Origin of the sequence: Streptomyces sp. NBC_00078, assembly GCF_026343335.1 — a bacterium.
Lineage (GTDB): Bacteria > Actinomycetota > Actinomycetes > Streptomycetales > Streptomycetaceae > Streptomyces.
On the sequence record NZ_JAPELX010000001.1, the window covers coordinates 627526 to 1542946 of the forward strand.

The 915421-nt window shown below is 70.6% G+C and carries 800 protein-coding genes, 3 rRNA genes, 45 pseudogenes and 5 riboswitches (1 of these 853 cut by a window edge); of the genes and pseudogenes, 390 read left to right on the top strand and 458 right to left on the bottom strand.

Going from position 1 to position 915421, the window contains the following annotated elements; genetic code table 11:
• Positions 1 to 183: 183 nt before the first annotated feature.
• The 5 genes from OOK07_RS02895 to OOK07_RS02915 all read left to right on the top strand — a co-directional run bounded on the left by OOK07_RS02895 (position 184) and on the right by OOK07_RS02915 (position 4716).
• On the top strand, positions 184 to 768 hold the full coding sequence (locus OOK07_RS02895; RefSeq protein ID WP_266794881.1) for an Rv1733c family protein: 585 nt from the start codon (positions 184 to 186) through the stop codon (positions 766 to 768).
• A gap of 345 nt (positions 769 to 1113) precedes the next feature.
• Positions 1114 to 2082 carry an acetylxylan esterase gene (locus tag OOK07_RS02900; protein ID WP_266794882.1) on the top strand — a complete coding sequence of 323 codons (969 nt, stop codon included), beginning with the start codon at positions 1114 to 1116 and terminating at the stop codon, positions 2080 to 2082.
• Between the two features lie 136 nt (positions 2083 to 2218).
• Complete coding sequence (locus tag OOK07_RS02905) at positions 2219 to 3385, top strand: serine hydrolase domain-containing protein (protein WP_266676670.1); 1167 nt, start codon at positions 2219 to 2221, stop codon at positions 3383 to 3385.
• A gap of 130 nt (positions 3386 to 3515) precedes the next feature.
• Positions 3516 to 4259 (top strand): GntR family transcriptional regulator, encoded by a 744-nt coding sequence (locus OOK07_RS02910; RefSeq protein WP_266794883.1) that lies wholly within the window; start codon positions 3516 to 3518, stop codon positions 4257 to 4259.
• Between the two features lie 196 nt (positions 4260 to 4455).
• Entirely contained in the window at positions 4456 to 4716 is a 261-nt protein-coding gene (locus OOK07_RS02915) for a hypothetical protein (RefSeq protein WP_266794884.1), read from the top strand.
• A 15-nt stretch (positions 4717 to 4731) separates the two neighbouring features.
• On the opposite strand, the gene OOK07_RS02920 is transcribed toward OOK07_RS02915, so the two are convergent.
• Positions 4732 to 5457 carry a class I SAM-dependent methyltransferase gene (locus OOK07_RS02920; protein WP_266676676.1) on the bottom strand — a complete coding sequence of 242 codons (726 nt, stop codon included), beginning with the start codon at positions 5455 to 5457 and terminating at the stop codon, positions 4732 to 4734.
• 83 nt (positions 5458 to 5540) lie between these two features.
• Between OOK07_RS02920 and OOK07_RS02925 the strand changes: the two genes are divergently transcribed.
• Positions 5541 to 5948 carry a nuclear transport factor 2 family protein gene (locus OOK07_RS02925; protein WP_266676678.1) on the top strand — a complete coding sequence of 136 codons (408 nt, stop codon included), beginning with the start codon at positions 5541 to 5543 and terminating at the stop codon, positions 5946 to 5948.
• Between the two features lie 207 nt (positions 5949 to 6155).
• Here the strand turns inward: OOK07_RS02925 and OOK07_RS02930 are convergent, their stop codons facing one another.
• Positions 6156 to 6635 carry an SRPBCC family protein gene (locus tag OOK07_RS02930; protein ID WP_266794885.1) on the bottom strand — a complete coding sequence of 160 codons (480 nt, stop codon included), beginning with the start codon at positions 6633 to 6635 and terminating at the stop codon, positions 6156 to 6158.
• A gap of 217 nt (positions 6636 to 6852) precedes the next feature.
• Here OOK07_RS02930 and OOK07_RS02935 point away from each other — a divergent pair, with 217 nt between their 5' ends.
• The gene (locus OOK07_RS02935; RefSeq protein ID WP_266676682.1) at positions 6853 to 7680 is read left to right on the top strand and encodes a class I SAM-dependent methyltransferase; all 828 of its coding nucleotides are present in this window, start codon (positions 6853 to 6855) and stop codon (positions 7678 to 7680) included.
• A gap of 279 nt (positions 7681 to 7959) precedes the next feature.
• Positions 7960 to 9102, top strand: coding sequence for a transcription termination factor Rho (gene rho, locus OOK07_RS02940; protein ID WP_266676684.1), 1143 nt, complete (start codon positions 7960 to 7962; stop codon positions 9100 to 9102).
• Between the two features lie 70 nt (positions 9103 to 9172).
• Here the strand turns inward: rho and OOK07_RS02945 are convergent, their stop codons facing one another.
• The 4 genes from OOK07_RS02945 to OOK07_RS02960 all read right to left on the bottom strand — a co-directional run bounded on the left by OOK07_RS02945 (position 9173) and on the right by OOK07_RS02960 (position 11463).
• The gene (locus OOK07_RS02945) at positions 9173 to 9619 is read right to left on the bottom strand and encodes a DUF7144 family membrane protein (RefSeq protein WP_266676686.1); all 447 of its coding nucleotides are present in this window, start codon (positions 9617 to 9619) and stop codon (positions 9173 to 9175) included.
• Positions 9620 to 9652: 33 nt separating this feature from the next.
• Entirely contained in the window at positions 9653 to 10120 is a 468-nt protein-coding gene (locus OOK07_RS02950) for an SHOCT domain-containing protein (RefSeq protein ID WP_266794886.1), read from the bottom strand.
• Between the two features lie 318 nt (positions 10121 to 10438).
• Positions 10439 to 10687 carry a hypothetical protein gene (locus tag OOK07_RS02955; protein ID WP_266794887.1) on the bottom strand — a complete coding sequence of 83 codons (249 nt, stop codon included), beginning with the start codon at positions 10685 to 10687 and terminating at the stop codon, positions 10439 to 10441.
• 113 nt (positions 10688 to 10800) lie between these two features.
• The gene (locus tag OOK07_RS02960) at positions 10801 to 11463 is read right to left on the bottom strand and encodes an HdeD family acid-resistance protein (RefSeq protein WP_266676690.1); all 663 of its coding nucleotides are present in this window, start codon (positions 11461 to 11463) and stop codon (positions 10801 to 10803) included.
• Positions 11464 to 11761: 298 nt separating this feature from the next.
• Between OOK07_RS02960 and OOK07_RS02965 the strand changes: the two are divergent.
• Positions 11762 to 12058, top strand: a pseudogene (locus OOK07_RS02965) (DUF2252 family protein); the annotation flags it as partial.
• A gap of 29 nt (positions 12059 to 12087) precedes the next feature.
• Here OOK07_RS02965 and OOK07_RS02970 read toward each other — a convergent pair.
• From OOK07_RS02970 to OOK07_RS02985, 4 genes are all read right to left on the bottom strand, one after another.
• On the bottom strand, positions 12088 to 12285 hold the full coding sequence (locus tag OOK07_RS02970; RefSeq protein ID WP_266526087.1) for a DUF8691 family protein: 198 nt from the start codon (positions 12283 to 12285) through the stop codon (positions 12088 to 12090).
• A gap of 27 nt (positions 12286 to 12312) precedes the next feature.
• Positions 12313 to 12831 carry a hypothetical protein gene (locus OOK07_RS02975; protein ID WP_266676692.1) on the bottom strand — a complete coding sequence of 173 codons (519 nt, stop codon included), beginning with the start codon at positions 12829 to 12831 and terminating at the stop codon, positions 12313 to 12315.
• Positions 12832 to 12849: 18 nt separating this feature from the next.
• Positions 12850 to 14478: an MFS transporter gene (locus tag OOK07_RS02980; RefSeq protein ID WP_266794888.1), complete on the bottom strand. Its 1629-nt coding sequence runs from the start codon at positions 14476 to 14478 to the stop codon at positions 12850 to 12852.
• Between the two features lie 112 nt (positions 14479 to 14590).
• Entirely contained in the window at positions 14591 to 17284 is a 2694-nt protein-coding gene (locus OOK07_RS02985; RefSeq protein WP_266794889.1) for a winged helix-turn-helix domain-containing protein, read from the bottom strand.
• A 236-nt stretch (positions 17285 to 17520) separates the two neighbouring features.
• Here OOK07_RS02985 and OOK07_RS02990 point away from each other — a divergent pair, with 236 nt between their 5' ends.
• The 3 genes and pseudogenes from OOK07_RS02990 to OOK07_RS03000 all read left to right on the top strand — a co-directional run.
• Positions 17521 to 17994, top strand: a complete 474-nt coding sequence (locus tag OOK07_RS02990) for a carboxymuconolactone decarboxylase family protein (RefSeq protein ID WP_266794890.1) — start codon at positions 17521 to 17523, stop codon at positions 17992 to 17994.
• A gap of 181 nt (positions 17995 to 18175) precedes the next feature.
• A complete protein-coding gene (locus OOK07_RS02995; RefSeq protein WP_266676700.1) occupies positions 18176 to 19072 on the top strand; it encodes an RNA polymerase sigma-70 factor in 897 nt (298 codons plus the stop codon).
• Between the two features lie 594 nt (positions 19073 to 19666).
• A pseudogene (locus OOK07_RS03000) lies at positions 19667 to 20494 on the top strand (D-alanyl-D-alanine carboxypeptidase family protein); the annotation flags it as partial.
• Positions 20495 to 20577: 83 nt separating this feature from the next.
• Here OOK07_RS03000 and OOK07_RS03005 read toward each other — a convergent pair.
• A complete protein-coding gene (locus OOK07_RS03005; protein ID WP_266801879.1) occupies positions 20578 to 21927 on the bottom strand; it encodes a glycosyltransferase 87 family protein in 1350 nt (449 codons plus the stop codon).
• 8 nt (positions 21928 to 21935) lie between these two features.
• Complete coding sequence (gene mptB, locus OOK07_RS03010; protein ID WP_266676702.1) at positions 21936 to 23330, bottom strand: polyprenol phosphomannose-dependent alpha 1,6 mannosyltransferase MptB; 1395 nt, start codon at positions 23328 to 23330, stop codon at positions 21936 to 21938.
• 185 nt (positions 23331 to 23515) lie between these two features.
• Here mptB and OOK07_RS03015 point away from each other — a divergent pair, with 185 nt between their 5' ends.
• A complete protein-coding gene (locus OOK07_RS03015; RefSeq protein ID WP_266794891.1) occupies positions 23516 to 24286 on the top strand; it encodes an alpha/beta fold hydrolase in 771 nt (256 codons plus the stop codon).
• A gap of 22 nt (positions 24287 to 24308) precedes the next feature.
• Here OOK07_RS03015 and OOK07_RS03020 read toward each other — a convergent pair whose 3' ends face one another.
• From OOK07_RS03020 to OOK07_RS03040, 5 genes are all read right to left on the bottom strand, one after another.
• Complete coding sequence (locus OOK07_RS03020; protein ID WP_266676706.1) at positions 24309 to 25250, bottom strand: glutaminase; 942 nt, start codon at positions 25248 to 25250, stop codon at positions 24309 to 24311.
• Positions 25251 to 25286: 36 nt separating this feature from the next.
• Positions 25287 to 26699 (bottom strand): aspartate ammonia-lyase, encoded by a 1413-nt coding sequence (aspA, locus tag OOK07_RS03025; RefSeq protein WP_266676708.1) that lies wholly within the window; start codon positions 26697 to 26699, stop codon positions 25287 to 25289.
• A gap of 118 nt (positions 26700 to 26817) precedes the next feature.
• On the bottom strand, positions 26818 to 27834 hold the full coding sequence (locus OOK07_RS03030; RefSeq protein ID WP_266794892.1) for an asparaginase: 1017 nt from the start codon (positions 27832 to 27834) through the stop codon (positions 26818 to 26820).
• 31 nt (positions 27835 to 27865) lie between these two features.
• Positions 27866 to 29323, bottom strand: coding sequence for an amino acid permease (locus tag OOK07_RS03035; protein WP_266794893.1), 1458 nt, complete (start codon positions 29321 to 29323; stop codon positions 27866 to 27868).
• On the bottom strand, positions 29320 to 29997 hold the full coding sequence (locus OOK07_RS03040; protein WP_266683294.1) for a FadR/GntR family transcriptional regulator: 678 nt from the start codon (positions 29995 to 29997) through the stop codon (positions 29320 to 29322). The genes OOK07_RS03035 and OOK07_RS03040 overlap by 4 nt, the downstream gene beginning before the upstream one ends.
• 352 nt (positions 29998 to 30349) lie before the next feature.
• Here OOK07_RS03040 and OOK07_RS03045 point away from each other — a divergent pair, with 352 nt between their 5' ends.
• Positions 30350 to 31039, top strand: coding sequence for a GAF and ANTAR domain-containing protein (locus tag OOK07_RS03045; RefSeq protein ID WP_266676714.1), 690 nt, complete (start codon positions 30350 to 30352; stop codon positions 31037 to 31039).
• Between the two features lie 132 nt (positions 31040 to 31171).
• Here OOK07_RS03045 and OOK07_RS03050 read toward each other — a convergent pair whose 3' ends face one another.
• The 5 genes from OOK07_RS03050 to OOK07_RS03070 form a co-directional block, all read right to left on the bottom strand.
• A complete protein-coding gene (locus OOK07_RS03050; RefSeq protein WP_266676716.1) occupies positions 31172 to 32008 on the bottom strand; it encodes an undecaprenyl-diphosphate phosphatase in 837 nt (278 codons plus the stop codon).
• Positions 32009 to 32076: 68 nt separating this feature from the next.
• Positions 32077 to 32454, bottom strand: a complete 378-nt coding sequence (crcB, locus tag OOK07_RS03055; protein WP_266676718.1) for a fluoride efflux transporter CrcB — start codon at positions 32452 to 32454, stop codon at positions 32077 to 32079.
• The gene (locus OOK07_RS03060) at positions 32451 to 32831 is read right to left on the bottom strand and encodes a putative PII-like signaling protein (RefSeq protein ID WP_266794894.1); all 381 of its coding nucleotides are present in this window, start codon (positions 32829 to 32831) and stop codon (positions 32451 to 32453) included. The genes crcB (OOK07_RS03055) and OOK07_RS03060 overlap by 4 nt, the downstream gene beginning before the upstream one ends.
• Entirely contained in the window at positions 32828 to 33289 is a 462-nt protein-coding gene (gene crcB / locus OOK07_RS03065; protein ID WP_266794895.1) for a fluoride efflux transporter CrcB, read from the bottom strand. The genes OOK07_RS03060 and crcB (OOK07_RS03065) overlap by 4 nt, the downstream gene beginning before the upstream one ends.
• 169 nt (positions 33290 to 33458) lie before the next feature.
• Positions 33459 to 34418 carry an SMP-30/gluconolactonase/LRE family protein gene (locus tag OOK07_RS03070; protein ID WP_266683296.1) on the bottom strand — a complete coding sequence of 320 codons (960 nt, stop codon included), beginning with the start codon at positions 34416 to 34418 and terminating at the stop codon, positions 33459 to 33461.
• A gap of 172 nt (positions 34419 to 34590) precedes the next feature.
• On the opposite strand from OOK07_RS03070, the gene OOK07_RS03075 reads away from it, so the two are divergent.
• On the top strand, positions 34591 to 35433 hold the full coding sequence (locus OOK07_RS03075) for a YhjD/YihY/BrkB family envelope integrity protein (protein ID WP_266676724.1): 843 nt from the start codon (positions 34591 to 34593) through the stop codon (positions 35431 to 35433).
• A 60-nt stretch (positions 35434 to 35493) separates the two neighbouring features.
• Here OOK07_RS03075 and OOK07_RS03080 read toward each other — a convergent pair whose 3' ends face one another.
• Complete coding sequence (locus OOK07_RS03080; RefSeq protein WP_406311227.1) at positions 35494 to 35778, bottom strand: ArsR/SmtB family transcription factor; 285 nt, start codon at positions 35776 to 35778, stop codon at positions 35494 to 35496.
• Between the two features lie 422 nt (positions 35779 to 36200).
• Between OOK07_RS03080 and OOK07_RS03085 the strand changes: the two genes are divergently transcribed.
• Both OOK07_RS03085 and OOK07_RS03090 read left to right on the top strand, forming a co-directional pair.
• A complete protein-coding gene (locus tag OOK07_RS03085; RefSeq protein WP_266676728.1) occupies positions 36201 to 36551 on the top strand; it encodes a VOC family protein in 351 nt (116 codons plus the stop codon).
• Positions 36552 to 36642: 91 nt separating this feature from the next.
• The gene (locus OOK07_RS03090; protein ID WP_266794897.1) at positions 36643 to 37062 is read left to right on the top strand and encodes a MarR family winged helix-turn-helix transcriptional regulator; all 420 of its coding nucleotides are present in this window, start codon (positions 36643 to 36645) and stop codon (positions 37060 to 37062) included.
• Positions 37063 to 37412: 350 nt separating this feature from the next.
• On the opposite strand, the gene OOK07_RS03095 is transcribed toward OOK07_RS03090, so the two are convergent.
• Entirely contained in the window at positions 37413 to 38027 is a 615-nt protein-coding gene (locus OOK07_RS03095) for a TetR/AcrR family transcriptional regulator (RefSeq protein ID WP_266794898.1), read from the bottom strand.
• A 100-nt stretch (positions 38028 to 38127) separates the two neighbouring features.
• Here OOK07_RS03095 and OOK07_RS03100 point away from each other — a divergent pair, with 100 nt between their 5' ends.
• Positions 38128 to 39045 carry an oxidoreductase gene (locus tag OOK07_RS03100; RefSeq protein WP_266676734.1) on the top strand — a complete coding sequence of 306 codons (918 nt, stop codon included), beginning with the start codon at positions 38128 to 38130 and terminating at the stop codon, positions 39043 to 39045.
• Between the two features lie 115 nt (positions 39046 to 39160).
• Here OOK07_RS03100 and OOK07_RS03105 read toward each other — a convergent pair whose 3' ends face one another.
• From OOK07_RS03105 to gnd, 6 genes are all read right to left on the bottom strand, one after another.
• Positions 39161 to 40273: a hypothetical protein gene (locus OOK07_RS03105; protein ID WP_266676736.1), complete on the bottom strand. Its 1113-nt coding sequence runs from the start codon at positions 40271 to 40273 to the stop codon at positions 39161 to 39163.
• Positions 40274 to 40461: 188 nt separating this feature from the next.
• Complete coding sequence (locus tag OOK07_RS03110; RefSeq protein WP_266676738.1) at positions 40462 to 40863, bottom strand: SseB family protein; 402 nt, start codon at positions 40861 to 40863, stop codon at positions 40462 to 40464.
• A gap of 223 nt (positions 40864 to 41086) precedes the next feature.
• Positions 41087 to 41665, bottom strand: a complete 579-nt coding sequence (locus OOK07_RS03115) for a cysteine hydrolase family protein (RefSeq protein WP_266794899.1) — start codon at positions 41663 to 41665, stop codon at positions 41087 to 41089.
• Positions 41662 to 43161, bottom strand: coding sequence for a purine-cytosine permease family protein (locus OOK07_RS03120; RefSeq protein ID WP_266794900.1), 1500 nt, complete (start codon positions 43159 to 43161; stop codon positions 41662 to 41664). The genes OOK07_RS03115 and OOK07_RS03120 overlap by 4 nt, the downstream gene beginning before the upstream one ends.
• A 448-nt stretch (positions 43162 to 43609) precedes the next feature.
• Positions 43610 to 44092, bottom strand: a complete 483-nt coding sequence (locus tag OOK07_RS03125; protein WP_266794901.1) for a hypothetical protein — start codon at positions 44090 to 44092, stop codon at positions 43610 to 43612.
• A 63-nt stretch (positions 44093 to 44155) separates the two neighbouring features.
• Complete coding sequence (gene gnd, locus OOK07_RS03130) at positions 44156 to 45595, bottom strand: NADP-dependent phosphogluconate dehydrogenase (RefSeq protein WP_266794902.1); 1440 nt, start codon at positions 45593 to 45595, stop codon at positions 44156 to 44158.
• Positions 45596 to 45789: 194 nt separating this feature from the next.
• Here gnd and OOK07_RS03135 point away from each other — a divergent pair, with 194 nt between their 5' ends.
• The 6 genes and pseudogenes from OOK07_RS03135 to OOK07_RS03160 all read left to right on the top strand — a co-directional run bounded on the left by OOK07_RS03135 (position 45790) and on the right by OOK07_RS03160 (position 52783).
• On the top strand, positions 45790 to 47235 hold the full coding sequence (locus tag OOK07_RS03135; RefSeq protein ID WP_266676749.1) for a glyceraldehyde-3-phosphate dehydrogenase: 1446 nt from the start codon (positions 45790 to 45792) through the stop codon (positions 47233 to 47235).
• Between the two features lie 104 nt (positions 47236 to 47339).
• The gene (locus tag OOK07_RS03140; RefSeq protein ID WP_266676751.1) at positions 47340 to 48791 is read left to right on the top strand and encodes a purine-cytosine permease family protein; all 1452 of its coding nucleotides are present in this window, start codon (positions 47340 to 47342) and stop codon (positions 48789 to 48791) included.
• Between the two features lie 167 nt (positions 48792 to 48958).
• Positions 48959 to 49660, top strand: a complete 702-nt coding sequence (locus tag OOK07_RS03145) for a LuxR C-terminal-related transcriptional regulator (RefSeq protein ID WP_266676753.1) — start codon at positions 48959 to 48961, stop codon at positions 49658 to 49660.
• A gap of 272 nt (positions 49661 to 49932) precedes the next feature.
• Positions 49933 to 50718 (top strand): polysaccharide deacetylase family protein, encoded by a 786-nt coding sequence (locus OOK07_RS03150; protein ID WP_266794903.1) that lies wholly within the window; start codon positions 49933 to 49935, stop codon positions 50716 to 50718.
• A 101-nt stretch (positions 50719 to 50819) separates the two neighbouring features.
• Positions 50820 to 51128: pseudogene (locus OOK07_RS03155) on the top strand (aldehyde dehydrogenase family protein); the annotation flags it as partial.
• A 269-nt stretch (positions 51129 to 51397) separates the two neighbouring features.
• Entirely contained in the window at positions 51398 to 52783 is a 1386-nt protein-coding gene (locus OOK07_RS03160) for an MFS transporter (protein ID WP_266794904.1), read from the top strand.
• Positions 52784 to 52825: 42 nt separating this feature from the next.
• Here the strand turns inward: OOK07_RS03160 and OOK07_RS03165 are convergent, their stop codons facing one another.
• From OOK07_RS03165 to lnt (OOK07_RS03180), 4 genes are all read right to left on the bottom strand, one after another.
• The gene (locus OOK07_RS03165; RefSeq protein ID WP_266676759.1) at positions 52826 to 54775 is read right to left on the bottom strand and encodes a helix-turn-helix domain-containing protein; all 1950 of its coding nucleotides are present in this window, start codon (positions 54773 to 54775) and stop codon (positions 52826 to 52828) included.
• Between the two features lie 76 nt (positions 54776 to 54851).
• On the bottom strand, positions 54852 to 55652 hold the full coding sequence (locus OOK07_RS03170) for a 3-hydroxybutyrate dehydrogenase (protein WP_266794905.1): 801 nt from the start codon (positions 55650 to 55652) through the stop codon (positions 54852 to 54854).
• Positions 55653 to 55706: 54 nt separating this feature from the next.
• Positions 55707 to 56186 carry an NUDIX hydrolase gene (locus tag OOK07_RS03175; RefSeq protein WP_266794906.1) on the bottom strand — a complete coding sequence of 160 codons (480 nt, stop codon included), beginning with the start codon at positions 56184 to 56186 and terminating at the stop codon, positions 55707 to 55709.
• A gap of 69 nt (positions 56187 to 56255) precedes the next feature.
• Positions 56256 to 57866, bottom strand: coding sequence for an apolipoprotein N-acyltransferase (gene lnt / locus OOK07_RS03180; RefSeq protein ID WP_266794907.1), 1611 nt, complete (start codon positions 57864 to 57866; stop codon positions 56256 to 56258).
• A gap of 245 nt (positions 57867 to 58111) precedes the next feature.
• Here lnt (OOK07_RS03180) and OOK07_RS03185 point away from each other — a divergent pair, with 245 nt between their 5' ends.
• Positions 58112 to 59179, top strand: coding sequence for an O-antigen ligase family protein (locus OOK07_RS03185; RefSeq protein WP_406311228.1), 1068 nt, complete (start codon positions 58112 to 58114; stop codon positions 59177 to 59179).
• Positions 59180 to 59188: 9 nt separating this feature from the next.
• Here OOK07_RS03185 and OOK07_RS03190 read toward each other — a convergent pair whose 3' ends face one another.
• Positions 59189 to 59734 carry a hypothetical protein gene (locus OOK07_RS03190; protein WP_266794909.1) on the bottom strand — a complete coding sequence of 182 codons (546 nt, stop codon included), beginning with the start codon at positions 59732 to 59734 and terminating at the stop codon, positions 59189 to 59191.
• A 119-nt stretch (positions 59735 to 59853) separates the two neighbouring features.
• Positions 59854 to 60639: a glutamate racemase gene (locus OOK07_RS03195; RefSeq protein ID WP_266676771.1), complete on the bottom strand. Its 786-nt coding sequence runs from the start codon at positions 60637 to 60639 to the stop codon at positions 59854 to 59856.
• Between the two features lie 39 nt (positions 60640 to 60678).
• On the opposite strand from OOK07_RS03195, the gene OOK07_RS03200 reads away from it, so the two are divergent.
• Complete coding sequence (locus tag OOK07_RS03200) at positions 60679 to 61878, top strand: glycosyltransferase (RefSeq protein WP_266676773.1); 1200 nt, start codon at positions 60679 to 60681, stop codon at positions 61876 to 61878.
• A gap of 27 nt (positions 61879 to 61905) precedes the next feature.
• On the opposite strand, the gene OOK07_RS03205 is transcribed toward OOK07_RS03200, so the two are convergent.
• On the bottom strand, positions 61906 to 63246 hold the full coding sequence (locus tag OOK07_RS03205; RefSeq protein ID WP_266676775.1) for a TerD family protein: 1341 nt from the start codon (positions 63244 to 63246) through the stop codon (positions 61906 to 61908).
• A 298-nt stretch (positions 63247 to 63544) separates the two neighbouring features.
• Here OOK07_RS03205 and OOK07_RS03210 point away from each other — a divergent pair, with 298 nt between their 5' ends.
• From OOK07_RS03210 to OOK07_RS03225, 4 genes are all read left to right on the top strand, one after another.
• On the top strand, positions 63545 to 63973 hold the full coding sequence (locus OOK07_RS03210) for a DUF6643 family protein (protein WP_266676777.1): 429 nt from the start codon (positions 63545 to 63547) through the stop codon (positions 63971 to 63973).
• 43 nt (positions 63974 to 64016) lie between these two features.
• A complete protein-coding gene (locus OOK07_RS03215) occupies positions 64017 to 64844 on the top strand; it encodes an MOSC domain-containing protein (protein WP_266794910.1) in 828 nt (275 codons plus the stop codon).
• Positions 64845 to 65057: 213 nt separating this feature from the next.
• A complete protein-coding gene (locus OOK07_RS03220; protein WP_266676781.1) occupies positions 65058 to 65663 on the top strand; it encodes an Rv1733c family protein in 606 nt (201 codons plus the stop codon).
• A gap of 107 nt (positions 65664 to 65770) precedes the next feature.
• Positions 65771 to 68206 (top strand): right-handed parallel beta-helix repeat-containing protein, encoded by a 2436-nt coding sequence (locus OOK07_RS03225; protein ID WP_266676783.1) that lies wholly within the window; start codon positions 65771 to 65773, stop codon positions 68204 to 68206.
• On the opposite strand, the gene OOK07_RS03230 is transcribed toward OOK07_RS03225, so the two are convergent.
• Positions 68176 to 70530, bottom strand: a complete 2355-nt coding sequence (locus OOK07_RS03230) for a hypothetical protein (protein ID WP_266794911.1) — start codon at positions 70528 to 70530, stop codon at positions 68176 to 68178. The genes OOK07_RS03225 and OOK07_RS03230 overlap by 31 nt on opposite strands.
• A gap of 288 nt (positions 70531 to 70818) precedes the next feature.
• Between OOK07_RS03230 and OOK07_RS03235 the strand changes: the two genes are divergently transcribed.
• The 7 genes and pseudogenes from OOK07_RS03235 to OOK07_RS03265 all read left to right on the top strand — a co-directional run.
• The gene (locus OOK07_RS03235; RefSeq protein WP_266676787.1) at positions 70819 to 71637 is read left to right on the top strand and encodes a DeoR/GlpR family DNA-binding transcription regulator; all 819 of its coding nucleotides are present in this window, start codon (positions 70819 to 70821) and stop codon (positions 71635 to 71637) included.
• Between the two features lie 93 nt (positions 71638 to 71730).
• Complete coding sequence (locus OOK07_RS03240) at positions 71731 to 72204, top strand: SRPBCC family protein (protein ID WP_266794912.1); 474 nt, start codon at positions 71731 to 71733, stop codon at positions 72202 to 72204.
• A 285-nt stretch (positions 72205 to 72489) separates the two neighbouring features.
• Entirely contained in the window at positions 72490 to 72960 is a 471-nt protein-coding gene (locus tag OOK07_RS03245; RefSeq protein ID WP_266675650.1) for a helix-turn-helix domain-containing protein, read from the top strand.
• A complete protein-coding gene (locus OOK07_RS03250) occupies positions 72957 to 73631 on the top strand; it encodes an IS630 family transposase (RefSeq protein WP_266675648.1) in 675 nt (224 codons plus the stop codon). Before OOK07_RS03245 ends, OOK07_RS03250 begins: the two co-directional genes overlap by 4 nt.
• Before the next feature lie 128 nt (positions 73632 to 73759).
• Positions 73760 to 74539: pseudogene (locus OOK07_RS03255) on the top strand (IS481 family transposase); the annotation flags it as partial.
• A gap of 538 nt (positions 74540 to 75077) precedes the next feature.
• Positions 75078 to 76880: a reverse transcriptase/maturase family protein gene (locus tag OOK07_RS03260; protein WP_266794913.1), complete on the top strand. Its 1803-nt coding sequence runs from the start codon at positions 75078 to 75080 to the stop codon at positions 76878 to 76880.
• 106 nt (positions 76881 to 76986) lie between these two features.
• Positions 76987 to 77157 (top strand): annotated as a pseudogene (locus OOK07_RS03265) (integrase core domain-containing protein); the annotation flags it as partial.
• Here OOK07_RS03265 and cds1 read toward each other — a convergent pair.
• On the bottom strand, positions 77154 to 78299 hold the full coding sequence (cds1, locus tag OOK07_RS03270; RefSeq protein WP_323182919.1) for an L-cysteine desulfhydrase Cds1: 1146 nt from the start codon (positions 78297 to 78299) through the stop codon (positions 77154 to 77156). The pseudogene OOK07_RS03265 and the gene cds1 overlap by 4 nt on opposite strands.
• Positions 78300 to 78628: 329 nt before the next feature.
• On the opposite strand from cds1, the gene OOK07_RS03275 reads away from it, so the two are divergent.
• Together OOK07_RS03275 and OOK07_RS03280 are read left to right on the top strand one after the other, a co-directional pair.
• Complete coding sequence (locus tag OOK07_RS03275) at positions 78629 to 78952, top strand: hypothetical protein (protein ID WP_266676795.1); 324 nt, start codon at positions 78629 to 78631, stop codon at positions 78950 to 78952.
• Positions 78953 to 79173: 221 nt separating this feature from the next.
• Positions 79174 to 79704 (top strand): ATP-binding protein, encoded by a 531-nt coding sequence (locus tag OOK07_RS03280; protein ID WP_266676797.1) that lies wholly within the window; start codon positions 79174 to 79176, stop codon positions 79702 to 79704.
• A gap of 26 nt (positions 79705 to 79730) precedes the next feature.
• Here the strand turns inward: OOK07_RS03280 and OOK07_RS03285 are convergent, their stop codons facing one another.
• From OOK07_RS03285 to OOK07_RS03295, 3 genes are read right to left on the bottom strand one after another with little or no spacing between them, the layout of a single operon-like run.
• Positions 79731 to 82292, bottom strand: coding sequence for an ABC transporter permease (locus OOK07_RS03285; RefSeq protein WP_266794914.1), 2562 nt, complete (start codon positions 82290 to 82292; stop codon positions 79731 to 79733).
• Entirely contained in the window at positions 82289 to 83038 is a 750-nt protein-coding gene (locus OOK07_RS03290; RefSeq protein WP_266794915.1) for an ABC transporter ATP-binding protein, read from the bottom strand. Before OOK07_RS03290 ends, OOK07_RS03285 begins: the two co-directional genes overlap by 4 nt.
• Positions 83035 to 83322 carry an SHOCT domain-containing protein gene (locus OOK07_RS03295; protein WP_266794916.1) on the bottom strand — a complete coding sequence of 96 codons (288 nt, stop codon included), beginning with the start codon at positions 83320 to 83322 and terminating at the stop codon, positions 83035 to 83037. The genes OOK07_RS03290 and OOK07_RS03295 overlap by 4 nt, the downstream gene beginning before the upstream one ends.
• Positions 83323 to 83498: 176 nt before the next feature.
• Between OOK07_RS03295 and OOK07_RS03300 the strand changes: the two genes are divergently transcribed.
• The 4 genes and pseudogenes from OOK07_RS03300 to OOK07_RS03315 all read left to right on the top strand — a co-directional run bounded on the left by OOK07_RS03300 (position 83499) and on the right by OOK07_RS03315 (position 85984).
• Positions 83499 to 84068, top strand: a complete 570-nt coding sequence (locus OOK07_RS03300; RefSeq protein ID WP_266794917.1) for a TetR/AcrR family transcriptional regulator — start codon at positions 83499 to 83501, stop codon at positions 84066 to 84068.
• 12 nt (positions 84069 to 84080) lie between these two features.
• Positions 84081 to 84476: a (R)-mandelonitrile lyase gene (locus OOK07_RS03305; protein ID WP_266794918.1), complete on the top strand. Its 396-nt coding sequence runs from the start codon at positions 84081 to 84083 to the stop codon at positions 84474 to 84476.
• Between the two features lie 10 nt (positions 84477 to 84486).
• Entirely contained in the window at positions 84487 to 85071 is a 585-nt protein-coding gene (locus OOK07_RS03310; protein WP_266794919.1) for a DUF4865 family protein, read from the top strand.
• Positions 85068 to 85984: pseudogene (locus tag OOK07_RS03315) on the top strand (phosphotriesterase family protein). The gene OOK07_RS03310 and the pseudogene OOK07_RS03315 overlap by 4 nt, the downstream one beginning before the upstream one ends.
• A gap of 28 nt (positions 85985 to 86012) precedes the next feature.
• Here OOK07_RS03315 and OOK07_RS03320 read toward each other — a convergent pair.
• Complete coding sequence (locus tag OOK07_RS03320) at positions 86013 to 87482, bottom strand: ketol-acid reductoisomerase (RefSeq protein ID WP_266794920.1); 1470 nt, start codon at positions 87480 to 87482, stop codon at positions 86013 to 86015.
• 88 nt (positions 87483 to 87570) lie between these two features.
• Between OOK07_RS03320 and ilvY the strand changes: the two genes are divergently transcribed.
• Complete coding sequence (gene ilvY / locus OOK07_RS03325; RefSeq protein WP_266676809.1) at positions 87571 to 88413, top strand: HTH-type transcriptional activator IlvY; 843 nt, start codon at positions 87571 to 87573, stop codon at positions 88411 to 88413.
• A 24-nt stretch (positions 88414 to 88437) separates the two neighbouring features.
• Here the strand turns inward: ilvY and OOK07_RS03330 are convergent, their stop codons facing one another.
• The 5 genes from OOK07_RS03330 to OOK07_RS03350 all read right to left on the bottom strand — a co-directional run bounded on the left by OOK07_RS03330 (position 88438) and on the right by OOK07_RS03350 (position 93771).
• Positions 88438 to 89394, bottom strand: a complete 957-nt coding sequence (locus tag OOK07_RS03330) for a pseudouridine-5'-phosphate glycosidase (protein WP_266794921.1) — start codon at positions 89392 to 89394, stop codon at positions 88438 to 88440.
• 50 nt (positions 89395 to 89444) lie between these two features.
• Complete coding sequence (locus tag OOK07_RS03335; RefSeq protein ID WP_266794922.1) at positions 89445 to 90596, bottom strand: carbohydrate kinase; 1152 nt, start codon at positions 90594 to 90596, stop codon at positions 89445 to 89447.
• 73 nt (positions 90597 to 90669) lie between these two features.
• Complete coding sequence (locus OOK07_RS03340; protein WP_266801881.1) at positions 90670 to 91125, bottom strand: RpiB/LacA/LacB family sugar-phosphate isomerase; 456 nt, start codon at positions 91123 to 91125, stop codon at positions 90670 to 90672.
• A gap of 675 nt (positions 91126 to 91800) precedes the next feature.
• Positions 91801 to 93039, bottom strand: a complete 1239-nt coding sequence (locus tag OOK07_RS03345) for an ROK family protein (RefSeq protein WP_266676818.1) — start codon at positions 93037 to 93039, stop codon at positions 91801 to 91803.
• A gap of 36 nt (positions 93040 to 93075) precedes the next feature.
• On the bottom strand, positions 93076 to 93771 hold the full coding sequence (locus OOK07_RS03350) for an alpha-ketoglutarate-dependent dioxygenase AlkB family protein (RefSeq protein ID WP_266794923.1): 696 nt from the start codon (positions 93769 to 93771) through the stop codon (positions 93076 to 93078).
• An 80-nt stretch (positions 93772 to 93851) separates the two neighbouring features.
• Here OOK07_RS03350 and OOK07_RS03355 point away from each other — a divergent pair, with 80 nt between their 5' ends.
• The gene (locus OOK07_RS03355; RefSeq protein WP_266801882.1) at positions 93852 to 94985 is read left to right on the top strand and encodes a methyltransferase; all 1134 of its coding nucleotides are present in this window, start codon (positions 93852 to 93854) and stop codon (positions 94983 to 94985) included.
• Here OOK07_RS03355 and OOK07_RS03360 read toward each other — a convergent pair whose 3' ends face one another.
• Both OOK07_RS03360 and OOK07_RS03365 read right to left on the bottom strand, forming a co-directional pair.
• Positions 94986 to 95870: a class II fructose-bisphosphate aldolase gene (locus OOK07_RS03360; protein ID WP_266676824.1), complete on the bottom strand. Its 885-nt coding sequence runs from the start codon at positions 95868 to 95870 to the stop codon at positions 94986 to 94988.
• 20 nt (positions 95871 to 95890) lie between these two features.
• Complete coding sequence (locus OOK07_RS03365; RefSeq protein ID WP_266794924.1) at positions 95891 to 96772, bottom strand: SIS domain-containing protein; 882 nt, start codon at positions 96770 to 96772, stop codon at positions 95891 to 95893.
• 210 nt (positions 96773 to 96982) lie between these two features.
• Between OOK07_RS03365 and OOK07_RS03370 the strand changes: the two are divergent.
• The 3 genes and pseudogenes from OOK07_RS03370 to OOK07_RS03380 all read left to right on the top strand — a co-directional run.
• Positions 96983 to 97176: pseudogene (locus OOK07_RS03370) on the top strand (alkaline phosphatase); the annotation flags it as partial.
• Positions 97177 to 97273: 97 nt separating this feature from the next.
• Positions 97274 to 99112 carry a glycoside hydrolase family 15 protein gene (locus tag OOK07_RS03375; protein ID WP_266794925.1) on the top strand — a complete coding sequence of 613 codons (1839 nt, stop codon included), beginning with the start codon at positions 97274 to 97276 and terminating at the stop codon, positions 99110 to 99112.
• A gap of 143 nt (positions 99113 to 99255) precedes the next feature.
• Positions 99256 to 99909 carry a hypothetical protein gene (locus OOK07_RS03380; protein ID WP_266794926.1) on the top strand — a complete coding sequence of 218 codons (654 nt, stop codon included), beginning with the start codon at positions 99256 to 99258 and terminating at the stop codon, positions 99907 to 99909.
• A 104-nt stretch (positions 99910 to 100013) separates the two neighbouring features.
• Here the strand turns inward: OOK07_RS03380 and OOK07_RS03385 are convergent, their stop codons facing one another.
• The 5 genes from OOK07_RS03385 to OOK07_RS03405 all read right to left on the bottom strand — a co-directional run bounded on the left by OOK07_RS03385 (position 100014) and on the right by OOK07_RS03405 (position 104932).
• Positions 100014 to 100997, bottom strand: coding sequence for a S1C family serine protease (locus OOK07_RS03385; RefSeq protein WP_266794927.1), 984 nt, complete (start codon positions 100995 to 100997; stop codon positions 100014 to 100016).
• A gap of 162 nt (positions 100998 to 101159) precedes the next feature.
• Entirely contained in the window at positions 101160 to 102275 is a 1116-nt protein-coding gene (locus tag OOK07_RS03390; RefSeq protein WP_266676834.1) for a GNAT family N-acetyltransferase, read from the bottom strand.
• Positions 102276 to 102574: 299 nt separating this feature from the next.
• Positions 102575 to 103204 carry a YciI family protein gene (locus tag OOK07_RS03395; protein WP_405673109.1) on the bottom strand — a complete coding sequence of 210 codons (630 nt, stop codon included), beginning with the start codon at positions 103202 to 103204 and terminating at the stop codon, positions 102575 to 102577.
• Between the two features lie 72 nt (positions 103205 to 103276).
• Entirely contained in the window at positions 103277 to 103624 is a 348-nt protein-coding gene (locus tag OOK07_RS03400) for a hypothetical protein (RefSeq protein WP_266794928.1), read from the bottom strand.
• A 459-nt stretch (positions 103625 to 104083) separates the two neighbouring features.
• A complete protein-coding gene (locus tag OOK07_RS03405) occupies positions 104084 to 104932 on the bottom strand; it encodes an SMP-30/gluconolactonase/LRE family protein (protein ID WP_266794929.1) in 849 nt (282 codons plus the stop codon).
• Positions 104933 to 105125: 193 nt separating this feature from the next.
• Between OOK07_RS03405 and OOK07_RS03410 the strand changes: the two genes are divergently transcribed.
• The 4 genes and pseudogenes from OOK07_RS03410 (at position 105126) to OOK07_RS03425 (ending at position 107486) form a co-directional block, all read left to right on the top strand.
• Complete coding sequence (locus OOK07_RS03410; protein ID WP_266676840.1) at positions 105126 to 105548, top strand: SH3 domain-containing protein; 423 nt, start codon at positions 105126 to 105128, stop codon at positions 105546 to 105548.
• Positions 105549 to 105612: 64 nt separating this feature from the next.
• A complete protein-coding gene (locus OOK07_RS03415; protein WP_266794930.1) occupies positions 105613 to 106014 on the top strand; it encodes a hypothetical protein in 402 nt (133 codons plus the stop codon).
• 424 nt (positions 106015 to 106438) lie between these two features.
• Positions 106439 to 106729: pseudogene (locus tag OOK07_RS03420) on the top strand (helix-turn-helix domain-containing protein); the annotation flags it as partial.
• 82 nt (positions 106730 to 106811) lie between these two features.
• Entirely contained in the window at positions 106812 to 107486 is a 675-nt protein-coding gene (locus OOK07_RS03425; protein ID WP_266675648.1) for an IS630 family transposase, read from the top strand.
• A 23-nt stretch (positions 107487 to 107509) separates the two neighbouring features.
• Here OOK07_RS03425 and OOK07_RS03430 read toward each other — a convergent pair whose 3' ends face one another.
• Positions 107510 to 108262 carry an SAM-dependent methyltransferase gene (locus OOK07_RS03430; RefSeq protein WP_405673917.1) on the bottom strand — a complete coding sequence of 251 codons (753 nt, stop codon included), beginning with the start codon at positions 108260 to 108262 and terminating at the stop codon, positions 107510 to 107512.
• Positions 108263 to 108402: 140 nt separating this feature from the next.
• Here OOK07_RS03430 and OOK07_RS03435 point away from each other — a divergent pair, with 140 nt between their 5' ends.
• The gene (locus OOK07_RS03435; RefSeq protein WP_323182921.1) at positions 108403 to 109809 is read left to right on the top strand and encodes a PP2C family protein-serine/threonine phosphatase; all 1407 of its coding nucleotides are present in this window, start codon (positions 108403 to 108405) and stop codon (positions 109807 to 109809) included.
• A 23-nt stretch (positions 109810 to 109832) separates the two neighbouring features.
• Here OOK07_RS03435 and OOK07_RS03440 read toward each other — a convergent pair whose 3' ends face one another.
• Positions 109833 to 110279, bottom strand: a complete 447-nt coding sequence (locus OOK07_RS03440) for an ATP-binding protein (protein WP_266676846.1) — start codon at positions 110277 to 110279, stop codon at positions 109833 to 109835.
• A gap of 188 nt (positions 110280 to 110467) precedes the next feature.
• On the opposite strand from OOK07_RS03440, the gene OOK07_RS03445 reads away from it, so the two are divergent.
• Genes OOK07_RS03445 through OOK07_RS03455 form a run of 3 tightly spaced genes read left to right on the top strand, consistent with a single transcriptional unit; the run spans position 110468 to position 112439 of the window.
• Positions 110468 to 111346 carry a Sco1979 family transcriptional regulator gene (locus OOK07_RS03445; RefSeq protein ID WP_266794931.1) on the top strand — a complete coding sequence of 293 codons (879 nt, stop codon included), beginning with the start codon at positions 110468 to 110470 and terminating at the stop codon, positions 111344 to 111346.
• Positions 111343 to 111636: a DUF397 domain-containing protein gene (locus OOK07_RS03450; RefSeq protein WP_266676850.1), complete on the top strand. Its 294-nt coding sequence runs from the start codon at positions 111343 to 111345 to the stop codon at positions 111634 to 111636. The genes OOK07_RS03445 and OOK07_RS03450 overlap by 4 nt, the downstream gene beginning before the upstream one ends.
• Positions 111633 to 112439 carry an SAM-dependent methyltransferase gene (locus OOK07_RS03455; protein WP_266676852.1) on the top strand — a complete coding sequence of 269 codons (807 nt, stop codon included), beginning with the start codon at positions 111633 to 111635 and terminating at the stop codon, positions 112437 to 112439. The genes OOK07_RS03450 and OOK07_RS03455 overlap by 4 nt, the downstream gene beginning before the upstream one ends.
• 81 nt (positions 112440 to 112520) lie before the next feature.
• On the opposite strand, the gene OOK07_RS03460 is transcribed toward OOK07_RS03455, so the two are convergent.
• Positions 112521 to 113576, bottom strand: a complete 1056-nt coding sequence (locus OOK07_RS03460) for a glycoside hydrolase family 5 protein (RefSeq protein ID WP_266794932.1) — start codon at positions 113574 to 113576, stop codon at positions 112521 to 112523.
• 183 nt (positions 113577 to 113759) lie between these two features.
• Between OOK07_RS03460 and OOK07_RS03465 the strand changes: the two genes are divergently transcribed.
• Together OOK07_RS03465 and OOK07_RS03470 are read left to right on the top strand one after the other, a co-directional pair.
• Positions 113760 to 114860 (top strand): LacI family DNA-binding transcriptional regulator, encoded by a 1101-nt coding sequence (locus OOK07_RS03465; protein WP_405673103.1) that lies wholly within the window; start codon positions 113760 to 113762, stop codon positions 114858 to 114860.
• 80 nt (positions 114861 to 114940) lie between these two features.
• On the top strand, positions 114941 to 115696 hold the full coding sequence (locus OOK07_RS03470) for a YqjF family protein (RefSeq protein WP_266794933.1): 756 nt from the start codon (positions 114941 to 114943) through the stop codon (positions 115694 to 115696).
• A 23-nt stretch (positions 115697 to 115719) separates the two neighbouring features.
• Here the strand turns inward: OOK07_RS03470 and OOK07_RS03475 are convergent, their stop codons facing one another.
• Positions 115720 to 116235, bottom strand: a complete 516-nt coding sequence (locus OOK07_RS03475) for a hypothetical protein (protein WP_406311229.1) — start codon at positions 116233 to 116235, stop codon at positions 115720 to 115722.
• Positions 116236 to 116392: 157 nt separating this feature from the next.
• Here OOK07_RS03475 and OOK07_RS03480 point away from each other — a divergent pair, with 157 nt between their 5' ends.
• From OOK07_RS03480 to OOK07_RS03505, 6 genes are all read left to right on the top strand, one after another.
• On the top strand, positions 116393 to 117679 hold the full coding sequence (locus OOK07_RS03480; protein ID WP_266794934.1) for an MFS transporter: 1287 nt from the start codon (positions 116393 to 116395) through the stop codon (positions 117677 to 117679).
• Between the two features lie 33 nt (positions 117680 to 117712).
• Positions 117713 to 118069 (top strand): VOC family protein, encoded by a 357-nt coding sequence (locus tag OOK07_RS03485; protein ID WP_266794935.1) that lies wholly within the window; start codon positions 117713 to 117715, stop codon positions 118067 to 118069.
• A gap of 63 nt (positions 118070 to 118132) precedes the next feature.
• Positions 118133 to 120523 carry an ATP-binding cassette domain-containing protein gene (locus OOK07_RS03490; protein WP_266794936.1) on the top strand — a complete coding sequence of 797 codons (2391 nt, stop codon included), beginning with the start codon at positions 118133 to 118135 and terminating at the stop codon, positions 120521 to 120523.
• 516 nt (positions 120524 to 121039) lie between these two features.
• A complete protein-coding gene (locus tag OOK07_RS03495) occupies positions 121040 to 121525 on the top strand; it encodes a helix-turn-helix domain-containing protein (protein ID WP_266794937.1) in 486 nt (161 codons plus the stop codon).
• A 72-nt stretch (positions 121526 to 121597) separates the two neighbouring features.
• Positions 121598 to 122083 (top strand): VOC family protein, encoded by a 486-nt coding sequence (locus tag OOK07_RS03500; protein WP_323178066.1) that lies wholly within the window; start codon positions 121598 to 121600, stop codon positions 122081 to 122083.
• 131 nt (positions 122084 to 122214) lie between these two features.
• The gene (locus OOK07_RS03505) at positions 122215 to 123741 is read left to right on the top strand and encodes a purple acid phosphatase family protein (RefSeq protein WP_266801885.1); all 1527 of its coding nucleotides are present in this window, start codon (positions 122215 to 122217) and stop codon (positions 123739 to 123741) included.
• Here OOK07_RS03505 and OOK07_RS03510 read toward each other — a convergent pair.
• From OOK07_RS03510 to OOK07_RS03535, 6 genes are all read right to left on the bottom strand, one after another.
• The gene (locus tag OOK07_RS03510) at positions 123701 to 124333 is read right to left on the bottom strand and encodes a hypothetical protein (RefSeq protein ID WP_266794938.1); all 633 of its coding nucleotides are present in this window, start codon (positions 124331 to 124333) and stop codon (positions 123701 to 123703) included. The genes OOK07_RS03505 and OOK07_RS03510 overlap by 41 nt on opposite strands.
• A gap of 5 nt (positions 124334 to 124338) precedes the next feature.
• Positions 124339 to 125208: a carbohydrate ABC transporter permease gene (locus tag OOK07_RS03515; protein WP_266676865.1), complete on the bottom strand. Its 870-nt coding sequence runs from the start codon at positions 125206 to 125208 to the stop codon at positions 124339 to 124341.
• Entirely contained in the window at positions 125205 to 126149 is a 945-nt protein-coding gene (locus tag OOK07_RS03520; protein ID WP_266794939.1) for a carbohydrate ABC transporter permease, read from the bottom strand. Before OOK07_RS03520 ends, OOK07_RS03515 begins: the two co-directional genes overlap by 4 nt.
• Entirely contained in the window at positions 126146 to 127429 is a 1284-nt protein-coding gene (locus OOK07_RS03525) for an ABC transporter substrate-binding protein (protein WP_266794940.1), read from the bottom strand. Before OOK07_RS03525 ends, OOK07_RS03520 begins: the two co-directional genes overlap by 4 nt.
• 78 nt (positions 127430 to 127507) lie before the next feature.
• Positions 127508 to 128269 carry a cupin domain-containing protein gene (locus OOK07_RS03530; protein ID WP_266676868.1) on the bottom strand — a complete coding sequence of 254 codons (762 nt, stop codon included), beginning with the start codon at positions 128267 to 128269 and terminating at the stop codon, positions 127508 to 127510.
• The gene (locus tag OOK07_RS03535; RefSeq protein WP_266676869.1) at positions 128263 to 129201 is read right to left on the bottom strand and encodes a DUF6807 domain-containing protein; all 939 of its coding nucleotides are present in this window, start codon (positions 129199 to 129201) and stop codon (positions 128263 to 128265) included. The genes OOK07_RS03530 and OOK07_RS03535 overlap by 7 nt, the downstream gene beginning before the upstream one ends.
• A 447-nt stretch (positions 129202 to 129648) precedes the next feature.
• Between OOK07_RS03535 and OOK07_RS03540 the strand changes: the two genes are divergently transcribed.
• Positions 129649 to 130782 carry a S1 family peptidase gene (locus tag OOK07_RS03540; RefSeq protein ID WP_406313275.1) on the top strand — a complete coding sequence of 378 codons (1134 nt, stop codon included), beginning with the start codon at positions 129649 to 129651 and terminating at the stop codon, positions 130780 to 130782.
• 191 nt (positions 130783 to 130973) lie between these two features.
• Here the strand turns inward: OOK07_RS03540 and OOK07_RS03545 are convergent.
• Together OOK07_RS03545 and OOK07_RS03550 are read right to left on the bottom strand one after the other, a co-directional pair.
• Positions 130974 to 131366: pseudogene (locus OOK07_RS03545) on the bottom strand (Rossmann-fold NAD(P)-binding domain-containing protein); the annotation flags it as partial.
• 16 nt (positions 131367 to 131382) lie between these two features.
• On the bottom strand, positions 131383 to 131745 hold the full coding sequence (locus OOK07_RS03550) for a helix-turn-helix domain-containing protein (protein WP_266794942.1): 363 nt from the start codon (positions 131743 to 131745) through the stop codon (positions 131383 to 131385).
• Positions 131746 to 131819: 74 nt separating this feature from the next.
• Between OOK07_RS03550 and OOK07_RS03555 the strand changes: the two genes are divergently transcribed.
• From OOK07_RS03555 to OOK07_RS03565, 3 genes are all read left to right on the top strand, one after another.
• Complete coding sequence (locus tag OOK07_RS03555) at positions 131820 to 132683, top strand: class I SAM-dependent methyltransferase (protein ID WP_266676872.1); 864 nt, start codon at positions 131820 to 131822, stop codon at positions 132681 to 132683.
• A 112-nt stretch (positions 132684 to 132795) separates the two neighbouring features.
• Positions 132796 to 133506: a ThuA domain-containing protein gene (locus OOK07_RS03560; RefSeq protein WP_266676873.1), complete on the top strand. Its 711-nt coding sequence runs from the start codon at positions 132796 to 132798 to the stop codon at positions 133504 to 133506.
• Entirely contained in the window at positions 133476 to 134588 is a 1113-nt protein-coding gene (locus OOK07_RS03565) for a Gfo/Idh/MocA family protein (RefSeq protein WP_266676874.1), read from the top strand. Before OOK07_RS03560 ends, OOK07_RS03565 begins: the two co-directional genes overlap by 31 nt.
• Before the next feature lie 55 nt (positions 134589 to 134643).
• On the opposite strand, the gene OOK07_RS03570 is transcribed toward OOK07_RS03565, so the two are convergent.
• Together OOK07_RS03570 and OOK07_RS03575 are read right to left on the bottom strand one after the other, a co-directional pair.
• Positions 134644 to 135879: a PP2C family protein-serine/threonine phosphatase gene (locus OOK07_RS03570; RefSeq protein WP_405673097.1), complete on the bottom strand. Its 1236-nt coding sequence runs from the start codon at positions 135877 to 135879 to the stop codon at positions 134644 to 134646.
• Positions 135880 to 136007: 128 nt separating this feature from the next.
• Positions 136008 to 136766, bottom strand: a complete 759-nt coding sequence (locus tag OOK07_RS03575; protein ID WP_266676876.1) for an IclR family transcriptional regulator — start codon at positions 136764 to 136766, stop codon at positions 136008 to 136010.
• A 353-nt stretch (positions 136767 to 137119) separates the two neighbouring features.
• Here OOK07_RS03575 and OOK07_RS03580 point away from each other — a divergent pair, with 353 nt between their 5' ends.
• A complete protein-coding gene (locus OOK07_RS03580) occupies positions 137120 to 137419 on the top strand; it encodes a hypothetical protein (protein ID WP_266676877.1) in 300 nt (99 codons plus the stop codon).
• Positions 137420 to 137623: 204 nt separating this feature from the next.
• Here the strand turns inward: OOK07_RS03580 and OOK07_RS03585 are convergent, their stop codons facing one another.
• The 3 genes and pseudogenes from OOK07_RS03585 to OOK07_RS43605 all read right to left on the bottom strand — a co-directional run.
• Positions 137624 to 137866, bottom strand: coding sequence for a hypothetical protein (locus OOK07_RS03585; protein ID WP_266676878.1), 243 nt, complete (start codon positions 137864 to 137866; stop codon positions 137624 to 137626).
• Between the two features lie 252 nt (positions 137867 to 138118).
• On the bottom strand, positions 138119 to 138271 hold the full coding sequence (locus OOK07_RS03590; RefSeq protein ID WP_266794943.1) for a hypothetical protein: 153 nt from the start codon (positions 138269 to 138271) through the stop codon (positions 138119 to 138121).
• A 116-nt stretch (positions 138272 to 138387) separates the two neighbouring features.
• Positions 138388 to 138480: pseudogene (locus tag OOK07_RS43605) on the bottom strand (YceI family protein); the annotation flags it as partial.
• On the opposite strand from OOK07_RS43605, the gene OOK07_RS03595 reads away from it, so the two are divergent.
• Positions 138473 to 138595: a helix-turn-helix domain-containing protein gene (locus OOK07_RS03595; protein WP_323178067.1), complete on the top strand. Its 123-nt coding sequence runs from the start codon at positions 138473 to 138475 to the stop codon at positions 138593 to 138595. The pseudogene OOK07_RS43605 and the gene OOK07_RS03595 overlap by 8 nt on opposite strands.
• A gap of 314 nt (positions 138596 to 138909) precedes the next feature.
• On the opposite strand, the gene OOK07_RS03600 is transcribed toward OOK07_RS03595, so the two are convergent.
• Positions 138910 to 140388: a glutamate-cysteine ligase family protein gene (locus tag OOK07_RS03600; RefSeq protein WP_266676880.1), complete on the bottom strand. Its 1479-nt coding sequence runs from the start codon at positions 140386 to 140388 to the stop codon at positions 138910 to 138912.
• 172 nt (positions 140389 to 140560) lie between these two features.
• On the opposite strand from OOK07_RS03600, the gene OOK07_RS03605 reads away from it, so the two are divergent.
• A complete protein-coding gene (locus OOK07_RS03605) occupies positions 140561 to 140902 on the top strand; it encodes a cupin domain-containing protein (RefSeq protein ID WP_266676881.1) in 342 nt (113 codons plus the stop codon).
• Between the two features lie 120 nt (positions 140903 to 141022).
• Positions 141023 to 142042: a LacI family DNA-binding transcriptional regulator gene (locus OOK07_RS03610; protein ID WP_266794944.1), complete on the top strand. Its 1020-nt coding sequence runs from the start codon at positions 141023 to 141025 to the stop codon at positions 142040 to 142042.
• Here OOK07_RS03610 and OOK07_RS03615 read toward each other — a convergent pair.
• Positions 142025 to 146074 carry a glycosyl hydrolase family 2 protein gene (locus OOK07_RS03615; protein WP_266794945.1) on the bottom strand — a complete coding sequence of 1350 codons (4050 nt, stop codon included), beginning with the start codon at positions 146072 to 146074 and terminating at the stop codon, positions 142025 to 142027. The two genes, OOK07_RS03610 and OOK07_RS03615, sit on opposite strands and share 18 nt — an antisense overlap.
• Before the next feature lie 252 nt (positions 146075 to 146326).
• Here OOK07_RS03615 and OOK07_RS03620 point away from each other — a divergent pair, with 252 nt between their 5' ends.
• The 3 genes from OOK07_RS03620 to OOK07_RS03630 all read left to right on the top strand — a co-directional run bounded on the left by OOK07_RS03620 (position 146327) and on the right by OOK07_RS03630 (position 151487).
• On the top strand, positions 146327 to 147625 hold the full coding sequence (locus OOK07_RS03620; RefSeq protein ID WP_266676884.1) for an MFS transporter: 1299 nt from the start codon (positions 146327 to 146329) through the stop codon (positions 147623 to 147625).
• A 35-nt stretch (positions 147626 to 147660) separates the two neighbouring features.
• On the top strand, positions 147661 to 149109 hold the full coding sequence (locus OOK07_RS03625; protein ID WP_266794946.1) for an L-fucose/L-arabinose isomerase family protein: 1449 nt from the start codon (positions 147661 to 147663) through the stop codon (positions 149107 to 149109).
• Between the two features lie 203 nt (positions 149110 to 149312).
• On the top strand, positions 149313 to 151487 hold the full coding sequence (locus OOK07_RS03630; protein WP_266794947.1) for a GH92 family glycosyl hydrolase: 2175 nt from the start codon (positions 149313 to 149315) through the stop codon (positions 151485 to 151487).
• A gap of 54 nt (positions 151488 to 151541) precedes the next feature.
• Here the strand turns inward: OOK07_RS03630 and OOK07_RS03635 are convergent, their stop codons facing one another.
• Positions 151542 to 152957, bottom strand: coding sequence for a phytoene desaturase family protein (locus tag OOK07_RS03635; RefSeq protein ID WP_266794948.1), 1416 nt, complete (start codon positions 152955 to 152957; stop codon positions 151542 to 151544).
• A gap of 363 nt (positions 152958 to 153320) precedes the next feature.
• Between OOK07_RS03635 and OOK07_RS03640 the strand changes: the two genes are divergently transcribed.
• Positions 153321 to 158534: a family 43 glycosylhydrolase gene (locus OOK07_RS03640; protein WP_266794949.1), complete on the top strand. Its 5214-nt coding sequence runs from the start codon at positions 153321 to 153323 to the stop codon at positions 158532 to 158534.
• A 91-nt stretch (positions 158535 to 158625) separates the two neighbouring features.
• Positions 158626 to 158850 (top strand): hypothetical protein, encoded by a 225-nt coding sequence (locus tag OOK07_RS03645; protein WP_266676889.1) that lies wholly within the window; start codon positions 158626 to 158628, stop codon positions 158848 to 158850.
• A 163-nt stretch (positions 158851 to 159013) separates the two neighbouring features.
• On the opposite strand, the gene OOK07_RS03650 is transcribed toward OOK07_RS03645, so the two are convergent.
• Positions 159014 to 159364, bottom strand: a complete 351-nt coding sequence (locus tag OOK07_RS03650) for a trypco2 family protein (protein WP_266676890.1) — start codon at positions 159362 to 159364, stop codon at positions 159014 to 159016.
• Positions 159365 to 159455: 91 nt separating this feature from the next.
• Between OOK07_RS03650 and OOK07_RS03655 the strand changes: the two genes are divergently transcribed.
• The 5 genes from OOK07_RS03655 (at position 159456) to OOK07_RS03675 (ending at position 166905) form a co-directional block, all read left to right on the top strand.
• On the top strand, positions 159456 to 160772 hold the full coding sequence (locus OOK07_RS03655) for a S1 family peptidase (RefSeq protein ID WP_266794950.1): 1317 nt from the start codon (positions 159456 to 159458) through the stop codon (positions 160770 to 160772).
• A gap of 61 nt (positions 160773 to 160833) precedes the next feature.
• Positions 160834 to 163155 carry a tetratricopeptide repeat protein gene (locus OOK07_RS03660; protein WP_266794951.1) on the top strand — a complete coding sequence of 774 codons (2322 nt, stop codon included), beginning with the start codon at positions 160834 to 160836 and terminating at the stop codon, positions 163153 to 163155.
• Positions 163156 to 163232: 77 nt separating this feature from the next.
• Positions 163233 to 164624, top strand: a complete 1392-nt coding sequence (locus tag OOK07_RS03665) for a vWA domain-containing protein (RefSeq protein ID WP_266794952.1) — start codon at positions 163233 to 163235, stop codon at positions 164622 to 164624.
• The gene (locus OOK07_RS03670; RefSeq protein WP_266794953.1) at positions 164621 to 165649 is read left to right on the top strand and encodes a hypothetical protein; all 1029 of its coding nucleotides are present in this window, start codon (positions 164621 to 164623) and stop codon (positions 165647 to 165649) included. The genes OOK07_RS03665 and OOK07_RS03670 overlap by 4 nt, the downstream gene beginning before the upstream one ends.
• The gene (locus OOK07_RS03675; RefSeq protein ID WP_266794954.1) at positions 165646 to 166905 is read left to right on the top strand and encodes a carbohydrate ABC transporter substrate-binding protein; all 1260 of its coding nucleotides are present in this window, start codon (positions 165646 to 165648) and stop codon (positions 166903 to 166905) included. The genes OOK07_RS03670 and OOK07_RS03675 overlap by 4 nt, the downstream gene beginning before the upstream one ends.
• Before the next feature lie 32 nt (positions 166906 to 166937).
• On the opposite strand, the gene OOK07_RS03680 is transcribed toward OOK07_RS03675, so the two are convergent.
• Both OOK07_RS03680 and OOK07_RS03685 read right to left on the bottom strand, forming a co-directional pair.
• Positions 166938 to 167438 (bottom strand): GNAT family N-acetyltransferase, encoded by a 501-nt coding sequence (locus OOK07_RS03680; RefSeq protein ID WP_266676896.1) that lies wholly within the window; start codon positions 167436 to 167438, stop codon positions 166938 to 166940.
• Between the two features lie 68 nt (positions 167439 to 167506).
• Positions 167507 to 169222, bottom strand: a complete 1716-nt coding sequence (locus OOK07_RS03685; RefSeq protein WP_266794955.1) for an IlvD/Edd family dehydratase — start codon at positions 169220 to 169222, stop codon at positions 167507 to 167509.
• Positions 169223 to 169269: 47 nt separating this feature from the next.
• Here OOK07_RS03685 and OOK07_RS03690 point away from each other — a divergent pair, with 47 nt between their 5' ends.
• The 3 genes from OOK07_RS03690 to OOK07_RS03700 are packed head-to-tail and all read left to right on the top strand — an operon-like array spanning position 169270 to position 172045.
• Positions 169270 to 170094, top strand: a complete 825-nt coding sequence (locus OOK07_RS03690; RefSeq protein WP_266794956.1) for an IclR family transcriptional regulator — start codon at positions 169270 to 169272, stop codon at positions 170092 to 170094.
• 44 nt (positions 170095 to 170138) lie between these two features.
• The gene (locus OOK07_RS03695; protein ID WP_266794957.1) at positions 170139 to 170999 is read left to right on the top strand and encodes a fumarylacetoacetate hydrolase family protein; all 861 of its coding nucleotides are present in this window, start codon (positions 170139 to 170141) and stop codon (positions 170997 to 170999) included.
• Positions 171000 to 171010: 11 nt separating this feature from the next.
• The gene (locus tag OOK07_RS03700; RefSeq protein ID WP_266794958.1) at positions 171011 to 172045 is read left to right on the top strand and encodes a zinc-dependent alcohol dehydrogenase; all 1035 of its coding nucleotides are present in this window, start codon (positions 171011 to 171013) and stop codon (positions 172043 to 172045) included.
• Positions 172046 to 172190: 145 nt separating this feature from the next.
• Here the strand turns inward: OOK07_RS03700 and OOK07_RS03705 are convergent, their stop codons facing one another.
• Together OOK07_RS03705 and OOK07_RS03710 are read right to left on the bottom strand one after the other, a co-directional pair.
• Complete coding sequence (locus tag OOK07_RS03705) at positions 172191 to 173273, bottom strand: sugar ABC transporter substrate-binding protein (RefSeq protein ID WP_266676901.1); 1083 nt, start codon at positions 173271 to 173273, stop codon at positions 172191 to 172193.
• Positions 173270 to 175798, bottom strand: a complete 2529-nt coding sequence (locus tag OOK07_RS03710) for a SpoIIE family protein phosphatase (protein ID WP_266676902.1) — start codon at positions 175796 to 175798, stop codon at positions 173270 to 173272. The genes OOK07_RS03705 and OOK07_RS03710 overlap by 4 nt, the downstream gene beginning before the upstream one ends.
• Before the next feature lie 231 nt (positions 175799 to 176029).
• On the opposite strand from OOK07_RS03710, the gene OOK07_RS03715 reads away from it, so the two are divergent.
• Genes OOK07_RS03715 through OOK07_RS03725 form a run of 3 tightly spaced genes read left to right on the top strand, consistent with a single transcriptional unit; the run spans position 176030 to position 179212 of the window.
• Positions 176030 to 177118 (top strand): sugar ABC transporter substrate-binding protein, encoded by a 1089-nt coding sequence (locus OOK07_RS03715; RefSeq protein WP_266676903.1) that lies wholly within the window; start codon positions 176030 to 176032, stop codon positions 177116 to 177118.
• 37 nt (positions 177119 to 177155) lie between these two features.
• Positions 177156 to 177938, top strand: a complete 783-nt coding sequence (locus OOK07_RS03720) for an ATP-binding cassette domain-containing protein (protein WP_266676904.1) — start codon at positions 177156 to 177158, stop codon at positions 177936 to 177938.
• The gene (locus tag OOK07_RS03725; protein ID WP_266794960.1) at positions 177932 to 179212 is read left to right on the top strand and encodes a sugar ABC transporter permease; all 1281 of its coding nucleotides are present in this window, start codon (positions 177932 to 177934) and stop codon (positions 179210 to 179212) included. The genes OOK07_RS03720 and OOK07_RS03725 overlap by 7 nt, the downstream gene beginning before the upstream one ends.
• A 60-nt stretch (positions 179213 to 179272) precedes the next feature.
• On the opposite strand, the gene OOK07_RS03730 is transcribed toward OOK07_RS03725, so the two are convergent.
• Positions 179273 to 179503, bottom strand: coding sequence for a type A2 lantipeptide (locus OOK07_RS03730; RefSeq protein ID WP_266794961.1), 231 nt, complete (start codon positions 179501 to 179503; stop codon positions 179273 to 179275).
• A 576-nt stretch (positions 179504 to 180079) separates the two neighbouring features.
• On the opposite strand from OOK07_RS03730, the gene OOK07_RS03735 reads away from it, so the two are divergent.
• The 5 genes from OOK07_RS03735 to OOK07_RS03755 all read left to right on the top strand — a co-directional run bounded on the left by OOK07_RS03735 (position 180080) and on the right by OOK07_RS03755 (position 183860).
• The gene (locus tag OOK07_RS03735) at positions 180080 to 180922 is read left to right on the top strand and encodes a transglutaminase domain-containing protein (protein ID WP_266794962.1); all 843 of its coding nucleotides are present in this window, start codon (positions 180080 to 180082) and stop codon (positions 180920 to 180922) included.
• A 67-nt stretch (positions 180923 to 180989) separates the two neighbouring features.
• Positions 180990 to 181331: a PQQ-binding-like beta-propeller repeat protein gene (locus OOK07_RS03740; RefSeq protein ID WP_266794964.1), complete on the top strand. Its 342-nt coding sequence runs from the start codon at positions 180990 to 180992 to the stop codon at positions 181329 to 181331.
• 4 nt (positions 181332 to 181335) lie between these two features.
• Entirely contained in the window at positions 181336 to 182544 is a 1209-nt protein-coding gene (locus tag OOK07_RS03745) for an MFS transporter (RefSeq protein ID WP_406311230.1), read from the top strand.
• A 92-nt stretch (positions 182545 to 182636) separates the two neighbouring features.
• Positions 182637 to 182933 carry a zinc-ribbon domain-containing protein gene (locus tag OOK07_RS03750; protein WP_266683309.1) on the top strand — a complete coding sequence of 99 codons (297 nt, stop codon included), beginning with the start codon at positions 182637 to 182639 and terminating at the stop codon, positions 182931 to 182933.
• Between the two features lie 186 nt (positions 182934 to 183119).
• Positions 183120 to 183860 (top strand): maleylpyruvate isomerase family mycothiol-dependent enzyme, encoded by a 741-nt coding sequence (locus OOK07_RS03755; RefSeq protein ID WP_266676910.1) that lies wholly within the window; start codon positions 183120 to 183122, stop codon positions 183858 to 183860.
• Positions 183861 to 183869: 9 nt separating this feature from the next.
• On the opposite strand, the gene OOK07_RS03760 is transcribed toward OOK07_RS03755, so the two are convergent.
• Positions 183870 to 184262, bottom strand: a complete 393-nt coding sequence (locus tag OOK07_RS03760; protein WP_266676911.1) for a MarR family winged helix-turn-helix transcriptional regulator — start codon at positions 184260 to 184262, stop codon at positions 183870 to 183872.
• An 86-nt stretch (positions 184263 to 184348) separates the two neighbouring features.
• Between OOK07_RS03760 and OOK07_RS03765 the strand changes: the two genes are divergently transcribed.
• Both OOK07_RS03765 and OOK07_RS03770 read left to right on the top strand, forming a co-directional pair.
• Positions 184349 to 185824: an MFS transporter gene (locus OOK07_RS03765; protein ID WP_266676912.1), complete on the top strand. Its 1476-nt coding sequence runs from the start codon at positions 184349 to 184351 to the stop codon at positions 185822 to 185824.
• Positions 185825 to 185897: 73 nt separating this feature from the next.
• A complete protein-coding gene (locus tag OOK07_RS03770) occupies positions 185898 to 186182 on the top strand; it encodes a DUF6332 family protein (protein ID WP_266676913.1) in 285 nt (94 codons plus the stop codon).
• Here the strand turns inward: OOK07_RS03770 and OOK07_RS03775 are convergent.
• The 3 genes from OOK07_RS03775 to OOK07_RS03785 all read right to left on the bottom strand — a co-directional run bounded on the left by OOK07_RS03775 (position 186143) and on the right by OOK07_RS03785 (position 188841).
• On the bottom strand, positions 186143 to 186808 hold the full coding sequence (locus tag OOK07_RS03775) for a response regulator (RefSeq protein ID WP_266794966.1): 666 nt from the start codon (positions 186806 to 186808) through the stop codon (positions 186143 to 186145). The genes OOK07_RS03770 and OOK07_RS03775 overlap by 40 nt on opposite strands.
• A complete protein-coding gene (locus OOK07_RS03780; RefSeq protein ID WP_266794968.1) occupies positions 186805 to 188040 on the bottom strand; it encodes a sensor histidine kinase in 1236 nt (411 codons plus the stop codon). The genes OOK07_RS03775 and OOK07_RS03780 overlap by 4 nt, the downstream gene beginning before the upstream one ends.
• A 114-nt stretch (positions 188041 to 188154) precedes the next feature.
• Positions 188155 to 188841 (bottom strand): TetR/AcrR family transcriptional regulator, encoded by a 687-nt coding sequence (locus OOK07_RS03785; protein WP_266794969.1) that lies wholly within the window; start codon positions 188839 to 188841, stop codon positions 188155 to 188157.
• Positions 188842 to 189010: 169 nt separating this feature from the next.
• Between OOK07_RS03785 and OOK07_RS03790 the strand changes: the two genes are divergently transcribed.
• A complete protein-coding gene (locus OOK07_RS03790) occupies positions 189011 to 189460 on the top strand; it encodes a nitroreductase family deazaflavin-dependent oxidoreductase (protein WP_266676917.1) in 450 nt (149 codons plus the stop codon).
• Here the strand turns inward: OOK07_RS03790 and OOK07_RS03795 are convergent.
• Positions 189450 to 190757, bottom strand: a complete 1308-nt coding sequence (locus tag OOK07_RS03795) for a geranylgeranyl reductase family protein (RefSeq protein WP_266794971.1) — start codon at positions 190755 to 190757, stop codon at positions 189450 to 189452. The genes OOK07_RS03790 and OOK07_RS03795 overlap by 11 nt on opposite strands.
• Before the next feature lie 132 nt (positions 190758 to 190889).
• On the opposite strand from OOK07_RS03795, the gene OOK07_RS03800 reads away from it, so the two are divergent.
• The 3 genes from OOK07_RS03800 to OOK07_RS03810 all read left to right on the top strand — a co-directional run bounded on the left by OOK07_RS03800 (position 190890) and on the right by OOK07_RS03810 (position 193630).
• Complete coding sequence (locus OOK07_RS03800) at positions 190890 to 192245, top strand: dipeptidase (RefSeq protein WP_266676919.1); 1356 nt, start codon at positions 190890 to 190892, stop codon at positions 192243 to 192245.
• A 93-nt stretch (positions 192246 to 192338) separates the two neighbouring features.
• Entirely contained in the window at positions 192339 to 192563 is a 225-nt protein-coding gene (locus OOK07_RS03805) for a hypothetical protein (RefSeq protein ID WP_266794973.1), read from the top strand.
• A gap of 11 nt (positions 192564 to 192574) precedes the next feature.
• On the top strand, positions 192575 to 193630 hold the full coding sequence (locus tag OOK07_RS03810) for a BUD32 family EKC/KEOPS complex subunit (RefSeq protein WP_266794975.1): 1056 nt from the start codon (positions 192575 to 192577) through the stop codon (positions 193628 to 193630).
• A gap of 109 nt (positions 193631 to 193739) precedes the next feature.
• Here the strand turns inward: OOK07_RS03810 and OOK07_RS03815 are convergent, their stop codons facing one another.
• Both OOK07_RS03815 and OOK07_RS03820 read right to left on the bottom strand, forming a co-directional pair.
• A complete protein-coding gene (locus OOK07_RS03815; protein ID WP_266676921.1) occupies positions 193740 to 194783 on the bottom strand; it encodes an NUDIX hydrolase in 1044 nt (347 codons plus the stop codon).
• 144 nt (positions 194784 to 194927) lie between these two features.
• Positions 194928 to 195206: a hypothetical protein gene (locus OOK07_RS03820; protein WP_266683311.1), complete on the bottom strand. Its 279-nt coding sequence runs from the start codon at positions 195204 to 195206 to the stop codon at positions 194928 to 194930.
• A 531-nt stretch (positions 195207 to 195737) separates the two neighbouring features.
• Between OOK07_RS03820 and OOK07_RS03825 the strand changes: the two genes are divergently transcribed.
• Positions 195738 to 197759 carry an NPCBM/NEW2 domain-containing protein gene (locus OOK07_RS03825; protein ID WP_266794977.1) on the top strand — a complete coding sequence of 674 codons (2022 nt, stop codon included), beginning with the start codon at positions 195738 to 195740 and terminating at the stop codon, positions 197757 to 197759.
• Between the two features lie 48 nt (positions 197760 to 197807).
• Here the strand turns inward: OOK07_RS03825 and OOK07_RS03830 are convergent, their stop codons facing one another.
• Complete coding sequence (locus OOK07_RS03830) at positions 197808 to 198755, bottom strand: ROK family protein (RefSeq protein WP_266794979.1); 948 nt, start codon at positions 198753 to 198755, stop codon at positions 197808 to 197810.
• A 234-nt stretch (positions 198756 to 198989) separates the two neighbouring features.
• On the opposite strand from OOK07_RS03830, the gene OOK07_RS03835 reads away from it, so the two are divergent.
• The gene (locus OOK07_RS03835; protein WP_405673068.1) at positions 198990 to 200039 is read left to right on the top strand and encodes a LacI family DNA-binding transcriptional regulator; all 1050 of its coding nucleotides are present in this window, start codon (positions 198990 to 198992) and stop codon (positions 200037 to 200039) included.
• A 6-nt stretch (positions 200040 to 200045) separates the two neighbouring features.
• Positions 200046 to 200859: pseudogene (locus OOK07_RS03840) on the top strand (hypothetical protein).
• Here OOK07_RS03840 and OOK07_RS03845 read toward each other — a convergent pair.
• Positions 200805 to 202751: a serine/threonine-protein kinase gene (locus tag OOK07_RS03845; RefSeq protein ID WP_266794982.1), complete on the bottom strand. Its 1947-nt coding sequence runs from the start codon at positions 202749 to 202751 to the stop codon at positions 200805 to 200807. The pseudogene OOK07_RS03840 and the gene OOK07_RS03845 overlap by 55 nt on opposite strands.
• A gap of 99 nt (positions 202752 to 202850) precedes the next feature.
• On the bottom strand, positions 202851 to 204155 hold the full coding sequence (locus OOK07_RS03850; RefSeq protein ID WP_266676927.1) for a DUF6986 family protein: 1305 nt from the start codon (positions 204153 to 204155) through the stop codon (positions 202851 to 202853).
• Positions 204156 to 204380: 225 nt separating this feature from the next.
• Between OOK07_RS03850 and OOK07_RS03855 the strand changes: the two genes are divergently transcribed.
• The gene (locus OOK07_RS03855; protein WP_266794984.1) at positions 204381 to 205322 is read left to right on the top strand and encodes an endonuclease/exonuclease/phosphatase family protein; all 942 of its coding nucleotides are present in this window, start codon (positions 204381 to 204383) and stop codon (positions 205320 to 205322) included.
• A gap of 58 nt (positions 205323 to 205380) precedes the next feature.
• On the opposite strand, the gene OOK07_RS03860 is transcribed toward OOK07_RS03855, so the two are convergent.
• From OOK07_RS03860 to OOK07_RS03875, 4 genes are all read right to left on the bottom strand, one after another.
• Entirely contained in the window at positions 205381 to 206343 is a 963-nt protein-coding gene (locus OOK07_RS03860; protein ID WP_266676929.1) for an electron transfer flavoprotein subunit alpha/FixB family protein, read from the bottom strand.
• 109 nt (positions 206344 to 206452) lie between these two features.
• Positions 206453 to 207241, bottom strand: a complete 789-nt coding sequence (locus tag OOK07_RS03865) for an electron transfer flavoprotein subunit beta/FixA family protein (protein WP_266794986.1) — start codon at positions 207239 to 207241, stop codon at positions 206453 to 206455.
• A 220-nt stretch (positions 207242 to 207461) separates the two neighbouring features.
• Positions 207462 to 207977, bottom strand: coding sequence for a flavin reductase family protein (locus tag OOK07_RS03870; protein ID WP_266794988.1), 516 nt, complete (start codon positions 207975 to 207977; stop codon positions 207462 to 207464).
• A 207-nt stretch (positions 207978 to 208184) separates the two neighbouring features.
• Positions 208185 to 208598: a TlpA family protein disulfide reductase gene (locus OOK07_RS03875; RefSeq protein ID WP_266683313.1), complete on the bottom strand. Its 414-nt coding sequence runs from the start codon at positions 208596 to 208598 to the stop codon at positions 208185 to 208187.
• Positions 208599 to 208673: 75 nt separating this feature from the next.
• On the opposite strand from OOK07_RS03875, the gene OOK07_RS03880 reads away from it, so the two are divergent.
• Both OOK07_RS03880 and OOK07_RS03885 read left to right on the top strand, forming a co-directional pair.
• The gene (locus tag OOK07_RS03880) at positions 208674 to 209090 is read left to right on the top strand and encodes a DUF4395 domain-containing protein (protein WP_266676932.1); all 417 of its coding nucleotides are present in this window, start codon (positions 208674 to 208676) and stop codon (positions 209088 to 209090) included.
• Positions 209091 to 209274: 184 nt separating this feature from the next.
• Positions 209275 to 210003, top strand: a complete 729-nt coding sequence (locus OOK07_RS03885) for a lysophospholipid acyltransferase family protein (RefSeq protein ID WP_266676933.1) — start codon at positions 209275 to 209277, stop codon at positions 210001 to 210003.
• Between the two features lie 4 nt (positions 210004 to 210007).
• Here OOK07_RS03885 and OOK07_RS03890 read toward each other — a convergent pair whose 3' ends face one another.
• The 5 genes from OOK07_RS03890 to OOK07_RS03910 form a co-directional block, all read right to left on the bottom strand.
• Positions 210008 to 210700 carry a B3/B4 domain-containing protein gene (locus tag OOK07_RS03890; RefSeq protein WP_266794990.1) on the bottom strand — a complete coding sequence of 231 codons (693 nt, stop codon included), beginning with the start codon at positions 210698 to 210700 and terminating at the stop codon, positions 210008 to 210010.
• Positions 210701 to 210709: 9 nt separating this feature from the next.
• Complete coding sequence (locus OOK07_RS03895; protein WP_266794992.1) at positions 210710 to 211282, bottom strand: transglutaminase domain-containing protein; 573 nt, start codon at positions 211280 to 211282, stop codon at positions 210710 to 210712.
• An 84-nt stretch (positions 211283 to 211366) separates the two neighbouring features.
• Positions 211367 to 212437, bottom strand: a complete 1071-nt coding sequence (locus tag OOK07_RS03900) for a threonine aldolase family protein (protein ID WP_266683315.1) — start codon at positions 212435 to 212437, stop codon at positions 211367 to 211369.
• Positions 212434 to 213183 carry an SDR family NAD(P)-dependent oxidoreductase gene (locus OOK07_RS03905; protein WP_266683316.1) on the bottom strand — a complete coding sequence of 250 codons (750 nt, stop codon included), beginning with the start codon at positions 213181 to 213183 and terminating at the stop codon, positions 212434 to 212436. The genes OOK07_RS03900 and OOK07_RS03905 overlap by 4 nt, the downstream gene beginning before the upstream one ends.
• A gap of 41 nt (positions 213184 to 213224) precedes the next feature.
• Complete coding sequence (locus OOK07_RS03910) at positions 213225 to 214622, bottom strand: DUF6421 family protein (RefSeq protein WP_266676936.1); 1398 nt, start codon at positions 214620 to 214622, stop codon at positions 213225 to 213227.
• A gap of 396 nt (positions 214623 to 215018) precedes the next feature.
• Here OOK07_RS03910 and OOK07_RS03915 point away from each other — a divergent pair, with 396 nt between their 5' ends.
• Complete coding sequence (locus OOK07_RS03915; RefSeq protein WP_266676937.1) at positions 215019 to 215702, top strand: glycerophosphodiester phosphodiesterase; 684 nt, start codon at positions 215019 to 215021, stop codon at positions 215700 to 215702.
• A 3-nt stretch (positions 215703 to 215705) separates the two neighbouring features.
• On the opposite strand, the gene OOK07_RS03920 is transcribed toward OOK07_RS03915, so the two are convergent.
• Positions 215706 to 216245, bottom strand: a complete 540-nt coding sequence (locus OOK07_RS03920; protein ID WP_266794993.1) for a GNAT family N-acetyltransferase — start codon at positions 216243 to 216245, stop codon at positions 215706 to 215708.
• A gap of 75 nt (positions 216246 to 216320) precedes the next feature.
• Here OOK07_RS03920 and OOK07_RS03925 point away from each other — a divergent pair, with 75 nt between their 5' ends.
• Positions 216321 to 216713, top strand: a complete 393-nt coding sequence (locus OOK07_RS03925) for a VOC family protein (protein ID WP_266676939.1) — start codon at positions 216321 to 216323, stop codon at positions 216711 to 216713.
• Between the two features lie 2 nt (positions 216714 to 216715).
• Here the strand turns inward: OOK07_RS03925 and OOK07_RS03930 are convergent, their stop codons facing one another.
• Positions 216716 to 217630: a GNAT family protein gene (locus tag OOK07_RS03930; protein ID WP_266794995.1), complete on the bottom strand. Its 915-nt coding sequence runs from the start codon at positions 217628 to 217630 to the stop codon at positions 216716 to 216718.
• 180 nt (positions 217631 to 217810) lie between these two features.
• On the opposite strand from OOK07_RS03930, the gene OOK07_RS03935 reads away from it, so the two are divergent.
• Entirely contained in the window at positions 217811 to 218575 is a 765-nt protein-coding gene (locus tag OOK07_RS03935) for a VOC family protein (RefSeq protein ID WP_266676941.1), read from the top strand.
• A gap of 39 nt (positions 218576 to 218614) precedes the next feature.
• On the opposite strand, the gene OOK07_RS03940 is transcribed toward OOK07_RS03935, so the two are convergent.
• Entirely contained in the window at positions 218615 to 218749 is a 135-nt protein-coding gene (locus OOK07_RS03940) for a hypothetical protein (RefSeq protein ID WP_266794997.1), read from the bottom strand.
• A gap of 6 nt (positions 218750 to 218755) precedes the next feature.
• On the opposite strand from OOK07_RS03940, the gene OOK07_RS03945 reads away from it, so the two are divergent.
• On the top strand, positions 218756 to 218881 hold the full coding sequence (locus tag OOK07_RS03945; protein WP_266794998.1) for a hypothetical protein: 126 nt from the start codon (positions 218756 to 218758) through the stop codon (positions 218879 to 218881).
• A gap of 138 nt (positions 218882 to 219019) precedes the next feature.
• On the opposite strand, the gene OOK07_RS03950 is transcribed toward OOK07_RS03945, so the two are convergent.
• The 3 genes from OOK07_RS03950 to OOK07_RS03960 all read right to left on the bottom strand — a co-directional run bounded on the left by OOK07_RS03950 (position 219020) and on the right by OOK07_RS03960 (position 223904).
• On the bottom strand, positions 219020 to 221599 hold the full coding sequence (locus OOK07_RS03950; RefSeq protein WP_266795000.1) for a carbohydrate-binding protein: 2580 nt from the start codon (positions 221597 to 221599) through the stop codon (positions 219020 to 219022).
• Positions 221600 to 221703: 104 nt separating this feature from the next.
• Complete coding sequence (locus tag OOK07_RS03955; RefSeq protein WP_266795001.1) at positions 221704 to 222246, bottom strand: MarR family winged helix-turn-helix transcriptional regulator; 543 nt, start codon at positions 222244 to 222246, stop codon at positions 221704 to 221706.
• Positions 222243 to 223904 carry an FUSC family protein gene (locus OOK07_RS03960; RefSeq protein WP_266795003.1) on the bottom strand — a complete coding sequence of 554 codons (1662 nt, stop codon included), beginning with the start codon at positions 223902 to 223904 and terminating at the stop codon, positions 222243 to 222245. Before OOK07_RS03960 ends, OOK07_RS03955 begins: the two co-directional genes overlap by 4 nt.
• A gap of 176 nt (positions 223905 to 224080) precedes the next feature.
• Here OOK07_RS03960 and OOK07_RS03965 point away from each other — a divergent pair, with 176 nt between their 5' ends.
• The 4 genes from OOK07_RS03965 (at position 224081) to OOK07_RS03980 (ending at position 227160) form a co-directional block, all read left to right on the top strand.
• Entirely contained in the window at positions 224081 to 224623 is a 543-nt protein-coding gene (locus OOK07_RS03965) for a DUF5134 domain-containing protein (RefSeq protein WP_266676946.1), read from the top strand.
• A 116-nt stretch (positions 224624 to 224739) separates the two neighbouring features.
• Positions 224740 to 225675, top strand: a complete 936-nt coding sequence (locus OOK07_RS03970; RefSeq protein WP_266795005.1) for a M56 family metallopeptidase — start codon at positions 224740 to 224742, stop codon at positions 225673 to 225675.
• 101 nt (positions 225676 to 225776) lie between these two features.
• Positions 225777 to 226448, top strand: coding sequence for a phosphatase PAP2 family protein (locus tag OOK07_RS03975; RefSeq protein ID WP_266795007.1), 672 nt, complete (start codon positions 225777 to 225779; stop codon positions 226446 to 226448).
• Positions 226449 to 226470: 22 nt separating this feature from the next.
• Positions 226471 to 227160 (top strand): HAD family hydrolase, encoded by a 690-nt coding sequence (locus tag OOK07_RS03980; RefSeq protein ID WP_266676949.1) that lies wholly within the window; start codon positions 226471 to 226473, stop codon positions 227158 to 227160.
• Between the two features lie 30 nt (positions 227161 to 227190).
• On the opposite strand, the gene OOK07_RS03985 is transcribed toward OOK07_RS03980, so the two are convergent.
• A complete protein-coding gene (locus OOK07_RS03985) occupies positions 227191 to 227439 on the bottom strand; it encodes a DUF2630 family protein (RefSeq protein WP_266795008.1) in 249 nt (82 codons plus the stop codon).
• Positions 227440 to 227666: 227 nt separating this feature from the next.
• Between OOK07_RS03985 and OOK07_RS03990 the strand changes: the two genes are divergently transcribed.
• Positions 227667 to 228365, top strand: coding sequence for a TetR/AcrR family transcriptional regulator (locus OOK07_RS03990; RefSeq protein WP_266676967.1), 699 nt, complete (start codon positions 227667 to 227669; stop codon positions 228363 to 228365).
• A gap of 32 nt (positions 228366 to 228397) precedes the next feature.
• Here the strand turns inward: OOK07_RS03990 and OOK07_RS03995 are convergent, their stop codons facing one another.
• Positions 228398 to 228865: a DUF6214 family protein gene (locus tag OOK07_RS03995; protein WP_266676969.1), complete on the bottom strand. Its 468-nt coding sequence runs from the start codon at positions 228863 to 228865 to the stop codon at positions 228398 to 228400.
• 190 nt (positions 228866 to 229055) lie between these two features.
• On the opposite strand from OOK07_RS03995, the gene OOK07_RS04000 reads away from it, so the two are divergent.
• The 3 genes from OOK07_RS04000 (at position 229056) to OOK07_RS04010 (ending at position 232862) form a co-directional block, all read left to right on the top strand.
• Positions 229056 to 230411 (top strand): FAD-dependent oxidoreductase, encoded by a 1356-nt coding sequence (locus OOK07_RS04000; protein WP_266795010.1) that lies wholly within the window; start codon positions 229056 to 229058, stop codon positions 230409 to 230411.
• Between the two features lie 614 nt (positions 230412 to 231025).
• Positions 231026 to 232006, top strand: a complete 981-nt coding sequence (locus OOK07_RS04005) for a pectate lyase family protein (protein ID WP_266676973.1) — start codon at positions 231026 to 231028, stop codon at positions 232004 to 232006.
• A 43-nt stretch (positions 232007 to 232049) separates the two neighbouring features.
• The gene (locus OOK07_RS04010; protein WP_266676975.1) at positions 232050 to 232862 is read left to right on the top strand and encodes a pectate lyase; all 813 of its coding nucleotides are present in this window, start codon (positions 232050 to 232052) and stop codon (positions 232860 to 232862) included.
• 126 nt (positions 232863 to 232988) lie between these two features.
• Here OOK07_RS04010 and OOK07_RS04015 read toward each other — a convergent pair whose 3' ends face one another.
• Positions 232989 to 233732, bottom strand: coding sequence for a PaaX family transcriptional regulator C-terminal domain-containing protein (locus tag OOK07_RS04015; protein ID WP_266795013.1), 744 nt, complete (start codon positions 233730 to 233732; stop codon positions 232989 to 232991).
• 111 nt (positions 233733 to 233843) lie between these two features.
• On the opposite strand from OOK07_RS04015, the gene OOK07_RS04020 reads away from it, so the two are divergent.
• Positions 233844 to 235511: an acyl-CoA dehydrogenase family protein gene (locus OOK07_RS04020; RefSeq protein ID WP_266795015.1), complete on the top strand. Its 1668-nt coding sequence runs from the start codon at positions 233844 to 233846 to the stop codon at positions 235509 to 235511.
• Positions 235512 to 235817: 306 nt separating this feature from the next.
• Here the strand turns inward: OOK07_RS04020 and OOK07_RS04025 are convergent, their stop codons facing one another.
• Positions 235818 to 236165, bottom strand: a complete 348-nt coding sequence (locus OOK07_RS04025; RefSeq protein ID WP_266795017.1) for a hypothetical protein — start codon at positions 236163 to 236165, stop codon at positions 235818 to 235820.
• A gap of 221 nt (positions 236166 to 236386) precedes the next feature.
• Between OOK07_RS04025 and OOK07_RS04030 the strand changes: the two genes are divergently transcribed.
• From OOK07_RS04030 to OOK07_RS04040, 3 genes are all read left to right on the top strand, one after another.
• Entirely contained in the window at positions 236387 to 237643 is a 1257-nt protein-coding gene (locus OOK07_RS04030; RefSeq protein ID WP_266795019.1) for an EfeM/EfeO family lipoprotein, read from the top strand.
• Positions 237640 to 238863 (top strand): iron uptake transporter deferrochelatase/peroxidase subunit, encoded by a 1224-nt coding sequence (gene efeB, locus OOK07_RS04035; RefSeq protein WP_405673024.1) that lies wholly within the window; start codon positions 237640 to 237642, stop codon positions 238861 to 238863. The genes OOK07_RS04030 and efeB overlap by 4 nt, the downstream gene beginning before the upstream one ends.
• A 198-nt stretch (positions 238864 to 239061) precedes the next feature.
• The gene (locus OOK07_RS04040) at positions 239062 to 240945 is read left to right on the top strand and encodes a phospholipase C (protein ID WP_266676985.1); all 1884 of its coding nucleotides are present in this window, start codon (positions 239062 to 239064) and stop codon (positions 240943 to 240945) included.
• Positions 240946 to 241041: 96 nt separating this feature from the next.
• On the opposite strand, the gene OOK07_RS04045 is transcribed toward OOK07_RS04040, so the two are convergent.
• Positions 241042 to 241866 (bottom strand): MIP/aquaporin family protein, encoded by an 825-nt coding sequence (locus tag OOK07_RS04045; protein WP_266676987.1) that lies wholly within the window; start codon positions 241864 to 241866, stop codon positions 241042 to 241044.
• 226 nt (positions 241867 to 242092) lie between these two features.
• Complete coding sequence (locus tag OOK07_RS04050; RefSeq protein WP_266676989.1) at positions 242093 to 242677, bottom strand: Rv1733c family protein; 585 nt, start codon at positions 242675 to 242677, stop codon at positions 242093 to 242095.
• Between the two features lie 279 nt (positions 242678 to 242956).
• On the opposite strand from OOK07_RS04050, the gene OOK07_RS04055 reads away from it, so the two are divergent.
• A complete protein-coding gene (locus tag OOK07_RS04055) occupies positions 242957 to 244042 on the top strand; it encodes a WD40/YVTN/BNR-like repeat-containing protein (protein WP_266676991.1) in 1086 nt (361 codons plus the stop codon).
• Between the two features lie 58 nt (positions 244043 to 244100).
• Positions 244101 to 244264 (top strand): annotated as a pseudogene (locus OOK07_RS04060) (ISL3 family transposase); the annotation flags it as partial.
• Positions 244265 to 244293: 29 nt separating this feature from the next.
• Here the strand turns inward: OOK07_RS04060 and OOK07_RS04065 are convergent.
• Positions 244294 to 244971 (bottom strand): uracil-DNA glycosylase, encoded by a 678-nt coding sequence (locus OOK07_RS04065; RefSeq protein WP_266676993.1) that lies wholly within the window; start codon positions 244969 to 244971, stop codon positions 244294 to 244296.
• Positions 244972 to 245272: 301 nt separating this feature from the next.
• Between OOK07_RS04065 and OOK07_RS04070 the strand changes: the two genes are divergently transcribed.
• Both OOK07_RS04070 and OOK07_RS04075 read left to right on the top strand, forming a co-directional pair.
• On the top strand, positions 245273 to 246247 hold the full coding sequence (locus tag OOK07_RS04070; protein WP_266801886.1) for an N-acetylglucosamine kinase: 975 nt from the start codon (positions 245273 to 245275) through the stop codon (positions 246245 to 246247).
• 104 nt (positions 246248 to 246351) lie between these two features.
• On the top strand, positions 246352 to 247275 hold the full coding sequence (locus OOK07_RS04075; protein ID WP_266676995.1) for a sirohydrochlorin chelatase: 924 nt from the start codon (positions 246352 to 246354) through the stop codon (positions 247273 to 247275).
• A gap of 79 nt (positions 247276 to 247354) precedes the next feature.
• Here the strand turns inward: OOK07_RS04075 and OOK07_RS04080 are convergent, their stop codons facing one another.
• Both OOK07_RS04080 and OOK07_RS04085 read right to left on the bottom strand, forming a co-directional pair.
• Positions 247355 to 248386, bottom strand: a complete 1032-nt coding sequence (locus OOK07_RS04080) for a lactonase family protein (protein ID WP_266795022.1) — start codon at positions 248384 to 248386, stop codon at positions 247355 to 247357.
• A 110-nt stretch (positions 248387 to 248496) separates the two neighbouring features.
• The gene (locus tag OOK07_RS04085; protein ID WP_266795024.1) at positions 248497 to 249990 is read right to left on the bottom strand and encodes an FUSC family protein; all 1494 of its coding nucleotides are present in this window, start codon (positions 249988 to 249990) and stop codon (positions 248497 to 248499) included.
• A 206-nt stretch (positions 249991 to 250196) separates the two neighbouring features.
• On the opposite strand from OOK07_RS04085, the gene OOK07_RS04090 reads away from it, so the two are divergent.
• The gene (locus OOK07_RS04090) at positions 250197 to 250676 is read left to right on the top strand and encodes an Lrp/AsnC family transcriptional regulator (RefSeq protein ID WP_266677001.1); all 480 of its coding nucleotides are present in this window, start codon (positions 250197 to 250199) and stop codon (positions 250674 to 250676) included.
• Between the two features lie 297 nt (positions 250677 to 250973).
• On the opposite strand, the pseudogene OOK07_RS43210 reads toward OOK07_RS04090, so the two are convergent.
• Positions 250974 to 251555 (bottom strand): annotated as a pseudogene (locus OOK07_RS43210) (BBE domain-containing protein); the annotation flags it as partial.
• 176 nt (positions 251556 to 251731) lie between these two features.
• Here OOK07_RS43210 and OOK07_RS04100 point away from each other — a divergent pair.
• A complete protein-coding gene (locus OOK07_RS04100; RefSeq protein WP_266795026.1) occupies positions 251732 to 252664 on the top strand; it encodes an alpha/beta fold hydrolase in 933 nt (310 codons plus the stop codon).
• Positions 252665 to 252735: 71 nt separating this feature from the next.
• Here the strand turns inward: OOK07_RS04100 and OOK07_RS04105 are convergent, their stop codons facing one another.
• The 4 genes from OOK07_RS04105 to OOK07_RS04120 all read right to left on the bottom strand — a co-directional run bounded on the left by OOK07_RS04105 (position 252736) and on the right by OOK07_RS04120 (position 256347).
• Positions 252736 to 253542, bottom strand: a complete 807-nt coding sequence (locus OOK07_RS04105; protein ID WP_266677005.1) for a TIGR03943 family putative permease subunit — start codon at positions 253540 to 253542, stop codon at positions 252736 to 252738.
• Entirely contained in the window at positions 253539 to 254573 is a 1035-nt protein-coding gene (locus OOK07_RS04110) for a permease (protein ID WP_266677007.1), read from the bottom strand. Before OOK07_RS04110 ends, OOK07_RS04105 begins: the two co-directional genes overlap by 4 nt.
• 79 nt (positions 254574 to 254652) lie before the next feature.
• Complete coding sequence (locus OOK07_RS04115; protein ID WP_266677009.1) at positions 254653 to 255477, bottom strand: hypothetical protein; 825 nt, start codon at positions 255475 to 255477, stop codon at positions 254653 to 254655.
• 108 nt (positions 255478 to 255585) lie between these two features.
• Positions 255586 to 256347 carry a LysR family substrate-binding domain-containing protein gene (locus OOK07_RS04120; protein WP_266795028.1) on the bottom strand — a complete coding sequence of 254 codons (762 nt, stop codon included), beginning with the start codon at positions 256345 to 256347 and terminating at the stop codon, positions 255586 to 255588.
• A 58-nt stretch (positions 256348 to 256405) separates the two neighbouring features.
• Between OOK07_RS04120 and OOK07_RS04125 the strand changes: the two genes are divergently transcribed.
• From OOK07_RS04125 to OOK07_RS04165, 8 genes are all read left to right on the top strand, one after another.
• The gene (locus tag OOK07_RS04125) at positions 256406 to 256810 is read left to right on the top strand and encodes a DUF5997 family protein (protein WP_266677013.1); all 405 of its coding nucleotides are present in this window, start codon (positions 256406 to 256408) and stop codon (positions 256808 to 256810) included.
• A gap of 216 nt (positions 256811 to 257026) precedes the next feature.
• Positions 257027 to 257201: riboswitch (cyclic di-AMP (ydaO/yuaA leader) on the top strand.
• A 56-nt stretch (positions 257202 to 257257) separates the two neighbouring features.
• Positions 257258 to 258613: a C40 family peptidase gene (locus tag OOK07_RS04130; protein ID WP_266795030.1), complete on the top strand. Its 1356-nt coding sequence runs from the start codon at positions 257258 to 257260 to the stop codon at positions 258611 to 258613.
• A gap of 1063 nt (positions 258614 to 259676) precedes the next feature.
• The gene (locus tag OOK07_RS04135; protein ID WP_266795032.1) at positions 259677 to 261011 is read left to right on the top strand and encodes an ABC transporter substrate-binding protein; all 1335 of its coding nucleotides are present in this window, start codon (positions 259677 to 259679) and stop codon (positions 261009 to 261011) included.
• Positions 261008 to 261913: a carbohydrate ABC transporter permease gene (locus OOK07_RS04140; protein ID WP_266677019.1), complete on the top strand. Its 906-nt coding sequence runs from the start codon at positions 261008 to 261010 to the stop codon at positions 261911 to 261913. The genes OOK07_RS04135 and OOK07_RS04140 overlap by 4 nt, the downstream gene beginning before the upstream one ends.
• A complete protein-coding gene (locus OOK07_RS04145) occupies positions 261910 to 262863 on the top strand; it encodes a carbohydrate ABC transporter permease (protein ID WP_266677021.1) in 954 nt (317 codons plus the stop codon). The genes OOK07_RS04140 and OOK07_RS04145 overlap by 4 nt, the downstream gene beginning before the upstream one ends.
• Positions 262864 to 262893: 30 nt before the next feature.
• Positions 262894 to 263802 (top strand): 5-dehydro-4-deoxyglucarate dehydratase, encoded by a 909-nt coding sequence (locus OOK07_RS04150; protein ID WP_266677023.1) that lies wholly within the window; start codon positions 262894 to 262896, stop codon positions 263800 to 263802.
• A 26-nt stretch (positions 263803 to 263828) separates the two neighbouring features.
• The gene (locus OOK07_RS04155) at positions 263829 to 265088 is read left to right on the top strand and encodes a glucarate dehydratase family protein (RefSeq protein ID WP_266683324.1); all 1260 of its coding nucleotides are present in this window, start codon (positions 263829 to 263831) and stop codon (positions 265086 to 265088) included.
• A gap of 427 nt (positions 265089 to 265515) precedes the next feature.
• Positions 265516 to 266310 carry a helix-turn-helix transcriptional regulator gene (locus OOK07_RS04165; RefSeq protein ID WP_405673017.1) on the top strand — a complete coding sequence of 265 codons (795 nt, stop codon included), beginning with the start codon at positions 265516 to 265518 and terminating at the stop codon, positions 266308 to 266310.
• Between the two features lie 15 nt (positions 266311 to 266325).
• Here the strand turns inward: OOK07_RS04165 and OOK07_RS04170 are convergent, their stop codons facing one another.
• On the bottom strand, positions 266326 to 266880 hold the full coding sequence (locus OOK07_RS04170) for a DinB family protein (protein WP_405673908.1): 555 nt from the start codon (positions 266878 to 266880) through the stop codon (positions 266326 to 266328).
• Positions 266881 to 267086: 206 nt separating this feature from the next.
• Here OOK07_RS04170 and OOK07_RS04175 point away from each other — a divergent pair, with 206 nt between their 5' ends.
• Together OOK07_RS04175 and OOK07_RS04180 are read left to right on the top strand one after the other, a co-directional pair.
• Complete coding sequence (locus OOK07_RS04175; protein ID WP_266795036.1) at positions 267087 to 267518, top strand: VOC family protein; 432 nt, start codon at positions 267087 to 267089, stop codon at positions 267516 to 267518.
• Positions 267519 to 267544: 26 nt separating this feature from the next.
• A complete protein-coding gene (locus OOK07_RS04180; protein WP_266795037.1) occupies positions 267545 to 267820 on the top strand; it encodes a hypothetical protein in 276 nt (91 codons plus the stop codon).
• Between the two features lie 39 nt (positions 267821 to 267859).
• Here the strand turns inward: OOK07_RS04180 and OOK07_RS04185 are convergent, their stop codons facing one another.
• From OOK07_RS04185 to OOK07_RS04195, 3 genes are all read right to left on the bottom strand, one after another.
• The gene (locus OOK07_RS04185; RefSeq protein ID WP_266677031.1) at positions 267860 to 269413 is read right to left on the bottom strand and encodes an MFS transporter; all 1554 of its coding nucleotides are present in this window, start codon (positions 269411 to 269413) and stop codon (positions 267860 to 267862) included.
• Between the two features lie 99 nt (positions 269414 to 269512).
• Positions 269513 to 270442 carry a carbohydrate kinase family protein gene (locus OOK07_RS04190; RefSeq protein WP_266677033.1) on the bottom strand — a complete coding sequence of 310 codons (930 nt, stop codon included), beginning with the start codon at positions 270440 to 270442 and terminating at the stop codon, positions 269513 to 269515.
• A complete protein-coding gene (locus OOK07_RS04195) occupies positions 270439 to 271125 on the bottom strand; it encodes a class II aldolase/adducin family protein (protein ID WP_266677035.1) in 687 nt (228 codons plus the stop codon). The genes OOK07_RS04190 and OOK07_RS04195 overlap by 4 nt, the downstream gene beginning before the upstream one ends.
• 59 nt (positions 271126 to 271184) lie before the next feature.
• Here OOK07_RS04195 and OOK07_RS04200 point away from each other — a divergent pair, with 59 nt between their 5' ends.
• The gene (locus OOK07_RS04200) at positions 271185 to 271829 is read left to right on the top strand and encodes a TetR/AcrR family transcriptional regulator (protein WP_266677037.1); all 645 of its coding nucleotides are present in this window, start codon (positions 271185 to 271187) and stop codon (positions 271827 to 271829) included.
• A gap of 247 nt (positions 271830 to 272076) precedes the next feature.
• Positions 272077 to 272262 (top strand): hypothetical protein, encoded by a 186-nt coding sequence (locus OOK07_RS43215; protein ID WP_323178068.1) that lies wholly within the window; start codon positions 272077 to 272079, stop codon positions 272260 to 272262.
• Positions 272263 to 272291: 29 nt separating this feature from the next.
• Here OOK07_RS43215 and OOK07_RS04210 read toward each other — a convergent pair whose 3' ends face one another.
• The 3 genes from OOK07_RS04210 to OOK07_RS04220 all read right to left on the bottom strand — a co-directional run bounded on the left by OOK07_RS04210 (position 272292) and on the right by OOK07_RS04220 (position 276230).
• Positions 272292 to 273398 (bottom strand): NAD(P)/FAD-dependent oxidoreductase, encoded by a 1107-nt coding sequence (locus tag OOK07_RS04210; RefSeq protein ID WP_405673906.1) that lies wholly within the window; start codon positions 273396 to 273398, stop codon positions 272292 to 272294.
• Positions 273399 to 273771: 373 nt separating this feature from the next.
• Positions 273772 to 275154, bottom strand: a complete 1383-nt coding sequence (locus tag OOK07_RS04215; protein ID WP_266795050.1) for an MFS transporter — start codon at positions 275152 to 275154, stop codon at positions 273772 to 273774.
• A 131-nt stretch (positions 275155 to 275285) separates the two neighbouring features.
• Positions 275286 to 276230, bottom strand: a complete 945-nt coding sequence (locus tag OOK07_RS04220; protein ID WP_266677043.1) for a LysR family transcriptional regulator — start codon at positions 276228 to 276230, stop codon at positions 275286 to 275288.
• Between the two features lie 128 nt (positions 276231 to 276358).
• Here OOK07_RS04220 and OOK07_RS04225 point away from each other — a divergent pair, with 128 nt between their 5' ends.
• From OOK07_RS04225 to OOK07_RS04255, 7 genes are all read left to right on the top strand, one after another.
• On the top strand, positions 276359 to 277363 hold the full coding sequence (locus OOK07_RS04225) for a fumarylacetoacetate hydrolase family protein (RefSeq protein ID WP_266801888.1): 1005 nt from the start codon (positions 276359 to 276361) through the stop codon (positions 277361 to 277363).
• Positions 277360 to 278337: a cyclase family protein gene (locus OOK07_RS04230; protein WP_266677045.1), complete on the top strand. Its 978-nt coding sequence runs from the start codon at positions 277360 to 277362 to the stop codon at positions 278335 to 278337. The genes OOK07_RS04225 and OOK07_RS04230 overlap by 4 nt, the downstream gene beginning before the upstream one ends.
• A gap of 114 nt (positions 278338 to 278451) precedes the next feature.
• Positions 278452 to 279600 (top strand): FAD-dependent oxidoreductase, encoded by a 1149-nt coding sequence (locus OOK07_RS04235; RefSeq protein WP_266795051.1) that lies wholly within the window; start codon positions 278452 to 278454, stop codon positions 279598 to 279600.
• On the top strand, positions 279597 to 280604 hold the full coding sequence (locus OOK07_RS04240; RefSeq protein ID WP_266795053.1) for an amidohydrolase family protein: 1008 nt from the start codon (positions 279597 to 279599) through the stop codon (positions 280602 to 280604). The genes OOK07_RS04235 and OOK07_RS04240 overlap by 4 nt, the downstream gene beginning before the upstream one ends.
• An 11-nt stretch (positions 280605 to 280615) precedes the next feature.
• On the top strand, positions 280616 to 281566 hold the full coding sequence (locus OOK07_RS04245) for a VOC family protein (protein ID WP_266677051.1): 951 nt from the start codon (positions 280616 to 280618) through the stop codon (positions 281564 to 281566).
• Positions 281567 to 281654: 88 nt separating this feature from the next.
• Positions 281655 to 282620, top strand: coding sequence for a fumarylacetoacetate hydrolase family protein (locus tag OOK07_RS04250; protein WP_266795054.1), 966 nt, complete (start codon positions 281655 to 281657; stop codon positions 282618 to 282620).
• Complete coding sequence (locus OOK07_RS04255) at positions 282617 to 283369, top strand: SDR family NAD(P)-dependent oxidoreductase (RefSeq protein WP_266677055.1); 753 nt, start codon at positions 282617 to 282619, stop codon at positions 283367 to 283369. The genes OOK07_RS04250 and OOK07_RS04255 overlap by 4 nt, the downstream gene beginning before the upstream one ends.
• 185 nt (positions 283370 to 283554) lie before the next feature.
• Here the strand turns inward: OOK07_RS04255 and OOK07_RS04260 are convergent, their stop codons facing one another.
• Both OOK07_RS04260 and OOK07_RS04265 read right to left on the bottom strand, forming a co-directional pair.
• The gene (locus tag OOK07_RS04260; protein ID WP_266795056.1) at positions 283555 to 284565 is read right to left on the bottom strand and encodes a helix-turn-helix domain-containing protein; all 1011 of its coding nucleotides are present in this window, start codon (positions 284563 to 284565) and stop codon (positions 283555 to 283557) included.
• Positions 284566 to 284620: 55 nt separating this feature from the next.
• A complete protein-coding gene (locus OOK07_RS04265) occupies positions 284621 to 285826 on the bottom strand; it encodes a cysteine desulfurase-like protein (RefSeq protein ID WP_266677059.1) in 1206 nt (401 codons plus the stop codon).
• A gap of 56 nt (positions 285827 to 285882) precedes the next feature.
• On the opposite strand from OOK07_RS04265, the pseudogene OOK07_RS04270 reads away from it, so the two are divergent.
• The 7 genes and pseudogenes from OOK07_RS04270 to OOK07_RS04300 form a co-directional block, all read left to right on the top strand.
• Positions 285883 to 286043: pseudogene (locus OOK07_RS04270) on the top strand (DUF2201 family putative metallopeptidase); the annotation flags it as partial.
• A gap of 180 nt (positions 286044 to 286223) precedes the next feature.
• Entirely contained in the window at positions 286224 to 287063 is an 840-nt protein-coding gene (locus OOK07_RS04275; protein ID WP_266795058.1) for a PaaX family transcriptional regulator, read from the top strand.
• A 264-nt stretch (positions 287064 to 287327) separates the two neighbouring features.
• The gene (locus OOK07_RS04280) at positions 287328 to 288929 is read left to right on the top strand and encodes an MFS transporter (RefSeq protein ID WP_266795060.1); all 1602 of its coding nucleotides are present in this window, start codon (positions 287328 to 287330) and stop codon (positions 288927 to 288929) included.
• A gap of 267 nt (positions 288930 to 289196) precedes the next feature.
• Positions 289197 to 289889, top strand: coding sequence for a DUF4232 domain-containing protein (locus tag OOK07_RS04285; RefSeq protein WP_266795062.1), 693 nt, complete (start codon positions 289197 to 289199; stop codon positions 289887 to 289889).
• 147 nt (positions 289890 to 290036) lie between these two features.
• On the top strand, positions 290037 to 290207 hold the full coding sequence (locus OOK07_RS04290; protein ID WP_266677067.1) for a hypothetical protein: 171 nt from the start codon (positions 290037 to 290039) through the stop codon (positions 290205 to 290207).
• A 212-nt stretch (positions 290208 to 290419) separates the two neighbouring features.
• On the top strand, positions 290420 to 292459 hold the full coding sequence (locus tag OOK07_RS04295) for a SpnB-like Rossmann fold domain-containing protein (protein WP_406311231.1): 2040 nt from the start codon (positions 290420 to 290422) through the stop codon (positions 292457 to 292459).
• A pseudogene (locus OOK07_RS04300) lies at positions 292404 to 292598 on the top strand (KR domain-containing protein); the annotation flags it as partial. The gene OOK07_RS04295 and the pseudogene OOK07_RS04300, both read left to right, overlap by 56 nt.
• 146 nt (positions 292599 to 292744) lie before the next feature.
• Here the strand turns inward: OOK07_RS04300 and OOK07_RS04305 are convergent.
• The 8 genes from OOK07_RS04305 to OOK07_RS04340 form a co-directional block, all read right to left on the bottom strand.
• Positions 292745 to 295459 (bottom strand): non-ribosomal peptide synthetase, encoded by a 2715-nt coding sequence (locus tag OOK07_RS04305; protein WP_266795064.1) that lies wholly within the window; start codon positions 295457 to 295459, stop codon positions 292745 to 292747.
• 69 nt (positions 295460 to 295528) lie between these two features.
• Positions 295529 to 296353, bottom strand: a complete 825-nt coding sequence (locus OOK07_RS04310) for an SDR family oxidoreductase (RefSeq protein WP_266795066.1) — start codon at positions 296351 to 296353, stop codon at positions 295529 to 295531.
• Positions 296354 to 296424: 71 nt separating this feature from the next.
• Positions 296425 to 297153, bottom strand: coding sequence for a thioesterase II family protein (locus OOK07_RS04315; protein WP_266677073.1), 729 nt, complete (start codon positions 297151 to 297153; stop codon positions 296425 to 296427).
• A gap of 57 nt (positions 297154 to 297210) precedes the next feature.
• Positions 297211 to 297423: an MbtH family protein gene (locus OOK07_RS04320; RefSeq protein ID WP_266677075.1), complete on the bottom strand. Its 213-nt coding sequence runs from the start codon at positions 297421 to 297423 to the stop codon at positions 297211 to 297213.
• Between the two features lie 45 nt (positions 297424 to 297468).
• A complete protein-coding gene (locus OOK07_RS04325; protein ID WP_266795069.1) occupies positions 297469 to 301440 on the bottom strand; it encodes a non-ribosomal peptide synthetase in 3972 nt (1323 codons plus the stop codon).
• 115 nt (positions 301441 to 301555) lie between these two features.
• Positions 301556 to 307948, bottom strand: a complete 6393-nt coding sequence (locus OOK07_RS04330; RefSeq protein WP_266795071.1) for a non-ribosomal peptide synthetase — start codon at positions 307946 to 307948, stop codon at positions 301556 to 301558.
• A gap of 6 nt (positions 307949 to 307954) precedes the next feature.
• Positions 307955 to 315655, bottom strand: a complete 7701-nt coding sequence (locus OOK07_RS04335; protein WP_266795073.1) for a non-ribosomal peptide synthetase — start codon at positions 315653 to 315655, stop codon at positions 307955 to 307957.
• Entirely contained in the window at positions 315652 to 316986 is a 1335-nt protein-coding gene (locus tag OOK07_RS04340) for a cysteate synthase (protein WP_266795075.1), read from the bottom strand. Before OOK07_RS04340 ends, OOK07_RS04335 begins: the two co-directional genes overlap by 4 nt.
• Positions 316987 to 317265: 279 nt before the next feature.
• Here OOK07_RS04340 and pdhA point away from each other — a divergent pair, with 279 nt between their 5' ends.
• From pdhA to OOK07_RS04360, 3 genes are read left to right on the top strand one after another with little or no spacing between them, the layout of a single operon-like run.
• A complete protein-coding gene (gene pdhA, locus OOK07_RS04345) occupies positions 317266 to 318390 on the top strand; it encodes a pyruvate dehydrogenase (acetyl-transferring) E1 component subunit alpha (RefSeq protein ID WP_266683330.1) in 1125 nt (374 codons plus the stop codon).
• 1 nt (position 318391) lies between these two features.
• Positions 318392 to 320449: a 2-oxo acid dehydrogenase subunit E2 gene (locus OOK07_RS43610; RefSeq protein ID WP_406311232.1), complete on the top strand. Its 2058-nt coding sequence runs from the start codon at positions 318392 to 318394 to the stop codon at positions 320447 to 320449.
• A 49-nt stretch (positions 320450 to 320498) separates the two neighbouring features.
• The gene (locus OOK07_RS04360) at positions 320499 to 320627 is read left to right on the top strand and encodes a hypothetical protein (protein WP_266677091.1); all 129 of its coding nucleotides are present in this window, start codon (positions 320499 to 320501) and stop codon (positions 320625 to 320627) included.
• A 13-nt stretch (positions 320628 to 320640) separates the two neighbouring features.
• On the opposite strand, the gene OOK07_RS04365 is transcribed toward OOK07_RS04360, so the two are convergent.
• Positions 320641 to 321816: a cytochrome P450 gene (locus tag OOK07_RS04365; protein WP_266795078.1), complete on the bottom strand. Its 1176-nt coding sequence runs from the start codon at positions 321814 to 321816 to the stop codon at positions 320641 to 320643.
• Between the two features lie 90 nt (positions 321817 to 321906).
• Between OOK07_RS04365 and OOK07_RS04370 the strand changes: the two genes are divergently transcribed.
• Together OOK07_RS04370 and OOK07_RS04375 are read left to right on the top strand one after the other, a co-directional pair.
• Entirely contained in the window at positions 321907 to 322965 is a 1059-nt protein-coding gene (locus tag OOK07_RS04370; protein ID WP_266795080.1) for a right-handed parallel beta-helix repeat-containing protein, read from the top strand.
• 49 nt (positions 322966 to 323014) lie between these two features.
• Positions 323015 to 324043: a methyltransferase gene (locus OOK07_RS04375; protein ID WP_266677097.1), complete on the top strand. Its 1029-nt coding sequence runs from the start codon at positions 323015 to 323017 to the stop codon at positions 324041 to 324043.
• 79 nt (positions 324044 to 324122) lie between these two features.
• Here the strand turns inward: OOK07_RS04375 and OOK07_RS04380 are convergent, their stop codons facing one another.
• The 12 genes from OOK07_RS04380 to OOK07_RS04435 all read right to left on the bottom strand — a co-directional run bounded on the left by OOK07_RS04380 (position 324123) and on the right by OOK07_RS04435 (position 334766).
• Positions 324123 to 324455 carry a TcmI family type II polyketide cyclase gene (locus tag OOK07_RS04380; protein ID WP_266526799.1) on the bottom strand — a complete coding sequence of 111 codons (333 nt, stop codon included), beginning with the start codon at positions 324453 to 324455 and terminating at the stop codon, positions 324123 to 324125.
• A 28-nt stretch (positions 324456 to 324483) separates the two neighbouring features.
• Positions 324484 to 324963 carry an SRPBCC family protein gene (locus OOK07_RS04385; protein ID WP_266677099.1) on the bottom strand — a complete coding sequence of 160 codons (480 nt, stop codon included), beginning with the start codon at positions 324961 to 324963 and terminating at the stop codon, positions 324484 to 324486.
• A gap of 1 nt (position 324964) precedes the next feature.
• Positions 324965 to 325219 (bottom strand): acyl carrier protein, encoded by a 255-nt coding sequence (locus OOK07_RS04390; protein WP_266677101.1) that lies wholly within the window; start codon positions 325217 to 325219, stop codon positions 324965 to 324967.
• Between the two features lie 12 nt (positions 325220 to 325231).
• The gene (locus tag OOK07_RS04395) at positions 325232 to 326503 is read right to left on the bottom strand and encodes a ketosynthase chain-length factor (protein ID WP_266795083.1); all 1272 of its coding nucleotides are present in this window, start codon (positions 326501 to 326503) and stop codon (positions 325232 to 325234) included.
• Positions 326500 to 327768 (bottom strand): beta-ketoacyl-[acyl-carrier-protein] synthase family protein, encoded by a 1269-nt coding sequence (locus OOK07_RS04400; RefSeq protein WP_266677105.1) that lies wholly within the window; start codon positions 327766 to 327768, stop codon positions 326500 to 326502. The genes OOK07_RS04395 and OOK07_RS04400 overlap by 4 nt, the downstream gene beginning before the upstream one ends.
• Positions 327765 to 328175, bottom strand: coding sequence for a cupin domain-containing protein (locus tag OOK07_RS04405; RefSeq protein ID WP_266677107.1), 411 nt, complete (start codon positions 328173 to 328175; stop codon positions 327765 to 327767). Before OOK07_RS04405 ends, OOK07_RS04400 begins: the two co-directional genes overlap by 4 nt.
• 69 nt (positions 328176 to 328244) lie before the next feature.
• The gene (locus tag OOK07_RS04410; protein ID WP_266677109.1) at positions 328245 to 329387 is read right to left on the bottom strand and encodes a SchA/CurD-like domain-containing protein; all 1143 of its coding nucleotides are present in this window, start codon (positions 329385 to 329387) and stop codon (positions 328245 to 328247) included.
• 126 nt (positions 329388 to 329513) lie between these two features.
• Positions 329514 to 330224: a class F sortase gene (locus tag OOK07_RS04415; RefSeq protein WP_266795086.1), complete on the bottom strand. Its 711-nt coding sequence runs from the start codon at positions 330222 to 330224 to the stop codon at positions 329514 to 329516.
• Positions 330225 to 330343: 119 nt separating this feature from the next.
• Positions 330344 to 330850, bottom strand: a complete 507-nt coding sequence (locus OOK07_RS04420) for a hypothetical protein (protein ID WP_266677113.1) — start codon at positions 330848 to 330850, stop codon at positions 330344 to 330346.
• 161 nt (positions 330851 to 331011) lie between these two features.
• Positions 331012 to 332667 carry an FAD-dependent oxidoreductase gene (locus OOK07_RS04425; protein ID WP_266801891.1) on the bottom strand — a complete coding sequence of 552 codons (1656 nt, stop codon included), beginning with the start codon at positions 332665 to 332667 and terminating at the stop codon, positions 331012 to 331014.
• A 268-nt stretch (positions 332668 to 332935) separates the two neighbouring features.
• The gene (locus tag OOK07_RS04430) at positions 332936 to 333229 is read right to left on the bottom strand and encodes a hypothetical protein (RefSeq protein WP_266677117.1); all 294 of its coding nucleotides are present in this window, start codon (positions 333227 to 333229) and stop codon (positions 332936 to 332938) included.
• Between the two features lie 274 nt (positions 333230 to 333503).
• Positions 333504 to 334766 carry an MFS transporter gene (locus tag OOK07_RS04435; protein WP_266795089.1) on the bottom strand — a complete coding sequence of 421 codons (1263 nt, stop codon included), beginning with the start codon at positions 334764 to 334766 and terminating at the stop codon, positions 333504 to 333506.
• A gap of 385 nt (positions 334767 to 335151) precedes the next feature.
• Here OOK07_RS04435 and OOK07_RS04440 point away from each other — a divergent pair, with 385 nt between their 5' ends.
• Positions 335152 to 335514, top strand: a complete 363-nt coding sequence (locus tag OOK07_RS04440) for a PP2C family protein-serine/threonine phosphatase (protein ID WP_266795091.1) — start codon at positions 335152 to 335154, stop codon at positions 335512 to 335514.
• 20 nt (positions 335515 to 335534) lie between these two features.
• On the opposite strand, the gene OOK07_RS04445 is transcribed toward OOK07_RS04440, so the two are convergent.
• The 5 genes from OOK07_RS04445 to OOK07_RS04465 form a co-directional block, all read right to left on the bottom strand.
• Entirely contained in the window at positions 335535 to 336695 is a 1161-nt protein-coding gene (locus OOK07_RS04445; protein WP_266795093.1) for a substrate-binding domain-containing protein, read from the bottom strand.
• A 56-nt stretch (positions 336696 to 336751) separates the two neighbouring features.
• Complete coding sequence (locus OOK07_RS04450; protein ID WP_266677125.1) at positions 336752 to 337858, bottom strand: ABC transporter permease; 1107 nt, start codon at positions 337856 to 337858, stop codon at positions 336752 to 336754.
• The gene (locus OOK07_RS04455) at positions 337855 to 339402 is read right to left on the bottom strand and encodes a sugar ABC transporter ATP-binding protein (RefSeq protein WP_266795095.1); all 1548 of its coding nucleotides are present in this window, start codon (positions 339400 to 339402) and stop codon (positions 337855 to 337857) included. The genes OOK07_RS04450 and OOK07_RS04455 overlap by 4 nt, the downstream gene beginning before the upstream one ends.
• Positions 339403 to 339538: 136 nt before the next feature.
• Entirely contained in the window at positions 339539 to 342415 is a 2877-nt protein-coding gene (locus OOK07_RS04460) for a SpoIIE family protein phosphatase (RefSeq protein ID WP_266677129.1), read from the bottom strand.
• Positions 342416 to 342743: 328 nt separating this feature from the next.
• Entirely contained in the window at positions 342744 to 343172 is a 429-nt protein-coding gene (locus OOK07_RS04465; RefSeq protein WP_266795098.1) for a secondary thiamine-phosphate synthase enzyme YjbQ, read from the bottom strand.
• Between the two features lie 205 nt (positions 343173 to 343377).
• Between OOK07_RS04465 and OOK07_RS04470 the strand changes: the two genes are divergently transcribed.
• On the top strand, positions 343378 to 344463 hold the full coding sequence (locus OOK07_RS04470; protein ID WP_266795100.1) for an NAD(P)-binding domain-containing protein: 1086 nt from the start codon (positions 343378 to 343380) through the stop codon (positions 344461 to 344463).
• 94 nt (positions 344464 to 344557) lie between these two features.
• On the opposite strand, the gene mltG is transcribed toward OOK07_RS04470, so the two are convergent.
• Complete coding sequence (gene mltG / locus OOK07_RS04475; RefSeq protein WP_266677135.1) at positions 344558 to 345403, bottom strand: endolytic transglycosylase MltG; 846 nt, start codon at positions 345401 to 345403, stop codon at positions 344558 to 344560.
• A gap of 43 nt (positions 345404 to 345446) precedes the next feature.
• Positions 345447 to 347255 carry an ABC transporter ATP-binding protein gene (locus tag OOK07_RS04480; RefSeq protein ID WP_266677137.1) on the bottom strand — a complete coding sequence of 603 codons (1809 nt, stop codon included), beginning with the start codon at positions 347253 to 347255 and terminating at the stop codon, positions 345447 to 345449.
• Between the two features lie 113 nt (positions 347256 to 347368).
• Between OOK07_RS04480 and OOK07_RS04485 the strand changes: the two genes are divergently transcribed.
• The gene (locus OOK07_RS04485) at positions 347369 to 347821 is read left to right on the top strand and encodes a MarR family winged helix-turn-helix transcriptional regulator (RefSeq protein WP_266677139.1); all 453 of its coding nucleotides are present in this window, start codon (positions 347369 to 347371) and stop codon (positions 347819 to 347821) included.
• A 163-nt stretch (positions 347822 to 347984) separates the two neighbouring features.
• On the opposite strand, the gene OOK07_RS04490 is transcribed toward OOK07_RS04485, so the two are convergent.
• The 3 genes from OOK07_RS04490 to OOK07_RS04500 form a co-directional block, all read right to left on the bottom strand.
• Positions 347985 to 349328: a cation:dicarboxylate symporter family transporter gene (locus OOK07_RS04490; protein WP_266795101.1), complete on the bottom strand. Its 1344-nt coding sequence runs from the start codon at positions 349326 to 349328 to the stop codon at positions 347985 to 347987.
• 168 nt (positions 349329 to 349496) lie between these two features.
• Positions 349497 to 351101, bottom strand: a complete 1605-nt coding sequence (locus OOK07_RS04495) for a peptide-N4-asparagine amidase (protein ID WP_266677143.1) — start codon at positions 351099 to 351101, stop codon at positions 349497 to 349499.
• 48 nt (positions 351102 to 351149) lie between these two features.
• A complete protein-coding gene (locus OOK07_RS04500; RefSeq protein ID WP_266795103.1) occupies positions 351150 to 351890 on the bottom strand; it encodes a L,D-transpeptidase family protein in 741 nt (246 codons plus the stop codon).
• Positions 351891 to 352024: 134 nt separating this feature from the next.
• Between OOK07_RS04500 and OOK07_RS04505 the strand changes: the two genes are divergently transcribed.
• Positions 352025 to 353818, top strand: a complete 1794-nt coding sequence (locus tag OOK07_RS04505) for an ABC transporter transmembrane domain-containing protein (protein ID WP_266795104.1) — start codon at positions 352025 to 352027, stop codon at positions 353816 to 353818.
• Positions 353815 to 355596, top strand: a complete 1782-nt coding sequence (locus tag OOK07_RS04510; protein ID WP_266677149.1) for an ABC transporter ATP-binding protein — start codon at positions 353815 to 353817, stop codon at positions 355594 to 355596. Before OOK07_RS04505 ends, OOK07_RS04510 begins: the two co-directional genes overlap by 4 nt.
• Before the next feature lie 51 nt (positions 355597 to 355647).
• Here the strand turns inward: OOK07_RS04510 and OOK07_RS04515 are convergent, their stop codons facing one another.
• The gene (locus tag OOK07_RS04515) at positions 355648 to 356199 is read right to left on the bottom strand and encodes a COG4315 family predicted lipoprotein (RefSeq protein ID WP_266795106.1); all 552 of its coding nucleotides are present in this window, start codon (positions 356197 to 356199) and stop codon (positions 355648 to 355650) included.
• Positions 356200 to 356323: 124 nt separating this feature from the next.
• Between OOK07_RS04515 and OOK07_RS04520 the strand changes: the two genes are divergently transcribed.
• From OOK07_RS04520 to OOK07_RS04535, 4 genes are all read left to right on the top strand, one after another.
• Positions 356324 to 356926 (top strand): sigma-70 family RNA polymerase sigma factor, encoded by a 603-nt coding sequence (locus OOK07_RS04520; protein WP_266677153.1) that lies wholly within the window; start codon positions 356324 to 356326, stop codon positions 356924 to 356926.
• A complete protein-coding gene (locus tag OOK07_RS04525) occupies positions 356910 to 357578 on the top strand; it encodes a cupin domain-containing protein (RefSeq protein WP_266795108.1) in 669 nt (222 codons plus the stop codon). Before OOK07_RS04520 ends, OOK07_RS04525 begins: the two co-directional genes overlap by 17 nt.
• 267 nt (positions 357579 to 357845) lie before the next feature.
• On the top strand, positions 357846 to 358316 hold the full coding sequence (locus OOK07_RS04530; RefSeq protein WP_266677157.1) for a DUF5709 domain-containing protein: 471 nt from the start codon (positions 357846 to 357848) through the stop codon (positions 358314 to 358316).
• 27 nt (positions 358317 to 358343) lie between these two features.
• Positions 358344 to 358622, top strand: a complete 279-nt coding sequence (locus OOK07_RS04535) for a type B 50S ribosomal protein L31 (RefSeq protein ID WP_266677164.1) — start codon at positions 358344 to 358346, stop codon at positions 358620 to 358622.
• A gap of 135 nt (positions 358623 to 358757) precedes the next feature.
• Here OOK07_RS04535 and OOK07_RS04540 read toward each other — a convergent pair whose 3' ends face one another.
• Positions 358758 to 359552 carry a metal-dependent hydrolase gene (locus tag OOK07_RS04540; RefSeq protein WP_266677166.1) on the bottom strand — a complete coding sequence of 265 codons (795 nt, stop codon included), beginning with the start codon at positions 359550 to 359552 and terminating at the stop codon, positions 358758 to 358760.
• Positions 359553 to 359697: 145 nt separating this feature from the next.
• Between OOK07_RS04540 and OOK07_RS04545 the strand changes: the two genes are divergently transcribed.
• Together OOK07_RS04545 and OOK07_RS04550 are read left to right on the top strand one after the other, a co-directional pair.
• Complete coding sequence (locus OOK07_RS04545) at positions 359698 to 362211, top strand: DEAD/DEAH box helicase (protein ID WP_266795110.1); 2514 nt, start codon at positions 359698 to 359700, stop codon at positions 362209 to 362211.
• Between the two features lie 19 nt (positions 362212 to 362230).
• Positions 362231 to 363097, top strand: coding sequence for an acyl-CoA thioesterase (locus tag OOK07_RS04550; RefSeq protein WP_266795112.1), 867 nt, complete (start codon positions 362231 to 362233; stop codon positions 363095 to 363097).
• A 1-nt stretch (position 363098) separates the two neighbouring features.
• Here the strand turns inward: OOK07_RS04550 and OOK07_RS04555 are convergent, their stop codons facing one another.
• Positions 363099 to 364043 (bottom strand): DUF6397 family protein, encoded by a 945-nt coding sequence (locus OOK07_RS04555; protein ID WP_266677172.1) that lies wholly within the window; start codon positions 364041 to 364043, stop codon positions 363099 to 363101.
• A gap of 126 nt (positions 364044 to 364169) precedes the next feature.
• Entirely contained in the window at positions 364170 to 364583 is a 414-nt protein-coding gene (locus OOK07_RS04560) for a roadblock/LC7 domain-containing protein (RefSeq protein ID WP_266677174.1), read from the bottom strand.
• Positions 364584 to 364676: 93 nt separating this feature from the next.
• Here OOK07_RS04560 and OOK07_RS04565 point away from each other — a divergent pair, with 93 nt between their 5' ends.
• Positions 364677 to 365105: a PPOX class F420-dependent oxidoreductase gene (locus OOK07_RS04565; protein ID WP_266677176.1), complete on the top strand. Its 429-nt coding sequence runs from the start codon at positions 364677 to 364679 to the stop codon at positions 365103 to 365105.
• Between the two features lie 23 nt (positions 365106 to 365128).
• Here the strand turns inward: OOK07_RS04565 and OOK07_RS04570 are convergent, their stop codons facing one another.
• The 5 genes from OOK07_RS04570 to OOK07_RS04590 form a co-directional block, all read right to left on the bottom strand.
• Positions 365129 to 365734 carry a GTP-binding protein gene (locus OOK07_RS04570; protein WP_266677178.1) on the bottom strand — a complete coding sequence of 202 codons (606 nt, stop codon included), beginning with the start codon at positions 365732 to 365734 and terminating at the stop codon, positions 365129 to 365131.
• Positions 365735 to 365826: 92 nt separating this feature from the next.
• Positions 365827 to 366240: a DUF742 domain-containing protein gene (locus OOK07_RS04575; RefSeq protein WP_266677180.1), complete on the bottom strand. Its 414-nt coding sequence runs from the start codon at positions 366238 to 366240 to the stop codon at positions 365827 to 365829.
• Positions 366241 to 366262: 22 nt separating this feature from the next.
• Positions 366263 to 366700, bottom strand: a complete 438-nt coding sequence (locus tag OOK07_RS04580; RefSeq protein WP_266677182.1) for a roadblock/LC7 domain-containing protein — start codon at positions 366698 to 366700, stop codon at positions 366263 to 366265.
• Positions 366697 to 369207, bottom strand: a complete 2511-nt coding sequence (locus tag OOK07_RS04585; RefSeq protein WP_266795115.1) for a sensor histidine kinase — start codon at positions 369205 to 369207, stop codon at positions 366697 to 366699. The genes OOK07_RS04580 and OOK07_RS04585 overlap by 4 nt, the downstream gene beginning before the upstream one ends.
• 61 nt (positions 369208 to 369268) lie before the next feature.
• Positions 369269 to 370042, bottom strand: coding sequence for an MHYT domain-containing protein (locus OOK07_RS04590; protein ID WP_266795117.1), 774 nt, complete (start codon positions 370040 to 370042; stop codon positions 369269 to 369271).
• A gap of 152 nt (positions 370043 to 370194) precedes the next feature.
• Between OOK07_RS04590 and OOK07_RS04595 the strand changes: the two genes are divergently transcribed.
• Positions 370195 to 370791, top strand: a complete 597-nt coding sequence (locus OOK07_RS04595; protein WP_266795118.1) for a class I SAM-dependent methyltransferase — start codon at positions 370195 to 370197, stop codon at positions 370789 to 370791.
• Between the two features lie 3 nt (positions 370792 to 370794).
• Here OOK07_RS04595 and OOK07_RS04600 read toward each other — a convergent pair.
• The 4 genes and pseudogenes from OOK07_RS04600 to OOK07_RS04615 all read right to left on the bottom strand — a co-directional run.
• Positions 370795 to 371268 (bottom strand): annotated as a pseudogene (locus tag OOK07_RS04600) (alpha/beta fold hydrolase); the annotation flags it as partial.
• Between the two features lie 23 nt (positions 371269 to 371291).
• Positions 371292 to 372431 (bottom strand): IS630 family transposase, encoded by a 1140-nt coding sequence (locus tag OOK07_RS04605; protein ID WP_266795120.1) that lies wholly within the window; start codon positions 372429 to 372431, stop codon positions 371292 to 371294.
• Between the two features lie 119 nt (positions 372432 to 372550).
• Complete coding sequence (locus tag OOK07_RS04610; protein ID WP_266679595.1) at positions 372551 to 374149, bottom strand: IS1634 family transposase; 1599 nt, start codon at positions 374147 to 374149, stop codon at positions 372551 to 372553.
• Between the two features lie 134 nt (positions 374150 to 374283).
• Positions 374284 to 374586 (bottom strand): annotated as a pseudogene (locus tag OOK07_RS04615) (alpha/beta fold hydrolase); the annotation flags it as partial.
• A 175-nt stretch (positions 374587 to 374761) separates the two neighbouring features.
• Between OOK07_RS04615 and OOK07_RS04620 the strand changes: the two are divergent.
• Positions 374762 to 375286 (top strand): PadR family transcriptional regulator, encoded by a 525-nt coding sequence (locus OOK07_RS04620; protein WP_266795122.1) that lies wholly within the window; start codon positions 374762 to 374764, stop codon positions 375284 to 375286.
• 55 nt (positions 375287 to 375341) lie between these two features.
• On the opposite strand, the gene OOK07_RS04625 is transcribed toward OOK07_RS04620, so the two are convergent.
• On the bottom strand, positions 375342 to 375467 hold the full coding sequence (locus OOK07_RS04625; protein WP_266677194.1) for a hypothetical protein: 126 nt from the start codon (positions 375465 to 375467) through the stop codon (positions 375342 to 375344).
• Between OOK07_RS04625 and OOK07_RS04630 the strand changes: the two genes are divergently transcribed.
• The 3 genes from OOK07_RS04630 to OOK07_RS04640 all read left to right on the top strand — a co-directional run bounded on the left by OOK07_RS04630 (position 375466) and on the right by OOK07_RS04640 (position 378468).
• Positions 375466 to 375762, top strand: coding sequence for a hypothetical protein (locus OOK07_RS04630; RefSeq protein WP_266677196.1), 297 nt, complete (start codon positions 375466 to 375468; stop codon positions 375760 to 375762). The two genes, OOK07_RS04625 and OOK07_RS04630, sit on opposite strands and share 2 nt — an antisense overlap.
• A gap of 137 nt (positions 375763 to 375899) precedes the next feature.
• Positions 375900 to 376787 (top strand): hypothetical protein, encoded by an 888-nt coding sequence (locus OOK07_RS04635; RefSeq protein ID WP_266677198.1) that lies wholly within the window; start codon positions 375900 to 375902, stop codon positions 376785 to 376787.
• 289 nt (positions 376788 to 377076) lie between these two features.
• Positions 377077 to 378468 carry a tannase/feruloyl esterase family alpha/beta hydrolase gene (locus OOK07_RS04640; RefSeq protein WP_266795124.1) on the top strand — a complete coding sequence of 464 codons (1392 nt, stop codon included), beginning with the start codon at positions 377077 to 377079 and terminating at the stop codon, positions 378466 to 378468.
• A 4-nt stretch (positions 378469 to 378472) separates the two neighbouring features.
• Here the strand turns inward: OOK07_RS04640 and OOK07_RS04645 are convergent, their stop codons facing one another.
• A complete protein-coding gene (locus OOK07_RS04645; protein ID WP_266526973.1) occupies positions 378473 to 378655 on the bottom strand; it encodes a tail-anchor membrane protein in 183 nt (60 codons plus the stop codon).
• 178 nt (positions 378656 to 378833) lie between these two features.
• A complete protein-coding gene (locus OOK07_RS04650; protein WP_266795127.1) occupies positions 378834 to 379937 on the bottom strand; it encodes a fatty acid desaturase family protein in 1104 nt (367 codons plus the stop codon).
• A 283-nt stretch (positions 379938 to 380220) separates the two neighbouring features.
• Between OOK07_RS04650 and OOK07_RS04655 the strand changes: the two are divergent.
• The 4 genes and pseudogenes from OOK07_RS04655 to OOK07_RS04670 form a co-directional block, all read left to right on the top strand.
• A pseudogene (locus OOK07_RS04655) lies at positions 380221 to 381299 on the top strand (SNF2 helicase-associated domain-containing protein); the annotation flags it as partial.
• Between the two features lie 411 nt (positions 381300 to 381710).
• Positions 381711 to 383738 carry a HelD family protein gene (locus tag OOK07_RS04660; RefSeq protein ID WP_266795129.1) on the top strand — a complete coding sequence of 676 codons (2028 nt, stop codon included), beginning with the start codon at positions 381711 to 381713 and terminating at the stop codon, positions 383736 to 383738.
• 397 nt (positions 383739 to 384135) lie between these two features.
• Positions 384136 to 384261 (top strand): annotated as a pseudogene (locus tag OOK07_RS43400) (hypothetical protein); the annotation flags it as partial.
• Positions 384262 to 384593: 332 nt separating this feature from the next.
• On the top strand, positions 384594 to 384806 hold the full coding sequence (locus OOK07_RS04670) for a hypothetical protein (protein ID WP_266795132.1): 213 nt from the start codon (positions 384594 to 384596) through the stop codon (positions 384804 to 384806).
• A gap of 7 nt (positions 384807 to 384813) precedes the next feature.
• Here the strand turns inward: OOK07_RS04670 and OOK07_RS04675 are convergent, their stop codons facing one another.
• Complete coding sequence (locus tag OOK07_RS04675) at positions 384814 to 385296, bottom strand: hypothetical protein (RefSeq protein ID WP_266795133.1); 483 nt, start codon at positions 385294 to 385296, stop codon at positions 384814 to 384816.
• Positions 385297 to 385428: 132 nt separating this feature from the next.
• Complete coding sequence (gene xylA / locus OOK07_RS04680) at positions 385429 to 386595, bottom strand: xylose isomerase (RefSeq protein WP_266677211.1); 1167 nt, start codon at positions 386593 to 386595, stop codon at positions 385429 to 385431.
• Between the two features lie 133 nt (positions 386596 to 386728).
• Here xylA and xylB point away from each other — a divergent pair, with 133 nt between their 5' ends.
• The 9 genes from xylB to exaC all read left to right on the top strand — a co-directional run bounded on the left by xylB (position 386729) and on the right by exaC (position 397115).
• On the top strand, positions 386729 to 388174 hold the full coding sequence (gene xylB / locus OOK07_RS04685) for a xylulokinase (protein WP_266795135.1): 1446 nt from the start codon (positions 386729 to 386731) through the stop codon (positions 388172 to 388174).
• 10 nt (positions 388175 to 388184) lie between these two features.
• On the top strand, positions 388185 to 389393 hold the full coding sequence (locus OOK07_RS04690) for an ROK family transcriptional regulator (RefSeq protein ID WP_266677215.1): 1209 nt from the start codon (positions 388185 to 388187) through the stop codon (positions 389391 to 389393).
• A gap of 221 nt (positions 389394 to 389614) precedes the next feature.
• Complete coding sequence (locus OOK07_RS04695) at positions 389615 to 390166, top strand: heme-binding beta-barrel domain-containing protein (protein WP_266795137.1); 552 nt, start codon at positions 389615 to 389617, stop codon at positions 390164 to 390166.
• Between the two features lie 182 nt (positions 390167 to 390348).
• Positions 390349 to 390909, top strand: a complete 561-nt coding sequence (locus tag OOK07_RS04700; protein WP_266795139.1) for a hypothetical protein — start codon at positions 390349 to 390351, stop codon at positions 390907 to 390909.
• Positions 390906 to 391919 (top strand): acetamidase/formamidase family protein, encoded by a 1014-nt coding sequence (locus tag OOK07_RS04705; protein ID WP_266795140.1) that lies wholly within the window; start codon positions 390906 to 390908, stop codon positions 391917 to 391919. Before OOK07_RS04700 ends, OOK07_RS04705 begins: the two co-directional genes overlap by 4 nt.
• A 54-nt stretch (positions 391920 to 391973) precedes the next feature.
• Positions 391974 to 392573, top strand: coding sequence for an N-acetylmuramoyl-L-alanine amidase (locus tag OOK07_RS04710; protein ID WP_266795142.1), 600 nt, complete (start codon positions 391974 to 391976; stop codon positions 392571 to 392573).
• A 238-nt stretch (positions 392574 to 392811) separates the two neighbouring features.
• Positions 392812 to 394038 (top strand): IS110 family RNA-guided transposase, encoded by a 1227-nt coding sequence (locus OOK07_RS04715; RefSeq protein ID WP_266801892.1) that lies wholly within the window; start codon positions 392812 to 392814, stop codon positions 394036 to 394038.
• Positions 394039 to 394182: 144 nt separating this feature from the next.
• Positions 394183 to 395478, top strand: coding sequence for a GAF domain-containing protein (locus OOK07_RS04720; protein ID WP_266795144.1), 1296 nt, complete (start codon positions 394183 to 394185; stop codon positions 395476 to 395478).
• Between the two features lie 113 nt (positions 395479 to 395591).
• Positions 395592 to 397115, top strand: a complete 1524-nt coding sequence (gene exaC, locus OOK07_RS04725; protein WP_266677229.1) for an acetaldehyde dehydrogenase ExaC — start codon at positions 395592 to 395594, stop codon at positions 397113 to 397115.
• Between the two features lie 123 nt (positions 397116 to 397238).
• Here exaC and OOK07_RS04730 read toward each other — a convergent pair whose 3' ends face one another.
• Positions 397239 to 397442, bottom strand: coding sequence for a hypothetical protein (locus tag OOK07_RS04730; RefSeq protein WP_266795145.1), 204 nt, complete (start codon positions 397440 to 397442; stop codon positions 397239 to 397241).
• Positions 397443 to 398099: 657 nt separating this feature from the next.
• Positions 398100 to 400874 (bottom strand): helix-turn-helix transcriptional regulator, encoded by a 2775-nt coding sequence (locus OOK07_RS04735; RefSeq protein ID WP_266795147.1) that lies wholly within the window; start codon positions 400872 to 400874, stop codon positions 398100 to 398102.
• A 562-nt stretch (positions 400875 to 401436) separates the two neighbouring features.
• On the opposite strand from OOK07_RS04735, the gene OOK07_RS04740 reads away from it, so the two are divergent.
• Together OOK07_RS04740 and OOK07_RS04745 are read left to right on the top strand one after the other, a co-directional pair.
• On the top strand, positions 401437 to 401859 hold the full coding sequence (locus OOK07_RS04740) for a cupin domain-containing protein (protein ID WP_405673901.1): 423 nt from the start codon (positions 401437 to 401439) through the stop codon (positions 401857 to 401859).
• Positions 401860 to 401912: 53 nt separating this feature from the next.
• Positions 401913 to 402140 (top strand): AAA family ATPase, encoded by a 228-nt coding sequence (locus OOK07_RS04745; RefSeq protein ID WP_266795149.1) that lies wholly within the window; start codon positions 401913 to 401915, stop codon positions 402138 to 402140.
• Between the two features lie 20 nt (positions 402141 to 402160).
• Here the strand turns inward: OOK07_RS04745 and OOK07_RS04750 are convergent, their stop codons facing one another.
• Positions 402161 to 402334 carry a hypothetical protein gene (locus OOK07_RS04750; protein WP_266795150.1) on the bottom strand — a complete coding sequence of 58 codons (174 nt, stop codon included), beginning with the start codon at positions 402332 to 402334 and terminating at the stop codon, positions 402161 to 402163.
• A gap of 19 nt (positions 402335 to 402353) precedes the next feature.
• Here OOK07_RS04750 and OOK07_RS04755 point away from each other — a divergent pair, with 19 nt between their 5' ends.
• The 3 genes from OOK07_RS04755 (at position 402354) to OOK07_RS04765 (ending at position 404400) form a co-directional block, all read left to right on the top strand.
• Complete coding sequence (locus tag OOK07_RS04755; protein WP_266795152.1) at positions 402354 to 402596, top strand: hypothetical protein; 243 nt, start codon at positions 402354 to 402356, stop codon at positions 402594 to 402596.
• Positions 402597 to 402667: 71 nt separating this feature from the next.
• On the top strand, positions 402668 to 404023 hold the full coding sequence (locus tag OOK07_RS04760; RefSeq protein WP_266795153.1) for an NAD(P)/FAD-dependent oxidoreductase: 1356 nt from the start codon (positions 402668 to 402670) through the stop codon (positions 404021 to 404023).
• Positions 404024 to 404058: 35 nt separating this feature from the next.
• A complete protein-coding gene (locus tag OOK07_RS04765) occupies positions 404059 to 404400 on the top strand; it encodes a hypothetical protein (protein WP_266677243.1) in 342 nt (113 codons plus the stop codon).
• Here OOK07_RS04765 and OOK07_RS04770 read toward each other — a convergent pair.
• Positions 404384 to 404866 (bottom strand): hypothetical protein, encoded by a 483-nt coding sequence (locus OOK07_RS04770; RefSeq protein ID WP_266795156.1) that lies wholly within the window; start codon positions 404864 to 404866, stop codon positions 404384 to 404386. The genes OOK07_RS04765 and OOK07_RS04770 overlap by 17 nt on opposite strands.
• A 34-nt stretch (positions 404867 to 404900) precedes the next feature.
• Between OOK07_RS04770 and OOK07_RS43615 the strand changes: the two genes are divergently transcribed.
• Positions 404901 to 405305, top strand: a complete 405-nt coding sequence (locus tag OOK07_RS43615; protein ID WP_524540310.1) for a sigma factor — start codon at positions 404901 to 404903, stop codon at positions 405303 to 405305.
• On the opposite strand, the gene OOK07_RS04780 is transcribed toward OOK07_RS43615, so the two are convergent.
• Entirely contained in the window at positions 405262 to 406113 is an 852-nt protein-coding gene (locus OOK07_RS04780; protein ID WP_266795158.1) for a sigma-70 family RNA polymerase sigma factor family protein, read from the bottom strand. The genes OOK07_RS43615 and OOK07_RS04780 overlap by 44 nt on opposite strands.
• A 107-nt stretch (positions 406114 to 406220) precedes the next feature.
• On the opposite strand from OOK07_RS04780, the gene OOK07_RS04785 reads away from it, so the two are divergent.
• Together OOK07_RS04785 and qcrB are read left to right on the top strand one after the other, a co-directional pair.
• Entirely contained in the window at positions 406221 to 406550 is a 330-nt protein-coding gene (locus OOK07_RS04785; protein WP_405672961.1) for a WhiB family transcriptional regulator, read from the top strand.
• Positions 406547 to 408112 carry a cytochrome bc1 complex cytochrome b subunit gene (gene qcrB, locus OOK07_RS04790; protein ID WP_266795159.1) on the top strand — a complete coding sequence of 522 codons (1566 nt, stop codon included), beginning with the start codon at positions 406547 to 406549 and terminating at the stop codon, positions 408110 to 408112. The genes OOK07_RS04785 and qcrB overlap by 4 nt, the downstream gene beginning before the upstream one ends.
• Positions 408113 to 408121: 9 nt before the next feature.
• Here qcrB and OOK07_RS04795 read toward each other — a convergent pair whose 3' ends face one another.
• Positions 408122 to 410893: a helix-turn-helix transcriptional regulator gene (locus tag OOK07_RS04795; protein WP_266795161.1), complete on the bottom strand. Its 2772-nt coding sequence runs from the start codon at positions 410891 to 410893 to the stop codon at positions 408122 to 408124.
• 314 nt (positions 410894 to 411207) lie between these two features.
• Between OOK07_RS04795 and OOK07_RS04800 the strand changes: the two genes are divergently transcribed.
• A complete protein-coding gene (locus tag OOK07_RS04800) occupies positions 411208 to 411873 on the top strand; it encodes a sigma-70 family RNA polymerase sigma factor (RefSeq protein WP_266677255.1) in 666 nt (221 codons plus the stop codon).
• A gap of 126 nt (positions 411874 to 411999) precedes the next feature.
• On the opposite strand, the gene OOK07_RS04805 is transcribed toward OOK07_RS04800, so the two are convergent.
• The 3 genes from OOK07_RS04805 to OOK07_RS04815 all read right to left on the bottom strand — a co-directional run bounded on the left by OOK07_RS04805 (position 412000) and on the right by OOK07_RS04815 (position 414808).
• Entirely contained in the window at positions 412000 to 412173 is a 174-nt protein-coding gene (locus OOK07_RS04805; RefSeq protein ID WP_266677257.1) for a hypothetical protein, read from the bottom strand.
• A 113-nt stretch (positions 412174 to 412286) separates the two neighbouring features.
• On the bottom strand, positions 412287 to 413033 hold the full coding sequence (locus tag OOK07_RS04810; protein ID WP_266795163.1) for an SDR family oxidoreductase: 747 nt from the start codon (positions 413031 to 413033) through the stop codon (positions 412287 to 412289).
• Between the two features lie 74 nt (positions 413034 to 413107).
• On the bottom strand, positions 413108 to 414808 hold the full coding sequence (locus OOK07_RS04815; RefSeq protein ID WP_266683336.1) for an L-aspartate oxidase: 1701 nt from the start codon (positions 414806 to 414808) through the stop codon (positions 413108 to 413110).
• A 312-nt stretch (positions 414809 to 415120) separates the two neighbouring features.
• On the opposite strand from OOK07_RS04815, the gene OOK07_RS04820 reads away from it, so the two are divergent.
• The 4 genes from OOK07_RS04820 (at position 415121) to OOK07_RS04835 (ending at position 417641) form a co-directional block, all read left to right on the top strand.
• On the top strand, positions 415121 to 415564 hold the full coding sequence (locus OOK07_RS04820; protein ID WP_266677261.1) for a cupin domain-containing protein: 444 nt from the start codon (positions 415121 to 415123) through the stop codon (positions 415562 to 415564).
• Positions 415565 to 415624: 60 nt separating this feature from the next.
• Positions 415625 to 416185 carry a DUF5134 domain-containing protein gene (locus tag OOK07_RS04825; protein WP_266677263.1) on the top strand — a complete coding sequence of 187 codons (561 nt, stop codon included), beginning with the start codon at positions 415625 to 415627 and terminating at the stop codon, positions 416183 to 416185.
• 123 nt (positions 416186 to 416308) lie between these two features.
• A complete protein-coding gene (locus OOK07_RS04830; RefSeq protein WP_266795166.1) occupies positions 416309 to 417202 on the top strand; it encodes a patatin-like phospholipase family protein in 894 nt (297 codons plus the stop codon).
• Between the two features lie 4 nt (positions 417203 to 417206).
• Positions 417207 to 417641, top strand: a complete 435-nt coding sequence (locus OOK07_RS04835) for a hypothetical protein (protein ID WP_266795168.1) — start codon at positions 417207 to 417209, stop codon at positions 417639 to 417641.
• 80 nt (positions 417642 to 417721) lie between these two features.
• On the opposite strand, the gene OOK07_RS04840 is transcribed toward OOK07_RS04835, so the two are convergent.
• The gene (locus OOK07_RS04840; RefSeq protein WP_266795169.1) at positions 417722 to 418546 is read right to left on the bottom strand and encodes a maleylpyruvate isomerase family mycothiol-dependent enzyme; all 825 of its coding nucleotides are present in this window, start codon (positions 418544 to 418546) and stop codon (positions 417722 to 417724) included.
• Positions 418547 to 418711: 165 nt separating this feature from the next.
• The gene (locus OOK07_RS04845) at positions 418712 to 419509 is read right to left on the bottom strand and encodes a FadR/GntR family transcriptional regulator (RefSeq protein ID WP_406311233.1); all 798 of its coding nucleotides are present in this window, start codon (positions 419507 to 419509) and stop codon (positions 418712 to 418714) included.
• Positions 419510 to 419935: 426 nt separating this feature from the next.
• Between OOK07_RS04845 and OOK07_RS04850 the strand changes: the two are divergent.
• Positions 419936 to 420494 (top strand): annotated as a pseudogene (locus OOK07_RS04850) (helix-turn-helix domain-containing protein); the annotation flags it as partial.
• Positions 420495 to 420967: 473 nt separating this feature from the next.
• Here the strand turns inward: OOK07_RS04850 and OOK07_RS04855 are convergent.
• From OOK07_RS04855 to OOK07_RS04865, 3 genes are all read right to left on the bottom strand, one after another.
• Complete coding sequence (locus OOK07_RS04855; RefSeq protein WP_266795171.1) at positions 420968 to 421531, bottom strand: MBL fold metallo-hydrolase; 564 nt, start codon at positions 421529 to 421531, stop codon at positions 420968 to 420970.
• Between the two features lie 136 nt (positions 421532 to 421667).
• Positions 421668 to 422453: an indole-3-glycerol phosphate synthase TrpC gene (gene trpC / locus OOK07_RS04860; protein WP_266795173.1), complete on the bottom strand. Its 786-nt coding sequence runs from the start codon at positions 422451 to 422453 to the stop codon at positions 421668 to 421670.
• Between the two features lie 296 nt (positions 422454 to 422749).
• Positions 422750 to 424000, bottom strand: a complete 1251-nt coding sequence (locus tag OOK07_RS04865) for a glycoside hydrolase family 27 protein (protein ID WP_266795174.1) — start codon at positions 423998 to 424000, stop codon at positions 422750 to 422752.
• 136 nt (positions 424001 to 424136) lie between these two features.
• Between OOK07_RS04865 and OOK07_RS04870 the strand changes: the two genes are divergently transcribed.
• The gene (locus OOK07_RS04870; RefSeq protein WP_266801893.1) at positions 424137 to 425225 is read left to right on the top strand and encodes a DUF4986 domain-containing protein; all 1089 of its coding nucleotides are present in this window, start codon (positions 424137 to 424139) and stop codon (positions 425223 to 425225) included.
• A gap of 45 nt (positions 425226 to 425270) precedes the next feature.
• Here OOK07_RS04870 and OOK07_RS04875 read toward each other — a convergent pair whose 3' ends face one another.
• The 3 genes and pseudogenes from OOK07_RS04875 to OOK07_RS04885 form a co-directional block, all read right to left on the bottom strand.
• Positions 425271 to 425993, bottom strand: a complete 723-nt coding sequence (locus OOK07_RS04875; protein WP_266677281.1) for a FadR/GntR family transcriptional regulator — start codon at positions 425991 to 425993, stop codon at positions 425271 to 425273.
• Positions 425984 to 426279 (bottom strand): annotated as a pseudogene (locus OOK07_RS04880) (aldo/keto reductase); the annotation flags it as partial. The gene OOK07_RS04875 and the pseudogene OOK07_RS04880, both read right to left, overlap by 10 nt.
• A complete protein-coding gene (locus OOK07_RS04885) occupies positions 426276 to 427337 on the bottom strand; it encodes a sugar ABC transporter substrate-binding protein (protein ID WP_266795176.1) in 1062 nt (353 codons plus the stop codon). The pseudogene OOK07_RS04880 and the gene OOK07_RS04885, both read right to left, overlap by 4 nt.
• Before the next feature lie 424 nt (positions 427338 to 427761).
• On the opposite strand from OOK07_RS04885, the gene OOK07_RS04890 reads away from it, so the two are divergent.
• Both OOK07_RS04890 and OOK07_RS04895 read left to right on the top strand, forming a co-directional pair.
• Complete coding sequence (locus tag OOK07_RS04890; protein ID WP_266795178.1) at positions 427762 to 429993, top strand: alpha-L-fucosidase; 2232 nt, start codon at positions 427762 to 427764, stop codon at positions 429991 to 429993.
• A 731-nt stretch (positions 429994 to 430724) separates the two neighbouring features.
• The gene (locus OOK07_RS04895; RefSeq protein ID WP_266801894.1) at positions 430725 to 433178 is read left to right on the top strand and encodes a SpoIIE family protein phosphatase; all 2454 of its coding nucleotides are present in this window, start codon (positions 430725 to 430727) and stop codon (positions 433176 to 433178) included.
• Between the two features lie 110 nt (positions 433179 to 433288).
• Here the strand turns inward: OOK07_RS04895 and OOK07_RS04900 are convergent, their stop codons facing one another.
• Positions 433289 to 433450 carry a hypothetical protein gene (locus OOK07_RS04900; RefSeq protein ID WP_323178069.1) on the bottom strand — a complete coding sequence of 54 codons (162 nt, stop codon included), beginning with the start codon at positions 433448 to 433450 and terminating at the stop codon, positions 433289 to 433291.
• Positions 433451 to 433687: 237 nt separating this feature from the next.
• Between OOK07_RS04900 and OOK07_RS04905 the strand changes: the two genes are divergently transcribed.
• Complete coding sequence (locus OOK07_RS04905) at positions 433688 to 434329, top strand: hypothetical protein (RefSeq protein ID WP_266795180.1); 642 nt, start codon at positions 433688 to 433690, stop codon at positions 434327 to 434329.
• Positions 434330 to 434357: 28 nt separating this feature from the next.
• Here OOK07_RS04905 and OOK07_RS04910 read toward each other — a convergent pair whose 3' ends face one another.
• Positions 434358 to 435479 carry an IS630 family transposase gene (locus OOK07_RS04910; protein ID WP_323182926.1) on the bottom strand — a complete coding sequence of 374 codons (1122 nt, stop codon included), beginning with the start codon at positions 435477 to 435479 and terminating at the stop codon, positions 434358 to 434360.
• Between the two features lie 429 nt (positions 435480 to 435908).
• On the opposite strand from OOK07_RS04910, the pseudogene OOK07_RS43620 reads away from it, so the two are divergent.
• Together OOK07_RS43620 and OOK07_RS43405 are read left to right on the top strand one after the other, a co-directional pair.
• Positions 435909 to 436010: pseudogene (locus OOK07_RS43620) on the top strand (beta-xylosidase family glycoside hydrolase); the annotation flags it as partial.
• 180 nt (positions 436011 to 436190) lie between these two features.
• Positions 436191 to 436280: a hypothetical protein gene (locus OOK07_RS43405; protein WP_353963547.1), complete on the top strand. Its 90-nt coding sequence runs from the start codon at positions 436191 to 436193 to the stop codon at positions 436278 to 436280.
• A 58-nt stretch (positions 436281 to 436338) separates the two neighbouring features.
• Here the strand turns inward: OOK07_RS43405 and OOK07_RS04920 are convergent, their stop codons facing one another.
• Positions 436339 to 437985 (bottom strand): glycoside hydrolase family 27 protein, encoded by a 1647-nt coding sequence (locus OOK07_RS04920; RefSeq protein ID WP_266795183.1) that lies wholly within the window; start codon positions 437983 to 437985, stop codon positions 436339 to 436341.
• Positions 437986 to 438479: 494 nt separating this feature from the next.
• On the opposite strand from OOK07_RS04920, the gene OOK07_RS04925 reads away from it, so the two are divergent.
• The 3 genes and pseudogenes from OOK07_RS04925 to OOK07_RS04935 all read left to right on the top strand — a co-directional run bounded on the left by OOK07_RS04925 (position 438480) and on the right by OOK07_RS04935 (position 442365).
• Positions 438480 to 440102: a glycoside hydrolase family 43 protein gene (locus tag OOK07_RS04925; RefSeq protein WP_266795184.1), complete on the top strand. Its 1623-nt coding sequence runs from the start codon at positions 438480 to 438482 to the stop codon at positions 440100 to 440102.
• A 52-nt stretch (positions 440103 to 440154) separates the two neighbouring features.
• Positions 440155 to 441195: pseudogene (locus OOK07_RS04930) on the top strand (endo-1,4-beta-xylanase); the annotation flags it as partial.
• Positions 441196 to 441402: 207 nt separating this feature from the next.
• Positions 441403 to 442365 carry an expansin EXLX1 family cellulose-binding protein gene (locus OOK07_RS04935; protein WP_266795185.1) on the top strand — a complete coding sequence of 321 codons (963 nt, stop codon included), beginning with the start codon at positions 441403 to 441405 and terminating at the stop codon, positions 442363 to 442365.
• Between the two features lie 95 nt (positions 442366 to 442460).
• Here OOK07_RS04935 and OOK07_RS04940 read toward each other — a convergent pair whose 3' ends face one another.
• The 3 genes from OOK07_RS04940 to OOK07_RS04950 form a co-directional block, all read right to left on the bottom strand.
• Positions 442461 to 443177: a GH12 family glycosyl hydrolase domain-containing protein gene (locus OOK07_RS04940; RefSeq protein ID WP_266677319.1), complete on the bottom strand. Its 717-nt coding sequence runs from the start codon at positions 443175 to 443177 to the stop codon at positions 442461 to 442463.
• 318 nt (positions 443178 to 443495) lie between these two features.
• On the bottom strand, positions 443496 to 445721 hold the full coding sequence (locus OOK07_RS04945) for a WD40/YVTN/BNR-like repeat-containing protein (RefSeq protein WP_266795186.1): 2226 nt from the start codon (positions 445719 to 445721) through the stop codon (positions 443496 to 443498).
• A 1074-nt stretch (positions 445722 to 446795) separates the two neighbouring features.
• Complete coding sequence (locus OOK07_RS04950; protein ID WP_266795187.1) at positions 446796 to 448937, bottom strand: beta-galactosidase; 2142 nt, start codon at positions 448935 to 448937, stop codon at positions 446796 to 446798.
• 543 nt (positions 448938 to 449480) lie between these two features.
• Here OOK07_RS04950 and OOK07_RS04955 point away from each other — a divergent pair.
• The 4 genes from OOK07_RS04955 (at position 449481) to OOK07_RS04970 (ending at position 454663) form a co-directional block, all read left to right on the top strand.
• Positions 449481 to 449675: a hypothetical protein gene (locus OOK07_RS04955; RefSeq protein WP_266677325.1), complete on the top strand. Its 195-nt coding sequence runs from the start codon at positions 449481 to 449483 to the stop codon at positions 449673 to 449675.
• Positions 449676 to 449793: 118 nt separating this feature from the next.
• Positions 449794 to 451212 (top strand): GH1 family beta-glucosidase, encoded by a 1419-nt coding sequence (locus OOK07_RS04960; RefSeq protein ID WP_266801895.1) that lies wholly within the window; start codon positions 449794 to 449796, stop codon positions 451210 to 451212.
• Positions 451209 to 453491, top strand: a complete 2283-nt coding sequence (yicI, locus tag OOK07_RS04965; RefSeq protein WP_266677327.1) for an alpha-xylosidase — start codon at positions 451209 to 451211, stop codon at positions 453489 to 453491. The genes OOK07_RS04960 and yicI overlap by 4 nt, the downstream gene beginning before the upstream one ends.
• 125 nt (positions 453492 to 453616) lie before the next feature.
• Positions 453617 to 454663 (top strand): phosphotransferase family protein, encoded by a 1047-nt coding sequence (locus tag OOK07_RS04970; RefSeq protein ID WP_266795188.1) that lies wholly within the window; start codon positions 453617 to 453619, stop codon positions 454661 to 454663.
• A gap of 146 nt (positions 454664 to 454809) precedes the next feature.
• Here OOK07_RS04970 and OOK07_RS04975 read toward each other — a convergent pair whose 3' ends face one another.
• Positions 454810 to 455889, bottom strand: coding sequence for a hypothetical protein (locus OOK07_RS04975; RefSeq protein ID WP_266795190.1), 1080 nt, complete (start codon positions 455887 to 455889; stop codon positions 454810 to 454812).
• 458 nt (positions 455890 to 456347) lie between these two features.
• Positions 456348 to 456845, bottom strand: a complete 498-nt coding sequence (locus OOK07_RS04980) for a GNAT family N-acetyltransferase (RefSeq protein ID WP_266795191.1) — start codon at positions 456843 to 456845, stop codon at positions 456348 to 456350.
• A gap of 26 nt (positions 456846 to 456871) precedes the next feature.
• Between OOK07_RS04980 and OOK07_RS04985 the strand changes: the two genes are divergently transcribed.
• Positions 456872 to 457393: a CGNR zinc finger domain-containing protein gene (locus tag OOK07_RS04985; RefSeq protein WP_266795193.1), complete on the top strand. Its 522-nt coding sequence runs from the start codon at positions 456872 to 456874 to the stop codon at positions 457391 to 457393.
• Between the two features lie 53 nt (positions 457394 to 457446).
• Here OOK07_RS04985 and OOK07_RS04990 read toward each other — a convergent pair whose 3' ends face one another.
• The 3 genes from OOK07_RS04990 to OOK07_RS05000 all read right to left on the bottom strand — a co-directional run bounded on the left by OOK07_RS04990 (position 457447) and on the right by OOK07_RS05000 (position 462017).
• On the bottom strand, positions 457447 to 458991 hold the full coding sequence (locus OOK07_RS04990) for a serine/threonine-protein kinase (protein ID WP_266795194.1): 1545 nt from the start codon (positions 458989 to 458991) through the stop codon (positions 457447 to 457449).
• A 94-nt stretch (positions 458992 to 459085) separates the two neighbouring features.
• Positions 459086 to 459523, bottom strand: a complete 438-nt coding sequence (locus tag OOK07_RS04995; protein WP_266795195.1) for a VOC family protein — start codon at positions 459521 to 459523, stop codon at positions 459086 to 459088.
• Positions 459524 to 459554: 31 nt separating this feature from the next.
• Positions 459555 to 462017 (bottom strand): SpoIIE family protein phosphatase, encoded by a 2463-nt coding sequence (locus tag OOK07_RS05000; protein WP_266795196.1) that lies wholly within the window; start codon positions 462015 to 462017, stop codon positions 459555 to 459557.
• Positions 462018 to 462227: 210 nt separating this feature from the next.
• Between OOK07_RS05000 and OOK07_RS05005 the strand changes: the two genes are divergently transcribed.
• Positions 462228 to 464294 carry a SpoIIE family protein phosphatase gene (locus OOK07_RS05005; RefSeq protein WP_266795198.1) on the top strand — a complete coding sequence of 689 codons (2067 nt, stop codon included), beginning with the start codon at positions 462228 to 462230 and terminating at the stop codon, positions 464292 to 464294.
• 106 nt (positions 464295 to 464400) lie between these two features.
• A complete protein-coding gene (locus OOK07_RS05010; RefSeq protein ID WP_266801896.1) occupies positions 464401 to 464655 on the top strand; it encodes an EF-hand domain-containing protein in 255 nt (84 codons plus the stop codon).
• Positions 464656 to 464965: 310 nt separating this feature from the next.
• On the opposite strand, the gene OOK07_RS05015 is transcribed toward OOK07_RS05010, so the two are convergent.
• Positions 464966 to 465589: a DUF6629 family protein gene (locus tag OOK07_RS05015; RefSeq protein WP_266795200.1), complete on the bottom strand. Its 624-nt coding sequence runs from the start codon at positions 465587 to 465589 to the stop codon at positions 464966 to 464968.
• A 161-nt stretch (positions 465590 to 465750) separates the two neighbouring features.
• On the opposite strand from OOK07_RS05015, the gene OOK07_RS05020 reads away from it, so the two are divergent.
• Together OOK07_RS05020 and OOK07_RS05025 are read left to right on the top strand one after the other, a co-directional pair.
• Positions 465751 to 466983, top strand: coding sequence for a PP2C family protein-serine/threonine phosphatase (locus OOK07_RS05020; RefSeq protein ID WP_266677346.1), 1233 nt, complete (start codon positions 465751 to 465753; stop codon positions 466981 to 466983).
• Between the two features lie 159 nt (positions 466984 to 467142).
• A complete protein-coding gene (locus OOK07_RS05025) occupies positions 467143 to 468543 on the top strand; it encodes an alpha-lytic protease prodomain-containing protein (RefSeq protein WP_266795201.1) in 1401 nt (466 codons plus the stop codon).
• Positions 468544 to 468619: 76 nt separating this feature from the next.
• On the opposite strand, the gene OOK07_RS05030 is transcribed toward OOK07_RS05025, so the two are convergent.
• The 14 genes from OOK07_RS05030 to OOK07_RS05095 all read right to left on the bottom strand — a co-directional run bounded on the left by OOK07_RS05030 (position 468620) and on the right by OOK07_RS05095 (position 487781).
• Positions 468620 to 469735 carry a serine hydrolase domain-containing protein gene (locus OOK07_RS05030; RefSeq protein ID WP_266795202.1) on the bottom strand — a complete coding sequence of 372 codons (1116 nt, stop codon included), beginning with the start codon at positions 469733 to 469735 and terminating at the stop codon, positions 468620 to 468622.
• A complete protein-coding gene (locus OOK07_RS05035) occupies positions 469732 to 470652 on the bottom strand; it encodes a DUF6895 family protein (protein ID WP_266677349.1) in 921 nt (306 codons plus the stop codon). The genes OOK07_RS05030 and OOK07_RS05035 overlap by 4 nt, the downstream gene beginning before the upstream one ends.
• A complete protein-coding gene (locus OOK07_RS05040) occupies positions 470649 to 471596 on the bottom strand; it encodes a DUF6895 family protein (RefSeq protein ID WP_266795204.1) in 948 nt (315 codons plus the stop codon). Before OOK07_RS05040 ends, OOK07_RS05035 begins: the two co-directional genes overlap by 4 nt.
• The gene (locus OOK07_RS05045) at positions 471593 to 472315 is read right to left on the bottom strand and encodes a hypothetical protein (RefSeq protein WP_266677351.1); all 723 of its coding nucleotides are present in this window, start codon (positions 472313 to 472315) and stop codon (positions 471593 to 471595) included. The genes OOK07_RS05040 and OOK07_RS05045 overlap by 4 nt, the downstream gene beginning before the upstream one ends.
• A gap of 22 nt (positions 472316 to 472337) precedes the next feature.
• Entirely contained in the window at positions 472338 to 472526 is a 189-nt protein-coding gene (locus tag OOK07_RS05050) for a hypothetical protein (RefSeq protein WP_266677352.1), read from the bottom strand.
• Between the two features lie 190 nt (positions 472527 to 472716).
• The gene (locus OOK07_RS05055; RefSeq protein ID WP_266677353.1) at positions 472717 to 473319 is read right to left on the bottom strand and encodes a sarcosine oxidase subunit gamma; all 603 of its coding nucleotides are present in this window, start codon (positions 473317 to 473319) and stop codon (positions 472717 to 472719) included.
• Positions 473312 to 476530, bottom strand: a complete 3219-nt coding sequence (locus OOK07_RS05060; protein ID WP_266795206.1) for a sarcosine oxidase subunit delta family protein — start codon at positions 476528 to 476530, stop codon at positions 473312 to 473314. Before OOK07_RS05060 ends, OOK07_RS05055 begins: the two co-directional genes overlap by 8 nt.
• Before the next feature lie 12 nt (positions 476531 to 476542).
• Positions 476543 to 477775 (bottom strand): sarcosine oxidase subunit beta family protein, encoded by a 1233-nt coding sequence (locus OOK07_RS05065; RefSeq protein WP_266795207.1) that lies wholly within the window; start codon positions 477773 to 477775, stop codon positions 476543 to 476545.
• A complete protein-coding gene (gene glyA / locus OOK07_RS05070) occupies positions 477772 to 479064 on the bottom strand; it encodes a serine hydroxymethyltransferase (protein ID WP_266795208.1) in 1293 nt (430 codons plus the stop codon). Before glyA ends, OOK07_RS05065 begins: the two co-directional genes overlap by 4 nt.
• A gap of 115 nt (positions 479065 to 479179) precedes the next feature.
• Entirely contained in the window at positions 479180 to 481618 is a 2439-nt protein-coding gene (locus OOK07_RS05075) for a GcvT family protein (RefSeq protein WP_266795209.1), read from the bottom strand.
• Between the two features lie 579 nt (positions 481619 to 482197).
• Positions 482198 to 483160, bottom strand: coding sequence for an ABC transporter substrate-binding protein (locus OOK07_RS05080; protein ID WP_266795210.1), 963 nt, complete (start codon positions 483158 to 483160; stop codon positions 482198 to 482200).
• 15 nt (positions 483161 to 483175) lie between these two features.
• Complete coding sequence (locus OOK07_RS05085; RefSeq protein WP_266677359.1) at positions 483176 to 485203, bottom strand: ABC transporter permease; 2028 nt, start codon at positions 485201 to 485203, stop codon at positions 483176 to 483178.
• Positions 485203 to 486291 (bottom strand): quaternary amine ABC transporter ATP-binding protein, encoded by a 1089-nt coding sequence (locus OOK07_RS05090; protein WP_266677361.1) that lies wholly within the window; start codon positions 486289 to 486291, stop codon positions 485203 to 485205. Before OOK07_RS05090 ends, OOK07_RS05085 begins: the two co-directional genes overlap by 1 nt.
• Before the next feature lie 20 nt (positions 486292 to 486311).
• Positions 486312 to 487781: an aldehyde dehydrogenase family protein gene (locus OOK07_RS05095; RefSeq protein ID WP_266795212.1), complete on the bottom strand. Its 1470-nt coding sequence runs from the start codon at positions 487779 to 487781 to the stop codon at positions 486312 to 486314.
• A gap of 217 nt (positions 487782 to 487998) precedes the next feature.
• Between OOK07_RS05095 and purU the strand changes: the two genes are divergently transcribed.
• Positions 487999 to 488880: a formyltetrahydrofolate deformylase gene (gene purU, locus OOK07_RS05100; protein ID WP_266795214.1), complete on the top strand. Its 882-nt coding sequence runs from the start codon at positions 487999 to 488001 to the stop codon at positions 488878 to 488880.
• 70 nt (positions 488881 to 488950) lie between these two features.
• On the opposite strand, the gene OOK07_RS05105 is transcribed toward purU, so the two are convergent.
• Together OOK07_RS05105 and betA are read right to left on the bottom strand one after the other, a co-directional pair.
• On the bottom strand, positions 488951 to 489811 hold the full coding sequence (locus tag OOK07_RS05105) for a methylenetetrahydrofolate reductase (RefSeq protein ID WP_266795215.1): 861 nt from the start codon (positions 489809 to 489811) through the stop codon (positions 488951 to 488953).
• Between the two features lie 4 nt (positions 489812 to 489815).
• Complete coding sequence (gene betA, locus OOK07_RS05110) at positions 489816 to 491486, bottom strand: choline dehydrogenase (protein WP_266795216.1); 1671 nt, start codon at positions 491484 to 491486, stop codon at positions 489816 to 489818.
• Positions 491487 to 491689: 203 nt separating this feature from the next.
• Here betA and OOK07_RS05115 point away from each other — a divergent pair, with 203 nt between their 5' ends.
• Positions 491690 to 492436 (top strand): IclR family transcriptional regulator, encoded by a 747-nt coding sequence (locus OOK07_RS05115; protein WP_266801897.1) that lies wholly within the window; start codon positions 491690 to 491692, stop codon positions 492434 to 492436.
• Position 492437: 1 nt separating this feature from the next.
• On the opposite strand, the gene OOK07_RS05120 is transcribed toward OOK07_RS05115, so the two are convergent.
• From OOK07_RS05120 to OOK07_RS05155, 8 genes and pseudogenes are all read right to left on the bottom strand, one after another.
• Complete coding sequence (locus OOK07_RS05120; RefSeq protein ID WP_266795217.1) at positions 492438 to 493568, bottom strand: aromatic ring-hydroxylating oxygenase subunit alpha; 1131 nt, start codon at positions 493566 to 493568, stop codon at positions 492438 to 492440.
• Positions 493569 to 493698: 130 nt separating this feature from the next.
• A complete protein-coding gene (locus OOK07_RS05125; protein WP_266677372.1) occupies positions 493699 to 494859 on the bottom strand; it encodes an NAD(P)/FAD-dependent oxidoreductase in 1161 nt (386 codons plus the stop codon).
• On the bottom strand, positions 494856 to 495218 hold the full coding sequence (locus tag OOK07_RS05130) for a bifunctional 3-phenylpropionate/cinnamic acid dioxygenase ferredoxin subunit (protein WP_266677374.1): 363 nt from the start codon (positions 495216 to 495218) through the stop codon (positions 494856 to 494858). The genes OOK07_RS05125 and OOK07_RS05130 overlap by 4 nt, the downstream gene beginning before the upstream one ends.
• Positions 495219 to 495413: 195 nt before the next feature.
• On the bottom strand, positions 495414 to 496046 hold the full coding sequence (locus OOK07_RS05135; protein ID WP_266677376.1) for an MBL fold metallo-hydrolase: 633 nt from the start codon (positions 496044 to 496046) through the stop codon (positions 495414 to 495416).
• Positions 496046 to 497131 carry an S-(hydroxymethyl)mycothiol dehydrogenase gene (locus tag OOK07_RS05140; protein WP_266795220.1) on the bottom strand — a complete coding sequence of 362 codons (1086 nt, stop codon included), beginning with the start codon at positions 497129 to 497131 and terminating at the stop codon, positions 496046 to 496048. The genes OOK07_RS05135 and OOK07_RS05140 overlap by 1 nt, the downstream gene beginning before the upstream one ends.
• A 241-nt stretch (positions 497132 to 497372) precedes the next feature.
• Positions 497373 to 500747, bottom strand: coding sequence for a pyruvate carboxylase (locus tag OOK07_RS05145; RefSeq protein ID WP_266683346.1), 3375 nt, complete (start codon positions 500745 to 500747; stop codon positions 497373 to 497375).
• 83 nt (positions 500748 to 500830) lie between these two features.
• Positions 500831 to 501292 carry a (2Fe-2S)-binding protein gene (locus tag OOK07_RS05150; RefSeq protein WP_266677380.1) on the bottom strand — a complete coding sequence of 154 codons (462 nt, stop codon included), beginning with the start codon at positions 501290 to 501292 and terminating at the stop codon, positions 500831 to 500833.
• Positions 501293 to 501371: 79 nt separating this feature from the next.
• Positions 501372 to 502973, bottom strand: a pseudogene (locus OOK07_RS05155) (xanthine dehydrogenase family protein molybdopterin-binding subunit); the annotation flags it as partial.
• A 365-nt stretch (positions 502974 to 503338) separates the two neighbouring features.
• Between OOK07_RS05155 and OOK07_RS05160 the strand changes: the two are divergent.
• From OOK07_RS05160 to OOK07_RS05170, 3 genes and pseudogenes are all read left to right on the top strand, one after another.
• A complete protein-coding gene (locus OOK07_RS05160) occupies positions 503339 to 504604 on the top strand; it encodes a YhgE/Pip domain-containing protein (protein WP_266677384.1) in 1266 nt (421 codons plus the stop codon).
• Between the two features lie 50 nt (positions 504605 to 504654).
• Positions 504655 to 504803: pseudogene (locus tag OOK07_RS05165) on the top strand (DUF779 domain-containing protein); the annotation flags it as partial.
• 192 nt (positions 504804 to 504995) lie between these two features.
• A complete protein-coding gene (locus tag OOK07_RS05170; RefSeq protein WP_266677386.1) occupies positions 504996 to 506153 on the top strand; it encodes a phosphodiester glycosidase family protein in 1158 nt (385 codons plus the stop codon).
• A 12-nt stretch (positions 506154 to 506165) separates the two neighbouring features.
• Here the strand turns inward: OOK07_RS05170 and OOK07_RS05175 are convergent, their stop codons facing one another.
• From OOK07_RS05175 to OOK07_RS05200, 6 genes are all read right to left on the bottom strand, one after another.
• Positions 506166 to 506360: a hypothetical protein gene (locus tag OOK07_RS05175; RefSeq protein WP_266677388.1), complete on the bottom strand. Its 195-nt coding sequence runs from the start codon at positions 506358 to 506360 to the stop codon at positions 506166 to 506168.
• 110 nt (positions 506361 to 506470) lie between these two features.
• Positions 506471 to 507334, bottom strand: coding sequence for a phosphatidylinositol-specific phospholipase C/glycerophosphodiester phosphodiesterase family protein (locus tag OOK07_RS05180; RefSeq protein WP_266677390.1), 864 nt, complete (start codon positions 507332 to 507334; stop codon positions 506471 to 506473).
• A 180-nt stretch (positions 507335 to 507514) separates the two neighbouring features.
• On the bottom strand, positions 507515 to 508606 hold the full coding sequence (locus OOK07_RS05185; protein WP_266795224.1) for an acyl-CoA dehydrogenase family protein: 1092 nt from the start codon (positions 508604 to 508606) through the stop codon (positions 507515 to 507517).
• Positions 508603 to 509784 (bottom strand): acyl-CoA dehydrogenase family protein, encoded by a 1182-nt coding sequence (locus OOK07_RS05190; protein WP_266677394.1) that lies wholly within the window; start codon positions 509782 to 509784, stop codon positions 508603 to 508605. Before OOK07_RS05190 ends, OOK07_RS05185 begins: the two co-directional genes overlap by 4 nt.
• Positions 509784 to 510764 (bottom strand): NADPH:quinone oxidoreductase family protein, encoded by a 981-nt coding sequence (locus OOK07_RS05195; protein ID WP_266677396.1) that lies wholly within the window; start codon positions 510762 to 510764, stop codon positions 509784 to 509786. The genes OOK07_RS05190 and OOK07_RS05195 overlap by 1 nt, the downstream gene beginning before the upstream one ends.
• 116 nt (positions 510765 to 510880) lie before the next feature.
• The gene (locus tag OOK07_RS05200) at positions 510881 to 511621 is read right to left on the bottom strand and encodes an ANTAR domain-containing protein (RefSeq protein WP_266677398.1); all 741 of its coding nucleotides are present in this window, start codon (positions 511619 to 511621) and stop codon (positions 510881 to 510883) included.
• A gap of 130 nt (positions 511622 to 511751) precedes the next feature.
• Between OOK07_RS05200 and OOK07_RS05205 the strand changes: the two genes are divergently transcribed.
• Entirely contained in the window at positions 511752 to 512096 is a 345-nt protein-coding gene (locus tag OOK07_RS05205; protein WP_266677400.1) for a helix-turn-helix transcriptional regulator, read from the top strand.
• A gap of 69 nt (positions 512097 to 512165) precedes the next feature.
• Here OOK07_RS05205 and OOK07_RS05210 read toward each other — a convergent pair whose 3' ends face one another.
• A complete protein-coding gene (locus OOK07_RS05210) occupies positions 512166 to 512738 on the bottom strand; it encodes a helix-turn-helix domain-containing protein (protein WP_266677402.1) in 573 nt (190 codons plus the stop codon).
• Between the two features lie 63 nt (positions 512739 to 512801).
• Between OOK07_RS05210 and OOK07_RS05215 the strand changes: the two are divergent.
• The 4 genes and pseudogenes from OOK07_RS05215 to OOK07_RS05230 all read left to right on the top strand — a co-directional run.
• A pseudogene (locus tag OOK07_RS05215) lies at positions 512802 to 513071 on the top strand (FAD-dependent oxidoreductase); the annotation flags it as partial.
• 194 nt (positions 513072 to 513265) lie between these two features.
• Positions 513266 to 514597: pseudogene (locus OOK07_RS05220) on the top strand (ATP-dependent DNA ligase); the annotation flags it as partial.
• A gap of 152 nt (positions 514598 to 514749) precedes the next feature.
• Entirely contained in the window at positions 514750 to 516348 is a 1599-nt protein-coding gene (locus OOK07_RS05225) for an IS1634 family transposase (RefSeq protein ID WP_266679595.1), read from the top strand.
• A gap of 117 nt (positions 516349 to 516465) precedes the next feature.
• Positions 516466 to 517107 carry a hypothetical protein gene (locus OOK07_RS05230; protein WP_266795180.1) on the top strand — a complete coding sequence of 214 codons (642 nt, stop codon included), beginning with the start codon at positions 516466 to 516468 and terminating at the stop codon, positions 517105 to 517107.
• Between the two features lie 28 nt (positions 517108 to 517135).
• On the opposite strand, the gene OOK07_RS05235 is transcribed toward OOK07_RS05230, so the two are convergent.
• Complete coding sequence (locus OOK07_RS05235; protein ID WP_323182926.1) at positions 517136 to 518257, bottom strand: IS630 family transposase; 1122 nt, start codon at positions 518255 to 518257, stop codon at positions 517136 to 517138.
• Between the two features lie 107 nt (positions 518258 to 518364).
• Between OOK07_RS05235 and OOK07_RS05240 the strand changes: the two are divergent.
• The 4 genes and pseudogenes from OOK07_RS05240 to OOK07_RS05255 form a co-directional block, all read left to right on the top strand.
• Positions 518365 to 518550: pseudogene (locus OOK07_RS05240) on the top strand (ATP dependent DNA ligase); the annotation flags it as partial.
• A complete protein-coding gene (locus OOK07_RS05245) occupies positions 518547 to 519014 on the top strand; it encodes an NUDIX hydrolase (protein WP_266795227.1) in 468 nt (155 codons plus the stop codon). The pseudogene OOK07_RS05240 and the gene OOK07_RS05245, both read left to right, overlap by 4 nt.
• Before the next feature lie 77 nt (positions 519015 to 519091).
• Positions 519092 to 520486, top strand: coding sequence for an NADP-dependent succinic semialdehyde dehydrogenase (locus OOK07_RS05250; RefSeq protein ID WP_266677406.1), 1395 nt, complete (start codon positions 519092 to 519094; stop codon positions 520484 to 520486).
• Positions 520487 to 520511: 25 nt separating this feature from the next.
• Positions 520512 to 520748 carry a DUF6213 family protein gene (locus tag OOK07_RS05255; RefSeq protein ID WP_266527430.1) on the top strand — a complete coding sequence of 79 codons (237 nt, stop codon included), beginning with the start codon at positions 520512 to 520514 and terminating at the stop codon, positions 520746 to 520748.
• 39 nt (positions 520749 to 520787) lie between these two features.
• Here the strand turns inward: OOK07_RS05255 and OOK07_RS05260 are convergent, their stop codons facing one another.
• Complete coding sequence (locus tag OOK07_RS05260; RefSeq protein WP_266795229.1) at positions 520788 to 521450, bottom strand: thiaminase II/PqqC family protein; 663 nt, start codon at positions 521448 to 521450, stop codon at positions 520788 to 520790.
• A 188-nt stretch (positions 521451 to 521638) separates the two neighbouring features.
• Between OOK07_RS05260 and OOK07_RS05265 the strand changes: the two are divergent.
• Both OOK07_RS05265 and OOK07_RS05270 read left to right on the top strand, forming a co-directional pair.
• Positions 521639 to 521791, top strand: a pseudogene (locus tag OOK07_RS05265) (type III polyketide synthase); the annotation flags it as partial.
• A gap of 105 nt (positions 521792 to 521896) precedes the next feature.
• A pseudogene (locus OOK07_RS05270) lies at positions 521897 to 522432 on the top strand (cupin domain-containing protein).
• Between the two features lie 71 nt (positions 522433 to 522503).
• On the opposite strand, the gene OOK07_RS05275 reads toward OOK07_RS05270, so the two are convergent.
• Positions 522504 to 523730, bottom strand: a complete 1227-nt coding sequence (locus OOK07_RS05275) for an acyl-CoA dehydrogenase family protein (protein WP_266677410.1) — start codon at positions 523728 to 523730, stop codon at positions 522504 to 522506.
• A gap of 172 nt (positions 523731 to 523902) precedes the next feature.
• Between OOK07_RS05275 and OOK07_RS05280 the strand changes: the two genes are divergently transcribed.
• Entirely contained in the window at positions 523903 to 524547 is a 645-nt protein-coding gene (locus tag OOK07_RS05280) for a TetR/AcrR family transcriptional regulator (protein ID WP_266677412.1), read from the top strand.
• Between the two features lie 45 nt (positions 524548 to 524592).
• On the opposite strand, the gene def is transcribed toward OOK07_RS05280, so the two are convergent.
• Positions 524593 to 525132 (bottom strand): peptide deformylase, encoded by a 540-nt coding sequence (gene def, locus OOK07_RS05285; RefSeq protein ID WP_266677419.1) that lies wholly within the window; start codon positions 525130 to 525132, stop codon positions 524593 to 524595.
• Between the two features lie 114 nt (positions 525133 to 525246).
• On the opposite strand from def, the gene OOK07_RS05290 reads away from it, so the two are divergent.
• The 7 genes from OOK07_RS05290 (at position 525247) to OOK07_RS05320 (ending at position 533102) form a co-directional block, all read left to right on the top strand.
• Positions 525247 to 526485, top strand: a complete 1239-nt coding sequence (locus OOK07_RS05290) for a MurT ligase domain-containing protein (RefSeq protein ID WP_266527445.1) — start codon at positions 525247 to 525249, stop codon at positions 526483 to 526485.
• 17 nt (positions 526486 to 526502) lie between these two features.
• Entirely contained in the window at positions 526503 to 527231 is a 729-nt protein-coding gene (locus OOK07_RS05295) for a type 1 glutamine amidotransferase (RefSeq protein WP_266795231.1), read from the top strand.
• Positions 527232 to 527419: 188 nt separating this feature from the next.
• The gene (locus tag OOK07_RS05300; RefSeq protein WP_266795232.1) at positions 527420 to 528445 is read left to right on the top strand and encodes a 6-phosphofructokinase; all 1026 of its coding nucleotides are present in this window, start codon (positions 527420 to 527422) and stop codon (positions 528443 to 528445) included.
• A 178-nt stretch (positions 528446 to 528623) separates the two neighbouring features.
• Positions 528624 to 529574, top strand: coding sequence for a cytochrome c oxidase assembly protein (locus OOK07_RS05305; protein WP_266795233.1), 951 nt, complete (start codon positions 528624 to 528626; stop codon positions 529572 to 529574).
• A gap of 85 nt (positions 529575 to 529659) precedes the next feature.
• Complete coding sequence (locus OOK07_RS05310) at positions 529660 to 531039, top strand: DUF6777 domain-containing protein (protein ID WP_266795235.1); 1380 nt, start codon at positions 529660 to 529662, stop codon at positions 531037 to 531039.
• A gap of 28 nt (positions 531040 to 531067) precedes the next feature.
• Complete coding sequence (locus OOK07_RS05315; protein ID WP_266795236.1) at positions 531068 to 532918, top strand: serine/threonine-protein kinase; 1851 nt, start codon at positions 531068 to 531070, stop codon at positions 532916 to 532918.
• Between the two features lie 13 nt (positions 532919 to 532931).
• Entirely contained in the window at positions 532932 to 533102 is a 171-nt protein-coding gene (locus tag OOK07_RS05320; protein ID WP_266795238.1) for a hypothetical protein, read from the top strand.
• Between the two features lie 3 nt (positions 533103 to 533105).
• Here OOK07_RS05320 and OOK07_RS05325 read toward each other — a convergent pair whose 3' ends face one another.
• Genes OOK07_RS05325 through OOK07_RS05340 form a run of 4 tightly spaced genes read right to left on the bottom strand, consistent with a single transcriptional unit; the run spans position 533106 to position 537171 of the window.
• Complete coding sequence (locus OOK07_RS05325; protein WP_266795240.1) at positions 533106 to 534320, bottom strand: sensor histidine kinase; 1215 nt, start codon at positions 534318 to 534320, stop codon at positions 533106 to 533108.
• The gene (locus OOK07_RS05330; RefSeq protein WP_266795242.1) at positions 534317 to 536029 is read right to left on the bottom strand and encodes a sodium/solute symporter; all 1713 of its coding nucleotides are present in this window, start codon (positions 536027 to 536029) and stop codon (positions 534317 to 534319) included. The genes OOK07_RS05325 and OOK07_RS05330 overlap by 4 nt, the downstream gene beginning before the upstream one ends.
• Before the next feature lie 24 nt (positions 536030 to 536053).
• Positions 536054 to 536416, bottom strand: a complete 363-nt coding sequence (locus OOK07_RS05335; protein ID WP_266795243.1) for a hypothetical protein — start codon at positions 536414 to 536416, stop codon at positions 536054 to 536056.
• Between the two features lie 2 nt (positions 536417 to 536418).
• Entirely contained in the window at positions 536419 to 537171 is a 753-nt protein-coding gene (locus tag OOK07_RS05340) for a LytR/AlgR family response regulator transcription factor (protein ID WP_266795245.1), read from the bottom strand.
• 77 nt (positions 537172 to 537248) lie between these two features.
• Here OOK07_RS05340 and OOK07_RS05345 point away from each other — a divergent pair, with 77 nt between their 5' ends.
• From OOK07_RS05345 to OOK07_RS05370, 6 genes are all read left to right on the top strand, one after another.
• Complete coding sequence (locus OOK07_RS05345) at positions 537249 to 537734, top strand: Lrp/AsnC family transcriptional regulator (protein WP_266795246.1); 486 nt, start codon at positions 537249 to 537251, stop codon at positions 537732 to 537734.
• A 154-nt stretch (positions 537735 to 537888) separates the two neighbouring features.
• Complete coding sequence (gene ddaH, locus OOK07_RS05350; RefSeq protein WP_266795249.1) at positions 537889 to 538713, top strand: dimethylargininase; 825 nt, start codon at positions 537889 to 537891, stop codon at positions 538711 to 538713.
• Entirely contained in the window at positions 538710 to 539930 is a 1221-nt protein-coding gene (rocD, locus tag OOK07_RS05355; protein WP_266795251.1) for an ornithine--oxo-acid transaminase, read from the top strand. Before ddaH ends, rocD begins: the two co-directional genes overlap by 4 nt.
• A gap of 128 nt (positions 539931 to 540058) precedes the next feature.
• Positions 540059 to 542521, top strand: a complete 2463-nt coding sequence (locus OOK07_RS05360) for a SpoIIE family protein phosphatase (RefSeq protein WP_266795253.1) — start codon at positions 540059 to 540061, stop codon at positions 542519 to 542521.
• Between the two features lie 70 nt (positions 542522 to 542591).
• The gene (locus tag OOK07_RS05365) at positions 542592 to 543821 is read left to right on the top strand and encodes a PP2C family protein-serine/threonine phosphatase (protein WP_266795254.1); all 1230 of its coding nucleotides are present in this window, start codon (positions 542592 to 542594) and stop codon (positions 543819 to 543821) included.
• Between the two features lie 283 nt (positions 543822 to 544104).
• Positions 544105 to 544830 carry a lysophospholipid acyltransferase family protein gene (locus OOK07_RS05370; RefSeq protein ID WP_266795255.1) on the top strand — a complete coding sequence of 242 codons (726 nt, stop codon included), beginning with the start codon at positions 544105 to 544107 and terminating at the stop codon, positions 544828 to 544830.
• A gap of 70 nt (positions 544831 to 544900) precedes the next feature.
• Here OOK07_RS05370 and OOK07_RS05375 read toward each other — a convergent pair whose 3' ends face one another.
• The 8 genes from OOK07_RS05375 to OOK07_RS05410 all read right to left on the bottom strand — a co-directional run bounded on the left by OOK07_RS05375 (position 544901) and on the right by OOK07_RS05410 (position 551970).
• Positions 544901 to 546505, bottom strand: a complete 1605-nt coding sequence (locus OOK07_RS05375) for an alpha/beta hydrolase (RefSeq protein WP_266795257.1) — start codon at positions 546503 to 546505, stop codon at positions 544901 to 544903.
• A gap of 126 nt (positions 546506 to 546631) precedes the next feature.
• Positions 546632 to 547399: an urease accessory protein UreD gene (locus OOK07_RS05380; RefSeq protein WP_266801898.1), complete on the bottom strand. Its 768-nt coding sequence runs from the start codon at positions 547397 to 547399 to the stop codon at positions 546632 to 546634.
• On the bottom strand, positions 547387 to 548070 hold the full coding sequence (ureG, locus tag OOK07_RS05385; protein ID WP_266677433.1) for an urease accessory protein UreG: 684 nt from the start codon (positions 548068 to 548070) through the stop codon (positions 547387 to 547389). Before ureG ends, OOK07_RS05380 begins: the two co-directional genes overlap by 13 nt.
• Before the next feature lie 123 nt (positions 548071 to 548193).
• A complete protein-coding gene (locus OOK07_RS05390) occupies positions 548194 to 548868 on the bottom strand; it encodes an urease accessory protein UreF (RefSeq protein ID WP_266795259.1) in 675 nt (224 codons plus the stop codon).
• 25 nt (positions 548869 to 548893) lie between these two features.
• The gene (locus tag OOK07_RS05395) at positions 548894 to 550615 is read right to left on the bottom strand and encodes an urease subunit alpha (RefSeq protein ID WP_266795261.1); all 1722 of its coding nucleotides are present in this window, start codon (positions 550613 to 550615) and stop codon (positions 548894 to 548896) included.
• Positions 550608 to 550919 carry an urease subunit beta gene (locus tag OOK07_RS05400; RefSeq protein WP_266527506.1) on the bottom strand — a complete coding sequence of 104 codons (312 nt, stop codon included), beginning with the start codon at positions 550917 to 550919 and terminating at the stop codon, positions 550608 to 550610. The genes OOK07_RS05395 and OOK07_RS05400 overlap by 8 nt, the downstream gene beginning before the upstream one ends.
• Positions 550920 to 550928: 9 nt before the next feature.
• Positions 550929 to 551231: an urease subunit gamma gene (locus OOK07_RS05405; RefSeq protein WP_266677439.1), complete on the bottom strand. Its 303-nt coding sequence runs from the start codon at positions 551229 to 551231 to the stop codon at positions 550929 to 550931.
• Positions 551232 to 551319: 88 nt separating this feature from the next.
• Complete coding sequence (locus OOK07_RS05410) at positions 551320 to 551970, bottom strand: TetR/AcrR family transcriptional regulator (protein WP_266677441.1); 651 nt, start codon at positions 551968 to 551970, stop codon at positions 551320 to 551322.
• A 150-nt stretch (positions 551971 to 552120) separates the two neighbouring features.
• Here OOK07_RS05410 and OOK07_RS05415 point away from each other — a divergent pair, with 150 nt between their 5' ends.
• Positions 552121 to 553134 (top strand): ABC transporter permease, encoded by a 1014-nt coding sequence (locus OOK07_RS05415; protein ID WP_266677443.1) that lies wholly within the window; start codon positions 552121 to 552123, stop codon positions 553132 to 553134.
• Positions 553135 to 553222: 88 nt separating this feature from the next.
• Here the strand turns inward: OOK07_RS05415 and OOK07_RS05420 are convergent, their stop codons facing one another.
• Positions 553223 to 553510 carry a type II toxin-antitoxin system Phd/YefM family antitoxin gene (locus OOK07_RS05420; protein WP_266795264.1) on the bottom strand — a complete coding sequence of 96 codons (288 nt, stop codon included), beginning with the start codon at positions 553508 to 553510 and terminating at the stop codon, positions 553223 to 553225.
• A 63-nt stretch (positions 553511 to 553573) separates the two neighbouring features.
• Between OOK07_RS05420 and OOK07_RS05425 the strand changes: the two genes are divergently transcribed.
• From OOK07_RS05425 to OOK07_RS05435, 3 genes are all read left to right on the top strand, one after another.
• Entirely contained in the window at positions 553574 to 554209 is a 636-nt protein-coding gene (locus tag OOK07_RS05425; protein WP_266677447.1) for an ATP-dependent Clp protease proteolytic subunit, read from the top strand.
• Between the two features lie 7 nt (positions 554210 to 554216).
• Complete coding sequence (locus OOK07_RS05430) at positions 554217 to 554525, top strand: hypothetical protein (protein WP_266677449.1); 309 nt, start codon at positions 554217 to 554219, stop codon at positions 554523 to 554525.
• Positions 554526 to 554941: 416 nt separating this feature from the next.
• Positions 554942 to 555083, top strand: a riboswitch (cyclic di-AMP (ydaO/yuaA leader).
• 3 nt (positions 555084 to 555086) lie between these two features.
• A complete protein-coding gene (locus tag OOK07_RS05435; RefSeq protein ID WP_266677451.1) occupies positions 555087 to 555560 on the top strand; it encodes a C40 family peptidase in 474 nt (157 codons plus the stop codon).
• Between the two features lie 218 nt (positions 555561 to 555778).
• Here the strand turns inward: OOK07_RS05435 and OOK07_RS05440 are convergent, their stop codons facing one another.
• Positions 555779 to 556237 carry an ATP-binding protein gene (locus tag OOK07_RS05440; RefSeq protein WP_266677453.1) on the bottom strand — a complete coding sequence of 153 codons (459 nt, stop codon included), beginning with the start codon at positions 556235 to 556237 and terminating at the stop codon, positions 555779 to 555781.
• A gap of 213 nt (positions 556238 to 556450) precedes the next feature.
• On the opposite strand from OOK07_RS05440, the gene OOK07_RS05445 reads away from it, so the two are divergent.
• Both OOK07_RS05445 and OOK07_RS05450 read left to right on the top strand, forming a co-directional pair.
• On the top strand, positions 556451 to 557311 hold the full coding sequence (locus tag OOK07_RS05445; RefSeq protein WP_266677455.1) for a helix-turn-helix domain-containing protein: 861 nt from the start codon (positions 556451 to 556453) through the stop codon (positions 557309 to 557311).
• A 10-nt stretch (positions 557312 to 557321) separates the two neighbouring features.
• Complete coding sequence (locus tag OOK07_RS05450) at positions 557322 to 557549, top strand: DUF397 domain-containing protein (protein WP_266677457.1); 228 nt, start codon at positions 557322 to 557324, stop codon at positions 557547 to 557549.
• 66 nt (positions 557550 to 557615) lie between these two features.
• Here OOK07_RS05450 and OOK07_RS05455 read toward each other — a convergent pair whose 3' ends face one another.
• Complete coding sequence (locus OOK07_RS05455; protein WP_266795267.1) at positions 557616 to 558743, bottom strand: 8-amino-7-oxononanoate synthase; 1128 nt, start codon at positions 558741 to 558743, stop codon at positions 557616 to 557618.
• 147 nt (positions 558744 to 558890) lie between these two features.
• On the opposite strand from OOK07_RS05455, the gene bioB reads away from it, so the two are divergent.
• From bioB to bioD, 3 genes are read left to right on the top strand one after another with little or no spacing between them, the layout of a single operon-like run.
• Entirely contained in the window at positions 558891 to 560081 is a 1191-nt protein-coding gene (gene bioB, locus OOK07_RS05460; RefSeq protein ID WP_266677461.1) for a biotin synthase BioB, read from the top strand.
• Positions 560074 to 561354 (top strand): adenosylmethionine--8-amino-7-oxononanoate transaminase, encoded by a 1281-nt coding sequence (bioA, locus tag OOK07_RS05465; RefSeq protein WP_266795268.1) that lies wholly within the window; start codon positions 560074 to 560076, stop codon positions 561352 to 561354. Before bioB ends, bioA begins: the two co-directional genes overlap by 8 nt.
• A 2-nt stretch (positions 561355 to 561356) precedes the next feature.
• Positions 561357 to 562073, top strand: coding sequence for a dethiobiotin synthase (bioD, locus tag OOK07_RS05470; RefSeq protein ID WP_266801899.1), 717 nt, complete (start codon positions 561357 to 561359; stop codon positions 562071 to 562073).
• 172 nt (positions 562074 to 562245) lie between these two features.
• On the opposite strand, the gene pqqE is transcribed toward bioD, so the two are convergent.
• From pqqE to OOK07_RS05500, 6 genes are all read right to left on the bottom strand, one after another.
• Complete coding sequence (pqqE, locus tag OOK07_RS05475; RefSeq protein ID WP_266795269.1) at positions 562246 to 563346, bottom strand: pyrroloquinoline quinone biosynthesis protein PqqE; 1101 nt, start codon at positions 563344 to 563346, stop codon at positions 562246 to 562248.
• Positions 563343 to 563600, bottom strand: coding sequence for a pyrroloquinoline quinone biosynthesis peptide chaperone PqqD (pqqD, locus tag OOK07_RS05480; RefSeq protein ID WP_266795270.1), 258 nt, complete (start codon positions 563598 to 563600; stop codon positions 563343 to 563345). The genes pqqE and pqqD overlap by 4 nt, the downstream gene beginning before the upstream one ends.
• Positions 563601 to 563608: 8 nt before the next feature.
• Entirely contained in the window at positions 563609 to 564271 is a 663-nt protein-coding gene (pqqC, locus tag OOK07_RS05485) for a pyrroloquinoline-quinone synthase PqqC (RefSeq protein ID WP_266683350.1), read from the bottom strand.
• 104 nt (positions 564272 to 564375) lie between these two features.
• Complete coding sequence (gene pqqB, locus OOK07_RS05490; RefSeq protein WP_266795271.1) at positions 564376 to 565275, bottom strand: pyrroloquinoline quinone biosynthesis protein PqqB; 900 nt, start codon at positions 565273 to 565275, stop codon at positions 564376 to 564378.
• 8 nt (positions 565276 to 565283) lie between these two features.
• Entirely contained in the window at positions 565284 to 565424 is a 141-nt protein-coding gene (pqqA, locus tag OOK07_RS05495) for a pyrroloquinoline quinone precursor peptide PqqA (protein ID WP_266795273.1), read from the bottom strand.
• Positions 565425 to 565465: 41 nt separating this feature from the next.
• Positions 565466 to 566617: a PQQ-dependent sugar dehydrogenase gene (locus OOK07_RS05500; RefSeq protein ID WP_266677475.1), complete on the bottom strand. Its 1152-nt coding sequence runs from the start codon at positions 566615 to 566617 to the stop codon at positions 565466 to 565468.
• A 738-nt stretch (positions 566618 to 567355) separates the two neighbouring features.
• Here OOK07_RS05500 and OOK07_RS05505 point away from each other — a divergent pair.
• Entirely contained in the window at positions 567356 to 568072 is a 717-nt protein-coding gene (locus OOK07_RS05505; RefSeq protein ID WP_266795274.1) for a class I SAM-dependent methyltransferase, read from the top strand.
• Between the two features lie 14 nt (positions 568073 to 568086).
• On the opposite strand, the gene OOK07_RS05510 is transcribed toward OOK07_RS05505, so the two are convergent.
• Positions 568087 to 568461, bottom strand: coding sequence for a fic family toxin-antitoxin system, toxin component (locus tag OOK07_RS05510; protein WP_266677479.1), 375 nt, complete (start codon positions 568459 to 568461; stop codon positions 568087 to 568089).
• Between the two features lie 4 nt (positions 568462 to 568465).
• Positions 568466 to 568708 (bottom strand): toxin-antitoxin system HicB family antitoxin, encoded by a 243-nt coding sequence (locus OOK07_RS05515; RefSeq protein WP_266795275.1) that lies wholly within the window; start codon positions 568706 to 568708, stop codon positions 568466 to 568468.
• Between the two features lie 198 nt (positions 568709 to 568906).
• On the opposite strand from OOK07_RS05515, the gene OOK07_RS05520 reads away from it, so the two are divergent.
• From OOK07_RS05520 to mug, 9 genes are all read left to right on the top strand, one after another.
• Positions 568907 to 569770, top strand: coding sequence for an ABC transporter ATP-binding protein (locus tag OOK07_RS05520; RefSeq protein ID WP_266795276.1), 864 nt, complete (start codon positions 568907 to 568909; stop codon positions 569768 to 569770).
• A gap of 3 nt (positions 569771 to 569773) precedes the next feature.
• Positions 569774 to 572341, top strand: coding sequence for an ABC transporter permease (locus OOK07_RS05525; RefSeq protein ID WP_266677485.1), 2568 nt, complete (start codon positions 569774 to 569776; stop codon positions 572339 to 572341).
• Between the two features lie 46 nt (positions 572342 to 572387).
• The gene (locus tag OOK07_RS05530) at positions 572388 to 573266 is read left to right on the top strand and encodes an LLM class F420-dependent oxidoreductase (protein ID WP_266677487.1); all 879 of its coding nucleotides are present in this window, start codon (positions 572388 to 572390) and stop codon (positions 573264 to 573266) included.
• Positions 573267 to 573326: 60 nt separating this feature from the next.
• Positions 573327 to 573752 (top strand): GNAT family N-acetyltransferase, encoded by a 426-nt coding sequence (locus OOK07_RS05535; RefSeq protein ID WP_266677489.1) that lies wholly within the window; start codon positions 573327 to 573329, stop codon positions 573750 to 573752.
• Positions 573753 to 573909: 157 nt separating this feature from the next.
• Positions 573910 to 575265 carry a hemolysin family protein gene (locus OOK07_RS05540; RefSeq protein ID WP_266795278.1) on the top strand — a complete coding sequence of 452 codons (1356 nt, stop codon included), beginning with the start codon at positions 573910 to 573912 and terminating at the stop codon, positions 575263 to 575265.
• Positions 575262 to 576275: a hemolysin family protein gene (locus OOK07_RS05545; RefSeq protein ID WP_266677493.1), complete on the top strand. Its 1014-nt coding sequence runs from the start codon at positions 575262 to 575264 to the stop codon at positions 576273 to 576275. Before OOK07_RS05540 ends, OOK07_RS05545 begins: the two co-directional genes overlap by 4 nt.
• A gap of 67 nt (positions 576276 to 576342) precedes the next feature.
• Positions 576343 to 577125, top strand: a complete 783-nt coding sequence (locus tag OOK07_RS05550) for an SGNH/GDSL hydrolase family protein (RefSeq protein ID WP_266795280.1) — start codon at positions 576343 to 576345, stop codon at positions 577123 to 577125.
• Between the two features lie 153 nt (positions 577126 to 577278).
• The gene (purB, locus tag OOK07_RS05555) at positions 577279 to 578721 is read left to right on the top strand and encodes an adenylosuccinate lyase (RefSeq protein WP_266677497.1); all 1443 of its coding nucleotides are present in this window, start codon (positions 577279 to 577281) and stop codon (positions 578719 to 578721) included.
• On the top strand, positions 578718 to 579269 hold the full coding sequence (mug, locus tag OOK07_RS05560) for a G/U mismatch-specific DNA glycosylase (RefSeq protein WP_266683352.1): 552 nt from the start codon (positions 578718 to 578720) through the stop codon (positions 579267 to 579269). Before purB ends, mug begins: the two co-directional genes overlap by 4 nt.
• On the opposite strand, the gene OOK07_RS05565 is transcribed toward mug, so the two are convergent.
• Genes OOK07_RS05565 through OOK07_RS05575 form a run of 3 tightly spaced genes read right to left on the bottom strand, consistent with a single transcriptional unit; the run spans position 579247 to position 581344 of the window.
• Positions 579247 to 579657 (bottom strand): hypothetical protein, encoded by a 411-nt coding sequence (locus OOK07_RS05565; protein ID WP_266795282.1) that lies wholly within the window; start codon positions 579655 to 579657, stop codon positions 579247 to 579249. The two genes, mug and OOK07_RS05565, sit on opposite strands and share 23 nt — an antisense overlap.
• 41 nt (positions 579658 to 579698) lie before the next feature.
• A complete protein-coding gene (locus OOK07_RS05570) occupies positions 579699 to 580421 on the bottom strand; it encodes an ABC transporter permease subunit (protein WP_266677501.1) in 723 nt (240 codons plus the stop codon).
• Between the two features lie 2 nt (positions 580422 to 580423).
• Positions 580424 to 581344 (bottom strand): ABC transporter ATP-binding protein, encoded by a 921-nt coding sequence (locus tag OOK07_RS05575; protein WP_266795284.1) that lies wholly within the window; start codon positions 581342 to 581344, stop codon positions 580424 to 580426.
• 108 nt (positions 581345 to 581452) lie between these two features.
• On the opposite strand from OOK07_RS05575, the gene OOK07_RS05580 reads away from it, so the two are divergent.
• The 3 genes from OOK07_RS05580 to OOK07_RS05590 all read left to right on the top strand — a co-directional run bounded on the left by OOK07_RS05580 (position 581453) and on the right by OOK07_RS05590 (position 584621).
• Complete coding sequence (locus OOK07_RS05580) at positions 581453 to 582607, top strand: sensor histidine kinase (protein ID WP_266795286.1); 1155 nt, start codon at positions 581453 to 581455, stop codon at positions 582605 to 582607.
• A gap of 14 nt (positions 582608 to 582621) precedes the next feature.
• Complete coding sequence (locus OOK07_RS05585) at positions 582622 to 583284, top strand: response regulator transcription factor (RefSeq protein ID WP_266677507.1); 663 nt, start codon at positions 582622 to 582624, stop codon at positions 583282 to 583284.
• A gap of 179 nt (positions 583285 to 583463) precedes the next feature.
• Positions 583464 to 584621, top strand: coding sequence for an ROK family protein (locus OOK07_RS05590; RefSeq protein WP_266677509.1), 1158 nt, complete (start codon positions 583464 to 583466; stop codon positions 584619 to 584621).
• Between the two features lie 69 nt (positions 584622 to 584690).
• Here OOK07_RS05590 and OOK07_RS05595 read toward each other — a convergent pair whose 3' ends face one another.
• Both OOK07_RS05595 and OOK07_RS05600 read right to left on the bottom strand, forming a co-directional pair.
• Positions 584691 to 585452 carry a GntR family transcriptional regulator gene (locus OOK07_RS05595; RefSeq protein WP_266677511.1) on the bottom strand — a complete coding sequence of 254 codons (762 nt, stop codon included), beginning with the start codon at positions 585450 to 585452 and terminating at the stop codon, positions 584691 to 584693.
• 190 nt (positions 585453 to 585642) lie between these two features.
• The gene (locus OOK07_RS05600) at positions 585643 to 586527 is read right to left on the bottom strand and encodes an RNA polymerase sigma-70 factor (protein WP_266795288.1); all 885 of its coding nucleotides are present in this window, start codon (positions 586525 to 586527) and stop codon (positions 585643 to 585645) included.
• A gap of 110 nt (positions 586528 to 586637) precedes the next feature.
• On the opposite strand from OOK07_RS05600, the gene OOK07_RS05605 reads away from it, so the two are divergent.
• Together OOK07_RS05605 and OOK07_RS05610 are read left to right on the top strand one after the other, a co-directional pair.
• A complete protein-coding gene (locus OOK07_RS05605; RefSeq protein WP_266801900.1) occupies positions 586638 to 587291 on the top strand; it encodes an NADPH-dependent F420 reductase in 654 nt (217 codons plus the stop codon).
• A 110-nt stretch (positions 587292 to 587401) separates the two neighbouring features.
• On the top strand, positions 587402 to 588232 hold the full coding sequence (locus tag OOK07_RS05610) for an alpha/beta fold hydrolase (protein WP_266677515.1): 831 nt from the start codon (positions 587402 to 587404) through the stop codon (positions 588230 to 588232).
• A gap of 93 nt (positions 588233 to 588325) precedes the next feature.
• Here OOK07_RS05610 and OOK07_RS05615 read toward each other — a convergent pair.
• Positions 588326 to 589171, bottom strand: a pseudogene (locus OOK07_RS05615) (EamA family transporter); the annotation flags it as partial.
• Here OOK07_RS05615 and pdxR point away from each other — a divergent pair.
• From pdxR to OOK07_RS05630, 3 genes are all read left to right on the top strand, one after another.
• Positions 589162 to 590643, top strand: coding sequence for a MocR-like pyridoxine biosynthesis transcription factor PdxR (pdxR, locus tag OOK07_RS05620; RefSeq protein WP_266795289.1), 1482 nt, complete (start codon positions 589162 to 589164; stop codon positions 590641 to 590643). The pseudogene OOK07_RS05615 and the gene pdxR sit on opposite strands and share 10 nt — an antisense overlap.
• 185 nt (positions 590644 to 590828) lie before the next feature.
• Positions 590829 to 592412, top strand: a complete 1584-nt coding sequence (locus OOK07_RS05625) for an alkaline phosphatase D family protein (RefSeq protein ID WP_266795290.1) — start codon at positions 590829 to 590831, stop codon at positions 592410 to 592412.
• A gap of 194 nt (positions 592413 to 592606) precedes the next feature.
• A complete protein-coding gene (locus OOK07_RS05630; RefSeq protein ID WP_266795291.1) occupies positions 592607 to 593914 on the top strand; it encodes a GNAT family N-acetyltransferase in 1308 nt (435 codons plus the stop codon).
• 12 nt (positions 593915 to 593926) lie between these two features.
• On the opposite strand, the gene OOK07_RS05635 is transcribed toward OOK07_RS05630, so the two are convergent.
• Positions 593927 to 595123, bottom strand: a complete 1197-nt coding sequence (locus tag OOK07_RS05635; protein ID WP_266795293.1) for a trans-sulfuration enzyme family protein — start codon at positions 595121 to 595123, stop codon at positions 593927 to 593929.
• Positions 595124 to 595182: 59 nt separating this feature from the next.
• Between OOK07_RS05635 and OOK07_RS05640 the strand changes: the two genes are divergently transcribed.
• Positions 595183 to 595674, top strand: a complete 492-nt coding sequence (locus OOK07_RS05640) for an Lrp/AsnC family transcriptional regulator (protein ID WP_266677525.1) — start codon at positions 595183 to 595185, stop codon at positions 595672 to 595674.
• Positions 595675 to 595706: 32 nt separating this feature from the next.
• Positions 595707 to 597398, top strand: coding sequence for a DUF885 domain-containing protein (locus OOK07_RS05645; protein WP_266795295.1), 1692 nt, complete (start codon positions 595707 to 595709; stop codon positions 597396 to 597398).
• Between the two features lie 260 nt (positions 597399 to 597658).
• Here OOK07_RS05645 and OOK07_RS05650 read toward each other — a convergent pair whose 3' ends face one another.
• Positions 597659 to 598177, bottom strand: coding sequence for an immunity 21 family protein (locus OOK07_RS05650; protein ID WP_266677529.1), 519 nt, complete (start codon positions 598175 to 598177; stop codon positions 597659 to 597661).
• A 197-nt stretch (positions 598178 to 598374) separates the two neighbouring features.
• Here OOK07_RS05650 and OOK07_RS05655 point away from each other — a divergent pair.
• A pseudogene (locus OOK07_RS05655) lies at positions 598375 to 598488 on the top strand (Lrp/AsnC family transcriptional regulator); the annotation flags it as partial.
• 1 nt (position 598489) lies between these two features.
• Here the strand turns inward: OOK07_RS05655 and OOK07_RS05660 are convergent.
• The 5 genes from OOK07_RS05660 to OOK07_RS05680 all read right to left on the bottom strand — a co-directional run bounded on the left by OOK07_RS05660 (position 598490) and on the right by OOK07_RS05680 (position 604932).
• Complete coding sequence (locus OOK07_RS05660; protein WP_266795298.1) at positions 598490 to 601729, bottom strand: AAA family ATPase; 3240 nt, start codon at positions 601727 to 601729, stop codon at positions 598490 to 598492.
• On the bottom strand, positions 601726 to 602898 hold the full coding sequence (locus OOK07_RS05665) for an exonuclease SbcCD subunit D (RefSeq protein ID WP_266795300.1): 1173 nt from the start codon (positions 602896 to 602898) through the stop codon (positions 601726 to 601728). The genes OOK07_RS05660 and OOK07_RS05665 overlap by 4 nt, the downstream gene beginning before the upstream one ends.
• Before the next feature lie 108 nt (positions 602899 to 603006).
• Positions 603007 to 603633, bottom strand: a complete 627-nt coding sequence (locus tag OOK07_RS05670; RefSeq protein ID WP_266795301.1) for a YigZ family protein — start codon at positions 603631 to 603633, stop codon at positions 603007 to 603009.
• A 25-nt stretch (positions 603634 to 603658) separates the two neighbouring features.
• Entirely contained in the window at positions 603659 to 604213 is a 555-nt protein-coding gene (locus OOK07_RS05675) for a SixA phosphatase family protein (protein ID WP_266795302.1), read from the bottom strand.
• Positions 604210 to 604932 carry a hypothetical protein gene (locus OOK07_RS05680; protein WP_266795303.1) on the bottom strand — a complete coding sequence of 241 codons (723 nt, stop codon included), beginning with the start codon at positions 604930 to 604932 and terminating at the stop codon, positions 604210 to 604212. Before OOK07_RS05680 ends, OOK07_RS05675 begins: the two co-directional genes overlap by 4 nt.
• 247 nt (positions 604933 to 605179) lie before the next feature.
• Between OOK07_RS05680 and OOK07_RS05685 the strand changes: the two genes are divergently transcribed.
• The 3 genes and pseudogenes from OOK07_RS05685 (at position 605180) to OOK07_RS05695 (ending at position 606694) form a co-directional block, all read left to right on the top strand.
• Positions 605180 to 605587 (top strand): CoA-binding protein, encoded by a 408-nt coding sequence (locus OOK07_RS05685; RefSeq protein WP_266677550.1) that lies wholly within the window; start codon positions 605180 to 605182, stop codon positions 605585 to 605587.
• Positions 605588 to 605597: 10 nt separating this feature from the next.
• Positions 605598 to 605975 (top strand): annotated as a pseudogene (locus OOK07_RS05690) (FAD-dependent oxidoreductase); the annotation flags it as partial.
• A gap of 104 nt (positions 605976 to 606079) precedes the next feature.
• Complete coding sequence (locus tag OOK07_RS05695) at positions 606080 to 606694, top strand: DUF1353 domain-containing protein (RefSeq protein ID WP_266677552.1); 615 nt, start codon at positions 606080 to 606082, stop codon at positions 606692 to 606694.
• Between the two features lie 2 nt (positions 606695 to 606696).
• On the opposite strand, the gene OOK07_RS05700 is transcribed toward OOK07_RS05695, so the two are convergent.
• Positions 606697 to 607056, bottom strand: coding sequence for an ArsR/SmtB family transcription factor (locus tag OOK07_RS05700; protein WP_266677554.1), 360 nt, complete (start codon positions 607054 to 607056; stop codon positions 606697 to 606699).
• 61 nt (positions 607057 to 607117) lie between these two features.
• Here OOK07_RS05700 and OOK07_RS05705 point away from each other — a divergent pair, with 61 nt between their 5' ends.
• On the top strand, positions 607118 to 608236 hold the full coding sequence (locus OOK07_RS05705; protein WP_266677556.1) for a cation diffusion facilitator family transporter: 1119 nt from the start codon (positions 607118 to 607120) through the stop codon (positions 608234 to 608236).
• A gap of 197 nt (positions 608237 to 608433) precedes the next feature.
• Here OOK07_RS05705 and OOK07_RS05710 read toward each other — a convergent pair whose 3' ends face one another.
• Both OOK07_RS05710 and OOK07_RS05715 read right to left on the bottom strand, forming a co-directional pair.
• On the bottom strand, positions 608434 to 608988 hold the full coding sequence (locus OOK07_RS05710; protein ID WP_266677558.1) for a YbaK/EbsC family protein: 555 nt from the start codon (positions 608986 to 608988) through the stop codon (positions 608434 to 608436).
• A gap of 31 nt (positions 608989 to 609019) precedes the next feature.
• Positions 609020 to 609592: a helix-turn-helix domain-containing protein gene (locus OOK07_RS05715; RefSeq protein ID WP_266677560.1), complete on the bottom strand. Its 573-nt coding sequence runs from the start codon at positions 609590 to 609592 to the stop codon at positions 609020 to 609022.
• A gap of 115 nt (positions 609593 to 609707) precedes the next feature.
• On the opposite strand from OOK07_RS05715, the gene OOK07_RS05720 reads away from it, so the two are divergent.
• Positions 609708 to 610565 (top strand): DMT family transporter, encoded by an 858-nt coding sequence (locus OOK07_RS05720; protein WP_266795305.1) that lies wholly within the window; start codon positions 609708 to 609710, stop codon positions 610563 to 610565.
• Positions 610566 to 610811: 246 nt separating this feature from the next.
• On the opposite strand, the gene OOK07_RS05725 is transcribed toward OOK07_RS05720, so the two are convergent.
• On the bottom strand, positions 610812 to 611576 hold the full coding sequence (locus OOK07_RS05725) for an acyltransferase (protein ID WP_266677564.1): 765 nt from the start codon (positions 611574 to 611576) through the stop codon (positions 610812 to 610814).
• A 147-nt stretch (positions 611577 to 611723) separates the two neighbouring features.
• On the opposite strand from OOK07_RS05725, the gene OOK07_RS05730 reads away from it, so the two are divergent.
• From OOK07_RS05730 to OOK07_RS05740, 3 genes are all read left to right on the top strand, one after another.
• Positions 611724 to 612368, top strand: coding sequence for a hypothetical protein (locus OOK07_RS05730; protein WP_266677566.1), 645 nt, complete (start codon positions 611724 to 611726; stop codon positions 612366 to 612368).
• Entirely contained in the window at positions 612365 to 612808 is a 444-nt protein-coding gene (locus OOK07_RS05735; protein WP_266677568.1) for an RDD family protein, read from the top strand. The genes OOK07_RS05730 and OOK07_RS05735 overlap by 4 nt, the downstream gene beginning before the upstream one ends.
• A gap of 249 nt (positions 612809 to 613057) precedes the next feature.
• Complete coding sequence (locus tag OOK07_RS05740; protein WP_266677570.1) at positions 613058 to 613591, top strand: gamma carbonic anhydrase family protein; 534 nt, start codon at positions 613058 to 613060, stop codon at positions 613589 to 613591.
• Positions 613592 to 613594: 3 nt separating this feature from the next.
• Here OOK07_RS05740 and OOK07_RS05745 read toward each other — a convergent pair whose 3' ends face one another.
• The 4 genes from OOK07_RS05745 to OOK07_RS05760 all read right to left on the bottom strand — a co-directional run bounded on the left by OOK07_RS05745 (position 613595) and on the right by OOK07_RS05760 (position 620472).
• Positions 613595 to 614245, bottom strand: coding sequence for a DedA family protein (locus tag OOK07_RS05745; protein ID WP_266677572.1), 651 nt, complete (start codon positions 614243 to 614245; stop codon positions 613595 to 613597).
• Between the two features lie 85 nt (positions 614246 to 614330).
• Positions 614331 to 615884 (bottom strand): carboxylesterase/lipase family protein, encoded by a 1554-nt coding sequence (locus OOK07_RS05750; RefSeq protein ID WP_266795308.1) that lies wholly within the window; start codon positions 615882 to 615884, stop codon positions 614331 to 614333.
• Positions 615881 to 618346, bottom strand: coding sequence for a beta-glucosidase family protein (locus OOK07_RS05755; protein ID WP_266795309.1), 2466 nt, complete (start codon positions 618344 to 618346; stop codon positions 615881 to 615883). Before OOK07_RS05755 ends, OOK07_RS05750 begins: the two co-directional genes overlap by 4 nt.
• A gap of 248 nt (positions 618347 to 618594) precedes the next feature.
• Entirely contained in the window at positions 618595 to 620472 is a 1878-nt protein-coding gene (locus tag OOK07_RS05760) for an RICIN domain-containing protein (protein WP_266795311.1), read from the bottom strand.
• Positions 620473 to 620966: 494 nt separating this feature from the next.
• Here OOK07_RS05760 and OOK07_RS05765 point away from each other — a divergent pair.
• Positions 620967 to 621137: pseudogene (locus tag OOK07_RS05765) on the top strand (UTP--glucose-1-phosphate uridylyltransferase); the annotation flags it as partial.
• A 233-nt stretch (positions 621138 to 621370) separates the two neighbouring features.
• Here OOK07_RS05765 and OOK07_RS05770 read toward each other — a convergent pair.
• Complete coding sequence (locus OOK07_RS05770) at positions 621371 to 621823, bottom strand: DUF4442 domain-containing protein (protein WP_266677580.1); 453 nt, start codon at positions 621821 to 621823, stop codon at positions 621371 to 621373.
• A gap of 116 nt (positions 621824 to 621939) precedes the next feature.
• On the opposite strand from OOK07_RS05770, the gene OOK07_RS05775 reads away from it, so the two are divergent.
• The gene (locus OOK07_RS05775) at positions 621940 to 622980 is read left to right on the top strand and encodes a DUF8017 domain-containing protein (protein ID WP_266795312.1); all 1041 of its coding nucleotides are present in this window, start codon (positions 621940 to 621942) and stop codon (positions 622978 to 622980) included.
• A 57-nt stretch (positions 622981 to 623037) separates the two neighbouring features.
• Here OOK07_RS05775 and OOK07_RS05780 read toward each other — a convergent pair whose 3' ends face one another.
• The 4 genes from OOK07_RS05780 to OOK07_RS05795 all read right to left on the bottom strand — a co-directional run bounded on the left by OOK07_RS05780 (position 623038) and on the right by OOK07_RS05795 (position 626673).
• Positions 623038 to 623367 (bottom strand): hypothetical protein, encoded by a 330-nt coding sequence (locus tag OOK07_RS05780; RefSeq protein WP_266677583.1) that lies wholly within the window; start codon positions 623365 to 623367, stop codon positions 623038 to 623040.
• Between the two features lie 159 nt (positions 623368 to 623526).
• Entirely contained in the window at positions 623527 to 624372 is an 846-nt protein-coding gene (locus tag OOK07_RS05785) for a spermidine synthase (RefSeq protein WP_266677585.1), read from the bottom strand.
• 138 nt (positions 624373 to 624510) lie between these two features.
• Entirely contained in the window at positions 624511 to 625680 is a 1170-nt protein-coding gene (tuf, locus tag OOK07_RS05790) for an elongation factor Tu (protein WP_266677587.1), read from the bottom strand.
• Between the two features lie 270 nt (positions 625681 to 625950).
• Complete coding sequence (locus tag OOK07_RS05795) at positions 625951 to 626673, bottom strand: DNA alkylation repair protein (protein WP_266677589.1); 723 nt, start codon at positions 626671 to 626673, stop codon at positions 625951 to 625953.
• 49 nt (positions 626674 to 626722) lie between these two features.
• On the opposite strand from OOK07_RS05795, the gene OOK07_RS05800 reads away from it, so the two are divergent.
• Both OOK07_RS05800 and OOK07_RS05805 read left to right on the top strand, forming a co-directional pair.
• Positions 626723 to 627496, top strand: coding sequence for a TVP38/TMEM64 family protein (locus OOK07_RS05800; RefSeq protein ID WP_266677591.1), 774 nt, complete (start codon positions 626723 to 626725; stop codon positions 627494 to 627496).
• 31 nt (positions 627497 to 627527) lie between these two features.
• Positions 627528 to 627737: pseudogene (locus tag OOK07_RS05805) on the top strand (winged helix-turn-helix transcriptional regulator); the annotation flags it as partial.
• 32 nt (positions 627738 to 627769) lie between these two features.
• Here OOK07_RS05805 and OOK07_RS05810 read toward each other — a convergent pair.
• The 3 genes and pseudogenes from OOK07_RS05810 to OOK07_RS05820 form a co-directional block, all read right to left on the bottom strand.
• Positions 627770 to 628051: pseudogene (locus OOK07_RS05810) on the bottom strand (cupin); the annotation flags it as partial.
• Positions 628051 to 628974: a DUF6807 domain-containing protein gene (locus OOK07_RS05815; RefSeq protein WP_266677593.1), complete on the bottom strand. Its 924-nt coding sequence runs from the start codon at positions 628972 to 628974 to the stop codon at positions 628051 to 628053. The pseudogene OOK07_RS05810 and the gene OOK07_RS05815, both read right to left, overlap by 1 nt.
• A complete protein-coding gene (locus OOK07_RS05820) occupies positions 628971 to 630158 on the bottom strand; it encodes a Gfo/Idh/MocA family protein (RefSeq protein ID WP_266795315.1) in 1188 nt (395 codons plus the stop codon). The genes OOK07_RS05815 and OOK07_RS05820 overlap by 4 nt, the downstream gene beginning before the upstream one ends.
• Before the next feature lie 288 nt (positions 630159 to 630446).
• On the opposite strand from OOK07_RS05820, the gene OOK07_RS05825 reads away from it, so the two are divergent.
• Positions 630447 to 631322, top strand: a complete 876-nt coding sequence (locus OOK07_RS05825) for an undecaprenyl-diphosphate phosphatase (RefSeq protein WP_266795317.1) — start codon at positions 630447 to 630449, stop codon at positions 631320 to 631322.
• 1047 nt (positions 631323 to 632369) lie between these two features.
• Here the strand turns inward: OOK07_RS05825 and OOK07_RS05830 are convergent.
• Entirely contained in the window at positions 632370 to 632690 is a 321-nt protein-coding gene (locus OOK07_RS05830) for a hypothetical protein (RefSeq protein WP_266795319.1), read from the bottom strand.
• 116 nt (positions 632691 to 632806) lie between these two features.
• Between OOK07_RS05830 and OOK07_RS05835 the strand changes: the two genes are divergently transcribed.
• Together OOK07_RS05835 and OOK07_RS05840 are read left to right on the top strand one after the other, a co-directional pair.
• The gene (locus OOK07_RS05835) at positions 632807 to 633346 is read left to right on the top strand and encodes a DUF4158 domain-containing protein (protein WP_266795321.1); all 540 of its coding nucleotides are present in this window, start codon (positions 632807 to 632809) and stop codon (positions 633344 to 633346) included.
• Positions 633347 to 633516: 170 nt separating this feature from the next.
• Entirely contained in the window at positions 633517 to 634614 is a 1098-nt protein-coding gene (locus tag OOK07_RS05840; RefSeq protein WP_266795323.1) for a hypothetical protein, read from the top strand.
• A gap of 89 nt (positions 634615 to 634703) precedes the next feature.
• Here the strand turns inward: OOK07_RS05840 and OOK07_RS05845 are convergent, their stop codons facing one another.
• Positions 634704 to 635297, bottom strand: a complete 594-nt coding sequence (locus OOK07_RS05845; RefSeq protein WP_266677608.1) for an exonuclease domain-containing protein — start codon at positions 635295 to 635297, stop codon at positions 634704 to 634706.
• A 304-nt stretch (positions 635298 to 635601) separates the two neighbouring features.
• Between OOK07_RS05845 and OOK07_RS05850 the strand changes: the two genes are divergently transcribed.
• Complete coding sequence (locus OOK07_RS05850) at positions 635602 to 636297, top strand: phytanoyl-CoA dioxygenase family protein (RefSeq protein ID WP_266795325.1); 696 nt, start codon at positions 635602 to 635604, stop codon at positions 636295 to 636297.
• Here the strand turns inward: OOK07_RS05850 and OOK07_RS05855 are convergent.
• Together OOK07_RS05855 and OOK07_RS05860 are read right to left on the bottom strand one after the other, a co-directional pair.
• The gene (locus OOK07_RS05855; protein WP_266795327.1) at positions 636224 to 637498 is read right to left on the bottom strand and encodes an aminotransferase family protein; all 1275 of its coding nucleotides are present in this window, start codon (positions 637496 to 637498) and stop codon (positions 636224 to 636226) included. The two genes, OOK07_RS05850 and OOK07_RS05855, sit on opposite strands and share 74 nt — an antisense overlap.
• Before the next feature lie 23 nt (positions 637499 to 637521).
• Complete coding sequence (locus tag OOK07_RS05860) at positions 637522 to 638022, bottom strand: SDR family NAD(P)-dependent oxidoreductase (protein ID WP_266795329.1); 501 nt, start codon at positions 638020 to 638022, stop codon at positions 637522 to 637524.
• Positions 638023 to 638137: 115 nt separating this feature from the next.
• On the opposite strand from OOK07_RS05860, the pseudogene OOK07_RS05865 reads away from it, so the two are divergent.
• The 3 genes and pseudogenes from OOK07_RS05865 to OOK07_RS05875 all read left to right on the top strand — a co-directional run.
• Positions 638138 to 639001 (top strand): annotated as a pseudogene (locus OOK07_RS05865) (MFS transporter); the annotation flags it as partial.
• 162 nt (positions 639002 to 639163) lie between these two features.
• Positions 639164 to 640252 (top strand): homoserine dehydrogenase, encoded by a 1089-nt coding sequence (locus OOK07_RS05870; RefSeq protein ID WP_266795331.1) that lies wholly within the window; start codon positions 639164 to 639166, stop codon positions 640250 to 640252.
• Positions 640245 to 641675, top strand: a complete 1431-nt coding sequence (locus OOK07_RS05875) for an aldehyde dehydrogenase family protein (RefSeq protein WP_266795332.1) — start codon at positions 640245 to 640247, stop codon at positions 641673 to 641675. The genes OOK07_RS05870 and OOK07_RS05875 overlap by 8 nt, the downstream gene beginning before the upstream one ends.
• Positions 641676 to 642152: 477 nt before the next feature.
• Here OOK07_RS05875 and OOK07_RS43410 read toward each other — a convergent pair whose 3' ends face one another.
• From OOK07_RS43410 to OOK07_RS05905, 6 genes and pseudogenes are all read right to left on the bottom strand, one after another.
• The gene (locus tag OOK07_RS43410) at positions 642153 to 642641 is read right to left on the bottom strand and encodes a DUF6192 family protein (RefSeq protein WP_353963536.1); all 489 of its coding nucleotides are present in this window, start codon (positions 642639 to 642641) and stop codon (positions 642153 to 642155) included.
• A gap of 79 nt (positions 642642 to 642720) precedes the next feature.
• Positions 642721 to 643866, bottom strand: coding sequence for an N-methyl-L-tryptophan oxidase (gene solA, locus OOK07_RS05880; RefSeq protein WP_266795333.1), 1146 nt, complete (start codon positions 643864 to 643866; stop codon positions 642721 to 642723).
• 18 nt (positions 643867 to 643884) lie between these two features.
• The gene (locus OOK07_RS05885) at positions 643885 to 645288 is read right to left on the bottom strand and encodes an NAD(P)/FAD-dependent oxidoreductase (protein WP_266677623.1); all 1404 of its coding nucleotides are present in this window, start codon (positions 645286 to 645288) and stop codon (positions 643885 to 643887) included.
• Positions 645285 to 645604, bottom strand: a pseudogene (locus OOK07_RS43225) (SDR family NAD(P)-dependent oxidoreductase). Before OOK07_RS43225 ends, OOK07_RS05885 begins: the two are co-directional and overlap by 4 nt.
• Positions 645605 to 645681: 77 nt before the next feature.
• The gene (locus OOK07_RS05900; protein WP_266795335.1) at positions 645682 to 645936 is read right to left on the bottom strand and encodes a RidA family protein; all 255 of its coding nucleotides are present in this window, start codon (positions 645934 to 645936) and stop codon (positions 645682 to 645684) included.
• Positions 645937 to 646168: 232 nt separating this feature from the next.
• Positions 646169 to 646849 (bottom strand): haloacid dehalogenase type II, encoded by a 681-nt coding sequence (locus tag OOK07_RS05905; protein WP_266795337.1) that lies wholly within the window; start codon positions 646847 to 646849, stop codon positions 646169 to 646171.
• Positions 646850 to 647701: 852 nt separating this feature from the next.
• Here OOK07_RS05905 and OOK07_RS05910 point away from each other — a divergent pair.
• Positions 647702 to 648388: a GntR family transcriptional regulator gene (locus OOK07_RS05910; RefSeq protein WP_266795339.1), complete on the top strand. Its 687-nt coding sequence runs from the start codon at positions 647702 to 647704 to the stop codon at positions 648386 to 648388.
• 1259 nt (positions 648389 to 649647) lie between these two features.
• Here the strand turns inward: OOK07_RS05910 and OOK07_RS05915 are convergent.
• Positions 649648 to 650043, bottom strand: a complete 396-nt coding sequence (locus OOK07_RS05915) for a hypothetical protein (protein ID WP_266795340.1) — start codon at positions 650041 to 650043, stop codon at positions 649648 to 649650.
• Positions 650044 to 650362: 319 nt separating this feature from the next.
• On the opposite strand from OOK07_RS05915, the gene OOK07_RS05920 reads away from it, so the two are divergent.
• The 8 genes from OOK07_RS05920 to OOK07_RS05955 all read left to right on the top strand — a co-directional run bounded on the left by OOK07_RS05920 (position 650363) and on the right by OOK07_RS05955 (position 658612).
• A complete protein-coding gene (locus OOK07_RS05920) occupies positions 650363 to 650848 on the top strand; it encodes a RidA family protein (RefSeq protein WP_266795341.1) in 486 nt (161 codons plus the stop codon).
• Positions 650849 to 650971: 123 nt separating this feature from the next.
• A complete protein-coding gene (locus tag OOK07_RS05925) occupies positions 650972 to 652078 on the top strand; it encodes an alanine racemase (RefSeq protein WP_266795343.1) in 1107 nt (368 codons plus the stop codon).
• Between the two features lie 73 nt (positions 652079 to 652151).
• Complete coding sequence (locus OOK07_RS05930) at positions 652152 to 652886, top strand: SDR family NAD(P)-dependent oxidoreductase (RefSeq protein ID WP_266795344.1); 735 nt, start codon at positions 652152 to 652154, stop codon at positions 652884 to 652886.
• 546 nt (positions 652887 to 653432) lie between these two features.
• Positions 653433 to 654296, top strand: a complete 864-nt coding sequence (locus tag OOK07_RS05935; protein WP_266795346.1) for an ABC transporter substrate-binding protein — start codon at positions 653433 to 653435, stop codon at positions 654294 to 654296.
• A gap of 1 nt (position 654297) precedes the next feature.
• Positions 654298 to 655263 carry an amino acid ABC transporter permease gene (locus tag OOK07_RS05940; RefSeq protein WP_266677692.1) on the top strand — a complete coding sequence of 322 codons (966 nt, stop codon included), beginning with the start codon at positions 654298 to 654300 and terminating at the stop codon, positions 655261 to 655263.
• Entirely contained in the window at positions 655260 to 656027 is a 768-nt protein-coding gene (locus OOK07_RS05945; RefSeq protein WP_323178072.1) for an amino acid ABC transporter ATP-binding protein, read from the top strand. Before OOK07_RS05940 ends, OOK07_RS05945 begins: the two co-directional genes overlap by 4 nt.
• Positions 656028 to 656298: 271 nt before the next feature.
• Entirely contained in the window at positions 656299 to 657783 is a 1485-nt protein-coding gene (locus tag OOK07_RS05950; protein WP_266795347.1) for an NAD-dependent succinate-semialdehyde dehydrogenase, read from the top strand.
• 355 nt (positions 657784 to 658138) lie between these two features.
• The gene (locus tag OOK07_RS05955; protein WP_266795348.1) at positions 658139 to 658612 is read left to right on the top strand and encodes an Lrp/AsnC family transcriptional regulator; all 474 of its coding nucleotides are present in this window, start codon (positions 658139 to 658141) and stop codon (positions 658610 to 658612) included.
• Here OOK07_RS05955 and OOK07_RS05960 read toward each other — a convergent pair.
• Together OOK07_RS05960 and OOK07_RS05965 are read right to left on the bottom strand one after the other, a co-directional pair.
• Positions 658557 to 659096, bottom strand: coding sequence for a BAR domain-containing protein (locus OOK07_RS05960; RefSeq protein WP_266795349.1), 540 nt, complete (start codon positions 659094 to 659096; stop codon positions 658557 to 658559). The two genes, OOK07_RS05955 and OOK07_RS05960, sit on opposite strands and share 56 nt — an antisense overlap.
• A gap of 568 nt (positions 659097 to 659664) precedes the next feature.
• Entirely contained in the window at positions 659665 to 660567 is a 903-nt protein-coding gene (locus OOK07_RS05965; RefSeq protein ID WP_266795351.1) for a LysR substrate-binding domain-containing protein, read from the bottom strand.
• 111 nt (positions 660568 to 660678) lie between these two features.
• Between OOK07_RS05965 and OOK07_RS05970 the strand changes: the two genes are divergently transcribed.
• The 10 genes from OOK07_RS05970 (at position 660679) to OOK07_RS06015 (ending at position 672336) form a co-directional block, all read left to right on the top strand.
• The gene (locus OOK07_RS05970; RefSeq protein ID WP_266795352.1) at positions 660679 to 661872 is read left to right on the top strand and encodes a four-carbon acid sugar kinase family protein; all 1194 of its coding nucleotides are present in this window, start codon (positions 660679 to 660681) and stop codon (positions 661870 to 661872) included.
• Complete coding sequence (gene pdxA, locus OOK07_RS05975; protein ID WP_266795354.1) at positions 661869 to 662858, top strand: 4-hydroxythreonine-4-phosphate dehydrogenase PdxA; 990 nt, start codon at positions 661869 to 661871, stop codon at positions 662856 to 662858. The genes OOK07_RS05970 and pdxA overlap by 4 nt, the downstream gene beginning before the upstream one ends.
• Positions 662859 to 662905: 47 nt before the next feature.
• Entirely contained in the window at positions 662906 to 663565 is a 660-nt protein-coding gene (locus tag OOK07_RS05980; RefSeq protein WP_266795356.1) for a HisA/HisF-related TIM barrel protein, read from the top strand.
• 361 nt (positions 663566 to 663926) lie between these two features.
• The gene (gene solA, locus OOK07_RS05985) at positions 663927 to 665105 is read left to right on the top strand and encodes an N-methyl-L-tryptophan oxidase (RefSeq protein WP_323182930.1); all 1179 of its coding nucleotides are present in this window, start codon (positions 663927 to 663929) and stop codon (positions 665103 to 665105) included.
• Positions 665106 to 665149: 44 nt separating this feature from the next.
• A complete protein-coding gene (gene solA, locus OOK07_RS05990) occupies positions 665150 to 666286 on the top strand; it encodes an N-methyl-L-tryptophan oxidase (RefSeq protein WP_266795360.1) in 1137 nt (378 codons plus the stop codon).
• A gap of 685 nt (positions 666287 to 666971) precedes the next feature.
• A complete protein-coding gene (locus OOK07_RS05995; RefSeq protein ID WP_266795361.1) occupies positions 666972 to 667343 on the top strand; it encodes an Lrp/AsnC family transcriptional regulator in 372 nt (123 codons plus the stop codon).
• A 316-nt stretch (positions 667344 to 667659) separates the two neighbouring features.
• Positions 667660 to 669039 carry an aspartate aminotransferase family protein gene (locus OOK07_RS06000; RefSeq protein WP_266795363.1) on the top strand — a complete coding sequence of 460 codons (1380 nt, stop codon included), beginning with the start codon at positions 667660 to 667662 and terminating at the stop codon, positions 669037 to 669039.
• Positions 669040 to 669066: 27 nt separating this feature from the next.
• Positions 669067 to 670146, top strand: coding sequence for a phosphotransferase (locus OOK07_RS06005; protein WP_266795364.1), 1080 nt, complete (start codon positions 669067 to 669069; stop codon positions 670144 to 670146).
• Positions 670147 to 670279: 133 nt separating this feature from the next.
• On the top strand, positions 670280 to 670945 hold the full coding sequence (locus OOK07_RS06010; protein ID WP_266677684.1) for a haloacid dehalogenase type II: 666 nt from the start codon (positions 670280 to 670282) through the stop codon (positions 670943 to 670945).
• A gap of 218 nt (positions 670946 to 671163) precedes the next feature.
• Complete coding sequence (locus OOK07_RS06015) at positions 671164 to 672336, top strand: ROK family transcriptional regulator (protein ID WP_266795366.1); 1173 nt, start codon at positions 671164 to 671166, stop codon at positions 672334 to 672336.
• A gap of 131 nt (positions 672337 to 672467) precedes the next feature.
• Here OOK07_RS06015 and OOK07_RS06020 read toward each other — a convergent pair whose 3' ends face one another.
• Positions 672468 to 672644 (bottom strand): Mu transposase domain-containing protein, encoded by a 177-nt coding sequence (locus OOK07_RS06020; RefSeq protein ID WP_266683735.1) that lies wholly within the window; start codon positions 672642 to 672644, stop codon positions 672468 to 672470.
• A gap of 651 nt (positions 672645 to 673295) precedes the next feature.
• Between OOK07_RS06020 and OOK07_RS06025 the strand changes: the two genes are divergently transcribed.
• Both OOK07_RS06025 and OOK07_RS06030 read left to right on the top strand, forming a co-directional pair.
• Positions 673296 to 674390 (top strand): ABC transporter substrate-binding protein, encoded by a 1095-nt coding sequence (locus tag OOK07_RS06025; protein ID WP_266795367.1) that lies wholly within the window; start codon positions 673296 to 673298, stop codon positions 674388 to 674390.
• Between the two features lie 414 nt (positions 674391 to 674804).
• Positions 674805 to 677432 (top strand): SpoIIE family protein phosphatase, encoded by a 2628-nt coding sequence (locus OOK07_RS06030; protein WP_266795368.1) that lies wholly within the window; start codon positions 674805 to 674807, stop codon positions 677430 to 677432.
• Between the two features lie 28 nt (positions 677433 to 677460).
• Here the strand turns inward: OOK07_RS06030 and aspA (OOK07_RS06035) are convergent, their stop codons facing one another.
• From aspA (OOK07_RS06035) to solA (OOK07_RS06085), 11 genes are all read right to left on the bottom strand, one after another.
• Positions 677461 to 678870, bottom strand: coding sequence for an aspartate ammonia-lyase (gene aspA, locus OOK07_RS06035; RefSeq protein ID WP_266795370.1), 1410 nt, complete (start codon positions 678868 to 678870; stop codon positions 677461 to 677463).
• Positions 678871 to 678962: 92 nt separating this feature from the next.
• Positions 678963 to 680246: an NAD(P)/FAD-dependent oxidoreductase gene (locus OOK07_RS06040; protein WP_266795371.1), complete on the bottom strand. Its 1284-nt coding sequence runs from the start codon at positions 680244 to 680246 to the stop codon at positions 678963 to 678965.
• 48 nt (positions 680247 to 680294) lie between these two features.
• On the bottom strand, positions 680295 to 680960 hold the full coding sequence (locus OOK07_RS06045; protein WP_266677684.1) for a haloacid dehalogenase type II: 666 nt from the start codon (positions 680958 to 680960) through the stop codon (positions 680295 to 680297).
• Positions 680961 to 681005: 45 nt separating this feature from the next.
• Entirely contained in the window at positions 681006 to 681944 is a 939-nt protein-coding gene (locus OOK07_RS06050; RefSeq protein ID WP_266795372.1) for an aldo/keto reductase, read from the bottom strand.
• On the bottom strand, positions 681941 to 683401 hold the full coding sequence (locus OOK07_RS06055; protein WP_266677688.1) for an aldehyde dehydrogenase family protein: 1461 nt from the start codon (positions 683399 to 683401) through the stop codon (positions 681941 to 681943). The genes OOK07_RS06050 and OOK07_RS06055 overlap by 4 nt, the downstream gene beginning before the upstream one ends.
• Entirely contained in the window at positions 683398 to 684351 is a 954-nt protein-coding gene (locus OOK07_RS06060; protein WP_266795373.1) for a succinylglutamate desuccinylase/aspartoacylase family protein, read from the bottom strand. Before OOK07_RS06060 ends, OOK07_RS06055 begins: the two co-directional genes overlap by 4 nt.
• Before the next feature lie 246 nt (positions 684352 to 684597).
• A complete protein-coding gene (locus tag OOK07_RS06065; RefSeq protein WP_323178072.1) occupies positions 684598 to 685365 on the bottom strand; it encodes an amino acid ABC transporter ATP-binding protein in 768 nt (255 codons plus the stop codon).
• Entirely contained in the window at positions 685362 to 686327 is a 966-nt protein-coding gene (locus tag OOK07_RS06070) for an amino acid ABC transporter permease (RefSeq protein ID WP_266677692.1), read from the bottom strand. Before OOK07_RS06070 ends, OOK07_RS06065 begins: the two co-directional genes overlap by 4 nt.
• Before the next feature lies 1 nt (position 686328).
• Positions 686329 to 687192: an ABC transporter substrate-binding protein gene (locus tag OOK07_RS06075; protein WP_266795346.1), complete on the bottom strand. Its 864-nt coding sequence runs from the start codon at positions 687190 to 687192 to the stop codon at positions 686329 to 686331.
• A gap of 196 nt (positions 687193 to 687388) precedes the next feature.
• Complete coding sequence (locus OOK07_RS06080) at positions 687389 to 688360, bottom strand: succinylglutamate desuccinylase/aspartoacylase family protein (protein ID WP_266795375.1); 972 nt, start codon at positions 688358 to 688360, stop codon at positions 687389 to 687391.
• Positions 688361 to 688508: 148 nt separating this feature from the next.
• The gene (gene solA / locus OOK07_RS06085; RefSeq protein ID WP_266677698.1) at positions 688509 to 689648 is read right to left on the bottom strand and encodes an N-methyl-L-tryptophan oxidase; all 1140 of its coding nucleotides are present in this window, start codon (positions 689646 to 689648) and stop codon (positions 688509 to 688511) included.
• A 281-nt stretch (positions 689649 to 689929) separates the two neighbouring features.
• Between solA (OOK07_RS06085) and OOK07_RS06090 the strand changes: the two genes are divergently transcribed.
• Positions 689930 to 690676 carry an IclR family transcriptional regulator gene (locus tag OOK07_RS06090; RefSeq protein ID WP_266795377.1) on the top strand — a complete coding sequence of 249 codons (747 nt, stop codon included), beginning with the start codon at positions 689930 to 689932 and terminating at the stop codon, positions 690674 to 690676.
• Between the two features lie 245 nt (positions 690677 to 690921).
• The gene (locus tag OOK07_RS06095; protein ID WP_266801902.1) at positions 690922 to 691665 is read left to right on the top strand and encodes an IclR family transcriptional regulator; all 744 of its coding nucleotides are present in this window, start codon (positions 690922 to 690924) and stop codon (positions 691663 to 691665) included.
• A 116-nt stretch (positions 691666 to 691781) separates the two neighbouring features.
• On the opposite strand, the pseudogene OOK07_RS43230 reads toward OOK07_RS06095, so the two are convergent.
• Positions 691782 to 691883: pseudogene (locus OOK07_RS43230) on the bottom strand (helix-turn-helix domain-containing protein); the annotation flags it as partial.
• A gap of 1109 nt (positions 691884 to 692992) precedes the next feature.
• Here OOK07_RS43230 and OOK07_RS06100 point away from each other — a divergent pair.
• The 4 genes from OOK07_RS06100 to OOK07_RS06115 all read left to right on the top strand — a co-directional run bounded on the left by OOK07_RS06100 (position 692993) and on the right by OOK07_RS06115 (position 696534).
• On the top strand, positions 692993 to 694246 hold the full coding sequence (locus OOK07_RS06100; protein WP_266795378.1) for a helix-turn-helix domain-containing protein: 1254 nt from the start codon (positions 692993 to 692995) through the stop codon (positions 694244 to 694246).
• 264 nt (positions 694247 to 694510) lie between these two features.
• Positions 694511 to 694795 carry a four-helix bundle copper-binding protein gene (locus OOK07_RS06105; RefSeq protein WP_266795380.1) on the top strand — a complete coding sequence of 95 codons (285 nt, stop codon included), beginning with the start codon at positions 694511 to 694513 and terminating at the stop codon, positions 694793 to 694795.
• Positions 694796 to 695456: 661 nt separating this feature from the next.
• Complete coding sequence (locus OOK07_RS06110) at positions 695457 to 696125, top strand: DUF5134 domain-containing protein (RefSeq protein WP_266795381.1); 669 nt, start codon at positions 695457 to 695459, stop codon at positions 696123 to 696125.
• 130 nt (positions 696126 to 696255) lie between these two features.
• Positions 696256 to 696534, top strand: a complete 279-nt coding sequence (locus tag OOK07_RS06115) for a hypothetical protein (protein ID WP_266795382.1) — start codon at positions 696256 to 696258, stop codon at positions 696532 to 696534.
• A 126-nt stretch (positions 696535 to 696660) separates the two neighbouring features.
• Here OOK07_RS06115 and OOK07_RS06120 read toward each other — a convergent pair whose 3' ends face one another.
• The 6 genes from OOK07_RS06120 to OOK07_RS06145 all read right to left on the bottom strand — a co-directional run bounded on the left by OOK07_RS06120 (position 696661) and on the right by OOK07_RS06145 (position 701649).
• Positions 696661 to 696876, bottom strand: coding sequence for a heavy-metal-associated domain-containing protein (locus OOK07_RS06120; protein WP_266795383.1), 216 nt, complete (start codon positions 696874 to 696876; stop codon positions 696661 to 696663).
• A gap of 205 nt (positions 696877 to 697081) precedes the next feature.
• Complete coding sequence (locus OOK07_RS06125) at positions 697082 to 698539, bottom strand: PepSY-associated TM helix domain-containing protein (protein ID WP_266795384.1); 1458 nt, start codon at positions 698537 to 698539, stop codon at positions 697082 to 697084.
• A gap of 616 nt (positions 698540 to 699155) precedes the next feature.
• The gene (locus tag OOK07_RS06130) at positions 699156 to 699743 is read right to left on the bottom strand and encodes a copper resistance CopC family protein (RefSeq protein WP_266795386.1); all 588 of its coding nucleotides are present in this window, start codon (positions 699741 to 699743) and stop codon (positions 699156 to 699158) included.
• Positions 699722 to 700375 carry a superoxide dismutase family protein gene (locus OOK07_RS06135; protein ID WP_266795387.1) on the bottom strand — a complete coding sequence of 218 codons (654 nt, stop codon included), beginning with the start codon at positions 700373 to 700375 and terminating at the stop codon, positions 699722 to 699724. The genes OOK07_RS06130 and OOK07_RS06135 overlap by 22 nt, the downstream gene beginning before the upstream one ends.
• A 143-nt stretch (positions 700376 to 700518) precedes the next feature.
• Positions 700519 to 701331 (bottom strand): hypothetical protein, encoded by an 813-nt coding sequence (locus OOK07_RS06140; protein ID WP_266795389.1) that lies wholly within the window; start codon positions 701329 to 701331, stop codon positions 700519 to 700521.
• Between the two features lie 102 nt (positions 701332 to 701433).
• The gene (locus OOK07_RS06145; protein ID WP_266795390.1) at positions 701434 to 701649 is read right to left on the bottom strand and encodes a hypothetical protein; all 216 of its coding nucleotides are present in this window, start codon (positions 701647 to 701649) and stop codon (positions 701434 to 701436) included.
• 297 nt (positions 701650 to 701946) lie between these two features.
• Between OOK07_RS06145 and OOK07_RS06150 the strand changes: the two genes are divergently transcribed.
• Positions 701947 to 702561, top strand: coding sequence for a DJ-1/PfpI family protein (locus OOK07_RS06150; protein ID WP_266795391.1), 615 nt, complete (start codon positions 701947 to 701949; stop codon positions 702559 to 702561).
• Positions 702562 to 702579: 18 nt separating this feature from the next.
• Here the strand turns inward: OOK07_RS06150 and OOK07_RS06155 are convergent, their stop codons facing one another.
• The 23 genes and pseudogenes from OOK07_RS06155 to nicT all read right to left on the bottom strand — a co-directional run bounded on the left by OOK07_RS06155 (position 702580) and on the right by nicT (position 727690).
• The gene (locus OOK07_RS06155) at positions 702580 to 703410 is read right to left on the bottom strand and encodes an ABC transporter ATP-binding protein (protein ID WP_266795393.1); all 831 of its coding nucleotides are present in this window, start codon (positions 703408 to 703410) and stop codon (positions 702580 to 702582) included.
• 4 nt (positions 703411 to 703414) lie between these two features.
• Complete coding sequence (locus tag OOK07_RS06160; RefSeq protein ID WP_266795395.1) at positions 703415 to 704380, bottom strand: FecCD family ABC transporter permease; 966 nt, start codon at positions 704378 to 704380, stop codon at positions 703415 to 703417.
• Positions 704381 to 704436: 56 nt separating this feature from the next.
• Complete coding sequence (locus tag OOK07_RS06165; RefSeq protein ID WP_266795396.1) at positions 704437 to 705477, bottom strand: ABC transporter substrate-binding protein; 1041 nt, start codon at positions 705475 to 705477, stop codon at positions 704437 to 704439.
• Positions 705478 to 705686: 209 nt separating this feature from the next.
• A complete protein-coding gene (locus OOK07_RS06170) occupies positions 705687 to 706268 on the bottom strand; it encodes a DJ-1/PfpI family protein (protein ID WP_266795398.1) in 582 nt (193 codons plus the stop codon).
• A 49-nt stretch (positions 706269 to 706317) separates the two neighbouring features.
• A complete protein-coding gene (locus OOK07_RS06175; RefSeq protein ID WP_266795399.1) occupies positions 706318 to 707358 on the bottom strand; it encodes an ABC transporter substrate-binding protein in 1041 nt (346 codons plus the stop codon).
• 93 nt (positions 707359 to 707451) lie between these two features.
• Positions 707452 to 711768, bottom strand: a complete 4317-nt coding sequence (locus tag OOK07_RS06180; protein ID WP_266795401.1) for a non-ribosomal peptide synthetase — start codon at positions 711766 to 711768, stop codon at positions 707452 to 707454.
• A complete protein-coding gene (locus tag OOK07_RS06185; protein WP_093590710.1) occupies positions 711755 to 712012 on the bottom strand; it encodes a phosphopantetheine-binding protein in 258 nt (85 codons plus the stop codon). Before OOK07_RS06185 ends, OOK07_RS06180 begins: the two co-directional genes overlap by 14 nt.
• Before the next feature lie 95 nt (positions 712013 to 712107).
• On the bottom strand, positions 712108 to 713691 hold the full coding sequence (scoC, locus tag OOK07_RS06190) for a fatty acid-ACP ligase ScoC (protein WP_266795404.1): 1584 nt from the start codon (positions 713689 to 713691) through the stop codon (positions 712108 to 712110).
• 22 nt (positions 713692 to 713713) lie between these two features.
• Positions 713714 to 714262: a (2E)-enoyl-ACP glycyltransferase gene (gene scoD / locus OOK07_RS06195; protein WP_266795405.1), complete on the bottom strand. Its 549-nt coding sequence runs from the start codon at positions 714260 to 714262 to the stop codon at positions 713714 to 713716.
• Complete coding sequence (gene scoE, locus OOK07_RS06200; protein ID WP_266801903.1) at positions 714259 to 715149, bottom strand: (3R)-3-[(carboxymethyl)amino]fatty acid oxygenase/decarboxylase; 891 nt, start codon at positions 715147 to 715149, stop codon at positions 714259 to 714261. The genes scoD and scoE overlap by 4 nt, the downstream gene beginning before the upstream one ends.
• A gap of 51 nt (positions 715150 to 715200) precedes the next feature.
• A pseudogene (locus OOK07_RS06205) lies at positions 715201 to 715401 on the bottom strand (acyl carrier protein); the annotation flags it as partial.
• Entirely contained in the window at positions 715398 to 716447 is a 1050-nt protein-coding gene (locus OOK07_RS06210; protein ID WP_266795407.1) for a beta-ketoacyl-ACP synthase III, read from the bottom strand. The pseudogene OOK07_RS06205 and the gene OOK07_RS06210, both read right to left, overlap by 4 nt.
• A gap of 42 nt (positions 716448 to 716489) precedes the next feature.
• Positions 716490 to 717863, bottom strand: coding sequence for an MFS transporter (locus OOK07_RS06215; protein WP_266795409.1), 1374 nt, complete (start codon positions 717861 to 717863; stop codon positions 716490 to 716492).
• Between the two features lie 224 nt (positions 717864 to 718087).
• Positions 718088 to 718843 carry an aspartyl/asparaginyl beta-hydroxylase domain-containing protein gene (locus OOK07_RS06220; protein ID WP_266795410.1) on the bottom strand — a complete coding sequence of 252 codons (756 nt, stop codon included), beginning with the start codon at positions 718841 to 718843 and terminating at the stop codon, positions 718088 to 718090.
• 97 nt (positions 718844 to 718940) lie between these two features.
• The gene (locus OOK07_RS06225; protein ID WP_266795412.1) at positions 718941 to 719582 is read right to left on the bottom strand and encodes an ATP-binding cassette domain-containing protein; all 642 of its coding nucleotides are present in this window, start codon (positions 719580 to 719582) and stop codon (positions 718941 to 718943) included.
• Between the two features lie 180 nt (positions 719583 to 719762).
• Positions 719763 to 720365, bottom strand: a complete 603-nt coding sequence (locus OOK07_RS06230; protein WP_266795414.1) for a sigma-70 family RNA polymerase sigma factor — start codon at positions 720363 to 720365, stop codon at positions 719763 to 719765.
• A gap of 235 nt (positions 720366 to 720600) precedes the next feature.
• The gene (locus OOK07_RS06235) at positions 720601 to 721320 is read right to left on the bottom strand and encodes a hypothetical protein (RefSeq protein ID WP_266795415.1); all 720 of its coding nucleotides are present in this window, start codon (positions 721318 to 721320) and stop codon (positions 720601 to 720603) included.
• 134 nt (positions 721321 to 721454) lie between these two features.
• Positions 721455 to 721997 carry a copper chaperone PCu(A)C gene (locus OOK07_RS06240; RefSeq protein ID WP_266795417.1) on the bottom strand — a complete coding sequence of 181 codons (543 nt, stop codon included), beginning with the start codon at positions 721995 to 721997 and terminating at the stop codon, positions 721455 to 721457.
• The gene (locus OOK07_RS06245) at positions 721994 to 724288 is read right to left on the bottom strand and encodes a heavy metal translocating P-type ATPase (protein ID WP_266795418.1); all 2295 of its coding nucleotides are present in this window, start codon (positions 724286 to 724288) and stop codon (positions 721994 to 721996) included. The genes OOK07_RS06240 and OOK07_RS06245 overlap by 4 nt, the downstream gene beginning before the upstream one ends.
• Complete coding sequence (locus OOK07_RS06250) at positions 724288 to 724551, bottom strand: hypothetical protein (RefSeq protein ID WP_266795419.1); 264 nt, start codon at positions 724549 to 724551, stop codon at positions 724288 to 724290. Before OOK07_RS06250 ends, OOK07_RS06245 begins: the two co-directional genes overlap by 1 nt.
• 445 nt (positions 724552 to 724996) lie before the next feature.
• Positions 724997 to 725734 carry a YcnI family protein gene (locus OOK07_RS06255; protein ID WP_266795420.1) on the bottom strand — a complete coding sequence of 246 codons (738 nt, stop codon included), beginning with the start codon at positions 725732 to 725734 and terminating at the stop codon, positions 724997 to 724999.
• 37 nt (positions 725735 to 725771) lie between these two features.
• On the bottom strand, positions 725772 to 726359 hold the full coding sequence (locus OOK07_RS06260) for a hypothetical protein (RefSeq protein ID WP_266795422.1): 588 nt from the start codon (positions 726357 to 726359) through the stop codon (positions 725772 to 725774).
• A gap of 230 nt (positions 726360 to 726589) precedes the next feature.
• Positions 726590 to 727690, bottom strand: a complete 1101-nt coding sequence (nicT, locus tag OOK07_RS06265; RefSeq protein ID WP_266801904.1) for a Nickel transporter NicT — start codon at positions 727688 to 727690, stop codon at positions 726590 to 726592.
• A gap of 28 nt (positions 727691 to 727718) precedes the next feature.
• Positions 727719 to 727929, bottom strand: a riboswitch (cobalamin riboswitch).
• Positions 727930 to 728007: 78 nt separating this feature from the next.
• On the opposite strand from nicT, the gene OOK07_RS06270 reads away from it, so the two are divergent.
• Positions 728008 to 728262: a transcriptional regulator gene (locus OOK07_RS06270; RefSeq protein WP_406311250.1), complete on the top strand. Its 255-nt coding sequence runs from the start codon at positions 728008 to 728010 to the stop codon at positions 728260 to 728262.
• Between the two features lie 158 nt (positions 728263 to 728420).
• Here OOK07_RS06270 and OOK07_RS06275 read toward each other — a convergent pair whose 3' ends face one another.
• On the bottom strand, positions 728421 to 728810 hold the full coding sequence (locus tag OOK07_RS06275) for a restriction system modified-DNA reader domain-containing protein (protein WP_266795424.1): 390 nt from the start codon (positions 728808 to 728810) through the stop codon (positions 728421 to 728423).
• On the opposite strand from OOK07_RS06275, the gene OOK07_RS06280 reads away from it, so the two are divergent.
• Positions 728809 to 729132, top strand: coding sequence for a hypothetical protein (locus OOK07_RS06280; protein WP_266795426.1), 324 nt, complete (start codon positions 728809 to 728811; stop codon positions 729130 to 729132). The two genes, OOK07_RS06275 and OOK07_RS06280, sit on opposite strands and share 2 nt — an antisense overlap.
• Before the next feature lie 274 nt (positions 729133 to 729406).
• Here the strand turns inward: OOK07_RS06280 and OOK07_RS06285 are convergent, their stop codons facing one another.
• Complete coding sequence (locus tag OOK07_RS06285; RefSeq protein ID WP_266795428.1) at positions 729407 to 730990, bottom strand: ATP-binding protein; 1584 nt, start codon at positions 730988 to 730990, stop codon at positions 729407 to 729409.
• 697 nt (positions 730991 to 731687) lie between these two features.
• On the opposite strand from OOK07_RS06285, the pseudogene OOK07_RS06290 reads away from it, so the two are divergent.
• Positions 731688 to 731825, top strand: a pseudogene (locus tag OOK07_RS06290) (undecaprenyl-diphosphatase); the annotation flags it as partial.
• Positions 731826 to 732042: 217 nt separating this feature from the next.
• Positions 732043 to 732222, top strand: a complete 180-nt coding sequence (locus tag OOK07_RS06295) for a hypothetical protein (RefSeq protein WP_266677706.1) — start codon at positions 732043 to 732045, stop codon at positions 732220 to 732222.
• Between the two features lie 132 nt (positions 732223 to 732354).
• Here OOK07_RS06295 and OOK07_RS06300 read toward each other — a convergent pair.
• A pseudogene (locus tag OOK07_RS06300) lies at positions 732355 to 732768 on the bottom strand (alpha/beta fold hydrolase); the annotation flags it as partial.
• A gap of 169 nt (positions 732769 to 732937) precedes the next feature.
• Between OOK07_RS06300 and OOK07_RS06305 the strand changes: the two are divergent.
• From OOK07_RS06305 to lnt (OOK07_RS06315), 3 genes are all read left to right on the top strand, one after another.
• Positions 732938 to 733549 carry a TetR/AcrR family transcriptional regulator gene (locus OOK07_RS06305; RefSeq protein WP_266795429.1) on the top strand — a complete coding sequence of 204 codons (612 nt, stop codon included), beginning with the start codon at positions 732938 to 732940 and terminating at the stop codon, positions 733547 to 733549.
• A 195-nt stretch (positions 733550 to 733744) separates the two neighbouring features.
• Entirely contained in the window at positions 733745 to 734230 is a 486-nt protein-coding gene (locus OOK07_RS06310; protein WP_266677710.1) for a nuclear transport factor 2 family protein, read from the top strand.
• A 71-nt stretch (positions 734231 to 734301) separates the two neighbouring features.
• The gene (gene lnt / locus OOK07_RS06315; protein WP_266677712.1) at positions 734302 to 735876 is read left to right on the top strand and encodes an apolipoprotein N-acyltransferase; all 1575 of its coding nucleotides are present in this window, start codon (positions 734302 to 734304) and stop codon (positions 735874 to 735876) included.
• Here lnt (OOK07_RS06315) and OOK07_RS06320 read toward each other — a convergent pair.
• Positions 735800 to 736705: a Gfo/Idh/MocA family protein gene (locus OOK07_RS06320; RefSeq protein ID WP_266677714.1), complete on the bottom strand. Its 906-nt coding sequence runs from the start codon at positions 736703 to 736705 to the stop codon at positions 735800 to 735802. The genes lnt (OOK07_RS06315) and OOK07_RS06320 overlap by 77 nt on opposite strands.
• A 315-nt stretch (positions 736706 to 737020) precedes the next feature.
• On the opposite strand from OOK07_RS06320, the gene OOK07_RS06325 reads away from it, so the two are divergent.
• Entirely contained in the window at positions 737021 to 737536 is a 516-nt protein-coding gene (locus OOK07_RS06325; protein ID WP_266795431.1) for a DinB family protein, read from the top strand.
• A 111-nt stretch (positions 737537 to 737647) separates the two neighbouring features.
• Positions 737648 to 738115: a hypothetical protein gene (locus OOK07_RS06330; RefSeq protein ID WP_266795433.1), complete on the top strand. Its 468-nt coding sequence runs from the start codon at positions 737648 to 737650 to the stop codon at positions 738113 to 738115.
• A gap of 20 nt (positions 738116 to 738135) precedes the next feature.
• On the opposite strand, the gene OOK07_RS06335 is transcribed toward OOK07_RS06330, so the two are convergent.
• From OOK07_RS06335 to OOK07_RS06365, 7 genes are all read right to left on the bottom strand, one after another.
• Complete coding sequence (locus OOK07_RS06335) at positions 738136 to 738657, bottom strand: hypothetical protein (RefSeq protein ID WP_266677720.1); 522 nt, start codon at positions 738655 to 738657, stop codon at positions 738136 to 738138.
• A gap of 194 nt (positions 738658 to 738851) precedes the next feature.
• The gene (locus OOK07_RS06340) at positions 738852 to 739535 is read right to left on the bottom strand and encodes a uracil-DNA glycosylase (RefSeq protein WP_266795434.1); all 684 of its coding nucleotides are present in this window, start codon (positions 739533 to 739535) and stop codon (positions 738852 to 738854) included.
• 115 nt (positions 739536 to 739650) lie between these two features.
• Entirely contained in the window at positions 739651 to 741234 is a 1584-nt protein-coding gene (locus OOK07_RS06345; RefSeq protein WP_266677724.1) for an ABC transporter substrate-binding protein, read from the bottom strand.
• A gap of 212 nt (positions 741235 to 741446) precedes the next feature.
• Positions 741447 to 742208 (bottom strand): SDR family oxidoreductase, encoded by a 762-nt coding sequence (locus OOK07_RS06350; protein WP_266677726.1) that lies wholly within the window; start codon positions 742206 to 742208, stop codon positions 741447 to 741449.
• Positions 742209 to 742222: 14 nt separating this feature from the next.
• Positions 742223 to 742984, bottom strand: coding sequence for a 3-oxoacyl-ACP reductase FabG (fabG, locus tag OOK07_RS06355; protein ID WP_266795437.1), 762 nt, complete (start codon positions 742982 to 742984; stop codon positions 742223 to 742225).
• Between the two features lie 174 nt (positions 742985 to 743158).
• Positions 743159 to 743587 (bottom strand): DUF3037 domain-containing protein, encoded by a 429-nt coding sequence (locus OOK07_RS06360; protein WP_266683371.1) that lies wholly within the window; start codon positions 743585 to 743587, stop codon positions 743159 to 743161.
• A 17-nt stretch (positions 743588 to 743604) separates the two neighbouring features.
• Positions 743605 to 744369, bottom strand: a complete 765-nt coding sequence (locus OOK07_RS06365; protein WP_266795438.1) for a HipA family kinase — start codon at positions 744367 to 744369, stop codon at positions 743605 to 743607.
• Between the two features lie 191 nt (positions 744370 to 744560).
• Between OOK07_RS06365 and OOK07_RS06370 the strand changes: the two genes are divergently transcribed.
• A complete protein-coding gene (locus OOK07_RS06370) occupies positions 744561 to 745049 on the top strand; it encodes a Rieske (2Fe-2S) protein (protein WP_266795440.1) in 489 nt (162 codons plus the stop codon).
• On the opposite strand, the gene OOK07_RS06375 is transcribed toward OOK07_RS06370, so the two are convergent.
• Entirely contained in the window at positions 745036 to 745686 is a 651-nt protein-coding gene (locus OOK07_RS06375; RefSeq protein WP_266795441.1) for a cysteine hydrolase family protein, read from the bottom strand. The two genes, OOK07_RS06370 and OOK07_RS06375, sit on opposite strands and share 14 nt — an antisense overlap.
• 144 nt (positions 745687 to 745830) lie before the next feature.
• Here OOK07_RS06375 and OOK07_RS06380 point away from each other — a divergent pair, with 144 nt between their 5' ends.
• Positions 745831 to 746298 carry a pyridoxamine 5'-phosphate oxidase family protein gene (locus tag OOK07_RS06380; RefSeq protein ID WP_266677734.1) on the top strand — a complete coding sequence of 156 codons (468 nt, stop codon included), beginning with the start codon at positions 745831 to 745833 and terminating at the stop codon, positions 746296 to 746298.
• Positions 746299 to 746308: 10 nt separating this feature from the next.
• Here OOK07_RS06380 and OOK07_RS06385 read toward each other — a convergent pair whose 3' ends face one another.
• Positions 746309 to 747211, bottom strand: a complete 903-nt coding sequence (locus tag OOK07_RS06385; RefSeq protein WP_266677736.1) for a LysR family transcriptional regulator — start codon at positions 747209 to 747211, stop codon at positions 746309 to 746311.
• A gap of 74 nt (positions 747212 to 747285) precedes the next feature.
• Here OOK07_RS06385 and OOK07_RS06390 point away from each other — a divergent pair, with 74 nt between their 5' ends.
• Positions 747286 to 748212, top strand: a complete 927-nt coding sequence (locus OOK07_RS06390; protein WP_266795442.1) for a DMT family transporter — start codon at positions 747286 to 747288, stop codon at positions 748210 to 748212.
• Between the two features lie 169 nt (positions 748213 to 748381).
• Here OOK07_RS06390 and OOK07_RS06395 read toward each other — a convergent pair whose 3' ends face one another.
• A complete protein-coding gene (locus OOK07_RS06395; protein WP_266795443.1) occupies positions 748382 to 749713 on the bottom strand; it encodes an aminotransferase class I/II-fold pyridoxal phosphate-dependent enzyme in 1332 nt (443 codons plus the stop codon).
• A 74-nt stretch (positions 749714 to 749787) separates the two neighbouring features.
• On the opposite strand from OOK07_RS06395, the gene OOK07_RS06400 reads away from it, so the two are divergent.
• Together OOK07_RS06400 and OOK07_RS06405 are read left to right on the top strand one after the other, a co-directional pair.
• Positions 749788 to 750474 carry a pyridoxamine 5'-phosphate oxidase family protein gene (locus OOK07_RS06400; protein WP_266795445.1) on the top strand — a complete coding sequence of 229 codons (687 nt, stop codon included), beginning with the start codon at positions 749788 to 749790 and terminating at the stop codon, positions 750472 to 750474.
• Positions 750474 to 750839: pseudogene (locus tag OOK07_RS06405) on the top strand (FMN-binding negative transcriptional regulator); the annotation flags it as partial. The gene OOK07_RS06400 and the pseudogene OOK07_RS06405, both read left to right, overlap by 1 nt.
• 68 nt (positions 750840 to 750907) lie before the next feature.
• Here OOK07_RS06405 and OOK07_RS06410 read toward each other — a convergent pair.
• From OOK07_RS06410 to OOK07_RS06420, 3 genes are all read right to left on the bottom strand, one after another.
• Positions 750908 to 751354 (bottom strand): EamA family transporter, encoded by a 447-nt coding sequence (locus OOK07_RS06410; protein ID WP_266795447.1) that lies wholly within the window; start codon positions 751352 to 751354, stop codon positions 750908 to 750910.
• Positions 751355 to 751526: 172 nt separating this feature from the next.
• Positions 751527 to 752552 (bottom strand): EamA family transporter, encoded by a 1026-nt coding sequence (locus OOK07_RS06415; RefSeq protein ID WP_266795448.1) that lies wholly within the window; start codon positions 752550 to 752552, stop codon positions 751527 to 751529.
• A gap of 107 nt (positions 752553 to 752659) precedes the next feature.
• A complete protein-coding gene (locus OOK07_RS06420; protein ID WP_266795450.1) occupies positions 752660 to 753205 on the bottom strand; it encodes a Clp protease N-terminal domain-containing protein in 546 nt (181 codons plus the stop codon).
• Between the two features lie 200 nt (positions 753206 to 753405).
• Here OOK07_RS06420 and OOK07_RS06425 point away from each other — a divergent pair, with 200 nt between their 5' ends.
• Complete coding sequence (locus tag OOK07_RS06425) at positions 753406 to 753594, top strand: hypothetical protein (protein WP_266677748.1); 189 nt, start codon at positions 753406 to 753408, stop codon at positions 753592 to 753594.
• A gap of 138 nt (positions 753595 to 753732) precedes the next feature.
• Positions 753733 to 754161 (top strand): type II toxin-antitoxin system Rv0910 family toxin, encoded by a 429-nt coding sequence (locus tag OOK07_RS06430; RefSeq protein WP_266677750.1) that lies wholly within the window; start codon positions 753733 to 753735, stop codon positions 754159 to 754161.
• A gap of 93 nt (positions 754162 to 754254) precedes the next feature.
• Here OOK07_RS06430 and OOK07_RS06435 read toward each other — a convergent pair whose 3' ends face one another.
• Positions 754255 to 754893 carry a PadR family transcriptional regulator gene (locus OOK07_RS06435; RefSeq protein WP_266795452.1) on the bottom strand — a complete coding sequence of 213 codons (639 nt, stop codon included), beginning with the start codon at positions 754891 to 754893 and terminating at the stop codon, positions 754255 to 754257.
• A gap of 214 nt (positions 754894 to 755107) precedes the next feature.
• Positions 755108 to 755674: a TetR/AcrR family transcriptional regulator gene (locus OOK07_RS06440; protein WP_266677754.1), complete on the bottom strand. Its 567-nt coding sequence runs from the start codon at positions 755672 to 755674 to the stop codon at positions 755108 to 755110.
• A 77-nt stretch (positions 755675 to 755751) separates the two neighbouring features.
• On the opposite strand from OOK07_RS06440, the gene OOK07_RS06445 reads away from it, so the two are divergent.
• On the top strand, positions 755752 to 756186 hold the full coding sequence (locus tag OOK07_RS06445; RefSeq protein WP_266795453.1) for a nuclear transport factor 2 family protein: 435 nt from the start codon (positions 755752 to 755754) through the stop codon (positions 756184 to 756186).
• A 128-nt stretch (positions 756187 to 756314) separates the two neighbouring features.
• On the opposite strand, the gene OOK07_RS06450 is transcribed toward OOK07_RS06445, so the two are convergent.
• Together OOK07_RS06450 and OOK07_RS06455 are read right to left on the bottom strand one after the other, a co-directional pair.
• Positions 756315 to 757955, bottom strand: a complete 1641-nt coding sequence (locus OOK07_RS06450) for a thiamine pyrophosphate-binding protein (protein ID WP_266795455.1) — start codon at positions 757953 to 757955, stop codon at positions 756315 to 756317.
• Positions 757952 to 758737, bottom strand: coding sequence for a cyclase family protein (locus OOK07_RS06455; protein ID WP_266795456.1), 786 nt, complete (start codon positions 758735 to 758737; stop codon positions 757952 to 757954). Before OOK07_RS06455 ends, OOK07_RS06450 begins: the two co-directional genes overlap by 4 nt.
• A 316-nt stretch (positions 758738 to 759053) precedes the next feature.
• On the opposite strand from OOK07_RS06455, the gene OOK07_RS06460 reads away from it, so the two are divergent.
• Complete coding sequence (locus OOK07_RS06460) at positions 759054 to 759863, top strand: PhzF family protein (RefSeq protein ID WP_266677762.1); 810 nt, start codon at positions 759054 to 759056, stop codon at positions 759861 to 759863.
• A gap of 7 nt (positions 759864 to 759870) precedes the next feature.
• Here the strand turns inward: OOK07_RS06460 and OOK07_RS06465 are convergent, their stop codons facing one another.
• Together OOK07_RS06465 and OOK07_RS06470 are read right to left on the bottom strand one after the other, a co-directional pair.
• The gene (locus OOK07_RS06465) at positions 759871 to 760671 is read right to left on the bottom strand and encodes a CPBP family intramembrane glutamic endopeptidase (RefSeq protein ID WP_266677764.1); all 801 of its coding nucleotides are present in this window, start codon (positions 760669 to 760671) and stop codon (positions 759871 to 759873) included.
• A 538-nt stretch (positions 760672 to 761209) separates the two neighbouring features.
• A complete protein-coding gene (locus OOK07_RS06470) occupies positions 761210 to 762727 on the bottom strand; it encodes a glutamate-cysteine ligase family protein (RefSeq protein WP_266795457.1) in 1518 nt (505 codons plus the stop codon).
• A 563-nt stretch (positions 762728 to 763290) separates the two neighbouring features.
• Here OOK07_RS06470 and OOK07_RS06475 point away from each other — a divergent pair.
• The 3 genes from OOK07_RS06475 (at position 763291) to OOK07_RS06485 (ending at position 765729) form a co-directional block, all read left to right on the top strand.
• Positions 763291 to 763875: a hypothetical protein gene (locus OOK07_RS06475; RefSeq protein WP_266677766.1), complete on the top strand. Its 585-nt coding sequence runs from the start codon at positions 763291 to 763293 to the stop codon at positions 763873 to 763875.
• Positions 763876 to 764293: 418 nt separating this feature from the next.
• Positions 764294 to 764485, top strand: coding sequence for a DUF5999 family protein (locus OOK07_RS06480; RefSeq protein ID WP_323178073.1), 192 nt, complete (start codon positions 764294 to 764296; stop codon positions 764483 to 764485).
• 158 nt (positions 764486 to 764643) lie between these two features.
• Entirely contained in the window at positions 764644 to 765729 is a 1086-nt protein-coding gene (locus tag OOK07_RS06485; protein WP_266801905.1) for a LacI family DNA-binding transcriptional regulator, read from the top strand.
• Here OOK07_RS06485 and OOK07_RS06490 read toward each other — a convergent pair.
• The 4 genes from OOK07_RS06490 to OOK07_RS06505 are packed head-to-tail and all read right to left on the bottom strand — an operon-like array spanning position 765710 to position 769934.
• A complete protein-coding gene (locus OOK07_RS06490) occupies positions 765710 to 766756 on the bottom strand; it encodes an endo-1,4-beta-xylanase (RefSeq protein WP_266795459.1) in 1047 nt (348 codons plus the stop codon). The genes OOK07_RS06485 and OOK07_RS06490 overlap by 20 nt on opposite strands.
• 53 nt (positions 766757 to 766809) lie before the next feature.
• On the bottom strand, positions 766810 to 767574 hold the full coding sequence (locus OOK07_RS06495; RefSeq protein WP_266801906.1) for a carbohydrate ABC transporter permease: 765 nt from the start codon (positions 767572 to 767574) through the stop codon (positions 766810 to 766812).
• A 59-nt stretch (positions 767575 to 767633) separates the two neighbouring features.
• A complete protein-coding gene (locus OOK07_RS06500; protein ID WP_266677774.1) occupies positions 767634 to 768632 on the bottom strand; it encodes a carbohydrate ABC transporter permease in 999 nt (332 codons plus the stop codon).
• Positions 768633 to 768638: 6 nt separating this feature from the next.
• Complete coding sequence (locus OOK07_RS06505; protein ID WP_266683375.1) at positions 768639 to 769934, bottom strand: extracellular solute-binding protein; 1296 nt, start codon at positions 769932 to 769934, stop codon at positions 768639 to 768641.
• A 375-nt stretch (positions 769935 to 770309) separates the two neighbouring features.
• Here OOK07_RS06505 and OOK07_RS06510 point away from each other — a divergent pair, with 375 nt between their 5' ends.
• Together OOK07_RS06510 and acs are read left to right on the top strand one after the other, a co-directional pair.
• The gene (locus tag OOK07_RS06510; RefSeq protein WP_266677776.1) at positions 770310 to 770960 is read left to right on the top strand and encodes an acetate uptake transporter; all 651 of its coding nucleotides are present in this window, start codon (positions 770310 to 770312) and stop codon (positions 770958 to 770960) included.
• The gene (gene acs / locus OOK07_RS06515) at positions 770957 to 772942 is read left to right on the top strand and encodes an acetate--CoA ligase (RefSeq protein WP_266677778.1); all 1986 of its coding nucleotides are present in this window, start codon (positions 770957 to 770959) and stop codon (positions 772940 to 772942) included. The genes OOK07_RS06510 and acs overlap by 4 nt, the downstream gene beginning before the upstream one ends.
• A gap of 79 nt (positions 772943 to 773021) precedes the next feature.
• Here the strand turns inward: acs and OOK07_RS06520 are convergent, their stop codons facing one another.
• The gene (locus tag OOK07_RS06520; RefSeq protein WP_406313287.1) at positions 773022 to 773237 is read right to left on the bottom strand and encodes a winged helix-turn-helix domain-containing protein; all 216 of its coding nucleotides are present in this window, start codon (positions 773235 to 773237) and stop codon (positions 773022 to 773024) included.
• Positions 773217 to 773550: pseudogene (locus OOK07_RS06525) on the bottom strand (potassium-transporting ATPase subunit B); the annotation flags it as partial. The pseudogene OOK07_RS06525 and the gene OOK07_RS06520, both read right to left, overlap by 21 nt.
• 238 nt (positions 773551 to 773788) lie before the next feature.
• Here OOK07_RS06525 and OOK07_RS06530 point away from each other — a divergent pair.
• Complete coding sequence (locus OOK07_RS06530; RefSeq protein ID WP_266795462.1) at positions 773789 to 775759, top strand: APC family permease; 1971 nt, start codon at positions 773789 to 773791, stop codon at positions 775757 to 775759.
• A 243-nt stretch (positions 775760 to 776002) separates the two neighbouring features.
• Here the strand turns inward: OOK07_RS06530 and OOK07_RS06535 are convergent, their stop codons facing one another.
• Entirely contained in the window at positions 776003 to 776632 is a 630-nt protein-coding gene (locus OOK07_RS06535; RefSeq protein WP_266795464.1) for a DUF1707 SHOCT-like domain-containing protein, read from the bottom strand.
• 79 nt (positions 776633 to 776711) lie between these two features.
• On the opposite strand from OOK07_RS06535, the gene OOK07_RS06540 reads away from it, so the two are divergent.
• From OOK07_RS06540 to OOK07_RS06560, 5 genes are all read left to right on the top strand, one after another.
• Positions 776712 to 777107, top strand: coding sequence for a TOBE domain-containing protein (locus OOK07_RS06540; RefSeq protein WP_266677784.1), 396 nt, complete (start codon positions 776712 to 776714; stop codon positions 777105 to 777107).
• A 167-nt stretch (positions 777108 to 777274) separates the two neighbouring features.
• Positions 777275 to 778105 carry a molybdate ABC transporter substrate-binding protein gene (gene modA / locus OOK07_RS06545; protein WP_266795465.1) on the top strand — a complete coding sequence of 277 codons (831 nt, stop codon included), beginning with the start codon at positions 777275 to 777277 and terminating at the stop codon, positions 778103 to 778105.
• On the top strand, positions 778102 to 778959 hold the full coding sequence (modB, locus tag OOK07_RS06550) for a molybdate ABC transporter permease subunit (RefSeq protein WP_266795467.1): 858 nt from the start codon (positions 778102 to 778104) through the stop codon (positions 778957 to 778959). Before modA ends, modB begins: the two co-directional genes overlap by 4 nt.
• A 173-nt stretch (positions 778960 to 779132) precedes the next feature.
• Positions 779133 to 780152 carry an ABC transporter ATP-binding protein gene (locus OOK07_RS06555; protein WP_266801907.1) on the top strand — a complete coding sequence of 340 codons (1020 nt, stop codon included), beginning with the start codon at positions 779133 to 779135 and terminating at the stop codon, positions 780150 to 780152.
• A 26-nt stretch (positions 780153 to 780178) separates the two neighbouring features.
• The gene (locus tag OOK07_RS06560) at positions 780179 to 780598 is read left to right on the top strand and encodes a TOBE domain-containing protein (protein WP_266795469.1); all 420 of its coding nucleotides are present in this window, start codon (positions 780179 to 780181) and stop codon (positions 780596 to 780598) included.
• Positions 780599 to 780639: 41 nt separating this feature from the next.
• On the opposite strand, the gene gcvP is transcribed toward OOK07_RS06560, so the two are convergent.
• A complete protein-coding gene (gene gcvP, locus OOK07_RS06565; protein WP_266795471.1) occupies positions 780640 to 783525 on the bottom strand; it encodes an aminomethyl-transferring glycine dehydrogenase in 2886 nt (961 codons plus the stop codon).
• 177 nt (positions 783526 to 783702) lie between these two features.
• Positions 783703 to 783798: riboswitch (glycine riboswitch) on the bottom strand.
• A gap of 113 nt (positions 783799 to 783911) precedes the next feature.
• On the opposite strand from gcvP, the gene OOK07_RS06570 reads away from it, so the two are divergent.
• Positions 783912 to 784289, top strand: a complete 378-nt coding sequence (locus OOK07_RS06570; protein WP_266677794.1) for a PRC-barrel domain-containing protein — start codon at positions 783912 to 783914, stop codon at positions 784287 to 784289.
• Between the two features lie 6 nt (positions 784290 to 784295).
• Here the strand turns inward: OOK07_RS06570 and OOK07_RS06575 are convergent, their stop codons facing one another.
• The 13 genes from OOK07_RS06575 to OOK07_RS06635 form a co-directional block, all read right to left on the bottom strand.
• The gene (locus OOK07_RS06575; RefSeq protein WP_266795472.1) at positions 784296 to 785660 is read right to left on the bottom strand and encodes a DNA polymerase IV; all 1365 of its coding nucleotides are present in this window, start codon (positions 785658 to 785660) and stop codon (positions 784296 to 784298) included.
• Between the two features lie 79 nt (positions 785661 to 785739).
• Complete coding sequence (locus OOK07_RS06580) at positions 785740 to 786384, bottom strand: MerR family transcriptional regulator (protein WP_266795473.1); 645 nt, start codon at positions 786382 to 786384, stop codon at positions 785740 to 785742.
• A gap of 207 nt (positions 786385 to 786591) precedes the next feature.
• On the bottom strand, positions 786592 to 787065 hold the full coding sequence (locus tag OOK07_RS06585) for a bifunctional nuclease family protein (protein ID WP_004002801.1): 474 nt from the start codon (positions 787063 to 787065) through the stop codon (positions 786592 to 786594).
• A gap of 85 nt (positions 787066 to 787150) precedes the next feature.
• On the bottom strand, positions 787151 to 787888 hold the full coding sequence (gene ftsR, locus OOK07_RS06590) for a transcriptional regulator FtsR (protein WP_266795474.1): 738 nt from the start codon (positions 787886 to 787888) through the stop codon (positions 787151 to 787153).
• 21 nt (positions 787889 to 787909) lie between these two features.
• Positions 787910 to 788815, bottom strand: coding sequence for a zinc-ribbon and FHA domain-containing protein (locus tag OOK07_RS06595; RefSeq protein WP_266795476.1), 906 nt, complete (start codon positions 788813 to 788815; stop codon positions 787910 to 787912).
• A gap of 64 nt (positions 788816 to 788879) precedes the next feature.
• Positions 788880 to 789761 (bottom strand): DUF881 domain-containing protein, encoded by an 882-nt coding sequence (locus OOK07_RS06600; RefSeq protein ID WP_266677804.1) that lies wholly within the window; start codon positions 789759 to 789761, stop codon positions 788880 to 788882.
• Positions 789762 to 789766: 5 nt separating this feature from the next.
• Positions 789767 to 790099 carry a small basic family protein gene (locus OOK07_RS06605; protein ID WP_003988855.1) on the bottom strand — a complete coding sequence of 111 codons (333 nt, stop codon included), beginning with the start codon at positions 790097 to 790099 and terminating at the stop codon, positions 789767 to 789769.
• Positions 790096 to 791001 carry a DUF881 domain-containing protein gene (locus OOK07_RS06610; protein ID WP_266677806.1) on the bottom strand — a complete coding sequence of 302 codons (906 nt, stop codon included), beginning with the start codon at positions 790999 to 791001 and terminating at the stop codon, positions 790096 to 790098. Before OOK07_RS06610 ends, OOK07_RS06605 begins: the two co-directional genes overlap by 4 nt.
• A gap of 106 nt (positions 791002 to 791107) precedes the next feature.
• The gene (locus OOK07_RS06615) at positions 791108 to 793603 is read right to left on the bottom strand and encodes a mannose-1-phosphate guanyltransferase (RefSeq protein WP_266795477.1); all 2496 of its coding nucleotides are present in this window, start codon (positions 793601 to 793603) and stop codon (positions 791108 to 791110) included.
• Positions 793604 to 793719: 116 nt separating this feature from the next.
• Positions 793720 to 794328: a cardiolipin synthase ClsA gene (clsA, locus tag OOK07_RS06620; RefSeq protein ID WP_266586126.1), complete on the bottom strand. Its 609-nt coding sequence runs from the start codon at positions 794326 to 794328 to the stop codon at positions 793720 to 793722.
• Between the two features lie 110 nt (positions 794329 to 794438).
• A 5S ribosomal RNA gene (rrf, locus tag OOK07_RS06625) occupies positions 794439 to 794555 on the bottom strand.
• Between the two features lie 94 nt (positions 794556 to 794649).
• Positions 794650 to 797767, bottom strand: a 23S ribosomal RNA gene (locus tag OOK07_RS06630).
• Between the two features lie 317 nt (positions 797768 to 798084).
• A 16S ribosomal RNA gene (locus tag OOK07_RS06635) occupies positions 798085 to 799610 on the bottom strand.
• Together the 16S, 23S and 5S rRNA genes form the textbook arrangement of a ribosomal RNA operon.
• A gap of 646 nt (positions 799611 to 800256) precedes the next feature.
• Here OOK07_RS06635 and OOK07_RS06640 point away from each other — a divergent pair.
• A complete protein-coding gene (locus tag OOK07_RS06640; RefSeq protein ID WP_266795479.1) occupies positions 800257 to 800706 on the top strand; it encodes a PTS sugar transporter subunit IIA in 450 nt (149 codons plus the stop codon).
• 78 nt (positions 800707 to 800784) lie between these two features.
• Entirely contained in the window at positions 800785 to 802455 is a 1671-nt protein-coding gene (gene ptsP, locus OOK07_RS06645) for a phosphoenolpyruvate--protein phosphotransferase (protein ID WP_266795481.1), read from the top strand.
• Between the two features lie 79 nt (positions 802456 to 802534).
• On the opposite strand, the gene OOK07_RS06650 is transcribed toward ptsP, so the two are convergent.
• Together OOK07_RS06650 and OOK07_RS06655 are read right to left on the bottom strand one after the other, a co-directional pair.
• Positions 802535 to 803428: a DUF8829 domain-containing protein gene (locus OOK07_RS06650; protein ID WP_266795483.1), complete on the bottom strand. Its 894-nt coding sequence runs from the start codon at positions 803426 to 803428 to the stop codon at positions 802535 to 802537.
• 22 nt (positions 803429 to 803450) lie between these two features.
• Positions 803451 to 804665 (bottom strand): MFS transporter, encoded by a 1215-nt coding sequence (locus tag OOK07_RS06655; protein WP_266795485.1) that lies wholly within the window; start codon positions 804663 to 804665, stop codon positions 803451 to 803453.
• Positions 804666 to 804776: 111 nt separating this feature from the next.
• On the opposite strand from OOK07_RS06655, the gene OOK07_RS06660 reads away from it, so the two are divergent.
• Positions 804777 to 806096 carry an aminotransferase class I/II-fold pyridoxal phosphate-dependent enzyme gene (locus OOK07_RS06660; RefSeq protein ID WP_266795487.1) on the top strand — a complete coding sequence of 440 codons (1320 nt, stop codon included), beginning with the start codon at positions 804777 to 804779 and terminating at the stop codon, positions 806094 to 806096.
• Between the two features lie 9 nt (positions 806097 to 806105).
• On the opposite strand, the gene OOK07_RS06665 is transcribed toward OOK07_RS06660, so the two are convergent.
• Complete coding sequence (locus tag OOK07_RS06665; protein WP_266795489.1) at positions 806106 to 808082, bottom strand: acetoacetate--CoA ligase; 1977 nt, start codon at positions 808080 to 808082, stop codon at positions 806106 to 806108.
• 213 nt (positions 808083 to 808295) lie between these two features.
• On the opposite strand from OOK07_RS06665, the gene OOK07_RS06670 reads away from it, so the two are divergent.
• Positions 808296 to 810662 (top strand): glycoside hydrolase family 31 protein, encoded by a 2367-nt coding sequence (locus tag OOK07_RS06670; RefSeq protein ID WP_266795491.1) that lies wholly within the window; start codon positions 808296 to 808298, stop codon positions 810660 to 810662.
• 1 nt (position 810663) lies between these two features.
• Here the strand turns inward: OOK07_RS06670 and OOK07_RS06675 are convergent, their stop codons facing one another.
• Together OOK07_RS06675 and OOK07_RS06680 are read right to left on the bottom strand one after the other, a co-directional pair.
• Positions 810664 to 811200 (bottom strand): NUDIX domain-containing protein, encoded by a 537-nt coding sequence (locus OOK07_RS06675; RefSeq protein WP_266677823.1) that lies wholly within the window; start codon positions 811198 to 811200, stop codon positions 810664 to 810666.
• A 47-nt stretch (positions 811201 to 811247) separates the two neighbouring features.
• A complete protein-coding gene (locus tag OOK07_RS06680) occupies positions 811248 to 812063 on the bottom strand; it encodes a M15 family metallopeptidase (protein WP_266795492.1) in 816 nt (271 codons plus the stop codon).
• 246 nt (positions 812064 to 812309) lie between these two features.
• On the opposite strand from OOK07_RS06680, the gene OOK07_RS06685 reads away from it, so the two are divergent.
• From OOK07_RS06685 to OOK07_RS06715, 7 genes are all read left to right on the top strand, one after another.
• On the top strand, positions 812310 to 812735 hold the full coding sequence (locus OOK07_RS06685) for a Zn-ribbon domain-containing OB-fold protein (RefSeq protein ID WP_266683378.1): 426 nt from the start codon (positions 812310 to 812312) through the stop codon (positions 812733 to 812735).
• Positions 812732 to 813922, top strand: coding sequence for a lipid-transfer protein (locus OOK07_RS06690; RefSeq protein WP_266677827.1), 1191 nt, complete (start codon positions 812732 to 812734; stop codon positions 813920 to 813922). Before OOK07_RS06685 ends, OOK07_RS06690 begins: the two co-directional genes overlap by 4 nt.
• A 211-nt stretch (positions 813923 to 814133) precedes the next feature.
• A complete protein-coding gene (locus OOK07_RS06695) occupies positions 814134 to 815786 on the top strand; it encodes a GGDEF domain-containing protein (RefSeq protein ID WP_266795494.1) in 1653 nt (550 codons plus the stop codon).
• 335 nt (positions 815787 to 816121) lie between these two features.
• Positions 816122 to 816319 carry a hypothetical protein gene (locus OOK07_RS06700; protein ID WP_266677831.1) on the top strand — a complete coding sequence of 66 codons (198 nt, stop codon included), beginning with the start codon at positions 816122 to 816124 and terminating at the stop codon, positions 816317 to 816319.
• 39 nt (positions 816320 to 816358) lie between these two features.
• Complete coding sequence (gene glpK / locus OOK07_RS06705) at positions 816359 to 817870, top strand: glycerol kinase GlpK (protein ID WP_266795496.1); 1512 nt, start codon at positions 816359 to 816361, stop codon at positions 817868 to 817870.
• A gap of 91 nt (positions 817871 to 817961) precedes the next feature.
• Positions 817962 to 818432 (top strand): helix-turn-helix domain-containing protein, encoded by a 471-nt coding sequence (locus OOK07_RS06710; protein WP_266675650.1) that lies wholly within the window; start codon positions 817962 to 817964, stop codon positions 818430 to 818432.
• On the top strand, positions 818429 to 819103 hold the full coding sequence (locus OOK07_RS06715) for an IS630 family transposase (protein WP_266795498.1): 675 nt from the start codon (positions 818429 to 818431) through the stop codon (positions 819101 to 819103). The genes OOK07_RS06710 and OOK07_RS06715 overlap by 4 nt, the downstream gene beginning before the upstream one ends.
• Before the next feature lie 321 nt (positions 819104 to 819424).
• Here the strand turns inward: OOK07_RS06715 and OOK07_RS06720 are convergent, their stop codons facing one another.
• Genes OOK07_RS06720 through OOK07_RS06740 form a run of 5 tightly spaced genes read right to left on the bottom strand, consistent with a single transcriptional unit; the run spans position 819425 to position 827422 of the window.
• Complete coding sequence (locus OOK07_RS06720) at positions 819425 to 820030, bottom strand: GTP-binding protein (protein WP_266795499.1); 606 nt, start codon at positions 820028 to 820030, stop codon at positions 819425 to 819427.
• The gene (locus OOK07_RS06725; protein ID WP_266795500.1) at positions 820011 to 823634 is read right to left on the bottom strand and encodes a hydantoinase B/oxoprolinase family protein; all 3624 of its coding nucleotides are present in this window, start codon (positions 823632 to 823634) and stop codon (positions 820011 to 820013) included. The genes OOK07_RS06720 and OOK07_RS06725 overlap by 20 nt, the downstream gene beginning before the upstream one ends.
• 24 nt (positions 823635 to 823658) lie before the next feature.
• Positions 823659 to 824054 (bottom strand): DUF742 domain-containing protein, encoded by a 396-nt coding sequence (locus OOK07_RS06730; protein ID WP_266795501.1) that lies wholly within the window; start codon positions 824052 to 824054, stop codon positions 823659 to 823661.
• A gap of 9 nt (positions 824055 to 824063) precedes the next feature.
• Positions 824064 to 824501 (bottom strand): roadblock/LC7 domain-containing protein, encoded by a 438-nt coding sequence (locus tag OOK07_RS06735; protein WP_266677841.1) that lies wholly within the window; start codon positions 824499 to 824501, stop codon positions 824064 to 824066.
• Complete coding sequence (locus tag OOK07_RS06740; protein ID WP_266795503.1) at positions 824498 to 827422, bottom strand: nitrate- and nitrite sensing domain-containing protein; 2925 nt, start codon at positions 827420 to 827422, stop codon at positions 824498 to 824500. Before OOK07_RS06740 ends, OOK07_RS06735 begins: the two co-directional genes overlap by 4 nt.
• A gap of 419 nt (positions 827423 to 827841) precedes the next feature.
• Here OOK07_RS06740 and OOK07_RS06745 point away from each other — a divergent pair, with 419 nt between their 5' ends.
• On the top strand, positions 827842 to 828444 hold the full coding sequence (locus OOK07_RS06745; protein ID WP_266795504.1) for a hypothetical protein: 603 nt from the start codon (positions 827842 to 827844) through the stop codon (positions 828442 to 828444).
• A 33-nt stretch (positions 828445 to 828477) separates the two neighbouring features.
• Here OOK07_RS06745 and OOK07_RS06750 read toward each other — a convergent pair whose 3' ends face one another.
• The 4 genes from OOK07_RS06750 to OOK07_RS06765 form a co-directional block, all read right to left on the bottom strand.
• Positions 828478 to 833100: a hypothetical protein gene (locus OOK07_RS06750; RefSeq protein WP_266795506.1), complete on the bottom strand. Its 4623-nt coding sequence runs from the start codon at positions 833098 to 833100 to the stop codon at positions 828478 to 828480.
• A 37-nt stretch (positions 833101 to 833137) separates the two neighbouring features.
• Positions 833138 to 834025: a hypothetical protein gene (locus tag OOK07_RS06755; protein ID WP_266795507.1), complete on the bottom strand. Its 888-nt coding sequence runs from the start codon at positions 834023 to 834025 to the stop codon at positions 833138 to 833140.
• Between the two features lie 106 nt (positions 834026 to 834131).
• Positions 834132 to 835658: a hypothetical protein gene (locus OOK07_RS06760; RefSeq protein WP_266677851.1), complete on the bottom strand. Its 1527-nt coding sequence runs from the start codon at positions 835656 to 835658 to the stop codon at positions 834132 to 834134.
• A 161-nt stretch (positions 835659 to 835819) separates the two neighbouring features.
• Positions 835820 to 836521: a GntR family transcriptional regulator gene (locus OOK07_RS06765; RefSeq protein WP_266795508.1), complete on the bottom strand. Its 702-nt coding sequence runs from the start codon at positions 836519 to 836521 to the stop codon at positions 835820 to 835822.
• Between the two features lie 173 nt (positions 836522 to 836694).
• Here OOK07_RS06765 and OOK07_RS06770 point away from each other — a divergent pair, with 173 nt between their 5' ends.
• From OOK07_RS06770 to OOK07_RS06790, 5 genes are read left to right on the top strand one after another with little or no spacing between them, the layout of a single operon-like run.
• Positions 836695 to 837990: an MFS transporter gene (locus OOK07_RS06770; protein ID WP_266677855.1), complete on the top strand. Its 1296-nt coding sequence runs from the start codon at positions 836695 to 836697 to the stop codon at positions 837988 to 837990.
• On the top strand, positions 837987 to 838808 hold the full coding sequence (locus OOK07_RS06775) for a putative hydro-lyase (protein WP_266795510.1): 822 nt from the start codon (positions 837987 to 837989) through the stop codon (positions 838806 to 838808). The genes OOK07_RS06770 and OOK07_RS06775 overlap by 4 nt, the downstream gene beginning before the upstream one ends.
• A gap of 18 nt (positions 838809 to 838826) precedes the next feature.
• A complete protein-coding gene (locus OOK07_RS06780) occupies positions 838827 to 839585 on the top strand; it encodes a LamB/YcsF family protein (protein WP_266795512.1) in 759 nt (252 codons plus the stop codon).
• Complete coding sequence (gene pxpB / locus OOK07_RS06785) at positions 839582 to 840199, top strand: 5-oxoprolinase subunit PxpB (protein ID WP_266795514.1); 618 nt, start codon at positions 839582 to 839584, stop codon at positions 840197 to 840199. Before OOK07_RS06780 ends, pxpB begins: the two co-directional genes overlap by 4 nt.
• Positions 840196 to 841134 carry a 5-oxoprolinase subunit C family protein gene (locus tag OOK07_RS06790; protein ID WP_266795516.1) on the top strand — a complete coding sequence of 313 codons (939 nt, stop codon included), beginning with the start codon at positions 840196 to 840198 and terminating at the stop codon, positions 841132 to 841134. Before pxpB ends, OOK07_RS06790 begins: the two co-directional genes overlap by 4 nt.
• Positions 841135 to 841152: 18 nt before the next feature.
• On the opposite strand, the gene OOK07_RS06795 is transcribed toward OOK07_RS06790, so the two are convergent.
• The 5 genes from OOK07_RS06795 to OOK07_RS06815 all read right to left on the bottom strand — a co-directional run bounded on the left by OOK07_RS06795 (position 841153) and on the right by OOK07_RS06815 (position 846593).
• Positions 841153 to 841998: an SGNH/GDSL hydrolase family protein gene (locus OOK07_RS06795; protein ID WP_266795517.1), complete on the bottom strand. Its 846-nt coding sequence runs from the start codon at positions 841996 to 841998 to the stop codon at positions 841153 to 841155.
• The gene (locus tag OOK07_RS06800) at positions 841995 to 843152 is read right to left on the bottom strand and encodes a glycosyltransferase (RefSeq protein WP_266795518.1); all 1158 of its coding nucleotides are present in this window, start codon (positions 843150 to 843152) and stop codon (positions 841995 to 841997) included. The genes OOK07_RS06795 and OOK07_RS06800 overlap by 4 nt, the downstream gene beginning before the upstream one ends.
• Positions 843149 to 844294 carry a glycosyltransferase family 4 protein gene (locus tag OOK07_RS06805; protein ID WP_266795520.1) on the bottom strand — a complete coding sequence of 382 codons (1146 nt, stop codon included), beginning with the start codon at positions 844292 to 844294 and terminating at the stop codon, positions 843149 to 843151. The genes OOK07_RS06800 and OOK07_RS06805 overlap by 4 nt, the downstream gene beginning before the upstream one ends.
• Before the next feature lie 186 nt (positions 844295 to 844480).
• Positions 844481 to 845899 (bottom strand): HEAT repeat domain-containing protein, encoded by a 1419-nt coding sequence (locus OOK07_RS06810; RefSeq protein WP_266795521.1) that lies wholly within the window; start codon positions 845897 to 845899, stop codon positions 844481 to 844483.
• A 301-nt stretch (positions 845900 to 846200) separates the two neighbouring features.
• Positions 846201 to 846593 (bottom strand): ankyrin repeat domain-containing protein, encoded by a 393-nt coding sequence (locus OOK07_RS06815; RefSeq protein ID WP_266795522.1) that lies wholly within the window; start codon positions 846591 to 846593, stop codon positions 846201 to 846203.
• Positions 846594 to 846853: 260 nt separating this feature from the next.
• Between OOK07_RS06815 and OOK07_RS06820 the strand changes: the two genes are divergently transcribed.
• Positions 846854 to 847048 (top strand): hypothetical protein, encoded by a 195-nt coding sequence (locus OOK07_RS06820; protein WP_266677874.1) that lies wholly within the window; start codon positions 846854 to 846856, stop codon positions 847046 to 847048.
• A gap of 40 nt (positions 847049 to 847088) precedes the next feature.
• Complete coding sequence (locus OOK07_RS06825) at positions 847089 to 848741, top strand: ATP-binding protein (protein ID WP_266677876.1); 1653 nt, start codon at positions 847089 to 847091, stop codon at positions 848739 to 848741.
• A 480-nt stretch (positions 848742 to 849221) separates the two neighbouring features.
• On the opposite strand, the gene OOK07_RS06830 is transcribed toward OOK07_RS06825, so the two are convergent.
• On the bottom strand, positions 849222 to 850730 hold the full coding sequence (locus OOK07_RS06830) for an SCO1417 family PLP biosynthesis transcription factor (RefSeq protein ID WP_266677878.1): 1509 nt from the start codon (positions 850728 to 850730) through the stop codon (positions 849222 to 849224).
• Between the two features lie 99 nt (positions 850731 to 850829).
• Here OOK07_RS06830 and yczE point away from each other — a divergent pair, with 99 nt between their 5' ends.
• The 4 genes from yczE to OOK07_RS06850 all read left to right on the top strand — a co-directional run bounded on the left by yczE (position 850830) and on the right by OOK07_RS06850 (position 854288).
• Complete coding sequence (yczE, locus tag OOK07_RS06835) at positions 850830 to 851483, top strand: membrane protein YczE (RefSeq protein WP_266795525.1); 654 nt, start codon at positions 850830 to 850832, stop codon at positions 851481 to 851483.
• Positions 851480 to 852247, top strand: a complete 768-nt coding sequence (locus tag OOK07_RS06840; protein WP_266795527.1) for a glycerophosphodiester phosphodiesterase family protein — start codon at positions 851480 to 851482, stop codon at positions 852245 to 852247. The genes yczE and OOK07_RS06840 overlap by 4 nt, the downstream gene beginning before the upstream one ends.
• A gap of 64 nt (positions 852248 to 852311) precedes the next feature.
• Entirely contained in the window at positions 852312 to 853646 is a 1335-nt protein-coding gene (locus tag OOK07_RS06845) for an MFS transporter (RefSeq protein WP_266795529.1), read from the top strand.
• A 267-nt stretch (positions 853647 to 853913) separates the two neighbouring features.
• On the top strand, positions 853914 to 854288 hold the full coding sequence (locus tag OOK07_RS06850) for an RNA polymerase-binding protein RbpA (protein WP_003977404.1): 375 nt from the start codon (positions 853914 to 853916) through the stop codon (positions 854286 to 854288).
• Between the two features lie 189 nt (positions 854289 to 854477).
• Here OOK07_RS06850 and fxsA read toward each other — a convergent pair whose 3' ends face one another.
• The 4 genes from fxsA to OOK07_RS06870 all read right to left on the bottom strand — a co-directional run bounded on the left by fxsA (position 854478) and on the right by OOK07_RS06870 (position 858569).
• A complete protein-coding gene (gene fxsA, locus OOK07_RS06855) occupies positions 854478 to 855035 on the bottom strand; it encodes an FxsA family membrane protein (protein WP_266795530.1) in 558 nt (185 codons plus the stop codon).
• Between the two features lie 101 nt (positions 855036 to 855136).
• Positions 855137 to 855931, bottom strand: a complete 795-nt coding sequence (locus OOK07_RS06860) for a polyprenol monophosphomannose synthase (protein ID WP_266677893.1) — start codon at positions 855929 to 855931, stop codon at positions 855137 to 855139.
• Between the two features lie 536 nt (positions 855932 to 856467).
• Positions 856468 to 858081 carry an amidohydrolase gene (locus OOK07_RS06865; protein WP_266795532.1) on the bottom strand — a complete coding sequence of 538 codons (1614 nt, stop codon included), beginning with the start codon at positions 858079 to 858081 and terminating at the stop codon, positions 856468 to 856470.
• Positions 858082 to 858128: 47 nt separating this feature from the next.
• Complete coding sequence (locus OOK07_RS06870; protein WP_004002750.1) at positions 858129 to 858569, bottom strand: Lrp/AsnC family transcriptional regulator; 441 nt, start codon at positions 858567 to 858569, stop codon at positions 858129 to 858131.
• Positions 858570 to 858837: 268 nt separating this feature from the next.
• Here OOK07_RS06870 and OOK07_RS06875 point away from each other — a divergent pair, with 268 nt between their 5' ends.
• Positions 858838 to 859272 (top strand): hypothetical protein, encoded by a 435-nt coding sequence (locus OOK07_RS06875; RefSeq protein ID WP_266677897.1) that lies wholly within the window; start codon positions 858838 to 858840, stop codon positions 859270 to 859272.
• Between the two features lie 21 nt (positions 859273 to 859293).
• Here OOK07_RS06875 and OOK07_RS06880 read toward each other — a convergent pair whose 3' ends face one another.
• A complete protein-coding gene (locus OOK07_RS06880) occupies positions 859294 to 860454 on the bottom strand; it encodes a phosphotransferase family protein (protein ID WP_266795533.1) in 1161 nt (386 codons plus the stop codon).
• A 139-nt stretch (positions 860455 to 860593) separates the two neighbouring features.
• Here OOK07_RS06880 and OOK07_RS43625 point away from each other — a divergent pair, with 139 nt between their 5' ends.
• A complete protein-coding gene (locus OOK07_RS43625) occupies positions 860594 to 860839 on the top strand; it encodes a hypothetical protein (protein ID WP_405672710.1) in 246 nt (81 codons plus the stop codon).
• Here the strand turns inward: OOK07_RS43625 and OOK07_RS06885 are convergent.
• On the bottom strand, positions 860802 to 861974 hold the full coding sequence (locus tag OOK07_RS06885; RefSeq protein WP_266677907.1) for an acyl-CoA dehydrogenase: 1173 nt from the start codon (positions 861972 to 861974) through the stop codon (positions 860802 to 860804). The genes OOK07_RS43625 and OOK07_RS06885 overlap by 38 nt on opposite strands.
• Before the next feature lie 349 nt (positions 861975 to 862323).
• Between OOK07_RS06885 and OOK07_RS06890 the strand changes: the two genes are divergently transcribed.
• Complete coding sequence (locus OOK07_RS06890; RefSeq protein WP_266795535.1) at positions 862324 to 863559, top strand: glycoside hydrolase family 18 protein; 1236 nt, start codon at positions 862324 to 862326, stop codon at positions 863557 to 863559.
• A gap of 51 nt (positions 863560 to 863610) precedes the next feature.
• Here OOK07_RS06890 and OOK07_RS06895 read toward each other — a convergent pair whose 3' ends face one another.
• From OOK07_RS06895 to OOK07_RS06915, 5 genes are all read right to left on the bottom strand, one after another.
• Positions 863611 to 864270 carry a TetR/AcrR family transcriptional regulator gene (locus OOK07_RS06895; RefSeq protein ID WP_266677909.1) on the bottom strand — a complete coding sequence of 220 codons (660 nt, stop codon included), beginning with the start codon at positions 864268 to 864270 and terminating at the stop codon, positions 863611 to 863613.
• Positions 864271 to 864389: 119 nt separating this feature from the next.
• Positions 864390 to 864530 carry an SCO1431 family membrane protein gene (locus OOK07_RS06900; RefSeq protein ID WP_266677910.1) on the bottom strand — a complete coding sequence of 47 codons (141 nt, stop codon included), beginning with the start codon at positions 864528 to 864530 and terminating at the stop codon, positions 864390 to 864392.
• Positions 864531 to 864673: 143 nt separating this feature from the next.
• Positions 864674 to 866017, bottom strand: coding sequence for a C39 family peptidase (locus OOK07_RS06905; protein WP_266795537.1), 1344 nt, complete (start codon positions 866015 to 866017; stop codon positions 864674 to 864676).
• A gap of 216 nt (positions 866018 to 866233) precedes the next feature.
• Complete coding sequence (locus OOK07_RS06910) at positions 866234 to 867745, bottom strand: amino acid permease (protein WP_266795539.1); 1512 nt, start codon at positions 867743 to 867745, stop codon at positions 866234 to 866236.
• A 17-nt stretch (positions 867746 to 867762) separates the two neighbouring features.
• Positions 867763 to 868713 carry a hypothetical protein gene (locus OOK07_RS06915; protein ID WP_266677913.1) on the bottom strand — a complete coding sequence of 317 codons (951 nt, stop codon included), beginning with the start codon at positions 868711 to 868713 and terminating at the stop codon, positions 867763 to 867765.
• A 262-nt stretch (positions 868714 to 868975) separates the two neighbouring features.
• On the opposite strand from OOK07_RS06915, the gene OOK07_RS06920 reads away from it, so the two are divergent.
• Positions 868976 to 869596, top strand: coding sequence for a uridine kinase family protein (locus OOK07_RS06920; protein ID WP_266801908.1), 621 nt, complete (start codon positions 868976 to 868978; stop codon positions 869594 to 869596).
• 426 nt (positions 869597 to 870022) lie between these two features.
• Positions 870023 to 871888, top strand: coding sequence for an AAA family ATPase (locus OOK07_RS06925; RefSeq protein ID WP_266795541.1), 1866 nt, complete (start codon positions 870023 to 870025; stop codon positions 871886 to 871888).
• A gap of 26 nt (positions 871889 to 871914) precedes the next feature.
• On the opposite strand, the gene OOK07_RS06930 is transcribed toward OOK07_RS06925, so the two are convergent.
• The 10 genes from OOK07_RS06930 to OOK07_RS06975 form a co-directional block, all read right to left on the bottom strand.
• Positions 871915 to 873000: a hemolysin family protein gene (locus OOK07_RS06930; RefSeq protein ID WP_266677915.1), complete on the bottom strand. Its 1086-nt coding sequence runs from the start codon at positions 872998 to 873000 to the stop codon at positions 871915 to 871917.
• Positions 872997 to 874322, bottom strand: a complete 1326-nt coding sequence (locus OOK07_RS06935; RefSeq protein ID WP_266677916.1) for a hemolysin family protein — start codon at positions 874320 to 874322, stop codon at positions 872997 to 872999. The genes OOK07_RS06930 and OOK07_RS06935 overlap by 4 nt, the downstream gene beginning before the upstream one ends.
• Positions 874323 to 874509: 187 nt before the next feature.
• Entirely contained in the window at positions 874510 to 874953 is a 444-nt protein-coding gene (locus OOK07_RS06940; protein WP_266677917.1) for a PH domain-containing protein, read from the bottom strand.
• A 28-nt stretch (positions 874954 to 874981) separates the two neighbouring features.
• Positions 874982 to 875839 (bottom strand): ATP phosphoribosyltransferase, encoded by an 858-nt coding sequence (gene hisG / locus OOK07_RS06945; protein ID WP_266677918.1) that lies wholly within the window; start codon positions 875837 to 875839, stop codon positions 874982 to 874984.
• A 47-nt stretch (positions 875840 to 875886) separates the two neighbouring features.
• On the bottom strand, positions 875887 to 876159 hold the full coding sequence (locus tag OOK07_RS06950) for a phosphoribosyl-ATP diphosphatase (RefSeq protein ID WP_266530748.1): 273 nt from the start codon (positions 876157 to 876159) through the stop codon (positions 875887 to 875889).
• Between the two features lie 34 nt (positions 876160 to 876193).
• Positions 876194 to 876679: a 6,7-dimethyl-8-ribityllumazine synthase gene (gene ribH / locus OOK07_RS06955; RefSeq protein ID WP_266677919.1), complete on the bottom strand. Its 486-nt coding sequence runs from the start codon at positions 876677 to 876679 to the stop codon at positions 876194 to 876196.
• Positions 876680 to 876714: 35 nt separating this feature from the next.
• Positions 876715 to 878004, bottom strand: a complete 1290-nt coding sequence (locus tag OOK07_RS06960) for a bifunctional 3,4-dihydroxy-2-butanone-4-phosphate synthase/GTP cyclohydrolase II (RefSeq protein WP_266795545.1) — start codon at positions 878002 to 878004, stop codon at positions 876715 to 876717.
• Positions 878001 to 878642 carry a nicotinamide riboside transporter PnuC gene (pnuC, locus tag OOK07_RS06965; RefSeq protein WP_266677922.1) on the bottom strand — a complete coding sequence of 214 codons (642 nt, stop codon included), beginning with the start codon at positions 878640 to 878642 and terminating at the stop codon, positions 878001 to 878003. Before pnuC ends, OOK07_RS06960 begins: the two co-directional genes overlap by 4 nt.
• Positions 878639 to 879244, bottom strand: a complete 606-nt coding sequence (locus OOK07_RS06970) for a riboflavin synthase (RefSeq protein WP_266677924.1) — start codon at positions 879242 to 879244, stop codon at positions 878639 to 878641. The genes pnuC and OOK07_RS06970 overlap by 4 nt, the downstream gene beginning before the upstream one ends.
• 145 nt (positions 879245 to 879389) lie before the next feature.
• Positions 879390 to 879520, bottom strand: a riboswitch (FMN riboswitch).
• A 307-nt stretch (positions 879521 to 879827) separates the two neighbouring features.
• Complete coding sequence (locus tag OOK07_RS06975) at positions 879828 to 881066, bottom strand: ROK family transcriptional regulator (protein ID WP_266795546.1); 1239 nt, start codon at positions 881064 to 881066, stop codon at positions 879828 to 879830.
• Positions 881067 to 881219: 153 nt separating this feature from the next.
• Here OOK07_RS06975 and OOK07_RS06980 point away from each other — a divergent pair, with 153 nt between their 5' ends.
• Positions 881220 to 882431 carry an MFS transporter gene (locus OOK07_RS06980; RefSeq protein WP_266795547.1) on the top strand — a complete coding sequence of 404 codons (1212 nt, stop codon included), beginning with the start codon at positions 881220 to 881222 and terminating at the stop codon, positions 882429 to 882431.
• Positions 882432 to 882659: 228 nt separating this feature from the next.
• On the opposite strand, the gene OOK07_RS06985 is transcribed toward OOK07_RS06980, so the two are convergent.
• Both OOK07_RS06985 and OOK07_RS06990 read right to left on the bottom strand, forming a co-directional pair.
• On the bottom strand, positions 882660 to 883919 hold the full coding sequence (locus OOK07_RS06985) for an alginate lyase family protein (protein WP_266795549.1): 1260 nt from the start codon (positions 883917 to 883919) through the stop codon (positions 882660 to 882662).
• 191 nt (positions 883920 to 884110) lie between these two features.
• Positions 884111 to 885220 (bottom strand): glycoside hydrolase family 6 protein, encoded by a 1110-nt coding sequence (locus OOK07_RS06990; protein WP_266801909.1) that lies wholly within the window; start codon positions 885218 to 885220, stop codon positions 884111 to 884113.
• Positions 885221 to 885394: 174 nt separating this feature from the next.
• Between OOK07_RS06990 and OOK07_RS06995 the strand changes: the two genes are divergently transcribed.
• Both OOK07_RS06995 and OOK07_RS07000 read left to right on the top strand, forming a co-directional pair.
• Positions 885395 to 886081, top strand: a complete 687-nt coding sequence (locus OOK07_RS06995) for a DUF5995 family protein (RefSeq protein WP_266795550.1) — start codon at positions 885395 to 885397, stop codon at positions 886079 to 886081.
• Positions 886082 to 886154: 73 nt separating this feature from the next.
• Positions 886155 to 887063, top strand: a pseudogene (locus tag OOK07_RS07000) (LLM class F420-dependent oxidoreductase).
• 221 nt (positions 887064 to 887284) lie between these two features.
• Here OOK07_RS07000 and OOK07_RS07005 read toward each other — a convergent pair.
• From OOK07_RS07005 to rpe, 11 genes are all read right to left on the bottom strand, one after another.
• Positions 887285 to 888985 carry a flavin monoamine oxidase family protein gene (locus OOK07_RS07005; RefSeq protein ID WP_266795552.1) on the bottom strand — a complete coding sequence of 567 codons (1701 nt, stop codon included), beginning with the start codon at positions 888983 to 888985 and terminating at the stop codon, positions 887285 to 887287.
• Positions 888986 to 889050: 65 nt separating this feature from the next.
• Positions 889051 to 889839 carry a carbon-nitrogen hydrolase family protein gene (locus tag OOK07_RS07010; protein WP_266677935.1) on the bottom strand — a complete coding sequence of 263 codons (789 nt, stop codon included), beginning with the start codon at positions 889837 to 889839 and terminating at the stop codon, positions 889051 to 889053.
• 486 nt (positions 889840 to 890325) lie between these two features.
• Positions 890326 to 890529: a hypothetical protein gene (locus OOK07_RS07015; RefSeq protein ID WP_266795555.1), complete on the bottom strand. Its 204-nt coding sequence runs from the start codon at positions 890527 to 890529 to the stop codon at positions 890326 to 890328.
• A 157-nt stretch (positions 890530 to 890686) separates the two neighbouring features.
• A complete protein-coding gene (locus OOK07_RS07020; RefSeq protein WP_266795557.1) occupies positions 890687 to 891895 on the bottom strand; it encodes an MFS transporter in 1209 nt (402 codons plus the stop codon).
• A gap of 146 nt (positions 891896 to 892041) precedes the next feature.
• The gene (locus OOK07_RS07025) at positions 892042 to 892494 is read right to left on the bottom strand and encodes an Lrp/AsnC family transcriptional regulator (protein ID WP_266677937.1); all 453 of its coding nucleotides are present in this window, start codon (positions 892492 to 892494) and stop codon (positions 892042 to 892044) included.
• A gap of 10 nt (positions 892495 to 892504) precedes the next feature.
• Positions 892505 to 893989 carry an amino acid permease gene (locus OOK07_RS07030; RefSeq protein ID WP_266795558.1) on the bottom strand — a complete coding sequence of 495 codons (1485 nt, stop codon included), beginning with the start codon at positions 893987 to 893989 and terminating at the stop codon, positions 892505 to 892507.
• 264 nt (positions 893990 to 894253) lie between these two features.
• Positions 894254 to 895696: a GuaB1 family IMP dehydrogenase-related protein gene (locus tag OOK07_RS07035; protein WP_266801910.1), complete on the bottom strand. Its 1443-nt coding sequence runs from the start codon at positions 895694 to 895696 to the stop codon at positions 894254 to 894256.
• Between the two features lie 151 nt (positions 895697 to 895847).
• Positions 895848 to 896165 (bottom strand): barstar family protein, encoded by a 318-nt coding sequence (locus OOK07_RS07040; RefSeq protein WP_266795560.1) that lies wholly within the window; start codon positions 896163 to 896165, stop codon positions 895848 to 895850.
• A complete protein-coding gene (locus OOK07_RS07045) occupies positions 896162 to 896590 on the bottom strand; it encodes a guanyl-specific ribonuclease (RefSeq protein WP_266795562.1) in 429 nt (142 codons plus the stop codon). The genes OOK07_RS07040 and OOK07_RS07045 overlap by 4 nt, the downstream gene beginning before the upstream one ends.
• 40 nt (positions 896591 to 896630) lie before the next feature.
• Positions 896631 to 897674: a sugar-binding transcriptional regulator gene (locus OOK07_RS07050; protein ID WP_266795563.1), complete on the bottom strand. Its 1044-nt coding sequence runs from the start codon at positions 897672 to 897674 to the stop codon at positions 896631 to 896633.
• Between the two features lie 90 nt (positions 897675 to 897764).
• Positions 897765 to 898451, bottom strand: coding sequence for a ribulose-phosphate 3-epimerase (rpe, locus tag OOK07_RS07055; protein WP_266677947.1), 687 nt, complete (start codon positions 898449 to 898451; stop codon positions 897765 to 897767).
• 134 nt (positions 898452 to 898585) lie between these two features.
• Between rpe and OOK07_RS07060 the strand changes: the two genes are divergently transcribed.
• Positions 898586 to 900751, top strand: coding sequence for an MMPL family transporter (locus OOK07_RS07060; RefSeq protein WP_266795565.1), 2166 nt, complete (start codon positions 898586 to 898588; stop codon positions 900749 to 900751).
• On the opposite strand, the gene OOK07_RS07065 is transcribed toward OOK07_RS07060, so the two are convergent.
• A complete protein-coding gene (locus OOK07_RS07065) occupies positions 900732 to 902159 on the bottom strand; it encodes an RsmB/NOP family class I SAM-dependent RNA methyltransferase (protein WP_266677951.1) in 1428 nt (475 codons plus the stop codon). The genes OOK07_RS07060 and OOK07_RS07065 overlap by 20 nt on opposite strands.
• A 109-nt stretch (positions 902160 to 902268) precedes the next feature.
• On the bottom strand, positions 902269 to 903198 hold the full coding sequence (gene fmt, locus OOK07_RS07070) for a methionyl-tRNA formyltransferase (protein ID WP_266677953.1): 930 nt from the start codon (positions 903196 to 903198) through the stop codon (positions 902269 to 902271).
• A gap of 291 nt (positions 903199 to 903489) precedes the next feature.
• Between fmt and OOK07_RS07075 the strand changes: the two genes are divergently transcribed.
• A complete protein-coding gene (locus tag OOK07_RS07075; RefSeq protein ID WP_266677955.1) occupies positions 903490 to 904023 on the top strand; it encodes a hypothetical protein in 534 nt (177 codons plus the stop codon).
• Positions 904024 to 904227: 204 nt separating this feature from the next.
• Here OOK07_RS07075 and OOK07_RS07080 read toward each other — a convergent pair whose 3' ends face one another.
• The 9 genes from OOK07_RS07080 to carB form a co-directional block, all read right to left on the bottom strand.
• On the bottom strand, positions 904228 to 906381 hold the full coding sequence (locus OOK07_RS07080; protein ID WP_266795568.1) for a primosomal protein N': 2154 nt from the start codon (positions 906379 to 906381) through the stop codon (positions 904228 to 904230).
• A gap of 179 nt (positions 906382 to 906560) precedes the next feature.
• On the bottom strand, positions 906561 to 907769 hold the full coding sequence (gene metK, locus OOK07_RS07085; protein ID WP_266677964.1) for a methionine adenosyltransferase: 1209 nt from the start codon (positions 907767 to 907769) through the stop codon (positions 906561 to 906563).
• A gap of 263 nt (positions 907770 to 908032) precedes the next feature.
• Positions 908033 to 909235 carry a bifunctional phosphopantothenoylcysteine decarboxylase/phosphopantothenate--cysteine ligase CoaBC gene (coaBC, locus tag OOK07_RS07090; RefSeq protein WP_266677966.1) on the bottom strand — a complete coding sequence of 401 codons (1203 nt, stop codon included), beginning with the start codon at positions 909233 to 909235 and terminating at the stop codon, positions 908033 to 908035.
• A gap of 135 nt (positions 909236 to 909370) precedes the next feature.
• Positions 909371 to 909643, bottom strand: a complete 273-nt coding sequence (rpoZ, locus tag OOK07_RS07095; protein ID WP_067025681.1) for a DNA-directed RNA polymerase subunit omega — start codon at positions 909641 to 909643, stop codon at positions 909371 to 909373.
• Between the two features lie 53 nt (positions 909644 to 909696).
• The gene (gmk, locus tag OOK07_RS07100) at positions 909697 to 910290 is read right to left on the bottom strand and encodes a guanylate kinase (protein ID WP_266677971.1); all 594 of its coding nucleotides are present in this window, start codon (positions 910288 to 910290) and stop codon (positions 909697 to 909699) included.
• A gap of 60 nt (positions 910291 to 910350) precedes the next feature.
• Positions 910351 to 910674, bottom strand: a complete 324-nt coding sequence (locus OOK07_RS07105; protein WP_003977346.1) for an integration host factor — start codon at positions 910672 to 910674, stop codon at positions 910351 to 910353.
• 311 nt (positions 910675 to 910985) lie between these two features.
• Positions 910986 to 911831 (bottom strand): orotidine-5'-phosphate decarboxylase, encoded by an 846-nt coding sequence (pyrF, locus tag OOK07_RS07110; protein ID WP_266677973.1) that lies wholly within the window; start codon positions 911829 to 911831, stop codon positions 910986 to 910988.
• Complete coding sequence (locus OOK07_RS07115) at positions 911828 to 912934, bottom strand: quinone-dependent dihydroorotate dehydrogenase (RefSeq protein WP_266677975.1); 1107 nt, start codon at positions 912932 to 912934, stop codon at positions 911828 to 911830. Before OOK07_RS07115 ends, pyrF begins: the two co-directional genes overlap by 4 nt.
• Positions 912935 to 912985: 51 nt before the next feature.
• A protein-coding gene (carB, locus tag OOK07_RS07120) for a carbamoyl-phosphate synthase large subunit (protein ID WP_266795570.1) crosses the window boundary here: on the bottom strand, positions 912986 to 915421 show its 3' portion. 873 nt of this gene lie beyond the right edge of the window; 2436 of the gene's 3309 nt are visible here — the last part of the coding sequence; its start codon lies beyond the right edge, outside the window — the gene reads right to left on this strand; its stop codon occupies positions 912986 to 912988.

Consider the following 915421-nt stretch of genomic DNA (forward strand, 5'->3'; position numbering starts at 1 on the left):
CGGCCTGCTCGCGGCCTGCTCGCGGCCTGCTCGACGCTTCCCTCGCAGCTTCGCAAAGAGCGGTCTCCCGCGTGCTGGGTATCCGCTTTCCCTGGGCACTCGCGCGCACAGGCGGTGGGGAGGGACAATACGAAGCAAACACGGTACGGCCCCTCCGGCTCCGGTGACGGCGAGGAGGTCGGGATGCGAACCCAAGTGCGCGGTTGGCGCTGGCGGCGCAATCCGCTGCGGCGCCACTCGGACGTGGTGGAGGCGTGGACGGCGCTGATCGTCGCCGTCCTGCTGCTGGTGGGCGCCCCGCTGGCGGGGGCCTTCGCGGGCTGGTGGGCCCATGACGCGGCGCAGGGCAGCGCCACGGCGGAGCGCGCCGAACGTCACCGCGTGCGGGCCGAGGTCGTCGGCGGGACCCCCGACATGCTGCCCACGGTCGAGGGTGGCCGGCAGCACTCGTACCGCGTGGACGTGCGGTGGAGGGATCCCGTGACCGGCACACACACCACGAACGCGCGCGTCCCGGCGGGCACGCAGCACGGCGACACCGTCGACGTCTGGCTCGACTCCCGGGGCAGGACCGTGGCCCCACCGACGGGCGAGACCGCGGTCTGGCAGCACACGGTGACCATCGGCATCACCGCCACGGGCGGCGCGGTGGGCGCGGTGCTCCTCGCGAACGCCGTCGTGCGCCGCGTGTCCACCGGCCGCCGGCTGGCGGAGTGGGAGCGGGAATGGGCACGGACCGAACCGCAGTGGACGCGACGCAAGGCATGAACCGGTACGGGGATGCCGACTGCGCCGCCTCCCGGTCGACGTGAGGATGAAGGCAGCACATCCCATGACCCCAGGAGCACCCCGCCGTGACCGTGACCGCGGACCTGGCGATCTCCGCCACGGCGGTGACCCGACCATTCGTTACGGCCACCCGACCGCCCTGGATCTCACGGTCCCCGGCGACGACCAGCACTCCTGCCTCCTTGACCAGCAGGTCCACGGCTGAAGACAGGGGCGCTGTCGTAGACAGGTACGGCCGGAAAGACCTGGCGATTCGTCGGAGGACCCACGTACGGTGTGATCGTCTCTGCCTGATCCTTCGCCCCTTCGCAAAGGCGGTCCTACATGGCCCTGTTCGACCTCCCCCTCGACGAGCTGCGCGAGTACCGCAGCGCGTCCACCGAGCCCGAGGGTTTCGACGCGTTCTGGTCCAAGACCCTGCAGGAGGCCCGCGAGCACGACCTGGACGCCCGTTTCGAACCGGTCGACACCGGCCTCACGACGGTCCGGGTGTTCGACGTGACGTTCGCGGGGTTCGGGGGGCACCCGGTGAAGGGCTGGCTGACGCTGCCCGCCTCGGCCGAGGAGCCGATACCGCTGGTCGTGGAGTTCGTCGGCTACGGCGGCGGGCGCGGCCTGCCGCACGAGCATCTGCTGTGGGCGTCCACGGGCCGGGCGCACTTCGTGATGGACACACGCGGGCAGGGCAGCGCGTGGGGCGGGGGCGGCGGCACCGCGGACCCGGTGGGCGGCGCGCCCGCCTACCCCGGTTTCATGACCCGCGGCATCGACGCACCCGAGAACTACTACTACCGCCGCGTGTTCACGGACGCGGTCCGTGCCGTCGAGGCGGCCCGCTCGCATCCGCTGACCGACGCCTCCCGCACGGTCGCCCTCGGCGCCAGCCAGGGCGGCGGCATCACCATCGCCGTGGGCGGCCTGATCCCGGACCTGACGGCGATCGCGCCGGACGTTCCGTTCCTGTGCGACTACCCGCGCGCCGCGACCAGCACGGACCGCCACCCGTACCGCGAGATCGGCCTCTACCTCAAGACCCACCGCGGCCGGACCGCGGACGCCCTGCGCACCCTGTCGTACTTCGACGGCGTCCACTTCGCCTCCCGCGGCCGCGCCCCCGCCCTGTTCTCGGCGGCCCTGGAGGACCAGACCTGCCCGCCGTCGACCGTCTTCGCGGCTTTCAACGCCTGGGCGCACGACGAAAAGAAGATCGAGGTGTACGACTTCAACGACCACGAGGGCGGCGGCCCCTTCCAGGAGGCGGCCAAGCTGGACTGGCTGCGGTCGTACGTCTGACGGGCTCCGCACGAAACCGGAGGTCCGCAAGCTCTTCCGCTTCAGGCCTTCCATCCAGTCCGACCAGTCGGTATGTTCCGGACTGCCCGGGTCGCAGCGTCGCGGCCCGGGCTTCGGGCGGACGACGGAGGACCCCATGGCGCAGCGCGAGGCAGAGGTGCACGGTTACTGCGACGAGCGGTTCGCGGCGGTGCGGACGGCGCTGGAGGAGAACTTCCGGAAGCGGGCGGAGCTCGGTGCCGCGGTCGCCGTGAGCGTCGGCGGGGAGGTCGTGGTCGATCTGTGGGGCGGCTGGGCCGACGCGGCCCGCACCCGGCCCTGGGAGCGGGACACCCTCGTCAACGTGTGGTCGACCACGAAGGGCCCGGTCGCACTGTGCGCGCACATCCTCGCCGACCGGGGACTGCTCGACCTCGACGCGCCGGTGGCCTCGTACTGGCCCGAGTTCGCCGCGGCCGGCAAGGACGGGATCCTCGTACGCCATCTGCTGTCGCATCGGGCGGGGCTGTCCGGCCCGCGTGAGCCGCACTCGCTGGAGCAGCTCTACGACTGGGAGTTGACGACGCGGCGGCTCGCGGCGACGGAGCCGTGGTGGGAGCCGGGGACACGGTCCGGCTACCACGCGATCACCTACGGCTTCCTGGTCGGGGAGGTCGTGCGGCGGGTCTCGGGGCTGCGGCCGCGGGCGTTCCTCGAACGGGAGGTGACCGGGCCGCTAGGGATCGACTTCACCGTCGGACTGCCGGAGAAGGAGGCCGGGCGAGCGGCCGAACTGGTGCATCCGCCAGCCGCGTCGAGCAGCGAACAGGCGGCGATCTTCAGCCAGTTGACGCCCCTGGCGCTGGCGGCGCTGACCAATCCGCTGGTGGGCGCGACCGAGGCCAACACGCCCGAATGGCGGGCCGCCGAGATCCCGGCCGCGAACGGGCACGGCACGGCGCGGGCGGTCGCCGCGCTCTACGGGATCTTCGCGGGCCGGGGTTCGTACGACGGCCACCGCGTCCTGTCCGCCGAGGCGGCCGAGCAGGTCCGCGCAGGGCAGGGCAGCTGCCGGGACCTGGTGCTCGGCGCCGGTTTCGAGCACGAGACGGAGGCCGGGCTCGGTCTGTGGCTGAGCGGCCCGAACGGCTCGTACGGCCCCAACCCGCGGGCTTTCGGACACGACGGCTTCGGCGGCTCCTGCGGCCTCGCCGACCCGGAGGCGGGGGTGTCCCTGGGCTATGTGATGAACCGGATGGGGCCTCATATCGCGGACGATCCACGGAAGACGGCCCTCGTCGACGCTTTGTACAACGCGCTGTGAGCGGCGATCGGGGCGGGCCGGTTTCGGCCGAACCCGCAGACCGGTCTTCCCTCGTGGTTTAGACCAATGCTAGATCTGGTGGCGCAATGAGCCCGCACGGCTACGGTACGTCACCAACAGGAGGCGCGGCATGGCCCGCACCACCCCGCACGACCACACCCGCAGCGATGGAGAGCCGCTGTACTGGCGCGTCGCGCAGCAGCTGCTCGGCGAACTGCGCGACGGCACCGTCCCGCCCGGTGAACGGCTGCCGGGCGAACGGGAGTTGGCCGGTCATTTCGGTGTCAGCAGGGAGACCGTCCGGCAGGCGCTGGAGGTGCTCCGCCGGGACGGCCTGGTCGCCACCGACCGGCGGGGCAGTCACGCCACGCTGCCCGGGCTGCCGGTCGAGACCGCGCCCTCTTCGACCTTCCCGGTCGGCGCCCGGACCGCGGACCCCGGCGCCGTCGACCGGACCAGGGTGACCTGGGAGACTCCCCCGCCGGAGCACGCGGAGGCCCTCGGGCTCGCCCCGCACCGCCCGACCCTCGTGCACCGATACGAGTCGGCCGGTGCCGACGGCCGGGGGCGCCGCAGCGCGGTCACGTCCTTCTCCGCTGTGGCGCTCTCCGAGGTCGAGGAGCTGGCCCGTTACCGCGACCGGGCGGACGGCGCCGCCTCGGCCCAGCTGAGCCGCGCCTACGACTGGATGCGCAAGGCGGGCCTGACCCTGCATCACCGGGACTCCATCACCCGCCTCACGGACACGCCCTCGGTGCGGGTCACCCGGCGCGTGCACGACCAGTACGCACGGCCACTGGAGATCACCGACCTGGTCGTGGACGCCCAACCCTGCGCCCTGGTCTATGAGTTCACGCTGCCCGCTGCGGGCTGAGCGTGCCCAGCCCGCCGAGAAGCACAGCCGTACGACGGACCCCGACGCGTCGAGGTCGTCGGCGGCCAGGTCGCTAACCTGCCGCACCAGCCACAGTCCGTGACCGCCGACGACACCCGGCTTGCGCGGCAGCTGGCCAGGGAACGCCGGGCCGGCCGCGGAGCGGCTGCCGAGAGCGTCTTCGAGCAGGGCGGGATTGCTCGTCGTCGGCGCCCACCCGGCCGTGGTGCAGCCCGGCGAGCGGGACGCCCGTGGCCGGCCACCTGCCACGGGCGTCCCGCTCGGCAGGCCCGCCAGGACGGTCTTCCACCGTGAGTACGAGCGTCGGCGGCGCGCCTGCCTCGGGGACGACCGCTTCACCGAAGCGGTCCACGAGGGAAGGGAGTCGGGGCCGGATGCGGCCATCGCCCCGGCGCTGGGCGGCGTACTCGGCCTGCCCGACGTGCCCGACCTCTGATCGGCGGCGACTTCGTCAGGAGCGGACGGCCAGAACCATCCGTACGCGTGGGCTGCCGTCGGGGCGCCGGCCGAACTCCGGCAGGGCCTCCAGCCCCACGCGGAACCCGGCGAACTCCAGGTCCCGTCGTACGTCCCCGAGCCGGAAGGCCCGGTAGTACATCACGAACGGCGGCCGCCACACGGCGTTGCGCACCCGCATGACCGCGTCGAAGCCGAGCAGCATCCAGAACGCGGGCGACGTGGCCCGTGGCGGGGCGAGGATGGGGAAGGCGAAGCTGCCGCCCGGCCGCAGCACGGAGTGGACCCGGGCGAACAGGCCGGGCAGTTCGGCGGGCAGGAAGTGGCCGAACGCCCCGAAGCTCACCACGAGGTCGAAGGTGCCGGGGCCGAACGGAAGGGCGCGGGCATCGCCCCGGACCCAGGAGATCGTCGGCCCCAGCGGCCGTACGCCCTCCTGGGCCACGGCGAGCATGCCCGCGCTGAAGTCGACCCCGGTGACGCTCTCCCGGCACAGCCGCGCCAGCACGTCGACGCCCACACCCGTGCCGCAACACAGGTCGAGGCCGCTGTGGAAGGGCCCCGTCCGGGCCAGCGCCGAGGCGACGGCGTCGAGCACCGAGTCGGGCGTCCGGAAGGGCGTGCGGTCGAACTTCGGAGCGAGCAGGTCGTAGCCTTGCTCGACGGACGACAACGCCTGGACGGCGAGTTCGCGCAGGCTGGGGCCTTCGGGGCTGAACACCCACGTCAGCCTAGTGGACAGCTGCACACCGACTGATTACTCTCATCCTCACCTACTCAAAAAGTTGATTACGAGGTGGCGTGATGCGAGCGTTCCGCGAGGCGGTCGAGGCCGGAGACATGGACGCCGTCGAGGCACTGCTGGCGAAGGACGTCGTCTTCACCAGCCCGGTCGTCTTCAAGCCATACCCGGGCAAGGCGATCACGACGGCGATCCTGCGCGCGGTGTCGCAGGTCTTCGAGGACTTCCGGTACGAGCGTGAACTGACCGGCGCCGACGGCCGCGACCACGCGCTGGTGTTCGCCGCGCGGGTGGGCGACCGGGAGCTGACGGGCTGCGACTTCATCCACGTCGACGAGAACGGCCTGATCGACGAACTCACCGTCATGGTGCGGCCGTTGTCGGGCGCCCAGGCCCTGGCGGCGGCCATGGGGGCACGGTTCGAGGACATCGCCAAGGAGGCGGAGGCTCGGTCCGCCGCCGCCTCCTGACCTCACTCACCCGGTGTTCGTCCAGGCACACGTGCCGACGACACCCCAGGGCGGCGATCACGTACGCACCGAGTGTCGTCAGGGTGTTTTCACCCCACCGCCGGCGACGTACTCCTTGGTCTCCGCGAACGGCACGTCGGTGCGCAGCACCCGCCGCCGCACGCCCGCACGGTGACCGCCTCGGCGGGCAGTGCCAGCCGGCGCCCATCAGCCCGTCTCCGCCAGGTGCTTGATGTGCTTCAGTGTCGCGGTCATGGTGTGCTCGAACTCCCGCAGCCGTACGAAGACGATCTTCTCTTCCAGTCCGGAGCGGCCGGGGACCAGTTGCACCCATTCCGACAGCTCGGTGCCGCCGTCGCCGGCATGGAGCCGGAAGCGCCAGACCTCCGACGGCTCGGTGGGGTCCCGTACGGCCCAGGCGAGGACGCGGCACGGTTCGCACTCGATGACGTACGAGGTGGTGATCCACTCGCCGCATGCCTCGTGACTGCCGCGGCCGAGGAAGCGGCTGCCGACGGCCGGCCCGGTGGCGCCGTCGAGCCATTCCACCGACCGGAGTCCGTGGCTCGTGCCCGGCACCAGCCCGATGTCGGAGACCAGCGCCCACACTCGCTCCGGCGGGGCGTCGATCCAGGTCCGCACCTCGACCGTGGGTTTGTCCGTGTGCCGCGCGCCCGTCCACCTCACACCGGCCGGCCTCCTCACCGTCAACGGCGTCCGCGCTCCGGAGTCGCGCCGCCGATCAGATCCAGCGCCCCTTCCCTGAATGTTGACGCATCTCACCGCCACCTGCCACGGCCCGGACCGTTCGCCCCTGCCGGCGTCGGCCACGTGTCCCGCGCGCAATCTGGCCGATACGCGGTTCCTCCCGCCGTCCGGAGCGCTTCCGCGGTTGGATGTCCTCATGACCACCGACGAGCACGCACGGTTCATGCGGGCCAACCGGGCGAACTGGGACGCCCGCACCCCCGTCCACCTCGCCAGCCGGTTCTACGGTCTCGACCAGGACCTGGACCCGGCCCGCTGGTTCGCCTCCTTCGAGTGGGACGACCTGGGCGAGCTGGCCGGACGCGACGTGCTCCACCTGCAGTGCCACCTCGGGACCGAGACGATCGCCTTCGCCCGGCGCGGCGCCCGGGCCGTCGGCCTCGACTTCTCCGGGGCGTCGGTGGCCGCCGCGAGGGACATCGCGGCGAGGGCCGGCCTGGACGTCGACTACGTCGAGTCGGATGTCTACGACGCCGTACAGGCCCTGGACGGGCGGCGGTTCGACGTCGTCTACACCGGCAAGGGCGCGCTGTGCTATCTGCCGGACCTGGACCGCTGGGCGGCCGTCGTCGCCCAACTCCTGCGTCCGGGCGGCCGGTTGTACCTGGTCGAGTTCCACCCCCTGCTCAACTCGCTGGGTCCCAAACCCGCTCCGGGCGAAGGCCGCGAACTGCTGCTGCGCCACGACTACCTGGCCGGCGACGGCGCGGTGCACCGGGACGCGACGCACACCTACACCGACGGCCCGGCCGTCGAGGGCGCCACCGACAGTTACGAGTGGATGCACGGAATAAGCGAGGTCGTCAACGCGTTGATCTGTGCGGGAATGGCCATCCGGGGGCTGCGCGAGAGCGACGAGCTGCCCTGGCCACGGTGGCCGCAGATGGTCCGGACCCCCTCCGGCTGGTGGCGCCTTCCGGAGCCACGGATCCCGCTTCTCTACGGCCTCCTCGCCACCCGCTGAGCGGTTTGGCGCCGTACCCCCTGTGGTACGGTCCTGCTAGCACTTGTGTACGCCCCCTTTGAGGGCGCCGGTGCCAGTTCCCTTTCAGTTCGCCGAATCGCCCGCCGTAGCGCGGCCAGCGCACCGGCTTTCCCGCACCACCTCGTGGCCGGCACCGCTGTGCCGTACCCCAGGTGATGTTCCTGCCGCCGAAGGCGCTCAGTCCGCCTCTTCTCTTCGCGGCGCCACTCCTTCCTTCCGCATGTCCCGTGCCATCCGTCCTCGAAAGGACCGACCACCATGACCACCACTCTCGAACACCCTCCAGTCAAGCAAGAGCCCACGACGCAGGTCGCCACCGGTGTCCTCGACATCGACGCGAGCGGGAAGGGGCACCTGCGCGCCGAGAGCCTGCTGCCCTCGCCCTCCGACCTCGCCGTCTCCCCCGCGCTGATCCGCCGTCACGGCCTGCGCAAGGGCGACCTCGTCGACGGCGTACGCGACGGCCGGCGCGCCCTGACCGAGGTCGCACGGATCAACGGGCGCACGCCCGACGAACTGCGCGGCCGCCGTCACTTCCGCGACCTCACGCCGCTGCACCCGCGCGGCCGGCTCCGTCTCGAACACCCGGCGGCCGGCCTGACCGGGCGCGTCGCCGACCTGATCACACCCGTCGGCAAGGGCCAGCGCGGGCTGCTCGTGGCCCCGCCCAAGACCGGCAAGACCGTGGTGCTCCAGCAGATCGCGGCCGCCGTCGCCGGCAACCACCCCGAGTGCCACCTGATGGTGGTGCTGCTCGACGAGCGCCCCGAGGAGGTCACCGAGATGCGGCGTTCCGTGCGCGGCGAGGTGTACGCCTCGACCTTCGACCGGGCGGCCAAGCAGCACATCGCGCTCGCCGATCTCGTCATCGAGCGGGCCAAGCGGCTCGTCGAGGCGGGCGAGGACGTCGTCATCCTGCTCGACTCCCTGACCCGGCTGTGCCGGGCGCACAACAACGCGGCCGCCGCCGGTGGCCGCACACTGAGCGGCGGTGTCGACGCGACCGCCCTGCTCGGGCCGAAGCGGTTCTTCGGGGCGGCCCGGCTGGCCGAGGAGGGCGGTTCGCTCACGATCCTCGCCACCGCGCTGGTGGAGACCGGTTCCCGTGCCGACGACTACTTCTTCGAGGAACTCAAGAGCACCGGCAACATGGAACTCCGCCTCAGCCGCGAGCTGGCCTCGCGCCGCGTGTTCCCGGCCGTCGACATCAACCCGTCCGGCACCCGACGCGAGGAACTCCTCCTGTCCGCCGCCGAGTTGACAGTCGTACGCGGTCTGCGGCGCGCCCTGCAGACCCGGGACGGCCAGTCCGGTCTGGAGACCCTGCTGGAGCGCATGCGGGACACCCCGGACAACGCGACGTTCCTGCGCCGCATCCAGCCGACGCTGCCTGCCGAATGAGCTTGCCGGTGCCTCAGGTCATGGCGTACGCCGAACCTCAGGTCACCGGCGGGTGCCCGTTCCGGAGACCTCAGACGTCGTGCGGCGGGCGCTCGAACGGCTCGAAGGAGTCGTCGCGCCGGACCACGCACAGGGCCCAGATGATGAATCCCGATATCGCGATCATCACGACGGACCAGACCGGGTAGTACGGCAGGGAGAGGAAGTTGGCGATGATGATGAGTCCGGCGATGGCCACGCCGGCGACGCGCGCCCACGTCGCCGCCTGGAACAGACCGAAGCTGACGAGCACGGCGACCGCGCCCAGGGCGAGGTGGACCCAGCCCCACCCGGACAGGTTGAACTGGAAGACGTAGTTGGGCGTGTTGACGAACACGTCGTCCTTGGCGATCGCCATGATGCCGCGGAAGATGGCGAGCAGTCCGGCGATCATCAGCATGACGGCCCCGAAGACCATCAGGCCGGCAGCCCAGTTCTGCTTCGTCGTCGGCGCGTGTGCGGTGTGTGTCGCAGTCATCCTTGGTGCCTCGTTTCGATCGGTCCGGCGTGCTCAGCGCCCGTGGGAGGCCGCGTCGGCACCGGAGTGCGTCGCGGGACCGTGGCCGGTCAGAACCAGGTCCTTGGCCCGGGCGAACTCCTCGTCCGTGATGTCACCACGGGCGCGGATCTCGGAGAGCTTGGCGAGTTCGTCGACGCTGCTGGACTTTCCTCCGTCCTTGGCGGTGTCGCGGATGTACGAGTCGAAGGCCTGCTGCTGCGCCCGTGCCTGCGAGATCTCCCGGTGTCCCATGTTCTTGCCGCGGGCGATCACGTAGATGAACACGCCCAGGAAGGGCAGCACGATGACGAACACCAGCCAGCCGGTCTTGGCCCAGCCGCTCATGGCGTCGTCACGGAAGATGTCTACGACGATGCGGAAGAGCAGGACGAACCACATGATCCACAGGAAGAACCACAGCATCGTCCAGAAGGCGCTCAGCAGCGGAAAGTCGTACGCGAGATACGTCGACGCGCTCATTTCTCTCCTCCGGTCCCGGGCGTTCGCCCGCCCGCCTGTCAGTCCCGTCTTTCAGCGTGCCCACGGCAAGGGCGAGGCGGCCTCACCCGGCACGGGTGAGCGTCGGACACGGGAGGAGATGCGCTCGCCCGGGGCCGGCCCTGCTTCGGTCCATGGCGGCGGGTACGAAGAGGCCGGCGGCCCACTGACCGGACCGCCGCCGGAGCCGTGGCGCCAAGCCGAGGCGGGGTTCACGGGACCGCGTGCCCCGGTTCGTCGGCGGTGCCCGGGGCGCGCTCCGCCGCGGCGAGGACCGCGGGATCGCCGGCACGGCCAGGATCACCACACGGTCACGATCACCACGAGGACCGCGGGGCGGTTCCACAGCAGGAGCGCCAGGGCACCGGTCCCGATGGCGATGCCGGTGGTCCAGGACACGTGGTCAGCCGGCGGCCCGTCGAGCCGGTGCGCATCCCGGCGCTGTTCAGTGCCTTGCCGACGACTGCGGCTGCCCCACCCGGTCAGGGCACGCACCCCGCGGGCCACCTTCCCGGCGCCGTACGGACAGGCGGTCAGCGCGACGATCACGGCGGTGACGAGGAGCGTGCGGGTGCTGTCGCGCAGGAAGCGGAGGAACGTGTCGACTGCGGAGGCCGCCGCGCCGCTCGTCCGGGCCGCCGCGAAGGATCCGGGTGCCGGTCCTAGACGCTCCGGTCGGTCTCGGGCCGCCCCGTGATGCCGGACTTGCGCAGTGCCGCCCGCCAGGCGAGGGCGAGGGCCGCCTCGGCCAGGCCCAGCAGCACGAGCCACAGGCCGAGCAGCCGGGTCAGCGCCCGGGCCGACTCGGCGGGCAGGGCGAGTACGACGATCCCGGCGACGATGGCGAGCACGGCGAGACCCAGGATGACGCCGCGGTGCGGCAACTCGTCGGCGGCGATGGCCGTGTAGAGCGTCAGGATGCCCGACACGAGCCAGACGACCCCGACGATGACCGAGAGCGCGGCGATGGACTGCAGCGGGTTGCGCAGGCACAGCACTCCGGCCAGGACGTACAGGACGGCGATGAGCAGCCCGGGGAGCCGCTCTCCGTGCCCGTCCCGGGCGAAGACGGCGACGAACCGGAACGACCCGATCACCAGCAGGTACAGGCCGATGAGGACCGCCAGCACGTGCAGCGTCTCGTCCGGCCAGACCAGGACCAGGACGCCCGGCACGAGCGTCGCGACGGCGGAGCCGAGGATCCAGGTCCAGGAACGGCCGAGGCGCTCCAGCACTTCGGCGGAAGTGGCCGCCTGGTCCGGGACCGCCCCGTCGTGAGTGTGCTCCGGTCCGGTACGCGGTGCCGGACCACGCGATTCGGTCATGGCTCCTCCTCGCGCGATCGAGCGGACGTTGCGGACCGCCGACGGGGCGGTGTGCGGGACCTCTCCGGATCAGGATCCCGTGCGTCGTGGCGGCGCGGGTCACCCCCTACGGGTGATCCGGCGGCCCCGTCGTGCCGTTGGGGTGGGAACCGGAGGCGCTCACCACCCTGACGGCGCGAAGATACGAAGAGACAGACGCGACGGAACGAAGAGACAGAGACGACCGTTCCCCAGGCTGCCCGGACGGGGCCTCGGCGCGGCTCGCGTGCGGTCCGCAGGTGGTGGCGCAGGTCTTCTCGCGGGAGGTGCGGACGGGCGGCGGCGTCAGCTGCCGGACCGGAAGGGCAGCGCACGGCCGGAGACCATGGACCCGCCGCTGTTCGGCCTCTTCGCCCGGCTGTGCGGGGCGTCCCTGGCGCGGGCGCACGCTCCTTGCGGGGATCCGGTCGCGATCTCCGCGTACCTGGGCGGCAGCGACCGCTTCGACCGCGCGCCCGCCGCTTTCGCGCAGTCCTACGCCGACCGGAACGAGCGGGGCTCCGAGGCGCCGGCGGCCCGTTCCCGCTCGGGCCGGATCACCGCGCAGGATCTCTGAGCGGCACGGTCTGAGCGGCAAGGTCCGGGTCACTCCGGCAGCTGACGCATCTCCACGACGCGCAGGCCCAGCGACCGGCAGCGGGCCAGCAGGCCGAACAGCTGCGCCTCGTCGATGACGGGACCGAACAGGACGGTCTGACCGGACATCACCACGTGCTCCAGCTCCGGGAAGGCCTCGGCAAGCGCCTTCGACAGGTGTCCGTCGACTCGGATCTCGTAGCGCATGGGTCGTACTCCCGCGGACGGCCTCGGTCAGTGCTTCAGAACGATCTTGAATGAGATGATCACCAGGCCCAGCAGCAGATTCACCGAGGCAGTGGTCGCAACCATGCGCCAGGTGCCGCCGGCGCGGCGTGCCGCGGCGGCGGACCAGCCCACCTGCCCGGCCACGGCGACGGACAGGGCCAGCCAGATGGCGCCCTGTACGTCCAGGCCCAGGAGCGGACTGAGGGCCACCGCGGCGGCAGGTGGGACGGCGGCCTTGACGATGGGCCACTCGTCGCGGCAGACGTGCAGCACGACCTGGCGGTCCAGGGGCTGTTGCGCCAGCCGCGCCCCGAACAGCTGGGCGTGGACGTGCGCGATCCAGAACACCACGCCGGTGAGCAGCAACAGCACCACGAGTTCGGCACGCGGGAACGAGCCCAGGGTGCCGGCCCCGATCACCACGGAGGCCGCGAGCATCGATCCGTAGACGCCGCCCGTGTAGTCCGCGCGTGCCCTGCGCTCGGCACCGCGCACGCGGACCGCGGTGCCGTCGGTCCTGGACATCGGTGCCTCCCTGGGGGTTCAGTGCGTCGATCCTTTGGCTCCGGACGGTGCGTCGGCGCCGGACTTCTCGGTACGTCTCTTCTGGCCGGCGGGCAGGCTCGAGGTGACGAGGAAACTGGCCAGCGTCACACCGCCGGTGGCGAGGATCGCCGCCTTCAGGCCGTCGAGCTGCGCCGACGCGTACGAGTCCACGACGGCGTCGACGTCGGAACTCGGCAGGCCGGCGCTTTCCGCCGCCGAACGCACCTGGTCGGTGCTGACGAAGGAGATCCCCGACTCCAGGGCCACACCGGTCTGTGCGCGGGCCTCCTCGGACACCTTTGGATCGTCGGCCACCTGCGTGGTGAACGCGTGCGCCAGTGCGCCGACGAGGATGGACCCGATGAGTGCCGTGCCCAGCGCGGAGCCCAGGTTCTGCGCCGTGAACTGCAGCCCTCCGACCTCGCTGCGCTCCTCCTCACCGACGCTGGACTGGACGACGTTGCCCAACTGCGAGGCGAGCAGGCCGGTGCCCACGCCCAGCAGAGCCATGGCTCCGGCGAACTGCGCGTCGTCGATGACCGGGTCGATGGTGGCCAGCAGCCACACGATGGCTCCCGCCAGCGTCAGCAGGGCCAGCCGGACCACCCGGCGCGGCCCCACAACCCGGCCCAGCGAGGAGGCGAGCACGGAGGCCGCGAGCATCGTGACGGACACCGGGAGCAGCCGGAGTCCGGTCTGGAAGGCGTCGAAGCCCTGCACCACCTGCAGGTACAGCGGGATGACGAAGAACAGCCCCAACAGGATGAGGTTCTGGCTCAGCAGCGTCAGCAGACCTGAGCGCAGTGCCCGTTTGCGCAGCAGGGCCAGGTGTACGAGGGGCTCGGCGTCCTGAGCCTCCCGCCGCCGCTCCCAGTGGACGAACAGGGCGAGGACGACCGCCCCGGCGCCGACGACGAACAGCGTCGGGGAGAAGCCCAGGACGGTGAAGGGAGGGTTGCGGGGCTGTAGCCATCCCCAGGTACTGCTCTGCAGCACGCCGAGTACGCCCAGGGCCAGTCCGCCCGCCGACAGCACCGCGCCGACTGCGTCCAGCCGGTGGCGGGGTCCGGTCCGGACGGGTTCGGTGATCATCCGGCGGCAGCACAGGACGGCCGCGACGACCACGACCTCACCGGCGAAGACGAGCCGCCAGGTGAGGTACGTCGTCACCCAGCCGCCCAGCAGCGGGCCGACCGCGATCCCCGCGCCGGCGAGTCCGCCGATGACGCCGTAGGCGACGGCACGGTCCCGCCCGCGGTAGGTCTCCGCGACGAGAGCGGCCATGGACGGCAGCACCATGGCGGCGCCGAGCCCCTCGATGACCGACCAGCCCAGCGCGAGCACCCACAGCGTGGGGGCCACGGCGGTCAGGGCCGATCCCGTGCCGTACACGATCAGTCCGATGAAGAAGAGACGACGGCGCCCCACGATGTCGCCGAACCGGCCACCGATGATCATGAACGCGGCCATGACCAGCGCGTACAGCGTGATCACGGTCTGGATGGCGGTGACCTCGGTGTCGAAATCCTCGACCAGCTGACTGATCGAGACGTTCATGACGGACGTGTCCAGAACCATCAGGAACTGGGCCGTGCCCAGGACGATCAGAGCCCGCCATCGTGTCACGGTGTCCACCTCGCCGAGTCGGCCCGGAGCGGCGGTGGATCCGGCCGCCATCCCCATCGCAGCCGAGGAGGCCGTCCGGCGCCTCACCCGCCGTGGGCGAGGCGACCCGTGTTCACAGCAGCCGCAGGTCCCGCGCACGGTGTACCGCGGCGCTGCGACGGTTCACGCCCAGCTTCCGGTACAGGCTCTTGAGGTGGGTCTTCACCGTGTTCACGGACACGTACAGGTCGGCGGCGATCTCCTCCGTCGACATCATCTGGGCCAGCCGCTCGAGCACGTCGCGCTCACGGCCGCTCAGTTCCTCCACGACGATCGGCCAGAGGGGCATCCCGGCTCCGGCCGGTTCGTCATGTCGCCAGGTGCCGGGCACGAGCCAGCCCCCGGCCAACTGCTGGAGGGGTGCGGTGGCCAGGAGAGGGCGGATCCACTGTCCGGCTTCGAGGAAGGGCCGGCGCAACCGCTCGTGCCGGGCCTGGATGAGCGACTGTGCTACGAGTGCGCGGGCGGTGGACGAGTCCCCCGCGCCGTACGCGGCCTGCGCTCTCACCAGTGCCGCCCGGACGGTCACGGCCGGACCGGTGCGGCTGTCGGCCCGGATCCTGTCAAGGAGGTCGATCGCGGCATCCGGACGCCCTGCGACGAGGTGGAGGCGCGCGGCTTCCACGGCGCACGCCGGCTGGCTGTCGGGAACGGCGCGGAGCAGCTCGGCGGCGGTTTCGGACCGTCCTTCGGCGAGGTGGGCGGCGGAGACGACCAGTACCTCGTGGCTCTCCGCCCACGGTGAGGCCGCGGCGGTGGAGACCACCGGGGCAGCCGCCTCGACCGCCGCTCGCGCGTCGCCCCGGGCCAACTGGAGCCGCGCGGTGACGATGGCCCGTCCAGCGGCCGTCACCGGGTCCCGTGTCGCGGCGGGGAGTTCGGCGGCCTCGTCGAGGAGGGCCTGGGCCCGGCCCAGTTCGTTGCGGTCGACGGCCACGGCGGCCAGCACCAGTCGCTCGATTCCGGAGCCGGAGGGGCGGTCGAGGCTGAAGCCCTCCGTCTCGCTCACCGCCTCCAGGGCCTTGTCCTCCGCTCTGCCCGGCCAGCCGTTGAGGTAGTCGATCAGCGCCAGGTGGCCCATCGAATCCTCCCGGGGGACCAGGGTCGAGACTCCCCCGGGCGAGCGGACCACCGTGGACAGCGCTGCCTGCGCCTCCTCGAACCGCCCCGCCCACAGTCGCGTCGTGCCCAGGTGGGCCATCAGGAGGGCGCGCAGCTCCGGATGCTTGTCCAGAAGGTGTGCGGGAACGTCCTGTTGCGCCTCGTCAGCGCTTTCGGCGGCCTCTTCCGCCTGTGCGGGGGACCCGGTCAGGCGGGCGGCCAGGGCCTCCAGCAGCGCACAGCTCAGCTGCGCGGCCGCCGGGTCGGACAGGTCGCCGGTCAGGCGTTCCTCGGCGTGGTGGAGGTGGGCCAGTCCACGGTCGAGGTCGCTGCGGGACAGATCGCGTGCGGCGCGCACGAGTTCCGTCGCGGGGCTCGTGGCATCGGGCTCCATCCGGGAGAAGAGCCGGGTCAGGTCCTCGGAGCGCAGACCGGTGAAGAACTGTCCGATCGCCAGGTCGTCCACGAGGGCCCCGGCGGTGAAGTCCCAGTCGCCCGCGGCGGCGCCGTGCGCGAGGGTCTCCGGGAGGGAGCCGGAGCGCTGCAGCCACAGGGCGGCCCGCCGGTGCAGTTCGGGCTCCAGGCCGGGGCAGCGCTCGCGCAGATGGGCCCGGAGTATCTCCCCGAACAGCGGGTGCAGGCGGTACCAGGAGTGTCCGAGATCCTCGACGAAGGCGTTCTCGCGGTGCAGCCGGGCCAGGATGCGTTCGGCATCGGTCCGCTCCGTCAGGGCGTTCACCAGATCGGGACAGAAGCGCTCCAGCACGCTGGCCCGCAGCAGCAGGTCCTCGGTCTGTTCCGTCTGCCGCTTGAGCACCTCGGCCAGCAGGAAGTCGGCGACGGTGCTGCGATCCGCCTCGAACTCCTTGAGATACGTCTCCGGGTCCGGGCTCTCCAGCGCGGCCAGGGCGCACAGGCGCAGGCCGGCGGCCCAGCCCCGGGTGCGGTCCACCAGAGCGCGCGCCGCGTCGAGGGGAAGACAGAGACCGTGCACCTCCAGCAGGGCGAGGGCCTCCTTGGGGGTGAAGGCCAGCTCGGCGCCGCGGATCTCCGTCAGCGCGCCGGCCACCCGGTAGCGGTGCAACGGGAGCATGGGTTCGGTGCGGGTGACGAGGATCAGGCGCAGCCCGTCCCCTGCGTGGTTCAGCACGAACTCCAGCTGCTCCGCGACCTCGGGCGCGCTCACGCGGTCGTACTCGTCGAGCACGACGGTCGCTGCCTGGTCACGGTCGTTGAGTTCTCCGGCGATCGCCGACAGCACCCTGTGGTCCACGCTGCCGGCGTCCGCCGGGTGGGCGGCGGGGTCGGACAGCGGCATCCCGCAGACGCGCAGGGCCTGCAGGAGATACGCCCAGAACATGCCGGGACGCTGCTCCTCCGACTCCAGAGTGAGCCAGGCGACCGGCCGGTCCAGGTGTACGGCCCAGTCGGCGACCAGCAGGGTCTTGCCCGCGCCGGCGGACCCGTTGACCATGGTCAGCGGAGTGGCCAGAGCCTGGTCGAGGTGCCGGTTCAGCCGCTGCCGCTGCAGGAACGCGCCGGGCCTGGTCGGCAGAGCGAATCGAGTGCGCAGGAACGGGTCCCCCAGCGGATCGGCACATCCGTCGGCCGACGCCGGAACGTACTCCTCGAATGCAGACACGCGCTCACCACCAGTGTCCGCCATGTCATGGGCAGCGCTTCCCTCGCTTCAGGGTCCCATCCTTCCGGGACAACCGCCTGGCACACGCACGGCCGGCACCGAGGGCGTCGCTCACTGCCTGACCGGTGCGTATCCGTGCTGCGGGCCTCTTCCCACACCCTTCGAAACGCTGAGACGCAGGTCACACCCGGAGAGCTGTCACATGTCACCGGCCACCCCTGTCAGTAGGTGTGTATCCGCAACAGGGCAAGGAGATCACCATGGAACCGCGCCTCAACTTCTTCGGCCACCCCCTCGCGGGAAGGGTCCTGAAGCACATCAATTCCGCGAACAAGGTGGTGTGGGACTCGACGCTGCCGACCACGACTCAGGAACTGGTGAAGATTCGCGCAAGCCAGATCAACGGCTGTGGTTTCTGCACGGACATGCACACCAAGGACGCCACAGCCGAAGGGGAGACGGCGCAGCGCCTCAACCTGGTCGCGGCCTGGCGTGAGGCCAAGGTGTTCACCGAGGCCGAACGTGCCGCTCTGGAGCTGGCCGAGCAGGGCACCCGCACCGCCGATGCGGCGGGCGGTGTCAGCGACGAGGCCTGGGAGAACGCCGCGAAGCACTTCGACGAGGACCAGCTTGCAGCGCTGGTCTCCCTCATCGCGGTCATCAACGCGTACAACCGTGTGAACATCATCGTCCAGCAGCCTGCCGGGGACTACCAGCCCGGCATGTTCGGCTGATCGGCGCCCACCAGGCCCGGCGCCACGGCCTGTCTCCAAGCCGCCCCGATCTGCGGCATGGAAGCAGGCCATCGGCATCACGGGCACAGCACCGTCCTGGCTGTGGATCACGTCGTCACCGGGCTTCGAGTGCGGTGATGACCCTGCTTGTAGCATGGTGATCCACAACTGGAGGGCACCTATGCGCGCCGGGGATGACGCCGACTCTCTCGACAAGGCAACGAGGGATTTCATGGCGGCGCGTCCCCAGCTCTTCGGCATCGCCTACCGCGTGCTGGGAAGCGCCGCGGAAGCCGAGGACATCGTCCAGGACGCGTGGCTGCGCTGGCAGAGGACCAACCGCGCCGACATCCTCGATCCGACGGCGTTCCTGGCCACGATCACCTCGCGGCTTGCCATCAACCTGGCCCAGTCCGCACGAAAGCGACGTGAGTCGTACACCGGGCCCTGGCTGCCGGAACCGGTCGACACCACGGCGGACCCGCAGCTGGGCGCGGAACGAGCGGAGGCGCTCGACCTGGCGGTCCTCTTCCTCCTCGAAAAGCTGAATCCCGTGGAACGGGCCGCGTACGTGCTGAGGGAAGCCTTCGACTATCCCTACCGGCAGATCGCGGACATGCTGGAGACGAGTGAGGCCAATACGCGACAGCTGGTGAGCCGCGCCCGCAAACATCTGGCGACGGAACGCCGGGAGCCCGCGAGCCCCGAAGCTCACCGGAGGCTGCTGGAGGTTTTCCTCGCCGCGGCCCAGACCGGCAATCTGTCGGTGCTCGAAGAGGTTCTCACTGCGGACGTGGTCAGCTACGCCGACGGCGGTGGCGTGCGCGGAGCATCCAGGATTCCGGTCGCCGGGCGTCTGCGTGTCGCCAAATACCTTGCCGCCTTCGCTCCGCGCTTCTGGCCGCGGTCGAAGGTTCGCTGGGTCGAAGCCAATGGCAGGCCGGCCGTTCTCGTCTCGGCCGACGGAAACGCTGTGGCGCTTTTGTCCGCCGAGGTTTCGACGCGCGGCATCGAACGCCTTATGTGGGTCATGAATCCGGAGAAACTGGCGCCCTACGTGGCTTCACAGAACAGCTGAGGCGGTCCAGCCGGCGTCACAGAAGGCGGGCAAATGGCCGGGCATAGATCCGGAAATCGCCGCTCCGCTCCTGGAGCGGGCCGATGCGCTGTGTCCTTACGCACGGATGGCCTGGCGTGGAACGGTCCCCGTCGACAGGCACCACCCACGAGAGCGTTCCGGCCGTCCCGGACGAGACCGCCACGCTGATGGAAGAGGTCTCGACCGAAGGAAAACTCGCCGAATAGGGCCGGGCCGTGTCACCAGGGCCTCACGGCCACCCTCGGCCTGTGCCGGAACAGCCGGATCCGTGGTCCCGGGCGCCACTCATCGGGGGAGTGCGTGGCGCCCGGGACCCGCACCTACGGGGTCTATGCGCAGGTGTGCATCCCGGACTCCTCGACGGGGGTGAGCCGCCCGGAATACTGTGATCAACTTATCAAAACGTTGTTTGTCGCACTCGTCATGCGGCGCGTGTCGCGAGCTGCCGATACGCGGACGAGCCCCGTCGCGGACCTTCGCCTCCGCCCCCACGTTGCGGCATCCGGGTACTAGCGGGCCGCGTCATGGCCCGGTCACCGGCATGCACCTCGGGCAGATTCCTACGTTGATCATATGATCACCGAATTCAGGCCCAGGACAGCCGTCGCCATCTGCGCCCTCTGCGTGGCCGGTGTCCTGGCGCTCGCGCCCGTCGCGGCCGCCGCCGGTGCGGAGCCCACCCCACCCGGTGCGCCGCGGGCGACGCCGCATCCGTCGTTCCTGTACCGCCAGGGCACCCAGGTCCGGGCCCATCGTGGGGTGCCCGGGGTACCGGACGTCTCCGCGTTGTCCTGGCTGGTGGCCGACGCCCGCACCGGCGAGGTGCTGGCCGCGCACGACGCGCATCGCGCACTGCCGCCGGCCAGCACGCTCAAGACCCTGTTCGCCCTCACGGTGCTGCCCGCCCTGCCCGCCGACATCGAACACACGGTGAGGGAACGGGAGTTGGAGGACATCGGGCCGGGCAGCAGCAAGGTCGGAGTCGCCGAGGGACAGACGTACCGGATCGCCGATCTGTGGCGCGGAGTCTTCCTCAACTCCGGGAACGACGCCGTGGACGTCCTGGCCTCGCTGAACGGCGGCTGGCACAGGACGGCCACCCGGATGCAGGCCAAGGCACGTTCCCTGGGCGCCCTCGACACACACGTACGGTCGCCCGACGGATACGACACTCCCGGCCAGGTGTCCTCGGCGTACGACCTGGCGGTGTTCGGCCGGGAGGGGCTGCGCAACCCGGACTTCGCGCGGTACTGCGGCACGGCCGTGGCGAAGTTCCCGGGCGGGAGCGGATGGTCGTACGACATCCAGAACACCAATCGGCTGCTGACCGGTGCGGACGGCGTGGAGCCGTACCCGGGGCTGGTCGGTGTCAAGAACGGCTACACCAGCAACGCGGGCAACACCCTGGTCGCCGCAGCCCGTCGCGGCGGGCGCACTCTCGAGGTCACCGTCATGAACCCTCAGGCGGGCGGCGGGTTCACGGTCTACGAGGAGGCACGCGAACTGCTCGACTGGGGGTTCGAGGCCGCCGGTCGCGTCGAACCGGTGGGCTCGCTGGACGGGTTGCGGGCCAGACCGCGGCCGGGGCCCAGCGCCACTCCCGTGGCCGTCGTCGTCCCGGACGGCGGGCCGGGATGGCCCACGGCGGGCGTCATCTCGGGTGCCGCCGTTCTGGGCGCCGCTGCCGTGGCGCTGGTGCTGCGGGGCAAGGGCGGTGTGCCGCCGCGGACTTGACCCACCGGGAGCCACAGCAGCAGGCCCAGGGTGATCCAGGTGTAGGTGTTGCTGCCGAGGAAGCCGTCGATGCCGGACGCATCGTGGAACCACAGCCACACCACGCTGGTGCACAGCACGGAGTACAGGGCGCCCGCCACACGCGCGTGCCCGGTGCGGATCAGCACGGCGAACGACGGCAGCAGCCATACGAGGTGGTGCACCCAGGTGATGGGGCTGACGAGGCAGGCGGTCAGGCCGGTGAGGGCGAACGCGGCCGGCCAGTCCGCCGCCGCGACCGCCCGGCGGGTCCGCCAGGCCCAGATGCCGAGGACCACCAGGACGGCCGCGGCCCAGACCTTGCGGTCCGCTTCCCCGAGGCGGGCCAGGATGCCCTGCAGCGACTGGTTGGAGACGTAGTCGAGGCGGCCCACCCGGCTGGTGTCCCACAGGGCCTGCGTCCAGTAGAAACGGGAGGCGCCCGGCGCGACCCCGCCGGCGAGCGCGGTCGCCGCGGCCGCGACGGCCGTCGCGACGGCTGCGGCACGCCATCGGCGGGCGAGCAGGAGCAGTCCGATGAAGACGGCCGGGGTCAGTTTGATCGCGGCCGCGAGGCCTATGCCGACGCCCGCTGGGCGCTCCCGCCCGGTGCTGAGCAGCCAGGCGTCGGCCAGCACGAGCGCCAGCAGCAGAAGGTTGACCTGACCGAAGCTGAAGGTGTCACGGAGTGGTTCGAACAGGGGGAGCAGACAAACGCCCAGGGCGCAGCCGAACCAGCCGTAGCGGCGCCATGCTCCGTCGGTCAGGATGTGCAGCACCAGTGCCAGGGCCGCCAGGTTGAGCAGCAAGGAGCCGACGATCGCGGTGTGCAGACCGACGAGGGCCATGGGCAGCATGCTGACGGCGGCGAACGGCGGGTACGTGAAGCCGTACGTCGTCCCCGGCACCTCGTAGTCGTAGATCCGTCCGCCGTGGTGGATCCAGCTGTTGACGGCACCGTAGTAGACGCGCAGGTCGAACCAGTCGCGCAGCAGCGGCACGGTCGCGGTGAAGACGGCGACGGCGACGGCGAGGGTGAGGACCAGGAGCAGTCGGCCGCGGTCGGTGCGGGGAGGAGTCATACGGTCCTTCATGCGGTCCTCTCCAGCGCGGGTGCCTGGGCCGCCTGGTGGACCTGCCACAGGACGACCACGGCCAGCGCACCGCCGGAGACGGCCAGCATCAACTGCCCGCTGTCGGCCGGTCCGCCGCTCGGCAGGGTGGCGAGCGCGAGCACTCCCGTCACGGCCGCCACCCGTTGCCGTACCGAGGTGGTGGGTGCCGCGGCGGCGATGAGGAACAGGCCCCACAGGGCGTACCAGGGGCGGATCGCCGGGCCGAAGGCGGCCACGGCGGCGAGGCTCAGGCCCAGCGCGTAGACCGGGCGGGGGCGCAGTCGCCACCATATGGCCGCCACCAGCAGAGCGGTGACCGCGAGGCCGAGCATGTGCCAGGCCGGGAGGGCGAGAGGCGCGAGGTTGCTGCCGAGGTGTTCCAGCATGGCTCCGGTGGCACGTCCGAGGAGGCTGGTGAGGGCCCAGTTGTGCGCGGAGACCGGCGTGTCGAGGGCGCCTATCCAGCCGTAGCCCGTTCCGGCGAGGGCCGTCGCGGCGACCGTGGTGGCCGCGGCTGCGACGCCGGCCGACAGGACGGCCCTCGCCGGATGTCGCCCGGCGCGCACCTGGAGGACGACGACCGCGGCGAGCCCGAGCACGGCGGGCGCCTTGACCAGCGCGGCGAGTGTGACGAGCACGGCACCCAGCACCGGCCGGCGGCCGAGCGCCGCGACCAGGCCGACGCCGAGCAGGCCGAGCATGATGGCGTCGTTGTGGGCGCCCGCGACCAGGTGGAGCAGGACCAGCGGGTTGAGGGCACCGAGCCAGAGCGCGGCGGCCGGATCGGCGCCGCTGTGCCGGGCCAGCCGGGGCAGCGCGGCCGCCATCAGCGCCACGCCGAGCAGCGCGACCAGCCGCATTCCGACCAGACCGGCGGGGAGCGCACCGCGGGTCAGGCCGGACAGTGCGGAGGCGACAGCGAGGAACACGGGGCCGTACGGGGCGCCGGTCTGCCGCCACAGCGGGGCGACCTCGTCGGCGAGCGGGCCGCCGAGCTGGGCGGGCCCGTGCGCGTAGACGTCCATGTGGGCGTCGACCATCGCACCCTGCGCGAGGTAGCTGTAGACGTCACGGCTGAACAGGGGCGGGGCGAGGAGCAGTGGTGCGGCCCAGACGGCGAGCACCAGCAGCAGCTCGCGCGGGGTGGGCGGCTCGGCGCTGCGCACGAGCCGCCCGAGCAGCACCCAGGCGGCTATCAGGAGGACGACACCGAAGTACACACCGACCAGGCCCAGCGCCGCGCGGGCGTTGGCCGGTGCCAGGAGGTCCCGGACGGGCAGGGCACCGGACGTCTCACCGCCCAGGGCGAGGAAGGCGGTGCCGGCCAGGCCCAGGACCTGACAGCGGCGGAGATCGACAGGGAAAGCCATGGCCAACACTCGGTAAGCGTGTCAACGCCGGGTGGCCGGAAATTGACGCGCCGCCCTCCGGGCGGGGGCCTGCGTGTGTCCGGCGTGTGATCGGACGCCGGAGCGATGACTTCCGTGCCGCCGGCCGGTCTCCCCTGCGTCCGACCTTCCTTCCCCGTCCTTTGCCCCTCAGCCACAGAACGGACGTGACGACCGTGCCGCACCACTCCGCCCACGCCAAGGTCAACGGCCTGGAGATGTACTACGAGACCCACGGATCCGCAGACGGCCGGCGCCCCCTGGTGCTGCTGCACGGCGGGGTCCATACCATCGGCCTGTCCTTCGCCGCCGTGCTGCCCGCCCTCGCCGCGGACCGCCGAGTCGTGGCGCCCGAGTTGCAGGCACACGGCCACACTGCCGACACCGACCGCGAGATGACGGTGGCGAACCTGGCCTCGGACGTGGTGGCGCTGCTGGATGAACTCGGCATCGGGCAGGCCGACCTCATCGGCTTCAGCCTCGGCGGGCTGACCGCGCTGGAGATCGCGGTGCGGCACCCCGAGCGCGTCGGACGGCTGGTGCTCGCCGCCACCCAGTACCGACAGGACGGCTACCACGACGAGGTTCGCACACCGGACTACACCTCTCCCCGGCTGCCCAGCGAGGCGGACTTCCAGGAGATGGCCGAGGCCTACGCCGCTGTCGCGCCGCATCCCGGGCACTTCCAGGACTTCCTCGCGAAGGTCACGGGCGCGGCCCACGCACCGCTGCCCTGGACGGCCGACGACCTGCGGGGGCTTGGCGCACCGACGCTGCTGGTCATCGGCGACACCGACTTCGTTCGCGTCGAGCACGCGGCCGAGATGCAGGCGCTGATCCCCGACGCGGGGCTGGCCGTCCTGCCGGCCACCACGCATGCGGCCCTGATGCGGCGCACGGGCCTGCTGGTGCCGCTGCTGACCGAGTTCCTGGGCTGAGCCGCCCGCTCGACGCCGGCTCTCAGAACACCGACAGGCCGGTCAGGGTGGTGAAGCGGTCCAGGGCGGCGACGCCCGCCACCGAGTTGCCGCGCTCGTCGAGCCCGGGGCTCCACACGCACAGGGTGCAGTGTCCGGGTACGACCGCGATGATGCCGCCGCCGACGCCGCTCTTGCCGGGCAGCCCGACCCGGTAGGCGAACTCGCCCGCGGCGTCGTACGTCCCGCAGGTCAGCATCACCGCGTTGACCTGTTTGGCCTGGCTGCTGGTGAGCAGTCTGCTGCCGTCGGCGCGAACGCCGTGACGGGCCAGGAACCCGGTGGCGAGGGCGAGGTCGGCGCAGGACGCCGTGATGGAGCACTGCCGGAAGTACTGGTCCAGCAGCGCCGGGACCGGGTTGTCGATGTTGCCGTACGACGCCATGAAATGAGCGAGGGCGGCGTTGCGGTCGCCGTGTGCGGACTCGGAGGCGGCGACGTCCAGGTCGAAGTCCAGGCCCGGGTTGCCGCTCTCGGTGCGCAGAAAGGCGAGCAGTTCGCCCGCCGCGTCTCCGGTACGGGTCTGGAGGCGGTCGGTGACGACCAGGGCGCCCGCGTTGATGAACGGGTTGCGCGGGATGCCGCTCTCGTACTCCAGCTGGATCAGGGAGTTGAAGGGGTTGCCGGAGGGCTCGCGGCCCACGTGCTCCCAGAGTTCGTCGCCCTCGCGGGCCAGGTCGAGGGCGAGGGTGAAGACCTTGGTGAGGGACTGCGCGGAGAACGGCTCGTGCCAGTCCCCCACCCCGTACACCGTGCCGTCCGGCTCCGCGACGGCCATGCCGAAGCGGCGCGGGTCGCAGGCGGCGAGCGCCGGGATGTAGTCGGCGGGCCGGCCTCGGCCGGGGGTGCGCTCGATCTCCTCGGCGATGCGCGCCAGGACCGGTTCGAAGGTGGGGGTGGATGGGGGAACTGCCATGATCACCATTGTGCCTCCGGGTCGGTCCTGGCGCGCGGCCGTGGATCAGGCGATGACGGAGCCGGTGCCGGCCAGGACTTCGGGCCGCAGCAGTTCGGCGAGGGTCTCGGCGGGCAACAGGCCCTTTTCCAGGACGAGTTCGGCCACGCCCCGGCCGGTGGCGAGTGCCTCCTTGGCGATGTCGGTGGCGGCCGTGTAACCGATGTGCGGGTTGAGCGCGGTGACCAGGCCGATGGAGTTCTCCACGCTCGCGCGCAGGGCCTCGGTGTTGGCGGTGATGCCGTCCACGCACCGTTCGGCCAGCGTCAGACAGGCGCTGCGCAGATGCGTGATGGACTCCGACAGGGAGTGCAGGATGATCGGCTCGAAGGCGTTGAGCTGGAGCTGTCCCGCCTCGGCCGCCATCGTGATGGTGACGTCGTTGCCGATCACCTCGAAGGCGACCTGGTTGACGACCTCGGGGATCACGGGGTTGACCTTGCCCGGCATGATGCTCGAACCGGCCTGTACCGGCGGCAGGTTGATCTCGCCGAGCCCCGCACGCGGCCCCGAGGACAGCAGCCGCAGGTCGTTGCAGCTCTTGGAGAGCTTGACCGCGATCCGCTTGAGTACCCCGGACATCTGGACGAACGCGCCGCAGTCCTGGGTGGCTTCGACGAGGTTGGCGGCGGTGACCAGCGGCAGCCCGGTGATCTCGGCGAGGTGGCGGCGGGCCGACTCGGCGTATCCGGCGGGGGCGTTGAGTCCGGTGCCGATCGCCGTGGCGCCCAGGTTGATCTCATGGATCAACTCGACGGCCTCGGCAAGACGGGACCGGTCCTCGTCAATCATGACGGCGAATGCGGAGAACTCCTGACCGAGCGTCATCGGCACCGCGTCCTGCAACTGTGTACGGCCCATCTTGAGCACGTCGCGGAACTCGACGGACTTGCGGGCGAACGCGTCCTGCAGGACAGCCATCGCCCTGAGCAGCCCGCGCACCGCGAACACCGTCGCGATCTTGACGGCGGTCGGGTAGACGTCATTGGTGGACTGGCCGAGGTTGACGTCCTCGTTGGGGTGCAGGTGCCCGTACTGGCCCCTGTCGAAGCCGAGCAGCTCCAGCGCCCGGTTTGCGATCACCTCGTTGGCGTTCATGTTGGTCGAGGTGCCGGCGCCGCCCTGGATGACGTCGACGACGAACTGGTCGTGCAGCTTGCCGTTGCGGATCTCCCGGCACGCCTCGACGATCGCGGCGGCCTTCCCGGGCTCCAGCAGTCCGAGCTCCTCGTTCGCGAGGGCGGCGGCCTCCTTGACCGCGGCAAGAGCGTCGATCAGGTGCGGGTAGGCGGATATCGGAGTGCCCGTGATGGGGAAGTTCTCCGTGGCACGCAGGGTGTGCACACCCCAGTAGGCGCCGGCGGGAACGTCACGGTCGCCGAGCAGGTCGTGTTCGCTACGGGTGACGACGGTCGTCATGAAGGTGAGGGTCCTCTTTCTGGGATACGGGGTGACAGCGCCCCGACGGGGGCGCGGGGAACTACGCGACCAGCCACACCCGGCGCGCAGCCGCCGGACGGAATGCCGGCCCGGCCCACTACGCGCAGGCCGAGACCACAACCGGCTCCAGCGAACGCACGGGCCGTACACGCCCGACCTCACTGCCGCCCCCGAGCAACGCCTCGCCCTCGAACGCGGTGAGCAGCGCGGGGTCGACCCCGGCCCTGGCCAGAGCGGCGGCCGCCACCGGCACACGCGCCCGGTTCGCCCCGTCGGCGATCTTCACGGCGACGGCCCGGCCGTCCGGCAACGCGGCAACCTGAACGCCTTCGAACCCGTCCTTGGCCAGCAGCCCCGGCACGGCCCGCATCAGCGCGGCCACGTCCCGGCCCGAGCCGGAGGCCATCTCGGCGTGTTCGCGCATCGCGTCGGCGACACGCGCCTCGGGTGTACCGGCCGGCGCCGTGGTGATACGGGCGGCGGCACGAGCGAGACCGTGCAGCGAGACCGAGAACAGCGGAGCGCCGCAGCCGTCGACGGTCACCTGGGCGATGCGCTGCCCGGTGAGGTCCTCGACGATCTCCGCGATCGCCTGCTGGAGGGGGTGGCCGGGGTCGAGGTAGTCGTCGAGGGACCAGCCGTTGAGCTTGCAGGTGTAGAGCATGGCCGCGTGCTTGCCGGAGCAGTTCTGGGCGATCCGGGAGGGCGAGCGGCCCGCCCGGATCCACTCGTCCCGGACGGCCGGATCGAACGGCATGTCCGTGACGTTGCGCAGATTCTCCTCGGTCAGCCCGGCGAGTTCGAGGATCTTCCGCGTCCCGGCGAGGTGACGTTCCTCGCCGGAGTGGCTGGCCGCCGTGAGCGAGAGGAGTTCGCCGTCGAGCGGGAGACCGGCCCGGACCATGGCGACCGCCTGGACGGGCTTGAGCGCCGACCGGGGGTAGAACGCGGCCTCGATGTCGCCGAGCTGAAGCTGGACGTGTCCGTCGGGGCCGAGGACGACGACGGAGCCGTAGTGGATGCCCTCCACGACCCCGCCGCGTATCAGGTGGGCGACGGGGGCGTGGAGGGGCTCGCGGATCAGGGGTGCGTCCGCGACGGAACTGCTGAACATCACTGCCTCTTGTCAGGAAGCGGCGCGTGGGTCACGCGTCGGCTCCGGTGGTGGGACCGGTCCCGGTGGACCGGCGTGCGACACGGCCGCGGATGCCGAACCATCCGACGACCAGGGCTCCGACGATCAGCGGCAGGCACAGCACGGTGGTGCGGCCGGCGCCTCCGTCGGCGTACATGAGGACCAGGACGGAGGCGAGGAAGGCCAGCGTCACGAGTTCGGTCCAGGGGGAGCCCGGCAGTCGGTAGTCCGGGCGGGTCAGCTCGCCCTTCTGGGTCTTCTGCCAGAAGAGGAGATGACAGAGCATGATCATGCCCCAGGTGGAGAGGATGCCGATCGCCGCGAAGTTGAGGACGATCTCGAAGGCGTCCGCCGGGACCACGAAGTTGAGGCCGACGCCCAGGACGCAGATGCCGCTGGTGAGCAGGATGCCGCCGTACGGGACCTGGCTGCGGCTCATCACGGACGTGAACCTGGGTGCGGAGCCGGACATCGCCATGGAGCGCAGGATGCGGCCGGTGGAGTACAGGCCCGAGTTGAGCGAGGACATCGCCGCGGTGAGGACGACGAGGTTCATCACGCCGCCGGCCGCCGGGATGCCGATGTGGGACAGCACCGTCACGAAGGGGCTCTCGCCGGAGCTGTACTTGTTCCAGGGCAGCAGCATCGACAGCAGGACGACCGAGCCGACGTAGAACACGCCCACGCGCCACATGATCGAGTTGATCGCCTTGGGCATGATCTTCTCGGGGTTCTCGGTCTCGCCGGCCGTCACGCCGACCAGCTCGACCGAGGCGTAGGCGAAGACGACGCCCTGGATGATCAGCAGCATGGGCAGCAGGCCGTTGGGGAAGATGCCGCCGTTGTCGGTGAGCAGCGCCGGGCCGGGGGTGGTCCCGTCGACGGGGTGCTGGGTGACGAGCAGGTAGATGCCGATGCACATGAAGATCACCAGAGCGCTGACCTTGACGATGGCGAACCAGAACTCCAGCTCGCCGAAGATCTTCACCGAGATCAGGTTCACGGTGAGGACCACGGCCAGGGCTATCAGTGCGATCACCCACTGCGGGATGTCGGAGAACATGCCCCAGTAGTGGGTGTACGTGGCCACCGCGGTGATGTCGGCGATGCCGGTGGTGGCCCAGTTGAGGAAGTACATCCAGCCCGCGGTGAAAGCGCCCTTCTCGCCGAGGAACTCCCGGGCGTACGACACGAAGGCACCGGACGAGGGCCGGTACAGGACGAGTTCGCCGAGGGCTCGTACGACGAGGAAGGCGAAGACGCCGCAGACCGCGTAGGCGATGAAGAGGGAGGGGCCCGCGTCGGCGAGGCGGCCGCCGGCTCCGAGGAAGAGGCCGGTGCCGATCGCGCCGCCGATGGCGATCATATTGACGTGCCGGGACTTCAGGGACTTGCTGTAGCCGACGTCTCCTGCGTCGACATGTGCGGCCGGTGTGCGCGTCTCGTCTTTGAGGTGCTGCTCGCTCACGCCTCGGGTCCGCCTTCCGCTGGGCTGTCCGTGCGCGCGGGGCGCACGATGTCGGTGAGGGTCGTCTCGACGCGGTCGAGGTGGTGCGCCATGGCGTCCGCCGCGTCGAGTTCGGAACCGTCCATCAGGGCCTCGACGATCGCCCGGTGCTCGCGGTTGGACTGCTCGCGGCGTCCGCCCAGCTCGTTGAGGAACGCCGACTGACGCGCCAGTGCGTCGCGGATCTCTTCGATCACCCGGCGGAAGACCGGGTTCTGGGCGGCCTGGGCGACGGCCAGGTGGAACAGCGTGTCGAGGGCGACCCACGAGGTGGTGTCGGTCTCCCGCTCCATGCGCTCCAGCAGGTGCGACAGGTGGTCGAGGTCCTCGGAGGTGCGGCGCACGGCCGCGTAGCCCGCCACCGGGATCTCGACGTGACGGCGCACTTCCAGCAGGTCGCTGGCCGCGTAGTCGCCGAACGTGGGGTCCTCCACGGTGTTGGCGACGACGAAGGTGCCCTTGCCCGTCCTGGAGACGGTCAGGCCCATCGTCTGCAGGGCCCTGAGGGCCTCGCGCAGCACCGGCCGGCTGACCTCTAGGGTGCGGCAGAGCTCCGCCTCGGAGGGCAGCTTGTCCCCCACCGCGTACTCGCCGCGCTCGATGGCGGCCCGCAGATGCCCGAGCACCGCTTCCATGGCGCTGATGCGCCGCGGGCCCTGACTGGCTGTCTGGCTGTCTGACAGGTTCACGAGAGTGATCCTGCGGGTGCCGGGCCGGAGCTGTCAAGGGAGGCGAATGTGGAAATTCATGGCGCGGGAAGCCTGAAAGCCTGCTTCCGCGGTTCTTCCCTGCCGGTTGCTCCCGCAGGTTGTTCCCGCGACTTCCGGGGTTCAGGGTCACGCACGGGGACCTCGGCCACCGCGACGAGGGGCCACTGCACCGGGCGTTTGCATGTCGGCGTCGGCTCGTCCGGACGCATTGTGAAGCTTGCGTCAAAGGATGGGTAGACGTGGTCTTGACCGGGACCCGCCCGGACGTGGAGGACGTATGAACTGGGATCGGTTCGCGCAGCAGATGGCTGCGATGGCTCGCGATCTCCTCGCTCAGGAATCGGTCGACGACACCCTGAATCGGATCACGCACTCGGCCGTGGAGCTGGTGGAGGGCTGCGACGCGGCCGGCATCCTGATGCTGCACGGCACGAGGGTGGAGACGCTGGCGCCCACGGAGAAGCTCGTCGACGACAGTGACAGGCTGCAGGAGCGACTGGGCGAGGGGCCGTGCTTCGAAGCCGCCAGGAGGACGGACGGTGAGCGGGTCTTCCGCATCGCGGACTTCACCGAGGAGCAGCCTTCGTGGCCCGCCTACGCCCCCCAGGCGCGCACGCTCGGCCTCGGGAGCATGATGGGCTTCCTGCTGTTCACCGAGGACGAGGAACTCGGCGCGCTGAACGTCTACTCCCGTAAGCCCGGCGCCTTCACCGAGGCCAGCGAACTGGCCGGCTGGCTGCTGGCGTCCCACGCCGCCGTCGCCTTCTCCAGCGCCCGCGAGCACGCCCAGATGGAACAGGCCGTCGCCACCCGCCATGCCATCGGTGAGGCGATGGGCATCCTCATGGGTGCCCATCGCCTCACCGAGGAGCAGGCGTTCGACGCGCTTCGGCTCTTCTCGCAGAAGAACAACATCAAACTCCGCGAGGTCGCCCAACGGGTCTGCGAGCGGGGCGGCATGGTCTGACGGGCGGCTCCGCCGGCTCGATGCCTGCGCTTCCCGCAGCGCTACCGGCGGCCTTCGGACACCGGAAGGTTCCCGCCACCAGCGGACTTCGGGTGGCGGTGACCACCTGCGGCTGCGGCCGGCCGGTTGCCGTCAGCTGCCGAGGGCGCCCGTGCTGAGCAGGCCCAGCAGCAGTACGCCGACGATGATCCGGTAGATGACGAAGGCGTTGAAGGAGTGCTTGGCGACGAATTTCAGCAGCCAGGCGATGGAGCCGTAGGCGACGACGAAGGAGACGATCGTGCCGACGGCCAGCGGGGCGGCGCCCACCCCCGTACCCAGCGCGTCCTTGAGCTCGTACAGGCCGGCGCCGGTCAGGGCGGGGATGCCGAGGAAGAAGGAGAGGCGGGTGGCTGCCACACGGTCCAGGTCGCGGATGAGGGCCGTGGACATGGTGGCGCCGGAGCGGGAGAAGCCGGGGAAGAGCAGGGCGAGGATCTGGGAGCTGCCGACCAGCATCGCGTCCTTGAACGTGGTGTCGTCCTCCCCGCGCTTGTGCCGCCCCATCTGGTCCGCGGCCCACATCACGCCACTGCCCACGATCAGCGAGGCCGCGACCACCCAGAGCGAGGCGAGCGGGCCCTCGATGAGCGGCTTGGCGGCCAGGCCCACGATCACGATCGGGATGGTCGCGTAGATCACCCACCAGGCGAACTTGTAGTCGTGGTGGTAGCGCTCCTCCTTGTTGCGCAGACCACGGCCCCACGCGGAGACGATCCGCACGATGTCCTTGAAGAAGTAGACGAGCACGGCGGCGATCGCACCGACCTGGATGACGGCCGAGAACCCGACGACGGCATCATTGTCCACGGGGATGTGCATCAGCCCCTCGGTGATCTTCAGATGGCCGGTGGAGGAGACCGGGAGGAACTCGGTCACCCCCTCGACTGCTCCGAGGACGACGGCCTGACCGACGCTAATGACGCTCATGTGATCCAGTTCTGAGGAGTTGGTCGACAGTGCTGTAGACAGTCTTACTACGCGCGCGGGAGAACCGTTCACTTACCCCACAGGGCCTGGGCGACCGACACCCCGACAAATGCCGCGCCGAGACCCGCCGCCACACTTCCGACGACGTTGGCGGCAGCGTAGAGCCCCGCCCCGGTCTCGGTCAGCCTGAGGGTCTCGTACGAGAATGTCGAATACGTCGTCAGGGCCCCGCACAGGCCGGTGCCGATCAGCAGCTGCATGTGCGAACCGGCGGCCCCCTCGGCCACCGCGCCGGTCAGCAGGCCGAGGATCAGGCAGCCGGAGACGTTCACCGCGAAGGTGCCCCAGGGGAAGACCGAGTCGTGCCGCGACTGCACCGCGCGGTCGGTGAGGTAGCGCAGTGGGGCACCGACCACGGCTCCCGCCACGACCAACAGCCAGTTCACAACGACTTCTTACCCTTCGCGTGCGTTTCGCCGGGGCCGCCCTCGCGACCGACGTACCTGATGACCTCGCAGTCGTCGAGGATCACCAGGCCCTCGCCGACCAGCTCGTCGAGCTGCGGGAGGAAGGCGCGCACCCGCTCCTCGGAGTCGACGATGACGATCGCGACGGGTAGGTCCTCGCTCAGCGACAGCAGCCGCGAGGTGTGGATCAGGGAGGAGGCGCCGAAGCCCTCGATGCCGCGGAAGACGCTCGCGCCGGCGAGGCCGGCCGCGTGCGCGCGGTGGACGATCTCTGAATAGAGGGGCTTGTGGTGCCAGGTGTCGTTCTCGCCGATGAAGACGGTCACCCGCAGGGCGCTGCCGGTCAGCCTCGTCATGGCTGCCTCCACTTCAGGACGCGGCGGGTCGCGATCACCGCGAGCCACACCGCCGAGAGCGCCGCGAGCAGGGTCGCGGCGAGGTAGGCCAGCCCCGTGCGGGGGTGGCCGGCGTCGACCAGCTTCTGGATGTCGACGGCGTAGGTGGAGAAAGTGGTGAAGCCGCCGAGCACACCGGTGCCGAAGAAGGGGCGTACGAGGCGGTGGGCGGCCCACACGTCGGTGATGACCACCATGAACACGCCGATGACGGCACAGCCGACGACGTTGGTCCAGAACGTCGCCCAGGGGAATCCGCCGGTCCGGGTGGGCCACCACAGCGAGAACGCGTAGCGGGCCGTGGCGCCGAGGGCCCCGCCGAGCGCGACCACCGCGACGACGGGCGCCTGGGCGCGCCAGGCGGGCGTTCGTGAAGCGCGGGGCCGGGCGCGGACACTCTCGGCTTCCGGTGCTGTCATGTTCGTATGTCTCCTACTCGCCGGGGCCCGGGGCATGCGGGCGCCGCTCCTTCGCAAGTAGGGACCGTTGGCGGCGCACTGCCGCGGTTCGGGTACGGCGGGCCCCACCGCCGCGCCGCGAGTCGTGGTCACGGCCGGGCAACAGGGTAGCGCCCGGGCCGGACCCGGGTCACTTCGGGACGGGCCGCTCGCAGACCGCGACGCCCCGCTCCCACAGGCTGCCCAGGACCAGGTGACCGGCGGCCTCACAGACGCTGGTCACCATGCGATAGCCGGAGCGGCGGCGGGCGAGGTGGTGGACGATGCCGCCCTGGTCGTCGAACGCGAGGGCACCGATGGTGCCCGTGGGGCGGAACGGGGCGCGGACGGCGATGCGTGCGGCGGCGCCGCGGACGGCGGGAGCGGCGCGGTGCAGCAGGTCGAGCGGGGCGACGCGAGGGCCGGCCAGGGACACCCAGATCGGGCCGCCGGGCGCCCGCCAGAGGTTGTCGGGCATGCCGGGGAGGTTCTCGGCGAAGGGTTCGCTGCGCCCTGCCTTGGCTCCGGTGAGCCAGTAGCGGGTCAGCCGGCAGGCTCCGGTCTCGGCGACGACCAGGAAGGATTCGTCGGCGCTCGGGGCGAGGCCGTTGGCGAACTGGAGCCCCTCCAGCAGGACTTCGGGGTTCTCGCTGCCGGGGGCGAGGCGCAGCAGCCGGCCGGTTCCGGTGTGTTCGACGAGGTCCCCGATCCACTGGTTCAGGGGGTAGCGGCGGCTGGAGACGGTGAAACAGACGCTCCCGTCGGACAGGGCGACCGCGTTGCTGCAGAAAGTGAGCCGCTCCCCCGCCACCGAGTCGGCGAGAATGCGGACGACGCCCTCACCGAGGTCGACGCGCAACAGGCCCAGTTCGGCGTCGCACACCAACAGGGCGCCGTCCGGGAGGAGTTCGAGTCCGAGCGGTCGGCCGCCCGTTTCGGCGAGCACCTCGACACGGGGGGTCGCGGGCTCCGACAGTCCGTCGATACGCAGGATGCGGCCGTCCTCCACTCCGGTCAGCACCCGGCCGCGGGAGTCTGCGACGACGTCCTCGGGGCCGCGGCCGCCGATGGCGACGTACCGGAGCGGGACCAGTTCACTGGCGCGGTCCATTTCACTGGGACGGTCCATGAAAACCCCCTCGTCGAGGTCGGGACGGTTCATGCTGGCATGTGTAGGGGTGCCCGCCGGGTTCCGCGTCACCCGATCAGGTTTTGGGGATGTGTTCCTGGCCACTCAGCACACCACCACCGGTAGCTCCGGACCGGAGGAAGGGGTGGTCCCCATGTCACGGCTGGCCGCCTGGCACCGGCTGGGGCTCGCCGAGCTGCACCGGCGCGGTACGGAGCTGGAGTTGCTGCACCGGTCCATGGGGTTCGCGACGCTCGCCCTGGTCACGCTGGCGCCGCTGCTGATCGTGGTCGCGGCCGCGGATCCGCTGGGGCACGGCGGGTTCGCGCTGTGGCTGGTGGACGGCATGGCCCTGTCCGGCCGGTCCGCGGACGCGCTCGCTCATGTCTTCGGCCCGACCCGCAAGGTGATCAGCACCACCAGCGTGCTGAGCGTGGCACTGCTCGCACTGTTCGGCATGTCCTTCGCCTCCAGCGTGCAGAACGGCTACGAGCGGATCTGGAAGGCGGCCCCCATGCCGTGGCACCGGATCTGGCGGCAGGCGGTCTGGCTGGTCATGCTCATGGTGTACCTGTACGCCCAGGTGCAGACCCGGAACGTACTGGAGGGCACGCCCCGCATCCTTCTCAGCATGGGGGTCGGCCTGCTGTTCTTCTGGTGGGGGCCGCACTTCCTGCTCCGCCGCCAGGTGCCCTGGCGGTATCTGCTGCCGGGTGCACTCGCCACGATGGCAGGCCTGGTCGGCCTGCGCGGATTCTCGTATCTGGTCTTCACCCCGCTCCTGGTCACCAACGCGATCAGTTACGGCCCTGTCGGCACGGTCCTGGTGGTGGAGTCGTGGCTCGTCGGTGTCGGATTCGTGGTTTTCGGTGGTGCACTGCTGGGCCGGATCCTGTGCGAGTGGCTCGGGCACCTCGACGAGCCTTCCGACCCGGCGGCCCCGACCGCCCAGGACCCGACGGACCGCGGACCGGGGCCGTCATCCATGCGTTCCTAGTGGGGTGCAGCCACCGACACCGGTCGCGAGCACACGTCGGCTCCTGTCGCCCAGTCCCCCCTACCAGCCCTTCTCGAACATGCGCGCCACCTCGGCGATCCGCATCTCGTCCCGCCGGTAGTAGGTGCGCCACCGGATCCTGCGGGTCTGCAGCAGGCCCATGTCCACGAGCAGGTCCAGGTGGGAGGCGGCGACCGCGCGGGTCACTCCGAGCCTGGCGGCCACGGCGTCCGTGGTGACGCCGTCCTCGACAGGGTCACCGTGCGGCTGCGGCGGAAAATGCGAGGCCGGGTCCCTCAGCCACTCCAGGATGACCAGCCGCTTCTCACTGTAGGAAGTCCCCAACACGTCTTCCCCCTCTCCGGACGGACCACCACATACCGCGTCTTCCCACTGTCCCGCAGCCCAAGCCGCCACGTAGGGCATTCGACCACCCTTGTCCGGGAACGTACGGCCCATCCGGAACGCGGCCGTACGGTCCCACCTCCAGGAACACGGGCGAGAGCCCGACGGCCCCCCTGCGCCCGACCCCTCACTTTCTGGCTCACCGATGACTGAACCGCACCGGCGCCGGCAGCAGCTCTCGGGACAACGCCAGGTCTCCCCGTCCCGCACGACAGCGCGGACCGATTCGGCTGCCGGCTGCCACTGACGGACGCCCGACGGTGCGCAACCGGTCAGGATCGAAGAAGCATGCCCCGCCATTGCGCTCTAGCGTGAAACCACCGACGAAACCCGTCGGCTCACCCTCTCCCGAGGAGCACGCCATGACCGCCGGCCTCAAGACGATCATCTACCCCGTCAAGGACATCACCCGGGCGAAGGCCCTGTTCAGCGCCCTGCTGGAGGTGGAGCCGTACGCCGACGAGCCGTACTACGTCGGCTTCAAGGACGCAGGCCAGGACATCGGCCTCGACCCCAACGGGCACGCGAAGGGCATGACCGGCCCGGTGCCGTACTGGCACGTCTCCGACATCCGGGGGCGGCTCGCCGCACTGGTGGACGCTGGTGCCGAGATGCTGCAGGACGTGCAGGACGTCGGCGGCGGGAGGCTGATCGCCTTCGTCAAGGACGCGGACGGCAACCTCGTCGGACTGCTCCAGGATCCCTCCGCGTGACGCTCCGTCCGGCATCACCGGGCGCCAATCTGCATGCACCCGCATTGATTGCACGCTCAATGAATGCCTGATTCGGTGTTACCGTGCGGGTATGGCAGCGAAGACGACAGATGGACGGCTGGAGGAGGCGTGGCGGGGCATCCTCTCCGTGCACGCGCGCACGATGTGCGAGATCGACCGGGCCCTGCACCCGCACGGCCTGGGCGCGAGCGACTTCGAGGTGCTCGACATCCTGGCCTCCGAGGCGCCCGCGGCGGGCGACCACTGCCGGGTGCAGAACCTCGCGGGACGGGTTCACCTCAGCCAGAGCGCACTGTCCCGGCTCATCGGCCGACTGGAGAAGGACGGCCTGGTGGAGCGTTCCGTCTGCATGGAGGACCGGCGCGGCGTGTGGGTCGCCCTGACCGACAAGGGCCGCGCCCTGCACACCGAGGCGCTGCCGCTGCAGCGTGAGGTGCTGGCCCGACTGCTGGGCGACCGGCCCGCGCCCCAGGATTCGCCGGGGCGTTAGGGCCTGACGGCCGCTACCGGTCGCCGTCGGCACCTGCCAGGGCACCTGCCAGTCGCTACCGGTAGGTGCTGGTCCCTTTCGGTGACCGTGGTGTCGCGCCGGGCGCGGAGCGCGGCTCGGACGTAAACCTTCCGGCCCTCCGGGACCATGCACGCCGCGCTCTCGGGTTCATGGCAGCCCGTTGCGCCCGTCGGACACACCGGGAAGGCAGGGAGTCCGGCGCCGGGAGAAACAGCCCACCACCAGGGCCGGGCTCTACGGGCGACACAGCGCCTACGCCGACGGCGCCAGGCCGGTGACTGTCCACCCCGGCAAGCCTGCGCCCGACCCCTCGGACAAGAGCGCGGTGCTCACGCTCCCGTGATGTCCTGAGGCACACACCCTCGGAGCATGAACGCGACCACTTCGTCCAGCCCGTGCTCGTCCGCCTCCGAGGGCAGCATGCCGGTCGCCGCGAGGTCGGCGTAGCCATGCAGGGTCGCGAACACCGGGAGGCCGACGTGCTCCACAGGGCCACCCCGCACCTCTCCCCGGACCTGTCCCTCGCCGATCAGCCGGACGACCACGTCGGACCAGCGGTGCGTGGCCTCCAGCAGGGCATCGGAGGCTGCCGGGTCGTGCTTGATCGAGTACATGAGGTCGAGCAGCTCGGCGTTGTCCAGGGCGAAGCCCACATACGCGCGGGCCACCGCGTCCAGCCGCTTCGCGAACGTCTCCTCTACGCCGTCCTGTGACGACTCCAGGACAGCGGTCAGCCGCTCGAATCCGGTCAGCGCCAGCGCGTCCAGCAGTGCCTGCTTGTCCTTGAAATGACGGCTCGGCGCGGCATGACTGACGCCGAGGTCGCGGGCGAGTTCACGCAGCGACAGGGCGGCCGGCCCCTTCTCCCGGAGCGTCTCCTCGGCACGGGCGAGCAGGGCGGCACGGAGATCTCCGTGGTGGTACCGGCGAGTGCGGGTGGGCATGGGCGTCAGTGTATCGGTCATGTTTATGCCGCCCACATTGTTGGCAGCGTCACTATTGTTGTCATTGACAGCATTGTTGACGGCGCCTACATTGGCGGGCATGGCCACTCAATCCAGCAAGTGGAACATCACCGACATCCCTGACCAGACCGGCCGCACCGCGGTCGTGACCGGCGCCAACAGCGGGCTCGGCATCGCCACCGTCGAGGCCCTGGCCGGCGCCGGCGCACATGTGGTGCTCGCCGTACGGGACCCGAAGCGCGGCGAGGCCGCGGCCGCGCGGGTGAACGGCAGCGTGGAGGTGCGCAGGCTCGACCTCGCCGATCTCGCCTCCGTGCGCGAGTTCGCCGCCGGCTGGCAGGGCGACCTTGATCTGCTCGTCAACAACGCCGGCGTCATGAACATCCCGGAGTCCGCCACGAAGGACGGCTTCGAGACGCAGTTCGGCACCAATCACCTGGGCCACTTCGCACTGACGAACCTGCTGCTTCGCCATGTCACCGACCGGGTGGTGACGGTGTCGTCCGGCGCGCACAGGATGCCGGGCAGCCCACGGATCCACTTCGACAACCTCAACCTCACCGGCGAGTACGCGCCCATCAAGGCGTACAGCCAGTCCAAGCTGGCCAACCTGCTCTTCACGCTCGAACTCCAGCGCCGCCTCGCCGGGTCGGGCTCGTCCGTACGTGCCCTCGCGGCGCACCCGGGGTACGCCGCGACCAGCCTGCAGAGCCACGACGGCAGTGCGCTGCGGCGTGCTCTCATGCAGGTGACCAACCGCTTCGTCGCCCAGGACAGCAAGGCGGGCGCACTGCCCACGCTGTACGCCGCCGTCCAGGACCTGCCCGGCGCGAGCTACGTCGGCCCGGACGGCCTCGGTGAGATGCGCGGCGCCCCGACCCTGGTCGGGCGCTCGCCGGCAGCCAGCGACCCGGCGGCCGCCCGCCGCCTGTGGACCGTCTCGGAGGAACTGACCGGCGTCACCTTTCCCCATCCGGTCCCGGCCACGACGGCATGACGCCTCGACGGCGTGACGCCACACATCCCGCCACGCACCTTGCCGCCCTCCCTCCCACCCCCCAACCCTCCGCCCGGCACCGATCATGGTGAAGTGAGCGCGTTCGCCCGGCCCTCTAGCCGCCAGCCGGCGGCAGCCCCGCATGCCCTTCACCAGGTTGCCGGTCCGCCGGTCTGTGCGGCGGAACCGGAGTCGAGGCGAAATCGCGTGGGCCGGTCCACAGGGCGGGTACCGCGTCGCAGCGGCGGCACAGTTCGTATGCGATCGCCTCGTAGTTGACCCGCCAGCCGTGGAAGTGCGGCCATGCCTGAAGGGGGGTGCGGTCGGCGCCGAAGCCCGCCGCCTCCAGCATCGCGACCGCCGCGTCGAACTCGGCGAAGGTGAGCCGAATGGGTGTGTCAGGGGCGGGGTCGGGGTCGAAGGGCAGGCGCAGGGCACGGGCGATGTCGCGCAGTGCAATGAAGCCGGCCCGGAGCACGAGGCGCGCCTCCGGCGGGGCGGTGTGCGGGGTGAGCGCGAGCTGCATGGCCGCCGCGTCCATGACGGCGACCAGGCCGACCAGCCAGTGACGGTACGGGCGGGGCGAGCGGAACGCGATCAGGACGGGATACGTGGAGTGGCTCTCCCCCAGGTCGGAGGCCAGCCGCTCCCAGGCCCGGTACAGCTCGGGCAGCGCGGACTCGGTGTCGACCAGCCACTGCCGGGCCAGGATCTCAGGGCCCCAGGCGGGCTCGCCGGCCCGTGACTGCAGCAGGGTCACCTCCAGCTCGCGGCGGTTGTAGGCGGCGTACAGCGTGGGCAGGTAGGCGATCTGCAGGGCGATGAGTACGGGCCCGGTGGCCGCGGCGAGGAAGTCGAGTGTGGACAGGCGCAGCCGGTCGCCGCTGGCGAAGCCGAGGGTGAGCAGGCTGGAGCCCGCTTCCCGGAAGGAGTTGCCCCAGGCGAGCCCGGGCACGGCGTGGAAGAGCAGGCCGTAGCCCACCAGTGCTCCGCCGAGCCAGGTCGCGAGCATGCCGATCAGGATCAGCGGGGCCAGCCAGGTCTGCGCGCGGTCGATGGCGTCGTAGCCGCCACGGGGTGCCGCGAGCCGCAGCAGTCGGCGCAGCAGCCACCACAGCCGGAACACCAGGACCGAGTACAGACCGCGGGGCACCACGAGGGTGCGCAGTACGTTGACGAAAAGGACCGCCAGGAGCAGCCCTCCCGCCACGCCGGAGATCCATTCCATGCGGCCATTGTGAACCGCTTCAGGGTGGGGCGATCAGCGTCGGCCGCGGAGGCGGAAGACGGGATGGCCGGCAGGGCCACGGTCTTCGCGGGTAGGACCGCGGAGACCGTGGGCATACTGCCGTACTGCACCGGGGCGCGGGAGCGGGAGGCCATCGCCCGCCCCCTTCCCCGGGCTCGGCTGCTGCGTCAGGGCCGGGCCAGCAGGGTCCGCACGCCCTCCGAGGTGAGCGTCAGCGGATGCTCCGATCCGGCGTCGATGGTGAGCGACAGATCGTCGGCCGGCCACTGCGAGGCGAGTGCGCCCAGCGGCACCAGGCGGTAACGGGAGACGAACGGCAGCATCCCGGCCATCTCCCCCTCGGAGGTGAACACGGGCACCACCGGGTCGCCGTCCGGCTGCTCCAGCACCGGCAGTGCCACGGCGCCCGGGTCCCTGGCGTCCTCCTGGTTCGCGTCGTCGGGCACGGGAACCAGCACCTCACTGCCGGCGAGCGTGTCCAGCGCCTGAGTGTCCTCGGTGTTCACGGCCAGCGCGTCCAGCGCCTGCCGGGCCGGGGTGACGGTGTGGTCGTTGGCAGGTATCTCCATGGCGGATCCCCTGGTAGCGGCGGTCGTACGGGCCGGCCGGGACAAGATCGGTCCCGGGCACGGTTCTGCTCGCGTACCCGATCCGGACGGGCCCATTCCTCCTCTCAGCGGGGAATCACCGGGGAAACAACCGCAGCCGGCCTGGCCGTGTGCCGGGCGCCTGTCGTGCGGAAGAGGATGCCCCGCAGCACGTCACGGGGCGTGCGGCCGGCGTTCAGGGACATCAGCGCGAGCTGGTTGTCCTCCCCGACGGTGAACGTGGCCCGTCCAGCAGTTCCGCGACCGTGGTCACGCGGATCAGGGGGCGGTACAGGTCCATCATCTGCAGGGCCCTGGCGTGCGAGTCGTCGTCCGCGCCGGCGCAGGCGTCAGCGGCGACCAGCACCTCGACTCCGGCGTCGGCGGCGGCCAGCGCTGTGGACAGGACGCAGCAGTCGGTGCTGACGCCGGCCAGGACCAGACGGCGCTCGGGGCCTACGTGCCGGGCGAGTTCGGGGATCCACTTGCCGAAAGTGGCGGCGTCGACGACGTGTGGGGCGCGGTCGGTGAACTCGTCGGTCAGTTCCCAGAGTTGGGCGTCGGGCGGCTGGAGGGCGAAGGGCCACTGTTCGTAGTAGGCCCGCCAGGCGCCTTCGGGCTGGGCCGGGGCCAGGAAGCGGGTGAAGGCGACCCGTTCTCCGTACGCCGGCAGCAGGCGTCGTACTCCTGCAGCGGCCTCGCCGAAGCGGGGGGTGGCCCAGGGGCTGTCGGGCTCGGCAAAGACGCGCTGCATGTCGATGACGGCGAGCAGGCCGTTCGTCATGCGACCGCTCCCGCGTCCGCGGGGCTCGGGGCCTGCGCCTCCTGCGCGCGGACGCGGGGGCGGCTCAGGGCGAGGGTGCCGAGAAAGCCGAGTGCCAGCGCGGCGAGGACGCCGAGGTTCGCGTAGGCCCAGGCGCCGGACCTGCCACCGAGGCCGACCGGGTCGAGGAGGTAGCCCTGCCAGTCCAGCCAGCCGGCGGCCGAGTTGGTGACCAGGCCCCAGCCGAGGGCCGTGGCGGCGAGGGTGAGGAGCAGAGGCGTGAGCGCCACGTCGCCGTAGCGGCCGGTGGAGCGGTAGAGGTCGCCCTCGTCGTAGTCGCGGCGGCGCAGGGCCAGGTCGGCGAGCATGATGCCGCACCAGGCGGCGATGGGGACGCCGAGGGTGGTCAGGAAGCCCATGAACTGGCCGAGGAAGTCGTCGGCGAAGAAGACGATGTAGACCGAGCCCGCGATCATCAGGACGCCGTCGACGAAGGCAGCCAGGTAGCGCGGGATGCGCAGGCCCGCGGAGAGCAGGGCGAGGCCGGAGGAGTAGATGTCGAGGACCGCGCCGCCGACCAGGCCGAGCACCGCGACGACGGCGAACGGGACCAGGAACCAGGTGGGCAGGATGGTCGTGAGCGCGCCGATCGGGTCGGCGGCGACAGCCGTGTTGAGCTTGCTGGAGGAACCCGCCAGCAGCAGTCCGAAGACCAGCAGGAGCAGCGGTGCCACGGACGCGCCGAAAGTGGTCCAGCCGATCACGCCCCGGCCGGACGAACTGCGGGGCAGATAGCGGGAGTAGTCGGCGGCGGCGTTGACCCAGCCCAGCCCGAAGCCGGTCATCATGAACACCAGTGCGCCGATGAACTCCTGGGCGGAGCCCGCCGGGAGGGCGCTGACGGTGCTCCAGTGGATGTGGTCGGCGACGAGCGCGATGTACGCGACGGTCAGGACGCCGGTGACCACGGTGATCACGGTCTGCAGCCGCATGATGAGGTCGAAGCCCATCACGCCGCCTACGACGGTGAGGGCGCCGACCAGGATCAGGGCCACGATCTGGGTCCCGGTGCCGCCGCCCCAGCCGAGCCGGCCGAAGACGGTGGCGGTGGCCATGGTGGCGAGCGCGCACAGCACGGTCTCCCAGCCGACGGTGAGGACCCAGGAGACCACCGAGGGAAGGCGGTTGCCACGCACGCCGTACGCGGCCCGGCTGAGGACCATGGTCGGCGCGGAACCACGCTTGCCGGCCACCGCGACGAAGCCGCAGAGCAGGAACGAGAAGACGATGCCGATGACGCCCGCGGCCAGCGCCTGCCAGAAGGAGATCCCGAAGCCGAGGGCGAAGGCGCCGTAACTCAGCCCGAGGACGGAGACGTTGGCGCCGAACCAGGGCCAGAACAGGGTCCGCGGAGTGCCCTTGCGCTCGGCGTCGGCGATGACGTCGAGGCCGTGCGTCTCCACCTGGAGCTGTCGCCCTGTGGCTCTCTTGTCGGGGGTGTCCGGGGACTCTGCCATCGTCGACCTATCTGTCCAGGTGCGTTCCGCCGAGGCCTGACGCCTGATCTGCGCTGGTCAAGCCGTCAAGGTCACCTGGGCTGGCGCGCCACCGGCTGCCGCACGGCTCGCCCACCGCCGTCGGCGGGAAAGGGTGCCGTCTGCGTGAACCGGCCGGGCACCCTCATCCGTTGAAGGGGCCGACAGGCGAGATCCCGGTGCCCCGTGCGGACACCCGGAACCGTCCGGCAGGAACCCGGCCCATGACCGGGCCCTCATCTTTTCACCCTGTACACCGTGGTGGTCGTGCTGTGGCCGCCCTCGTGGACTGCGTCAGGACGCCGGGCCTCACGCGTGTGCCACCTGCCGAAGCCCGTCTGGCTCCTGCTGATGCTCATGGCGCCGGTGCTGGGCGGCATCGCCTGGCGCATCTGGGCGGGCGGCGCGCCCAGCCTTCCGGACCGCCCGGTCAGCGCGCCCAGAACGGCAGCGGCGGGCAGACGTTGGCGCAGGTGTAGTTGCCGGGCATCAGCAGTCCGGCGTCGTCCTCGTTGTTGTCGCCGCCCGCGAAGTAGACCTCGGGGACCCAGCCCCAACGGCCGTTGGCCGCCTTGGTGGATGCCCACCAGTAGTTCTCCGCGGACCCGTCCCGGAAGGTCTGGCCCTTCATCTCGGTGACGAACCAGTTGGCGGCGCCCCCCTGTTCGAGGTATCCGACGACCGGGGCGCCCGGCGAACGCGTGGCGTACACCGGCACATGGCCGCGGGTGAGGTTGCAGAACTTGACGTCCGTCCCCGGCCACACGCGCCCGGTGCCGGGATCGGTGAGGTCCTTCTTGGTGGTGCCGTGACAGGGGACGTTGTCGGTCGCGTGGGCGGTGGGAGCGACCAGGCCCGCGAGGCCGGTGAGGGCGACGGCGGCCGTGACGAGTCCGCGCTTGATGTGGATCATGCTCTCGGAAACGAGGGGTCCGCGGAGTTGGTCACGGCCCGGCGTCCGTCCGGACGGCGCGGGTCAGGCCGTCGTTTCGGGCCGGTCCGGTGCGGCCCAGCGGGTGTGGAAGGCGCCGGGGCGGTCGGTGCGCCGGTAGGTGTGAGCGCCGAAGTAGTCGCGCTGGCCCTGGAGAAGGGCGGCGGGCAGGCGCTCGGCGCGCAGGGTGTCGTAGTGGGCGAGGGCGGCGGAGAAGGCGGGGACGGGGACGCCCCGGCGGGCGGCGGAGGCGATGATCTCCCGCCAGGGGACCTGAGCGTCGGTGATCTCCATCGCGAACTCCATCTCGCCGAGCAGGCTCACCAGGTCGCGGTCGGCGGTGTAGGCGGCGCGGATGCGGTCGAGGAAGGAGGCGCGGATGATGCAGCCGCCGCGCCAGATCCTGGCGACCGTGCCGAGGTCGATCTTCCAGCCGTATTCGCCTGCCGCGTCCTGGATCATCTTCCATCCCTGGTCGTAGGCGATGACCTTCGAGGCGTACAGGGCGTGCTCGACCTGTGAGGTGAAGCGTTCGGCCTCGGTGCGGCTGAGCGGGGAGCAGGTGCCGCCGGGCAGGCCCCTGTAGGCGGCGCGCAGGTCGCGCTGGCCGGAGGCGGCGCGGGCGAAGGTGGCCTGGGCGATGGCGGTGACCGGGGAGGCCAGGTCCAGTGCGGTCTGCACGGTCCAGCGGCCGGTGCCCTTCTGTCCCGCGGCGTCCTGGACCACGTCGACGAAGGGGGCCGCGGTGTCCGGGTCGGTGTGGGCCAGCACCTCGGCGGTGATCTCGATCAGGTAGGAGCCGAGGCGGCCCTGGTTCCACCGTCGGAACACCTCGGCGATCTCGGCGGGGGTGTAGCCGGCGACCTGGCGCAGCAGGTCGTAGGCCTCCGCGATGAGCTGCATGTCGGCGTACTCGATGCCGTTGTGGACCATCTTGACGAAGTGCCCGGCGCCGTCGCTGCCGATGTGGGCGGCGCACGGCTCGCCGCCGACCTTGGCGCTGATGGTCTCGAAGAGGGGGCCGAGCACGTCGTACGACTCCGCCGAGCCGCCGACCATGATGGACGGGCCCTCCAGCGCGCCCTCCTCGCCGCCGGAGACGCCGGTGCCGACGAAGTGCAGGCCGCGCTCGCGCAGGGCGGACTCACGGCGGCGGGTGTCGGCGAAGTGGGCGTTGCCCCCGTCGATGATGATGTCGCCGGGCTCCAGCAGCGGGGCGAACTCGTCGATGACCGCGTCGGTGGCCGCGCCCGCCTGCACCATGATCATCAGGCGGCGGGGGCGGACGAGTGCGGCCACGAACTCCTCGGGTGTCTCGGCGGGGACGAAGGTGCCCTCGTCGCCGTACACCTCCATGAGCGCGCGCATGCGGCCCGCCGTGCGGTTGTGTACGGCGACGGTGTAGCCGTTGCGGGCGAAGTTCCGCGCCAGATTGCGGCCCATCACGCCCAGGCCGGTCACGCCGATGGCTGCCGTTGCGTTCATGGTGTACGTCCCTCGATCGGTGCGGTGGCGTCGCGGGGCGGGCGTGCCCCCATGCCCGTCAGGTACGGACGGGCGGCCGGATCGTCTCGATTGCGGGCACCGACGCTGTACGGACGTGTGTGACCAACCCCGCTCAAACGATCGATCAAACAGGGTTTAACATATGAGCGCCGCCTAGCTCGAAAGATGGATCTGTGACTGTCAACGACGACTCGTTCACCAACTGGAAGACCCGCGAGGAGATCGCGGAGTCGATGATCCCGATCATCGGGAAGCTGCACCGCGAGCGGGACGTCACCGTCCTGCTGCACAGCCGCTCCTTGGTGAACAAGTCGGTGGTCAGCATCCTCAAGACCCACCGGTTCGCCCGCCAGATCGCGGGCGAGGAACTCTCGGTCGTCGACACCCTGCCGTTCCTGCAGGCGCTCACCGCGCTCGACCTCGGGCCGTCGCAGATCGACATCGGCATGCTCGCGGCGACGTACACGAGCGACGACCGCGGCCTGTCCGTGGAGGCGTTCACCGCGGAGGCCGTCGCGGGCGCCACGGGCGCGAACAAGATCGAGGGCGGCGAGGGACGCGACGTCGTCCTCTACGGCTTCGGACGTATCGGTCGCCTGGTGGCCCGTCTGCTGATCGAGAAGGCCGGTTCCGGCAACGGCCTGCGGCTGCGCGCGATCGTGGTACGCGGAGGCGGCGACCAGGACATCATCAAGCGCGCCTCGCTGCTGCGCCGTGACTCCATCCACGGGCAGTTCCAGGGCACCATCACCGTGGACGAGGAAAGCGGCACGATCTTCGCCAACGGCAACGCGATCAAGGTGATCTACGCGAACGACCCGTCCGAGGTCGATTACACGGCGTACGGCATCAGGAACGCCATCCTGATCGACAACACCGGCAAGTGGCGCGACCGCGAGGGCCTTTCGCAGCATCTGCGCCCCGGTATCGACAAGGTCGTGCTGACCGCGCCCGGCAAGGGCGACGTCCCGAACATCGTGCACGGCGTCAACCACGACACCATCAAGCCGGACGAACAAATCCTGTCCTGCGCGTCCTGCACCACCAACGCGATCGTGCCGCCGCTGAAGGCGATGGCCGACGAGTTCGGCGTGCAGCGCGGCCACGTGGAGACCGTCCACTCCTTCACCAACGACCAGAACCTGCTGGACAATTACCACAAGGCCGACCGCCGCGGCCGCTCCGCGCCGCTGAACATGGTCATCACCGAGACCGGTGCCGCCTCCGCGGTGGCCAAGGCGCTGCCCGACCTCAAGGCGCCCATCACGGGCAGCTCGATCCGCGTCCCGGTGCCGGACGTCTCGATCGCGATCCTCAGCCTGCGGCTCGGCCGTGAGACCGACCGCGAGGAGGTCCTCGACTACCTCCGCAACGTGTCGCTGACCTCGCCGCTCAGGCGCCAGATCGACTTCACCACCGCTCCGGACGCGGTCTCCAGCGACTTCATCGGCTCGCGTCACGCCTCGATCGTCGACGCGGGCGCCACCAAGGTCGACGGCGACAACGCCATCCTCTACCTCTGGTACGACAACGAGTTCGGCTACTCCTGCCAGGTCATCCGCGTCGTCCAGCACGTCTCCGGGGTGGAGTACCCGACCTTCCCGAGCCCGGCGGTCTGACGTAGGCGAAACGCCCGGTCAAGGGTCGGCAATGTGACCACTCGACCGGGCGTTCGCGGGGAATGAATGCGGCCACAGGGGCGGATCAGCACTCTGGAGGCGCCATGACCACATCGCCCGAACCACGGATGTCGGGTCTGGAGATCCGCTCCATCGACTACGTCCCCCTGGACGAGCGCCACGGCAAGCTCTGGCATCTGGGCCCTCTGTGGTTCATGTCGAACGCTCAGATCGCCACCCTGGCCGTAGGCCTGATCAGCATCACCGAGGGCGGCAACCTCATCTGGTCGCTCATCGCGATCGTGGCGGGCACCGTCCTCGGCACCTTCTTCATGGCCTTCCACTCGGCGCAGGGACCACAGCTCGGGCTGCCGCAGATGATCCAGTCGCGGCCCCAGTTCGGCTACGTCGGCGCCCTGCTGGTGTGGCTGTTCGCCTATGTGCAGTACGCGGGCTTCAACGTCTTCAACACCATCCTCGCCGGAGAGGCGATGCACTCCACGGTGCACGGCGGCGTCAAGCTGTGGGTTGCCGTGGTCACCGTGGTCGCCCTCGTCATCGCCCTGGTGGGTTACGACGTCATCCACAGGGCCGAGCAGTTCCTGACGTACTCCTTCCTGGTCGTCTTCGGGATCTTCACCGTGGGCGTCCTGGTCACGCTGCACTACCCTGCGGGCTCCTTCGACCTCGGCGCCTTCAAGGCCACACCGTTCCTTGCTCAGTTCGGGGTGGTGGCCGGCTACCAGATCAGCTGGGCTATCTACGTCTCCGACTACTCGCGCTACCTCCCGCCGGGCGTGACCGTCCGCAAGACCTTCTACTGGACCTACTTCGGCTCGGCCCTCGGCGGCATCTGGCTGATGGTCCTCGGCTCGCTGCTCGCGGCCTGGGCGGGCAAGGGCTTCGAGACGGTCAAGTCGATCAACGCGGCCGGCGACAAGGTGTTCAGCGGGTTCGGCGCGATCGTGCTGCTCTTCGCCGTCCTGGGCCTGGTCTCGGTCACCGCACTGAACATGTACGGCGGTTCGCTGACGCTGATCAGCGCCATCGACTCGATCAGGCGGGTGCGGCCGACGCTCGGCGTGCGGCTGGTGACCATCGGGCTCACCGCGGCACTCTCCCTGGTCGGCGCGCTGGCCGCGACCTCCAACTTCCTTGAGAACTTCAACAACTTCCTGCTGCTGGTGCTCTACCTGTTCATCCCGTGGACCGCGGTGAACCTCATGGACTACTACGTCGTGCGCCGCGGGCACTACGCCATCGCCGAGATCTTCAACCCCCATGGAATCTACGGGCGTTGGGGCTGGCACGGCATCATCGCCTACCTGGTGGGCTTCGGCGTCATGATCCCCTTCTTCTCCGTCGGCACCCTCTACACCGGCCCCGTCGCCGACGCGCTCGGCGGAGCCGACATCTCCCTGTTCGTGGGACTGCCGGTCGCCGCGGCGCTCTACTGGCTGCTCACTCGCTCCATCGACGTGGCGGCCGAGGAGCGGCTCGCGGAGGCCGAGGCGGAGCAACTGGAGCGGGCGGCGCACGAGCACCGCGCGCGGTGACGGACACCGCGAAAAGACCGCGCGTTCACGTTCGCCGCGAGATGCGACCTCCGTCGCGAGATGTGACCCACACCATAAGGAGAACGATGCCGTTTCGATAGGCACGCGACTACGCTGGCCATCAAGTGAACGAAACAGTTTCGTTTAGAAGATGGGGAAGGACGGACATGGTCTCCGTACTCATCGTCAACGACCAGTCCCTGCAGCGTGTCGGCCTGCGGATGCTGCTGACCGTCGAGCCCGATCTGAGCGTCGTCGGGGAAGCGGCGAGCGGGGCCGAGGCGGTCGCCATGAGCGCCGCGCTCCGTCCCGACGTCGTGCTGATGGACATCCGGCTCGCCGAAACCGACGACATCGAGTCGATCCGCCGTATCGCACGGCCCCCGCGCCCCGTCCCGGCCACCGGCTCCGTCCTGGCCGGTGGCCCGCCACCCCGCGTACTGGCGCTGACCTCGACCCGTCACGAAGGGCACGCCTACGCCGCTCTGCGCGCCGGGGCCTGCGGCTTCCTTCTCACGGACGCGGCCCCGGGCGAACTGATCGCGGCCGTCCGCGTCGTGGCCGCCGGTGACGCCGTGATCACTCCCGCGCTGACCCGCGCACTCATCGACACCGTCCGCGACGAGCAACCGGCCTCCCTCCCCCTCCGCAGGGAGGTCGGCCTGGACACCCTCACCGAACGCGAACGCGACGTCCTCACGGCCGTCGCCGCAGGCTGGTCCAACACCGAGATCGCCGTTCGGCTCTCCATCGCCCCGACCACCGTCAAGTCCCACGTCAGCCACATCCTCGCCAAGATCGGCGCCCGCGCCCGCGTCCAGGCTGTCGCCTTCGCCTACGAGTCCGGGCTGATACAGCCGGCGGCCTGACCTCAGCAGCGGGGGCCGGGCGAGCCGGACGGTGAAGCGCCGTCGTGGGAGAGATACGAGGAGGAACCCCGGTACACGCCAGGCCCGTTGACAGTGGCGTCCAGCCGAACGGCGGCCGGCCCCGCACGTTCGAAAACCGGCTCTTCGGCCGAGTTGCGTCTCGGCAGCCCCGCGGAATTGTCCGTGATCAGTAACAGACGGATCCTGCGGCACCTCTTCGCCGTCCTGACAGGTGCACAAGAACCACCGGGACGAAAAGAAACAGGGCGGACATGGCGCGGCATGGCGGGCGGGGATGGCACGGCCGGGTACTCGCGGCGGCGGTCGGGGTGACGGCGGTGGCGGCGGCCACTTCGGTATGGACGGCGCAGGCCGGCCCCAACGGCGGGGTGCACGCGGGTGCGGGGGCGGCGGCACATCCCTCCGCGGGGGCTGCGGGTCCCGGCCGGGCCCCGGTGTCCGTGAGCATCGCCCATGCCTCGGACAAGGGCCCTCGTGGAGTCAACATCACGATCGACGACGGGCCGGACCCGGTCTGGACGCCTCAGGTAATGCAGGTACTGAAGGACTACGGCGTGAAGGCCACCTTCTGCATGGTCGGCACGCAGGCCCAGGCGCACCCGGACCTGGTCAAGGCCGTGGTGGCGGCGGGGCACCGGCTGTGCGACCACACGGTGTCGCACGACACCACCATGGACAAGAAGGCCAACTCCTATCAGTCCAAGGAGATCCTGGACGCCGCCGGCATGATCACCAAGGCCTCCGGGGGCGTCCGGCCGATGTACTACCGGGCCCCGGGCGGTGCGTTCACGCCCTACAGCAGGCACCTCGCCGCCTCGCAGGGAATGCGGCCGCTGGGATGGAACGTGGACTCCAAGGACTTCGAGCGCCCCGGCACCGACGCCATCGTCGCCACCGTCAGGAGCGAGCTGTCCAACGGTCCGACGATCCTCTTCCACGACGCCGGCGGGGACCGCTCCCAGACCGTGGCCGCCCTGCGCGAGATCCTGCCGTCACTGAAGCAGCAGGGATACTCCTTCGGTTTCCCGGTCCGCTGACCCGAACCCCCGGTGGACTGAGCACCTCTGACGGTGACTCGGTCCGTCGGGATCGCGGCTCCGGCAGGGATCGCGCAGCATGAGACCGCACCGCCACCACCAGGATCCTGGTCCGCGGGCGGATCCACGACTCCTTCCTGTCCGCCTGCACCGACCAGGCCGCGCGGCTGCGTCCCGGCGCTCCCGACGACGATCACGCCGACTTCGGCCCACTTACGAACGCCGCTGAACTCGCCTCCGTACACGGCATGTCGGAGCGCCCCCGCCGGGCCAGGCCGAGGTCGTCAACGGCGGCTCGCCCCTCGCCCGTCAGTCCGGTCACCTACCACGCAACGGCTCCGAGCCGATCAACCCCAGATGTCCGAGTTCAACGGAGCGTAGTCAGCACCAAGTCAGCACGGGAGAGGTGAGGACGGGTGATGACGTGGACTTTTGGTCAGCACCAAACCAGCACGGGAGTCAGCACCGCACCGTCAAATCACCCCGAACTGCTCGTCCCGAACGGCATTCGTTTCGACCACCTTTGAGTCCCTGAACCGCCTGTCGTGAGCCGGCATGGTGGCCGCACGCATAGCCGATCCCCGAACTATGTTGCCCCACCACATGTGCCCCTGACCTGCGCCTTCCTACGGTGTCCGGACACGTACCCGTCCCCATCGCACACGAGGAAGTGGCGCTCATGGCCTCAGCAGAATCCGCTCCTTCACCGCCCGCGAACCTGCGTCGCATCGTCGCCGCCAGCCTCATCGGCACCACCATCGAGTGGTACGACTTCTTCCTCTACGGTTCCGCCGCCGCGCTCGTCTTCAACAAGCTGTTCTTCCCGGACTCGGACCCCCTGGTCGGCACTCTGCTGTCGTTCCTCACGTACGCCGTCGGATTCGCCGCCCGTCCGCTGGGCGCACTGGTCTTCGGGCACTACGGCGACCGGATCGGGCGCAAGAAGCTGCTGGTGCTGAGCCTGCTGATGATGGGCGGGGCGACCTTCGCGATCGGATTGCTGCCGACGCATGCGACGGTGGGAGCCGCCGCTCCGGTGCTGCTCACCACCCTGCGTCTGGTCCAGGGCTTCGCGCTGGGCGGCGAGTGGGGCGGGGCCGTGCTGCTGGTGTCCGAGCACGGGGATGCCCGGCGGCGCGGATTCTGGGCCTCGTGGCCGCAGACCGGGGCGCCCGCCGGGCAGCTGCTCGCGACCGGTGTGCTGTCCGCGCTGACGGCCCTGCTGTCGGACGACGCCTTCGTGTCCTGGGGCTGGCGGATCCCGTTCCTGCTCTCCGGTGTGCTGGTGATCGTCGGTTTGTGGATTCGTCTGTCTGTCGATGAATCGCCCGTGTTCCAGCAGGCGTTGGCCCAGGCCGAGGCCCGTAAGGCCGACCGGACGGCGGAGGCCGAGAAGCTGCCGATCGTGTCGGTGCTGCGCCACCACTGGAGGGACGTGCTGATCGCGATGGGCGCGCGCATGGCGGAGAACATCAGCTACTACGTGATCACCGCGTTCATCCTCGTCTACGCCACCACGTCGGCCGGTGTCTCCAAGCAGACCGCGCTGAACGCGGTGCTGATCGCGTCGGCCGTCCACTTCGCGGTCATCCCGGCCTGGGGCGCGCTGTCGGACCGGGTCGGCAGGCGTCCGGTGTATCTGCTGGGCGCGGTCGGCGTCGGGCTGTGGATGTTTCCGTTCTTCTCCCTCATCGACACCGGCGGCTTCGGCAACCTGATCCTCGCGGTCACCGTCGGCCTGGTGCTGCACGGCGCGATGTACGCGCCCCAGGCCGCCTTCTTCTCCGAGATGTTCGCGACCCGGATGCGCTACTCCGGTGCCTCCATCGGCGCCCAGTTCGCCTCGGTCGCCGCGGGCGCGCCCGCTCCGCTGATCGCCACGGCGCTGCTGTCCGACTACGGCAGTTCCACCCCGATCGCCCTGTACGTCATCGCCGCGGCCGTCCTGACGGTTTTGGCGGTGGGCGTGGCCAAGGAGACCCGTCACCGGGACCTGGCCGAGGTCGAGCCGGCCGTGGACGCCGAACCGGCGCCAGCTCCGGCGGCGGACGCGCGCACCCTTTGACCTTCAGGAAGCCGTCCCCCCGTACGCCTGGCGTGCGGGGGTTCAGTTCTGTGCGGGCGCGGACAACCGGTGCAGTCGCAGCGCGAGTTGGATCTCCAGCGCGCGGGCGGGGCTCTGCCAGTCGTCGCCCAGGAGACGGGCGACACGCTCCAGGCGCTGGGCCACGGTGTTGACGTGGACGTGGAGTTCGTCCTTGGTGCGGGCCGGGCTCATGCCACAGGTGAAGTAGGCGTCGACGGTGCGTAGGAGGTCGGTGCCGCGCCGTTGGTCGTAGGCGACGACCTGGCCGATCGTGCGGTCTACGAAGCCGGCGATGTCCCGGTCCCCGGCGAGCAGCAGGCCGAGGAAGCCGAAGTCCTCGGCTGCGGCCCCGTCGCCGGAGCGGCCGAGCAGGCGCAAAGCCTCCAGACAGCGTCGGCCCTCCGCGTAGGCGGCGGTCACGGTTTCGGGGTGGGCGGCGAGGTCCTGGACGGGGGCGGAGGCGCCGACGGTGACCGCCTCGTGGACTGCGGTGCCCAGCTGGTGGGCGGTGGTGCGGGCCAGGTCGGTGGCGATGTCGCCGGGCGTCAGCGGCAGCAGCAGGACGGTGCCGCCGTCGCGTGCGGCGGCCAGGCCGTGCCGGGTCGCGGCGAGGTGCGAGGCGGCGGACCACAGGCGCCGGCGCGCGGCCGCCTCCTGGTCGGCGTCGGGCGCGGTGCCGTCGAGCCGGGCGGCGAGCACGACGTGGGTGGCGTCGAGGTCCGCGTGGAGCCGCGAGGCACGCTCGCGCAGCAGGCGCGGGTCGCGGTCGCGGGCGTCGAGGAGGTCGTCCAACAGCTCACCGCGGACGCGCTGTTCGGCTTCGGCGGCCGAGCGTCTGGCGAGCAGCAGCAGCGAGGTGACCATGGCGGCCCGCTCCAGGGTGAGCTGGTCGACGGGGTCGAGGCCGGGGTGGCCGCGCAGGACGAGCGCGCCGAGCAGTTCGCCGCCGGCCGTCACGGCGGCGATCCAGTCGTCCTCGTGGCGCACCGCGTGCCCTTCGGCGCGGGACGCCTCCAGAGGTGCCGACGGCGCGTCGACGGCCTCGGTGAAGTCGACGGTTCCGTCGAGGACCTGGGAGACGGCCGCGGCCACGTCGTGCACCCCGCCGCCGCGCAGTACGAGTTCGGCGAGCCGGTCGTGGACGTCGGAGGCGCGCTCGATGACGCCGCTGCGGTCGCGGATGATCTCGTTGGCCCGCTCCAGCCCGGCGAGGGCCGAGCGGGTCTCGGTGAGGAGATTCGCGGTGTCGATGGCGGCCGCGGCCAGCGCCGCGAACGAACCGAGCAGGGCGATCTGCTCGCGTTCGAAGACCCGGGCGCGCCGGTCGGCCGCGAAGAGGACGCCGATGACGTGGTGGCCCAGCATCAGGGGCACGCCGAGGATGGCGACCAGGCCCTCGTCCCGCACGCCGGTGTCGATGGTGTGGGTGTGCTGGAAGCGGTCGTCCTTGAAGTAGTCGTCGGTGACGTACGGACGGGCGGTCTGGGCCACCAGTCCGCCGAGCCCCTCCCCCATGCCGAGCCGGAGCTGCTGGAAGCGGGCGGCGACCGAGCCCTCCGTCACCCGCATGTAGGTGTCTCCGCGGTCCGGGTCGTTCAGGCTGAGGTAGGCGACGTCCGTGCCCAGCAGTGACCGGGCGCGCTGCACGATCGCCCGCAGTACGGAGTCCAGGTCCCGCAGGCCCGCGAGGTCGTGGGCCGTCTCGAAGAGCGCGGACAGCTCGGCCTCCCGGCGGCGCCGCCCCTCCAGGTCCGCGCGCACACGCAACGCGAGCAGCTTGGCGTGTTCGAGCGCGGCGATCGCCTCGGCCGGACGCCCCTCGGCGCGCGCCAGCAGCACCGGCTGGTCGTAGGCGTCGGAGGACGCGCCCCTGGCCAGCAGCTCCAGGAACGGCGTCTCGGCGCCGGTGAGCGCCGGCCCGGCCGCTTCGGCGTCGGTGCGCTCGGCGGACTGCACGTGATCGCGAGACATGTTCACAGGATTCCTCATCCCACGGCCGCCCCGTCAGCCCTGTGGACAACTCGTGGACGCATGGATGCCTGCCTGGTCAGTGGGCGGTCCAGCCGCCGTCGAGGACAAGCGAGGTCCCGGTCACGAAGGAGGCCTGCGGGCTGCACAGATAGGCCACGGCCTCGGCGACCTCCTCCGGCTCGATCAGCCGCTTGACGGCACTGTCCTGCAGCAGCACCTCCGCCAGGACGCGCTCCGCCGGCACGCCGTGTGCCCGCGCCTGGTCCGCGAGCTGCTTCTCGACCAGTGGGGTGCGCACATAGGCGGGGTTCACACAGTTCGAGGTGACGCCGTGGGGTGCGCCTTCGAGGGCAGCGGTCTTCGACAGTCCCTCCAGGCCGTGCTTGGCGGCCACATAGGCCGACTTGTAGGCCGAGGCGCGCAGTCCGTGGACGGAGGACACGTTGACGATGCGGCCCCACCCCTGCCCGTACATGTGGGGCAGTGCTCCGCGGACGAGGCGGAACGGCGCCTCCAGCATCACCGTGAGCACGGTGTGGAAGACGTCGGTCGGGAACTCCTCTATGGGGCGCACCAGTTGCAGCCCTGCATTGTTGACGAGGACGTCGGTGCCCGCGGCGGCGTGCTCGGCCGCGTCGAGGTCGGTGAGATCGAGGACGTGCGGTTCGACGGCGCCCGCGAGCCCCCCGGCCTGCTCGGCGAGCGACTCCAGTCCCGTGGCGTCCCGGTCGACCGCTCTCACCTTGGCCCCGGCGGCCGCGAGGCGCAGCGCGCAGGCGCGGCCGATGCCACCGGCGGCACCGGTGACCAGGGCGGTGCAGCCGCCGAGGTCGAGGGAGGGAGTGTGGGGAGCCGGGAGGGCGCTGGGCGGGGTCATATGCTGACCCTAAGCAGCACCCCCCTCTCCCCACATATGGTCACGCCCCATACTTCATTCAGAACTCATAGGGTCAAACCATGTGGGTTCGTCGCACAGTGCCTGCTTGATCCGGAAGTGGTGGTACTCGGTCAACGGGGGCAGCGCGTCGAGCGCGAACCAGCCGACCTGCAGGGACTCGTCGTCGTTCACCCGGGCCTCGCCGCTCACCGCCCGCGCACGGAAGCAGATGTCCATGAACTGGCAGATGTCGCCGTTGGGATAGGTGACCTGCCCCCCGGACCGCACCGCGACCAGGCGTTCGACGACGCATTCGACGCCCGTCTCCTCGTACACCTCCCGCACGACTGCGGCGGCGGGCTGCTCGCCCGGGTCGGGGATGCCGGAGATCAACGCCCATTCGAGGTTGTCCGAGCGCTGCCCCAGCAGGATCCTGCCCTCGTCGTCGAAGACGACGGCACTGACGCCGGGGAGCCAGAGCAGCTGGTGCCCCGAGGTTGCCCGGATCTCGCGGATGAAGTCAGGAGTTGGCATGACACCGACCCTAAAGGGCCGGTGCACAGGCCTCCGGCGCCTTTCACGGGGCGTGCGCCGGGCGTACGGTTACACGCTCCGGGCGCGCCGCCCGCGCACACCGGCGCCGATCGCCCACCCGAGCCCGCCCGCGGCGACCAGCACCAGGGCCATCTCCGGCAGGGTTCCCAGCCGCGTGGCAGGCGTCTCGCTCGACCGCAGCGGCACCTTCTGGACCAGGTGGTCCGCGACGAACATGCCGGTCTTCTGCGTGATCTTCCCGTCCGGCATGATGATCGCGCTGACGCCGCTGGTCACCGGCACGGTGACGGTCCGGCTGTGTTCGACGGCGCGGACGCGGGACATGGCGAGCTGCTGGTAGGTCATCTCGCTGCGGTCGAAGGTCGCGTTGTTGCTCGGTACGGAGATGATCTGCGCGCCGTCGGTGACCTCGGAGCGCACAGCCCAGTCGAAGGCCGCTTCGTAGCAGGTGACCAGGCCGACCTTGGCGTGGTCCATGGTGAACACCCCGGGCTTGGTGCCCCGGCTGAAGTCCTGGCGAACCATCGAGGTCCAGTTGCTGTTGATCGCGCCGATGAGCGAGCGCAGCGGCAGGTACTCGCCGAACGGCTGGATCTGCCGCTTGTCATACGTGTCGAGGGGGCCCTTCCTGGGGTCCCACAGGATCTGCTCGTTGTACAGCTTGCCGTCCCGCTCGACGACACCGCCGACCGAGATGGGCACGCCGATCGCTTTGGCCGCGCCGTCGATGACGGCGTACGCGTCGGCGTTGTCGAAGGGGTCGACGTCGGAGGAGTTCTCCGGCCACAGCACGAAGTCGGGCTTGGCGATCTTGCCCGCCTTGACCTCGGCGGCCAGGCGCAGGGTCTCGCGCGCGTGGTAGTCGAGCACGGCCCGTCGCTGGGCGTTGAACTCAAGCCCGGAGCGCGGCACGTTGCCCTGGATGACCGCGACGGTCGAGGAGCCGTCCTCGGCGTTGTCGCTGACCAGCGAGCGGGCGGCCACCGCGCCGGCCACCGGCACGGCCAGGCTCAGCAGGGCGACGGCCGCGGCCGACCGCCGGACGTCCCGGTTGCGCCGGGCATCCTGGGCCAGCCGTACCACCTCGTACAGGCCGAAGCCGCACAGGACGACGGCGAAGCCGAGCACCGGGGTGCCGCCCACCGCGGCCAGCGGCAGGAAGACGCCGTCGGCCTGACCGAACGCGACCTTGCCCCAGGGGAAGCCGTTGAACGGCACACGCGCGCGTGCGGCCTCGCCCGCGATCCACATCGCGGCCGCCCACACCGGCCACGCGGGCAGCTTCGAAACCAGGGTGACGCCCGCGCCGACCAGAGCGACGAAGATCGCCTCGATCGCCACCAGCGCCAGCCACGGCCCTGAGCCGACCTCCACGCCGGTCCACACGAGCAGCGGCAGCAGGAAGCCGAGGCCGAACAGGTAGCCGAGACCGAGGCCCGCCTTCCAGCTGCGCCCGCGAAGGACCCAGCCGAAGCCGGCGAAGGCCGGGACGGCCAGCCACCACAGGGTGCGCGGCGGGAAACTGACGTAGAGCAGCACTCCGGAGAGCGCCGCGGCGAGAGCCGGAACGAGGCGTACGAGGCGCGCCGAACGCGATGCGGGCGCGGCCTGCGGCTGCAACTGGTCCGACTCGTCCACGGAGGTTGCGGTGACGGTCACCCCGGGAGTGTACGGCGAGTGACCTTGCCCCGGACAGCGCGGTCCGTATGGCAGCACGGGTCATCACGCGCCGCAGCCGCCGCATCGTTCCTGCGCAACTCGGCCCAACTCATCCACAAAACCTCCATCAGCCGTTACGGTGTGCCCAGCCACAGTCGCCCGGCCGGTCACGGCCTCGGCGACCTGGGTCGTGCGAGGTCGGGGGGCTTCGGTCGGGTTCGGGGGGCTGGGTGAGTTCGACGGGGATGACGTCTGGTGCCGGTCCTGGGGAGGACGGCCAGAGGCGAAACGTTTCTGATGCAGTGGGCGTGGTGGTGCTGGGGGCTTGTGCCACCTGGTCCCTGATCACGGCGACCGTGCACGACGGTCGCCCGGAGGGCGTGCTGCTCGCGGTGCTGGCCGTGGCGGCCGGCTATGCGGCCGGGCGGATCTGCGGGGCTCTGCTGCCCGTGGCCGCGCCCTGTGCCGGAGCGCTGGCCGGAATCGGTCTGGCGGTGGCCGTTCCCCACCTCGCCCCGGGGCCTCAGATCGTCGCACCGCTCGGACACGCCGGTGCCACCGCCGCACTGCTCACCCTGTGCGCCGGCGCGACGTGCTGTGCGGCCTGGGCCGCCGAGTCACGGCCCCTGCGGTTGGCGATGGGCGCGCTGGCGGTCGGTATCACCGTGACCGCAGCTGCCCTCGGCTCGACCAGCGGGTTCGTCACCTGCACCGCCGTGCTGCTGTGCTCGCTCGCCGCCGGACGGATGCACAACCGTGGCCCGGGCATCGCGGGCCTCGCCCTGGTCGCGGCCCTGGTGACCGGCCTGACCTGGGACGTCGCCGGAAACACCCTGCCCGAGGGACTCATCACGTCCCTGGAAGGGCAGCTCACCCAGCACCGGGTCCAGCTGTGGCAGGACGCCCTGCATCTGGCACATCGCAACGCCGCCGTGGGCGTGGGCCCGGAGCGCTTCGGAGAACTGAGCACGACCGCGACCCGGACGCTGCTCTCCGACGGCAAGCCGCACTCGGCCGTGCTGCAGCAGGCGGCCGAGCAGGGTGTCGTCGGCGTGGTCCTGCTGGGGGCGTCCTTCTGCTGGGTGCTGCATGCCCTGTGGCGCTCCCCGCGCCCCACCCCGGTCGTGCTCACCGCGGGTGCGGCTCTGACGGCGCTCGCAGCGATCGCCGCGGTCGGCAACGCGTTGAGCTTCACCGCCGTGTCCGTTGGTGCGGGCCTTCTCGCGGGGCTGGCCACGGCCCGGCCGCTCGCCGACGAGTCACCACAGCAGAAGGTGGACGTACGCCCGCGCGGTGACCGGCTGACGCCGTGACGACGAGGGTCAGTGCAGCGCGCCGGTCGTGCCCGGCCGCAGGCGTTCACTGATCACCCGGACGGCTGTCTCGGCGTTGTCCACGGTGATCGTGAACGTGTGGCCGTCCCACAGACGCAGGACGACGCCCTCACCGCGCCGCACCACGACCGCGGTGCCCTTCTCGGGCCGCCAGCGGTAGCCCCAGCCGCCCCAGTGGCGCGGGTTGACGTGCGCGGCGAACTCGGCGCCGGCGACATGGGTGAGAGGGATCTTGCGGCGCGGCACACCGATGTGGCCGCAGCGCACCTCAAGGCATTCCTTGTCGAGTCTCAGATCGACATGCAGGAAGGCGAGCGTGCCGAAGAGGACCAGCAGTCCGGCGGCAATGCAGCCGACGACGGCCATGACGAGCGGGGCGATGCCCGATGTCCAGGCGGAGTCGACGGCGAGCTCGATGCCGAGCGCCATGACGGCCACGCCGGCGACCGCCGGCAGCCACTGGACCCGCTTGGTGGCGTGTCCGGTCCAGACATCCGGATGCTTGGCGTTCTCGCCGTGGGGGTGCTCCCTCATGGCTACGAGGTTACTCATGTTTCGCTGCGCGGGCACAGGGTCGCGGAGAGTGAACGCTGCCCATATGCCGGCCGGACCGATGGGGTCCGTTTCAAGGCGTCCGGTGTCATGGCGTCCGCTCAGCGCGCGGGACTGAGCGCCTGGAGCAGCCGACCTTCCTCGTAGGCCAGGGCCGGCGCTATGAGCGCACCCTCGCGGCCGCTCAGCAGCACCGTCAGGGTTCCGGTGGCCGGTGCCCCGGGGGCGGGCTGCTCCCCGAGGCGACGCAGGGCCTGTGCGGCCACGGCGCCTGCCGAACCGTGCAGGACGAGCGGCGGGAGGCCGGGCTGCTGCACGGCGGCACGGATCCGCTCGGCGACGAGTTCGTAATGGGTGCAGCCCAGGACGACGGTCGTTACATCGTCGGGGGTCAGCGCGGCGGCCGCCGCGACGGCGGCGTCGATGGCCGCCTCGTCGGCGTGTTCCACCGCCTCGGCGAGCCCGTGGCAGGGCACCTCGGCGACCGTCACTCCGTCGGCGAACTGTGCGATGAGATTGCGCTGGTACGGGCTGCCGGTGGTGGCGGGTGTCGCCCAGATCGCGAAGGGGCCTCCGCCGGCCGCGGCCGGCTTGATCGCCGGGACCGTGCCGATGACCGGCAGGCCGGGTTCGAGGCGGGCGCGCAGGGCGGGCAGGGCGTGCACGGTCGCCGTGTTGCAGCCGACGATCAGGGCGTCGGGCCCGTGCGCGGCGGCCGCCTCGGCCACGGCCAGGGCACGCTCGGTCAGGTCCTCGGGGGTCCTGGGTCCCCAGGGCATGCCGTCGGGGTCCAGGGAGAGCACCAGATCTGCGTCGGGCCGCAGACGCCGTACCGCGACGGTGGCCGCCAGCAGGCCGATTCCGGAGTCCATGAGCGCGATCTTCACCCGGCCACGATAGACGATGGGCCCTTGCGGGCCGGTCCGGTGGGGCAGACTGCGCGAGTGAGCGCCATCGCGTGGACTGCCGCCGTATCACTCGCCGCCTGGTTGTGGCTGTTGCTCTGTCAGGGCTTCTTCTGGCGCACGGACGTCAGGCTGCCGCCCCGCGAGGATCCTGCCGACTGGCCGTCCGTCTGTGTCGTCGTCCCCGCGCGCGACGAGGCCGCCGTACTGCCCGCGAGCCTGCCGTCGCTGCTCGCACAGGAGTATCCGGGCCGGGCGGAGATCTTCCTCGTCGACGACGGCAGCTCGGACGGCACGGGAGACCTGGCCCGCGAACTGGCGGCCACGCACGGCGGGCTGCCCCTGACGGTCGGCTCACCCGGCGAACCGCCCACCGGCTGGACGGGCAAGCTGTGGGCCGTACGGCACGGCATCGGCCTGGCACGCGCGCGTGAGCCCGAATATCTGCTGCTGACGGACGCGGACATCGCGCATGCACCCGACAGCCTGCGGGAGTTGGTCGCCGCTGCGCACAGCGGTGGCTTCGACGTCGTCTCGCAGATGGCCCGGCTGCGGGTGGAGAGCGTGTGGGAGCGGCTCGTGGTGCCGGCCTTCGTCTATTTCTTCGCACAGCTGTACCCGTTCCGGCGGATCGGTGGGAAAGGGACGCGGACGGCGGCCGCGGCGGGCGGCTGCGTGCTGCTGCGTACGGAGGCGGCCGAGCGTGCTCGGATCCCTGACGCCATCCGCCACGCCGTCATCGACGACGTGGCGCTCGCGCGTGCGGTCAAGGGCAGGGGCGGGCGCATCTGGCTGGGGCTGGCCGAGCGGGTGGACAGCGTGCGGCCCTATCCGCGGCTGCACGACCTGTGGCGCATGGTGTCACGCAGCGCGTACGCACAGTTGCGGCACAACCCGCCGCTGCTCCTCGGGACGGTCGCCGGGCTGGCCGTGGTGTACCTGGTGCCGCCCGCGGCCCTGGTCGCGGGTGCGGCCACCGGGGACGGGGCGGCCGGGGTCCTCGGCGGTCTCGCGTGGCTGCTGATGGCGGGGACGTACGTCCCCATGCTCCGCTACTACCGCCAGCCGTTGTGGCTCGCTCCCCTGCTGCCGGTCACCGCGTTCCTCTATCTCCTCATGACGGTCGATTCCGCGGTGCAGCACTACAGGGGACGCGGTGCGGCCTGGAAGGGCCGCACCTACACGCGCCCGGACACCGTCGCGGACGAGCACCCTCTCTAGCGCGCCCGTATCCCGTCCGGGGGGGGCTCACTTCCTGCCGGGGGTCCAGTTCATCCCCCACCCGTAGGCGTAGTCGACCGTCCGCTGGGGACTCACCCCGCGCTCGGGCACCAGGTAACGGGCCTCGCGCTGGACGACCAGGTCATTGCCCGTGTTGGTGATCAGGGCGAGGGCGCAGACGGTCGAGGGAACGGTGCATTCGTCGAGCGAGAAGTCGATCGGGGCACCGAACTGCGGCTGCAGGGTGACCGTCGCATGCAGGTCGGCGAAGGAACGCGCGCCTTCGTAGATGGTCACGAAGACGAGGATCCGCCTGAAGTCCTGCTTGTGGTCGAGGTTGACGGTGAGGTTCTCACCGCTCGCGACCGCGCCCGTGCGGTCGTCGCCGTCCAGGTGGAGATACGGCGGCCGGTTCAGGGCTCCGAAGGAGTTGCCGAGGGCCTGTACGACGCCCTTGCTGCCGTCGGCGAGTTCGAACAGGGCACACAGATCGAGATCGAGGTCCGCGTGATGTGCGACCGCGCGGCCACGTTTGCTGCCCCATCCCGAGAACTGCTTGCGCACCTCCCAGTTGAGGTTCACTCGCATCGAGCCCGAGGTGCCGCCCTGCTTGGCCAGCGAGACCGCGGGGGCCGCCTTGGTGAGCGTCACCTTGGTCAGGCGGACCGGCTGCGCGGAAGGCGCCTGCGGCGGGGCGGGCTGCACGGCGGCAGGGGGCGCGACCGGCGGAGGCATGGTCATGGGTGGCGCGGCGGGAGGCGGCATGTTCACCGACGGGGCGACGGGCGGAGGCATGGTCGCGGACGGCGGGGGCGGGGGCGCAGGAGCTGCCGCGGGCGGAGTGTGCTGCGGTTCGTCGACCGCGATCCCGAAGTCCGTGGCCAGCCCCTCCAGTCCGCTGCTGTAGCCCTGGCCGACGGCGCGGAACTTCCAGGCGCCTTGGCGGCGGTAGAACTCACCGAGTACGAAAGCGGTTTCGACGCCGGCGCCCGTACTGTCGAAGCGGGCCACCACACCGCCCTGGGCGGCGTCGCGGACCTCGATGTAGAGGCCGGGAACCTGTCCGAAGGTGCCGCCGTCCGCCGAAGCGGCGAGGACGACTGTCTCGATCGTGGGCTCCACGCGCGCGAGGTCGACAAGGAGACTGTCGACGATGTGGCCGTCCGCGTTGCGTTTGCCCTCGTACCGGACCGCGCCGGAGACGTGTGCCGGCTGGTTGTAGAAGACGAAGTCGCCGTCGGAGCGGACCTTGCCGCCCACGAGCAGAAGTGCCGAGGCGTCCGCGTCCGGAACGCCGGGTCCTGAACGCCAGCCCAATTCCACCCGCAGTGCCGTCGTCGGCACCGGCGTATTCGATCCTTTCGGCATTGGCATGTCCGCCCCCATCACGTGTCACCGTGCCAGTCCGTGTCCCGGCAGCCCTTCAGGTACTCCATCCGCACAACCTATTCCCCGGGACCACGAACTCCCACGAGGAGCACAGGGTTACCTGTGGCCAACCGCAGGTAACCCGCCCGGAACTCGGCCTTTACCAGACCTGAACCCCGCTGGGCGCCCTTTTTTGCCAAGTTCGCTCGCATTGGGGATCCCGCGTCACTGCCGACACTGAAAACAACCCTCTTATCGGTCTCCCCAACTAGCACATCGAGGGCTTAACTTATGAGCCATGACCTCCCCCCGCTCCACCTTCGGCGGCGGCTACTACTCCGCCTTCCCGGACACTCCGATCTACGACAGGCTCGTCGCCGAGCGGGGCACCCCGCAGATCGCTCCGATCCGGGTCCCCGCCGCGTACGACGCGCCGGGCAGCTATCTGCCGGCCCTGCCGTCTGCCCTCCCCGCCCTTCCGGCGGGTCCCTCCCAGCCCTCCTACGGCTATCCGCAGGCGCAGCAGCCGGCTCCGCTGCAACAGGCGCCCGCGGCGTACATCCCTCAGCAGGCCATGGCGCCTCGTGGTTATCCCGGACCGCAGCAACCTCAACGGCCGATGGCGACCGGTTCGGGCTACGAGGCGATGCGCCCCGCGGCTCCCCGGCCCGTCCCGGCCCAGTACCAGGACCCGTACAACAACCAGCAGCAGTACCGCGGCTACTGAGCCGTCCTCCCAGGCTCTCGCCGCCGCCTGGCACGATGGCCGTATGGGGAACGCGCTGCTGCAGTCGATTCACGTCCATCCGGTGAAGGCGTTCCGGGGCCTCGCGCCCCGGGAAGCCGTCGTGGAGCCCTGGGGGCTGGCCGGAGACAGGCGCTGGGCGCTGATCGACGCAAGGGGAAAGGTCGTCACACAACGTCAGCAACCGCGCCTTGCGCAGGCCGCCGCCGAGCTGGTCGCCGGCGGCGGCGTTCGTCTGTCCGCTCCGGGGAAGAGCCCGCTGACCGTGCGGGTCCCCCGGCCGGTCGGCACGGTGCCGTTGGAGATCTTCGGCGACAAGGTCGAGGGCGTTCCCGCCGAGGACGCGGCCGTGCACGCCTGGTGCAGCGACTATCTCGGCGTCGACGTGCGCCTCGTGCACATGGATGATCCGGCCGCGCGCCGACCCGTCGACCCGGAGTTCGCGCGGCCCGGCGAGACGGTCGGCTTCGCCGACGGCTTCCCGCTGTTGCTCACCACCAGCGCCTCCCTCGACGCACTCAACTCCCTGATCGCCCAGGGCTCTCAACCGGCCGACGGGCCGCTGCCGATGAACCGGTTCCGGCCGAACGTGGTCGTGGCGGGCACCGACGCCTGGGCCGAGGACGACTGGTCCCGCATCGCCGTCGGCGAGGTCACCTTCCGTGTCGCCAAGATGTGCGGGCGGTGCGTGGTGACCACCACCGACCAGGACACGGGAGAGCGTGGCAAGGAGCCCCTTGCCACCCTGGGCCGCCACCGCCGCATCGGCAGCAGCCTGGTCTTCGGTCAGAACCTGGTGCCCCTCTCCCCCGGCACGATCCGGGTCGGCGATCCGGTGACGGTCCTCGCATAGGCAGCTCTGCCGGACGGCCGTGCGGCGGCCCGGACGAAAGATCCGGACAATGCCCGCAGCGCGGGAACCAGGGCCGGGGGCCTGCGCGTTGAGGTTTCGTGAGAAGTCCATGAGAGAGGCCGGGAGCAGGTGACCTCGCTCTCTCTTTGACCGGGTCGGTGCGTGGGCGGCTCGGCCGGGGGTTATCACGGAGCGGGAAGGGGGTGCGGGACGGTGCGCACAATCGGCGGACTCTGGCGCTGGCGGCACAATCCGCTGCGCCGCACGAGCGATCTGGTAGAGGCCTGGCTGACGTTGGTGGCGCTGCTGCTGATCCTCGTCGCCGCCCCCGTGATCGGCTCCGTCGTCGGCACCATCGCGCAGGACGCCCTGCAGCAGTCGGTCCGGGACCAGCGCGCGGCCCGCCACCTGGTGACGGCCACCGTCGTGCGCAAGCTGGACCGCTCCCCGCTGGACACCGACCCCGAGTCCACCTCGTCGCGGGATCTGCGCAGCCGCGTCCTCGCCCACTGGACCGCGCCGGACGGCTCCGGCCACCACGGCGCGGCCCTGGCGAGCCTCGCGTCACCGCACCGCGGTGACCACTTCAGGATATGGACGGACCTGCACGGCCAGATAGTGGCCCGTCCGCTCGATTCCGCGACCGCGACCACGCACGCCGTGCTCGCCGGGTTCGGCGCCGCCATGATCACCGCGGGCGCCGTCGAGGGCGGTCGGCGGCTGATCGTCTGGCGCATGGTCCGTCGCCGGTACGCCCATTGGGACCAGGCCTGGGACCGGGCGGGCCCGGACTGGGGCAGGACCGGCACCGGCAGCTGACGGCCTTCGCGCTCTGGTCAACCCACCGCCCGCGCGCACGCTACGGTGGACCGGCCGATCCCTTCGGTATCGACCCGCGTATCACGAGGTGGGGGCAGAACAACACCATGGCACAGGGCACGGTCCAGGTGACGCACACCGGCACATCGCGGTGGCGGCGCCGCACGGGTGAGTACGCGTCGCTCGCCGCCGCCCTGGAGGCCGCCGCCGACGGTGACGTCCTCACCGTCGCGCCCGGTACCTACCGGGAAAACCTCGTGGTGCAGCGTTCGGTGACCCTGCGCGGGCCCGAGGGTTCTCCCGGTTCGGTGCGGATCGCGCCCGCGGACGGTGTGCCGTTGACCGTGCGTGCCTCGGCGGTGGTGCAGGACCTGCATGTGGAGGGGCAGGACGCGGCGGCGCCCGCCCTGCTGGTCGAGGAGGGCACTCCGGAGCTGCTGGACATCCGCATCATCACCCGGTCCGCGGCGGGGATCGAGGTGCGCGGAGGCGCGCGGCCGACTGTGCGGCGGTGCACCGTCGACAATCCGGCCGGCATCGGTATCGCCGTACTCGACGGCGGAGGCGGGGTGTTCGAGGAGTGCGAGGTCGTGGCCGCCGGTCAGTCGGGGGTCGCCGTCCGCGGTGGTGCGCAGCCCCGTCTGGAGCGGTGCCGGATCCATCACGCCTCGGGCGCTGGTCTGTCGGCGACCGGTGAGAACTCCGCGCTGGACGCGGTGGGTTGCGAGGTGTACGAGGTCCGTGGCAGCGGGGTCCAGGTCACCGGCCGGGCCACCGCGCACCTCACGGACTGCGATGTGCACCGCACCACGGCGGACGGCGTCACCCTCGACACGGACGCGGTGCTGACGCTGGCCGACTGCCGCATCCACGACATCCCTGAGAACGCGGTCGATCTGCGCTCCCGCTCGGTGCTCACGCTGACCCGGACGACGGTTCGTCAGTTCGGGCGCAACGGCCTGTCGGTGTGGGATCCGGGCACCCGCGTGGACGCCAACCAGTGCGAGATCTTCGACAGCACGGGCGACTACCCGGCGGTGTGGGTCAGTGACGGCGCCACGGCGGTGCTCGACTCCTGCCGGGTGCACGACGTGCCGGACGCCCTGTTCGTCCTCGACCGCGGCTCGCGCGCGGACGTCGTCGACAGCGACCTGTCCCAGGTGCGCAACACGGCCGTGTCGGTGAGCGACGGCGCCACCGCGCAGCTCGACGACTGCCGTATCCGGGACGCCGCGACGGGTGCCTGGTTCCGCGACCACGGCAGCGGCGGCACCCTCAGCAACTGCACCATCGACGCCACGCAGACGGGCGTGATCGTCACCAAGGGCGCCGACCCCACCATCGAGCGCTGCACGGTCGACTCCCCTGCGGAGGCGGGTTTCTATGTGTCGGCGGGCGGCCGCGGCAGCTTCCTCAACTGCCGGGTGACGGGCAGCGGCGGCTACGGCTTCCACGTGATCGACGGCAGTCGTACGACGTTGAAGAAGTGCCGTACGGAGCGGTGTGCGCGCGGTGGGTACGAGTTCGCGGAGGGCGGCGACGCGGCACCCGGCACCGGCCCCGTCGTCGAGGACTGCACCAGCGACGAGAGCGCGGGCCTCAGGTCTCCCACGGCCCCGGAGCCCGCTGTGCAGACCGCCGGTCAGTCGCCCGGTCTGCTGGGGGCGATCCCCGGGCAGCGCACCACCGAACAGGAGCCCCTGCTCGCCGCCGCGCAGCCCGAGCAGCCGACGCGGACGTCGAAGGCCGTGCTGGGTGAACTCGACGCGCTGGTGGGCCTGGAGAGCGTCAAACGCGAGGTGCGGGCGCTGACCGACATGATCGAGGTGGGCCGGCGTCGCATGCTGGCGGGCCTCAAGGCGGCCTCGGTCAAGCGGCATCTGGTCTTCACGGGCTCCCCCGGCACCGGCAAGACGACTGTGGCGCGGCTCTACGGCGAGATCCTCGCCTCGCTCGGTGTGCTGGAGAAGGGTCATCTCGTCGAGGTGTCCCGCGTCGACCTGGTCGGTGAGCACATCGGCTCGACGGCGATCCGCACGCAGGAGGCGTTCGACCGGGCGCGTGGCGGTGTGCTGTTCATCGACGAGGCCTACGCGCTGTCACCGGAGGACTCGGGCCGGGACTTCGGCAAGGAAGCCATCGACACGCTGGTGAAGCTGATGGAGGACCATCGCGACGCGGTCGTGGTGATCGTCGCGGGCTACACCGCCGAGATGGAGCGGTTCCTTTCGGTCAACCCCGGTGTGGCGTCCCGCTTCTCACGGACCATCACCTTCAGCGACTACGACCCGAAGGAGCTCCTGCGGATCGTGGAACAGCAGGCCGACGAGCACGAGTACCGGCTCGCGCCGGGCGCCGCGGAGGCCCTGTTGACGTACTTCACAGCGCTCCCCAAGGGCCCGGCGTTCGGCAACGGCCGAACCGCCCGCCAGACCTTCGAGGCCATGGTGGAGCGGCACGCGAGCCGGGTCGCCCACTTCGACGAGCCGAGCACGGACGACCTGACGCTGCTCTACGCCGAGGACCTGCCCGAGCCCTCCTGAGTGCCTGTCACGGGGCGTGGAGCCGGTACGTCCGCTCGCAGGCGGCCCAGCAGCCGTTCCCGCTCCTCGGCGAAGGCCGGGTCGGCCTGGTAGTCCGAGTGGCCGAGGATCGGCGCGGGCAGAGGGTGTTGTGCGGTACGGCCGTAGGCGAGGGGGTCCTTGAGTGGTGGTCGGTCCACCTCGGGGCCGCAGTCGCCGGGCAGGCGGACCGGGCCGCCGATGGGGTCGGTGAGCCGGTAGAGGTTGCGCCAGCAGTCGACGTCGTGGTGCAGGGAGGCGAGGGCGGCTGGACCGAAGTGGGCCGGGAACCAGCGGCCGTAGAGGCGCTCGATCGGGGAGCCGTAGGTGAGCAGGGCGACCCGTTTGCGGTCGGACGGCTTGAGCTGCCAGGCCGCGGCCGCCGCGAGCACACTGCCCTGCGAGTGCCCGGAGATGACGAGGCGGCCGCCGGTGGCGCGGGTCCAGGTCGCCATCCGCCAGGTGAGGTCGGGGACCGCGCGCTCGGCGTAGCAGGGCGGGGCGAAGGGGTGCGCGGCGCGCGGCCAGAAGGTGCCGACGTCCCAGAGGATGCCGATGGTGCGCCGGGCGGAGGCGTCCTTGTAGGCGCGCCGGCCCCAGGTGACGAAGAGTATGAAGCCGAGGCCGATCAGCCAGGAGCCCAGGGCCTGCGCGGTCTGTGCGGCGCCGTGCACGAAGGCGAAGGCGTGCTGGGCCGCCTCTCCGGGCGCCTCTTCGGTGAATTTCGCGCCCGCCAGTGCTCCGGCGCCCAGGATCAGGGTCGTGGCGGCGGTGACGGCGACGACGAGGGGGGCGCGGTCGGTGAGCGTGGCCAACGCGCGCGTGGTGGCGATACGGCGGGTGCGTGCGACGTCCTTGGGTTCGCCGGGATGGTCGAGCTCGACGGCTGCCAGTTCGGTGCGGCGCAGCAGCCAGGCCCGTCGGCCGAGCAGGCCGCACAGCGCGATCAGGGCGAGGAGCAGCAGGGGGATGACGGACGCCTGCCAGGTCAGCAGGACCGGCGGGCCGTCGATGGAGGTGCCGGTGCCGTCCAGCCAGTCCGACACCCGCTGGGAGACGCCGCCGGACATGACACCGCCCAGGGCGCAGGCGAGGATCGCGACGGCGGGTCCGCCCTGGCCGTGCAGCACGGCGCGCGGGTCGGGGTGGGTGCGGTACAGCAGGTGGGCGACGACCGCGAGGGCGAGGACGAGTAAGCCCTGGACCAGGGCGATGCCGCCGAAGGTGGAGCCGCCTCCGGCCAGCAGACCGGCCGACTGCCATCCGGGGCGCTCCCAGCCGGCGTACACCGCGCACAGCAGCAGCAGGACGAGGGCGGCGAGCGGAAGCCGTCGTACGAGGTGCTCGTCGAGTTCCCGGTCCAGGCGGTTCTCGCTGCGTCCCCGGCGGCAGACCACCCACAGCACGACGGCGGCGGCGGCGACGAGTGCCACGGCGAGGAGCCGGCCCAGGACGTCCAGAGCGGCGGGCCCACCCGGAGCGCGGTCGAAGCGGGCCGCGGACGAGGCGACCGCCGCGGCGACCGTCAGCAGGCCGGCCGCGGTGTGGGCGGCGCGCAGCCGGGCGACGAGTCGGCGGCCGTACCAGAAGCCGGGGCGGCCCAGAGCGGTGCGGGCGGTCCCCTCGTCGGGTTCGGACGGGTGGGCGAGCGGCTGCTGGGACTCGTACGCGCTCCAGGTGCGGTGGGAGAGGTACCAGAGGAGGCCCGTGAGCGCGGTGGGCACCAGGGCCGCGAGGGCGAGGCGGCGGCCCGGCCTGCTCCACCAGCTGTGGTGCGACACCTCGGGTGACAGGAAGCCCAGCCACGAGTGCCGCTCGGCGCACGCGCGCGTGCCCGCGCACTGCCAGGCCGCCAGGTCGAGGGCGACCTCGCAGGCGGCCGCGACCAGCAGCACCGTCAGGGTCAGTCCGGCGAGTCGCACCAGCAGCCCGTAGAAGCGCACGGTCCGTTTGCGGCCAGGGGCAGTGGGCCGCATCCAGTGGGCGAGGTTGACGACCATGAACGGCAGCAGCAACAGCCACAGGGCACGCGCGCTGTTGCCGGAGGTGAGGTTGCACCAGACGTACGCCTCCGGCACCGGTCCCGCGCGGTGGCCGTCGGCTCTGCTGTCCGCGTCGACGTCCGCGGCGCGCCGGAAGACGGCCGCTGTGTCGTCGCCGGTGATCCGCACCGTGCGCGGATCATTGAGCATGTCCTGGGGCGTGGTGCCGCCCACGCCGTGGACCAGGAGTTCCAGGGCCGCTCCGGATCCCTCGGGCACCGGAGCGGGGCCGTTCGCCGAGGCACGTTCCTGCGCACGTTCCACTGTTCGCACTTCCCCCGTGACGCGCCGTCTTCTTGTGTGTCCGTGCGGGCACAAGGATCGCCGCTCGGACGGGGGCGTACACCTGTGGACACGGAATCTCCCCGTTCCGAGTGACTTGCGAGGAACAGATGCGGCATCGGTGGCATGAGCGCGTCGGGCAGGTGGCGTCCTGGGTGCCCAGCCGTGCGAGGATGGGACGTCCGCGCACCGGGGTCGACGAGAATGTCCTTGTCGGACGGGGTGTGCAGGGCGTGTCGGACGGCTTGAGGCGAAAGGACCGGAGCGTACGTGAGTGAGAATCAGAACCTCCTCGCGGAGCAGCGGCGCTCCCTGATCCTGGACGAGGTCCGACGCCGGGGCGGGGTCCGTGTCAACGAGCTGACCCGCAAGCTCGGCGTGTCGGACATGACCGTGCGCCGCGACCTCGACGCGCTGGCCCGCCAGGGCGTTCTGGAGAAGGTGCACGGCGGTGCGGTTCCGGTCGTGGAGGCCAGCACGCACGAGCCGGGCTTCGAGGCCAAGTCGGGCATGGAGCTGACGGCCAAGGAGGACATCGCGCGGTCCGCGGCCCAGCTGGTCGCGCCCGGTACCGCGATCGCGCTGTCCGGGGGTACGACGACGTATGCGCTGGCGCACCACCTGCTGGACGTGCCGGACCTGACCGTGGTGACGAACTCGGTGCGGGTGGCCGATGTCTTCCATGCGGCGCAGCGCACCTCCGGCCCCCGGCAGGGCGCGGCCACGGTGGTGCTGACCGGTGGCGTGCGCACACCGTCGGACTCGCTGGTGGGGCCGGTGGCCGACCAGGCGATCGCGGCGCTCCACTTCGACGTGCTGTTCCTCGGTGTGCACGGCATATCGGTCGAGGCCGGCCTGTCGACGCCGAACCTCGCGGAGGCCGAGACCAACCGGCGCCTTGTGCAGTCGGCGCGGCGGGTCGTGGTGGTCGCCGACCACACCAAGTGGGGTGTGGTCGGGCTGAGTTCGTTCGCCGCGCTGGAGCAGGTCGACACGCTGGTGACCGACTCGGGTCTCGCGGGCGACGCGCGCGAGGAGATCTCCGAGCAGCTGCGCCGGCTGGTCGTGGCGGGCGAGCCGGAGAGCTGATCGGCTCCGGGCGGTGCAGACATCTGACGGGCCGCCAGTTATCGTGACGTTGCCCCGGTCAACTTCCCTGCTCCGTCAAGGGGGTTCTCGTCCATGACTCGTCGTCTGCGTCCCGCCGGGCTCGACTTCGTCGAGACCGCGCCCGTACGTCTCGTCTTCGCCCGGGAGATCTCGGCCGCCCCGGAGGCGGTGTTCCGCGCGCTCGCCGAGGATGTGGCGGGCTGGGCGGAGTGGTTCTCGGCGGTGAGACTGGCCCGGCCGCTCGATGGCGGCGCCCGGCGCGAGGTGCGGCTGACGGGCGGGACGCGCTTCGAGGAGACGGTGCTCGCGGCGAAGGAGGCGGAGGTGTACGCCTACCGCGTCGACGTGACCAACGCGCCCGGGATGCGGGCCCTGGTCGAGGAGTGGCGGCTCGTACCGGCGGGCACGGGCACGCGCGTGCAGTGGACCTTCGCCGCCGACGGGACGGCACCGCTGCGACTCGTCCTCAAGGCGGCTCGGGCGGGCCTGGGAGGGGCCTTCCGGGACGCGGTGACCTCACTGGACCGGCGCCTCGCGCCCCGGTAGCGCCCGACAGGCAACGTGCGCCCCGTCGCGACGCCCGGCACACTCCCCCACTGCGTCCAGTACGAGGGCCCGCACCCGGCACTCCCCCAGTCTCCGGCCGGGGGGACCCCCTTGGGGGACCCTCAAGTAGGACCCGCACGAGCGCGCACCGGACGCCCCTCCTTGACGGGCGAACGTTGCCTGCCGGGCACTAGTAGACTGTCGCGACTAAGTGTCGTGCTGGTTGGTGGAGTTGGGGTCGGGCGAGCTTCGCTTGTCGCTTCCGTTCGACTGGGCAGGGGTGCCGTGTCCTCGCAGAAGAAGTATCCGGTCGCGTTGAGCGCCGAAGATCGTCGGGCGTTGGAGCGTGTGACGACGACGGGGGTCCGCAGCGCGTCGATGATCAGGCGGGCGCGGGTACTGCTCGCGCTGGACACCTCGGTCGGTGAGGTCGATCCGCGGGCGGTGATCGCGGACCGGGTCGGGGTCTCGTGCGATTCGGTCCGCCTGATCTCGAAGCGCTACGCGGAGACCGGCGGCGATGTGTGGGCCACGGTCGGCCGGAAGGAACGCGCACTCCCGCCGGTGCCCTCTGTGGTGACCGGCGAGGTCGAGGCGAGGCTGATCGCGCTGGCCTGCTCGACGCCGCCCAAAGGACACGCCAGGTGGTCGCTGCGCCTGCTGGAGAAGCACGTCGCGCTGGTCGAGGACATCCCGGATCTGGACCACTCCACCATCGGCCGGGTGTTAAAAAAACGGAACTGCGTCCTCATGTGAAGAAGTGCTGGACCATTCCGCCGGCTGCGAATGCGGCCTTCGCCGCGGCGATGGAGGACGTCCTGGCGGTCTACCACCGACCCTTCGATCCGGCGCGCCCGGTGGTGTGCATGGACGAGAAGCCGTACCAGCTCCTCGGCCACGTCCGCGATCCGCTTCCCGCGCAGCCGGGCCGTGACCGGCGTGAGGACAACGAGTACGTCCGCTCGGGGACCTGCTCGATCTTCTGCTGGGTCGAGCCGCTGCGCGGATGGCGGCGCGTCGACGCCCGGCCCCGCCGGACCAGGGTCGACTGGGCGCACCAGGTCGAGCACCTGCTGACCGTGGACTATCCCGACGCCGCCACGGTCGTGCTGGTGATGGACAACCTCAACACCCACACCACCGCCTCGCTCTACGAAGCGTTCGACCCGGCAAAGGCCTTCGCCCTGGCCCAGCGCCTGGAGATCCACCACACCCCCAAACACGGGTCCTGGCTCAACATCGCCGAGATCGAGCTCTCCGCGCTCACCCGCCAGTGCCTGGACCGCCGCATCGACGACCTCGCCGTGCTCAACGCCGAACTCGCCGCCTGGCAGCAGCACACCAACAGCAACCAGCGCCAAGTCGACTGGCACTTCACCACCGACGACGCACGCGTGAAACTACGCCACCTCTACCCAACCACATAGCGAAATTAAGTCGCGACAGTCTACTAGCTGTATTGATCACGAGCGTTGTTAACGCTGGCCGGGCTTGATCATGGCGAAGGCCCCCGTGTGTAGTGGAGGTGTCGAATCTTCACCGCACGGAGGCCTTCGTGTCCCACCGTAATGCCCGGCTGACCGTTCACGGCAGGCGACTGCTCGTCGACCGTGTGCGCTCCGGCCGTCCCGTCGCGCACGTCGCAGCCGAGATGGGCATCTCCCGTCCCACCGCCCACAAGTGGATCCGGCGCTGGCACTCCGAGGGCGAGAGCGGACTCATCGACCGCCCCAGCCGTCCCCGCACGACACCGCACCGGACCGCAGCCGCCACCGAAGCGCATGTCTGCAGGCTGCGACAAGAGCGCAAGCTGGGCCCGGCTCGCATCGGGCCGATCCTGGGCATGCCCGCCTCCACCGTGCACCGCATCCTGACCCGGCACGGCCTCAACCGCCTGGCCTTTCTGGACCGGCCCACCGGGCAGGTCATCCGCCGCTACGAACGCGACCGGCCCGGCGAGCTGGTCCACGTCGACGTCAAGAAGCTCGGCCGCATCCCCGACGGCGGCGGCCACAAGGTGCTGGGCCGGCAGGCCGGCCGGGCCACCCGCAGCGGCATGGGCTTCGACTACGTCCATTCCGCCGTCGACGATCACTCCCGCCTCGCCTACAGCGAGGTCCACGCGGACGAGAAGGCCGCCACCTGCGCCGACTTCCTGCGCCGGGCCGCAGCCTTCTTCGCCGAGCACGGCATCACCCGCATCGAGCGGGTCCTGACCGACAACGCCTGGCCCTACCGCAAAAGCTTCGCCTGGCGTGAGGCCCTGGCCGACCTCGACGCGGCCGGCAAGCTCACCCGCGCCTACCGCCCGCAGACCAACGGCAAGGTCGAACGCTTCAAGTGCGCCACGAGGCGCCCGGTCGTATCCCCGGCATAGCCGGGAGGAATTCGGAGGGATATTCCTGGGTCTGATGGCTTACCTGGATCCGAAAGGTGAAGGGGACCGTAGCATGCCAGCCAACCAGAGGCCGGGTCCAGACGTCAGGGACGGTGCTCTGGGGGACCCGCGTGATATGGCGAAAGCTGAATTGCCTGAATCCCAATCTCCAGAAGATGAAAGTTCGCATCCACCGGAAAAAAACGTCTGAAACCGGTGCCGGTCCTGCGGTCGCTGTGAAAGAAGGCCAAGCAACCTCCGGGACAAGGAGCGATGCCCAGTGAGGGTATTTAAGGAGATGAGTGGGGCGCCTACGTCACGCTATTACGTACGACAGGGACGAACGTGGGATCGCCTAACGGGCGCGAGCCCCATGGCGACGGAGGGGCCGTAGTAGTCGCCGGAGTAACGACCGGCCGGGGAGGACGGGAAAGCCGTCTGCAGTCGGGCGAAGGGCCCCAGGTGATCGGACACCCAAAGTCGGGAGGTATGCGAAATGCAGAGCGCCGAGACGGTGCTGGGTGTCCTGCGTGAGCGCGGCAGGCGCGGTCTGCCGTGTGAGGAACTGTATCGACAGCTGTTCAACCCGCAGTTGTATCTGCTGGCTTACGGGCGCATCTACTCCAACAAGGGTGCGATGACGCCTGGGGTAACGCAGGATACCGTGGACGGCATGTCCGCTCGGAAGATCGACCGCATCATCGATGCGATGCGCCACGAGCGCTATCGATTCCGCCCTGTGAGGCGAGTCCATATCCCGAAGAAACAGAGCGGAAAGACTCGGCCTCTAGGTCTGCCAACTTGGACGGATAAATTAGTAGGTGAAGTGATACGTCTCCTCTTGGAGGCTTACTACGAGCCTTCCTTCTCCGACCGCTCCCACGGATTCCGGCCAGGAAAAGGCTGCCACACCGCACTGCGGGAAGTGGCCAACACCTGGACCGGAACAACCTGGTTTATTGAGGGCGACATCGCCGACTGCTTCGGGAGCCTCGACCATGAGGTCACGCTCCGACTGCTGGGCGAGAAGGTCCATGACCAGCGTTTCCTGCGGCTGGTGCGCAACATGCTCAAGGCCGGATACCTGGAGGACTGGGTCTGGAACGCGACACTCAGCGGGGCTCCGCAGGGCGGCGTCGTTTCCCCCGTGATCTCCAATATTTACCTGCACAAGTTGGACGAGTTCATCGAGAAAACCCTGATCCCCGAATACACCCGGGCGAAGCTCCGAGCGCGCAACCCGGAGTACCGGAAGGTGGAGCAAGCGATCGTACGTGCCCGCCGGCGAGGTGACCGTGTTGAAGTGCGATCTCTCTATCGTCGGCTGCACAGTCTCCCGAGCCAGGATCCGAATGATCCGAACTACCGGAGACTGCGCTACGTGCGGTACTGCGATGACACCTTGCTCGGGTTTGTCGGGCCGAAGGCCGAAGCCGAGGAAGTGAAACAGCGGATCGCGAAGTTCCTGCGTGATGATCTCAAGCTGGAACTGTCACAAGAGAAGACGCTGATCACCCATGCCCGTACCAAGAGGGCAAAGTTCCTCGGCTACGAGATCTCAGTAGCAAGCACAAATCAGAAAACAAGACGGCCGTCGGCAAGCGATCGGCGAAATCGCCGGTCAGTATGCGGAGCGGTAGTCCTGCATGTGCCTGCCTCTGTGGTCAAGGCCAAGAGCGCCCCGTACTTGTCGCGCGGAAAACCCGCGTGCCGAAACCCTCTGGTCAACGAGACCGACTATGTCATCGTGGGCAAATACGGGATCGAGTACCGGGGCATCGTCCAGTACTACCTCCTGGCCGGTGATGTCCAACGACTTCACCGGCTGCGCTGGGTCATGGAGACCTCCATGCTCAAGACCCTGGCAAGAAAGCACGGCTCGTCGGTGACGAAGATGGCGGCCCGCTTCAAGGCTAAGATCGCGACGCCGCACGGGCCACGCACGTGCTTCGAGGCCACCTTGGTGCGAGACAGCAGGAGAGAACTGGTCGCCCGCTTCGGGGGAATTCCTCTCAAGCGGCAGAAGACGGCGGAGTTGACCGACCGTCTGACCGGTCCGGTCTATCCGCATAAAGAGCTGATCCGTCGGCTTGCGGCGAATAGATGCGAGCTCTGCAAGCGGCCGGGCGAGGTGGAAGCCCACCACGTCAAGTCACTCAACGAGCTCCAACGGGCCGGTGTCGCATCCTCCGATTGGGTGAAGATGATGGTCGCGCGCCGCCGCAAGTCCCTTGTGGTCTGCGGCAGTTGTCACGACCGCATCCATCGGAGGAAGCCGAGTACAACGCGCACGCAGTAGTCACTGGAGAGCCGTGCTGCCCGGAAACGGGCATGGCCGGTTCGGTGGGAGGCCGGACGGAAAAGGACCTGCTCAGCAGGCACCTCGCCGTCCGGCCGACCCTACCCGCACCCTCCTCGACGAATGGGCCTACCTGCGGCCCTACACCAGCAACCAGGAACGGACCGAAGCCCTGGCAGACTTCCTCCACACCTACAACCACCACCGCTGCCACACCGCACTCGGCGGCCAGCCACCCATCACCCGCGTCAACAACGCTGCGGGTCAATACACCTAGCGGCCCGCGTGCAGGTCCTCGGCCGGCCAGACGCCGGTCTCCAGCAGCGACTGGATTGCCGACGTGTACGGCTCGATGTCCAGGCCCTGCCGGGCGAGCCACGCGTTGGAGTAGTACTTGTCCAGGTAGCGGTCGCCCGGGTCGCACAGCAGCGTCACCACGCTTCCCTGCCGCCCCGCGGCCACCATCTCGGCAATGATCTTCAGCGCGCTCCACAGGCCGGTGCCGGTCGAGCCGCCCGCCTTGCGGCCGATGGCCCGCTCCAGCGCCCGTACGGCGGCGACGCTCGCCGCGTCGGGCACCTTCATCATCCGGTCGACGGCTCCCGGCACGAAGCTCGGTTCCATGCGGGGGCGGCCGATGCCCTCGATACGGGAGCCGCAGTCGCAGGTGACGTCCGGATCGCCGGTGGTCCAGCCCTCGAAGAAACAGGAGTTCTCGGGATCGGCCACACAGATGCGGGTGTCGCGCTGGGTGTAGTGGACGTAGCGCGCGAGGGTCGCCGAGGTGCCGCCGGTGCCGGCCGTCGCCACGATCCACGCCGGCTCCGGGAACCGCTCCAGCTCCAGCTGGCGGAAGATGGATTCGGCGATGTTGTTGTTGCCACGCCAGTCCGTGGCCCGTTCCGCGTAGGTGAACTGGTCCATGTAGTGGCCGCCGGTGTCCACCGCCAGACGGGCCGATTCCTCGTACATCCTGCGCGAGTCGTCCACGAAGTGGCACTGCCCGCCATGGAACTCGATCAGGCGGATCTTCTCGGCGCTCGTCGTGCGCGGCATGACGGCGATGAAGGGCACCCCGATCAGCTTCGCGAAGTACGCCTCGGAGACGGCTGTCGAGCCGCTGGACGCCTCGATCACCGGGCGGCCCGGCCGGATCCAGCCGTTGCACAGTCCGTAGAGGAAGAGGGAGCGGGCGAGCCGGTGCTTGAGGCTGCCGGTCGGGTGGGTCGACTCGTCCTTGAGGTACAGGTCGATGCCCCACTTCTCGGGCAGCGGAAAGCGGAGCAGGTGCGTGTCGGCCGAGCGGTTGGCATCGGCCTGGACCTTGCGGACGGCTTCTTTCAGCCAATCACGGTAGGCCACGTCGCTGCGGTCGACGTCGAGGGTCCGGCCGGTCCGGGTTTGCTGGGGGGTGCTCACGACGGGTGCTCCTTACACTCAGCGCCGACGACGCGTCGCGCTGCCGGCACATCGATCATAAACACCTTCCGCACGCTTCTCACCTGCATAAACGCACCTTTGGGCACCCCAAAGGAGAGCCTGGGGGCAGGGGGTGGGCAAAGGTGGGGGCGCATTCGGGCGAGTGCTCCGGGCGCCCGGTGCGGGGGTGCCGTGCGCACTGGTGCTCGACGCCGGGCGCGGGCAGACTGCACGGAACGGGGGCGCACACTGGATCACGAGACGAGCTGGATCATGGCCCACGCAGGATCACGGTCCAGCGCACCGGACGCGCACAAGGGGGCGGCGGCATGGCGGAGCCGGAGTTCACGGCGACGGGCGTGCGAATCGGCAAACGGCTGCGTTCGCTCACCCGGGCCGGACAGGTCCGGATCAGCGACGGCAGGCTTGCGTTGCTCACCAGTTACGGCACCGAGATCGACAGCGCGCCGGTGCAGGCGGTGCGCGCCTCCAAGCCCTGGTTCGCCGCGCAGGGCCGGGCGCTCGCGGACCTCAACGGCAAGCGGTACCTGCTGACGCTGGGTGACCACGATCCCGCACCGGGCGAGCCGGGGCCGCCCGCGGCACGCCGGTTCATAGAGGCCGTACGAAGGGCCGCGGGGCGCGGCGGCTGACAACTCCCGCAGTACGGCGGCGGACTGCGACCGCGAGCCGACGGCGAGTTGCGGTACCGCGCCCCCTGCGCCACTCTTGTCTCACGTCACTCTGGGTTTACCGGCGATAACGCTGCGAACCAGCCCGCCGGGCACGACAGCAGGTGGCCGTCTCCCTCAGCCACCTTGCTGGATCCGTCTTCCGTGTTCTTCCGGACCTCTTCAGTCGGGGAGTCGCAGCCGTGATCACTCACCCAAACAGACACTGCACGGTAGAGCTGCAAGCCCTGCCGTCGCGGATCGGCCAGGTCCGCAGAATCGTCTCTGCGCAGTTGCGCTACTGGCATATGGACTCCCTCATCGACCGTGCCGCGCTCGGTGTGACGGAGTTGCTGACCAACGTCCATCTGCACGCCCAGCCCGACAAGCTGTGCACCGTGGAGATAGAACTGTTGCTGGACCGGCTCACGGTTTCCGTGCACGATCACGACCCCCGGCTGCCCGAGGTGCGGGAGGTGGAGCCGGGCGCCACCACCGGGCGCGGACTCGCCATGGTGGCCGCGGTGAGCGAGAGCTGGGGGGTGCGCCCGGACGGCGAGTCGGGCAAGGTCGTCTGGTTCACGCTGCCCACCGCCCCGGCTCCGGTCGCGGCGCCGGCCCGCCTTCCGCGTCGTACGGCCGAGAAGCCGGCGCACCGGTTCGCGGAGGTCGAGCAGGCGGTCGACGGCCGCAGGCCCGCACACGCTCCCGCCCGGTCGGCCGTTGCCGGCTGACCGGGCGGTGACCTGCCCGCGCTGTCTCACTCGGTGGCGATGGCGCGCAGCACGTCCAGGCGCGCCGCCCGGCGGGCCGGACGCAGGCCCGCGAGGGCGCCGGCCGCGAGACCCACCAGGGCCACGATCACGAGCTGCACCGGCGGGATCGCGAAGGCGAAGGCACTGTCGCCGGCGCCGTCCGCGGCCTTGACCAGCACCCAGCCGAGGAAGGCGCCGAGGCCGAGGCCGCCGGCCGTGCCGAAGGCGGCGACGAGCACCGACTCCCACCGGACCATGGCCCGCAGCTGGGAGCGGGTCTGCCCGACGGCCCTGAGCAGGCCCAGTTCGCGGGTGCGTTCGTGGATCGCCAGGGTCAGGGTGTTGGCGATGCCCAGCAGCGCGATGAGGACCGCGAGGGCGAGCAGGGCGTAGACGAGGGTCAGCATCATGTCGATGCCGCCGGCCGAGGACTGCGCGTACTCGTCGCGGGTCTGCACCTGGGGGTTGCCGTACCGGTCGGCGACGTGCTGCACGGCTGCCTTGCCCGCGTCCGTGCTCACACCCTCCTTGAAGGAGACGGCCACGAGGGTGTCGGAGTCCTGCGTACGGTGCGGGGCCCAGGCGGCACGGGTGATGACATAGTCGCCTGCGAGTTCGGACCGGCCGTAGACGGCGCGGACGGTGAAGGTCTGCTTCTTGCCGTCCGTGAAGGCGAGTTGGGCCTTCCCTCCGGTGGTGAGGTGCTGCTTGTCGGCTTCCGCCCTGGTGATGGCGATGCCGTCGGTGCCGAGGGCTCGCAGGGAACCCTGCACCTTCCCGAGGTCGAAGGTGCGCTCCAGCGCAACCGGGTCGGTGACGGTCAACGCCCGTCCCCTGCCTTCGACTTCGGCCACTCCGCGGCCGAGTCCCACGGCCGTGTCGATCTCGGGCAACCGCTGGACCGCCCCTGCGAGCCGGGGGCTCAGGCCGCTGCCGCCCGCGCCGAACGACGGTGTGCTGACGGCGACATCACCGGCGAAGGACCGTGACACGGTCTGGTCCATGGTCGCTTTCAGCGAGGCGCCGAAGACGGTGAACAGCGAGACGACGGCCACGCCGATCATCAGGGCACTCGCGGTGGCGGCGGTCCGCTTGGGGCTGCGCAGGGCGTTGCGCCGGGCGAGGGAGCCGGTGACGCCGCGCAGCTTGTCGAGGGGGCCGCCGAGGATCCGCACGGCCGTCGAGGAGGCGACCGGGCCGAGGACCACGAACGAGACCAGGGCGAGGACGGCGCCAAGTCCCGCCAGCCAGAGGGACGGTGAGACCAGGACGCCGCTGAGCGTCACGGCTACGGCAAGGGCGGCGAGGCCCAAACCGGTGACGGCACGCGTGCGGGAGGCACCGGAGGCGTCGACGGCCGTCTCACGCAGGGCGGCCAGCGGGGCGGTGCGTCCGGCCCGCGCGGCGGGCAGGAGCGCGGAACCCAGGCAGACCACGATGCCGACCGCGAGCGGCAGTGCCATGGCCAGGGCGCTGATCACCAGGCTGCCGTCGGGGAAAGGGAATCCGATCGCGGGGAAGAGGGCCTGCAGGCCGGCCGCGATGCCGACTCCGCCGGCAAGCCCCGCGGCCGAAGCGGCTACGGCGACGGCGCTCGCCTCGACGAGGGTTGTCGCGGTGACCTGGCGGCGGGAGGCGCCGAGGGCTCGCAACAGGGCGTTCTCGCGGGTGCGCTGGGCGACGACGATGGCGAAGGTGTTGTGGATGGAGAAGGTCGCGACCAGCAGGGCGATGCCGGAGAACACCAGCAGGAAGGTGGTGAAGATGGTCAGGAACTGGCTGGAGATCATGTCGGTGTTCTCCTGGGCCGACTCCTGACCGGTGATGGCCTCAACGCCCTTGGGCAGTACGGGAGTCAGCCGGTCGACGAGCTCCTTCTCACCGACGCCGGGCCCGGCCCGCACCTTGATGCCCGCCGCCTCGCCGGGCCTGGCGGTGAGGTACTTCTCGGCGTCGGTGCGGGTCATGCCGGTGAAGGTCACCTGGGCCATGCCGTCCTCGCCGCCGAAGGTCGCCAGGCCGACGATCGTCACCTCGACCGGGTCCGGGGTGCGGAGTGTGGTGGTGTCGCCGATCTTCAGGTCGCCCTTCCTCGCGGCGCCGCGGTTGACGACGACCTCGCCGGACTTCTGCGGGGCGCGGCCCTCGGCGAGCTGGTACGGGTTGAGCATGGAGTCGGTGATCCAGTTGCCGGCGAGAGTGGGCGGGCCCTGGCCGCCGATGGGCTTGCCGTTCTTGCCGACGAGCTGGCCGGCGCCTTCGATGTCGGGCGCGGCGGCCGCGACACCGGGCACCGCGTCGAGGGTGCTCACCAGGGCCGTGTCGACCGGCTGCCGTATGCCCTGGCTCTCACCGGGCGTGGTGATCGTGTCCGCGCTGCGGACGACGGCGTCGGTGCCGATGGTCGCGTTGCCGAACATGCTGTCGAAACTGGCGCGCAGCGTGTCGCCCATGACGAGGGTGCCGGCCAGGAAGGCGACGCCGAGGAACACGGCGAGGAAGGTGCCGGCGAAGCGCCGTCTGTGGGCACGCAGGGAGGTCACGCTCAGGCGTACGGCGGCGTTCATGAGGGCACCTCGAAGGCTTTCATGCGGTCCAGCACCCTGTCGGCGGTCGGGGACTGCATACGGTCGACCAGGCGTCCGTCGGCGAGGAAGACGACCTCGTCGGCGTGGGCGGCGGCCACCGGGTCGTGGGTGACCATGACGACGGTACGGGCCGTCCGGCGCACGGCCCGGCCGAGCAGTCCGAGGACCTCCCCGCCCGAGCGGGAGTCGAGGTTGCCGGTGGGCTCGTCGGCGAAGACGACATCCGGCCGGCCGGCGAACGCCCGGGCCACGGCGACGCGTTGCTGCTGGCCGCCGGAGAGTTCGGAGGGGCGGTGGTGGAGGCGGTCGCGCAGGCCGACGACGTCGATGAGCGCCTCGATCCACTCCGGGTCCCCGCTGCCGCCGGCGAGGTCCAGCGGCAGCGTGATGTTCTCCGCGACACTCAGCGTCGGCACCAGGTTGAACGCCTGGAAGACGAAGCCGACGCGGTCGCGGCGCAGGAGGGTGAGGCGGCGGTCGTCGAGGCCGCCCAGGTCGGTGTCGCCGATGTAGGCAGCACCCGAACTGAGCGTGTCGAGACCGGCCGCGCAGTGCATCAGGGTGGACTTGCCGGAGCCCGAGGGACCCATGATCGCGGTGAAACGTCCGACCGGGAAGTCGACGCTCACCCCGTCCAGGGCCCTCACCTCGGTGTCGTCGCGGCCGTAGACCTTCACGGCGTCGACGACCCGGGCGGCCGTCCGGACGGCGGTCGTGGTGGTCACGCCGCACCGCCCTTGCTGCGGCCGAACTGCTCGTCCAGGACGGACAGCCAGCGCCAGTACTCGTCCTCGTCGATCTCGCCGGAGGCGAAGCGCCGGCCGAGCACGGCGAGAGGCGAGTCGCCGGAGGGGCGCGGGTCGTCCATGGCGCGCCACGGTCCACGGCGGCCGCGCCAGACGGTGCGGCGCAGAAGGGTCACGGCGCCGATCACGACGGCCGCCCAGATCAGCGGGAAGAAGAGGATCCACGGGCCGGGGCCGCCGTTCCAGTTCGCGAGTGTCTGCATCTCGAGTCATCTCCCAGGTGGGTCTTTCGGTGTTGTCTCGAGACTCCCGCCGGGAAGGGGGCCGGGTCGTCGTACGGCCAGCGGCACTGCGCGTACCTCCCGGGGAGTACGCAGGGCGGTTTCCGCTGCTCCCCAGGGCCTCGACTTCTGTAACTACTAGTATGTACAGTCGGTGCATGAGCACCTCGGAGAGCACCTCGGAGCGACTGATCCGCTCCACCCGTGAGCTGCTGTGGGAGCGCGGTTACGTGGGCACCAGCCCCAAGGCGATCCTGGAGCGTTCGGGCACCGGACAGGGCAGCATGTACCACCACTTCAAGGGCAAGCCGGATCTCGCGCTGGCGGCGATCCGACGGACGGCCGAGGAGTTGCGGGCCACCGCCGAGGGAGTACTCGACGGGCCGGGGACGCCGTACGAGCGCATCGAGGCGTATCTGCTGCGCGAGCGTGACGTGCTGCGCGGCTGCCCGGTCGGGCGGCTCACGATGGATCCGGACGTCGTCGCCAGTGCCGAGCTGCGCGCGCCGGTCGACGAGACGCTCGACGCGATCCGTGAGCTGATCGCCGGGATCGTCGAAGAGGGCAAGGAACAGGGGCAGTTCGTGCCCTCACTGGACGGCGAGGAGATCGCCGCGGCCGTCCTCGCGACCGTCCAGGGCGGATACGTCCTTGCCCGCGCCTCCGGCTCCCCCACCGCCTTCGACGCCGCTGTCCGGGGACTGCTCTCCCTTCTCAGCCCCCGTTAGGAGTTCAGGTCCGTGCACATCACCAGGAAGCGCCCCGACACTCGGCAGGGCCCGGCGGAGAACTTCACCGGCTCGGTCTGGTTCGACGAGATCGCCGCACCCGCCGCCCCGTCCCGACTGCGCGTGTACAGCGTCCACTTCACGCCCGGCGCCCACACCGCATGGCACCGCCATCCGCACGGCCAGGTGCTGCACGTCCTGGAGGGCGAGGGGTTGGTGCAGCGCAGAGGCGGTGACGTCGAGGCGATCCGGGCGGGCGACACCGTGTGGATCGAGCCGGAGGAATGGCATTGGCACGGCGCGGGACCGCGCACCTTCATGACGCATCTCGCGGTCGTCGAGGCCGCCGAGGACGGCACCACCGCCGAGTGGGACGCGCACGTCGGACCGGAGGAGTACCCCGCCTGAGGAGGCATCGATGCACGCCATGCAGTACGAGCTGACCCTGCCCGCCGACTACGACACGGACATCATCCGCGGTCGCGTCGCCCGCATCGGGCATCTGCTGGATGACTGGGAGGGCCTCGGCTTCAAGACGTACCTGCTGCGCGAGCGCGGGGTGAACGGCTCGCCGGTCAACCAGTACGCGCCGTTCTACCTGTGGAACTCCATGGAGGGCATGAACGCCTTCCTCTGGGGCGGCGCCTTCCAGGGACTCAGCAACGACTTCGGGCGCCCCTCGGTCCGGCAGTGGACGGCCCTTGCGTACGAGGAGGGTGGCGGCGCCGACGGGCCTGCGCGGTTCGCGGTACGCCGCCGCCAACCGGTGCCGGAGGGTGCGGAGTTGGCCGACGTGATGGCGGACGCGGCGCGGGAGACCGAGCGGCTGGCCGGCGAGGACGGCGCGGTGCTCGCGGCGGCGGCCGTGGATTCCAGCCGCTGGGAGCTGGTGCACTTCTCATTGTGGGAGCACGACGCGCCGAAGGCCGACGGCGACGTCTTCGAGGTCCTGCACCTGTCCGCGCCGGGGCGGGAGCAGCTGCCGCGCGGGCGGCAGTGGTGAACAGCGTCCGTACGGTGCTGGGCGATGCGCGGCCCGAGGACCTGGGCGTGTGCGACGCGCACGACCATCTCTTCATCCACAGCCCGCGACTGCCCGGCCAGGAGCTCAACGACGCCACCGCCGCGCGGGCCGAGCTGGAGGCGTTCCGTGCGGCGGGCGGGGCGAGCGTCGTCCAGTGGACGCCTTTCGGGATGGGGCGGCGGGCCGCCGACCTGCCGCTGCTGTCCCGGGCGGCCGGCGTGCACGTGGTCTGCGCGACCGGACTGCACCAAGCGGCCCACTACGCACCGGAGTTGCTCGACGAGCTGCGTGGCAGACTCGCCGACGTGTTCGTCTCCGAACTCACCGAGGGAATCGGCACGTCGGGCGTCCGGGCCGGTTTCGTCAAGGTGGCGGGCGGCTTCCACGCACTCGACGCGCACGCCCGCTGGACCATGACCTCCGCGGCCGAGGCCCACCACACGACGGGCGCGCCGATCGCCGTCCACCTGGAGATGGGCACGGGCGCACTCGACGTACTGGACCTGCTGTGCGGCGAGTTGGGTGCCCCCCCCCCGCACCGCACCGCGTGATCCTCGGCCACCTCAACCGCTCCCCCGACTTCGTGGTGCAGCGCCAGGTCGCCGAGGCGGGCTGCTGGCTGGCGTTCGACGGCCCCTCGCGCACCCATCACGCCACCGACTGGCGCATGCCGGACGCCGTGCGCGCGCTCGCCGAGGCCGGATTCGGACACCGGCTGCTGCTCGGCGGCGACACCGTCGTCGCCGGAGCACGGTCGGTCGACGGCGGGCCCGGGATGCCGTATCTGCTGCGCAGGGTCCGGCCACGGCTCGCGCTGGAGCTGGGTGAGGAACTCATCAACCGTGTCCTCGTGGAGAACCCCGGCCGGGCGTTCGCCGTCGAGTGGCGCTGACCAGACGCTGCGCCGGAAGTGCCGCCCCCTAGGAGACGGAGATGTCCACCGAAGGGCGCAGCTTCGCCGCCGCGGCCAGGGCCTCGTGCACGGGGTGGGTGTCGAAGGCCGTCAACAAGGCGTCGTCCGCCGAGTGTTCGGCGGCGGGGTAGGCGATCTGCTCGAAGGCCGCCTGGAAGCGGGGACCCCAGCGGCGGGCGCCGAGACGGGCCGTACGCGAGCAGTTGTCGACCATGTGGGCGACGTTGCGCGCGTGCATGTAGGGCAGCAGGGAGTCGACCGCCTCGATGATGGACTCGTTGACGATCTCCGACCAGGGGTGACCGCGTTCGACGAACTCGTCGACCTGCGCGGTCATGGTGGCGACGAAGACTCCCGCGGTGAACGGGTCGACCGGCAGGGCGCGTTCGCCGCGACGGGCGTGCACCTCGTCGCTGACCGCCCACATGGGGGAGCCGCCGATCCCGCTCATCGGGCGGCTGCCGAGCCGCCGCTCGGCAAGGATCACGCTGCGCAGCTCGGTGCCGTCGGCGACCTCGTCGTAGATCTCGGCGACGATGTCCCGTGCGGGCCCGTAGGTCGCGGTGTACGCACGGTCGAAGACGTTCCGGCCGGCCGGGTCGAGGCCCTCGCGCACGGCGCGGATCCCGGTGTGCGAGATGGTGCGGGCGATGGGCCCCGTGATGTTCTCGCAGGCCTTCTCATAGGCGGTGACGGGGTCGTCACCTGCCAGGCGGCCGCGGGTGTGGAGGCTCTCGACGATGCCGTGCACGGCGCCGAGCAGGATGGCGCGTTCGCCGACGATGTCGGAGAGGTACTCGCTGTCGAGCGTGGTCCGGAAGGTGTACGGCGATCCGAGCGCGACCGACCAGCCGAGCGCGAGGTCGGTGGCACGGCCGTCGGGGTCGGCGTGGACGGCGTAACTGCTGTTGATTCCGGCACCGTTGATCTCCTCACCCTGCTGGTACAGGCGCCGCACGGAGTCGCCCATGCCCTTGGGGCACACGGCGATCACTCCGTGCCCGGGCGGGAACTCCCCGCCCGTTTCCCGGAGATGGCCGAGCAGGAAGCCGTGTGAGAGGCCGACGACGGCGCCGGGCCCGAGCGCCGCGAAGATCTCCTGGTGGTGTGTGGCGAGAGCGGAGTCGGCGATCAGCAGGATCACGAGGTCGCTGTCGGCGGTGACGGCGAGCCAGTCGCCGAGCGTGCCGTTGTCCTCCGTGAAGCCGTGGGCCCGGGCATCGGCGGCCGAAGCGGATCCCGGGCGCAGTCCGACGGCCACCCGGATGTCCGTGCCGGTCAGCGAGTCCCGCAGGTTGAGGGCCTGGGCGCGGCCCTGCGGTCCCCAGCCGATCACGCCGATGCGGCGGACGCCGGCGAAGGCCTGCGGCAGCAGCGGGAAGAGGTGCCGGCCGCCGCGCAGGATGGTCTCGGTGCCGCCGGGCACGTCCATCGTTTCGAGGGGGAAGACGCGGGAGGTGTACGTGGGCGAGGTCATGGTCGAGTTGTAGACTCCACCCAGGCATTGCAGCAAGCGCAACTTGTGCAGCGCTCTGTTGCGCATACTGAAAGATGCAGGTGAGAGCGTGCGTGACGATCACCGAGAGCTTCGACTTTTCCTGCATCTGGCGCAGACGCTGAACTTCGGGCGGACGAGCCTCGACTGTCACGTCAGCCCGGCGACGCTGACGCGCACGGTGCAGCGGCTGGAGACGGACCTCGGGCATCGGCTGTTCGAGCGCGGACCGCGCGGGGTGTCGCTGACGGCGGAGGGGCACCGCTTCCGTGAATACGCCGTCCAGGCACTGGAGTTGTGGCGTTCCTACCGCGAGGAGCACCCCGACCCGGCCCAACTCACCGGCCGTCTCGCGGTGTTCGCCACGGTGACCGCCTGCCAGGCCTTGCTGCCCGACCTGTTGACCCCCTTCCGCACCGCCCACCCTCAGGTCCTGCTCGATCTGCGCACCGGTGACGCGGCGGCCGCGCTGGCCCGGCTGGACGAGGGGGAGGTCGACGTGGCCGTGGCGGGGATCCCGGCGCGGTTGCCGGAGGGGCTGGTGAGCCGCACGGTGGCGGTCACCGAGCTGGTCCTCGTCACCGCACGGGACCGCCCGGATCCCGATCTCGACGGCCCGTTCGTCCTCCCCCACCGCGGGCTGGTCCGCGAGGCCGCCGACCGCTGGTTCCGCACCCGTGGCACGACGCCGGACGTGGCGTGTGAACCGGACGGCCACGAGGGACTGTTGACGCTGGTCTCCCTCGGCTGCGGCACCGGTGTGGTCCCCCGCCTCGTACTGGAGAACAGTGCGGTCCGCGACCGGCTGGCGGTGGTTCCCGCCGCTCCGGCGCCGGAGCCGTTCCCGATCGGGCTGTGCGTACGGCGGGCGGATCTGCGTCGGCCGCTGGTGGCGGCGCTGTGGAGCCTGTGAGCCCCGCCGGTCCGCGCGGCACGCTCAGCCGAGCGCGGCGTACTCGACGGCGATCCGGGCGCCGAGCCGGGCGTTGTTCTTGACCAGCGCGATGTTGGTCCGCAGGCTCTCGCCGCCGGTGAGCTCGACGATCCGGCCGAGGAGGTAGGGAGTGGTGTCCTTGCCGGTGATGCCGGCCTTCTCCATCTCGGCCAGGGCCTGGGCGATGACGCCGTCCATGCGCTCGGCCGGCACCTCCTCGTCCTCGGGCACGGGGTTGGCGATGCTGAGGCCGCCGGGAATGCCGAGGTCCCAGCGGGCGTGCATCACGGCGGCGATCTCGGCCGGCGAGTCCACCCGCATCGGCGAGGCGAAGCCGCTGCGGCGCGAGTAGAACGCCGGGAACTCGTCCGTGCCGTAGCTCAGGACGGGGACGCCGAGGGTTTCCAGGGTCTCCAGGGTCAGACCGATATCGAGGATGCTCTTGACGCCCGCGCTGATCACCGCGACGCCCGTCGCGGCCAGCTCCGTCAGGTCGGCACTGATGTCGAACGTCGTCGGAGCGCCACGGTGCACCCCGCCGATGCCGCCGGTGACGAAGGTACGGATGCCCGCGAGGGCGGCTAGCCGCATGGTCGCGGCGACGGTCGTCGCGCCGTGGGCGCCGCGCGCCACGACGTAGGCGAGGTCGCGGACACTGGCCTTGGTGACGTCCGGCGCGGTCGCGAGGAGCTCCAGGTCCGCTGCGGTCAGCCCGACGTGGGGCCGGCCGTGCAGGACGGCGATCGTCGCGGGGACGGCGCCGCCGTCGCGGATGACCTGCTCGACCTCCACGGCCATCTCCACGTTCTGCGGATACGGCATGCCGTGGCTGATGATCGTCGATTCCAGCGCCACGACGGGGCGCCCGTCGCGCAGCGCCTCGCGGACCTCGCCGGTCAGCACCAGGCGCGGATGCGGGACGGCGGTCGCGGGGATAGGGGCGGGGGTGGGCGTGGTCATCTCTGGCTCCGGATCGGGTAGTTCAGGGTTGGCGGGGGCGGTTCGGTCGGTCAGGCGGGTGAGTCGTTCAGGTCACGTACGTCATTCATGGCGTACGGGCCGTTCAGCACGTCCTCGACGAGGCGGGGCGTCAGGTCGGGTCGTACCGTCGCCGGGCTCCCGACCGTCAGGGCCGCGGCCGCGTGTCCGTAGCGGGCGGCGTCCACGGGGTCGCCGCCGGCCAGCAGCGCGTGGACGAACGCGGCGAGCATCGCGTCCCCGGCGCCGGTGACGTCGGCGACCTCGGCGGGCGGCGCGGCGAGGAATCTCGCCTTCTGGCCCGCGGTGCCGAGCGCACTGCCGCGCGCCCCGAGCCGTACCCACACATGCCGCACCCCGCGCGCGTGCAGCGTGTCGGCGGCCGCCGTCACCTCGGCCTCGCTGTCGCCGACGGGGCGGCCGAGGAGGGCCCGGAGTTCGTCGAGGTTCGGTGTGAGCGCGAAGAGGGGGCGACGTGTGGTGAGCAGCGGCGCGAGGAGGGCCGCCTTGGGGGCGCTGACCGGATCGATCACCACCGGGACATCGGCGGGCTGTGCGACGTCCATCGCGTGGGCCAGCACCTCGGCCGGCAGATTCCCGTCCAGGACCAGCATGTCGGCGTGGGCGATCAGTTCACGGGCCGGGTGCAGGTCCTTCGGCGCCAGCGCTTCGGTGGCCGCCATGTCCGCCACCGCCACGACCAGGTCCCCGTCGGCGTCCAGGACCGCGGTGTAGGTCCCGGTCGGGTGGGCGCTGCGGTGCACATGGTCGAGGCGTACGCCCGCCGCCGCGGTCTCCGCGAGCAGGCGCTCGCCCGCCGGGTCCCGGCCGACGGCGGCGATGAGATGCGTCGGGGTGCCCAGCCGCGCCAGGTTCTCCGCGATGTTGCGGCCCACGCCGCCCGCGGTGGTGCCGGCCCGCCCCGGATTGCTGGTCCGCTGCCGTACGGGAGCCAGGCTGCGCACCTTGACGTCGACGTTGGCTCCGCCGACGACCACGACCGCGTTCTCTTCGCGGAGGATGTAGCCGCGTCCGAGGATGGCGCCCTTCTTGCCCAGGTTGGACAGGTGCACGTTCACCGCGGCCCGGGTACTGCCGAGGGCGTCGGCGATCGCCTGCGGCCCGGCGAGCGGGTCGCGGCGCAGCAGCGCGATGATCTCGCGCTCCCGCTGGGTCAACATCATGCTGACTAAACTAAAGCGCCTTTATCGGAGTGAGCAAGAGGGGGTTCGATGTCCTGGACGGCGGCGCGCTCGGTCAGTCGGTGCTCCTGCCGAGGTCGAGTCGCCCCACGCGCTGCACGTTCTGCCGGTCCTCGGCGTCCTCGCCGACCTCGGCGGCGAACCAGGCGTCGAGGATCTCCTTGAGCAGCGGCTCGGACGTCAGGCGCAGGCTGAGCGCCAGCACGTTGGCGTGGTTCCAGCGGCGGGCGCCGGCCGCCGTGTACGCGTCCGTGCACAGGGCCGCCCGTACGCCGGGCACCTTGTTCGCGGCGATGGAGGCGCCTGTACCGGTCCAGCAGCACACGACGGCCTGGTCCGCGGTCCCTGCGGACACCTCGCGCGCCGCGGCCTCCGAACACGCGGCCCACTGCGGGTCGTCGCCGGGGCTCAGCGCCCCGTGGGCCACAACCTCGTGGCCGCGCCTGCCCAGTTCCGCGACGAGCGAGCGCGCCACGGGTTCGTCCATGTCCGAGGAAACGGAGATCCGCATGCTCCGGAGCCTAACGCCGCCGGGCTCACGCCCCCAGTGCGCGGGTGAGCAGGTCCCGGCGGGGTACTTGAGACGGATCAGCCTCGGCAGCTCCGGCAGACAGGGCACGTCGGCGATCGGCGCGCAGCCGACCGCGGTCTCCGGGTCGGTCAGCAGGAACGCGTACGCGTCGAACCCGACGGCGGTCCGCAGCTCGTCGAGGAGCCGCAGGCGCAGCTGCCGTGTGTCGCCGCCGACCTCGCAGAGCCGGACGATGCGCTCGTGGCGGGCCGCGAGCCGGTCCCGGTCGGACATGCTCAGAGCGTACGCCGCGCCGTCCCCCACACATCTGGGATGTACCGCCGCCGCGGCCCGTTCCACCCTGGAGGTGACCGAGGAGGAACCATGCCGACCCTGCGCATCGAGCACCGGATCACCGACTTTGCGACCTGAAAGACCGCCTTCGACCGTTTCGCCGACGCACGCGCGAGGGCGGGGGTACGGCGTCACCGGGTGCAGCGCCCGGTGGACGATCCCTCGTACGTCGTCGTCGACCTGGGTTTCGACGACGTGGCAGAGGCGGGCCGGTTCCTGGAGTTCCTCAGGACGAGGGTGTGGTCCTCACCCGACAACGCACCAGCACTGTCCGGCTCGCCACGGACGCGCATCCTGGAGACGGCCGAGGAGGGCCGGCCCTCAGGTCAGTGCCCCCAGCGGATCGTCCAGTACCGGCTGCCACGCCAGCTCGGCCGCGCCGACCAGGCTGTTGTGGTCGAGGGTGCAGGCCAGGATGGGGACCCCGCCGCTCTGACCCCACAGACTGCGGTCGGCTACGACGGCACGCAGGCGGTCGGGGTCGGCGTCGAGGAGCGTGCCGTGGAGACCGCCGAGGATGATGCGGTCGGGGTTGAGGATGTTCACCAGGCCGGCGAGACCGAGGCCGAGGCGGTCGATGAGGGCCTCCGTGGCCGTGCGGATCGACGGGTCGTCGTAGTGGTTGCGGATCAGGTCGATGGCCTGCCGGAGGAGTGAGACCTCGGGGCCCGGCTCGCGGCCGGCCGCCGTGAGCAGCGCCAGCGGATCGGCCTCGACGTCGAGACAGCCGCGGCTGCCGCAGTGGCAGGGGCGGCCCTCGGGGTTGACGGTGAGGTGGCCGACCTCCAGCGCGAGGCCCGAACTGCCCGTGTGCAGGCGGCCGTCGAGCACCAGCGCTCCGCCCACGCCCCGGTGGCCGGTGGCCACGCACAGCAGGTCCCGGGCGCCGCGGCCCGCCCCGTGCCGGTGCTCGGCGAGGGCGGCGAGGTTGACGTCGTTGCCCGCGAAGGCGGGACCCGTGATCCCGGCCTCGCTCACGCACTCCGCGAAGATCCGGCGTACGGGCGCCCCCACGGGCCACGCCAGGTGCAGGGGGTTGAGAGCCAGGCCGTCCGGCTCGGCGACCGCGGACGGTACGGCGAGTCCGGCACCGACGCAGCGCCGTCCCGTCGAACGCAGCAGCTCGGCGCCCGCTTCCACGACCGAGCCGAGGACCTTCGCCGGGTCGGCGTCGACGGTCTCGCAGCCGGGCGCCGTGGCGACGATGCTGCCGCCCAGGCCGACCAGCGCCGCCCGGAACCCGTCGGCGTGCACCTGCGCCGCGAGGACGACCGGGCCGTCGGCGGCGACCGCGAGCCTGTGCGAGGGCCTGCCCTGCGAGCCCGCCGCGGCTCCGGGCCGGGCGTCGACGCGGATCAGTCCGAGCGCTTCCAGTTCGGCGGCGACCGCGCCGGCCGTCGCCCGGGTGACGCCGAGTTCGGCGGTGAGCACGGCCCGGGTGGGCGCGCGTCCGGTGTGCACCAGCTCCAACGCGGGCCCGAGCGCGCCGCGCCCCCGGTCCAGCCGCGTCCTCGAGGTGGTCCCTTCCCCCGTCGGCCGGGGGTCCGCCGTGCCGCTCATGAGGGCGAGTCTCCCATGATCCGCGCATACCCCGGCCTACAGGCCGCTGACCCGGAGCGTGATGTTCAGACGTCCGGTCAGTCCCAACTCGGGCGGTGCGGTGCCCGCGTGCACCCGGGGAACGCCGTGGTACGCGAGCCGCGACGGGCCGCCGAACACGAACAGGTCGCCGCTGCGCAGTTCGACGTCCGTGTAGGGCTTGGTGCGGGTCTCGGGGTTGCCGAAACGGAAGACGCAGGTGTCGCCGAGGCTCAGGGACACCACGGGTGCGTCCGACTTCTCGTCGCCGTCGCGGTGCATGCCCATGCGGGCGTCGCCGTCGTAGAAATTGATCAGTGCTATGTCATACGGCACCCATCTCGGTGCCGGTGCCGGTGCCGGTGCCGGTGGTATGTCACATGCCGCGGCGGGCGGCGTCCCCAGCGCGTCGGCGACCGCCTGCCGCGCCAGCTCGTCCAGCCAGCCCGGAAACGGCTTCACCGGAGCACCGTCACCGTCCACGACCGTGTCGGCATAGCCGTACGGATACCAGTGCCGACCCAGGCAGACCTGGCGTGCGGTCATCGTGCCGCCGCCCGGTGTGCGGACGGTACGCAGGCCGGCCGGTGGCCGGGCCCACGCCCGGCACGCGTCCAGCAGCTCCCGCTGCCGCCCCGCGTCCAGCCAGTCCGGCACATGCACCGCGCCCGGCGCGATCTCCGTACGAGCCCTGGGAAACAGCTCGGCATCCATGCGCTCCATCCTGCCGGACGAGCCGCGCGACGGGTTCTGAGCTGGGGCTCGGCTAGCCTTGACGCACGATGAACGACCGTATGACGACGCCGTGGGGCGAGTTCGCGCTGGCCCGTTTCCCCGAGGACCCGCGCGAGAGGCTGCGTGCCTGGGACGCCTCCGACGCCTACTTGCTCAGACACCTGGCAGACGAGCAGGTCCCGCTGTCCGGCACGGTGGTGGTCCTGGGGGACCGCTGGGGCGCTCTGGCCACCGCCCTCGCGGCGCACGGGCCCGTGCAGATCACCGACTCGTTCCTGGCGCAGGAGGCGACGCGGGCGAACCTGGCGCGGGCCGGCGTCGGGACCGGTGCCGTGCGGCTGCTCACCACGCAGGACCCGCCGCCCGAGGGTGTCGACGTCCTCCTGGTGCGGGTGCCCAAGAGTCTTGCGCTGCTGGAGGACCAGTTGCTGCGGCTGGCACCGGCGGTGCACGAGGGGACGGTCGTCGTCGGCACCGGCATGGTGAAGGAGATCCACACCTCGACGCTGCAGCTCTTCGAGCGGATCCTGGGACCGACGCGCACCTCGCTGGCGGAGAAGAAGGCCCGGCTCGTCTTCTGCACTCCGGACGCGTCGCTGGCGCGCCCCGCGAACCCGTGGCCGTACAGCTACGCCCTGCCCGGCGGTGTCGGTCCTGCCTCGGGGCGCACCGTGGTCAACCACGCGGGGGTGTTCTGTGCCGACCGGCTCGACATCGGCACCCGCTTCTTCCTGCAGCATCTGCCGGCCGTCGGCACCGACCGGCGGGTGGTGGACCTGGGCTGCGGCAACGGGGTGGTGGGTACGGCGGTGGCGGTGGCCGATCCGACGGCCGAGGTGCTGTTCGTGGACGAGTCGTTCCAGGCCGTGGCCTCGGCGGAGGCGACGTACAAGGCGAACGGGGTGCCGGGGCACGCGGAGTTCCGGGTCGGGGACGGGCTGGCCGGCGTGCCGGACGGCAGTGTCGACCTCGTGCTCAACAATCCGCCGTTCCACTCGCACCAGGCGACGACGGACACGACGGCGTGGCGGATGTTCACCGGGGCGCGGCGAGCGCTTCGGCCCGGCGGTGAGCTGTGGGTGATCGGCAACCGGCACCTCGGCTACCACGTGAAGATGCGCAAGGCCTTCGGCAACAGTCAACTGGTCGCGAGCGACCCGAAGTTCGTGGTGCTGAAGGCTGTAAAGGAGTGATCACACCGGTGCGCGGCCGACGGTCCGGATGACTCCTGTCACCGCCCGCACCATCGCCTCCCTCCCCTCGCTCAGGTACTTGCGCGAGTCGACCGCCTCGGGATGGGCGGCGAGGAAGCCGCGGATCGCGCCGGTCATGGCGATGTTGAGTGCGGTGCCGACGTTCACCTTGGCGATGCCGCCCGCGACCGCCGCCGCCAGTTCCCCGTCCGGCACTCCGGAGGAGCCGTGCAGGACGAGGGGCACGTCCAGGGCCGCGGCCAGCCGTTTGAGGAGGCCGTGGTCGAGGGTGGCGGTGCGGGTGGTCATGGCGTGCGTGCTGCCGATGGCGACGGCGAGGGCGTCCACGCCGGAGTCGGCGACGAAAGCGCGGGCCTCGACGGGGTCGGTGCGGGCGCCGGGCGCGTGGGCGTCCAGCGGGGGCTCGGCAGAATCCTCCCGGCCGTCCTCCCCCTTCTTGCCGCCGACCTGTCCCAACTCGGCCTCGATCCAGAGGCCTTGGGTGTGCGCCCAGTCGGCGGCGGCGCAGGTCGCGGCGAGGTTCTGGTCATAGGGCAGGCGGGCCGCGTCGTACATCACGGAGCTGAATCCGGCGTCCGCGGCCTGGCGCAGCAGATCGTCGCTCTGGACGTGGTCGAGGTGCAACGCGACCGGCACAAAGGCGCGTTCGGCGGCGGCCACGGCCGCGCGGGCGAGCGGGAGCAGTCGGCCGTAGCGGAACTTGACGGCGTTCTCGCTGACTTGGAGGACGACGGGGGTCTCGGCCGACTCGGCGCCCGCAATGACGGCCTCGACGTGTTCCAGGGTGATGATGTTGAAGGCGGCGACGGCGGAGTGGTCGGCGGCGGCCCGGGTGACGAGTTCGCCGGTGGTGACGAGGGGCACGGTCAATCCCTTCCGGTGTGTCAGGGGGCGAGGATCACCGAGCGGGTGAGGTGGCGGGGCCGGTCCGGGTCGAGGCCGCGGGCCGCGGCGACGGCGACCGCGAGGCGCTGGGCGCGGACCAGTCCGGCGAGCGGGTCGAGTCCGTCGGCCACCCACAACCCGCCGGTGGCACGCACCTGTTCGGGCAGGCCCTCGGGGGCTTCGCCGAGCATCCAGACCGCCGTGCCGCGGGTGGTGATGCTGATGGGGCCGTGCCGGTACTCCATCGCCGGGTAGGTCTCGGTCCAGGCGAGGGAGGCTTCGCGCATCTTCAGCCCGGCCTCGTTGGCCAGGCCGACCGTCCAGCCCCGGCCCAGGAAGGTGAACTGCGTGCAGTCGACGAGTCCTTCGGGCAACGGGGTCGCCAGGGCGGTGCGGCCGTCGTCGACGACGGCATCGGTATGGAGGCCGAGATGGGCGCGCAGCAGGGTCAGCGCGGTGGTCGCGAAGCGCGTCTGCACGACGGACCGTTCATCGGCGAAGTCGAGCACGACGAGGTCGTCGGCGGCGGCCATGACCGGCGTGTCCGGATCGGCGGTGATCGCGGTCGTCCGTGTGCTTCCCTTCAACTGGCCGAGCAGGTGGAGGACTTCGGTGGTGGTGCCGGAGCGGGTGAGGGCCACGACACGGTCGTAGGAGCGGCCGTGGGGGAACTCGGAGGCGGCGAAGGCGTCCGTCTCGCCCTGTCCGGCGCCCTCGCGCAGCACGGCGACCGCCTGTGCCATGAAGTACGAGGTGCCGCACCCGACGATCGCGACCCGCTCACCCGGCACCGGCAGCGCCCCGCCGTGCCGGGCCGCCTCCGACGCGGCCCGTATCCAGCACTCGGGCTGGCTGCTCAGCTCGTCCTCGACATGCGTCATGCCGGACCCTCCCTTGCTTTGATCCCTGGCCTGCTTGGTTTCCTTGACTCGCCTGGTCTGATTGTTCCTGCAAGATATAGCGACCTTTCGAGCAGAATCAAGCATTCGAGCGCAGACGGGGTGCGCCCAGGGCGCCGGGAGATCGAGGAACGAGCAGGAACGGCAGGAACGGCAGGAACGGCAGGAACGGCAGGGTGGGCATGTCCGGGCGCCCCGATCAACCGGCTGCTCTGCGAGCGCGCCGAGCGGTGATCGTCGCCGTCGGCTCCGGCAAGCCGGGCCGGCAAGCGTTCGCCCGGATCTGCGCGGCCGAGTGGGTGGGCGTCCTCGTCACGGACTCGGCGGCGAGCCCGGACACGGTGCGCGGCTTCGAGGAGGCAGGGATCACCGTTGTCGCGGTCTGACCCGCGCAGCCCTCCATGACCTGAGCGATCCTCGCGCTCACGCGCCCGACTGCGCCTAGGCTGGGAGCGGGACGCGGGTCGGAGCAGGGAGGCTGCGATGAGCTCGGAAGCGATCGACCAGGGCGTCCCCGGGGGTGCTCCCCGATATCTGCCGATCGCCGAGCACGGTCTGATAGGCGACCTGCGCAGTGTGGCCCTGGTGGGCACCGACGGCACGATCGACTGGTACTGCTGCTCGGCCTTCGACGCCCCGAGCGTCTTCGCGGCGATCCTGGACGCCGAGCGCGGAGGTTCCTTCGAGCTGGCGGCGGCCGTCCCGGCGAAGACCAAGCAGTTCTACTTCCCCGACACCAACGTCCTGATCACCCGCTTCTTCACCGAGGACGGCGTCGGTGAGGTGCAGGACTTCATGCCCGTCAACGGCGGACCCATGGAGACCGAGCGGCACCGGGTGATCCGGCGGGTCGTGTGCGTGCGCGGATCGGTCCCCTTCCGCGCCCGGGTCGCCCCACGGTTCGACTACGGCGCACGGCCGCACATCGTGCGCATGGCCGGCGAGGCGACGGTCTTCGAGTCCGAGGGGCTGTCGCTCTCGCTGACGGCGACCGTGCCGCTGGAGGCGGACGGGCTCGACGCGCGGGCCGACTTCAAGCTCTCCGAGGGCGAGACGGCTGTGTTCGCGCTGGACCAGGTCGGCGGCGACGTGGAGCCGCGCCGGTGCGCGAAGACCGAGGCCGAGGAGCAGTTCGGCAAGACGGTGGCGTACTGGCGGCGCTGGCTGTCCGCCTCCAAGTACCGTGGCCGCTGGCGGGAGATGGTGCACCGCTCCGCCCTCACCCTGAAGCTGCTCACCTACGCGCCCACCGGCGCGATCGTGGCCGCGCCGACCACGAGCCTGCCCGAGGAGCTGGGCGGCGAACGCAACTGGGACTACCGGTACGTGTGGGTGCGCGACGCCGCCTTCTGCGTGTACGCGCTGCTGCGGCTCGGCTTCACCGAGGAGGCCGAGGCGTTCATGAAGTTCCTCACCCAGTACGTCAGTCCGCGCACCGACGGACAGTCCGCTCCCCTGCAGATCATGTACGGCATCGACGGCCGCACCGACCTCCCCGAGCGCGAACTCGACCACCTGGAAGGGCATTACGGCTCCGCACCGGTACGGATCGGCAACGCGGCCGCCGACCAGCTCCAGCTCGACATCTACGGCGCGCTCATCGACTCGATCTACCTCTACGACAAGTGGGCCAAGCCCATCTCCAGCGACCAGTGGGACGACGTGTGCACGCTGGTGGAGTGGGTGAGCGAGCACTGGGACCAGCCCGACGAGGGGATCTGGGAGACCCGCGGAGGGCGCAAGAACTTCCTGTACTCGCGCCTGATGTGCTGGGTGGCGATCGAGCGGGCGATCCGCATGGCCAACCGGCGCGGCCTGCCCGGCGATCTGCCCCGCTGGCGCGAGGCCCGCGACATGATCTACCGGCGGATCATGGACCGAAGCTGGTCGCAGACCCGGCAGGCGTTCGTCCAGCACGAGGACGGCGATGTGCTGGACGCGTCCGTCCTGATGATGCCGCTGACGAAGTTCATCGCGCCCACCGACCCCAAGTGGCTGTCCACACTGGACGCCCTCACCGACGAGCTGGTGTCCGACTCCCTCGTCTACCGCTACGACCCACTGGCCAGCCCCGACGGACTGCGCGGCGACGAAGGCACCTTCTCGATCTGCTCGTTCTGGTACGTCGAGGCCATGGTGCACGCCGGGCGCATCGACGAGGCGCGCCTCGCCTTCGAGAAGATGCTCACCTACGCCAACCACCTCGGCCTCTACGCCGAGGAGATCAGCCACAGGGGCGAGCAACAGGGCAACTTCCCGCAGGCGTTCACGCATCTGGCGCTCATCAGCGCGGCCTTCAACCTGGACCGGGCCCTCGGCTGAGGACCCCCGCGGGAGGTGCTGTCAGCACCACCCCGCATCCGCCGCCCAGGCCCAGGGACGCGGGGCCGCGCGGCAGGAAGGATTCATGACGTCGGCAAACGGAACCGACTCGGAATCCACCTCTCCAGCTCGGGGGAAGAACAATGAACGAAGTTCTCGCCAGGCGTCTGACGGGCGTCGCGGGTATCGCCGCCGCGACCGCGCTCATCGTCGAAGTGCCCCTGTACTTCATCTACTCGGGCCCGCCGCCGGACGTGAACGTGCTGGCCCGGCTGCTCCTCGGGATCATCGGCCTCGCATGCCTGGTCCTGTTCGTGACGGCGTTCCGTGAACTGGTCAAGCGCACGCGTCCCGACTACGAGTGGGCGGGTTCGCTGGCCTACTCCACCGGGCTGGTCTACGCGACGATCACTCTGGTCTCCATGGGTCTGGAGGCCGGCGCGGTCATCGCCACCGACCATCCGATCGATCCGACGATCACGGTCAACGGCACGTACATCCTCTACGGATCGATCTCCCGGCTGATGCTCGGCCTCTTCCTGGCCACTGTCGGTTACACCCTCGCGCGCACCGCCATCCTGCCGCGCTGGATCAGCCGCTCGGCGTACGTCCTCGCCGCGATCAACCTGGCCTTCGTGCCGTCCCTCTTCTTCGGCAACACCCCCGCGAACTTCTACGCGGCGAACGGCTGGGGCACGACCGCCCTGATGGGGGCGATCCTCAGCTACTGGCTGCTGGCCGTCGGAATCTCCACCTACCGAAGCTCCAGGCGCGTGCACAGCGCCCTCGCCGCGTAGCCTCGGGAACCGGTCATCGAGCGGGCGGGACAGCGATCAGCTGTCCCGCCCGCCGGCATGTGCCCGCACGCCGTCACCCGGGGAGAACGGGTGCCGATCGGGCCTCAGTCGTCCGCGACCGGCTCCGTGGGCGTGGCGATGACGTCGACGAGGGCGTCGCCGCGCAGCGCGGTCAGGGGGAGCGGCCGGCCGATGGCGTCCTGGAGCATCAGTCGCTGCAGGGCCTGTGCACTGGTGACCGGTGCGCCATGGGCGGTGATCAGCAGGTCGCCGTCCCTGAGGCCGGCGCGTGCGGCCGGGGAGGCGGGCACGACATCGATGATCCGCAGGCCCGTGGGCCGGCCGGTGCGGGCCCGCAGCAACGGCGGCAGCGGGGCGGGGATACCGGCGAGTCCGAGGTAGGCGCGGCGGACCCGGCCCTCGGAGAGCAGGGTCGCGATGATCCGGCGGCTGGTGCCGTTCACCGGGACGGCCAGGCCGAGGCCGACGTCGGCGATGGCGGTGTTGCTGCCGATGACGCTGCCGTCGGCCGTGGCGAGCGCGCCGCCCGAGCTGCCCGGATGGAGGGTGGCGTCGGTCTGGACGACGTCGTCGATGACGCGGGTGGCCCCGCTCGCGCTCGCCGGCAGCGACCGGCCCAGCGCGCTGACCACGCCGGCGGTGACGCTGCCGGTCAGTCCGAGCGGATTGCCGACCGCCACGACCAGCTGCCCCACCCGCAGGGCGTCGGCCTCGCCGAACCTGGCCGGTGGCGGGGTCGGTCCGTCGGCACGGACCACGGCGAGATCGGAGAGCGGGTCGGCGCCGATCACATGGAAGGGGGTGGTCGTGCCGTCGGCGAAGGACGCCGTACCGGCGTCGGAGTGACCGACGACATGGGCGTTGGTGAGCAGGAAACCGTCGTCTGTGAAGACCACCGCGGAGCCGGTCCCCCGTACGAATCGCCCACTGGGACGACGGTGCGCGACGTTCAGTGCCGCCACCTTCGGCGTGAGCTCGGCGGCGACCGAGGTGACGATCCGCGAGTAGGAGTCCAGTGCTGCCCGCTCCTCGTGGGAGCGGTCGGGCTCGGAGGGTCTGGCGGCCACGGAGCGACCTTTCCGCTTGCCCAAGGGCGTGTGTTACATGCTTACACCCTTGCTATGGCAGGCGGTCCGGACTTCGCTGTCGGCTGACGCCGGCGGCCATCGGCGTCCGCGGGCAGCCGTAGACGCACGCAGCCCTTGATGTGCGTAGCCGTCGATGTGCGCTCAGCGGGCGCGAGGTGCCGCGGTGCCGGAGTCCGCCCGTCTTGAGGTGCGCAGTGTGCCGACCGTCTTCAGCAGGCGGTCGGCGGGGGCACGCAGTTCGGGATGGGCGTTGACCGTGTTCCGAAGCCCCCGCACGGGTCTGCGCCACAGCCGGTGCGCCGCGGCGACCGGGTGGGGGCGGCTGGCGAACCCTTCCGCCACGCGCAGCTCACGGGTCTTGAGCCAGTCCTTGTACTCCTTGTCGCCGCGCCCCAGGTCCATGAGCGTGATCCCGTGCCGGGCCGCCGCCTCCGCCGTGCGCAGATGCATCATCAGCCCGGGCGAGTAGTAGTGGAGATCGGGGTCGTACGCGGTGAACCAGGCGGCGAGCACCGTGCGTGATCTGGGCCCGAAGTGCGCCGCGACCGGCCGGTCACCGGCGTACAGCACCGACAGCACACCGGTGAAGTGCTCCTCCTGGACCTGGTGGAGATGCTTCACCAGGTCGACGATCCACGGCCGGGCGAAGCGGTCCATCCGGCCCGTCCTGCGGTACTGGGCGGACTTCCACTGCATGAGCCGGTGCAGCATCCGCTGATCACGTTCGTCGAACTCGAACCGCAGCTCGCCCACGTCCCGCCCGATACGACGTTCCTTCTTCAGCGTCGTCTTGGCCAGCCCAGGATAAGCGCCGCGCAGCCACGGCGCGTAACCGCTCTCGTCGGGCTTCAGGTCGACGACCGGAGAGGCGAACATCCCCGTGACATGCCGTCCGAACGGCTTCTGTTCCTCCACGAGATGATCGAACTCGAAGATGGAAAGACCGCAGGCCTTCAGCAGCTCCTGGGCCTCCCAGGTGACTCCGGGGCGGTGCACGAGAGCCTGGCAGTCGGAGAGACCGAGACCTATGGCCTTGCCGACGCCGAAGGCGTTGCGCTCGAACGGGAGGAAGCCGGCCGGCCGCCCGTCCTCACGCAGGACCGCGACCCTGGTTCCGGCGCGGTACCGGCCGATACCGAGCGCGAACTCCGGCGCCAGGAAAGGGTTGGCGTACTCGGGCGACTCGTCCATCGCACGGTGCCAGGCCGAGCGCAGCGAGGCGTTCAGTTCGTCGACTCTGTGGATCGTGACGTCCACGTCAGATCATCCGCCCTTCCACAGGCTCCGTGAGTGACGTTCCGACCGCGGCACAGGCCGTTAGAGCGTGTGGACCCCTGTTCAGTGATCGCATCGGCGACCGCTCCCCCCGTGACGTCCCCCCGCGGCGCATGGTCCGCGTCCTACCACTTCTTGAGTATCAGCCGATTCCGCGCCGTGTACACGGTCGTTCCGCGCTTGACTCTCAGGTTCCGAACTGTACGCCGAGGATCAAACGTCGCGAAACAGTACGCATGTTGTCAAGAGCGCCTGCCGCAACAAAAGACCGCGGACCGCCGCTAGCCGGCGGACCGCCCGCCGAACTGCCAGTCGTGGATCTCGACGCTCTCGTAGAGGCCCTCGCGGGCGTACGGCTCGTCCGCCATCATCGCTTCGGCGGCACTCCTGTCCCGCAGCTCGACCAGCAGGGCGGTGCCCGTCCATGCGCCGCCGTCCAGGGACAGCAACGGGCCGTAGGCGATGAGGTGTTCGCGGTAACCGCGGTCGAGGTAGCGGTGGTGGGCTGCGTCCAGGGGCGCCTGGGCCGTGGTCGTGCCCGGCTTGCCGTGCGCGATGACCAGGAAGCGTCGATGTCCGGCCGTTGCCCCCGTGAACTCCCACATGGTGCGGCCCAGGACGTTCCGCCAGCGCCGTACCAGCACCTCTTCCTCGTAGACACCGGCGTGGTAGTTGGGTTCTTCGAACGCGAACTCGTGCGCGGCCGCCTCGTCGGGCAGGCCGACGATGTGCATGCTCCCGGTGACCGCCGTGCCGTCGGCGGTGAACGTGGGGCCGCGCGCGATCATCGTGTCGGCGTACCGGTCCATGAACGCCCAGTGATCTTCGATCAGTTCCGACCGCAGTGCCCACGTTCCCGGCCGGTCCCGGCAGTAGAAGAAGTAGTCCACGTCACCCCTCCGAAGGATCATGCTCTCCTCGGGACAGTAGCGGCGATCGGGACGGCGGGCATCGCGATTTACCCCCGGTGCGCCGCCGCGGCTTCAACCGCCCGCGGCGCCCTTCTGCTGACCGCCGACGAACGCCAGGGCCTCCCGGGCGAGGGATGACCAGGCCAGGGTGGAGGCCGGGGAGAGGCTGAACCACTCCTTCATGGGCGTGCCCTTGTCGGCCTCGAAGTTGTTCCCCTCGCCCGCGTCGACCAGCGCGTCCACCCGCTCCCTGGAAAGCTTCGCCACCAGCCGTCCGCGGACCGGCATCGCGAAGATCTTGCCGTGCACCCGCAGCGCGGTCCTGCCGAATCCGGAGCCGGAGCCGCCGGGCGGAGTGACCCAGGGCAGGCCGAGCAACTCGGTCACCAGGTCGTCGAACTGTTCCTCCGCCGGTGTCATGACCGTCCTCCCACGTCCCCCGGCGACACCCGCGCGGCCCGGTCCGCGGGGCCGGTCCATGCGTAGGCCGTCAGCCCCGCCGGTGACTCCGGGGAGCCCGCAGGGACGGGCCGCCGGGCGCGCGTGTCCGCGCGGGAGCGGGTGGCGCGTCCTCGGAGGACTCACGGTGGAGTACAGGAACGTCGTCCTTGTGCCGGGCCCGCGGACCGGCTCTGTCGCCGCGCAGCATGCGGCATGGACGCCGCACCGGGTGCCGCCGTACGACCACCGCCTTCCTCAGCGGCGCAGTCGGTCGAAGCGGAGCGGTTCCAGGGCCGGGGGCGGTCGCCGGTGCGGACGTACTCGGTGAGGGTGCAGCCGGTGACCGGGCGTCGACCCCGCGGCCGACCTGGAACTGTCCGGCCGAGGTCCACTCGGGGCTCGACGCGGGCACTCCGTTCCCGTGAGGCACGGCCGGTCCTACGGCCGGCCCGCTCCCGGCACCTCGACCGGGACGGAGAGGACCTGGCCGGTGCCGGGTGCCACCAACTCGGCCTCCGTCATGCCCTGCCAGACGGCCGCCGTGATGAACAGCGTCCGGCCCTCGGGACCGCCGAGCGCGCAGGCGAACGCCCCGCGGTCCAGCGTCACGGTCTGCAGCACCTTGCCGCCCTCGGCGACGCGCACACAGCGCCGGTGGGGGACATCGGCGTACCAGACGGCGTTCTCCGCGTCGAGGCAGATCCCGTCCGGCGTGCCCGCGCCCAGGTCGGCCCAGACGCGCCGGCCGGACAGGCGCCCGTCGGCCCCGATGTCGAAGGCGACCAGACGATGGCGGTAGGAGTCGGCGACGATCAGTGTGGAGTCGTCCGCGGTCACCGCCATGCCGTTGGGGAAGGCGATGTCGTCGGCCACCTCGCTCACCGAGCCGTCGGGGGCGACCAGATGGACGGACCCGGGTTGTGCGTCCTCCCCCGCCATCGGGTCGAAGTGGGCGCGATTGACGTAGGTGTTGCCGCGGCCGTCCGCGACGATGTCGTTCCAGCCGGGGACGCCGAGATCCGCGTAGAGGGCCAGGCTGCCGTCGGGCTCGCGGCGCAGCAGCCGTCCCTGCCCGGACGAGACGATCAGCAGTCGGTCGTCGGGCAGCCAGGCGGTGCACAGGGGCAGCGACGGTACCCGGGCGACGACCTCGGTGCGTCCGGCCGGGTCGACGGCGACGACCTCGCCGGCGGTCCAGTCGGAGAAGTACAGCCGGTCGCCGTGCCAGCGGGGTGACTCGACCAGGCCAAGGCCGGTGAGCAGCGTGGATACCCGGGTCATCGTCATCACAGCCCTTCCTCGTGACCGGCGCAGTGCCGGCCTCTCACTCTCCACACGAACGGCGGCCGCGCGCATCGACAGATCCGACCGGGAAATCTCCGACGTCCACCGGCCCCCGCGACCCTGAGACATCACAGGGTCCCTCCTGCCTCGTTCGATGCCATGGTCGTTGATCATCGGCAATCGAATGGAGGAACCGATGCTGACACCACGACCGATCCGGTCCCGGCTGGGATCGGCGGCCGCCGCGGGGGCGGCCGTCGCCCTGCTCGCCGGGGCCGGGCTGCTCACGGCGGCGCCCGCCCAGGCCGATCCGCGCCCGTGCCCCGGCGCAGGCCCGGGCGACCCGGCGCGCTGCGCCCAGGTGATCGACATCGATGCGGGCTCGTCCCTGGTGATGCGCACCGCACCGCGCTACGGCGCCGGGGCGGTGGCCCGGTTCGGCAACGGGCAGTGGCTGGAGCTCGACTGCTGGACCACCGGCGACCCGGACGCCGACGGCCACGGCTACCGCTACTGGATGCAGGTCTCCACCGGCAGCGCGAACGGCTACGTCAACGACTGGTATCTCGACAGCGGCGGCCCGAACGTCTGGAAGTCCCGGATCCCCCAGTGCGCCTGATCCCGTCGAACCAGTTGAACGGTTCGAACCGGTCCAACCGGTCGAACCAACGGAGGAATCCCTGATGAAGCGTCTGCGTGCCCTCACCGCGACGGGAGTCGCTCTCACCGCCGCGGCCGCGGCCGTCCTCGCCGGCGCGGGGCCGGCCGGCGCCGCGATCCACTCGTGCAGCATCTCCGGCGACCCGGCCGTGTGCGCCAACGTCACCGGCATCGACGCCGGGTCCTATCTGGCCGTACGTACCGCCCCCAGGTACGGCGCGTCCGAGTCCCGGGCCTTCGGCCACCACCACAACGGGGACGAACTCGGCATCGACTGCTGGACCACCGGTGGCCCGGACGCCGACGGCCACGGCTACCGCTACTGGATGCGGGTCGACAACGGCATCGGCGACGGCTACGTCAACGACTGGTACCTGAACACCGGAGGTCCTGGCACCTGGAAGTCACAGATCCCGCAGTGCTGAGCGGGCCGCCCGGCCAGTGCCCCGTCAGGCAACGTTTGCCCGTAAAGGAGCGGCGTCCGGTGCGTGCTCTGGGGGTCCCCCCGGCCGGAGGCTGGGGGAGTGCCGGGTGCGGGCCCTTGTACTGGACGTACTTGGGTCTGTGCCAGGTGCGGCGAGCGGGGGCACCTCCCACGCCGTTGAGGCAGTGGGGGAGCGTGCCGGGCGTCGCGACGGGGCGAACGTCGCTTGTCGGGGCACTAGTAGACTGTCGCGACTAAGTGTCGTGCTGGTTGGTGGAGTTGGGGTCGGGCGAGCTTCGCTTGTCGCTTCCGTTCGGCTGGGCAGGGGTGCCGTGTCCTCGCAGAAGAAGTATCCGGTCGCGTTGAGCGCCGAAGATCGTCGGGCGTTGGAGCGTGTGACGACGACGGGGGTCCGCAGCGCGTCGATGATCAGGCGGGCGCGGGTACTGCTCGCGCTGGACACCTCGGTCGGTGAGGTCGATCCGCGGGCGGTGATCGCGGACCGGGTCGGGGTCTCGTGCGATTCGGTCCGCCTGATCTCGAAGCGCTACGCGGAGACCGGCGGCGATGTGTGGGCCACGGTCGGCCGGAAGGAACGCGCACTCCCGCCGGTGCCCTCTGTGGTGACCGGCGAGGTCGAGGCGAGGCTGATCGCGCTGGCCTGCTCGACGCCGCCCAAAGGACACGCCAGGTGGTCGCTGCGCCTGCTGGAGAAGCACGTCGCGCTGGTCGAGGACATCCCGGATCTGGACCACTCCACCATCGGCCGGGTGTTAAAAAACGGAACTGCGTCCTCATGTGAAGAAGTGCTGGACCATTCCGCCGGCTGCGAATGCGGCCTTCGCCGCGGCGATGGAGGACGTCCTGGCGGTCTACCACCGACCCTTCGATCCGGCGCGCCCGGTGGTGTGCATGGACGAGAAGCCGTACCAGCTCCTCGGCCACGTCCGCGATCCGCTTCCCGCGCAGCCGGGCCGTGACCGGCGTGAGGACAACGAGTACGTCCGCTCGGGGACCTGCTCGATCTTCTGCTGGGTCGAGCCGCTGCGCGGATGGCGGCGCGTCGACGCCCGGCCCCGCCGGACCAGGGTCGACTGGGCGCACCAGGTCGAGCACCTGCTGACCGTGGACTATCCCGACGCCGCCACGGTCGTGCTGGTGATGGACAACCTCAACACCCACACCACCGCCTCGCTCTACGAAGCGTTCGACCCGGCAAAGGCCTTCGCGCTGGCCCAGCGCCTGGAGATCCACCACACCCCCAAACACGGGTCCTGGCTCAACATCGCCGAGATCGAGCTCTCCGCGCTCACCCGCCAGTGCCTGGACCGCCGCATCGACGACCTCGCCGTGCTCAACGCCGAACTCGCCGCCTGGCAGCAGCACACCAACAGCAACCAGCGCCAAGTCGACTGGCACTTCACCACCGACGACGCACGCGTGAAACTACGCCACCTCTACCCAACCACATAGCGAAATTAAGTCGCGACAGTCTACTAGCGACCCTTGCGGCCGACTCCCGCGTACACCCAGTACTCCGACGGCTTGTCCGGGATCAGGTCGTCGGGGTCCGGGCGCCACAGCGGCACATACACCAGGCCCGGGTCCACGAGGTCGAAGCCGGCGAAGAGTGCGCGGATCTCGTCCTGGGAGCGGGCGCTGACCGGTGAGGTGGCGCGGGAGCGGTACAGCTTGCCGACGGCGTCCGCGGTGTCGGGGCGATCCTGGTTGGTCGCGTGGGTCAGCGCCAGCCAGCTGCCGTCGGGCAGGGCGTCCTGGAAGGCGGCCACGATGCCGGCCGGGTCCTCCTCGGGCGTGACGAAGTGCAGGATCGCGTTCATCAGAACGGCCACGGGCTGATCGAAGTCGATCAGTTTCCGCACCTGCGGGGAGGCCAGGACGTCGGCCGGCCGCCGGATGTCGGCGTCGACGATGTCCGCGTCCGGGTTGTCGGCGAGCAGAGAGGTGCTGTGGGCCACGGCCACGGGGTCGTTGTCCACGTAGACCACACGGGCGCCGGGGCTTACGGCCTGCGCCACCTCGTGGACGTTGCCCTGGGTGGGGATGCCCGAGCCGAGGTCGATGAACTGCCGCACCCCGGCGTCGATCAGGAAGCGCACGGCCCGTCCCAGGAAGGCGCGGTTGGCCCGGGCCAGGGTACGCACCTGGGGGTCGATGGCGGTGAAGGCCGCGAGGGCCTCCCGGTCGATGGCGAAGTTGTGCTGCCCGCCCAGCATGGCGTCATACATCCGGGCGACGCTCGCCTTGTCCGGATCCGTCCCCGGTTCGATTCCTGCGCTGTCCGTCACGACAACTCCCTTTCCGACCAGGGGCATTGACGCGTCATCATATAGTTGCCGACGACGCGCGGCGAGCCATCCCGATCATCGTGCGTCCGGAGCCCCCACCCGGAAAGGCACGACCCCTGCGGAACGAACCTCGCAGCCGCACCGACGACACACCCGCCGACCCGCCTTCGCCGCGACGGTCGGCCTTCTCCCCCGCGGCGGACGCCATCGGCTCGGAACTCGAACTGTGGCTGACCGGCAGTCATGTCGTGCACGCGCTGACGCCCGGATTCTGCGATGCGGCGTCGGTCTACCTGCTGGAGCGCTGGCTGCGCGAGGAGAACGCGTACCCGGCCGCGGATCCGCCCCAGATAGAGGCGCGCCGCCTGGCGCTGCGCGTGGGCACGGACGCGGCCGAGGACTGGGACGGGGTGCTGCCGGCCGGCGAGGTCATCGTCTTCCCGCGCGAGACTCCGTACGCGCGCGCCCTCGCCGCCGGACACGCGCAGCTGCTCGACGCGGTCGACACCCACACCTCCGAGCGGCTCACGGCCTCCGGAGGGGGCGACGCGCGGATCGAGGACCTGCTGAGCGCCTCGTCCTTCCTCGTCGTCCCGCTTCATCTGCGGGGCACCGCGGTCGGCTTCGTCGCCTGCACGCGCGGCGCGGACCGGGCCCCCTTCCGGCCCGCGGACATCGTGGCCGTGGAGTCGCTGGCCGCGCGGGCCGCCATAGCCCTGGACAACGCCCGCCGTTACGAGCGCGAGCGCCGCACCGCCCTGGCCATCCGGAACAGCCTGCTGCCGGGCACCGCCCATGAGGCCCAGGGGTGCCGCATCGCCCACGGCTGCCTTCCCGCCGGACAGGGCAACATCATCGGCGGTGACTGGTTCGACGTGCTGAAACGACCCGGGGACCGGGTCAGTCTGGTCGTCGGGGACGCCATGGGGCACGGCCCGGAGTCCGCCGTCGCGATGATCCAGCTGCGCACCGCCGTCCGCACCCTGGCGGGACTCGACATCCCTCCCGCGGATCTCGTACGGCGCCTCGACCGGCTCGCCTGCGACACCCCCGGAGCCTCGTTCGCGACCTGCATCTACGCCGAGTGGGACGCCCGTCAGCGCACCTGCACGCTGGTCGGAGCGGGCCATCCTCCCCCACTGCTGCGCGGCCCCTCCGGCAAGACCGCGCCGATCCCGCTCACCAGTCCCGGTCTGCCCCTCGGGCTGGGCACGGGCAGCTACGAGGCCACCGTGCTGACCCTGGACGAACCGGCCCTGCTCGTGCTCTACAGCGACGGACTGGTCGAGTCCCGCGAGGCCGATATCGACCAGCAGATCAGCCGCCTCGCACGCGCCGTGGACACGGCCTTTCTCGAACCCTCGGCCGCTGACGCCGCGGACAGCCTGCAGGCCCTGTGCCGCCGGCTGCTGCGCTCCCCTTCCGGCGCGGCCGGCGCCGACGACCGCACGCTGCTGCTCGCCGAGCTGACGCCCGCGAAGGACTGAACTCGCCCTGTGGACCGGCAGGTTCAGGTCCAGGTCGTCAGGTTCGCCCACACGGCGTTGCCGCCGGTGAGCCTGGACCGGTCGACCCCCCAGGTGTCGGCGATCGCCTCCACGAGGAGCAGGCCGCGGCCGCCCTCGTCGTCGGGGCCGGGCTCGCACCGGGGCAGGCCGACGCCCGTGTAGTCGTGGTCGTGCACCTCCAGGCGCAGACATCCGTCCGCGACGAGGCCGATGCCGCACAGGATCCGCGCGCTGAGCGTGTGCCGCAGGGCGTTGGTGGCCAGCTCGGACACGAGCAGGACTGCGTCCGCACACAGATCGCCCGGCAGGCGCCACGCGCCCATCCGCGCGCTCATGGATCGACGGGCGACCTTGATGCTGGAGCGGTGCGGAGGCAGTTCGAGCCAGTGCGTTCGTTCCGGGTTCGCGGCGTCTAAGAGCTGCGGGGAGGAAGTCGTGTGGGGGGACACGGCGGTTGCCTTCCAGGAGAGCGGGCGCGCTGTGATCGTCGTAACGAATCACACAAGTAACTATGCTCACAGGGCAGTTCAACCTGCAACCAGCTGCCTGATAATTTCATGGCGCCGGTATCCATCTGCTGACTTCACCAAGTCACCTTTGGTACCGATTCAGTGACGGCCCCTCAGGAGGTAGTACGTTGAACGAAGGTCGGCCGGGCGCGGGCAACGGCTCCAGCGCACCCACCGTTCTCCGCATGATCCTCGGCCGGCGCCTGCAGGAGCGCCGCCAGGGTGCGGGCGTGTCGCTGGAGGACGCGGCCAAGGCCCTGCGGGTGACGTCCTTGACCATTCGCCGCCTGGAGAAGGCCGAGGTCGCCCTCAAGCCGCTGTACGTGGAGAAGCTGCTTGAGACGTACGGGGCGGACAAGCAGGAGATCGAGGAGTTCGTCGCCCTCGCCGAGCGGGCCAACGAGCCCGGGTGGTGGCACATGTACCGCGATGTGCTGCCGAGTTGGTTCAGCGGTTACGTGAGCCTGGAGAGCGGGGCCACGACCCTGCGCACCTACGAGCCCCACTACGTGACGGGCCTGCTGCAGACCCACGCCTATGCGCGCGCCGTGCTGCGCGGCGGCCTCCCGAACGGCAGTGAGGAGGACCTGGAGCGGCGGGTGGACCTGCGACTGCGCCGCCAGGGCCTGCTGGCCGGATCCGACGCCCCCACGCTGTGGGTGGTGATGGAGGAGGCCGTACTGCACCGGGTGGTGGGCGGCCCCGAGGTGATGCGGGAGCAGATCGACCGGCTCCTGGAGGTCTCGGAGCTGGAGCATGTCAGCGTCGACGTCGTGCCGTTCACCGCCGGCGCCCATGTCGGGGCGTGTGCCCCCTTCACCTACTTCCGGTTCGAGGAGCGGGAGCTGCCGGACATCGTCTACAGCGAGATCCTCTCCGGCGCCATGTACCTGGACCAGCGTTCGGACGTGGCGGCCCATCTGGAGGCGCACAACCGCATGTCCCTGCTGACCTCGGACGCGGACAGCAGGGGGCTTTTGAACCGCATGCGAAAGGAGTACTCATGACCCCGATCGACGGCAGTGTCTGCAACGTCTACAACGGCATGCCGGCGGCGGATCTCGGCGAACAGGGCTGGGAGTCTCCGTGGAGCGGTCCCAACGGGGGCCAGTGCGTGCAGACGAAGCAACTCGCCGACGGCCGCGTGGCACTCCGGCAGTCGACGGATCCTGCCGGTCCCGCGCTGATCTACACCCCGGAGGAGATCACCGCGTTCGTCGCGGGGGTCAAACGGGGCCTCGCCGATCACCTGACCGCCACCCACCCCCACCGCACCACTCCGAAAGGGACAGGATGACCAACTCGCACGCCGCGCGGGACATCGACACCAGCAGGCCCCACTCCGCCCGGATGTACGACTACTACCTCGGCGGCAAGGACCACTTCGAGGTCGACAAACTGGCCGCCGAGACCGTCGCGTCGGTCTACCCGGCGATCTTCGTGTGCGCCCGCGAGAACCGGGCGTTCATGCACCGCGCCACCCGCGTCCTCGCCAGGGAGCACGGCATCCGGCAGTGGCTGGACATCGGCACCGGCATCCCCACCGAGCCGAACCTGCACCAGGTGGCGCAGTCGGTGGTCCCGGAGGCGCGGGTGGTCTACGCCGACAACGACCCGCTCGTCCTCAAGTACGCCGAGCGCCTGATGCGCAGCACCGCGCAGGGCCGCACCACGTACATCGAGGCGGACGTCAACGACCCCGCGACGCTGCTGAACTCCCCCGCGCTGGCCGAGGTCCTGGACCTCGATCAGCCGGTGGCCCTGTCGCTCAACGCCCTGATGCACTTCGTGACGGACTCACAGGACCCGTACGGCATCGTGGAGCGGCTGCTGGCCGTGCTGCCCTCGGGCAGCGCGCTGGCACTGAGCCACTGCACGCCCGACTTCGACCCGGCGACCTGGCAGAAGGTCACCGACATCTACACCAATGCCGGCACTCCGGTGCGGTTCCGCTCGCGCGACGACGTCGCCCGTTTCTTCAGCGGGCTCGACCTGCTCGACCCCGGCGTCTTGGTCGGCCACCGCTGGCGCCCGGAGGGCGACTCGGACGCCACGGACGCCGAGGTCAGCCTGTGGACCGGCGTGGGCATCAAGCCGTAGCCGTCGGGTGTGTGTACGGGGGCTGGACGGGCCCCGGATCCGATCGGGTCCGGGGCCGTCCTGCGTCCGCGAGGGGGCCGGTCAGGGCTGGACCGGCTTGCCGCGTCCCCAGGCCCAGGCGAGGCGGTCGGCGCCGGACTGGTTGGTGGTGGCCAGCCACGGGCGGGCGGCCGGGCCGGTCAGCTTCTGGACCGAGTAGGTGTCGTCGGTGCGCAGTCCGGGCCAGTAGACGGACCCCATTCCGAGCTTGCGGAAGGTGTCGGTGTCGGCCTGGATGAAGTTGACCGAGTTGTTGGTGGCGTCCGGCTTGTCGTAGTCGAAGCCGGTGGTCATCGGGGCGCCGAACTCGTCGGCGACGGTGCGGCTCGCGCAGGTGCCGAGGCGCTCCTTGAGGTCGGACACCCACTGGTCGTAGGTGGCGTAGTCCTTCCAGAACCCGTAGTGGTGCAGCGACAGATAGGTGCCCTTCAGCCGCGGGTCGGCGCAGACCGAGGTGACGTGGTCGTTGTAGCCGGCGCCGCTGACGAAGACCCGGTCGCGCGGGACGGACCGATAGGTGGCGAGCCACTTCGCGGCGAGGTCGGCCCACTGGGCGTCGGTGTAGCCGTGGGGCTCGTTCATCGGCTCGAAGTAGACGTGGCTGTCGTGCTTGTAGGTCTTGACGACGGTGTTCCACATCGGCCAGTAGGTGGCCTCGTCGTCGATGAAGCCGTCCTTCTTGTCTCCGGTGCCCTCCCAGTAGGAGACGATGACCTTGAAGCCCTTGTCCGACGCCGCGTCGATGACACCGCGGTACGACTTCCAGTACGAGCCGTTCACGGTGTACGGGTTGATGGGCAGCCGGACGGTGTTGGCACCGAGGTTGGCGCGGAACGCCGAGATGACCCGGCTCGCCTTCGCGTATGTCTGGGCGTAGCTGTCGGAGAGCGACAGGCCGGAGAGCACGACGGGGTCGTTGGCGTAGTTGTCACGGGGGTCGGCCCAGTTGACGCCCTTGAACTGGGACGTGTTCTTCGGCGCGGCGGCGGAGGCGGGGGTACCGGCGAGGGTCGCACCGCTGATCGCGGCGATCGCGACCGCCACGCAGGCGGTACGCAGCCGGGGAGTGAGGCGGCGTTCGGCAGGGGTCTTGCTCATCGACGTGCCTTTCGGGAGGTGGCGGCTCGGCGCCCCGCGTGTTTACGTAAACGTGAGCTGTCGCGGCAACGGATGTTTACGTAAACTCGGCGGCGCCGGAATCGTGGCATCCGCTCCAGCGGCCGTCAAGATGTCCCACGCGTAACATTCCGGTTCGTCGACGGAGACGGGAGTGGTGCAGGCATGGACCTGAACGAGCGGCCGCAGCGGGTCTCCGCACCTGCCGGCGGTGCGCAGCGGGGCGGCTCCGGCGTACCGGGCGGGCGCCGCAAGCAGCGTGTCTCCATGGCCGATGTCGCCAAGCTCGCGGGCGTGTCGTCGCAGACCGTCTCCCGTGTCTCCAACGGTCATTCCGGAGTGATCACTTCGACCCGGGAGCAGGTGCTCGCGGCGATGCGGGAGCTGGGCTACCGGCCCAACAGCGCCGCGCGCGCCCTGCGATACGGCCGGTTCAACACCATCGGCGTGATCCTCTTCAGCCTGTCCTCGACGGGCAACAGCCGCACCGTGGAGGCGATCGCCACGCATGCCGCGGACGAGGGGTACGCGATCACGCTGATCCCCATCGACGTCCCGACCCAGGACAACGTGCTGGGGGCCTTCACGCGCATGGGCGAGCTGGCCGTCGACGCCGTCATCGTCATCATGGAGATCCATCTGCTCGACACGGCCACGGTGCAGCTGCCGCCCGGCGTGCACGTGGTCGTCGTGGACTCCGACGCCGGCGACCGCTACAGCGTGGTCGACACGGACCAGGCCGACGGAGCGCGCAAGGCCGTGAGCCATCTGCTCGACCTGGGCCACCGGACGGTCTGGCACGTGACCGGCCCCGAGACGTCCTTCGCCGGCCAGCGTCGCACCCAGGCCTGGCGGGCCGTGCTGGAGGCGGCGGGACGTCCGGTGCCGCCGCCCCTGCACGGCGACTGGTCGGCCGAGTCCGGCTACACGGCAGGTCTGGCGCTCGCCGCGCAACCCGGCTGCACGGCCGTGTTCGCCTCCAACGACCAGATGGCGCTCGGGCTGTTGCGCGCCTTCCACGAACGGGGTCTGACCGTGCCCGCGGACATCAGCGTCGTCGGCTTCGACGACATCCCCGACGCCGCCTTCTTCGTTCCGCCCCTCACCACCGTCCACCAGGACTTCGCCGAGGTCGGCCGCCGCTGCGTCCGGGGCGCCCTCCAGCAGATCCGCGCCCACGGCGGCTCGCAGGCGGGCACCGATCTCGTCCCGACCACCCTGGTCGTCAGAGACAGCACCGCAGCGCCGCCCGGCCGGCGTCCGTGACTGTGCCGTTGGGCACGACGCCAGGAGACCCCGGCCCGTTCGAGCGGCCGGCCGCCTCCGGCGTGCCACAAGGCTGGACCATGGAGACCGAGCCGATCACGCCGTCCACCCCGCGGCCCGTGCGTCGGCCGGCGCTGGTGCAGGGCTGGCACGAACTGACCTTCCTGCACTGGCCGGTGGAGCCGGAGCGGGTGGGCGCTCTGCTGCCCGCCGGGACCCGACCGGACACCCTCGACGGGGTCACCTACGTCGGCCTCGTACCGTTCCTGATGCGCGGCGTGGGCCTCGGCCCCGGGCCGGGTCTGCCGTATCTCGGGACGTTCTGCGAGACGAACGTACGGCTGTACTCGGTGGACGAGCAGGGCCGCCGAGGTGTCGTGTTCCGGTCGCTGGACGCCAGCCGGCTGCTGCCCGTGCTGACGGGCCGGTTCGGCGTACGCCTGCCGTACGTGTGGTCGTCGATGCGCCTGCGCCGCGAGAACGGCGTGCTCACCTACACCTGCCGTCGTGGACGGCGCGCGGGCCGGGGGCCCACGAGCCGGATCGTGGTGCGGCCCGCCGCTCCGATAGCGCGGCCCACCGCGTTGGAGCTGTTCCTCACCGCCCGGTGGGGCATGCACGTCCCGTGGCACGGCCGCACCGTGCACCTGCCGAACGAGCACGCGCCCTGGCCGCTGCACCGGGCCGAACTCCTCGGCCTGGACGACGACCTGATCACCGCGGCCGGCCTGCCGCAGATGCCGCAGCCGCCGGTCAGCGTGCTCTACTCGCCGGGTGTGTCGGTCCGCTTCGGGGCCCCCTCCACCGTGCGGCCGGCCCCGGTCCCGGACCGTTAGTGTGATGCGCCCGGGAGCCGCTCCTACGACGCGCTCGGGTCCGCCGCCGGGTCCCCGCCGCCCAGTTGCTCGATGGTCCCGCCGAGCCTGAGCCGGAACGTCTCCAGCGTCTTCGGCTCCGCGCTGACGACCCAGCGGGAGCCCACGAGGTACCTGCCCCCGTACATGGCGGCGCTCTCGAGCCAGACCTGCTGGAACCTGGCCTCGGGGAAGGTGGTGATGACGTAGTCCGACTTCTCCGTGTGGCAGACGCCCTGGCGCAGTTCCGCCGCCTCGACGCGGATCCTGGCCTTGCAGCCGGTCGGGCCGGCGATCACCTCGACCTTCGCCGGTGCCACAACTCCCGCGTCCGGAGCTGCCGTTACCACCGCCCCCGCCGTCCTGACCGGCCTGGAACGTGCGGCGTCGTCGTCCTCTCCTGCGGTGCAGGCGGCGGTCAGGGGAAGAAGGGCCAGGCTGCCGGCCATGGTCGCGCCGCGCACCAGCCGGGTCGTGGGCGGGATGCGTACCGTGCGTCCTCGTGATGGCTGCGGTGACACGTGCGTCTCCCTGTCGGCGCCGTTGCGCCCGCCCCGGACGGACAGGCGTACCACAGGGGTACGAGTGAACACCGACGGCTGTTCACCGGCCCCCGGAGGCAGGACGATGCAGGAAAGGAGAAGCGCCGGCCCTCCGGCCGGGCCTGGCGTGACCTCGGTGATCCGACGTCTCGTTCCCTCCGCCTACCGGCCCGTCCTCGTCGACCGGGTGTTCAGGCGACTGATCCTCGGCTTCGGTGTCTCCAGCCTCGGGGACGGCATGAGCTTCGTGGCGGTGGCGTGGCTCGCCATCGAGCTCGCTCCGCAGGCCGGCGCGGGGCTGTGGGTCGGTGGCGCGGTCGCCGCGTACACCCTGCCGGGTGTGCTCGGCGCGCTGGTGCTGGGCCGCCGGCTGCGCCGGGTGCCGGCCAGGCGGCTGCTGATCGCCGACAGCGTGGTGCGCGGAGTGTTCCTCGGCGCCGTGCCGCTCGCCCGGTTCACCGGACTGCTGTCGCCGCCGCTGTACGTCGTACTGCTCGCGCTCTCGTCACTGCTGCACGCCTGGGGCAGCGCGGGCAAGTACACGCTGCTCGCCGAGCTGCTGCCGGAGGACCGGCGGCTCGCCGGGAACACCCTCGTCAGCTCGCTCAACTTCGCGGCCACGATCGCCGGGCCCGCCGTCGCCGGTGTGCTGGTGACGTACGTGAGCTCCGCGCTCGTGCTCGGCCTGGACGCCCTCACCTACGTGTTCCTCGTGGTGCTCGTCGTGCGCACCCGGCTGCCGGAGTCGGGGCACGTCTCGCCCGTCGACCGGGCGGCCGCGCGCGGCGGGCTCGCCCTGCTGCGCTCCCGTCCCGAGCTGCTCGGTCTGCTGACGCTCACCTGGTTCTTCAACCTGCTGTACGGCCCGGTCGAGGTGGCCCTGCCGCTGCATGTGACCGACGACCTGCACGCCCCCGGCACACTCCTGGGCCTGTACTGGATGCTGTTCGGCTTCGGCGCCGTGCTCGGCTCGCTGGGGGTGGGCGCACTGCGGCGGCTGCCCCTGTGGCCCGTGACGGTGGGCATCGTGATCGCCTGGGGGCTCTCGCTGCTGCCGTTCGGGCTGGACGTGCCGACGGCCGTCACCGTCGCGTGCTTCGCGTTCGGCGGTGTGATCTACGGACCGTTCGTGGCGCTCTCCGTGACGCTCATGCAGACGAAGTCGCCACCACAGCACCTGGCCGCGATGCTCGCGGCCGGCAACGCCGTACTGCTCACCGCGTCGCCGCTCGGCACGGCGCTCGGCGGACCGCTCATCGCGGCGCTGGGCCCGCGGGCGACACTCGGCGGATCGGGGCTCGCCACGGTGGTGCTCGGCGCCATCGCGTGCCTTCTGCTGGCGGCCCGGCGCGCGAACCACGGTCCGGACGGGTTCCGGAACCGATCAGGAATCGAGAAGCGCCGGTCCGCGGACCGCGGATAACGTGACCGCAGAACCACGACCTCAGGAGTGACCATGGCCGGCTCACCCACTCAGGGAATCAGGACCGTGCTGCACCCCGTGACCGACGTCGCGGCCGCCAGGGAGGTGTACGCCGCCCTGCTGGGCGTGCCCCCGGTGGCCGACGAGTCCCACTACGTCGGCTTCGAGGCCGGGGGCCGGCACATCGGGCTGGTGCCGGGTGGCGGGCCGCAGGGCGTGACCTCGCCGGTGACCTACTGGCAGGTGCCGGACACCGAGGGGAAACTCGCCGAGGTGACCGCCGCGGGTGCCACCGTGAAGGAGCCCGCGCACGACGTCGGCGGCGGCCATCCGCCGGCCACCTTCACCGACCCCGACGGCAACGTCCTCGGGCTGCTGCAGGACCGCTGAGCCCCGGTCCCCCGCCGGCCACCGGCGCCCGCTCCCCGCCCCGGCCCGACAGATGGAGAGACGATGACCACGGCCAAGAGGACGGACTCGCAGTCGTCCGCGCTGCACGCCGCCGACAGCCACGACCTGATCCGCGTGCACGGCGCGCGCGAGAACAACCTCAAGGACGTCAGCATCGAGATCCCGAAGCGCCGACTGACGGTGTTCACCGGCGTCTCCGGTTCGGGCAAGAGCTCCCTGGTGTTCGACACCATCGCCGCGGAGTCCCAGCGGCTGATCAACGAGACCTACAGCGCCTTCGTGCAGGGCTTCATGCCGAGCCTGACGCGGCCCGAGGTCGACGTCCTGGACGGTCTGACCACCGTGATCAGCGTCGACCAGCAGCGGATGGGCTCCGACCCGCGCTCCACGGTCGGCACCGCCACCGACGCCAACGCGATGCTGCGGATCATGTTCAGCCGGCTCGGCAAGCCCTACGTCGGGCCGCCCGGAGCGTTCGCCTTCAACGTGCCCTCGGTCTCGGCGGCCGGTGCGATCTCCGTGGGCGGCGGCGCCAAGCAGAAGGTCACCTTCAACAAGGTCGGCGGCATGTGCCCGCGCTGCGAGGGCCGCGGTGCGGTCTCCGACCTCGACCTGACCCAGCTCTACGACGACACCAAGTCGATCAACGACGGCGCCTTCACCATCCCCGGATACACCGGCGGCGGCTGGAACTCACGGCTGTACGCGGAGTCCGGCTTCTTCGACCCGGACAAACCGATCCGCGGGTTCACCAAGAAGGAACTGCACGACCTCCTGCACCGCGAGCCGACGCGGATGAAGATCGCGGGCATCAACATGACCTACGAGGGTCTGATCCCGCGCATCCAGAAGTCGATGCTGTCCAAGGACAAGGAGGCGATGCAGCCGCACATCCGGGCCTTCGTGGAGCGGGCGGTCACCTTCACCACCTGCCCCGACTGCGAGGGCACCCGGCTCGCCGAGCACGCCCGTGTCTCGAAGATCAAGAAGATCTCGATCGCGGACGCCTGCCGGATGGAGATCCGGGATCTCGCCGACTGGGTGCGCGGGCTCGCGGAGCCTTCGGTGGCGCCGCTGCTGACGGCGCTGCAGCAGACCCTCGACTCGTTCGTCGAGATCGGCCTCGGCTATCTCTCCCTCGACCGGCCCGCGGGCACCCTGTCGGGTGGCGAGGCACAGCGCGTCAAGATGATCCGCCACCTCGGCTCCTCGCTCACCGACGTCACGTACGTCTTCGACGAGCCGACGACGGGCCTGCACCCGCACGACATCCAGCGCATGAACGAACTGCTGCTGAGGCTGCGGGACAAGGGCAACACGGTTCTGGTCGTGGAGCACAAGCCGGAGGTCATCCAGATCGCCGACCACGTCGTCGACCTCGGCCCGGGCGCCGGTACGGCGGGCGGCACCGTCTGCTTCGAGGGCACCCTCGACGGGCTGCGCGGCAGCGACACCGTCACCGGCCGCCACCTCGGCGACCGGGCCTCGCTCAAGGACACGGTGCGCAAGTCCACCGGCACCCTGGAGATCCGCGGCGCCAAGGCGAACAACCTGCGGGACGTCGACGTGGACGTCCCGCTGGGCGTGCTCGCCGTGATCACCGGCGTCGCGGGTTCCGGGAAGAGTTCGCTCGTGCACGGATCGGTCCCCGAGGAGCTCGGGGTGATCTCGGTCGACCAGAGCCCGATCCGGGGTTCGCGGCGCAGCAACCCGGCGACGTACACCGGTCTTCTGGAGCCGATCCGTAAGGCGTTCGCCAAGGCCAACGGCGTCAAGCCCGCGCTGTTCAGCGCCAATTCCGAGGGTGCCTGCCCCACCTGCAACGGCGCCGGGGTCATCTACACGGACCTGGCGATGATGGCGGGGGTAGCCAGCACCTGCGAGGACTGTGAGGGCAAGCGGTTCGACGCGTCGGTGCTCGAATACCACCTCGGCGGCCGGGACATCTCCGAGGTGCTTGCGATGCCGGTGTCGGAAGCGCTGGAGTTCTTCGCCGAGGGCGAGGCGCGCACCCCGGCAGCGCACAAGGTCCTCGAACGTCTCGCGGACGTGGGGCTCGGCTATCTCACCCTCGGTCAGCCGCTCACCACGCTCTCCGGCGGTGAGCGGCAGCGTCTGAAGCTGGCCACGCACATGGCGGACAAGGGCGGCGGCCGTTCCGTCCTCGTACTCGACGAGCCGACCACCGGCCTTCACCTCGCCGACGTCGAGCAACTCCTCGGTCTGCTCGACCGGTTGGTCGACTCCGGCAAGTCGGTGATCGTCATCGAGCACCACCAGGCGGTCATGGCCCACGCCGACTGGATCATCGACCTCGGCCCCGGCGCGGGCCACGACGGCGGCCGTGTCGTCTTCGAGGGCACCCCGGCCGACCTCGTCGCCGCCCGCTCCACCCTCACCGGCGAGCACCTCGCGGGGTACGTGGGCGCCTGATGCGAGGCGACCCACCTCCTGGCCGGCCTTGACCCTGGCCAAGGGCCAAGGCCGGCCGTGGCCGCATGGATGCCGACGCTCGCCTCGCCGGACTCCTGGCCTCCTGGAGGGAGCAGCCGGGCCCGTGGCGCGCGAGAATGGACCGGTGGGCGGCGAGATGGTGGACGAGTCGGTGCGGGGGGTCCCCGCGCCGCCTCTGCGGGGGCTGGTCGGGTGGTACTCCGGCTACCGTCAGCGCGGCGTCCCGCACGGCCGGCATCGAGGGCTGCCGTCACCGTGGCTGACACTGATCATCACCCTCGACGAACCGTTGACCATCGCCGCCCATCCCGATCCGGGCGCCGCCCGCGGTGACTATCCGACCCTGTTGGGCGGCCTGCACCTCACACGCCCGCGCTCATCGAGATCCCCGGGCGGCAGTCCGGCATCCAGGTCGCGCTCAGCCCGCTCGGCGCGCGCGTCCTGCTGGGGCTGCCGGCGGGGGAGCTGGCCGGGACCGACCTGTACGCCGACGACGTGCTCGGCGCGGTCGTGCGCGAGGTCCATGACAAGGTGCGCGAGGCGCCCGGCTGGGCGGCCCGGTTCGCCGTCGTCGACGACTGGCTGGTTCGGCGCATGTCCCTGCACAACGGCACAGGGCCCGTCCCCGCCGCTCCGGTGGCCGGTGCCTGGCAGCGGCTGCTGTCCGCCGGCGGTCGGCTGCGCGTCGACAAGCTCGCCGCCGACGCCGGTGTCAGCGAGCGGCACCTGCGTAACCGCTTCCGCGCCGAGATCGGTCTCACCCCCAAGGCGGCCGCCCGCGTCATCCGCTTCGACCTGGCACGACGGCGTCTGGCGAGCCGCCCCTGCCGGCCCGACCTCGCGGGCCTGGCCGCCGACTGCGGCTACGCGGACCAGTCGCACCTCGACCGCGAGTTCGCGGCGCTCGCCTCCTGCTCGCCGAGCGACTGGCTGGCGCAGGAGTTCCGAAACATCCAATCCGGGCACGTCCCGCCCGCGTGACGCTGGTGATGCCGGCCGGCCACGCCAGGAGGCCGATCCAGGCAGGCACCCGCGAGACGGAGGCACACCACCATGCCCAGCACATCAGACACGACCAGCACGTCCGACGCGACCAGTACGTCCGACGCGACCAGCTCCGACACGTCCGGCCCCACCGGGCAGCCCCCCGCCCCTCAGGTCTGGCCCACCCTGCGTGCCCACGACGCCCGGTCTTTGATCCGCTTCCTCGTCGACGCCTTCGGCTTCGAGGAGACCGTGGTGTACGGCGAAGGCGACGTGGTCCAGCACGCCCAGCTCAGCTGGCCCGAGGGCGGCGGCATCATGCTGGGATCGGTCCGTGAGGAGCACGAGCCCGGTACGGGCCCGACGCCGCCCGGTGCCTTCAGCGCCTACGTCGTCACCGCCGACCCGGACTCCGTCCACGCCCGCGCCAGGGCCGCCGGCGCCGACATCACCGCAGACCTGCACGTCACCGACTACGGCTCCCGCGACTTCGCCGCACGCGACCCGGAAGGCAACAGGTGGAACTTCGGTACCTATCGTGGCGAACCACGCTGAACCGCACGGCGTGAGTTTGCCCACGCCACCCCGGTGTGCCATGGGGGCCGACCAGGGAGTTGTCGCACGCCGTACCCTCCCTCGCCGCGGACGTCACAGCCGTCGTTCACCGCGTGCGGGCACACTTGGGCATGCGCTGCTGCCTGTCCGCTCCCCTCGCCGCCCTGCAGACCCTGCCCGATCCCTGTCAGGTCCTGCGGTCCGGCGCCCTCCTCACGCCCGCCCTGCTGCGGACGGCCGCCGATGCCCTGCGCGGATCGGCGGGCCGCGGCAGGCATCGTCACCGTGACGGCCTGGCCGCGATCCATCTGGAGCTCGTCACCCTGGCCGAGGACCGCGCCGTCGTCACCTGGTACACGGGAGTGCCCGGCAGCGACGACGGCCTGGGCCACATGCTGCCCGCGGTCACGGAGGGCGAGGTCGTCTACGGCACCCGCCCCGGCCGCCTCAACCGCGTCGCGGCGGAGGAGGGGCCGGTGGCGCACCACTACGTGGAGCTGACGGACCTGGAGCCTGGGCAGACGTACTACTACCAGGCCCGCTCGCGGGGTGTGGCCGCGACACCCACCCCGCTGCATCTGGTCCGCGGCAACGCCGTCGGCACCAACCGGCACGGCCTCGGCTCGGGCGGCGGCCCGTACTCGTTCACCACACCGCAGCCGCCGCCGGGGCGGCATCTGCTGTCGATCGCGCTCTGCAACGACCTGCACCTGGGTGAGACGACCGCCGGTCTGGTGACCGGCGTTCCCCTGCTGCGCGGGGTGCGACAGGAGCAGGGACTGGCGCCGTATCCGGAGATCATGAGCCGCGCGGTGGTCGAGGAGGCCCGGCTGCGGGGAGCGGACGTGCTGCTGGCCGCCGGGGACATCTCGGCCGGCGGCGGGGCACAGGACCTGGCCGAGGCCAAGCGGATCCTGGACGGTTTCGGCATCCACGGCAGGGACTACTTCGTCGTCCGCGGAAACCACGACCGCCCCGGGCACGGCAACTGCCGCTCCTGTGCCGGCGGTTGCGGCGACTCCTTCCGCGACGGGTTTCTCGACGGCGACGGGCCGTCGTACTTCTCCCGCGACCTCGGCGGTCTGCGGATCGTCGGGCTCGACACCTACGAGAAGGACGGGAACGGCGCCGACTCGGGCGGCCTCGGCGGTGAGCAACTGTCGTGGTTCCGGGCCCGGTTGAGGGAGGCCAAGGACCAGCCCACCGTGGTGTTCGGGCATCATCCGCTGGCCGTGCGGGACTCCGTCTTCCCGGTGACGGGCGGGCAGCGCCTCGGCCGTCGTCAGGCCCGTTCCATCCTCGACGCCTATGCCGGCGCACCCGGCGTCTTCCTCCATCACGCGGGCCACACCCACCGCAACAAGCGCACGGTGCTGCCGCAGGCCCCGCACGTCACGATGCAGGAGGTCAGTGCGGTCAAGGAGTACCCCGGCGGCTTCTGCCTGGTGCGGATCCATTCGGGCGGGTTCGCCGTCAACCACTACAAGGCGCGCGGTGCCGCGGCCCGCGAATGGGGCGAGCGCAGCCGCCGCGTGGCCGCGGGGCTGTGGCCGCACCATGCGCTCGGCCGCTCGGTCGCGGACCGCAACAGCATGACGGTCCGCGACCTGTCCGGCATCACCCGCCCGGCGAACCGGCTTTCCCTGCAGGCTCCGTGAGCCTCGAAGCGGCACACCGTACGTCGACTGCCGTGAGCGCCAGCGCGAGCGGCCCGGGCACCAGGAACGCCAGCGGGACCAGCATCCACGCACACAGCGCAGCCGTCGCCACCGCGAGAAGCACCAGGCCACTGCCGCCCGCGTCGTGTACCGAATCCCGCGCGGCCGCGCGCAGGGCGGCCGGCCAGTCGTCGAGGGACTCGGGGCGTGCGCAGGCTCTGAGGGCGACCAGCGCGGCGCACCCGCCGATCGCGGCGGCCACCACCGCGAAGAGGGGCGCCCCGGGCAGCCCCGCCCCCGCCAGCGCCAGGTCCGCGGCGAACAGCAGCGCGCCCGCCAGGGCGACGGCCCCCGCCACCAGGTCGCCCGCGCGCAGGCGCCGCCGCAACAGGGCGAGATAGCGGCCCGCGGTGACGGGCTGGTCCTCCCGCGCGCCCCGCAGCACCGCACACGCCGTCGACAGCGCGGCAGGCGAGGTCACCAGCGGCAGACAGGCCGCCGCCGTCGCGAGGCCGACGCTCAGCATGTCGGCGAACAGGGTCATGCGCGGCCCGAAGACCTCACCCGGTTCGCGCGTCCGTGTGCCGCTCATGCCGTTCACCCCTTCAGTCCGGAGCTGGCCATGCCCTCCACCAGGAACCGCTGGAAGGCGAGGAAGAACAGCACGATCGGCAGCAGCGCGATCACGGACATGGCGAACATCGGGCCGAACGCCGACTGGCTGGAGGCGTCCACGAAGGACCGCAGCGCGAGCGTGAGGGTGAACTTGTCCGGGTCGAAGAGGTAGATCAGCTGGGTGAAGAAGTCGTTCCACGTCCAGATGAACGTGAAGATCGCCGTGGTGATCAGTGCGGGGCGGGTGAGCGGCAGGATGACCTGGAAGAAGCTGCGGAACGGTCCGCAGCCGTCGATGCGCGCCGCCTCCTCCAGCTCCCTCGGCAGCCCGCGCATGAACTGCACGATCAGGAAGACGAAGAACGCCTCCGTGGCGAGGAACTTCGGCAGGATCAGCGGCCAGTAGGTGTTCACCAGGCCGAGCTTGTTGAAGAGGATGTACTGCGGGATCAGCACCGCGTGGTGCGGCAGCATGATCGTCGCGATCATGAAGGCGAACATCGGCCCGCGGAAGCGGAATCGAAGCCTTGCGAAGGCGTAGGCGGCCAGCGAGCAGCTGATGACGTTGCCGACGACCGCACCGCCCGCGATCAGCAGCGAGTTGCCGAGAAGCCGCCAGATGGACACGTCGTTCACGCCGTCCAGGGCGGTCTTGTAGTTCGACCACTCCAGGTGGCTGGGCAGCAGGTCGAGGCTGGCGATGACCTCGTCGGCCGGTTTGAGCGAGGTGGCGAGGAGCCAGGCCAGCGGGTAGAGCATGACCAGCAGGGCGGCCAGGCAGCCGAGGTGCACGGCGATCCGGCCCCAGCGAACGGGCTTGCGGGACAGGGCGGTTGGGGCAGTGGTGGTCATCGGTCCCCCTCGGAGGCGTAGAAGACCCAGGAGCGCGAGGTGCGGAAGAGCACCGCGGTGACGGCGCCGATGGCGAGCAGCAGCACCCAGGCCATGGCGGAGGCGTAGCCCATGTGGGAGGCGACGAAGCCCCGGTCGTAGAGGTAGAGGGTGTAGACGAGGGTCGAGTCGGCGGGGCCGCCCTTGCCGCCGCTGACCGCGAAGGCGGGCGTGAACACCTGGAACGCCTGGATGGTCTGCAGGACCAGGTTGAAGAAGAGCACCGGGGACAGCATCGGCACCGTGACGGACCGGAACTGCCGCCAGGTGCCGGCCCCGTCCACGGCTGCCGCCTCGTACAGTTCGGCGGGTATCTGCTGCAGTCCGGCCAGGAAGATGACCATCGGCGCGCCGAACTGCCAGACCGTCAGCAGTGCCACGGCCACCAGCGACCAGCCGGGCTTGTTGACCCAGCCGCCGGTGCCGAACAGGTTGTCCACGGTGCCGCCGTCGTTGAAGACGGCCCGCCAGACGAGGGCGACGGACATGGACGCGCCGAGCAGCGAGGGCGCGTAGAAGGCGGAGCGGTACAAGCCCTTGCCGCGCTTGAGGGTCTTGAGGGCGAGCGCGACGACGAGGGCGAGCGCGAGTTGCAGGGGCACAGCGATCACGACGTACGTCAGGGTCGTGACGACCGACCGCCAGTACCGCGGGTCCTCGGTGAACATCTGCGTGTAGTTGCGCAGGCCCACCCAGTGCGGCGCGTTGAACAGGTCGTAGTCGGTGAAGGAGAGATAGAGGGAGACAGCCATCGGCAGCAGCGTCAGGACGGTCGCGCCGAGTACCCAGGGGGACAGGAACACCCAGGCCGCGCCCTCGCGTTCGCGCTTGGGGCGGCGCTTGGGGGCGGTTGCGGGGCGGGGCGGTCGGGCCGTGGGTGCGGGGATGTCGGTGGTGGTCATGACCTCAGCTCCGCCTTCGCCTCGGTGACGTAGTTCTGGGCCGCCTCGCGCGGCGACATGCGCTCGTACGACACCTGGTCGTAGTCGCGCTGGAAGGTGGTCTGCAGGGCGTTGTCGCCGGAGGGGGGCGCCTGCGGCGGGTTTTTCAGGGTTCCTTCCAGGGACGTCTGGAAGTCGGCGACCGTCTTGTCGAAGTCCTTCAGCTGCGAGGCGGTCCGGCTGCGGACGGTCTCGTTGACGGGGATGCCGCGGGTCGCGCCGAGGATCTCCGCCGCCTGCCCGTCGTTGAGGAGGAAGCCGACGAGTTCGGCGGCCTCCTTCCGGTGGCCGGTGTGGGATCCGATGCCGAGGAACATGGACGGCTTGAAGTACTGGCCGGGTGTGCCGTCCTCGCCCGACGGCATCGGTGCCAGCGCGACGCCGCCCTTGACGAGGGCGAGGTAACCGCTGGACGGGGCGTCCCAGTTGAAGTCCGCGATGGCCTTGCCGCGGCCGAGCGGGGTGTTCTCCACGGAGCCGTCGAGCTGAGTGGTCTGTCCGGCCGGGGAGACGGCACCCTCCCTGCGGAGCCGGTCGGTGAAGGTCCACCACCGGGTCAGATCGCCTGCGGTGAAACCGAGTCTGCCGTCCTCGGTGTAGAGGGCTTTGCCCCGGCCGCGCAGCCACACCTCGAAGGCGTCCTCGCTCTGGCCGGGGTCGGTGGCACCGGGCCTGCCGGTCTTCCTCGCCAACGCCCTTGTGTCGTTGGCCCATTGGCTCCAGGTCCAGCCCTGTTTCGGCAGGGGCACCCCGGACGCCTTCCAGGCCGCCACGTCATAGACCACGGTCTCGGTGCCGCGGCCCTGCGGGACGGCGTACTGGGCGCCGTTCACCCTGCCGGTGGCCAGCAGGCCCGCATCGATCTCGCCGGTGCGCAGATCGTCCTTGACCTTGCCGAGGTCGAGCAGGACGTGTCCGGAGGCGTACTGGTCGATCTGGCGGTAGTCGAGCTGCATCACGTCGGGTGCGTCGCCGCCCGTGGCCTGGATGGCGAGCTTCTGCTTGTAGGCGTCGTATCCCGAGAACGACGTCTGTACCTGCACACCGGGGTGGTGTTTCTCGAACAGGGCGACGGCCTGCTCGGTGCGTGCCGCGCGATCGGGGTTGCCCCACCACGTGTAGCGCAGCACGACCTTGCCGCCGCCCGCCGACTCCCCGGGTCCCCCGCAGCCGGCCAGCACCGCGCAGAGCGCGAGTGCGGCGGCCGATGCGCAGAACCCCTTTGTCCTGTGTCCGGGCATGCCGAGGTCACCTCTTCCTCTCCTTGGGTTTTCGGCCGGAACCCCCCTGACGTCCCCTCACCCACCCTGCTGACGCGCCTACTTGACTTCGTACGGCAGTGTCGTCCCCGGGAGCGTGTACTCGTCGCGGCGGCCGCACATGCCGAAGCCGCCGAGCCGGGTGGGCGCGGCCTCGTACGCGGTCGCGCCGGCGAGATGCGCGGGCTCACCCGCCGCGAGGGCGTCGAGCTGGGCCCCGGTGCGCTCGGCGGTGGCCAGCGCGCCGGCCCGCCACAACTCGCGCCAGCGCGGCACCTTGTCGCGCACCAGGCGGGCGGCGGCCCGCTGGAACTCCAGATACGGTCCGTCGTCCCCGGCCACGAGCGCCTCGCGCAGGGCGAGATAGCCCTCGACGGCGAGGTCTCTGCGGCGGCGCGCGGCCGCCTCGGTCTCAACTCCCGTACCGGGTGGCAGCGTTGCCGCCGCCGCGTATGTCCCGGGGTCGGCGAGCACCTCGGGCGGGAAGGTGAAGACGGCGTCGCCGGCCTCGGGCAGGCCGCTGTTCTGCATCAGCACGGTGATGCGCAGACCGCCGCCCTGCACCATGCGATGGACGGTGCCCGGAGTGAACCAGGCGACCGAGCCCGGCTCCAGCGGGATGTCCCGGTATCCGTCGGGGCTCAGTGTCTGCACCGCCCCGCGGCCGCCGGTGACGACGTACGCCTCGGTGCACACCAGGTGCAGATGCGGGCTGCCGCCGCACACCCCGTCGGCGGCCTCCCAGTCGTAGGCGCTCAGATGGGAGAGGCCGACCGCGCCGGGCAGTGGATGGGGAAGGGCGGGCTTGGGGTCGTTCACCACGGCAGGCCTTCCAGGTGGGTGCCGACGCGGTCGCGGTCCCAGACGCCGTCGGCGACCACCACCCGGTAGCGGTAGCCGAAGGACGCCCCGGGCGGCAGCTCGAACTCCTCGAAGAACGCCCAGGAGAACGCAACCGTGGGGATCGGTTCGGAGCGTACGAACCAGTGCGATTCGTGTACGGCGGAGTGCTCGTCGAGGTTCTCGGGGGCGTGCGCGAAGACGAGCGTGGAGTGCGCGTCCACGTCGTCGTGCTCGGTGGTGAAGGCCAGCCAGGGGCCCTGCGTGCCCATCAGCTTTCCCGCGTCGACGCCCGCTCCCCCGTCGGTGTCGGGACCGAAGGCGGTGCCGCCGGTGAAGTCGCGGGGACCGCGCCACTGCAGCCCGGTGTAGCCAGCCAGCTCCCGGCCGGCCGTGGTGGGTGAGCCGAACGCGAGAGGCACGTCACGGGTGTTGGTGAGGCGGATCGACCAGTCCAGGGCCCAGGCGCCGGCCTCCTCGTCGACCGAGTGCACGGCCAGCCCGCGCTCCTCGCGCGCCCATTCGCCGCCGCCGTTCTCCACCCAGGTCAGGGCCTCGGTGAACGTCAGCCGGTCGTCCTCGACCGTGAACTCGGGGAAGCCGTCGTGCCGCATCGACCCGATACGGTCGGGCAGCGGCAGGTAACCCTCGCCGTGGACATAGCAGTTGCCGCCCCAGAAGTTCTGTCCGGACAGATGACTCGCCGTCATCTGCAGGCCCTTGTGCCAGCGGTGGTCGCTGGGGCGATAGCCGGTCACGGTGCGTCCGGCGAGGGTGCGCACCGGGTGCGCGTAGGGCTTTCGCGCCTCGAAGGCGTCGGGGTCGGGACGGTAGACGTAGCGGAGGATCTCGGTGCCGTCCGGCGCCGCGACCGCGATGTGGTCGCCGTACGCGTGACTGACGCGGATACTCATGCGCACTCCTTCGGGGCCCGGTGGGGGTGGTCTTGGTGCATGGCCGGGCAGAACGGGTCGCCCGGTGCGCGGCGGGCGGGGTGTGGGGGCATACGGCGCTCCTTGGACCGGCAACGAAGAGCACACGCAGAAAGCGCTTGCACTCGAAGGCGACCCTAGGTGCGGGCGCATGTCAGGACAACCCCCATGCACCGAAGTCCAGCAGATCAGGAAGCAGATCCCGGAGAAGGCCGGGGAGCAGATCGTGGAGCAGATCGGCGACGCGCCGACGCTTGATCCGCCACCCGTCCGGGCACGGGCAGAGACTCCGAGATTGGCATGGACCTGTTCATGATCCCCGGCTAGGCTCTGCCGCGCACGCCAGTGAGAGCGCTCTCAAAGTTCTGCTGTTCCATCCCACCTTGCTGGAACAACGAAGGGGCCACCGCCTTGAGACGCACAACAGCCATGCGTACAAGCCTGTCCGCACTCCTCCTCCTTGGCACCTGGGCCACCGCGAGCAGCCTGCCCGCCGCTGCCTCGGGCTCCCCCGCACGCCCCACCGAAGCACCCGCCTCCGCCCAGCTCCTGTCCGCGATGCAGCACGATCTGGGCCTGACGAAGAGCCAGGCCGAGGCACGTCTGACCGAGGAGAAGACGGCGACGGCCGTGGAACGGAAGGCCAAGCGCGTCGCCGGATCGTCGTACGGCGGCTCCTGGTTCGACGCCGAAAGCGGCAGGCTGACCGTCGCCGTCACCCGCGGCGCGGACGCCGGGGCCGTACGCGCGACCGGTGCGACCGTACGCCTCGTACAGCACAGCGCGCGGCAACTCGACGCGGCCAGGGCACGCATCGACGCACTGTCCGCGCCTGCGGGCGTGAGCAGTTGGTACGTCGATGCCAGGACCAACAAGGTCGTCGTGAACGTCGTCACCACGCACCGCGATGACAACGATGTCCGGCCGTTCCTGGCAAGTGCCCGCCGGGCCGGCCCCGTCACCGTGAAGGAGACCTCCGCCGCACCGCGGACCTTCGCCGCCGGCACCGTGGGCGGCGACCCGTACTACACCGGCAACGTCCGCTGTTCCATAGGCTTTTCGGTGTACGGCGGCTTCGTCACCGCCGGGCACTGCGGCCGGCCGAGCGCGGCGGTGTACGGCTGGGACCACTCCTACGTCGGCGCCTTCCAGGGTTCGTCGTTCCCGGACAACGACTACGCGTGGGTGAACGTCGGCAGCGGCTGGTGGACCGTGCCGGTGGTGCTCGGCTGGGGCACGGTGTCCGACCAGCTCGTCCGTGGCTCCGCCGAGGCTCCGGTCGGTGCGTCCGTCTGCCGCTCCGGCTCCACCTCCCACTGGCACTGCGGCACGGTGCTGGCCAAGAACGAGACGGTCAACTACAGCCAGGGCGCCGTCCACGAGATGACGAAGACGAGCGTCTGCGCCGAGCCCGGTGATTCCGGTGGCTCCTTCATCAGCGGCGACCAGGCCCAGGGCGTCACTTCCGGCGGCTGGGGCAACTGCGGTTCCGGCGGCGAGACCTGGTTCCAGCCCGTCAACGAGATCCTCAACCGGTACGGGCTGACCCTGCACACCGCCTGACCCTCCGCTGCGGTGACAGAGCGGGCTCCGTCGGGCGGATCACCGACGGGGCCCGTCCCGGCGGGGCTTGTCCGGGCCGGCGGGGCTTGTCCGGGCCGGCGGGGCTTGTCCGGGCCGACGGGGCTTGTCCGGGCCGACGGCCGGCCGGCGAGGAAGGGCGCGCGGAGCCGAGCCTCGTTGAGGGCGAGGTCTCAGCGGAAAGCGGCGATGTGCCGCTGAGCCCAGTCGGCGAAGGTCCGGGGCGCGCGGTGCAGGACCTGCTCGACGTCCGGGCTGATGCGCTGCTCGGTGGGCGTGGCCCGGCCGAGGATGTCGAGCGTGGTGTCGACCACGGCCTCGGGCATGAGCTGCAGCATCTGGGCGCGGGCCTCGTCCCGGGCCTGCTCGTGGAAGTGGACCGGTTCGCCGAGCGCGGTTCCGATCGCCTCGGCCTGCTGCCGGGGCGTGCCGAGGGCGGGCCCGGTCAGCTCGTAGACCTGTCCGGTGTGGCCGTCCTCGCGCAGCGCCGCGGCGGCCACCTCGGCGATGTCGTCCGGGTCGACAGTGGGCAGACCGACGTCGGCGAAGGGCGCGGCCTGACGGCGCGCTGCCGAACCGGCGTCACGGGCGCCGTGGAACCCGCTTCCTGGGTGCGGGGCAGGCGGCGGCGTGGCGCAGCGAGTCGCGCAGCGCGCCGAGTTCGTGGATCGTCCTGTCCAGCTCCGCGGCCTTGGACGCGAGCATCTCCCGGTCGATGCGGGTCCGTCCGTCCGGCGCGAACATGCGCGCGATCTCGTCGAGCGAGAAACCGGCGGTGCGCCCGAGTGCGATCAGCGCAAGGCGCTCCAGTACGCCGGGGTCGTACTGACGGCGCAGACCCCGCCTGCCGCTCGGGGCGATCAGCCCTCTCTCCTCGTAGAACCGCAGCGTCGAGGCGGGAACCCCGGCGCGGAGTGCCACCTCGGCTATGTCCAGGTCTGTCATCCTCTTCACCTCAAGTCGGCTTGAAGTGGCACGGTGTCATCCCGGCTCGATGACGGCAAGCAGAGGAGGCGCTCATGGACGGCACCCGCGGGACCGACGACGATCAGGCGGCGCGTTGGAACGGGCCCGGCGGCAACGCCTGGGTCGAGATGCAGCCCGTGCTCGACGAGATGTTCAGGCCCTTCGAGGACCTGCTCGTCGATGCCGTGTCCGCCGGACACGGCAGTCGTGTGCTCGATGTCGGCTGCGGCACCGGCGGCATCACGCTGGCCGTCGCGCGGCGGCTCGCTTCGGCGGGGCGTTGTACGGGCGTCGACATCTCCCAACCCGTGATCGCCGCCGCCCGGGCGCGGGCCGGGCGGGAGGGGACTCCGGCGTCCTTCGTCCGCGCCGACGCTCAGGATCACGCGTTCGAGCCTGCGTCCTTCGACTTCGTCGTCTCACGCTTCGGTGTCATGTTCTTCAACGACTCCGTGATGGCGTTCGAGAATCTCCGCCGTGCCTCGACGGACGACGGCCGGCTCCGGTTCGTCGCCTGGCGCGGCGCTGCGGAGAATCCGTTCATGACGACGGCCGAACGCGCCGCGGCACCTCTGCTGCCCGGCCTCCCCGCCCGGCGCCCGGACGGGCCCGGGCAGTTCGCCTTCGCGGATCCGGACAGGATCCGCCGCATCCTGGCGGACAGCGGCTGGGCCGAGATCGACATCCGGCCGATCGACGTGACCTGTGCTCTGCCCGAGAGGGAACTGGCCCACTACCTCGCCCGGCTCGGTCCGGTCGGTCTGGCCCTGCGCGAGGTGGACGAGCGGACCCGCCGGCAGGTCCTGGAAACGGTTCTGGCCGCGTTCGACGGCTTTGTGCAGGGCCAGGAGGTCCGCTTCACGGCGGCCTGCTGGCTGGTCGGCGCCCGGGCGTCGTCCGCGTCGTCCGCCTCCTGACCGTCCGGGCGCGGCGGCGTGGGCCGCGAAACTTTCGCCTGTCCGGCCGCCCTTTTCCGAGCGCGCGCGACGGGCGCATAGTGATGACTCCGTCCTACGGGTGAGGATCAAGATGACGCGGAAGAAGGCCCTGATCGTTCGAGGCGGTTGGGAGGGACACCGGCCGGTCGAGGCAACGGAGTTGTTCCTGCCCTTCCTCGAGGGCAGCGGTTACACCGTCCGGATCGAGGAGTCGACGGACGTCTACGCCGACGCCGCCGAACTGGCCGGGACCGACCTCGTGGTGCAGTGCATCTCGATGTCGCAGATCACCGCCGAGCAGTTGTCGGGGCTGAGCGCGGCGATCGTGGCCGGTACCGGCTTCACCGGCTGGCACGGTGGCATCGTCGACTCGTTCCGTGCGTCCTCCGACTATCTCCACCTGGTGGGGGGCCAGTTCGCCGTCCACCCGGGCAAGGAGCCGTGCGAGCGCCGGGGAGAGGCCGAGGACAACTTCCTGCCGCACGCCGTCACCATCACCGAGCTGGGCCGCGAGCATCCGGTCACCGCCGGCGTCGAGGACTTCGAGCTGTGCACGGAGCAGTACTGGGTGCTCCACGACGACCTGATCGACGTCCTGGCCACGACCACACATCCGGCCCGCGCCTGGCAGCCCTGGGACCGGCCCGTCACCTCTCCGGCGATCTGGACCCGGCGGTGGGGCGCCGGGCGGATCGTGGTGACCACTCCGGGGCACAGCCTCGACGTGCTGGAGAACCCGAGCGTCCGCACCGTCATCGAGAGGGGCATGCTGTGGGCGACACGCACCGCGTCGGCGTCGTAGGTCTCGGCGTCATCTCCCGCGCGTACCTGGACACGCTGGCCGGCCATCCCGCCGTACGCGTCACCGCGGTGGCCGATCTCGACGCCTCGCGGTCGGCCGCGGTCGCCGCCGGACTGCCCGGCGTCCAGGCGCTGTCCGTCGAGGAGTTGCTGAGCAGCCCGGACGTGGACACGGTGCTGAACCTCACCGTCCCTGCGGCCCATGCCGAGATCGCCCTCGGCGCCATCGGCCATGGCAAGAACGTCTACGGTGAGAAGCCCCTGGCCGCCACCCTCGTCGACGCCCATGCCGTCATGGAGGCCGCCGCGAAAGCGGGAGTCGGGGTGGGCTGCGCGCCGGACACCGTCCTGGGCACCGGAATCCAGACGGCACGGGCGGCGGTCGAGGCGGGCGCGATCGGACGCCCCCAGTTCGCCTCGGCCGTCATGATCACCGCCGGGCACGAACGCTGGCATCCCCACCCCGACTTCTACTACACCGACGGCGGTGGCCCGCTCCTCGACATGGGGCCGTACTACCTGGCGTCCCTGGTCCATCTGCTGGGTCCGGTGCGTGCCGTGACCGGGGCCTCCAGCAGGCTGCGCACCGAGCGGGTCATCGGCTCCGGCCCGCGCGCGGGCGAGCGGATACCGGTCGAGGTGGACAGTCATGTCTCCGGTGTGCTGGAGCACGTGGGCGGGACCCTGACGACGATCACCACGAGCTTCGACGGCGTGGCCACCACTGCCGCGCCGATCGAGATCCACGGCGAGACGGGGACGCTCTCGGTGCCGGATCCCAACGGCTTCGACGGCGAGGTGCGGCTCTTCGGACTCGGCGACACGCAGTGGCGCACGCTGCCGCCGTCCGCGGGTTACGTCGCGGGCGCACGCGGAGTCGGCCTGCTCGACTTCGTCGCCGCCGACGGGCAGCGGCCGCCTCGCGCAAGCGGTGATCTCGCCCTGCATGTGCTGGAGACGATGACCGCGCTCCTTTCCTCGTCGGCCGAGGGACGACGGATCGAGCTGACGACATCGGCGCAGCCGCCCGCCGCGGTTGCGCTCACGGCCGTGGAGGAGTGGGCCGGGGCCGCGTCATGGTGACCTAGGCCGCATGCTGACAGATCACCGGACGGCCGTCACCTGCTGTCAACCACGGTCAACTCGCTGTTCCCTCAAGGGGCTTGCAGACGGGAGCGCAGGAAGTCGTCCGCGGTGCCACCGTGTCGCTTCGGGTACCGGCTAGGGGCGCGCGCTCGGACGGCGCCGGTTTGCGGATCAGGAGCAGTGCCGCGTCGTCGTGCAGCCGGCCGCCCACGTGTGCGAGGAGTTCTTCGTGGAGCGCGCCGAGGGTGCGCGCCGGGTCGTCGGACACGTGGCGTGCCAGCCCTTCGTCAAGGGGATAGAACGCGCGGTCGTGGTCCCGGGCCTCGGTGACCCCGTCGGTGTAGAGCAGCAGCTGGTCCCCGTCGGTGAAGGGCAGAACCTGGAGGCCGGGGGTATGAGGCGCAAGGGCACGCAGCCCGAGGGGCGGGGCCGGCTGCGTAGGCTCCACCGCCGCGACGCTCCCGGACGCACGCACCAGCAGCGGCGGCGCGTGTCCGCAGTTCACCACCTCCAGCTGTCCCGGCCTCGGATATCCGGCGACCACGGCGGTGACGAAGTCGTCGCCGCCGAGATTACGTGCGAGGCTCCGCTCGATCCTGTCGACGACGGCGAGCAGATCGGGCTCGTCGTAGGCCGCCTCGCGGAAGACTCCGAGCACCAGCGCGGCGGTGCCCACGGCCGGCAGGCCTTTGCCGCGCACATCGCCGACGATCAGCCGCACACCGTACGGCGTGGGGATCAGCGCGTAGAGATCCCCACCGATACGGGCCTCGGCGGCCGCGGCGCTGTAGCGGACGGCGACCTGGAAGGGGCCGACAGACGCCGGCACGGGCTTGAGCAGCACGTGCTGGGCGGTCTCCGCGACCGAGCGGACGGCCGCGAGCACGCGTTCGCGGCGGCGGCGCAGCACGCCGGTCAGGGCACTCGCGAGGGTGACGGCCATCAGGGCGGACAGCACGGCCGCGAGTTCCCGGTCCGGAACTCCGTCCCGGCTGCCGAGCGTCGCGCCCAGCACCGCGGCGAGGAGGCCTACGCACAGGACACCGCGCGGCCCGTTGGTGGTGGCGGCCAGGGCGGGCCCGGCGGTGAGCATCGGCAGCCAGATCATCCCCGCTCCGCCCGCGAGGTCGGCCAGCACGATCACCGAGACGATCAGTACGGGCAGGACGGGCGCGCCGGCGGCCAGCTGTGCGACGGCACGCCTGGCCGAGGCCACGGGACCGGCCACTCGGTTCCTGAACGGCCGTGTCGGCCGACGGCCGCCGCCATGGTCTCGGGCCTGACTCATGTGTCTTCCGCAGTCCTCTTCTGTGTACGGGTGCTGAGCGGGTTCTGAGCTGAGTACGGGACGCATTGCCGAAATGCCCGTTTCATCCAGGAAACGGGTTGGGCCCGGATGTCACAAGGAGAGGATTTTCAGATAGTGAGCGAAAGGCTCCTGGTCACGCGGCTCGCGGTGGAGATCAGGCGGTCCCTGATCTCCGGCAGCCGGGAGACGCGATCCGTGGGCAGGGAGACCCCGAGCGAGCCCAGCGTGTCCCCGCTGTAGACGGGTACGGCGACACAGACCGTGCCCAGGGTGTACTCCTCCATGTCCATCACGGCCGGAGCCACGGGTGAGGAGTCCAGTAGCCGGAGCAGTGCCGGCAGGCTGGTGATCGTCCGAGGGGTGAGGTCGGCGAGGTGGTGCCGGGAGAGATAGTCCTTGCGGGCGTCGCCGTCCAGCTCCCGCAGCACGGACTTGCCCAGCGCCGTGGCGTGCCCCGCGTCCTCGAAACCCACCCACAGGTCGACGCGGGGCGCCCGGGGACTGTCCACGATCTCGGCGACCCGGATCTCGCCGTCCTCATAGAAGGTCAGGTAGGCGGCGGTGGCCAGCTCGTCCCGCAGGGCGGCGAGAGTCGGGCGGACCCTGCTGAGCAGCGCCTGCCCGCGGCCCATGGTCTGGAACGTCTGCAGCTTGTCCCCGAGGATGAACCCGCCGTCGCCCAGCTTCCGCAGATATCCGTCGTGGACGAGTGTCCGCAGCAGGTGATAGGCGGTGGCCAGGGGCAGCCCGGTCTCCCGTGCCAGCTGTTTCGCCGGCGCGCCGTTCTCGTGCGCGCTCACCGCCTCCAGCAGCCGGAAGGCCCGCTGGACGGACGTGATCAGCGTTGGGCCCTCGTGCCCACCCATAGGTCCAGGGTGCGTCAGGTACCCGGGGTGGGCAAGCGAGAGGGGGCGGGGCGCGAGATCGGCTTCCGCGGCCCGGACGGGAACCGCGTGCGGCCCTGCGCCAGGTAGCGCACCGAGGGCGTGGGGCGCACGCCAACCCGCCGGGAACACGGCCCAATTGGAATTATCCCAAGATATGCCGGGGTCGCGGTTCCCTTCCGGTATGCATTTTCCGGGGCTTCGACCAGGGGCATTGAGGGTTACCGGAATTCGGCGCGCCGCGGGGCATTTTGGGGATATTCCTCATTAATCTCCCCAACTGAACGAAGTCGATCTGTCTCAGGTCGCATCCACTTCACTCCACCGGAGATGACATGCACAAGCTTCGCAACGCTGCCGTCCTGTTCGCGGTTCTCGGGACCGTCGGACTGGCCGGCGGCGCCGCCCACGCCGACGGAGGCCAGGGCGGCGCGGGTTCGGGCGGAGGCGGCAGTCAGTACAGCGTCCTGCAGAGCACCACGTGCCGTTCGCACGACCTGAACCTCGACGTCCTCGGCCAGGTCGGGCTGCTCGACGGCGTCCTCGGCAGCGGGCTGAACGGCGAGGGCAACAGCGGCGCCCAGGACACCGGGCTGGGCTCGGACATGGGCTGCAACAACGCCGTCGGCAAGTAGGGCAGAACCTCACGGCGGTGCCCCGGCCACAAGCCGGGGCACCGCGCATTTGGTATCGGAAAACAGAAATGCCGGAACGGAAAACATCCGTTCCGGCATTCACCGACCGCGTCTCAATGTCCTGCCATCGACGCGCTGCAGCCCGGGCGCGCACCCTGACGGGCCTGCTGCGCGACCGGGCTGCCTACAGCGCTCCGGGCTTCGCTACTTGGCGGTGGCGAACGACGGCAGGAACGCGCCGAGATCGAACTCCGGCAGAACGTACTTGGGCCCCTCCTCCGACATGTCCTTCTTGGTGTCGGCCTGCGGGGTGGAGTACACCGGGAACGTCATCACGGTGCCCTGACGCGGGCCGTCGGAGTCGTCGGCGAAGCCGACGCCAACACCGAGGACGGAGAGACCCGCAACTGCGGCAGCCACGACGGCAGCGCGCTGGAACGTGCGCATGGTTTGACCCTTTCTCACCGGGCACGAAGCCCTGGACAGCTACTTGGCGTGAGGTTATACATGCAGCGAGTAGTAATTTGGGATCTTGGGCCTGTCGTTACGCCATGTCGGCCCATAATCGGGCGGCGCACCGGCGCGGCCCGGCCCGGGCTCCATCACGCCGAGGCACGCAAAAGAGGAGGGAGTCACGGCCCGTCCCGCCGGCCGCACTCACCTCCTCGGATTCGCAGTGGTCACACAGCGACGCCGCTTCTATGTCGGCGGCGACTGCGTCTCGTCGCTCGCACTCTCACGGTCGGCCTCACGTGACGCCGGAGCGACCTCACCCTCCTTCTTCAGGGCGAGTTCCCTGGCCGTCCTCTCCGAGTGCAGCCTCATCTCCGCCTCTGTCCGCAGATCGAACACCGTTGCCTCCTTGACTGTCGCGAACTTCCCTTTACCTGCACATTACCCTACCGTCGAGAGTAAAGCCACAGTCAAATGGCCGTCGTACGCAGGCAGTTGAGGCGCCGGACGAGGTGCTACTCCGGCGGCGTCGGGGTGTCGCGCGTACGGTGCATGGCCTGGACGTCGAGCTCCAGCTGGACCGTGGGTCCGACCACCGCGATGCCGCGCCCCGCCGTCCTGGAGGCCCTGTGCCTCCACGGCGGCAACAAGGCCTGCGCGGCGGCGACCCTGGGCATCGCCCGCGCCACGCTGTACCGGATGCCGCGGAGCTATCGCATCTGAAGCGGAAGATCCATCGCGGCACCGAGCCTGCGCCGCGCCGGCCCCGGACGGGCGTCAGGGGACGCCCCGTTCGGCGAGCACGTATCCCGTATCCCGTATCCCGCAGATGAACCCGACGCCACCGCCGTGATGCCCAGCAGCCACTAACCCGTCGAACCCTCGGCTCGACTCCGCCACGCGCACCGTCACCGTTCCGACCTGCCCCCTTGCACCGGGAAGGACGGTGGGCACCGCGGCGCGATGCACGTCGCCCCTGCGATCGGGCTACACCCCGGCTCGGGGGCCGCCTGTTCCGGTCATGGGCCGGTCGCCGGTCAGTCCACGGGCCATGTGTGCGCGGGCGCGTTCAGGTGCATGTAGTCCATGTACGTCGTGGTCATCCGTCGCAGCGCCTCATGGCGGTCGCCGGCGCCGGTCTTCTCCAGGTGGTGGACCGTCTCCGCCTGCCACAGGGCGCCGTTGCGGGCGGTGACACAGCGCTGCTCGATGATGCCGAGCATGGGTTCGCGCCATGTGGCGTCCAGGCCTGCCAGTTCGAGGCCCCGGTGGGCCAGGGGCAGCAGACGCCGCAACACCAGCTCCGTGACCGGCACTTCGCCGCTGCCGGGCCAGTACAGGCGGGCTTCGATGCCGTCGCGGGCCGCGGCGTGCAGGTTCTCCTCGGCGACCGAGAAGGACATCCGTGACCACACCGGGCGGTCCTCGTCGACGAGGGCGCGGGTCAGGCCGTAGTAGAAGGCGCCGTTGGCGATGATGTCGGCCACGGTGGGGCCTGCGGGCAGGACGCGGTTCTCGATGCGCAGATGCGGGCCGCTGTCGGTGACGGCGTAGACGGGCCGGTTCCACCGGTAGATCGTGCCGTTGTGGAGCGTCAGTTCGCCCAGTTGCGGAACGCCGCCGCCGTCCAGCGCCTCCTGCGGGTCCTCTTCGTCACACAGGGGCAAAAGCGCCGGGAAGTAGCGGACGTTCTCCTCGAAGAGGTCGAAGACGCTGGTGATCCACCGCTCCCCGAACCACACCCGGGGCCGTACTCCCTGAGCCTTGATCTCCTGGGGCCGGGTGTCGGTGGCCTGCTCGAACAGGGGGATACGGGTCTCGCGCCACAGCTCCCTGCCGAAAAGGAAGGGCGAGTTGGCCGCCAGGGCGATCTGCACACCCGCGACGGCCTGCGCCGCGTTCCAGTAGTCCGCGAACTCCTTGGGGGCGACCTGCAGATGGAACTGGGTGCTCGTGCAGGCGGCCTCCGGGGTGATGGCGTCGGCGTACATCGACAGCCGCTCCACGCCGTCCACCCGGATCCGCAGGTCCTCGCCCCGTGCCGCGAAGATCTGCTCGTTGAGCAGTCGATAGCGCGGATCGCCGGACAGGGCGGACTCGCCCACGTGCGACTCCCCCAGGGTCGGCAGAATCCCGATCATGATCAGGTGTGCGCCCACGGCAGCGGCGCGTTCCTCGGCGTGGTTGAGGGCGTCGCGGATCGCCTGCTCCCAGGAGCCGGGGCCGCCCGCCGTGAGCTGCCGGGGCGGGAGGTTGATCTCCAGGTTGAAGCGGCCCAGCTCGCTCGACCAGGCGGGGTCGGCGATCGCCTGCAGCACATCGGTGTTCCGCATCGCGGGCAGCCCGTCACCGTCCACCAGGTTGAGCTCGATCTCCAGCCCGACCTGGGGGCGCTCACTCTCGAAGCCCGACTCGCGCAGCATCTGCGCGAGCACGTCGAGGCAGGTGTGCATCTTCTCCCGGTACTGACGGCGGTCCTCCCGCGTGAAGACCAGGGCCGGTACGTCTCGTCCCATCGGGCCCTCCGGAGTCCCCTCGGCGGATACCTCCCGTCCAAGCGTCCCACCTCGAACCCTTCCGGCACACCCGGCGACGCGGCGGTCACGGAACGCGCTCACGGGTACGACAGAGGGTGAATGGCGCGGCAACTGTGCTGAACTCGGTCGACACCACGAGGGGACAGGCCCGATGAGCAGACCGCAGTCCGAGTTCCACCGTCCCGAAGCCCCCTGGCGCCGGCCGCCCGGGTCGCCCGACGGCGTCTGGGAACAGGTGCTGGCGGAGGATCCGGACAGCGAGGACGCGACCGTGCTCCAGCGGTACGAGCCGGAGACGGACACCAGCGCGCAAGGGCCCGTCCGTCACGACTTCTTCGAGGAGGTGTACGTCGTCGAGGGTTCCCTGACCGACCTGCGCCTGGGCGAGACGTTCACCGCGGGGATGTACGCCTACCGGCATCCGGGAATGGAGCACGGTCCGTGGACGAGCACGGAGGGCGTACTGATGCTCGTCAGGCGAGGGCGCCCCTGACGGCGGCGAGCACGGTACGCCGATGGCGGTTGAAAAACGTTCCAGAGGCCGCCGGGGGTAGACTTGCGTCGCCTGTCCAGACCACGTCGCGCCTGGCCGCACGGCTGTCACAGCGAGGGGGTGGACGCCATTCCGGTTCGCCCCGCCCGCATCCAGGACGTCGCAGCCGCCGCCGGGGTCTCGGTGTCCACGGTGTCGAACGTGCTGAACCGCCCGGAGCGAGTCAACGCCCGCACCGCCGAGCGGGTCCGCGACGCGGTGGCGGCACTCGACTACGTCCCGCATCCGGGCGCCGCCGGACTGCGCACGGGACACACCTCCTCCATCGGCCTGGTCCTGCCCGACGTGACCAACTCCTTCTACGCGCGCATCGCCCGCGGGGCCGCCGACGCGGCGTACGACCACGGCTATGCGCTGGTGCTCTGCCACAGCGGGGACCAACCGGAGCGTGAGCAGGGCTACTTCAGCATGCTGGTCGAACAGCGGTCCGTCGGCGTCGTGGTCGTCCCGCTCAGCGCCGACCCCACCCGGCTGTCACGGCTGCGCGAGCGGGGCATCCCGCTGGTTCTGGCGGACCGTGCGATACCGGCCCAGGACGGCTGTTCCGTCTCCGTCGACGACATCGCCGGCGGCCGTGCCGCCGTGCAGCACCTCCTGGACTGCGGGGCGCGCGACATCCTGGTGGTGAACGGGGAGCGCGCGATACGGCAGTGCGCGGACCGGTACCAGGGCGCCCGGCAGGCCGTGCGCAGCCGACGTGAGGCGCGGCTGGGGCAGGTGGTCGCCGAGGAGATGACGGTGGCGTACGGCACGGACATCGCCCGTGAACTCGGCGATCTGCCCGACGGGGTGTTCTGCACCAACGACTTCCTCGCCGCCGGGCTGTGCCGCGGGCTGGCCGAGCGGGGCGTGAAGGTTCCCGAGGACGTACAGGTGGTCGGGTACGGCGACCTCGACATCGCGAGTTTCGTGGGGACGACCCTGACGACGGTCCGGCAGCCCGTCGAGGATCTCGGCAGGGCGGCCGTGGAGATGCTGCTCGACGAGGTGGAGGCCCGCGCCGAACACACCCATGAGGCAAGGGTGTTCGCGCCCGGCCTGGTCCTGCGGGACTCCACCCTGTCACTTTCCGCCGACTGAGCCCCGGCTGCGCAGCGTCACCGGTCCCAGCAGGCCCGAGGTGAGCTGGGACGGGAACGCCCAGGCGGTCGGAGTTGCTGCGGCGAGATACGGGGCCAGCGTGTTGTGGACGGTCACGTCGATCCTTACGGTGCGCCCGGCGGCCCCTCGCAGCGCGAAACGGTAGGGAGCGCAGAACGCCTCGCCGACGGGTTCGCCGTCGACACGGACCGCGACACTGCCACGCACCCGTCCCAGATCGAGTTCCGGGTCCGGCCCGGCAGGCACGTCCACGTCGCGCGAGTACATGACTCCGCCGCTCCAGCTGCCCAGTCCCAGCGCCCCCCACTCCCCCAGCTCGATCGGCGCCGGCACGGTATGGACACGCACCGGCCCGCGCCAGGCCGAGCCGCCCCGCATCAGAGCCGTGGGCGCGGTGACGACCTCGAACTCCGTTGCCTCCCGGAGAGGTTGAGGTAGCGTCAGTGTCTCTCCGACGAGCGATAGTTCGGCTTCGTCTGCGACTTTGACCCGCGCGGGCAGCTCCAGCGGGAGATCGAGCGCGACGGTGCCCGAAGGCGCGGTGAAGCTGAAACGCTGGGCGCGCTCGCGGACGTCGTCGGTGGACCGCAGCGGCAGTACGGGGGTGCCGAGCACGGGTGCGCCGGTGAGCCATTCGGTGTCCGGCAGCGGGTGCGGCCTTACCGCGGCATGGCAGTGCTGCAACTCCCCCCACCTGCCCTCGTGTTCGACGGTGCGTCCACGCCACGCGCCCGTCTCGGCCTGCCAGCCGGCTCCGCTGACCAGCGCGGTCGCCGCGGACCCCGAGCGGGCCACGAAGTCGACGAACACCGCGTCCCGTTCGCGGGCGCTGTCGGCCACGACGTCGAGCACGTGATCACCCGCCCCGAGGGGCAGTTCATGGCGGAAGAACATCGGCACCGCGCCCCAGTCGGACTCGTAGTACTCCACCTTCTCCTGCCTCGCCACGACGGCACCGTCGAGCAGCACCGTGACCCCCACGGCGGCACCCACCACGAGCACGGCTCGCGCACCGTCGTCCGCAGCGCGCAGGCGTCCGCGGTAGGTGACCCCGCCGTCAGGTCGTACACCCTCGGGCAGACACATGAACCGGGGACGCCGTGCGAACCCGTCCGGGCGCGACAGACAGAAGTAACTGCCCAGTGGGGCATGCGCTTTGGCCGAGATCAGCGACGGGCGGTCCTCGGCGTCGGACAGCTCGTACTCCAGGACGTTGCGGCGCTGTTCCACCTGCACGCGGGCGGACGCCAGATACCCGCTGCCCGATTCCTGCCGCTCGCCGTTCCACCACACGCGCTTGGCCGCCGCCGCGCCCACATGCAGATCGGCCGGCCCCCGGTGGCCCGTCTCGACGATCGTCCGGACGCGCGCGACGGTGTGCGGACCCGGCACCGGGACACGCACGAACTCCTCCGTCACGAGCCCCTTGTTGCCCAGCAGGCCGTCCGGATCGAGGATGCCGCGGCTCGACGAGAACAGCGCCACGGCCCAGCTCTCGTCCCAGGGCACCAGCGGCAGCTCTCCGGCCAGCACCCGTGCGACGGACGCGGGGTCCAGCGCTTCGGGGGCCTTCGCGGCGTGCATCGGGGGCAGAACGCGCGCCCGGTTGCCGTACGTCGCCCGAATCTCCTCCCAGGGCGCGTCAGTCGCATCGGACTCGGTCCACCGCACGGTCCAGATCTGCGGCACGTCGACGGACGACGCGGCGGGCAGCGCAAGGTCGCCCCAGGTGTTGTCCATGGTGGCCACCAGGCGGCCTTCCCAGCCGTTCGACACGTCGACGGTCCGGGCCGGGCGGGGTGCCGGCGTGGGCGTCGGTGCCGTCGGGGTGCCCTCGCGCCATACGGCCAGTACGGCTGGGGCGCCTTCCAGTTGCACCTCGATGGTCGAGACGCCTGCGCAGACGGTGACGCGCGCGGGGCGCCGGGTGCCGGTCGCCGGGTTCCACACCTCGGCCTCGGCGACGGGGGCGGGCACGGTGACGGACCTGGTGGGGGCGTAGCGGGCCGGGTCGATGTCATGGTTGCCCCTGGGGGGATGCGTACGGGCGTCCGGGAAGGCCCCGGTCACCAGGGCGATCGCCGTCTCGCCGTTCCTCCTGACGAGGAGCGGGACGTCACCCGTCGCGTTTCCGGCGGTGCCGGCCACGGCTGCCGCCGCGGCCTCGGCGCCGCTCGCGCGCTCCAGCCTCCGGTGCGCGCTCAGCGCCGCTACGACGGTGTCGTCACCGGCGAGGCCGGCCGCGGCCTCGGGCGGACGGCCCAGGGCCACCACCCGGCCGCCGGCGTCGAGCAGTTCGGTGAGCCGTCGCGCCGTATCCTCCTCCAGGACGCTCACGGAGGGCAGCAGTACCGCGGTGTAGGCCAGGCCTTCGGCGCGCGGGTCCCCGATGCGCAGGGCGCCGTCGGCGGCTACGGCCCGCTGCACCGAGGAGTCGTCGATGACATCGAAGGAGACGCGGTGCCGGTCCAGGGCCCCGACGCGGGGCCGCAGCCAGTTGTTGGTGCCGCACAGGTCCAGGTAGTGCTCCTGCGTCTCGTCCACGCCGGCGTGCCCCTCGCCGAGGCGTCCGTCGCCGAAGTGCTTGATGGGCGCGTCCAACGGGATGAGGGCCTGCATGGTGGCGGTGGGGTGCAGGACGGCCACGTCGGCGCTGTAGGTGCCCCAGGACATGAGGGAGCAGATCCGGGCGACGGCCCGCGAGAACGCGGGGTACTGCTGCCAGTAGGGCTGGCGCCAGTCGGTGGACGGCGGCGCCCACTCGAACCAGCCGCCCGCGGTGCCGAAGTAACTGGCGTGCGGGTTGTACAGGTTGGCGCCGCTGCGCAGGAACGGCAGGAGCCAGTCGTAGGTGTCCTCCAGGGTGCCGCCCCAGCCGGAGGAGTGGAACGCCTCGATCCAGACGCGCTCGTGCCCGTAGAGGTGCGCCATGGAGGAGTGGACCTTGGAATCTCCGTGGTGGTCGCTGCCCGCGGCGCCGTACCAGCGGTGCGTGCGGAAGTAGTCCGTGTAGATCTGTGTGGACTGGGCGGGGTGGCCGGAGCGCGCGGGGTGGCTCTGGTCGCAGCCGATGAGCATGCCGCGTTCGTCGTGCCAGGCGGCGAGGGGTTTGAACAGGGCCTCTTCGGTGAGTTCGGCGCGGACCGCGTAGTAGTCGGCGCGGATCTTCGCCGCCCCCGCCTGCTCTTCGCGGAGGGCTGCCGTCTCCTCGAAGAGGACCGGCAGGTGGTCGAGCAGGTCGTAGCCGCGGCGGGCGCGAAACTCCCCCAGGAAGCGGCGGCTGAAGGAGTTGGTGCCGGGCAGTTCGTCCTGGAAGCTGCCCGCGACGACATTGCCCAGGTACTCGGGGACCCGGCGGTCGAACTCGTGGTGGACGGCGTCCATCAGCAGGCCGACGGCCGACGGGTCCAGGTAGTCGAAGGCCGTGGGGACGGCGGTGACGAGCTGGATCTCACTGCCCTCCGCGGCGGCGATCCGCTGAGTACGGCTGCCGGCACCGGGGTCGGTGCCGGTGTACGCGCCGGGGTCGGTGCCGGGATCGGTGTCGGGCAGGCGGCGGCCGTCCGTGGTGTACGCGCCCACCAGGGTCTCCGAACTCCGCAGCGCGACGGCGCCCTTGGCGACCGTCGCGCGGCAGGTGCGCAGGGCGAGGCCTGCCGCCTCGGGCCGCCGACGCGTGACGCCGCCCTGGACGTTGGCGCCCGAGAACCCGATCTGGTCGTAGAACCACAGGCGTGTGCCCAGCTCACGGCCGACCCTGCAGGCGTCGGTGAAGCGTTCCCACCACTCCTCGCCGAACCACGCCGGTTCGTCGGCCCGGGCGCCGAAACCCGGCCCGGCCGGTGCCAGGTTGATCACCACGAGATTGTGGACGCCGCCGTCGGCGAACCTGCGCATCTGCCAGGTGAGACGCTCGCGGGTGACCTTCGCACCCGACCACCACCACAGCGGCGTGGGGCCGAAGTCCCGGGGCGGATCCTCGAACAGCTGCTGCAGGGACGGCGAGATCACGGCTGCGGTCCTTCCGAGTTCGGCCCGGACACCTTCACGGATCTGAAAAACGTTTTACATGCACTTCACCGTAGACAAGCTGCGGCATCCGCGCCAGACATACGGCGGCGACCCCACGGACCCGGCGTTTCCCGTGGATGTGCGCAAGAGGTCTTGTTGTAACGTTTTTTGAACCCTATATTCACCGCAGCCCGGCCCAGAGCCGCGACGCTCCCCTCCGCTCGGCCCATCCCCAGACGACGGAGTCGCATCATGGTCCGAACCCCGACTGTCCCCGAACGCTCCGAACAACCCATCCCCTGGCGGCTGTGGAAGGTCGCGGCCCTGTCGGGCATGGCGTCCTACCTCGACGCCGCTCTCATCGTCAGCATCGCAGTCAACCTGTCCATCTACCGCGACAGTTACGACATGGGCGTGTGGATGGCGGGCGCGATCAGCGCGATCGTCACCGGCTGCATCGCCGTCGGCTCCCTCGTCGGCGGACGGCTGGCCGACATGTTCGGGCGCCGCCGTGTCTACAACTGGGACATCTTCTGCTTCGCGCTGGGCGCGATCGTCATCACCCTGGCGCCGAACGACATCGTGCTCTTCTGCGGTGTGCTCGTGGCCGGCCTCGCGGCCGGCGCCGATCTGCCGACGTCCCTGGCCGTGGTCTCGGACGCCGCGCCCGTCGAAGGCCGGGCACGCCTCGTGTCCTTCACCCAGGTCATGTGGGTGGCCGGCATCGTCGTAGTGATCTTCCTCGGCTACCTCCTGTCGGACTCGGGCATGGTCGGGGCGCGGCTCATCACCGGCCATCTGGCCGTCGCCGCACTGGTCACCTGGCAGCTCCGCTCCCGTCTGCGGCCCGACGCCGAACCGCCGGACACGGAGGTGACCCGGGAACCGGCCGCGGCGCCCGCACCGGGCGGCACCGAGCTCAGGAACGTGTGGAACCGAGCCGCGCTGTTGCCGATGGCCGCTACCTTCGCCTACTACGTCACCTGGGGCGTCGGCGCCAACACCTTCGGCCAGTTCGGCACCTATCTGCTGGTCACGGTGAGCGGCGCCTCGCAGAGCCTGGCCACCGGGATCAACCTCGCCTTCCTCCCGATCGCCCTGGTGCTGACCTTCGTCTTCGTCCGGATCGCCGACACCCCCTGGCGCGACCGGCTGTTCTACGTGTTCACCGTCGTGCAGGTCGCCGCCTTCTGCGTCGCCTCCCTCACGGCCGGTGCCCTCGTCGGCATGCTCGTCTTCTTCGTGCTCTACCAGATCTCCAACCCCTTTGCCGGGGAGGCCAGTTACAAGGTGTGGTCGCAGCTCACGCTGCCCCCGGACACCCGCGGCACCACCCAGGGCCTCACCTACGCCGTTTCGCGCGGAGTCTTCGCGGGCGTCGCGTTCGTCACGCCCGCCCTGATGGAGTACAGCGCGTCCGTCCTGCTCTGGTCGATCACCGCCTGCATGGCGGCGTCGGCGTTCGCGGGCGTCTACATCGTCCGTGTGCTCCTGCGGCGTTCCCCCGACGCCGCTGCCGCTCCGGCGGATCTGGGAGCGGCCCGGGCGTGAATCCGAAGCGGACCTCAGAAGGAGCACCCAGAGCCATGACGACCGCCGAACACTCCACGCGCATCCGGGAGTTGCTCCCGCCGGTGCCCCGCCGCCGCACCCGCATCGGCCTGGTGGCCGGCGGACTCGGCACGTACTGGCCGCAGTTCCCCGGTCTCCTTCCCCAGCTGAAGGAGTCGGCCGCACACGTCGCCGAACGCCTGCGGCGGATGGACGCCGAGGTGACCGACGTCGGATTCGTCTCGGACGCCGAGGAGGGGGCCGTCGCCGCCGAGGAGCTGCGCCGGGCCGACTGCGACCTGATCGTGCTCTTCGTGACGACGTATCTGACCTCGTCGATGGTGCTGCCGGTCGCCCGGCGTTCACACACGCCCGTGCTGGTCATCGACCTGCAACCGTCCGAGCGGATGGACCACGCCTCCTTCGGCACCGGTGACTGGCTGGCCTACTGCGCGCAGTGCTCCGTCCCCGAGATCGGCAACGTCTTCCGCCGTGCCGGCATCCCCTTCCGGTCGGTCTCGGGCTGGCTGCACCAGGATTCCGCCTGGCGGCGCATCGAGCAGTGGATCCGCGCCGCACACGTCCGTGCCGCACTCAGGCACGCCCGGCACGGGCTGATGGGGCACCTGTATCCCGGCATGCTCGACGTCTCGACCGATCCGACCCTGCTGTCGACGACGTTCGGCTCGCACGTCGAGGTACTGGAGTTCGACGACCTGAGGCACCGGGTGGAGAAGGTGACCGAGGCGGAGACCCGCGACCGCATGGCGCTCGCCCGCCAGGTCTTCACCCTCGACGAGAGCGTGGTGGACGAGGACTTCGCGTGGGGGGCGACCGTGTCCGTCGCCCTCGACCGGCTCGTGGCGGACTTCGGCCTCGACACGCTCGCCTACTACCACCGCGGCCTCGACGGCGAGCTGCACGAACGGCTGGGCGCGGGCATGATCCTGGGCGCCTCCCTGCTCACCGCCCGGGGCGTGCCCGCCGCCGGTGAGTACGAACTGCGCACCAGTGTCGCCCAGTTGGCCTCGCAGAGTGTCGGCGGCGGGGGTTCCTTCACCGAGATCCAGGCTTTGAACTTCGAGGACGGTGTGGTGGAGATGGGGCACGACGGGCCGGCCCACCTGGCCGTGAGCGCCCGTGACCCGTTGCTGCGGGGCCTCGGCGTCTATCACGGCAAGCGCGGCTGGGGCGTCAGCGTGGAGTTCGACGTGCGGCACGGCCCGGTCACCCTCCTCGCACTCGGCCAGGACGCCGACGGCAGCCTGTCGTTCATCACCTCCGAGGGCACCGTCGTCCCCGGCCCCCTGCTGGAGATCGGCAACACCACCAGCCGCGTGGACTTCGGCCGCGATCCGGGCGAGTGGGTCGACGCGTGGAGTGCCACGGGCACCGGCCATCACTGGTCCCTCGCCCTCGGCAGGCACACCGCCGACTTCCGGGCCGCGGCGAGCCTGCTCGGCATCGACCACAGAGAGGTGTGAGCGGGCCGGGCGCCCGGGTGAGCAGCACCGCCCCGCCCGGTGTCCCCGAACTCCCCTTTTTCGTGCCCGTGCGTTGCGCCGTGAGCCTGATCCGCAGCCCGTGCCACGGCAAGGCGCCGCGCCAGCACGCGGTCCGGCAGAGAAGGTGGGCAGCCCCGTCGCCGTACGACACCGCGACGTCCCACCGTTTCTTGGAGAGCTTCTTGCGCCTGCACCCTGTCGCGGCTGCCCTGGCCTCGGCCGCCCTGCTGGCCCCAGCGGCCCAGGCTGCGTCCTCCACTCCGTCCCCGGCCGAGTCCTCACGGGCCGCGGCGGATCCGGCCGGCTACGTCAACCCGTTCGTCGGCACAGCGCCGGGCGGCACGGACTTCGGGCACGGCGGAGGGGCCGGGAACACCTTCCCCGGTGCCTCGGCGGCGCTGGGCGGGGTCCAGTGGAGCCCCGACACGGTCACGCACCAGCACGGCGGATACGCGTACAAGGACAACCGGATCCGGGGCTTCAGCCTCACTCACATCTCCGGCGCCGGCTGCAGCGACTACGGCAATGTGCCGTTCATGCCGCTCACCGGCCGCCCGGACGCGGACCCAGCCGCTCGCTTCGCCACCTTCTCCCACGCCAACGAACAGGCGTCGCCGGGCAGTTACGGTGTCACGTTCGACAACGGCATCCGTACGCGGATCTCGGTCACCCAGCGCTCCGGCATCGCCCGCTTCACCTATCCCTCAAGCGCCGCGCAGCCGGCCGGGCTGACCGTTGATGCGGGCCGGGCGTTCAACAAGGCATCCGGAAGGATCACCGTCGGCTCGCGCACCCTGTCCGGATACACCGACAGTGGCGGCTTCTGCCGCTCCTCGAACCGCTATCGGCTCTACTTCCACGTCGTCTTCGACCACCCCTTCGCCCATACCGAGGCCCTGGACGGGAAGACGTCCGGCGCGTATGTCTCCTTCGCGCCCGGAATCCGTACGGTGACCGCCCGGGTGGGCGTGTCGTTCGTCGACGTCGCCGCTGCCCGCCGCAACGCCGTCGTGGAGCAGGGCGGTGGCTCGTACGACGTCGTCCGGCGTGCCGCGCGCAACCGGTGGAACGAGTGGCTCGGCAGGATCGCCGTCCGCGGCGGCACCGAGGTCCAGCGCCGGGTGTTCTACACCGCGCTCTACCATGCGCTGCTGCACCCGAGCGTCTTCAGCGACACCGACGGCCGCTACCGGGGGATGGACGGCCGGGTCCACCGCACCCGGCCCGGGCACGTGCAGTACGCGAACTATTCCGGCTGGGACGTCTACCGTTCGCAGGTCCAGCTACTGGCGCTCCTCGCGCCGCGCGAGGCGTCCGACGTCGCCCGGTCGATCCTCGAACAGGGCCGCCAGGCCGGGTACTTCGACCGGTGGACGCTGGCGAACGGCGGTACCGGCGTCATGGTCGGCGATCCGCTGCCTGCCATCGCCGCCGCGATCCACGCCTTCGGCGGCACGGACTTCGACGCCGAGGCGCTGCTGCGCACGGCCGTGGCGGGCCGGCAGGACGACCGGCAGCGACCGGGGCACCAGCAGTACGACAGCCTGGGTTACGTCCCGGCCGGGGCCAAGGGCGTCTGGGGCAGCGCGTCCACCACGCTGGAGTACGCCGTGGCCGACGCCGCACTCGCCCATCTCGCCGGGCGCCTCGGCGAATCGGACACCCAGGCCGCCCTCACGCGCGCCGCCGGCAACTGGCGCCATCTGTTCAACCCGGCGAGCGGCTATCTGCAACCCCGCGCGGCCGACGGTACCTGGCCGCCGTTCACGCCCGCCCAGCGCGGGGACTACGTCGAGGGCAACGCGGCGCAGTACACGTGGATGGTCCCGCACGACCTGCCCGCCCTGTTCGCCGCGATGGGCGGTGACGCCGAGGTCACGTCGCGTCTGGACACCTTCTTCACGCAGCTCAACGCGGGGGCCGAGAAGCCGTACGCCTATCTCGGCAACGAGCCCTCCTTCAACGTCCCTTGGGCCTACGACTACGTGGGCCGCCCCGACCGCACCCGGGCGACCGTGCGGCGTGCCCTGGTCGCCCTGTTCGCCGACCGGCCCGACGGTCTCGTGGGCAACGACGACCTGGGAGCGATGTCGTCCTGGGCCGTCTGGGCCTGCCTCGGCATGTACCCGCAGATCCCGGGAAGCCCCCAACTCGCCCTGGCCAGCCCCCTTTTCCCCGCCGCCACGGTGCGTCGCGGCAACGGGGTCACCCTGACCGTCCTGGCGCCCGGCGCGTCGGCGGAGAACACCCGCGTGCGATCGCTGAGGCTCGACGGACACCCCGTCAGCACCTCTTTCCTTCCCGACGACTTCACGACCAGGAGCGGTGTGCTGCGCTACCGGCTGGCCTCTCCCTGACCGCGTCCGACGTCCACGGCCCCGGACGTGGGACGGCCCGTCGGCGTCGCGGCGTCACGCACGCAGGTGGCGCAGGGCTCGCGCGGCGGCGTGGGCTCCGCACATTCCGTGTGCGCCGGCGCCGGGCGGGGTGGCCGCGGAGCACAGATAGTGGCCGGGCACCCCCGTGTCGTACGGCTGCAGGGTGGGGCGTGGTCCGAGGACGAGCTGCGGGAAGTCCGTGGCGCCGGTCATGATGTCGCCGCCGACGAAGTTGGGGTTGTACTCGGCGAACCCGCGCGTGGTGCGTACCGCGGTGGCGACGATGCGGTCCCGGAAGCCGGGGGCGAACCGCTCGATCTGCGCGATGACCGCCGACCTGGCGTCACCGGTGTAGCCGTGCGGGACATGGGCGTACGACCACACGGGGTGAACGTCGCCGACCGAGCGCGAGGGGTCGGCCAGATACTGCTGTCCGACCAGGACGAAGGGGCGGGCCGGCATCCGCCCGGCGTGGATGTCCCGCTCCGCGGCGGCGATCTGCGCGTACGTGCCGCCGACGTGCACCGTCCCCGCCCGCCGCGCCGCCTCGGCCCGCCAGGGCACTCCGTGCTCGACCGCGAAGTCGACCTTGAAGGCACCCGGTCCGTGCCGGTAGCGCCGGTAGGCGCGGGCGATACGGACCGGCAGCAGATCGCCGAGGACGTCGGCGAGAGCCCTGGGCGCCACGTCCCAGACGGTCACGTCCGCGCGCGGAAGCTGGGCGACGGTCCGCACCCGCACGCCGGTCTCGATCTTCCCGCCGAGTTCGAGCAGGAGGGCCGCCAGGGCGTCGGTGATGCGGCGCGAGCCTCCCACGGCGACCGCCCAGCCGTAGCGGTGTCCCGCGGTGACGACGCCCAGCCCGATGCTCGCGCTGAACGGCCGCTCCAGCGGATGGAAGGCGTGCGCCGCGGCCCCGCCCCACAGCCCCCGGGCCTCCTCCGTCCTGAACACCTTCGCCAGCAGCGACGCCGGGGCGAGCGCGGGAACGCCGAAGCGGGCGAGCCGGACCGGGTGCCGGGGCAGGCGCAGAAGCGGGCCCATGATGTCGTCGCCGAAGGTGTCGTACGCCGCTGAAGGGCCCTGGAACAGCCGACGCCAGACTCGGCCGTCGGCGCCGAGACCGGCGGCGGTCCGGGCGACCGAGCGGTGCAGCACCCCGGCCGTGCCACCGTCCAGCGGATGCACGCAGTCGATGTCCGGCCACGCCCAGCGCAGACCGTGACGGTCGAGGCCCAGCTCGTTCAGGAACGACGAGCCCACGGCCATGGGATGGATGGCCGAGCAGTGATCGTGCAGCAGCCCCGGCACGGTCGCCTCGCCGGAACGGGTGCCGCCACCGATCGTGTCCGCCGCCTCCAGCACGGTGACCCGCACACCGGCGCGAGCCAGGGCTACGGCGGCGGCCAGACCGTTGGGCCCGGCTCCCACGACGGTCGCGGTGGTCATCTCCACCTGCCTCTCCGCAGGTCTCCACCTTGCCTGCGATCCCGGCCGGGCCGCCACCCGGGGCGCCACCCGGGGCGAGCCATTCGCGCGTTCGCCACACTCCGACGACGGCGACGATCAATGAGACGGCCGGCTCAGCCAAGTGCTGTTTCAGCGCGCCAAATCGGGCGCCCTTGTTCGACCTGTCGCACATCGTTCGAAACCTCTTGACGCTGCACAGTACGCCGATTGACACTCTCGCAACACGACGTCACCGCCGTGTAACCCCAGGCTCCCGACAAGAACGTCGTCGTCGGCCCTCGTCCGTGCGCCCCTCCCGCCTCACCGTCCGTCATCAGCCATGTCTCAGCAGGGAACCTCGACATGACGCACATCGCACGACTTCGCAGCCGCGCGAGAAGCCTGGCGGGCCATCTCGCCGGACTGACCGCCGCCTCGATGCTTCTTGCCCTCGCCGGACCGGCACTCCCCGCGCAGGCGGCACAGTCCGCCGAAGTCTCGGACGTCACCGACGGACTGGCCCTGTGGTACAAGCTGGACGCCGATTCCGGGACCACCGTGAGCGACGCCTCCGGCAACGGGCGCACCGGCACGGTCAACGGCACCGCCGACTGGTCGGCATCCGGTCAGGGGCTCGCCTTCAACGGCACCGACACCTACATCAAGGTGCCGGACGACGTCATGAAGGGGATGGACTCGATCACCGTCTCCCTCGACGTACGCATCGACTCCACGCAGACCACGCCGTACTTCCTCTACGGCTTCGGCAACTCCAGCGGTGGCAACGGGAACGGCTACCTGTTCAGCACCGGCAACTCCTTCCGTGCATCGGCCGCGAGCGGCAACTGGTCGACCGAGCAGACCACCAAGCCGTCCGACTCCCACAATCTGGCCCGCTCGGTCTGGAAGCACATCGCCTACACCCAGACCGGCACCACGGGCGTGCTCTACGAGGACGGCGTCGAGGTGGGCCGCAACACCTCGGTGAGCATCACCCCCGGCGCGATCGGCTCCGGCACCACCACCGCCGACTACATAGGCAGGTCCGTCTACTCCGGGGACCAGCTCTTCAAGGGCCGCATCCGCGACTTCCGCGTATACGACCGCGCACTGGCCGGGTCCGAGGTCGAGCAACTCGCCCTCCCCGTCGACACCCAGGGCGTCGCCGACGACAAGGCGGCCCTCACCCTTGGTGACACCAGTGCCGTGACGGCGGATCTGGATCTGCCGAAGACCGGCACCGCGGGTGGCTCCAGCATCAGCTGGTCCAGCGACAACACCGACGTCGTCTCGGACTCGGGCCGGGTGACCCGCCCCGCCGCCGGTTCGCCCGACGGCCACGCCACCCTCACGGCGACCCTGAAGAAGGGCACGGTCACCGGCACCCGCACCTTCGAGGTCACCGTCCTGCCCGACCTCGACGACACCGCCGCCACCCGGCAGGCCGCCGACGCGCTGACCGTCCACAACCTGGATGACGCACGCGGCAACCTCACCCTGCCCGCCGACGGCGCCTACGGCACGAGCGTCACCTGGTCCTCCGCCGACCCCGACACGGTCTCCGCCGACGGCGTGGTCCACCGCCCCGCACATGGCGAGGGCGCCACCACCATCGGCCTGACCGCCACCGTCACCAAGGGCGAGGCGAGCACAACCCGCGTCCTGACCGCCAAGGTGCCCGAACTGCCCGCGAAGGAAGCCCTCAAGGGCTATATGTTCAGCTACTTCACCGGCGAGGGCACAGCGGACGGCGAACAGCTCTACTCCGCCCTCAGCAAGGGCAACGACCCGCTGCACTGGCGGGAGTTGAACGACGGCAAGCCGGTCCTGACCTCCACGCTCGGCGAGAAGGGCCTGCGCGACCCGTTCATCATCCGCTCCCCCGAGGGCGACAAGTTCTACCAGATCGCCACCGACCTCAGGATCTACGGCAACGGCGACTGGGACGCCGCCCAGCGCACCGGCAGCAAGTCCGTCATGGTCTGGGAGTCCACCGACCTGGTCCACTGGACGAACCAGCGGCTGGTGAAGATCTCCCCCGACAGCGCGGGCAACACCTGGGCGCCGGAGGCGTTCTACGACGCGAAGCTCGGCGAGTACGTGGTCTTCTGGGCGTCGAAGCTGTACGACAACGAGGCGCACTCCGGCGACACGTACAACCGCATGATGTACGCGACCACCCGCGACTTCTACACCTTCAGCAAGCCCAAGGTGTGGATCGACCGCGGCTACTCGGTGATCGACTCGACGATGATCCAGCACGACGGGACGTACTACCGCCTGTCCAAGGACGAGCGCAACAACACCTCCTCCACCCCCAACAGCAAGTTCATCTTCGAGGAGAAGAGCGACTCGATCCTCAACCCCTCCTGGACCGCGGTCGCGGAGGGCATCGGCAAGGGCACCATGAGCGCGGCCGAGGGGCCGTTGGTGTTCAAGTCCAACACCGAGGAGAAGTGGTACGCCTTCCTGGACGAGTTCGGTGGCCGCGGCTATCTCCCGTTCGAGACGACGGACCTCGACTCGGGCAACTGGACCCCGTCCACCGGCTACGACCTGCCCGCCAAGCCACGCCATGGCACCGTCCTGCCGGTCACCCAGGCCGAGTACGACCGCCTCCTGCGCGCCTACCAGCCCGACCAGTTGGTGCAGAGCGCCGAGAACGTGAAGGTGAAGACCAGGACCGGTCGGGCGCCGGTCCTGCCGGCCACCGTGATCGCGAAGTACGCGGACGGCGTCGAGCGGCCGGTCGCGGTCACCTGGGACGACGTCCCGGCCTCGGCCTACGCGCAGGCCGGCACCTTCACCGTGACCGGCCACCTGCCGGACGGCGCGGCGATCCCCGTGCAGGCCGAGGTCACCGTGTCCCAGGAGGGCGGCGACATCCCGGCCGGCCTGCTCCTGCACTACGCCTTCGACGAGACGGGCGGGAACATCGCGGTCGACTCCAGCGGCCACGGCTACCACGGCACGTATGTCGGCACGCCCGGCTTCGGCACCGGCGTGGACGGCGGCTCGTTCAAGATGTCCGGCGACTCCGGTTCGCCGTATGTGAAGATCCCGAACGGTGTGCTGAAGAACGCCGACAGCGTGACCGTGTCGATGTACGCCAAGTGGAAGGGCGGCAGCGGTTTCCAGTGGCTGTTCGGGCTCGGTCCTGACAGCGACAAGTACCTGTTCGCCACTCCCTCCAACGGCGGCAACAGCCTCTACTCGGCCATCACGAAAGCGAGTTGGTCGGCGGAGTCGAAGGTGACGGCAGGCTCGCAGCTGACGCCCGGCCAGTGGCGGCACGTCACCGTCACCCTGGACGGCGCGACGGGCACGATGGTCCTCTACGTCGACGGCGTCGAGGCGGCCCGTACGACGACCACCATCAAGCCGTCGGACCTGTACGACGCGAACAAGGACTACAGCGGCTACATCGGCCGGTCCCTGTACTCGGCCGACCCGTACTTCGGCGGCGAGGTCGACGACTTCCGCATCTACGACCGGGCCCTGTCGGCCTCGGAGGTCATGGAACTCAGCGGCAACACCGCGGGCATCGCCAAGGCGACGCACCCCGCACTGAAGGTGGACGCCATCGTCGACGACGCCGACAGCAAGGTCACGCTGCCCATGAAGGAGGGCACCGATCTCACCGCGCTGGCCCCGGAGTTCACCCTCGCCCACGGCGCAGCGATCAGCCCCGCCTCCGGCAGCGTGCAGGACTTCACCAAGCCGGTGGCGTACGAGGTGACGGGATCCGACGGCAAGAAGCGCACCTGGACGGTCTCGGCGCTCGTCATGAAGAGCCCGGTCCTGCCGGGTCTGAACGCCGACCCGAACATCGTGCGGTTCGGTGACACCTTCTACATCTACCCGACGACCGACGGCTTCGACGGCTGGAGCGGTACGCAGTTCAAGGCGTACTCCTCCACCGACCTGGTCCACTGGAAGGACCACGGCGTCATCCTCGACCTGGGTCCCGACGTCAGCTGGGCGGACAGCAGGGCCTGGGCGCCGACGATCGCCGAGAAGGACGGGAAGTACTACTTCTACTTCTGCGCCGACGCCAACATCGGGGTCGCGGTGTCCGATTCGCCGACCGGTCCCTTCAAGGACGCGCTGGGTCACCCGCTCCTGAAGGCGGGCCAGTTCAGCGGCCAGATGATCGACCCGGCGGTCTTCACCGACGACGACGGACAGTCCTACCTCTACTGGGGCAACGGACATGCCTACGTGGCTCCGCTGAACGACGACATGACCTCCCTCGACACCTCGAAGATGAAGGACATCACGCCCAGCGGCTACAACGAGGGCTCCTTCGTCATCAAGCGCAAGGGCACCTACTACTTCATGTGGTCGGAGAACGACACCCGCGACGAGAACTACCGCGTCGCCTACGCCACCGGGCCCTCCCCCACCGGCCCCTGGACCAAGCAGGGCGTGATCCTTTCCAAGGATCTCTCCCTGGGCATCAAGGGCACCGGCCACCACAGCGTCGTGCACGTCCCGAACACCGACGACTGGTACATCGCCTACCACCGCTTCGCCCTCCCCGGCGGCGACGGCACGCACCGCGAAACCACCATCGACAAAATGGAGTTCGACGCCGACGGTCTGATCAAGAAGGTCGTACCGACCCTGACCAGCATCGATCCGGTGACCGTCGTCCACGCGGGTCCGGACGTCACCGGCACCGAGGGCGACGCGATCCCGCTCGCCGGCACCGTCTCCGGGGCGGGCACACCCCGCTGGACTCCCGACGACGGCGCACCCTGCACGGTCGCGGACCCCGTCTCGGCCCGGACCACCCTCACCTGCACCGACAACGGCACCTACAAGATCACCCTGACCGGCGGCCGCAGCACCGACACCACCACGGTCACGGTCTCCAACGCCGCCCCGTCGATCACTTCGGCGACGGGCCCCGGCTCGCCGACTGCCGTAGGGAAACGGGTGGTTGTCAGCGCCGCCTTCACCGACCCGGGCACCTCGGACAGTCACACCTGCACGCTCGACTGGAAGGACGGCACCCGTCCGACGGCCGGCAGCATCACCGGCTCCGGAGACGGCTGCCGCGCCGAGCACACCTACGTCACGGCGGGCATCCACCGTCCGGTGATCACCGTCCGGGACGACGACGGCGGCAAGGACAGCAGGACGCTTGCCGAGCTGATCGTGTACGACCGTGACGCCGGCCCGGCGTCCGGTGCCGGCACGATCACCTCCCCTGCGGGCGCCTACCCGGCCGGGCCGGGGCTGACCGGCAAGGCGGCCTTCGCCTTCGACGCCCGGTACCGGAAGGGGGCCGCCAAGCCCACCGGACAGGCCACGTTCGTCTTCGGTGCCGCCCGGCTCACGTTCCGCTCCACCGGCTCCGACTGGCTCGTGGTCTCCGGCTCCCATGCCATCGAGCAGGGGTCGGGCACTGTCGACGGCAGGAACGGCTACGCGTTCCGTATCACCGCGACCGACGGCCCCGACACCTTGCGTATCAGGATCTGGAAGAAGTCCAACGGCGACGTGGTCTACGACAACCGGACGGGCGCCAAGGTCAAGGGCTCCGTCACCGTCGGAGACCACCGGCACTAGGGCGTCCTGGGGCGTGTTGTGAAAGTGCTGGTCACAGCTCCTCGTTGGGAACTGTGACCAGCATGGTTGTGGGCCGGCACGTGGCCGGTCAGTGCACCAGCAGGTCGATCACGCCCGTCAGGTCCTCCTCGCCGCTGCCCTCGGCCGGGCGGCGGCGCATCAGCTCGAAGTAGGGGCTGTCGAGTACTCACTGACCGAGGACGGCAAACGCCTCAACGACGCACTCCGGCCGCCGGCCGCCTGGGGTGGCGAGCGGCCGACCGGCCGAGGGCTGGAGGAGACGGCGGGCCAGAGTGTTGCGCGACGCGCCGGATGAGAGCGACGGCGACACGGCCGTTGATGACAGCGGACGTGAAGTGACCCCTGCGACCGGCGCAGGGGTTCCCGGTGTTCACGGTGTCGGCTTCTCGAGGTGTTCGATCCCGGTCGGCGGCGCCGGCTCTCCTGGTGCCCCGGGGCTCGTTCCCGCGCCGGATCCGCTAGCCGCGCGAGAGGTCGCCGTCGTGCGGTCCCGGCCGGCTGTGTGCGGTGTCGTCGTCGCGGCTCACCTCGTGGTGACGGCCGTCGGGGCGGGGAAGCGGCTTGAGGTCGACCTGGATGCGGTGCGTGGAGTCATGGCTCACCGAGCCGCCCAGGCGTGCCTCGACCACACCCAGCCGCAGGCCGGCGCCGCCTTCGCCGGCCCGGTGGAACTGCACCGAGAACTCCAGGCTGACCTGCTCCACGCTGAACCGCCAGTCGCTCTCCGCGCCCTCGGCCTGGGCCCGCGCGAGCTCGGCTCGAACCGTGCCGATGGCCTCCGCGAGACCGATCGGTTCCGAATCCCCCATGTCAACACACCCCCGAATTCCGCTGATTGGCCGATCCAGACTGGTCACAAGTCTAGGGAGGCACCATGCTCCGCGCGTAGTGTGAGACAGCATGGGGGATTTACGTGCGGACTGGAGACTGAGGTTACGGCGCGAGGGCGCGCACGGCCCCATCTGCGGCGCCGGCGTGCTCGTCGACCAGAACACCGCGCTGACCTGCGCACACGTGGTACGCACCCCGGACGCCGTGATGTGGCTTGAGTTCGCCGAGAACAGTGACATCGAACCCGTGACGGCACGGGTCCTGCCCGGCGGCTGGCTGCGCGCGAGCGAGGACGTCGCCGTGCTGGGCCTGGACAGCCCACGGCCGCAGGCACGGCCCGCCCCGCTGGAACCCGCGCTGTGGGGCGGCATGGAGGTGTACGCGACGGGCTACGCGCGGGGCTTTGACGACGGGATGAGCCTGTGGGGCCGCATCGGCGGGGCCAGCGGCGAGCGGGTGCAGCTCGACGCCGTCACCAAGGCGGAGGTGGTGCGCAAGGGCTTCAGCGGCGCCGCCGTGTGCACCCGCCCGCAGGAAGGTCGTCCGGCCCGTGTGGTGGGCCTGGTCGTCAGCTGGCGCGGTGACATGGAGGAGGTACGGCCCGAGGACAACCGGCTCGCCTTCTCGTATCTGGTCCCCGTCGCCCGTATCGCCGAACTCTCGCCGGTGATCAAGGAGTTGAGCGGCCCCCACGCATGGGACCGGCCCTTCGAGGAGCGGTTGACCCGTTGGTTCGAGGACCCGGACGAGGATCCGGTGAAGATCACCGTGGTCCCTCCGGGCGTCGGCAAGGACCGCTCGCTGCGCCATCTGGAGCACCGTGCGCAAGTCGTGCATCGCGGCGGTTCCAGCAGACCGGACCTCGCCGACCACGCCCTGGACCAGATCACCTTCCCGACCGGCGAGTACCTGGCGTACTGGGACTGGCTGCGCGGTACCGGGCCCCGGCCCGCGCAGGCGGCCGACCGTGCGCCCGTCCGCCCGGTCACGGTCCTCGTCGACGGCCTCGACCGGGAACCCGAGCCGGATGCGCTGATCGAACTCCTGGGCCGGCTGCGGGTGTTGGGCTTCAGGCTGCTGCTGGTCTTCCGGCACGAGGGCGGCACCGGCTGGAACGCGGCCCGCGACAAACTCCTGCGGCCCGCACTGTCGAGCCACGCGGACGCGCTCCTCGACCGCCTGCAGCGGGCGGAGTTCAGCCGCGCGGTCCGGCTCGGCGTCGTCGACAGCGCCTCCCTCCACACCCTGACCGAGACGGCCGACCGGCGCCGGCAACAGCGCCGCCTGATCGACGCTCTGGCGGACTCGCAACAACAGCTGACCCGGCTGCGAGAGCTGATCAGGACCGTGCGAGCCGACTTACGCCACCCAGGAGGCCGGGTATGACGGGCAGGCCGGGTATGACCGGCTCCGCGCGGCCGGGGCAGCAGAGGGGGACGGCGAGAGGATGACGGCCTGTCCGCACCGGCGCTTCACCGGGGCCCCCTGCGGCGGCACCGTGCTGCCCACCGGCCACTGCGCCGAGTGCGGACGCGCGGAGAGCGGTCCCGGGCTGCCCGTACTGCCCGCGGACCCACGGGACTTCGGCCCCCACGACCTCCTCGCCCTGCCCGAGCGCGCGCCACGCCCCGCGCAGGAACGCCTCATCCGGCCCGAGGCACCGCTGCGCATCCGCATGGGCTGCTCGGCCGCCGAATGCGGCATCACGTTCGCCCCGCCCTACACCGAGGGACAGGTGCCGACGGAGGGGTTCTGCCCGGCCTGCGGCGCGCGCTACTCGTACAAACCGGAGCTCACCGAGGGCGGGCTGCTGCGCGACCAGTACCGGATCATGGGGCCCATCGCGCACGGCGGCCAGGGCTGGGTCTACCTCGCCGAGGACACCCATCTCGGTGACGTCGTCGCCGTCAAGGGACTGCTCAACCGCTACGAACACGACGGCGCCAGGCTCGCCGACGTCGAACGCCGCAACCTCGTCGCCATCCGCCACCCGCGCATCGTCCAGATCCGCGACTTCGTCGCGCGCAGCGACCGGGCCGGTCAGGTCACCGGTGGCTACATCGTCATGGACGACGTCGGCGACGGCACCCTGGAGAAGGTCGTCGAGGAGACCCGGCGGGGTGAGTCGGTGCTCGACATCGAGCACGTCGCCGCGTACGGCTGCCAGATCCTGGAGGCTTTCGTCCATCTGCACGCCGGCGGCGAACGCGTCTTCGTCTACGGGGACATGAAGCCCTCGAACGTCGTGCACCACGGGGACGGCGTCAAGGTCATCGACCTGGGCGGCATGCGCGAGCAGGACGAGAGCCTGCCCCAGCCCCCCGCCCATGTCACTCCCGAGTACATGGCACCCGAGACGGGGTCCGCGGCCGTACCCACCGTTGCCCACGACCTGCACACCGTCGGTGTCACCCTGCGGGAACTCGCCCGCTGGGCCGTCGACGAGGTACCCGGCCTCGGCACCGCCTCCTTCTGGTGGGTCGTCGAGCGCGCCACCCGCGGCGATCCGGGGCTGCGCTTCGCCGACGCCCGGGAGATGGCCGGCCAACTGCGCGGCGCACTGCGGGAGATCCGCGCCCTGCGCGGAAAGAGCGACCCGCCCGAGCCCTCCGACTACTTCCGGCCGTCCCCGCAGCTGCTCGGCGCCCGGCTCGGCACCGTGCCGGGCATCGAGCACTGGATGGACCGCCCACGCCGCGACCGGTACTGGCCGCCCGAGGCCCCCGCCCTCGACCTCGGTGCGCCCACGCCCACGGAGATCGCCCGCTGCCTGCCGGTGCCAAGGCGCTATCCGGGCGATCCGCAGACCGCGCGGTTCGAGGTGAGCAGCGGCTACGACCCGGGCCAACTCCTCGACCAGGAGCACGAGAAGCCGCAGTCGGTGGAGATCTGCCTGCACAACGTGCGCGTTCTGCTGCGCCGCGACACGCTGGAGGACCTGGCGCTCGCCCAGGAGGAACTCGACACCGCGGACTCCATCCCGGGGCCGTCCGCGGTGCGCCGGTGGCGGCTCGAATGGCACCGCGCTCTGCTCGCGCTGCGCAGCGCCGGCCTGGAGGAGGTTCCGCGCCGGGTCGCCGAGGCCAGGAGCCACTTCGCGAAGGTCCACCTCGAACTCCCCGGCGAGTACGCGCCCAAACTGGCCCTCGCCTACTGCGGGGAGCGACTCGGCGACGACTCGGCGGGGCCCACCGCGAAGGAACTGTACGAGGCGGTGTTCGCCCGCAACCCCGCGCACGGCGGCGCCGCGCTCGGCCTGGCCCGGCTCGCGCTGCGTGCGGGGGACCGCCGCGGGGCCCTCGACGTACTGGGCCGGGTCCGCCCCGGCACGCTGGACCACACCGTCGCCCGGATCGCCTCCTTACGCATCCGCGCGGCCCGGCTGCCCGGGGACGGCGATCCGCTGCCGTCTCCCACCGAGGTCGACGCGGCCCTGGCCGAACTGCGCGGACTCGTGGGGCGGCGACCGGGCGCGGGCGAGCCGAGCCTGTCCGAGGACGAGGCGCTGCGCCTGAGCACCGAAATGCACGAATGGAAACTGGACGCGCTGCATGCCCGCAGCGACCGGCCCGGTTCGCCGGGAACGGGAGCAGGAGCCGGACGGCTCGACGCCCGCCGCCTCAGACGCCTGAGCCCGCAGGAGCGCGAGTTGCGCAGACAGGTGGAGTCGCACTATCGCCAACTGGCTTCACGCCACCGGGAGTCGGTCACCGTCCACGACCACCTCGTGGACCTCCTGCACGCGGTACGCCCCCAGACCAGGTTCTGACCGCACGGAATCCACGGACCGGACGGCACCCCACGCGGTCCGGACGGCGACGAAGGGGAAGGAGCGGTGAGGTACGAATGAGCAGCCACACCCGGCCGCAGCAGCCGGGCATCCAGCTGCACGTCGATCTCGACGGCGATCTGCGCCCGCACCGCAGCGTGAAGATCGAAGCTCATCTGCGGGTCGACGTGTCCGCCGACGCCGCCCCCACCGACCTGCCCGCGGTCGAACTCGCCGTGATCATCGCGGTGGACGTCGCCCAGCCCCACCGGGAGGCCGTCCGACGCGCCCTGCCGGCCGCGTTGCGTGCCCTGCCCGACGGCATATCCTTCACGGTGCTCGGCAGCGGCCCCGAGCCGGTGCGGTGCTATCCGCGGGGCGACGACGAGTGGGCCGTCGCCGACCAGCACGAGAAGCGGCGGGCCGCCTTCGCCGTCGGCTCGCTCCCACTGCACGGGGACGGCCCGCGTCCTGCCGGGTACGCCGCCTGGGCGGCCAGGTCACGCGCCCTGCTCGTCGGCCGCCCGCTGTCCGTACGGCATCTGGTACTGATCACGGACGGCAGCAGCGCTCCGGGCGAGACCCGTCTCGAAGAGGAACTGGACGCCTGTGCCGGGCAGTTCACCTGTGATGTGCTGGCGGTGGGCGCGCAGTGGGCCCCGGACCCCCTGCTGACCCTCGCCGAACGGCTGCACGGCACCGCCGAGTTCGTGGACGAGGGCCTGGGCCGGACGATCACCGCGGCCATCAAGCGCCTGCGCCGGGTGCACACTCCCCAACTGCCGATCGAGGTGACCGTACGGCCGTCGGTGCGCCAGGTCTCGCTCCACGAGAAGGCACCCCGGCCGCACCGTCTCGGCGGGCTGCCCCAGCCCGGCCGGCCGCATCGCTGGAGCTTCCCGACGTACCAGTGGGAGCAGGGCAGACGCGACTACCTGCTCACCCTGGTGGCCGACGCCGACGCCGATCCGCTGGAGACCGAGCTGCAGTTCGCCATGGTCTCGGTCGGCGAGGTCCATGCGCCCGTCACCGCCCGCTGGCACCGTCCCGCGCAGCCCCCGCCGCACGCCCCGGCGGGTGCCGACAGCGTGCGCGACCTGAACGCCACGGGCCGGATGCGCAGTGCTCTGCGCCAGGGGCTCGTCGCTCTTCAGAACCACCGACGGGACACTGCCGAGGACTGTCTGGGGCAGGCGGCACGTCTGGCTGCGGAATTCGGCACGGACTGGGTACTGGCCGAGATCCGCGCGGTCGCCGACATCGAGGACGCGCCCGCCGGGCGGGTCCGGCTGCGCACCGCGGTCGACGCCGGCACGCTCGGCCCGATGATCCTGCGCGCCGGGTCCCGCCCCGGCGGACTGCTGACCGAGGCCGTCACCACGCGGCCGGGTCCGCGCTGCGGAGGCTGCGGCACCGTGGCCGGGAGCGAGGCCCGTTACTGCATCGCCTGCGGGGAGAAGCTGCTGTGAGGACCGGACCCGTCGCCTTCCGGCGCCGCAGCTCCCTCGCCGCTTTCTGGCGCAGGCGGCTGGCCCCGTGGCGGACCCGCCGGCTGCTGGAGGTGCATCTGCTCGTCCTGACGCTGTGCGCGATCGTGGGGGCGAGCGCGCTGCTCGGCTGCTACCGGCAGACCCAGCATGGTGTGGAGGCGCTCTCGTCCCGGGAGGCGCCGGCCGTGCAGGGGCTCGCCGCGGCCCGGCTCGCGGCGCTGCGTGCCGATTGGGAAGTCCGCGTCCTGGTGACCAACCACCTCGTCGACGTGGCCGGCGCGGGCAAGTCCTACCGGTCCCAACTGTCCGCCGCCGACCAGGGGTTGTCCCGGATCGCGGACCGGACGGACCAGGACCTGGGCACCGTCAACGGTCTGCTCGCCGCCTACGGCAACTCACTCAACCTCGGCATGTCCATGGGCCGCGACCAGCAGCTCATGCAGGAGCAGAAGTTCGACGAGGCGACATCGCTGCTCACCCGCAAGGATGTGGGTCTCGCGCCCCGGCTGAGTTCACTGCAGCGGATCCAGATGACGCACGCCGAAGCCACCGCCTCCCTGGGGAGGTGGCAGCGCGGCGGCTGGTGGCTCGCCGAACTCACCCTCGGGGCACTGGCATTGACTCTGCTCTCGGCGCTGTTCGTGCTGCGCGACCGCTGCGGCCGTGACTGGAACCCGTATCTGCTCGCGGCCTTCGTCATCACCGTGCTGCTCGCGGTGGTCCCGCTGATGACGACGTTCTCCACCGAGCGCGATCTCGACGACTCGATCAGGGGCCTGGGGACGATCAACGACATGTCCCAGCAGGACTGCTGCGACGACACTCTGCCCGGTACGCAGCGGCAGGTCACGGAGACGTCCGAGGAGGTCCGGCGGGAACTTTCCGACGGCGCCTGGACCGACAGGGTGTACCGGGGCACCCTGATCGGCGGTCTGCTGCTCATCGCCCTGCCCGCGTCGGGGCTCGTTCTCCGGCTCGACAGCGACTACTGGAGGCGACGGTGACGCGGCGGTTCAAGATGCTGGTCTTCCTGGTGGTGATGCTGCTGATCGCCGCCGCCGGGATGGTGGTCGTCTGGGCGCAGCACGACGACGAGGAGCCCGTCACCATCCTCGGCACATGGACCGCCGGCCAGGAAAGGGACTTCAAGGAGGTGCTGCGCAGCTTCGGCATCCCCTTCCAGTATCAGGGCACTGCGGCGCAGCGTGAGGTGCTGCTCTCCAAGGTGCAGGCGGGGGAGCCGCCGGACATCGTGATCATGCCGGGCCTCGGCGAACTCGCCGAGTACGCCGACCAGAAGCACCTCAAGCCGCTGGAACGGCTCTATCACCCTCAGGAGTACGGCTCCCCCTGGAGGCAGACGGGAGAGACCTCCCAGCACGTGTTCTGGGTCCCGGTCAAAGCGGACCTGAAGAGCATCGTCTGGTACCGCCAGGGTCACAGGCCCGCCACCTCACCTGCGCCGCTGCGGAGTTGGTGCATCGGCATGGGTGACGACGGTGCCTCCGGCTGGCCCGGCACCGACTGGATCGAGGATCTGGTGCTGCAACGGGCGGGGCCGGGCGTCTACCAGGAGTGGGCGCTCGGCAGGCCGGGGAGGTGGTGGAGCAGTGCACCGGTGCGCGACGCCTGGCAGGCGTGGGCCCGTCTGCTCCAGCAGGACAGGGGCCTGGCCAAGCAGGCTCTGCTCACCGACCACCGCGGTGACCCCGACCACCACGGCCTGCTCTTCGACGGCCGGCACGGATGCACTCTGGAGCATCAGGGCTCCTTCGCCACCTCTTTCTACGGGGAGAAGTACGCGAAGCGCGCAGCCCTGGTGGACTCCGCGCCGCTGCTGCCCGGCGGCCCGGACCTGGCTCGCGGCCATGAGGTGACCGGTGACTTCGCCGCCCTGTTCAGCGACCGTCCCCAGGCCCGGGAACTGATCGAACGGCTCGCCTCCAGGGCGGGCCAGCAGAAATGGGCCGACACCGCGGCCGTCTTCTCGGCGAATCGCCAGGTGCGGCCACGGAACAACGCGGTCGAACGCGAGATCGTCGAGCGGCTCAATGGTGACGGTCCCCGCTGTCTGGACGCCTCGGACGTCATGCCGCCCGCCGTGCGGGACGCCTTCTACGAGGCGGCCCTGCTGACCATCGCAAGGGTCGCCGCCCACGAGGACCCGGGCATCGACGGGCTCCTCCAAGGTGTGCAGCTCGTCCAGAAGGCCCAGCCCTCCAGGCCTTCGGTACCGCGGACGGTGTGCAGCACGGAGTGAAGGCCTTCACCGCCGCTGTCCCAGGAGACGCCCTAGGACCCGTGCACCAGGTCGCGCTCGTACCAACTGCCCGACCTGCCGCCGAGGTCGGCCGGACCGGCCGGGCCGACCGGGACGAACCCGGCTTTGACCAGCACCCTTTGGGATGCCGCGTTGTCGTGGGAGGCGGCCGCCCGCAGTGTGCGCAGCCCGTGCCGTGTCGCGGCCAGCCGGCACAGCTCCTGGACGGCCGCGGTCGCCACGCCGCGGCCGGTGCCGTGTTCGGCGACCCGGTAGCCGAGTTCGGCGGTGCCGTCGTCGAACTCGTACAGGTTGAACCGCCCCAGAACCGAGCCGTCCTCGCTCACGAGCACGTAGAAGGCGCCGGTGCCGGCCTCCTGCCGGGCCAGCAACGCGCTGTGACGGTCGGTGAATTGCTCGAAGAACTCCTCGCCACGGTCGGAGACCGCGGCGGCGAAGTAGGCGCGGTTCGCCAGCTCGAAGGCCAGGACCGCCGGGGCGTGGTCGGCGTGCAGCCGCTGGAGGTCGGGCATTGCCCGACTGTACCCGGGCTACGCGCCGACGCCATCCGGGTTTCGGGTGAGCGAGTCCGCCGCTGCCCTCAGTGCGACTCCCGGCTCACTTCGGATCCGCTGGAGCCGACCAGGAAGTCCAGGTCGGCACCCGAGTCGGCCTGGAGGACATGGTCGACGTAGAGGCGTTCCCAGCCGCGGCGGGGGTTCGCGAAGCCGGTGACGGTGGCCTTGTTCGGGGTTCTGCGGGCGAGTTCACCGGCGGGTACGTCGAGATCGATACGGCGGGCTTCGACGTCGAGCGTGATGAGGTCCCCGGTCCGCACCAGGCCGAGCGGGCCGCCCGCCGCGGCCTCCGGTGCCACGTGCAGGACGACCGTGCCGTACGCGGTGCCGCTCATTCGGCCGTCGCAGACGCGGACCATGTCACGGACTCCCTGTTCGAGCAGCTTCTTCGGCAGAGGCATGTTCGACACCTCGGGCATGCCCGGATAGCCCTTGGGTCCGCAGCCGCGCAGGACGAGGACGGAGTCCGCGTCGACGTCGAGTCCTGGGTCGTCGATACGGGCGTGGAAGTCCTCGATGCTGTCGAAGACGAGGGCGCGGCCGCGGTGGCGCAGCAGGTGCGGGGAGGCCGCGGCGGGTTTGATCAGCGCCCCGTCCGGTGCGAGGTTGCCGCGGAGTACGGCGATGCCGCCCTCGGCGACCAGCGGTTCGGCGCGGGTGCGGATGACCTCGCTGTCCCAGATCGGCGCGTCGTCGAGATGGCTCACGAGGGGCTCGCCGGTGACGGTCAGCGCGCCGGGATCGAGCAGGTCGCGTACCTCGCGCAGGACGGCGAGGAGACCGCCGGCGCGGTGGAGGTCCTCCATGAGGAAGCGGCCGGCCGGCTGGAGGTCCACCAGGACGGGGACGCGGGAGCCGATGCGGTCGAAGTCGTCGAGGGTCAGGCCGATGCCCAGCCGGCCGGCGATGGCCAGGAGGTGGACGACCGCGTTGGTCGAACCGCCGACGGCGGCCAGCGCCACGATCGCGTTGTGGAAGGACGCCTCGGTGAGGAAGGAGCCCGGCCGCCGGTCGGCGCCCACCATGTCCACGGCCAGCCGGCCGGTGTGGTGCGCGGCCTGGAGAAGCCGGCTGTCGGGGGCGGGGGTTCCGGCCGTGCCGGGCACAACCGTGCCCAGGGCCTCGGCGACCAGGGCCATCGTCGAGGCGGTGCCCATGGTGTTGCAGTGCCCGCGGCTGCGGATCATCGCCGACTCGGACCGGGTGAACTGCTCCTGGGAGAGCGTGCCGGCCCGGACCTCCTCCGACAGCCGCCACACGTCGGTGCCGCAGCCCAGCGGCGTCCCGCGGAAGGTCCCGGTGAGCATCGGGCCGCCGGGCACGACGACCGCGGGGAGGTCCACCGAGGCGGCGGCCATGAGCAGCGAGGGGATGGTCTTGTCGCAGCCACCCAACAGGACCACACCGTCGATGGGGTTGGCCCGCAGCATCTCCTCCGTGGCCATGGCGGCCATGTTGCGCCAGAGCATGGCCGTGGGCCGCACCTGTGTCTCGCCCAGCGACACCACGGGCAGGTCCAGCGGGACCCCGCCCGCCTCGTGCACACCGTCACGCACCGAGGCCGCGACCTCGTTCAGGTGCGCGTTGCACGGGGTCAGATCCGACGCGGTGTTGGCGATGGCGATCTGCGGCCGGCCGGTGAAGGCGTCGTCCGGCACGCCCCGCCGCATCCACGCCCGATGGATGTAGGCGTTGCGGTCCTGGCCCTCGTACCACTGCGCGCTGCGGAGCCGAACCATGGAGTTCCTTCCGGTAATCGGTACAGCGGTCTACAGTTCGGAACGCCATGGAGCATACGCAGACGTACGACGGATCGACAGTCCCCGGCGAGGCCGGCGGCCCGGGCGCCGACGGCGGCCGGCTCGTGGGCTCGGACCGGGTGCTCGCGGTCCTCAAAGAGCTCGCGCGATATGCGGACGGGGTGGGGCTGGAGGAGCTGACCCGCGTGATCGGCAGTCCGAAGCCGACCGTGCACCGGGCGCTGGGCGCCCTGCGCCGGGCCGGCCTGGCCATGCAGGACACCCGCGGCCGCTATGTCCTGGGTGACGAGTTCCTGCGCATGGCCTTCGCCCATCACGAGGTCCGGCCCGATCACGTGCGCGTCCGCCCGGTGCTGGAGGCGCTGGCGCACTGGTTCGGCGAGACCGCGCACTACGCGGTTCTCGACGGCCGCGAGGTCGTCTACCGCGCCAAGGTCGATCCGCCCGCCGGTGCCGTCCGTCTGACCTCGGCGATCGGCGGGCGCAACCCCGCCCACGCCACCGCGGTCGGAAAGCTGCTGCTCGCACGGCAGTTGGGCTCGCCGGGCGAGGTCGCGGCGTGGATCGGCGAGCGCCCTCTGGAGCGTCGCACGCCACGGACCCTGTGCACGGCCGCCGACCTGCACCGCGAGCTCGGGGCCACCCGCGAGCGGGGCTACGGCCTCGACGCCCAGGAGAACGAGACGGGGGTCAACTGCCTTGCCCTGCCGGTGTACTTGACCTCGCCGACGACGCCCTCGGGGGCCGTGAGTGTCAGCGCGCTGACCTACCGGACGCCCCTGGCGACCCTGGCCGACGGGCTCGCCGAGATCCGCGGCCTCCTCGGCCCGCTCGGCGAGCCGCACCGCTGAAGACCCGTCCGCCCTCATCGATCCCGACCCTGGAGACCGACCTCGTGTACCTCATGCGTATAGGCGCGCCCGGCGCCGAGAAGCCCGTTGCCCGTATCGACGAGGAGACCTACGTCGACCTCTCCGACGTCGTCACGGACTTCGACGAGGCGTTCTTCGGGTCGGGAGGCGTCGACCGCGTCCGCCCCGTCGTGGCCGAGCGGGTGGCGGCGGGACAGGTGTCCCGCTTCGCCGAGGAGCGCGTCGGCGCCCCGATCGCCCGCCCGCACCAGATCCTGTGCATCGGCCTCAACTACCGTGACCACGCGGCCGAGAGCGGCATGGCCGTGCCCGACGAGCCGATCCTGTTCACCAAGTCACCCAACACCCTGGTCGGCCCGTACGACGACGTGCGCATTCCGCGCGGCTCCACGAAGACCGACTGGGAGGTGGAGCTCGGCATCGTGATCGGCAGGCGTACCTGCTACCTGGACTCGGTGGAGGAGGCCCGCGACGCCATCGCCGGGTACGTCGTCGTCAACGACGTCAGCGAGCGCGCCTTCCAGCTGGAGCGCGGCGGCCAGTGGTCGAAGGGCAAGTCCGCCGAGACCTTCAACCCCGCAGGTCCCTGGCTCGCCACCGCCGACGAGATCGACGACGTCCTCGCACTGGACATGTGGCTGGACGTCAACGGGGTCCGCCGGCAGACCGGCAGCACCAGGACGATGGTCTTCGACCCGTACGTCATCGTGCACTACCTCAGCCAGTTCCTCGTTCTGGAGCCCGGCGACCTGATCAACACGGGCACCCCGCCCGGCGTCGGCATGGGCCTCACCCCTCCCGTGTATCTCCAGCCGGGCGACGTGATGGAGCTGGGCATCAGGCACCTCGGCACCCAGCGCCAGCGCGTGCTCGGACCCCGGTGAGTCCTCGCACGATGCGTGCCTTCGTGCTGACCGCCCCCGGTGCGTACGCGGTCCAGGACGTGCCGGCGCCGACGGCCGGCCCCGGCGAAGCCGTCGTGGACGTCGAGCGGGTCGGCGTCTGCGGAACCGACGTCGAGTTCTTCACCGGCGCGATGGCGTATCTTCACCACGGTCACGCCGCCTACCCGATGCGCCTGGGCCACGAGTGGGCCGGACGCGTGACGGCGGTCGGTGCCGGTGCCGACCCCGCGTGGACCGGCCGCCGGGTCATGGGTGACACGATGCTCGGCTGCGGCGACTGCCGCCGGTGCCGGCGCGGCCGTCAGCATGTCTGCGACAAACGGCAGGAGGTCGGCGTACGGGGAGACCGGCCCGGCGCGCTGGCCGAGCAACTGGCCGTCCCGGTGTCCTCGTTGCACGTCCTGCCCGATGCGGTGGACGCCTCACTCGGCGCCCTGGTGGAGCCGGGCGGCAACGCCCTGCGGGCCGCACGCGCCACGGCGGCAGGGGCCGGCGACCGGGTGCTGGTACTGGGGCCGGGGACGATCGGGCTGCTGGTCGCGATGTTCCTGCGGGCCGCCGGCGCCGAGGTTCACCTGATGGGCCGCACCGGCGACTCCCCGGCCTTCGTCCACGGTCTCGGCTTCGCCCGGGTGTGGCCGGAGGGCTCGGTTCCCGATCTGCCCTTCGACGCGGTCGTCGACGCCTCGAACGCCGCCCATCTGCCGGACCTCGCCCTGGAGTTGGTCGAACCGGCCGGCCGGATCGTGTACATCGGACTGGCCGGCGATCCCAGCCGGATCGACACCCGCACACTCGCCCTCAAGGACGTGACCGCGGTGGGCGTCCTGTCCGCCTCCCCCGGACTCGATGCCACCATCCGGGCCTACGCGGACGGTCTCGTCGATCCGCGACCGCTTGTCGCCGCCACCGTGAGTCTCGACGCGGTCGGCGCCGTGCTCGCCGGCGAACGTCCGCCCGGTGCCGGGCCGGGCCCCAAGTTCCATGTGGACCCGCGACTCGGCCGAGCAGGGACGGCCCCGTGAATGCCACACGGAATCAGCGACGACGACCGAGCCCGACACCGGTGAGCGGTGAGCCGACGGGCCAGGAGCGGCAGTCCGAAGCCGGACCCGGCAGGCACGCGAGCCGCCGTACCCTCACCCGCGGGATCGGCCAGAGGCGCGGTCGCTACGGCGTGAGGCCGGCCTTCTCACAGGCGTGCCGGTACTCCCGGGTGCAGATCTCGTCGACCGTGTACTCGCCGCCGTCGACGAGGATCCGCTTGACGTCGCGGACCGTCACGGCGCTCGGGGTGAGCAGGACGGACGGAATGTTCCGGGTGGTGGGACTGTCGGTCGTCGCGTCGGCCACCTTCCGGAGATCGTCGCCGCGTCCCACCGTGACGGCCATGGCCGCGGCCGCGGCGGCCTCCGTCCCGAACGGCTTGTACACCGTCATGTACTGCTCCCCCGCGACGATGCGCCGTACGGCGTCGAGGTCGGCGTCCTGACCGGTGACCGGGGGAAGCGGCCTGACGCCCGCGCGCTTGAGAGCCGAGATGGCTCCCGCGGCTATCTCGTCGTTGGCCGCCAGGACCCCGCCGATCCGGCCGGGGCCCAGGGCCTCGATGGCGGCGGACATGTTCGCGTGGGCGTTGTCCGTGCTCCAGCCCTGGGTGTCGTACGACCTGCCGATCTTCACCTTGCCCGCGATGACCGACAGCGCTCCGCTCCTGTACCAGGCGGCGTTGGGGCTGGTCGGATCGCCGTTCAGCATGACGACCTGCTCGCCGGCCGCCTTCTCCCCCATGGCCTTCAGGAGTGCGCGCCCCTGGAGCCTGCCGACCTGCCCACCGTCGAAGCTGACGTAGCCGGAGACCGGGCCCTGCGCGAGCCGGTCGTACGCGACGACCGGTACGCCCGCCCGGTGGGCCTCCTGCGTCGAGGAACGCAGGGCCTTGGTGTCGGCGGCGTCGAGGATGATGACCTTGACCCCCTTGGTGATCATGGAGGTCACCTGTTGCCGCTGTCTGTCGGCATCGTCCTCGGCGTTGGCGTACTCCATCGTGCAGCGCGGGCACAGCTCCTTGATCCGTTTCTGGATCAGCGGCTTGTCGGAGTGCTCCCAGCGGGGGACCGTTCGGCTCGGGAGGAGCAGGCCGACGGCGAAGCCGTCCTTGCCCGCGTTGCCGTCCTTGCCGCAGGAGACCTGGGACATCGTCATGAGGGCCGCGACGAGGGCCGCGACGGCCTGCCACCCACGGGTCCTCACGGCAGGCTCCCCCGGGCCGGCCGGGGCTCGGGTTCGGCGGGCGCCGGCTCTCGCGGCGGCAAGGCGATCTCGCTCCACACCTGCTTGCCGCCGGCCACCGGCATCGAGCCGAAGTTCTCCGACATCGCCTCGACCAGCAGCAGCCCGCGGCCACCGGTCGACTCCCAGTCCACGATCACCGGCTTGGCGGGCGCGCGCGGGGAGGAGTCGCTGACGCAGACGCGCACCCGGTCCCCGCGCAGCATGAGATCGAGGCGGACGGCGCCCTGCGTGTGCACCAGGGCGTTGGTGACCAGTTCGGACACGACCAGCAGCACCGCGTCGGCGACGTCCTCGGCCTTCCAGTGACGCAGCGTGCGCGCGGTGAAGCGGCGGGCGTGCATGACGGCGTCGGGCAGCCTCCACACCACCCAGCCGGCCCGGATCGGCCGGGTCCGCATCCCGTCGTAGCGCATCAGCAACAGCGCCACGTCGTCCTCGCGGCGGCCGACGTCACCGAGCAACCGGTCGGCCATGCGTCCCAGATCCGCCGGATCGGCGGCGGTGAGCGCCGTGCGGGTCTGCTGCATGCCCTCGTCGATGGGCAGGCCGGCGGCTTCCACCAGACCGTCGGTGAGCAGGGCGAGCACCGTGCCGGGGGTCAGCTCGACCGCGGTCATGGGGAACTCGGCCTCCTCCAGAATGCCCAGGGGAAGCCCGCCCTCGACGTCGATCTCCTCCGTACTGCCGTCGGGGTGGCGCACCAGGGGTGCGAGGTGCCCGGCCCTGACGAACAGGGTGTTGCCCTGCTCCAGGTCCAGTTCGGCATAGCAGCAGGTGGCGAAGAGATCGGTCTCCATGCCGACGAGGAGGCGGTTGGCGTGCGCGACGACCACGTCGGGCGGGTGGCCCTCCACCGCGTACGCCCTGACCGCCGTACGCATCTGGCCCATGATGGTCGCCGCCCCCGCGCTGTGCCCCTGCACATCGCCGATGACCAGCGCCACCCGGTCCTCGGACAGGGCGATGACGTCGTACCAGTCGCCACCCACCTGAAGGCCTCGCCGGGCGGGCAGATAGCGGGCCACGGCCGTCCCGCCGGGCAGCTGTGGCAGGCGCCGGGGCAGCAGACTGCGCTGCAGCATCGTCGCGAGTTCCTGCTCGGCGTCGTGCTCGTGCGCGCCCTTGAGGGCCTGTCCCACGAGTGCCGCGGTGGCGGTCAGCAGGGACCGCTCGTCGGGCACGAACTCGTGCGGCCGGTCCCAGCCGATCAGGCACAGGCCGGCGACGCGTCCCCTGGCGGGCAGCGGCAGGACGGCCAGGCCTCCGCCGCCGATGCCCGCGAGTCCGGCTTCGAAGTCCGTGCCGGCGGGCCACAGGTCCGGACGCCCGTCCCGCAGGGCCAGTTGAAGGGTGGGCAGGGCGCTGATCGGTGCTTCGGGCCATTCCGTACGCCACTGGGCACGCCAGGTCTCCGGCCAGGCGTCGGGCTGCGGCGGGTCGAGCACGGTGACCATGAGCCGGTCGCCCTGCAGCTCGGCGAGCGCCACCCGGTCGGCGCCCAGCGGCTCCCGCAGCGCGGTGACCACGACACGGCTGACGTCACGGACCGTCGTGGCGTCGTCGAGGGCGGCGGTCAGCCACTGGATGCGGGAGACGTCGTCGGCGCTCCGGCGCAGGACGGACGTCGGTGTCACCACCCCCAGCACCTGCTCGGGGCGGTCGTCGCTGCTCACCACGACGCGGCAGCTCAGACTCAGCCAGCGCATCTCACCCGTGGGGCCGCGGACCCGGAACTCCAGCTCCCGTCGGCCGAACGCCTGGGGCGCCGGTTCCAGGACCGACACCAGTGCGTGCATGTCCTCGGGAAGGGCGTGCGCGAGCAGGGTGTCCGCCTTGCCGTCGAAGTCGGCCGGTGTGATGCCGACGAGGCTCAGGAGGGTTTCGTCCGCCTCGATCAGGCCGGTGTCCGGCACCAGGACGAAGGTGCCGACGCGCAGACTCCGCAGGGCGGGCCCCAGCACCGCCGACGGCCCGGGAGCGTCGGCGGCGGCCACCAGCATGCGGGTGACCGCATCGGCGTACCGCTTCAGGAAGCGTCGTTGCTCGGGCTCGAAGCCGTCGGCTGACGTCCCCACGACGACCAGGCAGCCCTGCCGCCTGCCCTCCGTCCCGAGCGGCAGGAAGCCGAGCGGCACCTCCGCACCCGGTACCGGCCCGCCCTCGGAGGAGGCCTGCTCGGCGGGATCTCGCCACAGGGGCCGGTCGGTGCGGACGGAGCACGCCGCGGGCGACCCCCCGGACAGCGCCAGACGCTCGGGCAGCCGGTGGTCGGAAGGGGCCCAGCAGGCCGTCTCCGCAAGGCGAAGCTCCTGCCGGCCGGCGTCCGGCACATAGACGGCCGCCATCGCCGCTCCGGCGAAGGCCAGAGCCCGCTCGCCCGCGGCCGCCTCCGGCACCGGCGGCAGCGCGTCGGTGTCTGCGGCATCGGCCCCGGATGCCCGCAGCTGAGAGACTCCGGCCCGGGCACGGCCGTCGTGCGGCATGTCGGCAGCCACCTCCCGTCCGTGCCGCTGATGCGGCTGAGATCGGGCAACCCACACCAGAATCGCATATGTGGGCGAACCACACCGGGCGTCCGGTGGACACAGCCGTATCAGCGGCCGCCGCCGCGTTCGCAGATCGACGTGGCCGGTGCCAGACTGACGACGGGTCGTCCTGCCATCACCGCGCGGCACATTTCAGGTGGATCTCCGTTCCGGAGGGAGGTCTCCGACATGAAGGCCTACGTACGGGGCGCGGCCGTCGCCATGACCGCGGTCTCGACGGCCGTTGCTCTGTCGGCCTGCGGGTCGAGCCCCGGGAACGACCCCGCCGGGGCGGGCACACCGAAGATCGCCCTGCTGCTCCCGGACGCCACCACGGCCCGGTGGGAGTCGGAGGACAGGCCCCGGCTGGAGAAGAGGATCATGCAGCTGTGTGCCGACTGCACGATCGAGAACGCCAACGCGAAGGGCGACGTGGCGATCCAGAAGGAACAGGTGGACTCGATGATCACCCAGGGTGTCGACGCCATCGTGCTCGTGGCGGTGGACGCCAGATCCCTCGGCCCGTCGGTCACCAAGGCGGCCGAGGCGGGTATCCCGGTGATTGCCTACGACCGGCTCTCCCAGGGCCCGATCTCGGGTTACGTCTCCTTCGACGGCGAGGAGGTCGGCCGGCTGCAGGGCAGGGCGCTGCTGAAGGCCATGGACGGCGGCGGGCCGAGTTCACAGATCGTCATGATGAACGGGGATCCCAGCGATCCCAACGCGGTGTCGTTCAAGAGGGGCGCGCTGTCCGTACTGTCGGGGCGGGTGAGGATCGGCAAGGCGTACGACACGCTTCAGTGGAGGCCGGAGAACGCGAACGCGAACATGTCCGGGGCCGTCGCCGCCCTCGGCGCCGAGGGTATCCAGGGGGTCTACGCCGCCAACGACGGCCTCGCCGCGGGCAGTATCTCCGCCCTCAAGTCGAACAAGGTCGACCCGCTGCCCCCGGTCACCGGGCAGGACGCCGAGCTCGGAGCCGTGCGGCGCATCGTCGCCGGCGACCAGTACATGACCGTCTACAAGCCCTTCGGCCCCGAGGCCTCTTCGGGCGGCGCCATGGCCGTGGCCGCGGCCCGCCGCACGCGTCTCGACGAGGTCGGCAAGGACAAGGTGAGGACCAGTGGCGGGAAGCCGGTGCCGGCGGTCCTGCTCACCCCCGTGTCCGTGACCGCCGCCAACATCAAGGACACCTTGGTCAAGGACGGCTTCTACACCGTCGAGCAGATCTGCGTCCCCCCGCTCAAGGCGGCCTGCAGCAAGGCCGGTCTGACCTGAAGGTCCCGTTCCGCCCGAGTCCCGGCCTGGGAAGGAGATGGTTTCCGTGCCGGCTCCCCCCTTGCTGGCGCTGCGCGGCGTGTGCAGACGCTTCGGCGCCGTCGAGGTCCTCAAGGACGTCGAGCTGGAAATCCACGCCGGTCAGGTCGTCGCGCTGCTCGGCGACAACGGAGCCGGCAAGTCCACCCTCGTCAAGGTGATCTCCGGCGTCGCCCCCGCGGACCGGGGCGTCATCGAGTGGGAGGGCCGGTCGGTGCACATCAGGCGCCCGCACGACGCACGGGACCTCGGCATCGCCACCGTCCACCAGGATCTCGCGCTGTGCGGGAACCTCGACGTCGTCGGCAATCTCTTCCTCGGCCGGGAGATCCGCAGGTTCGGGTTCCTGGACGAGATGGAGATGGAGAGCCGCACCATGGTTCTGCTGAAACGGCTGACCAAGAGCATCCCGGACCTGCGGGCCCCCCTGGTCACCCTGTCCAGCGGCCAGCGGCAGACGGTGGCCATCGCACGTTCGCTCCTCGGCGACCCCCGGGTCCTCCTCCTGGACGAACCGACCGCGGCGCTGGGCTTCGAGCAGACGACCGAGGTCCTGGATCTCGTCGACACGCTGCGTGACCGCGGTATGGGAGTACTGCTGATCAGCCACAACATGGGGGACGTCAAGGCGCTCGCGGACCGGGCCGTCGTGCTCCGGCTCGGTCGCAACAACGGCTTCTTCAACGTGAACACCGCGTCCCAGGAACAGATCATCTCCTCCATCACCGGCGCCACGGAGAACGTGCCGCGCCGGCCGGCATCCCAGGAGGCGGGATGGTGACAGGGATGCGCCGCACGGCGGACAACACGCGGGCGGACGGCGCCGCACCGGCCGACGGGGCCCGTCCGAGTCGTGGGCAGGCCGCCGCCCTCGTCCTGAGGAGCTGGGGTGTCTCCCTCCGGCGCAGGTTCCGCGCCGGTGAGCTGGGCTCGTTCCCCGTCGTCCTCGTGCTCGCCACGGTCTGGATCATCTTCCAGTCCCTCAACTCGAACTTTCTCTCGCCGCGGAACCTGTCCAATCTGAGCGTGGACATCGTGGGCACGGGATTGATCGCGGTCGGCATCGTCTTCGTGCTGCTGCTCGGTGACCTCGACCTGTCGGTCGGCTCGATCAGCGGCTTCGCCGCGGCCGTCTTCGCCGTTCTGAACGTGAACCACGGTGTGCCCGAATGGCTGGCTCTCATCGTCGCGGTGCTCGTGGGCACCGTGACGGGAGCCGTCCAGGGCTTCTCGTGCGCCAAGACCCGGGTGCCGGTGTTCGTCGTCACCCTCGCCGGGCTGCTCACCTGGAACGGCCTCATGCTCTACGTCCTCGGCACCAGCGGCACCATCAACCTGGACGAGGACGGGCTGGTCGCCAAGCTGACCAGCTACTACTTCACCAACGACGGCGTCGCCTACGGCCTGGCGGCGGTCTGCGCGAGCATCGTCTTCCTGATCATGTACCAGAACAGGCGGCGCCGTCTGGCCGTCGGCATGCCGCACCGCTCGCTGCGGGACATCGGGGTGCGCACGGGCGGACTCGCGGTGATCGCGTTCGCCTCGGCCTATCTGCTCAACCGCTTCCAGGGTCTGCCGCTCGCCCTGCTGATCTTCCTCGTGGTGGTGGCGAGCCTCGACATCGTCCTGCGCCACACGCGCTACGGCCGACAGGTCTACGCACTCGGCGGCGGCGTCGAAGCGGCACGCCGCGCCAGCCTCAACGTGACGGCCATCCAGACCGCGGTGCTCGCGGTGTCGGGGACGATGGCCGCGATCGGCGGCCTGTTCCTGGCCTCGCGCATCACATCGGTGAGCCAGAGTTCGGGATCGGGTGTCCTGCTGCTCAACGCCATCGCGGCGGCCGTCATCGGTGGCACCAGCCTCTTCGGAGGACGGGGCACGACCTGGTCCGCGGTGCTCGGCATGCTGGTCATCCAGTCGATTTCCTCCGGCATGTCGATCACGGACACCCCCACGGCCATCCAGTTCGTCATCACGGGCGGGGTGCTCTTCGCCGCCGTGGTGATCGACGCGCTGGCACGACGCTCGCAGGAGACACACGGCCGGGCGTGACGCGAAACGTCCGTGGGCCCCGGATCGGTCGATCCGGGGCCCACGGACGAGCAGATGTCGTCAGGCCGACAGGGGCGTCTGCAGGCTCGCACCCGCGGTCAGGCCCTGCAGCGACCCGCCGGCCACGAGGCCTCCGGCGATGTCACCGAGCGGCGTCTGGAGGGAGAGACCGCCGGAGCCGCCGACCGCGAGGCCGCCGACCGGGAGGTCGCCGAGCCCGAGGCCGCCGGAGACGTTCTCCATCTCGGCGTCGGACATCTCGGTCGTCTCGACCTGGGAGGCAAGGTTCATCACGCGCGATTCCTTTCGAGTAACCACTTGGGAATGGCAGAGTTCGCCCGATCCTCGAAAAGGAGAACCTCTCCCGCGACCTGCACCAAGCAGGATCAAAGCACGCCCGCAATCGGACGGCCAACCGCCCGCGGCTTGGCCGGTACACATGGCGAAAGGGCCCTTCACCTGCGTGTGAGCGCGGTGCCCGAATACACCGACACCTTCACACGGCCTGCCGCCCCGCTGCACGCGCAACCATTGCCACCCATTTCCGGGCGCACGCTTTTCCGGCAAATTCGCCCGCCGCCGGCAAAGTCGTGACGGCTTTTCAGGTTCCCTGCGACCTGCCCGTGAACGGTGTGCAGGTTCACCGGATGTTCGGCACCCGGCCCGCTCCTTCGGCTCACCGCACTCGCCGCGGCATCGGCTTCCACGAGGAGACGGAACCGGCACCGCTGCCCACGCACTGCCCACGCACCGACCGGTGGCGGCGAACCGTCCTCGCACCACCCAGCAGAGTTGAACGCGTTCAGTTTTTCCGTCAAGATGCCTCGTGCGGTCCATCGCGGAGCGCGGGACGAGAGGACCACGGTCATGACGAGTTCACTGCTCACGCCACGAGGCCGTCGCCACATCGGCACGACCGGCGCGGGACCAGGTGCGGGACCGGTGGCGGGACCGGTGGGGAGCACGGTGGGGAGCACGGCACCGACGCGGATCCTCGACTGGCAGCATCCGCTGGTCACCTCGCTGCTCCGGCAGACCGGCATGGCCGCCGACTCGGCGGCCGGCCCGGGGGCCGCCGCGGGGCCCTTCCACAGGATGGCGGCCCTGCGCCGGGCCCACCGACGGATCGCCTCGACCGTCCGGCCGGTGTACTCGGTGCAGGACGAGCGCCCCGTCTCCACCGTGCTTCGCCACGGCCGCGGCTCGTGCAGCCAGCGGCTGGCCGTACTGGAGTCCGTGGCGCGGGCGTCCGGGGTGGCCACGCGGGTGCGCGGCCTGCTGGTGGACGGGGCGTTCTGGTATCCGCGCTTTCCCCGGCTGCACCGGATCGTCCCGGACCAGGTGCTGTTGGCCTGGCCGGAATTCCGCCTGGCCGGACTGTCGCCCGGCGTGCACCCCACCGCCCCCTGGCTGCCGGTCTCGGAACTCTTCGGCAGCCTCGACGAGTTGAGCGAACGTCAGGGAGGTGGCTTCACCAATGCCGGCGCGGAGACGCTCTTCGACGCGTTGTCCCGGACGGCGATCGACTGGGACGGTGCGACGCTCTGCCCGGCCACCGGCCCCGCATGCGACCTCTCGGCCCATGTCCTGGCGGACCTGGGTCACTTCGACTCACGTGACGAACTCTTCGCGCAGCACGGCCAGACCCTCTGCCGGACGGCGAGAATGCTGGCCGAGCCCGTCCTGGGGCGTCGCTCGGCGGGCACCTGACAACCAGCGGTCCAGCACGCCGCTTCACCTGGGTGTGGACCCGGGCCGCCGCTGGAGTGAACGGCTCATGCCGGAAGGCAACGAGACCCTGCTCGCCCTTGATCTCAAACGCGGCAAACCGCTGTGGACCGGTTCGCGCGAGCTGCGCGTCTTCAGCGAACCCGCCCTCCACGACAGCCGGTTGTACGTCAACCTGCCGGACACCAGCATCCTCGCTCTCGACCCGCGCACGGGCAGGGAGGCCGGCCGCACCACCCCGGCCTTCGGCGCCGTGGGCCCGCTCCTTCGAGGAGCCGACTGCGAACTCGGAGCCGCCGCCGCTGGTGGGCACGGTGCTGTACGGGGTAAGCGGTCCGGGGGTCTCGGTGGCAGCGCCCCTTGCCCCGGCTGCATCCGACTCTTAGCCTGAGTTTGTGCCGCAAATAAACAAATCCCGAACGCACAATGTCGTGCCGGGCAACCACACCACCGGCCTCACCCGGCTCCGCACAGCCCTGACCGTGTTCTTCGCCCTCGACGGCTTCATCTTCGCCGGCTGGGTCGTCCGGATCCCCGCCATCAAGGAGCAGACCGGGGCCTCTGCCGGCACCCTCGGTCTCGCCCTGCTCTGCGTCTCCGCCGGTGCCGTCGTCACGATGATGCTCACCGGCCGTCTGTGCCGCCGCTACGGCAGCCACCCCGTCACCGTGATCTGCGGCGTCCTGCTCTCCCTCAGCGTCGCCCTGCCGCCGCTCACCCACTCGGCACTGACCCTCGGCGCCGCCCTGCTGGTCTTCGGCGCCGCCTACGGAGGGATAAACGTCGCGTTCAACAGCGCGGCGGTCGACCTGGTCAGAGCCCTGCAACGGCCCATCATGCCGAGTTTCCACGCCGCCTTCAGCCTGGGCGGCATGATCGGCGCCGGACTCGGCGGCCTGATCGCCGGGTCCCTGTCCCCCACGCGGCACCTGCTCGGCCTCACCGTGATCGGGCTGCTCGTCACGGCCCTGACGGGCCGGGTCCTGCTGCGCGTCCAGCCCCCGGGTCCACCCGAGACCTCGCCGACGGACCAACCCGCCCCACGCCGCCTGGACGCCCGCACCCGGGGTCTCGTCGTCACCTTCGGTCTGATCGCCCTCTGCACGGCCTACGGCGAGGGAGCCCTGGCCGACTGGAGCGCCCTGCACCTGGAACAGGACCTCCACGCCACACCGGGCGCGGCGGCGGTCGGCTACGCCAGCTTCGCGCTCGCCATGACCATCGGCCGGCTCACCGGCACACGGCTGCTCGAACGTCTGGGCCGGACCCGCACCCTGGTCTCCGGCGGCACCACGGCCGCGGTCGGCATGCTGCTCGGCGCGCTGGCTCCCTCCCTGTGGGCTGCGCTCCTCGGCTTCGTCGTCACCGGGCTCGGGCTCGCCAACCTCTTCCCCGTCGCCGTCGAACGCGCCGGGACGCTGGCCGGGCCCGACGGTGTCGCGATCGCGTCCACCCTCGGCTACGGCGGCATGCTCCTGGGGCCACCCGCCATCGGCTTCATGGCGGACTGGTTCTCCCTCCCCGCCGCCCTCACCAGCGTTGCGGCACTTGCCGCCACGGCAGCTGCCATCGGACTCGTCACCCGACGTGCGGCAGAACGCTGACTCCTCCCGGCGGTCCGTGCCGCTTTCGGGAGAGGATTGCGGTGGCGTCCTCCATCCGGCGCCGGGCACCGACCCAGGAAAGGGCCGACCTCGTGATCGTCTTTGGCACCAAGGGATATCTGTACCAGCTCGCGATACTGACGCTGGTGTGCGGCAGTTGCAGCACACCAGCAGCTCACACGCTCAGGAAGCGCGTCACGAAGTTCACCCTGTTCTTCGTGCCGCTGTTCCCCATCTCCACGAAGTACGCGACGCAGTGCACCTTCTGCGGCGCGGAGCAGAAGGTCACGCGGGAACAGGCCGAGCAGTTGCAGACGCAGGCCGCGGGCGTTCCCGGCGGCCAGTCGTACGGGCAGCCGCAGCAGCCGTACCAGCGTCCCGGAGCCTGATCGGTCACCGACCCGGCTGAAAGCAGGGCAGCGCGCCGAGCCCGTCGCTGCCCTGAGCGCTTCCGCACCAACGCCTCCGTCAGTCCGCGCTACGGCACGGCCGGCCGGCCGGAACGCCGCTGCATCTGGCGGACCCAGACCGCGCGCTCTTCCCTTGAACCGCGCTCCATCCTGCACACTTACCCCATGGAGACCGCCGAGTTCGTGGAGATCCTGGACGGGGAGGGCCGGCTCCTCTTCCTGGCCGCCGAGGCGGCGGGGACCGACGCCAAGGTGCCGACCTGCCCTCAGTGGCAGGTGCGTGATCTGGTGCGGCACACCGGGATGGTGCACCGCTGGGCGGCCGCGTTCGTGGCCGAGGGACACATCTCGTACCACCCCGACGGCGGGCTGCCCGACCTGGACGGCGACGAGCTGCTCGCCTGGTTCCGCGAAGGTCACCGACACCTCGTCGGCACCCTCTCCAGCGCCCCGCCCGACGTCCGGTGCTGGCACTTCCTGCCCGCGCCCTCCCCGCTCGCGTTCTGGGCACGCCGGCAGGCGCACGAGACCACGGTGCACCGGATCGACGCGGAGGGGGCGAGGGGCGGCACCCCGGCCGAGATCGCCCCGGCCTTCGCGGCGGACGGCGTGGACGAGCTGTTGCGCGGCTTCCACGCCCGCAGCAGGAGCAAGGTCCGCAGCGACGAGCCCCGCGTGCTGCGGGTGCGGGCGACGGATGCGGACGACGCGGTGTGGACCGTACGACTGTCTCAAAAGCCGCCGGTGGCCACGCGGGACGCGGCGGGGGACGCCGACTGCGAAGTGACGGGGCCCGCCGGGCAGTTGTATCTGGCGCTGTGGAACCGGCTGCCGTTCCCGAAGGTCACCGGGGACGCCGCCGTCGCCGCGCTGTGGCGCGAGAGGTCGGCCGTCACCTGGAGCTGAGAACGGCCCTCACGTGGAGCTGGGGTCGCCCGCCAGCATTTTCGTCAGCACCCCGCGCTGTACCGGCAGCACCTCGCGGTGCAGCGTGCGACCCCTCGCGGTGAGGGCCACGCGGACGCCCCGCCGGTCCTCCGGGCACATGGCGCGCTCGACGAGTTCGTCCTTCTCCAGCCGGGCGATCAGCCGCGACAGCGCGCTCTGGCTCAGATGGACCCGCTCGGAGATCTCCTGCACGCGATAGCCGCAGGCTTCCCCGGCCAGGACGTCCAGCACCTCGAAGTCGCTGGCGCACAGGCCGTGTTGATGCAGTTCACGGTCCAGTTCGCACTGGGTGCGCGCATGCAGCGCCAGGATGTCCCGCCACTGGTCCACGAGCTCGTGCTCGGCCTTCTTCGCCGCCATGGGCCGCACCGTAGCAGAGAAGCGAATTCATTGCATCAGAATTAAATGCCTTTGCATTCAATGCATGCACATGTAGTGTCTCGGGCATGACCTCTCCGCTCACCACTCCCACGACCGAGGGACGCTGGACCCCCCGGCTGTGGGGCACCCTGCTGGTGCTCTGCGCCGCGATGTTCCTGGACGCGCTCGACGTGTCGATGGTCGGCGTCGCGCTGCCGTCCATCGGCACCGACCTCGACCTGTCCACCTCGACCCTGCAGTGGATCGTCAGCGGCTACATCCTGGGATACGGCGGCCTGCTCCTGCTCGGCGGACGCACCGCCGACCTGCTCGGCAGGCGCCAGGTCTTCCTGATCGCCCTGGGCGTGTTCGCGCTCGCCTCACTGCTCGGCGGGCTCGTCGACTCGGGACCGCTGCTGATCGCCAGCCGCTTCATCAAGGGCCTGAGCGCGGCCTTCACCGCGCCCGCCGGCCTGTCCATCATCACCACGACCTTCGCCGAGGGCCCGCTGCGCAACCGCGCCCTGTCCATCTACACCACTTGCGCGGCCACCGGCTTCTCGATGGGCCTGGTGCTCTCCGGCCTGCTCACCGAGGCCAGTTGGCGCCTCACCATGCTGCTGCCCGCGCCCATCGCCCTGATCGCCCTGGTGGCGGGCCTGAAGCTGCTCCCGCGCAGCGAGCGCGAGAAGGACCACAACGGCTACGACATCCCCGGCGCCGTCCTCGGCACCGCGTCGATGCTGCTGCTCGTCTTCACCGTCGTACAGGCGCCCCAGGCCGGCTGGGCGTCGGCCCGCACACTGTTGTCCTTCCTGGCCGTCGCCGTCCTGCTCACCGTGTTCGTCCTGGTCGAGCGGCGCTCGCCCGGTCCGCTGATCCGGCTGGGCGTGCTGCGCTCCGGCAGCCAGATCCGCGCCCAGCTCGGCGCGATGGCCTTCTTCGGGTCCTACGTCGGCTTCCAGTTCCTGGTCACCCTGTACATGCAGTCGCTGCTGGGCTGGTCGGCGCTGCACACGGCACTGGCCTTCCTGCCTGCGGGCGCGCTGGTGGCGGTGTCCTCCACGAAGGTCGGCTCGATCGTCGACCGGTTCGGCACCCAGCGGCTGATCGCGGCCGGGTTCGCGCTGATGGTCGTCGGGTACGCGCTGTTCCTGCGCGTGAACCTCGACCCGGTCTACGCCGCCGTCATCCTGCCGTCGATGCTGCTGATCGGCGCGGCCTGCGCACTGGTCTTCCCCTCGCTCAACATCCAGGCCACGAACGGGGTCGAGGACCACGAGCAGGGCATGGTGTCCGGTCTTCTCAACACGTCGGTGCAGGTGGGCGGCGCGATCTTCCTGGCCGTCGTGACGGCCGTGGTGACCGCGGGAGCCCCCGAACACGCCACCCCGCAGGCCGTATTGGACGCCTACCGGCCCGGTCTGGTGGTGGTCACGGGCATCGCCGTCGCCGGGTTGCTGATCACTCTGACGGGCGTGCGTACCCGTCGTCCTCAGCAGTCCGTCATGGTCGCCAAGTCCACCGCGGTGGAGGCGGAGCGCGTACCCGTACGCGACTAGGGGGACGCCTCAGCGTCGTGCGCCCGGCGGAGCCCCCTTGCCCCGCCGGGCGCACGGCTGTGAAACTCCGTGTATGACCGAATACGGGGGACGGCGCAGTCAGGCCGAGCGGGACGCGATCACCGTCGAGATCGGATACGCGCTGTGCAGCGCGGCGTTCGCGGCGGCGGTCGTCTTCGGGGCGGTCGCCGGTCCGGCGCTGCTCTTCGACCTGCCGCACGGCGTCGAGACGGTGCTGCTGTTCACCGGCCTCGCGCTCGCCCCGGTGCTGTTCCTCGCCCGGGTGGTCAGTGTGCTGGTCCGTGTCGGGCGGCCGGCTCAGCTCAGCCAGCCCGGCCGCACCAGCCCCGACTCGTAGGCGAGCACGACCAGTTGGGCCCTGTCCCGGGCGCCGAGCTTGACCATCGTGCGGCTGACGTGGGTCTTCGCGGTGAGAGGGCTGACGACCAGACGGCGGGCGATCTCGTCGTTGGACAGACCGATGCCGACCAGAGCCATCACCTCCCGTTCCCGTTCGGTGAGTTGACCGAGAGCGCCTTTTGCCGCCGGCTCCTTGGAGCGGGCGGCGAACTCCGCGATCAGGCGTCGGGTCACACCGGGCGACAGCAGCGCGTCGCCGTCCACCACCGCCCTTACGGCGCGAAGGAGTTCGTCCGGTTCGGTGTCCTTGACCAGGAAGCCGGAGGCACCGGAACGGATCGCCTCGAAGACGTACTCGTCGAGCTCGAAGGTGGTGAGCATGACCACCTTGACGCCTCGCAGCGCCTCGTCGTCGGTGATCCGGCGGGTCGCCGCCAGCCCGTCCAGCACCGGCATGCGGATGTCCATCAGGACGATGTCGGGGCACAGTTCACGCACCTTGCCCAGCGCATCCTCACCGTCGGAGGCCTCCCCGGCCACCTCGATGTCGGGCTGTGCGTCGAGCAGCGCCTTGAAGCCGGCCCGCACCAGTGACTGGTCGTCGGCGAGCAGTACACGGATCACCGGTCGTCCTCCTCGGCCTTCGCCTTCAACGGCAGTACGGCGAGCACCCGGAAGCCGCCGTCCGTGCGCGGGCCCGCCTCGATCGTGCCACCCAGCGCGGCGGCCCGTTCCCGCATTCCGGCCAGACCGTTGCCGCTGCCGCCCGCGTCGGCGCCGGTCGCGGGCCCGTCGTCGTCGACGCGCAGCCGTAGCGTCCGCCGGTCGTGGTCGACGTGCACGCGCGCGTGGCGCGAGACCGAGTGCCGTACGACGTTGGTGAGGGCCTCCTGGACGATGCGGAAGGCGGCGAGGTCGGTGCCGGGCGCGAGCCGGGGCGGCTCGCCCTCGACGTCCACCGTCAGCCCCGCGCTCGCCGCCTGCTCCACCAGTTCGGACAGCCGGTCGAGGCCGGGAGCCGGAGCACGCGGCGCCTCTCCGGGTGTGCGGAGCGTGTCGAGGACCTGGCGGACCTCCCCCAGCGCCTCCTTGCTGGCGGCCTTGATGGTGGTGAGCGCGGTGCGTGCCTGCTCGGGGTCGGTGTCGAGGAGAGCGAGACCGACGCCCGCCTGGACGTTGATCACCGAGATGCTGTGCGCGAGGACGTCGTGCAGTTCGCGGGCGATCCGCAGCCGCTCCTCGTCGGCCCGCCGGCGCGCGGCCTGCGCCCGCTCCGCCCGTTCCCGGCCCCACTGCTCGCGCCGGGCGCGGGCCAGTTCCGACAGCGCCACGATCGCCACCACCCAGGTGGCGATCACGCCTTCCGGCGCCCAGGAGGCCGCCGAGTCCCCGGACGGCGGCAGCCAGCGGTACAGCCAGTGGCCCACCAGCACATGCCCGGCCCAGAGCATCCCCACCGCGGCCCAGGCCGCCCGCCGATGTCCAGCGACCACGGCACTGAAGCAGGCCAGTGCCACGGTGAGGAAGACCGGCCCGTACGGGTAACCCGCACCCAGGTAGATCATCGCGGCCGCCGCCGTACCGAACACGACGGCCACCGGATGCCGCAGTCGCCACAGCAGCAGCACCGAGCCCACCAGCAGCAGTGCGCGCGCGAAGGGGTCCAGGGGGGCCCGCTCCCCCGTCTGCTGGTGTGCCGCGTAGTTGGAGCCGGCGAGCACGAAGAAGGTGAGCAGCGCGGTGGAACGCCACGGCCACCGGGTCGACTGCTGTTCGTCGACCCAGCGGTGCAGCCCCGGCGGCCCGTGCCGCCACCACTGAGGCGGTCCGGCCCCGCGTGCTCGCTGCTCGTCCATGCCCGCCACGCTAGACGTCATCGGGCCTGGTGGGCGTCAGCCGGGCGTGGTGATCAGGAGTACTCCCCGGGAAGTACGCGGGGCGCCCGCGCTCACCTCAGCTCCACTCGGCGCTCACCTCAGCCCCACTCCCCGGGCGAGCTGTCCCACCGCATGCCGGAAGAACCTTTCCCGGTCCTCGACCAGGCGGTTGAACTGTCCGAACAGCTCGAAGCCGACCAGCCCGAACAACTGGGCCCAGGCCGCGACCAGGGCCGCCGAGATCTCCGGCGGGAGGTCGGGGGCGATGTCGGCGCTGAGGCGCTCGGCCTCGGGGCGCAGTTCGGCGGGGAGCGGCGGGAAGGTCACGCCCGGGCCCCTGACGGCGTCCCGCAGGATGCCGATCATCACGAGGCCGACACGGGACGCGGCCGGGACGGTGGTGTCGGGGGCGACGTAGCCGGGGACCGGAGAGCCGTAGATCAGGGCGTATTCGTGGGGGTGCGCGAGGGCCCAGGCGCGTACGGCTTCGCAGACGGCGATCCAGCGTGGAGCGGGGGCGGCGTCGGAAGCATCGTCGCGCGCCGTCTCCGCGGCCTCGCCGAGGGAGTCGTACGCGTCGATGATGAGTGCCGTCAGCAGGTCGTCGCGGCTCGGGAAGTAGCGGTAGAGCGCGGAGGAGACCATGCCGAGCTCCCGGGCGACGGCGCGCAGCGAGAGTTTGGAGGCACCCTCGGCGGCGAGCTGTCTGCGTGCCTCTTCCTTGATGGCGGCGGTGACCTCGACCCTGGCTCGGGCGCGTGCGCTGTGTGCGGTGCTCATAGGAGCAGTCTCCCACGAAACGAGAGCAGTGCACACAATGGAGAGCGGCGAACAAAAAAGAGAGCGCCGCTCTTGCCATGGATCACCGATCCGGTGCAGACTCTTCCTCAAGCGAGAGCAGTGCTCACAAAAGAGAGCGTCGCTCTTCACGTGACCGATGGGGGTCCTCATGTCCACGCACGTCCAGAAGCCCGGCTGGCTCACCGTCAACGTGTTCAACCGCGCCGTGGCATGGATGACCCGCCGCGGCCTCAGTGTCTGGGGCTCCAGGGTTCTGGCGGTCCGCGGCCGCAAGAGCGGCGAGTGGCGGACCACCCCCGTGAACCTGCTGACCGTGGACGGCCAGCAGTACCTGGTCGCGCCGCGCGGCCACGTCCAGTGGACGCACAACATGCGCGCGGCGGGCGGCGGTGAGCTGCGGCTCGGCAAGAACGTGGACGTGTTCACCGCGACCGAGGTCGGCGACGACGACAAGGTCCCGCTGCTGCGGGCCTACCTCAAGCGCTGGAAGACCGAGGTCGGCGTCTTCTTCAACGGGGTCGGCCCCGACTCCCCGGACACCGAGCTGCGGCGCATCGCACCCGACCACCCCGTCTTCCGCGTCACGGTCACGAGCTGACCTCGCCGCCCGCCGAAGGCTCGCCACCCGAGGGAGACTCCCCGGACACCGGGGACTCCCCACCCGACGGGGAGTCGCCACCCACCGGCCGACGCCGGTCGAGCGCTGTCAGAGCGCGCTGGGCCATGGGGTGGGTGCGCACGAGCTCGGCGAGGGACGTCGCCCCCCGTGTGATGTCCCTGAACGCGTTCCAAGCGGGCCGGAACCCGGTGAGCGCCGCGTGGAACAGGCCGGGACGGCGCTCGAACGCCGTGAGCAGTGCCTTGCCGACGCTCATCTCGACGCCGAGCCCCGCCTTGATCGCGAACGCGTAGTTCAGTGCCTGGCGCCGGGTGTCCACCGCGTCGTGCGCCTCGGCGATCCGCACCGCCCACTCCCCCGCGAGCCGCCCCGAGCGCAGCGCGAAAGAGATGCCCTCACGGGTCCACGGCTCCAGCAGGCCCGCCGCGTCCCCGCACACCAGCACCCGCCCGCGCGACAGGGGCGAGTCGTCGGCCCTGCACCGGGTCAAGTGGCCGGAGGAGATGCTCGGTTCGAAGCCGGCGAGGCCGAGCCGCCCGATGAACTCCTCCAAGTACCGCTTCGTCGCGGCGCCTTCACCGCGCGCCGAGATCACGCCGACCGTGAGCGTGTCGCCCTTGGGGAACACCCAGCCGTAACTGCCGGGCATCGGCCCCCAGTCGATGAGCACCCGCCCCCGCCAGTCCTCGGCGACGGTCTCCGGCACCGGAATCTCCGCCTCCAGGCCGAGATCCACCTGGTCGAGCTTCACCCCGACGTGCGCTCCTATGCGGCCGGCGCTGCCGTCGGCGCCCACCACGGCCCGCGCGAGCAGCGTCTCGCCGCCCTGCAGGAACAGGGCGACGGTACGCCGGTCCGGTACCGCCGGCCCGTGCTGCTCGACGCGCGTCACGGTGACGCCCGTCCGCAGCTCGGCGCCCGCCTTCTGCGCGTGCTCGACGAGCTGCTGGTCGAACTCGGGCCGGTTGATCAGCCCGAACAGCATCTGCCTGGAGCGCCGGGTCCGGGTGAAGCGGCCGTTGTTCGAGAACGTCACCGCGTGCACCCGGTCCCGCAGCGGCAGCTCGAAGCCGGGCGGCAGGGAGTCGCGCGAGGGGCCGATGATCCCGCCGCCGCACGTCTTGTAACGCGGCAGCTCCGCTTTCTCCAGCAGCAGCACGCTGCGCCCCGCGACCGCAGCCGCGTAGGCCGCCGAGGCGCCCGCGGGTCCCGCGCCCACCACGACGACGTCCCACACTCGCTGTACGTCGTCCGCCGAAGAGTTCTCGCCGCTCACGATGGTCCGCTGCTCCGATCAAGCTGCCTGCCACACCTGTCCCCCGCATCCTACGGCGGACATCACCGCAGGCCGCTGTGGGAGGATCCCGATATCCACATGTTCAACGTCGCACCCACAAGGAGCGTGCCCATGTCGTCGAATCCGGTCGCCGAGACCGTCGCCTCGCTGATACCGAGGGCGAAGGCGGAGCTCGCCGAACTGGTGGCGTTCAAGTCGGTGGCGGACTTCGACCAGTTCCCGAAGAGCGAGAGCGAGGGCGCCGCGAACTGGGTCGCCGACGCCCTGCGCACCGAGGGCTTCCAGGACGTGGCCCTCCTCGACACCCCCGACGGCACGCAGTCCGTCTACGGCTACCTGCCCGGCCCCGACGGCGCCAGGACCGTCCTGCTCTACGCCCACTACGACGTGCAGCCGCCGCTGGACGAGGCCGCGTGGACCAGCCCGCCGTTCGAGCTGACCGAGCGCGACGGCCGCTGGTACGGGCGCGGTGCCGCCGACTGCAAGGGCGGCGTGATCATGCACCTGCTCGCGCTGCGCGCCCTCAAGGCCAACGGCGGCGTGCCCGTGCACATCAAGGTCATCGCCGAGGGCTCGGAGGAGATGGGCACGGGCGGCCTGGAGCGGTACGCCGAGGAGCACCCCGGTCTCCTGACGGCCGACACGATCGTCATCGGCGACGCGGGCAACTTCCGCGTCGGACTGCCCACGGTCACCTCCACCCTGCGCGGCATGGCCCTTGTCCGTGTGCGGATCGACACCCTCGAAGGCAACCTGCACTCCGGCCAGTTCGGCGGCGCCGCCCCCGACGCGCTGGCCGCGCTGATCCGGGTCCTCGACTCGCTGCGCGCCGAGGACGGCTCGACGACGGTCGACGGACTCACCCCCGAAAGCCGGTGGGAGGGCCTGCAGTACGACGAGGAGCAGTTCCGCCGGGACGCCAAGGTGCTGGACGGCGTACAGCTGATCGGCTCGGGCACCGTCGCCGACCGGATCTGGGCGCGCCCGGCCGTCACCGTCCTCGGCATCGACTGCCCGCCCGTCGTGGGCGCCACCCCTTCCGTGCAGGCGGGCGCACGCGCGCTGGTCAGCCTGCGGGTGCCGCCGGGCGTGGACGCGGCCGAGGCGACCAAGCTGCTGCAGGCCCACCTGGAGGCCCGCACGCCGTGGGGCGCCCGGGTGAGCGTCGAGCAGACAGGGCAGGGCCAGGCGTTCAGCGCCGACACCACCAGCCCGGCGTACGCGGCCATGGCCGAGGCGATGGAGGTCGCCTACCCCGGCCAGGAGATGCAGTACGCGGGACAGGGCGGCTCCATCCCGCTGTGCAACACCCTCGCCTCCCTCTACCCGCAGGCGGAGATCCTCCTGATCGGCCTGAGCGAGCCGGAGGCCCAGATCCACGCGGTGAACGAGAGCGTCTCGCCCGAGGAGCTGGAGCGCCTGTCGGTGGCCGAGGCACTGTTCCTGCGCAACTACGCGGCGAGCTGACCACTCCACTTCCCACCTGCTTCCGGTCTGCAACCGGTCTGCTTCCAGCAGAGGGCCCTCGTCTTCGGGCGGGGGCCTTTCCACGGTCGCCTGATGAACATCATCGAGCCTCCTCCTCCCCTCCTCCATCTCCTCCAGCGCCTCCGCTTCCCCGTCGGCCAGGCCCGTCTCGGGCGGGACGGCGACGAGGTGACGCTGACCGAAGCGGTTCCGGGAGGCTCGGCGCCCGCGGCGTCACCGCTGCGCGGCGGTCCGGTGATCGGGCACGCCGCGACGGCACTTGGCCGATCGGCAGACACACACCCGCTCACAGCCTGACCATGGACGTCATGTCCTCCGCCACGCGCCGCACCACCCACGCCGACCTCGCCACCTCCCTGGCCCTCTTGAGCGACCGTGAGCTGGCGGACCTGGTGGAGTCGGCGGCGCCCCTCGGTTCCGGGATCGGTGGGCGTTCGGCGTTGGTCGACGTGGAGGGGCACCGCGTGTTCGTGAAGCGGGTGCCGCTCACGGATATCGAGCTGGCAGCCGAGAACGCGCAGTCCACGGGGAACCTCTTCGGGCTGCCGCCGGCCTGCCACTACGGCACCGGGCGCAGCCCGGGCATCGGTGCCTGGCGCGAGCTGGCCGTGTACACGATGACGACGAACTGGGTGCTGGCCGACCGTTTCCCGGGCTTCCCGTTGATGCATCACTGGCGTGTTCTGCCGGATTCCCCACAGCCACCTCCCGCGGAACTGGCCGACGTGGAGGGAGTGGTGGGCTACTGGAGCGGTTCCCGTCAGGTGCGTGAACGTCTTGAGGCGCTGCGGAAGGCGTCCGCGAGCCTCACCCTGTTCCTGGAGTACTTTCCGCACACCCTCCACGACTGGCTCGACACCCAGGTGCGCACCGCCGAAGCCGACCGGGTCTGCACGCGGGTGGACGAGTGGCTGGGGGCCCTGAGCTCGTTCCTCCACGATCACGAACTGGCCCATTTCGACGCCCACTTCCAGAACATCCTGACCGACGGCGAGGACTTCTGCCTCACCGACCACGGCCTCGCACTCAGCTCCCGGTTCCGGCTCACCCGGCAGGAGCGCGCCTTCTTCGACCGGCACCGCGACTACGACCTCGTCTATTCCCGGGCCCACCTGGTGAACTGGCTCGTGACCGCTCTGTACGGCTACGACCGGCAGGAGCGGGAGGCCTTCGTGCGGGCCTGCGCGATCGGGGCGCGCACGGAGGGCATCCCCCGAACCGCCGCCGCGATCATCGCCCGTGACGCGCCCCTCACCGCCGTCCTCAACGGCTTCTTCGACCGGCTGCGGAAGGACGGCAGCCGCACCCCCTACCCGTACGAGGAACTGCGCCTCGCCTACAACAGCTCCGCGCTCTCCGCGTAGCGGCAGACGACCGGGTTCCCACCGCCCCGGCGCGTGATGAAGCCGAGGGCGGCGCTGGTCTCGGCGCGGGCGGTCCCCAGCCCGGTACCTCGCGGGGATGCGGCACAGGTCAGCCGACCGGAACGCCCGCCTCCAGGTACAGCGCCGCCCCGCGTTCGCGCGCCCGCAACGCCCACCGCAGCCGTTCGTAGCGCACCGGCGGCAGCAGGTCCGCGGCCTCCTCCTCGGTGGCGAACCGCCAGGCGCGCAGCTCGGGTCCGGGCAGCAGGAGTTGTGCCGCCTCCGTGGAGTCGAGGCGGCCGCCGTCGAAGAGGAGGCGCAGGCCGCCGTAGCCGGGAGGCGCGGGTGCCTCCCAGTCGACGACCAGGAGGCGGGGGACGTCGTCGAGACGGATGCCGGTCTCCTCGGCGACCTCGCGCATACCGGCGCGGGCGGGGGCCTCGCCGGGCTCGACGACGCCCCCGGGGAACTCCCAGCCGGCCTTGTAGGTGGGGTCGACGAGAAGGAACCGGTCCTGTTCGTCGAAGAGGAGGACGCCGGCCGCGAGGGTCTCGGAGGTGGGCTCGGGCGTCTGCACGATGTCACACACCGCGACGTCGCCTGCGCCGACCGCCTCCGCGATGCGGACCGCCGCCTGGTAGGCGGTCAGCGCACCGGTGTCGACGAGATGGGCGTCGGCGGTGAGCCAGGAGGCGAGGGCGGCACGGTACGACTCGATGTGGTCGTACGACCACTGCCGTATCCGTATCTCGCCGTCCGGCAGGTCCGGCGGCACCTCCCGGCGGGCTGTTCGCTCCCGCAGGATCGTTTCCGCCGGAGCGAGGAGGACATGCCGGACCGCGATCCGGCGGGCCGCGAGGCCGCCGAAGATCTCGTCGCGGTACTCCTGGCGCAGCAGGGTCATGGGGACCACGAGGGTCCCGCCGAGCTCGGCGAGCAGGGCGGCCGCCGTGTCGATCACGAGCCGTCGCCAGACCGGCAGGTCCTGGAAGTCACCGACCTCGGCGAGGTGCTTGGGCGGCAGCAGGTGCGTCAGCGCTCCGCCGATGACCTCGGGGTCGAAGAGCGTGCTGTTCGGGATCAGCTCGATCAGTTCCCGTGCGGTGGTGGTCTTCCCCGCACCGAACGCGCCGTTGATCCAGACGACGGTCACAGGTCCCCCTCTTCTGTTGGCCCCCTGAGGCTTGCCCGCTCCACCCTGCCACCAAAACCAGCCCCCGTTGAGGGCGCCGAAAGTGCAGACGCCGGTGGCCCCGTCAGTGGGGACACCGGCGTCGTGCCCAAAGGGCCCGGCTCGTCAGCCGACGTGGCCGTTCTTCCCGTGGGGGGCGTTGGCCATGGCCAGGCGGTACTCCTTGGCGATGGTCGGGTCGAGGGCGCCGAGGGCACCCTCGACTTCGGATCCGAGCACGGCCGGGCGCCCGAGGGAATGGGACGGCGTGGGGGCCGTGTCGTCCGTGGGGGCGGACGACGGCGTGGGGGCGGGGTCGTTCCCGAGGGCGTGGGACGGCGATACGGCCGCGACGACGAAACCGGTGGCGAGGGAGGCGATGGCGAGCATGCTGCGCTTCTTCATGACCGGATCAACTGTCGGGCACGGCCAGGGGTCACGCATTCCGGGCGTGCTCGACAGGAGCCGGCTTGAGGAGGACGGACCGGCGGGACCGACGGCCACATCCATGTCGACCCCGGGATGATGCTCGACGATCCCGCCGTCCGCGGCCTGCCGGCCCGCCACGTTCGCCCTCTTCGGCGACCCGCCGGGCGCCGTCACCTCGGGCTGCGGACCGCGGGTGCCGTACGCGATGACCTCCAGGCGCCCGGAGAGCGTCACGAGCCTGCCGTGCCGGCAAGACTCCGCACGGGAGCAGCTGCGCCTCGCGGACCGGATCGACCGCCTCGGCGGCTCGCCCGCGGCGGCCCTTCCCCTTCCCCGGGACCGGTGCCGCCGGGTCGCGGCGCACCTTGGTGACCTGGCGCGGAGGGTCGCGAACGGTTGACCGCGGTCCGCCCGGCCCGTGCCGCCGGCTACGACCTACCGTAAGCGCGCAGTTGTGACATATACATGACGTCATCCCACCTTTCGCGTGTTCGGAGGAACGTAACGATGCGTCACCTTCACACCCGCACAACCCGCCGAAGAGTGGTCGGAGCGCTCACCGCAGGACTCCTGTGCGCGGCGGGCCTGGCCGCGCCGGCCCTGGCGGCACCCGCCGGTGAGCCCACCGCGCCCACTCTGGCCGACAGCCTCGCCCTCACCCCGCCGATGGGCTTCAACAACTGGAACTCCACGCACTGCCGTCCCGAGTTCAACGAGTCCATGGGCAAGGGAACCGCGGACCTCTTCGTCGAGAAGGGCCTCAAGGACGCCGGATACCAGTACGTCAACCTCGACGACTGCTGGGCGCTGCCGAACCGGGACGCGGACGGCAGACTCGTACCGGATCCGGTCCGCTTTCCGAACGGGATCAAGGCGGTCGCCGACTATGTGCACTCCAAGGGGCTCAAGCTCGGCATCTACACCAGCGCGGGCACGAAGACGTGCGACAGCGCCGGATTCCCGGGTGCGCTCGGTCACGAGTACAGCGACGCCCGGCAGTTCGCGGACTGGGGCGTGGACTATCTCAAGTACGACAACTGCAATAACCAGGGCGTGGACGCCAAGCTGCGCTACACCACCATGCGCGACGCTCTCAAGGCGACCGGCCGGCCCATCGTGTACAGCATCTGCGAATGGGGTCAGAACAAACCCTGGGAATGGGCGGCCGAAGTGGGCCATTCGTGGCGCACGACCGGTGACATCAGCGACAGCTGGGGCTCGATGCTGTCCATCCTGAAGCAGAACCTGCCGCTCGCGCCGTACGCCGGCCCCGGGCACTGGAACGACCCCGACATGCTGGAGGTCGGCAACGGCGGCATGACCGACACCGAGTACCGCTCCCACTTCTCGATGTGGTCGGTCATGGCCGCCCCGCTCCTGATCGGATCCGACCTGCGCAAGGCGTCCCGGTCGACCTTCGACATCCTCGCCAACAAGGAGGTCGTCGCCGTCGACCAGGACCCGCTGGGCAAGCAGGGCACGGTCGTCTCCTCCGAGGGCGGGCGCTGGGTCGTGGCCAAGGAGATGAAGGACGGCAGCCGCGCGGTGGCCCTCTTCAACGAGTCCGGGACCGCCCAGCACATCGCCACGAACACCGGGGCCGTGGGCCTGCCCCACGCCGCCGCGTACACCCTGCGCGACCTGTGGCAGCACAAGAGCTACAACACCGCCGGCACCATCTCGGCGACCGTCCCGGCGCACGGAACGGTTCTCGTACGGGTCTTTGCCGACCACAGATGGGCCCAGCAGCCGCCCGCCGTCGAACTCGGCCTGGACGGCAGCCCGTTGATCGAGGCGGGCAAGCCGGCCACGCTGACCTCCGTCGTCACCGACCTGGGCCGTACCCCCGCCCTGCGCGTCGGGGCGGAGCTGACCGGGCCCGGGGGATGGACGGTCAGGGCGGCTTCTCGGACCACCTCCGCCGTCGTACCGACCGGCCACGCCCTGCGCACCACGTGGTCGCTCACCCCTCCGGCCGGGACGCCGACCGGTTCGTACGACCTGACGCTCAGGGCGAGTTACCGCTCCCCGGCCGGTGACCGGGTCGAAAGCACGGTCCCACTGACGGCTTCGGTGGTCGTACCGCCGCCCTCGGGCACCTCCGGACTCGGCGACCTGCCATGGCTGTCGGCCACCAACGGCTACGGGCCCGTCGAGCGCAACACCAGCAACGGGGAGAGCGCCGCGGGCGACGGCCACCCCCTGACAGTCGGCGGTGTGGTGTACGGCAAGGGGCTCGGCGTCCACGCGGAGAGCGCCGTCGAGTACTACGCCGGGACGGCGTGCGAGACGGTCACCGCGGATGTCGGCGTCGACGACGAGAAGGGCGCGAAGGGCACCGTCGCCTTCGAGATCTGGGCCGACGGCACCAAGGTCGCCTCGACGGGCGTTCTCACCAACGCGCAGCCGGCCCAGCCGCTGACCGCTGACGTGACCGGCGCCCAGGTGGTCCGCCTGGTCGTGACCGACGGCGGCGACGGCATCGACTCGGACCACGCGGACTGGGCGAACGCCCGGTTGACCTGCTGAGCCCGCCAAGGACCCGGCAACAGGGGTGAACGTTCCTGCTGGGACCTGTCAGACCGTGGCCGCGTCCGCCCGCCTGGCGAGCGCGGCCGCGGCCGCTCCGACCAGTCCGGCGTCCGTGCCCATCTGGGCCGGCGTGATCTCCAGGCGCTGCACGAAGGACAGGGTCGCGTAGTCGCCCAGGGCCTTGCGCAGCGGTGCGAACAGGACATCGCCGGCCTTGCCCACGCCACCGCCGATCACGGCGATGTCGATCTCGACGAGCGTGGCGGTGGCAGCGATTCCGGCGGCCAGCGCCTGGGCGGCCCGCTCGAAGGAGGCCACGGCGACCGGGTCACCGGCACGTGCGGCGGCGGCAACCGCGGCGGCGGAGATGTCGCCGTCGGGGCCGGGCCGCCAGCCGTTGTCGAGGGCCCGGCGGGCGATGTTCGGGCCGCTCGCGATGCGCTCCACACAGCCGCGCGAGCCGCAGGGGCACGGGTCGCCGTCGAGTTCGACGCAGATGTGACCGATGTGGCCGGCGTTGCCCGTGGGACCTGGGTGAAGCTGGCCGTTGAGGACCAGACCGCCGCCGACGCCTGTGGAGACCACCATGCACAGGGCGTTGTCATGGCCGCGGGCGGCGCCCTGCCAGTGCTCGGCTGCCGTGATCGCCACGCCGTCGCCGATCAGCTCGACGGGCAGACCGTCGGCCGCTTCCTGGACCCGCCGCACGAGCGGGTAGTCGCGCCAGCCCGGCACGTTCACCGGGCTCACCGTGCCCGCGGAGGCGTCCACCGGACCGGCACTGCCGATGCCGAGGGCCGTGGCCCGTCCCCACAGAGACGAGGCCGTCAGCTCGCCGAGGACCTCCTCGACCGCGCCCATCACGGTCTCGCCGTCCTGCTGTGCGGGCGTCGCGCGCTGCGCACGCACCAGGATCCGGCCGTGACCGTCCACCAGCGCCCCGGCGATCTTGGTACCGCCGATGTCGAGCGCGCCCACGAGGTCGGTGTGCATCAGTGTCGGATCTCCCCGTCAACCATCGAATCTCCGGTCGTTCAGGGAGATTTCCCCGTCGACCGCAAAGAAAGTGTGAGCCGGTCTCGCGGTGGGGGCGGAGGCCGGAGATTGCGGTGGACAGTCTCCCTTGCGCATGACAACGTTGTCCAGGCCCTATGCTCGACGCCACATCCTCATACAAACTCATGGTCGACGCATCCCCGTGGACGAGACAGGACAGGACAGCGCATCGTGCCCGAGACCGCTCGCCGAACAGCCCCCCTTTCCGGAACGCGTTACGGCAACCGTCCGACCATGAAGGATGTGGCGGCACGCGCCGGTGTGGGCCTCAAGACCGTCTCCCGCGTGGTCAATGGCGAGCCCGGCGTCACGCCCGAGACCGAGCGCCGCGTCCAGGAAGCCATCGACGCGCTGGGCTTCCGCCGCAACGACAGCGCGCGGGTCCTGCGCAAGGGCCGCACCGCCAGCATCGGCCTCGTCCTGGAGGACCTCGCCGACCCGTTCTACGGCCCCCTCAGCCGCGCGGTCGAGGAGGTGGCCCGCGCGCACGGCGCCCTGCTGATCAACGGCTCCAGCGCGGAGGACCCCGACCGTGAGCAGGAACTGGCCCTGGCGCTGTGCGCGCGGCGGGTGGACGGACTGGTGATCATCCCGGCCGGTGGCGACCACCGCTATCTCGAGCCCGAGATCAAGGCGGGCGTCGCCACGGTCTTCGTCGACCGGCCGGCCGGGAAGATCGACGCCGATGTCGTCCTGTCCGACAACTACGGCGGCGCCCGCGACGGCGTCGCCCATCTCATCGCCCACGGCCACCGCCGGATCGGCTTCGTCGGCGACATGCCCCGGATCCACACGGCCGCCGAGCGACTGCGCGGTTACCGTGCCGCCATGGAGGACGCGGGCACAACGGTCGCGGACTCGTGGATGTCCCTGGGCGTCACGGACCCGCAGCGGGTGCGCCGGGCCACCGAGGAGATGCTCTCAGGACCCGATCCCGTCACCGCGATCTTCGCCGGCAACAACCGGGTGACGGTCACCGCGGTCCGCGTTCTCGCCGAGCAGGCACGCCCGGTCGCCCTGGTCGGCTTCGACGACATCGAGCTGGCCGACCTACTGCAGCCGGGCGTCACCGTCGTCGCCCAGGACGCCGCGGCTCTCGGCCGCACCGCCGCCGACCGCCTCTTCCGCCAGCTGGACGGCACTCTGCTCACCCCGGAACGCATCGAACTGCCGACCCGGCTGATCACCCGTGGCTCGGGCGAGCTGCCCCCGACGGACTGAGCGGTCATGGGCAGCCATGCGGACCGCACTCTCGAAGCACTGGGCCTGGCCGAAGCCCCGCGGAGGTTTCCGCTGCTCTACCCGGGCGCCTGGCCGTCGCAGTCCGGGCTCCTGGACGGCGACCGGCTGCTGCCGCTCGACCGCCTCGTCCACCACGACCGGGTCCCCGTCCTTGCCGTCGGCTCCAACGCCTGCCCTGGCCAACTGCGCGACAAGATGACCGAGTCCGGCATCACCTCGCCGATCCCGATCGTGCGCACCCGGGTCACCGGCATCGGCGTGGGTGTCTCCGCGCACGTCAGCCGCCTGGGATACGTCTCCGCGTCACCGGTCGACGCACCCGGCACCGTACGGGAGCTGTTCCTCACCTGGCTCGACGCCGAGCAGCTCGGGGTGATCGACGCGAGCGAGGGCGTGCCATTGCCCTACGGCAACTTCCGGCGCGCCTGGCTGCCGGCTCCGGACGTGCGGATCGAGCTGGAGGACGGTACGCGACTGCCCGGGGTGTACGTCTACGTCAACCGCCGCGGGGTTCTGCACAACGGCTCGGGGGCACCTCGTGGGCACCCCGGCCAGCGGGCGCTGATCACCGAACTCCTCGTCGGATCGGCCCGGTTGAGGGAGCTGTTCGGTGTCACACCCGAGGAGTTCTGCGCACGGGCGCGGGCCGACGCGCGGCTGTGCGAGCAGGGCACCCGGGTGTTCGCCGAGGAGAAGCTGGTGACGGTGTCGGGGCTGGAGCGGTACGTGACGGACGCGTGAGCGTCAGCAGACCGGCAGCCCCGGGACCGGCTCGTCGTTGTCGCCGCCCTTGATGTAGACGGCGCTGACGTAGACGTTCGCGTTGCCGCTGTCGTCGTCCGTCTTGGCCCACCAGACGTTGGTCCACTTGCCGTACGTCTCGCGGCGGCCGAGGTTCTGCTGGCAGAAGAAGTAGTTGGTGCCCGCGTTGATGACGCCGGCCTCGGTGCCGGAGGCGGTGTAGGACTTGGCGGTGCGCCAGACCTGGCAGTTGTACTTGCCGCCGCCGATGGACTGGCAGGCCGGCGGCTCGGTGGTCGCACCGCCTCCGCCCGTCGTCGTACCGCCGTTGCCTGAACCGCCGTTGATGCCGCCGCCCGACGTGCCCGCGGACGAGCCGCCCGAGGTTCCGCCGCCCGTCGTGCCGCCGCCGGAGGGCTTCGCCGGGGAGGACGGGGAGGCCCCGTCACCATGCTCGGCCCCGCCCTTTTTGCCGGGCGCCCCGGTCCCGTCCGGGGTCTTGTCGCCCTTGTGCTTCGTGGGTTCGGGCGCGCCGGAACGGTCGGCGTCGATGCGCCCGCTCACCGAGCCGGAGGCCCCTGCGCCCGTGGCGGACCCGGCCGGCTTGGCGTCGTCCTTCGTCCCGCCCGAGCCCTTCACCAGGGCGACCGTGGTCCCGGCCGCCGCGAGGACGGCGACCAACGCCGCGGCGGCGAGGAGGGCGCGCCCTCTGCGGCGGGGCGGCGAGGTGGACACGGCACTGGTGGGCGCCGACGCGGGGTACGGGCCCATCGACGCGGACGGCCCGAAGCCGGGCGATGACTGGGCGGTGGGTTCGGCGCCACTCGTGCCGTGCGCGGCGCTCCCGGCCCAGCCGCCGGTCTGCTCGGGCACTCCGGTGGCCGGGAAGTCCGGCCCCGGCTGCTCCGCCGAACCAGAGGGTGGTGTGTCGGCGCCGGGCGGCGCCGTGCCCGTCCCGGCCGGGTCCGTCCCCACGGGTTCCCATGGGCCGAATCCCGGCGGCACCGCCGGAAGACTGCGTTCCGTATCGGGTCTGGGGTCCGTGCCGCCGCGCAGCGTGGCCGTCGGAGTGTCCGAGCCCGCCATGTCCGCGACCGCCTGCAGCAGTCCGCGCGCCCTCTCGGCCTCCGGCCGGGTGTCGGGCCGCTTGTCGAGCAGCTGCCGGAGAACCGGTCCCAGCGCGCCCGCGCGGCGGGGCTCGGCCAGCGGTTCGGTCACGATCGCGGCGAGGGTCGAGTACGTCGACGTACGCCGGAAGGGCGAGGAGCCCTCCACCGCCGCGTACAAGGTGGCGCCGAGGGCCCAGATGTCGGAGGCCGGACCGGGGTCGGCGCCCTGGGCCCGCTCGGGGGCCAGGTAGTCGAGGGAGCCGACGAGTTCGCCGCTGCGGGTGAGGTGGGTGGCGGAGCCGTCGCCCGGGTCCTCCATGGTGGCGATGCCGAAGTCGGTGAGGACGACGCGGCCCGAACGCTCCAGCAGGATGTTGCCGGGCTTCACGTCGCGATGCAGCACGCCGGCCCGGTGGGCGGCGGCCAGCGCGTCCATGACCTTCGCACCGATCTCGGCCGCCTCGCGCGCGTCGAGGGTGCCGCGCTCGCGCAGCACGTCGTCCAGGGACGGTCCGTCGACCAGCTCCATCACGATCAGGGGACGGCCGTCGACCTCCGTGACGTCGTGCACGGCGACGACTCCGGGATGGCGCACCCGGGCCGCCGCGCGGGCCTCGCGCTGCATCCGCAGCCGCAGATCGGCGAGTTCGGGCCCGTAGACGTCGTTGTAGGTGCGCAGCTCCTTGACGGCGACCTCGCGTCCGAGGACCTCGTCGACCGCTCTCCAGACGATGCCCATGCCGCCGCGCCCGAGCTGGGCCACGATGCGATACCGCCCGGCCAGCAGCCGACCGGTCCCGTCGCCCTGGCCCTTTCCTGCCGAAGTCTCCCCCGAAGACACTGCCTGCCGCCCCGTCCCTGTGACATGTCAATGCGTGCCGTACAGACTACGGGGCAGCGGTGACAACACCAGCCGCCGGTGACGGCTGTGACAGGCCCGCTACGTGCCGGAGACGGTGAGGTCGCCGCGCCGGGGTGCCGCGAAGCCCTCCAGGTCGGCCCGGGTCAGACCGGTCACCCGGGCGACCTCGGCGATGTCCAGCGCGCCGCAGTCCAGGCCGCGCAGCAGGTAGCCGCCGAGGGCCTTGGCGGTGGCGGGCTCGTCCATGACGTCGCCGCCGACCCGGCCCGCGTACCGGGCGAGCCGTGCGGCGGCCTGCTCGAAACCCTCGCGGTAGAAGGCGAAGACGGCCGCGTAACGGGTGGGGATGTGACCGGGGTGCATGTCCCAGCCCTGGTAGTAGGCGCGGGCCAGGGCACGGCGGGTCAGGCCGTAGTGCAGACGCCACGCGTCGTGCACCTTCTCGGCCGGGCCGATCGGCAGCACATTGGTCGAACCGTCCGACACCCGCACCCCCGTACCCGCCGCCGCGACCTGCATGATCGCCTTGGCGTGGTCGGCGGCCGGGTGGTCGCTGGCCTGGTAGGCGGCCGAGACGCCGAGGCAGGCGCTGTAGTCGAAGGTGCCGTAGTGCAGTCCGGTGGCGCGCCCCTCGGCGGCCTGGATCATCCGGGCGACGGTGGCGGTGCCGTCGGTGGCGAGGATGGACTGGCTGGTCTCGATCTGGATCTCGAAGCCGATCCGGCCGGCTTCGAGCCCGCGTGCCTTCTCGAACTCCTCCAGCAGCCGAACCATGGCGGTGACCTGCTCCGGGTAGGTCACTTTGGGCAGCGTCAGGACCAGCCCGCCGGGCAGGCCGCCGGCCTCCATCAGGCCGCTGAGGAAGATGTCGAGGGTACGGATGCCCCGGTCGCGCACCGGTGCCTCCATGCACTTCATGCGGATGCCCATGTACGGGGCCGCCGTGCCCTTCTCGTACGCCTCCGCGATCAGCCGGGCGGCGCGGGCCGCCGCCTCGTCCTCCTCGGCGTCCGGGCGGGGGCCGTAGCCGTCCTCGAAGTCGACGCGCAGGTCCTCGATGGGCTCGCGCTCCAGCTTGGCGCGCACGCGCGCGTAGACGGGTTCGGCGAGTTCCGCGGACAGACCGAGGACGGCGGCGAAGGAGGCGGCGTCCGGGGCGTGTGCGTCGAGGGCCGCGAGTGCCCGGTCGCCCCAGGAGCGGACGGTGTCGGCGGCGAAGACGTCACCGGGGACGTAGACGGTGTGCACGGGCTGACGGGTGCCGGGGTCCCCGGGGTAGCGGCGCTCCAACTCGGCGTCGACCGGGGCGAGGGAGGCGCTGATGTCCTCGCTGATCGCACCCGCGAGGCTCGTCGCCACCTTCTCCTGCTGACCCTGACCCATCCCATCCTCCTGTTTTCCGCAGTACGGAATCAACAATCCGCAGAATGAAGTTATCGGTGGACCTTCCGGATGGTCAACACCATGTCCACGGGGAGCAACGCCGTGATCTGGGCGTGTTCACGCCCATCTCACAGCGGGGTATGACCCTTCCCTACCCATGCCCCACCTCACGCACGACTCGCCTCACGCACGACTCGTCCGGCCGTCGCCACCGAAGGAGCCCCCGTGCCGTACCACCGCCGAGTCGCCCGCCGTCTGGGTATGAAGGCTCTGTTGGCCGCTGCCGTCACCGTGCCCCTCTCCAGCGCCGCGATCTCCGCCTCGTCCGCCTCGTCGAGGTCGGCCTCGCCCGCCCCGTCCGTCCCTGGGCAGGCGCGCCGGGTACCCCGTCTCGACGTCATGACCTTCAACCTGCGTTTCGCGAGCACCACCGACCCCAACAGCTGGAGCGCCCGCAGACCGGTGATGCGCGCACTGCTGCGTCGCGCGCACCCTCAGGTCATCGGCACCCAGGAGGGCCTCTACCAGCAGCTGCGCGACATCGACTCCGACCTCGGACCGGACTACGACTGGATCGGCACGGGGCGCGAGGGCGGCAGCCGCGACGAGTCCACGGCGATCTTCTACGACACCGGGCGCCTGGCCCCCGTCGAGCACTACACCTTCTGGCTCTCCGACACCCCGGAAGTCATCCGTTCGAACACCTGGGGCGCCGCCTTCCCCCGCATCGTCACCTGGGTCCGCTTCCGCGATCTGGCCGACGGCGGACGGGAGTTGTACGTCCTCAACACCCACTTCGACCACGCGAGCCAGTACGCGCGCGAGCGCAGCGCCTCCCTGATGACGCAACGGATCGCGCAGCTCGACCGCTCGCTGCCGGTCGTGGTGACCGGCGACTTCAACGTCGCCGCGCACAAAAACCCGGTCTACGACACGCTCGTGGGTTCGGGCGGCCTCGTCGACACCTGGGACGCGGCGGCGCGGCGCAGTCCCCTGTACGGGACCTTCCACGGCTACCGGGGACTCACGCCGGACGGCGACCGCATCGACTGGATCCTGACCACGCCGGGGGTGACGACGCACCGGGCGTCGGTCAACACCTTCTCCGCGGACGGCCAGTTCCCGAGCGACCATCTGCCGGTGCAGGCGTCGATCGGCCTGGAATGAGCCGAGGCCCCCACGGCCGTTCGTGCGGTCGCGGGGGCCTCGGACAGGCGTCGGGAGATCAGCCCTTGCGGGTCTTGATCTCCTCGGTGAGGGCGGGGACGACGTCGAAGAGGTCGCCGACGACGCCGTAGTCGACGAGGTCGAAGATCGGGGCCTCGGCGTCCTTGTTGACCGCCACGATCGTCTTCGAGGTCTGCATGCCGGCCCGGTGCTGGATGGCGCCGGAGATGCCGTTGGCGATGTACAGCTGCGGGGAGACGGACTTGCCGGTCTGGCCGACCTGGTTGGTGTGCGGGTACCAGCCCGCGTCCACCGCGGCACGCGAGGCACCCACGGCCGCACCCAGGGAGTCGGCGAGGGCCTCGATGACTGCGAAGTTCTCGGCGCCGTTGACGCCGCGGCCGCCGGAGACCACGATCGCGGCCTCGGTCAGCTCCGGACGCCCGGTCGACTCACGCGGCGTACGCCCGGTGACCTTCGTGCCGGCCGCCTTCTCGGAGAAGGACACCGCGAGGGCCTCGACCGTGCCGGCGGCCGGGGCGGCCTCGACCGCGGCCGAGTTGGGCTTGACGGTGATGACCGGGATGCCCTTGGCGATACGGGACTTGGTGGTGAAGGAGGCGGCGAACACCGACTGGGTGGCGACCGGACCCTCGTCGCCGGCTTCCAGGTCGGTGGCGTCGGTGATGATGCCGGAGCCGATCCGCAGCGCCAGACGGGCGGCGATCTCCTTGCCCTCGGCGGAGGACGGCACCAGCACCGCGGCCGGCGACACCGCGCCGACGGCGGCCTGCAGCGCGTCGACCTTCGGCACCACCAGGTAGTCGGCGTACTCCGACGCCTCGTGGGTCAGGACCCGGACCGCGCCGTGCTCGGCGAGCACGGCGGCGGTGCCGGCGGCACCGCTGCCCAGCGCGACGGCGACGGGCTCACCGATGCGGCGGGCCAGGGTCAGCAGCTCCAGGGTGGGCTTGCGGACGGCACCGTCCACGTGGTCGACGTAGACAAGAACTTCAGCCATGGGATTGCTCTCCTGCGGAAATTGCGAAGCTGAGGGGCGAGGGACGGTAAGGGAGGCGAGCCCCCAAGGAAGGGGGCCACCAAGGCCCTTGGAGGGGCCGCCAGGGCCCTTAGATGAACTTCTGGCTCGCGAGGAACTCGGCGAGCTGCTTGCCGCCCTCGCCCTCGTCCTTGACGATCGTGCCCGCGGTACGGGCCGGACGCTCGGTGGCGGTCTCGACCTTCGTCCAGGCACCCGTCAGACCGACCTCGCCGGCGTCGATGTCCAGGTCGGAGAGGTCCCAGGCCTGAACCGGCTTCTTCTTCGCCGCCATGATCCCCTTGAACGACGGGTAGCGGGCCTCACCCGACTGGTCGGTCACCGACACCACCGCCGGAAGCGAGGCCTCCAGCTGCTCGGACGCCGCGTCGCCGTCCCGGCGGCCCGTCACCGCGCCGTCCTGCACCGAGACCTCGGACAGCAGCGTCACCTGCGGCACACCCAGCCGCTCGGCGACCAGCGCGGGCACGATGCCCGCCGTGCCGTCGGTGGAGGCCATGCCCGAGACCACCAGGTCGAAGCCGGCCTTCTCGATCGCCTTCGCCAGCACCAGCGACGTAGCGATCGCGTCGCTGCCGTGCAGGTCCTCGTCCTCGACGTGGATCGCCTTGTCCGCGCCCATCGACAGCGCCTTGCGCAGCGCGTCCTTGGCGTCCTCAGGACCCACCGTCAACACGGTGATCTCCACGTCGTCGTCGGAGTTCTCGGAGATCTGCAGCGCCTGCTCGACCGCGTACTCGTCCAGCTCGGAGAGCAGACCGTCCACGTCGTCCCGGTCGACGGTCAGGTCATCGGCGAAGTGCCGGTCGCCAGTGGCGTCGGGCACGTACTTCACAGTGACAACGATCCTCAAGCTCACGCCGGCTCTCCTACTGCAATCGTCATTTCGGTGCTGCCTACTTTCAGGCAGCATAGGCGCCTCAAGCGGCCGATCCCGCTCGGGGCGACCCACGCCCCGAGCGAAATATTACTCGCCAGTACACCCAGTTCGTTCCCGCTAAGCAAGCGCTTTGAACTGTGACCTTTGCAACGCAGCGTAATCGGAACTCGACCGCTTCGCAGAAGGAACCGGCCGACGGTCAGTCACGCAGTCCGTTGAACCGCCCCTGGTGGTAGACGAGCGGGCGGCCGCGGCCCGTGGGGTCGCCGAGCACGACCTCGGCGAGCACGATGCGGTGGTCGGCTGCGGGGACGCGGCCGACGACCCGGCAGACCAGCCAGGCCAGCACGTCGTCGAGGACAGGCACGCCTTCGGGACCCTCGCGCCAGGCGGTGGGCGCGCCGAACCGGTCCGCGCCGCTCCTGGCGAAGGTGGCAGCCAAGTCCTGCTGATGGTCGCCGAGTATGTGGACGCCGATGTGGTCGGTCACCGATATCGCCGGCCAGCTGGAGGCTCCCGTGCTGATGCCGAAGGAGAGCAGCGGGGGTTCGGCGGAGACCGAGGTGAGGGAGGTGGCGGTGAAGCCGACCGGACCGGCGTCGCCTTGTGCGGTGATCACGGCGACTCCCGCGGCGTGCCGGCGGAAGACGGAGCGCAGCAGGTCGGGAGAGGCGAGCTGGGAGGTACGAGTGCCGAGGCCGGACGTGGCCGTCATGGAATTGTCCTTCTGCGAGGAGGGGCGAGCGGAGTCGTGGCTGCTCAACAGCTCGGACAGCGCGCACTCGCGGTGCGGGCGAGGTCGACGTGGACCCGCCCGAAGAGAAGGAGTTCCGGTGGCATACGGTCAGGTTGACGATAGGTGGTGCGCACAGTCAAGTACGTTCCGGCATATGGGAGATGCCTCACCCTGCGCTCACAGCTGTCAAACCGCCTCGCCCAGCGCCGCGATGACGTCGGCCTTGCGCGGCTGGCCGGTGGCGCGTCGCACGACCCGGCCGTCTGCGTCGAGGACCAGCACCGTCGGGGTCTTGAGGATGTCGAGTTCGCGCACGAGGTCCAGGTGGTCCTCCGCGTCGATCTCGACGTGGCTCACGCCCGGGACCATTGCGGCCACCTCGCCGAGGAGGCGCCGGGTAGCCCTGCAGGGCGCACAGAAGGCGCTGGAGAACTGCACGAGCGTGGCGCGCTCCCCCAGTTCCTGCCCCAACTCGGCCGCCCCCAGCCGCTTTCCGCCGTCTCGCCCACGCACGCGCACCCTCCCGCTTCGCTGCCGATGCAGCATTCCATAGGCGCTCGCCACCACGAGCACCACCGCGCACACCACGACTCCGTTCATCACCTGCACAAGCATTCACGAGACTGCAAAGATTCCCGGCGCCCCAGATCGTCTCCGTTGCGGAATGCTTGGTTCATGGACATCGATGTGAGGGGGCCCCGCTTCGGGGCTGCCGTGACGACCGTCGTCCTCGCGGTCGTGTTGATCACCGGGAGCGGCTGGCTGCTGGCCTGGCAGACGCTGGCGTTCGCGCTCGGCGCGGCGGGCGGGGTGGGCCGTTCTCCGTACGGCTGGCTGTTCCGCAAGGCCGTGCGGCCCCGGATCGGGCCGCCGACCGAGTTCGAGTCGCCCCAGCCGCCGCGGTTCGCACAGGCGGTGGGCCTGCTCTTCGCGGGCGTCGGGCTGGTCGGTTACGCACTGGGGCCGAGCTGGCTGGCACTCGCCGCGACCGGGGCCGCGCTCGCCGCCGCGTTCCTCAATGCCGCGTTCGGGTACTGCCTCGGATGCGAGATGTACCTGGTCGTGCGCCGCGTGACCGTCCGTACGGAGTAAAGGGGGAGAAAAGGTCCGAGGTCGAACTGATGAATGACGTGACGAGGATCTCGCCGTTCTGCGGCACCAGGGCTGGCCACCCGTTCGTTCTTGGGGCACGATCTGCGCAATGCCGTAAACCTACGGCTGCGTAACTTCCCGCCGGGAGAACCCATCCGGGCAGAGAGAAGGGTCCACCCCGTCCATGGCTGAGCTTGTCTACCGTCCCGTCGTGGGTCTCGCCCAAACGCTGTTCAAGGCCTGGGACCTCAAGATCGACTGCAAGGGGTCGGAGAACATTCCGCGCTCGGGCGGCGCCGTGCTGGTGAGCAATCACATCAGCTACCTGGACTTCATCTTCGACGGTATGGCCGCCCTGCCGCAGAAGCGTCTGGTGCGCTTCATGGCGAAGGAGTCGGTGTTCCGGCACAAGATCTCCGGTCCGCTGATGCGCGGGATGAAGCACATCCCGGTGGACCGCAAGCAGGGTGAGACGGCGTACCAGCACGCGCTGCAGTCGCTGCGTTCCGGCGAGATCGTCGGCGTCTTCCCCGAGGCGACCATCTCGCAGTCCTTCACCCTGAAGAGCTTCAAGTCGGGTGCCGCGCGCATGGCCCAGGAGGCCGGCGTCCCGCTCATCCCGATCGCTCTGTGGGGTACTCAGCGCCTTTGGACCAAGGGCCACCCGCGCAACTTCAGGCGCAGCCACACGCCGATCACCATTCGGGTCGGCGAGCCGGTCGAAGCACCCCAGGACCAGTACGCGGGCGCCATCACGCGGCGCCTGCGCGAGCGCGTCCAGGAGCTCCTGGAGGCAGCCCAGCGCGCCTACCCCGTACGCCCCAAGGACCCGGACGACACCTGGTGGATGCCCGCCCATCTCGGTGGCACCGCGCCGACCCCCGAAGAGGTGAAGGCGGCCGAAGCTCGCTGAATCGTCACTCCGGGGCGTGGACGGTGATCTGTGCCCCGGGGCTGAACTTCTCCAGCAGCTCGGCGAGTTCGGCCCCCGCCTGCTCCACCTCGGCGACGGGCATCGGGGCCAGGCCCTCCAGCAGGAAGATACCCGAGACGGTCTCCTCGGTGAGGCGGGTGCGAGGGCCCTGGCGCCAGTTCCAGCGTCGGCAGGTCACTCCCGCGTCGTCACGCCAGATCACCTCGCCGGCGTCGGGGTGTTCGACGGCCTGCTCCCCACCGGCCACGGTCACGAAGTCCTCGTCGCCGACGGCCCGTACGAGCTGCATGCCTCCGTGGATGCGGTCGATGTCCTCGCCCCCGACGGGGATCAGGTGGGCGACGCTGATGGCGTTGTAGAGGTCGACGAGCAGGTTGATGCGGGGCAGGCCGCCGTCCGTCAGCGCCCTCTTGGCCAGCGCCTCGGCCGAGTTGCGGGTGCGCGAGGGCTTGGAGCCGAACGCCGTGTAGACCTCGCGCCAGGCCGCCATGTACGGGTCCTCGTGCGGGGCACGCCCGTCAAGGCGTGCGGCGAGACGGCGGGCCGCGTCGTCGAGCAGGGCCGAACCGGCTTCCGTACTGGGGCCGTTGACCAGGCCGTGCGCCTCGATCGCCAGGTGGGTGAAGCCGGGCGCGAGGGCGCGCACCTCGTCGGACACGGTCAGGGAGAGAGTCATCGGCTTGCCTCAGAGTGCGGTGGGGAGGGTCTTCCAGAGATACGACCGGTCGGGGGCGGCTCGGAGAACGCTCAGCACGGTCGGGTGTGGTTCAGCGTACAGGACTGGATAGTCCAGCTCATTGGACTCCAGGTCGGGCGTGAAGGCCAGCCGCTCGCCCTTGAGGGAGAACTGGGCGTCCACACCCGGCTTGTTTCCGCGCGGGTCCTGCCGATGCCAGGCGCCGTTGAACCGCACTGCGACCAAGCCGTGCACCACGTCGAACCGCTGATAGCAGAGCGCGGTCGGGATGCCCTCGGCCCGCAGCAGGGCCGCCAGCGCGTGCGCCTTGGCGTAGCAGATGCCCGTGCCCTGCTCCAGAACGTCGGAGGCGCGCCAGGTGACGCGCGGGTCACCGGAATCCTGTGAGTGCGGGATCGTGTCCCGCACGAACTCGAAGGCCAAGCGCGCATAGGCATACGAGTCCATCGCCTTCTTGGCGAGACGCGAAGCCGTCTCCCGGACCAGCGGGTGGCCATGATCGATGACCTCGTCGGCGGCCAAGTATGCGGACAGGTCAGGGGTGTTCTGGATCAGCTCCATGCCCGCAGAGCATAGGAATGCGATCGCCCGACAGTCAATGACTTTTCACGTGATCGCATACCTATGCATTATCAAGGACGGTGGTTATCGCGCCATCTCTTCCTTCAGCGCCGCGACGAACGAGTCCACGTCCTCCTCGGTCGTGTCGAAGGTGCACATCCAGCGCACGACTCCCTCGGCCTCGTCCCAGAAGTAGAACCGGAACCGCTTCTGCAGACGCTCGCTCACGTCGTGCGGGAGCTTGGCGAACACCCCGTTGGCCTGCACCGGATAGAGGATCTCCACCCCGTGCACGGCGCGCACGCCCTCGGCCAGCCGCTGGGCCATCTCGTTGGCGTGGCGGGCGTTGCGCAGCCACAGGTCCTTGGCGAGCAAAGCCTCCAACTGCACCGAGACGAAACGCATCTTGGAGGCGAGCTGCATGGACAGCTTGCGCAGGTGCTTCATATGGCTGACGGCGTCCTGGTCGATGACGACCACGGCCTCGCCGAACAGTGCACCGTTCTTCGTCCCGCCCAGGGAGAGGATGTCGACGCCGGCCGCGTTGGTGAACGTCCGCATCGGGACGTTCAGCGAGGCTGCCGCGTTGGCTATGCGGGAGCCGTCCAGGTGCACCTTCATGCCGTGCGCATGGGCGTGGTCGCAGATCGCACGGATCTCGTCCGGCGTGTAGAGCGTGCCCAGCTCCGTGCTCTGGGTGATCGAGACGACCTGCGGCATCGCACGGTGCTCGTCGTCCCATCCGTACGCCTGCCGGTCGATCAGCTCGGGGGTGAGCTTGCCGTCGGGCGTGGGCACGGTGAGCAGCTTCAGGCCGCCCATGCGCTCGGGGGCGCCGCCCTCGTCGACGTTGATGTGCGCGCTCTCGGCGCAGATCACCGCGCCCCAGCGGTCGGTGACCGCCTGGAGCGCGACGACGTTCGCACCGGTGCCGTTGAAGACCGGGAAGGCCTCCGCCGTGGAGCCGAAGTGGCTGCGGACGATGCTCTGGAGGTTCTCGGTGTAGTCGTCCTCGCCATACGCGACCTGGTGCCCGCCGTTGGCCAGGGCCAGGGCGGCGAGCACCTCCGGGTGGGCCCCGGCGTAGTTGTCGCTGGCGAAGCCGCGGACCTCCGGGTCGTGATGACGACGCGCGTCGGTCTTCGGGGGGTTCACGGCTTCTCGGTCAGCCACAGACGCTTTCCGTTCACTTCGGCGGCGGACTTGCTCCAGACGTCGGCGATGGCCTCGGCGAGGTCCGTGACGTCCGTGAAGCCCGCGAACTTCGCGTTGGGGCGATCGGCGCGCATCGCGTCGTGCACCAACGCCTTCACCACCAGGATCGCAGCCGCCGACGTCGGCCCCTCGGCGCCCCCGGCCTTGCGGAAGTAGTCGGCCATGGCCAGGGTCCACGCCTCGGACGCGGCCTTGGCGGCGGCGTACGCGGCGTTGCCCGCGGTGGGCTTGGTCGCGCCCGCGGCGCTGATCAGCACGTACCGTCCGCGCTCGCTGCGCTGCAGCGCCTCGGAGAAGGCGAGGGAGGTGTGCTGCACGGTGCGGATGAGCAGCAGCTCCAGGAAGTCCCAGTCGTCCAGGCTCGTCTTGATGAAGGTCTCGCTGCCGCGCCAGCCGCCCACGAGGTGGACCAGGCCGTCGACGCGACCGAACTCCTTCTCGATGTGCGTGGCCCACTCCTGGGTGGACTCCAGGTCCAGCAGGTCGACGGGCTCGCCGGTGACGGTGGCGCCGCCCGACGCGTAGCGGGCCGCGTCCACCGCCTCCGCGAGCCGCTCGGGGTCGTTGTCGGCGGCGACGACGGTCGCCCCCGCTTCGGCCAGCCGCAGCAGCGTCGCCCGGCCGGCGGGTCCGCCCGCGCCGGCGACCGCGATCACCGCACCGCTGAGAGCTCCGTTACCCGCCATGGTCTTCGCCTCCTGAGCAGTGTTCCTGGTGGTGCGGTCGCTCACGCGGCCACCCGCTCGGCATCCTCCGCGGTGATCCCCTTGGTGGAGGCGATCACGTTCTTCAGCTTCTTGGAGAGGGCCTCATAGAACATGCTCAGCGGAAACTCGTCCGGAAGCACGTCATCGACGAGTCTCCGCGGCGGCTGGCTCAGGTCGAGGGCGTCCGGACCCTTGGCCCAGCGCGAGCCGGGATGCGGGGCGACGTAGCCGGAGACCAGCTCGTACCCGGCGAACCAGTGGACGAGCTTGGGACGGTCGATGCCGTCGCGATAGAGCTTCTCGATCTCGGCGCACAGCTGGTTGGTGACCTGCGGGGCGCGCTGCCAGTCGATGAACAGCTTGTTGTCCGTCCAGCGCACCACGTCGTGCTTGTGCAGGTAGGCGAAGAGGAGCTGACCGCCGAGGCCGTCGTAGTTGCGCACCCGCTCACCGGTGACCGGGAAGCGGAACATGCGGTCGAAGAGGACCGCGTACTGCACGTCACGGGCCTGCGGGACGCCGTCGGCCTCCAGCTTCACGGCCTCCCTGAAGGCCGTGAGGTCGCAGCGCAGCTCCTCCAGGCCGTACATCCAGAACGGCTGGCGCTGCTTGATCATGAACGGGTCGAAGGGCAGGTCGCCGTGGCTGTGCGTGCGGTCGTGGACCATGTCCCACAGAACGAAGGCCTCCTCGCAGCGCTTCTGGTCGTGGACCATGGCGGCGACGTCCTCGGGCAGCTCGACGCCCAGGATGCCGACGGCGGCCTCGGTGACCCGGCGGAAGCGGGCGGCCTCGCGGTCGCAGAAGATTCCGCCCCAGGAGAAGCGTTCCGGCGCCTCGCGCACCGCGATGGTCTCCGGGAAGAGCACGGCGGAGTTGGTGTCGTAGCCGGCCGTGAAGTCCTCGAACTTGATGCCGCAGAACAGCGGGTTGTCGTAGCGGCTGCGCTCCAGCTCGGCCAGCCACTGGGGCCAGACCATGCGCAGGACGACCGCTTCGAGGTTGCGGTCGGGGTTGCCGTTCTGCGTGTACATCGGGAAGACGACCAGGTGCTGCAGACCGTCAGCGCGGTTCGCGGCGGGCTGGAAGGCCAGCAGCGAGTCGAGGAAGTCGGGCACCTCGAAGCCGCCCTCGGCCCACCGGCGCAGGTCCTTGGCCAGGGCCTCGTGGTAGGCGCGGTCGTGCGGGAGCAGCGGGGAGAGCTCCTCGACCGCCTCCACGACACGCCCGACGGCCGCCGCGGCGTCCGCGCGCTCGGGAGCGCCCTCTGCCGTGAGGTCGATCGACCCGTCCTTGGACTGCCATGGCCGGATCTGCTCCACGGCATCCTTGAGCACGGCCCATGCCGGGTGCTCCACCACCCTGGTCACGGGAGGTATCCAGTCCCCCGAAGCCGTCGGCACAAGAATTTCCGTCATATCCCATCCTCCACAGGAGAACCTCGCGTAAGGAGACCGTATACATACGAGCTTCCTCCCAGCAAGAGGAGTCTCGGGAGATTATCCTGCGCACCCCCGGTAGTCACCGAACTTTTTCCTGCCGGAAACGGATCCGGCGGGCATTTGGATATCGCGCGGCTACCCTGGGACCGGATCGCCGAAACAAGCCAGGGGTCAATCCCGGGAGGACTCGCCCACGCCAGGGTGACCGCCCTCACGGGTACGGGCCAGGTCCGCCCGTCCCGACACCCCGATCCCTCGTGTACGCGCGGGTTCATCACCGGGCCGGGCCGTTAGGCTGCGGCTCTGTCCGCGTGACCGTCCGCTCAGGTCGCGCGCGGAGCCGAGCCGCCGTCGACGGAAGCGAGTTGAACCTTGAACTTCCTTACCATCGGTCATCGCGGAGTCATGGGTACCGAACCCGAGAACACCCTCCGTTCCTTCGTCGCCGCCCAGCAGGCCGGGCTCGACGTGATCGAACTCGATCTGCATCTGAGCAAGGACGGCGCCCTCGTCGTCATGCACGACACCGACGTGGACCGCACGACCGACGGCACCGGCCCGATCGCCGAGAAGACCATCTCCGAGCTGCGTGCCCTGGACGCGGGCCGCGGGGAGCACGTCCCGGTCTTCGAAGAGGTCCTCGACGCCGTACGGTCGCCTCTCCAGGCCGAGATCAAGGACATCGCGGCGGCCCGGGCGCTGGCCGAGGTCATGCTGAAACGGGACCTGGTCTCCCGGGTCGAGGTGTCCTCGTTCCACGACGAGGCGATCGCCGAGATCAACCGGCTGGTGCCCGGCGTGCGGACCGCGCTGATCGGCAGCCGCTTCGGCACCGACATCGTGGACCGCGCGGTGGAGGCCGGTGCCGCGACCGTCTGCCTCAACATCCGCCGCCTCACACTGGAGGTCGTGGAGCGGGCCCGCAAGGCGGACCTGAGGATCATCGGCTGGGTGGTGAACACCCAGGACCACCTGCGGCTCGTACGGGCCCTGCAGCTGGACGGCGCGACCACCGACTACCCGGAGATCAAACGCACCGCCCGCTTCACCGCATGAACGTCACACCAGCTCCTTGACCAGCAGCTCGAACTGCAGGTCGTCGCGCTGCGGAACGCCGAAGCGCTCGTCGCCGTACGGGAACGGGGTCATCCGGCCCGTACGGCGGTAGCCGCGGCGTTCGTACCAGGCGATGAGGTCGTTGCGTACGGAGATCACGGTCATGTGCATCTCGCGCACGCCCCAGGTCTCGCGCGCCGCGCGCTCCGCCTCCGTGATGATCACCTTGCCGAGGCCCGCGCCCTGCAGCTGCGGGCTGACGGCGAACATTCCGAAGTAGGCGTGGTCACCGCGGTGTTCGAGCTGGCAGCAGGCGACCACGGCGCCCTCCCGTTCGACCGTCAGCAGCCGGCTGTCGTGCGACTTGATGACGTCGCGGACACCCTCCGGGTCCGTGCGCTGCCCCTGGAGGATGTCCGCCTCGGTGGTCCACCCGGCCCGGCTGGAGTCCCCTCGGTAGGCCGACTCGATCAGCGCGATCAGGGCGTCCACGTCGGCATCGGTGGCGTCGCGGAAGGTCAGGTCGGTGTCGGCGGTTTCCACGGGCTTCACTCCGAAATCCGGGCGCGGCTGGGACTCGGACGAGGGTAACCCTGACCGGGCACTAGGCTCCCGTGCATGGTGCACGTTCTCAGCAGCCGGACTCTTGTCCGTCCCACCGATCCCGGGCGCTCACGCCGCTTCTACGGTGAACAGCTCGGCCTCGCCGTCTACCGCGAGTTCGGCACGGGGCCGGAGCGCGGCACCGTCTACTTCCTGGGCGGCGGTTTCCTGGAGGTCGCCGGCAGGTCCGAGACCCCGCCCTCCCCGGCCGTGCAGTTGTGGCTGCAGGTCGAGGACGTGGCCGCGGCGCACGAGGAACTGCGCGCCGCCGGGGTCGAGATCGTACGGGCGCCCGTGAAGGAGCCGTGGGGCCTGGTCGAGATGTGGATCGCGGACCCGGACGGGACGCGGATCGTGCTGGTCGAGGTGCCGGCGGACCATCCGATCCGGTACCGGCCGGGGATCTGAGGTCAGTCCGGGCGGTGCTCCCAGCGGCGGTCCGTGCGGGTGAGTTCGCGAAAGCCGGCGCCCAGCAGCAGGTCGATCGCCGCCTTGTCACCGGACTGCTCGTAGGCGAGGAGGCGGTCCACTCCGCACAGGCGCAGCCACCCGGCGGCCTCGCCGAGCAGCCGTTGCGCCAGGCCCTCGCCGTACCGGGCCGGGTCGGCGTGCAGGTTGCCGATGTCGGCGAGGCCGGCTGCGCGTGCGTGGCGCTCGGGGCGGGCCAGGGAGGTATCGATCTCGATGAAGCCGAGGGCGCGGGTGCCGGCGTAGGCCGTGAAGCGGGTGCCGCACTCCCCCAGCGTGCGCTCGGTCGTCGTGCCCGGCCGGGGTTCGGGCACCGGCAGGTCGGCCACCCGTGCGAGCAGGATGACTTCCGTGTCGCCGACGTGCCGGAAGCCGGCGCGTTCGTAGAGGGCGCGGATGTGCGGCCAGTTGCGCGGCAGGCCGTATACGACCGGGGCCGGCACGGCGCCGTCGGCGTACCGGACGCGTACGTTCCAGCGGGCGAACTGGGCCAGGCAAGCGGCCATCAGCTGGTCGGCGGCGGCCTCTGAGCCGGGCCAGAGGGACGCCGGCGGACGGCAGACGAACCAGCCGATCTCGCCGGCGTCCCGGAAGTTCTCACCGACCTCGTCGCCGTGGCGGTAGCGCAGCAGATGGGCGGCGGCCACGACGTACCGGCGCTGCTCGGCGACGAGCGTCACGCGCTCGGCCACCCATGGGCCGGTGATGAACTCGCCGGGCCGGCGCTCCAGATCGCTGAGGACGGTGTTCACCGAGACGGAGATGCCGGGGACGACGGCGGCGATGTGCGCGTTGACCAGATCGGTGAGCTGGTCGCGGTCGTCGCGGCGAAAGGGGCGCACCGTGAGTGCGGACATGCGAAACCTCCGGAGCGGACGCGGATACGTGGGCTGGAGGCCGCCAATCGGTGCGGTATGGGTGGAGGGTACGTCCCTGGCAGCGCCGTGTGCGAGGGGGTTTTCGCCGGATGGCCACGGTCCGGGCCCGGGACCAGCGTGCTGGAGGGGGCTCGTTCGCATTCCCTCCGGAGGAACCTCATGAAGCTCGACAAGCCGGTGACCGGCGGGCCCTGCTGGACCGAGCTGGGGACCAGTGACATGGCGGCGGCCAGGCGATTCTACACGGAGCTGTTCGGCTGGCGCCACGAGACGGACCCGCGTCAGGAGGCGGGCGGCTACACGGTCGCGCACCTCGGGGACGCGGCGGTCGCCGCGCTGACCCCGCTCTTCCAGGAGTCGCAGCGCGTCGCGTGGAACGTGTCGTTCGCGGTGGCCGACGCGGACACCGCCGCCGAGCAGGTGACGGCGGCCGGCGGGACGGTCCTGCTCGGCCCGATGGACGTGCTCGACGTGGGCCGTTTCACCGTGGCGCTCGATCCGGCGGGTGCGGCCTTCCAGATGTGGCAGGCGCGGACCTTCCCGGGCGCCGGGCTGTTCAACGCGCCCGGCTCCCTGGGCTGGGTGGAGCTGCTGACCCGTGCGCCCGAGCGGTGCCTGAGCTTCTACACCACGGTGTTCCGCTGGAGCGTCAACGCCTCGGAGCACTACACGCAGTGGGGCATCGACGGCGCGGACTTCGGCGGGATGGTGCGGATGGACGACAAGTTCCCGCCCGAGGTACCGCCGCACTGGCTGCCGTACTTCGCGGTGTCCGACGTGGACGCCACCGCGGCCACGGCGACCGGGGCGGGCGGCACCGTCCTCATGGCGCCCACCGCCGTTCCGGACGGACCGCGGATCGCGGTGCTGCGGGACCCGCAGCAGGCGGTGTTCGGCGTGTACCGGCCGGGCGACGAACGGTGACCAGTGCTGGGTCCCCCTGTCCGGACGTGAACTCCGCGGTCAGGCCCGTGCTTCGAGTACGGCGAGGTCGCGCTCGGCGTACAGCCGGTGGTGCCACTCCTCGTTGAGCACGCCGAGCAGGCGCTCCCGGACGGGGAACGTCTCGCCCTCGACGGCCCGCCGTACGAGGCCCATCGCGGCATGGCGCAGGGTGAGCGCCTCCTCCAGCGAGGGCCGGGCGTGACGTCCACGCCGTTGATGACGAGGTGGTGGATCTCGCCGTCGATGGTGGTGTCGACGATCTCCACGCCGCGCATCACCACCTGATGGAGCGCGGAGTACAGAATCTGCGCCCGGATGAGGCTCACGCCGCTGAAGCGCGTGCCCGACATGTCCGCTCGCTCGAACTCGCCGCCCGCGAGGTCCCGGAAGCCGTTCGCCATGCCCGACACGACAGGGCCCCCCTCAGACAAGCGGGGTCACGCTCACCCGGTCGATGACCGGGGTGTACGCCGAGCGCAGGCCGTACTGGTTTCGGGTGTGGCCGTCGAAGTCCGGAAGTTCGTCGGCGGTGATGGTGATCGTGTTGGGGCCCTGGTCCAGGGTGACGGGGACGGAGAGGTTCCAGAAGTTGTTGAAGTGGAAGGTGGTGGGGAACAGGACTCGGTGCGGCGCGGCCCGGTTGACGGAGATGTCCGCGTGGCGGCAGACCGGGTCGGGGTTGTAGTGGGTGGCGGGTGCCTGCTCGCCGTTGGAGTAGCGGATCGTGAGCGCGTGCCGTCCGGCGCGCTCGGCCGTGAGCGTCAGGGTGAGCGCGTTGCCGGGCCCGGCGCCGATGCCGTCGACCGCCTTGCCGCCGGTGGCGTACGAGAGTCCCGTCACGTGTGCGGTGCCGGTCAGGACGCCTTCCTCGGCGGCGCTCACACGCACGGGCAGCAGTCCGCGGGCCGCGCCGACACGCAGCCGGTCCACGACCAGCAGTTCCGACGTCCCGGTGACCGCGATCTTGTTGATGCCGCCCGCGAGGAAGAGCGGGACGGGACCTCGCCGGACGCGTCCGAGTTCCTCACCGTTGACCGTGAGCAGGCCTTCGCCGGGGCCGAGCAGGTCGACGGTGACCGTCGCCTCGCCGTCGTCGGCGGCGTGCACCCAGAAGGTGACGGTGCCGCCGCGGGGGGCTACGGCGACACCGGGGCCGGAGGCGCCGACGTGGGCGTAGCTGATCCTGGCGCCCGCGCCGAGCGCCGCGTACTCGGCGTCGTACACAGCCTCCCGCTCGTCCCGCAGAACGAGGTCCAGCTTGTCGACGACCGCGTCGCCCTTGGTCGTGCCGAGTTCGGGGTCCTGCGCGGCGAGGGTGATCCGGTGCGGCCCCGCGGTCAGTTCGGCCTCGGTGTCGGTGTGGCCCCACACCGCCCACTTGTAGCCGAGCGGCAGCCGCAGTTCCCGCGGGTCCTCGCCGTCGACGCGCAGGAAGACGTTGGTGGGGCCGTTCTCGCGCACCAGGTCGGCGAGGTTGCAGGAGTTGGCGAAGACCCGGATGTCGTACGTGCCGTCCTGCGGGACCTCGACGTCGAAGGCGAGCACCCCGTCGGAGCCGGTGCGCAGTCCGCCCACGTGATGGCCGCCGGAGGTGGCGAACCTCTCGACGTCCGAGGGGGATCCTTCGGGACCGTTCTTGGCGTATCCGCCTCCCGTGTACGTCGCGTCCTCGGCCTCGTACGTCCGCCGCCAGGTCACCGACGGCGGCTGCGGCGTGGCCCCGTTGCCGCCCGGCGCGAGGATCAGCTGGTAGGCCGACATCTCGTCGAGGCCGGTCAGGGGCAGCGTCACGCGGCCGTCCACGACGGGCAGTTCGAGGTCCCGCAGCCGCAGCGGCTGGGCGCTCGCGCCGACCTGGCCGGTCCAGGGGATCTCCTGCAGCCGCAGGTGGACCCGCGCGCCGAAGACCTCCGCGTCGACGCCCGTGAGGACCAGGTCCGCAGCGCCGCTCGCACCGCCGAACAGCACACGCGCCTGCCGCTTGGCCCGGTCGAGTGCGGCGACGCCCTGCAGTGTGTACTGCACGTTGGGGTGCGGCGCCGTCACCCGGACGGTGTTCCCGGACAGTTGCCCGTACGCGTTGAACAGCCACCACTGCCCGTTGCCCTTGCCCGCCTCCACCGCGGAGTCGTTGAGGTTGCCGGCGATGTTCCAGTACGCCATGTCGGCGTCGACCTTGGACTCCTCGATCGCGGCGATCCACTGGATCATCTGCCCGGGCACGGACAGGTGGTAGTTGTGCGCGTACTCGTTGAGGTTGACGGGCAGCGGGCCGATGCCCAACTCCCGCTCCAGGGCACGGTACTTGGCGACGTTCGTGCGGACCTCGTCCGGCGACGACAGCTCGTGCCAGGTGATCACGTCGGGGAGCACGCCGTGATCGCGGGAGAACTCCAGGAAGCCGCGCACCTCGGGGTACAGGGCGCAGGTGTTGGGGCCGGCTATGCGCGCCTCGGGGTCGAGGCCCTTGATGAGGTGGTACGCCTGCTGCCAGGCCGCGAAGTAGGGGCCCGGCTCGGTGCGCCAGGAGACGCCGTCGTAGCTCCACTCCCCCGTGCCGAACATGTTGCCCTCGGGCTCGTTGAACGGCACGTACACGACATGGGACTTGACAGTGCCCAGGGTCTGCACCTGCTCGGCCTGGCGGCGGATGCTCTCCAGGTGGGCCGCGAGCCGCTCCTCGCCCGTGGCGCCCGGCCACTCGTAGGGGAAACCGCGGTGGATGTCGGTGTGGTAGACGTACACGTCCCTGCCGCCCGCGGCGACGAACGCCGGGAGGATCTCCAGTGCGTCGGCGCCGGGATGCTGGATGCCGTCCTGGGCCTTGGTGGAGACCGTGCGGACGTACATGCCCTCGACGACGGCGCGGCTGGGTACACCGTCACCGTACAGGCCGTAGAGCGTGCCGGCGGCTCCGCCGTGGAAGGGGCCCGTCTCCGTGCCCAGGTCGACAGTGAGCGTCTCGGCTGCCACGGCTTCCCTCGCTGATCGCTGGTTCGACATCTCGTACGTCAGCCGGTGATCCGAACCGGCCTGGTCGAACGTAGGGAGTCGGTATCGGTCAGGTCAACGGGCGTCCGCCGTCCGAACGTTTTGGCATCCGCCGCTCAGGCGCGCAGGGTGCCGTGCCGGCCCTCCAGCCGGCCGAGCAACTCCCCGAGCAGACCGGCGAGTTCGTCCTGCCCCTGCGGGTCGAGCACGGACAGTACGGAGGTCTCGTAGGCGAGCTGCTCGGGCAGGGTCCCGTCGAACAGGGCGCTGCCGGCGTCGGTGAGGCGGACGTGAGCGACGCGGCGGTCGCGGGCGTCACCGCGGCGTTCGACCAGGCCGCGCTCGGTGAGCTGTTTGAGGCGCTTGGTGACGGCGGCACCGGAGGAGTACGTCTCGCGGGCCAGCTCGCTGGGGGTCAGCTCGTGGCCGGTACGGCGCAGGGCGCCGAGCAGGTCGAACTCGGGGCGGCTCAGGCCGGTACGGCGCAGCGGGCCGTCCTCGGCCTGCTGGAGGAGGGCGGCGCAGCGGTTGATGCGGCCGATGATCTCCATGGGGCCGGTGTCGAGGTCGGGGTGGACGGCACGCCACTGGCGCACGACCGCGGAGACGGTGTCGTCGCCCCTGGTCGCGCGTGCCTGCCGTCCGTTCGGTGCCGTCATGGCCGTACGTCCTCCGTTCTCGCGCTCCGGCGCGGCCCCTCGTGCCGTACCGTCGCCGCGAGCGTACGGTGTCCGGCCTGCTCGGCGCGCACGACCCGCTCCTGGGGCAGGGCGCGCTGCCACCACTCGCCGGACGCGGCGTCGACGGTGGCGCGCAGGTCGGCCAGGGCGGCGGCGAGCGAGCGGCGGGCGGCCCGCAGGGCGCCGGGGGCGGGGGCGGGCTCGGCCAGCAGGCGGGCTGTGTTCTCGCGGGAGCGCTCGACGGCGGCCAGGGCGTGCTCGACGCGGTCGCCGGCGCGCCGGTTGGTGACGGCGACGGCCGCGACGAGGCCGACCAGGGCGCCGATGACGGTGTCCACGGCGCGCTCGGTGATCAGCCGCCCCGGTTCCTGGAAGCCGGTGAACTCGGTGACGAGCAGCGCCATCGGGGTCACACAGACGGTGCCGAGCCAGTAGTTGCGGCCGATCAGCGCCTCGGCACCGAAGTTGAAGACGAGGCAGCACAGTACGAGGGCCGTCTGGCCGAGATGTGCGAGCGGGGCCACGGCGGCGAAGAGCAGGACGCCGAGGAGGTTGCCGACGACACGCTGGACGCCCCGGCTCCAGGTGAGGACGAGGTTGGCCTGATAGAGGGAGGCCGCGGTGACCAGGGCCCAGTAGGGGCGGCCGATACCGAGGGCCAGGGAGGCGTAGCCGGCGAGGGCGCAGCCGAGCGCGGTGCGGACGGCGATCGGAGTGAGCGGGCCGAGGCGCTGCCGCAACGGGCGGGGCGGGACGGCGAGTTCGGCGTCCACGCCGGGGAGTTCGTCGGTGGCCACCGGGTCGAGGACGACCGGGATGGGCCTGGTGCCGGTCAACTCGCGTGCCCAGAAGCGCAGTTGCTCCGGGTCGGTGTCGGCGGGTGCGGCGAGGGCGACTTCGGCGCGGACGACGAGGTGTTCGAGGGCACGCCGGGTGCGGGAGCCGCGTGTGGCCAGGAGCGACTGCCAGGCGGCCTGGACAGCGGCGGCCGCAGTGGCGCGGTTGCGCGCGTGGCCGTCGCCCGTGCCCCGCGTGCCGGCGTACGCGGCCGCGGCGTTCAGGGCGCCCGCGGTGGCCCGGCGCTCCGGGCCGTGCGGGCGCAGCAGGCCGGGGGCCATGCCGACGAGCCAGGCCCAGCCGCCCGCCCCGAGAGCCAGTGCGAGATGGCCGGGGACCTGGCCGAGGGTCTGCGGGGCGAAGAGGGAGGCGGACGTGATGAAGGTCAGGACCACATTGCCGGGCGGACCGATACGGGTCACGTCGCACAGTGCCTTGTGCAGCGCGGCCAGCAGGGCGCCGACGGTGACGAGCACGACGGCACTGCCGGTGAGCGAGGCGGTGACCAGGGAGACGGCGAGGCCGCCGACCATGCCGAGGACCACCCGGGCGAGGACCCGGGCCCGGGCGGCGTAGGGGCGGTTGTGGGCGTACAGCGCGCACAGCGACCCCGCCATGGTGTACAGCGCCAGGTCGAGCCGGCCGAGGGCCAGCAGCGTCAGATTGGGCGGGGCGACCGAGGCGACCACACTCAGGGCGGGCTTGAACCAGATGTCCGCGGGCCGGCCCAGACGCAGCACGCCGGACAGGGGGAGGCGGCGGCCGCGCGGGGTGACGGGAGTGGGGGTCGCAGGGGTCATGTGGCATTACATTAGCAGGTGTTTTACTAGTAAAGGAAATCCCGCCCACAGTTCCCCACCTGCTCTCACCTGCCGTGCTCCCTCGAACGCTCCCCGTGTACTCCCTTGCGCTTGTATGCGCGCCGCGTTGTGCGGGCAACCACCGACTGTCGACACCGTCGAGCGGGGAGGTGCGCGTGCACGGACCGGCTTCGCCCGGCTGGCTGCTGGTCGCGCTGTGCGCGGCGACCGGGGCCTACTGTCTGCTGCGGATGCGCAGCACGGTCGAGGAGCAGCGCCGGGCCGCGGGCGGGGAGGCGCTGATGGGCTTCGGCATGGCCGCCATGGCCGTTCCTGCGGCGGCCTTCAGCCCGCCGCCGTGGACCTGGCCCGGCTACGCGGCCGTCTTCGGCGTCGCCGCGCTGCGCGCCCTGTGGACCGCGCGGACGAGCGCGCACCATCTGCACCACCTGGTGGGCGCCTCGGCCATGGTCTACATGGCGGTCGCGATGGCGGCCGCTCCGGGACACCATGCCGGGCACGGGAGTTCGTCCGGAGTCCCCCTGGTGACGGGGATGCTGCTGCTCTACTTCATGGGATACGTGCTGTTGTCAGGAGTCCGGCTGATACCTGTCACCGCTGGCGGCGGCACCGCGGGCTGGGGGGACCGGCCGGAGCTGGCGCGGGCCTGCCGGCTGTCGATGGGCATCGCGATGGTGGCGATGCTGATCACGCTGTGAGCCGCCGTGTCCCGCTCACGCTCTGAACCGCCGCACCCCGCACGCGGCCGTTGTTTGCGTCACTTTGCCGCGACAGCCCCTGCCCCGAGCGCGCGCGGACTCATAGGGTGATCGCCATGATGGTCCCCGCGGCACTGTTGCTGCTCGGCGCGCTGGCCGCCGTCGTCGCCCCACGGCTGCTCGCCCGGGCCGACTGGGCGGACCGTGAACCGGTGGTCGCGCTGTGGGTGTGGCAGTGCGTGGTGGCGGCCGTCCTCATGTGCTGTGCGCTGTCGATGACGCTGAGCGCGGCGGCCGCGTGGCAGGCGGTGCGCGGCCATGTGTTCGCCGCGGCGCCGCACACGGTCGTGGACGCCTACGCGCTCGGTGCGAACGGGCCGTGGGCGGCGACGACCGCGGTCGCGCTCGCGTGCGCCGGGGTGTGGAGCGTGGCCATGCTGGTCCGGGAGGTCGCGCGGGCGCGGGCGCGCCGTCGCCGTCGCCGGGCCGAACTCCTCGTCCGTGCCCCGCTGTTGCCCGGCGAGGATCCCGGGGACGGCCGGCTGGTCGTGCTGGAGGGCGAGCGGGCCGACGCCTGGTGGCTGGCCGGTGCGGCGCCCGGGCTCGTCGTCACCACCGCCGCGTTGCGCCGCCTCAAGGGCCGGCAGCTGGACGCCGTCCTCGCCCACGAGCAGGGGCACGCCCAGGCCCGGCACGACTGGCTGCTGCACTGCTCGGCCGCGCTGGCGGTCGGGTTCCCGCAGGTGCCGGTGTTCGCGGGGTTCCGGGACGAGATGCACCGGCTGGTCGAGCTCGCCGCCGACGACATGGCCTCGCGCCGCCACGGCCGTCTGACGACCGCGCTCGCACTCGTCGAACTCAACGAGGACCGGGGCGTGTTCGGCCCCTCTCCCAGCGCCCAGGCACACGTTCCGCAGCGCGTGCGCAGGCTGCTCAGCGCACCCGACCGGCTCACGGCCACCAGACGGCTGGGACTGACGGCGACAGCCGCGCTGGTGCCCGTGGTGCCGGTACTGGTGGCGTTCGTACCAGGGTTGCGGGCCCTGGGGTAGTGCCCGCCCGGGGCGGCCAGGTTCGCCCCGGCGTCGGCCTCGGGATGCTCAGGAGTTCCGGACATTGGCCCCGGCCCCCGCCGGTCAGGGAGGATCAGTGGATGCACAACCCGCCCGTCGACTCCCCGCCCCGCCCGCCCGACCAGAACGCCACCGCCCGCGCCGCAACCCTCCTCGCCCTGTGCTCCGCACTGCTGCTCACGCTCGTCGCGGTCAAGTGGCACCCCCTGACCAGCACCGACGGCGACATCGCCCGCACCACTCACCGCTGGGCCGTCGACGAACCCGGCCTCACCCACGCGTTCCGCATCCTGACGGACTGGGTCTGGGACCCCTGGACGATGCGCCTGGTGTGCGCGGCGGCCGTGCTGTGGCTGGTGTGGAGACGTGCGGCGTGGTGGACGGCACTGTGGCTGGTGGCCACCTGCTCGCTGGGCACCCTGCTGCAACAGGCCCTCAAGTCCGCGGTCGACCGTCCGCGCCCCGTCTGGCCCGACCCCGTCGACACGGCCCACTACGCGGCCTTCCCCTCGGGACACGCGATGACCGCCACGGTCGTCTGCGGCCTCCTGCTCTGGCTCCTGCACCGCTGCGGCCCCGGCCGCGCCCTGTGGCGCACTGCGCTGGCCGTGGCCGGGGTCTCCGTGGCCGGCGTGGGCCTCACCCGTGTGTGGCTGGGCGTGCACTGGCCCTCCGACGTGGTGGGCGGCTGGCTCCTGGGGGCGATGGTCGTGGCGCTGGCCGTGCTGGTCCACCAGCGATGGCGACCGTGAGCAGGCCACGTAAGATCCAGTCATGATGGCCGTTCTGTTCGACTTCTCCGGCACCCTCTTCCGTATCGAGTCCACCGAGTCCTGGTTGCGGGCGGTGCTGGACGAGGCCGGAATGACGCTCTCCGAGCCGGAGTTGACCCAGGCGGCGAAGGCGCTGCAAGTGGCCGGGGCGCAGCCCGGCGGAGCGAGCCCCGCACAACTGCCCGCGCACCTCGCCGAGGTGTGGCGGATCCGGGACGAGAGCGCCGCGCTGCACCGCGCCGCCTACACCGGTCTTTCCCGCGAAGTGCCGCTCCCCGAGCCCGGGTTGCACGACACACTGTACGACCGCCACAGGACGCCCGCCGCGTGGGCGCCCTACCCCGACGCCGCCGACGTGCTCCAGGCGCTGTGCGAGCGCGGGATCGGCATCGGCGTGGTGAGCAACATCGGGTGGGACCTGCGCCCGGTCTTCCGCGAGCACGGCCTCGACCGGTATGTGGACGCGTACGTCCTGTCGTACGAGCACGGCATCCAGAAGCCCGACCCACGGCTGTTCGCGGCGGCCTGCGAGGCACTCGAAGTTGATCCGGTGGAGGTCCTGATGGTCGGTGACGACCGGGAGGCGGACGGCGGTGCGGCGGCCCTCGGCTGCCGGGTGCACCTGGTGGACCATCTGCCGACGTCCGAGCGGCCGGACGGGCTGCGTGCCGTGCTGGACCTGGTGGACTGAGCGGCGGGCCGGTCCCGGGTCCGCCCGGGACTACTCCAGATAGCCCTCGACCTGCGACGACGACCGGGCCCGCGCCTCGTCCGGGTTCTTTCCGAACTCGGCCGTCGCGCGCCGCTGCCGCAGCAGGTCCCAGCACTGGACGAGGTAGCGCTCCAGCTGTCCGAGCCGCCGCTGTTCCGTCGTGCTGTCGATCTCGCCGGACGCGAGGGATTCCCGGAGCCTGCGCTCGTCCTCGACCATCTCCGTGATCCTGGCCAGGATCTGCCGGTCCTGTTCCATGTCCGCAGGCCTCCTCCGCTCGGCACGTGCCCGCCTCAGGGACGGCGGGAGTACGAAGGTTTCGGGAAGTAGCCTCAGGACACCATCTGGGCGAAAAAGACCGTCCGCCTGAGACGATCCCCCGCGTCGCCCCAGACGGACGGCAGCCCTGACCAGCCCCTACGGGACTCCGATCGGGACGTGTTGAGTATAGTTGGCTGATAGCCAGTCAACGCAGGAGTTACAGCATGTCCCCGCGCAGCGCCTCGGTCAATGAAGAGTTGCGGAGACGTTCCCGGGAGCGGCTCCTGCAAGCGGCCGTCGAGCTGGTCGGTGAGCACGGCTACGAGGCGACGACGCTCGGCGACATCGCGGACAGAGCGGGCTCGGCGCGCGGTCTGGTGTCGTACTACTTCCCGGGAAAGCGCCAGCTCGTACAGTCCGCGGTGCACCGGCTGATGCACCGCACCCTGGAGGAGGCGGTCGAGCGGGAGCCGCGCATCGAGGACGGCCGGGAGCGGTTGGCGCGGGCCATCGACGCGATTCTGCGGATGGGCCGGGACCGTCCAGTGCTGATGCGCCAGCACATGGCCGGGCTGCTGCAGGCGGAGGGCTTCGTGGGGTGCCCGGAGCAGCAGCGCCTCGCCGAGCTGCTGCGGGACGCCGTCGCACGGTGCGGGTCGCGGGATGTCGACGCCGACTATCCGATGCTGCGTTCCCTGCTGATGGGCGCCGTCTACGCGATGGTGCTGCCGAACGTGCCGATGCCGATCACCACCCTCCGGGCCGAGTTGTTCAAGCGCTACCGGATCGACTGGGAGATGGGCGTGCCGCCCGACGCCGGGGCGCCGGCCGCGGGAACGTACGAGGCGGATCTGTCACGGTACTTCGCGACCGGCGACGGGCCCGGCGAGCGGCCCGCCCGGCCGGAGCCCTCGGACCGGTGACGGACGCCCCACCGACCCCATGGCGGCGCCCGTCAGCGTCGTGCGTGACGTGGCGTCAAGAACCCCGAGTCGCGGGCCTGCGAGATCAGGCGGAGCGACCTGCGCCGGCTGTGTCCTGTCGCGCACATCACCGCGAGGACCGGATCGGCGCCCTGCTCCTGCGCCGCGCGGTACTTCTGGGCGACGAGCCAGCGCCCCTCGACGCCGCGGGGCCAGCCGGACCGGGCCCGCCGGGAGCTTACGGATCCGTCCGGCCCGGCAGCCGGATCCGGCCCTGGGCGGCACGCACGGAAGAGCGGTTCCTCGATCCAGTCGGCGAGTTCCGCGAGGTCGTCCAGGGACAGCGCCGGCTGAGCCCGGATGTCCTCCAGCGCGGCGCAGCCCTCGCAGACCATCGCGAGCGCGTCGACCCGTGCGCCGTCGCCGAACACCAGCCGGACGCTGAACCACGACGTGGCGCGATCGTCCTCCCGCACTTCCCACGCGGGCCATACGGACACCGTGCCGTCCGTCGGACAACGATCAGAAAGATCAAGAAAGGATGCTTCTAGCACACACAGAACGTAACCACTTGATCACATACGGCAGGAACGGACACGCACGTCCACGGTGCGCCTGCACCCTGTCAGCGCAGCACGGACGGTGCGATGCTGGAGCCGTCAGCGATCTCCTCTCGTAAGGAGTTCCGCCGTGTTGCGTGTCGCCGTCGTCGGCTCAGGGCCCAGCGGGGTCTACACCGCCCAGAGCCTCGTCCAGCTGGACCCCGCGGTGTCCGTCGACGTCCTTGACCGGCTGCCGTGCCCCTACGGCCTGGTGCGTTACGGCGTCGCGCCGGACCACGAGAAGATCAAGTCACTGCAGAACAACCTGCGTACGGTCCTGGAGCACGAGCGGGTGCGCTTCCTCGGCGGCGTCCAGGTCGGCCCCGGCGGGCTGCCGGCCGCCCGGTTGCGCGAGCTGTACCACGCGGTGGTGTACTGCGTGGGCGCCGCCACGGACCGCCACCTGGGGATCCCGGGCGAGGATCTTCCTGGCAGCTGGTCGGCGACCCGGTTCGTGTCCTGGTACAGCGCCCACCCGGACGCCGACGACGACGGTTTCGTGCGGGACGCCCGGTCGGCCGTGGTCATCGGCGTGGGCAATGTCGCGGTGGACGTCACGCGGATGCTGGCCCGCGGCCCGGCGGAGCTGAGCCCGACGGACATGCCGCAGGCCGCCCTCGGCGCGCTGTCCGCGAGCCGGGTGAGCGAGGTCCACATGGTGGGGCGGCGCGGCCCGTCACAGGCCCGCTTCACGACCAAGGAGCTGCGCGAGCTGGGCGGGCTCCCGGACACCGAAATCACCGTGAATCAGGCGGAGTTGGCGCTGGATCCCGCTTGCGCCGATACGGCCGCGCTGCCTGCGGTCCAGCGCCGCAACGTGGAAGTGCTGCGCGGCTGGGCCCAGAGGCCGCCCGAGGACGTCCCGCACCGCATCCGGCTGCGCTTCTTCCTGCGCCCCGTGGAGCTGCTCGCCGACGGCGGCCGGGTGGGCGCGGTGCGCTTCGAACGGACGGAACCCGACGGGCGCGGAGGTGTGGCGGGCACGGGACGGTACGAGGACATCGAGGCGCAGTTGGTGCTGCGTTCGGTGGGCTATCGGGGAGTGCCGCTGGAGGGGCTGCCGTTCGATGCGGCGGGTGGCACCGTGCCGCATCTGGCGGGGCGCGTGCTGCGCGCGGGCGTCGTCGCGCCGGGCGAGTACGTGGCCGGCTGGATCAAGCGCGGCCCGACCGGAGTGATCGGCACCAACCGTCCGTGCGCGAAGGAGACGGTGATGTCGCTGCTGGAGGACGCCTCCGTGCTCGAACGCAAGGAGCTGCCCGGGGATCCGGTCGCCGCACTGCGCGCCGAGGGGATCGAGCCGGTCCAGTGGGCGGGCTGGCAGGCGATCGAGCGGGCCGAAGCGGCCCTGGGTGCCTCGCTGGGCCGCGGTGTCGTCAAGCTGGCGGACTGGGAGTCGCTGCTGGCGGCGGCGCGGGCGACAGGCGAGCAGCAGGCCTCGTAGCAGCGTCGGAAACCGTCCGGTGGGCAGTACACACAGCGGCAACACCCTGGAAAACCATGTACCACTTCTTCTGCGGCGCGAAGTAGAAGACCTGCGGTGCGGCCGCGTATCAGCGGGCCGCCGGCGGACCGGATGAAGGGCCCGGGAAGCGGGTCCGCCCTCCCGCCGCCGGCGGCCGTCCGAGCCCGGCGACAGGACAAGTGCCGGGACGGCGAGCAGGAGCAGCACCAGTCCGCTTGCCAACGTACGCGTGCGCGGAGCCGTCATCGACTCGCCCCTTTCGGGAGCCTCTCGGAACCCTCGGGAATCTCTCGGAAAGGCGAAGCGTCCGATGATGGCATGGACACGACCGTCACGGAAGCGCTCCCACACCACTTGCGCGCGGGATTCAAGACAGTCCTTCCTGCTCTCCAGGCCTGACGAATGTCTTCTGCGCAAAGCGTTGACTAGAAAGCGCTTGCCCCCTACGTTCCGTTCAGAAGTGTGACCGACAGGCGCCACTGGCGGACCCAAAACCGCGACCACGTCCGCACTGCGCATTCAGCATGACGTACGTCGTTCACGTACAGGTACAGGTACAGGTATATATAAGCCCTCCTGAAGGGACGCACCGCATGCGTACTCACCCCCCACGTACACACGCGCAAAGATCCGCCCTGTGGGCGGCCGCCGCGGCCGCCCTCGCGACGGTGTCCGTCCTGGCCCTCCCGCAGTCGGCCGGAGCGGCCGGCTCCTCGCCGGTCGGGTTCGGCGCAGGAACGACCGGTGGCGGCAGCGCCTCGACCGTCACCGTCTCGACGCTGGGCGCCTTCAAGTCGGCCGTGACCGGCAGCACGGCCAAGGTCGTGAAGGTGAACGGCCTGATCCCGCTGAGCGGTCAGGTCGACATCGGGTCCAACACCACCGTCCTGGGCGTCGGTTCGTCGTCCGGGTTCACCGGGGGCGGGCTCAGGCTGAAGAAGGTGACGAACGTCGTCATCCGCAACCTGAACATCAGCAAGCCGGTCGCGCCCGCCGACGGCGTCACCGTCCAGGCGTCGACCAAGGTGTGGATCGACCACAACGCCTTCTCGGCCGACCGCGACCACGACAAGGACTACTACGACGGCCTGCTGGACATCAACCACGGGTCCGACTACGTCACGGTCTCCTGGAACACGTTCAAGGACCACTACAAGGGTTCGCTCGTCGGCCACAGCGACAACAACGCCGGCGAGGACACCGGACATCTGCGGGTGACGTACCACCACAACCAGTTCAGCAACGTCTACTCGCGCATCCCCAGCCTGCGCTTCGGCACGGGGCACTTCTACGACAACTACGTCGTGGGCGCCGAGACCGCCTGTCACTCGCGCATGGGCGCCCAGATGCTCGTCGAGAACAACGTCTTCCGCTCGACGAAGGTCGCCGTCACCACGAGCCGCGACAGCGACGAAGACGGGTACGCCAATCTGCGCGGCAATGATCTCGGCGGGGCCGCGACCGAGATCTCGCAGGTCGGCACCTTCACCAGCCCTCCCTACGGCTACACCGCCGAGCCCGCCTCGTCCGTCGTCGCCTCGGTGACGTCCGGCGCGGGCACCGGAAAACTCTGACCGCCCCCGACCTGCCCCCCCAACTGGAAGAAGGCATTGGGACATGGCTTCACCAGCACCAGCACCTGCACGCGCCCGCCGGCGCGCCCTGGGCGCCACGTTGGCCGCGCTCGGCCTGACAGCTGTCATGATCATGACAAGAGACGCCCAGGCCCCGGCGAGCGCCGCCACCTGGCCCACCGCCCACGGCAGCCAGGCGGTCACCGCCACCATCCCGGTCTCCGGCACCAAGGACTACGGGATGAAGCGCCTCTACGGCAGCGGCGACCTCGGCACCGGCGGCCAGAACGAGGACCAGGACCCGATCCTCGAACTGGCCCCGGGCGCCGTCCTGAAGAACGTCATCATCGGCTCGCCCGCCGCGGACGGCATCCACTGCCAGGGCAACTGCACGCTGCAGAACGTGTGGTGGGAGGACGTCGGCGAGGACGCGGCGACGTTCCGGGGCTCCTCGTCGTCGAACGTCTACACCGTCTCCGGCGGGGGCGCGAAGGAGGCCAGCGACAAGGTGTTCCAGTTCAACGGAGCCGGGACGCTGAACATCTCCAACTTCGCGGTTCAGAACTTCGGCAAGCTCGTCCGCTCGTGCGGCAACTGCTCGACGCAGTACAAGCGGACCATCAACCTCAACACCATCGAGGCGACGTACAAGGGCAGCGCACTGGTCGGGATCAACACCAACTACGGCGACAGCGCGACCCTGAAGAAGATCACCATCGTCGGGGACAGCAGCAAGAAGATCGTGCCGTGCCAGAAGTACATCGGGAACAACACGGGCGCGGAGCCGCCGAAGAACGGTTCGGGGCCTGACAGCAGGTACTGCAAGTACGCGAGCTCGGACATCACCTACAAGTAACCCCCAACGGTGAACCCGGCCGTACGAGGCGCACCCGGGCGGCGCTTCGTACGGCCGCCGTCGTGCCGGTACTCGATTTCGATGTCCAGCTCAATGTCCCGTTCCGTGCCCCGTTCGGTGCTCGATTCAGTGTCCGATCGATCCGGTGATCTCCCGCTCGTAGTCCGCGTACGCGGCGCGCAGGGCCGCGCCCGGCCAGTCGGCGGGGACGAGTTCGGGGGGCAGCACGGGGTCGGCGAGCAAATGGCGCACGACCGCCGTGAAGGCGGTGAAACGGTCGGCCGGGCGGTGTGCTTCGGCGACATGGGCGAGCAGGGCACGGGCCGTCGCGGCCCAGGCGTCCAACGGCCAAAGCTGCGTGGCCAGTTCACGCGCGGGCCGGTCGGGGCGGGCGGTGTAGGACTGGGCCACCTGCTCCAGCGCGTCCGGCAGAGCGCGGCTGAGGTTGGCGGGGCGCAGCCACACGCCCTCGCGCAGTTCTGCCAGCCGCAGGGTGGTCAACCGGGCGCGCAGGTCGGCACGCTCGGCAGGGCCGCGGCCCGTCGCCGTGATCACCACCATCTCCCAGCCGCCGTCCCACGCGCGCGTGCGCGCCTCCACCGCGTCGTCCTGGCGGCGCTGGCGGGCCAGCAGACGGTCGCTGAGCCCGTAGACGGCGTCGGTGCGGCGTAGGTCGCCGGCGGCCACCATCCGGCTGAGGGCGGCACGCAGCGTGGAACCGCCGACACCGAAGGGCTCCACCGCGCGGACGAGCTCCTTGACCGGAAGCTCCGGCGGGTGCGTGCCCAGCAGCAGACTCAGCACGACCGACCGCGCCGACAGCGGCGGCAGAGCGACCTCGCCGGGCTGCACTGACACGTTCATCCGCATGAGCCCGTACTTTACGTGCGCTCTTCACCTGTGTCCTTCACGTGCGGCCTTTACGCGGAACCTCCTTGTTGCGATATTGCTACGGCCGCATAAAAGATGCAACATGGCTGCATGGTCTCGACACCCGCGCCCGCGCAGCCCCGGCAGCAGTACGCCACGCACGACGTCACCAACCAGCCCCCCGCCCTGACGCCGTACGACGCCTCCGCGGACACGGCCCTGCTGGAGGGGCTGCGCCGGGAGGGCGCCGGATGGGCCGAGGAGGGCGTCCGGCGGCTGGGACTGCGGGCCGGGAGCGAGGAGGCGCAGGAGTGGGCCGAGCTGGCGAACGTCCATGAGCCGGTACTGCGCACGCACGACCGCTACGGCAACCGCGTCGACGAGGTCGACTTCCACCCGAGCTGGCACCACCTGATGCGGGCAGCGGTCGCCGAGGGCCTGGCCGCCACTCCGTGGGCTCAGGACCGGCCCGGGGCCCATGTCGCACGTACCGCGGGCGGGCTGGTGTGGGGGCACACCGACGCCGGGCACGGCTGTCCCACGTCGATGACGTACGCGGCCGTCCCCGCCCTGCGCACCCAGCCGGAGCTGGCGAAGATCTACGAACCGCTGCTGACCAGCCGGGAGTACGAGCCGGAGCTCAGGGTGCCGACGGAGAAGCGCGGCCTGCTGGCGGGCATGGGGATGACCGAGAAGCAGGGCGGCTCCGACGTCCGGACGAACACCACCACGGCCTGGCCTACCGCCGAGCCCGGCATGTACGCGCTGCGCGGGCACAAATGGTTCACGTCGGCGCCCATGTGCGACGTGTTCCTGGTACTGGCGCAGGCCCCGGAGGGCCTCTCGTGCTTCCTGGTGCCGCGGATCCTGCCCGACGGCACCCGCAACACCTTCCGCATCCAGCGCCTCAAGGACAAGCTGGGCAACCGGTCCAACGCCTCCTCCGAGCCTGAGTTCGACGGGACCGTGGCCTGGCTGGTCGGGCCCGAGGGCCGGGGCGTCAAGACGATCATCGAGATGGTCAACTGCACGCGGCTCGACTGCGTGATGATGTCGGCCACGCTGATGCGTAAGACCCTCGTGGAGGCGGGGCACCATGTGCGCCACCGCAGCGCGTTCGGGGCGCGGTTGGTGGACCAGCGGCTGATGCGCAACGTCCTGGCGGACCTCGCGCTGGAGTCGGAGGCGGCCACGACGCTGACGCTGCGGCTGGCGGGGGCCGCGGACCGGGCGGTGCGCGCAGACGCGGGTGAGGCGGCGTTCCGGCGGATCGCGACCGCCGTCGGCAAGTACTGGGTGACCAAGCGAGGCCCGGCCTTCACGGCGGAGGCCCTGGAGTGCCTCGGCGGCAACGGCTATGTGGAGGAGTCGGGCATGCCCCGGCACTACCGCGAGGCGCCGCTGCTGTCGATCTGGGAGGGCTCCGGGAACGTCAACGCCCTTGATGTACTACGGGCGTTGAGGCGTGACCCCGGTACCGCGCAGGCTCTCTTCGACGAACTCGCCCTGGCACAGGGGGCGGACGCCCGGCTGGACGCCGCCGTGGTCAGGCTCGGGGAGAAGCTGGCCAACGGAACCGAGTCCGGCGCCCGCCGCCTGGTGGAGTCGATGGCGCTGACCCTGCAGGCCTCCCTCCTCGTCCGGCACGCCCCGCCCGCGGTCGCCGATGCCTTCTGCGCGTCCCGGCTGGGCGGCGACTGGGGACACGCCTTCGGCACCCTGCCCGACGCGGCCGACCTGGACGCCGTCCTGAACCGTGCGCTGCCGGGAGGCAGTTGAGGGCCGCGGCCCGAGTCCGTCGTTCGGATCAGGTGAGGATCAGCCGTCGTCGCAGCGGGCGACGCGGACGCGGCCCGAGGGAAGGTCGCCCGCGCCCGGGTCAGTGGCGAGCGTGTCCCGCGCTCCGCGGTCCGTGCAGCGGCAGCGGCTGCCCGCGTGGCGGCCACGTCAAGGTGAGGCCGCCCCCCGCAGGGAGCGCGTGCCAGCGGGCGGCGAACTCGTCCAGGCGGAGGAGGACGCGCTCGACGAGCTGCGGATCGCCGATGTCCGGCTCCGTCGAAGAGAGGCGATCGGGGAGCTCCTGACTCAGGCCCGCCCGCAACCGCCACACGGCGCGCACGCCGAGGCCAGTGCCTCGGACCGAGCCATGTCGGCATGCTCGGCCTTACTCGGCTGCCACTTCGCCTCCCGTCGCGCCTGACGCCTCCTGACCGCCGGATCGGCTGCCCAGAAGATGTTGCTCCGGCCGGCCGCGATCCGGCCGAAGACCCCACCGGACAGCCTCGCCTCGGCCTCGACCAGGAAGTGCACCGCGTCGTGAGGCAGCCAGTCGTCGTGGCCGGGCCCCTGTCGCGGCGCCGGCTCCGGACCGCTCCCGCGCACGACGGTCATCCGGTAGCGGCGCCCGGACATTTTGGTGAACGTCACGTCCATGACCCGTACGGTAGCCACCACCGCGGGCAGATCGCCCGGAATTACCGCACGTGAGACGGCCACCCGCGGTCGTCCGGCACCTGCCGGGCCGGTAGGTGAACCGCGGGCGAATTCTGGCTTTCCCTCTGGTCAGGAGCAGTTCGGAAACGCGGTCGCGGTCCCGCCGGCTGCGTAGGATCGGCCGACGCCGCCTCGTTCGTCCGACTCCCAGGAGGCCCGGCATGCCCGAACCCGCGGTCGGCGCCGAAGCCGCATCCGATCCCGTCGCGCCCCCGCTCCGCCCGCCCCGGCGGCGCACCGCGCTGCTCGCAGGCGGTGCCCTGGTGGCCGCGGCCGCGGTGGTGGCCGGGACTCTGGCGGCCGGGCGATCTGGCGGGGACGGCCACGCGGCGAGGCCGCCCGACGGTCTGCGGCACACCACCGTCGAGATCACCTCGGCCGGCTGCGGCCGCGGCTGGACCCACCCCGAACCCGGCCGCCAGGTCTTCGATCTGCGCAACAGCTCGGGCACAGCGGCCGAGGTCGATCTGACCGATCCGAGGACGGGCGCGGTCTACGGCGAGGTCGAGGGACTCGCGCCGGGCACCGAGCGCCCGATACGGGTGACCCTCGGCAACGGCACGTACGCCTTCAAGTGCCTGCCCGACGACGCCGACGCGGTCACCGGCCCCACCGTGCGCATCAGCGGCGCGACGGCGAAGGGCGGTCCGGGCGCCGTCCCGGTGACCCAGCAGGAGCTCATCCCGCCCACCCTCGCCTACCAGAAGTGGATCCAGGCCCGTACGGTCGAGCTGGCGCGGAAGACCGACGCGCTGCGCGACGCGATAGGCCGCGGGGACCTGAAGACCGCGCGCACGGACTGGTTCACCGCGCATCTGGTGTACGAGCGGATGGGTGCCGCCTACGGCACGTTCGGCGACGCGGACGCGGCGATCAACGGCACCACTGCGGGCCTGTCCGGCGGGGTGCACGACGCGGACTTCGCCGGGTTCCACCGGGTGGAGTACGGGCTGTGGCACGGCGAGCCGGCGAGCCGCCTGCGCGGACCGGCCGACCGGCTCGCAGGGGCCGCGCACACCTTGCGCGACCACTGGCCCGACCAGCGGATGGATCCGGCGGACGTCGGTCTGCGCGCGCACGAGATCCTGGAGAACACCGTGCAGTTCGAGCTGACCGGCCGTACCGACTACGGCAGCGGCACCAGTCTGGCCACCGCCCGCGCCAACCTCGACGGCACCGGCGTGCTCCTCGGATACCTTCGTCCGCTGCTGAAGACCCGCGACACCGGCCTGTCCGGCGTCGACACATGGATGGCCCGCAGCGGGCGCACGCTCGACGGCTTCGACCACGACGGACACTGGACGCCCCTGGACCGGCTGACCCGCGCCCAGCGCGAGAAGGCCGACGCCGACCTGGGCGAGCTGGTCGAGCGGCTGTCCGACGTGGCCGCTCTCACCGACGTACGGAGGACCGCGTGAACCCGCTGAAAAACGTCGGACGCCGGGGCTTCCTGGCCGGCGCCGCTGCCGTGGCCGGCACGGGACTCGTGGCCGCGGACCACGGGGCCGCGTCCGCCGCCGCGCAAGCCCGCGAGAGTGCGCGTGTGGCCTTCCACGGCCGGCACCAGGCCGGCATCCTCACCCCGGCTCAGCGCGCCACCGCCTTCGTGTCCTTCGACACGACCGCCGAGGACCGTCGCGAACTGGCCGACCTGCTGCGCACGCTCACCGACCGGGCCCGGTTCCTCACCGCCGGCGGCAGCCAGGACGAGCTGGGCATCACCGCCCCGCCCGTCGACTCCGGCACCGTCGGCCCCGACGTCCCCGCGGACGCACTGACCGTCACCGTCGGTGCCGGCGCCTCCCTCTTCGACGAGCGCTACGGCCTGGCCGCCCGCAGACCCCACCGGCTCACCACGATGCCTTCGTTCCCCGACGACGACCTCGACGCCGCCTGGTGCCACGGCGATCTGAGCGTGCAGCTGTGCGCCGCCCACACCGACACGGTGCTGCACGCCCTGCGCGACATCACCCGGCACACCCGCGGCGCCATGCAGGTGCGCTGGCGCCTGGACGGCTTCATCAGCCCGCCCCGTCCCTCGGGCGCGCCCCGCAACCACATGGGGTTCAAGGACGGCATCGCCAACCCCGACGTGCGCGACGCCCGCGCGATGGACCGCCTGGTGTGGGTGGGCGGCGGCGCGGGCGAGCCGGACTGGACGGTCGGCGGCAGCTATCAGGTCGTACGGCTGATCCGCATGCTGGTGGAGTTCTGGGACCGTGTCTCGATCACCGAGCAGGAGCGGATGTTCGGCCGTGCCCGGGACACCGGCGCACCCCTGGACGGACGCCACGAGAAGGACGCCCCCGACTATTCGCAGGACCCCCAGGGCGACGTGATCCCCCTGGACAGCCACATCCGGCTGGCCAACCCGCGCACCGCGGCCACCGACGGGCAGCGCATCCTGCGCCGCGGCTACAACTACGACCGGGGCACGGACAGCAACGGCAACCTCGACATGGGGCTGCTGTTCTGCAGCTACCAGCAGGACCTCGCCCGACAGTTCGAGGCCGTGCAGAAGCGGCTGGCCGGCGAGCCGCTGGTCGACTACATCTCCCCGTTCGGCGGCGGCTACTTCTTCGCCCTGCCGGGCGTGCGGGACGGCTCCGACTGGCTGGGGCGCACACTGCTGGCCTGAACCCACCCGTCTGAACGCCGGTCAAGAGCGGGCCAAGAGACAATAAGCATTTCCTGACCGAACATTCTCTGAGCCGTCATTGCCCCTCCCCCGCCCCGCCGCCACCATTGCCCAGGATCCAGCCGTAGATGTCCTGGCCACGGATATGCCGTGGCGACGGAATTCAGTGGACGCAGTGCTCTCGGAAGGCGAGACAGCATGATCGGCATAGGCAGAACCTCAAGGGCGTGGCGCGGGTTGACCCGTGCGGGTGCCCTGCTCGGCGCGGCCGCCCTGGCGAGCGCGGGCGGGGCCGTACCGGCCTCGGCGGCCACCGGCCACGGCCACTCCGGCACGCACACCGCGACCCCGATCAAGCACATGGTGGTGATCTACGACGAGAACGTCTCGTTCGACCACTACTTCGCCACGTATCCGAAGGCCGCCAACACCGACGGCACCCACTTCAAGGCGGCGGCGCGCACCCCGAAGGCCGACAACCTCCTCAACTCCGGGCTGCTGATGAGGAACCCGAACCTCTACAAGCCCAAGCGTCTGGCCAGTTCGCAGGCGATGACCTGCGACCAGAACCACTCCTACGGCCCCGAGCAGTACGCGGCCGACGGCGGCAAGGCCGACAAGTACGTCGAGAACACCGAAGTCAACAAGTGCACCGGGCTCTTCGGCGAGCCCGGCCTGGTGATGGACTACTACGACGGCAACACCGTCACGGCCCTGTGGAACTACGCCCAGCACTACGCGCTGGGCGACAAGTCGTTCAGCTCGGTCTACGGGCCCTCCACTCCCGGTGCGCTCAACCTGGTCTCCGGCCAGACCCACGGCGTGATCTCCGTCGACCCGGCCACCGGCACGGAGAACCCGAAGCAGACCTCGACACCGGACGCGTACGCCGTGGTCTCCCCCGACGCCAAGGGCGTGGGCACGCTCATCAACGACCCGGACCCCGCCTACGACGACTGCTCGGACAAGGACCACACCGCGACGAGCGCGCTGGCGTCGATGCAGGGCAGGAACATCGGTGACCTGCTCAACGCCAAGGGTGTGAGCTGGGGCTGGTTCCAGGGCGGTTTCCGGCCCAGCACCGCCTGGGACGGCAAGCAGGGCGACTACGCCAAGTGCGGCGGTACCACCCACACCAACGTCGGCGGCGCGGCGGTGGAGGACTACAGCCCGCACCACTCGCCGTTCGAGTACTACAAGTCGACGTCCAACCCGCACCACCTGGCCCCGAAGAGCGTCGCCGAGATCGGGCACAACGGCCGGGCCAACCACAACTACGACCTGACGGACTTCGACGCGACCCTCAAGGCGGGCAACCTGCCCGCGGTGAGCTTCCTGAAGGCGGCCGAGTACCAGGACGGCCACGCCGGCTACTCGGATCCGACCGACGAGCAGCACTTCCTGATCAAGGAGATCAACGCGCTGCAGCGGTCGCCCGAGTGGAAGTCCACCGCGGTCGTGCTCGCCTACGACGACTCCGACGGCTGGTACGACCACGTCGCCGCCAAGGTGCTCAACGGCTCCAGGAACTCGACCGCCGGATCCAACGGCAAGGCCCTCGACAGCCCGGCCTGCCAGTCCGGTCCGGCCCCGGCCAAGGGCTATGCGGACCGCTGTGGCCCCGGCACCCGGCAGCCGCTGCTGGTCATCTCCCCCTACAGCAAGGTCAACGCGGTCGACCACACCCGCACCGAGCAGGCGTCGATCACCAGGTTCATCGAGAACAACTGGCACACCGGCCGGATCGGTGACGCCTCCTTCGACGAGCGCGCCGGCTCCCTGACGGGCCTGTTCGACTTCCGGCACCCCAACAACAAGCAGGTGCTGCTGAACAGGGACGGCTCGGTCAAGTCGGTGAAGGGCATCCCGCACCACAGCGGGACGGCCACCAACACCTCGTCCCACGGCGCCTACCCGCCCTACGTCCAGGACCTGAGGGCGCAGAACGTGGCCGACACCGGCTCCGCCTCCCCTGCGCTGCCGATCGCGGTCGCCGGTCTCGTCACCGCCGCCGCGACCGGTACCGCGTTCGCCCTGCACCGCCGCAGGCGGCGCACGGGGCAGCCGACCGCGGCCCACTAGCACCCGCACCGGACGGGCCGCCCACATCGGACGGGCTGCGGGCACTTCGCCCGCGGCCCGTCCGCGCTTGTCGGAGCTACTCGGAGCTGCCCGGAGCTACTTGGTCTCGCCCCCGGGCGTCGGCACCCGGCCCGGCTCCTGTGGCTCCTCACCCGTCAGATACGGCGTGATGAACAGCTTGTAGATGGCGGCACCGACCACGCCGCCGATCAGGGGCCCGACGATCGGCACCCAGAAGTAGATGTTGTCGTATTGGTCCCGCCAGGCCGTGCTGTACCCGGTGAGGTAGCTGGCGAGCCGCGGCCCGAAGTCGCGGGCCGGGTTGATGGCGTATCCGGCGTCGCTGCCCCAGGCCATGCCGATCGCCACGACCAGGAAGCCGATGATGAGCGGGGCCATGTTGGCGCCGGGCGGGGTGTTGAGCACATCGGTGATCGCGAAGATGAGCAGCACCAGGATGGCGGTGCCGATCACCTGGTCGCGCAGGGCGCCCCACTCGCTCACCGGCAGCACACCGTTGCCCGGGAGGGTGGAGAAGACGAACTGGGTCTTGATGGTGTGGCCGGGGTCGACCTTGGCCAGGACCTCGGAGTAGTTCCAGCGCACCAACAGCGCGGCCACGAAGGCACCCACGGTCTGTGCCACCACGTACGGCATGACCTTCTTCCACGGGAAGCCCTTGAAGCAGGCCAGGGCCAGGGTGACGGCCGGGTTGAGATGGGCACCGCTGAGGCGGGCGGCGACGTACACGCCGAGCGTGACGCCGAAGCCCCAGGCCCAGGCGATGCTGTCGTGGTCACCGAGACCGGCGGCCACCACCTGGGCCACCACGCCGCAGCCGAAGAGAATCAGGATCATGGTGCCAAGGAACTCGGCCGACAGTTCGCCGACCAGGTCTCTTCTGGACGTCTGCTCCGCCATGAGGCACCGCCTTCCGCCAGAAATGGTTGTGTTCGCGAGGGTAGTTGTCCGACGCGAGGCGTCCAGGGGCCCAGCATCAACTGGATTAACCGCTACCTCTTCCGCCCTGGGACCAGCACCCGCGGGCGCCGACTCGAGACATCACTAAGACGATGGCACACGGGCCGTCAGCCCGCAGCGCGACGCCCTGTCGCCATGCCGTCGTCAGGTGGGTGGTGGTGCGGCGTCAGCTCGTCTTGCGGCCCCACAGCGGGCCGAAGCGGGCCCACTCCGAGTCCCACTGGGCCATTCGGCGGCGTTCCAGACGGCCGCACAGGAACCGGCCGCCGACGAAGGGCACCGCGGCGGCGCTCACGCCCACCAGGGCACCGATCAGCGAGGACCGCAGCTGGGCCTGTGAGACGGTGGCGGGCCTGGAGACCAGATGGCCCTGCGGATCGGTCCAGACGGTGACCGCCGCGCCGGCCCTGCTCCCGGGGCGGACCCGGACCTGCCCCGTGTTCGTGGTGCCGTTCGGCGCGGTCCAGCGCACCTTCCCCCACACCTTCTCGCCGCTCGACGTGGCGGAGTGGCCGGACGTCGTTCCAGGGGCTTTCTCCGTGAGCCGTGCCGCGACCTGCCGCCACTCGACGCGCTCGCGGGCCAGCCCGTCCTCGACGGCCCCGGTGGCCGTGAGACCGGCGAGTACGCCGGCCAGGACGGTGACCAGCCAGGCACCGAGCACGACCCATGCCTCCACCGCGTCGGCACGACGCCTGAGCGGGTTGCGCCGCCAGCGCCACAGCCACACCTTCGGACCACGGAACGCCATCGAAGGCTTCCTCCTCATGCGCGCACGACCATCCCCCGACCTCCCACCCATACGGGCCAAGGCCGCCGGATGCTCAGGTCGAGTCCCCCGACTCGACGGTCCCATGTGTCCCGTGCTCGCTCAGGCGTCTTCGTAAACGCGGCCGGTTGTCGCCGCCCCAACCCGGCTCCGCTGCCCTGACCTGCGGTGACCGCGATTCCAGAGGTGACTGTCAGTGGCGGGGTGCAGACTGGCCGGTGTCTGGGGCAAACCCGCAAGGACACAGCAGAGGTGATCGGCATGACCGAGGTACTGCTCGCCGTGGGCACACGCAAAGGCCTGTTCATCGGGCGTCGGCGTGGTGGCACATGGGAGTTCGACGACACCCCTTACTTCAACGCACAGGCCGTGTACTCGGTGGCCGTCGACACTCGCGGCGACCGTCCGCGTCTGCTGGCCGGCGGTGACAGCGCCCACTGGGGCCCGTCCGTCTTCCACTCCGACGACCTGGGCCGCACCTGGACGGAACCGGCCCGGCCGGCCGTCAAGTTCCCCAAGGACACGGGGGCTTCGCTGGAGCGGGTGTGGCAGCTGCATCCGGCGGCCGCCGAAGAGGACGTGGTGTACGCGGGTACGGAGCCGGCCGCGCTGTACCGCTCCGAGGACCGCGGGGAGACCTTCGAGCTGGTCCGTCCCCTCTGGGAGCACCCCACCCGCTCGAAGTGGGTGCCCGGCGGCGGCGGCGAGGGCCTGCACACCGTGCTCACCGACCGGCGCGACCCGCAGGCCGTGACGGTCGCGGTCTCGACGGCCGGGGTGTTCCGCACCTCGGACGGCGGCGCGAGCTGGGCACCGTCCAACTCCGGTGTCTCCGCGGTGTTCCTGCCCGATCCGAACCCGGAGTTCGGGCAGTGCGTGCACAAGGTCGCACGGGACGCGGCGAACCCGGACCGGCTGTATCTGCAGAACCACTGGGGGGTGTACAGGAGCGACGACGCGGGCACGCACTGGACCGACATCGGCGAGGGGCTGCCGTCCACGTTCGGCTTCGCGGTGGCCGCGCATCCCCACCGCGGCGACACGGCGTACGTGTTCCCGATCAACGCGGACGCGGACCGGGTGCCCGCCGACCACCGGTGCCGGGTCTTCCGCACGGCCGACGCGGGCAAGAGCTGGGAGCCGCTGACGGCGGGCCTGCCGCAGGAGGACCACTACGGGACGGTGCTGCGCGACGCGATGTGCACCGACGGCGCCGACCCGGCGGGCGTGTATTTCGGCAACCGCAACGGCGAGGTGTACGCCTCGGCCGACGACGGCGACAGCTGGCGGCAGTTGGCGTCCCATCTGCCGGACGTGCTGTGTGTGCGGGCGGCCGTGGTCGGATGAGTTCCACGGGGGATCGCGCTGCCTTGGCCACTGGTTGGTCTCCGCTGGTGAGTAGGCAGATGCGCTCGAGTGCTGGATCGCCAGGGTCCGCGCAGCCGACCTGCCCCCTCTGCATGCCTTCACCGCCGGGGCCCGGAGCGAGACCGCGATGCCGTCGTCACCGCGCTCACGCTCCCGTACAGGAACGGGCCCACCGAAGTCGTAAGCACCAGGACCGAGCGCCGTGGCCTATGGCAGTCGCCCGCCGTGGCCTACGGCAGTCGCCAGTCCACCGGCGCGGCCCCCTGCCCGGCGAGCAGGTCGTTGGCCCGGCTGAACGGACGCGAGCCGAAGAAGCCGCGGTCCGCCGACATCGGAGACGGGTGTGCTGACTCGATCGCCGGCAACTGGCCGAGCAGCGGGCGCAGATTACGCGCATCACGCCCCCAGAGGATCGACACCAGCGGCTTACCACGCCCGGCCAGCGCCGTGATCGCCTGCTCGGTGACCTCCTCCCACCCCTTGCCCCGGTGCGCGCCGGGCTTGCGCGGAGCCGTCGTCAACGCCCTGTTGAGCAGCAGCACCCCCTGCTGCGCCCACGGCGTCAGATCACCGTTCGACGGCCTCGCCAGGCCGAGGTCGGAGTGCATCTCCCGAAAGATGTTCTCCAGACTGCCCGGCAACGATCGCACCTCCGGCGAGACCGCGAAGCTCAACCCGATGGCCATCCCGGGCGTGGGATAGGGATCCTGGCCGACGATCAGGACGCGAACGTCATCGAACGGCTGCTGGAATGCCCGCAGCACGTTCGCTCCCGACGGAAGGTAGGTCCGGCCGGCCGCTATCTCGGCCCGGAGGAAGTCCCCCATCGCGGCGATACGTTCGGCCACAGGTTCAAGAGCCTTCGCCCAGCCTGCTTCGACAAGTTCATGCAAGGGTCGTGGTGCCACAGCGCGTCACCCTACTGGCACACAGCAGGCGCTCGCACAAACACGGAAGCTGCTCACGCACGGACGCCTCCCACGACGTTACTCTTCCTCCTCATCAAGGTCATCGAGCCGATCCAGCAGCTCGTGCGGCCGGTCACCGGGAAGGAGAGGAGCCGTTGCCACGAAGCCGGTGGACGGGCGCCTGCCGTGACCGGCACGGAGGACCTGCCGTGACCAGCGCGGAGGACCTGCCGTGACCGACGCGGAGGACGGATCGGGTACGGACGCGGAGGGGAATCGAGCGCGGGCGGGCACCACCGGGATCCTCGCGGTCGACTCCGGCGGCTCCGGACTGCGCGTCGCCGTCAAGAACACGGAGCGTGTTCTGCTCGCGGAGCGGGAGTCGCGGGAGCCGGTGCGTACCGTAGCCCGGGGTATCGACCCCGGTCATCTCATGGCCCAACTGGTGCCGATGGTGCGGGCGTTGACCGAGGAGACCGGTGTTTCCGCGCTGAGCACGGCCGTCGTGGGTGCCGCCGGGCTCGCCACGCTGGGTGACGCCCTGCGCGCCGAACTCCCTGGTGCGCTGGGACGGGAGTTCGGCATCCGTGCCGTCGCCCTCGCCGCGGACGCCGTCACCGCATATGTGGGCGCCCTCGGGCCGCGGCCCGGTGCCGTGCTCGCCGCCGGCACGGGTCTGATCGCCGTCGGCACGGACCTGGCGCGCTGGCGCCGCGCGGACGGCTGGGGTCATCTGCTGGGCGACTGCGGCAGCGGTGCCTGGATCGGGCGGGCCGGGCTGGAGGCGGCTCTGCGGGCGTACGACGGGCGACCGGGCGGTTCGGCAGGGCTGCTGTCCCGCGCCGAGGAGATGTTCGGCCCGGTGCCGGGGCTGCCGGGCAGGCTCTACCCGCGCCAGGACCGTCCTGCGGTCCTCGCCTCCTTCGCGCCCCACGTGGGCGCCTGCGCCGAGGGTGATCCGGTCGCCGCGGGCATCCTGCGGGCGGCGGCGGGCCACATGGGCGAGTCGGCGGCCGCGGTCTGTCCGGCCGCGGGAGAGCCCCGGGTGGCCCTCACGGGCGGCCTGTTCAGGATGGGCGACCCGCTGCTCGTCCCGCTGAAGAGGGAGTTGTCGCGGCGGCTGCCGCACGCTGCGCTGGTGCCGACCGCCGGTGATCCCCTGGCGGGCTCGGTGCGGATGGCCGACGATCTCGCGGCGGGGGAGCTCACTCTCCCGGGTGATGACTCGATGCTGTGTGTGGTGACCGGGACGGGGGACCGTTCCTGGGACGCCTGACGCGTCTGAAACGTACGTAACTCATCAGACAAATCCGGACGGATACCGCTCACCTGCACCCTCCCCGAACAGGGGAGCCCGTGAAGCCAGTAACATGCGTCGCCATGAGTTCCCCCACTGGGCCCGCGTCCGGCCTGCCAGTACGAATGCCGCGACCTCGCCAGCCCGGGCGGCACCGCCGACCCGAGCCGTTGGCGGCTCCCGAGGGCGCGCCCGCGCTCGTCCTCGCGGTACCGGGCACTCCCGGCGCCGCCACGCGCAGCCTCGCCGAGGAGGTCGTGAGCATCGCCCGCTCCGAGCTCCCCGGTCTGGACGCGCGGATCGGGTACCTCGACGGGGACGATGCGGAGTTCCCCCCGCTGCAGGCCGTGCTCGCGCACGCCGCCGAGGAGCGTGCGGCCCGCTTCGAGCACGCCAGGGCCGCCGGCCTGGACGTCAAGGAGCCCGAGGGCCCCGTCGCCGTCGTCGTGCCGCTGCTGGCCGGCCCGGACGGCGCGCTGCTGCGCCGTATCCGCCAGGCCGTGATGGACAGCCGCGTCGCGGCCGATCTGACCGATGTGCTGGGCCCGCACCCGCTGCTCGCCGAGGCGCTGCACGTGCGTCTGTCGGAGGCCGGTCTGGCCCGCGCGGACCGTGCCCGGCTGTTCACCGTGGCGACCGCCGCGGACGGCATCATCCTGGCGTCGGTGGGCGGTGACGAGGCCGTTCAGGCGGCCGGGATCACCGGCATGCTGCTCGCCGCGCGTCTCGCCGTGCCGGTGATGGCTGCGGCGCTGGACCAGGACGGCTCGATAGCGGCCGTCGCCGAGCAGTTGCGGGCCTCGGGCTCGCAGCAGCTGGCTCTCGCGCCGTATCTCATAGGGCCGGAGATCGACGCGGGCCTGGTCGAGGAGGCGGCCAAGGAAGCGGGCTGCCCGGCCGCCGAGGCGCTCGGCCCCTACCCGGCGATCGGCAAGCTCGCGCTGGCCAAGTACACGACGGCGCTGGGCATCGCCCCGCCGCAGCCGCAGGGCGCGCCGGTCCGCTGACGCGCACGGCACCACCGTACGGACGCCGAAGGGGCCGCTCCAGGTACCGGAGCGGCCCCTTCGGCATGCGCCTCGCCGGTCAGCCGAAGACCACGCAGGACGCGGCGGGGACCGTGAGCGCGCCCTCGTAGCGCGGCAGGCCCGTGCCGGGGTCGACGGCGAACCAGGCCACCTCGCCGGAGCGCTCGTTCGCGACGTAGAGGAATCCCGCCGACTCGGCGATCGCGCGGGGCCAGTGGCCGCCGCAGGGGACCGTGCCGACCAGCCGCAGTCCGTCCCCCTCGACGGCGAACGTGGACAGGACGTCCTCGCCGCGGGTGGCGGTCCACACGAAGCGGCCGTCGGGTGCGGCGACGATGCCGGACGGATAGGCGTCGCCCGCCGGGCCGTCGGGCAGCACGTGGCGCTCGGTCAGCGGCTCCAGGGTGCCGTCGGCGGCGTCCCAGCGGCAGACGGTGACCGTCGGCGTCAGCTCGTTGAGCACGTACGCGTGCCTGCCGTCCGGGTGGAAGGCCAGGTGACGGGGGCCGCAGCCGGGGCGCAGGGCGACCTCCCGGTGCAGTTCGAGGCGGCCCTGCGTCAGGGTGCACACCCGGACCGAGTCCGTGCCGAGGTCGACGCTGACGGCCCACCGTCCGCTCGGGTCCGACTGCACCTGGTGGGCGTGCGGGCCCTGCTGGCGCTGGGTGTGCGGGCCCGAGCCCCGGTGCTGGAAGACGTCGGAGGCGCCCGCCAGGGTGCCGTCGGAGCGGACGGGCACGGCGGTGACACTGCCGGAGCCGTAGTTGGCCGTCAGGACGTGGCCGTCGTGGACGCTCAGGTGCGTGGGGCCGCTGCCGCCGACCGGCACCGGTGCACCGGACCTCTCCGGCCGGTCCCCCGTCACCCGGTACGCGGCCACTGCGCCCGCTGCCGTCTCGCTGACCGCGTAGAGGGTCCGCGCGTCGGGCGCCAGTGCCAGGTACGAGGGGTCGGGCACGCCGTCCACGCTGCTCAGGGCGGTCAGGGCGCCGCTGTCCGCGGCCACGGCCGCCGTCACGATCCCGCTGCCTCCCGCCGCCGTGAACGACCCGATGAAGGCCCGCCGTCGCCGCCCGCCGCCGTCTGTCACCGCTGTCCCCTCTCGGTCCTGTGCCGTCGGGGCGACGTTAGCAGTCGATCAATAGCGGTCTAGACCACACCTGGTGGATGTGACCGGGCCGCAGTGCGCCGGTCGGTGATTCACGCACCCACGAGCGGGGAGCCCGACGGCGTCCGCAGGGGGGTGGCGAGTTCCATGAGGGCCCGTTCCAGGCTGTGCAGGTGGGCCAGAGCGGGTTCGGCGGCAGGCGAGTCGGCGGTGGCGGTGCCGTGGTTGCCGTCGCCTCCAGTGAGCGCCTCGACCGCGGCCTCCACACGCCAGCACGCGGCTGCCAGGCGGGCGTCGTGGGAGGCCTCCGGGTCGGCGGCGACGGCGACCAGGCCCCGGGTCTCGCGGGCGCAGTCGTCGAGGAGAGCGAGTACGCGGCGGGCGCGGCGCTTGCGGCCGAGCATCGGGTTGAGCGGGTGGACCAGGGGTGCGACCGCGAACCGCACGCGGCCCAGCAACTGGTCCAGTTCCGCGACCCGTGGCCCCGGGTCGGCCGTCGCGGACCCGGCCAGGCGCGCGGCTGCCTCCGTCGTGCACGCGTGGACGCAGCGCAGGGCGCGCTGGATCCAGACGTCGGTGACGGTGTGCGTGGTGACCGGCAGGACGAAGAGCACGGCGAGTGCGGCACCGAGCGCGCCGACGCCGGTCTCGGCGAGGCGCAGGGCGAGCAGGCCGGGGTTCAGCACACCCAGGAGGCCGTAGAGGAGTTCGGCGAGGAGCGTGACCGAGAGCATCATCCAGGTGTACGACACCGCGGCTGTGTAGAAGATGCCGAAGACGCAGACGGCGAGGAGTACGGCCGTGGGGGCGGCCGCTCCGTGCACGGGGACGGCGATCAACAGGCCGAGGCCGATGCCGATCACCGTGCCGAGGACTCGGCGGAAGCCCCGGATCAGGGTCTCGCCCCGTGAGGCGGTGTTGACGAAGATCCACCAGGTGGCACCGACGGCCCAGTACCAGCGCTGTCCTGACACCAGCTGGCCCACGACGAGGGCGAAGCCCGCGCCGGCGGTGGCCTGGACGGCCTGGCGCGTGGTGACGCGGGCCAGGCCGGTGCCGACGGGCGGGGCCGGCGCGGGCGCCGGGGGCAGCTGGGCCTCGTAGCACCACAGGCCGAACCGCACGGCGGACGCGGTGAGCACGGACAGGATCACGGCGGCGTACAGCTCGGGCAGCCGGTCCGTGGTCGCGTGCAGGAACTGCGCCACGAAGAAGGTCATGAACGCGAACACGCCGAGGCTGTGCCCGCGCGGGCCCCATCGGCGCGCGTACACGCCCGCGCCGATGACGGCGAGGAAGGTGAGGTCGCGGGCCACGGGATGGTCGTGCAGCTGGGCCGCGGCGGTGAGCACGGGCAGACCGACGGCGGGCAGCAGCGCGGTGGTGACGGCCTGCCCCCGGACCGTGGCGTCGGAGACGGTGAAGAGGGCAAGCAGCGCGGCGAGGCCGCCGGTGACGGCTCCGGCGAGCGAGAGTCCGGCCAGACCGCAGACGACGACCGCGAGTCCGATGCCGAGCACGGCTCGCGCGGCGAAACGCAGCCGTGTGCGCCCCGGGTCCGGGGCCACGAACACCCTCTTCAGCACTGCTTTCCCCGCCCCTCGGACCGCGACTGGACAACGGCATGAAAAAGGCGCCGCGGGATCCGCAGCGCCATCGACGTGCCCATTGCAGCATCAAGACGCCGGCTGGCTCAAGCGCCCTCCAATATGCTGGGCCATTGGCACAGACATATCGGTCCGGGCTCGTCCATGGGCGAGCCATCGGTCCATGTACGAGGAGGCCGGGCGCGATGGCCGTCGACGAACTCGACACCCGCATCCTGCGGCTGCTGATGGAGCGGCCGCGCACCAGCGTGCGCGAGTACGCCCGTGTCCTCGGCGTCGCCCGCGGCACCCTGCAGGCCCGCCTCGACCGGCTGGAACGGGACGGCGTGATCACCGGCACCGGCCCGACGCTCTCGCCGGCCGCGCTCGGACACCCCGTGCTCGCGTTCGTGCACATCGAGGTCACCCAGGGGCATCTGGACGACGTGGGGGACGCGCTGGCCGCCGTGCCGGAGATCGTCGAGGCCTTCTCGATCACGGGCGGCGGGGATCTGCTGACCCGGGTCGTGGCACGCGACAACGCCCATCTGGAGGACGTGATCCAGAAGCTGATCAGCCTGCCCGGCGTCGTCCGCACCCGCACCGAGGTGGCCCTGCGCGAGCGCGTCCCGCAGCGGCTGCTGCCGCTGGTCGAGTCGATCGGCCGGGCGGCGGCACGGAAGTGACGGCACGCGGCACGGGCTTGCCCGCGTGCGGCGCGTCTTTGCAGTGGCGGAGGCGATCGCGGCCCCGGCCGTGTGTGCCCGCGTCTTCGAGGAGCGGGTCGCCGGGCTGCAGGAGCGCGGGAAGGCGGTCAACGCTCCGGCCGCGCTCGGGATCGACGCGGTGGTCGGCCCGGCCGGATCGCGGGACTGGATCCAGGCGTCGATGAACGGGCGGTGCCCCGTCCCCCCGGCCCGGGGCACCGCCCGTTCATCGACGCCTGGTGGATGGCGTTCCGGTCGGCCCGGCCGGATGTTCTGGTTGAGGCGGAACACGTTGTCCGGGTCGCGGTCGGCCTTGACCCTGGCCAGGCGGTCGTAGTTGCAGCCGTAGCTGGCGCGGACGCGGTCCTGGCCCTCGTCCATCATCATGTTCACGTAGGCGCCGCCCGCCGAGTACGGGTGCAGGGCCTCGAAGTAGTCGACGGTCCACCGCTTGACGAGGTCCGCGTTGGCCGGGTCGGGGTCGACACCGGCGTAGACGGTGGACCACCGGGCGCCGCGGTAGGCCCAGGGAGTCTCGTCGGGGCCCACGTCGTGGGCGGCGCCGTCGATCGGGTACAGGTGCATGGTCGACTGGACCGTCGGCGCCTCGGCACCGAACTTGGCGTGGAGTTCGACGGCCTCGTCCGGGATCTCGTTGACGAAGTCGGCGCGCCAATACCACTGGTGGCCCGGAGGGTAGAGCCCGTCGAACATGCCCTGCAGCTCGGGGTGGGGCATCGGGCCGACCGCGTGCAGCATCGGTGTGGGCAGGGCGTCGAGCAGCGGGGCCATCTCGCGGGCGGCGGCCTCGGTGTCGTCGCCGGTGTAGCACCAGACGACGCCGGCCGTCTTGCGCATCTGGATGTCCTCGGGGAACGGCGGGGCCGGCGGGACGGTGCCGTACAGGAAGAAGGCGTTGAGGTCGCGGACCGGCGAGGCGCCACCACGACGCGTGCCGCCGGACGATGTCACACTCCGGGGCCCTGGACCCTCTTGAGTGCTGACACCTGGCAGACACGTGCGGGAGGCCTTTCATGGACACCGGTACCCGGACCGCGGACACCCACGAGATCGAACTGTCCGCGGGCACGATCGCGTACGAGGACACCGGCGGCGACGGTCCCGTGCTGGTGCTGCTGCACGGACTGATGATGGACGCCTCGCTGTGGGAGGGGCCGGTGGCCGACCTGTCCGCCGACCACCGGTGCGTCGCCCCGACCCTGCCCCTGGGAGCGCACCGTCACCCGATGCGCGCCGACGCGGAGCTGTCGCTGCCGATGGCGGCGCGGCTCGTCGCCGAGTTCCTGGATCGGCTGGACCTGCGAGAGGTCACCCTGGTCGGGAACGACACCGGCGGGGCGCTCGTGCAGTTCGTCATGGCCGACGGCGATGACCGGGTGGGGCGGGCGGTGCTCGTGTCCTGCGACGCGTTCGACAACTTCCCACCGGGGCTGACCGGCCGGGTCCTGGTGGCCACCGGTCGTCTCTCGCCGCGTCTGTTCGGGCTGTTCATGCAGCAGATGAGGGTGCGGTTCGTGCGCCGTCTGCCGATCGCGTTCGGCCGGCTGACCAAGCGGGGCGACGCGGCCTGCGCGCGCTGGATGCGGCCGGTGCTGGGGCAGCCGGACATCCGCCGGGACGCCGTACGCCTGTTGCGTACGGCGGACCGGGCGACCCGTCGCCTGCTGGAAGCCACCGCGGAGCGCCTGCCGCTCTTCGACCGGCCTGCCCTGGTGGTCTGGGCGAGCGAGGACCGGGTGATGCCGCCCGAGCACGGCCGGCGCCTCGCCGCACTGCTGCCCGAGGGCCGGCTGGTCGAGGTGGACGACGGGTACACGCTGCTCCCCCTGGACCGGCCGGCGGAACTGGCCCGCATCATCCGGGAGTTCGTCCGTTCCACGGATGCGTCACGGACGCGGGCCACGACGCCGAAGGATGACCGGGGCCGGCCAGGTCCGACCGTGTGACGCCCTGCGCCGGGACGCGAGCGGGCCGGTCGCCGGGTGCAGGGGAGGCACGGGGCGGAGCGGGGCCCTCGTCACGAAGGAGTCAGCGGAAGGTCGTCCGTAAACGCGTTGACGGGCGGCGGGATGCGTTCGGTGCGGTGGATGTCGAGGGCCGCCGTCGCGGACTTCGTGCCGAGCGTTCCTCTCGGGTGCCAGTTTCCGGTGACGGCCAGCCAGGTGTTGGCGGGCGGTGCGGGAGTCCCGTACATCCGCACCTTGACCGACTGGGAGTCGGCCGCGCAGCAGGTGAAGATGATCCGGGTCAGATACCAGCCGCCGCCCGGTCCTGCGGGGGTGACGAATCCGGTCATGCTGATGCTGCGGCCCCTGATGGCCTGTTCGCGGTCCTGCTGGACCCGGGCGGTGAAGTCCGTGAGAGTCAGCGGCAGGGGTGTGGTCGCGGGCAGCGGGTCGAACCGCTGCTCATGCTTCACGGCCTTGTTTTTCGCGTGCGAGGCCGTGTACGCGCCGAGGGCGGGCGGAGCGTAGAAGAGCAGGCTGAGCGCGGGCACGAACAGCAGCCAGGCGATGCGGGGGGCGGTGGAGTGGTCGTGCCCGTGATCGTGTTCGTGCCTGTGGTCGTCTTCGTGGTCGGGGGCGTGCTCGTGGTTGGGGGCGCGGTCATCGTCGGGGGCGTGTCCCTGGTCGTCGTCTTCCGGGTCCGTGTGGTCCAGCGCGGCACCCGTGAGGCCCAGCAGCAGGAGCAGTACGCCGGAGGCGATGAGCAGGGGGCGCAGGCCCTCCTTGACGTAGCGCAGACAGAGGTCGCTGAACAGGGCGGTGTGCAGCAGCCCCAGGCCGGTCAGGACGAGCAGGAGGACCTGTACATGGCGCTTCACAGCAGCGCGCCTCCGATCACACCGCTCGCGACGACGGCGACGGCCGTCGTCGCGGTGGAGAAGCGGAGTGCGAAGGCCCGGCCGAACGTGCCCGTCTGAAGGGCGATCAGCTTCAGGTCGACCATCGGTCCGACCACCATGAAGGCCAGCCGGGCGGTGGGCGAGAAGCCGGTGAGGGAGGCTGCGACGAAGGCGTCGGCCTCCGAGCAGACGGCGAGCAGGACGGCGAGACCGGCCAGGAAGAGCACCGACAGCCAGGGCGAGCCGGAGAAGGTGTCGAGGACCGAGCTCGGCACCGCCACGTTGAACGTGGCCGCGGCCATGGCGCCCAGCACCAGGAAGCCGCCGGCGTGCAGGAAGTCGTGCCGGAAGCCGAGGCGGAACTCCTTCCAGCGGCTGTGGCCCGGCCGGTGGCCGGTGTGCCGGACGGCGGGGCGCAGCCACTCCTCGCGTCCCAGCCACAGCCACAGCCAGCCCATCGCGGCCGCGGTGAGGAGGGAGGCGACCAGTCGGGCCGCGACCATGGCGGGGTTTCCCGGGAAGGCGACGGCCGTGGCGGTGAGCACGATCGGGTTGATCGCGGGAGCGGAGAGGAGGAAGGCGAAGGCCGCGGCCGGGTTGACGCCGCGGCGGATCAGACTGTTCGCGACCGGCACCGAGGCGCACTCGCAGCCCGGCAGCACGACGCCCGCGAGGCCGGCCACCGGGACCGCGAGTGCGGGGCGCCTGGGCAGGATCCTGGTGAACAGGTCGGCCGGTACGAAGGCGTTGATCGCCCCCGACAGGGCCGTACCCAGAAGAAGGAAAGGCAGCGCCTGGACGGTGATGGCCAGACAGACCGTGCGCCAGGCCGCGACAGCGGGCTGGCGCAGCCATCCTCCGCCGGTGAGCACGAGCACCGCCACCAGGCCGGCCGCCGTGGCGATGCCGACGGACGGGGGCCATCTGGTGAGGTGCCGTCTCGGGTGAGCGTCCGGCGCGACGATCACCGAGGGGGGCGCCACATCAACCAGTTCATCCGTTTTTTGCATTTTTACTCCGGATGTCGGATTCCGTGGCGAAGATAAGCCAGACCTCCTCCCCGCACGGTGCGCACACGCCGCCCGGCGCTCAACCGACCGCGATGCGATCGTCCGAGGACGGGCGCCGGGATGTCGCCGCCGGCGCCTTCCGCCGGAGGACCGGCACGACGACCCCGCCGGACGGCCGCCTGTGGCCGCCTCCGTGGAACAGGGCCAGGACGATCGCGGCACCGACCGCTATCAGGTGCTCCCGGCCGGCCAGATTGGGTACGGCGATCGACTCCCACACCATGGACCCGCCGGTGAGCGTGAACACGATGGGAGCGCGGCGGACGACGGCGACATAGGTGAACAGGCCCACCACGGCCGCGGAGGGTCCGGTGTCCAGCACCTGCCCGATCTCACGCGGCAGGCCCAGCCCACCCCAGCCGGGACCGAGCGCGATCATCACGCGCGCCAGGACGGTGCCGGCCAGCGTGGTCGCGTACGCGACGGCGAGCGTCCTGGCCCGGCCGAGTGCGAGTTCGGCGAGCGCGAACGCGAGGAACAACTGCGTGATCCCCGCCCACACGGGCAGATCCGGGGCCGGGACGTACAGCGACACCGGCGTGCGCAGCAGGGCCAGCCACCACGGAAGGTCGGCCTTGACGCCGCCGAGAATCCGGACCACGACGGCACCCGTCGGCCGTTGCGCCAGCGTGTGGAAGAAGATGACGCCGAGTGCGGCCACGAACGCGAGGGACAGTGCGGGCAGCCCGCGCCTTCGGAGTTGCCGCACGGGATCGACCACGATGCCGTTCCACTCGCCCCGCAGCGTGCGCCCCAGGAACACCGCCACCCGCCACGCTTCGCGAAGCAGCCGCCCCTGCCCGGAACGGTCTGCCCGGGCGTACAACAGTCCGGCGGTGCGCACCCTGTCCGCAACACCGCCGACGCACCGTATCCCGCTGCGAAGCAAAACGCCCCCTGACCGGGTAGAAGTGGCCCACGCCGCGCAGGGCGAGACCACTCCGTCCGGGGGCTACGCCCGGCGGCGGGGCTTCCTGCGCTTGGCGCCCTTGGAGACGCCGGATCCACTGCGAGGGTTCCGTCCGGTCGTCTTGGCGGCCGTGGGCTTGCGCCGGACGGCGGCCGTGTCGCCCACCTTGTCCTGGGACTCCGGCGCAGTCGCCGTGCGGCCCCGGGAGCTGTTGACCGTGCGGCCGCGGACGATGCCGATGAAGTCCTCGACCATGTCCGTGGTCGCCTCCTCGGGCCAGACCAGGGCGACGCCCGAGCCGGGGCCGTCCACGAGCGGCCGGTAGGTGAGGTCCCTGCGGTGGTGGAGGCGGGCCAGGGACTGGGGGACGATCAGGAGGCCGATGCCCGCCGCTACGAGTTCGACGGCGTCCTCCGTGGTGGCGGGGCGCTCGAAGGCGGGCTCTCCCGGCGGCCGGTCCCAGTCGAAGACGTCGTCGAGCGGGTGGAGGACGACCTCCTCCGCGAGGTCCTCGACGCTCACCTCGTCCGCCGCGGTGATCAGGTGGTCCTTGGGGACCATGACGACCGTGGTCTCGGTGTAGAGAGGGATGGCGCTGAAGAACGTACGGTCCACCGGCAGCCGCAGGAGTCCCGCGTCGGCGTCACCGGCGCGCAGTGCGCCGGACGCCTCGGCGGCCGGTACGGCGAGGAGGGTCAGGGGGATGTCGGGCAGGCGCTCGTTCCAGATCCGCACCCACTTGGCGGGCGTCGCTCCCGGGACGTACGCGAGCCGGAACGTCTGGGATGCTTCCGTGCCTGTCACCCCGCCAGGCTACCGGCCGTGGTCGGAGGTCTCGAACGCGCTCGATACCCTGGGCACCATGATGTCGCACCAGACCACCCAGACCATGAAGCCCGCGACCGCGGCGAAGAAGCTGGGTGTGTACCTCGAGGCCACCCCCGCCGAGTTCCGTGAGGGTGTCGTCTCGCGCGCCCAGCTCGACCAGCTCCAGGCCGAGCCGCCCGAGTGGCTGCGCGAGCTTCGGGCCAATGGGCCGCACCCGCGTCCGGTGGTCGCGGCGAAGCTCGGCGTCTCCATCGCGGGCCTTGCGCGCGGCGGGGTCACCGAGCCGCTCACCACGGACCAGATCGACGCACTGAAGCAGGAACAGCCCGAGTGGCTGCAGAAGGAGCGTGCCACCCAGGCCGAGGTCCGCAAGGAGGGGGCACGCATCAAGAAGCGGAACGCCGAGCGCGAGCAGCAGAGCGACGGACCGCGTTCCTGACTTCGTCCGCGAGTTCTTCCGCCGACAGCGTCAGTTCGCGACGGTCGGTCGCCGTCCGGATTCGCTGCGTACACAACCCGCGGATCTGACGGAACGTCACGACGAAGGTCACAAAAGCGTATCGGACATTTCGGCCTCCAACCTTCACACGAGTCACACAAGTTGGCTAGTTTGGCAGCAGGCCGCACGAGACCTTCCGGCGAACCCCGTCGGGACGCGCGGCCTCCGCCGAGTCCGGTGTGCCCTTGCGGCAGCCGGAGCCGAGGACCCGACCGAACGATGGGGTGAATCGGCCCAACCGCCCGCAAGGGCAAGGGCCGTAGGGCATGCCTTCCGGAATCGACCGCCCGAACCCGACAGCTGACTCGGTAGGCGGAGTACGGAAGGAGTACGGCTCCCATGGCGCCGGAACGATCGTCGCGTCCCGGAGGCTTCGGCCTTCCCAGTATGCGCAACTCCGCTCTCGCGACCGCGGCCCTCACCTCGGTGGCCCTGTTCTCGCAGACCGCCGACGCCGCGCCGATGAAGGCGGACGAGGGCCCCAGCCGCGAAGACGTCCGGCAGCGGGTGAGCAGCCTCTACGACCAGGCCGAGTCCGATACCGGCCTCCACAACATCACCCGGGCGCAGTCGGCGGGTGTGCGGGGCCGCGGCGTTCCGGCGAGCGGTGGCCGGACGCCGGATCCCGACACGGACGACATCACCCGGCAGTGGTTCGCCGGGGCGCGCTCGTCACTGGGCCCGACGGCCCCGGCCGTCCTGCCGGCCGACCGTACGCCCGCCCGGCGCACGCCGGCCCGCCGGGCCGGGACACCGCCCGAGCGCGCCGTGGCACCGGCACCGGCGCCTGAGATCCGCACCGGCCGTGAGTTGGAGGCGGCCGCCCGGCCCGCGCTCGAGCTGCCCGCCGGCCAGACCCAGCAGGGTCCCGTGGCCGAGCTGACGGCCGCCCCCACGGCGGCACTGCCCGCCGTACCGGGACAGCGGCAAGGATCTTCCATGGCCACGCCCGCAGCCGCTCCCGAATCGAAGCAGACGTCGCTGCGCAGCTCCAAGCGGCACAACCAGCGCAAGATCGCGGCGGCCAGCGAGCTGCTGTACAGGTACACCGCCCGGCAGACGTCCGTGGCGCCGCTCACGGCCGCCCCCTCCCAGCCGCTCCAACTGCCCCAACTCCCCCGGGCTGCCGCCCCCTGGGAGGAGCAGGCGCTCCGCGCGACCGAGGAGGCATGGCGACTGCAGCAGCCGTCGGTACTCGACACGGGCGTGCCACCGGCCGGGGACCGGCGCCTCCAGCCTTCCGCCCTCGACACCGGAGTCCCCGCGGCCGAGGACTGGCGCCTCCAGCCCTACGCCCTCGACACCAGGGCCCCCGCAACCGACGACTGGCGGATGCAGCCTTCCGTCCTCGACACCGGAGTCCCCGTCGTCGAGACTCGTGTCGGCACCAAGGCCGACCGGGCCGTGACCTTCGCCCGTGCCCAGATCGGCAGGCCGTGCCTGTGGGGTGCGGTCGGGCCGGAGTCGTACGACAACGCCGGTCTCACCCAGGCATCCTGGAAGGCCGCGGGGGTCACCCTGCCGCGCACCCCGCACGAGCAGGCGAACGCCGGCACCGTGATCCCGCTCGCCGAGAGCCGCCCCGGGGACCTGATCTTCTTCCACGACAACTTCAGCCACGTCGGCCTCTACACCGGCAACGGCCTGATGATCCACGCCCCCGGTCCCGGCTCGGTCATCCGCGAGGAGTCGATCCACAACGCCGGGGAGGCCGCGATCCGGATCGCCGTGCGTCCGGCGTGAGGGTCGGGGACGCCGGCCGAGTCGGGACACCGGCAGTCCGGTGAAGTGCGCGGCCGCCCACGGAAGTCGGCGTCCGCGCATCGTCTGGGCCTGTGGCGCGCGCTGCTGGGGCACCGGGTGGGCGTATGAACTCGTACTGCGGGACGTGCGCGTCGCAGACCAGCTCGGGGCGGACCGAGAGCCCCTCCAACCGGACGCCGATGCCGAAGAGTTCACGCCGGCCGGTGCCCGCTGAGCCGAGTCCGAGCGGAGGGGCGCACGGGGCGATCGCGGTTACCGGGACGACGACGGCGCGGTCGAACCGCACTTCGTGCTGCGGGCCCATCGTTTGGGCGGCTGAGACATCCGCGATGCCCGGGCCGCGCACCGGCCTGCCTGCTGACGGGGAAGGATGCCGGGGCGGAAGGTGACGACGTCCGGATGGGAACACCGGAAGGTGAACGTCGCGGCCGGGACGACCGTCACGCGAACCCCTCCGAGCGGGTAGGCGTGACGCTGCGGACGTCCGCCCCGCGTCCGGTGCGGGTGTGCGCCGGCGGCCTCGTAGGTCAGGGGGATCCCGCGGAGGGGCCGTACGAACAGCGGCACACCGGCCTCGGCCTCGACCTCAGCCTCGACCTCAGCCTCGACCTCAGCCTCGGCCGCGGCCTCCGGCTTGGCGATGCGGTCCGTGCGAGTTCCAGGAAGTACAGCCACCATGAGTCGCCGGCCAGGCAGGCGCGCGCCGGATTCTCGCTGTGTGGTCACCGTACGTTGCGCAGCCCCCTCTCAAGATGTGCTGACGGCCGTTCTCGTAGACGCCGCGGCCGCTCGGCCGGGACGGCCGTGGCGGCGGCCTGCCGCGTGTGAAACAGGGCGCGGCCTTCCCCACAGCGGGCCAGGACGGGCCCCGCCCGCCGCGGGTCAGGACGAGGCGCTCGCCTGTCGTTCGCCCCGTCGCAACGGCGCCTGGAGGCCTCGTGAATTATTTCAGCCATGTCTTGACATCTGGATGACTCGATTCGTAGCTTGGGCGATTATTTAGATCCATGAAACGTGTTCATGGATATGAACGGAGGTGCTCATGGGCGATCGCCAACGACGTCGCCGCCTGGCCGCCGCCCTCGCCGCCGCGGGGCTCGCGTTCGGGACGGCCGCCTGTGGCTCCGGGTCCGGCGGCACCGGTTCCGGCGACCCGAACACGCTGGAGGTGTGGACCCGCAGCGATCCGGACTCGGCCGCCACCTACGACCGTATCTTCGCCGCCTTCACCAAGAAGACCGGCATCAAGATCGACTACCAGCCGGTCGTCAACTTCGACCAGCAGCTCCAGGCGCGGGCCTCCACCAAGGACCTGCCCGATGTCATGATCAACGACACGGCTCTGATGGGCAGTTACCAGAGCCAGGGGCTGCTCAAGCCGATCGATCCCGAGTCGATCGCGGGCCACGGCCAGATCAGCGCCAAGTCGTGGTCCTCCACCGTGGGCCTGGACGGCAAGCACTACGGCATCCCGTACTCCCGCCAGGCGATGACCCTGATGATCCGCAAGGACTGGCTGAAGAAGCTCGGCCTGAAGGCACCTGCGACCTGGCAGCAGATGCTCGACGTAGCCAAGGCCTTCGCCGACCGCGACCCCGACGGGGACGGCAAGAAGGACACCTACGGCATCGTCGCGCCGGGCAGCGCCATGAACGGCTATGCCGCCTGGTGGGGTGCCGGCTTCCTGTGGCAGGGCGGCGCGCAGATCATCGAGCCGGACGGCAAGGGCCGTTACCGCCCCACGATGGACTCGGCGGCCGCCGTACGGACCGTCACCTGGATGAAGGACAACCTCTTCTGCGGCGCCCGGGGCGTCCTCCAGCCGGGCGCCGTCAGCGCGGTCACCGGTACCGCCACCAACTTCCAGGACGGCAACGCCGGTATGTACATGACCGGCCCATACAACATCACCAGCTTCGACACGACGCCCGGCAAGAACACGTACGAGGTCGTGCCCGCCCCGGCCGGCCCGGCGGGTTCCGACGTGCTGGCCGAGGGCGAGAACGTCTACTTCGGCGCCCGGACCGGAAAGACCGGCCAGGAACAGGCACTTGCCGCGTTCCTGGTCTCCGCCGAGGGCCAGAAGATCGGCATGACCAGCGTCGACGGCCACCAGCCCGTCGTACGCATCCCCACCAACTCCACGCTGGACGCGGCCAAGGTGCGGGGCGACGCGCGGTGGAGCGTCGTACAGAAGGCGTACGAGACCGCGTCCGAGCAGTTCCCCAACGCACCCGACTTCGCCCCGATCAAGCAGGACACCGCCGACAGCCTCAACGCCCTGTTCACCTACTGCGGCAGTGACGTCCGCTCAGGCCTCAAGGAGCTCAACGAAACCCTTGCCGGTGACCTCAAGGACCAGGACCTTTTGAAATGACCGCTACCGTGACCGCGCCCGCACGGCGCAGAGGACCGAGCAAGAAGGCCGTCCTCCCCTGGCTGTTCCTGGCCCCGGGACTGCTGCTCGCCGTCGTCTTCAAGTTTCTGCCGATGGGCAAGGGCATCTGGCTCAGCTTCTTCAAGGTGCGGCCGTTCCTCGGCGACAAATGGGTCGGCCTCGACAACTACACACGCGTACTGAGCGACCACCGCTTCCAGGACGCGATCGGCCACACCCTCGTCCTGGGCGTAGGCATCTCACTCGGCGCGATCCTCGTGGGCTTCCTGCTCGCCCTGCTTCTTGAGGGCCAGGCACGCTCGCTGAAAATCATGCGTACGGCCGTGTTCCTGCCCGTCGTCACCGCGACCGCGGTCGTCGGCGAGCTGTGGCGGCTGATGTACTACCCGACCTCCGACGGCCTGGTCAACAGCGCCCTCGGCTTCCTCGGTATAGGTCCCGTCCCCTTCCTGGACAACCCCGACACCGCGCTGTGGGCGACCATGGTCATGGGCATCTGGATGGCGGCCCCGTACAACATGGTGATCATCCTCGCCGGGCTCGCAGGCGTGGACCGCTCCCTGTACGAGGCGGCCGCGATGGACGGCGTCTCACTGTGGCAGCGCCTGCGGTACATCACCCTCCCCGCGATCCGCCCCGCCCTCGGCGTCGTCCTCACGCTCGCCGCCATCCGCGGACTGCGCGTGTTCACCGAGGTGTACGTCCTCACCGGCGGCGGCCCGGCCGGGTCCACCGATGTCTGGATGACCCGCGCCTACACCCTGGGCTTCAGCCGCAACGACCTGGGCGGCGCCTCCGCGGCCTCCGTCGTGCTGCTCTGCGTGACGCTGCTGCTCACCGTCACGGTCAACTACTTCCGCAAGAGGGGAGACGTGCGATGAGCGCACCCGCCCTCGACCCCGTCCGCACTCCGTCCGACGAGGTCGCCGTCTCCCCCACAGGGCGGGGCGGCAAGCAGACCCGAACCACCCCGGCGCGGTTCGACACCGCCCTCGGCTGGAGCGACAGGCCGGGCCTGGGCATGGCCCTGCGGGTGCTGCTCTGCGTGATAGCCCTGGCGATCTTCGCGGCGCCGTTCCTGACCATCATCGCGGGTGCCTTCAGCAAGAATCCCAGCGGTTCGTCGCTGTCCTTCCTCCCGCACCACCCCACGCTGCTGAACATCAGGGTGGCGGGCGAGCGCGGTATCTGGGACTACTTCACCAACTCGCTGGTCATCGCGGGCGGCGGGCTGCTGCTGCAGCTCGCGGTCTCGGTGCTCGCCGCGTACGCCCTGGCCCGGCACCGCTTCCGGGGCCAGGCCCTGGTCCTGACCCTGTTCATGCTGACGATGATGCTCCCTGAGGAGGTCATCGCCATCCCGCTGTCCCTGGTCCTCGGCCATGTCCCGGTCGTGGGGCTGGACTTGAAGGGCACCGTCTGGGCGGTGATCCTGCCGCTCGGTGCCTGGGGCTTCTCCGTGATGCTGCTGACCGAGTTCATGAAGGACATCCCCACCGAGATCGAGGAGGCCGCCCGCATCGACGGCGTCGGCGAACTGCGGATGCTGTGGCAGGTCGTCCTGCCGCTGTGCAAGCCCGCGCTCGGCGTGGCCGGCGTGCTCGGCTTCATCATGATCTGGGACCAGTACCTGCTGCCCCTGATCGCCGCCAAGGACCCCACCGACTACACGGTCACCGTCGCCCTGTCCGTCCTGCGCACCGACCCCGAGGTCGGCTCCGGGGTGGTACTGGCCGGTGCGGTCATCGCGCTCGTTCCCAGCCTGGTCGTCTATCTGCTCCTCCAGCGCTCGCTGGTCACCGGCATCGCCGCCGGGGCCACCAAGGGCTGACATCCACAACTCGTACGTTACGAGGGAGACATGAAGTTCCAAGGAGTGCTGTTCTTCCCGGTCACGCCGTTCGCCACGGACGGCTCACTGGACGAGGAACGGCTCGCGCGGCACATCGACTCCGGTGTCGCGGCCGGCGCGGGCGGCGTGTTCGTCGCCTGCGGCACCGGCGAGTTCCACGCGCTGACGACCGAGGAGATCGAACGCGCCACGCGGGTCGCGGTCGAGGTGACCGGCGGCCGGGTGCCCGTACTGGCCGCCGCCGGCGGCCCGCCCCCGGTCGCCCGGGACCAGGCCGCCCGTATCGAACGGGCGGGCGCCGACGGCCTCCTGCTGCTGCCGCCGTACCTGGTGAGCGCTCCGCAGCGGGGCCTGGTGCGGTACACCGAGGAGGTCACCGCGGCGAGCGGCCTGCCGGTGATCTTCTACCAGCGCGGCACCGCCCGCCTGACCGAGGCGACCGCGGCCGAGATCGCGGCCCTGCCCAAGGTCGTCGGCCTCAAGGACGGACTCGGCGACATCGAGCGGATGCACCGCATCGTCCGGGCCGTACGGGCCATCCCCGGCGCAGAGGACTTCCAGTTCTTCAACGGCCTGCCCACCGCCGAGATGACGGCCCCCGCCTACCGCGGCATCGGCGTCGAGCTGTACTCCTCCGCGGTGTTCGCCTTCGCGCCGGAGATCGCCCTGGCCTTCCACAACGCGCTCGCCGAGAACGACGGCGCGCTGGTCTCCACGCTCCTCGACGAGTTCTACGGCCCTCTCGTCGAACTCCGCGACGAGCTGCCGGGATACGCCGTGTCGCTCGTCAAGGCCGGGGTGACGATCCGCGGCCTTGACGTCGGCGGCGTACGGGCGCCCCTGCTCGACCCCACGCCGGAGCATGTGGCCCGGCTGGCGAAACTGATCGACCACGGTATGGAGGCAGTGGGCGCATGAGCACGACAGACATGAGCACCACGGGCATGAGCACCACGGGAGGCACGAGGATCCGCGAACTGATCGTCACCCCGATCGCCTTCCGCGACCCGCCTCTCCTCAACTCCAACGGCGTGCACGAGCCCCTGGCCTTGCGTGTCATCCTCCAACTCGTCCTGGACGACGGCACGGTGGGCCTCGGCGAGTCCCCCGGTGGCACCGCCCGTCTGGAGCGGCTTCAGGCCGCGGCGAAGGTCGTCGTGGGCATGGACGTCTTCGACACGACGGCCCTCGCGGCCGCGATCGACGCCGCTCTGCTGCCGACCGTGCCCAGCTCCCACGAGCGCGGCTGGACCACCTCCGCGGTCGAGGTGGCCTGTCTCGACGCCCAGGGCAAGCTGCTCGGGCGGCCGGTCAGCGACCTGCTCGGCGGCCGGGTCCGCGACTCCGTGCCCTTCGCCGCGTACCTCTTCTACAAGTGGGCGGAGCACCCGGCGCTCGACGGCCGGGCGGCGGTCGGCGACGACTGGGGGGCGGCGCTGGACCCCGCCGGGATCGTCGAGCAGGCCCGGCTGATGCAACAGCGCTACGGCTTCCGCTCGTTCAAGCTGAAGGGCGGCGCCTTCCCGCCCGACGAGGAGATCGCCGCGATCAAGGCGCTGGCGCAGGCCTTCCCGGGGCAGCCGCTGCGGCTGGACCCCAACACGGCCTGGACGGTGGAGACATCGAGGTACGTCGCCCGCGAACTGGACGGTGTACTGGAGTACTTGGAGGACCCGACTGCGACCATTGCCGGTATGGCGCAGGTCGCGAAGGAGTCGCCGCTGCCCCTCGCCACCAACATGTGTGTGATCGCCTGGGAGCACCTGAAGCCCGCGATCGAGCAGGACGCGATCCAGGTGCTCCTCACCGACCACCACTACTGGGGCGGACTGCGCCGCACCCGTGAACTCGCCGCCGTCTGCGAGGCGTTCGGGCTCGCCCTGTCGATGCACTCCAACTCGCACCTGGGGATCAGCCTCGCCGCCATGACCCATGTCGCGGCGGCCATCCCCAACCTCGACCACTCCTGCGACACGCACTACCCGTGGAACGCGGCCGATGACGTGGTCCGCCCCGGGGTGCTGGAGTTCCGTGACGGCGAGGTCGCCGTCCCGACCGGCCCCGGCCTGGGTGTGGACCTGGACCACGACGCCCTCGACCGACTGCACCGGCTGTACCTGGACTCGGGGATGCGCTCGCGCGACGACACCGGCTACATGCAGAGGATCCAGCCCGAGTACGAGCTCAGGCTGCCACGGTGGTGAAGTATGGCGGCATGTGAGATCAGCACACGGAGCGGCTGGCCGGAAAGGTCGTGGTCGTCACCGGCGCGGCGCGTGGCCGGGGCGCCGCGGAGGCGGCGGCGCTGCCCCGGGGCGCCGCGGAGGCGGCGGCGCTGACCCGGGGCGGGGCACGGGTGCGATCTCGGACGCGATGCGTACGGATCCCGCCGGCGCCGGAGTGAGCCCTGCGGGGCCGCCGGTCCCCCGCGCCGGCGGCCCTGCACGGTGGGGGATCCCGCCCGCCAAGGGCGCCAGGTCTCCCCCCGCTGCGGCCGCCGTGGCGCCGGTGTGCTGGAGTACTTCCGAGAACGTCAGTGTTGCTCGGACTGCTCGGATGAAGTCTCCGACAGCACATGGCGTCGCCGGTATGGGTAGAACTGCGTACGCGGCGGACGAGCGGAGACGGAACGTGGCTCAGGTGCTGGGCGAGGCCCACGAACGCATGCTGTCGGTGGCCGTTGCGGCGCTCAACGAACGTGAGCCGGAGCGGCTGTGGCCCCTGCTGGCAACGGCCCTGCCCGGTCTGTGCGGCGGTGACACCCTGGTCTACAAGCTCGACGACTGGAACGAGACCGAGGGCACGGTCGGCATGCCTCCCGGGGTCGCCGCCGAGCTCGCCGGGCTCGGCGAGGAGGACCTGAGCCTGCTGCGCGCGGGGTATCCGTTCGCGCACCACTACGCGGCCGGGTCCGACCGTGCTCCCCTCACCGCGCGCCGGGCCGCCGGCCGCGTGTGGTCCGCGAGTCCGACGGCGCGGCTGATCGGCGACGTCATCGACGCGGACCACGTCCTGGCGCTTCCGCTGCCCCGGTCGACGACGCCGATCACCGGATGCATGATCTACCGCTCCGGTGCGGACTTCACCGACGACCACGTCCGCGCGGCGCAGCAGCTGCAGCCGCTGCTGGCGGCGGTCGAGGAGCAGCGGCAGCTCCTGATCCGCTGGCAGCGGCTGGCCGCTGCGTCCCCTGACGGCGGCTCCGCTCACGCACTGGCCGCGGAGTGCGCGCTCACGCCCCGGGAGCTGACCGTGCTGCTCCTGCTCACGGACGCCCTGACCGCGGCCGCGATCGGCCGGCGGCTCGGCATATCGGACCGTACCGTCCACAAGCACGTCGAGAAGATCTACCGCAAGCTCGGCACCCGCGACCGCATCAGCACCGTCCTGCGGGCCCAGCAACTGGGGCTGGTCCCCACGCCCTGATTGCCGGCGGCGCGGTCAGGGCCGTCGGGCGCGGTACAGGTCGCGCAGCAGGGCGATCTCGGCCCCGTGGTGCAGGACTTCCTGGTTGACCCACCACACGATGTCGACGAACGGCTCCTCCGGGTCGCTGCCGTGCGGATACGTGCAGCGACCGACGGTGTCGAGCGCCGCCTCGTCGACGCTCAGCAGCGCCTTCCGCCAGGCTGTGACCCCGGCGTCGAATGCGGCGACGCCCGAGGCCACGTCCCCGTTGACGACGTGGTCGTCCCGGGTGAGGGCGTGGCCGCCCGCCGTGTGATCGGCGCGGAGGAACAACATCTCGCTCAGGTGGCTCAGACGCCATGCGACGGTGGTGAAGGGCGGCGGCGAGGGGTGCGGGTAGGGCGCGGCGTCTCGTCCCCAGTCTCCGTCCGCGCTGCCGGCGAGCACGGTCGCGCGCGGGCCCGGACCGTCCGCGCGCCGCCGGACCGACCAGCAGTCCGGCACCGGTTCCCAGAGGTACTCCTCGTCGGTCATGGCACCCACCTCGGTGTCCGACCCGTCGCCGCTGTCCATCACCGGCCCTGCCATACGGGCGGCCAGCCGCGCACAGCCGAAGTCGAACTGCTCCAGCAGCGGAGCCAGGCGAGATGCGGTCACTGACGCTCCGGGTTGAACTCGTACGGAGAAGGCACGAACCGAGCCGTCAGCCTGGCACATCGGGCAGACGACCCGCCCCTCGACTAAAGTCTTGGGGCCGAAATCAGAGTCTTGGGTCCGACCGCCGGGAGCCAGTCATGAAGCCGAACCGTTCCATCCCCTCGTCTACCGTCATCCCCGTCCTGATCTATCCCGACGTGCGCGCGGCGGTCGCCTGGCTCGGCGCGGCCTACGGGTTCGAGGAGCGTGTGCGGATCGGCGAGGGCCACCGGGCGCAGCTCAGTTTCGGAGACGGGGCCGTGATCGTCGGAGACACCCGGGGGGACCGCCGTCCCCCGCGTCCCGGCGAGGTCACGCACTCGGTGACGGTGCGGGTGGAGGACGCCCGCGCCCACTGCGAGCGGGCCCGGGAGCACGGCGCGCGGATCCTCATGGAACCTACGGACTTCGAGTACGGCGAGCGCCAGTACACCGCGGAGGATCCCGCCGGGCACCAGTGGACGTTCTCGCAGACGCTCGTGGATGTTGCGCCGGAGGAATGGGGCGGGGAGTCTGTCTCATCCGACTGAGCGGCGACCGACTGGGGGGCTCCACCTTGCCGAACGACAGACCATGGCACCGGCGGCAGCCGAACGACGTTCCCGACGCGGACATCCGCGGCATGACCGATGCCCGGATACGCGAGTTCTGCCTGGAGAAGGCCAAGCTGTTCCTGTCCGAGGCGCGCCTGAGGTCCGGAGACACACTGGACACAACGGCCGGCACGAATCTCACGATCGCAGCTCACTACGCCACCATCGCCGCGGCTTTCGGAAGGAATTCCGAGCCCGAGCCCGAGCCCGAACGCGAGCCGGAGGACGAACGGCGGTGACCACGCGGGTGTCCCTTGGCGGCGCCCCGCACACCGGTCTCACATCGAGCCGGGGCCCATCCCGCCCTTGAGGCGCTCCAGGTCGGAGGGGCGGACCTGGATGGCCACCACGGCGATCAGCGCGGCGACCAGCGTGAAGATCGCCGCCATGACGAAGGCGGCGGAGATCCCGGCCGTGAGGACTTCGTCGGACCAGGGCTTCGGCAGCCGGCCGGTGCGCTGGAAGCGCAGGCGTTCGGCGGGGGTCGCCTGGGCCAGGAAGCGTGGGATCTGGTTGTGGGCCTCGTTGGTGCTGGCCGTGCCGAACATGGTGACCAGGATGGACAGGCCCAGCGAACCGCCCACCTGCTGGGTGGCGTTGAGGAGCCCGGAGGCCGCGCCGGTCTCCTGGACCGAGACGTTGGAGAGTGCCATGAGGGTCAGCGACACGAACTCCATGCCCATGCCCAGGCCGAAGACGAGGATCGGCCCGAGGATGCTGCCCGCGTAGGTGGAGTGCACGTCGGTCAGGGTCAGCCAGGCCAGGCCGGCCGCCGCGAGGACGGCGCCCACCACCATGAAGGGTTTGGGCCCGAACCTGGGCAGGAACCGCGAGGCGAGCGCCGCGCCGACGGCGATCACCACGCTGATCGGCAGGAAGGCGAGCCCTGCCTCCAGCGGGCTGAAGCCCAGCACGTCCTGCACGAAGAGCGTGAGGAAGAAGAACATGCCGAAGATCGCGGCGGCGAGGCTCAGCATGATGCCGTAGGTGCCCGCGCGGTTGCGGTCGGCGAACATGTGTAGCGGGGTGATGGGCTGCTTGGAAACCCGCTCGATCAGGATGAACACGACCAGTACGACGACGGCCGCGGCGAACGACGCCAGCGTGATCGGGTCCCGCCACCCCTCCTGGGCGGCTCTGATGAACCCGTACACCAGCAGCACCATGCCCAGGGTGGAGGTCAGCGCGCCGGCGATGTCGAAGTGGCCGGGGTGGCGCTCGGACTCCTTGATCCAGCGGGGTGCGGCGAGGGCGATGAGCACGCCGATCGGGACGTTCACGAACAGCACCCAGCGCCAGTTCAGCCACTCGACGATCATCCCGCCCGCGAGCAGCCCGATGGCGCCGCCGCCCGAGGAGACCGCGGCGAAGACGCCGAACGCCCGGTTGCGTTCGGGGCCTTCGCGGAAGGTCGTGCTGATCAGGGCGAGCGAGGTCGGGGAGGCGATGGCGCCGCCCACCCCCTGAAGGGCGCGGGCGGCGAGGAGTTGACCGGAGCTCTGGGCGAAGCCGCCCAGCAGGGAGGCCAGCGCGAACAGCAGCACACCGAAGACGAAGACGCGCCGCCTGCCGAGGATGTCGCCGACCCGGCCACCGAGCAGCAGCAGGCCGCCGAAGGTGAGGGTGTAGGCGTTGACGACCCACGACAGGCTGGTGGTGGAGAAGTCCAGGGCACTCTGGATGTGCGGCAGCGCGATGTTCACGATGGTGATGTCGAGGACCACCATCAGCTGGCACGATGCGATGACGAGCAGCGCCACGCCGTTGCCCCCGCCGCCCGTTTGCCGGGTGGCGGCCTGTGCTGCGGGGGTCGGCTGGGGGCTGCTGCTCATGGTGTGTCGCTTTCAGTGAACGGTGCCGTCCACTGTCCGACCGTACGCCGGTGCCGCGGGCGTCACCACTCGATCGGGGAGGCCGCAGTCACCCCGGGCTCACGAGCGGGTCTTGTGGGTCATGGCGAACTCGTCGGCCTCGGGAAGGTCGAAGTCACCGTGGTCGCTGCCGAGGCCCTGGGCCACCAGCGCGGCCGAGGCGCTGCCCAGGACGGCGGCCTCGCGCGGGGTGCGGCCGAGGCTCATCCCGCGCAGGAACCCGGCCGAGAACGCGTCGCCGCAGCCGGTCGTGTCGACGACGTCGACCTCGAAGGCCGGGACCGTGTCGGTGCCCTCCGCGGTCACCAGGAGCACGCCGTCGGCGCCGCGGGTGACCGCCACGAGACCGGCCCCGCCGGCCAGCAGCTTCTTCGCGCCCGTCACGAGGTCGTCCTCGCCGCTGAAGCCGAGGAGCTGATCGTCGTTGGGCAGCAGGAAGTCGACGTGGGGGAGCACCGGCTCGATCTGGTCGAAGGTGCCGAGTTCGCCGGGGGCGAGGAGGTCCACGGAGGTGACCACGTCGTGCTCCTTGGCGTGCGCCAGGATGCGTGCCGCCACGTCGGCGCCGATCAGCTCGGGGCCGCCGAGGTGGAGATGGCCGGCCTCGGCCACCGCGTCCCAGGGCACGTCGTCGAGACCGTAGGTGATGTTGGCACCGAGCAGATGGAGGGAGGGGCGGTCGCCGTTGGGGCGGATGGGCAGGACGCTCGCGGAGGTGGAGGTGTCGACGCGGCGGACGAGCAACTCGGTGTCGATTCCCGCCCTGTCGAGCAGCTGGATGAGCAGGTCGCCGGTCGGGTCGGTGCCGATCGCGCCGGCGGTGCGGACCGAGGCGCCCAGCTTGGCGAGGGTGAGCGCGGTGCCGCCGGCCGTCCCCGCGGCGGTCATCCGGATGTCGTCCACCAGGGTGGCGCCCTGGCCCTCGGGTATCTCCTCCACCGGCCGTACCAGTACGTCCAGTACGTGCACGCCCATCGTGACGACCTTCATCTGTTGCTCTCCTGCTCGGGTGAGACGGGGTGGGTGGTGCCGTAGCTGCGGGCGATCGCGGCCTCGATGACCGCGAGTTGCTGCTGCTCGTCGAGGATCCGGGGCGGGCCGAGTGCGGCCGCGCGGTGGTAGACGCCGCAGGCCCACTCCAGCAGCAGTGCGTGCTCGACCGCCTTGCCGAGGGTGGGTGCGCGGGTGACCGCGCCGTGGTTGGCCATCAGTGCGGCGCTGCGGCCCTCCAGCGCGGCGAGCACCGACTCCGCGAGTTCGGGCGTGCCGAAGGTGGCGTACGGCGCGACGCGGACGCTGCCGCCGAGGGTGAGCAACTGGTAGTGGATGCAGGGAAGTTCGTCGAGGACGCAGGAGAGCGCGGTGGCCATCGGGGCGTGGGTGTGGACGACTGCGCCGACGCCGTAGCGCCGGTGGACTCCGAGATGCAGGTCCAGTTCCGAGGTCGGTTCGAAGGCGCCGCCGACGACGTTTCCGTCGAGGTCGACCACCGTCACCTGGTCCGCGGTGAGTTCGGCGAGCACCGCTCCGGTCGCGGTGATCGCGACCCGCTCCCCCGCGCGCAGGCTGACGTTCCCGGCCGTGCCGATGAACAGGCCCTCGGCCCCCAGACGGCGGCAGGCGTCCGCCACGGCGGCCCGTTCCTGACCCAGGACCGTGGTTGAGTCGGTCATGTGCGGGACCGTAACCTAAAGGTGAAACAAAGTCACGTTCACATTCGGAGGTTGTTCTCGTGGGCGAGCCGACCGCGGACATCGGCGGGGCCGGTGCTCCCCTGCGCCGCACCCCGCAGCAGGCGCGCAGCAGGGCCCGGCTGGCCCGGGTCCTGGAGGCCGCCGAGCGCGTCCTGATCGACGACGGTGTCCAGGCGCTCACCACGACCCGTGTCGCCTCGGAGGCGAAGGTGTCGGTGGGGTCGCTGTACCAGTACCTGCCCGACCGCGACGCGATCATCGACGCCCTGGCGGCCGGCTACTTCGCGAAACTGGAGGCCGCCATGGAGCGCTTCGCCGAGGCCGCGGCGGAGCAGCGCTGGGACGACCCGGTCGGTGTGCTCCTCGACGAGTACGCCGCGATCTACCGCACCGAACACGGCTTCCGCGCCCTGTGGTTCGGCAGCGGCCTGACCGAGCGGACGCGGTCCGCGGACCGCGAGCACAAGCGCCGTATGTCCGACGGACTCCGCCGTATCCTCCTCGCCCTGGACGTCGCGTACGACGACGAGGCCCTCTCCCGGGCCTGTCACGCCGCGGTGCTGGCGGCCGACGCGCTCGCCCAGGAGGCCTTCCGGCGCGACGCGGAGGGGGACGCGGGACTCCTCGACGAGGCGAAGGTCATGCTGCGGGGGTACCTCACGGCGATCGCCGGGCGCCGCTGATCCGCTCGGCACTCCGACCCGGTCTGCCCACCACCGCCGTGCCGGGCCTCACACATCCTGCTGAACCGGACCGTGGGCCGCGGCGTTCCCGTCGGTGGTGTCGGCGGCCGACCCCGTGTACGCACGCGGGGCGTCGGAGCCCGGCTCGGGGCCGCCGCCCGTCTCCTCTCACGTCTCACGGCGACCTGGCGCAGTTCGGCCGGGTGCCGGCGCGGATGGCGCCGTACCGTTCGGCGGTCACCGGCTGATGGAGGCCCAGGTGTTCGGCCTCGGCGCCCTGCGTGCCCAGGACGTCCTCGTCGACCTCGCGCGAGACGTCGCCGAGCGCGGTGTGGGCGGGAACCTCCAGGCCGTACTTCGCCGTACTTCGCCGTACTTCGCCGTACTTCTCGGAGAGCCGGGCGGCGGAAGCGGGCCACAGCCGCCTGGCTGATCAGCGCAGTGCCCTTCGTCGAGGGGTGTTCACACCACGTGGGCCTCCGGGCGGGTCGCTGCTCCGGAGCGGAAGCGGTCGGCGCCGAGGGGCGAGATGTCGGTGAAGGGTTCGCGCTCCAGGTGGAGGTCGCGCAGGATCTCGCCGACGGCGGGGGCCTGCAGGAAGCCGTGGCCGGAGAACCCGGTGGCATAGAGGAAGTTGACGAGCTCGCCGGAGCGTCCGATGAGGGCGTTGTGGTCGGGGGTGACCTCGTAGAGGCCGGCCCAGCCGCCTACGGTCGTCATGTCGGCCAGTTCAGGGGCCCGTTGACGTGCGACGGCTCGGAACAGATCCAGCCACTCCGGGGTCCAGGTGGTGTCGAAGCCTTCCGGCTGGCGGGGGTCGGCGAGGCCGAACAGCAGGCCGTCGTCGCTGTTGTGGAAGTAGGCCGACGAAGCGAAGTCGATGGTGAAGGGGATACGGGGCGCCGGGGGCGTCAGCGGCTCGGTGAACGCGAGCTGGCGGCGTACCGGCCGGACGGGGAGGTCGATGCCGGCCATGTCGCCGATCTGCCCGGACCAGGCGCCCGCCGTGCAGATGACGGTGGAGCAGGCGATGCGGCCGCGGTCGGTGTGGACGGTGGTGACGCGGTCACCCGCCGTGTCGATGCCGGTCACGGTGGTGTGCGTGGCGAGGGTGGCACCGGCCCGGGCGGCGGCGTCCGCGTATCCGTGGACGACGAGGACCGGGCGGGCGTGGCCGTCGGTGGGTGAGTGGACGGCGGCCACGAGTCCCTCGGTGTCGACATAGGGGCACAACGCGCGGGCGTCGTCCGGGGTGACCATTCGGGAGGGTACGCCGAGAGCGTTCTGGGTCCTGACGCTCACCTCGAAGTCCGCGGCCTGCCCGTCGTTGGTGAGCAGGAAGAGGTAGCCGACGGTGTCGAGGCGGATGTCGGCACCGGGGCGGTGCGGGAAGTTCTCGTAGGCACGCAGGCTCCGGCCGCCCAGCTCGATGTTGAGCGGGTCGGAGAACTGGGCGCGTACCCCGCCGATCGGTTTGCCCGAGCTGCCGCAGGCCAGGTCGCCGCGCTCGACGACGACGATGTCGGTCACTCCCGCCTCGGCGAGATGGAACGCGGCACTGACGCCCATCACGCCACCGCCGATGATCACGACGTCCGCGGTCGGCAGAACGGAGCGGAAGGTGGATGAGGAGGACAAGGGCCTTCCCTTCCGAGGGCCGGCAACCCGAGCCGAAGGGCCTTCGGCTCGGCAAACGCGGCTTGGGCTGTCGGGGGGGTTGCTCAGTGGGTTGCCGCCCTGTAGGTGGCGAGACACTGGTCAGGTGTATGCCCGCCATCGTCGCCCAACCCGACCTTTGACGTCCATGAACAGTTGCTGCACCCGATCTGTGGGCGTCCCTGTACGCCCTGGCCGAGTGAGGGACGGGGCGGGCTGTGCGGGAGACGTGGCGCGCACGGACGTGGTGGCCTGCTGTACGACGGCGCGCATCCCGTTGTGCGTCTCAGGGCGCGGACCGGACAGCGCCGCCCTCAACTCGCCCGTCGCGGGCGGCTTCCTGCTGCTGGGGCAACGGTGCGACGGTCGCGGCCCTGTGCCGGGCGGTCAGGAAGAGCCCTGCCGCGACGACGGCCGAGGTCAGGGCGAGCAGACCGACGGCGGCGGCCAGGGTGCCGAGGGCGGACTCGGCCGCGATCAGCACCAGCGGGCACATGAACTGGCCGATGAAGAAGGACGCGGTCCACAGGCCGGTGCCACGGCCGCGGTCGGCGAAGTCCAGCCTGGACAGGGCGATGGTGAGCAGGGAAGGCAGCAGGAGACCGGTGCCGAGGCAGTTGAGTACGGCGCCGACGATCAGCAGCGGCGCGCTGTCCGCGAGCCACATCACCGCGAACCCTGCCGCGCACAGGGCGAAGACGAGTGGCAGCCGGGGCCCCGGGGCACCGCGCAGCTTGGCGAAGGTGATCGCGCCGGCCACGGTGGCGGCGCTGGCGATGGCCGTGACCGGCCCGATCACGCTGGTCGCCGTCACGCCGAGGCCGTCCAGCAGGTAGGACATCTCCACCGGGACGGTGTAGAAGACGACGGCCCCGAACACAGTGAGACCGCAGATCCCGGCCAGCTGCCGGAAAGGGAAGGAGGGCTGGGAGAGATGGGAGAGATGGGAGGGCTTCGGGGCGGCCGTGCTGCCGGTGATGGCCGTGGTGGCCGTGCTCTCTCCCTTTTCGGCGGCGGCAGCGGGGGCCGCTGCGGTCGGCTTCGGCAGCCCGATGGCCATCAGCGGGGCGATGAGGAGGCTGACGGCGTAGATCCAGAACGGAGTCCGCCAGCCGGCCGACCCCGCGGCACCGCCGATGACGAAGAACGCTGTCGCGGATGCGGAGGCGCACATGGTCTGGAGGGCGAGGTAGCGGTCCCGTACCCGACCGCTGTAGTAGTCGCCGATCAGCGTGGTGCAGCAGGTCATGATGGCGGCCTCGGCGATGCCGACCAGGGCGCGGCTGGCCACGATGGCACCCAGCGACTCCAGCCACAGCGGAGCGGTGCCGAAGAGGGCGTACAGCACGGTCGCGGCGATCAGCAGGCGCTTGCGGCCGAGCCGGTCGACGATGACGCCCGCGAAGGGTGCCAGCAGGCCCAGCGCCAGGGCCGGGACGGTGAGGGCCATCGGGACCAGGGCGCCTGCGCCGGGCACGCCGGCGAAGTGGTCCTGCATCTTGGGCAGCACGGGCGCGATAAGGACGGCCCCGAGGATCGGCAGACAGCTGCCGGCCATGAGGAGAGCGACGCGCAGCCGGTGCGCGGCACCGGACGTCGGAAGGATCGCGCCGGGTGGCGGCACTGGTTCCGGGTGAGCGGGCAAGGGCAGAGGCACGGAAGCGGGCATGCGGGAACTCCACGTGTCGAGGCGGGGCGAGGCGGGGCGAGGGGACGGCACGCCATCGGGACACAGGGACCCCGGGGAGAGGAGCGTGCGGAGGATCTGGCGTCGACTATGGGTGAGCGACCCGCCCCTGCCTAGCCTCTGTCCGATCGATCTCCCGGATCGCGATCATCCTTGCCGTGGATGGTCTCGGCGACCCGGGCCGCTGTCTCCCGCAGCCAGATGTGCGCAGCGTCGTGCGTGTGCACCGGGTGCCACCACAGGGCCTCCCGGAGCGGCACGGCGTCGTAGGGCGGTTCCACGACCCGTACGGGGACGAGTCCGTTCAGCCGGTCGGCGAGATGCCCCTGGATCAGGGCGACCCGGCGGGTGCCTGCGACCAGGAGGGGCATCAACTGGAAGCTGTCGACGGAGACTTCGACGCGTGGCTCGATACCGAGCATGCCGATCTGGCGGGCGGCGGGTGCGTCGTACGTGCGTTGGTAGGTCACCCATGGCAGCCGGGCCAGGTCGCCGAGGGTGAGCTGCTCGCCGACCTCGGGGTTGTCGTCGGCGACGAGGTAGACCCAGCGGTCCCGGTAGAGCTCGACCGTGGGGTAGCCGCGAATGATGCCGTGCGGCAGCAGCAGCCCGTCGGCGGTGCTCAGCAGCGTGCCGGTGTTCTCGGTGATGTCCGTCGGAGGCTGCTTGAAGCGCAGCCGGATCCCCGGCGCCTCGGTGTGGACGATGCGGGCGAGTTCGGCGCCGAAGACGGCCACCGCGTAGTCGGAGGCGAGCAGGGTGAACTCGTGCTCCTCATGGGCGGGGTCGAACACCGCCTGGCTGGTGAAGACGCGTTCGAGCAGGTCGCAGGCGGTGGTGGTGCGGTCGAGGAGGGCCAGGCCGAGGGCGGTCAGTTCGTAGCGTCCGCCGACCCGGGAGAGCAGGTCGTCGCCGAAGTGACGGCGCAGCCGGGCCAGGGCGGCGCTCATGGCGGGCTGGCTGAGCCCGACGCGCCGGCCCGCATTGGTGACGTTGCGCTCCTCCAGGAGCGCGCGCAGGGCGACGACGAGGTTGAGGTCCAGGCTGGCCAGGTTCACGCGATATCCCTGTACGGAGGAGGAGAGGAAGCCCCGGGTATTCGCCGCCTGGATGATGGCCATCCAAAGAATCGATTTCCCCGATCGCAATTTACGGGCCAGATTAGTGGCACCGCAATCGGGAGGACATCTCCGTGAAATCCGCAGCCGCACCGGCGCCCCACTTCACCGGCCCGTTCGCCATCGGCACTCTCTCCGCTCAGGGCGGCGCCGCGTTCCCCGGCCTCGTGGTGCCGGATGGCCACGTGCTCGACCTGCGTACGGCTCTGGACGAACCCGCGCTGACCGCCCTCGCCCTCATGGAGCGCTGGGACGAGGAACTGCCGCGCCTGCACGGCCTCGCCGGCGATCCGTCCGGTGACTGGCTGCCGCTGAACGACCTGTTCGTGCACGCGCCCGTCGAGCCCCGGCAGATCTTCCAGTCCGGCGCCAACTACCGGCAGCACGTGATCGACCTGGAGGTCGCGCACCGCGCCCCGGACGACCCGCGCACCGTCGAGGAGGCCCGCGCCGAGATCGCGGCGATCATGGACAAGCGGGCCGCCGAGGACCTTCCGTACGTCTTCATCGGCCTGCCGACCACGATCACAGGTCCCTTCGACGATGTCGTCCTGCCCTCCTGGGCCAAGAAGCCCGACTGGGAGCTGGAGCTGGCCGCGGTGATCTCCCGCCCCGCCCACCGGGTCACGGTGGAGGAGGCCCTGGAACACGTCGCGGGGTACACCATCGCCAACGACCTCACCGACCGGGCCACCGTCTTCCGCCGGGACATGCCCGCCATCGGCACCGACTGGCTGCGCTGCAAGAACGCTCCCGGCTTTACCCCGCTCGGCCCCTGGATCGTGCCGGCCGGGTCCATCGCCGACCCGTCGGACCTGCGGGTCACCCTGAAGCTCAACGGCGAGACCATGCAGGACGAGTCCACCAAGGACATGATCTTCGGCGTGGCACGCATGGTCTCGTACATTTCCCAGACCGCCCAACTCCTGCCCGGCGACCTGGTGTTGACCGGGAGTCCGGCCGGGAACGGCATGCACTGGGGTCGGCTGCTGCGCGACGGCGACGTGATGGACGGGTCCGTCACAGGGCTCGGTGCCCAGCGCACGCACTGCGTCGCGGAGGAGGCGCCGTGAACGACCGCAGCTCTGTGCCGGACGCAAAGGACGCCGAGGGCGCGATCGCCGAGGCCGCCAAGGCGTACTCCAACTGGGGCCGGTGGGGCGAGGACGACGTTCTCGGCACGCTCAACTTCCTGGACGCCGCGAAGCGCCGCGAGGGCGCGGCCCTCGTCCGCGACGGCGTCAGCTTCTCGCTCTCCCAGCGCTTCGACATGAACGGCCCGCAGAAGGGCTGGCGGCGGCGTACGAATCCGGTGCACACCATGCTCGACACCGGCACCGACGCAGCCCTCGGCAACCAGGGTTTCCCGCACGGCATCGGCGGTGCCGACGACGTGATCGCGATGCCGCTGCAGTGCTCCACCCAGTGGGACGGCCTCGGCCACATCTTCGACCATGGCAGGGCATGGAACGGGCGGGCCGCCGAGAAGGTCGTCACCTCCGACGGCGACCTCGTCACCGGCATCGAACACATGGCGCCGTACGTGGCCGGGCGGGGCGTCCTCCTCGATGTGGGCCTGGTCGTGGGGCGCAACGGCGAACTGCCCGACGGCTTCGCCATCACCGAGGAACACCTGACCACCAGCGCAGAGGCGCACGGCGTCACCGTCGGCCGAGGCGACCTCGTCCTCGTCCGCACCGGACGGCTGGCCCGCGCCAGGCGTGACGGCTGGGGCGAGTACGCGGGCGGACCCTCGCCCGGGCTGAGTTTCACCACCGCCGGCTGGCTGCACGGCAGCGAGATCGCCGGGATCGCCACCGACACCTGGGGTTTCGAGGTCCGGCCCAACGAGTTCGACCACGCCTTCCAGCCGCTGCACCAGGTCGCCATCCCCAACATGGGCCTGCTCATCGGCGAGATGTGGGACCTCGACGCCCTGGCCGAGCACTGCGCGGCCGACGGGCGATACGAGTTCTGGCTCACCGCCGCTCCGCTGCCCATCACCGGCGCCGTCGGCTCCCCCGTGAACCCGATCGCCGTCAAGTAACGCTCCGTACCGGCGGGGTGGGCTGCGCCAGGACAGCCCGGCACATCCGGCCCGCACCACCACCACCACCACCGCTGCCGCTCGAAGTCGCGCGGCCCACCGCAGGGAGACTCCATGACCGAGCCCCGCCCCCGCGCCGTCCTAGTCATCGGCGGCGGCGCCTCCGGCAACGCCGTGACCGTGCTGCTGCGGCGAGCGGGCATCACCGTGGACCTGATCGAGGCCAAACCCGACTGGAACGTCCTCGGCTCCGGCATCACCCTCCAGGGCAACGCACTGCGCGTACTGCGCGAGCTGGGCGTGTGGGACAAGGTCCGGGAGAGCGGCTACGCCTTCGACTCGGTGGGCCTGGCCACGCCCGACGGCCACGTGTTCCACGTCCAGCAGGACATCCGTTCCGGCGGCGAGGACCTGCCCGCGACCATCGGCATGCAGCGGCCCCGGCTCCAGGAGATCCTGTGCGAGGCGGTCCGGGCCAGTGGTGCGACGGTCCGTCTCGGCACCACCGCCGGCGAACTGGTCCAGGACGAGACGGGCATCACCGCCCGCTTCAGCGACGGCACAGAGGGCCGCTACGACCTCGTCATCGCCGCTGACGGTCTCAACTCCCTGACCCGCGCGATGATCGGCATCGGGGAGAAGCCCGAGCCGACCGGCATGGCCATCTGGCGCGTCGCGGCACCCCGCCCGGCGGGCGTGGACCGCACGGACCTGGCCTACGGCGGGCCCTGCTACATCGCCGGCTACTGCCCCACCAGCGAGAACACGCTCTACGCCTATCTCGTCGAGGCCAACCGCGACCGTGCCTCCATCGACCCGGCCTCGTACGCGGACGAGATGCGGCGCCTGGCAGCCCCGTACGGCGGTGCCTGGCCCGAGATCGCCGCGAGCATCACCGACGCTGCCAAGGTCAACTACACCTGGTTCGACCGGCTGCTCGTCGAGGGTTCCTGGCACCGCGGCCGGGTCGTGCTGGCCGGCGACGCCGCCCATGCCTGCCCGCCCACCCTCGCGCAGGGCGCCGCCATGTCGCTGGAGGACGCCTCCGTACTGGCCGAGCTGCTGAGCGCGGAGGAGTCGTGGGACTCCCCCGGCTCCCTCGACGAGCTGCTGACCCGCTATCACGAGCGCCGCATCGACCGTGTCCGCATGGTCGTCGAGGCCTCGGTGCAGCTCGGCCAGTGGCAGCTGGACGGCGTCCGTGACGCCGACGTGCCCGGCCTGATCGGCCGCACGATGTCCGTCCTGAAGGAGACCCCGTGACGACCCCGGACACCCCCACCGTCGACGTCCACGCGCACGTCCTGCTGCCGCAGGTCGAGGAGGCCGTCGCCGGACACCCCGGGCTGGCCGCCGCCCGCAGCCTCGACGCCCGCCGCAACGGCCCCGAGGCGCTCGCCGTCAGCGGCCCGATGGTCCGCAACCGCATTCCTCTGCTGACGGACGTCAAGGCGCGGCTCACCGCGATGGACGCCTCCGGCGTCGACGTCCAACTGGTCTCGCCGTCCCCGTCGCACTACCACTACTGGGCCGACGAGGACCTGGCCCGTACGGTGTGGGAGCTTGCCAACACCGGCACCGCCGCGCACGTCGCCCAGGCCCCCGACCGGCTCCACGGACTGGGCCTCGTCCCGCTCCAGCACCCGGACCTCGCGGTCGAGGCCCTCGACCACGCCCTCGGCCTGGGACTGCGCGGAGTGGAGATCTCCAGCCACGCGCCGGGGCGCGAGCTCTCGGACCCGGCGTACGACGCGTTCTGGGCGCTCGCCGAGACCACCGGGGCCGTGCTCTTCCTGCACCCCTTCGGCTGCACGCTCGACGAGCGCCTGGACCGCTGGTACCTGTCCAACACGGTCGGGCAGCCCACCGAGAACGCCGTCGCGCTCTCCCACCTCATCTTCTCCGGCGTGCTCGACCGCCACCCCGGCCTGAAGGTGATCGCCGCACACGGCGGCGGCTACCTGCCCAGCCACATCGGCCGTTCCGACCACGCCTGGCGGACCAGACCGGACACACGGGGCTGCGCGTCCGAACCGAGCAGCTACCTCAAGCGGCTGTACTTCGACTCACTCGTCCACGACCCGCACGTCCTGCGCGAACTGATCCGGGTGGCCGGCCCCGACCGGGTCCTGCTCGGCTCGGACTTCCCCTTCGACATGGGCACCGACGACCCGGTCGGCGCGCTGCGCGCCGCCACGGACCTGCCCGACGCCCACTTCCACGCCGTGCGCGGCGGCAACGCGGCAGCGCTGCTGCGCCTCTCCTGAGGAGCCCCGACATGACCAACGACCTGCCAAACCGCCTGCTCACCCACCTTCGGCACGTCGACCTCGCCGTGCCCGACTACGACAGGCAGCTCGACTTCTACGCCGGAGTCTGGGGCCTGACCAAGGTCGCCGAGGAATCGGGCATCTCCTTCCTGGCCGCGGAGGGCAGTCCCGAACAGTACGTCGTACGGCTCCGCAAGGCCGAGGAGAAGCGGCTCGACCTCGTGTCCTACGGCGCCGCGTCGGCCGCCGACGTGGACACACTCGCCGCGCAACTCCTCGCGGACGGCGTGCGGCTGATCTCGCAGCCGGGCAAGGTCGACACCCCCGGCGGCGGCTACGGCTTCCGCTTCTTCGACGGTGACGGCCGCACCATCGAAGTCTCGGCGGAGGTCGAGGCCCGGCGGCACCGGCGTATCGAGGAGAAGGAGGCCATCCCGGTCCGCCTCTCGCACGTCGTCCTCAACTCCCCCGACCTGGAGGCCACTCGCGCCTGGTACGAGCGCCACCTCGGCTTCCGGCTGTCCGACACGCTCAGCTCCCCGCACATGGGCGAGGTCATGCACTTCATGCGGATCAGCAACCAGCACCACTCGATGGCCCTCGCCAAGGGACCGCACACCTCCCTGCACCACGTCTCGTTCGAGATGCGCGGCCTGGACGAGTACATGCGCGGCTCGGGGCGCGTGATGCGCTCCGGCGCCCGCAAGGTCTGGGGTCCGGGCCGGCACATGGCGGGCGACAACACCTTCACGTACTTCCTCGACCCGCACGGCAACACCGTCGAGTACACAACGGAGTTGGAGGAGCTCGACGAGGACACCTGGCATCCGCACGTCTACGACTTCTCCCGGCCCGAGGTCACCGACCAGTGGGGCACGGCGAACCCGATGAACGAGCTGGTCGCCAAGGAGTCCTTCAACGACGTGGACCCCGGCGTCTTCGTCGCCCCGCCGGTCTGATCCCCCTCTGCTCCGGGGGCGCGGAACAGTCCATGCCCTGGCTCCCCCCGCGCCCCCGGTCCAGTCCTACGCCACCCCCAGGATCACCATGCGCTTCGCCACGTACGAACACCACGGCCGCCGCAGCGTCGCCACCGCGAACGACGACGGCACTCTCCACCCCTTCCCCGGCCGCGCCCCGCTGCTCGACCTGCTCCGGGCGGGCCCCGCGGCCCTGCGCGAGGCGGGCAACGCCGCACTGGACGTGCCGGGCGGTCCGCATGTCTCGCAGGTGCGGCTGCTGCCGCCTCTCCAGCCGCCGTCCGTACGGGACTTCGTCACCTTCGAGGAGCACGTCGAGGGCGTACGGCGCAGCATCGACAACACGGCCGGGGTCCCCGGCGCCTGGTACGACGCGCCGACCTTCTACTTCACCAATCCGTACGCCGTCATCGGCGCGCACGACGACGTGCCGGTGCCGCCCGGCTCCTCGGTCCTGGACTTCGAACTCGAAGTCGCCGCCGTCATCGGCCGCGAGGGCCGCGACCTGACGCCCGAGCAGGCCCGCGACCACATCATCGGCTACACGGTCTTCAACGACTGGTCCGCCCGCGACCTGCAATCCGCCGAGATGAAGGTGGGGTTGGGCCCCTGCAAGGGCAAGGACACCGCCGCCACCCTCGGCCCGTACCTGGTCACCGCCGACGAGCTGGAGCCGTACCGGGACACGGACGGTTTCCTGCGGCTGGCGCTGACCGCCTCGGTGAACGGCGAGGTGGTCGGCGAGGACCTGCTGTCCAACATGAGCTGGACCTTCGAGGAGATGGTCGCCTACGCCTCGCGCGGCGCCTACGTCCGCCCCGGCGATGTGCTCGGCTCCGGCACCTGCGGCAACGGCGGCTGCCTGGCCGAGCTGTGGGGCGTACGCGGCCGGCAGGACCCGCCACCGCTGAAGCCCGGCGACACCGTCACCCTCACCGTCGAGGGCATCGGCACCGTCTCCAACACCGTCGTGCCCGGCGCCGGACCGGTACCGGTCCCCCGGGCCCGCAAGCGCCCGCGGCTGCGCCCGTGAACCGCGGGGCCGCGAACAGGCTGGACGGCAAGGTCGTCGTCGTCACCGGAGCTGCGCGCGGGCAGGGCGCGGCCGAGGCCGAGGCGCTGACCCGGGCGGGGGCGGTGGTCGTCGCCACCGATGTGACCCGGGCTCCGGGATGTCTGCGCCTGGACGTCACCGAGCCGAAGGAATGGGCGGCGCTCGCCGAAGGGCTGCGTCGCCGGTACGGAGAGGTCCACGGCCTGGTCAACAACGCCGGCATCACCTGGCGCGCGCGGTTGCACGAGGTCACGCCCGAGGACTTCGCCCGCGTCCAGGCGGTCAACGTCACCGGCCCGCTGCTGGGCATCCAGCACCTGGCTCCGCTGATGCCGCCGGGCTCGTCGATCGTCAACGTCGGCTCCTCCGCCGGGCTCACCGGGCACTATCCGGTCGCGTACACGGCCAGTAAGTGGGCGCTGCGCGGCCTGTCGAAGGCGGCCTGTGTCGAGCTGGGCCCGCGGGGCATCCGCGTGAACACCGTTCATCCAGGCTTCATCGAGACCGAGATGACCGCCTCCGCCGCGCCCGCCTTCCGCGAGGCGAACATCCGCGAGACGCCGCTGGCCCGCACCGGCACCGTCGACGAGATCACCCCGCTGGTGGTGTACCTCCTGTGCGACGACGCGTCCTTCATCACCGGCGCCGAGATCCCCGTCGACGGCGGCTTCACCGCACACGGCGGCGCCAAGTCCATCTCCGACGCCCTGCGGTCGGCCTCCGACTGACCTCCGGCCGAAGGGGCTCCGCGTGAACAAGGTCAGTGCCCGTGTGACGCCCGGCGTGGCCCATGGCTGCGGGGCCAGGACTCCCCCGCAGTCCTGGCCCCGCCCCGATCCGCTAGTACTTCCCTCGCGGTGATCACAAGGATGCACAGGAGGTCACCGCTGTGTCGTTGGCGGCCGGTCCACAGCTACTTGGCGGAGAGTCCACGCCTGGGCGGGGTCTCCGGACCGTCCGCGGCGGACGCCACCTCGCGGAACTCGCTCGGCGGAACACCGTGGGCCGTGCGGAAGGCCCGGGTGAACTCGGCGGCGCGTGGGAAACCCCACCGGGCGCCGACGGCATGGATCGGCAGCGTGCGCAGGGCCGGGTCGCAGAGATCGCGGGAGGCGTTCTTCAGCCGTTGATCGCGGATGTAGGAGGCGACGGTGGTGCCCTCGGCCTGGAAGAGGCGGTACAGGTAGCTGCGTGAGATGTGGTGCGCTGCGGCGATCCGGGCGGGTGTCAGCTCGTGGTCGTGAAGGTGGCGGCGGATGAACGACTTGATGCGCAGAGTCAGTGTCCGTGCGCGGGTCTCGGGCGGCAACTCGCGGTCGGCGTCCAGGCTGTGGGCGAAGACCGCGGTCACCAGGTCGGCGACGACGGTTCCCAGCCGGGGTGCGTCCAGGGGCTGGTAGGGCCCGGTGTCCGAGACCAACTGGACCAGGAACTGCGCCAGCAGCGCTCCGACCCCCTCGCGGCCCGAGATCGGGCCGCCGACCACCCGCTCCGCCCGGTGCGCGGGCAGTGGCACCAGGGCCCGCGGTATCTCGACTCCGATCAGGGCGACCGGGTCGGGGCCGGTGCACACCTCCCACGACCGCGAGGAGCTGTTGGTGTGGATGTCGTCGATCCGGTAGGCGACCTGCTGCCGGCCCCAGTTGGCCGCTCCCTCTCCCCGTCGCAGCAGGGACAGGTGGTAGACCTCGGGATCGGACTGCCGGATGAGCTTCGGTGTCCGGCGGAAGACCAGGTGGTCGAAGGCCGCGGGCCATATGGTCACGTCCCCCAGGCCGACCAGGCGCTGCTCGCCGCGGTAGTCCGCGGCGCGGTCGCTGGCGAGCTGCATGGGCGCGTGCGTGCGGCCCATGCGTTCGGTCCAGGCCTCGAACCGGTCGCCCGCCGGGAGATCAGCGGTCCGGAAAACCGATTCGTGCAGCACGGGCGTAGTCAACCACACGACCCTGACGGCACGTTCAGGTGTCCTGGCCCGCTGCTCAGAGCGTGAGGAAGTCGGACAGTCCGGTCAGCAGCCGGTCGACGTCCTGCGAACTGTTGTAGGGCGCGAGGCCGATGCGCAGGCCTCCGGTGTCGCCGAGGCCGAGGTGCCGGGACGCCTCGACGGCGTAGAAGGATCCCGACGGGGCGTGGACGCCGCGCTCCGCGAGGTAGTGGTACGCGTCCGTTGTGGAGCGGCCCTCGAAGGTCAGCAGCAGGGTGGGGGTGCGGTCGGCCGCCCTGGAGTGGACCGTGATGCCGTCGAGCGAGGACAGGCCCTTGTCGATCTGGGTGCGCAGGCCCGCTTCGTGCGCTTCGAGCGCCGCGAAGGCCGCGATCAGGCGCTGTCGTCGCGTTCCCGTGGCGCTCGCGTCGAGACCGGTGAGGAAGTCGACGGCCGCGCTGGTGCCGGCGAGGAACTCATAGGGCAGCGTGCCCAGTTCGAAGCGTTCGGGGACCACGTCGGTGGAGCAGAGGAGCTTGTCCGGCCGCAGCGTCTCCAGCAACTCGGGCCGGGCGGCGAGGACTCCGTGGTGCGGACCGAGGAACTTGTACGGGGAGCAGACGAAAAAGTCCGCGTCGAGCGTCTCCAGGTCGACCAGCGTGTGGGCGGCGTAGTGGACGCCGTCGACATAGCTGAGGGCCCCCACCTCGCGGGCCAGGCCGGCGATCTCGGTGATCGCGGGGCGCGTGCCGATCAGGTTGGACGCGGCGGTGACGGCGACCAGACGGGTGCGCTCGGACAGCACGGCGCGGATGTCGTCGGTGGTCAACTCGCCGGTGGCGGGGTCGAATCCGGCCCAGCGTACGGTTGCTCCGGCCCGGTCGGCGGCCTGCACCCAGGGGCGGATGTTGGCGTCGTGGTCGAGGCGGGTGACGACCACCTCGTCCCCGGGCTGCCACGTCTTGGCGAGGGTGCGGGAGAAATCGTAGGCGAGCTGGGTGGCACTGCGGCCGAACACGATCCCCGACGGGTCCGCCGCCAGCAGGTCGGCCATGGCCCGACGGGTCTCGACGACGATGCTCTCGGCGTTTCGCTCCCCCGGTACCCCCTGGCCCCGGTTCGACAACGGGTGGGACATCGCCTCGGCGACGGCCCGGATGACGGGCTCCGGGGTCTGGGTGCCGCCCGGGCCGTCGAAGTGCGCCGTTCCGGCCTGCAGAGCGGGGAATCGGGAGCGGATGGCGGCGATGTCGTACGTCACGAGAAGCTCCTGTTGATACCGGGCCGACGCAAAGATCCTCCGCGATCGCCGACCCCGTGGCAACAGGCCGCTCAGCCACCTCCGGGGCACTGGACCTCGACAAGCTGCATGCCGCCCGGCCGCACGCCGCCCGGGCCCGCCCCTGTCTGGCGACCGCACTGTTCGCCCTGCACACCGTCGCGTGACGGCAGGGGCCGTCGACCGGTACTGGACGTGTTCCGGGACGAGGCCTCACCGGCCTCCGCACCTTACCGGGAGGCCGTCGACTCCGCAGAGGTCACCGTCCACAACGCGCACGCAGGCGCCTGGTGAGACCGGAACACGCGCGCAGGCGCCGAGTCGGACCGGCGGCCGCCCCGACGGCCCCGACTTCCCGGCGCGGATCTACTCTGACCCCGTGACCAGCTTCGATCAGGCGGGTGGCGCGCCCCGGCCGCAGTCGCTGATGCTGAGCTTCTTCGGCATCCACGTCCTGGACCGGGACGTCGCCGTGTCGGCGAGCAGCCTGATCGACGTGTTCGGGCAGGCCGGGATCACCGAGGACGCCGTACGGTCGACGCTCACCCGCATGGTCAAGCGCGGCCTGCTGGACCGGCACCGGAGAGGTCGTAAGACCTACTTCGGACCGACAATCCGTGCCACCGGTGTGCTGCGGGACGGCCACGACCGCATCTGGCACACCGGCGCGGTCAACCGGGACTGGGACGGCACCTGGACCCTGGTCGGCTTCTCCCTGCCGGAGGCGTGGCGCAGCGAGCGTCACGATCTGCGGTCCCGGCTGGTGTGGAACGGGTTCGGCCCCTTGCAGAGCGGCCTGTGGGTCGCGCCGGGCACGGTGGACGTGCCCGAGGCCGTCGCGGGACTCGGCGTCGACCCGTATCTGAGGGTCTTTCGGGGCGCCACGGCCGTCGCCCCGACCGACGCCCGCACGGTCCTGCACACGGCGTTCGACGTGGAGTCCGTCGCGAAGGGGTACGAGGCGTTCCTGGCGCGGTGGGGCACGGACGAGGCCCAGGGAGCGGACCGGACGGGTGTGCTCGTACGGCAGCTGCTGCTGCACACCGACTGGTTGGAACAGGTCCGCCAGGATCCGCATCTGCCGGCCGAGCACCTGCCCGAGGACTGGCCCGCGGCCCGCGCGGAGGAGCACTTCCACGAGCTGGCGCACCGCTACGAGGAGCCGGCCCGGCAAGAGGCCGGAAGGGCGCTGGACGTGATCCGGACGACGGCCCCGTAGCACCTGCCCGCTCGCCGCCCACCTCTCAGCCCACTCGCTGCCGCAGCCCCTCGGGGCCTCCGGCCGTCTCTGGCCGTGTCTCGCCGTCTTGCGCTGTCTTTCGCTGTCTTGCGCTGTCTGCGGGCAGGCCCGGCTTCGTTATTGGGCAATCTATTGACCGTCGTCGAAAAACTGCCCTACATTCATCGCGTTCGCGGCGTCCCCGCACCGCCCAAAGCCGCACAAGCCGCCTCAGCCGCACAAGCCGCTCAAACGGGAGCACACGTGTCCACCGAAACGCGCGCCCAATCCGATTCCACCGCCGCCTCACCACCATCCGGTGGACTACCTGTCGGCACCCTCGTCGCCGGCTGCTTCGCCGTCTGTCTCGCGCAGATCGCCCTCGCCATGCCGGCCACGCTGAACGGGCTCTTCCAGGAGGACCTGCACCCCGTCGGTTCGCAGCTGACCTGGATCTCGGACGCGTTCCTGCTGCCCGTCTCCGTCCTGGAGCTGACCTTCGGCGTCCTCGGCGACCTCTTCGGCCGCAAGCGGCTGCTGGTCGGCGGCGGTGCACTGCTCGTGGTCGGCGAGGCGCTCGCCGCCTCCGCGACCGGCATCCACATGCTCTGGGTGGGCCAGGCCATCGCGGGTCTGGGCGCCGCGGCCCTCTTCCCCACCTCGCTCGCGATGATCGCCGCGGGCACGCATTCGGCCAAGGACCGCGCCCGCACCATCACGATCTGGGCCGCGGCACTCTCCAGCGGTGGCTTCGTCGCCCCCGTCCTGGGCGGCATCACCGGCAACTACGGCTCCTGGCGCTGGGCGTTCATCGTCGTCACGGGCCTGGCTCTGATCAGTACCGTGCTCAGCCAGCTGCTGGCGCACAACTCCAGTGCTCCGGAAGGCCGTTCACTCGACCTGGCCGGCCAGATCACCATCGGCGTCGGTATGTTCGCCCTGCTCTACGCCGTGATCCAGGGCCCGGCGGACGGCTGGACCGCGAAGCCCGTGATGATCGCCTACGTCGTGGCCGCGCTGTTCATCACCCTGTTCGTCGTGGCGGAACACCGGGCCGCGTCACCGCTGTTGAGGCTGGACCTGTTCAAGAACCGGGCGTTCGCGGTGGCGTCGTTCGTCGCGGTGGTCGGCATGTTCAGCTACCTCGGCACCGCCTACGCGACCAGCATCCGGCTCGGCCCCGTCCAGCACCAGAGTCCGCTGCGGGGCTCCTTCGCCTTCATCCTGCTCAACGCCTGGACGCTGCTGCTGATGCCGCTGATCTCCCGGCTGCTGGAGAAGGTCAGCCCGAGGTGGGTGCTGGGTACCGGCCTGGCGCTCATGGCAGCGGGAGACTTCCTCGCCGCCACCCTCTCGGTCCACGACCGCGCGCTGACCTCGCTCATCCTCCCGATCGGCCTGGTCGGCATCGGCTTCGCGCTCACGGTCTCCTCGATCACGACGACCGCCGTCAACACGGTGGAGGTCCATTACGCGGGCATGGCCAGCGCCTCGACCAGCCTGCTCCGCGACTTCGGCTTCACCCTCGGCCCGGCGGTCATCGGCGCGATCGCGCTGAGCCGCGCGGCGGACGAGTTCACGTCCAAGCTGGCCTCTTCCCACCTCTCGGCCGAGGTCAAGGCGGCCGCGGGCCAGGTGGCGGCCGAGGGCGGCCCACTCGCCTCCAACTCGGTCCCGCCCTCGTCCCCGCCGGGCGGCGCGGCCCCCATCGCCCTGGAGGCCCTCGGCAACGGCTACGCCATCGGCTACGTGGTCTGCGGCATCGCGGCGCTGGCCTGCTGCCTCCTCAGCGTGATCGCGCTGCGCGGGAAGGGCGACAAGGACGCGACGGTGGGCATCGCGGCAGAGGAGCCCGCGGCCGCCTGACCGCCACGGTTCGACCGCGCCCCGAAGGGGCGCGGGGCCGTATCGATGTGAGGCTCCGCCGCGTGGGCGCGACCAGCCACAACGGACCGGCGGACGACCGAGAGCCCATCGCGGCACAACCCGCGGGGCACTGGTCACCGAACCGTCACAGAAGATCGATACGTGTCACAGCTGATCCACAGGAGAAACCTCGGGCGAGGCAGTCATGTCTCCATGGTCGGGCGCCGGCGAGGACCGGCCCCGCACCATCCGAACTCGGGGGACTCCATGCAGTACGTGAACGGCATCCGCAAGGCCGCGCTGGCGATCGCCGTACTCTCGGCCGCCCTGTCGGTGACCGCATGTCAGGCCGACGGCTCCAAGGCGGGGGCCGAAACGTCGTCGAAGGCGCCGAGCAGCGCGCCGTCCGCTGCCAGCACACCGGGCACGACGCCCCCCGAAGCCTCCGGCGCGCCCAAGGCGAAGGCGCCGACGGTCACCGCATCCCCCATATCCGGGTCCGGTTCCACGGGTACGGCCCTGAAGGCGTGCGCGGCAACCGCCCTCAAGGTGACGGCGCACCAGGCCACCGACCGCCCGGAGGGCACCGGAACCGGAGCGGCGGTGGTCGAGTTCACCAATGTCTCCGCCCAGCCGTGCACCCTGCAGGGCCACCCCACGGTGGCCGGCGCGGGCAACGGTTCCCCGGAGCACAACGCCCCGCTGAACGTGACGCCCTCCGGCTCCGCCACGCCGGTCAAGCTGGCCCCGGGCGCCAAGGCCCGGCTGAAGCTGACCTTCGTCCAGGTCCAGGGCGAGGGCGACGGCTACTGCAAGTCCGGCGCACAGCCGGCCGCATATCCGACGCTGGTGGTCGGTCTGCCGGGCTCGGGAGCGCACCAAGTCGCCTTGGACGACGGAGTCTTCGCGGAGTGCGACAACACGGTGACCGCCACAGCCGTGACGGCCGCGACCTCCTGAACCCACAGGACATTTGCACCATGGACACCGGCTGCGTTCGCGTTCTCCTCAATTCGGTCTGCCTGTCCTGATTTATTGGCTGGTCGGTCACGGGGCCCGTGACCGACCAGCCCGGACGACCAGCTCGACACGGACAAGGACCAGATCATGACACCCGACTCAGCCGGAAACGATCATCTGCCGGTCTACGAAAGCCTGCTGCGTGAGCGCGGCGACGTCGTGGCGGAAGCACGCGTGGCGGCCGAGCACATGCAGCACCAGGCGCCGCAGGGGCCGAGCAGTCACGACTGGGGTCCGTCGGAGCCCGGTCCCCAGTAAGGGGTGGGTCCCGGCCCTCCTCCCCGTAGGCTCAACACCATTGACCTGCAAGGGGATTGCGCCGGAGGGCAGGAAGACGATGCACGACGGGCTGATCCGGCCGCTGCCGGAGCTGCTGAAGACGCATGCGGAGAGGTCGCCGTCGCACATCGCGTTCGCCGACGACCTGCGCGCCGTCGGCGGCCCTGCGTGACAGCGACACGGGAGTCTTCGTGGGCGTGATGCACGGCGACTACGCCGGCCGCCTCACCCGGCACGAGCTGGAAGCCCATCTGGCCCTGGGCTCGACCGGCAGCGTGGCCTCGGGCCGTATCTCGTACGTCCACGGCCTGCGCGGGCCCTCGATCACGATCGACACGGCCTGCTCCTCCTCTCTGGTGGCACTGCACTGGGCGGCCCAGTCGCTGCGCTCCGGTGATGTCCTGTGCGTCGCCGCCGCTCGTGGCGGCGAGCCCGAACCGGAGTCGCTTCTGTCCGCCGTGGCCCGGCTGCACGTGCGCGGGGCGCGTGTCGACTGGCCCGCCGTGTTCGCGGGCACCGGTGCCCGGCGGGTGGACCTGCCGACGTACGCCTTCCAGCGCCGGCGGTACTGGCTGGACGCGCCGCGCATCCCGGACCCCACGGCGTCCGCGCAGGGGCATCCGCTGCTGGGTCCGGGGTTCGCCGTGCCCGACACCGACCGCACGGTGTTCTCCGGTCTGCTCTCCCTCGCGGCCCATCCGTGGCTCGCGGACCATGTGGTCGCCGGGCGGGTGCTCGTCCTCGCGACGGTGTTCGTGGAGTTGGCCGTTCGGGCGGGCGGCGGGGTCGGCTGCGGCGCGGTCGACGAACTGCTGGTGCTTGCCCCGCTCACCCTGCCTCCGGCAACGACCGTACGCCTCCAGGTCGTCCTGGGCGCGGCGGACGAAGCGGGCCGGCGGCCGGTCGACGTCCACGCCCGGCCGGACGAGCCGGATGCCCAGGACGCGCAGGACGGCTCCTGGATCCGGCACGCCACGGGGCTCGTCGGTCCGGCGCCGGGGCCGACGACACCGCCGGAGACGGTGTGGCCACCGCAGGACGCGACCGAGATCGACCTCACCGACGCGTACGAAAGCCTCGCGGACACCGGCCCCGCCTACGGGCCGGCCTTTCGTGGCGTGCGGTCACTGTGGCGGCGCGGTGACGAACTGTTCACGGAAGTCCGCCTTCCCGAAGGGGAGTCGGTGGGGGCCGACCGCTTCGGGATCCATCCCGCCCTGCTGGACGCGGCACTGCACGCCCCGCTGCTCACGGACTCCGCGCCCCAATCCGGTGCGATCCGGGTGCCGTTCGCGTGGAACGGTTTCCGCCTGTACACGACGGGCGCGACGGCGGTTCGGGTACGGGTCGCTCCGGACGGGGCGGACACGGTCGCGGTGACGCTCGAAGACCCGACGGGCCGCCCGGTGGCCAGGGTGGACGCCCTGACCACACGCGAACTCCCCACCGTCGCGGACGACTTGGCGGGGCGCGCCCTGTTCCGCCCCGAGTGGACCGCCGTGGCGGGCGAGCATGAAGCGGACACCGCGCGCTGGGAGATCCTGGACGACGGACTGGACCTGCGCGATTCGGTCTCCGGCCTGCCCGACTCCGCCCCGCCCGAGCCGGACACCGTCGCCGTCACCGCCGTCGGCCCGGTGACGGACCCCGATCCCCTCACCGCCGCACACGTACTGACCGACCGGGTGCTCCACATCCTGCAGGACTGGCAGGACGACCCTCGGACGGCGCTCTCGCACCTGGTGGTCGTCACCCGGAACGCCACCTCGCCGGAGCCGGACCTGGCCGGGGCCACGGTGTGGGGACTGGTGCGCGCGGCCCAGTCGGAGCTGCCCGGACGCATCGTCCTGGTCGACGTGGACGACCGGCCCGGCTCACTGCGGCGGCTGCCCGCGGCGGTGGCCACCGGTGAGCCTCAACTCGCCATCCGCGCAGGGCGGTTGGCGGCACCACGGCTGGCCGTCGCCGAGGTGGGAGGCACGGGCGGGGCCTTCCGTTCGGACGGCACCGCACTGGTCACCGGCGGCACCGGTGCGCTGGGAGCGGAGCTCGCCCGCCACCTCGTCAGGTCGTACGGCGTACGACACCTGCTGCTGACCGGACGCCGCGGGCCGCAGGGGCCGTGCCGGGGAACTGCGGCAGGAACTGGAGGAGTTGGGCGCCGAGGTGCGGATCGTGGCCTGCGACGCGGGCGACCGGGCCGCGCTGGCCGAGGTGATCAACGGCTGTGAACCCGCGGTGACCGCCGTGGTGCACGCCGCCGGGGTTCTGGACGACGGCGTGCTGGCGGCACTGACGCCCGAGCGGATGGCCACGGCGCTCCGGCCGAAGGCGGACGCGGCCTGGCACCTGCACGAGCTGACCCGGGACCTGGACCTGTCGGCGTTCGTCCTGTTCTCGTCCGTGTCCGGTCTGCTGGGCCGGGCACGGCCGTCCGCGTGTGGCTCGACTCCCTCCGAGGAGAACGGTGATGGGTTCGTGTTCCGAAGGGTCTCTCAAGTGCCCCCGCACCGCTGTCACTTGAGGGGAACGTGTCCCGCGTCCATGGCCCTGAGACTCGCCACCGTTGCCCGGACGGTCGGGTGCCGGTACAACTCCCGCAGCCGCAGGGACGGCAGACCGCGGGCACGCAGTGCGGCACCGATGCGGACGGCGGACAGGGAGTTGCCGCCGAGCTCGAAGAAGTCGTCGTCCGGGGCCACGGGCACGCCCAGCACGTCGCTCCAGATGTCCGTCAGGCTCGCGGTGAAGTCGTCGGCGGCGGCAGCGGCATCGGCCGGGGCCGTGTCCCGGCCCGAGGGGCGCAGCACGGCGGGCGCGGGAAGCTGCGCCGCGTCGAGTTTGCCGTTGGCCGTCAGCGGGAGCGTGTCCAGCGCCGTGACGGTGGCAGGGAGCATGTACTCGGGCAGAATGCCGGCGGCCCGCTCGCGGACCCCGGCGGCGTCACCACCGGACGACAGGGTCACGTAGGCGTCGATCCTGGCCGTGGCGGCGACCGCCGGGTCGTCGCGGCGCACCAGGACGGCCGCGGTGCGCACGTCGGGGTCCTCCAGCAGAACGGAGCGGATCTCGTCCAGCTCGATCCGGAAGCCGCGGATCTTCACCTGGCTGTCGATCCGCCCGAGGTGTTCGAGCCGCCCGTCGGGGCGCAGACGTCCGAGGTCGCCGCTGCGGTACATCGTGCCGCCGGTGAACGGGTCCGGTACGAACCGCCGGCCGGTCAGCTCCTCCTGGCCCAGGTAGCCGAGCGCCACACCGGCACCGCCGACGCAGATCTCGCCCGCCGCCCCGGGCGGCAGCAGCCGGCCGGCCGGATCCACCACGTAGAGGTGCCAGCCGGGCAGCGCGCGCCCGACGGAGCGGGTGGCTGCGAGGGCCAGTTTCCGTGTGAGGGTCTGTTCGGTGACATGGACGGTGGTCTCCGTGATGCCGAACATGTTCACCACCCGGCAGGACCGCTCGGGATGCCGGTCGAACCAGGGCAGCAGCATCCGCGCGTCCAGCGGCTCACCGCCGAAGACCACGAGCCGGACGGACACGCCGGCGTGGTCGACGTCCAGGAGCTGGGCGAAGGCCGACGGGGTCTGGCTGAGCACGGTGACCTTCTCGGCGACGAGCAGGTCGCGGAAGTGGTCCGGTTCACGGGAGACGAAGTACGGCACGACGACCAGCCGCCCGCCGGTCAGCAGGCATCCCCAGATCTCCCACACCGAGAAGTCGAAGGCACTGGAGTGGAACCAGGTCCACACGTCCGCCGCTCCGAGCCCGTACTCGTCGCGCGTCGCGTCGACCAGGGCGATCACGTTGCGGTGCGGTACGACGACGCCCTTGGGCCGGCCGGTGGAGCCGGAGGTGTAGATGGCATAGGCGGCGTCATCGGGTGAGGGGGGAGGAGTGCTCGTGTTCTCCTTTGGCGCCGGCCACCCGCCACTCGGCTCGTCGACCAGTTCGCCCGGGGTCACCTGCACACAGTCCGGCACGGCCGGGAACTCCGGGAGCCGGGTGATCACAACACCCAGACCCGCGTCCTGTGCCGTGTGGGCGAGCCGGTCCGCCGGGTAGGCGGGGTCGACGGGCACGTAGGTCGCGCCGGCCTTCAGCACGGCGAGCAGGGTGACGACGAGTTCGGCGGAGCGTTCCAGACACACGCCCACCCGATCGCCGGCGCCCACTCCGCGCGCTCGCAGGCCATGTGCCGATCGGGCGGCCCGCTCGTCGAGTTCGCGGTAGGTCAGCCCGGCGTCGCCGTCGGTCAAAGCGAGGCGGTCCGGCGTCGCCGCCACCATCCGGGCGAACGCCTCAGGCACGCTCAGCGGAGTCGTGGTGAGAGAACGGGGCGGGCGGCCGAGCGCCGCCGTGTGTGCGCGCTCCGCCTCGTCGAGCAGCTCGACGTCGTCCGGCCGGGTCTGCGGGTGGTGCAGGACCTGCTGGTGTACATGCACGAGGTGCCGTACGAACCGGGCCGCGATGTCCGGGGAGAAGTGACTGCTCAGGTGGTCGCAACGCAGCCGCCGGCCGCCCGAGTCCCTCAGGACGGACACGGTGAGCGGGAACGGCGGCGCGAGGCAGGGCACGTACTCCGACTCGCCCTCACCGGCAAGGGCCGTACCGTCAAAGCCGTCGGAGTCGGCGGCCGCGTCGTCGAAGAGCAGCCCCGTGAGCGCGTGGCCCGTCGCGGCGGAGGGCTTCGACTCGCCGAGCGTGGCGGCCGGTTCGACGGTGAAGCTGCCGTGGCCGGTGCCGATGACCGGCGGGGTGTCGGGGTCGTAGCGGCGCAGGGTGACGGCGAGTGCCGTGAGCCAGCTCGCCTCGTCACCCCCGTCCTCCAGGGGGACGACATGGGGGGCGCCTGGGCCGTCGCCGCCCAGCCCCCAGGCGGGAGCGGGCGCGGCCGGCGACGCCTCGGGAGCCGACGGGGCGTCGTTCGGTGCCACGGACTCCCCGGCTGCCAGCCGGGCGAGGGCCGTACGGTCCCAGCGCCCGCGCGGGGCGACGACGATCAGGTCCGACCGGCCGTCGGCGTAGCGCAGGAGGACGCTGCGCGGGCGGTGGCTCGGGCGCGCGAGTTCGGTGGCGCGTCGGCGCTCCGCGAGCGGGTCCCCCGCCGGCACGGTGACGTCCTCGATCCAGAGCCCCGCTCGGCTCGCGGGGTCCGGGGAGTGGCCCGACCGGACGCGCAGCGCGTGGCAGTGGGTCGCGGGGATGAGGGGATCGGACAGCAACGCGGACACGGGCCGTACTCCTTGTTGTTCTTGTTGCTCTTACTGCTGTTGTTGATCTCGTCGTCCGGGGCGGGGGTCTCAGCGGGCGCTGAACCCGCCGTCCACGGTCAGGACCGATCCGGTGATCTGCCGGGACTCGTCCGAGGCCAGGAACACGATCGCGGCGGCGACGTCCTCGGGTTCGATCAGCGCGTTCATGGGCTGCGCCTCGACGAAGGTCTTCTCGTGCTCGTGGACGGGCACCTCCAGCGCCCTCGCGATCTCGGCGAGCATCCTGCCCTCGGCCCACGCGTCGTCGCGCACGGAACCCGGGCAGACCGCGTTCACGCGCACCTTCGTCGGCGCGAAGTCGAGCGCGGCGGCTTTGGTGAGACCCACGACGGCGTGCTTGGCTGCGACATAACCGGCGAAGTGCCGGTAGCCGACGAGCCCGGCGGTGGAGGCGACGTTGACGATGCTGCCGGCGCGCCGGGCGCTCATCGCCCCGCCGACCTCGCGGATCACCCGCCAGGCCCCGGAGAGGTCCACGTCGATCATCAGGAACCACTCGTCCTCTCCGATCTCGTGCACCGGTTTGCCCGAGGGTGCGGCGATGCCCGCGTTGTTGACGGCGACGTCGATCCGGCCGAACCGGTCCTCGGCGCGCGTCACCGCCTCCCGTATGCCACGGCTGTCGCGGATGTCGGCCACCGCGGTGAGGACGGCCGCGCCGGTGTCCCGGCACAGCGCGGCGGTGTGCTCCAACTGCCCCACGGTGCCCAGCGGGTAGGGCACGCCCGGCAGGTCGGCGCAGATGTCCAGCAGGGTGAGGTCCGCGCCCTCGGCCGCGCAGGCGACGGCGGCTGCTCTGCCGAGTCCGCGGGCGGCGCCGGTGATGAGGACCGACTTGCCTTGCAGCCGCATCGGGTAACTCCCTGGAAGTCGTGACGGGGGTGAGTCGAGGAGTGAGGGGGGCGAAAGGGGGCGTGGGACGGCTAGCGCGCCTTCGAGGCGATCAGGCGGACCAGGGCGGGTGCGGACTCGGTGAGATACATGTGGCCGCCGGGGATCTCGACGTGCTCGAAGTCGCGGCCGCACGCCTTGTTCCAGGACGCGGCGTCGTCATGGCCGACCAGTGCGTCGTCCTCGCCCCGGACGACCGTCACCGGCGCGTCCAGCGGAAGCAGGGTGCTCGGTACGTAGGCCTCGTGCATCTCGACGTCCGCGCGCAGGGTGGGCAGGAGCATCTCGCGCATCTCCGGGTCGTCGAGCGCGGGATGGCTGTAGCCCGCGAACTCGCCGACGCGGGCGAGGAAGTCGTCGTCGGACAGGCCGGTGGCCCGCCGTTCACGGCCCTGGCCGGGGTGCGGCGACCCGCTGACGAACAGGTGGACGAGCTCGACACCGGGCTCGGCGGCCAGGCGGTGGGCCAGTTCGTAGGCAAGTACGGCACCGAGGCTGTGTCCGAAGAGGGACACCCTGTGGTCGCCGTCGCCGAGCTTTTCCCGCAGCTGGGGCAGGAGTCCGTCGACGGCCGCGTGCACGTCCCGGTAGGGCTCCTCGTCGATCAGCCTTTCCCGGCCGGGCAGTTGGAGCGGCACGATCTCCAGCGCGTCCCCGGCCAGGGCGGTCCATGGCCGGTAGAACGAGGCGCCCGCTCCGGCGTACGGGAGGCACACCAGCTTGGTCGTGGCGGTCGGGTCGGTCGTGTCATCCGTGGGCATGGCTGCCGGTCTCTCCTTGCGGGGTGGTCGTTGGGGGTGGGCCTACCGGTCCGGGGTCTACTCGCCCATGGCCTTGATCAGGCTCTTGGGGCGCATGTCGGTCCAGTGCTCGTCGACGTAGTCCACGCAGGACCGGCGGCTCGCACTGCCGTGAACGGCGGTCCAGCCCGCGGGGACCTCGGCGAAGGCGGGCCACAGGGAGTGCTGGCCCTCGTCGTTCACCAGGACCAGGTGCTCGATGCTGTCGTCGTCGAAGGGGTTGGTGGTCATCGCGATTCCTTCCGTGGTGGGGGCGTTGCGTCCGGCGCTTTCGGACTACTTCGAAAGGCGGCTGTCCAGTACCGGGCCGATGCGGTCCAGTGCTGTGGGCCGGGTCATCTCTCCGTGCGTGCAGGGGATGTCGTGGTTGTCGATACGGCCGTCGACGTACGGCTGCCAGGAGCGGTACCGGTCGTGGGTCGCGTCCGGATCCTGTGCGGCGGTGAAGAACAGCAGGTCCCCGCGGTACGAGGTGGGGGCGAACTCGCCCAGCAGACGGCCGTTGTTCGCCGTCACGTCGACCAGGGCGGCCAGTTCGGCGTCGTCGAGGCTGCCGGGCATGTCGCGTACGCGGCGAACCAGTTCCGCGAACCGGCTCTCGGTCAGCGGTTCCGTCTGGTCCTCGGGCACCTGCCGACCGAGGATGGTGAGCAGGTTGCGCAGCAGCGCCGGGCGGTCGGACACGGCGGGGCCCTGCCGGATCCAGGCTCCGGGGAAGGAGTCGAGCAGCGCGAGGAGGGCGACCTGCTCTCCGGCCTTCTGGAGGCCGACGGCGACCTCGTAGGCGACGAGGCCGCCCATGGAGTAGCCGAGCAGGTGGTACGGGCCGTGCGGCTGTGTCTCGCGGATGAGGGCGGTGTGCTCGGCGACCACCTCGGCCAGGCTGCCGGCCGGGTCCTGACCCGGGATCAGGCCACGGGACTGCAGACCGTACAGCGGGCGGCGGGGGTTGATGTGGCGGGCCAGCCCGGCGAAGCCCCAGGACAGGCCGGAGGCCGGGGGAAGGCAGAACAGGGGTTCGTGGTCGCCTCGGGTGCGCAGCGGGAGCAGGGGGCCCACCGGAGCCGTACTCGACTCGCCGGTGCGGTCGGCCCCTCCGGGACGGTCGGCCCTTCCGGGACGGTCTGGCCCGCCAGGGCGATCGCCTTCGGCCGGACGCCGGGCCAGCGCCGCCACGGTCGGGGTGTCGAAGAGGGCGCGCATGGGCAGTTCGACGCCGAGTTCGGCGCGGATGCGCGAGGTGAGGCGGGGGGCCAGCAGGGAGTGGCCGCCGAGATCGAGGAAGGCGTCGTGGATGCCGACCTGGTCCGGGGCGAGGCCGAGGACCTCGGCGAAGATTCCGCGCAGGGTCTCCTCCCGCTCGGTACGCGGGGCCGTCTTCGCGGCGAGCGGCGCGTCGGGGGCGGGCAGTGCCTTGCGGTCCAGCTTGCCGCTGGCCGTGTGCGGGAGTGATTCGAGGGTGACGAACGCCGAGGGGATCATGTGGGCGGGGAGGGTGTGGGCGAGGTGGTCGCCGAGGTCGTCGGCTCCCGGTACTGCTCCTTCGGCGGGCACGACGTAGGCGACCAGTTGCTTCTCGCCCCGCGGGCCCTCCGCCACCGTGGCCGCCGCCTCGGCGACGGCCGGATGTGCGGCCAGTACCGCTTCGATCTCGCCCAGTTCGATCCGGAAGCCGCGGAGCTTGACCTGGTGGTCGGCCCGGCCCAGGAAGCGCAGTTGCCCGTCGGAGCCGCGCACCGCCAGATCGCCGGTGCGGTACATGCGCTCCCCCGGCCCGCCGAACGGGTCGGCGACGAACCGCCCGGCCGTCAGACCCGGCCTGCCGAGATAGCCGCGGGCGGGGCCGCCGCCCGCCACATACACCTCGCCGACGGCCCCGTCGGGCACGGGATGCAGCGCCTGGTCGAGGAGGTGGACGAGGTTGCGGGCGAGAGGGCGGCCGATGGGCGGCCCGGCCTTGTCGTCCGGGTCTGCGCCGGACTGCCAGGCGGTGGCGTAGATGGTCGCCTCGGTGGGCCCGTAGAAGTTGACGAGCCGTGCCCCGGGGAACGCGGCCTCGATGCCCGCACGGAGCTGTTCGGGGATCGGCTCTCCGCCGAGGGCCACCGTGTGCGGTGAGACGGCAGGCCGCTCGGCGAGCACGGTGGCCATGACCGTGGGTACCCCGCTGATCAGCCCCGCGTCCCGAGGTGTGCCCCCGGTGAGTGCGAGGAGGTTCTCGACGATCTCGATACGACCGCCGCACAGCAGCGGCGAGAAGATCTCGAACACCGAGACGTCGAAGTTGAGCGAGGTCGAGAACAGCACCTTGGCCAGCCGCTCGGGACCGAACTCCGCATGGGTCCACTCGACGAACTCGACGGCGTTGCGGTGCGTGGCCAGAACACCCTTGGGGCGGCCCGTGGAGCCGGAGGTGTAGGTGATGTAGGCGAGGCTGTCCGGCGTCAAGCCGTGTGAGGGGAGGGAATTTTGACGGTCCGTCAATTCATCGTCGGGGTTGAGCAGCGGTGTGCCCTCCGGCAGCGCTCCCGCCGTCTCGGCGGTGGCGAGGACGACGACCGGGCGGGCGTCGGCGACGATGTACGCCAGACGGTCGGCCGGGTAGGCGGGGTCGAGCGGCAGATAGGCGGCGCCGGACTTCAGTACGGCGAGCACCGCGACGAGCAGCTCCGCAGTACGGGGCACAGTGATGCCGACGACTCGCTCGGGGCCTGCTCCGAGGGCGGTGAGGCGGCCGGCCAACTGCTCGGCCCGGGCGTCCAGTTCACGGTAGGTGAGCCGGGTGCCGCGGTCCAGTACGGCGTCGGCGTCCGGGGTGGCCGCGACCTGGGCCGACCAGAGGTCGGTGAGGGTGCGGGTCGCGGGCGGCGGGAGCTGGGGCCGCGGCGGGAGTTCCTGGGGCGCCAGGAGTCCCATGCGGCCCTGCGGGAGTTCCGGGTCGGCCGCCATGGCTTCGAGGATGCGCACCAGGCGGCCGAGCGTGGCGTCGGCCCAGCCGGCGTCGAACAGTCCGGGGTGGTAGGCCAGCCGGAAGCGGGGCCGGGGGCCGGGGAGGGCCACGAGGGTCACGGGGTAGTGGGTGGCGTCGCGACCGCTTGAGCCGACGACGCGGAGCGCACCGGCGTCGCGTTCACTCACGTCACCGGTCGCTTCCGGATCCACCGGATAGTTCTCGAAGATGACGAGGCTGTCGAAGAGTTCCGGGACGCCCACGGCCCGCTGGATGTCCGCCAGGCCCAGGTGGTGGTGGTCGAGGAGGCGGACGTAGCCGTCCTGGACCTCTCGGAGCAGGGTGCCCAGGCTCTGCTCGGGCCGCAGCCGGACCCGCGTCGGGATGGTGTTGATGAACAGTCCGACCATCGACTCGACCCCGAGGAGTTCGGGCGGTCGGCCGGAGACGGTCGCACCGAAGACGACATCGTCGCGGCCGGTCATGCGGCCGAGCAGAAGCGCCCAGGCCCCCTGGACGAGGGTGTTCACGGTGACGCCGAGACCGCGGGCTCGTGCCGTGAGGGCGGCTCCGGTCTCCGCGGGCAGCTCGGTCCGGGCCTGTGCCGGGTCCGTGACGCCCGGCGTGGCGGTCGGGGCCAGTCGGGTCGGTTCCGTCACATCGGCCAGCGCGTCGCGCCAGGCGGCCTCCGCCGCGGTACGGTCCCTGCGCTCCAGCCACCCCAGGAAGGTGCGGTAGGGCGGGACGGGCGCGAGCACGGCCGGGTCGCCGTCGGCGTTGTACAGGGCGAGCAGTTCCCGTAGGAGCACGGAGACCGACCAGCCGTCGAGAAGGATGTGGTGGTGGGTGACGAGCAGCCGGTGGCGGTGCTCGCCGGTGCGGACCAGGGTGCAGCGCAGGAGCGGAGGGGTGGCGGGGTCGAACCCGAGGGCCCGGTCCGCGTCCAGCAGTTCGGCCCACGCCTTCTCGGTGTCGGTACAGGTATCGGTATCGCTGTCGATGACCGGCCCGGTCAGGTCGGCTTCCCTCCACGGCAGCGTCGCCCGGTGCGGGACGACCTGCACGGGCTGGCCGCCGCGACGCCGCCGGAAGGCCGCCCGCAGGTTCGGGTGCCGGTCCAGTAGTGCCTGAACGGAGGCACGGAGGCGGTCGGCGTTCACCGGGCCTTCGAGTTCGAAGACCAGTTGCACGAGGTACACGTCGGAGGCGTCCCGCTCGTGCTCGTACAGAGCATGGAAGAGCAGGCCCTCCTGGAGCGGGGTCAGGGGAAGTACGTCGACCGGCCCGGGCTGCGTCATGTCGTCTCGTCTCGCTGTGTTCTGGCTCTGCTGGAGCTGCTGGATCTTCTCGGAGGGGCGGCCGGTGCCCGGCGGGCAACGTTTGCGCGACGGGGCGAACGTTGCCTGTCGGGCACTAGTCCAGGCCGGCGCTCAGCTCGTCGAGCTCGTCCCTGGACAGGTCCGCGACGGACGGACCGGCGCCGCCCTCCGCCCGGGACACGAGCGCGGTGAGCGCCGTGAACCAGGACTCGGCCAGAGCCCGCACCTCCGGTTCGGTCAGCACGCCCTCGGGCCACGCCCAGTCGGCCACCAGCCGCGGTCCGGTGGCCGTGTCGTGGACGACCGCGTTGACGTCGAGGGCGTGGGCGGCAGCGAGGCCGGGGTCGCAGCCGGCGCCGAGTGCCGACGACTCGGGGGCGAAGGCCCACGGCTCGGTGCCGGTGGTTGCTGGGGCGCTGAACCGGCCAAGGTAGTTGAAGCCGATCTCCGGTGCCGGGGCCTTGGCCAACTGGGGTGCCGTGTCCGGGTTGAGGTGGCGCAGGAGGCCGTGTCCCGCGCCGTGGTCGGGCAGTTCGCGCAGCCGCTCCGCGACGCGGGTGGCGGCGAGGCCGGCGGCGGGTCCGGCGGCCAGAGCGTCGCCCACGTCGACGCCCGCCAGATCCAGGTGGACCGGGTAGAGCGAGGTGAACCAGCCGACCGTGCCCGACAGTTCGAGCCCGGGCACCAGATCCTCGCGGCCGTGGCCCTCGACGTCGAGTACGACGTGCGGGGAGCCCTGCCGGTCGGCGAGCGCCAGCGCCAGGCCGGTGAGCAGGACGTCCTGGACACCGAGGTGGAAGGCGGCCGGGACGCCGGTGAGCAGCGGTCCCGTGGTCTCGGGCGGCAGGGTGAGGCGCAGCGAGCGCGTGGTGGCGGCGGTGTCCCGGTCGGGGTCGAGCGGGCGCCGGCCCAGCGGGACGCGCGGGGCGTCGGCGATACGGCCCCACAGTTCGGCCTCGGCGACCCGCGACGGCGCGAGGGCCTGTCGGTCCAATGCCAGGGACCAGCGCCGGAACGACGTGCCGACGGGCGGCAGTTGGGGGTTTCGCCCGGCGGCCACGGCCTCCCAGGCGGCTTTCAGATCCGGTACGAGGATGCGCCAGGCCACGCCGTCCACGGCCAGGTGGTGGACGACCAGCAGCAGCCGTCCGGCCCGGTCGGGTCCGGCGTCGAACCACACGGCCCGGACCATCGCCCCGGCCTCCGGATCGAGCTGTCCCAGGGCCCGGTCGAACTCCTCGGCCACGGCGGCGTGGAGGTCGTCCGTGCCGGAGCTGCCGCTGACGTCCCTGCGGTCGAGCAGGTCCGCGGCGCGGACGCGCCCGGCCGGGCCGACGTCGAGTCCCAGGGCCGGGGTGAGCCGTGAACGCAGCATGTCGTGGTGGTCGAGCAGCGCCTGCAGGGCGTCTGTCAGCCGGAGCAGACCGGCGTCCGCCGGTACCGTCAGCAGGACGGACTGGCTGAACCGCCCTATCGGGCCGCCGCGTTCGAGCAGCCATCGCATGATGGGAGTGAGCGGAACCGGCCCCACACCGTCGGCGGCATGGACGCCGACCGCGCCCGCACCGTCGGCGCGGCCTCCGACCGGCCCGCGGGCCACCGCCGCCAGCTCCTTCACCGTCTGGTGTTTGAAGACGTCGCGGGCGCTGATCACGACTCCGGCCTCCGCTGCCCGGCTCACGAGGCGGATCGAGGTGATGCTGTCGCCGCCGAGGGCGAAGAAGTCCTCGTCGAGTGGCACGTCGGGCAGCTTGAGCAGCTCGCGGAAGAGCCCGGCGAGGATGCGCTCGGCCGGGGTCGCCGGTTCCTGTCCCCCGGCGGCCTCGGGTGTGTGCGCGGGTGTGGGCGGCGCCTGGTGGTCAGGCTCTCCGCCGGGCGTCGGTGCCGGGGCGTCCGGGTTACCGGGAATCTGTTCCCGGATCGGAGCGGCGGGCGGAGCGGGGCGGATCTCTTCGGAGGTCGCGTGACGACCGTCGGGGCGTCGGTGCTCGTCGTCCCCCGGAAGATCCACGTCGTCGAGACGCAGGCCGGGGTCGGCGGCGACGGTGGCCAGGAAGCGGACGAGCCGTCGCGTGAGCCGCTGGGCCGTGGCCGGGTCGAACAGGTCGGTGCTGTACTCGGCGATGCCGTCGATGCCCGCCGGGGTGCCGTCGCGGTGGCGGCGCTCGCTCAGGTAGAGGCAGAGGTCGAAGCGGGCCGCGCCGGTCTCGACCGGCTCGCGTACGACCCCCAGGCCCGGCAGGGACAGGCCGACGTCCGCGGCGTGACCGGTGAAGGCCAGCATCACCTGGAACAGCGGATGGCGGGCGAGGGTGCGCCGCGGGCTGAGGGCGTCCACGAGGAGGTCGAACGGCACGTCCTGATGGGCGTACGCGGCGAGGTCGAATTCCCGGACGCGTTCCAGGAGTTCACGGAAGGTGGGGTTGCCCGAGGTGTCGGTGCGCAGGGTGAGGCTGTTGACGAAGAAGCCGACCAGGTCGTCCAGCCTGCCGTCGGCGCGTCCGGCGACCGGGGTGCCCATGGTGATGTCGGTGCCCGAACCGAGCCTGGTCAGCGTCGCGGCGAGGCCGGCCTGGAACACCATGAACAGCGTGACCCGGGAGGCCGAGGCGAGGTCGGCGAGTGCGGCGTGCAGCTCCGCGTCGAGGGTGAGTTCGGCGCGGTCGCCGAGTCCGGTGGGTTCGGCGGGCCTGGGGCGGTCGGCGGGCAGCGGCAGTTCCTCCGGGGCGTCCGCCAACGCCTCGCGCCAGAAAGCAGTCTGACGTTCCCGCAGGCTCTCTGTCTCTCCTGCCGCCGCGCCGAGCAGTTCGCGCTGCCAGTGTGCGAAGTCGGCGTACTGGACGGGCAGTGGCCGCCATCCCGGGGCACATCCGGTGATGCGGGCCGCGTACGCCGTCTCCAGGTCGCGCATCAGCGGCGCCATGGACCAGCCGTCGACGGCGATGTGGTGGGCGAGCAGCAGCAGGACGTGTGTGTCGTCTTCGAGGGTGAACAGAGTGGCGCGAAGCGGCACTTCGGCGGACAGGTCGAAGCGGTGCCCGGCGGCGGCGGTGAGCCGAGCGGGCAGTTCGGCTTCGGTGACCGGTACGACGGTGAGGCTCGGACGTCCCGCCTCCGGGTCCAGGATCCGCTGGTACGGGGTGCCCTGGAAGTCGGGGTGGAGGGTGCGCAGCGGTTCGTGGCGGGTCACGAGGTCGGCGAGCGCCGCCTCCAGTGCCGGGCGGTCGAGGTGGCCGGTGAGGCGCAGGGCCCAGGGAACGGTGTAGGTGTTGCTGCCGTCGAGGCGGCTCAGGAACCACAGCCGCTGCTGGGCGTACGACAGCGGAATCGGGGCGTGTCCGCGTTCCTGCACCACGAGTTCGGGACGCCGGGCACCGGCCTCGCTTTCACTGAGCCGCACGGCCAGCCCGGCGGGGGTCGCCGCCTCGAACACCGCCCGTACCGGCAGCGTGATGCCCAGCGCGCTCCTGACGCGATCGGTGAGCCGCATGGCGAGCAGGGAGTCGCCGCCGAGGCCGAAGAAGCCGTCGTCCGCGCCGACCCGGTGCGCGTCCAGGCCGAGGACGTCGGCGAAGAGCCCGCACAGGATCTCCTCCTGCGGGGTGCGCGGTGCGCGTCCCCCACCGTGCGCGGAGGGCGCCGGCAGGGCGGCGCGGTCCAGCTTGCCGTTGGCGGTCAGTGGCAGCCGGTCGAGGACGACCACGGCGGCGGGGACCATGTGGTCCGGCAGTGTCCGCCCCGCATGCTGGCGCAGCGCGTCCGGGTCCAGGTCTCGTCCGACGCAGTAGCCGACCAGCCGCTCGTCCCGTACGAGAACGACCGCCTGCGCCACACCGGGGTGGCCCGCGAGCGCCGCCTCCACCTCGCCGAGTTCGATGCGGAAGCCCCGGATCTTGACCTGGTCGTCCGCGCGGCCCCGGTACTCCAGCTCCCCGTCGGCCCACTGCCGCACCAAGTCGCCCGTGCGGTACATCAGTTGCCCCGGAGCGGCGGCGAACGGGTCGGCGACGAAGCGCCCCGCCGTCAGCCCTGGCCGCCCCAGGTACCCGCGCGCCAGCCCCGCTCCCGCCACGTACAACTCGCCGGTCACGCCGGGCGGTACCAGTCGCAGGCCCGCGTCCAGGACGTAGGCGCGCAGGTCGGGGATGGCATGTCCGATGCCACTGGCCTGCGGCCGGTCCCGTACCGCGGCCTCGGTCAGCGGCAGGCCCGTGACATGGACCGTCGTCTCGGTGATGCCGTACATGTTGACCAGTACGGGCGCGTCCTGCGGGTGCCGGGTGTACCACTGCGCGACCCGAGTGAAGTCGAGTGCCTCACCGCCGAAGACCACGTAGCGCAGGGCCAGTTCGCGCCCGGCGTCCGGCAGGGAGGCGTCCGCGCGCAGGAGTTCACCGAAGGCCGAGGGGGTCTGGTTGAGCACCGTGACGCGCTCGCGTGCCAGCAGCCGCAGGAACTCCTCCGGGTCACGGGTCACCGCGTACGGGACGACCACGAGTGTGCCGCCGTGCAGCAGCGCGCCCCACAGCTCCCACACCGAGAAGTCGAACGCGTAGGAGTGGAACAGCGTCCACACGTCGTCCGGGCCGAAGTCGAACCAGTGCCGGGTGGCCGAGAAGAGCCGTACGACGTTCCGGTGCGGGACGGCGACGCCCTTCGGGCGGCCGGTCGAGCCCGAGGTGTAGATGACGTAGGCGATGTGGTCGCCGTTCGGGGACGGCGCCTCGGGTGCCGTGCCGGGATAGGTCAGCGACTCGTCCGGCGTGACCATGGGGACCTCGCACGGGGGCAGGCCCGCTGCCACGTCCTGCGCCGTGACCAGCAGCACCGGATCGGCGTCGGCCAGCATGAACTGCAGTCGGTCGGCCGGGTACTCCGGGTCCATCGGCACGTAGGCGGCGCCGGTCTTCAGGACCGCCAGCACGGCCACCACCAGCTCCGGCGAACGCGGCAGCGCGAGAGCCACCAGGCGTTCCGGGCCCGCGCCGCGTGCCGCCAGCAGGTGCGCCAGGCGGTTGGCCCGCGCGTCCAGTTCGGCGTAGGTGAGGCGGGTGCCCTCGTGCACCACGGCTGTGGCGTCGGGGGTGCGGGCCACCTGGTCCGCGAACAGCTCGGGCAGGGTGGCCGAAGAGGGTACGGCCGTGCCGGCGGCCCCGCCCAGCAGCCGCTCCCGCTCCCCCGGCAGCAGGATGCCCACCTCGCGCACGCGTCGCGCCGGATCCGCTGCGAAGGCCTCCAGGACGGCGGCGAAGCGGGCGAGGAGTTGCCGGGCGCCCGGCTCGTCGTACAGGTCGGGCCGGTACGACAGGCGCAGGGCTAGGCGACGGGCGGGCAGGACGGCGAGGGTGAGGGGGTAGTGGGTGGCGTCGCGGCCGGTCAGCTGGGTGACGCGGGACGCTCCCGGGCCGGTCGTGGCGGGGTGGTTCTCGAAGGCGAGCAGGGTGTCGAAGAGTTCGCCGGAGCTGCCTGCCGCGCTCCGGATGTCGGCGAGTCCGAGGTGCTGGTGGGGCAGCAGGGCCGCCTGCCGGTGGTGGAGGGCGGTGAGGAGGTCGGTGACGGTGCCGTTCTCATCCCAACGGATGCGCGTGGGCACGGTGTTGAGGCAGAAGCCCACCATGGAGGCGATGTTCGGCAGCTCGGGCGGGCGGACGGTCACCGCCTGGCCGAAGACGATGTCGGTGCGGCCGGTCAGGCGGCCCAGCAGTACACCCCAGGCGCCCTGGACGAGCGTGTTGAGGGTGATCCCGAGGGACCGGGCGGTGGCCTCGCCGGCGCTGGTCAGCTGCTCGGGGAGTTCGACGACCAGTTCCTGGGGCAGCACGGTGGTGGTGCCGGACCGGCCGGGGGCGAGCAGGGTGGGCTCGCCGGCCTCCGCCAGGGCGTCGCGCCAGGCGGTCTCCGCGGCGGTGCGGTCCTGCCGGCCCAGCCAGGCGAGGTAGTCGCGGTATGCGGGGGCCGACGGCAGGGCGGTGGGGTGCTCGCCGGCGTGCAGCGCGGTGAACTCGCGTACCAGCAACTGCTTGGACCAGCCGTCGAGCAGGATGTGGTGGTTGGTGAGGAGCAGGCGGTAGCGGTCCGGGGACCACCTGACCAGCAGGTAGCGCAGGAGCGGCGGCTTGGCGAGGTCGAAGCGGCGGGCGCGCTCCTCGTCCAGCAGCCGTTCCCATTCCTTGTCGCGCTCGTCCTCCCCGAGGGTGGACAAGTCGGCTTCCGCCCAGGGGAGTTCGACGTCCGTGGGCACGATCTGCAGGGGCCGTCCGCTGTCCCGGCGCCGGAAGCAGGCGCGCAGGTTGGGGTGCCGGTCGAGGAGAGCCTGTCCGGCGGCACGTACGGCGGCGGGGTCGACGGGGCCCGCCAGCTCCAGGATCTGCTGGGTGGCGTAGAGGTCGGGGGACTGCTCGTCGTCGTACAGGGCGTGGAAGAGCAGGCCCTCCTGCAACGGCGACAGGGGCAGGATGTCGGCTATTCCGGAACCGGACCGAGTCACCGTGGGTTACCTCCACTCATTGCCGAACTCGGCTTCGAGTTCGTCGATCTCTGCTTGGGACAGGGACACCAGGGGCAGGTCGGACGGGGTGTGCCCGCCCGCCGCGCCGGTGCCGCCTTCGGCCTGCGCGGCCAGCTCCGTCAGCCATGCGTCGGCCAGGGCGTGCACGTCGGTCTCGGACCAGATGCCGGGGGCCCAGGACCAGGTGATGTCGAGCCGGCCGTCCCCGGTGGTCATGGCGGTGATCTCCAGACCGTGGGCCACGGGTGTGGCGGGGTCGTGCACGGCACCCAGGTTGCGCAGGGTCTCCGGCGCCGGGGCGAAGTCGCCGTGATCCGAACGGGCCGCCCGGCCCAGGTAGTTGAAGCCGATTTCCGCCGCCGGCAGGTCCGCGAGGAGCGGCCCGTTCTCCGGGTCGAGGTGACGGAGGAGGCCGTATCCGATGCCGTGGTCGGGAACGGACCGCAGCTGCTCCTTCACGGTCTTCAGGACCTGGGCCGGCTCTGCGGGGTCGACTCCGGCCAGGTCGAGCCGTGCGGGCACGATGCTGGTGAACCAGCCGACCGTCCGGGACAGGTCGACGCCGTCGGCGAGGTCCTCCCGGCCGTGCCGCTCGATGTCCAGCAGCAGGGCCGGGTGACCGTCCCTGGTACTCCGCCAACGGACGAACGCGGCGGCCAGCGCGGCGATCAGGACGTCGTCGGGTCCCGCGTGGAAGGCCGCGGGCACGGTGGTGAGCAGTTCGGCGGTGACGTCGGCCGCGAGTTGCCGGGTGAGGTGGCGCATCCCGCCGACGACGTCCTGCCGCGGATCGGGGCGGCGGGCACCCAGCAGCGGGGCCGGAGCCTCGGACATGGCGCGCCATAGGCCCAGTTCGGCTGCCCGCGCCGCACTGCGGGCCTCCCGTTCCAGCAGGCGGGCCCAGTGCCGGAAGGAGGTCCCCGGCTCGGGCAGTTCCTCCGAGCGCCAGGCCGCAGCCAGGTCCGAGCACAGGATGCGCCAGGACACACCGTCCACGGCCAGGTGGTGAACGGTCAGCAGCAGCCGTCCGGGCCGGTCCGGGCCGGCATCGCACCACACCATCCGTACCAACTCGCCCTTCTGCGGGCTGAGCAGGGAAGCAGATCTGTCCAGCACGTCGGCGAAGTCGGCCGGTTCGCTGACGCGTTCCAGCACGGTGGCCGCGTCGATGCTCCCTGGGTGCGGAATCTCCGCCGACCGGCCGTCGGGCGCCAGCCGCAGCCGCAGTACGTCGTGATGGTCGAGCAGGGCCTGCAGCGCGGCCGTCAGCCGCTTCTCGTCCGCGCCCGCGGGGGTGACGAGCAGGACGGACTGGCTGAACGCCCTGATGGGGCCGCCGCGTTCGAGCAGCCGGTGCATGGCCGGGGTGAGAGGCAGGGTGCCGGTCGGCGCGTCCTGTTCCGGGCCGGGTCCGGTGGCCGGCCGCGCTGCCGCGGTGGCGGCGAGACCGGCGACCGTACGCTGCTCGAACACGTCACGCGGGGTCAGCCGCAGACCTGCGGCGAGCGCACGGCTCACCAAGTGGATGGAGGTGATGCTGTCGCCGCCCAGGTCGAAGAAGCCGTCGTCGGCGCCAACGCGCTCGGAGGGGACCCCGAGGACCTCGGCGAACAGGTCCCTGAGGGCCTCCTCCTGGGGAGTGCGCGGCTCCCGGCCCGTCGTCTCACGGATGGTGGCCGGTGCGGGCAGGGCGGCGCGGTCCAGCTTGCCGTTGGGCGTCATCGGCAGTGCGTCGAGCGCCACGAGCGCCTCGGGAACCAAGTGGGCGGGCAACTGCCGGGCGGCGTGCGCCAGGAGGGCGGGGAAGTCTGCCTCCGCGACCGCGACGACGTATCCGATCAGGCGCCGTACCCCGGTCCCGTCCTCGCGCACCACCACCGCGGCCTGGGCGACGCCGGTGTGGGATGTGAGCACGCCCTCGACCTCGCCGGGCTCGATCCGCAGGCCGCGGATCTTGAGCTGGCCGTCGGCCCGCCCCCGCAGCTCCAGGGCGCCGTCGGTCCGCCACACGGCCAGGTCGCCGGTCCGGTACATGCGCCCGCCGGGCGGCCCGAACGGGTCGGCGACGAACCGCTCGGCGGTCAGGCCGGGGCGCCTCCAGTAGCCGCGGGCCACCTGGTCGCCGCAGACGTACAGCTCGCCCTCGACGCCCGCCGGTACGGGGTTCAGGCGGGTGTCGAGCACATACGCCCGGGTGTTCCACATGGGGCGGCCGATGGGTACCGGCCCGGTCGGCAGGTCGTCGCCGGGCTCGATGCGGTGGTCGGTGCAGCCGACGGTGAGTTCGGTCGGGCCGTAGTGGTTGATCAGGCGTACGTCGGGGTGGTCCCGGCGCCACCGGCGCAGTGCCTCGCCGACCAGCGCCTCGCCGCCGAGCATGAACTCCTCGGCCGGCGACAGGTCGTGGGGCAGCGCGGGCAGCAGGGGGAGGTGGCTGGGTGTCGCCTTGAGGAAGGTGTAGCCGCCGTTCGCCGGTGCCGCGCCCGCGTCGTGGAAGCCGGCGATGTGCACCCGGCCGCCTGCCGCGAGCGCCCCGTGCAGGGTGGTCACGGTGGCGTCGAACGACATCGTGGCGTGCAGCAGCGAGGTGCCGCGCAGGCTCGGGTACGCCTCGACGCAGCGGGCCACATAGGTGGTGAGGTTGCGGTGCTCGACGACGACGCCCTTCGGGCGGCCGGTGGTGCCGGAGGTGTAGATCAGGTAGGCGGGGTCGGCGGGCCGGGCCTCGGGGAGGGGCCTGCCCGGGTCGTCCGGGCTCGTGTCGGGATCCACGACAGGACAGCCCGTGGGACGGTCGGCGAAGAGCCGGTCCCTGGCGATCAGACACACGGGATCCGCGTCCGCGAGCAGATGGGCGGTGCGCTCCGCCGGGTGCTCCGGGTCCAGCGGCAGATACGCGGCGCCCGCCTTGAGGACTGCGAGGACGGCGACCGCGAGATCGACGGAGCGGGGCAGCGAGAACGCGACGATCCGTCCCGGTCCGGCGCCGTACAAGGCAAGGACGCGGGCCAACCGCTCTGCCCTGAAATCGAGTTGACGGTACGTCAGACGATTCCTGCCGTCCTCGACCGCGACGGCGTCCGGCGCGTCGGCGGCGCGTGCCTCGAAGAGCCGGGGGAAGGTGGTGTCGGGTACGTCCCGTGCCGTGTCGTTGAACTCGGTCAGCAGGCGGTGGCGTTCACCGTCCCCGAGGATGTCGAGGGCACCGATGGAGCGGTCCAGTTCACCGGTTGCGGCCCGCAGCAGGCGTTCCAGACGGGCGGCCAGTTCCACGGCTGTACGCCGGTCGAAGAGGTCGGCGCTGTACTGGAGGATGCCCTCGATGCCGTCCGGGGAGCCGTCGGGGGTGCGCTGCTCCGCCAGGTTGAACGTCAGGTCGATCTTGGTGGCTCCGGTCTCCACGGGCAGTGTGCGGGCGTGCAGTCCGGGCAGGTCGAGGCGGGGTCCGGCGGTCGGGCGGAAGGCGAGCATCACCTGGAAGAGCGGGTGCCGGGCCGGCGAGCGGGGCGGGTTGAGCGCCTCCACCAGGTGCTCGAACGGCAGCTCCTGGTGGGCGTAGGCCGCCAGATCGGTCTCGCGGACCCGGCTCAGCAGCTCCCGGAAGCTGGGGTCGCCCGAGGTGTCGGTGCGCAGCACGAGGGTGTTGACGAAGCAGCCGACCAGGTTGTCGAGCAGCTCGTCGGCGCGGCCTGCGACGGGCGTGCCGAGCGGGATGTCGGTGCCCGCGCCCAGGCGCGTGAGCAGTGCGGCGAGCCCCGCCTGCACGGCCATGAACACCGTCGTGCCGGTCTCGGCGGCCACCGCGCGCAGCCGCCGGTGCAGGTCCGCGTCCAGGCGCAGGGGGATGTCGCCGCCCTGATGCGTGGCGCGGGCGGGGCGCGGGCGGTCGGCGGGGAGCGGGAGTTCGTCGGGCAGCCCGGCGAGCGCCTCGCGCCAGTGGGCGAGTCGACGGTCCCGGCCGGACGCCGCTGCGTCCCCGAGCACGTCGTGCTGCCAGACGCAGTAGTCGGCGTACTGGAGGGGCAGCGGATCCCAGCCGGGCTCCCGTCCCTCCATCCGGGCGCGACAGGCGGCCGCCAGGTCGAGCAGGAGAGGGTCCAGCGACCAGCCGTCAGCGGCGATGTGGTGCACGACGAGGAGAAGCACGTGCTCCTCGGGGCCGAGGACCAGCAGGTGGGCGCGGAACGGGGCGTCCTCGTCGAGCCGGAACCCCTCCCCCGCCAACTGCCGCAGCCGGTCGGCGAGTTCGGCCTCGGTGACGTCGACGACCCGCAGATCCGGTGTGGACGGTTCCAGCAGTCGCTGGCACGGAATTCCGTCGGCGTCCGGGTAGACGGTGCGCAGGATCTCGTGCCGGGCGACGAGGTCGGCGAGGGACGCGCGCAGCGCGTCCACGTCGAGACCTGTGCCGGTCAGCCGTACGGCGAGGGGAATGTTGTAGGCCGCGCTCGGTCCCTCAAGGCGGTGCAGGAACCAGAGCCGCCGCTGGGCGGACGACAACGGGGCCTCGCCCGGGGCTTTGCGCGGGGTGGGCCGCCTGGTGGGACGCACCGCTGTCCCGGCAGCGACCGCCCGCCGGGCCAGCCCCGCCGGAGTGGGTTCCTGGAAGACGTCGCGCAGGGTCAGTTCGACGCCGAGCGCGGTGCGGACGCGGCCCAGCAGACGCAGGGCGAGCAGCGAGTGACCGCCGAGGGCGAAGAAGCCGTCGTGGGGGCCGAGTTCGGGCAGCCCGAGCACGTCGGCGAACAGGGCGCACAGGACCTCTTCGTGTGGGGTGCGCGGGGCCGTGTGCGTCTGCGGGGCGGCAGCGGCGGGCGGGGCGGGGAGCGCTGCCCGGTCGAGCTTGCCGTTGGGCGTCAGGGGCAGTCGGCCGAGGATCACGACGGCCGAGGGGACCATGAAGTCGGGCAGAAGGGCTGCGAGGTGGTCGCGCAAGGCGTCCGACAACGAGGTGGCACCCCCGGTCCCCCGGTCCCCCGGCGTCAGGGCCGCGCACACCGCATACGCGACCAGCCGTCGGTCGCCGGGCCGGTCCTCGCGTACGGCGGCCACCGCCTGGGTGACGTCGGGGTGGGCGGCGAGGTGCGCCTCGATCTCGGCGGGCTCGATGCGGAAGCCGCGGAGTTTGATCTGGCCGTCGCCGCGGCCGTGGAACTCCAGCTCGCCGTCGGCCGTCACACGCGCGTGGTCACCGGTGCGGTACATGCGGGCGCCGGGCGGGCCGTACGGGTCGGCGGTGAAACGTTCGGCGGTCGCGCCCGGGCGGCCCAGGTAGCCGCGGGCCACGCCGGGGCCGCCGATGTACAACTCGCCCACCGTGCCCGGCGGGAGGGGCTGCAGGGCTCCGTCGAGGACGTAGGCACGCATGCCGTCCAGGGGGCGGCCGATCGGCAGCGGATCGGGGACCGGCTCACCCGCCGCGCAGGGACGGGAGGTGGCGAACGTCGTGGTCTCGGTCGGGCCGTAGCCGTCGGTGACGGTCAGTCCCGGGCAGGCCGCCAGCACCCGGCGCACGGCGTCGGCGGGGACGGCCTCCCCACCGGTCCACACCTGGCGAAGCCCCGCGAAGCAGCCCGGATCCTCCTCGGCGGCAAAGCGGAACAACCCGGCCGTGAGCCACAGGGACGTCAGTCCATGACGCTCCGTCAGGCGTGCGACGGCGGCGGCGTCCACGTCCTCGTCCGCCCCGGCGACCACGGCGGTGCCGCCGTTCAGCAACGGCACCCACATCTCGTACGTCGAGGCGTCGAACGCGGTCGGCGAGTGCACGAGCACGCGCGCGTGCTCGCCGTCCCCGAACGCCGAGTCGGCGGCCAGGGCGGTGACGTCGCGATGGGTGACGGCGACGCCCTTGGGGGTGCCGGTGGAGCCGGAGGTGTAGCTGACGTACGCGAGTCGGTCCGGGTGCGGGAGCACGGCGGGGTCCGTGTCCGGTTCGGCTGCGAGCGTCGGGTCCTCGGGGCTGACGGTGACCAGGCCGTCGTACGGCTCGGCGGGCACGGTGTCGGTCAGCAGGACGTTCGCGCCGGTCTCCGCCAGGATCTGCCGGGTGCGGGCGGCCGGTGCGCGCGGATCGAGGCCAACGTATGCGCCGCCCGCCTTGAGTACGGCGAGCAGTGCGGTGAGGAGCCCGTGGGAGCGGCCCATCAGGACCGCCACGCGGTCCTCGGGACGGATGCCGAGGGTGGTCAGCCGGTGCGCGAGCCGGTTGGCGCGGGCATTCAACTGCCGGTAGGTGACGGCGCGTCCGGAGTGACGGATCGCGACGGCGTCCGGAGTGGCCGCGGCCTGGGCCGTGAACAGCTCCGGGACGGTCGTCGTCCCGCCCGTGGGTGCGGCGGGGCCGGCGAGCCTGGCATCGGCGCTCTCCCGCGGTGATGTCACCTCGACCCGGCCGACCGGGGTGCCGGCGGCGACGACGGCTGCGGCGAAATGCTCCACGAAACGCGCGAAACGCCGGTGGTGGGCGGCGAGTTCGGTGTCCGTGTAGTGGTCGGGGCCGGCGTCGAGGTCGACACGGATGCCGTGGCTGTCGGCACGGTCGTACACATTGACGGCGAGGTCCTCGACGGGCCCGGTGGACAGGTTGTGGCGGGTGGTCGCATGCCCGGCGAACCGCAGCTCCGGCCCGAACGCCATGATGTTGACCACGGGGCCGAAGAAGCGCGGCCCGCCCTGCGGCCCGTCCAGCTCCCGGCGCAGGTCCTCGCCGCGGAAGCGCTGGTGGGCCAGCAGGTCGCGGGTGGCGGACGCCGTCCGCCGTACGAGGTCGCCTGCGGTGGTGTCGGGCCGTACGGACAGCCGCAGCGGAAGCACGTTGGACGCCATGCCCGGCGTGGCGAGTTCGCTCTCGCTCGCGCGGGCGGTGACGGCGAGGCCGAGGACGATGTCCTGGGCGCCGGTGAGCCGGTGCAGATAGGCGGCGGTCGCCGCGAGCAGGACGCGCGACCAGCGGGTGCCGGCCTGCTCGGCGGCCGCGTGCACCAAGTCCCCTGCGGCGTGCGGGAGATGACCCGTACGGCGGACGAACCGCCCGGCGACGTGCGGCGGGCGGGCGGACAGGCTCACCGGCTCGGGGCGGTCGGCGAGCAGGCCCGCCCAGTACTCCCGGTCCGACATCTGCCGTTCGCCGGCACGGTAGGCCTCGTCCGCGGCGATCAGCGGGGCGAGGGGGGCCGGCGGCGGGGTGCGCGCTGCGCCCGTCACGAGGGCGCTGTAGGCGTCGGCGACCCGGCTCGCGACGAGGGAGCAGCTGTAGCCGTCGACGGCGATGTGGTGGTAGCGCTGGTACCAGATCCAGTGCGCGTCAGCGAGCTTCAGCAGCGCGTACCGGAAGAGCGGCGACCGTTCGAGGTCGAACGGTGTGGCGAAGTCGGCTGCCGTCCAGGCCTCCGCGGCAGACCTCGGGTCGGCCTCGCCCGTGAGGTCGACGACGGGCAGGTCCCAGGCGGGGTCGCCGTCGACAAGCTGGCGGACGGTGTCGTCGTCGGCCGTGAAGCGGACCCGCAGCGTCTCGGTGGCCGCCACCACCTGCTGGAGGGCCGCCCGGAAGCGGACGGGATCGACGGGGCCGTGGATCTCGGTGTACTCGCCCACGTTGTAGGCGGGCCCGGCGGGGTCGAGCCGCTGCCCGAACCACATCGAGCGCTGGGCGGCGGACACGTCCAGGGCGTGGGGAAGGGTCATCGGGCAGCCTCCGTGACCGCCGCGAGGCCGGTCAGCTGCCGTGCCACGAGTTCGGCGACGGCCCGCGGGCCCTCGTCGCGTCCGGGCCACGGCACGCGCAGCCAGGGCTCGGCGGGTATCAGCGGCAGGTCGCGGGCCTGGCGGGCCCGGCCGCCGCCGGTGATGTTGAGGAGTACGAGCTCGTCGCGGCGTACGCGGCCGGCCCGTGCCGCCTCGGCCAGGGCGGCAAGGGCCACACCGGCGCCCGGCTCGATGTCGATGCCCTCGACCTCCTCGAAGAGGGCCATGGCGTCGAGCGCGGCAACGTTGTCGGTGCACAGCACGTCGCCGCCGCTCTCGGTGAGCACGTCGCGGACTCCGCCGCGGACGGTGAACGGCGGCCGCCTGTTGGTCAGTTCGCGGGCCAGCGGTTCGTGCTCACGGTCACGGTCGCGGTCGGCATGGGGGGCAGGGCCGGCCGGTGCCGCGCCGGTACATCGCCAGGCGTCGTACAGCGGCGCGAAGGGCGCGTTCTGGCACATCAGCAGTCGGGGCAGCGCCTCGCCCTCCGTCCGCAGCCGGCGTGCCGCCTCGTGGGCGCCGATGGCTCCGGTGCCACTGCCGACGGCCTGCACATAGGTCTCCGGCAGCCGTCCGAGGGCGTCGGCGGCGGCCAGCATGACGGTGCCCAGGCCGTCCCGGCGGCCGACATTGCGCGAGCCGCCCTCGGCATGGTGGCCGGGGAACGCGGAAAGCAGGTCGGCGCAGGCGATGGCGTCGCTGTAGGTGGCGGTGCCGTCGAGGACGACGATCCGGACGCGGGGGTCGAGCGGGGCGGGGAAGCGCATCCGCTCCAGGGCCGGGGCGGGGACGACCAGCAGACAGGGCACCTGGTGACGGGTGGCCGCCCAGGCGAAGGCGGCGGCGGTGTTGCCCGCCGAGGGAATCACGAGCACGGGCGGCTCGGCGGGCAGCCGGCCCAGCACCGTGTAGGCCTCGAGGTCCTTGAACGTGCAGGTCGGCAGATGCGCCTCGCGTTCCGGCCAGTACCCGTTGAAGGCGATCCACAGCCGGTCGAGACCGATACGGCGGCCGAGCCGCTCGGCGGCGAGGACGACGGGACCGGGTACGTCGGGGAAGGTGCGCGTCACCGGCAGCAGCGAGGCATGCCGGAAAAGGCCGGCGCTTTCACCGGTCCGGGTTCCGGTTCCGGTTCCGTTGTAGTCGGTGCGCAGGAATGCCGGTTCGTGGGGACGGGCGCAGTCGAGGAGGAGGCCATCGTCCTCGTATCGGCTTCCGCATGAGGAACAGACGACTGTGTAATGACGTGTTCCCGGGCGTGCTCCGGACATTTTTTGCTTGCCTTCCGCAGTGCTGCGTTCGCTGATCAATTGGAACCAGTGCTTCGGGAAGAGCGGGCGACTTGCGGGTTACCTTTGGCTGACGTGCAGTTGACGCGAGGGAAGCGCTTACTGTCAGGGCGCTGCCACCGAGTCCCCCACCTGCGGACTGTTCAGTTCCGATTCACTTGGGCGTATCCGTCCGGCAGTTGAGAAAGCGCTCGGCCCAGGGAGCATCCGAGGCGCACAAGCCATGACGAAAGAGGTGGCGGGAACATGGGCGATACGCCGATGCATACGACGGCGGAGAATTGGGCAGATCCTTCGGCCTGGCTTCCGTCCCAGGTTCCGTTTTCCCTTCTGTCACCGAATGGCGATGTGCGGGAATCCGACACCACGCATGGCTCGCGGGAGCGGACCTACCCCGAGCCGTCGGCCGAGGCGCTGCTGACGGCGTACCGGAAGATGGTCGTGGGGCGCCGCTTCGACGAGCAGGCGACCGCGCTGGCCCGGCAGGGCAGGCTTGCGGTCCACCCCTCCAGCCTCGGCCAGGAGGCCTGCCAGGTGGGTGCCGCGCTCGCGCTGCGCGCCACGGACTGGCTGTTTCCCACCTACCGGGACTGCGTCGCGCTGGTCAGCCGCGGGATCGACCCCGTCGAGGCGCTGACGCTGCTGCGCGGTGACGCACACTGCGGCTACGACCCGGTGCGGCACCGCACGGCACCGCAGTGCACCCCGCTGGCCACCCACGCCGCTCACGCCGCGGGACTGGCCCACGGCGAGCGGCTCAAGGGCACGGACACGGTCGCCCTCGCGCTCGTGGGCGACGGCGCGACCAGCGAGGGCGACTTCCACGAGGCCCTCAATCTGGCGGGCGTGCTGAAGGCGCCGGTGGTGTTCCTGGTGCAGAACAACGGGTACGCCATCTCGGTCCCGCTGTCCGAGCAGTGCGCCGCACCGAGCCTGGCGTACAAGGGGATCGGTTACGGGATCCGCTCCGAGCAGGTGGACGGCAACGACGCCGCGGCCGTACTCGCCGTGCTGGGCACGGCCGTCGAGGACGCCCGGGCGGGCGGCGGGCCGTGGCTCGTCGAGGCGCACACCTACCGGCTCGGCCCGCACACCAGCGCCGACGATCCCTCCCGGTACCGCACCACCGCGGAGGCCGACCGCTGGCGGGAGCGCGACCCGATCGCCCGTCTGGAGTCCGCGCTGCGCGAGCGGGGCCTGCTCACCGACGCCGATGTGAAGGCCGTGGCCGCCGAGGCGGAGGCGTATGCCGCCGATGTGCGCGAACGGCTCGCCGCGGACCCGGAGTTGGACCCGTCGGCCCTCTTCGACGACGTCTTCGGCTCCCTGCCCCCACACCTCACCGATCAACAAGCTCGCCTGCGGGCCGAGTTGGAGGAACGCTGACATGACCGCGGTCGACACGGGGATGGCCCAGGCACTCAACGCCGCCTTGCGGGACGCGCTCGGCGCGGACGAACGCGTCGTGGTCCTCGGCGAGGACGTCGGCCGCCTCGGCGGCGTCTTCCGGGTCACCGACGGGCTGAGGGAGGCCTTCGGCGACCGGCGCTGCTTCGACACACCGGTCAGCGAGGCCGGCATCGCGGGCCTCTCGGTCGGCATGGCGATGGCAGGCTGGCGGCCGGTGGTGGAGATGCAGTTCGACGCCTTCGCCTACCCGGCGTTCGAGCAGATCGCCTCCCACGTGGCCAAGATGCGCAACCGCACCCGCGGCGCCCTCACCCTCCCGATGGTCGTGCGGATCCCTTACGGCGGCGGAATCGGCGGTGTGGAGCACCACAGCGACTCCAGCGAGGCGTACTACGCGCACACGGCCGGCCTGAAGGTCGTGACACCGGCTACGGCGGCGGACGCGTACTCCCTGCTGCGCGAGGCGATCGACGACCCGGACCCGGTGATCTTCCTGGAGCCGAAGCGCCGCTACTGGACCAAGGAGCCGCTCGAACTTCCGCTCCGCACCGAGCCGTTCGGCACCGCGGCGGTGCGCCGCGCCGGGACCGACGCCACACTCGTGGCGTACGGCCCCTCGGTCGCCGTAGCGCTCGAAGCGGCTCAACTGGCCGCCGCGGAAGGCCTGGACGTCGAGGTGCTGGACCTGCGCACCCTCGTCCCTCTCGACGACCGTGCGCTGGACGCGTCGGTGCGCAGGACCGGCCGGTGCCTGGTGGTGCACGAGGCGCAGGGCTTCGCCGGGGTGGGCGCCGAGATCGCGGCGCGGGTGCAGGAGCGGTGCTTCGACGCGCTGCGCGCTCCGGTGCTGCGGGTCACGGGGTTCGACATCCCGTATCCGCCGCCGTTGCTGGAGGACGCCCATCTGCCGGGGCTACGACGGGTGCTCGACGGCCTCCACCGTCTGCTGCCCGCCCTCGGACGCGGAGTTCGCGGCTCCGTGCCCCTCTCCGGCGCCACCGCACCCGGGAAGACGTTCCTCCTTCCCGACCTGGGGGAAGGGCTGGCCGAGGCGGAGGTGCTGGAGTGGATGGTCGCCGTGGGCGATCCCGTCGAGCACGATCAGGTCGTCGCTGAGGTCGAGACGGCCAAGTCCGTGGTGACGCTGCCGAGCCCGTTCGCCGGGACGGTGACGGCCCTGCACTGCCCGGCCGGTGAGGTCGTCCGGGTGGGGGCGCCGCTGCTCACCGTGGAGGAGGCGGCCGGCTCGGGCGCCGTCCTGACCGGCTACGGCACGTCCTCCCGGCCGGGACGTCACCACTCGCCGCGGCCGGCGACCACGGCCTCGCTGCCCGAAGACGCCGCCGCACCGGCCGCTCAGGTCCCTCCGCAAGGGTCTGCCGCCCGCGTCCCGCTGGGTCCGGCGGCCGAGAAGTTCTCCCGCGGGCACCGTGACACACCTGCCGTGACCATCTGGGCGGACACCGAGGCCGACCGCCTGCTCGCCGCGCGCACCACCCACGGAACAGGCCTGCTGCCGCTGATGGCCCGGGCCTGCCTCGACGCTCTCGCCGCGTTCCCGGCGCTCAACTCCCGCGTGGACACCGGCCGCCAGGAAATCGTGCGGCTGCCGGAGGTGCATCTCGGTTTCGCCGCGCAGACCGACCACGGCCTGGTCGTCCCCGTGGTCCGCGACGCCGGCCGTCTCCCACTCGACGGCCTCGCCGCCGAGCTACGGCGCCTGACCGGCCTCGCCCGCCGCGGCTCGCTCCCCGCCGAGCACCTCACCGGCGGCACGTTCACCCTGAACAACTACGGCGGCTTCGACGTCGACGGCGCCACCCCGATCCTCAACCACCCCCAGGCGGCCATGATCGGGCTGGGCCGCATCACCGACCGCCCCTGGGTGACGGACGGCCGCGTCGAGGTCCGCAAGGTCGTCAACGTGTCCCTGACCTTCGACCACCGCGTATGCGACGGCGGCACGGCGGCAGGCTTCCTGCGCCGGGTCATCGACGGCCTCAACTCGCCGGATCTACTGGGCGGTTGCTCCTGATCGGCGCCGCGGACGACCATTGCCACAATGCCGGCATCAGGAGATCCGCGTGACCGTGCCGCCCTCCCCCATCGCCGACGTCGGGGGCGTCGGCGAGCCGGTGGCCGTCCTCGGACCGCAGGACGAGCGCTGCCTCGCACCGGACGAGGACGGGTGGGCCGCCAGGCCACCTCGCTGACCGCGGCCGGCCCTCAGGCGGGCCTGTCCCACAGCACGTTCAGGGTGGAGGGCTTGCGGAAGACCAGGCCGTGCGGAGTCGTGGGGTGGTCCGGGTCGAGACGCAGAGCGGGGAGGCGTTCGAGCAGACGCTGAAGGGCGATGCGGGTCTCCAGGCGGGCCAGGTGTGCGGCGATGCAGTGGTGCGGGCCGTGCGCGAAGGCCAGTTGGAGGCGGGCGTTGGCGCGGCGCACGTCGAAACGGTCGGGGTCGGGGAAGACGGCCGGGTCTCGGTTGGCGCCCGCGAGGGAGACGGTGACCGGGTCACCGCGGCGGATCGAGGCGGGGCCCAGTTCGATGTCCCGGGTGGCGTATCGGTCGACCACCACGGCGCCGGGTTCGAGGCGCAGGGACTCCTCGATCGCGCCGTCCAGGAGGTCGAAGTCGGCGCGGACCAGGACGAGTTGGCCGGGGTTCGCCAGCAGCTGCAGCAGCGCGTTGGTGATCATCGCCTCGGTGGTCTCGATGCCGCCGAACATCATGACCGCGGCGTTGGACGCCACTTCGGGCAGCGTCAGCCGCCCGGCCGCGGAGAGGAGCAGCGAACCGCTGCCCCGGTCGGCGACGGTGCCCTCCACCGCGGCACGCAGCTGCGCGTACGCCGCGGCACCGGCGGGCCCCGCCTCGTGCCCGGCGGTGATGTCCGAGACCGACCGGACGATGGAGTCGTACCAGGTCAGGACCGTGTCCGCGCTGGTGCCCACCAGTCCGAGCGCCTCGGTCACGACGGCGACCGCGAGCGGTCCGGCGAAGACGCGCCTCAGCTCGGCGGCACCCGCCGGTTCCAGCGCGGTGACGAGCCGGTCGGTCTCCCGCTCGATGAACGTGGCGAAGCCGTCCCGCACCTGCCGGGGGCGGAAAGGGGCGTTGAAGGGTTCGCGGTGGCGGGTGTGCCGCTCGCCGTCCAGCGAGAGCATGCTCGGCCCGACGACCTGGGCGGTGGAGAACCGGGGGTCGTCGACGGTGAAGGTCTCGGCGTCCCGCATCGCGCTCAGCGCGAGGTCGCGACGGGTCACCAGCCAGCCGCCCAGCTCGGGCAGCCAGGACACGGGCTCGTGTGCACGCAGCAGCGCCAGTCGCGGATGTGGATCGTGGGCGAGTTCCGCGAGCGTGGTCGCGGCACCGAGCGGGAAGGAGACGGCGGCGTTCACACCAAAGGCTAACAATCACCCGGACGGTGACACGCCGCCGGATGGCCCATCCTGCCACTGAGTGGCATATCGGGTCATAACGTTCGCGATATGAAGAAATACCGCGCGTACCTGATGTGCACCGCTGTGGTCGTCGGGACGGGAATCGGTGCCGCTCCGCCGGCCGCCGAGCATCGTGCGACCCATGTGGTCTGGCCCGGCGAGTCGATCCAGAAGGCGGTGGACGCCGCCCGGTCCGGTGACACCGTGCTGCTGGCCCCCGGCACGTTCCACGAGAGCGTCAAGGTGACCACGCCCGGACTGACCCTGCGGGGCATGGGGCGCGGCACGGTGATCGCGCCGAGCACCAAGAAGGCCGCGGACAGCTGCTCCGAGGCCGGCAACGGCATCTGTGTGCTGGGTACGAAGGACCGCAACGTCAAGGGCGTCACCGTCGCCTCGCTGACCGTCACCGGCTTCACCCGGGCCGGGGTGTTCGGCATGGCGACCGACGGGATGACGGTGCGGAACGTGACCGCGGTGAAGAACGGTGTGTGGGGCATCGCCCAGGAGCGCTCGGTCCGTGGTGTGTTCCAGAACAACACCGCCCAGGACAACGGCGACGCGGGTCTGTTCCTCGCCAACACCATCAAGGAGGAGGCCGGCGCCGACGACACCCAGGGCACGGTGATCGAGCACAACCGGCTGGAGGGCAACCGCATCGGAGTCACGCTCCGGCGGCTGCGGAACCTCACCGTCGCGCAGAACCGCATCACGGGCAACTGCGCGGGCGTGTTCGTCGTAGGGGACGAGAACAAGCCGAAGGCCGGCGCCGTGACCGTGCGCGACAACTTCGTCGTACGCAACAACAAGTCGTGCCCGAAGACGGACCGGCTGGACGCGCTCCAGGGCTCCGGCATCGTCGTGACCGGCGCCGAGGACAACACGGTGACGGGGAACGTGGTCCGGGACAACGCCGGCGCGTCCCCGCTGTCCGGCGGCATCGTCCTGTTCAAGAGCTTCGTGGGCGTCACCAGTGACCGCAACCGCGTCAGCGGCAACGTCCTCGGGGGCAACTCCCCGGCGGACATCGTCAACACGGACAAGGGAGTGGGCAACACCTTCCAGGACAACCACTGCCGCGCGTCCAAGCCCGCGGGACTGTGCTGACCACTCGACCCCGGCAAACCCGATGAACCGAAGAGGAAGGAAGCGGCACATGACGACCGTACAGACCGCCCCACCGCCGTCCATGCGGCTGAGGGAACTCGCGTTCGCGGCGGCATGTGCCGCCGCCCTCCGGGCCGCCGCCCGGCTCGGAGTCCCCGACGCCCTCGGCGACAGCCCCATGACCGTGGAGGACCTCGCCGCCGCCGTGAAGGCCGAGCCCCGGCCGCTGCGCCGGCTGCTGCACACCCTGTCCTGCTACGACATCTTCGCCGAACTGCCGGACGGCACCTTCGAGCACACCGAGGTCTCCAGGCTGCTGCGCGAGGACGACCCGAACAGCCTGCGGGCCATCGCGCTGTGGTGCACCGAGCCATGGACCTGGGACGCCTGGCCGAGGCTCGACGAGGCGGTGCGCACCGGTCGCAACGTCGTCGAGGACCTGTACGGCAAGGAGTTCTTCCCCTACCTCAACGAGGACGCGCCGGAATCGGCCGACGTCTTCAACCGGGCCATGACGACCTCCAGTGTGCAGTCCGCCCGGGACGTCGCCGAGTTCCTGGATCTGTCGGGGAGTTCGTCGGTGGCCGACCTCGGCGGCGGCCAGGGGCACGTGGTGGCGAGCCTGCTCGACAAGTACCCCTCGATGCACGGCACTCTGCTCGACCTGCCCCGGGTCGTGGAGAACGCGCTGCCGAGGCTGCGTGCGGGAGGCGACCTCGCGGACCGCGCGCGCATCGTGCCCGGCGACGTCCGGGTGGCCGTCCCGGTCGAGGCCGACGTGTACGTCATCAAGAACATCCTGGAGTGGGACGACGAGAGCACGGCCCGGACGCTGCGCAACGTGCGCGAGGCGGGCGGGCCGGGGGCCCGGGTCGTGGTCATCGAAAACCTCGTCGACGACACGCCCTCGATGCGGTTCAGCACCGGGATGGACCTGCTGCTGCTCCTGAACGTGGGCGGGGCGAAGCACACCACCGAGAGCATGGTGGCCCGGCTGACCGAGGCGGGCCTGGTCATCGACGACATCCGGCCGGTGAACCCCTACCTGCACGCGTTCGACTGTCACGTCCCTCAGTGACCGGACCGCATCCGCACAGACCACCGGCGGCCGGGTCCCGCAGCGTCGCGGGCCCGGCCACCGGTGATGTCCGGCAGGCTCAGCCGGCCGGGTCGCGCTCCCAGAGGTAGAAGCGCTGCGCCATGGCGTCCTTCGGGGAACGCCAGGTCTCGGGGTCGTACGCGCTGACGTACGCGGTGAGCCGCTCGCTGACGTCCCGGAAGTCGGGATGCTGCGTGACCTTGGCGATGGCGGGACCGGGCTCGCGCTCGGACTCGATGAGGTGCATGTACACATCGCCGAACTGGAAGAGGCTGCGACGGACCACCCCGACGAGGTGCGGCAGCTCTCCCCGGTCGGACTCCGCGAACACCTTGGCGATGTCGGGTGCCGATCCCGGAGCCATTCGGGCGACGATCAGAGCTTGGTGCATGGGGACTGCTCTCCGTCCTTCGTCCGGCTCAGCCGGTCAGACCCGGCGTGGCCCCGCGCTCGGCGGCGGCCTTCTCGATGCGGTCCCGGATCAGACCCATCTGGACCTTGGAGTTCCTGTTGATGTTGTCGGTCATCCAGGCGTCGTCGACCGGCGCTTCCGGCTTCATCGCGAAGTCCTGGGTCCAGACCATCCGCGTGCCGGCCGCCACCTCCTCGTACTGCCAGTGGATGTTCATGTGGGCGAAGGGCCCCGTCTCGACCCGGCGGGCCCTGACGCTGAGCGTGTCGCGGTCGGGTTCGCGCTCCGAGACCCAGCTCCACACGGTGCCGTTCTCGTCCGGGTGCATGGTCAGCCGGAAGGTGGTCTTCCGGCCCTCCCGGGACAGCACCTCGACCGAGGCGTACTCGCTGAACAGGCGCGGCCAGTTCTCCAGGTCGTTGGTCATCTCCCAGACCAGGTCCAGAGGCGCCGCGATGGTGATCTCGTTCTGCGTGTGTCCGGTCATTTCACGCTCCTGTCATGAGGCCACTGTTGACGAGGTCGAGGAACTGACGCGGCGTCTTGGAACGTTCGGCGTCGGGCGGCATCGCTGTGCCGTAACGGTTCTCCAGTTCGCCGACGATGCCCAGCAGACCGAGTGAGTCGACGCCCAGGGTGTCGAAGCCCGGGTCGCCCTTGCGGAGTTCCTCCGGGTCGACGGTGACGCCGGCGGACTTCTTCATGAGTTCGGCCAGCTCTTCCACGGTGATGCGGTCAGTCATGCGCTTGCTCCTCTACTGCTGCGCGGCGCCTCGGACCGAGGCGTCGGTGGCGCCGTGCCGCAGCACCAGCGCCGAGTTCGATCCCATGAGTCCCCGGCTCAGGACCAGCGCCGTGCGTGGCTCGGCGGTACGCGCCCGGCCGGTCACGAGGTCGAGGTCGTGGCAGATGTCGAAGACGTTGGGGGTGGGGGGGATCACGCCGTGCTCCATCGCGAGCACCGCCGCCGCGACGTCCAGCACGGGCGCCGCGCCGTAGCCCCGGCCGATGCCGGTCTTCGGCGCCGTGACGGGCACGCGTGTGCCGTGCACGCCGAGCGCGTCGGCGATCGCCAGGGCCTCCGCGCGGTCCGCCTCCGGCACTCCGAGGGCGTCGGCGAAGACCACGTCGATCTCCTCGGGGACGCAGCCGGCCTCGTCCAGGGCGCCCCTGATGGCCTGGGCGAGCCCTTCCCGGGACTGCTCCCAGCGGGAGGCGCCGGTGAACGTCGCCGCGTGTCCGGCGAGCACCGCCTGCACGCGCGCGCCCCGTTCCAGGGCCGAGGCCTCGTCCTCCACCACGAGCATGGCGCCGCCCTCGGCAGGAACGAATCCGCAGGCCGCAGAGGTGAACGGGCGGTAGGCGCGGGCCGGGTCGTCCGTGGTGCTGAGCTCCTTGTAGCCGAGCTGGCAGACGACGGAGTAGGGGGCGAGCGGCGCCTCGGTCGATCCGGCCACGATCACGTCGGTACCGCGCCGCACGGCCCGCGCCGCGTGCGCGAGGGCGTCCAGACCACCGGCCTCGTCGCTGGCGACGACGGAGCAGGGCCCCTTGAAGCCCCGGCGGATGGATATCTGGCCGGTGCTGGCGGCGTAGAACCAGGCGATGGACTGGTACGGGCCGACGAACCGGCTGCCCTTGCTCCACAGCTGCTGCAGTTCCCGCTGCCCGAAGGCGCCGCCGCCGGAGCCGGCCGCGGTGACGACACCCACGGAGAACGGGGAGTCGTCGGTCTCGGGCCGACCGAGACGGGCGTCGTCCAGCGCGAGGTCGGCAGCGGCCATCGCGAAGTGCGTGAACCGGTCGGTCTGTACGAGGAAGCGTTCCTCCACCGCGGCCGACGGGTCGAAGTCGCGGACCTCGCCCGCCACCCGCAGAGGCAGGTGCTCGCAGCCCTCGCGGGTGACCCGGTCCAGGACGCTGATGCCCTCGCTGGTGGACTTCCAGAAGGTCTCCGTGCTGGAGCCGTTGGGCGCGACCACGCCGATTCCGGTGATGGCCGCGCGCCGTGGATAGGGTTCGCTCATCGTGTCTTCTCCCTCGGCCGGTTCAGGACCACCGCGGACTGGAAGCCGCCGAACCCGCTGCCCACCGAGAGCACGCTGTTCAGTTTCCGGGCGCGGGCCTCACGCGGGACGTAGTCCAGGTCGCACTCGGGGTCCGGCGTCTCGTAGTTGGCGGTCGGCGGGACGGTCTGGTTCGCCAGGGCCAGTACGCAGGCGACGAGTTCGATCGCGCCGATCGCGCCGAGGGAGTGGCCCACCATGGACTTGATGGAACTCATCGGCGTGTCGTAGGCGTGCGGGCCCAGGGCCCGTTTCACCGCGGCGGTCTCGTGGCGGTCGTTCTGCTGGGTGCCCGACCCGTGGGCGTTGACGTAGTCGATCGCCGTGCCGTCGAGCCTGGCGTGGTCGAGGGCTGCCTCGATGGCCTTCGCCATCTCCAGGCCCTCACGGGTCAGACCGGTCATGTGGTAGGCGTTCCCGAAGGTCGCGTAGCCGCCGAGCTCGCAGTACACGTGCGCACCCCGGGCCCGGGCGTGTTCGAGTTCCTCCAGGACGAGCACGGCGCCGCCCTCGCCCATGACGAACCCGTCGCGGTCGGCGTCGAAGGGACGCGAGGCGTGCGCGGGGTCGTCGTTGTGCGCCGAGGTGGCCTTGATGGCGTCGAAGCAGGCCATGGTGATCGGTGAGATCGGCGAGTCGGAGGCGCCGGCTATGCATATGTCGGCCCGGCCCTCCTCCACGGTGTGGAAGGCGTATCCGACCGCGTCGAGCCCGGAGGTGCAGCCCGTGGAGACGGTCTGCACCGGGCCGCGCGCCCCGAACCGCTCCGCCACGGTCGAGGCGAGCGTGCTCGGTGCGAACGCGCGGTGGAGGTACGGCTCGGCCTGCTGGGCATCCACGTCCCAGCGCTGCCCGCCATGGCTGACCAGGACGTAGTCGTGCTCCAGGCGTGTGGTGCCGCCGACCGCGGTGCCCAGGGAGACGCCGACCCGCCAGGGGTCCTCCTGGTCGAGTTCGAGACCGGCGTCCCGCACCGCCTCCGTCCCGGCGGCCAGGGCGAACTGGATGTACCGGTCGCAGCGTTGGGTCTGCTCGGCGTCCAGCCCGTGGTCCGCCGGGTCGAAGTCGCACTCGGCGGCGATCCGCGAACGCAGACCGGCCGGATCGAAGAACGTGATGCCCCGCGTCGCCGTGCGCCCGGCCGCCAGGAGATCCCAGAACGCCGGTACGCCGATGCCGCCCGGTGCGACGATGCCTATGCCGGTGACGGCCACCCGTCTCGTCATGAATGCACCTCGGCGGCGGTCTCGGTCTCCTCGGTGTCGACATGGCCGAGCTGCGGACGCGGGGCCAGCGGGCCGAGGTGGAAGACCATGCGGGCCTCCACATTGCCGACGTTGCGGAAGCGGTGGCGCATGTGGGCGGGAATCATGAGTCCCTGCTCGGGCCGCAGCGGATGCGGCACGCCGTCCAGGTCCACCTCCAGCTCCCCGCACACGATGTACACGAACTCCTCGGAGTACGGGTGGTAGTGCTCACCGATGCGGTCGCCGGGCTCGATGATGGCGACGCCCATGAATCCGCTGGTGGAGCCGACCGTGGCCGGGGTGAGCATGGCGCGCAGATCGCCGCCGCGCCGACGGTTGGGCTCGACCTCGCTGAGATCCACGGTTCTGGGACGGGATGTGATCACGACGTTCCTCCGTTCAGGTCCTGCATCGACGTGGGGGTGTGGCCGCCGCCACGAGCATGTGACGGCAGATCAGGCGTCGGGGGAGCGGCGGTCGGTGACAAGGTCCATACGGGCCAGCCCGACGTAGCGCGCCAACTCGCCGTCCTTCGGCGCGGACGCGTTGCCGGTGAACGTCGTCAGCTCGGCGGCCTGACCGGGGTCCGGGAGGCCGAGGGCCAGCGCGGGGTCGGCGGCGTCGAGCCCGCCGCGCACGTCGATCAGCCGTACGACGACGTCGTCGCGCTGGAAGATCGTGCTGCGCAGGACCGGGCTGCGCGGATCGTCCGCCGCCGCCTCGTCCTGCCGGGCCAGCAGCTCGGCCAGGCGCATACCGCAGCCGGGCCGGGCCGGGTAGGACAGCGCGTACCGCTCGGCTCGCGGGTCCTGCTTCTCCGCCGTCACATGGTGTACGGCGGGCAGGGCGGCACGGGTGAAGAAGACGCGGGCGGACTCGGGGTCGTTGAGGTCCCGGTCCTGCTCCAGGTAGGGGTTGATGGCCTCCTCGACGGCGCGCACCTCGGGCTGCCGGGACACGTGGCGCAGCGCGGCTAGCAGGTCGCCCCGCACCTCGATGGCCCGCACCACCCGGTTGCCGTGCATGAACAGGGACGTGCGGCACAGCCGGGTGGCGGCATCGACCTTCGGATCGGGCGAGGCGTAGTCGGCGAGGATCTTCGCGACCGTCTCCTCGCTGCCCGGCTTGACGGTGAAGGTGAGGGCGTGGCGGATGATGCCGTCGCCGATCCTGGGAGACGCCTGGAGCCGGCGCTTGCCGGACTCGGTGCCCACCGCCGGTCCGCCCGTCTCGCGGACGATGTGGAAGCGCAGCGACCTGGTGTCCCGTACGCAGCTGTGCAGGGGCTCCACCATCCGCACGTGCTCCTCGCTGTTCACCCAGGCGAGGAACGGCGGGGCGCTCTCCCACTCACTGGTGATGAGCCATTGGGAGGGGTTCTCGATGGACTGGCACAGCTGGTCGCTGACGTGCCCGGGAACGGACGCGACCTGGTTGCACAGGAGCTCGTACGCCTCAAGGAACTGCTGCTGGGCTCCGTCGTAGACGTCCACCAGCAGGACGACCCTGAGTCTGGAGCCGTCGAACACGGACTGGGAGACACGTGGCGACACCTGTTGGGTCAGCGGGCCGGAAACACGTTCGGACGTGGTGGTCATCCTGCGCACATCTCCTTCGCGGAGGGGGAAGTGGTTGTTCGAGCCGCGGTGATGCGGCGTCAGCGTTCCTCGATCGTGTGCCCGTCCCGTGAAGAGCGCGACTCGTATGCACTACGCGGGTGATGCTCAGACGAGATGGGCGAAGACCACCAGGTTGTCCGTGTAGTCCCGGACCGAGCGGTCGTAGTCACCCGCACAGGTGATGAGCCGCACCTGGGCCTGCGGGGTGTCGCCGTACACGCGTTCGCTGGGGAAGTCCGACTTTTCGAAGGTCTCCACGCTGTCGACCCGGAAGGTCGCGGTGCGCCCGTCGGCCCGCAGGACGGAGAACTGGTCGCCCTTCCGCAGCTCGCCGAGGTACGCGAAGACCGCCGCGGACGTCTTGGTGTCGACGTGACCGGCGATGATCGCCGTTCCGGCCTCGCCGGGGGAGGCTCCCTCGACATGCCAGCCGACGAGGTTGGTGTCGGCGGCGGGAGGCGGCTCCAGCTGTCCCGTCGGGCCGATGTGGAGGTCGGTGAAGGGGGCGTCGACCCAGATCTTCGGAATGCGCAGGCGCAAGGGCCTGGACCGGGGCAGATGCTTACCCGCCGGCTGCCCGGCGGGCGGTGCCGACGCGGCCGGCCGCGTCGGCGAATCGGCGGCCTGCGGGGCCGTGGCCACTGACTGGGGGCCGCGCGGCGGGCTGGAGGCGTCGGGCGAACCGTCCTGGCCGCTGATCAGGCTCGCGGCCAGAAGCAGGCCGGCCGCGGCGCACATCATCATCGCCCCCGAGCGGGACGATCCCTGGCCGGTGGGCACCGGTTCGTCGCCGGTGGGGGAAGGGGGAGCCGCCATCGGAGTTCACCTCAATCGGGCACGGCAGCGGGGCGGACCGGGGATGCGGACAGCGAGCCGGGCCGCCACACGGGCAAACGGGTGGCGGCCGCGGCTCGCGCTATCGCATCGGGCATGGATCAGGCCGGGCTTCCGGCCGGCTTCTTGCGGCGCACCGCGTAGAGGCCGGTTGCGGCGACGGCCAGTGCCGCCAGCCCGCCCGCGGTCGCCGACGGGGTGGCGAGGCCTCCGCCGCCGGTGTGCATCCCGCCGCTGGGCTTCTCGTGTCCGCCACTCCATGAGTCGTTGCCGCGGCCACCGTCACTGTCGTGGTCGCCGCCCCAGGAGTCCTGACCGTGCTCGCCGTCCTTGTCCTTGTAGGTCTCCGGGTCCGTCTTCGGGTCCTTCGCGGTGGCCCAGTCGTCGCGGTCGTTCACCGCGGTGAGCGCGCCACCACCCGTGTGCATGCCGCCGTGCGGGGAATCGTGCTTGGTCTCCTGGCCGTGCTCCTTGCCGTGCGAAGAGCCGTCGCTGTGGGAAGAGTCGTCGTGATCCCAGTCGCCCCCGGCGGCGTACGCGCCGGGTGCACCGATGGCGAGGACGGCCGAGGCCGCCGCTGTCGCCAGGATCATGCGAGCAGAGCGCATCTGATGGTCCTTCCGTCAGGCCCGGCAGCTGGGACTTGGTCAGCTGTCTTGACCGGGCCCCGACGTGATCCACCGTCAGCCAGACGTCGCCCGGCCACCAGCCGGGACGATCACCCGGGTGAAGCGAGCGCACCTCACCCGGCGCTCTGCCGGGCGGGTGATCAGCCCAGCGACAGGCCGCCTTCCAGGGCCCTGCGCAGCGCCGATCCGGCATCCGGATCCGGTCCTGACGACCGCCACGCGACGAACCCGTCCGGCCGTACGAGGACGGCGCCCCCGCGTGTCGTGCCGTGGCGCTCCGCCCAGTCCACCTCGCCCTCCGGAACCAGTTCGGCCTCGGGTCCGGGGCCCACTCGGTACGACCGGAGGGGGACCGACATCTCGTCGGCGAGGCGAGTGGCGGCCTCGTGCCATCCGCTCGGGTCACCGGCGTCGCTGAGCAGGACGGGGGTCCGTTCGTAGAGGTCGAGGGTGGAGATCCGCTCACCTCCGCGCTTCACCCACAGGTGGGGCGCCCTGGTGCCGGGCGCCCCCGTCAGGTCGAGGTTCTCCGGTACGACCGCTGCCGCGGGATCGGCGCCGACGACCGCGCCCCGCGGGTACCGGTAGCCGAGCGCCACGTTGAGGATGCCTTGCTGCCGGCCGCCGCCCGCACCCGGCGGCGGGGTGAATCCGGGGTGACTGTGTTCGGCCGAACGGACGGCGGCGCGTGCGCTGGTCGCCTCCGCCACCGGGCGGCGCTCGGCGTCGTAGGTGTCCAGCAGCCTCTCCCCCGCCCAGCCGCCGAGGACCGCGGCGAGCTTCCATGCGAGGTTGTGCGCGTCCTGGATTCCGGTGTTGGAGCCGAAGGCACCGGTGGGCGACATCTCGTGGGCCGAGTCTCCGGCCAGGAAGACCCGTCCCGACCGGTAGCTGCGGGCGACGCGCTGGGCGGCGTGCCAGGGTGCCCGGCCGGTGATCTCCACGTCGAGATCGCTCACCCCGACCGCGCGGCGGATGTGCTCGATGCACCGTTCGTCCGTGAACTCCTCCAGCGTTTCGCCGTGTTCGGGGTGCCAGGGGGCGTGGAAGACCCAGTTCTCCCGGTTGTCCACCGGCAGCAGCGCGCCGTCGGCGTCCGGATTGGTCAGGTAGCAGACGATGAAGCGGCGGTCGCCCACGACGTCGGCGAGACGGCGGGAGCGGAAGGTGACGCTGACGTTGTGGAACAGGTCGCCCGGGCCGCTCTGTCCGATGCCGAGCTGCTCACGGACGGGGCTTCGGGGGCCGTCGGCGGCGACGAGGTAGTCGGCGCGGATGGTGGTGTGCTCGCCGGTCTCGCGGCTCTTGACCAGGGCGGTGACGCCGGTGGGGTCGCTCTCGAACGACATGAGTTCGGTGGAGAAGCGCAGCTCGCCACCGAGCGTCCTGGCGTGGTCGAGCAGGACCGGCTCCAGGTCGTTCTGGCTGCACAGGCACCATGCGCTGGGGCTGAAGCGGGCCAGTCCGCCGCCGGGGTCGATCTCCCGGAACAGCCACTCGCCCGCGTCGCCGACCAGAGTGGGCGTCTGCAGGATGCCGTGGTTGTCGGCCAGGGTGGCGGCGGCCTGATGGATCGCCGGCTCGACGCCCGCCACCCGGAACACCTCCATCGTGCGGACGTTGTTGCCGCGGCCGCGGGGGTGGATGGAGGTGCCGGAGTGCCGTTCGACCAGGGCGTGGCGCACCCCCAGCCGTCCCAGGAACAACGAGGTCGACAGGCCGACCAGGGAACCGCCGACGATGAGGACCGGGACCCTGAGGGTGTGGTTGTCGGCCTGGTCGACTCGTTCGTTCATCACGCTCGCCTCCAGCACGTCTTTGTCCGCGACCGGCTGTTTCGGGCCGCGGTCCTCATGCATGCCCCGCGAATCGGACGGCGGCTCAGGCTTCACCCGCCTGTCACCCGGTGGGCAGCCCAATGGGTGCGGAAAGCGGAGTCCGAGCGGGTCTGAGTACGACGGGAGGCGTTAAGGCAAGGAACGACACTCCGATCTGACGGCCCGACACAAAAGGGCCCGGTGCCCGGCCTGTGGCCGGGCACCGGGGAAGGTCCGCTCCTGTCGCCTACTTGCCTACGGCGTTGTTGCAGCCCATGGTCGAGCCCAGGTGGTCCTCCTGGGCGCCCGGGTTGCCCTCGCCGTTGAGCGCGCCGCCCAGGGCGCCGTTGAGCAGTCCGACCGCGCCGAGGATGTCGATGTTCAGGTCGTGGGACCGGCAGGTCGTGCTCTGCTGGACGGTGAACACGCCGCCTTGACCGCCGCCGTCCTGGCCCCCGTGGGCTTGCGCTGCGCCGACGTTCAGGAACCCGACGGTCCCGAGGGCGACGACCAGAACGGCAGCCTTGCGGAGCATGTGCATGTTCTCTCCGATGGAGTGAAGTGGATGCGATCGCGGAAGATCGCCTTCGACAGCCATGGAAGTTAGGGCGAAATGTTCGTAATTGACGGGTGACACACGGTGATTCCGTAGATTCTCACCACGGTGCATGAAGCAGAAGGGGGTACGGCGGCTGCCGCCGGGGACAAACGGCCCCCGCGAGGGCACTCCGTCAAGGCCCGTACACCTTAAGGCAGTTCATACGACATACGTCACCCAGTACCGACATCATCGGTGTGCCGTTCGAATACCGGAACTACACCGTGTCGGCCGGTGCCGTGCTCGGCGTCTGCGTGCCCGTGCCGCCGAAGCGGATGCCCTTGGCCTCCTTGCCGACGGCGCTGAGGGCGATCACCACGGCCAGGGCGGGCACCACGGTCCACGTCATCGCCGCGGGATAGCCGTGACGGTCCGCGATGGCCTCCTGGAGCGGCAGGTTGAGGGCGGCGATCAGGTTGCCGAGCTGGTAGGTGACGCCCGGGTAGAAGCCCCGGATCGCGTCCGGGCTCATCTCTGTCAGATGTGCGGGAATGACGCCCCAGGCTCCCTGTACGCACACCTGCATCAGGAAGGCGGAGAGCATCAACCAGCCGACGGTGGTGGACAGCACGAAGAAGGGCACCACCGACAGACCCCCCGCCGCCGCGAGCATGACCGTGCGGCGGCGCCCCAGCCTTTCGGAGAAGGCACCGAGCAGCGCGCCTCCGATCATGGCACCGATGTTGTAGACCACCGCGATGGCGATGGCCGTGTCCGGGGAAAGGCCCAGGCCCTTCTTGACGAAGGTCGGATAGATGTCCTGGGTGCCGTGCGACATCCAGTTGAAGGCGGTCATCAGCGCCACCAGATACACGAAGCGCCGCAGCACGGCCGGGTTCCTGAACACCTGGTGGGCGGGAGTGCGGTTGAGCCCGACGCTCTTCTCCCACACCTCGCTCTCCTCCACCCGGGTGCGCACCCACAGGGCGACCAGAGCGGGGACCAGACTGAAGGCGAACAACCCCCGCCAGCCGAAGGTGGGTTCGATGCCGAAGAAGGCCACAGCGGCGAGCAGATATCCCAGCGAATAGCCGCTCTGCAGCAGGCCCGACCAGAAGCCCCGCCGCTCAGCGGGAATCTTCTCCATCGCCAGCGCCGCCCCCAGGCCCCACTCGCCGCCCATGCCGATGCCGTACAGCAGACGAAGGACCAGCAGGACGGTGTAGTTGGGCGCGAAGGCGCACGCGAAGCCGACGATCGAGTAGAAGACCACGTCGACCATGAGCGGCAGCCGGCGGCCTCTGCGGTCCGCCCATATGCCGAAGAGCAGGGCACCGACCGGACGCATCACCAGGGTCGCGGTGGTGAGGAAGGCCATGTCAGTGAGGGAGACATGGAAGTCGTCGGCTATCTCGCTGTAGACGAGAACCACCAGAAAATAGTCGAAGGCGTCCATCGCCCAGCCCAGATAGGCGGCGACGAAGGCGTTGCGCTGATCCTTGGTAAGACCTGTTGCCTGCTCTCGGACGGTCTTCAGCATGCCGGCCCTCCCACGGTTCCGCGGGTGAGGCTAGGTCCGTGCGGCGAAGCGGACAACGCAAGGGCCGGCAAAACACGCGCCACAATTGCATAAAACCGACGCTCGGTTCACAGGCCGGCCAGCAGCGCGGCCGGGTTGGGTGATCACCGCCGTCCCCGACGCGAGCGCGGAACGGGCCCCGGCCCTCGTGGACCACGAATTCGTCGCGCCCGCCCGCAGCCAACGCCCGACCCCCGAGGTGCTCGCCGCCCCAACGGTGCGAGCAGGCCTGCATCCGTGGTGAGATGCGCTTCCGCTGGGGCGGCCGACTCGCTCTCCACATGGACCTCTGCCCGGTGCTCCTCGCCGGCTGCTGCTACGCCCAGTTCCGTCCGGCTCGGGGATCGTGCGCATCGTCCGCGCGGGCCATCTCCCGCCCCTGCTGAGGCTGCCCGACGGACACACCAAGATCCCGGGGGTGCCCGTCGGCCCACTGCTCGGCATCGACGCGACGGCACGCTTCCCGGAGCCTGAGCTGCGTCTCGCTCCCGGGTCGGTCCTGGCCCTCTATACGGACAGGTCGATCGAGAGGCGCGACTCGGACATCCGCTCCGACGTCGAGCGACTCCAGGGGTCGCCGGCCCTGCTTGGCGGGGGCGGCCCGGACGATCTGGCCGACGGGCTGCTGCGGGACGTCTGCCACGCTTCCCCCGACAGGGCGGACGACATCGCGCTCCTGCTCACCGAGTACGCCCCGCCACGACGTTGACCAGTCCCTGCGGCCAACTGTCACGTGCCCCAGATCTTCCGGTACGCCTCCCGGTATCCCGCCGGATCCCAGGTCGTGGCGCCGTGGCTGTTGTCGGCCGTGCTGATGTGGACAGGGGCCACATACCCGCTGGCCGGCCGGCCGGAGAAGGCGCGATTGAACTCGTCGACGATCTGCCAGCCCTGCAGGGACAGCGGCTCCGGCACGGTGGCCGCCTGGTACTCCTTGCTGTTGATGCGCTGGAAGGCGGAGGGGTCGCCGTCACCGGCGCCGATGTTGAAGGGCGGGCCGGACCCCTTCTTGCCGGCCGCGCGGAACGCCGGGGCCGCATCGGCGAAGTACAGGTCGTTGATGGCGACGGAGTGGGTCCACCTCCCCTGGAAGCGGGAGAGCAGCGAGGAGATCTCCCGGGGCGTGCGGCTGCCGGCATCCGGGATCGGGATGTTCTCGTACGCCAGCAGCTCTACGCCCGCGCAGGTGGCCAGCTCCTTCCTGATCAGGTCGGACTTGTGCTTGGCGAAGGGGATCGAGGCATCGGTGAAGACCACGGCCCCGGCTGTGCCGTCGGAGCTCGCGATGACCCACTGCGCACTGGCTCTGGCCACGTCCTCGACTTTGGTGGTGACGTTGGTGAAGAGCCTGGGGCGCCGGCTGGGGCCGGGGGAAGCGACCGCGTGCCAGCCGATGAGCGGGATGCCTGCCGCGTTCGCACGCGCCACCTGCTGCGAGGTCGAGCCCGGGTCGAAGCCTCCGATGACGATGCCCGAGGGTCTGACGTCCACGGCCTCGCTCATCGCGGCCTGGATGCCGGCGGGGGTGCCGCCACCGTCGATCACCCGGACGTGCCAGCCGATGACGCGCGCGGCTTGCCGCACGCTGTCCGCGGCGCCCGCGACTCCGGGATTGGTCATGGTCTGGGCGACGTAGACGATGGTCTTGCCGGCCACCGCGGTGGGACCGCTGGTCGGTCCGTTCCAGGGGAAGTCGGTCCGCTCCGCCCGGCTGACGGCGGCCTCGGCCCTGCTCTGGGCCGCGGGGCAGCCGCTCGGACCCGAGGTGGAGTGCGCCGGGCCGCTCGACGAGCCGCGTTCACAGCCCGCCAGCACGAAGACCGCGACCACCAGGACGGTGGCAGTGGACCGCGCGTTGCGGACGCTGGGGGTGTTGCGGTTGCGGTGCACGGAAGCTCCTTGCGGAGGATGCCGCCCGGGCACTCTGGCGGTGTCCGCGGCGTGGGTCATGGAGGGCTGCCCGGCGTGCCGTCGTCCTGTGTCACGGCGGGCGAATCGCGGGCCACGACCGCGCCGGTGCGCAGTCGGCGACGAGCGGAGTAGCCGGCCAGTCCGACGGCGAGGAGCAGGGTGCCGCCGTAGAACAACGGGACGGTCCAGAAATCGCCGCCCATCTGGGCGATGCCGGTGAGGCCGACGGCGAGGACGGCGATGGCGACGAGGGTGCCCAGGGCGTTGGGGCGCCCGGGTGTGATGGCGGTGGAGCCGAGGAGGGCCCCGACGAACGCGGGCAGCAGGTAGTCGAGGCCGACGCTGGGATTGCCGATCTGCTGCTGGGCCGCGAGCAGCACTCCGTCGAAGCCGACGATCAGTCCCGACGCGGCGAAGGCGTAGACGGTGTACTTGCGGGTCGGGATGCCGACCAGTTCGGCGGCGCGCGGGTTCGACCCGACGACGTGCAGGTACCTGCCGAGCGGCAGCCGCTCCAGAACCACCCAGAGGGCGACCGCGAGCGCGAGCACGTAAAAGGCGGGAACCGGCAGGCCGAGGAACGTCGAGGCGTAGATGTCGGTGAAGGCGGCCGGGAGGCCTTGCGGGCCGGGGACGATCCGGCTGCCGCCGGTGACCCATCCGGTCACCGCGTACATCATGCTGCCGGTTCCGAGCGTGGCGATGAACGAGTCGATCCGTCCGAATTCGACGACGACACCGTTGAGGACGCCCACGACACCCCCTCCGGCGATCACCGTGAGGCAGGCGAGCGGCCAGGGCCACCCGTCGCCCACGATGAGCTGCATCACCATGACGTGCGCCAGGCCGAGACCGTAGCCGATGGAGAGGTCGAACGCGCCGGTCACGATGGGGACCATCGCGGCGAGTGCGAGGACGGCCGGGATCGACTGGTTGGACAGGATCGAGTCGACGGTGTCCCGGGTGGGAAACGTACGCGGCAGGGTGAGGGAGAAGACCAGGAAGAGCAGGGCGGTGAGGGTCAGGAGGCCGTAGGCGCCGATGAGTTGCCCGCCACGGCCGTGCAGTCGGGTGAGTCGCCTCGGTGGGCCCGAGCGACGCGGTCGTGGCGGGGGCGCAGCCGGAGTCGGGGAGCCGGTCACGTATTCGCCGCGGTTCCGGAGGAGGGCAGGGCCGACGCCGCCCGCGTGAGCTCGGTGACCGTGAGGGCCGGGCCGGTCAGCTCGGTCGTCACGGATCCGCGGACGAAGACCAGGGCGCGCCGGCACACGCCCGCGACCTCCTCGAAGTCGCTGGAGATGAGGAGGACCGCGAGGCCGGCGGCGAGCGCCTCGTCGAGCAGGCGGTGGATCGCGGCTTTGGCACCGATGTCCACGCTCGCCGTCGGTTCCTCGAGGATCAGCAGGCGCAGGGCCGGCCGCAGCCACCGGCCGATCATGACCTTCTGCTGGTTCCCCCCGGACAGGGTGGCGATGGCGGCCTCGCTGTCGTGGGGACGCACCGAGAACCGTTCGATCAGGGTGCCGGCCTCGGCGCGTTCGCGGCGGGGGCTGATCCAGCACAGTGCCGACATGCCTCCCGCCCGGGGATTGGCCAGGAGGTTCTCCCGTACGGTCAGCTCGGCGAGGCAACCCTCCCGCTGTCGGTCACCTGGTACGAGGGCGACACCCCGTCCGACGGCGTCCGCGACCGTACGGGGATGGTACGGGCGACCGCCGAGAAGGACCCGTCCGCCGAGGAGGGGACGGGCGCCCGCGAGGGCTCGGGCGAGGCCGATGTGTCCGGCGCCCGTGAGGCCGACCAGGCCGAGGACTTCCCCCTGCCTGAGCTCCAGACTGACCGGTCCCGCGTCGGAGGTGCGCACTCCGTCCAGGGTCAGGATGGCCGGGCCGCCGGCCGGGGTGGTGGCGGGGCGGTGATCGGTCGGCCCCTCGCCGGTGATGGCGCGCACCAGGCGGGCAGGAGTGTGGCTCTCCGGCGAGCCGTGGCTGACCAGGCGTCCGTCGCGCAGCACGGCGAAGGTGTCGGCGACCTCGTACACCTCGTCCAGGCGATGGGTGACGTAGAGGATGCCGTGCCCCCGGTCACGCAGGGTGTGCAGCACCTGGAACAGCCGGGTGCAGTCCGCGGCGGGCAGGCGGGCGGTCGGCTCGTCGAGGACGATGAGTCTCGCCCGTGCCGCCAGGGCTCGTGCGACGGCGACAAGCGAACGCTCAGCCGGGGCGAGGTGGGAGATCGGCGTGTCGGGGTCGAGATGTCCGGCGACGACCCGCAGGGCCTCGGTGCAGTGTTCTCGGGTGAGCCGCCAGGAGATCAGTCCGGCGCGGCGCGGATACCCGGTGCTCAGAGCGATGTTCTCGGCTACCGTCATCCACTCCACCAGGCCGAGATCCTGATGGATGAAGGACATGTGCCGGGAAGCGGCGTGACTCCCGAGCGGTTGCCCGGCCACGGTGACATGCCCCGAGTCGGCGTGGTGGACGCCGGCGAGCACCTTGATGAGCGTGGACTTCCCGGCTCCGTTGGGACCGAGGAGGGCGAGGACGCTGCCGGCGTGGACATCGAGGTCGACCCCGGCGAGCGCGAGGGTTCCCCCGAAGCGCTTGACAAGTCCGCGGACACGGACCAGAGGTTCCGCCCCGAAGGGCGGGACCGCATGCGCGGAGGTGTCGTGAGCCTCGTGCACGAACCTCTCCGGGGTTGGACCTGTCGGGTTCTTCCCGATGCACATCAGTGACATTAGCGGCACATGTAGCATATTTTCGGACATCCGGCCGCTCTCTGTGACCCCAACGGAGCAGAGAATCGCCGGGGTCGGCGCCTCAGGGCCCCCCGAGCCCGCATTCGGCCCAGATGACCTTGCCCTGCTGGGTGTAGCGCGTGCCCCAGCTCTGCGTCAGCTGCGCGACGAGGAACAGGCCGCGGCCGCCCTCGTCGGTACCGGCCGCTCGGCGCAGGCGCGGGGCGGTGTTGCTGGTGTCGGAGACCTCGCAGATCAGGGTGCGGTCGTGGAGCAGCCGTACCCGGATGGGCCCTGCGCCGTGGCGGATGGCGTTCGTGACCAGCTCGCTGAGCACCAGTTCGACGGCGAACGCGGCCTCGTCGAGTCCCCAGTCGGTCAGTTGCCGGGTGGCGGAGGCGCGCACCTCGCTGACCAGGGCCGGATCCGCGGGCAGATCCCAGGTGGCGATCCGCCGGGGATCCAGGGCACGGGTGCGGGCGACGAGCAGGGCGATGTCGTCGCAGGGGTGGGCCGGGGCCACCGTGTCGAGTACCGCCTCGCAGGTCTCGTCGGGCGTGCCGTTCGCTTGGGCCAGCGTGGCGCGCAGCTGATCGAGGACCACGTCGACGTCGCGGTGACGGTCCTCGATGAGCCCGTCGGTGTAGAGAACCACCTGGCTGTTCTCAGGGAGGTCGAGCTCGGCGGCTTCGAACGGCAGACCGCCGAGGCCGAGCGGGGGTCCGGCGGGCAGGTCGGGGAACCACACGGTGCCGTCGGGGCGGACCAGAGCGGGCGGGGGATGCCCGGCGCGGGCCATGGTGCACTGCTGTGTCGTCGGGTCGTAGATGGCGTAGAGACAGGTCGCGCCGATGATGCCTGCGTCCACGGCGCCGGGGTCCTCCCGGTCCAGGCGTCCCACGAGTTTGTCGAGGTGGGTGAGGACCTCGTCCGGGGGGAAGTCGAGTTCGGCGAAACTGCGGGCGGCCGTGCGCAGCCGCCCCATGGTGGCGGCGGAGAGCATGCCGTGGCCGACGACGTCGCCGACGAAGAGCCCGATGCGGCTGCCGGACAGGGGTATGACGTCGTACCAGTCCCCTCCCACGTCGGATTCGGCGGGCAGGTAGCGATGGGCGACCTCGACGGCGTCCTGGTCCGGCACACCGTGCGGGAGCAGGCTGCGCTGCAGAGCCAGGACCATGGCGCGTTCGCGCGTGTAGCGCCGGGCGTTGTCGATGGACAGTGCGGCACGGGCGGCCAGTTCCTGGGCCAGCGACCGGTCGTCGTCCCCGAACGGTGGCGAGTCCTGCGCGCGGTAGAAGCCGACCACGCCCAGGACTGCGCCGCGGGCGACCAGGGGTACCGCGATGAGGGAGTGGACGTGGCTCAGCAGCTGTGCGGAGTGCTCAGGGTCCTGCGCGAACCAGCCCGCGGCAGCCTTCAGGTCCGGTTCCAGCACTGCCCGGCCGCTTGTCAGACACCGCGACTGCGGCATCGCCGGACCGTAGTCGACCCGCTTGCCGGCCGGGTGGAAGGGGCAGTCGTCATAGATGCCGTGGACCACCGTACGTCGCAGGTCACTGCGGGGATCGGCGGACTCCTCGCCGCGGAGCACGGCCTCCGGCAGGTCGACGGTGACGAAGTCGGCCAGTTGCGGCACCGCCGACTCGGCGAGCTCCCGGGCAGTACTGCGCACATCCAGGGTGGTGCCTATGCGGACGCCGGCCTCGGACAACAGTTCCAGGCGGCGGCGCGCGGCCAGGGCGTAGGTCCCCACGTGCGGCTCCCCCACCATCATGAGCCCTCTCGCCGGGGGCGGGGAGTCGGAGTGCTCGTCCGTCGTGCCGTCGGCGGCCGAGACAGGCTCGACGCCCACGGCGACAGGACCGTGCTCCGTGCCGGGAAGGTGCTCCGACGGTGGGGTGACGCGGAGCTGCCCGGGCGCCACGTCGAAAACGGCCCCGGAGAACGTGAGGGAGGTGGCGACGGCAAGCTCGGCAGGGAGGCCCGGCGGCTCGTGGACCTGATGCGGGAAGGCGAGGGGCTCGCGCGGTGAGGGGCCGGGGACAACGGCCTCGATGGCGAAGCCCTCCACTCCGGAGGCACTCGTCATCGGCCGGCTCACGAGCGTGACCCGACGGCCGTCGGACAGGGGAACGTCGACACAGGCCCGCTGCGCGCAGGCGATCAGCCCGGCGGCCTTCTCCATGAGGATCGCCCGGTCGCGGGGGCTCATCTCCACGGCCAGTTCCCGCACCCCTGTGCGGTGCCGAAAACCTGCGGCGGCCTCGGCTCCGCTGTCCAGGTACGCCCGCAGCAGAGCGCGCTCACGCGAGGAACTCTGCCCCAGCAGCCGCCGCTCGATGGCCTCGGCCGCCTTGCGTATCACGGTGTCCAGCGCCGGGTCCTCGGCGCTGCGTGGATAGCCGAAGCACAGGACGCCCTCGATGCGGCCGCTGAGCGGGTCGCGGACGGGGAGCGCGCGGCAGGCACTGCCCTGGGAGCGCTCGGCGAAGTGCTCGGCACCGTAGACCCGGATGGGTTGGCGCTCGGCCAGGGCGAGACCGATGCCGTTGGTGCCTGCGACCTTCTCGGCGAACACGAACCCGGGGACACTCTGGATGGCCGGGAGAATTCTGGCCAGCGACGCTTCTCCGAAGCGCCGCAGGAGAACCGTCCCGCTCGCATCGGCGACGGAGATGTTCATCGCGCTGCCGGCGAACGTGGCCTGCAGCCGGTCGAGCACCGGAGCGGCCGCGCGGACGATCCGTCCTTCCGGTTCGAAGTCCTCCCGGAAGGGAAGGTCGGACTGGTCCGCCGACAGCCCCAGGGTCCGGCAGCGCCGCCAGGAATCCAGGATCGACGTGCGCACACCCGTCTCCACCTGCTCACCCTGCAGGAACCGCTCACGGAAACTGGCGGGCCCCGTGCCGCCTGGCGCACGCCCCGTCAGTATCGGATCTTCGCCGGCCCCAACCACGCTCCGCCTCACTCGCGCCTTCGACAGTCAACCCTTCCAAATGTCTGATATGGACGAGGATACGGGTATTGGAGGCGCGAGTCACCGTCCACAAGGCCCCTCACACAGGGTGACCGGACCGGATCGGTGTCACAGGACCGCGACCGGGGAGGTTGTCCAGCAGTGGCATCCCCATCGCAGCCACAGCCAGGGCGTGGACCGGCGAGTGCACGCTGTCCACTGCTGTGGCGCGTCCGGATCGGCAGCGCATCCCTGGGCGCTTGTTGTCCAGGGTTAAGGCTGGGCTCCGGTACGGAGGAAATGAGTCGCCCGGAGACCGAGGCTGCAGTCAGGAGCCCGCAAGAAACGAGAAACGCACCTTCCGCTCCGCATTGTCCCTGTTCGTATCCACCAGACAGACCGACTGCCAGGTCCCCAACTCCAGCCTCCCGTCCAGCACCGGCAGCGTCGCATGGGGCGGGACGAAGGCCGGGAGGACGTGGTCGCGGCCGTGGCCGGGACTGCCGTGGCGGTGTTGCCAGCGGTCGTCCGCGGGGAGGAGCGAGTGGAGCGCGGCGAGCAGGTCGTCGTCACTGCCGGAGCCCGTTTCGATGATCGCGATTCCGGCGGTGGCGTGGGGGACGAAGACATTGAGGAGGCCGTCACGGCCGGCGGCCGCCTCCCGCAGGAAGGCCTCGCAGTCACGGGTCAGGTCGATGACCCTCTCCGTGGAGCCGGTGGCGACGTTCAGCACTCGGGTGGTGAAGGCATCTGGCATGCCCCCATCCTGGCCCATGGCCCGGGCTTCGCAGCTCGACGCCGCCTCACCTGCCGATACGAGTGGTCCGCTTGACGACACGCCACGGACCGCGCATCGACGGCCTGGCCACTCTCGCCGTCCTCGGCATCGTCCGGCTCGCCCCCGTCCTCGCCCTGGTCTTCGCCTCGGGAAGATCCACGACCTGGACGCGGTTAGTAGAAACGTGAACAACCTGGTCGAGGTCGAGGTAGTCGTCATAGGCGCTGGTCAGGCGGGCCTGTCCAGCGCCTACCACCTGAGGCGCACCGGCTTCGAGCCGGAGCGTGACTTCGTGGTGCTCGACCACTCCCCCGGTCCGGGCGGCGCGTGGCAGTTCCGATGGCCGTCACTGACGTACGGCAAGGTGCACGGCATGCACGCGCTGCCCGGTATGGAGCTGACGGACGCAGATCCCGCGCGGCCGTCGTCCGCGGTGATCGCCGAGTACTTCGCCAGGTACGAGCGCACCTTCGGCCTCCGGGTACGGCGGCCCGCCGATGTCCTTGCCGTGCGGGAGGGCGGGGGCGGCCGACTGCTGGTCGAGACCTCGGACGGGGCCTGGTCGACGCGCGCGCTGATCAACTCGACCGGCACCTGGGACCGGCCCTTCTGGCCGCGCCATCCCGGCCAGGAGACCTTCCGTGGGCGGCAGTTGCACACGGCCGGGTACCCCGGGCCCGAGGAGTTCGCCGGGCGGCGGGTGGTCGTGGTGGGCGGGGGCGCCTCCGGTACGCAGCATCTGCTGGAGATCGCCCCGAACACCGCTGCCACCACCTGGGTGACCAGGCGGCCGCCGGTCTTCCGCGAGGGCCCGTTCACCGAGGATGCGGGCCGGTCGGCCGTGGCACTGGTCGAGGAGCGGGTGCGGCAGGGGCTGCCCCCGAAGAGCGTCGTCTCCGTCACCGGCCTGCCGCTCAACGACGCGATCCGGCAGGGCATCGCGGACGGCATCCTCGACCGCCGGCCCATGTTCGAACGGATCACGCCCCAAGGGGTGGAGTGGGCCGACGGGCAGCGTGTCGACGCCGACGTCATCCTGTGGGCCACCGGCTTCCGGCCCGCCATCGACCACCTGCGTCCGCTGCGGCTGCGGCAGCCCGGCGGCGGCATCCGCGTCGAGGGCACCCGCGCGGTCGCCGATCCCCGGATCCATCTCGTCGGCTACGGACCGTCGGCGAGCACGATCGGCGCCAACCGGGCGGGCCGAGCCGCCGTACGAGACATCCGGCACCTGCTGGCCGCTGAGACGACGCAGCCCATCGCCGCCTGACCCCCGGCCCGGCAGCCGTTTCGTCGCCTGGTTGCCGGCCGGCGGCTCCGCACCGGCTGACGTCCGGCCCGAGCCCTACGGCGCCACCGGCAGGCTACTTCGCGGGCTTCGTGCCGTTGGTCTTCTGGTGGGTGTTGAACTCGGCGACGTTGCGCTGGTGTTCCTGGTAGTCGGCGGTGAAGCGGGTGTCGCCCGGCTTGACCGTGACGAAGTAGAGCCAGTCGCCCGGGGTGGGGCTGATCGCGGCGCGCATCGCCTCTTCGCCCGGGTTGTCGATCGGCGTCGGCGGCAGGCCCATGCGCTGGTACGAGTTGTAGGGGCTGTCGAGCTTCGTGTCGTCGGCGCTCGTCTTCAGCGTGGCGCGCTTCAGCACGTAGTTGAGGGTGGAGTCCATCTGCAGCGGCATCCCGCGTTCCAGCCGGTTGAAGACGACCCGTGCCACCTTGCCCATGTCCGCCTTCGAGGCGGCCTCGGCCTGCACGATGCTGGCGATGGTGACCGCCTGATAGACGTTCATCGCGTTGCGCTGCGCGCCGGCCGCGACCGGGGCACGGTTGAACTTCTTGTTGGCGGTGTCGACCATGAACGACAGCACCGACTCGGGCGTCGCCTTCTCGCGGAGCGGATACGTCGCCGGGAAGAGATAGCCCTCGGGGTTGCCCTCCGCGTCCTTCGGCAGCTTCAGCCGGGCCTTCGCGAGCGCCTTCCTGGTGCTGCCCGCCGGCAGGGTGAGCCTCTTGTCGACGGCGGCGTAGACCTGGCTCGCGCGCCAGCCCTCCGGGATGACCAGGGAGATGTGCCTGGCATCCCGGCCGCGTTCCAGCGTCACCAGTGGCACCGCCACGGCGGTGCCGGCCACAACGGCTCCGGTCGCGATGAGGACGAGTCGGCCCCGCCGCGTCAGTCGAATCGTGCTCCGTGGCGGAGTGTTCTTCTGCATGCGGGCACGGTAACCCGCATACCGTCACAAACCCGGCATATGTTCAGCTCGTCGGCTCCAGTTGGGCATCCCGGCGTACGAGGGCCGCGTACCGCCCGTCCCGCTCCAGCAGTTCCTCGTGCGTGCCCCGTTCGGCGACGCTCCCGGAGTCGAGGACCACGATCTGATCGGCCCCGCGGATGGTGGACAGTCGGTGGGCGATGGTGAGCGTGGTGCGGTTGGCCGAGAGGGCGTCGATGGCGTCCTGGACGGCGGCCTCGGTGCGGTTGTCCAGGGCGCTGGTCGCCTCGTCGAGGATCAGGACCGGCGGGTCGCGCAGGATGGTGCGCGCGATGGCCAGGCGCTGCTTCTCGCCACCGGAGAACCGGTGACCGCGCTCGCCGACGACCGTGTCGTAGCCGTCGGGCAGTGACGCGATGTGCTCGTGGATCTGCGCCGCCCTCGCCGCTGTCTCAAGCTCCTCGTCGGTGGCGTCCGGCTTGGCGAAGCGCAGGTTCTCGGCGACCGAGGCGTGGAAGAGGTACGTCTCCTGGGAGACGACGCCGACCGCGCGCGCGAGGGTGTCGAAGTCGAGGTCGCGGACGTCGACCCCGTCGAGGGTGACGCGGCCGTCGGTGACGTCGTACAGGCGCGGGACGAGATAGCCGAGCGTCGACTTTCCGGCACCGGTCGGGCCGACGACCGCGAGGCTGCTGCCCGCGGGGACGTCGATGCGTATGCCGTCGAGGATCGGCCCGCCCTTGTCGTCGTAGCGGAACTCGACGTCCTCGAAACGGACTTCACCCTTGATCCGGTCGAGATGGACCGGGTCCTCCCGCTCGGTGATGTCGATCGGCAGGTCGAGGTATTCGAAGATGCGCTGGAAGAGCGCGAGCGAGGTCTGGATCTGGACGCCGGTCGACAGGAGGCTCACGGCCGGGCGGAACAGGCCCTGCTGGAGCGAGACGAAGGCGACGATCGTGCCGATGGAGACGTCGGGGCCGCCCATCTGGAGGGCGATGCCCGCGGTCCAGTAGATGACGGCCGGCATGGCGGCCATGACGATCGTGATGACGGCCATGCGCCAGCGCCCGGCCATGTTCGACCTGACTTCGAGGTCGACCAGGCCCTCGGACTCCTCGGCGAAGGACTTCGTGAGCGAGTCGGAGCGGCCCATGGTGCGGCCGAGCAGGATGCCGCTGACGGAGAGCGACTCGGTGACCGTGGCGGCCATCTCGGCCATCTGCTTCTGACGCTGGGTGGTGATCTTCTTGCGTTCGCTGCCGACGCGGCGGCTGATCCACACGAAGACCGGGAGCAGGACCAGCGAGACGACGGTCAGACGCCAGTCGAGGGCCACCATCGCGACGATCGTGGCCACCACGCTGGTCAGATTGGAGACCAGGGAGGTGGCGGTGGAGGTGACGGTGGCCTGCATACCGCCGATGTCGTTGGCGATGCGGGACTGGACCTCGCCGGTGCGGGTGCGGGTGAAGAACGCGAGCGACATGCGCTGCAGTCGCCCGTAGACGGCGGTGCGCAGGTCGTGCATGACGCGCTGGCCGACGGTCGTCGATATCAGGGTCTGCAGGACACCGAAGATGCTGCTCAGGACGGCGCTGAGGATCATGCCGAGCGCGAGCAGGCTGAGCAGCCCGGTCCGGCCCTGGGGGATCGCGGTGTCGAGGGTCGCCTTCAGCAGGAAGGGCGTGGCGACGGAGACCAGGGACGAGGCACCGACCAGCAGGCCGACGACGGCGAGGCGGGCGCGGTAGGGGCGGAAGAGTCCGAGGATGCGGCGCACCTGCCGGGGCTGCTCCTTGGAGTCGGAGTCGGCAGGTGGATTCCATCCGGGATCACGGTCGGGATGCATGGGCTCCTACGGGGTGGGACGACGAATGGCCGGCGCGGTGCGGCGTCGACTGACGGACCTTAGCTCATTGTTACCTATGCTCACAATGAAATGGGTCCTGATATTGTTCCCGCATGACCACCCCCGATGCCGACAGCCTGCTCTCCGAGCAGTTGCTGCGGCTCACGCGGCGCGTGCACCGGATCCAGAAGCGCCACATCGAACAGGCCGGCCTGGGCGTCACCCCGGCCCAGTCCCGGCTGCTGCGCACACTGGCGCACTACGGCTCTCCGCCGCGCATGGCGGATCTCGCCGAGCGCCTGGAGGTGGTCCCACGGGCCGTGACCTCACTGGTGGACGGGCTGGAGGCGAGCGGCAAGGTGCGCCGGGTGCCCGATCCGACCAACCGCCGGGTGATCCGGATCGAGCTCACGGACGACGGACACAAGGCGCTGAGCGAGCTGCGGGGCGCGCGACGGTCGGCCGCCGTGGAGATCCTGGCGCCGCTGACGGACGAGCAGCGCGAGGTGCTGGGCGGGTTGCTGGACACGCTGGTGGACGTGGCGCCTGAGCGGCGCTGCGGGTAGCGGGCGGCACGAACGCGGGCGGCTGCGGGCGAGTGGGGGTTGTCCGTCGCGCAGTTCCCCGCGCCCCTTTGGATCGGACCACTGGCCCGACTCAAGGGGCGCGGGGAACTGCGCGATCAGCCCCACACGACCCGCAGCCGCCCGCGAACGCGCAAGCCCCGAGCTACTGGGCGACCGGAACCGCCTCTTCCTCTTCCGCCGGTTCCTCCTCGGCGACGGTCTCCCCGCCGAGCACCTTCTTCGCCCGCTCCAGGTCCAGCGCGCCCTCCCAGCGGGACACCGCGAACACCGCGACACAGTTGCCGAGCAGGTTCGTCACGACGCGCATCGAGTCCATGATGCGGTCCACGCCCAGCAGCAGGGCGACGGCGCCGGCCGGGATGGCTCCCAGCGAGGAGGCGGTCGCGGACAGGGCGAGGAAGGCCGAACCGGGGACGCCCGCCATGCCCTTGCTGGTCAGCATCAGCACCAGCACCACGGTGATCTGCTGGCCCAGGCCGAGGTCCACTCCGACGGCCTGCGCGATGAACAGCGTGCCGATGGAGAGGTAGAGCGAGGCGCCGTCGAGGTTGAAGGAGTAGCCGGTGGGCAGCACCAGACCCACGGCGTCGTCACGGGCTCCGGCCTTGCGCAGCTTCTGCATCACGCGCGGCATCACGGACTCGGTGGACGCCGTGCCGAGCGCGAGGAGCATCTCCTCGCGGATGTAGCGCAGGAACTTCCAGAGGCTGAGCCCGGTGACGATCCGCAGGGCGACGGCGAGCAGCGCGATGAAAAGCGCGGCGGCGACGTAGCACAGGACGATCAGCTTGGCGTAGGTCTCGATCACGCCGAGCCCGTACTGGCCGATCAGGACGGCCATCGCACCGAACACCGCGATCGGGGCCAGCCGCATGACGAAGCCGACGATCGCGAAGATGATCTCCTGGGCCTGCTCGACGGCGGGCAGGACCTGCGGCACCTTGGTGTGGCCGAGGTGCAGCAGCGCGGCACCCACCAGGCAGGCCAGGATGAGCACTTGGAGCAGGGAGTTCTCGGCGAAGGCGCCGATGAAACTGGTGGGCAGCGCGTTGACGACGAACTCGGTCGTCGAGGGCAGCGAGCCGCCGCCCGTCTTCGCGTCGACCGCCTTGGTGCTCAGCATGGACGGGTCGACATGCATGCCCGAGCCGGGCTGAAAGACGTTGGCGGCGACCAGACCGATGATCAGCGCCGCCGTGCTCGCGACCTCGAACCAGAGCAGGGCCTTGAGCCCGATCCGGCCGAACGCCTTCAGGTCGCCGGCCTTGGCGATGCCGACGACGACCACGCAGAACACCAGCGGCGAGATGACCGTCTTGATGAGGCGGGTGAAGCCGTCGCCGAGCGGCTGCAGATCCGTGGCCACGTCGGGCCACAGCTTTCCGAAAGCGATGCCGAGCACCAGCGCGCAGGCGACCTGCGCGAAGAGTGAGGTACGCAGTATGCGTGCGACGCGTCGCGGGAGGGACGGTACGGGCGGCGGCACGGGCACTCCTAGAGGGGGACGTCACCACACAGAAGCCGGGGGGACTTCTGCGATACGGAAAGCGGCTTCCGTGACGATCACTCTCAGGGCGTTCTTGATCCCGTCGAAGACTTCCGCGTTACGGCTTTGTAAAACCCGCCCCGCGTGACGCATCGCACACAACTGGCCTCAGCAGCGGTCGCGTTCCTCCGTGAGCACCCCCTGGACGCTGGTCAGGGAGCGGTCGTAGCAGCCCGCCGAGCCGTACAGCCGGTACCGCTCGCTCGTCGTGCCGACGGCGTGCCGCTGGTCTCGTGGCACATCGGTCGTGTACGTGGCATCGCCGGTGACGGTGTCGTCGAGCCGCGACCAGCCCGTCCGCCGGCCGCCGCGCGTTTCGACGACGGCGGCCCGGTCGCCGAGGGTCAGCACCGTGCGCAGCCGGGTGTCGTCGCCGATCGTGGTCGCGCCGTTCATGGTGTACGTCCGGTGCGTGTGCGTCGTACGGGCCGGGCCGCGCCCGCCGACGGTGACCGTCTCGTCGTCGGTCCAGGTGGCGTCGAGACCGTCGGTGTTCTCGCCGTCGGTCCACCGGTGGGCGGAGGTGTTGGCGAGGGTGCGGCCGACGGTGGTGGTCACGCGCCCGTGCGAGGTGTCGACGTATCCGGAGACGGTCAGCCGGTGACCGGCCTTCGTGTCCACCCGCTCCGGCGAACCGGCCGTATACGTGGAGGAGTTCGTGAGGTCGCCCGCCCGGTCCTCGGTGAGCTTTCCGGACACGTGCGCCCGCCCGGCGTCCTGCCACACGAGCACGTTGACCGGCGCGCTCCAGCCGCTCTGCCCCTCGGGCACGCCCACGACCGAGACGTCGACCTTGTGCGGACGGCCGTCATCAAGGAGCCCCGCGAAGGGAGTCAGGTCGTATTCGATCGGCTTGACATCGAAGGCGCGCGGGCCCGGAACCACGTACCAGAGGAAGGGGTTGGACCATCCCCCGGTCCACACGTGCGGGAACGGCGCGGCGATTCCGGCCAGTTGGCCGTCGACCTTGATCTGCACCTCACGGTACGGGCCGCCGTCGGCCTGGCAGGAGTAGGGCGCGGAGTGGGGCACCGCCAGGTACCAGAACTCCTCGCAGCCGCCGCCCGATCCGGTGGCGTAGACCTCGGCGAGGACGCGTTCGCTGTTGCGCGGGGTGGTGAGGGTGCCGCCGTCCGAGAGGGTGAGGACCCGGTCCGGGGTCGCGGCGGCCTGCTTGCCCGCCCTTGCCGGGTAGAAAGTGAGCGTGACCTTGACGTCGATCACGCCGGTGTACGTGTCGTCGACGACGTTCCCGATGAGCATCTCGACGTCCTGGCTGCTGCGGAACGTGTCGCTGTAGCGCGTAACGTCCTTCTCGACGGACCACCCGATGCCGTCGGGCGAGGGCTCGGGGGAGGACGTACGGAGGATCTCGACCCCGCCGACGTGCAGATAGCCGAGCCGGTCGAACTGCCGCCCCTGGACCTTGCCGTCGAGACGCAGCACCACCCTGCTCCAGCGGTCGCCGCACCCTCCGGGCGGGGAGTAAGCGCCCTTGTACGGCGTGAAGTCCCGGAACCGGACCTCGGCCAGCGTGACTCGGCAGGACTTTCCGGAGGGCTTGCCGACCGGCGGGGCCGCGGTCACCGGGTCGTGCCAGTCGGTGCCGAACTCGGCGGGGACGTCGGCGGACTGGGCCGGAGCCGCCCCCAGGAGGGTGCTCGCAAGGAGGGTCGCTCCGGCGAGCATGGACATGATGATCCGTCTCTTCATGGCCGGTGTTCTACGGCGAGTTGGCGCCTCGTGGCAATGAGGCCTCCGTCAGAAGTGCGAGGACTTCAGGTCCGCCCTGTCCCCCATCACCACCACGGGATGCCGGTCCGGGTCGAGCGTGCGCAGCAGATACTCCATCGCCGCCCGGGAGACGCTGACGCAGGCCGACGTACCGCTGCCATGGTCCATGTGCAGCCAGATGCTGCCACCCTTCGCGTCGCCCTCGGGGCGCGTCGGGTCGTCGGGCGGGGTGCCCTTGACGCGGTTGTAGTCGATGGCGATGACGTAGTCGAAGTCGTGCCAGTGCGAGCGGGCCCACCAGCGCGGGGCCTCGAAGGACGCGTCGCGGGTGTAGGGGAGCCGGGCGCCGGGGTCGGCGAGGACGCCGCCCGCGTCGGTGAGGGTGAACACGCCGATCGGGCTGCGCCGGTCGCCCTCGTGATGGTCGGCGGTCCAGCCCTTCTTGCCGTTGTGCGCCGGCCAGCTGCGCATCCGGTCCCAGGCCGAGCCCTGCTTGCCGTACAGCACGACCGTGGAGTCCGCGGAGTCCTTGCCGTCGCCGTACACCGCCACGACCTGGCCGGAGTGGGCGGGGATCCGCCGTTGCAGAGGGTCGCCGACGTCAGGGATGGTCCGGGTGCGGTCGGCGATGTGCGGGCGGGTGCCGCCCGCGGCGCCCTTCTCACCTGCGCCGCCCTGTCGCTCGCTGCCGCAGGCCACCGACATCACCGCCAGCGTTCCCAGGACCGCCACCGCGACCGCCGTACGAGATGCACCGTTCTTTCGCATCGGCCCATTCTGTACGGCGCCACAGAAAAACCTGTTGCCTTCGGCCACGCTGCGAGGCGAACCTGTCACGGTTTGCTGCCGCCGTTCGCGGTTCCCGCCGCCCCCTGACACGAGCCACTGGGACGTCATCCGTCATGCAGATTCAAGACCTTCCCTATCCCGACCCGGGCGTGCCGGACGCCCGCTCGGGTCCCCGATTCCTGTGGTGGCTCGGCCGAAACCAACTGGGTGGTCAGTTCAAGTCGCTGGCCTGGGGCCTGCTGCATTTCGTGTCGGTCTCCGCGCTGCCGTTCTGCGTCGGCGCGGCCGTCCAGGCCGTCGTCGACCGCTCGGGCCGGCAACTCGCCCTTGCGGGAGGGCTGTTGGCGCTGACCGGCGTGGGCATCGCCCTCGGCGACACGTTCCTGCACCGCACCGCGGTGACCAACTGGATCACGGCCGCCGCCCGCGTGCAGCAGCTGCTCGCCCGCAGGGCGGCCCTGCTGGGCTCGGCGCTGACGCGGCGTGTCGCGGCCGGCGAGGTCGTCGCCGTCTCCACCGGCGACGTCGAGAAGATCGGCTGGTTCGTGGAGGCCGTCTCCCGTTTCACCGCGGCGGCCGTCACGGTCGTGCTGGTCTGTGTCGCCCTGGTCGTCTACCAGCCGGCGCTCGGCGTCGTCGTCGCCGCGGGCCTGCCCGTGCTGGCGTTCGCGGTGCTGCCGCTGCTGCCGCGGGCGACCCGGCGGGCCGACTTCCAGCGCGAGAAGGCGGGGCGGGCCACCGAGCTGGCCTCGGACACCGTCGCCGGCCTGCGCGTGCTGCGCGGTATCGGCGGCGAGGAACTGTTCCTCGACCGCTACCGCCGCGCCTCCCAGGAGGTCCGCCACGCCGCCGTGCGCAGTGCCCGCATGTGGTCCCTGATCTCCGCGATCCAGGTGCTGCTGCCGGGTCTGCTGATGGTGGCGGTCGTCTTCTACGGCGTCCACCTGGCACGCCAGGGCCGCATCACCGTCGGCGAACTGGTCACCGTCTACAGCTCGGTGATGATCCTCACCTATCCGCTGCGCCACTTCGAGGAGATCGCCATGGCGTACTCCTTCTCGCGGCCCTCCGCCACGCGGGCGGCGGGCGTGCTGGCGCTGGAGCGGGCCACGGACACCGGCGGTTCGCGCGCGGCCGACCTCCCCTCCGGGGACCTGTACGACCCGGCGACCGGACTGCTCGCGCCCACCGGCCGCCTGACCGCCGTCGTGTGCGGCGACCCGGACGCGGCGGGGCGCCTGGCCGAACGGCTGGGCGGGCACCCGCCCGAGCAAGGCGTGTCCGTCCTGCTCGGCGGCGTCCCCCTGGACGAGCTGCCGCTGGACACGGCCCGCAAGGCCGTCCTCGTCCAGGACAAGGACCCGGTGCTGCTGTCCGGCTCGCTGCACGAACTGCTCGACGTACCCGCTTCGGGTGACGTCGCCGCACAGGACTCGCTGGCGGCCGCCCAGTGCGGGGACGTCCTGGAGGCGCTGGCCCAGGGGTCGTTGGACGCCGCGGACCCGATGGACGCGCGGATCACCGAACGCGGGCGGTCGCTGTCCGGCGGTCAGCGCCAGCGGCTCGCGCTCGCCCGGTCGCTGATCACCGACCCGGAGGTGCTCGTCCTGGACGAGCCGACCTCGGCCGTCGACTCGCACACCGAGGCGCGGATCGCCAAGGGAGTGCGTGCCCTGCGGGAAGGACGGACGACGGTGGTCTTCACCTCCTCCCCGCTGCTCCTGGACCACGCCGACCGCGTCGTGCTGGTGCACGAGGGCGAGGTCGCGGCGGTCGGTGTGCACCGCGAGCTGGTGCACACCGAGCCCCGCTACCGGGCCGTGGTGACCCGGGAGACCGAGGAAGAGGCCGCCCCGAGCGGCGTGCTCGACATGGACGAACTGGAAGAAATCGAGGAGACGGCATGATCGGCGTGGCGCCACCGGCGTACGACCCGGCAGCCCCGACGACGGCGAACACCCTGCCCGTCGGCGCCCCCGCGACCGTACGCGCCTATGTGGCCGAGCTGTTCCGGCGACACCGGCGTGCCTTTCTGATCCTCATCACCGTCAACACGGTGTCCGTGATCGCCTCGATGGCGGGCCCATGGCTGCTGGGCGACCTCGTCCAGCGGGTGTCGGACGGTGCGCGGGAGCTTCATCTGCCGCTCATCGTCTCGCTGTTCGTGCTCGCCCTGGTCGTGCAGGCGGTGTTCGTGCGGGAGGTGCGGTTGCGCGGGGCGATGCTCGGCGAGCGGATGCTGGCCGATCTGCGCGAGGACTTCCTCGTACGGTCGGTCGGGCTGCCGCCGGGTGTCCTGGAGCGGGCGGGCACAGGTGATCTGCTGTCCCGGATCACCACGGACATCGACCGGCTGGCGAACGCGATGCGCGAGGCCGTGCCGCAGCTGTCGATCGGCGTGGTGTGGGTGGTGCTGCTGCTCGGCGGGCTCGTCGTCACTGTGCCGCCGCTGGCGCCCGCCGTCCTGATCGCCGTTCCCCTCCTGGTGGTCGGCTGCCGCTGGTACTTCAAACGGGCGCCGTCCGGCTACCGTTCCGAGGCCGCGGGGTACGCCGCCGTGGCCGCCGCCCTTGCCGAGACCGTCGACGCAGGCCGCACCGTCGAGGCCCACCGCCTCGGCGACCGCCGCATCGAACTGTCGGAGCGCCGGGTCAAGGAGTGGACAGCCTGGGAGAACTACACGCTGTGGCTGCGGTCCGTGCTCTTCCCCGTCATCAACCTCACCCATGTGACCGTGCTCGCTTCGGTGCTGATGATCGGCGGCGTGTTCGTCCTGCGGGGCTGGATCGACGTGGGCCAGCTGACCACGGGCGCGCTGATCGCGCAGATGCTCGTGGATCCGGTGAACCTCATCCTGCGCTGGTACGACGAGCTGCAGGTGGCGCAGGTGTCGCTGGCCCGGCTGGTCGGCGTACGCGACATCGAGCCGGACGCCGGGGGCCGGACCCCGGCGCCCGACGGACGTGACGTGCACGCGGACCGGGTGCACTTCGGCTACCGCGAGGGTGTGGACGTGCTGCGCGAGGTGTCCCTGCGGGTCGCGCCGGGTACCCGGCTGGCCTTGGTGGGCCCTTCCGGCGCGGGCAAGTCCACGCTGGGCAGGCTGCTCGCCGGCATCTACGCGCCCCGGGAGGGTCGCATCACCCTCGGCGGCGCCGAGCTGTCCCGGATGCCCGCCGAACAGGTCCGCTCCCACGTGGCCCTCGTCAACCAGGAGCATCACGTCTTCGTGGGCTCCCTGCGCGACAACCTCCTGCTGGCCCGTACGGACGCGGTGGACACCGAACTGTGGGCGGCGCTGGGCGCAGTCGACGCCGACGGCTGGGCCCGTGCGCTGGACGACGGTCTGGACACGGAGGTCGGCTCGGGCGGGCTGACCCTCACCCCGGCCCAGGCCCAGCAGATCGCGCTGGCCCGCCTGGTGCTGGCGGACCCGCACACGCTGGTCCTGGACGAGGCGACCTCGCTGCTCGACCCACGTGCGGCACGCCACCTCGAACGGTCCCTCGCCCGCGTCCTCGACGGCCGCACGGTCGTCGCCATCGCCCACCGGCTGCACACCGCCCACGACGCGGACGTCATCGCCGTCGTGGAGAGCGGCCGCATCAGCGAGCTGGGCAGCCACGACGACCTGGTCGCGGCACAGGGCGCGTACGCGGCGCTGTGGCGGTCGTGGCACGGGTGAGTGTCCCGAACCGGTCGGGGGCTGCCGTACCGCGGCGGCTCCCGGCCGGCATCAGTAGCCACCACTGCCGCTGCTGCCGTTTCCGTTGCCGTTCGACGCCGGGACGGCCTTCTTGATCGCCGTGCCCTTGGTGTTCATGACGTACCAGATCTTGTCGATGCCCTGCCCCTTGAGGTCGCCGGCCGCGCGGTCCTTGGCGTAGTAGTACAGGGGGTGTCCGGCATACGTCGCCTGTGCCTTGCCCGCTCCCTTCGTGGTGCCGATGAGGCCGGCGTCGACGCCGGAGCCCGCGTGCGGCTTGCCTTCCATGTGCGGCCACAGCTTGACGCACGCGGCGTCACAGTTCATCGAGTTGGTGTTCTTGCCGTCCTCGGTGAACAGGTACAGCGTGCGCCCCTTGCCGTCGACGAGGATGTCGCCAAGCGGCGAGTGGCCGGCCTTGATGGTGGAGGTGTCCATGACTGCCGCTGCCGGGCTGCCCTTCTGGGCGCCACTGGCCCCGCTCCCGCTCCCGCTCGCGCCGGCACAGCCGGCCAGTGCCAGTGCCGCGATGGCGACCCCTGCCACGGTGATGCCGCTGCGCCCGATGATCTCTCGCCTCATGATGTCTCCGTCCTTTCTGACGGAGGTTGTACGGACGAGCGGCGCCGACGGATTGGGGCGGTTTGCGTTCAATTCTTTCGGCACTCGTTCAATCCCTTCGGCACTCCCATACGTACACAAGGGTGTGGAACTGTTCCCTCGCGCGGACCGGGTCGACGACGCCTCGCTCGTCGCCGGCTTCGCGCTGGGCGACGAACAGGCGGCGGCCGCCTTCGTCCGCCGCTTCCAGGACGCGGTCCACGGTCTGGCGCTCTCCGTGACCCGCGATCCGATGCTGGCCGAGGACGTGAGCCAGGAGGTGTTCGTCCGGGCCTGGCGGGCGGCGGGGAACTACGACCCCCGCCGGGCCTCGGCGCTCACCTGGCTGCTGACCATCACCCGAAACGCCGCGATCGACGCCGTACGGGCCCGGCGCGCCACGCCTGTCCTCGCGGAGACCCTGGAGCGGCTGCTGGATGTGACCCTGCGGGCCGACAACGACTCCGACGGCACTGCGCGACAGGCCCTCGCCGCCCTGGAGAGCGAGCGCGCCCTCGCCCGGCTGCGGGTCCTGCCCGTCGAGCAGGCCCGCGCCGTCGCCCTCGCCGTGCTCGGCGGCTGCACCGCCGCCGAGGTGGGCCGGCACGAGAACATCCCCCTGGGCACAGCCAAGACCCGCATCCGCACCGGCCTGCGCAGACTGCGCGACGCGCTGAAGGAGGGAAGCCGCGATGGAACGCCACCCTGACGCCCGGGAACACCACCCTGACGAGGACGAACTGACCGCCCTGGCTCTCGGCACCCTCCCCGGCGAGCCCGCGGAGCTGCTGCGCCATCTCACCGTCTGCGCCTCCTGCCGCTCGGCATACGACGACCTGTCGGCGGCCGTCGACGCGGTACTGCCGGCGGCCCCCGTGGTCGCGGCTCCGCCCGGCTTCGACGCCCGGGTCCTCAGCCGCCTGGAACTGCGCCGCCCCTCCCCCGCGAGCCGGTTCCACCGGACCCCGCTGCTGGTCGCCGCGGCCGCCGCGGCCGGACTCTGCCTGGGCGCCGTCGGCACCACTGTCCTGCACCACGAGTCGGCGCCGGTCCAGGTGGCCGCGAGCGATCACGGAGCCCTTCTGGTCACGGGTTCGGGGGCCAAGGTCGGCACCGTGGAACCGAGCCGTGCCGGCGACGAGCACGTCGTGGTCATGCAGATCACGGACGGCCGGTCCGGCACCCACTACACCTGCCGGCTCCGCCTCAAGGACGGCTCCACCCGCAGCGCCGGCCAATGGTGGATGCCGCCGTCCGGCCGGGCCACCTGGATCGCCTACGGATCCGCGGGCACCATCGACCGCGTCGAACTGGTGACGGACGACGGGCACGTATGGTCGTCGGCCGCTCTGCGGAGCTGACGTCGGGTCCCGGAGCAGGGCAACCGGGCATGATCGACGGGAGACGACCGACCGCACCCGACCGACGGGCCGGTCCCCGGCACCGGATACCTCCTCGTGCCGTGCCGTTGCGCAGTCACGAAAAGGGGTGGAAGGCTGGATAACGGCACCGGCTCGGGGAAGCTCCCTGGGACCGTCGGTTCTGCCGGGTGCAGCCTGTGCCCCGCGTGACGGCGGTCCGACGCCCCGCGCGGTGAGACGGGCCGTCCCCATCACCTGGAGGTACCCGTGAACAGCGCCGACGGATGGGGAGACGACGTCTACCAGCCCGACGGATCCGAGATCCAGGAGGACTCCGGGCTGCTCGACTCGGAGGACTCCCTGGTCAACGATGGTGTCGACGACCCCCTCGACCGGGGCTGGTCCCCTCCGGACAGACCATGGGCGGTGGAGCGTGCCGATGTGACGGCGGCGGAACGACGGCACGGGGAGACGTTGGAACAGCGGCTCGCCGAGGAAGTGCCGGATCTCATGGCGCCCGACGACGACGGCATCGGCGACTGCGACGGCACCGACGGCGAACTCCTGGACAACGAGGTCGGCACCGCCCGCTCCGGACGTCTCGTGGCACCCGACGAGGGCGCGCACGAGGACGACGAGAGCGCCATGGTCGCCACGGATGTGGGCATCGACGGCGCGGCGGCGTCCGCCGAGGAGGCCGCGATGCACATCGTCGACGAGGACGCCCTGTCCGGCTGAGCAGTCGCCACCAGTCAAGGAGCACCCATGGAGCAGGACAAGCACCCCGACTACCACCCGGTGGTCTTCCGCGACCGCGCGGCAGGCTACGCCTTCCTGACCCGGTCCACCGCGACCAGCAACCGGACCATCGAGTGGGACGACGGCGAGACCTACCCGGTGGTGGACGTGGAGATCTCCTCCGAGAGCCACCCGTTCTACACCGGCAAGGCGCGGACGGTGGACACGGAGGGCCGCATCGCCCAGTTCGAGCGACGCTACGGGGGCGGGGGCGAGGCCGGAGGCGAGCAGGGTTCCACCGGCTGACCCCTGCGGCCTCACCCGGCCGAGAGGGAATTCGTGGCGTCCGGCGGTCACCTCCGGGCTTCGGGATCCGTCACTGAGACGGAAGCAGTTCGGAGATCTCGAAGACCCCGGTCCCCGCTTCCAGAGGCCCGCCCGTCAGATGAAGTTCAGCGCCGCCGCGCAGCCCACTCCGCCGAGCAGCATGAACACCGGCATCAGCACCTTGAGCTCGACCCAGCTGCCCGCCCGGAACCGCATGAACTTCGGCGGACCGATCGGGTACCAGCGCTTGCGGCCCACCGGGATCGGCCACAGGATCGGGCACCCCGAGACCGTCAGCGCGTCCCCGATGTCGTGCACTATCGCGCCCAGCACGATCGGCAGGCCCAGCCACAGGTAGGCCTGGCCGGGCTGTGTGAACAGCCAGTCCGAGCCGTTGCCCGGCTTGTCCAGGACGCTGGCGAGGATCCACGCGCTGGTCGCGGCCAGCAGCCAGACCAGGACGTCGCTGCTGGATCCCCGGGCCGCCCGCCACAACAGGCCCTCGATGGCCAGCACCATGTGGACGAAGAGGATGGCGAGGACCGCCCAGCGGCCACCGGTGATGGCGGCGACCGACGTACCCGCGCCGAGCAGGACAGCCCACAGCCAGGTGTGGGTGAGCGTGCGGTGACCCCCGGCGCGGCGCGGGTCGCCCTGCTTCCTCGTCGCCTTGTAGACGGCGTAGGAGAGCTTGTCGACGATCTCGCACAGCCCGCGTGAGAGGGGACCGAAGGCCCTCGAGATGGTGGCCGCCTTGTGGTCCAGGTCCGGTGCGAGCGCGGCTCCGGCGCAGATCAGGGCGCCGACCAGGAGTACGGGCCAGGGCATGGCGTGCCCTGCCGCCGCGGCCGCCGCACCGACGCCGAGCCAGGCGGCGGCGCCCGACAGTGAGTGTGCTGGTCCCATCATGGCCGTTGCCCGCCCCATTCCTCTTGTGCCGCTGTCCAGTTGACCGGGTGCGCTGACACTCCGTCGGCGTCACAGCGTACTGGTCGTGATCTTCGAGGCGACAACCGATTCCCCTATGAGGGAGGACGCCAGGCAAGATGGGTGCGTGACCCTCATCGATCAGCTGCCACCGACCGCCGACCCCGACGCCCTCTACGAAGCCTTCGAGTCGTGGGCCCAGGAGCGCGGGCTCACGCTCTACTCCCACCAGGAGGAAGCGCTGATCGAGGCGGTCTCCGGGGCGAACGTGATCGTGTCGACGCCCACCGGCTCCGGTAAGAGCATGATCGCGGCGGGCGCCCACTTCGCCGCCCTCGCCCGGGACGAGGTCACCTTCTACACGGCGCCGATCAAGGCGCTGGTGTCGGAGAAGTTCTTCGAGCTGTGCAAGATCTTCGGCACCGAGAACGTCGGCATGCTGACCGGCGACGCGTCCGTGAACTCGGATGCGCCCGTCATCTGCTGCACCGCCGAAGTGCTCGCCTCGATCGCACTGCGCGACGGGAAGAACGCTGACGTCGGCCAGGTCGTCATGGACGAGTTCCACTTCTACGCGGAGGGGGACCGTGGCTGGGCCTGGCAGATCCCGATCCTGGAACTCCCCCAGGCGCAGTTCGTCCTGATGTCCGCCACACTCGGCGACGTCGCGATGTTCGAGAAGGACCTCACCCGGCGCACCGGCCGCCCCACGTCGGTGGTCCGCTCGGCGACCCGCCCGGTCCCCCTCTCCTACGAATACCGGCTCACCCCGCTCACGGAGACGCTGACCGAGCTGCTGGAGACCAGGCAGGCCCCGGTCTACATCGTGCACTTCACGCAGGCGCAGGCCGTGGAGCGGGCGCAGGCGCTGATGAGCATCAACATGTGCACGCGCGAGGAGAAGGACCAGATCGCGGAGCTGATCGGCAACTTCCGCTTCACCACCAAGTTCGGCCGCAACCTCTCGCGTTACGTGCGGCACGGCATCGGCGTGCATCACGCCGGCATGCTGCCCAAGTACCGGCGGCTGGTGGAGAAGCTCGCCCAGGCCGGCCTGCTGAAGGTGATCTGCGGCACGGACACGCTGGGCGTCGGCGTCAACGTGCCCATCCGCACAGTGCTGTTCACAGCCCTGACCAAGTACGACGGGAGCCGCGTCCGCACGCTGCGGGCCCGTGAGTTCCATCAGATCGCCGGTCGAGCAGGGCGGGCCGGGTTCGACACGGCGGGCTTCGTCATCGCCCAGGCTCCCGAGCACGTCGTCGAGAACGAGAAGGCGCTGGCCAAGGCGGGCGACGACCCGAAGAAGCGCCGCAAGGTCGTCCGCAAGAAGGCACCGGAGGGCTTCGTCGGCTGGACGGAGACCACCTTCGACAAGCTCATCACCTCCGATCCGGAACCGCTGACCTCCCGCTTCCGGGTGACGCACACGATGCTGCTGTCGGTGATCGCCCGCCCGGGCAACGCCTTCGAGGCGATGCGGCACCTCCTGGAGGACAACCACGAGCCACGCAAGCAGCAGCTGAGGCACATCCGGCGCGCGATCGCCATCTATCGCTCGCTGCTGGACGGCGGCATCGTGGAGAAACTCGACGAGCCGGACGCCTCGGGCCGGATCGTCCGTCTCACCGTGGACCTGCAGCAGGACTTCGCCCTCAACCAGCCGCTGTCCACTTTCGCGCTCGCCGCGTTCGAACTGCTCGAACCGGAGTCGCCGTCGTATGCGCTGGACATGGTGTCCGTCGTCGAGTCGACGCTGGACGACCCGCGGCAGATCCTCGTCGCCCAGCTGAACAAGGCCAAGGGCGAGGCCGTCGCCGCGATGAAGGCTGACGGCGTCGAGTACGAGGAGCGCATGGAGCGCCTCCAGGACATCACCTACCCCAAGCCGCTGGAGGAGCTGCTCTTCCACGCCTACGACACGTACCGCAAGAGCCATCCCTGGGTGGGCGACCATCCGCTGTCGCCGAAGTCCGTCATCCGCGACATGTACGAACGGGCGATGTCCTTCACGGAGTTGGTGTCGTTCTACGAGCTGGCCCGCACCGAGGGCATCGTGCTGCGCTACCTCGCGAGCGCCTACAAGACCCTCGACCACAACATCCCGGACGACCTCAAGTCCGAGGACCTGCAGGACCTGATCGAGTGGCTCGGCGAGATGGTCCGCCAGGTCGACTCCAGCCTGCTGGACGAGTGGGAGCAGCTCGCCAACCCGGAGGAGATGACGGCCGAGGAGGCCCAGGAGAAGGCCGACGAGGTCAAGCCGGTCACCTCCAACGCGCGCGCCTTCCGGGTCCTGGTCCGCAACGCGATGTTCCGCCGCGTCGAGCTCGCCGCCCTGGACCACGTCGAGGAGCTGGGCGAGTTGGACGCCGAGTCCGGCTGGGACGCCGACGCGTGGGGCGAGGCGATGGACAAGTACTGGGACGAGTACGACGACCTGGGCACCGGCCCCGACGCCCGCGGCCCCAAGCTGCTGCTCATCGAGGAGGAGCCGGAGCACGGCCTGTGGCGCGCTCGCCAGATCTTCGCCGACCCGAACGGCGATCATGACTGGGGCATCAGCGCGGAGATCGACCTCGCGGCCTCCGACACAGAGGGCCGTGCGATCGTCCGTGTCACCGATGTCGGCCAGCTGTGAGCCAAGGAGAATCCCCCGCATGACGAACCCGGCCGAGAGACTCGTCGACCTGCTCGACCTGGAGCAGATCGAGGTCAACATCTTCCGTGGCCGCAGCCCGCACGAGTCCCTGCAGCGGGTCTTCGGCGGCCAGGTGGCCGGCCAGGCGCTGGTCGCCGCCGGCCGCACCACGGACGGCGACCGTCCGGTGCACTCACTGCACGCGTACTTCCTGCGCCCGGGCCGGCCGGGCGTGCCCATCGTGTACCAGGTGGAGCGGGTGCGGGACGGCAGGTCCTTCACGACCCGCCGGGTCACAGCCGTGCAGCAGGGACGCACGATCTTCAATCTCACCGCTTCCTTTCACCAGCCTGAGGAAGGACCCTTCCAGCACCAGCTGCCGCCGGCCCGCAAGGTCCCGGACCCCGAGTCGCTGCCGACGGTGATGGAGGAGGTCCGCGAGCATCTGGGCGAGCTGCCCGAGCAGTTGGAGCGGATGGCCCGGCGTCAGCCCTTCGACATCCGGTATGTGGACCGGCTGCGCTGGACTCCCGAGGAGATCAAGGACGCCGAGCCGCGCAGCGCTGTGTGGATGCGTGCGGTCGGGCCGCTCGGCGACGCCCCGCTCGTGCACACCTGCGCTCTGACCTACGCCAGTGACATGACCCTCCTGGACGCCGTCCGCATCCCGATCGAACCCCTGTGGGGCCCGCGGAGTTTCGACATGGCGTCGCTGGACCACGCCATGTGGTTCCACCGGCCGTTTCGCGCGGACGAGTGGTTCCTCTACGACCAGGAGTCTCCGATCGCGACGGGCGGCCGGGGGCTTGCCCGCGGCCGGATCTACGACGGGCAGGGACGGCTGATCGTGTCCGTGGTCCAGGAGGGGCTCTTCCGGGCGCTGTAGTTCACGCGCTTCTGCGCAGCAGTCTGCTCAACAACCCGCGTGAGCACCCCGGTTCCTCGGACTCGGTTGGGCTCTGCTCCGCGGCCGTCGGGAGTGTGGGGTGTGTCGGTTCCCGTGCTTCCGTCGGCGCCGGCCCGGGAGCCGGCCGCCCGTGCCCGGGAGTCGGGCGGGGCGCGGGCTGGAGTGCGCGCGCCTCGTCCACCGCCTGCGCGAGATCGGCTCGCAGCCAGCCGATCTCACCGGGGTCCTGCGCCATGGAGAGGCTCTCGGCCAAGTGCGCGGCGGGCGAACCGGGTGCGCCGTGCGCCGGCGGACTGGGCCGGAACCGGTTCAGGTGGGCGCGCTCGTAGGGGTCCTGGACGATCTCCGCGATCTGAACGGCGTCGAGCTGAGACGCCACGGCCGCCGCACACGCCCACGGATGGTCGCCCGCTCGTCGCCGCAGGAAACCGAGGTGCCGGCCCCGCCAGGTCCGCGGTCGCAGATCCAGCCCCTCGGCCAGCTGCTGCCGCAGTCCGGCGGACGTACGGCCCCTCAGCAGCGGCGCGTTGTTCTCGTCGGCCGCGAACTGCCGTAGTTCTTCAGCCAGATAGAGCCAGACGACGGCACGGTAGCGGTTGAGGTAGAACCTCACCGGCACGACCACACCGAGCCTGGCCAGGCGGGTGAACCTGCCGAGCGGTACGGCCATCAGTTCAGCGCCGTCCTTCGTGCCAACGGCCTCGACACGTTGCTTCAGTGTCCCGGGAAAGCCGTCCTCGGCGTGCAGGCGGTCGATCTCGGTGCGGGTGACCCGTAGGCCCCCGCCTCCTTCGTCCGGCACGGTGCGGATGTGTCCGAGATTGACGCCGAGGTCGAACTCCCCTCGCTTCAGGCCCAGTTCGCGGGCCGCACGGCTCGGCGTGCAGGATGCGCTGTTCGGTTGCGTGACAGTGTTGCCGGACATGTTCGGTCTCCCCCGTGGAGTACGTGGCCCGCGCCGTGCGCGCGGCCTCGGGAAAAACCGTAGCCGCTTTGGCGGATCGCGTGGCGAGCCTGTGGATAACTCCGATCGAGACGACGAACCTGCAGGTCAGATGTCCGTGGTCGTGGTTCGCTCGGGCTGTCGCGTCTCCACGCCGAGGTGTTCGCCGACCCGGTTGACGAGCAGGGTCATCTCGTAGCCGATCTGGCCGATGTCGGCCTCCGCCCCGCTGAGCACGCACAGACAGCTGCTGGCGCCGGCGGCGGTGACGAACAGCACCGCGTCGTCGAACTCGACCATCGTCTGGCGTACTCTGCCCGCGCCGAAGTGGCGTCCCGACCCCTTGGCCAGGCTGTGCAGTCCGGACGAGACGGCGGCGAGGTGCTCGGCGTCCTCGCGCCGCAGGCCCGTGCTCGCTCCCGTCACCAGCCCGTCGTTGGACAGGACCAATGCGTGCCGCACATGTTCGACGCGCTCGGTCAGGTCGTCCAACAGCCAGTCAAGTCCCTGGTTCTGCGCCATGATCCGGTCTCCCCGTGTGACGACTCCCCCTGGCCGGAGGATCTCCACGCCAGCCTTCACCACGACCGGCCCACGGGCAAGGAGGATAGGAACATGGCGCAGAAGATGACCGACGACGAATGGCGGGCGTTCGTCTCGCACGGCACCCGCACCGCGAAGCTGTCGACCGTGAGGGCCGACGGAAGCCCGCACGTGACACCGATCTGGTTCGTGCTCGACGGCGACGAACTGGTGTTCAACACCGCCAAGACCAGCGTGAAAGGAAGGAATCTGGCTCGTGACGGCCGGGCCGCCCTGTGTATCGACGACGACCGGCCGCCCTTCGACTTCGTCGTCCTGCAGGGCCGTGCCCGGATCTCGGAGGACCTCGGGGAGCTGACGCACTGGGCTGCCCGCATCGGGGCCCGGTACATGGGTGAGGAGCGTGCCGAGGAGTTCGGGCGGCGCAACGGCGTGCCGGGGGAACTCCTCGTCCGCATCGCGATCGACAAGGTCCTGGCCGAGAAGGCCGTCGCGAGCTGAGCGCGGCTGACCTCCGGCCCCGGTCAGCCGACCGAGTCGAGAAGCCGGGCGGTGTGCATCCGCCCGGCGTACTCGACGAGCCGGATCAGCACCTCTTTCCCCGAGTCCCGGTCACGGGCGTCGCAGAGCACCACCGGCGTTCCCCGGTCGAGGTCGAGGGCGCGCGAGACGTCCTGGGCCCCGTAGGTGCGGGAGCCCGTGAAGCAGTTGACGGCCACCACGAACGGGATGTGCCGGTGCTCGAAGTAGTCCACCGCGGGGAAGCAGTCCTCCAGCCGTCGGGTGTCCGCGAGAACCACGGCACCGAGAGCCCCCTGCGACAGTTCGTCCCACAGGAACCAGAAACGGTCCTGGCCCGGTGTGCCGAAGAGGTAGAGCGAGAGACCGGACCGGATGGTGATACGTCCGAAGTCCATGGCGACGGTCGTCGTGACCTTCTGGTCCACGCCGTCCGTGTCGTCCACCAACTGGCCGGCTTCGCTGAGCAGTTCCTCGGTGCGCAGCGGCCTGATCTCACTGACCGCGCCCACCAGAGTCGTCTTGCCCACGCCGAATCCGCCGGCGACCAGGATCTTCAACGCCAGCGCGGTCGTATCGCCGCCCTGTGCATCGGAGTGCTCGGAGACCATCGATCACTTCTCTCGGGAGTGCCGGCAACGGTCGACGTCGACATGCATCATCACAACTGCGTCCCCTCTCCGAGGGATTGCACAACTCTCATCTACAGCGCCCGCAATCCTTCGATCACCTCGCGCAGAATCCGTTCGTCGGGAAGCTGGGCGGGCGGCACCGGAAGGCTGACCGTGACGCAGCCGAGTTCGAGCAGGTCGCCGAGAAGGACCCGGACCACTCCCACGGGCAGGTCGCATCCCGCGGCGAGCTCCGCGACCGACTGGGTCTCCGTGCGGCACAGTTCGATCAGGTCCTGGTGTTCCGGCCCGAGCCCCGTGTCGTCCTCGGCGCCGGGCGCGCCCGCGTCCAGGGTGACCAGGGCGATCAGGTCGAAGCGGACCCCGGTGGGGCCAGGCCTGGTGCGGCCGCCCGTCATGGCGTACGGGCGCACCAGGGGCCCCGCCTCGCTGTCGTACCACTGGCTGCCCGGCTCGATCGGGGTGCCGGTCCTGTCCACGTTCATCTGCGCGCGTCACTCTCTCGCCTCATCGGGCGGCGGGCGGCCGCGCGGCAACGCGCGTCGGGGTGTAGAGGTGCTCTCCGACGCGTTTGACCAGTCGTGCCATCTCGTACGCCACCAGGCCGATGTCGGCGGTCACGGCGGTGAGCACGGCGAGGCAGGAGCCGTCGCCCGCGGCGGCCACGAACAGGAAGCCGTCGTCCATCTCCACCATGGTCTGACGCACCCCGCCGGCGCCGAAGTGCCGGCCGGCACCCTTGGCCAGGCTCTGGAACCCGGACGCCACGGCGGCGAGGTGTTCCGCGTCCTCACGACGCAGATCGGATGACGCGCCCACGGCGAGTCCGTCGTTGGACAGCACCACGGCGTGCCGCACCTCGCTCACTCGCTGGACCAAGTCGTCCAACAGCCAGTCGAGTTCGCCGGATCTCGGGTCGGCCCTCATGCTCGGGTCCTGGATCATGCGTGGTCTCCTTCGCTGCTGTCGCTGCGCGGTGTGGGATCCAGTCCGGCACCGCGGCCGGGTTGCCTGCCGCCGCCGCGCGTCCAGCCGTCGCGGTAGGCCGCCATGCGCTCGCGCACGACCTCGGGGCTGCGCGGTTCCTCGCGGGGAGAGGCCGGTGTCCGGGCCGGCTCCTCGGTCCGCTGTTCGCGCAGTTGGGGGGCGAGACTCGCCTGGCGCACACGACGGGGCAGGTCGTCGGACTCTTCGGCGTCCTCCGGGGGACGGTGCAGGCGCAAGGTGGTCACTCCGGGGGGTGGGATGTCGGGCTCCGCCGCGGCCCTTGTGTGTGCCACCAGCGCGGGTCGCTCTGCCGTCGCCGGGACGGACTCCTGGTGCGGTGCGGCCTCGGGCAGGCGCGCGTACCGGCGTTCCGCCGGCTGCGGGGCGTTCGCGGTCTTGCCGGGGGAACGTTCCGCCGTCCCGCCGTGCAGCAGCGTCGTGGGCAGCAGTACGACTGCGGTGGTGCCGCCGTAGGGCGAGGTGCGCAGGTGCACCTTGATCCCGTGGCGGGCCGCGAGCCTGCTGACCACGAACAGGCCGAGACGGTCGCTGTCGAACAGGTCGAGTGCCTCGGACTGTTCGATGCGGCGGTTGGCCTCGGCGAGATTGTCCGTGCCCATGCCCAGGCCGCGGTCCTCGACCTCGACGACGTAGCCGTTGCCGACGGGTTCGCCGATGACGCGCACGCGCGTGTGGGGTGGCGAGAACTGGGCCGCGTTCTCGACGATCTCGGCCAGGAGGTGCGTGAGGTCGGCGACGGCCGAGCCGACGACCGATGCTTCGGGGAGCTGTCGTACTTCCACGCGCGCGTAGTCCTCGACCTCGGACACGGCCGCGCGGACCACATTCGTCAGCGAGACCGGCATGCGCCAGGCCCGGCCGGGTGCCGCACCGGAGAGGATGATCAGGCTCTCGGCGTGGCGCCTCATGCGGGTGGTGAGGTGGTCGAGCCGGAAGAGGTCGCTGAGTTCGCTGGGGTCGTCGGAACGGCGTTCCATGTTGTCCAGGAGGCTCAGCTGGCGGTGGACGAGGACCTGGCTGCGGCGGGCGAGGTTGACGAAGACACCGGAGATGCCGCCGGCGAGTTCGGCGCGTTCGACGGCGGCCCGCAGGGCGGCGCGGTGCACGGTGCCCAGGGCCTCGGCGACCTGTCCGGCCTCGTCCTCGGCGGGCGGTCCGGGCGGGGCCTCGGCCTGGATGTCGATCTCCTCGCCCGCGCGCAGCTTCCGCATGGCCTCGGGGAGGTCGCGCCGGGCGATCTCCAGAGCGCTGTTGCGCAGGTTCACGAGCTCGACGACGAGGCCTCGTCCGATACGGACGGAGATGACGAGCGACGCGGCCACCGCGGCGAGGCCGAGGAGCACCGCGGCGCCGGCCGGGGTGAGCGCGCCGCGGGTGAACGGGGCGGCGCTGTCGGCGACACCGCGCCCCGCGTTCTCCTCGATCGTCCGCATACGGTCCTGCACGCGCGCGTGTGCTGTGGCCCAGGTGGCCTCGGGTGCGGCGGTGAGCGGGCCCGGGGTGCCGTCGACGACCGCGTCCTCCGCCGTGCCCAGGGTGGCGTACGCGCTGCTCCCGGCGAGGTTCTGCCAGGCGCTCCGCTGCGGGCCGCCCAGATCGGCGACGGCGGCCTCGGTGAGGGCTCGGCGGGTGGCGACGGCGCCGGTGAACAGCCGCAGCCGCTCACCGCTGAGGCCACCGGACGGGCGGGTACCGGCCAGCATCGCGCCCTCCTGGGCCAATGCCTCTCCCGCGCGGGAGAACTCGAGCAGCACACGCGCGTCGGAGCCGAGGTCGGAGTCCTGGATGCCGGTGAGTGCGCCGCCCACCCCGAAGGCGCCGCTGATGGTCTTCGTGTACTGCCGGTATGTCACGTCCCAGTCCGCGCGGCGGTCGATCACCGCTGCGCGCAGGGACCGCAGCCGTTCGCCGCCTGCGACGAACGTCTCAAGCCGCTCGGACACCCCGGTGGGCAGCTCCTCGCTGTTCGCGACGGTGTGGTCGCCGCCGAGCCGCAGCTTCGCGATGGCCTTGTCGGTGCGGTCCGCGAGCTTCTTGTAGTCGCTGCCCTGTCCGGAGGACGGGTCGGTCGCGTAGCGCACCGCGGCCGCGCGCTCGGTCTGCAGTGCGGCGACCGCGGTGGCGACGGGGGTGCGGATCCTGGAGTCGACGCGCTGCAACTGCCGTAGCCGGGAGACGTCCTGTGCCGTGCTGACGGTGGCGTACGCCCACAGGGCCAGCAGTGAGACGACCGGAACCATCAGCAGGCAGACGATCTTCGCTCGCACGGTGCGCGGCCGTATTCGCCAGCCGCCCCCGCGCAACCGGCTGTCGTCCGGTGCCGGGCCCGCGGGTTCGTCCAAAACCTCGTCGGCGGGCGGCCCGGCATGGGCGCGACGCCCGCGCGCGGGAGACTGGGGCGGCGCCTCGGCGCCTGGGCTGAGGGTCCTACGCGGTGTACGCATGGCCTCCTCGCTCGGGAGTGGGTCGGGGGTGGGCCGAGGGATCCGGCAGCGCGGGCCGTCGCTAGTGGGCGGCGCTTTCGACCGGCCGCTGGGCCGAGGCGGATGCCTCGCGCTCCCCGGTCGTCGGCGACAGCGCTACGAAGGCCGAGGTCAGGAACAGGTAGGAGCCGAGGCCGACGGCGAGGGGGAAGATGAACTGCATCGCCGTGGCCCCGGGCAGGGCCTGGCCGGAGGGAGTGACACGGACGCTCACGGCGAACATCGCGGTGTAGTGCATGCTGGTCACCGCGGCCCCCATGATCAGCGAGGCGGCGGTGACGGCCACGGGCGACTTGATGTTGAGGCCCGCCCACAGGGCCGTCGTCGCCGCGACGACGGCGATCACGACGGAGAGTGCGACGAGTGCCGGGTCGTAGTCGACATGGCCGTGCAGCCGCACCGCCGCCATGCCCAGATAGTGCATGCTCGCGACGCCGAGCCCGGTGGTGAGGCCGCCGAGGAAGAGCGCGCGGGTGCGGTCCCGGCTGTAGCCGACGGCGAAGACGCCCGCACAGACGACGAGCATGGCGACGAGCAGGCTCACGATGGTCAGCGGCACGTCGTAACGGATGTCGGTGCCGCTGACGCTGAAACCGAGCATGGCCACGAAGTGCATGGTCCAGATGCCGGTGCCGATCGCCGAGGCGGCGGTGACGAGCCAATTGCGGCGTGAGCGCCCGGTGGCGCCCAGCGCGCGGACGGTACAGCGCAGTCCCAGTGCGGCGCCGATGCAAGCCATCGCATACGACAGCACGGGGGTCAGCCAGCCGAAGGTGGCATGGTCCAGGTGTCCCATGGCCCAGGGACGCTAGTCCGGGCAGGGGCGCACCAAGGGCGCGCATTTCGAAAGCTGTTGGAATATGACGCAGAGGTGTGGCTGAACGATCGCGTCACGCTCGAACATGCGCGCCGGGGCGTCATCCGTGTCGGTGAGGGATCATGCGGAACATGAGCGACGACCACACACACGTCCAGGATTTCTTCGGTGCCCGCGCCGCCGGCTGGGACAGCCGGTTCCCGGACGGCCCCGCCTACGCCGCCGCGGTCGCCGACATGGGGCTGCGTGAGGGCGACCGGGTGCTCGACGCCGGCTGCGGCACCGGGCGGGCCCTGACGCCGCTACGTGCCGCCGTGGGGCGGTCGGGAGTGGCCGTCGGGGTCGATCTGACCCCGGCCATGCTTCAGGCCGCCGTAGGGGCCGGGAGGGACCGTGACGGGTACCTGCTCCTCGCCGATGCCGCAGCGCTGCCGCTGCGGCCGCAGTCACTGGACGCCGTGTTCGCCGCAGGACTCATCGCACACCTGCCGCAACCGACCGAGAATCTGCGGGAGTTGGCCCGCGTGGTCCGCCCCGGAGGCGCACTGGCGCTGTTCCACCCCATCGGCAGGGCGGCGCTGGCGGCACGCCAGGGACGCCGCATCACCCCGGACGACCTGCGGGCCGAGGCCAACCTCGGCCCTCTGCTGGCAGGTTCGGGGTGGCGCATGACCTCGTACGTCGACGAGGACTCCCGTTTCCTGGCGTTGGCGGTACGGGAGGGCTGAGACTCAGCGCGGGCCCGCCACCGCCGCCACGAAGGCGTCGGGGTTGTCGAACATGACGTTGTGGCCCGCGCCGGCCACCGTGACCACACGCACACCGGAGGCCTCCAGGGCTTCCCTGCCCGCGAGTTCACCGCTCTGTTCGCCATGCAGGTACACGCGGTCGATCGGCAGCTCCTCCAGGACGCTGCGCATGACGGGCTCCGAGCCACGCCTCAGGCCGACGGCTGTGCGGTGCAGGGCACGCGCGTCCGCCAGCCGCATGGTCGCCGCCCACGAGGGGCCGGCCTTCTCCAGCACGCGCGCGTAGCCGCCGTCGACGAAAGCGTCCTCCTCGTAGGAGGCGATGCCGCTGCTGCCCGCGGCGGGCGGCGGGAAGGCATCGAGGTTGGCCTCGGTGAGGACCAGCCTGGAGACCAGGTCCGGCCGCCGGTGGGCGAGCACGATGGCGACGGCGCCGCCCATGCTGTGCGCCACTAGTAGACTGTCGCGACTTAATTTCGCTATGTGGTTGGGTAGAGGTGGCGCAGTTTCACGCGTGCGTCGTCGGTGGTGAAGTGCCAGTCGACTTGGCGCTGGTTGCTGTTGGTGTGCTGCTGCCAGGCGGCGAGTTCGGTGTTGAGCACGGTGAGGTCGTCGATGCGGCGGTCCAGGCACTGGCGGGTGAGGGCGGAGAGCTCGATCTCGGCGATGTTGAGCCAGGACCCGTGTTTGGGGGTGTGGTGGATCTCCAGGCGCTGGGCCAGCGCGAAGGCCTTTGCCGGGTCGAACGCTTCGTAGAGCGAGGCGGTGGTGTGGGTGTTGAGGTTGTCCATCACCAGCACGACCGTGGCGGCGTCGGGATAGTCCACGGTCAGCAGGTGCTCGACCTGGTGCGCCCAGTCGACCCTGGTCCGGCGGGGCCGGGCGTCGACGCGCCGCCATCCGCGCAGCGGCTCGACCCAGCAGAAGATCGAGCAGGTCCCCGAGCGGACGTACTCGTTGTCCTCACGCCGGTCACGGCCCGGCTGCGCGGGAAGCGGATCGCGGACGTGGCCGAGGAGCTGGTACGGCTTCTCGTCCATGCACACCACCGGGCGCGCCGGATCGAAGGGTCGGTGGTAGACCGCCAGGACGTCCTCCATCGCCGCGGCGAAGGCCGCATTCGCAGCCGGCGGAATGGTCCAGCACTTCTTCACATGAGGACGCAGTTCCGTTTTTAACACCCGGCCGATGGTGGAGTGGTCCAGATCCGGGATGTCCTCGACCAGCGCGACGTGCTTCTCCAGCAGACGCAGCGACCACCTGGCGTGTCCTTTGGGCGGCGTCGAGCAGGCCAGCGCGATCAGCCTCGCCTCGACCTCGCCGGTCACCACAGAGGGCACCGGCGGGAGTGCGCGTTCCTTCCGGCCGACCGTGGCCCACACATCGCCGCCGGTCTCCGCGTAGCGCTTCGAGATCAGGCGGACCGAATCGCACGAGACCCCGACCCGGTCCGCGATCACCGCCCGCGGATCGACCTCACCGACCGAGGTGTCCAGCGCGAGCAGTACCCGCGCCCGCCTGATCATCGACGCGCTGCGGACCCCCGTCGTCGTCACACGCTCCAACGCCCGACGATCTTCGGCGCTCAACGCGACCGGATACTTCTTCTGCGAGGACACGGCACCCCTGCCCAGCCGAACGGAAGCGCCAAGCGAAGCTCGCCCGACCCCAACTCCACCAACCAGCACGACACTTAGTCGCGACAGTCTACTAGCCCTGTACTTCGCGGGTCGCCGTTTCAGGTCATTGGCCAGCGGGTTTGAGTGACTTCGATGCCGAGGAGGTCGAGGAGGTGGAGTTGGACTCCTCGGGTGATCTGGACGGTGGGTGGATCGGTGACGTTGCCGATCCGCAGGGCGAGTTCGCTCAGGTGGTAGAGGATCATGCGGCCGGTGGGCCGCACCCGGCGGTTGTCCGGGTAGAGGCCGACCATCGTCTGCTCGGGGCCCAGGGCTTGTCTGACCTGGCGCTCGATCAGGCTGAAGACCAGCAGGGCCAGGCAGATGACCTGGATCAGGGCGGCGACGCGGTGGTTGTGCTGCACGAACAGCGGGGTGACCGCCAGGGGGCCCTTGAAGTCCGCGTAACGGCGCTCGACCGATCCCTGGCCCTTGTACTGGATCAGGACCTGGCCCGGGTCGGCCTGCTCGGGGGTCAGCGCCGTCAGCAGCGCGTACCAGCCGTCGGCTGCCGCCTCGTCGTCCAGGACCTGATGGTCGAAGTGCCAGGCCAGGGTGGGCCTGCCGTTGTCGTCTTCGCCGATCTCGGTGCGCAGGCAGGAGGCAACCCGCCGGGTCTTGGCGATCACGCCGATACGGGCCGCGATCTTCTCGGCGGTGTTGTAGTACCTGCCGCCGGCTCCGTGCTGGACCTTGTCCAGGTCCTCGGCCGCGCGGGTGAGGCGTTTGGTGCGGGCGGCCTGCTGGCCCGCAGCGTTGCCGGTGGAGTGGACCAGGATTCGGCGAACGCTCAGGACCGGGTCGCGCCTGCGCGGACCGTTCAGGGTGTGAACGTCCTCCAGTACCCGGTAGACCTCGCGCTGGGCGGGGTCCTTGCCCGCGTCGCGGTCGGGCACCCAGTCCACGACAGTGGCGGCCTCCAGGTCCAAGGCGGCATAGAAACCGTCCTTGACCTGAGCCGCCGGGACCGGGGCGATGAATGCCGTCCTGGCTGCCAGCAGTGCGGCGACGTTCGGGTAGGAAACCAGCTTGGAATCGGCGACCAGCAGGAACTCCCGTTCGCCGGCCAGCTTCTGCAGATCCTTCATCGCCCCGACGACCTGGGACACCTCGGCCGCGCCCCCGCCGAAGACCCGGGCGTGGACCGGGATGCCGCCGTCACCGGTGACCGCGAGCCCGGCCTGGACCTGCTTCAGGTCCACCCGGCGGTCCTTGGGATGCCCGTGCTTGATCACCGGGAACGCGTCGTCCTGATCTTCCAGCGGGTAGGCCCCGTGGACGGACATGGACGTCATGTCCCAGTGCAACCGCGACACGTCGATGCCGAACTCGGTGATCGCCCGCGCGCCGACCGTGCCCGCGAGTTGCTCCAGCTTCGGGGCGATCGCATCCAGTGCCCGCGCGAGGCGGTCGTCGTTGAGCAAGCCCGCCTCGATGCCCAGGACCTCCTCCACCGCCCAGGTCCGGGCCCAGTCGCCGACCCGGAACAGCGGTATCGGCGAGGTCAGCCGGTTCGCGACCAGCGCCTCGATGACCTGCCCGTGCGTCAGGTGCGCGCTCGGCGCGGACGGGCACAACCCGTCGACGATCCCCGCCACGTCCAGCCGGCGCAGAAACTCGGCAGCGACAGGCAGAGCGCCCAGACGCTTCTCCACCACAGACGTCACCACGCACTCAAGGCGCTGACGCTGGGACCGAGGCCGCGGGGACCGGGAAATCATCGACACACCCGGCTAACGCCCACAGCCCCGACCCGGATACGACCGAACCCTCTACTCCAACCGATTCAACGACCCGCGAAGTACGGGACTAGCTCGGAGCCGGTCAGTCCCGCCGCGTCCAGCGCCGCGGCCAGTGCGTCGGCGTGCTCCTCGAGTGTGTAGCCGAAGTGTTCGGGGCGGTCGCTGATGCCGTGCCCTGGCAGATCGACGAACAGACTGCGCCGGCCCGCGAGTTCGGGGCGCGCCGCGATGTGCGCGTGGTACACGGCCGAGACCGAGCCCAGTCCGTGCACATACACGCGCGCGGGTTCCTCGCCCGGCGCCTCCGTCCACCGGATGCAGCTTCCCTTGCCGTCGAACTCGGCCTGCTTCATCGCGTCCTCCCTCTGGCACCACGGCGGCCGCCCTCGGCCCCGCCAGAAGAATACATCGGTTTCGAGGTATAGAGAACACGATGTATGTGAGATTCGAGGTATCAGTGATGCGAGGTATCAGTGACACGAGGTATCAAGGAAGCGATGTACAGCGCTGTTGCGAGAGAATGCGGGCATGCTGGAGTTCGCCATCCTCGGTTTCCTGTACGACGCCCCGCTGCACGGCTACGAGCTGCGCAAACGCATCACCGCGCTCACCGGCCACGTGAAACCCGTCGCCGAAAGCACGCTGTACCCGGCGATCAAGCGCCTGGAGAAGACGGGCCTGCTGGAGCGCGCCACGGAGCCCGGCGCCGTGGCCGCTCCACGTCACGTCCTGACGCTCACCGAAGAGGGCAGAGGGGAACTGCGCCGACGGCTGGCCGAGCCCGCCCAGCGCGACATCACCGACGAGAACCGGTGGTTCACCGTGCTCGCCTTCCTCCGCCACCTCGACGACGCCCCGGCACAAGCGGCCGTACTCCGGCGCAGGCTGGCGTTTCTGGAGGAACCGGCGAGCTTCTTCTACGACGGCGACCGGCCGCTGCGCGCCGAGGAGCTGGACGATCCCTTCCGCCGCGGGCTGCTGACCATCGCGCGTGCCACGTCCCGGGCCGAACTCACGTGGCTGCACGACACGATCAGGTCTCTCGACGGTTGATCAGTTCAGGGTGGATCCCGAAAGCGTCCCGGTACGGGCCCGTCCGCCGGATGTGTCAGAGCCGCTGGAAGCGCTTCACCGCCCCGTCCCCCTTCTGCAGCCGGAGCTCCAACTCTACGTTGAACAGCAGGAGATGAACGATCAGCCGGGGCACACCACGCAGGGGGAAGGTGGTCAGCATGTGGGGCAGGGTGCGCAAGTCCTGTGCGAGATTCCTCAACGCCGTGCGGGCGGAGGTGAACAGCGGCGGGGACAAACGTACACACAATCTTTTCGAGGCTGCGGCCGCATACGTCTCGGCCTGCGCGGAGGACGATCAGGACCGGATCGACGAGGCGGCCGGCTGGGTGTCGCCCGAGGCCCTGTCCTTCGGGGTCAATGAGCTCGCCTGCAGGGCTGTCATCGCGCTCGCGCGGGAGCGCGACACGTCGCCCGGGACGGTGGCCCGCGAGCTACTGGGGCTCCCGGCAGCCTGACCGCGCCGCGTCGCATGCGGTCGATTCGCCCCGTCCAGCCGGAAAACTGCAGCTCCGGGTGTGCTTGTGAGTCGTGACAAGCTGCTTCCGCGCGCACTAGGGTGCGCGCGATCGGATGATTCGATGGGGAGGCTGGGATGGCCGGGACGGACGAGGACGCCGTCGCCGCCGCGGACGATGCGCTCTATGTGCTCACGGCGGTACTTCTGACGCCGGCGAAGTTCCCGAGCGTGCTGGGCGACGACTATCCGGAGGCCTGCGCGGCGCTCGGCCTCGCGCCGCTCGCCGACGGATACGGCCTGGTGCTCGGCCAGGACGGCGACGGCGCCCGGTGGACCGTCGTGGTCGACGACGTCTCCCTGGTCGCGGTCGCCATCGCGTCCTGGGACTGCGGGATGGAGTACGACCTCTCGCCCGGCGAGCGCTCGGTCGTCGCGGCACTGCCGGGCTGGCCCCTCGCAGTCGCGGTCGCCGCACCCGGCGTGCCCGAGCCGCATGATCCCGGCCCCGAGGTCGCGGACGGTCCGCCGCTGGCACCGCCGGACACGAGCAGGTGGGGGCCCGCGCAGCGACGCCTGGGTGCAGACGAGATCGCGCTCCAGTGGGCGGTGTGGCGGGAGCAGATCGACGATGCCGGCTTCGCGAGCCAGGACGGGGCATCGGCCGCCATGGAGGGCGCGGCGGCCTCTGAGGAGGCCGTGAAGGACGATCAGGGCGCACGGGCCGGTCAAGCCGAGCAGGCCGACGTGCCCAACGGGCGTGGCGGGGTGCGGCGTGTGCTCGCCGAGGCACGGGCGTACGTGGATACGCCGCCGCCTCTCGGCCGGGTCCGGTCGTCCTTCGCTCCGGGTGACGCGCGAACGCTGCGTGCCGACGGTCCGGGCTGGTCGCTCGTGGCCAGGACCGACGACATCGCGTTCGTGCTGCTCGACGCGGAGCCCGGCGAGGTGCTGCCGGTCGGCCGGGGACCGGAGCTGCCGGGTCTTCTGGAGGCGCTCGAAAAGATGGCCGTACGACCCATCTGAGTACCGTGGTCCGAGCCCGGCACGCGGTACCGCGGCGGGGTTCGGGACGCGGTGCCCAACCCGCGCCCTCGCCGGAAGTGCCTCGCCTTCGCCTGGCCTCCTTTGCCGATCGCCGTCCTCCGCACGGGACGTCACACGCGCACCCACATACGAAGCTGCTATACGGCGGCTGCGTTCCATGTGGTCCCAGCCCATGGTTGCCGCGAGGGCCGGACCAGACGATGGGGCAGCCGTCGGCGTCCCGCTCCCCGCGGTCGCGCCGCCCTCCCGTCCTGGCCTGGAGGCCGTCATGCGTCCGTCCCGCGGTGTTCCGTTCGCCACCGCCACCCTGGTGGCAGCAGCCCTTGCCTGGCCCGCTCCCACCGAGGCCTCGGTGCTCGGCGGCGATCACTGCGCCCACCAGCAGCGGCTGCACGTGCCGGGCGCCGCCTTTCAGCGGAGCGCCTGTCTGCCGGACCTGACCACAGCCGCCCTCGCGGGCACGCCGTACACCGACATGGCCGACCAGGCGGGGCTGACGGCCAAGGCCACCCGCACCCGCCACGGGGTTCCGGGGGTGCAGATCGACGGCTATTTCCCGGACTCCTCGCACTTCAACGCCACCCACGGTTGGCGGCACGACGCGCAGTTCGTGATCCGGTTGCCCGACCACTGGAACGGCGGCCTGGTGGTCACCGGCGCACCCGGCACACGCAAGCAGTACGCGACGGACACCGCGATCTCCGACCGGGTGCTCGCCCAGGGTTACGCGTACGCGGCCACCGACAAGGGCAACAACGGCGCCGACTTCTACCGCGACGGAACCCGCCCGGGTGACGCGGTCGCCGAGTGGAACGCACGCACCACGCAACTCACCCGCGCGGCGAAGCGCGCGGTGGCCCAGCGCTACGGGCACACCCCTCGCCGTACCTACATGACCGGCATCTCCAACGGTGGCTATCTCACCCGCTGGCAGTTGGAGAACCACCCGGAGCTGTACGACGGTGGCGTGGACTGGGAAGGCGCGCTGTGGACCGCGGACGGGCCGAGCCTGCTCACCTCCCTTCCCACCGCGGTGGCACGGATGCGGGGCTCGGCCGGGGACGAGGACATGTACGCAGTGGGCTTCGCGCGTGGCTCCGAGTTTCTGTGGCCGTATCACGACAAGGCGTACTGGGGAGTCACGCAGAAGATCTACCGCGCCGAGTTCGACCCGGCCTACGACCCCGGCTGTCCCGGCCCGTCAGCCGGAAGCACCCCGGACGAGGTCCTGTCGACCTGTGCCACCGACGCGTCGTACGACTATGCGTCGCGGCCCGCGTCGGTCCACCGGGCGGTGGCCCGTGTGTCGCTCAGCGGGCGCATCGGCAGACCGCTGATCACGCTGCACGGTGATCTGGACACGCTGCTGCCCAAGGCCACCGACTCGGACGTGTACGCGCGCATGGTCGACGCGAGCGGACGAGGTTCGCTGCACCGCTACTACACGATCCAGGGCGGGACACATGTCGACGGGCTGTACGACACGTATCCGGACCGGCTGCGGCCGATCCTGCCCTGCTATCGATCGGCGTTCGACGCGCTGGTCTCCTGGGTGGAGCAGGGTGCCCGACCGCCCGCGGACCAGACCGTCGCACGGCCCGCGGACGGCGATGTGGTCGACTTCTGCAGGCTGGCCGACCGGACCGATCCCATGCGGTAGTACGTCAGCGACCGAGCTCCTTGCGGGTGGCGCGGCGCAGCCTGCGCCGCTGTGAGGGGTCCAGCGCGAGATAGGCGGCAGCCGGCACTCCCAGGACTATCAGGAGCGACACCCACCAGGGCAGCCAGATCAGCAGGATGATCCCGACCGCCACACCTCCCGCGGCGATCTTCGCGTTCTTCGACATTACGTCGCCTCCTTCGCGGCCACTGCCGCTCTCTGTCCTGAAAACGGGCCTGCGTCTCCCACGGTTCCGGACCGCGACCCTGAGACGTCCCTGAGGTGCGACCCCGACTCATCCCTGAGACCACTCTCCTTCGAGACCAAGCCCGTCCGAGAACGCTCTCGCCCGAGAACACTCTCGGTCATTCCGCCCTGAGGGGCTCCCCCACCTCGTGCAGGTGCCGCAGGGCCTGCCGATACGAGTCGACGAGCCCGGTCTCCGCATAGGGAATACCCAACTCCCTGCAGTGCGCGCGCACCAGGGGCTGGGCGAGCCGGAGATGGGGACGGGGCATGCTGGGGAAGAGGTGGTGCTCGATCTGGTAGTTGAGGCCGCCCAGGAACCAGTCGGTGAGGACGCCGCCGCGGACGTTGCGCGAGGTGAGCACCTGCCGGTGCAGATGGCCCCATCGCTCACCGCTCGGGTCGGGCATCTCCATGCCCTTGTGGTTGGGGGCGAAAGCCATGCCCAGGTGCAGACCGAACAGCGCCTGGTGGAGTGCGGCGAACGCGAGCGCCTTGCCCGGCGACATCGAGCTGAGCAGGAGCGCCACGTACGCGGCGACGTGGGTCACGAGGAGCAGGCCCTCCACGGCGCGCTCCCGTGGAGCTTGACGGCGCAGGTCCTGGAAGCCGTGGACCTTCAGGGCGACGCCTTCCAGGAGGGTGAGCGGGAAGAACAGCCAGGCCTGGTTGCGGGTCAGCCAGCGCCGGAAACCCGACCGCTCCTCGGCCTGTCCACCGGTGAAGACGAGGACGTCGGCGACGACGTCCGGGTCCTTGTCGATGTGGTTGGGGTTGGCGTGGTGGCGGTTGTGCTTGTCGTTCCACCAGGCGTAGCTCATGCCCAGGAGCAGGTTGCCGTGGATCAGGCCGATCACACGGCCGGCCTTCTTGCCGGCGGTGATCTGTGAGTGGCCCGCGTCGTGGCCTATGAAGGCCGTGCGGGCGCCGAAGACGGCCAGCAGCGGGGCCAGCAGCAGCGACCACCAGGAGTCGCCGGTGAGGACGATGCCCGTGACGATGCCGGCCAGGGCGAGTGCGTTGGTGGCCATGCCGAGCGCGTACCAGGTTTGGCGCCGCTCCAGCAGTCCCTGGCCCCTGACCGTGCGCAGAAGGGGCGCGAACTCGCTTCCAGGAGGCGGTGCGTCGCGCGCTCCCGGCTGGGGGTCGGCAAGGGTTCCCGGCCGGGGTTCTGCGAGGGTTCCCGCCAGGGGTTCGGCAAGGGCTGTGGTGGGCTCGGGCATGACCGGTCTCCGGCTCTCTCTGGCAAGGGGCTGACCTGATGAAACGTACGGATCGACGACCCTCGGCGGCCATGACGCCACCCCCCGTCCAGAGGCGGGGGCAAGCCCCTTGGCGCGTAGGGGGTTGACGACACCCCGGAGCGAAACGGTCCAGGTGATGGCCTTCGGCCGTGCCGGACAGCCCGCCGGAGTGCTGTACTCTCGGCGACCCCGACCCCAAGTAGTCAAATTTGAGCAATACGGCTTCGCTGTGCAGTCGACCCCCACGGCAACACCGTCCGAGATCTCCGAACTGGCCCGCTGCTGCGCCGTTTTCGTGCCCGGTGACCCGGCCCGCACCGGCCGGGTCGCCTTCTGGCAGCCCGACGTCAGCCCTCCTCCGCTCCTCGCGGCCGGGTCCGCCGAGGATCTGACCGTCGTCCTGCCCGGCGGCGACGGTGTCGAGTGCGTCGGGGTACCCCCCGTCCTGCTGCCGGTGCGGGCAGCGTTGCCGGTCCTCACGCGTGCGCGTACCGACCTACACGGACACAGAGAGTCGGTCTTCTGGGGCGCCGCCGGCGTGCTGGCTCTGCAGTTCGTGGCGCGCGGGCTGCTGCCGGGGCTGTCCGCCCAAGACCACAACGCCTGGCGCGTGGTCCCCCTGCCGCTGGAAGACATCGAGCGCGTCCGTCGGCTGGCCGCCGCGATGCCTCCCGAGGCGCACGCGGTGCCCAGGGACGGCGCCGGACCGCAGGCACAGGCGCACGCGGTGGCTGCGGACGCCGCCGGGCCGCCGCGGCTGGCCGACCCGGAGCGGCTGCTGTGCGCCTCCCCTGACCGCAACCTCACCGCCCGCGCGGTAATCGGCCCCTCGGACGGCGAGCCGGGAACCGGCCGAGGCACCTCGGACGCACCGTCGTTCCTGTCCGCCGACGCGCTCCTCGCCTTCAACTGGCGTTTCGCGCGGGGCGACGAGCAGTTCACGTGCGAGGAGCCGGACCGGCTCGCCGAGGCCAACCGCCCGTCGTGCGCCTGCGCGACCAGCGGGTCCTCATCGACCCCCAGGAGGTGCACCGCGCCCGCGCCCAGCAGGACCGCAAGATCACGCCCATCGACGCGCTCAGTGCCGCGCTGAAGGGCTCCACCGAGGTCGACGGCGGCCGAATCGACGTACATGCCACGGGGTGGCCGGCAGCCCTGCGGGAGCGACGCGCCGCACCGGAGTCGCTGGAGCCGGTGGCCCAGCCCGCCGCTCTCGCGGCGACGTTGCGCGACTACCAGCGGCGGGGCCTGAGCCTGCTGGCCCGCATGACATCCCCGGGCGCGGGCTGTTGCCTTGCCGACGACATGGGACTCGGCAAGACGATCACACTGATCTCGATGGTGATCTTCCCTGTCAGGTCAGCATGCTGAGTCGTTGAAGTCCGGCATCCGGGCCGCACACGGCGGCGGGAACATCACGCAACTCGCCGCGTCGCACAACCGGATCACGGCGGCCGCCGGTGTCCGCGTTTGGAATGCAGGCCAGCCCCGTCCCAGCCTGTGACGCGACCACGAACCTTTCCCGTGGATTCACTGCCTTTCCAGTGCGCGGGAAAGGCACCGGAATTCAAGGGAAACGACGGAAGGCATGACACGAAGTACGGTCAGCCGTAAGGACATAGACACAACAAGTAAGTCAAGACTTACTTTTAGGGAACTTTGGCCGTATGGTGCGGCTCGAATCGAAGGAGTCCCTTGTTGTCAAACGTAAATGATTCTGCCGTGCGTGCGGTTGAATCGGAGCAAGGTTACGTGTCCTCATTGTATGAGCTGCTCACCGAGCGGCTTTCCGAGGCGCGAGCGAACCGGGCGAGTGTGCTGAGGGCCCCGGCGGACGGCGCCGGCGAGGCGTACGAGAGAGAGATCGCCGCCGACCGTCTGACCAAGGAGATCGGCCGGCTGGAAGGCGCCGAGAAGGGGCTGGTCTTCGGACGCATCGACTGGACGGACGGCACGGCCCTGCGCATCGGGCGGATCGGACTGCACAGGGAGGAGGACGACCTGCCGCTGCTCGTGGACTGGCGCGCGAACGCGGCGCGGCCCTTCTACGAGGCGACACCGGTCCACCCGATGGATCTGCGGCGGCGCCGGCACCTGCGCCTCGACGAGCGCACGGTCGTCTGGGTGAGCGACGAACTGCTCGACGGGACCGCCCCGACCGACGAAGACGTCGTGGGGGACGGCCCGTTGACCGAGGCTCTGTCGGCACGGCGTACGGGCAGGATGCACGCGGCCGTCGCGACGCTGCAGGCCGAGCAGGACGAGATCGTCCGCTCCGCCCACCGCGGGGTGACCGTGGTGCAGGGCGGGCCCGGCACCGGCAAGACGGTGGTCGCCCTGCACCGGGCGGCCTACGTCCTGTACGCGTTCCCGCGCGCCGCGGAGGAAGGCGTCCTCGTGGTGGGCCCCAACGCCCGCTTCCTCGACTACATCTCCCAGGTCCTTCCCTCGCTCGGGGAGAACGACGTCGATCTGGCGACCTGTCAGGAACTGGCCGGAGTGTCACCGGACGCGGTGGACCCGTTCGACACGGCGCGCCTCAAGGGCGGCCTGGACCTCGCCGACGCCCTGGCCGGCCTGCTGCGAGACCACCAGGCCCCCGCGGGCGACTTCACCGTCCGGGTCGGGCAGGAACTGGTCCACCTGTCCGAGAAGGAGGTCGCCACGGCACGCGCGGCCGCCCTGGCGGCCACATCCGGCCACAACCCCGCGCGCCAGGCGTTCAAGGAACTCCTGGTCGACGCCGTCACCGACGCGATGCAACGGGACATGGGCGACCTCCTGGAGCAGATCGACGCCGATGCCGAGCAGATGACGGGCCTGAACTTCGACCGGTTCACGCGGGTCGCCGAGCGCCGTGCCGAGGGCGCCGCCGACCCGGGTCCGGTCCACGAGCTGGATCTGGACGCCATCGGGGCCGATCTCCTCGACGACGCCGGTGTCGACCGGGCGGTCGAGGCGCTGTGGCCGAGGCTAGTACCCGGCAACCTGGTGAAGGAACTGCTGACGGATGCCGACGCCCCGGCCGAGCGCCTGCCGACCCTGACCCCGCAGGAGCGGTCCCTTCTCCTGCGTGCCCCGGACGCCCCGTGGACCGATGCGGACGTGCCCTTGCTGGACGAGGCGGCGAGCCTGGTCGGCGGCCCGTCCGAGCGGACGTACGGGCACGTCGTCGTCGACGAGGCGCAGGAACTGACCGCTATGCAGTGGCGGATGATCGTCCGCCGCTGCCCGGCGAGGGCGATGACGCTGGTGGGTGACTTCGCCCAGTCGGGCCCGGCCACGACGGCACGCGACTGGAAGGAAGCCCTGAGCCCGTATGTCGGGACGCGGTTCAGACTGCACGACCTGACGGTCAGCTACCGCACCACGCAGGAGATCCTGGAGAACGTCCGGGACCTGCTCGCGCGGATCGCTCCGGACCAGCGGCCCACACGGTCACTGCGCAGCGGTGAGAGCCCGCGCACCGTGACCACACACGGGGACGGGCTGGTCACCGCCGTCATGGAGGAACTGCGCGCCCAGAGCACCGCGCAGCCGGACGAACTCCTGGGAGTGATCTGCGCGGACACACGGGTGAGCCAGTTGACGGCTCACGGCATCGCCGACCACGCACGCATCGTGCCCGCGTCCGAAGCACGTGGCCTCGAGTTCGACGGGGTCGTCGTCCTGAACCCCGAGGAGATCATCACGGCCCGCCCCGGCGGGGAGAGGGACCTGTACGTGGCCCTGACCCGGGCCACCAAGCGCCTGTGCACCATCACCACCCAGCCCGCATGATGGCGCGGCGCCCGCGTGGTCGCCGCGGGCGCACAAGCGCCCCAACGTGCCGTCAACGTGCGCGCTGGTGTAGCCCTGGCCTCCCTGCTCAGCCCTCGGGCACTCGCCACACTCGCGTGCACACTGGAGATCGCAAAAGAGGCCCGCGACCGGCATCCCTGCTGGTCACGGGCCTTTCATGAAAGTAGGCCCGACGGGTCACACAGCAGAAGGATGCTGGACGTGCCGCTGGTCATCAGATGGAGTGACCGCCAGGCTCAACGCCCACTCGGAGATGGAGACCAGCTGACCACGCCACAGTTTCCCTCCGCTGCGGGACGAACCGCCGTCGCCGCCGCCCTTCCCCGAGGACGCCTCGGGGAACGACATCACCACCGCGTGGAGTGTTCCCGAAGACCTGGCGGCCACAGCCGAAGTCCGCACCCGGCAGAGCGGCATGGCCGCCGGCCTCCCCGCGGTCGCCGAGGTCTTCGCGCAGGTCGATCCCGAGATCGAGATCGAGGCGAGCGTCGCCGACGGCGCCTCGCTGACCGACGGCGGCGTCCTGTTGCGCCTGTCCGGTCCGGCGCGCAGTCTGATCACCGGCACACCCACCCGCGCCGACAGCCGCGCCTCCCGCGCCATCACCGGCGATGCCCCGATCTCGGCAAGGACGCGATCTCGACAAGGACGCGGCCGCTCCCGCGTACAGGATCGGGCTGCCCTCGGCCAGCTCCATCCCCTGGGGCCTGCGGTGGAACAGCGGCGCTCTGACTTGGCGCTCCAGGGCGCCGATCTGCTGGCTCGGGCTCGGCTGGGGGAAACCTCCCGGCGCATCGGGCCAGCAAGCAAGGCGCCGTTGGTGGCGGCGTCCGCATGGCTCCGCCACATCGGGGGCCCGCCACCCAGCCAGTTCTGCTCGGTCCCGGTCCGGGCGCCGTGTCCGGTGCCGGCCACGAAGCAGCGGCCGGCGCCTATCCATCCGGCGATCTGTGCAGCAAGGGCGGCCGCACGGCCTGCGGTATGTGGATGGTCGACAGCGGGATCGAGAGGACGGCGGCGTACATGCGACTGCCGCACGGCGTCTGACCTGGCGTTACAGCAGCTCGATGTCCCCCAGGGAGGGGATCAGCGATTCCAGGTCACTCGGGATGCCGCTCGGCAGCTCGCTGGGCAACTTCGACGGCAGCTTGCTGGGCAGCTCGCTCGGAAATTCGGTCGGGATGCTGAGAGACGGTGCTTTCGAGTGGCCGGCGCTCTGGCTGCTGTCGGCGGGCGACTTCTTGTCGGGCGAGTCGCCGTTCCCGGAAGCCATGAGGACGACGACGACCACGGCCGCGACCGCCGCGAGGCCGGCCAGGATGATGACGAGCCGGCTGGGTCGCCTCCTGGGCGGTTCCGGCGGTGGCTGCCAACCGCCGTAGGTGGGCGGCTCGTTACCTCCCGGCGGGGGGCCGTAGCCCCCTCCCGCCCCGTAACCGGGGCCGAATCCTTCGGAGGGCGGTCCGAAACCGCCGCCCGGAGGCGGCGTGTCACCCGGCGGCCCGGGTGGCTGAGGCGGTACGGGCGGCATGGCCATACCGTCCAGAGTCGCCTCACACCGGGCATGAGGCGACCCCCGTACGGAACTTGATACGGATCCATGCCAAGGACCGCATGATTCCGGAGCATTCCGCACGGAGATCGCTCAGCGCCGCACGCACGCGTGCACTCAGCCGCGGGCCCCCAGCAGGTGGTCCATGGCCAGCTGGTCGAGCTGCTCGAAGGCCATCCCGCGCGCGGCGGTCGCCTCGACGTCGAACTCCTCGAAGGCGCTGCGGTCGGCCAGCAGGGCCTGCAGGCCGTCCGCGGCGGTCGGCTGGGCGAGCTCGTCCAGGCGCGAGGCGCGCAGTGCCTCCTGCACCTCCGGGTCTGCGCGGAAGGCGGCCGCGCGGTCCTTGAGGATGAGGTAGTTGCGCATGCAGCCCGCGGCCGACGCCCACACGCCGTCGAGGTCCTCGGTCCGCGGCGGCTTGAAGTCGAAGTGGCGCGGGCCGTCGTAACCGGCCCTCTCGAGCAGGTCGACCAGCCAGAACGCGGCGCGCAGGTCGCCGGCGCCGAAGCGCAGGTCCTGGTCGTACTTGATGCCGGACTGGCCGTTGAGGTCGATGTGGAAGAGCTTGCCCGCCCACAGGGCCTGCGCGATGCCGTGCGGGAAGTTCAGCCCGGCCATCTGCTCGTGGCCGACCTCGGGGTTGACGCCGTACAGCTCCGGGCGCTCCAGGCGCTCGATGAAGGCGAGCGCGTGGCCGACGGTGGGCAGGAGGATGTCGCCGCGGGGCTCGTTCGGCTTGGGCTCGATCGCGAACTTCAGGTCGTAGCCCTGGGAGATCACGTACTCGCCGAGGAGGTCGAAACCCTCCTTCATACGGTCGAGGGCGACGCGCACGTCCTTGGCCGCGCCGGACTCTGCACCCTCGCGGCCGCCCCAGGCGACATAGGTCTTCGCACCGAGCTCGGCGGCGAGGTCGATGTTGCGGATCGTCTTGCGCAGGGCGTAGCGGCGCACGTCACGGTCGTTCGCGGTGAACGCGCCGTCCTTGAAGACCGGGTGCGTGAAGAGGTTGGTGGTGGCCATCGGCACGGTCATGCCGGTGGCGTCGAGGGCCTGACGGAAACGCTTGATGTGCGACTCGCGCTCGGTGTCCGAGGACCCGAAGGGGATCAGGTCGTCGTCGTGGAAGGTCACACCGTGGGCGCCGAGCTCGGACAGGCGCTGCACCGTCTCGACCGGGTCGAGGGCACGCCGCGTGGCGTCGCCGAACGGGTCCCTTCCCTGCCAGCCGACGGTCCACAGGCCGAAGGTGAACTTGTCCTCGGGGGTGGGCTGGTAGTTCATGCCGCGGCTCCTTGTTTGCTCCGACTATTTCGTCATGGCAGTTTACAAATTAGTATGCGAACGCATCTCTGGGAAGAGAGCAGGGTGTGTCGCACGGAACATCCCTGTTGAGCCGCGCAAAAAGGAGAGCCCGATGTCAGCAGCCGAGGGTCCGCTCGTCGTCGGCGTGGACACGTCCACCCAGTCGACCAAGGCGCTCGTCGTCGACGCCGCCACCGGGCAGGTCGTCGCGAGCGGTCAGGCACCGCACACCGTCTCCTCCGGGGCCGGCCGCGAGAGCGACCCGCGCCAGTGGTGGGACGCCCTGTGCGAGGCCCTGCGCCAGTGCGGCGACGCGGCGCACGAGGCCGCCGCGGTGTCGATCGGCGGTCAGCAGCACGGCCTCGTCACGCTGGACGGGCGGGGCGAGCCGGTGCGCCCGGCGCTGCTGTGGAACGACGTGCGCTCGGCGCCGCAGGCCCGCCGTCTCGTCGAGGAGCTGGGCGGCCCGAAGGCCTGGGCGGAGCGCACCGGAAGCGTGCCCGGCCCGTCCTTCACGGTCACGAAGTGGGCCTGGCTGGCGGAGAACGAACCGGACGCGGTGCGCGCGGCCAAGGCGGTGCGCCTGCCCCACGACTACCTCACCGAGCGCCTGACCGGGGAGGGCACGACCGACCGCGGGGACGTCTCGGGTACGGGCTGGTGGGCGTCCGGGACGGAGTCGTACGACGAGGAGATCCTCGCGCATGTGGGACTCGATCCCGCGCTGCTGCCCCGGGTGGTCCGGCCCGGCGAGATGGCGGGCACGGTGCGCGACAGCCACGACCTGCCGTTCTCCAAGGGCACTCTGGTCGCTCCGGGGACGGGGGACAACGCCGCCGCCGCGCTCGGACTCGGGCTGCGCCCGGGGACGCCGGTGCTCAGCCTCGGCACGTCGGGCACGGTCTACGCCGTCTCCAAGCGGCGCCCCGCCGACCCGACCGGCACGGTGGCGGGCTTCGCCGACGCCCACGGGGACTGGCTGCCGCTGGCCTGCACGCTGAACTGCACGCTCGCCGTCGACCGTGTCGCGACGCTGCTGGGCCTGGACCGCGAGGCCGTGGAGCCCGCCTCCGGCGTCACGCTCCTGCCCTACCTGGACGGCGAACGCACTCCCAACCTGCCGAGCGCCTCCGGCCTGCTGCACGGCCTGCGCCACGACACCACCGGGGGCCAGCTGCTGCAGGCCGCCTACGACGGTGCCGTGCACTCGCTGCTCGGCGCGCTCGACCTGGTCCTCGACGAGGACGCGGACCGTTCGGTCCCCCTGCTGCTGATCGGCGGTGGCGCCCGGGGCACGGCATGGCAGCAGACGGTACGGCGGCTGTCGGGCCGCCCGGTCCAGGTCCCGGAGGCCAAGGAGCTGGTCGCGCTCGGCGCGGCGGCGCAGGCGGCGGGCCTGCTGACCGGCGAGGATCCGGCCGCGGTCGCCCGGCGCTGGAACACCGCCGCGGGCCCGGTGCTGGAGGCGGTGGAGCGGGACGAGGAGACGCTGGCGAGGATCGCCGGGGTACTCTCCGACGCGGCCCCGCTGCTGGAGCGGAGCACCGAGAGCCTATGAGGACGGGGGCATGACCGCACAGCGGCACGAGGCGCATCCGGCCGGCCCTGGCCGGGTGCTGCCCGACACCCAGCAAGGCATGCGCCGCCGCAATCTCGCCCGGGTGATGCACGCCGTCAGCGCCGAGGGACCGCTCTCCCGGGCCGCTGTCTCCTCGCGCATCGGGCTGACCCGGGCGGCGGTGTCGACGCTGGTCGACGAGCTCATACGCACCGGGTTGCTGGAGGAGCTGGGCCCGGAGCGGCCCGGGCGGGTGGGACGCCCCGGCTCGGCGCTCGCGGTCAGCGGACGCGGCCCCGCCGGCATCGGCGCCGAGATCGGCGTCGACCATCTCGCGGTCTGCGCTGTCGACCTGCGCGGCCAGGTGCGTTCGCGAGCCGTACGGCATCGCGCGAACCGTGGCCGCTCCCCGGAGCCGGTGATCGAGGAGCTGACCGGACTGGTGCGCCGGGTCGTCGCGGAGGCGGACCGCGAAGGCCTGTGGCCCGCGGGGCTCGCGCTGGCCGTGCCGGGACTGGTGGCGCGCGACGCCCGCACCGTCGTACGCGCCCCGAACCTCGACTGGCACGACACGGACGTCGGTGCGCTGCTGTCCACCGACATCCCGCTGACCGTCGACAACGAGGCCAACTTCGGTGCTCTCGCCGAACTCTGGCTCGGCGAGAGCACTCCCCGCGACTTCCTGCACGTGTCGGCGGAGATCGGCATCGGCGCGGCGGTCGTCGTGGCCGGGGGGCTGCTCCGCGGGACGCGTGGTTTCGCGGGCGAGCTGGGGCATGTGCCGGTGCAGCCGGAGGGGCCCGCGTGCCCGTGCGGCGGGCGCGGCTGTCTGGAGCAGTACGCCGGTGAGGAGGCGGTGCTGCGGGCCGCCGGTCTGGAACCGGGCGAGGACCGCGTCGGGCTGCTCGCGGGCCGGGCCGCCGAGGGCGACGAGGACGTACGGGGTGCGCTGCGCGTCGCCGGTACCGCGCTCGGCATCGCGCTGACCGGGGCGGTCAATCTGCTGGACCCCGAGAGCGTGGTGCTGGGCGGCGCGCTGGCCGGGCTCGCACCCTGGCTGCTTCCGTCGCTGGAGGCCGAGCTGGACCGGCGCACGGCGGGTCCGCCCTGTCCGGTATCCGTATCGCGGCTGGGCCCCGAGGGACCACTGCTGGGGGCGGCACACTCGGTGGTACGGGCGGTCCTGGACGATCCGGCGGCGGTTGCCGAAAGGGCCTGATCCCGACACCCGCCAGGCCGTACCGCGGAAGGGTCGGGCGCAGCCGCACGTTGTCGGCCCGACCGGCACCGTGTGCGCGCCTCACTCGGCCGAACCGGTTCCGCACCGACGCACCTCACGCGCTCTACGCTTTCGCCCGGCAGCGGCAGCGGCACCGGCCCGACCGCAGGAGCGCAACCGTTGCCCGGCAACGGCACCGTCACCACCCGAGGAGCGCAATCGTGTTCGACCCCTTCGACCCCGCACCGGAGCACCCGTATCCCGACAGCCACCGGCCCGACGCGGCTCCCGCACCGCACGCGCTGCTCGCGCCCGTGCTCGGTCTACTGGGCACCTGGCACGGCCGTGGTCAGGGCGGGTATCCGACGCTCGCCGGGGATTTCACGTACGCGCAGGAGGTCGCCTTCAGCCACGACGGCCGCCCCTTCCTCCGCTACGAGGCCCGGGCCTGGCTGCTCGACGCCGACGGCGCTCCGTTGCGTCCCGCGGCCCGGGAGAGCGGTTGGTGGCGGCTTCAGCCCGACGGCCGGGTGGAGGCACTGATCACCCAGCCCACCGGAATCGCGGAGATCGCGGTGGGCCGTGCGACGACGGACTCGGTGGACCTCTCCACCCATGAGGTGGCCCTGACCCCCACCGCCAAACAGGTCGACGCCACCAGTCGCCGCTACACCCTGACCGACGGCGACACACTCACGTTCGCCTTCGATCTCGCCGCGGTCGGCCGCCCGTTGCAGCACCATCTCTCGGCGAGGCTGCACCGCACCCGATAGGCCCGGCCGGCGCCGGCTTCACCCATGTGGGTGGCCAGGTTTTCCACATCTGCGGTGTCGTCCACCGAAGCACCTGGCGCCCCTCTGTCCAACTGGCAAGCGCCGTACCGTGAATCACGCGAGACGCACCCGTCGAGTCGGGCCGTGTCTTGGCATGTCGGCGTGGATTGAGGGGGATTCACATGTCGGGGGACGCGGCGGTAGGTCTCGGGCGCGACGCCATCAGGCTGCGCGAGGTCCTGTTCCAGAGCGTCACGGCCATGGCTCCGGCTGCCGCGGTCGCCGGCATCGCCGTACAGACCGTGGTGGCGGTCGGCGCCGTGCTGGGACTGGGGCTGGGCCATGACCCGGTGACCGCCTTCCTGCTCCTCGCCACGGTGATCGTCACGGTCGTGATCGGCGTCTGCATCGTGGTGAACCTCGCCTGCGCCGGCTATTTCCTGCGCCGCAGAAGGGAGTTGCTCAGACCGGTACGGCACCGGCTGCTGCCCCTGCTCGGCATCGCCGCGTTCGTATTCGCGCTGCTCACCGCGGCGGGCCTGTCCGTCTTCGGCTTCGTCACCGAGCTGACCGCCCCGGTGTCCTACGCCGGGCCGATCGTCGGAGTGTGGATGGCCGCCGGTGTCGTGGTGCTGCTGGTGCTGATGCGACGGCATCCCGAACGCATAGCCGAGACAGCCCGCGTCCGCCTCGACGACCTCTCCCCTACCGGCCCTTCGCAGAACGGAGCAGCGCGCCCATGAGCGACCCCCGGATCCTGACCGTCCGGCCCGAACCGGACGAGTACGCCTGGACCTTCGGCGGGGCACCCCCCGTGGCGCGCATCGCGCCCGGCACGGTCCTCGACGTGTACACGGAGGACTGCTTCGCCGGGCGGGTGCGGTCCGAGAAGGACCTGGTGTCCGAGGTGTGCGAGTTCCCCTTCCTCAATCCGCAGACCCGCCCCTTCCACGTCGTAGGCGCCGTACCGGGTGACACGGTCGCGGTGCACTTCGTGTCGGTCGAACCCGCGCGCGACTGGGCCGCGTCCACCACGGTCCCCCTGTTCGGCGCACTCACCTCCACGCACACCACGGCCACGCTGCAGCCGCCGCTGCCGGAGACCGTGTGGATCTGGCAGCTCGACCGGACCCGGCGCACGGCTCTGTTCCGGGCCCATGACAGCGACATCGAGGCCGAGCTGCCCATGGATCCGATGCACGGCACCGTGGGGGTGCCCCCTGCCAATCTCGAGGTCCGCTCGGCCCTGGTGCCGGACGCGCACGGCGGCAACATGGACACGCCCGAGATGCGGGCCGGCGTCACCTGCTACCTCGGGGTGAACGTGGAGGGCGCGCTGCTCAGCCTCGGCGACGGGCACGCCCGGCAGGGTGAGGGCGAGACCTGTGGGGTCGCCGTCGAGTGCGCGATGAACACCGTGGTGATCGTCGAATTGCTCAAGGGGCTCGCCACACCGTGGCCGCGCATCGAGTCGGACACGCACATCGTCTCGACTGGATCGGCACGCCCGTTGGAGGACGCGTTCCGAATATCCCAGCTCGACCTGGTGCAGTGGCTGGTACGCGACTACGGGTTCAGCGAGCTGGACGCGTACCAGTTCGCGTCGCAGGCGGTCGAGTCACCGTTGGCCAATGTGTGCGACACCAACTACACGTGCTTGGCCAAGATCCGCAAACAGTGGCTGCCCGCGCGCGAGACTCACCGTGGGGTGCACGCGCACCTGCGAGAGGTCGCGGCGGCCCTGCGGGGCTGAACCCCACCCGCTGATCGAGCTGAGCCACACCCGCTGACCGAAAGGCACGGCTTCATGGAACGGGCAAGACCGGGCACCACCAGGCGACGGTTCTTACAGGGTGCCGCCCTCGCTGCCGTCCCGTACTCGCTGCTTCCCGACCCGCGGGCCGGTGCGCAGGCCCAGGCGGTCGACTACCCGTCCGCCGAGTGGCTGCCGGCGACCACCTCCAACTACACGGTGTCGAACCGCCCCACGGCCTATCCCGTCGACCGCGTGATCATCCACGTCACACAGGAGACCTACCCCGACGCACTCTCCATCTTCCAGAACCCGCAGAAGCAGGTGTCCGCGCACTACCTGGTGCGCTCGGCCGACGGACATGTCGCGCAGTGCGTCCGGGAGGCCGACATCGCCTGGCATGCGGGCAACTGGGACTACAACACGCGCAGCATCGGCATCGAGCACGAGGGCTGGGTCGACCGGCCCGCCTACTTCACCGACGCACTGTACGAACAGTCGGCGAGCCTCACGGCGGCGATCTGCACCAGATTCGGCCTCCCGAAGGACCGGGCACACATCATCGGACACTACGAGGTGCCTGGCACGGACCACACCGACCCCGGGCCCAACTGGGACTGGACGCGCTACATCAGACTCGTCAACTTCGCCTAGTGGGAGCTGTCGGGTCGTAGAGACTCGGTGCCGTAGCCGCCAGCAGGTGAGCACTTTCATCGCCTGAAGCACGTGACTTCTGAGGTCAGACCGTGCCCCTGCTGGTCGGCCGGGAGGCCAGACCGTTGATGGGGTGGCGTGCCCGCCGGGCAGTGGGGCGTGAGCACTGGATCCATTAGGCCGCGTGCCGTGCCTTCCGCAGGCTGCCAGGAGCGAAGTACCGGACTGGGAGGACGAGTTGCTACTGATCGGCGATGACTGGGCCGAAGACCACCACGACGTCGAGATCCAGGACGAGGCAGGCCGGAAACTGGCCGCGGTGAGGCTGCCCGAGGGCGTGGAGGGGATCGCGAAGCTGCACGAGCTCCTCGCGAAGCACGGCGGCGAGGGCCTGGAAGCCGCCGGGGTGGTGGTCGGGATCGAGACCGACCGCGGTTCGTGGGTGCAGGCACTGATCGCTTCCGGCTACCAGGTCTACGCCATCAACCCCCGGCAGGTCGCCCGGTTCAAGGAGCGCTATGCCTCCTCCGGGGCCAAGAGCGACAAAGGCGACGCGCACGCGCTGGCGGACATGGTCCGCATCGACCGGGCCCAGCTGCGGCCGGTGGCCGGGGACAGCGAGCAGGCGCAGGCCGTCAAGGTCGTCGCCCGCGCTCACCAGACCCTGATCTGGGAACGCACCCGCACCTTCCAGCGGCTGCGCAGCACGCTGCGCGAGTACTTTCCCGCCGCGCTGAACGCCTACGCGGACCTCACCCTGACCAGCACGGACGCCCTGGAACTGCTGATCAAGGCTCCCAGCCCGCAGGCCGGGGCGAAGCTGACCCGCACCCAGATCACCGCTGTCCTGGCCCGCGCCCGACGGCACAACCGGGACGCGAAAGCAGCCACGATCGTCACCGCGCTGCGTGAACGGCAGCTCGGCCTGCCCGAGCCGGTCACGGCTGCCTACGCGGCCACCGCCACCGCCCACGCGAAGCTGCTGATCGCCCTGAACGAGCAGATAGCCGGCCTGGAAGGGCAGGTGAAGGCGCATTTTCTGAAGCACCCGGACGCTGAGATCTACCTCTCGATGCCCGGCATCGCGGAGATCACGGGCGCCCGGGTACTCGCCGAGTTCGGAGACGACCCCTCCCGCTACGCCGGCGCGAAGGCCCGCAAAAACTACGCCGGCACCAGCCCGATCACCCGGGCCTCCGGCAAGAGCCACACCGTCCAGGCCCGCTACGTCCGCAACAACCGCCTCGCCGACGCGTTGCAGACCCAGGCATTCTCGGCCCTGCGGGCCTCGCCCGGCGCCCGCCGCTACTACGACAGGCAACGCGCTCGCGAGGCCGGTTACAACCCGGCCCTGCGACAGGTAGGCAACCGCCTCGTCGGCGTTCTCCACGGATGCCTCAAGACCCGCACCCTCTACGACGAAGCGACCGCCTGGTCGCACCACGCCCACACCCCTGCCACTTGACCTCAAACGACATGGGGTGTCTGACCTCTCCTTCCCACCGCGCAGGCGGCACCGTCATTCGGGTGACCGTGGTCGCAACGGTTGTCCGTACGCGTACCCGGAGTGACGATGTCCCCAGCCGCATCGCCTTCCGGGGAGGCCGGGTTGACCGATCCTTGGGTGGCCCTCGAACCGGGGGCCGACCCTGCCGAGCACGCGCGGATGCTGCGTCGCGCGCACGAGATGTTCACCGAGGTGGGCACGGTGGCCCGGCCGGTGCGTTCGGTGGTGGCCGAGTCGTGGCGGCGTTCAGCGCGGGCCGGCGTGGGGCCCGACGGCACGGCGAGTGTGGAGCTCGCGGACGGTGACCTCGGCGCCTACCGGGCCGAGCATCCGTTGGCGCGGGTGATGCCGTTGTTCCGTGAGCTGATGGGGACGTTCGCCGCCGACGGGGAGCATCTGCTCGCGGTGTGCGACGCGCACGGCAGGCTGCTGTGGGTCGAAGGGCATCCGGCCACCCGCCGGAACGCGGGGCGGATGAACTTCGTGCCGGGTGCCCGGTGGGCGGAGACGGCGATGGGGACCAACGCGCCGGGGACCGCGGTCGCCGTCGACCGGCCCGTGCAGGTCTTCGCGGCCGAGCATTTCGCCCGGCGCGTGCAGCCGTGGACGTGCGCGGCGGCTCCGGTGCACGATCCGCGCACCGGGCGGGTGCTCGGTGCCGTGGACATCACCGGCGGGGACGGGCTCGCGCATCCGCACAGCCTGGGCTTCGTACAGGCCGTCGCCCGGGCCGCCGAGTCCCAGCTGGCGCTGCTCGTCCCTGAGCGGCCCGCCGCCGACACGCCCGAGCTGACGGCGCTGGGCCGCGACGAGGCGCAGCTTCTGTCCGGCGGGCGCAGGGTCAGGCTCAGCCGCCGGCACAGCGAGATCCTCGTGCTTCTCACACGTCACCCCGAGGGGCTGACCGGCGACGAGCTGCTGTGCGCGCTGTACGAGGACGAATCGGTGACGCCGGTGACGTTGCGCGCCGAACTGGCCAGGCTGCGCAGGGTGCTGGGTCCGGGTCTGCTGTCCTCGCGGCCCTACCGGCTGGCGGTTCCCGTCGAGTGCGATGTGGCTGTCGTGGAGCGGCGGCTGGAGAGCGGAGCGGTCACGGCGGCCGCGACGGCGTATGCAGGGCCGTTGCTGCCGGGTTCCCAGGCCCCGGCGGTGGTGCGGCTCAGGCACCGCCTCGCCGACGGCCTCCGTACGGCTCTGATCGCCCGGCGCGATCCCGACCTGTTGGCCGACTGGGCGCACACGCCGTGGGGCGAGGACGACCTCGACGTATGGCGGGCACTCGCCGCGGTCCGGCCGACGGCTGCGGTCCGGGCGCGCCTGACCGCGCTGGAGGACGAGTTGGCGGCACCGGCCGACCGGCCCGCCGCCACAGGCCGCCGGGGAGCCGCGCCGGCGTAGCGAGCGCGCGGGCCCGTCCCGGCATTCACGCAACGTAGTTGCAACGTCGCCGTCCCTAGCCTCCCGACGGGAGCTGCCCACGGCGGGCCGCTCTTCGAAGGAGGCAGGCCAGCATGACCCGTTACGCGGCGCCCGGCACCGAGGGCGCGATCGTCTCCTACCAGGCGCGCTACGACCACTTCATCGGCGGCGAGTACGTACCGCCGGCCCGCGGTCAGTACTTCGAGAACCCGTCGCCGGTGAACGGGCAGCCGTTCACGGAGATGGCGCGCGGTACGGCGGAGGACGTGGAGCGGGCGCTCGATGCGGCGCACGCGGCAGCTCCGGGCTGGGGCCGCACGTCGGTGACCGAGCGCTCCGACATCCTGCTGAAGATCGCCGACCGCATGGAGGCGAACCTCGAACCGCTCGCCGTCGCCGAGAGCTGGGAGAACGGCAAGCCGGTGCGTGAGACGCTGGCCGCGGACATCCCGCTCGCGATCGACCACTTCCGCTATTTCGCCGGCGCGATCCGCGCGCAGGAGGGTTCGCTCAGCGAGGTCGACGACGACACGGTGGCGTACCACTTCCACGAGCCGCTCGGCGTGGTCGCCCAGATCATCCCGTGGAACTTCCCGATCCTGATGGCGACTTGGAAGCTGGCTCCCGCCCTCGCCGCGGGCAACGCGGTCGTCATCAAGCCCGCCGAGCAGACCCCGGCCTCCATCCACTACTGGATGGGCCTCATCGCCGACCTGCTGCCGCCCGGCGTCGTGAACATCGTCAACGGCTTCGGAGTGGAGGCGGGCAAGCCGCTCGCGTCCAGTCCTCGGGTGGCGAAGGTGGCGTTCACGGGTGAGACCACGACGGGGCGGCTGATCATGCAGTACGCCTCCGAGAACATCAAGCCGGTCACGCTGGAACTCGGTGGCAAGTCGCCCAACATCTTCTTCGACGACGTATGGGCGAAGGACGACGACTTCCGTGACAAGGCCCTTGAGGGCTTCACCATGTTCGCGCTCAACCAGGGCGAGGTGTGCACCTGCCCGTCGCGGGCGATCGTCCAGCGCGGCAACTACGCCGAGTTCCTCCAGGCGGCGGTCGCCCGCACCGAGCTGATCAGGCCGGGCCACCCCCTGGACACCGACACGATGATCGGCGCCCAGGCCTCCAACGACCAGCTGGAGAAGATCCTCTCCTATCTGGACATCGGCAGGCAGGAGGGCGCGAAGATCCTCACGGGCGGCGAACGCATCGAGTACGACGGCGAGTTGAAGGGCGGCTACTACGTCCAGCCGACGATCTTCGAAGGCGGCAACCGCATGCGGATCTTCCAGGAGGAGATCTTCGGTCCGGTCGTCTCCGTGACGTCCTTCGACGACTTCGACGACGCCATCAAGATCGCCAACGACACGCTGTACGGCCTCGGCGCCGGTGTGTGGACGCGGGACATCAACACGGCGTACCGCGCGGGCCGGGCGATCCAGGCCGGCCGCGTCTGGACGAACTGCTACCACGCCTACCCGGCCCACGCGGCCTTCGGCGGCTACAAGCAGTCCGGAATCGGCCGCGAGACGCACAAGATGATGCTGGACCACTATCAGCAGACCAAGAACATTCTTTGTTCTTACAGCCCTCAGAAACTAGGGTTCTTCTAGAGCCGCAAGTCGGTTGCCTGGAGGCAGCGTTGTGCTCCAGGCAACCGGACACGGCAGGCGAAGGCGCATCGATGACGGGTCCTGCAACCCGCATCGCCATCGTCACCCAGTCCGCACCGGAGGTCAGTCGACTCGCTCCGGGTCCGCGGTGATCGTCGTTCCCGTGGTCACGTGTGCCTCGCCGGCCCAGGACGGCGGCTCGACGGACGGATCGACGGCGTCATCGCTTTCGGTGATGTCGCTGTTCTCCGGGAGGCCGCCGTTCACTGCGCCCGTCTTCTCGGTGGAGTCGTTGTTGCCGTCACTCTCCTTTTGCCGACTCTTCAAGGCGAGTTCCCTGGCCCTCTTCTCGGAGTGCAGCCTCATCTCGGCCTCTGTCCGGTTCTCGAACACTGTTGTCTCCATGTCAGTTCGTGGGGTCCGGTGCGCGCACGTGGCCCGCTGGGCCAGTTCGCCCTCGCTGCATCACCTTCGCCGCCGTCCTATGGACCTCCGATGGACGTCCGAAGGCGGCTGACCACCGGTCCCGCCCTCCGAGTCCTTGTGCGACACCGTGCTGCACCTCCACAGGTCCACCCGGAACGCGGTTACGGCGACCGCTGGACATTCCGCGGCTCACACACCCGTTTTGAAGTGATGACCGGGGACCCGATGGTTCTGTGACAGTGTCACAACATTGGCAGCCGCGACACCAGCCGTTGGGGAAAGCGGATCCGCGCCGAGTGCGATGGGATGTGGCCGAGGTCGAGTGCAGATGCTGCTGCTCGTCCAGATGCGGCAGAATCGCCGCGAACACTGGACGGCGTCCGACCCGACGCAGCAAGAGTCGGCCGACGGCTCCTCACCGAGTCGTCTCCGCGCACAGCTGACGGCTTCCAGTGGCTCTCGTTGTCGTCGCGGACCCACTTGCGCATCGTCTGGAGAGAGAGAACCGGGTTCCGGCCGACGTCCGTTCGCAATTCCGGAGGTCGCTCCAGTCGCGGATCAGGCCGATGCGGCCTCGGCTTCGAACTGGATGGCAGAGATCTCCCGGCGGGAGGAGATGCCGAGCTTCGAGAACACCTTGCGGAGGTGCCATTCGACGGTGTGCCGGCTGATGAACAACTGGGCACCGATCTCGGGGTTGGTGAGCCCTTTCCCGGCGAGCCGGGCGATCTGCGCCTCCTGCGAGGTGAGAGCCGTTGGGGTCGCGACCGCGTGGCTGCGAACCTTGGCCCCCGTGGCCTGCAACTCGCCTCGCGCGCGTTCGGCGAACGCCTGCGCCCCGAACCGGCTGAACATCTCGTGTGCGACGTCCAGTTGGGAACGGGCGTCGACGCGTCGGTCCTCGCGCCGCAACCACTCCCCGTACAGGAGATGCGCACGGGCTAGTTCCATGCGGACCCGAGTCCGGCCGAGCCGCTCGATCGACTCACGGTGGAGACGCTCCGCCGCTTCCCCCTCGCTGAGCAACGCCCGCGAGCGAGCTTCCACGCCCAGCGCCCAGTCCGTGCCGCTGGCTCGCGTCGCCTCCGAGAGCCGCTCCAGCGCGTCGGCGGCCGACGCGGGTGAACCACTCCGTACGGCCGCCTCGATCAGCTCGACCAGGCCCCATCGCGGCGAGGCGATCTCCCGCTGCTCGGCCGCTGCCTCCTGGGCCGCAGCCAGCGCCTGCGCATACTGGCCGAGCGCGTTGCAGAGCACCGCCTCGTACCAGCGTGTCATGGTGACAGTGGCCCCCTGGCCTCGCGGCACTGCCTCGCCCAGGGCCGCGTCGATCAACCTGCGGGTCTCACCCGCGCGACCACGCCAGACAGCCAGGCCGAGAGGGCCAAGACGTGCCGAGTTGCTGTTGCCGGTTGCCGCGCACACCGCTTCGGTCTCCTCGATCAGCGACTCGGCCGCCGCCAGCTCCCCGGCCATGAGGTGCACGAATGCGCGGGAGTCGAGTGCGTCGGGGAGCGCGCTCAGCGCTCCGGCCTCGCGGGTGACCCTCACATGACGCGTCGCGGCCACGTGCCAGCGCTCGTCGTCCCACAGATCCGAGGCGATGAAGGAGCCGAACCAGAGCCGCCGCAGCTGCTCGTGTACGGGGAGCCGCTCGTCGCAGAGCGCTTCGAGTGCCCGCTCCATCATCGGCGCCGAGGCCGGGTACCCCTCGGTGAATCGCACGGCGAGGGCATCCAGCACCATGTCGGACACCTGTGGCTGCGGTGCGGGCGGTGCCTCACGGGCAGCCTCGCCCACCTCCAGCAGTCCTGGGCCACGGGCCAGACGGCCGGCGAATATCGCCGCTTCGACGGCGTCCAGGTAGGTCCCACGAGCGAGTGCGACATCGTCGAGCCGGCCGAACCGGCGAGCGGCGGCGAGCAGCAGCTGCGGGGCCTCGCCGCCGCGGTTCTGGGCGAACGCGATCCCGGCGCGCAGCACCTCGATCCGCGCGCGGCCCAGTTCGTCGAGGGGTCCGGCCGCCGCCGTGGCGAGGAGGGTGACAGCAGGCTCGAACGCCCCGGCGTGGAGTTTCGCCTGTGCTGCGTCCACCGCGCGCTGTGCGCGTCGCGCGGGATCCTGGGTCAGCGCGGTCGCACGCTGGAGGAGCGCGGCTGCCGCGGCGATGCCGCCGCGTGCCTGGGCTCGGCCCGCGGAGTGCTCCAGTTCCGCGGCCACTGTCTCGTCGGGCCCCGAGGCGGCTTCGGCCAGGTGCCAGGCACGGCGGTCGGGGTCGAGCCGGGCATCGGTGGCGTCGGCCAGCGCCTTGTGCACCTCTCGGCGTTCGCTCGGGCCCGCCGCTCGATAGGCGGCCGAGCGCACCAGCGGGTGCCGGAACCGCACCCGGTTGCCGAGGGTGATCAGGTCCATCGCACCTTCGTGCGACGCGGCGGTGTCGGCGTCGATCCCGAGGCGCCCGGCCGCGTGCCTCAGCAGGGTCACGTCGCCCAGCGGTTCGGCGGCGGCGATGACCAGCAGGCGTCGGGTCTCGGCCGGAAGAGCCTGGACGCGGCGGAGGAACCCCTGCTCGATCTGGCTCGACAACGGCCATGCGTCCGGACGCTCGAAGTCTCCGTCCATCTCCGCCGCGGTCAACCCGCGCGGCAGCTCGAGCAGGGCCAGCGGGTTGCCGCGTGACTCGGCGACTATCCGGTCGCGCACTCGTTCGTCGAGCGGACCGGTGACGACCAAGTCGAGCAGGGTCCGGGAGTCGCGCTCGGTCAGTCCTGTGACGGACAGCTCGGGAAGGCTGCCGAGAGCATGGCCGGCACTGGGTTCACGGACGGCGAAGACGAGCACAACGGATTCTGCAAGCAGTCGGCGGGCCACGAACTCCAAGGTCAGCGCGGACGCCTTGTCCAGCCACTGCGCGTCGTCGACGAGGCAGATCAGCGGCTGGTCACCTCCGGCGTCCGCGATGAGACTCAGAGTGGCCAGACCCACGAGGAACCGGTCGGGCGCGGCACCGGCGCGTAGACCGAAGGCCGTGCCGAGCGCATCACGCTGAGGCTCGGGCAGCTGGTCGAGACCTGTGAGCAGAGGAGCGCAGAGCTGGTGCAGACCGGCGTAGGAGAGTTCCATCTCGGACTGGACGCCGGCCGCTCTGATGGTGCGGCATCCGGTCGCACGGGCGAGGAGATGTCTCAGCAGCTCGGTCTTGCCGATCCCGGGCTCACCGCGCAGGACCAGGACACCGCTGCGCCCGGCTCTGGCACCTGCCACGAGATCGTCGAGGGCCGCGCATTCGTTCTCCCTGCCGAGAAGCCCGGCCCGTGAACCGTGCCTCGCCATGGCAGCTCCCTTGTCAGGACTCTTCGCTCGGTATGGTAATCCGTCCGTTGATCGCCACGTCCATGATCGACCGTGATGAGTCGGCTCGCCTGCGAGCTCGCAGAACGACTCAGCGGGCGCGTGCGCCCTGTGTGACGGTGTCGGTCACCGCGGGCCCGGAGGCTTGGCCACGGATCACCGCAGGACGGCCATGAAGTCACCGACGTCTCGCAAGGGCATGGTCGGCCGTCGCCGGGCCGTCGCCGGGCCTGTGCAGCGGCCTGCGGTACGGCCCCGCGGCCACTGCGGCGTCCGCCAGGTCCGGTGCGAACAGCCAACGGCACCGAGCGGTAGTGCGGATCGGCCGGATCGAACGCGCGCGAAATTGTCGTACGCCGCGGCCGAACGGCCGTCGAAGAGTGCGAGCAGGCCCTCGACCGGCTGCGCCATCACCGCGGCGAAAGGCAGACCGGGGAACAGCCGGTGGGCGCGCAGCGTGTCACACCTGCGCCCCTCGCCTTGTCTTGCTAGGGAAGCAACTTTGATCGGATGGAGGCGTGACACGGTGTTGGACAACGAAGCAATGAGCGGGGCCGACGAGCACGGGGCCCAGGACGGGACCGGGCCCAGGATGCTGGCGGACGTCAAGCCGCCCTTCGTGCCGGAGGGTGCTTCGGCGATGACCGTGGTGGTCGAGTGGCCTCCGGGACACCCCGGAACGCCACCGCACCGGCACTCGGGGCCGTGTTTCGGCTACGTCACCGAAGGCGCCGTCAGGTGGGAACTCGAAGGCGAGCCGGAGCGGGTGATCAAGGCCGGTGAGACGTTCTGGGAGCCGGGCGGTGACGTGATCCACTACCAGAACGGAAACGCCCTGCCGGACACGCCGGCCAAGTACGTCGTCATCATGCTGTGCGCGCCCGGCCGGCCGATGCTCACGCTGGTCGACGAGGAGGATCTGGAGAAGCGGTCCCACCTGCGCGCCCCCCGGCCTTCCGCCGACTGAACCTCCGCCCGGAGACGAGGAGTTCGCCGCCCCAGTTCTCGAAGGGGGCCACTGTGGCCGGTATCGGGCCGGTGCCACGCGGCACGACCGAGGTGCCGGTAGCACGCGACCGGGAACCGGAGCTGCTTCGGTCGTACGTCGACCAGTTGCTCGGGCGCGGTGGGGTGCTGGTGCTGTCCGGGGAGCCGGGCGTCGGCAAGTCCGTGCTGCTGGATACCGCAGCAACGGCGGCCGGTGCGCTGGTCCTGCGCTCCGACGGGTCTGGTTCCTCGCGGATCTGAGCTTCGCCGGGCTGAACCACCTACTCGAACCCCTGCCGCACGAGTACGGCGGTCTCGGCCCGGTGCACCGCGAGGCCCTGACCGTGGCGCTGGGCGGGGGTGCCGGTTCCCCGGTGGATCGGCTTCGACGAACCCTCGCAGTGGTGCCCACCGGTACCGGGGAGTGCCACCTGGACATGGACGGAGCCTTCCACCAACTCCTGGGCGGCCCCGGTGAGTCGCTTCGGTAAAGGCCGTCCGAGCCGGACGGGCCGGCGCCGTACGAAGTCGCGGACCGACCCCGTCCTCGGCGCACAGACTCCCGCCCATCTCGAAGTACGGAAGGAGCGCGCCGAGGACGTCCGGGTGCGGATCGGCGACTGGATCACCCGGCTCGCCGGATCGGTGTGGTTCGTCTACGCAGGTGAAACGGACACCGGCGGGAACGCCGAGCGGGTGCCCACCGCCCCGGCCTGAGTCGCCGACGCATGTCACATCGGCCCGGCCTGCGCGGTCTACAGGGTGACGGACAACAAGCAGAGGCAGTCATGCGAGAGATTCTGATCGTCGGCGGCGGCTACGCGGGCTTCTACACCGCCTGGGGCCTGCAGAAGAAGCTGCGTCCCGGCGAGGCGCGAGTCACGGTCGTCGACCCGCGCCCGTACATGACCTATCAGCCCTTCCTGCCCGAGGTGGCGGCCGGTTCTGTGGAGGCACGTCACGCCGTCGTGTCACTACGGCGGCACCTGCGCGACACCCGGCTGATCTCGGGCACCGTGACCGGGATCAGCTACGCGGACCGTACGGTGACCGTCCGCCCGGCACGCGGCGACGCCTACGAGCTTCACTACGACATCCTCGTGGTCACAGCGGGCGCGGTGACCCGCACCTTCCCCATTCCCGGACTCGCGCAACAGGCCATCGGCCTCAAGCACGTGGAAGAGGCCGTGGCCATCCGTGACCGGCTGATGACCGCGTTCGACCAGGCCGCGTCGCTGCCGGCCGGCCCCGAGCGGCGAAAGCTGCTCACCGTCACGTTCGTGGGAGGTGGGTTCTCCGGTGTCGAGGGCTTCGGTGAACTGCTGTCGCTGGCAACCGCGATGCTCCGGTCCTATCCGGAACTGACCGTCGACGACCTGTTTTTCCACCTGGTCGAGGCCCGGGGTCGCATCCTGCCCGAGGTGAGCGACAGGCCGGGTGCCTGGGTGGTGCGCCACCTGGAACGCCGCGGCGCACATGTCCACCTGAACACGCAACTGCTGTCCGCCGAGGACGGCCACGTCGTCCTCTCCGACGGAACGGAGTACGACTGCGAGCTGATCGTCTGGGCCGCCGGCAACGCCGCGAACCCGGTCGTGCACAACCACACGGACCTGCCGCTCGACGAGCGCGGCCTGCTGCTGGCCCGCGCCGATCTACGCGTGGGCACCGACGCCGAACCCATACCGGACGTGTGGGCCGCCGGTGACGACGCGTCCGTCCCCGACCTGGCCTCGCCGGTGCCGGGCGCGCGCACGGTGCCCAACGCCCAGCACGCCGTGCGACAGGGCAGACGTCTCGCCAGGAACCTCGTGGCCGACCTGCGCGGGCGCCGAGTGAGGAACTACCGCCACGACAGCCTGGGCGTGGTGGCGACGCTGGGGCTGGGGCTGGGCATCTTCCAGTACAAGGGCGTCGTCATCAAGGGATTCCCGGCGTGGCTGATGCACCGGGGCTATCACGTGCTCGCGGTGCCCAGCTGGGAACGCAAGATCCGCGTTCTGGCCGTCTGGCTCACCGCGGCCCTGACAGGCCGGGATCTCGTGTCTCTCGCCTCCGTCCAGTACCCGCGGGACGCCTTCGTCGCGGGTGAGCGGACGCAGAACCCGAGTGCCGGCCGTGCGAAGGAAGGCAGCACACCATGACCATGTGGGGTTCTCGTTTCCATCGGGGGTACGCCGTGGCCGCACGAGAGGAGGCCGCACGCGGCCTGCCCGACATCGAGGGCTTCCTGTACCGGGAGGCTCACAGGGGAGCGACACTCCGCCGCGTCGCGGACTTCACCGCGCGCGTGGAGGGCCTCACCCCCGAGCAGAAGCGGGACATCGAGCAGTGGTACGTCGACGAACAGAAACACGTCGCCCACATGGTGACCGATCACATCGCCGAGCGCACCGACGCGCTGGAGGCGCAGCACCATGTCAGGATCCGGCATTGGCTGCGGGGAACACTCACCGGGATGGCGCTGATCACCCTGGCGATGATCGCGTGCGTCGTGGTGATCCTCAGCTCGTGGCGGTGACCGCCGTGGGCTGGGAACGCCCGGTGCGGTACAGGCCCCTGCCGGCGCGCTGGACGCGGGAGGAGGCGACGAGGCGGTCGAGTGTGCTGCGGATCGCGTTGATGCTTCCGCTGTCGGCGTCACGGCCGAGCGCCGCCGCGACGTCACGGGCCCGTACCTCGACGTCACCGACCGTGGCGAAGTACGCCAGGATCTGTTCGGTGAGCTTTCCGTACTGCTTGTCCCCGTCGGTGTCGGTCCGTGCGGAGCCGGGCGCGGTGTGCTCGGCCGTCCGAGGAGCGATGGCCGGCGTGACCAGCGCGCTCTCGAGGGCGCCGAGGGCCAGCTGTACCGAGCCGAGATGTGCCACGACTGCCGCCAACTCCCTTTCCAGCGCCTGCTTCTGGAACTGCAGCCGGGCCAGCTCCTCCTGAAGGCCCTCGGCGGTGACCTCGATGCTGTGTGCCGTACGGCTCGCGGAGACCATCGGTTCTCCCCTCCTCAACCTTTGTCGACATCATATGCAGTGCTTCGAGTGTCAGACAGAGCATCTCAGTGTCCCAGACAGTGGCATTTTGCCGGTCGGTGAAATCACATCGTCCATTTCTCTCCCAAGTGCCGGTCGGTCCCTTGAGGACGCTGTCGCCGTCTTCGTACACCACCGCGGGCGCCTCTTCGGGATCGCCTACCGCATCGTCGGGATCACGGTCGAGGCCGAGGACGTGGTCCAGGAGGTATGGCCGCGCCGGCCGAAGACCGCGGTCGCCTTCATGACCGCGGCCGCCTCGAAGCACGGCGTTCACCAGGTGCTGTGGGTGTTCACGCCGAGCAGGATCGCCGCCTTCCTCGATTCCCGTTCCCGCGTCGCGGCCACCCTTGGTCTCACTTGGGGCGGTGGTTCCAGGACCGCAGTTTGTCGGGGTTGAGCATGACCCAGACCTGGGCCACACGGTCGTCTGAGACGTCGAGACTGATGACGGCGGCGACCTGGCGGCCGTAGCGGGCGACGAGGCCCGTCCGGCCGTTGACGGAATGGGTGGTCAGGGTGGTGTGCGGGCTTCGGGCCAGGAGCGTCAAGAGGCTGTCGGCGACCGGCCGACAGCCGTGGACCGGTCCGGTCAGCGCCCGCACCTTGCCGCCCCCGTCGAAGAACGCCGTCGCGTCCGGGCACAGCAACGACGTGAGCAGTTTTCCGTCGTCGGTGACGCACGCCCTGCATACGGCGTGGGCGACGGCGTCATGCTGCTGCGGTGTCGTGGAGCGGGTGCGGCGCAGACGCAGCCACTGCCTGGCCCGTGCGGCGAGTTCGGCGAGTTCCGGCTCCGTACGGCCCACGATGTCGGCGACCGTGCCCGGGGCCATCCCGAAGGCACGGAACACGAACGCCGCGCGCTCGGCGGTCGACAGCGACTCCAGCGCGTTCAGCACGACCCGGCCGGCCTCCTCCTCCACCTCCGACGGCTGTGCCCCGTGCCCTTCCTCGTGGCCGGCCGCGCCCCGGCCGGGCTGGGCGAGGCTGTCCAGGCAGATCCCGCCCACGGTCTTCGCCAGCCAGGACCGGGGGACGGTCACCTGCCGGCGTGCCGCGTCGGACAGCCCGTACCACCGGTGGTACGCCTCGTCGACGACGCTTTCCGCCGCGCCGGCGTCGCCCAGCATCCAGTGGGCGACATCGAGCAGGAACCGGCGCTCCTCCCACAGCTCGTCGATCGGCACCGCATCGCTCCGGTTCACAGGGCATCCTCGCTCTCGCTCGCGCTGCCCCGCACGCGGCAGGGCGTCGGCTCAACCCGTAAGACCGGTTACTCCCCGACGGTGTGACACGGGCTCGTCGCGGCCGCATGTCACACCTGCGGCGGCTGCCCGGTCTTAATGGACAACACCGCACTTCTCTTCCCTTGACTGCTGAACGAGGTGACCATGCCGTGGAATGGCGTGAACGGGCAGCTTGCCTGCGCGTAGATCCCGAGCTTTTCTTCCCTATATCCAACAGCGGTCCCACCCTTCGGCAGATCGACGAGGCGAAGGCCGTTTGCGGCGGTTGTCCCGTCGCAGAACAGTGCCTCGACTGGGCCTTGCGGGTGGGAGTCGTGGACGGTATCTGGGGCGGCACAACGGAAACCGAGCGCCGAGTGATACGAGGAATCAAGACCCGGGCGGCAGTGCAATGAACAAGGGGGGAAGAGTCGCCGAATGGGCCGATGGGCGATTGGGCGTCGGCCGAATGGTCAGAGGAAGAGCGCGACGGGCGTTTCCGGACCACTGGACCTTCATGCTGGGGGAAATCTGTCTCTACAGTCTCGTCGTTCTCATCGTCACGGGCGTGTACCTGACCTTCTACTTCCACCCGTCGATGAAGGAGGTGCAGTACAACGGGAGTTACGCACCTCTACACGGTCAGATGGTGTCGGAGGCTTTCGACTCGACCATGCACATATCCTTCGACGTCCGCGGCGGTCTGCTGATCCGGCAAGCCCATCACTGGGCGGCGTTGGTCTTCGTCGCCTCCATACTTGCCCACATGATGCGGGTGTTCTTCACGGGCGCCTTCCGCAAACCGCGCGAACTCAACTGGCTGATCGGATTCCTGCTGCTGGTCCTCGCCATGTTCGCCGGGCTGACGGGATACGACCTCCCGGACGACCTGCTTTCCGGTACCGGCCTCGCCGTGGTGAACGGAACGATCCTGTCCATTCCGATCGTCGGAACGTACCTGTCGATGTTCCTGTTCGGAGGCGAGTTCCCCGGCAGCGAGCTGGTGGCGCGCTTCAACACCATCCATGTGCTGGTCATACCCGGCCTCATGGTGGGACTGCTGACCGCCCATCTGGCCCTGATGCTGTACCACGGACACACCCAGTACCCGGGCCGCGGACGCACCAACAGCAATGTCGTGGGCGTGCCGGCCAAGGTACGCGTCGTCAAGTCCTGGGGGTATTTCCTGCTGGTGAGCGGTGCCATATTCGTCATGGCCTCGGTCGCCCAGATCAACCCCGTCTGGCAGTACGGGCCTTACCGTGCCGACCAGGTTTCCGCCGGGTCGCAGCCCGACTGGTACATGGGCGTGGCGGACGGACTGCTTCGGGTGACACCGGGCTGGGAAGTCAGCTTCCGGGGTCATACCCTGGCGCTCGACAACCTGATTCCGTTGTCGGTGGGGGTTGGCCTTTTCCTCGCCCTGGGCGCGTATCCGTTCATCGAGTCGTGGGCGACCCGTGACGCCCGCGAGCACAACCTTCTGGACCGGCCACGTAACCGTCCCGTGCGAACGGCACTCGGCGTCGCATGGCTCAGCTTCTATCTGGTTTCCCTGATCGGGGCCGCGAACGACATCATCGCGATCCGTTTCCATGTTCCGGTCGAGTCCGTGACGTGGGCGGTCCGCATCGGTCTCTTCGTGGTGCCTTTCGCAGCCTATGTTCTGACCAAACGAATGGCACTCGGCCTTCAACGCAGCGACCGCGACAAAGTGCTGCACGGACGTGAGACCGGCATCATCAAGCGCATGCCCGACGGAGAATTCATCGAGGTGCACGAGTCGCTACGCCAAGCACAACTCCACGTGCTCACCCAGCACGAGCAGTACAGGCCGATCGGTCCCGGTGTCCGCCTTTCACAGCAACTGCGTTCACGGATCAGCGAGATCCTTTACGGAGAAGGCGCGCAGATCACCAAGCCGACCGTGCAGGAATACCAGGCGCTGCACAAGGGTCGCACCGACGACCATGCCTAGTACTACAGCCTAGGCGGACGCCGCCTCGCCTGCGAGCCGTATGGTGCGGATCTCCTTGCGGGAGGTGATGCCGAGCTTCGAGAACACCTTGCGCAGATGCCATTCCACCGTGTGGGGGCTGATGAACAGCTGGGCGCCGACCTCGGAATTCGTGAGACCGTCCCGGACCAGGCGGGCGATCTGCTCCTCCTGAGGGGTGAGAGCTACGTGTGCCGCGGCGGGATGCTTGCGGACCCTCGCTCCCGTCGCCTGGAGTTCGCGGCGCGCCCGCTCGGCGAAGGCCCCGGCTCCGATGTGACTGAGCATGTCGTGCGCGATGCCCAGTTGAGCCCGGGCGTCGGCTCGGCGGTTCTCGCGGCGCAGCCATTCCCCGTACAGCAGGTGGGTCCGAGCGAGGTCCATCCGTACGCCCGCTCCACCGAGCCGCTCGATCGCCTCGCGGTACAGGACATCGGCGACCTGCCCCTCACTCACCTGAGCACGGACTCCGGCCGAGGTGCCGAGAGCCCACTCGGTACCGCCGGCCTGCGCCATGTCGACGATTCTGCGCACCGCCGCGGCCGCGTCCATGGGTCTGCCCAGTCGTACGGAAGCCTCGACCAGCTCAACCGTGGACTGGAGGGAGAGACCGAGTTCCTGCGGATTCTCGCAACCCCGCAGAGCGGCCGTATACGCCTCCGCGTACCTGCCGAGGCCGTTGTAGAGCACTGCCGCAGCCCACTGCGTGGCTGTCTCCACCTTGCCTTCCCCGCGCAGGAGGACATCGTGGGTGACCGCTGCGATCGCCTGCCGGGTCGCGGCCTCCCCGCCCTTCCAGGGCTCGACGACCAGCGCGCTGTAGTGGGCGAAGAAACTGCTGCCGGTCACCTCTCCGATCGTCGTCGCCTCCGCGACCAGAGAGCCGGCACCGGCGAGATCACCGGCGAAGACCCGGTTCGACAGACGAAGCAGGAGCGCGGACGGCAGCACCGACAGGGCTCCCGTCTCCCGTGCGAGGTCGACCAGTCGCGCCGAGAGCACGGACCAGCTCTCGAAGTCCCAGATGCTGTGGGCAAGGCGGCATGCGAGAGGGAGCCAACCGAGCCCTTCTTTCGGCGAGATCCCGTCGGCGCGGAACGCGGCCAGAGCCTGGAGCAGCATCGGCGTCCCCGCGGCGTGACCCTCGGTGGTCAGCAGTGCCTGGCCGTCCAGAAGGAGATCGTCGCGTGTCGGCTCGGCGGGCCTGGGCGTCGCGAGAATGGCCTGGGCCACTTCGACGATCCCCTCGCCCTGTGGCAGCCGGCCGGCGGTGAGGGCCGCGTAGATCGCGTCCCGGTACGTCTCACGGGCGAGCCCGGCATCGAGCGGCTCCAGTCGTCTGGCCGCTTCGAGCAGCAGCGGCAGGCCGGCACCGGCGCTGCTGGAGGCGGTCATGATCCGACCGCGCAGCAGCGTCGACCGTGCGGCTCCGAGGCCGTCGAGGGGACCCAGCTCGGCCGCGCCCGCCAGTTCCCGCGCGGCGTCGAACGCGCCGGCCTGGTATTTGGCGTGTGCAGCCGCCAGCGCCCTGGCTCCACGGCGCCTGGGGTCGGGCGTCAGCTGTGCGGCCCGGTCGAGGAAGGCCGCCGCCGCGGCGACTCCGCCACGTGCCTGCGCACGGTCCGCCGAACGCTCCAGCTCGGCGGCCACCGCCTCGTCGGGTCTCACCGTCGCACGCGCCTTGTGCCACGCCCGACGGTCCGGATCGAGCCGGGGGTCGGTCTCGTCCGCCAGAGCTCTGTGCACCTCGCGCAGGTCGTCCGGGCCTGCCGCGCGATAGGCCGCCGAACGCACCAGCGGGTGGCGGAAGCGCGCCCAGGCACCGAGGGTGATCAGTCCCGACGCCTCGGCATCCGTCGCGGCCGCGTCCACGGCGATTCCCAGCCGCTCGGCCGCCCGCCTGAGCAGCGTCACATCGCCGACGGGCTCGGCGGCGGCGACGAACAGCAGGCGTTGCGTCTCGGCGGGCAGCGCCTGGACGCGGCGGAGGAAGTCCTGCTCCAACCGGTTGGACACGGGCCCCACGCCGGGGCGCCCGGATTCGCCGGCGGGGTCCAACGTGGTGAGCGCGTGCGGCAGTTCGAGCAGGGCAAGTGGATTGCCGCGGGTCTCCGCGACGATGCGGTCACGCACTCTGCGGTCGAGCGGGCCGGTGACGACCGAGGCGAGGAGTTTTCGGGAGTCGTTCTCGAACAGCCCGGTCACGGGTAGTTCGGGGAGGCCGGTGAACATCTCACCGGTGGTCGGCTCGCGCACGGCGACGGCGAGCACGACCGATTCCGCGAGCAGTCTGCGGGCGACGAACTCCAAGGTCTGTGCCGAGACCCTGTCCAGCCACTGCGCGTCGTCGACGACGCAGACCAGCGGCTCGCTCGCCCCGGCCTCCGAGAGAAGGCTCAGCGTGGCCAGACCCACCAGGAACCGGTCGGGCGCGGCGCCGCCGTGCATGCCGAACGCCGTGCGCAAAGCGTCGCGTTGAGGCTCCGGCAGGTTGTCGAGTCCCGAGAGCAGTGGCGCGCAGAGCTGGTGCAGGCCGGCGTAGGAAAGCTCCATCTCGGACTGCACTCCGACAGCGCTGACCGTACGGAATCCGCTGGCGCGCCCCTGCAAGTACTTCAGCAGCTCGGTCTTCCCGATCCCCGCCTCACCTCGCAGGACCAGGACCCCGCTGCGCCCGTCCCTGGCGCCCGCCAGCAGGTCGTCGAGGGCCCGCCGCTCGTCCCGCCTGTCAAGGAGTCCGGCTCCGGAACCGCGGCTGGTCATGGCAGTCTCCCAGGTCAGATCCTCCCGGCGGCGCGTCGGCCGGTGCATCGGCGGATCACTGCAGCCGTGGTGCGGCCGAGGCGAGCCGCGCCCATCGTAAACGGCTGCGAAAGCGGAGAACTTCCCACTTTGGGTGAACGTGGTGGCTTGAGTGCCCTCCGGAACGACGGTCCGGACAGGTCGGCCACGGACCTGCCACGGCACGACCACGCAGTCCCCTACGGCCTTCCAAGGGCGCGCCCGGCTGCCCTCAGGAGCGACATTGATGCCGGCTGCCCTTCGAGCTGCTGACCCACTGAGCAGAGGAGCCGGACGTGGACACACATCTGACCGAGAGCTGGCAGAGCCGGGGGACGACGGGCGCGTCCGTCATCGCGCTGGACGACGCGACCTGGGTGTTCGTGCGGGCCAGGCCCGGGCTGCTCACCCTCGCCAGGCAAATCGTCGGGAACGCGCACGACGCAGAGGACGTCATCCAGGAGACGTGGCTGCGGTGGCAGGGGGCCGACCGCACGGCTGTCACCAACCCGTCGGCACTGCTCAGGACGACCACCGTCCGGCTGGCCATCAACGTCGTCCAGTCCGCCTGGAAGCGCCGGGAGTCCTGTGCCGGCCCCTCGCTGCCGGAGCCGATGGACCACCACGCGGGTCCCGAAGCGGTGGCCGAGCGTCAGGACGCCATGGAGCGAGCGGTTCTCCTGCTGATGGAGACCCTGACTCCGAGGCAACGTGCCGCGTACGTCCTCAGGGAGGGGTTCGGCTACCCGTACGACCGGATCGCTGAGATCTTGCGCCTCAGCGTCGTCAACACGAGGCAGCAGGTCGTCCGCGCCCAGCGGCGTCTCACCGGGGACCACCGCACGCAACCGGTCGACTCCGTCGCGCACCGGCGTCTCGTTCAGGCGCTCTTCTCGGCAGCCCAGAGCGGTGACCTCGGGCACCTGGAAAGGGTGCTGTCCACCGATGCGAGTGGCCGGTGATGACCGCTGCGGCAGGCGTCGGCGGGGCTGACGGACCAGGATCGCGTCGACGACGACGTGCCGCATCTCGCCGGGCGCCCCCGGCGCCCTCTTCGACAGGGCGACGGCGCGGCCCGGCCGAGGAGATCAGCGGCTGGCGGCATGCCGGTTCATTGCGGTTGAGATGACGTTCATGCGCTCGCCGAGTTCTGCGAGTTCCTGGCGCAGTTCCGTGACCCGGGTACGAAGTTCGGTGGCTTCGGCGGTCAGCGATACGAAGGTGGCAGCGAGGTCGACGCGGTCCTCATCGATTAGGGACATCGCGTCTCCATGACTTTACGAGGAATGCGAGCCATTTCCCTGCTGGAATGAAACCGGCCCGTCGTCAAGGGCACGAGTGGCCCTCTCCTTTCGGTGAGGGCCACCCCGATGAATTACTTCCGCTGTGCGAGCCAGTCGGCGAACTTCGTCTCGGCTCGGTGAGCGTCCGGGCCGGGCAGAAGGGTGTCGTCTTTCAGTGGGGCGCCCCAGTACGTCGCCTGCGGGTCCGTGACGATCTTGCGCGGGTCGTTCAGGGCGGTCAGCCCCATGCGGATGAACTCCTCCAGCTGGAACACCTCGGGGCCGCCGACCTCCACCACGCCGCCCACAGGTGCGCCGACCGCGGTGCGGGCGACGGCCGCGGCCACGTCGTCGGAGACGATGGGCTGGATCTTGGCGTCGGGCAGATGCACGGTGTCACCCTCGGTGACCCCGTCGGCGAGTCCCTTCGCGAACTCGAAGAACTGGGTGGCGTGGACGATGGAGTAGGGGTTGCCGGACCCTTTGATCAGGTCTTCCTGGACCTGCTTGGCGCGGAAGTATCCGCTGCCCTGCAGGCGGTCGGTGCCGACCACGGACAGCGCCACGTGATGCGCCACGCCGGCCTGCGTCTCCGCCTTCAGCAGGTTGGTCGTCGAGGTGCGGAAGAACTCCATGACCGCCTCGTCCTCGAACGAGGGCGAGTTCGACACGTCGACCACGACCTGCGCGCCCTGCAGGACCTCGGCCAGCCCCTCGCCGGTCAGCGTGTTGACGCCGGTGTTGGGCGACGCCGGGACCGCCTCGTGCCCGTGCTCGCCGAGCCCGGTGACCACCTTCGAGCCGATGAGCCCGGTTCCACCGATCACTACTACCTTCATGACGGAATTCCTTTCGGGTTTACCTGATGCCTGTATCAGTAGAGACCAGGCATCGGTTCTGTTTGTGACACCTTCTATTCGACGAGTTTTCCCGTGGTCGACACTTCCTCCATCAGGGAGGAAATCTCGCTGGATACGGCCGGAATGCTCTCGTGGGTGATGCCCGTCGACGGGGACCACACGAGATTCACCCGCAGAGCGGGATCCATGTCGGGGTAGTCGCTGCGGTTGTGGCAGCCACGTGTCTCGCGGCGCTCCATTGCCGATTCGAGGGTGGCGCGGGCCGCGAGTGCGGCGGATTTCAGATCGAAGGCGTGCGCGAGGTCCTGGTAGCCGGCGATGTCCGGGTGGATGCCGACGTCGTCCATCCTCTTCTCGATCAACGCGAGCTCTGCCAGCCCGGCGCGCAGGCCGTCTTCGTCGCGTACGACTCCGGCGTGCTCGGTCATGGTGTTGCGGATGGCGCGCTGGAGGGCGCGGACGTTCTCCGGCCCGTCGGCGGCGAGGAGATCGTCCATCTCGGCGCGGGCCTCCGCGATGGCCGACGCCGACCTCGGCTGTGAGGTCAGGGATTCCGAATAGGCGGCTGCGGCCTGTCCGGTGAGGCGGCCGAAGACGAGCAGTTCGATGAGGCTGTTCCCACCGAGGCGGTTGGCGCCGTGCAGCCCGCTGGACGCCTCACCGATGGCGTACAGGCCGCGCACATCGGTGCTGTGGTCCTCGGGACGCACCCACACGCCGCCCATCGAGTAGTGGGCAGTGGGCGCGATCTCGATCGGCTCCCGGGTGATGTCCAGCATCTGCAGGTCCAGCAGGGTCTGGTAGACGCGGGGCAGTCGCGTCATGATCGTCTGGCGGGGCAGGTGCGAGACGTCGAGCCACACACCGCCCTTGGGGGTGCCGCGGCCCTCTTTGATCTCCGTGTAGGCGGCCAGGGCCACGCGGTCGCGGGTGGACAACTCCATGCGCTCGGGGTCGTAGCGGGCCATGAAGCGTTCCCCGAGGGCGTTGCGCAGGATGCCGCCCTCGCCCCGGGCGGCCTCGCTGACCAGGGTGCCGGCCGCGTTCTCCGGCTCGATGATCCCGGACGGGTGGAACTGCACCAGCTCGGCGTCCCGCAGCCGGGCACCGGCCTCGACGGCCAGCCGGAAGGAGTCGCCGGTGTTCTCGTCGCGCCGCGAGGAGGTGCGCCGCCAGATGCGGGTGTGGCCGCCCGCAGCGAGAATGACCGCGTCGGCGTGGATGAGGTAGCGCCTGCCGCTGGTGAGGTCGAAGCCGTACGCGCCGAACACCGCTCCGTCGTGCACCAGGAGCCGGGTGATGTACACGCCCTCCAGTACCGGAATGTCGAGCTGTTCCGCGCGCCTGATCAGCGTGCGCTGGATCTCCAGGCCGGTGTAGTCGCCCGCGAAGGCGGTCCGCCGGAACTTGTGCGCGCCGAAGAAGCGCTGCGAGATCCGGCCGTCCTCCTCCCTGGCAAAGGCCATCCCGAAGCGCTCCAGGTCGTCGATGCCACGGGCGGCGCCCTGCGTGACGATCTCCACGGTGCGCGGATCGGCCAGGAGGTAGCTCTCCTTCAGGGTGTCGGCAGCATGCTGCTGCCAGCTGTCCTCCGGGTCCATGGTGGCCAGCGCAGCGTTGATGCCGCCGGCCGCAAGTGCCGTATGGGCGTCCTCCTTGGGACGCTTGCCGACCGCCAGGACGTCGATGCCGGCCTCGGCCAGTTCGATCGCCGCGCGCAGGCCGGCTCCGCCGGTGCCGATCACCAGCACCATGGTGGAAAGGCGTTGTTCGGTGACAGCCACGGTCTTCTCCGATCACTGAGGTCTTCATCCAGTACGACCGGACAGTCCCGCGATCTGTGACACCTCTCCCGGGCCCCTTCGCGTCGAGGGGTCGGCGACCCGCTGTCGGGTTCGTGAGGTGGCGGCGATGCCGGTCCTACAACACCTAGGACAGGACAGGACTCGCACCCATGTTGTGACACTGATGTGGCCGCGAGTGTCACAGATTCGACCGCAGCCCGGTCATCACTGAACACGGTCATGGCAGCCATGGCCGGGTGTGAATCCGAGGGAGGCCGACACATGTCGGACAAGGACTCAGCGCAGGGCACCGGAGTGCAGACCCGGTCGGAGGGATGGAAGACGGCGGCGAAGATGCTGCAGGACACCGCTCCGCTCACCGTCCCCGAGGGCGCCTCGGCGATGACCATCTTCGTCGAGTGGGAGCCGGGAGACCCGGGATCCCCGCCGCACCGCCACTCGGGACCGGCGTTCGGCTACGTCCTGGAGGGCGCCGTCCGTTTCGAGATGGAAGGCGAGCCCGAGCGCGTGATCGAGGCGGGCGGGACGTTCTGGGAGCCGGGCGGCGACCCGATCCACTACCAGGACGGCAACGCGCTGCCCGACGCGTGCACCCGGTTCGTCGTGACGATGCTGTGCGCGCCGGGCAAGCCCATGCTCGAACTGGTCGACGAGGAGGAACTGGCCCAGCGGGCCCACCTCCGCGCCCCACGGCCCACCGGCTGACCGCCGTACAGGGCCACTGCGAAGGCAGCCCGTCCGCTCCGTGGGAGGGCACGGTGAGGCATGAGCGCCAATGATGTCGTGCACGGCATGTTGACAGCGCTGTTCGCCGCCGCGACCGTTCACGCGCTGCGGCAGGCCGCGCTGACACGAGGCGCCGGATGGCGCGGCCGAGGCGACGGTCTCCTGCACATCGTCATGGCGGCGGCCATGGCGGTGATGCCGTGGCACCGCATCGGCGAAGGGCCGGCGCCGGGGCGGACGACCTTCTTCTTCGCCGCAGCGGCCTTGTGGTTCCCGCTGACCGCGGTTCTCGGCGTCCGTGGCTCCAGGTTGGCCGGCCTCGTGCGCAGGTCGCCGCAGGCGGTCGGCATGGCCGCCATGGCGTGGATGCCGGTGCGGCACGGCAGCGTCACGGACGCCCACACCGGCGACCTGGTCACCGGTGTGCTGACGCTGTGTCTGCTGGCCTACGCTCTCCGGTCGCTGACCCAGGACATGCCCACGCTGCGCGGGACTCCGGGCAGCGTGGGCATGTCCACGGACCTCGGCGGACCCTGCGACCGCTTCTGGCAGGGATCGACGGCCATGGGCACGGCCCTCATGCTGCTCATGCACCACTGACATGCGACGCCGGGCAACCGTGTCGTCCTGAAAGTCGGTGCCCAACGGTGTCACACATCGTGTGGCAGCCCGGTCCTAGTGGGAGACCGGTCCGATTCCGGCCCCATGGCGAAAAGGTGGATCATGAGGGGAAATCCCACAACGGCGGGTCTGGGCAGCCTTCCGCGTCCCGTGGCCGTGGTGGTGGGCGCCGGTGGCGTGCTCGGAGCGGCGCACATCGGTGCCGGGTACGCGCTGGAACGCCACGGATTCGTCCCGGACCTGATCATCGGGACTTCGGTGGGTGCCCTCAACGGGGCCATCGCGGCCGCCCACCCCCGCAGGGCCGCGCCGTGGCTGGACCACGTGTGGACCCAACTGCGGCGCCGTGACGTGTATCCGCTCGGCAACCTGTCCTCACGGAGCAGCGTCTTCACCGATCGCGGCCTGCGGCGGCTGATCGCCCGGGCCGGGCTGCCGTCGCGGATCGAGGAGCTGGCGGTCCCGTTCACCGCGGTGGCCACGGACCTGGTCACCGGTGCTCCGGTGCTGCTCGACCGGGGAGACCTCGTGTCCGCGCTGCTGGCCAGCGCCGCCATCCCGGGGATGCTGCCCCCGGTGGTCCGCGCGGGCCGCACGCTCGTCGACGGCGGGCTGATCGCCTATGTCCCGGTGCCGGCGGCCCTGCAGGCCGGGGCGGCCGGCGTGGTGGTGGCAACCGGGCCGGAGAGCTCGCCGTTGCGCCCCACCATTCCGCGCCGACGTGCCGGCGCGATCGCCGCCAGGGCCGGGCTGCTGATGCTGCACCACCAGATCGAGCGCGATCTGCGCGAGGTGTCCCGGCACATCCCGACCGTCGTACGACCGGCCGGTGTGGGCGTGGCTGCGCCGTCACATCGGGCTGCTGCTGTTCCTGCACAACGTCGTGCAGACCTTCGTAGCAGCCGACCATCGTTACCGGCCCCTGTACAACCGGGCCGTCGGCTCTCAGATCGCCCTCCAGCTCCGGCTCGCCGGGTACCAGCCCGGCAGCGGTAGGCCGGTGGTGCTGCTCAGCTACAGCGGCGGCGCCCAGGTCGCCACGGGCGCGGTCGACGAACTGTACACGCAGCTGCGCTGCCCGCTCCTGCTGATCACACTCGGTGGGTTCCACAACGGAGCCAACGACCTCACCCATGCCGAGCACCTGCATCAACTCACCAGCGCGAACGACCGAATTGAGCAGATCGGCACCTGGATCTTCCCTCAGCGCTGGCGGCTCTTGCGTCGTAGCGCATGGAACCAGGCCGTTCGCGCGGGGAAGATCACCGTGCATCGACTCGACCCGGCCACTCACTTCGGTCCGCAGAGCTACATCAGCCCAACGGCTCAACTGCCCGACGGCCGCAGCCACCTTGCCCGCACCGCCGAAACGGTGATCGCGGTCATCCGCGCCCACCACGGCTCCACCCTCGCGCAGGGCAACCCGCTGCCATGAGGCGGGCGGTGCTGCGGCGAGGGCGTTCGGCCCGCCGCCATGACGGCTCGCGGAGTCGGGCCAATCGAGGAACGCCATGGTCAGGGTGCGTTGAACAGGGTGGGGAAGCGGGGGGCGAGCCAGGGTTTGCGGCCCCAGGCGAGCACATTTCCGCGTGCCAGGGCCTGCCACGGGCCCCGACGTCCCAGCGCGATGAGAAGAAACGCGACCGGTTCGGTGAGGATGGTGCAGTCCGAACGTTCCGGCGGGTCAGGAAGCACCTCGACCGTGCCGTCGGTGAAGGTGACGCCGAACGCCGCGCCGCCCCGGATGCGCAAGGTGTAACGGGCCGTCGGCGCGGAGGCGGCGGCGATGCGCGGCATCGCTGTCTTCAGGAACGGCAGGCACAATCCGACCCGCATCTCGTTGATCATGTGCGGGCGGCGCAGCCCGCGGGCGAGATCGTAACCGTGGCCCAGCATGTGGGTCAGCAGGTACGAGGCGAGAACGTCCTGGTCCATGGGACCGAGCGGGGTCAGGAGCGTCCGACCCGCGGTCCCGTCCGCCACGGCTCGGTCCACCGCGTCCAGGAACACGTCGGTCTGCTCCACGATCATCGCGGCCAGCGGTTCCGCACCGCGCTCCGGAAAGTCGATGAGACTCTGTGCATTGGCCGCCGCGAGGCTCTGCGGCGTGCCGTCCCCGTAGAGGCGTTCCCGGCCGGACGCGAGATCGGCCATCAGGCCGTTGGCCAGTACCAGGTGGGCGGCCGTCTCGCCGACGGTCCACTCCAACCCCGGTACCGGAACGGTCATGTCCGGCGCGTCGTCCAGGAGCGCGGCGACGGCACTGGCGGTCTCCCGTATCGCCTGACCGAGCCCTTCCGGCAGGGAGTCCCTGGTGCCCGTCTGCGTTCCCCGCTCCACCCCGCTCGTTCTCCTCATGTCTGCGTGATCACGCACCTGTAGCGCGGTACAAAACCAGACCCGCCGGTCCGGGGCAAGGGTCCTGGACCGGCGGGCACTTCGAGAACCGAGACCGTCGGGAGAACGTGCTCACCGACCTGGTGCCGGGAACTCCGACCGTGACCGCTATCCGAACAGGCGTCGCTGGATCTCCCTCCGGTAGTCCTCGAGCGTCCTGTCGAGATGTGCCGCCGTAGCCTCGGCCGCCTCGTCGGGCCGGCCGTCGCGAATGGCCCGGTAGATCACCTCGTGCTCCACGACTGCGGACTCGGTGCCTTCGCCGAGTGTGTCGTGGATCCCTATCGCGCTGGACTGCCGCTGCAGTCGTCGTGCGTCACGCACGGAGCTGACGAGGAAGGTGTTGTGCGAGGCCGCGGCCACGGACATGTGGAAGTCCTCGTCCGCCTGGTTGAACTCGTCGACCTGGCCGTGGACGAAGCCGTGCCGGCACTGCTGCATGGCCACCTCGATGGTCCGCAGCTCGGCGGGGGTGGCACGGGTGGCGGCCAGGCTGCTCGCGGCCGTTTCCTGGACCCGGCGGAACTCGAACAGCATGAGCACGTGATCGAGGTCGACGGGGCGGAAGAAACCGCCCCAGCGGCTGGTGATGAGCATGCCCTCGTCGTCCGCGACGAACAGCCCGCGCCCCTTGTGCGCCCGGACCCGGCCGAGCGCCGAAAGGATCTTCACGGCTTCCCGCACCACCGCCCTGCTGGTGTCCAGCCTCTGGGCCAGGTCGTTCTCCGTGGGCAGTCGATCACCTGCCACCAGGCGGGCCTCGGCGATGAACTCCAGGATCCGCTCCGCCACTACCTCGTAGCCGGGCCGGTATTCACTCCGCGCGCCCATGCCGTTCACCGCTGCGGTCGCAACGGGAGGTTCCTGCGTCGGCAAGTCCCCCTGGGCCGCGGGCGTTTCGTTCATCTGTCCTGCCTCCTGGCTGACGCAACTGGGGCGGCTGATCGCTGTGGAGCCACGCTCAATCGTATCCCAACCGTCGATTAGTCGTACTCATCTTGGGACGCAGACCCCCATCATGAGACGGGTGACCCAAGAGCCACGGATCGTAAGCACTTTGCGTATTTTAGAGCCCCCACCTGGCATCACGCGACCCCTTGCCGGGGGCTGCCCAGTGAATCCAGGGACCGAAATGAGTACGACTCATTCGAAGGAGTTCTGCTCCGCCGTCAATCTTTTTCATCACCTTGGGACCAGTGACGACGGCGTGGCTGATCGGTGCCATCGCACCGTCACCCGTGATTAACGCGGTTGTCATGACATGCCTCGTACGGTCATGGCGGCTGTTGTCAGCCCATGTCGGTTTAGCCGGATGTACGAAGGAACGAGCACATGGGCCGCCCCGAGAGACCAGTGGACCCTTCGGCCGGGCCCGTCGAGCGGTTCGCACACGAGTTGCGGCAGCTACGCGGTGCCGCGGGCAGCCCCCTCCTACCGGGCGATGGCGAAGGCGGCCGGCTGCGGTGCGACAACGCTGTCACAGGCCGCGGCCGGGGAACGGCTGCCCGCGCTCGCCGCCGTCGAGGCGTACGTGCGTGCGTGCGGAGGCGACCCGGCCATCTGGCGGGCGCGTTGGGAGGAGGCCCGGGCGGAGGCCGAGGCCGACCGGACGCAGGACGAACCCCGGGAGACGGGTCAGGCGCCATACCGCGGTCTCGCCCGGTTCGAGCCGGGCGACCGGCACCTGTTCTTCGGCCGGGACCGGATGCTTGCCGACCTGGGAAAACTGGTGTGCGAGCACCGGTTCGCGGTGCTGTTCGGGCCCTCGGGGAGCGGCAAGTCCTCGCTGTTGCGCGCGGGGCTGGTGCCGCGGCTGCGTGAGGAACTCGCCCGACAGGCGTCCCCGGCCGTGCTGCGGATCCTCACTCCGGGCCCGAGACCCGCGACGACGGGACGATTCGGCGACGGAGTCCAGGACATGGGTAAGGGGCCTCCGGCGGCACAGGGGGGCGTGCGGCCGGAGGCCTCGGGCCCGACGGCCGGCACACGGGGGAAGCGTGCCGCCGTCGGGCGCCAGGTGCCGCTCACCGGGCCGCCCAGCGTGGTCGACGCCGGTTGGTCCGGGCTGGCGAGGCCTACTTTTCCGTGCACGGCGTTGATCGGCACCCCGGTTCGATCACGAAAATCAATCGGCACGGAAGGGTTCGTCCCACGTGCCGCCTCGAACAGTTTGTTCTTGCTGCCCGACATCACCAACTGCGCGTTCCCTAAGCCGTTCGGGAAGTTCGAAAGGCTGGTGTCGGCGCGGTAGATGTGGCCGAAGTGCGGCGCAGTGGCGTTGGAACGGCGGCCAGTCGGCCTCGGCGAGGGTTCGTACCGTGGTGCGGCCGGCGGTCCGTTGCTGGGCGACGAGGTATGAGCCAGCTAGAGGGGCGTCGACGCCGATGGTACGAAGGGTGCCCCGTGTCCCGGCACGATCAGCGCCGGGCCGAGGGCCAGGACCTTCTCCCTTGCCGCCCGCAGTTGCTCGCGGTCGGGCGCGAAGGGGTCGTCGGCGGGTCCCTCGGAGGTCCACCACAGGTGGGTCAGAACCACCAGGCCCTCAGCGGCCGTGACCAGGGTGCTGACGTCCTCGGCGGTGTGGCCGGGGGTCGTCACGAGCGTGATCGACGGCGACAACTCGTATCCGTCGGCGTCGCGGTCCTCCCAGACGTCGTTCTGGTAGATCGCCATGTGGTCGTGGAAACGGGCCTGTTGGAACAGGGCCGCGTTCAGCGTGTGGTCAGGGTGGTGGTGGCTGAAGATCACGTCGGTGACGTGTTCGGGGTTCAGTCCGTGGTGCGCGAGCGGGTCCAGGATGAGCCGGCGGTCCGCGACCATGCCGGGATCGGCGATCGCGACCGTCTGGCCGTCGACGAGCAGGGTGACGGTGCCGGCCACCCGCTCGTCGGCGTAACCGGTCGTCAGGACGTGGAAGGCAGCGGTCATGAGGGGCTCCTCGCGTACGGTGTGGGCGAACGGCTGAGGGTGACCCGGCCTCCAGCGCAGCCGGAACCGGAACCGGATCAGTCCGGTGGCCCGGCCGGCGTTTCCAAGCGTGCCGCTGACCGAGCCACACGCCCCGCTACGCCCCGGCTGCCTCGATGAACTCGCGCACGGCAGTGCGCGGGTCTCCCGAGCGGACCAGCGCCTCGCCGACCAGGACCACGTCGGCTCCCCAACCGCGGTACTCCGCTACGTCCTTGGGGCCTGTCACTCCCGATTCCGCGACCCTGACCGTGCCTTCGGGGATGTCCGTCACGAGGTCGGCGAACACTTTGCGATCCACGTCCAGCGTTGTCAGGTCCCGCGCGTTGATGCCGACCAGCTCAGCTCCCGCGGCGACAGCGCGCCGCACTTCGTCGGCCGTGTGCGCCTCCACGAGCGGCGTGAGACCCAACTGCTTGCACAGCCCCGTCAAGTCGGCCAGCTGACCGTCGTCCAGCGAGACGACCATGAGAAGCGCGAGATCGGCGCCGTGCGCGCGAGCTTCCCACAGCTGATAGGGGTCGACGATGAAATCCTTGCGCAGGACGGGCACGTCGACCCGGGCGCGTACGGCGTCCAGATCGGCGAGGGAGCCGCCGAACCGCCTGCTCTCGGTGAGCACGCTGATCGCGGCGGCACCGCCGGCCGCGTACTGGGCCGCGAGGGACGCAGGGTCGGGAATGTCCGCCAGCGCGCCCTTGCTGGGGCTCTTTCGCTTCACCTCGGCGATGATGGACACCCCGGGCGCGCGGAAACCGGGCAGCGGGTCAAGCGCGGGTGCCGCGTCGGCGACCCGTGAGCGCAGCTCCGCCAACGGCGTCGCACTCTTACGCTCTTCCAAGTCCTCGCGTACTCCCTCAAGGATCCCATCAAGCACGCTCATCGTCGTCTCCCTGTCGAATCGTCTGCAGCTGCGGACGTCCCCCGCCTTGAGTGAGGCCGTGCATCACCCACGTCCAAGTGGTGCTCGAAGAAGGTTATTCGGATCGATCATGACGTGCGAACCCGCCGGCCACGGGGCGCGGAAGCTGAACTTCTGGCGGATGGTCCGTGAAGTGTGTCGTGATCTTGGACGGCCAGCCGGGTAGAGGCGCTCGACGCTCCGTATGAGGCGGGCACGGCCGAGGGCCGCACCCGCCGTGCCCGGCTCTTGCACCTGCTTGAGGGCCACGGCCCCGCTCAGGCGGGTGGGCCGGACGTCAGGCGCACCAGGGCCGCCCCGTGAGCGGGCAGTTCGAGACGCAGGTCACGTCCGTCGTGCGGGATGTCGCTGCGCGTCCACACCTCCCGCACCTGGTCGCCGGTGCCCGCGCCGATGGACCCGAGGGGTACGGCCACCTGGCTCGGGGTGTCGGCCAGGGAGAACACCGCGGCGTAACGGGTGCGGCCGTCCACGTCCCCGGCCGTCCACAGGACGAGGTCCCGCTCGCGCAGGACCTCCCGGTTGTCCCTGCTGTGCCAGAGAACGTCCAGTGCCTCGTCGTTGGTGAGGAGGTCTATGGTTTCCGGCGGGCTGGTGGGCAGGTCGCCACCCATCATCAGCGGGGAACGAGAGATCAGCCACAGGGTGAGCAAGCTGGTCTGTTCAGCGGGGGTGAGGGAGCACAGCCGGTCCTCGCCGCGCTCGGCACGGATGCCGATATGCCCGAGCGGAAGCATGTCGGCGTCCGCCCAGCCGCGCTCGCTCTGCCAGGGAGCCCAGCGGGCCATGCGGGCGAACTGGGCTTCGACGTCCTCCCACCGGTCCCACAGGTCGTCGCAGACCCGCCACATGGTGGCGTGTTGCCGCAGATGGCCGAGACGGGCCAGCGAGACGTCGGTGCCGGGCGAGAGGCTCAGCTCGATCGGACGCCCGCTGCGCTCGATGGCCCGGGCGTAGGCGGCTATCTCCCGCTCGTGGTACGGGAAGAGCATGTCGTCGGCCTTGACGAAGTCGACGCCCCACTCGGCGAACTGGGCGACCTGGGAGTCGTAGTACGCCTGGGCGCCGGGGTGGTCGTGGTTGAGGCCGTAGTTGTCGGGGTTCCAGGGGCAGACCGAGTTGGTGTCGGCGATCTCGTCGGCCGTGAAGCCGGTTCCCGCGACGGGCAGCCGGGCGGCGACGGCACGGCGCGGGATGCCCCGCATGATGTGCAGGCCGAAGCGCAGACCGAGGTCGTGCACCCGTCCGGCCAGGGGTCCGAAGCCCGCTTCCTGTGCGGCGGAGGGGAATCGGTTCGGGGCCGGGAGTTGGCGGCCGTACGCGTCCAGGACCAGGGGCGCGTCCGGGTTGTAGCCGTGGGAGCGGGCCGTCGGCTCGTACCACTGGATGTCCACCACGACGGTGTCCCAGCCGTGCGCGAGCAGGTGGGCGCGCATGAACTCCGCGTTGGCGAGCACCTCGTCCTCGGTGACGGTGGTGCCGTAGCAGTCCCAGCTGTTCCATCCCATCGGCGGACGTGCGTGGTGCGGGGGGACAGGGCGTGGCTGTCGGGTCATCGCTGGTCGCTTTCGGTGCGGGCACGCGCGACGCTTTCGGTGCGCGTGCGCAGAACGGTGAAGGAGCAGGGCGGGAGGTCGCCTCAGCCTGCCCGAACAGAAGCTGGTGCTGGAGCAGACCGGGACGGCTCCCTACGACAACGAGATCGAACTCGTCCTACGCGAGGCTCCCGCCACCCCTGTGGCGATCCACCTACGCGTCCCCAGCTGGCACGAAGGGACGCCACAGGTCCGTATCAACGGTGCACCGCCCGAGGATGGACCCGGCCCGCTCACGACGCGCCGCGGGGCAGGCGGACAGCCTCTGACATACGTGCGTCTGAAGCGGGCGTGGCGTGAGCGGGACACCATCACGGTGGGCCTTCGCCCGCGTATCAGCGCCGAGTTGCTTCCCGACGGCTCGCCGTGGGTGTCGTTCCGCTACGGGCCCACCGTCCTCGCGGCCGAGGGCGACCGGAACGAGCTGGTCGGAATCTTCGCCGACGACTCCCGGATGGGACATGTCGCCGACGGTCCGTTGCGCCCGCTGGAGCACCTGCCCGTCGTGCTCACCCCGAGCACCTACGATCCGGCAGTCGACCTACGTCAACTCGCCCCGGATCAGCTGATGTTCGTCCTGGATCACGTGGACGCGAAGCCCGGTGAGTCCGTCGTACTCGTCCCGTTCGCCGGCATCCACGACTCCCGCTACACCCTGTACTTCCCCCTGGCGGAACCGGAGCGGCTTCCCGAGCGGCGGGCCGAGCTGCGCGCGGCCGACGCGGCGGCGCTCACCCTGCGCGACCGAACCGTTGACGCCGTCGCCGCCGGCGAGCAACAACCCGAAAGCGACCACCGGTTCGTGGGGCAGGGCACATGGTCGGGCCTCACCGACGGGCTGAGGTGGCGAGCCGCCGACGGATGGTGGTCCTACCGCCTGACGGACCCGGACGGCACCGCGACGGGCCTTCAAGTGATCCACCTCGCAGGCGAAGGTGCAGGGCCGACCACCGTGCTGGTGGACGGACACCTGCTGGGCACGCTCACCCCGTCGTCGGGTCCCGAGGGCAAGGAGCAGGCGATCTCCCAGGTACTCCCGCTGGACGCGAACCGTCGTGCCGGTACGGCCGAGATTCGTTTCGAAGCGGCCGGCTCCGGCACCACCATCCGGCTGCGCGAGGTACGCCTGGTCCGCTGATGCGACCGCCGGTCGTGGGCGGGTGCACGTGCTCGGCGGCCTCCGTCACCTCGGGACTGTGGTTCCCAAGGGCAGGGGTTCGCCGGAGCGCAGGTGTTCCCTCAGCCACCGCTCGGTGTTGCTCACGTGCAGCAGTGCGGCGGCCTGGCTGAGGGCTGCGTCACGGGTGGACAGGGCGTTGAAGATCGCCTCGTGCTCGGCGAGGGTACGGCCCGCGGCCTTGTCGTCGACCAGACCGCGCCAGATGCGGGCGCGCAGGGTGCGGCCGGAGATCCCTTCGAGAAGGGTGAGGAGGGTTTCGTTGCCCGTGGCCGCGACGACAGCGCGGTGGAAGGCGGCGTCGTGCGCGTTGAGCTCCCCGATGTCGTCGCGGGCCTCGCGCATGGCGTCCAGGTGCCGCTTCACCTCCGCCAGCTGGGCGTCGGAGATCCGGGTGGCGGCGAGGGCCGTGGCGATCGGTTCGAGGAGCCGCCGTACCTCCATGAGGTCCTGCAGGGCGACCGAGTCGCCCTGCAGCAGTTCCACCGCCCCACCGAGCCCCTCCAGCAGCAGGCTCGGCTGGAGGCTGGTCACATACGTGCCGTCACCCCGCCGGACCTCCAGGACCCGCGCGACGGCCAACGCCTTGACAGCTTCCCGGGCGAGGTTGCGGGACAGCCCCAGCTGCGCGGCCAGCTCCGGCTCCGCCGGGAGCTTCGAACCCGGAGGCAGGGCGCCGGTCCGGATCAGCTCACGGATCTGCTCGATGGCCTTGTCCGTCAGAGACACCGTTCATCCCTCCCCCCACCGTGCCCCGTGAGCACGCATGACCTGATCAGGCCCTGAGCTCGGAGATCGTCCCAGAGGCCGTCGGGGATGTGCTGGCCATGGAGTTCCACGTTTCGTCCGACCTGTTCCGGGGTCCGCATGCCGAGGGTGACGTTGATGATACTGGGGCGGGTGGCCGGCAAGGCGAGGGCGGCGGGCAGGGTGGTGCCGTGTGCTTCGCATTCTGGGCGATCGCCAGGGCCTGTGCGACGGGTTCCGGTGACGCGTCCTGGCAGTCGTACTTCAGCCGAGGTTGTTGCCCCACAGTGACTTGTCGTCGCTCTTGACGCTGGGCACGCCGCCGTAGGTGGCGCCGTCGGCGGTGACCAGCGGCGCGGAGAGCTGGTCCTCCAGCAGGCCGGGACGGACCTGGATGATGGTGCTGTCGTGGTCGGTCTTGCCGGCCTTGAACGTCTTCCCGTCGATCGCGGCCTTGAGGTAGTACAGGGCGTACTTGGCGTAGAGGTCGGCCGGCTGGGAGACGGTGGCGTCGATCTTCCCGGCGGCGATGGACTTCAGCTCCTCGGGGATGCCGTCGTTGGAGACGACGAAGACGTGCTTCTTGTCCTTCGGGTCGACCAACAGGCCCTTCTGCTTGAGGACCTGGAGCGTGCCGGACAGTCCGAAGCTGGACTGCATGTAGACGCCCTTGATGTCCGGGTGGGCGGTCAGGTCGGTCTGCAGCTTCTGCGCGGCGACGGCACCGTCCCAGTTGGTGGCCTCTCCGAACACCTTGATGCCGGGGTAACTCTTCTTCATGCAGGCGTTGAACGCCTCCGTGCGGTCACGGCCGTTGATGGAGTCCAGACCGCCCTCCAGCATCACGACCTTGCCCTTGCCGGCGAGCTTGGTGCCCAGGAACTGGCACGCCTTCTCGCCGTAGGCGCGGTTGTCGGCGCGCACCACCATGAACACCTTGCCGCTGTCGGGGCGCGTGTCCACGGTGACGACCGGGATCTTCTTCGCCTCCAGCTGCGCCAGCGTCGGCGCGATGGCGGCGGTGTCCTGCGGGGCCATCGCGAGGCCCTTGACGCCCTGGCTGATGAACGTCTGCGCGTTGGCGGTGAGCTTGGCGACGTCGTTCTGCGAGTTGGTGGTCTTCAGCGAGAGGCCGAGCTTCTTGGCGTACTGCGGCGTGTACTTGATGTAGGAGTTCCAGAAGTCGGTGTCGGAGCGCGGGTAGTCGACACCGACCAGCGGCGTGTCACCCGACGCCGACGTGGTGGAGCCGCTGCTGCAGGCGCTGAGCAGCGCCAGTGCGGACAGGGCGGAGGCGGTGGTGTAGAGGGCGGTTCTGAGTCTCATCGGTGCATCCTCGCGCCGGTCCCATAACGGGAGATTTTCGCTTCGACGACATCCGTACATCGCCGCGCAGCAGAGATGGGATGTTTATAGAGGGGCTTTTGGCGGCCTGTCCACCCCCGTGCAGCAAATCACGGCCAAGGAGACCAGTTCGCAAGCAGCAGGGAGGAGGGGTGACGCCTCCCGAGGGAATATCCATCCCACCAATCGTTGCCGCCCGACGATTCGTGCCGATCATGAAGCGCTGCAGGACATGCCATGTTTACCTGGCCGCAGTACGTCATGTATCCGAATAAAAGGTGCAACTCGCCCACCATCGCGACCACTTTCATCCCTGCACGCTGGTTGACATCCCATGGCGCCATGGCTGACCTTCATCTGTGGCCCTGCCTTCCCCCCTCTCCCCTTCCGCATCAGGGATGTGCCCATGTCGAGCTCTTTCAACAGACGCCAGTTCCTGGCCGGTGCCACCTGCGTGGCCGCGGCGGCCGTTGCCGGAGGTGTGTTCGGCGCCGGCGTCGCCCAGGCGGCTCCCAGCACGTACACGCCCGACTGGAACTCGGTCGACCAGCACCCGCCGGCCCCGGAGTGGTTCCAGGACGCGAAGTTCGGCATCTACTTCCACTGGGGCGTCTTCAGCGTTCCCGCGTTCGGCAACGAGTGGTACCCGCGCAGCATGTACCAGGACGGAAGCAACGAGAACAAGCACCACATCGCGACCTACGGCCAGCCGTCGGCATGGCCGTACAACAACTTCATCGACGGAGCGCAGGACCTGGCGGGCAACTTCGTGAAGTTCGCGCCGAAGCTGAAGTCGGCCGGCGGGAAGTTCGACCCCGACGAGTGGGTGCAACTGTTTGTCGACGCCGGCGCGAAGTTCGCCGGCCCGGTCGCAGAGCACCATGACGGTTTCTCCATGTGGGACAGCCAGGTCAACGAGTGGAACTCGGTGAACAAGGGCCCGGGTCTCGACCTGCTGCGGCTGTTCACCACGGCGATCCGGGCCAAGGGCCTCAAGCTGCTGGTGGCCATGCACCACGCGTACCACTACAACGGCTTCTACGAGTTCGTCCCCGCGCAGACGGACCCCAGCCTCAAGAAGCTCTACGGCCAGCTGGGTTCGGCCGCGGAGAACCAGCTCTGGTACGGCAAGCTCAAGGAGGTCATCGACCGCGCCCAGCCCGACATCCTCTGGCAGGACTTCAAGCTCGACGCCGTCGACGAGACCAAGCGTCTGAACTTCCTGGCGTACTACTACAACCAGGCCAACGCCTGGGGCCGTGAGGTCGTCGCCACCTACAAAGACGGCATGAACGGCAAGGGCGAGGTCTTCGACTACGAACGCGGCGGCCCGGCCGACCTCACCGCACCGTACTGGCTGACCGACGACAGCATCTCCAGCAGCAGTTGGTGCTACACGCAGGGCATCGGCTACTACAGCATCCAGCAGATGCTTCACTCGTTCGTCGACCGGGTCAGCAAGAACGGCAACATGCTGCTGAACATCGCGCCGATGGCCGACGGCAGCATCCCCCAGGCGCAGAAGGACATCCTGCTCGGCATAGGTGACCACCTGAAGCGCTTCGGTGAGTCGTTGTACGGGACCCGCGCCTGGACGGCGTACGGCGAGGGCCCGACGAAGATGGGGGGTGGCGCCTTCACCACTCCCACGGCCGGCACTGCGCAGGACATCCGCTTCACCCGCAACAAGGCCAACAATGTGCTGTACGCCACCGTCCTGGGCTGGCCCGGCAGCTCGCTGACGATCAAGACCCTCAGCTCGGACCGGATCAACCTCTCCTCGCTGTCCTCGGTGAAGCTCCTCGGCAACACCGCCGGCACCTACATCGACCTGCCGGCTCCGGCCCAGAACTCCTCCGGCCTTACGGTCACCCTGCCGTCCTCGGCCCCCTACGGTGCCAACGCCTACGTCCTGAAGCTCTCTTTCTCCGGCACCATCCCGGGCATGCTGCCGTCCGCGGGCGTCGTCGCCTTCGCGGACGTCAACTACACCGGGAGCTCCGCCCCGTTCACCCTCGGCGACTACACGGCGGCCGACCTGAGCACGGCCGGACTGGGTGCGCGCACCATCTCCTCCCTCCGGCCGGCCCCCGGCTACCAGGTGATCGGCTACTCCGGAGACAACTTCACCGGCACGTCCTGGACCTTCACCGGCGACAACTCCGACCTCCGGGTCACCGGCAACAACGACCAGATCACCTCGCTGAGAGTCCAGTTCAACCCGGCGACGTACTTCCGGATCACCAACGTCACCGACGGTCTGGCCCTGGACAGCGGCGGCGGCGTGGCCTCCGGTTCCAACCTCAAGCAGTGGACCCCGGACAGCAGCACCAACCTGCAGTGGCAGGCGGAGGCGGTCTCAGGCGGCTACTACAAGCTGGTCAACCGCACGAACGGCATGGTCGCCGACGGCTGGGGCGAGACGGCCAACGGCTCCGCCGCCCGACAGGCCCCCTGGAACGGCGGCACCAACCAGCAGTGGACGATCACCCACCGGGGCAACGCCGGCTACTCGATCACCAACCGCACCACCGGCCTGGCCCTCGACGGCGGCGGCACCGTCGACTCGGGCTCCGTCACCAAGCAATGGACCTACGGCAGCAGCACCAACCTGCTGTGGACCTTCACCGCGCTGTAGCCGTCGCAGCGACCGTGCCGCCGCGTCCGCTTCCGTCGGCGGAGATGCACGAGCCGTAACCAGTGCCGGGGCGGCGGCTGCCGTCGGCCGGCGGCCGGCGGCGGTGCGAACCTCCGGCCGTGCGACCGGATTTCGGTCGCACGGCTGGAGGTTCGCACCGACACGGAAGGAATGTCTGAAAGGAATGTCTGAGGGGGCCCGGTTTCGGCCGCCGTCGCCGCGCCGGGCCTGTGGGATCGCGGCTTCCGTTGGGCATCCGTAGACCAACGACGGCCAACGCTTCGAACTGTGATGCTGCCGGACCCTGATTCGGGGCGGGTGCCCCGGGACGGGCGACCTCGCTCAATGAAGGGGACACGAAGCACCACGGATCCGGCTACGGGACATCCCGCTCCTGAGCGGTGCTGCCCGACCCTTCGGGGTCGGGCCGCTGCTTGTCTTCCCGTCCGGGGGCGGTGCCGGGTCCCGTACGAGTACGGTGCCGGGCACGCCGACCTGTCGTCCCATGGTCACTCCTACGGCGTCGGCGTGCGGCCAGATCCACTTCGGCGGGCGTGCCGCGATTGTGGTCGGGCGGGGCGCCGCGCGCCGGCTCCGCTCAGCCCCGCACCCGGCGGTCGGGAACGCGCCGGCCGGGGCGCCGTCGAGCAGAAGCGGACCTAGGCTGGGAGCTGGTGCTGGAACCAGCCCTGGCGGGCACAGCTGTCCGGACGGAGGCGACGCGCGTGAACATGGCCGGCGAGCAGGATGCCCGCACTGCCGCGCTTGTGGTGGGCCCGGACGGAGTGGTGAGCGGCTGGAGCGAGAGCGGGCAGCGGCTGCTGGGCTGGACGGCGGAGGACACCGTCGGGCGCCCCGTGACCGACCTGCTGGCCGCTCCCCCACCACCCGGCTTCCCCGACAGCGACGGCAGCGGCCCCGACCATCCGGGGCTCATCCCCCTGCGCCACCGGGACGGTTCCACGCTGGACGCTCTCGTGTCGGCTCATCCGCTGTTCGACGCCGACGGCCGCGCGCTGGGCCATGCGCTGACCGTCCAACGCTGGGAAAGCCGCCCGGTGATCGCCGACCTGGCCTTCGAGCAGTGCCCCTTCGCTCTGGGCGTCTACGACCCTGAGCTGCGGTTCCTGTGGATCAACGCCTCCTCGGGCCGGGTGATCGCGCACGCCGAGGAGCAGGTGCTCGGTAAGAGGTACCGCGATGTGCTTCCCGAATTCGACCGCTCCCTGTTTCCCGAAAGGGACGACAAGCCCTACACCGACCAGCTCTCCGAAGTGGCGAGGACGGGCAAGCCCGCGCGTCTCATCACCGTCTTCCGCCCCCTGGGCAGTAACTACGCCAACGCCTGGGCCACCAGCATCTGGCCCGTCCGGGACGCCGAGGGCAGGGTCCGCGGGGTCGCCAACTGGGGATTCGACATGAGCGCCGAGTACTGGGCCCGGCAGCGCCTGCTCATGCTCAACACGGCCAGCGGCGGCATCGGCCGGACACTCGACGTGATGGGCACCGCCCGGGAACTGGCCACGGCCCCGGTGCCGGCCTTCACCGACCTCGTCACCGTGGATCTCTTCGACGAGGTGCTGCGCGGGGAGGAGCCGCCCTCCGTGTCCGAGTTCACCCCCGGCGAGACCATCGTGCTCAGCCGTGCCGCCCAGCACAGCGCGAAGGAGGACACCGACCGGACTCCCGGGCCCACGGTTCCGGTCAGCCACGCTCCCGGTTCCGTCGCCGCCCGCTCCATGGCCACCGGCAGGTCCACGGTCCAGCTCGCGGCCGATCCCGGCCAGGGCGGGGAATGGGCCTTCGGACCCGGCCTCGCCGCCGACCCGGCCCACTGGCCACCGGGCAACCCGCTGATCGACGGGTCCATCGCCGCGGACGGACTGACCGGCCGGATCACCGTGCCGCTCCGGGCGCGCGGCGCGCTGCTCGGCGTGGTCGCCTTCTCCCGCCTCGACCGGCCCGAGGCCTTCACCGCCGACGACCTGATCCTCGCCGAAGAGCTGACCGCAAAGGCAGCCGTCGCCATCGACAACGCCCGCCGGTACTCGCGCGAGCGCACGACCGCGCTGACCCTGCAGCGCAGTCTGCTGCTGCAGCTGCTGCCGAGCCAGGAGGCGCTCGAGGTGGCCTCCCGCTATCTGCCCGCCGGCACCGACGCGGAAGTGGGTGGCGACTGGTTCGACGTCATTCCGCTCTCCGGCGCCCGGGTCGCCCTGGTCGTCGGCGATGTGGTCGGTCACGGCCTGCACGCCTCGGCCAGCATGGGCAGGCTGCGCACGGCGGTCCGCACGCTCGCCGACGTGGACCTGCCGCCGGACGAGTTGCTGACCCACCTGGACGACCTGGTCATCCACCTCGCCAGCGACCTCCAGCCCGCCGGCCAGTTCCAGCCGACCGGCGAGTTCGGGGCCACCTGTCTGTACACCGTCTACGACCCGGTCTCCCGCCGCTTCACCCTGGCGAGCGCAGGTCATCCGCTGCCACTCATCATCTCCCCGGACGGCACCAGGACCGCGGCACCCGCACAGCCGGGTCCACCGCTCGGAATCGGCGGGCTGCCTTTCGAATCCACCGAACTCGAGCTGCCCGAGGGCAGCCTGCTCGCCCTCTACACCGATGGGCTGGTGGAGAGCCGCGAGCGGGACGTCGACGAGGGGATCGCCGAACTGCTGCGGGTCCTCAACCATTCGGCCACCTCACTGGAGGACCTCTGCGACACGGTGCTGGACGCCATGCTTCCCGAACGCCGCACCGACGACGCCGCCCTGCTGCTCGCTCGCACGCACGCGCTGGATCCTCAGCACGTCGCCTACTGCGACATCGAACCCGACCCGGCGCAGGTGCCGCGCGCCAGGAAGTTCGCCCTCGACCAGCTGGAGGCCTGGGGCCTGGAGGAGGAGTCATTCGTCACCGAACTGGTGGTCAGCGAGCTGGTCACCAACGCCATCAGATACGGCGAGCCCCCGATCAGGCTGCGGCTCATTCGCGACACCTCCCTGATCTGCGAGGTCTCCGACGCCAGCAACACCTCGCCGCACCTGCGCCGGGCGCGCGCCTTCGACGAGGGCGGCCGGGGCCTGCTGCTCGTCGCCCAGCTCACCCAGGGGTGGGGCACCCGGCACACCACCGACGGCAAGACGATCTGGTGCGCACAAACCCTCACCGAGCGTGGGCAGCAATGAGATCCGACCCCGACGGGGCGGCGACGGGCCGACTCCCCCGGGGTCTCTGCTGCCTGCCGCCCGCCTGCACGGAAGCATGAGCCCGAACCGGGAACGGCGCCGCCTGCCCCTCAGGCTGCATCCTCGATCCGGATGCCGGTCTCCTTGGTGAACGGCTCGTAGACCGCCGTCTGGTCGGCGTCGCCGTACGCGCCGCCGCTGTCGCGGGCGACCAGCGTCTCGGAGCCCTTGCCGCCGCCGTTCACCCGCTGACGTGGAACGAGCTGCGGCATCGGCGGAGCTGTTCCAGCCGGCGCAACGCCCGCAAGGGGACACGGCCGCCGAATGCGGAGCTGGTTCTGCAGTATGGCTATCGAAGCGCTTCGACGATGCCATTCCCTCCAACGCGCTGTCAATGGACCAGCAAAAGAAAGTGTCTAGTGCTCTGACCGCATACCTTCGCCGGGTTGAGCGGGTGTGTGGCCATTGATGCCGGCTACCTGGCCGTGGCATCCGCCTATGCTCGGCTCGTGCAGCCGCTTTCCGACAGCAGCAATCCGTTGGTCACGGCGTTCCCAGCCGAGCTTGCAAGCGATGCCGAGGCAGTCCTGGCGGTGATGCCTGATTCTCGGTTCCCGCCGCATGCCTCGTTCTCGGTCGCTGTAGAGGGCCAGCAGGTTTTGATCCCCGGCCGCCTCTACAACGGCGAGCCGCCAACTGACGCGGTGGCGTCGCTTTCGTCGCGCCAACGGCAGCTTCTGCACTGTCTGTACTCAAGGCACTGCGACGGGGTGGTCAGACAGCGTCATCTGGAGAAGGTCGTTGGTTCCACGGACCCATGGGTCGTCCCCTTCGTCGTGCAGCTGGTTGGCGAGTACGTCTTGGAAATCCTGGTGGTCATCTGCGATGAGCTCCGTGGCCTCGCCACGCCCGGCACCTGCGGCCACCTCGCTTACGGGCAGTTCATCGTGGACAACCCGGCCTTCTTCGCACGCACGCAACGGCGGGTCGTGAGCTACTGGAACTGCTACTACCGGGGCACCTACGCGAGCTTCCGGGGCTACCCAGGGTGCACTCTTCTTGACCTCCTACGGTCCGCTGCCTCCGACAGAGCAGGGCGTCCCTGGCCCAACCTCGCTCCAGTCGGCGCCAGCGTGGACGGCTACTGCTAGGACTCGGCCGGGAAAGATATCCGGCCGGTCAAGCGGCATCGGCGAGGGGACGTCCGCCCCAACGGATGCCCTTCTCGCTGCGGATGCGAGCGCGCTCGCGGCGCTGGGCTGCCAGCACGTCGGGGTGACGGGCATTCGCGTTGCGCCAGCGCAGATAGGCGTGCAGGGCCCGGGTCTGCACGGTGTGGTTGCGGTGGTTGGAGTTCGCGACGGTGAACTGCCGCAACGGTCCGAAGTGCGCCTCGATCGGGTTGGCCCAGGACGCGTATGTCGGCGTGAAGCACAGCTCGACGCGGTTCTTCTTCGCCCAGCGGCGGATCGTCTCGCCCTTGTGGGCGGACAGGTTGTCCAGGATGACGTAGATCGGGGCGCCGTCCGGGCGGGCGGCCCGGATCGACCTGAGCGCGGCCAGGGTGTTCGCGGCCCCCTTCTTCCGGCGGTTGACGCCCCAGAGCGTGTCGTCGCCGACCGAATAGCAGCCGTGGAAGTACCTGACGCCGTGGGTGCGGTGGTAGGTCGCCGGGTGCCGCTCGGGATGACTGGCGGGAGCCCAGCACGCACCGCCGGTGGGGCGGATTCCGAGCGGGCCGAACTCGTCGAACGCGAAGACCCGGTCCGGGAAGCGGTCCAGGACCTCCTCGATCCGGTCCAGCTTTGCCTCGCGGTCGGGGTCCGGGGACTCCTTCCACGTCTTGGTGCGCTGGAAGGTGATGCCGCGGCGGGCGAGCAGACGGCGTAATGCCTCGCGACCGATGCGGATGACCCGCCCATGGACTTTCCGCAGGTAGGCGGCGAGTTTGCGGATGGACCAGCGGGTGAAGGGCTGGCCGAGCTTGGTCGGGCGGGTGGTGGCCGTCTGGACGACGAAGTCCTCGTCGTCAGGACTGAGCAGGCGGGGACGGCCTCCCGCCCACCGAGGGTCCAGACAGGCCAGGCCGATCTCGTTGAACCGGTGGATCACATCCCGGACTGTGTCCTCGTCGGCCTGCACCAGCTGGGCGATCACCGGGACCCGGTTCCCGCCAGCCGACGCCAGTAGCATCATCGCGCGTCGGAAGCGCACCGAACTGGTGCTGCCCCGGCGCACGATCTGCTGCAGCTTCTGCCCCTCCTGGTCGGTCAACCTGCGCACGCGGACAGGCTCAGCCACCGCACCCCCAGCACTCGGATCGGACGTCACCGCACATCCAACCGCCCCGACCACCAACCCGGCGAACCAATGTGGTCAGAGCACTAGGCGGTTGAGCCCCTCGTTTCGCAGGAAACATGTTCGTTAACTTTTCGCCTGCAAGTGAAGCGCTTCGACAGCCTCCGCAGGTAGGCCGCCGCCATGAGTCTTGAGTTGAACCGCAGAAGCTTCGTCAGCGCAGCAGCCTCGGTCGCGTGAGCGGCCGAAGCGACCGTGCTCCCGTCCGCCCGCGGGGTGCGGTCGTCCGGTGTCCGGAGCGAGCAGTCGGCCGAGCAACCCGCCGAGCAGTTCCCACCCGCCACCTGCACCCACGGCATGCTCACGGGCAGCCCCGCCCTCGCCCGGCACCGCTCGCGCGGTTCTGGGAGGGCACTGATCTCCAAAAGACCGTCCAAGGTCGCCGGCGGCTTCACCGGCCGGGTCATCGGCATGTACGCCGCCGCAGGCACCGTCCACTTCGACTGGTTCGACTACGAGCCCCTCGACGGCTGAACCAAGCCGCCGGCCGCCACCCTCCGCCGACAGGGACACCGGACTCCCCGCCATGGGGCGACCGGAGCCTGCCGGCCCGTCCTCCCCGACGGGCTCGGCAGGCCGGCCCTGAAAGCCGGGATCGGCACGACCCGCATCGCCCCATGGACCTGCGGCGACAGGCGCGGTGCGGCGACGCTGATCTTCCACTTCCACAGTGGCGCCAAGGTGAAGTACAAGGTCACCAAGTCCGGAGGCTCGGTCACCGGAACGGTCGTCAAGGATTCCTGACCGGCCGCCCCTTCGCCCTGGTCGCCCGTCTCCCGGGCGACCAGGGCACCGGCGTCCCTCACACGCGGGTCCACTTCTGGCCGGCCTGGCCGTTGCAGCTCCACAGGACCAGCGGTGTTCCGTCGGCGGTGCCGGACCGGTCGGAGTCGAGGCACAGCCCGGCGTGGACGTTGCGGATCGACCCGTCGGAGCCGACCGTCCATTTCTGGTTGTCCTGGCCGTTGCAGGGCCAGGTGATGACCCGGGTGCCGTTGGCGGTCCCCTGGTCGTAGGCGTCCAGGCACTTGTCGCCGAAGACGCGGATCTCACCGCCGGCCCACGTGGTCCACAGCTGGTTGGCGGCCGTGTGGCAGTCCCAGATCAGCACGGTGGCCCCGGCCGCCGTGGAGGCGTTGTCCACGTCCATGCAGCGGCCGGACACGTTGCCGCGCAGACGCGAGGTGGTGGCGGCCAGCGGGCTGCCACCGCTCACCCGGAACACGGCCACCCCGTGCGCGGGGACACTCGCCGAGATCTGTCCGGACGTACTCGACGTGCCGCCGGTCCACAGGTCGGTGAGGGTGAACGGCCCACCGGACAGGCCGACTTGTGCGGCCGTCGTCGTGACCGTCGCCGTGTCGCCTCCCCGGTTGAACAGGCCCACCGCGACCGAGCCGTCGGACAGCGGCTTGGCGAAAATCTCGGTACCGCCGTCGTCGCGCACCCTGCGCCCGCCGGCGCCCAGCGGATCCTGGTCGACCGCCAGCAGACGCGGGTTGCGCAGGATCGCGCTCACGTCGGCGGACATGGTGCGGATGTCGTTGCCGGCCATGAGCGGGGAGCCCATCAGGGCCCAGAGGGCGAAGTGGGAGCGGGACTCGGTCAGTGACAGGCCGGGGCGCCCGACGACCAGCATGTCGGGGTCGTTCCAGTGGCCCGGCCCCGACTGCGCCGCCAGCGGCGCGGTGACGTCCAGGACGTTGCCGACGCCCATCGGGTAGCTGTTGGTGTTGCCGTTCTGCCAGATGTCGAGCAGATCCTCGGTCGTCCGCCACAGGTCGGCGACCTCGCCCCAGTTGTAGGTGGCGCCGGTGATGGCGTGGAAGCTGTTGGGGTTGATGCTGTAGACGATCGGCCGCCCGGTGGCACGCAGGGCGTCGCGCATGAGCGTGAAGCGCGCGACCTGCTCGTCGCGGGTACCGCTGGAGGAACACCAGTCGTACTTGAGGTAGTCGACGCCCCATGAGGCGAACGTGGCGGCGTCCTGGGCCTCGTGTCCCCTGCTGCCCGTCGACCCGGGATAGGAGCCGCTGGTCTGCGCGCAGGTGCGTTCGCCCGGCACCTGGTAGATGCCGAACTTCAGTCCCTTGCCGTGGATGTAGTCCCCGAGCGCCTTCATCCCGCTCGGGAACTTGGCCGCGTTGGCCCGCAGGTTGCCCGCCGCGTCACGCTGCGGGTCGAACCAGCAGTCGTCGACCACCACGTACCGGTATCCGGCGTCCCGCATGCCCGAGGACACCATGGCGTCGGCGGCCTGGTGCACCTGGGACTCGGTGATCCCGCACCCGAAGCTGTTCCAGCTGTTCCAGCCCAACGGTGGGGTGAGCGCCGGGCTGCCGGGCGCGGCCGAGGCGGTGGAGTGGACGGAGGCCGCCACGGAGGCGGTGACCGTCAACGCGGCCGCCGCGAGGAGGCGGAACAGGCGTCCGACTGATCGTGTGGGCACCGGGGCTCCTTTCCAGGAAGGGCGCCATGGAGTGGGTGACGCGCGACGCATGCTGTCACGTTCATGACATTGCCGGAAGGAGGCTGAGCGTTCGCAATTTCGATGACTGTTCGGAAAGTTCTGATCTCCAACGGATACTAGAGAGGCGTCCGAACATGTCAACACCGGCCGCCTCAAGGGCTCATCGATGCACCCGGGGGCGCGGTAAACCCGCGGCCGAGCTGCCCTTTCCGGACGGCCAACCCACGGTAGCGGGGCCACGGAAGGCCTCGAATGTTTCGATATGCTTGGCGAATCATGCGAGAGGTATTGACGGTCCGGGCCAACCTCGTAGCATCCTGGATGCTCGACAAGCCGATCTGCGTTCGACATCACGAACCATGATGGATCCACCCGGCCCCCTTCACGCCGCATGAACCAGGGGCCGCACCCGCGAACCAGGGGCCGCCACAAGGGAGAACCACGTCATGGATATGTCATGCCCTCATCAACCCATGCCTCGCCGCCGCGCGCTGACCGCCGCCACCGGCCTGGCCACCGGCATGTTCCTGCCGCCGGCCGGAGCCTCCCGCACCGCCGCCGCCCCTCCAGCACAGGAGCCGGCCCTCACGGCCGCCGCGGCTTACACGAACCCGGTGATCTGGCAGGACTTCGCGGATATCGACGTCATCCGCGTCGGCAGCACCTACTACGCCTCGGCCTCGACGATGCACTACTCGCCGGGCGCACCCGTCCTGCGCTCGTACGACCTGGTGAACTGGGAGATCGCCGGTCACTCGGTGCCTGTCCTCGACTTCGGCGCCAAGTACGACCTCAACGGTGCCCGTGGCTATGTGAGAGGGATCTGGGCGTCGTCGCTGGCCTACCGTCCGAGTAACAGGACGTTCTACTGGCTCGGCCAGATCGACTTCGCCCGGACGTACGTCTACACCGCGACCGCAGTCGAGGGTCCGTGGAGCCGGCTCACCACGATCGGCACTCCCTACTACGACGCGGGGTTGCTCGTCGACACCGACGACACCTTGTACGTGGTGTACGGGAACACCACCATCAGCGTGGCCCAGCTCTCGCCCGACGGCCGCAGCCAGGTCCGCACACAGCAGGTGTTCACCACACCGTCCAGTGTCGGCACCCTTGAGGGCTCCCGCTTCTACAAGATCAACGGGCAGTACTACATCTTCCTGACCCGCCCCGCGAACGGGCAGTACATCCTGAAGTCGTCGAACGGCCCCTTCGGTCCGTACACGATGCGACAGGTGCTCCTCGACCTGCGCGGGCCGATTTCCGGCGGTGGCGTGCCGCACCAGGGCGGGCTGGTGCAGACGCAGAGCGGAGCCTGGTACTACCTGGCCTTCGTGGACGCGTACCCCGGCGGGCGGATGCCTGCCCTGGCCCCGGTGACCTGGACCCCGGACGGCTGGCCCGTCGTGCAACTCGTCAACGGCGCATGGGGCACCTCGTATCCCAGCCCGGCCGTGCCCGCTCCGCCCCGCCAGGTCACGCCCATGAGCGGTGTCGACACCTTCGACGGTGCGACTCTCAAGCCGGGGTGGGAGTGGAACCACAACCCGGACAACACCAAGTGGTCGGTGGACAACGGCCTGACTCTGCGGACCGCGACCGTCACCGATGACCTGTACTGGGCCCGCAACACCCTCACGCACCGCATCCAGGGCCCCACCTCCACCGCCACGGTCCAGCTCGACCACTCCACGATGCGGGACGGCGACCGGGCCGGGCTCGCGCTGCTGCGTGACTCCTCCGCGTGGATCGGTGTCAGGCGCGACAGCGCCGCGACCAGGGTGTCCATGGTCAACGGGCTGACCATGGACGGCAACTGGAACACCACCGGCACCGGCACCGAGGTCGCGAGCGCGCCCGTCTCCGGCGGCCGGATCTGGCTGCGCGCGAGCGCGGACATCCGTCCCGGCGCGCCACGTCCCGGCACCTTCTCCTACAGCACCGACGGCATCCACTTCACCCGCCTCGGGCCCGCCTTCTCCATGGGCAACGACTGGCGGTTCTTCATGGGCTACCGATTCGCCCTCTTCAACCACGCCACGCAGGCTCTCGGCGGCGCAGTCCGCGTCACGCGGTTCGAGCTGTCGACGCCCTGAACCGATCGGAGGATCGCACACCCCCCCCACGCCCAACCATACGAGGAGAACCATGAACCCGCTGAAGCGGCTCGGCCGTCGCCGAGCCTCGGTGTTGTCCCTGCTGACCGTGGCCGCCCTGGCGGCGCCCGGCGCCGCGAGCGCCGCACCCGACGCCGTCCGGGCCTCCACTCTCGGGGCCCAAGCAGCCCAGTCCGGACGGTACTTCGGGACCGCCGTGGCCGCTGGAAGGCTCGGCGACGGCACGTACTCCGCGATCCTGGACCGCGAGTTCAACGCGGTCACGCCCGAGAACGAGATGAAGTGGGACACCACCGAGCCGTCCCGCGGCAACTTCAACTTCGGACCCGGCGACCAGATCGTCAACCGCGCCGCCGCGCACGGGCAGCGGATGCGCGGACACACGCTGGTCTGGCACTCCCAACTGCCCGGCTGGGTCAGCTCCATCAGGGACGCGAACACCCTGCGCAGCGTGATGAACAACCACATCACCACCGAGATGAACCACTACAAGGGCAAGATCTACGCCTGGGACGTGGTCAACGAGGCCTTCGCCGACGGCGGCAGCGGCCAGCACCGCTCCTCGGTCTTCCAGAACCTGCTGGGCGACGGCTTCATCGAGCAGGCCTTCCGCACCGCACGCTCCGCCGACCCGGCGGCCAAGCTCTGCTACAACGACTACAGCATCGAGAACTGGAGCGACGCCAAGACCCAGGGCGTCTACCGCATGGTGCGCGACTTCAAGGCGCGCGGTGTGCCCATCGACTGCGTCGGCCTCCAGTCCCACTTCGGCGCCGGCGGCCCGCCGTCGAGCTTCCAGACGACGCTGTCGAACTTCGCCGCTCTCGGCGTGGACGTACAGATCACCGAACTCGACATCGCCCAGGCGTCGCCGACGGCGTACGCCAACACCGTCAAGGCGTGCATGAACGTCGCGCGCTGCACCGGCATCACCGTCTGGGGCATCCGTGACAGCGACTCCTGGCGCAGCGGGGAAAACCCGCTGCTGTTCGACCGCAACGGCAACAAGAAGGCCGCCTACGGGTCGGCGCTGACCGCGCTGGGCGGCACGGCCGCGACACGGAGCGCGACCGGCGGCTGAGCCTGCTCACCCAGGCCGATTCGACCTGCTGACCATGTGGGCCCCGCCGCTCGTGCGGGGCCCACGCCCACGTTCCCTCCGCCATTCCGGCGGCGCCGCGAGGCTCGGCCTCTTCCCGTGAGAAATCGTCGGCAACCTTTGCGCCTCCGGCGGTCACTGAACAGTGGACATCGGCTCGATCTTGCGAACGGACAGAGAATGAACACACCGAGGCAGGCCGCGCGGCAGCGCAGACAAAGACGCAAGCTCGTGCTGGGCGGCACTTCGGCGCTGATCGCCGTGGGCGTTCTCGCCTACCTGGTCATGGCGTTGCTCCCCGATCGCAACCCCGATGCGGCACCTGCCGCTGCCACTCCGCTCGCCACCTCCCAGGTGAAGGCCTCCGCCTCCGCCGGCACAGGCACCCCGACCGCGAAGGCGAGCCCGACCGGCTCCTCCTCTCCGACCGGCTCCGCCTCCCCGAAGGGTGCCGCGAACAGCACGTCAGCACGACCGTCGCCCACAAACACCCCGCGGTCCGGGCAAAAGTCCGCCACGACCCCGCAGGCGGGTCGACTTCAGCCCCACACCACCTACCAGGGCGTCGCCACCGCCTACGAGGCCGCGGACGGAAACGGCGCCTGCCTGTTCGGCCCGAGCCCCGATCTCATGATCGCGGCCATGAACACCACCGACTACGAGACGTCCAAGGCGTGCGGGGCCTACGTGCTCGTCCGCGCGGCCAACGGCAAATCCATCACGGTGCGGATCACCAACGAGTGCCCCCTGCCCTGCGCACCCGGGCAACTCGACCTCAGCCAACAGGCATTCGCCAAACTCGCCGACCTCACGGTCGGCCGGATCCCCATCACCTGGAGCCTGGTGAGCCCCAGCACCTCCGGCACGATCTCCATGCGGTACAAGACCGGCTCCAGTGCCTACTGGTGTGCCATCCAAGCGATCGGCCACCGCAACCCGGTCACCAGGCTGGAGGTCCGCACCTCAGGTGGCTGGCGGCAACTGCCCCGCACCGCCTACAACTACTTCCTCTCGGCGGACGGCAGCGGGTGCGGCGGCGCCATCAGACTCACCGACATCTACGGCGAACGACTGACCATCACGGGAATAGCGGTACGCCCGAACGTCGTGCAGCCCACCGGCGTCCAGTTCGCGCGGCACTGATCCCCTCGCCCGCCCAGGGCCGACCACAGCGCACTGCGGGCCGAGGTCGTCCGCGTCCTGCCTCGGACGCGGACGATCTCGGCCCTGATGTCGGGTCAGCCGCCGCTGACGGTCAGGTTGTTGGTGGTGAAGTTGAGCCCGCCGGACGACGAGGTGATCTCATAGCCGAACTGCACGTCGCCGATGGTCTCGTTGCCGGACATCCAGCCCTTGGTGTGGGCGATCCAGCCGAGGATGGGCTTGACGTCCACGGTGCCGGAGCTGGAGTCGGACGTCCGCAGGAACGAGAACACCTGGTTCGACCCGTTGGTGCCCTTGTAGACGTTCCAGTTGCTGCCACCGACCGTGACGTTGTCCTGGAACGAGCCGATCGGGCCGACGGATCCGTTGTAGTTGACCCAGAGCATGATCTCGTACCGGTGGTTGGTGTCCCAGATGTCGTACGACGTGTTGTACGCGCCGGACGACGGGACACTGACGTTGTAGTTGCTGTTGAGCCAGCCGAGGGAGTCGATCGTCTTGTTGATCGTCTTCGTCGAGTTGGCGTAGGACTTGATACCGCCGGTGTTGGGGTGGTTGGCCCAGACACCCCAACTCGTCCCGGAGTTGGCCCAGATGCACTGGGCGCCGGAGCCGGAGCCCCAGATGTTGTTGTAGAGCTTGTAGCCGTCCAGGCTCGTGCTGCCGTACTGGTCACAGGTGTTCCAGACGGCGGCGGACGCGGGGGCGGAAGCCAGGCCGACGGTGGCACCGAGAGCCATCGCCGGCGCCAGCGCCGCCATGGTGATCCTGCGTATCGCGCTTTTTACCATGGTGTCCCTTCCACGGGTGGGGGGAATTGTGGGGGTGTTACCACGCCCCTGAAGGAGGGCGTGGTCCTCTCCGGTGACGATCTCGATCGGCTGCGCGTCACCGGAAGAAGTCCTGAAGTCCTGACTTCGACACGGACGGTGTGAGTCGGCCGCGGAACCGCCGTCGTCCCGTCAGGCGGCCAGGTCAGTTCGACCTTGAGGAGCAGTCGGTGGGGGGCGACTGGAGAATCGGCTCGACCAGTACGGCGGGCGGGGTGTGGGCGGAGCGGCGTCGCAGACGGTGCGGTTCGGGTAGGGGGCGGCGCCCCGGGCCGGGCATCAGACGGGCTCCCCGTACTGCACTCCGCGCCCGTTGGTGGCGAGGTAGACCCGGCCGTGAACGCGCGGATCGCCGGTGATGGCCGCTCCGGTCCAGCCCCACTGGTGGTGGTCGTCGTTGATCCGCGTCCAGGTCCTCGCCTCGTCGTCGGAGCGGTAGATGGCGTTGAAGTCCTCGATCCCGCCGGCCAGGTAGATCGCCGGATAGGAGGCGCCCTTGACCGCCTTGCCGAAGCCCAGGGTGTGCGCGGCCCGGCAGCTGCCGACCCTGGTGAAGCCGGCGCCGCCGTCGGTGGAGCGGTAGAGCCCGTTCTCCTTGACGCTGAGCCACAGGTCACCGGAGCGCCCCGGAGCCGCGGCCAGCTGGAAACCGGCGTCGCCCGAACTCAGGCCGGTGGCGCGGGCGGTGAAGGTCAGACCGCTGTCGGTGCTCGCGTAGAGCGTCCCGGCGCTCGTGTCGAAGGCGTAGAAGCGCGTCGGGTCCACGGGGTCCGCGACCAGGAAGGCGCCCTTCGGGAGGGAGGCGACCTCGGCCCAGGTGGCGCCGTTGTCCGCGGAGCGCTGCGCCGGATAGACGGTGCCGTCCCAGTGCGCAAGGGACCACAGCAGCACGCTGCCGTCGGTGTTGGTGACGATCGGCCCGGGCGCGTCCTTCGCGGTGGCCGGCTGCGACGCGAAGGGCGTCCAGGTCTTTCCGCCGTCGTTCGACCAGGCGCCGTTGCCCTGGTCGCCCGAGCCGGTGCGCACCACGTACGACGGCTTGGCCGCGGCCTGGGCGAGTCCGGTGGACGATCCGAACACGGGGTTGGTGGCCAGGCCGCGCGACGGCGAGGCGGTCAGCCGCTCGTGGTAGAGCACCCCGATGTCCCGCGACGCGCTGATCAGGTGGGCCTCTCCCGTCGGGGGCGATACCAGCTGGACCACGGACGCCTCCTCCAGGCCGCGGATCTGCGGCGCCCAGCGCCGGAGGTCGCGCGTGCCGTACAGGGTGGCGCCGGTGCCGTAGACGATGTGCTCGGAGTCGAACGGGTCGAGGCCGACGGCCTGGATCCACCAGCCGAACTTGGGCTTGTTCTTGCCCCACTTGAGGTAGGGGGTCTCACAGACGTCGATGACGGCCTTGTCCTTCAGGGACGTCCAGGTGCGGCCGCCGTCGGTGGTACGGAAGACGGTGTCGGTGTCGGCCCAGCGGTTGTTGGTCGACACGACGAGCGTTCCGGGCCGGCGGGCGTCGACGGCGACACCGCCGTAGCCGAAGGCGTCCGTGGAACCGTCCGTCGTGGTTCCGCCCGGCTTCACCGGGGTGACTTCGGTCCATGTGCCGTCGGCGGTGCGCAGGTTGTGCACGCTGCCGTCCGACTGGCCGTTGGGTCCGGGGGCGTTGGCGTATGTCACGTACAGCTCGCGGGTGTGTCGGTCGTACGCGGCGCGGACCGGCACCTTCGCGGCGGCGCCGGTGGGCTGCCCGGGGACGGGCTCCCAGGTCCTGCCGTCGGAGGTGCGGTACAGGCTGGGGTGGTCGGCGGTGCCGTCGGAGTCGCCCCAGCCTGCGTAGACGCTGCGGCCCGCGGCGACGAGGAAGGTGATGCCCTGGCCGGTGGCGCTCGGGGTGGCCGGGAAGCTCACGGCCTGCCAGGTGGCGCCCCGGTCGACCGACTTGAGCAGCCCGTCGTGCCGGGTGCCCAGCCACAGGGTGTCACTGTCCCTCGGGTCGGCCAGCAGCCGTTCACCGCATCCTCGTCCGTCCTCGTTGGCGCCGAGTCTCACGGCGAGGTCGGTGCGCTTCCAGGTGGCCCCCCGGTCCTCGGAGCGCAGCACGGCGCCGTTGCCGGCCCAGGACTGGGTGTACGTGCCGAGGGCGAGATAGACCCGGTCGGGGTGGGCGGGGTCGACGGCGATGGCCTCGACACCGAGGAGGTTCGAGTCGTCCCAGCCGATGTGGTCGGTCAGCGGGATCCAGCGGTCTGTCCGGTCGTCCCAGCGGTAGGCACCCCCGATGTCGGTCCGGGCGTAGACGAGCCCTCGCACCGACGGATGGAACAGCACCCCGGTGATGAACCCGGTGCCGCCCATGACGGCGTTGCGCCACCGGTAGCCGCTCTTCGCGACGGCCGCGGGAGCGGCGGCGTGGGCCTGCCCCGAAACCGCCGGCAGGGACACGGCCGCGGCGGCGGCAGTGGAGCCGGCAAGAACGGAACGCCGGCTGAGATGAAACCTGCTGCTCATGACGTACCTCGGTGTTACGAAGGGGGGAAGTCGAGCTGGGATCAGGCGTGCGGGACCGCATCGATTCGCGGCTCCGCCACGTGGGCGCGACCAGCCGGGCGGAGCCGCGGCCTCGGCATCCCCGTCACCACGCGCATGACCACCACACAGATCACCACCGCCGTCTGCCACACCTACACCGCGGGCTCGGGTTGAGCCGGTGGATCTCGTCGATCAGCACGAGCTTGACCCCGGCGGAAGCCGTCGGCTGCGGCGTCTTGACTGGAACTGGCTGAGCTGAAACGGACATCCAACCGCTGCGATGCGACTCACGGTCGAAGCGCTTCGATGTTGCTGTGAGGTTAAGTGAACACACATGGCTGCACAAGAGTCGCTTCCAAGATTCCTCCGTGGTCTAGAAGGGGACTCCTCGCATGCCCTGCTTGATGTAACGGTGTCGAAGTCTTCACATTCGCCTTGAAGCTCTACAGGCGTCGAAGAGCATCGAAGCGCTTCGAAAGTACCTGTCGCCCCACCCCACGGGATCCCGCCTGTCTGCACATAACCCGCCCTCACCGTCGCCTTTCCGCGATCCGCAGCGGCCGTTCGCGAAGCGCATCGACGACCTGTTGGGGCGGCTCACCCGGACGAGATGACCGGATGCCGGCAGCGGTTCGCGCCCGCCGTGGAGTGACTGGGCGTCGCCGCGTTCCGCACCGGCCGGAAGCCCCGCACGGGTGGCCCGTACGGGGTGGAAACTGTCGTGCTGCTCAAGAACTGCGGTGGCCCGCTGCCGTTGCCCGCCCGGCACCCGGCTCTCGCGGAGGTCGGCCTGCTCGCCGACAAGTGCAAGCTCGACCGGCGCAGCGGCAGGTCACTGCACCACCGCACTCTCCTACACCCCTACACCGCTGCACGCCTCTGGCGGGCCGGTACGAGACTCGGCTCGGAGTGCGTGCGTGCGTGCGGTTCGCGAAGGGCGCGGGCCGGATCCTGCAGCCCTCGCCCAAAACCCTGCCGCACGTCCACGAGACGGACGCCGGCGACGAGGTGCGCGGCGACGAAGGCGCCCTGGACCCGGCCCCGCGCCGGATGTCACCGGTCCTGGGCGGCGGACCCCGGTGCAGCGGAGAGGACGCGGACGTCCCAGGCACCGAGCTGCACGGGCGTACCGGCCGGGACCGCGCTGCCGTCCAGGGCGTCGGTCAGGTCCACCGGGGCCTGGGCGGTGGCCGGCTGCCAGCTCCAGTTGTGGACGACATGGACGCGCCGGCCGTCGGGGGCGGTGCCGGTGGCGACGGTGACCGAGTCCGGCAGGGCCTGCCAGCCGCTGGAGGGGGTGGGCGCGAGCCACGCGGCGAGCGCGCGGGCCAGATCACGGCCGGGCACCGTGCCCACACACGTGACTCGGCCCGCGCCGTGGCGGCGGGTGGTGACGGCGGGCCAGCGCCCGAAGTGCGGGTGCTGGTACTCGGCCAGGACGTCGGCGTCCTCGACGGCCAGGCCCTCTACCCAACGGGTGGCCACCGCGTCGCCCGACAGTTGCAGCGGGCTGTCCGGCGTGGCGCGCAGCGGCACATCGACGTGCAGGTTGCTGAACTCGTCGTAGCGGACGCCCGCGGCCTTGACCAGTCGCGCCGGTGTCACTTCGTGGCGTGCCCGCGCCTCATGATCGCCGTAGCCGGTACGGGGACCGAGCACGAGGTGACCGCCCGCCTCCGCGTACGCGCCGAGCCAGTCGAGCATCCCGTCGTCCGCCACGTACAACGCGGGAGCGATGAGCACGGGGTGCAGCTCGGCCGCCGACTCCGGTGCCAGCCCCGGGCGTTCGCCACGCGGGTCGTGCAACTGACGCGCGTGCACGATCCGTACCTGGCGCCCCGCCTCGAACGCGCCCCGGTAGAACGGCTCGAAGATGCCCTCGTACGCACCCCCGTCCGGACCGCCGTCGGGGCCCGCGAGCGGCGGATACTTCTGCATCAGCCACCTGCTCGGTGCCGAGTACACCATCGCGATGTCGGCGTCCGGTGTGATCCCGGCGACCAGGTCCCCGGCCCGCTCGAACTCGGCGCCCAGCCGCGCGAGCTCGCGGTAGGCGCGCCCCGGTCGACCGCTGTGCGGGAGAATCCCGCCCCAGTACGTCTCGGCGCCGAAGTGCAGCGTGTGCCAGTGCCAGTACTCGATCATGCGGGCCCCGCGTGCGACCAGCGCCCACGCGGCCTGCCGCCACTGCCCGTCGAAGGCGGGCCGGTTGTCCGAAGTGCCGCCGATGGCCTGGGCGTTGGTCTCCGTGACCAGGAACGGCTCCTGACGCGAGGAGTAGATCCGGTCGGCGCTGTGGTGCAGCGCCCACGCCCCGTAGTCCATCCACTGCCCCGGCAGCTTCTCGTGGGGCGGCTCCGGCATGGTGAGGCTGTCCTGCATGTCGTAGTACGGGTTGCCCGCGGTGACGTCCAGGCCGTCGGTGAGCTCGTCGTCCTCCAGGCCGGGAGACCAGTAGGCCAGGCAGGTGGTGACGAACTGGCCGGGCCTGGCGTACTCGCGCACGATGCCGGCCTGCCAGGCGATGAACTCGGTGGTCTGCCGGGCCTGGAACGCCCGCCAGGCCAGGTCGTACTGCGGCTGGGCGTTGCCCTCCGGCTTCCACAGGTCGGCCCAGGTGGACAGCCGGTGCGACCAGTACACCAGCCCCCACTCGCGGTTGAGTGACTCCACATCGCCGTAGCGCTGCCGCAGATCGTCCACGAACCGCTGGAAGACACCGTGGTTGTGCGGCAGTCGCGGGCCGGGCTCATTGTCGACCTGGAAGCCGATGACCGCGGGATGGTCGGCGTACCGGGCAGTGATCGCGCGGATCACCCGCTCGGCGTGGAAGCGGAAGGCCGGGTGGGTGATGTCGACCTCCTGCCGGCCGCCCCAGGCGGCCTGCCGCCCGCCGGCGTCCTCGGCGGCGATCTCCGGGTACTGCCGGGCCAGCCACGGCGGCACCGCGTAGGTGGGAGTGCCGAGGACGACGGAGATGCCGCGCTCGTGTGCGCCGTCGAGGACGGGCTGCAGCCAGTCGAGTTCGAACCGGCCGTTCTCCGGTTCCCAGGTGGACCAGACCGACTCGCCGACGCGGATGACGCTGAACTTCGCCTCCGCCATGAGATCGAGATCGGTCTTGAGCCGCTCGTACGGCTGGTACTCGTGGTAGTAGGCGGCGCCGAAGAGGACGCGCGCGGGCAGATCAGTCATGTGAAGCCCTCGATGAGACGGATGGGTCCCGGCGGCCGGGACGGGGAGGTAGTGGCTGTCGTTGCGGAGTGCGTACGCCGTCCCCATGGATCTTCCAGGGCAGACCGCCGGAGAAGCGGCCTGGACCGTCGCGTTGCCGCCGTAGCCGTGAACAGCCGGTAGGTCCGGTCACGCAACAGGCCCGGCAAACGGCGTAGCCGTGCAGCCTTGCCGGGAAGTGGGGAGAGGCTGACGTCTCACGCGGTCAGCGGCTCGTGGCCGAACAAGTCGAAGTGGCGAAGTGGCGAAGTGTTCGATGCTCCGGGCGGCATGCGGGGGCGGCGACAACGGCTCTGGGTACCTCACGGCAGCGGCCACCTCGCCGGGATCGTCGAAGCGCTTCACTTGATTACGCCAGTTAATGAGGAATTTCGGAGTGAAGCAAGGGGGTGCAGCCAAGGAAGCTTGTTCCTTGCCAGGGATTGACATCACATCTTAGGCGGTGGCAGCGTCGAAGCGCTTCACTAACCTGTCTCTCTCCCGCTCCGCTGAGGTGTCCCTCCCGTGGGTTCTGCTTTCCTGCCCGCCGTCGGCCGGCGGCCGTTCCACGCTCCCGCGCTCCCGTGGGACCGCCGCGTCGACGAGCCGCTGCAACGGCTCACGCTCGAAGAGCGGTTCGTTCTGCTCCACCGGTCCGCGCCGCCCGTCGAGCGCCCGGCCGCCACCTCGTTCCGCACCCTTGGCCGTGGGCGCCCGTGATGAACCTGTCGCGCGATCCGCACCGCGGCTCCAACCCGCCCGCCCGACTGGCCTGGCCGCGCCCGCGTTGCCTGGCGCCGGAGCTCTGAACGCCGTGTCCAACGCATCCGGGCCCACCGTGCGCCCGTTCCCCGAACTGCCGGCCGGGTTCCGCTTCGGAGCCGCGACCGCCGCCTACCAGATCGAGGGGGCCCACGACCAGGACGGCCGCGGCCCGTCCATCTGGGACACCTTCAGCCACACCCCCGGCCGCACCTTCGGTGGCGCCACTGGTGACACCGCCTGCGACCACTACCACCGCTATCCCGAGGACATCGCGCTGCTGCGCGGGCTCGGCGTCGACGGCTACCGGTTCTCGATCTCCTGGTCCCGCCTGCTGCCCCAGGGCACCGGGCCGGTCAACGCCAAGGGCCTGGACTTCTACGACCGGCTGATCGACGATCTGCTGGCCGCCGGTGTCGCCCCCGCCGTCACGCTCTACCACTGGGACCTGCCCGAGACCCTGGAGACTCCCTCCGACAGCGGCTTCGCCGCGGGCGGTGGCTGGCGCGTCAGGGAGACCGCCGAGGCCTTCGCGCAGTACGCGGCCCTCGCGGCCGAGCGCTACGGGGACCGGGTGGAGCGCTGGATCACCCTCAACGAGCCGTACTGCTCCGCCTTCGTCGGCTACGCCGAGGGGCGACACGCACCCGGCGCCGAAGAGGGCCGCGGCGCGCTGGCCGCCGCCCACCACCTGCTGGTCGGACACGGTCTCGCGGTACAGGCGCTGCGCGCCGCGGGCGCCCGCGAGATCGGCATCACCCTCAACCTCGACCGCATCCACGCCGCCTCCGATCTTCCCGAGGACCAGGCCGCCCTGCGCAGGGCCGAGGTCCTCCACAACGAGGTCTGGACCGAGCCGCTCCTCGCCGGGCGCTACCCGGCGCACGAGGACGAGACCTGGGGCGGTCTCGCCGCCGGTGCCTGGCGGCTGCCCGGCGACCTTGAACTGATCGGCGCCCCGCTGGACTTCCTCGGAGTCAACTTCTACCGCCCCGTGACGGTCGCCGCCGCCCCGCACCGCGAGACCGACCCCGAAGTGCGCACCGCCGTGGACATCGGTGTCACCGAACTGGACCCCTACGGGACCCGGCACACCACCATGGGCTGGCCCGTCGTCCCGGAGGCACTCACCGAGCTGCTCTGCGGACTTGACGCCCGCTACCCGCACCTTCCCCCGGTCTGGATCACCGAGAACGGCTCCGCCGAGACCGACACCCTCGGCCCCGACGGCCGGGTCCACGACACCGAGCGGATCGACTACCTCACGGACCACCTCGCGGCCGTTGCGGCGGCTGTCGCCTCCGGGGTGGACGTACGTGGCTACTACGCCTGGTCGCTGCTGGACAACTTCGAGTGGGCGCGCGGCTATGACCAGCGCTTCGGCCTCGTCCACGTCGACTACGACACGCTGACTCGAACGCCCAAGGACAGCTACCACTGGTACCGGGGCCTGATCACCGCGCATCGCGCGCGGACGGAGGAAACCACCCCATGAAGTTCACCGACGGCTACTGGCTGATGCGTCCGGGCCTTACCGCGCGCTACGCCACCGAGGTCTCTGACGTCCGGGCCGACGAGCACCGGATGACGCTCTACGCGCCGGTGAAGCACGTCGACCGCCGCAGCGGCATCCTCAACAGCGCGCTGCTGACGGTCGAGTGCTGGTCGCCGGCCGAGGGCGTGATCGGGGTACGTGCCACCCACCACGCGGGTTCCGTGCGGAAGACGCCGGAGTTCGCGCTGCCGGGCGCTCAGCCGGATGCGGGAAAGGTGGGCCGGGACGGCTCGGTGGTCGAGCTCAGCGCGGGTGAGCTGTCGCTGCGGGTGGACACCTCACAGCCGTGGAACCTGGAGTTCACCGCCGGCGGACGGGTGCTGACCTCCGTGGGCGAGCGCGGCACCGGCTTCGTCACCGACGCCGCAGGGCGGCACTTCATGCTCGGGCAACTCTCCCTGGGCGTAGGCGAGTCGGTGTACGGGCTGGGTGAGCGGTTCACCCCGTTCGTCAAGAACGGGCAGACGGTGGACATCTGGCAGGCGGACGGCGGCACCAGCAGCGAGCAGGCGTACAAGAACATCCCCTTCCACCTGACCAACCGCGGCTACGGCGTCTTCGTCAACCACCCGGGCAAGGTCAGTTACGAGGTCGGCTCCGAGTCGGTCGGCCAGGTTCAGTTCAGCGTCGAGGACCAGTCGCTGGAGTTCTTCGTCGTCCACGGCCCGACCCCGAAGCAGATCCTTCAGCGCTACACCGCGCTCACCGGCCGCCCCGCCCTGCCCCCGGCGTGGGCGCTCGGCCTGTGGCTGACCACCTCCTTCACCACCGACTACGACGAGGCCACCGTCAACCGCTTCGTCGACGGCATGGCCGAGCGGGGCATCCCGCTGAGCGTCTTCCACTTCGACTGCTTCTGGATGCGCGGCTACCAGTGGTGCGACTTCGACTGGGACCCCGAGACCTTCCCCGACCCCGAAGGCATGCTGGCCCGGCTCAAGGAGCGGGGCCTCAGGATCTCCGCCTGGATCAACCCGTACATCGCGCAGAAATCCCCGCTGTTCGAGGAGGGCATGCGCGAGGGTCATCTCGTACGCCGCCCCGACGGCAGCGTATGGCAGTGGGACCTGTGGCAGGCCGGCATGGCCCTGGTGGACTTCACCAACCCGGCCGCGCGCGACTGGTACACGGGCAAACTGAAGACGCTGCTCGCCCAGGGCGTGGACTGCTTCAAGACCGACTTCGGCGAGCGGATCCCCACCGATGTCGTCTGGCACGACGGCTCCGACCCGGAGCGGATGCACAACTATTACACCCACCTCTTCAACCAGGCGGTCTTCGAGTTGCTGAGTGAGGAGCGTGGCGAGGGCGAGGCGCTGCTGTTCGCCCGCTCCGCCACTGCGGGCGGTCAGCAGTACCCGGTGCACTGGGGCGGCGACTGCGAGTCCCACTTCGGCGCCATGGCCGAGTCGCTGCGCGGCGGGCTCTCCCTGGGTCTGTCCGGCTTCGGCTTCTGGAGCCACGACATCGGCGGATTCGAGGGCACGCCGACTCCGGCCGTCTTCAAGCGCTGGGTGCAGTTCGGGCTGCTCTCCTCGCACAGCCGTCTGCACGGCAGCAAGTCGTACCGCGTCCCGTGGGACTACGGCGAGGAGGCCGTCGACGTCACCCGCGAGTTCACCCTGCTCAAGCACCGCCTCGCCCCGTACCTCCAGCGCGCCGCGCAGCAGGCGCACACCACCGGCGTCCCGGTGATGCGTGCCATGGTGCTGGAGTTCCCCGACGACCCGGCCGCCGCGGCCCTCGACCGGCAGTACATGCTTGGCGACGACCTGCTCGTCGCCCCGGTCTTCACCGACGACGGCACGGTCGAGTACTACGTGCCGGAAGGCACCTGGACCAATGTGCTGACGGGCGCTCAGGTCACCGGTCCGCGCTGGGCCCGTGAGCAGCACGACTTCCACACCCTGCCGCTGCTGGCCCGCCCGGACTCGGTCATCGCGCTGGCCGCCGACGACCAGCAGCCGGTCTCCGCCTGGGCGGACGGCGTCGAACTACGGGTGCACGCCTTCGCCGACGGCGCCGAGCAGACCGTGGTGATCCCTCGCACCGACGGCCCCGGCGAGACGGCCCGCTTCCACCTGCGGCGCCGGGGCGACCACCTGCATGTGAGCACGGACAGCCCGCACCCGTGGCAGCTGCGGATCGTCGGCCCGAACGCAGCCGTGTACACCCGGCCCGCCGGCACCTCGGAGGCCGAGCTGCCGTACCCGGCCTGAACCGTCCTCAACCTGTCTGAACCAGACAGTCAGGGCGGGGTCCCCACGGGCCCCGCCCGCCCCGCAGTTCGCCGCCGACGCCGCCGCCGCCGATCTCCACGCCCAGAACCCGAGAGCATGCCGCCATGCACAGCCGGACCAAGCGACACCTGGCCCCCGATCAACTGGACGCCCTGCTGCGCGCCGGCACCGGCGTCGGATGCCGGGTGGAGAGCGAACTGTCCGACGGCTGGTTCAGCACCGTCTACCGAGTCCGGCTCGACGACGGCCGACCCGCCGTCGTCAAACTCGCCCCGCCGGAAGGGGCCGCCGTACTGCGATACGAACGGGGCATCCTCGGGACCGAGGCCATGGTCTACCGGCGGATCGCGGGTCTCCCCAGCGGCGAGGTACCGACACCGATATCGACAGCGGTGTCGACACCGATGCCGATACCGACCGCTGAACTGCTGTACGCGGAACGGGAGTTCCTCGTCCTCTCGGTCGTCGAGGGCACCACGTGGGACAAGGCCGCCGACCGCCTGACCCTCCCGGCCGAGGCGGCGGCCCGCCGTGAACTGGGCGCGATCACCGCACGCCTGCACACCCTGGCGCCCGAGGACGGCCGGTTCGGCTACCCGGCCGCGCAGTCCGGGCTCTTGGCCACCGACTGGCGGACGGCGTTCACCGCGATGGTCGAGGCGCTCCTGGAGGACGCCGAGCACTGGCAGTCCCCGCTGGACGCGCCGCCCGCAGAGATCCGCAGGCTCGTCGCCGAGGGCGGCGACGCCCTCGACGAGGTCACGGAACCCAGGCTGGTCCACTTCGACCTGTGGCCCGGCAACATCTTCGTCGACCCCGCCGACGACGGGAGCCATGCGAGGATCACCGGCCTCATCGACCACGAACGGGCCTTCTGGGGCGACCCGGCAGCCGAACTGGTCTCGCTCGCTTTCGGCGGCGACGCCGGTCCGGACAGCGACCTCATCGCCGGCTACACCGAAGCGGGCGGCAATCTCGACTTCGGCGCGGCCTTCCAACACCGGCTGGCCCTCTACCAGCTCTACTTGGGCCTGCTGCTGGTCGTCGAGTGCGGGCCCCGCGGCTTCGGCCCCACGCACGTCGCGTTCTGCCGCCGCATGCTCACCGACGCCGTCACCCGCCTCCGCGCCACTGCCCGGACGGCCCCGTAACGTTCCAGAAGCAGGAGAAGGACGCCTGACCAGGTCAGAGACCTGTCAGGCGTCCTTCCCACGTCCCGTTCACCGCTACCCGGACGACCACGAGTGCCCCGGGCAGAGGGAAGCGTGCGTGTACTCCTGCTCTCAGCGGTGCGGGGTTACCACGACGACTTCGACGAGTGTTCCGGGGAGGCGGGCTTCTCCGGGTGCTCCGGATAGGCAGGCTTCTCCGGGTGCTCCGGATACGCGGGCTTCTCCGGGTGCTCCGGATACGCGGGCTTCTCCGGGTGCTCCGGATACGCGGGCTTCTCCGGGTGCTCCGGATACGCGGGCTTCTCCGGGTGCTCCGGATACGCGGGCTTCTCCGGGTGCTCCGGATAGGCAGGCTTCTCCGGGTGCTCCGGATAGGCAGGCTTCTCCGGGTGCTCCGGATACGCAGGCTTCTCCGGGTGCTCCGGATACGCAGGCTTCTCCGGGTGCTCCGGATACGCAGGCTTCTCCGGGTGCTCCGGATAGGCGGGCTTCTCCGGATACGCGGGCTTCTCCGGGTGCTCCGGGTACGCAGGCTTGGCCGGGTGCTCCGGATAGGCAGGCTTCTCCGGATACGCAGGCATCTCCGGGTGCTCCGGGTACGCAGGCTTGGCCGGGTGCTCCGGATAGGCAGGCTTCTCCGGATACGCAGGCATCTCCGGCTTCACCGGATACGCAGGCTTCACCGGGCGCTCCGGATAGGCAGGCTTCACCGGATACACAGGCATCTCCGGCTTCACCGGATACGCAGGCTTCACCGGATACACAGGCATCTCCGGCTTCACCGGATACGCAGGCTTCACCGGATACACAGGCATCTCCGGCTTCACCGGATACGCAGGCTTCACCGGATACACAGGCATCTCCGGCTTCACCGGATACGCAGGCTTCACCGGATACACAGGCATCTCCGGCTTCACCGGATACGCAGGCTTCACCGGATGTGCCGGATAGGCAGGCTTCTCCGGGTACACAGGCATCTCCGGCTTCACCGGGTGCTCCGGGTAAGCAGGCTTCACCGGATGTGCCGGGTACTCCGGCTTCACCGGGTGCTCCGGATACGCAGGCTTCACCGGGTGCTCCGGATACGCAGGCTTCACCGGGTGCTCCGGATACGCAGGCTTCACCGGGTGCTCCGGATACGCAGGCTTCACCGGGTGCTCCGGATACGCAGGCTTCACCGGGTGCTCCGGATACGCAGGCTTCACCGGGTGCTCCGGATACGCAGGCTTCTCCGGATGCTCCGGGTGACTCGGCTTGTCCGGATGCGTTGCCGTTGACGGCTGTGCCGTTTGGACGGGGGGTCCCGGGTAGGGCACGGGTGGGGTGGTGTGGTCCTGGGCGTCAGCGGTTACCGCGTACGCCAGCGAGGTTCCGGCGAGCGCGGCAACCATGGTGGCTGACGCCAGAACAGATCGCCATCTCGGCGATGTCGTCATTGTTTCCACTCTCCTCGACTTGGCTCAGGGCTTCGTGACGGCTGGTCAGCACCAAAGAGCCGGATAGTGGAATGATCAGTAAATCGGACACATGAATAACGCTGGCGCGCCCATAAGCCACCGGATGGGGTAGCGCGGGACGCCACTTGGCCCGGGTGGTGGTGAGAGTCGGGCCCGGGTGGGTACATGCGCGCGCTCAAGGTCGACCGACCGGGAGGCGGGCACCCTTACGGGCGCCAGTACAGCGAGGGGTCGGGGTGCGCGGTGAAGCCAAGGTCGCGGTACAGGGGTTCACCTTCGGCGGAGGCGTGCAGGTCCACCCGGGCGACGTCGCGTTCACGGAACCAGTCGAGCAGGCCCCGCATGACGGCGCGGCTGTGGCCTCGCCGTCGGTGGGCCGGGTCGGTGACCACGCCGATCACCTGCCCGATCCGGCCGTTGCCCAGATGCGGCCCCGGCAGCCGTTGCTCGATCGTGCCGATACCGCAGGCCGCCAGGCCCCCGTCATCGTGAGCGTCCACCACGAGGATGCGCACGGTGTCCGCGGTGAGTTGCTCCTTGAGCGTGACGGCCAGGGCGTCCAGCCAGCCGTCGTCGGCCGACGGGGGTGCGAAGAAGTCGCCGCCGAGGTCTTCGAAGAGCAGGGTCCGCAGACGCAGGAGCTCCACGAGGTCGTACTCCACCGCCTGGCGTACGGCGAAAAGGTGTCCGGCGCGTTGTCGCATGCCGTCCAGACTGATGTAATGGTCTTATGCACCTCAACCCTTACGGCGAGGATGCGGTGAACCTGGCCGCCGACCTGGCCAATCGGCGCCCCGCCGACGCCGAGGAACTTGCGGACCGCTGCCGGGCCGCCGGACTGGTGCTGGAGGGTCCGGCCGCACCGGAGGACCTGGCTCGTACCGCGGAGGCGCTGGACGCGTGGGAGAAGATCGTCGACGCCACCGATGACCACGAGCGGGCCGAGCTGCTCAACGCGATGCTGGCGACGGCCTCCGCGTATCCGCGGATCACCAACCACGCTGCGAGCGGCTGGCATCTGCACTACCGCGACGAGCGACAACCCCTCGCCACCACGCTCGTCTCCGTGATCTCCGTGGGCACCGCACTGCACCTGGCAGGACGCGGGATGCACCGTCTCCGGCGCTGCGCCGTCACCGAGTGCACCACGATCTTCGCGGACACCTCCCGCACGGGACGGCAGCGCTACTGCTCCCAGCGCTGCGCCAACCGCGACGCGGTACGCCGCCACCGGGCCCGTACGACCGTGTGAGTCCGCCCGCGCGGCCGGCACCGGTCTCGTGCGCTCACGGCCCGCGGCACGGTTCACCGCGGCTGTTCGGTGAATCCGTCCCTGACGGTGTCGAAGACCGGACGGTAGATTTTCCAGTCGGTGTCGGGGGCCGACAGATAGATGTCGTACTCGCGGCCGCCGGCGGTGCCGTAGCCGAGGTCGATGGCACGGAAGAGGCGGGCCCGGCCCTGGAAGGTGAACTCCCACACCGCGGCCGGCTTCCCCCTGAATGTGGTCTCCTGCATCCGCAGCCTGCGGTACGTGGCGTAGTTGACCTTGGTGTTCGCCTCGATGTCCTTGAAGTGCTCCACCGGCCGGGAGCCCGCGGGGTCCACCATGCCGACGGTGAGGCCGGCGAGGCCGGTCGGATCGGTGTAGGTGACCTCGTCGTCGCTCGACTCCTTCTTCTGCTTCCAGCCGTCCGGCACGGGGAAGGAGACGCCGAGTCCTTCGTCACGGACCAGGTGGTAGCCGTCGGGGACGGGCGAGGCGGACCGAGTGGGCGAGCCGCCGGCCGCGCCGTGGTCGCCCCGGTGCGAGGACACATAGAGCGCGACGGCGGCGGTGACGGCCGCCACCAGGACGGCGACGACCGGCACGAGGACACGGCGCCCGGGGCCGGTACGGCGCCGTCGCGTGCTCCGGTCCGGCGGCACGGGCGGGACCGGCCGCGTCCCGGAGGTGCGGGTGGGCGGGTGGCCGTCCTGTGCGACGGGCCACCCTGCGTCGGCGACGCCGGACGTCCGCGTGGTGGGCGTGCCGTCGGACCAGGTGGCTCGCAGCGCCCGTTCCGTCTGCTCGGCCGTGGGCCGGTCCTCGGGGGCCTTCGCCAGCAGGGCGTCGATGAGTGGTTCCAGGCCACCGGCCTGCCGCATCGGCTCCAGCGGGTCGACGGCGATGGCGTACGCGGTCTCCATGGCGGTGTCGCGGCGGTAGGGCAGGCGTCCCTCCACCGCCTGGTACAGCATGGTGCCCAGCGACCACAGGTCCGAGGCCGGACCGGGTTTCTGGCCGCGGATCCGTTCCGGGGCCATGAAGTCGATGGAGCCGATCATCTCGCCGGTCCGGGTGAGCGTGGAGGTCCCGGCGGTCTGGGCGATGCCGAAATCGGTCAGGACGATGCGGCCCTCGGCGCCGAGCATGACGTTGCCGGGCTTGATGTCGCGGTGCAGGACGCCGACGGCGTGGGCGGCCCGTACGGCGGAGATCACACCGAGGCCGATGCGTGCGGCCTCCTGCGGCGGCAGCGTCCGGCCGCCCTTGAGGACGTCGGCGAGAGTGGGCGCGGGGACGTACTCCATGACGATGCACGGCTGCCCGTCGTCGTCGACGACGTCATGGACGACGACCACGTTGGGGTGCACGACGCGGGCGGCGCTGCGCGCCTCACGGCGGATGCGCTCGTAGAGCGTGGTGATCTCGCCGTCGGACAGGTGCGGCGGTGTGTGGAGCCTCTTGAGCGCGACCTGCCGGGCGAGTTCCTCGTCCTCGGCGCGCCAGACCGTGCCCATGCCGCCGCGCCCGATGAGCTCGACGAGCCGGTAACGCCCGGCGACGAGCCTCCCTTCGTCCGACACTGCTGACCCTCCGCCGCTCTGCCCCCTTTTTTCTGCATCACTCAGCCATGCACACTAACCGACCTTGGTGACGAACCATGGTGAGGTCCGTCCGTCAGACCAGGCAGAACTCGTTTCCCTCCGGGTCCGCCATCACCATGTGGTCGGGCCTGCCGTCCAGGTCTTCCTGACGGATCACGGTCGCGCCCGCGGCGGTCAACCGCTCCGCCGCCTCGGCCACCCGCGGCCATCGCTGCTCCCAGGGTGTCTCGCGGCCACCGCCGACCTGTACGTCCAGATGCACCCGGTTCTTCGCCGTCTTCGGCTCCGGAACCTGCAGGAACGAGAGATTGGGTCCCACTCCGTCCGGGTCGCTGAGGTAGGCGCCCTCGTCCCACTCGTTCTCAGGGACCTCGTGATGGGCGAGCCACTCCTCCCAGCTGCCGAATCCGACGGGTGCGGGCCGCTCCACATATCCCAGCGCCAGAGCCCAGAACCTGGCCAGCTTCGCCGGTCCCGCGCAGTCGATGGTCACGGTCCACCTGGTCGCCATACGCCCTCCCCTGTCGCGGCCGATGCCGCCGTCACGGTATCTCCTGTTCTGCCCAGATGATTTTCCCGCCGGTCGTGTGCCGAGCGCCCCAGCGGTCGGTCAGCTGGGCCACCAGGAAGAGGCCGCGGCCGCCCTCGTCCATGCTCCTGGCATGCCTCAGCCGGGGGGCCGTACCGCTGGCGTCGGAAACCTCGCAGGTCAGGCGGGCGCCGCGGATCAGCCGTAGCCGGAGGGGCGGCTCGGCGTAGCGGATCGCGTTGGTGACCAGCTCGCTCACCACGAGTTCCGTCGTCATGGCCAGCTCCGCCAGCCCCCAGGCCTCCACCTGGCGGGTCGCCAGGGCACGGATGTCGGCCACGGCGGACGGGTCCACGGGTACGTCCCAGGAGACGACGCGGTCGGCGCCCAGGGCGTGCGTGCGCGCCAGGAGCAGGGCGATGTCGTCGGGCTGCGGCACGGGCACGAGCTGCTGCACCGCGGACGTGCACAGGGTGGACAGGTCGGCGTCGGACCGGGCCAGCACGTCGGCGAGCCGGGACATGCCCAACTCCATGTCGCAGTCGGCGCCTTCGATGAGGCCGTCGGTGTACAGCCCGAGCAGGCTGTTCTCGGCGAGTTCGATCTCGGTGGCTTCGAAGGCCATGCCGCCCAGCCCGAGCGGCGGACCGGCCGGAGGTTCGGGGAAGGACGCCTGTCCGTCGGGTGTGACGACGATGGGGGGCGGGTGTCCGGCGCGGGCCATCGTGCACCGCCCGGTGACCGGATCGTAGACGGCGTACAGACAGGTCGCCCCGAGGAAGGCGGACGTGGACCGGTGCTCTGTCTCGTCGTAGGTCTTCTCGGCGCTCAGCCGGAGCACGAGGTCGTCGAGGTGGGCCAGGAGCTCGTCGGGGGGCAGCTCCATGTCGGCGAGGGTCTGCACCGCGGTGCGCAGCCGGCCCATGGCCGCCGCGGCGGTGATGCCGTGCCCCACCACGTCGCCGACGACGAGGCCGACCCGCGCCCCGGACAGGGGGATCACGTCGAACCAGTCGCCGCCGACCCCGCCCGTCGGGTCGGCCGGCAGATACGCGGAGGCCACCTCCAGCGCTGTGCCGCCGGTCAGGGCCTGCGGCAGCAGACTGCGCTGCAGGGTGACCGCCGCCGTGTGTTCCCGGGTGTAGCGGCGGGCGTTGTCGACGCACAGCGCCGCGCGCGCCACCAGCTCCCGGGCCAGCAGTACGTCGTCGGACTGGAACGAGACGGGGTTGAGCGACCGGATGAACGTGGTGAGGCCCAGGACGGTGTCGCGCGCCCGCATCGGCACGGAGATGAGGGAGTGCAGTCCGAACTCCCGGATCCTCTCCGCTCTCTCGGGCTGTTCGGCCACCCACAGCTCGTCGGACGGATCGAGGACCGCGGTCAGGATCGGCTCGCCGCGGATGAGCAGGTTCACGTCGTGTGACGGAGGGAGGAAGTCCACTCTGTCCCCGAGCCGGGCCACGGCCTCCGGGCAGCCCTCCCGCACCGAGTTCAGGCCGGCCCGGCGCATCAGCGGCCTGACGGACGCCGGCCCGGCGTCCGTGAGCCACGCGCCGTGGCCTTCGCTGCTCAGGACGGGCTCCAGAAGGTCGACGACGACGAAGTCCGCCAAACGGGGTACGGCGAAGTCGGCGAGTTCCTGCGCCGTCCGCATCACGTCCAGAGTGGTGCCCACACAGGCGCCGGCCTCGTTGACCAGCGTCAGCAGGCGGCGGGCGTTCCACCGCTCGGTGACGTCGAGGACCATGTAGCACACCCCGGTGACGGAGTCGCCCGCGTCCACCAGGGGGAAGAAGGACGTGGAGTAGGCGTGCTGGCGGTGGGGGTCGGCCCAGCTCCACCCCAGGTACTCGTAGTCGGTGACCGGGGTTCCGGTGTCCAGGACCCGGCGCATCAGCCCTTCGAGGGCGGCCGCCTGCAGCCCCGGCAGCAGCTCGCTCAGCCGGCGTCCCAGCCGCTGCTCACGGGGCACACCGCCGAACCGTTCGAGCGTGTCGTTCAGCCACACGTAGCGCAGCTCCAGGTCCATCACCGCCATGCCGACCGGGGACCGGGTGAGGAACCCGTCGAGCACGGACTGGCCCATGGTCCACTGCTGCCGCAGCTCCCGCGCCGAGATCAGGAAGCACTCCTTGCCGCCCAGCCGGAAGGACGCGGAGACCCTCAGGTCGACGTCGACCACCCGGCCGTCGCGGTGGCGTACGGGGATCAGACCGCTCCAGCCCATGCCGGCACGGCACCTCTGCGCCACACCGGCCACCCGGGCGGGGTCCGCCGGCATCGCGACCAGGCGTGCGGCGGGGCGGCCGACCATCTCGGACGCCGGGTGTCCGAGGAGTGCCTCGGCGCCCCGCGTCCAGCCGACCACCACGCCCTCGGCGGACACGACCGCCGCGGCGTCGGTGGACGCGTCGAGGGCGTCGCGCAGTCCTGCGGGCGTCGGCCCGTCGGGTGCTTCTCGCACAGGATCCATGGGTGCCGTCCGGGTGCCGTTCCGTACAGGACCATGTTCCTGCTTGTCCGTCGGATGTGCACGGCCCGGGCGGGCGCCCTGCCGCCGCCCGCTCCGCTTCCGCCCGGCCCGAAGCGGAGGGAGCATGGAAGTGCCGCTGGTCAAAACCCGGATCCATGGCGACACCGACAGGTTCGCCTGATCCCGCGGCACGGTGGAGGTGGTTCCCGGATGACAGCCGAATCCTTCCGGTCCGAAGGTGAGGAACACGGCCTCGATTCGCCTCCGCCGACCGGTCTGCTGGACGTCCTGAGCGTGGCCGCGACGGTCGTCGACGGCGACGGGCGCATCGTGTTCTGGACCCCGCAGGCGGAGGAGCTGTTCGGGTACACCGCGCAGGAGGCGCTGGGCAAGTACGCGGCCCGGCTGCTCATCCATCCAGAGCATCTGAAGTCGGTGGTCAGGCTGTTCACGGAGGTGCTGGAGACGGGCCGGAGCTGGGCCGGTGCCTTCCCCGTCCGGCACAAGGACGGCAGCAGCCGGCTGATGGAGTTCCGCAACATGCGGCTCCAGGACGATCTCGGGGACGTCTACGCGCTGGGCATCGCGGCCGACCACAACCTCCTGCAGCGCGTCGAGACCGATCTGGCCCTGTGCGAGCGGCTGATCAACCAGTCTCCGATCGGCCTGGCCCTGCTGGACCCCGAGCTGCGGTATCTGCTGGTCAACCCGGCGCTGGAGCGTATCGACGGCTTCCCCGCCGCGGACCATGTGGGTCGCCGCCTCAGGGAGACCCTGCCCCTGCCCGACGTCGACACCATCGAGTCCGCGCTGCGTCAGGTGCTCACCACCGGCACCCCGCTGCTCGACCAGTACCACGTGGGCCGTCCGCCGGCCGACCCCGATCACGAACACGCCTGGTCCCTGTCCTTCTACCGCCTGGAGGACCCCGGCGGGCGGGTCCTGGGGGCGGCCGCCTCGGTCGTCGACGTCACCGAACGGCACCGCGCCGCCGCCGAGGCCGACCGGGCGCGGCGCCGCCTCGCCCTCATCGCCGACGCGTCCGTGCGCGTCGGCACCACACTGGAGGTCGAGGAGACCGCCCGTGAACTGGCCGAGATCGCCGTCCCGCAGCTCGCCGACGTGGTCGCCGTCGACATCCTCGACTCCGCCCTGGCCTGCCGCCGCTCACGCAGACCGGACGACGGCCCGGAACTCTTCCGCGCCCTCGCGCTCAAGGCGGCCCACCCGACCGTGGCGCTGCGCGCCGCGGACCCTCCCGGCGGTCTCGCCGCCTACGAGGGGGACCGCCTGGTCACGCTGTGCGTCCACACCGGCCGGCCGGTCCTGGTGCGGCACGTCGGCGAGCACGATCTGCCGCGTATCGCCCGGGACGCCGAGGCGGGTTCGCTGCTGGCCCGGGCCGGCGTCCACTCGTATCTCGCCGTGCCGCTGATCGCGCACGGCGAGGTGCTGGGCGCCCTCGATCTCAAGCGCACCAGCAACCCGCTCCCGTTCGACCAGGACGATGTCGTCCTGGCCTCCGAGCTGGCCGGCCGTGCGGCCGTGGCCATCGACAACGCCCGCTGGTTCCAGAGCGTGCGCAACACCGCCCTGACACTGCAGCGCAGCCTGCTGCCCGACCACCCGCCCCAGCACTCGGGGCTCGAACTCGCCTCCCGCTACCAGCCCGCCCAGGCCACCAGCGAGGTCGGCGGCGACTGGTACGACGTCATTCCGCTGAGCGACGACCGGACCGCCCTGGTCGTCGGCGACGTCATGGGCAACGGCATCGACGCCGCCGCCACCATGGGCCGGCTGCGCACCGCCACCTGCGCCTACGCGGAACTCGACCTCGACCCCGGCGCCGTGCTCCAGCACCTCGACAAGATCACCTGCGATCTGGAGCACTACATCGTCACCTGCATCTACGCCGTCTACGACCCGCACACGAGGCTGTGCCGCATCGCCAACGCCGGACACATGCCGCCCGCCCTGGCCGGCCCGGACCATGCCCCCGAGCTGCTCGACCTGCCCTCCGGCGCACCGCTCGGCGTCGGCGGCGTCCCCTTCGAGGCGACCACGGCCCGTCTCGACCCCGGTGATCTGCTGGTCCTCTACACCGACGGCCTGGTCGAGACCCGGCACCACTCGATCGACGACCGTCTGGACGTCCTGCTCAGCTTCCTCGACGAGCCCCACCGACCCCTGGAGGAAACCTGCGACCTCCTGCTCTACGGCCTGCGCCACCCCGACGACTACGACGACGTGGCCCTCCTCGTCGCCCGGGCGCTGTAGGGAACCCGGGTGGCGGGACACGCGTTCTCGTCCATGAGTTCGCGACCCAGGGCAGCCCGCCTGCCCGCCGGTGACAGAAATCGGTGACAGAGACCAGGGGGACATGATGAGCGAAAAGGCCCGCAGACTGTTCGAGGCGCTCGACCTCGACCACAACGGGACCCTGACCCGCGACGAGGTGATCATCGCCCTGCGGTCGAAGGGTCCGACGCTCGCCGCGGCGGGGGATCTGCCGTTCTGGGCCCTGGGAGACGCCGACGCCTCGTCAGCCCTGTTCGACGCCGCCGACCAGAACGGGGACGCGGTACTGACCCTGGAGGAGTTCGCGGCGGTGGTGGACCGCCGTTTCGGCTGGCACTGAGGCCAGGAGACGCGGCACTGAGGTCAGCTCCGGTCAGCTCCGAGCCGGGGGTGAGCGCCACGAAGTCCGCGTTCGACGGATTGCGCAGAGGATTCGCATCCGTCCGTCGTCCGTGCCGTTGCCGCGGCCGGGGTGAGGTCGTACGGGCGGGAGATGGGTGCGCCCCATCAGGCGGCGCAGCGGGGTCACGCGGCTGCGGATCCAGACAGTCTTGCCGGTGTTCATGGACCCACCCTGCGTCGCGGCGGCCCGGACAGCCAGGTCCCTCCGGCACGGAGGATCACCGGTCCCGGTAGCGGTGCCACCACGATCACCGGGAATACGCCTGCCGCCGTCGTTCCACCCACGCGAACACCACCACCGATCCCGCCGCCGCGAACGCGCACCAGGTGGAGACGAACTCCAGCCGCCACAGCGTCCAGGACACCAGCGCACCCGCCGCGGCCAGGACACCGAGCCCCCTCAGCAGGCGGTCGCCGGAGAGCAGGAACGCGCCGACCGTGGCCAGCAGATAGCCCGCGACGAGCAATCCTGCGTGCGGCAACCCGATGACGTAGCCGACGGTGTGACCGCGGATCTCGGCCCGCACCGGTCGGGTGGCGAGGCTGTGTGCCAGCGCGGCGGCGGTCGCGAGGCCGGAAACGAGGGGGATCGCCTGCCTGGCTCCGGAATGCCGCGGCAGCGCACAGAGCACGGCCACCGGCACCCACACCGCCAGCAGCGGAAAGGCGATCACGGCCCAGGCGACGGTGGCCGGTCCCGTGCCGCCTCCGGCATGCCAGACCCAGGCCTCGACCTGCTGGTGAACGCCGAGCAGCAGCGGCAGCGCGGCAAGCGGCAGGTCGCCCGTCCGCTGTGTCCGCGCCACGCAGGCCACACCGACACAGGCGATCCCGGCACCCGCGACGAGGTCGGCCGTAGCACTCCAGCACATGGCACCACCATGGCGTCGACCGTGCCGCAACGCCATGAGACAAGCTGATGTCTCCAAGGAGCGGCCCGCTCTCCGGAAAGACCACGAGCCCAGGCCGCCCGCCGCGTTCGCTTCTATGGTGGGGACCACACACTGACGGCCGGCGCCGAGGCAGGCAGGGCATGAGGGAACCGCAACAGATCGACTACGCGGCGGTCTTCCAGGCCCTGCCCGGCATGGTGGCCCTGCTCACCCCCGACCTGGTCTACGTCGACGCCAACGACGACTTCGTACAACTGGCCGGACGCCACCGTGAGCAGCTGCTGGGCCGCTACATCTTCGACGTCTTCCCCGAGAACCCGAACGATCCGGCCGCTGCCGGTATGCGGGAGACCCGGGAGTCGATGCTGCGCGTGGTGGCCACCGGCGAGCGCGACACCATGGCGGTGCTCCGCTACGACATCCAGGACGCCGAGCGGCCCGGCCACTGGCGGGAGCATTTCTGGAGCCCGGTCAACGCCCCCGTGCTCGGCCCCGACGGGCAGGTGGCACTGGTCCTGCACCGGGTGGAGGAGGTCACCGAACTCCTTCGCGCCACCGGCGTCCAGGCCGACAGCAGCCGGGCACGCGTGCTGGAGGCCGAGCTCTACACCCGGGCCCGGGAACTGCAGGACGTCAACGAGCGGCTGCGCAAGGCCCACGCCCACGAACGCGAGGTCGCCCTCGCCCTGCAGACGGCGATGATGCCCACCCCGAGGCACACCGGACAGCACCCGGCAGCCGTGCGCTACCGGCCCGCCGTCGGCGACCTGAACGTGTGCGGCGACTGGTACGACCTGGTGGACCTGCCCGTCGGCCGTATGGCGGTCGCCGTCGGCGACGTCGTCGGCCACGGCCTGGCGGCCGCCTGCGCCATGGGTCAGCTGCGCAGCGCCCTCAGTGCGGCCACGCGCGTCGCCGAGGGCCCGGCACAGGCTCTGGAAGTCCTCGACATGTACGCCTGTTCCGTCGACGGGGCCGAGTCCACCACGGTGGCGACGACCTTCATCGACTGGAACAGTCACACCATCACCTACAGCTGCGCCGGCCACCCGCCGCCCGCCATGCTGCGCTCCGACGGCACCGTGGTCTTCCTCGACCAGGCCACCGACCCGCCGATCGACGCCCGCCCCGACCACGTCGAGCGCCCCCAGGCCCGTGTTCCCTTCGCCGAGGGCGACACCCTGGTGCTGTACACCGACGGCCTGATCGAGCGGCGCAGCGAGGACATCGACGCCGGCCTTGGCCGCCTCGCCGACTGTCTGGCCCGCCACGGCCGGACCGCCAGCGAGCCCCTGGCCGACGCGCTGCTGGCCGACCTCCTGCCCGCCACGGGCAACACGGACGACACCGCGCTGGTCGTCGTCGGCCTGTAACACGTTCGCCGGGCATGCCCGGGTCAGTACTGCACATGGCACCTCCGGCGTCCCCCAAAGCGCGAAAGACCTCCTCCTTTGACATCGTCGCGGGTCTTTGCGGCTAGGCCGCCTACGGATTCGCCGCAGTCTCACCCGTCACTGAAGGAGGTACACCGCATGGTCGGCAGACATGCCGCGGGTACGCGCCGCGCAGCCCTGACCGCATTCGGCGCACTCGTACTCACCGGGCTCCCCGGGCTCCCCGGGCTCCCCGCCGCCGCGGAAGCCGCGCCGCCCCCCGCGCCGGGGCCCGCGCGCAGCACCACCGCCGCACACACGCTCGGCGCCGACAGGCCGTCGGCCCAGGTGCTGCGTGCGATGGTGCGCGACCTGAAGCTGACGCGTTCGCAGGCGGTCGCCCGGTTGGTCAACGAAGCCGAGGCGGGCGCCCGTGCGGGCCGCCTCCACAACGCCCTCGGCGGGCACTTCGCCGGGGCCTGGGTGAGCGGAGCGACCTCCGCCGAACTCACCGTCGCCACCACCCATGCGGCGGACGTGACCGCCATCCGGGCCCAGGGCGCGAAGGCCAAGGTCGTCAAGGCGCCGTTGAGCACGCTGCAGACCGTCAAGGAGAAGCTGGACGCGGCCGCCCGCCGCGCCAGGAACCGCGACACACCGGTCTGGTACGTGGACGTACCGACGAACCGGGTCGTCGTCGAGGCGACGAGCCGGCCGGCCGGCACCACCTTCGTCAAGGCCGCGGGCGTCGAGGGGCGGGGCGTGGCCGTGCGGGTGACGGCGATCCGGCCCCGGCTGATGACGGACATCGTCGGCGGTGACGCCTACTACATCGACGGCAGCGCCCGTTGCTCCGTCGGCTTCTCCGTCACCAAGGGCCAGCAGCAGGGCTTCGTCTCCGCCGGCCACTGCGGCACGCCCGGTGCGAAGACCACGGGCTTCAACAAGGCCGACCAGGGCACGTTCCAGGCGTCCACGTTCCCCGGCAAGGACATGTCCTGGGTGGGTGTCAACAGCGACTGGACCGCCACGCCGGACGTCAAGGGGCAGGGCGGGCAGCGGACGCAGATCGCCGGCTCGGTGCAGGCACTGGTCGGGGCCTCGGTCTGCCGGTCCGGTTCCACCACCGGATGGCACTGCGGCACCATCCAGCAGTTGTCCGCGACCGTCGACTACTCCGAGGGCACCGTCCGCGGTCTGACCCGGACCAACGTGTGCTCCGAGCCGGGTGACTCCGGCGGCCCCTTCGTCTCCGGCGCCCAGGCCCAGGGCGTCACCTCCGGCGGTTCGGGTGACTGCACGAGCGGTGGGACGACCTTCTTCCAGCCGGTCAACCCGATCCTGAGCGACTTCGGCCTGACGCTGAAGACCGCGGCGGCCCAGACCGGCACACCCGACCCGCAGGACAACGCGGCGTCGGACGCGTGGTTCGCCGGTCGCGTCTACGAGGTGGGGGCGACGGTGACCCACGCGGGCGTTCGCTACCAGTGCCTGCAGAGCCATCAGGCGCAGGGAGCGTGGTCGCCGGAGAGCACTCCGGCTCTGTGGCAGCGGATTTAGCGGTCGTACGGCTCGTACGGCACAGCCGGTGCGGGGGCGCGCGGCCCCCGCACCGTCCGCCTCTCCCCCGCAGCTCCTACAGTTCCGCGAGGAGTTCGTACGCGGTGGTGACGAACGGGTCGTGGGCGCGGAAGCGGCGCGTGCACAGTGCGGCCAGGGCCGTGCCGGTGTCCGGCCTGAAGCCCAGGAAGGCCTGCTGGCCCAGGGTGGCCCCGCCGTGGAAGTACATGGGTCCGGCGTCGGTGGGGTGCCTGAACCACGCCATGGTGTGTACGTGCACGTGCCCAGGACCACGTCGTAGCACCGGTGTGCGGACCGACCGCAGGGCGCCCGGCAGCGGTGAACCGGACGGGTCGAGGTGGGCTTCGAGGAAGGTGAGCAGGTCGTGCGGGGTGGCCCGGACGGCACCCGCCGCCTGGAAGCCGCCCGCGTCGAAGGCGGGCACTCGTGTGCGGCCGTCCTTGCCGTGCCCCACGGCGTCGGTGTCCGGGCCGCGGGCCCGCAGTGTGGTGTCGCTGAGGGCGAGCGGACGCAGGATGTGCGCGGTGAGCAGGTCCTCCCACGGTGTGCCGGTCGCCGCCGCGACGGCGTGACCGAGCACGGCGACCCCGAAGTTGGAGTACCGCCAGCGGGTGCCGGGCCGGTGCCTGGGTCGATGGCGCAGGAACGCCTCGACCACGCGCCCGGCCGGGTAACGGGCGTAGGGCGCGGTGTGCCAGGCGGGCAGGGCCCGGACGTAGAAGTCGGCGGGCAGCCCGGGCAGTCCGGAGGTGTGGGTGAGGAGGTGGGCGAGTGTGACCGGGGACGCTTCGGTCCGCCGGGCCGGGTCCAGGCAGGCGGCGGCCGGCTCGCCGCCCGACAGCAGACCGCGCCGGATCAGCTGCGCCAGCGCCAGTCCGGTGAACGTCTTCGAGGCGGACCCGAGTTCGTAGCGCAGGTGATGACGGGGCGTCGGCGGTGGCGGGGCGGTGCCGCCGCCGTGGAGGGTACGCCGGCCGTGCCGGGAGACGGCGAAGACGGCGTCGGGTGCGTCGACGGCGTCCACGGCCGCGGCCAGCCGCTGCTGCAACTCCGTGTCGGCGGTGCCCACTTCGCGGCTGCCGGGCCGGTCGCCCGCCGGGAGGTCGGCCTTGTCGTGCGGGTCTCCGGGCCAGGGCTCGGTCCGGACGGCCGTGAGGCTCCGGGTGGTCATGAGGAGGCGTGCGCCAGCTCGGTCAGGGCGCGGGAAGTGGCCAGTACGGAGGCGAAGGCGGCGACCAGTGTGGGGTGGTAGACGAGGTCGAAGACCTCGTCGGGATCGCCCTCGGGCATGTCCCGTACGGCGGGCATGGCGCCGTCGGGCCGCTGTGCGGCGGCGAACGCCTCCCAGGCTCGCCGGTCGAGGGTGGGGCGGGGCAGGCAGGCGTCCACGACGAGGAGTTCGCCGAGCAGGTCCCAGCGCTTCAGGTCCAGCCAGTCGTCGATCCAGACGGGCAGCCAGGTGGCGAGGTAGCCGGCGATGTCCGCCGGCAGCCCGTCGGGGTTCTCGCCCCAGTCGGTGAGGTGGAACACCGTGTGGGTGATGTCGTAGGCGATGTGCCCGGAGACCGTCCATGGCTCGGGTGTGCGGGCCAGCCAGGTCGCGCCGACGAGGTCCGCCTCCGGCGGGTGGGGCGGGAGGCCGAAGCGGCGCTGGAACGCGGACATTCCCAGGCGCCGGGTCGGGTCGAGTTCGAGGGACGCCCAGCTGCGTAGCCCGTGGTAGAAGACGGTGGCGCGCTCCACCTCGGGCTCGCTGTACCCCAGTTCCTTGTAGGGGAGGTACACCTCGAACGGGACGGGTGAGAGCGGCTCGATGCGCTGGCCGCGTGCCAGCATGCGGCCGCCGTCCAGGGTGTGCCGCCAGGTGTGGTCCACCAACCGCCGTGCCAGTTCGGCCTGTTGTGATCCGGCGACGCCCTCGCGGAACAGTACCCGGCAGATCAGGGCGAGTTCGCCGACCGGTTTGAACCGCTCCAGTAAGCCCACTTCCGGATCGACGTCGGCTTCCAGACGGAATCCGTCGCGATGGGCCCACAGCCACTCCAGGGCGCGGACGCCGACGGTGTGCAGGAGACGGGCGTCGGTCATCCGGGCACTCCTTCGAGACGGCCGGTGAGGCACTCGACCGTCAGTGCCGCCGCGAAGGCGGCCATGAGGGTGGAGTGGTAGCAGTGGAGGAATTCCGGCTCGGCGTCTGTTCCGGGGTCCTGACCGGGGTCCGGGTCCTCCACCCGGAGCGCGCCCGAGTCGTGTTGCGCCCGCGCGATCCGGGTCCAGGCGTCGTGGAGCATCGCCGGGTCGGGCGGGCGGGGCAGGCTCGCTGCCACGATCAGCAGTTCGCAGCCGAGGTCCCACATCCCGGCGTCCAGGCAGCCGTCGAGCCACGGCGGCAGCCAGTCGGCCAGATAGGCGGCAAGGTCCGCGGGGACGCCCTGCGGGGTGCGGCTCCAGTCGGTGAGGTGGAAGACGACGTGGGTGAGCGCGTACCCGGGCGAGCGCTCGAACGTCCATGGTTCCGGCAGTCCGCCCAGCCAGGTGCGGCTCAGCGCCTGCGCGGCCTGCTCGGGCCGTTGGATGCCGCTGCGCCGCTCGGCGCCCAGGAGGCCGAGCCGGCGGGTCGGTTCCTGCTCGGTGAGCCGCCAGCCGCGGGTGCGGGCCACCGTGGCGGCGGCGGTCTCGTACCCGGCGTGCCGCAGCCCGGCACCCGCGAAGACGGAGTACACCTCCAGCGGGTACGTGGCGAAGGGCTCCAGCCTCTGCAGCCGCAGGAACAGCTCGCCCCTGCCGGTCTGCTGCCAGGCGAACGTCAACAGGTCCGACACGCAGGCGTGCAGCGGGTCCGTGGGCTCCGTGTGCGCACGCACGCTCGCGCAGGTCTGGGCCAGTTCGCCGAGCGGTTTCCAGGTCCGGTCGACCTGGCCGTCGGCGGTGAGGGCGTCGTCTCCGAGGGCGAAGTCGTCGCGGTGCGCGGTCACCCAGGCGAGCGCGGCGACCTCTACATCCCGGGCCGTCCGGAGGTCCGCTGCGGTCATACGAGCGCTCCGGCCCACCGCATCGCCCGGGCCGCCTCCACCTGCAGCGCCACGCGCGGATCGCTGCCGCCCATCAGTTCCACGAAGTCCAGCCCGCTCTCCAGCCCGAGCGTGTCCGGCACTCCGTCCAGCAGGGTCAGCCAGCGTCCGGCGCCCGCGGCCTGCTGCCAGTCCCGGCGGCGCACCGCGCGTACGAAGCCCCGGGCGACGTCGACCGGGCGGCTTTGCGCCACACGGGCCACCGCACCGGCCACCGCACGATCCGCGCCCGGCACCGCCAGCGGCGCCAGGACGGCGAGTTGGTGCGTCAGGACCTGCCAGGTCGCCCCGTCGAGCCAGCCGGCGTCGGGTTCCGCGGGCTCCTCACCCGCGGGCGAGGAGGGCGCGGTCGGGTCGAGTCCGCGCAGTGTGCGGCTCATGGCCCAGTGGCTCCACCTGACGGTGGGTGCCGCGTCGTCGCGGGGCGGGAAGGCCGCCACGGTACGCCGGAACGTTTCGAGGGTCTCCGGGGCGGGCGGGGTCCGGGTCAGGACGTGCGGCAGCATCAGGTCCGCTCCCAGTACGCGCACGGCGGCGAGGGCGAGGCTGCCCTCGGGGCCGTCGGGCGGAACGCTGCCGGGCAGCCCGACGTGGTCTCCGCCGCGGAGGGCGCAGACCACGTCGGACGAGAGGTCCTGCACCGCGCCCTGCAGGAGGGCGGAAGTGCCTGACTGCTCCATTCAGCTACTCCCGTCGGCTCGCTCAGCCCTTCTTGGGGCGCGGGGTCGGCGGCGACAGCAGCAGCTTGGTCTCTCCGGAGAGAAGCGCCAGCGCGGCGCACTCGCGACTGTCACGGTAGACGCCGCCGGGCTCGGCGGGGTCGAGGGCCGACTCGATGTCGACGGCCTGGATCCCCGTGAGTTCCGCGACCGTCCTGTCCGTGGAAGGCATACGACCATCTCCTCTGGGTTGCCTACCAGTCCTCGTAACCCAGAGCACCACATCGCCACAGAGCGCGCAAACTGTCACATAAGCCGCATCGGTAACTCACATGAGCCGCATTGGTAACTCCTTCAACAACGCACCCGGGCCGGCACTCAACTGGGCGTCCTCACACGCGTGTTGGCGTACCTGCGCGGCGTCACAGGTATTCGGTGGCGGCGTCCAGCAGCCAGTCCGTGAGGTAGCCGGCGAAGGACGAACGCACCAGCACCCAGAATCCGCCGCGGGGTTCGTCCCGGGCGACCAGCACGACCTGGGTGCGGCCCAGGTTCGTCTGGGCGCAGCGTCCGGCGCCGAAGGCGCGCGGGTGCAGATCGAGCGCGCAGCCGTGGGCCAGCAGGTCACGGGACCGGGGGCCAGCGACGAGGAGCGTGGTGCGCTGGGCGGAGACGTCGGTGACGGAGACGGCCTCGTCCGCGGCGGCCTCCCGGATCCGGCTCTCCAGGTCCCGCCGGCTGTCCGGCGGGCCCACCACCAGCCATTCGTCCGGGCCCAGCCACAGTGCCGTCAGCTCACCCGCGCGTACGGCCGTGCCGGGTTCGAGGGGCAGTTGCAGGCCCAGCGCGAGGCCGACCGCGTCCGCCGCTCCTCCCTTGACGTCGAGGCGGACGTTCACCTGGGCCAGGAAGGGGAGTTCGGCCAGCCGTACCGCGCCCCGGGAGGCGCGCGTGGCGGCGGCAAGCCGGCCGGCGGCGTGCACAAGGGGGCTGCGGAGCGGGACGGAAAGCGTGGTGTCAGCCATCGCGGCGGGCTCCCTCGGGGTCGTAGAGGACGGGGCTTGCGACCGTCACCGGAACCAGTCGGTCGCCCACGGGCGCGTAGAGCCGCTCGCCGATGCGCTCCCGGCCGCCCTTGACCAGGGCCAGCGCGAAGGTGCGGCCGAGGGCGGCGCTGCGGTAGCTGGAGGTGACATGGCCGAGCATGGGGACGGGCGGCGCGGGCAGCACGCCCTCGGCGACCAGCTGTGTGCCCTCGGGGAGGAAGGCGCCCGGGTCCTCGGGGAGCAGGCCCACCAGGTGCTTGCGGTCGGGGCGTACGGCGTCGGCGCGGGCGAAGGAGCGTTTGCCGATGAAGTCGGGCTTCTTCTTCGACACCGCCCAGCTCATGCCCAGGTCGTGCGGGGTGACCGTGCCGTCGGTGTCCTGGCCGATGATCGGGTAGCCCTTCTCGGCGCGCAGGACGTGCATGGTCTCGGTGCCGTACGGGGTGATGCCGTGCGGGGCGCCGGCCTCGTACAGCGCTTCCCAGAGGGCGAGCGCCTCCCACGGTGACACGTTGATCTCGTAGGCGAGTTCGCCGGAGAAGCTGATCCGGCAGACCCGGGCCCCGATGCCCGCGACGGTCGTCTCGCGCCAGGCCATGAACGGGAAGTCGTCGTTCTCCACGGCGAGTTGGGGTGCGAGCGCACCGAGGACCGCACGGGACCCGGGGCCGACCAGGGCGACGGTCGCCCACTGTTCGGTCACGGAGGTGCAGTGCACCTTCAGCTCCGGCCACTCCGTCTGCAGCCACTCCTCCATCCAGTCCAGTACGGCGGCCGCGTTGCCCGTGGTCGTGGTGACCAGGAAGCGCTCCTGTGCCAGGCGGATGACCGTGCCGTCGTCGAAGACCATGCCGTCCGGGCGGCACATCACGCCGTAGCGGATCATGCCGACCTTCAGGTTGCTCATCATGTTGGTGTAGAGCAGGTCGAGCAGGACGGCCGCGTCCGGGCCCTGCACGTCGATCTTGCCGAGCGTGGAGGCGTCCATGAAGGCGACGCCCTCGCGGGCGGCGGCGCATTCGCGCAGCACGGCCGTCTCCATGTCCTCGCCGTCCTGCGGGTAGTACCAGGGGCGCTTCCACTGGCCGACGTTCTCGAAGAGGGCGCCGTGCGCAACGTGCCAGTGGTGCAGGGCAGTTGTGCGGACCGGGTCGGACAGCGCGCCACGGTCGCGGCCGGCGAGAGCGGCGAAGGAGACGGGCGCGTACGGGGGGCGGAAGGTGGTCGTGCCCAGCGCGGAGATGTCCACGCCGAGCAGTTCGGCCACCACGCCGCCGGCCAGGAAGCCGGAGGTCTTGCCCTGGTCGCTTGCGGTACCGGCTGTCGTGTAGCGCTTGGTGTGCTCGACCGAGCGCATGCCGGCGCCGGTCGCGCGGGTCAGGTCGTCGACGGTGACGTCGCGTTGGAGGTCGACGAAACGGGGGGCGCCTTCTTCGCCGGGCACGGTGAAGACCTGCATGGGAGGCGTCGGCCGCGGCTGGGCGGGCACCTGCGGGAGCGCGGGAGGATCGGCGGTGCAGCCCTCGGCCTCGATCGCCCGGGCCCCGGCGGCCGCGCCCTGCGCGACGACAGCGCCCAGCTCGAACACACCGCTCGCGCCGCCCGCGACCTCGACGGCCTGACGGCAGGTGTCGGGGACGAAGGTGCCGAGGGCGTCGTCGTGGCGCAGCGTGCCGCCCGCCTGGCTGAACAAGTGCGCGACGGGGTTCCAGCCGCCGGAGACCAGCAGCAGGTCGACGGCGAACTCCCGCTCTCCCGTGGTCTTTCCGTACGGGGCGACGGTCACCGCCGTCAGCCGCGCCCCGCCGTCCGTACCGGTGACGGCATGCCCCGCCAGCACCTCGATCCCGGCCGCACGGGCACGCTCCGCCCACTCCCCCGGCTCCGCGCGGGTGTCGACGATGGCCGTGACGTCCACGCCGGCTCCGCGCAGGTCCAACGCCGCCGCGTACGCGCTGTCGTTGGTGGTGAACACGACGGCGCGGCGGCCGGGCAGGACCGCGTGGCGGTTGACGTAGGTGCGGGCCGAGCCGGCCAGCATCACGCCGGGGCGGTCGTTGTCGGCGAAGGCCAGGGAGCGCTCGTGGGCTCCGGTGGCGAGGACGACGCGGCGGGCACGGATGCGGTGGACGCGCTCGCGGGAGACGTTGGCGGGGGCGGCGGCACCGAGGTGGTTGGTGCGGCGTTCCACGGCGAGGAGGTGGTTGTCGTCGTAGTAGCCGAAGACGGTGGTGCGACGGAGGATTCGGACGTCGGGTGCGGCGTCGAGCCGTGCGGTGATCTCGGCTGTCCAGTCCCGGAGTTCGCCGGTGCCGAGGAGGCTGCCGCCGGACTCCGGCTGGTCGTCGGCGACGATGACGCGAGCACCGCTGCCGGCTGCCGCGGCCGCCGCCGCGAGACCGGCCGGTCCCGCGCCGACGATCAGCAGGTCGCAGTGGGTGTGTACGGCGTCGTAACGGGCGGGGTCCGGTTCGGTGGCGAGGCGCCCCTGGCCGGGGAGTCCGGTGGCGACCAGGCCGTCGTAGAGCTCGACGGTCGTGGCGGGGAGCATCGGCTCGGGGAAGGGTTCCTCGATCTGGACGACGGCGTTCGGTTCTTCGACGCCGGCGGAGAAGATGCCGCGGGGGCGGCCGAGTTTGATGCTGGTCGCTGCCGCGATGACGCCGTTGGCCAGGAGGGCCGAGGCGAGGGTGTCGCCGCGGAAGCCCTGGTACTCGGTGCCGTCGAAGACGAAGGTGAGGGGTTCGTTGCGGTCGACTCGGCCACCGGAGGCCAGGCGGTGCGGTTGGCTCGCGATCCGTGCTGGGGGCCCTGCCCCCAGGCTGCCCCCGGTCGGCCCTGCGGGGGCCTCGTCCGCACACGCCGGACGGGTTGGTGGTGCCGGACTCGGCTGCGCGGTGGCCGAGTGCGCCTCAGGAGCCGCCGGACGCTCCTCGCCCGCCCGGTAGACCGTCAGGATCTCGTTCGTCGCCGTGTTGCGTACCGCGTTGAACCAGCGGCGGCAGCCCGCCGTGTGGCTCCAGCGTTCCGCGAAGGGACCCTTGGGGTTGGCGCGGAAGAAGAGGTACCGGGCCCACTCCTCGTCGTTCAGGTCCGCGGGGTTCTCCGGGTACGGCACATGGGCCTGGCCGCCGTAGTGGAACTCGGCCTCGTCGCGGGGCCCGCACCACGGGCAGGGGATGAGCAGCATGGGTTCGGCTCCCTAGTGGGCCACCGCGGCCGCGCCGTGCTCGTCGACGAGCGCGCCGGTGGTGAAACGGTCGAGCGAGAAGGGGGCGTTGAGAGGGTGGGGGGTGTCGTGGGCGATGGTGTGTGCGTAGACCGAGCCGACGCCCGGGGTGGCCTTGAAACCGCCCGTGCCCCAGCCGCAGTTGAGGTAGAGGTTGTCCACCGGGGTGAGGCCGACGATCGGCGACGCGTCCGGGGTGACGTCGACGATGCCGCCCCAGGTGCGCAGGACATGGGCGCGCGCGAAGACCGGGAAGAGTTCCAGGGCCGCCGACATCTGCTCTTCGATGATGTGGAACGCGCCGCGCTGGGTGTAGGAGTTGTACGAGTCGATGCCCGCGCCCATGACCAGCTCGCCCTTGTGCGCCTGGCTCACGTACACGTGCACCGCGTTGGACATCACGACGGTCGGGTGCACCGGCTCCAGCAGCTCCGAGACCAGCGCCTGCAACGGATGGCTCTGGAGCGGGAGTTCGATGCCCGCCATGGCGGCGAGGACGGAGGTGTGGCCCGCCGAGCACAGCGCCACCTTGCCCGCCGCGATCGGGCCGCGTGTCGTCTGCACGCCGGTCACCCGGCCACCGACGATGTCGAGGCCCGTGACCTCGCAGTTCTGGATGATGTCGATGCCGGCGGCGTCCACCGAGCGCGCCAGGCCCCACGCGACGTGGTCGTGCTTGGCGATGCCGGCGCGCGGCTGGTAGGTGGCGCCCAGGACCGGATAGCGCACGTCCGGGGAGATGTTGACGATGGGGCACACCTCCCGGACCTGCTCGGCGTCGAGCCACTGCGCGTCCACGCCGTTGAGTCGGTTCGCCTCCACGCGGCGCACGCTGTCGCGGACGTCCTGGAGGCTGTGGGCCAGGTTCAGCACGCCGCGCTGGGAGAAGAGGATCGGGTAGTCGAGCTCGTCGGCCAGGCCCTCCCACAGCTTGAGGGCGTGCTCGTAGATGCCGGCGCTCTCGTCCCACAGGTAGTTGGAGCGGATGATCGTGGTGTTGCGGGCCATGTTGCCGCCCGCGAGCCAGCCCTTCTCCAGCACGGCCACGTTGGTGATGCCGTGGTTCCTGGCCAGGTAGTGGGCGGTGGCCAGGCCGTGGCCGCCACCGCCCACGACGACGACGTCGTACGAGCGCTTGGGCTCAGGCGTGCGCCACAGCCAGTCGGGGTGCTCGGGGAGCTCGGCGCCGGGGGTGCGGGGGCTCATCGGATGTCTCCGTGTGTGGACGGATCAGACAGGTGCGGGTAGAGCGGATGCCTGGCCGCCAGCGCCTGGGTGCGGGTGCGCAGGGCGGTGATGTCCGGCTCCGGCCGGAGGGCGAGCGCGATCACGTCGGCGACCGCCGCGAAGTCCTCCTCGGTGAAGCCTCGGGTCGCGAGCGCCGGGGTGCCGATGCGCAGGCCCGAGGTGACCATGGGCGGCCGCGGGTCGAAGGGCACGGCGTTGCGGTTGACGGTGATGCCGATCTCGTGGAGCAGGTCCTCGGCCTGGCGGCCGTCGAGTGCGGAGTCACGGAGGTCGACCAGGACGAGGTGCACGTCCGTGCCGCCGGTCAGGACCTTCACCCCGGCCGCCGCCGCGTCCGGTTGCGTCAGGCGCTCGGCCAGGATGCGGGCGCCGGCCAGCGTACGTGCCTGGCGTTCGGTGAACTCCGGTGACGCGGCGACCTTGAAGGAGACCGCCTTCGCGGCGATGACGTGCTCAAGCGGGCCACCCTGCATGCCGGGGAACACCGCCGAGTTGATCTTTTTCGCCAGGTCGGCCTCGTTGGTGAGGATGACTCCGCCGCGCGGGCCGCCGAGTGTCTTGTGGGTGGTTGTGGTGGTGACGTGGGCGTGCGGGACCGGGTTCGGGTGCAGTCCGGCCGCGACCAGGCCCGCGAAGTGCGCCATGTCGACCATCAGCAGGGCGCCCACCTCGTCGGCGATCCGCCGGAAGGCCGCGAAGTCCAGCTGCCTCGGATACGCCGACCAGCCGGCGATGATCATCTTGGGGCGGTGTTCCTTGGCGAGCCGCTCGACCTCGTCCATGTCGACGAGGTTGTCCGTCTCGTCCACGTGGTAGGGCACGACGTTGAGCATCTTGCCGCTGTAGTTGATGCGCATGCCGTGGGTGAGGTGGCCGCCGTGTGCGAGGTCGAGGCCGAGGACGGTGTCCCCGGGCTGGAGCAGCGCGAAGAAGACGGCGGTGTTCGCCTGGGCGCCGGAATGTGGCTGGACGTTGGCGAACCCGGCCCCGAAGAGGGACTTGACCCTCTCGATGGCCAACCGCTCGGTGACGTCGACGTGTTCGCAGCCGCCGTAGTAGCGACGGCCGGGGTAGCCCTCGGCGTACTTGTTGGTCGCGACCGAGCCCTGGGCCTCCATCACGGCGGCCGGTGCGAAGTTCTCGGAGGCGATCATCTCAAGGGTGGACTGCTGGCGGTGCAGTTCGGCACGCAGGGCCGCGTGGACCTCCGGGTCCAGCTCGGCCAGCGGGGTGGTCAGTGCGTTCATACGGCGTTCGCGTTCCTCTCAGCGGCCTCGACGGCGTTGGCGAGCGGCATCACCCGGGTCATGGATCGTGCCCGCGGCCGGCCGGCGACCCGTCGCGGCACCTCCTGTCGATCCCTCACCCACGGAGACGGGACATCGTCGGGTCGAACAGCGGCTCCTCGGACACGATCGCCTCGACGCGCTCGTCGAAATAGCCGATGTGCAACGTGGTCCCAGGAGCGGCGAGTTCACTGGGCAGCCACGCGTAGGCGATCCCCTTGCCGATCGTGTAGCCGTACGCCGCGCTGGTGACGTAGCCGACGGCGCGATCACCGTCGTACACCGGCTCCTTGCCCATGACGACCGACCGGGGATCACCGATGGTGAGGCAGGTCAGCTTCCGCCGTACGTCCGTCCTGCGCCGCTCCAGCGCCGCCTTGCCGATGAAGTCGTCCTTGTCGAGCTTGACGGCGAAGCCGACACCGGCCTCGTACGGGTCGTGCTCGTACGTCATGTCGGTGCCGAAGGAGCGGTAACCCTTCTCCAGGCGGAGGCTGTTGAAAGCGCCGCGGCCTGCGACGATGCCGCCGAGGGGCCTTGCCGCCTCCCACAGGGTGTCCCACAGCTTCTGGCCCTGGTCGGCGGTGGTGTACAGCTCCCAGCCGAGCTCGCCCACGTACGACAGGCGCATCGCGGTGACGGGGACCGAGCCGATGTAGGCGCGCTTGGCGCGGAAGTACTTCAGGCCGTCACCCGAGAAGTCCTCCTCCGTCAGGGGCTGCAGGACCTTGCGGGCCAGCGGGCCCCACAGGCCGATGCAGCAGGTGCCGGGCGTGATGTCACGGACCTGGACCGTGCCGTCGGCGGGGAGGTGGCGGGTGAACCAGTCGAGGTCGAGGTTGCCGTTGGCGCCGACCTGGAAGAGGTCGCGGGCCAGGCGGGCCACGGTGATGTCGCTGCGGATGCCGCCGTCGTGGTCGAGGAGCAGGGTGTACGTCACCGAGCCGACCGACTTGGCGACCTTGCCGGTGACCAGGCGCTCCAGGAAGGCGGCGGCACCCGGGCCGGTCACCTCCAGGCGCTTGAGGGCCGTCATGTCGTACATCGCGACGGTCTCGCGGGTGACCTGGGCCTCGGCGCCGACGACGGGCGACCAGTACTGCGCCGCCCAGTCGTTCGGGGTGGGGATGGAACGGCCTTCGACCAGGGCCGCGTTGGCCTCGTACCACTGCGGGCGCTCCCAGCCGTTCGCCTCCAGGAAGAAGGCGCCCTGCTCCTGCTGGCGGGAGTGGAAGGGGCTGGTGCGGATCGGACGCGGCTTCCCGGACGGCTGGAGGGGGTGGAGGATGTCGTAGACCTCCACGAAGTTCTGGCAGTCGCGGGCCAGGACGTACTCCGGGGAGAGCTGGTGCGGCTCGAAGCGGTTGACGTCGCACTCGTGCAGGTCGAAGGACGAGCAGTGGCCGTCGACCAGCCATTCGGCCATGGCCCGCCCGACGCCCGCGGAGTGCGTGACCCAGACCGCCTCGGCGACCCAGAACCCCTTGACGTCCGGGGACTCGCCGAGCAGCGGGAAGTTGTCGGTGGTGAAGGAGAACAGGCCGTTGATGCCCTCCTCGACCTTGGCCTCCAGTGTCGCGGGGAGCAGCGACTGGGTCTCGGTCCAGGCAGGGGCGAAGTCGTCCTCGGTGAACTTCAGGACGGACGGCATCTCGTCGGCCTCGTCGACGGAGAGGATCTCGTCGGCGGTGGTGGGCATCGGGCGGTGGCCGTAGTAGCCGATGCCGATGCCGTCGAAGCGGTCGCGGTAGTAGAGGTCGGCGTCCTGGTGGCGCAGGATCGGGCGCACCGCCTCCTCGGTCTGCCCCGCGAGCGCCGGGACCGGCCCGGTCCAGGCGAGTTGGTGGGCGAGCGGGGTCAGGGGGAGGTTCATGCCGGCCATGCGGGCGATCTTCGGGCCCCAGATGCCGGCGCAGCACACGACGATGTCGGCGGGGATCTCGCCCTGGTCGGTGAGGACTCCGGTCACCTCACCGTCGGCCTTCAGGACGTCGAGGACCTCGTGGCGGGGCAGGAAGCGCACGCCGCGACCGGTGGCCCGGCGGATCTGCGCCTCGACGGCGAGGACGGCCTTGGCGAGGCCGTCGGTCGGGATCAGGAGGCCGCCGAGGACCCGGTCGCGGTTGACCAGCGGGTGCTGCTCGACGCACTCGTCGGGGGTCAGCAGGCGGGCCTCGATGCCCCAGGCGGTGATCCAGCCGTGGCGGCGCCGCAGTTCCGCGAGGCGCTCGGGGGTGGTCGCCACTTCGAGGCCGCCGACCTGCAGGAAGCAGGGCTTGCCGTCGACGTCGAGGGAGCAGAGCTTCTCGACGGTGTAGCGGGCCAGCTCGGTCATCGTCTTGGAGGAGTTGGTCTGGAAGACCAGGCCCGGGGCGTGCGAACTGGAGCCTCCCGTGGCGGGCAGCGGGCCCTGGTCGACCACGGTCACTTCGGTCCAGCCTCGCGCGGAGATCTCGTCCGCGAGGGCCGCTCCCACGACGCCCGCTCCGATGATCACCACTCGGGGTCCCGCCATCGCCGCACCTCCGAAATCAAAACCTTAGAGTTGCTGTCTGCGCAACATGGTTCAGGTTGCGCAACTCAATGTGCCTGTCGCGGGGAAGGGGTGTCAAGGGCTCAGCACTTCAAGGGTGCTTAGCTCGATCGTGTGATGGTCGGCCCATCGGCTGGCAGCACCGGGCGGGTTTGGGATTAGCGTGGCAGCGCGATCTGGAACGCCGAGTGCGGCGTCGGCGTGCAGGGCCCCTGCTCCACCAGAGAGATGGTTCAGGGCCTCCCCGTCGCCTCTGGCTGCACTCACTGGCCAGATCGTGAGGGATTCCGCCCGCCCGGCTCGGACCACGGACAGGATCCGTGTCGCCACCCGGGACGCGAAAGCGGATGACCAGTGCGCCCAAGACCGTTTGGGGCGTACCAGTGCGCGGACTCACTTCCGCTCACTGCTCAGGAACGGTGTCAAGGGGTCCGTGACCTCGGAGAACAGCCCGAAACACGGCAAGGCCCGGCGGGCGGTGCACACTGGTGCGCACCGCCCGCCGGGCATGTTCGACCGGCGTTTACCATCGGGCCCGCTCGGGCCCGTTTCCGCCCGGGACTACTTGATCCAGGCGTCGACCTTGTCCTTGTGCGCCTCGACCCACTTCTTGGCCGCCGCGTCGTCCGTCATCTTGTCCTGCGCGATGTACTTGGCGACCTCGTTCTGGTCGTCGTTCGTCCAGTTGAAGTTCTTCACCAGGTTGTAGGCGGGGCTGCCCGACTTGGCGAACTTCGCGCTGACGACCTTGTTGAGGTTGTAGACGGGATAGTCGCAGGCCACCTTCGCCGCGTCCGCGTCACAGCCGGTCTTGTAGGCGGGCAGACCGACCTTCTTCAGCGGGACCTCGGACAGGAACCACTGCGGCTCGTAGAAGTAGCCGATCACCCACTGCTTGTTCTTCTCGGCGGTGCGGAAGGCCTGGATGAGCGCCGTCTCACTGCCCGCGTACACCACCTTGAAGTCCAGCTTCAGGTTCTTCACCAGCGCCTCGTCGTTGGTGACGTACGACGGGTCGCCGTCCAGGAGCTGGCCCTTGCCGCCCGACTCCGATGTCTTGAACTTCGACGCGTACTTGTCGAGGTTCTTCCAGTCGAGGATGTCGGGGTGCGCCTTGGCCAGCCACGGCGGCAGATACCAGCCGATGATGCCCTTGTTGCCCGTGACGCCCGCGTCCACGGCGGTCTTCTGCTGGGTGATGTACTTCTTCACCAGGTCGGGGTGGCCCCAGTTCTCCAGGACGGCGTCGACCTCGCCCGTCCCGAAGCCCTGCCAGGCGATCTCCTCCTTGAGGTTCTTCTTGTTGACCGTGCAGCCGAGATTGTGCTGGGCGACGTACGCGACCACCGCCGCGTCCGCCTCGTAGCCCACCCACGGGTTGACGGCCAGGTTGAAGGTGCCGCACTTGCCCGAGCTTCCCGAGCCCGCGGAGGAGCTGTCGCCGACCTTCGCCCCGCCGCACGCGGTGAGGGTGAGGCCGAGGACGGCCAGGCCGGCCGCGCCGGCTCGCCAGTGTCTTGCCATGGTGTCCTGCTCCTTCTAAGCGCTCGCGCGTCGCGCCGCTGCCTGAGTGATCCGGTCGAACATGACTCCGAGAAGGACGATGGCCAGACCCGCGGCGAGCCCCTTCCCGTACAGCTGCCCCTGTGAGAATCCGGCCACGACGTCGTAGCCGAGAGCGCCTGCTCCTACCAGGCCGCCCACGACAACCATCGACAGCACGTAGATCAGGCCCTGGTTGGTGGCGAGGGTGAGGGCACTGCGTGACATCGGCAGTTGAACCTTGGTGATGATCTGCCAGGTGTTGCACCCGGCGGAGGTGGCCGCTTCCACGGTGGTCTCGGGCACGGCCCGGATCCCGTCCGCGATGATCTTCATGGCGACGGGAGCCCCATAGACGATCGCGGCGACGATGGCCGTGAAGCGCGTGGGGCCGAACAGCGCGAGGAACGGCACGAGGTAGACGAAGGGCGGCATGACCTGGGCCGCGTCCAGGGTGGGCCGGATCAGCCGGTCCACCATCATGCTGCGGCCCATCCACACCCCGAAGACGATGCCGAGCAGCATCACCAGCACCGTCGCGACGAGTGTCGAGGCGAGCGTGGTCATGGCGTCCGACCACAGACCGGTGCCGACCAGCAGGCCCACGCACACGGCCGTGGTGACCCCGGACCTCCAGCCGCCGAGCACCACGGCCAGTGCGACGAGGACCGCGCCGACGAGCCACCACGGGGAGTCGGTGACCAGCGTCTGGAACGGGTTGAGCAGGCCGTTGGTGATGACGTCACGGATGGCGTTGGTCAGGCCCGAGAGGCTGTCCTGTGCCCAGTTGGTCGCGGAGTCCGCCGCGCTCGCGATGTGGCTGCCGACGGTGCCGTCACCGGGGAAGTCGGCCGCCCACAGATAGGTGTGCGACAGATAGACCAGGACCGCCGTGACCACCGCGCCGGCGCCCAGCAGGGGACGCCGCCACTTCAGGAACGGGTTCTTGGAACGCCGCGCGGCCTCCTCGCGTGCGGCGGCCGCGGTCGTGACCCGGTCCAGCACGATCGCCATGACCACGATGGCGAGACCCGCGTTGAAGGCCGTGCCGACGTCGAGCGACTGCAGCGCCTGGAGGACGATCACGCCGAGGCCGGGGGCGTTGATCAGAGCCGCGATGGTCACCATGGCCAGGGCGGCCATGATGGTCTGGTTGACGCCCATCACCACGGTCCGCTTGGACATCGGAAGCAGGACCTTCAGCAGCGACTGCCGCCTGGTGGCGCCGAGGGAGTCGGCCGCCTCCACCGTCGTCCTGGACACGTTGCGGATCCCGTGCGCGGTGATCCGGATCGTCGGCGGGGCCGCGTAGATCACGGTGGCGATGGTGGCGGACGCGCCGCCGATCAGGAAGAACAGGGTCAGCGGAGCCAGGTAGACGAAGGTCGGCATCGTCTGCATGAAGTCCAGGAACGGTGTCATGATCCGGTTGAACCGGTCGGACAGCCCCGCCAGCACACCCAGCGGGATCGCGAACAGCAGCGCCACGAAGACCGCGGAGAGGGTCAGCGCCAGGGTGTCCATGCTCGGCTGCCACAGCCCCTGCAGGCCCATGAAGGTGAACCCGGCCACCGCCAGCATCGCGACCCGCCAGTTGCCCACGGCCCAGGAGACGTAGCCGGCGATGCCGACGACACCGAGCCAGCCGATCTGCGGCACGGGGCGGCCGCCCGACGGCTGGGAGATCAGGTGCTGGACGAAGGTCACCAGGTTGTCGATGACCAGCCGGATCTCGTTGAAGAAGTACAGGAACAGCGGGTTGGAGTTGCGGTTGGCCCCGATGGAGTCGTTGAGGTCGTTGATCCAGCGGTGCAGCCCGGTGAGGTCCGCCGCCGCCAGGGACAGGGTCTGCTTGCCCTTCAGCAGCGCGAACAGCACCAGCCACCCGACCAGGATCGCGGCCAGCACCATGAGCCGGCTGACCTTGCGCGCCCCTTTGACGGGTGCGGCGGGACCGTCCGCATCCGTCTCCTGGGGATCCTCGGGGTTCTCGGGTTTGTCCGGCTTCTCGATGGCGACGGTCATCACGCGCCGCCTTCCTGCCCGGCGACCACCGCGAGGATCTCCTCGTCACCGACGATGCCGAGCAGCTTGCCGTTCTCGACGACCTTGAGCGGTTTCTCCGCCGCGAGGACGACCCGGGTGGCCTCCCGTACGACGACGTCCGGCCCCAGTTCGGGGCCGTCCAGGTCGTCGCCGTCCTCCGGCGCGCGCATGATCCACCGCAGGGTGAGGACGTCTCCGCGCGGCACGTCCTTGACGAACTCGCGAACGTAGTCGTCGGCCGGTGCGCCCACCAGCTCGTCGCCGGTGCCGCACTGGACCGTCTTGCCGTCGCGCATGATGAGGATGCGGTCGCCCAGCTTGAGCGCCTCGGAGAGGTCGTGGGTGATGAACACCATCGTCTTGCCGACCTCGTGGTGCAGCCGGATGACCTCGTTCTGCATGTCGCGGCGGATCAGCGGGTCGAGCGCGGAGAACGGCTCGTCGAAGAAGAGCACGTCCGGGTCGCCGGCCAGGGCACGAGCCAGGCCCACGCGCTGCTGCATACCGCCGGAGAGCTGGTCGGGGTAGGAGTTCTCGTAGCCGGCGAGGCCGACCAGTTCGACGACCTCCATGGCCCGCCTGGTGCGCTCGGCCCTGCTCATGCCGCGGATCTCCAGGCCGAAGCCCACGTTGTCGACGACCCGGCGGTGGGGCAGCAGCCCGAAGTGCTGGAAGACCATGGAGAACTTGCGGCGGCGCAGCTCGCGCAGCGTCCTGTCGTCCACGCCGCGGATGTCCTCGCCCTCGAAGACGATCTCGCCCGCCGTGGGTTCGATCAGCCGGGTCAGACATCGCACCAGCGTGGACTTGCCGGAGCCGGACAGGCCCATGACGACGAAGACCTCGCCGGGCGAGACGTCGAAGCCGACGTCGCGCACCGCGGCGGTACAGCCCGTGCGGTCCATGAGTTCGCGGCGGGTCAGCCCGCACAGCTCCTCGGACTCAGGCACCCGGTCGGCCTTCGGCCCGAACACCTTCCACAGCCCGCGCACGGATATGACCGGAGTCCCCTCGGAGTCCTTGGGCGTGCCGCGGCGTTGCGCCACCTCGGTCTGTGCTGGGGTCACGATCGACCTCTTTTCGGCGTTCAGCCGCGGAACCAGCGCTGCGGCCGGGGGTGGATGTTCTGCCAGATGTGCTTGGGCTCCCGGTACTCGTCCAGGCCGGACGGTCCCAGTTCCCGGCCCACGCCCGAGTGTCCGAAGCCACCCCATTCCGCCTGGGGCACGTAGGGGTGGTAGTCGTTGATCCACACCGTGCCGTGGCGCAGCCGCCGGGCGACCCGCTGGGCCTTGCCGGCGTCCTGCGTCCACACGGCACCGGCGAGTCCGTACTCGGTGTCGTTGGCGATGCGTACGGCGTCGTCCTCGTCGGTGAAGCGTTCGATGGTCAGCACGGGCCCGAAGGACTCCTCGTGCACCACGCTCATGTCCTGCCGGCACTCGTCGAGGACGGTCGGCGGATAGTAGTGGCCGGTCGCGAGGGCGGGGTCGTCGGGCCGCTGCCCGCCGCAGCGCAGTACGGCACCCTCTGCGAGGCCGGCCGCGACATACGCTTCGACCTTCGCCAGGTGCCGGGCGGAGATCAGCGCCCCGGTCTCGGCCTCGGGGTCGAAGGGGCCGCCGAGCCGGATCTGCCGGGCGCGGCGGACGACCTCGTCGACGAGGCGGTCGTGCAGCGAGTCCTCGACGATCAGCCGGGCACCCGCCGAGCAGACCTGCCCCGAGTGCAGGAAGACGGCCGTGAGCGCGAAGTCCACGGCCGTCTCGAAGTCGGCGTCGGCGAAGACGACGTTGGGGTTCTTGCCGCCGAGTTCCAGGGCCACCTTCTTCACGGTGGCGGCCGCGGTGGCCATGATGCGCTTGCCGGTCTCCAGGCCTCCGGTGAAGGAGACCATGTCGACGGCCGGGTCCTCGGAGAGCGGGGCTCCCGCCTCCGGCCCGCTGCCCAGGACCAGGTTGGCGGCTCCGGCCGGGAGCCCGGCCTCCTCCAGCGCCTTCATCAGCAGGATCGAGGTGGAGGGCGTGAGCTCGCTGGGCTTGAGGACGATGGTGTTGCCGGCGAGGAGAGCCGGGACGACCTTCCAACCGGCCTGCAGCAGCGGGTAGTTCCAGGGGGTGATCAGTCCGCACACGCCGATCGGCTCGTACACGACGCGGCTGACGGCGTCGTCGCGGCCGGTGTCGATCACCCGGCCGGCGTCGGTGCCGCCGATCCCGCCGTAGTAGCGGAAGCAGGAGACGACGTCGGCGATGTCGTACTCGCTCTCCACCAGCCGCTTTCCGGTGTCCAGCGATTCGGCGCGGGCGAACTCCTTGGCGTCGCGCTCAAGGATGTCTGCGGTGCGCAGCAGCAGGGCCCCGCGCTCACGCTCGGGGGTGCGGGGCCAAGGTCCCTCGTCGAAGGCCAGCCGGGCCGCGGCGATCGCCGCCTCCGTGTCGGGGCGCGTGCCCTCCGCCACGGTCGCCACGAGGGCGCCGTCAGCGGGACAGCGGATCTCGCGGTGACCGCCGGCCACCGGCTCCCGCCATTCTCCGCCCACATACAGGTCTGCCACGAGCCAAGCCTTTCAACGGAATTCGTTGCGCATCGTGCATCCAATTGCTTGTGGTGGAACACCCTGGCGAATGTCCAGACACACGTCAAGTAGTTGGCGGATGACGATTTGACTGTATGGCTGTTGCCCGGCCACCCCTTGACCGCAGGCGCGCGCCGAGCGGACCATGTTGCGCATCGCTCACCTTGTTGTGCAATACGCACCGACGGAGGCCGACGTGTCCCCAAAGTCCCCTCGATCGCAACCCGGCCGCGAGTACGTCCTCACTCTCTCCTGTCCCGACAGTGCGGGGCTGGTCCACGCCGTGAGCGGCTTTCTCGTCCGGAACTCGGGCAACATCCTGGAAAGCCAGCAGTTCGACGATCGCCTTCAGGACCGTTTCTTCATGAGGGTCCATTTCGAGGTTTCCGATCCGAACGCCGCTCTGCAAACACTGCGTTACCGGTTCGGTCCCGTCGCCGAGGCCTACCGGATCTCCTGGAGCCTGCGGGACGCGTCGACGCCGACCCGGACGCTGATCATGGTGTCCAAGTTCGGTCACTGCCTCAACGACCTGCTCTTCCGCCGGCGCACCGGCGCCCTCAACATCGAGATCCCCGCGATCGTCTCCAACCACCGGGACTTCGAGAGCCTGGCGGACACCTACGGCATCCCCTTCCACCACGTCCCGGTCACCAGGGACACCAAGGCCGAGGCCGAGGCGCGGCTACTGGAGCTGGTACAGGAACTGGACGTCGACCTGGTGGTGCTGGCCCGCTACATGCAGATCCTCTCCGACGACCTGTGCAAGCAGCTCGATGGCCGTGCCATAAACATCCACCACTCCTTCCTGCCCAGCTTCAAGGGCGCCCGCCCGTACGACCAGGCCTACGCCCGCGGGGTGAAGCTCGTCGGGGCGACGGCGCACTATGTGACGTCCGAACTGGACGAGGGCCAGATCATCGAGCAGGACGTGGTCCGCGTCGACCACTCGCTCGACCCGGGCGAACTGGTCACGGTCGGCCGGGACGTGGAGGCGCAGGTGCTGGCACACGCGGTGAAGTGGCACAGCGAGAGCCGGGTGATGGTGGACGGCAACCGTACGGTGGTCTTCCGCTGAGCGGCACGACATCGGTGGGCGGCCCGGATCTCCGGGCCGCCCACCGATGTCGTATACGGCCCTCAGGCGCTCAGCACCCCAGCCGCTCAGCCGGCGAGTCGCTCAGCCGCCCCAGCAGCGCCCGCCTCCACCGTTCGGTCTCGGCGATCTGGTTGAACGTGAACAGGTGCAGGCCGGCCACCCCCGCCGACGGCGTGGTGAGCGCCGACTCCGCACGGGCCAGCAGCTTGTGGGGCGAGTAGCCGCCGGGCGCCGCGAACCGCAGGAACCACGACGGGTGCCTGGTCAGGAAGCGCGTGGACTCCCCCACACCGATCCTCGTCGCCATCGCGAGCAGCTTCGCCCGATGTACGGGGCCCGCGACACCCAGATACACGGGCAGGGCGACGTGCCGGCGTCGTATACGAGCGAGCCACTCCCCCAGTACGCGCGCGTCGAAGCAGAGGTTGCTCACGATGTACGCGGCGTGCTCGCGCTTGTCCCACATCGCCTGGACGGTGACGTCGTCGTGGATGAGGGGATGGCTCTCGGGGTAACCGGTGATGCCGACGCGGCTGAACGGGCCGCCCAGCTCGCTCAGTCTGCGCAGCACGGGCAGAGCGCCGTCGTAGGCCCCGGCCGGCGGGTCCGCGTCGCCCGCCGGGACGAAGACGTCGTCCACGCCCGCATCAAGGAGCCGGTCGACGACGTCCTTCAGGTGGGTGTCGTCGCGCAGCAGCCGCGCGGGCACGTGCGGGACGACGCGGTATCCGTGCGCCGCGAGCCGGACGGTGAGGTCGAGGGTCGGTTCCAGGCCCTTGACCGGCGATGCCGTGACAGTGACCTGGACGTCGTGCGGGACATGGGCGAGGACCTTGTCCTCGGTCGCCTTCGAGGGGAGCACCTCGTAGCGGACGCTGTCGAGCAGCGCCCTGAGCCCTTCGGTCGCCAACGCTCTAGCCGGTCTGATTCTGGGCGTCACGGTGGCGGTAGTACGCGGCCTTGGAGGCGGGCAGCGGCTCCTTGCCGAGGATCAGGTCGGCGGCCTTCTCGGCGATCATCATCACGGGTGCGTAGATGTTGCCGTTGGTGACGTAGGGCATCACGGACGCGTCGACCACACGCAGGCCGTCCACGCCGTGCACGCGCATGCTGGCCGGGTCGACGACAGCCATCTCGTCGGTGCCCATCTTGCAGGTGCAGGACGGGTGCAGGGCGGTCTCGCCCTCCTTGGCGACCCAGGCGAGGATCTGCTCGTCCGACTCCACCTCCGGGCCGGGCGAGACCTCCCCGCCGTTGTACGGGGCCATCGCGGGCTGGTTGAGGAGCTTGCGGGCCACCCGGACCGACTCGACCCACTCACGGCGGTCCTGCTCGGTGGAGAGGTAGTTGAAGCGCAGCGCCGGGTGCTCGCGCGGGTCCTTGCTCTTGATCTTCACCGAGCCGATCGCGTCGGAGTACATCGGCCCCACGTGCACCTGGTAGCCGTGGCCGCCGGCCGGCGAGGAACCGTCGTAGCGGACCGCGATCGGCAGGAAGTGGAACATCAGGTTGGGGTAGTCGACGTCCTCGTTGCTGCGGGCGAAGCCGCCGGCCTCGAAGTGGTTGGTGGCGGCCGGCCCCTTGCCAAAGAGCCACTGCAGCCCGATGAAGGGGGCGCGCCACTTCGCCATGTACGGCTGCATGGAGACCGGCTGCGTGCAGGCGTACTGGACGTACACCTCAAGGTGGTCCTGCATGTTCTCGCCGACGCCCGGCAGGTCGTGCACGACGTCGATACCGAGGGCGCCGAGTTCCGACGCGTTGCCGACGCCGGAGAGCTGCAGCAACTGCGGGGAGTTGATCGCGCCACCGCAGAGGATGACCTCCTTGGCGCGGACCTGCTGGAGCGCGCCCCTGCCGCGCCGGTACTCGACGCCGACGGCGCGCTTGCCCTCGAAGAGGACGCGGGTGACGAGGGAGCGGGTCCTGACCGTGAGGTTGGGACGCTTCATCGCGGGCTTGAGGAACGCCTTCGAGGCCGACAGCCGGCGTCCGCGGTGGACGTTGCGGTCGAACTTGGCGAAGCCCTCCTGGCGGTAGCCGTTGACGTCGTCCTTCGGCGCGTAGCCCGCCTCCTCGGTGGCCTTGAGGAAGGCACCGAAGAGCGGGTTGGTGGCCGGGCCGCGTTCGAGGACGAGGGGGCCGTCGTGGCCGCGGAACTCGTCGTCCGGGTCGGCCGCGAGACAGTTCTCCATCCGCCGGAAGTAGGGCAGACAGTGCGCGTAGTCCCAGCTCTCCATGCCGGCGTCGGCAGCCCAGCGCTCGTAGTCCATGGGGTTGCCGCGCTGGAAGATCATGCCGTTGATGCTGCTGGAGCCGCCCAGCACCTTGCCGCGGGCGTGATAGACGCGCCGGCCGCCCATGTGGGGCTCGGGCTCGGACTCGTACTTCCAGTCGTAGAACCGGCTGCCGATGGGATACGTCAGCGCCGCGGGCATGTGGATGAAGACGTCCCACGGGTAGTCGGAGCGGCCCGCCTCCAGGACCAGCACCCGGTTCGCCGGGTCCGCCGAGAGCCTGTTCGCCAGGGCACTGCCGGCCGAACCGCCGCCGACGATGACGAAGTCGTATTGCAGGGGAGCCATGGTGCCTCGTCTCGCTCGCGCCGTAGATACGCGACGCATGCTAATGCCAGTAGCGCTATACGCACTAGGTTGCGCGCCACGCAACTTGGAAGGGTCGACGTTTCGGGGCCGTTACTTGCAGTGGCGTTGTTTACTGCGCGTATAGTTTCGTTGTGAGCAACCACAGCCAAGACACCGAGACGTCAAATTCGCAGGCCGGCGGAGTGCAGTCGGTCGACCGGGCCATCAGTGTCCTCGAGATCCTCGCCCAGCGCGGGGAGGCGGGTGTCAGTGAGGTGGCCGCCGAGATCGACGTTCACAAATCCACCGCGTTCCGCCTGCTCGGCGCCCTGGAGGCGCGCGGCCTGGTGGAACAGGCGGGTGAGCGGGGCAAGTACCGGCTCGGGTTCGGCATCGTTCGCCTGGCCGGCGCGGTCACGGGCCGTATCGACATCACCCAGCAGGGCCGCCCGGTGTGCGAGCGCCTCGCCGAGGAGCTCGGCGAGACGGTCAACATCGCCGTCCTGCAGGAGCACTACGCGATCAACCTCTACCAGGTGCGAGGCCCGGGAGCGGTCACCGCGCACAACTGGGTCGGCCAGCTGACCCCGCTGCACGCGACGTCGAGCGGCAAGGTCCTGTTGGCGTACCTGCCCGCCAAGGTGCGCGCCGCGCTGCTGACCGAGGCGGGCCTGAAGAAGGTCACGCCGTACACCTACACGTCGAAGGCCAAGCTGGAGAAGAACCTCGCCGAGGTGCGGGAGAGCGGCTACGCCTGGACCAAGGAGGAGCTGGAGATCGGCCTGCACGCCATGGCCGCGCCCGTCCTCGACCGGGACGGCGAGGTCATCGCGGCGGTCACCGCGTCCGGGCCCTCGTACCGGTTCACGGAGGAGCGGATGCGCGAACTCGCCCCGGTGCTAATCAAGGGCGCCGAGGAGATCAGCCACCGGATGGGCCACCTGGGCTGAGTCACCCCTGGGGAGTGCCCAGGCGCTCGTTGACCCATTCGTGGAAGGCGCCTATGTGGTGCTCGCTGGGCACCAGCACACCGCCCTTGGCGTACAGACGCGAGCCCATTCCGGGCTGCGTGCGCTCGCAGGCGTCGAAGTCCTGGCGGTTGACCCGGTCGAAGAGCTCCACGGACCGGCTGACGTCCCTGCCGCTCTCGACGACGTGCGGGAGATAGAGCCAGTCGCACTCGACGATCGTGCGGTCGACGGCCACCGGGTACATCCGGTGGAAGACCACATGGTCGGGGACGAGGTTGACGAACACCTGCGGCCTGACGGTGATCGCGTAGTAGCGGCGGTCCTGGTCCTCGGCGACGCCGGGGATACGGTCGAGACCCTCGGAGCCGTCGACGGTGAAGCCCTGGACCTCCTCGCCGAACTCGGCGCCGTGCCCGACGTAGTACTGGGCCGCGTATCCGTCGGCGAACTCGGGGAGCACCTCGGTGAGTTCGGGGTGGATCGTGGCGCAGTGGTAGCACTCCATGAAGTTCTCGATGATCAGCTTCCAGTTCGCCCTGACGTCGTAGACGATCCGCCTGCCGACGGAGAGGCCCTCGATGCCGTAGCGCTCGATCGACTCGACGTCACCGAGGCGGGCGACGACCTCGCCGACGACCTCCTCCTCGAAGGAGGGCGGGTTCTCCGCGAGGCAGACCCAGACATAGCCGAGCCATTCGCGCACGGCCACGCCCACCAGGCCGTACTCGGTGCGGCCGACGTCGGGCATCTTGGTGAGGTTGGGCGCCGCCACCAGCTTGCCGTTCAGGTCGTACGTCCAGGCGTGGTAAGGGCATTGGAAGGCCCGCTTGACCTCGCCGCTCTCCTCGGTGCAGAGCTTGGCACCGCGATGCCGGCAGACGTTGAAGTACGCACGGATCGAGGAGTCACGTGAACGGGTGACGATGATGCTCTCGCGGCCCACGTCGACGGTGCGGAAGGCGCCGGGCCTCGCGAGCTCGGAGGCGCGCGCGACACAGAACCACATGGTCTCGAAGATGCGCTCCTGCTCCTGCGCGAAGATCCCGGGATCGGTGTAGGAGGAGCCGGGGAGGGTGGCGATCAGGCTGTCCGGCAGGCTGGTCGAGGTCACGGTGCACTCCTCGGGAAACGTCATGGAGGGGTCATTCACGCGCCGGGAAGATCGACTCCGGACGGTGTTGTGTATGGAGCAACGCTATGTGCCATGTGCAACGGCAGCATGGGATGCCGCCGCGGCGGTGTCAAGACGTGGCGGCGAGCTGCTTGCGCCAGCGCGTGAACAGCCGGGGCTGGTTCATCCCGAGCACGGCGACCGGAGTACCGGCTCGCCGGTAGACGGCGAGGACGTCGCGGTCGTCCGCTGCGCCTTCCTCCACGGTCACGCTGTCCGCGCCGGCCGCATGCCCCGCGAACTGGATCTTCACGCCGTACTGGTCCGACCAGAAGTACGGGGGCCGGGGCACACCCGGTTCCACCGCGCCGCCGGCCAGCAGCGTGGCGATGGCGGAGTCGGGACGCTCCCGGGCACCGGTCCAGTGCTCGACGCGGCGATGGGCGCCCGCGCGGGGGTCGTACCAGTTGGCGCAGTCGCCGACCGCGACCACGCCGGCCAGGCTGGTACGGCCGTCAGCGCCGCACTTCACGCCGTTGTCGAGCACGATGCCCGAACCTTCCAGCCACTCGACGCACGGACGCGCACCCACGCCGACGACGACGATGTCCGCGGGCACGCTGCGACCGTCCTCCAGCAGAACGGCCTCGACCTCCCGCTCCCCGCTGAGCCCCTTGACGCCGACCCCGCACAACAGCCGTACGCCGTGGTCCGCGTGGAGCCCGGAGACGATGCCGCCCATGACCTCGCCGAGCGGTCCGGCGAGCGGCGTCGGGGCCGCCTCGATCACCGTCACATCGAGTCCGAGGGCGTAGGCGGTGGAGGCGACCTCGGCGCCGATGAAGCCGCCGCCGATCACGACCAGCCGTCCGCCGCGGGCCAGTTCGTCCCGCAGGGCGCGGGCGTCGTCCAGCGTGCGCAGGGTGTGCACTCCGGCCAGGCCCTCGGCGCCCGGCAGAGCACGCGCGGCGGCGCCGGTCGCGATGACGACGCCGTCGGCACGGACCTCGCCGCCGGCGGCGAGCCGGACGGCACGACGGGCCCGGTCCAGTCCGGTGGCGCGGGCGCCGAGCAGCCACTCCGCCCGCAGGTCCTCGTCATCCGTCTCCAGCACGAGTTCCGCCTCGCCGATCGTGCCGGCCAGGAACTCCTTGGACAACGGCGGCCTGTCGTACGGGCGGTGGAGCTCGTCGCCGATGACGACGAGCCGCCCGTCGTAGCCCTGCCTGCGCAGTGAGCGCGCCGCCGACAGACCGGCCAGCGACGCGCCGACCACGGCGACGGTCCTCACGCGGGACCCCCGGCGAGCCGGGCGGCGATGCAGGGCGGCAGGTTGGGGGCGTCCGTGGACACCTGGACGTAGATCATGCCGTCCTCGACCGCGACCTGGTGCGTCCGGACCGGGAGCTTGGCCGGCGGGGCGTCGACCGCGCCGGTCCTCAGGTCGAACTTCGAGGCGTGCAGGGGGCATTCGACCTCGCAGCCCTCCAGCCAGCCGTCGGCGAGCGAGGCGTCCTGGTGGGTGCACGTGTCGTCGATGGCGAAGACCTCGCCGTCATCGGTATGGAACACCGAGACCGGCGGATCGATGTCGAGCCGGAAGGCCTCACCTCGCGGGAGATCCGCGAGTCGGCACGCGGGAATCATCATGACACCTCGGTGCGTATAGCGAAACGGATTGCGGTAAGCGCAACGCCAGTCTGAAGGCCGCTCCGAACCGTTGTCAAGGCGTCAAAAGGCCCGGTTCGGACGGGTCGGCCACACGATCTCCGGGCAGCCCGAGGCGCCCGTTCCACCTGCGGAAACAGGCGGAACGGGCGCCACAGAAAGGTCACCCGGGGGCGGTCAGAAACCGCGGTCGATCCACTCCTGCAGATGCGGAGCCTCGGCGGCGACGGTGGTCGTCCCGCCGTGACCGGTGTGTACGACGGTCTCGCCCGGCAGCGTCAGCAGCCGCTCCCGGATCGACTCCACGATGGTCGGGAAGTGGCTGTACGACCTCCCCGTGGCCCCCGGGCCGCCCGCGAAGAGCGTGTCGCCGCTGAAGAGCGCCGTAAGGCCCGGCGCGTACAGGCAGACCGCGCCCGGGGCGTGGCCGGGGGTGTGCAGCACGGTCAGCTCGACGCCGGCCACCGCCAGGAGCTGCCCGTCGGCCAGTTCGCCGTCGGGTGCCTGGTCGGGGTGGGTCTGCTTCCACAGCGGCAGGTCGTCGGGGTGCAGCAGGACCGGCGCGCCGGTGCGGGCGGCCAGTTCGGGTGCGGCGTCGATGTGGTCGTTGTGGGCGTGGGTGCACACGATGGCCGTAAGCCGTCGGTCCCCCACCGCCTCGGCGATGGCCTCGGCGTCGTGCGCGGCGTCGACGACGATCACCTCGCGGTCGTCGCCGATGACCCACACGTTGTTGTCGACGTCCCAGGTGCCGCCGTCCAGCGAGAACGTGCCCGAGGTGACGAGGTGTTCGATGCGGGTCCCGGCCATCACAGCACCACCACCGAGCGCAGCACATCCCCGCCGTGCATCCGCTCGAAGGCCTTCTCCACCTCGTCCAGAGCGATGGTCTCGGTGACGAAGGCGTCCAGGTCCAGACGACCCTGCAAGTAGAGGTCGATGAGCATCGGGAAGTCGCGGGAGGGCAGGCAGTCGCCGTACCAGGACGACTTCAGCGACCCGCCCCGCCCGAAGACGTCCAGCAGCGGCAGCTCCAGCTTCATCTCCGGGGTCGGCACGCCTACCAGCACGACCGTGCCCGCCAGGTCGCGGGCGTAGAAGGCCTGCTCGTACGTCTCCGGGCGGCCCACCGCCTCGATCACCACGTCCGCGCCGAAGCCACCGGTCAGCTCTCGGATCGCCTCGACCGGGTCGCCCTCGCGCGCGTTCACCGTGTGGGTCGCACCCAGCCTGCTCGCGGTGGCGAGCTTGCGGTCGTCCACGTCCACCGCGATGATCTTCGCGGCGCCGGCCAGGCCGGACCCCACGATCGCGGCATCCCCGACACCACCGCAGCCGATCACCGCGACGCTGTCACCGCGCCCGACGTTGCCGGTGTTGATCGCCGCACCGATGCCGGCCATCACGCCGCACCCCAGCAGACCGGCCGCCGCCGCCGACGCGGCCCGGTCGACCTTGGTGCACTGCCCGGCCGCCACCAGCGTCTTCTCCGCGAACGCGCCGATGCCCAGCGCCGGGGACAGCTCGGTGCCGTCCAGCAACGTCATCTTCTGCCCGGCGTTGTGGGTGTTGAAGCAGTACCACGGGCGTCCCCGCAGGCAGGCGCGACAATTCCCGCACACCGCACGCCAGTTGAGGATGACGAAGTCCCCGGGCGCCACGTCGGTGACGCCCTCGCCCACCGACTCCACCACACCCGCCGCCTCATGCCCCAGAAGGAACGGGAAGTCGTCGTTGATGCCGCCCTCGCGGTAGTGCAGATCGGTGTGGCAGACGCCGCAGGCCTCGACCTTCACCAGCGCCTCACCCGGGCCGGGATCGGGCACGATGATCGTCTCCAGACTGACGGGGGCGCCCTTGCCCCGCGCGACGACTCCACGGACCTGGTGCGTCATGGCCACTCCTCGGCTGGTGCGAGACCTGTGTACGAGAGCTGTGTACGAGAACGGATCTGAAGTTGCTCAATGCGGCACACATCTCATGTGCCGCAACACAGCATCGTGGAGCGCCGACCGGGGGTCAAGGTCTCGGAAGCGCCGCCCGACCGGCGCGAGCAGCAGCCGGACACACGCGTGAGGGACCCCGGTACGACTCTCGCCCGTACCGGGGTCCCTCAGGTCCGCGTCAGGCGCGGGCTCAGCCGATCTCGACGAGCAGGTCTCCGCCCTCCACCTGCTGGATGCGGTTGATCGCCAGCCGGGACACCCGGCCCGCCTTCGGGGCGGTGATCGCGGCCTCCATCTTCATCGCCTCGATGGTGGCCACGGTCGCGCCGGCGTCCACCTCGTCGCCCTCGGCGACCGCGAGGGTGACCACACCGGCGAACGGCGCGGCGACATGGCCCTGGTTGGCACGGTCGGCCTTCTCGGTGACCGGGATGTCGGAGGCGGCGGCGGTGTCGCGCACCTGAATCGGCCTCAACTGGCCGTTCAGGGTGGACATCACGGTCCGCAGGCCGCGCTCGTCGGCCTCCCCGACGGCCTCCAGCTCGATCAGCAGCCGGACCCCGGGGTCGAGGTCCACGGCGTACTCCTTGCCCGGGCGCAGACCGTAGAAGAAGTCCTTGCTGTCCAGCACGCTGGTGTCGCCGTAGGCCTGGCGGTGTGTCTCGAAGTCGCGGGTCGGGCCGGGGAACAGCAGGCGGTTGAGAGTGGTCCTGGGTTCCTTCGCGAGCCCGGTGCGGTCCTCCGGCGTCAGCTCCTGGACGGGCCTGGGCTCGGCGCGGCCCTCAAGTGCCTTGGTACGGAAGGGCTCCGGCCAGCCGCCGGGCGGGGTGCCCAGCTCGCCGCGCAGGAAGCCGATGACGGAGTCGGGGATGTCGTAGCGGTTCGGGCTCGCCTCGAATTCGGCGGGGTCCACTCCGGCGCCCACCAGGTGCAGAGCCAGGTCGCCGACGACCTTGGAGGACGGGGTGACCTTGACCAGGCGGCCCAGCATCCGGTCGGCGGCGGCGTACATCGCCTCGATGTCCTCGAAGCGGTCGCCGAGACCGAGCGCAACGGCCTGGGTGCGCAGGTTGGAGAGCTGGCCGCCGGGGATCTCGTGGTGGTAGACCCGACCGGTCGGGGAGGCGAGGCCCGCCTCGAAGGGGGCGTAGATACGGCGGACGCTCTCCCAGTACGGCTCCAGGTCGCCGACGGCCTGGAGGTCGAGGCCCGTGGGCCGCTCGGAGTGGTCGGTCGCGGCGACGATCGCCGACAGCGACGGCTGCGAGGTCGTACCGGCCATGGAGGCGACCGCGCCGTCCACCGCGTCCGCGCCGGCCTGGATCGCGGCGAGGTAGGTGGCGAGCTGGCCACCCGCGGTGTCATGGGTGTGCAGGTGCACCGGCAGGTCGAACTCGCGGCGCAGCGCGGAGACGAGCGTGGCGGCGGCCGGAGCGCGCAGCAGGCCCGCCATGTCCTTCACCGCCAGGACGTGGGCGCCGGCCTCGACGATCTGCTCGGCGAGCCGGAGGTAGTAGTCGAGCGTGTACAGGCGCTCGTTCGGGTCGGACAGGTCGGAGGTGTAGCAGAGGGCGACCTCGGCGATCGCGGTGCCCGTCTCGCGTACGGCCTCGATGGCGGGCCGCATCTGGCCGACGTCGTTGAGCGCGTCGAAGATACGGAAGATGTCGATGCCGGTGGCGGCGGCCTCCTGCACGAAGGCGTCGGTGACCTCGGTCGGGTACGGCGTGTAGCCGACGGTGTTGCGGCCGCGCAGCAGCATCTGCAGACAGATGTTGGGGACGGCCTCGCGCAGGGCGGCCAGGCGTTCCCAGGGGTCCTCGGCCAGGAAGCGCAGCGCCACGTCGTACGTCGCACCGCCCCAGCACTCCAGGGACAGCAGCTCGGGCAGGGTGCGGGCGACCACGGGGGCGACCGCGAGGAGGTCCTTGGTGCGTACCCGGGTGGCGAGCAGGGACTGGTGGGCGTCGCGGAAGGTGGTGTCGGTGACGCCGATGGTCGGCGACTCGCGCAGCGCGCGGGCGAAGCCCTCCGGGCCGAGTTCGACGAGCTTCTGCCGGGAGCCCGCGGGCGGCTCGCCCGCCGGCAGCGCGGGCAGCTTGGTGCCGGGCTCGATCAGTTCGGGCCGCTCACCGTGCGGCTTGTTGACCGTCACGTCGGCGAGGTACGTGAGCAGCTTGGTGCCGCGGTCGGCGGAGGAGCGGGAGGTCAGCAGGTGCGGGCGCTGCTCGATGAACGACGTCGTGATCCGGCCGGCCTGGAAGTCGGGGTCGTCCAGCACCGCCTGCAGGAAGGGGATGTTGGTGGCCACGCCGCGGATGCGGAACTCGGCCACCGCACGCCGGGCCCGGCCGATCGCGGCCTTGAAGTCCCGGCCCCGGCAGGTGAGTTTGACCAGCATGGAGTCGAAGTGGGCACTGATCTCCGTACCGGCATGGGTGGTTCCGCCGTCGAGGCGGATGCCCGAGCCGCCGGGCGAGCGGTAGGCGCTGATACGGCCGGTGTCCGGGCGGAAGCCGTTGGCCGGGTCCTCGGTGGTGATACGGCACTGCAGGGCCGCGCCGTGCAGCTTGACCGTGTCCTGGGACAGTCCCAGGTCGGCGAGGGTCTGGCCGGAGGCGATACGCAACTGGGCCTGGACGAGGTCGACGTCGGTGACCTCCTCGGTGACCGTGTGCTCGACCTGGATGCGCGGGTTCATCTCGATGAAGACGTGGTTGCCGTCGGGGTCGAGGAGGAACTCCACGGTGCCCGCGTTGCGGTAGCCGATCTCACGGGCGAAGCGCACGGCGTCGGCGCAGATCCGGTCCCGTAGCGCCGGGTCGAGGTTGGGTGCGGGGGCCAGCTCGATGACCTTCTGGTGGCGGCGCTGGAGAGAGCAGTCGCGCTCGAAGAGATGGATGACGTTGCCCTCGCCGTCGGCGAGGATCTGCACCTCGATGTGGCGAGGGTCGACGACGGCCTTCTCCAGGAAGACGGTGGAGTCGCCGAACGCGGAGGCGGCCTCGCGGGACGCCGCCTCGATGGACTCGCGCAGCGCGGCAGGGTCCTCGACGCGGCGCATCCCGCGCCCGCCGCCACCGGCGACCGCCTTCACGAACAGCGGGAAGCCGATCTCCTCGGCGGCGCGGACGAGTTCGTCGATGTCGTCGGAGGGGGCCGAGGAACCGAGCACCGGGACACCGGCCGCGCGGGCGGCGGCCACGGCACGGGCCTTGTTGCCGGTCAGTTCGAGGATCTGCGCGCTCGGCCCGACGAACGTGATCCCGGCCTCCTCGCAGGCCTTCGCCAGCTCGGGGTTCTCGGACAGGAACCCGTAGCCCGGATACACCGCGTCCGCGCCCGCCTGCCGCGCGGCACGGACGATCTCGTCCACGGAGAGATACGCCCGCACCGGATGCCCGGGCTCGCCGATCTCGTAGGCCTCGTCGGCCTTGAGCCGGTGCAACGAGTTGCGGTCCTCGTGGGGGAAGACGGCGACGGTCCTCGCGCCCAGCTCGTAGCCGGCGCGAAACGCCCTGATCGCGATCTCGCCACGGTTGGCGACCAGCACCTTGCGGAACATCGCCGCTCCCTTCAGCCTGCCGTTGACGTCCCCCATGGTGTCGGTGACGCCCCCGTCACGCCATGTGAGCCGGGCCACTCAGTTCAAGATGTGATCTCGGTTGCCGCCTTTCTGATTGCCTCGCGGATGCGCGGGTAGGTGCCGCAGCGGCACACGTTCTCGATGCCGTCGATGTCCTCGTCGGACGGCTGGGGTGTCCTCTTCAGCAGAGCGGCGGCGGCCATGATCTGGCCGGGCTGGCAGAAGCCGCACTGCGAGACGTCGCACTCCAGCCAGGCCTGCTGCACCGGGTGCAGGGTGTCGCCGTCGGCCAGCCCTTCGATGGTGGTGACCTGGCGGTCGGCGCAGTCGGCGACCTTCACCACACAGGGCTGGATCTCCGCGCCGTCGAGATGGCTGGTGCAGGCGCGGCAGACGCCTACGCCGCAGCCGTACTTGGGGCCGGTGACGTGCAGCAGGTCGCGCAGCACCCACAGCAGCGGCATGTCGGCCGGGGCCTCGACGGTGACGTGTTCGCCGTTGAGGCCGAAGGAGTAGGAGGGCATCGGTACCTTCTCGGAACATCACAGAACATGAGCGGGTCGGAGCACGAGCGGGTCAGGACGGTGGTCGGAACATGGCTGGTCAGAACGTGAGCGGGAAGCGGCGCGGGCTGGTGCCGGTCGCCTGTGCGTAGGCGTTGGCCACGGCTCCGGAGGCGGCCGGCACGCCGAGTTCACCGGCGCCGCCCGGCTCACCCTTCGACGGCATGATGTGCGCCTCGAAGTGCAGCGGGGCGTGCCGCTGGCGGGCCCATCGGAAGTCGGCGAAGCTGCCCTCGCGCACGGCACCCCGGTCGATGTGCAGCCCTGCCTGCAGCACCGTGGAGATGCCGTCGATCGCCGTGCCCATGAGCTGGGCCTCCAGGCCGAGTGGGTTGACGACCGTGCCGACGTCGGCCGCCATCACCACCTTGGTCACCCGGGGCTTCTTCGGGTCGGTGGCGTCGATCTCGGCCAGACAGGCAACGCAGGACCCGTACTCCTCGTGGACGGCGACGCCCTGCCCGTGCCCGGCCGGCATGGTCCGCCCCCAGCCGCCGGCCGCGGCGGCCTTGTCGAGTACGGCCTTGACGGCCTTGCTGCGCAGAGTCGTACGGCGGAAGGCGACCGGATCCCGGCCCAGGCTCCGTGCCACCTCGTCGACCATGATCTCCTGCGCGGTCCGTACCGTCCCGGAGTCCACCGACCGCCAGGCGCCGAGCGGGATCGCGAGCTCGACACCGCCCGAGTCGCCGGAGACCCGGCCGAAGTCGTAGAGGCCGGACTCGCTGGGCAGCGGAGCGGCCACCGGGCGCCGGAAGGCGGCCCGGCTCGCGGCGGCCTGTCCGCCGTAGGACTCGTTCACGGAGGCCGTGGCATGGGCGAAGGCCACCACTCTGCCCACCGCGTGGCTGGCGCGGATCCTGTGGTGGTCGGCGGGGCGCATCCGGCCGTGCCGGGTGTCGTCGCCCCGGCTCCACATCAGCTTGACCGGACGGTGCGCCGCCTTCGAGACCAGGGCCGCCTCGATGGCGGCGTCGTAGTTCAGCCGCCGCCCGAAGGAGCCTCCGCCCCGGATCACATGGACCTTGACCGCGGACGCGGGCAGTCCGACCGAGGCGGCGATGTCGGCACGGGCCTCCATCGGTGTCTGGGAGGAGAACCAGATCTCGGCCCGGTGCGCCCGCACGTCCGCGATCGCGGTCAGGACCTCCATCGGCGCGTGGCTGACGAACGCGAACTCGAACTCGCCCTCGACCTGTGCCGTTTCGCGTGGAGGGATACCGAGGTGCGGGACGGCGGAACGCAGCCGGGCGCGGATGCCGGCGTCGGACAGCGCGGCCAGCGGGCCGGCCGCCCACTTGATCTTCAGGGCGTCCCTGGCCTGGAAGGCGTGGTGGAAGGTATCGGCCACCACGGCGACGCCGCCCGGGACCCTGCCGACGGCGTGTACGCCGGGAAGGGCGCGGGCCGCCCGGTCGTCGACCGAGACGATCCTTCCGCCGAGCGTAGGCGGCCGTGCCAGCACGGTCGGCTTCGCCCCGGCCACCGACAGGTCTCCGGTGTACTTCGCCCTGCCGGTGACGACGTCGCGGGCATCGACACGGTTCGTGGGCCGGCCGATCACCTTGTGCCGGGACGCCGGCTTGGGCTTGGCGGACACGGCCGTACGACGGATCCGGGCGGCGCTCGCGCTGAGGGAGCCGGCTCGGAGCCCTGGGCCGACGAGGTGTCGCAGGCGAGCGGGGCGGCAATGGTGAGGGTGGACGCGGCCAGCGAGTAGACGATGAACCTGCGACGGGACACCGCGTGCCGAGGGATTTCAGCGTCCCGGGCCGGGCCTGCGGCCGCGGACTCTGTGCCGTCCACCACCAGTCCTCACGGGTCGTTGGGCTGATACGTCAACAGGTATGAGGCGCGAGTGGTCCTGCGGGTTGCCTGGGAACCGGCCGTCGTACGGTTCCGGCCTGTCGCACACGGCCTCGCCTCCCCAACCCCCTCTCCTCCGTAGGCTCTGGGTCTGTAGAGGAGCCGTGCGACGGACGTCCCGTCCCCAACCTACGGAGAACCATGGCCGACGCCAGTCCCCAGGCCCGTGCCGTTTCACTGCTGGGCCGCCCCAAGCTGTGGCTCGTGCCCACCGCCCTGACCGGACTGCTCGCCCTGTTGCTGGCCCTGCTCTACATGGGCGGCATCGTCAACCCGCAGGGCAGCCTGCACCATCTGCCCATCGCCCTGGTCAACGCAGACACCGGCAGGCCGCCGGCCGGGCAGCGGCAGAACGCGGGCACCCAGCTCGCCACGGCCATCACCTCCGACTCGGCCGGTGACCAGGCCGACTGGCGCACCCTCAGCCGCGCGCAGGCCCAGGACCAGCTCGACTCCGGCAGGGTCTACGGCGCCCTGGTCATCCCGCCCGACTTCACCGCGTCCATCACCGCGCTCACCACCGCCGACGCCACCGCACGGCCGACGCTGACGGTGCTCACCAACCCCGGCAAGGGCAGCCTGGGTTCCTCCCTCACCAGTAAGATCACCACGGCAGCGGCGCACCAGGCCTCGGCAACCATCGGCAAACAGCTCACCGCGGCCGCAGGGACCCGGGTGAACGCCACGACCAGGCTGCTGCTCGCCGACCCGGTCAACGTCGTCACCCAGGTCGGTCATCCCATCGGCAGCCACAGCGGCCTCGGCCTGAGCGCCTTCTACTACACGCTGCTGCTCGTGCTGGCCGGCTTCATGGGCGGGAACGTCATCAGCAACGGCGTCGACACCGCCCTCGGCTACACCGACACCGAGATCGGCCCCTGGCACAGCCGCCGCCCCACCGTGCCGATCAGCCGCACGCAGACCCTGCTGCTGAAGATGGCCATGACCGCGGGCATCACCGTCGTCAGCGTGTCCCTGGTCATGCTCGCCACCATCGCCATCCTGGGCATGGACGCCACCCACATCCCCCTGCTGTGGATCTACTCCTACTGCGCGACCCTCGCCGTCGGCCTGGGCGTGCAGGCCATCAACGCGGCCTTCGGCGGGTTCGGCCAGCTGGTCTCCATGTTCGTGTTCATCGTCCTGGGCCTGCCGTCCTCGGGCGCCACCGTGCCGCTCCAGGCGGTCCCCGGGTTCTACCGCTTCCTGTCCCACTTCGAACCGATGCGCCAGCTCAGCGACGGCGTCCGCGCCATCCTCTACTTCGACGCCCGCGGGGACGCCGGCCTGACCCGCTCCTGGATCATGATCGCGATCGGTGCGGCCGCGGGCCTGCTCTTCGGCTTCGCGATGACGCGCTACTACGACCGCAAGGGCCACAAACGCCTGACCCCCCAGCCTGCTTGAGATCCAGCGGTCGGTACGGGCGGATGCCGGCAGCCGCCTACCTCGGCCGGGTGATGTTCTGGATGCCGGGCAGCCAGTACGAGGTCTGGAGCCACGCCCGGTGATCGTGAACGTCGTGGCGGGCCGGGGCAGCGGTTTCTCGCCGGAAGCACCCGAGGGGGTGCGTTTTCTCACCCGTTCTCGCGTCGTCGGCCCATAGCCACCCCACGATCCCCCTGCGTCTGCTGCACTTCCCCTGAGACCTGAGACAGTTGACGATCCCTCAGGGGGAACTGTGACGCATCGTCAGAAGCGTTTCGCAGCAGTCAGATCCGACAGAGAGGTTCGGACGTCAGCAAGATCGGCACTGGCGTTTCTCACGGCATTCGGCGCGCTGGCCGGTGCGGCCCTGGTGGGGGCGGCACCGGCCAGCGGCGCGCCGAGCGGCACCGCCGTCGCGCCGGGAGTCACCTACAGGCAGTACGACATCCAGGGCGCCAAGGGGCCCGCCCGCGCCCATGTGCTCACCGTCGACCTGCGCAACACCCATGTACGCCTGGGCCTGCTGTACCCGGAAGCCGTGGCCGCGCGGGCCCCCGTATCCAAGCTCGCCGACGCCCAGGGCGCCGTCGCGGGCATCAACGGCGACTTCTTCAACATCACCGAGACCCAGCACCCGGGCGTCGAGGCGACGGGCTCGACCGACGGGCCGGCGATCGCGAACGGGCACGTGCTCAAGGCCCCGGTGCCCGACGGGCAGCGTTTCGGCCCGGCGCTGCCACCCGGCGCCACCACTCATGACGTGATCGGTGTGGGCGTCGACCGCAGGGCGCGGATGGACAGCCTGGCGCTCGCCGGATCGATCCGCACCCCGGTGGGCCGGCTGCCGCTCGGCGGGCTGAACCAGTACGCGCTGCCGGTGAATTCGATCGGCGCCTTCACCTCCGACTGGGGCAGCGTCTCCCGGGTCCGCGCCACGTGCGGCACGGACACCGACCGGGCCGCCGCCTGCAGCACGAACACCTACGAGGTGACGATCCGTGGCGACCGGGTCGTCTCCGAGTCCACCACTCCGGGCAAGGGCGCCATCGCCGCGGGAACCACGGTGCTCGTCGGACGCGAGGCGGGCGCGCGGCAGCTGCGGAGGTTCTTCAAGGGCGAGCGGGTGAAGGTGACGCACCGGCTGGTCGCCGCCACCTCCCGGACCGCGTACAGCTTCGCGCTCGGCGGCTATCCGATGCTGCGGGGCGGGCGCCCGCAGGCCGGCCTGGACGACTCGGCGTCGGCCGTGCGCACGGCCGTCGGCATCGCGGACGGCGGGAAGCGGCTGTTCCTGCTCGCGCTGGACGGGGCTCCCGCCCACCGCACCGGTCTGACGATCGCCGAAACGGCCGCCGCCATGCGGTCGTTGGGTTCGGTCGACGCCTTCAGTCTGGACGGCGGCGGGTCCTCGACACTGGTCGCCCGCGCACCGGGGGCGACGAAGGTCTCCGTACGGAACCATCCGTCCGTCGACGCGGAACGCCCCGTTCCCAACGGCATCGGTGTGTTCTCCACGTCGAAGTCGTGATGGCCGCGTGAGTCACGGCCTGAGACTGCTCACGATCTCCGCCGTCGCCGTGACACCGCTGTGAATGGTGGGCGCGATGCTCGTGCCGGCGAGATAGAAGCCGAGCAGCGCGCACACCAGCGCGTGGGAGACCTTCAGGCCGCCGTTGCGCAGGAAGATCACCGCCAGGACCAGAAGCAGCAGCACCACAGAGATGGAAATCGCCATCGTCAGTCTCCTCCGCTACGCCGTCACGTCCGGTTCACGGCGTTCGGCCGCAAGTGTGGCGTAGCGGAGGGTTCGTCCGGGCGGCTGACCTGTCCTCCGAACGTGTGGTTCTACGCCGCCCGGTGGTCGTCGAGGAACGCTTCGAGGCCGGCGAGGTCGTCGGTGTTGAAGTAGTCGACGCCGGCGGCGAGCAGCTCGGCCCACAACGCGTCGCGGGCGGGGCCGGCCAGGTCAGGGGTGTTCCAGAAGCGCACCTTCTGCCCGTGCGCGTGCGCCTGGCGGATCATGCCGCGCAGCTGCTGCCGCTCGGCGTCGGGGAAGGTGCCCTCGCCGAGCCAGGTGAAGTTGAGCTGCCAGTTGTCGCTGACCAGCGGGATGAAGGAGGCGGGCGCCGCGGTGCCGAGGTCGGTGAGCCGGCCGTCGTAGAAGGCCCGCCGTACGGTCTGGGCCTCCATGGGCGTACGCGCGGCGCGGTCGCCGGAGATCACGTTGGTGATGGCGCCGGGGTGCACGCGGCCGTGGACGCAGGTCGTGAAGAGGTGCTTGTAGCGCTGGAGGTGGCGGTCGAGTTCGAGGTACGTCGACGAGCCCTCGGTCTTGATGTCGATGAGCAGCTGCAGGGGCCGTCGGTAACCCCGGTACACGGAACCGCGGTTGGCCTTGACGATGGCGGCCAGCGGGTCGAGGTAGAGGGATTCCAGGGTGCGGGCCGGGTCGAGCTCGGAGGCGTCGTGGCCGATGAGGAGCTGGTCGCCGACGAGGAAGATGTCGGCCTCGACGCTGCCGAAGCGGTGGTCGAGGGCGTCGAAGAGGGGGCGCGGATGGTCGTAGTCGTTGTGGGCGTGGGCGCGCCACAACGGGCGCCGGTGGTGCTTGTTCCCCTCGGCAAACGCGCTGCCCGCGGGCGGGGCGAGCACGACCGCGGCGGCGGCGCCGAGGGCGGTGAGGGCTCTGCGGCGGGTGATGAGGGCCATGTGCTGCCTCCCTGTGGGGCGGGTCGGAACCACAGGGAGTATGAGACGGACCGGTCTCCAATGAACCTGTACCTGCCAGGAGTTGGCCGGACAGCCGCTGCTTGTTCACTCCTTCCGCGTAGCCGCACGAAAAGGCCCGCCCCAGGGGGGCGGGCTTCATCGGGTGAACGGCGGACGATGTCAGGGGGCTTGCAGGTCGACCAGTTCGGCCACGGCTCCGCGGTGGGCGCCGGCCGTGCCGTACGCGATCGAGTCGGCCTTGGCCCGCTTGAGGCAGAGGTGGATGGGGTGCTCCCAGGTCATGCCGATGCCGGCGTGCAACTGCAGCGCCTCCTCTGCGGCGTGGACGGCGACGGACGACGCGTACGCCTGGGCCACCGCCACCGCCACATCGGCGTCCTCGCCGCTCGCCAGGGCGTCGGCCGCGTTGCGGGCGGCCGCGCGGAGGTTGACCACCTCCAGCCACAGCTGGGCGAGCCGGTGCTTGAGCGCCTGGAAGCCGCCGACGGGCCGGTTGAACTGCTTGCGCTCCTTCAGATAGCGGACCGTCTCGGTCAACGCCCATTCGGCGAGGCCGAGTTGCTCGGAAGCAAGCAGTCCGGCGCCGGCCCGCAGAGCGCGTCGCACGGCGGGTTCGGCGTCGCCGATCCGGCGGGCGCCCGTCCCGTGGAGGGTGACGGCCGCCAGCGGCCGGGTGAGGTCGAAGGAGGTCTGCGGGGTGACGGTCGCGGCGTCCGCGTCGACCGCGTACAGGCCGCCGTCCTCGGCCGGCACCAGCAGGACATCGGCGACCGCCGCGTCCGCGATGCCGGTCAGCTCCCCGTGCAGGGTGCCGTCTTCGACGCGTACCGCCTTGTGGGCGCCGCCCGGAGCGACGTTCAGCGCGACGGCGAGCACGCCGATCTTCCGTGCCGACGCCAGCTCGGCCAGCAGGCCGTCGGCCTCGCACTCCAGCAGTGCCTCGGTGGCGACGACGGAACTGGTGAGATACGGCACGGGAGCGACCGCGCGCCCCAACTCCTCCAGGACCACGGCGACTTCACGGTGCGTGGCGCCCTGTCCGCCCTTGGCCTCGGGCACCAGCAGGCCGGCCAGGCCCATGCCGTCCGCGAGGGCCTTCCAGGCAGCGAGGTCGTGCGGGGTGCCGGACTCGGTGCGTGCGATGACGCCGGGCGCGTCGCAGTGGTCGGCGAGCAGGTCCCGTACGGCGTCCCGCAGCGCCTCTTGCTCCTCCGAGTACAGCAGGTCGGGCTGTGTGCGCCGCGTGGTCATCGGCTCAGGTCCTTCCATGCGACGTCCTTGTCGGTGCGCGGCTCGGCGGGCAGGCCCAGGACGCGTTCGGCGACGATGTTCAGCAGGACCTCGCTGGTCCCGCCCTCGATGCTGTTGCCCTTCGAGCGGAGGTAGCGGTAGCCGGCCTCGCGGCCGGTGAAGTCCACCAGTTCGGGACGGCGCATGGTCCAGTCGTCGTACAACAGGCCTTCCTCGCCCAGGAGTTCGACCTCCAGGCCGCTGATCTCCTGGTTGAGGCGGGCGAACGCGAGCTTCATGCCTGCGCCCTCGGGGCCGGGCTGGCCGACGGTGAGCTGCTGGCGCAGGCGTTCGCCGGTGAGCCGGGCGACCTCGGCGTCGACCCAGAGCTTCAGCAGCCGCTGGTGCAGGTCGGCGGTGCGCAGTTCCGGCCGCTCACGCCAGGTCCTGGCGATCGGGCCGATCATGCCTCCCTCGCGGGGCAGCCGCATGCCGCCGATGGCCACGCGTTCGTTGTTGAGCGTGGTCTGGGCGACCCGCCAGCCGTCGCCGACCTCGCCGAGGCGGTGGGAGTCGGGGATGCGGACGTCGGTGAGGAAGACCTCGTTGAACTCGGCCTCACCGGTGATCTGGCGCAGCGGACGGACCTCGACGCCGGGGTCGGTCATGTCGCAGATGAAGTAGGTGATACCGGCGTGCTTGGGCACGTCCGGGTCGGTGCGGGCGATGAGGATGGCCCAGCGGGAGTTGTGCGCGCCGGACGTCCACACCTTCTGCCCGTTGACGATCCAGTCGTCGCCCTCACGGACGGCCCGGGTCCCGAGTGCGGCGAGGTCGGAGCCGGCACCGGGCTCGCTGAACAGCTGGCACCAGACCTCCTCGCCGATCCACAACGGCCGCAGAAAGCGCTGCTTCTGCTCCTGTGTGCCGTACTTGAGGATGGTCGGAGCGGCCATGCCGAGTCCGATGCCGTTGCGGCGCGCGTCGTTGTCGGGGGCTTCGGCCGCCTCCAGCCCGGCGTCCACGACGGCCTGGAGGGAGCGCGGGGCGCCCAGCCCGCCGAGGCCCTCGGGGTAGTGCACCCATGCCAGACCCGCGTCGAAGCGGGCCTTGAGGAAGTCCAGGCGGTCGGTGGTGGCGGGCGGGTACGCGGACAGCAACTCGGCCGTGCGGCGCCTCAGTTCGGCTGCGTCGGTCATCAGGCGGCTCCATCCTGAAGCGACAGGGACGGCACCACGGCGACCCGGCCCGTCGTCACCCCGTCGCCGACCCGCTGCACGGCGGCCGCGGCCTCCGCCAGCGGTACGCGCTCGCTGACGAGCGGCTTGATGGCACCCCGGGCGGCAAGCTCGGTGAGCTGCTCGTGGCAGTGCTGGATCAGCTTCGGGTTCTTGGTGCCGTACAGGCCCCAGTGCAGGCCGAGGATGGAGTAGTTCTTCACCAGGGCGTGGTTCAGCCCCGGACTGGGGATGGTGCCGCTCGCGAAGCCGACGACCACGATCCGGCCCTCGAAGGCGACGACCTTGGTGGACTGGGTGTAGGCCTCGCCGCCGACCGGGTCGTAGATCACGTCGGCGCCCCGGCCGCCCGTGGCCTCCTTGACCGCGGCGACGACGTCCTCGCTGCGCCGGTCGACCACCACGTCGCAGCCCAGCTCCCGGGCGACGGCGGCCTTGTCTGCACCGCCGACGACACCGATGACCCGCGCCCCGGCGGCCTTGCCCAGCTGCACGGCCGCGCTGCCGACCCCTCCTGCGGCAGCGTGGACGAGCAGCGTCTCGCCGGCTTCCAGACCGGCTCGGCGGTGCAGACCGAACCAGCCCGTCTGGTAGCCGATGTGCAGGGCGGCGCTCTCCGCGTCGTCCAGCGACTCGGGCGCGGGCAGCAGGGCGGCGGCGTCCGCGACGGCGTACTCGGCGAAACCGCCGTACGGCAGCGCGGGGTTGGCGATCACCCGGCGGCCGTCCCCGGTCTCGCCGCAGATCTCCACGCCCGGTGTGAACGGCAGCGGCGGGCGCACCTGGTAGTGGCCCCGGCACATCAGCACGTCCGGGAAGTTGATGTTCGCGGCACGCACCTTCAGCAGCACCTGGCCGTCACCGGGCGTGGGCCGCTCCACCTCCTCGAGCCGCATCACCTCGCTCGGCTCGCCGTTCTCGTGCACTTGCCATGCCTGCATGCGGTGCCTCCACGGGACTGCGTCGTCTGACCGGGGTCCACCGCATACTAAGCGGTCGCTTGCCTCCGAGGGAACAGCGCTGCCGCGAACGTCACATTCCGCGCTTCGGCACAGCCCTACACGAGGGGCGGGGCAGCGTCCGGCTCCGGCGTGATGTCCTGCACGGCCACGCCGTCGAGCGGTATCGGCGGAGCCGCCTGCACCTTGAGGACGGCCGCCGCCACCTGCTCTCGCACCTCTTCCGGGAGCGGGGTTCCATGGATGGTGTCCATCAGGTCCTGGGCGAGGTGGTGCAGCTTTGTGTTGGTGTTCTGGGAGGCCGTGACGAGCACGGTCCAGGCGGCTTCGGCACTCAGGCTGAAGGAGGCCATCAGGATGCCGCGGGCCACGTCTATGGCAGGACGGGTCTGCATGGCCCGGCGCAGCTGTGCCACCTCGGTGCGCAGTTCCTGGTCGACGCCCTTCTCCTGCCTCCGGCCGTCAAGGACCTCGGGGACCGCGGCATGAGGACCGTCCGGGCCGGGGTGCGTGAACAGCTCCCCGGCGCCGGTGAGGTCGAGCAGCCGCTGGACCTCCGGGCTGCAGGCCCTGACGGCGACCGTCTTGCCCTGGAGCAGGGCCTGGCGCCGCAGGTCGAGCAGGATGTTGAGGCCGCCGCAGTCGCAGAATCGGACGGCACTCAGATCCAGGTCGACCCCGGTGGCCGAACGGCCGAGGATGTCGCGGAGCTCGGACTGGAGCTGCTGGGCACCGATGTCGAGCTCGCCGCGCACCGTGACGCTCATCCGGCTGCCGACCTCCGCCGACCTGATTGTGGCCAGGCCCGGGGGCTGTGCCGAGTGCACACGTTCCGGCATGACCCTTCCCCTCACGTACTCGCTTGCCTCCGCCTTCAGGTTCCCCTTCTCACCCCTCATACGTCAACTAATACATGAAACAGAGTTCGGGTTTTTGAATGCGCGAATGGTTGGTCGCTAGAGTTGGCACATGGATGGAGTGCCCGAGCCACACACCGGATGGACGTTTCTGACCAATCACGCACGAGTGCTTGCGGCGATCGCCGACAACCAGAGCGCCCGGATCCGCGACATCGCCGCCCACTGCAGGCTGACCGAACGCGCGGTTCAGAAGATCATTTCCGACCTTGAGCAGGACGGCTACCTCTCGCACGTCCGGGAAGGACGCACCAACACCTACCGCATCGAGCCCGGCAAGGTCCTGCGACATCCTGCCGAGGCCGGGCTCACCGTGACATCGCTGCTGTCACTGCTCGCCCAGGCCGAGGCCGACCGTTCCCCCTCCCCCGAGAACAGACCGCACGCCCCGGCCTGATCACCCGCGGACGCGACGGGCGACCGTCGGACCGGACGGCCGGGGCGTAGTGTCCGGCGGCGCCGACCGCTACGCCCCCTTGGGCCGGGCCCGTACATGCATCCGCTCCCCCTGCGGCCCGAACAGGCTCAGGAACTCCGCGGGCTCCTCTCCCGTCGACCCGAACCAGTGCGGCACCCGTGTGTCGAACTCCGCCGCCTCCCCGGCGCCCATCAGCACGTCGTGCTCGCCCAGCACCACCCTCAGCCGCCCCGACAGGACGTACAGCCACTCATAGCCCTCATGGGTGCGTGGCTCGGGCTCCTCCGCCCGCCGCGGTACGAGCACCTTGAACGCCTGGAGCCCGCCGGGCTGCCGAGTGAGCGGCCAGAAGGTACGTCCGTGCCGGACCAGCGGCTGGAGACGGACGCGCGGATCGCCGACCGGCGGGGCACCGACCAGTTCGTCGAGCGGCACCTGGTGTGCCTGGGCGACCGGCAGCAGCAGTTCGAGGCTGGGCTTGCGCAGGCCGGACTCCAGACGCGACAGGGTGCTCACCGAGATGCCGGTCGCCGCGGACAGTTCCGCCAAGGTCACCTCCCGCTCCTTCCGGATCCGACGCAGCCGGGGGCCCACATCCGCGAGAACGCCTTCGGTACTCATGCTCGTATTGCAGAATCAGCAATGACGTTTGTCAATCCCGCACCCGCGGAGCAGGTTGTGGGCATGACCGGGACATACGAAGTGATCGTGATCGGAGGCGGCGCGGCCGGACTGTCCGCGGCCCTCGTCCTGACCCGGGCCCTGCGCCGCGCCCTGGTCGTCGACGCGGGCGAACCCCGCAGCGCGCCGGCCGCCCCCATGCACGGCCATCTGTCGCGCGACGGTATGCCGCCGCAGGAGTTCCTGGCGATCGGGCGCGAGGAGATCGCACGCTACGGCGTCGAGCCGGTCCGGGACCGGGCGGTGGACGTCGGCAGGGGCGAGGACTTCGCCGAGCAGGTCGTGAACGCCGCGGCGGGCGGCTACCGGGCGGGCGCCACCGTCGACGGAGAGCTCCTCATGACGGACCTGGACGCACCACCCCAAGGCGCGCGGGGAACGGCGCGACCGGCCACAACAAGCCCGCACCCGACACACAATCCCTTCGTCCAGGTGTAATCCGGCGGAGCGCGTCGCACCATGGCTGCATGCTGCTTGCCCGGCTGGCCCATGTGTCCCAGGAGGTCGCCGCCGCCTCGGCGCGGTCCCGGAAGATCGCTCTGCTCGCCGAGCTGTTCCGGGACGCCGAGCCGGACGACGTGCCGATCGTGATCCCGTATCTGGCGGGACGACTGCCCCAGGGACGGCTCGGCGTCGGCTGGAAGGTGCTGAGCCGCCCGGTCGGCCCCGCCCCCGAACCGACTCTTACCGTGCGCGAGGCCGACGCCGTGCTCACCGACCTGGGCAAGGTCGCGGGCGCCGGCTCGCAGGCCGAACGGGCCCGGCTGGTCGGGGAGTTGATGGGCGCGGCCACCGAGGACGAGCAGCGGTTCCTGTTCGGGCTGATCACCGGCGAGGTACGGCAGGGCGCCCTGGAGGCCGTGGCCGTCGAGGGGCTGGCACAGGCGACGCAGGTGCCGGCGGCGGACGTGCGGCGGGCCGTGATGCTCGCGGGCTCCCTCCAGACGGTGGCACAGGCCCTGCTCACCGACGGCCCGGCGTCGCTCGAACGCTTCCGGCTCACCGTCGGCCGCCCGGTCCTGCCGATGCTGGCGCACAGCGCCTCCTCGGTGGCCGAGGCGGTCGACAAGCTCGGCGCCTGCGCGGTCGAGGAGAAGCTGGACGGCATCCGCGTCCAGGTCCACCGGGACGGCGATTCCGTACGGATCTACACCCGCACCCTTGACGACATCACCGACCGGCTGCCCGAACTCACCACCGCCGCACTGGAGTTGAGGAGCCGACGCTTCATCCTGGACGGTGAGGTGATCTCCTTCGGCGAGGACGGGCGGCCCCGGTCCTTCCAGGCGACGGCCGGGAGGGTCGGCTCGCGCGTGGACGTGGCGACGGCAGCCGAGTCGGTTCCCGTCTCTCCGGTCTTCTTCGACGCCCTCTCGGTCGACGACCGTGACCTGCTCGACCTGCCGTTCGCCGAGCGCCACGCGGAACTCGCCCGGCTGGTGCCCGAACCGATGCGGGTACGGCGCACCCTGGTGTCCGGGCCTCAGGACGTGGGCCCGGCCGAGGACTTCCTCGCAAAGACCCTGGAGCGCGGTCACGAGGGCGTGGTCGTCAAGGGGCTGGACGCCGCCTACGGCGCGGGCCGGCGCGGCGCGTCCTGGCTGAAGGTCAAGCCCGTGCACACGCTCGACCTGGTGGTGCTGGCCGCCGAGTGGGGCCACGGCCGCCGCACCGGCAAGCTCTCCAACCTCCACCTCGGCGCCCGCGACGCCGACGGCTCCTTCGCCATGCTCGGCAAGACGTTCAAGGGCATGACCGACGCGATGCTCACCTGGCAGACCGAGCGTCTGCAGGAGCTAGTCCCGTACTTCGCGGGTCGTTGAATCGGTTGGAGTAGAGGGTTCGGTCGTATCCGGGTCGGGGCTGTGGGCGTTAGCCGGGTGTGTCGATGATTTCCCGGTCCCCGCGGCCTCGGTCCCAGCGTCAGCGCCTTGAGTGCGTGGTGACGTCTGTGGTGGAGAAGCGTCTGGGCGCTCTGCCTGTCGCTGCCGAGTTTCTGCGCCGGCTGGACGTGGCGGGGATCGTCGACGGGTTGTGCCCGTCCGCGCCGAGCGCGCACCTGACGCACGGGCAGGTCATCGAGGCGCTGGTCGCGAACCGGCTGACCTCGCCGATACCGCTGTTCCGGGTCGGCGACTGGGCCCGGACCTGGGCGGTGGAGGAGGTCCTGGGCATCGAGGCGGGCTTGCTCAACGACGACCGCCTCGCGCGGGCACTGGATGCGATCGCCCCGAAGCTGGAGCAACTCGCGGGCACGGTCGGCGCGCGGGCGATCACCGAGTTCGGCATCGACGTGTCGCGGTTGCACTGGGACATGACGTCCATGTCCGTCCACGGGGCCTACCCGCTGGAAGATCAGGACGACGCGTTCCCGGTGATCAAGCACGGGCATCCCAAGGACCGCCGGGTGGACCTGAAGCAGGTCCAGGCCGGGCTCGCGGTCACCGGTGACGGCGGCATCCCGGTCCACGCCCGGGTCTTCGGCGGGGGCGCGGCCGAGGTGTCCCAGGTCGTCGGGGCGATGAAGGATCTGCAGAAGCTGGCCGGCGAACGGGAGTTCCTGCTGGTCGCCGATTCCAAGCTGGTTTCCTACCCGAACGTCGCCGCACTGCTGGCAGCCAGGACGGCATTCATCGCCCCGGTCCCGGCGGCTCAGGTCAAGGACGGTTTCTATGCCGCCTTGGACCTGGAGGCCGCCACTGTCGTGGACTGGGTGCCCGACCGCGACGCGGGCAAGGACCCCGCCCAGCGCGAGGTCTACCGGGTACTGGAGGACGTTCACACCCTGAACGGTCCGCGCAGGCGCGACCCGGTCCTGAGCGTTCGCCGAATCCTGGTCCACTCCACCGGCAACGCTGCGGGCCAGCAGGCCGCCCGCACCAAACGCCTCACCCGCGCGGCCGAGGACCTGGACAAGGTCCAGCACGGAGCCGGCGGCAGGTACTACAACACCGCCGAGAAGATCGCGGCCCGTATCGGCGTGATCGCCAAGACCCGGCGGGTTGCCTCCTGCCTGCGCACCGAGATCGGCGAAGACGACAACGGCAGGCCCACCCTGGCCTGGCACTTCGACCATCAGGTCCTGGACGACGAGGCGGCAGCCGACGGCTGGTACGCGCTGCTGACGGCGCTGACCCCCGAGCAGGCCGACCCGGGCCAGGTCCTGATCCAGTACAAGGGCCAGGGATCGGTCGAGCGCCGTTACGCGGACTTCAAGGGCCCCCTGGCGGTCACCCCGCTGTTCGTGCAGCACAACCACCGCGTCGCCGCCCTGATCCAGGTCATCTGCCTGGCCCTGCTGGTCTTCAGCCTGATCGAGCGCCAGGTCAGACAAGCCCTGGGCCCCGAGCAGACGATGGTCGGCCTCTACCCGGACAACCGCCGGGTGCGGCCCACCGGCCGCATGATCCTCTACCACCTGAGCGAACTCGCCCTGCGGATCGGCAACGTCACCGATCCACCCACCGTCCAGATCACCCGAGGAGTCCAACTCCACCTCCTCGACCTCCTCGGCATCGAAGTCACTCAAACCCGCTGGCCAATGACCTGAAACGGCGACCCGCGAAGTACAGGGCTAGTGCTCTGACCGCATACCTTCGCCGGGTTGAGCGGGTGTGTGGCCATTGATGCCGGCTACCTGGCCGTGGCATCCGCCTATGCTCGGCTCGTGCAGCCGCTTTCCGACAGCAGCAATCCGTTGGTCACGGCGTTCCCAGCCGAGCTTGCAAGCGATGCCGAGGCAGTCCTGGCGGTGATGCCTGATTCTCGGTTCCCGCCGCATGCCTCGTTCTCGGTCGCTGTAGAGGGCCAGCAGGTTTTGATCCCCGGCCGCCTCTACAACGGCGAGCCGCCAACTGACGCGGTGGCGTCGCTTTCGTCGCGCCAACGGCAGCTTCTGCACTGTCTGTACTCAAGGCACTGCGACGGGGTGGTCAGACAGCGTCATCTGGAGAAGGTCGTTGGTTCCACGGACCCATGGGTCGTCCCCTTCGTCGTGCAGCTGGTTGGCGAGTACGTCTTGGAAATCCTGGTGGTCATCTGCGATGAGCTCCGTGGCCTCGCCACGCCCGGCACCTGCGGCCACCTCGCTTACGGGCAGTTCATCGTGGACAACCCGGCCTTCTTCGCACGCACGCAACGGCGGGTCGTGAGCTACTGGAACTGCTACTACCGGGGCACCTACGCGAGCTTCCGGGGCTACCCAGGGTGCACTCTTCTTGACCTCCTACGGTCCGCTGCCTCCGACAGAGCAGGGCGTCCCTGGCCCAACCTCGCTCCAGTCGGCGCCAGCGTGGACGGCTACTGCTAGGACTCGGCCGGGAAAGATATCCGGCCGGTCAAGCGGCATCGGCGAGGGGACGTCCGCCCCAACGGATGCCCTTCTCGCTGCGGATGCGAGCGCGCTCGCGGCGCTGGGCTGCCAGCACGTCGGGGTGACGGGCATTCGCGTTGCGCCAGCGCAGATAGGCGTGCAGGGCCCGGGTCTGCACGGTGTGGTTGCGGTGGTTGGAGTTCGCGACGGTGAACTGCCGCAACGGTCCGAAGTGCGCCTCGATCGGGTTGGCCCAGGACGCGTATGTCGGCGTGAAGCACAGCTCGACGCGGTTCTTCTTCGCCCAGCGGCGGATCGTCTCGCCCTTGTGGGCGGACAGGTTGTCCAGGATGACGTAGATCGGGGCGCCGTCCGGGCGGGCGGCCCGGATCGACCTGAGCGCGGCCAGGGTGTTCGCGGCCCCCTTCTTCCGGCGGTTGACGCCCCAGAGCGTGTCGTCGCCGACCGAATAGCAGCCGTGGAAGTACCTGACGCCGTGGGTGCGGTGGTAGGTCGCCGGGTGCCGCTCGGGATGACTGGCGGGAGCCCAGCACGCACCGCCGGTGGGGCGGATTCCGAGCGGGCCGAACTCGTCGAACGCGAAGACCCGGTCCGGGAAGCGGTCCAGGACCTCCTCGATCCGGTCCAGCTTTGCCTCGCGGTCGGGGTCCGGGGACTCCTTCCACGTCTTGGTGCGCTGGAAGGTGATGCCGCGGCGGGCGAGCAGACGGCGTAATGCCTCGCGACCGATGCGGATGACCCGCCCATGGACTTTCCGCAGGTAGGCGGCGAGTTTGCGGATGGACCAGCGGGTGAAGGGCTGGCCGAGCTTGGTCGGGCGGGTGGTGGCCGTCTGGACGACGAAGTCCTCGTCGTCAGGACTGAGCAGGCGGGGACGGCCTCCCGCCCACCGAGGGTCCAGACAGGCCAGGCCGATCTCGTTGAACCGGTGGATCACATCCCGGACTGTGTCCTCGTCGGCCTGCACCAGCTGGGCGATCACCGGGACCCGGTTCCCGCCAGCCGACGCCAGTAGCATCATCGCGCGTCGGAAGCGCACCGAACTGGTGCTGCCCCGGCGCACGATCTGCTGCAGCTTCTGCCCCTCCTGGTCGGTCAACCTGCGCACGCGGACAGGCTCAGCCACCGCACCCCCAGCACTCGGATCGGACGTCACCGCACATCCAACCGCCCCGACCACCAACCCGGCGAACCAATGTGGTCAGAGCACTAGCCACGGGCTGCAACGCCCACGTGGTGACCGTACGCCCCGAACTCGTCGTCGAGATCGCCTACGACGGCCTGCAGAGGTCCACCCGCTACCCGGCGGGCGTCACCCTCCGCTTCGCCCGCGTGGTCCGCTACCGCGAGGACAAGCGTCCCGAGCAGGCGGACACGGTCGAGACGCTGCTGGCCGCGCACCCGGAGGTACACCTGTGAGCGGGAAGCGGAGCGCGGGCCTGCTGTTGTTCCGGCACACCGGCAACGGCCTGGAGGTATTGCTGGGCCATATGGGTGGCCCGTTCTTCGCCAGGCGGGACGCCGGGGCGTGGACCGTCCCGAAGGGCGAGTACGTGGCCGGGGAGGAGACCGCCCGGGACGCCGCGCGGCGCGAGTTCCAGGAGGAGCTGGGGCTGCCGCCGCCTGCCGGCGAGGCGGTGCCCCTGGGCGAGGTCCGGCAGACGGGCGGCAAGACCGTCACGGCCTGGGCCGTCGAGGCCGACCTCGATCCGGCGACGATCGAGCCCGGGACGTTCCGGATGGAGTGGCCGCCGCGGTCCGGGCAGACCCAGGAGTTCCCCGAGCTGGACCGCGTGCGGTGGTTCGGGCTCGACCGCGCACGGGAGGTGATCGTCACGGCGCAGGCCGCGTTTCTCGACCGGCTGGCCGAGCACTCGCCCTGAGCAGACGCACACGCGTTGCGGTCACCCGCGGCGCGCGGGAAGGTCGTAACACGAGCAGCGCCCCCAGGAGGTCAGCCATGCCCATCGCGACGGTGAATCCGGCGAACGGCGAGACGCTCAAGACGTACGAGGCCATGGGCGAGGAGGAGCTGGAGCGCCGGCTCCAGCTCGCGGAGGCGACGTTCCGCACCTACCGGACGACACCCTTCGGCGAACGCGCCCGCCTGCTGCACAGGGCCGCCGGCCTGCTCGACGACATCCAGCAGGACATCGCCCGTGTCATGACCACCGAGATGGGCAAGCCCATCAAGCAGGCGCGCGCCGAGGCCGCCAAGTGCGCCAAGGCGATGCGCTGGTACGCCGACCACGCCGAGGAACTGCTGGCCGACGAGGAGCCCGCGGACGCCGATGTGAAGGACTCGGGCGGCTCCCGCGTCCTGGTCCGCTACCGGCCGCTCGGTCCCGTGCTCGCGGTGATGCCGTGGAACTTCCCGCTGTGGCAGGTGATCCGGTTCGCCGCGCCCGCGCTGATGGCGGGCAACGTGGGCCTGCTCAAGCACGCCTCCAACGTGCCGCAGACGGCCCTCTTCCTGGAGGACCTCTTCCATCGGGCCGGCTATCCGGAAGGCTGCTTCCAGACGCTGCTGGTCGGCTCGGGCGCGGTCGACGACCTCCTGCGCGACGACCGTGTGAAGGCGGCCACCCTCACCGGCAGCGAACCCGCGGGCCGCGCGGTCGCGTCCACCTCCGGGGAGATGATCAAGAAGACGGTGCTGGAGCTGGGCGGCAGCGACCCGTACGTCGTCATGCCGTCCGCCGACGTCGACCGGGCCGCGCGGATCGCGGTCACCGCGCGCGTGCAGAACAACGGCCAGTCGTGCATCGCCGCCAAGCGGTTCATCGTGCACACGGACGTCTACGACCGGTTCACGGAGCGGTTCGTCGAGGGCATGAAGGCGCTCAAGGTCGGCGACCCGATGGAGGAGGACACGGAGGTCGGGCCGCTGTCGAGCGAGCAGGGGCGGGCCGATCTGGAGGAGCTCGTCGACGACGCCAGGCACAGCGGGGCGCAGGTGCTGTGCGGCGGCCATCGACTCCGCCGGCCCGAGCTGCCCGGCTGGTACTACCCGCCGACCGTCATCGCCGGGATCACACGGGAGATGCGGATCCACCGCGAGGAGGCCTTCGGGCCCGTCGCCACCCTGTATCGCGCATCGGGTCTCGACGAGGCCGTGCTCATCGCCAACGACTCGCCGTTCGGGCTGAGTTCGAACGTGTGGACGCGGGACGAGGCGGAGGTCGACCGGTTCGTACGGGACCTGGAGGCGGGCGGCGTGTTCTTCAACGGCATGACCGCCTCCCATCCGGCGTTCCCGTTCGGCGGGGTCAAGCGGTCCGGGTACGGGCGTGAGCTGTCCGGGCACGGAATCCGGGAGTTCTGCAACATCACGACGGTTTGGCACGGTGCGTGAACGCTGCGCGGCTAACATCCCGGTTGTGAACCGCGAAGTGACTCTGCCTCTGATCGTCGACGACCGCGGTACCTTGCAGGTGGCCGCGGCCGATGTGAGCAAGTTGTTGCGGACGGTGGGGGGCCGGTGGCTGCACCTTGTCGAGGCCGGGGAGAGCGGACTCGACGAGGACACTGTGGCGGCGTTGACCATTGAGCTGGCGAAGCTGGCCGACCGGATCGACGTGGCGTGCATCGCGCACAGCAGCGGGAGTGCGCCGTAGGGGGCGCCCTCTTCCAGGCCGTGCTTCTGGGCCGTGCTTCTAGGCCAGCTGCAGCAACGTCGACCAGAACAGCGCCTCGTAGCTCTGGAGCAGTCGGCCATGCCCGTGTGCGCGTTCCTCATCGAGGAACCCCGCGTCCAGGCCCGCCTGGACCGCCGCCGTCGCCTTCCGGTCCAGCTCCGGTGACGGCTCGGCGAAGAAGTCGAAGAAGGCGCACTCGTCGCCCTTGAAGCCGTAGTGGGTGCGCAGGGCCTGTGCGATGGTTGCGCAGTAGCCGCCCCAGGCCGAGAAGTTGGCGGTGATCGCCAGGACCGTGTCCGTCGGGGAGGCGTTGAGGGCGAGCCAGGCGACGTAGGACGGATAGGCCTGGCAGCCCGGCAGCGGCTCGTATGCGCGCGTCCGTGCCTCGTCGATGCCGCACGCCGCCGCGAACGGCTCCAGCCGCTCCCCCGCCAGCGCCTCGCCCTCGGCGAGCATCTCGAAGAACGCGGCCGCCTCCGGCTCCTCGGTCGCGCGCTGCGCCAGATGCAGGAACGCGCGACGGTCCGCCGGGATCACCCAGCGCTGTTCCAGAGCGAGCGTCACGAGTGTGTCGCGGGAGGCCTCGCCGCGGGCGATCAGCGGCACGAGAGCGTTGGCGTGGGGATCCGGGGCGAGCGTCGCGGTGGTCGTCTCCAGCAGTTCCGTGGCCGTACGCGTCATCGCGTCCTCCGTGGGTTTCGGATGCGGGGCTCCTGTCGTCGACCCTGGCACGGGGTCCCCGATTCGGAGTAGCCCGACGCGAGATCGTCGACCCGACGGGTGATCGTGGGTTAATCACCCGCAAGGGTGAACCACTTTCCGACCCGGGTGCCGAACGGCCCCCCGGACGGCGAAAGCAGGCGCGGTTCATGGCGACTTTGTGCAGACCCTCGGTGTCCGTCCCAGAGCACGTGATCACGATGGAGGAGACGCTGGAACTCGCGCGCTCCCACCACGCCGACCATCCCCAACTGCCGCCGGCCCTCCGGCTGATCGAGAACACGGGCGTACGCACCCGGCACGGGTGCCGGACCTGAAGCTGGCCGTACCGCCGGACCGGGTGCCCTTCAAGAAGGGGGCGTTGATCCGCGGTCCCGAAGCCCTGCCGGTCACGTGGTGAGCGGCAGGTGACCGCGACGGAGGGCCTGCTGGTCCCGCCGGGCCACGGCAGGGGGTCGTCCAGACCCCGGCCCAGCGCGTGCCCTTCAAGGTCACCGGCACCCGCTCGCGCACCGCCTCGACCTTCGAGGTGGAGGCGAGGTGGAGGTCCTGCCGGGCTTCGACGTGGGCGCCCGTGTGCACACCCGCAGCGAGGAGTTGTTCTATGTCCTCGAAGGCGAGCTGGACGTCCTCGCCTTCGAGCCGCGGGTGCGCGCGCCCCGACAACTGGCAGCGCTGGCAGTCGAGTTCGGGCAACCGGGTGGTCCGTGCGACACCGGGTACGGTCATCGTCGTACCGCCCGGGTGCCCGCATGCGTTCGCCAATCCGACGGACACCCCGGCGAGGATTTTCTTCCAGGCATCCCCGCCCCCGGATCACGAGCGCTACTTCGCGGAACTGCTGGAGATCCTCGGAGCAGCGGGACCGCCGGATCACGCGGCGGTCGAAGAACTGCGCGGCCGCTACGACATCGAGCAGCTGACACCGTTGAAACACCGGTGACGAACACGGTGCGGCTCGGCCCGCAGGTCGTATGCGGCCGGCCGCACAGTTCCCCGCGCCCCGGTCGGGCGCTACCGGATCGGCATCCCCGACAACGTGCGCGCGATCACCAGCCGCTGAATCTCACTCGTACCTTCGAAGATCGTGTAGATCGCGGCGTCACGGTGCATCCGCTCCACCGGGTACTCCCGCGTGTAGCCGTTGCCGCCGAGGATCTGGAGGGCCTGGGCCGTGACCTTCTTCGCCGTCTCACTGGCGAACAGCTTCGACATGGAGCCCTCGGCGGCCGTGAACTGCTTGCCGTTGACCGCCATCCAGGACGCCCGCCAGACCAGCAGACGAGCCGCGTCGATGGACGTCCGCATGTCCGCGAGCTGGAAGGCGACGCCCTGGTTGTCGATGATCGGACGTCCGAACTGCTCACGGGTCATGGCGTAGTCGAGGGCCACCTCGTACGCGGCCCGAGCGGTGCCGACCGCCATGGCACCCACCGCGGGGCGGCTCGCCTCGAACGTCGCCATGGCCGCGTTCTTCACGCGCTCACCGCCCGCCCTGGCCCGCTCGCGGGCCCGCGCCAGACGCTCGTCCAGCTTCTCCTTGCCGCCGAGGAGGCAGGAACCGGGGACGCGCGCGTCCTCCAGGACGACCTCGGCGGTGTGCGAGGCGCGGATGCCGTGCTTCTTGAACTTCTGCCCCTGGGACAGGCCCGGCGTGTTCGGCGGGACGATGAAGGACGCGTGGCCCTTGGAGCCCAGCTCCGGGTCGACGACCGCGACGACGACGTGGACGTTGGCGATGCCGCCGTTGGTCGCCCAGGTCTTCGTGCCGTTGAGCACCCACTCGTCCTTGGCTTCGTCGTACACGGCGCGCGTGCGCATGGAGGCCACGTCGGAGCCGGCGTCGGGCTCGGAGGAGCAGAAGGCCGCGACCTTGACGTCGTCCGCGTCGCCGTACATCTGCGGGATCCAGGTGCCGATCTGCTCCTCGGTTCCGTTGGCGAGAACGCCCACGGCGGCGAGGCCGGTGCCCACGATCGACAGGGCGATGCCCGCGTCGCCCCAGAACAGCTCCTCCATCGCCGTCGGGATGCCCAGACCGGTGGGGTCGAAGTACTGCTGGGCGTAGAAGTCGAGGGAGTAGATGCCTACCTTCGCGGCTTCCTGGATGACCGGCCAGGGAGTCTCCTCACGCTCGTCCCATTCGGCGGCCGCGGGGCGGATGACGTCGGCGGCGAACCCGTGCAGCCAGTCCCGGACCTCCCTCTGTTCGTCGTTGAGCTCCATGGTGAACTCGGCCATGTCCCCTCCAGCGGCGGTGCCTTTTATTGTTACTAGCGGTAACTTGAGTCTGTTACCCACGGGTAGGAAAAGTCAACTCCCCATGCCGGGTCGGCAGCCCGTTCGATGCAGAAGGCATGTTCAGTGTTATTTTGCGCAGGCGTCACCGAATTGGCACGGGCGGGGAGAGCTCATGGACACCACACAGCGGACCGAGCAGCAGCGGTCCGCCGACCGACGTCGGCGCGAACTCCTGGAGGCGGCCGACAGGGTGGTCCTGCGCGACGGCCCCCAGGCCTCGATGAACGCCATCGCGGCTGAGGCAGGGATCACAAAGCCCATCCTGTACCGGCACTTCGGCGACAAGAGCGGACTGTACGCCGCGTTGGCCAAGCGGCATACCGACGCCCTGCTGAACTCGCTCCGGGCGGCCCTCGACGCCCCCGCGGACCGGCGGGAAAGGGTGGAGGCCACGCTCGACACCTACCTCACGGCGATCGAAGCACGCCCGCAGGTGTACCGCTTCCTGATGCATCCCGCGGAGGGCAACCCGACGGGCGACCAGGGCTTCGACGCCGGCAAGCACGCGATTCCGCTGCTGAGGCGCATGGGCGAGGAGTTGGCACAGGTCATCGAGGACCGGCTGGACCTGGGGCCGGAGGGCCAGCGGCTGGCCCGGGTGTGGGGACACGGGATCGTCGGCATGATGCACGCGGCGGGCGACTGGTGGCTGGGGGAACGTCCGTGTTCCCGGGCCGAGTTGGTGCGGAGTCTGGCCGATCTCCTGTGGGGACGGCTGGCCGCGGCGGGCGACAAGGTCGGTGGTCCGGGGTTCTGACGGCTGCGTTCCGGCTGGGGGCCGGTGGGGTCGACGTCGTCCGCTTCACCGGCGCCAGGAAGCTCGCCTCACCTGTCGCATCAGGCGCCGGTGCCGCCGGCCCGTCAGGCGGTCGGCATAGACCTTGCCCTCCAGGTGATCGCACTCGTGCTGCAAGCATCTGGCAAAGAATCCCGTGCCGTGGACCGTCACCGGCTTCCCGGTGGCGGTGAAGCCCTCCACCACCGCGTGGTCGTGGCGCTCCGTCCCCGCCTCCAGGCCCGGCAGGGACAGGCAGCCCTCCGGGCCCCTGATCACCACTCCGTCGGCCTCGACCAGCCGCGGATTCACCACATGTCCCAGATGGCGGACCTCGTCGTCGTCCGGGCAGTCGTAGACGAACACCCGCAAGGATTCACCGACCTGGTTGGCCGCCAGACCGACGCCCTGCGCCGCGTACATCGTGGCGAACAGGTCCTCGACCAGTGCGGCCAGTTCGGGGCCGAAGTCGGTGACCTCCTCGCACGGGGCGTGCAGGAGCGGGTCCGCGAGCAGGGTGAGGGGCCGGACACGCCCGCGGGTGCCCGGAATGGAGCCGTTTCGCATGGCCGCAAGGGTACGGCGGTTCGGGACGGTGAACGGATCTCGATAGGCTGAGGTCCACACCACGTTGCCGTAAGGCTCCAGGCACGGCGCGTACGCAAGGAGGATCGAGAACTGATGGCAGGCAACTCGGACCCGCTCACGCCGCGGGCCAAGCTGGCCGTGACCGCCGGCAAGGCGGTCGCGGCGGCGTCACGCGCCGCCGGGCGCGGCAGCGGTTCGGTGATCGGCGGCCGGGTGGCGCTCAAGCTCGACCCCGACCTCCTCGCGCGGCTCGCCCAGAACCTGGACGTCACGCTGGTCTCGGCGACCAACGGCAAGACCACGACGACGCGGCTGATCGCCGAGGCGCTGCGCGCCGCCGGCCCGGTCGTCTCCAACGCGCTCGGCGCCAACATGCCCGCCGGCATCACCTCGGCGCTCGCCGGCAGCTCGGACGCCCGGTTCGGCGTGATCGAGGTCGACGAGAAGTACCTGGCCGGCGTCGCCCGGGACACCGACCCGAAGTGCATCGCGCTGCTGAACCTCTCCCGCGACCAGCTCGACCGCGCCGCCGAGACCCGGATGCTCGCGGAGGCCTGGCGCGAGGGGCTCGCGGGATCGAAGGCCGTCATCGTCGCCAACGCCGACGACCCGCTGGTGGTGTGGGCCGCGTCCTCCTCCCCCAATGTGATCTGGGTCGCCGCCGGGCAGATGTGGAAGGACGACGCCTGGTCCTGCCCGTCCTGCGGTGGCGTGATGCAGCGGCCCGGCGACGACTGGTTCTGCGGGGAGTGCGGCTTCCGACGGCCCACGCCGAGCTGGGCACTGCGCGGCGACCACGTCCTCGACCCCCACGGGTCCGCCTGGCCCATCCATCTCCAGCTGCCCGGCCGCGCCAACAAGGCGAACGCCGCCAGCTCCGCCGCCGTCGCCGCCGTCTTCGGCGTACCGCCGCAGGTCGCCCTGGAACGCATGTACCAGGTGCAGGCCGTCGCCGGACGCTACGACGTGGTGCAGTTCCAGCAGCGCGACCTCCGGCTCCTGCTCGCCAAGAACCCGGCGGGCTGGCTCGAAACGTTCAGCCTGATCGATCCTCCGCCCACCCCGGTGATCCTTTCGGTGAACGCGCGCGGCGCGGACGGCACCGACACCTCCTGGCTGTGGGACGTCGACTACACGCGCCTGGCCGGCCACCCGATCTGCGTGATCGGTGACCGGAAGCTGGACCTCGCGGTGCGTCTGGAGGTCGCGAACCAGCACTTCCAGGTCTGCGACGACCTCGACCAGGCGGTGCAGATGTGCCCGCCGGGCCGGATCGAGGTCATCGCCAACTACACCGCGTTCCAGGACCTGCGCCGCCGCGTCGGCAACTGACCACTCGGAGGACACAAGTGAGCGACAACAGCCTGCGGGTCGTCTGGATCTACCCCGACCTGCTCAGCACGTACGGCGACCAGGGCAACGTCCTGGTCGTGGAGCGCCGGGCCCGGCAGCGCGGCCTGGACGTGGCCCGCCTGGACGTGCGCAGCGACCAGCCGATCCCCACCTCCGGTGACATCTACCTCATCGGTGGCGGCGAGGACCGTCCGCAGCGGCTCGCGGCCGAGCGGCTGCGCCGGGACGGCGGTCTGCACCGGGCCGCCGAGAACGGCGCGATCCTCTTCTCGGTGTGCGCCGGCTACCAGATCCTCGGCCACGAGTTCATCAACGACCTCGGCCAGCGCGAGCCCGGCCTCGGTCTGCTGGACGTGGTCTCGGTGCGCGGCGAGGGCGAGCGGTGCGTCGGTGACGTGCTCGCCGACATCAACCCGCAGCTCGGCCTGCCCCCGCTGACCGGCTTCGAGAACCACCAGGGCGTCACCCACCTCGGTCCGACGGCCCGCCCCTTCGCCAATGTCCGCCTCGGCAACGGCAACGGCACGGGCGACGGCACGGAGGGCGCGTACAACGACACGGTCTTCGGTACGTACATGCACGGTCCGGTGCTGGCCCGCAACCCGCTGATCGCGGACCTGCTGCTGAAGCTGGCGCTCGATGTGAACGCGCTGCCCCCGACCGACGACCGCTGGTACGAGGCGCTGCGCAACGAGCGCATCGCGGCTGCTCAGCAGCCTGCCTGAGGCCGGGCCCGCGGTGTGCGGGATCCAGCCCGTCTGACGGCGCGTCCGCACAGGTGAGCGGGGTCGTCCAGCAGGCGGACGCACGGTAGGGCCCCGCCCCCTCCTGCCGCTAGGGTGGCGGGGTTCGAGCCGGACAGCGCGGTCCGGTCCCGTGCCACGTTCAATAGCTGAGAAGGTTTTTTCGGGCTATGCGCATTGGTGTCCTCACGTCCGGCGGCGACTGTCCCGGCCTGAACGCCGTCATCCGGTCCGTCGTGCACCGTGCCGTGGCCGACCACGGCGACGAGGTCATCGGCTTCCGGGACGGCTGGAAGGGCCTCCTGGAGTGCGACTACCTCAAGCTCGACCTCGACGCGGTGGGCGGCATCCTGGCCCGCGGCGGCACCATCCTCGGCTCGTCCCGGGTCCAGCCCTCCCATCTGCGGGACGGTGTGGAGCGGGCCAGGGGACATGTCGAGGAGCTCGGTCTCGACGCGATCATCCCCATCGGTGGTGAGGGCACGCTGAAGGCGGCCCGGCTGATGTACGACGCCGGCCTGCCGATCGTCGGTGTCCCCAAGACCATCGACAACGACATCGCCGTCACGGACGTCACGTTCGGCTTCGACACGGCCGTCGGCGTCGCGACCGAGGCCCTGGACCGGCTGAAGACCACCGCCGAGTCGCACCAGCGCGTCATGGTCGTGGAGGTCATGGGCCGGCACACCGGCTGGATCGCGTTGCACTCCGGCATGGCGGCCGGCGCCCACGCCATCGTCGTACCGGAACGGCCCTTCGACATCGAGGAGTTGGCCCGGAAGGTCGGCGAGCGGTTCGAGGCGGGCAAGCGGTTCGCCATCGTCGTCGCGGCCGAGGGGGCCAAGCCGAAGGCCGGGTCCATGGCGTTCGACGAGGGTGGCAGGGACATCTACGGCCACGAGCGCTTCGCCGGGATCGCCAACCAGCTCTCCATCGAGCTGGAGGAGCGGCTGGGGAAGGAAGCGCGGCCGGTCATCCTGGGGCATGTGCAGCGGGGCGGTACGCCGACCGCGTACGACCGGGTGCTCGCCACCCGTTTCGGCTGGCACGCCGTGGAGGCCGTGCACCGGGGCGAGTTCGGCAAGATGACCGCACTGCGCGGCACGGACATCGAGATGGTGTCGCTGGCGGAGGCGGTCGAGACGCTGAAGACGGTGCCGGTGGAGCGTTACGACGAGGCGGAGTGCGTCCTCTAGCACGCCACCAGGTGCGTCACCAAGTGCCTCGCTTCGTACGTCGCCCAGTGCGTCCTCGTACGTCATTGGTCTTGAACGGAATGTAAGAGTCCGCCCCCGGTCGCAGCAGCGGCCGGGGGCGGTTCTAGTCTGGGTCCGGACAGACAGCGCACAACCCCCACGAATCAGGAGCCGTTGGATGGATCACAGCGGGCACGGCATGACCATGGATCTGCCGCCGTTCACGCTGGGGCGGGGTCTTCAGTGGTCGGCGGACCCGTTCTTCCTCGTGGCCTGCCTCGTGGGACTCGCGCTGTACGCGTACGGCGTCGTACGGCTGCGGCGGCGCGGTGACAAGTGGTCGCCGGCGCGGACCGTCTCGTTCGTCCTCGGTCTGCTGACCGTCGGGCTCGTGATGTGCACGAAGCTCAACGACTACGGCATGGTCATGTTCAGCGTGCACATGGTGCAGCACATGATCATCAGCATGCTGTCGCCGATCCTGATCCTGCTCGGCGCGCCGGTCACCCTCGCACTGCGCGCGCTGCCGACCGCAGGGAAGGGCCGCAGGGGTCCGCGTGAGCTGCTGCTGATGCTGCTGCACAGCCGGTACATGCGGATCATCACGCACCCGGCCTTCACCATTCCGCTGTTCATCGCGAGCCTGTACGCGCTGTACTTCACCCCGATCTTCGACTTCCTGATGGGCTCCAAGACGGGGCACGTCGCGATGATGGTGCACTTCCTGGCCGTGGGTGTGGTCTTCTTCTGGCCGATCATCGGCGTGGATCCCGGGCCGCAGCGGCCGGGTTATCTGATGCGGATGCTGGAGCTGTTCGCGGGCATGCCGTTCCACGCGTTCTTCGGCATCGCGCTGATGATGGCGTCGACGCCGATGGTGGAAACGTTCAGGAACCCGCCCGCCTCGCTCGGCATCGACGCGCTCTCCGACCAGACCGCGGCCGGCGGCATCGCCTGGGCGTTCAGCGAGGTGCCCTCCGTCCTGGTGCTGCTCGCGCTGCTGTTCCAGTGGTACGGCTCCGAACAGCGGCAGGCCAAGCGCCAGGACCGCGCCGCCGACCGGGACGGCGACAAGGAACTCGAGGCATACAACGCCTATTTGGCCTCATTGAACGCACGGGGCCGTTGAAGGCTTCGCCATTCGGAAGCATTCAGTAGCATGAAGTGCATCGGGGGAACCGCCTGGGGGGGCGGTAATGACACTTCGCGCATTTATGCAAGGAACCGGGAAATCGGCGATCCGTAAGATCGCCGTCCTGCTCTTCTTCGTTCTGACGCTCAGCGGCTGTGATCGAAGCGCGCCACCGCTCATGGTGAAGGCGGTGGCCGCGGGAGTTCCTTCGCTCGCGCCTTTCTTCGACGAGAGCGGCCGTCTTGGCCATGACGCCGTGGTCAGGTCGCAGGCCGTGCACGGGAGTCTGCAGCAAGGGGACACACCAGGCCTGTACGGGGGCACGAGGAAGCCGACCATCTGCGACGTCAAGCAGCTCAAGGCCTTCCTCACGGACCCCGGGAACAGGCGCAAGGCGCAAGCCTGGGCGACCGCACCGGGCATCACCACGGCCGGGATCCCGGGATATCTGGACCGGCTCACTCCTGTGCTCCTGCGTCACGACACTCTCGTACTGAACCACGACTACAAAAAGGGAAAGGCCGTCCCCTACAACTCCTTGCTGCAGGCGGGAGTCGCCGTTCTCGTCGACGAACAGGGACTTCCGGCTGTGAAGTGCTCGTGCGGAAATCCACTCCGCCCCTTCACGGACGACACGAACAGGATTTCGGTCAAGTTCGAGGACGGCAACAAGAAATGGCGGGGATACCGGCCCTCATCCGTGGTGGCCGTGCGGCCCGCGCCGCGGAGCATGGAGCGGCTCGCTCTGGTCGACGTCGACGATCCCGGCCGGGGCATCGACCGGCCGGCCGGCACGACGGGCGCCCACGACAGGACCTTCGACACCCGCAAGCAGCGTGCGGTGCCCGACCTCGCCGGGACCCTGTTCGGAGAGGCGAGCCGACGGCTGGCCGACGAGGGGCTGGCGGTCGGGTACGACGGGAAGGAACGGCCGCCCGACGACGCACGGGTGACGGCATCGGACCCGCCGACGGGGACCGAGCTCGGGTTCGGGGAGTACGTGATGCTGAGCGTGGCCGGCAGGACGCCGGGAGGCGCGTCCGGGGGGACGTCCGACCGGTCGACCACTCCCCCGGCGCCGCCTTCGGTCCCCGAGCCGCCGTCCACCGCACCACCGTCCTCGCCTTACTGGCCGTCCTCGCCGTCTTCCCTGTCTTCCCCGTCCGTCTCGTCGAGCAGCGGGGCGGGGCCGTCGTCCTCCCCGCCCACGTCGAGCGCACCGCCCAGCTCCAAGGCACCCCCGTCGAGTGAGCCGCCCGGTTCGCCGCCGACGACGGCCGGCTCATCCCCGGCCGGCGATCCGGTCACCAGCAGCGCTCCGCCTCCCGGCGCCCCGGACACCACGAGCGCCCCGCCGCCCGAGACCGTCAGCGCTCCGGCCACCAGCGAGCCGCCGGCGAGCCGCGCCCCCGCCACGAGTGAGCCCGCGTCTTCGGGGCCCGCCTCGATCGCCATCACGTAGCGCCCCCGAGGAACCCGGGAGTCACCGGATGCATTCAGGATCACCGACGTCGGGAGTGGGCCGGGTCATCGCCGGCCGCTATCTGCTGCTGAACCCGCTCGGCAGCGGCGGCATGGGTCATGTGTGGCTCGCCCACGACCGGAGACTCGCCTGCGAGGTCGCGCTCAAGGAGATCGTGTTCCGGGACCCGGACCCGTCCGGCGACGAGCGGGAGGCCCGGGTCGCCCGCGCCCGCGCGGAGGCCCGGCACGCGGCGGGGCTGCGCGGCCATCCGCACGTGGTGACGGTGCACGACGTGCTGGAGCACGAGGGGCTGCCGTGGATCGTCATGGAGTACGTGGCGGGCGCCGTCGACCTGAAGGAGCTGGTCGATACGCGCGGACCGCTCGCGCCCGCCGAGTGCGCCCGCGTCGGGCTCGCCGTGCTGGACGCACTGACCGCCGGACACGAGCGCGGCGTCATGCACCGGGACGTGAAACCGGCGAACATCCTGCTCGCGCCGGACCGCACCGGGGCGCCGTACGGCCGCATCCTGCTCACCGACTACGGCATCTCGGTGCAGCCGGACACCGGGGAGACCCGGTACACGCTGGCGTCCGTACTGGTGGGGACGTCGGGCTATCTGGCGCCGGAGCGGGCCACGGGCGGTTCGCCCACCCCGGCCGCCGATCTGTTCTCGCTGGGCTGCACGCTCTACCACGGCGTCGAGGGCCTGGGCCCCTTCGAGCGCGAGTCACATCTCGCGGAGGTCACCGCGGTGGTCATGGAGGAGCCGCGTCCGGCCGTGCGGGCCGGTGCGCTGGGCCCCGTACTGCAGGCGATGCTGGTGAAGGATCCGGGGCGGCGGCCGTCCGCGACGGAGGCGGAGGCGGCGCTGTCGCGGATCGTCACGTCGCAGGCCGAGGCGTACACCCGTGCACAGGCCGACCCCGGTTCGCTGCCGCCCTGGGCCGCGATGTCACCCGGACCTGCCCCTTCGCCTCCTGCGCACGGCACCCGGCCGTACGGCTTCGGGCCCGTCGTCGTGTCGTCCCCGCCCTCCCACCGCCGCCGCGAGCTGCCGCGGGTCCTGCGGGCCGTCCTCGCCGCCTGTCTCGGTCTGGTGCTGGCCCTGGGCGGCGTCTGGTACGCGACGGCGCACCGGAAGAGCGGCGACGACGGGACGGAGTCGTCGCCGTACGGCACGGCCGTCGGGCTCACCCGGCCGCTCAAGGACGGGGAGTGCGTGCTCGTGGACTGGCCGGGCCCGGTGCGTTTCCAGGGCACGCCGCGCCTCGCCCCGGATCCGACCTGTACGGACAGGGCTCCCGACGGGCAGGTGACGGCGTTCGTGACGGCGGCGTCGGCGGATGAGGCGCGCAGGCTGGGGCCGGCCCGGTGCGAGCAGCGGACGCAGGAGATCCGGGAACGGCTGGCCGATGTCCGCAGCGTCGCCGTCGTGCCCACACAGTCCGGTTTCGACACCGCGGGACGGCGCACCGCCTGTCTGGTGCTCGGTGCGCACGGGCCGGTGTACGGGCCGCTCGGCGACCGGCGGAAGGCCGGCGCGGCCTTCGCCGACACGGCGAACATGCAGCGGCGCGACTGCCTGCGGATCCGTTCCGACCGGGACGCCCGCCTGGTGTCCTGCGGTGGTCCGCACGACGAGCAGGTGCTCGGTTTCACCCGGCTGGGCGCGGGCGTCACGCTCACCGACGCCCGTACGAAGTCGGACGCGTCGTGCGCGAAGGACGTGCCGCCGAGCGACTACGGCTTCGATCCGTCGGTCTACACGGCGGGCTCCTGGACCAGTGAGGGCCCGTGGAAGTCGGGCACGCATTTCGTCGTGTGCACCGTCCGGAAGCAGAACGGGGGCACCATAGAGGGGGACGAACCCTGAGGAGGGTGCCGCGATGCCCGGTTCTGCGGACAGTTCTACGAAGGTGATGGGGGCGGTCACGGTCGGCGGCCTCGTCGTTGTGACCGCCTACACGGTGGCGCTCGGCTCCAGCGGCTGGCTGTGGTTCGGCTGGGTCGTGCTGGGCCTGCTCACCCTCGGGATGGTGGCGACCCGCAGTACGTGACGCTCATTCCCCACTCAGCCGTCCGGCCGAGTGCACGCCCGGCTGGTACTTCGGCAGCCGGGCGGTGATCTTCATGCCCGCGCCCACGGCGGTCTCGATGACGAGCCCGTAGTCGTCGCCGTAGACCTGGCGCAGCCGGTCGTCGACGTTGGACAGCCCGATGCCGCCCGAGGGACTGATCTCGCCGGCGAGGATGCGGCGCAGCAGGCCGGGATCCATTCCGGCGCCGTCGTCCTCGATGACGACCAGGGCCTCGGCCCCTGCGTCCTGTGCGGTGATGCTGATGTGGCTCTTGCCCACGGGCGCCGCCTTGCCCTCCAGTCCGTGTTTGACGGCGTTCTCGACGAGCGGCTGCAGGCACAGGAAGGGCAGGGCGACCGGCAGCACCTCGGGGGCGATCTGCAGGGTGACGGAGAGGCGGTCGCCGAAGCGTGCCCGCACGAGCGCCAAGTAGTGGTCGATGGCGTGGAGTTCGTCCGCGAGGGTGGTGAAGTCGCCGTGCCTTCGGAACGAGTAGCGGGTGAAGTCGGCGAATTCCAGAAGGAGTTCGCGGGCCCGCTCGGGGTCGGTACGCACGAACGAGGCGATCACGGCGAGCGAGTTGAAGATGAAGTGCGGGGATATCTGGGCCCGAAGTGCCTTGATCTCGGCCTCGATCAGGCGGGTGCGGGACTGGTCGAGGTCGGCCAGTTCGAGTTGGACGCTCACCCAGCGGGCGACCTCCCCGGCGGCGCGGACGAGGACGGCGGACTCACGCGGGGCGCAGGCGACGAGGGCGCCGTGCACGCGGTCGTCGAGGGTGAGCGGGGCGACGACCGCCCAGCGCACCGGGCAGTCCGGGGTGTCGCAGCTGAGCCGGAATGCCTCGCCGCGGCCGGTCTGCAGCGGCCCGGCGAGGCGTTCCATGATCTCGGTGCGGTGGTGGCCGCCCACGCCGTCCCAGACCAGGACCTCCTTCCGGTCCGTCAGGCACAGGGCGTCCGTGCCGAGGAGGGTGCGGAGTCTGCGGGCGGACTTGCGGGCGGTCTCCTCCGTCAGGCCCGCCCGCAGCGGCGGCGCGGCGAGCGATGCCGTGTGCAGGGTCTCGAAGGTGGCGTGCTCTACGGGGGTGCCGAGGCCCCCGAGGCTCTCCGGGCGGGCCGTGCGTCTGCCGACCCAGAATCCGGCGGCCAGCAGGGGGAGGACGGCCACGCACAGACCGGCGAGGAATCCGCTCATGCCTTCGCCTCCGCCCGCAGCGCCTCCGGCAGATGGAAGCGCGCCAGAATCGCCTCCGTTCCGCTCGGCACCCGCCCGGGGGTGGCCAGGGACACCAGCACCATGGTGAGGAAGCCCAGCGGCACCGACCAGAGGGCGGGCCAGGCGAGCAGCGCGTGCAGCGTGCCGGTGCCCGGGAGGCCCGCCATGGTCACGGCCACGGCCACGAACGCGGAGCCGCCGCCGATCAGCATCCCGGCGGCCGCGCCCGGCGGGGTCAGCCGGCGCCACCAGATGCCGAGGACGAGCAGTGGGCAGAAGGACGAGGCGGACACGGCGAAGGCGAGCCCGACCGCGTCGGCGACCGGCAGCCCTCCCACGATGGCACTGGCGGCGAGCGGTACGGCCATCGACAGCACCGTGCCGAGCCTGAAGTGCCGTACACCGCGCGTGGGCAGGACGTCCTGGGTGAGCACACCGGCCACGGCCAGGGTCAGCCCGGACGCCGTGGACAGGAACGCGGCGAAGGCGCCGCCCGCCACCAGCGCGCCGAGCAGGTCGCCGCCGAGGCCGCCGATCATGCGGTCGGGCAGCAGCAGGACGGCGGCGTCCGCGTCACCGGTGAGGGTGAGTTCGGGGGTGTAGAGCCGGCCGAGGGCGCCGTAGAGGGGCGGCAGGAGGTAGAAGGCGCCGATCAGGCCGAGCACGGCGACCGTGGTGCGGCGGGCGGCGACGCCGTGCGGGCTGGTGTAGAAGCGGACGACGACGTGCGGCAGGCCCATGGTGCCGAGGAAGGTGGCGAGGATCAGCCCGTAGGTGGCGTACAGCGGGCGTTCCTCGCGGCCCGTCTCCAGGGAGGTCGACATGCCGCCGTTGGTGCCCCGGTCGGGCGTCGGGACGGGGGCGCCCTCGGCGAAGGTCAGCCGGGCGCCGGCCTCGATGCGGTGGGTGCCGGCGGGGAGGCGGATCCGCTGCCTGTCATGGGAGCGGCCGTCGATCGTGCCGCTCGCCGTCACGGTGAGCGGGCGGTCAAGGGTCAGGTCGAGTCCGTCGTCGACGCGTACGACGCGCTGCTCGCGGAAGGCCGCCGGCTCCTCGAAGGCATGGCTGGGTGCCCCGTCGCCCTGCCATGCGAGGACCAGGAACAGCGCGGGGACGAGCAGCGCGGTGAGCTTGAGCCAGTACTGGAAGGCCTGGACGAAGGTGATGCTGCGCATGCCGCCCGCGGCGACGGTCGCGACCACGACGATGGCCACGATCAGTCCGCCGAGCGACGGCGGCGCACCGGTCAGCACCGTCAACGTCAGCCCGGCGCCCTGGAGTTGGGGCAGCAGATACAGCCAGCCGACACCGACGACGAACGCCCCGGCCAGCCGTCGTACGGCATACGAGGCCAGCCGGGCCTCGGCGAAGTCGGGCAGCGTGTAGGCGCCGGAGCGGCGCAGCGGGGCGGCGACGAACAGGAGGAGGACCAGATAGCCGGCCGTGTAGCCGACGGGGTACCAGAGCATGTCGGGGCCCTGGACCAGGACCAGGCCGGCGATGCCCAGGAAGGAGGCGGCGGAGAGGTATTCGCCGCTGATGGCGGCCGCGTTGAGGCGGGGCCCGACGGTGCGGGAGGCCACGTAGAAGTCGGAGGTGGTGCGGGAGATGCGCAGGCCGAACGCGCCGACGAGGACGGTCGCCACGACGACGAGGGCGACGGCGGGGACTGCGTAGCTGGAATTCATCGGTCCTCGTTCACCGGTCCTCGTTCACCGGTCCTCGACGAGGCGCACGAAGTCCCGTTCGTTGCGCTCGGCGCGCCGTACGTACCACAGGGCGAGCAGGACCAGCGGGGGGTAGAGACAGAAGCCCAGGACCAGCCATTGCAGGCGGCGGGCGTCCGGCATGGCGGCGAACACCAGCGGCAGCGGGCCGATCAGCAGGCCGAGGAAGGCGAACACGGCGAGCGCGGCGCGGAGCTGGCTGCGCATCAGGGAGCGGACATAGGTGTGGCCGAGGGTGGTCTGCTCGTCGATCTCGGTGCGCGGCCGGTAGTAGCCGGAGGCCCGGCGGGTGCGGCGGGGCGGGCCGGTGACGACGACGCGCCGCTCGGCGGGGTCCTGGCCGGGCACGGTCAGGGCCTCCTCATCAGCAGGTCCCGCAGTTCGCGCGTGTGGCGGCGGCTGACCTGGAGTTCCTCCCCGCCGACCAGGACGCTCACCGTGCCCGCGTCCAGGCGGAGTTCGCCGACGTGGCGCAGGGCGACGAGGTGGCGGCGGTGGATTCGGACGAAGCCGCGGGAGCGCCAGCGCTCCTCCAGGGTGGACAGCGGGATCCGTACGAGGTGGCTGCCCCGGTCGGTGTGCAGGCGGGCGTAGTCGCCCCGGGCCTCGACGTGGGTGATGTCGCCGACGGCGACGAAGCGGGTCACACCGCCGAGTTCGACCGGTATGTGGTCGGGGTCGGGTTCGTGCACGGGGATGCGCGGGGCGGCGGTGCCGGTGAGTTCGGCGGCCCGGCGGACCGCCTCCGCCAGGCGTTCCCTGCGGACCGGCTTGAGCACGTAGTCGACGGCCTTGAGGTCGAAGGCCTGCACGGCGAAGTCCTCGTGGGCGGTGACGAACACGACCAGCGGCGGCTTCGCGAACCCGGTCAGCAGCCGGGCGAGGTCGAGGCCGTCGAGGCCGGGCATGTGGATGTCGAGGAAGACGACGTCGATCTCCTCGGGCCCGCCGGGACCGGACTCCAGCGCCCGGTTGATGCGGCGCAGCGCCTCGGTGGCGTCGCCGGCGCCCTCCGCGCTGCCGATGCGGGGATCGGCGTTCAGGAGATAGAGCAGTTCCTCCAGCGAGGGGCGTTCGTCGTCGACGGCGAGGGCGCGCAGCATGAACCCGGAGTGTAGGTGGAATCAGTACGCCAGGACATGTGCCGGGCGTGGACGTTCCTGCTGGATACAGTGCCGGCATGAACAGCAGGCCCGCGCCGTTCGACCAGACCGACCGGAAGATCATCAACGCGCTCATGGTCAACGCCAGGACGAGCTTCGCCGAGATCGGTGCGGCCGTCGGGCTGTCCTCCACGGCCGTCAAGCGGCGCGTGGACCGGCTGCGCGAGACAGGCGTGATCACCGGGTTCACGGCCACGGTGGAGCCGTCTGCGCTCGGCTGGCGCACGGAGGCGTACGTCGAGGTGTTCTGCGAGGGCGCGGCTCCGCCGCGGCGGCTCGCGGAGGTGGTCCGCAACCATCCGGAGATCACGGCGGCGATGACGGTGACCGGGGGCGCGGACGCGCTGCTGCATGTGCGGGCGCGGGACGTGGACCACTTCGAGGAGGTCCTGGAGCGGATCCGCGTCGAGCCCTTCATCCGGAAAACGATCAGTGTGATGGTGTTGTCCCATCTGCTCCCGGAAAGCCCGGAGGCGGGCGCCACCCAGCCCGCTCCCGAATAAACGTCCGGATGCGCAGCACAGCTGCGTTCAACCGGCCTAAGACGCAGCATTCCTGCGCAGACACGCAATTCCTGTCGCTTGTCGCGCGTCTCCGTCACTTCCTACCTTGGTGTCAACCCTCAGTCGACACCCCAGGAAGCGGAGGAACCCCTCTGTGTCCGACTCCCGTGTGCCGCGTCGGCGGCGCTTCCTCGTCTGCGAACCCAGACATTTCGCCGTGCAGTACGCGATCAACCCGTGGATGCAACCCGACGCCCAGGTCGACGTCGATCTGGCCCATCAGCAGTGGCAGGCGCTGATCGGCGCCTACCGGGCCCACGGCCACAGCGTGGACAACGTGGAGCCCGCCCCCGGCCTCCCGGACATGGTCTTCGCCGCGAACTCGGCGGTCGTCGTCGGCGGCCGCGTCTTCGGCTCGCTCTTCCATGCGCCGGAGCGGCGCCCGGAGTCCACGTTCTACGACATGTGGTTCAAGACTGCCGGCTTCGACGTCCACCGGCCCGAGTCCGTCTGCGAGGGTGAGGGCGACCTGGTCTGGACGGGTCGCTACGTCCTGGCCGGCACAGGCTTCCGTACGACCCGCGAAGCGCACCGCGAGGTGCAGGAGTTCTTCGGCCACCCGGTGATCAGCCTGACCCTGGTGGACCCGCGCTTCTACCACCTGGACACGGCGCTGTTCGTCCTCGACGACTCCGTCGACGGCAACAACATCTCCTACTACCCGGAGGCGTTCTCGCCGGGCAGCCGGGAGGTGCTCGCGCGGCTGTATCCGAACGCCGTGCTCGCCACCGCCGAGGACGCGATGTCCTTCGGCCTCAACTCCGTCTCCGACGGCCGCCACGTCTTCATCGCGCCCCAGGCCGAGGCGCTCACCTCCGCCCTCACCGACCGCGGCTACGTCCCCGTCCCCGTCGACCTGTCCGAGTTCCGCAAGGCGGGCGGGGGCATCAAGTGCTGCACTCAGGAGATCCGTTCATGACCGCTCCCGTCACCACGCGTACGTCCGCCGAGCTGATCCGCGCCGAGGAACCGGTCCTGGCGCACAACTACCACCCGCTGCCGGTGGTGGTCGCCGGCGCCGAGGGCGCCTGGGTCCAGGACGTCGAGGGCCGCCGCTACCTCGACATGCTGGCGGGCTACTCGGCCCTCAACTTCGGTCACCGCCACCCGGCCCTGATCGAGGCTGCCCACCACCAGCTGGACCGCCTGACCCTCACCTCGCGCGCCTTCCACAACGACAGGCTCGCCGAATTCGCCGAGCGGCTGGCCGGGCTGACCGGCCTGGACATGGTGCTGCCCATGAACACGGGCGCCGAGGCGGTGGAGAGCGCCATCAAGGTGGCCCGCAAGTGGGCGTACGAGGTCAAGGGCGTCCCCGCCGACCGGGCGACGATCGTGGTCGCCGCGGAGAACTTCCACGGACGTACGACGACGATCGTCAGCTTCTCGACGGACGAGACGGCACGGGCGGGCTTCGGCCCCTTCACCCCGGGCTTCCGGATCGTGCCGTACAACGACCTGGCGGCGCTGGAGGCGGCGGTCGACGAGACGACGGCCGCCGTGCTCATCGAGCCCATTCAGGGCGAGGCGGGTGTCGTCATCCCCGACGACGGCTATCTGTCCGGCGTGCGGGAGCTGACCCGCCGCAAGGGCTGCCTGTTCGTCGCGGACGAGATCCAGTCCGGGCTCGGCCGTACGGGCCGCACCCTCGCCGTCGAGCACGAGTCGGTCGTCCCCGACGTGCTGCTGCTGGGCAAGGCGCTGGGCGGCGGCATCGTCCCGGTCTCCGCGGTGGTCGCCCGCCGGGACGTGCTCGGCGTGCTGCGGCCGGGCGAGCACGGCTCGACGTTCGGCGGCAACCCGCTGGCGGCCGCGGTCGGCACGGCCGTCGTGGAACTGCTGGAGACGGGCGAGTACCAGCGCCGGGCGACCGAGCTGGGCGTCGTCCTGCGCGGCGGCCTGTCCGGCCTGGTCGGCAAGGGCGTGACCGGCTTCCGCGCGCGTGGCCTGTGGGCGGGCGTCGACATCGACCCGTCGATCGGAACGGGGCGCGAGATCGGCGAGCGGCTCCTTCGGGAGGGTGTCCTCGTCAAGGACACCCACGGCTCCACGATCCGGCTGGCGCCACCGCTGACGATCACCGGGGAGGAGCTCGGGTCGGCGCTGGGAGCACTGGAGCATGTTCTGGGTTCGTGACCCCGGTGGGGAGTAGGGGGCGGCCGGACGCCGCCCCCTACTCCCCACGGATCCCCCCACCCGGCGCCCGTAGGGTGAAGACTGAGTCAAGAGGTGGTAGACCACTCTCAGCGACAGAGAGGTCGGCCGTGGGCACTCACGAGGAGCAGGACGTCGCCCGGCAGCGGTTCGACGTGGCCGATGCCGTGCCCTTGTTGCTCGACGCACGGGGCGTGGTGATCAGCTGGACGCAGGACGCCCAGCGGCTGCTGAGGTACGCGGCTGCCGAGGTGGTGGGAACCGGGGTCAGCGGGCTGCTGCACGACGAGGACGCCGTGCGGCTGCCCGAGCTGGCCGAGCGGTGCCGCAGGGACGGCGGCTGGGCGGGGCTGCTGACCGCGCGCCGCAAGGGCGGCGAGCAGGTCAAGGTCATGGTGCGGGTCACCCCGGCGTCGGAGCCGGGAGGCGCGCAGCGCTGGCTGGTGCTGCTGTGCGACATGGCCGGGGCGCCGGGCTGGGACATGAGCCGCTCGGTGCTGGAGCAGATGGTCACGGGATCACCCGTCGGCATAGCGATCGTGGACGCGAACCTGCGCTGTGTGTGGTCGAACGTGGCCCTGGAGCAGTTCGGCGGCGGCCCCGCCGGTGAGCGGCTGGGGCGGCGGATGGCGGAGATCCAGCCCGGCCTGGACGCCGAGGCCATCGACGCGCAGATGCGGCACGTACTGGAGACCGGCGAGCCGGTGTTCGGATACGAGCAGGTGGGCCAGGTGCGCTCGGCGCCGCACCGGGAGACGGCGCACATGCTGTCGTTCACCCGCCTTGAGGACGACCACGGCCACCCGATGGGCGTGTACTACACGGTCGTCGACATCACCGAGCGCCACCGCGCCCGGCAGCGGCTGGCCCTGCTCGACCGGGCCGGCGAACGCATCGGCCGCACCCTCGACATCGTGCGGACCGCGCAGGAGCTGGCAGATGTCGCCGTGCCGGACTGCGCCGACTTCGTCTCCGTGGACCTGCTGGAGTCCGTGCTGCGGGGCGCGGAGCTCGCGCCCGGGCCGCTGAGTGCCACGGCCCCGGTGCCGTTGCGCCGCGCCGGGCAGCAGTCGGTGAACCCGGGGGTCCCGGAGGCCGCCGCCCAGATCGGCGAGGCGGCCACGTATCTTCCCGGATCGCCCCCGATCCGCTGTCTCGCCTCGGGCAGTTCCTGGCGCGAGGAGCGGCTCGATCCGCTCGCCAAGGCGTGGGCCGCGGACAGGTTCGGTGGCCGGGAGGCGACCTTCCTGGAGCTGGGGCTGCACAGCGTGATGATCGTGCCGATCCTGGCGCGGGGCGTCACGCTGGGCGTCACCACCTTCTTCCGGCGCGGACGTCAGGAGCCGTTCGACGAGGACGATCTGAGTCTGGCCGAGGACCTCGTGTCCAGGGCTGCGGTCTGCGTGGACAACGCCCGCCGCTACACCCGCGAGCGCAACGCCGCGCTGGTGCTGCAGCGCAGCCTGCTGCCCCGCCGGCTGCCCGTGCAGAACGCGGTGGAGGTGGCCGCCTGCTACCGGCCGGCCGACGAGCTGACCGGCCTCGGCGGCGACTGGTACGACATCATTCCGCTGTCCGGCGCGCGCGTCGCCCTGGTCGTGGGCGAGGTCCCGGGCCACGGCATCGCCGCCGCCGCGGCCATGGGCCGCCTCCGTACCGCCGTACGCACCCTCGCGGCGCTCGATCTGCCGCCCGAGGAGGTGCTCGCGCACCTCGACGACCTGGTGGCGCGGACGGCCCGCGAGGAGGGCTCCGAGCCGGACGCGCCGGAGGACGCGGGCATCCAGGTCGCCGGTTCGGGTTGTGTGTACGTCATCTACGACCCCGTCGACGGGCAGTGCACGATGGCCGCCGCGGGCCATCCCGCGCCCGCCGTCGTGATGCCCGACGGGAGTGTCACCTTCGTGGACCTTCCGCAGGGGCCGCCACTCGGCGCCGGCGGCCCGCCCTTCGAGGCGGTGGAGCTGGCCCTCGCGGCGGGCAGCACGCTCGCCCTGCACACCGACGGGCTGCTGGCCCGTGAGGACCACGACTGGAGCGTGGACGCGGACCGCGAGCGGCTGCGGCGCGCCCTGGAGCAGGTCGAGCCCTCGCTCGACCTGCGCTGCCGGGCCGTGGTTGACGCGCTGATGCCGGCCCGCCCGCACGACGACGTGGCCCTGCTGATGGCCCACACCCGGCTGCTGGGCGCGGACCAGGTCGCGGACTGGGATCTGCCCGCGGATCCCGCGGTCGTCGCCGACGCCCGCAAGGAGGCCGCCCGGCAGCTGGCCGAGTGGGACCTGGAGGACTTCGTCTTCACCACCGAGCTCGTGGTCAGCGAGCTGGTCACCAACGCCATCCGGTACGCCGAGGGCCCCATCCGGCTGCGCCTGATCAGGGAACGGGCGCTGATCTGCGAGGTCTCCGACGGCGGTGCCACCGCACCGCATCTGCGCCATCCGCGCACCACGGACGAGGGCGGCCGCGGACTGTTCCTGGTATCCCAGTTCACCCAGCGCTGGGGTACCCGTTTCGTACCCGAGGGAAAGGTCATCTGGGCCGAGCAGTCCCTGGAGGATGCTCCGGCCTGATCCAGGGGACCCGCCCGAACATCACATGAGGTGGGCAAACAGCGAGGAACCCGGCAGTGAGGCGGTGGCCATGAACGATGCGGCGATCGACTACGCGGGGGTGTTCCAGTGCCTGCCGGGGATGGTGGCGCTGCTGACGCCCGAGCTGGTGTACGCGGACGCCAACGAGGAGTTCCTGCGGTCGTCCGGACGCAGCCGCGAGCAGGTGGTCGGCCGCCATCTGTTCGACGTCTTCCCGGACAACCCACACGACTCGGAGGCATCCGGTATGCGCAATCTGTCGGCCTCGCTGGAGCGGGTGCTGAAGACCGGCGAGCGCGACACCATGGCCCTGCAGCGCTACGACGTGGAGAGCTCCGAGCGGCCCGGGGTGTGGGACGAGCGCTACTGGAGCCCGGTCAACGCGCCGGTGCTCGGCCCGGAGGGGAAGGTGGTGCTACTGGTGCACCGCGTCGAGGAGGTCACCGAGCTGATCAGGGCGCGCGGCGGCACGAGCGGCAACCGGGGCCGGGTGCTGGAGGCGGAGCTGTACACCCGCGCGCGCGAACTGCAGGAACTCAACGAGCGGCTGCGGCGGGCCCATGCCCGCGAGCGCGAGGTGGCCCTCGCGCTGCAGGAGGCGATGCTGCCCGCCCACCGGCAGGCCGGCCACCACCACGCGGCCGTGCGCTACCGGCCCGCCGTCGGCGCGCTCAACGTGTGCGGGGACTGGTACGACCTCGTCGACCTGGTGGGCGGCAACCGCATCAGCGTGGCGGTGGGCGACGTGGTCGGGCACGGCCTCTCGGCCGCGTGCGCCATGGGCCAGCTGCGCAGCGCCCTGAGCGCCGCCTCCCGCGTCGCCGACGGCCCGGCCCGGGCGCTCGGCGTGCTGGACCGGTACGCGCACGTGGTCGACGGTGCCGAGTCGGCGACCGCCGTCACGACGTTCATCGACTTCGACGAACGGACCGTCACCTACAGCAGCGCCGGGCACCCGCCGCCCGTCCTCGTCCATGCCGACGGCCGGGTCGAGTTCCTCGACCAGGCCACCGACCCGCCGCTCGACGCCTGCGCCGGTCCGGCCCCCAGACCCCAGGCCCGCTCGGAATACGCGGCGGGTGCCGTGCTGGTCCTGTACACCGACGGCCTGATCGAACGCAGACGCGAGGACATCGACACCGGCCTGGCCCGCCTGGCCGACGCCCTCGGCCGGCACCGCGCGGCGGGTCCGGAGGCCCTCGCGGACGCCGTGCTCCTGGAGCTGCTGCCGCCGGGGGGCGCCACCGACGACACCGCCCTGGTCATCGTGCAGCTGTGACCGGGCGGAACCGAGCAGCACCGGGCAGAGGAGGCGGCGCATGCGCAAGGGCCGGGCGCCCGCCAGCAGTTGAGCGTGATCGCGCCATGATGCGTCATCCGGTTGCTGCCTACCGCCCGGTAACTGGAGGCTGGTGCCGCAGTTGTCCCCCCGCGCGCGACGCGGCATCCCGCAGTGTTCCGGCGAACTGCGCCTGCACATACACTGGCAGCCCCACGACACGCCGGTTGACCTGCTGGAACGCGGCGGCACAGGCGATCCGCCGGAGTGAGGAGCGACCGCTTTGTTCTACTACGTGCTCAAATACGTGTTGTTGGGACCACTGCTGAGACTGGTCTTCCGGCCTCGTATCGAAGGCCTCGAACACGTACCGGCAACGGGTCCGGCCATCGTCGCGGGCAACCATCTGTCGTTCTCGGACCACTTCCTGATGCCGGCGATCCTCAAGCGCCGCATCACCTTCCTCGCGAAGAAGGAGTACTTCACGGGGCCCGGCATCAAGGGCCGCCTCACCGCGGCCTTCTTCCGCAGCGCCGGGCAGATCCCGGTGGACCGCACCGGCAAGGAGGCGGGCCAGGCCGCGATCCGCGAGGGCCTCGGCGTGCTGCGCAAGGACGAGCTGCTCGGCATCTACCCGGAGGGCACCCGCTCGCACGACGGCCGCCTCTACAAGGGCAAGGTCGGCGTCGCCGTGATGGCGCTGAAGGCGCAGGTCCCGGTGATTCCCTGCGCGATGATCGGCACCTTCGAGGCGCAGCCCCCCGGCAAGGTCATCCCGAACATCCACCCCGTCGTCATCCGCTTCGGCAAGCCCCTCGACTTCTCCCGCTACGCCGGCATGGAGAGCGAGAAGGCGATCCTGCGGGCCATCACCGACGAGATCATGTACGCGATTCTGAAGCTGTCCGAGCAGGAGTACATCGACGAGTACGCCGCCGTCGTCAAGGCGCAGCAGGCGGAGCAGGAGCGCGCGAAGGAGCGCCGGTTCCCGCGGATGCCGCTCAGATAGCGCGAGTCACGCAATGGGTGAGGGGCGGCCGGAGTGTTCCGGCCGCCCCTCACTTTCGTTCAACTGCCGGTTACGGCTTGGGCGTTGCGTGCGGGGTGCACGTCACGTCCTTGGTGTCCAGCTTGCCGGTGAGCAGGTAGGTGTCGACCCGCTGGTTGATGCACGGGTTGACGAGACCGGTCACACCGTGCGAGCCCGCGTCCTTCTCGGTGATCAGGCGGGAGCCCTTGAAGCGCTTGTGCAGTTCGACGGCGCCGCCGTAAGGGGTGGCGGCGTCACGCGTGGACTGCACGATCATGACCTGCGGCAGACCCTTGTGCGTCTTGACGTCCACGGGGCTCTGCTGCTTGACCGGCCAGGTGGCGCACGGCAGGTTCAGCCAGGCGTTGGCCCAGGTCATGAACGGGTACTTCTTGTTGAGCTCGGTGTTGTCGCGGTCCCACTTCTTCCAGCTGGTGGGCCACTTGACGTCGGTGCACTCGACGGCCGTGTAGACGGCGTTGCCGTTCTCCGCGGTGATGTTGCCCGCGGTGTCCGACAGGTCCGGGGCGGCGGCGTCGACCAGCGCCTGGGTGTCACCGGCGGCGTACTTGCTGAAGACCGTCGCGACCGGCACCCACGAGGAGTCGTAGTACGGCGCGCTCTGGAAGAAGCTGATCAGCTCGGCCGGGCCGACGACCCCGCCGATGGGGTTCTTCTTGGCGGTGGCGCGCAGTTCGAGCCACTTCGCCTGGACGGCGGCGCGGGTGGTGCCGAGGTGGAAGGCGGCGTCGTTGGCGGCGACCCAGTCCTCCCAGTCCTTCCAGCGGCCCTCGAAGGCGACGTCCTGGTCCAGGTTGGCCTGGTACCAGATCTTCTCCCGCGAGGGGTTGACCACGCTGTCCACGATCATGCGGCGCAGGTGGCCCGGGAACATGGTGCCGTAGACGGCTCCGATGTAGGTGCCGTAGGAGACGCCCAGGTAGTTGAGCTTCTTCTCGCCGAGCGCGGCACGGATCACGTCCAGGTCGCGCACGGTGTTGGGCGTGGTCATCTGCGCGAGCATCGCCTTGCCGCTGCGCTCGGCGCACCCATCGGCGTACTCGCGGGCCAGCTTGCGCTGGGCCAGCTTGTCGGCCTCGGAATCCGGCACCGGGTCGGCCTTGGGCGCCTTCACGAACTCCTGCGGGTCGATGCAGGAGATGGGCGCGGAGTGGCCCACGCCGCGCGGGTCGAAGCCCACGAAGTCGTACGCCTTGGCCGTGTTGGCCCAGATCGGGTTCTTGGTGGTGACCCGGGTCGGGAAGCGCATGCCGGAGGCGCCGGGGCCGCCGGGGTTGTAGACGAGAGCGCCCTGACGCTCCGCCGGCGTCCCGGTGCTGCCGATGCGGTCGACGGCGAGCTTGATCTGCTTGCCGTACGGCTTGGCGTAGTCGAGCGGGACGCTGACCCAGCCGCACTGGATGGGCTTGGCGAACCCCCAGTCGGCGGGGCAGTCCTGCCAGTCGATGCCGACCGCGGCGGCCCGCTGGGCGGCGATGGCCTCTCCGCGGGCCTCGCGGTCCTGTCCGTGCCGCAAGCCGGAGCTAGCGCTGGCACTCGGCGCCGCGACGGCGCCGGCTATGAGTGTGGCCGTGACGAGCGCTCCGGCCGAGCCGAGCGCCGCAACCCGCCTGTTCCGCCTGATATCACTCAAGTGGGACCTCCCCCTTCGTCCTTGCGATTGGTAGGAGGATCCTTTCGGCTGTGAAGTCTCCCAGGACAGGGAGTGTTGACCTTCTTTACCAATCCGATAAACGGAGATGCCTGTCCCGCTCAGCGGTCATCCGAGGCCGGCGAGTGCCTCGTCCAGCACCCGTCGCAACCGCAGGGCGTCGCCGGCCACGGCGCTCACGAGCACGGCGGGCCCGGCGAGCGGCACGACCGTGGCCCCCTCGCCCAGCACCCGGGCCGCCACCGGCGCTGCCCCGAACTCCGGCCGTACGACGATGAGTTGCCCCACGGCCCGATGCCCGCCCAGCACGGCGGGACCGTCCCAGCCGCCCGGCGCTCCGGGCCCGCAGGCCAGTTCCTGGTCGAGCAGGGTCCGCCCCTGGACCCGCACGGCAAGACGACTGGTCAGCCGCCCGGGTTCCTCGCCGACCCGCCCGAGTACCTGTTCCTCGCGCAGCACGAGCCGCGCGTCGGCACCGAGCTCGGCTCGCGTCGTGACGTACAGATCGCTCCCCTTGGCGGAGATCAACTGCTCGGGCAGCCACACCAGTTCCGCCCCGTCGGCGACGTCGAGCCGCACGTCGTAGTGTGCCTCGCCCTTCGCCTGTCCGGGAAGCGCGATAGTGGCGGCGGCCGACCCTACACGCAGCCGCGCCCCGCTCTCCACCCTCGCCTCCACCGCGAACCGGTCCCCGCCGAGGGGCCCGCTCATCGCCCCGACGAGCATGACCCGTGCCTCGGCGCCACTCCCCCGCGTCCGCCGCAGCGCGAGCGGCCCGTCCCCCTCCAGCGTGGGCAGGGCCGTACCACCCCTGCCGTCGTCCCGGGCGACGATCCGAGCGGTCGCCCGTACTCCGCTCACGATCACGCCGCCCAGGCGGCGAGCCGCTGCCGCACCCAGTCGGCCACGTCCCGTACACCCGGCTCGGTCCGCAACGACTGGAGGACGACGGGCAGTTCGGCCCGCTGGGCCTTGGCGTCGGCCGCCATCCGCGCAAGGTCGGAGCCGACGTACGGCGCGAGGTCGGTCTTGTTGACGACGAGCAGGTCGGCCGTGGTCACCCCCGGCCCGCCCTTGCGCGGAATGTCGTCACCGCCCGCGACGTCGATCACGAAGATCTGCGCGTCGACGAGCCCCTTGGAGAAGGTCGCCGTGAGGTTGTCCCCGCCGGACTCGACCAGGATCAGATCCAGCGGCCCGACCTCGTCCTCCAGGTCCTCGACCGCTTCGAGGTTGGCGGAGATGTCGTCCCGGATCGCGGTGTGCGGACAGGCCCCCGTCTCCACGGCGGTGATCCGCTCAGGCGGCAGCACGGCTTCGCGCAGCAGGAATTCGGCGTCCTCGCGGGTGTAGATGTCGTTGGTGACGACAGCGAGGGACAGTTCGTCCCGCAGGGCCCGGCACAGCGCGGCGACGGTGGCGGTCTTGCCCGACCCGACGGGCCCACCGAGCCCGATCCGCAGCGCGCGACGCGAGCCGTCGGGGCGACGGGCGTCGGCGCTCACGGCGGAGGGGCCGTGGTGGCTGTGGGAGTGGTCGAGGTGCATGGATACGGCTCCTATACGTGTTTTTGCGGCGCCCTTTCAGCCGAGTCCGGGCACCCTCGGCACGTCCGGCGTTTGCGGACGCGGCCGTTCAGGCCGATGGAGGTCCGGGGGCGGAGCCCCCGATCACGAGGCGAACAACCGGACGCCCCAGGCGGCATGCAGCTCGGCGGAGATCTCCAGCAACGGCGCCGAAGCCGCGGGCAGTGCATCGACCCCCGCCTCGACGACGGCCCCCGCCGCCTCCACCGCCCGATCCGCGACGCGGTCCATCTCGGGCGCCAGTCGCGCGAGCACCCGCGTGGCGTCGAACGGATCAAGACTCAGCAACCGCACCGTGGCGCTCGCCGGCCCGCTCACACTCTCGTACGCCGCGCAGTAGGCCGCGTCCTCGGCCCCCAGCCCCGCCGCCCGAGCCGCAAGCCCCAACACCACCGGCTGATGGACCCCCTTGGTGAACTCCCTTGCCACGGCGTCCAGTTCGTCCGAGGGCCAGGTGGCCCGGGCGGCCCGCATCAGCTGCCGACCGAGCTTGCGCGCTGCGAGCCGCAGCGCGGGCGACGGCGTGCGGGCATCCGCGGCCGCATCGAGTTCCACGGGATCCGCACCGAGCGCGGCAGCGGCGGCCAGCGAGGCCGCGACCAGACCCGCTGTGTGCAACCGCCCCCGGCAGAAGCTCTCCAGGCTCGCGCCTGCGGTGATCCGTCCGGCCTTGACGGCCGCCTCGGCCCCGCCGGAGTGCGCGTGCCCTCCGGCGGGAAAGCGCCCGTCGGCCAGTACGAGAAGCGCTGCCCGCGACATCACGACCACTCCGCCGGAAGAGTCATCAGAACAGGAAGTAGCGCTGGGTCATGGGCAGTTCGGCAGCCGGCGTCGCCTCGACCAGCTCCCCGTCGATGTGCACGGCGAAGCTGTCGGGATCGACCTGCACCCGTGGCCGCGCGTCGTTCTCGCGCATGTCGGCCTTGGTGACCCCGCGCGTCGACTCGATCGCGACGAACCGCTTGCCGAGCGAGAGCCGCTCAGGCAGTCCGCCCTCGATGGCGAGCGGCGCCACGAAGTTGAAGGAGTTCGCGGCGGGCGCCCGCCCGATCGCCCCGTACATCGGCCGCGGCAGGATCGGCTGCGGCGTCGGGATCGACGCGTTGGCGTCGCCCATCTGCGCGTACGCGATCTGCCCGCCCTTGATGACGAGGTGCGGCTTGACGCCGAAGAACGCCGGCTCCCACAGCACCAGGTCGGCGAGCTTGCCGGTCTCCACCGATCCGATCTCGCGCGCAAGACCCTGCGCGAGGGCCGGATTGATCGTGTACTTGGCGACGTAGCGCCGTACCCGATGGTTGTCGGCACGTCCGTCGCCCGGCAGCGCACCCCGCCGCCGCTTCATCACGTGCGCCGTCTGCCAGGTCCGCATGACGACCTCGCCCACTCGCCCCATGGCCTGGGCGTCGGACGAGATGATGGAGATCGCGCCCAGGTCGTGCAGGATGTCCTCCGCCCCGATGGTGGACGGCCGGATCCGCGACTCGGCGAAAGCCAGGTCCTCCGGCACCGCCGGGTTGAGGTGGTGGCACACCATCAGCATGTCGAGGTGTTCCTCCGCCGTGTTGACGGTGAACGGCCGCGTCGGGTTGGTCGAACTGGGCAGCACGTGCGGCTCGGAGACGACGGTCATGATGTCCGGCGCGTGCCCGCCGCCGGCACCCTCGGTGTGGTACGCGTGGATGCCGCGGCCCGCGATCGCGGCGAGTGTGTCGCCCACGAAGCCGGCCTCGTTCAGCGTGTCCGTGTGGATGGCGACCTGTACGCCGGTCCGGTCGGCGACGGTCAGCGACGCGTCGATGACGGCGGGCGTCGAGCCCCAGTCCTCGTGCAGTTTCAGGCCGAGCGCCCCGCCTCGGATCTGCGACAGCATCGCCTCGTGCGAGACGGTGTTGCCCTTGCCGAGGAAGCCGATGTTGAGCGGGTACTGCTCCATCGCCTCCAGCATCCGCGCGAGATGCCAGGGACCCGGCGTCACCGTCGTCGCCTTCGACCCCTCGGCCGGTCCCGTGCCACCGCCCACCAGCGTGGTGACACCGGCGGACAGCGCCTCGTCGGCGATCTGCGGGCAGATGAAGTGGACGTGCGCGTCGACGGCACCGGCGGTCACGATCCGCCCGTTGCCCGCGATGACCTCGGTCTCGGGCCCGATGACCAGGTCCGGGTGGACGCCGTCCATGGTGTCGGGGTTGCCGGCCTTGCCGATGCCGGTGATCCGGCCGTCGCGGATGCCGATGTCGGCCTTGACGATCCCCCAGTGGTCGACGATCACGGCACCCGTGATCACCGTGTCGGGGGTGCCGTCGGCGCGTGTGGCACGGGACTGGCCCATGGATTCGCGGATGACCTTGCCGCCGCCGAACACGGCCTCGTCACCGGCGAGTCCGGGACCGCCGGAGCGGTCCTCCTCGATCTCGATCAGCAGATCGGTGTCGGCGAGCCGGATGCGGTCACCGGTGGTCGGGCCGAACAGGTCGGCGTATGCGGCGCGCGAGATCTCAGGCATCGAGGGCACCTCCGGTCTCGCCGCGCAGTCCGGGCACCACGCGGGCACCGGCGAGCGGAACGAGTTCGACGTCCACGGGGATGCCGGGCTCGAAGCGCACGGCCGTACCGGCGGCGATGTTGAGCCGCCTGCCGCGCGCGGCGGCCCGGTCGAAGTCCAGACCGGGGTTGGCCTCGGCGAAGTGGTAGTGGGAGCCGACCTGGACGGGCCGGTCGGCGGCGTTGAGGACGGTCAGCCGGATGACCTCGCGGCCCTCGTTGTACACGACGGGCTCGTCCGCGAACAGGATCTCGCCGGGAATCATCGGGGCACCTCAGACGATCGGGTCGTGGACGGTGACGAGCTTGGTGCCGTCGGGGAAGGTCGCCTCGACCTGAACGTCGTGGATCATCTCCGGGATGCCGTCCATGACGTCGTCGCGAGTGAGCAGTTTGCGCCCCGAGGACATGAGCTCGGCGACCGTACGGCCGTCACGGGCGCCTTCGAGGATGTGTGACGTGATCAGCGCGACCGCCTCGGGGTGGTTGAGCCTGAGTCCACGGCCCCGGCGCTTCTCGGCCACGTCGGCCGCCACGTGAATGAGCAGCCTCTCCTGCTCGTGCGGTGTCAGTTGCACGTCCCACCTCACAGTCCTCGCTCCGGACCGTGCGGGGTCCGGTTGCCTCAGCCCCGGGGCAAAGTCCCTGGTGGCGTCGATCGAGAGGCTAGTTGGACCGGGTTTCAGCCACGTTAACCGAGCTGTGATCCTGCACGCTCATCAACGCCCGCAGACCGTCCCGCAGGACGTCGGCCGGCATCGGCCCGAAGAGGGCCTGCTGGGCGAGGAAGCCCATCGCCGACGCCATCATCGTGCGGGCCACGTGGTCCGGGGCCACGTCCGGCCGCATCGTCCCGGCGTCCTGGTACGCCTGCACGATGCGCGCCCAGGCCTCCTGCACGCCGCCGTAGCCCTCCCGCAGAAGGGCCGCCAGCTCATCGTTGCGGAGTGTCTCCGTCCACACCTGGACGACCAGGCGCGGGAAGGCGGGCCGCCCGTCCACGGTCACGGACTCCTTGGTGGAGAGGACACGGCTGAGGACCGACGCGACCAGGAGGTCCGGGGGCGGCGGCGGGCTGCTGCGGGCCGCCTCCTCGAAACCCTCGTTGACCTGGCCGAGCACCTCGCCGACGATCGCCGCGATGAGTTCCTCCTTGCCGCTGAAGTAGCGGTACACGGCTCCGGCGGACAGATCGGCCTCCTTCAGCACGTCCTGCATGGACGTGGCGTGGAATCCGTTGCGGGCGAAGCAGCGGGCGGCGCCGTCGAGGATCTGCCGGCGGCGGGCGTCGAGGTGTTCCTGGGATACGCGGGCCATGGTCCCCAAAGTAAAACGAACATTCCTTCTTGACAAGGTGCGCAGGTGGCGAGACGGTGGGTACGGAAAAACGAACGATCCTTCTTTTTAGTCCCCTGCCGTTTAGACCCCTTCTTTTTGCTCCCGCCCTCGATCCCGGAAAGGGAACCCATGCCCACCGACTCCGCCACGCCCACGAAGGCACACCGCCGGCGTCTGATCGCGGTCGTCGTCCTCGTCCCGGTCCTCGCCGCGCTGGCGCTGTGGGCCTTCGCCTGGCCCTCCGCCCGCACCGCACCCCGCGACCTGCCGCTCGGCGTGGCCGGTCCCCCGGCCGCGACGGCCCAGCTGGCGAGGCAACTGGATCGCAAGGACGGCGCGTTCGAGATCCACCACTACGCCGACGAGACCGCGGCCCGGCACGCCGTCGAGGACCGGACCGTATACGGTGCGGTGGCCGTGACGCCCAAGGGACCCGAACTGCTGACCGCGTCGGCCGCGAGCCCTGTGGTCGCACAGTTGCTGCAGCAGGCGGTGGCGCAGCAGGCCTCAGCCGCCGGCACGCAGATCCGTACGGTCGACGTCGTGGCCGCCCCGGCGAACGACCCCCGCGGCGCGGCACTGAACTCCAGCGTGCTGCCGCTCGCCCTGGCCGGGATCGCTGCGGGCGCGGTCGTGACCATGCTCGGGCTGCGCGGCGTCCACGCCGTCGCCGCGCTGGTCGTTTCCGCCGGTCTGGTCGGCGCCGCCGCGGCCTGCATCGCGCACAGCTGGCTGGGAGTGCTCACCGGCGACTGGTGGGCGGAGGCCGCCGTGCTGGGCCTGTCGACGCTGGCCGTGAGCGGGGCCGTCGCCGGGCTCGCCGCCCTCCTCGGCCAGGCCGGCCTCGGGATCGCCTCGGGCGTCGTGATGCTGTTCGGCAACCCCTTCTCCGGCGCGGCCTCCGCCCCCCAGATGCTGCCGGAGCCGGTCGGCGCGATCGGCCAGTGGCTACCGCCGGGCGCGAGCACGGCCCTGCTCCGCTCGGTGTCGTTCTTCGACGGCGCGGCGGCGACCGGCCCCGCCCTGACACTCACCTGGTGGGCCGCGCTGGGCCTGGGCGCCGTACTGCTCGGCCATGCGCTCATGTCGCGCGCCAGGACCAGCGAGCCGGCCGCCGAGCGGGAACTCGCCGCCGCCGGCTGACCGTCCGGTCACATCCGACCGACCGTGTGTCCCCGCTGTAGCGGACGGGGGTGCACGGTCTTTTCGTCTCTCACGAGGGATCCATCCCTTACGAGGGGCCCGGCCCCCGATGGTGCGCCGCGATGCCGAAGCGCTGCTGTTCGCGGGGAGCGGACGCCGCCTCGCGGACGGTGGAGACCGAGCTGATCACCTGGTCGCCGGCGGGCTCCTGGATCTCCTGGAGCTCCTCGAGTCGTGCGAGGTCAGCGGCGGAGACAAGGGCGACGAGGGGCTTGCCGTGCCGCGTCACGACGACGCGCTCACCGCCGTACACCACCCGGTTGATCAGGTCGGCGAGCTCAGCCCTGGCTTGCGTCACCGGAATCTCGTAGGCCATGCCCCCATCATAACGTCACGTACGTCCTGTACATTTTTTACAGACGCCGAAGAAGGGGCACCCATGACCCGACCGACAGCCCGCTACGTCCTGCCCGAGATCACCGAGCGCACGAGCTACGGGCACAAGTCGCTGGATCCGTACTCGAAGCTGCTGGAGGAGCGGATCGTCTTCCTCGGGACGCAGGTCGACGACACCTCGGCGAACGACGTGATGGCACAGCTCATGTATCTGGAGCACAAGGACCCCGACCGGGACATCGCGCTGTACATCAACTCGCCGGGCGGCTCGTTCAGCGCCATGACGGCGCTCTACGACACGATCCAGTACGTCACCTGCGACGTGGCGACGACCTGCCTGGGGCAGGCGGGTTCCTCCGCCGCGGTGCTGCTGGCCGCCGGCGCGCCGGGCAAGCGGTTCGTGCTGCCGGGCGCCCGCGTGGTGATCCATCAGCCGTCGCTGGCTCAGCCGGTCCAGGGGCAGGCCAGTGATCTGGCCATCCAGGCCCAGGAGTTGACGCGGATGCGCACCCGCCTTGAGGAGATGCTTGTACGGCACACCGGGCGCAGTGCGCAGCAGGTGAACGCGGACATCGAGCGGGACAAGATCCTGGATGCCCAAGGAGCGGTTGAGTACGGGCTGGTGGACGAGATCATCCCCAGCCGCCGGGTCACCCTCGCCCCGCCCACCGGTCGGTGAGCGGCCGGTGCTCCCGCCCGAACTTCCGCCGCTGCCCGCTCTCACGCGCGCCGAGGGAGAGTTGATCGACCGTTACCTCGACGTGGTCGACCTGCTCGGCCGCATCAACCCGGCGCACGACGGGGACACGTATCGCGGACTGCGTGCCGCGCAGGCTCTGGTGAGCCAGGCGACGGCGCTGCGCGACGCGCTGGCGCTGATGCACCGTCGGGGCGAGAACGAGCTGCACGCCCCGACCCTGGGACGCGCCCTCAGGGTGCTGGACGGCGAGCGGCGCACGGCCAGGGTCACCCTGCCGCCGCACTGCCCCAGTTGACGCGGATCCAACCGGTCCGGACACCTCGCCGCGGCGGCGAGGTGTCCGGACCGGCTTTCAAACGGACCAAACGGCGTACCGCCTTTTGGAGGACGCTAGGCCCCTTTTTCGGGACCCTCGGAGTTGCACAACGCGCGTGGCCCGAGGGCGGAATGAGGTGTTCCGCCGCTGGTCCGGGGCTCGCCGGGGGCCTCAACGTCCGTTCGAACACAGGGGTGTCCACCCGAACGGGTGAGTGGTGAGTAACAACACAAAGTCACGGTTCCATTGGGTTTTTCTGACTTCTGTAGGTGAGGATCCCTGTCTGACGACAAGCCCCCGCCACAGCGGCGGGGCGATCCGGGCGGACGCCGAGTCCTGCCGCCGCACGGGTGACCGGTCGACAGGAGTGGATCGGCAGGAGTGGAGGACCCAGGCAAGACGGGTCGCCGGAACGGCCGTCTCCGCACGGAGACGCCGGGTCGAGCAGCCCTTGGGGTGAAGCCGCAGCCGCGGCCGGGCAACTTCGCCAGCCCGAATCCGACAGGTCATCCTTCACAGGCGGCTGACGAAGGGTTGCGCATGTCTGCGCTCAATCGTGTCCCGTCGCTGATGGCCCGGGCCGGCACGGCCTCGGCGCTCACCATCGCCGCCGTGGGCGGCTCCATCGTGGTCCCGGGTGTCGCCTCCGACGCCGCGGCCGCCACGCCCGCGACGAAGGCGCTTCAGATCGCGGCCTCCAAGAAGGGGTCCCCGTACAAGTGGGGCGCCTCGGGGCCGCGCAGGTTCGACTGCTCAGGGCTCACGCTGTACTCGTTCAAGAAGGCGGGCAAGAAGCTCCCCCGGACGGCTGCCCAGCAGTACAACAAGTCCCACCACATCTCCGCGAAGGGCCGCAAGGCCGGAGACCTCGTGTTCTTCCACTCGGGCTCCAGCGTCTACCACGTGGGCATCTACGCAGGGAAGGGGAAGATCTGGCACGCCCCGAAGACCGGGGACGTCGTGAAGCTGCAGAAGATCTGGACCAACAGCGTCTGGTACGGCCGGATCAGCTGACTCTCCCGCGGGGGCGACGCCGACCTGACAGGCCGTCGCCCCCGCGGGGCCTTCCCACGGGCCCGGCGCACAGCCCGGGGGCCCGGAACCGCGTCGCTCTGCCACCGGAGCCCTCACCGCGCCGTGACCGCTCTCTGGACCGAGCCGAGCGCCACCGGCCCGTCCCCACGTTCCCGCTGACGCCTTCGCCCCTCGCGGCCGCGCCGTACGCCTCGGCGCTACGGCTCCTGCTGTCCCGCTGCCGGCACCGGCTCGGCCGGGACGGTCCACGGAAGCTCGATGGACACCGTCTTGCCGCCCTCCCGGGTGGGACGCACCCGGACCCTGCCGCCGCACTCGGCCGCCAGCCAGCGGACGATCACCATGCCCCGGCCGTTGTCCTGCTGGACGGCGGCGGGCAGCCGTTTCGGGAGGCGGGGATGACTGTCGGTGACGCCGATGCGCAGCTGTTCGTCATGGTGGAGCTCGACGTCCACCGTGAAGGTGGGTGACAGCCCGAAGGTGTGCTGTACGGCGTTGGTGGCGAGTTCGGAGACGATGAGCCGGATGGTCTCGGAGGTTTCCGAGCCCGCCGGCAGTCCCCATTCCGCCAGGGTGTCGACCACGTAGCCGCGGGCCGCGGCGACCGAGGCGGGATCGCTCGGCAGAGTGACGGATGCTTCCAGATGGTCTGCCATGGCGCGGTCGTCCCTTTCCCACGGGACCGGAGTCCGACACGGAGCGGATGGTTCGAGTACGGTCCCGGACTGGTGCTTCGTCGCCAGAGTGCCATTACCGCAACGCTCACGGGTGGCGATCCACCAAGATGTGCATATATCTGTCGCTCAAAGCGGTGAACTCTGCGACGGGAGACCGTATTTGGGTGGCCCGGAAGGAGTAAGGAGTAACGCATGCAGCACGGTCCCGCGGTGCGCCGTCGGAAGCTGGGTGCCGAACTGCGTGCGTTACGCACGAGTGCGGGGCTCACAAGTGGTGATGCGGCCCGGCTCGTGGGCTGGCACCAGTCGAAGGTGAGCCGGATCGAGACGGGTGCCAGCGGGGTGAAACCGGCCGATGTGCGGTTACTTCTGGACGCCTACACCGTGTCGGACGCCCAACTCCGTGAGTTGCTCATGGTGTTGGCGGGCTCCGACGAGGGAGGCGGCCGGCACCACTGGTGGCACGCCTATCGCGGGGTACTGCCGCCGACCTACCGCGATTTCATCAGCCTGGAGTCCCAGGCGAGCACGATGAGCACGCTGGAGACGTCCGTCGTACCCGGCCTGTTGCAGACGCCCGAGTACGCCCGTGAGGTGACCCGGGCGGCGGTGGGCGGGCTGGACGACGAGCGGCTGGACGCCCTGGTCGAGGTGCGCCTGGCCAGGCAGGACGTGTTGCGTGCGGACCGGCCGCTGGAGCTGAGCGCGGTGCTGGACGAGGCTGTGCTGCGACGCGAGATCGGCGGCCCCGACGTCATGGCGAGACAGCTGAGACAGCTCATCGAGGCGGCCTGCCTGCCCCAAGTCCGGCTTCAGGTACTGCCGTTCGCCGCCGGTGCCCATGTCGGCGTCACCGGGCCTTTCGTAATCTTCTCATTTTCGAGCACTTCTGATCTGGACGTGGTTGTTCTCGACCACTTGACGAGTAGCCTCTACCTCGAGCGGAAAGAAGACCTCCGGGCCTACACCGAGGCCTTCACCGCCCTTCAGTCCCACGCCCTTTCGCCAGAGGACTCGTTGGATCACATCGCCGCAATAAGTGACGGCGCGTAAGGAGGCACCAATGTCTGCACTGCCTCGGAACGTACCTTCCAGTACCGATCTGCACGGCGTGCGGTGGCTGCGCAGCAGTTACAGCACGGGTGCGAACAACTGTGTGGAGACGGCACGGCCGCACTCCGGTCCCTGGGCCGGGCTGCTCGCCGTGCGCGACTCCAAGGACCCGGCCGGGCCCGCCCTGCTCGTCTCCCCCGGGAGCTGGACGGAGTTCACGGCCGCGTTCAAGGGCTGATCAGTTCCGATCCGATCAGGCCTGATCAGTTCCCCGTCGTGCGGCGCACGGCCGTGTCACGCCGACTCATGGTCGCGTCTCGCCGATCACACCTACAGCGCGTTCGATCTGTGCCTCGGAGAGGTCCGCGCGAGCGGTCAACCTGAGCCGTGAGATGCCGTCGGGCACGGAGGGAGGACGGAAGCAGCCCACGGCAAGGCCTGCCGTACGGCAGTCGGCCGCCCATTGCAGGGCCTCCTCCGGGGACGGCGCGCGCACGGAGACGACCGCGGCGTCCGGGCGTACCGCCTCGTGACCCGCGGCCGTCAGGCGTGCGTGCAGTTCGGCCGCCACCGTGCGCGCCCGCGCCGCCCTCTCCGGCTCGCGACGCAGCAGTCTCAGGGCCGCCAGGGCCGCTCCGACGGCCGCCGGAGCGAGGCCTGTGTCGAAGATGAACGTCCGGGCCGCGTTGACGAGGTGGCCGATGACCCGGGCGGGGCCGAGCACGACACCGCCCTGGCTGCCGAACGACTTGGACAGCGTGGCCGTCACGACGACGTCGTCGGCGCCCGCGAGGCCGGCCGCGTGCGGGGCACCCCGGCCGCCGTCGCCGAGCACCCCGAGCCCGTGCGCGTCGTCGACCAGCAGCCCCGCGCCGCGCTCCCGGCACGCCTCGGCGAAGGCGGCCAGCGGTGCGGCGTCCCCGTCCACCGAGAAGACCGTGTCCGAGACAACGACCGCGGTGTCCTCGTGCGTCCTGAGCGCCTTGCGCACGGCGTCCGGGTCGCAGTGCGGCACGACCTGAGTGGTGCCCCTGGCCAGCCGGCAGCCGTCGATCAGTGAGGCGTGGTTGCCCGCGTCGGAGACGATCAGCGAGCCGTGCGGGGCCAGTGCGGTGACAGCGGCGAGGTTGGCCGCGTAACCCGACGAGAAGACGAGGGCCGCCTCGAAGCCGCAGAAATCGGCCAGGTCGCGCTCCAGCTCGGTGTGGAGTTCCGTCGTACCCGTCACGAGCCGGGACCCGGTCGAGCCGCCGCCCCAGGTCCGGGCGGCCGCCGCGGCGCCTTCGGCGACGGCGGGATGGTGGGCCAGCCCCAGGTAGTCGTTGCTCGCCAGATCCAGGAGCGGGGAGTCGGCCGGGCGCGGCCGCAGGGTCCGTACGAGTCCGGCGCGACGGCGCAGCTCCGCCTGTTCGTCGATCCAGCCGAACGCCATGGCTCCTCCGGGACTTTTGTAGGCAGTGGACAGACACTAGCCGGACGGGTCGCACCCCATGGTGTGGCAATACACACACGTCGAAGTGCCTCTGTTGTTCAATCTCTCCTTGGCCGGGAGCACTTCCGTAAGACAGGATCGGCTCTCATGGACCTGCTGAACACGCTGGTGGACAAGGGGCTTCGGCGCGAGCTGCCGACCCGCGAGGAGGCTCTTGCCGTCCTCGCCACTTCCGACGACGACGTGCTCGATGTGGTGGCCGCGGCCGGAAAGGTACGCCGCCACTGGTTCGGCCGACGGGTGAAACTCAACTACCTCGTCAACCTGAAGTCGGGGCTGTGTCCCGAGGACTGCTCGTACTGCTCCCAGCGGCTCGGCGCCGACACCGGCATCCTGAAGTACACCTGGCTCAAACCCGACCAGGCCTCCGAGGCGGCCGCGGCCGGCCTGGCCGGCGGCGCCAAGCGGGTCTGTCTGGTGGCGTCCGGGCGCGGGCCGACCGACCGTGACGTGGACCGGGTGGCGGGCACCATCAAGGCGATCAAGGACCAGAACGAGGGCGTCGAGGTGTGCGCCTGCCTCGGTCTGCTCTCCGACGGCCAGGCCGAGCGGCTGCGCGAGGCGGGCGCGGACGCCTACAACCACAACCTGAACACGTCCGAGTCGACGTACGGGGACATCACGACGACGCACACGTACGCCGATCGGGTGGACACGGTGCAGAAGGCGCACGCGGCCGGTCTGTCGGCCTGCTCCGGTCTGATCGCCGGTATGGGCGAGAGCGACGAGGACCTGGTGGACGTGGTCTTCTCGCTGCGCGAGCTGGACCCCGACTCGGTTCCGGTCAACTTCCTGATCCCGGTCGAGGGCACCCCGCTGGCCAAGGAGTGGAACCTCAGCCCGCAGCGCTGCCTGAGGATCCTGGCGATGGTGCGGTTCGTCTGCCCGGACATCGAGGTGCGCATCGCCGGCGGCCGCGAGGTGCATCTGCGCACCATGCAGCCCCTTGCACTGAACCTGGCCAACTCGATCTTCCTCGGCGACTACCTGACCACCGAGGGCCAGACCGGCAAGGCCGACCTGGACATGATCGCGGACGCCGGGTTCGAGGTGGAGGGCACCGACCAGGTGACCCTGCCCGAGCACCGGGCGAGCGCGCGGGGCGGCTGCGGCTCGCACGAGAGCGCGGGCTGCGGTTCCCACGAGGGTGCAGGGTGCGCTTCCCACGCGGACGAGGACGGTGGCGTCTGCGGTACGGCGGCCTCGGCCGAGCCCCGTACCGACCTGGTCGCCGTCCGCCGCCGCGGGGCCGGAACGGACCTCGCGCCCAATGCCTGACCTGCCCGTCTCCGAGCTGCTCGAACTGGACCGGCGGCACGTCTGGCATCCGTACGGCCCCATGCCCGGCCGTGTCGAACCGCTCGTCGTCGAGGCGGCGAGCGGGGTCCGGCTGACGATGGCGGACGGCTCGGGCGAGCTGGTGGACGGGATGTCGTCCTGGTGGTCGGCGATCCACGGCTACAACCACCCGGTCCTGAACGAGGCCGCGCGCGAGCAGCTCGGCCGGATGAGCCATGTGATGTTCGGCGGACTCACGCACGAGCCCGCCGTACGCCTGGCGAAGCTCCTTGTCGACATGTCGCCCGACGGCCTGGAGCATGTCTTCCTCGCCGACTCCGGTTCGGTGTCGGTCGAGGTCGCCGTCAAGATGTGCCTGCAGTACTGGCGTTCGCTGGGCCGGGGTGCGAAGCAACGCCTCCTGACCTGGCGGGGCGGCTACCACGGCGACACCTGGCAGCCCATGTCGGTGTGCGACCCCGAGGGCGGGATGCACGACCTGTGGACCGGCGTACTGCCGCGCCAGGTGTTCGTGGACCCGCCCCCGGTCGAGTACGAGGAGTCGTACGCGCAGCAGTTGCGCGCTGCGATCGAGCGGCACGCCGACGAGCTGGCCGCCGTGATCGTCGAGCCGGTGGTGCAGGGCGCGGGCGGGATGCGGTTCCACTCCCCCGCCTATCTGCGCGTGCTGCGCAAGGCGTGCGACGCGCACGACGTGCTGCTGGTGTTCGACGAGATCGCGACCGGGTTCGGCCGTACGGGCGCCCTGTTCGCGGCGGAGCACGCGGCCGTGACGCCCGATGTCATGTGCGTGGGCAAGGCGCTGACCGGCGGTTACCTGACGATGGCGGCGACGCTGTGCACGTCCCGCGTGGCCGACGGCATCTCGCGTGGCGAGGTCCCGGTCCTCGCCCACGGCCCGACCTTCATGGGCAACCCCCTTGCCGCGTCGGTCGCCTGCGCCTCGATCGAGCTGCTGCTCGGCCAGGACTGGCTCGGGGAGGTCAAGCGGATCGAGGCGGGGCTGCGGGAGGGACTGGCGCCTGCGCTCGAGATCCCCGGTGTTCGGGACGTCCGCGTCCTCGGCGCCATCGGGGTGGTGCAGCTGGACCACACGGTCGACATGAAGGCCGCCACGGAGGCGGCCGTGCGCGAGGGCGTGTGGCTGCGGCCGTTCCGCGACCTGATCTACACGATGCCGCCGTACGTCACCGGGGACGCGGACGTGGCACGGATCGCGCGCGCGGTGTGCGCGGCGGCACGGGAGGGATGAACATGTCGATCCTGGTGATCACCGGCACGGGCACGGAGGTCGGCAAGACGGTCACGACCGCCGCGGTCGCCGCCTCCGCGCTCGCCGCCGGACGGTCGGTGGCCGTGCTGAAGGCCGCCCAGACGGGCGTACGACCGGACGAGCCCGGGGACGCCGCAGAGGTCGCGCGGCTCGCGGGTGCCGTCACGGCGACCGAGATCGCCCGCTATCCCGAGCCGTTGGCGCCGGGGACGGCCGCACGCAGGGCCGGGATGACTCCGGTGCGTCCGCAGGACGTCGCCGAGGCCGCCGCCAAGCTGGCCACCGAGCACGATCTGGTGCTGGTGGAGGGGGCGGGCGGGCTGCTTGTCCGGTTCGACCCGGCGGGCGGGACCCTGGCGGACGCGGCGGAGCTGCTGCGGGCGCCGGTGCTGGTCGTGGCGTCGGCGGGACTGGGCACGCTGAACACGACGGAGCTGACCGCACGCGAACTGCGCTTGCGACGGCTCGACCTGGCCGGAATCGTGATCGGCAGCTGGCCCGACTCCCCCGACCTGGCCTCGCGTTGCAACCTCGCGGACCTGCCGGAGGTGTCCGACGCCCCGCTGCTCGGCGCGCTGCCCGCCGGAGCGGGAGGGCTGACACCCGCCGGCTTCCGTGCGGCGGCGCCGGGTTGGCTGGCGCCGCGGCTGGACGGGGTGTGGGACGCGGAGGCTTTCCGCCTGCGTGAGGCGCCTTAGGTGTACTGACCCGTGAGGTCGGGGACGCGGCCGGCGGGTGATTGCCTGCGAGCGTGGTGTGTCCGCGGTGGTGATCGCAGGTGTGCAGCCGCTTGGGGATGCTTCGCGTCGTTCGGCTTCTGAGCGGTGGGGCTCGCCGGGCCGGTCGCGTTCGGGGCAGGGCGTGGCCGGTTCAGCCGACGCCGAGGGAACCCGGCGTCCGCCGTCTGATCGCCGGCCCTTCGTCCGTGATGTCGTCGGCCAGTGCCCGGACCAGTGCGTGATCGGGGGACAGCCGGCAGGCGGGGTCGGTGCGGGCGGCGTCCCCCGTGAGCGCGTAGGCCTGGCAGCGGCAGCCGCCGAAGTCCTCGTCGCGGCGGGAACAGCCGCGGCAGGGTTCGGCCATCCAGTCCGTGCCGCGGTAGCGGCTGAACGCCGGGGAGTGGTCCCAGATCCAGGCCAGGGGATGGTCGCGGATGTTCGGCGGGTCGAGGCCCGGCAGCGAGGCCGCGGCAGGGCAGGGCAGGACGGTACCGTCCGGGGTGACGGTGAGCGAGACCGCACCCCACCCGCCCATGCACGGCTTGGCCACACCGTCGAAGTAGTCGGGGACGACCCAGACCAGGTCGGGGCCGCCCGGCGTGAGGCGCTCCCGCCACCGGTCGACGGCGTCCCGTGCCCGGGCCAGCTGGTCGCGGCTGGGCAGGAGCGCGGTGCGGTTGAGCAGACCCCAGCCGTAGAACTGCGTGTTGGCGAGTTCGATGCGGTCCACGCCCCAGGACAGGCCCAGCTCGATGAGGGCGTCGACCGAGTCGAGGTTCTCGCGGTGCAGGACGACGTTGAGGCCCAGGGGAAGCCCGGCGGCCCGTACGAGCGTGGCGGCTTCCTGTTTCTCGGCGAACGACCGGCGTCCCGCGATGCGGTCGGAGGCGTGCGGGTCGGCGTGCTGGACGGACAGCTGGACGCTGCGCAGCCCGGCGGAGACGAGCGCGGACAGCCGGGCCCGGTCCAGGCCCACGCCGCTGGTGACCAGCTGTGTGTAGATCCCGGCGGTCTCGGCCGAGGTGACGATCTGCTCCAGATCCCGGCGCAACAGCGGCTCGCCGCCCGAGAGATGGGTGTGGACCACGCCGAACCCGCCCGCCTGCCGCATCAGGTCCGTCCACTGCTCGGTGCTCAACTCGCTTGAACGGCGCGTGAGTTCCAGCGGGTTGGAGCAGTAGGCGCAGTGGAGCGGGCAGGCGTGGGTGAGTTCGGCCAGCAGGGCCCAGGGGCGGGCGGGCGCGGTGGTCATCGCAGCCAGCCCTCCTCGCGCAGTCGTCCCAGGAAGGGAGGGACGTCCCTCGGCACGGAGGAGCCGGGGAAGCGTTCGCCCAGTTCGTCGACGATGTCGCGCACGCTGCGGGTGCCGTCGCACAGGGCGACGACCGCACCGGCGCCGCCCTTCAGGACGACGACACGCTCGGGAAGGAGCAGCAGGTCGGTGTCGCGGGCATGGTCGTGCCGCAGGACGATGCCGGGCGCGGGCACGGGTCGCCAGTCGGTCATCGCCGCCCTCACCCGTGCTCCCTGCGGCCTGCCTGGTCCACGGCGTCGAGCAGCGACCACAGCACGTCGCACTTGTGGCGCAGTGCGGCCACGGCACGCTCCTGGTCGTCCCGGGTACGGGCCCAGCCGAGTACGAGGCCGAGTGCCTCGCCGCTGTCGCGCCGGCCCTGGGAGACGCGGTTGCGGAAGTAGGTGAGGCCATGGGGTTCGATCCACGGGTAGTGGCGTTCGAAGGCCTCGATGCGGGTGCGCATCAGGTCCGGGGCCGACAGTTCGGTCAGCGACGCGGCGACGGCTTCGAGGGCCGGGCGCAGCCGGCAGAAGTTGACGTATCCGTCGACCGCGAGCCGTACGCCCGGCAGCACGATGTCGGCGCGCAGCAGCGTCTCCCGGTCCAGGCCGGCCGCCTCGCCCAGCCGCAGCCACCGCTCGATGCCGCCCTCGCCCTCCTGCTGCCCGTCGTGGTCCTGGATGCGGCGCAGCCACATCCGGCGCAGCGCGGGGGTGTCCAGCTTGGCGATGATCAGGGCGTCCTTGACGGGGATGTGGCGCTGGTAGTGGAAGCGGTTGGCGATCCAGCGGCGGAGTTCGTCCCGGCTCAGATCGCCGCTGTGCATACGGAGGTTGAAGGGGTGGGAGTCGTGGTAGCGCTCCTCGCCCACCGCGCGCAGTCGTGCCTCGAACTCCGCGGGGCTCCAGGGCTCCGCGAGCGGGGCGGGTGCCGTACCTGCGGGGCCGGTACCGGTGCCGTATTCGCGATGCACGGCTGCCGTTTTCAAAGCTCGATCTCCATCCCGTCGGACGCCACCTCGATGCCCAGCCGTGCGAGCCGCTTGTGCTCGGGCGCCGCCGGGTCGACGAGGGGGTTGGTGTTGTTGAGGTGCGTGTAGAGGCACCGGGCGGAGAGACGGGCAAGGCGCTCGGCCGTTCCGTCCGGTCCTTCGATGGGCAGGTGGCCCATGCCGGTGGCGGTGCGGTCGGAGATGCCCGTGCGGCGGGGCTCGTCGTCGTCCCAGAAGGTGCCGTCCACGATGACGCAGTCGGCCTCGGCGGCGGCCTGCTGGAAGTGGTCCGGCCAGGCGGCCAGAGCGGGAGCGTAGAGGGCGGTCGTGCCGGAGGCGGGGTCGTACAGGCGCAGCGCCACCACCCACGCGTCGTCGTCCGGGGCGTCGGCGGCGTACCGCGGGCGCTTGCCCGACACCGGGATGCCGCTGATCTGCAGGCCCGGCGTACCGCGGTGCAGTAGCGCCGCGCCGCGCCGCGGCAGTGGTCGCCAGGTCACGGAGGTGTACGGCGCCAGCACGTCGTCTAGGTGCAGTCGCTCAAGGAGCGCCTGCCGGACGGGGGCGGTCGCGATCACCTGGAGGCTGTCGGCCTCGCGGAGCCGTGCGATGCCGAGGGTGTGATCGAGTTCGGCGTCGGTGAGGACCAGTCCGGCGACCGGTGTCTGCCGGGGGCCGGGTCCCGGGTCGAGTTCGGGCCGGCCTTCGATCTGGTCGGCGATGTCGGGTGTCGCGTTGACGATGTACCAGCGGCCGTCGTCGGTCCGTACGGCGAGGGAGGCGTGGCGGCGGCGCCGGCGCGGATGTGCGCGCGCCCCGGAACATCCGGGGCACGCGCAGTTCCACTGCGGGATGCCGCCGCCTGCGGCGGTGCCGAGTACCAGCAGCAGCATGGCGCCGGCTAGCGGGAGCTGAGGGAGTAGGCGGTGACTTCGAGCGCGGTGTCGACGATCTCGTAGTCGGGCGTCTGCCAGGTGGCCCGGTCGGTCTCCTTCGAGGGGATCTGCTCGACCGGCTTGAGCTGCTGTGTGGCTTCGTTCATGCGTGGCACGTCCTTTCAGTGGGGGGATCTGCGGGCGGGGGTCATCTGATGGACACGCGGAGGATCTTGTCCTTGCCGTATCCGGCGTCGCTGGTGCCGAGCCACAGCTCGTCCGAGCCGGGCACCTTGGCGATGCCGCGCAGGCGGCCGAACTGGCCGGCGTAGAAGTCGACCGGCTTGCCGACGCGCTCGCTGTTCCCGTCGATCGGGATGCGCCACAACCGCTTGCCGCGCAGGCAGGACACGTAGAGGACGTTGTGCACGACGGCGATCTGCGCGGGCACGCCTCCCGACCCGGGGGCGAAGACGACGCTCGGGTCGGTCAGGCCTTTGCGGCCGCAGGCGCCCTCACAGGTGGGCCAGCCGTAGTTGGCGCCCGGTTTGATGAGGTTGACCTCGTCCCAGGTCTGGTCGCCGATCTCCGCCTCCCACAGGTGGCCGTTGCTGTCGAAGGCCAGGCCCTCCGGATTGCGGTGACCGTAGCTGTAGACGCGGGTGCCGAACGGGTTGCCGGGGGCCGCGGCGCCGGTCCTCGTGATCCGGAGGATCTTTCCGTTGAGCGACTTCTTGTCCTGCGCGAGGTTCGGCTGGTAGGCCTCACCGGTCGAGACGTAGAGGTATCCGTCGGGGCCGAAGAGGATCTGGCCGCCGTTGTGGTTCCCGATGTGCTTGATACCCGTGATCAGCGTCTTGTAATGGCTGAGCGACTTGCCGTTGTAGTCCATTCTGACGATGCGGGTCTCGGTCTTCGTGGTGTGCACGAAGAACACCTGCTTGTCCGACTTGCCGTTCCACGTCGGTGACGGAGCGACACCCAGCAGGCCGCCGGGCCCGTCGTCATAGGGCTCGGGGACGGTGTACGGCACCTCGCCGACTCGCTTCTTGGTGCCGTTGCGGTCGAGGCGGAAGACCTGGGAGTCGAGTCGCTGGGTCACCAGTGCCGAGCGTCCGTCCGGCATGAAGGTGATGTCCCAGGGCGTCTGCCATCCCGTTGAGAAGGTGGTGACGTCGGCCGGTGCGCCGCCGTCGGTGGCGTCAGCGGTGTCCATGACGGCGGTCTTGGCCGAGGCGGGCGCCGCCGCGGCCGCGGGCGCCGGCTGCGACAGGCCGGCCGCGAGCAGTGCGGCCGAAACCGCGAGCGAGGCGAGGACGAACCGGGCTGGACGCCGGACCGAGCGGCCTGGATCTGTCATGCGACACCCTTCGTCGTGCCTTGAGTGAGCCCGTCGTGGTGCGGCGTGTCCACATAGCCGCGAAAAGCAGGGTATTTCCCGGATGTCGCCATGCTCTGCATTGAAATCATGGCGATGGGTGCTCGATCTGCCATTCGGATGAGCCAGTGGAGTGAGGGCGCGGACGCGGACGGATGCGTGGTGGCCGGTCTGCGCCGCCCCGTAGCGCAGCCCCTTCGGGCAAGTGGCCCACAGTGCAAGGGACTTGGCGATGAGGAGGCTGGGCGGGGGCGCCTTCCACGGGGCCGCGTGTCCGGTCGTGGAAGGCGCGCGGTGCGGCCCCTTCGCCCAACTCGCCGTGTTCTTCTGGCCGGTGGCTTCGGAGCCGTCGCCGCCGCCGTCGCATCGCCGGTCATCACCGTCGCCGCACCTACCGGGAGACCGTCCGGCGCGCCGACGGCCGGTACCGCCCCCTCTCCACCTCACCGGGCCGACCGGCCCGGCGCCGGTGGGCGCTGCACCTGCAGGTGGACACGGTCTCCGCCGACGCGGCGGCGGGCGTACGGGCCACGGTGCGGCCTTCTTCGACATACATCTCGCGGACGCCCCGACGCCTCGCATCCGCCGGCGGGCGCTTCGCGCCACCCGGAGGCCGGCCACGTCGCCGGCCGGGCGCAACCGGGCGGTCCACCGGCGGGAGTGCGAAAGGCCCGTACGGGGGACAATCGCGGTAAGGAACATCCTGTCAGGGAGGTCCTCATGCCGCTGCGGCCCCCCGGTGCCACCAAGGTGGCGCGGGATCCCGTGCACCACCCGCTGTTCGCCCGGTTCTACGCCCGGGTCAGCGTGAGCGCCGAGACCCGGATGGGCATGGGTGCCGTCCGCGACCGGCTCCTGTCCGGGCTGTCCGGGCGGGTCATCGAGATCGGCGCGGGCAACGGACTGAACTTCGCGCACTATCCGGGCACGGTCTCGGAGGTCGTCGCGCTCGAACCGGAGCGCCGGCTGCGGCAGTTGGCCGTCGAGGCCGCACTGCGCTCCCAGGTGCCCGTGGACGTCGTACCGGCTGCCGCGGAGGCACTGCCCGTCAAGAGCGAGGCCTTCGACGCCGCGGTGGTCTCGCTGGTGCTGTGCAGCGTGCGGGACGTGCCGCGGGCGCTGGCCGAGCTACGGCGTGTGCTGCGGCCCGGTGGAGTCGTACGGTTCTTCGAGCACGGCCGGGGCGGCGGGCCGGCGATGGTCTTCACCCAGCGCGCCCTCGACCGCACGCTGTGGCCACCGCTCAACGGCGGCTGCCATCTGGCCCGCGACCCGATCGCCGCGCTGCGGGACGCCGGATTCGAACTCGGCCCCTACCGGCGGGTACTGATGCCGGAGACGGGTCCGAAGCTGCCCACCTCGTACTGCGTGCTCGGCACGGCGTGGCGGCCGCCGGTCAGGGATGCCGATGCCGAAAACCCGGCCGGGAAGAAGTGATCACGGCCGTCTGATCACACCGTCCACTGCCGCAACTCCGCGGCGATGTCGTACACCGAGGCCTCGCCGCTCTTGACCAGGCGGGCCAGTTCGCGGACCTGCACGGGCGAGGTGGCGACCTTGAGGCCGCTGGCGACCAGGTAGGCGTACGCGACAGCTGAGGCGAACAGCGCGTTCGAGCGCTCCAGCGCCGGGACATGGAGGAGGAGCTGGAGCAGCGAGGCGGCACGCGCGTGCGGGCTGTCGTAGACGGGGACGTCGAATATCTCCGCGTCGTGGCGCGCGACCGCGGCGACCAGGGCGCCCCAGTCGGTGACCTGGGGGTCCCCGGGCGTGTTCTGCTCGGCGAGCATGAGGAGCCAGGCGAGGTCGATTCTGAGATGGCTCAAGGGATCAGTGACGACCTTCGCCGCGCCCGGCCTCGCGGTCGGTGTCGAGCTCTTCCGCGAAGACGGCCTCGTACTGCTTCATGAAGTCGGCGGCGGCCTCGACGAACGTGTGGCCCACCTCGCCGGTGTCCTGTCTGACCAGCTCCTCTATGTAGCGGTTGACGCTCACACCGCGGGCCAGCGCACGTTCGCGGGCGGCGCGGGCGGTGCCTTCGTCCACTCGTACGTTCAACTGGGTCTTCGCCATACCCAGAAGCTAGCACCGAGGCGCTAGCACCGGCAAGAGGCCCCCACGGGTGGAGGATGCCCCTTACACCGGCATCGGGGGCACGACCTGGGGTGGAGGCCGACCCGGACTCGCGGAGGATTTCGAGTGTGGGCCGGATCACACTACGCTCGACCGGGACAACAGGGTCGGTACGTCCATGTGAGCGAGGAGGCAGCCTTGTCCACACCTGCTGCGGAGCACGCCCGGGGCCATGCGTCGGCCGACGGGATCGCGGCCCGCGCCCGCGGTCTGACCAAGGCGTACGGCTCGGGCGAGACCACCGTGCTGGCCCTCGACTCGGTGGACGTCGGCATCGCGCGCGGCCGCTTCACCGCGGTCATGGGGCCCTCGGGTTCCGGCAAGTCCACGCTGATGCACTGTCTGGCGGGCCTCGACACGGTGTCGGCCGGTCAGGTGTGGCTCGGCGACACCGAGATCACCGGGCTGAAGGACCGCGAGCTGACACGTCTGCGCCGGGACCGCATCGGCTTCATGTTCCAGTCGTTCAACCTCATTCCGACGCTGAACGCGGCCGAGAACATCACCCTGCCCATGGACATCGCGGGCAAGAAACCCGACGAGAAGTGGCTGGACCAGGTCATCGACACGCTGGGACTGCGCGACCGGCTGAAGCACCGGCCCGCCCAGCTGTCCGGCGGCCAGCAGCAACGCGTGGCCTGCGCGCGGGCGCTGGCCTCCCGGCCCGAGCTGATCTTCGCCGACGAGCCGACCGGCAACCTCGACTCGCGGGCCGGCCTCGAGGTCCTCGGCTTCCTGCGGGACGCAGTCGACCAGCTGGGCCAGACCGTCGTCATGGTCACCCACGACCCCGGCGCCGCCGCCCATTCCGACCTGGTGCTCTTCCTCGGGGACGGGCGCATCGTCGACGAGATGGAGCAGCCGACGGCGGAGACGGTGCTGGAGCGGATGAAGCGGTTCGACGTGATCCGCAGCAAGTCCGAGGGCGGCGGCGCCCCCGCCGACGGCGTGACCGGTGCCGGCGTACCCCTCGACACTCTCGACACCCTCGACAAGGACTGAAGCGTGCTGAAGGCGACGCTCCGCAGCTTCCTCGCCCACAAGGGGCGGCTGCTGCTCTCCGCGCTGGCGATCGTTCTGTCCGTGGCGTTCGTCGCGGGCAGCCTGATCTTCTCCGACACGGTCACCCGCACCTTCGACCGGTTGTTCGCCTCCACCTCCGCCGATGTGACGGTGGAGCCGAAGGAGGACCTCACGTCGCAGGTACCGACGGGAGCGGTCGACACCGTGCCCGCCTCGCTCGCCGCCCGGGTGGCGAAGATCGACGGGGTCGCGTCGGCGCACCCGGACGTGAGCGTCCAGAACATCACGGTCGTCGACAGCAGGAACAAGTCGGTCGGACCGACCACCGGCGCACCCACCATCGCCTCCGACTGGTACCTGACCCCCCGCAGCCCGGTGAGGCTGACCTCGGGGCACGCCCCGCACGGCCGCGGCGAGGGGCTCCTGGACGCCGACACCGCCGACAAGAAGCACGTACGGATCGGCGACACCCTGACCGTGCTGGCCCAGCCGGGCAGCTTCCGGGTCGAGATCGTCGGCATCGCCACCTTCACCACGACCAACCCGGGTGCGGCCCTGGTCTTCCTCGATCCGAAGACGGCCCCGACGCAGCTGCTCGGCTCGACGGGCAGGGCGACCAGCATCTCGGTGGACGCGGCCGAGGGCGTGAGCGACGCGACGCTCAAGACCCGGGTCACCGCCGCGGTCGGCACCCGCGGCTACGACATCAAAACCGCCGGCGAACAGGCCAAGTCGGCCGCGCAGGACCTCGGCGGATTCCTCGACGTCATCAAGTACGTGATGCTCGGCTTCGCCGGGATCGCCGTTCTGGTCGGCGTCTTCCTGATCGTCAACACCTTCTCCATGCTGATCGCCCAGCGCACCCGTGAACTCGGGCTGCTCAGGGCCCTCGGCGCGGACCGGCGCCAGGTGTCGCGGTCCGTGCTCACCGAGGCGCTTCTGCTCGGCCTGGTCGGCTCGACGCTGGGCCTCGCCGCGGGCATCGGGCTCGCGGCCGGGCTGATCAAACTCATGGGCACGTTCGGCATGAACCTCAAGACCGCGGAGATGGTGGTCGGTTGGGGCACCCCGGTGGCGGCGTACGTCGTCGGGATCGGCGTCACCTTCGTCGCGGCGTACCTCCCGGCCCGGCGCGCGGCGGGCGTCTCGCCCATGGCCGCACTCGCGGACGCCGAGATCGCCGGTGTGGGGCGGCCGCTGCGGACGCGGGCGATCGTGGGCTCGGTGGTCGGAGTGCTCGGGGCGGCAGCGCTCGTCGGCTGTGCCACCGCGTCGAAGACGGCCTCGGCGGCCTCCCTGCTGGGGCTCGGCGTCGTCCTGACGCTGATCGCGACGGTGATCGCGGGCCCGATTCTCGTCCGACCCGTCATCCGGGTCCTCGGCGGGGCCTTCCCCGCCCTGTTCGGCCCGGTCGGCCGCATGAGCCAGCGCAACGCGCTGCGCAACCCGCGCCGCACGGGTGCCACCGCGGCCGCCCTCATGGTGGGCCTCGCCCTGGTCGGCGGCATGTCGGTGGCCAGCGCCTCCATGTCCAAATCCTTCGACCAGCAGATCGACAAGACCCTCGGCGCCGACTTCATCGTCCAGAACAGCAACTTCGTGCCGTTCCCCCAGGAGGTCACCGACAAGGTGCGCGACACGAAGGGCGTGGGGGACGTGGTGCGGCAGCGGTTCACCCCGATCGCCGTACGGCTGCCGGACGGCAAGCGCGTCAAGACGACCGCCGCGGGCTACGGCGACGGGGTCGACGACGTCGCGCATGTGACCTACACGGCCGGAAACACGGCGGCGGCGCTCGCGGACGGCAGCATCGCCATGGACGTCCAGTTCGCGAAGGACCACCGCGTGCGGCTCGGCAGCACGATCCCCGTCGAGTTCCCGGCGGGCCGGAAGACCGAACTCAGGGTCGGCGCCCTCACCGACCAGGAGGGCGCCAACGGCTTCGGCATGCAGGGCGGGCTGTTCGTCGGCCTCGCGACGGTCGAGAAGTACGTGCCCGGCGGCCAGGACTCCGCGCTCTACGTCAACGCCGCCCCCGGCACCAGCGCCGACCAGCTGCGCTCCCGCCTGGACAAGACGCTCGACCCGTACCCCCAGGTCCAGGTCCGCGACCAGGCCGACTACAAGAAGCTGGTGCACGACCAGATCGCCGTACTGCTCTATCTCGTGTACGCGCTGCTCGGGCTGGCGATCATCATCGCGGTGCTCGGCGTCGTCAACACCCTTGCCCTGTCGGTCGTGGAGCGCACTCGGGAGATCGGGCTGCTGCGGGCCATCGGACTCGCCCGGCGGCAGTTGCGCCGGATGATCCGGCTGGAGTCGGTGGTGATCGCGGTGTTCGGCGCGGTCCTGGGCCTCGCACTGGGCCTGATCTGGGGAGTGTGCACCCAGCAGGTGCTGGCGCTGCAGGGCATGAAGGCGCTCGCGATCCCGTGGACCACGATCGCCGCGGTGGTCGTCGGCTCCGCGGTGGTGGGCATCGTGGCGGCGCTGCTGCCTGCGCTGCGTGCATCCCGCATGAATGTGCTGGCGGCCATCGCGCACGAGTGATGGAATCGCGGCACGTTCTCAAGTCGCTTGCCAGTGAGGAGAGTTCATGCCGCGTCCGTTCCGCTTCGGTGTCAGTCTGGTCAGCCCCGCGCCTGCCGAGGAGTGGCACGCCAAGTGCCGCCGGGCCGAGGAACTCGGCTTCGACGTGATCCAGGTCCCCGACCATCTCGGCATGGTCGCGCCGTTTCCCGCGCTGGTCGCCGCGGCCGCGGTCACCCGGCGGCCGCGGCTGGGCACGTTCGTGCTCAACGCGGGCTTCTGGAACCCGGCGCTGCTCGCCCGCGAGGTGGCCACCACGAACGCCCTGACCGGCGGACGCCTCGAACTCGGACTGGGGACGGGCTACGTACAGGCGGAACACGACGCGGCCGGGCTGCCGTTCGGCAGTCCACGCGAGCGTGTGGACCATCTGCAGCGCACCATCGAGGAGTTGGACCGGCTGCTCGGCTCCGGTGAACTCCCTCAGGCGCAACGGGTGCCGCTGCTCATCGGCGGCAACGGCGACCGGATGCTGCAGCTCACCGCCGAGCACGCCGACATCGCGGCGTTCACGGGTGCGCGCCTCGCACCGGGAAGCACCGCGGGGCAGCTGCTGCCGGTGACGGCCGGGGAACTCGACGAGAGCGTGGCGCGGTACCGGCGCCTGGCCGAGGGGCGCAGGGAACCGGCCGAACTGAACCTGCTCATCCAGATGGCGGCCGTCACCGACGACCGTGCGGCCGCGGTCCGGCCGCTCGTGGAGCGGGTGCCGGGGGCCACCGTGGAGCAGGCACTGGAGCTGCCGATCCTGCTGGTCGGCACGTTGGACCGGATCGTCGCCCAGGTACTGGCCCAGCGCGAACGGTACGGCTTCTCGTATCTGACGGTCCTGGAGCCGTACATGGAGGCCTTCGCGCCGGTCGTCGCGGAGCTCGGCGGCCGCTGACCGTCCGTCCGGATGCTGGAATTCGAGGTCGGGCACGGGCGTGCGTGATGGGATCGCCCCATGACTGATCTTCGCATCCGGGCCGCGGAGCCCGCCGACCTCGACATCGTCCTCGCCTTCTGGAGGACGGCCGCCGAGGGCAGGAGCATCAGTGACGACCGGGCGGGGGTGGAGCGGCTGGTCGCGCGCGACCCCGAGGCCCTGATCCTGGCCGAGCGGGACGGGGAGCTGGTCGGGACGGTGATCGCCGGTTTCGACGGGTGGCGCTGCCATCTGTACCGCCTCGCGGTGCACCCGGAGCGTCGGCGGCAGGGCATCGGTTCGGCGCTGCTGGCCGCAGCCGAGGAGCGGTTCGTGCGGCTCGGGGGACGCCGCGGGGACGCCATGGTGCTGGTGCGCAACGAGACCGGGCAGCATGCCTGGCGGGCGGCCGGGTACGCACCCGAGGACCACTGGCGGCGCTGGGTGAAGCACCTCACTCACTGACCACCTTTGCCGATACTTTACTATTGAGGGGACGGTTTCGGTCCTCCAATGAAAGGTGTGAGCGTCCGCCCATGGGCGAGCCTCCCAGTAGTGCACGCAGTACACGACGTCGCGCGATCCTCCCGCCCCTGTCCGACGATGGGACGGAGGTGACCCGATGACCGAAGTGCTCCTCCTGCTGGTGGCGATCCTGCTGTCGCTGGCCTGTGGCGCTTTCGTCGCGGCCGAGTTCTCGCTGACCACGGTCGAGCGAGGCGCGCTGGAGCGGGCGGCGGAGCGCGGTGAGCGGGGCGCTTCGGGCGCCCTGAAGGCCGTGCGGAGTCTGACGTTCCAGCTCTCCGGCGCCCAGCTCGGCATCACCGTCACCAACCTGGTCGTCGGCATGCTCTCCGAGCCGTCGATCGCCAAGCTGATCGCGGGTCCCCTTGAGGCGCTCGGCGTCTCGCACTCGGTGGCCGGCTCGCTCGCCCTGGTGCTCGGTACGGCCCTGTCGACCGTGTTCCTGATGGTCGTCGGCGAGCTGGTGCCCAAGAACTGGGCGATCTCCTCGCCGCTGGCAGTCGCCAAGCGGGTGGGCAATGCGCAGCGCCTGTTCAGCGCGGTCTTCCGCCCCTTCATCAGCCACCTCAACAACACCGCGAACCGTGTGGTGCGCCGCTTCGGCCTGGAGCCCACCGAGGAGCTGGCCTCCGCACGCGGCCCCAAGGAGCTGGCAGCGCTGGCCCGGCACTCCGCCAGGGAGGGGGCTCTGGAGGCGGACACCGCCGAGCTGTTCGTGAGGACGCTCAACCTCGCCGACCTGACCGCGGAGAACGTGATGACGCCCCGCGTCCAGGTGATCGCCCTGGAGGCGCACGCGACCTGCGCGGACGTGGCGAACGCGACCCGGGCGACCGGTCTGTCCCGGTTCCCGGTCTACCGCGGCAACCTCGACTCGGTCGTGGGCACCGCGCACATCAAGGACGTCCTGGCGATACCGGTCGAACGCCGCACCCGCACCCGTGTCTCCGACATGATGCGCGAGCCGCTCCTCGTCCCGGAGTCCCTCACCGTCGACCGGCTGCTCGACCGGCTCTCCGGCAAGCGCACCATGGCCGTCGTCATCGACGAGTACGGCGGCACCGCGGGCGTGGCCACGCTGGAGGACATCGTCGAGGAGGTCGTCGGCGAGGTGCGGGACGAGCACGATCCGCACGAGACGCCCGACCTGGCCCCCGCGGGCAGCGACGACGAGGGCCGCTCGCTGTACTCGGCCGACGGTTCGGCGCGCGTGGACCAGCTCGCGCGCGTGGGCCTGAGGGTGCCGGAGGGACCGTACGAGACGCTGGCCGGTCTCGTGGCGGCCCAGCTGGGCCGTATCCCTGCCGTGGGTGACCGCGTGCAGGTCGCCGGATGGCAGCTCGATGTCGTGGACGCCGCGGGGCGCCGGGCCGCGCGGGTCCTGATGCACGCACCGCTGGACGGCGCAGACGCCCGGGACCACACGATGGACGAGCAGGGGGACGCCCGATGACCGCCGTACAACTGCTGATCGGGTTTGCGACCCTCGTCGTCAACGCCTTCTTCGTCGGCGCCGAGTTCGCGCTGATCTCCGTCAGGCGTTCGCAGATCGAACCGCATGCGGAGGAGGGCGACCGGCGGGCGAAGAGCGTGCTGTGGGGTTTGCAGCACGTGTCCGCGCTGTTGGCGGCCGCACAGCTCGGCATCACGCTGTGCACGCTGGTGCTGGGTGTGGTCGCGGAACCGGCGATCGCGCATCTGCTGGAGCCGGTGTTCCACGCCGTGGGTGTGCCGACGGGTGCGGGGCACGTGGTGTCCTTCGTGATCGCGCTGGCCCTGGCGACGTATCTGCACATGCTGCTCGGCGAGATGGTGCCGAAGAACATCGCCCTCGCGGAGCCGGTGCGCAGCGCACTGCTGCTCGGTCCGCCGCTGGTCACCCTGGCCCGGGCGCTGCGACCGGTGATCTTCACGGTCAACGCCTTCGCGAACACGCTGCTGAAGCTGCTGCGGGTGGAGACCAAGGACGAGGTCGCGGCCACCTTCTCGGACGCCGAGCTCGCCCGGATCGTACGGGACTCGGGCGAGGCGGGCCTGATCGACGACCGCGCGCGGGAGCGGCTGCACGATGCGCTGGAACTGGGCCGGCGCCCGGTGCGCGACGTGGTGCTGCCGCGGGAGGGCGTCGTCCACGCGCGCGTGGGCGTCACGCCGGAGGAGCTGGAGCGGCTGTCGGCCGAGTCGGGCTTCTCCCGTTTCCCGGTGGTGGACGGGGGCCGCCGCATCGTCGGCTACCTGCACGTCAAGGACGCGCTGGACGCCTCTCCCAGGGACGTGCCGTTCCGGGTGCGGGACATGCGGGCCATCGCACGCGTCCGGGAGAACACACCGCTGGACGACGTGCTCACCGCGATGCGGGGCAGCCGTACCCACCTGGCGGCGGTGCTCGGCGACGACGGCCGGCTGGCCGGTCTGGTGACCATGGAGGACGTGCTGCAGGAGCTGTTCGGGCAGCGGGCGTGAGCCGCCGGACGAGACGACCGGGCCGACCGACCGATGGGTATGGAACCGGGTTACCATCTTTTCCGCCATGCAGACGAACCCCACACACACCAGCCTGGTCGCGGTCGGCGACTCCTTCACCGAGGGCATGTCGGACCTGCTTTCCGACGGCTCCTACCGGGGCTGGGCCGATCTCCTCGCCGGGCGGATGGCCGCCGTCTCCCCCGGCTTCCGGTACGCGAACCTCGCGGTGCGCGGCAAGCTGATCAGGCAGATCGTCGACGAGCAGGTCGACGTGGCGGCGGCCATGCGGCCCGACGTGATCACGCTGGTGGGCGGGCTCAACGACACGCTGCGCCCCAAGTGCGACATGGGCCGGGTACGGGATCTGCTCACCGAGGCCGTCGAGCGCCTGGCCCCGTCCTGCAAGCAGCTGGTGCTGATGCGCAGCCCGGGCCGCCAGGGTCCGGTCCTGGAGCGCTTCCGGCCGCGCATGGAGGAGCTGTTCACCGTCGTCGACGAACTCGCCGCACGGCACGGCGCGGTGGTCGCCGACCTGTACGGAGCACCGTCGCTCAGCGACCCGCGCCTGTGGGACGTGGACCGGCTGCACCTGACGGCCGAGGGGCACCGCAGGGTCGCCGAGGCGGTCTGGCAGACGCTCGGCTACGACCCCGAGGACGCCGACTGGCACACGCCGATGGCGGCGACGCGACCTCCGGGGTGGGCCGCGCGGCGGGCGGCGGACGTCCGGTTCGCCCGGCAGCACCTGCTGCCGTGGATCGGCCGCCGTCTGACGGGCCGCTCCTCCGGCGACGGCCTGCCGCCAAAGCGCCCCGAGCTGCTGCCGTACGAGGACCCGACGGCTTAGGAGGACGCCGACCGGAGGCGCCCCTCAAGAGTTTTCACCTCCGCCGGGAGAGCGGTCCGGCCACCGACCCCCTGGCGTGACGCAGGTCTCGTAGGTTCCGCCAAAGGCGCCCGTGGCGCTGGCCTGCACGAATCGCCAGTAGAATCCGTCCACGTGACTTCTGCGCCCGCCAAGCCCCGCATCCCGAACGTCCTCGCCGGACGCTACGCCTCGGCCGAGCTCGCCACGCTCTGGTCGCCCGAGCAGAAGGTGAAGCTGGAGCGGCAGCTCTGGCTCGCCGTGCTGCGGGCCCAGAAGGACCTCGGGATCGAGGTGCCGGACGCGGCGATCGCCGACTACGAGCGTGTCCTCGACACCGTCGACCTGGCCTCCGTCGCCGAGCGCGAGAAGGTCACACGGCACGACGTCAAGGCGCGGATCGAGGAGTTCAACGACCTCGCCGGGCACGAGCACGTGCACAAGGGCATGACCTCCCGCGACCTCACCGAGAACGTCGAGCAGCTGCAGATCCGGCTCTCGCTGGAGCTGGTGCGCGACCGCACGGTGGCCGTCCTGGCGCGCCTGGGCAAGCTCGCGGGCGAGTACGGCGAGCTGGTCATGGCCGGCCGCTCCCACAACGTGGCGGCGCAGGCCACCACCCTCGGCAAGCGCTTCGCGACCGCCGCCGACGAGCTGCTCGTCGCCTACGGCCGGGTCGAGGAGCTGTTGGGCCGCTATCCGCTGCGCGGTATCAAGGGTCCGGTCGGCACGGCGCAGGACATGCTGGACCTGCTGGGCGGGGACACGGCGAAGCTGGCGGACCTGGAGCAGCGGATCGCTCGGCACCTGGGCTTCTCGCAGGCGTTCACCTCGGTCGGGCAGGTCTATCCGCGTTCGCTGGACTACGAGGTCGTGACGGCGCTGGTGCAGCTGGCCGGGGCGCCTTCGTCGCTGGCCAAGACGATCCGGCTGATGGCCGGGCACGAGCTGGTGACCGAGGGCTTCAAGCCGGGCCAGGTCGGCTCCTCCGCGATGCCGCACAAGATGAACACGCGGTCCTGCGAGCGCGTCAACGGCCTGATGGTCATCCTGCGCGGCTACGCGTCGATGACCGGCGAGCTGGCCGGCGACCAGTGGAACGAGGGCGACGTGTCCTGCTCGGTGGTCCGCCGAGTGGCTCTCCCGGACGCGTTCTTCGCTCTGGACGGTCTGCTGGAGACGTTCCTGACGGTGCTCGACGAGTTCGGCGCCTTCCCGGCGGTCGTCGCGCGCGAACTGGACCGCTACCTTCCCTTCCTCGCCACGACCAAGGTGCTGATGGGCGCGGTGCGCGCGGGCGTCGGGCGTGAACTCGCGCACGAGGCCATCAAGGAGAACGCCGTCGCCTCCGCGCTCGCGATGCGCGAGCAGGGCGCCGAGCGCAACGAACTCCTCGACAAGCTGGCCGCCGACGAGCGCATCCCCCTCGACCGTGCCCAGCTCGACGCTTTGATGGCCGACAAGCTGTCCTTCACCGGTGCCGCGGCCGACCAGGTCGCCGCGGTCGTCGGCCGTATCGAGGAGATCGTGAAGCAGCACCCGGAGGCCGCGGGCTACACCCCGGGGGCGATCCTCTGACCCGCTTCACCCAGACGGAACTGGAGGCCGCCCGCGACCGCCTCGTACCGGACGTGGTCGCGGACGGCCTCGGTGTGCTGTTCTGCGGCATCAACCCCGGGTTGATGACGGCGGCGACGGGCCACCACTTCGCCCGGCCGGGCAACCGCTTCTGGCCCGTGCTGCACCTGTCGGGCTTCACGCCCAGGCTGCTGAAGCCGTCGGAACAGGGCGAGTTGCTGTCCTACGGGCTCGGGATCACGAACGTGGTGGCGAGGGCGACCGCGCGGGCCGACGAACTGAGTGCGCATGAGTACCGCGAGGGCGGGCGGCAGCTGGCACTGAAGGTGACACGACTGCGGCCGCGCTGGCTGGCTGTGGTGGGGGTGACCGCCTACCGGGCGGCCTTCGACGACCGCAAGGCTCAGGTGGGGCCGCAGGAGCGGACGATCGGGGAGACACGGGTGTGGGTGCTGCCGAACCCGAGCGGGCTGAACGCGCACTGGACGGCTGAGACGATGGCGGAGGAGTTCGGGCGGTTGCGGGTCAGGGCGGGTCTGTCTCGGTGACCACGGCGACGAGCTGGACTTCGTCCGCCTCGTCCCGGTCGGCGACGGCCACGGCGGCCCAGCGGCCGGTCCCCACCACCTCCCAGCCGTAGGCCACGCGCGCGCGTGCGCTGAGAGTGGCCCACGGCTCCGGTATCTCCTCGCGCTCGGTGCGCAGCAGGACCGTCTGCAGGTTCCAGGGGGTGGTTTCACCCCAGCGCGGCGCCAGTTCCTCGTAGATGGCGTCCCGGACCTTCTCGTACTGATCCACCGTCACCGCTCGCTCCGCGCTGTCGCGGCCTCTGAGGCCATGACTGCTCTCTAACTCCGCGATGTGGTAGCCGTGTTCCGCCGGAAAGGGACGGAAGCACAGCTCTTCGATGAGGGCGAGGTGCCGTGCGATGTTCATGCGGTCCAGTAAACCGGCCGGCACTGACAATTGGTGAGGTGTCAGGCAGCCCGGCGCCGCACGCTCCACGCCCCGGCCAGCAGCGCGACCCCCGCCCACAGCGCCGTCACCGCAAGCCCCGTCCACGGTCCGAGGGTGCCCGTCCATGTCTCGTGGAGCGCCACCTGGCCCGCCCGGTCCGGCAGGACGTCCGCGGCGGAACCGGACAGGTCGCCGATGACGAAGGAGACGATGAGCAGGAACGGGATGAGGATGCTCAGGGTGGTGACGCCACTGCGCAGGACGGCCGTGAGTCCCGCCGCGAGCAACGCCATCAGCATCAGATAGATCCCACAGCCGACGGTTCCGCGCAGCTCCTCGCTCCAGCTCAGCCCGTCCGCCTTCGCCCCGAGGACGGCCCTGCCGACGGCCAGACTCACGGCGCCGGTGACCAGCCCCACCACCAGCACGGGTACGGCGATCGCCACCGCCTTGGCGGCGAACCACCGCCCGCGCCGCGGCACCGAGGCCAGGGTGACGCGCAGGGCTCCGCCCCGGAACTCGCACGACACGGCGGTCGTACCGAAGGCCATCGCCGCGATCTGCCCGAAGTTGACGCCGAAGAAGACCGAGAACAGCGGGTCGAAGTCCGTTCCTTCGCTGTCGGCGCCGGCGAGTGCGGAGAACAGGGCGGTGGCGAGCAGCACGGCGGCCAGGCCGCCGACGAGCGACCGCAGGGTACGGATCTTGAGCCACTCCGCGTGGAGCACGGGCGTGAATTCCATGGTCAGGCCTCCTGGGGCTGTGCGGTGAACTCGGTCTCTGCGCCGGTGAGGTCCAGATAGGCCTGCTCCAACGTGCCTTCCTCCGCCGCGAGTTCGAGGACGGGCAGGCCGGCGGCGGAGACAAGGCGCCCGATGTCGTCCACGCGTGCGTGCTCCACGATCCAGTGCCCGTCCACGTGCTCCACCGCGTCGTGCCCGCCCCGTACCAGGACGCTCTTGAGGGCGGTGGCGTCCGTCGTCCGGATCCGCACTCGTGGCTGCACGCGCGCGTCGATGAACTCCCGCATCGGGGTGTCGGCCAGCAGACGTCCACGTCCCAGGACCACCAGATGGTCGGCGAAGGACGCGGTCTCGTTCATGAGGTGACTGGAGACCAGCACGGTGCGCCCCTCGCCCGCGAGCCGGCGCAGCAACTCGCGGATCCAGACGATGCCTTCGGGGTCGAGGCCGTTGGATGGTTCGTCGAGCATCACGACCTCGGGGTCACCCAGTAGTGCGGCGGCGATCCCGAGGCGCTGGCGCATGCCGAGGGAGTACGTCTTCACTCGCCGGCGCGCCACCGACGACAGCCCGGCCTGTGCCAGCACGTCATCCACCCGGCACCGCGGGATGCGGTTGCTCGCGGCAAGTACGTGCAGATGGTCCCAGCCGGTACGGGAGCCGTGTGCGGCGTCCGCGTCGAGCAGGGCGCCGACGTGGCGCAGCGGTTCACGGAGCGTGGCGTAGGGGCGGCCGCCGACCGTGGCGGAGCCGGACGTCGGCCGGTCGAGGCCGAGCACGAGCCGCATGGTGGTGGACTTTCCGGCGCCGTTGGGGCCGAGGAAGCCGGTGACCTTGCCGGGGTGAACGGTGAAGGTGAGGTGGTCCACGGCCCGCCGGGTGCCGTACTCCCTGGTGAGGTTGTCGACGTCGATTCTGGTCATGGCAGCAGCGTCGCCGCGGGGGTGGGGTGATCGCCTCCCCCACGGGTGTAGATCCTCTCCCCCACGCGGGGGAAGCCGGTTGTCAGTGGCGGCTGGCACGATGACGAAATGACCCGCTTGCTCCGCCCGTTGCTCCGGGGGACGACATACGCACGGCTGCTGCACCTGTGGCTGCCGATGCTGGTCGTCAGCGTGTGGATGTTCATCGGCCCGACGCTCCCGTGGGTGCCGCTGCTGGTGCTGATCCCGGTCGGGCTGATCCCGGCGGTACGCAGGGGCGAGGGCTTGCAGGCGCAGCTGCTGCTGACGCCCGGCGAGCGCGATCCCGGGTTCTCCGTGGCTCCGGCGAAGGCCTGGCGGGACCGGGTGCGTACGGTGCTGTGGCTGGAAGTGCGCATGGCGCTGGGGGCGGTGGCCGCGTTCGGCTGCGTCTGGCTGCCGATCACCGCGTTCGTGCTGGCGGAGAGCGCGTGGGGACGCGTGCCCGAAGGCGTCCCCGGGATCGCCGAGGTGGCACCGCGGGGATGGTCGGCCCTCCTGGTGCCGTTTCCCCTCCTCGCGTTGTGCGGACTCGTCGTCGGCCTGGGTGAGGTGGTCACCGCGGTCGCGCGCCGGCTCCTCGGCCCGTCCGCCGCCGAACGCCTCGCGGCTCTGGAGGAGCGCACCGAACAGCTCCTGGAGCGCAACCGGATCGCCCGTGAACTGCACGACTCGATCGGTCACGCACTGACGGTGGCCGTGGTGCAGGCGGGGGCTGCACGGGCGGCAGGCGACCCGGCCTTCACCGACCGGGCCCTCGGCGCGATCGAGGAGACCGGGCGGGCCGCTCTGGAGGATCTGGAGCGGGTGCTGGGCGTCCTGCGGGAGTCGGAGCGACGGGTGAGCAGCAGACCGGCGCTCGCGGACGCCGACCGGCTGCTGGAGTCCGCCCGCGGCTGTGGGGCGAAGGTCGACGCCGAACTCGCCGGGGCCCTGGACGCCCTGCCCGGCCCCGTCTCGCGTGAGGGGTACCGCATCCTCCAGGAGGCGCTGACCAACGTGCTTCGGCACGCGGGAGCCGTCCCCGTGCGCGTCCGCGTCGAGGTCAAGGCCTCCGCCCTCACCCTGGAGGTCCGCAATCCGCTGGCCGCCGGCATACCTGGGCCCGGCCGGGGCAGCGGGCTGCGCGGTATCCGCGAGCGCGCGGCCCTGCTGGGCGGCCGCGCGCGAACCGGGCCGGACGAGGGCGACTGGCAGGTACATGTGGAGCTGCCGTTGAGCTGATCTACGCTGGCCGGATGCCGGTCTCCGTTCTCCTCGTCGACGACGAGCCCCTCGTACGCGCCGGTCTGCGGGCCGTTCTGGAGGCGCAGCCCGACATCGAGGTCGTCGGGGAGGCCGCCGACGGGGCGGCGGTGATCCCGCTGGTGCGCCGGCTGCGGCCCGACGTGGTCGCCATGGACGTGCGGATGCCGCTGCTGGACGGCATCGAGGCCACGCGCGCGGTGCTGCGGACGATCGACGAGCCGCCGAAGATCCTCGTGGTGACGACGTTCGAGAACGACGAGTACGTGTACGAGGCCCTGCGGGCCGGCGCCGACGGTTTCCTGCTGAAGCGGGCCCGTCCGGCCGAGATCGTGCACGCGGTGCGGCTGGTCGCCGAGGGCGAGTCGCTGCTGTTCCCGGCCTCCGTGCGGCAGTTGGCAGCCGCGTACGGCGAGGGCGACGGCAACCGGGCCGCCCGGGACACGATGGAGCGGGCCCGGCTGACCGAGCGGGAGGCCGAGGTGTTGCGGCTGATGTCCCGAGGCCTGTCCAACGCGGAGATCGCCGCTCGGCTGATCGTCGGCACGGAGACGGTGAAGTCCCACGTCAGCGCCGTACTGGCGAAACTGGGTGCACGCGATCGCACCCAGGCCGTGATCGCCGCCTACGAGTCGGGGTTCGTGGCACCGGGCTGATGGGCGCGCCGAGCGAGGAGCGCCCCGAAGGGGTGCGGGCCGTGACCTCAGCGGCTCCGCCGCGGGGCCTGACCGGCCACGACGGCGCCGCAGAGAAAAGACGGCCCATCGCGGCCCTACCCCGCGGAGCGACCCGGTACGATCCGGCCAACACGCGCACGAGCTGGGAGGACGGGACGTTGGGGCAGCTGACCGGCGGGGATCCCTCGCTGCTGCGAAGGATCAACTCCGCGGTGGTGCTGCACGCGCTGCGTGCCACGGACGCGGCGACACTGACGGAGATCACCCGGGTGACCGGGCTGTCCCGGCCGACCGTGGAAGGTGTCGTCGAGGGCCTCATCGAGGTGGGTTACGTCGTCGAGAAGGCAGCCGACGAGAGCGTCGTACGACGCCAGGGGCGGCCCGCGCGGCGCTTCCGGTTCCGGGCCGAGGCCGGACATCTGCTGGGCGTGGACATCGGGCCCCACCGCGTCGCCGCGCTCCTCGCCGACCTCGACGGACGGGTGCTCGGCTCGGTCGCCAAGGAAGTCGACGAGACGGCTCCCGCCGACGAGCGCCTGGAACGGCTGCGCACCGCGGTGGCCGAACTGCTGCGCCGGGCGGGGGTCGCACGCGGCTCGCTGCGGGCGGTGGGAGTCGCCTCGCCCGGGATCGTCGAGGCGGACGGCACCGTACGGCTGTGCGCCGCGCTGCCCGAGTGGACGGGGCTGCGCCTGGGCGAACGGCTCAGCCGGTCCTTCAAGTGCCCGGTGCTCGTCGAGAACGACGCCAACGCCGCGGCCGTCGCGGAGCACTGGAAGGGCGCGGCCACCGAGTCCGACGACGTCGTGATGGTGCTGGCCGGGCTGAGCCCGGGGGCCGGTTCACTGATCGGCGGGCAGTTGCACCGGGGGTACGGCGGGGCGGCCGGCGAGATCGGCGCGCTGCATCTGCTGGGCCGCGGGGTGACCCCCGAGACGCTGCTGTCCACCACCGACGAGCCGCTGCACCCGCTCGACGAACAGGCCGTCGCCGAGGTCTTCGCGCAGGCCCGCGAGGGAGACCAGCGGGCCCGCGCGGCCGTCGACCGCTTCATCCAGCGGCTTGTCCACGACGTGGCCGCCCTGGTCCTGGCCCTCGACCCGGAACTCGTCGTCATCGGCGGCTGGGCGGCAGGCCTGGACGGCGTACTGGAGCCCCTGCGCCGCGAGTTGGCGCGTTACTGTCTGCGCCCGCCGAAGGTCACCCTGTCGCTCCTCGGCGAGGCCGCGGTGGCGACCGGCGCGCTCCGGCTGGCCCTGGACCACGTGGAGGAGCAGCTGTTCGCGGTCGAGGGCACGATGACGGCGCGGCGCTGAGACCGGGCACGCGAACGTGCTGTGCCCCGGAGCGGCTTCGGGGCACAGCACGGATGACGAGTGCGGGCGTCAGGACGCCTGGCGCTCGGGTCCCTGGTGGATCTCCACGCCTCCCGAGTCGCCGAAGGTCAGGCGGCAGGTGTCCGCCCGGTAGGTGGCGACGGAGAGGGCCGCGGTGCGGCCGTCGGCTAGGAAACGGGTGGTGACGACGAGCACGGGCGCGCCCGGCAGCCGGTCCAGTTCCTTGGCGTCGTCGGCGCGGGCGGAGCCGAGTTCCACGGCCCTGTCCTGCCCCTCCAGCTCCAGCCGGTGCAGCTCGCGCAGCACCGCACGCGCGCGTGCCGGTCCGGACGGCGCGTCTATGGCGGAGAGGTCGGGCACCGACGACTCCGGGATGTAGAGCAGCTCCGCGGCGACGGGCTGGCCGTGGGACACGCGGGAGCGGCGCACCGTGTACACGGTGTCGTCCGGGCCCGTCTCCAGCGCGGCGGCGACAGCCGCGGGCGGGGCAGCCGGCGTGCAGTCGACAGCCTGCCACACGTCCCCGGCCGCTCCCGGCCAGGCGTGCTGCTCCGTGCCGACGGCGACGCCCACGCGCGGCGGGGCGACGGTCGTGCCGACACCGCGGCGGCGCTGCAGCCTGCCTTCCAGTTCGAGCTGCTCCAGGGCCTGGCGGAGCGTGGCGCGGGCGACGCCGAAGCGGGCGGCCAGGTCGCGCTCGTTGGGCAGGATCTCGCCCACGGAGAACTCGGAGTCCAATGCCTCACTGAGCACGGTCTTGAGATGCCAGTACTTCGGTTCCGGCACCGATTCCAGCTGCGTGGTCCCCACCCTGTCCTCCGCAATCGCCGTGGTCCGGCGGCTTTTTAGCGCCCTTGTTTATTAAAGGTTGTTGCACTTATCTGCGACCATAGGGCGGCCCAAACCCTTGGTCAAGACCAATCCTCGATCCCATACGCACGGCACGGGGCACCTGCCGCCCAGCGTTCACACGGCGTTCGTGCGGGGCCGTCCTCGCCGCCTAGACCTCGGCCAGCGACAGCAGCTTGTCGGGGTTGCGCATGATGTAGACCGCCTGGATACGTCCCTCGAAGACGTCCACCTGGAAGACGCTGTCGGGCTTGCCCGCCGACAGGACGACGACCGCGAGGCCGCCGTTGATCTCCATGAAGCGGACGGACAGGTCCGGCACGCTCTTCTGGGCGACGCCGACGAGGAAGCGGCCCACGTTGTCGGCGCTCTCCAGGACCTGCAACGGCGCCCGGGACTTGCCTCCGCTGTCGCCCACCAGACGCACATCTGGCGCGAGCAGCGCCATGAGACCTTCGAGATCGCCCTCGCTCGCGGCGGCGAGGAACCGCTCGGTCAGCTCACGACGCCGGCCGGGGTCGACCTCGTAGCGCGGCCGGCGCTCCTCGACGTGCTTGCGGGCCCGCCCGGCCAGCTGGCGCACCGCCGCCTCGCCGCGCTCCAGCATGGCGGCGATGTCCGAGTACGGGTAGCCGAAGGCCTCTCTGAGCACGAACACGGCCCGCTCCAGCGGCGACAGCGACTCCAGGACGACGAGGACGGCCAGGGAGACGGAGTCGGCGAGCACGGCACGCTCGGCGGTGTCCGGGACGGTGTCCCCGAAGTCGGTCACGTACGGCTCGGGCAGCCAGGGCCCGACGTACGCCTCGTTGCGTGCCTTGACCTGGCGCAGCCGGTCGATGGCGAGGCGGGTGGTGATGCGCACCAGATAGCCGCGCGGTTCCCGCACCTCGCCGCGGTCGGCGCCGGACCAGCGCAGCCACGCCTCCTGGACGACGTCCTCCGCGTCGGCCACCCGCCCGAGCATGCGGTAGGCGACGCCCATCAGGACGGGGCGGTGGTCTTCGAAGACGTCGGTTTCGGTGTCGGTGGTCACGGCACCATCCCATGCGACGCGTCCGGACATGTCCAGGAGAATTCCGTGTGTCCCGAGCAGAATGGCCCGCGGGCCGCCGGGAGTCGGCGGCCGGAGTTACGGAGGTGGCCATGCGGTACGCGGTTCTGGGCACGGGCGAGGTCGGCCGTACGCTCGGCGGAAAGCTTGCGGAGCTGGGCCACGAGGTGACTCTGGGTTCCCGCTCGAAGGACAACCCCACCGCCCTGGAGTGGGCGCGCGGCGCCGGCGCGGGAGCACAGGCCGGCACGTTCGCGGAGGCGGCCTCGTCCGCCGAGGTGGTCGTGGTCGCAGTCGGCGGCCGGGTGGCGCTCATGGCGCTTGAGGCGGCGGGGGCGGAGAACCTCGACGGGAAGGTCGTCGTCGACGTCTCCAACCCGATGGCGTTCGAGGACGGGGAGCTGAGGCTGTCGCCCGTGGAGTCGGACAGCGTGGGCGAGCAGATCCAGCGCGCGTTCCCCCGCGCGCGCGTGGTGAAGACCCTCAACACCGTCAACTGCAAGGTGATGGTGGATCCCTCGCTGGTGCCGGGCGAACACCAGATCTTCGTGTGCGGTGCGGACGCGAGCGCCAAGGAGCAGGTCAGCGGTCTGCTCGGGGAGTTCGGGTGGCCGCCGCACCGGGTGCTCGACCTGGGTGGCATCCGGTCGGCGCGGAGCGTGGAGATGCTGCTGCCGTTGTGGCTCGACCTCCTCCGGAATCTCGGGCACGCGGAGTTCAACATCGAGGTGCGCAGGGGGCGTTGAGGGCCGTACGGCTGCGAGGTCGCCCCCGACCGGGGCTACCCGTCGGTAGCAATTGCTGACAAGCTGTCTACACGGCGTCCGCCGGCGAGCCCCAGACGAGGAGCACCCCCATGTCCGCCACCGTCTCCTTCAAGGTTCCCTCTCCCCGTGGCCCACAGCCAGTGACCGTGTCCTACGCGCGCGTGGGCAGCGGCGAACCGCTGCTCCTGCTGCACGGCATCGGTCATCACCGGCAGGCCTGGGACCCAGTGGTGGACCTCCTCGCGACCGAGCGCGACGTGATCGCCGTTGACCTGCCCGGATTCGGCGCCTCCCCCGCTCTGCCGGACGGCCTCGCCTACGACCTGCCCACGACGGCGGCCGTGTTCGGCGCGTTCTGCGAGGCGATGGAGCTGGAGCGTCCGCATGTGGCGGGTAATTCACTGGGCGGTCTGCTCGCCCTGGAGCTCGGCCGCGCGAAGCTCGCGCGGTCGGTGACCGCCCTGTCCCCGGCCGGGTTCTGGTCGGAGGCCGAGCGGCGCTACGCCTTCGGGGTCCTGCTCACCATGCGTCAGATCTCCCGCCGGCTCCCGCTGCCCCTGGTGCGGCAGCTGTCCCGCTCGGCGGCCGGCCGGACCATGCTGACAAGCACCATCTACGCCCGCCCGCACCGCCGTTCACCCGAGGCCGTGGTGGCCGAGACGCTGGCCCTGGCCCGGGCGACGGGGTTCGACGCGACCCTCACGGCCGGCAGCACCGTCCGGTTCACCGACGACCTCCCCGGCATCCCGGTCACCGTGGCCTGGGGCACCCGGGACATGCTGCTCGTGCGCCGTCAGGGGGTGCGCGCCAAGCAGCTCATCCCCCGGGCCAGGCTGGTGCGGCTGCCCGGCTGCGGGCACTGCCCGATGAACGACGATCCGGCGCTGGTCGCCCGCGTCATCCTCGACGGCAGCCGCTGACCGGGCACGCCTGTAGGCCAACGCGCCGGATCCGAGGGCGACTCCGGCGCCGACCAGAGCGCTGCCGACGGCCTGGGCGGCCCCGTAGGAGCCCGTTTTGACGAGTGGCGCCGTGCAGGCGGCGGCGACCGGGATGAGGCCGGAGAACAGCGTGGCGCGCTCCGCGCCGATCCGCTGCATCGCCATGTACCAGCACACGAAGCCGACGACGGTGACCACCGCCGCCTGCCACAGCAGCGCGGCAGCCTCGGTGGTGTCGGGGCGCCGCGGCCACGCCGTGCCGTCCATGAGCAGCGCGGCCGCCGCGGACTCGACCGCCGCGACACCGCACACCGTGGCGGACAGCAGCCGGGGCCCCAGGGGGCGCAGAACGGGCACGGCGAGCACGGCGAAACCGACCTCGCCGGCCAGCGCACAGGCGGAGAAGGCGATCCCGGTGCCGTCGGTGCGCCCCCACCCCTGGACCGTGAAGGCCCCGAAGGCGACCAGCGACGCCCCGTACAGGACCGTGCGCCGGGGCCTTCGGCCCTCGATCGCCGGGACCACGACGGCCACGACCACGGGTGCGCATCCCACGAAGACGCCGGGCACCGCCGGCTCGGCGGAACGCTCGGCCGCGATCACGGCCAGGTTGAAGCCGACCATGCCGACGGCGGCGAGGAGTGCGAGGCGGAGCCACTGACGGGGTGCGAGTTTCCGCAGCCGTGCCGTCGCTCCCGCGCCGGCCGACGGGAGGAGGAGCAGACAGGCGAGGCCGTAGCGCAGGAACTGGCCGCCCGCGTACGGGTAGTGGCCAAGGACGCTGTTCGCGGTGAAGGAACCGCCGACGAGGACACAGGCGAGCGCGGCGAGAAGGGCTCCACGCGTGGTGGTGGCGTTCATGGCAGCGACGCTAGGGAGCGCGGCGGTCCGGTTTAAGGTCCATTTCCATGACGTCATCGCAGACCAATCGGGACGGGAGTGCCGATCCGGCACGGGACACGGATCCCGGTCGCGCGGGATCACCCGCCTGGGAGCTGCTCCTGCCCGCAGCCTCCGCGCCGGCCCGTACGCGTGGACGTTCGCTGCAGGCCGCGCTGCGTGAGGCGGTACGGACCGGGAGGCTGGCGCCGGGCACCCGGCTGCCGTCGAGCCGTGATCTCGCCGCCGATCTCGGGGTGTCGCGGGGGCTGATCACCGAGGCGTACGAGCAGTTGACGGCTGAGGGCTATCTGCGCAGCGGGCGGGGTGCCGGCACCTGGGTGGGGGGTGCCGTGCGGGCCGCGCCCCCGCGCGCGCGTGATCTCGCCCCGCGCTCCCCCGGTGCGCACGCCGACTTCGTGCCCGGCACGCCGGATCTGTCGCTGTTCCCGCGCGGAGCCTGGGCCGCGGCGCAGCGTGCGGTCCTGGCGCAACTGCCGCACCAGGACCTCGGTTATCCCGATCCGCGCGGGCTGCCGCAGTTGCGTACCGTGCTGGCGGAGCTGCTGGGCCGCCGCCGGGGTGTCGTCGCGGACCCGGAGCGGATCGTGGTCGTCTCCGGGGTGGCTCAGGCGACGACGCTGCTCGGATTCGCGCTGCACGCGCGCGGGTTGCGCACCGTCGGCGCGGAGGATCCCGGGAGTCCTCAGCACAACGCGCTCTACGCCTCGGCCGGTGTCACGACCGTACCCGTGCCCATGGACGGCGAGGGGATCGCCGTCGGGCCGCTGCGGGACTCGGGCGTGAGGGCCGTGGTGACGACGCCCTCCCACCAGTTCCCCACCGGGATCGCGTACTCCGCGCGCCGCCGCACCGAACTGCTCGACTGGGCGCGGTCCGTGGACGGGCTCGTCCTGGAGGACGACTACGACGGTGACTTCCGCTACGACCGCGCCCCGGTGGGCGCGCTGCAGGGACTCGACCCGGAGCACGTGGCCTACACGGGCTCGGTCAGCAAGTCACTCGCCCCGGGTCTGCGGCTCGGCTGGCTGCTCGTGCCCCAGGCGCTGGCCGGCGAGGTCGTCGAGCGCAAACGGACCATGGACCTCGGCCATCCCACCCTCGACCAGGCCCTGTTCGCCCGATTCGTGGAGCGCGGCGACTACGACCGTCAGCTGCGCCGCTGCCAGCGCGCGTACCGCGAAAGGCGCGACACGCTCGTGGCGGCGCTGGAGGAGCATTTCCCGGGCGCCGAGGTGTCCGGGATCGCGGCGGGGCTGCACGTCATCGCCGAACTCCCGCACCGGTACGGCCCGCAGGAGGACTTCCTCGCGCGCGTGGCCGCGGCGGGCGTCGCCGTACGCCCGCTGACGGACTACACGCACGGGCGTGGCGGGCGTGGCGGGCCTGGCGGGGAGCGGGGGGTGCGGCTGGTGCTCGGGTACGCGCATCTTCCGCCCGCGCGGATCCGCGCGGGCGTACGGCTGATGGCCGAGGCGACGCACGGATGACGGCTGGGGTCTCTGTCCGGAGAACGCCGGGTGACTCATGCCTTCCGGTAACGCGTCGCACTCCTCGCCCATCGGTTTCCCTGCCCCTGCGGTCAGTTGTTCACCTGTGGTTTCCGTGTGCGCTGCGGCGCACCAGTAGGTCTGGCATCGCACACTGGCCGGATCCCGTCCCTGGAGGCGCATCCATGTCCCACCGTCCGTTCCCGGGCCGCCGTAGCGTGCTGCGCGGTTCCCTGGCCGCCTCGGCGGCCCTGACTCTGCCCACCGCCCTCGGCGCGGCACCGGCGTTCGCCCTGTCCGGGCGCCCCAGGGCGGGCTGGGGCGTGCAGGCAGGAGACGTGACCTGCAGCTCCGGACTGGTGTGGGTGCGCTCCGACCGTCCGGCCCGGATGATCGTCGAGACCTCCGCGACCGAGTCGTTCCGCAACCCGCGCAGATGGCACGGCCCGCTGCTCGGCGCGGATTCGGACTTCACCGGTACGACCCGGCTGCGCGGGCTGCCGCCGGGCGAGCAGATCCACTACCGCGTTCTGCTCGCCGACCCCGACGACCCGCGCCGCTCCGGCGAACCGGTGACCGGCACGTTCCGCACGGCGCCCGCCAAGCGGCGTCATGACGTGAAGTTCGTGTGGTCCGGAGACCTCGCGGGGCAGGGCTGGGGTATCAACGAGTCGATCGGGGGCTACCGCATCTTCGACGCCATGGCGAAGGTGGACCCGGACTTCTTCCTGTGCAGCGGCGACAACATCTACGCCGACGGGCCCATCGCCGCCGCTGCCACGCTGCCCGACGGCAGCGTCTACCGGAGCGTCACCACCGAGGAGAAGTCCCACGTCGCCGTCACCCTCGACGACTACCGGGGCAACTTCCGCTACAACCTGCTGGACCAGGCACTGCGCCGGTTCAACGCCCAGGTGCCGAACATCATCCAGTGGGACGACCACGAGGTCCGCAACAACTGGTACCCGGGCGAGGTCATCGGCACCGGTACGCCCTACCCGGCCGGCACGAAGCTCGACGACCTGGCGGTGCGCTCCCGGCAGGCCTTCTCCGAGTACTTCCCGATCTCCTCCATCAGCAGGCGCCCTGACGGCCGGATCTACCGCGTCGTCAACCACGGCCCCCTGCTCGACGTGTTCGTGCTCGACATGCGCACCTACCGCAACGCGAACTCGCCCGACAACCAGACCACGGACCCGGTGGGCATCCTCGGCCGCGAGCAGCTGGAGTGGCTCAAGCGGGAGCTTTCGAAGTCGCGTGCGGTGTGGAAGGTGATCGCCAACGACATGCCGCTCGGACTGGTCGTGCCCGACTCGAACGAGGGCAGGCCGAACCTCGAGGCCGTCGCACAGGGCGACCCGGGCGCACCGCTCGGCCGTGAGCTGCAGATCGCCGAGCTGCTGCGGTTCATCAAGCACCGGCGGATCACCGGCACCGTGTGGCTGACGGCCGACGTGCACCACACGTCGGCGCAGCACTACGACCCGTCACGGGCCGCGTTCAAGGACTTCGAGCCGTTCTGGGAGTTCGTGTCCGGTCCGCTCAACGCGGGCGCCTTCCCTGCCAACGCGCTCGACGGCACCTTCGGCCCGGACCGGGTGTACGTGAAGGCGCCGACGGCGTCGAACGTCTCCCCCGCCGACGGCTACCAGTTCTTCGGCGAGGTCGACATCGACGGGGACAGCGGCGAGCTGACGGTGCGTCTGCGCGAGTACGACGGCACCGTCCTGTTCACGCAGACTCTGCAGCCGGGCCGCGTCGGCCAGTAACTCCCGTATTCTTTCCCGTAGGCCGCGTACCGGCGTCATCCCCCGGTGCGCGGCCTTCGTGCGCCCGCGAACGTGATCATGCCGGCTACCGCACCACAACCGTAAGAAGGTTCTCAAAAGTTGCATAACCACGCTTTACCCATCGGTCACAAAGCGTTCGTGATCACGCAACACCGTTCCTTCACAGTAGTTGCATGAGCCGAGACATGTCTGATGTGACGCGTGCGAAGCAAGGCCGTCCCGTGCGGGCGGTCACCCGGTCCGCCATGGAGGCGTTCCAGACGTGGTGGACACGCCGCCACGGTCACGCACCGCCGAGGAGCGATACCGACGCCCGGTCGCTGTCGCGAAAGCAGCAGACCGGGTCGTCCGACGGGCCGCCGGCGGCGCCGGAGGCCGCGCGCGGCGAGAGCACGCTGTGGCGGGTGCGGACGACGGTGCAGGACGAGCCGGGATCGCTGGCCGCGCTGTGCACGGCGCTTGGCGGCCGCCGGGTCGACATCCTGAGCCTGCAGACGCATCCGCTGGCCGAGGGCACGGTGGACGAGTTCCTGCTGCGGGCTCCCGATGAGCTCATGGGCTCCGACCTCACCCGGCTGGTGTCGCTGGCCGGGGGCGCCGACACGTGGATCGAGCGGGCCGACGCCCACGATCTGGTGGACGCGCCGACCCGCGTCCTGGACCTGGCCACCCGCACCGCCCTGGACGCGGCGGAACTGCCTCTCGCACTGCGGCAGTTGCTCGGACGGTGCACCATCCGCCAGCTGCCCGCCACACCGGTGGGCGGCGGCCGGGGCGAGGAGCACGTACCCGTGGAAGGGGTACTCGATGACACCGTGATGCGGCTGCGCGCACCGGACGGCGGACAGATCACCGTGGAGCGGCCGTATCTGCCGTTCACCCCGACCGAGTTCGCCCGCGCGCGGGCGCTGGTGGAGCTCGACGCCCGGCTCGGGCCGCGGGTGCCGGCCGGCCAGGACGTGCTGACGCTGCCCGAGGGCAACGAGATCACGATGCGGCGGGCCGACGTACGCGACCTGGAGGCCGCGAAGGCGATGCACGAGCGGTGCTCGGCGCGGACGCTCGGCATGCGGTACCACGGGCCGGTCGGCGACGCGGACCGTTATCTGAACCACCTGCTCAGCCCGCGGTTCGGCCGCACCCTCACGGTGCAGACCGCGTCGGGCCGCGTCGTGGGCCTGGGCCATCTGCTGTGGGACGGGGACGAGACGGAGGTCGCGCTGCTGATCGAGGACAAGTGGCAGCGGCGCGGCATCGGTGCCGAACTGCTGGAGCGGCTGGTGGCGATGGCGGGGGAGGCGGGCTGCGAGAGCGTCTACGCCGTGACGCAGGCGTCCAACACCGGCATGGTCACGGCGATGCGTGGCCTGGGGCTCCCCCTCGACTACCAGATCGAGGAGGGCACCCTGGTCATCACGGCCCGGCTGGGCACTCCGCTCGGGGAGGGCGCCGTAAGGGTCACCAACGCCGAAGCGTCCTAGAGGCGCCAGAGGCTATGGGGTACACAGCGGCTGCGGGTGTGCTGTGGCCGGCCGCGCAGCTCCCCGCGCCGCTGTAGTGGCGCGGACGCGCCCAAAGGCGCCGTCCAAGTCCGCCCACAGGTCCTCGACGTCCTCCAGGCCCACCGACAGCCGCAGCAGGCGGTCGCTCACCCCGGCACCCCGGCGGTCCTCCGCGTCCACGATGCGGTGGCTGATGGACGCCGGGTGCTGGATGAGGGTGTCGACGCTGCCCAGGCTCACGGCGGGAGTGATCAGACGGACGCCGGCGATGACCTCGTGCGGGTCGCCGGCCACCTCGAACGCGATCATCGCGCCGCCGATGCGGGGGTAGTGGACGCGGGTGACCCGCGGGTCGTCGGCGAGGCGGCGGGCGAGTTCGGCGGCGTTCGCGGAGGCGGCCCGGACACGCACCGGGAGGGTCGCCAGGCCCCGCAGCAGCAGGTAACCGGCGAGCGGGTGCAGCACGCCACCCGTGGCGAACCGGACCTGCCGCAGCCGCCCGGCGAACTCCTCGTCGCAGCCGACGATGCCCGCCATCACGTCCCCGTGTCCGCCGAGGTACTTGGTGGCGCTGTGCAGCACCAGCCGTGCACCGTGTTCGGCGGGGCGCTGCAGCACCGGCGTGGCGAAGGTGTTGTCCGCGAGCAGCGGGACGGAGCCACAGGCGTGAACGACGGCCCGCAGGTCGACTTCGGCCAGGGTCGGGTTGGCCGGGGACTCGACCATCACCAGTCCGGTGTCGGGGCGCAGGGCGTCCGCGATCCCGGCGGGGTCGGTCCAGGTCACCTCGGAGCCGAGCAGTCCGGCGGTCAGCAGGTGGTCACTGCAGCCGTACAGGGGCCGTACGGCCACGACGTGGCACAGGCCCATCGACGCCCGTACCAGCAGGACGGCGGTCAGTGCGGCCATGCCGCTGGCGAACGCCACCGCCGACTCGGTGCCCTCCAGGCGGGCCAGCGCGGTCTCGAAACGGGCGACCGTCGGGTTGCCGAGGCGCCCGTAGACGGGCGGGCCCTCGGGCTCGGCACCAGTGGTGGCGAAGGCGTCGATGCGCGCCGCCTCGCCACGGCTGTCGTACGACGGATAGGTGGTCGACAGGTCGATCGGCGGGGCGTGCAGTCCCTGCCGGGCGAGGTCGTCGCGGCCGGCATGGACGGCTTCGGTGGCCAGTGCTCTCGTGGAGTCCATGGACGGAGAATGAACAACCGCCGGGATACAGGATTCGAACACCGTGCTACGTTCGGCCCATGGCCGAATCTGTCGTACTGGATCCGGTGGATCTTCATCTGCTGCGGCTGCTGCAGAACGACGCCCGGACCACCTACCGCGACCTCGCCGCGCAGATCGGCGTGGCGCCCTCGACGTGCCTGGACCGCGTGACCCGGCTGCGCCGCGCGGGTGTGATCCTCGGGCATCAGCTGCGGCTCGATCCGGCCAAGCTCGGACGGGGTCTGGAGGCGCTGCTGTCCGTACAGGTCAGGCCGCATCGTCGGGAGTTGGTGGGGCCGTTCGTGGAGCGCATCCGGGTGCTGCCGGAATCCCGCACCGTCTTCCATCTGACCGGGCCGGACGACTATCTCGTCCATGTCGCGGTCGCGGACATGGCGGACCTGCAGCGGCTGGTCCTGGACGAGTTCACCTCGCAGCGTGAAGTGGCCCGCGTGGAGACCCGGTTGATCTTCCAGCAGTGGGACTGCGGACCGCTCCTGCCGCCTACGCCCTCGGCTCAATCCGGGTGACGTGCGACGCCCCTCGTATGAGGATGGACCGCATGTCACAGACCACGAACCCGCTGCCCCGCGCGGTCGCCGACGCGTATGTCGACGACCTCATCGCCCTCGACCCGGTGACCGGTACCTACCTCGGTGTGAAGGAGAGCTCGAGCAGGCTGCCCGATCTGTCGCCCGCGGGCCAGGAGGCGCTCGCGGAGCTGGCGCGGCGGACGCTGGCGCGGCTCGACGAGGCCGAGCGGCGGCCCGGCGCGGACAGTGACATCGAGCGCCGGTGCGGCCGGCTGCTGCGCGAGCGGCTGACCGCCGAACTGGCCGTGCACGAGGCCGAAGAGGGGTTGCGCGCCGTCGGCAACATGGCCACGCCCGCCCACTCGGTACGCGATATCTTCACCGTGACGCCGAACCAGTCCGAGGAGGACTGGGCGGCGATCGCCGCGCGGCTGCGTGCCGTGCCCGCGGCACTGGCGGGTTACCGCGAGTCCCTCGCCCTCGGCCTGGAGCGCAAACTGCACGCGGCTCCGCGCCCGACGGCCACGTTCGTCGGACAGCTCACCGAGTGGTCGGACACGGACGGCAAGGGCCGCGGCTGGTTCGAGGACTTCGCCTCGGCGGGCCCCGAGGCGCTGCGCGCGGAGCTGGACGAGGCGGCCCGCTCGGCGACCGCGGCCGTCGTGGAGCTGCGCGACTGGATGCGCGACGTGTACACGCCGGCGATCGAGGGTGCGTCGAACACCGTGGGCCGCGAGCGGTACGCCCGCTGGGCGCGCTACTTCAACGGCACGGACCTCGACCTGGACGAGGCGTACGCGTACGGCTGGTCCGAGTTCCACCGTCTGCTCGGCGAGATGCAGCAGGAGGCCGGGAAGATCCTGCCCGGCGCCGAGACCCCCTGGGTGGCGCTCGCCCATCTCGACGAGCACGGCAAGCACATCGAGGGCGTCGACGAGGTCCGCGACTGGCTGCAGGGTCTGATGGACCAGGCGATCGACGAACTGGACGGCACGCACTTCGAACTCGCCGAGCGGGTGCGGAAGGTGGAGTCGTGCATCGCCCCGCCCGGCGGTGCGGCGGCGCCCTACTACACGGCCCCGTCGGAGGACTTCTCGCGCCCGGGCCGTACTTGGCTGCCGACCATGGGACAGACCCGTTTCCCGGTCTACGACCTCGTCTCGACCTGGTACCACGAAGGCGTCCCTGGGCATCACCTCCAGCTCGCGCAGTGGGCGCACGTCGCCGGGGACCTCTCCCGCTACCAGGCCACCATCGGCGGGGTCAGCGCCAACGCCGAGGGCTGGGCGCTGTACGCGGAGCGACTGATGGACGAGCTCGGCTACCTCACGGACGCGGAGCAGCGGCTCGGCTACCTCGACGCGCAGATGATGCGGGCCGCCCGCGTCATCGTCGACATCGGCATGCACCTGGAGCTGGAGATCCCGGCGGACTCCCCCTTCCACCCCGGCGAGCGCTGGACTCCGGAGCTGGCCCAGGAGTTCTTCGGTGCGCACAGCAGCCGTCCGGCGGACTTCGTGGAGAGCGAGCTGACCCGCTACCTCACCATCCCGGGGCAGGCGATCGGCTACAAGCTCGGCGAGCGGGCCTGGCTGCTGGGCCGGGAGAAGGCGCGCGAGCGGCACGGCGACACGTTCGACCTCAAGGCCTGGCACATGGCGGCGCTCTCGCAGGGCTCGCTCGGCCTGGACGACCTGGTGGACGAGCTGTCCCAGCTCTGAGGCCGGGCCTGGTCCGGCTTGGATCGGGTCAGCGGCGGAAGCCGACCTCCGAGCCGATCACCTGCCCGTTACCCCGTCCGCCTCATCCGTGCGCGCCACGCGATGAGGCGGGCCGGGTCATGACCGACCATGACGGCCAATGCTCCGCCCCGGCGCACGCGATGGTCCGGGTCGCCCACGCGCAGTCGCCCGTACGGGCTCGCCCACGCGTTGTCGCCCGTACGGGGTCGCCTGCGTGGGGGGCGCTCATCAGCGCTCGCCTATCCCTGTTCGAGGCGCCGCAGCTGTACCAGGCCCAGCCAAGTCTCCGGCCCCGGCTGGACGTTGGCCGCGCGAACCGCGTACCTTCCCGCTGCCAGCTCGACTCGGAGGCAGTCGGTGCGGTCCGTTTCGCTGCCGGGCCACGCCGAGTCGAACAGCAGGACCGTGCCGGGCACTTCCCAGCGCATCTCGTGCTCCCAGTCGGCTGCGGCGAGGGCCGCCGGGACCCCGGCCAGGAGTTCGTCCTCGGAGCCGGCTGCCCACCACCGTACGAAGGTGCCGTGTTCCGGCAGGAAGGCGGTGGAGGCGGGTTCGTCGCCCAGGACCAGTGCGGTTGAGTCTCCGACCGGGAGCAGCCCGACGTACCCGTCGACCTCGCAGGCGCGGTCGTAGTCGGAGGCGTTCTCCTCGCCGTCGGCGCCCGCCCAGAACGGCAGAACCGTCTCCGGCACCGCAATCAGCGGCCCGCCACCCGACTCGACCCACTCCGCCACACCGGGTTCCGCGTATCGCACCATGGCGAAGTACGGTACACGCACAAGGAACCCACCATTCCAGAAGCGCCTGCGACCGCCGCGTAGTTGGAGCCGATCGGGCGGCCGAGTGCGACGGTGGTGGGCGTCCGCGACGCGCCGTGCGACGGACGCGGGGCGGGACCGAGGCGGTCGTCGGGCGTTCAGCAGCCACAGGCCTCCGTGTCCGTCGGTGCCGCACCGCCCGGTCGATGCGCCACCTGGAAGAGGTGTCGGGCAGGCTCGGCGCGCTCGGCTCGGTGACCACGAGCGTCGTCTACTCCTCGCCGCTGCCCCGACGCCCCCTCGGCCACTGACTCATCCGGCGCCGCGCTGCCGCAGCACGGAACCGGATCTGCCCTTCACGACCTCCAGTTGCGCATGGATCCGGCGTCTCAGGTCCGCCACATGGCTGACGATGCCGACGCTGCGGTCCCGCTCACGCAGGGAGTCGAGCACGTCCAGGACCTCGTCGAGGGTCTGGTCGTCGAGGCTGCCGAAGCCCTCGTCGATGAAGAGCGTGTCCAGGCGGACTCCGCCGGCCTCGTCGGTGACGACGTCCGCGAGACCGAGGGCCAGCGCGAGCGAGGCGAAGAACGTCTCACCGCCCGACAGCGTCGCCGTGTCCCGCTCGCGTCCGGTCCAGGCGTCGACGACGTGCAGCCCGAGACCGCTGCGGCCGCGTCCGGCCCGGTCGGCGGAGTGGACGAGGGTGTAGCGGCCGGACGACATGCGCTGGAGCCGCACGGTCGCCGCGGCGGCCACCTGCTCCAGGCGGGCCGCCAGCACGTACGACTCCAGGCGCATCTTCCGCTCGTTCTCCGCGGAGGTGCCCGCGGTGAGGGAGGCCATGCGTGCCACCCGGTTGTACTCCTCGCGCAGCGGAGCCAGGCGTCGTACGCTCGCGGCCGAGCGGGCGGAGAGCCGGTCGAGTTCGGCGCAGCGGCGGTCCGCCGCGTCCCGTGCGGAGGCCGCTTCGCGCAGCCGCTGGGCCGCATCGGCCGCGGCCCGTTCCGCCGATGCGAGGTCGGCGCGCGGCTGCTGGACGGCGGCCGCGGTGTCCGCCTCGGCGAGGACGGCGCGCACGGCGGCCTCCTCGGACTGCCAGGCGTCCAGGCGGTGTTGCAGCTCGCGGTGCGCGGCGGCGTCGAGGAGTGCCGTGGCCGCGGCCTGCGGGGTGTCGAAACCGGCCCGGTAGGCGGCGTCGGCGAGCCGGGCGTCGGCGTCCTTGAGCCGCTGCGCGGTGTCCTCCGCGGCCCGCGCGGTGTCGGCGCCGTCGGTGAGCAGCGCGACCCGCCGCTCCAGCTGCGCGGCCCGGGCGGCCACGCTGTCCGCGGTGCCGCGCGCCTGCGTCAACTCCTGTTCCAGCGCTGCCCGTTCGCGGTCGAGCCGCTCGCGGTGGCCCACCCGCGAGGCGGCTCTGACCGCTGCCTGCTGCCGCACCGCGGTCCGTCGCTCGTGCTCGTGCTCCGCCTGCCGCAGCTGCTCGCTCGCCGGGTGCAGTTCGCGGGCGGCAGCGCGTTCCCGGGCGTAGAGCCGCTCCAACTCCTCGACCTCTTCGGCGAGTCGGTCTGTCGGAGTGTCACCCGCCTCGGCCGTGGCGGCGGCCAGCGCTTCTCGTACGACGCCGAGGCGCCGCTCGTCCTCGGCGCGCTGTTCGTCGGCGCGCTGGAACGCGGCGAGGGCGCCCTCCTCCGCCTCCCGGTCGACGTGTCCGGAGACCTTGCGCGCGGGGGCGGGGTGTTCGGTGGCTCCGCAGACGGCGCACGGCTCGCCGTCGGTGAGGCTCGCGGCCAGCTCGGCCGCGATGCCGTTCAGCCGCTGTTCCTTGAGGTCGAGCCAGTGGGCGCGGGCCTCGGTCGCGCGTTCGCGGGATGCGAGAACGCGTGTCTGGGACTGGTCGGTGTCGCGGGCGAACTGGTCACGCCGGCGGGCCGCCCCGAGCCTGCGCTGCGCGGGCTCACGCTGCACGCCGAGCTGTTCGGCCCTCGTCGCGGCCTCCTGCGCGGTCTCGATACGGGCCTGCAGTCCGGAGCGGGTCGTCTCCCAGCCGTCGAGCCAGGCCTCGGCCTCCTGCAGTACGTCCTCGTCGGCGCGCTCCTGCCGGTCCAGGTCGGTGCGCTCGCGGACCAGTCCGGCCAGCCGCTGCTCGGCCCGGCGGGCGGACTCCAGCCCGCCGAGTTCCTCTGCGGTGCGGCGCGCGGCGGAGGCGAGCCCTGCGGCACCGGCGTCGGCGAGAGAGCCGTGCAACTCCTCGCGCGTGCCGACGTCACCGCGCGACTCCCGCGACGCCACGGGTCCGCTCGCACCGGTTTCGGCATCAGCGTCTCCCGGCAGCGCGGACCCGGCCGCCTCGGCGGCCACGTCACCGTTCCCCGCACCTGCGAACCCGGCCGCGTCGCAGGCAACATCCCGTGCCCCGGCAGACCCGGCCGCACCCACGTCCGGGCTCTCCGCTCGGGACACCGCGTGTTCCGCGCCGAGGGCCGACCGCAGCAGCGCACGCGCGCGTGTCTCCTCCTGAGCCGCGCGCCGGTGTTCCGTCTCGGCGGAGTCGCGCAGCTCCAGGGCAGGCGCCACCGCCTCGGCCTTGCGGGCCCGCTCCATGCGTGTCTGCGCCTGCCGGTGCGCAGCCGACCTCTCCTCCAGCCGCTCGGCACGCTCCCGTGCCTCGCCGAACCGCCTTTGCAGCCTTGCCAGTTCGCGGACGTCGCCCAGCGTGCGCTCGGCAGCCGCCTGCACGGACTCGGCCGCCATGAGGCGGCAGTGGGCGACGGTGAGCTGTTCGCGAGCGGTGCTGCGGGCGACCGCGGCGGCCGTGATCACCGCCTCGGCCAGCCCCGGCTCCCCCGGCTGGAGCTCCGGCAGCTCCAGGGCGCCGTCCGCCGCCTGCTGCATACGGTGCGCGTCGGCCAGCAGCGCGGCGTCCCCCTCGCGCACCTGGGCCTCGGCGGCACGCCGGCGCTCGGCGAGGCGCTTCTCGACCTCGGCGAAGCGGTGGGTGTCGAAGAGGCGGCCGAGCAGCTTGCCGCGCGCCTCGGCGTCGGCACGCAGGAAGCGCGCGAAATCGCCCTGGGGCAGCAGGACGACCTGGCAGAACTGCTCGCGGCTCATGCCGAGCAGCTGGGTGATCTCCTCGCCTATCTCCTGGTGCGAGCGGCTGAGATCCTTCCAGGCGCCGACGGCCGGGTCGTACTCGCGCAGCCAGCTCTGGGCCTTCTCCAGCGTGGTGCCCGAGCCGCGCTTCTTGGGGCGCTCCCAGGGCGGCTGCCGGGTGATCTCCAACCGGCGTCCCGCGACGGTCAGTTCGAGGGTCACGCCCGTGCGCGTGCCGGGTGTCGCGTGGTCACTGCGCAGGGCCAGGCCCTGGCCGCTCTGGCGTGCGCCCGGGACCGTGCCGTAGAGCGCGTAGCACACGGCGTCGAGGACGGACGTCTTGCCCGCTCCCGTCGGTCCGTGCAGCAGGAAGAGCCCGGCCGCCGACAGCTCGCCGAAGTCGACGCTCTGGGATCCGCCGAAGGGCCCGAACGCGGTGATGTCCAGCCGATGCAGCCTCACCGGGCCACCTCCCGCACGGCCTCGTCCGCGCGCACCGCGTCGAACGCGTCCCGCAGCACGCCCTGTTCGCGCTCGTCGGGTCCGGCGCCGCGCACATGGGCGACGAAGTCCTCGGCGATCTGCTGGTCAGTGCGGCCCGCGAGCCGCCTGGCGTACGACACGTCGGGGTCGTCCGGCGCCCGCTCGGGGTCGAAGACAAGGCTGAGGGTGTGCGGGAAGCGCTCGGTGAGCCGGGCCATGGGGTCGGCCGGACGGACCGGGTCGGTCAAAGTGGCCTCCACCCACGCCTCCTCGTGGCGGGCGAGCTCCGGATCGGCCAGCAGGCCCTCAAGGGTGCCCCGGATCCGGGCGAGCGCACGGGGCACCGGGCACTCGACACGCTCCGCGGCGACAAAGCCGTCGGCCCCGAGGTCGACGAGCCACATGCTCTTGCGGTGGTCGGTCTCCGAGAAGGAGTACGGCAGCGGGGAGCCGGAGTAACGCACGCCCTCGGTGATCGTCTGGCAGGCGTGCAAGTGGCCGAGGGCCACGTAGTCGACCCCGTCGAAGACTCCCGCGGGCACGGCGGCGACCCCGCCGACGGTGATGTCCCGCTCGCTGTCGCTGGCCTCGCCGCCGGTGACGAAGGCGTGCGCGAGGACGACGGACCGTGTTTTCCGCGGTCCACGCGCGCGGGTGGCGAGGTCGGCGCGGACACGGTGCATGGCGGCGGCGAGCACCGCCTCGTGGCCGGCCTTCTCCACCCCGAACTCGTCCTTCACGAGGGCCGGTTCGAGATACGGAAGCCCGTAGAAGGCAACGTCCCCGTGCGGGTCGGACAGCACCACCGGTGTCCCGCATGCCGAGGGTTCGGTCCGCAGATGGATGCCGGCGCGTCCGATGAGGCCGGCGCCGACCCCCAGTCGGCGCGCCGAGTCGTGGTTCCCGGAGATCATCACCGTCGGCACGCCCAGGCCGGCGAGGCGGTGCAGCACGTCGTCGTACAGCTCGACCGCGGCGATGGGCGGCACCGCTCGGTCGTACACATCGCCCGACACGACCACCGCGTCCACGCCGCGCTCACGCACGGTCGTGACGAGGTGGCCGATGAACTCGGCCTGGGCACCGAGCATGTTCACCCGGTGGAACGCCCGGCCGAGATGCCAGTCGGAAGTGTGCAGGAGCCTCATGATCCCCGACCCTAACGGCCGGGTCTGACATCACGGGTGGTTACTCCCGTATCGGCCCGTCATGAGCCGCCCCGTACCGGTCCGTTACATCCCTTTTCGCGCGGAACGTCAGGCGTCCCCGTAGGCCTCCCCGCCCAGTTCGAACCCCGCCGTGCCCGCCGTCACATCCGCGAGCCACGCCCGGAAGGCGTCCACTTCGGCGTCCGGCAGACCGACCTCGATGGTGACGGCCTCGCCGTAGCGGACGTCCCGCACGTCGCGTCCGGTCGAGCGCAGGTCGTTCTCCACCTTCCCGGCGCGCTGGTGCTCGACCGTGACCGTGGCCAGCCGGAACCTGCGGCGGGTGCGGGTGCCGACGGCGTCGAGGGCCTCCCCGACCGCGCCGCCGTACGCCCTGATGAGCCCGCCCGCGCCGAGCTTGACCCCGCCGTAGTAGCGGGTGACGACGGCGACGACGTACCTCATGTCGCGGCGCAGCAGCATCTGCAGCATGGGGGCGCCCGCGGTGCCGCCCGGTTCGCCGTCGTCGCTCGCCTTCTGGACGGAGGCGTCTGCGCCTACGACGTAGGCCCAGCAGTTGTGGGTGGCGTCCGCGTGCTCCTTGCGCACGCCCGCGACGAAGTCCCGGGCCTCCCGCTCGGTGGCCACCGGCGCCAGGGCGCACAGGAAGCGGGAGCGGTTGACCTCGGTCTCGTGCACGCCCGCGTGGGCGACCGTGCGGTACTCGTCCGGCATCCGGCCAGCCTATGCGGCGCGCCCGCTACGTCTTCCCGCTGCCCTTCCTGCCCCGCGGCACGATCACACTCGTCAGCAGTGCGGTGCCCGGGGCGAGCGCGTCCCAGGTGGCCCCGTGCCAGGCCAGTACCGCGATCGCCGAGGTCGGGAACTTCGTCCGCACCTCGTCCAGGGCGTGGTCGAGGCTGTCCCCCGCCAGTTCGAGGACGAGTTCCTCGAGGCCGGGGTTGTGCCCGACCAGGAGCAACGTCTCGACCTCGGGCGACACCTCGTGGACGGCGGTCAGCAGATCGCGCACGTCGGCGGCGTACAGCCGTGGGTCGGGGTGGACCGGCGGCGGCGTGCCCCACTGGGCCGAGGCCAGCTCCCAGGTCTGGCGCGTGCGTACGGCGGTGGAGCACAGGGCGAGGTCCGGCAGGCAGTCGGCCTCGGCGAGCGCCCGGCCTGCGGCCGGTGCGTCCCGGCGGCCGCGCGGCGCGAGCGGGCGCTGATGGTCCGCGACACCCTCGGGCCAGGCCGACTTGGCGTGCCGTAGCACCACCAGGCGGCGCAGTGGGCCCACTCCCGCGCGCGCGATCACGCCGGCGATCCCAGGTCGCGGGTGAGATCGAGGCCGAGCAGCCGGTCCGCGTGGGCGTAGGTCTCGAAGCGGGCGCCGTCCGGCAGCTCGGACACGGTCTCGACCCAGGTCAGCACTTCGAGCACGGCGGGGACGTCCAAGTCGTCCTCCCAGGCGGTGCGGAGGCGTGCGCGCGCCTCGTCGGGAATGGGCCGTGACGGCTGCCGCGCCCAGGAGGCGACCGCTCGGCGCCAGCGGGCGAGGGTCGCCCGGGCGTCGTCCAGGGCGGCGTCGTCGAGCCGCACCGGCATGCCGCGACGGTGGGAGAGCAGGGCCAGGCGCAGCACGTCCGGGGTGGCGCCCTCGATGATGCCGGGCACCTCCGAAACTGGAGCGACGGCGATCCGGACGCCCTCGGGTGTGGCGTCGCCCTCCGCCGCGACATGGAGGACCTGCGCCTCACCCAGACCGGGCCCGACGTCCCGCGTGTCCTCGAAGGGGCGGATGCCGAGCGTCACCACCCAGGCGCGCAGTTCCGCCTGCTCCCGCTCAGCGGTCAGCACCCCCCACACGGGAGTGCCGCCGAGCTCCAGGGCACGCGCGAGCAGGTCGGCGACCAGCAGCACGCGCAGGGACCCGGTGCCGGACCCGGGTACATGGACTTCGACCCGGGTCAGACCCCGCCGGGCCGGGGCGGCGTCGACGGATTCGCCGGTTCGGGCGTCGGTGATGCGCAGCACGGGCTGAGCCTAGGCGGGCGGACGGCCGCACGCAGGCATCCGGCACGAATTTCGGACACATTGGCGAAATTCAACAAGGTGCACGGGGGCCGGCTGCCGCACGCGCGCGCGTGCCGCAGCCTTCCCGCAGCAGGTCGTACCCGGGCATCGCCAACCCCCATCCGCGCGGCAGAGGCCGGGGAATCATCGTGCTCTCCCGGCCGTTGTCGGACGGGAGAGCAGATCCACGAGGCGCGGGGAGGCCCGGGTGTACGGCGACGAGGCAACGATTCGCAAGATCCTCACCGAGTCCGGCGACATCTGGGCCGTGGTGGGTCTGTCGTCGAACCGGGGGCGCGCCGCATACGGCGTCGCTCAGGTACTGCAGCGCTTCGGCAAGCGTGTCGTGCCCGTCCACCCCAAGGCCGAGACGGTGCACGGCGAGCAGGGGTACGCCTCCCTCGCCGACATCCCCTTCGAGGTGGACGTCGTCGACGTCTTCGTGAACAGCGACCTCGCCGGTCCGGTCGCCGACGAGGCGGTGGCGAAGGGCGCCAGGGCGGTCTGGTTCCAGCTCGGCGTGATCGACGAGGCGGCGTACGACCGTACGCGCGCGGCGGGCCTGGCCATGGTCATGGACCGCTGCCCCGCGATCGAGATACCGCTGCTCGGCTGACCGGGGCACCACGCGACGCGCGAGCCCGGTTCGACCGCCCCCTGTGCAGGAGCGGCTGGGCGCAGCGGACCGGCCGCCGCTCACAGAGGGCCCGCTGATCGAGAAGCGCGTCCTCGACATGCACAACTACGTCTTGGAACCGATGGCGTTCGGGCGCCTCTTCGTGGCCGGGGACGCCGCCCATCTCACCGCCCCCATCGCCGCGAAGGGCATGAACCTCGCCCTGCACGATGCCTTCCTGCTGCGCGACGGGCTCGTCGATTTCCTCACCAAGGGCGACACGTACCGGGCGGGCACCACGCCGGCCCGGCTGCGCCGCCTCTTCGATACCCCCGCGACGGCGGCCGCGTTCGCGGAGCAGTATCCCGGCGAGGGCTCCACGTCCTGACGGGGCGACAGAAGGCGCCGATCGCGCTACACCGTCCATAGGGCATCCAACGGGGGACGCTCACGGCACTGGCGGTGGTCGACATGCCTTTCCTGCAAGGAGACGTGAACGTCAAGCAGATCGACGCGACGCGGTGGCGTCTGATGGAGCCGGTGGAATACGAGGGCCGGGACGAGTCGTTCACCGTCCCTGCCGACTTCTGCACCGACTTCGCCTCGGTCCCGAGCGTCTTCGTGTGGCTGATTCCGCGATACGGCGTCTACACCAAGGCCGCGATCCTGCACGACTACCTCTGCGAAAGGCTTCCCGTGAGCCGCAGGGACGCCGACGGCATCTTCCGGCGTGCCCTGCGCGAGCTGGGCGTCTCGGTGCTGCGCCGGTGGATGATGTGGGCGGCCGTCCGGGCGGGCGGCCACTGGTCTGGTGCCGGGGTGGGGCAGGGGACGCTGTGGCTGCTGGTGGCGGCGCCCGCCGCGGCGTTCCTCGCGGTCCCCACGCTGATCGTGACCGTGTGGCTGGCCCTCTTCCTGGCCCTCGAATGGCTCGTGTACGCCGTCACCCCGCCCCGCGTCGCCCCTCCGGCCAACCGGCCCCGCTTCTCCGGCGCACCGAGCGCGGAGGGCGAGGCGGACAAGGGCGGCCTGCCGGGTGCCGCACCGGGCACACCGAAGGCGTGCGTACCGGATCCGGGCGGACCGGGAGAACCGGAGCCTGCGTGACCTCAGTCGTGCAGCGGCCGGTCGCTCAGCCGGTGGTCGGCGACCTTCAGCGCCTCGTCCACCAGCCGCCGCAGGTGTCCGTCCCGCAGTGAATAGATCACCCGCCGTCCCTCCTTGCGGGTGTTCACCAGACCCGCGAGCCGCAGCCGCGCCAGGTGCTGGCTGACCGCCGGCCGGGCCGCCCCGCAGGCCTCCGTGAGCGTCGTGACGTCGGCCTCGCCGCCGGTCAGGGCATGCAGCAGGGTGAGACGGGTGCGGTCACCGAGGAGCGCGAGGAGTTCGGCGGCGAGTGCGAACTGCTCCTCGCCCGGCGTACGCGGATGCGCATCGTGCGCAGGTGATAGGTGCATGCGTGCGCTCATACGCACATAATGGCCTCGTGGGCGCCGCGCGTCCACACCCGCGCACCGGAAGGGGACCCACGTGAGCGACCGGCACCACCCTCACCACGAGCACCATGCACACCCGCGTCAGCACACCCGCCCCTCCCCCGGCCTGCGCCACCGTCTCGGCCATCTCCTCACCCCCCACTCCCACGAGAGTGCCGACAAGCTCGACTCCGCCCTGGAGTCCTCGGCCCGCGGAATGCGCGCACTGTGGGTCTCGCTGGCCGTCCTCGGAGTGACGGCGCTGGTGCAGGCGGCCGTGGTCGCCGTATCCGGATCGGTGGCTCTGCTCGGCGACACGGTGCACAACGCGGCGGACGCGCTGACCGCCGTACCGCTGGGAATCGCCTTCGTGCTGGGGCGGCGGGCGGCCACACGGCGGTTCACCTACGGCTACGGGCGGGCCGAGGACCTCGCGGGCATCGCGATCGTGCTCGCCATCGCCGCGTCGGCGGCGTTCGCGGCCTGGGTGGCGGTGGAGCGGCTGCTCGATCCGCGTCCCGTCGCACACGTACCGGCCGTGGCGGTGGCCGCACTGGCCGGCTTCGCCGGAAACGAGTGGGTGGCCCGGTACCGGATCCGGGTGGGCCGCGCGATCGGCTCGGCAGCGCTGGTCGCCGACGGGCTGCATGCCCGTACGGACGGATACACGTCACTGGCCGTGCTGCTGGGTGCCGGGGGCTCGGCGCTGGGGTGGCAACTGGCCGACCCGGTCGTCGGGTTGGCGATCACGGCCGCCATCGTGCTCGTGCTGCGGGACGCGGCGCGCGAGGTGTTCCGGCGCGTGATGGACGCCGTCGACCCGGAGCTGGTGGACCGGGCCGAGGGGGCGCTGCGCGAGGTGCCAGGGGTGCGGGCGGTCGGTGAGCTGCGGCTGCGCTGGATCGGGCACCGGCTGCGGGCCGAGGTCGCGGTGGCGGTCGACGGCGAGGCAACCGTGCGTGAGGCGCACGCGATCGCCGTCGAGGCCGAACACGCGCTGCTGCACGCCGTACCGAAGCTGACCGCGGCCCTGGTACACGCCGATCCGGCGCCGGTCCCGGGCCAGGAGGACCCTCATCTGGCCCTGGCGCATCACGCCACGCGCCAGTGCCCCGAAAGGCAACACTCGCCCCGTCGCGACGCCCGGCACGCGCCCCCGCTGTCTCAGTCTTAAGGGCGTCAGCCTTAAGGGCGTGGGATGTGCCCCCCCCCGCCGCACCGCCCGAAAGCCCGAGTACGCCCGGTACGAGGGCTCCCGGACGGCACTCCCCCCCCCCAGCCTCCGGGCGCCAGAGCACGCACCGGACGCCGCGCGGCCGCCCTTCCGGCGACGACGCCACTCGCGACGACGCCACTTTCGCAACGGGCCCTCTAGACGCCGAGCCCCTCCAGCACGACCGCGCCCGGCAGCTGCGCGAACGCCTTGCCCGGTACCAGCAGCTTGCCGCGCCGGCGCCCGCTGCCCACCAGGACGTACGGGAGGTCGACGACGGCCGAGTCGACCAGCACCGGCCAGCCGTCCGGGAGTCCGATCGCGGTGATACCGCCGTACTCCATTCCGGTCTCCCCCGTCGCGGTGTCCATGGACGCGAACGAGGCCTTGCGGGCGCCGAGTTGGCGGCGGACCACGCCGTTGACGTCGACCCGGGTGGTGGAGAGCGCGATGCACGCGGCCAGGGTCGTCTCGCCGCCCCGCCGGCCGGCCACCACCACGCAGTTCGCCGACCGCTCGAGCAGCTCCCGCCCGTAGTGCTCCACGAAGACGGCGGTGTCGGCCCAGCGGGGGTCGGTGTCGACGTAGACGATCTGCTCGGCGGGGACGCTGCCGCGCCATTCGCGTACGGCTTCGGCGACCGGGGCGGTCAGTTCGCCGAGGGCGTCGGGGGCGGGGATGGCGATGTCGAAGTGTCCGAGGGGCGCGTCCATGACGGCACGCTAACAGGGCGCCGGAGCGCGCTCAGGGGACGGGCGGGACCGACACCGCCAGCACCAGCTGTGCCGGGATGTCGCCGTGATTGCCGTAGGTGTGCGGGGCGTTGGCCTCGAAGGTGACGCTCGCGCCGGCCGGGACGCGGTACTCGGCGCCCTCGACGGTGAGGGTCAGCTCACCCGCGGTGACGTGGGCGATCTCGACCGTGCCCGCGGGGTGCGGGTCCGAACTGCTGCTGTCCCCCGGCATCAGACGCCATTCCCACATCTCCAGCGGTCCGGGCGCCTCGGTGCCCGCGAGGAGGCGGCTGTAGCTGCCGGCCTCGGTGTGCCACAGCCGCACCACCTGGTCGGCCGGGACGATCCGCACCTTCGGGCCCTGCTCGTAGTCCAGCAGCGTGGTGATGCTGATCCCGAGCGCGTCGCCGATCTTGACGACGGTACCGATGCTCGGGTTGGTGCGCGCCTGCTCGATCTGGATGAGCATGCCCCGGCTGACGCCGGCTCGGGTGGCGAGCGCGTCGAGGGTGAAGCCGCGTTCGTTGCGCCAGCGCTTGACGTTCCGCGCCAGGGACTGGGTCAGCAGGTCGAGGTCCGACACGTTCCGTCCAATATCCATGTACCGCTGGGCCAATATTATGGATGACAGGGTTCACTTTGATGAACTACGGTGTGGTGCACCCGATCGTTCACCGAACTGTACTGCGAGGCGACCCGTGACAGCATTGTTCGCCCTGGCCACCAGCCTCCTGTGGGGGCTGGCCGACTTCGGTGGCGGACTGCTGACGCGACGCGCACCTGCGCTCACCGTGGTCGTCGTCTCGCAGGGGATCGCGGCGGCCGTCCTCGGGGCGATCGTGGTCGCCACGGGCGGCTGGAGCGAGGCAGGTCCGCGGCTGTGGTTCGCCTTCGCCGCCGGCCTGGTGGGGCCGGTCGCCCTGTTCTCCTTCTACAAGGCGCTCGCCCTCGGCCCGATGGGCGTCGTCTCCCCGCTCGCGACCCTGAGCGTGGCGGTCCCGCTCGGTGTGGGCCTCGTCCTCGGCGAACGCCCGGGGCTGATGCAGGTCGCGGGGATCGCGGTCGCCGTCACCGGCGTCGTACTGGCGGGTGGCCCTCAGCTCAGGGGCGCGCCCGTGCAGCGGCAGGCGATCCTGCTCACGCTCGTCGCGGCACTGGGCTTCGGCACGGTGTTCGCGCTGATCACGGAGGCGTCGACGAGCGTCACGGGCCTGTTTCTCGCGCTGTTCGTGCAGCGGCTGACGAACGTCGCCGGAGGCGGCATCGCGCTCTACGCCTCCGCGAAGCGCGGCGGCGAGGCGCTCCCGGCCGGCGGTTTCCCCTGGGAGTCCCTCCCCGCGCTGGCTTTCGTCGGCCTCGCAGACGTCGCGGCCAACGGCACGTACTCGGTCGCCGCCCAGCACGGCCCCGTCACGGTGGCCGCCGTCCTCGCCTCGCTCTATCCGGTGGTGACAGCACTCGCCGCCCGCGGCTTCCTCAGCGAACGGCTCCGTGGCATCCAGGCGGCGGGCGCGGGCCTCGCCCTGGTGGGCACGCTGTTGCTGGCGACGGGCTAGTGCCCCGACCGGCACCGTTCGCCCCGTCGCGACGCCCGGCACGCTCCCTCACTGCCCCAAGGGCGTGGGAGGCACCCCCAACACTCGCCGCACCGGGCACAGGCCCACGTACGTTTCGATACGAGGGCCCACACCGGCCTCCCCACCCCCCACTCCCCCAGCCTCCGGCCGGGGGGACCCTCCGGAGCCCGGAGCACGCATCGGACGCTGCTCCTTTACTACGGGCAAACGGTGCCCGCCGGGGCACTAGGCCTCGGCGTCCAACTCGGCGAGCCGCGCGACCGTCTCCTCGTCCAGTTCCGACAGGGCGCGCAGCTGTGCGGGGGTGATCCCGTCAGGTATCGGCACCGGCGCGGGAGTCCTGAGGGGTGGCTGCCAGCCCTCGCCGGCCGTCCAGCGCCGCACGACTCGGGCGGGCGCGCCCGCGACCACGGCGTGGTCGGGCACGACGCCCCGGACCACGGCACCCGCGGCCACCACCACGTTCCGTCCGATCCGCGCACCCGGCAGGATCACCGCGCCGGTGCCGATCCAGCAGCCGGAACCGATCTCCACCGGCTCCATCCGCGGCCACTGCTTGCCGATGGGCTCGTGGGGATCGTCGTAGGAGTGGTTCGTGGACGTGACGTACACGTACGGCCCGAAGTAGCAGTCGCTGCCGATGGTGACCGTCGTGTCGGCGATGACATGGCTGCCCCGGCCCAGGACGACGCCGTCCCCGATGCGCAGGATCGGGTCCGGGCCGAGGTCGAGGTCAGGCATCAGGCCGGCGGTGAGGGTGACCTGTTCGCCGACGATGCAGTGGGAGCCCACGTGGATCCAGGGTTCGCCGAAGACCGTGCCGAGCGGGAAGGCGAGCCGGGTGTGGGCACCCAGCGCACCGAAGCGGAAACGTCCCGGATGCTGCGCGGTGACCGAGCCCGTGCGCTGCACCCAGGCCCAGCCCGCGTGGACGGCGCGCTGCGTGAGGCTTCGCCGCCAGGATGAGAACGTGTTCTTGCGCTTCGGCACCCGCTCACCGTACTCAGCGTGAGGTGCGCCGACGGGCTCCGCGCCCTGTGATCTACGCCCCACCTGAGCACGCGTCACCCGGCACGCGGATCACCCGTAGCGGATGAGGCGCCCGCGGCGGACCTGTGGTGCGGTTCGAGGATGACTATGCGCAGCCTTCCCAACCCCTTCGACGCGGCAGGGCGGATGGTCCGATACGCACTGGGGACCGCGGGCTCGGTCGCCGACCGCGTGGTCCCCGCGGTGACGGCCGCCGTCCTGGACCGGCTCGACCTGGACGGTCTGGCCGCCCGCATCGACGTGAACCGGATCGCCGACCGGGTGGACGTGATGCGCGTGGCCCGCCGGCTGGACATCGACCTCGTCGCCGACCGGGTCGACGTGGATCGCGTCGCCGACCGGGTGGACATCGAGCGGGTGGCGGCCCGGATGGACGTGAACAGCGTCGCCGCCCGGCTCGACGCCGACACGGTCGCGGCGCGCATCGACGTCGACCGGATCGCCGCACGTATCGACGTCGACCGGATCGCCGCCCGGCTGGACGTGGACGCCGTGATCGACCGGATCGACCTGGTCGCGCTCACCAGGGCCGTTCTGGAGGAGATCGATCTGGGCCGGATCGTCCGGGACACAAGTGGCGGGATGGCCGAGGAGACGGTCGACGCGCTCCGGCTGAGCAGCGCGCGGGCCGACCGGATGGTGGACCGCGTCACCGACCGCCTGCTGCACCGGCCGGGCGCGGCACCCAAAGGCACCGACGGTCTCGCGCCGCCCCACGGACAGACACCGTGACACGTACGGAGCCGAGGCCCGAGGGCGACACGGCGGGGGTCGTGTCGCGGTGCCTCGCGGCCCTGGTCGACGCGATCGTGGTGGCGGGCATCGGCCTCGCCGCGCACCTCGCGTTCGGCGGCCTGCGACTGCTCGTCACCGGACCGCCCTTCCATATGCCCGACCTCTCCGGCTGGCTGACGGGCGTGCTCGGCTGGACCGTGGCCGTCCTCTATCTGGCGCTGAGCTGGGTCACGACCGGAGGCACCATCGGCGACTGGCTGCTGGGGCTGCGCGTCACCGGCCGCACCGGACGGCTGCTCGGTATCCCCCGCGCGCTGCTGCGGGCCGTGCTGTGCGTCGCCCTTCCCGTGGGCCTGCTCTGGATTCCCTTCAGCCGGCGCCATGCCTCGGTCCAGGACGTCGCCCTGGCCAGCGCCGTTCACTACCACCACTTCTGACCGCGAGGCCGGCGGATCGGTCCGCGGCCGTCGGAACGCGGGCCACGGCCTCGTGGAGGGCCGGGTGATGACGACGGGTGGTCGGTTCCGGTGCCGACGGTCGGGCTCGCCGGGCTCGCGATCACCATCGGGTTGCTTCCCCGCCCGGCCGTCGAGCCTCGCCCGCCGCCTGGGGAAGCACGGCCCCGGCACGCTGTTCGGGGGCTCATCGCCTACGGTGCGTATTGAACCGACGGCGAGGAGAGGGCGATGACGCATAAGGCGTTGATCACGGGGATCGGCGGCAGGGAACCGAAGATCGACGGGACGGCCTTCGTGGCGCCCACGTCGTCGGTCGTCGGCGACGTGACGGTGGGGGCCGGAGCGAGTGTCTGGTACGGGGCGGTGCTGCGCGGCGACGTCGAGCGGATCTCCGTGGGGGCGCAGAGCAACATCCAGGACAACTGCACGCTCCACGCCGATCCGGGGTTTCCCGTCAGCATCGGGGAGCGGGTGTCCGTGGGGCACAACGCGGTGGTGCACGGGGCGACCGTCGGGGACGACTGCCTGGTCGGCATGGGGGCGACCGTGCTGAACGGTGCCGTGATCGGGGCGGGATCGCTGGTTGCCGCGCAGGCGCTCGTGCCGCAGGGCATGCAGGTGCCGCCAGGGTCACTGGTGGCGGGGGTGCCGGCGAAGGTGAAGCGGGAGCTGACGCAGGAAGAGCGCGAGGGCGTCACGCTCAACGGCACGCTGTACGCGGACCTCGCCAAGGCGCACCACGAGGTGCACGAGAAGGCGTAGGCCTCAGTCGGCGGCCGGGACGGGCTCCCTTTCGGCCGCTTCCCTCTCGGCCGCCGCCTTCTTCGCCTTGCGCTTCAGCACCAGCATCGACGTCAGGCCGATCAGCACGGCCGCCACCAGGCCCAGGTACGAGAACCGCTTCAGCCAGTCCTCGGCGACGATGCCCACGTAGTAGATGACGGCCGTCGTGCCGCCCGCCCAGCAGATACCGCCGAGGACGTTGGCGATCAGGAACTTCCAGTACGGCATGTGGAGGACGCCCGCGAGCGGGCCGGCGAAGATGCGCAGCAGGGCGACGAAGCGGCCGAAGAAGACGGCCCACATGCCCCACTTCTCGAAGGACCGCTCGGCGGTGGCGACATGTCCCTCGCTGAAGTGCCTGGGGAATTTCCCGCCCAGCCAGGCCAGCAGCGGGCGTCCGCCCTTGCGGCCGATCGCGTAGCCGATGGAGTCGCCGATGACGGCACCGGCGGTCGCGCACGCGCCGAGCACGATCGGGTTGATGCCGGAGTGATGGGAGGACAGCAGGGCCGCGGAGACCAGGACGATCTCGCCCGGCAGCGGGATGCCCAGGCTCTCCAAACCGATGACCAGCGCTACCACGGCATAAACGGCCGCGGCGGGTACGGTGTCGAGCCACTCCTGGACGTGCAACGCCGGTTCCTCCCGTTGTGAACGCTTCGTTCCCTGCATTCCCGGCGTGCGCCCGACAGGGACGCACGCCGGGAAGCCTACCGGGTCAGCCCGCTGAGGCGCCGTCCCAGAGATCGCACTGGTGTTCCTGATGGACAGCGGTGCTGAGGGTGTTCCCACCCTTGGACGCCGTCTTCAGCGAGAGCACCACCCCGGGGGTAGCGGGCATCGCCGGCTGCCCCGCGGCACGCGGCACACCGTCCCGTACGAAGGATCCCCAGTACTGCACCATCTGCCGCGACAGCACCTTCTGCTCGGCGTTCAGAGGGGAGTCCAGACCGAACTGTCTGAAGAGGTACTGGACCTCGTTCACGTGGGTCGCGCCGAAGTCGAAGTCCGTGTGCAGGTTGCGCAGGGAGGCGAAGGGCGGGGAGGTGCGGTCGGCGAACTCGTACGAGTAGACCCGGCCGCGGGTGGCGAGCAGGCCGTCGAGCCGCAGTGCCGGGCAGCTGAACAGTGTGTCGCCGAGCGCGGTGGCGTAGGCGATCGTCGGCGTCGGGTAGGCCGACAGCGGGTAGCGCTGCAGGACCTGCTCGCCGAAGGCGTTCCGCATGACGTCGGGATACTGCCCGGCCGTGAGCGGCGTGCCGTTCAGGTCGTAGGCGGCGAAGGCGAACAGGCGCCCCTCGTCCTTGTTCGAGCCGTTGATCACCGGCACACGGGACGCGGTCCCGTTCGCCACGGCCTGCTCCGGCTGCACCGGCAGGAAGGCACCGCCGGCCACCGGACCCCAGTCGAAATCGCCCTGGGCCTCAAGGATCTCGCGAGCGGACTTGCCGCGCAGGCACGCGATGTCCGTGCAGCCGAGCTTCTGCACGAAGTCGGCCCCCTGAGCCACCGCGTCCTGGTGCGTACGTGCGCTGCAGTCGTCGTAGGCGCCGCTCTCGATGATGCCCGCGCGGAACAGGCCTCTCGCCGTCGGTGAGGCCAGCTGGGTGCAGACCGAGCGGCCTCCCGCCGACTCACCCGCGATGGTGACCCGGGCCGGATCGCCGCCGAAGCGCGAGATGTTGGCGTGCACCCAGCGCAGTCCCGCCTGCTGGTCGAGCATGCCGAAGTTGCCGGAGACCCCGTCGTGCGTCTCGCCGTCAAGACCGGCCGTGGCGAGGAAACCCATGGCGCCGAGGCGGTAGTTGACGGTCACGACGACCGTTCCCGTCTGCCGGGCGAAGGTGTCGGGCACGACGTCCTGACCGGCACCGGCGGTCAGTCCGCCGCCGTGGAACCAGACCAGGACCGACCGTCTCGCGGAGCCGTCGGGGACGTACACGTTCAGGTCCAGGCAGCTCTCGGTGTACGAGGGCTGCTCGTAGCCGGGGTCCCAACTCGCGCTCTGTACACACTTGTTGCCGAAGTCCCGTGCGGAGCGCACCCCGTGCCAGGGCCGGACGGGGTGCGGCGCGCGCCAGCGGAGCCTGCCGACCGGCGGCTCGGCGTACGGGATGCCGAGGAACTGCCGCCCCTCGGCAGTGGTTTCGCCGCGTACCCGGCCCGCGTCGGTGCGGACGACCGGTTCGCCGTGCGCGGCGGCCTGCGCCGGCGCAGGGACCAGGAGGGCGGCCGCGAGGGCCGTCAGTGCGATGGCGATACGGCGTATCACGAGCCCACCTCCACATGCGTCCGCAGACGCAGATCACGCGAGGACGCTCCGACCCACACGGGGCGGCGGCCCGTCCCGAGCACCCAGTGGTGACGTTTCGGATCCCATGAGGACAGGGTGCGCGCGGCGACTTCCACCTCGACCCGACTCCGCTCCCCCGGACGCAGGGTCAGCCGCCGATAGCCTCCCAACACCCTTACCGCCTGGTCGAGTCGGAGCCGTGGCGAGGCCCCGACGTACACCTGCGGCACGGCCACGCCCTCGCGTCGCCCCGTGTTGCGGACGCCGAAGGACACCACCAGGCCGCGCCGTGTCCATCGCGCCCGCACGTCCTCGTACGAGAAGGAGGTGTACGACAGTCCGTGCCCGAAGGGGAACAGCGGCCGGACGCCCTCGGCGTCGTACCAGCGGTAGCCGGCATGGATGCCTTCCGAGTACTCCTCGGTGCCGTCCACGCCCGGGTAGCTGCGGGGGTCGCCGGCCACGGGGTGGTGGTCGTCGTCGGCCGGGAAGGACTGGGTGAGACGGCCGCCGGGGTCACGGTCGCCGAACAGGACGGCGGCGGTGGCGGCCGCGCCCTCCTGGCCCGGGTAGTACATCTGGAGCACGGCACCCGTGCGCCTCAGCCAGGGCATCGACGTCGAGGACGAGGTGTTGAGGACGACGGTGGTGCGCGGGTTGGCCGCCGTGACGGCCTCGATCAGCTGCTCCTGGTGGCCTGGAAGGGCGATCGTGGCCCGGTCCAGGCCCTCGGTCGCGTCCTCGTAGGCGAACAGCACCACGTTCTGCGCGGCCCGTGCGGCGGCGACGGCCTCCGTGACGTCCTGCGCCCGGGTCGCGCCGGTGCTCCGCCGCAGCCGGAAGAGCAGGCCGTCGGCCCCTCCTTGCGCGGTGATCCGCAGCGAATGGGCGCCCTTGGCGAGCGTCAGGGTCCTGCGGCGCACGGAGAGCCCGTCGGGGGCCGCCGAGACGAGCCCTCCCGTGAAGAACTCGCCGTATCCGGGCGCCTGCGGGAACAACTCCGTGCCGTCCAGGAGCACCTTGGGGCGCGCGGTGGGCGCGGACGAGAAGTGCAGGACGAACGTCCACTCCTCGGCGCCGGGGACGGTGAGCGTCCCGTCGTACGTCCAGACCTTGCCGGCATCGACCCGGCGGCCCTCGCTGTCGAGGGCGGGGCTCAGCGCGGACGCCGGGATCGGCTTGCCGAACAGGTCCTCGCCGAGTGCGTACGTCACTTTCCCGGCACGGGACTTGATGACGTCCAGCGGGCTGTCGGCGTGGTCCGGCACGACGTGCGCACTTCCGCCGCCGCTGACGAAGGGCAGGGCGCCGGTCGGGCCGATCACCGCGACGCCGGCGCCCTCGGCCAGGGGCAGGGTGCGGTGCTCGTTGCGCAGCAGGGTGGCGCCCGCCTCGGCGACCTCCCGGGCCACGGCCGCGCCGGCCGGTGCGTCACGGTCCGGGCGCGGCGGGGCGCTGCCGTCGAGCAGCCCGAAGCGGTCCATGACGGAGAGGATCCGGCGCACGGAACGGTCGAGACAACGCTCGGGCACGCTGCCGTTCTGCACGGCCGACTTGAGCGCCGCACCGAAATGGGCGCCGTCGGGCATCTCCATGTCGAGACCGGCGGTGATCGCCGCGACGGTGCTGTGCGCGGCGAACCAGTCGGTCATCACCCAGCCCTCGAAGCCCCACTGGTCGCGCAGGATGTCCGTGAGCAGGGTCTTGTTCTCGCACGCGAACGTGCCGTTGACCTTGTTGTAGGCGCCCATCACCGCGCCGGTTTCGGCCGCGACGGCCGCCTCGAAGCCGCGCAGTTCGATCTCGTGCATGGTCTGCTCGTCGACCCGCACGTCGATCGACATGCGGTCCTGCTCCTGGTTGTTCATCGCGTAGTGCTTGACGGTGGCGATCAGGCCCTCGCCCTGGATGCCGCCGATCTCCGCGGCGACCAGGTCGGAGGAGAGCAGCGGATCCTCGCTGAAGGTCTCGAAGTTGCGGCCCGCGTACGGGGTGCGGACGAGGTTGACCATCGGGGAGAGCAGGACGTCCTGGCCCAGAGCGCGGCCCTCGCGTCCGATGACCTGTCCGTAGCGGCGGGCCAGCTCGGGGTCGAAGGCGGAGGCAAGCAGGACGGGGGCGGGCAGGGCGGTGGCGTGCTGGGCGATACGGACACCGGCGGGCCCGTCGGCGAGTCGGAGCCGGGGAATGCCGAGGCGCTCGACCGGGGGGACGTAGCCCGCCTGGCCGAGCGAGTCCGGGTCGGTGGCGCCGTGCAGGAGGGAGATCTTCTCGTCGAGGGTGAGCCGGGCGATGAGGCCTTCGACGCGGGGGCCGGCCCCCGCCTCGGGTCTGTCCAGCGCGTGCGCGGGGGACGTGAGACCGCTGGTGGCCGCCGTGGCGACGGCTATCGCGCCGCCCAGCAGTCGCAGCGCGGATCTCCGGGAGACAGTGTCGGTCATGGGCCGTCACTCCTTCGGTGTGCGGGCACGACGTTGTGAACCGCATGCGCGCCCCGGCGTCCCGGTCTGCGTTCGGCATCTGAACGCACCATGCGTCAGGCCGACTTGGCACCCCGCTGGCCACTACGGGCGCGGCGGGAAAACTAGAACGCCCAGTGACTCGTGTCAATGAACCGAACAGGAAACGGCCGGATGCCGACAAGAACCGAAGTCGGGGCCGCCCGCCCGGGGCGGCCCCGCGCAACTCTCTATGAGCCCGACATGTCCGACGTGCCTGCCGTGCCTGCCGTGCCTGCCGTGCCTGCCGTGCCTGCCGTGCCCAAGGTGCTCAAGGTCTTCAAAGTGCCTGGTGTGGTCGTTGTGACCCTGTTCGCCACGGAGGTGGCCGCACCCAGGACGCGAGCGGGAAGAGTGCGCACCTCGCCCAGAGGCGCGGTCCGTGCGGAAGGCGTCGTTTCGCTGCGGACCTGCGCGAACCGCTCCTCGTCGTGCTCACCCAGCCCGTCCTCGGACTTCTGCAGCCGGGGCTGGGGCCGGGCACCCGGCGCCTTCGGCGTACCGCCGGGAGAGCCCTCCGTCGCCGCGCGACCGCCGTCCCCCGGTCCGCCCTTGTTCTCCGTGAGCCCGGCGGCGTCGTCCGCGGTTTCCAGCACCCACCGCTGCCGGGCGGAACCGTCCCGCGCGCCGACGACGACGTGCGTCCCCTTGCCCGGCGCGACGAGCAGCCCCTTGCCGCCGCGCAGCAGAAGCTCCCCGCGGACCGTGAGGTCGTAGCGCACCTCTCCCCCGTGCGCCAGGCAGGATGCCAGGTCCACCAGGTGTCTTTGGGCGTCGGAGTCGAGGCACAGCGTGGGGTCGACGCCGCTGCGCAGCAGACCGTCGCCCTGGTACGACCACTGCTGCGACCCGGCGGAGGAGCATGCCGCCAGCACGGCCGCGGCACCGGAGTCGGCCCGGCCGCCGACGACGTCGAGGCAGAGGCCGCTCTCCGCGTTGCGGAGCCTGCCGCGTCCGATCTCGACGGGCTGTCGCACGGAGGCGGGCAAGGGGGAACCGGCCGACGAGGCGTCGCCCGCGGAGCGCGACGGCTGCAGGGAACTGCTGCTCTGTGCCCCCCAGGTGGCCCGGGGATCCGGGACACCGTTGTCGTCGGACCAGCCCTTGGTGACGAGGACGGTGGCGAGCAGTGCGGCGGCCGCCACGCCGACACCCACAACGACGGCCTTGGTGTGTCGCTGCGTCGGTACCGGGCGGTGTCGTCCGCCGCTCCCGGAACGTGCGGCGCCGCGCCCCGGCGCCTGGTCTCCGCCGCGGCCGGGGCGGGAGTCGAGATAGCGCCGGGCGCCCCAGCCGAGCACGGTCTCCGCGAGCAGCACCTCCAGGCCGCCCTCGAAATGGCTGAGCTGTTCGGCGGCGTGACGGCAGTAGCGGCACTCCATCAGGTGCTGCTGGACATCGGGGAGCAGGGCGCCACCCCGGCGTATCGGGACATCGAGGAGACGGTTGTAGAAGCGGCATTCCTTGCCGGGCGCGAGTTCCCGGTGGGCGTGCACGCAGCCAACCCGGAATTGCTCGCGCGCTTGCTCCAGTGCGGCCGACGCGGTGGGCGCGTCCACCCCCAACAGACCAGCCGGTACGGTTATGGGTTCAGCCTCGACCTCGGTGTGCCACAGCAGGCATTGAGAAGCTCCCGGAAGGGCCCGGAATGCCCGCTCGGCGAGTTTCCGCCTTTCCGACGTCCCGGACCGTGCGGCACGCAGTCCTCGTCCGCCGGTCGGTTTGCGGAGTTCCGGCAGGAGAACGGAAATTCCGTCGTCCGATGCCCACTCCTTGACCGTGTCCCGTACGGCCGCCAGGAGCTGCGGCCGCAGGGCGCCGCCGGCCGGCCGTCCGAGGATCCGGTGGAACGCCGCGGCAGCGGCCATGTCGGCCGGGCTCGGCCCGGAGGCAACGCAGATGACGGCGTAGTCATACGTCGCCCGCCAATGCCGGGCCAGCAGCAACGCTCCCGCCCGGGCGCCCTCGGCACCCTGACCAAGCTGCGCGACGAGATGGCGGTCGGACTCGGCGGGGCCCGATCCGGGGCGTGGCGGGTACGGCGGACGTGGGGGGTAGGGGGATTGCACTGAACCATTTCCTTCCAAGCCGCAGGACGGTGCGTGCGGAATACGCGTCCATCGGAAAGCAGGTGCCTGATTGGTGCGTACCTATGCCGGGTCAGATGGTGACCGCTATAAGGCCGCTCACTTTCGCACAATCGACTCACAACAAACAAGGAGTTCGAGTGACCCAAGTTCAAAACGCGGAAACTTCAGATAAGTTACCGGCGGTATCCGCACCCGTATTCGAAAAGACCGTAGGGCGGGTCGTCAAGTTGTGTGCGCCGCAGGGCGGTTGGCACACGAAACCTCCACTGCCCGGCGGCCCCGCAACGGGCTCCGAAGTTTCTCCCGGCGAACTCTCATGCCCGTCGACCGGCATGGCCACACGCTCGCTCCACACACTTCCAGCGCTCCGGCTTCCGCACCACCCGCACCGTCCGCAGGGCCGTCGTCCCGGCCGCCGGGCTCGGCACACGACCCCTGCCCGCGACCAAGGCCACAGCCACAGCCACAGCCACAGCCAGGAACTGGCCGCGGGCGGCACGGTCCACGGCGTCGTCTTCAACGGCCTGCGCCACGACACCGGCGACGAGGCCGACTATCTGCGCACGGTGGTGCGGCCGGCCTGCTGCGACCGGGACCACCTGGGCCCCGAATTCGCCACCCAGCTCAAGGAATTCGTCGCGGGGCCGGCTGGGCAACACGGTCTGCGACCCACGGCGCCGACGACTCACTGTCTGACGGAACGCCGGGAGCCAGGGAACGACACACATCCCGGGCCCCGGCAGCCAGACAGCCCCCAGCCGTGGACGGGGCGTCCGAACAACCGTCACCTCACCCGCTGCACCGACAACTCACTGCCTCACGGCACACCGAAGGCCCGGGAACCACACACACCCCGGGCCCGGCAGCCACACAGTCCTCAGCCGTGGGGACGCAGCGTCCAGACAACCGTCATCTCACCCGTGACGGCGCCGTCGGCGCGGCGGATCTCGATCTCCACCGGGAACTCGGGGCGCGCTCCCGCATCCAGTTCCGCGACGACGTCCGCGGCCGGGCGGCCGAGGGTGGCGGTGGCCGTGACCACTCCCATCGCCAGCTTCCGGTAAGCGATCTCGGCACTCACGGCGAGCGGCACGGCCCGCGCAAGGTGCTCCCCGAACGCGGCCAGCACGATCGCTCCGCTCGCGGACTCCCCGAGCGTGAACATCGCGCCGGCGTGCGGCCCGCCCACGTGGTTGTGGTACTCGCTCTGGTCCGGCAGGGCCAGCACCGCCTTGTCCGGCGTGGTCTCCAAGAACTCGAGATTCAGGGTTCGGGCCATGGGCACCGTGGCGGCGAGCATCTCACCGATCGACATCTGGTCTGCGCTCATGCCGAAGATGTTACCCACGAGTAGCCACGGGTGGCCAGATCCATGTGCGGATCGGCACAACCCTGACAAGCCACAGTGACCGAATCGTGTCCCGGGCGGCACTAGGGTGGCTGCTCATGTGGCCAGGACAGCAGCCGCCCGGGGGCGAGCAGAACCCGCAGGGACCCAACCCGCAGGGACAGAACCCGCAAGCGCAGAACAACCCGTACCAGCAATCGGGGTACCAGCAGCCGAACCCGTATCAGCAGCCCGGGTTCCAGCAACCCAACCCCTACGCGCAGCAGCCTCAGTGGCAGGCTCCGGTGCCCGCGGGCTCTCCGCAGCCCTCCCAGGGTGGCGGTGGCGGGAACCGGACGAAGCTCGTCGCGATCGTGGCGGCCGTGGCCGTGGTGGTGGCCGCCGGTGTGACCGGATTCCTGGTGCTGGGCGGGAAGAAGGACGACAAGGCCGGCGGGGGCAAGACCGACGGCAAACCGTCCTCGTCGGCTTCGGCCTCTGCGGACCCGAGCGCCACGGACTCCTCCTCGGACGACGACCCGCGTGGCGCAGAGACCGAGAAGCCGACGATTCCCGGCTGGAAGCTCGTGGTCAACACGAAGTGGGGTATCGCCTTCGACGTGCCCGCGGACTGGGAGGTCCAGAACCCGGGCGTCGGCATCGGCTTCGACTTCCCGGACAGCGAGAAGGACAAGGGAATCAACATGTCGGGCACCGCGGAGTACAAGTCCAAGTGGTGCACCTCCGACAGCGACAAGGACGGCCGCACCGACGACACACCGCTGGCCGTAGTGGGCACCAAGGGCGCCGACGGCGCCAAGAACACCGACGAGATCGCGGTCAACACTCCCCCGTGGTGGGTCTTCGGCGGCTACACCCAGCCCGACAAGAAGAGCATCACCTTCGACAAGAAGGCCACGCCCTTCAAGACCACTTCGGGCGTCGAGGGCAGCATCGCGTGGGCCCAGTCGGCCAACACGCCGAAGAAGGGCAAGTGCGTCACCGACGGCAAGGCGCTCACCTTCGGCTTCAAGAACTCCGCCGACGACTACGTGTCGTTCAACTTCTTCGGGGCCAAGGGCGTGAAGGACGAGGTCTCCAAGGCGACCGTCCTCAAGGTCCTCAGCACGGTCCGGCTCCACGGAACCCCGACCGGGTGACCGACCCAGGGGTGTTGTGGCCCACCTCGGCGAGGCGGGCCACAACACCCTGGGACATCAGCCCCTCAGATCGCCGCGGTGGACCCAGCGGCCGGCCAGCGACTCCTCGGGGTCGTGGCAGCTGCCGATGCACTCCCAGGTGCCGCCACTGTTCTCACACTCGAGCTGGGCGCTCACCTTGTTGTCCTTGTACACATAGCCGGTCACCCCGGCGCTTGAGCTCGGCGTGGCGTGAACGGCAACCTTCTCCTTGTTGACGATGTAGGTGTGGCCTACGGGGTGGCAGGAGAACGAAGCGCGCGCCGAGGCGGGCGCCGCGACCACGGCGGGAAGGGCGGCGCCGATGAGCGCGGCCGTTCCGATTACAGCTGCAACACGCTTGCGCATGAGGCTCCTTCGTCCTTGGGACCCAAGAGGTCCCCGGGGGTGGCAAGTCGTCATGAACATGACTTGATCACCTTAAAAGGAACACCAGGCGTCGTCAAAGAGGCGGTCAAGCACGAGCACTTGGGCGCGGGGTGGGCGGCCGGTGCTTCAAGGGACGACTCAGCCGATGCCGAACGCCCCGTCGGGGGGCTCGGGTGAGGGTACGGCGTTCTCGTCACCTACCGGTCGCGCGCCGGCGATGAAGTCCCGTATTCCCGCCCCGTACTCGACCCGCGCAGGGAAGGCGTCGGCTGCCGTGAGCCGGGCCAGGGCGAGTGTGTCGACGGGGTGGTGTGCGGCGACGAGCACTGCGTTGCCGAAACGTCGTCCGCGCAGGACGCCCGGTTCGGCGATCAGCACCAGCTCCTGGAACACCGCGCCGAAGGTGGCGAGTTGGGAGCGGAGGAAGGCGAAGGGGGTGGCGTCGGCGAGGTTGGCCAGGTAGACGCCCCCCTCGCGCAGTACGCGGCCGGCCTCGTGCGCGTAGGTCAGGGACGTGAGGTGCGCCGGGACGCGGGAGCCGCCGAAGACGTCGGCGACGAGCACGTCCGCTGAGGCCGTGGGGGCCGCTTCCAGCCAGGCGCGGGCGTCGGCGGTGTGCACGGCGATGGCGGCGTCGTCCGGGAGCGGCAGGTGCTCCACGACCAGCTCCAGCAAGGCGCGGTCCGCCTCGACGACGTCCTGCCGCGAGCCGGGCCGGGTCGCGGCCAGATAGCGGGGCAGGGTGAGCGCGCCCCCGCCGAGGTGCAGTACGTCCAGCGGGCGCCCCGGCTCAGCGACGGTGTCCAGAACATGCCCGAGCCGCCGCGCGTACTCGAACTCCAGATGCGCAGGTTCGTCCAGGTCCACATACGACTGCGGCGCCCCGTCGACCGTCAGCAGCCAGGCGCGCTTCCGATCCACGTCGGGCATCAGCTTGGCAGTGCCGTGATCGACATCTCGGGTCACGGGTATCGGCTCGTCCACACCCCCATTGTCTCCGGCACGGGAACGCACCGGCGCCGAGACGCCCCGAAAGGGGCGCGGGGAACTGCGCGACCAGCCACAACCAACCCGCAGCCCCCCACACATCCCAGCCCCAACGGACCGACTCCCGCCGAGCCGTCAGCCGACAACCGTCACGGTGCCCGCGCCGACCGTCCGGCCGCCCTCGCGGATCGCGAAGCCGAGCCCCGGCTCCAGGGGCACGTCGCGGCCGAGTTCGACCGTCATGGTCACGGTGTCACCGGGCCGGGCGACCGCCGCCTCGCCGAGATCGACGTCTCCGACCACGTCCGCGGTGCGGATGTAGAACTGCGGCCGGTAGCCGGTGGACACCGGGGTCGTACGGCCGCCCTCGCGCGTCGACAGGACGTAGACGCGCGCGGAGAAGCGACGGCTGGGCGCCACGCTGCCGGGCGCCGCCACGACGTGCCCGCGCCGGACCGCGTCCCGCGGCACCCCGCGCAGCAGCAGCGCCACGTTGTCCCCGGCCTGCGCCTCGTCCATGGGCTTGCCGAAGGTCTCCAGGCCGGTGACGACACTCTCCAGCCCGGCGCCGAGCACTTCGACACGGTCGCCGACGCGCACGACACCGCGCTCGACGGCACCGGTCACCACTGTCCCCCGGCCGGTGATCGTGAGCACGTTCTCGACCGGCAGCAGGAACGGCGCGTCCAGGTACCGCTCGGGCATGGGCACATACGTGTCCACCGCGTCGAGCAGCGCCTCGATGGACGCCGTCCACCGCGGGTCGCCCTCCAGCGCCTTCAGTCCGGAGACGCGTACGACCGGTACGGCGTCGCCGCCGTAGCCCTGCGAGGTGAGCAGTTCGCGGACCTCCAGTTCCACGAGGTCGGTGAGCTCCTCGTCGCCCGCGTCGGCCTTGTTGAGGGCGACGACGATGTGGTCGACGCCCACCTGCCGGGCGAGCAGGACGTGTTCGGCGGTCTGCGGCATGATCCCGTCGACCGCGGAGACGACGAGGATCGCCCCGTCGAGCTGCGCGGCACCGGTGACCATGTTCTTGACGTAGTCGGCGTGGCCGGGCATGTCCACGTGCGCGTAGTGACGGGTGTCGGTCTCGTACTCGACGTGCGCGATGTTGATGGTGATGCCGCGGGCGGCTTCCTCCGGGGCGCGGTCGATGCGGTCGAACGGCACGAACGTGCCGGTGCCGCGCTCGGCCAGCACCTTGGTGATGGCGGCGGTCAGGGTGGTCTTGCCGTGGTCGACGTGGCCCATGGTGCCGATGTTCAGATGCGGTTTGGTGCGCACGTATGCCGTCTTGGGCATGGCGATACCTCGAAGCCTCTTCGTAGGAGAGATGGGGACCCCAAGGACTCGCCGACCCTCCCCCTGCGGGGTCCGCCGGACGATCCGGAGAGGGTCAGCTTCGGGCGCCGTCGACTGCGGCGACTAGAACAGGAACGGCAGCCTTCGGGGCATCCGCGACCGCGGATGCTGCGAGGTGGAAGGCGTACCGGAACATGACGCCGATCATTGCTGACGCTTTGCCCGGCGTCGAATGCTTTTCCGCTCCACGGTCTTCGCGCGCTACGGCGTTCAGGCTGCGATGTTCTTCAGCGCCTCCCGCACCGACAGCGGGGCGAACCGCCCCCGCTCCCGTGCGAGGAACGTCCGTACGGCCTCGGGGTCGGTCTTGGCGTACTCGCGCAGGCTCCAGCCGATGGCCTTGCGGATGAAGAAGTCGGGGTGCCCGGACTGGCGCAGGCAATAGCTGAAGAGGCGTTCGGTGTCGGTGTGCTCCTTGTAACGCAGCTGGTGGAGCAGGGCGGTGCGGGCGACCCACAGGTCCTCGTCCACGATCCAGGCGTCCATGTCCGCCCTCAGCGCCGGGTCGGCCGCGACCAGGGCGCCCACGACGTGGGCGGCGAGAGCGTCGACGGTGTCCCACCAGGAGAGGGTGGCGACGAGGTGCCGGGCCACCGGGAGGAAGCCGGAGGAGCACGCGCGCGCGTGGCGGCGCAGATGGTCGACGGCGAAGTAGTGGTACTCGCGCTCGGGCAACTGCCGGCAGCGCAGGGCGATCGCGGTGCAGTCGCGCTCGTCGGGACGGGGCAGGCCCTCCAGGACGGTGCGGGACAGGGCACGGCGTACGGGTGTGGTGAGACCGAGGAAGGGGGCCACGTCCTTCATGTACGCGCACATGCGCACGGCCTGCTCCGGATCGGCGGCGGCACCGTATGTGGCGGTGAGCCGCTGCAGTACGGTGTCAGCGACTGTGCTGGACGGCACGTCCAAGATGTCCCCGCCTGTGACGGTCATGAGACGAACCATACGGCGATCACACATATCCGTCCGTTAGTGTCACTGGATGCTCGATGCCACCACCCGCTCTGGGGGCACCGCCACGGCCTCTCCCCGGGCCGCCGCAACGGAGTGCGCCGTCGCCGTAGCCGTGCCCGCACCACCGACCCTGAGCCGGCGCTGCACGCGCGTGCTGCTCTCGCCCTGGTCGCGGCTGTCCCTGCTCGTCCTCCTGCTCGCGGCCGCCGCGAGTTCCGTGCTGGTCTTCGAACCGCAGCGGCTGCTGGCGCACGGCTGGCCGCCACAGTTCGGCGGCGCCGCGGCTGCCGTGGTGTTCGCGGTGGCGTACGGACTGTGCAGCGTGGCCTTCGTGCCGCGGCCGCTGCTGAACCTCGCGGCGGGTGCGCTCTTCGGCTCCCAGTCCGGCACCGGGACGGCCCTGGCGGGCACGGTGCTCGGTGCCGGGATCGCCTTCGGTCTGGGCCGGGTGCTCGGGCAGGACGCGTTGCGGCCGCTGGTGCGGGGCCGGCTGCTGAAGACCGCGGACGGACAGCTCAGCAGGCACGGGTTCCGCACGATGATGGCGGTCCGGCTCTTCCCGGGAGTGCCGTTCTGGGCGGCGAACTACTGTGCCGCCGTCTCCCGCATGGGCTGGCTGCCGTTCCTGCTGGCGACGACGCTCGGTTCGATCCCGAACACCGCCGCGTACGCCGTCGCCGGCGCGCGCGCCTCCGCGCCGACGTCCCCCGCCTTCCTGATCGCCATGGCCTGTATCGCACTGCCGGCTCTGGTGGCGGCGGTGGTCGCCTGGCGCAAGCGGCACCACCTGCGCGGGAACTGACGCAGCGTCACAGAGCGAGTGTGACGGTCTACAGGCAGGGCTCGAACTCGAGCCGGTCCTGATGACCCTCATGGAGTGGGGCGACCGCCATCTCCGCGAGGACGACGACCGCCCCATGGTGATCGAGCACGTCTGCGGCAACGAACTGGTCCCGGTCGTCACCTGCCGCGCCTGTGGCAGCCCGGTGCACCACGAGGACCTCACCGCACACCCCCAGGCCGACGGCTGGACGGTGACCGGGACCGACAGCGGCCTGAACGGATCCGCATCCCGCCCGCCGTTCTGCATGAGCACCGTGATGGGCAGGTCGTCCTCGTCGACGAGGCGGTGGATGATGCCCGGCGAGAACCAGGCGACCGCGCCGGGTACGAGGGGTGTCACCTCGGTACCCGGACGTCGCGCCCCCCACCCGCCGACGACGACGTGCGCCTCCGAACAGGCCAGGTGCATATGGGGGGTTCCGCCGCAGACGCCGTCGACGGCCGGCCGGTCTCAGACGGACAGATGTGAGACTGCGACACCGGCCGGCAGTTCCGGGAACTCCCCCGCGCTCATCACGGATGCGTCTGCAGGTACTTGTCGATCTCCTGGCGCTCCCACGACCCGTCGGCCACCACGATCCGGTAGCGGCGGGTGAGGGTGTCGCCGGGGGCGAGCTCCAGTTCGTCGTAGAACGCCCAGGACGGGGCGACCGCGGCGAACGGCTCGTTGCGTACGAACCAGTGCGCGGGGTGGGTTCCGTGTTCGCCCAGATGATCGTTCTCGGGGGCGTGGGCGAAGACGAGAGTGGCGTGGCCGTCGGCGCCGTCGTGTTCGCCGGAGAAGGCGAGCCAGGACGACTGCTCGCCCATCAGACCGGGACCCTCGCCGTCGGGGCCGATGATCCGGCCGTCGCGAAAGGCCCGCGGGCCGCGCCAGAACAGGCCGGTGTAGCCGGCCATCTCGCGCCCCGCGGTGGTCGGGCTGCCGAAGCGCAGTGGCTCGTCCCGGCGGTTGGTGACGACGCTGGTCCAGGTCAGCGCCCAGGATCCGGACTCCGTGTCCACGTCGTGGATCTCGACACGGCGCTCCTCGCCGGCCCACAGCTCCCCGCCGTACGGGTGCCAGGTGAGCCGCTCGGCGATGACGGCGCGGTCGTCGTGGGCGGCCACCTCGTCGAAGGCGACGTGCGCCATCGAGCCCACGCGCTGCGGCAGTTCGAGGTAGCCCTCGCCGTGGACGTAGGAGTTGCCGCCCCACAGGTTGGCGCCCGACAGGTGCGAGGCCGTCAGCTGAAGACCCTTGTGCCAGCGGTGGTCGTTCGGCCGGTAGTCGGTGACGACGTCGCCCGCCAGGGTGCGCAAGGGGTGGATGTACGGCTTCGGGGACTCCCAGGCCGCCTCCGGGGCGTAGACGTAGCTGAGCAGCTCCACGCCGGTGGACGTTTCGGTGATCGTGATCCGGTCGCCGTGGGCGTGGACGACGCGCAGGCCGCTCACGCGGACACTTCCCCGGCGGCTGCGGGAGCCACGGGTGCCCAGCCGGGCGCATCCCCGTGCATCGCCGAGTGGAACGGGTCGCCTGGGCCGATCTCGCCGGCCTTCACCGTCGTGTCCGTGAACGCCGACTTGTACAGCGCGGCGATCAGCTCCAGGCTCGTACGCCCGTCGGCGCCGCTGCTGCGCGGCCGCTCCCCCGCGCGCATGCTCGCGACCAGCTCCCGCAACTGCTCCGTGTGCGAGCTGGGCACGTCGGTCCCGAAGTCCTGCCAGGCGGCGGCCTCTTCGGCCGGCACGCCGGGGGCCGGGGTGACACGCCAGTTCGCGTTGCTGTGGCCGTAGAGGTGGGTGAGCTCGACGGTGGCGCGCTCGCAGTCGATGCGGATGCGGCTGACCTCGTCGGGGCTCAGGACACTGTTGACGACCGTCGCCATGGCACCGCTCTCGAAGCGGACCAGAGCGGTCGAGACGTCCTCGGTCTCCAGGTCGTGCACCAGCCGTCCGGCCATCGCCCGCACCTCGCTCCACGGGCCGAGCAGGTCCAGCAGGAGGTCCATCTGGTGGATGCCGTGGCCCATGGCGGGCCCGCCGCCCTCGGTCGCCCAGCGGCCGCGCCAGGGCACGGCGTAGTAGGCGGTGTCGCGGTACCAGGTGGTCTGGCAGTGGGCGACGAGCGGCCGGCCCATGGTCTTCTCGGCGAGCAGCCGGCGCACATGCCGGGAGCCGGAGCCGAAGCGGTGCTGGAAGACGATGGACGCGTACGGGCCGCCGTCCGCACCCTCCTCGGCCTCCACCGCGTCGTAGTCGGCGAGCGTCGGCACCGGCGGCTTCTCGCACCACGCCCACGCCCCGGCACGCAGGGCGGCGATCGTCTGGTCGCGGTGCAGCGTCGGCGGAGTGCAGACGCTGACCAGGTCGGGGCGCTGCTCTCGGAGCATCCGGTCGAGATCGGTGTAGGCGTGCGGGATCCCGGTCTCCCGGCAGAACTCCTCGACCGCGGTGGCATCGATGTCGACCGCGGCGACGACCTCCGTCTCGCCCTCCGCGGCGAGCGCGGACAGCGCGGACAGGTGCGAGCCCCGGCCAATGGCGCCGATGCCGATGATCGCGGCACGGACGCGTCGGCCGGAGAGCGGGGCGCGAGGGGGCCGGGACGTCCCTGAACGGGTTTCGGACGTAGGCATGTACCTGATCAGCGCTCCTCCGGGGACAACGGGCCGACGAGGAGGAACGCCGAACCTCGGCAGCAAGCGCTTTCCCCTCCGCTGCAACGTAAGCTCCGCCCCCGCGCGAGGTCAACCATCGGAACGCCATGCGGATGATCATGCGGAGAGCCGCCACCGTCGCCGTTCCGCCAAACCCCGGCCCCGGGCCCGCAACCCGGGGGCGCTACGCTGCCCCGTGATCACCCCGCCCGCAGGCGCGGTGCGCACGGCGCCCTTCCACGATCAGCACTTGGACTCCGTAACTTCATGTCTTGGTTTGAATCCCTCGTCCTCGGGCTCGTCCAGGGGCTGACCGAGTTCCTTCCCGTCTCCTCCAGCGCGCACCTGCGGCTGACCGCGGCCTTCTCGGGCTGGAAGGACCCGGGCGCGGCCTTCACGGCGATCACGCAGATCGGCACCGAGGCCGCCGTGCTGATCTACTTCCGCAAGGACATCGGGCGGATCATCTCGGCGTGGGCGCGCTCTCTGGCGGACAAGGAGATGCGCCGGGACCACAATGCGCAGATGGGCTGGCTGGTGATCGTCGGCTCGATCCCGATCGGCGTGCTCGGGCTGCTGTTCAAGGACCAGATCGAGGGGCCGTTCCGCGATCTGCGGATCACCGCGACGATGCTGATCGTCGTCGGTGTGGTCATCGGCATCGCCGACCGGCTGGCGGCGCGCGACGAGACGGGCGGCCGGCACCGGGCGCCCAAGCAGCGCAAGACACTTGAGAACCTGGGCGTGAAGGACGGTCTGGTCTTCGGCCTATGCCAGTCGGCCGCGCTCGTCCCGGGCGTCTCCCGCTCCGGCGCCACCATCAGCGGTGGCCTGTTCATGGGCTACAAGCGCGAGGCGGCGGCCCGTTACTCCTTCCTGCTCGCCGTTCCCGCGGTGCTGGCCTCGGGCCTGTTCGAACTGAAGGACGCGATGGAGAGCGACCATGTCTCCTGGGGTCCGACGATGCTCGCGACGGTGATCGCCTTCGCCTCCGGGTATGCCGTCATCGCATGGTTCATGAAATTTATTTCAACCAAGTCGTTCATGCCGTTCGTCTACTACCGCATCGCCCTCGGTGTGGTGGTGATTGTGCTGGTCAGCATGGGTGCGCTGAGCCCCCACGCGGGCGAATCCGGCGGCTGAACCAGGGCCGCGCAGGTAGGGCTATCTAGCATTTCCTAGCGGCTGAATGCAGCACCACACCATGATCATCTCCCACTTGTCTCCCACCAGGGGGCGGGATACGCCTCGCTAGGACGTGTGCGTCCGCAAAGTAGGGGATGACGCGGAAGGGCCCGCACGGCTTGTCGTGCGGGCCCTTCCGCACAGAGGGTGGAGCGGGTCAGCTGAGGTTCATGTCCGGCCCAGGCCGCGACCCTCGCCACGCGGAAACGCAGCGCTCATCCACCGTGTCCCAGGTAGCACCGGTGAGGTCGTCCAGCGCGGCGGCCGTGAGGATGAGCCAGCCGGGGCGCGCTTCCATGTCCTCCCACGCGTGCGTCACCTCGACTGCCTCACCGTGCGGACCCGTGCCCCGTACACCGCGATGGCGACTTCCCCCATGCCCCCGTTGATCGCGAGGACCTGGAGGAGCCGGATGTCCCCAGCCGCCGGTGATCTCATCCGACGCGCGGCCCCGGAGCTGGTGCTCCACCACCGCCGCGCCGTCCCCGCTCACGGTGTCCAGGGCGACCATGGCCGTCACGATGACGTCCGCGAACTCCTTCGGCACACCCCACGTGTGAGGCGCCGTTCCGCGGGTTGGCGCCGAGCGCGCCGTGAAGGGCGGCCTCCGCGGCCTCGCCCAGCTCCTGACTGATTTTGAGCACGCGCACCGGCTCCGCCGCACGCCGCCCATCCGCACGACGCCGTGGGCCGAGCCACACCCGATGGTGGCCCGAGGGCCGGCACACCGGGATATGACTGGACGACGAGGACATCGTCTGCGCTGAGGCCTGGTCGATCCAGCACGACTCGCGGTGTACAAGGTCACACAACGCCATCAATACTGAGCGGCGGTCTTCGCACAGCTCGCAGCGAGTCAGATGTGGTGTCAAAATCGCAGCGGCGTCTCGCCATGGACATCTTCGAGTTCCGGTGGTGTCCCTGAGGAGACGTTTCACTGCCACCGGCCGGACGCGACAACGCCGCTGCTCCCCGAAGCCCCCCGCAAGACACCGATGAGACCCGTCAATGCACCAGCCGGGACATCCTGCTGCGGGTCTCGGGAGTCAAGACGGCTGCCGGGTCGAAGTGCCGCGTCGGCCAGTCCGGCTGCGTGCTCGTGTGGTACCAGGAGAACCGCGCGACCCTGTCGTCGTCGAGCGCCGGGTCGCCGGAGTCGAGCGTCACCCGAGGCGAGTCCTCGTGCTCGCAGGTTATGCCGCAGCCGGGGCAGGTCTCCTTCGCCTGCTCCCACCGATCGATCCAGTCCAGATCGACGCGCCACCGATGATCGCAGCGCCCACAGAGCATCTGCCGCTCGCGCGAGAAGTCGATTTGCCGTTCCACGGCACCATTCTCCGGAAGCGTCCGACGGAGAACCAGCCGCAGCCCAGGTCTCGAAGCTGCCGGAAGGGACTCGGGCATTGGTGATGTTGAGCGTCGTCTGGGGCCTGGGGTGGGTTGTGACATCGATTGAACGGACCGCGTATCCGCGGTTCAAGCGGTTGATCACCGCGCATGAGCTGCATCTATTCTTCTCCCCGAGCCGCGATGAGCTGGAGTGGGCGGCCGATGCCACGGACTGCGATGAGCATCTGCTGGCGCTGCTGCTGATGCTGAAGTCGTACCGGCGTATGGGGTGTTTCCCGGCGCTGGAGGACGTCCCGGAGATGGTGGTGGACTTCGTGCGGCGTGCGGTGGAGCTGCCGGAGGGCACGCTGCCGGTGTACCGGGCGGAGCGGACCGCCAAGCACCACCGGGGCCTGGTCCGCAAGCAGGCCGGCGTGACATACGACCAGGCCAAGGCCCGCGGGATCGTCGAGCAGTCGATCCGCAAGGAGGCCGCGGCGAAGAACCGCCCGGCGGATCTGATCAATATCGCGCTGGAGAAGGTGGTGGTGGCTGGGCTGGAGCTGCCCGGGTTCTCGACCTTCGACAAGATGGCCTCGAAGATCCGCACCGAGGTAAACGCCTCGATCTGCGCGGGTATCACGACCGCATGAGCGCTGCTCAGCGGGCGGGGCTCATGCGGCTGCTGGAGGACCGTGACAGCGACGGGACGACGCTGTTCAACCGGCTGAAGTAGCCCGCCAAGGGCCCGACCTGGTCGCACTTCAAGAACCTGACCAAGCGTCTGGAATGGCTGGACGGGCTCGGCGACACCGATGTGTGGATGGAGGGGGTCGCCGCGGGGAGGGTCACCGACTTCGCCGGGGAGGCGGACGCGGCGGATGCCTCGGAGCTGCGGGACTTCGTCCCCGTCAAGCGCATCGCGCTGGTCGCGGCCCCGACGCACAAGGCGCGGATGCGGGTGCGGGACGACCTGGCGACGATGTTCTGCAAGCGTGTGGCGACGAAGATCAAGAAGGCGAAGGCGGAGTTGGAGGAGATCCGGCTCGCCGAGCGGGAGATCGTCGAGTCCCTGATCGGGAACTACCGCACGGTGCTCAAGCACATCGACGAGGGCGGCCCGGCCCAGGAGGCCCTCACGAAGGCCGCGGCCATGACCGCCGAAGTCCGCCAGGCCCTGGAGGGTATGGACGAGGAGGCGCCGGTGGACGAGGTCGCGACGCGGCTGGAGGGCAAGGTCTCCCCGGCGGTCCTCGCTCTGGTGAAGGCCCAGGTGGTGCAGGCCGGCGGGTTCGGCGCGGTCACCCGCGCGGTGGACGGCTTCGGCGGGTTCGCGAAGCAGTACGAGCAGATCGAGAAGGTCTCCGCCCATCACGGCAACTTCTGGGAAGTGCTGCTGTACGGGCAGATCGGCCGGGACCGGGCGGTGATGTTCGACCTGGCCGACAACGCCAAGCTGAAGTTCACCGCGACCAGCGAGGACAGCCGGGTGCTGGACGCCCTTGCACACGCCCGGAGGCACCAGGCGGCCCGCGGCGAGCACATCACCGCCTTCACCGAGGAGGGCAAGGAGGTCGACATCTCCTTCGCCACCCAGAACTGGCGCAAGGCGGTGGTCGACAAGACCGGGACCGGGCAGTTCGTGCGCAGGCACTTCGAGGCGATGGTCTTCACCGCGCTCGCCGAGGAACTGCGTACCGGCGATGTCGCGGTGGTCGGCTCGGAGGAGTACGCCGACTGGTCCGAGCAGCTGCTGGACTGGGAGGTCGTCCAGGAGACGCTGGGGTCCTACCTGGTGGAGGTCGGACTCGCCGAGCCGGGCGAGAGCGCCGAGTTCGACGCAACGTTCTTCCGCCGGCAGCTGGAGGACAAGCTGCGAGGCGCCGCCGCCGCGGCGGACGCCGGGGCCGGTCTTCGCTGATCGGCCCCAGCCCTCGTTCGGTTCCTGCCGATTGCCCGGCACAGGCCGGGCCAGGTTCCGAGTCCGGGCGGGACGAACGAGAGGGCGGGCTACCAGCACCCCTCGGGCAAGGGGGCGCCGTCGGCGCGCAGATGACCGAGTGCGGCGGCGAAGGAGTAGCAGTCAAACAGCGCCGAGTGTTCCTGTCCCGAAACCGGCTTGGGCAGCCCCAACACGCTCCACAGGCGCCCGACGTTGGCCTGCGCCGTGGCCGGCGCCACGGTGTTCAGCCAGGGGCGGATGTTGACGAAGGCAGCGTCGAGGAAGCTGTGCTTGAGCTGTTCGCCGCGGGCGCGCGCCCAGCCGACGTTCTCGCCGAGCACCACCATGTCGTTGCCGTAGGACAGGACGGTCTGGTCCCGGCAGAACCCGAGGAAGTCCCCCAGGGCCTCCGCGGCAGGGAGCCCGTCGTGGTCGACGGCCTGCTGGCTGATGCCGGTGAGCTCCGTGAAGTACGACGACAGCTCGGTGTTGACCATGGGCCGCAGGAGAGCCTCGTACTCCTCGATGACGGTGCAGTCCTCGCGCAGGCGCAACGCTCCGATCTGCACGATCTCGCGCAGCTGGCCGGGCGCTGACCAGTCCTGTTCCAGGGCCCGGGGCCACGAGGTGAATTCAAGGTCGAATACAACAAAGGTAGACACCCTGACACCCTGCACGTCGCGACCCCGAAGTGGGCTCCGCAGCACGGGATGTCCGGCAGCCGTTAACGGTACGTGCATATGGCATTCGCATAGCCGGACAAGGATGCCCGGACCGCTTCGGACGGAGCGGCCCGATCGAATCCGTCGTGCATACAGGAGTCGTCGGTGACCACAACCCTTGCCTTACCTGCGGAGTTAACAGATCGCATCGCCAGCGACGGCTGGGCCATCGCCCGGCGTCAGCTTGAACCGCACGAGATCCTCAGCGCCCGGACGCTAATCGCCGCGCACTTCCAGGCCGGTCATGGGGTGCAGCTGGAGGGGGCGCGCGTGCAGCCGGCCGCCGCCCACTTCGTTCCGGGGCTCGCGTGGCTCTACGCCCTCCCCGCGTGATCAAGCTCGCCCGAACGCACTCGGCACCCGCGACATCATCTTCACCGGGCACAGCGACGCCCACCACGGCTTCACCCAGGGCTGGCACAAGGACAGCGGCAGCACGGCCCTGGGTGACCCACTGGCCGGCTACCTCGGTGAGCCGTCCACCTCGCTCTTCCGCCGACGGCCCGAGGTCGTGAAGATCGGCATCTACCTCCAGGAGTCGACGGACCTCAACTGCCTGCGCGTGGACCCGGGATCGCACCTGCGCCCCGGTCTGCAGCCGCTGCGGCCCACCCGGGTCCTGATGGACGCGGGCGACCTTGTGGTGTTCGACGTACGCATCACCCACGCCGGAGCCGTGGTTCCCGATGAGGACTCCACGGACCTGGACGCCCTGCGCGAGCGCATGTCCGCCTTCGTCACCTTCGGCCTCGACTCACCGCGCACCAGGGCCTTCGCCCGCGCGAACATGGTGCGTCAGAAGGGGCAGGTCGGACTCGGCCAGGACTCCGCGATGGGATCGGCGTCGGGGAAAGTGCGCATGGTGGTCACTTGGCTTCCTGGGCGGTCAGGACGGTGTCGATGGCGGCCACGAGCTGCCGGATCTCGTCGTCGGTGGTGATGAACGGCGGGCTGATCTGAACGGTGTTGCCGCGCAGCGGTCGGGTGATGAAACCGTGCTCGACCAATTCGTCGGTAACCGCTTCGGCGCTGATGTCGTCCGTGAGCGTGATGCCGCCCAGGAAACCCGCCACCCGCGTCTCCACCACCGCTGTTCGGGCCGTGAGGCCGTGCAGTTCGCGGGCGAGCAGCTGCTCCAGTTCGGTCACTCGGGGCAGCAGCTTGTCCTCGTCGAGAAGGTCGAGGTTGCGCAGGGCGACGGCGCAGGCGGTTGCGTGCCCGGCGTAGGTGGCGCCGTGGCGGAAGACGGGGGTGTCGGAGGAGTCACGGTAGAACGGCTGCCAGATGTGGGGCGCGACGAGCACGCCGCCCAGTGGGGCGTAGCCGGACGTGACGCCCTTGGCGAAGGTGATCAGGTCGGGCCGCAGGCCGTACCGCTCGGAGGCGAACATGTGGCCCGTGCGTCCGAACCCGGTGATGACCTCGTCGACGATCAGGAGGATGTCGTTCTCCCGGCAGATGCGCTGCACACCCTCCAGGTAGCCGGGGGCGGGCGGGTTGACGCCGCCGGTGCCCTGGATGGGCTCGGTCACGATCGCCGCGATGTTCTCCGGGCCGATGTCGCGCACCGTGCGCTCGACCGCCTCGATGTCGTGGGTCGAGATTCGCGCGGTCTCGGGCACCAGGGACTCGGTGCCGTAGCCGGCGCGGTTGAAGTCGAGGCCGGCGATGCTGGTCCCGTAGGCATGCAGGCCGTGGTAAGCGAACTCGCGGCTGAGTATCACCGACTTGCCGGTGCGTCCCTCGCGCTGCCAGTGGCGGCGGGCGAGCTTGCAGGCGACGTCGATGGCGTCGGAGCCGCCGCTGTTGAGGATGACCTTGGGGTCGTTGATGGGCGAGAGCCGGGCCAGGCGCTCGGCGAGTTCGACGGCTCGGTCGTTCAGGTAGCGGCCGAAGATGTGGTACGTCTCCAGGCGCCGCATCTGCTCGTAGGCGGCCTCGGCGAGTTCGGGGCGGGCGTGGCCGACGTTCGCGTGCCACAGACCGGCGGTGCCGTCGAACAGACGGCGGCCGTCCGTGGTGAAGACGTGGCTTCCTTCGGCGCGGTCGACGGTCAGCTGGCGTCCCAGGACGGACGGGAGGTGGGCCTGGGCGCTCCAGAGAGCGGGACCGATAAGGACGGGCGGGTTCTCGTGGGACATGACTTTCCCCTGGGGTGTGCGGGTTATTGGGCGGTGTAGCCGCCGTCGACGGGAAGGGTGATGCCGGTGATGTAGTCGGCGTCGGGTGATGCCAGGAACGCGATGGCGTTCGCGACGTCCTGGGGGGTGGCCGGCCGGCCGAGCGGAATACCGTCGGCCACCTCGCGGGCAACGGCTTCGGGGTCCTCGTGGGAGGCGAGCCATGCCTCGTAGAGCGGCGTGCTGGTCATGCCGGGTGCTACGGCGTTGACGCGGATGTCGTACGGCGCGAGTTCCACCACGGCCGCTGCCGTCAGGGCCTTCATCGCGCCTTTGCTGGCGCTGTAGACGCCCGTCGTGGGGACGCCGACCGTGGCCGGCCGGGAGGTGACGTTGACGATGCTGCCGCCCGACCGCCGCATGGCCCGCCCTGCCGCCTGGAGGACGGCGATCGCGGCGAAGGTGTTGACCTCGAAGGTGTCGCGGATCTCGGCGGCCGGGACGTACAGCAGTTCTCCCGTGTGGTCGGTTGCCGCGTTGTTCACCACCACGTCCACCTGCCGAACCGGTCGACGGCGTGTTCCAGGAGGCGTTCGGGTTCGCCGTCCCGGGTGAGGTCGGCTGGGGCGAAACAGGCGCTGTCGGAGCCGAGTTCACGCGTCCCCGGCGGTGGAGTCCGAAGTGGCCCGGCAGGCAGTGATCTGGGAGGAGGAGGGCCACGGTTCACGTACTCGGGTGCTGGCCCTGCTGAGCGCGGCCGGACAGGCCGGTGCCTTCGTCGGCCCGCTGCTCGGCGGCCTGCTGCTCGCCGTGGACTTCCGCACCGCCTGCCTCGCGGGGGCCGCCGTTTTCGTCCTCGTCCTGGCCGGACATCTCCGGCTGATGCCGCAGCACATCCCCGGCCGAGTGCGCTCCCGGCAGCGGGGCGGCACGCGCGCACTGCTGCGCAACCGCCGCTTCCTCGCCCTGTGCTGCGCGTACGGCACCTACCTGCTCGCCTACAACCAGCTCTACCTCGCTCTGCCGGAGGAGGTTCAGCGCGCGACCGGCTCCCAGGCAGCCCTGTCCTGGTTGTTCGCCCTGTCCTCCCTGCTGGTCGTCTGCGCCCAACTGCCCATCACCCGCTGGGCAGGTGACCGGCTCGGCCTACGCCGCTCAATGATCGCCGGGCTGCTGCTCATCGCGGCCGGTTTCGGGGTCGTGGCCGCCGCGCGACCCGCCGGCTGGACGGGTGTGGCGGGGTTGTTGCCCGCCGCCGGGTACGTCGTCCTGCTCACCCTCGGCCAGATGCTGGTCGTCCCCGCCGCCCGCGCCTGGGTCCCCGACCTCGCCGAGGACGGCCGCATCGGCCTCTACACCGGCGCGTTGTCCTCCGTGTCCGGCCTGATCGTCCTCATCGGCAGCTCGGCCACCGGCTCCCTGCTCGACCTGGGCCTCCCGGCCGCCGTGCCGTGGCTTCTCCTCGCCGCCGTTCCGGCACTTGCGGTGGGCCTGCTGCCGCGCCGCGGTCCTGCTTCGCCCTGAGGGCCCCGATGGGGTTGTCGGCGGTGAGGTGGGCGATTCGACATGGGACACAGCAGATCGGCATGCATCGTGGCCGTTGTGACATGGAGCAGGTGACAGGCGGAGAAGCGAGGCTCTGAGCAGCCGCACCGTGAAGGCGGCGGACTGCGAAGGAGCGATCTCATGGGCCGATACGATCTCGCCCTCATCGGCTTCGGCGGCGTCAACCGCGCGCTTGCCGAGCTCATATCCCACAGCGGGGAGCGCCTGGCCAAGGAGCTGGGCTTCGCCGTGCGAGTGGTGGCGATCACCGATCTGCGGGCCGGTTCCCTGGTGGACACCGACGGCATCGATCTGGCTCCGCTGCTGGCCGCCGAGCCAGGGGAGCTGAGCTTCGCGGGCCTGTCGGGCGGCAGCGCGGATCCGCGCAACGAGTGGGTGATCCGAGAGGTCCCGGCCGACATCGTGGTGGAGGCGACGTTCACCAACCCGACCGACGGCGAGCCCGCCCTCTCCCATGTGCGCTGGGCCCTGGAATCGGGCAAGCACGTGTGCACCACCAACAAGGGCCCGGTCGCACTCGCCGGCCGCGCACTGAAGCAACTGGCCGCCGAGCGTGGTGTCAGCTTCGAGTTCGAGGGCTCGGTGCTCAGCGGCACCCCCGTCCTGCGCACCGCCGAGCGCATGTTCGGCGGCCTTCAGATCACCGGCGTCCAGGGCATCATGAACGGCACCTCGAACTACATACTCGGCCGCCTCGAAGAGGGCATCGAGCTTTCGGCGGCCATCACGGAAGCACAGGGCCTCGGATACGCCGAAGCCGATCCCACCGCGGACATCGAGGGCCACGACGTCCAGCTCAAGGTCATGATCCTGGCCAACGAAGTCCTCGGCGCCGATCTGCGCCGCGAGGACGTCTTCTGCGAGGGCATCTCCGCGATCACTCCCCACGAGGTGCGGGACGCCGCCTCCAAGGGGCTGCGCTGGAAGCTGGTCGGCTCCGCCACCCGCCGCGAGGACGGCAGCGTCGACGCCCGCGTCGCCCCCCTCGCCCTGCCCGCCCAGCACCCGCTCGCCGGGATCTCAGGCCCGGTCAACGCGGTCGCCTTCCACACCGACCTCCTCGGCACCGTCACGGTCTCCGGTCCCGGAGCCGGCCGCATCGAGACCGCCTACGCCCTGCTGTCGGACATCATCGCCATCCACCAGCGCCACGCGGACGACGACACCGCCCCCACGCGCCCCGTTCTCCAGGAGACCCACCGTGTCTGACACCGCCGTGCCCCCCAGCATCGAACTCGCCACCGACACGACGCCCGTGCACAACCCCTACACCGGCGAGGTCATCGCCTCGGTCCCCACCGTCGACGCAGGCGCCATCGGCGGCATCCTGCAGCAGGCCAGGTGCGGGCGCCGCACCGCGGCCGCGCTGTCCCGCGCCTCAAGGGCTGCCATCCTGGAACGCGCCGCCCGCCTGATCGAGCGGCGCGCCGAGTCCTTCGGCCAACTGATCGTCAGCGAGGCCGGCAAGACCATCACCCAGGCCCGCAAGGAAGTCGCCCGCGCGGTCAACACCCTGTCCCTGTCCGCGGCCGAGGCACGGCGCAACGCAGGCGAGGTCATCCCCTTCGACTCCCATGAGGGCTCGGAGAAGCGGCAGGGCTGGTTCACCCGCGAGCCGCTGGGCATCATCGCCGCCATCACCCCGTTCAACGACCCCCTCAACCTGGTCGCCCACAAACTCGGCCCGGCCATCGCCGGCGGCAACGCGGTCATTCTCAAACCGTCCGCCCTGACGCCACTGTCCGCGCTGCGGCTGGTCGACACCCTCGTCGAGGCCGGCCTGCCCGAGGAGATCGTCACCGTCGTCAACGGCAATGCCGACATCGCCGCCGCGATCGTGGCCGCCCCCGACGTGCGCATGGTGTCCTTCACCGGTGGATTCGCCACCGGCGAGGCCATCTCCCGCACGGCCGGCCTGAAGAAGCTCGCCATGGACCTGGGCGGAAACGCCCCGGTCATCGTCATGGACGACGCCGACCTGGACGAGGCCGTCGCCTCCTGTGTCTCCGGCGCGTTCTGGGCCGCGGGCCAGAACTGCATCGGCACCCAGCGGATTCTCATCGCCCGCGAGGTCTACGAGCGCTTCCGCGACGCCTTCGTCGCCCGCACCAGAATGCTGCGCGTCGGCGACCCGCTCGACGAGCGCACCGACATCGGCCCCATGATCACCCAGCAGGCCGTGTCCGCCACCCGGGCCAAGGTCGACACGGCGGTGGCCGAGGGCGCGGAGCTGCTGTGCGGCAACCACGCCACCGGCGCCCTGTACGCGCCGACCGTCCTGGAAGACGTCCCGGCGATCTGCTCGATCTGGCAGGAGGAGGTGTTCGCCCCGGTCGTCGTGCTGCAGCCGTTCACGTCCTTCGAGGACGCCATCGAGCAGGCCAACGCCATCGACTACAGCCTCCACGCGGGCATCTTCACCTCGCGCCTGGACCGCGCCCTGAACGCGGCCCGGCTGCTGGAAGCCGGCGGAGTCATGATCAACGACTCGTCCGACTACCGCTTCGACGCCATGCCGTTCGGTGGATTCAAGTACGGCAGCATGGGCCGCGAGGGTGTGCGCTTCGCCTTCGAGGAGATGACCCAGCCCAAGGTCGTCTGCGTCAACCACATCAGTGACGTGGTCCAATGACCGCCTTCCGTACCGAGCACGCAACCCTGGGCGCTGACGGCACCGGCCGAGACCTTACTGGGACATCCACACCGCCCGGGCGCCGGCCGTCCATCGAGGACCGATCCCACCACCACACGTTCCGGGTGGCTTTACGGACGAGGAGGTGTGGCGGCACACGGCGCCCGCTGTCCACGCTGACCAGGAGCTGGGGCTGCGTGGCCTGCCGGAGAGCGCCGTCGCAAAGATTCTCCACGGTCTGCGGGCCCCACACCGCCTCGGGCATCAAGACGTGGGAGCAGTTCCTACGGCCGTTGTACGACCGGCTGAGGCAGATGCAGGCGCCGACTTTGGAGATGCTGCACGAGCCGGAATCTTTCGGGACGCTCGTGCGCGGAAGCTCCACGCGCGGCGTGGTCCGGAGGATGCTGACGTGGCTGGGCGGGTTCGGCGCGACGTCGGATTCGAACGCGAGGCGGTGAAGCACTGGGCATACGACTACCTGCCGCGCCGGGAGGCAAGCGGCCGGGCGGCGCAGTGCAGCCGTACGTAAGGGCCATGAACCCGCTGTCGGAGAGCCTGCGTCTGCCCGCGAAGGAACCGACACTGCTCCGCACATCGCACGCGGACGCGGTTCTCTTCTTCCACTGTGCAGCCGAGACCACGCAGGCCCGGAGGGGGCGATGGTGGTCCACCGTCAAGGGCGGAACAGAACAGGGCGAGGACTGTCTCCAGGCATGGCCACCACTTCGGAGACGGTTCGCCCCAAGAGGATGGCTTCCCTGCTCCCTGGCGCACTGACAACCAGCACACATCGCCCAGGGCCGCCCCTGCATCGGGAATCACCCGGTTCGTGGTGGCCACGAAGGCGTGGCGGGCCCCGACCAGGTCGAGGAATTCGGCCGTCTGCTCGAAGTGCCGGATGACCGGGGCGAGTTCGCTGGTCCGCCCGTACTCCTCACGGGCCCGACGGTCGTTGCGGGACATCAAGAGATGAGTCCCGCAACGAGCGCCAGCCGAATGGCGATACCGAGGTTACTGCGCCGAGGCGGCGGAAGTGGATGGGCTACCTGGTTTTGAACCGGTCCGGACGCACGAAGTCCAGGCCTTCGATGGTCTGTTTGCCGAGCGCCTCGTGTGCGGCGATGTGGCCGTAGCCGGTCGCCATTTTGAAGCCCTTCCCGGAGAACCCAGTGGCGCAGTAAATCCTGCTGTTTTCATCCAGCCACCCGACGAGGGGATGCCTGTCCTCGGTGAAAAGGTCGGGGAAGGCGTCGGAGCGCACGATGGTGGGGGTGAGGCCGGGGAAGAATTCGGTGACGGTCTCGGTGACCTTCTCGATTTCTTCCCGGGTGAGTTCCCTGGGCACGGAGTCCGGGTCGGGGGTCGTCCTTGCGCGCCCGGACATCGGTGCGTCCACCGAAGCCTTGACCGTCACGCCGTCGACAGCGGGCGCGCCGTACAGGGAGCGATCGTCGTACAGCCGGCTGAAGACGGGGAAGTTCTCCGGCGAGAACTGCGTGCCGTCCTGGGCGATGAACCAGGTCAGGACGATCCGATGGGTTTCCGTGACGGCCTTGAGGTGGTCGGGCATGAGCCTTCGGGACCAGCCGCCCGAGGCGACGATGACCTTCTCGAACGTCCAGGTTCTGTCGCCCGAGGTGACGACCACGCCGTCGTCGGTTTCGGTGATGCTGTCCACGGGTGTGTTCTGAAGGACGCTGGCGCCGTTGGCCTGGGCCGCGGCGACGGCGGCGCTGACGGCGCGGTCGGTGCGCAGGACGCCGGCGCGGGGATCGTAGACGGCGCAGTCGTCGGGGCGGAGGTTGTGCTGGGGGTAGCGTTCCGCCAACTCCTCCCGGCTGAGGACGCGGTGCTCGGCTCCGTTGATGCGCGTTGTCTCGAGGAGGTTGTTGATGAAGCTGCCGTTCGCCGTCCCGATGGACAGGCCCCCGGTAGGCGTGAGGATCTCCTGCCCGGTTTCCGCTTCGAGTTCGGCCCACAGACCGCGGGAGCGTTCCAGGATGGGGTAGTAGTCGGGCTTCCCGAAGTAGACCATGCGGAACAGTCGGGTGTCCCCGCCCACGGCACTGCGGCCGTGGGCGGGAGTGGCGGCCTCGAAGCCCACTACCGAGTCGGACAGCCGGGAGGCCTGCCACAGGGCCATGCTTCCGATGCTGCCCAAGCCGATGACTGCGAGTTTTGCGTCCATGAAAGCAGTTTCCTTCGTTTACTCGTGAAGTCCGGCGAGTCTGCTGCCGAATTTGGCCAGGAGTGAGGTCTTACTGGAATTCCTCCGCTCCTCCCACTGGTCGGCAATACCGAAGAGCCGGTACATGGCGTGCACGCCCAGCCAACGGATCGGCTCCGGTTCCCATTTCCGTGCCCGGTAGCCCACCCAGGGAAGGCTGGTCCGTTCGGTTTCCTTCTCGAAGGCGAGCTCCACGAGAGTTCTGCCGCCGACGTAGGCCGACGTGACGCCGTGTCCTGCGTAGCCGGTGGACGATCCGATCCCGGAGGCTGGGTCCCAGTGCACGCTGCCGTTCCAGTCACGCGTGACGCCCAGAACTCCCGACCAGGCGTGGTCCACCTCGAAGGGGATGTTCGGGAAGAAGGTACTGAGCTTGTGCGAGATCAGGTCGATGGTGGACTGGGCGGTTGCACCGGCTCCTCCTGTGCCGGACCCGAAGCGGTAGGGGACGCCGCGGCCCCCCATGGCGATACGGCCGTCCGATGTCCGCTGGGCGTAGATGAACGTGTGTGCGGAGTCGTTGAGACACTGGGGACCGTCCCAGCCGATCTGCTGCCATGCCTCCTTCGGCAGGGGCTTGGTCACGATCAACGAGGAATTGACAGGGATCAGGGTCCGGCTGCCAAGCAGCTGTCCCGAATAGCCTTCGGTACAGATGAACGTCTTGGCCGCGGTGACGCGTCCGTTGGCCAGGGTGAGGGTCTTGCCCTCGACGCTGTCCACTCGGCTGCCCTCGTAGATCCTGACCCCCATGGATGTCAGGGTGTCGGCGAGGCCGTAGACGAGTTTCGCGGGGTGGAACCGCGCGCAGTGCTTGTAGAAGAGCCCGCCGTGGACGGTGGAGATGTTGATCCGGCTCCGGAACTCGTCCCGGTCGAGCATCTGGATTTCGTCTTCGGTCAGCCCGTACTTCAGGTCGGCATCACGCCTGGTGACAAGCCGGCCCAGCCCCGCCTCCGTGTGGGCCGCGACGAGCGCGCCGCCCTTGTGCTGATCGGCGTTGATGCCTTCGGCGCGGAGGATGTCCAGGACGGAGTCGACGCCGGCGACGAATTCCTGCTGCAGTGCCCGGCTCGCTTCCAGCCCTCCCCCTGCACGGGCGAAGGTGGCACGGTTTCCCGGGGGCATTGCCGAGAGCCAGCCGCCGTTGCGTCCTGATGCGCCGTATCCCACCTGTTCGGCGTCGAATACGGCGACCGAGAGCGACGGTTCGAGCTTCTTGGCGAAGTACGCCGCCCAGAGGCCGGTGTAGCCACCGCCGACAATGGCCACGTCGACGGAGTCCTGGCCGGTGAAACGGGGGAACGACGGCCTCTTGTCGGCCAGTTGGGCCATCCAGAAGCCGAGCTCTCCGTTTCGGGTTGGTGCCGCAAGGGCGTTCATGTGTGTCCTTCTTCTGTGCCTGGGAACCGCGTGGGCCGGTGCTGGAAGGCGGTGTAGCCGCCGTCGCCGGGGAGAGTTGCCCCGGTGATGTACGAGAACTCAGACGATCCGAGGAAGAGGACGGCGTCGGCGATCTCCTCGGGGTGGCGAGGCGTTCGAGCGGGATCTGCTCCTCACGCCGGCGGCGTGTGGCCTCGGGGTCGGACCTGCGCTGGAAGGAGGCTTGGATGAGCGGAGTCGCGGTGAGGCCCGGGGCGGCGACGTTGACCCGGATGTTCCGGGGAGCCCGTTCGATGGCCGCGCCCTTGGCGAGCATGATCAGGCCGCCGTCCGCGGCGGAGCACAGGACGTCCTTCGGGCTTGCCGACCATGCTGCTCATGATTGCGCCGCCGCTACACTGCAGCGCAGATCATCTGGATCTCGACAGGGGTGTTGAGGGGTAGCCCGGCCACACCGATAGCGGTGCGGGCGTGCCGTCCGTGCTCGCCCAGCACCTCGATGAGCAGTTCACTGGCCACGAAGACCAGCATCTGCACGATCCGGACCCGGTCCATATCCCCCACCGCCTGCACAGCGGCGGCGAGTGCGTTGAGTACGGCATGACGCGCGAACTCCCGCGCAGTCTCCAGCTCCACGTCGGCCGACAACGCCCTGACCCAGCAGCTCGCTGTCTTTGAAAGGAAGTTGGCCCGAGATGTGGATGCTGGGGTCCACCGTCCGGTGGTGCACGAAGTACGCGTTGCCGGCGAAGACGGGTAGCTTCAGTCCGAGGACTCGGAGCCTTTCTGAAGCCGAGTCGCCCTTGACGCTTTCAGCAGGGGCAGACTCATGCCGCTAACGCCTTGCTGCGGATCATTTTCTCAGTTCTCCGCTCGGACGTCAGAGGCGCGGCAGCCCGAAGAGGACCGGGAGGTCGGCGATGTCGGTGATCCGCTCGTAGCCGAGCCAGTGCTCGTCGTGCTCCCAGCCTCGGTCGACGTACACCTTGTTCTTGATGCCCAGGACGGCGGCGGAGCGCAGGTCGTACATCGGGCTCGCGGAGACGTGCACGAGTTCGTCTGGTGTCACACCGAGCTTGTCAAACGCATACTCGAACGCGCGGAGCCGTGGCTTGTAGAAGCCCATCTCCTCGGCGCTGATGACGACCTCGAACGGGGCCTTGAGGTTCTCCGCGAGACGCACGGCGTGCGCGGTGTCGCTGTTCGTGATGATGACCAGCGGGACCGCTTCGGCCAGGCGGTTCAAGGCCTCGGTCACACCGGGGTACGGGCCCCAGGTGGGGATGATCTCGTACACCGCCCGCGCCTCGTCCTCGCGGTACTCCAGACCGACCTTGCGCGAGGCGCGTTCCATGGAACGAGCGACGACCTGGTGGAACGGCTGGTACGCGCCCGTGCACTCGTCGATCCGGTACGCCTTGCAGATCTGCAGGTAATCATCGGCGACCTCGGCCGGCAGCCGGTCGCCCAGGACCTCACGGATCGCGTCATTGATACTGAACTTGATCAGCGTGCCGTTCATGTCGAACGTCACGAACTTGGGCTTGACGTTGAATCCCACGAGTCCTCCTAGTTCTTCAGCGGAGCAGCCTGAGGTGCTCTGGTCGATTGTCGACCATCTGAGGTCGATTGTCGACCAGGCGGGTATCGACTGTCAACCAACTTCATGGCCTCGGACAGCTCTCTGCTTCTGCTCCTCGGCGCTCCTCTCGTCGTAGCCATGAGGCCCGAGGAGGCTCGCTGGTGATCGTGACGAAATCCGACGAGTCCACGCAAAACGCCTCGTGGAGAGCCTCAAGGCCCCGTTCGCGGTCATGATCACCGCTGAGGAGATGGGCGCCTGCAAGCCCCGGCTGCGCGCCTTCGAACGGACGCTGTCGAACAGGCGGCGAGGATCGGAAACATCAGCGTCTACCAGGTGCTCGGCGTCTCACGCGAGACCTGGTAGGACCGGATGAAGAAGGCCGAACAGTCGGCGTCCGGAGGCGCCGAGGCGCTGCGTCGCACATCCTCTGCACCGCCGAGCCACGGACCACGGCGGTCCCCTCCCTCATCGCCGCGCAGACCGGACAGGTCGCCGAACCCCGGCCCGGTCAACCGCGTCGGCTCTGCCGGACACGTCACAGCAGGCCGCCCGGTCCGGTTCCGCACCCAGCACGGCGCCTACTTGGCCGGATGCACCCTGCTGCAGGTCCCCAAGTACCCGCGCCGCCGGACTGGCATCGGCCTGACAACCAAGGGGCACCACCCAAGACACCGACCTGTCACCGCGCCCCTGAGCCGACAGGGGCACGGCTGTGGATTCAGGAAGCTCCGTGCGCAGATAGCCAACTTGACGTGTAGATGCAAAACCAGCGGAGGTATAGTCGACAAACGACCAAGTGGTCGACAATGAGCAAGGGAGGGCGACGGGGTGGACCACAAGTTCGAGTGGCAGGAGCAGCGGACGACGACGCCGGACGGCGTCTACCGCACACTGCGTGCCGCCATTCTCGATGGGACCGTACCTCCTGGTGGACAGCTGCGGGAGGCGCACATCGCCAAGGATCTCGGGATCAGCCGGTCCCCGCTCCGCGAGGCGCTGACCAAGCTGGAGGAGGAAGGCCTCGTGGTAAAGATCCCCTACCGTGGGGCGTTCGTCGTAGAGGTGAGCGCTCGTGAGGTCGCCGAGATCGACTCGGTCCGGCTACGTGTCGAACCGTACGCCGCTGAGCTCTCGGCCGAAGCACTGCGCGGCCCTGAGCGGCCGCACTTGCTGCAAACCGTCGAGGATCTCCGCCGGGCAATGGAGAAGGACGACATCCCGGCCAGCATCGACGCGCACCTTCGCTTCCACAGGCTCTTCTACGATCTGTCGGAGCACGGCGTCCTGCAGAGTCTTTGGAACGGCTGGGAGACCAAGCTGCGCCTCCACCTCAGCGTCGATCACCGCACCTACAGCGACAACCCGCATCAATTGGTCGTCGAGCACGAGAGGTTGGCGGCGGTTGCCCTGGAAGGCGACGCCGACGCCTTCCGCCAGGAACTGGCTGCCCATTTCCCCATGGGGCTGCGAGCCCACACGGGAGATGCAGGGGAAGGAAAGCCCCGGCATGTATGAGGCCATGCCGCCTGCGTGAAGTGTCCAAGCCCGCTCGCCACGGTGACTACAGACCGATGCCGGGAAGTCAAGGATCAAGCCGCAGTGTCAGCGTATTCTTGTAGCGGATCTTGGGTGAGGGTTGCCGGCCGCCTGCACGGTGGGACGGACAGGGCGCGACGGGGGTGTTCACGGCTGGCGGGGAAGCTGCACGGGCTGGTCCGTTCTTCCAGGAGACGGCGGGTCGTGCGGGCCTTGTGTCATACGCGCGGCTTCTCCCGCGGTGCAGTCGGCGTCGACTCCGGTGCGCTCGATGATCGAGGTGTGCGACCACGGGCACGGCCGCGGTCAAGGGCACGCCGGGGTTCGAGATGGTGCTCGGCCGTGGCTTTCCCCGGAAAACCCTCAGCAGCCGGGTGTCGTCGGCAGGGGTGAATCTCCGGCTCCATCCGACGCGGAGACCGCGTGAGTGCAGGAACCGCTCCGCACAGCGCTGGCTCGTGACCGCGTCGCGCCGGGGCCTCTCCGTCGATTCAATCTCCCACCTGCGCGCCCACCGGACCACCGTCTCCCGGGCGGCAAAGGCAACCTCATTTCAGCGGGGTGGACGCGAAGCGGTACAGCGCGGTGCGGCTGGTGCCGTCCAGGCAGGTCACAATCATCAACGGTTCTATCGCCCGCTCGGACATCACCTGCCTGCGGGTCATCACGGCGATACCTGGCACGGCCCTTGTCCGGGGGAGGTAGGGGCGACCGAACGACACGGCCACTCCGCCGATGCCACCGAGTTCGTCGAGGATGTCGGCTGCGGCCTGGCCCGGCCCCTGTCTACGGACCCCTGGGCGAAGCGTCGGTATGCGGTCGGCCAGGCCGGCCCGAACACTGGAGGCGAAGGTGCAGCCAGGCGAGGCCACGAAAGTGCCCGTCCCATCTCGCGTTCACCGGCCCACCGTCGGCCACCGCGCTGAGGACGCCTCACCTGCCTCGGCGGACAACAGAACTGCCTAGCACCGCTCAACGAGCTTCTGCCTCGTCACCCCTCTTTGCCGGGCTTGTTCCTACGCGGCGGCAGCTTCCTCAAGAGCCTCCATGGCGCCCTCACCGACGATCACCTCGCCGCGTCGTGGTGAGCAGGGAGGGTCGTGGAGCCCACGCTGGCCAGGGATGATTCGTGGTGTCCCGGCGGGTGACTTCGGCGATCAGCCTCTCCAGCGGCGCAGTGAAGGGACCGGCGCTCATCCAGACCCGGAAGCACCCGTAGACGGTCGGGCAGCAGCCGCTCAAGGTAACGGCCGTACTCGCCGATCGGTAGGAACGACACGATCAACTTCCGCTGTTCGTCGGTGAGTTGACTCCCCATCACGGTCGCGGTTCCGGATCCGCCTTCCAGTCGGATCCGGATCGGCAAGATTGATCCGGACATCACGCAGACCCAGACGCCGGCGGCATTCTTCCAGCCGTGGAACGGGTCCAGTATCGCCCCTCGATGCCGTCGTCGATTCATCACCATGGGCTTGCAGCCAGTCGCCGTAGGCCTTGCCGGCGCAGCCGCGCAGCAGGTCAATCCGCCCTTGCAGCATTGGGATCTCGTCGGGTGCGAGGTCGACCATCCGTGTCAACCGCTCGAGAATCCCGCCGCCGTCGTCGATCGTGACGCGGACCGGCGTGCTGCACATGCTCGTCCGCGCCGAACCGGATGAGACCGGTGAGCCGGGTCGCGGCGTCGACCCGCCGCTTCCCGCGGCGTCGGGTCCAGCCGCACGTGGTGTTCCGAGACCGCATTCGAGGTTGAAGTTTCGTATTGACAGTCCTCGACGGGCAGCCATATGGTCGACAAACGACAATAGGCTGGCCATTTTAAGCCACCATACGGCGTTATGTCGCCGCTGTTACTCGCGAGGAGAACCGAGTACAGATGATCAGGATTCATGCGATGCAGGTTCTCGCGACCAACCGCGTTGGCACGTGCCCTGCTCCGTCCGAGGAGGTGGCTCGATGAGCCAGTCCATGGCTTCGGCAGCGAACACCGACTCGGCTTCCGATCGGCTCCAGGCCCTGGGTCTGGCCCTTCCCGAGCTCCGTGACAATCCGTACTACGTGCACCACCGGAAGGTGGGCTCCAGCATCTACATTTCGGGCCAACTGCCCTATAAGGACGGTTGGCTGCTGGGTCAGGGCGCTGTCGGCGGGGATGTCGAGCTGGAGACTGCGCGGGAACTCGCGCGTCATGCCGTGCTCAACGCGCTCGCCGCCGCTGTGCAGGCGGTGGGCGATCTGGACCGGGTCCGGGTCGTGCAGATGCTGGTCTTCGTGGCCAGCACGCCGGACTTCGGTCAGCAGTCGAACGTCGCCAACGCGGCCAGTGAACTGCTCATCGAGGTACTGGGCGAGAACGGACGGCACGCCCGCACCGCGATCGGTGTCGCCGGGCTTCCGCTCAACAGTCCGGTCGAGATCCAGATGGTCTGCACCGCGGTGTAGGGCGGCCCTTATCGGCGATGTGCGCAAGCGAGCGCGATGTCGCGGGCCGCGCGCGTTCGGCACTAGGGGGAGCCAGCACCCGAGCCCCCGATCATTCCAGACAAGAACCACAAGGAGGGCAGCATGAACCGGCTGCAACGAGCACTCGACGCTCTGGCGGAGCGGATCGACACCCCCGCGCCGATCGTGCTGGTCGACGTCATGCAGGGCAACATCGACCGCATCCAGGGCTTCGCCGACCAGCGCAACCTCAAGGTCAGGCCGCACGTCAAGACGCACAAGTGCGTGGAGATCGGGCGACGCCAGATCGAGGCCGGCGCGGTCGGGATCACCGCGGGCAATGTCGGTGAGGCCGAGGTCTTCGCCGCGGCCGGGTTCGACGACATCTTCCTCGCCTACCCGATCTGGGCCGCGGGATCGAAGAAGCCCCGGATCCGCAGGCTCGCCGAGTCCGCCCGGCTGCGGGTCGGCGTCGACAACGTCGCGGCGATCGAGGCCCTCGCCGACGCGATGGGAGACGAACCGGAGCGGCTGCAGGTCGTGATCGAGGTCGACTGCGGCGCCCGTCGTTCCGGGGCACCGCCCGAGGTCGCGGGCGATCTCGCACTCGCCGCCCGCAAGCGCGGCCTGGTCCCGGCGGGCGTCTTCACCTATCCCGGTCACGGCGGCGCCGGCCGGGACGCTCGCCGGCGCGCCGCGCAGGACCAGGAGGCCGCGCTCACCACCGCGGTACGCAGCCTCGAAAGTGTCGGGATCAATGCAGAGGTGGTCAGCGCCGGCTCCACCCCTACCCTCGAGTTCTCCACGAGCGGCGTGATCACCGAGATCCGTCCCGGCGAGTACGTCTTCGGCGATCTGAACAACGTCCGGCTGGGCTCCTGCGCGGAGGACCAGATCGCGCTGTTCGTCGCCGGCACCGTGGTCAGCGACTGGGTCCCCGACCAGGTCATCGTCGATGTGGGCAACAAGGCCCTCAGCAAAGAAGGCAGCCCCGAGAACGGCTACGGCGGCATCGCCGGCACGAAGGCGGTCCTGTCCAAGGTCAACGAGTACCACGGATTCCTCCCGCTGCCAGACGGCGAGTTCCGCCCCAGCGTCGGCACGGTCGTCCCCGTGGTGCCGAACCACGTCTGCCCGGTCGTCCTCGGCTTCGAGGAACTGATCGTCACCGACAGCACGGGCACATCGCTGGAGCGCTGGCCGGTCGACGCCCGCGGATTCCTCAACTGACCGGCGCTGGGCACGGGACCCTCGTACCCGAGCCCGCGACCCGACCGACCTGACCCGCAGAGGAGTGCCTGACATGAGACTCAACAACGTCACGGCCCTGGTGACCGGTGCCAGCAGTGGCATCGGGGAAGCCGTGAGTTCCCGCTTCCGCCGCGAGGGCGCGCGATTGCTGCTCACCGGCCGCAGGGAGCAACTCGACAGCGCTGAGCCCGACGACCTGTACGTTCCCGGAGACCTCAACGACGAGGCGTTCGTCGAGAGCCTGGCCAAGCAGGCCGCGGAGTCCCTCGGCACTGTCGACGTCGTTGTCCTCAACCACGGTTTGCAGGCTGTCAGTCCGCTCACCGAGATGGCCTGCGACGACGCGAAGAACGTGCTCGAGAGCAACCTTCTCAGCGCGTTCCTGGTGATGAAGCACTTCGCCCCGCTGATGCCCGAGGCAGGGGGATCGTTCGTCTGCGTCAGTTCACGGCTGGGCATGGTCGGCATGGCCGGGCAGGTGTTGTATTCCGCTGCCAAGGGAGGCCTCATCATGCTTGCCAAGGGCGCGGCGATCGAATGGGCCCCGCGCAACATCCGCGTCAACGTTGTCGCTCCGGGTCTGACCGCCACCCCGATCATCGAAGCGGCGTTCCAGCGCAGGACCGACCCCGAGGCCTACCGTCGCGAGCGCGAGAGCTCGATCCCGCTCCAACGCCTCGCCGCCCCCGAAGAGATCGCCGACGCGGTGCTCTTCTTCGCATCATCGGAGTCGTCGTACGTGACCGGATCGGTCCTGACCGTCGACGGCGGGTACACCGCTTTCTGAACACCCTGCTGGGCATCACCACCAGCATTGGACTGAACGGCCTGTTCTCCGTCCCGCCTTCTACCTCCGGCGACCGCCAATTGCGGCATGACCGAACGACCACCAGTCGAGCGCATGCCCCGATCTCCGCACTCGAACTGCACCACCCACAGTGCGTCCGTGCCGAGGACCGCATCCTCGCCGCCCCGGCCACCTGGACGCCACCGCGACGCGTCGTGCTGAGGACCGTTGCCATCCTGATGGTCACCGCCTGCGACGGCTCCAGCTTCCCCACCGCCGCTCACCTGACCTTCCAGTCGGCATCGCCCCGATAACACGGGCGTCGGGGACTTCGGTCCGCCGCCCTGCACGATCCCGCCTCTGGCACCTGCGAGGCAAAGTCCCCGCACAGTCGGTCCCACATGTCCCTGGATATCCGTCAGCGCGTTTTCCCTCTCGATAAGGAGCAGACCTATGCGAGTCAGCAGATTCTTGAGTGTTCCGATCGTCACGACTGCCTTGGCCCTCGCGCTTGCCGCGTGCGGGGCGGGTGGCACCGCGCAGAGCGTGGGGTCGAAGAGTACGGCGCAGGGCGGGGGTTCGGGTTCGTCGGGTGAGCACACCGATGACATCTCGGTGGGTGTGAAGCCGGACGCGGCGGCGGTGAAGCTGCTGCCCGCGGCGGTGAAGGCCAGGGGCACGATGTCGGTGGCCATGGATCTGACCAGCCCGCCGACTTCGTTCATGGCGTCGGACAACAAGACCCCGATCGGGTTCAACCCGGACTTCTCCCGGCTGATCGCCGCCAGGCTGGGCCTGAAGCTGCAGATCAGCAACGTCAAGTTCGACACCATCATCACCGGCCTGCAGGCCGACCGGTACGACTTCACCGCCTCCACCATGGGTGCCACCACGGAGCGGCTGAAGGTGCTCGACATGGTCGACTACTTCAAGGCCGGCACCGGGGTGTCCGTCCCGTACGGAAATCCGCAGAAGCTGAGCACCCACACGCTGTGCGGGCATCGTGTCGCTGTGCAGTCCGGCAGTACCGCGGAGCTGCAGTGGCTGCCCCTGCTGTCCAAGCAGGACTGTACGGGCAAGGGCAAGCCGGCCATCAAGGCGGTGACCCTGGCCAGCGTGAACGACGCCCTGACCCAGCTGGTGTCCAAGCGGATCGACGCGGTGATGTACGACTTCACCGGGCTTCAGTGGGCGGCCACACAGCAGCCCAAGACGTTCGAGGTCCTCAAGCCCCTGGTGGCGACCAAGACCGTGGCCGTCGCGCTGAAGAAGGACTCTGCGCTGACTCCCGCGGTGAAGGCTGCCATCCAGTCGGTCATCGACAGCCCCCAGTACGCGAAGGCGCTGGGCCGCTGGGGTTTTGAGGGTCTCGGGATCAAGACCGCGGCCATGGCCGTCCCGCAGGACTGACATGTCGACGGAAATGATCGAGACGACGACCAGGAGCCGACCGGTGCCACCACTGCTGGCCGAGGAAAAGAAGCGGATCACGCCGAAACGTCCGCGTGACTACGTCGCCTGGGCCGTCGCGATCGTCATCGTCGCCGGCCTGGTGTGGACGGCGGTGACGAACGAGAACTATCGCTGGCCGGTGGTGTTCAGCTACTTCACCACCCAGACCATCCTCAACGGCCTGCTGGTCACGCTTCTTCTCACCGTGGTCAGCATGGCGCTGGCCACCGTGCTCGGGCTGCTGCTGGCGGTGATGCGCATGTCGCACCAGCGGCCCGTCTCCGGGCTCGCCCAGCTCTACATCACCTTCTTCCGCGGCACCCCGGTGCTCGTGCAGCTGATCTTCTGGTTCAACATCGCGGCGCTGTACCCGCACCTGTCGGTCGGTATCCCGTTCACGGACATCTCCACACCGGTGAACGTGAACGCGATCATGACGCCGATGACCGCGGCCGTCGTGGGCCTCACCCTGAACCAGGCCGCCTACATGTCCGAGATCATCCGCGGCGGGTTCGCCTCGGTCAGCCGCGGACAGCACGAGGCCGCGGAGTCGCTGGGCATGTCGGGGTTCACCAAGCTCCGGCACGTGATCATCCCGCAGACCATGCCCGCGGTCATCCCGGCCACCGGCAACCAGGTCATCGGCATGCTCAAGGAGACCTCCCTGGTGAGCGTGCTCGGCGTCGCCGACCTGCTGCAAAGCGCACAGGCCATCTACGCCCGCACCTACCAGACCATCCCGCTGCTGATCGTGGCCAGCCTCTGGTACCTGATCATGACGCTGGTACTGAGCGTGCCGCAGTCCATGATCGAGCGCCGATTCTCCCGCTCCACCCGGGCACGCCTGACCGGCGCCGCCACAGCGGGCGAGCCCGGGACCGGCCAGCCGGCGCCAGTTGCCACCACGAGGGAGTCCCTGCTGTGAACCCGGACGGAACGATCGTCGCACGCAAGCTGTGCAAGAGCTTCGGACGTCACCAGGTCCTGCACGACATCGACCTGACCGTCGCGGCCGGGGAGATCTCCTGCATCATCGGCCCCAGCGGATCCGGCAAATCCACCCTGCTGCGCTGTATCAACGGCCTGGAGACCGCCGACCGCGGCGTCCTGAAGGTCAACGGAGAGGACTTCGGCTACCTCGAGAAGGACGACGCCTACCACGCCGTGCGCCCCAAGCGGCTGGCCGAGCAGCGCGCCCGCATCGGCATGGTCTTCCAGCAGTTCAACCTGTTCCCCAACATGACCGCCGAAAGCAACGTCATGTCCGGACCGGTCCTGGTGCACAAGAAGAACCGCGCCACCTGCCGGGAGCAGGCGCGAGAACTCCTGGCCAGGGTCGGCCTGGAGGGATGCGGCCACAAGTACCCCGCCCAGCTCTCCGGCGGCCAGCAGCAACGCGTGGCCATCGCCCGCGCCCTCGCCATGGAACCCACCATCATGCTCTTCGACGAACCCACCAGCGCCCTGGACCCCGAACGCGTCGGCGAAGTCCTCGCCGTCATGCGCGACCTCGCCGGCAACGGCATGACCATGCTCCTCGTCACCCACGAGATGGGCTTCGCCCGCGAGGTCGCCGACGAAGTCCTCTTCATGGACGACGGCATCGCCGTCGAACGCGGCGACGCCCGCGAACTACTGGCCAACCCACGCGAAAAACGAACCCAGGCATTCCTCGAAAGAGTGCTCTAGACAGCCACACACACCTACGGCAACGGATCATCGGCCATGGCCCGGCGGAGCAGCCAACGGCCGCCCGCAGCCAGGCAGCCCGACACGGAGTGAACCGGCGAGAACAACACGCTGGCCAAGCTCCTGACCTCACTCGGCAACGGACGCCAAGACTCCCTGTTCTCCGTCGAAAACACCGTCGGGGTCGCCCCCGGAGGCGACCCAATATCACCACCCGACACCCAGTTCTCCCGTGGCACACCACGCGGCGATCAGCGAAAGAGTCATGCGCATGTCTGACACGCTCACCGCTCCTTCATGGCAGTCGTCAGTCCTGGAATCCGTCCCCAGCGGCTTCCTCGCCCACGACTGGCAACCCGCCACCGGCGGCCGCACCTTCGAGGTGCGCAACCCGGCTACCGAAGAAGTCATAACCACCGTCGCCGACTGCGGCACGCAGGACGCGTTGAGTGCACTGGACGCGGCTGCCGCGGCGGCCGAACAGTGGGCCCTCACAAGCCCGCGGGACCGCGCAACCCTCCTGCACCGGCTCACCGACGCCCTGACTGAGCACCGTGAGCGTCTGGCCCGGATCATCACCCTGGAGATCGGCAAGACGATCACAGAAGCCCGGGGCGAGGTCGACTACGCCGCAGCCTATTTCCGCTGGTACGCCGAGGAGGCGGTCCGCCACCACGCCCGCAGCACTCCCTCTCCTGACGGCAGGAGTCACATCGTCACCGTCGCCGAACCGGTAGGCCCCTGCCTGTTGATCACTCCGTGGAACGTGCCGCTGGCCATGGCCGCCCGCAAGGTCGCCGCCGCCCTGGCCGCAGGCTGCACCGCCGTGCTCAAACCGGCCGCGCTCACCCCGTTGTCGTCCCTTGTGCTGGGCGAGCTGGCGCGTGGGGCCGGCGCGCCTGAAGGCGTCCTGACCGTGATCACCAGCAGCGACGCGGCAGCGGTCACCACCGCACTGCTGTCCGACCCTCGGCTGCGCAAGCTGTCGTTCACCGGGTCCACCCCGGTCGGCAGGCTGCTGCTTCAGCAGAGCGGTGCGCGGGTGCTGCGCACCTCCATGGAGCTGGGCGGCAACGCGCCGTTCCTGGTCTTCGACGACGCCGACCTCGACCTCGCGGTCCGCGAAGCGATGGTCGCGAAGATGCGGCTGGGCGGGCAGTCCTGTGTGGGCGCCAACCGGTTCCTGGTCCAGGAGGGAATCGCCGACGCGTTCGCCGTGGCGATGGCCGAACGGATGGCCGCTGTCCGAGTGGGCCCCCCGGACCGGGAGGACACCGGGCTTGGTCCACTGGCCGACCGCCGGGCGGTGGACAAGGTCCGCAGGCTCGTCGAGGACGCCGTGGCCCGTGGTGCCGTTGTCATCGCCGAGGCGGACATCCCTGACGGGCCGGGCTACTACGCCGCCCCGACCGTGCTGGACCACGTCCCCGCCGACGCCGCGATCATGCACGAGGAAGTCTTCGGACCCGTCGCCGCCATCCACCGGTTCTCCACCGAGGCCGAGGCCATAGCGGCGGCCAACGACACCGAGCACGGTCTCGCGTCGTACCTGATGACCTCTCACATCGACCGCGCCCGCAGGGTCGCCGCCCGTCTGCAGGCCGGAATGGTCGGCATCAACCGCGGCCTGGTCTCCGACGTCGCGGCACCCTTCGGCGGGATCAAGCAGTCCGGCCTGGGCCGCGAAGGCGGGCCCGAAGGCCTCCACGAGTACCAGCAGCTCAAGTACCTGTCCATGCCCGGCTTCCACACCTGAGCAAACCGGACCCGAGCGCAGAGCTCGCCCGCGTCCTGGCCGGGCAGCGCGGGCCAGGGCATCGAAGCTGGGCACCGTCTCGGGTGTGATGCCGCCACGACAGCCCGGTGGGGAGCCTCGGTTCTTCCCCGCCGGGCTGACCCCTTGTCGGCGTACCCGCGAACGTGCACAGCCACGCCCGGCGTCCAAAGGCTCGACACAGGTGTTGCGCTGCCGCCGCTGGTCCCGGGCCAGCACATCCTGAGCCTGATCAGCAACCACCACGCACCATGCTCCGCAGGAATCCATGGCACCCGCGATCCGCGTGCCGTGGCGGCTGCCATCTCCACCGACTTTATGAAGGAGACGGTCGACCATGGACGCCATCGACGAGAAGATCATCGCCGAGCTGACTCGCAACGGCCGCATCTCGCACTCGGAGCTGGCCGGCAAGGTGCTGCTGTCCCGTAATGCGGTGCGCCAGCGCATCGAACGGCTGGAGCGCCAGGGCCACATCGCCGGCTACACCATCGTCCGCGCCGGCGACGACATGGGCGATGTCGTCTCGGCGCTGGTCCTCGTCCACCGCCAGGACCGCATGCGCGGCGGCGACGTCCTGGCCGCGCTCAAACGCATCCCCGAGGTCGTCATCTGCGAGATCCTCAGCGGCGACTTCGACATCATGGTGCGCCTGGAGGCGGCCTCGCTGGAACGCGTGCGAGTCATCTGGGAGGACATCGCCCAGATGCCCGGCGTACGGGACACGGTCACCGCGCTCACCCTGTCCAGCGTCGTCAACCGCCCGCGAGGAGTGCGGAGTTCAACGGCACCGCCCCGGGCGCGGGCATGAACCGTCCGTCCTTGGCCCGCACCAGCCAGCCCCGCTTCTCCAGCACGTAGGCACGGTGACGGATCTTCTCCACCTCGTTCTTGATCTCCGCCTCCCGGCCCACCGCCCGCGTCAGCTCCACCCCGTTCACCGGCCCCGAAGCAGCCACCACCGCAGCGAACACCTCCCGATACAGGCCGCAGAGCACCTCTTCACCCAGGCCCGACCACCACACCGGCGGCCGCTCGCCATGCCCCACGCCCAAACCGCCCGATCCCACGGCAGCAGCCATCCCACCACCGGGCGGCACCGAAACCGGCGTATTCACCGGACTCTCCCCGGCCAGCACCGACACGAGCTCCTCACACCCCACCCGGGCCCGCTCGACCCGCTCCCGCGCGGCATCCACCTCCGCCTGAGCCTGCTCCAGGACCTCCGTCAAGGACTCCAGGTCCTGCCTCGCCCGCGCCTCACGCTGTTCCATCAACCCCAGCACCGACGGCATCGCGACCTCCTCGATCCACAACAAGCCGTCCGCTGCCTGCCCCTACCCCTCCACGGTCATGCCCCGCACACGAAGAAGCCCCTGCTCATCGAACAGGGACTCCCTTTGCCACAACGCACTAACTTGTCCTTCGGTTCCGGTACTTCAGCTTGGGTGCATCAAAGGCTCACCCGGTCCACGTCAGCTCCCTTTCGGGCCAGGCAAATGCCTGTATCCGGCCGGTTATGGGGACGACCGCGAAGGGTGCGGCCTTGGTGTCCCGGTTTCCCGCCGCCTTTCGGTGTACCGGCATTGGCTTCTTGGACCGTCCTGCGCCCGCAGGGGAGTTGGGCCTCCCTCACGGTCGGCTTACCGGGACAAGTCCCTGAACCCGACGGGGTTTCACGTTCCGCATGGCCGAGATCCGGCCGGGTTGGGCGCAGGGATGCGTATACCTCACCCCGGCGGCCGGAATCCTCCGCCGCCGGTCGCGATGACGACCGTAGAGGCTCTGCCGCAGGAGATCCGATATTTGCTGCGGGCACCACCCGAGGGTCGCTAAGCAAACGAAGGTCCGATAGTCCAGCGGTCACCCTGGTTCGGAATCGTTGTCGAGCTGGCTCGTCCTGGCCCGTAGCCATGCCGTCAGCTGGCGGACGCGTCCGTCTCGCTCGGGTGATTGACGGCTGAGGAGGTGGTAGCTGGTGCCGTCGGGGACGAACCCGAAGGGTGCGACGAGTTGCCCTCGCTCCAGATCGTCGCGGACGACGGCGTACGGGGCGATTGCGACCCCGACGCCGGCCGCGGCAGCCTGGAGGGTCAGGTAGAAGTGCTCCAGGGTCTGCTGGGAGGCGGGCTCTGTTTTCATGCCGGTGATACGTCGCCAGTCGTCCCACGCCTGCGGTCGCGTGGCGGTGTGCAGAAGGGCTACCTGCGGTAGGCCGGCGGCGCCGGTCAGGCGGGTCGCGAGATCGGGCCGGCAGACGGGTCCGATCCGCTCTGCGAACAGGTGGGTCCAGCTCGCCTCTTCAGGGAACGGGAAGTCGTCTCGGCGGATCGCGAGGTCGATGCTGTCCCGCTCGAAGAAGACGGGGCCGCCGCCTGCGGACAGGTGGACGGCGACGTCAGGCACGTTCACGGCCAGATCGGGGAGCCGGGGAATGAGCCATCGCATCAGGAGAGTGGGCTCACACGAGAGGGTGAGCGGTCCTGCGGGTGGGCTGTGTGAGATCTGCCGGGCTGCCGCATCGATCTGATCGAGCGCGTCCCGGACGACGGCCGCCAACTGGCGAGCCTGCGGGGTTGGGCGCAGGGCGCGTGTCTGTCGCTCGAACAGTGATGTTCCGAGGGCCCGCTCCAGGTTCTGGATCTGTCGACTCACCGCGCCGTGCGTGACATGCAGTTCCTGCGCCGCAGCGGTCATGCTCGCGTGCCGGACGGTCGCTTCGAAGGGCAGCAGCGTATTCAGAGGAGGAAGGGCCGACCATCGCATGCGTGAACTTTACTCACAGGTCTCGTGAGAATGAATCGTTTGTCCTGCCCTTTAATCTGAACGACTATTGATCTGGTCACAGAAACAGGGTGACTGACGGAGAGGTGGGGCATGACATTCCGCAACGACGTGCGGCAGGGTATCGCCATCCTGGCGGATGACCTCACCAGCGCAGGGGACGGTGCCGGGCCGTTCCGCCGGGCAGGTCACGAGGCCCGGATCCTGCTCACCGCCCCAGCAGGCGTGCCGCGGCCCGCCGTGGGCGTGAGCGCGGTCGACCTGGGGAGCCGGGTGCTGGACGAGGAGGCCGCCGCCTTGTGTACGTGGCGGGCGGCCCGCCTGTTCGCCGGCTCCGAGTTGCTCGTCAAAACGGTGGATTCCACCCTGCGCGGTCATGTCGCGGCAGAGGTCCGGGCCGCATGGGCCGGATCGGGGAGGCGGGCCGTCGTCATCGCACCGGCCTTCCCCTCGGAGGGCAGGGTGACAGTGGAGGGGGTCCAGTACGTGCGGGGCGTACCGGTCCACGAGAGCGAGTATGCCCGCGACCCGGTCCACCCCGTGCGGTGCTCGGACCTCGCCACGCTGTTCCCGCAGGCCGCATCTGTGCGGCCGGACCGGGCAGCCGAGCTGCCCGAACTGATCGGGAACGGTGAACTGATCGTCTGCTCCGCCACCGAAGACGGCGACCTCGACCGTCTGGTGGCAGCGGTGCCGCGGCTTGACGACGTGTTGTGGGTCGGCTCCCCCGGTCTGGCGGCCGCCCTGGCCCGAAGGTGTGCACGCGCTACGGGCAGCGCTGCATCACTGCCCGCCCCGGCCCGACGTCCACTGATCGTGGTCGGCAGCACCAACGCGGCGACCCGACGGCAGTTGGCCCAGCTGCACACCAGGGTGGACGTCCGGGGTGTCACCGTCAGCGTCGATCCGGCCCCGGCCGTGGAGACGCTGCGAGGCCTGACGGCCCCCGTCCTCACCCTGCAGACACCCGATGAACGCCACACGCCACAGACCGCACGACTACTCGCACGTTCTCAGGCAGCAGTTGTTCAGGCGCTGACCGAAGACCATACGGTCGACGCACTCGTCATCACCGGGGGAGAAACGGCCACCACCGTGCTCCGGCCTCTTGGCGCCACCGGCATCGACCTGATCGACGAACCCGAACCCGGCGTCGTCCGCGGATCTCTGATCGGCCGGCTTCCCCTTTCGGTGCTGATCAAGGCAGGCGGTTTCGGCGACGACGCCATGCTCCTGCGCCTGTGCCACCTCATCCGACATCCCCTCGACCCAGGAGAGCACGTATGACCCCGATCGCCATCACCATGGGCGACCCCTGCGGAATCGGCCCCGAGATCACCCTCAAAGCATGCGCCGACGCCCGGCGCACCGTGCCCGTCGTTGTCATCGGCGACATGGGCGTCCTCGCCCGTGCCAACAAGATTGCCGACACCGACCTCGCGCTCCGCCCCATCTCATCGGTCGAGGAAGCGAAGTTCGCACCCGGCACGGTGGACGTCCTTGCCGAGGACGGTCTTCCCGCTGACCTGCCCTGGGGCGCACTCGACGCCCGGGCCGGAGCGGCGTCCTTCCAGTATGTCCGCCGCGGTATCCAGCTCGCCATGGCCCGCGAGATACGGGCGCTGGTGACCGCGCCGATCAACAAGGAAGCCCTGCGCCTGTCCGGCGTCCCCTACCCCGGGCACACCGAGATCCTCGCCGACCTCTCCGGCACCACGGACTACGCGATGATGATGGCCACCGACGAACTGCGGATCGTCCTGGTCACCGTGCACCAGTCCCTGCGCACCGCACTCGACGCGATCACCACAGCCCGCGTGCTCGACATCATTCGCCTCACCCACCGCACACTCCAGCGCAGCGGCCTGCCCGCCCCCCGCATCGCCGTCGCCGGCCTCAACCCCCACGCAGGGGAGAACGGCCTTTTCGGCCGCGAGGACCTGGACATCATCACCCCCGCCATCCAGACCGCGCAGAGCGAAGGCATTCAGGCCAGCGGACCCTGGCCCGCCGACACCGTCTTCATGCGAGCCCGTGCCGGAGCCTTCGACGTCGTGGTCGCCCAGTACCACGACCAGGGCCTCATCCCCGTCAAGTACCTCGGGATCGAGCACGGCGTGAACATCACCATCGGCCTGCCCTTCATCCGCACCAGCGTCGACCACGGCACCGCCTTCGACATCGCCGGTCTCGGCACGGCCGACCACACCAGCCTGCTCGCCGCCCTGACCCACGCCGACCGCCTGTCCTCAGGGGCACCGGACCGCCCCTGACCCACCGACTCACATCAGCCCCCGGCACAAGAGAACCGAAGGACATCATGGACTTCATCTTCATGCTCACCCGCGACGACCGCACCGTCACCGACTGCCTCGAGGTCCTCGACACCATCGAGGACCTCGGCATCACCCACATCGGATTCAAAGACATCGGTGTGGACCCCGGCACCCTCGCCAAGCTCCACACTCGCATCAAGAACATGGGCGCCACCACCTACCTCGAAGTGGTCAGCACCCACCGGGAGCAGGCTCTTGCCTCGGTACGGACGGCCACCGAACTCGGTGTCGACTGGCTGATGGGCGGCACCTGGGTCGAGGAGACCCTCAGCGTCCTGCACGGCACGTCCATCGGCTACCTGCCCTTCCCCGGAGAACCCCTGGGGCACCCCACTCGCCTCGCCGGCAACCCGGACCGCATCGCCGACGACTGCCGACGAGCGGAGGCCGCCGGCTGCGCCGGCGTCGACCTCCTCGCCTACCGCGCCACCGATGCCGACCCTCTCGACCTGGTCCGCGCCGCCCGCGCCGCCACCACCGGCCGCCTGGTCATCGCCGGCTCCATCACCAGCACCGACCAGATACAGGCGCTCGCATCAGCCGGAGCCGACGCCTTCACCATCGGATCCGCCGCTTTCGACGGCTCCTTGCAACCCCACGCAGGCACCCTCCGATCCCAACTGGCCCCCGTATTGGGTCTGTAGCAAGAGCCGTCCCCGCGAACCCAGCAGAAGGACGGCGCGAAGCGCCCCGTAAGTGCGGGAGCGGTCACCGCTTCGCCGTCCGGGACGAAGCGGCATCCGCCGGTGCACAAGGACCGAGCAAGGTCACGTACCGGGTGGGATCGAGTCACACGGCCAGCTGCTGGATCTCTTGACTCCCCCCTGAGTCACTGCCATCCTCTGTGCCAAATATCAGCACGGTATTCCATAATGTGGCACGACGCCGGTAAGGATCCGAGAGGTTGTGGCGGATCCCCGACCTCGGGACGAATACGAGCGTCAGACCGTAAAGGGTGCACCTCATCCCAGTGGCCACCAAACCTCCTCACGCTCGGAGCCCAGCATGCGGCCCGGCGATACGATACGAAAGGAAAGTTCTGTGTCAGCTGCCAGGAAGCGCGTCGCGGTGGTCGGCGTCGGAACGATGGGCAGCCAGGCCGCCTGGCGGCTGGCGGCCCGCGGCGCCGAGGTCGTCGGCTACGACCGCTATGCACCCGGCCACGACCGCGGCGCCGCCGGCGGCGAGACCCGCGTCTTTCGCAGCGCCCACTTCGAGGACACCCGGTACGTACCGCTGCTCCAGCACGCCGACGCCCTCTGGGGGCAGCTGCAGCAGGAGACCGGCCGTGAGTTGCGCCGACTGACCGGATGTCTGCTCATGGGGTCCACCGAGGAACAGCAGATGGCCACGGTCCTGGAGTCCATCGCGGAGCATGGCCTCGACCACGAGGTGCTCGACGCCGAGACCCTGGCGAAACGATTTCCGCAGTACCGGCTCGAAGACCGTGACGCCGTCGTGCTCGACCGCCGCGCCGGCTTCATCCGCCCTGAACTGACCATCCAGACCGCCGCCCGCCGCGCCGAGCAGCTGGGCGCCGTCATCCACCGCTACACCACCGTCCGTGAGATCGTCCCCCTCGCGAACGGCGTGGAGATCCGTACCGGCGCCGGCAGCGAACGCTTCGACAGCGCCGTCGTTACCCCCGGCCCCTGGGTCAGTGACCTCCTGCCCGACCTGCCCTGGGAGGTGGACATCCGCCGCCTGATCAGCGCCTGGTATGTGCCCACCACCGACGCCTGGTTCGGCGAGGAGCGCCCCGCCTTCATCCGCACCTCACCCACCCACTGCTACGGCCTGCCCTCTCCGGACGGCATTTCCGTCAAGCTCGGCCTCTCCCAGGCCCTGCACAAGCCCGCGGGCGACCCGAACCAGCTGGACCGGACGGTGCAGCCCGAGGAGCTGGAGATCTACAGCGATCTGATCGGCCGCCACCTGCCCGACCTGCACCCCGACCCGACCCGCCTCTCCGTCTACATGGAGGGCTACACCAAGAGCAGCCGCCCGCTGGTCGGTCCGCTGCCCGGGGCCGGCAACGAGAACGTGATCCTGCTCGCCGGCTTCTCCGGCCATGGCTTCAAGCTCTCCCCGGCCTATGGAGACATCGCCGCAGACCTGGCGCTGAACGGCAGCTCGCCTCAGCCCATCGCCTTCATCTCGACCGCCGACCGCACCGCGGCCTGAGTCGTCCCCCTCCACCATCCGCCACATCCGACAAGGAGAACCACATGGCCAGCAGGAGACGTGTCGCCGTCGTCGGTACTGGCGCGATGGGCAGCCAGGCTGCCTGGCGGCTGGCGGCACGGGGCGCCGAAGTCGTCGCCTACGACCGCTTCGCCCCCGGCCACGACCGCAGCGCCGCAGGCGGTGAGACCCGGGTCTTCCGCAGCGTGCAGACCCACGACGGCCGCTATGTGCCACTCGTCCGACACGCCGACGCCCTCTGGAAGCAGTTGCAGGCGGAGACCGGACGGGAGCTTCGCCGCCTCACCGGAGCCCTGGTCATGGGGCCGGCCGACGACCCCGAGATGCGTACCGTCATGGACGGCATCGTCGAGCACGGCCTCGACCACGAGATGATCGCCACCGAGGCGATGGCCAAGCGTTTCCCGCAGTTCCGCGTCGACGACGGCGACCTGGTGGTCCTCGACTCCCACGCGGGCTTCATCCGCCCCGAGCTGACGGTCCAGACCGCGGCCCGGCGCGCCGAGGAGCTTGGCGCCCGGATCCGCCGCTACACCCCAGTGCGGGAAGTCACTCCCCTCGCCGGGGGAGGCGTGGAGATCCGCACCGACACCGACACCGAGCGCTTTGACGCCGCGGTCGTCACCCCCGGCCCCTGGGTGGGCGACCTGCTGCCCGACCTGCCGTGGGACGTGCGCATCTACCGCGCGATCAGCGCCTGGTTCCTGCCCCACGAGGACCACCCCACAGACGCGGAACGTCCCGCCTTCATCCGCTGCGGCGACCTCCCCTTCTACGGCATCCCGTCCCCGGACGGCCTGGCCGTCAAGCTCGGCCTGCCCCAGGCCCACCACAGGCCGGTGCACGACCCGAACCGGCTGGACCGGACCGTCGCACCGGAGGAACTGGAGACCTTCACCACGGCGGTGCGGCGCCACCTGCCCGGCCTGAACCCCGACCCGGTGCGCCTGTCCGTCTTCATGGAGGGCTATACCGACAGCACCCGGCCGCTGGTCGGCCCCCTGCCAGGCTGCGACGACATCGTCCTGCTGGCCGGCTTCTCCGGCCAGGGCTTCAAGATCTCGCCCGCCATGGGCGACATCGCCGCGGACCTCGCCCTTCAGGGCCGCACCTCCCAGCCGATCGACTTCATCACCACCAACGGCCGCACCGCGGCCTGAGCCCGAACGAGGAAAGCCATGACCCTGACCATCGGCCCGCAGCGCTGGTCCCCATGCCCCACTTCCAGGAGGCAGGAACTCGACCTCATGGTCATGTGGGTGACTCACCATCAGGTAGACGCGCACTGGTCATGTCCGACCGCATCGCGGTCATGCACAACAGGCTGATCGAGCGATTCAACACTCCCCGGGAGCTGTTCGAGCGGCCGAAGATTCCCTTCGCGCGGACTTCCTCGGCGCGGCCAACTTCCTGCCGGCCGCATCGAGCAGCACACCGGCATCCGCCTCGACAACAGTGGCGGCCTGCTGAAGGCGCGCCGCCACGACCTCGCTTGCCGCGCCCGCGTCAAGTTCGCCGTCCAGCCGGGCCGGCTGCGGGCCTGCGCCACCGGCGGCGGCTTCAGTACCGGCACAGTCGAGACCGTCACCGACGTCGGTGCCCCCGGTCCGCGCGGCGTAAGCAGCTTCGGGTGATCTCGTCGAAGTGAGCCAGATGCCGAAAGCCGGAAAGACAACCTTCCCAAAGCGTCGGCCCAGGCCAAACCGGAACGCGCCGGAGACTCTTCCCTTGCGGAATAGCAGGGGGTCTGGGTGGTTGTCGTGGCCGTGCTGCCTCATGGTCTGCGGGCCCCCGCTTGCGGTGAGGGTTGCAACCTCGGCTGATTCGCGAAGGGGACGGTTTGCTGTGGACGCCATCGACGAGAAGATCATCGCCGAGCTGACTCGCAACGGTCGCATCTCGCACTCGGAGCTGGCCGGCAAGGTGCTGCTGTCCCGTAATGCGGTGCGCCAGCGCATCGAACGGCTGGAGCGCCAGGGCCACATCGCCGGGTACACCATCGTCCGCGCGGGCGACGGCACCGGCGATGTCGTCTCGGCGCTGGTCCTCGTCCACCGCCAGGACCGCATGCGCGGCGGCGACGTCCTGGCCGCGCTCAAACGCATCCCCGAGGTCGTCATCTGCGAGATCCTCAGCGGCGACTCGACATCATGGTGCGCCTGGAGGCGGCCTCGCTGGAACGCGTGCGAGTCATCTGGGAGGACATCGCCCAGATGACCGGCGTACGGGACACGGTCACCGCGCTCACCCTGTCCAGCGTCGTCAACCGCCCGCGAGGAGGTCAGGGGCCGGCGGCAGCGGGGTGAGCTGAGCGGTGGCGTCTTCCCCGTTCGAACAATCCGTCCTGAGCCGCTGGGTCCGCCACGTTCGTCCCGCCGCGAGGGCCTCCTTCGCAATCCAGGCGGCGGTTCCCCTGGCCACCCGCATCGGGCACTCCTCACCGTCACAGGGTTGCCGCACCCGTCCGCGAGGAGTAAGTTTCAGGCTGGAACTGAAACGAAAAGATGGCTGCCGCTGAAGCAGCCGCGACGAGATGCAAGCCACGAAGGAAGGGGACCTGCTGATGACTTCCACGCCGAGTCGAGCGTTGGCCAACTACCCCAACAGGTTCGACCCCGCAGCGCTCGGTGAACTGCCTGAGCGATTGCAGTCCACCGTCAAGCGGCGAAGCAACGTGCTGGGCCCTGGTTACGCGCTGAACTACCGGGAGCCGGTCGAGTTCGTCTCCGGTCGAGGCGCTCACCTGTTCGACCGGGACGGCAACGACTACCTTGACGCCTACAACAATGTGCCGTGCGTCGGTCACGCACACCCGCACGTTGTCGAGGCCGTGTCCCGCCAGATGGCGGCGGTCAACACCAACACGCGCTATGTGCAGGAATCACTCGTCGACTACGCCGAGCGCCTTCTCGCAACCATGCCCGAAGCGCTCTCGAGGGTCAGCTTCGCGTGCAGCGGGTCGGAGGCGAACGACCTGGCCATGCGCGTGGCTCGCTTCCACACGGGCGGCGAGGGAATCGTAGTGACTCGCTGGGCTTACCACGGTCTCACTCGCGAGGTTGCGAGCTTCTCGCCGACGCTCGGCGCGGGGTCACCGCTCGGGCCGAATGTGCGGCTCATCAATGCTCCTGATCCGCGACTCGTCCCGCCGGGCTCATCGCTTCCCGACTACATGCGAAGCCAGGTGCGTGGCGCGATCAACGACCTCGAGCGCCACGGCTACAGGCTTGCGGCGCTGATCACCGACTGTGCGCACTCAAGCGATGGCATCTTCACCGATCCCGTCGGTTACCTGCGCGACATGGTCGAGGAGGTGCACGCCGCGGGTGGCGTCTACATCGCCGACGAGGTCCAGTCGGGATTCGCTCGGCTCGGCGAGTCGATGTGGGGGTTCAGCCGCCATGGGGTGCTTCCGGACATCGTCACGATGGGCAAGCCCATGGGCAACGGCATGCCGATCTCCGGCGTGGTGTTCAGGCCCGAGGTGTGCGAAGAGTTCGGGCGGAATGTTCGTTACTTCAACACCTTTGCGGGCAGTTCGATCGCGGTTGCCGCCGGTGCCGCGGTTCTGGACGTCTTCGAAGCGGAGAGCGTGCAGCAGCGAGTTCTCGACAACGGCAGGGCGCTTCGAGCCGGCCTTGAGGAGATCACTCGCGAGTCTCCCTACGTCGCGGAGGTCCGCGGCAGTGGTCTGTACGTGGGCGTCGAACTCGTGAAGGACCGGGAGTCGCTGGAGCCCGATCGTGTCCGCGCTGACCACGTCATCAACGACATGCGCGAGCGTCGGGTCCTCATCAGCGGCACCGGGGAAGCCGTCAATGTACTCAAGATCCGACCGCCGCTGGCCTTCGACTCGGCCGACGTGACGCGATTCCTCGAGACCTTCGCTCAGATCGCCGCGACGCGCCTGTAGCAGGCCGAAAGCCGAAGGGACCGAACGGTGAACACCTCGCCCCCCGCACGTATCGCCCAGCAGTTGTTCAAGGAGAGCGGCCTGGCCTCGTCCCACGAGCCCATCGTGACGAACGTGGTGGACGCCCTCCTCGCCCGGCACTACCGGCTGAGCGGACATCTCGAGCGGCTGGCAACCGAGAAAGACGATACGTTCCGGCTGCGGACCGGCACAGCCGACCATCTCGTCAAGGTTTCCCCGCCCGACGAGGCGGTCGCTGTCGTAGCTCTGCAGACCGCTGTGATGCGCCACCTCGAAACCGAGGCTCCTCATCTCCCCGTCCAGCGGGTCAAGGAGACCACCGAGGGCAGCGACAACGTACCGATCGAGACGAAAGACGGCGGGGTTCGAGTCCTGCGCGTCTTCGACTTCGTCGAAGGTGCCGTCCTGGCGCGGACGAACCCCGATCCCCACCAGCTCGCCAAGGCCGGGCAGATGCTCGGGCGAGTGGATCTGGCTCTGCGGTCGTTCAGGCATCCAGCGGACGAGCGGCGCCTGGTGTGGGACCTTCGACACTTCGACGAGTTGCGGGAGCTCATCGAGTACACGCCCAGCGCCGCGCACCGTCGGCTGGCACAGGAAGTGTTCCGCCTCTTTCACGAGGCCATTGTTCCGAGGCTGGGTGATCTCGAGACCCAAGTGATCCATGGTGACTACAGCCCCTACAACGTCCTGGTGGATCCGGGGACGGACAGCTTCGTCACAGGAGTAATCGACTTCGGTGACAGCATGCGCAGTGCTTTGATCTTCGATCCTGCTGTGTCTCTCGCGAACCTTCTCGGCCGGACTCCGTTGGATCCCTGGCGTGAGGCATGCAGCTTCGTCGCGGGATACGAGCGGGCCCGGCCGATCAAGGACTCCGAACTCCCGCTCCTGCCTGTCGCCGCGCTGGCACGCCTCACACTTCGCGCGCTGGTCACCCATTGGCGCGCGGAACGAGTGCCGGAGCGTCGCGACTACCTGCTCGAGCACGCCAGAGACGACTGGGTCAACGTGGAGCGGGCCATGGCCGTCGCCCTGGAGGAGGTCGTGGCCCGCTTGCTGAGCACCCGCCATAGCAGGCCTTGAGCGGCGCCCCTGAGGCGACACTCGCCGGCGTCCGACACAGCCGACCCGCTCACACTCGACGAGATCGTCACCCGGCAGCCGCATCGTCCGAACCCCGGCTTTCCCACCAGTAGCCAGATGTGAGGCGAACACCATGCGAGAGATCGTCACCTTCGACGCGTATGCGACTCTGATCAACTTCGAGCTCGGCCCCACGACCCTGAAGGTCATCGAGGACCGGCTCGATCTGGACAACCTGGATGTCGACGAGTTCCTCGACGACTTCCGTGTCATGCGCTTCCAGGCCGTCCTGGAGGCCTACCGCCCCTACCACGAGATCCTGCACTCCAGCCTGCGCAACGCCATGCGCTTGCACGGCCTGGAGTACCGCGAGTCCGACGGCGACGCCCTGGTCGAGGCCGTCCCCGCCTTCGGTCCCTTCCCCGAAGTGCCGGACGCCCTGCGCGCGCTGAAGACCAAGTACGAGATTGCGATCATCTCCAACACGGACGACAACCTGATCGCGCGGAACGTCGAGAACATCGGCGTGGAATTCGACTACGTCATCACCGCCCAGCAGGCCGGCGCCTACAAGCCGGACCGCCAGACCTTCGAGCACGCGTACAAGACCATGGGCGTCGAACCCGCGCAGGTCATCCACGTCGCTCAGGGCTGGGAGTACGACCACATCCCGACCCGCGACCTCGGCCTGAAGCGCCGGGTGTGGATCAACCGCTACGGCCGCCTGGGCAGCTCCGACTACCAGCCGTACGACGAGCTGCCCGACCTGTCGGGCCTGCCGAAGCTCCTCGGCTGCTGACCAACGGCCCACCAGCGAAACAGGACAGAGAACACAGAGCCGAGCGCCGCGAACCCGCCTCCAGCGGCCACGAGGTTCTCCCCTGAGAGGAGCAGGTGGATTTCAACAGAAGAACAGGCGAGTAGAGGATCAGCGTCTTCGCCGACGCCCCCGGGGAGTCGGCAAGTCCGGTAGAGACCGCAGGTTCGAGTTGCGCATGGTCTCGCTAGGGTCATGAGGTGAGCAGCATCAACCCCACACCACGCGACTACAACAAGGCACATGTCCTTGACGTGGTTCTCTCCCATGCGCCGTTGACCCGGAACAAGCTCATCGAGCTCACAGGGTTGAGCAAGGCGACGGTGTCGCGGGCCGTCGAGGAACTGCGCTCGGACGGGTTCGTCGTGGACGGGGGCGTCGACGCCATCGTCGGGCGTGGCCGTCCGTCGACGTACCTCGATGTACCCGAGTCGGCCGGACACGTCGTGGGCGTCGGCTTCGGCGCCGTGACCACCGGCGTGCTGGTCACCGACCTACGCGGCCGTGAGATCGGACACGTTATCGTTCCGACGGTCGAGCACCACGACGTCCCCGCAGCGGGCCGGTGGCTGGTCGACCTGATCGCGCAGACCAGCGCATCCGCGCGAGGGCCACTGCGCCAGGTCGTCGTGGCACTGCCCGCCCATGTCCGCGACGGCGCCGAGGTCTTCCGGCCTGCCGATCCGATGAAGATCTTCTCCGGCAGAGACCTCCACCGAACCGTTGAAAAGCTCGTCGATGCTCCAGTGACCTTCGACAGTGACGCGAACGCGTCCTTGCTCCAGGTGCTCACGGACGACGCAAGCATCCATAACGCTGCCCTGTTCAGCGTCAGCAGCACCCTGAATTTCGCCACCTGCAGGGACCAGGAACTGGCCCGGGGACGTACTCCTGCGTTCGGCGACATCGGTTCCCTGTCGTCGGGCATCAATGACCGCACCCTCAACGGGCTGCTGAGCACCGCAGGGCTTGTGAAGCTCGCTCGTGAACACGGACTGGACATCGAACGCGTCGAGGACCTGTGGCTGGCGCCTCAGGACCATCGAGGCCGTGCGGAGATACTCAAGGCGTTCACGACGGCGGTCACGACCGCGGTGAGCATCGTCGCCGTGACACTCGATCCCGAGTCCGTCTACTTCGTCGGCCGGTTGCGCCCGTTGGTGGAGGAGGTGCTCCCCGAGGTACGCAAGCGACTCGCACAGAACTTGCCGGCCGTCCCCCGGATCACGACCGTCTCCCAGGTTCTGGGACTCTCGGTAGCACGCGGCGCGGTGCACGCCTGCCTGGCCATGACCCACAACCGCCTACGGCACGCGCTGCTCAAGGCACGCAGTCAGGGACCGCGGCAGGAGCAAGCTGCGCCGGCATTCTGATCCGGACCGAGAGCATGAGGAACGAGAGCGCCGTCGCAACAAGTGGAACAGGTCGCCTCATCACCTACGGAATCCAAGCCCAACCGGCGCACTTCCTGACGCATCGCCCGGCCGATTCGGCGTGCTCGGGATCAAGTCAGGGTCTGGTGGCGGGCCCAGCATCGGGCATGCTGGGCGACGATCTCGCCGCCGGAGGCGAGCACGACGACCTGCTCGCTGTCGGTCAGCACGGTGACCTGGTGGCCGATCGCGGCGAGACCGGCGGAGTAGTCGCAGGTGTCGACGCGGACATAGTCGTCCCGGCCCATCCTGGGTCGAAAACCGCCACCAGGTCGGCGGGTCGACCGTGGGCAGGGTGAGCATCTGGGCCCGGTCCGCTTCCCACCGGTCGGCCGGACGGGCCCCGAGAGTGCGGTGGACACGCCGGTTGACGACCTTCAGCCATGCCTGCAACTGGGTGCTGAAGTCGTCCGGTCCGCTGAAGTGCCGTCCGGGCAGAAACGACGTCACCAGGTCGCCGTTCGCCAGACAGGGAACGGTATGCCACACCCCGGGCGATCTGCAGCGGCGGGTACGGAAGGTGGGCGGCAGCAGACAGGCACGGCAAAGCTCCGCGGAATTACGATACTTCTTCCATACGGCATCTATAATGCGATGTTATTTCCTGGTAGACGCGCATTAAGGACCCAGAGAAAAGATCCCCCACGGTGGTGCCGCACCGCGAGTGTGACCGGAGTGAAACATGGAAGCACTTTCCGTCACCGATCATCACGCCCACAGTCGAAGTTTCGGCTACCTCAGATCAGGCTCGAACATGTCAACCGCCATCTCGTCGCCCGGCCTCAGCAGGCCGGAAGCGCGGGGGACACCGACTTGGTCAACGATGAAGCAGACATTCGTCGCATTCACGCGAACGAGCACCACGCCACCCCCGCACGCAGCCGCACAGGAGGCAGAAGGTGACAGACGTCCGAGTCGACCGCAGAGCGTTCCTGCGTGGAGTCGGCGGAATTGCGGCAGGCGTCGCCGCGACCTCGCTCACCGCGTGCGAGACCCGTGCCGACCGGAATACCTCCAGGACCAGGAACCCCAAGCTGCTCGTCGTCCGCGACAGCGGCGGCTCTTATGGCGAGGCGAACCGGAAGGCCATCTACGACCCGTTCACGAATGAGACCGGCATCCAGATCAATGTGGTGAACATCCTGCACGCGCACATGCTCACCCAGATGAAGGAGGGCCGCCCGCAGTTCGACGCCATGGACATCGACATGTCCAACTTGATGCGCTTCCAACAAGAAGGTGCCTCCGAGGAGCTGGACTACGACCGGCTGAAGAACGCCGAGAACGCGGGAATCGCCAAGCCCCTGCTCGCCTCCCACGGCGTCGGCAAGAACTACTGGGCCAGCGTCTTGGCGTACCGCACTGACGCCTTCGACGGGAAGAGGCCCGAAACCTGGGCGGACTTCTGGGACACCAGGGCATTTCCGGGCAGCCGCGCGCTGCAGAGCTCGATGGACGCGCCGGAGTTGGAGTTCGCCCTCATCGCCGACGGCGTACCACTCGACAAGCTGTATCCCCTCGACGTGGACCGTGCCTTCAAAGCCCTCGACGAGATCAAGGGCTCTGTGCGGACGTTCTGGGACAGCGGCCCTGTGCCGGGTGAACTGCTGAACCGCAAGGAGGTCGTTGCCTCCAGCGTCTGGAACGGCCGCCTCGGCGATCTGATCAAGCGCGGCGTCCCACTCGCGTACGCATGGAACGGCGCCCGCAGGCAGACCAACGGCTACGGAATTCCCAAAAGTGCCGCCAATCCCGACGCGGCCTACCGGCTCATCGATTTCGCCCTGCGGCCCGAGGTACAGGCCGACTTCGCCCGGATCTACCCCTCGGGCCCTGTTGTGCCGGCCGCCTACGGACATCTCTCCGAGGCCACCGCCAAGAACCTGCCGAGCACTCCCGGGCACCTGCTGTCCGGCTTCGACCTGGACATCGAGTGGTGGATCAAGAACCGGGACTCCGTGACGGAGCGCTGGCAGGAGTGGGTGCGCGCCTGAACTCGACGCGCGTTCGCAACTCTGAGCAATGAGGCCTGGCGGTGTCTTCGCCGGCCACGGGAAGTGGCTGATGCTGCCGGGTCAGCGGGCCCACGAGCAGCACACGGCGACACTCCCGGGCCGCTTGGACTCGCACGGCTGCCGACCTCATGGCAGGAGGCGGGCGGTCAAGATCGACCGCTGCTAGTCTCAAATCTTATGCCCGGATGCGGCTGTGTGAGATAAAGAGATATGACCAGGTATTTTGGTCGCTTCCCGGCTTCCCGGCCCCGTACACGCAGCCGCTTGCGTCGCCGTTCGGCGGATGCCCCTCAGCAGCACGAGGGGTCCGGAGGCCGACGTTCGGGGCCGCGCTTCAGCTCCCCCAAGGTACGCAGCGTCGCGGGTCAGGTCTTCCTGCTACAGCTGGTCATCATGGTGCTCTTCGCCGCAGCCGCAGGAGTGGCACTCGTGATGCAGGCCCGCGACTCGACCATGCAGGAGGCCCGGCGTCTGACGTTCGGAGTCGCCGAGGGCTTCGCCCACGCCCCCGGAACACTGGCCGCCATGAAATCCAAGAACCCCAGTGCGCTGCTGCAGCCACGGGCGGAGGAAGCCCGGAAGAAGGCTGGTGTCGACTACATTGTCGCGTTCGATCCCCAGGGCTTCCGCTGGACCCATCCCGACCCGAAGCTGATCGGGAAGCAGATCTTCGCCCTCCGCGAGGGCCAGACCGTCGACAGACCCTTCACCCAGACCTTCGAGGGCAGTCTCGGCCTCTCCGTGGACTCGACGATCCCCGTCTACGACACCGGCGGGAAGACCGTCGTGGGGTTCGTGGCAGTCGGGATCACGGTGGCCACCCTGAACGACGTAGTGCGAGAGCAATTTCCGAAGCTGCTCGGATTCGCCGGCGGCGCGCTGGCGGTTGCCGCGGGTGGGACGGCATTGGTGTCCTGGCGGTTGCGGCGGCAGACCCACGGCCTGGATCCGTCCGAGATGACCCGTATGTACGAGCATCATGACGCGGTGTTGCACGCGGTACGGGAAGGAGTCCTGATCATCGGAGGTGACGGGCGGCTGCTGCTGGCCAACGACGAGGCGCGGCGACTGCTGGATCTGCCCGCGGATGCCGAGCAGCGCCGCGTCACCGATCTTGGCCTGGAGGCCGGCACCGCCGAACTGCTGGTTTCGGGCCGGACAGCCACCGACGAGGTCCACCTGACCGGCGACCATCTGTTGGCGGTCAATATACGTCCGGTGGACCACCACGGCGGCGGGCAAGGCAGCGTGGCCACGCTGCGCGACACCACGGAGCTGCGGGCATTGGCGGGCCGGGCAGAGGTGGCCAGGGAGCGTCTGCGCCTGTTGTACGAGGCAGGCGTGCGGATCGGCACCACGCTGGATGTGGTGCGCACCGCCCAGGAACTGGCCGAGGTGGCGGTCCCCCGATTCGCCGACGTCGTCACCGTCGACCTGCAGAATCCGGTCCTGGAGGGTGATGAGCCAACCGGTTCGCACCTCGAGATGCGCCGCACGGCGGTTCACAGCGTCAAGGGGGCCTGGCCCCTGTTCCCGGTGGGCGAGCTGATCCACTTCGTGCCCGGCAACCCCGTGGCCCTGAGCCTCCAGCGCGGCCACCCCGTCCTCGATGCCGACCTGGCTGCCTCCCACGGCTGGCGAGCCCAGGACCCGGACCGCGCCCGGCGCATCCTGGATTCCGGCCTCCACTCCTTGATCACCGTGCCGCTCCAGGCCCGCGGTGTGATCCTGGGCATGGTCAACTTCTGGCGGGCGGAGCAGGACGCCTTCGAAGAAGAGGACCGGGCCTTCGCCGAGGAGCTCGCCGCGCGGGCCGTGATGGCCATCGACAACGCCCGCCGCTACACCCGCGAGCACGCCCTGGCCGTAACCCTGCAGCGCAGCCTGTTGCCTCGCTCCGTGCCCGAGCAATCTGCCGTCGAGGTCGCCCACCGCTATCTTCCTGCCCGGGCCGGCGTGGGCGGTGACTGGTTCGATGTCATCCCGCTGCCCGGGGCCCGGGTCGCGCTGGTGGTCGGCGACGTCGTCGGCCACGGCCTGCACGCCGCGGCCACCATGGGCCGGCTCCGTACAGCGGTGCGCACCTTCTCTTCCCTCGATCTGTCTCCGGACGAGCTGATCAGGCACCTGGACGAGCTGGTCACCCGCGTCGACAGCGAGGGGAACGACAGCGAAGGAATCACGGGGGCGACCTGTCTGTACGCCGTCTACGACCCGGTGGCCGGGCTGTGCTCGCTGGCCAGGTCCGGGCACCCGGAACCGGCCCTGGTACACCCGGACGGCACGGTTGAACAGTTGCAGGTGCCGGTCTCCCCACCACTGGGGCTGGGCGGCGGTATGCCCTTCGAGAGCGCCGAGTTCACGCTGCCCGAGGGCTCCCAGCTGGTTCTTTACACCGACGGTCTCATCGAGGACCGGAACCGGGACATCGACACCGGCCTCGACATGCTGCGCGACGCCCTGCACGGCCCCGGCCGGACCCCGGAGGAGACCTGTCAGGCCGTCCTCGACGCCCTGCTGCCTGCCCGCCCGAGCGACGACATCGCCCTGCTCGTCGCCCGGTCCCGCCTGCTGGATCCTTCCCAGGTCGCCGACTGGGACATCCCAGGTGAACCCGCCGCCGTCGCCGGGATCCGCGCCCAGGTCGCCCGCCGGTTGGAAGAGTGGGGATTGGAAGAGTACGCCTTCTCCACCGAACTCGTGATCAGCGAGCTGGTGACCAATGCCATCCGCTACGGTACCGGGCCGAGGCGGCTGCGGATTCTGCGGGACGGCCCCAGCCTGATCTGTGAGGTTGCCGACGGAAGCAGCACCTCACCGCACCTGCGCCGGGCGGCCGACACCGACGAGGGCGGGCGGGGTTTGTTCCTCGTGGCCCAGTTCACGCAGCGATGGGGCACCCGTTACGTGCCTCGCGGCAAAGTGATTTGGACCGAGCAGTCACTCAACAGTTCGGTGACCGAGCCTGCCGCGGACATGGCCGACGCTCTGCTGGACCAATGGAACGACGCGGACTGGTGACGGCTGTGGCCATCAGACGGTGCGCACCTCAGGCCAGGGCCTGGCCGCTGCCGGCGACGGCCTCCGGACGGAGCAGGTCGGCGAGGGTCTCGGCGGGCAACAAGCCCTTCTCCAGGACGAGTTCGGCAACGCCCCGGCCGGTGACGAGGGCCTCCTTGGCGATGTCGGTGGCCGCGGTGTACCCGAGGTGCGGGTTCAGGGCGGTGACCAGGCCGATGGAGTTCTCCACGCTCGCGCGCAGGGCCTCGGTGTTGGCGGTGATGCCGTCCACGCAGCGCTCTGCGAGGGTCAGGCAAGCCGCGCGCAGATGGGTGATCGACTCCGACAGGGAGTGCAGGATGATCGGCTCGAAGGCGTTGAGCTGGAGCTGTCCGGCCTCGGCGGCCATCGTGATGGTGACGTCGTTGCCGATCACCTCGAAGGCGACCTGGTTGACGACCTCGGGGATCACCGGGTTGACCTTGCCGGGCATGATCGACGAACCGGCCTGTACCGGCGGCAGGTTGATCTCGCCCAGACCCGCACGCGGCCCGGAAGACAGCAGACGCAGGTCGTTGCAGCTCTTGGACAGCTTGACGGCGATCCGCTTGAGCACACCGGACATTTGCACGAACGCCCCGCAGTCCTGGGTCGCCTCGACCAAGTTGGCGGCGGTGACCAACTGGAGCCCGGTGATCTCGGCGAGGTGACGGCGGGCCGACTCGGCGTATCCGGCAGGGGCGTTGAGCCCGGTGCCGATGGCCGTGGCACCCAGGTTGATCTCATGGATCAACTCCACCGCCTCGGCAAGACGACACCGGTCCTCGTCAATCATGACGGCGAATGCGGAAAACTCCTGACCGAGCGTCATGGGCACCGCGTCCTGGAGCTGTGTGCGGCCCATTTTGAGCACGGCGCGGAACTCGACGGCCTTTGTGGCGAATGCGTCCTGCAGGACGGCCATCGCTTTGAGCAGCCCGCGCACCGCGAAGACGGTCGCGACCTTCACGGCGGTCGGATAGACGTCGTTCGTCGACTGACCGAGGTTCACGTCCTCGTTGGGGTGCAGGTACTGGTACTGACCCTTGCTGTGGCCCAGCAGCTCCAACGCCCGGTTGGCCACGACTTCGTTGGCGTTCATGTTGGTCGACGTCCCGGCACCGCCCTGAATGACATCGACGACGAACTGCTCGTGCAGCTTGCCAGAGCGGATCTCACGGCACGCGGCGACAATCGCGGCGGCCTTGTTCGCCTCAAGCAGACCGAACTCCTCGTTGGCAAGGGCAGCGGCCTCCTTGACGGCGGCCAGAGCGTCCATCAGGTGCGGGTACGTGGAGATCCGCGTCCCGGTGATCGGGAAGTTCTCCGTGGCACGCAGGGTGTGGACACCCCAGTAAGCATCGGCGGGGACGTCCCGATCCCCCAGAAGATCATGCTCAATGCGGGTGACGGCGGTCATGAGGCTGGGGCCCTCTCTCGGGAGGCACGGTGGAGGGTCTTCCGCGCCGCTGCGCGGAAGACCTCCGCGGTGTCACGGGTGTCGGTACCTGCTCAGAGCAGGCGATCCTTCGCCTTGTAATAGGCGCCGCCGAACGGCAGGAACCAGGGGGTGCCGTTGTAGAAGGGAACGGGCACCTTCGGGAAGCCGAAGCCGCGCATCGGGTTCGCCTCGGGCTTGCCGTCCATCATCTCGGCGACCGCGCGGCCCATGTAGGTGGCCATCTGGACGCCGTGGCCGCAGTAACCCATGGAGAAGTACAGGCCGTTGACGTCACCTGCGTGCGGGATGCGGTCCCAGGAGAAGCCGACCATGCCGCCCCAGACGTAGTCGATCCGTGTCCCGGCCAGCTGCGGGAAGATCTCCGTCATCTCCCGCTTGAGGATGTCGCCGCTCTTGACGTCGGAGGCCGGGTTGGAGGGGGCGAAGCGGGCCCGGCCGCCGAAGGCGAGACGGTTGTCCGGGGTGAGACGGATGTAGTTGCCGACATTCTTCTGGGCGACCAGCAGACGGCCGTTCGGGATGAGCTCTTTGGCGCGCGCCTCCCCCAGCGGCTCGGTGACGATGATGAAACTGCCGACGTTGATCAGCCGCTTGCGGAACCACGGCATCGACTTGTCGGTGTAGGCATCCGTCGCCGCCATCACCTGCTTGGCACGGATGGTGCCGCGCAGAGTCTCCACCGAGAAGCCGCCGCCCGGGAGGCGGGTGAGGCCGGTGGCGGCGCTGCGCTCGTGGATCTCGGCACCGGCACGCTCGGCGGCGTCTGCCAGGCCGACGACGAACTTGCCCACGTGCAGGGCTGCGCCGAGCGGGTCGAGCAGGGCGCCGTGGTAGTGGTCCGTGCCCAGCTCGGCGCGCAGCTCGCTCTTGCTCAGGACGACCGTCTCGTGGCCGAAGTTCTCGGCCAGGTCGCGCTGCTTGGCCTGCAGGCCCTGGAAGTGCTGGGGCTTGCAGATCGCGCCGAGGCGCCCGGCACGGTGGAAGTCGCAGTCGATCTTCTCCCTGACCGCAATCTCCTCGACGACGTCCACAGCGACGCGGAACGCGTCGTAGAGCTCGCGAGCACGCTCCTGCCCGTAGCGCTTGCGGGCCTGGGCCGGGCTGATGGTGATGCCGGGGTTGCAGTGGCTGCCGTTGCGCCCGGAGGCGCCCGAACCGACCTGGTCCTTCTCGACGAGGACGACCCGGGCACCCTTGCGAGCGGCGTGATAAGCGGTGGACAGGCCGGTGAGGCCGCCGCCGATCACCACCACATCCGCCTCGTCGGGCAGGTCCTTCCCGGACCGGTCGGGCAGGGCGGGGGCTGTGTCCATCCAGTAGGGAATCTGCTTCATGGCGTGCGTCCTCTGTCTTCTCGGTCTGTTTCGCTGGTGGGCCGTTGGTCAGCAGCCGAGGAGCTTCGGCAGGCCCGACAGGTCGGGCAGCTCGTCGTACGGCTGGTAGTCGGAGCTGCCCAGGCGGCCGTAGCGGTTGATCCACACCCGGCGCTTCAGGCCGAGGTCGCGGGTCGGGATGTGGTCGTACTCCCAGCCCTGAGCGACGTGGATGACCTGCGCGGGTTCGACGCCCATCGTCTTGTACGCGTGCTCGAAGGTCTGGCGGTCCGGCTTGTAGGCGCCGGCCTGCTGGGCGGTGATGACGTAGTCGAATTCCACGCCGATGTTCTCGACGTTCCGCGCGATCAGGTTGTCGTCCGTGTTGGAGATGATCGCAATCTCGTACTTGGTCTTCAGCGCGCGCAGGGCGTCCGGCACTTCGGGGAAGGGACCGAAGGCGGGGACGGCCTCGACCAGGGCGTCGCCGTCGGACTCGCGGTACTCCAGGCCGTGCAAGCGCATGGCGTTGCGCAGGCTGGAGTGCAGGATCTCGTGGTAGGGGCGGTAGGCCTCCAGAACGGCCTGGAAACGCATGACACGGAAGTCGTCGAGGAACTCGTCGACATCCAGGTTGTCCAGATCGAGCCGGTCCTCGATGACCTTCAGGGTCGTGGGGCCGAGCTCGAAGTTGATCAGAGTCGCATACGCGTCGAAGGTGACGATCTCTCGCATGGTGTCCAGCCTTGGTCTCTCGCGGTTTTCAGAGGTGGTGGGGCTTCAGACGACGCGTTCGCCGGGGGCGACGATCGCGTCGAGCACGGCCAAGTCGGCCGGGCTTGGTATCCAGTCGGCCGCCGCCGCGTTGGCGGTGACCTGCTCGCGGGTCATGGCTCCGCAGATCACGGAGCCGACGGCGGGCAGGGCCGCCAGTGCGCCGACCGCCACCTGGAGGAGGGTCAGGCCGCGTTCGGCGCCGTACGCGATGAGCGCCTCGACCTTGTCGAGGGCCGCGTCGGTGAGCCAGCCCTGCCGCCACGACAGACGGCTGCCGGGCGGGGGCTCCTCGCCGCGCCGGTACTTGCCGCTGAGCAGGCCGTTGGCCAGCGGGTAGTACGGCAGCAGACCGACGCCGTCGCGCAGGCAGGCGGGGATCAGATCCCGCTCCGCCTCGCGGTCGAGCAGGTGGTAGCAGGCCTGGGTGGAGACGAAGGCACCGGTAAGGTGCTCCGCCGGGAGGTTGGAGCAGCCGATGTACCTGATCTTGCCCTCGTCAACCAGCTCCCGGAGCGCTGCGACCGTCTCCTCCAGTGGCGTGACACCGTCCGGCTCGTGGTACTGGTACAGGTCGATCCGGTCGGTGCCGAGCCGCCTCAGCGAGGCCTCGACCGCGTACCGGATGTGACCACGGGCCCCCCGCGGGCCGTACAGGTCTGCGTCCCGGCCCATCTCCATGCCGAACTTGGTGGCGAGCACCACGTGGTCGCGGTGGCCCTTGAGGGCGGCGCCCAGGAGGCGTTCGCCGTCGCCGCGGGATCCGCCCCGTTCGCCAGAACCGCCGTACATGTCGGCTGTGTCGAACAGGGTGATCCCCGCGTCGAGGGCGGCGTGGACGACGGCCTTCGTGCCGTCCTCGTCGAGGCGGGCGCCGAAGTTGTTGCCGCCCACGCCGACCACCGAGACGGTCGGGCCACGCTCACCGAGCGTGCGGTATCTCATGACCGTTTTCCGAATCCGATGCAGACGTTCTTGGTCTGCAGGTAGCTGGCCAGGCCTTCGAGGCCTTTCTCCCGGCCCCAGCCGCTGTGCTTGTAGCCGCCGAAGGGCAGCTCGACGCCGGTGCCGACGCCGGTGGCGTTGACGTAGACCTGGCCGGCCCGGATGCCCTCGGCCATGCGCATCGCCTTGTCGATGTCACGGGTCCACACATACGAGGCGAGGCCGTACGGGCTGTCGTTGGCGATCTGCAGTGCCTCGTCCGCGTCGTCGAACTCGATGACCGTGACGACGGGGCCGAAGATCTCCTCGCGGGCACAACGGGCCTGGTTGTCCAGTCCGGTGAGAACGGTGGGCTGGACGTAGTAGCCGTCGGCCAGTTCGGGATCGGCGGGCGCGCCTCCGCCGGCCCGTGCCACGGCGCCTTCTTCGCGGGCCAGTTCCAGGTAGCCGAGGACCCGGTCCCGCTGCCGTGCGGCGACGAGAGGGCCGACGTCCGGATCGGTGAGACCGGGGCCGATGCTGAGGGAGGCGGCGTGCGCGACGAGCTTGTCCAGGAACTCCTCGGCGCCACGCTGGAGCAGCAGCCGGGTACCGGCGGAGCAGGTCTGCCCGGCATTGCCGAACACGGAGGCGGCGACGGCGCCGAGCGCCAGGTCGAAATCGGCGTCGGCGAAGACGACGACCGGCGACTTGCCGCCCAGTTCGGTGACGGAGGGCACCACGTTGGCGGCGGCGGCCTGGGCGACCTTTATGCCGGTGGGCACCGAGCCGGTGAAGGTGACCTGGTCGATGTCCGGGTGGCCGGCCAGGGCCGCGCCGGTCTCGCCGTCACCGGGCACCACGTTGAGGACACCCGGCGGAAGACCGCACTCAAGGGCGATCCTGCCGATCTCCAGCGGGGTGAGCGGCGCCTCCGGTGACGGCTTGAGCACCACCGTGCAGCCCGCGGCCAGCGCCGGGGCGGAGCCCCTCGCGGTGTTCTGCAGCGGGTAGTTGAACGGGATGATGTGGCCGGAGACGCCGATCGGCTCACGGACGGTGTAGTCGAGCAGGCCGGGGCCGAGGGGGATCGTCGAACCGCCGAGCTTGTCGGCGACGCCCGCGTAGAACTCGAAGTAGCGGGCCGCCGCCTCGACATCGGCCTTGGCCTGACTCAGGGGCTTGCCGACGTCCTGGCTCTCCAGGCGCGCCAGTCGTTCGCCCTGGTAGCGGATGGTCTCGGCGATCCTGTGGAGGATGCGGCCCCGGTCGGCGGCGCGCATCCCGGCCCACTCGGGAGTGGTGAAGGCCGCGCGCGCGGCAGCCACCGCCCGGTCCACGTCCGCCGTGCCGGCCAGGGCCACCTGAGCGATGGCCGTCCCGTTCGACGGGTCGAGGACGGTGAAGGAGCGTCCGTCGGCGGCGGGGACCTGCTTGCCGTCGATGAGCAGCTCGGTCAGCTGCAGTTCGTCGCTCATGGCCGGATCTCCCCGAGCACCTCGCCGAAGATGACGACCTCGTCGCCCGGGCGAACCGTGCGGATCCGGCGCACCCAGAGCACGATGCCGTCCTGCGGAGCGCTGACCTCTTCCAGCGTGTTGCCGTAGTGGTCGGTGATGGTGGCGATCAGGTCGCCTTCCTTGCAGGTCTCCCCCGGCTCGGCGCGGGCGACGAAGAAGCCGCCGGAGGCGGAGCGGGCGAAGGTGCCCGAGACGGTCGTGTAGGTGTCCCGCAGCTCCGGCTCGCCGTCGGTCATCCCGAGCCGGCGCAGGATGTTGCGGATCGAGTGCAGGTGGTGCTCGACGTTGGTCTCGCGGTAGGTGGCGCCGCCGCACTCGATGGTGATGGCGGGCTTGCCGGCCGCGAGGACGGGGTGGCGGACCGTGCCGCCCCACTTGCCGCCCTTCCAGACCAGTTCGTGCCCGGCGGCGAGCGCGAGGTCCGTCGCCAGGTCCTCGTAACCGCCCTGGAGGATGACCAGCGGGGCGATCTCGCCGTAGGCACCACCGGTGTGCAGGTCGACCAAGGCGTCCACGGCGGGGACGACCTGCTCGACGAAGGTGGCGGCCAGCCGCTGCGAGTACGAGCCCTCAGCGTCACCCGGGAAGATGCGGTTGAGGTTGAGGTGGTCGATGCCGCTCGCGCGGGCGGCCGCCTCGAAGGCCGGGGTGTTCATGCAGGGGATGCCGACGACGGTGCCGCGCAGCGTGGCCGGGTCGAGCTCGGCCAGGGCGCGCCGGATGGCCTCCTGGCCGTCGTACTCGTCGCCGTGCACACCCGCGTCCACGCACAGGACCGGGCCGTCCTGCTCACCGTTGACGACGATCAGCGGAATGCCGAGCTCCACGCCGTAGGTGCTGGTGCCGACCGGGATGAGGCCCTGGGCGCGCTCGCCGGGGGCGACGGTCAGCGAACCGATGAAATACATGGGGATCCTTTCAAACGTGGATCGAATGCGGGCCAGGACGCCCGCGATGATCGCGGCGATACGCTCGAGGACAGCGCGGTCGCTGATCGGCGGCGGCGCGATCTGGACCGGCAGTGAGGTCAGGAGCTTGGCCAGCGTGTTGTTCTCGCCGGTTCACTCCGTGTCGGGCTGCCTGGCTGCGGGCGGCCGTTGGCTGCTCCGCCGGGCCATGGCCGATGATCCGTTGCCGTAGGTGTGTGTGGCTGTCTAGAGCACTCTTTCGAGGAATGCCTGGGTTCGTTTTTCGCGTGGGTTGGCCAGTAGTTCGCGGGCGTCGCCGCGTTCGACGGCGATGCCGTCGTCCATGAAGAGGACTTCGTCGGCGACCTCGCGGGCGAAGCCCATCTCGTGGGTGACGAGGAGCATGGTCATGCCGTTGCCGGCGAGGTCGCGCATGACGGCGAGGACTTCGCCGACGCGTTCGGGGTCCAGGGCGCTGGTGGGTTCGTCGAAGAGCATGATGGTGGGTTCCATGGCGAGGGCGCGGGCGATGGCCACGCGTTGCTGCTGGCCGCCGGAGAGCTGGGCGGGGTACTTGTGGCCGCATCCCTCCAGGCCGACCCTGGCCAGGAGTTCTCGCGCCTGCTCCCGGCAGGTGGCGCGGTTCTTCTTGTGCACCAGGACCGGTCCGGACATGACGTTGCTTTCGGCGGTCATGTTGGGGAACAGGTTGAACTGCTGGAAGACCATGCCGATGCGGGCGCGCTGCTCGGCCAGCCGCTTGGGGCGCACGGCGTGGTAGGCGTCGTCCTTCTCGAGGTAGCCGAAGTCCTCTCCGTTGACCTTCAGGACGCCGCGGTCGGCGGTCTCCAGGCCGTTGATACAGCGCAGCAGGGTGGATTTGCCGGATCCGCTGGGGCCGATGATGCAGGAGATCTCCCCGGCCGCGACGGTCAGGTCGATGTCGTGCAGGACCTGGTGACGTCCGAAGCTCTTGCACAGCTTGCGTGCGACGATCGTTCCGTCCGGGTTCACAGCAGGGACTCCCTCGTGGTGGCAACTGGCGCCGGCTGGCCGGTCCCGGGCTCGCCCGCTGTGGCGGCGCCGGTCAGGCGTGCCCGGGTGGAGCGGGAGAATCGGCGCTCGATCATGGACTGCGGCACGCTCAGTACCAGCGTCATGATCAGGTACCAGAGGCTGGCCACGATCAGCAGCGGGATGGTCTGGTAGGTGCGGGCGTAGATGGCCTGTGCGCTTTGCAGCAGGTCGGCGACGCCGAGCACGCTCACCAGGGAGGTCTCCTTGAGCATGCCGATGACCTGGTTGCCGGTGGCCGGGATGACCGCGGGCATGGTCTGCGGGATGATCACGTGCCGGAGCTTGGTGAACCCCGACATGCCCAGCGACTCCGCGGCCTCGTGCTGTCCGCGGCTGACCGAGGCGAACCCGCCGCGGATGATCTCGGACATGTAGGCGGCCTGGTTCAGGGTGAGGCCCACGACGGCCGCGGTCATCGGCGTCATGATCGCGTTCACGTTCACCGGTGTGGAGATGTCCGTGAACGGGATACCGACCGACAGGTGCGGGTACAGCGCCGCGATGTTGAACCAGAAGATCAGCTGCACGAGCACCGGGGTGCCGCGGAAGAAGGTGATGTAGAGCTGGGCGAGCCCGGAGACGGGCCGCTGGTGCGACATGCGCATCACCGCCAGCAGCAGCCCGAGCACGGTGGCCAGCGCCATGCTGACCACGGTGAGAAGAAGCGTGACCAGCAGGCCGTTGAGGATGGTCTGGGTGGTGAAGTAGCTGAACACCACCGGCCAGCGATAGTTCTCGTTCGTCACCGCCGTCCACACCAGGCCGGCGACGATGACGATCGCGACGGCCCAGGCGACGTAGTCACGCGGACGTTTCGGCGTGATCCGCTTCTTTTCCTCGGCCAGCAGTGGTGGCACCGGTCGGCTCCTGGTCGTCGTCTCGATCATTTCCGTCGACATGTCAGTCCTGCGGGACGGCCATGGCCGCGGTCTTGATCCCGAGACCCTCAAAACCCCAGCGGCCCAGCGCCTTCGCGTACTGGGGGCTGTCGATGACCGACTGGATGGCAGCCTTCACCGCGGGAGTCAGCGCAGAGTCCTTCTTCAGCGCGACGGCCACGGTCTTGGTCGCCACCAGGGGCTTGAGGACCTCGAACGTCTTGGGCTGCTGTGTGGCCGCCCACTGAAGCCCGGTGAAGTCGTACATCACCGCGTCGATCCGCTTGGACACCAGCTGGGTCAGGGCGTCGTTCACGCTGGCCAGGGTCACCGCCTTGATGGCCGGCTTGCCCTTGCCCGTACAGTCCTGCTTGGACAGCAGGGGCAGCCACTGCAGCTCCGCGGTACTGCCGGACTGCACAGCGACACGATGCCCGCACAGCGTGTGGGTGCTCAGCTTCTGCGGATTTCCGTACGGGACGGACACCCCGGTGCCGGCCTTGAAGTAGTCGACCATGTCGAGCACCTTCAGCCGCTCCGTGGTGGCACCCATGGTGGAGGCGGTGAAGTCGTACCGGTCGGCCTGCAGGCCGGTGATGATGGTGTCGAACTTGACGTTGCTGATCTGCAGCTTCAGGCCCAGCCTGGCGGCGATCAGCCGGGAGAAGTCCGGGTTGAACCCGATCGGGGTCTTGTTGTCCGACGCCATGAACGAAGTCGGCGGGCTGGTCAGATCCATGGCCACCGACATCGTGCCCCTGGCCTTCACCGCCGCGGGCAGCAGCTTCACCGCCGCCGCGTCCGGCTTCACACCCACCGAGATGTCATCGGTGTGCTCACCCGACGAACCCGAACCCCCGCCCTGCGCCGTACTCTTCGACCCCACGCTCTGCGCGGTGCCACCCGCCCCGCACGCGGCAAGCGCGAGGGCCAAGGCAGTCGTGACGATCGGAACACTCAAGAATCTGCTGACTCGCATAGGTCTGCTCCTTATCGAGAGGGAAAACGCGCTGGGAGCCGCTCAAATCGGGGGCCAGCTCAGTGGGTTGGGGGATGGAATCGGTGGGCGGGCTTGAGGCCCGTCAGTGGTGGGGGGTGGCGATGGCGGCGAGGTGCGTGCCGGGGCGGACGGTGAGCCCGTTCATGTTGTAGATGACCGTTCCGGAGGAGACGGCGGTGATCTTGTGCTCGGTGTCGTCGACCGGGTCGATGACGCGGCCGATGGTCTGTCCCTCGGTCACCTCGTCGCCGGTGACCGCGTCCGGGTACCAGAGACCTGCGACGGGAGACTCGACCTCGCCCGTCCAGATCCAGTCGCGCGGCGGCACGGTCACCGGTGCGAGGTGCTGCGGCGCCTCGATAACGCCGAGGTGGTGCAGGAGCCGGTACAGGGCGTCGAGGAGTCTGCGCACGGTGGCGGGGTTGCGGTCGCCGAGTTGGCCGGTCTCGACGAGGATCGCGGGGATGCCCTGCCGGTTCGCCGCGGCGTGGCTGTTGCCGCCCTCCGGGCTGGTGCCGAAGATGACCCGCTCGTATCCGACCGCGTGGGCCATTCCCCTGTTCTTCGCGTCCAGTTCGTCGTCGCCGGTCAGGCGGTAGCCGACGAAGTCGAGCAGGTGCTGGTCGATGCCGCCGCTGTGCAGGTCGATGTAGGCGTCGGCGCCGTCGATCAGGTGCTCGAACAGCCAGGCCGCCATCCGGTCGGTGGGGCCGCCGTCCTTGTCGCCGGGGAAGACGCGGTTGATGTTGACGCCGTCCAGCGGGGAGATGTTGAGCCTGCCTCCGTAGACGGCCGGGGGGTTGGCCACGGGGCAGATCACCAGCTGGCCGGCGATCTCGTCCGGTTCCAGCAGCCCGGCCAGGCGGGTGGTGGCGTCGACGGGGATGAACTCGCCGCCGTGGACGCCACCGGTGATTACGATCCTGGGGCCCGGGCGGGAGCCGTTGACGAGGATCAGGGGAACCTCCGCCGTCGTGGAGCCGAGGTCGGCGGTCAGGCTCCCGCGGGTCTTGTGGCCGGGCTCGGCCCTCAGCGGGCCGATGGTCAGGGTCATGGCTTTCCTCGTTCGGGCTCAGACCGCGGTGCGGCCGTTGGTGGTGATGAAGTCGATCGGCTGCGAGGCGCGGCCCTGAAGGGCGAGGCCCGCGGCGATGCCGCCCATGGCGGGAAGGAGCCGACGGAGAGGGTGGCGTCCTGCATGGTCATGCCTCCGTACGGCCGACGGTGGAGAGGAAGTCGATGGGCTGGGGCGAGGCGCCCTCCAGCGCGAGGTCCGCGGCGATGTCGCCGAAGGCGGGCGAAAGCTTGAAGCCGTGACCGGAGAAACCGGCGAGCAGGATGACGTTCTCGGCACCGGGCAGCGGACCGACCAGCGGGCGGCTGCTCTCGGTGTAGCCCTCCATGTAGACGGAGAGGCGGGTGGGGTCCGGGTGCAGGTCGGGCAGGTAACGCCCGATCAGCTCGGAGAAGACCTCCAGTTCGTCCGGCCGCACAGTGCGGTCCAGTTGGTTGGGGTCGTCGGCGAGCCGGTGCAGCGCGCGGGACAGTCCGAGCTTGACCGAGATGCCGTCCGGGGAGGGCAGGCCGTAGCAGTGGGTGGGTGCCGTGCGGATGAAGGCGGGGCGCTCCTCACCGAACCAGACGTCGGGGACGGTGGGCACGTACCAGGCGCTGACGAGGCGCCGGACTTCCAGCTCCCACGGCAGGTCGGGCAGGAGGTCGTTGACCCAGGGGCCGGGGGTGACGACGGCGGTGTCGAAGCGCTCGCTGCCGGAGTCGGTGCGGATCTCCACGCCGCCCGCGACGGGGACGATCTCGCGGACCGTGCTGTAGCGGTGGATGACGGCACCCAGCTGCTCGGCGCGGCGGGCAGCGGTCTGGATCGTCAGTTCCGGGCGGATGAACCCGGCGCGGCGGTCGAGTACGGCCGCGTCGCCGTCCTCGATGCGGTACTGCGGGAATCGCTTGGCGAGCGTGTCGGCGTCCAGTACCTCGTGGTCGAGGTCGTGGTCGGCGATGGACTGAAGGACGGTGGCCATCTGCTGGTGGTCGGTCGGCCCCATGAGCAGGCATCCGGTCAGGCGCCGCAGCTCGCGGCCGGTCTCCTGCTGGAGCTGCTCCCAGAGGGCGTCGGCGTGCTTGAGGAGCGGGACGTAGCGGGAGTCCTCGAAGTGCGCGCTGCGGAAGATCCGGGACTCGCCGCCGGCGGCGCTGCGGTCGTGGCCGGGTGCGTAGCGGTCGTAGCCGACGACCTCGGCGCCGCGGGCCGCCAGCCGCCAGGCGGCCTGGCTGCCCATCGTTCCGACGCCGACGACCGCGACGCGCTTCCTGGCAGCTGACACAGAACTTTCCTTTCGTACCGCCGAGGCGCATGCTGGGCCTTCGACGTGAGGCTGTTCGATTCGAGATGGTTTGAGCGGGAGCCAGGCCCTCCTTGTGGACCTGAGGCTCGCAACCGCCGCGTCTCGCAGTCCGGTTCACTTCGGGGGATCTTTCGAAGTGCCGTGCCGCATTGTGGAATGCTGTGCTAGAATCTGGCACAGAGAATGGCAGTGGCTCAGAGGGGAGTCAAGAGGGTGTCCACCAGAAATTTCGAGGATTAACGGGGGGAAACCGTATGGAAATGAAGAGCGTCACCAGGTCGCTGCGCGTCCTGGAGGCGGTCGCCCAGCATCAGCCCGTGACCGTCGGGGAGTTGACGAAGCTCTTCGGACTGCCGAAGTCCACCGTGCAGCGCACCCTGGTCACCCTGGCCGAGGCCGGCTGGCTGCGCGCCAACCGCAAGGACACCACCCGCTGGGAGATCGGCACCCGCGTCCTGGCCGTACGACCCGCCGCACTCCAGGGCTCCAGCCTGTTCGCCGCCGCACGCGAACCCATGGTCCGCCTCCGGGACACGGTGAACGAGACCATCCACCTCTCCGTGCCGGACGCCCTGCACTGCATGGTCGTCGTGGACCGCGTCGACTGCGACCACGCCGTACGCACCTTCCACACGATCGGCGACACCTCACCCCTGCACGCCACCGCCGTTGGACGCGCCGTCCTCGCCCACCTTCCGCCGCGGGACGTCGACGAACTCATCACGGCAGGGCTGGAGCGATTCAGCGACACGACCCCCGCCGAGCCCGACGAACTGCGAGCCGAACTGGACCGGATCCGGACCGACGGCTACGCGATCAACCGCAACCAGTACCGGCCGGGCGTCTGCGCCATCGCCGCTGCCGTGCTCGATGAGGACGGCACCCCGCTGGCAGCCGTGGCCGTCTCCATGCCCGAGGCGCGGTACGACAGCGAACGTGCGCCCAAGTGGGGCCGCCTCATCGCCGACACAGCTGTGGAGATCTCCCAGCGCCGCCTGGGCGCCTGAACGGCAGAGGGCGGCCCGCAAGCCGTCGACTGAGGGGCCGGCTCGCACGTTGACGCGTATGAGCCGGCCCTCAGCCTTGTGTCACGGCAGCCACCGCCCTGCACCCGGCCGGGACCAACTTTCGACAGCGTGCCGCATAATGGAACGTCGTGCTAGAATCCGGCACGGATGATGACTGTGACTCTGTGGTGGAGTCAAAAGGCGTGAATCAGGAATCCATAGGTCTGAGGGGGCATTGAATGGAAATGAAGAGCGTCACCAGGTCGCTGCGCGTCCTGGAGGCGGTCGCCCAGCATCAGCCCGTGACCGTCGGGGAGTTGACGAAGCTCTTCGGACTGCCGAAGTCCACCGTGCAGCGCACCCTGGTCACCCTGGCCGAGGCCGGCTGGCTGCGCGCCAACCGCAAGGACACCACCCGCTGGGAGATCGGCACCCGCGTCCTGGCCGTACGACCCGCCGCACTCCAGGGCTCCAGCCTGTTCGCCGCCGCACGCGAACCCATGGTCCGCCTCCGGGACACGGTGAACGAGACCATCCACCTCTCCGTGCCGGACGCCCTGCACTGCATGGTCGTCGTGGACCGCGTCGACTGCGACCACGCCGTACGCACCTTCCACACGATCGGCGACACCTCACCCCTGCACGCCACCGCCGCCGGGAACGCCGTCCTCGCCCACCTGAGGAAATCCGAGATCGCAGAGGTCACCGCAGGGACGCTGGAGGGTTACGGCGAGGAGACCATCACCGAGCCGGGGCAACTGCGGGCTGAGCTGCACCGCGTGAGAGAGCGCGGCTACGCCGTCAACCACAACCAGTATCTGCAGGGTGTCTGCGCGATCGCGGCACCCGTGCTCGACGGTGAGGACACACCGCTGGCCGCCGTAGCCATCTCCCTGCCCACCTCCCGCTTCGAGGCCGGCCGGCTACCCGAGCTGGGCCGGCTGGTCGCCGAGACGGCTGCGGAGATCACCGCCCGGCACCTGGCCTGACGCCTGTCCCGGCTCCGGGTCCTCACCCGGGCTGACGGCCGCGTTCCCACCCGGACCGATCCGGCCCCCTCCCTGCGGGAGGCGGGTGTCACGTCGGGATCACTTCACGATCACGTAGATCTCTTCGAGATGCCCAGATGCCGCGCGATCGCCCGGATCGGCATCTGCTCGGCCCGGTGCAGCCTGCGAATCTCTGCCCAGTCCTCCACGCAGATCACCCTCTCCCTCCTGACCTCAGATCAAGATCAGGTTCAGGCGAAGATCACCAAGTGGGTCACTTTTGATCCGCCGTCAGAGGGTCAGGATTCGAGCGACGGCGAGACTCCGGTGCGGAGCCAGGCACACGAGGCCTCCAGGACGGCAAACCTGGAGGTTTCGCCTGGCACCGATGGGAGGTCGGTTCCGGATGCCACCCGTGGTTTTAGCGGGCCTGGGCGGCGTCCACGTCCTTGCGAGACGACCCCACCGTGACAGACAGCACCCACCAGCCACTCCCCCAGCGACAGCTCACCCGCCGCCGCGGCCCCCAGGGCCTCTCCCAACTCCCGTCGGCTGCGGCCGATCTGATCCTGCTCGGCGACCTCACGGGCCGCTATGCAGTGGGCAGTTACAGCAGGCTCGGCTCCGACCGCCGGAGCGTGGTCCTGCGCGCGGACCGCCAGGGCGCGGCCGAGCACGGGCACCGGATCACCGCGGCCATCGCCTGCCACGTGGCCCGTGCCGGCGGCACCGTCGACCAGCTCACGCAGCTCCTGCTGCACCCCGACCACGAAGGCGGACGGCATACCCGCAGCATCGCGCTGCGCTCCGGGCAGGCGCGCGCCCTGGACTACATCCGCCGGGTCTGGACCAGCGCTTCCGAGACGATCAGCACCACCATCGCGCTGAGCTCCCGGCACGACGCGTACGAGGTGCTTGTCGCGTTGCGGGACCGGATCGAGACCACGCCATGGCGCGGGGAGCGGGGTCGGACCGCACTGCGGGTACTGCGGGCGCATCTGAACTTCGCCGAGATCGCGGGCGGCCCCTTGCACCACGCCAGCGAGCGCCAGACCGCCGAAGAGGCGGGCATCTCACGCACGACCCTGCGGGCCGTCTACGAGACGGTCCTGAAGCCGGGAGGCTGGCTTCGCCGTCTGCGGGTCGGCCATGGCCAGGAGGGCTCGACCTGGTACCTCAACGCCGGCAGCATCCCCGGTCACAGTGGCCCGGCTCTGCTGTCTCGTTTCCGGTCCACTCAGTTCCCCCCGACCCGGCACTTGAGGAGTGGACCACCCCTGAGACGGCCACGGCGGCCGACATCGACTCCACCGTCCTCGGCCAACTCATGGGCCACGACGCCTTCGCCCACCACGCCCTCGGCAGCGCCGCCCTCATGCTCATCAGCGCCCTGCATGTACGCCCGGACCAGACGGCCACTGAGCTCGTCGGCACTTCCTCGGTCCCCCGCGCCACCGCCTACCGGACGTTGCAGCGCCTTGCCGACCACGGCCTCGTTCGGCACACCGGGGAGACCTGGGCCCTCGTGCCACGCGCTCTGGAGGGCTTCGGTATCCGCCTCTCTGACGCGGAGACCGGCCACACACTGGCACAGGGCTGGGACCAGGTTGCCGAGCAACACGGCACCTGGGGCATCGCGGCCCGGAGGAAGGCCCTGCACACGGCGGAACGGGCGGCCTACCAGCAGGCACTGGACCGGTTTGCGGAGCACCGCAGCAGGGCCGTGCAGTTGATGCGCAAGGAGACCTGGACCGGGATCCCGGCCAAGACCAACGGGCAGACCGTCCGCCCGCTGCAGGACGAGGCCACACGGGCCTGGAACCTGCACACCGCCCTGTACTACAAGGCCGGCGGGACGCCCTGGCGTATGCAGCGCCATAGCTCCGATTTGGCCACCTGCTACGTCGGGGTCAGCTTCTACCGCAGCACGAGTGGCAACGAACTGCACACCGCCGTCGCCCAGGTGTTCAACGAACGTGGCGACGGCGTCGTCGTCCGCGGCGGCACCGCCCAGATCTCCAAGACCGACCGCCAGCCCCACCTGACGGTATCGGACGCACGGCAGTTGCTGCTGGACGCCCTGGCCGAGTACCGCACCACCCACGGCCACCAGCCCGCTCGCATCGTCGTACACAAGACCTCGAACTTCACCACCGGCGAGACCGACGGATTCCACGAAGCCGCCGATCTGCGCGAGATCGACCACGTCGACCTGCTGTGGATCCAGCGGCGCGGCGCCCCACACCTGTACCGCACCGGACAACTCCCACCACTGCGCGGCACCAGCGTCCAACTCGACGCTCGCTCCCTGCTCCTGTACACCCGCGGCTCGGTACCGTACTTCCGGACCTACCCCGGCCTGTACGTCCCCCAGCCCCTGCTGATCCGGCCCGCAACGCGCGGCACGGATCTACTGACTGCCGGCATGGACATCCTGGCCCTGACCAAGATGAACTGGAACAACGCCCAGCTCGACGAACGCGACCCCCTCACGCTGCGCACCGCCTACCGAGTCGGCTCCATCCTCAGACACGTCCCCGCCGGAGCCCGCATCGCCACCCGCTACGCCTACTACATGTAGGCAGGTTGGAAGCCTCAACCAGGTTAGTGTTCGCTCTCATTGCACCCTGCGGGATGGTGTGAATACGTACAAGGTCGGGGATGCCGGGGCAGGGAGCGATGCCTGGGCCACCGTCCCCGCCGTCCGTAGCGGACATGCCGCTGCGCTGCCGGGTCAGGAACACGTCCGCTCCGCAGTGCCCTCCGCCCTTCCTGGGCGGCGGGATGGGTACTAGCGTCGGTCGAGAACACCCCATCCCTTCCATCTCGCTTCCTTGGGGTCGTCATGATCCACACACGAGAACTCCTCGACAGCATCTCGTCCGAGAGCTTCCTCGGCAACGACGTCCTGGCCGCGGCCGTCGACGTACTGGCCGAGTGCGAGACCGCCGTCACCGCGTGCGCCACGGGCATGCTCGCGGAGAAGGACGCGGACACACTGCGGGCGGCCATCGACCAGGATCTGGACTGCGCCGACGTCGCCGGCGCGACCCGCCGGATCCTCACCCGGCACAGTGGCCACGATCCGGCGCTCCTCACCGCGCAGGTGGAGGCCTGTCTCATCGCCTGACAGCACAGCCACGACCTGTGCAGCGGACACGCCCAGCACCATGACCACTGCCGGATCTGCGCCGAAGCCACCGCTCGCGCCACGGAAGCCTGCCGGAGTGTGCTCAAGGCTGTACGAGGCTGACGTCGCGAGCGGTCACTCCCGCGCAGGACGTTGCGGCCAGAGGCAGAGACGTAGGCGCGCCAGGCGCTGAGAGGGCGGACGATCGTCCATGATCCGTCCGCCCGGCCCGGCGTGGGCTCGGTCGGGAGCACGGCCGTGGCTGCACGCAACCGTTGCGACAGGTGACCGTCACCTCCACCGAGTCCAGCCGTGGTGCGGGCCCTTTCGCCCGGCGCGACAGCGAAGGGCGCCACTTCCCCGTGCGCGGGTGCGGGCGCGTCCTACGCCTGCGGGTCTCTGCCTCGCAGCTGATGTGACGGCGCTCATACCAAATGCCTGGAACTCACTCAGGCCACTCACCGACTCCTGTTGTGGCCGTTCGCCAGGTCCGCGTCCTGACCGGGAGAGGATCAGGCGCCCGAAAACCGTTGCCGCCGTAGCGGCTTGTGGAGGGCGTCTGCGTAGCACCTCTCCCGTTCGTTCGTGCCCCCTGCCCGTGTGTCCGGCCCTGAAACTGGTCGGCGGCGCCGTGCGGCGTCCTTGGAGTGGGGGTGGTGCGGTGGTTGCCGCGAGCGGGCTGCGCTGGGTTCTGAGTCTGCTGTTCGCCGTGCCCGTCGCGTACGGCGTGTGGAGGCTGGTGCTTCCCGGAACCAGCGCCGGGGAACGCATGGATCACGCGCTGCACGCGGCCATGGGGGTGCTGATGATCGCGATGGCCTGGCCGTGGGGAACGGACCTGCCGGTCGTTCCCCAGGTGGTGCTCTTCAGCGTGGGCGCTCTGTGGTTCGTGGCCGCCGCTCCGTTCCGCGCGCGTGGCGGGTCCCGGGGCCGGGTGGTGGTCGCCGCTCTTCCGCACGTCGTGATGATGGGGGCGATGGCGTGGATGGTGTCGGCGATGGGCTCTTCGGGGACGGCGTCCGACGGTGGAGGTTCGGCCGGGATGCACGACATGGCCGGAATGGACATGTCGGGTGGCTCGGGTCTCGCCTCCATGAGTCTGACGGGCGCGGGGTCTGTCGCGACGGCGGTGGTGCTCGCGGTCGTCCTCGGTGTGCTGGGACTTGTGTGGCTGACGCGTGCGCTCGACCGGGCGCGGGGCAGGAGCCTGGAGGGTAGCGGTCCGGAGGGCGACGGGGTGGGGGCGGCGGACGTGGTCAGCGTCCTGGCTCCTGCGTGTCATGCGGCGATGGCGCTGGGGATGGCCGTCATGTTCGCCGTGCTCGCGTGATGCGGCCGGCTGACCGGAGAAACCTGTCGGTGCGCTGTTTTCCGCGGTTCCTCGTGGGGAGTTAACGGTCGAGCCGTCGTGTCCCGCGATCGGTGGGCGGGACTGCGGTGAGGGACAGGGGTGAGGTGCCGTGGCCGGAATACTCGGCAGTCAGGTCAGCGGCGCGGACGAGGCGTGGCCCTGGGAGCGGCCGGTCGCTCGTGCAAGCGGGTGGACGGCGGTGAGCGAACCCCTGAGCAAGGTGTGGTCCCTGTCCGTCCTGGCCACGACGGTGCTCGCCGGAGGCTACGCCTGGCTGGGATTCTTCGTCGGCGATGTGCCTGGGGCGCTGATCGGGGCTGCCGCGGGGCTGGTGACGAGCGGGGGGCTGCACCTGGCGGTCAACCGGGCCGTGTCGGGTCCGCGTTGACGCTCCCGCGTCTCCCACGTCTCCCACGGTCCGGGTCTTCCGACGCCTACTGGTGAAAGAACTCATTCCGCTCTTGGCCACCGGGGCCGCACAACACCCGGCGGCCGTGAGTAGAACCGGGGTCCGTCAGGCCGCGGCCGGTTCCGTGACCTCGTACCCCGCCTCCACGATCGCCGCGCGCAGCCGCGCGTCGTCGAGTTGTGTGCCGCCGACGGAGACCGACCCCGCCGTGACGTCGACGTCCACGTCGGTGACACCGGGGACCTGGGAGACCTCCTCGGTGATGCTCGCGGCGCAGTGCTCACAGCTCATGCCGGTGACGAGGTACTGCTTCTGTGCCATGGCGCAACTCCTGGATGTGGGTGAGGCGTTCGCACGCCTCTTGATACGGATGTACGGGTTCTCTCGTTCATCCGGTGCCGTCCACCACTGAGTCGTGGCGCCGAGGGGGCGAGTTCCCGGCTGTGGCGCGTGTCACTCTCCCGGGGCATTACATAGCGGGGCCGGAGCGCAGAGTTTCCCGCCCCGGCCCCCGCCCTGGGCCCGGTCAGCCCGCGGTGGCGGACCCGGCCGTGCGGCGGTTCCGGACGACGCCCACGGTCAGGTCGACGGCGAGGAACACGGCCAGCGGGATACCGAACAGCGGAATGATCCAGCCGATCACGGCGACCACGATGATGCCGACGGCGACGGCCCCGGACGGCAGGTTGCGCCAGCCTCCGCGGGCGGGTGGGGTACCGAGCGCGGCGCGGCGGTCGGAGCGGGTGGGGCGGCGCTGCCACCACATCCGGTAGCCCCAGACGGTCACGCAGATGAGGCCGACGGCGAGGAGGGCCAGGAGGATCTGGTTGACGAGGCCGAATAGGGTGCCCATGTGGGCGTTGATGCCCCACCGGGTGAGTTTGGCCATCACCGGCCAGTCGGCGAAGGCGACCTTGTCGGTCACGCGGTCGGTGGCGGCGTCGACGGCGACGCTGTCGCGTCCGACCGGCCAGAGGTTTCGGGTCTGTGTCACGGTCCAGGCGGAGACGGTGTCCGCGGGTACGGCGATCTCCACCGGGCCGTCGACGCCGTCGGCGCGGGCTGCCTTCAGGACATCGTCTATCGCGGCCGGGTCGACGCTCTTCGGGGCGCCGGAGCCGATCGTTCCAGTGGTCAGGGTGGTGGCCACGGAGGGGGTGTGGGAGTGGAGCGCGTCCAGCGCCTCGCCGAAGTTGGCGCCGGCGTAGCGGGACCATGTCAGGCCGGTGGCCGAGAGACCCAGCAGCCCGACGGCGAGCCAGACTCCGGTCGCCGCGTGCCAGCTGCGGGTGCGCCGTACGCCCTGTTTCGCGGCCCGGTCGGGCAGCAGCAGGCGGCGGGCGGTCCGTTTGCCGTGCCGGCGGCGCCACCACAGGAACAGGCCGCCGAGGACGAGCACCCACAGCCAGCTGGCAGCTATCTCCGAGTAGTAGCGGCCTATGGTCCCGAGGTTGAGGTTGCGGTGCAGGGCGTCCAGCCACGTGGTGAGCGGGGTCTCGGCATACCAGGTGGTCAGCTGTCCCGTCGTCTTGCCGGTGTACGGGTCGACGTAGACGGTGTGGGTCTTCTCCCCGAGTTCGGGCAGGGCGAAGTCCACCTGGGTGGTGTCGTCGCCTCTTCCCGGACGTACGCCGGTCAGCGTGCCCTTCGGGTGCTCGGCTCGGGCGGCGGCGACCTGATTGGACAACGGCACGGCGCTGCCGCTGGTGCGGGCGACGTGGAGTTCCTTGCCATAGACAAGCGAGTCGAGCTGGGGGGTGAAGGTGTAGAGCAATCCGGTGACGGCCGCGACGAGCAGGAACGGCGCCACCATGATCCCGGCGTAGAAGTGCAGCCGCGCCAGCAGCGGGCCAAGCCCCTCCGCCTTGCGCGCGGGCGCGGGCGCGGGCTCCGTCGGCTTCCCGGCCGTCGTGGTGGAGGTGGCCTCGGTGCCGTCCCCGGCCGGTTCGGGCAGGGCTGGTTCTTCGGAGTCGACGGTCGTCATCTTCACCTCGTGCTGGGTCGGTGGTGCACCGGGCACCGGAATCCGTGCAGGACGTTCGGCGCCGGGTCGGTGGATCGCCGTGACGCCGCTCCAGGGGCCCGAATTCAGCCGCTGTCCTGAAGTAGTCGGCTGGAAGGGGCTCCGAGTTCCCGGGGAATCGCTCGAATTGGCCGAGGCCGGCCGGGGCGGATGAGACGGCGCACGGGTGGGGTCGGAGCGGACGCCGGGCGCTGGGCGTTCACACGTGGTCGTCGCCAGGACCGCTGCGGTTCCCCGAGGTCGGGGGGACAATCCTCACGTGGGACGGTTCGGCGTCGGCGCTCCCGTGCCCCGTGGCGCCGTGCCACGATGACTTCACCCGGGCCACGGATGGAATGCGCCTTCCCGAGCGTGGCCCGGCCTCTGTGCCTGCCGACCGCCATGTCGCCCGCCGGCCGCCGGCCCCCACCGGGGTGGCGGCCAGCGGGCTCAGAAAGCCGTCGGCGACAGCCCGCCGCCCGCTGCGGGCCCGCGTCGCGGGCCGGTGGCACGCGCGGCTTCGGGCGCGGGTCGGTCGTCACCTCGCGGGCCCACTGGCCCGGACTCCCGCCCCGGGTACGGGAGTCCGGGCATCAGGTCACTCGCCGGCGCCCCCTTCCGGGGTTCTGCGGCGCCTCAGTGTGCGGACGGCGAGGAATCCGCCGCCCGCCGCCACGGCGGCGACCCCGGCGAGGGCCGCGGTCGCCGTGGTGGAGCCGAGGCCCAGGACGGAGTCCGAGCCCTCCGTCTCCGGGGCGGGCAGGCTCAGGGCCGCGCACGCCGCTGGGGTGCCGGCCGGCTTTTTGCCGTCGGCGGCCTCGAACTGGTAGGCGTTGGTCTGGGCGTCCCCGTCCCCCGCGGTGATCGAGTAGGTGAGGGTGATGACGCCCTTCGGCAGCGGTGAGACGGCGGCGCAGGCCGTGGTCGTGTCGGTGACGACCGGCTCTCCGACCGGGATCTCCTTGCCGTCCGGTCCGATCATCCTGATCTTCGGCGCGATGCCGGAGGTCAGGTTGGCGAACGTCAGGCGGACCACGTCGGTCCCGGCCCCGACCGTGGCCCCGGGAGCCGGTGCGGCGTCCTTGAGCGCGGTGTGGGCGTACGCGGGCGCGTTCACCAGGATCAGCAGCACGCCCGCACACACGGTGGATCCGGCCGTCGCCGTCAGAAGTCGAAGTCGGCGCATGCGATCCGGTTGTCCTGTGCCTCGTTGGGGTGGACCACGACCGCGACCGCGTCCTTGCCGGTCTTGCGGGAGTTGGTCACCGTCGTCATGCCCATACCGGACTTGTCGGCGGTGAACATCAGGTGGATCTCGTTCGGGGGCGTGGTCGCACCGCCCTTGTCGAACTGGAAGTGGGAGCCGCCGTTGTCGTCCGCGCAGTGCTGGGCGTGCAGGTGGGCCATGTAGACATGACCGGGCTTGAGTCCGGTGAGAGAGACGGTGACAGTGGTGCCCTTGGAGCCCTGGGCCAGCCATGCGGTGCCCTTGACGTCGTTCATGCCCGGGGGCCGGGTGTCGAGCAGCGTGAAGGTGCCCTTCACCACGGTCGCGCCGGACAACTTGTAGGCGGGAGTGGCGGACGGGTCGCCCATCATCTTGTCGGACATGCCGTCCATGCCGTGGGCGGAGGACGAGGCGGATGCCCCGCTGTGGGCGGAGGCATGCCCGGCCGAGTCGCCTCCGCAGCCGGTGAGCAGGACCGTCAAGGTGGTCGCGAGGAGGGCGCCCAGGGCCAACCGGACGGTTCGGCGTGCGGGTTGAGGTGCCGGCGGGTGGTCCGTGGCGGACGGGTGGACGGAGGTGACGTCGTACATGGGAATCCCGATCGATGCAGGGCACCGCACGCCGCCGCCCGCAGGCGGACGGGTGCGTGCCAGGGCCGAGGTGGACGAACACACGGAGCGCACGACAGCAGCGCGTGCGGACCGCCCTGTCCGCCCCGGCGGACCGGAGAGATTCAGGGGCACATGGCGAACAGCGGACCACAGGACGCGCGCAGGGCTGCCGAGCGGTGGCGTGGGGGTCCTCTGCGGACGACGGCATGCCTGAGCACGGCGAAAGCCGTCGGCGCGGCCGGGGCGTCTTCGGGCGACGGCAGGCCCGCTCGGGTCCGGAGACCGGGGACGGGGCGTCCCAGGAGCCCGCGGACGCGGCGGAGCGGCGCGAACACGACGACCGCGAGGGCCCGGCCCAGTTGGTGAACTGCCGTCTCGCCGCGCCACAGCCACACCCCGCACACGACGGCGGCGAGAAGGTGCGCTAGGAACATCGCGGCAGGGCCCTGGCTCGCGGCCGAGAACGTCGGCAGGACGTGGGAGTCGCCTGCCGTTGCAGCGTGCGCCATGGTCATGCTCGCCCCGGAGTGGTCCATGTGCATGGCCATCCCTGAGGGGGAGAACATCATGGCGTGGCCCGCACCCGTGGCCGATGCGGTCTCCGCGGCGCGGGCCGGTCCGTGGGCCACCTCGTGTGCCAGGTCGAACAGCACATGCAGCAGCCCCTGCGCGGCGGTCGTGACACCGACCACGGTCACGGGGCCGCGTTCCTGGCGGGTGAGCCACCAGCCGGCCGAGGCCGTCCCCGTGAACGCCGCTCCCAGCGCCCACCAGGGCAGCAGGTCGCCGGACATCAGGGCATGTCCGAGCGCGCTCGTCACCACGCAGACGGCCGCGAAGACCGCCGCCGACAGCGCGCGTGGGCTGCCAACGCGTTCCGCGGCCGACGTCGCGCGGCTCGCCCGGCGCGTTGCGCCGGGACGGCTCCGGGACACCAGTCAACTCCTCGTACCGATGGGCTCATCGCCTCTTACGGACGGGAGTGGCCTTTCATTCAGCCGCGCGGCGGTTCTTCGTGAGCCGGGGCGCGGCGGACGTCAGGCGGTGACTATGCCGTCCAGCTTTCCGGCTTTCGCGTCGGCCACCAGGGAGGAGAACTGGTCGGCGCTCATCTGGACGCGCTGCCCGAAGTCGTCGGTGAGCAGGACGCGTCGGTCCGCGGGGGCGCCCGGGTCGACGAACAGCTGCGGACAGCCGCAGTTGCACTCTCCGCAGAAGGTCGCCAGGGGCTCCAGGCCGTTGATCTCGTTCATCGTGCGCTGCCTTTCGACGGGAGGGTCGGGCAACCAGGTCCTTGCCGTCGCCTGGCCGGATGGTGGTGGCCGAGACATACCCCCGCGCGCACGTCGCCACGCGCCGGCACGCGCAGCGGCCGGGGCAGGGCCGAGCGCGCCTGTGCGCCGTTTCGCACCCGGTGCTTCACGGACCCGGCGTCCCGGCGGAACCAGTCAGCACCGGCCAACGACTACATGAGGGAGGGCTGTTGTCCGTCCGCGAGACGGCGTCGGTCAGCCCGTGCCGTCGGTCGAACCGCGGGCTAGGGTGTGGCCATGGCCGACGACGTTCTGACAATCGGTGTGCTGCTCTTCGACGATGTCGAGGAACTCGACGTGGTGGGTCCGTGGGAGGTGCTCGGGTTCTGGGCCTCCCACATCGCGACCTCGTCGGTGCGCGTGGTGGCTCTCGGCCCGCAGGTCGGAGTGGTGCGCGGTTCGAAGGGCCTCGGCATGGTCGCCGACCACGCCATGGACGAGGCGTTGCCGCTCGACCTGCTCGTCCATCCCGGTGGCAACGGCACCCGCGGCCTGGTCAAAGACGCGGCACATCTGGAGTGGCTGCGCGGCCTGCACGAGCGGGGCACCGTGCTGGCGAGCGTGTGCACCGGTTCACTGGTGCTGGCCGCGGCCGGTCTGCTGGCCGGCCGGCCGGCCACCACCCACCGTGACTATCTCGACAAGCTCGCGAAGATCGACCCATCGATCGAGGTGCGGCGCGGAGAGCGGTTCGTCGACGACGGCACCGTCGTCACCAGCGCCGGCGTGTCGGCCGGCATCGACGTGGCGCTGCACCTCGTGGCCCGATACGACGGGGCCGAGTCTGCGGAGTTCACGCGGGCCGGAATCCAGTACGAGGCTCCGGAACCCGTCCCGGGCTCCGGGGCCTGACGCCCGCTCACCGCCGGTTCAGCGGTCGGCCGTCTCTGCCAGGCGGGCGGCAGCGTCATCCTCGGGATTCTCACCGTGCGCGAGGGGCCTGGCCTCGTAGGTGATCCGGACTACGCCATCGGCATGCCGTTCGGTACTCGCGCGGACCCCGAAGACATCGGCGAGCAGGTCCGGGGTGAGGACGTCCAGGACCGGCCCCGCCGCCGCGACGGCGCCGCCGCTCAGGACGACCAAGTGGTCGCAGAGGCGGGCGGCGAGGTCGAGGTCGTGCAGCACGGCGAGCGTGGTGACACCGGTGGCACGAATCAGGTCCAGGAGTTCGAAACGGGCCCGGATGTCGAGGTGGTTGGTCAGTTCGTCCAATACGAGGAGCCTGGGGTTCTGGGCCAGTGCCCGTGCCAGCAGGACGCGTTGGCGTTCGCCTCCGGAGAGAGAGGTGTAGTCGCGGTCCGTGAAGGGCCGTACCCCGCAGCGGTCGATGGCATCGGACACCGCCTCGTGGTCCTGGGGACCGTCACGGCCGAGCAGACCGTGATGAGGGGAACGGCCGAGAGCGACGATCTCGCCCACGGTCAGACCGGCGGTGCTGCCACCCGCGTCCTGGAGGACGGCCGCCGTACGGCGGGCCGCCGCCCGGGGGGACAGCTCCCATACGTCGTCCTCGCCCACCCTGACCACCCCCTCGGCCGGGCGCAGGGAGCGATAGACGGTGCGCAGCAGGGTGGACTTGCCGCTGCCGTTGGGGCCGACGAGGCCGACGATCTCGCCCGCGCGGGCCTCCAGGCTCACGTCGCGCAGGATCGGGGTGCGGTCGAGGGCGACGTGGAGCCGGTCGACGATGAGTTTCATGTTTTCAGTCCAGGCCCTTGTTGCGGCGCAGCAGCCACAGGAAGAAGGGGGCGCCGAGCAGGGCGGTCAGGATGCCCAGCGGCAGTTCATTGGGGCGGTTGAGGGTGCGGGAGAGCAGGTCGACGAGGACCAGGTAGACGGCGCCCAACAGGGCCGTCAGGGGCAGCAGCCGACGGTGGTCGGCGCCGATGGTAAGCCGCACCAGGTGCGGGATCATCAGGCCGACGAAGCCGATGCCGCCCGCGACCGCGATGACCGTGCCGGTCAGCAGCGCGCTGAGGACCAGCAGGACGGCCCGCAGCCGGCTGACGTCGACGCCGAGCGCGGTGGCCGACTCGTCCCCGGCCAGCAGCACGTTGAGGCGGCGGCCGAACAGGGACAGCAGCACGGTCGTCACCAGCACCACGACGGCGACCGTGGGCAGTTGGTCCCACTGGGCGCCCGCGACGCTGCCCAGCATCCAGAACATGACCGTCCTCAGTTCGGTGGGGGTCGCCTGGAGCTGGACGTAGCTGGTCGCGGAGAGGAAGACATAGCCGATGGCGACACCCGCGAGGACCAGCCGGGTCGGGGCCAGCCGCCCCTGGCGCCGGCCGAGCGCGAAGACCAGGGCTCCGGCGGCCACCGCGCCGAGGAAGGCCGCCGCCGACACCCCCAGCCCGGCCAGCGCCACTCCCCCACCCAGGGTGATGACGAGGACCGCGCCGAGCGTGGCGCCGTAGGAGAAGCCCAGCACGACGGGGTCGGCCAGCGGGTTGGACACCACGGTCTGCAGGACAGCCCCGGTCACGGCCAGGCCCGCGCCGACCAGCGCCGCCAGGACCACCCGCGGGGTGCGGAAGTTCCAGACGATCTGGTCCAGCGCCAGGTCCGAGGGGGCCGGCCCCGCGCCGGTGACGTGGTGCAGGACAATCGCCCACACGTCCGCGACCGGGACGTTGACGGCTCCGATGCTGATCGCCACGATCATGGTGGCGACCAGCGCGACGGGCAGCAGCGTGAACGCGAGCGGGACCTTCAGCCGGGTCAGAAGGCGTCCGGGTGCAGCATCTTCGCGACCTTCTGCACGGCCAGGTCGTTGCTGGGGCCCAGGTACATCGAGTCGGACAGCGTCACGTACGTGTTGTTCTTGGCGGCCGGCCACTGGGGGAACTCCTTGAGCAGCTTCTTGGCGTACGCCGCCGGGTTCGGGTCGTTGTAGCTCATGACGACGACGGCGTCGACGTCGGTGGCGGCGACCTTCTCCTTGCTCAGGTCGGCGAAGGTGGCCTTGGTGGTGCCGGAGAAGGCGTTGGAGCCGCCCGCCTTGGCGAGGATGTCGTTGACGATGCCGTGGGCGAAGACCGAGCTGAAGTCGTTGCTGCCCATGGCCATGTTGGAGAACAGCACCATGACCTTGGGCTGCTTCTCGCCCTTCACCTTGGCCGAGACGGCCGCAATGCTCTTCTCCGAGGCGGCGATCAGCTTCTCCGCTCTGTCGCTCACGTTGAAGACCTTGCCCATGTCGCGCAGCAGCTGGTAGCTGTCGGCGACTGTCATCTGGGAGGGGTCGTCGTCGCAACCCTGCGGGGAGACGTAGCTGTTGGCGCCGACCTGCTTCAGCTGGTCGCGGGTGGCGAAGCCGTTCTTCTGGTCGAAGCCGTACGTGGTGACGGACAGGACGAGGTCGGGACGCAGTCCCAGCATGGCCTCGCGCGGGATGTCGTACGCCTCGTTGACCTTGACGTCGCCGGTGGGCAGGGCCTTGATGGCCGCGGCCCGGCCCGCGACCTCGGACATGCCGTAGCCCTGCTGGTTGGCGACGATCCTGTCACCGAGACCGAGGGCGAGGAGCGTGGAGACCTCGGCGACCGAGGTGCCGTTCATCACGACGACCCGACTGGGCGCCTTCTCGAAGGTCTGCTTCTGGCCGCAGTTGTCCAGCGTGACCGGGTAACCGGTCCTCGAAGCCGCGGCCTCGGTCGACTTCGCACTCGCCTCGTCGTCCGAAGCCGAGCCGCCGCATGCCGCCGTCAGCAGACAGAGGGCGGTGGCCAGGGCGACGGCGGCCGGCCGGTTCATCGACATACGGGGCTCCTTGCGTGCAGGACGTGATCATGGGCACGGGGCTTCTGTTGCAGTAGTCGCCGCGAGGTGGCCTTGAGTTCCCGGCGGTCGCGGTCCGTTTCGCGGACATCCCGAAGCGGGGCGCGTTCCGTCGGCCGAGGTCGGGCAGCGCATCTCCGAGGAGGGATCGGGCAGCAAAGTCCACACATGGGTGCCCCAGGCAGCGGCGGTCAGGAGCTTCGCCAGACAACACCGCGCTGCTCGTACTCCATGATGGACTCGACACCGAGGGCGACGGAGGCTCCGCACGCGCGGGTGAGCAGCCAGAGCGCCAGATCGATTCCGCTCGTGACACCGCCCGCGGTGACGAGGTTCCCGTCGTCGACGACCCGTGCGTCGATCACCTTGCCTCCCTGGGAGGCCAGTTCGGGCTTGGCCAGGTGGTGGGTCGTGCACGGACGGCCTTTGGTCAGGCCTGCCGCGGACAGCACCATGACTCCTGTGCAGACCCCGGCGATGACGACTCCCGCCTCCTGCGCCCGTACGAGATTGCGATGGACGTCTGGATCGTGGATCAGCTGGTCGCCACCGCCCGGCACGATCAGGACATCGGTGTCGGTGGGGTCCCATGCGGTCGGCACCGTGACCTTGGTGCCGAAGAAGCAGGTCACCTCGCCAGGAGCCGACGGCCGCACCAGTGTCGTCTCCACCTGGGCTCCCGCCTGCACAGCGTGCCCGAGAACATCACGTGGCCCGATGGCGTCCTGCTCCTCCACCCCGTCGTACATGAGGATCTGAACACGTAGCGGCATCGGCTTTGCGTCTCCTTGGCTGGTGGGGCGTCCTCGGGCAGCAGGCGGCTCAGACCTTGTCGGGGTGCAGCATCTTCGCGATCTTCTCCACGGCCAGGTCGTTGCTCGGGCCGAGGTACATCGAGTCCGACAGCGTCACGAACGCGTTGTTCTTGGCGGCCGGCCACTGAGGGAACTCCTTGAGCAGCTTCTTGGCGTACGCCGCCGGGTTCGGGTCGTTGTAGGCGATCACGACGAGGGCGTCGACGTCGGTCGCGGCGACCTTCTCCTTGCTCAGGTCGGCGAAGGACGTCTTGGAGGCGTTCTCGAAGGCGTTGGCGCCGCCGGCCTTGGCGAGAATGTCGTTGTAGATGCCCTTGGCGACGACGGAGTTGAAGTCGTTGCCGCCCATGGACATGTTGGAGAACAGCACCATGACCTTGGGCTGCTTCTCGCCCTTCACCTTTTCCTTGACGGCCGCGATGTTCTTCTCCGAGGCGGCGATCAGCTTCTCGGCCTTGTCGCTGACGTTGAAGACCTTGCCCATGTCGCGCAGCAGCTGGTAGCTGTCGGCGATGGTCATCTTGGAGGTGTCCTGGTCGCATCCCTGAGGGGAGACGTAGCTGTTGGCGCCGACTTCCTTGAGCTGGTCGCGGGTGGCGAAGCCGTTCTTCTCGTCGAAGCCGTACGAGGTGGTGGACAGCACCAGGTCCGGGCGCAGGCCGAGCATGGCCTCGCGGGGGATGTCGTAGGCGTCGTTGAGTTTGACGTCGCCGGTGGGCAGTTTCTTGATGGCGGCGGCCCGGCCAGAGACCTCGGACATGCCGTAGGTCTGCTGGTTGGCGACGATCTTGTCACCGAGACCGAGGGCGAGGAGCGTGGAGACCTCGGCGACCGAGGCACCGTTCATGACGACGACCCGGCCGGGGGCCTTCTTGAAGGTCTCCTTCTGACCGCAGTTGTCTAGGGTGACCGGATAGCCGGTCTTCGAAGCCGCGGCCTCGGTCGTCGTGTCGCTCGCCTTGTCGTCGGACGACGAGCCGCCGCATGCCGCCGTGAGCAGACACAGTGCTGCGGCCAGAGCGGTAACGACCGGCCGGTTGATCGGCATGCGGGCTCCTTGCGTGAGGGGTGTGCTGATGGGCTGGCGGGTTCTGTTGCAGTAGTCGGGGCGAAGTGCGCGTGAGTTCCCGGCAGTTGCCGACTATTTCGCGGCCACCTCGCAACGGGTCTCCCGCCGCCGGGCGGGGGCGGGCAGCACCCCCGCCGTCACGCTGTGGTCCAGGTAGCGGAAGAACAGGCCGCGGTCGAGGGGCGGGCAGGCGAGGCCGCTGCGCTCCAGGCCGGCGCGGACCCGGTCGGCGCGGACGTGCCCGAGACTCAGATCGGTCTCGGTGGCCCGGTCGGCGGAGCCGTCCTGGGCAGAGTCGAAGAAGGCGAGCGTCGTGGCCGCGACGTCGGCCGAGCCCGGCAGTTGCTCACGCCAGCGCGCCAGCGGCAGGGAGCGTACGGAATAGCCGTACTCCCGCACCCAGTCGTAGACGTCCGCAAGCCGTACGCGGGGCAGGGTGGCGTGGTTGAAGACCGGGCCGGTGGCTGTCGTGTCCGGGTTCAGGGACAGGTGGACGAGGGAACGTGCGACGAAGTCCACGGGAGTCCAGATCTCGTCCTCGTACAGCTCCGGGACGATGCCTTCGGGGATGCCCGCGCGCAGCACGCTCCACAGGAAGTCCGACTCGTTGACGTATCCCGTGTCGGCCGGCCCGATCACGCGGCCCAGTCGGTGGACGGTGACGGGCAGGCCGCGTTCGGCTGCCTGTTCCAGGAGCCGTTCGGAGGCCCATTTGGACTGTTGGTAGCCGTAGCGCAGGCCTTCGTGGGGCGGCAGGAACGCCTCCGGCACCTCGGGGCTGTGGCTCGCGGGCGGGGCCACGGAGAGGGTGGAGACGTAGTGCAGGGGCGTGGTGTTGACGGCGGCGAGGCGTAGCAGTTGCCGGGTGGACTCGGTGTTGGCGGCCCGCAGGGTGGCGTAGTCGCGCATGATGCTGACGGTCGCGGCGTTGTGGAAGATCGCGTCGCAGGTCGCGGCGAGGTCGGCCAGGGTCTCCCGGGGCAGCCCGAGATCGGCGCGGGCGAGGTCGGCGGGCAGGGCCGTCAGGCGGGCCGACGCCTGCTCGTCGAGTGTGATTCCGTGCCGGGTGAGAGCCGTGTGGATGCGGGCGGTTGCCTCGGGCACGTCGGCCGCCCGTACCGTGCAGACGATCTCGGCCCCCGTGTCGGCCAGCAGTCGGGCCGACAGGTGCGCGCCCACGAATCCGGTGGCTCCGGTGAGCAGGATGCGCCGGGGGGCGTCGCGGGCGGCGCGGCTGATGCCGGGCCGGATGCCCGGGTCGAGCCGGGTGTCGGCCAGGAGGGCCGGCGGGAGTCCGGCGGGGGCTGCGGCGCTCGGCCGTTCCGTGCCGGCGAGGAAGCGGGCCAGGGCCGCGGCGGAGGGGTGCTGGAAGAGCCAGGCGACCTTGATGTCCCGGCCGAGTTCCACGCCGAGCCGGTTGGCGGCCTGGATCGCCTGGAGGGACTGGGCGCCCAGGTCGAACACGTCGTCGTCGACCGCCACGGCCCCGGTGCCGAGGAGGCTCCGCCAGACGCCGGTGATGGTCTGCTCCAGTGGGCTCCCGGTGGTCGGTGCCCGGTGCGCGGACGGCTCGGCGAGCGCGGCCCGGTCGATCTTGCCCGAGCTGGTACGGGGCAGCCGCTCCACGAACTCGACGGCGGAGGGGATCATCGCGGCGGGCAGCCTCGCCCGCAGGTGCTCCCTGACGTCGGCGGCGGACGGTCCCGGGCCCTCGGAGACGAGGTGGGCGGCCAGGCGCCGGGTGCCGTCCGGGAGGACCTGTCCGGCGACGGCCGCTTCCCGGACCCGGGGATGGGTGAGCAGGGCGCTCTCGACCTCGGCGGGCTGCACGCGATGTCCGCTGATCTTGAACTCGGTGTCGGCCCGGCCCAGATAACGCAGTTGTCCGTCCTCGCCGATGCGGACCAGGTCGCCGGTGCGGTAGGCGCGGGGGGCGTCAGGCAGGGCCGTGAGCGGGGCGAAGCTCGCGCTGTCCGGCACGTCGGGCCGGTAGCCGTCGGCGAGGGTGGGGCCCAGCAGGTACAGCTCGCCGTCGACCACCGCCGCGCGGGTGCCGGGCAGGGGCAGGCCGATGGGGACGTCTCCGGCGGCGAGTTCGGGGTCGTGCAGGTCGGCGACGGTGGCGACCACGGTGGCCTCGGTCGGGCCGTAGGTGTTCAGCAGCGTGACCGAGGTGCCGACCGCCTTGCGCCAGCGCTCGACCCGTTCGGGCAGGGCCGCCTCGCCGCCGATGACGACGGTCCGCACCGCCTCGGGCAGGGTGGCGGCACCGGTCGAGACCGCGTAGGCGACCTCGTGCCAGTAGGCGGTGGGCAGGTCGAGGACGGTCACCCGCGACCGTGCGCAGGCGTCGAGGAAACGCGGCACCGACTCGGTCATGTCGTCGGTCCGGATCACCAGCGTGGCCCCGGCGCACAGGGTCAGGAAGATCTCCTCCACACTGGCGTCGAAGTGCAGCGGCGCGAACTGCAGGACACGGTCCTCGCGGCGCAGCCCGTAGCGGGGTGTGGCCGCGGCGACGAAGTGGGCCAGCGCCCCGTGTCCGACGGCCACGCCCTTGGGGCGGCCGGTGGAGCCCGAGGTGTGCAGGACGTACGCGAGATTCGTGGGTCCGGGCGGTGCGGGGGTGGCGGCGGACACGGGGGCCTGCTCGTGCAGCGGGAGTACGGTGTGGTCCGCGAAGTCGGTCGCACGGTCGCCGGTCGTCAGGACGAGCGCGGGAGCGATGTCGGCGAGCAGGCGGGCCGTGCGGTCGGCAGGCGCCTCGGGGTCGACGGGGCAGTAGACGGCGCCGGACATCAGCACCCCGAGGACGGCGGTGACGGCGTCGGCGCCCCGGGGCAGAGCCACCGCCACCACATCGCCCCGGCGGACACCCCGGGCAGCCAGCCGGCGGGCGATGTTCCTCGCTCCACCGAAGAGTTGGGCGTAGGTGAGACGGTCCCCGGCGTGGTCGACGGCGACGGCAGCGCCCCGGCGTGCCGCGTGATCGGCGATCAGGCTCAGTACCGGGCGGGCGGGCTTGGACAGCGGGCCGCCGTCCAGGACGGGAACGGCCTGATGTGCCCGAGGCCCGCCGAGCGGCCGGTCCGGGCCGGAGAGCGCCTCCGCCAGCAGGGCGAGCTGACCTTCTTGGAAGGCGGCTGTCTCGGCCTCTGTGTACAGGTCGGGGTTGGCGTCGACGGCGACGCGCAGTCCCGTGCCGTCGCCGCGGTCGTAGACGTTGACGGCGAGGTCGTCGACGGGGCCGGCGGAGACGTTGTGGACGGTGCTGGGATGCCCGGCGAACTTCAGGTCGTATTCGAAGGGCATGATGTTCACGCCCGGCCCGGACAGCCTGCGCTGGCCGCCCACCAGTTTCAGGTCGCGGCGCAACTGCTCGTAGCGGTAGCGCTGGTGGGGCAGTCCGGCGCGCAGTTCGCGTGAGAGGCGGGGGGCGAGAACGCGCAGGCTGTCGTCGGGGGTGACGGGGACGCGCAGGGGCAGGATGTTGCGGACCATCGCGGGCACCCGCAGGGAGACCGAGCCCAGGCGGCCCATCGCGGGCAGGCTCAGCACGATCTCCGGTGCGCGGGTGAGCCGGTGGAGGTGGGCGACGGTCACCGCGAGCAGCACCTCGGACCAGGTGACCCACAGTTCCCGGGCGACCGTGCGCAATCGGCTTGCTTCGGACGGGTCGAGGTCGGTGACGTGCCGGTGGAAGGTCCGGGCGGGCAGGGCGGAGCGGCCGGCCGGGGTGGCGACGGGCGGGTGGTCGGCGTAGCGGTCGGTCCAGTAGGTCCGGTCCTTGGTGTGGCGGGCGGAGTCGCGGTAGGCGGCCTCCTCTGCGCGGACGGACTCCAGGGTGCCGAAGCCGCTCTCCGGTACGGGTTCGCCGGCCACAAAAGCGCTGTACACCTCGGCGACGCGCCGGGCCACGAGGGAGAGACCGAAGCCGTCGAGGGCGATGTGGTGGACGCGGTGGTACCAGAGGAACTCCTGCGGTGCGGTGCGCAGCAGGGCGTGGCCGAAGACCGGGCCTCGGGTGAGGTCGACGGGGCGGGCCATGTCCTGGTCCATCCAGGCCAGGGCGGCGGCGTGCGGGTCGGGGTCGTCCGTGAGGTCGGCGATGTGGGTGCGCCAGTCACCGGCCGGGGTGGCGGTCTGCCGGGGGCGGCCGGTGTCGTCGGTGTCGAAGGTGACGTTCAGGGCCTCGGTCTCGGCGACGACGTGGTGCAGGGCCCGGTCGAAGACGGCCGGGTCGACGGGGCCGGTGATGCGCAGGTACTCGGCGGTGTTGTAGGCGGGGCTGTCCGCGTCGAGCTGCTGGCCGGCCCAGATGCCCTCCTGGGCGGCCAACAGGGGACGGTGCTCGGGCGCGGGCATGGTCCGGCGGTCAGGCGTCGGCATGGTCGGCTCCCCGTGTGCGTTCGGTGAGGAGCTGCCACCACTGGGCGAAGGAGGTGCGCTCGGCGAGTTCGACGAAGGTCACGTCGGCACCCGCCGCCTGCCAGCGTTCCAGCAGGGTGACGATGCGCAGCGAGTCCAGCCCGGCGTCCAGCGGGCTGTCCTCCAGGTCGACTTCACCGGGCTCCAGGAACAGGCACTCCGCCAGGTCGGCGCGGAAGCTGTCCAGGGTGAGGGGTTCGGGCATGGGGGCTCTCTCTCAGTGACTCGTCCGGTGGTGTGCCGGGGCTCGCCGGGCTGCCCGCGCCGATGGCCGACACGGCAATGGCGCGGGCGGATCGGTCAGTTGACCTTGCGCGCGGAGTCGCTCCAGAAGCGGTCGCGCAGTTCGCGGCGGAGGATCTTGCCGCTGGGGTTGCGCGGGACGTGGTCGGTGAACTCGTAGCTCGCGGGCAGTTTGAACGCGGCCAGGCGCGGCACGAGGAAGGTGTGCAGGTCCCGGGGGCTGGGCCGCTGGCCTGGCGCAGGGACGACGAAGGCGTGCACCTTCTCGCCCCAGCGCTCGTCGGGAATGCCGACCACGACCGCCTCCCCGACCCCGGGGTGGTGTTCCAGGACGTTCTCGATCTCCGCGGGGTAGACGTTCTCGCCCGCGACGAGGATGGCGTCCTTGATGCGGTCGCGGATGAAGACGTAGCCGTCCTCGTCGAGGTAGCCGGCGTCCCCGGTGTGGATCCAGCCGTCGACGAGCGTCTCGGCGGTCTTGTCGGGCAGTCTCCAGTACTCGACCATCCGGGCCGGGGTGTGCAGGCAGACCTCGCCGACCGCGCCCGGGGGCTGTTCTCGGCCCTGGTCGTCGATGACCTTGGCGCGTACGCCCGGGTAGGGGTGGCCGGCGGCCTGCATGCGCGACCCGCCCGGGACATGCGCGGCCGGGGGCAGGCAGACAGCGGTGTTGCCGGTCTCCGTCAGGCCGTAGATCTGGGCGAACTCGCAGTCCAGGAGGGCGAGGCTCTCCTCCAGCAGCGCTTCGGAGATCGGGGAGCCGCCGTACACGGTCTTGCGCAGGGTGATGAAGTCCTTCGCGCTCACCCCGGGTTCTGTGAGCATCATGCGCAACATCGCCGGGACCACGCAGGCGGTGGTGATGCCGAGGTCGCGGATGAGGTCGATGGCCTGCCGGGCGGCGAAGGCGCGCATCGCCACCACCGTCGTCCCGGCGTTGAAGTTCTGGGTGGCCCACCACAGTCCGCCGACGTGGAAGCCGGGTATGCCGATCAGGGCGATGTCGCCCGCTCGCCAGTCGATCCAGTCCAGTCCCTCGCTCGCGAGGCCGTCGCGGATCGCGAAGAAGCTGCGGTGGGCGAGGACCACGCCCTTGGGCAGGCCGGTGGTGCCGCTGGTGTAGAGCTGGGCGACCGGGGTGTCCGGGCCGGCCTCGAACTCCGTCTCGCTGTCCGGGTGCCCGGCCCGCCAGGTGGTGATCGAGGTCACCGGTACGACGGTCTCCGGCGGCTTTGTGGGCATGGCCTCGACGATCGGGGCGAACTCGTCCTCCAGGAACAGCAGCCGGGTGCCGGAGTCCTGGAGGATGTGGCTCACCTCGGGGGCGGTGAGCCGCCAGTTGACCGGGACCAGCACGGTGCCGGTCTTGGCACAGGCGAAGAGGGCCTCGTAGTAGTGCTCGGACTCCTTGCCCAGGTAGGCCACCCGGTCGCCCTCGGTGAGCCCGGCGGCCCGCAGGGCGTGCGCCATACGGTTGCTGTGGTGGTGCAGGTCCCCGTAGGTCAGGTTGCGGTCCTCGCAGATGACCGCCGTGGCGTCCGGCTGCCGGGCGGCGTGGAAGCGGGTGGTGTGGACGAGGGTGCTCAGTTCGGCGTGGTGGAGCCTGGTGCCCTTCGGCTGCGGCGCCGTGGATGTCTCCATGAAAGCTCTGCCTCCGGTGGGGTCAGGGGATGTTGACGAATGCGAGGGTTGCCTCGCCGTCGCTCCGGCCGCCGTGGGCGTCCTGGTAGCGGAAGACGGTCTGGGCGTGGAGGAAGGGGCTGCCGCCGCCGGGGGTCCGCCGGGTCACGGAGCGAAATTCCATCTCCCCTGTGAATTGACGGGGGTTGACGGGCCGCCGGAAGTTCGAGGCGAAGCGGGCGATGAGGATGTCAGGAAGCTGGTGGCGCCAGAAGTCGTCGAGGGTCCAGTCCTCGAAGCCGGTCAGCAGCCCTTCCTTCACGGACTTGGCGACCAGGTAGTACATCATCTGGTTGTAGGCGATGTTGACCTCGACCGAGTTCAGATGGCCGGTGTCGTCGATGTAGCAGGACTCCTCGATCGCGAACGCGCAGCGTGCGGAGGCGAGTCCGGCTGCGGCCGTGACCTCGGCCGACTTCAGGTACTTGCAGTGCTCCTTGTAGGGCACCAGGACCCGGGCCAGCAGTTCCTCGTCGGTGGGGAACGACCGCTGGGGCGGGGCGTCGGCGCGGGCGGTGGCGGGCGCGGTCACGCGGCGCGCATCCCGTCGTAGAGCCTGCGCTCGTCGTGGACGGTGACGCGGTGGGAGACAGTGGGCTCCGGGGTGGTGGTGTGGCGGGCGCGGTGGATGAGGCTGCGGTTGTCCCAGACCAGCAGGTCGCCCTTCTCGAAGCTCTGCAGGTGGATGCCCTCGTGCTCGAAGGTGTCGTCGAGCTGGCCGGTGGCCTCGAAGAGCCGCTTGAGGAGCTCTTCGTCGAGCGGTTCGCCGTCCTCGTTCTCGATGCCGACGGTGAAGCCCTCGCTGATGTAGAGGACCGTTTCGCCGGTCATGGGGTGGGTGAAGGTGGTGGGCTGGACGACGGGCGGGGTCTTCGTCTCGACCTCTTCGATGATCTCGGAGATCGGGCGGTAGACGTCGTGCGGCCGGATCTTGAAGTACTTGCGCACCGAGTGGCGGCAGCGCGTCCCGGCGATCTCCTTCTTCAGCTCGGCCGGCAGCTTCTCGTACGCCCGGCCCATGTCGATGAAGTAGGTGCCGCGGTTCTTCTCGGGGACGACCTGGGGGTAGATGAGGGTGATGCCGAAGGGGTCGGGCATGAACTGGTAGTCGGCGTGCCAGAACTTGCCGGTCTTCGGCACACCCATCTGCCTGCCGTTCTCCGGGACGTTGGAGGAGACGAATATCTCCGGGACGTCCGGGTGCTTGTACATCGGCTCGTAGTACGTCTCGGGGCGGCCGAGACGCTTGCCCAGGGCGAGGAACTGCTCGGGGGTGAGGTCCTGGCCCTTCAGGACGGCGATCTTCTTCGTGTAGACGGCCGCCTTGAGGGCCTCGATGTCCGCCTCGGAGGCGGTGGTGTGGTCGAAGTCCTCGACGGTGACACCGAGCGCGGCTCCCAGCTGGTCCTTGATCTGCATGGCTGCGGTCCTCTCGTGGGGTTCGGTGCGGCGGGAGTCGACCAGGTCGGCGATCTGGCCGAGGGTGAGGTCGGGCTGGAGTTCGTCGTCGCCGACGGTGACGCCGAGGTCGCGTTCGATGCGGATGCTGATCTCGACCGTCGTCAGGGAGTCCACGTCCAGCGCGCCGAGGGTGGCCTCGGGACGGATCAGGTCCGCGGGGACGTCGTGCAGATGGACGATGACGGCGACGATCTGCTCGTAGGTGGTCATGGTGTGGTCCGTTCCGGTTGCGGGTGCGGGGCGAGTTCGGGCCAGGTCGTCAGGCAGGAGCCCCAGGTGAGGCCGCCGCCGAAGGCGGTGAGCAGGAGGCGGTCGCCGGGGCGGATCCGCCGGTGGGCCACGGCGTCGGCCAGGGCGAGCGGGATGGAGGCGGCTCCGGTGTTGCCGACCGCGTCGACGTTGGCCACGCAACGCTCCCGCGGCAGGCCCAGGTCGTCGGCGACGGAGTGCAGGATGCGCAGGTTGGCCTGGTGGGGCACGAAGTGGTCGACGTCGCCGGTCTTCCACCCGGCCCGGTCCAGGGTCGCCCTGGCCGAGGCGGCCATGCGGGTCACCGCGTGCCGGTAGACCTCCTTGCCGCGCATCGCGAAGTACCGGTCAGCGTGGGTGGGTTCGCCTCCGGTGGCACGCTGGCGGGAGCCGCCGGCGGCGACCGTGATCAGGTCTTCGTGGGCGCCGTCGCTGCCGAGGTCGAAGTGGCCGACCGCGCCGGCCTCGTCCGCGTCTCCCGCGCGCAGGACGACCGCGCCGGCGCCGTCCCCGAAGATGATGGCGTTGGTGCGGTCCAGCGGGTCGACGATGGTGGAGTAGGTGTCCGCGCCGATCAGCAGCACCCGGCGGGCGACCCCGGCGGCGATCAGCCCGGCGGCTGTTGCGAGGCCGTACACGAAACCCGTACACACCGCGCCGACATCGAAGGCCGCCGCCCCCGCGAGGCCGAGGCGGGTGGCCACCACGGGCGCGGTGGCGGGGCAGGGACGGTCCGGAGTGGTCGTGGTGACGATCACCGCGTCAGCGGGGGCGCCACCGGCAGAGCGCAGGGCGAGCCGACCCGCTTCGACGGCGAGGTCGGAGGTGGCCTGGCCGGGCTCGGCGACGTGCCGACTGCGAATCCCGGTGCGGGTACGGATCCAGGCGTCGTCGGTGTCCAGCCGCTCGGCGAGTTCGTCGTTGGTGACCACACGGGGCGGCACCCATCCGGCCAGTCCGCACAGGACGGCCGCCGGGCCCGGCGGGCTGGGGGTGTTGCTGGGCACAGCTGTTCTCCTCGTGGGGTGAGAAGGGGGTGGGTGAGGCGTCTACACGGCGGCGGTCGCGGTTCTGCGCAGGGTCAGGGTGAGCGGCACGCCGCAGCACAGGACGGCCGCGACCGCGAACACGGCGCCACGTATCCCGGTCAACAGGGCCTCGTCCGGCGGGCCCTGACCGACGCTGCCGGACAGGGCGACCAGCAGGGCGAGGCCTACCGCGCCGCCGACCTGGAGCGTCGTGGAGGCCATGCCGGAGGCCACGCCCTGGTCCTCGGCGGCCACTCCGGAGGCGGCGACGATCCACATGCCGGTCCAGGCGGCGCCCTGGCCGAGCCCCAGCAGCACGATCCCCGGCAGCAGCAGGGCGTACGAACCGTCCCCGGTGAGCGCGAGACCGAGGGCGGCAGCCCCTGCCGCACCCAGCGCCATGCCGCCGATCAGCATGCGGCGCACTCCGACGCGGGCGACGGCCCGCTCACCGGCCTGCGTGCCCAGTGCGGTCACCACGGCCGGGACGAGGAACGCCAGGCCCGTCGCGAACGCGCCGTAGCCGCGTACGTTCTGGAAGTAGAGGGTCATGAAATAGGGCAGCGAGCTGAAGGTGGCGCTGTAGAGGGCGGTGATCGCCATGGCGGCGACCAGGCCCCGGTGGGCGAACAGCCGTGCCGGGACCAGTGGATCGCGCGAGCGGGTCTCGACGAACGCGAAGACGCTCAGCAGGGTGACCGAGAGTGCCGCGCTCAGCAGGGCGGACGGGCTGTCCCAGCCGGCCTCGGGGGCGTGCACCAGCAGGAACACGAAGAGCGTGATACCGCCGGTGGCGGCCAGCGCGCCGGTGACGTCGAACCGCCGGGTGCCGGTGCGCGGGCTGTCCGCCGGGAACAGTCGCCACCCCGCCCACGCCAGCGCCGCCGCGATGGGGACGTTGACGAAGAACACCGACGGCCAGCCGAACGCCTCCACGAGCACCCCGCCCAGCAGCGACCCGAAGCACAGGCCCCCGGCCCCCGCCGCGCCCCATACCGCGAGAGCCCGGTTCCGGTGGGGCCCCTCCTCGTAGATCGTGTTGATCAGGGCGAGGGTGGCCGGGAAGAGCAGCGAGCCGCCGATGCCCTGCGCCGCGCGGACGGCGATGAGGACGCCGGCCGACTGGGACAGGCCTCCCACCAGCGAGGACCCCGCGTAGACGAGCGCCGCGGCGACGAAGGTCCGACGCCGGCCCAGCAGATCGGCCGTGCGGCCACCGAGCAGGAGGAAGCCGCCCGTCGTGACGACGTAGGCGCTGACCACCCACTGCAGGTCGTGCGGGGAGAAACCGAGTCCGGCGCCAATCTCAGGGAGGGCGACGTAGACGATGTTGTAGTCGAGCGCGATGACCAGCTGGGCCAGCGCCAGAACGAGAAGGGAAAGTCGTGCTCGCACCGGTCGACGTCCTCCTCACTCATCAGCGAAAAAAAGAAACCCCAAGAAATTCAGGTCGCCGAATTGAATCGGTCGATAATTTTCAGTCACCATAACACCGGCAGCACGGCTTGAAAATGGCCCGCAGGGAAGGCGTTAATCGAGGGTGTTAAATGCATTTTCGGGCAGCGCGGAAAGCCGACAGTGCTGCTGCCGGATGGCTTATCGCTCCCTGATTCAGCTGGTCAGTCGTTTCCCATAAGGCGCCTGACTTCCGTGATGAGCGCGGTCAGCGCCTGTCGTTCCGGAACGGTGGTCTCCGGGTGCCACAGGTCCACGAGCAGGCAGGTTCGCGGGCGGTCGCCGTCGTTACGCGCCTCGTGCTCGAAGGAGTAGTCGAAGAGCAGGCACTTCCCCTCCTGCCAGGATCGGGTTTCACCGGCGACCGTGATGCTGCACCCGTCCGGAATGTCGACAGCGAGATGAAGATTGATGCTGAAGTTCCACAGGTCGCAATGCGGGGCGATGGCCGCCCCGGGCAGCAGGGTGGAGAAATGGCATTCCAGGAGGGGGCAGATCAGGTCCGTCTCGGCGGCGAACTCTTTGAGGACTTTGTATGCCGTGGGTGCGGTTCCCGCGGATTCCTCGACCAGTCCCCCGTTCCGGTACAGGTAGAGGGCCTGCCAGTCCTGCTGGCGGGTCAGGTAGTGCTCGTAGTCCGAGAACGCCTCACGGTGCCCGGCCCAGGCCGCGCCCAGTTCCTCCTTGATCGCCGGATGGGCGGCTTCGAACGCCTCGACGACCGGAGCCAGTTCGGGATGGCCGTGGGGGTCGTGCCAGGGCGTCGGGGACAGCCCCGGGAGGATCCACTTGGCGCCCTTCTGGAGCGGGTGGCGCCGCGCCCCGCCCCCGGGCTCCAGCATCTGTTCCACGCGTTGGATCGAGTCCGCGCCGTGCGTGCTTCTGATCGCCGCGAAGGCGTCGTCTATCTCGGGTGTCATGCAGGCCCCTCCTGGCCACTACCGCCGTGGTCGGCTGACGAGCCGGTGTCGCAGTAGTAGTCGGGTGAAGAAGCCGGGGAGTTCCCGCGATGTTCCGTCAATTCTGCAGAGAGGCAAGGGACTTGGGCCCGACGCCAGTCGCGAGGGGTGTACAGGGTGCGCCGGAGCGGTCGGACGTCGTACCCACCCGCCGGTCGCACAGGGCCGTGAGCACCGGGTCCGCGGTCGCCATCAGGAGGGTCACTGGCAGTTCGGCGAGCAGGAGCACAAGAGCCTCGCGGTCGTCCGGTTCCAGTCCTTCGGCAGGCTCGTCGGCCAGCAGCACACCGGCGCCTGCCGCCACACAGCCGATCACCCTGGCCCAGTGCAGGCGCTGGATCTCGCCCGACGTGAGGCCGTACAGGGGGCGGTTCGTCAGTTCTGCGACGCCCAGCAGGTCAGCGGCGAAGGCAGCCGCTGCCGGGTGTGCGCTGCGGGCCAGTACGTCGGCCGCCCGCGCCTGCGAGCGGGCCGGGACAGGGCGCCGGGGGAGCCAGGCGCAGGCCCTGGCACGCCACGCCCGCTCGGCGGGAGTGCGGCTGCCCCGGCCGCCCACCGTGATCTGCCCGCCGCCCACCGGGCTCAGCCCGGCCACCGCGCGCAGCAGCGCCGTGGCTGTCGCCCCGTCCCGGCCGCTCAGGGCGACACGTTCGCCGGCCGCGACGTCCAGCGTCAGCTCCTGGGCGCCTGCGCAGGTCACGGCCCTCAGTCCTACGTCCAGTGCGAGCGGATCGGCCGCACGTGGCCACAACCGCGGTACTGGAGAGCGGGATCGCTCGCTGTTGACTGTCACGTCCCAGTAGTCGCCCGCCCAGGCCGCCGAGTTCCCGGCGGCACGGCCCCTTCTCGGGACCGCGCCGCCGGGGGAAGTGCCCCGGTGTCAGGCCGCGAGGGCACTCGGTGTCTCGGCTTCCTGCAGCAACCGCTCCAGGGTGGCGCGGGCTCGGTTGACCCGGGAGCGGACCGTGCCGACGGGGCAGCCGACGAACCCGGCCGTCTCCTCGTACGACAGACCGACCACCTGGGTCAGCACGAACGCTTCCCGGCGTTCGTCGGGCAGGCTCTCCAGCAGGTCGAGCAGGGCCACCCCCTCGTCGAAGCCCGGCAGGCCGCACGGCTGTGAGCGTTCCACCGCCGTCTGCCAGTCGACGGCGTCCGCGATCCGGGGCCGGACCGCGGCCCGGCGCAGGCTGTCGGCGACCGCGCGCCGGGCGATCGACAACAGCCAGGTCCGGGCCGAGGCACGGCCTTCGTAGCGGTGCAGGCTGCCGAACGCCCGCGCGAAGGTGTCCTGGGTCAAGTCGTGGGCGGTCTGGGGATCACCGCTGAGGTGGGCCACGTAGCGCAGCACGTCACCGTGCAGGGCACGGACGAAGTGATCGGCCGCGTCGGCGTCGCCGCCGCGGGCAGCCAGTGCCCAGGCGGTCGCCGACGCGTCCACGGAGGCACGATCCGCGCGGACAGCGGGCAGGACAGAGATCATCACGTGATGTCCTTCTCAGGTCTTCCGGGACCGGGCCCGCACGAGGGCACGGCACACCGGCACATGGGGTGCGTCCGTACGCGAGAGGTACGGCGATGCCCGGGGCCCGTGAGGGACTGCCTGCCGGCGGCGGCGCGTGAGCGCGCCGCCGCGAGAGGACCGTCGGCAGATCCGCGCGAGTGCGTCGCAGGACGACGGGAGGCGCAGGGCTGGGCCCCGGGTGGATCCGGCTGTCTCAGATGACAGCGGCACCCGCGGGCGGCCCACGGAAGGTGAGAGAACAGCACAGCAACAGCCGCACCGGAGCCGGGCAGGCGAAGTCACGGCGCCTGCGCACGGACGGGCGGCCCAGCGGTGCGGGCATGGCCGCCAGCAGCAGCCGCAGCGGGGCCGTCAGCCAGGCCGCGGCGGCCCTGAGGACGCGGAACACGGCCCGCTCGCCGTGGGCCAGCCACAGCCCGCACAGCACCGCGGCCAGCAGGTGCGCGCCGAACATGCCGACCGAAGCCGCACCGCTCATGCCGTGCATGTCGTGCAGGTGTCCGACGCCGGCCATGCCGTGCACCGAGTGCGCGGCCGACCCCATGTCCATGCCGCCCATGGAGCCCATGTCCATCGACCCCGTCGAGCCCATGCCCATGGTGCTCGTGCCCGTCGAGCCGCCGGCGCCGGGCATGACGGCAGGCTCCGGCGCCGACGCGAGCTTCTGCGCCTGGGTGAACGTCTCGTGGAGCACCGCCTGCGCGGCGGTCACGACCACGACGATCGGCGTGCGGCCACGCTCCCGGCCGGCCAGCAACCATCCGGCCACGCCGGTCGCGGTCGCTCCGGCGGCCATCGCCCACCACGGAACGGGAGTCCCCGACATGGTCACGTGCCCGAGGGCGGCGAGCAGCACGCAGACGGCGGCGAACACGCCGGCCCGCAGCACGCGGCACCACCCTCGGACAGTCATAGCCCGCTCATCCTCGCACCCGGCGTCTGATCGTCGTCAGAGGGTACGTACGAACTCCCGTCCCTCGACTCACCGGCAACGAGGTGACACACGTCACACCGGGAGCACGGGAACTCGGGGCCAGCCGGGAACGACTACGTGAGCGATGCCGAATCCGGCGGCACCACAACGGCCAGGACCTTCACCCGGCCGCTGCGCCGGAACTCCAGGGTGAACGACACGAGATCACCTGAACGCCACTGGTCCGAGGGCACGGGCACGGTCAGGTCCACCCCGCTCGGCGACATGGCGAGGCTGTCGCCCGCCGCGACGGAGACGGAGTCGATCGTGGACCGGTAGGCCGCGTTGCCCTGCCGCATGCGGTGCCGGGAGAGCGTTATCTCACCGGGGACATCCCGCGCCGTGATCCGGACCAGGGTGTCGGCCGAGCCGCCCTCGTTGGCGATGTGGAAGAACGCCGCCGTCTCCGGGACTCCGTCGGACGGCAGCAGCACTTTGCCCTCCGTGACCCGGACGACCGCCGGGCTGCCGGCCCGGCCCGTCCCGACCCAGGCCGTCAGGCCGGCCAGCGCCACACTGCACGCCGCGACGGGCACGAGAGCGGCGAGCGCTGCGTCCCGAAGCCGCCGCCGGTCGAGTCGCTTGAGGGAGAACAGCGGGTCCGTGATCGGCTTCATCGGGCACCGGCCTTCGCGCCCCGCGTCCCGGGACGGCTCCGGCCGCGGGCGGCAGAGGGCTGCCAGGTGCGCAGCCGCAGGCTGTTGGCGACCACCAGCACGGAACTCACCGACATCGCCGCGGCGGCGAACATCGGATCGAGCAGTCCGACCATGGCCAGCGGCACGGTGACGACGTTGTAGCCGAACGCCCACACCAGGTTGGCCCGGATCGTGCCCAGGGTGCGCCGGGCGAGCAGGACGGCGTCGACGAGCGCCTCGATGTCCCCGCGGGCCAGGGTCAGGTCGGCGGCGCCGATGGCCACGTCGGTGCCGCTGCCCATGGCGATGCCCAGGTCGGCTTCGGCGAGTGCGGCGGCGTCGTTCACGCCGTCGCCGACCACCGCGACCCTGGCGCCCTCCTCCTTCAACTGCCGTACGAGGGCGGCCTTGTCCTCGGGGGTGCAGCGGGCGCGCACCTCGTCGATGTTCAGGGCGGCGGCGACCGCTTGGGCGGGCGCCGTGCGGTCGCCGGTGGCGAGCACCGGGCGGATACCGAGTCGGCGCAGCCGCTCCACGGCCCGGTAGCTGCCGGGGCGCACCAGGTCCCCGACCGCGATCAGTGCCTTGGCCCGGCCGTCGACCCGCACCAGGACCGGGGTGTGCGCGGCCTCCTCGGCCTCGGCCAGCGCTTTGGCCAGCGCGCGCGGCAGCTTGCCGTCCGGCGCACCCACCTCCACCGTGAGGCCGTCCACCTGGCCGCTCACGCCGTGTCCCGGCACCGCGACGAAGTCCGTCACGTCCGGCAGCGGTCCGGACGCCTGTGTGCGGCCCGCGTACGCGGTGACCGCCCGCCCGATCGGATGCTCGGAGCCGCGCTCCACCGCCCCCGCCAGCCGCATCACCGCATCCTGCCCGAGCGCGCCCGGCAGCACGGTGACCTTGGCCACCGTCATGTGGCCGGTGGTCAGCGTGCCGGTCTTGTCCAGCACGACCGTGTCCACATGCTGCAGAGCCTCCAGCGTCTGCGGCCCGCTCACCAGCACACCCAGCTGGGCCCCCCGCCCGGTGGCCGCCATCAGGGCGGTCGGCGTCGCGAGCCCCAGCGCGCACGGGCAGGCCACGACCAGGACGGCCACACAGGCGGTGAGCGCCGCCTGCGGGTCGGCTCCGGCACCCAGCCAGAACCCCAGGACGGTCACCGCGATCGCCAGGACCACGGGAACGAAGACTCCCGCGACCGCGTCGGCCAGCCGCTGCGCCCGCGCCTTGCCGGCCTGCGCCTCCGTCACGAGGCGGGTGATCCGGGCCAGCTGGGTGTCCGCGCCGACCGCCGTCGCCTCGACGAGCAGCAGCCCGCCCGCGTTGACGGCCCCGCCGACCAGGGCCGAACCGGGAGACACCTCCACGGGTTCGCTCTCGCCGGTGACCAGCGACAGGTCCACCGCCGAACTGCCCTCCACGACCCGCCCGTCGGTGGCGACCCGCTCACCGGGACGCACCACGAAGACCTGCCCCACCCGCAACTGCTCGATGGAGACCGACCTCTCACCGTCCTCGTCACGGACGGACACCTTCTTGGCGGCCAGTTCCGCCAGCGACCGCAGCGCCGCACCGGTCCCCCGCCGCGCCCGCGCCTCCAGGAACCGCCCGGTCAGCACGAACAGCGGCACACTGACGGCGGCTTCGAGATACAGGTGCGCCATGCCCTCCGACGCGGAGGGCACCAGACTGAACGACATCCGCATCCCGGGCTCGCCCGCTCCCCCGAGGAACAGCGCGTACACCGACCAGGAGAAGGACGCCGCGACGCCGAGCGAGACGAGGGTGTCCATGGTGGCCGTAGAGTGCCGCAGCCCCCGCAGCGCCCTGATGTGAAAGGGCCAGGCGCTCCACACCGCCACCGGGGCGGCCAGCACGAAGCACAGCCACTGCCAGTTGCGGAACTGCAGGGCCGGCACCATCGACAGCACCAGGACCGGCACCGCCAGCAGAGCGGTGACCACGATCCGTTCCCGCTCACGGCGGGCCTCGTCGCTCGCGGCCTCGTCCGCTTGCTCGGTCGGCTCCTCGTCCTCACGCACGGGCAGGGCGGCCTGGTATCCGGCCTGCTCGACCGCGGTGACGAGATCCTCGGGCGCGACGGCGGCCGGGTGGCTGACCCGCGCGAGCCCCGTGGCCAGGTTGACCGTGGCCGTGACGCCCTCCAGCTTGGCGAGCTTCTTCTCCACCCTCCGGACGCAGGCCGCGCAGGTCATCCCGCCCACGGTGACGTCCGTGACCACGAGGCTCGCCATCGGTTCGGCCGCCATCACTCACCGCTCCCATGGCCGCCCATCCCGGGCATGTCGTCCATGCCACCGCCGCCACCGCCGCCCCCGCCGCTCCCGCCACTGCTCCCGGTTCTCCCGGTGCCGTGCATACCCGGCGCCACCGGCCCCGCCGCCGACCCGACGGCGTAGGACACCGAGAACACCAGCGCCAGCAGAAGCAGGAACCCGCAGAGCGCGGGAGCCGGCAGCAGTCTGCGGGCGGCCCCGCCGGCGGAGGGGGGTGACAAGGGAATATCGGCCATGCCCGACCTTCCTGGTCGCATCGAACCGTCCTGCGAGAGACGGCGGTTGTAGCCGTAGCACTCCAGTAGTCGAGTCGACAGAGCGTCGAGTTCCAGCACCAAATCGTGACTTGCGTCACATGGGTAACCGGTGTTGTACCCGCCTGACCGAGAACGTCGAGGCAGGCTCGCACGCCGGTGAGCAGTTCGCGGACGCCGGGCCGGTCAGTTCCTCCCAGGCGGCCCCACAGATGTCGCCCCACAGAAGGCACCCGCGTGCGCACGGCTCAGCCGGGCAGTCGCTGCGTACGCCTCCACTTCCGGCGAATCGAGTTGCACCCGTCCAAGGGTCGGACGGGCGAGGGTCCGACCCCTGGAGCGGTCCTACGGCGTGCGCCACGTATATGTCAACGGCTCGACGACGCTGTGCCCTGCCGACTGCTCACCATCGGCAGGGCACGCCGCCTCACTCGGGCCGGGAACCGCCGGAGCGGCCACGCACGATGGCGAAGGCCGCCGCGGCCAGGCCCAGTACGCCCACGACCAGCCCGGCGACACCGAGACCGCGGGCGGTGGAGTCGCTGCTGTCGGAGGCTGCGGACGCGGAGGTCTTCGAGGGGGACGCGGAGGCGGTCGGCACGTCGGCCTCGTCCGACGCGTTCTTCGCGGTCAGCTTGAGGACCGGAGCCGGGTTCTCCGGCTCCTCGTCGCCCTGCGCCGCCTCCTCGATCCAGCGGACGGTCTTGCCGTCGGAGTAGGTCTGGAGCGTCTTGAAGGTCAGCTGGCCGGTGTCCTCGGGCAGCTGCCCGAAGGCGACGTCGAAGTCCTCGTAGTGCCCGGGGTCGATCTTGCCGCCGGTCCAGGTGACCTCGGAGACGGCGTCGGTGATGGTGCCGTCGTCGGTCTTGACCGGCGTCTTGAGCTTCGTGTTCGTGACCTTGGCGCTCCAGCCGTCGCGCGGGGAGACGAGGACGCCGAGGACGGGGTGGTCGGTGGGCAGGAAGACCTGGACCTTGGTGGTGGAGGCGGTGTCCTCCTCGTTGGGGACGCGGAAGGTCAGGACGCCGTCGGTGGCGCCCTTGGCGTAGCTGTCGGGGTGGACGGTGACGTGCGCGGAGGCGATGCCCGCGGCGGCCAGGACTCCGGCCGCGGCGAGAGCGGTGACGGCGCCGACGCGGCGCAGCGTGATGCGTACTCGGGACATGGGTGGGTCGATCTCCGTACTGGAAGGGCGTGTCGGGTCAGATCGGGTACGCGCTCCCGTGCGGCGGTCCGCGCCGCTGCACCGCGTGCCGCAGCAGGAGGCCTCTGAGCAGGCGCGGCCCGTCGGCCCACCGACGCGCTCCTACGACGTCCCGCACGTCCGGCACCAGCCGTACCCCGCCGCTCACCAGCCACCAGGCCATCAGGCCCGGCACGAGCGCTGCGGCCCGGCGCAGCAGCGACCACAGTGCGACCTCCCCGCGCTGCAGCCACCAGGTCAGTACCAGGGCCGCGGCGACGTGAGCGGCGGTGGCGTGCGGGGTCAGGGCATGCGCGTGGGACATGCGCATGCCCTGCATGCCCATCGTGGCGTGCGGCCGGGCGGCGCCGAACGCGAGGTGCAGTGCGCCCTGAGCGGTGACTGTGCCGATGCCGATGGCCGCCAGCGACCGCTCCCGGCGGCCCAGCAGGTAGCCGGCGCCGAAGACCGGCACGAACCCGGCGGCCTGCACCCACACGGGCGGTGCCATACCGATCGCCAGCGCGTGCCCCCCGGCGGCGAGCAGCACGCACAGCGCGGCGAACACCACCGCGCGCAAGCTCCGTACCGCCGGGGACGCACTCATGCCCCGATGCTGCCATGCGGCCGACGGATCTCTTCCCCCGCCTGGGCAGGAACACCACCACGGCGTCCGGTCCGGCGCAGTCCGCCTTCCTCTCAGCAGTCGGACCCGGGCACCGTCCGGTTCCCGGCACTGGCACAGAGGCCGGGACAAGCAAGTACGCCGGGAACAGGGCCGTCCTCGCTCTTCACCGCCCCGGCCGCACGGTCCGGCAGCGGATCGCGCGTCGGGTGTCAGCCGCCCTCGGCGAGACGGGCGGCCCACCTCTGCTCCACCTTGGCCAGCCGCCAGTACACCAGCGCCGCCGCCCACACGAGCACGAACAGGCCGACGATGATGTAGCCGACGTTGCCCAGGTCCAGGCCGGCGATCCAGCCGGTCACCGCGTCGCGCAGACCGAGCTTCTCGTGCAGCACTCCGACCAGTTCGATGGTGCCGATCAGGAAGGCGACCGCGATGGACAGGCCGGTGATGGCGAGGTTGTAGAACACCTTGCGCACCGGGTTGGAGAACGCCCACTGGTAGGCGAAGTTCATGAACGTCCCGTCGAGGGTGTCGAACAGGCTCATCCCCGCCGCGAACAGCAGCGGCAGGCACAGGATCGCGTACCAGGGCAGCCCGGCCGCGGCGCCGCTGCCCGCCATCACCATCAGGGTGACCTCGGTGGCGGTGTCGAAGCCGAGGCCGAACAGGAAGCCCAGCGGGAACATCTGCCCGGGCCGGGTGATCGACCTGGTGAAACGGCCCAGGATGCGGTTCATGAACCCCCGCGAGTCCAGGTGCTGTTCGAGAGCGGCCTCGTCGTACGTGCCGGAGCGCATCGCCCGGAAGACCCGCAGGATGCCGGATAGCGCCACCAGGTTGAGCGCCGCGATGAGGTAGAGGAAGGTCCCGGAAACCGTCGTGCCGACGACACCGAGCGTCTGGTGGGTACGGGAGTCGTCGTTCAACAGCGTGCCGGCGAGCTGCGCGCCGCCCGCGACCAGGGCGGCCATGGCGACCACCACGCTGGAATGGCCGAGCGCGAACCAGAACCCGACCGACACCGGCCGCTTGCCGTCGGCCATCAGCTTGCGGGTGGTGTTGTCGATCGCGGCGATGTGATCGGCGTCGAACGCGTGCCGCATGCCCAGCGTGTACGCGGTCACCCCGAGGCCGATCCCGAACGCCTTGGAACCGACCTCGTAGTGCCCCGGCACGACGAGCAGGAACAGGATGCCGAACGCCAGCACGTGCAGCGCGGCGATCACCGCCAGCAGCCCGGCGGTACGGACGGTGTCCTCGCGCCGCCATCGAAAAGCGGTGGGCACGTCGGGCCCGGTGGGCAGGGTCATACGGTCACGCTCCAGCACCTCGTGGATCACTTCGTGAAGTGCCGTGGCCGGTCTCCTGGCTGACGGGTGCGCGCGTCTTTCGTCCCGGCCTTCCCGTCCGCCCGGGGGCGGACAGTGACCGTGCACAACTGGGACGAAGACTCCCCGATCACAGTGGCGAGGGCCGCTCCGGCCTGAACCCCCCGAACCACGAGGGGCCGTCACCGGTCTTCCCGAACACCACGGCCCGCCCACCGTACGGGCGCCCCCTCACGCCTGGATACCTGCACAGCTGCGCAGGTATCCAAGATCACACTGCCGCCTGCGAGGATGCCTCCATGCATCTCGTCCCCGCCGAACGCGCAGACCGCCGCGCCATCGACGGCCACCGGGTCTGCGACGCCGTCGCCGCCATCGGCGAGCCCGACCACGTCCGCGCCTGGGCGGAGCGGTTCTCCCTGCTCTCCGATCCCGGGCGCCTCGCCCTCCTGATGGCCCTGCGCCAGACGGGTCCGCTCGCTGTCTCGGACCTCGCCATCGCGACCAGCCGGGCTCGGGCCCGGCCGACCAGAGCGGTCAGCGCGTCCGGTTGAGGGACGGTCTCCCGTTCGCCCCGCAGGGCGGCGGTGCCGCGGGCAGGGTAGATCAAGGTCCTGAGCCAGGGGTCTTCCAGGTGGGCGGCGATATTCCCGACGAAGACCGAAGGGATCAGCAGGAGACCGCCGCCGGCGAGGCGGACAGTTCCGCCCTCTCACACCGGTGCGGTGGGCGGGAAGTGCGTGGCGCGGAATTCGGCGAGGGTCTGCTCCACACCGGCGATGGTCAGACGCCAGAAGTCCCAGCCGTCGATCTTGTTGCTGCCGGTCGCGGCCCTGGCGGCGGTGGTCGGGGTGCGCCAGGGGCGGCCCAGGACTTTGAATTGGCCCTCGTGGTTCAGGACTGCCTGGTGCGCCTTCTTCTCGTGCCGGCCGGTGAGGGTGATGCCGACCTTCAGGTCGTCCGGGTCCAGATGTTCCAGCAGGTCTTGCAGGTCGACTCGGGAGCGTGTCGGGTCGATGGTGGGTGTGATGCCGGGCGTCGTTGCGGCCGGTGTGGGCGCGGCGGCGGGCCGGTCGCAGGCGCGCTGCAGGGCCAGGGCCATGGCGACTGCTGAGCTGTATGGCGCCTTGGGCCCCCACCTTGTCGTCGATCAGCTGCTGTATGGCGGGATCGTCCCCGTAGCGGGCGAGCACGCCGACCGCCCCCATGAGGCGGCTGCGGAGCGGGACGAGGTGGGAGTCGTTGAGCGCGAGGATCCGTATGGTTTCGTCGGCGCGGCACAGGCCGCGTTTCGCTTCGGCCTGCGAGTAGGGGGTGCTGCTGCGCCGGGCGTAGCCGGCGCTGTCGAAGCCGAGCAGGTCGGGGTCGCTGTGGTGGGCGGGGTCCAGGAGCAGCGGCTGTTCGCGGTCCAGGTCGTCGGCTGATGCGCGGGCGCGGGTACCGCCTATGACCGGCAACTGGCTGCCCTTGGCGCGGCCTTCCCGGACACCGTCGTAGCGGGCTCCGCCGCTGTTGCAGTGTCTGCAGGCGATGCCGTAGTTCGACACGTCGCAGGCCAGCCACCAGTGACCCGGGTGGCCGGGCACGTCGCGTACTGGGCACCGAAGATCTCGGCTCCCGCACCGAACCCGTGCTGCTCCGGGAACACGGCCACGGGAGGAAGATCCGGGGGCGCTCCTGGCTGAGGTCTCCCGGCCGTCAGGCGCGCAGCAGGGTGACGGTGCGCCCGGAGGGCGTGGTCTGCTGCGAGAAGGCGGTGCGCTCGTGGACCGGGGCTGCCTGCGAGCGGGTGTCGAAGACGACGAGGGTGCCCGTGGACAGCTCCATGCGGTCCAGGTAGTCGTCCAACTGTGCCAGCCCCTCGGCGAGGGGGTCGGTGCGGCCCTGGCGCCACACCTTCAGCTCCAGCGCCTCGCGCTGCACCGCCCGCGAACCGTCGGCAGCGGTGTACGGCTGGCGGATCAGCAGGTCCACGCGCCGCCGGCCGACCCCGTACTCCCGGTCGATGAAACCCGCCCCGTTCACGATCCGGTGCAGGTAGGCCATCATCACCAGCTGTGCTGCGGCCTCCGGGTAGGTCGAGGCGGTGGCCAGGATCTCGCCGTTCTCCCGCCAGAACTCGGCGAAGGAGCACAGCAGCTTGTCCATGTCGATCCGGCCGTCCGGCAGCCGGAAGCTGCTCGGGGCGGCGACGACCTGGCCCTCCGTGTTGTTTCCCAGGACCCGGACAATCACCTCCTGGTAGATCGGATTGGCCACCCGCACCGGCGCGTCCGGAGCGACCAGCCCCAGGTCACGCACGTACGCCAGATCGTCGTCGTACGTGTCCGTCGGCAGGAGCAGCTCGCCCGCGATCACCGGCTGGATCACCCGCCGCACCCGGTCCTCGCCCAACCTGGCGGCCAGCGAGTCCAGATGCGTCGCACGCGCCAGGATCAGCCGCTCCTTCGCCTCCTCCATGTGCTCGGCCGTGATCGGCGTGTCCGACGGCACCCCCATCTCCTCGACGACCTCCCGGGCCAGCGCGTTGACCAGCCACGGCTGTCCCTGGGTAAAGCTGAAGGCACGCTCCAGCGCATCCACCGTGAAATCCTGGCCCGTCTGCGTGGTGTGCTGCCCGTACAGCTCGGCGACCTCGGCCTCGGTGAAGTCGCCCAACCGCAGCGACGCCACCTTGATGTTGAACGGACTCGACGTACCAAGGCGCCCCGGATCCCCGCCCGAGGCCGCCTTGTAGTCACGCACATCCCGCAGCCCGCACAGCACCACCGCATGCGGGAAGCCGCCACGGCTGACAGTGAAGCCATCGCGCAACTGCGGCAGCACACTGCGCAGGCTCTCCCCCCGCAGCGCGTCGATCTCGTCGAAGAACAGCACCAGCGGACGCGGACAGCTCCGCACCCACTCAGCCAGCCCCCGCGTGAGCCGGGACCCGGGCACCGCGTCGGGCCTGGATGCGGGGGGCGCGAGCTCATCAGGAAGCCCAGCGGACTCCGCGGACCGCCGAATCGCCTCCAGCACCAGCAGCTCGGCCTGGCCGTAGTCCTCCCCGGCCACCTCCGCGCTCTCGCACGAGAAGTGCAGCGCTGCGTACCGGCCCGAGGGCGTCAGTTCCCGGGCCATCGCCGCCAGCACCGTCGTCTTCCCGGTCTGCCGTGGCGCGTGCACCACGAAGTACTGACCCTGCTCGATGTACCCGCGGGCCCTGGGCAGCCGCTCCTGGGCCGGCACCATGTAGTGACGCGTGGGGACGCACGGCCCGGCCGTATTGAAGTAGCGCATACCGCGCACGCTAGCCGACGGCACCGACAACCTGAGGCGACCGTGCACCCGACCACCGGCTACACCGCCCCGCACGGGCACGAGTGCCAGAGCAGCGGTGCCCCCGTGCGGGGATCACCCGGCGGGCAGACGCAGAAACGCGGCCAGCGCCCGCTGGGGTGCGGTGACCGCTGGAGCGCCTCCGGCGACCGCCAGGGCATGCAGGTCACCGCGGCACAGCTCTTCGCGTGCCGATCAGCTCATCCGGGGCACCGCTGTCGTCCCAGTCGGCCTCATGCATCCTGCCCTTGCCGAAGATCTCATCCGGGCTGGTGAGCGACCGAGGCGCGCACTGCGGCCAGTGCCTTGTTGGACAGTTTGGCCGCGGGTCAGGGGCCGGTTCCCCGCGACCACGAACGCCGGAAAGCGGCTGTACCTGCTTCGTCACGGCGGCAAGGAGTGGCTGGACGAAGATCGACACAGTCGCATCGCCGTGGAGACCCGCATGGGCCGCGAGGTCGCCGGCGTGGATGGTCTCCACTCGCACGTTGCCCTGGCCATGGAGCAGGAGATTGCCGATTCGCTGCAAAGCAGGTGGCTGCGCCGTTCGTGGTCGGCGAGGGAGGGCACTGGAAAGGCGCCATCTCCCACCGCTCTACCATTCGATCTTGAAAAGTGGTGGAAACCAGCAGGTCAAAGCCGCTCAGGACACGTCGACATAGTTTCGTTCATGAAGTTCATCTCGACCAAGAGTTTCATGCCGTTCGTCTGGTATCGCATCGCGCTCGGCATCGTCATCATCGCCCTTGTCGCGACGGGCGCGCTGAGCCCGCACGCGGCGGAGTCGGCGGGCTGACCCACCGACACCGGCCCGCCTCCGAGAGGACCTGACAGCTCACACCGCTGGGCACCGACCTGGTCACAGTGATGGGAGCGTTCCTGGACCGGTCCCGGCCGCGGGCCGAACAGCGGCTGCGCGCACGCGTGTTGCCACGAAAATCCGTGACCAATCACATACGTCCCGGGTAGCCGTCCGGTAGCGCAGTGTCAGTGCCTGCCCCTAGGCTTGTGGCATGTCCCCGGATTCCTTATCGCCTGGTTCCGTGCGTTCTGCCGCCGAGGTCAACGAGCAGATCCGTGCGCTGTGGATGCGCGCGGGCGGCTCCCTTTCGGCCCAGGAGCGCGCGGAGTACGAGCTGTTGGTGGTCGAGTGGGCGGCCGCGATCCGGAGCGGCGTCATCAAGGCGGCCTGAAGGCGGTTTGAAGGCGAGGGTCTTGAGCCCCTCGGCATGGGGCACCTTGCATACGCCCCGCACATGAAGGAGCCCCCGCCCCCAGCCCGAGCCCCCAGCCTCCTGCCGCCATCAGGCATCAGGCATCAGGCATCAGCCAACCCCCTCCATGAAGGCCACCATCCGCCGGTTGACGTCGTCCGCATGGTCGACCTGCGGTCCGTGGCCCGTGTTCGAGATAATCTCGGCCCTGGCGCCGGACACAAGGCGCGGTACGCGCTCCACCTGGCGCCGCGGGTGCACCAGAAGGCTTCGCCTGCCGAGGATCAGATGGAGCGGGGTGCGGACGCTGGAGAGTTCGGCGTCGGAGAGCGGGAGTGGGGCCGGACGTCGTATGCGGTAGGCGCGGACGCCCAGGCGGATCATCGTCCGCAACTCCGGCACGATCAGGACCGGTTGCTCCAGCAGGCGGGCCAGCCGGGGCCGCAGAGCCTTCGGGGCGAACGTCGCGAACAGGCTGACGAAGATCCAGACGAAGAAACGCAGACCGACCTTCTCCAGGCCGCCGGACGGGCACGGTCTCGGGTCGTGGTCTCGGGCACGGATGTCCATCTCCAGAAGCGATCACCTGTTCGTGATACGACCGTACCATCTATTTGGTACGGATGTACCATGACGGCGACGGATGTGGCCCGCCGCCGGGCCGCTCAGCTGGACCGAGGGCGAGGCAGGGAAAATGCCGAAGCGTGTGGATCACGCACAACGACGGACCGAGATCGCGGAGGCGCTCATCCGGGTCGCCGGGCGGCGCGGACTGCACGCCGCGGGGATGCGCGACGTCGCGGCCGAGGCGGATGTGTCGCTACGGCTGGTCCAGTACTACTTCGAGACCAAGGAGAAGCTGCTCATCTTCGGTCTGCAGCAGCTGGCGGAAAGGTTCGGGGAGCGGGTCGCCGCCCGGGTCGCGGCGGCGGGGGACGGTCCGGGCCCGCGCGCGGTCGCGGAGGCGCTGCTGATGGCGGCGTTGCCTGCCGACGAGGAGAGCCGCACCTTCCATTTCCTCTACACCTCGTACACCGTGCTGGCCGTGACGGACGAGGCGCTTGCCGCTCAGCCCTTCATCAGAAACCCCGATGCCGCCGAGCAGGCCCTGACCTCGCTGCTGCGGCAGGCCGGTGAAGCGGGGCTCCTGTACCCCGGCGCGGACGCGCAGCTGGAGGCGGTCAGCCTGCTCGCCATGTCCGCGGGGCTCGGCACGAGCGTCCTCGTCGGCCAGCGCAGCCCGGAGGCGGCCGCCAAGGTGCTGCACCACCATCTGGACCGGATCTTCCAAGGTGCGGCCGACTGAGCGCTCGCCACCGTTCGTGACCCGGCCGTTCGTGACCCAGACGTTTTGATCCAGCCTCGGTGTCCGTGCGCCGTGGGCCTCGAACGGCGTGCGCGGGCGCGGAAGTTGGGTTGAGGCGAGGTCTGGCGAATGCGAAGTCGGGTTGATGCCGCACACCCCCTTGGCCGGGCACGCCCCATGCCCAACACTGATCCAATGACGCAGCGCGTGGAGCTCGCGACCGTGATGGACCGGCTGGCCGTGGACGAGGTGGTCACCGACTACGCGGCGGCCGTGGACGACGGCGACTGGGAGGCGTACCGGGGGCTGTTCACGCTCAAAGGGCGGGCGGACTACCGCTCGGCCGGCGGCATCGAGGGAAGCTCCGGCAAGGTCGCCGCCTGGCTCGCCGAGAGCATGCTGCTGTTCCCGATGCGACAGCATCTGATCGTCAACCGGCGGGTGCGGTTCGGGATCCTGGATCAGGACGCAGGCGACACCGCGCGCGTGCGGGCGGATTACATCAATCCGATGCGGTTCGCGGCGGACGGAGGGGAGTCGGCCGCTCCCGACTTCGTGTGCGGCGGCCGCTACGCCTTCGGGCTGCTGCGGACGCACGACGGCTGGCGGCTGAGCGAGGTCGTCGTACAGGAGAAGTGGCGCCGTCTCCCCGAGCCGCACGCCGCCTCCGCGGCCGACTGACCCGGGGGCCCTCTGTCCACGGGCATCGACAGCACGCACACTGGAGCCACCACTGGGTAGGGAGGTGCCGTATGAAGACCTTCGGTCCGTGGCTCGCCTCCCCGTGGCGGCGCTCGGCGATCGCCGTACTGGCGGGCGCCCTGCCCGTGTTCGCGTTCCCCGCCCCGTCGCTGTGGTGGTTCGCCTATGTCGCCCTGATCCCCTGGATCGTGCTGGTCCGCTCCGCGCCGACCGGGAAACGGGCGGCCTACGACGGCTGGTGCGGCGGGTTCGGCTACCTGGTGGCCGTGCACCACTGGCTGCTGCCGAGCCTGCATGTGTTCATCTTCCTCATCGCCGCGCTGCTGGGCGCACTGTGGGCCCCGTGGGGCTGGCTCGTGCGGCGCCTCCTGAGCGGGGTGCCCGGGCCGGGGCGGGTCATCGCCGCCCTCGTCGTGCTGCCGTCGGCATGGCTGGCGGTCGAGCTCGTCCGCTCCTGGCAGGGGCTGGGCGGCCCTTGGGGCGTCCTCGGCTCCAGTCAGTGGCAGGTGCAGCCCGCGCTGCGGCTCGCGTCGGTCGGCGGGGTGTGGCTGCTCAGCTTCCTGGTCGTGGCCGTCAACGTGTCGTTCGCCGTGCTGGTGTCCGTCCGCGAGTCGCGGGTTCCGGCAGTGGCGGGCCTCGTCGCGACCGCCGCCGCGACCTCGGCGGCCTGGGTGTGGTCCCCGCGCCCCGATGTCGACGGCCGGGTGCGGATCGCCGTCGTACAGCCCGGCGTCATCGACGGCGCGGACAGTGCCGACCGGCGCTTCGACCGCGAGGAGCTGCTCACCCGGCAACTCGCCGGACAGAACGTCGACCTGGTCGTCTGGGGCGAGAGCAGCGTCGGTTTCGACCTCGGCGACCGGCCCGACCTCGCGAAGCGGATCGCGGCTCTCTCACGCGCGACGGGAGCCGGCATCCTCGTCAACGTGGACGCCCGCCGCTCCGACAGGCCCGGTATCTACAAGAGTTCGGTGCTCGTCGGCCCGGACGGCCTGACCGGCGACCGCTACGACAAGATGCGGCTCGTGCCGTTCGGCGAGTACGTGCCCTTCCGCTCGGCGCTCGGCTGGGTGACGTCCGTCGGCAAGGCGGCCGGTGAGGACCGCCAACGCGGCACGGAGCAGGTCGTGATGAACGTCGGGCACGGGCTGCGCGTCGGCCCGATGGTCTGCTTCGAGTCGGCGTTCCCCGACATGAGCCGCCATCTCGCGGACGACGGCGCCGACGTGCTCATAGCCCAGTCGTCGACCTCCAGCTTCCAGCACAGCTGGGCCCCGGAGCAGCACGCTTCGCTCGCCGCGCTGCGCGCCGCCGAGACCGGCCGCCCCCTGGTGCACGCGACACTGACGGGAGTCTCGGCCGTGTACGGGGCGAGCGGGCAGCGCCTGGGCTCGTGGCTCGGCACGGGCTCCAGCAGCGCGCAGGTGTTCGACATTCCGCTGGCGCACGGCACCACCGCGTACGTCCGCCACGGTGACTGGCCGGTGCACGCCGCCCTCCTGATCCTCGCCGTGTGGTGCGCGAGCGAAGGCGTACGGACCGTCCGGCTCAGGCGGCCCGGTCCTGAACCGCACGTACCACCCGCTCGCACAGTTCGTGAGTCGCCAGTGCGTCCCGGGCGCTGAGCACCTCGCCCGCGCGCACGGCGTCGAGGAAGGCGTGCACCGCTTGCTCGATGCCGCGCTGCCGGGCCACGGGCACCCAGTCACCGCGCCGCCGCACGGTCGGCTGGCCCTTGTGGTCGATCACCTCGGCGAGGTTGACCACCTGACGCTTGGTGTCCTGCCCGGACACCTCCAGGATCTCCTCCGCCGAACCGCTGAGCCGGTTCATCACGCCCAGCGCGGTGAACCCCTCGCCGGCCAGCTGCAGCACGACGTGGTGCAGGAGCCCGTCCACGACGCGGGCGCGCACGGTCACGTCGTCGACAGGGCCGGGCGCCAGGAAGCGCAGCGTGTCCACGACGTGGATGAAGTCGTCGAGGATCATCGAGCGCGGTTCCTCCGGCAGCCCGATGCGGTTCTTCTGCATGAGGATCAGCTCGCGCGGGTGCTCGGCGCACTGCGCGTACCCGGGGGCGTGGCGCCGGTTGAAGCCGACGGCAAGGGAGACCTCGCGCTCCTCGGCGAGCGTCACCAGCCGCTCGGAGTCGGCGAGTTCGTAGGCGAGCGGCTTGTCGACGTAGGTCGGCACGCCCGCTTCCAGGAGGCGGGTCACGATCTCCGGGTGCACGACGGTGGGGGCGTGCACGAAGGCGGCGTCCAGGTCCTGGGCGAGCAGTGCGTCCAGGGTGGTGTGCCTATGGTCGGCCGGGAGGTGGAGGCCGTCGCCGACGCGGTCGAGCGTCGCCGGCGTCCGGGTCTGCAGATGCAGCTCGACGCCGGGCAAACCGCCGACCACCGGAAGGTAGGCCTTCTGCGCGATGTCGCCGAGTCCGATGCAGCCGACCTTCACGGGGCGATCTCCTAGCGGTTGCCTGCCGGGGTTCTGCCGGAAGCATACGGCTGCTGCGGCGGCGGCCGCCGGTCGGCGAGGGAGCCGAAGCCGCGCAGCGGCAGCGCGGGCGCGGCCTTGGCAGTACGGCGATCGCCGTGTCGCGTACGGCCATGCGCGCCCGGTTGCCCGTCATGTTCAGGCGCGCGACATCGACAGCGCCGGGACACCGGCCCTGGAGGACGTGCGGTCGGGGCTGCGGGAACTGCCGGGCGGCATGTCCGGCGGCTGAGAAAACTCGTGGTCGGATCGGAGCGGCTGGGAAAGGATGTGGTCATGACGACCGAACGGCACGAACCCGCGACAACCGCCGACGAACGCACCATGCTGGACGGCTGGCTCGACTACCACCGGCAGACCCTGGCCCAGAAGTGCGAGGGCCTGACCGACGAACAGCTCAGGACCGCTTCGGTGGACCCCTCCAACCTGTCGCTCATGGGACTGGTGAGGCACATGACGGAGGTGGAGCGATCCTGGTACCGCCGGGTCCTCGACAACGAGGACGCACCACCCCTCTACTTCAGCTACGAGGACGACCCCGACGGCGAGTTCCGCCTCACCGAATCGGACACCTGGGAGCAGACGTACGCGGCCTGGCAGGCCGAGATCGCGATCGCCCGGAGCAACGCGGCCCGCCTCACCCTGGACGACATCTCCAAGGGCAAACACCGGCGCACCGGTGAGCGCTTCAACCTGCGCTGGATCCACACCCACATGATCGAGGAGTACGCGCGGCACAACGGCCACGCCGACCTGATCCGCGAGCGCATCGACGGTGCCACGGGCGACTGACGTCACCGGGCCCGGGTGCGCGGCCTCCGTACGGGGCGGGAGATCACCCGTGCGGGGCATCCTGCACCCGTCCGCTGTCCGCCTGGCCACCAAAACCGACATTGTTGCCGGGTGCAGCGAACGACAACCACCGCAATACTCCTGGTCACTGTGGCTGTCTCGGCCCTCACCGGCTGTGTAACGGTCCAGCGCCCACCCGCGCCCGGGCCGCCGACGACGCCGTCCCTGCCGTCTGCGTCGCACACCGCCGACGCGGCTGAGCCGCAGATCGTGCAGGCGCCGGCCCGTGAGGCACTGGAGATGATCGGCCCGTCCCGGCGGGCGGAGCCCAGGGCACCCGAGCGGCACGGGCCGCCGGCCACGGCCCGGCAGCAGCCGGTACCTCGCCCGCCTCGGCACTCCCGTCCCCGGGTGGCGCATCCGGATTCCGGGCACCAGCGGCAGCCGCGCGTCGAGGCCCCGGACACGGGTGGTCCGGTCACGAAGGGGACGGATATGTGCGCCCTCGGCAGGCAGTACGGGGGCTGGCGGGCGGGCAGTCCGGAGGCCATCATCTGCGAGCAGACGTACGGGAGTTGAAGCGGCCGCGACGCGTCCGGCTAGAGCCGCTGCCGCGGCGGCCCCCGCCATCCGTCCCCGTCCGGCCCGCTCTCCCCCAGCCGCAGTTCCAGGCGCTCGATGGCCGCCCTCACCCCGTCCCCGTAGCTGTCGTCGCCCAGCGCCCCGGCCGTGTCGCGGGCACGGCGCAGATGGGTGCGGGCGGCTCCGCCGCGGCCGAGCTTCACGTAGTCGGCCGCCAGGTTCAGATGCAGGGACGGGCACAGGGCGCGCACCGCGAGCACGCTCCCGTGTCCGGCGAGCCGGTCGTCCGTGAGTTCCTCGGCGGCCGTCAACGCCCTGAGGTCCCAAGCCAGTTCGTCCGCGGGATCGTCCTGGGCGTCGGCCATGTAGTGGGCCAGGGTGCAGCGGTGCAGCGGGTCGCCGTCCTCGCCGATCTCGGCCCACAGCTCCAGGTAGCGGTGCCGGGCCTCCTCGCGGTCGCCCGCGTGATGCAGCATGACGACCTGCCCGATCCGCGTCATCACGGCATCCGGTGCCGCCTGCTCCTGTCCCTTGGCCACGCTGCCCTCCGGGGCGTTGTCGGTTTGTCCGTTCCCGACGCTAATTGGCTGGGGCTGGAATCCTGGTCAGGCTGCGCCGTTGTGCCGAGGGCCGGTCACTGCCGGCCGGTGGGGCCGGTCGCGCCCACGCAGCGGAGCCGCGTATCGACACAGCCCCGCGCCCGTGGGAACTGCCGCGCCGGCAGCCACGAACGTCAGCCCAGGTTCGGAATCGTCCAGTCGATCGGCTGGTGGCCCTGGGCCGCGACCGCGTCGTTGATCTGCGTGAACGGGCGGGAGCCGAAGAACTTCTTCGCGGACAGCGGCGAGGGGTGCGCGCCCTTGACCACCGCGTGGCGGCTCTCGTCGATCAGCGGGAGCTTCTTCTGCGCGTAGTTGCCCCACAGCACGAAGACCACCGGGTCGTGCCGGTCGGCCACCGCACGGATCACCGCGTCGGTGAACTTCTCCCAGCCGCGGCCCTTGTGCGAGTTGGCCTCGCCGCCGCGCACCGTGAGCACCGCGTTGAGCAGCAGGACGCCCTGCTGGGCCCACGGCATGAGATAGCCGTTGTCCGGGATCGGGGTGCCCAGTTCCTGGTTCATCTCCTTGTAGATGTTGCGCAGGGAGGGCGGGGTCTTCACTCCGGGACGTACCGAGAAGCACAGTCCGTGGCCCTGGCCCTGGCCGTGGTATGGGTCCTGGCCGAGGATCAGGACCTTCACCTCGTCGTAGCGCGTCGCGTCCAGGGCGGCGAAGACCTCCTCGCGCGGAGGATGGACCGGCCCCTTGGCCCGCTCCTCCTCGACGAACTCCGTCAACTCCTTGAAGTAGGGCTGCTGCAGCTCGTCGCCCAGGACCCCGCGCCAGGACTCGGGCAGCATGGCGATGTCGGTCACGTCAACTTCCTTACGGTGTGCGGCGAACGGTGGCCCTGGAGGTGTGCTCACGTCCAGGCCTCAGAACCTACAGGCGGGCACTGACAATCGGCCCGGCCACCGCACAGACCAGGCGCTACCAGCTGGTCTTGCGGTAAAGCTCCCACATCAGCATGATCGTCGACGGGTCCAGCGCCCGCTCCGCCCCGGAGATCTCGTCACTCGCGGCCACGAACTGCTTGCCCTGCCACAGCGGCAGCAGCCGTGCGTCGTTCACGAGGATCTGCTGGGCCTGCTCGAAGTCCGAGACCACGTCGGCCCGGTCGCTTTCGCTGCGGGAGCGGGGCAGCAGCACCCCGGTGATCTCGGGCGCCGGATACGGCGTGCCCAGCGCGTTCTGGTTGCCGACGAACGGCGCGATGAAGTTGTCGGGGTCCGGGAAGTCGGGAGACCAGCCGCGCCCGAACACCGGATACTCACCCTTCTGGTAACCCGTCACATACGTCTTCCAGGGACGGCTCCTGAGGGTGACCGTGAAGAGCCCGGAGTCGTCCAGCTGGCGCTTGATCTCCGCGAACTCCAGCTTGGTGGAGGAGCCGTAGCGGTCGCTGGTGTACCAGAGGGTGAGCGGGACGCGCTGGGTGATGCCCGCAGCGGTGAGGATCTTGCGGGCCTTGGTGGCGCTGGGGCTTCCGAAGTCGTCGAAGAAGTCGGTGGTGTGGCCGGTCAGGCCCTTCGGGACCATGGAGTACAGCGGCTCGACCGTGTCCTGGTAGACCTTGTGCGCGATCGCGCCGCGGTCGATGACCTGCGCGACGGCCTTGCGGACCGCGGCCTTGGCGGCCCAGGAGTCCTTGGGGTTGAACACCAGGTAGTTGATCTCGGTGCCGGCGCCCTCGACGAGCTGGACGTTCCCGCCGGCGTCGTGCTTCTGGAGGTCGACGATGTCGTCCGCGTTGATACCGCGGAAGGCGACGTCGAGCTTCTTGTCCTTCAGCGCGGTGACCATGGAGGCGGAGTCCTGGAAGTAGCGGATGGTCACCGCGTCGTTCCTGCGCTCGGCGTATCCCTTGTAGCCGTCGTTCTTGACGAGTTCGGCCTTCTTGCCTTCTTCGTACGCATGGAGCGTGTAGGGCCCGGAGCCGTAGACCTTGTCGTCCTTGCGCAGGGAGCCGGCCGGGTACTCCTCGGGGTCGACGATCGACATGGCCGGCGTCGCGAGCACGAACGGGAAGGTGGCGTCGGGCTTGTTGAGATGGAAGACGACGTCCCGGTCGCCCAGCGCCTGCACCCGGTCGAGACTGCCGAGCAGGCCGGCGGGCCCGCCGTTGACGTTGATCCGGCGGATCCGGTCGATGGAGTGCTTGACCGCTTTGGCGTCGAGCGTGTGCCCGTCGGAGAACTTCAGTCCCGAGCGCAGCTCACAGGTGTACACCGTGTTTGATTTGTCCGAGAAGCGGCAGTTGTCGGCAGCGTCCGGCTGCGGGGTGGTCGCTCCGGAGGGGTAGCTGAGCAACGTCTGGTAAATGTTGCGGAACAGTTCCCAGGACTGGTCCCAGGAAGCGGCGGGATCCAGCGTGCTGGGCGCACTGGTCGTCCCGACGACGATGGGTCCCTTGTCGTCGGAGGAGCCCGACGACAGGATGCCGCACCCGGCCACCAGCGACGATATGGACGCGATGGCCGCCACTCGCCGCAGACCTCGGTTCCGGTTGAACACGCGCTCGCTCCTCGCTCGTCCCCGCCAAGGGTCGGCAGACCATACCGCAGTGCCGCGAGGGTTGAACCCGGTTGGCACAGGGCCCTTGATCAGCTCGTTCATGACGACGTTGTCATGTGGCTGCGCCCTTCCCGTGCGACGACAAGGGCGCCGTTTCCGTCAAGGAAACGGCGCCCTTGGGTGCCCGATCGTTACGTTCGCAACGGGTCGCGTCAGGAGACGCCGGCGTTCAGGAAGATGCCGCCGTCGACGACGATCGTCTGGCCGGTGACCCAGGCGGACTGCCCGGAGGTGAGGAACGCGGCCGCGCCACCGATGTCGGAGGGCACGCCGAGCCGGGCCAGCGGGTAGGCGGCGGCCGCCTCCTCCTCCCGGCCCTCGTAGAGAGCCTTGGCGAACTGGGTCTTCACCACGGCCGGGGCGATCGCGTTGACCCGCACCTTGGGCGCGAACTCGTGCGCCAGCTGCTGGGTCAGGTTGATCAGCGCGGCCTTGCTGACGCCGTACGCGGCGATGAAGGGCGAGGGCGCGAGACCCGCGACGGACGCGATGTTCACGATCGTCCCGCCGTTGTCCTTCTGCCAGGCGTGCCAGGTCTTCTGCGCGAAGCCGAGCGCGGAGATCACGTTGGTCTCGAAGACCTTGCGCGCGACGTCCAGGTCGAGGTCGGCGATCGGGCCGAACACCGGGTTGGTACCGGCGTTGTTGACCAGGTGGTCGACGCGGCCGAATGCCTCCATCGTGCGCGCGACGACTTCGCTCTGGTGGCCCAGGTCGTGCGCCTTGCCGGCCACGCCGATGACGCGCTCGGCGCCGAGCTTCTCGACGGCCTCCTTGAGGGCGTCCTCGTTGCGGCCGGTGATGGTCACACGGTCGCCGCGGGCGATCAGCGCCTCGGCGACGCCGTAGCCGATGCCACGGCTGGCGCCCGTGACGATGGCGACCTTGCCGGAGAGTTCGGGCAGTTCAGTCATGGGGTCGTGTTCTCCTAGTCGAGCGGTCCGCCGGCGACGTACAGCACCTGGCCGGAGACGAATCCGGCCGCCTCGCCCGCGAAGAAGGCGATGGCGTTGGCGATGTCGTCCGGCTCGCCGACCCGCGCCACGGGGATCTGAGTGGCGGCCGCGGCCTTGAAGTCCTCGAAGCCCATGCCGACGCGGTCGGCGGTGGCCTTGGTCATCTCGGTGGCGATGAACCCGGGGGCGACGGCGTTGGCGGTGATGCCGAACTTGCCGAGCTCCTTGGCGAGGGTCTTGGTGAAGCCCTGCAGACCGGCCTTGGCGGCCGAGTAGTTGACCTGGCCGCGGTTGCCGAGCGCCGAGGACGAGGACAGGTTGACGATACGGCCGAAGCCGGCGTCGACCATGTGCTTCTGAACTGCCTTGCACATCAGGAAGGCGCCGCGCAGGTGCACGTTCATGACGGTGTCCCAGTCGGAGACGTTCATCTTGAACAGCAGGTTGTCGCGCAGCACGCCCGCGTTGTTGACGAGGATGGTCGGCGCGCCCAGTTCCTCGGCGACGCGCGCGACGGCGGCCTCGACCTGCGCCTCGTCGGAGACGTCGGCACCGACCGCGAGGGCCTTGCCGCCGGCCGCGGTGATCTTCTCCACGGTGTCCTTGCAAGCGGCCTCGTCGAGGTCGATCACGGCGACCGCGTGGCCCTCCGCGGCCAGTCGTACGGCGGTGGCGGCACCGATGCCGCGCGCCCCTCCGGTGACCGCGGCGACCCGCTGCTCAGTGGTGGACATGTCTGCTTCTCCTCGCCCTCGAGAAAGTAGGCCCGCTCGAAAGTACGTCGGCTGGAAAGTACGTCGACCCGACTCTACGCCCGCTGGGTGAGCGACCGCTTAGTACCTTCGGCAGACGTGACGCTAGAAGGCCTGGCACTCGGTGTCAACGGCACGCGGCGCCGGTGTGATCCATTACCTCACCAGCAGGTCGAGCAGGCGCTCCGTTTCGGCCGCCGGATCGGCGGTGAGCCCAGTGTGCACCGGACCGGGCTGGACGACCGTGGAGCGCGGCGCGATCAGCCAGCGGAAGCGCCGTCCGGCGTCGTCGCCCGCGGCCTGGCCCGCCGCGTCCCCGCCGCCGCACACGCCCTCGACGGCGTCGAGGGCGGCCCGGATGCCGGCCACGTCCGCGCCCGGGTCGAGGGCCAGCAGCCGCGCCTCGTCCAGGTGGGTACGGGCGCCCACATAGGCCTGGGCGCGGCAGTACAGGAGCACCCCGGCGTTGATGCACTCGCCACGCTCGACACGCGGCACGACGCGCAGCAGGGCGTACTCGAAGACATCCCGGTCGTTGGCCTCGCTGCCCCTGATGATGTGGCGCTCGACCACATGTCCGGCCATGTGGATGTGGCGCTCGCTCACTTGCTCTCCTCGATTCCGGTCACGCGCTCGTGGACGGCGGCGGCCCGGGCGAGCAAGGGGCGCGCATACGCCCGTCTGAGGTCGTCCGGTGAGCCGAAACCGGGTTCGTCGGTCAGCCAGACGTCTGGGATCTCGGCGGTGACCTCGGCCAGCAGGTCCTCGGTGACGCGGGGTGCCAGGTCGGCGGCGGCGCCCGCGAGATCGGGCGCGAAGCGGGCGAGGGTGTGGTCGGAGGCGTCGTAGGGGCGGAGCGCGGAGGCCTCCGCGCCGGGCCAGTTGTGGTGCCAGATCATCGTGGCGCCGTGGTCGATGAGCCACACCTCGCCGCGGTGCATCAGCAGGTTGGGGTTGCGCCACGAACGGTCGACGTTGTTCACCAGCGCGTCGAACCAGACGATCCGCCCGGCCTCCTCGGGGCTCACGCGGAAGGCGAGCGGGTCGAAACCGAGGGCACCGGAGAGGAAGTCCATGCCGAGATTGGTGCCGCCGCTGGACCTCAGCAGCTCCTGCACCTGCTGGTCGGGCTCGCCGAGCCCCAGCACCGCGTCGAGGCCGATCGTCACCAGTCGCGGCACCCGGAGGCCGAGCCGACGGGCGAGTTCACCGCAGACGACCTCGGCGACCAGCGTCTTGCGGCCCTGTCCGGCGCCGGTGAACTTCATGACGTACGTCCCGAAGTCGTCGGCCTCGACGAGTCCCGGCAGCGATCCGCCCTCCCGCAGGGGCGTGATGTAGCGGGTCGCGATCACTTCCTTGAGCATCGCCCCAGGCTACTGGGGAGGCGGTGGGCCCCGGGCGCGCGGTGCGCCGGCATCGACAGCAAAGCGACAGCGCGGTTTTACCCACCTCTGAGCGAGATGGGGTCAAGCTCTCGACTGCGTCTGAACAACCGGTGCGCGCAGCCCGTACCCCCTGACAGATCTGTGAATCTTGATTGGAAGGGAACGTCAGCATGAGCCGCGAATCACTTCCCCCCGTTGCGGGCCCTGCCCGCCGTACCGTCATCGCGGCGGTGGGCGCGGCGGGACTCGCCGTCGCGCTGACCGCATGCGGATCGGACGACGGCTCCTCCGACTCCGCGAACACGCAGGCCGGCGCGAACGCGAGCGGCGGTGACTCCGGCGCGGGCGGCAACGCCTCGTCCGGCTCCGGCGGCACCGCCCTCGCCAAGACCTCCGACATACCGGAGGGCGGCGGAAAGGTCTTCAGTGACCATCAGGTGGTGGTCTCGCAGCCGAAGGCGGGCGAGTTCAAGGCCTTCACGACCATCTGCACCCACCGGCAGTGCCCGATGACGGACCTCCAGGACGACATTCTGGTCTGTGCCTGTCACGGCAGCCGCTTCTCCGTCACCGACGGCAGTGTGAAGCACGGTCCCGCCCTCGAACCGCTGGGCGCCAAGAAGATCACCGTGGACGGGGACTCGATCACGCTGGCCTGATCCGGCGCTGCCGTGTGAGGCAGGCCAGCACCTCGTCCGTGGTCGCGACCGTGGCGACCAGAGCGAGGGTGTGCCGGATCATCGCGGAGGTGTAGTCGGAAGGCACCCCTGCGACGGCATCGGACGGCACTACGGCGGTGTAGCCGCGGTTCACGGCGTCGAAGACGGCGTTCGGGATCGCCACGTTGGCCGAGACACCGGTCACGACCAGTGTGCGGCAGCCCAGGTTGCGCAGCAGGGCGTCGACGTCGGTGCCCTGGATCGGGGACAGCCCGTGCAGTCGTCGTACGACGAAGTCCTCTTCGGTGACCTCGATCGGGGCGGCGACACGCACCGCCGTGGTGCCGGACAACTGCTGGACGGGCAGGCGTCCGGCGGCGCGGAAGAGGCGGGCGTTGCGGTTCGCACCGCGGCCGTCCGGACGGCGCTCCGCGATCGCGTGGACGACCTGGATGCCGCTCTGGTGCGCGGCCGCCACCAGCCGGGCGATGTTGACGAGGGCTCCCGACGAGCGTGCCTCCCGGGCCAGTTCGGGCAACGCGCTGTCCGGGCCGACGACCCCCTGCTGGCACTCGACCGTCAGCAGCACGGTGGCCGCCGGGTCGAGGAGTTCGCTGAGCTGTTCGTACGACGGCACGGTTCCCCCTCGTGGACGGCGGTCCGGAGCGCGCGAGCGTAACGGCCATTGCGTATGGACGGAAGACGTCTCATCCTTTTCTGACGTGATGTCAGAGGATCACTGGAGTTCCTCTGACACGACGTGAGCGAAAGAGGGGGCCGCATGACCGTCACTCAGCGCCGTGGCCGGAAGATCATGATGACGCCGGGCGAGCTGGACGAGTTCCTCGCCATCCAGCGCACCTGCCGGGTCGCCACCGTCTCGGCGGGCGGTGCTCCGCACGTGAGCACCCTGTGGTTCGCCTGGGACGGCACATCGATGTGGCTGTACTCCGTCGTGCGCAGCAAGCGCTGGACGGACCTGCGACGCGATGCCCGGGTCGCGGTCGTGGTCGACACCGGCGAGGAGTACGACGAGCTGCGCGGCGTGGAGCTGTCCGGATCGGTCGAGTTCGTCGGCGAGTTCCCCCGCACCGGGGAGCTGTGTGCCGAACTCGACGTCCCGGAGACGCTGTTCGCCCGGAAGAACTTCAACCTGGAGGAGATGCCGCACGACGGCCGGCACGCCTGGGTGCGGCTGACCCCGGAGAAGATCGTGTCCTGGGACTTCAGAAAGCTGGGTCCGGCGTAGTCCCGCCCGGTCAGCCGACCTGCCGCGCCGCTTCCTGCAACGCCTCCACCGCCGCCCGGATCGACGGGCGGCGGTCCGCGTCCGCGCGCCAGACGGCGCGGATCTGCCGGCGCACCGACTGGCGCACGGGCACGGCCCGCACGCCCTCGGGGAGCGGACCGCGCCCCAGCCTCGGCGCCACGCACACCCCGAGGCCCGCGCCGACCAGGGCGAGCTGAGTGGGGTGCTCCTCGGCGCGGTGGGCGACGCGCGGCTCGATGCCCTTGGAGCGCAGTGTGTGGATCAGCCACTCATGGCAGAACTCGCTCTCGCCCCAGGTGATCCAGTCGTCGTCGGCGAAGTCCTCCAGGTCCACCTCGGCCCGGTCCGCGTACGGGTGGTCCGAGGGCATCGCCACGTCGGCGGTGTCGTCGAGGATGACGGCCTTGGCGAGCCCGTCGGGCACCGGCAGCGGCCGGTTGTACCAGTCGAGGACGACGGCCAGGTCCAAATCACCGCGCATGACGGCGAGTACGGCGGGCTCGGGCTCCATCTCCCGCGAGGTGACGCGCAGACCAGGATGCACCGAGCGCAGCCGGGACAGCGCGGCCGGGAACAGACCGCGCGCCGCGGTCGGGAACGCGGCCAGCCGCAACTCCCCCACCACTTCACCGCGGTGAGCCTCCAGGTCCGACTGGGCGAGTTCGACCTGCGACAGGATGCGTGCCGCGTGCTCGGCGAGCAGGCGGCCCGCGTCCGTGAGCCGCACACCGCGTCCGTTCTTCGCGAGGAGCTGCTGGCCGATCTCGCGCTCCAGCTTGGACATCTGCTGGGAGACCGCCGACGTCGTGACGTGCAGCCCCTCGGCGGCACCGCTGACGGAGCCGTGCCGGGCGAGGGCGTCGAGGGTGCGCAGACGCTCCAGATTCAACATGTAAGCAATGCTACGACATGGCCGATGAGAAAACTCGATTGTGCTACGACGTAGTCTGCAGCATCGTTACGACCATGACCACCGCGACCGCGCCCCGGACCCCCGTCCGCGCCTCCGCCCGCCGCCCCGCTCTCGACTGGCGTGTGCGCTTCGGCGTCCTCTCCGCGATCTGGGGCTTCAGCTTCCTGCTGATCAAGGTCGGCACGGAGGGATACGCACCCTTCCAGGTCACCCTGGGGCGGCTGGTGTTCGGGACGGCGGTGCTCGCGGTGGCGATGACGGTGAAGCGGGAGCGGCTGCCGCGCGGGGCGCGGACGTGGGGGCACCTGGCGGTCGCCGCCTTTCTGCTGAACGCGTTGCCCTTCTCGCTGTTCGCCTACTCCGAGCTGACGATCCCCTCCACGCTGGCGGGTATCTGCAACGCGACCTCGCCGCTGTGGGGCATGGCCCTGTCCCTGGTCGCCCTCTCCGAGGACCGGCCCACGCGGGTCCGTGTCGCGGGTCTCGGTCTCGGGTTCCTCGGCGTTCTGACGGTCCTCGGCGCGTGGCAGGGATTCAGCGGCCTGGACGCCAGGGGCACGGCGATGGCTCTGCTGGCGTCGCTGAGCTATCCGATCGGCTGGATCTACGTCCGCCGGACCCTGGCCGGGAGTGGGCACTCCCATCTGTCCATGACGAGTGCGCAGTTGTTGCTGGCGACAGGACAACTTGCCGTCGTCACACCGTTGTTCACGTCGTTCCCGGTGCGTTTCCCTCCGGTGCCGCTGCTTGCGATCGCGACACTGGGGGCGCTCGGGACGGGCCTGGCCCTCCTCATCCAGTACGGGCTGGTCGCCGAAGTCGGGCCGACGACGGCGCAGATGGTCACCTACTTCATTCCGGTCATCGCCACCGCGGCGGGGGTTGCGATCCTCGGTGAGTCGCTGAGATGGTCGACTCCGGTCGGGGCGGTGGTGGTGCTGGCCGGGGCGGCACTTACTCAGGCTCGGCGGGGCGCCTGAAGGTGCGGATACCAGGGCCGCAGGCACGAGGGCGGACGCCAGAGCCGCAGGCACGGGCGGAATGTGAGGCGGCTCGTCGCACCCTCCATGCCGCGAAGCCGCGCATCGATACAGCCCCGCGCCCCTTGACCCACCGCTGCCGCCTATACCGCCGCTACCTCCGCCGCTGCTAGACGTAAGTCCGGGTCGACGGTGGGACCAAGGCTTCGGCGATCGCGTCCGCCAAGGGGCCGGCCTCCTCCGGCGCAAGGGTCGCGACCGTGACCCGGATGCCCGGCCGGGCACTCATCCTGAAGCGGGCACCCGGGGCCACCGCCCACCCTCCGTGCAGCAGGCGGGCGACGGCGCCGGTTTCGTCGGGCACCGGGATCCAGACGTTCAGGCCGCTGCGGCCGTGGGCCTCGACGCCGCGTTCCGCGAGGGCGTCGATCAGCAGGTCCCGGCGGCTGCGGTAGGCCGCCGCCACCGTGCGCGTGTCGAGTACGCCGTCGGCCCACAGCCGTACGACGGCACGCTGGATGACACGGCTGACCCAGCCGGGGCCGAGGCGGTGCCGGCCGGCCACCCGGTCGACGGTGACGGGGTCGCCGGCGAGGACCGCGAGGCGCAGGTCGGGGCCGTAGGCCTTGGCGACCGAGCGCACGAACGCCCAGCGCCGGGTGACGCCGGCGAGGGGGTGGAGGGGGAGGTCGACGATGCCGTGGCCGTGGTCGTCCTCGACGAGGAGTGTCTCCGGGTGCTCACGGAGTACGGCGCGTAGGGCACGCGCGCGGGTGGCGGTCACCGCGGCGCCGGTCGGGTTCTGTGCGCGGTCCGTGACGATCAGGGCGCGTGCACCGGCCTCCAGGGCCCGCCGTACGTCGGAGGGGAGCGGCCCCTCGTCGTCCACCCCCACCGGCGCCGTGCGCAGCCCGACCGCCGGGACGAGGTCCAGCAGGCTGCCCCACCCCGGGTCCTCCACGGCGACGGTGTCCCCCGGCTTGAGATGTGCCGCGAGCACGCGCTCGATGGCGTCCAGTGAGCCGGACGCGAGGGTCAGTGGACCCTCCGGCACCCCGTCGGCGTCCAGTGCCGCGCGCGCGATCCGCGCCAACTCCGGCTCCACGAGGGCGTCTCCGTACAGCACGGGCTCCCGGTCACCCTGCTCACCCGCCGCCGCGAACGCCTTCGCCAGCGACGGCAGCAGCGCCGGATCGGGGTTGCCGTTCGCCACGTCCCGCACCCCTTCCGGCACATCCATGCGGACGTGGTCGCGCCCGGTGGTGGCCGGCTTGGACCGCACCCGGCTGCCCCTGCGCCCGGCCGTCTCGATGACCCCACGCTCCCGCAGGATCCGGTACGCGGACGCGACCGTATTGGCGTTCACGCCCAGCTCGACCGCCAACTCCCGCATCGGCGGCAGCAGTTGACCCGGTTCCAGCTCGCCGGACCCCACCGCACGCTCGACGCTCGACGCAATCTCCGCTGCGCGTCGCCCTTCGATCCGATATCCTTCTAGCACAAACAAGATTATGCACTAGTGCAATACACTTCGCAACACGGACAGCAGCAACGCGCAGAGCAACGGAGATCGCAATGCAGGGGACCCAGCCACAGCCGACGTCGCAGCCCACCGCCTACACGCCGACCGACCGCACCGTCCCCACCCGGTCCGCGGAGCGGGCGTCGTACGACAAGGACCTCGTCCACGCGATACTCGACGAGGGCTATGTCTGCCATCTGGGCTTCGTCCGCGACGGGGCGCCGGTGGTGCTGCCGACGCTGTACGGGCGGGTCGGCGACCGGCTGTACGTGCACGGCTCGACGGGCTCGCGGCCGCTGCGGATGACCGGCCAGGCCGACCCCGGGCTCCCGGTGTGCCTGACGGTCACCCACGTCGACGCACTCGTCCTCGCCCGCTCGGCCTTCCACCATTCGATCAACTACCGGTCCGTGGTGGTGCACGGGATCGCACACGACGTGACGGAGCCCGAGGAGAAGCGGGCGGCCCTGGACGCGCTGGTGGACCATGTCGTGCCGGGCCGGGCGGCCGACTCCCGGCCCGCGAACAAGAAGGAACTGGCGGCCACCGCCGTGATCCGGCTCGACCTGAACGAGGTCTCCGCCAAGCTCCGCACGGGCGGCGTGAACGACGAGCCCGAGGACCTCGCCCTGCCGCACTGGGCCGGCGTCGTCCCGCTGAGGAAGGGCCATGAACTCCCGGTGCCCGACGCCGGCCTGGCACCCGGCACCGAGCTGCCCGGCTATCTGGCGGTGCGGTGATGCTGATCCATCCCTGGGACGCCGCTCGCGACGACGACGAGTGGCAACAGTGGCTCTCCGTCCACGACTTCGGGCAGCTCGCTGTCAACGGCCTGCCGGGCGAGCCACCGTACGTCCAGCCGCTCCACTTCCTGTACGACGCCGAGCGCGGCGAGGTCCTCACCCACCTCGCCCGGCCCAACCCCCTGTGGCCCGCACTGGAGGCGAACCCGGACGTCGTACTGAGCGTGGTCGACGACTACGTGTATGTCCCCGGCCCCTGGCAGGCCCCGCCGGACGCCCAGTCCGAGCACGGCACACCGACGAGTTTCTACGCGGCGGTCCAACTCCGTTGCCGGGCCCGTGTGGTGGACGACCCGGCGAAGACCGGGGTGCGGGGGCCCGGCTGAGGCGGGGGGTGCGGGGGCCGGGGCCGGCCCCCGCACCCCCCGCCTCAGCCGAGCACCAGGTCCTTTGTCGCCGCGCCCCGCGCCTCCGCCAGGGCCAGCCCCACGACCGAGCCGAGCATCAGCAGTGTGCCCGCCACGGTGGCCGCGGTGAGCCGTTCACCGAGCAGGGCGACCGCCAGGATCGCCGCACCGACCGGCTCCAGCAGCATGATCACGGACACGGTGGCTCCGACACCGGTGACACCCACCCGCAGCGCCCTGCGGCCGAGCGGCTCGCGTACGACGGTGCGGACGCGCGGGCGCAGGAGGCTGGCGGCGAGCAGGAGGACGAGGCCGCCCGCGCAGCGCCAGAAGGAGAGGGCGGAACAGCCCATGTCACTGGTCCGGTAGACCAGGGAGGCGGTCGCGCCCGCGGTGCCCCAGGCGACACCGGCGACGATTAGGAAGAGCAGGCCTCGCCCGACGGGCAGGCCAGAAGCAGCATTCGACACGAAGGGTCTCCGCAGAGTGCAGAAGTTCGGAAGGGCCCGGCGTCAGCGGGGCCGTGGACTTCTTCTGCGGGCAGCACCGTCCACCCGACCAGGTCGGGCGTGGATTCCGGAGGCCCGCCTCAGGCGGCCGGAGGCGGAAGAACGAGTGCGTTCGGGTGCATGATCGCGCAGCCTATGCGGCGGTTTCGCGGGAGGACGACTGCCTTTCCGGGCCGCCGCTCGCCACCGGCTCCGAAGACGCCTTGGCGGGTGCCGACGACTGCGCGATGAGGGCGCCCGCCAGGACGACCGCGCCGCCGACGATCTGCGGCGCCGAGAGGTGCTCGCCGAGCAGTACCCAGGCCAGGACGGTGGCGACGACCGCTTCGAGGCAGGCCACGACGCCCGCGACCTGCGGCGAGAGCCTGCGCACCGACAGCACACCGGTGACGTACGCGAGGACTGTGGCGACGACGACGATCCAGGCCAGCAGGGCGAGGGCGGATACCGGGGTGCCGTCCATCTGCGCGGTGCCCGTCAGCACGGACCAGTCCATGGTCCAGGGGCGGGCCACAGCGGTCAGGACGAGGGCGCCGATCAGCAGGCCGTACGCGATGACGCCGAGCGGGTCGGGCGCGTCGTCGCCGGCGTCGCTGCCCTGGTCGGACAGGACGAAGTAGCCGACCTGGCAGCCCGCGGCGCCGAGCGCGAGCAACAGGCCCACGGCGTCGAAGCTCAGTCCCGACCAGACCTCGACGACGCAGGCGAGCCCGCCTACCGCGAGGAGCACGCCGAGCGCGGCGGCACGCGTCACCGGGCGGCGCTGCACGAACCGGACCCAGCCGAGGACGAGGGCGGGCGCGAGGTACTCGACGAGCAGCGCGACCCCGACGGGTATCCGGGAGATCGCCGCGAAGTAGCAGGCCTGCACACCGGCCACGGCGAGCAGTCCGAACCCGGCGAGCAGTGCCGGGCGGCGACGCAGCAGGGCGTGGTGACGCACGGCGACCGGCAGCATCACCAGGGCCGCACCGGCCACGCGCAGCCACACCACGTGGAGCGGGTCGAGCCCCGCCTCGATCAGCGGCTTCGCCGCGACACCGGATCCGCCGAAGGCGAGCGCGGACCCGAGGGCGAGACCCAACCCGACACCCTTGCCGCTGCCGCTGCCACTGCCGTTCCGGCCGCCCCGCCGGCTCTCAGACGTATGCACCGGCACATGATGACAGTCCACGACAGGAGCGTCACCCTCAATGACACCTGTCTCATTGACTGGACGAGCCTCACTTCCCGGCAACGTCCCCTGCCCCGGCGGTCCGCGACGGCTCAGCGGCTCGGCCGGCCCCTCTGTGGGTGTCGTTCCTCGATGCGGGCCAGCACGGCGCTCGTCTCGATACCGGCCCGGCCGAGGACCTCGACGGCCCGCGCCTGTGGGTCGACGACGATCGCGGCGAGGAGGTCGATCCCGGTGGCCGGTTCGGGGCCACGGGCGGCGGCGCGGTCGCAGGCGTGGTCCATCGCACCCGCGGCCAGCGGCGAGAAGGTCTCGGACTCCGTCACCACGGGTACGGCGCCCGAGTCCTCGACGGAACCCTGCCAGCGCAGGCCGTAGCCGATGCTGCGCTGCACCAGGTAGCCGAGCAGCCGGGCGATCTCGGGCCCGTCGTCGAAGACGCTCCGCACCTCGGGGTCGTTCTCCACGAGCGAGTGCAGCAGATGGGCCGTGTCGATCTGGCGGTCCCCGCCGCGTACGGCCCGGCGGCGGGCACCGGACACCACCGCTGCCAGTTCGGCAGTGAGCCTGGCATCGTTGTCCGCGCGGGGACCGACGGCCTGCTCGCCGAGCGACTGCGGAGGGATACGGGGTTGCACATCCCCAACCCCATCAGTCTCTTCGCCTCCGGTCATCCCCGAGGGGAAGCATTTCGGCGTCCCACAGAGAGTGGACTCGGCGAGCTGGAATCTCCTCCTTACGGATGAGATCAGGCCGTTTTCCCCGCTGGGGCGTGCGCAGCCTTGCCGTGCGCCGCGCGCGCAACCACGGCGCGCCCGTCGCACGTCCCCGCAGGTGCATGGAGAGCAGGTCCTGGCTGGTGTCCCTGCCGGCCGTCGACGGCAAGCAGTACGTGTACCGGGTGTACGCCCCGGAGGACGCACTGCCCGCCGACCTGTTCTGGGACGCCTGGCACTGCCACGACGAGAGCGCCTTACCGCGCGCGTGGGATCTCTTCGACGCTGCGGTGATACGCCGGGTCGGCTGAAGCTCCCCACCGCTTCCTTCCGGCATTCCTTCCGGCTGAACCACCCTCCACAATTCCTGACGGTTCATCAGTATTGAATGTTGCGACCCCTGCGGCTACTTTCCGCGACACCGAAGCCCGACACGAAGGGGTGGTCGCATGGCCGAAGTCAGCGCGGAGGCTCGTATCGGGGCCCCCGCCGAGAAGGTGTGGGCACAGCTCACGGACTGGTCCGCGTACGGCGAGTGGAACGCGACCCACACCAGCTTCCCCAAGGGCGGCCCCGACAGCCTCGAAGTGGGCGGGACGTTCCAGGAGAACATGAAGCTCATGGGCTTCCCGGCAGAGGTCGAGTGGACCATCGAGGAGCTGGAACCGGGCCGGGTGTTCGGCACCCGGGGCAAGGGCCCGATGGCCGTGAACGTCGCCAACCGCTACACGCTGACGCCCGACGGCGACGCCACGACCGTGCGCATCGACAGCGAGTTCACGGGCGCCGCCGTCTCGCTCATGGCGGGCAAGCTCAAGGACTCGGCGACGGCCGCGCTGAACGAGTCGCTGCGAAAACTGGCCGGACTGGTGGCCTGAGGCCGCGCGAACAGCGCAGAGAGCGCAGACACGAAGGCGCCCCGTGGATCGCTCCACGGAGCGCCTTCCCTCACGGCGGGGAGGCCGCCACCGTCAGTCCTCGTCGGCGAGGATCAGATACAGCTTCTTGCGGGCTTCGTTGATGACGGTCAGCGCCTTCTCGCGCTGCTCCTTGCTGCCGGTCTTCCAGACCTGGCCGAAGGCCTCCATCAGACCGAAGCCGGCCTGACGGATCTCACCGAGCGCCTCGAAGTCGATACCACGGGAGGCTTCCTCCCAGGGCGCGTCCGGGCCCTCGTCGGCCGCCACACGGCCGGACTCGGTGAGTGAGAACAGCTTCTTGCCACCCTCGCTCGCGCTGGCGATCAGGCCCTCGTCCTCCAGCAGCTGGAGAGTGGGGTACACCGAACCCGGGCTGGGCTTCCACGCCCCGCCACTGCGCTCGGCGATCTCCTGGATCATCTCGTAACCATGCATGGGCCGGTCCTTCAGCAGGGCCAGGATCGACGCTCGCACGTCGCCCCTCCGCGCCCTGCCGCGTGGTCCGCCACGCCCTCGCGGGCCCCAGGGGCCCGGACCGAAGCCGGGTCCGCCGAAACCGAAACCGGGGCCCGGACCGCCGCCCGGACCACCCGGCCCGAAGGGGCCGAAGGCGCCACGCCGGCCCTCGAAACCACCCCGACCACGAGAGCCGGGTCCACCGTGTCCACGTTCGAATCCATGGGGACGCATCGCAATCACTCCATTCCATCGTTGATCTGTCGCGATGCGTCAACGATATATCGGAATAGTTCGCATGACAAGGCTCCCAGGGAAGGCGGCTGTGTCCTGCCTCACTCAATCGAGTCGTTTTCTCAACGCACCGAGTGGTTCGGGCTTCTGCCTCAGCGACCTGGTCGCGTGGTTGAGCGTGCCGGGGGCCCTGGAAGCGATGAGGGCAGTGGGTTCACACCGGCGGTCCCGCCAGGGCCTTGATGGCCGGGCGGAGCAACGCGGCGATGTGATCCGCAGAGGCCTCACGAAGCGAGGCCAGGCCGAGGAGCTGGTGGCCGATGGTCACGCCCAGCAACGCGGTGACAAGCAACGCGGCACGCAGTTCGGGATCCTCGGCAGTGGGCAGGGCGGCACCGACGCTGTCGATCTGCCGGCCGAGAGCGGCACGGACGTGATCGGCTGCCGCCTGGTCGGTGAGCATCGACCGGATCATCGCCAGCGTGCCCTCGGGAAGACCGCCGAGCTTGAGGCCGAGGGAGGCCAGCAACTGATCGACGAGCTCGTCGGTGTCAGTTGCCGTCAGCGGGGCGGGCAACGCCTGCACGGCTTGGCCGAACAGCTCACGCTTCGAGCCGAAGTACTGCATGACCAGAGCTGGATCGACGTTCGCCGCGGTCGCCACGGCGCGAATGGTGGTGCGCTCGAATCCCTTCTCGGCGAACAACTCCCGGGCGCTGTCGAGGATGCGCACCTCGGTCGCTCGGCGGCGGTCGGCGCGGGACTGGCGAGGAGTGGACACCGATTCACTCTACAGCCGTTGACCGAACCTCCGGCCGACCCTACGGTGAATGGGTCAACAAGTGTTGAGTGAAGGGAATGACCCCTGTGCCGTCTCTGGACACACCTGCTGTTCGCACCCCTCACGAGGTGCTGACCTGCTACTACCAAGCCATGCTCGACAAGTCGCCAGACGATCTCGCCGATCTCTACGCCATCGACGCGGTGCACGAGTTCCCGTTCACCGCACCCGGCTTCCCTCCGTGTTTCGAGGGTCGTGAGGCCGTGCGCGCCGGATACCGGGCGGCGTGGGGCGCCAGCCCCGCCAAGGTGCAGGAGGTCAGGAGAATCGCGGCCCATGAGACCGCCGATCCGGAAGTGATCATCGCCGAGCATGTCGTGGTGGGAACGCTGCCGACCAAGGCCACCTGGTTCACCGTCCCCGGTCTCCTGATACTCCACGTCCGCAACGGACTGATCACGCGAGTCCGCGACTACATGGACAGCTCAGGAGTCGCCGGCGCCAGGACCTGACTGCCCGACCCGTACAGCGGCAGCCCGGCCTGAGACCGGCAGCAGTCACCCTGTTCGGTCCGACCACCGCACGCCGTGACGACGGAACGTCGCCGGCAGAACCTGCGAATAGGGCGGTCCGTGGGCTGTCAGTGGCCGCGGAACGCCTCTTCCAGCCACCAGGCCCCGTGGTCGCGGGTCACCTTGGCGTCGATGAGGAGAGGTGCCGAGCGCGGTCCGGCGACCCAGTCCCGTACGGCCTTGAGATCGGCCGGCGTTCGGACGGTCACCGCCTCGAAGCCGTAGCCGCGGGCGACGGCGGCGATGTCCGTCTCCGGGAAGGTGACCGTGTCGAGCGGGAAGCCGTCTGGGCCGAAGTGGTGCACCTCCGCTCCATAGGCCTCGTCGTTGTAGACGACGACCACCATCGGCAGGCCGAGCCGGCGCACGGTGTCGAGTTCCACTGCACTCATCAGCGCGCCTCCGTCCCCGAGGGCGGCCACGGGCAGGCGGTCCGGCTGCGCCAGGGCCGCCCCGATCGTCGTCGCGAGGCCGAGGCCGATCGACTGGAAGGCCTGGGTGAAGCAGAACCCGTCCTGGTCGGGGACCGAGAGGTAGGCGCTCGGGTAGCCCATGAAGTTGCCCGAGTCGACGCCGACGACCCGCTCGGCGGGGAGGATGTCGTCGAGCGCGATGCTGAGCGTGCGCGGATCGATCCGCTCCCGGGTGCCCTCGTCCTCGTACGGCACGTCCCGCCACCGTCCCCGCGCGGCGAGGGCTTCGGCGATGCCCGGCGTCCGATAGCCCACATCCCCCTCGCCGCCTGCCTCCAGCGCCCGTCGTGCGATGCGCTCCACGTCTCCGGTGAGGCCGAGAGTGATCTCCCTGTGCGCGCCGAGCGCCTCGGGGTCGTCGTCGACCTGTACGACGGTCGCGTCGGCCCCGATCAGACTGCCGTGCCGCGTGGTCCACATGTTCAGCGCGCAGCCCCAGCCCACGATCAGGTCGGCGCCCTGGATCAGTTCGGTCGCCAGGGGGGAGGCGAAGCCGCCGGACACGTCGAGTGACCAGGGGCTGCCGTGGAACAGGCCCCGGGCGACGGCCGAGGTCGCGAGCAGTGCGCCGTGCCGGTCGGCGAGTGCGGCCAGGGCGTCACGGGCGGCAGGGGTGCGGGCGCCGCGGCCGGCCACGAAGACCGGACGCCGGGAGCGTTCCAGCGCTCGTACCAGATCCGCCACCGCGCTCTGCGACGGCTCGGCCCGCTCCGGTGCGGACAGCGGTTCGGCGTCCGGTGCCACGCCGGCCGGCACGTCGAGGGCCTGCACCTCCAGCGGGAGGTTGAGCAGGACCGTGCGCCGTTCGTGCCGGGCCCTGCGCAGGGCGGCCCTGGCCTGCTCGACCGCGTCGTGCGCTGTCGTCACGCGTGCGGTGACGGCCCCGACGGAGTGCGCCAACACCGCTTGTTCGATACGGAAGTTGGACCGCTGCGCGGTCGCCTCGGCGGCCAGCACGAGCAGTGGCGTGCGGCTCTTGGCCGCCTCGGTGATGCCGGTCAGGGCGTTGGTCAGGCCGGGCCCCTGGTGGACGCTGAGCGCGGCGACCGAGCCGCTCGTGCGGGCGTACGCGTCGGCCATGGTCGCCGCGCCGCCCTCGTGCCGTGCGGCGACGAACCGGGCGCCGGCCGCCACCATCGCGTTGGTCAGATGGAAGTTGCCCGAGCCGACGACGCCGAAGACGTGGTCGATCCCCGAGGCGGTCAGCGCCCGTCCGACGGCTTCGGCGACCTTCATGACCGCTCCACCAGAGCGAGCACGCGCGCGGGTGCACCGGATCCGGAGACGATGGGCAGCGGCCCCGCGATGACGAGGGCGCCGGTCGGGGGCAGTGCCGCGAGGTTCTGCAGCTGGGTCAGCCCGTACTTGTCGGCGCCCAGAAGGTAGGAGTGGCAGGGGAACGGGGGCTCGAAGGAGTGCGCACGGCCCGCGTCCGTGCCGACCGTCTCCGTGCCGAATCCGCGCACCGGTGACTCCTCGGCCACCCAGCGCGCGCATTCCGGTGACAGACCGGGCGTGTGCGGGCCGTTCTCGTCGACGTTGAGGAACGCCTCCTGTGACGCGGAGCGGGCGTCCCAGCCGGTGCGCAGCAGCAGCCAGCCCCCGTCGGGCAGGGGCCCGTTGTCGGCCTCCCAGGTCTTGATGTGGTCCACCTGGACCAGGAAGTCGGGATCCTTCGCGGCCTGCGCGGAGAAGTCCAGCACGGCCGCCGGTGCGATCAGCCGGCCCGCCGGCACCGACGCCACGTCGGAGAGGTCCTTTCCGGTGACCCAGTGGACGGGTGCGTCGAAGTGGGTGCCTGTGTGCTCACCGCTGCGGAAGTTGTTCCAGTACCAGGCCGGGCCACGGTCGTCGTAGCGGCTGATCTCCTCCAGTTCGAAGACCTGGGTCTGGCCGAACTGGGGCGGCAGCTGGATCACGGGGGTGGACGACGACAGCGGCGACGTGAGGTCGACGACCTCGATCGAACCACTGCGCAGCGCGGACAGCAGAGCGGCGAGCACGGACGGCTGGGACATGACGGCCTCCTGGCGGAGTCGGACTGTCAACGCCTGCGTGTACAGGGTGTCAGCCGACGGCCGGTTCTCCGAGCCCTGTGGCTCGGTCGGACGCACGGGCCGGGTGCGCCTCCCGTGCGGGAGGCGCCCGGCGTGGGAGGCGCCCGGCGTGGAAGGCGCCCGGCGCAGGAGGCGCACCGCGCAGGAGGCGCACCGCGCGGCGGTCCTCCTCTGCTCGGGGCGAGTGAGCCGTCCGGGCGAACGGCACGCCGAAATCGGTCCAGCTTCCCGGAATTGGCCTTTTCCGAAGGGCCGCGGCAGCGCCTAGCGTCAGAGCATGCGCATCCGAATCGTCGACGCCTTCACCGACCGTCCCTTCGGCGGCAACCCCGCCGGTGTCCTGCTCCTCGACGCCTTCCCGGACGACGAGCGGCTGCAGAAGATCGCCCTGGAGGTCAACCACGCCGAGACGGCTTTCGCGCACCGGCTGCCGGAGGGCGGGGAGGCCGACTGGGCGCTGCGCTGGTTCACTCCGGCCAGCGAGGTCAATATGTGCGGCCACGCGACGCTCGCCACCGCCCACGTCCTGCACACCACCGGCGCCCACGAGGGCACGGCGCGCTTCGCCACCCGCAGCGGTGTTCTCGTCGCGACGCCCCGGGAGGACGGCTCCATCACCATGGACTTCCCGACGGCACCGCTGACGCCGGTCGCGGTCCCTGCGGGGGTCGCCGAGGCGCTGGGCACCGAGCCGCGTGCCGCCTTCGACACCGGCCCGAACATCGGCGACCTGGTCCTGGAAGTCACCGACGAGAAAACGGTCCGCGCCCTCGCCCCCGACCTCAGGGCACTCGCCCCCCACTCCAAGCGCGGCATCATCGCCACCGCGCGCGCCGAGGACCCGTCCCGGGGCTACGACTTCGTCTCCCGCTGCTTCTTCCCGAACGTCGGTATCGACGAGGACCCGGTCACCGGCAGCGCCCACACCGCCCTCGCCCCGCTCTGGTCCGAGCGGCTGGGCCGCCCCGACCTCACCGGACTGCAGGCCTCGTCCCGCTCCGGCTACGTCCGCACCGAGCTGCGCGGCGACCGCACGCTGCTGAGCGGACGCGCGGTCACCGTCATCGAGGGCGAGCTGCTGGTGTAGCCGCGCCTCACGCCGTCGGCAGCCAGCCCACCTTGCCGGCCAGCAGCGCGTATCCCACGAACGCCCCGATGTCGAGCAGGGAATGCGCGACCACCAGGGGACCCACCCGGCCCCACCTGCGGTACAGGTACACGAACACCACGCCCATCACCATGTTGCCGACGAAGCCGCCGATGCCCTGGTAGAGGTGATACGAGCCACGCAGTACGGAACTGGCTACCAGGGCGGTGCCGGGCGTCCAGCCCAACTGCCCCAGCCGGCGCAGCAGATATCCGACGACGATGACCTCTTCGAGGATCGCGTTCTGCATCGCCGAAAGGATCAGCACCGGGTACTTCCACCACACGTCGGGCAGTGCCTCCGGTACCACCGTGAGGTTGAAGCCCAGCCCGCGTGCAGCCAGGTAGAAGGCGATTCCGGTGCTGCCGATCACTGCCGCGATCGCCGCCCCGCGACCAAGATCCGGCCACGGCCTGGTGCGGTCGAACCCGATGGTGCGCAGGCCTTCGCCCTCGCGCAGCAGGAAGTGCGCGACGAGCGCGACCGGCACCAGAGCCGTGGCGATGCCGAACAGCTGCCAGGCGAGATCGAGCCAGGGGCGGCCCGGCGCGGCCGAGGCGTTGAGGGTGGCCGCCTGGTCCTTGAGACCGCCGGGCTTCGTGACCGATCCGACAAAGCTGATCAGGGCGGACAACCCACTCGCGCCGAGTGAGAGCGCCAGAACGAGCAGTGTCTCGTCACGGAGAATCCGCCGCGAAGGACGTTCCGGCGGAAAAGAGTCCGCCACCGGGCCCGCCTCTGCCTGCACACCTGCCTCCAGTTGAGTGATCCAGCCTCATCCCCACCACCACCGCCCCGCTACCACCTCGAATGAAGTGACGAAAATCGTGCGCTCGGCCGTCAGGGGGACGGACGCCGTACGGGGCGTACCTCCCTTTCTGCATGCCATACGGCCGCATCGCGGCACGAGGTTCAACAGGGAGGGGCGCCACCGTCATGGGACGTCACAGCTTGCCCGATCAGTATGGGGCGGGCGGCAGCGACCCCCGTCCACGCGCGCGCCGCCGCACCGGGCCGTTGCGACGGTGCTCGTCCCTCACCGTCGCCGGCGGCAAAGCGGGCGCGGTCAAGGCGGGCTGCTCTCGTTCGGTACGCCGGCCGGGACGAGGCCGAAGGGCTCGCCAAGGTGACCGGTGGCTCGGGCCGGCCGGTCAGGAGCCCCTCCCAGATCCAGTCGGTGATCCCGAAGGTGATCGCGGCGATCGCGGCGGTCGCGGCGGTCGCGGCGAAGGGCGACGACTGGTCCTGCTGCTCCGGCTGGTCCGGCTGGTTGTGCCGCGTGCCGCTCAGCCCAGGGGTACGGGTTCCGGCAGGCCCACCGGCCAGGTGTGCACCGGCTCCCCGATGCGCATCAGCTCGGCGTACCGCCGGGTCGTGGCCGCCAGTGCGGCATCCCGCGAGTGGCCCGCCTCCAGAGCCCGGTGGAAGGTCGCCGCCTGCCAGGACGCGCCGTTGACCCGGCGCCGGCAGCGCTCGTCGATGACACCGAGGTACAGATCCCGGTCGGCGGGTTCGACCCCCCACGCGTCCAGGCCCGCCTCGGCGAGCGGCAGGAGTTCGTCGCGCACGAGGCTCACCGCGTCGACCTGTGTGATGCCGCCGTACCGTCCGCGCCGCGGCCACTGAAGGCGGGCGTCGATGCCGTGTTTGCACGCGGCGTCGAAGTTCGCGGCGGCCGCCTCGAAGGGCAGCCGGGTCCATACGGGCCGCGGCTCCTCGGCGAGGGCGCGGACGAGGCCGTAGTAGAACGCCGCGTTGGCGACGACGTCGGTGACGGTGGGCCCGGCGGGCAGTACGCGGTTCTCGACCCGCAGGTGCGGGACGCCGTCGGCGATGCCGTAGACGGGGCGGTTCCAGCGGTACACCGTGCCGTTGTGCAAGACGAGTTCGGCGAGCTTCGGGATGCCGCCCGCGTCGAGGACCTCAAGGGGGTCCTCCTCGTCGCAGATCGGCAGCAGCGCCGGGTAGTAGCGCAGGTTCTCCTCGAAGAGGTCGTACGCCGAGGAGATCCATCGCTCCCCGAACCAGGTACGCGGGCGCACCCCTTGGGCCTGGAGCTCCGGCGGGCGGGTGTCGGTGGACTGCTGGAAGAGCGGGGGCCTGGACTCGCGCCACAGCTCACGGCCGAACAGGAAGGGCGAGTTGGCGCCGACCGCGATCTGGGCGGCGGCGACGGCCTGAGCGGCGTTCCACACGTCGGCGAAACGGCCCGGGGTGACCTGAAGGTGCAGTTGCACGGAGGTGCAGGCGGCTTCGGGCGCGATGGACTTCGAGGTGCAGGTGAGGTGCTCCACGCCGTCGATGTCGAGGGCGAAGTCCTCGCCGCGGGCGGCCGTGATCTGTTCGTTGAGCAGCGCGTAGCGGTCGACGTCGGAGAGGTTGGAGGAGACCAGGTCGTCCCGGTCGAGAGTCGGCAGAATGCCGATCATCACGATTCCCGCATCCACCTCGCCCGCTTTTCTGTGGGCATATGCCAGCGACGTCCGAAGTTCCTCCGCGAGACGGTCGAATACGCGCCCGCCCAAAGGGTGTGGGGCTATGTTGACTTCCAGATTGAACATGGCGAGTTCTGTTTGGAAATCGCGGCTCGCGATCCGTTCGAGGACCTGCGCATTGAGCATTTTCGGCATGCCGTCGCGGCCGGCCAGATTCAGTTCGATCTCCAACCCCATGAGGTTCTTCGGGCGATCGAACCGCTTCTGTTCCAGGAGCCGCTCCAGTCCCGACAGGCACCGCCGGAGCTTGTCGCGATAGTGCTGCCGATCGGACAGGTCGAACCGCCCTGCCACGACCTTCTCCCCCATCGACGTGTCCCTCCTACGATCAGCGGCCCCAGCGGGCCTGCCCGGCGCATCGTCGGCCGGTCTCGGGTCACGTGGGATGATGCCCAGCCTCGGCGATCAATAACGTCCCCACGCGGGCCCACCGCCCGCTACGCTGACGAAAGTGACCGGAGGCACATTCGCCAGGCATGGACACGCCGCAGTTTCCGGCCGACGACGCACTCGTGAAAAACGCCGACGAGAATTGGCCGACCGCTTCCGGGGTATTTCCCGAGGTCACCGGCGTAAGCTCGGACCGGAATCGGGACGATTCCCACGTTTCGCTGACTGCATACACCCTTGCCGAGTGCACCGGAAACGGTTAGACGAAACACGGTCTGAACACATGTCGTATAAACTCCGCACACAAGACAGAGGGTTGGCGCCCGCGGTCATGGAACCTGCCGTCGAGGTGACGTGAGGCACGCCTCACTCACACTCCTCGTTCCCCCGCCCGGCCCCTTCCCCTCTGGCCCCGTGAGCAGACAGCGCCGTCCGCCCCCGCCCTCGCGCCACTGTGCCTGTCGAATGAGAGGCGACCCACCATGCCGCTGCATGTCCCCCCGGCTCCCGCGCCCGCCCTTCGCACCGTCCTCACCGCTCTCGGTTCACCGACTGCGGTACGCGAGGCCCGAACTCCCTCCCTTCTGCACTCCCAGGGGCCCTGCACACCCGAACTCCCGTTGCCCGTACACGTACTGGACCGGCTCACCCCCGCGGGCGAAACCGCCACCCGGCTGGCCGGGTGGCGCTTCCTGATCCGCTGCGGCGAGCGCGCGGTGGCCGCGGCCGACACCATGCTGACCCCCGACGGCTGGGCGTTCTCGCACTTCTTCGAGGGGCCCTACATCGCCTCCACCGAGCGCGCCCTGCGCCAGGCCGAGGCGATGAAACAGCCCTACCAGCCCCGCCTGCTCTCGGTACCCAGTCTGTACATGCTGACACTGTGGCTGCACGGCGACTGCACGGCGGACGGTGCCGCCGGCCACCCCGCCGCCACAGACCTGCTCGTCCCGCTGGCGCCGGCACCTCCCGGCATCGCGGCTCACCGCCCGCACCGCGTCGCCGAACTGCTCCCGGTCCTCACCCATCGGGCGACTCCCGCCCCGCTGCTCATCTCGCCCGCCTGAACGCCACCTTCGCAAGGTCCTTCGTACCCCGCCCCGGAATTCCGAGGCGGGGTACGACGCTTTTCCTCCGCTTCTCCTTCTCGCCTCTCCCTCCGCTTCTCCTCCGCAATTCGCTCGTACGAGCTATTAACTGCTCGTACGAGCCCGAAAGCGCCGCTGACCTGTAAGGACTAGCCCTATCCGGCCACGGGGAACCACCCGAATTGACAGTGCAGTTGGACTGAACCGTCCGCGTGGGTGATGCGTCCTCAACCTGTGAGAAGCGGTGCCGCGAAATCCCTGCGGATCGACGCCCGTGGGGCAACACTGGGACTGGACCGACTTATCACTACGGGGGGCGGCCATGAACGGAGCTTCAAGCCGCGGGACAGAAACGACAGCCATCCCACTCATCACGACAGAGCGAAAGATCCCATCAATGTGCCAGCACCAGCCACCGTGTCCGACAGCCCACTCCGCCGACCGGGAATCCGCCCGACTTGTGGCGCATCACCCGGAGCAGGGGTGGAGCCTGCTGTGCAACGGCGTTCTGCTCTTCGAGGACACCGGTGAGCTCCTGCCCGACGGCCAGATCATCGCCCCGCACCGTCAGGTGATGACGGCCGCCTGAGCGGCACCGGGCGGGGGTGAGTCACCGCCCGGAGACTTGAGGGGCCGGTCGCGAGGACACGCTGCGGACCGGCCCCGACGCATGTCCGGAGGGGATCACTCCGTGTAGTTCCGTGTGTCTGCTGCGGTCATCGTCCCGGCGTTTCGAGGCACATGTCGATGGAGGTGGGGGAACTGGCAGCAGGCGAGGCCGTCACCGAGGGAGCGTCCGAGGCCCGCGGCAAGGTCACCATCAGGGAGATCGCCCGGCGGGCCGGGGTCTCGGTGCCGACCGTGTCCCGGGTGGTCAACGGCCGGTCCGACGTTGCGCCGCAGACCCGCGCCCGGGTCGAGGACCTCCTGCTCCGGTACGGCCACCGCAAGCGCGCCGCCGCCTCCGGCTCCCGTGCGGCCCTGCTCGACCTGGTCTTCAACGACCTCGACAGCCCCTGGGCGGTGGAGATCATCCGGGGTGTCGAGGAGGTCACGCACGCGACCGGGACCGGCGTCGTGGTGTCGGCGATCCGCGTCCGCTCGGGGGGCGCCCGCGCGTGGATGCGCAATCTCCGGGCCCGCGCCTCCGACGGCGTCATCCTCGTCACCTCGGCGCTGGAGCCGGTACTGCGCGAGGAGCTGCGCGCCCTGGGCGTCCCGCTGGTGGTCGTCGACCCGGCGGGCTCCCCCGCCCTCGACGTCCCCACGATCGGCGCCGCCAACTGGTCGGGCGGCATGGCGGCCACCGGGCATCTGCTGTCGCTGGGGCACCGCAGGATCGGCCTGATCACGGGCCCGCCCGGGCTGCTGTGCTCACGGGCCCGGTTCGACGGCTACCGTGCCGCGCTGGAGGGCGCGGGCCTCACGCCGGACGAGTCCCTCGTCGTCCCGGGCGACTTCCACCCCGAGTCCGGCTTCACCGGCTGCAACAGGCTCCTGGACCTGCCTCGGCCGCCGACCGCCGTGTTCGCGGCCGGCGACCAGATGGCACTCGGTGCGATCGAGGCACTGCGCCGCCGGGGCCTCAGGGTGCCGCAGGACATGAGCCTGGTCGGATTCGACGACCTTCCGGAAGTCCGCTGGTCGGCCCCACCGCTGACCACGATCCGCCAACCGCTCGCCGACATGGGCAAGTGGGCCGCTCGCACGGTGCTGCTCCTGGCGCGCGGCGAACAGCCGGACTCCCCGCGCGTGGAACTGGGCACCGAGCTGGTGGTGCGGTCCAGCACCGCACCCCCGGCACGCCGTCGAACTACCGGAGAGCCTCCCTGATCGCGAAGTACGCCGCCTTCGGCCGGAGTTGCTCGTCCCAGGGGAGCGCGGCCCCCTCCCCGGGGAAGACCGCCGGGATCCACGAGTACTTGTCGGTGTAGTCCCACACCGTGATGCCCACGCACCGCCGCACCGCGAGGCACGCCTTGGTCAGGTCCCGGTACCACGCGGCCTGCGTCGCCAGCTTGGCGTCGTCCGCGGGCAGGGCCATCCGTACGTCGACCTCGGTGAGCGCGGTGTCGAGGCCGAGCCGGGAGAAACGTCGGAGGTTGTCCTCCAGAGTGGTCGGATAGCCGTACTGGAGAGCCAGATGGGCCTGGAGGCCGATGCCGTCGAGCGGGACGTGCCGCGCCTTGAGGTCCTTGGCCAGCTGGTAGTAGGCGTCGCTCTTGGGGCCGACCGCCTCGATGTTGTAGTCGTTGAGGTACAGCCTGGCATGCGGGTCTGTCTGGTGGGCCCAGCGCAGGGCGTCGGCGATGTAGCCGGGGCCGAGCGTCTTGTACCAGATGGTCTCGCGGTAGGTGCCGTCCTCGTTGAACGCCTCGTTGACGACGTCCCAGGAGTAGACCTTGCCGCGGTAGTGCCGGACCTCGGTCTGGATGTGCTTCTTCAGTACGGCCCTCAGCTCGTTTGCCGTCCACTCCCGGCCGGTCAGCCAGCTGGGCAACTGGCTGTGCCAGACCAGAGTGTGGGCGCGGACCTTCTGATGGTTCTGCCGGGCGAGGCCGACGATCTCGTCGCCGTTGGTCCAGTCGAAGACGCCCTGTTGGGGCTCGGTGGCGTACCACTTCATGCCGTTGCCGGGCGTGATCATGTCGAACTCGCTGCCGAGCAGGCCCGTGTAGGCGGTGTCGGTGAGTTCGGGGTTGTCGGTGGCGCTGCCGAAGTAGCGGCCGTGGCGCTGGGCCAGCTCCGCGAGTGTCGGCTTCTTGGAACTCGCCTGGGCCGTGGGGCCGGTGGCGAGGCCGGCGACGACCAGGGCGGCCGCGAGTGCTCCGGCGAGTCTGAGCCGGGTGGTCTTGCGCATGGTGCGACTCCTCACGTGCTGTGGTGTGGGGCCGTACGTCCGCGGGCGCGCGCTCATCCCTTCGTGGCGCCGGCGGTGAGGCCGCCGACGAGCTGGCGCTCGGCGACCGAGTAGAAGGCGAGGGCGGGAACCATCGCGAGGACGAGGTAAGCGAAGACACGGGCGTACTCCGTCGAGTACTGGCCCTGGAACTGCGCGACGCCGAGGGGCAGGGTCCACCACCTGGAGTCGGTGAACACCAGCAGCGGCAGCATGAAGTTGTTCCAGCTGGCGACGACGGCCAGCACCGAGACGGTGCCGAGCGCGGGCCGCGCCATGGGCAGCAGCACCCGCCAGAAGAACCCGAAGGGGCTGCAGCCGTCGAGGGTGGCCGCCTCCTCCAGCTCGCCCGGGATCTGCCGGAAGAAGGCCCGCAGGATGATGATCGTCATCGGAAGTCCGTAGGCGGCCTGCGGGAGGATCACGCCCAGCGGGTTGTCCAGCAGGTCCAGCTGGCGCAGCAGCAGGAACAGCGGCAGTGCGGCCACCGCGAAGGGGAACATCAGCCCCATCGTGAAGAAGGTGAACAGCAACTCCCGCCCCCGGAAGGCGAACCGGGCGAAGGAGAAGGCGGCGAGCGCGGAGACGGCGACCACGAGCACGGCCGTCGCCACGGCGATCAGCGTGCTGTTGCCGAGCAGCCGCCAGAAGTCGCCCGAGACGATGATGTCGGTGTAGTTGCCGCTCAGCCAGTGCTCGGGCACCCCGAACGGGTTGCGGGAGAGCTCGTCGGTGGACTTGAAGCCGGACACGACGGCGTACACCACGGGTACGAGCATCACCACGCCCACGGCCACGAGGATCACGTGCAGCGGCAGAGTGCGTACGGCCTTGCGGTTCACGTGCCGGCCCCCCTCATCGTCGTGGTGGCCCCTTCGAGGTCGCGGCGGAGCACGAACCGCTGGTAGGCGAGGGCGAAGACGAGGCAGATGCCGAACATGACCACGCTGATCGCGCTGGCGTAGCCGACCTGGTAGCGCTTGAAGCCGTACTGGAACATGGTCACGGCCATCGTCTCGGAGTGGTGGTCGGGGCCACCCTGGGTGACCACCCACACCAGGTCGAAGAGCTGGATGGACCCGATGACCGACAGGAAGACGCTGACGCGCAGGGTGGGCGCGAGCAGCGGCAGGGTGACGTTGCGGAACCGCTGCCAGGCGTTCGCGCCGTCAATCAGCGCGGCTTCCGTCAACTCGGCCGGGATGGCCTGGAGTCCGGCCAGGTAGAGCATCATGTGGAAGCCGAAGTACTTCCACATCATGACGAGGAAGAGCGTCGCCATGACGTAGGAGGGGTCGGCGAACCACTCCCCGCCCAGACCGTCCAGGCCGATGCTGCCGAGCACGTGGTCGGCGAGCCCGTCGTCCGGGGCGAAGACCATGCTGAACAGGACGCCGGTGATGGCCTCGGACAGGACGTACGGCGCGAAGAACAGCAGCCGGTACACGGCCCGGCCGCGCAGCCGCTGGTTGAGCGCCACCGCCATGGCGAGTGCGAAGGGCAGCTGCAGCACGAGCGACAGGACGACCAGGACCAGGCAGCGCCACAGGTCGCCCAGAAAGACGTCGTCCTGGAACAGCCGGGTGAAGTTGTCGCCGCCGATGTAGTCGGAGGGCATGCCGAAGCCGCCCCAGCGGAAGAAGGCGACGTACAGGGCGAACAGCATCGGGAGCAGGACCAGCCCGATGAACAGGACCAGAGCCGGCACCTGGAAGCCGACCGCGGTCAGCCAGTTCACCAGGCGCCGCCGGGCCCGCCCCCGCGCGAAGTCCGCGGCCGGGGGCGGGAGTCCGACGTCCGGGCCGCGCCGCTTGTCCGGAAGGAACGTGGAGGTCATCGGCGGCTACTGCTCTTCCTTCGCGGTCTTGGTGATCGACTGGGTGACCTGCTCGGGCGACTTGGAGCCGGCGATCAGCGCGGCGACGCTGTCGTTGATCTCCTGGCCGAGGGCAGGGGCGTAGGCCTGGTCGAGGTAGAGCTGGAAGCCGGTGGCGGCCTTCAACTGTGCCTGTACGGCCTTGGTGTTGGGGTCGGTGAGCGCCTTCTCCGCGCCCGGGACGATGGGCAGCGTCTTGGTCTTCTTGACGAGTTCCACGTCGGTGGACTCGGAGGCGAAGAACTTCAGGAAGTCGACGGCGGCCTGCGGTGCGCCCTTGCGCAGGGCGTGCCCGCCGCCGCCACCGAACACCTCGGTGATCGCGCCCTTTCCGCCCTCGACCGCCGGGAAGGGGAAGAAGCCGAGGTTCGCGCCGAGCCCCTTGCCCGCGTCGGCCTCCACCACCGGTGCCCACTGGCCCATGAGCTCCATGGCCGCCTTGCCGTTGCCGACGGCCGCGGCCTGTCCGGTCGGGGTGGAGTAGGCGGCTCCGAGGAACCCCTTCTGGAACGGCTGGAGTTGGACCAGCTCCTTCAGGTGCTGTCCGGCCTGGACGAGTCCGGGTCCGGTGAAGTCCTTGTCGTCATTGGCCTTCTGCAGAGCGTCGATGCCGGCCGTGCGCATCGCGAGGTAGGCCCAGAAGTACATGCCGGGCCACTTCTCCTTGCCGGCGAGGGCGAGGGGGGTGATTCCCTTGGCCTTGAGCTTCTTCACGGCGTCGAGGAAGCCGCTCCAGGTGGTCGGGGCCGCGGCGATGCCGGCCTGCTTGAAGAGCGCCTTGTTGTACCAGAAGCCGATCATTCCGATGTCGAAGGGGATCGCGTACGTCTTGTTGTCGAGGATGTAGGCCTGCTTCGAGACGGGCAACAGGGTGTCGGCCCACGGCTTGGTCCTGTCGGTGATGTCCTCGACGAGCCCTGCGTCCACCTGCTGTTGGAGGACGCCGCCACCCCAGGTGTGGAAGATGTCGGGGAGCTTGCCGGAGGCGGTCAGCGCCGTCATCTTCGCCTTGTAGGCGTCGTTCTCCAGCTGGACGATCTTTATCTTCACCTTGGGGTTCTGGGCCTCGAACTTCTTGGCCAGACCCGCCCAGACGGTCTTCGTCGGCTCGGTTGTGGAGATGTTCCACCACTCGACGGTGGTCGTCCCGTCCGACGACCCTCCGTCCGAGTCGCCGCCGCACGCGCTCAGTGCCGTCATGCCCAGACCGGCTGCGGCCGAGGCCGCCAGGAAGCCGCGGCGGGACAGTGCCCGGTCGACCATCATGCGCTCCTTGGGTAAGGACGGCGTGTTCACGACCGCCCGCTGGGACCGAATGTTTCGGAGTTGATCCAGAAAGATGCGTTGTTGCCGCACCCTAGAGACAGCTTCCAAACGGTGGCAACCCCTTGTACGCGGTGAACCGCTCGAACTTGTGCAGTCGGACCCCACCATCCCGGCAAGCCGCACCGTCCGGGGGCTCGAAACATTCGGCCTCATCAGCGAACATTACGGAGACGAACCGACGGAAGCCGTGCACCAGCGCACGAGCCGGGCCGTGCCCGGCGGGGATCTGTACGTCCACTTGGCCCGGATGAGCCTCGTGCGGCATACACTGAGTTACGCATCCGTGTGATCCAGATCACGAAGGAAGCGCACATGAGCACACCAACGACAAATCCGGGCCCCATAGCCGATCCCGGGCCTCTGGGTCTCGGCGCGTTCGCCATGACGACGTTCGTCCTCAGCGTCTTCAACGCCGACCTCATCACCGACAAGAGGCTGGTCGCCGTCGTCCTCCCCCTCGCACTCTTCTACGGCGGGCTGGCACAACTCCTGGCCGGCATGTGGGAGTTCCGCAAGGGCAACACCTTCGGCGCCACAGCCTTCTCCTCCTTCGGCGCCTTCTGGCTGGCGTACGCCGCCTACGCGAAGTACGTCGCGGGCGGCCTGCCGACGTCCACCGCGCACCAGGCGAGCGGCCTGTTCCTGCTGGCATGGGCCATCTTCACGGTGTACATGACCATCGCCGCGACGCGCACCACAGGAGCGGTGCTGGCCGTGTTCGTCACCCTGTCGGCGACGTTCATCGTCCTGTGCATCGGCGACTTCGCCCAGTCCCCGGACACCACCAAGGCCGGCGGCTGGCTCGGCCTGGTCACCGCCGCGTGCGCCTGGTACGCGTCGTTCGCCGGCGTCACCAACTCCACCTACCAGCGCGCGGTCGTGCCGGTCTTCCCGAACCTGGGTGAGCGCCTGCACCTCCACCGCTCCCACCACGGCGGCCCGTTCGCCGGAGCCCACACATGAGTGACTCCGGCAGCGAGACGCTCTCCAACCTGCTGCGGGAGGAGCGGCGATTCCCGCCGCCTCCCGCGCTGGCCGCCGCAGCGAACGCCACCAGGGCCGACTACGAGCGAGCCGACGCCGACAGCCAGGGCTTCTGGGCTGCGGCGGCGGCCCGACTGGACTGGGCCCGGCCGTGGGAGCAGGTGCTCGACTGGAGCGGCGCCCCGTTCGCCCGCTGGTTCACCGGCGGGCGGCTCAACGCCGCGTACAACTGCCTGGACCGGCATGTCGCGGCCGGTCTCGGCGACCGGGTCGCCTTCCACTGGGAGGGCGAGCCGGGCGACACCCGCACCCTCACCTACGCCGAGCTGACCCAGGAGGTCTGCCGGGCGGCCAACGCGCTGCAGTCCCTGGGGGTCCACGCCGGCGACCGGGTGGCCATCTACATGCCGATGATCCCGGAGACGGTGGTGGCGATGCTGGCCTGCGCCCGCATCGGCGCCCCGCACACCGTGGTCTTCGGCGGCTTCTCCGCGGAGGCGCTGCGCGGCCGGATCCTGGACTGCGACGCCCGTGTGGTGATCACGGCGGACGGAGGCTATCGCCGAGGCACCCCCTCCGCGCTGAAACCGGCGGTGGACGAGGCCGTGCGCGAGTGTCCCGACGTCCGCAGTGTCCTGGTGGTCCGGCGCACCGGGCAGGAGGTCGAGTGGACCGACGGCCGGGACGTGTGGTGGCACGACCTGGTCGCGGAGCAGCCCGCCGAGCACGAGGCGGAGGCGTTCGACAGCGAGCATCCCCTGTACATCATGTACACCTCCGGTACGACCGCTCGTCCGAAAGGCATCCTGCACACCACGGGCGGCTATCTCACCCAGGTGGCGTGGACGCACTGGGCGGTGTTCGACGTCAAGCCGGAGCGGGACGTGTTCTGGACGGCGGCGGACATCGGCTGGGTGACCGGCCACTCGTACATCGTCTACGGGCCACTCGCCAACGGTGTCACCTCGGTCCTGTACGAGGGGACGCCGGACACCCCGCACAAGGGCCGCTGGTGGGAGCTCGTCGAGAAGTACCGGGTGACGATCCTCTACTGCGCCCCGACCGCGATCCGCACCTTCATGAAGTGGGGCGGCGACATTCCGGCCGGCTTCGACCTCACCTCGCTGCGGCTGCTGGGCTCCGTCGGCGAACCCATCAACCCCGAGGCGTGGATCTGGTACCGCACGAACATCGGCGGGAACGACTGCCCCGTGGTCGACACCTGGTGGCAGACGGAGACCGGCGCCCAGATGATCAGCCCGCTGCCCGGGGTGAGCACCTGCAAGCCCGGCTCGGCGCTGCGCCCGCTGCCCGGTGTCCATGCGGATGTCGTCGACGACACGGGCAAGCCGGTGCCCAACGGCTCCGGCGGCTACCTGGTGCTCACGGATCCGTGGCCCGCGATGCTGCGCACCATCTGGGGCGACGAGCAGCGGTACATCGACACGTACTGGTCCCGTTTCGAGGGCATGTACTTCGCCGGGGACGGGGCGAAGAAGGACGACGACGGCGACATCTGGCTGCTGGGCCGGGTCGACGACGTCATGAACGTCTCCGGCCACCGCATCTCGACCACGGAGGTCGAGTCCGCCCTCGTCTCGCACCCGATGGTCGCCGAGGCCGCCGTCGTCGGCGCGACCGACCCGACGACCGGGCAGGGCGTCGTCGCCTTCGTGATCCTGCGCGGCGACGGCGGACAGGCGGGCAGTGCGGAGGAGACCGCGACCGAACTGCGCGCGCACGTCGCCAAGGAGATCGGCCCGATCGCCCGGCCCCGGCAGATCCTGGTCGTCGCGGAACTCCCCAAGACCCGCTCGGGGAAGATCATGCGGCGGCTGCTGCGGGACATCGCCGAGAACCGTCAGCTCGGTGACGTCACCACGCTCACGGACTCGTCGGTCATGGACGAGATCCGTGAACGACTGCCCTCGGCCGGGGGCCCAGGAGACGAGGAGGCCTAAGGCCGGCCCAGGGACCTGTCGTTCGGATCAGGCCTGCGTCCGCACGGCGTGGCCGGCCGGCCGCGGAGACGTCGACAGGTCAGACTCCGACGGCGCGCTGACGGGACGTTGATCCTTCGAAGCGGTACCCCATACCGGGCTCGGTGATGAGGTGGCGCGGGTGCGAGGGGTCCGCCTCCCACTTGCGGCGCAGCTGGGCCATGTAAACCCGCAGGTGGATGGTCTTGTCGCGCTGGGAGACTCGCCAGACCTCCTGGAGCAGGTGCTTCACCCAGCCCGTTGGCCGGACGCGCACGCCGTACGTCTCGTACGTCTCCTCGGCCAGGACGACGATGGAGCGGCCCTCCGGGGTCTCCGGCCGGCGACGACAGCCGGGCGGCATCAGCCGCCTGTGCCTGCGTCGTACCGCTCACCGGGACGAACTCGGCGGCCTGCCCGTTGCCGAGGGTGATGGTGCCGGTCCTGTCGAGCGGCAGCATCGACACGTCGCCGGCAGCCTCGACCGCCCTTCCGGTCATGGCCAGTACATTGCGCTGCACCATCCGGTCCATACCCGCGATACCGATCGCGGAGAGCAGCGCGCCGATCGTGGTCGGGATCAGGCAAACGGGGACCGGTCGTTTACCGGGGCGCGGGGTCATGACGCAGGGTGTCCGCTCCCGGCTGCGAGACCACCAATCCCCCATCTATCTCAATATGCGCCTATGGCGATACAGAAGGCCCGCCTGATGCCCGGCCGGCGCCCCGCCTGCGGGTCTTAACGGAAGCACTCTCCGCTTACGCTGGTGCCGCCGTCCGCGTGATGGCCGGAACCCACACGCTGAGCCGCACATCAGGAGCACGCCGATGGCCACGACCGAACAGCCGCCTCCCAGTCGGCTGCGCGCCTGGATGCTGGAGGGCCTGTCCGAGATGGGCAAGGGCCACCTCCAGCAGGCGGCCGCCCCCGAGGCCGAGCCCACGCCCAAGCCCAAGCTCGAATCCCAGGGCCAGCCCTGGTACCGGGTCATGTGCCTCACCGGCGTGGACTACTTCTCGACCCTCGGCTACCAGCCGGGCATCGCCGCCCTCGCGGCCGGCCTGCTCTCACCGATCGCGACCATCGTGCTGGTGATCGTCACCCTGGCCGGTGCCCTCCCCGTGTACCGGCGGGTCGCCGAGGAGAGTCCCCGTGGCGAAGGCTCGATCGCGATGCTGGAGCGGCTGCTGTCGTTCTGGCAGGGCAAGCTGTTCGTCCTGACCTTGCTCGGCTTCGCCGCCACCGACTTCCTGATCACCATCACCCTCTCGGCCGCGGACGCCTCGACCCACCTCGTCGAGAACCCGCATCTGAACAGCGCCCTGCACGACAAGCAGATGCTGATCACCCTGATCCTGGTGGCCCTGCTCGGCGCGGTGTTCCTCAAGGGCTTCCTGGAGGCCGTCGGCGTCGCGTTCGCCCTGGTCGGCATCTACCTGTCGCTGAACGTCGTCGTCGTGTTCGTCGGCCTGTGGCACGTCGTCACCGCGAGGCACGTCATCACGGACTGGTCGAGCGCTCTGACGACCGAGCACGGAAACATCTTCGCGATGGTCGGGGTGGCCCTGCTCGTCTTCCCCAAACTCGCGCTCGGCCTCTCCGGCTTCGAGACCGGCGTCGCGGTCATGCCGCACGTCAAGGGCGACCCGGACGACACCGAGGAGCAGCCCACGGGCCGCATCCGGGACACGAAGAAGCTGCTCACCACAGCCGCCCTGATCATGAGCGTCTTCCTGATCGCGACGAGCTTCATCACCACGCTGCTGATCCCGGAGAAGGAGTTCAAAACGGGCGGCCAAGCCAACGGGCGTGCGCTTGCCTACCTGGCGCACAACTACCTGGGCGGCGCCTTCGGCACGGTCTACGACGTCTCGACGATCGCCATCCTGTGGTTCGCCGGCGCCTCCGCCATGGCCGGTCTGCTCAACCTCATGCCGCGCTATCTGCCGCGCTACGGCATGGCCCCGCACTGGGCGCGGGCGGTGCGCCCCATGGTCATCGTCTTCACGCTCATCGCCTTCCTGGTCACCTGGATCTTCGACGCGAGCGTCGACGCGCAGGGCGGCGCCTACGCCACCGGCGTGCTGGTGCTGATCAGCTCGGCCGCGGTCGCGGTGACCATCGCCGCCCGCAAGGCCGGGCAGCGGAACTGGACCATCGCTTTCGCGGTGATCTCCGCGGTGTTCCTGTACACGACGGTCGTGAACGTCATCGAACGCCCCGACGGCGTCAAGATCGGCGCCTGCTTCATCGCCGGCATCATCCTGGTCTCGCTGCTCTCCCGGCTGGCCCGTGCCTTCGAGCTCCGCGTCACCGACGTCGAGCTGGACGACATGGCGAAACGTTTCATCCGGGACATGTCCAGCCGCAAGATCCGCTTCATCGCCAACGAGCCCGACCAGCGCGACAAGGCCGAGTACCGCGACAAGATCGAGCAGATCCGCAACGACAACGACATCCCCGGCGAGGACTTCGTCTTCGTCGAGGTCACGGTCCTCGACCCGTCCGAGTTCGAGGCGGGGCTGCGGGTGCGCGGCGAGGTCCTGCACAACCGCTACCGGGTGCTGACCCTGGAGTCCTCCTCCATCCCGAACGCGCTGGCCGCCCTGCTCCTGTACGTCCGCGACACCACCGACTGCACGCCGCACATCTACTTCGAGTGGACCGAAGGCGGCCCCTTCGCCAACTTCCTGCGCTTCTTCCTCTTCGGCCAGGGCGAGGTCGCCCCGGTCACCCGCGAGGTCCTCCGCGAGGCAGAGCCGGACCGCACCCGTCGCCCACGCGTCCACACCGGCTGAGCCACCCTCCGGCACGACCGGCACACCCGGGCAGAGCGCTCTGCCGTAAGGCGTGCTCCCGCGTGGCGCGGCGCTCGGGGCAACCTGCATCTCGACCGGCGCGTCCTCGCGGCAACCCGCTGCCGCGGCACGAGTTGGGCGCAGGAGTGCGCCCCTCCCTGGAGCGGGGCACGCTGCGACACGGCACGGACGCCCTGCGCCGGATCGGTCACCGGATCGACGACGAGACCGCCCGGGCGGTGCTCAGGGCGTCGGGGCTTTCCTGGCGAGTCCACGCCGCTGCGGTCGTACGACCACCCGGCCGAAGCTCATACGCCCACCGATCACGACCCGCAGCACCACGGGCATGTCCTGGCCGCCGGACGAGCGTTCCTTGATCTTGGCGTAGTCGATCACCAGTGAGTCGGTGTCCACGACGACGCCCGGCCGCGTCATCAGCCGCAGTGTTCCGCCACGCATGTCGAGGTCTATGTGCAGGGTGTCGTGTGTGATCACCGCGCCGGTGAAGTCGAGCGTCACATCGCCCCACTCCGACTCGATCTCAAGCCGACGCGGTACCACCCACTCCTCGCCGCGCCGGGCCGAACCGCCTCTCTGATCGATGCGGACGACGTCCTTCACCTCGGCCGCGGCCTCGGCGTCGACCGCCGGCAGGTCCGTCGTCAGGACGGCGAGCTCCCCCATCGTGCGGGCGGACAGGGCGGCCTCCACGCGCTCGTCGAGCTCCTCGACGGTGAGCCGGCCGTCCCCGGCCGCGATCCGCAGCACGTCCACGACCCGGTCCCGGTCCGCGTGCGAAGCTCGCAGGCCGAGCGACGACTCGCCGCTCCGTGACACCTCACCCGACATGGACGCACTCCGAATCCCAGTCACGGACTAACGCTATATCGCGTTACACCCCACATTCAACCCCACGTCCACCAGGGCCGGTTCGCGGCCCTATCGTGACCGCATGCAGAGCTACACGATCGGCCAGGCAGCACGACTGCTCGGCGTGAGCCCGGACACCGCACGCCGCTGGGCGGACGCCGGCCGGGTGGCGACCCATCGCGACGAGAGCGGCCGCCGACTCATCGAGGGCCGGGATCTGGCCGCCTTCTCCGTCGAACTCGCCAGGGCGGGCGGCGCCGAGGAGGAGACCTCGTACACCTCCGTCCGCAACGCCTTCCCCGGCATCGTGACCGCGATCAAACTCGGCGACGTGGCGGCCCAGGTCGACATCCAGGCCGGTCCCCACCGCCTGGTCTCCCTGCTGACCCGCGAGGCCGTCGAGGAACTGGGCCTTGAGGTCGGCATGGAGGCCACCGCCCGGGTGAAGTCGACCAACGTCCACATCGACCGCGCCTGACGCACCCGCCACTTCCGTACGAACGCACATGCGTCCCCTGTCGCCCTCAGGCCCAGCTCATGCGATGCGACAGGAGACTTACACCTCGCATATGCGCCAGTATGATCTGTGCATCGGAAGAGGCCGACGGCCTCGTTCCCGTAGAAGTCAGAGGGAGTGGACCCGTGATGACCCGTTCCGCGCGCCGGCGCCGCCGGACCCTGCAGGTGGCCGGCGCTGGAGCCGCCGTGCTGCTGGCCGTGAGTGCCTGCTCGTCGTCCGACTCGGACTCCGGCGCCACGACGTCCGGCTCCTCGGCGTCGTCACCCTCGTCGCCCAAGCTGTCCGGCGACGTGACCGTCTTCGCCGCCGCCTCCCTCCAGGAGAGCTTCACGACCCTGGGCAAGGAGTTCGAGAAGGCCCACCCCGGCACGAAGGTCACCTTCAGCTTCGGCGGCAGTGACAGCCTCGCCGCCGGTATCACCGGCGGTGCCCCGGCCGACGTCTTCGCCTCCGCCAGCCCGAAGACGATGGCCGTCGTGACGGACAAGAAGGACAACGCCGCCGAGCCGGCCACCTTCGTCCGCAACCAGCTTGAGATCGCCACTCTGCCGGGCAACCCCGACAAGGTGTCCTCCCTGAAGGACCTCACCAAGCCGGGCCTCAAGGTCGTGCTGTGCGACAGGACGGTGCCGTGCGGCGCCGCCGCCCAGAAGGCGCTGGACGCGAGCAAGCTGAAGCTCACCCCGGTCTCCTACGAACAGGACGTCAAGTCGGCCCTGAACAAGGTGGTGCTGAAGGAGGCCGACGCCGCCGTCGTCTACAAGACGGACGTGCAGACAGCGGGCAGCAAGGTGGAGGGCGTGGAGTTCCCCGAGTCCGCAGGCGCGATCAACGACTACCCGATCACCCTGCTCAAGGACGCGAAGAACCCCCGGGCCGCCAAGGCGTTCATCGCGCTCGTGCAGTCCGCCGAGGGCCAGAAGGTCCTGTCCGAGGCCGGGTTCCTCAAGCCGTGACCTCGACCGACAAGTCCGACGCCGCGGCCGACACCCTCCAGGGCGGCCCGCGGCGCGGACCTGTCCGGTCGGGCCGCCGCGGGGTTCCGCTGCCCCTGCTGGTGCCCGCGCTGATCGGTCTGGCGTTCCTCCTGCTGCCCCTGGTCGCCCTCCTCGTGCGGGCCCCGTGGAGCACTCTTCCCGATCAGCTGACCAGCACCGAGGTGTGGCAGGCGCTGAAGCTGTCGCTGGTGTGCGCCACGGCGGCGACCGCGGTGAGCCTGGTCGCCGGCGTCCCGCTGGCCTGGCTGCTGGCCCGCACGGACTTTCCCGGACGCGGTTTCGTACGTGCCCTGGTGACCCTCCCGCTCGTGCTGCCCCCCGTGGTCGGCGGCGTGGCCCTGCTGTTCGCCCTCGGCCGCAACGGCGTGGTCGGCCAGTGGCTGGACTCCTGGTTCGGCATCACGCTCCCCTTCACCACCGCGGGGGTCGTCGTCGCGGAGTCCTTCGTCGCCATGCCGTTCCTGGTCATCAGCGTGGAGGGCACCCTGCGTGCCGCAGATCCTCGCTACGAGGAGGCGGCCGCCACCCTGGGCGCGTCCCGCTTCACCGCTTTCCGCCGGGTCACCCTGCCGCTGATCGCGCCGGGCATCGCGGCCGGCGCCGTGCTGGCCTGGGCACGGGCCCTGGGCGAGTTCGGCGCGACGATCACCTTCGCGGGCAACTTCCCGGGCCGCACCCAGACCATGCCGCTGGCGGTCTACCTGGCCCTGCAGAACAACCCCGAGGCGGCCATCGCGCTCAGCCTCGTCCTGCTGGCGGTCTCGATCGCGGTACTGGCGGGGCTGAGAGACCGTTGGATGACAGCACCGTGACGAACGCGCACCCGGCAGCCGCCGACGACGCCCAGCCCCCACAGGCGCCACCCGCACCCGACCACGAAGGCCGCACGGGCAGTGCGGGTGGCAACCCGAACCCGGCCCAAGGCGGCGTACCCCCCACCCACCCAAACTCGAACCCGCAATCGTCCGACGGCCTCGACGCCCACCTGGTGGTCGACCGGAAAACCTTCCGCCTCGACGTGACACTCACCGCGGCCCCTGGAGACGTGGTCGCCGTGCTCGGCCCCAACGGGGCGGGCAAGACCACCGCCCTACGCGCCCTCGCCGGCCTCGTCCCGCTCAGCGGCGGTCATCTACGGCTGGACGGCGCCGAGTTGGACCGTACGCCACCCGAGTCCCGCCCAATCGGCGTGGTCTTCCAGGACTACCTGCTCTTCCCTCACCTGACCGCCCTCGACAACGTGGCCTTCGGCCCGCGCTGCCAGGGCGCCGGCAAGGCGGAGGCCCGCGCCCTGGCCGCCGAGTGGCTGGATCGCATGGGCCTCGCCGAGCACGCCGGCGCCAGGCCCCGCCGTCTCTCCGGCGGCCAGGCCCAGCGCGTCGCCGTCGCGCGCGCCCTGGCCACCCGCCCCCGGCTGCTGCTCCTCGACGAGCCGCTGGCCGCCCTGGACGCCCGTACCCGCCTCGACGTACGGTCCCAACTCCGCCGCCACCTGGCCGAGTTCGAGGCGGTGGCGGTACTGGTCACACACGACCCGCTGGACGCCATGGTGCTGGCCGACCGGTTGGTGGTCGTCGAGCACGGCCGCGTCGTCCAGGAGGGCACGCCCTCCGACATCGCCCGCCATCCCCGTACGGACTACATCGCCCGGCTGGTCGGCCTCAACCTCTACCGCGGACAGGCCGACGGCCACACCGTCCGCCTCGACACCGGCCCGGCCATCACCACCACCGAGATCCTGTCCGGCCCGGTCTTCGTGGCGTTCCCGCCGAGCGCCGTCACGCTCTTCCGGAACCCACCCACCGGCTCCAGCGCCCGCAACCACTGGCGCTGCGAGGTGGCCGGCCTGGAGACCCACGGCGACCAGATCCGCGCGGACCTCGCCGGCGAACTCCCCCTGGCCGCCGACCTCACCACGGTCGCCGCGGCCGAACTCGACCTGCGCCCGGGCACAACGGTCTGGGCGACGGTCAAGGCCACACAGACCCACGCATACCCGGCATAAGGCGCTCAAAGCTCTACCGTGATGCCATGACCCTGAGCATCCGAAACCAACTGTCCGGCACCGTCACCGCCATCACCCCCGGCGAGGCGATGGCCACCGTCGGCATCCGCCTCACCGGCGGCCAGGACCTCACCGCGGCGATCACTCTTGAAGCCGTGAAGGACCTGGCGCTCGCCCCGGGCTCCGCGGTCCGCGCCCTGGTGAAGTCGACAGAGGTCTCCCTCGCCACCGGCCCGGTCAAGGGCCTGTCCATCCGCAACCAGTTGCCCGGCACGGTCACCGCGGTCACCTCCGGCGGTGCGATGGCCTCCGTCAAGGTGACCGTCGAGGACGGCGAACTCACTTCCGCCATCACCAGGGACGCCGCCCAGGACCTCGGCCTGGCATCCGGCACAACGGTCGTCGCCCTGATCAAGTCGACCGAGATCTCGCTCGCGACGGCGTGACGCGAGGGGGCCCCGCCGAAGCGGGGCCCCCTCGTTCCGGCTCAGTTCTCGTACGCGTCCAGCGGCGGGCACGAGCAGACCAGGTTGCGGTCACCGAAGGCCTGGTCGATGCGACGCACCGGCGGCCAGTACTTGTCGGCGGCCGACACCCCGGCCGGGAAGACAGCCTCCTCACGCGTGTACGCGTGCTCCCACTCCTCACCGAGCGCGGCAGCCGTGTGCGGCGCGCCTCGGAGCGGGTTGTCCTCGGCCGGCCACTCGCCCGCCGCGACCTTCTCGATCTCCGCACGGATGGCGATCATCGCTTCGCAGAACCGGTCCAGCTCGATCAGGTCCTCGGACTCGGTCGGCTCGATCATCAACGTGCCGGCCACCGGGAACGACATCGTCGGCGCGTGGAACCCGTAGTCGATCAGCCGCTTGGCGATGTCGTCGACGCTCACACCGGTCGCCCTGGTCAGCGGACGCAGGTCGATGATGCACTCGTGCGCGACCAGGCCGCCGGGGCCGTTGTAGAGCACGGGGTAGTGCGGTTCGAGCCGCTTGGCGATGTAGTTGGCGCTGAGGACCGCCACCTGCGTGGCACGCTTCAGGCCCTCGCCGCCCATCAGCCGGACGTACGCCCAGGAGATCGGCAGGATCCCCGCGGAACCCCACGGAGCCGCCGAGATCGGCCCGACACCCGTCTCGGGACCGGCGGCCGGCTGCATCGGGTGGTTCGGCAGATACGGCGCCAGGTGCGCACGCACACCGACCGGACCGACCCCGGGACCGCCACCGCCGTGCGGAATGCAGAAGGTCTTGTGCAGGTTGAGGTGCGAGACATCACCGCCGAAGTGCCCCGGCTTCGCAAGCCCCACCAGGGCGTTGAGGTTGGCCCCGTCGACGTACACCTGCCCGCCGGCCTCGTGCACCTGCGCGCAGATGTCGGCGACATGCTCCTCGAACACACCGTGCGTGGAGGGGTACGTGATCATCAGCACGGACAACTCGTCGCGGTACTGCTCGATCTTCGCCCGCAGGTCCTCGACGTCGATCTCACCGTCCTCGGCGGTCTTCACGACGACGACCTTCATGCCGGCCATGACGGCGCTGGCGGCGTTCGTGCCGTGCGCGGAGGACGGGATCAGACACACGGTCCGCTGCTCGTCCCCGGCCGCCCGGTGATATCCGCGGACGGCGAGCAGCCCGGCCAGCTCGCCCTGCGAACCGGCGTTGGGCTGCAGCGACACCTTGTCGTACCCGGTGACCTCGGCGAGCCGCTCCTCCAGCTCACGGATGAGCGTGAGGTACCCCTGCGCCTGATCGGCGGGCGCGAACGGGTGCAGCTGCCCGAACTCGGGCCAGGTGACCGGCTCCATCTCCGTGGTCGCGTTGAGCTTCATGGTGCAGGAGCCCAGGGGGATCATGCCGCGGTCGAGCGCGTAGTCGCGGTCGGCGAGCCGGCGCAGGTAGCGCAGCATCGCGGTCTCGGAGCGGTGCTCGTGGAAGACGGGGTGGGTGAGGAAGGCGTCATTGCGCAGCAGGGCCTGCGGGATCGCCTCCCCGGCGGCCTCGTCCAGCGCCTCGATGTCACCCTCGACCCCGAAAGCGGCCCACACGGCACCCAGTTGGGCCCGCGCGGTGGTCTCGTCACAGGCGATCGACACATGGTCGGCGTCCACGAGGTGGAGGTTGACGCCGTTCTCGCGCGCGGCTGCGACGACGTCGGCTGCGTGCCCGGCGACGCGCGCGGTGAGCGTGTCGAAGTACGAGCCGTGCACGACCTCGACACCGCCGGCGGTGAGCCCCGCGGCGAGGATCGTGGCGTACCGGTGGGTGCGCTGAGCTATGCCCCTCAGCCCCTCGGGCCCGTGGTACACGGCGTACATACCGGCCATGACGGCGAGCAGCACCTGGGCGGTGCAGATGTTGCTGGTCGCCTTCTCGCGCCGGATGTGCTGCTCGCGGGTCTGCAGCGCCAGCCGGTAGGCCTTGTGCCCGTCGGCGTCCACGGACACACCCACGAGCCGCCCTGGCAGGCTGCGCGCGAACTTCTCGTGTACGGCCATGTAGCCGGCGTGCGGCCCGCCGAAGCCCATCGGCACACCGAACCGCTGCGTCGTACCGACGGCGATGTCCGCACCGAGCTCGCCGGGCGACTTCAGCAGCGTCAGCGCGAGCAGGTCGGCGGCGACGGTGACGAGCGCGCCGAGCTCGTGTGCCTGGTCGATCAACGCCTTGATGTCGCGTACGACACCGGAGGCACCCGGGTACTGGACCAGCACGCCGTTGATCTCACGCCCGGCGATCTCCGCCGGAATGCCCTCGCTGAGGTCGGCGACCACGACCTCCACGCCCGTCGGCTCGGCGCGGGTCTCGATCACGGCGACGGTCTGGGGCAGCACGTCCGCGTCGATGAGGAACAGGCCCTTCTTGTTCCTGCCCATGCGCCGGGACAGCGCCATGGCCTCGGCGGCGGCCGTGCCCTCGTCGAGCAGCGAGGCACCGGAGGTCGGCAGCCCGGTGAGGTCGGCGACCATCGTCTGGAAGTTCAGCAAGGCTTCGAGGCGCCCCTGCGAGATCTCCGGCTGGTAGGGCGTGTACGCCGTGTACCAGGCGGGATTCTCCATCACATTGCGCAGGATGACGGGCGGGGTGAAGGTCCCGTAGTACCCCAGCCCGATCATGGAATCGAGAACCTGGTTCCGATCCGCCAGCGAACGCAGCTCGGCCAGCACCTCGGCCTCGGTACGCGCGCCCGGCAGATCCAGGGCATCGGCGTTCTTGATCACATCCGGCACCGCGGCGGCCGTGAGCTCGTCCAGAGAGCCGTAGCCGACATGCGCGAGCATCTTGGCCCGAGCCTCATGATCGGGGCCGATGTGACGCTGCTCGAAGGGAATCCCCTTCTCGAGCTCGGAGAGCGGAATGCGATGGGCGGTCATTTGCGGAGGCCTCCTGGTCTGCCACGACCTTCGAGGGGTACCACGGCGCGGGTACCCGATCGGCCTCCCCCTCTGTCATCTCGACCTGAGAGCTTCACCGGATCACCCGAGGATGTCCGGCTTTCACCGTCGGTGAGAGCGGAAGCCGTCGACACCCGCCCTGCTTTCCAGAGTGACCTCGTCCGCGCGGTACGTGAGCCTGAGAGATTCCGGGGAGGATTTGCTCCTTCGGCGCCTCCGGTGGCGTCCGGAGGACTCTCCCGCACGGGGTCAGCAGCCGCTGTCAGCCTACCAGCGAGCGCACCACCCGGTCCTTCGAGTGGCCGCCTGCCCCTATGTGCTCTTTTGTAGTGCTTACGAATGAGTTGCGACCAAGTGGAGGGCCCGTGCAGACCGACATCGATCCGCGCAACCTGATCGGCCGCAAGGCGTTCGACCGCAACGGCACCAAGCTCGGCACCATCGACGAGGTCTATCTCGACGACGCGACCGGCGTGCCGGAGTGGGCGGCCATACGCACCGGCCTGTTTTCCCGGGACGCCTTCGTCCCCCTGGAGCCCAGTGAACTGGTCGAGGGCACCCTCCACGTCCCCTTCGACCGCACTCTCATCAAGGACGCCCCCGACTTCGGGGTCGGCCGCCACCTCTCCCCCGAACAGGAGCTTCAGCTCTACCACCACTACGGTCTCGACATCGCCTCTCCTCCCTCGGTCCCGGACCGGTCGTTCGGCAGAATCGCGGGCGCGGAGGATGCCGACGCCTGAGGCACGTCAACATGGGTCCCCCTTCACGGAAGCCCCGGATCCACCCGCCACCAACGGCAGCGGATCCGCCTGCTCCAGATCGGGGTCGTCGGTCCGGAACGTCCGCACCCGCCCCGGCTCCGAGTCGGGCGTCTCGAACCGCACGGTGACCCGCCCGAGCCCGCTGCCCTGCACCCACCCGTGCCCGAACCCGGCATGCCGCACGTCGTGCCCGGCGGGCCAGCGCCGCTCGGCGGGTGTCTCCTGCTCCGGTGCGGGTTCGTCCGCCGTCTCCTCCACCGACACCTCCGCCCGCTCCCCCGCGGCCTGCGCGAACAGATCCTCCTGCGTGTAGTCGGCGAGCCCGCTGACCCCGACACCGAGCAGTCGTACGCCACCGGTGGTGTCCACCATGTCCAGCAGCCGGGCGGCCGCCTCCCGCACCACTCCCGGATCGTCGGTGGGCCCCCGCAGCGTCTCTGAACGGGTGAGCGTCGAGAAGTCGTAGCGCCGCACCTTGAGCACGATGGTCCGCCCCGAAAGCCCCGCGCCGCGCAGCCGCCGCACGCACCGCTCGGCCAGCCGCTGCACCTCGAGGCCCACCCTCAGCCGGTCGTGGATGTCCACGTCGTAGGTGTCCTCGACCGACACCGACTTGGCCTCACGCTCCGCGACCACGGGCCGGTCGTCGTGTGCCAGCGCCATGGCGTGCAGCGCGTGCCCGTGGGCCTTGCCCAGCAGCCGGACCAGCTCGTCCTCGCCCGCCTCGGCGATCTCGTCGACCGTGGTGATCCCGGCCCGCCGCAGATGGTCCCCGGTCGCCGGCCCCACTCCCGGCAGCGTCCGCACCGACATCGGCCCGAGCAGCGCCCGCTCGGTCCCCGGCTCGATCAGCACCAGCCCGTCCGGCTTCGCCTCCTCGGAGGCGATCTTCGCGAGCATCTTGGACGCGGCGAGGCCCACGGACCCGGTGAGCGCCGTACCTGCCCGTATGTCGGCCCGCAGCTTCTCACCCACCAGCCGCGCCGACGCCGCGTCCCAGGCCACCTCCCCGGCCTCCAGATCCACGAAGGCCTCGTCCAGGCTCAGCGGCTCCACGAGCGGCGACAGCGAGTGCAGCAACCCCATGACCTGCTCGCTGATCGACCGGTAGAACCCGAAGCGCGGCACCAGATACGCGGCGTTCGGCGCCAGCCGCCGTGCCTGGGCCATCGGCATCGCCGACCGCACCCCGAACACCCTCGCCTCGTACGAAGCCGTCGCGACCACGCCTCGCGGCCCCAGCCCGCCCACGATCACGGCCTTCCCACGCAGGCTCGGCTTGGACGCCTGCTCCGCCGAGGCGTAGAAGGCATCCATGTCGAGATGCAGGATCGTGGGCGCGTTTCTCACATGTCCGATGCTGCCCTACGCCACTGACAATGCCGTCGTACGACCGCCCGGGCGCCCCGCGGCACCTCGGGACGTTCGCTCAGACCGCCCGGTTTCGGCGCCGCGCCAGCTCGTCCGCCGGATTGTGCCCGACCAGGGTCTCACCGGTGTCGATCCGCTCGCCGTGCAGCTGCGAGAGGGCGCTCTCCACATCCCGCCACACCACACCGACGGCGATCCCGAAGACGCCCTGGCCGCCCTGGAGCAGCGCGTGCACCTCGTCGGGCGAGGTGCACTCGTAGACCGTGGCACCGTCGCTCATCAGCGTCATACGCTCCAGGTCCCGGAAGCCGCGCTCACGCAGGTGCTGTACCGCCGTGCGGATGTTCTGCAGCGACACACCGGTGTCCAGAAACCGCTTGACGATCTTCAGGACGACGACGTCCCGGAAGCTGTACAGCCGCTGCGTCCCCGAGCCGCTCGCGGGCCGCACACTTGGTTCGACGAGGCCGGTGCGGGCCCAGTAGTCCAGTTGGCGGTAGGTGATGCCGGCGGCCGCGCAGGCCGTCGGGCCGCGGTAGCCGATCTGATCCAACGCCATGGACGTCGCCCCTCCGCTGCTCGGCACACCCGCCGGTCGCTGCGGAGCGTGATCGGCCGCGCTGCCGTGAAGCGGGTACGGGCCACTGTCCCCGAGACTGCGTCCCGAGGCACCCCCAGCCGTACCGTCGCCGCTGATTCTCACGCCGACCTCCGTCCTTGACCTGCCCCCTCGACGGTAGGCAGCCACCAGTGGTGCGTCAACGACCGCCACACTCGGCACGCCGAGTGATAATCACCCTAGGAGTGGTTTCCCGCACCCAATCGCGGGGAAAGGCTAGCCGAATGCGCTCGGAGGGGGCCGCAGGACGCACTCACCCACCACCGGCACTTGCCGGCGTGTGAGGCGCCCTCACTGGCTGCTGGTCCCGAAGTCCTCCGGCGAGATCTGGTCGAGGAACTCGCGGAACTTCTCCACCTCGTCCTCCTGCTCGTCCGGGATCGCGATGCCCGCGTCGTCGAGCACGCCGTCGCTGCCGTAGATCGGCGTGCCGGTGCGCAGGGCCAGCGCTATGGCGTCGGACGGACGGGCACTGACCTCGACCCCGCTGGCGAAGACCAGCTCCGCGTAGAAGACGCCCTCACGCAGATCCGTGATGCGTACTTCGGTGAGTTCCTGGCCGACGGCCTCCAGCACGTCCTTGAACAGGTCGTGGGTCAGCGGTCGGGCGGGGGCCATGCCCTGCTGGGCGAAGGCGATCGCCGTCGCCTCCCCCGGTCCGATCCAGATGGGGAGGTAGCGGTCGCCTCCCACTTCACGCAGGAGCACGATCGGTTGGTTGGAGGGCATTTCGACCCGGACACCTACGACATCGAGCTCGTTCACACAGCAACCCTAGGACGTGCTCGGGATGTTTGGGTAGTCGGGCTGAAAACGGGGGGACGATCCGGCCTTCGTGCAGGCGCCGGAGTCACGGCAGCCGCACACCCAGCGCGGTCTGCATGAGCGCCGCGTGCAGCTTCACCGTGAGCGCCGCCAGCTCCTTCGTACGCGCCTGCGCATGCGCCCTCGTCTGTGGATTGCGGTGGCGCTTCAACGGAGCCACCACCTGGTCCACGAGACCTGCCTCACGGTCGGCGGCGGCCTTCATGGCCCTCAGGTGCCGCGGTTCGATCCCGGACCGCCCCAGCTCCACGACGAGCGACGCCACGGTCACCGTCTCCGCGTCGTACGCCCCGTCCGGCAGCGGTGCGACGAGTCCGTACGACTCCCACTCGTCGAGCTCCTGCTCACCGATCCCGGCGGCCGCGAGCAGCTCGGCCCGCCCGATCCGGGCCGCCGTGGACCCCTCGGACGGCTCCAGCAGGGCCTCCCCGTCCCGCTGACGCCCCACGGCGGGCAGGGGTACGGCCTCACCTCGCTCCATGGCGTCCAGGTGCTCACGGATCACCTTGAGGGGCAGGTAGTGGTCCCGCTGCATTCTCAGGACGTGGCCGAGACGCTCGACGTCGTCCGCGCTGAACTTGCGATACCCCGAGGGGGTGCGCTGCGGCTCGATGAGCCCCTCCGACTCCAGGAAACGGATCTTGGAGATGGTGACTTCGGGAAACTCTTCGCGAAGCACGTTCAGCACCGTGCCGATGCTCATCAGACCACTGTCCGTGGCGGCGGTACCGTGCCCGGCACCGCCGCTCGGTGTTCGAAGCATGGGCATTCCCTGAGGGAGGGGTCAGTAGCCCCGCTGGCTCGCGTAGAAGACCAGTCGGTACTTGCCGATCTGGACCTCGTCGCCGTTGTTCAGACCGACCTGGTCGATCCGCTCGCGGTTGACGTACGTGCCGTTCAGGCTGCCCACGTCGGCCACCGTGAACGCGCCGTCCGCACCGCGGCGGAACTCCACGTGACGGCGCGAGACCGTCACGTCGTCCAGGAAGATGTCGCTCTGCGGATGACGCCCGGCCGTGGTCAGGTCACCGTCCAGCAGGAAGCGGCTGCCCGAGTTCGGTCCGCGGCGCACGACCAGAAGCGCGGACCCCAAGGGCAGCGCGTCGACGGCCGCCTGCGCCTCGGGAGAGAGCGCCGGCATCTGCGTCTGTCCGGTGACCTCGGCGTCGTAGGCCTCGATACCGGAAATGGAGATCGTGGACGTCGTCTCGGACGGCCGCTCGGGAGTCGCCCCTGCCCGCAGCGGCGCACCGCAGTTGGAACAGAAGCGGCTGTTCTCCGCGTTGCGGTTACCGCACCTCGTACACACCAGGGCCGACATAGGGGAAAACCCTCCACCCGTACTTGAGGTTGACGGTTGCCCGAAACCTATGCCGCTGGACTGCGCAGGGTCAACAGACGGCGCGCCCTGACCTCCGGAAATGTCGCCGCCCGGACCAGGAATCTGGTCCCGGAACAGCGGGCGCTGGCCCTCCGCGTCGGGCTGCGCGCGATGACGAGCGGTCGCATTGGCGCTGTCCTCTCGCGCGTTCCTGCCGAACAACTTCGCAAACAACTTCACGGGCGATTCCCCTTGACCGAAACAGACCCGCCCGTGGGGCAGGACGAACCCTGATTGCATACACCGGCCGACCCGGACATCCTCACAACGTCCGTATCCACCAGACAGTTTCCACCACGCACCACCCATTCGGTGCGCCGACCCCCCGCAACCTCATGCCCCTGCCGGACGTCGCCCATGCACCGCCGGTTCACTAGGAGGACGACCGAGCGTAGTCAGGCCGCTTCGCCGCTCGCAAGGCGTCCACGACGATCTTGGTCGACCGCTCGACGGTCACGGTGGCCTGCTCCTTCTCCAGAGTCTGCACCACGCCTCCAGGGATGTTGAGCGCCGGCTCCAGGTCCTCCGGCTTGCCGATGACCTTGAAACGATAGGGCGCGTTGATCTTGTTCCCGTCGACGCTCACGCTCTTGCCGGAGTCGGTGAGGTACGTGCCGGCCACGACGCGTACGCCGTCCACCTGGATCGCCTCGGCACCGGCCGCGCGCAGCTCCTGGATCGCGTCGAGCAGCATGTCCGCCTGGACCGTACCTTTCGTGTCCTCGATCGTCATCGTGATGCCGGGACCCTGCGCGGCCACCGTGCCCGCCAGAATGCCGAGTTGCTTCTCCTTCTCGACGGTCTGCTTGCGGGCCTCCTCCGCCTGGTCGGAGCTGTTCTCCAGCTCGTCGCGCTGCTTCTCCAGTCCCTGCTTCTCGTCCTCAAGACGCTGAGTACGGTCGTCGAGTTCATCCAGGATGCGAACGAGATCTTCCTGACGCGCGCCACGCAGGGCGCTGTCGCTGTTGCTGTTGGAGGCCACCTGGACGGCCAGACCGAAGCCCAGGCCGAACAGCAGGACGGCGACGATGAGTTGGGCGCGGGTGAGGCGCGGCGGCCACAGCCCCTTCACCAGCCGCTGCCGCCCGGTGAGAGCGGGTTCCCCCTGCTTCTCGGGGTTCTCCTTGAGGCTCTCCTCGGGGCTTTCCGTCAGGTTCTCCTCGGGGGCTGCCGCGGCGTCGGGAGCCGTTGCGGGGACCTCCTTCGGGAGTTCCTTGCGCAGCCTGTTCTCCGGCGTCTCTTCTTGGTCGCTCATCGGCCTCACGCCCGGAACACGTGCCGTCGGATCGCCGCGGCGTTCGAGAAGATGCGGATACCGAGCACCACGACGACACCGGTGGACAACTGAGCACCCACGCCCAACTTGTCCCCCAGGAACACGATCAGCGCGGCCACGACCACGTTGGACAGGAACGACACCACGAAGACCTTGTCGTCGAAGATCCCGTCGAGCATGGCCCGCAGACCGCCGAAGACGGCGTCGAGCGCCGCGACGACGGCGATCGGCAGATAAGGCTCGACGACCGCCGGAACCTCGGGCCGGACCAACAGTCCGGCCACGACTCCCACGACGAGGCCCAGTACGGCGATCACGATGTGCCCTTCTCAGTTTTCTCGGTGCTCGGCTGTGCAGTACGTACGATCACACTCGGTGCTGCGGGCAACCGGAGATCGCTCTCCACGGAGATCCTGGTCCGGATGCCGTAGTTCTCCTGCAGGGCGTGCAGATACAGCCCGTCGGCACTGTTCTGGAACCTGGTGCTCAGCTGTTTGCCGTTCCCCACGGCAAGCACCGTATAGGGCGGAACCAGTGGCTTGTTGTCGACCAGTATCGCGTCTCCCGCGGCCCTGATCGCCGACAGCGCCGTCAGCCGCTGGCCGTTGATGGAGACGGCCTCGGCCCCCGACTCCCACAGCCCGTTGACCACGCGCTGCATGTCGCGGTCGCGCACCCGCCCGGTGTCGGAGAAGTCCGAGGTCTCGCGCGGGTCGCCGTTCCCACCGCTGGTGGCTTCCTTGGCGTCGTTCACGACGAGTTTCACGCCGGGGCCGTGCACTTCCACCGCACCCGACAGAATGCCCACCAGCTCGCTCTTGTCGCCGCCACCGCTGTGCTTCAGGGCCTCGCGCTGCCGCGCACTCACGTCGTCGCGCAGCGTGTCCACGGAACCTTCCAGCTTGTCCGCCGCCGCGGTCTCGCGGTCGATGCGGTCGATCAGCTCCTCGCGCTCCTTGGCGACGACGGGGGCCGCCACGCGCGCCTGTGCCGCTCCGACGGTCACGACGAGAGCCGCGAGCACCAGCCCGGCGGCCAGACCGAGCCTGGACCGGAGGGGCTTAGGCATGCCACCCGCGCCCTCGGCCTTCTTCCGGGCAGCCGCCTCGGCGTAGCCGTCGTCGAGGCTGTGGTCCATGACGTTGGTGAGCAGCGACATGGAGGCGTCCGGACGCGATGATCGCGTGGGTGTGCTCCGAACGGGGGGCTGCTGCGGCATGCAGCACATCGTCGCACGTCGCGACCACTACCTCCGAACGGCCCCACCCACGTGCCGGACAGGCCCGTTGGGCACACCTGTCCGGCACGCGCGCGTGCAGCGTTTTTCAGCGGCCGGCGCTGTCCACGACCACCGACCACTCGTCGAGCAGAGCCTGTGCGGAGGCGTCGTCCGGCCCTTCCGCCCACAGGTGGGTGACCGCCTCGGCCGGGTCGGGCAGCACCATCACCCAGCGCCCGTCGGTCTCCACTACCCGCACGCCGTCGGTGGTGTCCACGAAGCGGTCTCCGGCCGCTTCGACGACCCGCCGCATCACAAGTCCCTTGACGGCCCAGGGGGTCGCCAGATCGCGCTTCAGGACGTGCGCACGCGGAATCCTCGCGTCGATCTGGCTCAGGGTGAGCTGCGTCCGCGCCACCAGCCCGATCAGCCGTACGAAGGCAGCCGTACCGTCGAAGACACTGCTGAACTCCGGGACGATGAAGCCGGCCTTGCCGTCACCGCCGAAGATGGTCGAGTCATCACCGCCGACCCGTGTCAGGTCGTCGGGTGAAGTCGTCGTCCACTCCACCTGCGTCCCGTGGTAGGCCGCCACCTGCTCGGCGATCCTCGTCGTGGTCACCGGCAGCGCCACCCGCCCACTGCGCCGCTCAGCGGCCACCAGATCGAGCATGACGAGCAACGCACGGTCGTCCTCGACGATCCGCCCCTTCTCGTCGACCAGCGACAGCCGCTCGCCGACCGGGTCGAACCGCACCCCGAAGGCTGCCCGCGAGGACGCCACGATCTCACCGAGCCGCACCAGCCCGGACCGCCGAACATCCGCGGTCTCAGTCGGCCGCGACTCGTCGAGCCCAGGGTTGACCGTCAGCGAGTCCACGCCGAGCTTGCCGAGCAGGCTGGGCAGGACCAGACCGGCACTGCCGTTCGACGCGTCGACGACGACCTTCAGTCCGGACTCCTTGATCCCGGTCGTGTCGACATTACGCAGCAACGACCCTGTGTACGAGTCGAAGACGCTGGCGGGGAAGTGCAGATCCCCGATCTCACCGGGGAACGCCCTCCGGTACTCCTGCCGTGCGAACACCCGGTCCAGCTTGCGCTGGCTGCCCTGGGACAGATCGGCGCCGTTCCCGTCGAAGAACATGATGTCCACGGAGTCCGGCACCCCGGGCGTGGTCCGGATCATGATCCCGCCGGCGCTGCCCCGCGCGGTCTGCTGCCGGGCGACGGGCAGCGGTACGTTCTCCAGGTCGCGTACGTCGATCGCGCTGGCCTGCAGAGCGGAGATGACCGCCCGCTTCAGCGCACGCGCACCACGGGAGTGGTCGCGGGCCGTGGTGACAGTGGAGCCCTTCTTCAGGGTCGTCGCGTAGGCACCGGCGAGCCGCACCGCGAGTTCTGGCGTGATCTCGACGTTCAGGATGCCGGAGACGCCACGAGCGCCGAAGAGATGTGCCTGCCCCCTGGACTCCCAGATCACCGAGGTGTTGACGAAGGCGCCGGCCTCGATGGTCTTGAACGGGTAGACCCGCACATTGCCCTGAACGATCGATTCTTCACCGATGAGGCACTCGTCACCGATGACCGCGCCGTCCTCGATCCGTGCGGCACGCATGATGTCGGTGTTCTTTCCGACGACACAGCCGCGCAGATTGCTGTGCTGCCCCACGTAGACGTTGTCGTGCACCACGGACTTGTGCAGGAAAGCGCCGGTCTTCACGACGACGTTCGAGCCCACAACCGAGTGCTCGCGAATTTCCGCGCCGGCCTCGACCTTGGCATAGTCACCGATGTAGAGGGGTCCACGGAGAACGGCATCGGGATGTACCTCGGCGCCTTCCGCCACCCACACACCCGGGGAGATCTCGAAACCGTCGATCTCGACGTCGACCTTGCCCTCCAGGACGTCGGCCTGCGCCTTCACATAGCTCTCGTGCGTGCCGACGTCCTCCCAGTAGCCCTCGGCGACATAGCCATAGATCGGCTTGCCCTCCTTCATCAGCTGCGGGAAGACATCCCCGGACCAGTCGACGGGCACATCGGGCTCGACATAGTGGAAGACCTCGGGCTCCATGACATAGATGCCCGTGTTCACGGTGTCGGAGAAAACCTGGCCCCAGGTCGGCTTCTCGAGGAAGCGCTCGACCTTGCCTTCTTCGTCGACGATCGTGATACCGAATTCCAGCGGATTGGGCACACGCGTCAGACACACAGTGACGAGCGCACCCTTTTCCTTGTGGAAGTTGATCAGCTCGGTGAGGTCGAAGTCAGTCAGGGCATCACCGGAGATGACGAGGAAAGCATCGTCCTTCAACGCTTCCTCTGCGTTCTTGACGCTCCCAGCGGTACCGAGTGGCTTCTCCTCGTTGGCGTAGGAGAGCTCCATTCCGAGCTCTTCGCCGTCACCGAAATAGTTCTTGACCAATGAGGCCAGGAACTGGACAGTTACGACGGTCTCGTTCAACCCATGCCTTTTGAGCAGCCGTAGCACGTGCTCCATGATCGGGCGGTTGGCCACGGGCAGGAGCGGCTTGGGCATGCTTGAGGTCATGGGGCGAAGGCGTGTGCCTTCGCCTCCGGCCATCACGACGGCCTTCATGTCGGAAGCGTCCTCCTCAAAAAGACGACGGTCTAGCCGACTTCACCCATCCAGATTGTCCCGCACTTTTCCGCCGCGGGCCCATCGAGCCGCTACGGCGGCAGGAATCGGCGAGTTCAATCGGCCATGGCGTCCGCACGGACCAGGCGGCGGACTTGTACCACGTAGAGGACTCCTGCCCACCAGTAGAGCGTTGTACCCCATCCTGCGAACGCCCATCCGAAAATAGCAGCGAGTGACGAGATCCAACCGGTTCCGTCACTGAGCAGGAGCAGCGGGAAGGCGTACATCAGGTTGAAGGTGGCTGCCTTCCCCAGGAAGTTCACCTGCGGCGGCGGATAGCCGTGCCGCCTGAGGATGCCCACCATCACCAAGAGGACCAGCTCGCGCGCCAGAAGTAGAGCGGTCAACCAGATCGGCAGAATCTCGCGCCAGGTGAGGCCTACCAACGTGGAGAGAATGTAGAGCCGGTCGGCTGCGGGGTCGAGGAGCCGGCCGAGGCTGCTGATCTGGTTCCAACGCCGCGCGAGCTTGCCGTCGAGGTAGTCGCTGACTCCGCTCAGAGCCAGCACCAGCAGCGCCCACCCGTCACTCTTGGGGCCTCCGAACTCAGGCCTGAGAACCAGCCACAGGAAGACCGGCACGCCGGCGAGACGAGCCATGCTGAGGATGTTGGGGATGGTGAGGACCCGGTCTGTCTGGACGCGGGTCTCCTGGACCTCCACCCGGGAGCCTCCTGTGGGAAATGTGCCAACGATGCTCCCTGACCTTACCCCAACGCAAAAAAGCGCTGGCTCTTGGGCTTGTCTGCCCAAGAGCCAGCGCTCTAAAAGGAGTTCGGCGGCGTCCTACTCTCCCACAGGGTCCCCCCTGCAGTACCATCGGCGCTGTAAGGCTTAGCTTCCGGGTTCGGAATGTAACCGGGCGTTTCCCTCACGCTATAACCACCGAAACACTATGAAACTGTCGAACCTGCCACACCATCACCATCACCGGTAACGGGGCTGTTCGTGGTTTCAGAACCAACACAGTGGACGCGAGCAACTGAGGACAAGCCCTCGGCCTATTAGTACCGGTCACCTCCACCCATTACTGGGCTTCCAGATCCGGCCTATCAACCCAGTCGTCTACTGGGAGCCTTACCCCATCAAGTGGGTGGGAATACTCATCTCGAAGCAGGCTTCCCGCTTAGATGCTTTCAGCGGTTATCCCTCCCGAACGTAGCCAACCAGCCATGCCCTTGGCAGAACAACTGGCACACCAGAGGTTCGTCCGTCCCGGTCCTCTCGTACTAGGGACAGCCCTTCTCAATATTCCTGCGCGCGCAGCGGATAGGGACCGAACTGTCTCACGACGTTCTAAACCCAGCTCGCGTACCGCTTTAATGGGCGAACAGCCCAACCCTTGGGACCGACTCCAGCCCCAGGATGCGACGAGCCGACATCGAGGTGCCAAACCATCCCGTCGATATGGACTCTTGGGGAAGATCAGCCTGTTATCCCCGGGGTACCTTTTATCCGTTGAGCGACGGCGCTTCCACAAGCCACCGCCGGATCACTAGTCCCGACTTTCGTCCCTGCTCGACCCGTCGGTCTCACAGTCAAGCTCCCTTGTGCACTTACACTCAACACCTGATTGCCAACCAGGCTGAGGGAACCTTTGGGCGCCTCCGTTACTCTTTAGGAGGCAACCGCCCCAGTTAAACTACCCATCAGACACTGTCCCTGATCCGGATCACGGACCCAGGTTAGACATCCAGCACGACCAGACTGGTATTTCAACGACGACTCCCCCTGAACTGGCGTCCAGAGTTCACAGTCTCCCAGCTATCCTACACAAGCCGAACCGAACACCAATATCAAACTGTAGTAAAGGTCCCGGGGTCTTTCCGTCCTGCTGCGCGAAACGAGCATCTTTACTCGTAGTGCAATTTCACCGGGCCTATGGTTGAGACAGTCGAGAAGTCGTTACGCCATTCGTGCAGGTCGGAACTTACCCGACAAGGAATTTCGCTACCTTAGGATGGTTATAGTTACCACCGCCGTTTACTGGCGCTTAAGTTCTCAGCTTCGCACGCCCGAAAGCGCACTAACCGGTCCCCTTAACGTTCCAGCACCGGGCAGGCGTCAGTCCGTATACATCGCCTTACGGCTTCGCACGGACCTGTGTTTTTAGTAAACAGTCGCTTCTCGCTGGTCTCTGCGGCCACCCCCAGCTCATGGAGTAAATCCAATCACCAGTGATGGCCCCCCTTCTCCCGAAGTTACGGGGGCATTTTGCCGAGTTCCTTAACCATAGTTCACCCGAACGCCTCGGTATTCTCTACCTGACCACCTGAGTCGGTTTAGGGTACGGGCCGCCATGAAACTCGCTAGAGGCTTTTCTCGACAGCATAGGATCATCCACTTCACCACAATCGGCTCGGCATCAGGTCTCAGCCCCATGTGCGACGGATTTACCTACCGCACGGCCTACACCCTTACCCCGGGACAACCACCGCCCGGGCTGGACTACCTTCCTGCGTCACCCCATCACTCACCTACTACAAGTCTGGTCTATCGGCTCCACCACTTTCCATTCCCCGAAGGGTCCGGAACGGCTTCACGGACTTAGCATCGCCTGATTCAATGTTTGACGCTTCACAGCGGGTACCGGAATATCAACCGGTTATCCATCGACTACGCCTGTCGGCCTCGCCTTAGGTCCCGACTTACCCTGGGCAGATCAGCTTGACCCAGGAACCCTTAGTCAATCGGCGCACACGTTTCTCACGTGTGAATCGCTACTCATGCCTGCATTCTCACTCGTGAACCGTCCACCACTGCCTTCCGGCGCGGCTTCACCCGGCACACGACGCTCCCCTACCCATCACAGCCTCCGTTGGGAGTATTGCTGCAATGACACGACTTCGGCGGTACGCTTGAGCCCCGCTACATTGTCGGCGCGGAATCACTAGACCAGTGAGCTATTACGCACTCTTTCAAGGGTGGCTGCTTCTAAGCCAACCTCCTGGTTGTCTGTGCGACTCCACATCCTTTCCCACTTAGCGTACGCTTAGGGGCCTTAGTCGATGCTCTGGGCTGTTTCCCTCTCGACCATGGAGCTTATCCCCCACAGTCTCACTGCCGCGCTCTCACTTACCGGCATTCGGAGTTTGGCTAAGGTCAGTAACCCGGTAGGGCCCATCGCCTATCCAGTGCTCTACCTCCGGCAAGAAACACACGACGCTGCACCTAAATGCATTTCGGGGAGAACCAGCTATCACGGAGTTTGATTGGCCTTTCACCCCTAACCACAGGTCATCCCCCAGGTTTTCAACCCTGGTGGGTTCGGTCCTCCACGAAGTCTTACCTCCGCTTCAACCTGCCCATGGCTAGATCACTCCGCTTCGGGTCTTGAGCGCGCTACTATACCGCCCTATTCGGACTCGCTTTCGCTACGGCTTCCCCACCCGGGTTAACCTCGCAACACACCGCAAACTCGCAGGCTCATTCTTCAAAAGGCACGCAGTCACGAGAATGTGCAAGCACATTCCGACGCTCCCACGGCTTGTAGGCACACGGTTTCAGGTACTATTTCACTCCGCTCCCGCGGTACTTTTCACCATTCCCTCACGGTACTATCCGCTATCGGTCACCAGGGAATATTTAGGCTTAACGGGTGGTCCCGCCAGATTCACACGGGATTTCTCGGGCCCCGTGCTACTTGGGTGTCTCTCAAACGAGCCGTTGACGTTTCGACTACGGGGGTCTTACCCTCTACGCCGGACCTTTCGCATGTCCTTCGCCTACATCAACGGTTTCTGACTCGTCTCACGGCCGGCAGACCGCAAAAGAGAGATCCCACAACCCCGTATACGCAACCCCTGCCGGGTCTCACACGCATACGGTTTGGCCTCATCCGGTTTCGCTCGCCACTACTCCCGGAATCACGGTTGTTTTCTCTTCCTGCGGGTACTGAGATGTTTCACTTCCCCGCGTTCCCTCCACTTGCCCTATGTGTTCAGGCAAGGGTGACAGCCCATGACGACTGCCGGGTTTCCCCATTCGGACACCCCCGGATCAAAGCCTGGTTGACGACTCCCCGGGGCCTATCGTGGCCTCCCACGTCCTTCATCGGTTCCTGGTGCCAAGGCATCCACCGTGCGCCCTTAAAAACTTGGCCACAGATGCTCGCGTCCACTGTGCAGTTCTCAAACAACGACCAGCCACCCACCACCCCGAACCTAAGTCCGAGTGCACTGGGGCCGGCACCGAAGACAGACCATCACGGCCATGCCCTCAGACACCCAACAGCGTGCCCGACCCGACCCCGCCCGGAGATCATGCTTTCCACACTCCGAAGAGCAGTACTCACAGCCTCCGACCCGAGAACCGGACCGAATAATCAACGTTCCACCCATGAGCAACCAGCATCGGACGTTCGCCGATGAACTGGCCTCTGACCTCACCCCGGAGGGATCGGTAAGAAGTGCTCCTTAGAAAGGAGGTGATCCAGCCGCACCTTCCGGTACGGCTACCTTGTTACGACTTCGTCCCAATCGCCAGTCCCACCTTCGACAGCTCCCTCCCACAAGGGGTTGGGCCACCGGCTTCGGGTGTTACCGACTTTCGTGACGTGACGGGCGGTGTGTACAAGGCCCGGGAACGTATTCACCGCAGCAATGCTGATCTGCGATTACTAGCAACTCCGACTTCATGGGGTCGAGTTGCAGACCCCAATCCGAACTGAGACCGGCTTTTTGAGATTCGCTCCACCTCACGGTATCGCAGCTCATTGTACCGGCCATTGTAGCACGTGTGCAGCCCAAGACATAAGGGGCATGATGACTTGACGTCGTCCCCACCTTCCTCCGAGTTGACCCCGGCGGTCTCCTGTGAGTCCCCATCACCCCGAAGGGCATGCTGGCAACACAGGACAAGGGTTGCGCTCGTTGCGGGACTTAACCCAACATCTCACGACACGAGCTGACGACAGCCATGCACCACCTGTACACCGACCACAAGGGGGGCACCATCTCTGATGCTTTCCGGCGTATGTCAAGCCTTGGTAAGGTTCTTCGCGTTGCGTCGAATTAAGCCACATGCTCCGCTGCTTGTGCGGGCCCCCGTCAATTCCTTTGAGTTTTAGCCTTGCGGCCGTACTCCCCAGGCGGGGAACTTAATGCGTTAGCTGCGGCACCGACGACGTGGAATGTCGCCAACACCTAGTTCCCACCGTTTACGGCGTGGACTACCAGGGTATCTAATCCTGTTCGCTCCCCACGCTTTCGCTCCTCAGCGTCAGTAATGGCCCAGAGATCCGCCTTCGCCACCGGTGTTCCTCCTGATATCTGCGCATTTCACCGCTACACCAGGAATTCCGATCTCCCCTACCACACTCTAGCTAGCCCGTATCGAATGCAGACCCGGGGTTAAGCCCCGGGCTTTCACACCCGACGTGACAAGCCGCCTACGAGCTCTTTACGCCCAATAATTCCGGACAACGCTTGCGCCCTACGTATTACCGCGGCTGCTGGCACGTAGTTAGCCGGCGCTTCTTCTGCAGGTACCGTCACTTTCGCTTCTTCCCTGCTGAAAGAGGTTTACAACCCGAAGGCCGTCATCCCTCACGCGGCGTCGCTGCATCAGGCTTCCGCCCATTGTGCAATATTCCCCACTGCTGCCTCCCGTAGGAGTCTGGGCCGTGTCTCAGTCCCAGTGTGGCCGGTCGCCCTCTCAGGCCGGCTACCCGTCGTCGCCTTGGTGAGCCATTACCTCACCAACAAGCTGATAGGCCGCGGGCTCATCCTTCACCGCCGGAGCTTTCAACCACCACCCATGCGAGTGACAGTGATATCCGGTATTAGACCCCGTTTCCAGGGCTTGTCCCAGAGTGAAGGGCAGATTGCCCACGTGTTACTCACCCGTTCGCCACTAATCCACCCCGAAGGGCTTCATCGTTCGACTTGCATGTGTTAAGCACGCCGCCAGCGTTCGTCCTGAGCCAGGATCAAACTCTCCGTGAATGTTCTCCCGTCATCGGGATGACACCACGAGAGCGGAACAGCCGGGCGGAATAAGCCCAGCCGTTCACAGCGTCCTCGCTGTGTTTTACTTCAAAGGAACCTCGACCACCGGAAGCAAGTCCGGCGGACGGGGTATCAACATATCTGGCTTTGATTTTTGGCACGCTGTTGAGTTCTCAAGGAACGGACGCTTCCTTTGTACTCACCCTCTCGGGCTTTCCTCCGGGCGCTTCCCTTCGGTCTTACGTTTCCGACTCTATCAGACCGCTTCCCGATCCGATTTCCTCGGTGCTTTCCAGGATCCCGCTTCCGCGTTTCCCTTTCCGGCGATCCCGACTCTATCAGTGTTTTTCCGCCCCCTGACCACGCTCCTGCGGGCATGCAGAAGGTGACCCCGGGATAGGATCTGACGAGTATGGGTGCTGCTGAGCAAGGGCACTTGGTCGCGCCGCTCGGCCTCAAGCAGGGGTACGACAGTACACGGGGCCGGGAAGCAGGTGCAAATCGATTGAGCTGGTGGTCTAGACCACTATCAGGTATCTTTCGTGCGGAACCGGTACTTCATATGACTTAACCTGCTCCACAGTGCGCCGTCCCATACAGGTAGTGACGGCCCATATGGATCTCCACCTCTGGGAGGCTCCCCATGACCACCGTGACGTCCCCGATCGCAGGTCGCGCCATCGGACTGGCAGCAGTGCCGGATCCGGTCTTCTCCGGGGCCATGGTCGGCCCGGGTACCGCTATCGATCCCGTGCGCGAGCCCTCCGAGGCCGTTGCTCCCGTGGACGGAGTCATTGTTTCGCTCCATCCCCACGCTTTCGTCGTGGTCGACGAGCAGGGCCACGGCGTACTGACCCACCTCGGCATCGACACGGTGCAGCTGAACGGCGAGGGCTTCGAGTTGCTCGTGAACAAGGGCGACACCGTGACACGGGGACAGAGCGTGGTGCGCTGGAACCCTGCCGCCGTGGAGGTCGCCGGCAAGTCGGCGGTCTGCCCGATCGTGGCACTCGAGGCCGCAGCCGAGGCTCTCACCGAACTTCGTGACGACGGCGACGTGAAGGCCGGCGACAGCCTTTTCGTCTGGAAGTGACGTCAGTGCCGTCGTATGACGGCAAGTAGGACAACAACCGCGGCGGCGGGACCCGCCGCACTATCGGAGACGGGTGAGATGGAGACAACGCTGCGAGGCGTCGGTGTGAGCCATGGTGTGGCGATCGGCGAGGTTCGGCACATGGGAACGGCGGTACTGGAGCCGCCTGCCAAGCAGATTCAGGCGGAGGACGCAGAGCGTGAACAGGGGCGCGCTCGCCAGGCCGTGGAAGCTGTGGCCGCCGACCTGATGGCGCGCGGCAATCTGGCGGGGGGCGAAGCCCAGGCGGTGCTCGAGGCGCAGGCCATGATGGCCCAGGACCCCGAGTTGATGGCGGACGTCGAGCGGCGTATCGCCGTGGGGAGCACGGCGGAGCGCGCTGTCTACGATGCCTTCGCCGCCTACCGCGCCCTGCTGGCCGGTGCCGGCGAGTACCTCGCCGGTCGCGTGGCCGACCTGGACGACGTGCGGAATCGTATCGTCGCCCGGTTGCTCGGGGTGCCGATGCCGGGTGTCCCGGACAGCGACGAGCCGTACGTTCTTATTGCACGCGACCTTGCGCCTGCCGACACGGCTCTGCTGGACCCGACCCTGGTCCTGGGTTTCGTCACCGAGGAGGGCGGGCCGACCAGTCACAGCGCGATTCTGGCGCGGGCGCTCGGTGTGCCTGCCGTGGTGGCGCTGCCGGGCGCCGGTGAGCTCGCCGAGGGCACTGTGATCGCGGTGGACGGCAGCACCGGCGAGATCTTCGTGAACCCCAGCGCTGAGAAGAAGGCGCAGCTGGAGGCCGCGGCCGCTGAGCGCAAGGCCGCGCTCGCTGCCACGACGGGGCCCGGTGCCACCTCCGACGGTCACAAGGTGCCGTTGCTGGCCAACGTCGGCGGTCCCGCCGACGTGCCGGCCGCTGTGGAGGCCGGGGCCGAGGGCGTCGGTCTGTTCCGCACCGAGTTCCTCTTCCTGGACGACAGCAAGAACGCCCCCTCTGAGGAGAAGCAGGTCGAGGCCTACCGACAGGTTCTCGAGGCGTTCCCTGAGGGCCGTGTCGTCGTACGGGTGCTGGACGCCGGTGCGGACAAGCCGCTGGATTTCCTCACGCCCGCCGACGAGCCGAACCCGGCGCTCGGTGTGCGCGGTCTGCGGACGCTGCTCGACCACCCGGAGGTGCTGCGCACCCAACTGACAGCGCTCGCGAAAGCTGCCGAGGGTCTGCCGGTCTACCTCGAGGTGATGGCTCCGATGGTGGCGGACCGTGCCGACGCCAAGGCGTTCGCGGATGCGTGCCGTGAGGCAGGGCTGCAGGCGAAGTTCGGCGCGATGGTCGAGATCCCGTCGGCCGCACTGCGGGCTCGGTCGATTCTGCAGGAGGTCGAGTTCCTGTCGCTGGGGACCAACGACCTCGCGCAGTACACATTCGCCGCCGACCGTCAGGTGGGCGCGGTGTCCCGGCTGCAGGATCCGTGGCAGCCCGCGCTGCTCGACCTGGTCGCGCTGTCCGCCGAGGCGGCGAAGGCCGAGGGCAAGAGCTGTGGAGTCTGCGGTGAGGCTGCGTCCGACCCGCTGCTCGCGTGCGTGCTGACCGGTCTGGGTGTCACCTCCCTTTCCATGGGGGCGGCGTCGATTCCTTACGTCCGGGCCACGCTGGGCAAGTACACGCTCGCCCAGTGCGAGCGTGCCGCCGCGGCAGCCCGGGCCACGGAGAGCGCCGAGGAGGCGCGCAACGCGGCTCAGGCGGTGCTGTCCGGCGAGTAGTCGGGCCGAGATCGGCTGCTGTTTCACCACCACTGAAGCAAGAGGGCGCTTCATCCATGGATGAAGCGCCCCTCTTGCTTCAGTGGTGGTGTCCCGGCTCCGGTCCCTCCTGCCCGAGGTCGGGCGGTACGCAGTAGTCCACGTCCGATTCCGGGGAGATCAGGTCTCCGGATTCGATGTCGGTGCAGTAGGCGTCGAACACCTCGCCGGCGGTGAGGGGTTCGAGGTTCTCTCCGCGCAGGCGCCATCCGTAGACGCGGTCGATGGCCCCGGGGGCGCTGGTGCGCATCACGAGTCCGCCCGAGCTCTGGGTGGCGATGCCGAGAGCCAGGACCGTGGTGAATTCGAGGGCTTCGGCCTCGTCGAGTCGTAGGGCACCGTGGTCGTCCTGATCGGCGTGCAGCACGGAGAAGAGAGTTTCCGGCGTTGCGGAGACGCTGCACACGAGGTGGCGGTTGCCCGGTTCTGCTGTGTCCAGGATACGTACGAGGAGGTGCGAGGCGCGGGTGAAGGCCGCTCGGCCGATGTCCTCGCCGCAGGAGGCGCAGGCGCCGAGGCGGGCGAGGAGTGTGGACGCGTACTCCCGGGTGGCCTGGCGAACAGCTTCGTCGACAAGGGCCGGAACGAGGTCGGCCAGGGGCTGTCCTTCGTAGGGAAGGAGGGGTCCTGTGGTGGCCAGTTCGGCGGTGAAGCGTGTCCGGCTGGACTGGACGTCAGGGTCGAGGCCGGTGTCCTCGCAGAATGCGGCGTACTCCTGCGGGTCGAAGAGGGCAACGGTGGTGTGGCTGCCTTGGGCGGCGCGCGTCTTGAGCAGGGCCTCGACCTGCCGGAGATAGCTGGTGTGATCGTCGAAGGTGAAGCTGCGGTAGCGCCGCATGGCGCGGAAGTCGTGTTCGTCGGTGAGCAGGCCGATGGTGCCCGCGATTTCGCGCCGCAGGACGCGTCGCATGGTCTGGTGGTCGGTGTGCGCCATCTTTCCCCCTGTGCACGGTCGATCAATGCTCACTCACAGTAACCGGCCCCACTGACAATGACTTCTGGGTGAGGGGACCGCGGACCAGGCGGTGCTGAATTACGCAGGTCAAGGCGATGAGGGTACCGAAGCAGGTCCAGCCTGCCGGGCCGGTGGCTATGGCCGCGGTGACCGCGAGTGGTCCGATGCTGCGTTGCGCGGACTGGGCCAGGCCGTGCACACCGAGGTAGGCGCCCTGCGCGGTGCCGGGGGCGAGGGCGACGGACAGTTCCCAGGAAATGGTGGCGTGGAGCATCTCGGCCACGGTGAAGGCGGCGGCCGCGGCGGTCAGGAACAGGGTCGCGGTGACGGCGCCGCTCGTGGCCGAGAACGCCATGGCAAGACCGCCGAGGACGAAGGCGGCCGAGAGCGGGACAAGGAGTCTGCGAGCGGCGGCGGAGGTGGCCCCGAAGCGGGCCAGGGGGACCTGGAGGGCCACCACCATCACGTTGTTGAGGACCATCAGCAGAGGCGCGAGGCCGTGTGGTGCGGTACTCGTGTGCGCGATCCAAAGAGGCAGGCCGACCTTGAAGACCGCGTCGTCGAGGAACAGGACCGTTTCGGTGGACACGTAGGCGAGGTACGTGCGGTCGCGCCAGGGGCTTGCGCTCGTCGTCTTGGCTTTCGGTGCCGGGGACTTCGAGGTGGTCACCGTGCGGGAGGGGGACGGGGGTTCGTCGCAGCGCAGGGTGAGCAATGCGGAGGCGAGGAACGACACGGCGTCGCCGGCCAGGAGCCACTGGTAGGCGGCCGAGGTGCCGAGCGCAAGGGCCGCGGCGGCAGCTAGGCCTCCCAGGGCCCAGCCCGCGTTGGCGACGGTGCGCTGGACGGCCTGGTAACGGACGCGGTCCGGTCCTGCCACCCGGGTGGCGTAGAGCCTGGTGAGGACGCTCGCCGCGCGGTCGCCGAGGCCGCCGACGGCGGAGAAGGCGAGGAGCAGGGCGAAGTCGTTCGTGGTGAGCAGCGCCAAGGAGGCCAGCGCGCGCAGGAGTTGGACGACGAGCAGGACGCGGGTGAGGGGGAACCGGTCGGCGATGCGACCGCCAAGGGGTGCGCCGGCGATGCCGATGGCTCCGGCGGTCGCAGCGAGCGTGCCGACCTGAGCGACCGAGAGGCCCGAGACGTAGGTGAAATACAACACTGAGACGGAGGCCCAGAGTCCACTGCCGGTCCGGTCGACGAGCGCGATGACGAGCATTCTGCGTCCGTCGCGCCCTCCGGGTATCCGGCTCGACCGTGCGGCTGTGCGGTACGTCCGGTGCACTGCTCCCCCTTGCCTTCGATTATGTACTGATACATAATTTCCAACGTGGCAACACAATATGGGATCACTGGTGCGACGGCCAAGGGAATTGCCGCGTCCGTCGAACGGGCCGTGGCGGAGGGATCGTTGGGGCCCCAGGCCGCGCTGCCTCCCGTGCGACGGCTCGCGGACGGCCTCGGGGTCAGTCCCGGTACGGTCGCCGCGGCCTACAAGGAACTGCGCCGACGTGGAATCGTGATCACGCGCGGGCGGGGCGGGACCGTGGTGGCGCCCGCTCCCGCGGTGGCGTCACGCCGGCCGCCCAAAGTGCCGGAGGGCCTGCGGGACTTGTCCGGCGGGCACCCCGATCCCTCGCTTCTTCCCGCACTCGTACCGCCGTCGCGTCTGTCACCCGGTGTCCGGGCGCATCGCTCAATGCCCAGACTGGCGCGGCTGGAGCAGGTCGTGCGCGACTGGATCGGGTCCGAGGGTGTGCCGGTCGAACACGTGACCTTCTCGCACGGAGCGCTGGATCTGATCGGCCGGCTTCTGTCCGTGGAGTTGCGGCCCGGCGATGCCGTGGCCATGGAGGACCCCGGATATCACCATCTGCTGGATCTGGTCACTGCTCTGGGGCTGCGGATCGTCCCGGTGGCCGTGGACGACGAGGGCCTGCGTCCCGACGCCGTGCGCGGGGCGCTGCGGGCGGGTGTCCGGGCCCTGGTGTGCAGTCCACGGGCGCAGAATCCGTACGGCGGTTGTTTTTCGGCTGCGCGCCGGGAGGCGCTTGTGGCAGTGCTCCGGGACGAACCCGATGTGCTCGTCGTCGAGAACGACCATGCGTCGGAGGTCTCCGGTGCCCCCCTGCACTCGCTGGCCGCCGGCGGGTTGACGCGCTGGGTGCATGTGCGGACGGTGAGCAAGTTCCTGGGCACCGACCTGCGGTGGGCGGCGGCGGCCTGCGACGCGACCACGCTGGCACGCCACGACGGCCGGCTGCAGCTGACGTCGGGCTGGGTCAGTCATCTGCTCCAGGAGATCGTGCACGGGCTGCTGACGGATGTCGCCACGCGCGCGTCGGTGACCGCCGCTCAGGAGACGTACGCGCTGCGACGCGGCGCTCTGCTCGACGAGCTGGGCGGGCGCGGAATCGATGCCCATGGGGCGAGCGGAATGAATCTGTGGGTACCCGCGCGGGACGAGTCGGCCGTGGTGAACGGGCTGCGCTCGTACGGCTGGTGGGTCGCGGCCGGGGCCAGGTTCCGTTCGTCGTCGCCACCTGGGGTGCGGATCTCCGTGGCCACGCTCGCGCCAGCCGACGGGGCGCGGTTGGCCTCGGACTTCGCTGCCGTGCTCGGTGAGTCCGAGGCCACTTACGGTGGTTGAGCCGCCGACTCAGGAGCGTTTGCGGGCCAGGTCCTCGTAGAAGTGCAGCAGATCCAGGTTGTCGATCGAGCCGGGGTTGACGGCCTTCTCCAGGGGAGTGCCCTGGAGAAGGCGCTTGACCGGGACCTCGATGCGCTTGCCGGTGAGGGTGTGCGGAATGCCGGGGACTTCGATGATCTCGTCGGGGACGTGGCGCGGTGAGAGCTGTTCCCGGATGGTCTGCTTGATGCGGCCCAGCAGGGCGTCGTCCAAGGGTGCGCCGGGGGCCAGGTGTACGAAGAGGGGCATCCAGTAGCCGCCGTCGGGCTGTTCGACCCCGATGACGAGGGACTCCCTGATCTCCGGGATGCGCTCCACGGCCTCGTAGATGTCCGCGGAGCCCATGCGCACGCCCTGGCGGTTGAGCGTGGAATCGGAGCGGCCGTGGATGACGACGGAGCCGCGGGAGGTGACGGTGATCCAGTCGCCGTGGCGCCACACGCCGGGATACGTGTCGAAGTAGCTGTCGTGGTAGCGGCTGCCGTTGGGGTCGTTCCAGAAGCGGATCGGCATGGACGGCATGGGGTTGGTGACCACGAGTTCGCCGACCTCGTCGATCACCGGTTTGCCGCTCGGGTCCCAGGACTGCAGATCGGTGCCGAGGCCGGCGGCCTGGAGTTCGCCGACGTACACCGGGAGGGTCGGTACCGCTCCTGCGAAGCAGGAGCACACGTCCGTGCCTCCGCTGACGGACGCGATCCACAGATCGGCCCCGCTCTTTGCGAACTCGTCGTGCAGCCAGCGGAAGCCGTCGGGGGGCAGCGGGGATCCGGTGGTGGCGACGCACTTCACCCTGGAGAGGTCGAAGTCGCGCGCCGGGTGCACGCCGGCCTTGCGGCAGGCCATGACGTACGCGGCCGAGGTGCCGTAGAGGGTGGCTCCGGTCCGCTCGGCGATGCGCCACTGGGCGCCCGTGTCCGGGAAGCCCGGGCTGCCGTCGTAGAGCACGATCGTCGTCCCGGTGAGGAGGCCGGAGACAAGGAAGTTCCACATCATCCAGCCGGTCGACGTGTACCAGAAGAAACGGTCCTCTGGGCCCAGGTCGCAGTGCAGGCCGAGCTGTTTGAGGTGTTCGATCAGGATGCCACCCTGGGACTGGACGATGGCCTTGGGGAGGCCGGTCGTGCCCGAGGAGTAGAGCACCCAGAGGGGGTGGTCGAAGGGGATCTGTTCGAAGACGGGCTCCACGTCGGCACCGGTCAGGGCCGACCACTCCAGGGCGCCTTCGGGGGGTTCGGTGCCGAGGAGCGGGATGTGGACGACGGCACGCAGCGTGGGCAGTTCCTGGCGCAGCTCGGCGACGATGTCGCGGCGATCGTGCTCCTTGCCGCCGTAGCGGTAGCCGTCGACGGTGAACAGGACGACCGGTTCGACCTGCTGGAAGCGGTCGAGGACGCTGCGGGCGCCGAAGTCGGGGGCGCAGGACGTCCAGACACCGCCCACCGCCGCTGTGGCGAGGAAGGCGACGACGGCCTGCGGGATGTTCGGGAGGTAACCGCTGACGCGGTCTCCGGGGCTTACGCCGAGGGCGCGCAGCTCGGCTGCCAGGGAGCCGACCTGGCGGCGCAGCTCGGACCAGGTCACCGGGCGGGGCTCGTGCGTCTCGTCGACGTACAGGAGGGCGGGTTCGTCCCCGCGGGTCGCGGCCGCGCGCAGGGCGTGCTCCGCGTAGTTCAGCGTCGCCCCGGGGAACCACTGCGCACCCGGCATCGAGCGGTCGCCGAGCACGCGCGCGTAGGGAGTCGAAAACCGTACCTCGAACCACTGGGTGACGGCTTTCCAGAACGTGTCCAGTTCGTCGACGGACCAGCGGTGCAGTGCCGCATAGCCGCCCTCGGCCGGTGCGCCGTGGTGCTCGGCCGCCCAGGCCTGGAATTCTGTGATCTGCGCCTGGGCGCTGCGTTCCGGATCTGGCTGCCAGAGTGGCTGGGGGTTCACGGTCGACATGGGGCGGCTCCCGGACTGTGCGCGTCGTGTGCGTCTGGCGCGCACGTGCTGGGGTGTGCGCGTGACGCGGCTGACACGGACGATGCCATGTGATCGACTTCTACACTAGGGCGCGACCCACATAGTCCGTGCCGTGAAGATGTGGTCCCAGCACGGGTGAACGGCAGTTGAACGGCACACACGTGTGGGGCGTTCAATGGCAGGGTGAGCAGCATGGACGGTCGTGACCTGGTGCGTTCGATAAAAGCGGTCGGTTCTTCGGGGGCGGCCCAGAGGTTGCGCATCGTGCGAGCCGCATGGCGCAGAAGGCGTGCGGACGCCTCCGCCCTGCCGTCGCGAGGCGCCGAGCGCGCGCGAGTGCCGGGGCCCGTGCAGGAGGTGGAGCCCGGCCCGGGCGGTGGGGTCCTCCGGTTCAGCCGGTCCGAGCTGCGCATCGTCGTTGCGGTGAACGGAGCCGTCTTCTGGGGCTGGGACGGGGCCTCTCCCGAGCCGTCGTACGCGCTGGCGGGCCGCTGCCCGGAGCCCGATCCCCGGACGGTCCTGGAGCCGGACAAGGACGGTGGCTGGCGGGTCGTGGCCGAGCGGGTGACGGTCGTCGTCTCGCGCCATGGAGCCGTCGAGGTGCGTACGCCCGGTGGTGTGACCCTGCGCCGCGATCTGCCTCCCCGGTGGTGGGAGCCGGTCGAGGGTGGCACGGCACGCTGGATGCAGCGGTCGGAGGTGGCCGCGGACGCGCGGTTCTTCGGGCTCGGGGGACGGTCGTCGGGCCCTCGGCTGCGCGATGGGACGTACCGCTTGTGGAACACGGATCCGGGCCACGCGTTCGCTCCCGGAGACGATCCCCTGTACATCACGATGCCCGTGCAGCTGGTGGCGGCGGACGCGGCGACGCATCTCGTGTTCCACGACACCTCCTGGAACGGCACGGTGACGCTGCGGGAGGGCGAGGAGGGCGCCGGTTCCGGGCACGACCGGGCTGGGTCCTCCGAACTGCGGATGGACGGCGGTCCGTTGCGTTGCTGGGTGATCGTGGGCACCCCCGCGCGCGTGCTGCTCGTCTGGGCCTCATTGACGGGTGCACCGGCGCTCCCGCCGGCGTGGGCGCTGGGTCATCACCATGCGCGCTGGGGCTTCGGCAGTGAACAGGAAGTGCGGCGGATCGTCTCCGGCTACCAGGAGCGCGGGCTGCCGCTCGACGCCGTCCATCTGGACATCGACCACTACAACGAACACCAGGTGTTCACCGTCGACCACGAGCACTTTCCCAAGCTGCCAGTACTGGCCGAGGAGCTGCGGCGGGACGGGATCCGGCTGGTGTCGATCGTCGACCCTGCCGTCCGAGCGGCCGAGGGCAACGAGGTGTACGACAGCGGGACGGGCGAGGACGCGTTCGTGCGGGACGCCTCGGGGCGGGTCGTACGAGGGGTGGTGTGGCCCGGCGAGGCGGTGTTCCCGGACTTCACGCACGCGCGCGTGCGGGCATGGTGGGGTCGTCTGTACGAGGAGCGGCTCGGGCAGGGGTTCTCGGGGTTCTGGCACGACATGAACGAACCCACGTCGTTCAGCGCCTTCGGGGAGACGACACTGCCGCGGTCGGCCAGGCACGCGCTCGAAGGCCGAGGCGGGGACCACCGGGAGGCGCACAACGTCTATGCGCTGTGCATGGCAAGGGCAGGCTACGAAGGGCTGCGCGAACTGGCTCCCCAGGAACGTCCGTTCGTCTTCTCGCGCTCCGGCTGGGCCGGTATGCAGCGCTACGGGGGCGCGTGGTCCGGTGACGTGGCTACGGGCTGGCCGGGGCTGCGGGCGACATTGTCGCTGGTCATGGGGCTCGGGCTGTGCGGAGTGCCGTATTCGGGCCCGGACGTGGGCGGTTTCGACGGGAGTCCGTCACCCGAGCTGTATCTGCGATGGTTCCAACTGGGCTCGTATCTGCCGATGTTCCGGACGCATGCGAGTCTGCGTGCGGGGCGCAGGGAACCTTGGGAGTTCGGTGCCGAGGTGCTGGAGCACGCGCGCGTGGCGCTCGTCGAACGGCGGCGGCTGCTGCCTTACTTCATGACGCTCGCACACCTGGCCCGCCGCACGGGAGCGCCCTATGTGCGGCCCCTGTGGTGGTCGGCGCCGGAGGACCGTGCGCTGCGCGACTGTGAGGACGCCTTCCTGCTGGGCGACGGCCTGTTGGTGGCACCGGTGCTCGATCCGGGCGCGGACCGGCGTGCGGTGCATCTGCCCCGTGGGCGCTGGTACGACACAGTGACGGAGCAGGTGTACGAGGGACCGGGACAGGTGCTCCTCGATGCCCCCTTGTCGCGGATTCCGGTGCTCGCGCGCGCGGGTGCCGTCGTCCCCGTACGCGGGGACGACGGCGGGCTGGAACTGGAGGTGTGGGCTCCCGCCCAGGGCCGGACGGGGAGCGGACTGGTGGTGCAGGACGCGGGCGACGGGTGGGACGAGCCGGAACTCGAGCGCTACGTCGCCCGTTGGGCGGGGGGACGGCTGGTGGTCGAGCGGGAGGACGAGGGCGGCGTGAGCGAGCCGCCCTACCCGGTGCGCGTGCGAGGCCTCAAGGAGAGCTGAGTCAGACGTACCGGCCTTCGAACCAGGCCCGCACGGCCAGCGTGTGCAGCGGGAAGGCGAGTTCTTCCGCTCTGCGCAGGAGGTGCCAGCCCTCCGTCTCGTCCGTGGCCGCAGACTGGGGAAGACCCTCGGCCGATCGCTCCGGGAGGAGCCCGAACAGCAGCAGATGCCCGTCCGGGGAGCTCATGGCGTCGATGAGCCGTACGTCACGGCTCGCCGCGTCGATACCGGTCTCTTCCTTGAGTTCACGGACGACGGCCTGCCGCCAGTCCTCGCGGTCGTCGATGTAACCGCCGGGCAGGGCTATGCCCCCGCGCGCGGGGGCGATGGTTCTTGTGATGACGACGAGGGCAGTGCCCTTCGTGTCATACACGGGTTGGAGCGCGATCGCCACGGGCAGCGGGTTGCGGTAGGCCACCGCACGGCAGGCCGGACAGGTGCGGGGCCAACCGGAGACGCCCTCCTCGTAGGGCGCTCCGCAGCTCGAACAGTGGGAGTCGGGCGCGGAGTTGGGGGGTGAGGCTTGAGTTTCGGACACGAAGCGGAATGTATCCGATCACGGGAGGAGCCTCTCCGGCAGGCCACTCAGTGGTCGCTGGTGAGCGACCTCCAGGACACGGGGAAGTCGAAATAGGTGTCCGGGTAGGGCTCGGGCTTGTACGTGTAGTGCCACCATTCCTCGGCGAGGTTCACGAATCCGAGCCCCTCCAGAGTGCCCTTGAGGAGCAGCCTGTTGGCGCGCTGATCGCCCTGGATGCGCGGGGCGAGCGTGTGGGCGAGGGTGTCGAAGCAGTCGAAGCCTGTGCCCATGTCGACGGAGTTGTCGGGGAAGCGCTCGGCCTTGGGCCCGTAGCAGGGCAGGAGCGGCTCTCCGGGGTGGTACGGCCGGGTCGGCTTCGCGGGCAGCCTCACGATGGTGAGGTCCATGGTCGAGCCGCGGCTGTGGCCGGATTTCTCCGCGATGTAACCGTCCTCGAACAGGCGCGCCTTGTCGACCTTCGAGTAGAACTCGCCCTTCATCGCCTGGTCGTCGAGGTCCTCGGCCCAGCGGACGAAGTGGTTGACGGCGCGCTGCGGCCGGTAGCAGTCGTACACCTTGAGGGTGTAGCCCTTCCGCAACAGCCTCGCCTGGGCCCTGTGGAGCGCTTCGGCGGCCGGCCGGGTGAGGATGCAGATCGGCTGCTGATAGCCGTCGACGCGTTCGCCGACGAAGTTGTGCGGAGTGAAGTAGCGCATCTCCTGGATGATCGTCGGGTCCACCGTTCTCAGGGCCACGAAGTCCTTCGGTGCCCTGGGGTCCGTCGTCGTACTGGCCCGGGCGGTGGCGGATGCGGCGGTCACGGCCAGCACCACGGCGAGTGCGGTGATCACACCGCGTACTGCACGGGAGACACGTGTCATGTCTCCTGCATTTATCAGGAAGGCGCCGCGTCCGGGAAGTGACCGGGTGCGGTTCACCCCGGATGCGGGAAAGGACGGCCGGAACCACCCCCGTGGACCCCGGCCGCCTCTTCCGTAACGACGACGCACCAAGGGCCGGTTCGGTTCGATCGAGCACACTGCCGATTTCCGGATGCCCGTGGGAGACTTCTGACGTTCCGTCAGATTCCCCAGCGAGGAGGAACTTTGTCGCGTACACGCACGCCTGTGGTCGACGGGTGGTTCACCGGCGACGGGGACGGCTTCCGGCTCCTCGGGACACGCTGCGCGGCGTGCACCTCGCTCTTCTTCCCCCGCGAGGACGCGCACTGCCGCAACCCTGGGTGCCCGGGCGGACATCTCGAGGAGGTGCCTCTGTCACGACAGGGGCTCGTCTGGTCGTACACGGACAGTCGGTATCGACCTCCGTCACCCTATGTGACCGATCCGGAACTTCCGTGGGAGCCGTACACGTTGATCGCTGTGGAGCTCGAGCCTGAGCGAATCGTGGTGCTGGGGCAGGCTGCAGAGGGGATCACCGTCGCCGATCTGGCGGTGGGCATGGAGGTGGAGGTCGTCCCCGGCGTGCTCCATGAGGACACGGAGACGATCTGGACGACCTGGCACTGGCGGCCGACGGGAGTGACGGCATGACGGGTGAGGTGGCGGTGCTCGGCGCGGGCATGCACCCGTGGGGCAAGTGGGGGCGCAGTTTCGTCGAGTACGGGACTGCGGCGGCCCGTGCGGCGCTCGCCGACGCCGGGCTCGAGTGGCGGGACGTCGGCTCGGTCGTCGGGGCCGGCACCGTGCGCGGCGGCTATCCGGGGTATGTGGCCGGGGCGACCTTCGCGAAGGCCCTGGGCTGGCAGGGGGCCCGGGTAACCAGCGTGTACGCCGCCTGCGCGTCCGGGGCGCAGGCCGTCAACACCGCGCGGGCGCAGATCCTTTCGGGGCTCGCGGACGTGGTCCTCGTGGTGGGCGCAGACGCGGCACCCAAGGGATTCTTCCGGCCTGCGGGCGGAGACCGGCCAGACGATCCGGACTGGCTTCGCTTCCGCGTTCTGGGCGCGACCAATCCCACGTACTTCGGGCTGTACGCCCGCCGTCGCATGGCCGTGCACGGTGACACGCTGGAGGACTTCGCACAGGTCAAGGTGAAGAACTCCGCGCTGGGGGCGCTCAATCCGAACGCGCGCTACCGCACGCGGGTCACCGCCGATGAGGTCGCCGCCTCCGCCGTGGTCGCCGATCCGCTGCGGCTGCTCGACATCTGCGCGACGTCGGACGGAGGTGCCGCGCTGGTGCTGTCCAGCATGGAGTTCGCGCGCCGGCACGCGACGAACCAGCCGGTGCGGATCCGGGCCGTGTCCACGGTGACACCCCACTACCCCAACACGGTGCTGGATCTGCCCGACATCGCGACGGACTCGGCGGCGGCCCTGGAGCCGGCCGCCGACCCCTTCCGGGCCTCGATCGCGCGAGCGGCCTACGAGGAGGCGGGCGTCGGACCCGAGGACCTCTCCCTCGCGGAGGTATACGACCTGTCCACCGCCCTTGAGTTGCAGTGGTACGAGGATCTGGGGCTGTGCGGGCAGGGAGAGGGCGCGAAGCTGTTGCGGGAGGGCGCGACGGCCCTGGGTGGCCGCATACCGGTGAACGCCAGCGGTGGGCTGGCCTCCTTCGGCGAGGCGGTTCCGGCTCAGGCGATAGCCCAAGTATGCGAGCTGACCTGGCAGTTGAGGGAGGAGGCGGCTGAGAGGCAGGTCGCGGGAGCTCGCGTGGGGATCACTGCGAACCAGGGATTGTTCGGGCACGGGTCGGCGGTGATCGCAGTGCGGTGAGCGTGATGCGGTGCGGTGATGCGGTGGACTGATGCTGTGGGGTGAGGCCGTGAGCGCAGCGCGGTGAGCGGCCGTTCGGGGACCGGACGGAAGAACATGACCGTCGCGCAGTGCAAGCCCTTTCCCTTACGTTGAGTGACTGCTCCGGAATCCTGTGTGAACGTCTCATGAACTGGCCTTGGGCGTTCTCCGGTGGCGCCATCATGCTGCCGTGCGCTCCTGGACGGACACTCTCCGCTTCGCCTTCCAACCGGTGGTCAACCTGGCCACCGGAGGAGTCGCGGGGCTGGAGATACTCGCCCGCCCGGAGGCCGGCGACATCCTGGCCGAGGCTCGCCGAGACCCTGAACTCGACGGCCGGCTGGCGGTGTTGGCGGTCCGGGCGGCGGCGCGCAAGGAGACGCTGCTACCGCTGCACGTCAACGTCTTCGCCGGCACCCTCGCAGACCTCGGTGGCCTCACTCCGCTGCACGACGCGGTGCGCGCGGCGGGACGGCTGCCGTGGGAGGTGACGATCGACATCGGGCCGCCGTACACGCACGTCCCGCACCAGGCGCTGCTGGAAGCGGTGAGCGCGCTGCGGGACCAGGGCTTCCGGATCAGCGCGGACGGCGTCGGGGACGGTGACGTACCCCTGCGACTGCTCACCGATATGGGGCCCGACCTGGTGAAACTGGACGCGTCGCTGCTGGCTCGGCCTGCGGCGGTGAAGGCCATGCGGACGCTGTGCGAGCAGCTGGGAGCGCTCCTGTCCGTCGAGGGCGTGGAGACGGAACTGCAGTGCGGGGCCGCGATCTCGGCCGGAGCCCAGCTGGCACAGGGTGAGTTGTTCGCGCCGCCGGCCCGGCTGCCCGCGGCGGACGTGTACGTTCCGCCCCGCTCTCCCGGTGCCGTGTCGGTTCCGAGGCCGGGGCCTTCGGTGCTGGAGTTCGTGCGGCCCGCGGCGCTGCTGCCGGCCACCGCGTCGGCCGGTCAGGTGCGGGCACTGCTGACCGGGTCGCCGGAGGTGTCCGGGGTAGTGCTCGTGGACCAGCACGGGCTCCCGGTCCGTTCCGTGCACCGCTCGCGCTTTCTGCTGTCGATGTCGGGGCGCTATGGCCATGCGCTGTACGCCGACCGCCCCGCCGCGAAGCTCGGGGACCCCCCGCGGACGGTGGGCGTCGATGCCACCGCCTGGGAGGTCCTGGACGTGGTGGCCGTCGGTGGCCGCAGCCGCACTTCGGACGATGTGGCCGTCGTGGACCGGCAGGGGAGGTGCGTCGGTGTGGTGCGGCTCGCGGACCTGGTGCGGGCGCTGGCCGAGAGCAGGGTCGAGGAGGCGGCCGGGCTCAATCCGCTGACACGGCTGCCGGGCTCGGACGCCATCACCGGCGAAGTGGACCGACGCATCGCGGACGGCCGGACGTTCTCGCTGAGCTGGCTGGACGTGGATCACTTCAAGCAGGTCAACGACGTAGCCGGATTCGCGGCAGGCGACGAGCTGATCCGGTCGGTCGGTCGGGCCTTGCAGCACGCGGCGTCCGGAAGCACCCGGGTCGGCCACATCGGCGGGGACGACTTCCTGGTGCTCACCGAGCCGGAGTGGCTGGATCCGCTGGCTGTGTCGATGCTGGACGCGCCCTGGTCGGCCGGCGGGCGTCCTGTCACGTTGTCCCTGGCCACCGTCTTGTGTCCGCCGGGGAGTGTGATGGACCACCGTCAGGCAGCCGCGTGTCTGGCGCCGCTGAAGAAGGCCGCGAAATCGCTGCAGGGAGCGAGTTGGGTACTGGGCCGGGCGGGGCTGGCGGGCCACGAGATCCGGCGCGGGTCGAGGGCGGCGCCCGCCCAGGCCGGGTGCGCGGTGACGGAACCCGGCCTAGGCTGATCGTCATAACCGACGGACGATCCTCCTTCGCACGGACACCGCGGCGGCTGTCACCGTTGCCGTCGGCGACCTTGACGCTCTGTGGGCGCCGGTGAACACTTCCGGTGTCAGTCGACATCGCCGTACATAAACGGTGTATCCAGGCACGCGCCGCGCGGGCACCGACTGAAGAACAGGCCCGTTCCCCACGGGCGATTCGGCTGCGACGGCACACTCGTCACGGACGCCGTGCGGGGCGCGGGAGCTTCCCTGCCTTCGGCTGAAGTCGCCACGGGAAACGCACCCTGCACGGAGGACCGGGGCCGATCACCCCCGGACAGGGCCTAGGAGCCGCCATGAGCAACGGAGACATCCACGGCGAAGGCCGCGGCTGCGGCGTCGGTGGGCCGTCGCACGGCGGGTGCATGGGCCATGCCGTCACCGCGAGCCGTGGCCCGGGACGACGCCCGGACCGGAGCCACCTGTGGATCCCGGTTGTCGGACCGCTGATCGGCGGGGCGCTTTCCGGGCTCATCCTCAAAGCAGCCTTCTGATCCAGAGCAGCCTCCCGAAGGAACGACGAAGGGGACGTCATGACGGACAAGTTCGTCGCCGCTATCGACCAGGGCACCACCTCCAGCCGCTGCATCGTCTTCAACCAGGACGGGGCGATCGTCGCCGTCGACCAGCGCGAGCACCGCCAGATCTTCCCGAAACCGGGCTGGGTGGAGCACGACGCCACGGAGATCTGGTCCAAGGTGCAGGCCGTGGTCGCCGGAGCGATCGCCAAGGCCGGACTGCGCGCCGACCAGCTCAGCGCCCTCGGCATCACCAACCAGCGCGAGACCACGCTCCTGTGGGACCGCGTGACGGGCAAGCCCGTGCACAACGCCATCGTGTGGCAGGACACGCGCACCGCGGCGCTGACCCACCAGCTCGGCGGCTCGGACGGGCAGGACCGCTTCCGCGAGCAGACCGGGCTGCCGCTGGCCACCTACTTCTCCGGCCCGAAGGCGGCCTGGCTGCTCGACAACGTGCCCGGCCTGCGGGCCCGGGCCGAGAACGGCGAGATCGCCTTCGGCACCATGGACTCCTGGCTCATCTGGAATCTGACGGGCGGCACCGACGGTGGACAGCACGTCACCGACGTGACGAACGCCGGGCGCACCATGCTGATGAACCTGGAAACCCTCCAGTGGGACCCGTCCATCCTCTCCGCGATGAACATCCCCGAGGCCGTCCTGCCCGAGATCAGGTCCTCGGCCGAGGTGTACGGCACCGCGGTCGGCCAGCTGGCCGGAGTGCCGGTCGCGTCGGCCCTCGGCGACCAGCAGGCGGCGGTGTTCGGGCAGGCCTGCTACGACGTGGGCACGGCGAAGAACACGTACGGCACGGGCTCCTTCCTGCTGCTCAACACGGGCAACCGGCCGGTGGCGTCCAAGAGCGGGCTGCTGACGACGATGGGCTACAAGATCGGGAGTGAGGCACCGGTCTACTGCCTGGAGGGGTCGATAGCGATAACGGGCGCCCTCGTGCAATGGTTCCGCGACCAGCTGGGCATCATCCGTACCGCCGACGAGATCGAGCCCTTGGCGGAGAGCGTCGAGGACAACGGCGGGGCGTACATCGTGCCCGCCTTCTCCGGCCTCTTCGCACCGTACTGGCGTTCCGACGCGCGCGGTGTCATCACGGGGCTGACTCGCTACGTCACCAAGGCGCATCTCGCACGGGCCGTGCTGGAGGCGACGAGCTGGCAGACGCGCGAGGTCGTGGACGCCATGTACCAGGACTCCGGGGTGCAGATCACCACCCTGAAGGTGGACGGCGGCATGACCAAGAACAACCTGCTGATGCAGCACCAGGCGGATGTGCTCGACGTTCCGGTGGTCCGGCCGAAGGTCTCCGAGACCACGTGTCTGGGCGCCGCGTATGCGGCCGGGCTCGCGACCGGTGTCTGGAACGACCTCGACGAGCTGAAGTCCCACTGGCGCAAGGACGTCGAGTGGACGCCCGCCATGGAGGCGTCCGTACGCGACCGCGAGTACCACAACTGGCGCAAGGCCGTGGAGAAGAGCTTCGGCTGGGAGGAGGACGGCGAGAACTAGTAGACTGTCGCGACTAAGTGTCGTGCTGGTTGGTGGAGTTGGGGTCGGGCGAGCTTCGCTTGTCGCTTCCGTTCGACTGGGCAGGGGTGCCGTGTCCTCGCAGAAGAAGTATCCGGTCGCGTTGAGCGCCGAAGATCGTCGGGCGTTGGAGCGTGTGACGACGACGGGGGTCCGCAGCGCGTCGATGATCAGGCGGGCGCGGGTACTGCTCGCGCTGGACACCTCGGTCGGTGAGGTCGATCCGCGGGCGGTGATCGCGGACCGGGTCGGGGTCTCGTGCGATTCGGTCCGCCTGATCTCGAAGCGCTACGCGGAGACCGGCGGCGATGTGTGGGCCACGGTCGGCCGGAAGGAACGCGCACTCCCGCCGGTGCCCTCTGTGGTGACCGGCGAGGTCGAGGCGAGGCTGATCGCGCTGGCCTGCTCGACGCCGCCCAAAGGACACGCCAGGTGGTCGCTGCGCCTGCTGGAGAAGCACGTCGCGCTGGTCGAGGACATCCCGGATCTGGACCACTCCACCATCGGCCGGGTGTTAAAAAAACGGAACTGCGTCCTCATGTGAAGAAGTGCTGGACCATTCCGCCGACCGCGAACGCGGCCTTCGCCGCGGCGATGGAGGACGTCCTGGCGGTCTACCACCGACCCTTCGATCCGGCGCGCCCGGTGGTGTGCATGGACGAGAAGCCGTACCAGCTCCTCGGCCACGTCCGCGATCCGCTTCCCGCGCAGCCGGGCCGTGACCGGCGTGAGGACAACGAGTACGTCCGCTCGGGGACCTGCTCGATCTTCTGCTGGGTCGAGCCGCTGCGCGGATGGCGGCGCGTCGACGCCCGGCCCCGCCGGACCAGGGTCGACTGGGCGCACCAGGTCGAGCACCTGCTGACCGTGGACTATCCCGACGCCGCCACGGTCGTGCTGGTGATGGACAACCTCAACACCCACACCACCGCCTCGCTCTACGAAGCGTTCGACCCGGCAAAGGCCTTCGCGCTGGCCCAGCGCCTGGAGATCCACCACACCCCCAAACACGGGTCCTGGCTCAACATCGCCGAGATCGAGCTCTCCGCCCTCACCCGCCAGTGCCTGGACCGCCGCATCGACGACCTCACCGTGCTCAACACCGAACTCGCCGCCTGGCAGCAGCACACCAACAGCAACCAGCGCCAAGTCGACTGGCACTTCACCACCGACGACGCACGCGTGAAACTACGCCACCTCTACCCAACCACATAGCGAAATTAAGTCGCGACAGTCTACTAGTGCCCAGGCGGGCAACGTCTGCCCGTAAGGAGCGGCGTCCGGTGCGTGCTCTGAGGGCCCCCGGCCGGAGGCAGAGGGTGCCGGGCGTAGGCCCTCGTACTGGACGTACCTGGGTCTGTGCCCGGTGCGGCGAATGGGGGCGCCTCCCACGCCCTTGAGGCAGTGGGGGAGCGTGCCGGGCGTCGCGAAGGGGCGAACGTTGCCTGCCGGGCACTGGGCACACGCGCGCGTGCGTGAGCCGTAGGCAGCGGCCCGTACCCCGGTCGGCGGGGGTACGGGCCGCCTCCGCGCGGTTCAGGTGGCGACGGGCTCCCGTCGGTCGGCCGCATGCGCCATCGCGTGCTCGACCACGCCGATGAGGATCTCCTTGACGGACTCCCGGTCACGGGCGTCCGTCAGCACGACCGGTACGCCGTCGTCCAGGTCGAGGGCTTGGCGGACGTCCTTGGCAGGGTAACGGGCCGATCCCTCGAAGCAGTTGACGCCCACGAGGAAGGGTATGGAGCGCCGCTCGAAGTAGTCGACGGCGGCGAAGCAGTCCTCCAGGCGGCGGGTGTCGGTGAGCACGACGGCGCCGAGGGCGCCCTCGGAGAGCTCGTCCCACATGAACCAGAACCGCTCCTGACCCGGCGTGCCGAACAGGTACAGCACGAGGTCCTCGCGAAGTGTGATGCGGCCGAAGTCCATGGCCACGGTGGTGGTGTGCTTGCCCTCCACGCCGCTCGTGTCGTCGATCGGGCGGCCGGCCTCGGTGAGCAGTTCCTCGGTGCGCAGCGGCCTGATCTCACTGACCGCGCCGACGAGGGTGGTCTTGCCCACGCCGAAGCCGCCGGCCACCAGGATCTTGAGCGTGACGGGCTCGACCGGTGGCTTCCCGCGCTCAGAACGCCCGAAGATCATCGACTTCTTCTCCTGCTTGATGGGGGTGGGACGACGGCAGGCCGTAGCCTCCGCCGCCTGGGGTTTCGATGACGAGTACGTCGTCGGGTCCTACCTCGGCGGAGTCGCTGCCGCCGAGCGCGGTGACCGTGCCGTCCGCGTGCTCCACACGGTTGGCGCCCAGTGCGCCGGGCTCGCCGCCCGCCATGCCGTACGGCGGGACCCTGCGGTGCTGGGACAGCGTGGAGACCGTCATGGGCTCGTGGAAGCGGATGCGGCGCACGGCGCCGTCCCCGCCGTGCCACTGTCCGGCGCCGCCGCTGCCGTAGCGGACGGTGAACTCGTCGACCCGGACGGGCAGCCGCCATTCCAGGACCTCGGGATCGGTGAGCCGCGAATTGGTCATGTGGGTCTGCACGACGGGCGCGCCGGGGAAGCCCTTGCCCGCGCCGGATCCGGAGGCCACGGTCTCGTAGTACTGGTAGCGCTCGTTCCCGAAGGTGACGTTGTTCATGGTTCCGGAGCCCTCCGCTTGCACGCCGAGCGCGGCATAGAGGGCGCCGGTGATGGCCTGGGAGGTCTCGACGTTGCCCGCGACGACGGCGGCCGGCGGCTCGGGCGCCAGCATGGAGGCGGGCGGCACGACGATGTCCAGGGGGCGCAGACAGCCGTCGTTGAGCGGGATGTCGTCGGCGACGAGCGTGCGGAACACGTACAGAACGGCCGCGTTGACCACGGCCAAGGGCGCGTTGAAGTTGCTCGTCAGCTGCGGTGACGTACCGGTGAAGTCCACGGTCGCGGAGCGGTTTTCGCGGTCCACGCGCACGCGTACCCGGATGACAGCCCGCGAGTCTGTCTCATAGGCGTACTCGCCGTCGTCGAGGGTGTCGACGACCCTGCGTACAGCCTCCTCGGCGTTGTCCTGGACGTGCTTCATGTACGCCTGGACGACATCAAGACCGAAGTTCTCGATCATGCGGCCGACTTCGTCGACGCCCTTCCTGTTGGCGGCGATCTGGGCGCGCAGGTCGGCAAGGTTGGTCCTGGGATTGCGGGAGGGGTAAGGCGCCTCGGTGAGCAGGCGGAGAGTCTCCGCCTCGCGGAAGCGGCCGTCTTCGGCGAGCAGCCAGTTGTCGAAGAGGATGCCTTCCTCCTCGATGGTGCGGCTGTTCGCAGGCATGGAGCCCGGGGCGATGCCGCCGATCTCGGCGTGGTGGCCGCGGGAGGCGACGTAGAAGAGGATTCGGTCACCCTGCGTGTCGAAGACGGGGGTGATCACGGTGACGTCGGGCAGGTGGGTGCCGCCGTGGTACGGGTCGTTGACGGCGTATGTGTCTCCGGGCCGCATCGAGGTGCCCCGACGCCTGATGACCTCCTTGACGCTCGTGCCCATCGAGCCCAGGTGGACGGGGATGTGAGGGGCGTTGGCCACCAGGTTTCCGTCCGGGTCGAAGAGGGCGCAGGAGAAGTCGAGGCGCTCTTTGATGTTGACGGACTGGGCGGTGGACTCCAGCCGGGCGCCCATCTGTTCGGCGATGGACATGAAGAGGTTGTTGAAGACCTCAAGGAGAACCGGATCAGCTTCTGTGTCGAGATCGGAACTCTGCGTAATCGCCACGCGTTCCATGACCAGATGCCCGTCGTCTCGTGCCACGGCCTGCCAGCCGTCGTCGACGACGGTCGTCGCGCCGGCCTCGGCGATGATCGCGGGGCCGGTGACGGTCTCGCCGGGAGGGAGGTCCTCGCGGCGGCGGAGGGGTACGTCGCGCCAGGCGCCGCCGGTGTGGAGGCGGACAGGCGCGGCCGCGGCGCCCGAGCGGGCGGCTTCGTAGGGGGCGAGCACGGAGAGATCGGGGGGTTGTGTGATGCCGGTGGCTTCGACGGAGAGGGCTTCGACGACGATCGGGCGCTCCAGCGTGAAGGAGTACGTGGCGCGATGACGTTCTTCGAAGGTGTGACGCATCGTGTCGGGCTCGGTCAGCTCGACGGTGAGGGGGGTGTCGGTGCCGTCGTACCGCACCTGCGCGCGGCGGGTGATCCGGATGTGCTCCTCGGGGACGTCCTCGGCAAGAAGTTCCGCACGGGCGGCTCGCTCCAGGTCGTCGGCCGTCCTGAGGACGGCCGGCATGGACGCCGGCTCCAGGGGTGCCTCTACGGACTGTTCGCGCATGGCGGTCGTGTCCGCGAGGCCGATGCCCAGCGCGGACAGGACACCTGCCATGGGCGGTACGAGGACCGTGCGGATGCCGAGCGAGTCGGCGACCATGCACGCGTGCTGGCCACCCGCACCTCCGAAGGTGGTGAGGGCGTAGCGGGTGACGTCATGGCCCTTCTGGACGGAGATCCTCTTGACGGCGTTGGCGATGTTGGCGACGGCGATCTGCAGGTAGCCCTCGGCGACCTGCTCGGGCGTGCGGTCGTCTCCGGTCCTGCTGCGGATCTCGTGCGCGAGCACGGCGAAGCGGTCGCGCACGAGCGGCGCGTCGAGAGGCTGGTCTCCGCCCGGGCCGAACACCTCGGGAAAGTGCGCGGGTTGGATTCGGCCGAGCATGACGTTGGCGTCGGTGACGGCGAGCGGGCCGCCGCCGCGGTAGCAGGCGGGTCCCGGGTCCGCGCCCGCCGAGTCCGGCCCTACGCGGTAGCGGGATCCGTCGAAGTGGAGGATCGAGCCGCCGCCGGCCGCGACGGTGTGGATGTCGAGCATGGGGGCGCGGAGTCGGACTCCGGCGATCTGTGTGATGAAGACACGCTCGTACTCGCCCGCGAAGTGCGAGACATCGGTGGAGGTGCCGCCCATGTCGAAGCCGATGACCTGGTCGAAGCCGGCCAGCTGCGACATACGGGCCATGCCGACGATGCCTCCCGCCGGCCCGGAGAGGATGGCGTCCTTGCCACGGAACTGACCGGCTTCCGCGAGCCCTCCGTTGGACTGCATGAACATCAGCCGTACGCCTCGGAGTTCGTCGGCGACTTGCTGGACGTAGCGGCGCAGCACAGGCGACAGGTAGGCGTCGACGACCGCGGTGTCCCCGCGGGGCACGAGCTTCATCAGCGGACTGACCTCACTGGACAGCGAGATCTGCGGAAAGCCGATGCGCGCGGCCAACTCCCCGACGGCCTGCTCATGGGCGGGGTGCAGGTGGCTGTGCATGCAGACGACGGCAACGGCGCGGAGGCCGTCGTCGTACGCCTCCTGGAGGGGTCCGGTGAGAGCGTCGAGGTCCGGGGCACGCAGGACCGTGCCGTCCGCGGCGATGCGCTCGTCGACCTCCACGACCCGTTCGTGCAGCAGCTTGGGGAGGTCGATGCGGCGTGCGAAGATGTGCGGCCGGTTCTGGTAGGCGATGCGCAGGGCGTCCCGGAAGCCCCGGGTGACGACCAGCAGGGTGCGTTCGCCCTTGCGTTCCAGGAGCGCGTTGGTGGCGACCGTCGTTCCCATGCGGACGGCCTCGACCGGATCCTGGGAGCCGGCCAGCAGTTCACGGACGCCCGCGACCGCCGCGTCGGAGTAGCGCGCCGGGTTTTCCGACAGCAGTTTGTGCGTCAGCAGGCGGCCGTCGGGGCGTCGCGCGACGATATCGGTGAACGTGCCACCCCGATCGACCCAGAACTGCCAGCCAGCCACCTCAGTACCCCGATTCCGCGCCGCTCACAGTGCCCGGAGGCCGTTGATCACGTCGCGCAGAATACTCTCGTCCGGCAGTTCGGCAGGGGGTACGGGCCGGGTCACACGGACGAATTCGCCGGCCACGAGGTCGCCGATGAGGACGCGCACCACTCCGATGGGCAGATCGAGTTCTGCGGCGAGTTCGGCGACCGACTGGGGCGCGGCGCGGCACAGATCGACGATGTCCACGTGTTCCGGAGACAGCATCGCGTCGGTGTCCGGGTCGTCCGCCTGCGGCTCCGTGACGACCACCGCGATCAGGTCGAGGCGATGCTGGCCCTCACTGGTGGTACGACCGCGCGTCATGGCGTACGGACGGACGACCGGTCCCGCCTCGTCGTCGAACCAGTGGCTTCTTCCCTGACCGTCAGCGTTCATGACATCTCACTACCCGCCTGCGGACAGATCGGTGCGCGGGGCAGCGCCCAGATGCACCCCGACCCGCTTCACCAGGAGCGTCATCTCGTAAGCGACCTGGCCGACGTCCGAGTCGGCGTCCGAGAGGACGGCCAGGCAGCTGCCGTCGCCGGCGGCCGTCACGAAGAGGAAGGCCTCGTCCAGCTCGACGACCGTCTGCCGGACGTTGCCGGCCTCGAAGTGGCGGCCCACGCCTTTGGCGAGGCTGTGGAACCCGGAGGCGACGGCGGCGAGGTGCTCGCTGTCCTCCCGGGTCAGATCCTTGGACACACCCGTCGGCAGGCCGTCGCCGGACAGCACGACGGCCTTGCGGATGCTCGCGACGCGGTCCACCAGGTCGTCCAGGAGCCAGTTGAGCTCCCCGGACTTGTTGGTCGCGGTGTGGCCGGTCGTCTTCGGTGCGGTCATCGACCGTCCCCCCTTGTCGTTCGTTGTGGTGCTGTGCCGCTGTGGGCGTCGTCAGCCGCGGCATTCTCGTCGCGGCCGCGCTGCCAGCCGCGCTGGAGCGAGGCCATCCGGCTGCGGACCTCGTCGGCGTCCCGCTCCACGGGCTCCGGGGCGTCCTCCGTGTCCCGCCGGTTCTGCTTCAGCTGCGGTGCCAGGCTGGCCTGCCGTACGCGCCGGGGCAGCGGGCCCGAGCCGGAGCCGGTCTCCTGCGGGGCGGTGCCGGGGCGCTTGGCCGCGGTGCCCTCGCCCATGGTGATCGCGGCGGGACGGTTGCGCATGGAGAGGGCGGGAGCCTGCGGGCTCTCACCGGGACTCGGTCGCTCGGGTGCCGGGGACACAACGCCGTCAGCGGGCCGGTCGGCGCCACCCGCGCCCGGGCGCAGCGGTGAGGCTCCACGCCGCCGTGTCGGCAGCGGTGGCGCTCCCTGGTCGGGCCTGCTCGTGCCGCGGCCGCCCGCGGGCTCCTCGCCCCGGCGGGGCGAGGGCGGCGGTGCGGCGGCTTCCGGCTCGGGCCGGCCGCCCGGGCTCGCCGGCGGTTCCCCGGCGGCGTCCTCGCGGCGCGAGCGCTGCTCGGTGACCGGGCGTCCGTGCGAGCTGACGAGCTTCGGTGCCCGGCGACGGGGCAGCCGGACCGGCTCGCCGATTCCGTCCGCAGCGTCGATGCGGTCCGGTTCATGGGTGCCGGCTTCGTCCTGAAGGGGACCGTCGCTGCGGCCGGTTCTCTCGTCGTGCGCGAGAGAGATGGAGCGGCGCGGGCGGAAGATGCCGCCGCGCTCGCTGTCCTCGTCGTCGAGCGCGCCCGGGAAGTCCTCGATGGCGTCGAGGTCGACGGGCGCCTCCAGTTCGACCGGCCCGTCCAGAAGCGCGGCGGGCCGACCGGGAAGCGGCACGGGCCTCGGGGAGAGCGCGGTGCGGCGGCTCTCCTCCAGGTCGGCCTCCTTCGTCGGGTGGGGCCGGTCGAGGCGGAAGCCGATGCCGTTGGTGTCGGGGACGTCGTCCGTCAGCAGCGCGTCGGGGACGAAGAGGACCGCCGTGGTGCCGCCGTACGGGGACGGCTGCAGGGAGACTCGGACGTTCTGCCGCTGCGCGAGCCGGCTGACCACGAACAGGCCTAGCCGGTCGGTGTCGGACAGTTCGAACTCCGGTGTCTCGGCGAGCCGGAGGTTGGCATCCAGAAGAGCGTCGGCGGCCATGCCGAGGCCGCGGTCGTGGATCTCCAGGGTGAAGCCGTTGGCGACCCGTTCGCCCAGGACCTGAACGGCCGTGTGCGGTGGGGAGAACACCGTGGCGTTCTCCAGGAGTTCGGCCACGAGGTGGGTCAGGTCGGCGACGGCTGGACCGGTGACGGCGATCCGCGGCAGGCGGCGGACCTCGATGCGTTCGTAGTCCTCGACCTCGGCGACCGCGGCCCGGACGACGTCCATGAGCTGGACGGGCTTGCGCCACTGCCGGGAAGGGGCTGCGCCGGAGAGGATCACGAGGCCCTCGGCGTGCCGTCGCATACGGGTGGTCAGGTGGTCGAGGCGGAACAGATCGGCGAGCTCGTCGGTGTCCTCGGTCCGGCGCTCCATGGTGTCGAGCAGGGTGAGCTGCTTGTGCAGGAGGACCTGGCTGCGCCGGGCGAGGTTGACGAACACCTCTGAGACCCCGGCGCGCAGTTCGGCCTGTTTGACGGCGGCTTCGACGGCGGCGCGCTGCAGGGTGTTGAGGGCCTGGCCGACCTCGCCGATCTCGTTCTTGTCGTATTCGAGGCGCGGCACCTCGGTCTCCACGTCGACCTGTTCGCCCGCAGACAGGCGCCGCATGACGCTGGGCAGCCGCAGGCCGGACGCCTCGTGGGCCTCCAGTCGCAGTTGCCTCAGGTCACGGATGAGGGCACGGCCGACGCGCACGGACAGGAAGAGCGAGAGCAGCAGGGCAACCAGGCCCAGTACGCCGGCGACGGCCGCCTTGGCGATGACCCCCACGGCGACCGGACGGACGCGGTCCTGATAGCGGTCGCTCGCCTGGTCATTGAGGGTGCCAAGCTTGTCGAGCACGCTTCCGGCGAAGGTGTCCCAGCTCTGCGCCGTGACCTCGCCGGGCCTGCCGTCGGCGGAGGAGACGGCGTCCTGCTCGGCCACGCGCAGCGGGGCCGTAGCGGCGTTCTTCCAGAACCGCTCGTAGCGTCCGCGGTCCGAGGAGGGCAGCAGCGGCAGGTTGACGTCGTACATCAGGCTGCGCTGGGCGACGAGGTCGGAGATGTCGCGGCTCTCGCCGCGTGTGAGCTTGCCGACGATCAGAGCGGAGCCGAGGAGGGCGTCCTCGCGGGAGAGCAGTTCGCGGGCCCGCGCGAGGTTGACGAGTGCGCGGTACTGCTTGTCCATCTCGGCGTTGTCGACGACGTGAAGATTGCCGAGCAGGACGTAGCAGGGGTCGACCAGGTGGTTGTAGAGGTCGAGGGTTTGGGCGCGGTCGACCGTGCCGTCCTCGACGCTGCGGCGCAGGGCCTCGATGCCGTCGAAGGCATCCAGCACTGCACCCAGACTCTCACCCGTGCCGTCGCCCATCGCGTCGCGCACATCGGGGTTCTTGGAGTTCTTCCGGATCTCGGCGACGGCCTTGTCCGTGGCGGTCCTGCTGCGCCTGAGATCGGCGAGGCCGTCGGCGGCCCGGGGGTCGGCCAGGTAGACGAGGGTCTGTCGGCGTTCCTGCTGCAGGACACGGACGGTGTCCTCCATCGGATACCCGATCTTCTCCACCACGTCCGACACGTTGAACAGATCTTCTGCCTCGCGCCCCGTGAGCACCGTGGCGAAGCCCCAGATCGCGGTGAGGGACACCAGCGGCACGAGAAGCAGCGCCACGATCTTCCGGCGGATCGACTTCCCGCGAAAGCGCATGGCCTCCCCCAGCTCGACCCCCAGCAGCCGGGGGTACACATGTACGTCAACAAACGGCGCGAGCCTACTACCGACGAACAGGTATCTCGAAGAGCAGTCCGGAAGCTGAACTTCCGCGCGGGCGACGAGACATGGGGAGTTGTCCCGTCATTGCGGGAGATTGCCTCCCCGATTCCCTGGACGACCGCAGAAACGTATCCGGCCGACCTACCCGGCCAGTTGGCCTGAAATTTACGCTCGGCGGGAATCTTCGGGACGACTCGTTCGTCCTTCTCTACGGGGAATGGGTGCGGAATGAGCCACAGGAGCCGTATCCCGCACCCCGGCGGCGTAAAACAGCGCAAGCCGGGCAGCCACTGGGGAGCCGTGCCATCGGGCACGGGGCGAGCGGTCTGCTGGCGGTGGGGAGTGACACGTTGATGGGCACGGCGGAGCGGCGCGAGGCGCCCGGGGACGGCTTGACGGCACAGCTGGCGGGGCAGCCGGGCCAGGAGGCACGGGATCGCGACATTCCAGCAGACACGCACGAGAGGAGAGGCGGCCGCGGCGTGCCGGCGGATGTGAGTGACGGGGCGGCAGGGTACGCGAGCACCGCGGCTGCTGGACGGAGGAAGGACGAAGTGCGGTCGTCCTACAGCCCGTTGTGGGTCGAGGAGCCGGCGCGGCGGCGTCGGATGCCCGATCCGGTGCGTACGGCGGCGGTGCGAGCGGTGATCATCATCGCTGTGACGCTGATACAGGCAATGGTGGCCTTCCTGTGCACCATGGCCGGATCCTGGCTCGCCTTCCCGATGGTCATCAGCAGCGTCGTCAGCACGGTGGTGGCCACCTGGGGCGCCCTCGACGTCTGGGTGACCCGTCAGGTCTGGAACCAGCGCAACGGCGTGGTATCGACACCCAGCAGCAGCGCCCGGACCCTGCGCCGCGAGCGTCGCCGGGACCGGCGGCAGCTGAAGGCCACCGAGCGGGCCCAGGAGCGGATACGTCGGCGCGGCGGGGCCGGGCAGTTGTCACACCCCTGACCCGCCCCGTCTGCACGGTGCTGGGTGCCGGTCCTACGGGACGCTGGGGGCAGGGCGTTTGAACATCCGTGTCGCCGTGATCTCGCTGTGCACCGCATCGCCCTCTCCGGCCGGGGCCTGCTGCGGCAGACCCGGACGGAGGTGTTCCTCCACGCTGATGTACTTCAGCCCGGCCCTCAGGTCGGCATCGTTGCGCAGCCGGATGACCAGGGGGAACTCCGCCAGCGCGGTCGTGTCGAACAGACCGGTGGTGTACAGGAGTTGGACGCCGAGCGCGTCGGACACGGCCCGCTGGAGTTCCAGGAGGTAGGTGGCGTTGGCGCGCCCGATGGGGTTGTCGAGGAACAGCGTGCCGGCGTGCCGGTGCTTGTCGCGGCCCCGGTCGTTCGACCGCAGCGCGGCCATCGTGCAGTACAGGGCGATGGCCGCGGTGAGCAGCTGGCCGCCGGAGAACACGTCGCCCATCTGCCCGACGGGCACCCGCTCGGCGCGCAGCACGGCGTCCGGCTTGAGGATCTCCACGGCGACGCCCTTGGGCTGAAGTGCCGCGCCCACGCCCCGCAGCAGCAGGGACATTCCGTCACGGCGCAGGTCGGAGTTCTTCTTGACGGCCGCCCGGGTCGCCTCGTCGATGACCTCGCCGAGCCGTTCGGTCAGCGTGGCCTGGTCGGGCTCCTCGAAGCGGATGCGCAGGAACTCCTGCCCGGACCACTCCCCCAGCCCCTCGGGCAGCCGGGAGAGCCGCTGAGCGGACCGCAGCGTGGCCAGCGCCGACTCCACGAGCCCGCGCAGCCGGTCCACGATCGAGTCCCTGTTCCGCTCCAGCTGCACCAACTCGTCGGTGAGCACACGAAGTCGGGGCGCGAACGCGTCAGCCCACTTCTGGGCGTGCTCGGGCAGTGCGGAAGCGGGCAGCTCGCGGATCTGCTGCCGTGCCGGAGTGCGGACCTGCTCGTAGCGTGTGGAGTTGGCGTGCCGGACGAGCACGTCGCTCGCCTCCCGCACGGCGGCCTCGGTGGCCGACAGGTCGGCGGCGCAGCCGCGCAGGGAGCGGCGGGCCTCGGCGGCAGAGTGCCGGGCCTCTTCCAGGCTGCCGGTGTAGGGCTCCGACTCCTCCTGCTCCTCGTCGAAGGCGTGTTCGCGCAGCAGGTCGCGGAGCATCGCGGTGATCTCGTCGAAGCCGCCTGCCGCGTCCTCGGCCGCACGGTGCGCATCGAGGAGTTCGGCGTGGGCTTCCCGGGACTGGGTCAACGCATCGCTGCGGGAGGCGAGTTCGGCCGTCGCCGTGCGCAGCAGTGCCTGTGCGTGCTCGGCGTCGCGCGGCCGGAACTCCTCGGGCAGCTCGGTGTGGACCTCGCCGTCCTCGGGCGCATGCCGCTCGGTCTCGCCACGCAGCCGTCCGAGCTGCTCGCTCGCGGTCGACATCCGGGTCTCCAGGAGCTGCACCAGCTCCTCGGCCCGCGCGGCGGCAGCCTGTCGGGAGGGTCCGTCGGAGCCGTCCGGCGACTGCAGCAACTGCTCCGCGCGCGTGCGGACCTTGTTGCTGAGCCGGTCCAACTCGGTGCGGGCCGTGCTCTCGTCGCTCTCCGCGCGTGCCTGCTCGGCGCGCAGGTCGGCGCCGACGCCGACCTTCTCATAGAGCTGGGATGCGGCGCGGTAGGCCTCACGGAGGGCAGGCAGTGACGGCTTGGCGGCTGCCTCGGCGTCCTCCGGTACGTCGTCGGGGGCGCCCGCGATCTCCGCGCGCTCGGCGCGCAGGGCCCGGGCCGTGCGGCGGGCATCGTCGGCGGCGCGCTGGGCGCCGCGACGGTCCTCGTCGGCGGCGCGGGCACGCTCCAGACAGGCCTGGGCGCGAGCCTCCGACTCGGCGCCCTCGTCGGCCAGTTCGCGCAGTTTGACCTGCCATCCGGCCCGTTCACGCAGTCGGAAGGCGAGTCCAGCGAGGGCGTCGGCCGCGCGCCGGGCCTTCTGCGCGCCCTCCTGCCGCTCGTCCCGCACCTGCGCTGCCTCGGCGGCGACCTCGTCGGCCTCGGCCCGCACCGTGCGCGCCTCGGCCAACTCGGCCTCGGCCTCCTCGGCGAACGCCCCCGCGTCCTGCGCGGCCCGGGCCAGCTCGACGAGCCGCCCGGCCGGGCAGCCGGTGCGCCAGGAGGCGAGCCGCGCCGCCAGCTCCCGGTCCTTGCCGAGGCGCGCGGCGAGTGTCCTGATCTCCTCGTCCCGCTCGCCCGCCCGCGCGCGCAGCGTCTGCCGCTCCTCGTCGGCGGCGTGCTCGTCGTGCATGGCCGGGTTCGGCGGAACAAGGAAGACGCTGCTGTCGCCAGAGTCCGCGGCCGGGGTCGGTGCGAGCAGGGCGGCTGCCGTGCCGACTGCCACGGCGGAGCGTGGCAGCAGCGCGGCCTCGTTGAGGGTCTCGCGGGCCCGTGCGTGCGTGTCGGGATCGGTGATGATCACGCCGTCGACCAGTTCCGGCCGCGCCGCGAGTACGCGCGCGTGATCGGCGGGGTGCACGGCCTGGGCGAGGTAGCGCCAGCCGGGCAGCGCCGGAATGCCGTGCTCACCGAGGAACTCCACAGTGGCCAGCACGTCCGGCCCGGGCGGCAGTAGTCCCCCGTCTCCGAGTGCGCCGAGGATCCGGGAGTCGTCGGCCGCGGCGGTACGCAGCTCGAAGAGCTGCCGTTCGGCGGACGAGACGGAGTCGTCGAGCAGTTCGCGCAGTTCGTCGGCGAACCGGTCTAGCTCTTCGGGGCCGAGGGCCGGCCGGCTGCCCTCCGTCTCGTGCCGGGGATGCGGGACCAGAGGCCGTGTGTCGCTGCCGGAGACGCTCAGCAACTCCGCCAGCCGTTCTTCCGCGGCCAGAGCCTCGGCGATGCGGCGCTCGGCCTCGTACGACCGCCGGTTCGCCGTCGCCGCGTCCGCCGCGCGTGCCGCCGTCAGCTCCGCGCGGGATTCCGCCGAGGCCGCCTCGCGCGCGTGTTCCGTGGCCTTGCGCGATGCCTCGCGCGCCGTGTCCCAGGCGGCGACCGCCGTCTTCTCGGCGTCGCTGGCCGCGAGGGCGGCGCGGGCCGGGTCGGCGTCGGGCGCGCTGTCGTCGAGCCAGCCCGCGCGCACCGCTTCGGCGGTCTCCTGCTCGACCTCGGTGAGGCGCTGCCGCAGATGCCCGACCTCGCTGCGAGCCCGCTGTGCTTCGGTGGCGGCGGCGGTCGAGTCCCGGTGGGCGGCCTCGCTCACCTCCTGCAGCGCGGCGGACCGCTCCTCCTCCTCGTTGGCGAGGCTGTCGGCGCTTCCCGCGGCCGTGTGCAGGGCCCGTACGAGATCCACGGCGGCCTTGGTGCGGGCCGCGAGCGCAGGGGCTGCGTCCCGCTCGGCCTCCTGGATCGCGGCGGCCACCCGCGCGACCCGGTCGGCGGCGGCGCGATGGCGCAACACGGCCTCGGCGGCCTGCCACGCGGAGTGCAGCGTGCGGGCGTCGGCGAGCTCGCGCTTGTGCCCGGCGGCGGACTTCTCGGACGCGGCGAGCGCCAGCGAGGCGTTGCGGTAGGCGAGTTCGGCGGCGATCAGCGCGCTGCGCTCCCGGCCCGCCTCGGAGTGGGTGACCGCGTAGGCGGCCGCGGTGACGCGCTGGGCGAGGTCGGCGGCCCGGACGCGCTCCTGCCCGCCCCGCGCCGACAGGCGCCGTGCCAGTGCGCGGGTGCGGCGCTCGGCAGCGGTGTGGATGTCACGCGCGCGTGAGCGGGCGTCGGCGGCCTCGACGATCCGTCCCAGGAGGTCCGCCGATCCAGCAGTGAAGTCCCGTTCGGCGATCAGTTCGGCCCGGCGCCCCAACTTGTTACCGAAGCCGCTGACCAGGTCGGCAAGCCCGTCGGTGTCCCGCGTGTCGGTGACGGCGCGCAGCAGCAGGTCGGTGAAGTCGGAGTCCTTCTTGACCGCGAAGAGGCCGGCGGCCTCGCCCTCGTCGGCGTTCATCTCGCGCTGGTAGCGGAAGAGTTCGGGGTCCAGACCGAGGTCGCCGAGGTGCTCGATCCACCGGTCGTGGATCTCCTCCCAGTGCACCTCCAGATGCGGATACGCCTTGCCCGCCTCGGTGAGGGCGTCCCGGAAGCCCTTCATGGTGCGCCGCCGGCCCTGCGCTCCGGACTGGCCCTCGGCAGTCGGCCGTACGGATGTGGCTTCGGCGACGGGCAGGTTGTCCAGGGACAGCCCGGGGCCGGGCCGGAAGGAGTACCAGGCCTCGGCGAACTTGCGCGGGTCGTTGGAGACTTGGCGGCCTCGCCACTCGCTGGCCTTACCGACGACGACGCACTCGCCGGTCAGCGTGTGCTGCCACTCCAGGGCGACGTGCCCGCAGTCGTCGGCGAGCAGGAACTTGCGCAGCACGCCGGAGCTGGCGCCGCCCAGGGTGTTGCGGTGACCGGGCAGCATCACGGAGAAGATCAGCTTCAGCAGCACGGACTTGCCGCCGCCGTTCTCCAGGAAGAGCACGCCGGCGGGTGCGGGGCGGCGCGGGGGGCCGACGGGCTCCTCCTCGAAGAACTCCGCCTGGGCGGGCGCGGGGTCGGGCACGGGCTCGCCCACGCCTCGCAGGTCAAGCACGGTGTCGGCGTAGCGCGCACCGGCGGGACCGATGGAGTAGAGGCGGATCCGGGACAGCTCGTACATGGCGGACTCTCGTAAGTCTTCGGCAGGTCGGAAAGGTTCAGGAGCTGGACGCGTGGAACGGCAGCCCGGCGTCGGCCACCGGCTCCAGGTCGTCGGTGTCCTCGGCGGGCAGCAGCGTGGGCATGCCGTCGGTCACCGGGACCACGCCCAGCTCCAGCAGCTCGGCCATCGCGGCACTGCCCGCCATGTCACGTACCTGGAGCTGGTAGCGGGCGGTCGTGCGGTAGGTGCCGCCGTTGTCGTCACCGGTGCGCTGCAGGAACCCGGAGTCGGTGAGGAAGGCGGCCGCCTTGCCCACGATGCCGGTTGTCGAACCGGCGAGTCTGCGCGCGTCCTTGGTGGCACCGGCAGCACTGCGTCTGGCCCAGATCCGCCACGCGGCCTCCAGCCCGGGCGCGTCGGTGGCCGGGTCCGTGTTGTCGCCGTGTTCCGCGGCCCGCTCCTCCAGGCGGCGGCAGGCCTGCCGTACGAAGGCGTCGACGCCGTTGACGGTCACGCGCCCGATGTATCCGTCGTCGGCCAGGTCCTCGGGGCGCGGGAACGCCATGGCGGCGACGGCGAGGTGGGCCAGCCCGTGCAGGAAGCGGTCCCCGCCGTCGGCGGAGGTACGACGCGCGTAGTCGCCCATGCGGACGGCGAACACGGAGTCCTCGGCCGCCGTCACGGCCATCCCCGCGCGCGGGGACACCTCGAGCACGACGAGCCCGAGCCCGGCGGCCACGGCGTCCGCAAGGCGCGCGAACGGCGGGTCCTCGCGATACCGGCGCAGCAGGTCCGCGTACTCCTGGTCCCGCGCGGGCTGCAGCTTGGGCTGCAGTCCGAACGCGACGAGCCGGGCCGCGTCGGCGGCGTCGGCGGGCGTGACGGCGGCGGTCGCCGACGGGGCCGGGGCCTCCGTGTCACTCCACTCGACGTGCTCACTCACGACTGCAACTCCTTGGTCTGATGATCGGGGGTGCCGGGATGCGCCCCGGCGGGGGCGCGGGGAACTGCGCGACCAGCCGCAACGGGTCCGGGGCCGGGGGGCCGCATCACGCCGCCTCCGTCCTGTCGGCCGCCATCCCCACCGCGTCCAGCAACGCGGTCCCCACGATGAGGTCCGCCCCGCCGAACTCCGAGTCGTCCAACTCCGTCCCGTCGTCCACGGCGAACAGCAGCTTTTCCTCGCCCTGCCGGTAGGCGGTCCCCACCGCCGGACTCGCCGCGTGAACGGCCAGCAGGGCCACGAGATACGGCAGATCCGGATCCTGCCGCCGGGCCTCGGCAAGCAGCCCGGAAAGCCGGCGTGGTGCGTCGGCCGGCAGATCCAGTAGCTCCGTCGCCGCCGCCAGCTGCTCCTCGCTGAAGCGGCTGTCGTCCGGCGTGGCGACGAGATCCGGCTCGGGCATCTCGGCACCCAGGTGCTCCCGCTCCACCGGCGGCGTCAGCAGGATGTCGACCAGGTCGGTCACCCGCACCGACACCGGCGTACGCAACCCGGTGCCGCGCGCGAAGTAGGCGTCCGTGACGCGCACCGCCTGCTCCAGGGGCAGCGGCAGGATCGGTGAGACCAGCTGCCCGTACAGGTCGATGCCCGACGATGTCATCGGCGTGGCGAAGGCCTGCCGGTCCTGCTCGGCGCGGAACAGGGGTCCCGCCTCCAGCAGCCGGGACTGAAGCTGCGTGTGCCGCCGGATGCAGTCCTTGACGATGTCGACCAGCTCGGCGGCGCGCCGCTTGTGCTCGGCGTCCTCCGTCTCGTCCCGCGCCTTGCGGATGTTGGTGAGGATCGCGTTCTCGTGGCGGTACCGGTCGGCCACGTGGTCCAGCGCTTCGGCGATCATGTCGGGCACGGAGTTGAGCCAGTCCACCGCCCGGACGTTGCGCCGGGTCGCGTCCAGGGCTCTGCGGAGTGTCTCCGAGTACTGCACGGTCCGGTAGCGGGCCTGCTCGGCCGCGAGTTGGGCGTCGGCGAGGCGGCCCCGGTTGATCAGGACCTCCAGCTTGACCTCGGCGGCGATCTGCGCGCTGGTGACGTCCGTGTCGAGGGCGCCGACCAGGACGTTGACCGCCTCGTCGGTCGTGCGGAGGTAGACGGTGCCGCCGGGGCCGGGCACCTCCTCGATCAGCTTGAAGTCGTAGTCACGGCGGACGTAGCTGCCGTCGGTCGTGAACGTGCCGTAGACGGCCCTGAAGCCTCGGTCGACACTGCCGACGTTGACCAGGTTCTCCAGCACCCAGCGGGCCACGCGCTCGTGCTCGGCGACCGGCCGCTGCGGGGCCTGGGCGGCGATGCGCGGAATGAGGCGCGCGACTATCTGGTCGTGGTCGGCACCCGTGTCGAAGTCCATGTTCAGGGTGACCAGGTCGATGGCGGCGAGGGCCACCTCCGCCATGCCGTACACCGAGTACTCACCCGCGAGGTTCGCCTTGCGCACGTCGAGGTCGTGGAGCGGCGCGGTGCAGGCGAGCGCACGCAGGCGCCGCGCCAGACCCTCGTCGGCGGCCGGGCCCGGTGCGGGGCGCGGCCCCGCGCTGAGCTGGGGCGGAACACGGTCCGTCGTTGCAGGCGAAGTCACGGTGCACAGACTAGGTCCTCGGTCTGACAACGACCCAAACGGCGCGGATCGCCTCCGGCGCTCGGGCGGACGGCTGCCGGACGTTCTTCGTGTGCGGGCCGGCGGGGGTTGATCACGCCCACGCGGCGGAGCCGTATATCGGTACGGCCCCGCGCCCGCCGCTAAGTGGCGCTGTCCGCGCCCACCCTTCGCCTGTACACCTCGACCACGCGCTCCAGCGAGTCCTCCAGGTAGACCGCGAGCAGCTTCTCCGCCTCCGCCCGAGCCCCCGCCTGCAGGACCTGCAGAATCTGCCGGTTGCGCGCGAGGTAGGGCTCGTGCAGCCGCCGCGGGTCGTCCACGAGGTGGAAGGCGAGGCGCAGTTCGGCGAAGACGCTGCGCATCAGCTCGTCGGTGCGGGCGCTGCCGGCGAGGGCCACCAGCTCCCGGTGGAAGTGGATGTTGGCGGTACCCACACCTTTCCAGTCACCCTCGCGCGCTGCCTGCTGCCCCTCCTCGACCACCCCGGCGAGCGCGTCCAGGCCGTACGGCGGCCCGCCGAGCCCGCGGACGACGGCGCACTCGACGAGGCCGCGGGTGCGGTAGATGTCCTCCACGTCCTCGACGGTCAGGACCCGGACGAAGACGCCCCGGTTCAGCTCGTGGACGAGCAGACGTTCGTGCGTGAGCAGCCGGAACGCCTCCCGCAGCGTATTGCGGGAAACGCCGAGTGCGCCGCCGATGCTGTCCTCCGAGAGCCGGGTCCCGGGTGGGAAGAACCCCTCGGCGATACGGCCCCTGAGGATGTCCGAGACGCGCTCGGCGGTGCTGGTGCGCCCCAGGAGAGCCCGGTCGTCGGCCAGTCCTGTCAGCTGCTCTGCCATGCCCGGAATTCAATCGCAGATCCAAGAACGCATCAACAGGGGTATTGAAGGATCGTTCAACGATCCTCTACCTTGCTGTGCACGGCGCCGTCTCCCGCACCGAGGCGCCGACCGCTCCCGCACGGCACGGCTCATCCCTGAAGCACCCTCCGTCCTCCCTCTGCGAGGTGCCCATGAGCACGACCCCTCCACCGCAGGCCCTGACCGAGCACTCCGAAGCAGACCAACACGCACTCGACGACGGCGCGTTGGGCTGGCTGCGCGCTCTGGGGCCGCGTGGCCGGCGCGCGTTCGCCGGCGCGTTCGGCGGCTATGCCCTGGACTCGTACGACTACTTCACCCTGCCTCTGAGCATGGTCGCGCTGGCTGCGTACTTCGGCCTGGACAGCGGCCAGACCGGCCTCTTCACGACGGTCACGCTCGTGGTCTCCGCGGTCGGCGGCGCCGTCGCGGGCGTGGTGGCGGACCGGGTCGGCCGGGTCAGGGCACTGATGGTCACGGTGATCACCTACGCCGTCTTCACCGTGGCCTGCGGCTTCGCGCCCAACTACGAGACGCTGCTGGTCTTCCGGGCGCTCCAGGGCCTCGGTTTCGGCGGTGAGTGGGCGGTCGGCGCAATCCTCGTCGCCGAGTACGCGAGCGCCAGGCACCGGGGCCGTACCCTCGGCGCGGTCCAGAGTTCCTGGGCCGTGGGCTGGGCGCTGGCCGCGATCGTCTACACCCTGGTCTTCTCGTTCGCCGGCGCCGACCTTGCCTGGCGCATCATGTTCTGGACGGGCGCGCTGCCGGCGCTGCTGGTGATCTGGGTGCGGCGCCGGGTGCACGACGCCCCGGAGGCGACCGCCGTACGCGAACAGAGCGCCGAGAAGGGCTCGTTCACGGCGATCTTCAAGCCCGGCCTGCTGCGCACCACGATCTTCGCCGGGCTGCTCTCCACCGGCGTACAGGGCGGCTACTACACACTCGCCACCTGGGTGCCGACCTATCTGAAGAGCGAGCGCGGTCTGTCGGTCGTCGGCACCGGCGGCTACCTGACGTTCCTGATCTCCGGCGCGTTCCTCGGCTATCTGACCGGCGGTTATCTGACCGACCGGCTGGGCCGCAGGCGCAACATCTGGCTGTTCGCTCTGCTGTCGGCCGTCTGCATCCTGGCGTACGCGAACATCCCCAGCGGCGCCAACACCCTGCTCCTGGTGCTGGGTTTCCCGCTCGGGTTCTGCATGTCGGCGATCTTCAGCGGCTTCGGGTCCTACCTGAGCGAGCTGTACCCGACGGCGGTCCGGGGCACGGGCCAGGGCTTCACGTACAACACCGGGCGCGCCGTGGGCGCCGTCTTCCCCACGACGGTCGGTTTCCTGGCCGACAGCTGGGGTGTGGGCGGCGCGCTGGTGTTCGGCGCGATCGGCTACGGCATAGCGGCCCTGGCACTGCTCGGGCTGCCGGAGACCCGTGGAAGGGAACTCGCGTGAACCAGACGGAAGACCGCCCTGTGACCGTCGTCGACGAGCACGCGCACGCGTGGAGCCCGAAAGCCGCCCGGGCCCGGTTCCGGGACGGGCTCACCGGCCCCACCGCCGGAGTCGCGGCCGGCCACACCCAGGTCAACCTGATCTCGGTGCCCGCCGACTGGGCCTACGACATGCTGCTGTTCTGCCAGCGCAACCCCAAGCCCTGTCCGGTGCTCGACGTGACGGACGCCGGCTCCGTCACGACCGTCCTGGCGGACGGAGCGGATCTGCGCACCGATCTGCCGCGCTACCGGGTGTGGCGGGACGGCGAGTTGGTGGACGAGCCGACGGACGTACGTGAGCACTGGCGCGACGATCTGGTGTCGTTCCTGATCGGCTGCAGCTTCACCTTCGAGTGGGCGCTGGCCGGGGCGGGCGTCCCGATCCGCCACGTCGAGCAGGGCCGCAACGTGCCGATGTACGTGACCGACCGTCAGTGCCGTCCGGCCGGGCGGCTGCACGGCCCGCTGGTGGTGTCCATGCGGCCGGTGCCGCCGGTGCACCTGGCGGCGGCGATCCGGGAGAGCAGCCTGCTCCCGGCGGTGCACGGCAGCCCCGTGCACTGCGGCGATCCCTCGGGGCTCGGCATCGTCGACCTCGGCAGCCCCGACTTCGGCGACCCGGTGGACGCGGAGCCGGACGACATCCCGGTGTTCTGGGCCTGCGGAGTGACCCCGCAGGCGGCGGTGACGGCCTCGCTCCTGCCCTTCGCCATCACGCACGCACCGGGACAGATGCTCCTGACCGACGCCCGCGACGAGCAGTACCGCGTGGCCTGAGACGTGAACGAAGGATCCATGACCTCGATCGATCTGAACGCCGACCTCGGCGAGGGTTTCGGCCGCTGGCGGCTGACCGACGACGAGCAGTTGCTGTCCGTCGTCACCAGCGCCAACGTGGCCTGTGGCTTCCACGCCGGGGACGCGGCCACCATGCGGCGGGTGTGCGAGCTCGCGGCCGAGCGCGGCGTCCGGATCGGCGCCCAGGTCTCCTACCGGGACCTGGCCGGATTCGGGCGGCGCGCGATGGACGTGCCGCCCGCGGAACTCGCGGCCGAAGTGGCGTACCAGATCGGTGCGCTGGAGGTCTTCGCACGCGCCGCGGGTACGCGCGTGTCGTACGTCAAGCCGCATGGCGCGCTCTACAACCGCGTCGTGCACGACGAGGAGCAGGCCGGCGCCGTCGTGGACGGCGTGCGGCTCGCCGACGCCACGCTGCCCGTCCTCGGCCTGCCCGCCTCGCGCCTGCTGGAGCTCGCCGGGGAGGCGGGCCTCCCTGTCGTCACTGAGGCTTTCGCGGACCGCGCGTACACCCCTCAGGGCACCCTCGTGCCGCGCGGCCACGACGGTGCCCTGGTCACCGACCCGGAGGCGGTGGTGGAACGCTCCCTGGGCCTGGCCCGCTTCGGTACGGTCACCTCCCACTCCGGTGCGCGGGTCGACGTACGCGCGCGTTCCCTGTGCCTGCACGGGGACACGCCGGGTGCCGTGGAGCTGGCCCGGCGGGTCCGGGAACGCCTGCAGGAGGCCGGTGTCCGGGTGGAGGCCTTCGTATGAGGGTGCTGCCCGTCGGAGACGGTGCCCTGCTCGTCGAGGTGTCCTCCGGTGACGAGGCCCGGGCGCTGCACGCGGAGTTGCTGCGCCGCCGCGCGGAGGGCCTCCTCATGGTGCGCGAGATCGTTCCCGCGGCGCGCACCGTCCTGCTCGACGGACTCGACGACCCGGTCGGTCTTGCTTCCGAACTGACCTCCGCCGAAGTGCCCGTCGCGGCCCGCAGCGAACAGGACACCGTGGACATCCCGGTGCGCTACGACGGTCCCGACCTGGCCGATGTCGCCGCCCACTGGGGTGTCCGCGAAGAGGACGTGGCCCGTATCCACGCGGCCACCGAATTCAGCGTCGCCTTCTGCGGGTTCGCCCCCGGCTTCGGCTACCTCACCGGTCTTCCGCCGCGGTACGACGTCCCGCGCCGGGCCACCCCTCGTACGTCGGTCCCGGCGGGGTCGGTGGCATTGGCGGGCCCGTACACGGGTGTGTACCCGCGTTCGTCGCCGGGCGGATGGCAGCTGATCGGGCGCACGGACACCGTGTTGTGGGACCACGCGCGCGTACCGGCCGCGCTGCTGTCGCCCGGTACGCGCGTGCGCTTCGTCCCGGTGGAGTGCTCATGACCGACCGGGCGCTCGTCGTCGTACGGGCCGGAGCGCTCACCACCGTCCAGGACCGCGGACGCCCCGGGTACGCGCATCTCGGTGTACCCCGCTCCGGAGCGCTCGACGGCCCCGCGACGCGGCTCGTCAACCGGCTGGTCGGCAACCCGCTTGAGGCCGCCGTCCTGGAGACCACGGTCAACGGCTGTGCCGTACGGCCGCGGTCCTCCGTGACGGTGGCCGTCGGGGGCGCCCCTTGTCCGGTCACCCTGGACGGCCGGCCGGTCGCCTGGGGAGCACCGGTGCGCGTGCCCTCCGGTGCGCTCCTGGACGTGGGAACGGTCGTCTCCGGAGTGCGCAGCTACGTGGCCGTCTCGGGTGGCATCGCTGTCGACCCGGTGCTCGGCAGCCGCTCCACGGACCTGCTGTCCGGCCTGGGCCCGGCACGCCTCGCGGACGGCATGGTGCTGCCCCTGGGGACGCCCGATGGCACCCACGCGCGTGTGGATGTCGCCCCCCAGCCGGCACCCCCGACCGAACTCGTCCTGCGGGTGACTCTCGGTCCACGCGACGACTGGTTCACACCGGAGGCAGTACGCACCTTCACGTCCGGCACCTATCGGGTCTCCTCCGCCAGCAACCGGATCGGTCTCCGCACGGAGGGCCCCGCCCTCGAGCGAGCCCTGCCGGGCGAACTCCCCAGCGAGGGCATGGTGCTCGGTGCGGTCCAGGTGCCTCCGGAGGGCGGACCGGTCGTCTTCCTGGCCGACCACCCGACCACCGGGGGCTATCCGGTGATCGGCGTCGTCTGCGCCCAGGACCTCGCAGCAGCGGCCCAGGCCCCACCGGGCACCCCGGCCCGCTTCGTCAGGACACGCAGCCGCCTGCGCCCCGAAAGGGGCGCGGGGAACCGCGCGACCAGCCGCAACGGACCGGCACCGGCCCACCGGCCGTAACGGCCCTCGGCGCAGCGCTCACGCCACGTCCGGCTGTTCGACCGACACCGCGGCCAAGGCCGCGGAGACTGCGGCAGCGGCCCGCAGATCCAGCCGCGCGCTGGTCCCCCGCACCCGGTGCCGCATCTCGTCGGCGGCGAGACGCAGGAGCTGCGGCAGCAGGTCGGTGCACCGCCGGGCCAACCACGCGGTGCCCGCCGTGGCCAGCCACACCATGCTCGCCGACCTGGTGGGCACGGGGTACTCCGGCTCGGACGAGGGCGCGGTGCCCGTGGCACGGTCCTCTTCCGCCAGCAGCGAGTGGAAGCGCGCCGCCAGCTGCCGGTGTCCCCGCTCGCCCGGGTGCAGCCGGTCCGCGCTCCACATCGCACGGTCCGTGATCCAGTCCTCCTCGGCCGCGTGCAGATGGACGGCCCCGTAGCGTTCGGACAGCGCGTGGACCACCCGGTTGACCGCCCGCTGCCGCCGGGCCAGCGGACGGGCCAGTGAACCCGGCAGGCCGAGCATCGAGCCCGGGTCGGGCAGACAGGCCGTGAGCAGGGTCGCGCCCTGCCCGGTGAAGGCGGCATACACCTTGTCGAGCCGTTCGGCGACGGCATGGATGTCGAACGTGCACCGCAGGGTGTCGTTGACGCCGATCACCACGGACGCGACGTCCGGCTTCAGCGCGAGGCCGGCCGGCGTCTGCAGTTCCAGCACTTCACGGGTCTGCGCCCCGCTCACCGCGAGGTTGGTGAACTCGACGGACTCCATGGCCAGCCCGCCGGCGAGCAGCGCGGCCCAGCCGCGCCACCCGTCTGCGACGGGATCGCCGACGCCCTCGGTCAGCGAGTCCCCGAGGGCCACGAAACGTACCGGTCTCATGCCACGCCCCCGGGCACGAAACGACGCACCGGTACCGTCGCGTCGTGCGCGGCGAGGAATGCGTCCACGGCCGTGTTCCAGCTGAAACACTCCGCACGCGCGCGTGCCGTCTCGCGCCGCTCCCGCTCGGGGAGTTCGAGCAGCATGTCGACGGCGTCCGCGAACGCGTCCCCGTGGTCCGCCGCGACGGCGCCGGCGGATCCGATCACCTCGGGCAGCGCGGACGACGTGCTCACCACCACGGGCGTACCGCAGGCCATCGCCTCCAGCGCGGCCAGTCCGAACGTCTCGGCGGGCCCGGGCGCCAGGCACACGTCGGCGGAGGCCTGGAGCGAGCCAAGCTCGCCGCGGTCGGAGACATGTCCGAGGAAGGTGACGGGCAACCCGCGCTCACGCGCCCGCTGTGCGAGCCGCGGGCGCAGCGGCCCGTCCCCGGCCACCACCAGCACCGCCCGCCGGCCCCGTCGCAGCAGCGCCTCCAAGGCGTCCAGCGCCGTGCCGGGCCGCTTCTCCACGGACAACCGCGTGCAGGTGACGAGCAGCGACTCGTCCACGCGCGCGTACCGTGCGCGAAGCCCCGGGTCGTGCAGCGCGGGACGCCGCTCGACCAGGTCGACGCCCAGCGGGGCGCGTACGACGTTGCGGGCGCCGATCCGCACGAACTCGCGCTCGGCGAACTCGGTGGTGCACACCACGCGCGCGTACGTGTGTGCCGTACGGACGTTGAGGGCGTCGGCGGCGCGCCGGGCCGCCCCCTCCGGCAGGCCCCAGGTGCGCAGGACGCCGTCGGCGGTCTCGTGGGAGACCATCACGGCGGGCACACGGGCGCGCCGCGCCCACTTTCCGGTCCACCTGAGGGTCGTACGGTCGGAGACCTCCAGGCGGTCGGGCGCCAGCTCCTCCAGGAGCCGGGCCACGCGCCGTTTGTCGGTGAGCACCCGGTACCCGCCCGTGCCGGGCAGCAGCGGCCCAGGCAGGGTGATGACACGCCCCTGCTCGGTGTCGCGGTCGTCGGCGCGCTCACCGGGGACGATGAGCACCGGCTCATGTCCGGCCGCCTTGAAGCCCTTGCCCAGCTCCCGCAGGGCGGTGCGCAGACCGCCGGAGGAGGGGGCGACGAAGTTCGCGAGGCGCACGATCCGCAGAGAACTCATGCCGCCACCGCCGTCTTCTTCCGCGCGGCGAGCACATCCGCGTAGTGGCCGATCAGCTGATCACCCACGGCCGCCCAGGTGCGGCCCTCGACCGTGGCGCGTGCGGTGACGCCGAAGGCGGCCCGCCGTGCCGGGTCGGCGGCCAGGGACCGCACGGCGTCCCGTACGGCGTCGGCATCGTGGGGCGCCACCAGCAGCCCGGTGTGCCCGTTGGCGACCAGGTCGAGGGGCCCGCCGGCGGCCGGGGCGACGACGGAGACGCCGCTCGCCATGGCCTCCTGCACGGTCTGGCAGAAGGTCTCGAAGGGACCGGTGTGCGCGAAGACGTCCAGCGAGGCGTAGATCCGGGCGAGCTCGTCGCCGGTACGGCGGCCGAGGAAGACCGCCCCCGGCAGTGCCTCCGCAAGGGCCGGCTGGCTCGGACCGTCGCCCACGACGACGACCTTCACTCCTTCGAGGCCGCACACGCCGGCCAGGAGCTCTATGTGCTTCTCGGGGGCGAGCCGGCCGACGTAGCCGACGATCACCTCGCCGTTCGGGGCGAGTTCGCGGCGCAGGGCCTCGTCGCGCAGGTCGGGGCGGAAACGGACGGTGTCCACGCCGCGCTGCCACAGCTTGACCCGCGGCACGTCGTGGGTCTCCAGGTCGTGCATCGAGGCGCTGGAGGGGGCGAGGGTGAGGTCGGCGGCGGAGTGGACGGAACGGATGCGCCGCCAGGCCGCGGCCTCGCCTGCGCCCATGTAGGTGCGGGCGTATCCGGCCAGATCGGTCTGGTAGACGGCCACGGCCGGGACGCCGAAGCGGGCGGCGACCGCCATGCCGCGGACGCCGAGGACGAAGGGGCTGGCCAGGTGGACGACGTCGGCCCGGTGCTCGACGACGGCCGCGGCGAGGCGGCGGCTGGGCAGGGCGACCCGGACCTGGGGGTAGCCCGGGAGCGGCAGGGAGGGGACTCGGACGACGGGGCACGGCGCCTGAGCATCGGGCCCGGTACCGGCCCGCCCGATGAGGGCGGTGCTGGCCGGGGCGACAACGAGCGGAGAGTGACCGCGATCTACGAGGTGCCGGGCGGTCTGGAGCGCGCAGTGGGCCACGCCGTTCACGTCGGGGGGAAAGGATTCGGTCACGATGACGACACGCATACCCGTGTTCTCGCCCTGCTGGACGTGGTCGCGTCAACGTGGATCTTTGCGAACGGTGAACGTCCCGTGAGCGTTCCCCTGCACACCCGAGCAGGTCAGGCCGTGTCCATGACCGCCTGACCCGCGGGTCATCCGCTGTTCATCCGGCAGCCGTGCCGCCACCTTGTGTACATCTGCGTGACCGGTTCAGACAGCGGGTCCCTCGGGTGCGATGCGGCTTCGTACGGCCGTCTGCACTTCGGCTTCCTCGGCCGGATCGGCGGCGAGCCGACGGAGCTGCTCGACGACCCGGGCGTCACCGGTTTCGGCATGCCGGGCGGCGATTTCGCGGGTGGTCTCCTCGCAGTCCCAGAGGCACTCGACGGCGAAGCCGGCGGGGAAGGAGGGATCGGTGGCCGCGAGGGCGCGGGCCGCCCGGCCGCGGAGATGGGAGGAGGCGGTCTCGCGGTAGATGTGGCGGAGCACGGGGGCGGCGCAGGCGATGCCCAGCCGGCCGGTGCCGTCCACGAGGGTCCACAGGGTCGGGGCGTCCGGCCCCTCGCCCCGTACGGCTTCGCGCAGCGCGCCGAGGACCAGGTCCTTGTCCTCCATGCCGCCCCGGCATGCGAGCATGCGGCCGGCGGCGGCGCCGAGGGGGTCGGGCCGGTGGGCCCAGCCGCGGGCCCGGTCGACGGCGGCGACATTGCGCATCCGTTCGAAGGCGTCGACGGCGGCCTCCGCGACGGCCGCCGAGCCGGTGACCACGGCGACCTCGATCAGGTCGAGGGCGTCCCGATCATTGCTGTCGGCCAGATAGCGAAGCGCTGTACAGCGGGCTCCGTCGGTGCCGTCCTTGGCGGCCTGCACGATCTCGGGCCGGTCCTCGGGGCCTGCGACGGCGGTGAGGCAGCGGGCGGCCGGGACGTGCAGCGCGGCGCCACGTTCGATGCCCTGCTGGGCCCATTCGAACACGGCCTGCACGCTCCACCCCGGACGGGGCCCGGATGGTCGCATCTGCCGCTGCCAGCGGTCGAAACAGCCGGTCTCCTGGGCGGCACGCACCCGCGTGGAGATCGATTCACGCGGATCCTCGGCCCACAGCCGCCACGGCCGGGGCTCGAAGGAGTCGCGGACCACGGCTGCCAGTTCGGCCTCGCCCTGGGCATCGGCGGCGAAGCGGGCCAGCACGGGCGCCGCGAGGGCCCGCAGGCCGGCGTCGTCGTCCCGCAGCGCCAGCTCGTCCAGGGCCCAGGCCCAGTTGGAGCCGGAGGCGGCGTAACGGCGCAGCAGTTCGAGCGCGTCCAGCCTGCCGTACGAGGCGAGGTGGCCGAGGACGGCCAGCGCAAGCCCGGTGCGGGACTCCTCGGTGTCGAAGACGTCCTCGACGTCGAAGAGGTGCGCCTCGATCTCGTCCAGCTCGCCGTTCAGGTCGAGGTAGAGACGGGCGTAGTAGAGGGAGCGGTTCTCCACCTGCCAGTCGTGGCGGGGATCACGCAGCACGCAGTGGTTCAGAGCCGCGAGCGCCTCGGAGCGCGGTGCGGTGAGTGCGTGCAGCGTGCCGTCGCCACGGCCCCTCTGGAGGAGGCCGAGCAGGGTTCCGCTGGGCGCTATGACCGGATCGAACATGGGAAACAGCCTCACATCAAGCGTCGACGCAACCGGGAACCGCGCACTACCTGGCCGCGTGACACAACGTCGGGGCGCCCGCCGTCTCTTGCTTGCTGTAGACCATTTTCCTCTGCCTCTCGTCGGTGGCCCATGCGGACCGCATCACGGCCCGCGCGGTGCGGCAACGCCTGCCCGGCCATCACGTCCGTGAATCACGACGTCATGATGACTCGGCACTTCGACCTGCCGCGACCGAAATTTCGGCGGCCCTGTACCGCCTCCCCCGTTTTCCGTGTTTTCGCTGGTCAGAACATTCGGATCAGTGTGCGCCGAACAACTCGAGCAGTTCCGTCTTGCCGAACATCCGTGCGGTGTCGACGGCCGACGGAGTCCCCTCGGAGGGGTCGGCGCCCCCCTCCAGAAGCACTCTGATCACTTCCGCCTCACCCTTGAAGACGGCCCCGGCGAGCGGGGTCTGGCCCCGGTCGTTGACCCGGCCGGCCTCCGCGCCACGGGCGAGCAGGGCGCGCACCGCCTCGGCGTGCCCGTGGTAGGCGGCGAGCATCACGAGCGAGTCGCCCCGGTCGTTGGTGAGGCCGGCCGGAACACCCGCATCCACGTACGCCACAAGCGCCTCGGTCTGTCCCTGCCGGGCCAGATCAAAGATCTTGGTCGCCAGCTCCACGACCTCGGGGTCGGGGGCTTCAGCCATCGGACGGACCGCCTCTCCATGCAACCGTTCAGGTGAATCGCAAGGGTACTGGCTCGCGCCGTACATGACCCGATCCGCCGGAGGTAAAGATCACCCCAGCCCCGACAGGACGCAGGAACCGCACGACACGCCCGAGACACACCACCATCCGAGGTAAATCCACCGAATTTCACCCAGTTGCACCTTTTGTAGTATGGATACATGCTGTGATCCTGGAAGTACTCATGGTGACTGTCCCCCGTGAAACCAGGAGAACTCAAATGATTCTGTCCATCTCAGGTGTCGTCCTGCTCGGCGTCATCGTCTTCCTCTTCTTCCGCAAGGACGGACTCAAGGCGTCACACGCCATGGTCTCGGCCCTGTTCGGCTTCTACCTCGCGAGCACGGCCATCGCCCCGAGCATCAAGGCCGGGGGCGAAAGCCTCGCGAGCCTCCTCGGCGGCATCAAGTTCTGACGCCGTTTCTCCCGTCCGTACGCACCAACAGGAGACAGCAGTGGCTCGGCGCCCCCTCCCCCGCATCCTGAGCACAGGCAGCGCACAGATCGCCAGAAGCCGGGATCTGGCCCGGACGGCGGCCGACAGCGCCACCGACGTCCTCCATCCGCTGATCACGCTCACCCGCGGACTGCGCCGGCTGGCTGCGGCCGGGCGGCGCAGATGGGCCGACACTCCCAAGGACAGACGCGGGCCGCTGCTGTTCCTGGTGGCCTCGGTGGTCCTGGTCGTGGCGCTGGTGCCGTACGGACCGCTGCTCGCCGCCGTCACCCTGATGGCGGCGGCAGCCTGGCAGGGCCGGGAGGGTCGCAAGCCGTCGAAGCCCGAAGGGCCCGACGAGTCCCAGACCGAGCGCCTGAAATCGCTGTACGAGGCCCTGGTCCCGTACTTCTCACTCGCGGGGGACCCCTCCCCCCTCTACGCCCACGGCGGCGAGTGGGAGAAGGCGTTCCCCGCGTACGAGTTCGACGGATCGGGCCGTGTCACCCACCTCGTGATCCGCTACCCGGCCTACTTCACGGACGGCGAGGCCGACTCCCGCACCCGGATCGAGCAGCTGCTGCACGCCAAGTCGGGCCGCGGCCGCGAATACCACTTCACCTGGGACGAGGAGGGCAACCGGCTCACCGTCACCGTCCTGTCCCCACTGCCCACCGACATCGCCGCCCAGCGATTCGTCACAACGCCGGGCGAGACGGTCCTCGGCTTCACCGACCCCACCCAGGTCCGGCGCACCCTTCCGCTGAGCTACGGCGAGGAACAGCGCGACGTCCCGCCGGTCGTCTGGCGCACCGGCGTCCGCTCCACCGAGCCGCACCTTCTGATCATGGGCCAGCCGGGCAGCGGCACCTCGACCCTGTTGCGCTCCATCGCCCTCCAGGCGCTGCAGCACGGCGACGTGGTGATCATCGAGGGCGGCCCCGGCGAGTACGCGTGCCTGACCGGCCGGGACGGCGTCCTGGCGATCGAGTGCGGGCTGGCCGGGGCGCTGGCGGCCCTGGAGTGGGCCGCCCACGAGACGGAGCGGCGCCTGATCGCCGCGAACCGCGCCCGCCAGGCCGGCCACCCGCCACCGGAGGACACCAAACGCCCCCTGTGGCTCCTCCTCGACCGCCCGAGCGCCTTCGCCCACCTGGCGGCCGCGGACGGCCGACAGGACCCGCAGTCCCTGCTCCAGGTCCCCCTCCGGCACGGCCGCGCGGCGAACGTGACGGTGGTGGTGGCCGACCAGCTGGACAACGCCGACGCGCTGAGCGATGCCGTACGACAGCACACACGCGCGCGTGTCGTTCTGGGTCCCGCCACGGCCGACCAGCTGGCAGGGGCCCTGGGCGCCCTCCCGGCCACGACGCCGGCCGCCGACGTGCCGCCCGGCCGCGGGTACGCCCGCCTGGGCGCGGGACCGGTGCACCGGCTTCAGGTTCCGTCAACCCCCGACCCGTACGACGACGCGACCAGCGACACGGACAGGAAGGCCGTGCTCGCACTGCTGCCGCCACGCACCACCCCGGCGGACGCGGAACCGGTCGAGGCGACGCCTGCCGAGACGAAGGCTGCCGCGGCGAAGGCTCTCGAAGCGGAGGCTGTCGAGGAGGAGCAGGCCGAGGCGGAACCGGTACCGGCGGACGCCGTGGTGGCGGAGGCACCGTAGGCCGCGGCGCTCCCGCGCTGCCGCGCCGGAGCAGGCCGAGGCGGAGCCGGTAACCGCAGAAACCGTGGTGGCGGAGCGCCGTGGGCTGCGGCACTGCGTCGCGACCACGACCGCCCAGGCCGCGGCGGCTATGGCGGCGGCACCTGGCAAACCGACAGCCCCGCCGGTTCGAACCGACGGCTCGACACCTGTCCAGCCAACAGCCCGACGGTCCGGCGCCCCGCCGGCCAAGCGACCCAGCCGCCCAGCCACCCGGCAGCCCGAAGGCCCGACCGTCCAGCAGCCCGGCGGCTATGCCACGAGCGCTCACGCCGCGACGGCTACGGCGGCCCGGCGGCTCGGCACCGGGCCAACGGCCCAGCGGTCCGGCGCTCCGCCGATCAAACGACCCAGCCACCCGGCAGCCCAAAGACCCGACCGTCCCACAGCCCGGAGGTCAGACCGTCCTGCCGTCCGGCGGCCCAGCAGCCAGCCCAGCAGCTACGCCACGAAGGTCCGCGGCGGTTCGCCGCCACCCGACGCGCCGTTCTCCACCAGCCGCGCCGCCGCGGCCAGCCGTACCGCCGCCTCATCCGCCACCGCGCCCCCCACGGTGAACGGCAGTCGCACATAGCCCTCGAAGGCGCCGTCGACCCCGAAGCGCGGCCCCGACGGCACGCGCAGTCCGACCCGCTCCCCCACCTCGGCGAGACGGGAACCCGACAGCCCTCCGGTGCGCACCCACAGCGTGAGCCCGCCCCTGGGCACCTCGAACTCCCAGTCGGGCAGTTCCCGCCGTACCGCGGCGACCAGCGCGTCCCGGTTCTCCCGGGCCTGCTCGCGCCGGATTTCCACGGCCTGCTCCCAGCCGCCCGTGCTGAACAGCCAGTTCACGGCAAGCTGCTCCAGCACCGGGGTGCCCAGATCGGCGTACGCGCGCGCGGCGACCAGGCTGCGGATAACATCCGGTGCCGCGCGGACCCAGCCGATGCGCATGCCCGCCCAGAAGGCCTTGCTGGCCGATCCGACGGTGATCACCGTGGACCCGGCGGGGTCGAAGGCGCACACCGGCCGCGGCATCGTTGCCTCGTCGAGGTCGTCGTCCAGCCACAGCGCGCTCATCGTCTCGTCGGCGATCAGCACCGTCCCCGCCGAGCGGGACGCCTCCACGAGTTGCCGTCGCTGGTCGTCGCCGGCGAGCGCACCGGTCGGGTTGTGGAAGTCGGCGACGATGTACGCGATCCGGGGCGCGGCGTCCCGCAGCACCTGCCGCCATCGGTCCAGGTCCCAGCCGGTCAGTCCCTCGGCCATCGCCACCGGCACCAGCCGCGCCCCCGCCTCCCGCATCAGCTGGAGGATGTTGGCGTACGACGGCGACTCGACGGCGATGCGCTCGCCGCGGCCCGCGAACAGGTGACAGATCGCGTCGATCGCGCCCATGGCCCCCGTGGTCACCATGATCTGCTCGGGCATCGTCGGGATTCCGCGCGCGGTGTACCGGTCGGCGATCATCGAGCGCAGCGCGGGCAGCCCGGCCGGATAGTCCCCGTGAGTGTGGGCGTACGGGGGCAGTTCCTCCAGGGCGCCCTGGACGGCGCGGGTCAGCCATGGCTCGGGCGCGGGAAGTGCCGCACAGCCCAGGTCGATCATCGACCCCAGGGCTTCCGGCGGAAGGGGCTCCAGGCCGCGCGCGGGGAGCGGATTACCGGCCGGTACGGCCGTCCAGCTGCCGGCACCGCGCCGGGACTCCAGGAATCCCTCGGTACGCAGCGCCTCGTAGGCCGCCGCGACCGTCGTACGGCTGACGGCCAGGGCCAGGGCCAGTTCACGCTCGGCGGGCAGCCGGGCGGCCACCGGGACACGGCCTTCCAGCACCAGCAGCCGGATACCGTCGGCCAGCGCGCGGTAAGCGGGCGGGCGGCGCGTGCCGGGGCCCGCCGGGCGGTTCTGCTGGGAACTGAGCAGCCGGGCGAGCTGCGCCGCACCCATCGCTGAGGTCCACTGCGCCATGGAAATCAGTCCACCTTCCCTGAATTGGCCATGGATGATGCTTGTATCCAAGCCACAGGGTGTCATGAGGCAGGCCACTACCACCACTGGGGGCACCACTTGTCCACGCAGAGCCGTCTCGGGCGACGGTTGATCCAGCTCTACACCGGCCTCGCGCTGTACGGCGCGAGCTCCGCGCTCCTCGTCGAGGCGGGCCTGGGCCTCGAGCCCTGGAACGTGCTGCACCAGGGTCTGGCCGAGCTCACCGGCCTGACGATCGGCGTCGAGTCGATCATCGTGGGCTCGGCGGTGCTGCTCCTGTGGATCCCCCTGCGTCAGCGCCCGGGTCTCGGCACGGTCTCCAACGTCTTCGTCGTCGGCCTCGCCATGGACGGCACCCTCGCCCTGGTGCCCAACGTGCACTCCCTGGCCGTCCGTATCCCGCTCCTGGTTGCCGGGATCCTGCTCAACGGCGTGGCGACCGGCCTCTACATCTCCGCACGCTTCGGCCCCGGCCCGCGCGACGGCCTGATGACCGGCCTGCACCGGCACACCGGCCGCTCGATCCGGCTGATGCGTACGGCGATCGAGGTGGCCGTCGTCGCGACCGGCTTCGCGCTCGGCGGCACCGTCGGCATCGGCACCGTCCTGTACGCGGTGTCGATCGGCCCGCTCGCCCAGTTCTTCCTGCGGATGTTCGACGTCCCGCCGGCATCCGACAGCAGCACAGTCGTTGCCGAAGGGCAACCGCAGGACGCGATACTGCGTCCGTGACCACGCGGATACGCCACCCCTATCTCGACCATCCCGGCCCGATCGCCTTCGCCCACCGGGGCGGGGCCGCGGACGGCCTGGAGAACACCGTGCTGCAGTTCCGGCGGGCGGTGGCAACGGGCTACCGCTACATCGAGACCGACGTCCACACGACGGCGGACGGCAAACTGGTCGCCTTCCACGACTCGACACTGGACCGGGTCACGGACGGCGCGGGGCGGATAGGCGATCTGCCGTGGCGGGACGTCAGCCGCGCGCGCGTGGCGGGCAAGGAGCCGGTGCCGCTGTTCGAAGAGCTGCTGGAGACCCTTCCCGAGGTGCGCTGGAACGTGGACCTCAAGGCGGAGGCCTCGCTGCACCCCTTCCTGGACCTGATCGAGCGCACGCACGCGTGGGACAGGATCTGCGTCGGCTCTTTCTCCGAGGCCCGCGTGCTGCGCGCCCAGCGGCTGGCCGGGCCGCGCCTGGCCACGTCGTACGGCACCCGGGGCGTCCTCAACCTCCGGCTGCGCTCCTGGGGCGTCCCTGCGGCGCTGCGCGCATCCGCGGTCGCGGCGCAGGTGCCCGAGTCCCAGTCCGGCATCCAGGTCGTCGACCACCGCTTCGTCCGCGCCGCCCACGCGCGCGGGCTGCAGGTGCACGTGTGGACCATCAACGAACCCGATCGCATGCACCGGCTCCTGGACCTGGGAGTGGATGGCATCATGACCGATCACATCGACACGTTGCGCAAGGTCATGGAAGAACGCGGCGTCTGGGCCTGAGCGCCCGGCGGCCCCCGCCCCCCGATCCTTGGCACGGCACTTCAGCGGGGAAGCGAGGGCACGGGTGAGCGCCGACACCGTGCGGACGGAAGCCATCGACCGGCAGCGCGAGCAACGCGGCTGGTACTTCTACGACTGGGCCTGCTCCGTCTACTCGACGAGCGTGCTCACCGTGTTCCTGGGCCCCTATCTGACGTCGGTGGCCAAGTCGGCGGCGGGCGCGGACGGGTTCGTGCACCCGCTGGGGATCCCGGTGCGGGCCGGTTCGTTCTTCGCGTACTGCGTCTCCGCGTCCGTGATCGTGTCGATCTTCGTCATGCCGCTGGTGGGTGCGGCCGCGGACCGCACCGGGCGGAAGAAGCCGATGCTCGCCGCCTGCGCCTACGTCGGGGCGGCGGCCACGACCGGCCTGTTCTTCCTGTCCGGGGACCGCTACCTGCTGGGCGGCCTTCTGCTGATCGTCGCCAACTCGGCCGTGGCGGTCTCGATGGTCGTCTACAACTCCTACCTCCCCCAGATCGCACCGCCCGAGGACCGCGACCGGGTCTCGTCCCGGGGCTGGGCCTTCGGCTACGCGGCCGGCTCGTCGATGCTGATCGTGAACCTCGTCCTGTTCACGGCGCACGACTCCTTCGGGGTCTCCGAGTCGACGGCCGTCCGCATCTGTCTGGCCTCCGCGGGACTGTGGTGGGGCGCCTTCACCCTCGTCCCGCTGAAGCGGCTGCGCGACCGCCGCACGACATCCACGGCGCCCACGGTCCACGGATGGCGGCAGCTGGCAGCCACCCTCCGGAACATGCGGGGCAAGCCGCTCACCCTGGCTTTCCTCCTGGCCTACCTCATCTACAACGACGGCATCCAGACGGTGATCTCGCAGGCGTCGGTGTACGGCTCCGAGGAACTGGGCCTGAGCCAGTCCACGCTCATCACGGCGGTCCTGATGGTCCAGGTCCTGGCGGTGGCGGGCGCACTGGGGATGGGCCGACTCGCCCGGACGTACGGAGCCAAGCGCACGATCCTCGGCTCACTGGCGGCCTGGACGCTGATTCTGGCCGCCGGGTACTTCCTGCCGGCCGGCGCGCCGGTGTGGTTCTTCGTCCTGGCTTCCGGCATCGGCCTCGTCCTGGGCGGCAGCCAGGCCCTGTCCCGATCCCTCTTCTCCCATCTCGTCCCACCCGGCCAAGAGGCCGAGTACTTCTCGGCGTACGAGATGAGCGACCGGGGTATGAGCTGGCTCGGCCCGCTTCTGTTCGGGATCACCTACCAGCTGACGGGGAGCTACCGCGACGCGATCATCTCGCTCGTGGCCTTCTTCGTCATCGGATTCGCCCTGCTCGCGAGGGTTCCGGTGCGGCAGGCGATCTTGGAGGCGGGCAACCCGATTCCGAAGAGGATTTAGCATCCGAGGCGAAAGGGCTGTAGTGTACGCGTTTGGCCTGCCAGGCGTACCGTTACTGCGCGTCAAAGATGACGAAACGCTGGGTGACATCTGCTTGCAGATGTGACAAACCGGGCGACGGTGGGTACAACAAGGGGCGGCTACGACGGCGACGCATGACCCGGAACGGGACACGGAACGGGAATCTTTACCGCCGACCGGACGTTGACCGGATGACGACGACAGCGACACCTGTCCTGTGGGCGACAAGCCCGGGAGGCACGATTCATGAGTGAGCGAGCTCTTCGCGGCACGCGCCTCGTGGTGACCAGCTACGAGACTGACCGCGGTATCGACCTGGCTCCGCGCCAGGCCGTGGAGTACGCATGCGAGAAGGGCCATCGCTTCGAGATGCCCTTCTCGGTCGAGGCGGAGATCCCGCCGGAGTGGGAGTGCAAGGTCTGCGGGGCTCAGGCACTCCTCGTTGACGGCGACGGCCCTGAGGAAAAGAAGGCCAAGCCCGCGCGTACACATTGGGACATGCTGATGGAGCGGCGCACCCGCGAGGAACTCGAAGAGGTCCTCGAGGAGCGCCTGGCCGTTCTCCGTTCGGGCGCGATGAACATCGCGGTCCACCCGCGGGACAGCCGCAAGTCGGCTTAGTCCCCGCCGGGGTCGAACGGACCAACAAGCACACGAGCAAGTGACTGCGGGCGCCTACGTGAATTCACGTAGGCGCCCGCAGTCGTGCGTCCACTACGTCGTGCGTCCACTACGTCGTGCGCCCGGTACGTCGCGTGTCCGGTGCTCGACCGTGCTCCGCAGCCCGCCGCCCCACGGTGTGCTCACCGATCACCGGGTCAGCGGCGGCCGCGGCTCCTGCGGGGTGTCGTCACCCGGCTCGTCGTGGATGACCTCGCCCTGGACGACCTTGCCGTCGGGGCGGTGGATACGGGCCTGCTGGAAGGCGTCCGTGAAGCCGCCCGCGCCGGCCTCGCGCAGCTTGCGGTCGAGGGTGCGCTCGGTGAGGCGGCTCAGAGCCTTCTGGACGGGCGGGATCAGCAGGAGCAGGCCCACCGCGTCCGAGATCAGGCCCGGGATCATCAGGAGCAGGCCGCCGAGCATCAGCAGGCCGTTGCCCCCGCTCTGCTGTGGGGTGCCGCCGCGCTGCAGCGCCTCGTTGAGGTTCTGGAAGGCGCGTCGGCCCGCCTTCTTGATCACCGCCGCGCCGAGCACGAAGCCCGCGAGCAGCAGCAGGAACACGATGAACCCGCTCGACGCACCCGCGACCACGGTCAGCAGCCAGATCTCCAGCACCAGCCAGGCCGCGACGCCGAGCGGCAGGAACGTCCGCAGCCGGGAGCGGCGGGGCCGGGCGGGGTAGGTGGGGGTCGGAGCACCAGTCGTCATGCGTCCAGTGTGCCTGGGCCCGGCTCAGCTCGGGATAAGTGAATGATCAACGGGGCCTGTGAAGCCGCACGCGAGGCCTGTGCGGGCGGACGAGACGGCCGTCAGGACTTCTTGACGCGGCCCGTGACCCTGCCGAGCCGCTCCCCCACGCCCCACGCCGTGACCCGCCACAGGGCCTCCACGAGGATGTCGCGGCTCATCTTGGAGTCGCCGAGTTCGCGCTCGACGAAGGTGATGGGCACCTCGACGACGTGATAGCCGGCCTTGACCGCGCGGCGGGCGAGGTCGACCTGGAAGCAGTAGCCCTGGGAGGCGACCTCGTCCAGGCCGAGACCTTCGAGAGTCTCGGCCCTGAAGGCGCGGTAGCCGCCGGTGATGTCCTTCAGGGGCAGGTCGAGAGCGAGACGGGAGTAGAGGCTGCCGCCGCGAGAGATGGCCTCGCGGCTTTTGGGCCAGTTCACGACCCTGCCGCCGGGCACCCAGCGCGAGCCGAGCACCAGGTCGGCACTCTTGAGCGCGGTGAGCAGCCGGGGCAGTTCCTCAGGCTGGTGGGAGCCGTCGGCGTCCATCTCGACGAGTACGCCGTAGCCCTTTCCCAGGCCCCAGCGGAAGCCCGCGAGGTAGGCGGCGCCGAGGCCCTCCTTGCCCTTGCGGTGCAGGACCTGGACGTGGTCGTCCTCGACGGCGAGTTCGTCGGCGAGCTTGCCGGTGCCGTCGGGGCTGTTGTCGTCGGCCACGAGGACGTGCGCCTCGGGGACGGCCTTGCGTACCCGGCCGACGATGGACTTGATGTTCTCCGCCTCGTTGTAGGTCGGAATGATCACCAAGGCCGTGCCGAGCGGGCCGAACTGCCTCCCCTGGGCCTTTGCCGAGAGGGTCCCGTCGCCGTCGTTCACTACTGCCCCTTCATGTCCGTCCACAGACATCCACCATAGTGGCCGCGGCCTGCAATGACGCGACAGCACGTTCGTATGGCGGTGTCGATTCCACAAGAGCGGGGTAAGAGCGTGTTTTCGGGCACTTTGGCGAACTACGGATGGGGGCCCGGCGCCCTTCGGGCCGACCTGGGACCCGCTGGCTGCGGATCGACCGAAAGCCGTTGTCTACTGAGCGTCCGGGCCCCACCCGGGTCGCACCTCCCCGACCGGCCGGAACGTTCCCTCGTCGCGGCGCGGACGCTGAGCCTGGCTCCCAGTGGCGGTGCCCCGGTGCGGCACACCGTCCTGACGCAGCGGCGCCGCGACGAGTGCGCGGAAGTTCCCCGGTCGGGCGTCCGGTGGTGGACTCGGCCGAACCTACCGGCCCCCTGCCATCGGCTGTCAACAGCCGTTTGACCTGCGGTTCTTTCGACAATGCCCTGGTCAGGGCAGAGGATACGCAGGTCGCGCGACGCGGTGGCGGGCGACGATCGGCGCCGCGCCACCCCGGGAGATCACTCGCCCGGCCCTACGAACACCGTCCGCCCGCCCACCACGGTGCGCAGGCATACGGGCAGGTCGCGGCCCGGGGTGAGGTCGGGCAGGCCGGGGGTGCCGGAGCGGGGGTCGGTGGACCAGCGGGCGACCCGGTCGTCCGGGGCCTGGACCACGAGTTCGTCGGTGCGCCACACGGCGTAGTCGGCGGGTGCGCCCGGCGCCAGGACACCCGCGTCGTCCCGGCCGATCGCCCGCCACCCCCCGCGCGTATGGGCCGTGAACGCGGCACGCACGGACACGCCATGCCCGGGCGTGCGGTGGAAGGCGGCGGCGCGGACCGTGCCCCACGGGTCGAGGGGCGTGACCGGGCTGTCGGAACCGAAGGCGAGCGGGACGCCGGCCCTGAGCAGGGCCGCGAACGGGTTCAGGGTGCGGGCCCGGTCGGCGCCCAGGCGCTGGGCGTACATACCGTCCTCGCCGCCCCACAGCGCGTCGAAGGCAGGCTGGACGGAGGCCGTCAGGCCCAGCTCCGCGAAGGCCGCGATCGTCTCCGGGGTGAGCATCTCGGCGTGTTCGACGCGGTGGCGGGCGGCGCGCACGCGGGCCAGGCCCACCTTCTCGGCTGCGGCACGCACGCCCTCGACCACCGCGGTCACGGCAGCGTCGCCGATCGCGTGGAAGCCCGCCTGGAGGCCCGCCTCGGTGCACGCCGTGACGTGCGCGGCGACGGCGCCGGCATCGAGGTAGGCGGTGCCGCAGTGGCCGGCGTGGCTGTAGGGCGTGTGCAGGCACGCGGTGTGCGAGCCGAGCGCGCCGTCGACGAAGAGGTCCCCGGCGGCGCCGAGCGCGCCCAGCTCGCGCACCTTGTCCACGTCCTGCTCGGCCCAGTACCCGATGACCCGAGGGCCCGGCACCACTGCGGCCAGGCGCAGGAGATCCGTGAAGTCGCCCTCCGAGGAGATGTCCGGCCCGGCGCACTCGTGGACCGAGCCGATGCCGAGGGACGCGGCGTGCGCGAGGGCGGTGCGCTGGGCCTCGGCGCGCTGGGCCGGCGTCACGGCTGCGAACGCGGCGGCGCGTACGGCGTGATGGGCGCCGGCGGTCAGCGGGGCGTCCGGTGCGCCGGGCCCCGTGCCGGATGCGGGGACCATGTCGAGCAGGGCCGTGGTGACGACCGCCGAGTGGACGTCGATGCGGGAGAGGTAGAGCGGGCGGCCTTGGGTGGCCTCGTCCAGTTCCGTGCGCGTCGGGGGGCGGCCGCCGGGCCAGCGGGCGGCGTCCCAGCCGTGACCGAGCAGCACCTTGTCCTGCGGGCGGGCCGTGGCGAAGTCCCGTACGAGGGCTAGGGCCGCCTCCAGGGAGGGCGCGTCGGAGAGGTCGAGGCCGGTGAGCGTGAGGCCGGTGGAGGTGGTGTGCACATGGGCGTCGGTGAACGCGGGGGTGACGAGGGCGCCGTCCAGGTCGACCACCTCGTCGACGCCGTCCGCGAAGGCGTCGGCGGCGCCCTCGGAGCCGACCCAGGCGACCTGGCCGCGCTCCACGACCATCGCGGTCGCGAAGGGATCGGCGGGGCTGTGGACCTCTCCGCGGCGGAGCAGGACGGTCTTCGGGCCGGGGGTGCGCTCACTCATGGGGAACAGTCTCGCGCCTCACCGAGGCCGGCCTGCACGCAGGTATGTCAGATCCGCGGTGGCCGGGCCTCGTACGGTGTCGACAGGACCACCGTCGTCCGCGTGGAGACGCCGGCCAGGCTGCGCAGTCGCGCCAGCAGCTCCTCCAGTTCGTGCGGGGTCGCCACGCGCACCTTGAGGATGTAGTTCTCGTCGCCCGCGACGCTGTGGCAGGCCTCGATCTCCGGCACTCCGGCCAGGCGGTCCGCGATGTCGTCGGGGGCGCTGGGGTCGAACGGTTTGACCGAGATGAACGCGGTCATCGGCAGACCAACGGCCTCGGGGTCGACCACCGCGGCATAGCCGCGGATGACGCCACGCTGTTCCAGCCGGCGCACCCGCTGGTGCACGGCCGACGTGGACAGGCCCGTGGCCTTGCCCAGGTCTGTGTAGCTCATCCGCCCGTCCTTGACGAGCAGCTGCACGATTTGACGGTCCAGCTCCTCCATGGCGCAAGAACCTACAGTGCTCCTGATCTCCTCGGATACCTGAGCAGCCCAGGTCATACCCGGTTTGTGATGTGGCCGGGAGCGGCCCGTGTGCCGTCCGGGGGACAAAACGCGCACCATCGGCATCTGCGGGCGGCATGTGACGAACACCACACCAGTCGAGACGCCTCCGTGATGGTCCCGTGATTACCGCCATGAGCGGGCGGGAAGTGCTTGCTGTGGTCGAGGCCGCAGCGCCTTACGGCCCAGCCCGAGGGGGAGTTAATCCATGCAGAGTCTTAAGCGCCCTGGTCGTACCGTGCCCAAGCGGCTCCAGGCAGTTGTCGAACCCGAGCCGGAGGGTGTCGAACCCGACGCCTTCGATGACGAATTCGACGCGTACGACACCTTCGAGATGTACCGGGTGATCTGCCCGGACTGCGTGCAGCCCATCGCCCTGCTCGCGGACGAGGAGGTCCTTCCGGAGCACGCGCTGTGTGCCTCGCCGTGGAACCCGTTCGGCCTCACGGTCTGCGACGGCACCGGCCGCAGGGCGGCCGAGGCCCGGTCCGCGGACGAGTCGGCCGAGCCCCAGGAGCAGGACACCGCGCTGCTGTTGACACTTCCTCAGGGGCTCGACTGGCGAACGCAGCCGTTCTCGCACGTCGGCGGCCCGGGCTCGCGCCCGATCAGGGTCCCCGTCATACGGCGCCACGCCGCCTGAGCAGCCTTCATCCGGTTCGGTTCAAGGCCTCGCCCGATCCCAGTAACTGCCCTGCACCATGGCCCGCAGGCTGCCGTGGTGCAGGATCAGTGTGTCCGGATCCGGCGGGACGGCGGCCTCGCCGAAGTGCACCTGCCGGTAGGCGACACGCAGCATGACGACCGCGTGCCGCAGGGCGGCGTACAGGGTGTGGAAGTCCATGTCGCGCGGTGTGTGGCCGGTGAGTTCGGCATAGCGTGCCTCGACCCGGTCGCGGCGCAGGAAGTCCGGCAGGCCGGGCTGTCCGAAGGTGACCGTCAGGTCGTGGAAGAAGCGGTGCAGATACACGGTCCAGCCGAGGTCGACCTCGCGCGGGGCCAGGGCCGCCATCTCCCAGTCGAGGACGGCCGCGGGTTCGAAACCCTCGTAGACGACGTTCCCGATGCGTGCGTCGCCCCAGGTGAGGACCGGAGCGCCCGGGTCGCGGGGCCAGAGCTCCTCCAGCCGGTCGAAGGCGGCCTCGATGAGGGGTGAGCGGGCGCGTCCGTCGACGACCCAGTCGTAGTAGGCGCGTTGGGCGGTGACATGGCGGCGCAGGGCGTCGCCCTCGCCCGGCAGCGCGAGGAACTCGGCCTCCTCCGGCGGTACTTGGTCGTGCAGTCGGGCCAGGATCCCGACCGAGGCCGCCTCCAGGTGCTCGCGCTCGGCGTCGCTCGCCGCGTGCAGCCAGTTGCCCTCGTAGGTGTAGGGCATCACGTCGGGCGGCACGCGCCCCTCGACTCGCTCCATCACGAAGAACGGCGCTCCGAGCGGGCCGGGGTCCTCTTCCAGCCACAGCACCTTCGGCACGGGCAGGTCCGAGTGCAACTCGTCGTCCGACACCAGCCGCAGCCGGCGCAGCGGCTCCTCGGCCTCGATCCTGAGCGGGCCGACGGCGAGCCGCATGCGGTCGTCGCCGAGGGCGTCGGAGGCTCGCACGGCGTGCAGTGTGTCCCCGGTCCGCAGGGTCGCGTACGCGTCGATCACGCCGACGTTGGGATAGACACCGAGGCCCACGATGAGCAGCGCGCGCCCCTCGTGGTCGAGGACGTGGAAGATGCATCGGTCGTAGGCGTTCCGGTCCCCGGTCGCCAGGTGCTTCATGGACAGGGGGACCTGGTGCACGGGGTACTCGTCGAGCGGTACGGGGCGGTCGTCAGCCACGCCGAACCTCCCTGGAGACGGCTGGGCTGACGGTACGTCAGACAACTGGCGGTGGCCAGAGAGGGAGTGGGACGTGCGCGAACTCACGGTCGATTTCGCGGGTGGGTGACCTGTCCGCCTAGCTCCGCGTTGCCCTGGTATGACCCCCACCTACATCGCGCTTGGGCGTCAGCGCCGCGCGTTCGTCCCGCCGCCCGCAGGAACGGTTCCGCCTGCGCCGCAGCTCCAGGACCCGCCGATCTACCGCGATCTGCTGCGCACCTGGGCCGACCGGGGCCGCACCCTGCCGGGCCGCCACGACCCGGAGTGGGTCAGGCTGGCGGCCCCGCAGGTCGCACCGGGACAGTTCAGCGGGTTTCAGGACCCGCGAGGTGACGGGCGATGACCATCCGCTGAATCTGGTTGGTGCCCTCGACGATCTGCAGGACCTTGGCCTCGCGCATATGGCGCTCGACCGGGAAGTCCGCGGTGTAGCCGTATCCGCCGAGGACCTGGACGGCGTCCGTGGTGACCTTCATCGCGGTGTCCGTGCAGTGCAGCTTGGCCATGGCCGCCTGCTTGGCGAACGGCCTCCCCGCGTCACGCAGCCGCGCCGCCGCCAGATACAGCGCCCGGCCCGCCTCGATCTGCGTCGCCATGTCGGCGAGCATGAAGCGCAGCCCCTGGAAGTCGGCGATGGGCCGCCCGAACTGCTGCCGACCGGTGGCGTACGCGACCGCCTCGTCGAGTGCCGACTGGGCGAGGCCGATCGCGCAGGCCGCGATGCCGAGCCGGCCGGAGTCGAGCGCGGACAGGGCGATCGCGAAGCCCTGGCCCTCCTCGCCGATGCGCCGCTCGTCCGGCACCCGCACACCGTCGAAGTGCACCTGCGCGGTCGGTGAGCCCTTCATGCCCATCTTCTTCTCGGGCACCGCCCCGCTCAGCCCCTCGGCGTCCCCGGGGACCAGGAAGGCGGTGATTCCACGGGGGCCCTCCTCGCCGGTACGGGCCATGACCGTGTAGAAGTCGGCGATGCCGCCGTGCGTGATCCAGGCCTTGGTGCCGGTGATCACCCAGTCCCCGCCCTCGCGGACAGCCTTCGTCCGCAGGGACGCGGCGTCGGATCCGGAGGACGGCTCGGACAGGCAGTAGGCGCCCAGCAGGCCGCCGCCCAGCATCGCGGGCAGGTGCTCGACCTGCTGCTGCTTGGATCCGTAGGCGGCGAGCGCGTACGAGGCGAGGGTGTGCACGCTGACGCCGAGGCCCACGGTGAGGCGGGCCGCCGCGAGCTCTTCGAGGACCTGGAGGTAGACCTCGTAGGGCTGGTCACCACCGCCGTACTCGGAGTCGTACGGCAGGCCGAGCAGGCCGGCCTCCGAGAGCAGCGTGAAGACCTCGCGAGGGAAGCGTCCGGCGTCCTCCTCCTCGGCCGCCTTCGGCGCGATCTCCCGCTGGGCGATGTCACGGACGAGCGAGATCAGATCCCGGGCCTCGTCTGTAGGCAGTTGACGGTCCACCGGCTGCGCGGCGCGGTCGGGCATGGCGACGCTCTCCTCCCTGTTCGGGCACATCGGCGATGCGCGCCCTGGGTGGGGGCGGCTCCGCCGGGTCGTACCGACACCTGGCCGACGCTCGCTCTCCCGGGTCTCGGAAGCTGCTGACCAGCGGCTGTGCGCTGTGAGTATGCCCGATCGGAGGCATCACGTCACCAGTTAACGACCGCTCACTTCAAGAATATCCCGGCCCGCCGGAAAGCCCTCGCGACTCCCCGTGAAATTGGTCCGCACCATTGACCACACTGGTCTAGTCCTCCTACTGTTCCCGACCAACGCCTTACCGCGTTCATGCCAATCGGCGCGCGTTTCCCTCTCCCCCACGAGGAGACACCCGATGCACATTCCGCACCGCCCCCGCGCCTCGTTCCGGGCGCTCGTCTCCGCCGCGTGTTGCGCGGTCCTCTGCGCCGGGCTGCCGGCCGGCGCGGGCACTGCCGCCGCCGCTGAACAGTCGTCCCGGCAAGCCGCCGGGTCCAAGGTCGTCGGCTACTTCACCGAATGGGGCACCTACGACCGCAAGTACTACGTCAAGAACGTCGAGACGTCCGGCTCGGCGGCCAGGCTCACGCACATCAACTACGCCTTCGGCAATGTCACCGGCGGCAAGTGCGCGATGGGCGACTCCTATGCCGCGACCGACCGCGCCTACACCGCGGCCGAGTCGGTGGACGGGGTCGCCGACACCTGGGACCAGCCGCTGCGCGGCAACTTCAACCAGCTGCTGAAGCTGAAGAAGAAGCACCCGGGGCTCAAGGTCCTGTGGTCCTTCGGCGGTTGGACCTGGTCGGGCGGCTTCGGCGAGGCCGCGAAGAACCCGGCCGCCTTCGCCCAGTCCTGTTACGACCTGGTGAAGAACTCCAAGTGGGCGGGCGTCTTCGACGGCATCGACATCGACTGGGAGTACCCGAACGCCTGCGGCAACAGCTGCGACACCAGTGGCAGGGAGGCCTTCAAGAACCTGATGGGGGCGCTGCGTTCGAAGTTCGGCGGCGGTTCGCTGGTCACCGCGGCGATCACCGCGGACGCCACGAGCGGCGGCAGGATCGACGCCGCCGACTACGCGGGTGCGGCGCAGTACGTCAACTGGTACAACCCGATGACGTACGACTACTTCGGCGCCTGGGACGCGACCGGGCCGACGGCGCCGCACTCGCCCCTGAACTCCTACTCCGGCATCCCGAAGGCGGACTTCAGCACCTCGGCGACCATAGCGAAGCTCAGGGGACTCGGCATCCCGGCCGCCAAGCTGTTGCTCGGCATCGGCTTCTACGGCCGCGGCTGGACCGGTGTCACGCAGGCGGCACCCGGCGGCAGCGCGACCGGTCCGGCAGCGGGGACGTACGAGCAGGGCATCGACGACTACAAGGTGCTCAAGTCCAAGTGCCCGGCGACCGGCACGGTGGGCGGCACCGCGTACGCCAAGTGCGGGCGCGACTGGTGGAGTTACGACACACCGTCGACCATCGGCACGAAGATGACGTACAAGAACCAGCAGGGTCTGGGCGGCACGTTCTTCTGGGAGCTGAGCGGGGACACCGCGAACGGTGAGCTGATCAAGTCGATCAACTGACCTCGGGAGTACGGTGGTCGGGGCGGGGGCGCGGGAGCCTCCGCCCCTCGCTCACGCGCCCCGGCGGGCGGGGACGGGAGCAGGGTAGGCCGGGTCCATCTCCTCGATGGCCCGCATGGTGCCGCCGAGCGTCTTGACCAGGAGCTCACGCAGCTGGTCGCGGGAGAGCTGGGGGCGGTCGATCCAGTCGAGGGTGGCGCCCTCGACGCTGCACACCCAGGAGAGCAGGCCCATGCGGGCGAGCGGGGCGATGTCCGTGCGGCCGTACGCCCCTTCGGCGACGGTCGCGACGATCGCCTCGCGCACGCCGTCCCGGATGGCGTGCACCTCCGCGTCGAAGCCGACGCCACCGCTGACGATCGCGCGGAAGGCGGCCTGGTTGTGCTCGGCGTAGCGCAGATAGCCGTCCATGGTGCGGTGGACCCGGTCCACCTGTTCCAGTTCCAGACCGCTGCCCGCGTAGGTGATCAGGTCGGCGACGGAGTCGTGGATGATGGCCAGGTAGTAGCCGCGCTTGGACTGGAAGTAGTAGTAGATCAGCCCTTTGGCGACACGTGCCTGACGTGCGATGTCATCCATCGAGAGCGCGTCGTACGAGGTGTCGGCGAACAACTTCCGCCCGATGGTGATGAGTTCGGCGCGGCGCGCCAGCGAGCGCTCGGTGCCGCGCGCCCGGGGGCGGTTGGTGTCGCTCTGGTGGCTGATCTTCAATTTCGACCCTGGTCTCCAGCGGGCGGCGGGACATCCGCAGTATGTCAGAACAACCACCCACTCGTTCGAGTCTGATCGACTGTGGTGGGTGCGGCGGGAGCCCGTCGGGACGGGTCAGATCACAGCAGGCCGAGCTGGGCGACGAGCATCGCGACGACCACGACGAGGGTCCAGCCCATGACGTGCTCAAGGATCTTCGGGCCGTCGCCCTCGGGGCCGCCGGTGCGGGTGCGGGCGGTGGTGGCTGAGTGTGCGGTCATGGCATCTCGCTGAGGTCGGACGTGCGGTGGACTCCCTCTATGGCTTTGTCCACCTTGCCACCTGGAACGGCTTTTGCGGCAGAGACGTTGGTCACAGTCGAAAGGCCCCGGTTTCCCGGGGCCTTCGCACGGTCCGGGACGGCTCAGCGCACGCCGACCGCCGCCAGCGCCCTGCGCTGGTGCGCCGTGGGACGCGCCGGGAAGTACAGGTAGCAGACGCCTCCGGTGCCGGAGACGACCTTGCCGGCGGCGTTGTAGCGCTTGGTGCGCAGCCAGATGTTCTCCCACTCGCGCCGCTTGTAGACGCGCCGCACGGCGGAGTCGTCCTGCGAGGCCGGGTCGTTGGCGATCACATCGCCCTCGGCGGTGAACCCGATGACGGTCATCAGGTGCCCCGAGGTGCCGTAACCCGCCCCGGTCAGCTCCTCCTTGAGGAACGACTGGGACGTTATGGCCGGGATACCGGCCGCGATCAGCGTCTCCAGGTCGGTGAGCGAGCCGAGCCGCGTGACCACGCCCTGCAGACCCTGGTACGTGGCCGCGTAGGCGGCGTTGAACGGCCAGTTGCCGCAGCCCTCGTACTGGTAGTCGTAGGTGAAGCGGGCGGCGTGGCACACCTGCGGGTCGGCGAACGCCGGGTCCACCCAGGCCAGTTGCGCGGGGCTGAGCCGACCGCCCCAGTACTCGACGATCATCTGCGAGGAGGTGGGGCTGCACCAGGCCTCGCCGCCGTTGTCGTACTCGGGGTACTGGCCCTTGTGGATCTCCTGCGAGTAGCGCGGGACGGCCAGCTCCTTGGCGAGGCCGGGTGTGGAGGCCGGGACCGTGAAGCGGTCCGGGACGTCCGAGCCCATCGCGCCCACGCGCCACACGGTGGGGGTGAGCTTGGTGCCGGGCTTGCGGTAGAGGGTGAGGCGCAGACGGTACGAGACCAGACGCAGGCCGGTCGTCGCGTCGTCGATGGCGAAGGTGTCCGTCCAGATGGTGCTCTTGCCGTCGGTCTGGCCGTCGACCGAGGTCCGCTTGATGTCCTGGTCGCCGGCCGCCCAGCGGCCCATCACATACCAGGGGGTCTCGCTGCCGTCGGAGTATGTGCCGTGCAGCTCGATCTGGAGCCAGGTACCGGCCGGGGTGTGCGCGTTCCAGGAGGCGATGACCTCGGTGGCGGGGACGCGGAGCCGGTGCACGGGGGACGTCCAGGTCGCGTACTCCCAGGCAGCCGTCGTGCCGGTGTGCGGGTCCGTGTAGTCGGTCGTGCCGGCGGGGGTGGCGAGCACCACGCCGGGCCGCGCGCCGACGACGCTGCGGGTGCCCTTCGCGGTGCCGGCGCGCCAGTCGGGCACCCTGGTCCAGGCGTGGTGGTCGACCGGGCCTGCCGGGGGCGTCGCGGCCCGGGCCACTCCGGCGGTGACCATCGGGGCCACCAGCGCCGCGGCGACCGCGGCGGCCAGGACGTTTCTGCGGGACGGCTGTTCGGCTCTGCTCATGGGCGGAAGGACCCCCAAGTGTCCGAGTCGGGACGGATACAAAGGCACTTCTGCGCTGCACGTGGTGCCGCACGTGCGCCAACTATGGCCGCAGGCGTGACGTCCTGCCAGCACTTCGGCCCATGCCACGCCCACGAATATTGGTCTCCACCAGTGGCATGACCTGCTGCGCCGTCCGGCCCGGCACACGGTGGGGGTGCGCCGGGCCGCCGCGACTCAGATCAGGTCCATCGCCGCGACCTCGTCGGGGCGGCCGTAGCTGACCGGCCCCTGGAAGCGGCGGCGGGCGGTGGCGAACCACCAGACCGTGGCGACGGCCAGCACGGCGGCGAGCGCGATCGGCGCGTAGTTGAAGGAGTCGACGGTGATCGGTGAGGCCTGCGGGAGCATGAACAGGACGCTGCTGAGCAGGATCCAGGCCACCGCGACCACGCCGACGGGCCGGCTCCAGCGGCCCAGGTGCCACGGTCCCGGCTGGAACTCCGCGCCCAGGCTCAGCCGGAGCAGGATCGGTATGCCGTAGGCGAGGAAGAGTCCGACGACGTTGACGCTGACGATGGCGGTGAACGCCGTGTGCGACCACCAGCCGGGCAGGACGAGGGCCAGCGAGCAGCCGACCGCCAGCCAGACGGCCTTGACGGGGGTGCGGGTGCGCGGTGAGACCGAGTGCCACAGCCGGGAACCGGGCATGGCGCCGTCGCGGGAGAAGGCGAAGATCTGCCGGGTGTTGCTGGTGAGATTGGCGAGACCGCAGAAGAGCATCGCGCCGATCACGATCAGCAGGAGCACCTTGGCGGTGCCCAGCCCGAGTCCGTCGATGAGAATCTGGACGGGCGGAGCGGATGCGCTCGCCACACGGTCGTAGTCGTGAATGCTGTAGACCAATGCGAGCATCAGGATCAGTCCGGTGATCGCCGAGTAGCCGATCGCGCGCGTGATCCCCTTCGGGGCGTTGACGGTGGCCCGCACCGTTTCCTCGGACATGTGGAAGCTGCCGTCGAAGCCGGTGAAGGTCCAGCTGGTGACGAGCAGGCCGAGCATCCCGCCGTAAAGGCCGTTGGTGAAACCGGTGTTGTTCGCGAAATGCGTGACGAAGGACGTCGGCTGATGCTGGTCGGGTCCGACGGTCAGGGCGCCGACGATCACCACGAGCCCGACCAGCAGCCACCACACGGAGATCCGGTTGAGGACCGCGACCAGCTGGATGGTGTAGGTGTTGGCGAGCCCCTGCAGCACGATCAGCACTGCCGTGATCAGCACCGTCTGGTGGGCGGTCGGCACGTACGAGGACCACTGCAGGGCGACGAAGGCCTGGATGAAGGTGGCCGCCGCATAGCCGGTGGCGGCCGTGCCGCCGATCTGGCCCACGAAGTTCAGCCAGCCCGTGTACCAGGACCAGGCTCCCCTGTGCCGTTTGGCGAGTCTACCGGCGGAGAAATAGAGCGCACCGCTCGTGGGATAGGCGGAGGCGACTTCCGCCATGGCGAGACCGACGAAGAGCACCATGACGGAAACGCCTGTCCAGCCGAACACCAGAATACGGGGACCGCCGGCATTCATACCGAATCCGAAGCTCGAGAAAATGCCCGAGATGATGTTGATGATGGTGAAGGAGATGGCGAAATTGTCGAAGGCCTTGAAGCGGCGCGTGAGTTTTCTCGGGTAACCCATCGCGTGCAGGGTGGCGTCGTCGTCGAGCGCCTTCGGATCTGCTGTTCGTTCTGACATCTGCCGGGTCTTTCTCTCTATGGGGGGACAGGGAGACCGCAGGCGCGACGGGCCCGGGACAGCTGGTCGGCCGGCTCCCCGAAGGCCGACCAGGGCATGCGCGAGGCGTACGGTCCCATCGCCGCGAAGACCGCCCGTGCCTCGAACTCGCGCTTGCCCATGACCAGGGCGTGTGCGAGATAGGCCAGGTCGAGCACCGGCGTGAAGCGGTGGCCCGCCACCGTGGGCAGCCAGTTCTGGTAGATCGCGAGGGCGGTGGAGCGCCACTGCGGCTCCTCCCAGACGCGGTCGGCGAGCAGCTGGGTCGGGTTGTAGCTCTCGACGAGGGAGACGAGCGGCAGCAGTCGTAGCGGGGAGTCGGCGGGTGCACGCTGGCCGAGGAAGGCGGCGACGTCCCAGGCGGCGTTCACGGAGCCGCCGTGGCGGGTGAAGAAGCAGGCCAGGAAGCGGTGATGGGCCTCGCGGTGCCACGGGTCGAGGGAGAGCACGTGTGCGAACAGGCGCCAGGGCCCGGGCGGTGCGGTGAGCAGCCCCCGCGGGGCGGGTTCGTTCAGCCGGTGCAGCCTTGCCATGGCCAGCCGGGCCGCCCAGGGCGTGGGATCGGCCGGGTTCGCGGCGGCCGCCCGGTCGCAGGCCGCGAGCGCGATCCGCTCCAGGGCCTTCGCCCGCTCGTCGTGCGCGTCGGCCGCGGCCAGCGCCCGCAGCACCGCCACCCGCGCCCACAACAGCGCGGCCTCAGGCGTCGGCTCCTCGGCCAGCCAGCGCTCGGCGAGATCGGAGTCGGCGGCCTCCGAGGCGAGGACCAGCGAGCGGTGGGCGCGCAGCCCGAAGTCGTCGCGGGTTTCGGTGAGAGCTTCGTGTGCGCTGCGATAGCGGCCCGCGCGGATGTCGACGCATACGCTCGCGAGCAAGCGGTCGTCGGCCGCCGGATGCCAAACATACTGCCCTTCGAATAACCCTGCGGCCATCTGCTCCTGTCTCCCCGTACGACGTCGCACACTTGTGCACCTGGCACCTTACTCAGCGAGGAGCGCAACCGGAACGCCGTTTTCGATAAGGCGTGTCGAGGTTCCGGCGCGGGAATAACACCGGCTCGCGGCCGGCCGACGACTAGTTCAATGCGACACCATTTTCAGGGGGCCCGCAGACGCCCCCCATACACTCCGATTTCACCCACCACTAGAATGTTCCCGCCGAATATGCCCGCCCGCGCCGCACAAGGAAACGACCATTCGAAACCTCGCCTCCCGGCTCCGTCGCCTGCCGCCGTCCTGCGGCCCGGTCCGCCTGATCGGCGTCGACGGACACGCCGGCTCCGGAAAGTCCACGTTCGCCGGGCAGTTGGCCCGGGCACTGGACGGGGCGCCCGTGCTGCACCTCGACGACATCGCCAGCCACGACGAGTTGTTCGAGTGGAGCGGGCGGCTGCTGACCGAGGTGATCGAACCGCTGGGCCGCGGCGAGAGTGCCCACTACTCCGCCTACGACTGGCACACCCGCCGCTTCGGACCGCCCCGCGCACTGCCGCCCGCACCGGTGGTCCTCGTCGAGGGCGTCGGCGCCGGCCGCCGCGCACTGCGCCCGCATCTTGCGGCCCTCCTGTGGATGGAGCTGCCGCACGAGGAGTCCTGGGCGCGGGGACAGCAGCGGGACGGGGAGGAGCAGAGGGACTTCTGGGCCGGGTGGGTCAGGGCGGAACGACGGCACTTCGCCGCGGATCCCTCGCGACCGTTCGCCGACCTTCTGGTGCGGCAGTCGGAGAAGGGGTACGAGGTGCTGCCGGGGCCCGCGACGACGGTTGGACCGGACCAGAAAATCACGCACGGTGACGGACCAGCGGCAGTGTGCTGAACTTGTGAAGACCGCCTCCGGAGAACTTCCCGGAGTGCCTCAACTCGGCTTGACCGACGGGCCGTACAGGACTTACGTTCTGAATGTGCGGCCGTTCGAAGCCGCCCGCAGTCGCGAAGCCCCCGGTTGTTCCCCCGTGATCGGGGGCTTCGTTCTGCCCACACCCCACTTTTCCGGACGCCTCGCGGCGGGTTTTGCTCACCCACGGTCACCGTCCGAAGTGCGCCCCGTCCGCTCCCACCTCGTCAAACGGCCTGTGCGGCACCCTTCGGCGGGTGACACCGGCGCAGGTACGATGCCCTCGGTGCGACCTTCGGACGGCTGCGCGCACCGCAACTCCGGTCCGCGGTACGGCGGTTCGATCTAGGAGGCCGACGGCGACGGTCCGGCGGTCAACCGACGGGGGCACGGTTTGTGGGGGACGTGATGGATTTCGGCTTGCAGGGCCCCGAGGCACCGGCCGACCTCGCCTGGCTGCGGGGTGTGGATGCCTACACGATGGGCGCCTATCCGCAGGCCGAGGAGGAGTTCCGGGCCGCGGTCCGGATGGATCCCGGGATGGCCGACGGCTGGCTCGGACTGCACGCGCTGCGCGTCGACACGACGACCGCACTGTTACGGATGTTCCGGCACCGGGACCGCTTCGGGGAACAGCGCGCCCGGCACCGCCGGGCCCTCAACTCCTGGTACTGGCTGGGCTGGTGGGTGCAGCCCGTGCTGGAGAGCCCGCGCGATCTGCTGCTCGCGCACGCCTCGCACTGGCTGGACGGCCGCCATGTCCCCGAGTTGGACCGGGCGCTCGCGGGCCTGCCGCCCGTGGACACCGACCCCCAGGTCCGCTTTCTGCACGCCTGCCGCGCCTATCTCGTCAAGGACTGGGACCAGCTCGTCCGCCACACCGACCCCCTGATCGACGACGCCCTGCTCGGCATCGAGGCGGGCCTGTTCGGCGGCATGGCGCGGGTCCGCCTGGAGACGTACGGGCAGGCCGAACCCCTTCTGTCCACAGCCCTGATGCGCTGCCGCAGCGAGCAGCCGCAGCGCAAGGAGCTGCGTTACTGGCTCGCGCGGGCCCACGAGGGCACCGGCCGCTCGGCCGCCGCTCTCCCTCTGTACCGAGCAGTGCACCGCGTCGACCCCGCCTTCATGGACACCTCCGCCCGGCTCGCGGCGATCGCCGAGAGCGACGGGTACGACGAGGCCACCGACCTCGCGGCGATCACTCTCTCCGGTGGCCAGGACGCGCTGGAGGGCCCCGACACCCTGGACCCGCTGTTCGGCGCCGAGGGCCGGGACCTGAGGATCTCCGATTCCGACCTGCCTCCGGTGGGCCCGCTGCCGTCGGCGATCGACCCCGCGGTGCGCCACAAGACCGTCGGCCCTGCCGGCTCTCCGCTGCCCGCCGGCCCCACCGACCCCGAGCTGCTCGAAGCGGCGCTCGCCGAGCTGGAGCGCATGGTGGGCCTGGAGCCGGTGAAACGCCAGGTCAAGGCACTGTCTGCGCAGTTGAACATGGCACGGCTGCGCACGGGCCAGGGCCTGCCGGTGCAGCCGCCCAAGCGGCACTTCGTCTTCTCCGGCCCCTCGGGCACCGGCAAGACCACGGTGGCCCGCATCCTGGGCCGTGTCTTCTACGCCCTCGGACTGCTCGGCGGCGACCACCTCGTGGAGGCCCAACGGGCCGACCTGGTGGGCGAGTACCTGGGCCAGACAGCCGTGAAGGCCAACGAACTGATCGACTCCGCGATCGGCGGTGTGCTCTTCGTCGACGAGGCGTACTCGCTCTCCAACTCCGGCTACGGCAAGGGCGACGCGTACGGCGACGAGGCGCTGCAGGTGCTGCTGAAGCGGGCCGAGGACAACCGCGACCACCTGGTCGTCATCCTGGCCGGCTACCCGGAGGGCATGGACCGTCTGCTGGCCGCCAATCCCGGCCTTTCCTCCCGCTTCACGACCCGCGTCGACTTCCCGTCGTACCGGCCCCTCGAACTCACCTCGATCGGCGAGGTGCTGGCCACCGAGAACGGCGACGTGTGGGACGAGGAGGCCCTGGACGAGCTGCGCTCGATCGCCGGGCACGTGGTGGACCAGGCATGGATCGACGAGCTCGGCAACGGCCGGTTCCTGCGGACTCTGTACGAGAAGAGCTGCGCCTACCGGGATCTGCGGTTGTCGACGTATCCGGGACTGCTGTCCCGGGACGACTTGTCGACGCTGCGGCTGCCCGACCTGATGCAGGCCTACGGCGAGGTGCTGTCGGGGCGCGGCCCGCAGGATCCGTCCCCGATGTGACGGACCCACGGGCCACGGCCCGTTCGTCAGCCTGTCAACGCCCCTTCCGGCGCGCCGCTTACCCGCGGCTCGGTCACCTTCACCTCCGGCACTTCCCGGTGGGCGTGGTCGGTGACCTCACCGACCAGGAGCTCCAGTACGTCCTCCAGGGCGACCAGGCCGAGCACCTTGCCCGACGCGTCGGCCACCTGGGCCAGGTGCGTGGCGGCGCGGCGCATGACCGTCAGGGCGTCGTCCAGGGGGAGTTCGGAGCGCAGCGTCGTCATGGGGCGCCACAGCTGCTGCGGCACCGCCCGGTCCGAGTCCTCCAGGTCCAGTACGTCCTTCACGTGCAGATAGCCCATGAAGGCGCCGTTCTCCGCGGCGATCGGGAAGCGGGAGTAACCGGTGCGGGCGGTGAGCTCGACGATCCGGCCCGGTGTCACCGACGGCGGAACCGTCACCAGGGACTCCCGCCCCAGGAGCACGTCCGTCACCGGGCGGGAGCCCAGTTCCAGCGCGTCCTCCAGACGTTCCTGCTCCTCGGGGTCGAGCAGGCCCGCCTGGCCGGCGTCCTCCACCAGGCGGTTGAGCTGTTCGCTGGTGAAGACCGCCTCGACCTCGTCCTTCGGCTCGACCCGGAAGAGCCGCAGGATGCCCTGGGCGCAGGCGCCGAGGGCGATGGTGATCGGCTTGCAGAGGCGCGCGAAGGCGACCAGGCCCGGCGCGAGCCACACGGCGGCCTTCTCCGGTGCCGCCATCGCGAGGTTCTTCGGGACCATCTCGCCGATGACGAGATGGAAGAAGACGACGACGGCGAGCGCGATGACGTATCCCAGCGGGTGGATCATCCCGTCCGGGAGGTGGACCCATGCGAAGACCGGTTCCAGCAGATGCGCGACGGTCGGTTCGGCGACCGCGCCCAGGGTCAGCGAGCAGACGGTGATGCCGAACTGGGCCGCGGCCATCATCTGCGGCAGCCGCTCCAGGCCGTAGAGGACCTGGCGGGCCCGAGCGGTGCCGAGCGGTTCGATCTGGCTGCGGCGGACCGACACGAGAGCGAACTCGGCGCCGACGAAGAAGCCGTTGGCGAGGACGAGCAGCCCGGCGAACAGGAGTTGGATCACGCTCACCGGGTGACCTCCACGACCGGTCCGGTCCGCACCAGGCGGACCCGCTCGGCGCGGTAGTGCCCCACGCGGCGCACGGTCAGCCGCCAGCCGGGCAGCTCCGCCCTGTCGCCGACGGCCGGGATCCGGCCGAGCCGGTCGGCGACCAGCCCGGCGACGGTCTCGTACGGCCCCTCGGGCACGTCGAGGCCTATGCGCTGCAGGATGTCGACGCGGCAGCTGCCGTCGGCGTCCCAGGAGGGCCTGCCGTCCTCCGGCGGGGCCGCGGCGAGTTCGGGCACGTCCTGCCCGTCGTGCTCGTCGCGGACCTCGCCGACGATCTCCTCGACGATGTCCTCCAGGGTCACCACGCCCGCCGTGCCGCCGTACTCGTCGACGACGACCGCGATGGGCTGCTCGCTGCGCAGCTGGGCGAGGAGGGGCTGGACCGGCAGGGTCTCGGGGACCAGCAGCGCCGGGCGGGCGATACGGCCCACAGGGGTGCGCAGGCGGTCGTGGACCGGGACGGCCAGCGCGTCCTTGAGGTGGACCATGCCGACGATTTCGTCGATCCGCTCCTTGTAGACCGGGAAGCGGGACAGGCCGGTGGCGCGGGTGAGGTTGACCACGTCCTCGGCGGTGGCCGTCGACTGCAGCGCACTCACCTTCACGCGCGGGGTCATGACGTGCTGCGCGGTCAGCTCTGCGAGCGACAGCGTTCGTACGAAGAGGTCGGCCGTGTCCTGTTCCAGGGCGCCGGCCTGCGCGGAGTGCCGGGCCAGCGAGACGAGTTCGCCGGGGGTGCGGGCGGAGGCCAGCCCCTCGGCGGGCTCCACGCCCAGGGCGCGGACCAGGCGGTTGGCGACCGCATTCAACGCGGCGATGACCGGTCGGAACAGCCGGGCGAACCCGTGCTGCGGGCCGGCGACGAAGCGCGCGACCTGCATCGGCTTGGACACCGCCCAGTTCTTGGGCACGAGTTCGCCGATGACCATCTGCACGGCGGAGGCCAGCAGCATGCCGACGATCACCGCGACACCGGAGACGGCGCCCTCGGGGATGCCGATCGCGCTGAACGGGCCGTGCAGCAGCTGCGCGAGCGCGGGCTCGGCGAGCATGCCGACGACGAGGGAGGTGATGGTGATGCCGAGCTGGGTGCCGGAGAGCTGGAAGGACAGCTCCCTGAGCGACTGGGCGACCCTGAGGGCCCGTTTGTCGCCTTCGGCTGCGGCCTTCTCGGCGTCCGTCGACTCGACCGTGACCAGGCCGAACTCGGCGGCCACGAAGAAGCCGTTGGCCAGGATCAGCAGGAGGGCCGCTCCCAGGAGCAGCAGGGGGGTGGTCATGATGCCGCCGCCTCGATGGGTCGTGAGGTGGCGGCGCAGGTACTACAGGACGATCCGTCCATCGCTGGAGGGAGTCACTCCTCGGGTAGCAGGGAGCCTCTGAGGACCGGCGGAGACCGGCGGGAGCATCAGCGGCGGAGGTGCAACGAAAACGCCTCCGCCAACAGATTAATCAAGACATGGGTCTCTACGGCAGATCCCTCGTCGAACGGGACTCGGCGAGGGCACGCAGGGCGCGGGCGTCGGCGATGGCACGCTCCTTGGCGATGCCCGGCTGGATGCCGAGCGCGGGCAGGCTGGTGCCGTCGCTGAGGTCGAGGAACACCCAGGGGTCGCCGGGGCGCAGGTTCACATGGAGGATCTCGGCCCACTCCAGGTGCCGCCTGGTGGCGATGTTGACGACGGTGACGCCTCTCTCGTCGGCGACGACCCTCACCCGGGCGAGCAGGGCCAGCACCCCGAACAGGATCGCCCCCGTGAAGACGAAACTGAGCTTCTCGCCGGGGCTGAGCTGCTCCAGGAGCAACGCGACGGTCGTGATCACCACGAAGATCGCGGCGCCGCTCGTGAGCAGGACGGCCCGGGTGCGGCCCGGCCGGAACGTGACGGGGAGGGTAGGCAGATCGGACATCTTCCGGTGTCTCTCGGGTCGCCGTCCGTCAGAGACGGCAGGCGTGGATGGCCGTGGTCAGGATGGCCCGCGCGCCGATGTCGTACAGGTCGTCCATGATCCGCTGGGCTTCCTTGGCCGGGACCATCGCACGGACGGCGACCCAGCCCTCGTTGTGCAGCGGGGAGACGGTCGGCGACTCGAGGCCCGGGGTCAGCGCGACGGCCTTCTCCAGCTGCTCGACGCGGCAGTCGTAGTCCATCATCACGTACGTCCGCGCCACCAGGACGCCCTGCAAACGGCGCAGGAACTGCTGAACCTTTGGCTCGGCAGCCTCCTCACCGTCGGCGCCGGTGCGGCGGATGACGACGGCCTCGGACTTCATGATCGGTTCGCCGAAGACCTCCAGGCCCGCGTTGCGCAGGCTGGTGCCGGTCTCGACGACATCGGCGATGACCTCGGCGACGCCCAGCTCGATGGCGGTCTCGACCGCTCCGTCCAGGTGGACGACGGAGGCGTCGACACCGCTGTCGGCGAGGTGCTTGGCGACGATGCCCTCGTAGGAGGTGGCGACCGTCTTGCCCGTCAGGTCCTCGATGCCGTTCGCGGTGCCCGGCTTGGACGCGAAGCGGAAGGTGGAGCGGGCGAAGCCCAGCGGGAGGATCTCCTCGGCATTGGCGTCCGAGTCGACCAGCAGGTCGCGGCCGGTGATGCCGATGTCGAGGCGGCCGGAGGAGACGTAGATCGCGATGTCGCGGGGGCGGAGGTAGAAGAACTCGACCTCGTTGGTCGGGTCGACGATCCGCAGCTCCTTGGACTCACGGCGCTGCTGGTAGCCGGCCTCATGCAGCATCTCCGCCGCAGGGCCTGACAGGGAACCCTTGTTGGGGACGGCGATGCGCAGCATGAGGTCGGCTTCCTTCGTTCGTTCGTACGGGATGGGGAGCGTGCGGCTCAGAGGTGGGCGTAGACGTCGTCCAGGGAGATCCCGCGGGCGACCATCATCACCTGTACGTGGTAGAGCAGCTGCGAGATCTCCTCGGCGGCCGCTTCCTTGCCCTCGTACTCGGCGGCCATCCAGACCTCGGCGGCCTCTTCGACGACCTTCTTGCCGATGGCATGGACGCCCTTGCCGACCAGTTCTGCGGTGCGGGAAGTGGCGGGGTCGCCGTGGGCGGCCTTCTGCTGGAGCTCGGTGAACAGCTCCTCGAACGTCTTATTGGACATGGTGGCGCCCACTTTACGCGGTGTGCCGACCGGCCTAGCGCCATGGTTCGGATACTGAGCGGAGGGTGGCCGCGGTCGCCACCGCCGCCGTCACCGCCTCGTGCCCCTTGTCCTCGTTCGAGCCCTCGATTCCGGCCCGGTCCAGGGCCTGCTCCTCGGTGTCGCAGGTCAGCAGGCCGAAGCCGACGGGGACGCCGGTGTCGACGGAGACCTGGGTGAGGCCCTGGGTCACGCCCTGGCACACGTACTCGAAGTGGGGGGTGCCGCCCCGGATCACGACGCCGAGGGCGACGATCGCGTCGTAGCCGCGGCCCGCGAGGACCTTGGCGACGACCGGGAGTTCCCAGCTGCCGGGGACCCGCAGCAGGGTCGGCTCGTCGATCCCCAGGTCGTGCAGGGCGCGCAGGGCGCCGTCCACCAGGCCGTCCATCACCTTTTCGTGCCACTGCGCAGCGATGACGGCGACCCGCAGGTCACCCACGTTGCGTACGGACAGTTCCGGTGCGCCCTTGCCGCTCACGTTCTCTTGTCTCCTCGTGACGTCTGACGGTCGTTTTACTGGGTGCTGCAGGTGGACACGGGGGCCGTGTCCAGCCAGGGCAGGTCGTGTCCCATCCGGTCCCGCTTGGTGCGCAGGTAGCGGAGGTTGTGCTCGCCCGCCTGTACGGGCATCGGCTCGCGGCCGGTGACCTTGAGTCCGTGGCGGACGAGCGCGTCGGTCTTGGCGGGGTTGTTGGTCATCAGGCGCAGGCTGTGGACGCCGAGGTCCTCCAGGATCTGCGCGCCGGCGCCGTAGTCCCGGGCGTCGGCGGGCAGGCCGAGTTCGAGGTTGGCGTCGAGGGTGTCACGGCCGCGCTCCTGGAGCTCGTAGGCGCGCAGCTTGGACAGCAGGCCGATGCCGCGCCCCTCGTGGCCGCGCAGATAGACGACCACTCCCCTTCGCTCGGCCTGGATGCGCTCCAGGGAGGCTTCCAGCTGGGGGCCGCAGTCGCAGCGCAGGGAGGCGAAGATGTCGCCGGTCAGGCACTCGGAGTGGACGCGGACCAGGACGTCCTCGCCGTCGCCGAGCTCGCCGTGCACGAGGGCGACGTGCTCGACGCCGTCGACGGTGGAGCGGTAGCCGTAGGCCGTGAACTCGCCGTAGACAGTGGGCAGTTGGGTCTCGGCCTCGCGGCGGACGGTGGGCTCGGAGGTGCGGCGGTAGGCGATCAGGTCCTCGATGGAGATGATCGTCAGGCCGTGCTTGCGGGCGAACGGGATCAGCTCGGGCAGGCGCAGCATCCGGCCGTCCTCGCCGGCGATCTCGACGATCGCGCCGGCCGGCCGCAGCCCCGCGAGGCGGGCGAGGTCGACGGCGGCCTCGGTGTGGCCGTCGCGGGTCAGGACACCGCCGGGCCTGGCGCGCAGCGGGAAGATGTGGCCGGGGCGCACGAAGTCACCCGCCTCGGCGTCGCCGCTCGCCAGCAGCTGGAGCGTGGTCGCGCGGTCGGCGGCCGAGATGCCGGTGGTGACGCCGTGCGCGGCGGAGGCGTCCACGGAGACGGTGAACGCCGTCTTCATCGACTCGGTGTTGTCCGCGACCATCTGCGGGAGTTCGAGCCGGTCCAGCTCCTCGCCCTCCATGGGGGCGCAGATCAGGCCGCGGCACTCGCTCATCATGAAGGCGACGATCTCGGGGGTGACCTTCTCGGCGGCGACGACCAGGTCGCCCTCGTTCTCACGGTCCTCGTCGTCGACGACCACGATCGGGCGGCCGGCGGCGATGTCGGTGATGGCCTGCTCGATCGGGTCGAGCGACCAGTCCTCGATGCCGTCTGCGGTGTAGAGAATCGGTGCCGATGTCATGCCGGCGCTCCTTCCAGGACGGGCCGCGCGCTGTCACGGGAGCGCAGCCACCAGTCGCGCATGCCCCACAGGACGAGCGCGCCGTAGATGACGTAGACGAAGCCGGAGAAGGCGTAGCCGTTGGCGAAGTTGAGGGGGACGCCGACCACGTCGACCAGGAGCCAGGCGATCCAGAACTCGACCATGCCGCGGGCCTGGGCGTACATGGCGACGATGGTGCCGACGAAGATGTAGGCGTCCGGCCAGGGGTCCCAGGACAGGGACGGGTAGGCCTTGAAGAGCAGGGCGACCGCGACCGTGCCGACGGCGGCGGCGGCGACCATCGCGCCGCGCTCGCGCCAGGTGGCGAACCGCGGGGTGATGTGACCGTCGGCGGACCGGCCCTTGTCGCGGTTCCACTGCCACCAGCCGTACAGGGCGACGACCATGACGACGACCTGCTTGCCGGCGCTGCCGGCGAGGTGGCCGTAGAAGGCGATGAAGAGGACCAGGCCGGAGAGGAACTGCACCGGCCAGGTCATCAGCGAGCGCCGCCAGCCGAGGGCCAGGGTGATCAGGCCGAGGATGTTGCCGATCATGTCCGACCAGATGATGTGCTGGTCGAGGAGGGTGAAGGCCTCCGAGTTCAGCCAGTTCACCGGGCCGCCCCCTGGCTGTTGGCGAGCAGCCGCTCGACGTACTTGGCGACGATGTCGACCTCGAGGTTGACCGGGTCGCCGGGCTGCTTGCGGCCGAGCGTGGTCAGGGCGAGGGTGGTGGGGATCAGGCTGACCGTGAAGTGGTCGGGGCCCGCGTCGACCACGGTGAGGCTGATGCCGTCGACCGTGATGGAGCCCTTCTCGACGACGTAGCGGGTCAGGTCCGCGGGCAGCGAGACCTTCACGATCTCCCAGTGCTCGGAGGGCTTGCGCTCCAGGACCTTGCCCGTGCCGTCGACATGGCCCTGGACGATGTGGCCGCCGAGGCGCGCGCCCACGGCCATCGGGCGTTCGAGGTTGACGCGGGAGCCGACGGCGAGGGCGCCGAGGCTGGATCGGTCGAGGGTCTCCGCCATGACGTCGGCGGTGAACTCGTCGCCTTCGTGGTCGACGACGGTGAGGCAGACGCCGTTCACCGCGATGGAGTCTCCGTGCTTGGCACCCTCGGTGACGACGGGGCCGCGCAGACGGAAGCGACACGCATCGCCGAGGTTCTCGACGGCGGTGATCTCGCCCAGCTCTTCGACGATTCCGGTGAACACTTCCCGGGTCCTCCTGCCTCTTCGGGCACGGACTCCGGGGCTGTCGATGACGACAGAATGTACGAGCGAGAACACCGGGGGCGACGCCGGACGCAACCGTCCCGAAGGACGGACCGATACGGCGGCGCGCACGAATGCCCGCCCGCCGCGCACTGCCTCCCATCCGGACTTTAACCGTCGGTCCAGGAATTTCACCTGGTCAACCGGCCGCTGGAAGCGACCGGGTCGCGGACTGTAACCGCCGGTTCGGACTTTCACCGACCCCGGAGTGCGCTGCTTCTGGTACAGGGCCAGTCTGCCACGCCTGATCGAGGTCCATACAGGCGAACGGTGTGGGCCTGCTCACAGGATGCGCCGCTGGACTTCTCAACTCCCCTGACCTGCTGGACCCTTTGGTCTAGTCCTTTTGGAGTACGGGCTTCCCGGGGCTGCTCGCCATACGCAGGTGCCGCTCGGGAGTACGCAGGCCCTGCTCGGGCTTGGGATCGTGCTGGTGCCGGACACGTTCCGGCAGAGGAACCACCCCTCCGGGAGCAAGCAGGTCACCGCTCTGGAGACGCAAAGCGCCCTCTGCATGCGGGGGTTACCGTTCGGGAGGTGCGAACAGGTCGTCCTGAGCTCCGTCCCGTGCGGTGAGCAGTGCTCCGCGAAGTACGGCACCCCCACCGAGGGCGCTCGCCCTGACCTCGGTGGGCAGCGGTGACATGCGCCGGACCCGTTCGGACACGCGGCCGGCGAGTTCGTCCCCGCCGGCCTGGCCGACCTCGCCGCCCAGCACGAGGCATCCGGGGTCGAGAATCGCCACCACGGAAGCGACACCGACGGCAAGGCGGTCGGCGAGGGCGTCGAGGAAACGGGCGGCCGGCCCGGCATCCGCAGCGGCGATGCCGGCTCGCGTCGGCGCTGCTCCCGCCTCCCCGCCCGCCCGCGCCACCGCCGCCCGCACCACCCCAGCGGCCGCCGGCTCACGCGCCGCCCCCTCCACCGTCACCCCGTACCCTCTCGCCAGCTCCACGATCGCCGCCGACCCCGCAAAGGAGTGGAATCCCCCCTCGCAGTCCGTCGCCGAAGGCAGTGCGGTCGTTCCCGGCACGGGCAGGAAGCCGATTTCGCCGGTCCCGCCGGAGGCGCCGCGGCGCAGTGCGCCGTCCAGGACCACGGCGGCGCCGGTGCCGTGGCCGAGCCAGAGGAGGACAAAGGTGTCGCGGTCGCGCGCGGCTCCTTCGCGCTGCTCGGCGACGGCGGCGAGATTGGTCTCGTTGTCGACGCTGACGCGGGCTTCGGGCAGGCGTTCCTGGAGGGCGGCGACCAGGCGGCGGTGCCACTCGGGCAGGCCCGAGGAGTCGCGGAGTTCCTCGGTGGCCGGGTCGATCAGGCCGGGCGCGCCGATCCCGACGGTGTGCAGGCGGTCGGCGCCGGCTTCCTTCGCCACACGTTCGACCATCGTGACCGCCTGCTCGACCGCGGGACCTGTCCCGGTGTCGTCGACGATCGGCACGGACGCTTCGGCGAGCACCCGGCCGAGCAGGTCGGAGACGATCACGGAGACGCCTTCGGTCCGGACGTCGAGGGCGGCGAGATGCGCGCGGTCGGCGACGATGCCGTACAGCTTCGCGTTCGGCCCGCGCCGCTGCTCCCCCGCCTCACCGACCACGGTGATCAGAGCGGACGCGGTGAGCCGCTCCACGAGATCGGCGACCGTCGGCCGGGACAAACCGGTCAGCTGCTTCAACTGCCCTGCCGTCAACGGGCCCTCCTGCTGCAGCAGACGCAGGGCGAGCCGGTCGTTGATGGCCCGGGCGGTGCTCGGGGATGCGGGCATGCCGGGATCCTCCCAGATCGGCAGGGACGCGCAGGACATGACCGGTGGCCCCGGCTCCGCACCGCGCGGCCAGTAATCCCCTATCTATCAGGCAGGGTTCCTGATAGTTTACGCGATGCCAGTGGGGAAGCGCAGGAACCGGGAGGGCCGAGAATGAGCGACGTGGTCTGCGACCTGCGCGAGGTGAGGCGGGCACGGTACGCCGTGGCCGCCGTGTTCGCCGTGCACGGCGCCGTCACCGGCTCGTTCGCGACCCGTGTGCCATGGGTCCAGGACCATGCCTCGCTGAGTGCGGGACAGCTCGGCTTCGCCCTCGCCTTCACGGCGTTCGGCGCCTCCTGCTCCATGCCGCTGGCCGGCCGGATCAGTCACCGCTTCGGCAGTCGCAGGGCTCTGCGCGGCCTCATCGTCCTGTGGACGATGGCCCTGGTCCTGCCGTCGCTCGCGCCGAACATGCTGGCCCTGTGCCTGGCGATGTTCGCGTACGGCGCGAGCGCGGGCATGGCGGACGTCGCGATGAACGCACTGGGCGTCGAGGTGGAGCGAATGCTCGGCAGGTCGATCATGTCGAGCCTGCACGGCATGTGGAGCGCGGGCGCCCTCATCGGCTCCGCGGCGGGCACGCTGGCCGCGCACCTCGGTTCGGACGCCCGCCTGCACTTCGCGCTGGCGGCGGCCACCCTCACCCTGCTCGGGACAGTGGCCTGCCGCTGGGTGCCAGACCTGCGGCCCGCCGAGGACGAGGACCCTCCGCCGAGGTTCGCGCTGCCGCCCCGGTCCGCGCTGCTCATCGGGACCGTCGGCTTCTGTGCGGTGTTCGCGGAGGGCGCCAGCCTCGACTGGTCGGCGGTCTATCTGCGCGACCAGCTGGACACGTCGGCGGGCCTTGCCGCCGCGTGCACGACCGGCTTCATGCTCACGATGGCGATCGCGCGGCTCGTGGGCGATGTGGTGGTCAACCGGTTCGGTGCGGTCCGCACCGTCAGGGCCGGCGGTGCCGTGGCGGTGCTCGGCGGACTGCTCGTGGTCGTGGCGGGCGATCCGGCGGTGGCCATGGGCGGTTTCGCACTGATGGGCCTCGGTATCGCGGTCGTTGTGCCGCTGTGCTTCGCGGCGGCGGGTCACAGCGGCCCGAACCCGAGTCAGGCCATCGCGGGTGTCGCGACCATCACGTATACGTCCGGTCTGATCGCCCCGAGCCTGATCGGCGGGGTGGCTCAGGCGACGAGTCTGGTCGTGTCCTTCGGACTGGTGACCGCTCTTGCGTGCGGGCTCGCGCTCTTCGCGGGCGTGCTCCGCGCCGGCGAGCGCAACCGCCCGAAGGTCGGCCCTCCGAGCGCGGCAGTCCCCGACCCACGTCCCTGAGCCGCTCGCTCCACGGCGCGGGGCGTATCGCGTCCGGGTCCATCGGACCAGGACGCGGATGCCGTGGGCAACGGCGGGCAGCCCGAGGGCTTCGGCGGTCACAAGCAGGGCTCCCGAGCGCTGGGACGAAGGGGCGGACTCCTGAACGCCGAGACGAAGCGACGGGGGGCCGCGGCGGGGGCATTCCACGCCCCCGGACGCTCAGGAGTCCGGTCGGAAAGGTCCTGATCAGCCCGCTATCGAGTCCAGTTGCCCGGCCGCCGGACGCAGCGCCCAGAGGTCACCGCCGGGCGGCGTCTCCAGCTTCGGCACTGCCTTCTGCGCCGCCCTGTCCCCCGCGTCCGCCGCCGCCTGGACGACATCGCTCGCCGCATAGCGGTGGAACTCCAGCTCCGGGTGCGGCCATGGGGAGGCCCCGGTCGCGGCCGGCAGCAGATAGTCCACCGCCTTCAACAGCCCCTGTCCGTCCGGCCCTTGATACGACCACAGATTGACGCCGACGTGCCGGCCGATCGCCGCGAGCCGGGTGTACGCGACCAGGTCGAAGGTCGAGTAGTGCCAGCTGCGCGTGCGGGCGAGCTCCTGCGGCTGACTGCCGTCGCCGGCTATCTGCGGGTCGATGCGCTTGGCGCGCGCGTCGAGCACGGTCCGCCGGGCCAGCGCCCGGTCGCCGGTCGCGTAGGCGAGGGCGGCGAGTTGCATGTCGTAGAACGTGCCGTGGTTGTTGGCCGCCGCGCCCTCCTCCCTGCCGAAGCCGCTGTTCTTCAGCCAGCCGAGGAAGTCGGAGTTCCACCGGGTCATCCCCTTCCGGTCGGCCTTCGTCCAGCCGGGGGCGCCCGTGCCGAGGATCGCGAGGGCGTCGACGACGCTGGTGTACGACTGCGAGAAGTCGATGATGCCGATGGCCCGGCCGTCGTACTTGCAGGGGATGAACTGCGCATGGTTCAGGTTCGGATTCATCCGGGTGGCCGGGGCGAGGAACCAGGTGCGCAGCACCTGCGCCGCCTTCTCAGCGTACGTCCGCCTGCCCGTGTAGTACCAGGCCAGGGACAGGTCGTACGTCGAGTCGAAGACCTTCTCGACATCCTGGCGGTCGGTGCCGGAGTCGACCTCGGGGTTGCGTTGCCCGTCCCGCTGGACGTACGGGCAGCCCCAGGGGTTGTCGGCCGTCGGGGCCGTGCTGGGCCACCAGTACGGGGCCTGGCTCAGGTAGTCGTGGACGTCGCCGCCGGGTGCCGGCTTCGGCTTGTCGACGACCGTCCAGGGGCCCTGGTCCAGCCAGTTGTCCGCGCGGGTCGTCAAGTTCCGCAGGGCTCGGTGCAGTTGGGGATCACCTCGGTCCAGGCGGAGCTTCGTCTGCTGCAGCCGGGCGCCGTCGAGAACTGCGGTGTCGGGCGCCCTGGGAGCCGCCTGCGCGGAGGGGACGAGGACGGCTCCGAGCGTCACGACTGCGGCCAGCAGGACGGCAGCACGGGATCTTCCACTCATCAAGCACTCCGATCAGTCGAACGATCGATCAGATACGTGAACACAGTTCATGAGCAGGACCGTGCGAGCGTAGGACCCCCTGGTACCCGTGACAATGGTCCGGACGGTCTTCACGTACAGAGAAAGCGAAACCTCACCATGGACCTCGGCGTGCGCTGGCCACTGCACGGTGCCGGGCGGACCCCCGCGCCCTACGACGAGGCCAACTCGTAGGCGTACGAAGGGGTGAACGTCCCGGGCGAGCCCTTGCAGCCGTCCGACTCCCCCGGCAGCTTCACCCACAGATAGGCGTCGATCCCGGCCTCGCCGGTGCTGAGTGAGGGCGCCCGGCCGATCTTGCGGCCCGACGGGTCGCACCAGTCGCCGTCGGCCGGGGCACCGTTGCCGTTGCGGCTGGTGTCGATGACGGCGCCCAGGCTCGCGGGGCCGCCGAGGTCGGCGAGGACCCGCCGGTCGTAGGCGATCTCGTCGGACGTGGTGTGGAAGTTGGAGACGTTGCTGAAGATCCCGTCGGAGGACGCTGCCGAAGCCGCGCCCGCCTGCTTCAGCAGACTCGCCTGCGTCGCGGCCGCGTTCCAGCCGGAGTGGCCGGCGTCGTAGTACACCCGCACCTTCGGGTCGGCGGCCTTGAGGACCCGGCCGGCACGGGCCAACGAGGCGAACCGGTCCGCGCGCCCGCCCTCGGACAGACAGTCGGCCTGAGCTATGGAGTCGGGCTCCAGGATGACGACGACCTCGCCGGACCCCAGCCCCGCCGCGAACCTGTCGACCCATCCGTCGTACGCGGCGAGGTCGGGCGCCCCGCCCTCGGAGGCACCGCCGCAGTCGCGGCCCGGTATCGCGTACGCCACCACGACCGGCACCCGGCCCTGCGCCCCGGCCGCCGACGTGACGGCGCGGACCCGGGAGGTGATGGTCGACGGGGTGAAGTCGGCGAACCACACCGCGGCCGGCTGGTCGGCGATGCGGGACTCTATGACCGGCGTGCGCGGGTCGCCCGGGTGGGAGCGGACCCAGTCGAGCACCTGGGAACCGGGGTGGCGGTACAGACTCGCGGACGCCGGGGCGGCCTGCCGCTTCTCCTCCGTCCGGCTCGGGGAGGGGGCGGGGCTCTTCCTCTTCGCCGAGGCGGAGGAGGACGGGTGGGTCGCCGACGGGGACGGCACCACCGGCAGTTGGTTCAGCTGCGGCGAGCTGGTCACCTCGGGCTTCGCCTCGTCGGTGCCCCGGCCGTCGTCGAGCGCGGTCATCATGCCGGTCACGGTGCCGACGGCGACGACCACGGAGGCCGCCGCGACCATGGCGCCACGGCGGGCGGCGCGCCTGCGCTCGGCCCTGCGTGCGGCCAGAAGCTGGGCACGAAGGCCTGACACAGTGCTGGTCCCCCTCTCGCGACGGTGGATGCGTTCCCCCGTTCTGGGGAAGCGCCGGACCCGCCGACACCGCCGTCAGCCTATGACTGAGACCCTTCCCCCATGGGGCAATTGGAACAGTTCACCACTTCTGTAGACGCAGTCGTCTCCCGTATGCGCGCCCTCGACGCGATGCTGCCCGAGCGGGACGGCGTCGCGGTCTTCAACCGCGTCTACCTCGCCGTCACCGAGGCGGTCGACCGCCGTATCGCCGGCAGTGGGTTCCCGGACGCCCGGGCCGCGATCACGCTGGACGTGCGGTTCGCGGAGCGCTATCTCGCCGCCGTCGACGCAGTGGCCGACGAACGGCGCCCACCGGCCTGCTGGCGGCCCCTGTTCCAGTTCCGCCGCCATCCCGGCGTACGACCGCTGCAGTTCGCGCTGGCGGGCATCAATGCGCACATCGGCCACGACCTGGCGCTCGCCGTGGTGGACAGCTGTCGTACGTTGAACTGCGAACCGGCCGACCTGGAAGACGAGTTCGATCGCGTGGGTGACCTCCTCGTCTCGCTGGAGGAGCGCATCCGCGAAGATCTGATGCCGGGCCCCGACCTCCTCCAGATCGCCGATCCGCTCACCCACCTGCTCGGGGCCTTCAGCCTGGAACGGGCCCGGGACGCGACCTGGTCGGCGGCGCGTGCCCTGTGGGCGCTGCGCCGAATGCCCGACGTGGCCGAGGAGTTCACCGAGCGTCTGGACGCGGCGGTGGGCTTCGCGGGGCGGATGCTGCTCACGCCGCTGCCGGACTGATCCGGTCGCGTTACGTTGGTCGAGGTGCCACTTGAGGCAGAACGGCGCACAGGAGCGTACGCATGCCCATTCGCTGGGCCTGAGTCTTCCCCAAGCACGGCACTACGACATCGGACGGGACGTGCCGGACGTCGCCCGCACCGCGGAGCGGATCGGCTACGACAGTCTCTGGGTCTACGAACGCGCCCTCTTCCCGGATCCCGCGCCCCAGGGCATGGGCGGCATGGACGGGGTCCCCTGGCCCGACCAGTACCGCGGCGTCCCCGGAGCCCCTGGTGACGCTGACGCCGGCCGCCGCGGCGACCGAGCGCGCCGAGTTGGGCACCAGCGTCCTGGTCGCTCCGCTGCACGGCCCGTTCCAACTGGCCAGGACGCTGGGCACCTTGGACGCGGCGAGCGGTGGCCGGGTCGTGGCGGGCTTCGGCACGGGCTGGTCGCTCGACGAGTACGCGGCCGCGGGCGTGGCCCCCTTCGAGGAACGCGGCCGTGTCCTGGACGAGATCATCGACGTCTGCCGTGCCGTGTGGGGCCCGGACCCGGTGCGTTACGAGGGCCGCCACACCCGGATCGCCTCGTCCGCGATCGGGCCCAAGCCCGCCCGCCCGATCCCCATCCTGCTGCGCTCGCACAGCAGGAAGGCGATGATCAGGCTCGTCGACCGGGCCGACGGCTGGATGCCCATCGCCATGGGAGCCGGACAACTTGCCGACCAGTGGCGGCAGTTGCAGGATCTCGCGGCCGCGCACGACCGATCCGCTCGGCGGTCCGGGTGAACGCGCAGTACACCGCCAAGGCGTACGACGCCGCGGACCGGGCGGCGTTCCAGGGCAGCGACGACCAGATCGTCGAGGACCTGGCCGCCCACGCCGAGATCGGCCTCGACGAGTTCTTCTTCGGACTCCAGGGCCACCTGCGCGACGTCCAGGAACTCAAGGACGTCGCCGCGGAGGTGTACGAGAAGGCTCGCGCGGCCGGCGTCTAGCCCGACAGGCAACGTTCGCCCCGTCGCGACGCCCGGCATGCTCCCCCACTGCCTCAAGGGCGTGGAAGGTGCCCCCACGCGCCGCACCGGGCACGGACCCAAGTACGTCCAGTACGCGGGCCCGCCCCCGGCACTCCCCCAGCTTCCGGCCGGGAGGGACCCCCCAGAGCACGCACCGGACGCCGCTCCTTACGGGCAAACGTCGCCCGCCCGGGCACTGGTCAGTCCTCCGGCAGCTCGACCGGCGCGATCTCGTCGTACACGTCGCCCGGGCCCGGGTTGGTCGTGTCCGTCCCACCTCCGAATTGGTGCATGACGCCCCAGACCGCGTTCAGCGCGGTCTGGATCGCGCCCTCGGCCCAGCCTGCCGTCCAGGAGATGTCGTCGCCGGCAAGGAAGATGCCCCGCTTGTCCTCGGGCAGCCGGTCCTGCATGAAGTGCGTGAACAGGCGCCGCTGGTAGCGGTAGTGGCCCGGCAGGTTGGCCTTGAACGCGCCCATGAAGTAGGGCTCGTTCTCCCAGGACACGGTCACCGGGTTGCCGATGACGTGCTTGCGGATGTCGACGTTCGGGTAGATCTCGCCGAGCGACTTCAGCATGACCTCCATCCGCTCGTTCGCGGACAGCGGCAGCCACTTCAGGCTGTCGTCGCACCAGGTGTACGAGAGGCAGATGACGGCCGGCTTGTCCGGACCGTCGTCCAGGAGGTAAGTGCCGCGCGTCATACGGTCGGTGAGCGTCATCGACATGACGTCACGGCCGGTGACCTCGTCCTTGTCCAGCCAGAACGGCCGGTCGACGGGCACGAAGAGCTTGCTGGACTCCATGTAGTGGGTGCGCTCGATCGCCGTCCAGTGGTCGATCGGGAAGAGCGAGTCGTCGCAGGCGATCTTCGACAGGAGCATCCAGGACTGGGCGGTGAAGACGGCGGCCCGGTAGGTGCGGATGTCGCCGTTCGCGTCCGTCACGGTGATCCGGTTGCCGGCGGTGCGGTGCAGCCGGGTCACGGCGGGGCGGGGCTCGCCGGTCACGTGCAGGGCCTTGAGGGAGGTCCCGTACGGCCAGTGCACGATCTTCTCCGGCTCACGTTCCCAGAGCCGGAGCGGCAGCTGCTGGGAGCCGCCGACGATGCCGCGGTGGTGGTCGTCGGCCTCGGTGTAGACGACCCGCAGGATCTCCAGGATGGAGTTCGGGAAGTCGGTGTCCCAGCCGCCCGTCCCGAAGCCGACCTGACCGAAGATCTCGCGGTGGCGGAAGGACCTGAAGGCCTCGGAGTCGCAGAGGAAGCCGTAGAAGGTCTGGTTGTCCAGCTTCTCGACGAGCCTCGACCAGATCTCACGGATGCGCGGCACGTCCCGCTCGCGCAGGGCGCGGTTCATGTCGGAGAAGTCGGCGCCCTCTTCCAGGCAGGTGTTCCAGGCGTGGGCGACGTCCCGGTACACCTGCGGCAGGTCGTCGACCGTCTCGGCGTAGTGCGACTCGCCCTTGAGGTCGACGACCGTCGAAGGGGTCGCCTCCGCAAGGGGGTTGGGGAATGGCCGGGTCTCGAGTCCCACCAGGTCGATGTAGTGCTGGAGCGCCGTCGAGGAGGGCGGGAAGCGCATCGCGCCCATCTCGGCGGTGAGGTCCTCGGTGCCCGGGCCGTCGAAGCCGACGGTGCGCAGTCGTCCGCCGATCCGGTCGGCCTCGTACACGACCGGCTTCAGGCCCATCTTCATCAGCTCGTAGGCCGCCACGATGCCGGACAGCCCGCCGCCGATGACCGCGACCTCGGCGCCGTGCTCGGTCGCCGGTATCTGGCCGAGGCCCGCAGGGTGGGCGAGGAAGTCGTCGTAGGCGTACGGGAAGTCCGGGCCGAACATGGTGATCGGCCGCTGGTGCTCGTCTGCGTGCTCGACGGCGTTGGGCACGGTGGACGTCATGGGGTGCGGACTCCTTGCGGGAAAGCTGCTGAAGCTGCTGGCGGAAGGCTGTTTTTCGGCCGGGTTCAGACCAGGGACCCGTAGAGACCGGGGCGGCGGTCCTTCAGGTACGGGTTCGCCTCGCGGGATGCGGCGAGGAAGGCGGGGTCGGCGTCGGCGAGCACGAGTTGCTCGCCGCGTCCGGCGCGGGCGCGGGCGACCCCGTCGGGGCCGGCCAGCGCGGAGAGGCCGACGAAGTCGAACTCCCCTTCCTGTCCGACCCTGTTGACGTATGCGACGTACATCTGGTTCTCGAAGGCGCGCACCGGGATCATCGACTCGGCGACGAACTGGAACGGGTGCATCTGCGCGGTCGGCACGACGAGCAGGTCGGTGCCGGTGAGGGCGTGGGCGCGGACGTTCTCCGGGAACTCGACGTCGTAGCAGATCATGAGGCCGACGCGGAGGCCGTTCAGCTCGGCCTGGACGACCGGCTGCTCCCCCGGCGTGAAGTGGTCGCGCTCGAAGCCGCCGAAGAGGTGGGTCTTGCGGTAGTTCGCGAGGCGGTCGCCGCCGGCGGAGATCAGCTGGGCGGAGTTGAAGACGGTGTCGCCGTCACGCTCGGGGTAGCCGTAGGCGATCGCGAGCCCGTGCCGGGAGGCGATGTCGGCGATCGTGTCCGCGGAGTCGCCGTCCGCGGGTTCGGCGAGGCGGCCGATGTCGTCGCCGATCGCGTACCCGGTGAGGAACATCTCCGGTGCGGCCAGCAGCACGGCGCCCGCGGCGGCGGCACGGCCCGCGGCCGCGTCGAGGACCTTGAGGTTCTCGGCGACCGAGCCGGGGCGGCCGGAGCTCTGGAGCAGGGCGGTGCGCATGCGTGTTCCTCAGCGGTACGTATGGGTTTGGGGGCCAGATAGACGGTACGGGCGGGGGGCTCGGGCGGACAAGGCGGAGCCGTTGCGCGCCGGTGCGCGGATCGTTGCGTACGCCATCGGTCCGGCGGCGATTCGTTGCGCGCCTGCGGGCGTAGCTCCGGTCCTCCTTAAGGTGCAGGTCAGTACAAGGGCCCGCACCCGGCGCTTCCCAGCCTCGGGCCGGGGGACCCTCGGAGCACGCACCGGACGCCGCTCCTTACGGGCAAACGTTGCCCGCCGGGGCTCGCGCTACAGCTCGCGCAGCCGCTCGACGATCTCCCGCAGCAGCTCGGGATCGGCGCGGTACGGTGCGTCGCCGCCGCGTAGGGCTGTGACCTGCGACATCAGATCGGCGCGGTGCTGGTCGGAGGGGCGGGTGCGGCCACCGGTGACGGTGTTAGGGGCGTACCAGCGCCCCCGTCTCGTCCTCGTACCAGTGCTCGTCGCTCACGGCAGGGACGCCCGTACCGACACGCCCTCCGCCCCCTGGGCACCGAAGCCCTGCCTACGGCGGCTCGTGCCCAAGTACGTGGCCGCGAGCCGCCGTTCGATCTGGATCTGCCCGATCGCCGTGTCGACGGGGGTGCCGAACTCCTCGTAGACGTCCTGCACCCGGACGAGCGACCGCAGTTCGCCGGTGACGGAAACCATGGCGAAACCCACAGCACCAGCAGGGCGAGCACCGGAGCGAGCGCGAGTACCACGATCCGGGCGCGGACCGTTCTGGGACGGCCGATGAGCCGGCGCATGCTCTCCCCCTGGAGTGTTACTCGCCAGTGTTACCCGTCGGTAGCGATCGCCGCACAACCTACGGGATGCTGCGCCGGGACCGCAATGGCCGCCCGAGCACCAGCAGCACCGCCGTCGCCAGATACGGCAGCGCGAACAGGGCGAAGGCGGTGCTGTGCGCGGCTCTCGTCTCGACGGCCGCGTATCCGCCGTACACCGCGACCGTGGCAAGGTCGCTGCCCAGGCCCGCGAACGAGGTCAGGGTGGCTCGGCGCTTGTCGTCGATGCACTGCTGGAGCCGGACGTCGGCCAGCACCGTCGCCAGCTGGAAGCCGCCGAAGGCGAGGGCCACGAGGCCCAGTGCGACGGGGGTCCCGGCCGCGGCGCCCACGGCCAGGGCGAGCGCGGCGCCCACGAGGACGGCCGCCAGTCCCGGCGTGCCCATGCGTTCGCACCTCGCGGCCAGCAGGCTCCCGGCTGTGGCTCCCGCCCAGATCAACAGGAGCAGACAGGGGACGGTCACCTCGGCCACCCCGGTGTCCCGCACCAGCAGTGGCGTGTACTCGTCGAGCGCCTCCCACACGGATCCGACCGCCGGGACGAGCAGCAGCGCGCCGCGCAACGACCGGCTGCGACGGACCTCGGCGAGCCCGTCCCGCAGGGTCATGGCCCAGCCGTCACCCGCGGTTTCCGGCTCCACCCGGTTCTCCGGGAACCGGGTCGCCGTCGCGGCGCTCGCCAGACAGGCCAGTACGCTCGCCGCGCCCACGGCCGGGTAGCCGCCCCAGGCGAACACGGGTCCGGCGAGTGCCAGAGCCGCCATGATCGCGATGTGCCCCGCCGCCCTGGCCCGGCCCATGATCCGGGCGTACCGCTCGGCCGCGCCGAGCCGCTCCAGTTCCTCGTACACCAGCGCCTCCAGCGCACCGGAGCCGAGCGCTCCGCGCGCGCCCCACAGGACGAAGCCGAGGGCGAAGGCCCAGTACGACGGGGTGAGGATCCACAGCGCGAAGCCCGCGGCGGTGAGCAGCGGGCCCAGCCGGAGCAGCAGCCGCCGGGAGACGGCGTCGGCCCAGGCGCCGGAGGGCACCTCCAGCACGACGCCCGTGATCGACCAGATGGCGAACAGGGAGGAAATCTGCCAGACGGACAGGCCGGTGTCGCTGAACAGCAGGGCGTACACCGGGTAGAGCAGGACGAAGTCGTCGAGGAACGCGTAGCCGTACAGCGTGGCCGTGAGGCGGCGGATGCCGGCGGTGACGGGCACGCGCGCAGGTGAGAGTGTCATGGGGCCTTCCCGCAGGGACGGATCGGATGCCGGAGGTACGGCGTCCGAGGCGGTCCTCGGGAGGCACGGCTGGTGGATCAATGTCGCCAGGTCATGTCACCGATGGTAGGCGGACCTGGCACGTTCGTCAGGTGACTTTCCCGCCCTCAGGTCGGCGACCCCGACGAGAAGCGGCGCAGCAGCGGTGACAGCACCAGCACGGACTTGGTGCGCTCGACGAAGGGCTCCCCCGCGATGCGCTCCAGGACTCGTTCGAAGTGCCGCATGTCGGAGGCGAAGACCTGGACGATCGCGTCCGCGTCGCCGGTGACGGTCGACGCGGCCACGACCTCCTGGTAGCGCTCAAGGCCCCGCCGGATGGTGTCCGGCGAGGTGTTGTGGCGGCAGTAGATCTCGACGAACCCCTCGGTCTCCCAGCCCAGGGCCGCCGGGTCCACCCGTACGGTGAAGCCGGTGATGGCCCCGGTGGCGCGCAGCCGGTCCACGCGCCGCTTCACGGCGGGCGCGGACAGGCCGACGAGCTGCCCGATGTCCGCGTAGGAACGGCGGGCGTCCTCGGCGAGGGCGTGCACGATGCGTTCGTCGAGATCGTTCAGCACTGCTGGTCGTTCACTTCTCTTCAGGCGCGAGAACTTCTGGCGTGGCAAGGCGGGACCGGCGGTAGCCGTACCCGAAGTAGAACACGAGCCCCACCGCCATCCAGCCCCCGAAGACGATCCAGGTGACGGCGGACAGGCTGCCCATCATCCAGACGCAGAACGCGAGCCCCAGGGCCGGCAGGACCGGCGACAGCGGGACACGGAAGGTACGGGGCATCTCCGGGCGGGTCCGGCGCAGCACGACCACGGCGATGTTGACCAGCGCGAAGGCGAAGAGCGTGCCGATGCTGGTGGCGTCGGCGAGCTGGCCGAGCGGAATCGCGGCGGCGAGGACACCGCAGAACAGGGACACGATGACCGTGTTGGCGCGCGGCGCACCGCTCTTCGGGTGGACCTTCGCGAACACCTTGGGGGCCAGGCCGTCCCGGGCCATCGCGAAGAGGATGCGGGTCTGGCCGTAGAGCACGGTCAGTACGACGCTCGCGATGGCGATGACCGCGCAGGCTGCGAGCAGGGTGCCCCAGAAGGTCTGGCCGGTGACGTCGCGCATGATCTGGGCGAGCGCGGCCTCCGAGTCGTTGAACCGCCGCCAGGGCTTCGCGCCGACGGCGACCGCTGCGACCAGCACGTAGAGCGCGGTGACGATGACGAGCGACAGCATGATGGCCCGCGGCAGGTCGCGCTGTGCGTTCTTCGCCTCCTCACCGGCGGTGGAGGCGGCGTCGAAGCCGATGTAGGAGAAGAAGAGCGTGGCTCCGGCCGCGCTGACGCCCGCCATACCCAGCGGCATGAAGTGCTGGTAGTTCCCGGACCTGAAGCCCTGGATGCCGATGGCGCAGAACAGCACCAGCGCGGCGATCTTCACACAGACCATGATCGTGTTGGCGCGCGCGGACTCCCGGGCGCCGCCCAGCAGGAACGCCATGGCCAGCAGGACGACGATCAGGGCGGGCAGGTTGAAGATGCCGCCGTCGCCGGGCGGCGCGGACAGGGCGTCCGGGATCGTGACGCCTATGGTCCCGTCGAGCAGTTCGTTGAGGTACTCGCCCCAGCCGACTGCCACGGCGGCGACCGAGACGCCGTACTCCAGGACCAGACACCAGCCGCAGATCCAGGCGATCAGCTCACCCATCGTTGCGTATGCATACGAGTAGGAGGACCCTGCGACCGGAATGGTGCCCGCCAGCTCCGCGTAGGAGAGGGCCGAGAACAGCGCCGTCAGACCGGCGATCACGAAGGAGAGGGTGACGGCCGGGCCGGCCTTGGGGACGGCTTCGCCGAGGACCACGAAGATGCCGGTGCCGAGGGTGGCGCCGATGCTGATCATGGTGAGCTGCCACAGCCCGAGGGAGCGGCGAAGGCTCCCTCCCTCGCCCTGGCCGCCCTCCGCGACCAGGCGTTCCACAGGCTTGCGACGCATGAGGCGCGCGCCGACGCCCGGGGACGGTGGGGCGTGGGTGGTGTGGCCTTGCGGGGGTGCGCCTTGGTCGAGCACGCGCGGCCGAGCAGCTTCGACGCGGGTCGAGTGCCTCCACGGCCAGGGACTCGCGCATGCGCGGCTCGTCGAGACGGGCCGCGGCGGTCAGGAGCGTGTACTGCGGCTCGATGCTCCGAGGTGTCGTCATGCATCCAGGTTTGTGTCAGGACCGCTTGACGCCACGAGGGCTTGACGTGGTCCCGGGCATGCCGACGGCCCCCGATCTTCCCGACGGGACCGCTTCCCGAGGGGACAACAGGGGCCGTACGCAAGGGAGTTCACTCAGCTCCAGCTGGCGTGCAGCGGCTTGCCCTCCGCGTAGCCGGCGGCGCTCTGGATGCCGACCACGGCCTTCTCGGCGAACTCCTCCAGGGAGCCGGCGCCGGCGTAGGTGCAGGAGGAGCGGACGCCCGCGATGATCGAGTCGATCAGGTCCTCGACGCCGGGACGGGCCGGGTCGAGGAACATGCGGGAGGTCGAGATGCCCTCCTCGAACAGCGCCTTGCGGGCGCGGTCGTACGCCGACTCGTCCGACGTGCGGTTGCGGACCGCGCGCGAGGACGCCATGCCGAACGACTCCTTGTAGAGCCGGCCGCTCGCGTCCTGCTGAAGGTCGCCAGGGGATTCGTACGTGCCCGCGAACCACGACCCGATCATCACGTTGGACGCACCGGCCGCGAGCGCCATGGCCACGTCGCGCGGGTGGCGGACACCGCCGTCGGCCCACACGTGCTTGCCGTACTTCTTCGCCTCCGCCGCGCACTCCAGGACCGCGGAGAACTGCGGCCGGCCGACGCCGGTCATCATGCGCGTGGTGCACATGGCGCCGGGGCCCACACCGACCTTGATGATGTCCGCGCCGGCCTCGATCAGATCCCGCACGCCCTCCGCGGCCACGATGTTGCCGGCGACGATCGGGACCTGCGGATCGAGCGCCCGCACGACCTTGATCGCGCTGATCATCGACTCCTGGTGACCGTGCGCCGTGTCGATGACGAGCGTGTCGACGCCCGCGTCGAGCAACTGCTTGGCCTTGCCCGCGACATCGCCGTTGATGCCCACGGCGGCGGCGAGACGCAGCTTGCCCTGCGCGTCCACGGCGGGCGAGTACAGCGTGGCGCGCAGGGCGCCCTTGCGGGTGAGGATGCCGGCGAGCTTGCCGTCCTTGTCGACGGCGGGCGCGTAGCGGCGGTTGGCCGCGTCGAGGCGGTTGAACGCTTCGCGCGGGTCGATGTCGGCGTCCAGGAGCAGCAGATCGCGGGACATGACGACCTCGAGCTGGGTGAAGCGGTCGACGCCGGTCAGGTCCTGGTCGGTGACGACGCCCACGGGCCTGCCGTCCTGGTCGACGACCACACCGGCGTTGTGCGCGCGCTTCGGCAGCAGGGCCAGCGCGTCGGCGACGGTCTGGTGCGGGGCGAGCACGATCGGGGTGTCCAGGACGTGGTGGCGGCTCTTCACCCAGGTGACGACGTCGGTGACGACCTCGATCGGGATGTCCTGCGGGATGACCACGAGGCCGCCGCGCCGGGCCATCGTCTCGGCCATACGGCGGCCCGCGATGGCGGTCATGTTGGCGACGACCAGCGGGATGGTGGTGCCCGTGCCGTCCGGGGAGCTGAGGTCCACGCCCTGCCGCGAGCCGACGGCGCTGCGGCTCGGGACCATGAAGACGTCGTCGTACGTCAGGTCGTACGGGGGCTGGATGTCGTTGAGGAAACGCACGTGCTGCACATCCCAGTCGATCAGAGGCGGCCCCCGGACAGGTCTGCCAGAGGGAAGAGCACGTACTTCATTGTCCCATGTCGGCCGGAATGCGTTGCCCGGTCGAATCATCCAGGCAGGTCAGGGGCGCTTTCAGAGGAACCTCCAAGCCCTATCGCGCCGCACTCCCGAGAGCGAGCGCCACGCAGAGCGCGGGCGTCCGGTCGACGGCCTCGGAGAAGACCTCCTGAGCGGTCTGCCACTCCTCCGGCCGCGCCTTCGCATACGGCCGCCAGTTCCGTACGACGACCAGCAGCCCCCGCTCCACCGCGCCCTCGGGCCAGACCGTGTGGTCGGCGAGGCTGTCCACAAGGGCGTCCCAGTTGCGGCCGAACCAGTCGGGCAGCCGCAGGGCGAGCGCGGAGCGCTCCATCAGACCCGCCTTGTCCGTGACCCCGTCGAGGTCCAGCATGACCACGAGTTCCGTCATCTCAACACCGCCCTGAACGATTCGTAGTGATCATCGGTGTAGTAGATCTCGCCGCCCTGCCCGGTGACAATGCGCCGGGCTCCGCGGTCGCGCGAGCCGGGCGTCCTGACGGTGTATTCGTGGTAGTAGCCACGCTGCTGCCCGGGCAGCAGCCCCTCGTAGTTCCCGAACACGACGCCGTCCCTGGCGTACGGGAAGGGCCCGCCCTTGTCGATGAGCGCGAGCGTCTGCCGCGCCTCGGCGGGGAGTTGGGACGCCTGGACGGTGGCCAGGTCGCCGACCCATGCGGGAGTGGCGGCAGTTGACCGGCCGCCTGTCGTCCCCGATGTCCCAGATGTCCCCGTTGTCGACGAACACCCCGTCAGAAGGACGACGAGACAGACCAGAACCCCGGCCAGCACCCTGGGGACGAACCGCAGCATCATGCCGTCGATGCTGCCACGGCCGCCCCCTCCTGACCTCCCGTCAGGCCCCGTCCGGATCCGCCCGGTTGAGCGCCGGCTTCGGAGCCTGACCCGACGTCATCAGCACGTCCGCGGCCGACGTGTCCGTCACCAGGCTGGTGACGAGCCCGGAGCGCAGCACCGCGTCGATCGCGGAGGCCTTGCGCGCGCCGCCCGCGATCGCGACGACCTCGGGAACACGGCGGAGCTGGTCGGTCTTGACCGTGATGCACCGCTCGCCGAGGTCACGTCCGACCCGGCGGCCCTCGGTGTCGAAGAGGTGCGCGGACATCTCGGCGGCGACACCGAGCGAGGCGTAGTGCGCACGCTCCTCGTCGCTGAGCATGTCGTGCACCGTCGAGATGCCGGGCTCCCAGGAGCCGATGGAGACACAGGCGACGGTGACCTTGTCGAAGTACTCGAAGGCCCGCGCGATCCCGGTCTGGTTGCGCAGCGCCGCCGCGGTCGCCGCGTCCGGCAGCAGCATCGGCGCGTAGATCGGGTGGGCGTCGCCGCCGGACACCTGCGCGGCGCGGCGCACGGCCTCGACGGATCCGCGCTCGGCGGTCCCTGCGTCGTACACACCCGTCAGCTGCACCACCGTGCACGGCGGCAGCCGGTCGAGCGCGGCAGCCATGTGAATGGTGGAGCGGCCCCAGGCAAGGCCGAGGACATCGCCCTCGTTGACGAGCTCACCGAGCAGGTCGGCGGCCACCTCACCGAGGTTCTCGGGGTCGGGCGACTCCTCTGCGTCGGCGGGGGACTCCACCACTACGGCGTGCCTGAGGCCGTAGCGGGCACGCAGCGCGTCCGAGCGCTCCGCGTCCAGCTCGGCCGGGACGCGGATCTCGATCCGCACGAGATCCCGTTCGAGAGCCGTCTCCAGGACCCGGGCCACCTTGAAGCGGCTGACGCCGAACTCCTCCGCGATCTGGATCTTGGACTTGCCCTCGAGGTAGAAGCGGCGGGCCATGGCCGCCGCCTGCACCAGCTCAGCGGGTCCCATCCGCACTGCTGACCGGCCCGCCGACATACCCGACACGGCGATCTCCTCACTGCTGTTCACGCTCTGGATTCGCCGTTCATCCTTGCAGATCCGGCGTACTTGATCCGCCCCGATGGGCGGCGTTCACGTAGCTGTTCACGTTCCTGTTGGTCAGTGGTCGCATGCCCAGGACGCCTGGGCGGTCACCTTCTCCGCCTGGGTGCGCAGTGCACGTACCGCTTCGGCCGGGTCCTCGGCCCCGTACACCGCCGAACCGGCGACGAAGACGTCGGCGCCGGCCTCCGCGCAGCGCTCGATGGTGGAAGCGGAGACTCCGCCGTCGATCTGCAGCCACAGCTCCAGGCCGTGCTTCCTGATCAACTCGCGGGTGCGGCGAATCTTGGGGAGCATGATGTCGAGGAAGGCCTGCCCGCCGAAGCCCGGCTCCACCGTCATGATCAGCAGCATGTCGAGCTCGGGGAGCAGGTCCTCGTAGGGCTCGATGGGCGTCGCGGGCTTCAGGGCCATGGAGGCGCGAGCGCCCTTGGCCCGGATCTCCCGGGCGAGCCGCACGGGCGCGGCGGCCGCCTCGACGTGGAAGGTGACGGACGATGCCCCCGCTTCGACGTACTGCGGAGCCCAGCGATCGGGGGCCTCGATCATCAGATGGCAGTCCAGCGGGGTGTCCGTCGCACGGGCCAGGGACTCTACGACCGGCACACCGAGCGTGAGGTTCGGGACGAAATGGTTGTCCATGACGTCTACGTGGAGCCAGTCGGCTCCCTCGACCGCCTTCGCCTCGTCCGCGAGGCGGGCGAAGTCGGCGGACAGGATGCTGGGGTTGATCTGCACGGCCATGCCCCAAGCCTGCCATGTCCGGGCACGTTTGTTCGCGCCGGTCCAGACCTAAGCCGTTCATCGGATGTTGTGCGCGGACGGCGCGTGCCATGCTGGGCCGCCGATCGGCACCACGTACGTCCACGGGGGTCGCCATGACGGACGGCAAAGGACATGGGCGCCATGTGCGTCAGGGTCTCATCGGATTCCTGACCGGGCAGCGCAGCAAGTGGGTCATCGTGGCCCTGTGGCTGGTGGTGCTCGTGGTCGCGGCGCCGCTCGCCTCGAAGCTCACCGATGCGCAGGACAACGACGCGGCCTCCTGGCTGCCGGGCTCCGCGGAGTCCACGCAGGTCCTGAACACTTCCAACGAGTTCAGGCCGGAGCAGATCCCAGCCGTCGTCGTCTACGCGCGCGAGGGCGGACTCACCGCCCAGGACAAGGACAAGATCGCGCAGGACGCCGACCGGATCAGGAAGCTGACCGCGCACGGCATCCGGGGCCCGGAGACGCGCGGCCCCGTCTACAACAAGCGTTCGGCACCCGAAGCGGCCCAGATCTACGTGCCGATCACGATGGACGAGAAGGGCTGGCAGGAGATCACGCCCGCCGTCGACTCCCTCCGCGACCAGACCGGCCGGAGCACAGGCGATCTGGCCGTGCACATCACCGGGCCCGGCGGCACCTCCGCCGACTTCTCCAAGGCCTTCGAGGGCATCGACTCGACGCTGCTGCTGTCGGCGATGGGCGTCGTCATCGTGATGCTGCTGATCACCTACCGCAGCCCGACCCTGCTGCTCGTCCCGCTGATCGGCGTGGTCGTCTCCCTGTTCACCGCACAGGCGCTGGTCTATCTGCTGGCCACACACGCGGGCCTGACGGTCAACGGCCAGAGCGCGGGCATTCTGACGGTGCTCGTCTTCGGCGCCGGGACGGACTACGCCCTGCTGCTGGTGGCACGTTACCGGGAGGAACTGCGCCGCCACGAGGACCGCCACGAGGCGATGGCCCTGGCCCTGCACCGCGCGGGCCCGGCCGTACTGGCGTCCGGCGCGACCGTCGTGATCAGCATGCTGGTGCTGCTGGCCGCCGAGATGAACTCGACGCGGGGCCTCGGCCCGGTCGCCGCCATCGGCGTGGCCGTCGCGCTCCTCGTGATGCTCTCCCTCTTCCCCGCCCTGCTGCTGATCTGCGGCCGCTGGATCTTCTGGCCGGTGATCCCGCACTTCGGCTCGGCCGACCCCACCGAACGCGGGGTGTGGGCCCGTATGGGACACAGCATCGCCCGCCGCCCGCGCACCGTCTGGGCCGCCACGGCCCTGGCACTGGCCGTCGTCTCCCTCGGCCTCCTCCAGATCCGTGCCGAGGGCCTCGGCAACGCGGACGCCTTCACCGGTAAACCGGACTCGATCACCGGTCAGGAGATCTCGGCCCGCTACTTCCCGGCCGGCAGCGGCGACCCCTTGGTCGTCATCGCCAACCAGGCGCAGGGCACGCAGGTACGCGACGCGGTCGCCTCCACCAAGGGCGTGGTGCCGAGCAGTCTCGCCGTGCCGCCCGGCACCAAACCGACGCACGACGGCCAGATCCTGTTCGAGGCGACGATGACCGATCCGTCCGACAGCGCCGCCGCGAAAGACACGGTCGACCGGGTCCGTGACGCCGTGCACGCCGTGCCGGACGCGGACGCTCAGGTGGGCGGCGGAACCGCCGCGCTGCTCGACATGGACGCGGCGACCAAGCACGACAACCTCGTGATCATCCCGGCGGTCCTGGCGGTCGTCCTGCTGATCCTGGGGCTCCTGCTGCGCGCCCTGGTGGCCCCACTGCTGCTGATCGGCACGGTGGTGCTGTCCTTCACGGCCGCCCTCGGCGCCAGCGCGCTCGCCTTCCGGCACATCTTCGACTACGCAGGCGAACAGACGGACTTCCCGCTGTTCGTCTTCGTGTTCCTGGTGGCCCTGGGCATCGACTACAACATCTTCCTGACCACCCGTATCCGCGAGGAGGCCGGCCACCAGGGCACCCGGACGGGCGTGGTGACGGGCCTCGCCGCGACGGGCGCTGTCATCACCTCCGCCGGCCTCGTCCTGGCCGGCACCTTCGCCGCCCTCGGCACCCTGCCGATGGTCGCCTTCGCCGAGATCGGCTTCGCGGTCGCGCTCGGCGTCCTGCTGGACACCTTCGTCGTACGGTCGGTGCTGGTCACGTCACTGTTCCTGGACGTGGGCCCGAAGGTGTGGTGGCCGCATCGGCTGGCGCAGGAGGACGGCGGCGCCTCGGTGACCGAGGCGGAGCGGGTCAGCCAGTCCTCCGAATGAGGGCCAGATACATGGCGTCGGTCCCGTGCAGGTGCGGCCACAGCTGTACGTCCGGACCTGCGCCGAGGTCCGGCACGCCCGGCAGGAGCGGACGGGCGTCGACGAGTTCGGCGCCCGGGTGCTGCTTGAGCAGGTCGTCGACGACGGCCCTGGTCTCGGCCAGGTGCGGCGAGCAGGTGGCGTAGCCGACGACGCCGCCGACCCGTACGGCGTCCAGGGCGGAGCGCAGCAGGGCGCGCTGGAGCGGCCCGAACTGGTCCAGGTCCTCGGGACGGCGCCGCCAGCGCGCCTCGGGCCGCCGCCGCAGCGCGCCGAGCCCGGTGCAGGGCACGTCCATCAGCACCCGGTCGAAGGAGCCGGGCCGCCACGGCGGGCGGGTCCCGTCGGCGGTGATGACCTGGTAGGGGCCGGGGTTGCCGCGCAGCGCCTTCGCGACCAGGCCGGCCCGGTGCGGCTGCTTCTCGGAGGCGAGCAGGGTCGCCCCCCGCTCGGCGGCCAGTGCCCCGAGCAGCGCCGCCTTCCCGCCGGGCCCGGCACACCCGTCGAGCCACTTCTCGTCCGGCCCGTCCAGCGGGGCGCCGGCCAGCGCGAGCGCCACGAGCTGACTGCCCTCGTCCTGCACTCCCGCACGATTGTCCCGCACGGCCTCGATCGCACCGGGCTCACCGCCTTCGGTGAGCCGTACGGCATACGGCGACCAGTGCCCGGCGACCGCGGCCTCCTCCCGGAGCAACTCCTCGGTCGTGGCCCGCCCGGGCCGCGCGACCAGGGTCACCTCGGGCCGCTCGTTGTCCGCCGCCAGCAGCCGCTCGATGCCGGCCCGGCCGCCGCCGAGGGAGTCCCACAGCGCGGACACGACCCAGCGTGGATGCGAGTGGACGACGGCGAGGTGATCCTCGGGGTCGTCCTCGTAGGGCGGCGCGACCTTCTCGATCCAGCCGCCGAGATCGTCCTGCGCGACCTTCCGCAGCACGGCGTTGACGAACTTGGCCCGCCCGTCACCGAGCACCACCCGGGCCAGCTCGACCGAGGCGGACACGGCCGCATGGGTCGGGATCCGCGTCCCGAGCAGCTGGTGCACCCCGAGGCTCAGCACGTCCAGTACAGGCGGGTCGACCTCGCGCAACGGCCGGTCCACACAGGCGGAGATGACGGCGTCGTAGGTCCCCTGCCACCGCAGCGTCCCGTACACCAGCTCCGTCGCGAGCGCCGCATCCCGCCCGTCGAACGTGTCGGGCCCCTCCTTCTCCCGTGCTTTGCGCAGCAACGGCGGCAGAACGAGGTTGGCGTACGCGTCCCGCTCGTCCACAGCCCTCAGCGCCTCGAAGGCGAGCATGCGGACGGGGTCCTTCTTGGGCCGCCGATAGGGCTTGGGGGACTTGCGGGGCGCAGGGGAGGTGTCACTCACGAAAAAGGTGCTCCGGTATGTCTGGTCGGGCTACGCGCCAAGCCTACGTCCCGCCCACCACGCCGCCACCTCCCGCCCACCACGCCGCCACCTCCCGCCCACCACCCTGCTACCCGAGGGACTCCCCGTCGGCGATCCGCACGCCCCGCGCCCAGTCCGCCGCCCGCATCGGCTTCTTGCCCTGGGCCTGAACCCACAGGAGCTCGACGGCGTACGAACCAGTGCCGACGTGCACGCTGTTCTTGCCGACGGCGAGCTGCCCGGGCGCGAGGTCGGTCCGCTCCGGCACGGGCGTGACCTGGATCAGCTTGAGCCGCTCCTCCCGGAAGGTGGTCCAGGCGCCGGGCGCCGGGGTGCAGGCGCGCACGACCCGGTCGACCCGCAGCGCCGGGGTGGCCCAGTCGACCTGGGCGTCCTCGACGGTGATCTTCGGCGCGGTGGTGATGCCCTCGGCCGGCTGCGGTACGGCCTTCAGCGTGCCGTCCTCTATGCCGTCCATGGTCGCGGCGAGCAGCCCGGCGCCGGCGAAGGCGAGCCGGGTCAGCAGGTCGCCGCTGGTGTCGGTGTGCCGGATCTCCTCGGTGACGGTGCCGTAGACCGGCCCGGAGTCGAGGCCCTCCTCGATGAGGAAGGTGGAAGCCCCCGTGATCTCGTCCCCGGCCATGATGGCGTGCTGCACGGGCGCGGCGCCGCGCCAGGCCGGCAGCAGGGAGAAGTGCAGGTTGACCCAGCCCTGGGCGGGGACGTCGAGGGCGACGCGGGGCAGCAGGGCGCCGTAGGCGACGACGGGACAGCAGTCGGGGCCGATCTCCCGCAGCCGCTCGAGGAATTCCGGGTCCCGCGGCTTGACCGGCCTCAGCACCTCGATCCCGGCCTCCTGGGCCCGCTGCGCCACGGGGGACGCCACCAGCCTGCGTCCCCGCCCGGCCGGCGCGTCGGGCCGCGTGACGACGGCGGCCACCTCGTGCCGCCCGGAGGCGATGAGAGCGTCCAGAGCGGGAACGGCGACCTCGGGGGTACCGGCGAAGACGAGCTTCATGGGTGGGCGGGGCCTCTCGGACGGGGGCTGTTGCGGCGACATGCAAGTCTATGACCTCGCCCGGCAGGCTCCAGGACCACGCCGTGAAAGCCTTACCGCCACCTGTGCCGACGGGAAGGACTCGGGCGAGGTCCGCAGCGGGAACCGGCACCTGGGGGCGTATGCATATGCCCCCACGCCCCCAGACCGTGACCCCCGAAGCAAAAACACGTTGGTCAAGAAAGATTGACCACAACGGGCCGCGATCGCGCGGCCCGGATCCTTTTCAACGCCGGTTCGAGAGGCTTGTTCATGGCCGACCACGCAACCTACGACGCCCAGGCTCGGGCCAGCCTGCACTTGCTGGTGCGGGACATCGAGCGGGTCCGCCGGCAGGTGGACGCACTGCGCACGCTCACCGCCCAGCTGGGCAACGTCTACCGCCCTCGCCGCTCGGGCCCCTCCACGGGCTTCGTCGTCTACGGACGCGCTCCCGCCCCTACGGTCCGTCTCGCGCAGGAGCTGCGCGACAGTGTCGAGACCCTGGTCACGGCCGCTGTCGACTTCGACCGCTCCCTCGGCTTCTCGTGGGACGCGGTGGGTTCCGCACTCGGGGTCACCAAGCAGGCGGTGCACCGCCGTTACGGCGCGCGTCGGGCCGCGGCCCAGGCGGCCGCCGAAGCCGAGCGGACCGCCGAACCGGCGGGATCCCTGCCGGTCGGCGTGAACACCGGTCTGCCGACGGTCCCCGCCGCCCGTTCCATGCCGACCCAGCCGACGGCCGGCAGCCCCACCCTCCGCGACGAGGTCAGGCCGACGGCGTTCCCCGGCCCCCGCAACGGCTGAGCCACCTTCCTCCCCTGCCCTCCCGGCACGCATCCGGGAGGGCAGACGCATGTGGTGGGCCATGCCTGAATGCGCGTGGGGAGGCCTGTCTGGACGCAGGCAGTGCGGCACGCGGAGCCACGCCCGAGGAACTCGGCCACCCCTCGCCGACGCCATGCGCCCTCGCGACACCGCGCGCCCTCACCCGCCGCAGGACGAGCCACCTCACCCGATGTCGGGCGGATCGATCCGCACCCGGACCACGGCCTCCCCGGCCCCCCGGGCCATCCGCGCCGCCTGCGCGGCCTTCAGGGCCGAGGCCAGCGCGGCCCCACTGCCCGGCGGCACCCGCACAAGGGCCCGCTGCCAGTGCTCACCGGCAGGCGGCGCCCCCACCCGCCGCGGCCGCCCGGTCACCGTGACCGGCACCGGCACGGGCCCCAGCACCTCGGCCTCCCGGGGCAGTTCGACCGTACGCAGGAATTCGGCGACCGCCTCCCCCTCCCCGGACAACGCCGCCATCCGCGACACCGGCGGAAAGCCGAGCTCGGCCCGCTCGGCGAGTTCCCGCACGGCATGGCCGACGGGATCCCAGCGCACCAGCGCCTGCACGGGCCGCAGTGTCGGCTCGGCGACGACGACCACGGTGCCGTCGGCGCCCTGCGGCCGGACGAGCGAGGCAGCCGCCATCCATCGCCGCAGCGCGTCCTCACCGGCGCGCAGATCGGGCCGCCCGAGCATGGCCCAGCCGTCGAGCAGCAGCGCCGCCGCGTATCCGCCCTCGGCGACGGGCTCGGCCCCCGGCGTGCTCACGATCAGTGCGGGTGCGTCCGGCACGGTGTCCAGCACATGCTCACGTCCGGAGGTCCGCACCGGCACGGCGGGAAACGCCCGCCCCAGTTCCTCGGCCGTGCGCCGCGCCCCCACGACCTGCGCCCGCAACCGGAATCCGCCGCACTCCGGACAATGCCAGCCGCTCTCGTCCCTTCCGCACCATCCGCACCGCAGCGCGGCGCCCGCCTCCTGTCCCTCCATCGGCCCGGAGCAGTGCCGGCAGCGCGCGGGCGCCCGGCAGCCGGCACACGCCATCCGAGGGACGTACCCGCGCCGAGGCACCTGCACGAGCACCGGCCCGTGCCGCAACCCGTCTCTGACCGCCTGCCAGGCGAGCGTGGGCAGCCGGGCCGCCCGGGCGGCCTCGTCCCGCGCGAGATCCTGGTCCCCGACGGTCCGTACGAGCGGAGCGGCCGCCCGCACCTGTTCCCGTACGGCGACGAGCGGCAGGGCCCAGCCGCTCTCGACCAACTGTGCGGCCTCCACGGTGCAGCTCCAGCTGCCCAGCAGGAACCCGCACTTGTCCAGCGCGGCCCGCAGCAGCAGGACTTCCCGTGCGTGCGGCTGGGGCGCGTGCTGCTCGCTGTGGCTGTCGTCCCCGTCGTCCCAGATGGCGACAAGACCGAGGTCCCGGACCGGTGCGAACATGGCGGCGCGGGTGCCGATGACGGCCCGCACCGCTCCCCGCCGCACCGCGAGCCACTCCCGGTAGCGCTTCTCGGGTCCGGCGTCGGCGGTGAGCACCGCGTGCCGACCCTCCCCCAGCAGCGCGGTCAGCGCGGCGTCGGCCCGCGCGACCGCCCGCCCGTCCGGCAGCACCACCAGGGCGCCCCGCCCGGAGGCCAGGGCCGCCGCCACGGCACGCGCCAGCTCATCGCTCCACTCGGGTCCGGGCAGCGCGTTCCAGACCGCGCGCGGCGCACCCCCCGACGCCAGCGACTCCAGAAACGCCGCCCCCCGCTCGTACCGCGCCCAGGACTCCGCCTCCGGGATTCCCGGGGCCGGCATTGGCTCGGGGGAGGGCCGCTGCTCGGCCCGCGCGCTGCGCGGCGGCACGGCCAGCTGAAGGACATCGGCAAGGCTCCCCGCGTACCGATCGGCAACGGCACGGGCCAGCCCGAGCAACTCCTCGCTCAGCACCCGCTCGGGAGAGACGACCTGCGCCAGCGCGGCCAGCGGCCCGGAGTAGTCGGACTCCGCGAGCCGCTCGACGAGAAACCCGTCGATCAGCCCTCCGCCCTCACGCCGCCCGTCCCGCACCCGATGCCGCCCGGCTCCGAAGCGCACGCGCACGCGCACCCCGGGCTGCGCGTCCGCGTCCAGTTCCTCGGGCACGGCGTAGTCGAAGTACCGGTCAAGATGCAGCACACCCTTGTCGACCAGGACCCGCGCGACGGGCAACTCCTTGGCCAGCGCGGCACCCCGCCACGTCCGCGGCTTGGCCCTGGGCACCTCGGCGTTGCGCACGGTTTCCCGGATCAGCGCAAGCTGCTCGGGCGGCGCCCCCTCGACGCCGCCGTCCACCGCCCCGTCCTCGCTGCTCACACCTGCATTCTTACCAAACGGCACTGACAACCGACGGCGGCCCCAGATCCGTCCGAACGCGCACGAGACCCACGCATCACGATCTGGACGTCACGATCTGCGCGTCACACGCGCCGCAGACACGCCGAGGCCCGGCCCCCCAAGGGAGCCGGGCCTCGCCAAGCGTCGTGTCGCGGAACTCAGAGCCCCGCCGCCTTGCGCAGTGCGTCCACGCGGTCCGTCTTCTCCCAGGTGAACTCCGGGAGCTCGCGGCCGAAGTGGCCGTAGGCCGCGGTCTGGGCATAGATCGGGCGGAGCAGGTCGAGGTCGCGGATGATCGCTGCCGGGCGAAGGTCGAAGACCTCGTCGATGGCCTTCTCGATCTGTTCGGTGTCGACCTTGGCGGTGCCGAAGGTCTCCACGAAGAGACCGACCGGCTCGGCCTTGCCGATGGCGTACGCGACCTGGACCTCGCAGCGGGAGGCCAGGCCGGCGGCGACGACGTTCTTCGCCACCCAGCGCATCGCGTACGCGGCGGAGCGGTCGACCTTGGACGGGTCCTTGCCGGAGAAGGCGCCGCCGCCGTGGCGGGCCATGCCGCCGTACGTGTCGATGATGATCTTGCGGCCGGTGAGGCCGGCGTCACCCATCGGGCCGCCGATCTCGAAGCGGCCGGTGGGGTTGACCAGGAGACGGTAGCTGTCCGTGTCCAGCTTGATGCCGTCGTCCAGGAGAGCCTTCAGCTCCGCCTCGACGACGAACTCGCGGATGTCGGGAGCGAGGAGCGACTCCAGGTCGATGTCGCTCGCGTGCTGCGAGGAGACGACCACGGTGTCGAGGCGGACGGCCTTGTCGCCGTCGTACTCGATGGTGACCTGCGTCTTGCCGTCGGGCCGCAGGTAGGGGATGGTGCCGTTCTTGCGGACCTCGGAGAGGCGCTTCGACAGGCGGTGCGCCAGGAAGATCGGCAGCGGCATCAGGGTGGGGGTCTCGTCGGTCGCGTAGCCGAACATCAGACCCTGGTCGCCCGCGCCCTGGCGGTCCAGTTCGTCCTCGTCGCCCTCGACACGGTTCTCGTACGCCGTGTCGACACCCTGCGCGATGTCCGGGGACTGCGCGCCGATGGACACCGAGACGCCGCAGGAGGCGCCGTCGAAGCCCTTCTTGGAGGAGTCGTAGCCGATCTCGAGGATCTTGCTGCGGACCAGGGTCGCGATGTCCGCGTAGGTCTTGGTGGTGACCTCACCGGCGACGTGGACCAGGCCGGTGGTGATCAGCGTCTCGACGGCGACCCGGGAGGTCGGGTCCTCGCGCAGAAGCGCGTCGAGAATGGTGTCGCTGATCTGGTCAGCGATCTTGTCGGGGTGACCCTCGGTCACGGACTCCGAGGTGAACAGGCGACGGGACACAACGCTCCCTGGGGTTGCAGCGGCTGCTGGCTGATCATTGGCGGACGGGCCCGGTGGCTGCGCCCGGCATCGTCCGAGAACAGTTTATCGGTCGTACTCGTTCATCGGCCTCCCTGTCTCGCCTCTCGGGAGGGCTGTGACCTGCGGCACGGGCATTCTGCCCAATTACGTGCGGCCTTGGCCAGGGCCGCCACGCCCCGGTGGCAGAGGTTTCGCGCCCCTGAAGCAGACGTTTCGAGGGGACCGAGAAGCGACTGAAACATTCAGCCGAGGCGTTCCGCCACCAGGTCCCAGACGGTTTCGGCCAAGTGTTCCTTCGGACCGTGCGGTACGGGGGTCTCGGTGCCGTCGGCGCCCAGCACCACGGCCTCGTTCTCCTCGGAGCCGAAGGTCTTGCGCTCCCCCACCTCGTTCACGACCAGCAGGTCGCAGCCCTTGCGCTCCAGCTTGGTACGGCCGTTGGCCAGGACGTCGTCGGTCTCGGCGGCGAAGCCGACGATCACCTGTCCGGGGCGGGCGCGCTCCGCCGAGATCTCGGCGAGGATGTCCGGATTCCGCACCAGCACGATGGGGTCCGGGTCCTGGCCGTCCTTCTTCTTGATCTTTCCGGCGGCGTATGTCTGCGGACGGAAGTCCGCTACCGCGGCCGCCATCACGACGGCGTCGGCCTCAGGGGCCGCCTTCAGGACCGCCTCGCGCAGCTGCACGGCCGTGCCGACCTGGACGACGTCCACACCGGCCGGGCCGGGCAGCACGGTGTTCGCGGCGATGAGCGTGACGCGGGCGCCGCGGGCGGCGGCGGTGCGGGCGAGGGCGTAGCCCTGCTTGCCGGAGGAGCGGTTGCCGAGGAAGCGCACCGGGTCGAGGGGCTCGCGGGTGCCACCGGCGCTGACGACGACGTGCCGGCCGGCGAGGTCCGGCTCCCGCACTCCCCTGGCGAGCACGCGGCGGCACACCTCGAAGATCTCCGCCGGGTCGGGCAGCCGCCCCTTGCCGGTGTCGACGCCGGTCAGGCGGCCGACGGCCGGTTCGATGACGACGGCGCCGCGCCGCCGCAGAGTCGCCACGTTCTCCTGGGTGGCCGGGTGCTCCCACATCTCCGTGTGCATGGCGGGCGCGAAGACGACAGGACAGCGGGCCGTCAGGAGCGTGTTGGTGAGCAGGTCGTCGGCCAGGCCGTGGGCGGCCTTCGCGAGGATGTCAGCGGTCGCCGGGGCGACGACGACCAGGTCGGCGTGCTGCCCGATCCGGACGTGCGGGACCTCGTGCACGTCGTCCCAGACCTCGGTGGAGACGGGGTGGCCGGAGAGGGCGGACCAGGTGGCGGCGCCGACGAAGTGGAGCGCGGAGGCAGTGGGCACGACGCGGACGTCATGGCCCGACTCGGTCAGTCTGCGCAGCAGCTCACAGGCCTTGTAGGCGGCGATACCGCCACTGACCCCCAGCACGACCTTGGGCTTGTCCACCGTCTCTCCCCGGCTCGGCAACGTACGACCCCATGCTGCATCACGGCGGGGAACGTCCCCCGCACTCCCGCCAGACCACAGGCCCGGCAGTCGCGCTGCCGGGCCTGTGGAAAAGCCGATCGAAAACCGGAAACGCTACTGCGCGGGGCCCTCGATGGCCTCGGACGTCAGCAGTCCGGCGTTGATCTCACGCAGGGAGATCGAGAGCGGCTTCTCGTGGACGTGGGTGTCGACCAGCGGACCGACGTACTCGAGGAGGCCCTCGCCGAGCTGCGAGTAGTACGCGTTGATCTGGCGGGCACGCTTGGCCGCGTAGATCACGAGGCTGTACTTCGAGTCGGTGGCCTCGAGGAGCTCGTCGATCGGAGGGTTGATGATGCCCTCGGGCGCGGAGATGGAAGAGGACACGCTCTACCTTCCGATGGATGGGAAAAGATCGGTCGTGATCACAACACCTGTGATCACACAACATCCATCAAGGCTAGCAGCTCGCGAGCCACGTCCTCGACGGAGGTGTTGACCAAGGTCATGTCGAACTCCGGCTCGGCCGCCAGCTCGATCTTCGCCGCGTCGAGACGGCGCTCGATCACCTGGGGCGGCTCGGTTCCCCGACCGGTGAGCCTGCGCACCAGCTCCTCCCAGGAGGGTGGAGCCAGGAACACCAGCCGACCCTCCGGCATGGTCTCGCGGACCTGCCGGGCGCCCTGGAGATCGATCTCCAGGAGAACGGGCACGCCGTCCTCCAGGTGCTCCAGCACGGCGGCACGCGGGGTGCCGTAGCGGTTGCCGGCGAACTCGGCCCACTCCAGCAGCTCGCCGTTGGCGATCAGCTTGTCCATCTCCTCGTCGGAGACGAAGAAGTAGTGGACACCGTGCTTCTCGCCGGGGCGTGGCGTACGGGTCGTCGCCGACACCGAGAGCCAGACCTCGGGGTGTTCCCTGCGCATATGGGCGACGACCGTGCTCTTGCCGACCCCGGAGGGGCCGGAGAGCACGGTCAGCCGCGGACGTACGTCCGGGGGCTCGGGGGTCGTCCCCCGGAATGTTGCAGCCATACAGCGATTATTCCAGCAATCCCGGAGTGCCCGGGACTCCTGGTCCGGCGTGAGCCGGACTCAGGAGCCGGTGCTGCCGAACTCACGCTCCAGAGAGGCGATCTGGTTGGAACCGAGACCACGCACACGGCGGCTCTCGGAGATGCCCAGTCGCTCCATGATCTGCTTGGCGCGGACCTTGCCCACGCCCGGCAGCGACTCGAGCAGGGCGGAGACCTTCATCTTGCCGATGACGTCGTTTTCCTGGCCCTGCTTGATGACCTCGTGCAGGGAGGCGCCGGAGTGCTTGAGTCGATTCTTGACCTCGGCCCGCTCCCGGCGAGCCGCGGCGGCCTTTTCGAGCGCGGCTGCGCGCTGTTCAGGGGTAAGGGGCGGAAGAGCCACGCCTACGTCACCTCGGATGTCGAACTGTCGGATACGGACCGGTGAGGAACCTAGTCGCCCCTCACCTGGGGAGCCACGAACAACACGCTCGCCCGTTGACTCTCGTCGGAGACTAGCGGGCAAGTCCGCCAGAGTCAGCGAGAACAGCGGAAAAGTCCTGGTCAGCCTCCGTCAGGCCGGACATTTAGGACATAATGCCCAGGATTTGAGGATGTATTCAGACTCAAGTGGGCCTCGCGCCACTCGTCCGGGCACTCAGCGGAGGAGCCGAGCGAGCGTCTCGAACACCGACGACGACCGTCACGAACGTCTCATACGGTCGCCACGGCGGCCCTGATCTCCTCCGCGAAGCGGTCCGCGGCCGCGCGCAGCGCCCCGGCGTCGGGACCGTGCCGCAGCACCCCCCGGCTGACGTTCGGCACGACGTTGCGCACCGCCGCCCCGAAGACACCGGGAAGGTCGGCCGCGGTGGCGCCCTGGGCTCCGATGCCGGGTGCCAGGAGCGGCCCGTTGATGCCCAGGTCGTAGGACGACAGATCGCCCAGCGTGGCGCCCACGACGGCCCCGAAGGACCCCAGGGGCTGCTCCCCCTCGTTCTCGGCGGCTAGGTGCGCGAGCATCGTCGCTCCGACGTTCCGTCCGTCCGCGCGCACCGCGTGCTGCACCTCACCGCCCTCAGGGTTGGACGTGAGCGCGAGCACGAACAGGCCCGAGCCGCTCTCCCGGGCGAGCGCGAGGGCCGGCGAGAGCGATCCGTAGCCGAGGTAGGGCGAGACAGTGAGCGCGTCCGAGAAGAGCGGGGAGTCCTTGCGCAGGAAGGTCTCGGCGTACGCGGCCATGGTCGAGCCGATGTCGCCGCGCTTGGCGTCCATCACGACCAGCGCCCCGGCCGCCCGGGCCTCTTCCACCGACTTCTCCAGGACGGCGATGCCACGGGAGCCGAAGCGCTCGAAGAACGCGCTCTGCGGCTTCAGGACGGCGACCCGGTCGGCGGTCGCCTCCACCACCGTGCGGCTGAACCGCTCCAGGCCCGCGACATCGTCGTTCAGGCCCCACTCCGCGAGCAGGGACGCGTGCGGGTCGATACCGACGCACAGCGGCCCACGCTGGTCCATCGCGTGGCGCAGACGGGTGCCGAAGGGTTCGAGAGCACTCACGTGGTCTTCCTTGCGTCGGCGCCGACCGCGTCGGCGAGGGTGGCGTACGGGCTGGTGGCGAGGCGGGCAGCGAGGCCCTTGTGGATGGCGCGGCCCCAGAAGGGGCCCTCGTAGATGAAGGCGCTGTAGCCCTGGACCAGCGTGGCGCCGGCCAGGACGCGCTGCCATGCGTCCTCGGCGTTCTCGATGCCGCCGACGCCCACGAGGGTGATGCGGTCGCCCACGCGCGCGTACAGGCGCCGCAGCACCTCCAGGGAGCGGGCCTTCAGCGGCGCGCCGGACAGCCCGCCGGTCTCCTTCACCAGCGAGGGTTCGGATTTCAGACCGAGCCCCTCGCGCGCGATGGTGGTGTTCGTGGCGATGATCCCGTCCAGGCCGAGTTCGACGGCGAGGTCGGCGACGGCGTCCACGTCCTCGTCCGCGAGGTCGGGCGCGATCTTCACGAGCAGGGGGACACGGCGGGAGGTCACCGTACGGTCGGCGGCCTCGCGCACGGCGCTCAGCAGCGGGCGCAGCGCCTCGGTGGCCTGCAGGTTGCGCAGTCCGGGGGTGTTCGGGGACGAGACGTTCACCACCAGGTAGTCGGCGTACGGTGCCAGCCGCTCGGTGGACTTCACGTAGTCCGCGGTGGCCTCGTCCTCCGGCACGGCCTTGGTCTTGCCGATGTTGACGCCGACGACGGTCCGGAAGACCGGCTCACGGGACGCCAGACGGGCCGCCACCGCCATCGAGCCCTCGTTGTTGAAGCCCATGCGGTTGATCAGCGCCCGGTCCTTCAAGAGCCGGAACAGCCGCTTTCTGGGGTTGCCGGGCTGCGCCTCCCCGGTCACGGTGCCGATCTCGACGTGGTCGAAGCCGAGCATCGACATGCCGTCGATCGCGACGGCGTTCTTGTCGAAGCCGGCGGCGAGCCCGAAGGGGCCGTGCATGCGCAGCCCGAACGCCTCGGTGCGCAGTTCCTTGTGGCGAGGGGCGAGCGCGGCGGCGACGAAAGTGCGCAGCACGGGGACGCGGACGGCGCGGCGGATCCAGCGGAAGGCCAGGTAGTGGGCCCGCTCCGGGTCCATCCGCTTGAAGACGAGGTTGAAGAAGATCTTGTACATGGTGTCCTCACGAAGAGGGGGACACCGTTTCCGGTGTCCCCCTCAGGGCTGCTAGTCGCGGGCCGCGGTCAGGTGCTGCGCGTGTTCCTGGAGCGAACGGACGCCCACGTCACCGTGGTTGAGGGCGTCGATGCCCTGGACGGCGGCGGCGAGCGCCTGGACCGTCGTCAGGCACGGGACCGACCGCGCCACGGCCGCCGTACGGATCTCGTAGCCGTCGAGGCGGCCGCCGGTGCCGTACGGCGTGTTGACGATGAGGTCGACCTCGCCGTCGTGGATGAGCTGGACGATGGTCTTCTCGCCGTTCGGTCCGGTGCCCTCGGACTGCTTGCGGACGACCGTGGCGTTGAGGCCGTTGCGCCTGAGGACCTCGGCCGTGCCGGAGGTGGCGAGCAGTTCGAAGCCGTGGGCGACCAGCTCGCGCGCCGGGAAGATCATCGAGCGCTTGTCGCGGTTGGCGACCGAGATGAACGCGCGGCCCTTGGTCGGCAGCGGACCGTAGGCGCCCGCCTGCGACTTGGCGTACGCCGTGCCGAAGACGGAGTCGATACCCATGACCTCGCCGGTGGAGCGCATCTCCGGGCCGAGGACCGTGTCGACGCCGCGGCCGTGGATGTCGCGGAAGCGCGACCACGGCATGACGGCCTCCTTGACGGAGATCGGCGCGTCCAGCGGGAGCTCGCCGCCGTCGCCGTTCGCCGGAAGCAGTCCCTCGGCCCGCAGTTCGGCGACGGTCGCGCCCAGGGAGATCCGGGCGGCGGCCTTCGCCAGCGGAACCGCGGTCGCCTTCGAGGTGAAGGGGACGGTGCGGGACGCGCGCGGGTTGGCCTCCAGGACGTAGAGGATGTCACCGGCCATCGCGAACTGGATGTTGATCAGGCCGCGTACGCCGACGCCCTTCGCGATGGCCTCCGTCGAGGCCCGCAGGCGCTTGATGTCGAAGCCGCCCAGGGTGATCGGGGGCAGCGCGCACGCCGAGTCGCCGGAGTGGATGCCGGCCTCCTCGATGTGCTCCATCACGCCGCCGAGGTAGAGCTCGGTGCCGTCGTAGAGCGCGTCGACGTCGATCTCGATCGCGTCGTCGAGGAAGCGGTCGACCAGGACCGGCCGGGAGGGGCTGATCTCGGTCGACTCGGCGATGTAGGACGACAGCCGGGTCTCGTCGTAGACGATCTCCATGCCGCGCCCGCCGAGGACGTACGACGGCCGGACGAGGACCGGGTAGCCGATCTCGTCGGCGATGGCCTTGGCCTCGGCGAAGGTCGTGGCGGTGCCGTGCTTGGGGGCCGGGAGGGCGGCTTCCGCCAGCACGCGCCCGAACGCGCCCCGGTCCTCGGCCGCGTGGATGGCCTCCGGCGGGGTGCCCACGATCGGCACGCCGTTGTCCTTGAGTGCCTGCGAGAGACCCAGCGGCGTCTGGCCGCCCAGCTGCACGATCACACCCGCGACCGGGCCGGCCTGCTGCTCCGCGTGGACGATCTCCAGTACGTCTTCCAGCGTCAGCGGCTCGAAGTACAGACGGTCGGAGGTGTCGTAGTCCGTGGAGACGGTCTCCGGGTTGCAGTTGACCATCACCGTCTCGTAGCCCACGTCGCTCAGCGCGAAGGACGCGTGGACGCACGAGTAGTCGAACTCGATGCCCTGGCCGATGCGGTTGGGGCCTGAGCCCAGGATGATGACGGCGGGCTTCTCGCGCCGCGCGACCTCGGTCTCCTCGTCGTAGGAGGAGTAGAAGTACGGCGTCTTCGCGGCGAACTCGGCGGCGCAGGTGTCGACGGTCTTGTAGACCGGGCGGATGCCGAGAGCGTGCCGGACCTCGCGGACGACGTCCTCGCGCAGACCGCGGATCTCGGCGACCTGCTGGTCCGAGAAGCCGTGCCGCTTGGCCTCGGCCAGCAGCTCCCGGGTCAGCTCCGGCGCCTGGGCCAGCTCGTCCGCGATCTCCTTGATCAGGAAGAGCTGGTCGACGAACCAGGGGTCGATCTTCGTGTACTCGAAGACCTCCTGCGGCGTGGCGCCCGCGCGGATGGCCTGCATGACGGTGTTGATACGGCCGTCGGTGGGCCGTAGGGCCTCTTCGAGGAGGAGCGTCTTGTCGCCGGGCTCGCCGACGAAGGTGAACTGGCTGCCCTTCTTCTCCAGCGAGCGCAGCGCCTTCTGGAAGGCCTCGGTGAAGTTGCGGCCGATGGCCATGGCCTCGCCGACCGACTTCATGGTCGTGGTCAGCGTGGAGTCGGCCTGCGGGAACTTCTCGAAGGCGAAGCGCGGGGCCTTCACGACCACGTAGTCGAGCGTCGGCTCGAAGGAGGCCGGGGTCTCCCGCGTGATGTCGTTCGGGATCTCGTCGAGCGTGTAGCCGACGGCGAGCTTGGCCGCGATCTTGGCGATCGGGAAGCCGGTCGCCTTGGACGCGAGGGCCGAGGAGCGGGACACGCGCGGGTTCATCTCGATGACGATCACGCGACCGTCCTCGGGGTTCACCGCGAA

Excerpts from the sequence above, each read along its gene's own strand:
- OOK07_RS02895 (WP_266794881.1), top strand. The coding sequence starts at position 184 with ATGCGAACCCAAGTGCGCGGTTGGCGCTGGCGGCGCAATCCGCTGCGG.
- OOK07_RS02900 (WP_266794882.1), top strand. The coding sequence starts at position 1,114 with ATGGCCCTGTTCGACCTCCCCCTCGACGAGCTGCGCGAGTACCGCAGC.
- OOK07_RS02905 (WP_266676670.1), top strand. The coding sequence starts at position 2,219 with ATGGCGCAGCGCGAGGCAGAGGTGCACGGTTACTGCGACGAGCGGTTC.
- OOK07_RS02910 (WP_266794883.1), top strand. The coding sequence starts at position 3,516 with ATGGCCCGCACCACCCCGCACGACCACACCCGCAGCGATGGAGAGCCG.
- OOK07_RS02925 (WP_266676678.1), top strand. The coding sequence starts at position 5,541 with ATGCGAGCGTTCCGCGAGGCGGTCGAGGCCGGAGACATGGACGCCGTC.
- OOK07_RS02935 (WP_266676682.1), top strand. The coding sequence starts at position 6,853 with ATGACCACCGACGAGCACGCACGGTTCATGCGGGCCAACCGGGCGAAC.
- rho (WP_266676684.1), top strand. The coding sequence starts at position 7,960 with ATGACCACCACTCTCGAACACCCTCCAGTCAAGCAAGAGCCCACGACG.
- OOK07_RS02945 (WP_266676686.1), bottom strand. The coding sequence starts at position 9,619 with ATGACTGCGACACACACCGCACACGCGCCGACGACGAAGCAGAACTGG.
- OOK07_RS02950 (WP_266794886.1), bottom strand. The coding sequence starts at position 10,120 with ATGAGCGCGTCGACGTATCTCGCGTACGACTTTCCGCTGCTGAGCGCC.
- OOK07_RS02960 (WP_266676690.1), bottom strand. The coding sequence starts at position 11,463 with ATGACCGAATCGCGTGGTCCGGCACCGCGTACCGGACCGGAGCACACT.
- OOK07_RS02970 (WP_266526087.1), bottom strand. The coding sequence starts at position 12,285 with ATGCGCTACGAGATCCGAGTCGACGGACACCTGTCGAAGGCGCTTGCC.
- OOK07_RS02975 (WP_266676692.1), bottom strand. The coding sequence starts at position 12,831 with ATGTCCAGGACCGACGGCACCGCGGTCCGCGTGCGCGGTGCCGAGCGC.
- OOK07_RS02985 (WP_266794889.1), bottom strand. The coding sequence starts at position 17,284 with ATGGCGGACACTGGTGGTGAGCGCGTGTCTGCATTCGAGGAGTACGTT.
- OOK07_RS02990 (WP_266794890.1), top strand. The coding sequence starts at position 17,521 with ATGGAACCGCGCCTCAACTTCTTCGGCCACCCCCTCGCGGGAAGGGTC.
- OOK07_RS02995 (WP_266676700.1), top strand. The coding sequence starts at position 18,176 with ATGCGCGCCGGGGATGACGCCGACTCTCTCGACAAGGCAACGAGGGAT.
- OOK07_RS03005 (WP_266801879.1), bottom strand. The coding sequence starts at position 21,927 with ATGACTCCTCCCCGCACCGACCGCGGCCGACTGCTCCTGGTCCTCACC.
- mptB (WP_266676702.1), bottom strand. The coding sequence starts at position 23,330 with ATGGCTTTCCCTGTCGATCTCCGCCGCTGTCAGGTCCTGGGCCTGGCC.
- OOK07_RS03020 (WP_266676706.1), bottom strand. The coding sequence starts at position 25,250 with ATGGTGATCATGGCAGTTCCCCCATCCACCCCCACCTTCGAACCGGTC.
- aspA (WP_266676708.1), bottom strand. The coding sequence starts at position 26,699 with ATGACGACCGTCGTCACCCGTAGCGAACACGACCTGCTCGGCGACCGT.
- OOK07_RS03030 (WP_266794892.1), bottom strand. The coding sequence starts at position 27,834 with ATGTTCAGCAGTTCCGTCGCGGACGCACCCCTGATCCGCGAGCCCCTC.
- OOK07_RS03040 (WP_266683294.1), bottom strand. The coding sequence starts at position 29,997 with ATGGAAGCGGTGCTCGGGCATCTGCGGGCCGCCATCGAGCGCGGCGAG.
- OOK07_RS03045 (WP_266676714.1), top strand. The coding sequence starts at position 30,350 with ATGAACTGGGATCGGTTCGCGCAGCAGATGGCTGCGATGGCTCGCGAT.
- OOK07_RS03050 (WP_266676716.1), bottom strand. The coding sequence starts at position 32,008 with ATGAGCGTCATTAGCGTCGGTCAGGCCGTCGTCCTCGGAGCAGTCGAG.
- OOK07_RS03060 (WP_266794894.1), bottom strand. The coding sequence starts at position 32,831 with ATGACGAGGCTGACCGGCAGCGCCCTGCGGGTGACCGTCTTCATCGGC.
- crcB (WP_266794895.1), bottom strand. The coding sequence starts at position 33,289 with ATGACAGCACCGGAAGCCGAGAGTGTCCGCGCCCGGCCCCGCGCTTCA.
- OOK07_RS03070 (WP_266683296.1), bottom strand. The coding sequence starts at position 34,418 with ATGGACCGCGCCAGTGAACTGGTCCCGCTCCGGTACGTCGCCATCGGC.
- OOK07_RS03075 (WP_266676724.1), top strand. The coding sequence starts at position 34,591 with ATGTCACGGCTGGCCGCCTGGCACCGGCTGGGGCTCGCCGAGCTGCAC.
- OOK07_RS03085 (WP_266676728.1), top strand. The coding sequence starts at position 36,201 with ATGACCGCCGGCCTCAAGACGATCATCTACCCCGTCAAGGACATCACC.
- OOK07_RS03090 (WP_266794897.1), top strand. The coding sequence starts at position 36,643 with ATGGCAGCGAAGACGACAGATGGACGGCTGGAGGAGGCGTGGCGGGGC.
- OOK07_RS03095 (WP_266794898.1), bottom strand. The coding sequence starts at position 38,027 with ATGCCCACCCGCACTCGCCGGTACCACCACGGAGATCTCCGTGCCGCC.
- OOK07_RS03100 (WP_266676734.1), top strand. The coding sequence starts at position 38,128 with ATGGCCACTCAATCCAGCAAGTGGAACATCACCGACATCCCTGACCAG.
- OOK07_RS03105 (WP_266676736.1), bottom strand. The coding sequence starts at position 40,273 with ATGGAATGGATCTCCGGCGTGGCGGGAGGGCTGCTCCTGGCGGTCCTT.
- OOK07_RS03110 (WP_266676738.1), bottom strand. The coding sequence starts at position 40,863 with ATGGAGATACCTGCCAACGACCACACCGTCACCCCGGCCCGGCAGGCG.
- OOK07_RS03115 (WP_266794899.1), bottom strand. The coding sequence starts at position 41,665 with ATGACGAACGGCCTGCTCGCCGTCATCGACATGCAGCGCGTCTTTGCC.
- OOK07_RS03120 (WP_266794900.1), bottom strand. The coding sequence starts at position 43,161 with ATGGCAGAGTCCCCGGACACCCCCGACAAGAGAGCCACAGGGCGACAG.
- OOK07_RS03125 (WP_266794901.1), bottom strand. The coding sequence starts at position 44,092 with ATGATCCACATCAAGCGCGGACTCGTCACGGCCGCCGTCGCCCTCACC.
- gnd (WP_266794902.1), bottom strand. The coding sequence starts at position 45,595 with ATGAACGCAACGGCAGCCATCGGCGTGACCGGCCTGGGCGTGATGGGC.
- OOK07_RS03140 (WP_266676751.1), top strand. The coding sequence starts at position 47,340 with ATGACCACATCGCCCGAACCACGGATGTCGGGTCTGGAGATCCGCTCC.
- OOK07_RS03145 (WP_266676753.1), top strand. The coding sequence starts at position 48,959 with ATGGTCTCCGTACTCATCGTCAACGACCAGTCCCTGCAGCGTGTCGGC.
- OOK07_RS03150 (WP_266794903.1), top strand. The coding sequence starts at position 49,933 with ATGGCGCGGCATGGCGGGCGGGGATGGCACGGCCGGGTACTCGCGGCG.
- OOK07_RS03160 (WP_266794904.1), top strand. The coding sequence starts at position 51,398 with ATGGCCTCAGCAGAATCCGCTCCTTCACCGCCCGCGAACCTGCGTCGC.
- OOK07_RS03165 (WP_266676759.1), bottom strand. The coding sequence starts at position 54,775 with ATGTCTCGCGATCACGTGCAGTCCGCCGAGCGCACCGACGCCGAAGCG.
- OOK07_RS03170 (WP_266794905.1), bottom strand. The coding sequence starts at position 55,652 with ATGACCCCGCCCAGCGCCCTCCCGGCTCCCCACACTCCCTCCCTCGAC.
- OOK07_RS03175 (WP_266794906.1), bottom strand. The coding sequence starts at position 56,186 with ATGCCAACTCCTGACTTCATCCGCGAGATCCGGGCAACCTCGGGGCAC.
- OOK07_RS03185 (WP_406311228.1), top strand. The coding sequence starts at position 58,112 with ATGACGTCTGGTGCCGGTCCTGGGGAGGACGGCCAGAGGCGAAACGTT.
- OOK07_RS03190 (WP_266794909.1), bottom strand. The coding sequence starts at position 59,734 with ATGAGGGAGCACCCCCACGGCGAGAACGCCAAGCATCCGGATGTCTGG.
- OOK07_RS03205 (WP_266676775.1), bottom strand. The coding sequence starts at position 63,246 with ATGCCGAAAGGATCGAATACGCCGGTGCCGACGACGGCACTGCGGGTG.
- OOK07_RS03210 (WP_266676777.1), top strand. The coding sequence starts at position 63,545 with ATGACCTCCCCCCGCTCCACCTTCGGCGGCGGCTACTACTCCGCCTTC.
- OOK07_RS03215 (WP_266794910.1), top strand. The coding sequence starts at position 64,017 with ATGGGGAACGCGCTGCTGCAGTCGATTCACGTCCATCCGGTGAAGGCG.
- OOK07_RS03225 (WP_266676783.1), top strand. The coding sequence starts at position 65,771 with ATGGCACAGGGCACGGTCCAGGTGACGCACACCGGCACATCGCGGTGG.
- OOK07_RS03240 (WP_266794912.1), top strand. The coding sequence starts at position 71,731 with ATGACTCGTCGTCTGCGTCCCGCCGGGCTCGACTTCGTCGAGACCGCG.
- OOK07_RS03260 (WP_266794913.1), top strand. The coding sequence starts at position 75,078 with ATGCAGAGCGCCGAGACGGTGCTGGGTGTCCTGCGTGAGCGCGGCAGG.
- OOK07_RS03275 (WP_266676795.1), top strand. The coding sequence starts at position 78,629 with ATGGCGGAGCCGGAGTTCACGGCGACGGGCGTGCGAATCGGCAAACGG.
- OOK07_RS03285 (WP_266794914.1), bottom strand. The coding sequence starts at position 82,292 with ATGAACGCCGCCGTACGCCTGAGCGTGACCTCCCTGCGTGCCCACAGA.
- OOK07_RS03295 (WP_266794916.1), bottom strand. The coding sequence starts at position 83,322 with ATGCAGACACTCGCGAACTGGAACGGCGGCCCCGGCCCGTGGATCCTC.
- OOK07_RS03300 (WP_266794917.1), top strand. The coding sequence starts at position 83,499 with ATGAGCACCTCGGAGAGCACCTCGGAGCGACTGATCCGCTCCACCCGT.
- OOK07_RS03310 (WP_266794919.1), top strand. The coding sequence starts at position 84,487 with ATGCACGCCATGCAGTACGAGCTGACCCTGCCCGCCGACTACGACACG.
- OOK07_RS03320 (WP_266794920.1), bottom strand. The coding sequence starts at position 87,482 with ATGACCTCGCCCACGTACACCTCCCGCGTCTTCCCCCTCGAAACGATG.
- OOK07_RS03330 (WP_266794921.1), bottom strand. The coding sequence starts at position 89,394 with ATGACCACGCCCACCCCCGCCCCTATCCCCGCGACCGCCGTCCCGCAT.
- OOK07_RS03335 (WP_266794922.1), bottom strand. The coding sequence starts at position 90,596 with ATGATGTTGACCCAGCGGGAGCGCGAGATCATCGCGCTGCTGCGCCGC.
- OOK07_RS03340 (WP_266801881.1), bottom strand. The coding sequence starts at position 91,125 with ATGCGGATCTCCGTTTCCTCGGACATGGACGAACCCGTGGCGCGCTCG.
- OOK07_RS03345 (WP_266676818.1), bottom strand. The coding sequence starts at position 93,039 with ATGAGCGGCACGGCGGACCCCCGGCCGACGGGGGAAGGGACCACCTCG.
- OOK07_RS03350 (WP_266794923.1), bottom strand. The coding sequence starts at position 93,771 with ATGGATGCCGAGCTGTTTCCCAGGGCTCGTACGGAGATCGCGCCGGGC.
- OOK07_RS03355 (WP_266801882.1), top strand. The coding sequence starts at position 93,852 with ATGACGACGCCGTGGGGCGAGTTCGCGCTGGCCCGTTTCCCCGAGGAC.
- OOK07_RS03365 (WP_266794924.1), bottom strand. The coding sequence starts at position 96,772 with ATGACGCATGTCGAGGACGAGCTGAGCAGCCAGCCCGAGTGCTGGATA.
- OOK07_RS03375 (WP_266794925.1), top strand. The coding sequence starts at position 97,274 with ATGAGCTCGGAAGCGATCGACCAGGGCGTCCCCGGGGGTGCTCCCCGA.
- OOK07_RS03380 (WP_266794926.1), top strand. The coding sequence starts at position 99,256 with ATGAACGAAGTTCTCGCCAGGCGTCTGACGGGCGTCGCGGGTATCGCC.
- OOK07_RS03395 (WP_405673109.1), bottom strand. The coding sequence starts at position 103,204 with ATGATCCTTCGGAGGGGTGACGTGGACTACTTCTTCTACTGCCGGGAC.
- OOK07_RS03400 (WP_266794928.1), bottom strand. The coding sequence starts at position 103,624 with ATGACACCGGCGGAGGAACAGTTCGACGACCTGGTGACCGAGTTGCTC.
- OOK07_RS03405 (WP_266794929.1), bottom strand. The coding sequence starts at position 104,932 with ATGACGATGACCCGGGTATCCACGCTGCTCACCGGCCTTGGCCTGGTC.
- OOK07_RS03410 (WP_266676840.1), top strand. The coding sequence starts at position 105,126 with ATGCTGACACCACGACCGATCCGGTCCCGGCTGGGATCGGCGGCCGCC.
- OOK07_RS03415 (WP_266794930.1), top strand. The coding sequence starts at position 105,613 with ATGAAGCGTCTGCGTGCCCTCACCGCGACGGGAGTCGCTCTCACCGCC.
- OOK07_RS03430 (WP_405673917.1), bottom strand. The coding sequence starts at position 108,262 with ATGTATGACGCCATGCTGGGCGGGCAGCACAACTTCGCCATCGACCGG.
- OOK07_RS03450 (WP_266676850.1), top strand. The coding sequence starts at position 111,343 with ATGACCCCGATCGACGGCAGTGTCTGCAACGTCTACAACGGCATGCCG.
- OOK07_RS03455 (WP_266676852.1), top strand. The coding sequence starts at position 111,633 with ATGACCAACTCGCACGCCGCGCGGGACATCGACACCAGCAGGCCCCAC.
- OOK07_RS03460 (WP_266794932.1), bottom strand. The coding sequence starts at position 113,576 with ATGAGCAAGACCCCTGCCGAACGCCGCCTCACTCCCCGGCTGCGTACC.
- OOK07_RS03465 (WP_405673103.1), top strand. The coding sequence starts at position 113,760 with ATGGACCTGAACGAGCGGCCGCAGCGGGTCTCCGCACCTGCCGGCGGT.
- OOK07_RS03470 (WP_266794933.1), top strand. The coding sequence starts at position 114,941 with ATGGAGACCGAGCCGATCACGCCGTCCACCCCGCGGCCCGTGCGTCGG.
- OOK07_RS03485 (WP_266794935.1), top strand. The coding sequence starts at position 117,713 with ATGGCCGGCTCACCCACTCAGGGAATCAGGACCGTGCTGCACCCCGTG.
- OOK07_RS03490 (WP_266794936.1), top strand. The coding sequence starts at position 118,133 with ATGACCACGGCCAAGAGGACGGACTCGCAGTCGTCCGCGCTGCACGCC.
- OOK07_RS03500 (WP_323178066.1), top strand. The coding sequence starts at position 121,598 with ATGCCCAGCACATCAGACACGACCAGCACGTCCGACGCGACCAGTACG.
- OOK07_RS03505 (WP_266801885.1), top strand. The coding sequence starts at position 122,215 with ATGCGCTGCTGCCTGTCCGCTCCCCTCGCCGCCCTGCAGACCCTGCCC.
- OOK07_RS03510 (WP_266794938.1), bottom strand. The coding sequence starts at position 124,333 with ATGAGCGGCACACGGACGCGCGAACCGGGTGAGGTCTTCGGGCCGCGC.
- OOK07_RS03515 (WP_266676865.1), bottom strand. The coding sequence starts at position 125,208 with ATGACCACCACTGCCCCAACCGCCCTGTCCCGCAAGCCCGTTCGCTGG.
- OOK07_RS03520 (WP_266794939.1), bottom strand. The coding sequence starts at position 126,149 with ATGACCACCACCGACATCCCCGCACCCACGGCCCGACCGCCCCGCCCC.
- OOK07_RS03525 (WP_266794940.1), bottom strand. The coding sequence starts at position 127,429 with ATGCCCGGACACAGGACAAAGGGGTTCTGCGCATCGGCCGCCGCACTC.
- OOK07_RS03535 (WP_266676869.1), bottom strand. The coding sequence starts at position 129,201 with ATGAGTATCCGCGTCAGTCACGCGTACGGCGACCACATCGCGGTCGCG.
- OOK07_RS03540 (WP_406313275.1), top strand. The coding sequence starts at position 129,649 with ATGCGTACAAGCCTGTCCGCACTCCTCCTCCTTGGCACCTGGGCCACC.
- OOK07_RS03550 (WP_266794942.1), bottom strand. The coding sequence starts at position 131,745 with ATGACAGACCTGGACATAGCCGAGGTGGCACTCCGCGCCGGGGTTCCC.
- OOK07_RS03555 (WP_266676872.1), top strand. The coding sequence starts at position 131,820 with ATGGACGGCACCCGCGGGACCGACGACGATCAGGCGGCGCGTTGGAAC.
- OOK07_RS03560 (WP_266676873.1), top strand. The coding sequence starts at position 132,796 with ATGACGCGGAAGAAGGCCCTGATCGTTCGAGGCGGTTGGGAGGGACAC.
- OOK07_RS03570 (WP_405673097.1), bottom strand. The coding sequence starts at position 135,879 with ATGAGTCAGGCCCGAGACCATGGCGGCGGCCGTCGGCCGACACGGCCG.
- OOK07_RS03575 (WP_266676876.1), bottom strand. The coding sequence starts at position 136,766 with ATGGGTGGGCACGAGGGCCCAACGCTGATCACGTCCGTCCAGCGGGCC.
- OOK07_RS03580 (WP_266676877.1), top strand. The coding sequence starts at position 137,120 with ATGCACAAGCTTCGCAACGCTGCCGTCCTGTTCGCGGTTCTCGGGACC.
- OOK07_RS03585 (WP_266676878.1), bottom strand. The coding sequence starts at position 137,866 with ATGCGCACGTTCCAGCGCGCTGCCGTCGTGGCTGCCGCAGTTGCGGGT.
- OOK07_RS03595 (WP_323178067.1), top strand. The coding sequence starts at position 138,473 with ATGCCGCGCCCCGCCGTCCTGGAGGCCCTGTGCCTCCACGGCGGCAAC.
- OOK07_RS03600 (WP_266676880.1), bottom strand. The coding sequence starts at position 140,388 with ATGGGACGAGACGTACCGGCCCTGGTCTTCACGCGGGAGGACCGCCGT.
- OOK07_RS03605 (WP_266676881.1), top strand. The coding sequence starts at position 140,561 with ATGAGCAGACCGCAGTCCGAGTTCCACCGTCCCGAAGCCCCCTGGCGC.
- OOK07_RS03620 (WP_266676884.1), top strand. The coding sequence starts at position 146,327 with ATGGTCCGAACCCCGACTGTCCCCGAACGCTCCGAACAACCCATCCCC.
- OOK07_RS03625 (WP_266794946.1), top strand. The coding sequence starts at position 147,661 with ATGACGACCGCCGAACACTCCACGCGCATCCGGGAGTTGCTCCCGCCG.
- OOK07_RS03635 (WP_266794948.1), bottom strand. The coding sequence starts at position 152,957 with ATGACCACCGCGACCGTCGTGGGAGCCGGGCCCAACGGTCTGGCCGCC.
- OOK07_RS03640 (WP_266794949.1), top strand. The coding sequence starts at position 153,321 with ATGACGCACATCGCACGACTTCGCAGCCGCGCGAGAAGCCTGGCGGGC.
- OOK07_RS03650 (WP_266676890.1), bottom strand. The coding sequence starts at position 159,364 with ATGGGGGATTCGGAACCGATCGGTCTCGCGGAGGCCATCGGCACGGTT.
- OOK07_RS03655 (WP_266794950.1), top strand. The coding sequence starts at position 159,456 with ATGGGGGATTTACGTGCGGACTGGAGACTGAGGTTACGGCGCGAGGGC.
- OOK07_RS03660 (WP_266794951.1), top strand. The coding sequence starts at position 160,834 with ATGACGGCCTGTCCGCACCGGCGCTTCACCGGGGCCCCCTGCGGCGGC.
- OOK07_RS03665 (WP_266794952.1), top strand. The coding sequence starts at position 163,233 with ATGAGCAGCCACACCCGGCCGCAGCAGCCGGGCATCCAGCTGCACGTC.
- OOK07_RS03680 (WP_266676896.1), bottom strand. The coding sequence starts at position 167,438 with ATGCCCGACCTCCAGCGGCTGCACGCCGACCACGCCCCGGCGGTCCTG.
- OOK07_RS03685 (WP_266794955.1), bottom strand. The coding sequence starts at position 169,222 with ATGGTTCGGCTCCGCAGCGCGCAGTGGTACGAGGGCCAGGACCGCAAC.
- OOK07_RS03690 (WP_266794956.1), top strand. The coding sequence starts at position 169,270 with ATGGAGCATACGCAGACGTACGACGGATCGACAGTCCCCGGCGAGGCC.
- OOK07_RS03700 (WP_266794958.1), top strand. The coding sequence starts at position 171,011 with ATGCGTGCCTTCGTGCTGACCGCCCCCGGTGCGTACGCGGTCCAGGAC.
- OOK07_RS03710 (WP_266676902.1), bottom strand. The coding sequence starts at position 175,798 with ATGCCGCACGACGGCCGTGCCCGGGCCGGAGTCTCTCAGCTGCGGGCA.
- OOK07_RS03715 (WP_266676903.1), top strand. The coding sequence starts at position 176,030 with ATGAAGGCCTACGTACGGGGCGCGGCCGTCGCCATGACCGCGGTCTCG.
- OOK07_RS03720 (WP_266676904.1), top strand. The coding sequence starts at position 177,156 with ATGGTTTCCGTGCCGGCTCCCCCCTTGCTGGCGCTGCGCGGCGTGTGC.
- OOK07_RS03725 (WP_266794960.1), top strand. The coding sequence starts at position 177,932 with ATGGTGACAGGGATGCGCCGCACGGCGGACAACACGCGGGCGGACGGC.
- OOK07_RS03730 (WP_266794961.1), bottom strand. The coding sequence starts at position 179,503 with ATGAACCTTGCCTCCCAGGTCGAGACGACCGAGATGTCCGACGCCGAG.
- OOK07_RS03735 (WP_266794962.1), top strand. The coding sequence starts at position 180,080 with ATGACGAGTTCACTGCTCACGCCACGAGGCCGTCGCCACATCGGCACG.
- OOK07_RS03740 (WP_266794964.1), top strand. The coding sequence starts at position 180,990 with ATGCCGGAAGGCAACGAGACCCTGCTCGCCCTTGATCTCAAACGCGGC.
- OOK07_RS03755 (WP_266676910.1), top strand. The coding sequence starts at position 183,120 with ATGGAGACCGCCGAGTTCGTGGAGATCCTGGACGGGGAGGGCCGGCTC.
- OOK07_RS03760 (WP_266676911.1), bottom strand. The coding sequence starts at position 184,262 with ATGGCGGCGAAGAAGGCCGAGCACGAGCTCGTGGACCAGTGGCGGGAC.
- OOK07_RS03765 (WP_266676912.1), top strand. The coding sequence starts at position 184,349 with ATGACCTCTCCGCTCACCACTCCCACGACCGAGGGACGCTGGACCCCC.
- OOK07_RS03770 (WP_266676913.1), top strand. The coding sequence starts at position 185,898 with ATGACCGAATACGGGGGACGGCGCAGTCAGGCCGAGCGGGACGCGATC.
- OOK07_RS03780 (WP_266794968.1), bottom strand. The coding sequence starts at position 188,040 with ATGGACGAGCAGCGAGCACGCGGGGCCGGACCGCCTCAGTGGTGGCGG.
- OOK07_RS03785 (WP_266794969.1), bottom strand. The coding sequence starts at position 188,841 with ATGAGCACCGCACACAGCGCACGCGCCCGAGCCAGGGTCGAGGTCACC.
- OOK07_RS03790 (WP_266676917.1), top strand. The coding sequence starts at position 189,011 with ATGTCCACGCACGTCCAGAAGCCCGGCTGGCTCACCGTCAACGTGTTC.
- OOK07_RS03800 (WP_266676919.1), top strand. The coding sequence starts at position 190,890 with ATGTCGTCGAATCCGGTCGCCGAGACCGTCGCCTCGCTGATACCGAGG.
- OOK07_RS03805 (WP_266794973.1), top strand. The coding sequence starts at position 192,339 with ATGAACATCATCGAGCCTCCTCCTCCCCTCCTCCATCTCCTCCAGCGC.
- OOK07_RS03810 (WP_266794975.1), top strand. The coding sequence starts at position 192,575 with ATGTCCTCCGCCACGCGCCGCACCACCCACGCCGACCTCGCCACCTCC.
- OOK07_RS03820 (WP_266683311.1), bottom strand. The coding sequence starts at position 195,206 with ATGAAGAAGCGCAGCATGCTCGCCATCGCCTCCCTCGCCACCGGTTTC.
- OOK07_RS03825 (WP_266794977.1), top strand. The coding sequence starts at position 195,738 with ATGCGTCACCTTCACACCCGCACAACCCGCCGAAGAGTGGTCGGAGCG.
- OOK07_RS03830 (WP_266794979.1), bottom strand. The coding sequence starts at position 198,755 with ATGCACACCGACCTCGTGGGCGCGCTCGACATCGGCGGTACCAAGATC.
- OOK07_RS03850 (WP_266676927.1), bottom strand. The coding sequence starts at position 204,155 with ATGGGTCAGGGTCAGCAGGAGAAGGTGGCGACGAGCCTCGCGGGTGCG.
- OOK07_RS03860 (WP_266676929.1), bottom strand. The coding sequence starts at position 206,343 with ATGGCTGAAGTTCTTGTCTACGTCGACCACGTGGACGGTGCCGTCCGC.
- OOK07_RS03870 (WP_266794988.1), bottom strand. The coding sequence starts at position 207,977 with ATGACGGCCACGTCCGGCCTCGGCACTCGTACCTCCCAGCTCGCCTCT.
- OOK07_RS03875 (WP_266683313.1), bottom strand. The coding sequence starts at position 208,598 with ATGAACGGAGTCGTGGTGTGCGCGGTGGTGCTCGTGGTGGCGAGCGCC.
- OOK07_RS03880 (WP_266676932.1), top strand. The coding sequence starts at position 208,674 with ATGGACATCGATGTGAGGGGGCCCCGCTTCGGGGCTGCCGTGACGACC.
- OOK07_RS03885 (WP_266676933.1), top strand. The coding sequence starts at position 209,275 with ATGGCTGAGCTTGTCTACCGTCCCGTCGTGGGTCTCGCCCAAACGCTG.
- OOK07_RS03890 (WP_266794990.1), bottom strand. The coding sequence starts at position 210,700 with ATGACTCTCTCCCTGACCGTGTCCGACGAGGTGCGCGCCCTCGCGCCC.
- OOK07_RS03895 (WP_266794992.1), bottom strand. The coding sequence starts at position 211,282 with ATGGAGCTGATCCAGAACACCCCTGACCTGTCCGCATACTTGGCCGCC.
- OOK07_RS03905 (WP_266683316.1), bottom strand. The coding sequence starts at position 213,183 with ATGGCGGGTAACGGAGCTCTCAGCGGTGCGGTGATCGCGGTCGCCGGC.
- OOK07_RS03910 (WP_266676936.1), bottom strand. The coding sequence starts at position 214,622 with ATGACGGAAATTCTTGTGCCGACGGCTTCGGGGGACTGGATACCTCCC.
- OOK07_RS03925 (WP_266676939.1), top strand. The coding sequence starts at position 216,321 with ATGGTGCACGTTCTCAGCAGCCGGACTCTTGTCCGTCCCACCGATCCC.
- OOK07_RS03930 (WP_266794995.1), bottom strand. The coding sequence starts at position 217,630 with ATGTCCGCACTCACGGTGCGCCCCTTTCGCCGCGACGACCGCGACCAG.
- OOK07_RS03935 (WP_266676941.1), top strand. The coding sequence starts at position 217,811 with ATGAAGCTCGACAAGCCGGTGACCGGCGGGCCCTGCTGGACCGAGCTG.
- OOK07_RS03940 (WP_266794997.1), bottom strand. The coding sequence starts at position 218,749 with ATGGGCCTCGTACGGCGGGCCGTCGAGGGCGAGACGTTCCCCGTCCGG.
- OOK07_RS03945 (WP_266794998.1), top strand. The coding sequence starts at position 218,756 with ATGGCGCAGGGTGAGCGCCTCCTCCAGCGAGGGCCGGGCGTGACGTCC.
- OOK07_RS03950 (WP_266795000.1), bottom strand. The coding sequence starts at position 221,599 with ATGTCGAACCAGCGATCAGCGAGGGAAGCCGTGGCAGCCGAGACGCTC.
- OOK07_RS03955 (WP_266795001.1), bottom strand. The coding sequence starts at position 222,246 with ATGACGGCACCGAACGGACGGCAGGCACGCGCGACCAGGGGCGACGAC.
- OOK07_RS03960 (WP_266795003.1), bottom strand. The coding sequence starts at position 223,904 with ATGACCCCTGCGACCCCCACTCCCGTCACCCCGCGCGGCCGCCGCCTC.
- OOK07_RS03970 (WP_266795005.1), top strand. The coding sequence starts at position 224,740 with ATGATGGTCCCCGCGGCACTGTTGCTGCTCGGCGCGCTGGCCGCCGTC.
- OOK07_RS03975 (WP_266795007.1), top strand. The coding sequence starts at position 225,777 with ATGCACAACCCGCCCGTCGACTCCCCGCCCCGCCCGCCCGACCAGAAC.
- OOK07_RS03980 (WP_266676949.1), top strand. The coding sequence starts at position 226,471 with ATGATGGCCGTTCTGTTCGACTTCTCCGGCACCCTCTTCCGTATCGAG.
- OOK07_RS03985 (WP_266795008.1), bottom strand. The coding sequence starts at position 227,439 with ATGGAACAGGACCGGCAGATCCTGGCCAGGATCACGGAGATGGTCGAG.
- OOK07_RS03990 (WP_266676967.1), top strand. The coding sequence starts at position 227,667 with ATGTCCCCGCGCAGCGCCTCGGTCAATGAAGAGTTGCGGAGACGTTCC.
- OOK07_RS04005 (WP_266676973.1), top strand. The coding sequence starts at position 231,026 with ATGCGTACTCACCCCCCACGTACACACGCGCAAAGATCCGCCCTGTGG.
- OOK07_RS04010 (WP_266676975.1), top strand. The coding sequence starts at position 232,050 with ATGGCTTCACCAGCACCAGCACCTGCACGCGCCCGCCGGCGCGCCCTG.
- OOK07_RS04015 (WP_266795013.1), bottom strand. The coding sequence starts at position 233,732 with ATGCGGATGAACGTGTCAGTGCAGCCCGGCGAGGTCGCTCTGCCGCCG.
- OOK07_RS04020 (WP_266795015.1), top strand. The coding sequence starts at position 233,844 with ATGGTCTCGACACCCGCGCCCGCGCAGCCCCGGCAGCAGTACGCCACG.
- OOK07_RS04025 (WP_266795017.1), bottom strand. The coding sequence starts at position 236,165 with ATGGACGTGACGTTCACCAAAATGTCCGGGCGCCGCTACCGGATGACC.
- OOK07_RS04030 (WP_266795019.1), top strand. The coding sequence starts at position 236,387 with ATGCCCGAACCCGCGGTCGGCGCCGAAGCCGCATCCGATCCCGTCGCG.
- OOK07_RS04040 (WP_266676985.1), top strand. The coding sequence starts at position 239,062 with ATGATCGGCATAGGCAGAACCTCAAGGGCGTGGCGCGGGTTGACCCGT.
- OOK07_RS04045 (WP_266676987.1), bottom strand. The coding sequence starts at position 241,866 with ATGGCGGAGCAGACGTCCAGAAGAGACCTGGTCGGCGAACTGTCGGCC.
- OOK07_RS04050 (WP_266676989.1), bottom strand. The coding sequence starts at position 242,677 with ATGGCGTTCCGTGGTCCGAAGGTGTGGCTGTGGCGCTGGCGGCGCAAC.
- OOK07_RS04055 (WP_266676991.1), top strand. The coding sequence starts at position 242,957 with ATGACCGAGGTACTGCTCGCCGTGGGCACACGCAAAGGCCTGTTCATC.
- OOK07_RS04075 (WP_266676995.1), top strand. The coding sequence starts at position 246,352 with ATGAGTTCCCCCACTGGGCCCGCGTCCGGCCTGCCAGTACGAATGCCG.
- OOK07_RS04090 (WP_266677001.1), top strand. The coding sequence starts at position 250,197 with ATGGCCGTCGACGAACTCGACACCCGCATCCTGCGGCTGCTGATGGAG.
- OOK07_RS04100 (WP_266795026.1), top strand. The coding sequence starts at position 251,732 with ATGGACACCGGTACCCGGACCGCGGACACCCACGAGATCGAACTGTCC.
- OOK07_RS04110 (WP_266677007.1), bottom strand. The coding sequence starts at position 254,573 with ATGCAAAAAACGGATGAACTGGTTGATGTGGCGCCCCCCTCGGTGATC.
- OOK07_RS04125 (WP_266677013.1), top strand. The coding sequence starts at position 256,406 with ATGATGTCGCACCAGACCACCCAGACCATGAAGCCCGCGACCGCGGCG.
- OOK07_RS04130 (WP_266795030.1), top strand. The coding sequence starts at position 257,258 with ATGCGCAACTCCGCTCTCGCGACCGCGGCCCTCACCTCGGTGGCCCTG.
- OOK07_RS04135 (WP_266795032.1), top strand. The coding sequence starts at position 259,677 with ATGGGCGATCGCCAACGACGTCGCCGCCTGGCCGCCGCCCTCGCCGCC.
- OOK07_RS04140 (WP_266677019.1), top strand. The coding sequence starts at position 261,008 with ATGACCGCTACCGTGACCGCGCCCGCACGGCGCAGAGGACCGAGCAAG.
- OOK07_RS04145 (WP_266677021.1), top strand. The coding sequence starts at position 261,910 with ATGAGCGCACCCGCCCTCGACCCCGTCCGCACTCCGTCCGACGAGGTC.
- OOK07_RS04150 (WP_266677023.1), top strand. The coding sequence starts at position 262,894 with ATGAAGTTCCAAGGAGTGCTGTTCTTCCCGGTCACGCCGTTCGCCACG.
- OOK07_RS04155 (WP_266683324.1), top strand. The coding sequence starts at position 263,829 with ATGAGCACCACGGGAGGCACGAGGATCCGCGAACTGATCGTCACCCCG.
- OOK07_RS04170 (WP_405673908.1), bottom strand. The coding sequence starts at position 266,880 with ATGGCAGGGCCGGTGATGGACAGCGGCGACGGGTCGGACACCGAGGTG.
- OOK07_RS04175 (WP_266795036.1), top strand. The coding sequence starts at position 267,087 with ATGAAGCCGAACCGTTCCATCCCCTCGTCTACCGTCATCCCCGTCCTG.
- OOK07_RS04185 (WP_266677031.1), bottom strand. The coding sequence starts at position 269,413 with ATGAGCAGCAGCCCCCAGCCGACCCCCGCAGCACAGGCCGCCACCCGG.
- OOK07_RS04190 (WP_266677033.1), bottom strand. The coding sequence starts at position 270,442 with ATGAAGGTCGTCACGATGGGCGTGCACGTACTGGACGTACTGGTACGG.
- OOK07_RS04195 (WP_266677035.1), bottom strand. The coding sequence starts at position 271,125 with ATGACCGACTCAACCACGGTCCTGGGTCAGGAACGGGCCGCCGTGGCG.
- OOK07_RS43215 (WP_323178068.1), top strand. The coding sequence starts at position 272,077 with ATGGAGGCCCAGGTGTTCGGCCTCGGCGCCCTGCGTGCCCAGGACGTC.
- OOK07_RS04210 (WP_405673906.1), bottom strand. The coding sequence starts at position 273,398 with ATGGGCGTCAGTGCCGCGTTCCATCTCGCCGAGGCGGGAGTGACCGAC.
- OOK07_RS04215 (WP_266795050.1), bottom strand. The coding sequence starts at position 275,154 with ATGCCCGCTTCCGTGCCTCTGCCCTTGCCCGCTCACCCGGAACCAGTG.
- OOK07_RS04235 (WP_266795051.1), top strand. The coding sequence starts at position 278,452 with ATGACCGAGCCCCGCCCCCGCGCCGTCCTAGTCATCGGCGGCGGCGCC.
- OOK07_RS04245 (WP_266677051.1), top strand. The coding sequence starts at position 280,616 with ATGACCAACGACCTGCCAAACCGCCTGCTCACCCACCTTCGGCACGTC.
- OOK07_RS04250 (WP_266795054.1), top strand. The coding sequence starts at position 281,655 with ATGCGCTTCGCCACGTACGAACACCACGGCCGCCGCAGCGTCGCCACC.
- OOK07_RS04285 (WP_266795062.1), top strand. The coding sequence starts at position 289,197 with ATGCAGTACGTGAACGGCATCCGCAAGGCCGCGCTGGCGATCGCCGTA.
- OOK07_RS04290 (WP_266677067.1), top strand. The coding sequence starts at position 290,037 with ATGACACCCGACTCAGCCGGAAACGATCATCTGCCGGTCTACGAAAGC.
- OOK07_RS04310 (WP_266795066.1), bottom strand. The coding sequence starts at position 296,353 with ATGCGGCTGCAAGGCAAGTCGGTCCTCATCACCGGCGCCGCCCGCGGA.
- OOK07_RS04315 (WP_266677073.1), bottom strand. The coding sequence starts at position 297,153 with ATGCCCACGGATGACACGACCGACCCGACCGCCACGACCAAGCTGGTG.
- OOK07_RS04320 (WP_266677075.1), bottom strand. The coding sequence starts at position 297,423 with ATGACCACCAACCCCTTCGACGACGACAGCATCGAGCACCTGGTCCTG.
- OOK07_RS04325 (WP_266795069.1), bottom strand. The coding sequence starts at position 301,440 with ATGACGCAGCCCGGGCCGGTCGACGTACTTCCCCTGACCCCGCTCCAG.
- OOK07_RS04335 (WP_266795073.1), bottom strand. The coding sequence starts at position 315,655 with ATGACCCTTCCCCACGCCCTGGACGTGTCCGCCGCCCAGCGCTCGATG.
- OOK07_RS04340 (WP_266795075.1), bottom strand. The coding sequence starts at position 316,986 with ATGTCCGGAGCACGCCCGGGAACACGTCATTACACAGTCGTCTGTTCC.
- pdhA (WP_266683330.1), top strand. The coding sequence starts at position 317,266 with ATGCATACGACGGCGGAGAATTGGGCAGATCCTTCGGCCTGGCTTCCG.
- OOK07_RS43610 (WP_406311232.1), top strand. The coding sequence starts at position 318,392 with ATGACCGCGGTCGACACGGGGATGGCCCAGGCACTCAACGCCGCCTTG.
- OOK07_RS04370 (WP_266795080.1), top strand. The coding sequence starts at position 321,907 with ATGAAGAAATACCGCGCGTACCTGATGTGCACCGCTGTGGTCGTCGGG.
- OOK07_RS04375 (WP_266677097.1), top strand. The coding sequence starts at position 323,015 with ATGACGACCGTACAGACCGCCCCACCGCCGTCCATGCGGCTGAGGGAA.
- OOK07_RS04380 (WP_266526799.1), bottom strand. The coding sequence starts at position 324,455 with ATGCACCAAGCTCTGATCGTCGCCCGAATGGCTCCGGGATCGGCACCC.
- OOK07_RS04385 (WP_266677099.1), bottom strand. The coding sequence starts at position 324,963 with ATGACCGGACACACGCAGAACGAGATCACCATCGCGGCGCCTCTGGAC.
- OOK07_RS04390 (WP_266677101.1), bottom strand. The coding sequence starts at position 325,219 with ATGACTGACCGCATCACCGTGGAAGAGCTGGCCGAACTCATGAAGAAG.
- OOK07_RS04395 (WP_266795083.1), bottom strand. The coding sequence starts at position 326,503 with ATGAGCGAACCCTATCCACGGCGCGCGGCCATCACCGGAATCGGCGTG.
- OOK07_RS04400 (WP_266677105.1), bottom strand. The coding sequence starts at position 327,768 with ATGACGAGACGGGTGGCCGTCACCGGCATAGGCATCGTCGCACCGGGC.
- OOK07_RS04410 (WP_266677109.1), bottom strand. The coding sequence starts at position 329,387 with ATGACCACCACGTCCGAACGTGTTTCCGGCCCGCTGACCCAACAGGTG.
- OOK07_RS04415 (WP_266795086.1), bottom strand. The coding sequence starts at position 330,224 with ATGGCGGCTCCCCCTTCCCCCACCGGCGACGAACCGGTGCCCACCGGC.
- OOK07_RS04420 (WP_266677113.1), bottom strand. The coding sequence starts at position 330,850 with ATGCGCTCTGCTCGCATGATCCTGGCGACAGCGGCGGCCTCGGCCGTC.
- OOK07_RS04425 (WP_266801891.1), bottom strand. The coding sequence starts at position 332,667 with ATGAACGAACGAGTCGACCAGGCCGACAACCACACCCTCAGGGTCCCG.
- OOK07_RS04430 (WP_266677117.1), bottom strand. The coding sequence starts at position 333,229 with ATGCACATGCTCCGCAAGGCTGCCGTTCTGGTCGTCGCCCTCGGGACC.
- OOK07_RS04435 (WP_266795089.1), bottom strand. The coding sequence starts at position 334,766 with ATGCTGAAGACCGTCCGAGAGCAGGCAACAGGTCTTACCAAGGATCAG.
- OOK07_RS04465 (WP_266795098.1), bottom strand. The coding sequence starts at position 343,172 with ATGCCAGATGCCTTCACCACCCGAGTGCTGAACGTCGCCACCGGCTCC.
- mltG (WP_266677135.1), bottom strand. The coding sequence starts at position 345,403 with ATGCAGAAGAACACTCCGCCACGGAGCACGATTCGACTGACGCGGCGG.
- OOK07_RS04480 (WP_266677137.1), bottom strand. The coding sequence starts at position 347,255 with ATGCATCCCGACCGTGATCCCGGATGGAATCCACCTGCCGACTCCGAC.
- OOK07_RS04485 (WP_266677139.1), top strand. The coding sequence starts at position 347,369 with ATGACCACCCCCGATGCCGACAGCCTGCTCTCCGAGCAGTTGCTGCGG.
- OOK07_RS04495 (WP_266677143.1), bottom strand. The coding sequence starts at position 351,101 with ATGAAGAGACGGATCATCATGTCCATGCTCGCCGGAGCGACCCTCCTT.
- OOK07_RS04500 (WP_266795103.1), bottom strand. The coding sequence starts at position 351,890 with ATGCGAAAGAACGGTGCATCTCGTACGGCGGTCGCGGTGGCGGTCCTG.
- OOK07_RS04505 (WP_266795104.1), top strand. The coding sequence starts at position 352,025 with ATGCAGATTCAAGACCTTCCCTATCCCGACCCGGGCGTGCCGGACGCC.
- OOK07_RS04510 (WP_266677149.1), top strand. The coding sequence starts at position 353,815 with ATGATCGGCGTGGCGCCACCGGCGTACGACCCGGCAGCCCCGACGACG.
- OOK07_RS04515 (WP_266795106.1), bottom strand. The coding sequence starts at position 356,199 with ATGAGGCGAGAGATCATCGGGCGCAGCGGCATCACCGTGGCAGGGGTC.
- OOK07_RS04525 (WP_266795108.1), top strand. The coding sequence starts at position 356,910 with ATGGAACGCCACCCTGACGCCCGGGAACACCACCCTGACGAGGACGAA.
- OOK07_RS04535 (WP_266677164.1), top strand. The coding sequence starts at position 358,344 with ATGGAGCAGGACAAGCACCCCGACTACCACCCGGTGGTCTTCCGCGAC.
- OOK07_RS04540 (WP_266677166.1), bottom strand. The coding sequence starts at position 359,552 with ATGATGGGACCAGCACACTCACTGTCGGGCGCCGCCGCCTGGCTCGGC.
- OOK07_RS04550 (WP_266795112.1), top strand. The coding sequence starts at position 362,231 with ATGACGAACCCGGCCGAGAGACTCGTCGACCTGCTCGACCTGGAGCAG.
- OOK07_RS04555 (WP_266677172.1), bottom strand. The coding sequence starts at position 364,043 with ATGTCCGGCAACACTGTCACGCAACCGAACAGCGCATCCTGCACGCCG.
- OOK07_RS04560 (WP_266677174.1), bottom strand. The coding sequence starts at position 364,583 with ATGGCGCAGAACCAGGGACTTGACTGGCTGTTGGACGACCTGACCGAG.
- OOK07_RS04565 (WP_266677176.1), top strand. The coding sequence starts at position 364,677 with ATGGCGCAGAAGATGACCGACGACGAATGGCGGGCGTTCGTCTCGCAC.
- OOK07_RS04570 (WP_266677178.1), bottom strand. The coding sequence starts at position 365,734 with ATGGTCTCCGAGCACTCCGATGCACAGGGCGGCGATACGACCGCGCTG.
- OOK07_RS04575 (WP_266677180.1), bottom strand. The coding sequence starts at position 366,240 with ATGAACGTGGACAGGACCGGCACCCCGATCGAGCCGGGCAGCCAGTGG.
- OOK07_RS04580 (WP_266677182.1), bottom strand. The coding sequence starts at position 366,700 with ATGATCCAGGACCCGAGCATGAGGGCCGACCCGAGATCCGGCGAACTC.
- OOK07_RS04585 (WP_266795115.1), bottom strand. The coding sequence starts at position 369,207 with ATGCGTACACCGCGTAGGACCCTCAGCCCAGGCGCCGAGGCGCCGCCC.
- OOK07_RS04590 (WP_266795117.1), bottom strand. The coding sequence starts at position 370,042 with ATGGGACACCTGGACCATGCCACCTTCGGCTGGCTGACCCCCGTGCTG.
- OOK07_RS04595 (WP_266795118.1), top strand. The coding sequence starts at position 370,195 with ATGAGCGACGACCACACACACGTCCAGGATTTCTTCGGTGCCCGCGCC.
- OOK07_RS04620 (WP_266795122.1), top strand. The coding sequence starts at position 374,762 with ATGCTGGAGTTCGCCATCCTCGGTTTCCTGTACGACGCCCCGCTGCAC.
- OOK07_RS04630 (WP_266677196.1), top strand. The coding sequence starts at position 375,466 with ATGTGGGGCAGGGTGCGCAAGTCCTGTGCGAGATTCCTCAACGCCGTG.
- OOK07_RS04625 (WP_266677194.1), bottom strand. The coding sequence starts at position 375,467 with ATGCTGACCACCTTCCCCCTGCGTGGTGTGCCCCGGCTGATCGTTCAT.
- OOK07_RS04635 (WP_266677198.1), top strand. The coding sequence starts at position 375,900 with ATGGCCGGGACGGACGAGGACGCCGTCGCCGCCGCGGACGATGCGCTC.
- OOK07_RS04640 (WP_266795124.1), top strand. The coding sequence starts at position 377,077 with ATGCGTCCGTCCCGCGGTGTTCCGTTCGCCACCGCCACCCTGGTGGCA.
- OOK07_RS04645 (WP_266526973.1), bottom strand. The coding sequence starts at position 378,655 with ATGTCGAAGAACGCGAAGATCGCCGCGGGAGGTGTGGCGGTCGGGATC.
- OOK07_RS04650 (WP_266795127.1), bottom strand. The coding sequence starts at position 379,937 with ATGCCCGAGCCCACCACAGCCCTTGCCGAACCCCTGGCGGGAACCCTC.
- OOK07_RS04670 (WP_266795132.1), top strand. The coding sequence starts at position 384,594 with ATGGCTCCGCCACATCGGGGGCCCGCCACCCAGCCAGTTCTGCTCGGT.
- OOK07_RS04675 (WP_266795133.1), bottom strand. The coding sequence starts at position 385,296 with ATGGCCATGCCGCCCGTACCGCCTCAGCCACCCGGGCCGCCGGGTGAC.
- xylA (WP_266677211.1), bottom strand. The coding sequence starts at position 386,595 with ATGAACTACCAGCCCACCCCCGAGGACAAGTTCACCTTCGGCCTGTGG.
- xylB (WP_266795135.1), top strand. The coding sequence starts at position 386,729 with ATGTCAGCAGCCGAGGGTCCGCTCGTCGTCGGCGTGGACACGTCCACC.
- OOK07_RS04690 (WP_266677215.1), top strand. The coding sequence starts at position 388,185 with ATGACCGCACAGCGGCACGAGGCGCATCCGGCCGGCCCTGGCCGGGTG.
- OOK07_RS04700 (WP_266795139.1), top strand. The coding sequence starts at position 390,349 with ATGTCGGGGGACGCGGCGGTAGGTCTCGGGCGCGACGCCATCAGGCTG.
- OOK07_RS04705 (WP_266795140.1), top strand. The coding sequence starts at position 390,906 with ATGAGCGACCCCCGGATCCTGACCGTCCGGCCCGAACCGGACGAGTAC.
- OOK07_RS04710 (WP_266795142.1), top strand. The coding sequence starts at position 391,974 with ATGGAACGGGCAAGACCGGGCACCACCAGGCGACGGTTCTTACAGGGT.
- exaC (WP_266677229.1), top strand. The coding sequence starts at position 395,592 with ATGACCCGTTACGCGGCGCCCGGCACCGAGGGCGCGATCGTCTCCTAC.
- OOK07_RS04735 (WP_266795147.1), bottom strand. The coding sequence starts at position 400,874 with ATGGCGAGGCACGGTTCACGGGCCGGGCTTCTCGGCAGGGAGAACGAA.
- OOK07_RS04740 (WP_405673901.1), top strand. The coding sequence starts at position 401,437 with ATGAGCGGGGCCGACGAGCACGGGGCCCAGGACGGGACCGGGCCCAGG.
- OOK07_RS04760 (WP_266795153.1), top strand. The coding sequence starts at position 402,668 with ATGCGAGAGATTCTGATCGTCGGCGGCGGCTACGCGGGCTTCTACACC.
- OOK07_RS04770 (WP_266795156.1), bottom strand. The coding sequence starts at position 404,866 with ATGGTCTCCGCGAGCCGTACGGCACACAGCATCGAGGTCACCGCCGAG.
- OOK07_RS43615 (WP_524540310.1), top strand. The coding sequence starts at position 404,901 with ATGCAGTGCTTCGAGTGTCAGACAGAGCATCTCAGTGTCCCAGACAGT.
- OOK07_RS04785 (WP_405672961.1), top strand. The coding sequence starts at position 406,221 with ATGTCACACCTGCGGCGGCTGCCCGGTCTTAATGGACAACACCGCACT.
- qcrB (WP_266795159.1), top strand. The coding sequence starts at position 406,547 with ATGAACAAGGGGGGAAGAGTCGCCGAATGGGCCGATGGGCGATTGGGC.
- OOK07_RS04795 (WP_266795161.1), bottom strand. The coding sequence starts at position 410,893 with ATGACCAGCCGCGGTTCCGGAGCCGGACTCCTTGACAGGCGGGACGAG.
- OOK07_RS04805 (WP_266677257.1), bottom strand. The coding sequence starts at position 412,173 with ATGTCCCTAATCGATGAGGACCGCGTCGACCTCGCTGCCACCTTCGTA.
- OOK07_RS04810 (WP_266795163.1), bottom strand. The coding sequence starts at position 413,033 with ATGAAGGTAGTAGTGATCGGTGGAACCGGGCTCATCGGCTCGAAGGTG.
- OOK07_RS04815 (WP_266683336.1), bottom strand. The coding sequence starts at position 414,808 with ATGGTGCTGGTGATCGGCACCGGCGGAGCCGGCCTGCGCGCGGCGATC.
- OOK07_RS04820 (WP_266677261.1), top strand. The coding sequence starts at position 415,121 with ATGTCGGACAAGGACTCAGCGCAGGGCACCGGAGTGCAGACCCGGTCG.
- OOK07_RS04825 (WP_266677263.1), top strand. The coding sequence starts at position 415,625 with ATGAGCGCCAATGATGTCGTGCACGGCATGTTGACAGCGCTGTTCGCC.
- OOK07_RS04830 (WP_266795166.1), top strand. The coding sequence starts at position 416,309 with ATGAGGGGAAATCCCACAACGGCGGGTCTGGGCAGCCTTCCGCGTCCC.
- OOK07_RS04845 (WP_406311233.1), bottom strand. The coding sequence starts at position 419,509 with ATGAACGAAACGCCCGCGGCCCAGGGGGACTTGCCGACGCAGGAACCT.
- OOK07_RS04855 (WP_266795171.1), bottom strand. The coding sequence starts at position 421,531 with ATGACCGCTGCCTTCCACGTCCTGACGACCGGTTACGCCGACGAGCGG.
- trpC (WP_266795173.1), bottom strand. The coding sequence starts at position 422,453 with ATGAGCGTGCTTGATGGGATCCTTGAGGGAGTACGCGAGGACTTGGAA.
- OOK07_RS04865 (WP_266795174.1), bottom strand. The coding sequence starts at position 424,000 with ATGGGATGGAACAGCTGGGACTGCTACGGCACCACCGTCACCGAGGAC.
- OOK07_RS04885 (WP_266795176.1), bottom strand. The coding sequence starts at position 427,337 with ATGAGACTCAGAACCGCCCTCTACACCACCGCCTCCGCCCTGTCCGCA.
- OOK07_RS04890 (WP_266795178.1), top strand. The coding sequence starts at position 427,762 with ATGTCGAGCTCTTTCAACAGACGCCAGTTCCTGGCCGGTGCCACCTGC.
- OOK07_RS04895 (WP_266801894.1), top strand. The coding sequence starts at position 430,725 with ATGGCCGGCGAGCAGGATGCCCGCACTGCCGCGCTTGTGGTGGGCCCG.
- OOK07_RS04900 (WP_323178069.1), bottom strand. The coding sequence starts at position 433,450 with ATGCCGCAGCTCGTTCCACGTCAGCGGGTGAACGGCGGCGGCAAGGGC.
- OOK07_RS04925 (WP_266795184.1), top strand. The coding sequence starts at position 438,480 with ATGCCTCGCCGCCGCGCGCTGACCGCCGCCACCGGCCTGGCCACCGGC.
- OOK07_RS04935 (WP_266795185.1), top strand. The coding sequence starts at position 441,403 with ATGAACACACCGAGGCAGGCCGCGCGGCAGCGCAGACAAAGACGCAAG.
- OOK07_RS04940 (WP_266677319.1), bottom strand. The coding sequence starts at position 443,177 with ATGGTAAAAAGCGCGATACGCAGGATCACCATGGCGGCGCTGGCGCCG.
- OOK07_RS04945 (WP_266795186.1), bottom strand. The coding sequence starts at position 445,721 with ATGAGCAGCAGGTTTCATCTCAGCCGGCGTTCCGTTCTTGCCGGCTCC.
- OOK07_RS04950 (WP_266795187.1), bottom strand. The coding sequence starts at position 448,937 with ATGACTGATCTGCCCGCGCGCGTCCTCTTCGGCGCCGCCTACTACCAC.
- yicI (WP_266677327.1), top strand. The coding sequence starts at position 451,209 with ATGAAGTTCACCGACGGCTACTGGCTGATGCGTCCGGGCCTTACCGCG.
- OOK07_RS04970 (WP_266795188.1), top strand. The coding sequence starts at position 453,617 with ATGCACAGCCGGACCAAGCGACACCTGGCCCCCGATCAACTGGACGCC.
- OOK07_RS04980 (WP_266795191.1), bottom strand. The coding sequence starts at position 456,845 with ATGCGACAACGCGCCGGACACCTTTTCGCCGTACGCCAGGCGGTGGAG.
- OOK07_RS04985 (WP_266795193.1), top strand. The coding sequence starts at position 456,872 with ATGCACCTCAACCCTTACGGCGAGGATGCGGTGAACCTGGCCGCCGAC.
- OOK07_RS04995 (WP_266795195.1), bottom strand. The coding sequence starts at position 459,523 with ATGGCGACCAGGTGGACCGTGACCATCGACTGCGCGGGACCGGCGAAG.
- OOK07_RS05000 (WP_266795196.1), bottom strand. The coding sequence starts at position 462,017 with ATGGATCCTGTGCGAGAAGCACCCGACGGGCCGACGCCCGCAGGACTG.
- OOK07_RS05005 (WP_266795198.1), top strand. The coding sequence starts at position 462,228 with ATGACAGCCGAATCCTTCCGGTCCGAAGGTGAGGAACACGGCCTCGAT.
- OOK07_RS05010 (WP_266801896.1), top strand. The coding sequence starts at position 464,401 with ATGAGCGAAAAGGCCCGCAGACTGTTCGAGGCGCTCGACCTCGACCAC.
- OOK07_RS05015 (WP_266795200.1), bottom strand. The coding sequence starts at position 465,589 with ATGTGCTGGAGTGCTACGGCCGACCTCGTCGCGGGTGCCGGGATCGCC.
- OOK07_RS05020 (WP_266677346.1), top strand. The coding sequence starts at position 465,751 with ATGAGGGAACCGCAACAGATCGACTACGCGGCGGTCTTCCAGGCCCTG.
- OOK07_RS05025 (WP_266795201.1), top strand. The coding sequence starts at position 467,143 with ATGGTCGGCAGACATGCCGCGGGTACGCGCCGCGCAGCCCTGACCGCA.
- OOK07_RS05030 (WP_266795202.1), bottom strand. The coding sequence starts at position 469,735 with ATGACCACCCGGAGCCTCACGGCCGTCCGGACCGAGCCCTGGCCCGGA.
- OOK07_RS05035 (WP_266677349.1), bottom strand. The coding sequence starts at position 470,652 with ATGACCGACGCCCGTCTCCTGCACACCGTCGGCGTCCGCGCCCTGGAG.
- OOK07_RS05040 (WP_266795204.1), bottom strand. The coding sequence starts at position 471,596 with ATGACCGCAGCGGACCTCCGGACGGCCCGGGATGTAGAGGTCGCCGCG.
- OOK07_RS05045 (WP_266677351.1), bottom strand. The coding sequence starts at position 472,315 with ATGGAGCAGTCAGGCACTTCCGCCCTCCTGCAGGGCGCGGTGCAGGAC.
- OOK07_RS05050 (WP_266677352.1), bottom strand. The coding sequence starts at position 472,526 with ATGCCTTCCACGGACAGGACGGTCGCGGAACTCACGGGGATCCAGGCC.
- OOK07_RS05055 (WP_266677353.1), bottom strand. The coding sequence starts at position 473,319 with ATGGCTGACACCACGCTTTCCGTCCCGCTCCGCAGCCCCCTTGTGCAC.
- OOK07_RS05060 (WP_266795206.1), bottom strand. The coding sequence starts at position 476,530 with ATGCTGCTCATCCCCTGCCCGTGGTGCGGGCCCCGCGACGAGGCCGAG.
- OOK07_RS05065 (WP_266795207.1), bottom strand. The coding sequence starts at position 477,775 with ATGAGCCCCCGCACCCCCGGCGCCGAGCTCCCCGAGCACCCCGACTGG.
- glyA (WP_266795208.1), bottom strand. The coding sequence starts at position 479,064 with ATGAACGCACTGACCACCCCGCTGGCCGAGCTGGACCCGGAGGTCCAC.
- OOK07_RS05075 (WP_266795209.1), bottom strand. The coding sequence starts at position 481,618 with ATGGCGGGACCCCGAGTGGTGATCATCGGAGCGGGCGTCGTGGGAGCG.
- OOK07_RS05080 (WP_266795210.1), bottom strand. The coding sequence starts at position 483,160 with ATGGCAAGACACTGGCGAGCCGGCGCGGCCGGCCTGGCCGTCCTCGGC.
- OOK07_RS05085 (WP_266677359.1), bottom strand. The coding sequence starts at position 485,203 with ATGACCGTCGCCATCGAGAAGCCGGACAAACCCGAGAACCCCGAGGAT.
- betA (WP_266795216.1), bottom strand. The coding sequence starts at position 491,486 with ATGGCTCCCCTGCAATACGACTTCGTCATCGTCGGCGGCGGTTCGGCC.
- OOK07_RS05130 (WP_266677374.1), bottom strand. The coding sequence starts at position 495,218 with ATGATGATTCCCGCGTGCCGACTCGCGGATCTCCCGCGAGGTGAGGCC.
- OOK07_RS05135 (WP_266677376.1), bottom strand. The coding sequence starts at position 496,046 with ATGGCCGGGACCCGCATCGAACACCTCGTCACCTCGGGCACGTTCTCG.
- OOK07_RS05140 (WP_266795220.1), bottom strand. The coding sequence starts at position 497,131 with ATGACGCACCAGGTCCGTGGAGTCGTCGCGCGGGGCAAGGGCGCCCCC.
- OOK07_RS05145 (WP_266683346.1), bottom strand. The coding sequence starts at position 500,747 with ATGTTCCGCAAGGTGCTGGTCGCCAACCGTGGCGAGATCGCGATCAGG.
- OOK07_RS05150 (WP_266677380.1), bottom strand. The coding sequence starts at position 501,292 with ATGCCCTCCTACTCCTTCGGCCTCAACGGCGAACACGTCACCGTCGAG.
- OOK07_RS05160 (WP_266677384.1), top strand. The coding sequence starts at position 503,339 with ATGGCCGACGCCAGTCCCCAGGCCCGTGCCGTTTCACTGCTGGGCCGC.
- OOK07_RS05175 (WP_266677388.1), bottom strand. The coding sequence starts at position 506,360 with ATGGCGATTTCCATCTCTGTGGTGCTGCTGCTTCTGGTCCTGGCGGTG.
- OOK07_RS05180 (WP_266677390.1), bottom strand. The coding sequence starts at position 507,334 with ATGGCCCTCATCACCCGCCGCAGAGCCCTCACCGCCCTCGGCGCCGCC.
- OOK07_RS05185 (WP_266795224.1), bottom strand. The coding sequence starts at position 508,606 with ATGACCACGCGGCGCACACAGCCCGACCTGCTGTACTCGGAGGAGCAA.
- OOK07_RS05190 (WP_266677394.1), bottom strand. The coding sequence starts at position 509,784 with ATGACCGACGCAGCCGAACTGAGGCGCCGCACGGCCGAGTTGCTGTCC.
- OOK07_RS05195 (WP_266677396.1), bottom strand. The coding sequence starts at position 510,764 with ATGCAGGCATGGCAAGTGCACGAGAACGGCGAGCCGAGCGAGGTGATG.
- OOK07_RS05200 (WP_266677398.1), bottom strand. The coding sequence starts at position 511,621 with ATGCCGGAACGTGTGCACTCGGCACAGCCCCCGGGCCTGGCCACAATC.
- OOK07_RS05205 (WP_266677400.1), top strand. The coding sequence starts at position 511,752 with ATGGATGGAGTGCCCGAGCCACACACCGGATGGACGTTTCTGACCAAT.
- OOK07_RS05210 (WP_266677402.1), bottom strand. The coding sequence starts at position 512,738 with ATGAGTACCGAAGGCGTTCTCGCGGATGTGGGCCCCCGGCTGCGTCGG.
- OOK07_RS05250 (WP_266677406.1), top strand. The coding sequence starts at position 519,092 with ATGCCCATCGCGACGGTGAATCCGGCGAACGGCGAGACGCTCAAGACG.
- OOK07_RS05260 (WP_266795229.1), bottom strand. The coding sequence starts at position 521,450 with ATGACGCGTACGGCCACGGAACTGCTGGAGACGACCACCGCGACGCTC.
- OOK07_RS05275 (WP_266677410.1), bottom strand. The coding sequence starts at position 523,730 with ATGGCCGAGTTCACCATGGAGCTCAACGACGAACAGAGGGAGGTCCGG.
- OOK07_RS05280 (WP_266677412.1), top strand. The coding sequence starts at position 523,903 with ATGGACACCACACAGCGGACCGAGCAGCAGCGGTCCGCCGACCGACGT.
- def (WP_266677419.1), bottom strand. The coding sequence starts at position 525,132 with ATGCGAAACGGCTCCATTCCGGGCACCCGCGGGCGTGTCCGGCCCCTC.
- OOK07_RS05290 (WP_266527445.1), top strand. The coding sequence starts at position 525,247 with ATGGCAGGCAACTCGGACCCGCTCACGCCGCGGGCCAAGCTGGCCGTG.
- OOK07_RS05300 (WP_266795232.1), top strand. The coding sequence starts at position 527,420 with ATGCGCATTGGTGTCCTCACGTCCGGCGGCGACTGTCCCGGCCTGAAC.
- OOK07_RS05305 (WP_266795233.1), top strand. The coding sequence starts at position 528,624 with ATGGATCACAGCGGGCACGGCATGACCATGGATCTGCCGCCGTTCACG.
- OOK07_RS05310 (WP_266795235.1), top strand. The coding sequence starts at position 529,660 with ATGCAAGGAACCGGGAAATCGGCGATCCGTAAGATCGCCGTCCTGCTC.
- OOK07_RS05315 (WP_266795236.1), top strand. The coding sequence starts at position 531,068 with ATGCATTCAGGATCACCGACGTCGGGAGTGGGCCGGGTCATCGCCGGC.
- OOK07_RS05320 (WP_266795238.1), top strand. The coding sequence starts at position 532,932 with ATGCCCGGTTCTGCGGACAGTTCTACGAAGGTGATGGGGGCGGTCACG.
- OOK07_RS05325 (WP_266795240.1), bottom strand. The coding sequence starts at position 534,320 with ATGAGCGGATTCCTCGCCGGTCTGTGCGTGGCCGTCCTCCCCCTGCTG.
- OOK07_RS05330 (WP_266795242.1), bottom strand. The coding sequence starts at position 536,029 with ATGAATTCCAGCTACGCAGTCCCCGCCGTCGCCCTCGTCGTCGTGGCG.
- OOK07_RS05340 (WP_266795245.1), bottom strand. The coding sequence starts at position 537,171 with ATGCTGCGCGCCCTCGCCGTCGACGACGAACGCCCCTCGCTGGAGGAA.
- OOK07_RS05345 (WP_266795246.1), top strand. The coding sequence starts at position 537,249 with ATGAACAGCAGGCCCGCGCCGTTCGACCAGACCGACCGGAAGATCATC.
- rocD (WP_266795251.1), top strand. The coding sequence starts at position 538,710 with ATGACCGCTCCCGTCACCACGCGTACGTCCGCCGAGCTGATCCGCGCC.
- OOK07_RS05365 (WP_266795254.1), top strand. The coding sequence starts at position 542,592 with ATGAACGATGCGGCGATCGACTACGCGGGGGTGTTCCAGTGCCTGCCG.
- ureG (WP_266677433.1), bottom strand. The coding sequence starts at position 548,070 with ATGCACCTCGACCACTCCCACAGCCACCACGGCCCCTCCGCCGTGAGC.
- OOK07_RS05390 (WP_266795259.1), bottom strand. The coding sequence starts at position 548,868 with ATGTCGCGGGCAGCGCTTCTCGTACTGGCCGACGGGCGCTTTCCCGCC.
- OOK07_RS05395 (WP_266795261.1), bottom strand. The coding sequence starts at position 550,615 with ATGCCTGAGATCTCGCGCGCCGCATACGCCGACCTGTTCGGCCCGACC.
- OOK07_RS05400 (WP_266527506.1), bottom strand. The coding sequence starts at position 550,919 with ATGATTCCCGGCGAGATCCTGTTCGCGGACGAGCCCGTCGTGTACAAC.
- OOK07_RS05410 (WP_266677441.1), bottom strand. The coding sequence starts at position 551,970 with ATGGCCCGCGTATCCCAGGAACACCTCGACGCCCGCCGCCGGCAGATC.
- OOK07_RS05415 (WP_266677443.1), top strand. The coding sequence starts at position 552,121 with ATGCCCACCGACTCCGCCACGCCCACGAAGGCACACCGCCGGCGTCTG.
- OOK07_RS05420 (WP_266795264.1), bottom strand. The coding sequence starts at position 553,510 with ATGGCCTACGAGATTCCGGTGACGCAAGCCAGGGCTGAGCTCGCCGAC.
- OOK07_RS05425 (WP_266677447.1), top strand. The coding sequence starts at position 553,574 with ATGACCCGACCGACAGCCCGCTACGTCCTGCCCGAGATCACCGAGCGC.
- OOK07_RS05435 (WP_266677451.1), top strand. The coding sequence starts at position 555,087 with ATGTCTGCGCTCAATCGTGTCCCGTCGCTGATGGCCCGGGCCGGCACG.
- OOK07_RS05440 (WP_266677453.1), bottom strand. The coding sequence starts at position 556,237 with ATGGCAGACCATCTGGAAGCATCCGTCACTCTGCCGAGCGATCCCGCC.
- OOK07_RS05445 (WP_266677455.1), top strand. The coding sequence starts at position 556,451 with ATGCAGCACGGTCCCGCGGTGCGCCGTCGGAAGCTGGGTGCCGAACTG.
- OOK07_RS05450 (WP_266677457.1), top strand. The coding sequence starts at position 557,322 with ATGTCTGCACTGCCTCGGAACGTACCTTCCAGTACCGATCTGCACGGC.
- OOK07_RS05455 (WP_266795267.1), bottom strand. The coding sequence starts at position 558,743 with ATGGCGTTCGGCTGGATCGACGAACAGGCGGAGCTGCGCCGTCGCGCC.
- bioB (WP_266677461.1), top strand. The coding sequence starts at position 558,891 with ATGGACCTGCTGAACACGCTGGTGGACAAGGGGCTTCGGCGCGAGCTG.
- bioA (WP_266795268.1), top strand. The coding sequence starts at position 560,074 with ATGCCTGACCTGCCCGTCTCCGAGCTGCTCGAACTGGACCGGCGGCAC.
- bioD (WP_266801899.1), top strand. The coding sequence starts at position 561,357 with ATGTCGATCCTGGTGATCACCGGCACGGGCACGGAGGTCGGCAAGACG.
- pqqE (WP_266795269.1), bottom strand. The coding sequence starts at position 563,346 with ATGACCACCGCGCCCGCCCGCCCCTGGGCCCTGCTGGCCGAACTCACC.
- pqqD (WP_266795270.1), bottom strand. The coding sequence starts at position 563,600 with ATGACCGACTGGCGACCCGTGCCCGCGCCCGGCATCGTCCTGCGGCAC.
- pqqB (WP_266795271.1), bottom strand. The coding sequence starts at position 565,275 with ATGCTGCTGCTGGTACTCGGCACCGCCGCAGGCGGCGGCATCCCGCAG.
- pqqA (WP_266795273.1), bottom strand. The coding sequence starts at position 565,424 with ATGAACGAAGCCACACAGCAGCTCAAGCCGGTCGAGCAGATCCCCTCG.
- OOK07_RS05500 (WP_266677475.1), bottom strand. The coding sequence starts at position 566,617 with ATGACAGATCCAGGCCGCTCGGTCCGGCGTCCAGCCCGGTTCGTCCTC.
- OOK07_RS05505 (WP_266795274.1), top strand. The coding sequence starts at position 567,356 with ATGCCGCTGCGGCCCCCCGGTGCCACCAAGGTGGCGCGGGATCCCGTG.
- OOK07_RS05515 (WP_266795275.1), bottom strand. The coding sequence starts at position 568,708 with ATGGCGAAGACCCAGTTGAACGTACGAGTGGACGAAGGCACCGCCCGC.
- OOK07_RS05530 (WP_266677487.1), top strand. The coding sequence starts at position 572,388 with ATGCCGCGTCCGTTCCGCTTCGGTGTCAGTCTGGTCAGCCCCGCGCCT.
- OOK07_RS05535 (WP_266677489.1), top strand. The coding sequence starts at position 573,327 with ATGACTGATCTTCGCATCCGGGCCGCGGAGCCCGCCGACCTCGACATC.
- OOK07_RS05540 (WP_266795278.1), top strand. The coding sequence starts at position 573,910 with ATGACCGAAGTGCTCCTCCTGCTGGTGGCGATCCTGCTGTCGCTGGCC.
- OOK07_RS05545 (WP_266677493.1), top strand. The coding sequence starts at position 575,262 with ATGACCGCCGTACAACTGCTGATCGGGTTTGCGACCCTCGTCGTCAAC.
- OOK07_RS05550 (WP_266795280.1), top strand. The coding sequence starts at position 576,343 with ATGCAGACGAACCCCACACACACCAGCCTGGTCGCGGTCGGCGACTCC.
- OOK07_RS05565 (WP_266795282.1), bottom strand. The coding sequence starts at position 579,657 with ATGAACATCGCACGGCACCTCGCCCTCATCGAAGAGCTGTGCTTCCGT.
- OOK07_RS05570 (WP_266677501.1), bottom strand. The coding sequence starts at position 580,421 with ATGGAATTCACGCCCGTGCTCCACGCGGAGTGGCTCAAGATCCGTACC.
- OOK07_RS05575 (WP_266795284.1), bottom strand. The coding sequence starts at position 581,344 with ATGACCAGAATCGACGTCGACAACCTCACCAGGGAGTACGGCACCCGG.
- OOK07_RS05580 (WP_266795286.1), top strand. The coding sequence starts at position 581,453 with ATGACCCGCTTGCTCCGCCCGTTGCTCCGGGGGACGACATACGCACGG.
- OOK07_RS05585 (WP_266677507.1), top strand. The coding sequence starts at position 582,622 with ATGCCGGTCTCCGTTCTCCTCGTCGACGACGAGCCCCTCGTACGCGCC.
- OOK07_RS05605 (WP_266801900.1), top strand. The coding sequence starts at position 586,638 with ATGCGGTACGCGGTTCTGGGCACGGGCGAGGTCGGCCGTACGCTCGGC.
- OOK07_RS05610 (WP_266677515.1), top strand. The coding sequence starts at position 587,402 with ATGTCCGCCACCGTCTCCTTCAAGGTTCCCTCTCCCCGTGGCCCACAG.
- pdxR (WP_266795289.1), top strand. The coding sequence starts at position 589,162 with ATGACGTCATCGCAGACCAATCGGGACGGGAGTGCCGATCCGGCACGG.
- OOK07_RS05625 (WP_266795290.1), top strand. The coding sequence starts at position 590,829 with ATGTCCCACCGTCCGTTCCCGGGCCGCCGTAGCGTGCTGCGCGGTTCC.
- OOK07_RS05630 (WP_266795291.1), top strand. The coding sequence starts at position 592,607 with ATGAGCCGAGACATGTCTGATGTGACGCGTGCGAAGCAAGGCCGTCCC.
- OOK07_RS05635 (WP_266795293.1), bottom strand. The coding sequence starts at position 595,123 with ATGGACTCCACGAGAGCACTGGCCACCGAAGCCGTCCATGCCGGCCGC.
- OOK07_RS05640 (WP_266677525.1), top strand. The coding sequence starts at position 595,183 with ATGGCCGAATCTGTCGTACTGGATCCGGTGGATCTTCATCTGCTGCGG.
- OOK07_RS05645 (WP_266795295.1), top strand. The coding sequence starts at position 595,707 with ATGTCACAGACCACGAACCCGCTGCCCCGCGCGGTCGCCGACGCGTAT.
- OOK07_RS05650 (WP_266677529.1), bottom strand. The coding sequence starts at position 598,177 with ATGGTGCGATACGCGGAACCCGGTGTGGCGGAGTGGGTCGAGTCGGGT.
- OOK07_RS05665 (WP_266795300.1), bottom strand. The coding sequence starts at position 602,898 with ATGAGGCTCCTGCACACTTCCGACTGGCATCTCGGCCGGGCGTTCCAC.
- OOK07_RS05670 (WP_266795301.1), bottom strand. The coding sequence starts at position 603,633 with ATGCCGGACGAGTACCGCACGGTCGCCCACGCGGGCGTGCACGAGACC.
- OOK07_RS05700 (WP_266677554.1), bottom strand. The coding sequence starts at position 607,056 with ATGAGCGCACGCATGCACCTATCACCTGCGCACGATGCGCATCCGCGT.
- OOK07_RS05710 (WP_266677558.1), bottom strand. The coding sequence starts at position 608,988 with ATGGACGCGCCCCTCGGACACTTCGACATCGCCATCCCCGCCCCCGAC.
- OOK07_RS05730 (WP_266677566.1), top strand. The coding sequence starts at position 611,724 with ATGCGCAGCCTTCCCAACCCCTTCGACGCGGCAGGGCGGATGGTCCGA.
- OOK07_RS05740 (WP_266677570.1), top strand. The coding sequence starts at position 613,058 with ATGACGCATAAGGCGTTGATCACGGGGATCGGCGGCAGGGAACCGAAG.
- OOK07_RS05755 (WP_266795309.1), bottom strand. The coding sequence starts at position 618,346 with ATGACCGACACTGTCTCCCGGAGATCCGCGCTGCGACTGCTGGGCGGC.
- OOK07_RS05770 (WP_266677580.1), bottom strand. The coding sequence starts at position 621,823 with ATGAGCGCAGACCAGATGTCGATCGGTGAGATGCTCGCCGCCACGGTG.
- OOK07_RS05775 (WP_266795312.1), top strand. The coding sequence starts at position 621,940 with ATGTGGCCAGGACAGCAGCCGCCCGGGGGCGAGCAGAACCCGCAGGGA.
- OOK07_RS05780 (WP_266677583.1), bottom strand. The coding sequence starts at position 623,367 with ATGCGCAAGCGTGTTGCAGCTGTAATCGGAACGGCCGCGCTCATCGGC.
- tuf (WP_266677587.1), bottom strand. The coding sequence starts at position 625,680 with ATGCCCAAGACGGCATACGTGCGCACCAAACCGCATCTGAACATCGGC.
- OOK07_RS05795 (WP_266677589.1), bottom strand. The coding sequence starts at position 626,673 with ATGACCGTCACAGGCGGGGACATCTTGGACGTGCCGTCCAGCACAGTC.
- OOK07_RS05800 (WP_266677591.1), top strand. The coding sequence starts at position 626,723 with ATGCTCGATGCCACCACCCGCTCTGGGGGCACCGCCACGGCCTCTCCC.
- OOK07_RS05820 (WP_266795315.1), bottom strand. The coding sequence starts at position 630,158 with ATGCCTACGTCCGAAACCCGTTCAGGGACGTCCCGGCCCCCTCGCGCC.
- OOK07_RS05825 (WP_266795317.1), top strand. The coding sequence starts at position 630,447 with ATGTCTTGGTTTGAATCCCTCGTCCTCGGGCTCGTCCAGGGGCTGACC.
- OOK07_RS05840 (WP_266795323.1), top strand. The coding sequence starts at position 633,517 with ATGGAGGGGGTCGCCGCGGGGAGGGTCACCGACTTCGCCGGGGAGGCG.
- OOK07_RS05850 (WP_266795325.1), top strand. The coding sequence starts at position 635,602 with ATGGGGTGCAGCTGGAGGGGGCGCGCGTGCAGCCGGCCGCCGCCCACT.
- OOK07_RS05855 (WP_266795327.1), bottom strand. The coding sequence starts at position 637,498 with ATGTCCCACGAGAACCCGCCCGTCCTTATCGGTCCCGCTCTCTGGAGC.
- OOK07_RS05870 (WP_266795331.1), top strand. The coding sequence starts at position 639,164 with ATGGGCCGATACGATCTCGCCCTCATCGGCTTCGGCGGCGTCAACCGC.
- OOK07_RS43410 (WP_353963536.1), bottom strand. The coding sequence starts at position 642,641 with ATGTCCCGCAACGACCGTCGGGCCCGTGAGGAGTACGGGCGGACCAGC.
- solA (WP_266795333.1), bottom strand. The coding sequence starts at position 643,866 with ATGGACGCAAAACTCGCAGTCATCGGCTTGGGCAGCATCGGAAGCATG.
- OOK07_RS05885 (WP_266677623.1), bottom strand. The coding sequence starts at position 645,288 with ATGAACGCCCTTGCGGCACCAACCCGAAACGGAGAGCTCGGCTTCTGG.
- OOK07_RS05915 (WP_266795340.1), bottom strand. The coding sequence starts at position 650,043 with ATGTGCAGCACGCCGGTCCGCGTCACGATCGACGACGGCGGCGGGATT.
- OOK07_RS05920 (WP_266795341.1), top strand. The coding sequence starts at position 650,363 with ATGAGCCAGTCCATGGCTTCGGCAGCGAACACCGACTCGGCTTCCGAT.
- OOK07_RS05925 (WP_266795343.1), top strand. The coding sequence starts at position 650,972 with ATGAACCGGCTGCAACGAGCACTCGACGCTCTGGCGGAGCGGATCGAC.
- OOK07_RS05930 (WP_266795344.1), top strand. The coding sequence starts at position 652,152 with ATGAGACTCAACAACGTCACGGCCCTGGTGACCGGTGCCAGCAGTGGC.
- OOK07_RS05940 (WP_266677692.1), top strand. The coding sequence starts at position 654,298 with ATGTCGACGGAAATGATCGAGACGACGACCAGGAGCCGACCGGTGCCA.
- OOK07_RS05950 (WP_266795347.1), top strand. The coding sequence starts at position 656,299 with ATGTCTGACACGCTCACCGCTCCTTCATGGCAGTCGTCAGTCCTGGAA.
- OOK07_RS05955 (WP_266795348.1), top strand. The coding sequence starts at position 658,139 with ATGGACGCCATCGACGAGAAGATCATCGCCGAGCTGACTCGCAACGGC.
- OOK07_RS05960 (WP_266795349.1), bottom strand. The coding sequence starts at position 659,096 with ATGCCGTCGGTGCTGGGGTTGATGGAACAGCGTGAGGCGCGGGCGAGG.
- OOK07_RS05965 (WP_266795351.1), bottom strand. The coding sequence starts at position 660,567 with ATGCGATGGTCGGCCCTTCCTCCTCTGAATACGCTGCTGCCCTTCGAA.
- OOK07_RS05970 (WP_266795352.1), top strand. The coding sequence starts at position 660,679 with ATGACATTCCGCAACGACGTGCGGCAGGGTATCGCCATCCTGGCGGAT.
- pdxA (WP_266795354.1), top strand. The coding sequence starts at position 661,869 with ATGACCCCGATCGCCATCACCATGGGCGACCCCTGCGGAATCGGCCCC.
- OOK07_RS05980 (WP_266795356.1), top strand. The coding sequence starts at position 662,906 with ATGGACTTCATCTTCATGCTCACCCGCGACGACCGCACCGTCACCGAC.
- solA (WP_323182930.1), top strand. The coding sequence starts at position 663,927 with ATGCGGCCCGGCGATACGATACGAAAGGAAAGTTCTGTGTCAGCTGCC.
- solA (WP_266795360.1), top strand. The coding sequence starts at position 665,150 with ATGGCCAGCAGGAGACGTGTCGCCGTCGTCGGTACTGGCGCGATGGGC.
- OOK07_RS06000 (WP_266795363.1), top strand. The coding sequence starts at position 667,660 with ATGCAAGCCACGAAGGAAGGGGACCTGCTGATGACTTCCACGCCGAGT.
- OOK07_RS06010 (WP_266677684.1), top strand. The coding sequence starts at position 670,280 with ATGCGAGAGATCGTCACCTTCGACGCGTATGCGACTCTGATCAACTTC.
- OOK07_RS06020 (WP_266683735.1), bottom strand. The coding sequence starts at position 672,644 with ATGGGCCGGGACGACTATGTCCGCGTCGACACCTGCGACTACTCCGCC.
- OOK07_RS06030 (WP_266795368.1), top strand. The coding sequence starts at position 674,805 with ATGGTGCTCTTCGCCGCAGCCGCAGGAGTGGCACTCGTGATGCAGGCC.
- aspA (WP_266795370.1), bottom strand. The coding sequence starts at position 678,870 with ATGACCGCCGTCACCCGCATTGAGCATGATCTTCTGGGGGATCGGGAC.
- OOK07_RS06040 (WP_266795371.1), bottom strand. The coding sequence starts at position 680,246 with ATGAAGCAGATTCCCTACTGGATGGACACAGCCCCCGCCCTGCCCGAC.
- OOK07_RS06045 (WP_266677684.1), bottom strand. The coding sequence starts at position 680,960 with ATGCGAGAGATCGTCACCTTCGACGCGTATGCGACTCTGATCAACTTC.
- OOK07_RS06050 (WP_266795372.1), bottom strand. The coding sequence starts at position 681,944 with ATGAGATACCGCACGCTCGGTGAGCGTGGCCCGACCGTCTCGGTGGTC.
- OOK07_RS06055 (WP_266677688.1), bottom strand. The coding sequence starts at position 683,401 with ATGAGCGACGAACTGCAGCTGACCGAGCTGCTCATCGACGGCAAGCAG.
- OOK07_RS06060 (WP_266795373.1), bottom strand. The coding sequence starts at position 684,351 with ATGTATTTCATCGGTTCGCTGACCGTCGCCCCCGGCGAGCGCGCCCAG.
- OOK07_RS06070 (WP_266677692.1), bottom strand. The coding sequence starts at position 686,327 with ATGTCGACGGAAATGATCGAGACGACGACCAGGAGCCGACCGGTGCCA.
- OOK07_RS06080 (WP_266795375.1), bottom strand. The coding sequence starts at position 688,360 with ATGACCCTGACCATCGGCCCGCTGAGGGCCGAGCCCGGCCACAAGACC.
- OOK07_RS06090 (WP_266795377.1), top strand. The coding sequence starts at position 689,930 with ATGAAGAGCGTCACCAGGTCGCTGCGCGTCCTGGAGGCGGTCGCCCAG.
- OOK07_RS06095 (WP_266801902.1), top strand. The coding sequence starts at position 690,922 with ATGAAGAGCGTCACCAGGTCGCTGCGCGTCCTGGAGGCGGTCGCCCAG.
- OOK07_RS06100 (WP_266795378.1), top strand. The coding sequence starts at position 692,993 with ATGGGCCACGACGCCTTCGCCCACCACGCCCTCGGCAGCGCCGCCCTC.
- OOK07_RS06105 (WP_266795380.1), top strand. The coding sequence starts at position 694,511 with ATGATCCACACACGAGAACTCCTCGACAGCATCTCGTCCGAGAGCTTC.
- OOK07_RS06120 (WP_266795383.1), bottom strand. The coding sequence starts at position 696,876 with ATGGCACAGAAGCAGTACCTCGTCACCGGCATGAGCTGTGAGCACTGC.
- OOK07_RS06125 (WP_266795384.1), bottom strand. The coding sequence starts at position 698,539 with ATGACGACCGTCGACTCCGAAGAACCAGCCCTGCCCGAACCGGCCGGG.
- OOK07_RS06130 (WP_266795386.1), bottom strand. The coding sequence starts at position 699,743 with ATGCGCCGACTTCGACTTCTGACGGCGACGGCCGGATCCACCGTGTGT.
- OOK07_RS06135 (WP_266795387.1), bottom strand. The coding sequence starts at position 700,375 with ATGTACGACGTCACCTCCGTCCACCCGTCCGCCACGGACCACCCGCCG.
- OOK07_RS06145 (WP_266795390.1), bottom strand. The coding sequence starts at position 701,649 with ATGAACGAGATCAACGGCCTGGAGCCCCTGGCGACCTTCTGCGGAGAG.
- OOK07_RS06150 (WP_266795391.1), top strand. The coding sequence starts at position 701,947 with ATGGCCGACGACGTTCTGACAATCGGTGTGCTGCTCTTCGACGATGTC.
- OOK07_RS06155 (WP_266795393.1), bottom strand. The coding sequence starts at position 703,410 with ATGAAACTCATCGTCGACCGGCTCCACGTCGCCCTCGACCGCACCCCG.
- OOK07_RS06160 (WP_266795395.1), bottom strand. The coding sequence starts at position 704,380 with ATGATCGTGGCGATCAGCATCGGAGCCGTCAACGTCCCGGTCGCGGAC.
- OOK07_RS06165 (WP_266795396.1), bottom strand. The coding sequence starts at position 705,477 with ATGTCGATGAACCGGCCGGCCGCCGTCGCCCTGGCCACCGCCCTCTGT.
- OOK07_RS06170 (WP_266795398.1), bottom strand. The coding sequence starts at position 706,268 with ATGCCGCTACGTGTTCAGATCCTCATGTACGACGGGGTGGAGGAGCAG.
- OOK07_RS06175 (WP_266795399.1), bottom strand. The coding sequence starts at position 707,358 with ATGCCGATCAACCGGCCGGTCGTTACCGCTCTGGCCGCAGCACTGTGT.
- OOK07_RS06180 (WP_266795401.1), bottom strand. The coding sequence starts at position 711,768 with ATGCCGACGCCTGACCGCCGGACCATGCCCGCGCCCGAGCACCGTCCC.
- OOK07_RS06185 (WP_093590710.1), bottom strand. The coding sequence starts at position 712,012 with ATGCCCGAACCCCTCACCCTGGACAGCTTCCGCGCCGACCTGGCGGAG.
- scoC (WP_266795404.1), bottom strand. The coding sequence starts at position 713,691 with ATGGAGACATCCACGGCGCCGCAGCCGAAGGGCACCAGGCTCCACCAC.
- scoE (WP_266801903.1), bottom strand. The coding sequence starts at position 715,149 with ATGCAGATCAAGGACCAGCTGGGAGCCGCGCTCGGTGTCACCGTCGAG.
- OOK07_RS06220 (WP_266795410.1), bottom strand. The coding sequence starts at position 718,843 with ATGACACCCGAGATAGACGACGCCTTCGCGGCGATCAGAAGCACGCAC.
- OOK07_RS06230 (WP_266795414.1), bottom strand. The coding sequence starts at position 720,365 with ATGATCTCTGTCCTGCCCGCTGTCCGCGCGGATCGTGCCTCCGTGGAC.
- OOK07_RS06235 (WP_266795415.1), bottom strand. The coding sequence starts at position 721,320 with ATGACTGTCCGAGGGTGGTGCCGCGTGCTGCGGGCCGGCGTGTTCGCC.
- OOK07_RS06240 (WP_266795417.1), bottom strand. The coding sequence starts at position 721,997 with ATGAAGCCGATCACGGACCCGCTGTTCTCCCTCAAGCGACTCGACCGG.
- OOK07_RS06245 (WP_266795418.1), bottom strand. The coding sequence starts at position 724,288 with ATGGCGGCCGAACCGATGGCGAGCCTCGTGGTCACGGACGTCACCGTG.
- OOK07_RS06250 (WP_266795419.1), bottom strand. The coding sequence starts at position 724,551 with ATGGCCGATATTCCCTTGTCACCCCCCTCCGCCGGCGGGGCCGCCCGC.
- OOK07_RS06255 (WP_266795420.1), bottom strand. The coding sequence starts at position 725,734 with ATGTCCCGAGTACGCATCACGCTGCGCCGCGTCGGCGCCGTCACCGCT.
- OOK07_RS06260 (WP_266795422.1), bottom strand. The coding sequence starts at position 726,359 with ATGAGTGCGTCCCCGGCGGTACGGAGCTTGCGCGCGGTGGTGTTCGCC.
- nicT (WP_266801904.1), bottom strand. The coding sequence starts at position 727,690 with ATGACCCTGCCCACCGGGCCCGACGTGCCCACCGCTTTTCGATGGCGG.
- OOK07_RS06270 (WP_406311250.1), top strand. The coding sequence starts at position 728,008 with ATGCATCTCGTCCCCGCCGAACGCGCAGACCGCCGCGCCATCGACGGC.
- OOK07_RS06280 (WP_266795426.1), top strand. The coding sequence starts at position 728,809 with ATGGCGACTGCTGAGCTGTATGGCGCCTTGGGCCCCCACCTTGTCGTC.
- OOK07_RS06275 (WP_266795424.1), bottom strand. The coding sequence starts at position 728,810 with ATGGCCCTGGCCCTGCAGCGCGCCTGCGACCGGCCCGCCGCCGCGCCC.
- OOK07_RS06285 (WP_266795428.1), bottom strand. The coding sequence starts at position 730,990 with ATGCGCTACTTCAATACGGCCGGGCCGTGCGTCCCCACGCGTCACTAC.
- OOK07_RS06295 (WP_266677706.1), top strand. The coding sequence starts at position 732,043 with ATGTCCCCGGATTCCTTATCGCCTGGTTCCGTGCGTTCTGCCGCCGAG.
- OOK07_RS06305 (WP_266795429.1), top strand. The coding sequence starts at position 732,938 with ATGCCGAAGCGTGTGGATCACGCACAACGACGGACCGAGATCGCGGAG.
- OOK07_RS06310 (WP_266677710.1), top strand. The coding sequence starts at position 733,745 with ATGACGCAGCGCGTGGAGCTCGCGACCGTGATGGACCGGCTGGCCGTG.
- lnt (WP_266677712.1), top strand. The coding sequence starts at position 734,302 with ATGAAGACCTTCGGTCCGTGGCTCGCCTCCCCGTGGCGGCGCTCGGCG.
- OOK07_RS06325 (WP_266795431.1), top strand. The coding sequence starts at position 737,021 with ATGACGACCGAACGGCACGAACCCGCGACAACCGCCGACGAACGCACC.
- OOK07_RS06350 (WP_266677726.1), bottom strand. The coding sequence starts at position 742,208 with ATGACTGAACTGCCCGAACTCTCCGGCAAGGTCGCCATCGTCACGGGC.
- fabG (WP_266795437.1), bottom strand. The coding sequence starts at position 742,984 with ATGTCCACCACTGAGCAGCGGGTCGCCGCGGTCACCGGAGGGGCGCGC.
- OOK07_RS06360 (WP_266683371.1), bottom strand. The coding sequence starts at position 743,587 with ATGGCCGGACATGTGGTCGAGCGCCACATCATCAGGGGCAGCGAGGCC.
- OOK07_RS06365 (WP_266795438.1), bottom strand. The coding sequence starts at position 744,369 with ATGCTCAAGGAAGTGATCGCGACCCGCTACATCACGCCCCTGCGGGAG.
- OOK07_RS06370 (WP_266795440.1), top strand. The coding sequence starts at position 744,561 with ATGAGCCGCGAATCACTTCCCCCCGTTGCGGGCCCTGCCCGCCGTACC.
- OOK07_RS06380 (WP_266677734.1), top strand. The coding sequence starts at position 745,831 with ATGACCGTCACTCAGCGCCGTGGCCGGAAGATCATGATGACGCCGGGC.
- OOK07_RS06385 (WP_266677736.1), bottom strand. The coding sequence starts at position 747,211 with ATGTTGAATCTGGAGCGTCTGCGCACCCTCGACGCCCTCGCCCGGCAC.
- OOK07_RS06390 (WP_266795442.1), top strand. The coding sequence starts at position 747,286 with ATGACCACCGCGACCGCGCCCCGGACCCCCGTCCGCGCCTCCGCCCGC.
- OOK07_RS06400 (WP_266795445.1), top strand. The coding sequence starts at position 749,788 with ATGCAGGGGACCCAGCCACAGCCGACGTCGCAGCCCACCGCCTACACG.
- OOK07_RS06425 (WP_266677748.1), top strand. The coding sequence starts at position 753,406 with ATGGAGAGCAGGTCCTGGCTGGTGTCCCTGCCGGCCGTCGACGGCAAG.
- OOK07_RS06430 (WP_266677750.1), top strand. The coding sequence starts at position 753,733 with ATGGCCGAAGTCAGCGCGGAGGCTCGTATCGGGGCCCCCGCCGAGAAG.
- OOK07_RS06435 (WP_266795452.1), bottom strand. The coding sequence starts at position 754,893 with ATGCGTCCCCATGGATTCGAACGTGGACACGGTGGACCCGGCTCTCGT.
- OOK07_RS06445 (WP_266795453.1), top strand. The coding sequence starts at position 755,752 with ATGACCCCTGTGCCGTCTCTGGACACACCTGCTGTTCGCACCCCTCAC.
- OOK07_RS06450 (WP_266795455.1), bottom strand. The coding sequence starts at position 757,955 with ATGAAGGTCGCCGAAGCCGTCGGACGGGCGCTGACCGCCTCGGGGATC.
- OOK07_RS06455 (WP_266795456.1), bottom strand. The coding sequence starts at position 758,737 with ATGTCCCAGCCGTCCGTGCTCGCCGCTCTGCTGTCCGCGCTGCGCAGT.
- OOK07_RS06460 (WP_266677762.1), top strand. The coding sequence starts at position 759,054 with ATGCGCATCCGAATCGTCGACGCCTTCACCGACCGTCCCTTCGGCGGC.
- OOK07_RS06470 (WP_266795457.1), bottom strand. The coding sequence starts at position 762,727 with ATGGGGGAGAAGGTCGTGGCAGGGCGGTTCGACCTGTCCGATCGGCAG.
- OOK07_RS06475 (WP_266677766.1), top strand. The coding sequence starts at position 763,291 with ATGCCGCTGCATGTCCCCCCGGCTCCCGCGCCCGCCCTTCGCACCGTC.
- OOK07_RS06480 (WP_323178073.1), top strand. The coding sequence starts at position 764,294 with ATGTGCCAGCACCAGCCACCGTGTCCGACAGCCCACTCCGCCGACCGG.
- OOK07_RS06485 (WP_266801905.1), top strand. The coding sequence starts at position 764,644 with ATGGAGGTGGGGGAACTGGCAGCAGGCGAGGCCGTCACCGAGGGAGCG.
- OOK07_RS06490 (WP_266795459.1), bottom strand. The coding sequence starts at position 766,756 with ATGCGCAAGACCACCCGGCTCAGACTCGCCGGAGCACTCGCGGCCGCC.
- OOK07_RS06495 (WP_266801906.1), bottom strand. The coding sequence starts at position 767,574 with ATGCTCGTACCCGTGGTGTACGCCGTCGTGTCCGGCTTCAAGTCCACC.
- OOK07_RS06500 (WP_266677774.1), bottom strand. The coding sequence starts at position 768,632 with ATGACCTCCACGTTCCTTCCGGACAAGCGGCGCGGCCCGGACGTCGGA.
- OOK07_RS06505 (WP_266683375.1), bottom strand. The coding sequence starts at position 769,934 with ATGGTCGACCGGGCACTGTCCCGCCGCGGCTTCCTGGCGGCCTCGGCC.
- OOK07_RS06510 (WP_266677776.1), top strand. The coding sequence starts at position 770,310 with ATGAGCACACCAACGACAAATCCGGGCCCCATAGCCGATCCCGGGCCT.
- acs (WP_266677778.1), top strand. The coding sequence starts at position 770,957 with ATGAGTGACTCCGGCAGCGAGACGCTCTCCAACCTGCTGCGGGAGGAG.
- OOK07_RS06530 (WP_266795462.1), top strand. The coding sequence starts at position 773,789 with ATGGCCACGACCGAACAGCCGCCTCCCAGTCGGCTGCGCGCCTGGATG.
- OOK07_RS06540 (WP_266677784.1), top strand. The coding sequence starts at position 776,712 with ATGCAGAGCTACACGATCGGCCAGGCAGCACGACTGCTCGGCGTGAGC.
- modA (WP_266795465.1), top strand. The coding sequence starts at position 777,275 with ATGACCCGTTCCGCGCGCCGGCGCCGCCGGACCCTGCAGGTGGCCGGC.
- OOK07_RS06560 (WP_266795469.1), top strand. The coding sequence starts at position 780,179 with ATGACCCTGAGCATCCGAAACCAACTGTCCGGCACCGTCACCGCCATC.
- gcvP (WP_266795471.1), bottom strand. The coding sequence starts at position 783,525 with ATGACCGCCCATCGCATTCCGCTCTCCGAGCTCGAGAAGGGGATTCCC.
- ftsR (WP_266795474.1), bottom strand. The coding sequence starts at position 787,888 with ATGCTTCGAACACCGAGCGGCGGTGCCGGGCACGGTACCGCCGCCACG.
- OOK07_RS06595 (WP_266795476.1), bottom strand. The coding sequence starts at position 788,815 with ATGGGTGGTGCGTGGTGGAAACTGTCTGGTGGATACGGACGTTGTGAG.
- OOK07_RS06600 (WP_266677804.1), bottom strand. The coding sequence starts at position 789,761 with ATGAGCGACCAAGAAGAGACGCCGGAGAACAGGCTGCGCAAGGAACTC.
- OOK07_RS06610 (WP_266677806.1), bottom strand. The coding sequence starts at position 791,001 with ATGCCGCAGCAGCCCCCCGTTCGGAGCACACCCACGCGATCATCGCGT.
- OOK07_RS06615 (WP_266795477.1), bottom strand. The coding sequence starts at position 793,603 with ATGAAGGCCGTCGTGATGGCCGGAGGCGAAGGCACACGCCTTCGCCCC.
- OOK07_RS06640 (WP_266795479.1), top strand. The coding sequence starts at position 800,257 with ATGACCACCGTGACGTCCCCGATCGCAGGTCGCGCCATCGGACTGGCA.
- ptsP (WP_266795481.1), top strand. The coding sequence starts at position 800,785 with ATGGAGACAACGCTGCGAGGCGTCGGTGTGAGCCATGGTGTGGCGATC.
- OOK07_RS06650 (WP_266795483.1), bottom strand. The coding sequence starts at position 803,428 with ATGGCGCACACCGACCACCAGACCATGCGACGCGTCCTGCGGCGCGAA.
- OOK07_RS06655 (WP_266795485.1), bottom strand. The coding sequence starts at position 804,665 with ATGCTCGTCATCGCGCTCGTCGACCGGACCGGCAGTGGACTCTGGGCC.
- OOK07_RS06665 (WP_266795489.1), bottom strand. The coding sequence starts at position 808,082 with ATGTCGACCGTGAACCCCCAGCCACTCTGGCAGCCAGATCCGGAACGC.
- OOK07_RS06670 (WP_266795491.1), top strand. The coding sequence starts at position 808,296 with ATGGACGGTCGTGACCTGGTGCGTTCGATAAAAGCGGTCGGTTCTTCG.
- OOK07_RS06680 (WP_266795492.1), bottom strand. The coding sequence starts at position 812,063 with ATGACACGTGTCTCCCGTGCAGTACGCGGTGTGATCACCGCACTCGCC.
- OOK07_RS06690 (WP_266677827.1), top strand. The coding sequence starts at position 812,732 with ATGACGGGTGAGGTGGCGGTGCTCGGCGCGGGCATGCACCCGTGGGGC.
- OOK07_RS06700 (WP_266677831.1), top strand. The coding sequence starts at position 816,122 with ATGAGCAACGGAGACATCCACGGCGAAGGCCGCGGCTGCGGCGTCGGT.
- glpK (WP_266795496.1), top strand. The coding sequence starts at position 816,359 with ATGACGGACAAGTTCGTCGCCGCTATCGACCAGGGCACCACCTCCAGC.
- OOK07_RS06720 (WP_266795499.1), bottom strand. The coding sequence starts at position 820,030 with ATGATCTTCGGGCGTTCTGAGCGCGGGAAGCCACCGGTCGAGCCCGTC.
- OOK07_RS06730 (WP_266795501.1), bottom strand. The coding sequence starts at position 824,054 with ATGAACGCTGACGGTCAGGGAAGAAGCCACTGGTTCGACGACGAGGCG.
- OOK07_RS06735 (WP_266677841.1), bottom strand. The coding sequence starts at position 824,501 with ATGACCGCACCGAAGACGACCGGCCACACCGCGACCAACAAGTCCGGG.
- OOK07_RS06740 (WP_266795503.1), bottom strand. The coding sequence starts at position 827,422 with ATGCGCTTTCGCGGGAAGTCGATCCGCCGGAAGATCGTGGCGCTGCTT.
- OOK07_RS06745 (WP_266795504.1), top strand. The coding sequence starts at position 827,842 with ATGGGCACGGCGGAGCGGCGCGAGGCGCCCGGGGACGGCTTGACGGCA.
- OOK07_RS06750 (WP_266795506.1), bottom strand. The coding sequence starts at position 833,100 with ATGTACGAGCTGTCCCGGATCCGCCTCTACTCCATCGGTCCCGCCGGT.
- OOK07_RS06765 (WP_266795508.1), bottom strand. The coding sequence starts at position 836,521 with ATGGCAGAGCAGCTGACAGGACTGGCCGACGACCGGGCTCTCCTGGGG.
- OOK07_RS06770 (WP_266677855.1), top strand. The coding sequence starts at position 836,695 with ATGAGCACGACCCCTCCACCGCAGGCCCTGACCGAGCACTCCGAAGCA.
- OOK07_RS06780 (WP_266795512.1), top strand. The coding sequence starts at position 838,827 with ATGACCTCGATCGATCTGAACGCCGACCTCGGCGAGGGTTTCGGCCGC.
- pxpB (WP_266795514.1), top strand. The coding sequence starts at position 839,582 with ATGAGGGTGCTGCCCGTCGGAGACGGTGCCCTGCTCGTCGAGGTGTCC.
- OOK07_RS06790 (WP_266795516.1), top strand. The coding sequence starts at position 840,196 with ATGACCGACCGGGCGCTCGTCGTCGTACGGGCCGGAGCGCTCACCACC.
- OOK07_RS06795 (WP_266795517.1), bottom strand. The coding sequence starts at position 841,998 with ATGAGACCGGTACGTTTCGTGGCCCTCGGGGACTCGCTGACCGAGGGC.
- OOK07_RS06800 (WP_266795518.1), bottom strand. The coding sequence starts at position 843,152 with ATGAGTTCTCTGCGGATCGTGCGCCTCGCGAACTTCGTCGCCCCCTCC.
- OOK07_RS06805 (WP_266795520.1), bottom strand. The coding sequence starts at position 844,294 with ATGCGTGTCGTCATCGTGACCGAATCCTTTCCCCCCGACGTGAACGGC.
- OOK07_RS06810 (WP_266795521.1), bottom strand. The coding sequence starts at position 845,899 with ATGTTCGATCCGGTCATAGCGCCCAGCGGAACCCTGCTCGGCCTCCTC.
- OOK07_RS06815 (WP_266795522.1), bottom strand. The coding sequence starts at position 846,593 with ATGGCTGAAGCCCCCGACCCCGAGGTCGTGGAGCTGGCGACCAAGATC.
- OOK07_RS06820 (WP_266677874.1), top strand. The coding sequence starts at position 846,854 with ATGATTCTGTCCATCTCAGGTGTCGTCCTGCTCGGCGTCATCGTCTTC.
- OOK07_RS06830 (WP_266677878.1), bottom strand. The coding sequence starts at position 850,730 with ATGGCGCAGTGGACCTCAGCGATGGGTGCGGCGCAGCTCGCCCGGCTG.
- OOK07_RS06850 (WP_003977404.1), top strand. The coding sequence starts at position 853,914 with ATGAGTGAGCGAGCTCTTCGCGGCACGCGCCTCGTGGTGACCAGCTAC.
- fxsA (WP_266795530.1), bottom strand. The coding sequence starts at position 855,035 with ATGACGACTGGTGCTCCGACCCCCACCTACCCCGCCCGGCCCCGCCGC.
- OOK07_RS06865 (WP_266795532.1), bottom strand. The coding sequence starts at position 858,081 with ATGAGTGAGCGCACCCCCGGCCCGAAGACCGTCCTGCTCCGCCGCGGA.
- OOK07_RS06870 (WP_004002750.1), bottom strand. The coding sequence starts at position 858,569 with ATGGAGGAGCTGGACCGTCAAATCGTGCAGCTGCTCGTCAAGGACGGG.
- OOK07_RS06875 (WP_266677897.1), top strand. The coding sequence starts at position 858,838 with ATGCAGAGTCTTAAGCGCCCTGGTCGTACCGTGCCCAAGCGGCTCCAG.
- OOK07_RS43625 (WP_405672710.1), top strand. The coding sequence starts at position 860,594 with ATGACCCCCACCTACATCGCGCTTGGGCGTCAGCGCCGCGCGTTCGTC.
- OOK07_RS06885 (WP_266677907.1), bottom strand. The coding sequence starts at position 861,974 with ATGCCCGACCGCGCCGCGCAGCCGGTGGACCGTCAACTGCCTACAGAC.
- OOK07_RS06890 (WP_266795535.1), top strand. The coding sequence starts at position 862,324 with ATGCACATTCCGCACCGCCCCCGCGCCTCGTTCCGGGCGCTCGTCTCC.
- OOK07_RS06900 (WP_266677910.1), bottom strand. The coding sequence starts at position 864,530 with ATGACCGCACACTCAGCCACCACCGCCCGCACCCGCACCGGCGGCCCC.
- OOK07_RS06905 (WP_266795537.1), bottom strand. The coding sequence starts at position 866,017 with ATGAGCAGAGCCGAACAGCCGTCCCGCAGAAACGTCCTGGCCGCCGCG.
- OOK07_RS06910 (WP_266795539.1), bottom strand. The coding sequence starts at position 867,745 with ATGTCAGAACGAACAGCAGATCCGAAGGCGCTCGACGACGACGCCACC.
- OOK07_RS06915 (WP_266677913.1), bottom strand. The coding sequence starts at position 868,713 with ATGGCCGCAGGGTTATTCGAAGGGCAGTATGTTTGGCATCCGGCGGCC.
- OOK07_RS06925 (WP_266795541.1), top strand. The coding sequence starts at position 870,023 with ATGGATTTCGGCTTGCAGGGCCCCGAGGCACCGGCCGACCTCGCCTGG.
- OOK07_RS06935 (WP_266677916.1), bottom strand. The coding sequence starts at position 874,322 with ATGACCACCCCCCTGCTGCTCCTGGGAGCGGCCCTCCTGCTGATCCTG.
- OOK07_RS06940 (WP_266677917.1), bottom strand. The coding sequence starts at position 874,953 with ATGTCCGATCTGCCTACCCTCCCCGTCACGTTCCGGCCGGGCCGCACC.
- hisG (WP_266677918.1), bottom strand. The coding sequence starts at position 875,839 with ATGCTGCGCATCGCCGTCCCCAACAAGGGTTCCCTGTCAGGCCCTGCG.
- OOK07_RS06950 (WP_266530748.1), bottom strand. The coding sequence starts at position 876,159 with ATGTCCAATAAGACGTTCGAGGAGCTGTTCACCGAGCTCCAGCAGAAG.
- OOK07_RS06960 (WP_266795545.1), bottom strand. The coding sequence starts at position 878,004 with ATGACATCGGCACCGATTCTCTACACCGCAGACGGCATCGAGGACTGG.
- OOK07_RS06975 (WP_266795546.1), bottom strand. The coding sequence starts at position 881,066 with ATGCCCGCATCCCCGAGCACCGCCCGGGCCATCAACGACCGGCTCGCC.
- OOK07_RS06980 (WP_266795547.1), top strand. The coding sequence starts at position 881,220 with ATGAGCGACGTGGTCTGCGACCTGCGCGAGGTGAGGCGGGCACGGTAC.
- OOK07_RS06985 (WP_266795549.1), bottom strand. The coding sequence starts at position 883,919 with ATGAGTGGAAGATCCCGTGCTGCCGTCCTGCTGGCCGCAGTCGTGACG.
- OOK07_RS06990 (WP_266801909.1), bottom strand. The coding sequence starts at position 885,220 with ATGGTCGCGGCGGCCTCCGTGGTCGTCGCCGTCGGCACCGTGACCGGC.
- OOK07_RS06995 (WP_266795550.1), top strand. The coding sequence starts at position 885,395 with ATGGGGCAATTGGAACAGTTCACCACTTCTGTAGACGCAGTCGTCTCC.
- OOK07_RS07005 (WP_266795552.1), bottom strand. The coding sequence starts at position 888,985 with ATGACGTCCACCGTGCCCAACGCCGTCGAGCACGCAGACGAGCACCAG.
- OOK07_RS07010 (WP_266677935.1), bottom strand. The coding sequence starts at position 889,839 with ATGCGCACCGCCCTGCTCCAGAGCTCCGGCCGCCCCGGCTCGGTCGCC.
- OOK07_RS07015 (WP_266795555.1), bottom strand. The coding sequence starts at position 890,529 with ATGGTTTCCGTCACCGGCGAACTGCGGTCGCTCGTCCGGGTGCAGGAC.
- OOK07_RS07020 (WP_266795557.1), bottom strand. The coding sequence starts at position 891,895 with ATGACACTCTCACCTGCGCGCGTGCCCGTCACCGCCGGCATCCGCCGC.
- OOK07_RS07040 (WP_266795560.1), bottom strand. The coding sequence starts at position 896,165 with ATGACGGAACTCGTGGTCATGCTGGACCTCGACGGGGTCACGGACAAG.
- OOK07_RS07045 (WP_266795562.1), bottom strand. The coding sequence starts at position 896,590 with ATGATGCTGCGGTTCGTCCCCAGGGTGCTGGCCGGGGTTCTGGTCTGT.
- rpe (WP_266677947.1), bottom strand. The coding sequence starts at position 898,451 with ATGGCCGTGCAGATCAACCCCAGCATCCTGTCCGCCGACTTCGCCCGC.
- OOK07_RS07060 (WP_266795565.1), top strand. The coding sequence starts at position 898,586 with ATGACGGACGGCAAAGGACATGGGCGCCATGTGCGTCAGGGTCTCATC.
- fmt (WP_266677953.1), bottom strand. The coding sequence starts at position 903,198 with ATGAAGCTCGTCTTCGCCGGTACCCCCGAGGTCGCCGTTCCCGCTCTG.
- OOK07_RS07075 (WP_266677955.1), top strand. The coding sequence starts at position 903,490 with ATGGCCGACCACGCAACCTACGACGCCCAGGCTCGGGCCAGCCTGCAC.
- gmk (WP_266677971.1), bottom strand. The coding sequence starts at position 910,290 with ATGGCTGCAACATTCCGGGGGACGACCCCCGAGCCCCCGGACGTACGT.
- OOK07_RS07115 (WP_266677975.1), bottom strand. The coding sequence starts at position 912,934 with ATGTACAAGATCTTCTTCAACCTCGTCTTCAAGCGGATGGACCCGGAG.